This window comes from Dyella sp. BiH032, assembly GCF_031954525.1.
Classification (GTDB): domain Bacteria; phylum Pseudomonadota; class Gammaproteobacteria; order Xanthomonadales; family Rhodanobacteraceae; genus Dyella_D.
Map to the genome: position 1 here is coordinate 625,668 of NZ_CP134867.1, position 908,329 is coordinate 1,533,996.

Consider the following 908,329-nt stretch of genomic DNA (forward strand, 5'->3'; position numbering starts at 1 on the left):
TCGCCGGGTTGAGCTGGAAGTCCGTGTCGCCGAACGTGATCGATGTGGCGTCGATATCGGCGAACTGCACGTCCATGGCGAGCAACATCGTGGCTTGTGCGCTTTTCTCCACCACCACGGCGGCCTGCCCGTACAGCGCGAACAGGGTGCCGTCCTGCAGATAGAAGCCGACGCCGCGAACGCTGTACGTATCGGACCCGCTGTCCCGGATCGTCACATGGATCGTGTCGGCCGCTGCGGCGCCGCCGGCAATGGTCGCGATTCGCTTGATTTCGCCCGGCAACTGCGCTTCGTTGCCGGTCGGGGCGAAGACCGCGGCCGTTACGCCCACGGTGTCCAGCACGATCGGGAGCGTGCCGTTCCTCTTCGCGTTCACCAGTGCGGCGCGGCCGGCTGGGGTCACAAGGAGTTTCAGGGCTGCGGTCATGCGGCGGCATCCACGGTAAGGGTGAGTCGGGCGTAGGTGCAGGCGCGGGCGACGGCGACAACGCCGACGCCGGCGTAGAACGACACGCCCTGGGTAAAGGTGAAATGGCTGCGGACAGGCTTGGTGCGCTCGACCTCGGCGATCACGTCGTCCACGAACTGCGCGGACGCGGTGTCCCCGCCGCGACCGGAAAGGGTGAGCAACATGTCGAAGGTGTGCGGCTTGCCCGGGGGCGTGGTCTGCCACCACTCCGTAAGCTCCACCGCGCCGCCGAAGGACGCGATCACATCGCGAACGCTCTTGACGGTGCCCTTGTGCCGTTGAATCTCGATGGCGGCCGCCACGCGTGCGCGCTTCACTTCAATCGGCCAATAGCTTTTCCAGGCGTCGATGCTGAGCGCCCAGGCAAGCCAGGGAAGGAGGTTTTCCGGGCACGTCCACGGATTCCACAGATCGCGCAGCGGCGTGGGTACGTCGCCAACGCGGGCCGTGGCCGCCTCGATGGCGCGCTCGCCCGGCCGGGCGTTGGGAGGCAGGAGGCTATTCATCGACACCCCCCGGAAGAATGGTGACGTCGCTGTCCGGGCAGTACGCCGCCTGGTTGCGGTCGACGACAATGTTGCCCAGCGGCTCCGTCAGCTCGACGCGCTGCACGCCGTCACTGTGCAAGGCGGCGTAGATGCCGCTAAGCGTCACGTCGCGGCCGAGGCGGTGCGATTCTTCACGGTAGTCGTCCAGGCGCTTGCGCGAGGCCGCAATCACGACGCTGCTGTCCGGACCGGCGTAGGTATAGATCTTGGCCGTTACCTTGTAGGGGATGATCGTCGCGCCCTGGATCGTCACGTGATCGGTCATGGGCCGCGTGTTGTCCGCGCTGACGGCGGCGGCGACCGTGTCGAGCAGTGCCTGCGAGGGCGTGCCATCGGCATCACGGGAGAGCACGGTGACGGTCACGTCGCCCGGCCACTTCGCTGCGTCCAGGACGGACTGCATGGCGGCGACCAGCTCGGCGCTCGCGCCGTGGGCCGCCAGAACGGCATAGACGAGCGCCTTGATGTCGTCGGGGTCTGGACTGGTCGCGCTGGCGTCCAGCACGCCCGGCGCCGCGGACAGCGCGTGGAAGATATAGGCGCCTTCGGGACCGGCGACCGAGTAGCCTTCGGGCGCGAGGGTGATGCGCCGACGGTAATCCGGATCGCTTTCCATCGTTGGCGGTATGGAATGCTCCGGATCACCCGGATCGAGCTGCATGCGCGTGACACCGAGCAGTGCGCCGAGATTGTCGAGGTCCGACTTCTCGGCGTACGCCAACATCACGGCGCGCGCCGCGCTATTTACCCGCTGCCGAAGGATCAGCTCGCGATAGGCGACAATCTGCAGCACCTTGTAGACGGGGTCCGACTCGACCAGAGCGGTAAAGGCGTTGTCGGCGCTGCGGCTCTGCAGGTCAGCGAGCATCTCGGCGAAGATTTGCTCGAAGCTCAGCGCCTCGATCACGCTGGGCGCGGGAAGGCGGGACAGATCGACGGCGGTGTAACCGGGCATGGCCTTGGCGTTCTCGGTGAGGTCTCGCCGCATGCTGCGAGTGGCTCTTCCGTACTGCGACCCATCCGGTGTGTGCGGTGATTGCTCTACACATGGCACCGCGCTACGTACCCACGCTGCGCGGGCACCATGCGCGCCCTATGCATGACATCCGCTGCTCACGCTGTGCCCGCCTACTCGCACGCTTTGACGCATTCGCGGCGATCGAGATCAAGTGCCCCCGTTGCGGGGTCATCAATTCATTGAGGGCCGTTCCGAGCCCCCTGCCAGAGCGCCAGGGAGCCGCCATCGGAACCGCTCATGACCACTCGCCACACGACTGCACTCCCCTACGTGATTCACCGCGGCGACGCGCTGCGCATCCTTCGCGAACTCCCTGACGCAGCCGTCGACGCCGTCATCACCGACCCGCCGTACTGTTCGGGCGCACAGACCATGGCGGGTCGCGCTCGGCCCACCGGCGATAAGTACATCAACAAGAGCACCCAGACGCAGTTTCCCGACTTCGAGGGTGACTTCCGCGATCAGCGCGGTTTCCTGGCCTGGGCCAGCCTTTGGCTTTCCGAATGTCACCGCGTCACGCGGCCTGGCGGCCATCTGTTGGCCTTCATCGACTGGCGCATGCTGCCCACCATGACCGATGCCGTGCAGGTGGCCGGCTGGGTATGGCAGGGCATTGTGGTGTGGGACAAGACGAACGGTTGCCGACCGCAGCGCGGGCGCTTCCGTAGCCAGTCCGAGTACGTCGTATGGGCAAGCCGCGGCGCGATCGATACCGCGACCCATCCGGTGGTGCTGCCCGGCGTGATTCCCGTGCATCCTAGCCGCGGTGGCAAACACCACCAGGTGGGCAAACCTGAGCCGCTCATGGACCAGCTGGTCGGCATCGTGCCACCCGGCGGCACCGTGCTCGACCCCTTCATGGGAAGCGCGACGACGGGCGTTGCGGCGCTGCGCGCCGGCCTGCAGTTCGTCGGTGCGGAGCTGTCGGCTGGATATTTCGCCACTGCGGAACAGCGCCTGGCCGCGACCTGCAAGGGCATTCAGCGATAGTTGGTCAGGGCCGGGCGCGTTGCGGCCGGCCCTACTTCGCGAGGCGGTCGATCAGCTGGTCGCGGATCGCGCGGCGATCACCATCGGTGAAGCCAATCAGCGGCCGGCGCGGATAGCGCACGCGTGGGCCATCGGGCGACACTTTGTCCATGTCGCCGTATTGGTGGACGGTAGCGATACGTCCGGTCCGGCCTTCGAAGCCGACCTCCGCGGCATCGGCCGTCGCGGTCGCCTTCAGGTAGCGGGCCGTGCGCAGGCGAGAGAACATCTTCTGCCGTTTGATGCGTCCCTTCTTGTCGCGCAAGCGGCGCTTTCGTGCGGGATAGGGCGAGCCATCCGGTGCTAGCTGGTCGCCGATGCGGGCCGACTGGCTGCGGCGCAGCGCGCGCGCCAGATCCATGGCCAGCCGCTTGCGCTCGGATGGAGAGAACCGCTCGAGCAAAGCCGCGGCCCAATCCTCGACCTGGCGGAACGCGTCGCTCATGCCGCGGCCACCTCCCATGTGGCGACCAGCTCGTCGCGCAGATACAGCTCCCAACGGCCCGAAGCAAGGCGCGCCTCGACTTGCGGCTCGTCGGCGTGCTCCATCGCGAGGACGCCACCATCCTTCACCCGTACCACCACACGTTCGGTGAGCTTGAGCTTGATCCCGAGGTCGACCTTCGCGTTGTCCAGCAGGTCCGCTTCGAAGGTGATTCCCGTCTCGCGGAGCTTGTCATTGTCCAGCAACTCGACCTGATTGACGGCCACCCAGGCCAGCAGCGGGACCATGATGAGGTCCGGGTCATTGGCGAAGTCGGTCAACACGATGTGCAGCGTATACGCGTATTCGAAGCTCAACCCCTGCGCCGCCGTCGAGACCAGCCGGCCGTCATCAATGAACATGATCAGGCGCTCCGGGTTGATACGGAGGTCCGGGCAGGAACTCACCAGCATGTCGCGGAGGCTGTCCGGCTTCTTCACGGCGCGGTCCCGCTGTTATCGCGCACCCACGCCTGCAGGGCGGTCAGCTGCTCGGCGGTGGCATGGCAGGTGGTGTAGTTGCCGACGATGACGCCGGCGGCGGCAGAGAGCGCAATGCCGCTGGGCTGCGCATCAGTAGGTCCGGGGGCGCCGGGCACCTCGGCGCTTTCGGCGGCAGCATCGTGCACGCGCACAAAGCCACGAGGAAGGGTACAAGCAGCATCAGCCTGAGGCGTGACATAGACGGGAATCCTTTGAACGATAGTGGCGCCGCGCTCACGCACGACCTGGACGCGATCGACGTATACCGTGACGATCTTCTCCGTCCGCTTGGCCGCAGCCAGCTCGCCGTCAAGCGCACTCACTTTGGCCTGTGCTACCGAGGCGGCCTGCTCAGCGGCGTGGATGCGATGCGTGGTGATCAGGTAATAGGCGACCAGGGCGCCGACAAGCGCCAGTCCGAGCAGCAGCTGACGGAGAATGGCTGGCATCACGCTGGCTCCGTGGCAGAAGCATGCTTGACGTAGGCTCTGGCGAGCCGTGTGTCGTACAAGTTGTCGGCAAAGGCGGGTCCGTTGTAGGCCCGGGCGAACGCTGCCCATTTGCGCGCGCGAAGGGATTTCAGCAGGGCGTCGTCTGCCTGCACGAAAGCAACAAAGGCACGCAGCTGCTCGGCCTCGCCACCGGCGAATGCCGCAGCCATGGCACTGGCGCTCGTGTATCCCAGTGCTAGCGCATGCAGCCCCATAAGCTGGAACCTGCCCCAGCTGCAGGATTCCATCGCCGGCTCGACGCCGTAGGTCTTGGCCAGCGCGAGGCGCTGGTACTCCGCGGCGCCGCCGAGGTAACCACCGCGTTCACGGCTGAGGATGCTGCTGGGCGCGCCAAGGCCGGCGGGGTCAATGCCGGCGGCGTCGAGCTGACGCCAGAACACGTGGCGCTCGAACAGGATCACCACGCGGCCGTCTGCCAGGTAGCCGCCGTTCGGGCTTTCGATCTCGATCACCGCCTGGAGCGCTGCCACCTCGCAGGCCAGCGTGCCGGCGGCTCGCTCGATATCGTCTTGGCGGAGCGCGCGCGGATCCACGAGGCCAAGCAGCGCCGCCTGCGTACGCGGACCGGCCACACCGTCGACCACCAGGTGGTGGGCGCGCTGCCAATCCCTGACGGCGCGCTCCGTGGAGGGGCCATACACGCCGTCCGCGACGATTTTGAGGCCGGCACCAGCCAAGCGGTGCTGGAGCGTCATCACGGGGGCGCCACGGTCACCCGCGCGCAGAGTAGGAGGACTTTGGGTCATGGTCGGTCCGAAGGATGGCGGCGACATCGCCGCGCGCAGTGAGGCTGAGGACGCACAGCACGGCGGCCATTCCGAGGTCAGTCAGATGCACATGGGACGGCGGATACAGGCCAACCAGCAGGCCGAGCGCGCCGCCGCCGGTGCTGGCGATCAGCACCCAGGCGGCAAGGCTCACCAGCGGCCGAAAGCGTGCGCCCTCGCGGCGGTAGATCAGCAGCCGCATGCAGGTGATGGCGTTGGCCAGCAGGTACAAGAGAGCGAGCAGGTGATCCATTAGGAGCCTCCGCGGCGCAACCAGCTGTTGAGGTCGATGGTCTTGACGCGCTCGAGCAGATTGACGGTGACGGCGATGGCGAAGGCCGAGGCCAAGAAGGCGGCCACGCCGGTTTGATGCAGGCCAACGCGGGCCGCCACCTCCGGTGCCGCCAGGTATCCGACGATCCAGCTGATGACCAGGTAGATCACCCGGGAAGGCCAGGCGACGTCCTTGGCGTTCAGTGCGACAAGGGCCGCGCCGGCAAAGGCGCCGATGATCGCGTTGCCATCGATGCCCGGCAGCAGCGTGGCGGCGCTGACGCCAGCGGCGAGGCTGGCGAGGGTGGTGGTGGAGGTCGGTTCGGCCATCAGATTCCCCTGGGTCAGGACCAGAGCTGCACCATTGCAGCTTCGGTCAGCGTGGCTTGGGTGGCGTCGGGCAGATCCACCAGCTGCCCTTGCGGCAGGATCGGCCCGAGTTCGGCCAGACCCGGATTGGCGGCCAGCGCCGCTTCGGTGACGCCCTCGGTGCGGCCGAGAGCGCGGTAGCAGAGCGCGTCGAGGGTTTCGCCTTGGAGCGCGCGGATCAGCACTAGATCAACTCCACCGTCGCGCGCGGCCGGCCGAGGATGTCGCGCACGGCGTAACGCACGTTGCGGCGGTAATCCTCGGCAGTTTCGTTCATCGCATCCGCGCGGCGATCGCCGCGGCCGGTGGTATCGAGTTCACGGTACTTCTCAAGCAGCTCGGCCTGGGCGTAGGCGACCACGGCGCGCTTGTACAGCATCACCAGGCGCGACACGCCGTTGATCGCTTTGCTGGGGACGTCGGCGAGACGTTCGCGTCCCAGGGCGCGCTGCTGCTGCTGCCACTCGTCCAGTTCGTCCTCCACCGACGACATGGCGTTCGACAGGCATTCGACCAGGCGATCATTGGTCACCGTGCCATCGAGCCGCATGACGGCGCGCGCTTCGGTCGGATCGATGTCCGGATACCAGCCGCCGGACGAAAGGGGCTGAGCGGGGCTGGCAGGGGCGGTAGCGACGAAGCCGGACATCTGTTCCTCGGAATAGGTGCGGCGGTGGTCGGCGGGTCACAGGCGGTGGAGAGAGGACCGGCTGTGCCCGCCGAGCCGCCGCGGCGCTCGGGGCGAGCTCAGGTCGCGGGCGTCAGCTGCTTCTGCAGCTTGGCGATATCGGCTTTCACGCCGCTCCGCGGGTTCAGTTGCAGCGCACGCTGCAGGTGTTCGACGGCTTGTGCCGGCGCCTTGTCACGCAGCGCCAGGCCGGTGGCCTTGTGGAGCTTGGCCCGCACTTCGTCGGGCATGTCGTTGTCCGCCGTCAGCTGTCCCACCTCGAGCAACTGCTCGGGCGTCACGTTGCCGCCGTCCGGACGGATTGTTCGGTCCGCGATTTCTTCCACCAACAGCGTGGGGAGGTCGCGCTTGTACTTCTCGGGCAGCGGCAGCTCGTGCCGGAGCATGTGGCGTGCAATCTGCAGCGCGCCGTCGATGTCGCCGGTGTCGATACGCCAAACCATCACGGTGGCGACTACCTCATCCGCGACCGGCTCGTCGGCATCCAGCCGACCGGCAACCCAAGCGTCATAGTTCGGGAGCCGCTTCCGCTTTGCTTCGATCTTGCCCTCGATCGACTGGATGCCATGCAGAACGCGCTGGTCTTCCAGCAGCGCCGCCCGCATGAGGCGATAGGGGGCGGAACCATCCGCATCGGCCACGGCCAGCGGCGCAGCGGCATCGGTAGTCGCGGTGATGGCTGCGTGGGTACGTTCGCGGTAGCGGCGGGCGGGGCTGCTCATGAGGTCTCTCCGGTTCGCTGACTCCGGCCGGTGGCACACCACCGGCCGGGCCTTTGCGCTCTCGTCGGGTTATGGGTTAGCTGAGGACGATGTTTTCGACGAACGCCGCCGCGCCGTAGTTCTCGACCACGTAGCCGTCGTTGCTGGACTCGTAGTTTTCGATCCGGTCGCGCTTCGGCGCGTCAAGCACCTGCCGGCGGCGCGAACCTTCCTGGTAGTAGATCGACAGGTTGTCCAGCGTGGTCACCAGCAGCGCGCCCGGCGGGAAATAGGGCACACGAACGGCGGGCAGGCCGCCGATCTGCTTCTGGCTGATGATGATGTCGCTGGCCAGCTGGTTCTGTGCCGTCTGGTCCTGGTTGACCAGCTTGAAGTACTTGTCGTGCAGCAGGCCGCGGCCGCAGATCACCACCAGGTTGGGGTTGTCGCGGAAGGGCTCGTCGATCAGCTCTTCGGTAACGTCGAACACGAGAGCATCCAGGTTCGCGTAGTCCTTGCCGGCGCCCACGGTCACCTTCCCGCTACCGGGTACCACTTCCTTCATCCAGTGCGCCGGGGCTTCGTCACGAATGTGCTGCAGCCAGCCGACGTTGACGTCCTGCAGCAGCGGATGAGCTACGCGGTCGGTGTCGGCCGCAACACTGGTACCGTTCCACCCGATCATGATGCGATCCAGTGCCTGCTGACGGACGATGACGTCGCGCACTCGCGTCTGGAAGTCGGGGAATCGGGCCCAGGCGTCCAGCTGCGCGTACCCGATTGCGTTGTCGAAATTCGTCTTCTCGCAGACATAGCCCTGATCCTTCAGGCCATGTGCGACCGCGGGGTTGCGATCCCGCTGATCGGTGTTCGTGCGGCTGGCGATCGTGCTGGTGGTGCCCAGCTTGAGTTTCTGACCCTTCATCTCCAGCACGGGGGTCATGTTGATTCGCTGGAGGAAGGCGCTCGACAGCTGAATCTGATTCTCCAGCGTCTGCTGGACACTGGGTTCGATCGAGAACTTCGTCGTGACGTCCTGCACGCCATTCAGTTGCGCCAGGCGCGTCAGGTAGGCGATGTAGATGGCGCGGGTCGAATTGCGCATGGTGTGCTCCGTGGATTGGCGGTTTAGGTCGACGTCGTAGGGCCTTCGAGCTCGAATCAGCAGTCGGTGAGCTGGTTGTCGCCGCCGCCGGTGCTCGACGGGCGCCTCGTGAAGCCCGGAATGGCGGACAGCTGCTGAACGACGTCGGCGAGCTCGTCGGCGGTCTGCTTTCGGCTGGAATCGATCGCGTCCATGCGGCCCATCAGCGCCTGCACCTTGTCGCTGAACGCCTTGGTGGCCGCCGTGTGCCTGTTCTCGATCGTCTCGAGAGCGTCGGTGACGGCTTGCAGCGATTCGCCGATCTCCGCGAACTGGCCGTCGTGCGAGCGGCTCTTGCCGGTCAGCTTCGACAGGCGCTCGCGCATCTGCTTGAAGAGCTCAACCACCGTCTTGTCCGAAGCCCCTTCTTCCCATTCGATGGCGACCGCTTCGGACGCCGCGGTGAACAGGTTGTCCTTTGCCTGCTTGCGGCCGGCGAGCGGATTGGCGTCGGGGTGCTGGGCGGCGAAGGTGAGCATTTCCGTGCCCAGACTGGCCGGGCTGTCGGTGACGGCCAGGCCAACCAGATAGGCGCGCCCGGTGTTGGCGAACTTCGGATTGACTTCGATGCTGGTGTAGACCTTCTGCTTGTTCTTCACCATCTCGACCAGATCGGGCGTCGGCTCGACCTGGACGTAGAGCGCGAGCTTGCCCTTCAGGTCGCCCTCGGTGATCTCTTCGGCCTTGGCGGCGGCGACGTCGCCGTAGGCCCGGAACGGGCCATCCGGAAGGATGCCGCGGAAATGCTCGAGGTTCACCCGCGCGCCGTAGGTCGACGGCGAATAGCTCGCGGCCATGTCGGAGATCCAGCTGCGCTCGATGGTGCGGCCATCGGTGGTAGCGCCCTCGACGGCGACGCGGAAGAATTTGCTCTTGGCCATGAACGTGGCTCCGAATGGTGGATGCGAAGGACGCGGCCATCGTCGGGAGGGCACGAAGTGCCAGCAACGCGGGCCGTGTGTACCCATCAACCCGTACACAGCACAGGGCGCACGACGTAATGCGTGACGCGGCGACGATGCCGTCCATGCTCATGCCGCCGCCGCAAATCGATAACCGCCGTTCTGCCCGCGCTCTGTATTGGATGGGCTGGCAGGTGACAGACATCGCTGAGCATCTCGGCGAACCGCGCACCACGGTGCAGAGCTGGAAAGACCGCGACCGGTGGGACGACGCGCCGGTCATCGAGCGCATGGAGACCGCCACCGAGGCGCGCTATGTGGCGCTCGTGCTCAAGGAAAAGAAGACCGGCAGCGACTACAAGGAGATTGATCTACTTGGACGCCAGGTCGAACGCTTCGCGCGCGTCCGCCGTTACGAAGCGCCTGGAGGGCATGAGGGCGATCTGAATCCGGCGATCGAAGCGCGCAACGCTGGTCCGAAGCGGCGCTCCAAGCGTAACGAATTCACCGAAGAGCAGGCGGCGCTGCTGCGGCAGCGCTTCCTCGATTCGCTCTATGGCTATCAGCGCCGCTGGTACAACGCTGGCAGCGAGAGAACCCGCATGATCCTGAAGTCGCGCCAGATCGGTGCGACTTGGTATTTCGCGCGCGAGGCGTTACTCGATGCGGTGGAAACGGGCCGCAATCAGATCTTCCTCAGTGCGAGCAAGGCGCAGGCGCACATCTTCAAGCAGTACATACGGCAGTTCGCTCTGGAAACGTGCGACGTCGACCTCAAGGGCGATCCGATTGTTCTCCCGAACGGTGCCCACCTGTACTTCCTGGGAATGAATGCCAGGACGGCCCAGGGATATCACGGCAATTTCTACTTTGACGAGTTCTTCTGGACCTACCAGTTTGAAGAGCTCAACAAGGTCGCCAGCGGCATGGCGATGCACAAGCAGTGGCGCAAGACCTACTTCTCGACCCCCAGCGCCAAGAGCCATCAGGCATATCCGTACTGGACCGGCGATCGCTATAACCGTCGTCGCGCCAAGGAAGATCGCCTTGAGATCGACACTAGCCATGGGCACTTGTCCGCGGGCTTGCGTTCGCCGGACAAGGTCTGGCGCCAGATCGTCACCATCGAAGACGCCGCGGCAAGCGGGTGCGACCTGTTTGACATCGAAGAGCTGCGCACGGAGTACTCGCCCGACGAGTTCAACAATCTTCTGATGTGCATGTTCATGGACGACGGCGACAGCCTGTTCTCGCTCGCCATGATGCAGGCGTGCATGGTCGACAGCTGGGTGGTGTGGAACGAGCTCAAGCCGCTAGATGCCCGCCCCTACGGCTACATGCCGGTATGGATCGGCTATGACCCGAAGGGCGATGGTACGGACTCGGCTGGCCTTGTCGTGATCGCACCGCCGCGCACTCCGGGCGGCAAGTTCCGAATCCTCGAGCGCCACCGCATCACCAACAAGGATTTCGAGGCGCAGGACAAGTTCATCCACGATGTTGCGCGCCGTTACAACGTCACCTACATCGGGATCGACGCCAACGGTGTCGGCGCGGCCGTCTACCAGCTCGTCGTTAAATGGTTCCCGCTGGCACGCCGCTTCACCTACTCCCCTGACGTCAAAGCGCTTCTCGTCATGAAGGCGCTCAACGTGATCAATAACGGCCGCCTCGAGTTTGACGCGGGTTGTACCGACATCGCCCACTCCTTTATGGCGATACGCAAGACCCTTACCGCGTCGGGTCGCCAGGTGACATTCGAGTCCGGGCGAAGCGAAGAAATCGGCCATGCCGACCTTGCGTGGGCGTGCATGCATGCACTCATCAACGAACCGCTCGAGGGTCAAACCGCGAGCAATAGCAGCGTAATGGAGATTTTCTGATGGCCGAGTCGCCCAACCAGATGCAAGCCTTCACCTTCGGCGATCCGACGCCGGTGCTCGATGGCCGTCAGCTGCTCGATTACGTCGAGAGCTGGAACAACGGCCGATGGTACGAGACGCCGGTCAATATGGATGCGCTTGCACGCGTCTTTCGCGCGTCACCGCATCATGCGAGCGCGATCTACTGCAAGCGCAACCTGCTGGCCGCCACGTTCGTGCCGCATCCGCTTCTGTCACGCCAGGCGTTCGCTCAGTGGTCACTGGACTACCTGACTTTCGGCAACTGCTACATGGAAGAGCAGCGCAACGTGCTCGGGCGCCGCATGCCGCTTCGGCCCGCGCTCGCCAAGTGGTGCCGGCGGAGCTCCACCAAGGAAGACACCTACGTCTACCTGCAGCCGGCCGTCGAGCCGCACGAGTTCGATAAAGGGCGCGTCTTCCATCTGCTCGAGCCGGACATCAATCAGGAGATGTACGGTCTCCCCGAGTACCTGCCTGCCATTCAGAGCGCACTGCTCAACGAGGCGGGAACGCTTTTCCGCCGGAAGTACTACCTCAACGGCTCGCACGCCGGATACATCCTCTACATGACTGACGCGCTGGCCGACGAAGCGCAGATCGACAACCTCCGCACGGCGCTCAAAGAGAGCAAGGGGCCAGGCAATTTCAGGAACATGTTTCTGTACGCGCCAGGCGGCAAGAAGGATGGACTGCAGTTGATGCCGATCAGCGAAGTCGCGGCCAAGGATGATTTCTTCAACATAAAGAGCATTACCCGCGACGACGTGCTCGCCGCCCATCGGGTGCCGCCGCAGGTCCTGGGCATCGTGCCCACGAACAACGGTGGCTTCGGGGATGTGGTTCGCGCCGGCAAGGTGTTCTTCGCCAATGAGATCGCCCCCCTGCAAGCCCGGTTCGCCGAGCTGAACGATTGGTTGGGCGACCAGGTCGTGTCCTTTAAGCCGTACGTGGTGGACACCGCCGAGGGCGCCGCATAGACGGGCCACCACGGCCGGCGGCACTCCGGCCGCCATCGCCGCATTCCCTCACCCAAGGCCGCCGCGAGGCGGCCTTTCTGTTGGCCGTTCCGCAGGCCGCCCGGGCGGGCGGCCCCGGCCGGCGGCGGGGCCGCGGCGGCAGCCAGCACCCGGGCCGCGCGGTCACCCCCACCGCGCCCGCGCACCCTTTAGAGGTCGATTTTGACGCAGTCATCCACAGCCATTTGTTGGCGGAGCCGCGCCTGGTTTCGCCGCAGTGGTGCAGCCAGTGCTTGACGCGTTTTGACGCATCCGGCCTCTATTTACACACGGGTCGGTCACTTGCCGCTCTTGGGCGCCGGAGCAGGTGCCGGCGCGGGCTTCGGAGCTGGGGCGGCAGGCGCTTTTGGCATCTGCGCGCTAGGTGCTCCACGCTCGTTTCCCGAAGAGGCGACTTGGCTCATCAGAGCCGACCTCATGCCATCCATTGCCCATGCGTTAGGGACTTTCTTTTTGCTCATGGCGATTCTCACTTAGTGGTGGAATCAGGGGCCGGCGCAGGGGCGGGCGCGGGCGCAGGGACGGGTGCAGGCGCCGCCGCCGGCGCGGGTGCAGGCGCAGCTGGCATTGACGCACTTGGCAAGCCCTTATCAAAGCGCTGCATTGATGCAGGCTGTACACCTTCCGTGAGTCTTTGAGGTGGTGTGTTTGGAGTGGTGTTTTTTTCGGACATGGACGTAGGCTCCTTTTCGTGGATGTTGGTCCATACGAATGCAATGGTTAGGCCCGTGGCAGCGTAGAAGAACAGGCCGGCCAGCGGATTTATTACTTTCAGGGTCTTCGCGGCCCAACCCTCCCTGTTGTAGTAGTTGTCCTCTTCATCGATGAAATACTTGTGGGCGAATTTGACGCTTTGCCGGTTTGCTTCCCCTGCTATTGGGAACGACGACAGCATCAGCAGCAACGAAACAGCGAACAGTAGCCAGGACGTCTTGATAGCCCATAAGGCGTGTGCCGAAGCCAGTGGCACGAGCTCTTTGATAAACGTTACGGACAGGCCGAGTGCGCCCGTGGAATAGGCCAGAATCGTATTGTCGTACTTATCACTGTTTGCGCGCTCGCGCGTTTGTTGTTCGGTCCAGTAGGCGTCAAACAACACGCGCCTACGCAGCTTATTATCATCAGGTTTTTGCGCCGGCTGCGCTTCCTCAGCTGTTTCTTTAGTCATCGACATGCCCCCTAACATTCCTCTGCGCAAAGGAACGCCCGCACAGAATCGCATCGCTGTAGCGGGCGCAAATCAATTTCCGAGCGCACGCCTAATGCCTCTAAGCACGACGCTCGCCTCTCCGTAAACCATCATCGACTGGCGATCGTTGGTGAAAAGCCCATCAAAATATGTTGCGTACGCGCAGTAGGACATGTCGTAGCCGTCGTTGACTAACTTATCCAGATCTTGAGATACGTTGCCGCCATCAGCCACTTTTTGCAGCGCCAGAAGAAAAGCGCACAGCGCATATCTAAACACCATTAGGTTATAAATTGGTCCTACAAGTCGCGGCGCCTTTGGATTGACACGCGAGTACTGATGAAGGGCTATTTTGCTTACGCCGTCGAGTATTTTGAAAGCCATGTCCCTCGGATAAGGAGTGGCGCTTTTGATGAGCCGCTTTTCGTCAGGCGAGAACTCTGCAGAGAGTTCCTTTACTGCACCAGCGTAATCAGCTAGTCCGGCCTTCATGCGATGGACCTCTTCGTTGGCCCACTGCTGTCGCTCGACCACCTGCTCACGAATCGATGGGTCGTTCTCCATCCGGTGCAGAGCAAGGCAATAGGAGGGATAGTGTGCCGTCCCCGGATGGTCGATGAGGCGCCTTCGCAGTCCTTTTTCTATGCCGGGCAATCTAAGGATTTCTTGTGTGGGCTTTAGAACGATGACTTTCTCAGCATGGTCTTTTAAGAGCTTAAGCGACCAAAGCATGCTTCGTGGCTCGGAGCCCTTGTAGATCTCTATGGCAGATATATCGGTGAGCGCGACGAAATTATGAGGGTGGCGCAGCCAGTCTCCGAGGCTAGGCTCCTGCCGAAAATTTCCATCCAATATGTGAATTTTCTTTTCCAAGACGCGCTCCCTCGCATTGAAGCCAGAATCATCCTGACCACTTGATGCCAGCGAGCGGAATAGCAGCCGGCGGCGCATCGGCAGGACCAGCGATCAGCCTACACCGACACCGATCAACCCGGTTGCCGGCGCCGCCTTTTCGGGAACGGTCTTTGCTCCAGGCTGGCCAGATGCGTGGCCTCGCGGGGCTCCTCCGGGAGCTGGACCCCGAGGCGATCAGCAAGGCGTCGAACGGCTGAACTCCAGGTCGTGCTGTGGAAGCTCAGATGGTGGAGCGCGGTGCAGGCGTCCATGCCATCGATAGGCCCCTCCGCCTCAATCATGGCCAGAAGATGCGCCTGCACCAGTGCAATAGCGGGAATCAGGTTGGCGATTTCCGTCCGTGGGGCGCAGGCATCGAGCCATGGCGACGGCGGATCGAGCTCTTCGACGCGCCAATGGGGGTCCGACAACGACCAGGTGCTCGGGCCGGTCCGGCGCCGCCAGTGCCATAGGGCGATCAGGCGCATGTGGAGGCGCGCCAGGGAGCTGCAGGCGGCGATCAAAAGGCGTCGGGCTTCATCCATCTGCCCAAGCTACGCCCGCGTCGTCTCAGCGCGTAGGAAGGTGCCCCGGTCATCGGCTGTCGCGCGCCGGCAGGGACGCGCCGCACGGACTCGCGGGGCGGTGTCAGTCTCGCAGATCGCCTCAGCGGGCGCCGTACGGCCTTTCCACATTGGGGCGTAGGCAAACCCTGGCAGCGTGTAGGCGCGGCGCTGAGCAGCACTTTCCTCGGGAATGGGACAGGGGGGTTCGGCTATGGGTGATCCCGGTAATGCTGCCGAGAAAGTCATGTAAGCGACTGTTTATGCAGAAGAAAAATATTACCCCAAGAAGGTAACGGCAGGTGACGGAAAAGGTAATCACGCACTAAGTCATTGATTTTGCGTGATCCATGAAGTGCGCGGAATTACTTTTTTTCTTGGTAATCAGTCACCTATAAATCACCTGATGGTTACCTTCCTGCTGCGCATATATCCGATTGATATTTCAAAAGAAAGCGGACGAACCGCGCTACGAGTTACTCGGATTACCTTTTTCCGGGGACCCCTCGAATTTTCCAGCTAGTGGGGCGAGATCGACCCTCGGACCGCGTTGGCACACAGTAACTGCCGTGCCAGTGCTGCGCCGCGCCGTTGGTGGTACATCTGGTGGTACATGCGCATCGGCATCGACAAAATCCTCTTGTGAGAACAAGCGCTTGTGCCGATGTCTGGCGTGGTGCCTCTAGCCACCATTCCTTCCCCTCGGGCAAGGAAGTCGACGAAGACCGCGCCTGGCGCGGTTTTTTTGTGCCCGCCGTACGTCCCTCTCCATCGCACATCCGCATGACCGCTGCTTTGCAGGCGGCGCCCGCGCGCCATGGGGTAAACCCTAGCTAGGGTTCGACCTAGCTGGTCGGCTTTGCCCCGCCGCGGATACTTCCGATTCACGGCCCGGGGGCGATGGCAGGACGCGATCGGTATTTCCTGTCTGCACGGGGCGAGGCCACCACCCATCCGGAGGATGCGGCGGATGTGCCATCCCATCCATCGATGCAGAGGTAGCGCCATGTTCAATGGAATCAATCTCAACTCGTTCACCAACGTCACCCTCAACGCCCTCAGCACCGCCACCGGCCCGGGCGGCCTCGTGACGACGGCCGCCGCGCGTGAACTGGCGACCCAGGCCTTCACCAACGCCATCACCGACAAGTTCGGCCCGGATGCCGGCAACCTGACCAGCGCCGCTTTCCGTGACGCCTTCGGCTCCGATTTCCATTCGGTGGACGGCTGGAACAGCGAGCCGCTGACTTCGGCCGCGAATGCCGCGATCGATGCCGCGAACCACCAGGGCGCGAACGGTGCCTATACCGGCGACGCCGACCGCGCCCGCAACGACCTGCAGGACGCGTTCTCCAAGGCCATCAACGACGAGGCCCTGACCCGCGCTCTCAAGAGCGGCTCCGACAAGGACACCGACGGCGCTGCCGACAGCTGGCTCGTGGCGATCGCCAAGGCGATGGGCAAGATGCTCGGCAACCAGGCGCAGCGCCTGGTGGATCTCACCAACGAGATGTCCAAGCACACCGGCAAGAACGACGCGCAGCAGTTCCAGCAGATCAACGCCGAGTTCTCCGCGCAGTCGCAGATGTTCGGCATCCTGTCGAACTCCTTCAGCAACTCGATCAAGACTATCGGCGACGGCCTGACCACGATCGCCCGCAAGAACTGAGCGAGTCTTCGCCGGTACTTCACGCGCAGGGGCTACCATGCCCCTGCGTTCGTTTTTGGAGGCAGCATGAAACAGTTCATGGCGATGCTGGCTGGGCTGGCCATGGCGTGCGCGACGCATGCGCAATACGACGCCGGGGCCACGGTGGGGCTGGGCCAGGGCGCGCTGCTCAACAACCAGGTCATCGGCTCGAACGTGATGGGCGACGTGATCGCGCACCAGGCGCGTGGCGCGGCCCCTGAGTCCCGGACAGCGATGCCGGTGGCGGAACGCGACCTCGCCGCGTTGCGTTATCGCCCTTCCGCCGCGGTGAGCCAGTCCGTGCTAGACCGCGTCGCACAGCAGTTCGGCGGCAATCATTCCAGTGAATATCGCCAGGCCCTCGTGCGCGACGGCGTACTGAACAAGTTCGACACGCTTCTGCGCGACTACGGTTTCGCCAATCGCAACGTGGCCGATGCCTTCACTGCCTATCTCGTGTTGTCGTGGGAAGTAGTGAACGATCGCGATGCCGACGCCTACCGCGGCGGCATCGATGCGCTACGCACGCACATGCGCGCTGCCATGGCACGCAATCCGCGCATCGCTGCGCTCGCCGACGCGCAGAAGCAGGAGCTGGCGGAGACCTTCGGCTACCTCGCCATGATCGCGGCCGGCACGCGCAACCAGCTCGAGCGCAGCGGCGATCGCGCGGCGCTTGCCCGTCTGCAGGACGGAGTGAACAGCACCGCGCGCAAGATGGGCGTAGACCTGCGTGCAGTCGCGATGACGCCGCAGGGTTTCGTCGCACGCTAGGGAAACTCCCAGCTAGCCATCGCCGACATCGCGCGCGACAGTCGCGCCAGTCGATGAAGGGGATCGCCATGAGCGAGACGGCGGAACGACGCGGTGCGGCGCGGAACTTGCCGGCCGGCGCCGGCGATGGCAGCGACAGCGAAGTGGCACGTGGCCGCCGCTTGCGGCTGCGCACACTCAGCTACGCGGACATCCCCTGGCTCAGCCTTCTCTACGCGCAGGCACCTGCCCAGCCGGTGCTGCTGGACGAGAGCCCGACGCGCTTCATCGAAGTCGCGGCGCTGGTCGCGCGCGTCAACCAGGTCTACGAACGACATCGAGGCCTGGGCGTGTGGCGGGCCGATGCGCTCGAGGGTGGCTTCATCGGCACATTCTCGTTGATGCCGGTGGAATCGACGGGCGAGGTGGAAATCGGTGCGCGCCTGGCGCCGGAAGCATGGGGGCGCTGGTACGCGATCGAAGGCGGGCACTTGTTATGCCGGCGTGCGTTCGAGCTGCTGCATCTGCCGCGCGTGGTGGGTTATCTGCATCCAGACAATACGACCGGTGCGCTCATCCTCGGGCGACTGGGGTTCGCGGAAACCGGTTCGGCCGAGTACCGCGGACGCGCTGCGCGCCGCTTCGCGCTCGAAGCGACGAGCTGGCGCAAGGGCGCCTCGTGATAAGCGCGCCTTCGACGTTCAAAGACGATGCACGATCCAGCCCGGCGGCACCGGCGCGGGCGCGTCGCCGCGTAGCGCGGCGCGCACCACCTCGTCGGGCGTGCTGCCGGGGCGCTGCCAGCGCTGGGCCAGGCGGCTGAGGATATCGCGCGTATCGCGCGTGTAGGTGCCCTCCAGCTCGCCGCCCGCGTCTGAGCCGAGCTTGCCGGCGTATAGCGCACGCAACTGCGGATTGAGGTCGAACAACGCGAGCAGCTTGCGCACCGCGTCGGCGTACAGCGCCTCTTCGAGCATGGGGCGCTGGGTCTGCTGGCAATGCCACACGGTGAGATATTCGATTGGACCGAGCAGGCGCCGGCGATTGAGTGGGTTGAGCGCGGCGTCGCCGCTGGAGCTGCCCCAGGCGCTGAGGGGGCCGCTCGGCAGGTCCATGCGTTGCGCGGCGGTCGCCAGCAAGTCGGCCAGCAGTTGTTTCGCTTCCGTGTCTTCGCTCTCGGCGACGATCAGCAGAATCTTCAGGAACACCGGGTAAGCGTCATCGCCTAGCTGGCGCACCAAGCGCTTGGCCAGGGCCAAGCGAAGCTCGACCGAAGGCTCCTGGCGCAACGCACCGATCAGGCGCCGGGTCGTCTCCAGCAGCGGGGCGGCCAGGGGTTGCAGCTGGGCGCTCATGCGCGGCGCTCGCCTTGCTTCGCCGGCTCAGCCGAGCGGGGCCAGGATGTGGCTGACGAGCTGATCGAGGTGTGCCGCGCCCGTCGGAGCCGTCACGCCAGAGGGGCCCAGCACGCGTTCGGCGGCGCTGGTGCCCGCCCACACGTCCAGGCCAAGCAGCTGGTTGCCGTTGCTCGCCTGCAGACGTTGCGCGAGGCCCTGTCCGACCAGCGCCTGCGCGGCGCCGATGCCCTCGAGGGACGGCGCTAGCGGACGCGACTGGAGCTCGGAGAGGTTCATGGCACCTGAAGTGGGTTCGATGCTTGGCATCAGTCTAGGTCTCGCATGGGCGCTGCATCAGCTGGGGTAATCCCTAGGTGGTCGCCGGCGGCGGCCCCGTCCACACTGGCATTCAGGTCACGGTGCGCACCCAACGCGGGGGCGTAGCATCGGTTGACCGTCATGCACGAGCGGACTCCTCATGGCCGGGCAGAACAAGGACAGCGGTGACCGCACCGAAAAACCCACCCCCAAGCGCCTGCGGGACGCCCGCAAGGAAGGCGACGTCCACAAGAGCCGCGAGCTGACCAGCACGGTTCTGGTCCTCGCGTGGCTGCTGATGGTGATGATGGGCATGCCGCTGATCCGGGCCCGGCTGACCGGATTGTTCGACACCGCCCTGCTCGGCCTCAATCAGCCATTTGGCCAGGCGCTGCATACGGTGGGCCTGGCCACGCTGGAAGGCTTTCTCTGGCTCACCCTGCCCTTTCTGCTCGGCGCCGTGGCCATCGGAGTGATGGTCGAATTCCTGCAGGTGGGCCCGGTCTTCGCGCCCAAGAAACTCAAGCCCGACGCTAGCCGCCTCAATCCCGCCGAGGGCATCAAGCGGCTGTTCTCGCAGGAGAACCTCATCGAGGTGATCAAGGCCATCGCCAAGAGCGGCCTGCTGATCGGCCTGTTCGCATGGGTTCTGTTCGGCCTGGTGGGGCAGTTCGTCGAGTTGCCGTACGCCACGCCCGAAGCCATGGGCGAGGCGCACTGGGTCGCGGTGAAGCGCCTCGCCGCCGGTGTGATCTTCGTGTTCTTCTTCGTTTCCGTGCTCGACGCGTTCTACCAGCGCTACGCGTACAGCAAGAAGATGAAAATGAGCCGGCGCGAGATCAAGCAGGAACTGAAGGACAACGAAGGCGATCCGATGATCAAGGGCCGCCGTCGCCAGCTGCATCAGGAGTGGTCGCAGCAGAACACGCTTGCCGGCGTGCGCAGCGCCAGCGTGGTGGTGACCAACCCCACCCATCTCGCGATCGCCATCCGCTACCAGCAGGGCGAGGACGACCTGCCAGTAATCGTCGCCAAGGGCGAGGATCACGAGGCGGCGTTGATCCGCCAGGCCGCCGAAGAAGCCGGCGTGCCGATCATGCGCAACGTCACCCTGGCGCGCGGCCTGTACGAGAAAGTGGACGTGGACGACTACCTGCCGTCCGACTTCTTCGAGGCCGTGGCGGAGCTGCTGCGCTGGGCCGAATCCATCCGCGATTCGCGGGACGGCAAATAAGAGCGGCGGCCCTCATCGCGGATGCCATCGCCTAGAGAATGGACTGCAGTACCTTCAGCAACCCGCGATTCTCATACAGCTTGCGCATCACCACTTCCACCATGGCACCCAGGGCCAGCAGCAGCACCCAGCTGGATAGCCACGCCTTGATCGGCATCGCCAGCGCGAACACGTTGAGCTGCTGCGCATAGCGGTTGACCAGGCCCAGCGCGATGTCCACCAGCGACATCACCACCAGGGCCGGCGCCGACAACACCAGCACGGCCGTCATCAGGTAGTTGAACTGCCCGACGAAGAAATCCATGCCGCCCGCCTTCAGCGGCGGCAGCATGCTCGCCACGGGCCACAGCGCGTAGCTGGACATCAGCAGGTCCAGGAACACGGTGAACGCGCCGCTGACCATGAACAGCCACGTGGCCAGCTGCATCAGGAACACACTGGTCAGCGTGCTCTGCTGGCCGGCGATCGGGTCCATGTCCATCGCCATCGACGAGCCCGCCTTGGTATCCATCACCGCGCCGGCGGCGCCCAGCGCCCAGAACACCATGCCGAAGCAGAAGCCGATCAGCAGGCCGATGAATACCTCCTTGCCCAGCACCGCGATCCAGGTCGCCCCGGTCATCACCGTCATGGTGGGGCTGGCTGCCGCGGCGAGCGGATAGGCCAGGATCGCCAGGCTCACGTAGAAGCTGTTGCGCACCAGCGCGGGCACCGTTTCAGACGTCATCAGCGGCAGCACCAGGAACGCCGCGACGATGCGCGGCAGGGTCAGCGCCACGCCAGTGAGCTGGTCCCCCAGGAATTCGACCGGAAAGCTGCTCGCCATCGTCGGCCTAATGCAGCATGCCCGGGAACCCGCTGAACAACCGGTCCGCGAACTTGTACAGCGTGCCGCCGAGCATGGCCGCCGTGCCCAGCAGGGCCACGACCACCACGATGAATTTCACCGCGTAGGGGAAGGTCTGTTCCTGGATCTGCGTGGCCGCCTGCAGGAACGCCACCAGCAGGCCGGCGATGGCGGCCGCGATGATCGGCGGCGCGGACAGCACCAGCACCAGCCAGAGGGCTTCGCGGGCGAGCTGGATTTCCTGGTCGTACATGCGCCCCCCCCTATTGGTACGTCATCACGAGACCATGGATGAGCTTCGCCCATCCGCTGAGCAGCACGAACAGCAGCAGCTTGAACGGCAGCGACACCATGGTGGGCGACAGCATCATCATGCCCATCGCCAACAGGATGTTGGACACCACCAGGTCGATGACAAGAAAGGGCAGGAACAGCAGGAAGCCGATCTGGAAGGCCTGGGTCAACTCGCTCACGGTGAACGCCGGCACGATCACCAGATAGTCGTCGGCCGTCAGATCCGCCTGGCGGTCCGGCGGCAGCAGGCGCTTGGCGCTCTGCAGGAAGAAGGCGCGCTCGCCTTCGTTGCTGTGCTTGATTAGAAACCCGCGCAGGGGTTCCTTGCCGGACTGCACCAGTTGACCGAGCTTCTCCATGGTCATCGGACCGGGCGCCTGCGTGCTCATCTGCGTCTGCACGTCGCGGTAGCTGTCCATGATCACGGGGTTCATCACGTAGATCGACAGGATGATCGCCAGCCCGTTGATCACCACGTTGGGCGGCACCTGCTGCAGGCCCAGGGCGTTGCGCAGCAGGCTGAGCACCACCACGATCTTGGTGAAGGACGTGACCATCACCGCGACGAACGGCGCCATCGCCAGCGCCACCACCATGGTGATGACGAGCGCGGGCGAGAAACTATTGAAATCCATGCTCACCTTCCCTTTGCGCGATGCGTACGCCAAGCCATTCGCCCAGCCGCAGCACCGAGCCCTCGCCGAAGCGGCGGCCGCCCAGCATGATTCCCACGGTGGCGCCGACCAGTGCGCCATCGGCATGCAGGAGGCTTCCCGGCCGCAATCCGCCCAGGTCGTCCAGGCTCATGCTCAATCGCGTCACCAGGAACAACGGGCGCGCTGCGTCGTGGCCGAACGCCAGCAACGGACGGCTCGATATCGTCCACTCGCCCTGCCGGCGCTGCACCGGCCAGCCCTCGGGCAGGCCGAATACATAGCGGGCGGCGTCCTCGTCCGGTTGCAAGCGGCCCTCGACCTCCGTCTCCTGGCCGATGACCATCATGTCGCCGGCGGCCAGCGCCGCGACCGCCGCCGCGTCGAGCGGGCGACCCGGGAGCAGAAGGCGCAGGGACAGCGAGGCCGCATCGCCGATGACCGCCGGGTAGGCCGCATCGCGACGCCACTCGGGCCGTGCCGCCAGGGCCTGCACGTCCGGTTCGGCCAGTCCGACCCAGCCACTCGTCGCCATGCCGTCGTGGCCTTGCCATACGACGCTCAGCCACAGTTTGTCCCGTTCACCTCCCATCGGCAGGAAGTCCACGGGCAGCGCCGCCTGGCCGATCAAGGCATTCAGTGCCGCGACCAGTGGCTCGTGCGCGAGCGACCAGGCCAGGAGACGCGCGTCGCCTTCGTAGTCCTGCCAGCGCGCGTCGCCCAGCGGACTGTCGCCCTGCTCCCGTTCCAGCGCGAGCCAGAGCGAACCGTGGGCATGGTCCAACCGCACGCATGGCAGCCCGGCGGCATGGCGCTGTCCGCGTCCGGCATGCAGCGTCAGCACGCCCTCCGTGCTGGCGTGGGAAAGCGCATTGCCGCGCGATAGCAAGGCGCGCGCGGCGGCAAGCAGGCCTTCGCCCGGCGGGGACACGGCCGATACGGCCTCGATGGCGGCCACGCGTCAGCCCTGGCCCAGCACGGCGCGGGTGAGCTCGACCACGTTGTGCGCGCCGAGCTTGGCCATGAGATTGGCGCGGTGCAGTTCGACCGTCTTCGGGCTGATCTTGAGGTCGTCGGCGATCACCTTGTTGAGCTTGCCGCTCATGATGCCGTCCAGCACCTGGCGTTCACGCCGGGTGAGGTTCGCCAGCGCGCCCGACGCGGCCTGCGGCGCATGCGCCGACAGCGCGGACTGGATCGCCTCGATCAGCAGCGGCGCGTCGAATGGCTTCTCGATGAAATTGGCCGCGCCGTGGCGCATCGCGTCCACCGCCAGCGGTACGTCGCCATGGCCGGTGACGAAGATCAGCGGCAGCGACAAGCCGCGGTGCGCCAGTTCGCTCTGCAGCTCCAGTCCGCTCATGCCGGGCATGCGGATGTCGCTCACCACGCAGCTGCGCGCAGGCGCGGGATTGCGCGAGAGTTCCTTGAGCAGCGCCTCCGCGCTGGGAAAGGCATGCACCTCGAAGCCGGTCTGTTCCAGGATCCAGACGCAGGAATCGCGGAACTCCTGGTGATCGTCCACCAGGTAGATGCGGGTGCCTTGGGCAGATGTCATGCAGCGTTCCCTCGTGGCACGGTGAACGCCATGGCGCAGCCGCCGCGCCCTTCCGGGTTCGGTTCGGCGAACAGGCGTCCCTCGTGGTACTCGACGATCGAGCGGCAGATGGCCAGGCCGATGCCCAGCCCATCGGGCTTGGTGGTGTACAGCGGCGTGAACAGCCGCTGCATGTCGGCGGCGCCGAGGCCGCAGCCCTGGTCCAGCACGCGGATCTCCACCATGCCGTCGTAGTCCAGCCGCGCGGTGACGCGGATGCTGCGGCGTGCCGGCGGCGTTTCGCGCATGGCCTCGATCGCGTTCTTGATCAGATTGAGCAACACCTGCTCGATCATCACGCGGTCGGCAAAGATCGGCGGCAGGTCGCCGGGCAGCTCGTTGACGATGGCGACCTGGAACTGCTCGGCCTCCAGGCGCAGCAGCTCGATCACGCCGTGCACCAGCGCCCGCGCATCGAGGTTCTGCCGATACGGCTCGCGGCTGCGTACGAACTCGCGAATGCTGCCGATGATCTGCGCCGCGCGCTCAGCCTGCCGCCGTGCGAGGCGGATACCCTGCAGCAGGTGGCTGCCTTCGGGCGCAGCGCCGGCCAGCTGCTCGCAGCCGGCAAGGTAGTTCACGGCCGCGGCCAGGGGCTGGTTCAATTCATGCGCCAGCGTGGTCGCCATCTCGCCGACGCTCATCATCCGCGAGGTGGACAGCAGCTGCTCGTGTTGTGCCTGGTGACGGCGCAGCAGGTCGATGCATTCGCTGATGTTGGTGATGAACAGCGCCTCGGCCGGCGCGCCCGTCGGCGGCTGGCCGTTCTCGATGCGGTACCAGCGCCGCGTCTGCGCGGCGTAATAGATCGGCTTGCCGCCTTGGCCGCTGGTCTGCTCGAACGCGCCGTCGAAGCGTTCGCGCGACAGTCCGCTGTCGGCCGGCGCGGCCTCGAACTGGGGGAACTCGTCGCGGAAGGCGGTGTTGTAGGCCAGAGCCGACCCGTCATGCTGGTCGAACACGATGCAGGGCCAAGGTACCGCGTCGATCCATGCATATCCCTGGGCGGCATCGGCGCTCATCTTCCGTGCGGGCGGCGGCTTGCGGTCAATCCGGGTCACAGGCATCGTGACGGTCCTTCGATCAGGCGTGTTGCGATTCGTCCCCCAACGAATGACACGGCGGCCAAGTTTTACTGCGTCGTATTGAATAGGAATAATGCCATGAAGAGATTACTCCGCAACGTCATGGCCGGATTATCCTGGCCGTCCGTCGCATTAGCTGCCGATACGCCCGCGGGCGGCAGTCTCTGGTTCGGCCTTTTATTGCCGCTGATTGCGGTGTGCGCGGCCCTGGTTGCATGGCTCTGGTGGCTGCGCAAGGGGCAGGCGCTGCGCGGGTCCGGCGGTCCCCTCAAGGTGGTGCAGGCCCTGGCCGTAGGCGCCCGCGAGCGAGTCGTGGTGGTGGATGCGCAGGAGCGCCGGCTGGTCCTTGGCGTCACCGCGCAGCGCGTCGAGCTGATCGCCGAATTACGGCGTGATGACAACGCGAAATAGCGTGATGAATATCACGTACCGGGCGTGATTCAAGCGAACGTTTCTATTATATGTGTCGCGTGAATTTCATATTCACAAAAATGAATCCTAAAACCTAGGGTTTTCCCTAGGTATCGATTTTCAGGGGTGCTGTGTAGGTTCCCACTTCACCGAGCGCCGACAGGGGGCGTAAGGCTGAAGCGGTTCGCGCCATTCGTGCGCGGCGTCATCGGCAACGGCAGTGGAAAGGGCGTTTCCATTCGCTCAATGGACGAGTGTGTCCGGTTGCCGGAGTGGTGTCGTGGCTAGCGTGGCAGGACCAGCAAAGTGGCGTGTCGCCGGTGATCGCGTCGCAGCGGTCGGCCGTGGCCGCGCAGGGTCCGGAACGGTGCGTCATGGCGCTTGAAGCGATTCTTTCGAGGCTGGCGCCCGGCGCCGGCCATTCCCGCAGCTATAGCGATCTCGTGCTGGTCGCCGGCGTGGTGGCGATCATCGGCCTGATGATCCTGCCGCTGCCGATGGTAGCGATCGACGCCCTGGTGGCGCTCAACATGCTGATCGGCGTCGGCCTCCTGCTGATCGCCATCTACATTCCCGCGCCCGTCGCCTTCTCCAGCTTCCCCAGCGTGCTGCTGCTCACCACGCTGTTCCGCCTGGCGCTGTCTATCGCGATCACGCGCTCGATCCTGCTCAATGCCGACGGCGGCCACATCATCGACACCTTCGGCAACATGGTGGTGGGCGGCAACCTGATCGTGGGCCTGGTGGTGTTCCTCATCATCACGGTGGTGCAGTTCATCGTGGTGGCCAAGGGCGCGGAGCGCGTCGCCGAGGTGGCGGCCCGCTTCTCGCTGGACGCCATGCCCGGCAAGCAGCTGTCGATCGACTCGGACCTGCGCTCCGGCCTGTTGGAGAAGGACGAGGCCCGCCGCCGCCGCCGGATGCTGGAGATCGAAAGCCAGCTGCACGGCTCGCTCGACGGCGCCATGAAGTTCGTCAAGGGCGATGCCATCGCCGGCATCGTGATCATCGTGATCAACCTGCTCGGCGGCCTGGGCGTAGGCGTGATGATGCACGGCATGGCCTTGGGCGACGCGGTGCATACCTATAGCGTACTCACCATCGGCGACGGCCTCGTCGCGCAGATCCCCGCCCTGCTCGCCTCCATCTCCGCCGGCCTGATCGTCACCCGCACCGCGGGCGAGGAAGAGGATCGCAACCTGGGCGCGATCATCGCCCGCCAGATCTCCGGCGAGCCTCGCGTGACCATGATCATCGGCTGCATCGCGCTAGGCATGATGCTGGTGCCGGGCTTCCCGGCGCTGGTGTTCCTGCCGCTGGGCCTTGCGCTGGTCGGCGTCGCCGCCTGGCGCATGCGCGAGCGGGTCGGCTTCCTGCGCCGGCTGTTCAAGGTGCCCGAGAGCCAGGCGGAACTGCTGCCGCCGGACGTGGCCGACAGCGACGTGCTGCTGCCCTCCGCGCCGCTGATGCTGGAAGTGCATATGTCCGCGCTACAGGCCCTGGGGAGCAACCAGGTGCGCAACCTGTTCCGCCAGGTCGTGGGCAGCCTGCGCGAGGAATACGGCGTGCCGCTGCCCAAGCCCGCGCTGCGTGCGGGCCTGCGCCTGCCCGAGCAGGGCTATGCCCTTTATGCCTATGGCGTGCGCATCGCCTACGGCGTGCTGCGCCCCGGCCAGTTGTTCCTGCCGGGACGCGCGGCCCTGCCGCCGGCACCGGCCGGCGAGGCGGGTGCGCTGGTGCCCGACGGCGTGAACGGTTTTCCCGGACGATGGGTGCCGCGCGACGGCGCGCGCCAGGCCAAGGCGCTGGAAGCGCCCGAGATGCTGCACGAACACATTCGCATGGCACTGGAGCGCCATCTCGCGCTGTTTGTTGGCATCCAGGAGACGTCCAACCTGTCCAACGGCCTGAGCCGCGACTACCCCGATCTCGTGCGCGAGATGCTGCGCGTGGTATCGCCGCAGCGCGTAGCGGAGGTGCTCAAGCGCCTGGTGGAGGAGCGCGTGCCGATCCGGCAGCTGCGCGACGTGTTCGAGGCGATCACCGACGCGGCGAGCCGCGAGAAGGACATCGTGCTGGTCGCCGAATACGTGCGCATGGCGCTGCGCCGACACCTCAGCTACCGCTACGCCGACGACGACCATGTGTTGCGGGTGCTGGTCGCCCGCCCGGAATTGGAAGAACGCCTGCGGCGCTCGGTGCACACCGGGCCGGCCGGCACGCAGCTCGCGGTGGAGCCGGATCTGGCTGCGCGCTTGCTGGCGCAGATCGGCGAGCACGCGCGCGGCGAGCACGGTACCTCCATGGTGCTGCTCAGCTCGATGGACGTGCGTCGCCACCTGCGCAAGCTCACCGAGGCCGAGTACGCCGACATCCCGGTGCTTTCTTATCAGGAGCTGGTACCCGACCTGCGTCTGGTGCCGGTAGGACAACTGGCTGTCTGACGGCAGCCGATTCGATAGGCGAAGGAATCCGTACCGATGGTTCATGACAGGGGCAAGAGGGTCGGCAGGGGCGTCAGGCAGGCGGTGGTCTGCATGGCGGCGCTCGGCCTGTTGTTGTGCGCGGGCCTGGCCCAGGCCGCGGCCATTCCGTTCAAGAAGAGCACCACCGAGATCCAGACCGACAAGACGCTGCGCGAGATCCTTCCGGACTTCTTCCACGACCAGGGCCTGGAAGTGGTGCTGAGTCCGCAGGTCGCCGCGCGCAACGGCACCATCAACGGCAGCTTCAAGGGTACCTATGCGCAGGTGTGGCGCCGCCTCGCGGACAGCAACGGCCTGCTCGCCTATTGGGATGGCTCAGCCGTCTACGTCTATCTCGATTCGGAGCGCGTGACCGACTACACCAGCGTGCCGCTGCCGCTGGAGCAGCAGTTCATGTCCGCCATGGGTAGCGTGAACTGGGCCGACGCCGCTACCGGCAACGTGTGGAAGCTGGAGCCGAGCACCGGCCTGGTCACCATCACCGGCACCAAGCGCTTCGCCGAGCAGGTGAAGCAGATGTCGCAGACCATCGCTGGCCTCGGCCAGCACGAGACCACGCGCTTCAAGTTCTACCCGCTCAAGTACGCCTGGGCGTCGGATACCACCATGACGCTCGGCAACCGCCAGGTGACCGTGCCGGGCGTGGCCAGCGTGCTGCGCGCACTGGTGAGCGACGACGCCGGCAACGGCCAGTTCAGCGGCGCGAGCGAGCGCCTGATGTCCGCACGGCAGCGCGGCCTGCGCGGCCAGGGCCTGGCCGGTTCCGGCCAACAGCCTCCGCCGCCATTGGGCAATTACACAGTGCCGCCGCAGGACGATGACGGGCTGACGCCGCCCAGTGCGCCGCTGGCGCCGACGGCGCAGCACGGCAGCGTCCAGGCGATCGCCGGCAGCGGCGACACGCGCATCGTGGCCGACAGCTTCCGCAATGCCATCATCGTGCGCGATACGCCGGACCGGCTGCCGATGTACGACGAGCTGATCCGCCAGCTCGACGTGCCGCCGCAAATGGTGGAGATCGAAGCGACCATCATCGACGTCGACAAGAAGAAGGCGCGCCAGCTCGGCGTCAACTGGTTCTACCGCAACCACCGCACCACGGTGGGTTTCCTCAGCGGCAACCAGACGCAGGCCGACGGCCTGGCCAGCAAGGCGCTGCTGCTGGCGGCGCTCGGACTGGGCGACACCAGCGGCCTGCCGCCGCTGTTCAACAATGGCCTGCAGATCGGCACGATCCTGGGCAATCCGGCGAAATTCGTGGCGAACATCAATGCGCTCGAGGACGACGGCGTCGCGCACGTGGTCACCCGCCCTCAGGTGATCACCATGAACGATGCCGAGGCGGTGATCCAGAGCAGCCAGTCGGTCTACGTGCCGGTGTCCGGCGCGTACAACTCCGATCTCTACAACGTCACCGCCGGCACCACGCTGCGCGTCACGCCGCACCTGGTGATGGAGAACGGAACGCCGCACATCCGCATGATGGTGCAGATCGAGGACGGCAACATCACCTACTCGCCCAAGGACGCACAGGACATCCAGTACCCCATCGTCAGCCAGAACGCGGTGAACACGCAGGCGGTGATCCAGGATGGCCAGGGCCTGCTGCTCGGTGGCCTGGTGCAGGACCAGTCGCAGAACAACGAGCACAAGATTCCGGTGCTCGGCGACATTCCCTTGCTCGGCTACCTGTTCAAGACCGTGCAGAAGCAGCGCGCGCACACCGAGCGCCTGTTCCTGATCACGCCGCGCCTGGTGATGCTCAACCACATCACCGGCCAGCAGACGCCCAGCTCGCCGCAGGTGAGCATGGAAAGCCAGGAGCAGCTCGACAAGAAACAGGCCCGCGACGAGGCCTGGTGGAACCACAAGAAGAGCGACGTGCAGCAACCCGCGCCGCTGCCGGTGATCGTGCAGCAAGTGCCGGCGGATGCCGCGCCCGCACCGGCCAAGAAGCGCCTCCCGGAGTGATCGCATGAGCGCCCTGCCCGCCACCCGTCCACGCACCAGCCAGCCGCCGAAAGTGCAGCTGGCACTGCGCGTGTTCAGCGGGATGCACGCGGGGGCGGAGATGCGCCTTCCGCAGCGGGGCATCCTGATGATCGGCCAGGCCGACGACTGCGATCTGATCCTGGGCGATGCCGGCATCGCCAACCACCATTGCGTACTGACGGTGGTGGGCGACCAGGTCCTGCTGCGCGCGATGGACGGCGAAGTGGAGACGCATGACGGCCGCATCGCGGTGGGCGAGAACGTCAGCCTCGAGCATTTCGCGATGGTGCGCCTGGGCGAGGTGCGGTTCGCAGTCGGTCCGCACTGGAGCGAGCGCTGGCAGAGTCTGACGGACGCTGGTGGCGAGGCACTGCCGACCCTGACCGACAGCCAGCTCGCCGGCCGCCGGCGTGGCGTCCTCGCCATGGCCGGCCTGCTGCTAGCGGTGGCCGCGCTGGTGTTGGTCGGCAGTTGGAAGGTCACGCATCCGGCCGTGCCGGTACGCGCCGCGAGCATGTCCGACCAACTGGAGCGCGTGCGCGCGATCCTGCACGGCCTGGCGCTTCGTCACGTGAGCGCGAGCGTGGGCGAGGGTGGACGCGTAGTGCTGCGCGGCCTCGTCGGCAACGCAGGGCAGCTGCCGCAGCTCAAGCAGAAACTGTCCGACGCGGGGCTGCTGACCGAACTCACCGTGCGCGATTGGCCCAGCGTCAAGCGGCAGGTCAACGACATCTTCGCCATGCACGGCTACACCGTGGAAACCCAGCTGCTGGACCAGGGCGGCGTGGAGGTCGGCGGCCACTTCGGCGACACGGCCAAGGCCGAGAAGGTGAAGAAGGACGTGCTCGGCTCGGCCGACATGCAGAACCTCAACGCCGATGCGCTTGGCCTGACCCTGGCGCTGAAGAACTACGACGAGCACGCGCCCGAGCCGGTCAAGCCCGATCCCGGCAAGCGTATACGCCACGTGGTCGGCGGGCGCGACCCCTACATCGTTACGCGGGACGAATCCCGCTACTACCCGGGAAACAAGCTGCCCCAGGGCGGCGTGTTCCTCACCGTCAGTGCGGAGGGAAGCATCCTCCTGCGCATGCCGGACAACCGCTACATGCAATTGGACAAGGCCGACGACTACCAGACGCCGCAACCGCTCGACGAAGCGGCTGCGACGGTGCTGCTGCCGCCGGCCGAGCCGGACCCGGCGGCCTCCGCCGCGGCGCCGGCATCGGAGCCCACCCTTCCGGCCAGGCCGGTCGTCGCCGTCGAGGCGAAGGCCCAGGCCGCGGGCGGGCATTGAGGCGAGCAGCGGCGGGCGCGACCCGCCACCCCACCTGCAGCAATCAGGAGAGACGAGCATGAGCACCAACAACCCGATCAATGGCAGCGGCACCCAGTTCCCGACCATCAACACCACCATCGCCGGCGGTGCAGCCGCCGCGGGGCGCGGCGTGACCGACCAGCAGTCCAAGAGCTGGTTCGAGGCCATGGCCAAGGCCTGGGGCAATGCGCTCGACCATCAGGCGTCGAAGGTCACCGAGCTGTCCGCGCAGGTCAGCGAGAACGGTTCCGACCAGCCGTCGGTGATGACCCAGCTCACCGCCGAGAGCCTGAAGATGCAGTTCCTTTCCACCAACGCGGCCACCTCCAACAACGCGGTGGGCCAGGCGCTGGAAACCCTCGGACGCAAGCAGTAATCCGGCCCCGGGCCAGGAGAAGACCCATGAACGTGCTACCCACCCAGCAGGTGGTCGACGTCAGCCAGTTCGCCCCCGCCGAACCGAAGGCGGCCACGCCGGCCCATGCGGACGACGTGGCCAAGTTCCGCCAAACCTTCGCCGAGGCGGCGCCGGCCAACGCCGTGCAGGCGGAGCAGGTGAAGCCTGTGCCGCAGGAGCTGTCGCCGGGCTTCAAGGCGGTGCTCAATCAGTTCGACGCGCTCAACGGGCGCGCCAATGAGTTGGGCCGCCTGTCCGAAGCGATGAAGGCCAACGGGCGCGACTTGTCGCCGAGCCAGGTGATCGACATGACGCTCAAGTGCCACGAACTGGTGTTCCAGGCCGAGTTGACCAGCAACGTCGCCAACCGCAGTTCGGAAGGCGTGCAGCAGCTGTTCCGGCAGCAGTCCTGACGAGGTCCTTAGGTCATGGCAAAGCGCTTCACCGTCAAGGCGTGGCCGCGGCTGGCGGCTCTGGTCTGCCTGCTCGCGCTGCTGGCCGGCTGCAGCCGCGACGTGCTGTACGCGAAGTTGGACGAGCAGCAGGCCAACGAGGTGGTGGCGGCGCTGATCAATGCCGGCATCGACGCGCAGAAACGGCCGGCCGAACGCGGCGAGGGGTGGCAGGTGGTGCTCGATCGCCACGACATGCCCGCCGCGGTGGCCGTGCTGCGCGACGCCGGCTTGCCTCACCAGGGCATCGGCAACATCGCGCAGATGTACAAGAAGGACGGCTTCGTATCCTCGCCCACCGAGGACAAGCAGCGCTTCATCTATGCGCGCGAACAGCAGCTGGGCAATACGCTGCGACAGTTCGACGGCGTGGTGGATGCGTACGTCTACCTGTCCATTCCCGACAAGAGCCCAATCGAGGAGAAACCCGCGAGCGGGTCGGCGTCCGTGGTGATCATCGCCCGGCCGAACGCCGGCATCGAGAGCCGCGCGCCCGACATCAAGGCCGCCGTGATGACCGGCACGGAAGGCCTGACCGACCCCAGCCGCGTGACCGTGCAGTTCTTCCAGCGCACGCCGAGCGAGGTGCCGGCGACGGCCGCGCGCACCGGCGTGATCGCGGGCGGCATGCGCGGCGACGTCGCCTCTCTGTTACTGATCGGACTGGCCGCGCTGGCGGTGCTGCTCGCCGGCCTGCTGCTGTGGCGCAATCGCGGCGCGCTGTTCGGCCATCCATCGCGCGCTGTGATGCGGCGCGAGGTGCCGGGTGAGCGCTGAGCGCGCCATGCACCGGCTGCATGCGCAGGCCGCGCTCGACGGCCTGCATCCGTCGCGCTGGCCTGGCGTGCCGGCGACGCTGCTCGAGCGATCGAGGCATTCCGGGCTCGGTCGCCGCCACCTGGCGCGCGCCATGCTGCGTGAGCAGCCGCGCGTCTTCGGGCCGGACTCAGGGCGCTGGGACGATTGGGTCGCGCAGGAGCCATGGCTCGCCTGGCCGCAACCGGAGATCGACACATTCACGCGCGAGCTCGGCGCGATCGCCTTCGGCCCCGCCGTGCGGGTGACCGTGGAGCGCGGGGAGGTGCTGTTCCTGCGCGAGGCGCTCGGATTGGACGCCTGGCGCCGTGCGCAAGCCGCCGATCCCTGGTGCGGCCCCGCGCCGGAGGCCGTGCGGCACATGGGCCGTGCGGCCATCCAGCGCTGCGGCCGCGACGCGCAGTCTCTGCGCGATGCGATCTATGAGCGCGGCAAGATCGAATTCCTGGGCCACGCCGGACGTCGCGATGCGCGCCTGGCCGAGCGCCTGGCCCTGGCTTACGCGACCGCTCCCACGCTGCCCTGCGCGAAAGAGTCGTGGCTCCCGGCGACGGCAGTGCCCGCACTGCTCGCCGAGCGCGCCAAGCCGACGGATGACGGCGACGCTCCCGCGGTGGAGGCCCAGCCCGAATGAGCGCGCAGGCCCTCTTCGCCGATACCGAACGCTTCCGCCTGTATCTCGACGGCGGCGTGATTCCCGCCGCCGCGTGGACGCCTCTGCAGGAAGCCCAGCGCATCCTCGACGAAGCGAACGCGATCCTGCGCCAGGCGCAGGAGGAGGTCGAGCAGATCCGCGCCCAGGCCAAGTTCGAAGGGTTAGTGGAAGGGCGCGAGCGCGGCCTGCGCGATTGCGCGCGGGCGCTGGAAGCGCTGGTGGTGGCGCGCGCGGCGGCGACGGTGGAGCTGCGCCGGCGCGCGAGCGAAATCGCCATCGCCGTGGTCAAGCACATCGCGCCGGCGATCGGCGCGGAACGCCTGGTTGCCTCGCTGGTGGCCGAGGCGATGCAGAAGCTGGTGTTCGAGCCGCATTTGCTGGTGCGCGTGCATCCGGACGTGGCCGAACAGGCGCGCGCCGAGGTGGCCGCGCTCGGCGCGGCGGCGGCGCCGGATACCGAGATCATCGGCGATCCGGAATTGGACCGCTTCGACTGCATCATCGAATCCGCCGGCGGCATGGTGCGCGCGGGTTTCAACGAACAGCTCGAGCAGGCGCGACTGATCCTCGCGGCGGCCGAGAAGAATGGGGGGCGCCATGAGCGTTCCGACGCCTGAATCTACTGCGCGCGATCCCCTCGCCGTCGCCGACGATCCGCTGCTGCGCGCGCTCAGCCGGCGCGACACGCTGCAGCGCGTAGGCCGCGTGGCGGAAGCGTACGGCACGCTGGTGCGCGCCACTGGCGTGCGCGCCGCGATCGGCGAGCTCTGCCTGCTCGAGCAGGCCGATAGCGATTTCTCCTTGCCGGCGGAAGTGGTGGGTGTTTCGCAGCACCAGACCCTGCTGACTCCACTGGGTCCGCTGGAAGGTATTTCCACCGCCACCACCGTCACCGCGACGGGGCGGCAGGCGACCGCGCCGGCGGGCATGAGCCTGCTCGGCCGGGTCATCGACGCGCACGGCGAGCCGCTGGACGGACTCGGCCCGCTCGAACAGGTCGAGCGCGTGCCGCTTTATGCCGCATCGCCCAACCCGCTCAGTCGCCGGACCATCGACGAGGCCATGCCTACGGGCGTGCGCGCGATCGATGCCACGCTGACGATCGGGCGCGGCCAGCGCACGGGCATCTTCGCCGTCGCCGGCGGCGGCAAGAGCACGCTGCTGGGCATGCTGGCGCGCAACGCGCAGGCCGACGTGAACGTGATCGTGCTGGTCGGCGAGCGTGGCCGCGAGGTGGGCGAATTCCTGCACGACAGCTTGGGCGAGGAGGGGCTTCAGCGCAGCGTGGTCGTGGTGGCCACGTCCGACCGTCCCGCGCTGGAGCGCAGCCGGGTCGCCTGGCTCGGTACGGCGATCGCCGAGTACTTCCGCGACCGCGGCATGAACGTGCTGCTGATGATGGATTCGATCACGCGCTTTGCCCGCGCCCTGCGCGACGTGGGGCTGGCGATGGGCGAGCCGCCGTCGCGGCGCGGCTTCACGCCGTCGGTGTTCTCCGCGCTGCCGCGCTTGTTCGAGCGCGCGGGCACCAACGAGAAGGGCGCCATCACCGCGTTCTACACGGTGCTGATGGAGGACGAGGACGGTAGCGACCCGATCGCCGAGGAGGTCCGCTCCATTCTCGACGGCCATATCTATCTTTCGCGCCGCCTCGCCCAGGCCGGGCATTACCCGGCCATCGACGTGCTGGCCAGCGCGAGCCGCCTGATGCCGCGGGTCACGCCGCAGGCGCATCAGCGCGCGGCGTCGCTGCTGCGGCGCTACGTGGCGAAGTACCGCGAGATCGAGATGCTGTTGCAGCTGGGCGAGTACAAGCCCGGCGGCGACGCCGACGCGGACACGGCGATCGCGCGCATCGATGCGATCAACCAGCTGTTGCGCCAGGGCACGCACGAGACGGCGGATTTCGCCGGTACGCGCGCCCGCCTGACCGGAGTGTGCACATGAGCAACGGCAAGTTCCCGCTGGAACCGCTGCGGACCGTGCGCGACATCCGCCTGCGCGCGCTGGAAAACGAACTGAAGCTGTGGCGCGAACGGCACCACGCCGCCCAGGCCGAGCGCGATGCGGCCAACGAACGGCTCAGTCAGGCCACTTTCGCTCGCCAGGAGTTCGCCGACCGCGCGTGGACCGGCATGTTCGCCAGCGGCTCGCCCACGGCGTTGGCGATGGATCGCTACGAACGTCATCTATCGCTGCTCGATCACGACATCGAACAGCGTCGCGTCGAACTCGACGCGCGCGAGCGCGAATGCGCCGAGGCGCTGGAGCAGCTGGAGGGTGCCGCCGCCGCGTGGCGCCATGCCCGCGGCAAGCTCGACGCGGTGGACGAGATGAAACAAGGGTGGCTGCGCGAGATGCGCGGCCGGATCGAATGGAACGAGGAACAGAACCTGGAAGAACTGTTCCTGCGCCGCGCGCCGATGCAGTGAGGCCACCATGCACAACGACTCCATCCATGTGCCGCGCGAGACACATGCTATCCATCCTTCGCATGCGCGTACGCAGCGCGACAAGGACGAGCCGGCGCGCGGTCGCGAAGAGATTCAGCGTTTCCGCAAGCTGATGGATGGCGCCACGCAGGAGCAGGACGCCGAAGAAACCGGCGCCGTCGGCAAACTATCGGCCGGCGAGCAGGAGAAAGCGCTGCGCGAACTGCTGCAGCGGCAGCTGGACGCATCGGCGGGCAAGAGCACGGCGATGCCGCCGCGCGACGGCGAGCGCGATGGCCAGGATGCCTCGTCCGACGGCGGGCAGTCCGACGGACAAGGCTTGCCCAGTGCGGGCGCGCTGGCCTGGCAGCAGGCGCAGCAGGTGGTGCTGCATGGCGCGGAACAGCCTGCGGCCGCCGCCCACGCCATGCTGGCGCCGGCCCTCGCCGAACTGATCGAGCGTCACGTGAAGCGCCTGCTGGTGCCCGAGGCGCAGAGTTCCGCGCAAGCGCGCGAGGTGATGATCACGCTGAAGGACGGCGTGCTTCCCGGCACGGACCTCTGGCTCAGCCGCACCGACAAGGGCTGGAAGCTGCGCGCCGACACGCATACGCCCGAGGCGTACCGGCAACTCATGGAAAGCGCGCCGCAACTGGTGGAACGTTTCGCCGGCAAGCGGCTGGGCGCGCTGGAAATCGATCCGGTCTGGCATGGCTGAGGGCGAGGCATGGGCATCGGTATCGGCATCCTCAAGCACGATCCCCTGGCGCAGCTGCTCGCGGGCGGCGATCGCATCCGCGTCGTGCCGGGCAATGGCAACGGGCACGTGCAACTGAGTTTCCCCATGTCCCCGGGCGACACGGTCAGCACGATCGCCGACAAGCTCGGGTTGCCGATCGACAGCCTGCTGCAGGCCAACCCCGGGATGAGCGCGAATACGCCTCTCACGGCCGGGCTCACCATGCAGTTGCCGGTTTCTTCGCCTGGCGAGCTGCATGCCGGCGGATGGAACGAAGGCAACGGCCGCACCGACAGCAACCTGTCGCCCGGGCAGCGCGAACTGCCCTTGCCGCCGGACCTGCCGAACCCGATGCGCGCGCGCATCGACGGTATACAGCTGGGCGTGACGCTATCCGCCGGACCGAACGCGCAGCAGGTGCTGCCGCTGGTCGCGGCAGCGGGTTTGAACGGGGCCGACGTCGCGTTGCAGGCGGCCCGCAGCCAGCCGCTGGCCGGCTGGCCTGGCGGAACCGCACCGGGCAGTGCGCCCGTGGGCTACGTGCCTGCGGCAGACCGCGGCGGCACGGTGGCCACGGCACTGCCGGCGTCCTCGCTGGGTGCGGCGCGCGCGGACGGCGTGGTGCTGAGCATGGCCCAGGCCGCCGGCGCACTCGCGCAGGCGGCGATGGATCAGCAACACGGCAACTCATCCATCCCGCCGCCTCCGCCCATGCCATGGCTGGATGGCACGCGGCCCAATCTCCTGGCGACGCCGATGGCCTGGCCGGGCGTCGTACCGCAGAACCCCCCGGCGGGTTGGAACGTGGCCGCACCGGCCGTCGACGGCAATGAAGCGAAAGTACAGATCATGGCGCTGCTGATGGCCCAGCTGGGCCAGGCAGCGGTCGGCGGCGCCGGCACGGCGAACGTGCAGACGCCGGGATTCATCGATCCCCAGGCCGTGGCGGCGCACGCGGCGAGCATGCGTGCCGGGCGCGCGATCGACCTGGGTGCGGGCCGCAAGCTGGAGTTCACGCTGGTGCAGGACCGCATGCGTCGCGTCGGTGCGATCGGCGATGAAGAGCGGGCCGCTGCCGGACGCCGTGCGCGTGGCGCGGCGGAGCCGACGCCCGAGCGGCGCGTCGAGGACGACGCATCCGAGGAAAGCCGCGATCGCCGCGAGCAGGCGCGCCGTCGGTATGCCGCCGAAGCCGCCCTGCGCCGTCGCCGCCGCAAGCTCAGCGCGCGTTGCCGCCCTCGCCGCGGTCCGCGGCTGCCGCTGCGCGAGCCGGGGCAGGGGCGCTATCCGGTGCGGGTGGACTGGGCCGAATTCCGCGGCCGTCTCCCGCCGCGTTATCTGTGGGGCGCAGGGCCTGACGCGCCGGCACCTTGAGGCGCCGCTGGGCTCCTACTGCACGCCCTGTTCGACCGCCACGCCGTGCTGGCGCAGCCATTGGTGTACCGCTTCGTGGTCGGCGCGTGCCGTCGGGTTGAGGCCGCCGGCCGGCAGGATATTGAAGTAGGCCTGGAAGGTGATGCCTTGCTGGTTGCGGCGCGTGGGGTCCGCGCCGGCTTCGAGCAGGCGCAGCACGCATTGCGTCTTGTGGACTTTTGCGGCGACGTGCAGCGGCGTGTTGCCCAGCCGGTCGGCACGGTTGGGATCGGCGCGGTGCGCGAGCAGCAGCTGGAACGCGTCGTCCTTGGGGTTCATCAGCGCGGCGGCCAGCGGCGGCGCCTGCGTGACGCCGTGCGGCGCGTTCGGGTCGGCGCGGCGATCGAGCAGCAGGCGAAGGTAGGACGGATCGTCCGCCATCGCGGCCATGTGCAGCGCGGTGGCACCGCCCACGCCGGGGCGCGATGGGTCGGCACCGGCGTCGAGTAGCGCCTGCATGCCGCGCAGGTCTTTCCTCAATAGGGCCCATTCCAGGAGCGTGACGCCGTGGTCGCCGTGCGCGTTGGGATCGGCGCCGTCCTTCACCAAGGACCGCACGCGCGCGGCGTCGCCGGCGAGCGCGGCATCGGCCAGCGCCGCGACGCGCGGATCGGCGAACACCTTGCTTGCGTCCATGTCGCTCATGGCTTCTGTTCCGGCCGCATGGCCGGCGAGCGCGAAGCTCGCCAGCAGGCCCCAGGCGAGGCGCCCGGGTCGATGGAAACGCATCATGCCGTGTTCTCCCGCGTCGGCCCAGCGCGGCGCGACGCTGGCGCGAAAGGAGTACAGCATGGCCGGCGTCACGGTTTCATCGCGACCAGTGATCGCGGATCAGGCAGCCCAGGGATGGTCCTTCTGCATGGCGGCAAGCACGGCGTCGTCCATGTGCAGATCGACGGAATGCTTGGCCACGTCCGCGGCGTACTTGGCCTGCAGCACTTCCGCCTTGCCGGTGAGCCAGTCGTACCAGTGCAGGTCGGGCTTGGCGACCGGGTCGGGATCGTTCAGCGCGATCTTGTGGCCGACGGCGTCGGGCAGGGGCGTGTGTTCCTGAGTCGTGGTCAGGATCTCGCCGTTGACGGCGTAGCGGCGGATCAGGCCGTTCTCGGCCTGTTGCCTGAGCGCGCCGGGATCGCCCTCCGGCACCAGCCGGCGGAGTGTCGCGTCGTTGAGGCCGGCGGCGTTGAAGGTGACGCTGGCCGAATCGGTGGCGAGCGAAGCGATCGAGGCGAGGCCGCCGCCGAGCGAATGACCGGTGATGGCGAGACTATCGCCGAACGCGGCCCTGGCTTCCGTCGCCAGCGCTACCGCCTGGTTGTACTGCGCGGCGGAGATGCCGAGGCCCTGCTCGGCATTATTGAGCCAGTCCTTGGCATCGTTGGAGCCGGCGAACGCCAAGACGCGATCGCCGTTCGCGTCCTGGTAGATCGCCGCGCGGAAGCCAGTGCTCGGGTCCTCCAGGGAGGCCGGATCGATGCCGGCCTGCATCAGCTGATCGTCGGTCAGGCGGGTCCAGCCTTCGATGCCTTTGCTGTTCGGGTCGTAGACGTCCTGCGCCATGCGGGCCAGCTGCAGGTCGATCGCCTTGGCGTCGGTGCCGCGCACCTGCGCGTCGAAGCTGGACGCGGCACCGGCCCGGTTGTCGAATGTCGCGTGGCCGAACATCGCGCGGGTCAGGCTGGCCAGTTGGGGATGGAAGGCGAGTTGCGGCTGGGAGACGTGGGCGTCGGGGTGCGCGAGCGCGTCGGTGGCCTGGGCGGCAGCGGCGGCGCGATCCGTCGGCAAGGTCGCCTGGCTGCGATAGGCCTGCAGTTCGAGTTGCATCGTCCACCTCCCATGGCGAATGACCCGACCATAGCGCCGCGTCTCATGCGTCCGGCAGCTAGGTCGGTCCCTAGCCTCGGGTTTTCCCCAGGTGCACACGGATGGCTGGGCGTCCATCGGCAGGCCTAGGGTTGGCCCTAGCTCGGGAAAGCCCCAATGGGAGCGGCGCGCGAACCGATGCTGGAATCCGGAAGCCGGCCGAGCCGGCCGCTTCCGTTCCGAGCCCAGAGGCCAACCATGACCGCAGTCAGCGCCGTGCGCTCCTCCTCAGCCGTCACCGCGAGCAACGATGCCCCGACCACCTACACCGTGCAGCATGGCGACACGCTGTCCGGCATCGCGCAACGCTTCGGCGTGTCATTGGCGGCGCTGGAGGCGGCCAATCCGCAGATCGCGAATCCGGATCGCATTTATCCGGGCGACCGCATCCACCTTCCCGCCGGTGGACAGGATGGCGGCCCGCAGGCCTCCGCGCCGGCCGCTGGCGCTCCGCCAGCGGGCAAGGGTGGGCCGGCATCGGGCTTCAGCATCAGCCAGAACGGTGTGCAGATGATCGAGGGCTTCGAGGGCTACAGCGCGACGGCGTATCCCGATCCGGGTACGGGCGGCGCGCCGTGGACCATCGGCTATGGCCATACCAAGGGCGTGCAGCCGGGGCAGACGATCACGCGCGCGCAGGCGGAGGCCTACCTCAAGGAGGACCTGGCCTGGGCGCAGGACGCCGTGCGTCGCAACGTGCACGTGCCGATCAACCAGAATCAGTTCGATGCGCTGGTAAGCCTCACCTACAACCTCGGCGCGAACGGATATCCGGGCCTGCTCGCCAAGCTCAACGCGGGCGATTACAAAGGCGCGCAGCAGATGTTCGGCGAGTATGTCCATGCGGGTGGGCGCGTATTGCAGGGGCTGGTCAATCGCCGAGCGAAGGAGGCCGCGCTGTTCGGCAGCGACGCGCCTAGCGGCACATCGACCACGCCATCGCCCCCGTCGCCGCCGCCGTCGGGCGGATCGCGCGGCGGCAGCTATACGGTGCAGCCGGGCGACACGCTGTCGGCGATCGCGGCGAGGCAGGGCGTTTCGCTGAAGGCGCTGGAGGCGGCCAACCCGCAGATCAGGGACTTCAACCACATCTACCCAGGGCAGGTGATTCACCTGCCGGGCAGCAGCGGGAGCAGTAGCGGCAGTCCGGCCGGGGGCAGCTATACCGTGCGCTCCGGCGACACGATGTCGGGCATCGCGGCGCGCCATGGTGTGTCGCTCTCGGCCTTGCTGGCAGCCAATCCACAGATTGCCAATCCGAACCGGATCTATCCGGGCCAGGTGATCCATCTGCCGGGAGGTTCGGGTGGCAACTCTGCGCCGGCATCGACCAGCCACGACTACACCGTGCGCTCGGGCGACACGCTGTCCGGCATCGCTGCGCGCAACGGAGTCTCGCTGGCTGCGCTGGAACGGGCCAATCCGCAGATCAGCCATCCCGACCGCATTTATCCCGGTCAGGTCATCCATATCCCGGGCTCTGGTGGCGCGAAGGGAACGGGCGGCGTGCAGGGCACGAGCGGCACGAGCGCCAGCGGCGGCAAGGCGGTGGACATCGCCAGGCAGTTCCTCGGGCGCAACGCGTCGGAACTCAAGCGCAGCGGCGCGCTGCCCATGAACCCGAACGTGCCCTCGGATGTGTGCTGCGCGAATTTCGTCTCGGCGGTACTGCAGAAGGCGGGCCTGCTCGATCGGCATACGGACCTGGTTTCCGGCTCCAGCCGTACGGGATTGGGAGCGGCGGGATCGATCGGGCGCATCCTCAAGGAACGGGGCTGGAAGGTCGTGGATGCGGCGCATGCGAAGCCGGGCGACGTGTGCATCCTCAACAATGGCGGCCACGTTGAGCTGGTGGCGAGCAACGACCACGGGAACATCCAGCTGATCGGCTCCAACAACACCAATCGCGACGGCACGCAGCGCGTCGGCTATGGCCATCCGTATGGCGGTGCGTGGTATCTCACCCCTCCCTGATCAGGACGATGGGGGGCGCGAGGGGCGGCTTTCGGGCCGCCCTTCGCGTTTGCGCGGTCCGGGGTCAGTGGTCGAACAAGGCGGCAGGCGCGCCGTAGTTGTCTGCCCAATTGGCCCAGGCCACGTCGGTGGGACCGACGGCCTCGGCGCGGATCGCCCAGTGCCCCTGCTGGCGCTGGAGCAGGGCGACGTAAGTGCGTGACAGGAAGCCGGCTCGCGCGGCTTCCTCGAAGGGCGTGCCGGCGAAGTCCAGCGGCTTTCCGCCGGCGCCTTGCAGGTGCGCGCGCAGGAAGGCCCAGTCGCCGGCGACGTTGAGCTGGTCGACGGTGAACAGCACGGGTTGGCGCAGGCGCTGCTCCAGCGGGGCGCGCGTGGCATCCAGCAGCGCCTTGCGTTCCTGGCTGCCGGGTTCCGGGGTGCGGACGGACTGGGCGAGAGGGGCGTTCATGGCGATCAGGCTCAGCAGCAGGAGGACGAGGTGGCGCATGGCGATGGTTCGCCCGGCCGCGCGGCGGCCGGCTGCCGGGAGTATGCCGCCGGTACCGAGGGTCCGGACCCTGGGGTTTTCCCCAGACGGCCGGTGTGCGGGGCGGCGCCCGGGCGCGGGCGGTAGAATGCGCCGATGCATATCTTCAAGATCTTCCAGCTCGAAGCCGCTCACCGGCTTCCCAACGTGCCGCCCGGCCACAAGTGCGCGCGCCTGCATGGCCATTCCTTCCGCGTGGAGATCCACGTGGAGGGCGAGCCCGACCCCGCGCTTGGCTGGGTGATGGACTTTGCCGACGTCAAGACGGCCTTTGCCCCGTTGTACGACCAGCTCGACCATCATTACCTCAACGATATCGAGGGCTTGGAAAACCCCACGAGCGAGAACCTCGCGCGGTGGATCTTCCAGCGCCTGGCGCCGCGTCTGCCGGGGCTGGACAAGGTGGTGGTGCACGAGACCTGCACCTCTGGCGCCAGCTGCAGCCGCGACAGCTTCTGACGCGTCGCGTCATTTCATAGCTCTGTCATAAATGGTTGTTGCTTGGCGGCTTCTTGTGAAGATTTCGCGTCTTCACAAAAATTATATTGCACTGCACAAAAGTCATTGCTAGGCTTTGCTCCACTACCCCAATTCCCGCCGAGGGAGCAAGCCATGACCCAGCAACTCAATGTCCAGGTGTTCGCTTACGCCAAGCAGCTGACCGACAACGCCTTCAAGGCCCAGTCGGTGGCCCTCAAGGGCCTGGAGAAGATCGCCGAGCTCCAGATCAAGGCGCTCGAGAAGCAGTCGCAGGTCGCCGCCGACTTCATCGCCGAAGCGCTGGAAACGCGCGACGCGGAAGGCCTGCGCACCCTGTGGGAGAAGGGCACCGCCCTGAGCCGCGAGAACGCCGAGCGCGCCGTGGCCGTGACCCAGGAAATCATTGCCGTCACGCAGAAGACCGCCGAGTCGCTGACCGCGCTGGCGCAGGAGCAGCAGCAGGCCGCCAACGATGCCGTCGCTGCCCCGGTGGCCGCGGTGAAGAAGGCTGCCGCGAAGTAATCGCTTCAAACGTCGCTCCCTCCCTCGGCGACGTCCCCAAAGGCCGGACTGGCTCCCAGTCCGGCCTTTTTCTTGGTGCGTCCGTATGGACGCTTTGCATACATCGGCGCGGGCACAGTGGCCGGCCTGGGCGTACGGGACGACGTGCCGCACGCGGCGCGGCTTGTCCGTCTAAATACCCCGCTGATATACTTTTTAAGATTGAACCGTGGCCCGCAGCTGGATCGGTGCCGCCTAGTGCGAAGCCGCGCGGGGACCTCACGTGCTCAACAGTCTTGCCTCCGGACGTCGTCTCGCGCTGCGCATTGTGATGCTGCAGCTCGCCATGGCAGCGGTCGTTGGCCTCGTCTTCCTGACGCAGGGTTACCGCGAAGCGATCGCGGGCGCTGCGGGCGCCGCGGTCGTGGCGCTGGGTACCGCGCTGCTGGCAGCGCGTAGCTTCGCAGGGCTGGGCGGGGGCGGCATGACCATGGGCCGTATGTTGTCAGGCATGGTCTTGAAATGGATCGCGATCGCTGGAGGGCTGGTCGTGATCATGGGTCAACTCAAATTGCCGCCACTGGCCGCTATCACGGGGCTGGTGGCTGCGTACGCGATAAATCTGCTGGCGTTCCGATTCAAGGGCTGAGACATGGCAACCGAGCCTCAGGGCGGTCTAACCGAATACATCCAGCACCACCTGCATCACAACGTGGTGAGCTTCGGCGACAGCGCCTTCATGAAGCTCCATCTGGACTCCATCGTCGTGGCCTTCGTGCTCGGCGCGGTGTTCTGCCTGTGGTTCTGGCTGAAGGCCCGCAAGGCCACTTCCGGCGTGCCGTCGAAGGGGCAGGCGCTGGTGGAGCTGATCGTCGAGTTCGTCGATACCCAGGTGAAGGACACCTTCCACGGCGACCGCCGCACGGTGACGCCGCTGGCGCTGTCGATCTTCATGTGGGTGGCGTTCCTCAACGCCATGGACCTGCTGCCTCTCGATGCCCCGAGCTTCGCCGTCAAGACGGCCGCCGGCGTCGAGGCTGCGCACGAAACCTTCTTCCGCTGGGTGCCGACCGCCGACATCAACACCACGGTGGGCCTGGCCCTGTGCGTGTTCCTGATCGTGCTGGGCCACGGCATCAAGGCCAAGGGCGGCCTCGGCTTCGGCAAGGAGCTGATGACCGCGCCGTTCCATGCGCACAACCCGGTCGTGGTTGCGATCCTGGTGCCGTTCAACTTCTTGCTCAACGTCGTCGAATACCTGTCTAAGCCGGTGTCGCTCGCGATGCGACTCTTCGGCAACATGTACGGCGGCGAGCTGGTGTTCATGCTGATCGCGGGCCTGTTCGCGGGCTGGATCAGCTTCCTGCCGGGTGTGCTGTTCAACACCGCATGGGCGATCTTCCACATCCTGATCATCCTGCTGCAGGCGTTCATCTTCATGATGCTGACGATCGTCTACATCGCGACGGCGCGTGAGCATCACTGAGTCTCGGGTTCCATCCGGTTTCGCTTTAATCCGCTTCGCTCTAACCAACCTTTAGAAAGATTCACAGGAGAACACCATGAACCTCGCCGAACTTCTGACCCATGTGCAGGGCCTGACCGCCATCGCCATCGGCATCATCATTGGCCTGGGCGCGCTGGGCGCTTGCTTGGGCATCGCCATCATGGGTTCCAAGTTCCTCGAGTCCGCTGCTCGCCAGCCGGAACTGGTCCCGCTGCTGCAGGGCCGCATGTTCCTGCTCGCCGGCCTGATCGACGCCGCGTTCATCATCGGCCTGGCCGTGGCCCTGCTGTTCGCGTTCTCGAACCCGCTGACCGCCGTGATCCAGGCGGCCGCCGGTCACTAATCGGCGATATGAGTCGCCGCAGCGCCTGGCGCTGCGGCGATGGGGCGGTTTAACGCGTTACCGGAGTTATTTGGAAAGCTCATGAATATCAATCTGACTTTCCTGGGCCAAATGGTGTCCTTCGCCATCCTGGTCTGGTTCACCACCAAGTTCATCTGGCCGCAGCTCAACGCCGCGATCGAAGAACGTCAGAAAAAGGTTGCCGAAGGCCTGGCCGCCGCCGAGAAGGCGCGCGCCGAGCTGAAGGATGCCGACGCCAAGGTCGCCCTCGAGATCAAGCAGGCGCGCCAGCAGGCCGCCGAGATCATCGAGCGCGCCCAGCAGCAGGCCAACCAGATCGTGGACAAGGCCCGCGAGGACGCCGTGGCCGAGACCGCGCGCCTGAAGGCCGCTGCTACCGAGGAAGTCGCCAGCATGCAGCAGCGCGCCCGCGAGGAGCTGCGCGGCTGGGTCGGTCGTCTGGCGGTGCAGGGCGCCGAGAAGATCGTGCAGCGCGAAGTCGATGCGTCGGCCCACAAGGCGATGCTCGATCAGCTCGTCGCTGAGATCTAACTCATGGCCCAGGCAATCACTCTCGCCCGTCCGTATGCGCGCGCAGCTTTCGAGCTGGCTCGCGCATCCGGCGCGCTGTCCGCATGGTCCCAGTCGCTGACCTTCGCCGCCGCGGTGGCGAAGGACGCGCGTGTCGCTGCGCTGGGCAACGATCCGCGCGTGCAAGTGTCGCAGCTGGTGGCGCTGCATCTGCCGCAGGGCATGGACGGCGAAGCGCCGTTCGCGAAGTTCCTGGGCGAGCTGGCCGAGCGCCGTCGCCTGGCGCTGCTGCCGGAGGTCGCCGATCTGTTCGAGCAGTACAAGCGCGAGGCCGAGTCGCAGCTGCTGGTCAAGGTGACCAGCGCGATGGCGCTCGACGCCGCGCAGGCCGAGCAGCTGAAGGCTTCGCTGAAGCGCCGCTTCAAGCGCGATATCGAGCTGGAGACGCAGGTCGACCCCTCGCTGCTCGGCGGCGTGGTGATCGATACCGGCAGCGAAGTGATCGATGGCTCCGTACGCGGACGCCTGGCGCGCCTCTCCGGCGCGCTGGCGACCTAAGGTTTACGCGAAGTCCATTTCGCGAAGAGTGTCCCGGCCTTTCGTGGCGGGCGCTTGGGCAAAACGGCTTTCAAAAAAATTTCCAGGATAACGACCATGTCCAGCACCACCTTGAACCCGTCCGAGATCAGTGAACTGATCAAGACCCGCATCGAGCAGTTCAAGCTCGGCGCGGAAGCCCGCAACGAGGGCACGATCATCAGCGTGTCCGACGGCATCGTGCGCATCCACGGCCTCGCTGACGTGATGCAGGGCGAAATGATCGAGCTGCCGGGCAATTCGTTTGCCCTGGCGCTGAACCTCGAGCGCGACTCGGTCGGCGCCGTGGTGCTGGGCGAATACCAGCACCTGCGCGAAGGCGATACCGCCAAGACCACCGGCCGCATCCTCGAAGTGCCGGTCGGTCCGGAGCTGCTGGGCCGCGTGGTCGACTCGCTGGGCCATCCGATCGACGGCAAGGGGCCGCTCAATGCCAAGCTCAGCTCGCCGATCGAAAAGGTCGCGCCGGGCGTGGTGTGGCGTAAGTCGGTCGACCAGCCGGTGCAGACCGGCTACAAGTCCGTCGACTCGATGATCCCGATCGGCCGCGGCCAGCGCGAGCTGATCATCGGCGACCGCCAGACCGGCAAGACCGCGCTGGCCATCGACGCGATCATCAACCAGAAAGATTCCGGCATTAAGTGCATTTACGTCGCGATCGGCCAGAAGCGCTCGTCGATCGCCAATGTGGTGCGCAAGCTCGAAGAGAACGGCGCGCTGGCCAACACCATCGTGGTGGTCGCCTCCGCCTCCGAGTCGGCCGCGCTGCAGTACATCGCGCCGTACGCCGGTTGCGCCATGGGCGAGTACTTCCGCGATCGCGGCGAAGACGCGCTGATCATCTACGACGATCTGTCCAAGCAGGCCGTGGCCTACCGCCAGATCTCGCTGCTGCTGAAGCGCCCGCCGGGCCGCGAAGCCTATCCGGGCGACGTGTTCTACCTGCACTCCCGTCTGCTCGAGCGCGCCGCGCGCGTGTCCGAGGAGTACGTCGAGAAGTTCACCAACGGCGAAGTGAAGGGCAAGACCGGTTCGCTGACCGCGCTGCCGATCATCGAGACCCAGGCCGGCGACGTGTCCGCGTTCGTGCCGACCAACGTGATCTCGATCACCGACGGGCAGATCTTCCTCGAGACCGACCTGTTCAACGCCGGCATCCGCCCGGCCGTGAACGCCGGTATCTCGGTGTCGCGCGTGGGCGGCTCGGCGCAGACCAAGATCGTGAAGAAGCTGTCCGGCGGCGTGAAGCTGGCCCTGGCGCAGTTCCGTGAGCTGGCCGCGTTCGCGCAGTTCGCTTCCGACCTCGACCCGGCCACCCGCGCCCAATTGGACCGCGGCCAGCGCGTGACCGAGCTGATGAAGCAGAAGCAGTACGCGCCGCTGTCGATCGCCGAACTCGCGCTGTCGGTGTACGCCGCCGAGAAGGGCTACCTGGACGACCTGGCGGTCGACAAGGTGCTGCCGTTCGAGAAGGGCATGCATGCGTTCTTCCATCAGAACCACGGCGAGCTGATGAAGAAGATCGTCGCCACCGGTGACTGGAACAACGACATCGAGGCCACCTTCAAGTCCGGCCTGGACGAGTACAAGAAGACCGGTAGCTGGTAAGCAGGGCGCGGGAACGGCCAACCGTTCCCACCCCCGTACCCGAGCGAGCACAGCGAGCGAGAAAGAGATGGCAGGCGGACGCGAAATCAAATCCAAGATCAAGAGCACGCAGAACATGCGCAAGGTGACGCGCGCGCTCGAAATGGTCTCGGCGTCGAAGATCCGCAAGGCGCAGGATCTGATGAAGGCATCGCGCCCCTATGCGCGCCAGATGCGCAAAGTGATCGCGCACGTCGCCCAGGCCAGCACCGATTTCACCCATCCGTTCCTGGTGCAGCGCGAGAAAGTGGCGCGCGTCGGCTACGTGGTGGTCTCGACCGACCGCGGCCTGTGTGGCGGCCTGAATTCGAACCTGTTCCGCCGTCTGCTGCCCGCCATCCGCGAGTGGCAGGACAAGGGCGTCGAGGTTGACGTCGTGGCCGTGGGCCAGAAGGCCGTGCAGTTCTTCCGCCGCATCAAGGGCGTGAACCTCGTCGGCAGCGTTACCCACCTGGGTGAGAAGCCCAAGGTCGAGCAGCTGGTGGGCGTGATCAAGGTGGCGCTGGACGCGTACACCGCGGGCAAGCTCGATCGCGTGTTCCTTGCGTATAACGACTTCGTCAACACGATGACCCAGAAGCCGACGCTCGACGCGCTGCTGCCGCTGCCTCTGGTGGCCGCGGAGCTCGAAGCGCACCAGGCGGCGGGCGAATCGGCCTATGCCGGCATCAAGCTCGAGCAGACGCACGACTGGGACTACATCTACGAGCCGGACGCCGCCACGGTGCTGGAGCACGTGCTGGGGCGCTACATCGAGTCGGTGGTGTACCAGGGTGTGCTGGAAAATCTCGCCAGCGAGCACGCGGCGCGCATGGTCGCGATGAAGGCGGCCTCGGACAACGCGAGCAAGGTCATCGGCGAGCTGACGCTGGTCTACAACAAGGCACGCCAGGCCGCGATCACGCAGGAAATCTCGGAAATCGTCGGCGGCGCCGCGGCGGTCTGAACGCGGTAACCGGCGATAGCGACACATCAAGAACAGGCGACCTTCCAGGGCGCTGACCCATCCAAGACATTCAAAGATCCATCCGGAGCACATCCATGAGCCAGGGCAAAGTTGTACAGATCATCGGCGCGGTCATCGACGTCGAGTTCGCACGCGATCAGGTGCCGCAGGTTTACGACGCGCTGAAGATCGACGGCACCGAGATCACGCTGGAAGTCCAGCAGGTGCTTGGCGACGGCGTGGTGCGCACCATCGCCCTGGGTTCCACCGACGGCCTGAAGCGCGGCCTCGTCGCGCGCAACACCGGCGAAGGCATCAAGGTGCCGGTCGGCAAGGCCACCCTGGGTCGCATCATGGACGTGCTCGGCAACCCGATCGACGAAGTCGGTCCGATCGAGGCGAAGGATCACTGGGTCATCCACCGTGAAGCCCCCAGCTACGACGACCAGGCGCTGGCCAACGAGCTGCTGGAAACCGGCATCAAGGTGATCGATCTGGTGTGCCCGTTCGCCAAGGGCGGCAAGGTCGGCCTGTTCGGCGGCGCCGGCGTGGGCAAGACCGTGAACATGCTGGAGCTGATCAACAATATCGCGACCCAGCATTCGGGTCTGTCGGTGTTTGCCGGCGTGGGCGAGCGTACCCGCGAAGGCAACGACTTCTATCACGAGATGCAGGACGCGGGCGTCGTCAAGATCGACAACCTGCCCGAGTCCAAGGTGGCGATGGTCTACGGCCAGATGAACGAGCCGCCGGGCAACCGCCTGCGCGTGGCTCTGACCGGCCTGACCATGGCCGAGTACTTCCGCGATGAGAAGGACGAGCACGGCAAGGGCCGTGACGTGCTGTTCTTCGTGGATAACATCTACCGCTACACGCTGGCCGGTACCGAAGTGTCCGCACTGCTCGGCCGTATGCCGTCGGCGGTGGGTTACCAGCCGACGTTGGCTGAGGAAATGGGCGTGCTGCAGGAGCGCATCACCTCGACCAAGACCGGTTCGATCACCTCGATCCAGGCCGTGTACGTGCCCGCGGACGACCTGACCGACCCGTCGCCGGCCACCACCTTTGCGCACTTGGATTCGACCGTCACCCTGTCGCGTAACATCGCTTCGCTCGGTATCTACCCGGCCGTGGATCCGCTGGACTCCACCAGCCGCCAGCTCGACCCGAACGTGGTCGGCGCGGAGCACTACGAGGTGGCGCGCAAGGTGCAGGGCATGTTGCAGCGCTACAAGGAACTGAAGGACATCATCGCGATCCTCGGCATGGACGAGCTGTCCGAAGAAGACAAGCAGGTGGTGTACCGCGCGCGCAAGTGCGAGCGCTTCTTCTCCCAGCCGTTCCACGTGGCCGAAGTGTTCACCGGCGCGCCGGGCAAGTACGTGACGCTGAAGGAAACCATCCGCGGCTTCAAGATGATCGTCGACGGCGAAGTCGACCACATCCCGGAGCAGGCGTTCTACATGGTCGGCGGCATCGACGAGGCCATCAAGAAGGCCGAGGACATGGCCGCGAAGAAGGCGGCCTGAGGATAGGGGCTGCGTCAGGGGAACGGTGAGCCGAAGCGTGCCGTTCTCCGTCCCCGATCCTGAGTTCCCGTCGAGCAGAGCGAGACAGACATGAGCCATACCCTTCGAGTCGACATCGTCAGTGCCGAAGCCGAGATCTTCCACGGCGAGGCCACGATGGTGGTCGCCACCGGTGAAATGGGCGAGCTGGGCATCGCGCCCCGCCACGCGCCGCTGATCACCCGCCTGAAGCCGGGCCACGTCGACGTGGTCCTCGCCAATGGCGAGCGTCAGCAGTTCTGGGTGTCCGGCGGCATTCTCGAGGTGCAGCCGCAGGTGGTGACGGTGCTGGCCGACACGGCCGCGCGCGCCGCCGACCTGGACGAGGCCGCAGCCCTGCAGGCCAAGAAGGAAGCGGAAGATGCCCTGGCCAACCGCACCGATGCGATGGAAATCGCCGAGGCGCAGGCCAAGCTGGCCGAGGCGCTCACCCAGCTTCAGGCGCTGGAGCGCCTGCGCAAGAACCTCAAGCACTGATCCCAGTAGGGCGCCACAGCCCCGACAGGATATGAAACGCCGGCCTTGTGCCGGCGTTTTCGTTTGGGCAAGGTGCGGGCGTGTCCGATCGGAGGTATGCATGGCAAGGATCTCCCGAGCCTTCCCCGCCGTTTCCGCCGCCTTGTTGGTCGGATGTCTCCACGTCACGACGCAGTCGTCCCCGCCGCCATCGGGAAGCGCCAACTGGCATGCGGTGCTCCCCGAGGGGACGGCACGCTACCAGCTGGCGATGGGCGAGGTATCGAGCGGCGCCGCGCCGGATCGTCGCGTGAACCCCATCTATCCGCCTTCGTTGCTGTCGCGCTGCCCGCCACCGGTGGAGGTGCGTGCATGGCTGGTGGTGGACGCAAGCGGCAAGGTCGCCGACGTGCGCGCGGATGACGAAGCCAGTGCGAATGCCGATCGTCGGTCTTACATCGACGCGGTGAAGGTCGCGGCGAGGCAGTGGTCGTTCGTGCCACTGAAGATCGATCGCTGGGCGGCGGACGCCAATGGTGAAAGTCATGTCGTCGACAGCGAGACCCGGCCGTTCAGCCTCGCCTACGACTTTCGCTTCGAATGCCACTCGGGTGCGGCGCAGGTCACGACCGGCGACGCTCCGTCAGCCAGCGGTCATGGATCGGAATAGTCGGCTGCTATGCTGCCGCGCTAAGCAAAACTCGACGGGACAGCCATGAAGAACATGCCCCTGCACGTCATCGTCCTCGCCGCCGGCGAGGGCAAGCGCATGAAATCGAAAAAGGCCAAGGTGCTGATGCCGCTGGCGGGCCGCCCGCTGCTGGCCCACGTGCTCTCGGCCGCACGCGCGCTGTCCGCGGAGCAGATCCACGTGGTCTATGGCCATGGTGGCGATCAGGTGCTCGCAGCCTTCGAAGGCCAGCCCGACCTGCGCTGGGTGCTGCAGGCGGAGCGCCTCGGCACGGGCCACGCCGTCGCGCAGGCGCTGCGCGAGGTGCCGGATCATGCGGCCGTGCTGGTGCTGTACGGCGACGTTCCGCTCACCCAGCCCGCCACCTTGCGTCGCCTGGTGGAGGCTGACCAGCCGCTTACCGTGCTCGCCACGCGCGTGGCCGATCCGCGCGGCTACGGCCGCGTGCTGCTGGATGGCAGCGGCTTCGTGCGGGCCATCGTGGAGGAGAAGGACGCCAACGACGAGCAGCGTGCGATCGACCTGATCAATACCGGCATCGTCGCCGCCGACGCGGCTTCGCTGAAGCGTTGGACCAACCGGCTCGACCGCAACAACGCGCAGGGCGAGTATTACCTCACCGACATCTTCGCGATGGCGGCCACTGAAAGCCGCCCGGCCTTCTGCGTCGAATGCGACGATGAAATGGAGGCGGCCGGGGCCAACAACCCGTGGCAGCTGACCGAACTGGAAGCCGTCTATCGCCAGCGCGCCGCCAGGGCGCTCGCGCTCGAGGGCGTGCGCATCGCCGATCCCGCGCGTATCGATGTGCGCGGATCCGTCACGGTCGAGTGCGACGTCGACATCGATATCGACGTCATCCTGGAAGGCGAGGTGCATCTCGGCGAAGACGTGCGCGTGGGTCCATTCAGCCGACTCAAGGATGTCCACCTCGCGGCCGGCACGATCGTGCAGGCGCACTGCGATCTCGAGGGCGTGGTGACTCACGGGCCATGCGTCATCGGCCCGTTCGCACGCCTGCGTCCCGGGACGGAGCTGGCGGCCGGCGTACACATCGGCAACTTCGTCGAGACAAAAAAGGCTCGCCTGGGCGAAGGCAGCAAGGCCAACCACCTGACCTACCTCGGCGATACGGTGGTCGGCAGCAAGGTGAACATCGGCGCTGGCACCATCACCTGCAACTACGACGGCGTGAACAAGAGCCTCACGCAGATCGACGATGGTGCATTCATTGGGTCCAATACCGCTCTGGTGGCGCCGGTCCGGGTGGGCCAGAACGCGACGATCGGCGCGGGCTCCGTGATCACCAAGGACGCGCCCGCCGGTGAACTCACCATCGCGCGCGGCCGTCAGGCCACGCTGCACGGGTGGAAGCGGCCGGAGAAGAAGTAGCCGCCCTTCCACGAATCGGACAAGGAGTGTCTTGCATGATCTCTTATCGGTACCTGGTCGCCATGACCTTGTTCCTCGCCGCGGTCTTGGTTTCCGTCCATGCGGAACCGCAGCAGCGCACACTCACGGGACCACCGTCGCATTACCTGTCCACGCAGGGCGAGGATTTCCGGCTAGTGCCAGCGCACCCGCGCGACGGCGCGGGCCGCCCCATCACCCGCCTGCCGGCCACGCGCATTGAACTCAAGGACGAGGAGGGCGAGTGGGAGCAGGTGCGCGACGCGGACATCCCGCCGTTCGCGCTTCCCTTGGCGGACGAGGTGCGCCCCCAGCTGCAACTCTTCTACGCCAGCGCTACCGGCTGGATGGTGGTGCCTCGCGGATGGAAGCCGCGGCGTACGGCGGTGGGCGTGGATGGCAATACGATTTTCAGTTTCGTCGCGCCTGACGGCGCGGCAGCGGGCTGGATGAGCTGGACGCTCTATCCTGCTTGCCTCGGCTGCATCTACGAGGCTGCGCAGGGCCTGTTTCCAGGTGCGCACAAGGCATTGGACGAGCTGATGGAAACCCGGACGCCGGAGCCCTCGCTCGAACCCAGGCCCGACACGCTCGAGCGCCTGGATCGCTGCACCGTGCGCCTCGCTTATCGCCTGCCGGCTTCGCCACCCGTGCGCGCGATGGCAGTGTTCGACCAGACCGGCGACCCGTTCTATCGAGAGCTCGCCGTTGGAGTGCCCGAATCCCGTTCGGCGCTGGCCGCCTCTCTACTGGCCTCGTTCCAGAGTGCCCACGGCGGATGCGGAAAGCCGTGAGCCACCAGCGCGCTCACGCGTAGCGCCAGCCGTCGATCTCCACCAGCAGTTCACGGCGACAGACGTCGCCGTGCAGCAGCAGCACCGGTACGCCGGGCAGGCGCGAGGCGAGGAAGTCGATCACGCGTGGCGCATCGATGGCGTGGCGCACGTAGGCCTTGAGCGGTGAATGCGTATCGAATCCGGCCGGCATGCCTGCATGCGCGAGCAGTGTTTCCAGATTTGCGAGCGTCTCGCCCAGCTGTGCGTCGAGATCGTCCTCATGCGCGGAGCTATGGCCGACGACCGCGGCCGTACCGGAAATCGCCAGGGCGTCCTGGCCGGGCAGCGCCATGCCGCGCGCGAAGCTGGGCGGCGTGCGGCCATATTGGCGCGGATACCTCCACGCGCTGACCTGGCGCGGGTTCTCGACGCGGGCGCCGGGAGCATCACAGGCCAGCAGATAGACCTGCAGGCGATCGGTACCGCCATGGTGGCCGATGGCGGTGGCCGCCGGAAAGCCGTCGCTGAAGAACTGCCCCATGCCCGCGGCACGGCCTTCGCAGAACAGCTTGTAGCGTTCGCTGTCGCCTTCGCCTTCGTTGATCGCGCCCAGGTAGTTCCAGATGCGCTGCACGTGGCGGGGGGCGCGTGCGCCGAGGAACTCGCGCAGCTGCCGGTACGCATGCTCGGCGGTGTCGCGTGGACCGCCATGCGTGCCTTCGTCCAGTTCGATGGCAGCGAACAGCCAGCCCTGGCCTTCGGCCCAGCGAACATCGCCCTCGCGGCCGGTGGCCACGGGCCCGTCCACCTGCCACACCTCAAGCGGCGTCGGCGCGTCCAGGCCTTCCAAGGGAACGCCCAGATAGCGCGGGTCGTCGTGCGAGGGGGCCCCGGCGCCGAACCCGAACGCTGCCAGCGTGCCCGTTTCGGCGAGCACGTCGGCCAGGGATTCGTGGCGATAGGAGACCCGGGGAGCCCGCCGCTCGAGAGCGGTCGGTAGAGCGCTTTCTGAACCCTTAGCCATGCACCGTCACCAGGGACAACAGGGTCGCTATGTTACACTGCCGCTCCTTGCCGACCGGGAGAAGCCGACCGGAGAGGCATGTACGGCGCAGTACGGGACGAGCATGGCAGAGCAGACCGCGGCACAACGTGAATTGGCGACCCTGATCGTCGAAAGCCTCAACCTGGAGGCGGTCGAACCCGCCCGGATCGATCCCGACGCACCGCTCTTCGGCGGCGACCTTGGCCTGGATTCCATCGATGCCCTGGAGATCGCTCTGGCGGTTTCCAAGAAGTATGGGTTCCAGCTCCGCTCGGACAATCCGGACAACCGCGCGATCTTCGCCAGCCTGCGGTCGCTCTCCGAGCACGTCGAAAAACACCGCACCGCCGCCTGAGCCGCGCTGACGATGCCCGGCGCTGAAGGCATCCTTCGTCTCCTCTCCTGGCGCACGCCGGTGGCCGCATGATGCCGACCTATCTCGTTTCCATGCGTGTCGAGCCTTCGCATCCCTGCCTGCCGGGCCATTTCCCCGGCCATCCGCTGGTACCTGGTGTCGTCCTGCTGGAAAAAGTAGCGGACGCGCTGCGCGACTGGCGTGGGCAGCGCGTGGCGCGCATCGTGGAAGCGAAGTTCATCGCGCCGCTGTTTCCCGGCGAGACCGCCGAAATCACGATGAGCGAGACCGGCACGCGGGTGCGTTTCGAGATCCGCCGTGACGACGTGCTGCTTGCGCGCGGCCAGGTCGAGGGAAGCCAGATCGAGGAAGCGCTCGCATGAGCGGGCATTGGCAGAGTCGCCCGGAAGGCGGCGGACGCTTCGCACTGTGGCTGATCCGCAGCATCGCACTGTACGGCGGGCGCGGGTTCGCACGCCTGTTCCTCTATCCCATCACGCTGTACTTCTACCTTCGCCGCAAGCCGGAGCGAGAGGCCTCGCGGCAGTTCCTCGAACGTGTTCTGCCGCATCGCGTGACCACCTGGCATGTGCTGAAGCACATCCACTGCTTCGCGGCGACCATGCTGGATCGCGTATTCCTGCTGGCGCGGGGCGAGAAAGGTTTCGCTATCGAGGTGGAAGGGCTCGAGGCGCTGACGGAACGCATCGGGCGGGGACGTGGCGTCCTTCTGTTCGGCTCGCACCAGGGCAGTTTCGAGGCGCTGCGCGCGATCAGCACGCGGCGTCCGGACATCCCGCTGCGCGTGCTGCTCGACAAGCAGAAGACGCCCGCGCTGACCGAACTGCTCGAGGCGCTGGCCCCCGGCATCGGCGACAAAGTCATCGATGCATCGAAGGACGGCACCTCGGTGGCGCTGGAAATGGCCGAAGCCTGCGAGCAGGGCGCGATGGTGGCACTGCTGGCCGATCGCGGCCGCGAGCACGAGGTGCTTCGGCGTGCCGAGCTGCTGGACCGGCCTGCACCGTTCCCGGTCAGCCCGTGGCTGCTGGCGCATACCATGGGGGTGCCGGTGGTGCTTTGCTTCGGCCTCTACCAGGGCGGCAATCGTTACCGTCTGGTTTTCGAAATCTTCGCGGACCGCGTCGAGATTCCCCGCGGGGACCGCGCGGCGGCGCTGGACGCGGTCATCGCGCGTTACGCGCGGCGCGTCGAGCATTACATCCACGAAGCCCCCTACAACTGGTTCAACTTCTATGATTTCTGGCAGCAAGACCTGCATGCTCCTGCTCGGCCTGGCTCTGCCGTGCTGGGTCAGCGCAGCGCCGGCTGAGCGTGATGCCCAGGCGCTGATCGCTTCGCTGGCTCGTCCCGCGCCGGCCCGCACGCCGTTCGCGGAAGCGCGTTTCATGAAGGTGCTGGAGCAGCCGCTGGTCGTGTCCGGCGAGCTGGGCTGGCTGGGTGGCGACAAGCTCGAGCGGCGAGTGGATCGACCGACGAAGGAAGTCTCCACTATCGCCGATGGCGAAGTGACGCAGCAGCGCGATGGCCGCAAGCCGCGCAGTTTTTCGCTCAAGCGCGCCCCCCAGCTTCAGGTACTGCTGGACAGTTTCGTGGCGTTGCTCGGCGGCGACGCCTCGCGCCTGAGCCAGGCCTTCGAAGTCCGGCACGAAAGCCGTGCCGGCGGTTGGACGCTTACGCTGACACCGCGCGATCCCCGCGTCGCCAAGGCCATTGCCAGCATCGAGATCGATGGGCGCGACAGCGAGCCGCGCTGCATGCGCATGCAGGAAGCCGACGGCGACCTCGCCGTGGATCTCCTGGGCGAGCTGGCAACCCGCATGCCTTCGTCGCCCTCGCGCGAAGCTCTTTCCGCTTTGTGCAAAGGCGACGGCTGAGCATGGGGCGCCGGGGCAAGGCCCTATTGCTCCTGGCGTGGCTGGTGATGCTCGCCGGCCTGGGCGTGCTGGTGTCCCAGCGGCTCAAGGTGAGCGGCGATCTGCGCGATTTCATGCCCACCCCCACGACCTTCGAGCAGCGATTGCTGATGGAACAGGTCGGCGACGGCCCCGGTTCGCGGGTGCTGCTGCTGGCGATCGATGGCGGCGACGACGCCAGTCTGGCGGGGTTGAGTCAGGGCCTCGTCGCGGCGCTGCGCGGCGATCCGCGCTACACGCAGGTACTCAACGGCAGCTTCGACCTGACCGCGCTGGACGAACAACTGCTGCCGTACCGCTATCTGCTGTCGCCGACGCTCGATACGGAGCATTACGACGAAGCGTTTCTCGCCGACCAGTTGGAACAGCGGCTGGACGATCTTTCATCGCCGGCGGCAACGCTGTTGAAGGGGCTGCTGCCGCGCGACCCCACGCTGGAAGTGCTCAAGCTCGCCGAACGCTGGACGCCGCCGCGCACGCCGGACGTGCGCGAGGGTGTGTGGTTTTCCTCGCGCGGCGAAGCCTTGCTGGTGGTGCAGACGCGGGCGGCAGGATTCGACCCCACGGCGCAGGGCGAGGCCGTTGCGGGCATCGAACGGGCCTTCCGCGGATTGCGGGGCGCCGCCGCCGCGCGGCTGACCGTCAGCGGCCCGGGCTACTTCAGCGTCGTGGTGAGCGAGCAGACCCGGCGCCAGGCCGAATGGATCGGCAACGTATCCACCGCGGGTTTCATCCTGCTGTTGCTGCTCGCCTACCGCAGCGTCGGTTCCTTATTGCTCTCGGCGCTGCCGATCGCGAGCGCCGCGCTGGCGGGCATCGCCGCCCTGGTGTTGGTGTTCCCGCAGGTGCACGGCATCACGCTCGCTTTTGGCTTCACGCTGCTCGGTGTGGCGCAGGAGTATCCCATCCGTGTGCTCAGCCATCGCCGGGCCGGGGAGGATGCGATGGCCAGCGTGCGCGTCCTATGGCCGCTGCTGCTGACTGCGATCGCATCGGCCTGCATTGCGTATCTCGCGTTCTACGCGTCGGGCGTCAATGGCTTGCAGCAGCTGGCGGTGTTCACCATCACCGGCCTGCTAGTGGCCGGACTGTGTACGCGTTATCTGTTGCCGCGTCTGCTCCCGGAACGCATCCGCGATGTCGCGGACATGCCATGGCTGGCGCGCGCCCGTGCTTTCTTCGACCGCCTGCCGCGACCACGCTGGCTGCCCGCGGCGGTTGCCGTGGCCATCGCCTTGGCGTTGACGCTCGCGCCGGGGGCTTTCTGGCAGAACGACCTCGCGGCGCTCACGCCGCTGCCGCAGGACCTGCTGCAGCGCGATGCCCGTCTGCGCGAGGCGCTCGGCGCGCCCGACGTGCGTTACCTGCTGGTGCTCCAGGCCGGCGATGCGCAAGGTGTGCTGCGCCTCTCGGAGCAGCTGGAGTCGAAGGCCGATGCGTTGGTAAGCCGGCATGCCGTAGATGCCGTGGAGTTGCCATCCCGCTTCCTGCCGAGCACGGCGCGCCAGCTGGCGCGGCAGGGCCAGTTGCCGGATGGCGACAGCCTTCGCGCCGCGCTCGCTCAGACCGCGCAGGGCATGCCGTTTCGCAAGGATCTGTTCGAACCCTTCGTCGCGGACGTGGAAAAGGCGCGCAGCCTGCCGCCACTGACGCCGGATGTCTTCATGAGAAGCGCGCTGGGCCAGCGCCTGGCGGCCATGCTGGTGCAGCGCGAAGATCGGTGGCTCGGCCTGGGCACGCTCAGCGGCGTGCATGACGTTGCCGCGCTCCAAGCGTTGGCGAAAGAAAGCGGTGGCACCGTCCGCCTGCTGGATCTCAAGCAGGCGTCCGAATCCTTGGTGGCCGATTACCGCACGCGGATTCTCCATGCGCTCGTGGCCGCTACGGTGTTGCTGGTGCTCACCATCGTCTTCGCATTGCGAGGCGTTCGGCGCGCCTGGCACGTGCTCGCACCGATGACGCTGGCCACTTTTCTGGTATTGGCGGTGGAACGTGCCGCAGGTATCGAGATATCCCTGTTTCACCTGGTGGCACTGACGCTTGCCGCCGGCCTCGGCCTGCACTATGCGCTGTTCTTCGAGCGCGATACCGGCGATGCCGCCGAGCAGCGCCGCACCTTGCACGCTACCCTGGTGTGCGTGGCCTCCGCGCTGCTCGTGTTCGGCATGTTTGCCTGGAGCAGCATCCCCGTGCTGCGCGCCATCGGCCTTACGGTCAGCCTGGGCGTCGCTTTTCATTTCTGCCTTTCCACCCTGATGGCGCCACACGCGAACCATGCTCGAACGGACTGACTGGGCCCACCTGATTCCCCATGCGGGCGGCATGTGCCTGCTCGACACCGTGCTCGCATGGGATGCCACGCACATCCACGCGATCAGCGACAGTCACGCGGATGAGGCGCATCCGCTACGTTCGCCGCAAGGTCTTCATGCGGTTCACCTGTCCGAATACGGTGCGCAGGCGATGGCCGTGCACGGCGCGCTGGCTGCGCGGGCGCGGGGCGACGAGGGCGTGCGCCAGGGGCGCCTGGTGAGCCTGCGCGACGTCATGCTGGCCGTCACCTACGTCGACGCTCGCGGCGGCTGTCTGGACGTCCATGCGGAGCAGTTGTTCGCCGACGAGGGCGGCGCGCAGTATGCGTTCCGTGTGGTGCAAGCCGGGCGCGAGCTGGCGAGCGGTCGCGCCGCAGTGATCTACGTCGCCGGCTGAGTTTTCAGGCCGGCGCGGCGGTGTCGAACACGATGGGGCGGCTGGCGCGGGAACGCCGGTAGCTGGTCCAGACATCGCCGTAATGCACCACGCGGCCGACGGTATAGGTGGTGATGCGCACCACGTCGCGCACGGGGTTGAAATGGCTGAGGCGGAACTCGCCCTGGTAGCGCGACGCGATCGGCACCGACGCCACCCCAAGCCCTTTCTCGCGCGACGCGGCGATGAGGATGGCGGCCTCGAACACGAAGTTTTCCGCCGGCAGGTCCACCAGGTCCAAGGCCGCGCGCGGATACCAGCGCTGTCCGCTCTGCGTATCCGCTACCGGCTGCGCACAGGCCCAGGAGATACCCCAGTCGGCGAATGCGTTGGCGAAGCGCCGCGCCTTGGGCTGCTGTGCCTTGTCGATCAGCCGGGCGCCGATGACGATGTGGTTCGGGTAGCGCTGCGCGGCGGCCACGATGCGCGGCACGTCGCTGGCCAGATGCTGCCCATCGCCGTCCATGGTGACGACAGCGTCGAAGCCCTGGCGCAGCGCCTCGCGAAAACCGGTGCGCAATGCTTCGCCCTTGCCCTTGCGCTCCGTGTGGCGCAGCAGGGTGACCGGCAGCTCGGCGACGATCGCCGGAGTGCGGTCGTCGGAGCCGTCGTCGACGACGATGACGGGCGCGCCCAGCGCGACCACCGAGCCGACGACATCCTTGATGGCCGCCTCTTCATTGAGGCAGGGAATGAGCACGCACCAGCGTGTGGCCGGGGAATTCAAGCGAGGTTCTCCCTTTCGATATGCAGGCCCAGCGTTCCGGCTGCGGCGATGTGGCAATGACGGCCGTGACCGGCCAGAAGGCTGAGCAGCGGCAGGGCTGCGGCGGCGGTTGCGTTCGCTTCCAGCCACGCCGGAGGCAGTATCGGCGGCGGTGAGGCGGTGGCCGCGTCTCGCGAGACTTGCAGTGCGAGGGTGGCGACCGTGCGCGGGGAAACGTCCGGTGACAGCACCAGGGCGCAGCCGAACGCTTGTGTGCTGTGGGTCACGTCGCCCAGCGGGCCGGTGCCGGCGACATCCGCGCAGACGAAGAGCACGGGCTGGCTGTCGGCGAGCACCTGCATCGCGGATTCCAGCAGTCCGGCACCCAGGGTGTCGCGGTAGGCGCAGACGGCGGACGAAGGCGCGTGACATCCCGTGGCAATGGTCCAGTAGCCGGCCGGTGCGTTGTGCACGGAGTTGTGGAAGCGGGTCGGCGACAGCTCAGTCGGCGCGCGTGCGAGTGTTTCGCACATGTAGTCGGTGATGGTCTGGTCGCCGAAAGCCGAGCCGAAGACGCAGGCCAGCCCGCCGGCGTCGCGGCCGCTCATCGCCACTGCCTGGCCCGCCACCTCGACGGCCAGCAGCACGCTCTCGGGCGCCCGGCGGCGCTCGGTGGCCGGAAGCGTGGCGGCGGGTGGTTTCGCGCCAGGGACGGCCGCCGGCGTGCCGGCAAGCCATGTGTGCAGGGCGGGGAAGTCGGCCAGCTGCGGCGACCACAGGCCGATGCCTTCCACGTGAATCCGCAGGCCACTCATGCCGCCGCCTCGCCGAACGCGAGGCAGGCATTGTTGCCGCCGAAGCCGAAAGAGTTGCTCAAGGCGATGTGCACGTCGCGGCGTTCGTTGTGCCAGGCGAACTGCGGGCCGCAGACCGGATCAGGTTGGTCTCCACCGAGGTTGCCCGGCACCAGCCCATGCTCGATCGCCAGGAGCGCGAAGGCCGCTTCGACGATGCCTGCGGCACCCAGCGTATGGCCGGTGTATCCCTTGGTGGAACTGGCGCGCGTGCGGGCGGGAAAGACGCGCCCGATCAGCGTCGCTTCGACCTCGTCGTTCTTCAGGCTGGCCGTGCCATGGAGGTTGATGTAGTCCACCTGGTCCGCGTCCAGGCCGGCGCGCTGCAGCGCATCGCGCAGCGCCATGTCCGCGCCGAGGCCCTCCGGATGGGGAGTGGACATGTGGTGCGCGTCGCTGGATTCGCCGTAGCCCAGCAGGCGAGGTACCGCAGGCGCCGCCTCCACGCGTTCCAGCAGCGCAAAGCCGGCCGCCTCGCCGAGCGAGAGTCCCCGTCGCGTCCGGTCGAACGGACGGCAGGGTTCCGGCGATACCAGTTCTAGCGAGTTGAAGCCGAACAGTACGCTGCCGCACAACGTGTCCACGCCGCCGACTACCGCCGCATCGGCGACGCCGAGGCGGATCATGCGTTCGGCGCAGGCGAACACCTTGGCGCTCGACGAACAGGCCGTCGACACGGTCAGCGCCGGGCCGTGCAGGTCCAGCGCTTCGGCCACGAAAGCGGTCAGCGAATGCGGCATGTGCACGCCGGGGCGGGCGAGGTCAGCCGGGAACCGGCCATCCTCCAGCCGCCGATAGGCTTCCTCGGTGGCGCCGATGCTCGCGGTGGAGGTGCCCAGCACGAGGGCGACGCGGTCCGCGCCGTACCGGTGGATGGCTTCCCGTACGCGGTCGACGAAAGCGTCCTGATTCAGGCCCAGCCAGGCGAGGCGGTTGTTGCGGCATTCCCAGGATGCGAGGTGGGCGGGCAGCGGGGAGTCCTCGACGCCGGGCACGCGCCCGATCCAGCAGGCGAGGGGCGCATCGCCGAAATCGTTCGGACGCAGGCCGCTGCGCGCCGACTCGACCGCGCGCAGGTGATCGCCGAGGCCCCGGCCCAGTGCGGAAGTGGCGGTATAGGCGCGGACGGCGAGAGGTGAGATGGGTTCTGGCATCGCGGGAGACTAGCGAGCGGCCGCAGGCTATGCCCAGTGCGGCCGTTCCGGGTGTTCATGTTCCATCCTTTTTAGTGCATTGCGGCTTTCACAAGCCTTGCCCACACTGCGCTTCTTTGCCGGATCCCACCGTGTCGTCCTTTCTCGCCCCTCTCAAGCGCGGGCCGTGGCGCCATGCGCGCGACCGCGACCTGATCCACGTGGCGGCCGTCGCCGCGGTGGCCGTCACCGCCAGCCTGGGTCTGGTATGGCTGGTCTACGCCGCGTACGTCTGGCGGATCGCATCGGCCAGCCCGCTCGCGCCGCCGGACTGCCGCGATCTGCTGGTGTTCGGGCGCCGCTTGGCGGGCGACCGGCCAGAGCGCGACTTTCGCCTGCGTCTGGAGCGCGCGCTCGTGCTGGTCGGGCAAGGCCGCGTGCGGCGGCTGTTCCTGCTGGGCGGACGCAGCGGCGGCCGCGTCAGTGAAGCGGCGGCGGGCGCTGCCTGGCTGCGCGAGCACGGCTTGCCGCCGGAGGTGATCCCGCGGCTGGAGCAGGCCTCGACCGATTCACTCGACAACCTGCGCCATGCACGCAGTCTTCTGCGCGAGGAAGGCGCGGACCGCGCTTTGCCGCCGGTGGGGCTCGTCACCAGCCGCTATCACCTCCCGCGGTGCCTGCTGCTGGCCCGTTGGCTTGGCTTCGAGTCCGGCGTAGCAGTGGCGGCGGAAGAGCGCTTCCAGCTCGACGGCCGCTACGCGTTCCGATTGTTCGTGGAGGCGGCCTACGTCATGTGGATCGACCTGGGCCTGCGCTGGGCGCGGCTGACCGGACAGGAGCGGCTGCTCATGCGCGTGCGCTGAGCCGCGACGCCGGGCCGCATCGGCGCATGTCCGCGCGGCTTGCTAATCTCCCGCCGTCTCTTTCCTCCCCGGACACTACGATGAGCCAGCAAGTCGACCGCGCCGAACAGTTTCTTCGCGAGCTGCAGGACCGCATCTGCGCGGCGATCGAACAGGTGGACGGCCAGTCGACATTCGTGGAGGACGCGTGGACGCGTCCGGCAGGTGGCGGCGGGCGCACACGCGTGCTGCGCGATGGCGCGGTGTTCGAACAGGCTGGGGTGAACTTCTCACGAGTGCACGGCAACCAGCTACCGCCCAGCGCTACCGCGCACCGGCCCGAGCTGGCCGGCGGCAGCTTCGTTGCGACCGGCGTGTCGCTGGTCTTGCATCCGCGCAATCCGTACCTGCCCACCACGCACGCGAACGTCCGCTATTTCGAAGCCGGCAAGGAAGGACTGGAGCCGGTGTGGTGGTTCGGCGGCGGCTTCGACCTGACGCCGTTCTATCCGTTCGACGAGGATGTGGCGCACTGGCACGCCGTCGCGCGCGATCTGTGCGCGCCGTTCGGAAGCGACGTGTATCCGCGTTACAAGCGATGGTGCGACGAGTACTTCTACCTGAAGCACCGCGGCGAAACGCGCGGCGTGGGTGGCTTGTTCTATGACGACTTGAGCGAAGGCGGTTTCGAGCGCTGCTTCGACTTCACGAAAGCGGTCGGGCAGGGCTTTCTCGATGCCTATCTGCCGATCGCCGAGCGTCGCAAGGACCTGCCGTATGGCGAGCGCGAGCGGGAGTTCCAGCTGTACCGGCGCGGCCGCTACGTGGAATTCAATCTTGTGTACGACCGCGGCACGCTGTTCGGTTTGCAGTCGGGCGGTCGGACCGAGTCGATCCTGATGAGCCTTCCGCCGCGCGTGCGCTTCGAATACGCCTACACACCAGAGCCCGGTTCGCCGGAAGCGCGGCTGTCGGACTACCTCAAGCCGCGCGACTGGATCTGACCGGAGCGGGCGGCCCGGCGCCGCCCTGTCGCGCCGGCGTCAGTCGTCCGAAGACGGCATGTCGCCGCTGAACTTCGTCGGCGTGGCGCCCTTGACCGGGCCGATCTGCGCACTGTCGCTGACCTGCAGGATCACCTCGCGGCGGAATTCCAGCGTGCCCTGCACGATGGCATGGGGGCCGATCACCACGCGCGGGCGGCGGTTGTTGTTGTTGAACCAGCCGCCGGGCTTCTCCACCAGGATGCCGCCTTCGACGCGCGAGTTGTCGCCGACGATGATGTCCCCGTTGACCGTAGAGATGCCCTTGCCGACATGGGCGGCATCCAGGTGGATGCCGCCGTTGACGTTGGCCGCCTTGCCGGCGACGTCCGCGCCCTTGCCGAGGCGGATCGCGCCGTTGGTGGTGCCGACGTTGCCGCTTACCTTCGCGCCCGGGCCGAGGGAGGCGGAGCCGTTGACCGTGCTGATCTCGGTGGCCTGCGCCTGCGTACCAAGTTCCACCGAGCCGTTCACGGTGCTTGCCTTCTGCACCACGGCGTGGTCGCCCACGTGCACCGAGCCGTTCACCGTGCTGACGTCGCCAGCCTGCTGTCCGGTCTCGACGCGCACTGCGCCGTTGATCTTGTCGACGTCGTTGTCGCGCGCCTGGGAGGTCAGCGGCAGAGCCAGGACGAGGGCTAGGGCGAGCAGGGTGCGGCGCATGGCGGAACTCCTTGTTGAATGTTCTCCGTAGGATGCTCCAGGCGGGGCCTGGGTTTAGCATGACCTTCGACAGGGGCGGATTTGACGGGCACCGGGCCGCGCTTCACCATGCCGGTCTTTCCCCGCAGCCTACGAACGCCATGCACAAGCTCGTACTGATCCGCCACGGCCAATCCCAGTGGAACCTCGACAACCGCTTCAGCGGCTGGGCCGACGTCGACCTCACCGCACAGGGCATGGAAGAGGCCCGGGAGGCGGGGCGGCTGCTGAAGGAAGCCGGCTACCATTTCGATGTGGCGCATACCTCGGTGCTCAAGCGTGCCGTGCGCACGCTGTGGGGCGTGCAGGACGAGATGGGCCTGATGTGGATTCCGGTGGTCACCGACTGGCGCCTCAACGAGCGCCACTACGGCGCGCTCACCGGCTTGAACAAGGCGGAGACCGCGGCGAAGTTCGGCGAGGACCAGGTGAAGGTCTGGCGCCGCAGCTACGACATTCCCCCGCCGGCGCTGGATCGCGCGGCGAACGAGTCGGTCAGCGACCCGCGTTATGCGCTGCTCGATCCGAGCCTGATCCCGGACACCGAATGCCTGAAGGACACCGTCGCCCGCGTGCTGCCGTACTGGCATGACGTGCTGGCGCCGGCGATCCGCTCCGGGCAGCGCGTGGTCGTGGCGGCGCACGGTAATTCGTTGCGTGCGCTGGTGAAGTATCTCGACGGTATTTCCGACGAGGACATCGTCGAACTCAACATCCCCAATGGCGTGCCGCTGGTGTACGAGTTCGACGAGAACCTCAAGCCGCTGCGCCACTACTACCTGGGCGACGCCGATGCCATCGCGGCAAAGATGGCCGCCGTGGCCAACCAGGGCAAGGCCAAGTAAGGACGCTGCGATGCGGGTGACACGCGTCACCCGCGATGGCTGCGCGGCGTCAGTCGCCGTGTAGCCAGCCGGACGCTAGGCTCTGCTTCCATCCTCCACGAGCGAGTGCCGCCGATGGCTCCGAACATGATTCCTGCGCTGATGGTCCCGCTGGCGGCCTTCGCCATCTACCGGCGCGTGCGCGGCAACTTCGGGCCACAGCCGATCCGGCGCAAGCGGATGATTGCGCGCATCGCCATCCTCGCCGTCGTCACCGTGCTGTTCGCCCTGACGGGCCTGCACAATCCCATGCTGCTGGCCGGTTTCGCGGGAGGCGTCGCCGGCGGCGTGGTCCTGGGGCTGGTCGGCTTGAGCCTGACGGCATTCGGGCAGAACGAGCGCGGCGCGGATGTCTACATTCCGAACCCCTGGATCGGCGCCGCGCTTACCGTACTGCTGGTCGGCCGCCTGGCATGGCGCTTCGTGGAAGTGATGCCCCAGATCAAGGATCCGGCTCTCACCGCCGGCCACGCGCCGGCGATGGGCAGCCCGCTCACCCTGGCGGTGTTCGGGCTGATGGTGGGGTATTACGTGGCGTATTACGCCGGGCTGCTGATCCACCACCGGCGCTTCCAGCGGGAACGGGGCCTGCCGGCCGCCGAGGATTGATCAGAGCGCGTCGTTATCCAGCTCGCCGGTGCGGATGCGGATCACCTGGTCGAGCGCGCTGACGAAGATCTTGCCGTCGCCGATCTTGCCGGTGCGTGCAGCCTGCGAAATGGCTTCCACCACACGCTCGAGCTGTTCGTCCGTCACGGCAACCTCCAGCTTGATCTTGGGCAGGAAGTCGACCACGTATTCGGCGCCGCGATAGAGCTCGGTGTGGCCCTTCTGGCGGCCGAAGCCCTTCACCTCGGTCACGGTGATGCCCTGCACGCCCACCTCGGCCAGCGCCTCGCGCACGTCGTCGAGCTTGAAGGGTTTGATGATCGCCACCACCAGCTTCATGGGTTGTCCTCGTTGCAGGCCCCGAGCGGCCGACGGCCCGGGAAGCGCGCATTCTGCCCGGTAGGGGACGGATTTGTCGCCTGTGACGCGGGTGTGTAGGAAAATCCCTACAAGAATCAGCGGAGCCGGCCGATGGCGCACGAATTGAGCTTTTACCTAGACTTCATCCTGACGAGTTCGAGGTGCTGTCCATGATGGATAGGCAGGACATTGATCAGCTTGCCCTACGACTTGCCTCGTTGGTTCCGCCAGGATTGGCACAGGCGCATGAGGACCTCCGCGCCAACTTTTCCGATGTCCTGGCGCAAGGACTGCGCCGCCTCGACCTAGTCACCCGCGAGGAGTTCGACGTTCAGAGCCTCCTGCTGGCACGCACGCGCGCCAGGGTGGAAGCCCTGGAGCGACGAGTCGCCGATCTGGAGGCGCTTGCCGCGTCTCGCGGGGGCTAGCCCCTCTCCCTCCCGGGAGCCGTCCCCGGTCCGTCACCCTCACCCCGAGAACGACCGGGGGCGGTCAGTTTTTTTCCGCGACCCGCCCGTCCTGAATTCATCCGCCTCATGAGTCTTGCCGTCACCCTCAGCCGAGCCCAGGAGGGTGTGGCCGCTCCGCAAGTGATGGTGGAAGTACACCTCTCCGGCGGCCTGCCCAGTACCAACATCGTCGGCCTGCCCGAAGCCGCCGTGCGGGAGGCCCGCGACCGGGTGCGCGTGGCGATTCAGAGCACTGCCTTCGAGTATCCCAATCGCAGGGTCACGGTGAACCTGGCACCCGCCGAATTGCCCAAGGATGGCGGTCGCTTCGACCTGGCCATCGCCCTGGGCATCCTCGCGGCGGGCGGGCAGGTGCCCCGCGAAGGGTTGAGCGACTGCGAGTTCCTGGGCGAACTGGCGTTGTCCGGCACGTTGCGCGGGGTTTCGGGTGTCCTGCCCGCGTTGATGCGAGCCAGGGCGCACGGCCGGAAAGTCGTGGTGCCTCGCGCCAACGCGGCCGAGGCCGCGCTCATACCCGATGCCGACGTGCGCGTGGCCGATACGCTGGCGGACGTGTGCGGTTGGCTGCGCGGCATCCAGGAGCTTCCCGCGCCCGGCGCCGCGCCGCCCGTTTCGGAGGGCGAAACGAACGAGCGGGGGCCGGACCTGATGGACGTACGCGGGCAGCGCCAAGCCCGCCGGGCTCTGGAGATAGCCGCCGCCGGCGGCCATCATCTGCTGCTGATCGGCCCGCCCGGTACGGGCAAGACCATGCTGGCGGAGCGGCTGCCCGGGATCCTGCCGCCGATGAACGAATCGGAAGCGCTGGAGACCTGCGCCGTGCTGTCGGTCGCCGGTCAGTCGATCGATCCTGCCCAATGGCGGAGGCGGCCCTTCCGGGCTCCCCATCACACGGCTTCCGCCGTCGCGCTGGTGGGCGGCGGCTCGCAGCCGCGACCGGGCGAGATTTCGCTGGCGCATCACGGCGTGCTGTTCCTGGACGAACTGCCGGAGTACAGCCGGCATGTCCTCGATGTGCTGCGCGAGCCGCTCGAATCCGGTTCGATCGTCATTTCGCGTGCGGCGCGGCAGTCCACGTTCCCGGCACAGTTCCAGCTGGTAGCCGCGATGAACCCATGTCCCTGTGGTTATGCCGGCGATGCGCGGGAGCGCTGCCGCTGCACGCCGGACCAGGTGCGCCGATACCGCTCCCGCATTTCCGGCCCCCTGATGGACCGCATCGACCTATGCGTCGATGTGCCGCGCCAGCCCTTGAGCGAAGTGAGCGCCACGCGCGGCGAGCACGACGAAGACTCGGTTACCGTCCGTGCCCGGGTTGTAAGAGCCCGGCAACAGGCTCTGCTCCGTGCCGGGCGATGCAACGCCGAAATCAATACGCGCGAGCTGGAACGCGACTGCGCCCTGGGTGTCGCCGAGCGCGCCTGGTTCGAGGGTGCCCTGGAGCGCCTGGGGCTGTCGGCGCGGGCGTATCACCGGACCTTGCGCGTCGCGCGCACCATCGCCGACCTGGATGGCGGGGCAGCTTCGCTGCGGCGGGCGCATCTTGCCGAAGCGCTCCAGTATCGACGTTCTTTGGAAAATCAATGAATTGAGTCTGCGGCCGGAATATTTGTACTGACCGGTATTGACTCCAATCGGATTAGGATTAATATCTGCACCGACGAGTTCTCTTATGAACTCCGTCCCCCGCCACCCCGGTATCGGTTCCCCTCCCTCCCCCCGTCCGATACCGGGGTTTGGCCTTTTCCCTCCCGCTCTTATCCTTGTCCTGGAATCGGACGTCTCCGATGGTTGCGGAGATCGCCCGCCACGAGACTGCGCGACTCCATGGCGCGGATGTCCCGGGCCAACGACGAGGGAACGCGAATGAGCACGCTTCAGATCAGCCTGATGCTCGCGGGCATGCTGGGAATCGGTTTTCTCGCGCAATGGCTGGCCTGGAGAGTCCGGCTTCCCGCCATCCTGTTCCTGCTGCTGGCCGGCATCCTGCTGGGGCCGGTGACGGGCGTGCTCCATCCGGACAAGTTGCTGGGCGATCTACTTTTTCCGATCGTCTCGCTGGCAGTTGCGGTGATCCTGTTCGAGGGAAGCCTGACTCTGCGCTTCGACGAACTGCCCGGCATTGGCCATGCCGTGCGCGGGCTGGTGACGTATGGCGCCGTGGTGGCGGTCGTGCTGCTGGCAGTGGCCGGGCACTACCTGGCCGGCTTGCGCTGGGAAATCGCCTGGCTGTTCGGCGCGCTCACCTGCGTCACCGGTCCGACGGTAATCGCGCCCATGCTGCGCACCGTGCGGCCCAATGCGCGCGTCGCCAACACGCTGCGCTGGGAAGGCATTGTGATCGATCCACTCGGTGCACTGTTCGCAGTGCTGATCTATGAAGCGATCGTGTCGCGTCACCAGGGCCATACCATTGGGATCTTCCTGGCGACCATCGCTTGCGGTTGCGCCGTGGGCGCACTGGCCGCCTGGACTATGGGCTTCCTGCTGCGTCGCCAGCTGATTCCCGACTACCTGCAGAACTTCGGCGTGCTCGCCGCAGTGCTGCTGGCGTTCGGCCTCTCGAACGCCATGACCCACGAATCGGGCCTGCTCGCCGTGACCATCATGGGTATCGCGCTGGGCAACATGCGCGGTGTCCATATCGACGACATCCTCGACTTCAAGGAAAGCCTTACGACGCTGCTGGTATCCACGCTTTTCATCCTGCTCGCCGCACGCCTCGAATGGCCGTTGCCCGGCGGCATGCTGTGGGCGGGCATCGCCGTATTCGTCGCAGCGCAGGTCATCGTGCGGCCGGTCACCGTGGCGATATCCAGCATAGGAAGCGCGCTCAGCTGGCGCGAACGTGCCCTCATCGCATGGATATCGCCGCGCGGCATCGTGGCCGCTTCGGTCTCGGCGCTGTTCGCGTTGAAGCTGCAGGCGCTTGGCATGGAGGACGCGGCTCCTCTGGTGCCCCTGGTCTTCATCCTGATCATCGGTACCGTCGTGTTGCAGAGCGCGACCTCGCGGCCGCTTGCGCGCTGGTTGAAGGTCTCGGAACCCGACCCCAACGGGGTGCTCATTTTTGGTTCGGACGAAGTGCCCCGCGCCATCGCCAAGACGCTCAGCGACGCCGGCTTCCGCGTGGTATTGGCGGACGACGAGTGGGAAGGTGTCCGCGTCGCGCGCATGGAAGGGCTGACGACCTTCTACGGCAATCCCGCCTCCAGCTACGCCGAGCGCAACCTCGATCTCACCGGAGTGGGCACGCTGCTGGCGATGTCTACTCATCGCGAGCGCAATTCGCTGGTGTGCGTGCACTACCGCCAGGAATTCGGCCGCGACAAAGTGTATCTGCTGCGCAATCTGCCGCCACAGGAATCCAACGGACGCGCCATGCTTGCCGGCACCTTGCTGGCGCCGCCGCTGTTCGATGAGGACATGACGCACAGCCGGTTCGCGGAACTGCTGGCGCAAGGGTGGCGCATCAAATCCACGCGCCTGTCGGCCACCTTCGACTGGCCCCACTTCATTGAACAGTACGGCTCGCTCACCGTGCCGCTGTTCGGTGTCGACGACAAGGGCGTGCTGCGCGTGGCCTGCGCCCATCGCGAACTGGAGCCGCGTCCCGGCTGGCTGGTGATCGCACTGGTGCCGCCTGAAGCGATCAGGGTGTCCGCCGAGTAATCATGTACTCCCTGCGTGGCGGACGCCGGCGGGAACGCCCACCGGCGTCCGCGCCAGCTTCCCTGCTGGCGCCGCGCCAAGTTCAAGCCGCAGATGCCTGTCGTGCGTGGAACTGCGCTTCCTCGGTGGAGCCCTTCAGTGCCGTCGTGGACGATTGGCCCTGCTGAATCGCCTGGGTCACCTGGTCGAAATAACCCGTGCCCACTTCACGCTGGTGTTTCACCGCGGTGAAGCCGCGTTCGGCGGCGGCGAATTCGCGCTCCTGCAATTCCACGAAGGCGCTCATCTGCCGGCGCGCGTAGCCGTAGGCCAAGTCGAACATGCCGTAGTTGAGGCTGTGGAAACCAGCCAGCGTGATGAACTGGAACTTGTAGCCCATCGCGCCCAGCTCCTTCTGGAACTTGGCGATGGTGGCGTCGTCCAGGTTCTTCTTCCAGTTGAAGCTGGGCGAGCAGTTGTACGCCAGCAGCTTGCCCGGGAACTTCGCGTGGATCGCCTCGGCGAACCGGCGAGCTTCCTCCAGGTTCGGCTTGCTAGTTTCACACCAGACCAAGTCCGCATACGGTGCATAGGCCAGGCCGCGGCTGATCGCCTGGTCCAATCCGGGGCGCACGCGGAAGAAGCCTTCGACGGTACGTTCGCCAGTGACGAACGGCTTGTCGTTGTCGTCGATGTCGGAGGTGAGCAGGTCCGCCGCGTCGGCATCGGTGCGGGCCACGATCAGCGTCGGCACGCCCAGCACGTCGGCGGCCAGGCGCGCGGCGGTGAGCTTGTCGACCGCCTCGCGGGTCGGTACCAGCACCTTGCCGCCCATGTGGCCGCATTTCTTCACGGAGGCGAGCTGGTCCTCGAAATGCACGCCCGCAGCGCCGGCCTCGATCATCGCCTTCATCAGCTCGAACGCGTTGAGGACGCCGCCGAAGCCGGCTTCCGCGTCGGCCACGATCGGCACCATCCAGTCGATCTCGTCGTTGCCTTCTGCGTGATGCAGCTGATCGGCGCGCAACAGCGTGTTGTTGATGCGCTTGACCACCTGCGGCACGGAGTTCGCCGGATAGAGCGACTGGTCCGGATACATCTCGCCGGCCAAATTGGCGTCGGCGGCCACCTGCCAGCCGCTGAGATAGATGGCCTGCAGGCCGGCCTTCACCTGCTGCATAGCCTGGTTGCCGGTCAGCGCGCCGAGCGCGTTGACGAAGTCTTCCTTATGCAGCGACTTCCACAACCGCTCGGCACCGTGGCGCGCGATCGAATGCTCGATGTGCACCGTGCCGCGCAGGCGTGCCACGTCCTCGGCAGTGTAGTTCCGGCGAATGCCGCTCCAGCGGGGGCTGTTCTTCCAGTCGAGAGCGATCTGTTCGGCGCTGGGCAAGTCGGTGGTGCGCAGGGCGTTCTTCATGACAATGACTCCTGGATGGCTTAGAGCGTCGACGGCGTTCGCGTGGGGCTCAGGCGAGACGGTCGTAAGCAGGCAAGGTGAGGAAGTCGCCGAGCTGATCGGCGTGGGTCAGGGCAGACAGCAGGGCGGCCGCCTCGTCCGCGCGCGCGGCGCCGGGATGCGTACTCGCGCGCAGGCGGTGGGTATGTGCGGCCAGCGCCTGGTCGAACAGCGCGAAGTCGATCGGCGCGTGGTCGGGAAATTCCAGCCCGCCGCCTGAGGACATATCCCCGGTCCGATGGCCAGGATGGTGCAGCCACTGCCACAGCTGGGCGCGGGCGATCTCCGCGGTGGCGGCGTCTTCCATCAGGTGGTGGATCGGCACGCAGCCCAGGCCGTCCAGCCATGCGGCGGTGTAGCGCAGGGCCACCTCGACGTTGTTGTCGAAGCCGGCACGGCTGATCGAGCCTGCGCAAGGGGCGATCAGTTCATCGCGCGTCACGTGCACGTCCGCGCGCGTCACGTTGAGCTGGTTCGGCGAGGGCATGTACTTGTCGAAAATCTCCCTCGCCACGGGGACCAGCGCGGGGTGCGCCACCCAGGTGCCGTCGTGGCCGGCCTGCACTTCGCGCAGCTTGTCGGCACGAACCTTGGCCATGGCCGCTTCGTTCGCGGCTTCGTCGCCCTTGATCGGAATCTGCGCCGCCATGCCGCCCATGGCGAAGGCCCCGCGGCGATGGCACGTCTGGATGAGCAGCTCCGAATAGGCCTTCAGGAACGGCACCGTCATCTGCACCTGCCCGCGCTCGGGCAGCAGGCGATCGTGATGGGCACGCAAGGTCTTCAGGTAGGAAAAGATGTAGTCCCAGCGGCCGCAGTTGAGCCCCACTGCGCGGTCGCGCAGCGCATGCAGGATCTCGTGCATCTGGAACACGGCCGGAAGCGTTTCGATCAGCACCGTGGCCTTCATGCAGTTCGCTGGCAGGCCAAGGGCGTCTTCCGCCGCGGCCATGACCTCGTTCCAAAGCGCGGCTTCTTCCATCGCTTCCAGCTTGGGCAGGTAGAAGTAGGGGCCGCGATCGCGCGCCTGCAGCGCGCGGGCGTTATGGAAGGCGAACAGGCCGAAATCGACCAGCGCGCCGGACATCGGCTCGCCGTCCACCGTGAGATGGCGCTCGGGCAGATGCCACCCGCGCGGACGGACGACCAGCACGGCGGGCTCGTTGCCGACGCGATAGGTTTTGCCTTCGGGCGAGGTGTAGCCGATGGTGCCGTTGACCGCGTCGCGCAGATTGATCTGGCCTTCGAGCTGATTGGCCAGCGTCGGCGCGCTGGAATCCTCGAAATCGGCCATGAACACCTTCGCTCCCGAGTTCAAGGCATTGATGATCATCTTGCGTTCGACCGGACCGGTGATTTCCACCCGGCGGTCCTGCAGGGCGGCGGGAATGCGGGCCACGGTCCACTGGCCTTCGCGGATCGCCGCGGTATCAGCCCGGAAATCCGGCAGCTCGCCGGCGTCGTAGCGGGCCTGGCGCTGGCGGCGCGCCGCCAGCAAAGCCAGCCGGCGGGCGTTGAAGCGGCGGTGCAGGCCAGCCAGGAAAGCCAGGGCATCGGGGGTGAGGACGGTCTCGTGGCCGGGGCCGGTCCGGCCCTGGATCCGGACGGGCAGGTCGGCGAGGCGCTCCTGTGGGACAGCCATGGTGATCTCCGTGATGACGATGGAGTGACACTAGGCTCCGGAGATAGGCTTTGACAAAGCGAATGTTTCAATCTTAGATATTGGCTTTCTTAATGAAAATTGCAATCGACTGATTTGGAGCGCATTTTATGCCCGCCGACAAGCTGAACCGACCCCGGAAAGCGCATAAGTCGCCCCCCAGGCGGCGCGCAGGAGATGTGCAGCCCCCTGACGGGGCGTCGCGCTTCTACTACAAGGGCAACCGGCAGAAGCAGCTGCGGGCGTTCGTCTACACCGTCAAGCTGGGCACCCTTACCCGGGCCGCCGAAGCGCTGTATCTGTCTCAGCCTAGCGTGAGCCTTCAGCTCCAGGCCTTGGAACGGGAGCTGGACGTGCGCCTGCTGGAGCGCAGCCGGCGACGCATCAACCTCACCGACGCCGGTGAGGCGCTGTACGAGCTGGCGCGCCCGCTGGTAGAAGGCTGGGAGTCGCTGGACCGGGACTTCCAGGCCAAGGTGAAGGGGCTCCAGAGCGGTCGCCTGGTCATCGCCGCGGGCAATTCCACCATCCAGTACCTGCTGCCGGACCTGGTGCGTCGCTATCGGGAGCGCTTTCCTGCCGTGCAGCTGCAATTGGCCAACGTCACCGGCAAGGATGGGTTGGCGCTGCTGCGCGCGGACGAGGCGGATTTCGCGGTCGGCTCGATGCTGGACGTGCCCAACGACATCGCCTGGGCGCCGGTCTATCACTACGACCCCATGCTGATCATGCCGCCGGACCATCCGCTGGCCGCCAAGGCGAGCATCAGGCTGGAGGACCTCTCGCCTTATGGCCTGATCCTGCCACCCCAGCGCCTGTCGACGTACCGTCTGGTGGATCTGGTATTCCAGCAGCGCCAGGTGCCGTACCACGTCGCGATCGAAGTCGGCGGGTGGGACGTGATCAAGGAATACGTAGCGATGGGGCTAGGCATTTCCATCGTCACCGGCATCTGCATCACCGAGGCCGATCGCGCGCGCCTGGCGGTGCGCAACCTGCGCCAGTACTTTCCGCAGCGCGCCTATGGCGTGGTGATGCGCAAGGGCAAGTTCCTCAGTACCGAAGCGCGGGCGTTCGTGGACCTGATCCGCCCCGGCCTGCTGACACACCGCGACTACGACGAGCCAGGGCACTCCGAGCGTTGAAGGCGCGACTTACTGCTGTCGCTGCATCGCCAGGCGGACGCCGAAACCCAGCAATACCGTGCCGCAGGCGCGATCCATCCATTGCCCCAGATGCGGCCGCGCGTCGAGCAGGCGATGTACCTGGCCACCCAGCATGGCCAACACCATCGACCAGACCATGCCGACGCCGATGAAGCTCAACCCCAGCACGGCGAGTCCCAGCTGCGGATGCGGCGCCTGCATGGAAACGAACTGCGGCAGGAACGCCAGGAAGAACAACGCCACCTTCGGGTTCAGCACGTTGGTGAGCATGCCCTGACGGAATGCCGCGCCGAGGCCGCGGCCGCGCGTCACCGTGGGCTGGCGGGCGCTCTGCTTTGCCAGCAGCATGCGCAGGCCGACCCAGACCAGATACGCCGCGCCGAGATACTTGAGCGCGGCGAAGGCCAGCGCCGACGTCATCAGGATCGCCGAAATGCCCAGCACTGCAGCGAGCGTGTGCACCAGACAACCGGTATTGATGCCAAGCACCGCCGCCACGCCGACGGTGCGCCCTTCGCGGCCGCTGCGGGCAAGGATGTAGAACGTGTCCAGCCCGGGTGTGAGCGCGAGCGCGATGCAGGCGAGGACGAAGGCGCCGAAATGCTGGATGCCGAGCACGTCCATCGGTGTCACTCCGTATTGCGGTGCTTGCCCCGATAGGGCCGGAACAGGGCGCGGATCTTTTCCATGTCCGCGTCGTGGTCGCCGGTGGCCTGCACGACTGGACCGAGCGTGAAGGTCTTCGTCGGATAGTCGATGAAGATGGTCTGGATCGGCACGGCGGCTTCGTGCGCGATGCGCAGGAAGCCAGATTTCCATTGCGTAACCTTCTTGCGCGTGCCTTCGGGCGTGATGCCGAGCCACATGCGTTCGCGCTGCTGGAAACGTTCCACCATCTGGCCGACCACGTTGAGCGCCGCTTTGCGGTTGATCGGGATCATGCCGATCGGGCGCAGGATGATGCCAAGCGGACCATCGAGCACCTCGCGCTTGATCATGATGTTGACCTCGATGCCAGCGCCGATCTTCATCAGGAGGCCCCACAGGCCGTCCCAGTACGAGGAATGCGGCGCGCCGATGAGGATCAGCTTCGGCACGTCCGGCAATGCACCCACCAGGCGCCACCCGCACAGCCGCAGCACGCCGCGCGAGAACCACGGCCAGAAGCGGCTGTTTAGCTTGGGCGCCGACGGCGGTGTCGGCGGCACGACGGGGTGGCTCATTCGGAACTCCAGGATCGCGAGCGCGTCTGCTTGATCTTCGATCGCTGCTGCTTGCCGGCCAGGCGACGCTCCTTGGAGGCGCGGGTCGGCTTGGTCGCGACGCGCGGCTTGGGCGGCGCCAGTGCGGCGCGGATGATCTCGACGAGCCGTTCGCGCGCGTCGTCGCGGTTGCGCGACTGGTCGCGGAAGCGGCGGGCCTGGATCACCAGCACGCCGTCCTCGGTGAGGCGGCGATCGCGACGAGACAGCAGCCGCTCGCGCACCGGGTCGGGCAGCGATGGCGAACGTGCGACGTCGAAGCGCAGCTCGACTGCGCTTTCCGTGCGATTGACGTGCTGGCCGCCGGGGCCGTCCGCGCGGAGAAAGCGCTCGGTCAGTTCGGCTTCGGGCAGCGCTAGGGATCGGCTGACGATAAGCATGGCGCGCAGTGTAGCGGGGGGCAGGGCACGACGCTTGACCGGCGTCACGCGCCGGTCGGCAGGGACCAGCCGAAGCGTTCGAGCACGCTGGTGAAGGCGGCGTCCAGCGGGGCTTCCAGCCGCATCGGCTGGCCGCTGAGCGGGTGCGCGAAGCGGAGACGCCAGGCATGTAGCAGCATGCGATGACAGCCGAAGTACTGCTTGTAGAGGCGGTTGTGATCGCTGCGGCCGTGCTGGCAGTCGCCGATCACGGGATGGTGGAGATGCGCCATGTGCTTGCGGATCTGGCGGAAGCGGCCGGTCTCCGGCTCGGCCAGTACCAGCCCGTAGCGCTGCTGCGGATAACGGCCCAGCGCGATCGGCACCTCCACCGTGGCCAGCCGGCGATAGCGCGTGCGTGCGTCGCGCCGCGGACCGGTGTCGCGCGAGCCGGGCAGGGGATAGTCGACCAGGCCCTCCTCCGGTTCGGGCCAGCCGCGCACCACGGCGAGATACTGCTTGTGCACGTCGCGACCCATGAACTGCTCGCCCAACGCCGCGGCGACTTCCGGCGAGCGCGCGACGAGCAGCACGCCGCTGGTGGCGCGATCGAGCCGATGCGCCAGATGCACGGCACCGCCGACCTGTTCGCGCAGCACGTCGATCAGGAATTCATCGGCGTTACCTACCAGCTTGGAGCGATGCACGGCCAGACCCGCGGGCTTGTTCACCGCGATCAGGGCGTCATCCTGGTAAAGGAGATCGAGAATGGTCATGCGTCGTGCCGCGTGGAGGCGGCATATCCTTTAGTCAGCGGCGCGGCCAGCCCGCGGCGAAGGCGACCAGTCCAGCCGCGGCGGCGGCGAGCGGCGGCCAGCTGCCGTGCTCCGGCGTGGCGAGGGCCCACAGCAAGGCGGCGCTGACCAGCAGCGCACCGCCGAGCAGGCCGGTCGATACCGCGCGCTGCTGGCGCCGTGCGAGTTCCTGTCGTTGCCGCAGCGCCGCTGGATCGGCCAGCTGGCGCTGCTCGCCGCGCGCGGTCTGGCGCAGCGCGTCGCGGATCAACTCGGGGAACTGAGGTGCGGCGTGAAACCATTCCGGCAGGCGCTTGCGCACCTCGCGCAGCGTGCGGCGGGGGCTGTAGCGCTCGCGCAGGATGCGCTTGAGCACCGGATGCGCGACGGCCCAGATGTCGATCTCAGGATCGAGCATGCGGCCCACGCCTTCGATGTTGAGCAAGGTTTTCTGCAACAGGATGAGCTGCGGTTGCAGGGTGAGTTCGAAGCGCCGCGCGGTCTGGAACAGCTTTACCACCAGCTCGGCCAGCGAGATCTGCGAAAGAGGGCGGGTGAAGTAGGGCTCGCATACGGTGCGCACGGCCGCTTCCAGCTCGTCCATGCGCACGGTGTTGGGCATCCAGCCGGCGTCGACGTGCAGTTGCGCGATGCGCGCGTAGTCGCGCTCGAACAACGCGATGAAATTCTGCGCGAGCCAATACTGGTCCGCCTCCGGCAGCGAACCCATGATGCCGAAATCCAGCGCGATGAAACGCGGCTCGGCGGACCGCGCCACGTCGACCCAGATGTTGCCGGGATGCGCATCGGCGTGGAAGAAGTTGTCGCGGAAGACTTGTTCGTAGAACACGCGCACGCCCTTCGCAGCGAGCGCCTTGCGGTCCACGCCGGCGGCATCGATGGCGGCGATGTCGTCGCAGCTCACGCCGCTGACGCGTTCGAGCGTCAGCACGCGCGCGGCGGTCAGCTCCCAATGCACCTCGGGAACGTACAGGTCCACGCCGCTCTGGAAGTTGCGGCGGAGCAGGCTGGCGCTGGCGCCTTCGCGCTGCAGGTCCAGTTCGTTCTCCAGCATCTTCTCCACTTCCGCCACGACATCGAGCGGGCGGATCTTGTCGGCATTGGGGTGCCAGCGCTGCGCGAGTTCTCCCAGCGAGTGCAACAGGCCGACGTCGCGCGCGATGCGCTCATCGATACCAGGGCGCAGCACCTTCACCACGACCTCGCGGCCATCGGGCAGGGCGGCAGCGTGCACCTGTGCGATGGAGGCCGACGCCAGCGGCGTTTCGTCGAAGCGGGCGAACAGCTGGGCTACCGGTGCCTTCAGTTCACGCTCGACGATGGCACGCGCTTCCGCGCCGGGGAACGGTGGCACCTGGTCCTGCAGCAGCGCCAGTTCGTCCGCAATGTCGGCCGGCACCAGGTCGCGTCGGGTGGACAGCACCTGGCCCGCCTTGACGAAGATCGGGCCTAGCTCGGTCAGGGCGAGCCGGATTCGCTCGCCGCGCGGCAGTTGGGCGACATCCGCGCGGGGGCGCGCGAGAAACGGGCGCAAGAGTTTCAGGGGACGGAACAGATGGGCGGCATCGACCAGCTCGTCGAGCCGATAGGCCAGCAGCACGGAGGCGACGCGCAGCACGCGCGGCACGACTTTCAGCGGCGTCACGCGGCGTTTCCTTTCAGCTTCTGCTCGAGCCGCGCCAGGCGCGACTCCAGGCGTTCGCTGCGTTCGCGCAGGGCGTCCACGCCATCGAGGAAGGTTTCTACTTCGCCGGGCGCCATGGCCACATGGGCCTCGTCGCGCAGCCAGTCCGCAGTGTCTTCGGCCAGATGGCTGCCGCTTTCGCGCGCATGGGCCAGCGCCTGACGCATCGCCCGGGCGAGCGGCACGCCCAGCACGTCGCCGAAGGTGCGGGCGAAGGCTTCCTCGACGTCCGGCGCGAACTGGGTGGCAAGCTTTTCGAGGCGGCGAGCGAGTTCGGCGTCGCCGGCGATGTCCACCTTACCTGGTGCTACGCCCTCGTCATCGCGGCGCACGGCCATTGCCAGCAGGCTGCCCGGCGTGGCGCGGACCCGCAGATGGCTGTCCTCCCGGGCTGGCCCGACTTCGAGGCGTCCCTCGCGTACGGCGATCGCCAGCGTCAGCTCCGGACCATCCAGATGGACCTGGATGCTGCGCCCTTCCAGCGCGGATACCCGCTGCTGGGTGTCAGGATCGAGCGAAAGCGCATGATTGAGCGCGGTCTGTAGTGCGCGGCCGGCGATCGCGCGCAACGGGCGCGGCAGCCAGGGTCGGGGGGCGGAGGCGGTCATGCCCGGCATTGTAGCGGCAGGGCACGGGCGCACGCCGCGCCGAGGTTTACAGGCCGACGAGGTAAAGCCTGGGGTCCACGCGCTGACCGCTGTGATGCACTTCGAAGTGCAAGTGCGCGCCGGTGGAGCGGCCGGTCGAGCCGACCTTGGCGATGACGGCGCCCGCGTCCACGATCTGCCCGGCTTTCACCAGCAGTTTGGAAGCGTGCGCGTAGAGCGTGCGGTAGCCGGGGCGGTGCTCAATCACCACGACATTGCCATAGGCGGCCTGATGGCCTGCCAGGATCACCTTGCCGCCCGCCACGGCGTGGATCGCCGTGCCTTGGGGAGCACCGAAGTCGATGCCGGAGTGGAACTTGCGGGTGCGCTTGAACGGATCCGTGCGATGGCCGAAGTGCGAGGTCACGCGCGCGAAGTCGATGGGCATCAGCTTGACGTCCAGGCCGGCGAGTTGGTCGAGGCCGAGCGGTTCATCCGCGTCTTCGTGTTCCTCGGACTCGGCCGTGACTGAGGGGGCGTCCGCCGCGGCGATCGCGGCCGGCATGGTTGCTGGAACCGGGGACTCGAGCGGCCGCATCGTTCGTCCGGCCGTCGTGAGGGGGGCGAGCAGCAGGGCAGTGATGACGGCGTAAGCCAGGGCCAGGCGTCGCGCGGGCAATCGATAAGCGAGGCGTTTCAGCAGAGGCATGGCGTACTCCGCGGCCGCACGCGGCCGTCGCCCGGCGCGGCCGGGCGGTGGTGGTCGGATGGGAAAAGGCGGCTCAAGGACTGAGCGCAGACACCGTGCGGAAGTGCGTCGGTGTGGGGACTATTTCACCGAGAAAAGTCCGGCGGAGATATAAGAAACCTCGCAAACCCCTGCCGTGACTCAGGTTTGCGAGAGAGGCTCGTTCAGGCGGCGCCGTCGAAGCCGAACTGGCGCCACGCCTCGTAGACGGCGATGGCGACCGTATTGGACAGATTGAGGCTCCGACTGTCCGGCCGCATCGGCAGGCGCAGCCGGCAGGCTTCCGGGATGGACTCCAACACGTCGGAAGGCAGGCCGGCCGTTTCGCAGCCGAAGAGCAAGGCATCGCCCGGCGCGAAGCGCGCATCCACGTGCGCCACACGGCCGCGGGTAGAGAACGCGAACACCCGTGGATGCGCCAGGGTCGCCAGGCAACCGGACAGGTCGTCATGTACGGCCAGGTGCGCGTACTCGTGGTAATCCAGGCCCGCGCGACGCAGGCGCGCATCGTCGAGCTCGAAGCCCAATGGACGGATGAGGTGCAGCGAGGCGCCCGTGTTGGCGCAGAGGCGGATCACGTTGCCGGTATTCGGCGGGATCTCGGGATTGAACAGGATGACATGGAGCATCCGGCGATTATCAGGGAGGGGCGCCCGCCGGCACAGCGCCCCGTCCAGCGGTCAACCGCCGAGACGGGGGCAGACCACGCCGTCGGCCGGCAGCAGACATGCGGCGTGGGCCGCGGGGCTGAGCTGGCCGGCGCTGGCGCTGGCGGCCAGGCGGATCGCATCGGGGGAGGCACTGACCATCGCAGCCAGGACCAGGCCGCAGACCGCGAGGCAGGCGACGAACAGGCCGCGCAGCATCAAGGCTTCGGTTTTCATGGGGTTGTCTCCGACAAAGGGGGTGAGGTTCCTGCCTCCATGGACTCGCAAGCGTTGTGCCAAGGTGGGCCGAATCACAAGGCCTTGATTTGGCGGCACTTAGGATGTCGCCTTGCCAACGTTCGACTGTCCGCGGACACCCCGCACTCGCCAGCGGACAGCCTGCCGGACAGTGTCCGGACACCGCCGCCATCCCTGCCGATGGTCATTTGCGGTTCCCTTCACGCATGACTAGCCTCGGAGGTTCCCGTGAAACAGGAGGTTCATCCATGCGAAAACCCCTTGCCCTGCTTGTCGCCGGGCTTCTGTCCGCCGGAGTCGCCATGACCGCGCCGTCGTCCATGGCTGCCCCGGCCACGCAGACCATCCCAGAGATCGCCTATACGCGCTTCACCCTGCCCAATGGCCTCACGGTCGTGGTGCATGAGGACCACAAGGCGCCGGTCGTGGCGGTCAGCATCTGGTACCACGTCGGTTCCGGCGACGAACCCAAGGGCAAGACCGGCTTCGCCCACCTGTTCGAGCACCTGATGTTCTCCGGCTCGGAAAACCACAAGGGCACCTACTTCGCGCCCTTCGAGCTGGCCGGCGCGACCGACATGAACGGCACCACCTGGTTCGATCGCACCAACTACTTCGAGACGGTACCCACCACCGCGCTGGACATGGCGCTGTGGATGGAATCGGATCGCATGGGCCACCTGCTCGGCGCCATCGGCCAGAAAGAACTGGATACGCAGCGTGGCGTCGTGCAGAACGAGAAGCGCCAGGGCGAGAACCGGCCCTACGGCCGCGTGGATCAGAACGTCCTCTCCAACACCTATCCGGCGAACCACCCATACCAGCACGACACCATCGGTTCGATGGAGGACCTGGACGCCGCGTCGCTAGCCGACGTGAAGCAGTGGTTCCATGACTACTACGGCGCCGCCAACACCGTGATCGTGCTGGCCGGCGACATCACGCCCGCGCAGGCCAAAGAAAAGGTCGCCAAGTACTTCGGCGACATTCCCGCGGGTCCGCCCGTACCGCGCCAGCAGCCGTGGATCACGCCGCTGGCGAAGTCCACGCGGGGCGTACAGCACGACCACGTCTCCCAGCCGCGCATCTACCGCACCTGGGTGGTGCCGCAGCTGGGCACGGACGACATGATTTCGCTGGACCTGGCCTCCACCGTGCTCGGAGGCGGCAAGACCTCGCGCCTCTATCAGCGCCTGGTCTACCAGGACAAGCTGGTCGACGACGTCTCCGCCAGCGTGGCGCCGTTCGCGCTTGCCAGCCAGTTCCAGATCCAGGCTGACGTCCGCGAAGGCGTGGACCCGGCGAAGGTCGAAGCTGCCATCGCCGACGAACTGAAGAAGTTCATCGCGGACGGTCCCACCCAGGACGAGCTCGACCGCGCCAAGGTGGGCAACCGCGCTTCGTTCGTGCGCGGGCTGGAGAAGGTGGGGGGCTTCGGCGGCAAGGCCGTGATCTTGGCCGAGGGCCAGGTCTATCGCGGCGATCCGGGCGCGTACAAGAAAGACCTCGAGCGCATCGACACCGCCACCGTGGCCAGCGTCAAGAGTGCCTCGGACAAGTGGCTGACCAAGGGCGACTACCTGCTCACCGTGCTGCCGGCCAGCGGCAATTTCGATCCACAGGCGGAAGACGCGAAGGTCGTGTCGCTGCCCACGGCTTCCGGCCGTCCGGAACCCAAATTGCCGTCGGCGCAATCGTTCACCGTGGGCAAGAATGAGGTCGACCGCGCCAAGGGCGTGCCGCAGGTCACGCAGTTTCCGGACCTCAGCTTTCCTAAGCTGGAGCGCGGCAAGCTGAAGAACGGTATCGAGGTGGTGCTGGCTCAGCGCCATACGATCCCTGTCACCCAGATCCAGCTGCAATTCAATGCCGGTTATGCGGCCGACCAGGGGCGCAAGCTCGGCACTGCCAGTTTCACCACCACGCTGATGAACGAGAGCACCAAGGCGCTCGATTCGGTCGAGGTGTCCAAGCGCAAGCAACGCCTCGGCGCGATCACCAGCATCGGCTGCGGGCTCGATACCTGTACTGCATCGCTCAACGCGCTGAACGACCAGCTCGGACCGTCGCTGGAGTTGTTCGCAGACATCGTGCGCAATCCGGCCTTCAAGTCGGAAGACATCGAACGCGTGCGCGGCCAGTGGCTGGCCAGCATCGCGCAGGAAAAGACCCAGCCCACCGGTCTGGCCTTGCGCACGCTGCCGCCGCTGCTCTACGGGCAGGGGCACGCCTACGGCATTCCGTTCACCGGCACCGGCACGGAAGCGGCGATCAAATCGCTCACGGCCCAGGACCTGGCGACCTTCCAGCGCGACTGGCTGCGGCCGGACAACGTGAAGATCCTGGTCGCCGGCGATACCACGCTGGATCAGATCATCCCCCAGCTCGACGCGGTGTTCGATGACTGGAAGGCGCCGTCCGCGCCGCTGCCGAAGAAGAACGTCGCGCAGGTTGCTGCCCAGGCCAAGCCGCGCGTATTCCTGATCGACCGGCCCGATGCGCCGCAATCGCTGATCCTCGCCGGCCTGCTGGCGCCGTCGAGCAAGGCGCCCAACGACATCGAGATCGGCGTCGCCAACGGCGCCTTCGGCGGCAGCTTCACTTCGCGACTCAACATGAACCTGCGCGAGGACAAGCGCTGGGCCTACGGCGCTTTCAGCTTCCTGCGCGACGCGGTCGGCCAGCGGCCGTTCCTGATGTATGCGCCAGTGCAGACCGACAAGACGGCCGAGTCCGCGCTGGAAGTGCAAAAGGAAGCCAAGGCTGTGGTCGGCGACAAGCCGCTCACCACGCAGGAGGTGGACAAGATCAAGTCCTCCAACGTGCGTGGCTTGCCGGGCAGCTTCGAGACCACGGCTTCGGTGCTCGGCGCGCTCGGCGAGATCGTGCAGTACGGCCGGCCAGACGACTACGTGCAGACACTCAAGCAGCACACCGAGGCTGTGAATCAGGCGAGCGCGCAGTCGGCGCTCGCCGAGATCGTCAAGCCGCAGGCACTGACTTGGGTGATCGTTGGCGATCTGAAGAAGATCGAGCAGCCGGTGCGTGCACTCGGCCTTGGCGAGGTCCACGTGATCGACGCCGATGGCAAGCCGGTCGCGGCGAAGCCTTCGGCCAAGGCCAAGGTCGCCAAATGAGATGGCCGGCGGGAGGCTCGGGCCTCCCGCCGAGCCGTTCAGCCCGGCTTGGGTCGGCCGGCGCGCCGCACGTTAGGATGTGGGCCGGGGCAGCGCGCTGCCCTGGCCTTTTTTCATGGACACCGTGGAGTAACCCATGCGCAAGACCCTGCTGCTCGTTCCCGTGGCCCTGATGCTCGGTGCCTGCACCTGGGGCATCACTCTGGACGATGCCGCCAAGAATGTACGCACGGTATGGAGCGGCGACGTGTCTTCCTGCCGCGAGCTGGGCAAGGTCACCGTGTCGGTAATGAACCGCGTGGGGCCGATCAACCGCAATGACATCAAGGTGCGGGACGAACTCGAAGTGATGGCCCGCAACGAGGCGGCCAAGATGCGCGCTGACACCATCAAGCCGCTGGCCGAGCCCTCCGAGGGTTCGCAGCCCTGGGGCGCTTACCAATGCGGACCCAACCGTCCTGCCGCGGGGCGCGCTTCCGGCGCTTCGCCGCGACCGGCCCAGTCGGCGCCCGGCAACGCAGAGACTTTCCCCATCAAGGGCTAAACGCCCGTGGCCGAAAGGCTTTTGAAAAGCGCCCTCCGGGGCGCTTTCTTTTTGCGCGCTCGTCGTCCCGGCCTTGCGGCTTGCGCTGGATGCGGCACAAGCATAATATTCACAAGTAAGTTGTACATAAATGTACTAAATGCCCGATCCGCAGCGAGGTCTTCCATGAGCAGCTTCACTCCTACTGAGCAGCGCCTCGCGGTCACCTGCCGGCGCTACCCCGACTTTCCGCGCGATCCAGCGATCCTGGTGCGCCTGGTCAAGCACATCTACAAGCGCGTCCACGACGACGCCAACGCGATGCTCAAGCCCTGGGGCATCAACCATCCGGAATACAACCTTCTCATGATGCTGTACGGCACGGAGGGCTATACGCTCAATCCGTCGCAACTGGCGGACGCGGCCGGAGAGAAGTCCGCGAACATCACACGGCTTACCAACGAGCTGTGCGAAAAGGGGCTGATCGAGCGCACCGCCAGCGACGAGGACCGCCGCAAGGTCACGCTCACGCTGACGGCGAAGGGGCTGGCGATGATCGAAGGTTTCCTGCCCGACATCTGCGCCCTGCTGGAACGGCAGGCCGGCGGCCTGCAGCCGCGCGAATCGGCCCAGCTGGAGCGTCTGCTCAAGAAGTTCCTCGACCATCTGGACCAGGGCTGAGCCCATGTCCCCCGCCGACACCAGCACGACGGCCGCAGCACGCTGGCCCTGGCTGCCCGCCTTTCTATCGGAGGAGCGGATCGCCTGGGTGTTCGTGGCCAAGACCGTGCTGGCGATGTACGTCACCTGCTGGCTGGCCATGCTGTTTCAGCTGGAGCAGCCGGCCACCGCGATGATCACTGTCGCTATCGTGATGCATCCGCAGAGCGGCATGGTGCTGGCCAAGAGCTTCTATCGCGCGCTCGGCACCTTCGCCGGCAGCCTGTTTGGCCTGGTGCTGATGAGCCTGTTCCCACAGCAGCGCGAGCTGTTCCTGCTCAGCCTGTCATTGTGGGTGGCCGCCTGCGCCGGCGGCGCTACGCTTTACCGCAACTTCGCCGCCTACGGATTTGTGCTGGCCGGCTATACCGCCGCCATCGTGACCTTGCCGGCGGTGAGCAATCCGCTGAACGTGTTCGATTCGGCGGTGATGCGCGTGAGCGAGGTAATGCTAGGCATCATCGTGTCCGGTGTGGTCAGCGACGTGATCCTGCCGGAGCGACTACGCCCCCTGTTGCGCCGCAGTGCGCGGGAGCATTTCGCGCATTTCATCGATTTCGCGCGCGGCAGCACCGGCGGCACCATCCCTCGCAGCGAGATGGAGAAGGCGCACCTGCGTTTCGTGCGCGCCGCGGTGCAATTGGAAGACCTGCGTTCCTCGGTGATCTTCGAGGATCCGGAAGCGCGCGCCCGCAGCAGTCGCATGCGGTTGCTCAACCAGCGCTACATGTCCGCGTCGACCAGCTTCCAGTCGGCCCATCACTTGATCAATCGCCTGCAGCGCGGCGGCCGCGGCAATGTGGCGGCTGCGCTGATCGCGCTGTACGCGCCGATCGGCGAGGCGTTGTCGCCGGACCCCGTTCAACAGCAGGATCCGGCCGTGCTCGCCCCGCGCCTGCAGGCTTGCGAGGACGTGCTGCCGCCCCTGGCCGCGCGCCTGCGCGCCGAGCTGCGGGCGGACGCCTGGCTCGAGTTCGATACCGGCGCCGGCCTGCTGCGCCGTTTCTGTAGCGAAATGCGCGATTTCACCGCGCTGGAAGCCTCCTTGCGCGAGGGCAAGCTGAAAGGCTCGGTGGAGATCGTGCGCTTCAGCCGCGGCAACGACGTGCTGGGCGCGTCGGTCAGCGTGCTGCGTACCTTCCTCACTATGTCGGTGCTCAGCGTGTTCTGGCTGAGCAGCGGCTGGAGCTATGGCTCCAGCGCAATGCTGCTGGCCACCATCTTCAGCGGCCTGTTCGCGGCCTCGGCTTTCCCCATGCTCGCGGTGACCAATACGCTCGCCGGCTACGTGGCCGGCATGGTGGGCGGTTACTTCGTCACTTTCTATGCGCTGCCGGGCGGCGACGGCTTCGCCATGCTGGTCGTCGCTACTTTGCCGTTCCTGCTGATCGGCCCGTACCTCACTACGCGCAACCACACGCTGCCCGGCGTCGGCGCCGGCTACACGCTGGGCTACGTGTACATCCTGGCGCTGAAGAACCCGATGGTGTACGACCCCACGCGGTTCCTCAACGACGCCATCGCGCAGGTCGTCGGCATCGGCATGACTGCGGTGTTCTTCGTCTTCGTGCCGGCGGTGACGGGTTCGCCGTGGCAGCGCCGGCGCCAGCTGGCGCAGCTGCGGCGCCAGGTGGTGCTGGCCGCGAATGCGCCATTGCCGGGGTTGCTCTACAGCTTCGAGAGCGTCAATCGCGACCTCGTGCAGCAGGTGGTGACCTACACCCGGCCGGACACCGACGAATCGCGCAGCCTGTTGGCCTGGGCGCTGTCGGTACACGAATGCGGCCGCGCCGTGATCGAGCTGCGCCAGGACATCGCGCGCAGCGGCATGCCTCTTTCCGTGATCGGTCCGGTGCAGGACGCGGTGCACGCGATCGGCGCGCTCTACGCACAGCCACGCGCCGAATGCTGGCGGCGGGCCGATACCGCGGTGGCCCGCGCGATCGACATCACGACCGACCACCTGGCCCAGTCGCCTTCGACCTGCCAGGCGGCGCTCACCCATCTCTACCTGTTGCGCAGCGCGCTGCGCGACGACGAATCGGCCATGGCGCCGTACATCCAGGCCGGCCAGGGCACGGAGTCTCCCCATGCTGCATGACCTCATCCCGAACGAAATCGCCCTGGCCGACGCGCTGGTGCCTGGTCTGCTCCTCGTCTTCTTCGGCAGCCTGCTGGCGCTGTGGGCGGTCGACACCCTGGTCGGCCGGTTCGGCCTCTATCGCTTCGTCTGGCATCCGCCGCTATTCCGGCTGGCCCTCTTCGTATGCATGTTCGGCGCCGCCGGGCTGCTGCTGTTTCCCTGAGTCACGTCCATGAAAATCGCCTCCCTGCTCCGTTTCGCCCTAACCGCCATGGTCGTCGTCGTGGCCGCGCTGCTCGGCCACGCGCTGTGGCGTCACTACATGTACTCGCCGTGGACCCGCGACGGCCGCGTGCGCGCCGAAGTCGTGCGCATCGCACCCGACGTCTCCGGACTGGTCACCCGTGTTGCCGTCATCGACAACCAGTTGGTGAAGAAGGGCGACGTGCTGTTCACCATCGACAAGTCTCGCTTCGAGTACGCCGTGGCTCAGGCTCAGGCCAATCTCGCTGCCGCCGAAGCCAGCGCGCGCGCAGCCGGCGCCAATATCAACGCGGCCTTGGCCAGTGCCGCGGCGCGCAAGGCCGACTACGACATGCTTTCCAGGCAGGCCGAGCGACGCCAGCAACTCGGCGACGTGGTGTCGCAGGAAGTGCGCACCGATGCGGTGTCTTCTGCCAACGCCGCCCGCGCCACCTGGCAACAGGCGCAGGCTAGCGGCAGCCAGGCCAGTGCCGCGCGCCAGCAGGCCGAGGCCGCGGTGGAACAGGCGCAGGTGGCACTGGACCGTGCCAAGCTCGATATGGAGCGCACCGAAGTGCGCGCGCCGGTCGACGGCTACGTGACCAATCTCGACATCCGCGTCGGCGACTATGCCTCCACGGGGTCGCCTCGGCTCGCGCTGATCGATAGCCACAGCTACTACATCTACGGCTATTTCGAGGAAACCAAGCTGCCGCACCTGCGCGTGGGCGACCCGGTCAACATCCGGCTCATGGCCGGCGGTGCGCGCCTGAAGGGGCAGATCACCGGCATCGCGCGCGGCATCACCGACCGCGACAATCCCACCGGCAGCGACCTGCTCGCCGACGTGAATCCCACGTTCAACTGGGTGCGGCTGGCGCAGCGCGTGCCGGTGCGTATCGCCATCGATACCGAACACCTGCCCCCGGACGTCCTGATCGCGGCGGGCATGACGGCCACGATCGAGGTGTACCCGCGCGACGACAGGCGCAAGCGGACGAACTGAGCTGTAGTCCGGCGGAGCGAACGAATCCCGGCTGGCGCGCCCGGCTTTCGTTGGATGCGCACCGCTCCGTGCTGGCGCCCCGTGAAGGCTTACCGCGGCGCCACGTCGCGCAGGCGCATCTTCAGCACCTTGCCGTTGTCCAAGGTCAATTCGAGCGGCGTCGCTTCGGGAAGGCCCATGCTGGCACTACGCAGCTCGCCCAGGCCGATCGCTTTGGCCGGCTTGCCGTTGACCGCAACGATGAAGTCGCCCGCCTTCAGTCCCGCTTCCGCCGCGGGGCCGCCGGGCAACACCCAGTTGACTTTGTAGCGATCCGTCTGCGCCGCGGACTTGCCCGCGCGGAAGCCCGCCATCGCGTACTGCCGTTCGGCCGGCTGGGCGCGCGGTTGCAGCACCATCTCGCCGCGCCGGTAATCGAAATGCACGTTGAAGCGCGACAGCACGTCCTGCCCGATGTTGCCGGCCTCGCTGGGGTTGCCCGTGGCACCCGCGTCGGCACGGGTGAGCATGGCCACGATGTTGTCCAGCCGCTGTCCGCCCAACTGCATGCTCGTGGCATGTGCGAAGTGCGCGGTGAACAGGCCGCCGACTCCGCCGGTGGGCGATGGCGCGCCTTTTTTGTAGCGCGCCGCGATGCCCTGGCGCGCGGCCCACTGCGGAAACAACAGCGTCAACCCGGAGTTGCCCGTATCGATGCCAAACGTGCCGCGCCGGCCGTCGAGGCTCGCATCGACCAGCGGCATGTCGTCGGTGAACATCAGCGGAAGTCGCTCGCCTCGTTCGGCCGCAGGTGCGTCGCCATGGTCGTAGGGCTGCAGGACCAGCTGGCCTTTGTCGTAATCGAAAGTCACCGCGAAGCGTTCGAAAATCTCCAGGCCCAGGATGCCGGCGATCGGCTCGCGGCCTTCGCCGCGCTCGTAGAACTCATGCGGATACGGCATCACCAGGAAGGTGAGATCGCGGACATCCGCGGCACCCAGCCCGAGGTGCCCGACGCGGGTATATGCGGTGCTCATCGATCCGGGGCCGGAGCCGGTGCTGACGCCCGCGCCGCGCGTTTCGAAGCCGAGCTTATTCGCCGCGTCTGCGGTGAGGATCGCGTGGCCGCCGGTATCGAGAATGAAAGGCAGCGGGCCTTTGCCGTCGATGCTGACGTCGACGAGCAGGAAGCCGCCTTCGAGATGCATCGGCACGGTGGCGCGGCGGGCGTCTCCGGCCATCGTCACATCGCGGACCTTGCCGTCCGGACGCTGCAGGAGCCCGGCGGGCGTGCCGTCGATCCAGCGATAACGGGTGACGGTGGCGACGTTCTCGCTATCCGATCCGCCGGCCGCGGTGGTGGCCTTGTCGACGATGCGGAACGGCAGCGTCGCGCCATCGACGGCGCGATAGTCGCCATAGCGCTGGGTGATCTGGAGGAACGAGCTCTGCCAGGTGGCGTGATCCAGCCGGTGCGTCGCCGGGTCGATCCACAGGGTCACAGCGCGACCGCCCGTTGGCGTCGCTTCGAGGCGCTCGAACCGATGGCCTTCTTCGTCGGCCTGCGGCAGCAGGCGATAGCGCGTGCCATCGTTTGCATCGAGGAAGCCGAGCCGGCGCAACCAGTTCTCGCTGGCGGCGACTGTCCTGGCTTCCGGCGAATTCAGGTCATGGACCAGGCCGGTGTTGTCCTGGCGCCAGCGGCCCTTCGCGTCATAGCCGTCGGCGACCGCGAACAGCTCGTTGCGCATCCGCGTCGCGTACTGGCCGCCGCGCAGGTCCACGGTCTGCTGCCAGCGGCCTTCGAGGCCGTCGGCTTGCTGGCTGCCTTCGGCGTCGATGGCGGCGTGGCGGTGCAGGGCGTCGGCACCGTGGGCCTGGCGCAGCTCGCGCAACAGGGTGTCGGCATCGTCCGCGCAGGCCAGCGCGGGGAGCAGCAGGGCGGCGATCAGCAAGGGCAGGGTGCGGGGCTGGATCATGGCGTTCGTTCCTCGTCGTGCGTGGGCGGCATGCTGCCGCCGCGCTCACGGCGCCGGCTAGGACGGACGTGAGGTTTCAGGACGCGCGTTGCGTTTTATGCCGATAGTCACGCGGCGTCTCGCCGACCGCACGCTTGAACACGCGCGCGAAATGACTCTGGTCCGCGAACCCGGCCTCGGCCGCGATCTCGACGATCGGACGGGCGCGGTCGGCCAGCGCATGGCAGGCCTGGCGGATGCGCAGCATCCGGCGGTAATCGCCCACCGACATGCCTTGCGCCTGCTGGAAGCTCCGCGCCAAGTGCGCCGGATGAACACCCGCCAGCTGTCCCAGTTCGGCCAGCGATAGGTCGGCCGCCGGATCGTCGTGCAGCCGTTCGAGCACCTTCACCAGCCATGCGGGGCGGCGTTCCGCCGGTTCGTTGCGGCAGGCCAGCGCGACCAGTTCGAGTACCGCGGACTGCAGGGCCAGCGCCGCGGCATCGTCTTCCGCCGCCAGTTCGCGTTCGATGCGCGCGAGCAGGCGCGTCGCCCCAGGCAGATGCAGGGCGCGAAAATCGCCCAGCAGTCGACGCACCCCCACGCCTTCGGCCAGTGCGCCCGACGGAAAGATGCTCAGGCAGCGCGCACCCTGCGGCGAGAACCGGTTGGCGTGGCGGTGACCCTGCGGATGCGCCAGCAGCAGGCCCGGCGCGCACGCGGTTTCTCCTGCGGACGCATGTTGCGTATAGGCGCCGCCGGCGACCAGGCAGAGATAGGCATCGTCGTGTTCGTGCATCGGCAAGTCGCCTTTGCCCGCGTAGGCAGTGGCGGTCACGAGCAGGCCGCCGACGGAGCGGCGGTGCAGGGGAGAGCCGAAGTTGGCGCGGCCGAGATGTTGCATGAGGCCAGTGTACGGAGGCGGTAAGGCGCGCCGCGTGCCGTTGGTCAGGGGGCGTCGAGGTGGTTCAGCGCCCAAGTGGCCACGGCGTCGGGGTGTTCCAGCTGGAGGTGATGCCCGCCATCGAGGTGGCTCACGGTGATGTGGGCGACGCACGCGGCGCGGAGCGCCATCGGCTCGCTCGGCAGGTACGAAGTGGCGGGCCGCGCCAGGAGCAGCGCGGTGGGCGCCTCGATGCCGCGCAGCAGCGCGTGGATCTGTGCCTCGGCCAGTCGCAGCGGCGAGACGCGGGTCAGGCGAGGATCGCTGCGCCAGCACCAGCCATCGGCGACTTCCGCAAGACCCCGTTCCACGATCGGGCGCGCCAGCTCCGCGCGCAGGCCGCCGGCGATGGCGCGGGCGGCCACGGCCTGGTCGATGTCGCGAAAGACGCGCAGGCCCTTGCCGTTGGCCGGCGGCTCGATGCCGTCGCGGAATCGCTGCAAGGTCCGCGTGCCGTCGTCGCCCAGCGGCCCCAGCCCTTCGATCAGCAGCAGGCGGCGAATCCGTGCCGGCGCGGCGGCGGCGACCAGGGCCGCGATGCCGGCGCCCAGCGAGTGGCCGAGCAGGTCGAAGCGTTCGAGGCCAAGTTGGTCCGCGGCGGCGAGCACACCGCGGACGTAGTCCACGAAGTGATAGTGCATGCCTGCCGGCAGATGGCCCGAATGCCCATGTCCCGGCAGTTCGAGGGCGATGACGCGGCGTCGCTCCGCGAGCCGCGGTGCCAGGTAGGCGTAGCTGCCGGCGTTGTCCAGCCAGCCGTGCAGGGCCAGCAGCGGCGGCAGGGTGTCGCCACCCCAGGTCAGCGCGCGCAAGGTGAGCTGAGGCAGTTCGAGCGCGCGTTCGACCGGCGCGCTCATGCCTCGTCGCGCTCCGGCCAGCCTTGCATGTGGCGCAGCGCCAGCCCGGCGAGGCTGTCGACCTGGCCGCGACTGTCGTTGAGCGCGGGAATGTAGCGGAGGTCCTGGCCGCCGGCCTCGATGAAGAACTCGCGGTTCTGCATGGCGATCTCCTCGAGCGTCTCCAGGCAGTCCACCGCGAAGCCCGGGCAGGCCACGTCGATACGCTTGATGCCCTGTGCCGCGAGTTCCCGCACGGTCGCGTCGGTGTAGGGCTGCAGCCAGGGCTCGCGTCCTACGCGCGACTGGAAGCTCACCAGCAACTCGGAAGGTTGCAGGCCCAGCCGCTCGCGCAGCAGGCGCGCCGTGGCGCCGCATTGCAGGAGATAGGGATCGCCGGCACGCACGTAGCGTTCCGGAATGCCATGGAAGGACAGCAGCAACCGTTCGCCGCGGCCGTTGGCCTGCCACCAGTTCTCGATGCTCCGCGCCAGGGCGTCGATGTGGCCGGGATCGTCGTGGTAGTCGTTGACCACGCGCAGCTCCGGCGGCCAACGCAACGTCTTGAGGCTATCTGCCACGGCGTCCAGTACGGAGCCGGTAGAAGTGGCCGAGTACTGCGGATAGAGCGGCAGCACCAGCAGGCGGCGCACGCCCTCGCGCTGCAACCGTTCGATCTGCGATTTCACGGAGGGCTGGCCGTAGCGCATGGCCAGCGCGACCTGGACCGGCCCCGGCATGCGCCGCGCCAATTCCTCCTGCAACGCAGCCGCCAGGGCTTCGCTGCCGACGCGCAGCGGCGAGCCCTGGGGCGTCCACACCCGCTGGTAAGCGTGGGCCGAGCGGCGCGGGCGGATGCGCAGGATCACCCCGTGCAGAATCAGCCACCACAGCCAGCGCGGATACTCGATCACGCGGGGATCGCCAAGGAACTCGGCGAGGTAAGGACGCACCGCCCGTGGCGTGGCTGCCTCGGGTGTGCCCAGGTTCACCAGCAGGACGCCGGCTTTAACGGGGCGGTCATCGGAAAGCCCGGCCAGGCCGGTATAGTGGCTGCGAGGCATGGTGGCGACGTGGCGAATGCGGCCCCGAAGTCTGCCACAAGCCATGTGGCTCCCCACGCGACCGGAGGTCGCGGGGCGCCCCGAAGGAACCCCGCAACAGGAGTCACCCATGTTCAAAGCACCGCTGCGCCGTCTGCTGCTCGCCACCCTGGTCCTGCTGCTGCCGGCCATGTCCGTCCATGCCGAGGACCCGCCGCTGGTGCGCGCGAAGAATGCCGTGCGCGTGCTCAACGAGATCATGGAAGCCCCGGACAAGTCGATCCCGGGCGACTTGCTGAAAGAGGCCCACGCGATCGCCGTCATTCCCGACATGATCAAGGCCGGTTTCATCTTCGGCGGCCGCCGGGGCGAGGGCCTCATCTCGGTGAAGGGGCCGGACGGCACCTGGTCGAATCCCAGCTTCGTGTCCCTCACGGGCGGCAGCGTGGGCTTCCAGGCGGGCGTCTCGTCCACCGACGTGATCCTGGTGTTCCGCACCCAGCGCGGCGTGGATTCCATCGTCAACGGCAAGTTCACCCTGGGTGCCGACGCCGCCGCGGCTGCCGGTCCGGTGGGCCGCACGGCGACCGCTTCCACCGATGCCCAGTTCAAGGCCGAGATCTACTCGTACTCGCGCTCGCGCGGCCTGTTCGCCGGCGTGGCCCTGGATGGCTCCGCCTTGCGCATCGATTACGACGCGAATGAGGAGATCTACGGCAAGGGCATCACGCCCCGCCGCATCTTCGAGGGCGGCGTCTCCAACGTTCCTGCCCAGGTCGTCGATTTCCGCGACCGCCTGGAGGAGTACACTCAGCGCTGATTCGGAAAGGCCGGCGCACCACCGTGCGAACGTTTTCCGGTCTTCATCCGCATTCGAGGCCCCTCTCATGAGCATGACCCACCTCATCATCCTGCTGGTCGTCGTGGTGCTGATCTTCGGCACCAAGAAGCTGCGCAACATCGGTTCCGACCTGGGCGGCGCCGTGCGCGACTTCAAGAAAGGCCTGGACGGCGGCGAGGAGAGCGACAAATCCAAGGACGGCCAGCGCCTGCAGGCCGATCCGCCGCCGGCGGCCGGCAGCACGCAGACTCAGCAAGACAAGACCGAAGCCAAGTAAACCCGGGCGGAACCCAGGCAATGATCGAGATCAGCTTCGGCAAGCTGGTGTTGCTTGCGCTCGTCGCGCTGATCGTGCTCGGCCCGGAAAAGCTGCCCCATGCCGCGCGCACCGCTGGCGCCCTGCTGCGCCGGGTGCGCAGCGGGTGGGACAGCGTGCGCGCCGAGGTCGAGCGCGAGCTGCAGGTCGAGGAGATCAAGCGCCAGGCCCGCGAGGCGGCGGAGCGCGCCCAGGCCGCCCAGTCCGAACTGGACGCGACGTTGCGCAAGGTGCGCGATGCCGGCGCCGAGACGGTCGGGCCCGCCACCGTGACGCCTGCCGCCGCGGCCCCTGAACCCGGCACGCAGAGTCCCATCGCCGGTGAAGCACCGGCGCCCGCACCCGAGACGCCCCCCAAGGACCCAACGCATGGCGGCGCCTGAGCAGGAACCCGAAGGCCTCGAGGAAGGCCTCTTTTCCCATCTGATCGAGCTGCGCTCGCGCCTGCTGCGCGCCATCGTGACGGTGGCCGTCGTGCTGATGGCGCTGGTGCCGTTCGCCAACCACCTGTACGCCGAGCTGGCCGCGCCGCTGGTGGCGAGGCTGCCGCAGGGCGCGCACCTGATTGCCACCGAAGTGGCCAGCCCGTTCGTGACGCCCCTGAAGCTGGCGTTCTACGCGGCGCTGTTCATCAGCATGCCGATGATCCTCTACCAGCTGTGGGCCTTCGTCAGTCCGGGCCTGTACCGGCACGAGAAGCGCCTGGCGCGGCCGCTGCTGGTGGCGGCGCTGGCGCTGTTCTACATCGGCTGCGCGTTCGCCTATTTCCTGGTGCTGCCGGCGGCGTTCCGCTTCCTCACGGCGGTGACGCCGGAGGGCGTGGAGATGATGACGGACATCACGCACTACCTCGATTTCGTCATGCTGATGTTCTTCGCCTTCGGCTTGTGCTTCGAGGTGCCTGTCGCGGTGGTGATCCTCGCCGCGATCGGCGTGGTCACCCTGGAGCAGCTGCGCGACGGCCGGCGCTACGCCATCGTCGGTGCTTTCACCATCGCCGCATTCATCACGCCGCCGGACATCACCTCGATGATCATGCTGGCCGTACCGATGTGCTTCCTCTACGAGCTGGGCCTGCTGGCGGTGCGCTGGCTGGTCAAGCCGCGCGCGGAAGCCGAGGCGCGCTGAGGTGCCGGCCACCGGGCGCGCGGCGGAGCTGGTCGCGGCCCTGGACCTGCAGCCGCACGTGGAAGGCGGGCACTACCGGCGCTTCTACACCGCCGCCGCGGCAGATGGCGCGCGCCCCGCGTTGAGCGCCATCCATTTCCTGCTCGCGGCCGGCGAGGTCAGCGCGTGGCACGCGGTCGATGCCGAGGAAGCCTGGCATTACGCGGAAGGTGACCCGCTGGAGCTGTTGATCTATCGCCCGGCGGAGCGCCGCCTGGAACGCCACCGGCTCGGTCCGTTGGTGCAGGGTGGCACGCCGGCGTGCGTGGTGCCCGCGCACGCCTGGCAAGCGGCGCGGCCGCTGGGTGGATACACCCTGGTCACCTGCACGGTTGCGCCGGCGTTCGAGTTCGCCGGTTTTCGCCTGCTGGCCGACGAACCGTTCGGCGATACGTTGCGCTCCCTGTTGGCATCGCCAGCCCGTTGAGCCGCGGCATGCGCGTGGCTAGAACTCCAGTTGCGCACCGAGCATGGCCGTGCGTCCCGGCGCCGGTTCGTAGTAGCGGCCGTTGCTCTCGTTGACGATCACCGAGCCGATCGCGCGCCGATCGAACAGGTTGTCCACGCGCGCGCTCAGGTGCAGCCGGGCGGCGCCCAGCGTCAGGCCGTAACCCACGTCGGCCCCGGCCAGTACGTAGCCGGGCGCTCGCTCGCTGCCGCGATCGTCCACCGTCACCGCGCCGACGCCCTGCCACTCGACGCCCATGCGCCAGCCCAGCGCGCCGCCGCGTTCGATACGCAGGGAGCCGTAGTTCTCCGGCACCCCGGGAATGCGCGTCCCAGAGCGGACGCGGACCGGCGGCGTGCCCGTGGGGAACGCCTCGCGGAACGTCGCCTGCACGTGTGTTGCGCCGAACGCCAGGCGCCAGCCGCCGCCCAGTTCGCCACGCAGCGAAAGTTCGGCGCCCTGGCGACGGCTGCGGCCGATGTTGCGGTAGCTGGAACGGCCGCCGCTGTTGCTGGCCACCACCAGTTCATGGCGGGTGTCCGCCCGGAACCATGCGGCTTCCGCCGACCAGTCTTCCCCCGCTCGCCACTTGGCGCCCAGCTCGCCTTGCCGGCTGCGTGCGGGGCGCAGGTCGAAGGCCAGGCCGGCGCCGCCGTCGGCGCGGTAGCCCAGTTCGGCGAACGTCGGGGTCTCGAAACCCTCGCCGTAGCTGGCATAGAGGCGGAGCCGGTCCGCCGGGCGGTATTGCAGGCCCAGCACGGGCGTGGTCGCGCCATAGCTGACGCTGCCGCTGTCGTCCGGATTGCCGGGGACCACGTAGTGATCCTGCGCCCGGAAGCGCACCTCACTATGGCGCATGCCGGCCAGGAGCGACCCGCGCTCGGCGAAGCGCCAATAGAGCTGCGCGTACGGATCGACGTTCCTGACCCGGTCGTCCTCGTCGCGGCGCAGCCGGCCCGCGACGCCCAGCACGTTGCCGACAAAATTCTCGTAGCCCCGGCGGTGCTGGCGCTGATCGTCGTAGCTCACGCCAAGTACCGCCTCCAGCGGCCGGCCGGCCAGTTCGGCCCGGCGCGTCCAGCGGGCATCCATTCCGCCGTAGGAGGTATCCAGATCCACCACGCCGCCGGAGTTGAGCGGATTTCTTTGCGCGGCCACCGGCACCGACAACATCTGCTGCACGCCGCGCTCCCCGTAATACGCCATCACGCGCCACTGCGTGTCGGCATCCGGAGCCAGTTCGTAGACGCCGCCGCCCTGCGCCTGGTGCACGCTCTTGCGCGTGTCGAACTGGTACGCGGCGACCGTGGCCTGGCGCGGATCGGCAGCGACCTGGGCGCGCGTGAGCCCCAGGGGATCGCGTGCCTGCGGCAGGGCCACCGTGTTGAACACCAGGGTGAGATGCCCGCCGCGCCCCAGGTCGAAGCCCAGGCGCGCATTGCCGGATTCCCGGCGGGCCCTGCTGTGGTCGCGGTAGCCGGCGGTCTGGAAGTGGGACAGCGCGAGGTTGTAGTCGAAGCCGCCTTGCCGGCCGCGCGTGGACGCGCCGACCCGCGCCGTGCCGTTGCTGCCCCCGAACAGGCCGATGCGGGTGACCGGTGGATCGGTGCCCTCGGCGCTCCAGATCTGCACCACGCCGCCGGAGGCATTGCCATAAAGCGCCGAGAAAGGACCGCGCAGCACTTCCACGCGGTCCGCCGCGTCCAGGCTGAAATGCGAGACCTGGCCCTGGCCGTCCGGCATGGTGGCGGGGATGCCATCCGCGTACAGCCGCACACCGCGCACGCCGAAGGTGGCGCGCGACCCGAATCCACGCAGGGAAATCTGTTCGTCCTGCGCATAGTTCTGGCGGTCGCGCGCCAGTACGCCGGGCACGCCGATCAATGCCTCCGACAGGTTGACCCCCGGCTTGCCGCTGTCGCCCGCCGCCACCGCGACCACGCTGAGCGAGGCGGGCAGTTCGAAGGGCGGGATGGCCAGGCGGGTCGCATTGACCTGCACCGGCGGCAAGTCTGTGGTGTCCGCCGCCTGCGTTGCGCCGGCCAGGCACAGCAGGAGTGCGCCCGTGCCGAGTGCCTTGTCCCTGTATCGCATGGACGCTTTCCTGGGGATAAGGCGGCGATGGTAGGGGAGAAGGAGTGAGCGGCAAGTCGTAGTGGCGGGCGGGGCGCTGCTTTTGCGTATGGCGTCGCGCCGGCTAGCCTCTCGCCACGTTCAGCCCGCCCCTCCATAATCGCGCGATGCTCACTATCCGCTGCTCTGTCCGTCGTTCCCGCGGCCTGATCGGTGCCGCTTTGCTGGCGCTGCTCGCGCTTTGTGCCGCGCCCGCGTCTGCGCAGGACAAGACCAAGGCCGAACAGGCCGACGCGCAGAAACGACTGGCCGAAGTCCGCAGCAAGATGGAGGCGCTGGCCAAGGAGCAAGCCGAAACCGCGACCAAGCGTGACGCGGCCAATGCCGAACTGGCCAAGCGTGCGAACGCGCTGGCCAGCGCGGCGAAAGCCGTGCGCCAGACCGATGCCGACCTGGCGGCGAAGCAGCGCGAGCTGGACAAGTTGCAGCAGGACCGTGCCGCTCTGCAGAAGAACCTCGACGGCCAGCGCGCGGCGATCGCCGACCTGCTCCGCGCGACGTACACGCTGGGCCGTGGTTCCGACCTGCGCCTGCTGCTCGGCGACGAGGACATCGCCCGGGTGGCGCGTGCATTGACCTATTCCAAGTACTTCCAGGAAGACCGCGTGCAGCGGGTGCAGAAACTGATGGGCGACCTGGCTCGCCTGCAGGACCTGGAAGCGCGCATATCCATCGAGCAGCAGGCCCTGCAGACCGCCAAGGCGCAGCGCGAGCAACAGGCCAAGACGCTCGAACAGCAGCGCGCCGAACAGGCGCGGCTCGCCGCTCAGACCGATGCCCAGTACAAGGATCAGGGCGAGCGGCTGGCGCAGCTCAAGCAAAACGCCCAGTCGCTCAATACCCTGGTCGACAAGCTGCAGAAGGCCATCGACGACGCCGCGCGCGAGGCCGCCAAGGCGGCCAAGGCCAACCCGGCCGCGCCCAGCGGCCCACCGGGCAAGGGCAGCGCCAACATCCGCGGCAACCTGCCCTGGCCGGCCAACGGCGTGGTCAACACCTACGGCAACGGCGTGCTGATCAAGGCATCCGGCGGCAGCGAAGTGCGCGCCGTGGCCCGCGGACGCGTGGTCTATGCTGCCTTCCTGCGCGGCTACGGCATGTTGCTGATCCTCAACCACGGCGGCGGCTGGCTCAGCATGTACGGCAACAACGAGAGCCTGCTGCGCGGCGTGGGCGACGAAGTGGAGGCCGGCCAGGCGGTCGGCACCGCTGCGGCGCCCACTGGCGTGAACACCGGCGTGTACTTCGAGTTGCGCCAGAACAACAAGCCGGTGGATCCGCGCAGCTGGCTCGCGCGCCAGCGTTGACGCCGCGCACGCGTCGCAGCAGGCTAGCCTTGGTTGAATTCCGGCGCGTCGCGGCGGTCCAAGCGGCCAGGCGCCGCCCCGCAGGCCGGCGCGCCCCCTGTTTCCCCGGAGCAAGTTCATGCGGTTTTCCTCCCTGAGCCTTATCGCGCTGCTGCTGGCGGCCCCCGCGCTGCCGCTGCAGGCCACGCCCGCGAAGGGCCCTGCCAAGCCCGCCGCGGAGCCGGCGAAGGCCGCGTCGAGCGCGGCGTCCGACGCAGTCGACATGGACGACATCCGCAACTTCAGCCGCGTCTATGAGATGGTGCGGCAGGCTTATGTCGAGAAGGTCGACAACAAGACCATGATGAAGGCCGCCATCAGCGGCATGCTTGCCGGGCTGGATCCGCATAGCGAGTACCTGGACAAGGAAGGTCTCGCCGAACTGAGCGAAGACACCACGGGTCAGTACGGTGGCCTCGGCATCGAAGTGCTGCAGGTGGACGGGTCGTTGCGCATCGTCGCGCCGATCGACGATACGCCTGCCTCGCGCGCCGGCATCAAGCCCGGCGACATCATCGTGAAGGTCGACGGCACCGCGGTGGACCCGGAGAACATCGACGACATGTTCAAGAAGCTGCGCGGCGATCCGGGCAGCAAGATCACACTGTCCATCCTGCACGAAAAAAGCGACAAGCCCGTGGACATGACGCTGGTGCGCGAGCGCATCTCCGTCACCAGTGTGAAGGTGCGCGAACTGGAGCCCGGCTATGCATATATCCGCCTGAGCCAGTTCCAGGAGGACACCGCACCGGACCTCGAGAAGAAGCTCGACGAGCTGATCAAGAAGAACGGCCAGCAGCACGGCGCCGTGCTGGACCTGCGCTCGAACCCCGGCGGCCTGCTCACCGCCGCCGTCGGCGTGAGCGATGCCTTCCTCGACAGCGGCACCATCGTCACCACGCGTGGCCGCCTGCAGGACGCCAACCTCAGCTTCTCGGCCCATGCCGGCGACCTGCTCAAGGGCGCCCCCATGGTCGTGCTGGTGGACAACGGCACCGCGTCGGCGGCCGAGATCGTTTCGGGGGCGCTGAAGGACAACCATCGGGCCTTGATCATCGGTCGCCGGACCTTCGGCAAGGGCGTGGTGCAGACCGTGCTGCCGCTGGATGCCGAGCACGCGGTGAAGATCACCACGGCGCGCTATTACACGCCCAACGGGACGTCGATCCAGGCCGAGGGCATCAAGCCGGACATCGCGCTCGCCGACCTGGCCGTGAACAAGACCGACAGCCCGGCCACCCTGATCGGTTCCGAGGCCGACCTGCGCAACCATCTCGCCAACGAGGACGGCAGCAAAGACCGCAAGGACCTCGACAACGACGGCAGCGCCGAGAACGCCAAGCTGGCCACCCAGGACTATGCGCTTTCCCAGGCGCTGAACGTGCTCAAGGGGCTGGCGCTCAATCACGGCGTGCCCGCGCAGGCCGCACGGCAGTAAACCTGCCGAGGATCACCCGGCCGCCGCTCCTGCGGCAGCCGGATGCCAACCCGGGCGTGGCGCGCGTTACCATGCGTGCCGGCATCTTCTTCGTACGCGCGCATGGCCAAGCTCTACTTCTACTACTCGGCGATGAACGCCGGTAAGACCACCACGCTGCTGCAGAGCGCGTACAACTATCACGAGCGCGGCATGCGCACGGTGATCCTTACGCCGTCGCTGGACGACCGTTTCGGCGAGGGCGTCGTGGCTTCGCGCATCGGGCTGAAGGCGAATGGCCGCCGTTTCGGCCGGGAAGAAGACCTCTTCGCGATGATCGAGGCGGACATCGCCGCGCGCGGCCCTCTGCACTGCGTCTTCGTGGACGAGGCGCAGTTCCTCACCCGGGCGCAGGTGTGGCAGGCCAGCGACGTGGTGGACCGCCTCAATATTCCGGTACTGGCCTATGGCTTGCGCACGGATTTCCGCGGCGAATTGTTCGAAGGCAGCCGCTACCTGCTGGCCTGGGCCGATAACCTGGAAGAGATCAAGACCATCTGCCACACCGGCCGCAAGGCCACCATGGTCGTGCGCGTGGACGAGCACGGCCGTGCAGTCACCGAAGGTCCGCAGGTTGAGATCGGCGGCAACGACCGCTATGTCTCGGTGAGCCGCGCCGAGTTCAAGAAGATCACCGAGGGCCGCGGCCGCATCGAACTGCAGCAGCCCGTATTGCCGCTGGGCGAACCCTGATCCACCCGGTGCGGTGCGCCGCGCCTCCGGAAGGCCCCGTGCCCGCCGGCCACCTCAAGGAATCCAACGCATGGCCACCCCGATCCGCATCCCCGCCTGGCAGCGCCCGCACTGGCGTCCCGGCGGCGAGAAGATCTACCTGCACTTTTACGTGTTCGGCCATTTCGAGAACGTACGCGTGCCGTCCGCGCCCTATGGCAGCGACGGCCTGCCGCGTGGCATCGAGGTGACCAATCACCATCACGCGACGCTGCGCCAATGGGACGGCTATCCGCTCCGCGGCGAGCTGGGCCGGTTGTTCAAGGACGAGGCGCCGGACGCGTATCGCGCCGCGGTGGATGCGCCGCAGGTGATGATCCTGCGCGGGGCCATCGACGATCAGGGCGACATCGGCTATCTGCGCGACACCCTCGGCGTGATCGCGGGCCTGCTAGACATCGGCGGCGTGGCGGTGCTCGATCCGCAGATCGTCACGCTGTTCGACGCGGAGACCTGGCGTCGCCACTATCTGGTGCGCGACGGCGCGCCGATCCGCAACCACCTACTGATCCTGTGCGATGACGAGGAGGATGGCGACGGCCACTGGGTCCGCACCCGGGGCATGCGCAAGTTCGGCCGTCCTGACATAAGCCTTCGCCATGTGCCCGATGGGCAGACCGATCGCGCGGGCATGCTGTGCGAGCGGCTGGCCGAGATGCAGGCGCTCGGTGCGTCGTTCCAGGACGGCCAGCCGCTGCAGGCCGACGGCATGGACGGTTTCGTGGCCAAGCTCGGCGGCAACGAGGACGAGGCGCCGTTCTACAACACCTTCGTCGAGTTTCGCTGGCCGGCCTGACCGGGCATGGCCGCCCAGGCGCCGCCGAGTACGGCGGCGCACCCTGGGTCTTATCGAAGCGCGACAGCGCTTATTTCTGGCAACGAGGACACCAGAACGTCGAGCGTTGCCCGAGCACGGCCTGCCGGATCGGCGTGCCACAAACCTTGCAGGGCTCGCCTTCCCGCCCGTACGCCATCAGCTCTCGCACGAAGTAGCCGGGCATGCCATCCGGATTGATGAAATCGCGCAGCGTGGTGCCGCCGCGCTCGATCGCCCAGGCCAGGATGCGTTTCACTTCGGCGGCCAGGCGCGCATAACGCGCACGCGACACCGTGCCGGCTGGCCGGCGCGGGTCGATGCCCGCGGCAAACAACGCTTCGCTCGCGTAGATGTTGCCGACGCCGACGACGACGGCGTTGTCCATCAGGAACAGCTTCACGGCCGCAGTGCGTCCGCGCGACAGGCGCCACAGCAGGTCGCCATCGAAGTCGTCGGTGAGCGGCTCCGGGCCGAGCGCGTCGAGGAGCTCGTGCGTGGTTCCCGGCGATTGCCACAGCAGGCAGCCAAAGCGGCGTGCGTCGGTGAACCGCAGCACGCGCGGCCCTTCCATAGTGGTGGCTTCGAGTGCGATATCCACGTGGTCGTGCTTGCCGACCAGTGCATCCGGCGGCAGCACGCGCAACACGCCGGTCATGCCCAGATGCAGTAACGCGCTGCCGGCCTGCGTATGCAGCAGCAGGTACTTGGCGCGCCGCTCCACGTCTTCGATGCGCTGCCCGGGAAGGAGCTCGCGGATCTCCGGCGGAATCGGCCAGCGAAGATCGGGCCGCCGTAGCGTGACCGCGGTGACGCGGCGGCCGATCAGATGAGGCGCGATACCCCGGCGGGTGGTTTCGACTTCGGGCAGTTCAGGCACGTGGAAAGGCCAGCTCGATCAACGTGGCGAGCCGCTTACGACCAGTCGGCATGGAAGCTGCCGGGCCGGTCGATGCGCTCGAAGGTGTGCGCGCCGAAATAGTCGCGCTGGGCCTGCACCAGGTTCGCCGGGAGTCGTTCGGCGCGGTAGCTGTCGTAGTAAGCGATGGCCGAGGCGAAGCCCGGTACCGCCACGCCAGCTTGCACCGCCGCGGCGACGACGTCGCGCAGCGCCTGCTGGTACTGCGTAGCGATGTCGCGGAAGTAAGGGTCCAGCAACAGATTGGCCAGCGCAGCATCGTGCGCATAGGCATCGGTGATCTTCTGCAGGAAGCGTGCGCGGATGATGCAGCCGGCGCGGAAGATCTTCGCGATGGTGCCGTAGGGGAGGTTCCACTTGTACTCGTCGGACGCGGCACGCAGCTGCGCGAAGCCCTGCGCATACGAGACGATCTTGCTGAGGTAAAGCGCGCGCCGCACCGATTCGATGAAGGCCGCGCGGTTACCTTCGAACTGCTTCGGCACCGGGCCGGTCAATTGCTTACTGGCCGCCACTCGTTCGTCCTTCAATGCCGACAGCAGGCGCGCGAAGACGGATTCGGTGATGAGCGGCAGCGGGACGCCGAGATCCAGTGCGCTCTGGCTGGTCCATTTGCCGGTGCCCTTCTGGGCGGCGCGGTCGAGAATGATGTCGACCATGTCCTTGCCGGTATCCGGGTCCTTCTTGCCGAAGATGTCGGCAGTGATGGCGATCAGATAGCTGTCCAGTTCGCCCTGGTTCCAGTCGGCGTATACCTTGTCCAGCTCCTCGTTGGAGAGGCCAAGCACCTGCTTCAGTACGGCATAGCTTTCGGCGATCAGCTGCATGTCGCCGTACTCGATGCCGTTGTGCACCATCTTCACGTAGTGCCCGGCGCCATTCGGGCCCATGTAAGCGACGCAGGGCTCGCCATCGGGGGCGCGGGCGGCGATCTCGGTAAGCACCGGTGCGACCAGGTCATACGCGTCGTGCGGGCCGCCGGGCATGATCGAGGGGCCGCGCAGCGCGCCTTCCTCGCCGCCGGAGACGCCAGTGCCGATGAAGTGCAGCCCTGCGGCGCTCAGCTCGCGTTCGCGGCGGATAGTGTCCTGGAAGAACGTGTTGCCGCCATCGATCAGCACGTCGCCCTTGTCGAGCAGCGGCTTGAGTTCGGCGATGGTCGCATCGGTGGCATCGCCGGCCTTGACCATCAGCAGGATGCGGCGCGGCTTCTGCAGTGCATCGACGAACGCCTGCATGGAATAGGTGGGGACCAGCCGCCGGTCGGCGTGCTCGGCCATGACCTCGTCGGTCTTCTCGCGGCTGCGGTTGTAGATGGCGACGGTATGGCCGCGGCTCTCGATGTTGAGCGCGAGGTTGCGGCCCATGACTGCCATGCCGACGACGCCGATGACGGGTTGCTCGAGCGGGGGACGACTCATGCGGGGTGCTCCCAGAGGGTGACGGGAATGCCTCGAATATGGGGAGGGCTCCGAGGCATGCAAGGTGCCCCGCATCATACGCAGCCGCCGGCGGATCAGTGCGTGTCGGCGGCGACGGCCTTGAGCGGGCGGGGCGTGAAGCGTACCGACACGAGAGCGACGCGGTCCCCGGCGCGCACGTAGCGCAGCGGTCCGGTGACTGCAGCCTCGCCGAATGCCAGCACATGACCGTCCAAGGTCAGCACCACTGACGGCGGTGCCAGGCCGATTTTGGCCGGCTCGAAATCGGCGACGGGGCGCCAGCTCTGCACGGGCGCCGCGGCGGTGTTCGCCAGATCGGCGAGACGGCCTTCGTCGATCGGGAGTGTCGTGCCGTTCACGGCCATCCAGTGCCCGTCGCGCTGAACGTAATGCTCCGCCGCGCCGCCGTCCCAGGCCAGGTCGATGCGCTGGATCGACGTCGGGTCGAGCCCGAGCAGCGTGCCGGTTTCGGCCTGCCGGTCGCTGCGCCATTGCCAGCCGGCCGCTGCGATCAGCAGCGCCGCCAACGCGAGCGGCCACCAGCGGCGATGCGCGCCCCGCTTCATGCCCGGCGCCGGCGCCATGCAATCAGGCCGCCGAGCGCAAGCAGCACGACCGGGAGCCCGATGAGGAAGCCGAAGGTCACCGCGTTCAGTTGCCCCTGGCTGATCTGCAGCGCCCGGTCCGGTGCGCCGCGCGGGGGCAGGTTGACCAGCGCGTCGTCGCCGAGCACCCAGTCGAACACCCGTTCGCCCAGCGCGCGATTGCCGCCGTTGCCGAGGAACGTATTCGAAAGGAAATCGCCGTCGCCGATCACGGCGACGCGCTGTTCGCTCTTGTCCGGGCTGGGCGACAGCCGGGTGAAGGCCAGGCCGAAATCGAGCGGGCCTTTCAGCTCCCCGGCGTCGGCGTCGTAGCGGATATTCGACGCCTGCGCATTGTCGATGGGCTGGAATTCCGTCCAGCTCTGCGCCGAGGAGCGCAGGAAGGGTTTCACTTCCCAATCGCCTTTGCGCGACAGCGCCAGCGCGGATACCTGCGGAAACAGCGTGGTGAGCGTGAGGCCGCGCGTGATCGCATGCGGGGGGTAATCGCCCAGCGTGATCATGCGCGGATCCTTCAGCCCGAGCGCCGCGCCTTGCCCGTCGACCAGCACGCCGGGCAGGATGTGCATGCCGAGCGCATCGGCGAGCGGTTGCAGGCCGAGGTCCTCGTTGGCCGGCTCGGTCAGCCACAGCAGGTTGCCGCCACCGGCGACGTAATCGGTGAGCGCCTTGACCGCTCCTTGCGGCAAGGCGAGGGTGGGGCTGGCGAGCACGACGAGGTCCGTGTGCTGCGGTACCGCGGTGACCTGGGAGAAGTTGAGCGGCACGGCGCGCATGCCGCGGTTTTCCAGCTGCGCCATGAACGTACTGACGTCCGCGTTGGCCTTGCCGTCCGCGCGGCGTTCGCCATCGCCGGTGACGAAGGCCACGAGCCGCTCGCCGCCGCGTGCGAGGCGTTCCAGCGCGTTGGTGAGGCTGCGCTCGGACAGCTCGTCCAAGCGCTCTTCGCGATTCTGGTAATGCAGGATCAGGGCGCCGTCGACGGTGATGCCCAGCTCGCGCATCTTTGCCGGGTCTTGCTGGGGATCGATGAAGCGCACCGTGAGGTCGCGCTTGAAGCGCTGGTAGCGCTCCATGAATGCGCTCACGGTCTGGCGGAGGTCGCCCTGCGGGTTGGCGTAGCTGACGATCTCCACCGGGCCATGCAGCGTATCGAGCACGGCGCGGCTTTCAGGCGAGAGGCTGGAGCGGCCTTCGTGGCTCCAATCGGCCACCAGGTCATGCCGGTAGGTGAGATAGCCGATCGCGCCTGCGGCGGCGAACAGGACTGCGGCGAACAGCCAGCCGTCCAGACGTCTGAAACCGCGCATCAGCCGCGCTCCTTGTCGGTGGACAGCCGGCGAACCGCCAGGGCCAGGGCCAGGGCGATCACCAGTAAGAACCAGATCACATCGGCGCTCGATACCAGGCCGCGCAGCAACGCCTCCAAGTGCGTGCTCAGCGACAGCCAGTTCCAGAAGCCGTTGCCGATGCCTGCCTTCTGCGCGGCGAGGTTGGCGGTGAACAGCGCCAGGCCGAGCATCAGGCTAGCGGTGGCGGCCACCGCGGGCAGCGAGGCGAACGAGGAGCACGCGATACCGATCGCGCCCAGCGCGGCGAGCGTGAGTGCCAGCCCCAGCACCGCCGCGCCGAACTTGCCCCAGTCCAGATGCGTGCCGTGCGCCAGGCTCAGCGGCATGGCGACGGTGAGTGCCAGCCAGGCCATCAGCCACAGCAGCACCGCCAGGTATTTGCCGAGCACGATGGCCGACGGCGAGGTACCCGTCGCCGACAGCAGCGGCAAGGTGCCGTTCGCGCGGTCGCCGGCCAGGGTCGACATGGTGATCAGCGGCACGATCAGCAGCGCCAGCTCGGTCAGTCCGAATGGAAGCATGCCCATGGTCAATGTGCTGCCCAGCAGCGGCACGCCGACCAGATCCGTATAGCCCGGGCCGCCCGGCATGCCCGCGAGCTTCACCTGGTTGTCGAGAAAACTGCCTAGTAGCAGGACGAACCGCCAGGCGAGCTGGGCCAGCGAAAGCGCGGCCAGCACCCACGCCAGCGGGCGCACGAGCAGGCGACGCAGCTCCAGGCGGGCGACCGAGAAAATCGAACTCATGCGGCCTTGTCCCGTCCGTTCATGGCGATGTCGAAGAAGGTCTTTTCGAGCGCCTGGTGATCGCCGCCGAGCGCGGCATCGTGACGCAGGCGGCCTTCGTGCAGGATCGCCACGCGATCGCATACGGCTGTCGTCTCGGCGAGCAGGTGCGTGGAAAGGATGACCGCCGCACCGGCGGCGGCTTCCTCCCGGATCACCGTGCGCAGGGCCGACACCTGCACAGGATCGAGCGCATTGGCGGGCTCATCCAGGACCAGTAGCGCGGGTCTGTGCAGAAGTGCGCAAGCCAGTCCCAGCCGTTGGCGCTGGCCTTGGGACAGCACGCCGGCAAGGCGGCGCAGCAGCGGGCCGAGTTCCAGCCGTTCGACCGTGCGGTCGCAAGCCTGCTTGAGTGCGCTTCCATGCAGGCCGCGCAGGCGACCATGCGCCTGCAGATGTTCCAAGACCGTCAGTTCCGGCCAATGCGGGGCACGTTCCGGCAGCCAGCCGATGAGCTGCCGGGCGAGCTCAGGCGATTCTGAAAAATCCTGGCCATCCAGCTCGATCAAGCCCTCGTCGGGCCGAAGCGCGCCCGCGATCATCGCCAACGTGGTGGACTTGCCGGCCCCGTTGACGCCAAGCAGGCCAAGGATTTCCCCCCTGTCCAGCACCAGGCTGAGACGCTCCACGGCAGGGCGTCCGGCACGATGGCGCTGGACCTGATCAAGCTTTAACAGGGGGTGTGGCAGAGTCATTGCATGATTGTCACGGTGCCCCCACTGTTTAAACAACTGTGGGGGACCGTTTTCTTGTGCGCCAAGACACGTTCCGCGACGCCGTCGGCGAACGCGGTTTCCCATGCTGGTGGGTACGGAAACCCTCGATTAGACTGACTTTTCACCCTACTGAGTGTTTCCCATGCTCGATGCAGTGCTGAACTTCCTGTCCAACGGCCTCACCGGGGCCGGCTGGGTTGCCATGCTGGTCTACCTGCTGGTCATGACGCAGCTCACCATTTTCACGGTGACGCTGTATCTGCATCGCAGCCAGACCCATCGCGGCGTGGACTTCCATCCCGCGCTCGCCAACTTCTTCCGCTTCTGGGGCTGGCTCACCACCGGCATGGTGGTGAAGGAGTGGGTGGCGGTGCACCGCAAGCACCACGCCAAGGTCGAGACCGAGGAAGACCCGCATAGCCCGCAGATCTACGGCATCAAGAAGGTGTTCTGGGACGGCGTGTCGCTGTACCGCGAGGCCAGCTACAACAAGGCCGACCTCGAGAAGTACGGCCGCGGCACGCCGGACGACTGGTTCGAGCGCAAGCTGTTCGGCGGCCATCCGTACTGGGGTCCGTCGCTGATGCTGATCATCAACCTGGCGCTGTTCGGCGTGATCGGTGCGGCGATCTGGGCTGTGCAGATGATCTGGATTCCGTTCTGGGCCGCCGGCTTCGTCAACGGCATCGGCCATTGGTGGGGCTATCGCAACTTCGAGAGCGCCGACACCGCGACGAACCTGTCGCCGTGGGGCGTGTGGATCGGCGGCGAAGAGCTGCACAACAACCACCACGCCTTCCCGAGCTCGGCTAAGTTCGCGCTGCGCAAGTGGGAGTTCGACATCGGCTGGGCCGTGATCTGCGGCCTGCGCGCGGTGGGCTTGGCCAAGGTGCTGCGCGTGGCGCCGACCCTGGACGTGCGCCCGAACGTGCACCTGCCCGATGCCGAAACCCTGAAGGCCGTGCTCACGCACCGCTTCCAGGCCATGACCGACTTCTACCGTGGCGTGATCGTGCCGACCCTGCGCGACGAGGCCCAGCATGCCGGCGAGAGCCTCAAGGCCATGCCGCGCCGCATGCGCCGCGCCCTCGCCGACGGCGGCCGCTGGCTGGACAACGAAGGCCGCGAGCGCCTGCAGGCCGCACTGGCCAAGCGCCCGACCTTGCGCGTGGTGTGCGACTTCCGCACCCGCCTGGCGGAGCTGATGGAACAGCGCGGCGCCGAGCAGACCCTCAAGGGCCTGCAGCAGTGGATTGCCGAAGCCGAGCAGAGCGGTATCCGCGTGCTGCAGGACTTCGCGCAGCGGCTGAAGACTTACGCGGTCAGTGCGGCTTGATTCGAGCCGGCAACCGCTTCGAAAAGCCCGCCTTCCGGCGGGTTTTTCTTTTGCGACGGCGGTGCCCGAGCGTGGCTTGTCCGCCACGCCGGACCCACCCATGAGCGCGGCATGTCGCCCCCGGCGCTCTTCCCCTCGTTGATCGGTCCCGTCGAATGGTCGCGGCTGGCCGAGCCGGTCCGGCGCATGCATGGCGGAACGGCGTCGCTGCGTGCGCACGGGCAGGCGCAGGTGGATGGTGCGGAGCATCTCTTCGCGCGCGTGCTGCGGCGCGTGCTGGGCTTGCCGGAGCCGGAGCCGGAGCCGGGTCCGGCGCAGGCGATCACGCTGACCATCGAGCGCGCAGGATCACGTGAAATCTGGACGCGCCATTTCGCGAGTCGTCGCATGCGTTCGACGCTGGACGCGAACGGAGAAAGTGGCCGCCTGTGCGAGCGCCTGGGGCCGGTAGCCTTCTCTTTCGAGCTACGTCGCGTGGACGATTCGATCGACTGGGTGCTGTGCGAAGGCCGCCTGCTGGGCGTGCGTCTGCCGCGCGCGGTGTTCGGCAGCGTGTTTTCGCGCAGCATGGCGGAGCACGGACGCTACCTTTTCCACATCGACACGCGATTGCCGCTGGTGGGGCGGCTGGTCAGCTATCGCGGCTGGTTGGAGGTGGAGGGGTGAGCGAAGCTTTTGCGCAGCCTGCGTTCGCTCTATCGCCCGTTCGTCCGCCGCGATCGGTGTCGACTATTGGAAGGTGCTGGCCGCAACGTCTTCCGCGCGAACGGCCAGATGTCACCCAAACACCTCGACACCCGAACGAAAAAAAACCCGCCACGAAGGCGGGTTTTTTGGAGAGCAGATCAATTACTTGATCTTGCCTTCCTTGTAGATCACGTGCTTGCGGACAACTGGGTCGTACTTCTTGAACTCGAATTTGTCCGGCGTGTTCTTCTTGTTCTTCTGCGTGGTGTAGAAGTGGCCGGTGCCGGCCGAGGAGATCAGGCGGATCTTGTCGCTCTTGCTCTTGGACATGGCTTAGGGCTCCTCAGATCTTCTCGCCGCGGGCACGCAGGTCGGCGATCACGGCCTCGATGCCCTTCTTGTCGATGGTGCGCAGCGCCTGGTTGGAGACGCGCAGTTTCACCCAGCGGTTCTCGCTGGCGACCCAGAAGCGGCGCTCGTGCAGGTTCGGCAACCAACGGCGACGGGTCTTGTTGTTGGCATGCGAGACGTTGTTGCCGGTCCGCACACCCTTTCCGGTGACTTGGCATACACGGGCCATGATGACCTCCGTAGATTCATTTACCGCCCGTTGGCCAGGGCGACATCGGCCCAGCGGCGCCTTGCGCCACGCGATGCTGGAGGGTGGTGCTGTCGGGGGCTGCCGTGAGGTCCGCATCGCGTCGCGGACGTGCCCGGGAGACCGGGCCGGCATGGCCGAGCCGCGCATTCTCCCAGGAAACCGCATGGTTGCGCAAGTTTTGAGCAATCCGGGCCGCGGCGTCACGGAGGCGCGTACCCGTTGCCAGCGGCCGCCGCGGAGCCGCTCCGCCGTCCATGCCGTCATGGCGACCGGCGGGGATGTATGGAACAATCGGCCTCTTTGTCCGTTTCCGCATTCCGAGTGAGGGGTTTCGACATGGCAGACGTCAACGCCAACGGCCAGGCCGGCCAGCCGCAGCTGGTGCTGCAGAAGATCTACGTGAAGGACGTATCGTTCGAAGCGCCGAACGCCCCGCACATCTTCCAGGAGATCGGCGAGACCGACCAGCAGCCGCAGGTCCAGCTGAACCTGGGCCAGCAGGCCACCGAGCTGGGCAACGACCTGTACGAAGTGGTGCTCAGCCTCACCCTCACCTGCACGCTCGGCGAGCGCACCGCCTACCTGGCCGAAGTGAAGCAGGCCGGCGTGTTCGGCGTGTCCGGTTTCTCGGAAGCCGACCATGCCGGCATCATCGGCAGCTACTGCCCGAACCTGCTGTTCCCGTATGCGCGCCAGGTGATCTCCTCGCTGGTGATGGAAGGCGGCTTCCCGCCGTTCCTCCTGCAGCCGATCAACTTCGACGCGCTCTACGCCGAACAGCAGCGCCGCATCGCCGGCGGCGACGAGATCCCGGCCCTCAACAGCTGAGTCTCCCCCATGGCTGAACGTCCGACCCTGGCGGTCCTGGGCGCCGGCTCGTGGGGAACGGCGCTGGCCGCCCTGACCGCGCGCAATGGCGTCCCGACCCGGCTCTGGGGCCGGGATTCCCATGCGCTGGCGGCGATGGCCGAAACCCGGCAGAACCAGCGTTATCTGCCCGACATCCAGCTGCCGGCCGAACTGCGTTTCGAGAGCGACCTGGCCGCCGCCCTGCGCGGCGCCGGGGTCGTGCTGATCGTGGTCCCCAGCCACGCCTTCGCGTCCATGCTGGACGAGATCGCGCCGCTGCTCGAGCCAGGCGCCGCGATCGCCTGGGCTACCAAGGGCTTCGAGCCCGGCACCGGCCGCTTCCTGCACGAACTGGTGGCGGAAAAGCTACCGGGCCGCGCCGCGGCGGTGGTCACCGGGCCGTCCTTCGCCAAGGAAGTGGCGCTCGGGCTACCCAGCGCCGTCACGGTGCATTCCGACGACGAGGCCTTCGCGCAACAACTGGCCTCGATGCTGCACGCACCGAACTTCCGCGCCTACTCCGGCGGGGACGTGCTCGGCGCGGAACTGGGCGGCGCCATGAAGAACGTCCTGGCCGTGGCTACCGGCGTCGCCGATGGCATGGATCTGGGCCTCAATGCCCGCGCCGGCCTCATCACGCGCGGCATGAACGAAATGCTGCGCCTGGGCGTCGCGCTCGGGGCCCGGCCCGAGACCCTGATGGGTCTGTCCGGCCTGGGCGACCTCGTGCTCACCTGTACCGGCGATCTTTCCCGCAATCGCCGCCTGGGCCTCGCCCTCGGCAAGGGCGTGGCGATCGATGAGGCCGTACGCCAGATCGGCCAGGTGGTGGAAAGCGTCGTCACCGCGGACGAAGTGGCTCGCCTGGCCGCCAAGCACGGCCTGGACCTGCCGATCAGCGGCGGCGTGCGCGCCGTGCTGCACGGCGAGGTCACGCCGGTCGAAGGCCTGCGCGCACTGATGTCCCGCGAACAGAAGCCGGAATACCCGCAGGGCCTCTTCGGGGTCGCCTGACATCGGCCTGTTGCACCGTCTCCGCGTCCGTTCGAAAAAAACGGCGCGGAGGCGCGCATCTGCACATCGGCCTTGCTAAGCTCGGTCTTTTGGTCGCCCCGGCGGACCGCACGCGCATGCAGCAAACCGACGAGAAACGCCTCGCCGAATCCATCCCGCAGCGCCGCGAGGAGAGTGCGGAACCGCTGCCGCCCGTCTGGCAACGCCTGCTGGACGACGGCGCCGCCGCCGGCCCGCAGGAGCGCGGCGTGCTGGGCTTCTTCCTGGATGCGATTCCGGAAGAGGGCACGTCCTACGTCCGCCTGGACGTGGCGCCGGTGCTGCTGACCGTGGCCGAGCAGGGCCGTTTCGCGCGTCCTTCGCCGCTGGACAGTCGCCACCTGGCCCATCTTCCGCTGGAACCGCACGAGCAGCGCCTGGCCGCCACCGTGCTCGGCCTGCCGCAGACGGTGCGCAAGAGTCGCAGCTACGCGCGGCTGGCCGGGCACGTCGGGGACGCGCTGCTGGCGGAAGTCCTCGACACCGCTCCCTGTTTTCTCGGCGGCCTCGCCGGACTGCGGCTCTCGCGCGGCAAGGCGCATTTGCTCAACTGGCATTGGCACCTGGAGAAAGACGGCAGCCAGCGCCTGTTCCCCGCGCTACCGGCCAATCACCGCCTCGTCCGCATCGACGGCCTGTGGTATCTCGACGCCGAACGCGCCGAGGTCGGCCATCTGGAAGCGCCGCCCGAAGAAACGCATTGGCTCGACCTGCCCCCGCTCAAGCACGAGCACAGCCGCGCCCTGCGCGATGCGCTCCCGGAAAGCCGCCTGGCCCAGCGCGTTCCTGCGCCGCAGGTGTTCGACGAACTGCGCCGCGCCGAGCTGACCCCGCGCCCGGTGCTGACGCTGCACGCGCTCACGCGCCACGCGCGCCTCGCCGCCGGCACGCCGCCGCTGGCGTACGCCCGCCTGGCGTTCGACTACGCCGGCGAACGCTTGCCGGGGCGCGGCGGCGAACCGCTGGTGCGGCGCGTGCGCCATGGCACCCTGGTGGAAATCACCCGTCGCCGCGCGGAAGAACTCACCGCCATGGAGCAGCTCGAGCGCGCCGGCCTCACGCCCGGCGTGGACACCGAGGGCCTGCCCTGGGATCTGGCCGACACGCTCCCCGAAGACGCCTGGCTGTTCCCGGGCAAGGGCTATGCCGGCGCACTCGAAGTGAACACCCCGGCGCGCTGGCTGGCGCTGCGCCCGAAGCTGGAGGCCGAAGGCTTCCAGCTCGAATACGCGCCCAGCTTCCCGTTCGAGGTGCTGGAAGGGCCGGTGCAGTGGTACGGCAACGCAGTGGAAGACGCCGACGACCATGCCTTCGACCTGGAAATCGGCATCGAGCTCGAAGGCAAGCGCCACAATCTGCTGCCCGCGGTGGCGCAGGCATTGGCCGAGCACCAGCTCAACCTCAGCCCCGCGCCCAACGAGCCGGAAGATGCCGTGTGGTATGCGCCGGTGGACGAACGCCGCCGCGTGCCGGTGCGCCTGAAGGAGCTGCGCGGCCTGCTCGCGCCGCTGGCCGAATACCTGGAGAAGCCGCGCAAGAAGCTGCACCTCCCGCGCGTGCAGGCGGGCCGCCTGGAAGAAATCGTCGAAGCGCTGCCCGCGGGCGGTGCGCTGGAAGCGCCCGAGCAACTGCGCGGCTTCACCGCGCGGCTGCGCGATGCGGCCGAGCGTGCCAGCGACGCGGTGCCCGAAGGCCTGACCGTGGAGCTTCGCCCGTATCAACGCGAGGGCCTGCGCTGGCTCAACGCACTGGCCGAGGCCGGTGTCGGCGGCGTGTTGGCCGACGATATGGGCCTGGGCAAGACGCTGCAGCTGATCACCCATCTGCTCGCGCTCAAGGAGCGCGGCGCGCTGACTCTGCCGGCGCTGATCGTGGTGCCCACCAGCCTGATCCCCAACTGGCAGGCCGAGATCGCCCGTTTCGCGCCGGCCCTGAAGGTGCTCGCGCTGCATGGCCCGCAGCGCGGCGGCGACTTCTCGCAGCTGGGGGCGCAGGACATCGTGCTGACCAGCTATGCGCTGCTGCCGCGCGACGTGGTCGCGCTGCGCAAGCAGCCGTTCGCGGCGATCGTGCTGGACGAGGCCCAGCAGGTGAAGAATCCGCGCACTCAGGCGCGCCGTGCCGTGCTCAGCCTGCGCGCGCCGCGCTGCATCTGCCTCACCGGCACGCCGCTGGAGAATCACCTGGGCGAACTCTGGTCGCAGGTCGACCTGGCCGTGCCCGGCCTGCTCGGCGACGAAGGCGCGTTCCGGCGCCACTACCGCGTGCCGATCGAGAAGCAGCACGACACCGAGTGCCAGGACCGCCTCAACCGCCGCCTCGCGCCGTTCATCCTGCGCCGCACCAAGTCGCAGGTGGCCTCCGAACTCCCGCCCAAGACCGAGATCACCCGCCGCGTGGTGCTGGAAGGCCGCCAGCGCGAGCTGTATGAGAGCCTGCGCCTGTCGCTGGCCGAGGAGCTGCGCGAGGTGATCGCGCAGCGCGGCATCCAGCACAGCGGCATCGTGGTGCTCGATGCGCTGCTCAAGCTGCGCCAGGTCTGCTGCGATCCTCGCCTGGTCAAGCTGGAAGCCGCGCGCGGCGTGCGCGACTCGGCCAAGTTCGACCTGCTGATGGACATGCTCCCGGCCTTGCTCGCCGAAGGCCGCAAGGTGCTGCTGTTCTCGCAGTTCACCGAAATGCTCAAGCTGATCGCGCACGAGCTGGACCGTCATCGCGTGCCTTACGTCACGCTCACCGGCGAAACGCGCGACCGCGCCGAGCCGGTGCGCCAGTTCCAGGAAGGCGACGTACCGCTGTTTTTGCTGTCTCTGAAAGCCGGCGGCGTCGGTCTCAACCTCACCGCCGCCGATACGGTCATCCACTACGACCCATGGTGGAACCCGGCTGCCGAGGCGCAGGCGAGCGACCGCGCACACCGCATCGGCCAGGACAAGCCGGTGTTCGTGTTCCGCCTGATTACCGCGGGTACGGTGGAAGAGCGCATCGAGGAACTGAAGGCGCGCAAGGCTGAGCTGGCGGAGGCCGTGCTGGAAGGCGGCGGCACGCGCGAAAAGCTGAGCTTCGACCAGGAAGACCTCGACGCGCTGCTCGCGCCGGGTTGATACTTCCGGCGCACCGGGGCCAAGGCCGAGATGCCATGAGCAACCGCCAAGCGCATTGGGACAGAATCTACCGTTCCCGCACCGTCGACGCGGTGAGCTGGTACCAGCGCCGGCCCGACATGTCGCTGGCGATGATCGCGCGCAGTGGCATGCCCAAGGAGGCCTCAGTCATCGATGTCGGCGGCGGAGCCTCCACCCTCGCCGACGAGCTGTTGAGGCTGGGATACGACGATGTCACCGTGCTGGACATCGCTTCGGCCGCGCTGCGCCAATCGCGCGAGCGGCTGGGCGCGGCGGCGGATCGCATCACCTGGATCGAGGACGACGTGCTTGCCTTCGTCACGCCGAAACGGTACGCGCTATGGCACGACCGCGCGGTGTTTCATTTCCTGGTCGATCCTGCCGAACGCGTCCGTTACATGCATAGCTTGAATGCCTGCATACAGCCGGACGCGCAGGTGATCGTCGCCACCTTCGCGGAAGACGGTCCAGAGCGTTGCAGCGGGCTTCCCGTCGCCCGCTACGATGCGGAAGCGCTGCACGCCGCATTCGGCGCTGGCTACGAGTTGCTTGAAAGCGCCAGGGAAATCCATCGCGTGCCCGGCGGCGCGGAGCAACGCTTCACCTGGGTGCGCCTCCTTCGGCGTGCCTGATTACTGCACGCGTGTGCGCAGTAGCGCGTCCACTGCCTGCTGCCATTCCGGCGACCCCGGCTGCGCCCGCGGCGCCTCCTGGCCGAGCTTGCGCTGCACGGCGGCGTTCCACTCGGCGGAGCCGTAATCCGGGCCGTGCGCTTCGTCGTCGCTGACCTGGAGGCGCCGGTCGACCCACTGGTACCACTCGTGCGAGCCGAGTGTGGCGTTCGCCGGCGCTGATGCGGCGGCTTGCGGCTTGGGCTGTTTCTCCGGTTGCGGAGCCTGCGGCGCGGAGCAGGCGGCCACGATCACGGCGAGCGGCAGAAAAGCGAATCGGCGCATGGCAACGATCCCGAAATTACTGAGGCTTCAGACTAATCCGGGAAGACGTCCTGGCGGTGAATCCCGCCTGACACGCCTGCGCCTGCTTCAACCATCCGTGGCGACAGTGCCCTGGTGATAGAGGATCGTCCACATGCCGTTGACGTCGCGGCGCCAGATCGTCGCGCGTCGCGTGAGTCGGTCGCCCTGTCGCAGATCGTAGGTCACCAGATAGGCGTCGCCCGCGATGTGCACGCAGCGCAGCCCGGATGGTTCGAGCGGTGCTTCCTGCACGCCATCGCGATGCCGCGCTTCCAGCACATCCAGGACGTCACCGCGGCTGTAACGCCGGCCGGAAGCGCCCACCTCGTGGAATGCCGCGTCGATCTGCCGCTCCATATCCGCACGCGTCGTGCCGAACGCCGGGCGATGGAAGATCGGCTCGCGACTCGCCAGCTCCCGTGCCACCTCGGCCAGCTCCTGCGCGGTCGGCTTCATGGCGTTGCGTCGCTCAAGACCGCGCCGCGACTTCGTCGATGTGCTTGAGCAGATCCGCGGGATCGTCGTACACGCGGAACGCGCCCGAGCTCGACAGCTCGGCCTCGCCATAGCCGCCGGAGAGCAGCCCGACGCCGAGCGCCCGGGCGCGCTGCGCGGCCAGCATGTCCCAGATGCTGTCGCCGATCACCAGCGAATGCTGGATGTCCACGCCCAGCTTTTCCGCTGCAGCGAGAAACAGATCCGGATCCGGCTTGGCGTGGCGCACCTGGTCGCGCGTGATCACCGGCACCTTGGACGGATCGACGCCCAGCGCCTCGATGTTGTGCGCCGCCGTGGCCATGCGCCCGCTGGTGGCGATCGCCCAGGGATAGGCCTGCTCGGTCAGATACGCGAGCAGCTCGCGCGCGCCGGGCAGGGGGCGAACCAGTCCCTGCGAGTGCTGCCGGTTGAATGCTTCGACGTGCCGTTGATGCAGCCGCTGCAGACGTTCCTCGGTGATCTCCAGCCCGGTCTCGCGCAGCAGGATGTTGGTGAACAGGCCACCGCTCATGCCGATCTTGCGGTGGATGCGCCACACCGACAGTTCCACGCCTTCGGCGTCGAGGGCTTCCTTCCAGGCAAGGACGTGCTGGTAGACGCTGTCGACCAGGGTGCCGTCGAGGTCGAACAGGAAGGCGGTTCGGGGGCGGGACATGAGGGAGGTTCTCCTGTGCGGGGGGCACAGTTTCGCTGATTTGGTGTGGGGGTGGTGGTGAAGGGACTGGTGTTGCGTGATGCCGCCGGTTTTGGGTTGCGGTTCGGCTGTGTCGTTGTGGTGTGTGTGTCGTGTTGTTCCGCGAGCCTGGGGTTCTCCTGCCGGATATGCGTTTGTCTCTGGCGCTGCCTCTCATATAGCCGTCATTCCGGCGTAGGCCGGAGGGCGCGCGTGGCGCGGAGAATGCCCGAAGGGGCGAGCGCAGCGAGTCATCCAGTGGCGACAGCGCTCGGCTGTCGCCTCATGGCCAGTCTGGTCTCGCCCCTCGCGGGGCGAGGACTTCGCTCTCCTGCCGGAGAGCGAGTTACTTCTTCTTGCTTGCCCAAGAAGAAGTAACCAAGAAGAAGGGCACCCTGCGCGGCGCCCTCCGCAGCCTTCGCTGCTCCGGGTGCGTTGAGGGCTAGCCGGGCTTTTCGACAGGGCATCCATGCCCTGATCGAAAAGGCGGGGACATCCCTGTCCCCGCCCGCCTTCGGCGGCCTGATCGTCTAGCCCTCACCGCCGCGAAGGGAACCCGGGAGATCAAGAGCGACACGGAGCGTCGCTTCGCTCGCTCTTGTTTGGTCGTTGCTGTTTGCCTCGGTATTCACTTCTCCTTCCCCTCCGGGGAGAAGGCGGGATGAGGGGCGGGTGCTCGCGGAAACGTTGGTATTGCTGCGCCAATGCTCAGCGCAGCATCACCCCTGCGTCAAAAACCGATACCCCACGCCCGGCTCCGTCTTCAGCCACCGCGGCGTCGTGGGATCATCGCCCAGCTTCTGCCGCAGCTTGCCGAGCACGATGCGCAGATAGTGCGTGTCCTGCACGTGCGTCGGGCCCCAGATCTCGCGCAGCAGCTGCTGTTGCGTCACCACGCGGCCGGCGTGGCGCAGCAGCATGGCGAGCACCGCGTATTCCTTGCGGGTAAGTGCGAGCGGTTCGCCATCGAGATGGACCTCGCGTCGCGCCAGGTCGATGGCGAGGCGGCCGTCGTCATAGCGCTGCGCGGCCGGCTCGGGCTCGCCCGGGCGGTTGCGCAGGAGGGCGCGCAGACGCGCCATCAACTCCTGGATGCCGAAGGGCTTGGTCACGTAATCGTTGGCGCCGGCGTCGAGCGCGCGCACCTTTTCGATCTCCGCATCGCGCACCGAAAGCATCAGCACCGGCACCTGCGTCCACTGGCGCAGCTCGGCCAATACCTCGTGGCCCTCGCGGTCGGGCAGGCCGATATCCAGGATGACCAGGTCCGGCGAGCGCGTGGCGGCCTTGGCCAGGCCTTCCTCCGCGTTTGCCGCGAGCACCACGTCGTAGCCCTCGGCGCGCAGGCCGATGTCGAGAAACTTGCGGATCTGCGCCTCGTCGTCGATCACGAGCACGCAGGGGGCGGCAGCGGTCATGGGTTCTGGGGCGGGGTCGGCAGCGGCAAGGTAATGCGGATGGTGGTGCCGGCGCCGTCGCCGGGCAAGGCCTCCACGCTGCCGCCGTGCGCGCCGATCATGCCCCGGCAGATGGCCAGGCCGAGGCCGGTGCCCTGCGGGGCGCGGTCGCCGCGCGCGACCGAATAGAACATGTCGAAGATGCGTGCCCGCTCGTCCTCCGGAATGCCGGGGCCACGATCGCTCACATCGATGGTGAGTTTTTCGTCGGCGGTACGGACCAGCACGCGCACCGCCGCGCCGGGCGGCGAGAAGCGCGCGGCGTTTTCCAGGATGTTGAACAGCGCCTGCTCGATCAACGCAGGGTGCACGTAGAGCAGCACCGTGCCCGGCGGAAGCAGCGTATCCACCTTCAGTTCGGGGAACAGCTTGTGCAGGCGTCCGACGGCGGCGGCGACGATCTCGGCCACGTCGGTCCAGTCGCGGTTGAGCTTGAGCGTGCCATGGCCGAGGCGCGTCATGTCCAGCAGGTTCTGGATGTAGCGGTCCAGCCGCTGGCCCTCGCCGAGGATCGCATCCAGCAGTTCCTGGCGCTCGCCGGGCGGAAGCTGTTCCCAGTAGGAAGATAGCGTGCCGGCCGAGCCGATCATGGACGCGAGCGGCGAGCGCAGGTCGTGCGAGACGGAAGAAAGCAAGGCATTGCGCAGCCGCTCCGTCTCGCCCTGCACACGCGCGCCTTCGAGTTCGTCGGCCAGGCGTGCGCGTTCCAGCGCCTGGCCGATGTCCTGCACCATGGCCAGCGCCAGGCTGCGCTGGTCGGGCGAGAGGTCCTTCTGCTCCGGCGAAAAACGCATCGCGGCCACGCCTAGGGGGCGGCCCTCGCCGCCCAGGGGCAGCACCCAGCAGGGCGCGGCATTGAGCGTGTCGGTATAGCGTCCAGCGGCCTCGGCGTGGGACTCGCTCCAGTCCGCCGCGCCCAGGTCCTGCGCGGTAAGCCGGAAATCGCGCGGCGACACGGCCGCGACCTGCAGGATCTTGGACGGATCGCGCATCAGGATCGCGGCGTCGCAACGCAGCGCCTGCGCCAGTGCCGCCGCGCCGGCGTCGCGCACGGCCGTGGCATCGGTGCTGGCGGTCAGGCGCTGGCCCAGCGCGAGCAGGGCGCGCATATGCGCGTGCGCGGAGCGCATCGATTCCACCTGGCTGGACAACCGCGTCGCCAGCCGGCTGCACACCAGCGCCGCGACGAAGAACAGGCATACCGCCAGTACGTCGTCGAAGTTGGCGATCACCAGCGTGTAGCGCGGTGGCGCGAAAAAGAAGTTGTAGCCGAGGAAGCAGAGCGTCGCCGTATAGACGGCCACCGCCATGCGCGTGCGCACCGCCACCACCAGCACGGCGGTCAGGAAGATCAGCGCCAGGTTGGCCACCGACAGGTAGCGGTCGGCAATGAAGGCCAGTCCGAATGCCGCCAGCGCGGCGAGCGTGGCGTAGATGTATTCGTCGCGCCGCCCGCGACCGCCCGGCATGCGCAGCCGCAGGCGCGACTGCAGCCGTTCGGCCGGCGTGGCGATGATGGTCAGCTCCAGGTGCGCGCCGCGTCGCAGCAGCCGCTGGGTGAGCGATATGCCGAGCATGCGCGCCAGCGGCCGCTCGCGCGTGCGGCCGAGGATGATCTGGCCGACGCCCTCGCGGCCGGCGTGCGCGAGCAGTTCGTCCGCCACGGCATGCCCGCGCAGTACCACCGTATCGCCGCCGAGCCGACGCGCCAGCCGCATGGCGGCATCGAGCTGCTCGCGCCGCTTGTCGTCCAGTTCGGTGCCGGTGGCGACGAAGGCCACGCTCCAGGGCGCGCCGCGACGCTCGGCGATGCGGCGCGCGACGCGCACCAGGTATTCGCTCTGCGCATGGCCGTCGATCGCTGCCAGCACACGCCGCCGCACCGGCATCGCGCCACCGCGTGCGAGCATGTGGCCGCGCAGGTCGCTGTCTACGTGGCCGGCCACGGTATCCACGGCCAGTTCGCGCAGCGCGCCCAGGTTGGTGGGCGAGAAGAACGCATCCAGCGCGGCCGCGGCGGTTTCCGGCACGTAGACCTTGCCCTGCTTCAGGCGCTGGATCAGCTCGCGCGGCGGCAGGTCGACCAGCACGATATCGCGCGCGCGATCGAGGAAGGCATCGGGCACGGTCTCGCGCACGGTGACGTTGGTGATGCGCCGTACCTGGTCGTTGAGGCTTTCCAGGTGCTGCACATTGAGCGCCGTGTAGACCTCGATGCCGGCATCCAGCAGTTCGGCGATGTCCTGCCAGCGGCGCTCGTGGCGACCGCCCGGCAGATTGCGATGGGCCAGCTCGTCGACCAGGATCACCGCGGGCCTGCGCGCCAGCGCGGCGTCCAGGTCGAACTCGGTGAATTCGCGCCCGCGATAGTCGACCTGGCGACGGGGCAGCACTTCGAGCCCCTCGATGAGGGCCTGCGTCTCGGCGCGGCCGTGGGTTTCCACCAGGCCGACCACCACGTCCACGCCCTGGCGCTTCAGTTCGCGCGCGGCCGAGAGCATGGCGAAAGTCTTGCCGACGCCGGGCGCGGCACCGAGGAAGATCTTCAGCCGCCGGCCGCGTTCTTCCTGGACGCTGTCGAGCAGCGCATCGGCGCGCAATTCCCTCGGAAGATCAGACATGCGGACGCTCGAAACCCATCGGTGACGCGTAATGTAGAACCTTGCCGCTGCCGCCGGTTAGCCCGGGAGAACGCCGGCGGCGGCGGAAGGAGTTCAACGTGGCGCTTGCAAGGCGTCCAGGGCCAGGTTGAGCTGCAGCACGTTCACGCGGGGCTCGCCCAACACGCCGAGCTGGCGGTCGCTTGTGGCCTGCGCCACCAGCTGCTGCACCTTGGCCGGGTCCAGGTTCCGCACTTTCGCCACGCGCGCCAGCTGGTATTGCGCGGCGGCGGGGCTGATCTCCGGATCCAGGCCGCTGCCCGAGGCGGTGACCAGATCCACCGGCACCGGTGCGGCGTTGCCCGGGTCGGCCGTGCGCAGCGCATCGATTCGCTGCTTGATGGCATCCGTCAGGGCAGGGTTGGTCGGCCCCTGATTGGAACCGGTGGACGATGCGCCGTTGTTGGCCATCGGCGAGGTCGCCGACGGTCGTCCCCAGAAGTACTTCGGCTCGGTGAACGACTGTCCGATCAGGCTGGAACCGACCGCCTTGCCGTCCTTCATCACCAGACTGCCGTTGGCTTGCGTAGGGAACAGCACCTGCGCGAGGCCGGTCGACACCAGCGGATAGGCCACGCCGGTGATGGCCGTCATCAGCAGCAGCATGACGAATGCGTTGCGGATCAACTTGAACATGGCCATTTCCTCAGTAATGCAGGATCGCGTCGACCAACGCGGTCATCTGGTGGTTCTTGCGGCCGCCGTCGTAGGCGGGGAAATCATAGGCGTGCTCGTAGCGCAGTTCCGGGCGGATCTCGAGGTCCTGGGACACCCAGTGCGTCATGCCCACCGTGTGACTGGAATAGCGCGTGGCGAAGCCGGTGCGCTGGCCCTGCAGGTCGCGGTAGAACTCGTTGCGCACTGACAGCATGTTGCTGGGATCCAGCTCGATATTGAGGTAGTTGACGACGCCGAACGCCGAGCTGCGGCCCAGCGGAAAATCGGGGGCTTCGCCCAGCGGATAGCCTGGCTTGCCGGTCGGCGCGTGCGACTGCGACGGGTCCGTGGCCAGCGCCTGGTCACGCACGTAGATGCGGTAGGTCTCGGTCAGCATGTGCACCTCGGGAGTGAAGCGGTGCCCCCAGGTGAGTACGAATTCCTGCAGGTTGTTATAGGTCTGCTTGGCGTGGTTGTACGACTCCACGCAGGGATAGAGCATGTCGTCGTTCGACTTGGACACCCAGCGTACGCAGGCCTGCGCACTCAGGCGGCTGGTGCTGTCCCAGATCGCCGAATCGTCGCCGCCGTGCACGCCCAGCTGCAGGGTCCACTGGTCGTTGAGCTTGGTGGTCGTGATGACACCCATGTTGGTGTAGGCGTCGACCGTGTACAGCACCGAGTGCGTCAGCAGATAGTTGTTCGGGGAAAACTGCGCCTCGATGTCAGGCAGCGAAAGATAGCGGCCGGCCGTGATCACCATGCCCTGCGCCACCCACGGGATGTACAGGTCGATGTAAGCGATCATCGGGTCGTTGCCGTAGATCTTGCCGTTGAGCGCGCTGTTCGGACGAGGATGGTGCAGCAGCTGGTCGCTGGTGACGCCCTTCATCGTCGTGTAGTGGTAGTCGTAGCCGTACAGGTCGTCGAAATGGAAGCCCCAGTCGATGTGGTCCGTCTGCACCGTGTCCGGCACGCGCTGGATGCGGAACAGGAACTGGTCGAACTCCACGCGATTGGGACGCGTGGCATACGACAGGGGGTAGTTGGTATGGCTGGATGAGCTGATGTTCATCGAGGGGTTGATCCAGCCATAGACCTCGATGCGGTTGTCCTGCATCCAGTGGCCCACGCGCGTGCAGGCCAGGGCCTTCTCCAGCGGATACTGCGAATTCTCGTTGGGTACGCCGATCGGATACTCGACGCCGCCGAGCTGCCATTCGGCGGACGGGAATGGCGGCGAGGAGAACGGCGCGTCCAGGCCGCGCCGCTTGGGCGCGGGCGCGTTCGGATCGGCCGGTTGCGCGTCCTCGCGGTAAGCCGCGGCCAGGCGCGAGAAGAAGCCGGCGGAGCAGTCGCTGCTGGCGGCCGGTGCGGCGGCCGGTGCGGGGCCGAGGTCGTCCGCGTGGGCCATGGCCTGGGACAGCGGCGCGAAGGCGAGCAGGCAGGCGGCGGCGAGTGTTTTACGGAGTTGCATACATGCCTCTAAAGGATGGGCCTGGCGGCCCTCGATAACGAACCGTTTCAGAACGTGCGCTGCAAGGCGACGAAGGCTCGGGTGCCGCCGGCATGGCGGTACTCCCCCGCCCGGATGAAGCTGGACGTGCGGCGGTAGAAATCGCCGTTGGTGGCGTGGGTCAATCCCAGCGCGACCGACCAGCGCTCCCCGGCCTGGTACTTCAGCGTGACCCCGTAGTCGCTGTAGCTCGGGTTGCGTTCCCCGCTCGGCAGCGGCTGCGCCAGCGAGCGGCGATAGCGCGTGCGGCCCGCGTGCAGGTCCATGCTCCACCGGTCGGCCAGCGGAAGGGAGGCGTCCAGCTGCAGATAGCCGGTACCGCGGGTGCTGCCGGTATAGCCCTGCTCGCGGTCGGCGCCGAAGTAATCGGTCGCGGCGCGGCTGTACTTCAGGGTCAGCCGCTTCCAGCTCACCGAGGCGTTGGCTTCGACCGTGGTGAAGGAGCGCGCCGGCAGGCGGGCCTGGTCGAGATTGGCGCCCGGATAGAGGTACCCGTACACGCCTGTGCGCCAGCTCCAGTCGTCATCGATGGCGCGGCCGTAGCTCGCATAGAGGTCCAGCTCCATCGTGCCGCCAGGATAGCTGTGCTCGCTGACGCTCGACCCCCAGGCGCCGGCCACGAAACCGCCGGCGGTGGCCTCGACCCCGCCCTGCACAGCGGGTCTGGCCCAGGTCTGGGTCAGGCCCCGGAACACGTAGTCCGACACGACGCTGGCGTTGCCGCTGACGACGACGGGCGTGCTGGTTTCGTCGTCGGCGAGCGCATCGTCGGCGCCGAAGGGTGAGAACAGGATGGCCGCGGCGGCCATCAGTTGACGCTTCATGGGTTGACTCCCGCGCCGCGCTTCTTCGCGTGGCGCGCAGGTGGATGACCGCGCCGGCTCAGATGCCGGCGTAACCGCCGAGGGCGTACTCGTCGTCCGCGCCGGCGGACGGCTCGGTACCGTCCGGCGACCGGGCAGCTGGCGCTTCGCGCCCGCGCGTGGGCAGGGCGATGACGACGTCGCTGTCCGCGCCCGGGACCGACAGCCGCAGCTCCATGTCCGGATGGGTGGCGTCGGGCAGCGAGACGGAAAGCTTGAGCGTTTGCATGCGGAAGACCTCGATGGGATAGCGGAAATCGCGCTCAGGCCAGGCCGAGCAGCACCAGTAGCATGTCGATCAGCTTGATGCCGATGAACGGCACGGCGATGCCGCCCAGGCCGTAGACCAGCAGGTTCCGCCGCAGCAAGGCTCCGGCGCCCAGAGCGCGGTACTTCACGCCCTTCAGCGCCAAGGGAATCAGGAAGATGATGATGAGCGCGTTGAAGATCACCGCCGACAGGATCGCGCTCTGCGGCGTGGCGAGCTTCATCACGTTCAACGTGTTGAGCGCCGGGTAGGTGGTGGCGAAGGCGGCCGGAATGATCGCGAAGTACTTGGCGATGTCGTTGGCGATGGAGAACGTCGTCAGCGCGCCGCGCGTGATCAGCATCTGCTTGCCGATCTCCACCACCTCGATCAGCTTGGTGGGGTTGGAGTCGAGGTCCACCATGTTGCCGGCTTCCTTGGCCGCCTGCGTGCCGGTGTTCATCGCCACCGCCACGTCGGCCTGGGCCAGCGCGGGGGCGTCGTTGGTGCCGTCGCCGCACATCGCCACGAGGCGGTTCTCGGCCTGGATCTTGCGGATCAATTTCAGCTTGGCTTCCGGCGTGGCTTCGGCGAGGAAGTCGTCCACGCCCGCCTCGGCCGCGATGGCCGCGGCGGTCAGCGGGTTGTCGCCGGTGATCATCACGGTCTTGATGCCCATCCGGCGCATCTCTGCGAAACGCTCGCGGATACCGCCCTTGACGATGTCCTTCAGCTCGATCACGCCCAGCGCGGTGGAGCCTTCGACCACGATGAGGGGGGTGGCGCCGCGGCGCGCGACGTCCTCGGCCATGCGCCTGACCAGCGGCGGCATGTGGCTGCCGGCGGCGTCGAGGTAGCGTTCGACTGCGTCCAGCGCACCCTTGCGGATACGGCGCTCGCCGATGTCCACGCCGCTCATGCGGGTCTGCGCGGTGAACGGTACGAACACGGCATGGCCTTCCTCCAGCTGGCGCTCGCGCAGGCCGAAGCGTTCTTTCGCCAACACCACCACGCTACGGCCCTCGGGCGTTTCGTCGGCAAGCGAGGCGAGCTGGGCGGCGTCGGCCAGGATGGCTTCCTCCACGCCCGGTGCCGACAGGAAGGCGACGGCCTGGCGGTTGCCGAGCGTGATGGTGCCGGTCTTGTCCAGCAGCAGCACGTCGACGTCGCCGGCGGCTTCCACCGCGCGGCCGGAGGTGGCGATCACGTTGGCGCGGATCATGCGGTCCATGCCGGCGATGCCGATGGCCGAGAGCAGCGCGCCGATGGTGGTCGGGATCAGGCAGACCAGCAGCGCGATCAGCACGGTGAGCGTGATGGGGTTGCCCTGGCCGGCGGCCTGTACGCTGTAGATCGAGTACGGCAGCAGCGTCGCGCAGGCCAGCAGGAAGATCAGCGTGAACTTGGCCAGCATGATGGTCAGCGCGATCTCGTTCGGCGTCTTGCGCCGGGCGGCGCCTTCCACCATCGCGATCATGCGGTCCAGGAAGCTCTCGCCCGGGTTGGCGGTGATGCGCACCACTAGCCAGTCCGACAGCACGCGGGTGCCGCCGGTGACCGCGCTGCGGTCGCCGCCGGACTCGCGGATCACCGGCGCGGATTCGCCGGTGATGGCGCTTTCGTCCACGCTCGCCGCACCGATCACGACTTCGCCGTCGCCGGGCAGCTGTTCGCCGGCTTCCACCAGCACGTGATCGCCGGTGCGCAGGTCGCTCGACGGCACGAAGGTGACGGCCGCATCGCGCTGCGGTCCGGCCAGCTTCTTGGCGATGACGTCCTTGCGCGTGCCGCGCAGCGCGGCGGCCTGGGCCTTGCCGCGGCCTTCGGCCAGCGCCTCGGCGAAGTTGGCGAACAGCAGGGTGAACCACAGCCACACCGTCACCCAGAAAATGAAGCCGGTCGGCGCTTCGCCGTGGCCGGACAGCGCCTGCAACCACAGCAAGGTGGTCAGCACGCTGCACACGAACACCACGAACATCACCGGGTTGCGGAACTGCGTCCGCGGCGACAGCTTGCGGAAGGAGTCGGCGACGGCCTTGAGAATCAGTTCGCGATCGAACGTGCGAACCGCATGGGTATGGGAAGTCATGAAACGTTATCCCTTCGAATCAGTGGGCCGACATCAGGAATTCGGCGATCGGACCGAGCGCCAGCGCCGGCAGGAAGGTCAGCGCGCCCACCACGATCACGATGCATGCGAGCAAGGTCACGAACAGCGGCGTATGCGTCGGCAGCGTGCCGGCCGAAGGCGGCACGTGGCGCTTGGCGGCCAGCGAGCCGGCCATGGCGAGCATCGCGATGGCGAGCGGGAAGCGCGCCAGGAACATGCAGATGCCCAGCAGCACGTTCCAGAACGGGGTGTTCGCGGAAAGGCCGCCGAAGGCGCTGCCGTTGTTGTTCGAGGCCGAGCTGACCGCGTACAGCAGTTCGCTGAAACCGTGGGCACCGGGGTTGGCGACGCCCGCTGCGCCGGCCGGCGACATCGCCGCGACGGCAGTGCCCACCACCACCAGCGCGCAAGGCAGCAGCACGGCCAGGCTTGCCATTTTCATTTCGTGGGCTTCGATCTTCTTGCCGATGTACTCGGGCGTGCGGCCCACCATCAGGCCGGCGATGAACACCGCCACCACCGCGAAGGCCAGCATGCCGTACAGGCCCGAGCCCACGCCGCCGAAGATCACCTCGCCCAGCTGCATCAGCCACATCGGCACCAGGCCGCCCAGCGGGGTGAGCGAGTCGTGCATGTTGTTCACCGCGCCGCACGAAGCGGCGGTGGTGATCGTGGTGAACAGGCCGCTCGCGGCGATGCCGAAGCGCGTTTCCTTGCCTTCCATGTTGCCGCCGGCCTGCAGCGCGCTGGCCTGCTGGTCCACCGCCAGGCCGTGCAGCGCGGGGTTGCCTGCCTGCTCGGCGGCGACCGCGCCGATTGCGAGCGGAACGAAGATCAGCAGCATGGTGGCGAGGATCGCCCAGCCCTGGCGCCGGTCGCCGACCAGCACGCCGAAGGTGTAGCAGAGGCCGCCGGGGATCACGAAGATCGCCAGCATCTCGAGGAAGTTGCTGAAGGGCGTCGGGTTCTCGTACGGATGCGCCGAGTTGGCATTGAAGAAGCCGCCGCCGTTGGTACCCAGCTGCTTGATCGCGATCTGCGACGCGGCCGGGCCCATGGGCAGGGTCTGGGTGGACACCGGCGACTCCCTGGTCACTGGATTGCCCTTGGCGTCCTTGACCGGGTTGCCCGCCGCGTCCTTGATCTGTTCGACCTGGGTGATCTGCTGGGTCAGCGGTACGTCGACATACGGCTTGAGGTTCTGCACCACGCCTTGCGAGACCAGCAGCAAGGTCATGATCAGCGAGAACGGCATCAGGATGTAGAGCGTGCTGCGCGTCATGTCGACCCAGAAGTTGCCGATCGACATCGAGCTGCGGCGGCTGAAGCCGCGCACCACGGCGATCAGCACGGCGATGCCGGTGGCCGCCGACAGGAAGTTCTGCACCGCCAGGCCCAGCATCTGGGTCAGGTAGCTCATGGTGCTTTCGCCGCCGTAGCCCTGCCAGTTGGTATTGGTGGCGAAGCTGATGGCGGTGTTCATGGCCGAATCCGGCGTCACCGCGGCGAAGTGCTGCGGATTGAGCGGCAGCCACTGCTGGACGCGCTGGAGCAGGTACACCACCAGCAGGCCGGCCATGTTGAAGATCAGCATGGCCAGCGCGTAGCGGCGCCAGCCCATGTCCTCGCCGGCGCGGATGCCGGAAAGCCGGTACAGCACGCGTTCCACGGGCGCGCCGAAGCGCGTCACGCGGTTGGGCGTTTCGGCGAACACCATCGCCATGTAGCTGCCGACCGGCTTGATCAGCAGCATGAGCACGACCAGATAGATGGCGATCTGGATGAAATCGTTGGTGGTCATTCGAACCACTCCGGCTTGAGCAGGGCCACGCACAGGTAGCCCAACAAGGCCACTGCGATCACAGCGGCCACGGCGTAGAGGAAAGTCATGGTGGGATTCCCGCGAGTGCGCGATCGGGCGCGGATGCCGCCGGACGGCGGCGTCCGGTCAGGGGCGCCGGCCCAGGCGGTCGCAGATCAGCAGGAAGCCGATCGACACCGCGAAGAGCACGAACGAAAAGAGGAGATAGAGGGCGTCCATAGGGGCGAAGCACTGTCGTTTGCAACGGTGTGCATTGTCGGAACCGCCGCATAAGAAAGGGGTAGCGAGCGGGCGCCCCCGCGTATAGAACGCGTAAATTTTTGTCCGGGCGGCCGGTTGCCGTGCCCTGGCCGCGCCTAGGAACATTCAGTGAGAGTTTTGAACCTTTCGTGCCATGCTTGGGTCCGACGGCCGTCCCGCGGTCGCGGGGCGGGCGGTCCCCGCCGCCGGTCGCCGTTCACCTCATGGAGCCCCGACACTTATGCGCCTGGTACCTGTTGCCCTCTGGCTGGCGCTGAGCGCCGCCGTGCCCGCGTTCGCGCAGCAGGCATCCGCGCCGGTACCTGCGGCTTCGTCCACTCCGGCGCCGGCCGGTTCGGTCACCAATCTCGAATCCGTCGTGGTCAGCGGCGTGGTGCCGGGGCCCGGCCTGTGGAAGGTGCGCAAGGGCGATCACGTGATGTACGTGCTGGGCACGCTTTCGCCGCTGCCCGAGCACATGCAGTGGAAGACCGACGAGGTGGAGGAGGTCATCGCCGCCTCGCAGGAAGTGCTTACCGCACCGTCGGTCGGCATCAAGCCGAAGGCGAGCTTCTTCGGCAAGCTGTTCCTGCTGCCCTCGCTGATCGGCGCGCGCAAGAATCCGGACGGCGTCACTCTGCGCGAAGCGTTGCCGGCGGACCAATACGCACGCTGGGAGACGCTCAAGCAGCAGTACCTCGGCAACGATCGGAGCGTGGAGAGCTGGCGCCCGATTTTCGCGGCCGTCGAGCTGTACGAGAAGGCGGTCAAGCGCAGCGGCCTCAATGCGTCCGGCGGCGTGAAGGACACCGTGCGCGCGCTGGCGAAGAAGCATGGCGTGAAGGTCACGGCGACCCGCTACGAGATGATCATCGAGGAGCCACGCGCAGCGCTGAAGACCTTCAAGACCTCTTCCATGGAAGACAAGCAGTGCTTCAGTCAGACCCTGGATACCGTGGAGCACGGCCTCGGCAGCGTGACCGCGCGCGCCAACGCGTGGGCGGTGGGCGACATCGAGGCGCTGCGCAGCCTGCCGATGAACGATCAGCGCGAGGCCTGCATCGAGGCGATCACCGGCGCGGGCTTCGCCGAGAAGCTGGGCTTGAAAGACGTGCCTGGGAAAGTCGAGGCGACGTGGATGGCAGCGGTGGATCGCGCCGTGGGCGCCAACGCGCAGACTTTCGCCTTGCTGCCGATGGACGACGTGCTGTCCCCGAAAGGCCTGCTGGCGAAGCTGAAGGCGCGCGGCTACACGGTCACCGCGCCAGACGAAGACGATCCGCAACCTTCGAACTGATACGTGCGAACTCCATCTCCCCTCCGGGGAGAGGGCTGGGGTGAAGGCCGGGCGGAGCGCTGAGTCAGACCTCGCGGATCGCTTGCTTCGCTGCGCTGAATGGATTCGCGGAATCCGGCCCACCATCGACGGCGGCCGAAGGGAATCCCATGGACGGCATCCTTCCCCAGGGGAAGAAGCACTTCACTAGCTGTCCAGAACCCGCGTTTCCCCGGGCGCCAGCCCTTCCAGCGCATACGGCCCGATCTTCACCCTGATCAGTCGCAGCGTCGGAAATCCCACCGCCGCCGTCATCCGCCGCACCTGCCGGTTGCGGCCCTCGCGCAGGGTCACGCTGATCCAGCTGGTGGGAATGTTTTTCCGGAATCGCACCGGCGGATCGCGTGGCCACAACCACGACGGTTCGTCGGTATGTTCGGCGCCGGCGGGCAGGGTCGGTCCGTCGTTGAGCGTCACGCCGGCACGCAGTTGCGCGACGGCCGCGTCGGTGATCGCGCCGTCGACCTGCACCAGATACGTCTTCGGCTGCTTGTGCCGCGGGTCGGTGAGCTGGTGCGCAAGCCGGCCATCGTCGGTGAGCAGCAGCAGCCCTTCGCTGTCGTAGTCGAGCCGGCCGGCGGGATAGACGTCCTTCTGCCGCACGAACTCGGCCAGCGTCCGCTTTCCCCCTTCGGGGCTGAACTGGCACAGCACGTTGAACGGCTTGTTGAGCGCGAGCAGCATGCGCCGCGTTCAGTGCGCGGCGGTCTGCGTCGAACTCTCCGGTTTGATAAAGCGCAAGGTCATGCGGTCGGACTCGCCGATCGCCTGATACTTGGCCTTGTCCTGCTCGCCTAGGGTCAGGGTGGGCGGCAGCGTCCATACGCCTTTGGGGTAGTCCTTGGTGTCCTTCGGATTGGCGTTGACCTCGCTCTGCGCGTCCAGCTTGAAGCCGGCGTCGGTGGCGAGCTTGATCACGAAGGGCGTAGGCAGGTAGCCGCTTTCCTTGACCTCTTCGAGCTTGGCGCCGTCCGCGGCGCGGTGATCGACCACGCCGAGCACGCCGCCCGGGCGCAGCGCGGCGTAGAAGGCCTTGAACATCGCCGGAGCGCTGTCGTCTTCCACCCAGTTGTGCACGTTGCGGAAGGTCAGCACCAGGTCTGCCTGGCCGGCGGGCCCGAACGACGGCGCCTTCGGGTCGTATTCGACGATCTGCGCCTTGCCGTAGTGCTCCGGATCGGCGGCGAACTTCGCGCGCAAGCCGCCGTCGCCGGCCTCGCTGCCGGACTTCTTCACGGCGGCGGTGTAGCTGCCGTTGTCCTTCAGCAGAGGGGCGAGGATCTCGGTGTACCAGCCGCTGCCGGGCGTGATCTCGATGACTTTCAGGTCAGGCCGGATGCCGAAGAACTGCAGCGTCGCCTTGGGGTGGCGGTAGGCGTCGCGCGCGCGGTTCTTCTCCGAACGCCAGCTGCCTGCCAGGACGTTGTCCAACTGCGCGGCGGTGAAGTCAGTGGCGCTGGTCGGCGGCACCAGGGCGCCGCCGGCCGGCTGGTCCTGCGCTTCCTGGGCGTTGGCGGGCATGGAGTTGCCGGTGCATGCCGCCAGCAGGGCGGCGGCCAGCGCGGGGGCGAAAGAACGGATCGTCGGCATGAGGCGGTCCCTGAGAAGTGCTAAGGCAGGTTAGGGTGATACTGATCAAGTATCGCCGACGTCACCAGCGCTGTCTGCCCGGAGGCCTGCGGGCCTTCCAGACATCATGACGCCGGCGATATTGATCGGTGTCGCCCTGACACGCGTTTTCGTGCCCGCCATGTCTACGTTTGGTGGATGGACAGTGAGCGCGCCGTGTAGGCAGCGCGCTCAGAACGGGCGGGGGCACACCGATTGCAGGCCGTCGATGTGCTCGTGCAGGTCCGGCGCGATGCCCTGCCACATCGGATCGAGGATGAAATCGATGCCTTCGTAGCGGGCCAGCTTCGCCGCCGGAATGAAATCGGCGTCGCCCGCGACCAGGATGATCTGGTCGACCAGTTTCTTGTAGGTGAGCGCGGCGATGTCGATGCCGATCTTCATGTCGACCTGGGTCTGGCGCATGTCCGGCTCGAAGTGCTCGTCGCCCAGGTCGTCCCAGTGCAGGATGCCGTCGCGCAGTTGCTGGTAGGCCTGGTGCTTGAGTTTCCACTCCCCGCGCTCGGCCAGGCGGCCCAGGCGCAGCGCCATCTTGCGCTGGCGGCGCAGCTGGTCGTGCAGCTCGCGGCGAAAACCGGCCGCCCCGGTGCGCGAAAAGTCGTACGTGTCACCGCTGATAGGGCGGATGAAGCTCTTCTCCAGCGGCGGGCAGTCGTAGAAGAAGATGCGGTAGAGCGCTTCGCGCGGGCGGTCCAGTGCCTTGAGGTGCTCCAGCGCCATGCCGAAGACCGTTTTGGCGACGGTGCGGGCGTCATTGGCATCGCGTTCGCCCCACACTTTGCGGTAGCGCGCAAGGAAGAACGCGCCGTCGACGAGGATGGCGGTACTGGGCATAGGAAATCCTTATGGTCGTTGCTGTGTGGGCATGCAAAAACAAAAGCGCCGGCCCATAGCGGCCGGCGCCGCCATTCTAAGCGATGCAACCGACGTTCTTCACGCCGTGCTCACGCGCTGACCCGCGGCGTAGGCCATGGTCTGCGCATAGGCCGACGCTTCGCACAGGATCCAGTCGCGGAACACGCGCAAGCCCGCGTGCCCCAGCGAGCGTGGCGGATACACCAGGTAGTACGCCTCCGAAATATGCATGTAGCGTTCGCCCAGCACGTGCAGCAGCCCCGCCTCGACCAGCGGCCGCGCGGTGACCATGCGGCCCAGCGCCACGCCCATGCCTTCCAGCGCGGCGCGCTGCAGCGCATCGGTGGTATCGAACTGCGCTACGTAGCGGCGTGGGGGCGTGCCGCCGAAGGTCTCGAACCAGTCCCGCCAGCGGTGGCCCGGATCGCCGAGCAGCGGCCAGGCGCCGAGATCGGCGGGGTCCGTGCCGCGCATGCGTTCCAGCAGTGCGGTGGAGGCCACCGGCGCGATCCATTCGCCGAACAGCTGCTCGCTCTCCACGCCCGGCCACTCGCCGCGACCGTAGCGCACGGCGGCGTCGACCGGGTCGCGTTCGAAATCCACCAGCAGCACGCTCGATTGCAGGTTGAGTTCCAGTTCCGGATGCGCCGCGACCAGGCGAGCGAGGCGCGGCACCAGCCAGCTGCTCATCACGCCGGGACTCGCGCTCAGCGTGAGCGCTTCTTCACGGCGGCAGCGATAGGTGGCCATGGCCCGGTCGATGCCTTCGAAGTGGTGGCCCACCGCCTCCAGCAGCCGGCGGCCTTCGGCGGTCAGCTGCACGCCGCGCGGGCCACGGTCGAACAGCCGACGCTCCACGCGCTGCTCGAGCTGCCGGATCTGGTGGCTGAGCGCGCTCACCGTGAGATTGGCCTGTTCGGCGGCGCGCGACAGATTGCCCAGCCGGGCGGCGGCGACGAACTGCTGCAGCAGGTCCAGCGAGATGCGTGCCATGTTGAATTTCCCTCAAGGCTGGCTTGCGAATATATCGCTTTGGCGCGGTATTTCGGATGTCTATCTTGAGCTGGCCGCCAGCTGGCGGATATCTCGGGAGGGTTGTCATGAGTTCGCTGTGGACCGACCTGCTGTTCCTGCATGGACATATCGCCAATGCCGATCTCGCCCGCCGGCTCGCCGACAAGCCGGCGCCTGCACCGAAGCCGCGGGATCGCCGCTCGCGCCTTGGCTTCGGGTCGTCTGCGAGCAAGAGCGCACAGCCGCGCGGGAACGTTTCGCCGTGCGGCCAGACCTGTTCGCCGACCTGATGTTTTTACGCATGGCCGGCACCGTCCGGTGGAGGGACCAGTCACGGGCCTTCACACTGAATGAGCGCACCGCCTGTTCGAACTTACCCTGGCTCGCCGCCTTGGCCTCGCCCTACCCGCGTCGCCGATGTCCCGACAGGCCTAGTGGAGCCGGGGGCCGTGCGGTTCGGCATCTGTGCGGAATGCTTATTGGCGTCCTACCAACAACCTCGGCTTGCGCACTTCATCCCGCTTGAATTCCCCGAGGGGTACCCTGAATTCCTTCGCGTGATGGGCAATGGCCGCATGGCCAGCCCCGAATGACGCCCGCCTCGACAAAGGATTCGACACCATGCAGCACCGCCGCCTTGGCCGCTCCTCCCTTTCCACGGCGCCGCTCGCCTTCGGCGGCAACGTGTTCGGCTGGAGCGTCGACGAAAAGCGCTCGTTCGAGCTGCTGGACCGCTTCGTCGACGCCGGCTTCAACCTGGTCGACACCGCGGACGTGTATTCGGCGTGGGCGCCCGGGAATCGCGGCGGCGAGTCGGAAACCATCATCGGCAAGTGGCTGCGGCAGAGCGGCAAGCGCGATCGCGTGCTGATCGCCACCAAGGTGGCCAAGTGGGCCGAGCACAAGGGCCTGTCGCCGATCAATATCCAGCAGGCGGTCGAGGGTTCGCTCAAGCGGCTGCAGACGGATTACATCGATCTCTACCAGGCGCACGAGGACGATGCCAGCGTGCCGCTGCACGAAACGCTGGGCGCCTTCGCCCGGTTGATCGAGCAGGGCAAGGTGCGCGTCATCGGCGCCTCCAACTACGGCGCCGACCGCTTCGCCGAGGCGCTGGAAGTTTCCGCGCGCCACCACCTGCCGCGCTACGAGAGCCTGCAGCCGGAGTACAACCTGATGGTGCGCGGGGAATACGAGAAGCACCTGGAGCCGCTGGTCACGAAGGAGCAGGTCGGCGTCATCAACTATTACGCGCTGGCCAGCGGCTTCCTCAGCGGCAAGTACCGCAGCGAGGCGGATCTGGGCAAGAGCGCTGCCCGTTCCGGAGCCGTGCGCAAGTTCCTCGATCCGCGCGGCCTGGGTGTGCTCGCTGCGCTGGACGAGGTTGCCGCGGCGCATCGCGCCACGCCCTCGCAGGTGGCGCTCGCGTGGCTGATGGCGCGCCCGAGTATCACCGCGCCGATCGCCAGCGCCACGAGCGTGGAGCAGCTCGACGAGCTGCTCGGCGCGGCGAAGCTGGAGCTGAGCCGCGAGGAGATCGCGCGGCTCGACCTGGCCAGCGCCTGACGCAAGGCCACGCACGGAGCACGCGCCATCTCGGCCGTCCCGGCGCCTCACGCAACATGGTCAAAAGAACGGCGCCACGAAGGCGCCGTTGCTCAGCCTGGTGGCGACGCGCTCAAAGCCCGAAGAATTTTTCCGCTGCCGCCGTGCTGTGCGCGGCGGTGACTTCCACCGGCTCTCCGCGATCGCGTGCGATCTCGTAGCAGATATGGCGCAGATACATGGGCTCGTTGCGGCGGTGGCTGGGCTGCGGTTTCACCGTGCGCGGCAGCAGGTACGGCGCATCGGTCTCGATCAGCAGCCGGTCGGCCGGGATCTCCTTCACCAGTTCCCGCAGGTGCGTGCCGCGGCGCTCGTCGCAGATCCATCCGGTGATGCCGATGTGGCAGTCCAGCGCCAGGTAGTCGCGCAGCGCCTCCCGCGTGTCGGTGAAGCAGTGCACGACCGCCGCCGGCACTTTGTCGCGGTAGCGCCGCAGCAGGGCGAGGAAGTCCTCGTGCGCGTCGCGCTGGTGCAGGAACAGGGGCTTGCCCAGGTCCGCGGCGATGCGCAGTTGGCGCTCGAATACGGCCAGCTGCACCTCGCGAGGGGAATAGTTGCGGTGGTAGTCCAGGCCGGTCTCGCCGACGGCGCGCACTTCCGGGTGGGCATGGAGCTCGCGCAGCAGGGCGTCCGTCTCGTCGTCGTATTCCACCGCATGGTGCGGGTGGACGCCGGCCGTCGCGTACAGCTCGCCCGGGTGGCGGCGGGCCAGCTCCAGCGCGTGGACGCTGCCCTCGCGCGAGGCGCCGGTGACCACCATGCGCAGCACACCGTGCTCGCGCGCCCGCTGCATCACTTCGTCGAAGTCATGGCGGAAGGATTCGTGGGTCAGGTTGGCGCCGATGTCGAGCAGCTGCATGGGTCCGCGGGGTCCGGGCAAAGCGCCATTGTCCCCGACGCAGGCGCTGCCGGGCAAAGGCGGGCATGACCTGTGCCGCTGGCAGCGTCCCCTTCCTGACCGGCAAGTCGCAAGTTAATGGGACGACGTCGACATTTCCTACGCATTTGTGTTGTTAGCGTCAACTCCGGGTCGGCCATTCAGGCTTACCCGCGATCAAGGACGTTCCAACGGAGGAACCGGGCCGGGCCCGGCGGCCGGGTTCTGCGCTCTGGGGAGGGCGTGCCGGCCGGCGCCGAAACATGGAGGCGCCTCCGCGTCATCCATCCAGACACAAGGGAGTTCGAATGAATCGTTCGCAAGTGAAGTTGCTGGCCGCCTCGCTGCTGCTGGCCCTCAGCCTGCCGGCCGCGGCGGCGGAAGACCTCTCGGCCCATGCCCGTTTCGATCTGAGCTCGGTACAGGACGGCGCCGGCTACGACCGCTTCATCGTGGTCTATCGCGATGGCAGTACCGAACGTGCCAGCCCGGCGGCTGCCGTGCAGGCGATGTCGGCCGCCGCCGGCAAGGCGCAGCTCGCGGGCGCCGCGGCGGGTACGCTCCAGGTGGGCGGCCGCGCGCTGGGCCTGAACTACAAGCGCAAGCTCGCCAGCGGTGGCGACCTGGTCACCACGTCGCGCCGGTTGAACGCGGCCGAGACGCGCCAGTTCGTGCAGCAGATCGCGGCCGATCCGGCGGTGGAGTTCGTCCAGCCGGATTACCTGCGCCACGCGCTGGGCAAGCCGGTCAAGGCACAGCCGCAGGCCGGGGCGACCTTCGGCACCCCGAACGACCAGTACTACGCCGGCTACCAGTGGGATTACCTCGCCGCCAACGGCACGGGCTTCGCCGACAACAGCCTGGGTACCTCGGTGGCCAACTGGGGCGGCGCCAACATCCAGCAGGCGTGGAGCCTGGCCGACGGCAGCGGCGTGGTCATCGCCAGCCTGGATACCGGCGTGACCAGCCATCCGGATCTCGACCTCACCCTGGCGGATGCCGGCTACGACTTCATCAGCACGGCGCTGGTATCCGGTCGCTCTGCCGATGGCCGCGCGGCGGGCGGCTGGGACCTCGGCGACTGGACCACCGGCAGCAAGTACCTGTCCAGCAACGGCGGCTGCGTGGATGCCAACAACCCCGCCGAAGACAGCAGCTGGCACGGCACCCACGTGTTCGGCACCGCCGGCGGCGAGGTGACCAACAACTCCACCGGCATGGTGGGCACCGCGTTCGGCGCCAAGGTGTTGCCGGTGCGCGTACTGGGCCACTGCGGCGGCTACGACAGTGACATCGCCGATGCGGTGACCTGGGCTTCGGGCGGCCACGTGGACGGCGTGCCGGACAACCAGCATCCGGCGCAGGTGATCAGCATGAGCCTGGGCGGCGGCGGCACCTGCTCGTCCACCAGCGTCATGGGCCGGGCGATCAGCGGCGCGATCAACCGTGGCGCGACCGTGGTGGTGGCGGCCGGTAACAGCAACGCCAACGTGTCCGGCTTCTCGCCGGCCAGTTGCCCGGGCGTGATCGCGGTGGCGGCCACCGGCATCACCAGCCGGCGCGCGTTCTACTCCAACTACGGCAAGGGCATCACCCTGGCCGCGCCGGGCGGCGGCGTCTACGCCAATGACGGTTCGAGCGGTTCGCAGGCGACCTCCGGCTTCATCTGGTCGACCATCAACGCGGGCACCACGGTGCCGGCGGGAGCCACCTATGGCGGCATGGCGGGCACGTCCCAGGCCACGCCGCACGTGGCTGGCGCGGTGGCGCTGATGCAGAGCTACCGCCTGGCGCTGGGCAAGTCGCTGCTCAGCTCGACGCAGGTCGCCTCGCTGCTGAAGTCGACCGCAACGGTGCCGCACGTCAAGCCGAGCAACTCCAAGTCGATCGGCGCCGGCATCCTCAATGCGTACGCCGCGGTGCAGGCCGCGGGCGCGCAGCCCTGAGGCAGGCGGTTCGTTCCACCGTACGAAGCGAAGGCCGGCGCACGACGCGCCGGCCTTCGCCGTCTCCGGGAAAGGAGAGGCGGCGGGCATTCCAGCAGATGGACCGGCTGCGGGCGAACGCGCGGGCGCCAGGCATGCGGCGATGCCGCAGGCTCGATGAGGAGGTGGCAGTCTCGGTTTTACGCTGCAGCGCACCGCAAATAAGACAGATAGTTTTGCCTTTTTCTTACGATCGATCGGCGACGCTGCGTCATGCTCGCCTCTGCCACGATGGTTGTGTTACGAATGGAGCTTCCGCGCCCGCAAGGGGCGATGCATGGAGCATCGTGGGCGTGACCTTTGGACTTGAGTGTGGGGTGTGTGCATGTCGGCAGTGGCCAAGCCGGCGTCCAGCGGGGCAGGAACCGCAGTGAGCGACCGCGAATCGGCGGTGTGCGAGCTGCTGGTGGCCCGTGGACGGCTGAAAGACAGCGATCTGGCGCGTGCCCGGCGGCTGCACGAAGAGTCGCCCGAAGGCACGCTCACCGCGCTGATGGCCCGCCTGGGCCTGGTGTCCGAGCGCGACCTGGCCGAGGCGTGGTCCGAGCTGCTCGCCACGCCGTTGCTGGCGGCGCGCGACGCGCCCGAACTGCCGCCGGCGGAACTGGACCTCTCCGTGCGCTTCCTCAAGCTGCACCACGTCGTGCCCGTGCGCGACGGCGAGGATGGCGTCGCCCTGCTGGTTTCCGATCCGGCCGACCCCTATCCGCAACAGGCCGTCGAGCTGGCCGCCGGCCGGCCGGTGATGCTGCGCATCGGGCTGCGCTCGGAGATCGACGACCTGATCGAGCGCTACTACGGCTCCGGACGTTCCGCGATGGGCACCATCGTGGAAAACCTCGACGGTGGCAGCGCCGTGGAAGACGACGTGGAGCATCTGCGCGACCTCGCGTCCGAGGCGCCGGTCATCCGTCTGGTCAATCTGATCCTGCAGCGCGCGGTCGAACAACGCGCGTCCGACGTGCACATCGAGCCGTTCGAGAATCGCCTGAAGGTGCGCTACCGCATCGACGGCGTGCTGCACGAAGTGGAGGCGCCGCCATCCAGCTCGACGGCCGCGGTGATTTCCCGCGTCAAGATCATGGCCAAGCTCAATATCGCCGAGCGCCGCCTGCCGCAGGACGGCCGCATCCAGCTGCGCGTGCAGGGCAAGGAGCTGGACCTGCGCGTATCCACCGTGCCCACGAGCTTCGGCGAATCGGTGGTGATGCGTATCCTCGACCGCGAGTCGGTGATATTCGATTTTTCGGAACTGGGCTTCACGCCTTCGTTCCAGCAGCGCTTCGTCGACGTGCTCGAACGCCCGCACGGCATCCTGCTGGTCACCGGCCCCACCGGTTCGGGCAAGACCACCACGCTGTACACGGCGCTGTCGAAGATCAACACGCCTGACGTCAAGATCATCACGGTCGAAGACCCGGTCGAATACCAGATCGAAGGCATCAACCAGATCCAGGTGAAGCCGCAGATCGGCCTGGATTTCGCCGGCGCGCTGCGCTCGATCGTGCGCCAGGATCCGGACGTGATCATGATCGGCGAAATGCGCGACCTGGAAACCTGCCGCATCGCGATCCAGTCCGCGCTCACTGGCCACCTGGTGTTGTCCACGCTGCACACCAACAGCGCCGCCGGCGGCATCACGCGCCTGCTGGACATGGGCGTGGAGGATTATCTGCTCGGTTCCACCGTCAACGGCATCCTGGCCCAGCGCCTGGTGCGCCGGCTGGATCCGGAGACCGCGACGCCTTACGAAGCGCTGCCCGAAGTGATCGAGCAGTTCGAACTGCACAAGTATACCGACGAGCGCCCCATCCGCCTGTGGAAGCCCGGCAGCAGCGCGGCCAATCCCACCGGCTACCGCGGCCGCCGCGCCATAATGGAATTCCTGGTGATGAGCGATCCGCTGCGCCGCCTGGTGATGCAGCGCGCCGACGCCGGCGAGATCGAGCGCCAGGCACGCGCCGAAGGCATGCGCACCATGTACGAGGACGGCATCGCCAAGGCCGTGGCAGGCATCACCACGCTCGAGGAGGTGCTGCGTGTCACGCAGGAGAACTGATGTCCTGAAGCAGCGAACGGGCAACGGAAACCGGCCGGTAGCCGCTTTCCGTCGCACCGGCGTTCGCCGGCCTTTCCTCGTTACCCATTCCCCGATGCCCGCTCGCCGCTTCCCATGAGCCAGTTCCATTACCGGGCGGTCAGCGACACCGGCGACATCCTGCAGGGCGAAATGGAAGCGGCCAGCGTCGAGGAAGTCATCGCGCGCCTGCAGGACCAGGGCCACACGCCGCTCGAGGCGAAGCCGGCCAACGAGGCCGGCGCCGGCGGCGGGCTCGGCGGCCTGCTCAAGCGCGGGCCCTTCACCGGCGACCAGCTGGCGCAGTTCACCCACCAGCTGGCGACCCTGCTGGGTGCCGGACAGCCGCTGGACCGCGCGCTGGGCATCCTGATGGACCTGCCCGAGGGCGAGCGTGCGAAAAAGCTGGTCGAGCGCGTGCGCGACCGCGTGCGCGGCGGCGCGCCGCTGTCGCAGGCCTTCGACGAGGAACACGGTGTGTTCCCCAAGCTATACATCAGCCTGGTGCGCGCCGGCGAGGCCGGCGGTTCGCTGGAAGATACGCTGCGCCGCCTTGCCGACTATCTCGAACGCTCGCAGCAACTACGCGGCAGCATCGTCAACGCGCTGATCTACCCCGCCTTCCTGCTGGTGGGCGTGCTCGGGTCGCTGGTGCTGCTGCTGGCCTACGTGGTGCCGCAGTTCGTGCCGATCTTCGAGGACATGCAAGTGCCGATCCCGCTGATCACCCAGGCGGTGCTGGCGCTGGGCAACTTGCTGCAATCGTGGTGGTGGCTGCTGATGCTGGTGATCGGCGGCGGCATCTTCGTATGGCGCGCGCGCCTGCGCGACCCGGGTTATCGCCTGGCCTGGCACGGTCGCCTGCTGCAGAAGCGGGTGGTCGGCCCGCTGCTGCTGAAAATCGAGACGGCGCGCATCGCCCGCACCCTGGGCACCCTGCTCAAGAACGGCGTGCCGCTGCTGTCGGGCCTGACCATCGCCCGCCAGGTCACCTCCAACCGGGCCCTGGACGAGGCGCTGGCGCAGGCCGCGGAACAAGTGAAGGGCGGCGCGGGTCTCAGCCTGGCGCTGGCGCAGTCGCAGCGGTTCCCGCGGCTGGCCCTGCAGATGGTGCAGGTGGGCGAGGAGGCCGGCCAGCTGGACACGATGCTGCTGAAGGTGGCCGACACCTTCGACCTGGAGAGCAAGCGCGCCATCGACCGCCTGCTCGCCGCGCTGGTGCCGGCGCTGACCATCGTGATGACCATTCTGGTGGCGATCATCATGGCCGCGATCCTGCTGCCGCTGCTCAGCCTGACCAGCAATATTCAGTGACGAAAGAAACGGAGAGAACGTAATGGCTCATTTGATGAAGCGGGCCCCGGCGACCGGGCGTGGGCAACGGGGGAGCTTCGCCGCTCCGCGGGTTGCCGTCCGTTCCCTGCGCGCCGCGCGCTCCAGCGGCTTCACCCTGCTCGAAATGCTCGCGGTGATCGTGCTGATCGGCATCATCGGCGCGGTGGTGGTGACCCAGGTCGGCAAGAACGTGGACAAGGGCAAGTACGGCGCCGGCAAGGCGCAGCTCACCACGCTCAGCCAGAAGATCGAGAACTACGCGCTGGACAACGGTTCGCCGCCGCAGCAGCTGCAGGACCTGATCGCCAAGCCCGCCAATGCGCGCAACTGGCAGGGTCCGTATGCGAAAGAGTCGGAACTGAAGGATCCGTGGGGCCACGCCTTCGGCTACAAGTATCCGGGCGATCACGGCAACTTCGACCTGATCTTCTACGGCCAGGACGGCCAGCCCGGCGGCGAGGGCTACAGTGCCGACGTGGGCAACTGGCAGTGATCCAGAGGGAACGGGAAACGGGAGACAGGGAATGGGGGGCGCCAGCACGACGCATCCCTCCGCTTCGCTGTTTTTCGTTTCCTGTTCCCCGTAGCCAGCGTGCGGCACGTACCCGCGGCTTCACCCTCCTCGAAATACTCGTCGTCATCCTGCTGATCGGCATTGCCGCGGCGGCGGTGTCGGTCTCCGTGTCGCAGGGGCTGGCCAGCGCACGTGTCAACGCCGCCAGCGTCGAACTCGCCGCCGCGCTGCGCGCCACGCGCGCGCAGGCCATCGTGCGCGGCAAGGAACAAGTGTTCGACGTCGATACGCGCAAGAACACCTACAAGGGCGTGGACCAGCGCGAGGTCCGGCTTCCCTCCGGCATGAAGCTCAGCATCACCAGCGCCAAGGAAGACCAGCCCAACCCGACCACCGGGCGCATCCGCTTCTTTCCCGACGGCAGTTCCACCGGCGGCCACATCACCCTGCAGCGCGAGCAGCGCAAGTGGCAGGTCAACGTGTCGTGGCTCACCGGTGCCGTGAGCGTGGTGACGTCGTGATGGAGCGGAAAACGCAGAACGTGGCGTGGCGAACTGCTCAGGGCGGCTTGGGCGTGCCTATGCGCTCTCCGCGCGCGGTTCTTCGGCGCGTCGTCTCTGCCCGGGGCTTCAGCCTTCTCGAAGTCATCGCCGCGCTACTGCTGCTCGCCATCGCATTCACCGCGCTGATGCGCGTGGCCGGCGGTTCGATCGGCCTGACCAACAACGCGGCCGACTACACCCGCGCGGCCCTGTGGGCGCGCAGCCTGCTCGATACCGCGGACGCCGAAGGCCCACTGCGGCCTGGCCGTACCGAAGGCCAGTTCGATCGCCAATACCGCTGGCGGCTGACGGTGGCGCCGTGGCGGCCAGCCGACGTCGACCCGCAGCAGCCGGCATCGCCGCTGCAGGTGGTGAAGCTGGACCTGGACGTGTTGTGGGGGCAGGGGCGCAGCGAGCGTTCGGCGCACTTCAGCACCTTGCGCATGGCCGCGCCGCAGCCCGGACAACCGTAATGACCCAGCGGCGCCCGGCGTTTGGAGTAGGGGCGGGAGCGCAGGGGTGGCCCGTCGCCTGCGTTTCCCGGCCGAAGCATTCCGGCCGGCAGGTCGCGCGCGGCTTCAGCCTCCTCGAAGTGCTCGGCGCCCTCGCGCTCATGGCCCTATTGCTGCTCGGCATCTATTCCGGCGTGCGCACCGCGACGCGCAGCGTGCGCGCCGGCGGCGCGGCGGTGGAGCGGCTGGACCAGCTGCGCTCGACGCAGCAGTTCATGCGGCAGGAACTGGCGCAGATCCAGGCCGTGCCGCAGTCGCGCGACGCCAACGGCGACAGCATCTTTTTCGTCGGCGATGCGCAGAGCATGCGTTTCGTCGCGCCGCTGCCGGGTTATCTCGGCAAGCTGGGGCCGCAGTTGCAGGAGTGGAAGCTGGTCTCCAACGGCAAGGGCGGATCGCGCCTGGAGGTGAGCTTCGCGCTGCTTCCGCCGGACGGCAGCAAACCCAAGCCGGTGGGCGAACCCGAAGTGCTGATGGACGACGTGCGCGAAGGCCACTTCAGCTACCGCACGCCGGACACGCCCGACCAGCCGGGGACCTGGCAGCCGACTTGGCCCGACCCACGCATGCTGCCGCGGGTGGTGCGTGTGGAACTGAAGCTCGACGGCCTGCACGACTGGCCGCGCCTGGATGCGCCGTTGCGCATCGATCCCACCGCCGGCCTGGGGCAGCAGATGGACATGCTCCGCGGCCTGCGGCGCCAGCCGGTGACGCGATGAACCATCCGCGCACCCGCACGCCTTCTTCGCGCCAGCGCGGCGTCGCGCTGCTGGTGGTGCTGTGGGCCTGCACCTTGCTGGCGATCGTGCTGGGCGGCTACGCCATGCTGGCGCGCAACGAAGGGTTGCAGGCGCGCTACCAGTTCTCGCAATTGCGCGCGCACTATGCCGCGGAGGCGGGCATGACCCGCGCGATCTACGCGCTGCTCGACCCGGCGCAGGGCACGCGCTGGGTGCCGGACGGACGCGAATACCCGTTCCAGTTCGAGGACGCGAAGGTGGGCCTGCGGGTGATCGATGAGAGCGGCAAGGTCGATATCAACGCCGCCTCGCCCGACGTGCTGAAAGCGCTGTTCAAGGCTGCGGGCATGAACGATGGCCCGGCGAACGAATTGGCCACGCGGGTGGTCGAATGGCGCAGCTTCGGCCGTCCCGGGGACCTGAACAACAATGCCGCCTACGTCGCCGCCGGCCGCGATTACGGCCCTCGCCACGGACCTTTCGCGAGCCTGGAGGAACTGCAGATGGTGCTGGGCATGGAGCCGGCGCTCTATCGCAAGCTCGCCGGGCAGATCACGATCTGGTCGGGCCGCAACGCGCCCGATCCCAACTACGCGCCCGCGCTGGCCATGCAGGCGATTCCGGGCATGACGCCGGATCAGGCGAACGCGGCGTATGCCGCAAGACAGCAACCTGGCGCGAAGCCGGGCCTAGGCGCCAGTCAGGGCGTGACGCATAGTATTCGTTCGGAGGCGACGTTGCCGGATGGGACGCGCGCGGTGTTGCGCGCCACGGTGCGTCTGCAAGGGGCCAGGGCCGGAGCACAGCCCTACGCGGTGCTTCGCTGGCAGGAAGGAGACGGGGAATGAGCATGACGAGCTCGCTGCGACCGCAGCTCGAACAGGTGCGCCGCGCGTGGCGGACCTCGCCGTTGCCGCGTTTCTTCGCGTGGTGGGGCGGCGAACTCGCCGCGCTGGCGCCGCCGCGCTGGCGCGCCTGGTTCGGCGGCGGTGCCGCCTGGCACCTGCTCGAACGCGTGGACGGCACGTGGCAGCTGCGCCGCGATGGTGCCGCGGACGTTCTCGCGCAATGGAGCGACGAGCTGGACGCCGCGGCGCAGCAGGCCGCGCTCGCCGACGGGTTGCGTGGCGTGGATCGCGAGGATTTGCGCCTTGCGCTGTGCCTGCCCCCGGCGCAGGTGCTGCGCCGCCCTCTGCTGCTCCCCGCCGCCGCGCGCGACACGCTGCAGCAGGTCGGCGCTTTCGAGATGGACCGGCAGACGCCGTTCCGCGCGGAACAAGTCCGCTACGACATCCGCGAGCTGGACGTGCCCGCGCCGCCCGGCCGGCTCGCCGCCGAGCTGGTGGCGGTGCCGCGCGCTACGCTCGATCCGCTGCTGGCGCGCCTGGCTCATCTCGGGATCGCGGTGGACGCGGTCGATCTGGCCGTCGGCGCCGGCCGCACCGGCGTGAATCTGCTTCCCGCCGAGCAGGCGCCGCGCCGTACGCGGCCGCGCCAGCGGCTCAACCTCGCCCTGGCCGCGGCCAGCGTGGTCCTGGTCGTGCTGGTGCTGGGCGAATGGCTGCACAATCGCCGGGTCGCGCTCGAACAGATGCAGGCGCAGGTGGAGACCATGCGGGGCGAAGCGCAGCAGGTCGCCGGCCTGCGCCAGCAGTTGCAGGACAACGCCGGCGCCGCCGGCTTCCTGGCCGAGCGCAAGAAGAGCACCGTCTCTGCGCTCGGGGTGCTGCAGGACCTCAGCCAGCGCCTGCCCGCCACGGCGTGGCTGGAGCGCCTGAGCATCGACAACGCCGGGCAGGTCGGCTTCCAGGGGCAGAGCCCGCAGGCGGCGCGCCTGGTGGATGCGCTGAAGGATTCGACTGTCATCAGCAATCCGAATTTCCAGGGCACCATCCAGGCCGACCCGCAGACCGGCAAGGAACGCTTCTACATGGTCGCGCAACTGCGCAAGCAGACTCCCGCCAAGCCCGCCGGCACGGCGCCGGCCGCGCCGGCCACCAGCGGAGGGGGCAAATCGTGAAGCTGGCCGCGATGAAGCCGCGCGACAGCCGCATCGCCGCGCTCCTGCTCCTGCTGGTGGCGCTGGTGATCGCGTATTTCGCGCTGCTGCACTGGTGGTTCGTGTCGCCCATGCTCGACGTCAACGCGCAGATGGCGGACCTGCGCGACACGCAGTCGCGCTTCGCCGCCGCCATCGCCGAGAAGCCGCAGCTGGAGCAGCGCATCGCCGCGCTCGGCCAGGGCCAGGCGACGAACAACGCCTTCTTGCCGGAAGACGATCCCAGCGCAGCGGCGGCGGGCCTCATGCAGCGCGTGGTCGACGTGGTCGGCTCGCATCCGGAAGGCGGCAGCTGCGAAGTCAGCCAGAAAATGCCGGTGCCGAATCCGCCTGCGTCGGACAACGAGCCGTACCGCAAGGTTGCCGTCAGCATCAGCCTGCGCTGCGACATGCAGCCGCTGGCGGCGGTGATGCACGATCTGGAGCAGGGCACGCCCTATCTCTTCATCGACGACCTGACCATCTACCGCAATCCGGTGGCGGCGCAGCAGAACAACGCGCCGCCGCTGGAAGTGCAGTTCACGCTGAGCGGCTACGTGCGCCAGGCCCGTGCCGGCGCGGGCGCTCCCGCGGCGCCCGCGCCGCAGGCGTCGGAGGACAACGCATGAACGCCGCCGCGCAGCGTCGCCTCACTCCCGTGCTCGCCGGCGTGGCCGGTGCACTGGTCCTGCTGCTGCTGATGCTGTTCGCCGGCGTCGGCCGCGGCGTGCGATGGGACCCGCCGCGCCCCGCCGCGCCGCTGCCGGACCTGCGCGCCAGCGCCGCCGACCTGCCGCGGCTGCTGCCGCTGGAGCAGTTCGGCATCGTGTGGCAGCAGCCCATCTTCAGCCCGGACCGCAAGCCGATCACCCGCGCCACCAAGGGCGGCGCCAGCCTCGGCGAGATGCAACTGACCGGCATCATCCTCACGTCGAGCCTGCACATGGCTCTGCTGCACACGCGCGGCCAGGACGCCGACGTGCGCGTCGCCGAAGGCTCCGCCCTGCCGGACGGCAGCTGGAAGCTGGTGGAAGTGAAACCGCGCTCGGCCGTGTTCGAATCCGCCACCGGCCGCACCGAGCTGGAACTGCCGGCCGGCGCGCCGATCGACGCGCCGAAGGCCGACGGCCAGCCGCAGCCGCCCCAGGCCGGCGCGATGCCCGGGCCGATCAACGTGCCGGCCGGCGCCGTGCAGCGCGTGGGACAAGGGCAAGGCAATCTGCCGCGCATGGACATGAAGGCGGCCGAGAACGCGCCCGGCATCGTTCCGCAGCCCAATGACAGCAACGCGCCGCGTCCGCCGCAGGACGAGAGCGCGCTGCAGGCCGAGCGTATCCGCCAGCTCAAGGCCGCCATCCAGAAGCGTCGCGCCGAACAGCAACAGCAGCAGGCCGCGGGCAACCCTGAAGGAGCACACTGATCCATGTCCCGTCATCTCACTTCGCCGGCGTGCCGCATCGGCACCCTCGCTTTGGCCGTCTGGATGGCCGGCTGCTCCACGCTGCCGCCGCCGAAGGACGATGGCGCGCTGCAGCGTGAAGCCATGGCCGGCACGGAGAAGCCGGCGCCGCAGCCGCTCCCGCTCAACACCGGCTTCAAGGCGCCTGACGGCGCCAATGCCACGCCGCAGATCACCGAGGGCACCGGCACCTTCATCCGGCCTTCCGCGCTCGCCACGCCGCGTGCGCCGGCCACCGGCGACGGCGCGGTCACCTTCAACTTCGAGAACCAGCCCGTGCAGGCGGTGGTGAAGGCGATCCTGGGCGATCTGCTCAAGCAGAACTACACGATCGCGCCGGGCGTGCAGGGCAACATCTCGTTCGCTACGGCCGAACCGGTGGATTCCAGCCAGGCCATGCCGATCCTGGAGACGCTGCTGTCGTGGACCGGCAATGCGCTGGTCAAGCGCAACGGCGGCTACGTGGTGATGCCGGCCAAGGAAGCCGTCGCCGGCAATCTCGTGCCCAGCCTCGGCGCCGTCGCGCCGCCGGCGGGCATGCAGGCGCGCCTGTTCCCGCTGCGCTACATCTCCGCGGCGGAGATGCAGAAACTGATCAAGCCGTTCGCGCGGCCGGAGTCGATCCTGCTTGCCGATCCGTCGCGCAACCTGATCGTGCTGGCCGGCTCGCCGCAGGAGCTGGCCAACTACCAGCGCACCGTCAGCACGTTCGACGTGGACTGGCTGCGCGGCATGTCCGTGGGCGTATTCAACCTGCAGCGCGCCAGCGTCGGCGAACTGATGCCCAAGCTCGATGGCATGTTCGGCCCGAAGGGCGACACGCCGCTGGCCGGCATGCTGCGCTTCATCCCCATCGAGCGCACCAACGCACTGGTAGTGATCAGCACGCAGCCTGCGTATCTGCAGGAAGTCGGCCAGTGGATCGAGAAGATCGATCGCGGCGGCGGCAACGAGCCGCAGTTGTTCGTGTACGACGTGCGCAACATCAAGGCTTCCGACCTCGCCCAGTACCTGGCGCAGATCTATGCCAGCGGCGGCGGTGGCGGCAACTCCGGCGGCCGCGTCGGGCCGGGCCTCAATGCCGGCACCACGGGCAACACCGACAACGCCTTCGGCTCGGCCAGCGGCATGGGCAGCACCGCCGGCAGCTTCGGCAGCAGCACCACCGGCGGGCTGGGCAACAGCGGCGGCCTCAACGGTGGGCTGAACAGCGGCATCAACAGCGGCATCAACTCCGGCGCCGGCTTCAACAACGGCACCGACAGCAAGAACAGCGGTTTCGGTGGCCCCGGCACGTCGATCGGCAGCACCTTCGGCTCGCAGCAGAACAGCAGCGGCGGTTCGCAGGCCCCGCAGCAGTACACCTCCGAAGACGGCAGCGTGCGCATCAGCTCGGTGGACGCGAACAACCAGTTGCTGGTGCGCGCGCGTCCCTCGCAGTGGGCGGAAATCGAGTCGGCCATCAAGCGCTTGGACAACACGCCGCTGCAAGTGCAGATCGAGACGCGCATCCTGGAGGTGAAACTCACCGGCGCGTTCCAGTTCGGCGTGCAGTGGTACCTGGAAGGCCTGATCGGCGGCACCAACAACGGCGACGGCACCTATACGCCGGGCCAGCCGGGCAACCAGCAGCAATGGGGCCTGGGCCAGGGCGGCACCCGCTACAACCCCGGCACCAGCACCTCGGCGGGCGACGCGTTCTTCTACTCCTTCGTCAACCACAATTTGCAGGTGGCGGTGCGCGCGCTGGAGCAGAACGGCAATACCAAGACGCTGTCCGCGCCGTCGCTGGTGGTGCTCAACAACCAGGTCGCGCAGATCCAGGTGGGCGACCAGGTGCCGATCAACCAGACCAGCGTGAATCCCGGCGTGGGCACGGCGGTGTACAACCAGGTCAACTACCTCAATACCGGCGTGATCCTCAACGTGCAGCCGCGCGTGAATCCGGGTGGCCTGGTGTATCTCAACGTGCAGCAGCAGGTGAGTTCGCCGACCTATCCCAACGGCGCTGCCAATCCGACCATCTCGCAGCGTTCGATGGGCACGCAGGTCGCGGTGCAGAGCGGGCAGACGGTGCTGCTGGGCGGCCTGATCCAGCAGCAGGACAACACCACCGATACCGGCATCCCGGGACTGAACCGCATTCCGGTGCTGGGGCGCCTGTTCGGCTCGACCAACCGCAACCGCGACCGTACCGAGCTGGTCGTGCTGATCACGCCGAAGGTGATCGGCAGCGCCGAAGAAGCCAAGCAGATCACCGACGAGTACCAGCAGAAGTTCGAATCGCTGGCGCCGCTGCGGCAGGGACAGGACAAGGTACCGGCGGCGGCGACCTATCCGACGAAGTAAGGCCGCGCCATGCCCTCTCCCGAAGGGGAGGGGGCCGGAGCGAGGGGCCGGCGGGAGCGCGGCCCCGTTATCATCCCGGCGATGACTTCCGCCGCACCCGCCTTCCCGATCACCCCGCTGCTGCCCGAGATCCGCGCTTCGCTCGCGGCGCATCCGCGTCTCGTGCTCGAAGCGCCGCCCGGAGCTGGCAAGACCACCCAGGTGCCGCTCGCGCTGCTGGGTGAAACCTGGCTCGGGAGCGGCAAGGTGCTGATGCTGGAACCGCGCCGCATCGCGGCGCGCGCGGCGGCACAGTTCATGGCGCGGCAGCTCGGCGAGGAGGTTGGCCAGACGGTCGGCTATCGCATCCGGTTCGAATCGAAGGTGAGCGCGGCCACGCGCATCGAAGTGGTGACCGAGGGCATCCTCACCCGCCTCATCCAGGACGACCCCGAGCTGAGCGGCGTGGGCGCCGTCCTGTTCGACGAATTCCATGAACGCCATCTGGCGGGCGATCTCGGCGCGGCGTTCGCGCTGGACGTGCAGGCCACGCTGCGGCCGGAGCTGCGCCTGGTAGTGATGTCGGCCACGCTGGACGGCGAGCGCATCGCGCAGTGGCTCGATGCGCCGCGGCTGAGCAGCCCGGGCCGCAGTTTTCCGGTGCGCGTGGACTATCCGCCGCCGCGCGCACAGGAAAGCATGGAGCATCACCTCGCCCGCGTGGCCCGGCTGGCGTTAGACGAGAACGACGGCGACGTGCTGGCCTTCCTGCCGGGGCGGCGCGAGATCGCCCGCACCGAAGCGGTGCTGGCGCAGTCGCTGGGGCGCGATGACATCGAGGTAGTCGCGCTGCACGGCGAGCTCTCGATGGCCGAGCAGCAGGCGGCGCTGAGTCCGGCCGAGCCCGGCACGCGACGCATCGTGCTGGCCACCAACGTGGCCGAGTCCAGCGTCACCTTGCCGGGCATCCGCGCCGTGGTGGACAGCGGACTGGCGCGCGAGCCGCGCTTCGATCCGAACTCGGGCTTCACGCGGCTGGAGACGGTGACGATCTCGCAGGCGTCGGCCGATCAGCGCGCCGGCCGCGCGGGACGCGTTGCCGAAGGTACCGCGTACCGCCTATGGCCGCAGAGCAAACGGCTGGAACCTTCGCGCGTCGCCGAGATCGCGCAGGCCGAGCTGTCCGGCCTCGCCCTCGAGCTGGCCGCCTGGGGCATCACGGCCGAGAGCGGCAGCCTGCCGTGGCTGGATCCACCCCCGGCTGGCGCATTGGCACAGGCGCGTGAGCTGCTGGCGTCGCTCGGCGCGCTGGACGCCGGCGGACGCATCACGGCGCTGGGCCGCCGGATGCTGGAACTGGGCGCCACGCCGCGACTCGGTGCCGCCGCGCTGCGGGCGCCGGCCGAACGGCATGCGCTGGTCGCCGATCTGCTGGCGCTGATGGAGGCGCGCTCGCCGCTGCGCGGCGAGCAGGCACGCAGCGACGATTTCCGCGCGCGCGTCGATGCCTTGCACGCATGGCGCGATCGCCGCACGGCCGGTGCGCGCGGCGGTGCCGACACTGGCGCGCTGGCGGCGATCGAACAGGCCAGCAAGGGCTGGCGTAGGCGCCTGGACGTGCGCACCGCCGCTAGCGGCGTGCCGGACAGCCACGCGGTGGGCGACCTGCTGCTGCATGCGTTTCCCGACCGCGTGGCGCGCCGCGACGACAACAATCCTCTGCGCTACACCCTGGCCAACGGCCGCGGCGCGCGCCTGCACGAGAACACCGCGCTGCTCGGCGAGCCCTGGCTGGTCGCGCTGGACCTGCGCTACGAAACACGCGACAGCCTGATCCTCGCCGGCGCACCGCTCGACCCGCGCGTGCTGGAGCGCGACTTTCCCACCCAGTTCCGCCGCGAACGCAGCTTGCGCTGGAACGACGAACGCAACGCAGTCGAGGCCTTCGAGGAACAGCGCTACGCCGGCATCGTGCTGTCCCGGCGCAGCGTCCCCGTGCAGCCGGAAGATGCGCTGCCGGCCTTGCTCGCCGCGATCCGCGCCAAGGGCCTCGACGCGCTGCCGTGGAGCGAGAACGCACGCCGCCTGCGCGCGCGCATGCAGGCGGTGCGCGCATGGATGCCGGAACTGGGCCTGCCGGACGTGGGCGACCAGGCGTTGCTCGATTCGTTGGAGTCGTGGCTGGCGCCGTACCTCGAGGGTAAGCGTCGCTTCGATGCGTTGAACGCCGAGGAACTCTCGCAGGCGCTCGCCAGCCTGTTCGACTACGAGCAGCGCCGTGCACTGGACGCTCACGCGCCGGAAAGCGTAGTCGTCCCCAGCGGCATGACCCGCCGCCTCGAATACGCCGCCGGCGAGCCACCCGTACTGGCGGTGAAGCTGCAGGAACTGTTCGGCCTCGCCGACACGCCACGCGTCGGCAACGGACGCATCCCCGTGACCTTGCACCTGTTGTCGCCCGCGGGGCGGCCGATCCAGGTCACGCAGGACCTGAAGGGGTTCTGGGAGCGCACGTATCCGGAGGTGAAGAAGGAATTGAAAGGCCGCTATCCCAGACATCCCTGGCCGGACGATCCGTGGGGCGCGATGCCGACGCATCGGGCGAAGCCGCGGGGAACGTGATGGGTTCTTTCTGGGTTATGAAGTCGCGGTGGTGGTTGGTTTTTCGTCGTTTGCACTAAGGTTGCGTTTGCGCGACCTGGCCGCTTATGCAGCGGGCATGTCGGGTGCTCGTCGGTGTGCGGGGCTGCTCTTCGTCGTTCGCACTAAGGTTGCGTTTGCGCGATCTGGCCGCTTATGCAGCGGGCATGTCGGACGCCTGCCGGCGCCCGAGTTACTTTCTCTTTGCTGGCCCAAAGAGAAAGTAACCAAAGAGAAATGGCCTCAAGTCAAAAGCTCGCGGCGGGGGATGGCAGAGCACGGTGTGTTTTCTTACTTTGCTGGACCGCGCGACTCGAAGGGACACTGAGGTGCGTGACGGGGACGTCGAGGCGCCGAAGCGAAGAGGACGGAGAGCGGTGCGTCGGCTCGTAGTGTTCTGGCGATAGCACGGCACTTCTCCCTCTCCCCTCCGGGGAGAGGGCGGGGTGAGGGGACCTACGGAGCGGGGATTTTGTTCGTTCCTCATGCCTATTGTTCGTTGCTCAGAGAGCTCAGCTTCTGCCACGCCTTCGCACTTCCTCTCGCAGCAAGCCGCGCGTACATATTTTTGCTTCGACTTTTAAAGCCACTTCGGCTCTAGCGACGTTCCCGCGAGCACCCGCCCCTCATCCCGCCTTCTCCCCGGAGGGGAGAAGGAGAAGTGCGGTACCGCGGCAAGCAGCCAACGACCAAGCAAGAGCGAGCGAAGCGACGCTCCGTATCGCTCTTGATCTCCTGGGTTCCCTTCGCGGCGGTGAGGGCTGGACGATCAGGCCGCCGCAGGCGGGCGGGGACAGGACGTCTCCGCCTTTTCGATCAGGGCAGGGATGCCCTGTCGAAAAGCCCGGCCAGCCCTCAACGCACCCGGAGCAGCATAGGCTGTGGAGGGCGCCGCGCAGGGGGCCCTCTCTTTTTGGTTACTTCTTCTCGAGGTCCCCCTTGAGGGGATTGGGCAAGCAAAGAAGAAGTAACTCGCTCTCCGGCAGGAGAGCGAAACCCTCGCCCCGCGAGGGGCGAGACACCACTGGCGACCACGTCGCGACATTCGAGCGATATCGCCCCTGGGTTCCGGCCTGCGCCGGAATGACAAAGATGAGAGCGGGGCAACCACATAGCCTCTCTGCGCCATCGCGTCGCCCACCTACGTGGAAATCACGGAGGCAAAGGAAATCGCCCCGTTCGGCAGCGCAAAGAACCCGCCCACCAGGCGGAAAGAAAAAATCAGCCCGCCGGCGGCACCAACGGCCGCCCACTCTCCAACACCGCAAACGCCGCCGCGCCCAGCAACCCCGTCTCCGGGTGTGTCATCGCAATGGTCGGCACCTGCTCCATCGTCTCCTTGAAGCGACCCTTCGCCTCGAAACGCTCGCGGAAACCACCGTGCTGCAGCCAAGGCAGCAGGATCGGCAGCACGCCGCCGGTGAGGAACACGCCGTCCCAGCCGCCCAGGCTCAGCACCAGGTCGCCCGCCACGCTGCCGAAGATGCCGGCCAGCGTTTCCACCGTGCGTACGCACAGCGGGTCGGCGTTCGCGTTCGCGCGGTTGGTGATGTCCTCGGGGGTGTATTCCTCGGCCTTGAGGCCTTCGATGTCGGCCAGGGCGAGATAGAGATTCACCAGGCCGTTGCCGCAGATCATGCGCTCGTTGGAGACGCGGCCGAAGCGCGCATTGAGGCGATGCAGGATCTCGACGTCCTCGGCCGTATGCGCGGCGAAGCCGGCGTGGCCGCCCTCGGTCTCCAGCACCGTCCAGCGGCCGTCGCGCAGCAGCAAACCGGCGACGCCCAGGCCGGTGCCGGGGCCCACCACCACGAAGGTCTGCGCGTGGTGCGCGCCGATCTTCGGCGGACGCGGCTTGCCCACCGGCGTGAGCTGTTCCTGCGCCAGCAGCGGCACGGCCATGCCTTGCGCGGCGAAATCGTTGATCAGGCGGACCGATTCGAACTTCAGGTCGGCAGCCAGGCCATGCGCGGAGACCTGCCAGGGATTGTTGGTGACCTTCACCGTCTCGCCGTCCACGATGCGGCCGGCGGCGGCGATCACCGCGCGCGACGCCGACAGCCCGCTGTCGGCGAAGTACTGGCGGATGGTGTCGGCCATGGACGGGAAGTCCTTGACCCGGTACCTCCGCACGCTGTCCAGCAGCAACGGGTTGGGCAGGGCCGGGTCGGCCAGGGCGAAGCGGACATTGGTGCCGCCGAGGTCGGCGAGCAGGGTCTTGGCGCTGGAGGTCGAGCTCATGAACGGTCCTGGCAACGGGTCACGCAAGCCTGACGGGTGCGGCCTCAGTCGTCCAGCACCGCCCCGTTGCTCTCGATGACCTTGGAATAGAGTTTCGCCGTCGCCTTGGGCGTGCGCTTCTGCGTGGCGAAATCCACATGGTACAGGCCAAAGCGCTTGGAGAAACCCAGGGACCACTCGAGATTGTCCATGAGCGACCAGGCGTAGTAGCCCCGCACGTTCACGCCGGCGTCGATGGCCTTGCGCACGGCCCTCAGATGCTTGCGCAAGTAGCTGACGCGCAGGGGGTCTTCCAGCATGTCGCCCTCGGCCACCGGCGGATCGTAGAAGGCGGATCCGTTCTCGGTGATGTACAGCGGGATGTCGCCGTAGCGGTCCTTGAACCAGGTGAGCGTGTCGGTCAGGCCCTGCTCGAACACTTCCCAGCCGGTCTCGGTGTAGGTCTTGCCGGGCTGGCGCACCGGCGAAGCCTGCAGGGGGTACTGATTCGGATCGTTCTTCACCACCGCGCGGGTGTAGTAGTTGATGCCGACGAAGTCGACGGTCTGCTTGGTCAACTTGAAATCGTCTTCCGGGAAATCCGGCCACGCATCGCCGAAGATGTCCTTCAGCTCGGGCGGGTAGCTGCCGAGAAGGGCCGGGTCGGCGAACTGCTCGTTCATGTAGGCCTGCGCGCGGCGGGTGGCGGCCAGGTCCTCGGGGCTCTGCGAGTACGGGTACTTCGGCTCGATGTTGAACACCACGCCGATCTCGTGCTTGCCGTGCGCGCGGTAGGCCTGGATGCCGGCGCCGCTGGCACGCATCAGGTTGTGTGCGGCGATCGGCGCCTCGTACTTGCTGCGGTGGCCCGGGGCCAGCGCGCCGTGCAGGTAGCCGCCGTCGGTGACCACCCACGGCTCGTTGAGGGTGGCCCAGCGCTGCACGCGGCCGTCCAGCGCCTTGAACATCACTTCGGCGTACTCGGCGAACCAATGTGCGCTGTCGCGGTTGAGCCAGCCGCCGCGATCGTCCAGCGCCGCGGGCAGGTCCCAGTGGAACAGCGTGGCGTTCGGCGCGATGCCGTTGTCCAGCAGCTCGTCGACCAGGCGCTTGTAGAAATCCAAGCCCTTCTCGTTCACCCGGCCGGTGCCCTCCGGCAGCACGCGCGCCCAGGCGATGGAGAAGCGGTAGCCCTGCAGGCCCAGCGCCTTCATCAGCTGCACGTCGTCCTTGTAGCGGCGGTAGTGGTCGCAGGCCACGTCGCCGGTGTCGCCGCCGACCATCATCCCGGGCGTGTGCGCGAAGCGCTCCCAGATGCTGGGGCCGGCGCCGTCGGCCAGCGGGGAGCCCTCGATCTGGTAGGCAGAGGTGGCGGCGCCCCACAGGAAGCCTTCGGGAAAGCGGTAGCTACGGGTCATGGATGAGATCTCGGATGCCGCATCGCGGCTTGATGTAAACGTTTACATTGGAGAATATCCGAATGTTTCCCGCTTGTGCAGCCCGCCCAGGCGCATTCATGGCCAGCCCCGGGGCTGGCCGGCATTCCGCCCGTATGGTTCGATCCGCCGGGCCCGAGGAGAGAAGCACTTCATGGCCAAGGTCCGCCTGGACAAGCTGCGCAAGGTCTACCCGAACGGCCACGTCGGCGTGGCCGACGCCAGTTTCGAGATCGCCGACGGCGAGCTGCTGGTGCTGGTCGGCCCGTCCGGCTGCGGCAAGACCACCTTGCTGCGCATGATCGCGGGGCTGGAGTCGATCAGCGACGGCACGCTGACCATCGGCGAGCGCGTCGTGAACGAGGTCGCGCCGAAGGATCGCGACATCGCCATGGTGTTCCAGAACTACGCGCTGTACCCGCACATGACAGTGGCCGAGAACCTCGGCTTCGGCCTCAAGCTGCGCGGGCAGCCCAAGGCGGAGATCGACCGCCGCGTGGCAGAGGCCGCCAGGATGCTGGAGCTGGAACAGCGCCTGGACGCGCGTCCGGCGGCGCTCTCCGGCGGCCAGCGCCAGCGCGTGGCGCTGGGCCGCGCGCTGGTGCGCGATCCGAAGGTATTCCTGCTGGACGAACCGCTTTCCAACCTGGATGCGAAGCTGCGCCTGTCGATGCGGGTGGAGATCGCGCGGATCCACCAGCGCCTGAAGGCGACCATGGTCTACGTCACCCACGACCAGATCGAGGCGATGACGCTGGGCCAGCGCATCGTGGTGCTCAATGGCGGCGTGATCCAGCAGATCGATACGCCGATGAACCTCTACGACCGGCCGGCCAATCTCTTCGTCGCCGGCTTCCTCGGCAGCCCGGCCATGAACCTGCTGCGCGGCATGCTGCAGCGCGACGGCGGATGGAAGCTCGCCATGCCGCAGGGCGAGCTCGACCTGGGCGAGCTGCCGCAGGCCGGCGCGCTCGAAGGCTGGGCCGGGCGCGAGGTGGTCGTCGGCCTGCGCCCCGAAGACCTTCTCCCGCGGGCGTCGGCGGACGGCGCCGTGCTCAGCGCGCAACTGGAAGTGGTCGAGCCGGTCGGCAACGAAGTCTTCCTCAATCTGCGCCATGCCGACCTCGCGCTGGTGGCGCGCACGCCGCCGCGCGACCTGCCGGCGCCGGGCAGCACGCTGCACTTCGGCTTCGCGCCCGAGCGGCTGCATTTCTTCGACGCGCAGGCCGGCACTCGGATCGCCGCCTGAGCGCGGGCGCGACAAAGTGACCGGGCTGCCGGCGCGCGGCCGGCGCGGCGCTAAAATGCGCGCTTCCGCCCCGCGAGAGTCCGCCATGAGCTTCCCCGCCATCCGCATGCGCCGCATGCGCCGCGACGCCTTCTCCCGCGCGTTGATGCGCGAGCACACCCTGCTGCCGAGCGACCTGATCATGGTCGCCTTCGTGATCGAGGCCGAAGGCCAGCGCGAGCCGGTGCCGTCGATGCCCGGCGTGGATCGCGTGTCGGTCGACGAACTGCTGAAGCTCGCCGGCGAATGCGTGCGCCTGGGCATTCCGGCGCTGGCGCTGTTCCCCTCGCCGGGGCAGGACGCCAAGAGCGAGGACGCGCGCGAGGCGTGGAATCCCGATGGCCTGATGCAGCGCGCGACGCGGGCGCTGAAGGCGAAGTATCCGCAGCTCGGCCTGATCGGCGACGTCGCGCTGGACCCGTACACCACGCACGGCCAGGACGGCCTGATCGATGCGAACGGCTACGTGATGAACGAGCCCACCGTCGAGGCCCTCATCAAGATGTCGCTGGCACAGGCCGAGGCCGGCATGGATTTCGTCGCGCCGTCGGACATGATGGACGGCCGCATCGGCGCCATCCGCGAGGCGCTGGAGGAAGCCGGCTACATCCACACCCGCATCCTGGCCTACTCGGCCAAGTACGCCTCGTCGTTCTATGGCCCGTTCCGTGACGCGGTGGGCTCGGCCGCCAACCTCGGCAAGGGCGACAAGCACACGTACCAGATGGACGTGGGCAACAGCGACGAAGCGTTGCGCGAAGTGGAGCTCGATATCGCCGAAGGCGCGGACGCGGTGATGGTCAAGCCGGGCATGCCGTATCTCGACGTGCTGCGCCGGGTGAAGGACGCGTTCGGCATGCCGACCTTCGTGTACCAGGTGAGCGGCGAGTACGCGATGTTGAAGGCCGCCTCGATGAACGGCTGGCTCAACGAAAAAGCCGTGGTGCTGGAGTCGCTCACCGCGTTCAAGCGCGCGGGCGCGGACGCGATCCTCACCTATTACGCGATCGACGCCGCACGCTGGCTCCGCGACGAGTGAGCCTTCCTTTCGCATCCTCTCCCCTGCGGGAGAGGGCGCGGTGAGAGTACCTACGAAGCGGTAAGACAGGAGCCTTTAAAGCGGCTCCCTCTCCCCTGCGGGGAGAGGGTTGGGGTGAGGGGGCCTACGAAGCGGTGAGACGGTAGCGTTAAAGTGTGCCTCACGTCGTAGAGCTTCCTGCGCGAGCACCCGCCCTTCATCCACCGCTGCGGGCACTTTCTCTCCAAAGGCGGAGGAACGCCCTAGACGTACTGCGCTACGCCATTCCCGAACGACCAGTTCTCTTTCGCCGTCTCCAGCAGATTGATGAGGAGATTCTCCGGCCGCAGTCCCGGCTTCTCCGCCAGCAGCTCGGCCACCCGCCGGTAGAACGCTTGTTTCTTCTCGGTCGTGCGCGTGTTGTTGCACGCGATCTGCACGATCACCAGATCGTCGTCGCGTGCGATGCCCAGGTAATTCGCGTCGTAGTCGAATTCCTCGGCTTCGTGCTGGCTTACCAGGATGAAGCGGTCGTTTTCCGGCACGTCGAAGGCCTCGAGCATGGCGCGGTAGATGCCGTCGCGCAGTGCGGCGATGTAGGCGGGCGACTTGCCGCGGCGAAGGGCGATGCGGACCAGGGGCATGGGGACATCCTCAAGCGGTGGCGGGAACGGAAAGGGTGTGGCGCGGGAGGGAGACGTGGCCTACCTGATACAGCTGGCGCCCTTCGCGCGCCAGCTCGGGGCGCAGTTCGCCCCACAGGCGCAGGCGCACCAAGGTCCAGACGGTCGGCTCGAAGGCACTGACGGCGGCGAGTGCGCCGTCGGCGAGGTCGGCGCGCGTGCGCTCCGCTTCGCGCTCGCGCAGTTCGTCCAGGTCGGCATAGGGCGCGATCGGCGCCACGTCGCACGAGGCGCAAACCGCCTGCGCGGCATCCGGCGAAACGTCGCCCTGCCACACCGACCAGGTGCGTACCTCGGGCCAGCCGAACGCCTGGGTGACTCCGGCGAAGCCGCTGCTGCCGAGGAAGGCGTTCATGCCCTCGGCGTCGTCCCACAGGTAGAACGGCGCGTACAGGTTGTGCCGCGTGGGCAGACGGGCCGCGCGGCGGTCGGCGTAGAGGTAGGCCTTGAAGCGCAGGCGCGGGAAATGGTCCAGCAGGTGGCCTTTGTCGGTGATGCGACGGCGGATGATCGCCATGTCGTAATCCGCCGGCAGCGTGATGCTGTATTGCATGGCGAGCATGGTCAGTCCTCCAGCCCGCGCAGCGCCGCCACGGCCGAGGCCGCGGCGGGCCAGCCCGCATAGAAAGCCAGGTGGGTGATCGACTCGGCCAGTTCGTCGCGGGCCAGGCCGTTGTCGCGCGCGCGGCGCAGATGGAAGGGGAGCTGCTCCGTGCGGTGCAGCGCGACCAGGGCGGCCACGGTGACCAGGCTGCGTTCGCGCGGTGACAACGCCCCGCGCTGCCAGACATCGCCGAACAGCACCTCGTCGGTGAGCTGGGCGAGTTTCGGTGCGACGTCGCCGAAGGCGGCACGGCCGGGTGCGATGGGTTCGGGCATGGCGGGGCTCCGCGGGTTGACGCGGACCAACGTAGCGCGACAATGGCGTCCCGAAAATCGGGAAATTCAAAACATTCTGTCCACTAAATCGGGACGATCCCCATGCGACGGGTGAACTTCGACCTCGACGTGTTGCGCAGTTTCACGCTGGGCGTGGAGCTGGGCAGCTTCGCCAGGGCGGCCGACCGGCTGGGCCGTTCCACGTCGGCAGTGAGCGCGCAGTTGAAGAAGCTGGAGGAACAGGCCGGCACGGCGATCCTGCGCCGCCAGGGGCGCGGCATGGCGCTCACCGACGCCGGCGAGACCATGCTCGCCTATGCGCGCCGCCTGCTCGAACTCAACGACGAGGCCGCCGCGGCGCTGCAGGGGGCGGAGCTGGAAGGCTGGATCCGCCTCGGGCTGCAGGAGGACTTCGGCGAGGCGGTCCTGTCCGAGGTACTCGGCCGCTTCGCGCGCGCGCATCCCCGGGTGCGCATCGAGGCCCGCATCGCGCGCAACGCAGAGCTGCTGGAGCGCGTCGCCGGCGGCCGCCTGGACCTCGCGCTGGCCTGGGACGCTGGCACGTCGACACCGCATGCCGAACGCCTCGGCGAGATCCCGATGCGCTGGATCGGCCCGGCCGCCGGTGAACTCGGCTGGTCGCCGCACGAGGGCGAGCCCCTGCCGCTGGTGTCGCTCGACGCGCCGTGCCTGATGCGCAGCGCAGCGACGGCGGCGCTGGACCGTGCCGGCATCCCCTGGCGCATCGCTTTCACCAGCGCGAGCCTCGCCGGTATCTGGGCGGCGGTCGCGGCCGGCCTGGGCGTGGCCCTGCGCACGGGCGTGGGTTTGCCGGCTTCGGTGCGCGCGCTCGCGCCGGACGAGGCGGGCCTGCCGCGCATGTCGTCGCTCGGCCTGTGCCTGCATCGCGCGGAAGCGGAGCCGGCGCCGGCCATCGCGCGGCTGGAGACGATCCTGCGCCAGCGCCTGGACGGTCTGTCGGTCTTCGCTTGATCGCCGCGCGCGGCAACACATTTCCGGTCGTCCGCGCGTTCGCCGTATCGCGCCGCGTGGAATAATCACCGTCACCCCTTCCGTTGCCGGGCGAGCTCGTGGAAAGCCATTCCTTCCTCAACACCGCGCTGGTGTTCCTGCTGGCGACGGTCATCGCCGTGCCGCTGACCAAGCGTTTCCGCCTCGGCGCGGTACTCGGCTTCCTCATCGCCGGAGTGGTGATCGGCCCGCAAGTGCTCGGCCTGGTGGGCGACACGGAAGGCGTCTCCACCATTTCCGAGTTCGGCGTGGTGCTGATGCTGTTCGTGATCGGTCTGGAACTGTCGCCGCAACGCTTGTGGGTGATGCGCCGCGCGGTGTTCGGCGCGGGCCTGCTGCAGGTGACCTCGTGCAGCCTGGTGATCGGCATGGCCTGCTATTACCTGTTCGGCCTCACTGCGAACGCCTCGGCCATCGTCGGCGCCAGCCTGGCGTTGTCGTCCACCGCGTTCGGCCTGCAGATCCTGGCCGAACGCAAGGAGGCCGGCTCGGCCTATGGCCGCATCACCTTCGCCGTATTGCTGTTCCAGGACCTGGCCGCCATCCCGCTGATCGCAGCCGTGCCGCTGCTGGCGAGCAGCGCGTCGCCGCACGGCGTGGACCTGCAGGCCAGCTTGCGCACGGTGGGCGCGATCGTGGTCGTGGTGGTCGGCGGTCGCTATCTGTTGCGCCCGGTCTTCCGTTTCGTCGCGCGCGCGAACGCGCAAGAAGTCTCCACCGCGACCGCGCTGCTGGTGGTGCTGGGCACGGCATGGCTGATGGAGGAGGTGGGCGTGTCCTCCACGCTCGGCGCCTTCCTCGCCGGCGTGCTGCTGGCCGATTCGGAATACCGCCACGAACTCGAGTCGCATATCGAGCCGTTCAAGGGCCTGCTGCTGGGCTTGTTCTTCGTCAGCGTCGGCATGTCGATGGACCTGTCGCTGCTGCTGCACCAGCCGCTGCTGGTGCTCGGCCTCACATTGGCCGTGCTCGCGGTGAAGGCCGGGCTGCTGTGGCCGCTGGGCCGCATCGTCGGCTCGCTCAACCGCGCGGACACGCTGCGCATGGTGGTGTTGCTGGCCTGCGGCGGCGAATTCGCCTTCGTGGTGCTCAAGCAGGCCGGCGAGCAGCGCCTCATTACCGACACGCAGCAGGGGCTGATCGTCCTGGCCATCACCCTGTCGATGGCGATGACGCCGCTGGCCGTGGCGATCGTGGCCAAGGCCATCGACGTGAAGGCCAAGAAGCCCGACCGCGAGTACGACACCATCGAGACCGCGCCGCCGCGCGTGATCATCGCCGGCTTTGGACGCGTGGGGCAGATCGTCGGCCGCGTGCTGCGCGCGCAGCGCATTCCGTTCGTGGCGCTGGAGTCTTCCGTGGAGCAGATGGACACGCTGCGCCGCTTCAACAACACCTCGCTGTTCTTCGGCGATCCGGCCCGGCCGGACCTGCTGCGCGCGGCCCAGGCCGACCAGGCCGAGGTGTTCGTGCTCGCCACGGACGATCCGGAGGCCAACCTGCGCATCGCGCGGCTGGTGCGCCGGCAGTATCCGCATCTGAAGATCATCGCCCGCGCGCGCAACCGCCAGCACGTGTACCGGCTGATGGACCTGGGCGTGGAGGAGCCGGTGCGCGAGACGTTCTATTCCAGCCTCAAGATGACCCGCAAGACGCTCGAGGCGCTGGGCCTGTCGAGCGAACTCGCGACCGACCGCGTGGAACGCTTCCGGCAGCACGACATGAAGCTGCTGAAGGCGCAGTACCTGGTCTACGACGACGAGACGCGGCTGGTGCAGACCTCGAAGGAAGCGCTCAACGATCTGATGCATCTGTTCGATGCGGACGACGACCCGGTGGCGCGCCAGGAGCGGGAACAGGCGAAGGTCGAGCCGCTGCAGGACCCGACCTGATCAGACAAACGTCCTCTCCCTCGGGGAGAGGGCCTGCGTGAGGGCGGACCTACGGAGCGCGGAAGATCAGCAGGTCGCGATGAGCTGCTGAATGACCCTGTCGCCCAAGCCTTTCGAACACGCGAATGACCGGTGTTCGCTTCGGTTCACCCCAGTCAGCCGTTCGTACCGACCTTATTCCGCAGGCTGCGCCGGTTGGCGCAAGGTCTGCCGCACACTCGGCATCACCGTCCCCGCGCGCGCCGCCAGCTCATGCGCGATATCGACCAGGCCGAGCTGGCGCGCGACGTCCGCGGGCGTGCGGCCGAACGCGTCGGCCGCGCTGCGGTCGGCGCCGCGCGCGAGCAGCACGCGCGCCGGCGGCAGGAGCGCATGCATGGCACAGGCGTGCAGCGCGGTGACGCCGCGCTGGTCGGCGTGCTCGATGCGCGCGCCCGCATCCAGCAGCACCGGCACCAGCGCCCCGATGTGGGTGGCGTCGCAGGGGCTGCCCGGGCGCACGTGCGCACCCAGCAGCAACTGCAGCGGCGCCATGCCGTCCTTGTCGGCGCGGTTCACGTCGGCGCCGCGCTTGAGCAGCACGTCGAACAGGCGCCGCGCGCGCAGGCTGTCGTTGTGCTCGAAGCCGAACTGGGCGGCGGCATGCAGCGCGCTATGGCCGCGCGCGTCCACCGCGTGAATGTCCGCGCCGCCGTCGAGCAGCTGTTCGGCCATGTCCGAATGACCCATCGCTGCGGCCACCATCAACGCGGTCGCTTCGCCGGGCAGCCGCTGGTCGACGTCCACACCGTGCTCCAGCAGCAGCGCCACCGCCGTATCACGGCGGCCCGCCACCGCGGCGGCGAGCGCCGTCATGCCGTTGGCGGCGGTCAGGGAGGTATCCGCGCCGGCGTCGAGCAGGCGCGCCGCCACGTCGCGATGGCCCATGCCGCAGGCGTGCAGGAGCGCGGTCGCGCCCTGGCGGTCCCGGGTGTTCACCGGCAAGCCGAGTTCGAGCATGCGCTCCACCGCGGCCACGGCACCGGCCGCGGCGGCGGCGGGGAGGTCGTCGGCACGCAGGGCGCGGCGTGGGCGTGTCCACTCGCCCCAATCCAGCCAGCGTTCGATCTGCGGATGATCGAACGCCAGGCCCAGCGGCGTTTCGCCGTTGGCGTCGGTCGCTTCAGCGTCGGCGCCGTGCGCCACCAATACGCGCACCAGCGGCAGCGCCTTCTCGCCGTGTTCGACCGCGGCGAACAGTGGCGTGCGTCCCTGGGTGTCGCGCGTATTGGGATCGCAGCCGCGCGCGAGCAGCGCCTGCAGCACGCGCAGTTGTCCTTGCGCAGCGGCCACGTGCACCGGGGTGCGTTCGCGCGCCTCCGTGCCGAACGGATCGGCGCCACGCTCCAGCAGGTCCACGGCCAGCGTCGAGGCCGCGGCGCTGTCGTCCAGCCGCTGCAACGCCTGGGCGAACAGGCCCGCACCGGCGGGGCTGGCGCCGGCCGCGAGCAGGTCCTCGATCGCCTCGGCGGAGGCCGGCAGCTGCGGCAGCAGCGCATCGAACAGGCGGCGGCCCAGCGGGGGCAGTGCGGGTTCGCGGTCTTCGGCGACCTCTGCGTCGTCCACCAGCTGCGGCTGCAGGCGCGCTTCGGGTGACAGGGCGTGTTCCAGCAGCCAGCGCCGCGCGGCTGCGAGGCCGGGGCCGGCCAGGTCGAGATAGAGCTGCGCCAGCTGCGACTGCGGCCATTCCTTCACCCGCTGGGTGAAGGTGGACACGATGGCCCAGTGACCGAAGCGCAGCGCATCGAGCAGATGAGCCGGCGTATCCGCGCCTTCGGCCAGGGCTTCGTCGAAACGCAGGTTGGTGGGCAGCGGCGTGTCCGGGTCCAGCAGCGCGACCAGGTCCCAGCGACCCGCGGCGGCGGCGTGGTCCAGCGCGCTGCGGCCGTCGGCGCCCGGCGTCCGGGGCTCCGCGCCCAGCGCGAGCAGGGCGCGGATAGTCTCCGCGTGCGCCTGCGGCGACTGGCAGGCGAGCGTGAGCGCGTCGCGGCCGTGCACGTCGCGCACGCGTGCGTCGGGCTGCGCCTCCGCCAGCAGCTGCACGATGCCGACCTTGCCGGCACGCGCGGCTTCCATCAGCGCGGTGCGGCCGTGGCGGTCGGCAAGCGTGACGTCGGCGCCGGCCTGGCGCAGCACGCGGCAGATCTGTTCGTGACCTTCCGACGCGGCCTCCATCAGGGCGCTGCGGTGGCGCGAGTCCACCGCGTTCGCCGCGGCGCGGTGCTTGAGCAGCAGGCGTACGCCTTCCGGATCGTCCTCGGCGATACCCGCGGCGGCGACGAGGGCCGGCTCGCCGTCGGGCGGCGTGGGCTTGGCGCCGTGTTCCAGCAGGAACTTCACCAGCGGCCAGTTCGCCGCGCGGCACGCGGTGGCAAGCGGGCTCACCCGTGCGCGGTTGAGCGCATTCGGCGGCGCGCCGGCATCGAGCAGCATGGCGGCGACGATCGGCTCCTCGCTCAGCACCGCGCCGTGCAGCGCGGTGTTGCCTTCGGTGTCGACGGCGAGCGGGCTGGCGCCATTGGCCAGCAGCGTCATCACCGCATCGGGACGGCCGTGCCAGCTGTCGCGCGTGGCGGCCAGCAGTGGCGTGAGGCCGCCGCTGGCGCGATTCACATCGGCGCCCTTGGCGATCAGGGCGCGGAGCAGGCGGGTGTCCGGCAGCAGCGCGGCGAGCATCAGTACCGGGCGCTGGTCGCGGTCGCCGGGCGGCGGCGCGGTGTTCGGGTCGGCGCCGGCCTCGATCAGGGCCAGCGCGCGTTCGATGTCGCCATCGCGCGTCGCCGCGAGCAAGGCCTGCGCCTGCTCGGGCGTGCCGGCGGTGCGCTCCTGCTCGTTGAGCACGGGCGCCGGCTTCGGCTTCGGCGCGGCGGCGGGCTCGGGCCGCGACGGCGCGGCCTGGCGGGGGCGCCGGCTTTCGCACAGCAGCGCGCGCAGCGTGCGGTTGGCGATCACCAGGCAGCACAGCGGCAGCAGCACTACGCCATAGATCGCCAGCGCGGTGATGCGCAGCTCCGACGGCAGTACGCCGTAGAGTCCGGCCAGCGCGATCGCCGCGAAGGCCAGCACCAGCAGCGCCAGCGCGGCGGGCAGGAAATGCGTAAAGAAGCGCTCCTCGCGCGACAGGTGGCGGCCGAAGGCGATGCTGCGCGCCGTGGCGGTGAAGATCCACGAGCCTTCGTTGTGCGGCCCCTGGCCTTGTTGGGGCGGGTAGGCATCGTCCCACACGTAGACGAGGCCGAACGCCGGCCACATCCGCCACAACGCCGCCAGCGCGACGACCAGTGCGCCGGCAAGCAGCAGGGCCGCGCCCAGGTTGTGCGCCTGGTTGAGGCGCAGCATCGGCCACGCGACCAGCAGGAACACCAGCACCACGTAGCCGGTGAACATCACCAGATGCGCTGCGCCGCGGCGCAGCACCGTGCGCAGGAAACGCGGTTCTGGATCGAAGCCGATCGCGTGGCACACCGCCGCCATGGTCAGCGCATTGGCCAGCAGCAGGGGAATCAGCGAAAGCGGGCTGGCGCTGAGAGCCGCGACGGCGACGGCCAGGAGGCCGGGCACGAACCAGAGCAGGCCCTGCAGGAAAGGCGGCGGGCGGCGCGTTTTGGAATAGGACATGGGCAGGGAGTATAGGAATCGTTAGAACGGCAGAAGGTAACCCGGCGTTAATCGAACGCCGGCGTACTCATTCGCCGTGCCCACCGAGCGGCGAGTCCTTGAAGGCCGGTTGCGCCACCGAGATCGTGTGCTGCGGCGGCAGCTGCAGATGCCAGCCCTGCTCCTGGAGATTCTTGAGCACTGCGGTGGCGTCTTCCTTCGGCAGCTTGCGCTGCGCGTCCAGTTCCACTTCGAGCACGAAGCGCAGGTCGCCGAGCATCAGCGCGAGCGATTCCGGCAGGACGCCGAAGTCGTCGTGTCGGGCAAGCCAGACATAGGTGTCGGCCTTGCGCAGGCTGGCATAGACGAAACAGTGCATAGGTTTGACCCAGAGAACGGAAGACAGTGGCGCACCGCGTGTCGCTGCAGCGCGGAATGACGACCGGCAATGGTCCGCGCCTTGGCCCCGACGGTCAACGCGCACGGTGCCGATCTTCCGCCATTGACGGTCGAACGCCCGTGATCGATGCCTAATTCGTCAATTGCTGCGACCGCACTTGCAAGGCTCCCGTTCAGCCGGCACAGTGCCGGCCGGGGATGTCAAACGCGCGTATGAATTTTCTTGCCGGTCAGCCCCTTACTGTGACCCGATCCGGACTAACGATAAGCAGGAGCTTCCGATGCAGAGTTCTCTCTTTTCCTTTTCGCGTGCGGCGCGCCCGCTCGCCCTCGCCGCGCTGAGCCTGGCTGTCGCCGGCGCCTTGTTCGCGCCGCAGCGCGCCGAAGCCAGCGCCTTCCAGCTGAAGGAAAACAGCGCCAAGTCCATGGGTCGCGCCTATGCCGGCTCGGCGACCGCGGGCGGCGACGTGTCGGTGGTGGTCAACAACCCCGCCGCTATGACCGACCTGAAGGGCACCTATTTCCAGGCCGACGTCACCGCCATCAACTTCGGCGCCAAGTTCAGCGGTTCCTCCCGTGACGCGCTCGGCCGCCCGATCGGCGGCGGCAACGGCGGCGACGCCGGCACCACGATGCCGGTGCCGGCGCTGTTCTTCGCCACCCAGGTGAGCGACCGCTGGCACATCGGTGCCGGCTTCTCGGTGCCGTTCGGCTTCCTGACCGAGTACGACCGCACCTGGAAGGGCCGCTACAACGCCATCAAGTCCAAGTTCGAGTCGCTGGACGGCACGCTGTCCGCCTCGTTCGACGTGACCGACACCTTCACCCTGGGCGCCAGCTTCATCGCGCAGAAGACCAGCGCGGAACTTACCAGCGCGATCAACTTCAACGCCGTGGGCCTGGGCCTGGTGCAGCAGGCCGCGCTGGCCGGCAAGATCACCCCGGCCCAGGCGCAGGCCCTGGGCCAGCAGGTCAGCCTCGTGGTGCCGCCGGGCAGCGACGGCCTGGCCCGCATCAAGGGCGACGACTGGGGCTACGGCTGGCAGCTGGGCGGCTACTGGAAGCTGACTCCGAATGACCGCCTGGCGCTGAACTACCACTCGAAGATCTCGCACAAGCTGGAAGGCACCGGCAACTTCACCGTGCCGACCAACGTGCAGGCCCTGCTGGCCAACCCGACCGTGGCCGCGCTGCTCGCCGGCGCCGGCGGCGTGCCGTTCACGCACACCACGGGTACCGCGGACTTCACCACGCCCGCCACCGCTACCGCCAGCTTCTGGCACCAGGACGAGAAGTTCGGCCTGGGCTTCGACTTGGCCTGGACCAAGTGGGACGTGTTCAAGGAACTGCGCGTCGACTACGGCAACCCGGCGCAGCCGCCGAGCGTGGAGCAGTACAACTGGCGCAACACCTGGTACGCGGCGGTGGGCGGCGATTACTACCTCAACGACAAGGTGACCCTGCGTGCCGGCGTGTCCGTGGATACCACGCCGACCCATGCGAGCACCCGCAGCCCGCGCGTGCCGGATTCGACCCGCAAGTTCCTCTCGTTCGGCGTGGGCTACAAGGCCAGCGAACACTTCGAGTTGAACGCCGGCTACACCCACATCTTCGTCAACAACGCGCACATCCAGGGCGTGGCCAGCTCGACGGGCGACACGTTGACGGGCAGCTTCGACGATTACGGCAACCTGCTGAGCATCTCGGCGCAGTACAAGTTCTAAGCGCCAAGGTTCTTCGGTAACAAAAAACCTCCCCGCGCGAGCGGGGAGGTTTTTTTATGAAGCAGAACGCAGCGCCCATCGCTATCCATTCGGCGGCGCCCGCCCGTCAGCCTCGCTTGAGCATCAGCTGGACCATGCGCCGGAACCGCTCGCCGTAGGGCGGATTCAACAATCCCGCGCCGTTGACGCGCGCCTGGCGGAACACCGGTTTTACGTGGGAGAACGTACGGAATCCCGCCTCCCCGTGATAGCCGCCGGTACCCGAAGGCCCGACACCGCCGAACGGCAATCCGTGCTGGGCGATGTGGTACAGCGTGTCGTTGACGGTTACGCCGCCGGCGGTGGTGCGGGCGAGCACGCGATCGATCCGTCCGCGGTCTTCCTCGAACAGGTACAACGCCAGCGGATGCGGCCGCGCGGCGACGTAGGCGATGGCCTGGTCGAGATCGTCGTAAGGCACCAGCGGCAGTAGCGGACCGAAGATCTCCTCCTGCATCACCGGCAGGCCGTCGTTCGCGCCGGTCAGTAGCAGGGGAAGCATGCGCTGTTTTGCGACGTCGTCGCTGCCTTCGCCCAGCGGTTCGATGCGGGCGCCTCCCTGCTTTGCCGAATCGCGCAGGTCGGCCAGGCGCTGGTACTGGCGTTCGGAAATGATGCTGGCGTACTGCGCGTTGTCGATCGGTCGCGGATAGAGCCGGGCGGCGACCGCGCGCGCGGTCGTGACGAACTCATCGATGCGCGCTCGCGGCAGCAGCACGTAGTCCGGTGCGATGCAGGTCTGCCCCGCGTTGAACAGCTTGCCTACCAGGATGCGTTCCACCGCATGCCCGAAACGAGCCCCGGGGCCGACGATGGCCGGAGATTTGCCGCCCAGCTCCAGGGTGACTGGCGTGAGGTTCGCCGACGCCGCGCGCATCACGTGGCGGCCCACGGCGGTGGAGCCGGTGAACAGCAGATGGTCGAACGGCAACGCGGAGAATGCCTGCGCCACGTCGGCGGCGCCCAGCACGATCTGCACTTCGTCGGGCTTGAAATACCGCGCCGCCAGCTGCGCGAACAGCGCGGAGAAGCGCGGCGTGTACTCGCTCATCTTGACCATCACGCGGTTGCCCGCCGCCAACGCGTCGATCATCGGTCCGGCAGCGAGATACAGCGGGTAGTTCCACGGCACGATGATGCCCACCACGCCCAGCGGCTGAGGACGCAGCTCGTTGCGCGCGGGCAGGAACAGCAGTCCCGGCAGGCTGCGGCGCGGCTTCATCCAGCGGCGGCCATGCCGCAGGGCATGGCGGATCGCCGACAGGCTGGGAAACACCTCGAGCAGGTCGGTTTCCTCCGAGGGACGCCCGCCGAAATCCTGGTGGATAGCATCAGCGATGTCGCCGCGGTGATCGGCGATCAGCGCCTGCAGCGCGCGCAATCGCGCGGCGCGCGCGGGCCACGCAGGCATGGGGTCGCGCGCATGCGCGTCGCGCATGCGCAGGAGCAGGGCATCGAGCGTGTCGGTGACGGTCATCGGTTCAGAACTTTGCGCGGAGTTCCACGCCCCACATGCGCGGCGGCGTGATGCTGGCGTACGGCGTGCCGAACACGGTGGTGCTGATGTTGTTCACGCCGGTGACGTAGCGATCATTGAAGAGATTGCTAGCGTACAGCGCCACGCCCCAACGGTCGCCGGGCGCGCGCCAGTCCAGGCGCGCGTCGGTCCGATGCTGGGCCTCGCCGACCTTGAAGTTGGGGCTGATCACGCAGTCGCCCTGCAAGCGCGAATCGTTGTTGCAGCGTGTCTTGCCGCGGTAGGCGTAGTTCACGTCGAACTCCAGCGCGCCACCGGCGACATTGCGCCACGTATAGGCCAGCCCCGCGGTGTAGGAAAAACGCGGTTCGCCGGTGGGCTGGCCGGTGAGCACCGCGCCCGAGTCGGCCACGGCCTTGCGGTAGGTGGAGTCGATGTACGCGCCGGTGAAGTTCAGACGCAGCTCCTCGACCGGTTGCCACAGCGCTTCCAACTCCAGGCCCTTGGCTTCCTGGTCGGTGCTGTTGACCAGATAGCGGGGCACGCCGGAGCCGGCGCTGTTCGGATCGAGCGAGAGCGATTGCTTGTTGTCGTAGCGGTAGTAGTACACCGAGCCGTTGAGCAGCAGATTCTGCTCCGGGAAGGTCGTCTTCAATCCCGCTTCGTAATTGATGACCTTTTCCGGCGCGAAGCGCGAGCCGACCTGCACGCTGTTGTAGCCGCCGGCCTTGTAGCCCTTGGTCACCGACGCATAACCCATCACGTCCGGCGTGAACTTGTAGTCCAGCACGAGGCGCGGGCTGACGTTGTTCCAGGTGTTGTGGAATTGCACCGGTACGCCGACCGCGTCGGTGAAGATGATGTTGTTGCCGAAGGCGGCCAGCGCCATCTGCGCTTCCGGCGGCAGCATCGCCAGTACGCCGGCCTGGTCCAGCGCCTGGATCGTGCCGTCGAACTGCGGCGCGCTGCGCGGCATGTTGTACCAGGAGAAGGTCTTGCGGTCGCGCGTATAGCGGATGCCGGTGGTGATGTTGAAGCGGTCGCTGACGTGCCAGATCACGTCTCCGAACGCGGCGTAGGCCTTGAACTTGCCCACGTTGCTGATGGCCTCGTGCCAGGGGTCGCCAAGCAGCGTGTACGGGAGGCCGTTCGCCTGCAGAAAGCTGCTGATGTCGGTGAGTGGCGTACCGGCGCCCATGACGTTGTTGGCGAGCGTATCGAGGCTGTCGGTGAAGATGTTGGTCTGGCTGGTCTGCCGCGCCTGCTCCTGGTAGTAGCTCAAGCCGGCCACCCAGTCGGCGATGCCGGTGTTGCCGGAAAGTTTGAATTCCTGGTACCAGCTGTTGTTGTGCTCGATGTTGGTGGTGTCCAGGTAGCTGACGATGTGGTTCGTGCCGTCGTAATCGCCGCGGTTGAACGTGTCGAAGCCGCGCCAGGCCGTCGTGGAAACCAGGCTGCCCCAGCTGAAGGAGTGGTCGAAGGTCAGCGTCACGCCGTCGAAGGTGCGCGATTCGCGGCCGCCCACCGCGTCGTTGTACAGCGGCGCGTGCAGGGGGTTGAGATAGGTGGACGGGTCGGGCGGGAACGGCGGGCGCTGGTTCGTATCGTTCGACAGCGGGACCAGGCCGAAGGCCGGATGCGGCGGCTGATTGAGCTTCTCGTGGTCCCAGGACAGCAGCATGCGCGTGTCCGGCGTGAGGTTCCAGCGGAACACGGCGCGCGTGCCCCAATCGTTGTCCTCGCCGTAGCGCTTGCCGGTGGCGGCGTCCTTCACCCAGCCGTCGCTCTGGTTGTCATACGCGCTAACGCGCAATGCCATGTCGTGATTGATCGGCAGGTTGAGCAGCGCATCGCCGTAGACCTTGCCGTAGTTGCCGACGCGCAGGCGCGCTTTGCCTTCGAAGCGGTCGGTGGGTTCGTTAGTGACGATGGAGATCGCGCCGGCCGCGGCATTGCGTCCGAACAGCGTGCCCTGCGGGCCCTTGAGCACTTCGATGCGCGCCAGGTCATTGAAGGCCAGCAGCGCGCCGCCGGAGCGGGCTGCGTACACGCCGTTGATGTAGACGCCCACCGCCGGCTCGGTGCCGATGCCGAAATCGCTGGTGGCGATGCCGCGCAGCTGGTAGTTCGGCTGCGTCGGCTGGTCGGCGCTGACCACCAGGCCCGGCACGAACAGGTCCATCTTGCTCAGGTCGGTGGCCGCCAGCGTATCGACCTGCTTGGCCGTGACGATCTGCAAGGGAATCGGTACCGACTGCATCTCCTGGTTGCGACTCTGCGCGGTCACCGTGACGTTGCCCAGCAGCTTGGCCTTGGCAGGATCCGCGGCGTTCTGCGGCGACGGGCTGCCGCCGTCCTGGCCGTTGGGCGGGCTGGCCGGATTCCCCGCCGAATCACCGGCATGGGCGGCCTGCGCGCATAACAGCAGCGCGGTGCCGCCCAGCAGTTGGCGCAGCGATACGGACAGCGGACGTGGACGGATGCTCATCGGCGGTTCTCCCCTCGTGGACGGCGCCGCGTCCCCACGCGGCGACCGTGCTGGTTTTTCTCGGCGCGCGCGTCAGTGCACGGTCACGCAATCGCCCTGCTGGGCCGCGATCCACGCCCTGATCAGCGCCACGCCCTCGCGGTGGACGGTGCTGCGGCCGAGCTCCGGCATCATCTCGCCCGGATCGGCCGAGGCCATGCGGTACGTGATGATCGAGTCGTCCGGCTTGCCGGGCACGATGTCGAACAGGTGGTCGCCAGTGCCGCGTCCAGCGGCCACCGGCGGCTTGCAGATGCCGAGATGGCGGTCTTCCGACGCGCTGGCGTCGAGCGTGAGCGCGGTAGTGTTGGCCGCGCCCTTGGCGTTGTGGCAATGGCCGCAGTTGATGTCGAGGTAAGCGCGCGCCCGGGCGTCCAACGCGGCGTGCTCGTCCATCCAGTTGGCGTTGCGCGGCGCCTGCGCCGCGGCGGGCGCGCCGCTGAGATAGCCCACGCTGGCCAGATGGTCGAGCTGGTTCTGCGCGCCGCCGGCATAGTGGTAGTCGCGGTTGAGATGGCGCGCCTTCGGGCCGATCGGGTGGATCTTGCGCGTGACCCAGTCCTGCGCGTGGCAGCTCGCGCACTGGCTTTCGTCGGGAACCACGTAGTTGAAGTCTTCGCGCGACTTGTCGTCGGCGACCAGGGTGAGCGGCAGCACGGCGCCGGTGCGGGCCAGCTCGGCCTCGGTCTGCGCCTGGTTCCAGACGTATGGGATGGCCGCCCAGCCATCCGGGCGGTGTACCAGGATGCGTGTCTCGACCAGGTGCACCTTGGACAGGTCCAGCCCTTCGCCGGCGAAGTCATACGAGCTGTCGTAGGTGCGTGCCACATCGCCGGCTTTGCCGTCGGCGGCCCCGCTCTGGCCAGGTTTGGGGTAGTAGAAGGTCTTGCTGATCACCGTGCCGACCGGGAAGTCGAACGTGTCCTGCGCGTCATACTTCGCGGCGCTGCCCTTGGGCATCCAGATCGTGCGCAGCTTGTGCGCGTAGTCGGTGAACAGCGGTGTGTTGAGGTCGTACGGCACCACGCCCTGGTTGAGCACCAGCTTGCCGTTGCGCGCCTCCACCACGTGCCAGTCGCTCAGCTTCGGCGGGCGGCCGTCGGCGTGATAGGCGACGGGCGCCATCCCGCGCTGGCATGCGGCAAGGACGACGACGGCGAGCAGGACGCCCGCGGCTTTGAACACATTCCGCATCGATGCGCGCCTCAGGACTTCGATGCCGCGTCGAGCGTGACGGGCGGCAGCTTGGGCAGCGTGCATTCGTACGGCTTGGTGTCGGTGCTGGGATTCTTGTAGTCGTTGGGGCCGTCGGCGTTCAGCACGCCGTTGGCGCCCTGGATGCAGATGCGGTCTTCGTCCGCCAGGGGGCCATGCCTGGTATCGGCGTAGCCGTCCCACAGCACGTCGGGAAAGCGGCCGCTCATGCCATAGACGGCGGTCTTCAGCACCTTCAGCTTCATGCCGTCCGGCGAATCGCCGCCACCCTTGAAGCGGTTGCCGTAGACGAAGATGCCCTTCGGGTACGGGTTGTAGTCGGCCGCCACGCCCTTGGTGTTGTAGTAGTTGGTGGAGAAGTAGCTGGAGATGATCACGTTCGCCGTGCGATGGTCGGCGATGTCGTTGTCGAAGATCTCCACCTTGTCGTTGGAATTGATCACCACGCCCGAGCCGGCCGGCACGCTCGCCACGGCCGCGCCCTTGGCGGCGAAGTTGTCGAGGTTGTTGGCGGTCACCTGGTTCTTGAACACGCGCGTGGCTTTGCCGGCCTGCGACAGGTTGGGCATGTTGAAGACCAGGATGCCGCCGGTGTTGCCGGTGGCGACGTTCTCGTAGACGTCGGCGTCGATCGAGTTCTCGATCTCGATGCCGGCCACGTTCTGGTCGGCGCGGTTGCGCCGGACCACGATGTTCTTCGATTGCCCCACGTAGATGCCGGCGTCGGAGGCGCCGGTGACCGAGGAATCCTCGATGAGCACGTTCTCGGTCTTCACCGGATACAGGCCATAGGCGCCGTTGGTGGTCTTCGGACCATCGGTCCATGCCACGCGCACGCCGCGGATGGTGATGTTCCTGCCTTGGTTGATCTTCAGCGCATCGCCCTTGGTGTCTTCCAGGGAGAGGTTCTCGATGGTGAAGTCGCTGGCGTTCACCAGCAGCCCCTCGGGGCCGACCACCTGGCCCTTGAAGGAGAGCACCGTCTTGTCCTTGCCGGCGCCGCGGATGGTGACTCCGTCGGTGCGCAGGCTGAGGCCGCGGTTGAGGTGGTAGTGGCCGGCGGGGATCTCGATCACGCTGCCGGGCTTGGCGTCCAGGAGTTGCTGTTGCAGCTTGGCCTGGAACGCGTCGCCGCCTTCGCCCTGGGCGGTGGACTGGTCGTGCCCGCCGCAGCCGGCGAGAGCCGCGCCGAACGTGGCGGTAAAAGCGGTGATAACCAACGGCTTGCGCATGTCCGGTGAACCTCCCCGAGTAAACCGAAACGGTGGCCGCGCACGGCGCCGCCACGACGACTCACTGTTGCGCATGCGCCCGCGCGGGGGGAGGGGAAAACGGCCAGGGCACGGGGGGCAAAGCGGCCAACCTGTGCCGGGGTCCGCCGGCCGTGCCTGCTAGGCGGCCCTCCGCGCCTGCTGCGGCGGCATGCCGGTCCAGCGCTTGAAGGCGCGGCGGAACTCGCGCGGGTCGCTGAAGCCCAGTTCCACGCCGATCTCGGCGACGCTGAGCGCGCCGGCCTGGAGCAGCTCCAGGGCCCGTTCGGCGCGGACGCGGTCATGGATCTCGCGGAAGATCCGGCCGCTCTCGGCCAGCTTCCGGCGCAGCGAGCGTTCGCTGAGGTTGAGCGTGCGGGCCACGTCCTGCAGGCGGGGTTGCTGGCTCAGCTGGCTGCGCAGCAGGCGTTCCACCGCCGCGACGATCTCCTGGTGCGGCTCGCCGCCGTCGGGCGTCAGCTGTTGCGCGCACAGCGCCAGCGCCTGCCGCGCGGTGAGCGGGTTGTGGCCCGGCAGCGGACGCGCCAGCCATTGGGTGTCGATCAGCAGGCGGCTTTGCGGCGCGCCGAAGCGCACCTCGCACTCGAACAGCGCCTCGTACTCGCGCGCATAGGCCGGGCGCGGGTAGCCGAACTCCGCGCGCTGCGGGCGCAGCTCCGGGCCGACCAGCTCGCGGGCGATCATCAGGCAGCTGGCGAACAGCTCCTCGCAGAAGAACGGCAGCAGCTCGGTGTCGCCGAAGCGCGGCCAAGCCACCAGTGCCACCTCGCGCTCACTGGCGTGTTCGAAATTCAGCGACAGCAGGCAGCCGCAGATCTTGTGGTGGGTCACACCAGCCATCATGGCGTCGCCGAGCGTGCGCGAGGTCATCATGGCCAGGCCCAGCAGGCCGAAGCCGCCGATAGTGCCCTCGCGGCCGATGCGCAGCCCGGCGTCGGGCACGTGCAGCGCCTGCAGCGCGCGCCGCACGAACAGACTGGCCTGGCGATACGACACGCGCAGCGAAGGATCGGCGATCTGCGTACGGCTCAGGGCCAGCCCCGCGAACCAGGGACGGCTGTCCACGCCGAGCGCGTCGGCCATCTGCATGAGGTAGAGCAGCTTGTTGGGCGGGAATTCCGCAGCCGTGTAGCGCGGATCGTCCATGGCCAGCGCATGGCTGGCGGGAGAGGGACCTACCAGGGCGGCGGGGCGTGCCATCGTGCCAGGAACTCCAGCGGGGCCGGCGGAGCCGGCGGCGAAGGCGTTTCTATAGCACGCGGGATGCGATGCCGCTTGCGCGGCGCACCAAGGGAGAAGGGAACCGGGAGAAGGGAGCCTGGGAGGGGAACGGGGATGGCTGGGCCGGATGCGCGCTGGTCGCAACCGGCCGTCCCCGTTCCTGGGCCCGCTTATTCGCCGATCGTCAGCAGCGAGGCGTTGCCGCCGGCGGCCGTCGTATTGATGGTGAGCGTGCGCTCGCCGGCGAAGCGGAACAGATAATGCGGGCCGCCGGCCTTCGGGCCGGTGCCGGACAGGCCTTCGCCGCCGAACGGCTGCACGCCGACCACCGCGCCGATCTGGTTGCGATTGACGTAGCAGTTGCCCACGCGGGCGCGGCTCTGGATGAATTCCACGGTGTCGTCGATGCGGCTGTGGATGCCCAGGGTGAGGCCGTAGCCGGTGGCGTTGATCTCGTCGACCACCTTGTCCAGCTCGCTGCCCTTCCAGCGGATCACATGCAGCACAGGGCCGAAGATCTCGCGGGTCAGCGTCGACAGCGAGGGGATCTCGTAGGCGCGCGGCGCGAAGAAGGTGCCGTTGCCGGTAGCCGCCGGATCGAGCGTGACCTCGGCGATCTTCTTCGCCTCCTTGTCCATGCGCGCGGCGTGGTCGACCAGGATCTTGCGCGCATCCTCGTCGATCACCGGGCCCACGTCGGTGGACAGCTGCGACGGATCGCCCACCTTCAGCTCGCCCATGGCGCCGGCCAGCATGGCGCAGACCTTGTCGGCGATGTCTTCCTGCACGAACAGCACACGCGCGGCCGAGCAGCGCTGGCCGGCGGACTGGAAGGCGGAGGAGATGGCGTCCTTGACGATCTGTTCCGGCAGGGCCGAGGAGTCGGCGATCATCGCGTTCTGGCCGCCGGTCTCGGCGATCAGCGCGGCGATCGGCGCGTTGCGGGCAGCGAGGGCGCGGTTGATTGCCCAGGCGGTCTCGGTCGAGCCGGTGAAGGCCACGCCGGCCACGCGCGGGTCGCGGGTGAGCGCGGCGCCGACGGTGGCGCCGTCGCCCGGCAGGTATTGCAGAACGTCGGTAGGGACGCCGGCCTCGTGCAGCAGCTTCACGGCCGCGTGGCCGATCAGGCTGGTCTGCTCGGCGGGCTTGGCGATCACGCTGTTGCCGGCGGCCAGCGCAGCGCTGACCTGGCCCAGGAAGATCGCCAGCGGGAAGTTCCACGGGCTGATGCACACGAACACGCCGCGGCCGTTCAAGAACAGCTGGTTGCTCTCGCCGGTCGGGCCCGGCAGCTGCTCCGGCTGGCCGAAGTAGCGGCGCGCCATGGTGGCGTAGTAGCGCAGGAAATCGGCTGCTTCGCGGATCTCGGCGATGGCGTCGGGCAAGCTCTTGCCGGCCTCGCGCACGCACAGGGCGATGAACTCGCCGCGGCGCGCTTCGAGCTGATCGGCCGCGTGCTCCAGAATGGCGGCGCGGCTGGCGGCCGGCAGGCGGTCCCAGCCGTGCTGCGCGGCGACGGCATTGGCGAGGGCCTTCTCCACCGTGGCGGTGTCGGCGCTGACGTAGCTGCCCACCACCTGGCGGCGGTCTGCCGGATTGGTTACCTGCACGGTGGCGCCCGCGCTGCTCGCGCCCGGCACCAGCGGGGCGGCATTCCACGGGCCGGACTTGGCATTGACCGTCTCGGCGAGGGCCTTCAGTTCGTTGTCGTTGGAGAAGTTGACGCCCATGGAGTTCTTCCGAAGTTCACCGTAAAGATTCACCGGCAAGGGAATGCGCGGATGAGGAATGGATGCAAACGAGCGCACCGTTTCGCACGGATCGGCTACCAGCTCGCGCACCGGCAGGCTCTCGTCCACCACGCGGTTGACGAAGCTGGTGTTGGCACCGTTTTCGAGCAGGCGGCGCACCAGGTAGGGCAGCAGGTCCTCGTGCGTGCCCACCGGCGCGTACACGCGGCAGGGCACGTTGAGGTTCTGCGGGCCGATCACTTCGGCGTACAGGTCCGTGCCCATGCCGTGCAGGCGCTGGTATTCGTAGGGGCGGCCCTTGGACAGGTGATGCACCGCGGCGATGGTGTGCGCGTTGTGCGTGGCGAACTGCGGGTAGATCAGCTCCACGCCGGCGTCGAACAGCTTGCGCGCGCAAGCCAGGTAGGAGACGTCGGTGTTCGGCTTGCGCGTGTAGACGGGATAGCCGGACAGGCCGTTTTCCTGCGCGCGCTTGATCTCGGCATCCCAGTACGCGCCCTTCACCAGGCGCACGTACCAGCGCCGGCCGCTGCCGCGGGCGGTCTCGATCAGCCAGTCGATCACGAACGGCGTGCGCTTGGAGTAGGCCTGCACCACGATGCCCAGGCCGTTCCACCCTGCCAGCGAGGGGTGGGCGAACACGTCGCCCAGGATGTCCAGCGACAGCTCCAGGCGGTCGGCTTCCTCGGCGTCCACCGACAACGCGATGCCCTGCTTCATGGCCAGCTGCGACAGTTCCAGCAGCTTGGCGGTGAGGTCGCGGCGGGCCTCGTCGCGCCGGGCCACTTCGTAGCGCGGATGCAGCGCCGAGAGCTTGACCGAGATCGAGGGCGCATCCGTGTGGTTGGCGAACGGGCCGCGCGAGCCGATGGCCGCGATGGCGTTGCGGTAGTCCTGCTGATAGCGCTCGGCGGTCTCCGCGGTGAGCGCGGACTCGCCCAGCATGTCGTAGGAATAGCGGTACACCGCGTATTCCTTCTGCGCGCAGCGGTCCAGCGCTTCGCCGATCGTGCGGCCCATCACGAATTGATGGCCCATGATGCGCATCGCCTGGCGCACGGCTAGGCGGATCGCCGGCTCGCCCGCCCGGCCGACCAGGCGGCGCAGGGCGCCGGTGAAGTCATGGCGGGTGTCCTCGGCCAGGTTGACCAGCTTGCCGGTGAGCATCAGGCCCCAGGTCGAGGCGTTGACGAAGAGCGACTCGCTCTGGCCCAGGTGCTTCTTCCAGTCGGCATCGCCCAGCTTGTCGCGGATCAGCTTGTCGGCCGTGCCCTTGTCCGGGATGCGCAGCAGCGCCTCGGCCACGCACATCAGCAGCACGCCTTCCTCGCTGGACAGGTCGTACTGGCGCATGAAGGACTCGACCGCGCTCTGGTCCTTGGCGCGGGCACGCACGCGGGTGACCAGGTCGGCGGCCAGGTCGATCACTTTCTCGCGCTCGGCGGGCGGCAGGCTGGCCTGGGTGAGCAGGTCGTTGACCGCTTCGGTCTCGTCGCGCAGCCAGGCGGCGGTGATGCGCGCGCGGGCCGGCTCCGCACCGGTCGGAAGTTCGGGGCTGAGGATGGGCTGGGTCACGGGGATATCAATGGGTGGGGAAGCGCGAAATTCCGCGATTGTACGCGGTGGGGGAGAGCGGACGCACGCGTACGTGGGGGCGGGCGGTCCGCTATGAAAGTGCGCCGCCGCGCGGGGCGGCGGGCTGGGATGTCAACCGTGCGTGTGCGCCTCTCCGGATTCGCCGTGCTTTCGCTGATCCGCGTCAAGTCCCTGCGTCATTCTTGCCCACCTCGGCGCCGCGGCCTATGATTCGCGGGTTCCAGGCACGCCGGTAATTCCATGATCGTGCTTCGACCAGCTGCCGCCGGCCTGCCGTGCGCGACGATATGGCTCAAGCCCAATCGCGCCCTCAGCCGGCGCGACCTGCGTCGACTGATCGGGGTATTGGCAGCCTTGGCGCTGACGACGGCCGGACTGGGCGCGTGGCAGGGGAATGTGTTCGCTCCGCTGTTCGCCCTGGTCGAGTCCTCCGCGGTGGCTCTCGCCTTGGGCGTGGCCTGGCGGGCCGGCGACCGCAGCGAGCGCATCACCCTCGACGACACGTCGCTGGAGGTGCAATCCCTGCCAGGCCGGCGCAGTGCGCGCTTCCAGTCCTACTGGGTGCGCGTGCGGCTCAGGGAGGGTGCGGGACGCCATCGTCTGCTGCTGACGTCGCACGGGCGGGAGCTGGAGATCGGGGCGTTTCTCGCCGACGAGGAGCGGGCCGAGCTGTCGAGGAAACTCATGGTGCTGCTGGCCGACCTTCATCGCCAGCCGCGCAGGTAGGTTCAACAAGGGTGCAAGACATGACATCTGGCGGCATCAGGATCAAGGCACGATGGGCGAAGATCTGCGCGCTGTTCGCTGGCGCAGCCTGGATTGACCAGGCCATCGCCAACCCGGAACCCGGTCAGCTGAACATGACGCGCGGCGTGACCGAATGGTCCCCGGTGCCGTACTTCCTCAACAACGTCGCCCTGGGTGTCTGCATCGTCATCGGCATCGTGGTGTTCGGCGCGATGTTCGTGGCGATGTTCCGCTTCCGTAAGTCGCGCGGCGCGGTGGCCGAGAAGTGGTCGCACAACACCACGCTCGAAGTGATCTGGACCACCATCCCGGTGATCATCCTGATCGTGCTGGCCTACCTGGCCACCGGCGGCCTGAAGACGTTCGCCGACACCACCGGCTCGCAGATGACCGTGAAGGTCACCGGCTACCAGTGGAAGTGGCGCTACGACTACGTCGACTACCAGGGCAAGGCGATCGAGAAGGTCGGCTTCATGTCCAAGCTGGACAAGGAAAGCGACGAAACCCGCCAGCTCAAGTCGGGCATGGACCCGAACGCCGTCAAGGTCGACGGTTACAACACCTATCTGCTCAATGTGGACGAGCCGCTGGTGGTTCCCACCGGCACCAAGATCCGCTTTGTGATCACCGCCGGCGACGTCATCCACTCCTGGTGGGTGCCCGCGCTGGGCTGGAAGATGGACGCCATCCCCGGCATCGTCAATGCGGCCTGGACCAACATCAAGGAGCCTGGCGTGTACCGTGGCCAGTGCGCCGAGCTGTGCGGCCAGGACCATGGCTTCATGCCGATCGTGGTGAAGGCGGTGCCGAAGGCCGAGTTCGAGCAGTGGCTGGCGCAGAAGCAGCAGGCCGCGCAGCCGCAACCGCCGGCCGCTCCGGCCGCGCCTGCCGCCGCTTCGAGCGCCGCCGCGCCCAAGACCGCGCAGGCCGCCGTCCCGGCGTCGAACCCCCAGGGCTGATCCGGCCGCTCCACGTCGTCCCACAGAATTCCGCTTAGGTAGAGGTGCAAGGCCATGGCCCACGCAGCCACCCACGATCACCACGACGACCACCACGGCGCGCCGAAGAACTTCTTCGTGCGTTGGTGCATGTCCACCAACCACAAGGACATCGGCACGCTGTACCTCGTGTTCTCGCTGCTGATGTTCTTCCTCGGCGGCAGCTTCGCGATGGTGATCCGCGCCGAGCTGTTCAAGCCCGGCATGCAGCTGGTGCAGCCGTACTTCTTCAACGAAATGACCACGATGCATGCGCTGGTCATGATCTTCGGCGCGGTGATGCCGGCCTTCGTGGGCCTGGGCAACTGGATGATCCCGCTGATGATCGGTGCGCCGGACATGGCGCTGCCGCGCATGAACAACCTGTCGTTCTGGATCCTGCCGTTCGCCTTCGCGCTGCTGCTGTCCACCCTGTTCCTCCCGGGCGGCGGCCCGGCCGGCGGCTGGACCATGTATCCGCCGCTCTCCCTGCAGGGCGATTCGGTGGCCTACGTGGTGTTCGCTGTCCACTTGATGGGTATCAGCTCGATCATGGGCGCGATCAACATCATCGCGACCATCCTCAACATGCGCGCGCCGGGCATGGACCTGCTGAAGATGCCGGTGTTCGTGTGGAGCTGGCTGATCACGGCGTTCCTGCTGATCGCGGTGATGCCGGTGCTGGCCGGCGCGGTGACCATGCTGCTCACCGACAAGTACTTCGGCACCAGTTTCTTCAATGCCGCCGGCGGCGGTGACCCGGTCCTGTTCCAGCACATTTTCTGGTTCTTCGGGCACCCCGAGGTGTACATCATGATCCTGCCGGCGTTCGGCCTGATCTCTGAGATCATCCCGGCGTTCGCCCGCAAGCCCATCTTCGGCTACAAGGCGATGGTGTTCGCGATCGCCTCGATCGCCTTCCTGTCGTTCATCGTGTGGGCGCACCACATGTTCGCGGTGGGCCTGCCGCTGGGCGGCGAGATCTTCTTCATGTACGCCACGATGCTGATCGCGGTGCCCACCGGCGTGAAGGTGTTCAACTGGGTCAGCACCATGTGGGGCGGCTCGATGACCTTCGAGACCCCGATGCTGTTCGCCGTGGCCTTCGTGATCCTGTTCACCATCGGCGGCTTCTCCGGCCTGATGCTGGCGCTGGCCCCGGCCGACTTCCAGTACCACGACTCGTATTTCGTGGTGGCGCATTTCCACTACGTGCTGGTGACCGGTGCGATCTTCGCGATCATCGCGGGCACCTACTACTGGCTGCCGAAGTGGACCGGCCACATGTACAGCGAGTTCTGGGGCAAGGTGCACTTCTGGAACAGCGTGGTGTGGGTGAACGTGCTGTTCTTCCCGCAGCACTTCCTGGGCCTGGCCGGCATGCCGCGCCGCATCCCGGACTACAACGTCGCGTTCGCCAACTTCAACATGATCAGCTCGATCGGCGGTTTCCTGTTTGGCGCCTCGCAGCTGATCTTCCTGGGCGTGATCGTCCATGCCGTGTGGTTCTCCAAGAAGAAGGCCACCGACCGCGTATGGGAAGGCGCGAAGGGCCTGGAGTGGACCGTGCCGTCGCCGGCGCCGTACCACACCTTCGAGCTGCCGCCGGTGATCCACGACGACGAGCTGGCCCACGGGCACGTCGAAGACTGACAGATCCAAGGCGCCTTCCGCCGCGAGGCGGCAGGCGCCGGTAACGCATGCGATGAATCGGCAAACGACGGAAACGGAACAGGAAGCGCGCCGCAGCGGCGCACGGCGTACCGCCCTGGTGGTCGCGGCGATCGCGGTAGCGATCTTCCTGCTCTCGATCTGGCAGATGCTCCGGTTCTCGTAAGGCGGTTCGCATGTCCCGCGCAGTCCGGCGGGCGGAAGTAACGAGGAAATCCACGGGAATCTCACCATGGGTCAGCAGCAAGGCGCTTATTTCGTACCGACCAAGAGTTCATGGCCGATCGTGGCCGCGGTCGTCATGTTCGTCACCGTCTTCGGTGCCGCGCACTGGCTGAACGCGCAGCCGGGCGAGGCCGGGTTCGGCAAGACGGTGCTGACGGTTGGTTTCGTCGGCATCCTCGGCATGTTCTTCGGCTGGTTCCGCTCGGTGATCCGCGAATCGCTGGCCGGCAACTACAACAGCCAGGTGGACACCTCGTTCCGCATGGGCATGATGTGGTTCATCTTCTCCGAAGTGATGTTCTTCGGCGCCTTCTTCGGCGCGCTGTTCTATGCACGCATCTACTCGGTGCCGTGGCTGGGCGGCGAAGGCCACGGCGTGCTGACCCACCAGTTCCTGTGGAGCGACTACGCGGCCGCCTGGGGTGCCAACGGCGGCGGCGGTCCGGCCCGCATCGGCGGCGATTTCCAGACCGTGGCGCCGTGGGGCCTGCCGCTGCTGAACACGCTGATCCTGCTCACCTCCAGCGTGACCATCACCATCGCGCACCATGCGCTGAAGGCCGGCCATCGCGGCAAGCTGCTGGTGTTCCTGGCGCTGACCGTGCTGCTGGGCGCGACCTTCCTGTACTTCCAGGCCCACGAGTACATCGAGGCCTACAAGGAGCTCAACCTGACGCTGCAGAGCGGCGTCTACGGCTCCACGTTCTTCATGCTCACCGGCTTCCACGGCATGCACGTGACGCTGGGCACGATCATGCTGGCGATCATCTGGTTCCGCTGTGCCAAGGGCCACTTCAGCAAGGACCACCACTTTGGTTTCGAGGCGGTGGCCTGGTATTGGCACTTCGTGGACGTGGTGTGGCTCGGCCTGTTCATGTTCGTCTATATCCTCTGAGATGCCGCTCGCGCGGCCGGCGCTTGCAGAGGTGCCGGCACCGCCACGAAAAAGCCCGCCATCCGGCGGGCTTTTTTTCGTTGAGAGGCTGGCGCTGTCGAAGGAAACGTCTGCGTCCGGTTCCGTCGGCGCCTGCGGCGACCGGCCGGAATGTCGCGGGCGAGGCGCCGGCCCCGGCGGGCCGCTACAATCAGCGGCCCACGCCGTGCGGGTGCAGCCAGCCCATCCAGATGCCGAAGACGACCATCAGGATGAGCAGCACCGAGAGCCCGATGCGGCGCGTCAATGCCCACACCGTGCGCTTGCTGCCGTCCTTGTCGGTCATCATGAAATACAGCGCCTGGCCGAGGTTGAACAACACCACCAGCAGAAGAATCACCAGCGCATATTTGTAGATGGTTTCCACGTGATTGGCCCAAAGGACGATGACATCCGCAGTATAGCCCTGGCCTGTGGTGGCTCCGCATGAGCCTGCTGCGGCGTCCCCGCTGGTGGGCCGTGCTGCTGACGCTGGCCGGCGTGCTGCTTTTCCTGCGTCTGGGCGCGTGGCAGCTGCACCGCGCCGACGAGAAGGAAGCACTTCTGCGTCGCTATGCCGCAGCGGAGCAGGGGCCTGTGCGCGAATTTGCCGCGGTGGGCGAAACCCCGCCGGCCGATGCGTTTCCGCGCGTGCGCGTGGCGGGCGAATTCCTGCCGGGCCGTACATACCTGCTGGACAATCCCAAGCACGATCAGCGCGGCGGCGTGGAGGTCTACGCGCCCTTCCGGCCGGACGGCAAGGAGCGCCTGCTGCTGGTGGATCTGGGCTTCCTTCCTGGCAACGGCACGGACCAGTCGCCGCAGCTGCCGCCCCTGCCCGAAGGCCGGAAGGAGCTCACCGGTTTCTATCAGCCCGCGCCGGGCGTGGGTTTCGAGATGGGGGGCGATGCGCTCGCGCGCCAGGCCCACTGGCCGAAGACCACCGTCTATCTGGACCTCGACCAGGTGTCGAAGGATCTGGGCACGTCGCTCTATCCGCGCGTGCTGGCGCTCGAGCCCGACGCTTCGTCCATCTACGTGCGCGAGCACACGCCGGATTTCAGCGCGATGCCGCCGGCGCGCCATCGCGCCTATGCCTTTCAATGGTTCACCTTCGCCGCGGTGGCGGTGGTGATGTTCCTGTTCCTGCACCGCAAGCGCAAAGCGACTTCGGGGGATGCGCAATGAACCAGCCCAGCCAGACGGCGCAGCGCGCCGGCCGCTTCAAGCTCCTGCTGATCATGGCGGTGTTCGCCGCGCCCATGTTGGCGGCCGGGCTGCTCACGCTCAGCGGCTGGCAGCCGGCCGGCAAGGCCTATGGCCAGCCGGTGACGCCGCAACGCAATTTCGCGCAGGAAAACCTGCGCGTCGTGCTGGATGACGGCCAGGCCTGGGCCTGGCGCGCGGAGCAGCCGCAGCTCACGCTCGTCGCGCTGCCCGGTCCCGGTTGCGCGAAGCAATGCCTCGACGGCCTGACCAAGATCGCCGCCGCGCGCATCACCCTCAATCGCAACGCACCGCGTCTGCGCCTGCTCTACGTGGGCGAGCCGCCCGCCGATGCCGAGCGCGACGGCATGAAGAATTACTGGCGCATCGGTTCGGACGTGGAGGGGCGGCTGGCCGCCTGGCGCCCGTCCGCCCCCGACAGGGTGTCCGCGCTGCTGGTGGAATCCAATGGCACGGCGCTGGCCTACTATCCGGTCGATTTCGATCCGACCGGCTTGCGCAAGGACCTGCAGAAGGTGATCCGCTGATGCCCTCCCGTTCCGTGAAGATCCTCCGCAGCCTGGCCCTGCTCGCCGCGGTATTCGCCTTCGGCGTGGTGATGTTCGGCGCCTTCGTGCGCCTGTCCAATGCCGGCCTCTCCTGCCCGGACTGGCCGACCTGCTACGGCAAGGCCACGTGGCCGCAGCATTCGCACGAGATCGCCCAGGCGAACGAGGCATTTCCCGATCGTCCCTACGAGACGCACAAGGCCTGGCGCGAGCAGGTGCATCGCTTCCTCGCCGGGACGCTCGGCATGCTGGTGTTCGCGCTGGCGCTGGTGGCGAGCTGGCGGCGGCCGTGGGCGCGCTATGCGGTGATCGTGTCGGCCATCCTCGCCGCGGTAGGCGTGAGCATGTACATGCGCGGCGAACATGCTGTGTCGTCGATCGTCTCCGCCTTCGCCATCGGCCTGCCTTTGCTGGCCGCGTTGCGTCTCGGCCGCCCCGGCGCGTGGCGCATCAGCGTGCTCGCCTTCGGAGTGATCATCTTCCAGGCGATGCTCGGCATGTGGACGGTGACCCTGCTGCTCAAGCCCATCGTGGTGATGGGCCACCTGCTCGGCGGCATCACCACCTTCGCGCTACTCGCGTACGCTGCGCTGCGCTTCGCCGGCGTGAGCGCGCGCGACGACGCTTATGCGGACCTGCGCCGCTTCGTGACGGTGGGCATCGTCCTGCTGGTGGCGCAGATCGCCTTGGGCGGCTGGACCTCCGCCAACTACGCGGCGCTCGCCTGCGGCACGGACTTCCCCACCTGCCTGGGCCAGTGGGTCCCGCCCACCGACTTCAAGGAAGGCTTCGTGCTGTGGCGCGGCGTGGGCGTGAACTACGAGGGCGGTGTGCTCGACATGGCCGCGCGCAGTGCCATCCAGGTCGCGCACCGCATCGGCGCGCTGGTGGTGTTCTGCTACCTGGCCTGGCTGGCACAGCGCGCCACGCGCCGCGGCTTGCGCGGCTTCGGCCTGGCCATCGCCGTGGTGCTGGTGGCGCAGGTGCTGCTGGGCATCAGCAATGTGCACTTCGGCCTGCCGCTGCCGGTGGCGACCGCGCACAATGGGGTGGCGGCCCTGCTGCTGCTCGTGCTGCTGGCGACACTGGCGCGCACGCAGCGCCGGCACGACGATGCCATGTTCCAGAGCCTGTGACCGGATGAGCACGCCCCGGATGGACAACGCGCGGATGAACCCATTCAACGAATACCTGGAGCTGACCAAGCCGCGCGTCGTCGCGCTGCTGGTGTTCTGCGCCGTGATCGGCATGTTCCTGGCCGTGCCCGGCGTGCCGCCGTGGCGTGCGCTGGTGTTCGGCACGCTGGGCATCTGGCTGGCATCGGCTTCCGCGGCGGCATTCAATCACCTGATCGACCAGCGCATCGACAAGCTGATGGCGCGCACGGCGCATCGCCCGCTCGCCACCGGCCATCTCTCGCCGCGGCAGGTACTGGTGTTCGCGCTCGCGCTGGGCGTGGTGTCGATGCTGATCCTGGTGCTTCTCGTGAACCCGCTGACAGCGTTGCTCACCTTCGGCGGACTGATCGGCTACGCGGTGATCTATACCGCCTACCTCAAGCGCGCCACGCCGCAGAACATCGTCATCGGCGGGCTCGCCGGGGCGATTCCGCCCGTGCTCGGCTGGACTGCCGTGACTGGCGAGCTGCATGCGTTCGCGCTGCAGCTGTGCCTGATCATCTTCGTGTGGACGCCGCCGCATTTCTGGGCGCTGGCGATCTTCCGCCGTGACGATTACTCGCGTGCGCAGGTGCCGATGCTGCCGGTGACGCACGGGGTGGTGTACACGCGCTGGCACGTGCTGTTCTACACGGTGCTGCTGTTCCTGGTGACGCTGCTGCCCGCGCTCACCGGCTACAGCGGGCTCATCTATCTCGGCGGCGCCGTCGTGCTCGGCGCGGGTTTCCTGTTTTACGCGATCCGGTTGCTCAATCCGCCGGACGAGTTCTTCGCGATGAAGGTGTTCAACTACTCCATCGTGTACCTCATGGCCCTGTTCGCCTTCCTGCTGGCCGACCACTGGCTGGCGGACCCGCTGATCCAGCCGCAGGGCATGGTGTTCCAGCGCGCGGCCTAGTGATCCGCCGGCGCGGCGGCGCAAAAACTTTCGCACGCGATTCAGCGATTTATCGTTGACACTCCCGCACCGCAGCAAGACAATGCGCGCGCCATCCGGCGCGCTGCGTCAGTGGCACTCCTGTCCGACCAAACCAAGGCATATGGACGTTTACCCTAGTCGCAACGTCGACATCCGCGAGCATCGGGTGCCGGCATTGCATAACAAGCTGACTGTCTGCGGCGACCGCCTGCGGTCGGCCGGCGCTTTCCTCGACTAGGGAAGTCCGGCCCACTCCTGACGGCGCCTACGACGCCGTAACGAGGAGATGGGCCATGAAGCTCCTTCGCGATTTTCTCCGTCTGCACACCGCGGGTCGCGGCCTGCTGGGCCGCCGCGCCGCTTCCCGTCGTACCTGGACCGTCACGGTTCCCGCCCCGCTGAACAAGCCGTCGCAGTCGCCGGTCACGCTCGCCGTGCACTACGGGCGCGAGCGTTCTGCGGTGCGTCGCCATGAATCCGCCGCGCCGAAAGGCCTTGGTCATCTTCAGCTGGTATCTCAGCGCTGAAGGGGACTGAAGCGATGAAGCGCATCGTGCTCCGCAAAGGCTGGCCCCCGCCAGGATCGCAGCGCGGGCCGCGCGTGCGGCCTTAGCGCGGGCGCCGGTGTACTGCGGGCGTAAGCCCGTCGGCTCGCTGGTCGGCCCCGGTTCCAAGCCTTTCCCGGAAGCGAGTCATGATCAAGCATTCCACTCATACTGTCGCCGCCAAGGCGACCGGCAAGAGCGCCGGCGCGCCCGTCCGCGTGGCCGTCGCGCTGGAAGCGTTCCGCCATAACGAAGCGCTGTTCGCGGCACTGGATACCAGCGCGGCCGGCCTCGACGCCGAGCAGATCGCCGAGCGCCTGGACCGCGACGGCGCCAACGAGGTCTCGCACGAGAAGGCGCCCCACTGGTCGCGCCAGCTGCTGCGCGCGTTCAAGAACCCCTTCATCATCGTGCTGCTCTTCCTGGCCGTGGTGCAGCTGTTTACCGATGGTGACGACCTGACCGGGCCGATCATCGTCGCGGTGATGGTAGGCATCAGCGTGCTGCTGAGCTTCACGCAGGAGTACCGCTCGTCCAAGGCGGCCGAGAAGCTCAAGGCCATGGTGCGCAACACCGCCACGGTGACGCGCCGCGCCGAGGACGGCCACAGCGAGCGCATTGAAGTGCCGGTGGGCGAGCTGGTCGCGGGCGACATCGTGCACCTGGCCGCGGGAGACATGGTGCCGGCCGACCTGCGCCTGTTCAGCGCCAAGGACCTGTTCATCAGCCAGGCCATCCTCACCGGCGAATCGCTGCCGGTGGAGAAGGCCGCGCCAACACCCGCGCAGATCTCCGAGGAGGCCGCGCCGGGTGCGCAGGACAATCCGCTGGATCTGCCGACCATCTGCTACATGGGCACCAACGTGGTCAGCGGCAGCGCCAGCGCGGTGGTGGTGGCGACCGGTCCGCGCACCTACCTGGGCTCGCTCGCGCACACCATCGTCGGCCAGCGCGTGCAGACCAGCTTCGACCGCGGCGTGAACAGCGTCAGCTGGCTGCTGATCCGCTTCATGCTGGTGATGGTGCCGATCGTTTTCGCGATCAACTGGTACGACAAGGGCAATTTCCTGGAGGCCTTCCTGTTCGCGATCTCGGTCGCCGTGGGCCTGACGCCGGAGATGCTGCCGCTGATCGTCACCGCCAACCTGGGCAAGGGCGCCATCGCCATGTCCAAGCGCAAGGTGGTGGTCAAGCGGCTCAACGCGATCCAGAACTTCGGCGCGATGGACGTGCTGTGCACCGACAAGACCGGCACGCTCACGCTGGACAAGATCGTGCTGGAGCGCCACCTCGACCTGTACGGCGAGGAGTCGGACGAGGCGCTGGAATACGGCTATCTCAACAGCCGCTTCCAGACGGGCCTGAAGAACCTGATGGACAAGGCCGTGCTGGAGCACCGCGACCTGGAGACCGTCGCGCAGCAGTACCGCATCGTCGACGAGATCCCGTTCGACTTCCAGCGCCGCCGCATGTCGGTGGTGGTGCGCCATGGCGACGGCGACGAGCTGCTGGTGTGCAAGGGCGCAGTAGAAGAAATGCTGTCGATCTGCGACCACGCCAAGGCCGGCGACGAAATCCTGCCGATGACCGACGCGATGCGTGCGGACATCAAGGCGATGACGCGCGGTCTCAACGAGGACGGCCTGCGTGTGCTGGTGGTGGCGGTGAAGCACCAGCCTCCGGCCGGCCGTGCCTACGGCGTAGCCGACGAGGCCGGCCTCACCGCCGTCGGCTGCCTGGCCTTCCTCGATCCGCCGAAGGACTCGGCCGCCACCGCCATTGCGGCGCTGCATCACCACGGCGTGGAAGTGAAGGTGATCACCGGCGACAACGAGGCGGTGACGCGCAAGATCTGCCGCGAAGTGGGCCTGGACGTCCAGCACTCGGCGCAGGGCAAGCACATCGAGCCGCTGAACGACCAGGAGCTGGACGAACTGGTCAAGCGCACGACGGTATTCGCCAAGATGTCCCCGCTGCAGAAGGCGCGCGTGGTCAAGTCGCTGCAGCGCCAGGGCCATACCGTGGGCTTCCTCGGCGACGGCATCAACGACGCGCCGGCGTTGCGCGAGGCGGACGTGGGCATTTCGGTGGATACCGCCACCGACATCGCCAAGGAGTCGGCCGACATCATTCTGCTGGAAAAGAATCTGATGGTGCTGGAGGAGGGCGTCATCGAGGGGCGCATCACCTTCGGCAACATCATCAAGTACATCAAGATGACCGCCAGCTCCAACTTCGGCAACATGTTCTCGGTGCTGGTGGCGAGCGCGTTCCTGCCGTTCCTGCCGATGTTGCCGCTGCAGATCCTGGTGCTGAACCTGCTGTACGACATCTCGCAGCTGTCGATTCCGTTCGACCGCATGGACGACGACTACCTGCGCAAGCCGCGCAAGTGGGATGCCAGCGACATCGGCCGCTTCATGGTGTGGATCGGCCCGGTCAGCTCGATCTTCGACATCACCACGTTCCTGCTGCTGTGGTACGTGTTCGGCGCGAACGGTACGGAGCACCAGTCGTTCTTCCAGTCCGGCTGGTTCGTGGAGAGCCTGCTCACGCAGACGCTGATCGTGCACATGATCCGCACCAAGCGCATCCCGTTCATGCAGAGCGTGGCGGCCGCGCCGGTGCTCGGCCTGACCACCGCGATCATCGTGATCGGCCTGCTGGTGCCATTCACCGGCGTGGGTACGAAGATCGGCATGATGCCGCTGCCGCCGGTGTACTTCGCCTGGATCGGCCTGACCGTGCTGACCTATTGCGTGCTCACGCAGCTGGTCAAGCTCGTCTATATCCGCCGCTACGGCCGCTGGCTTTGAGCCAACGCTGCGCCAGCGGCCCTTTTCATCTCATCCGATAAAGGAAGGAGGCATGCCATGAACGGCACCTTCGCCTTGCTCGACATCGCGGGCTATGTCGCTCTGCTGCTGTGGGGCACGCATATGGTCACCAGCGGCGTGCTGCGCGGCTACGGCAGCGCGCTGCGGCGCTGGCTGGGCCGCTATCTCGGCCATCGTCCGACGGCGTTCGCGTTCGGCATCTGCATCACCGCACTGCTCCAGAGCAGCACTGCGGCGGGGCGGATGGCGACCTCGTTCGCCGCCAGCGGTTTCCTCGGCCTGGCGCCCGGCTTAGCCGTCATGCTCGGCGCCAACGTGGGCACCACGCTGATCGTGCAGGTGATGTCGTTCGACATTTCGCTGATCGCGCCCGTGCTGGTCCTGGTGGGCTTCACCGTGCATCGCCGCAGCGACGATGCGCGTTACGAGAACCTCGGGCGCGTGTTCATCGGCCTGGGGCTGATGCTGCTGTCGCTGCACCTGCTGGTCGGCGCACTCGCGCCCGTGGAGAACGCACAGGCGCTGCGTGCAGTGCTGCAGAGCCTGGAAAGCGAGCCGGTGCTGGCGACGCTGGTGGCGGCGTTGATGACCTGGTTGTTTCACTCCAGCGTCGCGATGGTGCTGCTCATCGCTTCCCTCGCCAGCACCGGCGTGGTGGACGCGCCGGGTGCGTTGGCCCTGGTGCTGGGTGCCAACCTGGGCGGCACGCTGCCGGCCTTGCTGGAGGCGCACACGCCGACGGCGCGGCGCCTGCCGCTGGGCAATCTGCTGGTACGGGCGTTCGGTTGCGTGGTCTGCCTGCCGCTGTTGCATCCGCTGGCCTCCTGGCTCGGCGCGCTCGGCGATGCGCCGGCGCGCATCGCGGTGAACTTCCACACCGCCTTCAACCTGGCGCTGGCATTGCTGTTTATTCTTCCAGTGGAACGCATGGCGCACCTGCTGGTGCGCCTGCTGCCCGATCCACCGCGGCCGAACGACCCGGGTGTGCCGCAGTACCTCGACGAAAGCGCGCTCGATTCGGCCAACGTCGCTCTCGCCAATGCCGCGCGCGAATCCATGCGCATGGCCGACATGGTCGAAGGCATGCTCAAGGGTCTGGTCGAAGTCTTTGGCAAGGACGATCGCGTACGTGCCGCCGCGATCAGCCGCATGGACCCTTCGCTGGACCGGCTGGGCATGGCGATTCGCGCCTACCTGGCCGAACTTGGCGGCGAGGCGCTAAACGAGGAGGACGGCGAACGCAGCCAGGAGATCCTCGCCTTCGTCATCAATATCGAGCACATCGGCGACATCACGGCCAACAACCTGATGGAGTTCGCGGCCAAGAAAGCCGAGCGCGGCCAGGACTTCACCGCCGAGGACATCCAGGACCTGGCGGCCATGCATGTGCATGTGATGGAAAGCCTGCGCCTGGGGCTGGCCGTGTTCATGCGCGGCGACCTGCGCGCCGCGCAACAGCTGGTGGCGCGCAAAGAAATGCTGTGGCGCCTGGAGAACGAGGCCTCGGAGCGTCACATCCGCGAACTGCGCGACCGCCGCGATGGCGGCGGCGACGTCTATCTGCGCATTCTGCGCGACCTCAAGCGCATCCACTCGCATCTGGCCGCGCTCGCTTATCCCTCGCTGGAGCGGGCCGGCCTGCTGCAGGGCCGGCTGGTGGGCGAGGCCGCCGCTTCGCGAGCCGTGAGCTAATGCTGCGATGCGGGTCCGTTGCAAGGGTGGATTGTTCGGACGTATAGACGGCCAAATAACGTTATCTTTCGCTTGGCTTACGCAAGAACTTTCGCTTTCCCATTCCCCTTTCTGTGCGACGTGTCACGAGCGGTCATCGCTCGCGTCATACCCTTGTCAGCTGGGGCCGGATGATGTCCCTCAGGGGACATCCACACACCGAAGAGGGAGGAAAGACATGGAGTGGAAGAAGTTGCTGATCGGCGGCGCGATGACCGCCGGCATGATGGTGCTTTACCCGGCGATGGCCGGGACCTTGCCGGACCACGAAGAGTTCGAGGCCGGATTGAGCGTGCCGTTCCAGGGCGCGGGCGCACGTACCGCGACGCTGCATTTCTCGTATCCGGGCGCCGTCCAGGGCACGCCGGTGGCGTGGACGGTGGAGTTGGTCGACGCCGGTGGTCGCGTGTTGCGCAGCTGGCAGGGCCAGAGTGCGCTGCACGCCGGCGGCACGCAGGCGCAGATCGCATGGGACGGACGTGGCGCCTCGGGGGAGACGCTGAGCCCCGGCTACTACACGGTGCGTCTGCACGCCGTGGCGCTGGACGCCGGTACCGTCGCGCGCATCGGCACCGGTCTGCCGGGCCAGGCGCTCGCCGCCGCGCGTGCCAAGGCGCCGCAGCTGATCGAGGAACAGAGCTACGACGTGCTGGTGGGCAGCGTCGCCGCGCCGGCGATGCCGCATTTCAATGCCCTGCGCCACACCACCCGCACCGGCACGGCCACGACCATGGCCAGCACAGGCCTTCAGGCGCAGTCGGTGGGCACGACCGGCAGCCTGCCGTACACCATCTACTACGGCAACTTGCACAGCCAGACCAATCACAGCGACGGCGGCGGCGACGTCTCCACCTGCGTGGATGCGCAGAATCCGCAGAGCGCACCCTATGGTCCGGCGGACGCCTATCAGTACGCGCTCAATGAAGGGCTCGACATCCTGATGACGTCCGAGCACAACCACATGTACGACGGGTCGACCAGCACCAACACTTCGGCGAGCCCGACCACAGCGCACAACCTGTTCCAGTCCGGCCTGCAGGCGGCCAGCACGTTCAATGCGGCGCACGCGAACTTCCTGGCGATTTATGGCCTGGAATGGGGCGTGATCAGCAACGGCGGCCACCTCAACATCTTCAATACGCCCAGCCTGCTGGAGTGGGAGTACAACAGTTCTAACCAGCTGATCGGCGACGTGTTCACGGCCAAGAGCGACTATGCCTCGCTGTATACGCTGATGAAGAACAACGGCTGGGTCGGCCAGTTCAACCACCCGGCGTCCAGCGGGCAATTCAACGCCAACGGTCAGGATCTCGGCTATACCGCCGACGGCGATCAGGTGATGGCACTGGCCGAAGTGCTCAACAGCTCGGCCTTCTCGCACAACACCACCGAGACCGAGACCAGCCGCACCAGCTACGAGGCCGCCTTCAACATTCTGCTGGAACGCGGCTACCACGTGGCGCCCAGTTCGGACCAGGACAACCACTGCGCCAACTGGGGTGCGAGCTACACCAACCGTACGGGCGTGCTGATTCCCAACGGCACGACGCTGAGCCTGAGCGCCTTCCTGGACGCGGTGCGCGCGCGCCACGTGTTCGCCACCGAGGACAAGACCGGCCAGATCGTGCTCACCGCCAACGGCCACCTCATGGGCGATCGCTTCAGCAACAGCGGCTCGCTGACGCTGACCGTGAACTACGCCAGCACCGCCGGCCACACCGTGCAGCGCGTGCAGGTGTTCGAGGGCGTGCCGGGCAGCAACGGCACGGTGGCGACCACGTCGTCCACTGCCACCACCACCATCACGCCGGCCAATGGCGATCACTTCTACTACGCCAAGATCACCCAGGAAGACGGCAAGCAGTTGTGGTCGGCGCCGGTATGGGTGACGCAGGGCGCGAGCAGCGGTGACACCACGCCGCCGACGGTGAGTGCCTCGGAGAGCGGCAGCGCGGGCACGATCACGCTGTCGGCCAGCGCCAGCGACAACGTGGGTGTGAGCAAGGTCGAGTTCTACGTCGACGGTGCGCTGAAGGCCACCGACACCGCCTCGCCCTACAGCGCGACGCTCGATTCCACCACGCTGAGCAATGGCACGCACAGCCTGGTGGCGAAGGCCTACGATGCCGCCGGCAACGTCGGCACGAGCTCGACAGTGAGCTTCAGCGTTTCCAACGGCACGGGCGGCGATACCACGCCGCCGACGGTGAGTGCCTCGGAGAGCGGCAGTGCGGGCACGATCACGCTGTCGGCGAGCGCCAGTGACAACGTGGGCGTGAGCAAGGTGGAGTTCTACGTCGACGGCGCGCTGAAGGCCACAGACACCGCCTCGCCCTACAGTGCGGCGCTCGATTCCACCATGCTGAGCAACGGCACGCATAGCCTGGTGGCCAAGGCCTACGATGCCGCCGGCAATGTCGGCACGAGCTTGACGGTAAGCTTCAGCGTCTCCAACAGCACCACGGCGACCGAGCTGATCAAGAACGGCGGCTTCGAAAGCGGCGCCACGTCGTGGACGCAGACCACCGGCGTGATCAACAACGACACTGGCGAGGCTGCGCACACTGGCAGCTACAAGGCCTGGCTGGATGGCTATGGCTCGTCGCACACCGACTACGTGCGCCAGTCCATCACCATCCCGTCGACGGCGACCAAGGCCACGCTCGATTTCTTCATGCACATCGACACGGCCGAGACCGGCAGCACGGCGTACGACACGCTCAGCGCGCAGGTGATCACCTCCGCCGGCAAGTACGTGACGCTGGCCACCTGGTCCAATGCGAATGCCGCGACGGGCTACCAGGAACACACCGTCGATCTGTCCGCTTATATCGGGCAGACCATTCAGGTCAATTTCTACGGTGTGGAAGACAGCTCCAACCAGACCTCGTTCGTGATCGACGACGTGAGCGTGAAGGCGCAGTAAGCGTCACCGTTCGGCCCGCCGCGTCACGGCGGGCCGAACAGCGCCAGCCAGCGGCCGCGCCAGTTTTCGGCGCGGCGCAGGCCCTGCCAGAGCCGGAGCCAGCCGTGCACCGCGATGCGCAGCGGGTTGTTGCTGGTCAGGGGCCGGACCAGGCCGTAACGGCAAGGCTCATCCGGCTGCTCCGCCGCAAACGTACCGAACAGACGGTCGAAGACGATCAGGATGCCGCCGTAGTTGCGGTCCAGGTAGGGCGGATTGCTGGCGTGATGCACGCGGTGATGGGCCGGCGTGTTCAATATCCATTCCAGCGGGCCGAGCCGCGGCACCAGCTCGGTGTGCAGCCAGAACTGGTACAGCAGGTTCAATGCCAGGGCGCCCGCGATGGCCGGCAACGGGAAGCCGAGCAGCGCGAGCGGCGCGAACATGACGGCGCCGCCGCTCAGCTTGCCCGTCCAGCCCAGCCGATAGGCCGCGGCCAGGTGATAGGCGTTGGTCGAGTGATGCACGCTGTGCGTGGCCCATAGCCAGTGGACGCGGTGGTCCGCGCGATGCATCCAGTAGTAGAGGAAATCCTGCAGGAGCAGCAGCAGCGGCCACGACCACCAGCGGTTCATGGGGACGTCGGACAGGCGATGGGTGTAGGCCAGCGCCAGCAGCGCGCCGCCGAGACTGATCCCGACGGCGCGATTGACGATGGCGCGGCCGACCGCGTCGCCCATGGACGCGAAGTAGGCGCGCCAGTCGTAGCGGCCCCGGCGGTGCAGGTACCAGCCTTCGGCGGCCGCGATCAGCATCAGCAGCAACGGCAGCCATAGCAGTCGACGAGGGAGCAGGTCCATGGCGGGCTCAGCGGCTGCCGCGCATGGCGGCGGCGAAGCGGCCGATCTCCTGCAGGGTCACCCTGCCGTCGTGGTCGGCATCGATGTCGTCGAAGTGCGATGACACGCGCGGCATCGCTTTGGCTTCTTCGCGGTTGAGCGCGCCGTCGCCATCGGTATCGGCCTTGACGAAGCGCTGTTTCAACTCGTCCGCCCCGCGCGCGAAGCGATCGTTCTGTTGTGCCTGCGCGGCAAGCGGCAGCAGCAGGCAGACGAGGATGGAGGCGATGAAGGTGCGGCGCATGGTCGTTCTCCTGGGGAAGGTGGACCGCAGGGTAAGCAGCCGTGCGCGGCGAGGTTTGTCGCTTCTGTGGGAAGTTGTAACCAGATGTGAGCGGGCGGCTTCAGCCGGGGCGAACATCCAAGACGGGCAGCGAAAGCACGGCTTCGAAGCCGCCTTCGGGTCGGTTGCGCATCGTCAGTTTTCCGCCGTGTTGGCGGGCAATGCGCCGTGAACTGGCCAGCCCCAGCCCGCTGCCTTGCGCACCGCTGCGCGCGGCGTCGCCGCGCAGAAATGGTTCGCCCAGGCGGTCCAGCAAGGCCGGCGGCGCGCCCGGGCCGGCATCGGCCACCGCACAGCATGCATCGCCGCCGCGTGCGGCCAGTTCGACGCGGAAGGGCGGCGCGCCGTGGCGGATCGCATTGCGGATCAGGTTGTCGATCGCGCGGCTGAGCGCCAGTGGCTTGCCGCGCACCCATAGCGTGTCGGGGGCGTCGATCCGCCACGAGCCGCCGTCGACGGCATTGCGTGCGATCAGTTCGCGTACCAGCGCCACCAGTTCGACGTCTTCGCTGGTTTCCTCGCTGCCGTCGCGCACGAATGCGATGAACTGCGCGCTCAGCGCATCGATGGATTCGATGTCCGCGATCATGCCCTCGCGCAGTTGCGGATCCTCGGGCGGCCCGGCCAGCTCCAGGCCGAGTCGCAGGCGTGCGAGTGGCGTGCGCAGGTCGTGCGACAGCGCGGCCAGCATCAGGTCGCGTTCGCGCGCACCGCGGCGCACGTCGGCGGCGGCGCGCACCATGGCCAGCTCCAGGTCGACGATCTCGCGCACCGACGGCTTCACCAGCGGAGGCGGCGGCGTGCCCGCGACGACGTCGCCGGCCGCGGCGGCCAGGCGGCGCAGTGGCGCGGTGAGGCTGCGCGCATAGGCGGCCGCCATCAGCAGCACGATCAAGGTGCCGCAGGCCGCGGTGAACAGTGCGGTACGGGCGAGCGAGGAGCGCAGCCCCACCAGGGGAATACCGATCCAGCCGGCGGCGGGCGCTTTCGCGGTGATCCACAGGATCGGGATGCGGTCGCGCACCAGCAGGCGCATCTCGCGGTCGGGCGCACGCGCGCGGGTGTCGTCCAGGATGCTGCGCAGCACGCGCATGACCGGGACGCGTCCGTCCGGCGGCGCGGCAGCGCGCTCGATGCCGAGCGCGGCCAGCGAGCCGTCGCGTCCTTCCGCCAGCAACGTATCGGCCGCCGCGATCTGCAAGGCCACGGTGCGCGCTGCGTAGTCGCCGGCGAGCCGGGTGCTGGTGGCGCGCAGAGTCAGTCCGCCGATCGCTACCACCAGTGCGACCGTGCCGGCGAGCAGCCAGGCCAGGCGCGTGAACAGGCGCGGTGGTTGCGCGCTCACGGCGAACGCTCGTCGGGCACGAACACGTAGCCGTGGCCCCATACGGTCTGCAGCCAGCGCGGTTGCTTGGGATCGTCCTCGATCAGGCGGCGCAGGCGGCTGAGCATCACGTCCATGCTGCGGTCGAACGCGCCGTGTTCCTTGCCGCGCGCCACGCTCATCAGCTGGTCGCGGGTGAGCGGCTGGCCCGGCCGCTGCACCAATGCGGCGAGCACGGCGAACTCGCCCGTCGTCAGGCGCAGCGACTCGCCGTCGCGCAGCAGGCGCCGCGTGCCCAGTTCAAGGGTGAAGGCGCCGAAGCGCACGGCAGCGCCGTCGGGCTTCGGGCTGCCCGGCGGCATGCGTCCGCGCCGCAGCACTGCGTTGATGCGCGCCACCAGTTCGCGCGGATTGCCGGGCTTGGGCAGATAGTCGTCGGCACCGATCTCCAGTCCCACGATGCGGTCGATCTCGTCGCCGCGGGCCGTGAGCATCACGATGGGCGTCTCGATGCCTTGCCCGCGCAAGCGCCGGCAGATGGAGAGGCCGTCTTCGCCGGGAAGCATCAGGTCCAGCACGATGAGGTCGACGTGGCGCCGGCCTAGCTCGCGGTCCAGTTCGCGGCCGTCATTGACGGCGCGCGCCTGGAAGCCCTGCTGCTCCAGGTAGCGCACCAGCAGGTCGCGCAGCCGGACGTCGTCGTCGACGATCACGATCTGCGTCGGCGCGGGGGCGAGCTGGGCTGGGCTGGAGGCGTCGGACATGGCGGGATTCTGCCGCGTTGCCGCGCTGCCGAGGAGGCGACATGTAAACAAATGTTTCCGGCGCGGCCGGCGGCAACATCCGGTTGCAGTCGCTCGCGCCCCGGACATGCCTGGACGCAGCCAGGGCCGTCAGTATGTCCGCGGGCCGTTCGCCAGGCGACCGGCCCTTTATCCACCCCATCCATCGCAAGGAGGTCGTGATGAACAGGCATATCGTTCTTGGCATGGCACTCGTCGCCGCCCTGGCCGCGGCAGCCCCGGCCGGCGCCACTGGCCGCGTTGTGGCGCGCGGCGCGCACGTCCGTGCGGACGGCGGCGTGGCCGCCGGCCACGTGGCAGGGTTCCGAGGCCCGGAGGGCGCGGCTGGCGTGCATGGACGGCGCACCGTCACGGACGGGCAGGGCGATGCCCGCACGGCCAGCGCCGGCGCTTGGCGCGGCCCGCGCGGGAGCACGGCGGCACGAGCGGGAGAAACGACCCGCAACGCGGACGGTTCCATGCAGCATCAGTCCGGCTTCCACGCGCATGGCGCGAACGGCGGCGACGTCACAAGCCAGGGTTCGGCCTATCGCAACACCGACGGCACCCGCGGCTTCGACCGCCAGACCGATGCGACGCGCGCCAATGGAGCCAGCTACGCCGGCACCACCACGGGCGCGACCGGCCAGGGCATCACTCATACCAGCGACGTCACGACGGCCAAGGGCAATACCTACAATGGCTCGACCACCGTCACCAAGGATGGCGTGACGCATACCGGCAGCTGTGCCAACGCCGCCGGCGAAACCATTCCCTGCCGCTGAGGAACGCGCCATGCGAAGACTGTTCCCGCTCCTGTTCGCCGGTCTGCTCATGGCTGCCTGGCTGTCGGCGGCGGCAGCGCGCGCCGCCGACGTGCCCGACGGCGCACGCGTATGGCGGGACGTGCCGTACGGGCAGGCGAAAGCGCAGCGCCTGGACGTCTATGCGCCCGCGCGGGCACAGGGCGCGCCGGTGATTCTGATGGTCCACGGCGGTGCCTGGGTTGTCGGCGGGAAGGACGGCCCGGGCGTTACTGGCCGCAAAATGCCGCATTGGCTGGAGGCGGGATATGTCTTCGTGTCGATCGACTACCGCATGCTGCCCGCGGCGGACCCCCTGGAGCAGGCGCGCGACGCCGCCGCGGCCCTGGCGTATGTGCAGCGCCACGCGGCCGAGTGGGGCGGCGACGGCGGGCGCGTGGTACTGGCCGGGCATTCGGCAGGAGCTCACCTGGTCGCACTGCTGGCCGCCGATCCCTCGCTCGCCCGCGAGAGCGGCGCGGCCTCCTGGCTGGGCGCGTTATCGCTCGACAGTGCCGCGCTGGACGTGCCCGAGCTGATGGCCGGGCCGCATCTGCGCCTGTACGACCGCGCGTTCGGAGCGGACCCGGCATTCTGGGCGCGTGTTTCGCCGCTGCAGCAGTTGCGCACGGCACCTGCGCCGATGCTACTGGTGTGCTCCTCGCAGCGCATCGCATCCTGTCCGGCGTCGCACGCGTTCGCCGCCCGTGTGGAGCGCCTGGGCGGAAGCGCGCGCGTGTTGCCGGAGCCGATGACTCACGCGCAGATCAATGCCGATCTAGGCGCACCAGGCGACTACACCCGCGAAGTCGATGCATTCCTGCACAAGTTGGGCCTGCCCTGAGCCGTCGCTGCTGTTGGCCGCGTGCGAGGTGGGGGACGCGTCGCGCCTCGACGCACGCGTCCGTCTCGGCGGGCTCAGTCGATACGCGTGTCGACCGCCGTCGACTCCCAGGCAGCGAGATCGGCGAGCAATTGCTCCGAATGCGTACGGATGGCGTCCACCGCGTCCTGGCCCAGGGCCAGCCGTAGCGGTGTGCGCTCCGCCTTGAGTGCGGTGTCGATGGCCGCGGCTGCCTTGAGCGGATCGCCGGCCTGCGTCTGGTGCATGTCGTGCGCAAACTGCCGGGTCGCGCCGACGGTATCGGCATAAGCGTCCAGCTCGGGCATGTGGCGCAGCCCCGCGCCGGCGAGATTGGTGCGGAACTGGCCCGGCTCGACGATCAGCACCTTGATGCCGAACGGCGCGACCTCGGCGGCCAGTGCCTCCGAGAGCCCTTCCAGCGCGAATTTGCTCGCCGAGTACGCGCTGAACCCGGCGAATGACATCTGCCCGCCCATGCTGGAGACGTTGACGATGGCGCCGCCGCGCTGCCTGCGCAGTACCGGCAAGGCGGCGCGAATGACCTCGGCGGCGCCGAAGAAGTTGGTGTCCAGCAGCGCGCGCAGTTCCGTGTCAGGGGTCTCCTCCACGGCGCCGACCACGCTGTAGCCGGCGTTGTTGATCACCACGTCCAGCCGGCCGAAGCGCTCCACCGCCGCCCGCACGGCCGCCTCGGCCTCGCCGGGACGGGCCACGTCCAGGCGCTGGGCCAGCACGCGCTCCGGCGCCAGCTTCACCAGCGGCGCGAGGCGCGCGGCATCGCGCGCGGTGGCGACGACGCTGTCGCCGATGGCAAGCGCGTAGCGCGCGAAGGCATCGCCGAACCCGCTCGATGCACCGGTGATGAACCAGACCCTGCCCGTCATACGTACAGCTCCTGAAGTTGGGACGAGGATGCTAGCGGACGCATCTGTTGCTTGGCGTCATGCCGGAAGGCAGGGGCTCAGCGGGCGAGCGCCCGCGCAATCGCCTTCTCGGCCAGTGGCGCCATACGTTCGTAGCCGGCGGGGGTGGGGTGCACGCCGTCCGCGGCCAGTTCCGCATCCAGGCCGCCCTCGCCGTTGGTCATGGCGCCGTAGTAATCCAGATAGACCGCGTCGGAAGATGCGGCGTACTGCTTGATCCACGCGTTCAGCGCGCGCACCTTGCCGGCCGGCTGCAGGCCGCGGCGCCAGGGGTAGTCGCTTACTGGCAGCACCGAGGCGAGGACCACGCGGATGTGGTGGGCCCGCGCGAGCTCGGTCATCGAGCGCAGGTTGTCCTCGATCATGCCGAGCGTGGATATGCCGGTGTTGCCGGCGATGTCATTGGTGCCGGCGAGGATCACCACGGCGGCCGGTTGCAGGTCGATCACGTCCTGCCGGAAGCGCGCCAGCATCTGCGGCGTGGTCTGGCCGGAAATGCCCCGGTTCACGTACGGCTTGCCGGGGAAGAAGGCCACGCCTTCCTGGCGGCCCCAGTTGTCGGTGATGGAGTCGCCGAAGAACACGACGCGGCGTTCGCCCGCCTTGGGCGGGCCGAGGCGAGCGTTGTCGTCGCGGTAGCGTGCCAGCTGTGGCCAGTCGGCCAGGCGTTGCTGCAGTGACGCGACGTCGTCGGGCGACAGCGAAGTCGGCGAGCGGGTGTAGAGCGGATCGATCGCGGCGGGCGCGGTCTGGCCGTGTGCGGGCATGGCGCAGGCGGCGGTGGCGGCGGCAAGGGCGAGCAGGGCGGAGCGCAGGGCGGGCACGGCGGTTCCCATTTGGACGTCCGGACGGCGGAATGCGCTTTGTAACCCGGACGCGCCGCCGAAGCGAGCGCGGATGGCGCTCAGGGATCCGGGTTCTGCTCGAACTTGCCCAGCACCTGCCAGAGATTGGCCAGCTCGCGCGCCACGTCCGGGCGGTCGCCGTCGCTGATGTTGGTGATGAGCACGCGACCGGTGCCGGTGACCGGATTGAAGGCCATCTGCGCCGTCAGGCCGGCGTCTCCGCCGGTGTGGCCCAGCTCGCCTTGCTCGCTGCGTTGCCAGAACAGGCCCTGGTCCATGCCGTCGCCTGGGCGCACACCCTTGGGTTGCTGACCTTTCGGCCAGGCCGGCGAGAACATGGTGCGGTAGGAAGCGGCCGAGAGCAGGCGCGACTGGCCCTGCTGGCCCCGGATCATCTCCGCCAGGAACCTGCCCATGTCCGCGCAGGACGAATACAGCCCGCTCGCGGCATAAGCGGGGAACGCGTAAGGCGCGAGCGGCTTCTTGTTCTTGTCGTACAGCGTGGCCTGCGGCCCCTCGGTGTCGGCCGGCGTCCAGCCCGATGCCTTCATGCCCAGTGGACGGAAGATGCGCTCGCGCGTGTACATGCGATAGCTGTCGCCTGCCTTGGTCTCCACCGCCAGTGCCACCAAGGCCGAGCCGAGGTTGCTGTAGCTATAGGCCGTGCCCGGCCGGGCCTTGGTGAAGTTGTCGTCGCTGTAGCTGGCGCCCTTCGGATCGAGATAGGCCTGCAGGAATCCCTTGCTGTCGAACGTGGCCGGCGTGCCCTTGCCGTAGCTTTGCGTGTAGAACGGCTCGCGATCGGCGATGCCGGCGCTGTGCGTGGCCAGTTGGCGCAGCGTGATCGGTACCGAGGCGAAGCGTGGGTTGCGCACCGCGAACGGAAGCTCGCCGTCGACGTCCGCGTCCAGCGACAGCGCACCGGCCTGCACCTGCTGCATCAGTGCCGCGGCGAGCACCGGCTTGCTGAGCGAGGCCACCGGCTGGACCGTCTCGGGCGTATAGGGCCGCCTGGAGGCAAGGTCGGCGTAGCCGAAGCCCTTGGCGTAGCGGACGCCGCCGCTGTCGACCACCGCCACGCAGTATCCCGGCAGCACCGAACGCGGCTGCAGTTCCTGCAGCGTGCGTTCCAGCGTGGTCGCCGTTGCCACGGTGGCAGTGGCGCGCGGCAGTGCCGAGGCGGGCAGGCCGATGGAGAGGCTGAGCGCCGCGGCGAGGGAGATGACGGTGGTGGACGTGGGACGTCGGGCGCCTGGGCGGTGCCCGGGCGGCGTCTGGCAGTCGTGCATGGTTCCCTGTTCCTTCGCTGAAGCGGTGATGCTCCTGTCCGGACAGTCTACCAATGGCGGATGACCGCGGTCTTTCCCCGGGCGTCTCACCGCCGGCCGTCAGAATTGCCTGCGGTAGACCACGAAGCCGGACGGCTCGGCCACCTGGTCATAAAGGCGCATGGCGGTGGCGTTCGTGTGATGGGTTTGCCAGTAGACCCGGGGCGAGCCGGCCTGGCGGGCGCGGTCGTACACAGCCTCGATCAAGGCGCGGCCCACGCCGCGGCCGCGAGCCGCTTCGGTGGTGAACAGGTCCTGCAGGTAGCAGCTGAGGCCGATCTGGATCGTGCTGCGGTGGAACAGGTAATGCGCCAGACCGAGCAGTTCCCCTCCGCTCTCGGCGACCAGCGCATGCATGGGTTCGCTTTCGTCGAGGAAGCGAGCCCAGGAGATCCGGGTGATGTCCTCGGGCAACGCGGTGGCGCCGGCGCGGCCGTAGAACGCGTTGTAGCCGTCCCACAGCGGCTTCCACGCTGGATAGTCGTCCGCGCGGATGGAGCGGACGACGATGGGATCGGGCATGGCGGGCCTCATTCGGTCAAGTCGATATCGAGCCCGTAAAGCAGCGAAACGGCCTCGGGCAAGGAGAACTTCGCGCGCTTGACGTCGTTGATCAGTACGTCGATGCGGTAGTCGGTCGCATCGCGGAAATCGGCGCGCGCCAGCCGTGTGCGACGGAAGATCGCCCCGCGCAGGTCGCTGTGCCGGAAATCGGCGTCTTCCAGGTCGGCTTCGGTGAAGTCCACGTCGTGCGCACGGCATTCGATCAGGGCCAGCTCGCGCAGCGACAGGCCGAAGAAGCTGCTGTCGTTCAATGCGCAGCGCTCGAACGCGATGCCTGCACCGAGACGGATCGCCGGCCAGTGCGCCTGCGTCCAGTCGATGCCCACCAGTTTGCTGTCGGTGAAGCGTGCCCCGAACTGGCTGCCGGCCAGGCGCGCCAGGCTGAAGTTGCAGCCGACAAACTCGCAATCGCGGAACCGGCAGTCGCGCAACGTCGCTTCGCTGAAATCGCAGTGCTCGAAGCGGCAGTCGTCGAAGCGAAGGCCTTCGAGCGTGGCGCCTGCGCGATGGATGTCGCGGAACTGGCGGCCCGTATGGTCGCGCTGGTCGAAGGGATCGGCGGACATGGCGGAGCGGCGCGTCCGCGCCTCAGGAGCCGGCGCCCTCGCGCGCCGTGCGCCGCTTGTGGCGCCACCACAGGACCAGCACCACCAGCAGCAGGATGCCGCCCAGCGCCCACAGGCTGCTCTGGCCGCGGCGAATCCACATCACCAGCCATTCGTGATTGTTGGCGCCGAAATAGCCCAGGTAGACCCAGATCGGCACGCTGATCAGCGCGGCCAGGCCGTCGAGCAGGAAGAAGCGCAGGAACGAAACGCGGTGCGTAGTACCGGCCGTGATGTACACCGCGGTACGCATGCCCGGAAGGAAGCGCGCGATGAACATCAGGCGGTTGCCGTAGCGTTCGAATTTCTCCTGCACCTTGGCGTAGCGCTCCGGCGTGAGCACGCGCGCCACCACGCGCCATTGCAGGATGCGCGCGCCGTAATGGTGGCCCAGCAGGAACATGCCCGCGTCGCCCAGCAGCACGCCGACCATCGATACGGCGAACATCACGTGCACGTTGCCGTAGCCCAGGCCGGTGATGACGCCGCCGGCGACCAAAGTGATGTCTTCCGGCAACGGCGCGCCGGCACCGCACAGCAGCAGTGCAATGAAGACGGCTGCGTAGCCGTTTTCGGCGAACAGCGTTACCAGTCGTTCAAGCAGATCCATCGACGTCCTTGCCTGGTCGTGCCCCGGGCCAAGCGAAAAGGAAGGGGCGATGATCCCACAGGCCTGCCATTCCTTGGGCGGCCGGAGGGGGCGGAGCGGGGAAGGATAACCGCATGGCGATGGAGCCTGTCCAGGCTCAGTTCGACGCAGCCGGCGGCTGCACGCGCGCGGCGAGCAGTTCGCGCAGTTCGGCTTTCTCGGCGCTGTCCAGCGCGCCTTCGCGGCTCCTGGCGATCAGCCATTCGCGGCGTTGCTCGGTGGCCTGGTGCTCCATGCGTCGCAGCGCATCGAAGAACTCGATGCGCTGCACCTCGGGCTCGCCGACCACGGTGGCAGCCATGAGTTTTTGCAGTGCGGAATATTCGGAGCGCTCGGCGAAATGTTCTACCAGCACCATCGGATTAATGCCCGGGCGCGCGCGCGCCAGGTCGATCAGCTCGGCCAGCAGGTCCACGCCCGGCTTGTCCAGGCGCAGGAAGCCGTAAGGCCGCTCCACCTGGTCCGCCATGCCGGGCTGGGCCAGCAGCAGGGCAATGGCGCTGCGCACCAGGCTGCGCTGCACCGCCACGGGGCGCTGCGCGGGACGGCGCGCGGCGGGGTCGGCCTGCAGCACGGCGCGGGCGCCGGTGCGCTTTTCCAGTTCCTGCGCCATCAGGTCGCGGAAGGCGCCGTCGGGGAGACGGGCGATCAGCGGCCTGGCGCGTTCGGCGAGGCGGGCACGGCCATCGAGGCTGCCGACATCCACCTCGTGCGCCAGCTCGCTGAAGAAGTATTCCGACAGCGGCGTGGCGTTCTTCAGCCGCTGCTCGAAGCCCTGCTTGCCCTCCTTGCGGATCAGCGTGTCAGGGTCTTCGCCCTCGGGCAGGAACAGGAAATAGGCCTGGCGGCCGTCGCGCAGGCGCGGCAGCGCCGATTCCAGCGCCTTCCACGCCGCAGCGCGGCCGGCGCGGTCGCCGTCGAAGCAGAACACCACGTCGGGCGCGGCGCGGAACAAGATCTCGGTGTGATCCGGCGTGGTCGCGGTGCCCAGCGTGGCCACCGCGATGGGCAGGCCGGCCTGGTGCATGGCGATCACGTCCATGTAGCCCTCGACCACCACGATCCGGGCGAGGTTGCTGTTGGCCTGCTTGACCTGCCACAGGGCGAACAGCTCGCGCCCCTTGTGGAACAGCGGGGTTTCCGGCGAGTTGAGGTATTTGGGCCCCTGCTCGGCTTGCAACACGCGTCCGCCGAAGGCGATGACCCGGCCGCGGCGGTCGAGGATGGGAAACATCAGGCGTTCGCGGAAACGGTCGTACTTGTTGCCGCGCTCGTTGCTGGCCACCATGCCGGCTTCGTTCAGCAGCTGCATGCGGCGTACGTCGCCGCCGAGCGCCTTGATCACGCCGTCGAAGCCGCCCGGCGCCCAGCCAATGCGGAAACGCGCGATGGTCTCGGCGTCCAGGCCGCGCTTCTTGCAGTACGCCTGGGCGTCGGGGCTGTGCGGGAGCTGGCTTTCGTACCAGCGCGCGGCGCCGTCGAGCACGCCGTAGAGGTCGGTCTTGTCCTCGCGCGGGCCGGCGTCGCGGCCGCCCTCGTAGGGCACCTTCATGCCGACGGACTGGGCCAGTTCCTCCACCGCGTCGGGGAATTCCAGGCGGTCGTAGTCCATCAGGAACTTGATGGCGCTGCCGTGCGCGCCGCAGCCGAAGCAGTGGAAGAATTGCTTGGCGGGGCTGACGTAGAACGAGGGCGAACGCTCGTTGTGGAACGGGCAGCAGGCCGTCCATTCCCGTCCGGCTTTCTTCAGCGGCACGCGCCGCTCGATCACGTCGACGATGTCGACGCGGGAGAGCAGTTCATCGATGAAGGTATCGGGGATGCGGCCGCGCATAAGTGGCTTAGTGTACGGGGGCGGTCAAGGGGACGGCAGGCTTCGGGGCGGGAGAGGGGAGGAGGGACATGGCGACAGGCGCGCAGGTGCGTTTCAGACCGGCCGCGGCAGCCGACGTAGGGACGGCCGTGCCGCTGATTCACAGTTCAGGGCCGGCGGCCTTCGAATACGTGTTCGCGGTGCCGAGGCGCAACGACGCCCAGGCCTTCCTGCGCCACGCCTTCGTCGATGGCGCGGGCGAGTTCGGATGGCGCAACCACTGGGTGGGGGAGCTGAACGGGCTGGTGGTGGCGGTGGGCGCGGGCTACGGGGCGGAGGTCCAGTGGGATTTCACCCTGGCGGCGGCGCGGCAGATCCTGGGCTTTTTCGGCTGGCGCCACGCGGGGGCGGTCATCGCCAGGGGACTGCGGGTGGAGCGCATCATTGCGCCGCCCAAGGGCGACATGCATTACCTGGCCCACCTGGGGGTGGATCCGGCGTGGCAGGGGCGGGGCATCGGCCAGGCGCTGATCGGGCATCTGGCCGCGGAGGCGGCGCGGCGGGGGCGGTCACGGCTGGCGCTGGACGTGGCGGTGAGCAACCCCCGCGCGCAGGCGCTTTACGAGCGTTGCGGGTTCGTGGTGCTGGACGAGAAGCCTTCCGCGCTCGCCGATGCGCGGGGGCACGTCCCCGCGCATCGGCGCATGGAGCGATGGTCGGCTGGCTGAGGCGACCCGGTCAGGCGATGTGGAACAGGCCGACCGCCGCCAGCAGGGCGATCAGGAACAAGATCAGGAAGATCGCGAACAGGACTTTCGCGATGGTGCCGGTGATGCCGGACACCGAGTAGAAGCCCATCCAGCCGGTGACCAGCGAAACGATGGCAAAGATGATGGCCCACTTGAGCATGCGTATCTCCCGTCATGAGCCGCGGCTGCGGCGACGCAACGAGCATTGGCTGCGCCGCGTGAAGGGCTTGGCTGGATAATGCGTGCGCGGCGTCATGTTGCGCCGCGGGCTTCACGATTCGTTACGGGAGACGGCCATGCTGCTGACAGCGATGTTGTTGCGCTCGCAGCGCGCCATCGTGCGCTGCTTCGAGGAGGCCGGCGCCACGCGCCAGGAGGCGGCGCGGCGCCCCGAGGACCTCGGGCTGGCGCCAGGCATGGCCTGGCAGCAGCTGGTCGGGCAGGGCGTGCTGCGATGCCCGGGCGAAGGGCGCTACTTCCTGGATCTGGAACGCTGGGCGTGGCTGGGCCGGCAACGCCGGCGCCACGCCTGGGTGGTCGCCGCGGCCGTGGTCCTGCTGGCGGTGCTGCTGTTCTGGCTGCGCGCGGCGGCTGCCTGAGATGCCGCGGGGTTCATGCCGCCCTGGCGCGGCCCTGCGTCCGGAAAGCTTCAGCCCGCCAGGCGGGCCTTCACGCGGGCGGAGACCACGGCCATGTCCGCGCGGCCGGTGGCCTTCTCCTTGATGGCGGCCACGACCTTGCCCATGTCGCGGGCAGAGCTGGCGCCGGTGGTGGCGATGGCCTCGGCCACCAGGGCGTCGATTTCCGCGTCGGTGAGCTTGGCGGGCAGGTAGGCCTCGATCACGGCCACTTCGGCGCGCTCGGCATCGGCCAGGTCCTGGCGGTTGGCGGCGTCGTATTGCGAGATGGAGTCGCGGCGCTGCTTTAGCATCTTTTCCAGCACGGCAAGCGTCTGGACGTCGTCCAGTTCGATCCGCTCGTCCACCTCGCGCTGCTTGACGGCAGCGAGGACCAGGCGGATCACCGCGAGGCGGTGCTTGTCGCCGCCGCGCATGGCGGTCTTCATGTCTTCGGTGAGCTGCTGCTTCAAGGACATGTCACTCTCCGTATTCACGTGAAGGAAACGCATAAAGCCGGCGTTGCACTGGGCAACGCCGGCCGATGCTTTAGCCAAAAGGCAGCGGCTGCGGATGAACGCGCCGGCTGCCGGGGACTGGAGCCTTGCGGGGACAAGCGGCGCCGTGGGCGCCCGGCTCGAACCCTGGGCCGTCCGCTGACGCGGACGGAAGGCTCAGTACAGGCGGGTGCGACGCGAGGTGTCGCGCGAGAGGCGACGCAGGTGACGCTTCACCGCGGCGGCGCGCTTGCGCTTACGCTCCTGGGTCGGCTTTTCGTAGAACTCGCGCTTGCGAGTCTCGGCCAGGACGCCGGCCTTTTCGCAAGTGCGCTTGAAGCGACGGAGGGCAAGCTCGAACGGCTCGTTCTCGCGGACTTTTACGCTGGGCATGGAAACTCCGAGTGGTAAACTGGCCCGTCTGATCGGGCGAGCCGCGAAGTATAGCGTGGACACGAAGCAATTTTCAAAGCCCGTGCTGGGCATCGAAACGTCCTGCGACGAGACCGGGGTAGCTCTGCTGCGCTGGGAGCCCGCCGCGCCCGGGCGCGGGCTGTTGTCCCATGCGCTGTACAGCCAGATCAAGCTCCACGCCGACTACGGCGGCGTGGTGCCCGAGTTGGCCAGCCGGGATCACGTACGGAAGCTCCTGCCGCTGGTGCGCGAGGCCCTCGCGGAAGCGGGCCTGACCCCGCAGGACCTGGGTGGCGTCGCCTATACCGCGGGTCCGGGGCTGGTCGGCGCCCTTTTGGTGGGCGCGTCGGCGGCCCGGGCGATGGCCTGGGCCCTGGGCGTGCCGGCGATCGGGGTCCATCACATGGAGGGGCATCTGCTGGCCCCGCTGTTGGAAGAGGACCCTCCGGAGCCGCCCTTCGTGGCCCTGCTGGTCTCGGGCGGCCATTCCATGCTGGTCGAAGTCAAAGGCATCGGGCAGTACCGGATCCTGGGGGATACCCTCGACGATGCCGCCGGCGAAGCCTTCGACAAGACGGCCAAGCTGATGGGCCTGCCTTATCCCGGCGGCCCGGCACTCGCCGCCCTGGCGCAGCAGGGTCGGCCGGGAACGTTTCGCTTTGCCCGGCCCATGACCGACCGCCCGGGCCTGGATTTCAGCTTTTCCGGCCTGAAGACCCAGGTGCTGCTGGCCTGGCAGCAGTCCGACCAGAGCGAGCAGACGCGCGCCGACGTCGCCCGTGCCTTCGAGGAAGCCATCGTCGATACCCTGGCGATCAAATGCCGTCGCGCCTTGCAGGCAGCCGGGGCCAAGCGCCTGGTGATCGCCGGTGGCGTGGGCGCCAACAAGCGCCTTCGTGCCGAGCTGGCGGAGGCGGGGGCGAAGGAGGGCTTCCGCGTGTACTTCCCGCGCCTGGCGTTCTGCACGGACAACGGCGCCATGATCGCCCTGGCCGGCGCGATCCGCCTGGCCAGCGGTCAGCACCAGGACGAGAGCGTGCAGGTGTTCCCGCGCTGGGACCTGGAAAGCCTGCCGGCGGTTTAGCGAGTAGCGGAATGGGAAATTGGAAAGGCGGCAGCCAAGCCGAAGCGCTACGCTCTTCCCCATTCCCTATTTCCTGTTCCCTTCCCATGGACATCGTTTTCATCGAAGACCTGCGCATCGACGCCGTGATCGGCATCTACGATTGGGAGCGCCGCGTGCGGCAGACGCTCTCGTTCGACATCGAAATGGCGTTCGACAACACGAAGCCCGCGGCGACCGACGACATCGCCGACACGCTCAACTACAAGGACGTATCCAAGCGCCTGATCGACTATGTCGAAGCGTCCAACTTCGGCCTGGTAGAGACGCTTGCGGAACACTGTGCGGCGATCATCCGCCAGGAATTCGGCGTCGGCTGGGTGCGGCTGAAGCTCTCCAAGCCCGGCGCCGTCCGTGGCTCGCGTGCGGTTGGCGTGCGCATCGAGCGCGGCCGCAGGCCGTCGTCGGACTGAAGGCGACAAGACGATCCCATTGGCGATGCTGGCGCGACCGGCGTCGCGGCGGGAGAATCTCCGCCTTTCCCGCATCCACGGAAACGATCCTGCATGGCACGCGCCTATCTGAGCCTGGGTTCCAACGTCGAACCCCGACGCCATCTGCGCGCCGCGCTGCAGGAGTTGCAGCAGCGCTTCGGCGAACTCGCGGTATCGCCGGCTTACCGCAGCCGATCGGTGGGTTTCGACGGGCCGGACTTCGTCAACCTCGCGGTGGGTCTGGAAACCGAGCTGTCGCCGGAAGCGCTCAATGCATGGCTGCACGCGCTTGAAGACCGGCATGGCCGCCGGCGCGACGTCCCGCGTTATTCGGATCGCACGCTGGACGTGGACATCGTGCTGTACGACGACCTGGTGCGGCAGGGCGAGGGTCATCTCGAGATTCCCCGCAAGGAACTGAAGCATGCCTTCGTGCTCCGCCCGATCGCTGACATCGCGCCAGACCTGCCGCACCCGGTCGATGGCCGCACCATGGCGGCGCTGTGGGCTGCCTTTCCCGCCGACAGCGAGCCGCTGACGCCCGAGCCGCTCTGACACGCCGGGCGCACTGTCATCGGCACGGCGCAAATGCTAGAAAGCGCAACGCATCATTCACCAAGGAACGAGGTAAGGGGCATGGCGGGCAAATTCGCACGCAGTTGGAATTTGATGAAGGCGAGCGCGGCCGTGCTGCGCTCCGACAAGTCGTTGATGATGTTCCCGTTGCTGTCGGGCTTCTGCTGCCTGCTGGTGGCGGCGAGCTTCCTGATCCCGATCGCGATCGTCGCAGTGGGCGCGGAACACGAAGGCCGCCAGGGTTTGCCTCTGGCGGGCTACATCGGGTTGTTCGCGTTCTACCTCGTGCAGTACTTCGTGATCATCTTCTTCAATACGGCACTGGCCGGCGCGGCTCTGCAGCGCCTGCGCGGCGAGACGACGAGCTTCGCCGGCGGCCTCGCGGTGGCGCGTTCGCGCATCGGCGCGATCTTCGGTTATGCACTGATCGCCGCCACGGTAGGCCTGTTTCTGCGCGCATTGCAGGAGCGCCTGGGTTTCGTCGGGCGCCTGGTTGCCGGCCTGCTCGGCCTGGCCTGGACGGTGGCCACGTTCCTGGTGGTGCCGGTGCTGGCCAGCGAAGACATCGGTCCGACGGATGCGGTCAAGCGCAGCGTGGAACTGCTCAAGCGCACCTGGGGCGAGAACCTGATCGGCAACGCCGGCCTCGGCGTCGTATTCGGCCTGCTCACGTTCGTCGCTGCGCTGATCGCGGTCGCACTGGTCGTGGGTGCCGCGAGCACCGAGTCCACGGCGCTGATCGTCGCGGCCGTGGCGGTGGTGGTTGTCGTCCTGAGTCTGCTGGGCCTGGTGCAGGCGTCTCTGCAGGGCATCTACGCGGCGGCGCTGTATCAGTACGCCGAGGAGGGCAAGGTTGGCGCGGGCTTCGATCAGGCGATGCTGGAACAAGCATTCCGGCCCAAGTCGTGATCGGCGCCATGCGTTGATGCGAAAGGGCGGCAGCGATGCCGCCCTTTTTCGTTATACGGAGAGCGTGCGCCCGCCGTCGATGCGGATGATCTGACCGGTGACGAACGGCGCGTCGCGCAGAAGCCACAGCACCGCGCCGGCCACATCCTGCGGCGAGCCGGCGCGTTGCAGCGGCGTGCGTGCAAGCATCGCCTGCTGGTCGTCGTAGGGCTTGCCGTCGCTGGGCCACATCACCGCGCCAGGGGCAATGCCGTTGACGCGCACGTGCGGGCCGAGATCGAGCGCGAGCGAACGCGTCATCGCCGCGAGCGCGGCCTTCGCCATGCAATAGATCGGATGGTGCGCGAGCGGGCGTTCCGCGTAGATGTCCACCAGGTTCACGATGGCGCCCCGCGCGTCGCGCAAAGCCGGCGCGGCGGCCTGTGCAAGGAAGAACGGCGCCTGCGCGTTGGATGCGAAGAGCTCGTTCCACTGCGCCACGCTCGCGGTTCCCACAGGCGTGGGATAGAACGCGGAAGCATTGTTGACGAGCGCGTCGAGACGGCCGAAGCGCGCCGTGGCGGTATCGACCAGCGCGGGCAGGGCGTCGAGCTCGGCCAGTTCGGCCTGGAGCACCATCGTGCTGCCGGGGCGCCGCACTTCCAACTCGTCCGCGAGCTGGCCGGCTTCGCTCACCGAGTGGCGACAGTGCAGCGCAAGATCGTAGCCCGCGTCGTGCAGCAGGCGGGCGATTTCGGCACCGACCCGCTTGGCGGCTCCGGTGATCAACGCGACCGGACGTTCATGGCGAGGCGGCATGCGCGGCTCCTGCTGGCGAAACAGCCGGAAGCTTGCCGGAAAGCGCGCGGAAGGTCATCCCGCGGCGCGGCGTGTCATTCCGGCGGGTGCCGCTTCTCGCCGCGGTGTGCACGCGCCGCGCGGCCGATCGCGCGCGCGGTGCCGCCGATCGTTTTCTCGATCACCGCATTCTTCGCGCGACGCACGGCACCCGGCACGCGTTCTTCGATACGCGTTTCGTTGCAGGCTCCCTCGGTATGGAAGTCGCCGTTGAACATGGCGATGGCAGTGCTCGCCACCTGTCCCGTGTCGTAGTAGGCGTAGGCGCCCACGCCCAGTGCGCCCACCACGGGTAGCCAGCGCGCCAGCCCTTTGCCGACGGCGCGCTGGGTGATCTTCAAGCCCACGCGTTTGGCGACCCGCTCGACGATGGTGTACGACATGCGGCGGAACAGCAGGCGGTCCCCCATGCGTATGACCAGGTCGCGGAAGGCCTGTGCGGTCGTATGGCGGAACAGGCACCACAGCATCTGCTCGCGTCCGAGTTCCGCATGCCGGCCGTAGGCCGCGGCGATGTCGCTCACCATCTGCGCCTGAATCTTCCAGATCGCGATCAGCTCCGGCAGCACGGTCAGCCATCCTAGCGGTCCCGGCGGCAGCGCCAGCGAGCCGGCTGCGAGCGCCGCACGCTGCGCGGCGCGGCTGGCGATCCGCCGCGCCTCCGTTTCGGGCATCGTGCTCGTGCCGACCTTGCTGCCGGGAATCTCGCTGACGAAATCCAGAATCGCCTGTGTTACGCGGCTGTGCTCGTCCGCGCCGATGACGGCGGGAAGTTGCTTGCGATCGTCGGACATGCGGGCCTCGGATGTGCCGTGGATGCCGCCGCAGTCTAGGCGTCGCTGATGAAGCCGTTGCGAACAGGTGTGCCGGCATCGGCGCAACCGCCTGTTTCCGCAAAAAATTACGGCGACGGACATGACTTTCGGGGCAGGTAAATGAAAGGTTGGGATGGCAACGTTATAACGTATCAAACACAGCAACTCCCATCCCCGTCCCGAGTCGTCCGATGAAACCTACCTTGCTCGCCGTCAGCCTTGCCGCGCTCTTTGCATCATCGGTCCATGCGGCCGAAACACCCGCCATCGCCGGGGACAACACCAACACGCCGGACACCAACGGCGCGACGCGCAACAAACCGCCCGCCAAGGTGCAGCAGCTGGGCGCGGTCGATGTCACCGCGGCACTGGACCAATCGCGCAATGCGCTGTCCCCTGACACGGGCAGCAGCCAGTACGTCATCGACCAGAAGGCCATCGCGCAACTGCCGCTGGGCGATAGCACGCCGGTGAATCAGGTGCTGCTGCAGGCGCCTGGAGTCGTGCAGGATTCGTACGGCGGGCTGCATGTGCGTGGCGATCACGCCAACCTCCAGTACCGCATCGACGGCGTGATCATTCCCGAATCGATTTCGGGCTTCGGCCAGACGCTCGACACGCGCACCATCAAGACCGTCAAGCTGCTCGACGGCGCGCTGCCGGCGCAATACGGCCTGCGTACAGCGGCGGTGGTGGATATCACGACGAAGAGCGGCCATGACCTGGGCAATGGCGGCAGCGTGGGCATTACCGGAGGCTCTTTCGGAACGCTCAATCCGAATGCGTCGATCTGGGGCAGCAATGATCGCTGGAGCTACTTCCTGACCGCCAACTACCTGGAAAGCGACGTCGGCATCGAGAATCCCACGTCGAGCCGCAAGCCGATCCACGACCATACGAACCAGGTCAAGGCCTTCGGCGACGTCTCCTACCTCATCGACAACAACACGCGGCTGAGCTTCATGTTCGGCGCGGCCAACAGCCGCTTCCAGATTCCGAACAACCCCGGTCAGACGCCTTCGTTCGGCTATCTCGACCAGACCGATTTCAACTCCGCCGATCTCAACGAACGGCAGAGCGAACAGACGCGCTTCGGGGTGCTTGCCCTGCAGGGCAAGCTTGGCAACACCGACTATCAGGTGTCGCTGGGCCAGCGGTATTCCAGCCTGCAGTTCAGTCCCGATCTGATCGGCGACCTGATGTTCAACGGCGTGGCTTCCGCGATCAATCGCAGTAACCGTTCGAGTACGCTGCAGGCGGACTTCGCCACGCCGCTGGGTGATGCGCACACGCTGCGTTATGGCGTATACGGCAGTTTCGAGCGCGCGCCCAGCACCAATAACGCCTGGGTGTTCCCGGTCGATGCGAATGGCAACCAGGCCAGCACGACGCCCATCAACATCCTGGACGGCAACCGCGTCACCGCCAAGACCTGGTCCGGCTACGTGCAGGATGAGTGGAGCATCGGCGACAAGCTCACGGTGAACTACGGCCTGCGCGGCGACGTGTACAAGGCCTTTCGTACCGAAAGCCAGCTCAGCCCCCGTCTGGGCGCGGTCTACCAGGCCAGTGACGACACCACGCTGCACGCCGGCTACTCCCGCTACTTCACGCCGCCGGCGACCGAGGCGATCACCACCACGAACATCCAGAAGTTCGACGGCACCACCAACGCGCAGCCGGACAACGGCAGCAACACGCCTCTCGCCGAGCGCAGCGATTACTTCGATGCCGGCATCCAGCAGCGTTTCGGTTCGGCGCTGACGCTGGGCCTGGACGCCTACTACCGCAAGGTTTCTCGCCTGCAGGACGAAGGCCAGTTCGGCGCGGCGCTGGTGTACTCCACCTTCAACTACGCCAAGGGCCTGATCCGCGGCGTGGAGTTCACCGCCGACTATGACAATGGCCCCTGGTCGGCGTACTTCAACGTCGCCGCTTCGCGCGCGACAGGCAAGCGCGTGATCACCAGCCAATACAACTTCAGCCCGGACGACCTCGCCTACGTCAACGATCACTACATTTTCCTCGACCACGACCAGCGCGTGGCTTCGTCCGGTGGCGTGAGTTATGCGATCGACGGGGCCACGCGCGTGGGAGCGAATTACCTGTTCGGGAGCGGCTTGCGCAAGGACGGCGCCGTGCCGAACGGTGCTTCGCTACCGGCCTATTTCCAGTTGAACCTGAGTCTTTCGCATGACTTCGAGTTCCAGAGCACCGGCAAGCTGCATACCCAGCTCGCGGTGATCAACGCGCTCGACCGCACCTATGAGTTGCGCGACGGTACCGGCATCGGCGTGGGAGCGCCGCAGTTCGGCCCGCGCCGCGGTTTGTACGCCACCGTGCAGAAGGATTTCTGAGCGTGTCGTCCGCCGTGGACGGGATGGTCCGCGGCGGACGCATCGGCGGTGAGAGGCCCTTCGGCTATCCTTGACCGATGAACCCAAGCTTCTCCCGTCTTCCCGAACCAGGCGCCGACGAGCGCGCCCATTCCGACCGGCTGTTGACCCATCTGCGCGAGACCATCGCCGCGCACGGTCCCATGCCGTTCTCGCAGTACATGGAGCGCTGCCTGTATGCGCCCGGCCTGGGCTACTACAGCGCGGGCGCGACCAAGTTCGGCGAATCAGGCGATTTCATCACGGCGCCCGAGCTTGGCGATCTGTTCGCGCGTTGCGTCGCGCGCACGCTCGGGCCGGTGCTGGACATGCTCGGCGACCAGGCCGACTTCCTCGAACTGGGCAGCGGCAGCGGCGCGTTCGCCGAGGCGGTATTGCTGGCGCTCGATGCCGAAGGGCAAGCGCCGCGCCGCTACCTGATTCTGGAACCGAGCGCCGACCTGCGCGAACGCCAGCGCACGCGCCTCGCCCAGGCCCTCGCGCCCGCGTTGTTCGCGCGCGTCCAATGGCTGGACCGGCCGCCGGAGGACGCATGGCAGGGCGTGCTGTTCGCCAACGAGGTCATCGATGCGCTGCCCACCACGCGTTTCACGCTGCGTGGTGGCGAGGTCTATGAGGAGTACGTCGCCTTGGACGGCGAGGGTCGCTTGATGCGCGTCGATCGTCCCGCCGACATGCTCGTGTCCGGCGCGGTGAGGCACCTGGAGCGTGACCTGGATGCCGCCTTCCCCGATGGCTACCGCTCCGAAGTGCTTCCGCAGTTGCCGTACTGGATGCAGGCCATCGCAGGCTCGCTCAGCGCGGGCGTGATGCTCTTCATCGACTATGGCTACGTGCGCCGCGAGTACTATCAGCCCGACCGCAACGACGGCACGCTGATGGCGCATTACCGCCACCATGCCCATGCCGATCCGCTGTACCTGCCGGGCCTCAACGACCTCACCGCTTCGGTGGATTTCACCGCGTTGGCCGAGGCCGGCAACCAGGCCGGTTTCGGCGTCGCCGCCTATCTGCCCCAGGCCCATTTTCTGATCGGAGCCGGGCTGCAGCAGGCGTTCGAAGACGCCTACGCCACCGCCCCGGACGAAGCAGCCCGCTACCGCCTTGCCCAGCAGGTGAAGAAGCTCACGCTACCCGATCAGATGGGCGAGCGATTCCAGGCCATGGTGCTCGCGCGCGGTCTCGACATGGTACCTCTGCCAGCGGACCTGCTCGAATCCGACCAAGGCGACCGGCTATAACCTGGCCGACGCGCGCCAGCATTGCCAGGGCTTGGTGGTCATCACCCAGGGATAAACGGACCGGCACAGCATCGAGCCGCTGCGCGGTCCTTACGCCCACCGCATTAGTGCAATATCGAGGCAGCCTCGTTGGCTGAAGCGCTCTCAGTCGTGTGCACCTTTGCACTGTCCTCGGGGCGCCGTCCCAGCTGTCGGTCCCTGTAAAGCTGCGCCGCCACCTGGTAATAGGCGGCCGCCTGATCGACTTTTGCCTTGTCCTCAGGCTTCACCGGCACACCGTCGCCCGTTTCGTAATCCGGACGCAGCTGTTCGAGCTTGCGCTGGGGTTCGAGCACGGTGAGCACGTCGTCGCGCAGGTAACCGAGCTTCTCGTAGGTGGCGGGGAAGGCGCGCTCGCGGCCCGCTTCGAGCTGGAATAGGTCATACCCGAAGAAGCGGCTGCGGTAGCTGAAGTTCAGCAGCCCGAAGACGGTGGGCATGATGTCGATCTGCGCCATCAGGCGGTGCACGCGCTGCGGCTGGATGTGCTTGGGCGCGTAGATCCACAGGGGGATGTGGTAGCGGTTGATCGGCACGCTGGTGCGGCCCGCGCTCGAAGCGCAGTGATCGGCGGTGATCACGAAGATCGTGTCGTCGAAGTACGGCTTGCTGCGCGCACGCTTGATGAAATCGGCGACGGACCAGTCCGTGTAGGCCACGGCTGCCTCGCGCGTGCCGTTCTTCTGCGGCACGCGGCCCGCCGGCACGGTGAAGGGGCGGTGGTTGGACGTGGTCATGATGTGCAGGAAGAAGGGTTTTCCTTCCGCGTGGATGCTGTCCATCTGGCGCATCGCCAGCGTGTAGAGATCCTCGTCGGCCACGCCCCACACGTTCTCGTGATGGATCGGATCGTCCTTGGCGATGTCGTTCCGGTCCACCGCGCGATAGCCGTTGTGGTTGAAGAAGTAATTCATGTTGTCGAAGTAGCCGTAGCCACCGTAGACGAAGTCCGACTGGTAGCCGCGGTCGTTGAATACGCTAGCCACCGAGAACAGGTTCTCGTTGTTGTGCGCCTTGACCAGCGAATCGCCCGGCGTCGGCGGGATGGCCAGCGACAGCGCCTCCAGGCCGCGCACGGTGCGCGTGCCGTTGGCGTAGAGGTTGTCGAAGAACAGGCTCTGGTCGACCAGGGCGTCGAGGTTGGGCGTGATGCCGCGGTCGTCGCCGAAGGTCTTCATGAAATCGGCCGAGAAGCTCTCGATGCTGATCAGCACGACATTCAGGCGCTTCTCCGGTCCTTCGTGGCGGATCTCGCGGGTGAGGTCGCGCGGATCGTCGCTCACATAGGTGGCTTCGGGCGTCTTGAGCATGGTGCGGACGTCGCGGAAGGCCTGGTCCTCCGGCAGCGTGGTGTAGAAGCGCGAGTAATCCAGGTGGCTGCTGCGGAAGGCGGCGAAGAACTCGTAGATGCCGTTGCCGGAAAGCTCGTTGACGAAGGCGTTGTCCGTGCGGTCCTTCAGCGTGCCCTTGAACGCGGCCACGGTGACGACCGTGAGCACCAGCCACACCAGTGCTACTTTGGCACGCTGCAGGAAGCGCGTGCCGCCATCCTGCGCACGCAGGCCGCGGCGGCTGATCAGCAGAATCACCAGTGCGGTGATCGCCAGCAGGCTCAGCCAGCGGCCCAGCGGATAGGACTCGCGGATGTTGCCGATCACCTCAGTGGTGTACACGAGGTAGTCCACGGCGATGAAGTTGAAGCGCGTGCCGAATTCGTTCCAGAACACCAGCTCCGATGCGGCCACGAACATCAGCCAATAAAGCAGCACGGTAGCGAGTGCGTACAAGGCCCATTGCCCGCCGCGAGAGCGGTATGCGCGATTCGGCATCAGCCACAGGAACAACACCATGGGCCATGCGACGTAGACGAAGGTCACCAGGTCGTAGCCCAGGCCCACGCCGAATGCGTATGCCCAGTACAGCGGGTTGTGCGGCACGCCCTGGCCGGACATGACGAGCAGGGCGACGCGGGTGATCGCACCGAGCACCACGTACACGAGGGCGAGCCACCACAGGGGACGGAAACGCTGGCGCAAGGGCGAAGCGGAAGAAACGGCGGCGGACAAGGGGCTACTCCAGGGGCGTGTCATGCGAAAGCGCGTCGAGGGGGTGGTTCGACGGACATTCGCCTCTTATACAACGGATTACCTTATCTGGACCTTCCGCGGATGTCCGCGATGGCCTTGGTCCGGGCCCGCTCCAGCGCCGCGCCGACGGCCGGCCCTTCCAGGCCCTGGGCGACAAAAGCGGCAGCCCCGATCGAGGCCGCGGCGGCACGGGCGGCGCGTAAGTAGTCGGCCTGGGGGTAGGCCTCTTCCTCATGGCCCAGCCGGCCCCGCTTGTCGGCCTCGCAGGCGGCCAGGAATACGTCCAGGCGCTCTGGGCGGCGCAACGCATCCAAGGCGCCGAACAGGCGCAGCACGGTGGCGGGCTTCAGCTCGAACGCGCGGTGAGCGTTCAGATGTTCGCGACAGACCTGCTCGGCCAGCGTCGCGTACTCCGTCGGGACGCGCAGTCGCGCGGCCAGCGCACGCAACGGCTTGACCCCTGCCTGTTCGTGGCCGATATGGCGCGGCAGCACGTCGGCCGGCGTGAGGGCCTTGCCGAGGTCGTGGGTGAGGGCGCAGAAGCCGACCAGCTCATTGCCCGGCGCGATGCGCGCGGCCATGTCCAGCACCATCTCGACGTGGACACCGGTATCCACCTCGGGGTGGAACTCGGCCCGCTGCGGCACGCCGTAGAGCGCGTCGACTTCCGGGAACAGCACCGCGAGCGCGCCGCTTTCCCGCAGCACGCGCAAGAATGCCGAGGGGCACGGTTCGCCCAGCGCCCGGCGGGTTTCCTGCCAGACGCGTTCGGGAACCAGATGGTCTACCTCGCCGTCGGCCACCATCTGCCGCATGAGCTCCATGGTTTCCCCGGCTACGGTGAACCCCAGCGGCGCAAACCTTGCGGCAAAGCGCGCCACGCGCAGCAACCGCACGGGGTCTTCCACGAAGGCGGGCGAGACGTGCCGCAGGACACGATCGCGAATGTCGCGCGCACCGCCGAACGGATCGACCAGTGTGCCCTGCTCGTCCATTGCGATCGCGTTGATGGTGAGATCGCGCCGGGCCAGGTCCTGCTCCAGCGTCACGCCCGGCTCGGCATGGATGGCGAAGCCGTGATAACCGCGTCCGGTCTTGCGCTCCGTGCGGGCCAGCGCGTACTCCTCGCCGGTCCGGGGATGCAGGAAAACGGGAAAGTCCTTGCCCACCGGCTTGTAGCCGAGCGCGAGCATGTCGTCCGGCGTCGCCCCGACCACCACGTGATCGTGGTCGGACACTGGCCGTTGCAGGAGCCGGTCGCGGACCGCGCCGCCGACGAGATAGATACGCATGGCGCATTCTGCCATGCGCGGCCGGCCCGCCACGGCGCGGGTGCGTCTCAGCGCATGCCGCGGTAACGGTCCAGGCGCTCCTGGCGCCGGGATCCCTGCAGCAGCACCGGCAGCCAGGGGGTGAACGGTTGCGGCCGGATGTCCAGCGCGGCGTAACCGTCCTGCTTGCCCACCGAGTCGGTGCGAAGGCTCAGAAAGTTGTCGTAGGAGAAAGGCTTGCCCGGGAGCAGTTCGGCCGCGCGCGCCTGGATGCGGCCGAGGGCATCGGGCAGCGGAATGACTGGGGTGCGCACACCGAGCGTGTCGCGGATCGCGCGAACGATGTCGCCCAGCGTGAGAACTTCCGGACCATAGAGCTCGAAAGTGCGATCGATGCTCGATGCGTCGTCCGCCACACATCGCGCGATGGCTTCGGCGACATCGCCGGCATACGTAGGCGCCAGGCGCGAGCCCGCACGGGCGAGCGGCAGGGCGGGCAGCGTACGCAGGAGGGCGGCGAAGCGGCTCACCAGTCCATCGTTGGCGCCGAACATCACGCTCGACTGGTAGATGGTCCAGTCCAGCCCCGAATGGCGCACCACCGCTTCTGCCTCGCCACGCGTCTTGAGATAGCGGGAAAGCCCCTGGCCGGCTTTCAACGAACTCATCAGGTGGAGCCGCGACACACCTGCGGCCTGGCAGGCTGCGATCACCCGGCGCGGCAGCTCTACGTGCGTTTCCTGCATGGAATGCCGGCGCGTGCCGTGAAGCACGCCGATCATGTGGATCACCGCGTCGGCACTTTCGAATTCCCGGCGCAGCGCGTTGCCGTCGTAGACATCCACGCTGCGGATCTCCACGCCCGGCACCACCGCGAGTGCGCGGCGCTTCTCGCGGTTGCGCGACAGCAGCACGATGCGGTGCCCGTCGAGGGCAAGCCGCGGCACCAGATAGCTTCCGAGGAAGCCGGTGCCGCCCAGGATGACAAGACGTTTGGCGGTCATATCGGCGTATCTCCGGATCGGTATGCGTGAAGTCACTGCGGCGAATTCGTCGGCGCGTCGTTCGCCGGCGGCGCGGCAGTCGTGGTTGCGTCGGCCGGCGCCGGGGCCGCCGCTGTGCTGGCGGGGCAGGTCACCGGGCGGCGCGGCGTGCGGCTATCCGGTATCTGATACGTCTCGCCGATCGCGGTCAGGCGCGTGGACAGCGGCGTGGCCGTGCCGTTGAGGCGCCAGTCGTAGATCACCGCGAAGGACATGACGCGTGCGACGTACTCGCGCGTTTCCTTGAACGGCATGCTGGCGACGAACAGGTCGGGCGGCAGCGAGCCGCGCGCGGCCAGCCACTGGTCCACGCGCGAGGGGCCGGCGTTGTACGCCGCGCTCGCCAGCCAGGGCGCGCCGTTGAAGCGCGCAGCCATCTGCGCGAGGTAGCGCGTGCCCAGGATGATGTTGGTGATCGGGTCGTACAGCGACTCGGGGCCGGTCCAGGCGATGCCGTTGCGCCGCGCCACCAGTGCCGCGGTGTCGGGCAGCAGCTGCATCAGTCCGCGCGCGTTGGCGCCCGAGCGCGCATCGCTCATCCACGCGCTTTCCGCGCGGAGGATCGCGTAGGCCCAGGACGGATCGATGCCGGCCTCGGCCGCCTGCGGCACCAGGCCGTCCTGGCTGGCCAGCGGGAAGCGCTGCTCGTAATAGCGCAGCGCGTCGCCCTTGTTGAAGGTGAACACCGCGCGGTCGTACCAGCCGCGCCGGTAGGCGAGGTCGGCGGCGAGCTTCAGCGTGGCCGGGTCGGCGCCATCCAGCGCCTGCGACCATTCGCGCCGCGCCTGCCGCGGCAGGTCCACCGCATAGAGTTCGAACGCGCGTTGCAGGCCGCGGTTGGCCAGCAGCGCCTGTTCGCGTTGCTTGTCCGTCGGCAGCGACAGTGGGCAGATGCCGTAGGGCACGTCGAGCCGGTCGGCAGCGAGGAAGCCGAAGAAGGTCGGCTCCTCCGCGAGTGCGGTCAGCAAACGGCGTGCCTCGGCATCGCGGCCCAGCGCGCTCAGCGCGCGTGCGCGGAACCAACGCCATTCGCCGTCCTGCTTCTGCTCGGGCGTCATCGCGTCGATCGCCGCGAGCACGGCCGGCCATTTCTGCTCGGCCAGCGCCACGCGCACGCGCCACTCGCGCGTGGCGTCGGTCTGTGCGGCCGCAGGCAGCGCGGCGAGGCGCTGCAGCGCGCTGTCGTCGAAATCGGTGGCGTGGAACAGGGCGAGCGCGGACAGCACGCGATGCTGCTGTTCGGGCGTGAAGGCGAAATGGCCGCGCAGCTGTTCCCATGCGCTGTCGGCGGCGATCGACTGGCGTCGTGCGAGGCGCTCCAGCGCCAACATGGCCGCTTGCCGGTTGCGCGGCGTGTCGGGCCAGGTGCCGGCCTTGGCCACGGCGCCGGCAGGATCCCGCAGGGCGAGGGCGATGCGCTGTCCCGCCTGTGCTTCTTCGCCGGGCAGCCATGCGGCGAGCGCGGCCACCGTGCCCTGCTGGTTGGCATCCGCCGCACGGTCGATGCGGTCCCACAGGCGCGGCGTGGTCAGCAGCCCTTGCTCACGAGCGGCGGTAAGCACCGAATCGCAGGCGCCGGGCAAGTTGGGCTTAGACCACAGCGCGGCAAGATCGCGCTCGAAATCCAGCTGGCCGCCCTGGGCAAGCTGCGCCTGCAAGGCGCCGCAGGTGAGCGCATCGCCAAGGCTTGGCCGGTAGAGCGACTGGAACGTGGCCCAGTCCTTGCGGCGCACGAGTTCGAGCAGGTAATCACGACGAAGATCGCTGGCCGGAATGAGGTCGGGGTAGCGCTTGAGGTACGCCTCGACGGGCGCACGGTCGAGCTGGCGCAGGTCATGCGTGAGCGCGGCCGCTTCCAGGTAGGGATAGAGCGGGTAATCCGCAAGGGTCCCGGCGAGCGCGCGCCAGCCATCGCCGCCCTGCCGCGCGGCGGCGTAGGCCTGCTTGAAGGCCGCACGCTGCGTGTCGGTGGCTTCTGCCCCGTGCACGGCACCGGCCAGCAGGAGGCCGGCGGCGAGGGCGAGGAATGCGCGGGTGGAGTGGCGCAGCATGGCGGGGAGGGACATGGAAACTCCTTGTACCGATCGGCCTGGCGATCGTGGTGCAGTGTAGGCCGGACCATCCGGTCGCGGCGTCCCCGACGAATCGGACGAGCCCGGCAGCATGTCAAAGCGCCGCTGAGTCCTGCGTTAAAGCCAGTCGCGCGCCGCATGGCTCCGCGTGCACGCCTGCTAGACTTGCGCGCTTCCGGAGCGCCCTGGCCGGCGCCGACTCCTCACAGGTAGCGCATGTCGTCCACGCCGTCGCTTTCGCCCCGCGCGCGTTTCTTGGTCTGGCTGGTGCTGGCGCTCTGCGCCGCGGCGGGAGCGTTGTGGTGGTGGCTGCTCGGCCGCCCGGTGTCCTTGCCGGACGCGCCTTCCGCACGCATCGCCTGCGTGTCGTATGCGCCGTTCCGCGAGCCGGGCGAGACGCCGTACGACCTCAAGGCGTTCATCCGTCCCGAACGCATCGACGCGGATCTGCGCGCGCTCTCGCAGCGTTTCGACTGCGTGCGCACCTACTCGCAGGGCCAGGGGCTGAGCGCGGTGCCGGAGATTGCCGGCCGCTACGGCATGAAGGTGATCATGGGCATCTGGCTGGGCCGCGATCCGGTGGCGAATGCGCGGCAGGTCGAACTGGGCATCGCTTCCGCGAAAGCCCATCCGGAGGTGCTGCGTGGCGTGGTGGTGGGCAACGAAGTGCTGCTGCGCGGCGAGCTGTCGCCCAAGGCGCTGGCCGACTACGCCCGCCAGGTGCGCGCCGCGATTCCCGCCTCGGTGCCGGTGACGTATGCAGACGTCTGGGAGTTCTGGCTGCGCTACCCGCAGATGGCCGACGCGGTGGATTACCTCACCATCCACATCCTGCCCTATTGGGAGGACGAGCCGGTGCCGCCCGAGCACGCCGTGCGCCACGTGGCCGAGGTCTACCAGAACATGAAGCGCGCCTTTCCGGGGCGTGAAGTGATGATCGGCGAGACGGGCTGGCCCAGCGTCGGCAAGCCGCGGCGCGCGGCGCGCGCCAGCCTCGTCAACGAAGCGCGTTATCTGCGCGAATTCCTGCAGTACGCGGGCAGCGTGTCCATGCCCTACAACGTGATCGAGGCCTTCGACCAGCCCTGGAAGCGTGCCCAGGAAGGCACCACGGGCGGCTACTGGGGCATCTACGACGTCCACGCCAGGGCGAAATTCCCGATGCGCGGGCCGGTGACCGAAGAGCCGCGCTGGTGGCTGGGTTGGATAGCAGGTGGGGCAGGCATGCTCCTGTTCCTGCTGCTCGGCGCATGGCGCCGCGACTGGCGGCAAGGCGGGGGCTGGGGCGTGCTCGCGCTGGCGGGGGGCGCCACCGGCATGGCGCTGGCCTGGCAGTACCGGCAGATGCTCTATGCCTGCCGCGACACGCTCGAATGGGGTCTTTCCTGGGCCGGATGCGCTGGCGGGCTGGTCACGGCGGTGCTGTTGGCACGCTGGCTTGCGGCCCGCATCGCTGGTGGCCGGGGCGCGCCGTTGCCCGGTGGCTGGCTGCGCTTCGGCTGGCTGTTCCTGTTCGCGATGGAAGGGTTGCTGCTGGTATTCGATGGGCGCTACCGCGACTTCCCACTGGGGCTCGCCATGCTGCCATGCGTGGGCTACGGGCTGGCCGGGTGGCTCAGCGGCTGGACCGAAACGGCCGCATTCCGGCTCGAGGAACGCTTCCTGGCGGTGCTGGTGCCGATCCTCGCCGTCGCAGTGGTCGCGCAGGATATTGGGCTCAACCCGACGGCCTGGCTATGGCTGGGACTGAACCTGGCGCTCGCCCTGCCGGTGCTGGTCGCCTGGCGCCGGGCCCGCCTGCAAGCGCATCAGGCGTAGGCAGCCCACCAGCAGTGCGAGGGCGCCTGCTTCGTAGCAGTAGAGCTGCAGCGCCAGCAGGCCGGCTGCGGCGGCGAGCCATGCCGCAGCCGGGTTTCGCCACGCCAGTGCGAGCGCGGCGAAGGCGAGCGCGGCCCAGCCGTAGCCGTAGCTGAGGAAACCCAGGACCAGCCATTGGCGCCATTGGCACCAGGCCGGCGCCGTGATCGCGCTTTCGCAGAGGTGTCCCACCGCCGCCGGTTCGATGAGCCCGTAGCGGATCGCCGCGGCGAGCGCGGCCATCAAGACCAGCAGCAGCCAGGGCAGGGACAGGCGCAGGAACGAAGTTTTCATCGGCGTAGCTTGTGCGGGCGCGGGGCGACGTGGCCGGGCAGCCGGATTTCGGCGGCGACCGGGAGGTGGTCCGAGAACGCCTGGGGCAGCGCCCAGAGCTTCTCCAGGTGCAGCGCTTCGGACGTCAGGATGTGGTCCAGCGCCTTGCGCGGCTTCCAGCTCGGGAAGGTCGGCGTCGCCTGCGCCGGTGGCACCAGGCTGCAGCGCGCGAACAGGTGGCGCATTTCGGGGCTGTCCGTGTCGGTATTGAGGTCGCCCATCAGCACCGCGTGCGGGTAGTCCTGCAGTACTTCCGCGATGAAGCCGAGCTGGCGCGCGCGCGCGGTGGCGCTCAGCGAGAGGTGGGCGATCATCACGGCCAGCGCCTCCTTGCCCTCGCCGAAGTGCGCCAGCAGCGCGCCACGGCCGGGGATGCGGCTGGGCAGCTGGTAATCCAGCACGCTGCGCGGCTCCAGGCGACTGATCAGGCCGTTCGCCGTGTGCGCGAGCCGCGCCATGGGGCGATTCGGCTGGTGGCTCCAGAACGGCATGCCGGCGGTTTCGGCCAGGTAGCGCGTCTGGTTGAGGAAGCCCGAGCGCAGGCTGCCGGCATCGGCTTCCTGCAGGCCGATCACGTCGAACTGGGGCAGGACTTCGGCAAGGCGGTCGAGGTTGTCGAGCTTGCTGCGCCCCGGCAGCACTGCGTTGATGCTGCGCGTGAAGTATTCGCTGTAACGCTGCACGCTGGCGCCCGCGAGGATGTTGCAGCTCAGCAGCCTGAGGCGGCGTTCGGGAGCGGCGGGGGCGGAGGCGGTGGCGGTCATTGGTGCGGGAGGGAAGCGGCGGATCGGGAAACCCCGGCAAGCATGCCCGCCCGGACGTGAACGCGGGGCCGTGGCGCGGCCCCGCGCGGGTGCATCACTTGCCGGTCAGCTCGCGCTGGGCCAGCCACTGGGCCAGGGCCGACAACTGGTCGAGCGTCTTGATCTCGTTGCTGCGGTACTTGCCGTCGACCACGATGGTCGGCGTGCCGTCGACGCCCCACTTCTGGATCAGTTCCAGATCCTTCTTGATCTGCTCCGTCACCTCCGGTGAGGTGGCGGTGGCCAGGAATTTGGCGCGGTCCACGCCCTGGGAGGCGTAGTAATCCGCCAGCTCGTCGAGCGTGGACATCGGGTAGTGCTGATCGAACTTCTTCTGGAAGAGATCCAGGTGTGTCTTCTCGACCACGCCCAGCTTCTCCGCCGCGTAGTAGGCACGGGCATAGGGCAGCCACGCGTCGCTGAAGGCCGCCGGCAGCAGCTTGAACTTGACGCCCGGCGGCAGCTGCTTGCGCAGTTCCTCCGCCTTCGGCGCGAAGTGCGCGCAGTGGATGCAGCCGTAGGAGAACACTTCGACCACTTCCACCTTGCCGTCCTTGCTGTAGCGCTGGGCGGGTGCGGGCAGCGTGACGTATTCCTTGCCCTCGGTGTACGAGGCGGCCGCATTGGAATTGGACGCCGTGCAGGCGCTGGTCAGGACCAGGCCGGCGAACAGCGCGGCGACGCGCAGACGGGCGAAACGCTTGAACATGAGGACTCTCTCCGCAGACCGGCGGCTTCGTGCCGCCGTGACGAATCGTTATTTACCGGCCGCTTCCTTCGCCACCAGCCACTTCGCCAGCTCGATGCTCTGTTCGTAGCCACCGGCGCTGCCGGCGGTGAAGCGGTACTTGCCATCCACCACCAAGGTCGGCGTCGAGTCGACACCGTAGGTGCGCACGAGTTCATCGGCGCGCTTCATCTTGGTGTTGATCGTGAAGGAGTTGGCGACCGCGACGAATTCCTTGGGGTCGACGCCGAACTTGGCGTAGACCTTGGCGGCATCCTCGATCGTCGGCAGTTCGCTGATCGGGCGCAGGGCATTGCCGCTGGCCTTGTAGGAGGTGAGTTCTCGGGTGTTCCAGATCGCGTCGTAGATCGCTTCGTGCGACTTCTGTGCGACGCCCAGGGCCTCGGCGGCGTAATAGGCACGCTGGAACATCGGGAAATTCTCCGCCGGGTTGAACGACACCGGCAGATAGGCCACCTGCGTACCGGCCGGCAGCGCCTTGACCAGCTGCACCATGGTCGGGCGGAACTGGTTGCAGGCCGGGCAGCCGTAGGAGAAGACCTCGGTCACTTCGATCTTGTCGGTATTGGTGACCTTCGGCTGCGCGGGTTCGATGCGGAAGTAGTGCTTGCCCTCGACCCACTTGCCGTCGTCCACGAAGGGCTCGGCCTTGCCGGCGGGCGCCGCTGCGTCGGAAGGCGCGGGCGTCTCGGTCTTCGCGTTGTCGGGCGCGGCGGCGGCCGTGCCTGCCGAAGCCGGAGCTGAGGCGGTGGCTGCCGTTGCCGGCGCCGGCGTGGCGGACGCGCTCGCTGCCGGCGTGGCGGCGGGGGCGGGCTGCTGGGCGGCGGTGCCGTTGTCGCTGCCCTGGCTGCAGGCGGCGATCGCCAGCATGGAGACGAACAGGAACGGCAGGCGCTTCAGCATGAGGAACCTCGAGGATGTCGTGGGGGAAGACAAGAACGCCGGCCAAGGGCCGGCGTTGTCGATCAGGGCGTGGCCGGTTTGCTGGCCCCGCCTTCAGCGGCGTGCAGACCTTCGACGTAGCTGGCGACCGCGGCGATGTCCTTCTCGTCGAGCTTCTGCGCGATGCTCGGCATGATCTTGGCGTGCGCGTCGTCGCCCCAGGCCGCGCCATCGTGCATGGCCTTGAGCGTGGCCTGGATGTACTGCGCGTGCTGGCTGGTCAGCTGCGGATACATCGCGCCCGGGTTGCCGCGACCGTCGATGCTATGGCAAGCCATGCAGGCCGGCACGCCCTTGCTCGCATCGCCCTGGCGGTAGAGCTGCTCGCCGCGCTCGACCAGCGCCTGGTCGGCCACGCCGGGCAGGGCGCTCTTGGTCGCGAAGTAGGCGCCGATGTCGTGCATGTCCTGCTCGGACAGCGGGGCGGCCATACCCATCATGATCGGGTTCTGGCGCTTGCCGGACTTGAAGTTGGTGAGCTGGCGGACGATGTACTGCTCGCTCTGGCCGGCCAGCTTGGGGTACTGCGGATCGCTGGAGTTGCCATCCATGCCGTGGCAGGCGCCGCAGGCGGCGGCCTTGCCTTGTCCGGCAGTGGCGTCGCCGAGCTTGACGCCGGCAGGCGCGGCTTCGGCGGCGGGAGCCTTCTCGGCGGCAGGCTGGGCGGCAGAGGCTGCGGCAGCTGGCTTGGCGGAGGAAGCCGCCGCGGCGGGCTTGGCGTCCTGCGCCCAGACCATGCCGGCGGACAGCGCGAAGACGAGGGCTACGGCATATCCGAGTACAGCAGGCCGGGAACCAGCGGGCCGAAAACTCATACACTTGTCTCCAGAAGAACTGCTTATGGCTGTACGGCGCGCAGTGGTCCGCGCCCGTCACTGGCAGAAACCTTGGAATTATCCCTGCCCTACCGGGGCCGGTCAAACCAGAAGAATCCCCTGTCCATGGCCCCGAATCCCCTCCAGGGCGCCCGCTTCGTGCTGGCCGCCCACCGCATCAGCCAGCTACCCGCCGACGATGGCGCCGAAGTGGCGTTCGCCGGCCGTTCCAATGCCGGCAAATCCAGCGCGCTCAATGCGCTGACCGGTCATCACGGTCTCGCGCGCACCTCGAAGACGCCTGGCCGCACACAGCAGATGGTGGCCTTCGCGCTGCCGCCGCTGGCGCAGGGCGAGGGCGCGCCGCCGCTCGAGGTCCGGCTGATCGACCTGCCGGGGTACGGCTATGCGAAGGTGCCCGAGCCGCTGCGCGAGCACTGGAAGCAGGAGATCGACGCCTACCTGCACCGCCGGCGCAGCCTGCGCGGCGTGGTGCTGATCGTGGACATCCGCCATCCGCTGAAGGAGTTCGACCGGATGATGCTGGCGTTCTGCCAGGACACCGGGCTGCCGTGCCACGTGCTGCTGACCAAGGCTGACAAGCTTTCGCGCAACCAGGCCATGCAGGCGCTGGCGGCGATGCGCCGCCAGTTCGAGGCCGAAGGCCTGCTCGCCACCGCGCAGGTGTTCTCCTCCGCCGAGGGCACCGGCGTGGAGGCCGCGCGCGAGGCGGTGGTAGAGCTGCTGCGGCGCGAGCGCGGCTGATTCAGCCCTTTCAGGCCGCGGTGTCGACCGCTTCCATGAAGATGGCGCACAGGGCTTCCATGCCGGCGCGGTCCTCTTGGTCGAAACGCCCCACGAGCGGGCTGTCTACGTCCCACACGCCCAGCAGTGCGCCGTCCTTCTTCACCAGCGGCACCACGATCTCCGAGTTGGATGCCGCATCGCAGGCGATGTGGCCCTCGAACGCGTGCACGTCGTGCACCAGCTGGGTCTGGCGCGTCTGCGCTGCCGTGCCGCACACGCCGCGGCCCATCGCGATGCGCACGCAGGCCGGCTTGCCCTGAAACGGCCCGACTACGAGCTCTGTGCCGTCGAACAGGTAAAAGCCTGCCCAATTGAAGTCCGGCAGGCTGTGGAACACGAGCGCGGAGAAATTCGCCGCATTGGCGATCAGGTCGGGTTCGCCGGCGAGGATGCCGCGCGCCTGTTCGCACAGGTCCGCGTATTGCTCGCGCTTGGTGGCAAAGGTGGCGGTGGCGACTTGGAACATGGCGGCGAACCCGGCGGCAAAGCCCGTATTATGCGCTCAGTTTCGCGAGGAGCGCTGAGCATGCGCCAAAGCCTTCCCTGTCGCGGCCGGTGCGCCGCATGAGTATCCCGGCCGTCTTCATCGCGGGGACCGACACCGGCATCGGCAAGACGCATGCTTCCTGCACTCTGCTGCACGCCCTGCGCCATGCGGGCGATTCCGCCTGCGGCATGAAGCCGGTGGCGAGCGGTTGCGTGGATACGGACGAAGGACGCCGCAACGACGATGCGCTGGCCCTCCTCGCCGCGAGCAGCGTGCCGCTGCCTTACGAGCTGATCAATCCGGTCGCCCTGAGCGAGCCGCTGTCGCCTCATCTGGCGGCGGCGCATGAGGGCAGAGTGATCGGGCTGCCGCCTTTGCGCGACGCGTTCGAGGCGCTGCAGGCCAGCCACGATCGCGTGGTGGTGGAAGGCGTGGGTGGTTGGATGGTTCCCCTCGCTCCCGGCCTGTTGGCGTCGGGGCTGCCAAAGGCGTGGCAGTTGCCGGTGATCCTGGTGATCGGCTTGCGCCTGGGCTGTCTCAGCCACGCCTTGTTGACGGCACGCGCCATCGTCGCCGATGGCTGCCACCTGCTCGGCTGGATCGCCAACCGCATCGATCCGGCCATGGAGGCTGCGGAAGAAAATCTCGCGTCCCTGCACGAACTGCTGCCGGCGCCGTGCCTCGGCGTATTGCCGCATGGCGTCGAGCCGGCGCTGGCGGCGAGTGAACTGGATGTGAGGCCGATCACCGGCGGATAGGCGGCCTGCGCGCGCATCGTGCATGCTTGGCGCACGCTCACTACATGGAGATTCGTCATGGCCAGCCGCAGCCATTTCTATTTGTCCATCGACGATCTGGGCCGCGCTCGCGGGCCGGAGCCGAGCCTCAGCTACGACGGCGCCGGTCCGAACGATTTCGCCGCGGCGCTGCAGAGCGCATTGCGCGAGCCGGCCCTGTTCGAGCGCTGGCGCGCCATGCAGCCGGAGCCGGACGAAGTCGACCCCGGCCTGGGCGCCACCGACCCGGCCGCACAGGTAAGTGCGCGTGTGGCCGACCTGCATACCGAGGTCGACCTGATCACCAGCCTGCCGATGAGCATCGTGCGGCACCGCATGAATTTGCTGATCGGGCCGACCTGGAAACTGCGCGACATGCGCGCCGCCTGACCGATGTCCCCGCCACGACCGGTGCTGACTTCCGGCCCTTGGAAGCGCGCGCTGGCTGTGGTTACAGTCGAAAGTCTTTCATGAACCAGGGAGCTTCCATGCCGCCTCTCCGCGCTCTCGCGATCGCCACTTCGCTTGCCCTCGCCGCCTGCTCGCAGTCCGGCCACGATGCCGCCACGTCCGGCGACCATCCGGCCGCTGCCGCCACGGCACCGGCCACTGCCGCGGCCGAAGCCCCCTCCGCCAATCCGTTCTTTGCGGCCAGCACGCTGCCGTTCCAGGCGCCGCCGTTCGACAAGATCAAGGAGAGCGACTACCAGCCGGCGATCGAAGAGGGCATGAAGCAGCACCTCGCCGAGATCGAGAAGATCGCCGACAACCCCGAGGCACCGACGTTCGAGAACACCTTCGTCGCGATGGAGAAAGTCGGCGCGCTGCTCACCCGCCTGATGCACGCGTTCGACGCGGTCACCGGGGCCAATACCAGCGATGCGCTGCAGAAGGTGCAGGAAGACGAGGCGCCCAAGCTCGCCGCCCACCAGGACGCCATCTATCTCAACGACAAGCTGTTCAAGCGTGTCGAGGCCGTCTACGGACAGCGCGAATCGCTCAAGCTCGACCCCGAATCGCTGCGCCTGGTCGAAGTGGTCTACAAGAACTTCGTGCACAACGGCGCCAAGCTCTCCGAGGCCGACAAGGCCAAGCTCAAGGAGCTGAACAAGGAAGAGTCGACGCTGAGCACGCAGTTCACCAACAAGCTGCTGGCCGCGACCAAGGACGGCGCGCTGGTGGTGGACGACAAGGCCAAGCTCGCCGGCCTGTCCGACGGCGACATCGCCGCCGCCGCGCAGGCGGCGAAGGACCGCAAGCTCGACGGCAAGTGGGTGCTGCCGTTGCAGAACACCACGCAGCAGCCGCAGCTGCAGAGTCTGACCGACCGTGCCACCCGCGAGGCGCTGTTCAAGGCGTCGTGGGACCGCGCCGAGCACGGCGACGGCAACGACACGCGCGCGATCATCGAGCGCATCGCGCAGTTGCGCGCCGAGCAGGCCAAGCTCCTCGGCTTCCCGAACTATGGCGCGTGGAAGCTCGAGGATCAGATGGCCAAGACGCCGGACGCGGCGCTGAAGTTCATGCACGACCTGGTGCCGTCCGCCACCGCGCGCGCGCAGGCCGAGGCCAAGGACATTCAGGCGGTCATCGATCAGCAGAAGGGCGGCTTCAAGGTCGAGGCCTGGGATTGGAGCCATTACGCCGAGCAGGTGCGCAAGGCCAAGTACGATCTCGACGAAGCGCAGATCAAGCCGTATTTCGAGCTGGACAACGTGCTGCAGAACGGCGTGTTCTACGCCGCGAACCAGCTCTACGGGCTGACCTTCAAGGAGCGCAAGGACATCCCGGTCTACCAGCCGGACGTGCGCGTGTTCGAGGTGTTCGACAAGGACGGTACCTCGATGGCGCTGTTCTATTGCGACTACTTCAAGCGCGACAACAAGAACGGTGGCGCATGGATGAGCAACTTCGTCGACCAGTCGAAGCTGCTGGACACCAAGCCGGTGGTCTACAACGTCGCCAACTTCACCAAGCCCGCGCCAGGCCAGCCGGCCCTTCTGTCGTTCGATGACGTGATCACCATGTTCCACGAGTTCGGCCACGCGTTGCACGGCCTGTTTGCCGACTCGCAGTACCCGACCTTGTCGGGCGCAAACACGGCGCGCGACTTCGTGGAGTTCCCCTCGCAGTTCAACGAGCACTGGGCAACCGATCCGAAGATCTTCGCCCACTATGCCAAGCACTATCAGACCGGCGAGGCGATGCCGCAGGCGCTGGTGGACAAGATCAAGAAGGCCGGCACCTTCAACAAGGGCTACGACATGACCGAACTGGTCTCGGCCGCCTTGCTCGACATGAACTGGCACAGCCTGGGCGCGGACGCGGCGAAGCAGGACGCGGACAAGTTCGAGACCGAGGCGCTCAAGAAGGACAAGATCGACTTGAGCTACGTGCCGCCCCGCTATCGTTCGAGCTACTTCCAGCACATCTGGGGTAACGGTTATGCCGCCGGCTATTACGCCTATCTGTGGACACAGATGCTGGCCGACGATGGCTTCGAGTGGTTCAAGGAACACGGTGGCCTGACGCGCGAGAACGGCGACCGCTTCCGCGCCATGATTCTGTCGCGCGGCAATACGGTGGAACTGGGGCAGCTGTATCGCGACTGGCGCGGCAAGGAACCGAGTGTGGAGCCGATGCTGATCGATCGCGGCCTGAAGGCGGATTCGGCGGCGAAGGCGAAGAAGTAAGCGCTCGGGATCCGGGCATCCGAGGGCCGGCATCGCCGGCCCTTTTTTTCGTCAGCGCGATGGATGGTTCATGGCGTGTGTCGGGTATCGGATGCGTTGAGGCGCGCATCCAATCGCAGACATTGTCCGTCGTAGGCCACATCGACCGGTCCGGCATAAATGCCGGCAATGACGCGGAGCGCATGCGGCAGATCCTGTTCCGAGCGTCGCATCAAGTGGGACAGCAGCAGGCGCCGCACGCCGGCCTGCGCAGCCAGCCTGGCGATGCGCGATGGCGGTGCGTGCAGGGCATTGGCCACCTCGTCGTCACTGTCTTCGGGGATGGCGAGGTTGGCGACCAGGAGGTCAGCATCTTTGGCCAGTCCCGTCAGGGCCGGCTCGCGCGCATCGGTGTCGCCCAGGTAGACCACGGCATGGCCGCCGGCCTCCACTTGCCACGCCAGTGCCGGTACCGGTCCGTGCCGCACGGGTGTCGCCAGCAAGCGGGTCGTGCCGTCATCGAACACCTTGGTGATCTCTCCACGTCGCAGCGACAGCGTGGTGGGCACGATCCGGAAAGGCGCGCCGTCCGGATGCAAGAAACCGCCGAGATAGGGGTACGCCGATCGCTCGGCTCCGATCAGTGCGGCCAGCCAATCGTCCAGCGAGGGAAAGCCGCCACCGGCGGGCGGGCCGAAGATGGGCAGCGGGGCTTCGCGCTCGCCGAACACGCCGGCCTTCAAATAGGCGGGAAGATCCGCGCTGTGATCGCTGTGCAGATGCGAGAGCGCAATCACATGGAGGTCTTCGATCCTTCCGCCCTCTTTGCCGAAAGCCACCGCCGTTCCGGCGCCCGCATCGAACAAGGCTCGCGCCTTGCCGTCCAGCCAGAGTACGTGCCCGCTCTGGGCGCGCCCATTCAGCTCCGGGCCTCCGCTGCCGAGTACTTGCCACGCGGTCGCTCCCCCACAGTGCTCGGTGGCCCAGACCGCTGGGGCGAAGAGCAGGAGCAAGCTGGCTGCCGCGGCCCGCCATGGCGTCACGCGGCTTCTCCCGCCGCACGTACGCGGCCGGGGCTGCTGCCGCTGACACGCTTGTAGAGGCGTCGGAACGCGGCTTCGCTGCCGTAGCCGAGGCGTTCGGCGATCGAGGCTACCGACAGCTTCCGTTCGCGCAGCATTTTCTCGGCCACGCTGACCCTCCATTGCGTCACGTATTGCATGGGAGGCATGCGCATCAGCTGCGTGAAGCGCTCGGCGAACGCGGAGCGCGACATGCAGGCCAGCGCCGCCATCGACTGCATCGTCCAGGCGTCGCCCGGCGCTTCGTGCACGGCATGCAGCACCTTGCAGATGCGCGTGTCCGCCATGGCGGCGAACAGGCCGTGGCGGTCGGCCGCACGGCTGGCGTAATCGCAGACGGCCAGCGCGAACAGCGTATCGGCCAGCTTGTTCAGCAGGACCTGACGGCCGGCCTGCCGGGACTGCGACACCTCGACCATCATCGAGGCGAGCTGGCGGAAGGTGCCTCCCGCGTCGCGAGACCGCACCGTGAAACAGGCGGGCAGTGCATGGCTGAGCGGGTGGCGGGCATGCGCGGGGAAATGCAGTTCACCGCAGATCAGGCTGGTGCCCTCGTCGGTGCAGGCCGCGGCCGTTGGAAGCAGGCAGTGCGGATCGCCATGCGGCAGGACGACCAGGTCGCCTGCCTCCAGTTCCAGCGGCTGCGCGATAGCGCGGCTTTCCACGCGGCAGGCCCCTTCGCCGACGAGGTGGAACAGGCCGCACTCGTAGCGCGGCTCGTCGAGGAACCAGGAGCCGCAGTACTGCAGTTCCGCGACGATGTCGACGCGCAGGTTGGACTGCAGCAGGAGCGCCTCCAGGGCGGGCGCGACCGGACAAGGCGTTGCGGTGTGGCTGGCCAGGGCGGACATGGGCGTTCCTTTTCGTGAAGGTCCGCCTGAAGTTCGTCGTGGGGACCGGGATGGTTACCCGGAGAAATCTGATCGTCGGGCGCCGGAAGGAACGCCCTCCGCCTCCGCCAGGCTCAACGCGCCGATCAAGCCTGCCCCCACCCAGCCGTGCAGGAACTCGGACAGGCGGGATATGGCCAGGTCCGGGGGCCAGCGCGTCGCCGCCAGCTCGCACAGTTCGGCAAAGGCGGTGCCGTCCGCCGCCGCGGTGAGGAGGGCGTACTCGTCCGGACCGAGCGCTCGGTAGCGCACGGTCGTGGCCTCGCGCCAGACAATCAGCGGGCGCGGCTCGGCGTACCGGCGCAGGCGGGGCCGGGCCAGGCTCCGATCGGAGGCGGCGCGGAACGCATCGACGTTGCTGCTGGCCGCCAGCCACTGCAGATGCCGCGGCGGATGCAGCCGCAGCCGGGCCCAGTCCTGCGGATCGATGCCGGCCAGGGAGGCGGCGCTTACCGCCGGTTCGTCGGCCGCGTCGAAACACGTGGAGATCGCCCAGTCCAGGGCCGCGGCCTCGGCCAGGGCCGGACGATCGCGCCAGGGCAGCGCATAGCGGAGGAAGGCGGCAAGCCCGGCGCCATACCAGCGGAGGTTGTAGTGCTCGGAGGGGCATGCCTCGATGTAACGGTCGAGCAGGGACGCGAAGCGCCGTCCGGCCAGCCGGGCGAGTGCGGGAAATTCACCGGACAAGGCTTCGCGCAGCCGTGCGCGGTAGCCATGCCGGTAAATCGCGAGCCGGCTGCGCGCGTCGGCGCGTTCGTCGCCCACCAATTCGGACGGCGCAGTCGCGGCGGAAGTCATCACCGCCTCCTGAACCCGCTGTTGCAGTGCAGCCAAGTTCACGCCGCGGCCCTCAGCAGCGGCGCGGCCAGACGGCGCGCTTCGCCGAGTTCGTCGAGCAGTTCGGCCAATGGGGGAATGCGGTCATCGCGCTCGATCATGGTGGAGACCGCGCCGAAACGGCGCACGGCAGCCTGGTAGAGGCTCCATACGGGCGATGGCACCGGGGCATCGTGGGTATCCACGATCAGCCTTTCGCCCTGTTCGTGGCCGGCCAGGTGGAACTGCTGCACCCGGTCCGCGGGCACGCCGTCGAGATAGCGCTGCGGATCGAAGCCGTGGTTGCAGGCGCTGACGTAGATGTTGTTGATATCCAGAAGGATCAGGCAATCCGCCCGCCTGGCGACTTCCGCGAGGAACTCCCATTCCTCCAGCTGCGAGTCGGCGTAGCGGATATAGCTGGACACGTTTTCGAGCAGGATGCGGCGGCGCAGGCGATCCTGCACCTCCCGCACGCGGGCGGCGACATGCTCCAGCGCCTCTTCGGTGTAGGGAAGCGGCATCAGGTCGTGCAGATTCACGCCCTGGACGCCGGTCCAGCAGAGATGGTCCGACACCCAGGCCGGCTCGATGTGCCGCGCGAGCGCATCCAGGCGCGCGAGATAACCCTGGTCCAGCGGGTCGGTGCTGCCGATGGACAGGGATACCCCATGCATGGCCAGCGGGAAGCGCTGGCGGAAGCGTTCGAGCCAGACCAGCGGAAGACCGCCGGGCACCATGTAGTTCTCCGAGATGATCTCCAGCCAGTCGACGCCCTGCGGCTGTTCGAGCAGTTCCTGGTAATGCTCCACGCGCAGGCCAAGACCATAGCCCAGGTAGGGCATGGCGTTCTCCAGCGGACGAGCTTGAGCGGCGTTCATCGTGGGCTCCTCTCGGCTTGGAAGGCGGGGCCGTGGGATGGCGCGGCCCCGCCGGTCGGTCAGGCCTTGGCTTCGGCCTGGGCCTTTTCGCAGTCCTGCTGGCTCTTCTGCATGGTGAAGCCCTGGCCCTTGCAGGCGTTCTGGCCCTTGCAGGCGTTGCTGGCCTGCTTGCAGGCGCCGTGACCCTTGCACGCCGAGGAGTTCATACACTTCACTTCGGCCTTGTCGCCCTTGGCGGCATGGTCGGCGGCCATCGCGCCGGAAGCTGCGGTCATGGCGAACAGGCCCGCGACCATCGCCGCCATCGCACCGCTCTGGAAAGTCTTCTTCATTGCTATGTCCTCTCAGATGGAAGCCGCGTCCGCGGCGATTGCGTCCAGCCCGTGCGCCATGGGCGCGGGTCGGTCTCGACGGTGGCCATTGTCGAAACGGATGGCCTGCGCAACTGCACCCGCGCATCCGGCGTTCATGCCCGATCGTCCGGGTTCCGGTGCCGCACCAGGAAGCCGGACCGCGAGCAAGAAAGCGTGGACGCCCGGGCATGGCGAACAGCGCATGGCCGGGCCGAATATGCCGCCCTCATTCCTCGAAGGACAAGCACGATGCGAGAGTTCATTGCCACGCGGGCCTCGCGCCTGCTCGATGCGCTGTATGCCAGCCGCTGGCTGGGGCCGTTGGTGCTGCGGGTGGTCTTCGGCTACTTCTGGCTGGAGACCGGCCTGGCCAAGGTGCAGCACGTGGACGGCTTCGCCGAACGTTTCGCCGGCTGGGGCATTCCGTTTCCATGGTTCAGTGCCACGCTTTCCGCCTGGACGGATCTCGTCGGCGGCGCGCTGTTGATCCTGGGCCTGCTGACGCGCGTGGTGTGCGTGCCGATGATCATCAATATGGCGGTCGCGCTGATCCTGGTGGTGTCGCGCGACCTCACCGGGCTCGACGAGTACGTCGAGAGTTCTGAGCTCACCTACATCCTGATCTTCTTCTGGCTGCTCATGGCTGGCCCCGGCAAGGCCAGCCTCGACACGCTGCTGGCGCGTCGCCTGGGCATCCGCACGCGGGATTGAGGCACGGCACAGGGCGCGGCGCCGGCCGCGCCCTGTGCGCTCAATAGGCGAACTCGCGGAACACCGGGTCCACGCTGCCGTGCCATGGGCCGTGGAACAGCTCGAGCTTGCGCTCGGCCGGTGTCTGATTGGCTTCCACGATTTCGATCAACGGTTCCAGGTAGATGCTTTCGTCAGCGCCGTTGCGGTTGAGCTGCGCACGGCGCTTGAGGCCATGTGCCGCGATCTTCAGCGTTTCGGCGGCCAGCTCGCGCACGGAGTGTCCGCGGAACGGCAACTTGAGCGCCTGCTTCGGCACGCCGTCGCGCAGCGCATGGCGTTCCTCGCGGGTGAAGTCCTTGACCAGGTCCCAGGCGGCTGCGAGCGCATCGTCGTCGTAGAGCAGGCCGACCCACAGCGCGGGCAATGCGCAGAGACGGTTCCAGGGGCCGCCGTCGGCGCCGCGCATTTCCAGGTACTGCTTGAGCCGCACTTCGGGGAAGGCGGTGGTGAGATGGTCGGCCCAGTCCTTCATGGTCGCGCGAACACCCGGCAGCGACGGCAGTTCGCCACGCAGGAAGCGCTTGAAGTCCTGGCCCGCCAGGTCGATGTAGCGGCCGTCCTGGTAGCTGAAGTACATCGGCACGTCGAGAATGTAATCGACGTAGCGTTCGTAGCCGAAACTCTGGTCGAAGACGAAGTCGAGCATGCCGGTACGGTGCGGATCGGTGTCGGTCCACACGTTCGAGCGGTAGGAGAGGTAGCCGTTCGGGCGACCCTCGGTGAACGGCGAATCGGCGAACAGCGCCGTGGCTACCGGCTGCAACGCGAGGCTGGTGCGGAACTTGCGCACCATGTCGGCCTCACTGGAGAAGTCGAGGTTGACCTGCACGGTGCAGGTGCGCGTCATCATGTCCAGGCCGAGCGAGCCGACTTTCGGCATGTACTCGCGCATGATCTTGTAGCGGCCCTTCGGCATCCACGGCATCTCGTCGCGGCGCCACTTGGGCTGGAAGCCCATGCCGAGGAAGCCGATGCCGAGGTCGTCGGCGATGGAGCGTACTTCCTCGAGGTGCTTGTTCACCTCGCAACAGGTCTGGTGGATGTTCTCCAGCGGCGCGCCGGAGAGTTCGAGCTGACCGGCCGGTTCCAGCGTGATGGACGCCTTGTCGCGCGACAGGGCGACCGGGTTGTCGCCTTCCCGAGCGATGTCCCAGCCATAGCGCTCGGCCAGCCGCTCCAGCAGCACGCGGATGCCGCGGTCGCCGTCGAAGGTGGGCGGGCGAAGGCTGTCGGTGAGGAAGCCGAACTTCTCGTGCTCGGTACCGATGCGCCAGGCATCGCGGGGCTTCTCGCCAGCGGCCAGGTAGTCGGCCAGCTGCTGGCGGTCGCCAATGGGCGTGCTCTTGACGGCACTGGGTATGGACACGTTCGGCTCCTTCGCGGCAATCGCACCACTGTGGGGCTGCCCGCCCGATTTTCAAAGTGCCGCGTTTCAGGCGCTTTGCGGCGCCCGGCCGGTATCCGTGGCGGCGCCGGGAAAATCGATGCGCATTCGGACGCCGCGGCCGCAACGGCCATCGAGAATGCTGAAGGTGGCGCCGTGGGCCCGGGCCGATTCCTCCACGATGGCGAGTCCCAGGCCGCAGCTTTCGCCGTCGCTGTTGGCGCCGCGGTAGAAGCGCTCTTTCACCTTCTCCCTTTCTTCCGGGGGAATCCCGCTGCCGGTGTCGTCGACCTCGAGGAAAGGGTGCCCCTCCTCGATGCCGCAGCGGAGCGTGATGTGGCCTTCGGGGGGGGTATGGCGAATGGCGTTGTCCACCAGGTTCATCAGCAGCTCGTGCAGCACCCAATACACGCCGGTCACGCGGGCAGGCTGGCATTCCGCGCCCAGATCGATGTCATGGGCCAGTGCACGGTCGAGCGAGGCTCCCACCACCTGGGCGACGAGCTTGGACAGGTCGACCGGCAGGAAGCGGCTGGAGCCGTGTGCGGAGGGTTCGGCGCGCGCGAGCGCCAGCAGCTGGTTGGCTGTATGGGCCAGGCGGTCGATGCCGCCATGGAGCCGCTCGATGCGCTCCTGCAGTGGCGTGCCGGCGGTATCGCGCGCGAGGACTTCCAGCTGCGCTTTCACGCCGGTCAGTGGAGTGCGCAACTGGTGCGCGGCATTGGCGAGGAAATGCTGTTGCGACAGCGCCGATTCCCGCACCGTCGCCAGCAGCGTGTTGAGCGATTCCACCAAAGGCAGGACTTCGCCCGGCACGTTGTCGGTCGGCAGCGGCGTGAGGTTGTGCGAAGGGCGGTTGGCGATCTGGTCGCGGAGTCGCTGCAGCGGGCGCAGGGCGATGCTGATGCCGAACAACGCGATGCCGAAGACGAGCAGCATCTGGATGCTGTCGTTGATGCCGAATGACACGTCCATGTGATGCACCGCCATGTCACGGCGGTGCGGCGTTTCGCCGACAGTGATGATCAACGGCTCGCCGCCTTCGATCACGCGATAGCTCACCAGTCGCACGGCCATGCCGCGATAGGTCACGTCCTGGTAGGCGAATTCATCGCCCGGCTGCGCGGGAGCGACCGGCAGGTCGGGTGAGCCCGCGTAGGTCGCGCCCTGGGCGTTGCTCACCCGGTAGAAGAACCGCTCTTCCGGCAGTGCGCGTAATGGCGGCGGCGGATGATCCGGCAGCATGATGTCGAACTGCCCGCCGGGCTGGCGGTGGATCTGCGCTGCGATGGCGAGCACTGCGCGCGACAGCGAGCGGTCGAAGGCGGCGTAGATCGGGCTGACGATGGAGTGGTGGTCGATGGCCACGCCGGCGACCAGCATCACCGCGAGCGGAGCCAGCAGATAGCCCAGCAGGCGGCGGCGGACGCTCGGGCGCAGCGGCTTGATGTCAGCCGTCCTCGAGCCGGTAGCCGAGCCCGCGGATGCCGCGGATCGAGGCCGAGTCGCCCAGCTTGCTGCGCAGGCGCGAGATGTGCACTTCGATCGCGTTGCCGGAGATGTCCTCGCTCCACCCGGCGATCGCCTGGGTGAGGCGTTCCTTGCTGACGACCTTGCCGCTGTGGTGCGCCAGGCATTCCAGGATGGACCACTCGCGGCGAGTCAGTTCGAGCGCTTCGCCGGCGGCATTGATCGCACGGCGGCCGGCGAGGTCGATGCGCAGGCGACCGATCGTGAGCTCATTGGCGCTGGCCGCGCTGGCGCGGCGGATCAGCGCCCGGCAGCGGGCGGCCAGTTCCGGCAGGGCGAAAGGCTTGACCAGGTAGTCGTCCGCGCCGAGATCCAGCGTGCTGACGCGGTCGTCCAGGCCGTCGCGCGCGGTGACGATCAGCAGCGGCAGGCCCTGGCCGGAGCGGCGCAGGCGGCGCACCAAGCTGAGGCCGTCCTCGCCAGGCAGGCCGAGGTCAATGATGGCCAGGTCGTAGTGAGCGCTGTCCATCATGCCGGAGACCGGCTCGGCGGTAGCCACATGGTCCACCACATAGCCTTCGCCGGTGAGGCCCCGGACAATGCCGTCGGCGACCAGCGGATCGTCTTCCACAAGCAGTATGCGCATACGTAACAAGGTTAACGGACTGTGACGCATGCTAGCAGGCAGGCCCCGGGTGAAACAGCGGGCCGGGGATCGGCCGAAGGTGGAGGGCCAGTACTTGAGGCCGGGAGTGGAGGGCCAGGGATCGCCGGCTAAGTAAAAGCGAAGGCCGGCGCTGGGCCGGCCTTCGGAAAGAACGCCCTGGAGGGAGCGGTCAGCGCTTCATGGAATTGAAGAACTCGTCGTTGGTCTTCGTGTTCTTCATCTTGTCCAGCATGAACTCCATGGCGGCCAGTTCGTCCATGGGGTGCAGCAGCTTGCGCAGGATCCAGATCTTGGAAAGCATGTCCGGTTCGATCAGCAGGTCCTCGCGGCGGGTGCCGGAGCGATTGATGTCGATGGACGGGTAGACGCGCTTCTCGGAGATCCGGCGGTTGAGGTGCACCTCCATGTTGCCGGTGCCCTTGAATTCCTCGTAGATCACCTCGTCCATCTTGCTGCCGGTATCGATCAGCGCGGTGGCGATGATGGTGAGCGAACCGCCTTCCTCCACGTTGCGGGCCGCGCCGAAAAAGCGCTTCGGGCGTTGCAGCGCGTTGGCGTCCACGCCACCGGTGAGCACCTTGCCGGAGCTGGGCACCACGGTGTTGTAGGCGCGGGCGAGGCGGGTGATGGAGTCGAGCAGGATCACGACGTCCCGCTTGTGCTCCACCAGGCGCTTGGCACGCTCGATCACCATTTCGGCGACCTGCACGTGGCGCGCGGCCGGCTCGTCGAAGGTGGAGCTGATGACCTCGGCACGCACGGTGCGGGCGATCTCGGTCACTTCCTCCGGGCGCTCATCGATCATCAGCATGATCAGGTGCACGTCCGGGTGGTTGTACTGGATGGCCTGCGCGACGTTCTGCAACATCATCGTCTTACCGGCCTTCGGCTGGGAGACGATCAGGCCGCGCTGGCCGCGGCCGATCGGAGCTACCAGGTCGAGGATGCGGCCGGTGATGTCCTCGGTCGAGCCGTTGCCGCGCTCCAGGTGGAACGCCTTGCGCGGGAACAGCGGCGTGAGGTTCTCGAACAGCATCTTGTTCTTCGACGCCTCCGGCGGATCGCCGTTGATGTCGTCGACCTTGAGCAGCGCGAAGTAACGCTCGCCTTCCTTCGGATGCCGCACGCGTCCGGTGATGTAGTCGCCGGTGCGCAGGTTGAAGCGGCGGATCTGGCTGGGGGAGACATAAATGTCGTCCGGGCCGGCCAGGTAGGACTCGTCGGCGGAGCGCAGGAAGCCGAAGCCGTCCTGCAGTATCTCCAGCACGCCTTCCGCCCAGATGCCGCCGCCGGAGCGGGCATGGGCTTTGAGGATGTTGAAGATCACGTCCTGCTTGCGGGCGCGGGCGACGCCTTCCTGGATGCCGAGCGACTCGGCGAATTCCAGCAGCTGGATCGCGTTCTTGCGCTTGAGCTCGGTCAGGTTGATCAGGCGGTCGTTGCTGCCGGCATCGGCGAACTCGTCGTCCACCGGCAGGCCGTTGTTGTTGCGCGGATGCTGCTGGCCGCCGCCCTGGCCGCCCTGGCCACCCGGGCCGCGCTGCTGATTGCGCTCGTGGCGTCGCCGACGGCCACGGTCGTTGCGGTCGTTGCGGCGGTCATTGTTCGGATTCTGGCCGCCCTGCTGCTGGGGCTGGCCGCCCTCGCGCGCCTGCTGCGGCGCGCCATCGCGGGGCACGGCATCGCCGTGGAAGGAGGGAGCAGGATCGACCGGGAGGCTGGCCTGCACCGGCGGCGGTGCCGCAGGTGCTTCGCCCGCAGATTTCTCTGCGCGAGGCGCGCCCTCGGCCGCGGCGGCCGCAGCGGCTGCGGACTTGCGCGGCGCGCGGGTGCGGGGCGTTTCGGACACAGTCTTGGCTTCGGCGCTCTTGGCGTCGTTGTGGTCTTGGCTTTCGATATCAGACACGGGCAAACCTCACGGGGCGCCGTTGATCACAGGAGGGAAGGGTGCGCGCGGGGCGCGGAGGGCGCGGGGGACGAAAGTCCCGACAGGCCGGGGGAATCTAACACCCGCCGCGCGACGCCGTAAAGCGGGGCGGCGGGTGAGGGAGTTTCAGATGGTCTTTTCGATCAGCTGCTTCAGCTGGCCTTTGCTGACGGCGCCGATCTGGGTGGCTTCCACCTTGCCGTTCTTGAACACCATCAGGGTGGGGATGCCGCGAACGCCGAAGTCGCGGGGCGTCTTCTGGTTATGGTCGATATTGAGCTTGACGATCCGCAGCTTGCCTTTGTACTCCTCGGCCAGCTCGTTCAGGGCCGGGGCGATCGCCTTGCAGGGGCCGCACCACTCCGCCCAGAAGTCCAGCAGTACAGGGGTATCCGACTCCAGCACTTCCTTCTGGAAGGCGTCGTCGCTCACGTGGGTAATCAGGTCGCTCACCGGGGTCTCCGATAACAGGCGGGGGATGGTTTGACGACCGCGCGGCCAGCATCGGCTACACTTGGGCGCCCATGAAGCGCGGGTCGGACCGGAAAAAGGAAGTGTGCCGTTGCGGCAGACCTCCATTCCAGCGTAACTCAGGGCACGATTCAAGCGATTCAAGGGCTGCCATCGCGGCAGTTCCGTTGATATAGGCAAAGGGGCCGGTAAGCCTCTTTACCTATGTCAGCGGGACTGCCGGTTGCCTGAGCCCGCCACCTCGGCGCCAGTCGCGAGGCGCACGCATAACCGCGCCCTCGCCGCTGCCCGGCCAATCCATCGCCCTGGCCAGCGCCGCTTCCCAACCCGTCCCGGGCTTCCGACTGCCATGGGGACAGGGCGCGTCGTTCGCGAGCGCCTCACCGCTGACTGACATCAATGTCCCAAACCGTTCTTACCGATACCTTTTTCACCAATTTTGAACTCCATCCGCTGCTGCAGAAGGGCCTCGACGAGGCGGGCTTCACCCGCTGTACGCCGATCCAGGCCCTGACCCTGCCCGTGGCGCTCACCGGGCGCGACGTCGCCGGCCAGGCACAGACCGGCACCGGCAAGACCTGCGCCTTCCTGGTGGCCCTGATGAACCGCCTGCTGACCCGCCCGGCCGTGGCCGAGCGCAAGGACAGTGACCCGCGCGCCCTGGTGATCGCGCCGACCCGCGAGCTGGCCATCCAGATCGACAAGGACGCGCGCAACATCGGCCGCCATACCGGCCTGAAGACCGCGCTGATCTACGGCGGCGTGGATTACGACAAGCAGCGCCAGCAGCTGCACGACGGCTGCGACATCATCATCGCCACGCCTGGCCGCCTGCTCGACTACTACAAGCAGCACGTCTTCGGCTTCAACGGCGTCGAGGTCATGGTGATCGACGAGGCCGACCGCATGTTCGACCTCGGCTTCATCAAGGACGTGCGCTTCATCTTCCGTCGCCTGCCGGCCCGCGAGCAGCGCCAGGTGCTGCTGTTCTCCGCGACGCTCAGCCACCGCGTCCTGGAGCTGGCCTATGAGCACATGCACGACGCCGAGAAGCTGGTCGTGGAGACCGAGAACGTCACTGCCGACCGCGTGCGCCAGCAGGTGTACTTCCCCTCCAAGGAGGAGAAGATGCCGCTGCTGCTCAATCTGCTCGAGCGCACCAACCCGAGCCGCAGCATCATCTTCGTCAACACCAAGATGGCGGCCGAGCGCGTGACCGAGCGGGTGAAGCGCCAGGGTTACCGCGTCGGCGCGCTGTCCGGCGACGTGCCGCAGCTCAAGCGCCAGAAGCTGTTGCAGCGCTTCCAGGACGGCCAGCTCGACATCCTGGTGTGTACCGACGTGGCCGCGCGCGGCCTGCACATTCCCGCGGTGAGCCACGTCTTCAACTACGACCTGCCGCAGGACGCGGAAGACTACGTCCACCGCATCGGTCGTACAGCGCGCCTGGGGGCAGAGGGCGATGCGATCAGCTTCGCCTGCGACCTCTATGCGATGTCGCTGCCGGACATCGAGACCTACATCGGCCAGCGCATTCCGGTCGCCGCGATCGAGCCGGACATGCTGGTGATGCCGAAGCCGCGCGAAGTCGATGCCCAGTTCGTCGCCGACGCCGCGGCCGATAGCGCGGCCTTCGGCGACAAGGTCGAGAGCCGTGAGAAGAAGGAAGGGGGCCCCGGCCGTTCGCGTCGTCGCGATGGTTCGGGCGAGCGTTCGCGCGGCGAAGGCAAGCCTCGTGAGCCGCGCAAGCCTCGCGAAGGCGCCGCGCGGCACGAGGCGGCCGGCGCTGATGCCGCTCCGCCGGCGCCGGCTCAGGGCGACGTCGCCGTAGGCGCGGATGGGCCGCACAAGCGTCGGCGCCGCCGTGGCGGTCGCGGGCGCAAGCGCGAAGGTGCCGGGACGGTCGAGACGAACGTGTCGCCGGTGTCCGCGCCCGAGGGTACTCGCGGTGCCCGAGAGGGCCATCGTCCCTCTCGCGAGCGCGGTGGTTCCGAAGCTGGGGCGCGGCCGTCCCGTCAGGTGGCCGCTACCGCCGTTCATGCGGCCGAGGGCACGCCGAAGAAGCAGGGCTTCTTCCGTCGCCTGGCCCGCTTGTTCACCGGTCGCTGAACCTCTCTGCCGCCGCGGGTGCGCAAGCGCTCCGCGGCAGGCCTTCCGGGGATCGCTTTGGCGCGCTCATCCCTTATCCTTGCGGCCAGTGCGGGATCAGGGATCGAGGATACGCGGTGATCCGCTTCGACCAAGTCAGCAAACGCTACGAGGGCGGCCACGAGGCGCTCTCGCAGCTTACCTTCCATGTGGCGCCCGGCGAGATGGCCTTCGTCACCGGGCATTCGGGCGCGGGCAAGAGCACGCTGCTGAAGCTGCTCGGCCTGATCGAGCGCCCGTCGCACGGCAGCATCACGCTCGACGGACAGAACCTCGCCAAGGTCGGCCGCGGCGGCATTCCCAAGCTGCGGCGGCGCATCGGCATGGTTTTCCAGGACCATCGCCTGTTGATGGATCGCACCGTCTTCGCCAACGTGGAACTGCCACTGGTGATCGGGGGCATCGCGCCGGCGGAACGCGGACGGCGCGTGCGCGCCGCCTTGGAGAAGGTCGGCCTGCTGGCTTACGAGCGGCAGTTGCCGGCGACCTTGTCTACCGGTGAACAGCAGCGCGTCGGCATTGCCCGCGCGATCGTGGCCAAGCCCACCTTGCTGATCGCCGACGAGCCGACCGGCAACCTCGATCCGCAGCTGGCCGTTGAAATCATGGGGCTGTTCGCCGAGTTCCAGCAGGTAGGCACCACCGTATTGATCGCCAGCCACGACCTTCCGCTGATCAAGCGCATGCGCAAGCGCGTGGTGGTGCTGGACCACGGCCGCCTGGTGGCCGACATCGCCGCGGAGGAGGTGCTGTGACCGTGCAGCCGGATTTTCCGCACGAGAACCCGATCGTGGCCGAACCGCCCCAACGGGTGGAGCGCAGCAAGCCGCGGCCGGTGGCCGGTTGGCGCGAACACCACGCGTGGAGCGCGGCCGCCAGCCTGCGCCGCCTGATGTCGCGCCCGGTCGGCACGCTGTTGACGGTGGCGGTGATGGCCTTGGCGCTGGCGCTGCCGCTGACCTTCTATCTGTTGCTGGGCAACCTGCAGAAACTCGGCGACGCGCTGGGCCAGAACCAGGCCGTCGCCGTCTTCATGCAGACGGGCCAGACTGGTCCGTCCGTGGAGATGCTCGCCACTAAGTTGCGCGAGCGGCCTGACGTGGCGTCCGTGACGGTGAAGACCCCCCAGCAGGGCATGGATGAGCTGGCGAAGATGCAGGGGTTCTCCGGCGCACTGAGCACGCTGGACAGCAATCCGCTGCCTTATGCCCTCGAAGTCCTGCCGAAGCCGGGTTCGAGCGCCGATGACGTCGCGCGGCTGGTGACCGACCTGCGCGGCATGCAGGGCGTGGAGCTGGTGCAGGACAGCGGAACCTGGCGCGAGCGCCTCGATGCGCTGCTGGGCGTGGGCAATCGTGTCGTGCTGATCCTTGCCGTGCTGCTGGCGCTGGCGGTCCTGCTGGTGGTGGGCAACACAGTGCGCGTGGACATCGCCAGCCGCAGCGAGGAGATCGGCGTACTCATGTTGATCGGCGCGAGCGGAGCATTCGTGCGCCGCCCTTATCTTTACGCGGGCATCTGGTACGGCCTCTTCAGCGGCCTGCTCGCGGCGGGCATCGCGCTGGTGATCGAAACAGCGCTGGCCGAGCCGATGACACGCCTCGGTCACGTGTATCAGGGCAAGCTGCAGATCGGCACCCTGCCGATATGGCTGCTCAGCGCGGTGCCGCTGGCCGCCGCCGTGCTCGGCTGGCTGGGGGCGCGGGTGGTCAGCGCCTGGCAGCTGCGCAAGGCGGCGTAGGTTCCTGGCGCGGCTGCGGAAGTGACGCCGGTCGCAGGCAACCGCCGCATCGGCAGGGCAAGATGCCGGGATGCATGGGGCGCAAGGGGGCGTCCATCGATGGTTCGGCAAGGATGCCGCTAAGCGTGGATGGATCGGTCAAATGAGTGAAGGTTTCAGTAGCCGTGTCGTCAGCGCCGCTCCGCGCGTGCTGGTGGTCGACGGTTCGAAGGTGGTCCGGCAGTTGATTTCCCGCGTGCTGCAGGCGGAGTTGCCGGATGCCGAAGTGGTCGGTTGTGCCAACGGGGCGGAAGCGCACCAGCTGCTCGACAGCGGGGTGTTCGACTTCATCACCATCGCGCTGCGGCTGCCCGACATGGACGGCCTGGAGCTGGCGCGCTACGTGCGCGAGTCCGCGCCGCAGATCTACGTGCCCATCGTGGTGGTGTCCGGCGACGTGGACGACCGCTTGCACCGGCGCGCGCTGGGCGAGCACGTCACGGACTATTTCGACAAGTCGCTGGGTTTCCAGGCACTGGCCGAGTTCATCCGCGGCTATGTTCGCCCCGAAAGCTCGGCAGAGGGCGACGTGCTCTACGTCGAGGACAGCCGCGTGGTCGCGCTCGCCACCCGGCGCATGCTGGAAAAGTACGGGTTGACCGTACGCCACGTGATCAGCGCCGAAGATGCGCTGGCCTGGTTGGACACTGCCAAGGCCCAGGGTCAGGTGGGCGCCGACGTGGTGTTGACCGACGTCAGCCTGAAGGGCGAACTCACCGGTGGCGATCTGCTCGAGCGCATCCGGCGTGATTACGGCTACGGCAAAGGGCGCCTCCCTGTGCTGGTCATGACTGGGGACGAAAACCCCGCCAACCAGGCGGCTTTGCTGAAGGCGGGTGCCAACGATCTGGTCGAGAAGCCGATCGAGGAGAAGCTGTTGATCACCAAGCTCCTGTTCCAGCTGCGCGTGGCGCGGCATCTGCGCCAGCGCGACGAGGCGGCATGAGCGAAAACCGCGTCAAGCTGGAACCCTCGTGGAAGGAGCGCATCGGCGCCTATCTGGAGCGGCCGGAGATGCAGGCGCTGTCGGCTTTTCTGCGGGCTGAAAAGCAGCACGGCAAGGTCATTTATCCGCCGGGGCCCGAGATCTTCGCCGCGTTCGACCACACACCGTTCGACAAGGTGCGGGTGGTGATTCTGGGCCAGGACCCTTATCACGGGCCCGGCCAGGCGCACGGGTTGTGTTTTTCCGTGCGCCCGGGCGTTCCGCCGCCGCCGTCGCTGCAGAACATTTTCAAGGAGATCCAGCGCGATCTGGGCATCCCGCCGCCGGATCACGGTTGCCTTACCCCCTGGGCCGACCGGGGTGTGCTGCTGCTCAACGCCGTGCTGACGGTGGAACGCGGCCTGGCCGCTTCCCACCAGGGCAAGGGCTGGGAAGGTTTCACGGATGCGGCGATCGATGCGCTGAACCGCGAGCGCGAAGGGCTGGTGTTTTTGCTGTGGGGTTCCTATGCCCAGCGCAAGGGGCAGCTGATCGATGGCCACCGGCACTGCGTGCTGCGTTCGGTCCATCCTTCGCCGCTGTCGGCGCATCGCGGTTTTCTGGGCTGCGGCCATTTCTCCGCAGCCAACCGCTATCTGGAGGCCCGCGGCCATGCTCCCATCGACTGGTCGCTGCCGTCCCGCAGCGAGCTTGCCGCTTGAGCAGCGCGAGTTTGTAAGAAAGGCGCCCTGAAGGCGCCTCCTTGAGGCAACGTCGCAGATCAGGGGGCGAGTGGTGCCAGCCTCGTGGGGTGGGCGGTAGCGATTGATGTGGTGGAAAGATCCGGGCGATATTTACGGGCATCGAGCCATGATTCCCGCTGCGCAGCCGCCGTTGCCGGCTCGCCGCAATAGCTCAGGCAGAGCGAGAACTGGGTCATGCATGCGGCGATATTGGCCGAATTATTAGGGTCTTTATTGACGCAACTCAGGTAAGCCTGCTGGCAGACTGGGCAGTTCGGGCTGGCCGTCGCCGTACCGGCGGCAAGGCCCGCCGCGATCGTGGCGACGGCGAAGGTCAACAGTTTTGCGATTCGCATAAGGCACGCCTCAAGGCAGGTGAAAATGAGGGGCTATCTGACCGCGGACCCGATGACTCGCGGGTCGAAACCCGGCGCCCCCTTGCCGGGCCGGCTTATGGGAATCCTTTGCGCGCCAGGTTGTCTGTCAGTCGTCGCCGCCTTGCAATGTAGGGTAATGCTTACGCGAAGCTTGCTTTGCTCGCGTTGGTTCACGGGGTCTGGAGGCCGGAACCTCTACGTTTGCCTATCCCCAGACCTGGACAATGGGCCGACATTCCTGTACGATTCGGTTCAATAAAGGCGACTGGGAACTCCCAGGCGCTTTAGCACTCCCACAGTGGGAGTGCTAAGCTGAAATCCACCTCAGGAGGATCCATACATGTCTCAAGCTTTGGTGACCGCCAACCTGCCGGTTCCTAGCGTCGTCGGCAGTCTGGATGCCTATATCTCGGCGGTCCATCGGATCCCGGTGCTTACCCAGGAAGAGGAGCAGGCGCTGTCGCGCCGCTACAACGAGGAGAACGACCTCGCCTCGGCCAGGAAGCTGGTCATGTCGCACCTGCGCTTCGTGGTCCATGTGGCCCGCGGGTATAGCGGCTATGGGCTGCAGATGGGCGATCTCATCCAGGAAGGCAACATCGGCCTGATGAAGGCCGTGAAGCGCTTCGACCCCGATCAGGGCGTCCGCCTCGTCAGCTTCGCGGTGCACTGGATTCGCGCCGAAATGCACGAGTTCATCCTGCGTAACTGGCGCATCGTGAAGGTCGCCACCACCAAGGCCCAGCGCAAGTTGTTCTTCAACCTGCGCAAGAGCAAGAAGCGCCTGGGCTGGATGAACGCCGAAGAGGTGCGCATGGTGGCGAAGGACCTCGGCGTGCCGGAAGCGACGGTGCGCGAGATGGAGTCCCGCCTCTCCGGCCGCGACGTCGGCTTCGAGGCGCCGGCCGACGCGGACGAGGATGCCAAGCCGGCACCGGAAGCCTTCCTGGTCGATGAAGGCGCCGACCCGTACGACAACATTGCCGACGCGGACCAGGCCGACAATCAGCTGGAAACCCTGTCGGAGGCCCTGCAGAAGCTCGATGACCGCTCGCGCGACATCATCCAGCGCCGCTGGCTGAACGAGGACAAGGCGACCCTGCAGGACCTGGCCGACGAGTACGGCGTCTCCGCCGAGCGCATCCGCCAGGTCGAGGCCAATGCGATGAAGAAGATGCGCGGCCTCTTCGCCGCCTGATCCATCGAAGCGTTACCATCGTCGACGGCCCCACTTGGGGCCGTCGGTTTTTGCGCATCGAGCACTGACGTCCGGACGTCCCATTCATGCCCCGCGTGCTGGTCATCGAAGACGACGAAGTCACCGCCCGCGAGATCGTCGCGGAGCTGAGCGTGCACGGCATGACCGCCGAATGGGTCGCCGACGGCCGCGAAGGCCTGTCGCGCGCGAGCGCGCAGGCGTATGACCTGATCACGCTCGATCGCATGCTCCCCGGCATGGAGGGCATCCAGGTGGTAGAGGCGCTGCGCCGGCAGAAGATCGATACGCCGGTGCTGATGATCAGTGCGCTCAGCGAGGTGGACGATCGCGTGCGCGGCCTGCGTGCCGGTGGCGACGACTACCTCACCAAGCCCTTCGCCCCCGACGAGATGGCGGCACGCGCGGAAGTGCTGCTGCGCCGCGGCCAGCCGCCGCAGCATGACACACGGCTGCGCGTGGGCGACCTGGAGCTGGACCTGGTGCGCCACGTGGCCTTTCGCCACGGGCAGCCGCTGACCCTGCAGCCCACCGAGTACCGCCTGCTGGAGTACCTGATGCGCCATTCCGGCCAGGTGCTGACCCGCACGATGATCTTCGAGGCCGTGTGGGGCTTTCATTTCGACCCCGGCACCAACGTGATCGACGTGCATATCGGCCGGCTCAGGCGCAAGATCGACGGCACCGGCCAGCCGCCCCTGATCCGCACCGTGCGCGGCACCGGCTACATGATCACCGCCGCACCCCAGAACGCTTCGGCCCCGCCCTGAGTCCACCGGCATGACCCGCCCCAACGCCTGGCGCTCCGCCACCACCCGCCTGATCGCCATCTACGGCGCGCTGTTCGCCGCCTGGGGGCTGGTGCTCGTCGGCGTGATTCAGTGGGAGACCACGCGCTACCTCAACACCGTCATCGACCAGATGCTCGAGCAGCGCATGCACTATCTGGCGAGTACGGACACCCAGCGCCTGGCTTCCGCCGTGGACGCCGCGGCGACGATCGATCCGCACGGCGTCATGTCCGTCGGCCTGTTCGATGCCAGCGGACGGCCCGCAGCGGGCAACATCGCGCACATGCCGTCCGAACTCGCGCCCGACGGCCAGGTGCGCCTGCTCGAGCAGGGCCTGCCGCGTCCGGATCGCGACGGCAGCCAGGTACGCGCCCGTGCGCTCGCCCAGCGCCTGGCTGACGGCCGTGTACTGGTGATCGCCAAGGACACCAGCACGATCGACGGCCTGGGCGCCGTCGTGTGGCGCGCCCTGATGTGGGCGCTGTCGCTCACCATCATCCCCGGCCTGTTCGGCGGTTTCCTGCTGCGGCGCGGACCGGAAAAACGCATCCGCGCGCTCCAGCAGGCCACCGATCCGATCCGCCAGGGCGACCTCGCCAAGCGCCTGCCCGTGAGCCGGCGCGGCGACGAGCTCGACGTGCTGGCTTCCATCGTCAACACCATGCTCGACGAGATCGAGCGCCTCATGAACGAAGTGAAGGGCGTGTGCGACAACATCGCGCATGACCTGCGCACGCCGCTCACCCGTCTGCGCGCGCGGCTGTACCGTGCGCAGCAGCAGCTGTCGGACCAGCCCGAAGCGGCGCTCGTCGAAGCCAGCATCGTAGACATCGACCAGGTGCTGGGTCGCTTCCGCGCGCTGTTGCGCGTGTCCGAGCTGGAGGATGGACGTCGCAGCGCCTGTTTCGACGAAGTCGACCTCAGTGGCGTCCTGCAGCAGGTGCACGAGTTCTATGCGCCGGTGGCAGAGGATCGCGGCCAGCCCTTCGTGCTGGACGTCGAACCCACCGCGACCGTGCGCGGCGATGCACACCTCCTGTTCGAGGCGCTCGCCAATCTGGTGGGCAATGCCATCAAATTCACCCCGGCGGGCGGCGAAGTGCGGCTGCGTGCGCGCATGGACAGCCGCGGCCCGCGCATCACCATCCTGGATCAGGGCCCGGGCATCCCCGCGCACGAGCGCGATGCGGTCACGCGGCGCTTTTACCGCGGCGACAACAGCCGTTCCGCGTCCGGCTCCGGCCTGGGCCTGAGCATCGTCAGCGCCATCGTGCGCCTGCATGGCTTCGCGCTGGACATCGGTGAGGCGAAAGAGGGCACGGGCGCACGCATCACCCTGTACTGCTATACGGTGAACCCGGGCGAAGTGCCGGGCACCTGCCTCTCCCGCACCGTCGTGCCGGAAGCGACGGAGGCGCCGCGTATCCCGTCCCTGCCAACCGTGGGTTGACGAGCGGCGACGCGGGCGGATCGACCCGGACGCAATGCGCAACATGAAAATATCTTCATCCGGATAAACGAACGGCCGGCGCACGGCGCGTGTCAAAATTTCGCGACGCAACATTCGCGCACGGAATCCCCCGCATGCTTGGCATCGTCCGGATCGCGCTCACGCGGCCCTACACCTTTGTCGTTCTCGCGCTGCTGATCCTCATCATCGGCCCGCTGTCCGCGCTGCGCACGCCGACGGACATCTTCCCCGACATCAAGATCCCCGTGATCAGCGTGGTGTGGCAGTACACCGGCCTGCCGCCCGACCAAATGGCCGGCCGCATCGCCTCACCCTTCGAGCGCGTGCTCACCACCACGGTGAACGACGTGGAGCACATCGAGGCGCAGTCGATTGCCGGCTTCGGCGTGATCAAGATCTTCTTCCAGCCCACGGTGGACATCCGCACCGCCAACGCCCAGGTGACAGCGGTGGCACAGACGCTGCTGCGCCAGCTGCCGCCGGGCATCACCCCGCCGCTGATCCTCAACTACAACGCCTCGACCGTGCCGATCATCCAGTTGGCGCTGTCGGGCAAAGGCTTGAGCGAGCAAAGCCTGGGCGACCTCGGCACGAATGCGGTGCGCCCGGTGCTCACGTCGGTGGCCGGCGCATCGATTCCGTATCCCTTTGGCGGCAAGACCCGCCAGGTACAGATCGATATCGACCCGGCTGCGCTGCAGGCGCGTGGCCTGTCGGCGCAGGACGTGGCCAACGCGCTCGCCGCGCAGAACCTGATCGTGCCGGTCGGCACGCAGAAGATCGGCGAGTACGAATACACGCTGCAGTTGAATAACGCACCTTCGGACATCAAGGCGCTGGGCGATCTGCCCGTGCGCATGGTCAACGGCACCACGGTCTATATCCGCGACGTCGCCCACGTGCGCGATGGCAACCCGCCGCAGACCAACGTCGTGCACGTGGACGGCAGCCGCTCTGTGCTGATGACCGTGCTGAAGAACGGCTCGGCCTCGACGCTGGCGATCATCGAGGGCGTCAAGCAGAAACTGAAGGATGCGAAGGATTCCTTCCCCGACACGCTCGAGATCGCACCCATCGGCGACCAGTCGATCTTCGTGCGCGCGGCGATCGGCGGCGTAGCGAAGGAGGGCATCATCGCCGCGGCGCTGACCAGCCTGATGATCCTGCTGTTCCTCGGCAGCTGGCGCTCGACGGTGATCATCGCTACGTCGATCCCGTTGGCCATTCTCGGTTCCATCGCTGCGCTGTCGGCGGTGGGCGAGACGTTGAACATCATGACCCTGGGTGGCCTGGCGCTGGCGGTGGGCATCCTGGTGGACGACGCCACGGTGACGATCGAGAACATCAACTGGCACCTGGAGCACGGCAAGGACGTCGAGACGGCCATCATGGACGGCGCGCGCCAAATCGTGACGCCGGCCTTCGTCTCGCTGCTGTGTATCTGCATCGTGTTCGTGCCGATGTTCTTCCTGCAAGGGGTCGCACGCTTCCTGTTCGTGCCGATGGCCGAAGCGGTGATGTTCGCGATGATCTGCTCGTTCATCCTGTCGCGCACCCTGGTGCCGACGATGGCGAAGTACCTGCTCAAGCCGCACGAACCCCACACCGACGAACACGGCAACAACATGGCTCTGCCGCCGTCGCGCAACCCGCTGGTGCGCTTCCAGCGGGGCTTCGAAGCGCGTTTCGAGCGGGTGCGCACGGCATATCACGACCTCCTGGCGATGGCGATGGAGCACCGCAAGGCTTTCGTAGCCGGCTTCCTCGCCTTCGTGGTCGCTTCGTTCGCGCTGGTACCGCTCCTCGGACGTAACTTCTTCCCGTCAGTGGATGCCGGCCAGATCCTGATGCACGTGCGCGCACCGATCGGCACGCGCGTGGAGGAGAGTGCCACGCTGTTCGCCAATGTGCAGGCGGCGATCCGGCGGATCGTGCCACCTGAGGAACTGGGTACCGTGGTCGACAACATCGGCCAGTCGATCAGCGGCATCAACACCGCCTACAACAACACCGGCACCATCGGCTCGTGGGACGGCGACATCCAGCTGTCGCTCAACGAAGGCCACCGCCCCACTGCGGAATACGTACGGCGGATGCGCGAGGAATTGCCACGCCAGTTTCCCGGTGTCACTTTCTCGTTCCCACCCGCGGACATCATCAGCCAGATCCTCAACTTCGGCTCGCCCGCGCCGATCGACCTGCAGATCCGCGGCGCCAAGCTGGCGCAGAACTTCGCTTTTGCCAACAAGCTGCTGCGCGAGATCCGCCGTGTTCCCGGCGTCGCCGATGCGCGCATCCAGCAATCGCAATCCAATCCCACCTTCGCGGTGGACGTGGACCGCACGCGCGCGCAGCTGCTGGGTGTCACCGAGCGCGACGTCACCAACAGCCTCGTGGTGAACCTCGCCGGTTCGAGCCAGGTGGCGCCCACATTCTGGCTGAACCCGCAGAACCAGATCTCGTATCCGATCGTGATGCAGACGCCGCAGTACAAGCTGGACTCGCTCTCATCCCTGGAGAACATCCCGGTCTCGTCCAGCGGCGGCGGCAGTTCGCAGCTGCTCGGCGGCCTGGCCACGGTCACGCGCGGGGCAAGCAATGCGGTAGTGAGCCAGTACAACATCCAGCCGATGGTCGAGATCTTCGCGACCACACAAGGGCGCGACCTCGGCGCAGTGGCCGCGGATATCCAGAAGATCGTCGCCGACCATGCCAAGGAACTGCCCAAGGGATCGTCCACCGCCCTGCTCGGCCAGGTGCAGACGATGAACAGCGCCTTCTCCGGATTGCTCTTCGGCCTCATCGGCGCGGCGGTGCTGATCTACCTGCTGATCGTGGTGAACTTCCAGTCCTGGAGCGATCCGTTCGTGATCATCACCGCGCTGCCCGCCGCGCTGGCCGGCATCGTGTGGATGCTGTTCGCCACGCACACCACGCTGTCCGTACCCGCGCTCACCGGCGCCATCATGTGCATGGGCGTGGCTACGGCCAACTCGATCCTGGTGGTGAGCTTCTGCCGCGAGCGCCTCGCCGAGCATGGCGACGCGCACCAGGCCGCACTGGAAGCCGGTTTCGTGCGCTTCCGCCCCGTGCTGATGACCGCCTTGGCGATGATCATCGGCATGGCGCCCATGGCGCTCGGCCTGGGCGAAGGCGGCGAGCAGAATGCACCGCTGGGCCGCGCCGTGATCGGCGGCCTGATTTTCGCCACCGTCGCCACGCTGTTCTTCGTCCCCGTGGTGTTCCGCATCATTCACGCGCGGCATGGCCGCGCATCCGACCCGGCTTCGGTTTCCGGAGAGCCCGTCCATGTCGCCTGATACCCCCCACAAGCCCAACCCGGTTTCGCCGCGCAGCCTTCGCCGCGCGGGCATCGTCGCCGCCATCGTCGTGATTGGCGTAGTGGTCGCCGGCGTCGCTACGCGCGCCAACGATGCGCACAAGCTCAAGGACTGGACTGACGAGCAGGCCGTACCCACCGTCAGCGTGGTGCCGGTCGAGCGCAGCGAGAAAGGCTCCTCGCTGGAACTGCCGGGCCGCCTCGAAGCCTATGCGCGCGCGCCGATCTACGCGCGCGTCAGCGGCTATCTGAAGTCCTGGAAGGTCGACATCGGCGCGCCGGTGAAGGCCGGCCAATTGCTTGCCGAGATCGAGACGCCGGATCTCGACCAGCAATTGCTGCAGGCCAAGGCCGATCTGGCCAGCGCCGAAGCGAACGCCGCACTGGCCGCCACCACGGCCAAGCGCTGGCAGGCGATGCTGGGCTCCGATTCCGTGTCGCGCCAGGAGGTCGACGAAAAGACCGGCGACTTCACCGCCAAGCAGGCCATCGCCAAGGCGGCCAAGGCGAACGTCGATCGCATCGAGGCATTGAAGGGCTTCACCCGCATCGTCGCGCCGTTCGACGGCATGGTGACGGCACGCGACACCGACGTCGGCGCGCTGATCAACGCCGGCAGCGGCAGCGGGCCGGAGCTGTTCGTGGTGTCGGACGTGCGCAAGCTGCGCGTCTACGTGCGCGTGCCGCAGAACTACGCGCCGGCGATCAAGCCCGGCGCGATCGCCAATCTCAGCGTGCCGGAGTATCCGGGACGCGTCTTCCAGGCGCGGGTCGAAGCCTCGGCGGGCGCCGTGGCGGCCGAATCCGGCACGACCCTGATCCAGCTCGCGGTGGACAACGCCGACGGCAAGCTGATGCCCGGCAGCTTCGCCAGCGTGAAGCTCGACCGCCCCGCCGATGCCACCGCACTGCGCGTACCCGCGAGCGCGCTCATCTTCGACGACCAGGGCCTGCGCGTGGCCACGCTCGGCCCGGACGGGAAGGTGGCCTTCAAGAAGGTCACCATCTTGCGCGACTACGGCAAGACGGTGGAGATCGGCTCCGGCCTCGCCGATGGCGACCGGGTCATCGAGAGCCCGCCGGACGGCCTGGTGGACGGCGACCGCGTACGCACGGCGGAGAAGGACACCGAACTGGCCAAGGCCCAGGGGCGCAGCAATGCAAAGAAGGCCTGAGCGCGTCCTCGCCCTGGCCCTGGCGGCGGGGCTGGCCGGGTGTTCGCTGGCGCCGGCCTACAAGGCGCCCGAGGTGCCGGTGGCGGAGCAGTACCAGGAGCACGGCGAGGCCTACGGCAAGAGCTGGGTGGCCGCCGAGCCCTCCGACCAGCTTTCGCGCGACGGCTGGTGGAAGCTGTATGGCGACGACCGGCTCGATCAGCTGCAGCAGCGCCTGCTCAAGAACAACGCCGATCTCGCCGCGGCGCTGGCGCATTACCAGCAGGCGCAAGCCTTCAGCCAGCAGGCGCGGGCCGGCCTGTTCCCCCAGGTGGGCGTCAACGCAAATGCGCAGCGCGATCGCCAGTCGGACACGAGGCCGCTGCGCGGCGCGACCTCGCCGGCGAACTACGACAGCTACACGCTGGGAGCGGAAATCGACTACGAAGTCGATCTATGGGGCCGCGTGCGCAACACCGTCGAGGCGGGCAAGGACGACGCGCTCGCCGCCGCGGCCGATCTCGCCTCTGCACGTTTGAGCCTGCAAGCCCAGTTGGCCGACAACTACATCGTGCTGCGCGGGTTGGATCAGCAGATCCAGCTGTTGAAGGAAAGCATTGACGCGTACCAGAAGGCGCTGGAGCTGACGCAGACGCGGCACGCCGGCGGCATCGCCTCGGGCCTGGATGTCGCGCGCGCGCAGACCCAGCTTTCCTCGGCCAAGTCGCAGTGGTCGCAGACCCAGGCGCAACGTGCGTTGATCGAACACGCCATCGCGTCGCTGGTCGGCGAATCGGCGTCGAACTTCAGCGTCGTGCCCGACACGGGAGCGCTACCCCTGCCGACCGTGCCGGTAAGCTTGCCCTCGACCCTGCTGCAGCGGCGCCCTGACGTGGCAGCGGCCGAGCGTCGCGTCGCAGCTGCCAACGCGCGCATCGGCATCGCTCGCGCGGCCTATTTCCCCTCGCTGGGCCTGAGCGCGCAGGGTGGCTACCAGAGCGACCGCTACGGCGGCCTGTTCACCGCGCCGAACCGTTTCTGGGCGATCGGCCCCACCGCACTGCTCACGCTGTTCGATGCCGGCCGACGCAAGGCCGGCGTCGAAGCCGCCAAGGCCGCCACCGAGGAAGCTGGCGCGCGCTACCGCGGCGTCGTGCTCAACGCGTTCCAGCAGGTGGAGGACAACCTCGCCCAGCTCGATCACTATGGCGCGGCGCGCGGCGACCAGAAGGATGCCGCCGACGCGGCGAAGCGTTCGCTGGACATCGCCATGGACCGCTACCGCCAGGGTGCGGTGGGTTATCTCGATGTGGTGCAGGCACAGACCGCGTCACTGGACGCACAGCGCAGCCTGCTCGACCTGGATACGCGGCAACTGCGCGCAAGTGTGCAACTGGTGCGTGCGCTAGGTGGCGGCTGGTCGATCGATCAGCTCGCCAGCGAAGGCGGCAAACCCGCGACATCGCCGGCGCGCTGAGCACAAAGATTCAGCGGCGCCGCGGTTCGGCCGCCGCTGACTTTATCTCTGCGGAATACCTGTCATTCGCTGCCGCAGCCTAGCGTCGCCGCGTTGTCGACGACGCACACGTCGCGCCGCTCGCTCGCGGGGATGACGTCCTGCTGCTTCGGCAGGATCGTGTCGAGAACGCAAGGCCGGGCCTTGCGGCCCGGCCTCAGCGGTCACAGCTTCTTGGCGAGCATCGCTTCTAGCTTGCGCTGATCGGCGGCGAACTTGCGGATGCCGTCGGCCAGCTTCTCGGTCGCCATGGCGTCTTCGTTGTGGCCCCAGCGGAAGGCGGCCTCGCTGATCGGCGCCGGGCGCGCCTGGCGCTCGCCGCCGTCTTGCAGCGCGCGCGGCAGCGCATCGGCGGTCGCTTCCAGCTTCTCCAGCAGGTCGGGGCTGATGGTCAGGCGATCGCAGCCGGCAAGGGCCTGGATCTGCCCGATGTTGCGGAAGCTGGCGCCCATCACCACGGTGTCGAAGCCGTGCTGCTTGTACCAGCCGTAGATGCGGCGCACCGACTGCACGCCCGGATCTTCCTCCGGTGCGTAGCTCTTGGTGCCGGTGCTGGCGACGTACCAGTCCATGATGCGGCCGACGAACGGCGAGATCAGATAGACGCCCGCTTCGGCGCAGGCCACCGCCTGTTCGAACGAGAACAGCAACGTGAGGTTGCACTGGATGCCGCGGCGCTCCAGCGTCGCGGCGGCGCGGATGCCTTCCCAGGTGGAGGCGATCTTGATCAGGATGCGGTCGCGCTTCACGCCGGCCGCCTCGTACAGGCCGATCAGGCGCTCGGCCTTTGCGATGGTGGCGTCCGTGTCGAAGGACAGGCGCGCATCCACTTCGGTGGACACGCGGCCGGGCACCAGCTCGGCGATCTTCCGGCCCGCGGCCACGGCGAGGTAGTCGCTGGCATCGACCAGCTGGCGTTCGCTCGATGCGCTCTGGCCCTTGGCCCACTGCACGGCTTCGTCGATCAGCGGCGCGTAGGCCGGCAGCTCGGTGGCCTTCAGCAGCAGGGAGGGATTGGTGGTGGCGTCCACCGGGCGGTAACGGGCGATGGCCTCGATGTCGCCGGTATCGGCGACCACGGTGGTGTACTGGCGCAGCTGTTCGAGTTGGTTGGACACGTCGGAATCCGTCGGAGGGAACGGCCTATTGTCGCCGCTCAGCGTCGCCCGGCAAGCGAGATCAGCTTTCGTCAGTGCGGTCCGATCCGGTCACGATCCGCGCGTGCCGCTGGTAGGTCCAGTACGACCAGGCCCAGTCCAGCAGCACCACCAGCCGGTTGCGGAAGCCGATCAGGAAGTACACGTGGGCGACCAGCCACACCCACCAGGCGGGGAGGCCGGAGAACTTCAGGCGCCCGAACTGCGCCACCGCGGCCATGCGCCCGATGGTGGCGAGCGCACCGTCGTCGCGGTAGCGGAACGGCTTGGATGCGCCGTCGCCCCGCAGACGCGCGAGGATGACCTCTCCCACATGGCGCCCCATCTGCTTGGCGGCCGGCGCCACGCCGGGCACGGGCTGGCCGCCGGGGCGGAACGCGCTGGCCAGGTCGCCGACCACGAATACCTCCGGGTGATCCGGCAGGCTCAGGTCAGGCAGTACCTGCACCCGTCCCGCGCGATCCACCGGCGCGCCCAGGCGCTTGCCGAGCGGAGAGGCCGCCACGCCGGCGGCCCAGAGCACGGTGCGCGAGGCCAGCGTTTCCTCGCCCAGCCTGACGCTGTCCGCGCCGATCGCGGTGACGGCCGTGCCGGTGCGCACCTGCACGCCCAGCTTCTCCAACTGTTTCGCTGCCTTTGCCGAGAGATCCTCGGCGAATGCCGGCAGCACGCGCGGCCCGGCTTCGACCAGCAGGATGTTGGCGCGCCGCGGATCGCTGCGGCGGAATTCGCGCGGCAGGGTGTGGCGCGCGATCTCGGCCAGCGTGCCGGCCAGTTCCACGCCAGTGGCTCCGCCGCCCACGACGACGAAATTGAGCCAGGCCTGCCGCCGCGCCGGGTCGTCCTCGCGCTCGGCGTGCTCGAACGCCAGCAGCACGCGGCGGCGGATCGTGAACGCATCGTCCAGTGTCTTCAGGCCGGGTGCGTGGCGCGCCCAGTCGTCGTGGCCGAAGTAGGCGTGGGTCGCGCCGGTAGCTACGACCAGGTAGTCGTACGCGAGCGGCCCCTGCGCGAGCATCACTTGCTTGGCCGCGAGATCGACATCCACCGCCTCGTCGAGCAGCACGGTAGCGTTGCTCTGCTTGCGCAGGATCTGGCGCAGCGGCGCAGCGATGGACGGTGCCGACAGGCCTGCCGTGGCCACCTGGTACAGCAGCGGCTGGAAGAGATGGTGGTTGCGTCGGTCGACGAGGGTGACGCGCAGCGAGGGATCGTCGAGCTGGCGGGCGGCGGCCAGGCCGCCGAAGCCGCCGCCGAGAATGACGACGTGCGGCCGTGGATCGGGCTGGGACATCGGGGACCTCGCGAGGAAGAGGGCTCGCGGGAGTCTAAAGGAACGGCCGTTGGCCGAGCGTGTGGATCAGTAGAGATCCACCGGGTCAACGTCCAGCGACCAGCGCACTTTGCGCGCGGACGGCAACGTCGACAGCGCGCGCGACCACGGCCGCAAGGCGGCGTGCAACGCGGCGCGGCTGGCTGCTTCGATCAGCAGCTGGCCGCGATGGCGGCCGGCGCGCAGCGGCATCGGCGCGGGCATCGGGCCGGCGATTTGCAATTCGGGGCGGTCCAGCCCTGCGCGGGCCTCGGCGAGGAACGCATCCACGTAGTCGCGCTGGTGGGCATCGGCACGCAGCAGGACCTGGTGGTGCCATGGCGGTAGCTGCAAGGCACGGCGTTCGGCCAACAGTTCCTTCGCCGCGGCGCCGTAGCCCTGGGCCAGCAACTGGCGCAACAGCGGATGCTCCGGGTGATGCGTCTGCAGGATCACCCGCCCCGGTTTGCTTGCGCGGCCGGCGCGGCCGGCGACCTGCACGGTGAGCTGCGCGAGGCGTTCGCTGGCGCGGAAGTCCACGCTGTGCAGGCCTTCGTCCACGCCGACGATGGCCACCAGCGTGAGCTCGGGCAGGTCGTGCCCCTTGGCCAGCATCTGCGTGCCCACCAGGATCGCCGGACCGCCCGTGCGCAGGCGATCCAGCAGTTCGTCGAAGGCGTCGCGCCGGCGCGTAGTTTCGCGATCGATGCGTAATACCGGCACGTCGGGAAACAGCGCGGTCAACGCCTCTTCCAACCGCTCGGTGCCCTGGCCCTGTGGCTTGAGGTCCGCGGCGCCGCAGGAGGGACACTGCTCCGGCACGCGGGCGTGGTAGTCGCAGTGATGGCAGATCAGTTGGCGCCGGCCCGCATGCAGCGTCAGCGGATGTTCGCAGCGCGGGCATTCGGCATGCCAGCCGCACTGGTGACACAGCAGCACCGGCGCGTAGCCGCGGCGGTTGCGGAATACCAGCGCCTGCTCGCCGCGCGCGACGGTGTCGCGCACCGCGGCCAGCAGCGTCGGCGACAGTCCGTGCTCCAGGCGTTGTGCGCGCATATCCACGATCTGTACCTGCGGAGGGCGGATCGCCCCCGGCCGCGCGCGCAGGTGCAGCGCGCGATAGCGGCCGGCCTCCACGTTCGCCAGCGATTCCAGCGAAGGCGTGGCCGAGCCGAGCAGCACCGGCACGCCCAGCGCGCGGCCGCGCAGCAGCGCCAGGTCGCGCGCGTGGTAGCGGAAGCCTTCCTGCTGCTTGTAGGCCGTGTCGTGTTCCTCGTCCACCACGATCAGGCCCGCCTGCGGCAGCGGCGTGAATACCGCCGAGCGCGTGCCCAGGATCACCCGTGCCTCGCCGTCGCGCGCACGCAGCCAGGCGCGCGCGCGATCCCCTTCGGCCAGGTTCGAGTGCAGCACTTCCACCGGCACGCCCAGGCGCTCGCGCACGCGGCGCACGGTCTGCGGCGCCAGGCCGATCTCCGGCACCAGCAGCAGAGCCTGTTTTCCTTGCGCGACCACGCGTTCGATCAGCGCCAGGTACACCTCGGTCTTGCCGCTGCCGGTGACGCCATCGAGCAGGAACGGCTGGAACTGTCCGAGCGAGGCGGCGACCGCGTCCACCGCCTGTTCCTGCTCGGCGCTCAGGGGCGGGGCCGTGGTAATGGGGCGCGGCTCGGCGTTGTCGCGCCGGACGCGTTCGATCAGCGCGGTGGTGGCCAGGCGCCGGCCGGCCTCGCGCCAGGCGGGGAGGCGTTCGAGCAGTTCGCCGGCGGAGAGCGGGCCGGCCGCCAGCGCTTCCAGCAGAAGGCGGCTGCCGCCTTTGCGACTGCCGGCATCCAGCGCGCTGCGGCCGGCGACGGTGAGCGCCCAGACTTCCTCGTGGGTATCCGGCAGCGGCTTGTCCTCGCGCAGGGCGAGCGGCAGCGCGTTGGCGTAGGCCTCGCCCGGCGCGCCTAGCCAGTAATCGGCGGCCCAGGCCAGAGTCTTCATCAGCTCCGCGTCGAGCAGCGGCGCGTCGTCCAGCAGGCGGAGGACCCGTTTCAGCCGCGCGCCGCCCAGCGCGGATTCGGCTTGCGTCTCCACCACCACGCCCACGGCCTTGCCGCGGCCGAACGGCACCAGTACCCGGCTGCCCGCCTGCGCCTCGCCCGCCGCGGGCGGCAGGTAGTCGAACAGGGTCGGCAGGGGAACGGGCAGGGCGACGCGAAGGACGGCGGGCATGCGAACCTCGTGGCGGGCCAGTGTACCCGGGTGATCCCAGCCGGCGTGAGATGGCTCGGCGGATGGCCCGAAGGTCGCCCGACCACCCGGTCGCGCCCGTTCCGGCCGGACTTGCAGGCGGATGCTGGTGCCGGGTCGAGGAGTCCCTGGTAAGTGGCTCAACCAGGGGGAAAATTCCGCTTATCCACAAGAGCTGTGGATAAGTCTGTGGATGTGCCGGGGAAGGAGGCCCTCCACGCCTGAAAAATCGGACTTCCGGACGTGCTGACGAAGTTTTAGCCAGTCTGTAATGTTCCACCAATTCAAAGGGTTACAAATCGCGCTTGGCCGGCGTTCATACAATTGACATCGGCCTTGCCGCGGTGTTGACAGTCCCGTGATGCTGTGCAAAACCCTCATTGGCCCGTTTCTGGCAGGGCTCGCAACGCCGGCCAGTCGCCGGTTCTGCCGTGATGCACCTCACAAAAACACGAGGGGTGATTCAGTGCGCCAGACCCAGCGCCAGGGCCCCCATGACGCAGATTCCAAGCAGCCACATGTAGCACCAGCCCACCATCACGTACTTGATGACGGTCATCGTCCAGCCCTGGCGGTAGACGCGCTTCTGCATCAGCAGCAGGTACACCAGCGCCCACAGGGAAAGGGCCGCTTCCAGCCAGCCGAACAGCTGCCCCGCCCAGGCCGCGTGCGGGCCGATCCAGGTCTTCAGCATGGCCAGCGCGGCGCCCAGCAGCAGCACCAGGAACAGGAAGGCGTGACTGTGCAGCGCCACGATCAGGTGCTCCATGTAGAGCCGGCGCTTGAACAGGTAGAACAGCTTCAGCAGCAGGGCGAACACCGGCATCAGGACGAACATGGCCTGCGGCAATGCGCCGAAGATGCCAGCCTTGATCCGCTCGACCGCCTGCGCATGCACCTCGGGATCCGCGCTGTTCAAGCCGTTGAGGTTCTCGCGCAGGTTGCCCAGGGTGTGGTCCAGCCGCGCATTCATGAAGCCCGGTAGCCAGGCGATGCTCACGTGGTCATGGCCGGTCAGCCACTGTTTGATGGCCTTGTTGTTGCTGTGAGCTTTGTGCTTTTTCGCCGGAGCCGCGCCGGCCGGTGAGGCGGCCGCGCTCGACGCGGGCGCGGGACTGGAGGCTGCGGCCACGGGTGCAGAGGCCGACGATGCAGGGGCGCTCGCCGCCGCAGCGGGGGGCGACGCGTGCTCCAGTGCCGCGATGCGCGCCGCGGCCTGCTCGCGCAGCTCGTTCTGGGCCACGGTGATGGACGCTTCGACGCCGGGAACGTTCGAGGTCTGGGTCTTGGCCTGTTCCAGGTCCGCCAGCTGTTCGTCCAGCGCCTTGCGCACCTGGGCCGGCGTATTGAGGTCGTCGAACGTGTCCTCCTCCACGTGTATGCCGGGCTGGTCGCCCTTCCCGTGGTCGCCGCCGATGTCGATGGCGATGTGGGTGAAGAAGAAGGCCAGCAGGCAAAGCACGAACATCAGGCGGAACGGCGGCACGTAGCGCTGCCGGCGTCCGGAAAAGTATTCCAGGGTGAGGAAGCCCGGCTTGGTCAGCAGCGGCGGCACGGTGTGCAGCACGCGTCCGTCCACGTGGAGGAAGGTCTCCAGTGTGTCCTCGAACATGTGGTGCACCGGCTTGAGCACGGTGTGGATGGACTGCCCGCACTCATGACAGAACTCCCCCTGCATGGGCGTGGCGCAGTTGGCGCAGTGCACGCCGTCGTACGAGACGATCTCTTTCCCTTTCACGCGACCCCTCCCCTTTGAAGCGGGCGATCTTGGCACAAGCCCGTGACGGCTTCAGCCCCGCCCGGCGGGAGCCTGTAGAATCGCCGGTCCCTGGAGTTCCGCCTATGTTCCCGAGCCCTTCCGATCGTGCCCGCGTGTCGCACGAGATCGGCGCCACCCTGACCCTCGCAGCGCCCTTGATCTTCGCCCAGCTGGCTGCGGTGGGCACCAACGTGGTCGACGCGATGCTCGCCGGCCACTACAGCGCGCACGTGCTCGGTGCGGTGGCCGTGGGTGCGAGCATCTGGGCGCTGGCCATCGTCAGCGGCATCGGCATGATGATGGCCGTGCCGCCGTCGGTGTCCCAGCTGGACGGCGCCGGCCGCCGCGCCGAAGTGGGCGCGGTGTTCCGCCAGGCGATATGGCTGGCAGCGGGCATGGGGGTGCTGTTGTGGTTCGCGGTGCGCCATGCCGCCCCGCTGATCGATCTGATCGGCGTCGATCCGGCGCTGCGCCAGGACGTGGTCGCCTTCCTCCATGCCATCAGCTGGGGCGCGCCGGCGCTGACCTGTTATTTCGCCCTGCGCGGCCTTTCCGAAGGCCTCTCCATGACGTTGCCCTCGATGTTCTTCAGCCTCGGCGGCCTATGCGTGCTGGCCCCGCTGGGCTACGTGCTGATGTTCGGCAAGCTGGGGCTGGAGCCGCAGGGCGCGCGCGGCTGCGGCATCGCCACCGCACTTGTGCTGTGGATGGAGATGCTCGGCTTCGCGTTGTACGTGGCGCGCCACCCCAACTACCGCGGCCTGAACCTGGGCGACCGCTTCGACTTGCCGAACCCGCGCCGCATCCGCGAACTGCTGTGGGTGGGCCTGCCGATGGCGGTGACCCTGCTGGCCGAGGGCGGCCTGTTCGTCGCCGTGGCACTGGCGCTGGGTACGCTGGGCGAAACCGTGGTGGCCAGCCACCAGGTCGCGCTCAACATCGCCTCGGTGTTCTTCATGATCCCCCTGGGCCTGGCCATGGCGATCACCGTGCGGGTAGGCAACGCGGTCGGGCGCGGCGATGCGGACGGCGTGCGCTATGCCGGCTTCTGCGGCATTGCGCTGACGCTGGCTACGCAGATGGTCTCCGCTGGCCTGATGCTGAGCCTGCCGCACCTGATCGCCTCGCTGTACACACGGGACGCGGCGGTGATCGCGCTGGCGACCCAGCTGATCGTGCTGGCCGGCGTGTTCCAGTTCTCCGACGGCATCCAGGTGGCGTCCAACGGCGCGCTGCGCGGCCTCAAGGACACCCGCGTGCCGATGGCCATGACGCTGTTCGCCTACTGGGTCATCGGCATGCCCGTGGGCTGGTGGCTGGCCTTCCGCCAGGGCTTGGGCGCGCGCGGCATGTGGATGGGACTGGTGGCGGGCCTGAGCGTGGCCGCGGTGCTGCTGTTCATGCGCTTCTGGCGCAGTTCGGCCACCGAACGCTGGCGCCGCATGGGGCCGACTTCTCCCACATGACCTGAGGCCGGGCGACGGAGTACGCTGCCGGTCCACTGTCGAGGAACGAACGCATGACGGAGCGCCGCACCAACGGTTTCTGGGCCTTCCTGCGCGTCTTTGGACGCGGCATCAACGTGGTCAGGCTGGTGATTCTCAACCTGGTCTTCTTCCTGTTCCTTGGCCTGTTCCTGCTGGTGATGCTCGGCTTGTGGGCCGGCGGCGCCGATCGTGCAATTCAGAACGACAGCGTGCTGGTGATCAAGCCGCACGGCGCGCTGGTCGAGCAGTACAGCATCGAGCCGCTGGAGCGCGCCCTGCAGGGCCTGGCCGGCAATCCGCCCAAGCAGGTGCAGGTGCGCGACCTGGTCGCGGCGATCGACGCGGCCGCGGCCGACAATCGCATCAGCCGCATCCTGCTCGAACCGCAGGACCTGCATGCCGGCGGCTTCGCCGCGCTGCGCGAGGTCGCCGCCGCGCTCGACCGTTTCCGTGCCGCCGGCAAGCCGGTGATCGTGTGGGCCGCGAGCATGGACCAGGGCCAGTACTACCTCGCCGCGCACGCCGATCGCGTGCTGCTCGATCCGATGGGCGGCGTCATGCTGACCGGCCTGGCGAACTACCGCCTCTTCTACAAGGACCTGCTCGACCGCCTCGGGGTGGACGTGCATCTGTTCCGCGTCGGCCAGTTCAAGAGCGCGGCGGAGCCTTACATCCTCGACCACGCCTCGCCGGAAGCGAAGGAAGCCGACGCCTTCTGGATGGGCGGCCTGTGGGACCGCTATCTCGACGAAGTGGCCAAGTTGCGCAAGCTCGAACCGGCCGCGCTGCGAGCCGCGGTCGACGGTTTGCCCGAGGCCATCGCCGGTACCAAGGGCGATCTGGGCCAGCTGGCTTTCAACCAGCACCTGGTGGACGGGCTGGCCACGCAGGACGACCTCGAGAACATGATGCGCAAGGAAGGCGTGCCGGCCGGCCGCAAGGGCGAGGGCTTCCGGCAGGTCGACCTGCGCCGCTACGTGGCGAGCGTTTCCGGCGACGGCGCCTTGGCGCCCGGCGTGGCGGTGGTGGTCGCCGAAGGCGAGATCGTCGGCGGCAAGCAGCCGCAGGGCACGGTCGGCGGCGAATCGACCGCCGCGCTGATCCGCGCCGCGCGCGAGGACCGCCGCACCAAGGCCCTGGTGCTGCGCGTGAACTCGCCCGGTGGCGAGGTCTATGCCGCCGAACAGATCCGCCGCGAGGTGGAACTGACCAAGGCCGCCGGCATCCCGGTGGTGGTCTCGATGGGCGACGTGGCCGCCAGCGGCGGCTATTGGATCTCGATGAATGCGGATCGGATCTACGCCGAGCCCAACACCATCACCGGTTCGATCGGCATCTTCGGCATGTATTTCACCGTGCCCGGCACGCTGGACAAGCTCGGCGTGAAGAGCGACGGCGTGGGCACCGGTCCGCTCGCTGGCGCGTTCAACATCACCCGCCCGCTGGACCCGAAGGTATCGACGCTGATCCAGGCGATCATCGAGAAGGGTTACCGCGATTTCGTCGGCAACGTGGCCAAGGCGCGCGGCAAGCCGTACGACGCGATCGACACCATCGCCCAGGGCCGCGTATGGACCGGCCAGCAGGCGCTGGAGCGTGGCCTGATCGACCAGCTCGGCGGCCTGCGCGAAGCGATCGCGGATGCGGCGGAACGCGCGAAGCTCGGCAAGAACCCGGCGGTGCGCTATGTCGAGGCTCCGATGGGCGCGTTCGAGCAATACCTCGTCAATCTCAACGAGAGCTCCGCGATGATCGCGTTGAATGCCTATGGCATCCACGTGCCCTCGTGGGTGGCGCAGCTGCCGGCGATGGTTCCGGAGCTGAAGCTGCTGCACAACGCGCAGCCCGGCCGCCCGAACGTCTACGCCTACTGCTTCTGCGGGCCGAACTGAGGGTCAGTACGAGGGGAGCCCGCGTTCTGCGAGCTCCCTGTCGCGCAGTCAGCAGGGCACGGCGTTGAAGTAGTCGCCTTCGCGCCGGACCCGTACCGGCATGTCGAACGCCAGCGTCAGCGCGTCGTCGGTGAGTACCGCTTCCTTGCCGCCATGGCGCAGCACCTTGCCTTCGCGCAGCAGCAGCACCTGCCCGATCTCCGGCACGATTTCCTCGATGTGATGGGTCACCAGGAGCAGGGTGGTGCCGCTCTGCGCCAGCGCGCGCAGGCTCTCCAGAAAGCGCCGGCGCGTGGCAAGGTCGAGGCCTGCGGTGGGTTCGTCCAGCAACAGCGCGCGGGGGCGGTGCACCAGGGCGCGGGCGATCAGTACGCGGCGCGCCTCACCGGTCGACAGCGTGGCCATGTCGCGCCCGACCAGATGGACGATGCCCATCTGGTCCAGCGCGTCTTGCGCGCGGCCGCGCATGGCGGGCGTCACCCGGTGATCGAGGCCGAGGCCGCGCGCCGCGAAGAAGCCGGAGATCACCGCGTCGAACACTTCCAGCGGCGTCTCGGTGGTGTAGTCCAGCTGCAGCGCGGGCGAGACCATGCCCAGCAGGCTGCGCAGCTCGGTCACGTGCCAGCGCTCGCGGCCGAACACGCGCACGCTGGGGCGGCCGTCCTGCCGCGCCAGCGGATAGAGCTGGCGCGCCACCAGCTTGACCAGGGTCGACTTCCCCGAGCCGTTGGCGCCGAGGATGGCGGTGTGCTGCCCGGCTGCTACGCGCAGGCTGAGGTCCTCCAGGATCAGGCGCTCGCCCCGCAGCACGCTGGCGCGTTCCAGCTCCAGCACGGGCGCGTCCGCGGCGATCGCGGGCTGCGTCATGGGGAGGGCAAGTCCGGCCGAGTCCGGCGACATGGTTTCAGTGCTCCGCCGCATCGATCTGCTTGCGCTGTTCGTCGGCCTGCTGGTCGACCACCTTCTGCACGTCCTTGGCCTTCTGCTCCTGCTTCTTCAGGTCGTCCCATGGCGTGGCCGTGCGGGGTGGCGGCGTCGAGGCGTCGGCTTTGGGCGTCGGCGGCTTGCCCGAGCATGCGGTCAGGGCGAGCAGGCCGAGCGGGAGGATGAGCCACTTCATGCGGGTGCTCCGGCGGAAAATCCGTTCCGAGTGTCCCGCGCGGGGCGTGGCGCGGCAACCGCGCCTTGCCCGGTTTGTGATCGGGCCCTAGGCGATGCCTGGCGCAGGTCCTAAGCTCGCGCCCATGAACAACCGCATCGACGCCTGGCAATTGCAGGGCCATACCGCCTTGGTCACCGGCGCCAGCAAGGGCATCGGCTACGCCGCGGCCCGCGAGCTGGCCGGCCTCGGCGCCAACCTGCTGCTGGTGGCGCGCGACGACGACTACCTGGAGCAGGTGCGCGTCGAGCTGGCCGACGATTTCGATCAGATCGAGGTGCTGGCCTTCGCCGCCGACCTGAGCGAGCAGGAAGACCGCCTGGCCGTGTTCGACTGGATCGCCGATCTCGGCGCACCGCTGTCGCTGCTGGTCAATAACGCCGGCGGCAACACGCCGGCGGCCACGCTGGACTACAGCGAGCGCGACTACCGCGCGATCTTCGAGCTGAACCTGTTCTCGGCCTTCGAGATGTGCCGCCTCGCGCACCCGCAGCTGGTCCAGCACGCCCATGCTGCGATCGTGAACGTGGGTTCGGTGTCGGGCATCACCCACGTGCGTACCGGCTCGGCCTATGGCATGACCAAGGCGGCGCTGCACCAGCTCACGCGCAACCTGGCCGCGGAATGGGCGGCCGACGGCATCCGCGTCAATGCGGTGGCGCCCTGGTACATCCGCACGCAGCGCTCCGAGCCCGCGCTGGCCAATGACGAGTACCTGGACGAAGTGCTGGATCGCACGCCGCTGCGCCGCATCGGGGAGCCGGAAGAAGTCGCCGCGGCCATCGCCTTCCTGTGCCTGCCGGCGGCCAGCTACATCACCGGGCAAGTGCTGGCGGTGGACGGCGGGTTTCTCCATTACGGCTTCTGACTTTCAACGGCAGTTGGTCAGCTGTGCCCGCAGTTCTTCGTCGCGCCGCTCCAGTGGCGGCCGGTCGCTCTTGAACGCGCGGCGCAGCTTGCGCGCGTTGTCGTCGTAGTCGTCCTGCAGGGCGTGGCAGGTTTCGTCGAACGTCATCGGGCGGCACTGGTCCTGCACCCACACGTAATTGCTCGAGACCAGGCCGGCGGTGACCTTGCCGCGGTTGAGTTCCGGCGCCGAGGCTCCGCCGGCGCCGCCGCGCGCGAGCGGCGTCTGCACCATCCCGACCATGCCGAACGGTGCCAGATAGGGTTGGGGATCGCCTTCGCGGCTGAAGTAGACCTTGCCATCGGTGGCGCGCGTGCATGCGTAGAGGTTGGGCAGCGGCGCACTCGGGACGGGCGGTGGCGGAGGCGGCGGTGTGGCGTCCCTTTCGTCGTCGCTGGGAGCTTTCGATGGTGCGGGCGGTGGCGCGGTGGGGCCGGGGTCGGCCAGCTGGATCGTCTCCTGGCGCTGCGCGCGGGCGCAGGGCTTGTCCTGGAACACCACCCGCCCGTCGCCGCCGGTGCACTTGTACACGGTGGTGGCGACGGCCGGCGCCGCGCCAAGCGGCAGCAGGAGCAGCGACAGGAAGGCGAGGCGGCGCATCGCGCGATTCTATGCCCGTGCCGCAGGCTGGGAACTAGAACTCCGCCTCATGATCCTCGGCCGCCAGGCCCAGGGTGATGGCACCCTCGCCGACGTTGACCATGCCGGTGATGCTCATGGGGGCTTCCATCAGTTCCACCCCATGCTCCGCGCAGGCGGCCCGCAGGTCGGCGTAGCCGGGAAGCTTGTCCAGGTCGGTGAGGTCGCCGCCGTAGCTGACACAGACCGCGGGCACCAGCAGGCCGGCGCGCACGCGGCGCTCCGCGTAGCCGAACAGCGATTCGGCGCCGTGCTCGAAGCCGCGGACCTTGCCCACCGGGCCCGTTTCCCCGCGGAACGCGCGCAGGAGAGGTTTGATGTCCAGCGCCGAACCGAGCACGGCGCTGAACAGGCCTACGCTGCGGTCGCCCTTTTTCTTGGCGCGCGCGCGCAGGTAGTAGAGATCGCGCGGCAGCATGTAGCCGTAGGAATGATTGGCGATGTGCGTGACCCGTTCGCGGATCGCCGGCGGCGTCTCACCCAAGCCGATCAGCCGGGCCGCCTCGACGATGGCCGGTGCCGTCCCCGCGAAGAGGTTGCGGGTATCGACCACGCGCATCAGGAACTGGCCGGAAAGCCCGGCCTTTTCGCGCGCCGCGCGATAGTGCTTGAGCACCGCGAAGCTGGCTTTGTTGACGTGGTCGTTGATCGGGCTGCGCGTGGCCGTGACGGTGAGGCAGAACACGCAGTCCTGCTCCAGCACCAGCTTGTCCAGGAACAGGCGCTGGACGTCCTCCACGGAGCACGGCTCAGTCTCGGCCGAATGGCTGCGGTCGCCCAGCTTGCGATCGATGAAGCGGCGCACTTCGGCGGGGCTGCGGTCGTCGAGGAAGGTCTCGCCGTCGACCCGCACGGTAATCGGCATCACCGTGACGCCATGGTCATCCAGGAATTTCTGCGGAATATCGCAGGACGCATCGATGGCCAGCCCCATGCGCATGATGTCACCCCCTAGGTCGAACGCGTCGGCAACATAGCATGGGCGCGAGCGGCTGCCGACCCGCTCACCGCAGCGACAGACCGGGGTCAGCCATGGCGGGCGCAGGCTTTCGCCGCGGGCGGCCAGGCGAAGAGAGGGCGGCGTCAGCCACTGCCGCTAGAATGGCCCGAATCATTTGGCTAATCGCCGGCGTGGCGTCGCCGGTAACGCGCCGCGGGAGGCTCCTGCGCGCACCGACCTCGAAGGGTCCCATGAAAGAAAAACAGGAAATCGTCTCCAACTGGCTGCCGCGCTATACCGGCACTTCGCTGGAGCAGTTCGGCGAATACGTCCTCCTCACCAATTTCGGCCACTACGTGGATCTCTTCGCCGAATGGCACGGCGTCGAGGTGCAGGGCCGCGACCGGCCCATGCCCAACGCGACGGCCGACGGCATCACCCTCATCAACTTCGGCATGGGCAGCCCCAACGCCGCCACGGTGATGGACCTGCTCAGCGCTATCGGGCCAAAAGCCGCGCTGTTCCTCGGCAAGTGCGGCGGCGTCAAGAAGAAGAACGCCATCGGCGACCTCGTGCTGCCGATCGCCGCGATCCGCGGCGAGGGTACCTCCAATGACTATTTGCCGCCGGAAGTCCCGGCGCTGCCGGCGTTCCAGCTGCAGCGCGGCGTGTCGACCATGATCCGCGACCTCGGCTACGACTACTGGACCGGCACGGTGTACACCACCAACCGCCGCGTGTGGGAACACGACGAGCAGTTCAAGGACTACCTGCGCCGCACGCGCTGCATGGCGGTGGACATGGAAACGGCCACCATCTTCGCCGCGGGTTTCGCCAACAAGATCCCCTGCGGCGCGCTGCTGCTGGTGTCCGACCAGCCGATGATTCCCGAAGGCGTGAAGACCGAGGCGAGCGACCGCAGCGTGACCGCGCAGTTCGTCGAGCGCCATATCCGCATCGGCATCGAGGCGCTGAAGCTGGTGCGCCGCAATGGCCGCAGCGTGAAGCACCTGCGGTTCGAGGAGAATGTCGAGTAAGCCCGGCGGACATCCCGCGAAAAAAAGGGCCGCGCAAGCGGCCCTACCGGGGTGATCCAAACATTATTGGCTTGCGGTAGCGTCCCGCTGCAGCACGCGCTTTCTCGTGATTCGGTAATGATGTCTCTCGCCCTATTGGCAGGCGTGGCGAGAAACACCTGACTTGATTTTCGACGGCTGCGTTCGGCAGCCTTTTTTTTATGCAATGCGTTTGGGTGGCTGTCAAGCGCGATTAATTGGCGCAAATAAAAGCGTAAAGCTTAATCTAGGAATTATTCTTAGTTGAGCGATTCATCCAGCCGATGAGCGCGGGCACGATTTTACCTTTCGCAACACTTGGCCCGATTTCCGCGTATTTATTTGCGCGCACGCGGGGATGTTGCGCTTGTACCGCAAGAGTGCGGAGCATTTTTCGCAGAAACAAAGTTAATGCGTTCGAGCGCAATTTCGGGTGTTAAGTTCGCAATAAATCATTGTTGACTGACCGTTATTCGGGCGATTAGGGTGGCGCCGGTTCGCGCTGCCAGAGTTTGGTTGCGGCGTCATTGCAAACCGGCGCTGGCGCGAGCCTTGGATGCAAAGGGCGGGAGTCGTCGATTTTTTTAAATGGATCGCCATTGCCGAGCGGTAATGGCGAACAGGGATTTTTTTCTCGTAATTAGCTCATTGGCTGTTTTTTCTCTGCTCGGGGGAGTATCGAATGACCAATCCACACAGTCGGCCGTTCCATGGCCACGTTTTCACCCGCCGTACCGCGCTGGCGCTTGCCATCGCGGCGAGCTGCGCCCTCGCCGGCCAGGTCCGCGCCCAGGCCTCCACCGGCGCCATCTTCGGCAGCGCGCCGGTGGCGTCGGGCGAGACGGTGCTGATCCAGAGCGACAGCGGCGTCACCCGCGAGGTCGCGGTCGACGCCAGCGGCCGCTATTCGGCTTCCAGCTTGCCGCTGGGCACCTACAAGGTGAGCCTCAAGAAGGACGGCGCGGTGGTCGAGACCCGCAGCAACATCGGCCTGACCGTCGGCGGCGGCACGCAGGTGGTGTTCGGCGGCGCCTCCGAGGCGAGCGCCACCAATCTCGGCAGCGTGACCGTGGTAGGCAATGCCCTGCCGGCGGTCGACGTCAGCCAGGTGGATTCGCGCACGGTGGTCACCAGCGAGCAGCTCACCAAGCTGCCGATCGCGCGCAGCGCGGAGTCGGTGGCGATCCTCGCCCCCGGCGTCAACACCGGCAGCAGCTACTTCACCAGCCCGACCGGGCAGACCCTGGTCTCGTTCGGCGGTTCTTCCGTCGCCGAGAACGCGTATTACATCAACGGCTTCAACACCAGCGATCCGCTGCATAACTTCGGCGGCCTCACCTTGCCGTACGGCGCGATCGACCAGGAGCAGATCATTACCGGCGGCTACGGCGCCGCTTATGGCCGTTCCGACGGCGGCGTGATCAACCAGGTCGGCAAGCGCGGCACCGACGAATGGCATTTCGGCGCGCAGGTGGTGTGGCAGCCGAAGTTCGCCGAGTCCGATCCGGACAACGCGCTGTATCCGACCGGCCCGGCCTTCCTGTCCGGCCCCAACGGCAGGCAGGGGCAGATGTATTGGACACGCCAGGACAACAAGTCCTGGGAGCATGTCGAAGACGCGTACTTCGGCGGCCCGCTGATCAAGGACAAGCTGTACATCTTCGGCGCGGTCGAGGCGGACCACGTTGACAGCGGCGTCAACGTCGCCAACCGCTCGACCAACACCGAGCAGACCTATTCGTACTCGCGGCCGAAGTGGTACGGCAAGCTGGACTGGAACATCACCGACAGCAACATCCTGGAGCTGACCGGTGCCTCCAACAAGAGCATCTTCTCGGGCAATACGTACGCCTACGCGTATACGCCGACCAGCTCGGTCGGAACGCGCGGCGCGTATCTCGGGCCGGCGACCTACACCAAGGACGGCGCCGACATGTGGGTCGCCAAGTACACCGGCTACATCACCGACAGCCTCACGGTGGAAGCCCTGTACGGCAAGATGACCCAGACCGACTACAGCAACGCCGAGGGGGGCGACGCGGCCTGGATCGGCAATGCCAGCTTCCAGAATCCGGCGCTGCTGCCGGCCGGGTCCAGCGGCATCAACGGCCCGCAGATCAACCAGACCATCGACGACCCACGCGCGCACGACAAGACCTCGAACCTGCGCCTGGATGTCAACTACAAGATCGGCAATCACTCGATCACTGCCGGTATCGACAACCTCAGCGTCAACTCGATCGACATCGGCACCACGCCGTCGGGCCCCGGTTACTACTGGATCTACGGCGCGGGCGATCCGAACACACCCATCAGCACCCTCCCGGGCGAGTCGGTCGGTGCACCGGGCGGCAGCGGCTACTACGTGGCCAAGGTCATCTACTCGAACTCCGCCAGCGCGCGCGTCAAGCAGCACGCGCAGTTCATCGAGGATGCCTGGCAGGTCAACGACCGCCTTCTGCTGACCCTCGGCATCCGCAACGATCAGTTCACCAACTACAACCCGGACGGCGTGCCCTACCTGCGCCTGACCAAGCCGCAGTGGGCGCCGCGCCTGGGCGCCAGCTGGGACGTCTACGGCGATTCCAGCCTGAAGATCTATGGCAATGCCGGTCGCTACTACCTGGACGAGCCGGCCAACGTGGCGATCCGCGGCGCGGCCGGCAGCACCTATACCTCGCAGTATTTCACCTACACGGGCATCGATCCGGTGACTGGGTCGCCCACCGGCCTCACCCAGATTCCGCAGGACCGTTATCCGGGCGTATCGGCGAACAACGAGTTCGGCGTGCCGCCGGACCCGAAGACGGTGACCAGCCGCAATGCCAAGGCCGAGTACCAGGACGAGTTCATCGGCGGTTTCGACAAGACCCTCGATGCCTTCGGCCAGAAGTGGGTGTATGGCGCCAAGGCCACCTATCGCGTGCTGCGCAATGACCTGGACGACGTCTGCGACGACAACACCATCGAGGCGTACGCGACGCAGCAAGGCCTGGACCCGGTCGCCGCCCTGGGTTCGACCGGCTGTTACATCATGAACCCCGGCAAGAGCGCGCAGATCAATGTATCCAATGGCGCGGGGGGCTACAGCATCCTCAACATCCCCTGGTCCGCCTGGGGCATGCCGGACCTGAAGCGCAAATACGTGGCGCTGAACCTGTACCTGGACCATCCGTTCGACGGCAAGTGGTACGGCCGTGTCGATTACGTCTGGTCGCACAACTTCGGCAACACGGAGGGTTCGGTGCGTTCGGACATCGGCCAGCAGGACGTGTCGCAGACGGAAGACTGGGACAACGCCGGCGTGATGACCTACGCCAACGGTTCGCTGGCCAATGACCGGCGGCATCAGCTGAAATTCGTGGGCTACTACCAGGTCGCTCCGGAATGGATGGTCGGCGGCAACGTCCAGATCCTGTCGGGTACGCCGAAGACCTGCCTGAGCTACTTTGGTGCGGATCAGTCCGATCCGTTCGGCTACGGCGTCGCCTATCACTTCTGCGGCCCGGCCGGCACCCCGGCACCCTACGGCTCCACGGGCCGCACGCCCTGGCAGGAGATCGTCAGCCTCAATGCGGAATACCGCCCGGCCTGGGCGGGCAAGAAGCTGGGCTTCGATGTCATGGTCTACAACCTGTTCGACAAGCAGGTGGTCACCCAGTACCGCCAGGGCTCAGTGTCCGGCCCGGGTGTGACCAGCGTGAACTGGCAGACACCGATCTCCTACACCACGCCGCGCTACGTGCGTTTCTCGGTCAGCTACGACTTCTGAGTCCAGCGGCGCATCCCACCCCGGGAAAGAAGAAAGAAAACCCCCGCTCCGGCGGGGGTTTTTTTTGCCTCGGCAACACTGTCGCTTGCCCGGGGCGGGAAGCAAAAAAGGGGGCCGTCTCTCGACGGCCCATATGGGGAGATTCCAGCTGTTTTTGGCGCGGGCATTCCATCCAGGATTCCCGCGCGCTTTGTGATGCGGATCGATCAGAGGCTGAAGTCGTAGCGCGCCCCCAGGCGCACATAGCGCGGATCCTGGAACGAGCGCGGGCGGAAGCAGTCGATGCGCGGGCCGCCCGAGCCGGTCTCGCAACGCTCGAACACCTGGGTGACGCGCTGCTTGCCGAGGACGTTGAAGATGTCGGCGGACAGCGTGAACTTGTGATCGAGGAAGGCCGGAATCCAAGCCAGGCTCAGGTCGATGTTGTACGTCCAGGGCGTGCGGCCATAGGAGCCGCGAGGTGCCGGCTTGCCGTTGCACCAGTAGTACACCGCGCCGTAACCCACCGGATCGCCACCGGCCGACAGCGGGCGAGCGCCCAGGCAGCTGATCGGATAGCCCGAGGCGATGCGCGTGACCGTCGAGAAACGCCAGTCTTCGGTCGGCGCATAGATGCCCAGCAGTCGCAGCTGGTGCTTCTGGTCGTTGGACAGCGGGCCGTTCTGGTTTTCCATCAGTTCCGGCGCGTCCCAGCTTTCGGTCGTCGACACGTCCGCCTGGACCAGGTCGGAGTTGAGCTGGCCTTCCGCGTTGCCGTAGCTGCGCGAGAACGTGTACTCGGCCTTGCCGTACCACTTGTCGCTGAACTGGTGCTCCATGTACAGGTCGACCATGTAGTAACGGCGCTTGGCCTTCGGTTCGCCGATTTCCTTCGCGGTGAGCGGAATCGACAGGTACTGGCCCGGTGCCGGCGAAAGCACGAAGGTGCCGCCGTTGCCCGGGTTGTACAGCCAGCAACCGGTACTGGCGGCGAGGCCCGCGGCCACCTGGTCGTGCAGGCCATGCGCATCGCCCCACGCCTGGAGCGGACGCGCGTCGCAGGTATCGTCGATGAGGCTGCGCAGGACGCGGAACATCGCCTTGCCGCCGAACGTCCAGTTGTTCGCCAGCTGCTTGTCGAAGCCGAAGATGTACTCGTCCTGGTAGTAGGTCTTCAGGTTGCGGATCGACACGGTCTTGGCGTCCGGCGGCGTGCCGTTGGCGCCGTTGTTGTAGAAGGTCTGCGACCAGGGCGAGCCCACGCTCAGGCCCTGCGGAATGCCCGTGGTCGGGTCGATGCTGGTGAAGCTGTAGTAGGTGGACGGGAAGGTGGACGGGCCGGCGCCGCGCACCGCTACGCTGGTGGGCAGGCCCAGGTGGAAGCGCCCGGCGTTCGCATAGAGCTTCAGGCTGCTGTCGCCGTACACGTCCCAGGTCACGCCGATGCGCGGGTCGAGCTGGTTGCGCTCCTTCGCATAGGGCTGGCCGACACCGTTGTAGTTGGTGAACTGCTCGTTGCGCAGGCCGATGTAGCCGTGCCAGCGGTCGGTGATCTGCCAGTTGTCCTCGATGAATTCCGAACGCTGCGCGGTGCGGGCCGAGGTGCCGGTGCTGAGCGCGGTCGATTCCACGAACCAGCCGTTCGAGAACGCGGCGGGGTTGTACAGGCCCGGATCGAGGCCGAGGTTGATCAGTCGCTGGCGGATGATGTCGCCGTTGCCCACGTCCTGATAGATGTAGCCGGTGCCGCCGACGGGTGTGTTGCCCCAGGTCGCGCGCAGCGTGTAGTTGTCCATGCCGCCACGCAGCACGTGGTCGCCCAGACGGTACTCGATATTGAAGCTCCAGCCCGTCGTGCTGTCCTTCGAACCGGGCTGCAACTGGCCGGAGGCGATGTTGCAGTTCGGTGCCGGGTTGGTGGATGCGATCGAGCGCTGGTCCTGCACCAGCGGACAGATCGCGCCGTTGGCGCTGGTGATCGTCTGCACGTGCGGGGAGCGGCTCTTGCCGTACATCGCGTTCACGGTCAGGTTGTCCGTGAGGTAGCCGGTGTAGTGGCCGATGTAGATGTTGCCGCCCGGCGTGGCGTTGGTCTGCGTGCCGTTGTAGTTCTTGGTGTACTGGTGGCCCTGGTAGGCGCCGACCGTGCTGGTCGCGTAGTTGTAGGCGTAGATCTGCGAATCGGTCTTCTCGTCGTCGCCGATGCCTGTGAACTCGACGATATGGTTGTCCGTAATGTTCCAGTTGATCTTGGCCAACCAGCGCGTGGTTTCGGCCGTGTTGTTGAACGACTGCTGGCCGCCGGCGGACGGCGAATAAGACGTGCCGGTGCGACGGTACCAGTCGGCGGCGCCGAAGAAGAACAGCTTGTCCTTGATGAGCGGACCGCCGATCGAGCCGGAGTACTGCAGGCGGCCGTCATCGAACTGGCCGAAGTCATTGCCCCGCTCGTACAGCGAGCCGTTCTTGCGGTACATGCTGCGCGGGCTCTGCGCGAGATCGCTTGGCGACCAGAAGGCCTGGATGTCGCCCTTCCACACGTTGGTGCCGCTCTTGGTCACTACGTTGATCACGCCGCCCGTGGAGCGGCCGTACTCGGCGCTGTAGCCGCCGATCAGCACCTGCTCCTGATCGATGGCGTCGTAGGGGAGCTGGCGGGAGCTCACGCCGGTAAGCGGGTTCGTCGCGGAGAAGCCGTTGATGTAGTACGCGTTCTCGGAAGCGGAGGAACCACCGAACGACAGGGCATTGCCATAGCCGCGGGCCGCCGGTGTGGTGCCGGGTGCCAGCAGGGCGATGGAGCTGATGGAAGTGCGGGCGATCGGCAGCTTGGCCAGCTGGTCGGCATTGATGACGGCGCGCGAGTCCACGGAGGACACGTCGATGGCCGGCAGCGCGTTGCCCACGACTTGCACGGCGCCGAGCGTTTGCGCGTTGGCGGCGGTGGCGTTGAAGGAGACTTCGGTACCGCTGCTGATGGTGGTCTGCACGTTGGTGCGGCTGTCGACCACCTTGCCATCTTTGACCACGGATACGGTGTATACGCCGATCGGGAGCGAAGCGGCGCGGTAGCGGCCCTGCGAGTCGGTGGTCAGATCGCGCTTGAGGCCGGTCTGCGTGTTTTCGATGTGGATCGTCTCTCCGGCTTCGGCCTGGCCGAAGATCACGCCCGTCGCGTTCGACTGGGCAAGGGCCGTGCCGCTGGCGAGGCCCAGGCCGAGTGCCAGGGCAAGAGCGAGTTGGCGTCGTGCCAGCGGGTAACCGCCATAGCGTTTGGCTTTGCTGGAAATCATGGTCGATCCTCGGTTGATGATGGCTGTTCTGCGAACTGAGCAAGGTGGTCATCGAACCGGAATGCCGCCCATGGCGCGGCCACGCATCGTCGATGCGCGCGCGCGAACCGGCCCTGGTGGCTCTACTCCCCCGATTCGCCCGGATGTCCCCACATCCGGAGGTCCATGCCCGGCGCACATGCCGTGACTAATGGCCTGGGACGAAACTAGAAAAGGGAGGGTTTGTTATTCAATGGTTACGTTGTGAACGCAAAATGTTGCCGGGCCCCCAATGGCCCGATTTATGCGCTTAGCCATCGTCAGCTTCGCGAAGAGAAGAAATCACGAGGGTCGCATGGTTTGTCAGCCCGCCGACAGATGGCCGCAATTTCATGCGGATGAGTGACGCATGAAAATGCGTTCGCCGTAAAAACAGCGGAGCGGTCGAAATGACCGCGTGAAGACAAGAGGTGATTTTTATTAACGACGCTTGAATGGAGGGGCGCTAATTCCAGCTTTTTTTGCGCCGAACATTAAAAAAGGCGGGCTTTTCGCCCGCCTTTTTTCTTTCCCGATCGAGAAACGCCCGGGTGTCGCTCAATAACGCGGCACGCTCGGATCGATCTCCGCCGCCCAGGCATCCATGCCGCCCTGCACGTTATAGATGTCGCTGAAGCCGTGGGCGGCGAAGCGCTCGGCGACGCCGCGGCTGGAGACGCCGTGGTGGCAGATGAAGGCGATCGCGGTGTCCTTGGGCAGGGCCGCGAGGGCGTCATAGCCTTCCTCGTCCAGCACGCGGGCTTGCGGGAGCGGGGCGGCCTGGGCGCGGCCGTGCGCCGGACGCACGTCGACCAGCACGAGATCGCCGGCAGCCAGGCGAGCCTGCAGCTGCTGCACGGTCATCGATTTCACTTCCTGGGCGCCGGGAAACTTCAGGCTCAGGCCTTCGCCCTGCACGGTGGAAACCCAGTCGATCACGATGCCCTTGGCGCGCTGGGCGCTGCCCGGATCGAGGTGCACTTCGATGCCGTTGCTGACCGAGACGATGTCATGGTCGCCGGCCGGGGCCAGCTGGAAGCCGGCGCTGTGGTCCGGGCCGATCTCCAGGTGCAGGGCCAGCCCCTGTGCGTTGGCCGTGCCCTGGCGGATCGCCTCGGCGGCCTTGTCGGTAATGGTGATCTGCGGGGGCGTGCGGTCCGGCGGGGTGGCGCCGAACAGCTGGTGCAGCTCGCCGCTGGTGTACATCTGGCGGATGATGTCGGCGCCGCCGACCAGTTCGCCTTCAACGTACAGCTGCGGGATGGTGGGCCAGTCGCCGTAGGCCTTGATGCCCTCGCGGATCTCCGGATCCTCCAGCACGTTCACCGTGTGGTAGTCGGGCAGCAGCTCGTTCAGGGTATTGGTCGCCGCGGCGGAGAAACCGCACATCGGCTGGTGGCGGGTGCCCTTCATGAACAGCACCACGCGGTGGTTCTTGAGCAGGGATTCGATGCGTTCGCGGGTGGCGCTGTCGAGGGACATGGAGGACTCCGGCAAAGGGGTTCAATGATACGCCCCTCCATATGCCGGCGCCGCAGGGGCGCTTCAACCCGGCCGGGACCAGGGACGAGCGGCGAGGACGCGGGTCCGCATCCCGCGGTGGCGCATCCCGTCGCCCCCACGCCCTCGCCGCTCGTCCCTGTCGAAGCCGGCCGCGCCTTCAGGCTGCCGGCCGCAGTTCCGCCAGGCTGCGCCGGTGCCGGGCCAGCGGCGCCAGCGCCAGGCCGGCAGCGGGGGAGGGCAGCACCAGTTCGCGACTGGCGCGACCCAGCGCGGCGGGCTGCTCGCTCCAGTGGATCAGCTCCATCGCGCCGGTGTGGTCCTCGACCAGCGCGGTGCAGTGCTCCACCCAGTCGCCATCGTTGAGATAGAGCACGCCGTCCATGTCGCGTACGTGGCCGAAGTGGATGTGGCCACAGATATGGCCGTCGAAGCCACGCTCGCGGGCGTCCGTCGCCACCCGTTCCTCGTAGGCGCGGATGTACGCCAGCGCCTTGCGGATGTGCGACTTCACGATGATCGACAGCGGCAGATAGGGCAGCTCCAGGCGCCGGCGCATGGCGTGCACGCGCCGGTTGGTCCAGCAGATGAAGCGGTGCATCACCTCGCCGAGGTGCAGCATCCAGGTGCGGCCGATCTGCTCGGGGTCGAACTCGTCGCCGTGGCTGACTCGGTAGCGGCGCCCGTCCGCGCCTTCGTGCACCGCGTCCAGCTCGATGCGCACGCCGCCGAAGCTCTGTCCGGCCAGGCCGCGCATGGGCGCGTCGTGGTTGCCGGGGATGTAGATCACCTCGATGCCCCGCCGGGCCATGTCCAGCACCTCGGCCAGCACGGCGCCGTGGTCGGCGTGCCACCAGCTACGTTTGGCCAGCGACTCCATGTCGATGATGTCGCCGACGAGGTAAAGCCTCTCGCAGCGGAGCTTGCGCAGGAAGTCGAGCAGGTAGGAAGCCTTGCAGTCGGGCGTGCCCAGGTGCACGTCGGAGATGAAGGCGCTGCGGCAGTGAAAGGTCGCCATGGCGGTCTCTCCCGGTGGTATCCGGGAGGCCAGAGTGCGCCACGCAGGTCACCGCCTCGTGGCGGTGCGGTTGCAGGTTTGTTGCGGTGCAGGAGCCGGTCGCGACGCGTCGGCCGGGCTCAGCCCAACAACTGGCGGGCGACGAGCATGGCGGCTTCCGCCCACAGCGCGTACTGCGCGCCCGAGGGGTGCAGGCCATCGTCCGCGAGCAGGGCGGGGTGGGCCCGGGAGATCGGCGTGATGTCGACGAAAGCGGCGCCGGCGCGGGCAGTTTCCTCCTGCGCCACTGCGTTGAATTCGTCCAGCTCGGCGGCGATCCGCGCGAGGTCGCGGCCGCTGTCGCGGGCGAACGGGGTGACGCTCCAGTCGGGAATCGACAGCACCAGCACCCGGCCCGGCCGGCCGCCGGCCAGGGCGATGGCGCGCGCCAGCAGGCGATGGAACTCCTCGCGGTACTCGTCGGCGGAGCGTCCCCGGTACTGGTTGTTCACACCGATCAGCAGGCTGACCAGGTCATACGGCGGCTCAAACGTCGCCGCGTCCATGGCTGCGGACAGCTCGTCCGTGGTCCAGCCGGTGGTGGCGAGGATCTGCGGTTCCGCCAGCGGCACGCCCTGCGCTCGCAGGGAGGCGGCCAGCCGCACTGGCCAGCGGCCCTCGGCGGCGACGGCTTCGCCGATGGTGTAGGAATCGCCGAGGGCCAGGTAGCTCAGCATGCGCGCGATCAGGCGACCGCGCGCGTCTTCTGCTGTTCCTCGGCCATGCGGGCCAGCACCCGCTCGATGCGCACGAATACCTCGCGCAGCTGTTCCGGCGGCGGCAGCAGGGTCAGGCGCAGGTGGCGGCTGTCCGGAACGTTGAAGCTGCTGCCCGGCACCACCAGCACCGATTCCTCTTCCAGCAGGCGCAACGCAAAGGCGTTGTCGTCGAAGCGCGCCAGGCGGTTGGCACGCACGCGCGGGAACGCATACAGCGCGCCGCCGGGGGCGACGAGGTCGAGGAATTCGCTCCTCGCCACGCCTTCCACGATCATGCGGCGCGCCTCGTGCAGGCGGCCGCCGGCGCCGGTGAGCGTATCGATGGTGGGCTTGCTTTCCAGCGCGGGGCGCACGGCCCACTGCGCGGTGACGTTCGCGCACAGGCGCAGCGCGGCGAGCAGCTGCAGCGCATCGCGGTATTCCGCGGTGCGCGCCGGTTCGCCCGAAAGGCTCATCCAGCCCACGCGATAGCCGCAGGCGCGGTGCACTTTGCTCAGGCCGCCGAAACTCACGCAGGGGACGTTGCCGGCCACCTTGGCCAGCGGCTCGAACTGGGCGCCGTCGTAGAGGATCTCGTCGTAGATCTCGTCGCTGAGCAGGAGCAGGTGATGGCGCTCGGCGATCTGCACGATGCGCTCCAGCAGCTCGCGCGGGTACACGGCGCCGGTCGGATTGTTGGGATTGATCAGCACGATCGCGCGCGTGCGCGGCGTGACCAGCGCAGCGATTTCGTCCGGATCGGGCAGGTGGCCGTTCTCGGCGAGGCAGCGGTAATAGCGCGGCTTGCCGTCATTGAGGATGGTGGCGGCGCTCCACAGCGGGTAGTCCGGGCTGGGCAGCAGCACTTCGTCGCCCGGCTGCAGCAGGGCGCGCAGGCTCAGGTCGATCAGCTCGCTCACGCCATTGCCGACGAAGATCCGTTCCACGTCCACGCCGATCGCACCGCGGGCGCGTTGCTGCGCGACGATGGCCTCGCGCGCTTCTTCCAGGCCCTGTTCGTGGCCATAGGCCTCGCTGTCGCGCAGATGGGCGGCAATGGCTTCGCGCAGATGGACGGGGGTATCGAAGCCGTAGCGGCCCGGGTTGCCGATGTTCAACTTGATGATGGGCAGGCCGGCGGCTTCCAGTTCGCGCGAACGCCGGGTGAGTGCGCCACGGATTTCGTAGCGCACTTCGGCCAGGTGCGCGCTGGGTCTGATCGGGGCCAACGTCGGGTCCTTCGTCTGCTTCGCGCCGCGCGGGCGCTGATGGGTACGTCGGCATGCTAGCAGCGCCCGCCGGGGCGTGCGAGGCACGCATCAGCCTGATTCCGGGCGGGGTGCGGGCAGGGCATAATCGGTCCTCATGACCCAGGCCGAGATCATCGAACGGCTGCGCCGCGTCGGCTGGCGCGGCGACGCCCTGCCCGAAGGCAACCTGCGGCTGGCCCGGGTGGTGGCGCAGCATCGGGCCGGCTACGAGGTACACGACGGCGCCGACCTGTTCGGCGCGCAGCCCGCGGGCCACTTCCTGAAGCGCGGCCTGGACCCCGCTGAACGCCCAGCGGTAGGCGACTTCGTCGAGCTGGAGCCGGGCAGCCCGCCGCACATCGTGAAGGTGTTGCCGCGCCGTTCCGTGCTGTCGCGCGCCGCCGCCGGTGAGCGCTACGAGCGGCAGACCATCGCCACCAATATCGATTACGTGCTGGTCCTGACCGGCCTGGACGGGGACTTCAACCCTGCGCGCATCGAGCGCTATCTGTCGCTCACCGAGGATTCCGGCGCCCAGCCGGTGGTGCTGCTGAGCAAGCTGGACATCCGCAAGGACGCCGATGAACAGGTCGAGGCCCTGCGCGCACGCCTGCCGGCCGGCGTGCCGATCCACGCCATCAACGGCAAGGACGCCGCCAGCGTCGCGGTGCTGGCGCAGTACCTCAAGCCCGGCGACAGCGCGGTGCTGGTGGGTTCGTCCGGCGCAGGCAAGTCCACTTTGACCAACACGTTGCTCGGTTCGCAGCGCATGGCCACCGGCGAGGTCCGTGCGCACGACAGCCGCGGGCGCCACACCACGACGCATCGCGCGCTGCTGCAATTGCCCACCGGCGGTTGCCTGATCGACACGCCGGGCATGCGCGAGCTGAAGCTCACCGGCGACGAAAACCTGGACTTGTTCGCCGACATCGACGAGCTGGCCGAGCGCTGCCGCTTCGCCGACTGCGGCCACGGCAGCGAGCCCGGCTGCGCCGTGCAGGCCGCGTTGGATAGTGGCGAGCTGTCCGCCGAGCGCTGGCGCAACTATCTGAAGCTGCGCGACGAGCGCGAGGAGCAGGCCGCCACGCTGGAGGCCCGCCTGCGCCGGCAGCGCGGCGGCAGGCCATCGACGAAGCCGCATGGACACCGCGGCATGCGCGACCGCGAATGAGGTAAGCCGCCATGAATGCCGCCATCCCGCTCACGCCCGCCTTGCAACGCTATGCCGAGCTGGACCAGCGGCTGCTGGCGGCGGTCAAGGGCATCCGCATCCTGCCCACGGTGGCGTGGCCGGCGACGCTGGAAAACCGCCTGATCACGGCCTTCGCCCAAGGCAACTACAGCCTTCCCGAGGTCGCCTATGCGCGGCCGGATCTCGCCGAGGCGCGCGCGGAACTGGCCGCGATCGAGCGCGAAGCCGGCCATGAGGACCCGATGGGCGAGTACTTGTGCCGCACGGCCGAGTCCTGGCGCATCGCCGCCGAAATGCTCGAGGCGGTAGGCACGGCGGGCTTTACGGCGCCGTCGATCGTGCTGTACGGGCGCCCCGGCGACCCGATCCCGGGCAGCGACCGCAGCAACCTGGACGCGGCACGCTACTTCGTGGAGCTCTCGGACGAACTGGGCTCCGACCTGCTGGCCGACGACGTCGTCTCCGACATGCAGGCCGACGTGTTGCGCGCCGACCTGGCGCGGACGCTGGACGAATTCTTCGGTGCCGACGTCATCCGCGTGGAAGTGGACGACGAACTGACCGCCAAGGCCGCGGCCGGCGCCACGCGCATCCGCCTGCGCGGCGGCACGCACTTCAGCGAGTACGACCGCCACCAGCTGCTGGCGCACGAGGCCTACGTGCACTCGCTGACGGCGCTGAACGGCCGCGCCCAGCCCGTGCTCGCCTCGCTGGCGCGCACGTCTCCGCGGGTCACCGCCACGCAGGAGGGTCTGGCGGTATTCGCCGAGCTGATGTCCGGCGCCATCGACATCGCTCGCCTCAAGCGCATCAGCCTGCGTATCCTGGCCATCGACATGGCGCTCAACGGCGCGGATTTCGTCGAGGTCTACAAGTACTTCGCCAGCTGCGGGCAGAGCCCGTTCGACAGTTTCCACTCGGCCCAGCGGGTGTTCCGCGGCGTGCCGCCGGGCGGTGGCGCGGCCTTCGCCAAGGACAACGTGTACCTGAGCGGCTTGCTGACCGTGCACACCTTCTTCCGCTGGGCATTGAAGCAGCGGCGCATGGACATGCTGCGCCGGCTGTTCGCCGGCAAGCTGGCGCTGCATGACGTGCTCAGCCTGGAGCCGCACTTCGAGTCAGGCGCGATCGTGCCGCCGCGGTGGCTGCCGCCGTGGATGCAGCACGTGCATGGCCTCGCCGGGAAACTTGCCTTCTCGTTGTTCGTCAACCGCATCCACATGGGGCGGGTGCAGGCGGAGAGCCTGTCGCTGAGCCTTTGAGTGTGTGTGGCTTGCGTTGATGAGCTGGCGCTAGGAAGAGTTGGTTTTTGGGCATTGGTATTAGAGGCGTGATCGCGAGCACCCGCCCCTCATCCCGCCTTCTCCCCGGAGGGGAGAAGGAGAAGTGCGGTACCGCGGTAAGCAAAAACAAGAGCGAGCGAAGCGACGCTCCGAGTGGCTCTTGATCTCCCGGGTTCCCTTCGCGGCGGTGAGGGCTGGACGATCAGGCCGCCAAAGGCGGGCGGGGACAGGACGTCCCCGCCTTTTCGATTCGGGCAGGGATGCCCGATCGAAAAGCCCGGCCAGCCCTCAACGCACCCGCAGCAGCGTAGGCTGCGGAGGGCGCGGCGCAGGGGGCCCTTCTTCTTGGTTACTTCTTCTTGGGCAAGCAAGAAGAAGTAACTCGCTCTCCGGCAGGAGAGCGAAACCCTCGCCCCGCGAGGGGCGAGACAAGGCTGGCCGCAAGGCGACAACCGAGCGCTGTCGCCACCGCGTCCCGGCCTGCCCCGCCACGACGAACATGCAAGCTCACCCCCGACAACAAAACCGCATCCTCCAGTTCCCCCACAAACACACCACCCTCCAAACCCCACACCTAATACATTCCGGCTAAACACCCATCACCCACCCATGTCGCGTGGCTTAATGCCGCACGTAAGCTCAAAGCAGCCGCGTGCGTTCTTGCGCATTGCGCAAGGGAACCGTAGCTGTGCGGTGCTACCATCCTGAGATACCGCCTGCGGCGGCACTTAAATCCCCCATCGACTGCGCATCCCATGGCTCTCCCCGAAGAACTTCGACTCGCCGCCCTCGAATATCACCGCCTGCCGCGCCCCGGCAAAATCAAGGTTTCCGCCACCAAGGCCATGGTGACCCAGCGCGACCTGTCGCTGGCCTATTCGCCGGGCGTCGCGTATGCCTGCGAAGCGATCGTCGAGGATGCCCAGGCCGCCAGCGAGATGACCGCGCGCGGCAACCTAGTGGCGGTGATCACCAATGGCACCGCAGTGCTGGGCCTGGGTGACATCGGCCCGCTGGCCGGCAAGCCGGTGATGGAAGGCAAGGGCGTGCTGTTCCAGAAGTTCGCCGGCATCGACGTGTTCGACATCGAGATCGACGAGCGCGACCCGGACAAGCTGGTCGACATCATCGCCAGCCTGGAGCCCACCTTCGGCGGCATCAACCTGGAAGACATCAAGGCGCCGGAGTGCTTCATCGTCGAGCGCAAGCTGCGCGAGCGCATGAAGATCCCGGTGTTCCACGACGACCAGCACGGCACCGCCATCATCGTCGGCGCCGCGGTGGTCAATGCGCTGGAAGTGGTGGGCAAGAAGATCGAGGACGTGAAGCTGGCCACGGCCGGCGCCGGCGCCGCGGGCATCGCCTGCCTGGACATGCTTGTGGCGCTGGGCCTGAAGCCGGAGAACATCCTGGCGTACGACCGCGAAGGCGTGCTGTATACCGGCCGCGACCAGATGGACCCGGACAAGCAGCGCTACGCGCGCGACACCAAGGCGCGCACGCTGGGCGAAATCGTCGAAGGCGCGGACATCTTCCTGGGCCTTTCCGCCGGCGGTGTGCTCAAGCCGGAGATGGTCGCCACCATGGCCAAGCAGCCGATCATCCTGGCGCTGGCCAACCCGAATCCCGAGATCCTGCCGGAGGACGCCAAGAAGGTCCGTCCGGACTGCATCATCGCGACCGGCCGTTCGGACTACCCGAACCAGGTCAACAACGCGCTGTGCTTCCCGTACATCTTCCGCGGCGCGCTGGACGTCGGCGCCACCGGCATCAACGAGGCGATGAAGACCGCCTGCGTGCGCGCCATCGCCCAGATTGCCCGCATGGAAGCCGGCGACCTGGCCGGAGCCTATGGCGGCGACGTGCCGACCTTCGGTCCCGAGTACCTGATTCCGCGCCCATTCGACCCGCGCCTGCTGGTGATGCTGGCGCCGGCGGTGGCGCAGGCGGCGATGGATTCCGGCGTGGCCACGCGCCCCATCCACGACATGGACGCGTACAAGGAGAAGCTCGGCCAGTTCATCTACCGCACCGGCCTGCTGATGAAGCCGGTGTACGAGCGCGCCCGCGCGGACCGCAAGCGCGTGGTCTACGCCGAAGGCGAGGAAGAGACCGTGCTGCGCGCGGTGCAGACGGTGATCGACGAGCGCCTGGCCTTCCCGATCCTGATCGGCCGCCCGAGCGTGATCGAGACGCGCATCCAGCGCCTGGGCCTGCGCATGAAGGCTGGCACGGACTTCGAGCTGACCAACATCGACGACGATCCGCGCTTCAACGATTACTGGCAGCAATACCACGCGCTCACCGAGCGCCGCGGCGTGACGCCGGCGGCGGCGAAGAACCTGCTGCGCTCGCGCCCGACCCTGATCGCCTCGCTGATGGTCGAGCGCGGCGAGGCGGACGCGATGATCTGCGGCCTGGTCGGCCGCTTCCACAAGAAGCTGGGCTACATGCGCAGCGTGTTCGGGCTGGACCCGGGCGTGCAGTGCACCTCGGCCATGACCGGCGTGATCAACGACCAGGGCGCGTGGTTCTTCCTCGATACGCACGTGCAGGTCGACCCCACGGCCGAACAGATCGCCGAAGCCACGCTGCAGGCCAGCTATCGCCTGAAGCTGTTCGGCATCGAACCGAAGGTGGCGCTGCTGTCGCACTCGAACTATGGCAGCCACGACAACCCCAGCGCGGCGAAGATGCGCAAGGTGTACGAACTGCTGAAGTCGCGTCTGCCCAAGCTGGAGATGGACGGCGAGATGCAGGCTGACACCGCGTGGGACGAGGGCCTGCGTACGCGCATGTTCCCGCACACCACGCTGACCGGCCGCGCCAATCTGTTCGTGATGCCCAATCTCGACGCGGCGAACATCACCTACAACATGGTCCGCGTGATGACCGACGGCGTGGCCATCGGCCCGATCCTGATGGGCATCGACAAGCCGGCGCACATCCTGACGCCGGCCTCGACGCCGCGCCGCGTGGTCAACATGACCGCGATCGCGGCGGTGGATGCGCAGATCCGCGGGCAGATGGGGCGCTGAGCGTTTAGCTCTCCTCCTTCCGGGCAGCGGGGATACCCACTGCAGGTCGACAGGGAACCGGCGGGCGACCGCCGGTTCTTTTTTGCCATGTCCAAATCGCCCTGGGCCCCATGCGGCGCCGTATAGACGCCCGTCGAATTGGCGGCCAGACCCCGCCGGAGCTAAACTCGGGCGGTTCCCCGCATCCCCGATGCGCCACCTGCAGCCACGCCGGTTTCCCGGCGTCGCGGAGAGAAGCCTCCCCATGGATCAGCTCGACGACATCCTCCACCAGGACCTCGACCCCACCGAAACCCAGGAATGGGTCGACTCGCTCAATGCGGTCATCAATCACGACGGCACCGAGCGCGCGCATTACCTCCTGGAGAGGATGGTCGACTCGACGCGCCGCGCCGGCGGCTACCTGCCGTTCGATCCGACCACCGAATACGTCAACACCATCCCGCCGAGTCGCGAGGCCAAGAGCCCGGGCGACGCGGCGATCGAATGGCGCATCCGCACCCTGGTTCGCTGGAACGCGATGGCGATGGTGGTGCGCGCCAACCGCAAGCCGGGCGAGCTGGGCGGCCACATCGCCAGCTTCGCGTCCTCGGCCACGCTGTACGACGTGGGCTTCAATCATTTCTGGCGCGCGCCGAGCGCCGACCACCCGGGCGACCTGGTGTTCCACCAGGGCCATTCCAGCCCGGGCATCTATGCGCGCTCCTTCCTCGAAGGTCGCATCGGCGAAGACCAGCTCGACCTGTTCCGCATGGAAGTGGCGGGCAAGGGCCGCGGCCTGTCTTCCTACCCGCATCCCTGGCTGATGCCGGACTACTGGCAGGTGCCTACGGTGTCGATGGGCCTGGGCCCCATCCAGGCGATCTACCAGGCGCAGTTCTGGAAGTATCTGGAGCATCGCGGCCTGATCCCGAAGTCCGACCGCAAGATCTGGTGCTTCATGGGCGACGGCGAGACGGACGAGCCCGAGTCGCTCGGCGCCATCTCCCTGGCCGGCCGCGAAGGCCTGGACAACCTGGTGTTCGTGATCAATTGCAATCTGCAGCGCCTGGACGGTCCGGTGCGGGGCAACGGCAAGATCATCCAGGAGCTGGAAGGCGTGTTCCGTGGCGCCGGCTGGAACGCCATCAAGGTGGTCTGGGGCAGCTATTGGGATCCGCTCCTGGCGCGCGACAAGGACGGCGTGCTGCGCAAGCTGATGATGGAAACCATCGACGGCGAATACCAGGCGTGCAAGGCTTTCGGCGGCGCGTACACGCGCGAGCACTTCTTCGGCAAGTACCCGGAGACGCGCGAGATGGTCGCGAACCTCAGCGACGACGACATCTGGCGCCTCAACCGCGGCGGCCATGATCCGCACAAGGTCTATGCGGCCTACCACGCGGCGGTGAACACCAAGGGCATGCCCACGGTGATCCTGGCCAAGACGGTGAAGGGCTACGGCATGGGCGCGGCCGGCGAGTCGCAGAACCCGACCCACCAGCAGAAGAAGCTGGACGACGAGGCCGTGCGCCACTTCCGTGACCGCTTCAACATTCCGGTGACGGACGACAAGCTCAAGGACGTGCCGTACTACCACCCGGGCAAGGACTCGGAGGAAGTGCAGTACATGCTCGAGCGCCGCCGCGCGCTGGGCGGCGCGCTGCCGCAGCGCCGCCGCACGTCGGACGTGAAGCTGAAGGCGCCGGAGCTGTCCGCTTTCGAGCAGATCACCAAGGGCACCGGCGAGCGCGAGATCTCCACCACGATGGCGCTGGTCCGCGGCATGAACCTGCTGCTGCGCGACAAGCAGATCGGCGAGCGCATCGTGCCGATCGTGGCCGACGAGGCGCGCACCTTCGGCATGGAAGGCATGTTCCGCCAGATCGGCATCTACGCGCCGTTCGGCCAGAAGTACCGTCCGCAGGACGCCGACCAGCTCCTCTATTACCGCGAGGACCAGAAGGGCCAGGTGCTGCAGGAAGGCATTTCCGAAGCCGGCGGCATGGCCGCCTGGATGGCCGCGGCCACCAGTTACAGCATCAGCAACGTGCCGATGCTGCCGTTCTTCATCTACTACTCGATGTTCGGCTTCCAGCGCATTGGCGATCTGGCTTGGGCCGCCGGCGACATGCGCGCGCGCGGCTTCCTGATCGGCGGCACCTCGGGCCGCACCACGCTCAATGGCGAAGGTCTCCAGCACGAGGACGGCAGCTCGCACCTGATGTCCGGCGCGATCCCGAACGTGAAGTCGTACGACCCGACCTTCTCCTACGAAGTGGCGGTCATCATGCAGGACGGTACGCGCCGCATGCTCCAGGAGCAGGAGGACGTGTACTACTACATCACCGTGATGAACGAGAACTACAGCCATCCGGATCTGCCGGCGGGCGTGGAAGAGCACATCATCAAGGGCATGTACCTGTTCAAGGATGCCGGCAAGCCGAAGAAGGGCGAGCCGCGCGTGCAGTTGCTCGGTTCCGGCACGATCCTGCGCGAGGTGATCGCTGCCGCCGAGCTGCTGGAGAAGGACTTCGGCGTCACCGCCGACATCTGGTCGGTGCCGAGCTTCAGCGAAGTGCGCCGCGACGGTTTCGATGCCGAGCGCTGGAACCGCCTGCATCCGGAAGCCGAACAGCGCTTGCCGCACGTGACGGCGCTGCTGCAGGGCCGCCAGGGCCCGGCCATCGCCGCCACCGACTACGTGCGCGAGTTCGCCGACCAGATCCGCGCCTTCATGCCGGACGGCATGCGCTACACGGTGCTGGGCACCGACGGTTTCGGCCGTTCGGATACGCGCGAGCACCTGCGCGGCTTCTTTGAGGTGGACCGCTACTGGATCGCGCATGCGGCGCTGGCCGCGCTGGCGAAGGACGGCAAGGTCAATCCGAAGGACGTCGCCCGCGCCATGAAGGAGTACAAGCTGGATCCGGAAAAGCCGAATCCGCTCACGGTCTGACGTTACCGACGTGGCAAAAAAGAAACCCGCCGAAAGGCGGGTTTCTCGTTTCAGGCCTTATGGACGTCCAGACGTCCGGCGGCGCGTTCCGCGCGGTCTCAATCTTCGTCGTCGCCTCGGAACGCGCGGCGCAGCAGCAGGAAGGCACCGATGGTGCCGGCCACGATGGCCACGGTCGCCACCGGGTGCCGGGTGACCTGGCGGCGCAGGCGGCGGTACTGGTAATTGGCTTCGTCCGCGATGTCCTCCGCAGCATGCGAGAGGCGGCGCGCGTAGTCGTGCTTGTGGCGGCCGAAACGGCGGCGCATGTCGCGGCCACGCTCCATCAGGCTGTCGGTGTGGTCGCCTGCCACGTCGGCGTAGTGGCGGGCGCGCTCGCGAACCTGGTCGCCGATGCCGTTGATGGTGCTTTCGATGTCGCGATTCCGGGCCATGGCGAGTTCTCCTTGAGACAGATCTCAGACCATGCCAGCGCCATCGTGAGCGGTGCGTAAACAGCGCTGTAAAGGTTCAGCTATGACGACCCGTCCTGGTCTGCCGTGCCTCATTCCACCACGCCATAGGGGCCGCCTTGCTCCAGTGCGCGCCGGTAGGCAGGCCGGGCGTGGATGCGCTGGAGAAAGCCCCACAAGCGGGGATACGCGGCCTCGGTCAGGCCGGCGCGGGAAGCGGCGGCTTCGAGCGGGAAGCTCATCTGGATGTCCGCGGCCGTGAACCGGTCGCCGCCGAACCAGGGGGATTCCGCCAGCGCGCCCTCCAGATATTCGAGGTGGGTCTTCAGTTGCGGGTCCACGAACACCCGCTGGGTCTTCGCCGCGATGCTCCGCAACAGCGGGCGGACGAAGAACGGCGCCGGACTCTTCGCCAAGCGGGAGAACACCAGCTTCAGCAGCAGCGGTGGCATGGCCGAGCCCTCGGCGTAATGCAGCCAGTAAGTGCAGCGCAGGCGGTCGCGGGTGCCCGGCGCGGGCAGCAGGCGCCCCTCGCCGTAGCGGTCGGCGAGGTACTCGACGATCGCGCCGGACTCGGCCAGGGTCAGCTCGCCGTCGGTGATCACCGGTGACTTGCCCAACGGATGCACCTGGCGCAGTTCCGGCGGCGCCAGCAAGGTCCGTGGGTCGCGCTCGTAGCGCCTGATCTCGTACGGCAGGCCGAGCTCCTCGAGCAGCCACAGGATGCGCTGGGAGCGGGAGTGGTTGAGATGGTGCACGGTGATCATGGCTTCGCCTTGCTTGATGGAAGGCCGGCTTGGTGGAAGACCGGCGCAGCTCGATGGTCGGCGCGGCCGCAACCGTCATGAGCGGCCAGATCGATATCTGCCGCCGTTACAGCGTATCCGCGGCGGGCTGGCTCAGCTCGTCCGGCTCCGCATGCAGGCGCTGGCGCCGGCGCAGGCTGGGGAACATCCACATCCACAGGCCTACGACGACCAAGGTGCCGATGCCGCCGATCAGGGTGGCGTTGATCGCGCCTGCCCAGGCCGCGAGCAGGCCGGATTCGAACTCGCCGAGCTGGTTGGAGGTATTGATGAAGATCGCGTTCACCGCACTGACGCGGCCGCGCATGTCGTCCGGCGTATCCAGCTGTACCAGCGCACCGCGGATCACCATGCTCACCATGTCGAACGCGCCCAGCGCGAACAGCGCCGCCAACGACAGCCATAGCCGGGTGGACAAGGCGAACACGAGCGTCGCCACGCCGAAACCGGCCACCGAAGCGAACATGAGGGTGCCGACGCGACGCTCCATGTTGTGCCGTGCCAGCCACAGCGACATCAGCAGCGCGCCTACCGCCGGCGCGGCGCGCAGCAGGCCCAGGCCCCAGGGGCCAGTGTGCAGCACGTCCTTGGCGAAGATCGGCAGCAGGGCCGTGGCGCCGCCGAGCAGCACGGCGAACAGGTCCAGCGAGATCACGCCCAGCACGTCCGGCCGTGCGCGGATGAAATGCACGCCGGCGAACAGCGTCTTGAGGGTGGCCGGCTCGCGTTTCGGTTGCGCTTGTTCGTAGCGAAGCCGGCTCATCAGAACCACCGAGCCGAGATAGAGCAGAGCGCACACCGTGTACACCACGCCCGGACCGGCGACATAAAGCAGGCCGCCGAGCGCCGGGCCCATGATCATCGCCGCCTGGCCGGCGGAGGCGTTCACTGCCATCGCGCGCCCCAGGATCTCCGGGGGCACCAACGCCGGCAGCATGGATTGCATGGCTGGAAACTCGAAGGCCTTCGCCACGCCGATGACGAACACCAGCGCGAGGATGCCGGTCTCGTGCGCGGCGTGGAACAGGCTCAATGCGGCGAGCACCCCGATGGCCAGGAGATCCACGATCTGGCCGAGCAGCACAATACGGCGCCGTTCGAACTGGTCGGCCACGTGCCCGGCGGGCAAGGCCAGCAGCACCGATGGAAAGAACTGCACCAGGCCGATCAGGCCGAGATCGAGCGCGCGCCCGGTGATCTCATAGATCTGCCAGCCCACGGCGACCGAGAGCATTTGGAAACCGAAGCCGGAGGCGATGCGCGCGAACCAGAACTGGACGAAGGCGGGATGCTGCCGCAGCTGCGCGGCCGTGCTCGAGGTCGACATGGCGGTCCTTCTCGGGGAGCGCGCATTATCCGGTGCCGCGCAGGCCCGGCAACACGCAGACGTGCTTTACGCCGCCATGCCTCCGATTTGACCCGGTATTGCCGCCGCATTGGCTAGCGTGTCGACGGGTTCTACCGTGGAGAAATGCCGCATGGGCCGATCCGCCGAACACGTGTATACGGACTCGAACGCCATCCAGGCCCTCGAGGCGCTGGTGCGCGAATTGCCCACCAATGGCCACGTGCGCCTGCTGCTGAAGGACGGCGCCACCTGCGAGGGCATCATCGTGGAGCGCCCGAACGTGCAGCTCTACCAGAACGCCGAGGCGCAGGAGGGCATCAACGGCGAGGTCCGCCTGGAGCGTCCGGACAGGCCGGACTGGCACCGCTGGGTCTGGCTGGACGATATCGCTCGCGTCGAGCACCTGGATTCCACCATGGGGAGCGAGTGCTAGAGCGCGTGGCGATCGGCTTCTCCCCGGCGCCGTCCAAGAGCACCTAGGCCCGGCGCGTGAATCCGTCCTCGCTCCATGCTTCGCTGCCCACCCCGTGGCGTACGAAGAACAGCCCCTCCGGGTCATAGCGGCGCTTGGCCGCCGCCAGCCGCGGATAGTTGGAGCCCCAGAAGCGCTGCTGCCAATCGCGCAGGAAGTAGTCGCTCTCCGAGACATACGAACCCGCATCCGGCGCGACCTTCAGCAGGGCCTGCATGGCTTGGTCGATCTTCTGCGCCTGCCGGCGCGCCCCGGCCAGGTCCGGGCTGCGCCCCGGCAGGCCGGCGAACGCCGGCTCGCCGCCATCGGCACAGATCGCCAGCGCAAAGGCTTCGAGCAGGTCCGGGTTCGTCGCCGTATCGCGCGCCCGTTCGATCGCGTCGGCTGGCGCTCCTGCGAGACCCTTGTTGAAATGCAGCGCATAGTCGAAGTGCTGCGAAGCCGCGAACAGGGCACCGGCGAGCGCGTCTTGCCGCGCTGGTTGCAGAAGCGCGGCCGGCATCCAGGCCGACTGGTAGGCATGGATGAACCAGCCCACCTGGTCGTGATCGCCGCGCCAGATCATATGGTGCGCCGGAGTACCGGGCCGATCATCCGAAACGATGTACTGCGGCGCATGCTCGCGAAAGTACGCCGCGTCCCAGAAATGGCGGGCAGGCAAGGCGATGGTCTGGATCGGCTCGGCGAGGCTGTATTCGGGGCGTGCCTTGATCCAGGCGAGGAAGGGTGCCCAAGTCTGCTGTGCCTGTTCCTGCGTAAGGCCTTGGAACACCATCGACAGCTTCAGCGTGTCGCCGTCGCGGAAGGCCACCTGCTCGCCCCAGTGCGGGTTGAACAGCGCTTCGCGGTAGAACGACACGAACTGGCCGATCAATGCGCGGAACGCTTCGCGCGAAGCAGCCTTGATGCGCCCCATCACCGCGCCGAAGAACTCCGGCAGGTCGAAGGTGCGCAAGGTCAGCCGCGTCACCATGCCCAGGCTGCCGCCACCGCCCCCTTTGATGCCCCAGAACAGTTCCGGGTCTTTATAGGCGTTTACCACGCGCACCTTGCCGTCGGCGGTGACGACTTCCGCCTCCAGCAGGTTACCGGCCGCGCTGCCGAAGCCTTTGGAGAAGCTGCCGAAGCCGCCGCTCTGAACCAGCCCGGCCACGCCGACGGTGGCGCAGCCGCCGCCTTGCACGTACCGCCGGGCCTGGGTGGTGACCGCGTGATAGGCGTCGATCCACATCGCGCCGGCCTGCACGCTCACCGCCGGCACCGGCTGCGCACGCGCCTCGCCTCCGCGGGGCACGAAGGCGTCGTGGAGGGTGATCTGGTTCATGTGGCGAGTCCACACCAAAAGCGAGTCCGGCGCCTCCGAGGTGCCCTGGTAGCTGTGGCCGCCGCCCTTCACCACCAGGCGCAGGCGATGCTGGCGGGCGAAGTCGACCGCGGCCGCCACGTCGGCCGGGCTTTCGGCGGCCACCGCGTAAGCGCTGGGTTGGGATACCCAGGCATCGGCCCAGCCGCTGGTCTGGGTAAGGGCCGGGTCGTCGCCGAGGGCGAACGGGTTGTCCAGCAGGCGCACGGCCTCGTCGCAGGCCGCCGAAGGACATGCGGCGAACGGCGAACGCGGTTGCAGCAGGCGGCCACCCACCTGCCGCCGTAATTCGTCCCACCGCGCCGGCGCCGGCCAACCGGGCTGGCCGGGGCGGACGCGGTGAAACGTCCGCAGCCCGGCGAGCGCGCTGTTCGCGCCGGCTGGCGTCCCCGCGACGGCGGCACCGGCGCGCCACGCCAATGGCAGCAGCGGGAGGGCGAGAGAGGCTTTGAGCAGGTCGCGGCGTTTCATGGGTAGAGGCTCGTGGAAGGCGCGCGGCGCCGGATGCCCCGCATGCTGTGCCGCTTCCGGCACGCATCCCAGCGCCAGGTGACTGATCGCGGGGTGCCAGGGACGGATGGCGGACCGCCGGGACGAGCCGCGGCCCCCGTAGAATGCCGGCCATGCAAACCCGGCCCGGCCTCGACTACCAGGACTTCCAGCGTTGGCGCCGGCCGCTCGGAACGGCGTTCTGGGTACTGGTCACCCTGCTCAACACAGTGTTCAACAGCATCGTGGCGCGGATGGACAACCCGCGCATCCCGGCTTGGGAACCGTGGACCTGGGAATGGAGCAGCGGCCTGCTGACCTTGGTACTGATCCCCGCCGTACTGGCGGTGGAGTGGCGCTGGCCGTTCCGGCTCGACAGCTGGCGCGCCAGTCTGCCCTGGCACCTGCTGGCCAGCGTGCCGTTCAGCCTGCTCCACGTGGGCGGCATGGTCGCCCTGCGCAAGCTGGCTTATGCGGCGTTAGGCGAGCACTACCGCTTCGGCGCTTGGTGGCCGAACTTCGGCTACGAGTATCTCAAGGACGTGCGCAGCTATTTCCTGATCATCGCCCTGGTCAGCCTGTCCCGGCTGTGGCTGATGCGCTGGCAGGGCGAGGCACGCCTGCTGGCCGAGCCCGACGAAGGCCCGCCGGTGGAACCGGTGGAAAGGCCCGAGCGCTTCCTGGTGCGCAAGCTGGGCAAGGAGTTCCTGATCAATGCCAGCGAAATCGAGTGGCTGCAGGCGTCGGGCAACTACGTGAACCTGCACGTGCGCGGCCGCGACTATCCGCTGCGCAGCACCATGGCCGGTATCGAGGAACGCCTGGACACGCGCCGCTTCGTGCGGGTGCATCGCAGCTACGTGGTGAACCTCGACTACCTGGCCGAGATCGAGCCGCTCGACGCCGGCGAAGCGCGCCTGCGGATGCGCGACGGCGTGGTAGTGCCATGCAGCCGGCGCTACCGCGCGCAACTGCGCGAGCGTTTCGGCGAAGTGCCGGCCGGCGCCTGAGCGGTTGCGCGGCCCCGCCGCCCGTTCCACTCTTAGGCGCCTTTCCCGCACGGATACCGCCGATGAACCTGCCGCGCCTTCGTCCCGCCGCCCTGGCCGCTCTCTTCGTTCTCGCCGGCTGTTCCCAGTCGGGCGACCAGGCGGGAGCGCCGGCCCAGGCGCCCGCCCAGGCCCAGGCCGACGAGGCTGCCACCAAGCTGGACACCTATCGCCAGCTCCTGCGCATCCACAACGACGAGATGGCGACCTCGATGGGCAAGGAGATCGTCAGCCGCTATCCGGACAGCGCGGCTGCCAAGGAAGTGCAGCAGACGCTGCCGGAGATCGAGAAACGCTGGAAGGAAACCAGCGAGAAGAACCGGCTGCAGGGCCTGTGGCTGTACCAGGTATCGCCGATGGCCGGCGGCACGCAGTCCACCGCCACCATCTACAGCAGCCAGCCTTCCGGCAATGATCGCGTGCGCCTGGTGCTGCGCCGGCATACCGAGTGGGGCCAGAACGCCTTCCTCTATGCCAGCGGCGAGCACGGCTTCGTGTGCAAGGGCAACTGCACGCTCAAGACCGTGGTGGACGGCAAGGACACCGGCATCAAGGCCTTCGCGCCCAGCACCGGCGAGCCGGCGCTGATGATCCGCGACGACAAGGCTTTCATCGCGATGCTGCAGAAGGCGAAGAAAATCTCTATCGACGTCACCATGCAGGACGGCGAGAAGAAGCTCACGCTGGTGTACGAGGTGGGCGGCTTCGATCCCGACAAATGGCAGCCGGTGGGCAAGGGCAACGCCAAGAAGAAGTAAGGCGCCGTGCACCGCGAACGGCGATGCGCGTTCCGATGCGGGTCTCCCCTCCACGGAGGACATGCCATGTTCGCCAAGCGTCTTTACCTCGCCGCCATCGCTTCCTTGGCCGTGGCGGCCTGTTCCAGCGTGCCTTATGCCGAGCGCGTGAGCGCACGCCAGGCCGCCTACGCCGCCGCCGCCAAGGAGCCGGTGCGCAGTTTCCGTTTCTTCGAGCTCTACTCCTGGGAGCCGCTCGGCCGTAGCCAACTGGCGATCTACACGCGGCCCAGCGAGGCCTACCTGGTCACCGTGATGGGTCCGTGCCCGGACCTGGAATTCACCAACACCATCGGGCTCACGTCCAATTTGAACGAGGTGCAGGTGCGCTTCGACCGCGTGCTGACCGGCAGGGGCGACATCCCTTGCACGATCGGCGAGATACGCCCGGTGGACCTGGCCAAGCTCAAGTCGGTGGAGCATGAGCAGCGCAAGATCCAGGCCGCAGACCGGCCGGCCGATGCCGGCAAGCCCGCGCCGTGAACGAGCCGCAGATTTTCTGTCCACAGTGCGCCTGGCGTCCGCTAGGCGACAGCCGTTGGGAGTGCTCGCCAGGCATGGGCGGCTGCGGCACGGTGTGGAACACGTTCTGGACCGGCGGCGTCTGCCCCGGTTGCAGCTATCGCTGGCAAATCACGGCCTGTCTTGCGTGCCGGCAGTTTTCGCCGCACGAAGATTGGTACCACTGGCCTGAAGGCGAGACGAAAGAGCGCGAGCGGGAGCTGGAAGCCGGGCGCCGCTGAGCAGGCCCGTTTTATCGTCGTTCCGGCGCAGGCCGGGGTGACGTTTCAGCGGGATCAGTTGAGGAACAGCTTCTCCGCCATCTTCGCCAGCGGTTTTTCCACCATGTCCTGCAGCCGCGGCGGCAGGTCCAGCGGCTTGAGCAGCATCTTCACCGTCATCTCGGCGGGAATGTTGCGGCGGAGCAGCGCCTGCGCGCGCCCGGTGATGCGCTTGAACTCCGCCGGGTTGTCCTTGTGCTGCGGGTAGCACTGGTTGAAGACATGGCGCAGCGCGATGTCGCTGTCTTCGCTCTTGATCTCGTTGACGCGCCGCAGGATCGCGCGGAACACCTTGTAGCGGCCGAAGCCTTCCTTTTCGCGGTACAGCCGGAAGTGCTGGTAGAAGTGCTTGAAGTGGCGCACTTCGTCGCTCTTGATGTGGTTGGTCAGCTGCTTGAGCACCGGCTCGTCGGTGATGTCGTTGAGCGCGCGGTAGAGGCTGGCGGTGCCGGTCTCCACCACGCAGCGCGCGGCCAGCTCCAGGCCGCGGCTGGGCTCGAGCTCGTCGGCGGTGCACACCGCGCCGTACTCGTCCCAGAAGGATTTGAAGCCGCGCTCCCAGTCGAATTCCGGCCACACCTTCCGCACGTAGGCGGCCAGGGCGCGGCCGTGCTGCAGTTCCTCGTGCTCCCAGTGCTGGCTGAGCCAGGTCTGCAAGGTTTCGTCGCCGGCGAAGTGATCGACCAGGTTATGGGTGTACAGGTCGGAGCCGCTCTCCACGAAGGAGGCGCTGCACAGCAGGAAGAAGAGGTCTTCGTTGTGGCGGACGCGGTCGAGCTCGATGCGGTCCAGGTCCAGGCTTTCCAAGGTCCAGGGCAAGGAGGTGTTGTAGCTCACGCGGCATTTCCTGTGCGGGCCTGGCCATCCGCTGCGGGGCACGCGCGCCGGCCTGGCATGACTGTTATATGACAACAGCATACGACGAGACCGGGCCGGGTGATTAATCCCAGCCCACTCGGCCTGCCGCGGCTCAGCGCACCACGGTCACCGGCACGTGCGAGCGCGCCAGCACGTCGCTCGACACCGAGCCCAGCAGCCAGCGAGCCAGGGCGCCGCGCTCGGTATGGCCGATGACGATATGGTCGATGCGGTGCTGGCGCACCTCTTCCAGCAGGACATCGCCCGGGCTGCCCGGCATCACCTCCACATCGAACAAACTTTCGGCCTCCGGTTCGATATCGCGCAGTTCGGCCAGAAGCTCGCCGGCGCGGCGCGCGCCGGAGTCGGCCATGACGAGAGCGCAGGTATCGGCGGCGCCCTCGATCAGCTTCACCGCGGTGACCACGCGCACGCGCCCGCCGCAGGCGCGCGCGAGGGCGATAGCGAAACGGAAGGCGCGCTGCGACGACGCGGAACCGTCATAGCCGACCAGCGAATAAGCGAGCATCGCTCCCCCTTTGGCCTGTGGCCGGAACGTCGGTCAGCGCATGGGTGCACGTCGAGCCGAGGTCTTGCCGGAAACGATCAGTAGGCAACCTCGCGGCAGCGACGTTCCACGTGCGTGTGCTTGGCCTGCTGGTTCTCCTGGATCTTCTTGCCCGCATAACCGCCGCCGACGGCGCCGGCGACCGTCGCCAAGGTGCGGCCCTTGCCGCCGCCGACCTGGTTGCCGAGCAGGCCGCCCGCGGCACCGCCGACGAGCATGCCGGTGATCTGGTTCTTGTCCTTGGGCTGGTCCTGCACGGTGACGTTTTCGCAGACGGTACGCGTGCGGTGATGGGTGGTGCCGGAGGTCTGGGCGAACAGCGGATGGCCCGCGAACAGCAGGCACGTCAGGCCAAAGGCGAGTGCGGTCCGGGTTTTCATGGCGGCTCCCTTATCCGTGTCGGTGGCGACAAGTCTGCGCGTGCCTTTGTTAGCGGCACATCAAAACCCTCGCCGTTCTTGCACGCTGCTATCACGGGGATTGCCCAAATCTGAATGCCCCGCCCGGTTTTTCCGGCGCGTTCAGCAAGCGCGCCTACCATGATTCCGGGCACTGACCCTACCGATGAAGGAGAACGACATGATCAAGCGTTCGATGGGAATGATGGCGCTGGTGCTGGCGATGGCGGGCGGCATGGCCGCCACGGGAAGCGCGCGGGCCGCCGATGCGAACGTGGACTGCAAGATGCGGTTCAATCTTTCCGGCTGGTCGATCATCTACAAGCACGCCGAAGGTACCGGCACCGTCACGTGCGACAACGGCCAGAAGGCCAACGTCAAGATCAACGTCGAAGGCGGCGGCCTGACCGCCGGCAAGTACCGCATCGACAATGGCAAGGGCGACATCAGCCATGTGCGTTCGATCGACGATGTCTTCGGTGATTACGTGCAGGCGGGCGCCGAAGCAGGCGTGGTCAAGAGCGGCCAGGCGCAGGTGCTGACCAAGGGCACCACGTCGCTTGCATTGGCGGGCACGGGCGAAGGCGTCAACCTTGGCGTGTCGGTGGGCAAGTTCACCATTTCCCGCCCGTAAGCGGCGATGGTCGCTGGTCTCGGAAGGGCGCCCCTGGGCGCCCTTCTTCTTGCCGGTGCGCGTACACTCCGCCTGTTTCCCCTTCCCCCGGAGTGCCGTCATGCGCCGTAACTTTCTGCTGTTCGCGCTGCTTCTTGTCGTCGGGCTGATCGCCCCGGCGTTTGCCGCCGACACGCCTTCGGCGTTGCCGGAAGTGGGGCAGGCCGCCCCCGATTTCCGCCTGCAGGACCAGAACGGCAAATGGCACACGCCGGCCGATTTCCGTGGCCACTGGCTGGTGCTGTATTTCTATCCGAAAGATTTCACCCCGGGCTGCACCACCCAGGTGTGCACGTTCCGCGACGACGTCGCCAAGCTGCGCCAGGCCGGCGCCATGGTGGTCGGCGTCAGCCTGGACGACGTGAAGTCGCATGCCGATTTCGCCGCCAAGTACCACGTGCCGTTCCCGCTGCTCGCTGACAGCGACCAGAAGGTGGCCGCTGCCTATGGCGTTCTCACTTCCAAGATGGGCATGCATTACGCGAAGCGCACCACCTTCCTGATCGATCCGGACGGCAAGGTGGCGAAGGTCTACCAGGACGTGGACCCGGAAAAGAATTCCGCCCAGGTGCAATCGGATCTCTCGACCCTGTCGTCGTCCAAGGGTTCGTCCTGATGCTGTTGAAGGTGCGTTCCGGCGCGGCGGGTTCTGCCCGGGCGTTCGCCGCATGGCCGGTGGCCGTATGGCTGCTGCTGCTGTTGGCCGCATACGGCGGCGTGCAATACCTGCGATTCGGGTTCTACGGCTATCTCGCCGCGTCGCTGGCCGTGATCGTGGTCTGCGCCGGCTGCGCGCTGCGACAGGAATGGGCACGCCCCACCATGCAGGCGGTGGCGGTGCTGCTGGCCTGTTGGGCGGCTTATGCCGGCGTGCAGATGTGGCTGGACCGCGACCGCTTCGAACTGGCGCGGCAAGCGGCCTTGGCCAACCCGCAGGTGGGCGAGGTGGGGGTGATGATGGTCGAGCGCGCCCGCCGCATGTACCAGCTGGTGATGGGTATCCGCGTGGTGGCCGTGCCGGTACTGCTGTGGCTGGCCTGGACGCTCGGCCGGCCGGCGGTCGCCGCCCAGTTCCACAAACGCCGCCACTGAGCCCGCGGAAGCCCGGGTTCAGCCCGGGTTGTCCGCAAGGGCGCTATCGCTGCGCTTCCCTGTTTCCGGTCAAGCCGCATGCATCGCCGTCATTCCCTTCCCCTGCTGCTGGTCGCCGCATCGCTGAGCTTCGCCAGCGCCGGCCTGCGCGCGCAGGACCTGGCTACCACGTGCCAGGCCAGCAGCAGCTACGACCTGACGCTGCAGCCTTCGCAGCTGCTGTTCGACCGCCCCCAGCCGGCGCCTTTCCACGTGGAGCTGCACGACGGCAACCTGCGTACCGACGGCACGCCGGTCGCGCTGAAGGCCGAGGACCAGGACCGCCTGGCCCTGTTCGAACGCGAACTGCGGGCGCTCGCGCCCCGCGCCAAGGCGGTGGCCCGCCATGGCGCGGACATGCTGGCGCAGGCCGTACGCGCCGAGGCGGGCAACCTGGGACTGGGCGCGGACACCATGACGGAGCTTAATCGGCGCCTGGACGCCCGCGTGGCGGAACTGAAGCAGCGCATCGACGCCAGCAACAGCACCCGCGACTGGCAGGGCGACCTGGCCGAGCAGTACGCCAACCAGGTGGCCGGCGACCTGCTCCCGGTACTGGCCGGCGACCTGGGACAGCAGGCGATCCAGGCCGCGATGAGCGGCGACATGCAGGCTGCCGCCAGCCTGCGCGACCGCGCCTCGGACCTCGCCACGCAACTGCGGCCGCGGCTGGAGCGGCGCATGCAGGCCCTGCGCCCGGAGATCCAGGCTTTGTGTCCCTCCATTCGCCAACTGGCCGAATTGCAGCAAGGGGTGCGCGGCGGGGGCGGACAAGCTTTGAACCTTGTGCAGATCGCGCAGTGACGACAGCGAACCGTAGCTGAGCGGATGGCGGGCGCCGCGCGGGAATTAATGCTTCGCTAAGACGCTGGGCCCGAGCATATCCACACGTTTCCCTACCGCTCCACCTGCAGCTGTTCGAACCGCCCGGAGGCGGTCGCCGTGTCGCATCTCGACCAAACGCTGTTCAATGCCCTGATCCGCCGCGGCATCGACGATCGCGGGCTGCATCGCCGGGCACTCGAGCGGGTGCGCGATCCGGCCCTGCAGATTCTGCTGTTCGAAAACCTGGAGACGCTCGATTCGCTGATCGGGGATCTTCAGGCGCAGGTGCGGGCGGACGGCGGCACGCCGGCCGAACGGGGCACGCTGGCCGGATCGCTGCGCACCTTGGCTGCCGACGTGTCCACGCGCTTCGCCGGGCACCGCGATGCCGCCTGGGTACAATGCCTGGCGCGGCACGAATGCGGTCTCCTGCATAGTTTCGAACGGCGCGTGCAACGCACGGGCCGCCGCACCGAGGCCGGCCTGAACCGGCAGCTCGACCGGCTCTACGGCATGCACCGGGACATGCATTGCCTGGCCGGTACCACCCACGGTTGAGCGATATCCATGTCCAACGCGCAGGAAGTGCTGGATTTCTGGTTCGACCCCACCCACGAGGCTTTCTGGTTCGAGCGCGACGACGCGTTCGATGCCGCCATCCGCGCGCGCTTCGGCGCGCTGCACGAGCGCGCTGCGCGCGGTGAGCTCGACGCCTGGGCCGCGCAGCCGCAGGGCTGGCTCGCGCTGCTGATTGTGCTGGACCAGTTCAGCCGCAATCTCTATCGCGGCGACCGGCGCGCGTTCGACTGCGATGCCCGCGCGCAGCAGCTCGCCCTGCATGGCCTCGACCAGGGTTTCGACCAGGCATTGCCGCCGCACTGGCGGGCTTTCGCATATCTCCCGCTGGAACACGCGGAGGACGCGTCCCTGCAGGAGCGCTGCCTCGATCTGTTCGGCAAGCTGCACCTCGCGCACCCCGATGTGCCGCTCTACGCCAACTACGTCGATTACGCCCGGCGCCATGGTGCCGTAATCGAGCGCTTCGGCCGTTTCCCGCATCGCAATACCGTGCTGGGTAGGACTTCCACGCCTGAAGAGGCGCATTATCTCGCCCAGCCCGGCTCGGGCTTCTGAGCATCACCGCACCGCACCGCACCGACCCCAGGAAAGGAGTCTCCCATGCGCCGCCTACTGTTATCCGCTCTCCTGCTCGCCAGCGTCGCCGCCCACGCCTCCAGCACGATGCGCGTCGGCAGCCAGGTGCTCAGCGTCGGCGAAAGCGCCTCGCGCGCCATCCAGTTGCTCGGCGAACCGTCGTTCAAGGAACCCATCGAGAGCGAACACGGCGGATATGTCGGCGAGCGCTGGCAGTACCAGCGCGAGGACGGGCGCATCGCCACGATCACCATCGTGGGCGGCAAGGTCGGCTCCATCGAGGAACAGCGCCGCTGACGTACATGCCGCGGCGGCGCGATCCTACGCGTCGCCACGGCGTCCGCCGCTGCCGTCGTTCGCCCGCCGGCGTCTAACTTTCTTCCTTCAAGTGCGCTGGCACATCGAAAGGAGAAAGCGATGCGGATCTGGACCAGCCTGGCGCTATGCGCATTGCTGTCGGCGCCGGCACAAGCGGATACGCTGCGCGTCGGCAGCCGGGTGCTCGCCACCGGCGATACCGCGGCACAGGTGATCGAACTGCTCGGCCAGCCCGTGCACCGCGCGGCGGCGAAGCAAGAAGGCGCCCGGACCAAGGGCAAGCGCCGTGGCAAGGCCGACCGCCGTCGCCAGCCCGGCAAGGCCGAAACGGATGCGGGCGAGCGCTGGCAATACCGGCGTGGCGCCCGTACCGTCACGATCGTTCTGGTGCAGGGCCGGGTAGCCCGCATCGAATGACGTGGACGGTGCCGGATGCCATGGTCGCGGGCGGCAGGCCATGCCACAGACCGATCGTTTCCAAGGAATTCCGTCCATGTCCGACACCTTCGCTCCCACGCCGCCCGCCGCACCGCCGCGCCTCCTGCGCGAGCGGGTCGCCGGCGGTCACGGCAAGGTCACCAACATCGAGCTGTTCTTCGACCTGGTGTTCGTCTACGGCGTCACCCAGCTTTCGCACACGCTGCTGCACGACCTGAGCCTGCCCGGCGCCGTCCAGGTGCTGTTGCTCTTCCTCGCCCTGTGGTGGGTATGGATCTTCACCGGCTGGGTCACCAACTGGCTGGATCCGGACCGCATCGCCGTGCGCGCCCTGATGCTGGCGCTGACCTTCGCCGGACTGCTGCTTTCCGTTGCGCTGCCGGAGGCGTTCGAAGCGCGCGGTGTGCTGTTTGCCGCCGCCTACGTGTCGATGCAGGTGGGCCGTTCGGCGTTCATGGTGTGGGCATTGCGGTTTGGCGGTACCGCCGCGCAACGGCGCAACTTCACCCGCATCCTGCTCTGGCTGGCCGTGACCGGCGCGTGCTGGCTCACCGGCGCGTGGCAGGACGGCGCGACGCGGTTCCTCTGGTGGATCGTCGCCCTCGGCATCGAGTACCTGGGGCCGGCGGCTTACTTCTACGTGCCCGGGCTGGGCCGCTCCACCACGGCCGACTGGAACGTGGAGGGCGGCCATTTCGCCGAACGCTGCAGCCTGTTCGTGATCATCGCGCTGGGCGAATCGCTGGTGGTCACCGGATCAAGCTTCGCCGCGTCCCACGCCATCGGCGAGGCGGCGCCCGCTTTCATCGCGGCCTTCCTGGGCTGCGTGGCGATGTGGTGGATCTATTTCGACCTGGGCGCCGAGCGCGGCAGCCGCGCCATCCGCCATGCCGCGGACCCAGGGCGCACCGCGCGCCTGGCCTATACGTACCTGCACCTGCCGATCGTCGCCGGCATCATCGTGAGCGCGGTGGGCGACGAGTTGAGCCTCAGTCATCCGCACGCCCGCGGGGACATGGCTTCCGTCGCGGTGCTGATCGGCGGGCCGATGCTCTATCTGTTGGGCAATGCGCTGTTCAAGTCGGCGGTCAACGGCCTGCACTTTCCCTTGTCCCACCTGGTGGGGCTGGTGCTGCTGGCCTTTCTCGTCGCGCCGGCTTTCCTGCTGTCCGTGTTCTGGATCGCCGCACTGACCACGGCCGTGCTGTTGGTGGTTGCCGTGTGGGAGACGCAGTCATTGCGTGCGCTGCGCCAGGAGCTTGCCGGCGAAGAAGCTCACTGAGCCCGGCGCAGTTCCGCCAGCAGTTCTGCGGCCGTCCAGGTGGACGGCGTGGCTTCGGCCGCGTGCACCAGTGCCGCGATGCGTGCGTTGACCGGCGCGTGTCGGCCGGCCTTCGCAGCGAGGTCGACGATGGCGCCGTGCAGCGCGTCGACTTCGGTGCGGCGGCCCGCGCGGAGGTCTTCCCAGGTGGATGAGCGCGCATGCGGGTCGATTGCCAGCATGCGCGAGGCAATGCGCGCGAACAGCGCGTCCGGCAGCGCAAGCAGGGCGGGCAGCCAGCGCGTCGGCAGCGGCGTGAGCGTAGCCACCGGCAGGCCTAGCGCAGCGAATACGGCCAGCGCTTCACGCTGCGCGAGCGCGAGGCAACGGCGCCAGTCGCGGCGCGCCAGCTCTTCGCGCAGCGGCAGGCCGGAGAGCGCATTGATGGCGTTGTTGAGATTGAAGAGCAGCTTGGCCCGCTGCACGGCGGGCATGTCGCGTCGGCGCTGCAACGGCAGGCCGGCGGCGGCGAAGGCAGCAAGGTAGCGTTCGAGCGCCGGATGATCCTCCGCCATCAGGTCTCCGCCCGAGCCCTGATGGAAGCTGCCCGGCTCGCGCTGCAGCACGTTGAACGGAACCATGCCGGCCAGCACGGTGCGGCCGGGCAGGGCGGCGCGCAGGACGTCCGCGTTGGCCAGGCCATTCTGGAAACTGACCACGATGCCGTCCGGCGGCAGCACGCCGGACAGCTCACACGCGACCTGTGGCGTATCCGCGGTCTTCACCGTGACTAGCACCAGCGGGGCCGCCGCCGCCGCGGGCGAGGTGCTCACGTCGAGCTCGCTGCCGTCGAGCTTGCGGTGGTAGCCATACAGATCGGTGAGCGTCATGCCGTGGGCACGCAATGTCTCGGCCATGCGCGGCCGCGCGATGAAGCGCACCGCCGCGTGGCCGTGCAGGCGGCCACCGAGATAGCCGCCGACGCTGCCCGTGCCGTAGATGACGATGTCCGGCGCCGGGTTCACGCCACCGCCGCCGCGGCCGCGCGGCCCGCGACGCGTCCGGAGAAGATACAGCCGCCCAGGAAACTGCCTTCCAGCGCGCGGTAGCCGTGCAGGCCGCCGCCGCCGAAGCCGGCGGCTTCGCCCACGGCGTACAGGCCGGGCAGCGGATGTCCGTCCGGTGCCAGCACGCGCGCCTGCAGATCGGTTTCCAGGCCGCCCAGCGTCTTGCGGGTGAGGACATGCAGCCGCACCGCGATCAGCGGCCCGTTCGCCGGGTCCAGCATGCGGTGTGGCTTGGCCACGCGCACCAGCTTGTCGCCGCGGTAGCGGCGTGCGTTGTGGATGGCCATGACCTGGCCGTCCTTGGCGTACGGGTTGTCGAACTGGCGGTCGCGCGCCTCGATCTCGCGGCGCAGGTCCGCGGTGTCCAGCAGGCCGTTGCCCGCTAGCGCATTCATGCCGGCGACGAGTTCCTCGAGCGTCTCGCGCACGATGAAGTCCTTGCCGTGCCGCTTGAACGCCTCCACCGGCGCGGGCGCACCTTTGCCGATCGCGCGCCTGGCGACCTGGCGCCAGCTCTTGCTGGTGAGGTCGGGATTCTGCTCGGAGCCGGACAGCGCGAATTCGCGCCGGATGATCTGCTGGTCGAGCACGAACCAGCTGTAGTCGTAGCCCGTACGGCGCAGATGGGCGAGCGTGCCCATGGTGTCGAAGCCAGGCCACAGCGGGCCGGGCAGGCGGCGGCCGGTGGCGTCGAGCCACAACGGGGAGGGGCCCGGCAGGATGCGGATCGCATGACCGGGCCAGATCGGGTTCCAGTTCTCGATGCCTTCCACGTAGTGCCACATGCGGTCGCGGTTGATCAGCTGCGCTCCGGCGGTCTCGCTGATCGCCAGCATGCGGCCGTCGACATGGGCGGGCACGCCGCAGAGCATGTGCGCCGGCGGCGGGCCGAGCCGGCTGGGCCAGTGCTGGCGCACCAGCTCGTGGTTGGCGCCGATACCGCCGGAGGCGACGATGACCGCCTGCGCGCGCCGCTCGAACTGGCCTGCGATCTCGCGCGAACTCGGCCGCCCGCGCTCGACGCCATCGGCCGCGAGCACCGCGCCGCGCGCGCCGACCACCGCGCCGCCTTCCACCAGCAGTTCGTCCACGCGATGGCGGAAGGCGAACTCGATCAGCCCCTTCGCCTCGGCGGCGCGGGCGCGCCGCACGAACGGTTCCAGCACGCCGGGCCCGGTGCCCCAGGTGACGTGGAAGCGCGGCACCGAGTTGCCGTGCCCGTAGGCGCCATGGCCGCCCCGCTCGGCCCAGCCCACCACCGGAAACCAGCGCATGCCCATGCCGTGCAGCCAGGCACGCTTCTCGCCGGCCGCGAAATCCACATAGGCTTCGGCCCAGCGCCGTGGCCAGTGGTCTTCGGGCCGGTCGAACGCGGCCGTGCCCATCCAGTCCGCCAGCGCCAAGGCATGCGTATCGCGCACGCCCATGCGGCGCTGCTCCGGCGAATCGACGAAGAACAGCCCGCCGAACGACCAGAAGGCCTGGCCGCCCAGGCTCTGCTCCGGCTCTTGGTCGAGCACGAGGACCCGGCGGCCGGCATCGGCCAGCTCGGTGGCGGCCACCAGCCCGGCGAGGCCGGCCCCGATCACGATCACGTCCCAACCGTCCCTCATGCCTCGCTCCCCACGGCGGATGTGCGCGCCAACTTAGCCGCTTGGCCGGCCGCTGCCTATGCGCGACGCCACATGTGACCGATGGCACGGCATGACGGCCGGCCCATGTCGGGTCAGCGCGCCGGGTGCATCGTGGCGCCATGCCCGGCTGAGGGGCCGGGGCACCACGAGGGAGGTGTCTATGCGTTTCCGATTCGCGCCCGTCGCGTTCGCCCTGGGCCTGGCGCTCGGCGCGCCGGTCCAGGCCCGCGATCTGCACATCAATCATGAGTCCTGCGGCTACGAGACGCCCTACGACGTGCAGGTGGATGCCGCCGGCATTCGCTTCGAGCGCGCAGACGGCGCGCCGAACCAGGTCTTCATGCATGACGGACGCCTGCGGGTGGACGGACGCGACGTCGCCGTCTCGACCGACGACGCGGCGCGCCTGCGGCAGTACGAGGACAAGGTGCGCGCCCTGCTGCCGGAAGTGGCCGGCATCGCGCGCGAAGGCGTGGAAGTCGGCTTTGCCGCGATGCGCGTGGTGACCATGACGTTCGCGGAAAGCGAGAGCGAGCGCCGCGAGCTGGTCGGCAGGCTCGATCGCCGGCGCGCGCAGGCCCTGGCGGACATCGATGGCTCGCTGGGTCGCGGCGTGTGGAAACACGAAGCCATCAGCGAGTCCTTGAGCGACAGCGTGCAGGAATCCGTCGGCGACCTGGTCGGCAAGGTCACCGGCAGCGCGGTGTCGGCGGCGCTGAGCGGCGACAAGGCCAAGGTGGCGGCGCTGGAGGCGCGTGCCGATTCGCTGGACAAGTCCATCGACAAGGAAATCAACGTCCGCGCCGATCATCTGAGCCAGCGCGCCCAGGCCTTGTGCCCGCGCCTGCAGGCGCTGGACGGATTGCAGCAGCAGTTCCAGTTCCGCCTGGCCGATGGCTCGCGGCTGCAACTGGTGCGGTGGAACAAGGACGACAACAACAAAGTGCCGGCCAAGAAGGAACCGGACGTCGCCTCGCGCTGAGCGGGGCCACCGGGGCGCTCCGGGCCTCTCCCTCGCGGGCCGCCCCCTCCGCCGCGTCCTTCCCCAGGGCGCGGCTTTTTCATGCGCTTTCGTGCGGCATGCATGTCTGCGGCGCATGGCCGCCTGTTAGGCTTCGCGTCTGTTGCCACCGGACGGATTCCGAGCCATGCACGATTTCCTGGCGCGCCTGCATTTCTCCGAGAACGCGATCCAGCATCTGCTCAACATCGGTACCGCGCTGCTGATCCTGCTGATCGGCATCTGGATCGCGGCGCGGGTCGCCAACTTCGCGCAGCGCGCAATGCAGCGCGCGAAGTTCGACCCCACCCTGAGCGGCTTTCTGCGCAACCTCATCAACGGCGTCCTGATCGTGCTGCTGGTGGTCATGGCGCTGCAGCAGGCCGGCGTGCCGGCCGCGCCGCTGATCGCCGCGCTCAGCACCGCCGGCCTGGCCATCGGCCTGGCCCTGCAGGGCTCGCTGAGCAATCTCGCCTGGGGTGTGCTGCTGATCGTGTTCCGCCCGTTCCGCGTGGGCGACTTCATCCACGCCGGCGGCATCGACGGCACGGTCGACAGCATCAACCTGATGCATACGCTGCTGGTGCTGCCGGACAACCGCGAGGCCGTGGTGCCCAACGGCAAGATCGGCGCCGACGCCATCATCAACTTCAACCGTCGCGGCACGCGCCGCTTCGAGCTGAAGGTGGGCATCGGCTACGGCGACGACATCGGCAAGGCGATGCGAGCGGTGAGCGAACTGTTCGCGGCTGACGAGCGCATCCTGCGCGATCCGGAGCCGGGCGTATGGACCGAGTCGCTGGGCGACAGTTCGGTCAACCTGGTCGTGCGCGCCTTCGTACGCAGCGGCGATTTCTGGGCGACCCAGACCGACCTGCTGCGCCGGATCAAGGAACGCTTCGACGCCGAGGGCATCACCATTCCATTCCCGCAACGGGAACTGCGAGTCGTGCAGGGGAAGCTGCCCGACTGACGCTCTATCCCTTTCTCCTCTCCGGGGAGAGGGCCGGGGGGGCGAGGGGCCGGGCGGACCGTAGAAGCCGGACAGCAAGCGGGCCCCACCCTGGCAAGCCGGTTTCCACGGGCCCGCCCCCCATCCGACTGACCGCAACCGAATCCCCACCGGGCCGGCACCTTCTCCCCGGAGAGAAGGGGTTGCATACGTATGCGCATGGTCCCCTGCGACCAAGATCGATCCAGACGGGCCGGCGTGCCTTCGCTATGATTGGGCTCTTGCGCGCCGCCATCCCCCGGGCGTTGCGCCATCGCCATCCGCAGGAGAAATCATGGCCGACCTGAAAGAAGCCCGCGTGCCCGATATCGGACACGACAATGTCCCGGTAATCGAGGTGCTGGTGAAGCCTGGCGACAAGGTCGCGAAGGAACAGGGCCTGGTAACCCTGGAGTCGGACAAGGCCACGATGGAAGTGCCCGCGCCGTTCGCCGGCACGGTCAAGGAAGTGAAGCTCAAGGTGGGCGACGAGGTGTCCGAGGGCGCCCTGATCGCCATCATCGAGGCTGACGAGGCTTCCGCCCCGGCCGCCGCGCCCAAGCCGGCCGCTCCCGCGCCGGCCCCGGCGCCCGCCGCTGCTCCCGCCAAGGCCGCCGAGCCCGCCCGCACGGCGGCGGCCCCCGCTGCCGGCGGCGGCGTGCGCGAGGCCCGCGTTCCCGATATCGGCGGCCACGAGGGCGTGCCGGTGATCGAGGTGCTGGTGAAGGTCGGCGACGCCGTCGCCAAGGACCAGAGCCTGATCACCCTGGAATCCGACAAGGCCACGATGGAAGTGCCGGCACCGTTCGGCGGCGTGGTCAAGGAACTGAAGGTCAAGGTCGGCGACGAGCTCTCCGAAGGCGCCGTCATCGCGCTGATCGAAAGCGCCGATGGCGCTCCGGCCGCTGCGCCTGCGCCGGCCCCCGCTCCTGCCAGGGCCGAGGCGCCCAAGGTCGAGGAGAAGCCCGCGCCGATCGGCGGCCGCGGCATCCTGCCGGGCAACGCGCCGGAGGGCGACGTCGCGCCGACCGCGCGCCCGCCGTTCGATTCGCGCATCGTCATGCCGGGCGACGCACCCTACGCCAGCCCGGCGATCCGCGCCTTCGCGCGCGAGCTGGGCGTGGACGTCCGCCAGGTGAAGGGCAGCGGCCGCGGTGGCCGCATCGTGCGCGAGGACGTCACCTCCTACGTCAAGCACGCGCTGGCCTCAGGCGCGCGTCCGAGCGGCGCCGCGCAGCCGGCCGGCGGCGGCCTCAACCTGCTGCCGTGGCCCAAGGTCGACTTCGCCAAGTTCGGCGAGATCGAAGAGAAGCCGCTCTCGCGCATCCAGAAGATCTCGGGCGCCAACCTCGCGCGCAACTGGGCGATGATCCCGCACGTCACGCAGCACGAGGACGCGGACATCACCGAGCTGGAAGCTTTCCGCAAGAAGCTCGGCGAGGAGAACAAGGACCTCAAGATCACCCCGCTGGTGTTCCAGATCAAGGCGGTGGTCGCGGCGCTGAAGAAGTTCCCGCAGTTCAACGCCTCGCTGGACGAGACCGGCGAGAAGCTGATCCTCAAGAAGTACTTCCACATCGGCATCGCCGTGGACACGCCGGACGGCCTGGTCGTGCCGGTGATCCGCGACTGCGACAAGAAGGGCCTGCTCGACCTCGCCGTCGAGCTGGGCGAGATCTCCAAGAAGGCGCGCGAGAAGAAGCTCGGCCCGAACGACATGTCCGGCGGCTGCTTCTCGATCTCCTCGCTGGGCGGCATCGGCGGCACCGCGTTCACGCCGATCGTCAACGCGCCCGAAGTGGCCATCCTGGGCGTTTCCAAGGCGCAGACCAAGCCGGTGTGGAACGGCAAGGAATTCGCGCCGCGCCTGATCCTGCCGCTGTCGCTGAGCTACGACCACCGCGTGATCGACGGCGCCTTGGCCGCGCGCTTCGCCTCCTTCCTCGCCACCCAGCTCGGCGACATCCGCCGCCTGCTGCTCTGACGGGGAGGAACCGACGACATGGCTAACACGATCGAAGTGAAAGTCCCCGACATCGGCGGCCACGACAACGTGCCGGTGATCGAGGTGCTGGTGAAGGCCGGCGACACCGTGACCAAGGACCAGAGCCTGATCACGCTGGAGTCGGACAAGGCGACGATGGAGATCCCGTCGAGCGCGGCCGGCACCATCAAGGAGCTGAAGGTGAAGGTGGGCGACGAGCTGTCCGAAGGCGCCGTCATCGCCATCCTCGAAGTGTCCGGCGATGCCGCCGCGCCCAAGGCCGAAGCGCCGAAGGCCGCCGCGCCCGCACCGGCACCCGCGCCTGCACCGGCTGCCAAGGCGCCCGCGCCGCAGGCCGCCGGCGCCAGCGGCCGCACTGCGGACATCGAGTGCAAGCTGGTGGTGCTCGGCTCCGGTCCGGGCGGCTATACGGCCGCGTTCCGCGCCGCCGACCTGGGCGTGGACACCGTGCTGGTGGAACGCTACGCGACGCTCGGCGGCGTATGCCTCAACGTGGGCTGCATCCCGTCCAAGGCGCTGCTGCATGCCGCCGCCGTGATCGATGAGGCGGAGGCGATGGCCGCGCACGGCGTCAGCTTCGGCAAGCCCAAGCTCGACCTGGACAAGCTGCGCTCGTTCAAGAACAAGGTGGTCGGCCAGCTCACCGGCGGCCTGGCCAGCATGGCCAAGCAGCGCAAGGTGCGCACCGTGCAGGGCGTGGGCAGCTTCGTGTCGCCGCACGAGATGGAAGTGGAGACGGCCGAAGGCAAGAAGCTGATCCGCTTCGAGTACGCCATCATCGCGGCCGGTTCGCAGTCGGTGAAACTGCCGGCGTTCCCCTGGGACGACGACCGCATCGTCGATTCCACCGGCGCGCTGGAACTGAAGGACGTGCCCGGCAAGCTGCTCGTGGTAGGCGGCGGCATCATCGGCCTGGAAATGGCCACCGTGTACTCCGCGCTCGGCAGCGAAGTGACCGTAGTCGAGTTCATGGACCAGATCATCCCCGGCGCCGACGCCGACCTGATCAAGCCGCTGGCCAAGCGCCTGGGCGGCAAGCTCAAGGGCGTGCACCTGAAGACCAAGGTGGTCGAGGCCAAGGCCACCAAGAAGGGCATCGAGGTCAGCTACGAAGGCGAGAGCATCCCCGAGACCAAGCTGTTCGACCGCGTGCTGGTCTCCGTGGGCCGTTCGCCGAACGGCGGCAAGATCGGCGCGGACAAGGCCGGCGTCGCGGTGACCGAGCGCGGCTTCATCAATGTCGACACGCAGATGCGCACCAACGTGCCGCACATCTTCGCCATCGGCGACCTGGTGGGCCAGCCGATGCTGGCGCACAAGGCCACCCACGAGGCGCGCGTGGCCGCGGAAGTGGTCGCCGGCATGAAGAGCCATTTCGATGCGCGCGTGATCCCCTCGGTGGCGTACACCGATCCGGAAATCGCCTGGGTCGGCGTGACCGAGCGCGAAGCGAAGGAAAAAGGCCTGAAGATCGGCGTGGGCAAGTTCCCGTGGGTGGCCAGCGGCCGCGCCATCGGCATCGACCGCACCGAAGGCTTTACCAAGCTGCTGTTCGACGAGGAAACGCACCGCATCGTCGGCGGCGCCATCGTCGGCCCGCATGCCGGCGACCTGATCGCCGAGGTCACCCACGCCATCGAGATGGGCAGCGAGGCGGCGGACATCGGCCTTACGATCCATCCGCATCCCACGCTGAGCGAATCGATCGGCATGGCGGCGGAGGTGTACGAGGGCACGATCACCGATCTGTACATTCCCAAGCGGAAGTAGGCCGGTTGGCGTGTCTGCTTCGAAAGAGCCCGAGCTTGTCTCGGGCTCTTTCGTTTCATGGCGCCATGCCGCGGCGAAGCCGGGTCAGTTCGATTCCGTGAACTGGATGTACGGCGACGAACCGCCTCCGGCGGTGCAACTGCCGAGATTGAGGTTGTTGCTCTCACCCGTGCTGCCCGAATTGGCGACGCATGCCGGTGCGCTGGTCGAACCGTTGTTCACCGCCACCTTCACGGTGATCGACGAGCCGCTGTTGAACTTCGCCTCCGAGCCGCCGGCATTGCCGACCACGTTGAACTCCGACACGTCCCATACCTGCGCCAGGTACAGCACGCTGTCGTTTCCGCTGGCGCTGTAGGCCTGGGTGCCGTTGGTGAAGACGACGGTGTCCGTGCCGCCGGAGCTCACCGTGCCCGTCAACTTCAGGTTGCCCAGCTGTGTGGCCGGTACGTCCGGCGCGGTCGCGGCCGCGCTGTTGCGGTAGCAGTCGCCTGCGCCGTCGCTGCCGAAGCCGCTCGGACAGCTGCTGCCGCCGTAGCCGATCAGCCAGTACTGCATGAATACGGCCGCTTCGCCGTTCACGCTGTAGTCCGGCGCATAGACGAACTGCTGCCACACGGTACAGCCCGAATGGTTGCGGCAGGCCGAGGTGGTGTGGTCGAAGCTGGAGTTGATCTGCAGCGAGTACTCGTTCGGTCCGAGGATGCCGCCACCGCCGTACGCCGCCACGCCCACGCCGGATTCGGACGTCACGCCGGTCACCGACGGGAAGCTGCCCACGGCCTTGGTGATGAGCGTGGACGACTGCAAGGTGTAGTCATTGCCGTTGCCGGCGTTCTGCGCGGCACCGAAGCTGCGCCAGCGCGGCATCGGCGCGACCCGCGGTATCGCCTGTTTGCACGCGGTGCGTTCCCAGATGACGCTGGGATAGGTGGCGTGGAAGCAGCCTTCCGACGGCGTGGCGATGTGCGAAATGTCCTCGCGCCACTGCGCTCGGGCCTGGGCTTCCAAGGGGCTGACGATCTCGGTCGAGGCTTGTGCGGAAACATCCGCGGGCTGCGCGGCATGCGCCGCGAAAAAGCTGGTGGCGCCAAGCAAGCCGGACGCCAGAACCAAAGTCAAACTGGCACGCATCGGGTTTCTCCCTGGTATACGAATAGCTATCGGTTTCGGCGCTGGACCATCCAGGCGCCGGTCATCCCCAACAACAACTCACCTGCGCCGCCACGCGAAGAACGTGGCGGTCGATCTCATGCAGCTGCATGCCTCCCGCCATCCAGGCGGTGAGTCGAACGTTGACGCATCCCCTTGGCGAGGCATCGGCGCGCTGTGGCGCGAATGCTCCGCGGGGCACTTCGTAATGCATTTGCCGATCGCAAGGCAAATCGAAAGAGGTTCCGTCAAACACCTGCGATGGCGCGTGCGTGAAGGACGTGTCTACGCATGCGACATGAGCGCTGAAAATACGGGGCCGAACGCGTGCGCTCTGCCGCGTTCACGGAGATCAATGATTTGTGCATTCGAAAAAAAGCGCGGCGCGCGAAGACCGTCTATGCGCGCAACGCTTCATCTGGCGCGAACGATGGCCCGCGCCAATGCTTGAGAAAACGACGGCCAAGGAGATGGTCAGCGCGAGCTACGCCGCTCAGGCCGAGTGCCGGCTGGCCGGCAGGTTGGCTTCGATCCGCTGCGTCAGGTTATCGAGCATGCCCACGACTTCGTGCGCGGCGCCCGCCATCTGGTTCACCACGTGCAGGAGTTCGCGCGGCGAGTAGCCGTCGGTGTCGAAATCGAGCATGGCATCGACCATGCGTGGTCCGTTGAGCACCATGGGGATGTCTTCGGCGAGGATGCTTGCGCTGGTCGCCTGCGCTGCATAGATGGAGGAGTAACTGCGCAGCCGCTCGTCGTCGATCCAGCCAGCGGACTGGTTGGCCACCGCGAGGTCCCACGCCTCGCGGCGCAGCACGGGCCAGCGGTAGTCGAGATAAAGCCCATCCGGCACCGCTTCGTGCGCGTGTCGATGAACGACCTCGTCCGAGGCATGAGTCTTGATGTCCTCGCTGAGCACCGCCTTGAGGTGTTCGAGTTCGCGCAGGCGCATCGCATCGTGCTCACGCATCTTGCGGATGTCCGCGAGGTTCTGCCGGATCTCGGCATCGATACGCGCGCTGGCCTCGGTGGCGGCATGCCGGTGGTGGGTATGCTCGATCCACGCTTCGAGCCCCAGCGCGGTGAGGATGCTCAGCACGATCATGAGATAGTGCTTGGCGAAATCTTTCATCGACTGCAATGGCATTTTCGGCAATTCGAGGTGCATGGCGATCAGCCCGAAGGAGCAGGCGCCGAGCGTAGCCGATCGGCACCACCGGGCGGCAGTGCAGCCGGTGGGCCTTGCAAATCGTGGCGCGCGGCGGCAACTGTGAGGATTGTCGAATCGATCAGGAGGTACTCATGTCATTGAACATCTGCCTGGCGGGCGCCACCGGCTGGGCCGGTTCGGAACTGGCCCGCGGCATCGCCGGCGCTGAAGGGCTGAAGCTGGTCAGCGCGGTTTCGCGCAAGCAGGCGGGCAGCACGCTCGCGCAGGCGCTGGGTGACGGACGCCTGGATACGCCGGTCTTCGCGACCGCGGCCGAAGCCCTCGCGCGTCCTGTGGATGTGTTCATGGAGTACACCAAGCCCGACAGCGCCAAGGCCAATATCCTTGCTGCGCTGGAACACGGCGCCCATGTCGTGGTGGGTACCTCCGGCCTGACCGACGCGGACTACGCGCAGATCGACGCTGCGGCGCGGGCGAAAGGCCGCGCCGTACTCGCCTGCGGCAACTTCGCGCTCACCATGGTGCTGCTGCAGAAGTTTGCCGAGCAGGCGGCGAAGTACATCCCCAGCTGGGAAATCATCGATTACGCCTACGACGGCAAACCGGACGCGCCCAGCGGCACGGTGCGGGAACTGGCCGGCCGTCTCGGCCAAGTGCGCCAGCCGGAACTTACCGTACCGCTGGAGCAGACCAACGGCGTGCGCGAAACGCGTGGAGGCACGCTGGGCGGCGCCCAGGTGCACGCGGTGCGGCTGCCGGGCTTCGTGCTGGGCGCGGAAGTGATCTTCGGCATGCCGGACCAGACTCTGGCGCTGCGTCACAACGCCGGCAGCAGCGCGAAGCCCTATGTGGATGGCGCGTTGCTGGCGATCCGCAAGGTCGCCGGCCTGGCGCCGGGCGTTCACCGCGGCCTGGACAAGGTGCTGGAACTCTGAAGCCGCTGCGGTGCGCGCTCAGCCGTGAGCCGCGCCACCGTCTTCCTTCGCCAGCGCGTGCACCAGATGGCTCTCGAGCTGGCGAAGGTGCGATTGAGTTTCCTCGGACGTATTCACCATCTGGTGCAGCACGGTGACGAATTCCAGCGGATCGACCGGTGCGCCCAGTTCGATCCGCGTGTGCAGCGCCGCCATGCTCGGCGCGTTGAGCAGGATGATGCTGTCGTGCGTGATCCAATTCGAAGCGTCGCGCAGGTCGGCATAGGCGGCCGAATAGTGGCGCAGCTCGGCGCCATCCATCCAGCTGGCCGATTGGTTGGCGACGGCCACGTCCCAGGCCTGCGAGGCGAACGTGGGCCAGTTGATGCTCAGCTTGAAGTCCGCCTTGCGCGCCTGGATGTGCTGGTTGATGACGGCGGCGGGCACGCCTTCGCGGATGTCCTGGCTGACCACCTCGCCGAGCGCCCGCAGCGGCGCGATCAGTGCCTGGTTCGCCTTGATCGAGGTGCGTACGTCGCTGAGGTTGGTTTCGATCTCCGCGCGGATCTGCCGGCCGGCGGTTTCCGCGGCATGCGCGTGATGCGAGCGCTCGATCCAGGCTTCCAGGCCCAGCGCGGTGAGGATGCTGAGCACGATCATCAGGTAGTGCTTGGCGAAGTCCTTCAGCGAGTGCAGGCGCACGTTCGGCAGTTCGAGATGCATGGATCCGTTTCCGGCGAGGCTGGAAGACGCGCAGCGTAGCCGATCCCGGCGTAGCGCAGCAGTGGCGCGCGCCCGGTCAGCCGTGCTCGAACAGGTCGCCCTGGGCCACGAAACTGTCCTGCTCGACGAAGCCCGAAAGGCCCACGCCCACGAGGCGGTAGCGGCTTTCCGCCGGGCGCTCGACGCGGGCGCGCAGCGCGCAGGCGAGGTCGGCCAGTTCCGCCGCGGAGGCGGGACGGACCGAAGGCGTGAGGCTGCGCGTCAGCGTGTGGAAGTCGGATGTCTTTAGCTTCAGCACCACGGTGCGGGCGACGCGGCCGTGGTTGCCCGCGGCCTCGCGCTGGTGCGCCGCCCAGGTCTTCTCGGCGAGGCGGCGGATGTGCGGTTCCAGCTCGTCCAGCGTGAGATCGCTTTCGAACGTGTCCTCGGCCGATACCTGCAGAGTAGGGCGGTCCGGTTCCACCGCGTGATCGTCGATGCCCAGCGAGAGTTCGTGCAGGCGCCGGCCCCAGCGGCCGAAGCGCTGTTCGAGATCCGCCGCCGCGAGCGCGCGCAGTTCGCCGACCGTGGCGATGCCCATCGCAGTGAGCTTGCCCTCCATCACTTTGCCCACGCCGGGCAGGCGGCCCACCGGCAGCGGCGCGAGGAACTCCAGCACCTGGTGCGGACGGATCACGAACAGGCCGTCCGGTTTGTTCCAATCCGAGGCGATCTTGGCCAGGAACTTGTTCGGCGCCACACCCGCGGACGCCGTGAGCTGCGTTTCCTCGCGGATCGCAGCGCGGATCGCTTCGGCCGTGGCGGTGGCGGAAGGGAGTGCGGTCCTGGCGGCGGTGACATCGAGGTAGGCTTCGTCCAGCGATAAGGGCTCGATCAGGTCGGTATGGCGGGCGAAGATTTCGCGCACCTGCCGCGACACCGCCTTGTAGCGGCCGAAATCCGGCGGCACGAAGATCGCCTGCGGGCACAGCCGCTCGGCGCGTACCGCCGGCATCGCCGAACGCACGCCGAACTTGCGCGCCTCGTAGCTCGCCGCGCACACGACCGAACGCGCACCACGCCAGGCCACCACCACCGGCTTGCCGCGCAGCGATGGGTCATCGCGCTGTTCGACCGACGCGTAGAACGCGTCCATGTCGATGTGGATGATCTTGCGCGGGGTGGAGGACACGAACGGAGCGCGGACGGAATCGGGCGTGGAGGGCCGCCAGAGTTAAGCACGGAACCGGCCTGGCTGCCCGATTCTCCATCTTGGCTGCCCATTTCTGCGAAAGGCCAGTGCGGCCATTGAATGCCGGCCCGGACGCCGCACATCACGCGTGCTTACCGCCCGTCCTGCCAGGATGGGCGGTGCTTACCCGAGGAATGTTTCCATGAAGATCCTGATGGTGCTGACGTCGCACGACCAGCTGGGCAACACCGGCCGCAAGACCGGGTTCTGGCTGGAGGAATTCGCCGCGCCGTACTACGTGTTCAAGGACGCCGGTGCCGACGTGGTGCTGGCCTCGCCCAAGGGCGGCCAGCCGCCGCTCGATCCGAAGAGCGATGCGCCGGACGCGCAGACCGAGGCCACCCGCCGTTTCCGCGCCGACGCGAAGGCCACGGCCGCGCTGGCCGGCACGCTGCCGCTGGCCGAGGCGGCCAGGGCGCCGTACGACGCCGTGTTCTATCCGGGCGGTCACGGCCCGCTGTGGGACCTGGCGGAGGACAAGGCTTCGATCGAGCTGATCGAACGCACCTATGCCGCCGGCAAGCCGGTAGGTGCGGTCTGCCATGGCCCGGGCGTGTTCCGCCATACTCGGCACAAGGGCGAGCCGCTGGTGAAGGGGTTGCGCGTCACCGGTTTCACCAACGGCGAGGAGGCCGCGGTGGGCCTGACCGACGTGGTGCCGTTCCTGGTCGAGGACATGCTCAAGGAACATGGCGCCGAGTATTCGAAGAAGCCCGACTTCCAGCCCTACGCGGTCACCGACGGCAACCTGGTGACTGGCCAGAACCCGGCCTCGTCGGTGGAGGCGGCCAAGGCTGTGCTGGCGCTGCTGCGCGCCGAAGGCTGACATGCGGCGCGGAACGGCGCACGCCTCCGGCCGTTCCGCGCCCTAGCCCACCGGTCACCGACCACACGCGCGTCCATCCCGGGTATCGTCGGTCCCCATGACCGACACTTCTTCTTCCTACCTCCGCCGGCTCGGTACCTGGGACGCCGCCGCCATCGTGATCGGCGGCGTCATCGGCGGCGGCATCTTCCGCAGCGCATCCACGGTGGCCGAGCGCACCGGTTCGGGCTGGGAGCTGCTCCTGCTGTGGGCGATCGGCGGCCTGCTCACCCTGGCCGGCGTGCTGTGCTACGCGGAGCTGGGCGCACGGCGCCCGCAGGCGGGCGGCATCTACATCTACATGCGCGAAGCCTTCGGCCAGCTGCCGGCGTTCCTGTTCGGCTGGACCATGGCGCTGATCAACTATCCTGGCAGCGTTGCCGCGGTGGCGCGGACCTTCGCCGACTATTTCTGCGCCGCGCTGGGCCTGCCGCCCGAGTGGGCGGGCGCCATCGCCGCCGCGGCGATCGCCTTCATCGTGGGCGTGAACCTGTTCGGCATCAAAGCCGGCTCGCGCATGCTCAACCTGTTCACGGTGCTGAAGCTGGCGGCCATCGCCATGCTGGTCGCCGCCGCGCTGGTGCTCGTGCGCGGGCATCTCGGCACCGTGCTTGGGCCGGACCCTGCGCGGCAGGCGGGACCATGGGATTTCCTCGGCGCCTTGCTGCCGGTGCTGTTCACCTACGGCGGCTTCCATTACCTCAACGATCTGGCCGGCGAAGTGCGCGAACCGCAGCGCACCTTGCCGCGCGCGCTGGGGCTGGGCCTGGTCACTGTGGTGCTGTGCTATCTGCTGGTGAACTTCGCCTACCTGGCAGGCCTCGGCCATGCGGGCCTGGCCGCCAGCCATGCGCCGGCGGCGGACCTGATGCGCCAGCTGTTCGGCGAGGCAGGCGCGCGCGTGATGGCCATCGGCATCGCCTGTTCCACCTTCGGTTACTGCAGCATCGCCATCGCCGGTGGCGCGCGCGTGCTGCAGACCATGGGCGCGGACGGCATGTTCTTCGGCGCCGTGGGCCGCATCGACGCGACGACCCGCGCGCCGCAGGTGGCGCTGGCGGTGCTGGGCGGCTGGGCTATCGTGCTGGTGCTGTCCGGCACCTTCGGCCAGCTGCTGAACTACACCACGGTGGGCGAGTGGCTGTTCCACGCCTTCGGCATCGCCACGCTGTTCTGGTACCGGCGCCGCTTCGCCGCGGAATCGGCGCCCTACCGGGTGCCGTTCTATCCGGTGCTGCCGCTGCTGTTCGTGCTGACCGTGCTGGGCGTGATCGCGGCCACCACGCTGGACTCTCCGGGCGATGCCGGCATCAGTCTGCTGCTGGTACTGGCGGGCGTGCCCGTCTACTACGCGTGGCGCGCCTGGCGCGGGCGCCGTGGGCTGACCTGAGCGCGTAGGCGCTCCTCGTCACCCGCGCGGGCTGCATACTTTTGCCACCTTTTCCGACGAGGAAGGCGCGCATGATTCGATGGCATCGGTTGGCAGCGTGGGGTGCGGCCTGGGTCATGGCCTGGGTGGGCGTGGCTCCGGCGGCGGCCGGCAAGTTCAGCGCCGACTTGGCGCAGCCTTCGCCGCGAACGACGCTGGCGCAAGTGACCCGCGCCGATCGCCAGGTGCGCGATGGCGACGCGGTGCTGCAGGCCTACGTCTTCCAGCCCGCCGACGCGCCGCGCCTGAGCGCGGCCCCCGCATCCGGCGCGTGGGACTGGCAGGACCAGGGCGAACTGCATCTGCGCGTACAGAACGGCATGGATTGGGCCGTGACCTTGCGCATCGACATCGAAGGCGCATCGCCGGAGCAGGCGCTGCACGCGACCGTGGGCGTGCCGGCCGGCCCGCCGCAGACGGTCGTGGTGCCGTTGCATGCCGTCTCGCCGCGCATGCAGGGCATGCAGGTCGGTCCGCCGATGCCGTACGAGGCCCGGGGCGAGCGGCTGCTGGTGGCGACCACCGTAGAGGGGCAGCTCGATCTGCACCGCGTCGCCGCGATACGCATCGGCGTGCCCAAGCCGGGCGCCGCGCAGACCCTGCTGTTCGGCCGGGTCGAGACTGTGCCGGGCGATGCCGCGTGGCGCGATGCATATACCGCCATCGTCGACCGCTACGGCCAGTACACGCGCGGACAATGGCCGGAGAAGATCGACAGCGACGAAGCGCTGCGCGCGGCGCAGGCACGCGCCCAGGCGGAGCTCGCTACGACGGCGCGCACGCGCCATGACCGCTACGGCGGCCGCCTGGACCTCAAGCCGTTCTCTGCCACTGGCTGGTTCCGCGCCGAACGGCGCGACGGACGCTGGCGGCTGGTCACGCCGGAAGGACATGCCTTCTTCTCGCTCGGCGTGAACGCGGTGGCCACCGACCAGCGCAGCTACGTGCAGGGACGCGAAGAGATGTTCGTGGACTTGCCGCCGGACCAGGGCGCATGGCGCGATTTCTACGGCAGCGGCGACAACCGCAGCGCCGATGCGGCCGCGGCCGCGGGCATGGGCTACAACCACGGCCGCTGGTTCGATTTCTACGCCGCCAACCTCTATCGCCTCGATGGCGCGAACTGGAAGGCCGCCTGGGGTGCGCGCGCCATGGCCCGACTGCAGGCCTGGGGCTTCAACACCGTGGGCAACTGGAGCGACGACGTGCTGGCGAACGCCGGCGCGCACCGCATGGCATACACGCGTTCCATCGAAGTGGCGGGCGTGTTCGGCAACGTTTCCAGCGGCTACGACTATTGGGGCCGCATGCCCGACCCATTCGATCCGCGCTTCGCCCTGGCAGCGGAGAAGGCCGCGGCGAAGGCTGCCGGCGCGGCGCGCGACGATCCCTGGCTGCTCGGCTACTTCGCCGACAACGAATTGCCGTGGGCCGGCACCGGACCGCAGGGCCGCTGGGGGCTCGCGCTGGGCACGCTGCGCGGCGAGGCGCGCAGCGACGCCAAGCAGGCCTTCATCGCGGCGCTGAAACGCAAGTACGGCGAACCGGCGAAGCTCGCCGCTGCCTGGGGCATCCAGCTTCCGGCATGGGACGCGATGAATGCGACCGGCTACGCGGCGCCGCTGCCCAGCGAAACCTATCCGGCCATCGCCGCCGACTACAGTGCATGGCTGCGGCAATACGCCGACCAGTATTTCCGCATCGTCACCGAAGCGCTGCACCGGCACGACCCCCATCACCTGTTCCTCGGCGCCCGCTTCTCGGTGAACACACCCGAAGCGGTGGCCGCCTGCGCGCGCTACTGCGACGTGATCAGCTTCAACGCCTACGCCGACGTGCCCCAGCACGGCGTGGACATGGCCGCGCTGGCGAAGCTGGAAAAGCCGGCGATGCTGACCGAATTCCACTTCGGCTCCGACGACCGCGGGCCATTCGGCAAAGGCGTAGTGCCGGTATGGAACGAAGCGCAGCGAGGCGAAGCCTATGCGCGCTATGTCCAAGCCGCGGCACAGGATCCGAACATCGTCGGCGCGCACTGGTTCGAGTACACCGATCAACCCGCCAGCGGGCGCATCCTCGATGGCGAGAACTCGCATGTGGGGTTGGTTGGTATCACCGACATACCGTTCAAGAGCTTTGTCGATGCGGTGCGAAAGGCGAACGAGGAAGCGGCCGGGTGGTGAGGATGGTGAGCAGCGCTGCGTGGTTGGCTGTTAAAGGCGGGGAATCGTAGTCGCGAGCCCCGCCCCTCATCCCGCCTTCTCTCCCACGGGGACTACCTTCGGGTCGCCCGGAGGGGAGAAGGAGAAGTGCGGTACCGCGGCAAGGAGCCGATGACAAAGTAAGAGCGAGCGAAGCGACGCTCCGAATGCTCTTGATCTGCCGGGTTCCCTTCGCGGCGGTGAGGGCTGGACGATCAGGCCCGCGAAGCGGGGCGGGGACAGGGACGTCCCCGCCTTTTCGATCAGGGCAGGATGCCCTGTCGAAAAGCCCGGCCAGCCCTCAACGCACCCGCAGCAGCGAAGGCTGCGGAGGGCGCCGCGCAGGGGGCCCTTCTTCTTGGTTACTTCTTCTTGGGCAAGCAAGAAGAAGTAACTCGCTCTCCGGCAGGAGAGCGAAACCCTCGCCCCGCACGGGGCGAGACCAGACTGGCGATGCACTCGCGACAACCGAGCGACCTTCCGGCCTACGCCGGAATGACGAGCCTGTGATGGCGAGGCCAGAAACAGGCCCTCTCCGGCGAAAGGGTAAGGCCTCCCACAAGGGCGAAACCACCTCGCAAAAGAACACCCAAAAGGTTCAGCCGAACAAACTCGTCCCCACCCCAAACACCACCAACATCACCACCGCAACCACCAAACAAGCACTCGTCGGCTTGATCCGCCGCGCATCCACCCGCGGCACCAGCCGCCACAACAACCCCACACCCACCAACATATCGAGCACCAGAAACGCCCGCCAGCCAAAGGCTTGCAGCAGCACCCGCGGATCCGCGTGCGCACCCTGCTTCATCAGCGCGGCGCCACCGACAATCACGCTCAGCAGCATCCACAGCAGGCACGCGAGGTAGGCGCGGTTGAACACCACGTTGCAGCGCTCGATCCAGCGCAGCACCGCCCACGCGATGATCGCCACGAACAGTGCGCCGATGCTGCTGTAGAGCACCCACCACAGCAGGCTGCTCAGCAGGACGAGAAAGGTGTTCATGCCGGTTCTTCTCCCAGGCCGAGGCGGCGCAGCAGCTTGTCCATCAGCCAGGCGGGACCGACCAGCAGATAGGAGAGGTCGGTAAGAAAGCTGGGGCGGCGGCCTTCGATCGCATGCCCCACGAATTGACCGACCCAGGCCAGCGCGAACACGGCCACGGCACTCCAGCGCAGCGCGGACGGGCCCAAGGTGCCGAACAGCCAGGCGGTGAGCAGATCGAGCAGCACGAACGCGACGAACATCGCGCCACCCAGCCGACGCGAATGTTTCCAGTACCACGCGAAGGCGAGCACCTGCGCGCCCACCGACCAAAAGCCCGGGCGGCCGAGCAGGGCGGGCACCGGTAGGGTCCACAGCAGCGCGATCGCGCTCCACAGGATCAGCGGCACGCACATTTCGTGCAGGCGCTGGTTGGTCGGATGCTGGTGATCGCCGGCGTAGCTGTCCAGCCAGTCGCGCATGCCGTTACGCGCCGAGTCGGGTCGCATTGCGAATTCAGTTCAGCTCGATGCCGGCGAGGCGGCGCAAGGCCTCGGCATATTTCGCCTCGGTCTTCGCGATCACCTCGGCCGGTACGTGCGGGCCCGGGGCCTTCTTGTTCCAGTCCAGGGTTTCCAGGTAATCGCGCACGAACTGTTTGTCGTAACTCGGCGGGCTGATGCCGACCCGGTATTCGTCGGCCGGCCAGTAGCGCGAAGAATCGGGTGTGAGCATTTCGTCCATCACGTACAGCTTGCCGTTCTCGTCGGTGCCGAACTCGAGCTTGGTGTCCGCCAGGATGATGCCGCGCTCGGCCGCATAGGCGGCCGCCCACTTGTAGATGGTCAGCGTGGCCTCACGGACCTGCTCGGCCAGGTCGGCGCCCACGGCCGCGACCACCGCGTCGAAGCTGACGTTCTCGTCGTGGTCGCCCACGGCGGCCTTGGTCGACGGGGTGAAGATCGGCGCCGGTAGCTGCTGCGCCTGCTTCAGGCCCGCGGGCAGCTGGAGGCCGCAGACGGCGCCGGTAGCTTGGTAATCCTTCCAGCCGGAGCCGATCAGGTAGCCGCGCGCGATCGCCTCGACCGGCACCGGCTTCAGGCGGCGCGTGACCACGGCGCGCTTCTCGTAGAGGGCCAGGTCGGTGCCCGCCGGCAGCACTTCGCTCAGCGGCGTCTGCAGCAGGTGGTTGGGCACCAGGTGTTCGGTCTTGCCGAACCAGAAGTTGGAGATCTGCGTGAGCATTTCGCCCTTGCCCGGGATCGGGTCGGGCAGCACCACGTCGAAGGCGGACAGGCGGTCGCTGGCCACGATCAGCAGGCGGTTGCCGGGCAGCGCGTAGACGTCGCGCACCTTGCCGCGGTGGAGCAGCTCCAGGCCGGGAAGATCGGATTGCAGCAGGGTGGTCGGCACGGCAGGCTCCTGGAACGGGCGGGAGAGGGCGAGCCCGGTATTGTAGCGGCGGAGGGACGCGGGTCGCCGGATGGCCGGGTCGCATCGAAGGGGCTGCTAGAATCGGCGCCTTTAACCCTGCCGCCCACCACCTTACGTGTTGCCGATGCGCATCGTCCTGACCGCGGTACTCGTCTTACTCGCCAGCCAGTCCGCCTTCGCCGCCAAGCCCGCGCGGCTAGGCCTGTGCGCGGCCTGCCATGGGGAGACCGGCATCGCGCAGATCCCCGGCGCCCCCCATCTGGCCGGGCAGAAAGCCGACTATCTGCGCGAGGCGCTGCGGCAGTACCGCGACGGCCGGCGCAAGGCGCCCATCATGCAGGCCGCGATCGGCCCGGTGAGCGAGTCGGACCTGGACGAGCTGGCGCGCTGGTACAGCGAGCAGGCACCGGTCAAGGCCCAGCCATGAACATATCCTGGACCCTGCTGCTGGCCTTCCTGGGCCTGGTGTTCGGCCATAGCGGTGCCGCCATGGTGGTCGGCGGCGTGCTCGGCTTCGTCATCGACAGCATGCGCCAGAGCCAGCGCCGCCGGGCACCGGCCGCGGGCGGCTACATCGGGCCGCTGTTCGCGCTGCTCGGCGCGGTGGCCAAGTCGGACGGCCGCGTGTCGGAGGCGGAAATCGCCATCGCCGAGCGGCTGATGTCGCGCATGGGCCTGGACCCGGAGCAGCGCCAGCAGGCGATCGGTGCCTTCAATGCCGGCAAGCAGCCCGAATTCGACGTCACCCCGGCGATCGACGGGCTGCGCCAGTGGGTCGGCGTACGCCGCGACCATGCCTTTCCCGTGCTGGACGTGGTGATCGATACCGTGCTGGCCGAGGGCAATCCGCCGCCGGAAAAGATGGCCATCCTGCGCCAGCTCGCCTTCGCGCTGCGCGTGAGCGACATGGAGCTGATGGCGCTGATGGCGATGAAGGGCTATGCCTGGAACGCCGGCGCCGGTTACCGCGGCCAGGGTTACGGCAACGGCCATGGCGGCGGCTACGTCCCGCCGCAGCGCAACGCCAGCGGGCCGGATCCGTATACCGTGCTCGGCATCGAGCGAAGCGCGGACGATCGCGCCGTGAAGCGCGCCTACCGCAAACTGATTTCCGAGCACCATCCCGACCGCCTGGGCGACCTGCCCGAGGACATGCGCAAGCGTGCCGAGGCGCGGGCCAGCGAGATCAACGCGGCATACGAGCGGATCAAGGCGGAACGAGGCTTCAAGTGAGCGCAGAGGCGGTCGCCTCCCTGCAGCTCCGCTGGGCCTGTGCCGCCGGCTTCGGCGTATCGGCGAGTCCTAGGCTTCGCGGCTGCTAGGCTTTTTTCGGTCCTATCGGATTTCATCTCCCATGAAACAACCCAACGTCATCGCCCCTTCGATTCTTTCCGCCGACTTCGCCCGCCTCGGCGAAGACACCGCCAAGGCCCTGGCCGCCGGCGCGGACTGGGTGCATTTCGACGTGATGGACAACCATTACGTGCCCAACCTGACCATCGGGCCGATGGTGCTCAAGGCGCTGCGCGATTACGGCGTCACGGCGCCGATCGACGTGCATCTGATGGTCAAGCCGGTGGACCGCATCGTGCCGGACTTCGCCAAGGCGGGCGCGAGCGTGATCAGCTTCCACCCCGAAGCGAGCGAGCACGTGGATCGCACCATCGGCCTGATCAAGGACGCCGGCTGCCAGGCCGGCCTGGTGTTCAACCCGGCCACGCCGCTGAATTGGCTGGACCATGTGCTGGACAAGCTCGACCTGGTGCTGATCATGTCCGTCAACCCGGGCTTCGGCGGGCAGAAGTTCATCCCGCACGCGCTGGAGAAGCTGCGCGAGGTGCGCCGGCGCATCGACGAGAGCGGCCGGACGATCCGGCTGGAGATCGACGGCGGCGTCACCGCCGACAACATCGGCGCGATCGGCGCCGCGGGCGCGGACACCTTCGTGGCGGGCTCGGCCATCTTCAATGCGCCGGACTACGGTGCGGTGATCCAGGCGATGCACGCCCAGCTCGCCAAGTAAGCGCTGGCTGGATAAAACCCGGAAATAAAAATCCCGGCGCAGGGGAAGCGCCGGGATAAGACGTCGGAACGACGTTTAGAGGAGACCACGCTGGCTGCACCCGCCGCTCCTGCGTGTTCCACGGCAATGGATTCGGGTGCCGCCGCAAGTTCTGACAGATCATTCCCCATTTGGTTCCTGCCTGACCGCCGTTATTTCCTGCGGACAAAAAAGCCCCGCGAGGGCGCGGGGCGGAACTCGCCGTCCGAGGGACGGAGGGGCACGGCAAGCGAGCGGCCAGCGGTCAGGGCGGCGTCCTTGCCCTGGCGGCCGGCGCGATTCCCTTCGCGCCGGTCGCCCCATGCCTTCCACGGCAGCTCACAGAGGACGGTCTTTCGCGGCTAGTGGATGCTCATTACCAGGCCCAGCAGCAGGGCGCCCAGGGCGAGCACCACGCGCAGGGGTTCGAAGTCACGCAGTTCGGCGTTGGGATCGAGGTCGGTCTTGACGGGCTGGGTCATGGCAGTGGTCCGGTTGCAGTGGCGCCTATGGGACTGCCGGCGGGAGTGTGCAACCGGTCTGCCTTGAGCCGCCTTTCGGTCAACTCATGGCGAAACGGTGGCAGTGCGTGCTTGGGCAGAGGTTTATAGTCCGCAACGCCTCGCCGCCCATCGGCGCCGCGAACTGTTCTCAAGGAAAGGAGAGCCAGCATGCACGCCTATGCAATGAAGGTTGGGATCGCCGCCGTTCTCGCGGCGTGGTCCTGTTCCATCGCAGCCTTGCCCCTGGCGCCGGCCGGCGCCGGCGGCGACGATCCGCAGGCCAGTTCGCTGGAAGAGGCGGCGAACATGCCATGCCCGCCCGGTCTGGAACGGTTCGTGCCGGGCGTCTACTACTACTGTGTCGGCGCCCGCGACCTGGCGCGCCATAACGACGGCCGCGGCCGGGAAATGCTGGAACTGGCCGCGGCCTGGGGCAGCAAGCCGGCGCAGCTGACGCTCGGCGTCGGCTACTTCAAGGGCGACGCGATGCCGCTGAACCGTCCGCTGGGATTGGCGTGGCTCGGGCTGGCGGCGGAACGGCGGGATCCGGCGTATGTGGCCATCTTCAAGTCCGCCTGGGACAAAGCCGGCCCGGAAGAGCAGGCGCGTGCGCAAGCCCTCTGGCAGTCCATGCGCCCGAAGTACGGCGACGAACACGCGGCGCATCGCGCTGAGCGGCGGTACCGGCACGAGCGCTGGGAGCTGGTTCGCAACGAAATCTACGGCGCGCGAGCCTGCATCGCCGGCATAAACGTCGGCCAGGTGGTGCGGTCCGAAGGCGTGGGTGGCCCGGATTGCATCGGCTCCTCCAGCGTCACCCTGGCGGCGAAGAAGATCGATGTCTACGCCGATAGCCTGTTCGACGGCTGGAGCGGCCATGTGAGCGTGGGCCAGCTCGAACCGGTGACGCCGGCGAAGTGATCCTGGGCCAAAGGCGCCGACAGGGCGCCATCTGGCAAAACGCGGGCATGAAGAGCACCAGCCTTGCGCGGCGATGGCCCGCATAGCACGCTGCGCGCCATCGCCTCAGGAGAACCGCCCCATGGGCCGCAGCATCGCCATCGTCGAAGACGAACCGTTGATCCGCGCCAACTACGTCGAGGCGCTCAACCGCTTCGGCTACGACACGCGCGGCTATGGCTCGCGCCAGGAGGCCTCGAGCGCATTCGCCATGCGCCTGCCCGAGCTGGTGATCATCGACATCGGCCTGGGCGACGAGCCGGAAGGCGGCTTCGACTTGTGCCGCGAGCTGCGCGCCAAGTCGGCGACGCTGCCGATCATCTTCCTTACCGCGCGCGATTCCGACTTCGACGTGATCTCCGGCCTGCGCCTGGGCGCGGACGATTACCTCAGCAAGGACACCAGCCTGCACCAGCTGGCGGCGCGCATCGCGGCGCTGTTCCGCCGCATCGAATCGATGAAGGCGCCGGCCTCCAGCGAGACGGTGATCGAGCACGGCCCGCTCAAGCTCGAATCCGAGCGCATGCGGATCACCTGGAACGATGAGGAAATCCCGCTCACCGTCACCGAATTCTGGATGGTCCACACCCTGGTGCGCTTCCCCGGCCACGTGAAGAACCGCGACCAGCTGATGCGCGAAGCCGAGCTGGTGGTGGATGACGCCACGATCACCTCGCACATCAAGCGCATCCGCAAGAAGTTCATCGCCGTGGCGCCGGACTTCGACGCGATCGAGACGGTGCACGGCGTGGGTTACCGCTGGCGTCCCTGAGCGCCAGCGGAGCTGAAGAAGCGTCGCTCCGACACGGCGGCGCCGTGCCCGTTCAACGCGCGCGGCCTGGCGTTGGCGGCCGCTATGCTTGGCTCCTGCCTTCCCGCACCCACTCTGCATGACTCTCCGCCGCAAGCTTCTGCTCGTCGCCCTCTGCACGCTGGCCCTGCCCGTGGCCGGCTGGCTGTACGTGCGGCAGATGGAGACACTGCTGCGCGAAGGACAGGCGCAGGCCCTCGCCGCATCGGCGCGTGCGGTGGCGCGCAGCCTGGTGGCGACGCATGCGCCGTTGCCGTCGCCCGGACCGGGCTGGTACGTGCAACAGGCGGCCAATCCGATCACGGTGGACGGCTACGGCGACGACTGGGCCCCGCTCACCCCGTGGAGCCAATCCCTGGGCAAGCGCGGCAAGCTGCTGCTGGCCGAGGACAAGGACTGGCTCTATCTCTACGTCGATGTACGCAGCACCCACCGCACGCGTGCCGACGCGGCGGATGCCAACGCGCTGGCGGCGGACCATCTGGTGCTCGGGCTGCGCAAGGACGGTCAGCTCCGCCGCTATCTGCTGGCCAGTGCGGCGCCGGGACCGGTCACGGCGCGTCCGCTGGATCCCCCTGCATCGGGCTTTCCGGAACTCGTCGTCGCGCAGTGGCAGGAAGACGGCAGCGGTTATCGCGTGGAACTGCGCCTGCCGCGCAGCCTCGGCCTCGACGGGCTGGGCATCGGCGTCTACGACGCCGCGGCGCCCGACGCAGACCCGCAGGCCGCCGAGATCCGCCCGCTGCTGGGCTATTCCGCCGGGCTCTCCAGGGAACTGGCACAGCTCGCGCCCGATGACGTACGCGCCCGCGTGCTCGCCCCGCAGGGCTGGCTGCTGGCGCGCAGCGGCCGCCTGGGCAATACCGCGGCGCCGGCCGGCGGACAGCCGGGCTGGTTCGCGTCCCTGGTCTATCGCTCGCTGCTGGCCAATCAATTGGAGGATGCCGAGCCGTGGACGGACGATGCCCCGCGGCTGGACGTGCGCGAGGTGAACGAAGCCGCGGGCGGCGAACCGGCAACGCTCTGGCGGCAGGGCGAGGCGCGCGGCAGCGTGGTGCTCGCTGCCGCCGTGCCGGTGCAGCAAGGCGGCAAGGTGCAGGGCGTGCTGTTGCTGGAGCAGTCCAGCCGGGCGGTACCGCTGCTGGCGAACCGCGCCCTGCTGGGCTTGCTGGCCACCAGCTTCGGCGTGCTGCTGGTGGCCGGCACGATCCTGCTGGCCTTCGCCACGCGCCTGAGCTTCCGCCTTTCGCGCCTGCGCGATGCGGCCGAACGCGCCCAGGCCAACGACGGCCGTCTGGACGGCCAGATGCTGGCGCGCTTCCCGATGACCGATGCGCAGGACGAGATCGGTGACCTCGCGCGCAGCTTCGAGCGGCTATTCGAGGTGGTCGGCGGTTATACCGACTATCTGCGCACGCTGGCCTCCAAGCTTTCGCATGAACTCAATACGCCGCTGGCGATCGTCAAATCTTCGTTGGACAACCTCGAGCACTCGCTGGCCGATCGCGATGCGCTGCCGCCCGACGCCGCACCCTACCTGGCGCGCGCGCGCGATGGCGTGGCCCGACTGGGCACGCTGGTGCGCGCAATGAGCGAGGCCAGCCGCATGGAGCGGGCCATCGCCGCGGCGGAGCCGGAAGACGTGGATCTCGCAGAAGTCGTGCGCGGCTGCGCCGAGGCCTACCGTCCATTGGCCGGCACGCGCCATCTGGAGTGTGTGCTGCCGGAAGGGCCGCTACGCCTGCACTGTGCGCCGGAGCTGATCGCCCAGGCATTGGACAAGCTGTTCGACAACGCCTTGTCGTTCACTCCCGAGGACGGCTGGATGCGGCTGAGCCTGCGCGCTTCCGGCGACGGTGCAGAGATCGAACTGGCCAATCAGGGCGAGCCGCTGCCGGCCGCCATGCAGGGGCGCCTGTTCGATTCGCTGGTAAGCCTGCGCGACAAGGCCCGGCCTGGCGATGTGCCGCATCTGGGGCTGGGGCTCTACGTCGTGCGCCTGGTGGCCGAGCGTCATCATGGCCTGGCGTCGGCGCGGAATCTGGAAGACGGCAGCGGCGTGGCTTTCACGCTGCGCCTGCAGGGCATGCCGCGCCAGCGGCTGTGACCTCCCGCGGCGAACGAACTCGTCGTCTAGTGGGGAAGAACGCGGCAGGCATGGGACTTCTCGGGGCCTGAAAGAGCGAAGATGCTTTCGCCTGTCCCTAGATCACACGCCCGTTCCGCCGTGCGTGTCGCGAGTGGGACCAGGGCGGATCAGCGCTGCACCATCCACCCGCCCGCGCCATGCAAGACTTCCACCTGCCGTATGGATGGCGTGCCGCACGTGTCTCCCTTGCAGGGCACCAGCGTGACGCTCAGGTGCTGGTCGTCGTTCAACTGGAAGTCCGCGAGTTTCGCGCTGGCCGCGCTCACCGCGCTCTCGAGCGCGGTGCCGACGAACACGCCGCCGCGGAATACGTAGAGCTGCAGACTCTCCGGCTGGCAGGCGCGGTCGAAGCTTGCGGCCGCTTCGGCGACGTAGGTGTCGCCCTTGCGCTGCGCGCGGCCGGTCAGCAGGCGCTGGCCACCGGTCAGCAGGAAACGGTCTTCGTCGCCGCGCGGGGAGGGCGCCGCGGCCACGCAATGGCCGGCGTCCGCGCTGTTGATGGGGGCGTCCTCGTCTTCGTCGGCGAACTCCAGCGGCTGCAGCGGACGCGGCACATAAGGCTGGGCGACGGCCGGCGCCGGCGGGCCCAGCGGACGCTGCAGCCACATCGCCAGGCCTACCGCGCCGACTAGCAGAGCCGCCACCGCCCAGGCGCGTCCGGGCGCGCCGGGCCGCCGCATCAGCGCCAGCAGCGTGATCAGGGCGATCAGCAGCGCGAGCGGTGCGAGGACGTGCCAGGCCAGACTCAGCACGGCGAGTACGGCCGCGCCGATCGCCCAGCCGGGCAGGGGCCGGCGCGTGGGGGGCGGCGTGGCCGGTTCCGGCGTGCGGTGCGGGCCTTCGACGGGAAGCGGCGGTGGCAGCCCGACGTTCGCTGCCGACGGTGTCCACGGGAACCATTGCTGTCCGCCATCGTGGCACCACTGGTCGCCTGCCTCGGCATAGCGCGCCAGCGCGGATTCGGGCAGCGGGCCGCGGATCTGCCCGTCCCGCAGCAGCCATACCAGCGGAGCATCGTCCGGCACGGCATGTGCCTCTACGCCCATGGCCTCCAGCTGCGCGGCCTGCGCTTCCGCGGCGCCGGCATCCAGACCGCGGCGGATAAGCAGCGGCGCGCGCTCGAACACGCGTTTGCGGAAATCCGCGCCTTCCATGCCGAAGGCTTCGGCCATGCGTGCGTGCGCGGCCTCCGGATCCTGCCCCTGCAGCAGGCGGCCGGTGAGCACGAGGCAGTACTGGTCCATATCGGTTCCCCGGGCGCCGGATGCCGCGCCGATGCGCCCAAGGGTAGGCGCCGCGCGGGGATGCCACAAGCGCGGGCGGGCGGCCCCTTCGGTTCGCCGGGCCGCTGTGCCTACAATGGCCGCCTTGCACGCTTTCCGCATGGCTTCCCGGATCCCCACGACGTGATCTCTCGAGAGCAATTCGACGCGCTGGCCGCCCAGGGGCACACGCGCATTCCGCTGGTGCGCGAGGTGTTCTCCGACCTCGACACGCCGCTGTCGGTGTACCTCAAACTCGCCGACGGCCCGTATACCTTCCTGTTCGAGTCCGTCGAGGGCGGCGCCACGTGGGGACGCTATTCGATCATCGGCCTGCCTGCGCGCCGCGTGTACCGGCTGCGCGGCCACGAACTGGAAGTGGAAGACAGCGGCGAAGTCACCGCGCGCCGCCGGGTCGAGGATCCGCTCGGCGAAATCGAGAAGCTTCGCCAGCAGTACGACGTACCGCGCCTGCCGCAGCTGCCCGCCTTCAGCGGCGGCCTGGTGGGTTATTTCGGCTTCGAGACCATCGGCTACATCGAGCCGCGCCTGGCGCGCTGGGACCGCGCCGACGAGCTGGGCACGCCGGACGTGCTGCTGATGCTGGCCGAGGAAGTCGCGGTATTCGACAACCTCAAGGGCCGCCTGTACCTGATCGTGCACGCCGATCCGTCGCAGCCGCATGCCTATGCCGAAGCGCAGCGTCGCCTCGACGCACTGGTGTACCGCCTGCGCCAGGGCGGTGCCTCGTACCCGCAGCTCACGCAGTCGGTGGCGTTGGACGAGGGCGATTTCAAATCCTCCTTCACCAAGGAGGAGTTCGAGGCGATGGTGGAGCGCGCGAAGGAATACATCCGCGCGGGCGATATCTTCCAGGTGGTGCCGTCGCAACGACTGAGCGTGGGGTTCAATGCGCGCCCGGTGGACGTCTATCGCGCGCTGCGCGCGCTCAATCCTTCGCCGTACATGTATTTCGTCGATCTGGGCGACACGCAGATCGTCGGCTCCTCGCCCGAGATTCTCGCGCGCCTGAAGGACGGCAAGGTAGTGGTGCGCCCGCTCGCCGGCACGCGCAAGCGGGGCGCCACGGAGGACGAAGACCGCGCGCTGGAAACCGAGCTGCTCGCCGACCCCAAGGAACGCGCCGAGCACGTCATGCTGATCGACCTGGGCCGCAACGACATCGGCCGGATCAGCGAGACGGGCAGCGTCGAGGTGAGCGAGTCGTTCGTCGTGGAGCGCTACTCGCACGTCATGCACATCGTGTCGCAGGTCGAGGGCAAGGTGCGCGAGGGCGTCAATTACATGGACGTGCTCAAGGCCACGTTCCCGGCGGGCACGCTCAGCGGCGCGCCGAAGATCCGCGCGCTGGAGATCATCCAGGAGCTTGAACCCTACAAGCGCAACATCTATGCCGGCGCGATCGGCTGGATCGGCTGGTGGGGCGACGCGGACACGGCCATCGCCATCCGCACCGCGGTGATCCAGGACGGCCGCTTGCACGTGCAGGCCGGCGCCGGCATCGTGTACGACTCCGACCCCACCGCCGAGTGGGAAGAGACCATGAACAAGGGCCGCGCGCTGTTCCGCGCGGTGGCGCAAGCGGCCAAGGGCCTCTGACGCCGGAAGGGAAGACAAGGGAACGTATCGTGAATCCATCGATTACGCGCTACGGCATCGTCGCGCTGCCGCTGCTGTATTCGCTGACCGCCTCCGCGCGCGAGCCGGTGGACACGCGCTGGCCGGACGACCCGTACAGCCGCATGAAGGCCATGGCGATGCTGCAATCGCTCAACGCCGACCTGCTGAGCCATCCCAGCGCCACGCTCACGCTGGAGCGCTGGTGCGGCACGCACCACCTGGCCCATGACGCCAAGGTGGTGGCACGCGTCGTCAAGGGCGCGGACAAGCCGCTGCCGGAAAGCGCGCGCGAGCAGCTGGGCATCGCGGCCGAAGAGCCGGTCCGCTATCGCCAGGTGCAACTGGTCTGCGGCGGTCTGGTGCTGTCCGAAGCGGACAACTGGTACGTGCCCTCGCGGCTGACGGAGGCGATGAACCGCGAGCTAGACGAAAGCGACACGCCGTTCGGCAAAGTGGTGCAGCCGCTGCACTTCCGCCGCCAGACCCTGGCCGCGGAGCTGCTGTGGTCGCCACTGCCGGCTGGCTGGGATGCGGGCGTGTCGCTGCCTGCGGCTACGCATCGCCCGCTGGATATTCCGCCGCACGTGCTGCAGCACCGCGCGGTCTTGGTCGATGGGGACAACCGGCCTTTCAGTCTCGTGGTGGAGAGCTATACGGCAAACGTCCTGGCCATGCCTTCCTCGTTGCTGGCGCCGACGCCCTAGGCTTCTTCAGGCGTCCGGGCCTTTGCCCGGTGCCTGCCTGCTCAGCGGCGTGATTCCTGCGCCTGGTCCAGCCTCACCCAGCGCTTGCCGTCCACGCGCGCGCAGATGCCGTCCCCGCAGGGGGCGAGATTGCCATTGGCAATGGCAGCGTTGATCTGCCCGGCCCACTTCGCGTTCACTACTTCGGTGCGCGCCTGCATGGTCGCGTAGACCGCCGCGCCCATCACCGCGAGCGAACCGATGGCACAGGCGACGAACGCCTTCCAGGCGGTCGCCGTATGCAGGTTCCCGGCCACGCTGATGCGCCGCTGCAGATCGGCGGCGGCATTGCGCACGTCGAGCATCGCGGACTCCAGTTCCTTCTCCGCCTGCGCCAGCGGCGCGCGCAACCCCTGGCTGAGCGTGGCGCCGGCCGCCTGCCGGAACTCTTCCACCGCGCGGCTGGACACCTGCTGGGTGACCTGGCTGACGTTCTGCGCGGCCATGCGGATCGTCTCCGCCGCCTGCGCGTTCTGCTGCACGACCTTGTCGCCACGCGTCTCGAAGCTGTCGACGAGCATCGACAGCTTCACCGCCATGGCCTTGATATCGTCCTGGGTCATGTTCGCCTCCATGATGCTCAGCGATGCATCGCCGGCCCCTGGGCCTGCTGTGGTGCCTGCGCCTGCTGCTGTGCATGCAGACTCGCCTCCTGCGCCTGGCGTTCCTGGGCGGCCAGCTGCTGATTCGCCTGCTGGCCTTGGGCGAGGAGAGCCTGACCTTCCGGCGATTGGGCGTAAGCCTGGGCGACCTGCTTGGACGCGGCATCGTTCTTGTTCGCCGCCGCGGCGCAGAGCGTCTCGAACATGTCGTTGGTGGAACTGCCGACCGTAATCGGATGCGCAGGCGTGTCCAAGAGACCTTGGGTCTGAGCACCGCGGCGTACCGGCTGTCGCTCGAACTGGGCGCTCAATGCTTCGTCACGGGGCTCGGCGTTATAAGGATCGGACACCTTGTTCCGATCGTTACGTGGCACCAGCAGCTCGTTGTAGCCATCCGGCGTGGTCCGGTCCACCTTGCGATCGATGCGGTAAAGCAGCATGCCTTCCTCGGAGCGATGAACCACGTTGAGGCGCGGATCATCGGGCTCCATGCCTTTCTGCAGGAATGGCTTGTCGCTCAGGGCGTTGAGGTAATCGATCATCAGGTTGCCACTGCGTATCCCCAGCCCATCGCGGTGATAGCTGCCACCGATGTCCGAATGCGCACCAGCCACGGTAACCCCAAGGAATCGTCCATCCGGCGAGAGGCCGGGATCGATGATGTGGTCGGACTTGAACTTATTGCGGCGTTCGTCTTCGGCGATGATTTGGAAGCCGGAAATCACCGAGGGAGGCGGGCGGCGGTCGCGATCTTCGGGGCGGCCGGTGTTGACGGCGTCGAAGAGGGCTTCGACTTGCGGGGTCTGGCCTGGGGCGACGAGATAGCGAGAGTAGGAGAGTCTTTCACGGCCTTGCGCATCGATGGTCACCTGTTCGCTGGTCGGATCGACGATCCCTCGTTCGTGCACCAGTCGAGCAAAACCCGCAGCCTGTTCTGCGCCGCGACTGAATCCCATGTTGGCAATACTTATGTCGACGTTGGGGTCAGCGTCCCGCCACTCCTTGGCCTGCTCGACGAGCCTGCTGTACATCTGCTCGAGGCGCCGGTCGTACGTTGCGCCTGTCATGCCGTCCCACAGGCGCGGAATGAGATAGTCCTGAGTGCCAGGGCCTGCGACGTAGCCTACTTGGATACGGTCGTCGCCGAGGCGTTCCACCAGATCGTTGATCTTTGCGACATTGGTGGCGTGCTCCGGGTCCTTGTTCTTGTCGTTTCCCGTGCCGTCAAAGGCTGCGATGAAGAGTTTCTGGTGTGGATTGTCGCTGTGTATCAGTACGGGAGCTTGGAAGTTTGCCAAGGCACTTCCAGCATCCGTATAGGTCTGCAGACGTTTCGAATCAGCCGGGTAGTAGTTGACTCCATCTTCGAGGATGCCATCCGATCCCTGCTTGTGCTTTTCGTCGCTCATCCCTGCTGCCCTCCTTAGTAAGTCTTGCTCCAGGCGACGATCGTTTCTCTGCGATAGTTACTGTCAGGATTTCCAGGAGTACGGAAGTCCTTTGTGGCGATATGCGCTCGCATCAGCACGCTGACGGTTCTGTCATTGACCTCGATATAGATGCTCGGTCGGATGTTCAGGCCCCAACCATCGGGAATGTTGCTCTGCTCAACGTGATGAAGGACTTTTTCATCTTTGAAGATGGAGCCGATATCAATGAATGCTTCGTGCTCAGCTCCATCTAGTGACGTCCACTTCACTTCCGCCGGGGAGGGGAAGTTCCTGGCTCCCAGGTAAGAGGCATTCTTCCATTTGTCCCGGTAGTCCGGAGAGGGCGGCGGTCCGGAAGGCCGGTCCGCGTCCAGCCTGGTGAAGTCGTAATTGTCGTAGATGACGCTGCAACGCAATGTGTTGTAGCAATGCGATCCAAAACTATGCTCTTTGAATGTCAGCGGCCACGGAGTGGGGAGATGGGTCGGGCTGGCTGGATTCGAATGCGTCATCGTCAAGCATCCTGTAAGCGCAAAGGTGAGGATGGTGGCAGCGTATTTCAGTGAGCGGCCACTACTACCTAAAAGGGCAAGTTTCAGCATACGAACCACTCTAATAGATCCGGCTTCAGGCCAGAACCGTGTTGTTGCGAAAACTGCATTAGTAACTCCGGCTCCAAACCTTCGGGGCGGGGGCGGCGCCGGGGGGGCTTGGCGTGCCTGATAGCCGCCGTTGTAGCTGACGCTGCATTCGAGCGTGTCGTAGCAGATGGCCAGGAAGTCGTACCGTTTGAAATGCAGCGGCGTGCTCAGGGTGTCCCGGGGGCGGATCGATCCGGCCCGGCCGCCCGTCTGGCGCGGCCTCGCTGCGCATCGTGCCGAGCCGGCGCAAGATGCCACGAGTTGCAAAGCGATTATCCCTGTTCTGCATGTCCCATCCTTTGCGACGTTCGACTCACTGTCTCGCTGGCGATCTTAGCCACCGTGTGCGGTGAGGCCAGTGTCTTGGGGACTAGGATGCACGTAGCGTGATTCGCATCGCAAGCTGGCGATGTGGAGGAAACGCGGAGAATGATCGGAAATGTTAGTTCGCTGATCGATTGGACAAGGCGAAAAGGGCGCTCGAAGCCCTTGCGCATCAGAGCCAAGCCAGGCAGCTCTGCGAGAGCATGGGGCATCGGAGAGACCTCAAGGTTTGAGATAAGCCTCGCCTATCTCCTTCGCCAATCCATACGGCTCCGGCTCATTACGATTACTCAACAGCATCACCGTCACCCCCTGCTTCGGCCATCGCACGATGACATTGCGAAAGCCGATGCTCTCCCCCGAGTGCCACAGCACGTCGCCGTGGATGCGCCAGCCGTAGCCATAGGCATCCACATCCGTTTCGCCGGTCACTTTGTTCTGCGCGGCGAACGCCAGGCGGCGTGATTCGTCGCTCAGGAGGCGGTCGTCATAGAGCGCGGCATCCCACTTCGCCAGGTCGTCGATCGACGAGTAGATCCCGCCATCGCCGCGCGTGGCGCTGGTGAGGTCCTGGTCGGTGCGGAGCCAGTGGCCATCCTGCTCGCTATAGCCGTACGCGCGATGCGTGGGCTGTGGACCCTTCGGTTCGCGCAGCATGGTGTGGTCCATGTGCAGCGGCTGGAAGATGCGCTTGCGCAGGAAGTCCGGCAGGCGTTGGCCAGAGGCGCGTTCCACGATCAGGCCGAGCAGCACGTAGCCGCTATTGCTGTAGCGATAGCTCGTGCCGGCAGGAAAGTAGGTGCGTGTCTCGGCAGAAAGCATGCGCAGCACGTCGCCATCGTCGAGCTGCCGGGTGGTGCCGGGCGGGATCAGGTCCTCGTAGTCGATGAGGCCGGAGCCATGCGAGAGCAGATGGTGGATGGTGATGTTCGCGTCACTTGCCGGAAGCGACGGCAGCCAATGCCTCACCGAATCGCTGAGTTTCAACTTGCCGTCTTCCGCCAGCAGCAGAATCGCCGCCGCAGTGAACTGCTTGCTGATGGAAGCCAGTCGATAATTGGTGGCGGGCGTGGCGGCGACGCCGGTTTCGAGGTCCGCATAGCCGTAGGCCTTCCGCAGCACGGGCTTGCCGTCCTTCAACACGAGCAGAGAGGCGCCGGGCACCTTGCCCTCGTAGCGCTTCATCAGCGTGTCCGCATCGTCGGCCCGCACTCCGGCGGAAAAGAATGCGAGCAGGCTGCAAAGAAGAAAGAAGGCAAGGCGCATAGCGAACCTCAGCGGATCGGCAGGTCGTAATAGGTGTCCGGTGTGGGCTCCGGATCCAGCGTGTAGTGCCACCATTCGAATGGGTAGTTGCGGAAGCCGCCGCGCTTCATCGCCGTGCGGAGCAGGTCGCGGTTGGCGCGCTGCGCCGGGGTGACATCCGTCGAGTCGGTGTTGGCGCGCGGATCGAAGTAGTCGAAGGGCGTGCCCATGTCCAATGGTGTGCAATGCTCGTCGTGCGCGTCGCATTGCAGCAGGGTCAGATCCATCGTTGCGCCGCGGCTGTGACCCGAGCGTGGAGCAATGTAGTCGCCGAGCAGTACGCGCTTGTCGAGATGGGGATAGTGCGTAGCCTTGGTGCGCTGGTCGGCGAGGTCGCCGCCCCAGCGCACGAAATGGCGCACGGCACGGGCGGGCCGGTAGCAGTCCCACAGCAGCAGGCGCCGGTGATCGGTGCGCAGGCTGCGTTCCACGCCGGCGAGCGCCTCCGCGGCAGGCCGCAGCAGATAGCACTTGGCCGCTTCGTAGCCGTCGACGGGCGTGCCGACGAAGTTGTCGCTACCGGCGTACTTGATGTCTTCGGCGATATCGGGCGCGAGGCTGCGGATGTCCACCAAGTTCGCCTGCGCCAACGTGCCGGTGGCGACCGGTGGCTTTTCCGCCGGCGCGGCGCAGCCGCCCAGCAGAATGGCGACCGGCAGCGCCAGGCGGCTAATCGCAGTCGCGCATGCGCTTGAATGCGAGATCTTCGAAGTCGTAGCTGAAATCGGCATCGGGATCGACCTTGCTCATGTGCAGATTGCCGAGCTTGCTGGTGGGCGCATGCAGCCATGCCTCGGCATCGCCGTGCTCCCATTGCACGAGAAATTCCCCGCCCACGCGCATCACCGGCCCGCGCAGCCGCGGCGACTTGGCGGACTCGAAGGCTACGCCGTTGTCACGGGGGCACAGGCGGATTTCGCCGAACCACGGGTCGCGCCATACCCCGAGCAGGCCGGCCAGTTCCTTGCCGGTGGCCGGCTGGCGGCGGGACGTGTCCGGCACGCGTGACGCATGGCGGTGGCTTTCCTTGGCGGCCAGTTCGTCGGCGTAGGCGGCGACGCTGCGCGCCTTGTCCGGCGCGGTGAACTGCTTGAGCAGCACCTCGATCAGCACGGTGCGAGCTTCTTCCGCGTCGCCGTTGATCAGCACGACGAAACCGTCGCCACGGTCCGGCAGCAGATAGAGCGCTGAGTACATGCCCGAGAGCGTGCCCGTGTGCGACACGGTCAGCGCGCCGTCGACGTCGGCGATACGCCAGCCATAGCCGTAGGCGTACAGGCGGGTACCGTCCCAGGCGCGGCGCTGCGCGGAGATCGGCATCGGGGTGTAAGGCGTCCACAGCTTGTCGCGCTGCGCCTGGGGCAGCCACGCCAGCTGGGCGGGCGTCGGTGCCAGCCACTGGCGCGCCCAGGCCAGCATGTCATCCAGGCTGCATTGCACGCCGCCGGCGGCTTCCATCGTGGTGGGGCGCACCATCGGGTCAGCAGGTACCCGCGGTTCGTAGCCCTTATCGCCGCGCGCATGCGGCACGGCCACCGGCGCGAGCGCATCGCGCCGCCACGTGCCGACCTGGCAACGCGATAGCCCGAGCGGCTCGAACACCTCACGACGAAGCAGGGTCTCGTAAGGAGCGCCGCCGGCCGCAGCCGCGACTTCGCCGGCCACGACGTACAGCAGGTTGTCGTAGGCGTAGCCGGCGCGGAAGCTGTAGCGCGGCTTGAGGTAGGCGAGCGCGGCGACGATGTCCTGGCGGGTGAAGGCGTTCGGCTCCGGCCACAGCATCAAGTCGCCGGCGCCTTCGCCCAGGCCGCTGCGATGGGTGAGCAGATCGCCTACCTGCATGTGTTCCGTCACCCAGGGGTCGTACATGCGGAACGCCGGCAGCCAGCGCTTCACCGGGTCGTCCCAGCGCAGCTTGCCCTGCTGCACCAGGCGGGCGAGCAGGGTGGCGGTCATGGCCTTGCTGTTGGAGGCGATCTTGAACAGCGCGTCGGGCGTCACCGGCTGGCCCGAGCCGAGCGCGAGCTCGCCGGCGGTGCGCCGGTAGACGACTTCGCCGTGCTCGATCACGCCGACGGCGATGCCGGGCAGGTGGTAGCGCGCCACCACCGCATCGATCAGTGGATCGAAGCGTTCCTTCGGTGTCTGCGCTCCCGCCGTGCCGGCGACGAGCGCCAGAAGGGCCGCGAGGGCGCTAGCGAGGCGTCGCATCGGCCGCTCGCTCCACGTCCCCCCACACGCGCAGCAGGTTGCCGCCCCAGAGCTTGGCGATGTCCGCATCGCTGAAGCCCGCACGGCGCAGCGCCGCGGTGACGTTGCGGGTCTGGCCGGCATCGCGCCAGCCATCGATGCCGCCGCCGCCATCGAAATCCGAGGCAATACCCACGTGGTCGATGCCGGCGACCTCCACCATATGGCGGATCTGCGCGACGTAATCGTCCAATGTGGGGAGAGGGAACGCCGCATCGATGCGGCGCATGCCCTCGACGTATGCCGGCAAGAAATCGTGCTTCTCGCTGTCGTACTGCTTGTCGCCCGCCCGCTTCGCCACCTGCGCCTGCAGTGCCTTCTCGGCAAGTTCGCGGCCCGGATCGAGTTTGAGGAAACCCTTGTACGCGACGGCCTGGATCACGCCACCCTTGGCCGCGATCGCGCGCAGCAGGTCGTCCGGCAGGTTGCGCGGGTGATTCACCAGGGCGTGGGCGCCGGAGTGCGAGGCGATGATCGGGGCCCTGGAAAGCTTAAGCACATCGCGCACGCAAGCGTCCGAGCTGTGCGAGATGTCGACCATGATGCCCAGCCGGTTGGCACGCTCCACCACCTGGCGGCCGAACTCGCTGAGGCCGGCATCGCTGAGCGGCGGGTCGCCGAGGTCGGCGGTTGGCATGGAGCTGGTGCACAGGTCGTTGTGGCCGACGTGGGTGAGGCCGATGTAGCGCGCGCCCTGCGCGAAGGCCCAGTCGAGGTTCTTCAGATCGTGGCCGAGCGAGTAGCCGTTCTCGATGCCGATCATGGCCGACAGCACGCCGTCTTTGCGGTTGGCCAGGACTTGCGCCGGCGTGGTGGCAAGGCGGATGCGCTGCGGATAGCGCTGCACCAGCAAATGGATGTCCTCGTACTTGCGCTTCGCCTGCGCGACGGCCTTGGCGTAGCCCTTTGCGTCCAGCGGGCCCTGTTCCACATAGATCACGAAGAACACGGCATTCAGGCCGCCGCGCTCCATCTTGCCCAGGTCGACTTGCAGCGGCGTGTCCTTGCCGGCGTCGAAGCGCGGCTCGCGCATGTAGGCCAGCGGGATGTCGACGTGGGTGTCGATGGTGACGGGCGGATCCTGCGCCGCGGCGGCGGTGCCGGTCCACAGGAGCAAGGGCAGCGCCAACGCGCTCAGGTGAGGCCAAGCCTTCATGCGGTTTCCCAGTCGCGGGCCGGCTGCTCGCCGGCGACCATCTCTTCGAAACTCTGCCTGCGCCGCACTATGGCATGCCGTCCGCTGTCGAGCAGCACCTCGGCGGCCAGGGGGCGCGAGTTGTAGGTAGAGGCCATGGCCGCGCCGTAGGCGCCGGTGGTGCGGATCAGCACCAGGTCGCCCGCGCGCAGCTCCGGCAGCTCGCGATCGACAGCGAAGGTGTCGCCCGTTTCGCAGACCGGGCCGACCACGTCGTAGCGGTGCCGCGGGCGGGGCTCGCCCACCAGGGCGACGATGTCGTGCCAGGCGTCGTACAGGCTGGGGCGCAGCAGGTCGTTCATCGCCGCGTCCAGCACCAGGAAGCGGCGCCGCTCGCCTTGCTTGACGCGCACCACGCGTGTCAGCAATACGCCGGCTTCGGCCACCAAATAGCGTCCAGGCTCCAGCAGGATGCGGCCGCGAAAGCCGGCCAGGGCGTCGCGGATGGCCTGGCCGTAATCCGCCGGCGCGATCGGCGCCTGTCCTTCGCGATAGCGCACGCCGAGCCCGCCGCCGACGTCGATGCTGGCGATGGCGTGGCCGGCGTTCTCCAGTTCGCGCCAGAACGCAGCCACGCGCGCGAGCGCCAGGCGGAACGGCTCGACGCTGAGGATCTGCGAGCCGATGTGCACGTGCAGTCCATCCAGCCGTACGTTGGGAAAGCGCGCCGACCCGGCGAACCAGCGCCGCGCTTCGTCGATGCTCACGCCGAACTTGTTCTCCGCCTTGCCGGTGGAGATCTTGGCATGCGTCTGCGCGTCCACGTCGGGATTGATGCGCACGGCGGCGCGTGCAGTGGTGCCGAGTTCCTCGGCGAGCGTCTGGAGCATGTCCAGCTCGTCCGCCGATTCGAGATTGAAACGCTGGATGCCCGCGGCGAGCGCCTCGGCGATCTCGCCCGCGGTCTTGCCGACGCCAGAGAACACGATGCGTTCGGCCGGAATCCCGGCGTGCAGCGCGCGCCACAGCTCGCCGGAAGAGACGATGTCCGCACCGACGCCCGCTTCAGCCATCAGTTGCAGAATGGCGACGTTGCTGTTGGCCTTGATGGCGTAGCAAAGCGTGGCATCCAGTCCGTGCAAGGCGTCCTGCAGGCCGGCGATGCGCGCGCGGATCGCGTTGGCCGAATAGGCGTGGAACGGCGTGGGGATGCGCTCGGCGAGACGGCGCAGGTCGACGCCGTCGAACAGGGCGTCGGGGTGGAGCGTATCGCCTGCGGCAAGCGTAGCGGTGTGTTGCATGAGAGCCTCAACGTAAGCCCTTCTCCACAAGGAAGGGACGGAACCAGGTGCTGGGCGGAGCGTACCGCCTCGCGCCGCCCGCATCCTCTGCCGCTGCAGCCGACAGGGTCCCCCGCAACTGGCGATGCTCTTTCGCGGGACAACGTTGGACAAGCCGGAGAACGGAAGACGACACGCCAGAACGCCGCACGAAAAAAAGGCGGCCCGAAATCCCGCGGGCCGCCTTGGGGAGTACATCTATCAGAAATCCACTGACACCGTCAGCTGTGCGAAGCGCGGCGCCTGGAAGCGCAGCGGCTGGCGGAAGGTGGGATTGGTGTCGTTGCTGATCGATGTCTGCAGATCCTGGTCCACGGCCACTGTGCGCTGCTGGTTGAACAGGTTGTATACGGCGAACTTCACGCGCAGCTGGCCCGTGTCACCCAGCGAGCGCAGGTAGGTCACGCTGGCGCCGAGGTTGTAGGTCCACGGCATGGTGCCGTACTTGCCGCGCGGGGAGCGCTCGTAGACGCGGTCTTCCGAGCGGTCGGACGAGCAGTTCGCGACGCAGATGTAGTAACTGTGATAGTTCGTCGCATCGAACGGGTTGCCGACGCCAAAGCCCGTAACGGGACCGCCCGACAGTACGGTGAGATCGCCGCCGAACTGCCAGTTCGGAGTGAGTGCATAGGTGCCGCGCAGTTTGAGCTGGTGGCGGTGATCGTTCGGCAGGTAGCCTTCACCGCCGTAGTTCACCCATGGGTCGTCGAAGTTCTCCGTGCGGCCGGTGTCGTCGAAGTTGGTGTCGGAGTTGACCGGGCCTTCGGCGTTGCCGCGGTTCCAGGACAACGTGTAGGAGGCGTTGAAGGCCCACTTGTTGTCCCATGCACGGTCGACCTGGAGTTCCAAGGCCGTGTAGGTGCGCTTGGGCTTCACCCAGCCGCGCTGGCCCAGGTAGTTGCCGTCGGCGTCGTACATGGCCCAGCCTTCCTTCGCCGTGTCCACGGTGACCCAGCCGTCGGCGACGCCGTCGCAGTTGGTGTCGCCCCACACGGTGGCCTTTTTGCCGGGGTTGCCCATCACCCAGCCGATGTAGCCATCGCCGCCGCACTTGCCGGTGGCGCTGATCTCCATGTCGTCGATGGCGTTGTGCAGACGGCGGTAGGTCGCGCTGACGCCCCATGACCAGCTCTTGTCCAGCATCTGCTGGAAGCCGAGGATGGCTTCGTCCTGGAAGACCTGGTCCATGTCGTGGTCTACCTGCGAGCGCAGGTCGCCGACCTTGCCGTCGCCCTGCGACACGTCCACGCCGCCCAGCTGCGGACCGAGCTTCGGGATCGCGTACTGCGTGCCGTTGCGATCCATGATCTGCCAGCCGTCGAAGGCGTAGTAGGTGCGCTGATCGAGCAGGCCGCCGGCCTGCTTGATGTTGATCACGTTGGCCACCGGCAGGAAGTAGCGGCCCAGGTTGCCGAACAGCTTGGTGGTGCCGTCGCCCTTGATGTCCCAGGAGAAGCCGAAGCGCGGCGCCCACATGTTCTTCATCTTGATGTAGCTGGTGCCGTCGGCGGCCTTGTTGTCGAAGCCGTCGTTGCGGATGCCGGCGTTGAGCAGGAAAGTCGGCGTGATCTGCCAGCTGTCCTCGAGGTAATAAGCCGAATTGGTGGTCTCGAAGGTGCCGGCGATCTCATAGCGGCGGGCACGTACGTAGGCCGTGTAGCCGGCCGGCAGCACACCGCCGGTGTTGTTGATGGTCGAGCCGGGGGTGGCGTAGTAGACGTTGTAGTAGAGCGCGCCGGGGCCGGTGTAATGGCGCTGGTAGATCGACGTGTCCTTCTCGTGGTCGTAGCCGAAGCGCACCAAGTGGTCGCCGAGCTTCCACTCGAAATCGGCGCGTGCCTCTTTGCGGGTGTCGTCGCGCTTCTCGACGGTGGAGTTGGTGGTGCAGCCCAGGGGTACGCCGCCTGGCACGGGCACGGCGTTGGTGACCTTGGTTTCGGCCGCGACGCGGTTGCATTCGATGTCGCTCAACGAACGGGTGAAGGCGTTGCGCTTGTTGCTGCCGTACAGCAGCTTCATCGAGAGGTCGTCGGTGAGGTAGTTGGTATAGGTCAGCGCCCAGTTCTTGCCGCCGGTGTCGGTGAAGATCTTGTTGGTTCTGGCACCGAGCGTACGGGTGTCGAAGTCGTAGTCGTAGACGTCGCCGGTGTTCTTGTTCTTGTCAGAGAACGCCATCAACGACAGCAGATTGTTGTCGTTGATGTGCCAATCGATCGTGGTGCCCCAGAAGCCGTTGTGGGCGCCGTTGCTGGTGAAGGTGGTGCCATCGTCGCTGGTGTTGCGTGGCGAGCTGCCGCGCGCCTCGTACATGGCGAAGAAGAACAGCTTGTCCTTCACGATGGGGCCGGACGCGTAGACGTTGGTCTTCATCAACGAATCGCGGTCCTCGCTGGAGGCGAGGTAGCGGTTGCCTTCGGCGTCATAGCGATTCTTGGGCCTGGCGTGCCAGGCGCCGGGCTCCATGGTCAGTTCGGTGCCCCACTTGAACTGGTTGGTGCCGGAGCGCGCGACGGCATTGATCACGCCGCCGGTGGTGCGGCCGAATTCGACGGAATAGCCACCGGTCTTGACCTGGAATTCCTGATAGAAGGCGAACGGCGCTTCCGAGTAGCCGTTGCGGTTGTAGAAGTCGGTGACGTTCAGGCCGTTCACGTAGATCGCGTTCTCCGCGATCGACGAGCCGCCGAAGGTGAGGCCGCCGAAGCTGGCGTTGCCTTTGTTGACGCCCGGGGCGAGCAGGGCGACCGAAGCGATGTTCTGGTCCACCGGCAGGCGGCGCAGCTCCTCGCGGCTGATATTGACGGCGGACTCCGTGGACGAGACGTCCACGGCGGTGATCACGCTGGTGGCGCTGACGCTGACCCCTTCGAGTTCCTTCACGCCCAGGTTCACGGTGGTGGCGTTACCCAGGGTGACCGTGACTTCCGCCGGCTGCGTGGTGAGGTTGCCGTCCTTGCGGCTTTCCAGCACGTACTTGCCCACCGGCAGGAACGGAATGCGGTAGTTGCCCTTTTCGTCGGCCGTGGTGGTGCGCGACAGGCCTGTGGCCGGATCGCGCACGGTCACCACTGCGCCGGGCTGCGTGCGGCCCACGATGGTGCCGTCATTGTTGGCGGCGTGCGACTGCCAGGCCGGCAGCGCGAAAGCCATGCCAAGGCTCAGACATAGCGCGGTCTTGCGCAGATATCGACTGCTCATCTCCCCCATCTCCCCGTCTCCCCAACGTGATGTCGATGCGTGTGCGGAAAAAGCCTGCTAGCTCCCGGCGCGCCCCCGCGCATCCGGCAGCAGTTGCCACTCGAAGTGGTAATCCCACTGGTTGAAATACAAATTGCCACCCTTCCATTCGACCTCGCCGCGTTGCGAGTCGACGTTGTCGGAGCGGAAATGCTGCTTGGGCGGCGTGAAGGGCTGGCCGAAGTCGCTGTTGAAAGCGATGCGCCAGGCGTCCAGTCCGCCGAGGTAGAACCATTGCAGCGGCGCATCGGCCGCCGAGGCGGAATGCAGCTGGCCGGTGGTGACGTCCATTGGCACCCACCCGTAAGGCGCGAGGTAGACCTGGCCCCAATCGTGGATGTTGTCGTAGCCGTTGTCGGCGAACACCATGCCGGACTGCCAGCGCGCCGGGATGCCGTTGAGGCGCAGCAGCGTGATCAGCAACAGCGTCTGCTGTCCGCAGTCGCCGTGGCCCGCGTGCAGCGTGTAATCGCTGATGTTGCTGATGGTGGAGTACTCGCGCGCGCCGGCCCACGGAATGCGGTCGACCGCGGCGAACAGCTTCTGCACGATGCGGTAGGGGTTCTTCTCCTCGCCCACCGCTTCCTTGGAAAACTTGCGCAGATCGTCGGTGAACACGACATGCGGAGCGCGTTCGGCGACATAAGGCGCCAGTTCCGGCGTGATGCGCGCGGCGGTGACCTTGTCCGGGTCGATCTCGCGGTACTGGGCGGAAAGCGTGACCTCGTAGGTCACCGAGAACACGGTCTTCTCGCCGGCTTTGGCAGCCGGCTGCTCCAGGTACACCGTGCGCATCGGCGCGGAGGCCGGCGCGATCTCATGCTTGGCCGGCACGCTGGCGACGTAGCGCACGTCATCCTGCTGCCCCGGCAGTTCCTGTGGATACGGAATCCAGGCGCGCACCGTCTCGCCCGGCGGCACCGCACCGGCGTCGACCGTGACTGTCTGCGTCATGCGAACGCGATGCGGAAGCACGCTGTTCTTGTGTTCGGCCAGTGCGGCGGCGCGTACCTGGCGGTGGTAGTCGTTGAGCGACTCCATCGGGCCGTCGGTGAGCGGGGTCTTGTCCTTGCGCCGGTCGCGCGCTTCGGCGCTGAGGCGGAACAGATTCCCCGGCGAACGCTTGAAGTAGAGCGTGCGGCCGTCGATGGTCTGGTGTTCGAACAGGTCGGCGGCGTTCCAGCGCGCGAATTCGGCATCGGTGAGGTCGGGAATCTGCTTGCGGACGCGTGCCTTTACCGTCGTTTCGTCGAGCGTGAAATCGAGCAGGATGCGGCGCATCCGTTCGCGCTGGAACAGCCAGTCCTCGCGCGCCTGCGGCGTGAGGCCGGGTTGCGCGAGGGCGTGGTCGATGGCGGCGTCCGCATCCTTGAACCGGCCGGCATCGATCTGGGCGATAGTCTGGCCCAGGTTGGGCGATGCCTTGGTGTCGGCCATGGCCGGGGCGAGGCTCGCCACGCAGAGCGCCAGTGCGAGGGCGGTCCGGCAGAAGCGCGGGGCGGTCGGAGCGACGTATGGCGAATCTGCCGTTTTCACTACGAACACTCCCCGCAAGAAGTTGTTGAAAGCGCTGTGTAGCATGCTTGCAATCCCTGGTCAATAATTTATGCTTTGATCGAAATTGTCAGGAATTAGCTATTCCAAGAAGACCGGATCGCCCGCGTGCGGCCCGGCGTGTGCCGGGATCGGGGGAGGTCGCGGCGGGGCAGGCCTACGAGAGGGGGTTCGATGATCCAGACGGTATGGCCTTACCTGGCGCTGATGCTGTTGGCGGCAGGGGCATTTCCCGCGCTGGAAAGGCAGTTCGGCTGGCGGATCTTCAACGTGCTGCCGCCCATCGTGCTCACCTATCTGCTGGTGACGGCGCTGGCGGTGTCCGGCCTGTGGCGCAACACCGAGGAAATCCAGGCCGCGCAGGCGACCCTGGTGACGCGGATGGTGCCGGCGCTGGTATTCCTGCTGATGATCAATTGCGATCTGCGCGCGATCTTCGCGCTGGGGCCGCGCGTGCTGGCGGTGTTCGCCTGCACCTCGGTGAGCCTGTTCACGGCCTTCGTCCTGACCTATCTGATGTTCCGCCATTGGCTGCCCGGCGATGCCTGGCATCCGCTGGCCGCGCTCAGCGGCAGCTGGATGGGCGGCACGGCGAACATGATCGCGGTGAAGCAGGCGATCGGCATGTCGGACACGCACCTGGCGATGAGCTTGCTCACCGATGCGCTGTGTTACTCGATGTGGGTGGTGGTGCTGTTCTCGGTGGCCCGGCTCGCGCCGGCGTTCAACCGCTGGACGCGCGCGACGTCCAGCGCCGAACTGGTGGTCGCCGAGACCCGCGCCGACAGCGGCCCGACGGCCGACAGCGTGCTGTTGTGGCTGGGCCTGGCGCTGTTGGTGGCGGCCGGTTCGGCGTGGCTGGGCGACCGGCTGCCTGCGTCCGGCATGGTCAGCCCGACCACCTGGACCATCCTGCTCGCCACCGCGTTCGGGCTGCTCGCCGCGCACACGCCGCTGGCGCGACTGCCCGGCGCCGGCAAGATCTCCAGCACGCTGCTGATCGCCGTGGTGGCGGTGCTGGCATCGCAGAGCAACTTCGAGGGGATGGGCCGGGCGCCGCTCTACCTGCTGTGCGGCGTGAGCATCATCGCGATCCAGGCGGTGCTGCTGGCGCTGTTCGCCAAGTTGTTCCGCTTCGATTTGTATCTGTGCGGCATCTCCTCGCTGGCCCACATCGGCGGCGTAGCCGCCACCCCAGTGCTGGCCGCGACGTACGCACGGTCGCTAGTGCCGGTGGGCATCCTGCTGGCGCTGCTGGGCTATATCCTCGGGACCGGCTTCGGGCTGCTGGTGGCTTCGGTGCTGTCCATGCTCGCTTCGTGAGAATGCTTTGACCGGGAAAAGAACCATGCGCCATCCACTCGCCGCCGCCTGCCTGCTCCTGCTGCTTCCGTATGGCTCCGCATTGCACGCGCGCGAAGCTGCGAAGCTGGCGGTGCCGCCGTCGGGCGTCATCGGAGTGGAGCAGGCGCAGCTCAACCCGGCGTTCTGGATAAGGCAGGCGCCCGATGCGGATGCGGTAGTTCTGGACACCAAGGCCATCGCGGCGCGCAACGCCACCCTGTTCAAGGTCGATCCGAGCATGCACGACCTGCATGCGTTGCCGAAGACGATCGACCGCGCGCAGGTGCTCAAGTGGATCGGCGATGTCTCCAAGCGCCCGACGCGAACGCTCTATGACGAAGCCGGCCAGCCGGTGCCTGCGGCCACGATCGACGCACAGCTGGCGGCCTTGGCGCTGGACAAGGTGCCGGACGCACAGAAGACGCGCTTTGGCTTGGTAGTCCGCCGCGCCGCGCTGCGGTCGTTCCCGACCGCGCTGCGCGTCTTCAGTCGCCAGGGTGACACCGACATCGACCGCTTCCAGGAAACGGCGGAGTTCCCCGGCACGCCGGTGGCGATCGTGCACGCCAGCGCGGATGGCCGATGGCTGTTCGTGGTGAGCCCGCGCTACGCGGCCTGGGTGGAGCGCGACGCCGTGGCGGAAGGCGCGCGCGAGCAGGTGCTGGCCTACGCCGACCAGGCGCCATACCGGGTAATCACCGGTGCCGTGGAGCGCACGGTCTACACGCGCGAGCAGCCGGGCGTATCTCAGCTGGCGCTGGACATGGGCGTGCGCGTGCCGCTTGCGCAGGGACTGGCCCCGGACCAGCCGGTAAATGGCCAGCATGCCTATAGTTCGTATGCGCTCGAATTGCCGATCCGCCAGGCGGATGGCTCGCTGGCCTTCAGCCCGGCCTTGCTCCAGAAGCATACCGACAGCTCGGCGGACTACCTGCCGCTGACCCGCGCCAACCTGATCCGCCAGGCTTTCAAGTTCCTCGGCGAGCGCTATGGCTGGGGCCATGCCTACGACGCGCGCGACTGCAGCGGCTTCGTCTCCGATGTCTACCGCAGCATGGGCGTGCAGATGCCGCGCAATACCAGCGCACAGGCGGTCAGCCCGGGGCTGGACCATACCGCGTTCACCGAGCAGGACGGGCGCGAGGTGCGCGAGCGCGCCGTCGAGCAGCTCCAGGTGGGCGACCTGATCTACATCCCGGGGCACGTGATGATGATGCTGGGCCGCATCGACGGCGAGCCGTACGTGATCCACGACACCCAGGGACTCAGCTACCGCGATGGCGGCGCCATGCGCCGGGTCAAGCTCAACGAAGTGTCGGTGACGCCGCTGCGGCCACTGATGTTCAACGACAGGCAGAGCTACATCGACCGCATGACCAGCATCGTGCGCATTCGCTGACGAAACATACAGACCAGAACAACGGACAGACGGACCTCCATGAAAATCACCGACATCCGGTTCGGCATGCTGCGTGTGCCGCTGAAGACTCCCTTCAAGACGGCCCTGCGCACAGTCGAGCGCGTCGAGGACATCGTGGTGATGGTGCATACCGACACCGGCCACATCGGCTATGGCGAGGCGCCGGCCACCGCGGTGATCACCGGCGACACGCACGGTTCGATCGTCGACGCGATCCGCCATTACATCGCGCCGCGCCTGCTCGGGCAGGAGATCGCCGATCTCAACCGGATCACCCAGCTGATCCAGTCTTCCATGGAGAAGAACACCAGCGCGAAGGCGGCGGTCGAGATCGCCGTGTACGACCTGTGGGGCCAGCTCTACGGCGCACCGCTGTACAAGCTGCTGGGCGGCGGCGACCCGGTGATCACCACCGACATCACCATCAGCGTGGACTACATCGACAAGATGGTGGCCGATTCGATCAGCGCGGTGGAGCGCGGCTTCGAATCGCTGAAGATCAAGGTGGGCAAGGACATCGGCGTGGACATCGAACGCGTCAAGGCGATCTATGCGGCGGTGGAGGACCGTGCCTTGCTGCGCCTGGACGCCAACCAGGGCTGGACGGCGAAACAGGCGGTGTACGCGCTGCAGACGCTGGAGGATGCCGGCGTGAAGCTGGAACTGGTCGAGCAGCCGGTGAAGGCGCGCGACCTGGAAGGCATGCGCTATGTCACCGAGCGCGTGCACACGCCCGTCATGGCCGACGAGAGCGTGTTCGGCCCGATGGAAGTGATCGAGCTCATCCGCCTGCGTGCGGCGGACATCATCAATATCAAGCTGATGAAGACCGGCGGCATTTCCAACGCCATTCGCATCGCGGACATCGCGGGATTGCACGGCATCGATTGCATGATCGGCTGCATGCTGGAGACCAGCATCAGCGTGGCCGCGGCCGTGCATGTGGCGGTGGCCAAGGCCGACGTGATCACCAAGGTGGACCTCGACGGCCCGTCGCTGTGCCAGTACAACCCGGTCGACGGTGGGGTGATCTTCAACGAATCGGAGATCTCGGTGACCGACGCGCCGGGACTGGGCATCCGCGAGATCCGCGGCCTCGAGCCGCTCGAGGGCTGACATGTCGCCCCTGGTCAAGATCCGCTCCGAACGGGACCAGATGTCCGCGGTGGAGCGGCGCATCGCCGACTTCATCCTGGAGAACGCGCAACTGCTGCGCGACTACTCGTCGCAGCAGCTGGCCAATGCCTTGGGCATCAGCCAGTCCAGCGTGGTGAAGTTCACCCAGAAGCTGGGCTTCAAGGGCTACCCGGACCTGAAGTACTCGGTGGGCGAGGCGATCGCGCGCGCCGACAACGGCGAAACGGCCGTGGCCGCACGCGAGGTGACCGGCAGCGAGGAAGAGCCGCTGGCCACCAGCTTATGGCGGCGCAAGTCGGAAGCGGAAGAAGCCACGCGGCTGATCAACCCGCCGGACGTGCTGGGCGGCACGGTCGATGCGCTGGCCGCGGCCGGCAAGGTGTTCGTGATCGGCGTGGGCGAGGACGACATCTATTCGCGCGGTTTCGCGCTCAAGCTGTCGATGCTCGGCATTCCCACCGTGCAGAGCTTCGATGTCGCCCGGATGATGGCGAGCATTTCTTCGGGCGGCAAAGGCGATGTGCTGCTGATCTTCTCCGAGCACGGCAATCATCCGGCGCTGTGCAAGATGGGCCGGCTGTTCCGCGAGCAGCATGGCCGTCTGGTCACGGTGACGCGGCACACCTCCAACCCGTTGCGCGCGCTGGCCGACCTGGCGCTGCTGGTGTCGGCGCACGACGAGCAGCCGTACGTGCAATCGATCGTCTACCAGTCCGCCCTGCAGCATCTGCTTGACGGTCTGTTCATCCGGCTGTGCGAAGGCGACGAGCGCCGGCACGCGCAGCTGCTCGCTAATCTGGAACGGCTCCAGCTGCTGCTGGAACCCTGACCGGCCCTTCGCTGCGCAGGCCCGCATGATCCACGCCTTCCGATCCTTGTTTCCGCGTTCGATCCCTGGCGTGCTGCTGGCGGGACTGCTCGCGGGCTGTTCGACCCACGCCATCCGTCCCCAAGAGGCGGCAGCGTGGCGCGACGCGCATCAGCTGGTACTGGTGGTGACCGACGACTGGAACGCCGACCATGGACGTCTGCGCGCCTACGAACGCGTGGGCGACGATTGGCGGCCGGTGGCGGATGCCGTGCCGGTGACGATCGGTCGCGCGGGTTCGGCGTGGGGTGTGGGCTTGCAGGCGCCACGGACGGACGGCCCGGTGAAGCGCGAGGGCGACGGGCGCAGCGCAGCGGGCGTGTTCCGCATCGGACAGGCCTTCGGCTACGCGGAGCAATCGCCGACTTCCATGTCGTACCGCGCATTGCAGGTTTCCGACTACTGCATCGACGTGGACGGCTCGGCGCTCTACAACCGCATCGTCGACGAGCGCGAGGTGGGCGCGCAGGCCGTGGCCGGCTCGACCGAGCCGATGCGGCGGGATCTCCATGCGAACGGGGATCAGCGCTACAAGCTGGGTTTCGTCATCGAACACAATCCGGACGGCAAGCCCGGCGCCGGTTCCTGCATCTTCGCGCATCTGTGGAGTTCGCCGACCGATACCACGGCCGGCTGCACGGCGATGGACGAGGCCGCGATGCGGCGCCTGCTCGGCTGGCTCAAGCCGGAGGAACACCCGGTGTTCGCCTTGCTGCCGCGTGACGCCTACGTGCACCTGCGCGGCGATTGGCACCTGCCGTCGCAGGACGTGGCGCCATGAGCCCGACCGCGCGCGTGCTGACCGGCCTGGCGGCCGGTGCGTTGCTGGGGCTGGCGCTGGATGCCATTCATCCGGACGTCGCGGTGCGCGTGGCCGATATCGCGCAGCCGCTGGGGCGACTCTGGCTGAACGCCTTGCAGATGACCGTGGTGCCGCTGGTGCTGGCGCTGATCGTGGTGGGCGTGAATACCGCGTCCGACGCTGCTGCGTCGGGACGGGTGGCGCGGCGGGCGATCGGCGTGTTCGTGGTGATCTTGGTTGCGGGGGCGCTGCTGGCCGCGTTTGCTGCGCCGGCGATCTTCGCGCTGTTCCCGCGCAATCCGGCGCTCGCCGCCGCGCTGGGCAAGACAGTGGCGGGCCCCGCTTCCACGGTGGCGCCGATGGGTTGGGCGGACTGGTTCAATGGCGTGGTGCCGAGCAACGCGATCATGGCGGCGGCGCAGAGTGCGATGCTGCCGCTGGTGGTGTTCGCGCTGTTCTTTGGCTTCGCGTTGACGCGTATCGAGGCGGCGCGCCGCGCCTTGGTGGTGAATTTCTTCCAGGCCATCGCCGACGCGATGATCGTGGTGGTGCGCTGGGTGCTGTGGGCGGCGCCGGCCGGCGTGTTCGCGTTGATCCTGGCGGTCTGCGCGCGTGCGGGCCTGCACATGCTCGGCGCGCTGGGCATCTACGTGCTCGTGGAATGCATGCTTTATCTGGCCGTGACGGCGCTGATGCTGCCGGTCGCGGTGCTGTGGGGCGGCGAGCGGCCGCGTCGTTTCATCGCCGCGCTCGCGCCGCCGCAGGTGGTGGCGTTGAGCACGCAGTCGTCGCTGGCCTCGATGCCGGCTATGCTCGAAAGCGCGAGCGCACGGCTGGGCTATCCCACGCATGTGAACGCGCTGGTGCTGCCGATGGCGGTGAGTTTGTTTCGCCTGACCAGCCCAGTGCAGTACGTGACTTCCGCATGCTTCATCGCCTGGGCCTTCGGTATGGACCTGGGTGTGGCGCAACTGGTGGTCGGCGCGCTGCTGGCGGTGGTGATCAGCCTCGGGTCGGTAGGCTTGCCTGGGCAGGTCAGTTTCATGGCGACGAACCTGCCGGTGGCGCAGGCGATGGGCGTGCCGGTGGGGCCGCTGGGGCTGATGCTGGCGGTGGACACGCTGCCGGATGCGCTGGCGACCCTCGGCAACGTCACCGCCGACCTCACCGCCACCTGCGTGGTGGCGAGGCAGTCGGCGGCGGATGCGGTGGTGGAGGAAGCATGAGTCCGGTAGTGGATGTCGACGCGGTGGTGATCGGCGCCGGCATGGCCGGTGCGTCGGCTGCCTATTTCCTGGCGCCGCACGCGCGCGTCGTGGTGCTGGAGCGCGAGGCGCATGCGGGCATGCACGCCACGGGGCGTTCGGCGGCGCTCTTCTCGGAGACCTATGGCTCGGCTCAGGTGCGCGCACTGACGCGCGCCACGCGGCCGTTCCTGCAGCAGCCTCCGGAAGGTTTCGCCAGCCATCCCATCCTGACGCCGCGCGGCACCTTGATCATCGGCGACGACGCGAAGGCCGGGGCTGTCATAGCCATGCGCGATGCGATGCTGCCGCATACGCCCGATCTCGCGCTGCTGTCGGGCGAGCAGGCACGCTCGATGGTGCCGGTGCTGCGCCCCGAAGCAGCGCGCATCGGCTTGTACGAACCGGGCGCGGCCGACATCGACGTGAACGAGCTGCACCAGGGATTCCTGCGCGCTCTGCGCGCCCGCGGCGGTCAGTTGTGCACCGGCGTGGAGATCGCCGCGATCGAGCGCGGACCGGGGCACTGGTACGTCGATACCGGCGAGACGACTTACCGCGCGCCGGTCGTCCTCAACGCCGCGGGCGCCTGGGTCGACCAGGTAGCCGCGCTGGCTGGCGTGGCGCCTTTGGGTATCGAGCCGCGCCGGCGCTCGGCTTTCCTGTTCGACGGGCCGCAGGGCGTGGATGTGGCGCGCTGGCCGTTCGTGATCGATGCCGACGAGACGTTCTACTTCAAACCCGACGCCGGCCTCCTGCTCGGTTCGGCGGCCAATGCCGACCCCGTTCCGCCGCACGACGTGCAGCCGGAGGAGCTGGACATCGCCATGGGCATCTACCGGATCGAAGAGGCGACGACGATGCAGATCAGGCGGCCCACGCGGACCTGGGCGGGCCTGCGCTCCTTCGTCGCCGACGGCGACCTGGTCGGCGGTTTCGCGCCGGATGCGCCGGGCTTCTTCTGGGTGGCCGCCCAAGGCGGCTACGGTATCCAGACCAGCGCGGCGATGGGCGAAGCCTGCGCGAGCCTGGTGCTGGGGCGGCCCTTGCCGGGGCATCTGCAGGATGCGGGGTTGACGGCGGCGATGCTGGCGCCGCGCGGGCGGACCTGAGAAGCGTGCCGGCGCATTGGCGCCGGCCATGTCGCGGGGCGGTCGACATGGCATTTTTGGGATACTGCGCATCCGCGACATGCACAGGGGAAAACACATGCGGATTTGGATGGCGCTGGCAGCCATGCTGGCCTTGAGCGGATGCAGCCTGACCTTGAAGCCGGTGGAACTGGACCGGGCCAAACAAGGCCAGCTGGTCTCCGCTGGCAAGCCGATCGTGATCGAGGAAATCAAAGACGCGAGGGACTTTTCGAAGCTGCCGGACAGCAGCACCGCGCGGATCGACTCCGACTACCTCAAGCAGCTCGGCGAAGCCGGACGAGCCCGGGTCATCGCCGGCAGTCCCCATGGCCCGGTGATGCTCGTGGCGGCGCATGAGAGGACGGTGATGGACGAGACGCGCGACCTGCTTGCCGACGCGCTGAGCGAACGCGGCTACCGCGTGGTGAGCGCGGCGGATGCGCCAGCCGGTACGCCGCGTATGAGCGTGCAAGTCAAGGAGTTCTGGTGCTACATGCCGTTCAATTTCGGACGCGCGTTGACCTGGACACAGCAGATGAAGGCGTGGGTGGAAGCGGACATCACCATCACGGGCCAGGAGGGAGGCCGCACCATCCACGTGAAAGGCTATGGCGCGCATATCGTGCAGACCGGCACGGAGCGCAACATCGCACAGGCATACGACCTGGCGATGACCGATTTCAGCAAGGATCTGGGGTCGAAGCTGTTCACGTCGATGTAGTCGCGCGCCCGAACGTGCTTCGAAGAGCCCGCCATGGCGGGCTCTTCTGTTTTGCGGCAGGGCGCCGATCCGGCCGGCGTATTTCCGGTGATGCTGCGCCGCACGCTATCCTGTGGCCCGTCATTCCCGCCCTGGGTCCCGCAAGGCGCGCCGATGAGCGCTCCGGCTCTGGGTCTTGCTTCATATTTCCTTGCAAATCAATGCTTTTGGGTTGCTTATGCTGCTGATGATCGACAACTACGACAGCTTTACCTTCAACCTCGTGCAGTACCTGGGCGAGCTGGGACAGGAGGTGAAGGTGGTGCGCAATGACGCGCTGGACGTGGCCGGCATCCGCGCATTGCGGCCTTCCCACATCATGATCTCGCCCGGGCCGGGCACGCCGGACGATGCGGGCGTGTCGCTCGACGTGTTGCGCGAGCTGGCGGGCGAGGTGCCGGTGTTCGGCGTATGCCTGGGGCATCAGGCGATCGGACAGGCGTTCGGCGGCAAGGTGATCCGCGCCAAACAGATCATGCATGGCAAGACCTCGCCGGTGCGCCATCGCGGCCAGGGCGTGTTCGCCGGACTGCCGGACCCGTTCGAGGCCACGCGCTACCACTCGCTGGTGGTGGAGCAGTCCTCGCTGCCGGACTGTCTGGAAGTGACTGCCTGGACGGAAAACGCGGACGGATCGATCGACGAGATCATGGGCCTGCGGCACAAGACGCTGGCGATCGAGGGCGTGCAGTTCCATCCGGAGTCGATCCTCACCCAGCACGGGCACGATCTGTTGCGCAATTTCCTGGGCCTGCCGCTGAAGCTCGCCGCATGAACGGAGCGGGGCGGAACATCATGATCACGCCGCAGGAAGCCCTGCAGCGGACGATCGAGCATCGCGAGATCTTCCACGACGAAATGATCGAGCTGATGCGGCAGATCATGCGCGGCGAGGTGAGCCCGCTGATGACCGCGGCGATCATCACCGGCCTGCGCGTGAAGAAGGAAACCATCGGCGAGATCACCGGCGCGGCGCGCGTGATGCGCGAGCTGTCCGCCAAGGTGGAGGTGCCGGCGCATCCGCACTTCCTGGATATCGTGGGCACGGGCGGCGATGGGGCGTCGAGTTTCAATATCTCCACCGCGTCGATGTTCGTCGCCGCCGCGGCGGGCGCGCGCGTGGCCAAGCACGGCGGGCGCAGCGTGTCGTCGAAGTCCGGCAGCGCGGACGTGCTGGAGGCACTGGGCGCGTCCATCGACCTGCCGCCGGCCAAGGTGGCGCAGTGCATGGTGGAGACGGACATCGGCTTCATGTTCGCGCCGAACCATCATCCGGCGATGAAGGTCGTCGCGCCGGTGCGCAAGGAAATGGGCGTGCGCACCTTGTTCAACATCCTGGGGCCGCTCACCAATCCCGCCGGCGCGCAGAACATCCTGATGGGCGTGTTCCATCCCGACCTGGTCGGCATCCAGGTGCGCGTGCTGCAGCAGCTGGGCGCGAAGCACGCGCTGGTGGTGTGGGGCCGGGACGGCATGGACGAACTGTCGCTGGGCGCGGCGACGCTGGTGGGCGAGCTGCGCAACGGCGAGGTGCGCGAGTACGAGGTGGAGCCGGAGGACTTCGGCCTGGCCATGGCGTCCAGCCGCAACCTGCGCGTGGAGAATGCGTCGGAGTCGCGCGCCATGCTGATCGAGGCGCTGGAAGGGCGTCGCGGCGTGCCGCACGACATCGTATGTCTCAACGCAGGCGCCGCGCTGTATGCGGCGGACGTGGTCCGGGACATCGACGGGGGTATCGAGCTGGCGCGGGCCACCATTGCCAGCGGCGCGGCCCGTGCAAAAATGGACGCCTTCGTGGCGGCCACCCGCCGGCTCGCGGACGGCTAGGCCGATCGCCCTAGGCGAATCGGTGCGCGCGCGGCTCGGCGCCGGGACGTGTACTCTTGGTCTCGCCCGGCACGGTTCCCCCACGGCACGCTCCACGACCCTGCTACGCATCCCCAGGCCGACTCATGACCGACATCCTGCAACGCATCCTGACGCGCAAGACGGAAGAGATCACCGAGCGCAGCGCGAAGCTTCCGCTGGCGGAACTCAAGGCCCGCCTGGCCGACCTGCCCGAGACGCGGGCCTTCGCCGACGCCATCGAGGCCAAGATCGAGGCCGGTCTGCCGGCGGTGATCGCCGAGGTGAAGAAGGCCAGTCCCAGCAAGGGCGTGATCCGCGCGGACTTCGATCCGGCCAAGATCGCGCGCAGCTACGAGCAGGCCGGTGCGGCCTGCCTCTCGGTGCTGACCGACAAGGACTTCTTCCAGGGCAGCGAGGAGTTCCTGCGCCAGGCCCGCGACGCCTGTTTGCTGCCGGTGCTGCGCAAGGATTTCGTCATCGACCCTTATCAGGTCTATGAAGCGCGCGCGATCGGCGCGGACTGCATCCTGCTGATTGCCGCGGCGCTGGACGACGCGGCATTGCTGGAGCTTTCGCTGCTGGCCTCCGAGCTGGACCTGGACGTGCTGTGCGAAGTGCACGACGCGGAAGAACTGGAGCGCGCGCAGGCGCTGCCGGTGCGCCTGATCGGCGTGAACAACCGCAACCTGCGTACCTTCGAAACCACGCTCGACACGTCCATCGAACTGCAGGAGCTGATGGACTACGACCGCATCCTGGTCGCCGAGTCGGGCATCCATACGCCGGATGACGTCGAGCGCCTGCGCGACGCCGGTATCAATGCGTTCCTGGTCGGCGAGGCGTTCATGCGCGTCCAGGATCCGGGCGCCGAACTCAAGCGGCTGTTCGCCACCCAGTAAGAGCCTGTTCATGGCCTTCCCATACAACCCTCTGCGCCGCCGGGTCGGTTTGCGCCCAGGGCCGCGTCATCGCTCAGTCGTGTACGGACGTACACTCCTTCGCTCTTCCTTGTCCTGCGCGCAAACCGGTCCCGGCGCGGGGCATGGGAAGGTCATGAACAGGCTCTAAGGCCATGATGTTCACAGGGGAAGAAGACAAGACCTTGCCGGCGACGGCGGGCATGGAAGCCATGGCGCCGCGGGTGGTGCTGTTCGATTTCGACGGCGTGCTGTTCCAGGGCGACAGCTTCCGGCAGTTCATCAAGGAGCGCTACGCGCGCTCGCCGCTGCGCAAGCTGCTGGCGCTGACGGCTTTGCCGTGGCTGCTGCTGGTCTGGCCCATTTCCTGGCGCCTGGCCGTGCGCACGCTGGTGCACGTGAGCCTGCTGGGTGTCGGCGAGCGTCGCTACGCCGCCGAGGCGCAAGCGTTCGCCGCGGCCCTGGTGCGCCGGCCGAGGCAGTTCTACCGAGACGGCCTGCAAGCCCTGCGCCGGCACCAGGCCGCGGGCGACCGCGTGATCGTGGTGACGGGCTGCGAGCGCGCGGTGGTCCAGGGCATCCTCGACCAGCTGGGGCTTGAGGGAGTGGAGGTGCTTGCCTCGGAGTGCCGGCCAGGTCTCCTCGGCATGCGGGTGAAGTTCCACAACGTCGGCCGGCGCAAGCTGGAACGGCTGGCGGCGCACGGCGTCGCCGCGTGGCAGCTGGCCTACAGCGACTCGCTGGCCGACATCCCGATGCTCAAGAGCGCAGGCGAGGCGGTGCTGGTCAACGGCACCCCGAAGACCTGCAAGCGGCTGGAGAAAGTGCTGGGACGCAGCGTGAGCCGCGTCGAATGGTTTTGAGTCGAACGGTTGCGGGCGCGTAACCCTTCAGCTGAGCCAGCGATGCAGGAGCTGGCCGGCGCTGATCAGCACGATCAGCGTGCCCACGGCGATCATCACGGCTTTCTCCGGCAGGTGGCGCACCAGCCATGCGGCGACCGGCGCGGCGATCACGCCGCCGGCGAGCAGTCCGAGCACGATGCTCCAGTGCTGGATGCCGATGTGGAACGCCAGCGTGGCCGCCACGCAGACGGTGACCACGAACTCCGCCGCATTGACCGAGCCGATGGTGCCCCTCACGGCGCCGCCGCGGGCGATCAGCGTGCTGGTCGCCAGCGGGCCCCAGCCGCCGCCGCCGATCGAATCCAACAGGCCGGCCACGAAGCCGAGGACGCCGTTGTGGTGCACCTGGTGCCGGCTGAGCCGCTTGCCGAGGGCGCGCAGCAGCACCATCACCCCGAGGATCAGCAAGTAGATGTTGACGTACGGGCGAATGATCTCGCCCGGCACGTTCGCCAGCACCGTGGCGCCCAGGATGCCGCCGATCGCGCCGGGAATCGCCAGCTGGCGGAACAGCCGCCAGCGCACGTTGCCGAACCAGGCATGGGAGGCGGCGGACGCGCCGGTGGTCATCACTTCGGCGGTGTGGACAGTGGCGCTGGCCACGGCCGGAGGCAGGCCCATGGCCAGGAGGATGGAGCTGGACACGAGGCCGTAAGCCATGCCGAGCGCACCGTCGACCAGCTGGGCCAGCAGCCCGACCAGCGCGAAACTGAAGAATTCGCTCCAAACCATCCCGCCAGCCTGCCGCCTTCAAAACCCCACGCTAGGTCAAAAAACGTCCAGAGAGGGTGACAGCGGGGCGCGGCGGATGGTCGCGGCATTCTCAATGCGGGGGGTCTTGTGAGGCCGGGGAGGGCGCGATTATGTTAGCCCTTACGCAATTTCCTTGAGATCGACGCTCATGTATCTCTCCACGCTTGCCGAACTGGCGCTCGGCAGCCGCCTGAAGGCGCTCAGCGACCAGTTCTATGCCGCGGCCGACGAGGTGTACCGGTCCTGCGGCGCGCCCATCGAATCGCGGTGGTTTCCCGTGATGCGCTACCTGTGGGAAAGCGGCCCGGGCACGGTGGGCGAGGTGGCGGCCGCGATCGGCCAGACCCATTCGGCCGTGAGCCAGCTGGTGGACAAGTTGGAAGGGGCGGGCATGGTCCGCCGCGAACGCGATCCCCAGGATGGGCGGCGCAGCGTCCTGGCCCTCACCGACGACGCGCGCCGTGCGCTGGGTAGCCTGGGGCCGGTCTGGCAGGCCATCCGGCGTGGCGTGGGCATCTCGCTGGGCGAGGACGGGCATCGCCTGCTGGCGGCGATTGACGCGTGCGAGGAAGCGCTGAAGGCACGCCCCATCGTGCCGGCGATCCTGTCCGAACATGCGGCGCTGCGCGCGCAGCCGCTGGAAATCGTGCCTTACGAGCCAGCGTTCGCCGCCGACTTCTATCGGCTCAATGCCCAATGGCTGGAGCGGTATTTCCGATTAGAGGACATCGACCGGCAAATGCTCTCCGACCCCGAGCGCTACGTGCTCGCACCGGGCGGGGCCCTGCTGTTCGCGACGCTGGGCGGGCAGGCGATCGGCACCTGTGCGCTGTTGCAGGAATCGCCGGGCGTGTACGAACTCTCGAAGATGTCGGTGGACGAAAGCTTCCAGGGCCTGGGTGCGGGGCGGAAGCTGCTGGACGCAGCCATTGCCGAGTTCCACCGTCGCGGTGGCCGGGAGCTGTTCCTGGAGTCCAACAGCCGCCTCAGGACGGCGCTGCGCATGTACGAGCAGGCGGGCTTCGAGCTGCAGCCCGGCATCCGCGCGGGCTCGCATTACGAGCGGGCCGATGTGTACATGATCTACCGGCCGCCGGCGGAACGGCTGGCCGGCTGACGATGCCCAGAAATGCGAAGACCCGGCCGGAGCCGGGTCTTCGTCATCCGTTACCGCGGGTGTTCAGCGCGTGCCGCGGACCACGATGGTCTTGCCGGCCACGTCGATCATGCCCTGCTCCTCCAGCTGCTTGAGCACGCGGCCCACCATCTCGCGGGAGCAGCCCACGATGCGGCTGACCTCCTGGCGGGAGATGCGGATCTGGGTGCCGTCCGGATGGCTCATGGCATCCGGCTCCTGGCACAGGTCCAGCAGGGTGCGGGAGATGCGGTTGGTGACGTCCATGAAGGCCATGCGGCTGACCTGGCGGGACGTGCGCAGCAGGCGGTGGGTGAGCTGCGAGCCGATGGCGAAGAGGATCTTCGGGCATTCCTCCCGCAGCGGGCCTTCCATCAGATGAAACAGGCGCTCGTAACTGATCTCGGCCATTTCGCAGGGGGTGCGGGTGCGCACCATCGACTCGCGCTGTGCCTGTTCCACGAACAGGCCCATCTCGCCGATGAACTGGCCCCGGCTCAGGTAGGCCAGGATGAGCTCGCGGCCCTGCTCGTCCTCGGTGCAGACCGCGAGGGAGCCGTCGACGATGTAGTAAAGGGTGTTGGCCGGGTCGCCGGGGCGGATGATGGCCGTTTTGCCGGGGTAGCGCCGGCGGTGGCAGAGGGCGAGGAAGCGCTCCATGGACGCCGGGTCGGGGGCGAAGCTGGCAGGAGCCTGGGAGCGTTCAAAAGCTTGTTGGAGTTGATATTTGAGTTGCGCCACGATCAGTCCCAGCTTGGTAGGGCGGCGGCCGCCAGGCCCGTGAGGGCGGCGGCCGGACTTCGGTTCTTTCTCTAATGAGACCCCGCGGCATTATGGCAAACCAGCGGGGCCTGCCAAGGTTCAGTTTTTCCATATTTTGCCGCATACTTCACGATCTTTCGGTCACGGCGCTGTCGCCGGCCGGTCACAAGGGTCGCGGAGGCTTAGGCATTCGCGTCGTATTTTCCAGCGGGGACCCTTGTCGCTAACCCGCCTCTGCTGCTGGCCGAACCCCGGCCATGGAGAGTCGCTGTGGTGAAACCACTCCCGCGCCTGCGCCTGCAGGGCTTCAACAATTTGACCAAAGCCCTGAGCTTCAACATCTACGACATCTGCTATGCGGTGTCGGAAGAACAGCGCCAGCGCTACATCGAGTACATCGACGAACAGTACGACGCCGACCGTCTCACGCAGATCCTGACGGACGTTGCGGAGATCATCGGCGCGAACATCCTCAACATCGCCCGCCAGGACTATGACCCGCAGGGCGCGTCGGTGACCATCCTGATCTCCGAGGAGCCGGTGGTCGAGAAGCTCGGCCGCGACACCATTTCCGGTGCCGTGGTGGCGCACATGGACAAGAGCCACATCACCGTCCACACGTATCCGGAAACGCATCCGCACAACGGCATCGCGACCTTCCGCGCGGACATCGACGTGGCCACCTGCGGCGTTATTTCCCCGCTGAAGGCGCTGAACTACCTGATCGACAGCTTCGAGTCGGACATCGTGATCGCCGACTACCGCGTGCGCGGCTTCACCCGCGACGTGAAGGGCAAGAAGCACTTCATCGACCACAAGATCAACTCGGTGCAGGACTATCTGGCCAAGCACATCCGCCAGAAGTACGAGATGTTCGACGTCAACGTGTACCAGGAAAACATGTTCCACACGAAGATGCACATCAAGGACTTCGACCTCGACACGTATTTGTTCGAGGCGCATGCGGACGATCTCTCCTTCAAGGAGCGCCAGCGGATCGAGTCGCTGTTGCGCCGGGAGATCGAAGAGCTCTTCCATGGGCGCAACCTGATGTAAACAAAAAACCCGCCGAAAGGCGGGTTTTTTGTTTGGGCCGGACAGGGCGGTCAGATCCGGTAGGCCACCTTCTTCATTACCATCGAGCTGAGGTGCATCAGCCCGGGGATCGGGAAGGGCAGATCGATGCCGCCGCGGGCTTTCGCGTTGTCGGCGTGGCGCACTTCGTCTTCCTGCATCTGCGACAGCACGGCGCGCGAGCGCTGGTCCTGCGGTGGCAGGGTTTCCAGGTGTTCCTGCAGATGAGCCTCGACCTGGCGTTCGGTCTCGACCACGAAGCCGAGGCTGACCGGATCGCCCGCCAGCGCGGCGAGCGCGCCGATAGCGTAGCTGCCGGCGTACCAGAGCGGGTTCAGCAGGCTGGGGCGGCTGTCCAGCTCTTTCAGGCGGTCGGCGCACCAGGCGAGATGGTCGGTTTCCTCGGCAGCGGCGTGCAGCAGGTGCTCGCGGTTTGCATCGGTGCGTGCCAGGGCGGCCTGGCCGTCGTAGAGCGCCTGGGCGCAGACCTCGCCGGTGTGGTTGATGCGCATCAGGCCTGCGGCGTGCCGGCGTTCGGCTTCATCCATCTCGGCCTCTTCGACGCCTGCCGCGGGCGTCGGGCGCGCGGCTTCAGGATGGCCGGCGACCGTTTCGAGGGCGCGCTCCAGACCGATCAGGAGGCGATCGAGGGGGGACAAGGTGCGGACATTCATCGGGGGCCTCCGTCAGGCTTCCAGTTGCTGCGCGAGCAGGACGAGCGGGTGCTGGTGCGGCCAGCGTGCGCCGTCCTGTTCCATGCCCGCGGCAAGATGCAGCCGGCAACCGATATTGGACGACAACAGGATTTGCGGCGCCAACGTGGCGACCTGCCGCAGGGTCTCGTCGCGCAGGCGTGCCGCGCGTTCCGGGAACTCCAGCACGTGGGTGCCGGCCGCGCCGCAGCAGTGTGGCGGTTTGGCGAGCGTGGTGATCTCAAGGCCGGGAATGCGCCCGAGCAGGGCGAGAAGCGCGGCGTCGCTGCGCGTCACGTTGCTCTGCGTGCAGGGCAGGTGAACGGCGACGCGAGCCTGCAAAGAACGGAATGACAGGCGGTCCGCGCGTGGCGCAAGGAGGGTTGCGGGGTCGCTGATGCTCACGTCCGGCAAGGCGTGGCGGAGCGTGCCGACGCAGCCCGGCGTGACCGTGACCAGGTGGTTGGCCCCGGCCGTGCACCAGGCCGCGCGGACCTGCTCGGCAGCGCGGTCCGCGTCGGCGGTGGCGCCTCCGTGCAGATCCATGGCTCCGCAGCAGAAGGCCGGCAGTTCGACGACGCGGTAGCCGGCGGCGCGCAGCAAGGTCGCGGCGGCGCGTTGCGCGTCTGCGTCCTCCACGCTGGCGATGCATCCGGGAAAGATGGCCACCGTCTCCGCGGCGACGTCAGTCGTGGTTTCCGGGGTGGCTGGTGCGGAGGAGGAGGGCGGTTGCGGAGTCGCTGGCCACAAGGCCAGCGCACTGCGCATCGGGGCGGAAGCTGGCAGCAACGCCGCGAACCCGCGTTTCCAGCGTGCAAATCCGAGCCGGCCCAGGACACGGCGCCATCGCCGCCACCGCGCCGGTGCGCGGATCAGCGCGATCTCCCGCGACGGCCGCTGCGGCGATGGGCCCAGCAAGGCTCGCGTCTCGACCAGCAGCTCACCATAACGGACGTGAGCGGGACATACCTTTTCGCAGCTCAGGCAACCCAGGCAGTGATCCAGATGCTCGCGCAGTGCGGCCGAAGGCTCGGCCTGGTCCTTCGCCAACGCGGCGGCGATGGCGATGCGCCCCCGGGGCGATTCGGCTTCATTGCGGTCCAGCGCGTAAGTGGGGCAGACGGGCAGGCACAGGCCGCACTGCACGCACTGGTCGGCCAGTGCCGCGATGCGCATGGGGGGCTTTTCATCGAGCATGAACGTCATGCTATCATCGCCAGCTCGCAGCCCGCCGGTCGGTGGGCTTGCGCGATCGATGCAAGCTCCGCTATCATCTCGCGCCTTTGCACCGCCGATTATGCCAACCGCCCGAGTGGCGGCAGACTAGGTATTCCGAAATGAAAACGTTCAGCGCCAAGCCGGAAAGCGTCAAGCGCGACTGGTTCGTGATCGATGCCACGGACAAGACGCTCGGTCGTCTCTCGACCGAGATCGCCCGTCGCCTGCGCGGCAAGCACAAGCCGGAGTTCACCCCGCACGTCGATACCGGCGACTACATCGTCGTGATCAACGCCGAGAAGGTGGCTGTCACCGGTGCCAAGCTGGACGACAAGATGTACCACCGTTTCACCGGCTACGTCGGCAACCTGAAGACCACCAGTCTGAAGGACATGCTGGCCACCCATCCCGAGCGCGTCATCGAGATCGCCGTGAAGGGCATGCTGCCGAAGAACCCGCTGGGTCGCGCCATGTACCGCAAGCTCAAGGTCTACGGCGGCGCCGAGCATCCGCACACCGCACAGCAGCCGCAGGCGCTGGAAATCTAAGGAATCATCATGGCGATCCAGCAGAATTACGGCACCGGCCGCCGCAAGACCTCCGCCGCTCGCGTGTTCCTGCGCAAGGGCACCGGCGCGATCACTGTCAATGGCAAGACGCTCGACCAGTTCTTCGGTCGCGAGACCTCGCGCATGATCGTGCGCCAGCCGCTGGAGTTGATCGAGGCGACCGACAAGTTCGACGTGAACGTCACCGTTGCCGGTGGCGGCATCACAGGTCAGGCTGGTGCGATCCGCCTGGGCATCGCCCGTGCGCTGATCGAGTACGACGAAAGCCTGAAGACCCAGCTTCGCAAGGCCGGCTTCGTGACCCGCGATGCCCGTGAGGTCGAGCGTAAGAAGGTCGGTCTGCACAAGGCACGTCGCGCCACGCAGTTCTCGAAGCGCTAAAATCCGCCCGGATTTTCGCTTCAACGATACGAAGCCAGTTGGTCAGAGCATTTCGTATCGGCAAGATGTTGGGAGATCGTCTAACGGTAGGACAACGGACTCTGACTCCGTTTATCTAGGTTCGAATCCTAGTCTCCCAGCCAACCTTGAAAAGCCCCTGGAACTCCAGGGGCTTTTCTTTTGCGTATCCGTTCGCCGATAAGGATCGCGAGAGGTGTGCGCCATGGCCTCACGGCAACAGGGCCCTTTCGTGTCGAGGGGCTTTGCTTTCCTGATCGCCACGCTCTTAAGTCCAGATCAGGCCACACGTTTCGTCAGCTTGACACCCCGTCTGGGGCGTATCAGCCTCCCGCCGTCTGGATCGGGGGTGGGCCGTGGGCAGGACGAAGGCGGACAAGCCCAGCGGGAGTCCGCGTGGGGAAAAGCGCAAGGTCATTCCGTCGAAGAAATTCGACGACATCAAGGCGCCTCGCAAGTCGCTTCGAAGCGAAGGAAAAATGCCGGCCGCGGAATACCGCAAGGCCGTCGAACTTGGCTATAAGCAGCCCACGATCAACATGCATGGTGGCGTGGGCATCCCCGGCAAGCGCACGAAGGAAGCGGTGCAAAAGCTTCACAGGCTCGACTTCACGCGATTGAACGAGGAGCTGTCGCCGATTCTCGACAAATCCAAGGCCGTCCGCGAAAAGCGCGAAAGGGGCGAGAGCATCGAGACGATCCGCAAGGAAGTGAAGCTGGTGAACCGGCAAGTGGTCTACAAGGAAGGCGCCAGCGACGTGCATTCGCTGCATGTCGGCAATGACATCGCTGCCGTATCCAACGGACGCGTCAGCAAAGTCTATGACTATCCCGATCTCGCGCCCAAGCTCGACAAGCGCTTGGCGAATGCCACCAACAAGGGCAAGACCTACTGGGCCTCGGACCTCCCGCTCGACCAGCGCCGGTCCCACATTGCGCAGGGATTCCAGCATCTGGTGGGCGGAAACAATGAAGAGGCGCAGAAGTCCTTCGCACAGGCCGGCCTCACGGACAAAGGCCAGAAATGGGTCAACAAGATGGGCACGCTGATGCTTGCCGAGCGTGGCCGCGAACTGCACGGTGGCAGCGGCGCCAATCGCGTGCATGACGCCCTGGGTCATGTGGTGGGCGATGGCAAGAGCGCGTCGAAAAGCTTCAGCGACGTATTCGTCAAAGAGGCCGACAAGCTGGCGCCGTTCGCGCAACGCGGCGGCGCGAAAACGCTCAAGTAGCGTCGGTCCTGCGGCTGGACCTCGCTATGGCGCCTGGCGCTGAAATCGCCTGTTGTTTCATGTCCGCGCAGCCGATTCATATGCCGCCGATTACCGAAAGCTAACCGTGACGCCGCGCACATTCGCAGAATGGTGGCGCCGTTCGGTCGCGGCAATACGGCCTATCGCCCTTGGCTAGCTGTGAGCTGGCGCGCAGCGGCGTAGCTTGCGTGCCCGCCACCGCGCATCGGGCGCGACAAGGAGGCGAACATGGCTACGCAGAAGAGGCAGGCCCTGACCCTGGAAGGGCTGGTGGAGAAATACGGCATCGCCGCACTGGCAGCGCTGCGCAATCCGGCGCTGTGGGATGTGATCGTGCCGATGGGCGGCCCCGGCAGAAACGGCGCGCTCAGCGCTACGGCAAAGAAGCAGCTGCAGTCCGAACTGAATGCCGTTTACGGCGCGCTGCTCAATAACGCGAAAGCCGGCGATGCCGTATCGGGTGCATTCGCGGCGCACGTGGCCATGAGCAAGGCGGCGATCCACTGAAAGGGAGGCCGCGTCCCCGTGTGGACGCGGCCCACCAGCGGATTCACATCACGCGGTCGCCGATCAGCACGACATCCGCTGGACGTTGCGCGAACAGGCCCACGGTGACGACGCCGGGAATCTGGTTGAGGTCTTTTTCCAGCGCGACCGGATCGGCGATCTGCCAGCCGTGCACGTCGATCACCCAATTGCCATTGTCGGTGGTCACGCCGTCGCGCCACACAGGGTTGCCGCCACGCTTGGCGATCTCGCGACCCACGTAGCTGCGCGCCATCGGGATCACTTCGATCGGCAACGGAAACTTGCCGAGCAGTTCCACGCGCTTGCTCGAATCGATGATGCACACGAACTTGTCGCTCGCTGCCGCGATGATCTTCTCGCGGGTCAGCGCGGCGCCGCCGCCCTTGATCAGGCGCTTGTACGGATCGCACTCGTCCGCGCCATCCACGTAGAGCGACAGCGGGCCGGTCGCGTTGAGGTCGAGCACCGGAATGCCCAGGCGCTTGAGTTGTGCAGTCGACTGTTCAGAGCTGGACACGGCGCCTTGGATGCGGTCCTTCAGGTCCGCCAGCGCGTCGATGAAGAACGCCACAGTGGAGCCGGTGCCTACGCCGACGATGCTGCCGTCCTCGACGTAGCGGATGGCGGCTTCGCCCGCCAGGCGTTTTTCGTTGCTCATGATGCGATGGGTTCCGGAACGGGAGGAGAAATCATTCGAGCGAGAGGACGTGCCGCCATTCCGCGGCGCTCACCGGCATGACCGAAAGACGGTTGCCCTTGCGCACGAGCGGCATGTCGGACAGCGCAGGGTCGGCTTGCAGTTCCTTCAGCGTGATCGTGCGCTTGAGCTTCTTCGCGAACTTCACCTCCACTAGCATCCAGCGCGGATTGTCGCGCGAGCTGGCCGGATCGAAGTACTTGCTCTTGGGGTCGAACTGCGTGGGGTCCGGATAGGCTTCGGTCACCACTTCCGCAACACCGACGATTCCGGGCTCGGTGCAGTTCGAGTGGTAGAAAAACACCTTGTCGCCCTTGCGCATGCCGTCGCGCATGTAATTGCGCGCCTGGTAGTTGCGCACGCCATCCCAGGCTTCCTTGCCCTTACGCTTGAGGTCGTCGATGGAGAATGTGTCCGGCTCGGACTTCATCAGCCAGTGATTCATGCGCGCGCGTCTCCTTCGCCATCCTGGCCGGCGGCGTGGCAGTCGATCAGTTCCTGGTCGGTGGCGATGTAGTCCAGCGGCACGTCCCATGCCGCCTCGTCGATCTCCGGCAGCTCCTGAAAGGCGTAGCCGATGCCGACCAATAGGGGCTCAGTGGGACGGACCTGGTCCTTGAGGAAAGCGAAGCTGCGGTCGTAATACCCGCCGCCGTAGCCAAGGCGGTGGCCGCGGCGATCGAACGCCAGCAGGGGCAGCAGCACCAGATCGAGCTGGAAGGGCTCGAACAGTTCCGCGGGCGCCACCGGTTCCGGGATGCCGTAACGGTTGGGCTGTACGTCCTCGCCGGCCTGCCAGGGGGCAAAGCGCAGGCGCGTGCCCTCGCCGACCACCGGCAGCATGAATTGCTGGCCTCGGGTGGCCAGAGGCGGGATCGCGAGGTTCAGCGGCAGCTCGCCATTGGTCGCCCAGTAACCGGCGACGCGCAGGTCCGTGTGGTATTCGGGCAGCTGCTCGAGGCTGCGGCGCAGCCCCTGGGCGGCGGCCATGCGCTCGGGCGGGGAGAGCGTCCGGCGGCGTTCGGCCAGCCGTTGGCGTAGCTCGCGGCGCTGGGCGGTGGCGTCCACGTCGAGGCATCTCCTCAAGAGAACGCCCGCAGCGGGTGCTGCGGGCGGTTCCGCGGGCCCGGCCGATGTCGGAACAAGCTCGGCCGTAGCGGTAAAAAAGGTGGCGTCAACCGCGATGCCGCTGCCCACCAAACGACCTTGATCCACGATGGATCAGGTGGGAGGGCTACATGGCCTCAAGGCTTTCCGCACGCAGCGGACATGCACAACAGCCGATGAAAAGCCGACCCGGGGCCGTATTTAGGAACAAGGCAAATGTAAGAGTGTGCTGGCGCACACCGCAGAAAACGCCGAGGGCTATTTTAGTTGCGCGTCCAGTGCCGCTTCAAGCTTCTGTCGCATGGCGGCCAGGGAATCGCCCACGCTCTGATCCTGCCCGCTGTGTTGCTTGCGCAAGGCCAGGAACTCGTGGGTGATGCTGATGGCTGCCAGGACAGCCAGGCGGTCGAAGCCGGGCGTGCGGGCGTTGGCGCGCAGTTCCCGCATCTTGCGGTCGAGGTAGGCGGCCGATTCCAGCAAGCCCTCCCGTTCTTCCGGGGCGCAGGCGATCAGGAATTCGCGATCGATCAGCCGCAGCGCGACCGGTTCACTGGAGGTGGTCATCTGGGTGCTCAGCCGTTGTTCTCAAGTGCCTTCAGGCGCTGGATCATCGCCTCGACGCGACTGCGCGCCTGTTCGTTGCGCGCCATCAGGCCGGCACGCTCGCTGGCCAGTTGTTCCTGGCTGTGCCGCAGGCTGCGGTTTTCCTCGCTGAGCCGGCGCACCAGATCCAGCAGGCGGTCGACCTGCTCGCCCAGCGCGGCGATTTCCTGCTTGACGGGATCGTTGAACGGGGCGGGCGTGCTCATGCGCGGAACTATAGCAGGAGGCCCGGCCCTGTCAGCAGGCGTCCCCGGCGCTTTGCGGAACCGTGCATTAAACTGCGGCATTGACCCCGAAGGAGTATGCCCATGGCGCCTGCCGAGCTGATCGGTCACGAGGAACTGGACGCCGTCGCGGCGCGCCTGAAACTGGCCGTCGACGCCAGCGAACTGCATGGTTCGCTATGCGGATATCTCAGCGGCGGCGGCAGGGTCGGCAAGGACGCCCTGCTGGCGGTGCTGCAGCTGGATGGCGAGGAGGTCAACCCCTCGGCGGACGACCGGGCGCTGCTCGAGCGCCTGGTGCGCCAGAGCGAACAGGAACTGGCCGATCCCGAACTCGGCTTCGAGCCGTTGCTCCCCGCCGACGATAGGCCGCTGGAAGAGCGCGCCGAGTCGCTGGGCGATTGGTGCCGGGGCTTCCTCGGCGGCTTCGGGCTGGCCGGGCCGGAAAAGTTCGGCAAGCTCTCCGACGAGGCGCAGGAAATCCTGCGCGACCTGAACACCATCGCCGCGTCGGATTTCGAGTTCGGCGACAGCCGGGACGATGAAGATGCACTGATCGAGCTGCACGAATTCGTGCGCGTAGCCGCCATGCTGCTGCATGCCGAATGCGTGGGTGGCCGCAACAAGCCCAACAGCGAAACCGTGCATTGAGCATTCCTCCCGACGAATACGCGCGCCGTCGGCGCCAGCTGATGAAAATGGCCGGCGAGGACGCGGTGCTGCTCGTCGCCGCCGCGCCCGAGCGCATCCGTAACGCGGATGCGGCCTGGCCCTATCGCCAGGACTCGGACCTGCATTATCTCTCCGGTTTTCCCGAGCCGGACGCCGTGCTGGCGTTGTTGCCGGGCCGTCGGCATGGCGAGGTCGTGCTGTTCTGCCGCGAGCGCGACGACGAACACGAGCGCTGGCACGGCGAGTCCATCGGTACGGAACGCGCCGTTTCCGAGCACGGCATGGATGACGCGTTCCCGATCGACGATATCGACGACATCCTTCCCGGCATGATCGAGGGGCGCGCACGGGTCTATTGCCATTTCGGCCGCGAGCCAGAGTTCGATGCCCGCCTGCTCGCCTGGATGCGCCGCCTGCGCCAATTGCGCGGCGGCGGCGTGGTGCCCAAGGAATTCGTCGCGCTGGGCCACCTGTTGCACGACCTGCGCCTGTACAAGTCCAAGGCGGAATTGCGCCTGATGCGCGCCTCGGCAGCCATTGCCGCGGAAGCGCACCTGGCTGCGATGCAGATGGCGCGCGCCGGGCGATATGAATACGAAGTGGAAGCCGAACTCGTGCGGGCGATGCGCGGCCGCGGTGCCGTGCCGGCCTTTCCGCCCATCGTGGCCTCGGGCACGAATGCCTGCGTGATGCATTACCAGGCCAATCGCGCTCCGCTGCGCGACGGCGACCTGCTGCTGATCGACGCAGGCGCCGAGCTGGAATGCTACGCGTCCGACATCAGCCGCAGTTTTCCGTTGAACGGCCGCTACAGCCGCGAGCAGCGTGCGCTGTACGAAGTGGTGCTTGCCGCGCAGCTGGCGGCCATCGAGGAAGTCCGGCCCGGGCGTCCCTTCAGCGCCGCCCACGATGCGGCAGTCCGCATGATCGCCGAAGGCCTCTGCTCGCTGGGCCTGCTGACAGGCGATGCGGATGCCGCCATCGCCGACGGCAGCTACAAGCGCTTCTTTCCCGCCAAGACCGGCCACTGGCTCGGCTTGGACGTGCACGACGTGGGCGACTATCGCATTGACGGCGAGCCTCGCATCCTGGAGCCGGGCATGGTCGTGACGGTGGAGCCCGGCATCTATGTCCAGCCGGGTGAACGCTCGGTGCCTGAGCGCTGGCGTGGCATCGGCATCCGCATCGAGGACGACGTCGCCGTCACCCGCGACGGCAACGATGTGTTGACGGCTGCGGTGCCGAAGGATGCCGAGGCCATCGAGGCCATGCTCGCGCAACGCTGAGCGACGCTCGCGGACCATCTGGAAGAACGCTTTTGGCGGCTGGCCGAGCCGGCGCTGGCCCGGTTGAACGCAGCAAGTGGGGATTGGGGCGCGCGGGAATGAGGCGCCCTTCCAGGCGAGGAAAGGGCGCCTCCTGCTCCTGTCTTACGGTTCGGTCGGATGGACGTCCTTGCGTCCATGCGCCTCGTCCGTCGCGTGCACCTCGTACCACATCGCGTTGAGGATGCCGAAGGCACAGGCCAGGCCCAGGCCGAGAATCCAGCTGAAGTACCACATGGCTCAGGTCTCCTTGTTCCGCGTCGGGCGCGGTCAATAACTGCGGTGCGTGCCGCGCACGTGTTCGAGGGTCACCCGCCCGCGCATCACCTTGAACACCCAGGAGGTGTACAGCAGGATCAGCGGGAGGAACACCACCGTGGCGCCGAGCATCAGCAGCAGCGTGCTGCGACTGGACGAGGCATCCCATACGGTGAGGCTGGAGCGCGGGTCGAGGCTCGACGGCAGCAGGAAGGGAAATAGCGCGAAGCCCGCGGAGAGGATCGTGCCCGCCACCATCAGGCTGCTGCCGATGAAGCCGCCCAGGCCCTGCTTCGAGGCGCGCCACTGCACCAGCAGTGCGCCGGCGAAGGCCAGCACCGGCGCCAGCCAGAACACCGGATAGCGCATGTAGCTCGCGAACCAGCTGCTGCCGACCGCCACTTGCTTGAACAGGGGATTGGACGGCGCCCCAGGCGCCAGCTCGCTGGCGATCGCATAGCCCGGTATGCCGTAGCCCAGCCAGATGCCCGCGCCTACGTACAGCACGGCCCAGGCCAGGCAGGTCCAGCGCGCGGCGCGGGCAGCCCGCGCGGCGATCGTCTCGTCCGCCTTGAAGGCCACCCAGGTGGCGCCGTGGGTGAGCAGCATGGTCAGCGAGACCAGGCCGGCTATCAGGGCGAACGGATGCAGCAGGCCGAAGAAACTGCCTTCCCAGGACATCCGCAGGTCGCCGTCCAGCTTGAACGGCACGCCCAGGAACAGATTGCCGAAGGCCACGCCCGACAGCAGCGGCACGGCTACGCCGGAGCCGACCAGTACCCAGTCCCACGCGCCTTGCCAGCGCGTATGCTCGACCTTGCCGCGGAAGTTGAAACCCACTGGCCGCAGGATGAAAGCCAGCAGCACAAGCGCGATAGCCAGGTACATGCCCGAGAAGGAGATCGCATATAGCATCGGCCACGCCGCGAAGGACGCGCCGCCGCCCAGGATGAACCACACCTGGTTGCCTTCCCAGGTCGGTTCGACGGTTTCCAGCAATACGTGCCGTTCGTCGGAGTCGCGTCCCAGCACACGCAGCAGCGCGGCGGTACCGAAATCGTAGCCATCGGTGACGGCGAAGCCGACCAGCAGGATGCCGAGCAAGGCCCACCAGATGACGCGCAGAGTGTCGAAATCGAACATGGCCTGTCTCCTCAGTCCTCAAGGGCGGGACGCAGCGACGGGTCGCGTTGGACCGCCGGCCAGATGCCGAGGCCGTCCGGCCCTTTGCGCGCGAACTTCACCATCAGCATCGCGTCGATCACGGCCAGCACGGTATAGAACAGCACGAAGCCGGCGAGCGAGGTCCACACCTGCCCTGCGCTGACGCTGGATACGCCCAGCGAGGTCGGCAGGATGCCTTCGATCGCCCACGGCTGGCGTCCGTACTCGGCGACGATCCAGCCCAGTTCCGCCGCCACCCACGGCAGCGGCAAGCTCCACAGCGCCACTTTCAGGTACCAGCGGTTACGGTCCAGCCGGCGCTTGCTGGCCAGCCAGAACGAATAGGCGAACAGCGCGATGAAGTAGAAGCCGCAGGCGACCATGATGCGGAACGACCAGAACAGCACTGGCACGTTCGGAATGGTGCTCTCGGCGGCCTTCTGGACGTCCGCCGGCGTCGCCTTGCGCGGGTCCTCGATGAGGTGCTTCAGCAGCAGGGCGTAGCCGAGGTCCTTGTCGTGCGCGGCGAGGATCGCCCTGGCTTGCGCATTGTTTTTATCCTCCCGCAGCACCAGCATCGCGTCATAGGCCTGGAGCCCGTTGCCGATCTTGCCCTTGGTCTCCTCGACCAGGTTGTTGATGCCCGGTATCGGCTTGTCGATCGACCGCGTGCCGATCAGGCCCATGACCCACGGTATCTGCAGCGCATAGTGCGTGGTGCGGTTCTCGACGTCGGGGATGCCGAAGAGGGTGAACGAAGCGGGGGCTGGTTCGGTCTCCCACATGGCCTCGATGGCGGCCATCTTCATCTTCTGGTTCTCGGAAACCGCATAACCCGATTCATCGCCGAGCACCACCACGGACAGTGCGGCGGCCAGGCCGAAGCTGGCCGCCACGGTCATCGAGCGCTTGGCGAAATCCACGTTGCGCCCGCGCAACAGGTACCAGGCGCTGATCGAGAGTACGAACATGGCACCGAGCACATAGCCCGCGCTCACCGTATGCACGAACTTGGCCTGCGCCACGGGATTGAAGAACACCTCGGCGAACGAGGTCACTTCCATGCGCATGGTTTCGGGATTGAAGGCCGAGCCTACGGGGTTCTGCATCCAGGCATTGGCCACCAGGATCCACAGCGCGGAGAGGCTGGTGGCCAGCGCCAGGAACCAAGTCACCAGCAGGTGCTTCACCGGCGAAATGCGCGTCCAGCCCATGAAGAACACGCCGATCAGCGTGCCTTCCAGGAAGAACGCCATCAGTCCTTCGATCGCCAGCGGCGTGCCGAATACATCGCCGACGTAGTGTGCGTAGTACGCCCAGTTCATGCCGAACTGGAACTCCATGGTGATGCCGGTGGCCACGCCCATCGCGAAGTTGATGCCGAACAGCACGCCCCAGAACTGGGTCATGCGTTTCCACACCTCGCGCCGGGTCATGACGTAGACGCTCTCCATGATGGCGAGGATCCACACCAGGCCGAGCGTCAGCGGAACGAACAGGAAGTGGTAGAGCGCCGTCAGCGCGAACTGCAGGCGCGAGAGCGTGACGACCTCGGGGTCGACGAGCATGGCTAGCCTCCGTGCGGAGAGGAATGGGCTGGAGCGGGGTCTTGAGCAGGAGCGAGCAACCGCTGCATGGCGGCAGGTCGGGTGTCAGGAGGCGGGTGGCTCGCCGCGGCAAGCCACCAGGCCAGGGTGAGCAGGGCGAACTTGGCGAGGACGACCGCCAGCAGCTTGATGGCCAGCGGCCTCAGTGGCGTACGCCCCGGCGGCCCGGCGACGTTGGCATGCATGTGCACCCCTCCATGCAAAGTTCCGGCACAGCATACGCTCGCGTTGTCGCCGTTGTGTGTGCAGGTTTGTCGCAGGCGTCAGCCTGCCGCAGGGGGCGCGGCATGGCTAGTGCCGGGGCGCCGCCCGGCAGCGAAAAAGGCGTTTGCCTTCTGCGCCGCGCGCGTTCGCGCGGCGGCCTTGTCAGAGCTGGGCGAAGGCGTCGCGCGTGAGGTTCTCCGGCTCGGCGTCGGTGCAGACCACGTCGTCCTCGATGCGGATGCCGCCATAGGGCTTGAAGGCTTCCACCCGGTTCCAGTCGACGTCCTTGCCTGCGGGACGCCCGCGCAGTTCCTCCAGCAGCATGTCGATGAAGTAGAGGCCGGGTTCGATGGTGACCACCATGCCGGGCTCCAGGTTGCGCGTCATGCGCAGGTACGGATGCCCGGCGGGGCGGGGGATGCTGCCGCCGCGTTCGCCGCGTTGGAAACCCGCCACGTCATGCACCTGCAGGCCGATCGGATGGCCGAGGCCATGCGGGAAAAAGGCGGCCGTCACGCCAGTCTCGACGGCGCTTTCGGCATCCATCCGGATGAAGCCATGCTCGCGCAGCACGCCGGCGAGCACGTGATGGGCATGGATGTGCAGTTCCGGGTAACTCTGGCCGGCGCGCACCTTGGCAGCGAAGCTCAGTTGCGCGGCTTCGACGCTGTCGACCAGCGACTGGAACTCGTCTTCGCCGTGCCCGGCGTACGTGCGCGTGATGTCGCTGGCGTAGCCGGTCGCGTTCGCGCCCGCGTCGATCAGGAAGGAGCGATGGTAGTCCGGCGCGGTCCGGTCGAAATGCGTGTAGTGCAGCACCGCGCCGTGCTGGTTGAGGGCGACGATGCTGGCGTATGGCAGCTCCGCGTCAATGACGCCGGCGGCGGCCAGGTAGGCCTGATGGATGCCCAGCTCGCTGGCCCCGGCGCGGAAGGCCTGCTCGGCAGCACGGTGCGCGCGCGCGCCGATGCGGCTCGCCTCGCGCATCCATGCCAGCTCATAAGGCGTCTTGTAGGACCGGTGCCAGTGCAGGTAGTCGAGCACGTCCTGAGGGTTGTTCGGCTCGACGCCGGCGAGCGCAGGCTGCGTTGGCGCGATCACCGCGGGCCGCGACGACGGCGCGGGAAGCTGTGCGACGGCTTCCTCCACCGTGCGCACCACCGTGATGTCGAAGTGTTCCACCCAGTAGCCACGCGGTGCTTCCGGCACGACGTGCCAGTAATCGCGCGGCTGCAGGAAAACCAGGCGGGGCCGCTGTCCCGGCGTGTGCACGATCCAGCTGCCGGGGGCGTCGGTCAGCGGCAACCAATGACGGAAATGCGGACTGGCGACGAAGGGGTAGTCCTGGTCGTCGAGGAATTTGCGTGGCGGCAACCCGGCGGCAATCACCAGATGCTCATGCTCCGTCGCGGCGAGCGCCCGGTCGGCGCGTTCGCGCACGACGGCCAGATGATGGAGATAGAGCGAAGACAGGCGGTCGATCATGAGGGCTTCCTGGCTGGGTCCGCCGCGCGCGGCTGCTGCCGTGGACCAATGGACGCGCCGCTGGCCGGCGCCGGGGAACCGCCATGATCGCGCGGCGACGTCCGCGCTGCCAACCGAGAAGAGGTTCAGTCCTTGCCGCCGGGCAACGCCAGCCATGCCTCCAGCACGGCGGCGTCCGCGGGGCTGACGGACAGGATGCGGAAGCCGGACCAGATCTGGCCGGGCGTCGCGGCATCGTCGTGCCACTGCTCCTGGATGCCGAGTTCGATGGCCAGCGGAGCGGCCGCCAGGCCGGGCAGGCTCAGACTGACCTGGTAGATGGCTTCGCCGCGCGGCCGGACGGGGCCGATCAGGAGCAGGCCCGTGGCCGAAAGATTGCCCAGGTGGCCGAGCGGACGGTCATTGATCACGTCCATGACCACCACGCTGTAGTTCGCCCGCTTGCGCTGCGCGCGGCGCTGTTCGACGGAGCCAGCTGGCGTGTTCATGAGCGCTCTCCGGACGGCGTGGCGCCGGGCCGCATATTCTCCAGCAGTGCGCGGACCGCACGGTCGAACAGGTTCTCGCGCTCGCCGGTCGCCTCGCGGACGCGGCCGCGCGCGATGTGCCGCGCGAGCTGTTCCAGCGCCATCTCATGCCCGCGCGCGCCGCGACGCGTGACGAACAGGCAGCGGCCCGACACGGTGGAATACCAGGCGAGTTTCTCGGTGGTTGCCGGCTTGCCGGCTTCATCGAGAAAGTCGAACCAGGTGCCGAAGGGCAAACTGAGCAGGCGAGCGTGAGCGCGCCGCTCCTCTTCGCCGAGTGCCTCTTCGGTACTGGCTGGCGCCAATGATGGCGGCGTCTCGGTGGCTTGGCTTTCGCCCAGGCGCCGGTGCTGTTTCAGCCGCAAGGCCATGCCGGTTGTCGAAAGCGGTTCTTCCGGCGCAGCCGTGGCGTCCACCGTGCCGAGAAGGCGCTGCGCGACCTGGCTGGCTTCTTCCTCCTGCATGCCGATCTGCTGCAGCCCGGTCTGGACTTCCGATTGCACCGCGGCGCGATCGTCGATAGCCACCAGGCCCAGCAACTGGTCGGTGATCCGCAGGCGCGTGGCGAACGTTTCGCTGTCTTCGCCGTTGCGCAGCAGGGTCAATGCCAGCACGTCCGACCAGGCGCGCTCGAGCAGCGTTCGCACCAGGCCGCGCGGCGGCGCTTGCTGGAAGCGCTCGGCCATGAGTTCGGCGGCACGCCGGCGGGCATGCTCCAGGCGTTCGCGGCCCTGCATGGCCTCGACCTGGCGCTTTTCGGCGGCCTGGGCCTTGCGCGAAAGCAGGGCGAGGTGATGTTCGATGTCCGCCAGCAGATGAGCGTACAGCGCGGCGCTGGGTGGTTCGCGCTGCGCATACTCGGCGAGCTGCGAGAGCTTCTCGGCGAGGGCGGGGTCGGCATCGTGCCCGCCGCCGTCCAGCCAATCGCTGGCGGCCTCCGTCATGGCGGCCAGAAGGCGACGCGCGGGATGCTCGCGCTGCTCGAAGAGCCCCTGGTCGGCCAGGGCCATCCGCAGCAGGGGGATTTCCCAGTCGCCCAGCAGGCGCTGGGCATGGCTGTCGCGCTGCACGGCGCCGGCCATCTGTTCGAACAGCAGCGCGACGAGCTGCACCATCTCGTCCTGCCCGGCGCTGAGCGCCACTGGCGAAGCGGACGCCTGGCTGTTGGCATTGAGCAAGGCCAGCAACTGCTCGCGCAGGCGCAGTGCCTGACCCTCCGCGACCAGGCGCTGCGCCGCCCGGGTAAGCGGCTCGTGCAGTGCCGCCAGGACCTGCTGGAGTTGTTCGTCGCCCAGCACCAGGCCCGCCATGGGGCCGGGCTTCGCCGCTGTCCTGCGTTGCAAAGCCACCAGTTCGCGCAGCATGCCGAGCACGCTGTCGTCCGAGCCGCCCGACGTGGAGGAGGCCCCCTGCGTGGGGGGCAGGACGCCCGGGGTCGCCGCGGTCGGCACGCGCAGGCGGCGGTCGTCCCCAGGGCGGGCGACGCGATAGGCGTGCAGATACGGCAGGATGCCTTCGCCGGCCAGGTGCTGGTTGACCGTTTCATAGAGCGGCGCCAGATGGCGGACCACCATGTGCTCGAAGCAATCCAGCAGGAGCAGGCGATGCCGGCTCGGCAATTCCCAGTCGCGCAGGGCATCGAGGAAGGCATGGGCCAGCGCCTGGGCGCCCAGCGGCAGCGCTTCGCCCTCCATGGGAGGCAGGCTGGTCAGCGCGCCGAAACGGTAGGAGAGCTCGAACAGGAGTGGGGCGTGACGGGCCTCGCTGCGCGTACCCGACTGTTCCAGGGCGATGCGCTCGTCGTGCTCGCCCTCCTCCAGCAGTGAAAGGGTGGCCGAACCGGTGCCGCCGGCCATGGAGCCGATGCGCTCGAAGCGCACGGCCACTTCGGCCAGGACGCGCCGCTCCAGCGTTTCGCGCTGGCTCTGCAGCCGCTGCCGCACGCTCATGAAAAGCTGCTGATCGAGATGGTTGCGGGCCTGTTCGGCCTGCGCGAGAAGCTTGTGTTCGGCGTCCAGCAGGCAGGCCCGCAGGGGGGCTTCCAGCCAGCTGTCGCACAGCGCGTGCGCTTCCTCGATCAGGCGCCGCGCGCGCGGGCTCCAGGCGCCTTGGACATGGGACTGCTCGCCCAAGCCAGGCGCGGACGGTTGACGTCGACCCTGTTCGACATCCATGGCACGTTCCGCCGGTTTTCCCCCTGTGTTGGGGCCAGTCTAGGCCCGGTGCGCGAGCGGGCGCCATCGGCCGAAGGTGCAGGCCGAACCGCCAGGTCGAGCCATCGGATCAGTCGAGGAAGGCGGCGATCACGTCATTGAGGAAACGCTGGCCCAGCGGCGTGGTGCGCAGCCAGGCCGGGTCTTCCACCAGCCAGCCGCGCTGGCGGCAGCGGGTGAGGGCAGGGGCGATCCGTTCGACCGCCAGGCCGGTGCGTGCCTCGAACTCGGCCATAGGGGTGCCGTCGATCAGGCGCAACGCATTGAGCATGTACTCGAAAGGTAATTCGGCCGGTTCCACCGCGTTGTCGCCGCCGATGCGGGCGGGGCCACCCGCGGCGTCCATCCAGGCGCGCGGATGCCGGGTCTTCCAGCGCCGGCGGACGGTACCGCTTTCGGCATCGCTGAGCTTGCCGTGCGCACCCGCGCCGATACCCAGGTAATCCCCGAACTGCCAGTAATTCAGATTGTGGACGCAGCGCCGGTCCGGGCGGGCATAGGCCGACACCTCGTACTGTCCGTAGCCGGCGGCCGCCAGCGCCTGTTCGCAGGCTTCCTGCATGGCCCAGGCGTGGTCGTCGTCCGGCAGAGGCGGCGGATTGGCGGCGAATGCGGTATTCGGTTCCAGCGTGAGCTGGTAATGCGAGATATGTGTCGGCCCCAGGGCTGCCGCACGCGTCACGTCCGCGAGCGCCCCGTCCAGCGTCTGCTCTGGCAGGGCATACATCAGGTCCAGATTGATGTTGTCGTAGCCGGCATCCTGCGCAGATTTCACCGCCGCTTCCGCTTCCGCGGCGGAGTGGATGCGGCCGAGCCGGCGCAGTTTGTCGTCGTCGAAGCTCTGGATGCCGAAGGACAGGCGGTTGACGCCTGCGCCGAGATAGCCGTCGAAACGGCCGTGCTCGACCGTGCCGGGATTGGTTTCCAGGGTGATTTCCGCGCCATCGGCGAACGGAAGGCGCGTGCGAGCGCCATCCAGAAAGCGTGCGATCAGGTCCGGCGCGAACAAGCTCGGGGTCCCGCCGCCGAAGAAGACGCTGCGCACCGGGCGTGCATCCAGCGCCTGGGCGAAGTCGACGAGGTCAGCGTCCAGATCGGCCAGCAGCAGTTCGACGTAACGCTCGTACGGCGGCGCTTCACCCCGCACCCCATGCGAGTTGAAATCGCAGTACGGGCATTTCTTCACGCACCATGGCATGTGCACATACAGCGACAGCGGCGGCGCATTCAAAGCCATGCTCAGGTACGGTCCCGATGCCATTCGGCGAGGCGGGTGCGCAATGCCGCCAATGCCTGGCCGCGATGGCTCAGGCGGTTCTTCACCGCCGGCTCCAGCTCGGCCGCGCTCGATTCGTGGCCATGCGGAAGGAACAGCGGGTCGTAGCCGAAACCGCGTTCGCCCCGAGGTGCGGTCAGCACGCGACCGTGCCAGCGCCCTTCGGCGATCAACGGCGCCGGATCGTCCGCGTGGCGTACCAAGGCGAGCACGCAGATGAAGAACGCGCCGCGTCGGGTTTCGGGTACGCCTTCCAGTTCGCGCAGCAGCTTGGCGTTGTTCGCCGGCACGTCACCGTGTTCGCCGGCGTAGCGCGCGGAGTACAGGCCGGGTGCGCCCCTCAGGTAGTCCACGCACAGGCCGGAGTCGTCGCCGAGTGCCGGTAGCCCGGTGGCCGCGGCAGCGTTACGCGCCTTCAGCAGTGCGTTTTCCACGAAGGTGAGGCCGGTCTCTTCCGCATCGGCGACACCGAGGCTGCCCTGGGTGACGGCCTCCAGATCGATATCGGCGAACAGGTCGTTGAATTCGGCAAGCTTGCCGCGGTTGCTGCTGGCGAGAACGATGCGGGTCATGGTCAGTCGGAGAGTGAGGCGAACTCGGGTGCGTAATCGATCTGGCCGCGATAACCGTCGAGGCCGCCGTCGCGCAGGGCCAGGATCATGAAGGCGTCGCCGCCACCGTAGGTGTCGTGCAGGCCGGCGCTGGCCGCGGGACGGAAGCCGAAGCGGCCATAGAACGCAGGGTCGCCGAGTACGGCGACCGCGCGATACGGCGTCACTGTGAGTTCACGGAGCGAACCCTCCAGCAGCACAGTACCGACGCCCTGGCGCTGCCACGCGGGTGCCACGGCCATGGGCGCGAGGCCGAGCGCCAGTCCGTCATCGCCCTGGGCGATGCGCAGCGGGGAAAAGAGCACGTGCCCGGCCACGCCGCCGTCGCGCTCCGCCAGCCGTTCGAACGCGGCGCGTCCGGCAGCGCGTAGCGCAGCCACCAGCCGTGCCTCGCCTTCCCGCCCGAAGGCGGCGCGATGAACGGCCAGGACGGCTTCTGCATCCTGCGGCAGCGGCTGGCGGACGAGCATGGATTCAGCCCTGCTCGAGCGCGGCGCGCTGGGCGGCGACAAGCTGGGCGATGCCGTTCTCGGCCAGCATCAGCAACGTGTCCATCTCGTCGCGGCGGAAGGCGTGGCCCTCGGCCGTGCCCTGGACTTCGATGAAGCCGCCGCCATCGTTCATGACCACGTTCATGTCGGTATCGCAGCTGGAATCCTCGAGGTAATCCAGATCCAGCACCGGCAAACCCTGGTAGATGCCCACGGACACCGCGGCCACGGCGCCGAGGATCGGATTACGGCGCAGGTTCTCGCGCTTCATCAGCACGTTCACGGCATCCACCAGCGCTACGTACGCGCCCGTGATGGCAGCGGTACGCGTGCCGCCGTCCGCCTGAATCACGTCGCAGTCAAGCGTGATCACGCGCTCGCCCAGGGCCTGGCGATCAACGCAGGCGCGCAGGCTGCGACCGATCAGGCGCTGGATTTCCATGGTGCGCCCGCCCTGGCCGCCGCGTGCGGCCTCGCGCTGGGTGCGGGTCGAGGTGGCGCGGGGCAGCATGCCGTACTCGGCTGTCACCCAGCCTTCGCCCTTGCCGCGCAGCCACGGCGGCACGCGGTCCTCGATGCTGGCGGTGCACAGCACGCGGGTATCGCCGAAGCTGACCAGCACGGAACCTTCCGCGTGGCGTGTGTAGTGGCGCTCGATGGTGACGGGGCGCAGCTGGTCGCTGGCGCGGCCGCTGGGACGGCTGACGGCATTCATGAGGAGTGGTGGCCTGAATTGGGCAAGGCAGGGCGGGAGAGTTTACCATTGCGCCCTTTCCGGCCGCCCGTGGCGCACGAAGGTTTCCCATGATCCGCAGCATGACTGCCTACGCTTTCGCCGAGACCCAGGGCCCGGTCGGGACGCTCAGCTGCGAGCTGCGCACGGTCAATCACCGCTACCTGGAGCTCAGCCCGCGCCTGCCAGACGACCTGCGCGTGTTCGAAAGCGCCTTGCGCGAACGCATCGCCGCACGCCTGTCGCGCGGCAAGGTGGACCTGGCTGTGCGCCTGCGCAGTGAGGCGCGGGGCGATGCGCTCCAGGTGAATCACACGGTGCTGGGCCGGTTGTCCGAGCTGGCCATGGACCTGGAATCGCGTTTCCCGCGCATGAGCATCGAGTTCACCGAGCTGCTGCGTTTCCCGGGCGTAGTGCAGCAGGCGGAAGTCGACCAGGACGAACTGCAGGCAGCGCTGTTCGGCGTGCTCGACGAGGCGCTGGACGCATTGACGGCGACGCGCGAACGCGAAGGCGCCAAGCTGGGGCAGATCCTGCAGGAACGGCTGGACGGTATCGAGCGCATCATCGCCGACGTGCGCGGCTGGATGCCTCAGATCCGCGAAGGCCTGCGCGCGCGCCTGGAGCAGCGGCTGGCCGACCTGAAGCAGCCGGCCGACCCTGGCCGTCTGGAGCAGGAGCTGGTGCTGCAGCTCACCCGCGTGGACGTGGACGAAGAACTCGACCGCCTGACCACGCACATCGCCGAAGCGCGCCGCGTGCTGGGCCTCAAGGAGCCGGTGGGGCGCCGCCTGGATTTCCTCATGCAGGAATTCAACCGCGAAGCCAACACGCTCGGCTCCAAGTCGGTGGATGCGCGCAGTACCAACGCGGCGGTGGAGCTGAAAGTGCTGATCGAGCAGATGCGCGAACAGGTGCAGAACATCGAATGAGTACCGCCGACACCGCCGCTCCGCTGGAAGGCACGCTGTTCGTGGTGGCTGCGCCGTCCGGCGCCGGCAAATCCACCCTGGTCAACGCGCTGCTCGAGCGTGAGCCGGCGATCTCGCTCTCCATCTCGCATACCACGCGGCCGCCGCGGCCCGGCGAGCAGTACGGGCGTCACTACTACTTCGTGGAGCGCGCGGAGTTCGAGCAGGAGATCGCGGAAGGCATCTTCCTCGAACACGCGGAAGTGCACGGCAATCTTTATGGCACTTCGCGCAAGACCGTGTCGGATCTGCTGTGCCAGGGGCGCGACGTGTTGCTGGAGATCGATTGGCAGGGGGCGCGGCAGATCCGCAAGAGCAAGCCCGATTGCGTCACGGTGTTCATCCTGCCGCCGTCCCGGGTGGAACTGGAGCGCCGGCTGCGCGGCCGCGGTTCGGACAGCGCGGAAGTGATCGAGCGGCGCTTGCACAACTCGCGCGAGGAGATCGCCCACGCGCACGAGTTCGACTACATCATCGTCAACGACCGTTTCGACGATGCCCTGGGTGACCTGCAGTCGATCGTCCGGGCGGTGCGGCAGCGCAGCCAGCTGCAGTGGCGCCGGCACGAGACGCTGATCGCCGAATTGCTGGCCTGAGGGTTAACGGGCGGCTTGGGGCCGGCGGCGGATCGCATAGCCTTCATGGCCGTCTTCGGCTAATTTGGGCGCCTTTCCCCCGGCAGCTTCGCCCATGACCGACTCCGTTCGCGCCAAGCCAGACGACAGCGCCATCGTGCGCGTCCGTGGCCTGACCACGGTGCTCAATGGCAAGACCATCTTCGACGCCCTGGATCTGGACATCCCGCGCGGCAAGGTCACGGCCATCATGGGGCCCAGCGGCACGGGCAAGACCACCCTGCTCAAGCACATCACCGGGCAGATGCGCGGCCAGGCCGGCGAGGTCTGGGTGGATGGCCGGAATGTATCCGGACTCAATCGGGAGCAGCTGTTCGAGCTGCGCGAGCGCATCGGCTACTTGTTCCAGAACTCGGCGCTGCTCACCGATTTCGACGTGTTCGAGAACGTGGCGTTCCCGCTGCGCCAGCACACCGCGCTGCCGGAAGTGCTGATCCGCAACATCGTGCTCACCAAGCTGCAGGCCGTGGGCCTGCGCGGAGCCGCGCGGCTGATGCCCAGCGAGCTGTCCGGCGGCATGGCGCGGCGCGTCGCGCTGGCGCGGGCGATCGTGTTCGATCCCATGCTGATCCTGTACGACGAGCCTTTCGTCGGCCTGGATCCGATTGCGCTGAACCAGGTGCTGAAGCTGATCCGTACGCTCAACGAGACATTGGGCATCACCAGTGTGCTGGTGGCGCACGAGCTGGCGGCTGTGCAGCAGGTGGCGGACCACGTTTATCTGATCGCCAACGGCAAGGTGGTTGCGCACGGCGATCCCAAGCTCATCGCCGGCGACGGCTCGCCCTGGACGCGGCAGTTCTTCGGCGGCGAAGCCGATGGCCCGGTGCCGTTCCAATACCCGGCCGGCGACTATGCCGCCTCGCTCGGCTTCAAGGGGGGCGCATGAGCGCCATGCGCGACAACATCGTGACCCGCTCGCTGGCGCAGATCGGCGACTGCGGGCTGTTCCTGCTGCAGATTCTGGCCGCCGTGCCGCGCAGCATGCGTCACCTGCGCGAGACGGTGCGGCAGCTGTGGTTCGTCGGCGCGATGAGCCTGATCATCATCATGGTCTGCGGCCTGTTCGTCGGCATGGTGCTGGGGCTGCAGCTGTACGACGTGCTGTCGATCTTCGGTGGCACCTCGGCCACCGGCACGGTGGTGGCCATCGCCATCTACCGCGAGCTCGGCCCGGTGGTGACGGCACTGCTGTTCGCCGGCCGCGCCGGCACCTCGGTGACCGCGGAGATCGGCCTGATGCGCGCCACCGACCAGATCGCTGCGATGGAGATGATGGCGGTCGATCCCATTGCCTATGTCGCGGTGCCGCGCTTCCTGGCCGGCGTCATCGCCATGCCCATCCTGACCTGCGTGTTCTGCGCGCTGGGCATTTTCGGCGGCCATCTGGTCGGGGTGACCTGGCTGGGCATCGACAACGGCACGTTCTGGTCCAACATGACGGCCACCGTCGAGGTGGGCAAGGACGTGGTCAACGGCGTGCTGTGGAAGAGCGCGGTGTTCGGCGCCGTGGTCTCCTTGATCGCCGTGTTCCAGGGCTACACCACGCCGCCCACCAGCGAGGGTGTGGCCTATGCCACCACGCGTACGGTGGTGGCTTCGTCGATCGCCATCCTGGCGCTCGACTTCGTGCTCACCGCCTTCCTGATGTGAGCCCCATGACGACCGTACTCATCCACCTGCCATCGAGGATCGTGCCGTGAGCCAGAGACCATCCTATGCCGTCGGCACCGGCCTGTTCATCGTGCTGGGCTTCGCGACGCTCGGCTACCTCGCCACGCAGACGACGTCCGTGGCCAATACCAACCGCGGACCGAGCTATGTCGTGGAAGCGCATTTCGCCAACATCGGCCAGCTCAAGGAGCGCGCGCCGGTGAAGGTGGCTGGCGTGCGCATCGGCCAGGTGCAGTCGATCGTGCTCGATCCGGGCAAGGAGACAGCCGACGTGAAGCTGGCCATCGACAAGCGCTACGACAAGATCCCGGACGATTCCGTCGCCACCATCTTCACCAGCGGCCTGCTCGGCGACCAGTACGTGGGTATCCAGTACGGCAACTCGTCCAAGGCATTGGCCGAAGGCGGCACGCTGGCGTTGACGCGCCCGGCGCAGCAGCTGGAGGAGATGCTCGGCAAGTTCTTTGGCGCCGGCGGCGCGGCGGACAACCTGGGCGGCAGCTATACGGTCAAGGCACGCTTCACCAACGTCGGTGCGCTGTCCGCCGGAGCGCCGGTGAAGATGGCCGGCGTGGCCATCGGCAGCGTCAAGTCGGTCAAGGCCGATCCGGTCAAGCTGGACGCCCTGGTGGAGCTGTCGATCGACAAGAAATACAGCCAGATACCCGACGATTCGGCCGCGGCAGTATTCACCAGCGGTTTGATCGGTACTCAGTATGTTGCGATCCAGCCCGGCGGCTCGCCGGATGCCCTCAAGGACGGTGACGAGCTGGTATTGACCCAGTCGGCTCTGCAGCTCGAAGACCTGATCGGCAAGTTCCTGGTCAATGGTTCCTCGAGCGACAAGAAGCCGGACAATGGCGCCGCGTCCTCTTCTTCCTCTTCCCCCCGGCCGGCAAGCACTGAGCTGGCCGCCACACCCAGGTCGATTCCAGGAGTTACCCATGATGCTGCGTAGTCTGGCTCTTGCCACCGCCATCGCGTTTACCGGTGTCGTCGCCGCTCCGGCCTTTGCCCAAGCCGCCGCCCAGGCGCCGGCGGCGGGCCAGCCCCCGCAGCAGGTGGCGCAGACCATCGTCGACGAGCTGGGCAAGGCGATCGACGGTCACCAGGCCGAGCTGAAGAAGGACAAGGAGAAGCTCATCTCGGTGATCGACGACGTCTTCCTGCCGCACTTCGACATCGATTACGCGTCGATCCTGGTGCTCGGGCAGCATGCCCGCGAGACCACGCCGGAGAAGCGCGCGGAGTTCGCCCGCGCCTTCTACAACTCGATCACCCACCGCTACGCCGAAGGCCTGCTCAGCTACACCCAGGGCCGCGTGAAGGTGCTGCCGTTCAGCGGCGACCTCAACGACAAGCGCAGCGTGGTGCGCACCCAGGTGGTGCTGGACGACGGCAAGACGGTGTCGGTGGACTACGCGTTCCGCAAGTCGCGCGACGGCGACTGGAAGGCCTACGACGTGATCATCGAAGGCATTTCCTATATCACTAACTATCGCAACCAGGTCGACGCCGAGATTCGCAAGGGTGGCCTCGACAATCTGATCAACGACCTGAAGACCAAGGGTGCCGACGCGCTCAAGCAGATGGACAAGGACGGCAAGCAGGGATGAGCGCCGCCGCCTTCCAGGTGACGCGCACCGCACCGGATGCCTTGCAGGTCTCCGGCGCGCTGACCTTCGCTACGGCGGCGCAGGCGTTGACCGCGATCAATGCGGCAGCCGCCGGCTGCCGCGAAGTCGACCTGGCGGGCGTCAGCCAGAGCGACAGCGCCGGACTGGCCTGTGTGCTGGCGGTGCTGGCCCATGCAGCGGAGCGTGGCCATCCGCTGGCGCTGCGGAACGTACCGGAGGGTATGCGGGTGCTGGCCTCGGTGTGCGAAGTCGACCGGTTGCTCGCGTAAGCTCCGCGTAGCTGGATCGCGCAAGAAAAAGGGGCCTCGCGGCCCCTTTTTGCTGTGCTCAGTTCGGGTTGGGCTTCTGTGCCGCCGGCTCCTGAGGTTGCTGCGTCTTCTCCCATTGGTGCTGCTCGTTGAGCAGCTCGTCGGGATCGAAGTTGGCTTCCTTCAGGCCTTGCATCTGCTCGATCACTTCCGCCGGCGGATTGCCGTCGTAGATCCGGTAGATGCGCTGCTGGCGGTAGGCGTCGCGCAGGAACACGTAGGGGTCATAGGCCGACTTCAGGAAGCTCTCGGCATCGATTGCACGCGAGCGGATCGTCACCAGGTACAGCACCTGCGGGATGTAGTACTGGCCGTAGTGGAAGTCGTGGTTGCGCGAGAAATAGCTCAGCGGATCGAAGAAATAACTGTCCACCGGCAGGCGCCAGACATCGCGTACGGTCGTCGGACCCACCAGCGGCAGCATCAGGAAGTCGCCTTCGGGTACGCCCCAGCGGGCCAAGGTGATGCCGAAGTCATTGTCTTCCAGCGGCAAGCCGAGCTGGCTGGCCGGATCGAAGAAGCCGCCTACGCCCAGCGTCAGGTTGACCAGGAAGCGGCCGGTGCTGCGCGCGGCCTGGAGCGGACGGGCCTGCAGAAGGTCGTTGGCTACTGTGATCGGCATCTTGATGTTGGTGAAGAAGTCGCTCACCGCGCGGCGCACCGGCGGATTGGTGACCTTGCGGTAGCCGACCGCCACCGGGCGGATGATCGCCTGGTCCAGCGAATCGTTGAACGCGTAGACCTTACGGTTGAACTGTTCGTGCGGATCGTCCGTGCGGGGCTTGGCGATGCTGCAGCCGGCCAGCAGGGCCACGGCGAGCAGGGGCGACAGGCGCAGCAGAGCGCGTCGAAGGGGGGATGACATCAGCATCAAAAGTCCTGTCCGCTGCGAAGGTCGAGGAAACGATTAATTGTACTGCCTGGTTCTTATATTGTGTATTGCTAGGGCGAGTCTCGGCGCTGGGCGCTGCAGGCCGCCTGAACCAGTCATGATAAGGCCATGTTGCATTGCCATGAAAGCGCCCCCTGGCTACACTGGCGACCTATAAGTCGCTTTATTCCCTAAGGATTTCACATGGCACGCATTACCGTGGAAGACTGCCTCGAGGTAGTCGACAACCGTTTCGAGCTGGTGCTGATGGCGACCAAGCGCGCCCGGCAGCTGGCCAAGGGTGCCGAGCCGGCAGTCAATCCCGACCATGACAAGCCCACGGTCGTGGCGCTGCGCGAGATCGCCGACCGCCGCATCGACCAGGCCACCATCGACGAGATCGACCGCGCCGAGCGCGAGCGTGCCGAGCGCGAAGCGCTGGAGTGGGCCGCGGCCGAAGTCGACGATGATCTCTCCAAGGGCGGCGACGACTGATGGACGGAGCTGGCTGTAAACGCTGCCACGCGGGCGCCGGCTTGGCCGGTGCCGTACGCGGGCGCCCCGTTGCCGCCGCTCCTATTCGCTCCCTTCTGCCCCGCGGGGTGGCTGCCTGAGCGGCGGCCAACGCCACATGTCCGCGGCTACGCATCCCGAGCCCGTGGATACGTCCTCGTTGCCGCCCTACGTGCTCGCGCTCAAGGAGCGCGTGGCCTACCTGCCCGAAGACCAGGTGATGCGCGTATTGCGCGCCTACGAGGTCGGTGCGCAGGCGCACGAGGGGCAGGCCCGCAAAAGCGGTGAACCGTACATCACCCACCCGGTCGCCGTGGCAGGCATCCTGGCCGAGCTGGGCCTGGACGCCGAAACCATCATCGCTGCGATCCTGCACGACACGCTGGAAGACACGGCTCTCAGCCGCGCCGAACTGGCCGGCGAGTTCGGCGATACCGTGGCCGATCTGGTCGACGGCGTCACCAAGCTGGACAAGATGCGGTTCCGCAGCCGCCAAGAGGCAGACGCGGAGAGCTTCCGGAAGATGCTGCTGGCGATGGCGCGCGACTTGCGCGTCATCCTGATCAAGCTCGCAGACCGGCTGCACAACATGCGCACGCTCGGCGCGAAAGATGCCGAATCGCGCCGTCGCATCGCGCGCGAAACCCTGGAAATCTATGCGCCCATCGCCCAGCGCCTGGGCATGAACAAGTTCAAGGCCGAGCTGCAGGACCTGGGTTTCAAAGCGCTTTACCCCGATCGCTACCGCGTGATCAGCGACCGCATTCGCGCCGCGCTGGGCAATCGACGCGAGGCCATGGGTAAGATCGAAGCCGCGCTCTCGGCACGGTTGACCGGCGAGCATCTGACCTCGCGCGTGATCGGCCGCATCAAGTCGCCGTGGAGCATCTATTCGAAGATGCGCAATGAGCACAAGAGCTTTGCGCAGCTCATGGATGTCTACGGTTTTCGTGTAGTCGTCGACAGTGCGATGAGCTGCTACATGGCGCTCGGCTCGGTGCATTCGCTGTACAAGCCGGTTGATCGGCGGTTCAAGGATTTCATCGCGATTCCCAAGGCCAACGGCTATCAGTCGTTGCACACCGTGCTGCTCGGTCCGTTCGGCGCACCGATCGAAGTGCAAATCCGCACGGCGGAGATGGATTCCGTCGCCGAGCGCGGTGTCGCGGCGCACTGGGCTTACAAGACGGATAGTGGGCCGGCCAACAGCGCTCAGGCGCGTGCGCGCGAGTGGCTGTCGTCGCTGGCGGACAGCCAGGCGAATACCTCCTCGTCGTCCGAATTCATCGAGAACGTCAAGATCGATCTCTTTCCCGACGAGGTCTATCTGTTCACGCCGCGCGGAGACATCCTCTCCTTGCCGCGCAATGCTACGGCGCTGGACTTCGCGTACGCCGTGCATACAGATGTCGGCGACCACGCCGTCGCCGCGCGCGTCGACAAGAAACTGCTTCCGCTGCGCACGCGGCTAGAGTCGGGGCAACTGGTAGAGATCATCACTGCGCCGTCCGCGGTGCCCAATCCGGCATGGCTGGAGTCGGTGGTCACGGGCAAGGCGCGTACCGCGATCCGTCAGTACCTCAAGCATCTGCAGCATGAGGATGCGGTGGATTTCGGACACCGCATGCTCGACCGCGCGCTCGACGCACAAGGTTCGAGCCTCGACGCTATCCCCGCCGCCGTACTGGACCGCTTCCTCGAAGCGTCCAAGCTCAAGCGGCTGGAGGAGCTGCTCGCCGACATCGCGCTGGGTAATCGCATGCCCGACGTGGTGGCGGGTCAGCTGCTCGTCGCGCGCGGCAAGCAGAAGGGTGCGGCTGCGCCGACGCAGCACGCCGTCGAGAAGATCCGCATCACCGGTGCCGAGCGCGGCGTCCTGAGTTTCGGCAACTGCTGCCACCCGCTGCCGGGGGACGAGATCATCGGCTACCTATCCACCGGCAAGGGTATCGTCGTCCACCGGATCGAATGCCCCAACGTGATGGAGCTGCGCAAGTCGCCCGAGCGCTGCGTCGCCATCGAATGGGACCGGGACGTCCAGGGAGACTATCGTGCCGAGCTGCGCATCGAGGTCATCAATCGGCCCGGCGTGCTGGCCACGGTGGCGGCGGCGATCGCCGCCGCGAATTCGAACATCGAGAACGTCGAGTACGTGGAGCGCGACAGTGCCGCCGCGACCTTGCTGTTCGCGCTCGAAGTGAAGAACCGCAAGCATCTGGCGGACGTCATCCGACGTGTGCGGCGCACCGGCGTCGTCAGCGGCGCGTACAGGTATCCGCTGTAAGGCCGCCACTCTTTCCGTTTCCGCGTCGGCGCTCCTAAACTTCGGACTTTCCCCGCTCCGAGGTCCGCGCGATGTCCCGCAGCATCATTTCCACCGACAAGGCCCCCGCCGCGATCGGCCCGTATTCGCAGGCCGTCCGGGCCGGCAACACCGTGTACTTCTCCGGACAGATTCCGCTGAATCCCGCCACCGGCGAACTCGTGCAGGGCAACATCGACCTGCAGACCCGCCGGGTCTTCGACAACCTCAAGGCAGTGGCCGAGGCGGCTGGCGGCGCGCTCTCGGATGTCGTCCGCGTGGGCATCTACGTCACGGATCTGGCGAATTTCGCCGCGGTCAATGCAGTGATGGCCGAGTACTTCGCGACGCCGTATCCCGCACGCTCGACGATCCAGGTATCAGCCCTGCCGAAAGGCGCTGAAGTGGAGGTCGACGCCGTGATGGTTCTGGGCTGACCCCTGCGGGGGGCGTTCGCCGACGCCGCCCGTGGGCGCGCGCCGCTACGTCTCCAGGACAGGCTCGGATAGGCTTGCCGCGATGCCTGCCTCGCCCACTTCCTCCGCCATCGACATGCCGCCCGATCCCGGCCTCGCGCCGGTATCGACGTTGCCCGGCGTCGGTCCGGCCCTCGCCGAGGCGCTCGCGCGGCTGGGGCTGGAGCGCGTGCAGGACCTGTGGTTCCACCTGCCGCTCCGCTACGAGGACCGTACCCGGATCGAGGCCATCGCCGACCTGCGGGTCGGCGAGCGCGCCCAGGTCGAGGGCGTAGTGGAAGCGGTGGAGCGGGGGTTTCGCTATCGGCCGCAACTGAAGGTCGCCATCAGCGATGCATCGGCGCAGACCTTGGTATTGCGCTTCTTCCATTTCCACCGCGCTCAGGCCGAGCAGCTCAAGCCCGGCGTGCGCCTGTTGGTCTACGGCGAGGCACGCCATGGCGCGCAGGGCATGGAAATGGTGCATCCGCAGTACCAGCGCTTACTGGATGATGTTCCACCGGCGATGGAGGATCGCCTGACCCCGGTTTATCCGACCACGGAAGGGCTGGGGCCCAAGCGCCTCGCCGGTGTCATCGCAAAGGCGCTGGCGGTGCTTCCGCCTGATCACCAGCTGGAGCTGATTCCTCCGGAGCTTGGAGCGGCGCATGGTTTGACCTCGTTGCGAGAGGCCTTGCTCTATGTGCACCGGCCGCCACCCGACGCGCATCTCGGGCAGCTGACGCTGGGGCGGCATCCGGCCCAGCAGCGCCTGGCCTTCGAAGAGCTGCTCACCCAGCATCTGAGCCTCAAGCGTATGCGCGCCGCGGTGAAACGGCGGCGGGCTCCCATGCTGGGCGGAGACGGCGCGCTGCGCCAGCGTCTGCTCGACAGCCTGCCATTCGCGCTCACTGGCGCGCAGCGCCGCGTGTCCGACGACGTGGCAGCGGACCTGGCCAAGAAGCACCCCATGCTCAGGCTGGTGCAGGGCGACGTCGGCAGTGGCAAGACGGTCGTCGCCGCGCTCGCTGCGCTGGCTGCCGTGGAGTCGGGCCGGCAAGTCGCGCTGATGGCGCCGACAGAGCTGCTGGCTGAACAGCATTTGCGTAGTTTCCGGCACTGGCTGCAACCGCTCGGCGTGGAAGTCGAATGGCTTGCGGGGAAGGTCACCGGCAAGGCCCGCCAGCGCGCGCTGGAGCGCGTTGCCGCTGGCGCGCCCGTGGTGATCGGCACCCACGCATTGATGCAGGAAGGGGTCGACTTCGCGCGACTCGGGTTGGTGATCGTCGACGAGCAGCACCGCTTCGGCGTGCAGCAGCGCCTGTCGCTCCGCGACAAAGGCCTGGAGGGCGACCAGGTTCCCCATCAGCTGGTACTTACTGCCACACCGATCCCGCGGACGCTGGCGATGAGCGCCTACGCCGATCTCGATGTGTCTTCCATCGACGAATTGCCGCCAGGGCGTACGCCGGTGCAGACCATCGCGATTTCCAATGCGCGCCGGGCCGAAGTGATCGAGCGCATCCACTCGGCCTGCCTCGAGGGACGGCAGGTCTACTGGGTATGCACGCTGATCGAAGAAACGGAGCAGTTGCGCGCGCAGGCGGCCGAAGTGGCCTACGCCGAGCTCTCCGGCGCGTTGCGGGACTGCCATGTGGGCCTGATCCATGGGCGCATGAAGCCCAAGGAGAAGCAGGCGGTGATGGATGCCTTCAAGCAGGGCGAACTGGCCGTACTGGTGGCGACCACAGTGATCGAGGTGGGCGTCGACGTACCCAATGCGAGCCTGATGGTGATCGAGAACAGCGAGCGTCTCGGCCTTGCGCAGCTGCACCAGCTGCGCGGGCGCGTGGGGCGCGGGGCAGTGGCCTCCAACTGCGTGCTGCTCTATCAGCCGCCGCTGGGGACCCTGGCCAGGGAGCGGTTGCAGGTGATGCGCGACACCAACGACGGTTTCCGTATCGCGGAGAAGGACCTGGAACTGCGCGGCCCGGGCGAGGTGCTTGGCACGCGGCAGACCGGCCAGCTCAGCTTTCGCATCGCGGACCTCTCGCGCGACGCGCATTTGCTGCCGGCCGTCCAGGCCGTGGGCACGGCCATGCTGCGCGACCACGCCGGGCAGGCGGAGCGGCTGATCGAGCGGTGGATCGGTGGCGCTGCGCGTTATGTGCACGCATGAACGGATGAGGGCCGGCCTCGCCAGTTCCCCATGTCCCATTCCCCGGCTTAAGCTAACCGGCTCATCCAGGGAAAGCCCATGACCAAGCCCCAGCTCCTGATCGATACCGACCCCGGCGTGGACGATGCACTCGCCATTCTGATGGCGCATGCACACGCCGACATCGTGGGTTTGAGCGTCGCCGCCGGCAACGTCGGCCTGGGGCACACGGTGCGCAACGCGCGCACGCTGGTGGATCTGATGGGCGGCAGTGTGCCGGTCTTTGCAGGCTGCCCGACTCCGCTGGTGCGCGGTCCGGAGGAGGATGCCGCCTTCGTGCACGGAAGCGATGGCTTGGGGGATGTGGGCTTTGCGGAACCCGTCGCCACGGCGGAGACGGAGCAGGCCGCACTGGCCTTGTTGCGCCTGACGCGCGAGCGGCCCGGCGAGCTGACCCTGGTGGCCCTGGCGCCGCTCACCAATGTGGCGCTCGCGCTGCGGCTGGATCCGACCTTGCCCCAGCGGGTGAAGCGCCTGGTGGTCATGGGGGGTGCGGTGACCGGGTTGGGCAACACCGGCAAAGTCCCGGCCGAGTTCAATATTGGGTTCGACCCCGAAGCCGCGCACGTGGTCTTCGAGGCCTTCCCTCATTTCGACCTCGTCGATTGGGAGGCCACGCTGCGCCACGCTTTCGAGGAAGACGCCTTTGACGGTTGGTTGGCGGCCGGCGACCGGAGAGCCGAGTTCTTCGGCCAGGTCTTCCGTACCGCGCGGGCCTTCAATGCCACCAGCAAGCGCCGCGGCATCATCGCCGCGGATGCGTTGGCCATGGCGGTGGCGATCGATCCGAGCATCGTCACCCGCAGTGAAGAACGGCACGTGGCGGTGGAGCTGGATGGCAGGCTGACCCGCGGCGCCACGGTCGTGGACTGGGCCGGCCGGCTCGGTCACCCGGCCAATGCGCGCATCGTGCTGGAGGTAGATCAGGCGAGGTTCGCGGTCATGGTGAGACGAGCCCTCGGGGCTGCCTGAAGAGCCAGGCGGGCAAGTGGCTGAACTACTTGCCTTTGGCTCCGATGGCTCGTTATAATGCCGCTCTTTTCACCCACCGCTTTGAGTCCGTCATGAAGCCCGATATCCATCCGAACTACCGCCCGGTGGTGTTTCAGGACCTTTCGTCCGACTTCGCGTTCCTGACGCGCTCGACGATCGCCTCCAAGGAAACCGTCAAGTGGGAAGACGGCAACGAGTACCCGCTGATCAAGGTGGATATCTCCAGCCACTCGCACCCGTTCTACACCGGCAAGCAGAAGACCATCGAAACGGGCGGCCGCGTGGACAAGTTCCGCCGTCGCTACGCGCAGAAGTAATCGCGCGAACCGCGGTTCTTTCGCGGCACAGTTTGGTTTCGCAGCGTGGGGCGAGCGCAAGCTCGCCCCAAGTTTTTTCGTGCCCGCCATCCGACCATTCGGTAAGGGATGTTCAACGGGTGATGTGCGATAATGGCGGGCGTTGCATCGCGACTTCCCCAGCGCGGTGTATCTATTCCCCCGCCATGGGCACCGTCCAGAGTGACCGGCGGCGACATTTGCGAAGGAGGTTTCCGTGTCCGATACCAAGACCGTCAAGTTGGTGGATGAGCCGAACAAACGCAGCAGCGAGCTGCCCCTGTTGAGCGGCACGCTCGGTCCGGCCTGCGTCGACATCGGCACGCTGTACAAGGACACCGGTTACTTCACCTACGACCCCGGCTACGGCAGCACCGCCAGCACGAAGAGCGCCATCACCTACATCGACGGCGACCAGGGCGTCCTGCTTTATCGCGGTTACCCGATCGAGCAACTGGCCGAAAAGTCGAGCTTCCTCGAGACGGCCTACCTGCTGCTCAATGGCGAACTGCCCAGCAAGGACCAGTTCGTCAAGTTCGAAGACCAGATCACGCATCACACGATGATGCACGAGTCCCTGAAGGACTTCTTCAAGGGCTTCCATCACGACGCGCACCCCATGGCCATGCTGGCCGCCTCGGTGGCGTCGCTGTCCGCGTTCTATCACGACGACATCGACGTCGATAACGCCGAAGACCGCAAGCTGGCGGCGATCCGCCTCATCGCGAAGATGCCGACCATCGCGGCGGCTTGCTTCCGCTACTCGATCGGCTGGCCGTTCCGCTATCCGCGCAACAATCTCGAGTACGTCGACCGCTTCCTGCACATGATGTTCGAGGTGCCGAGCGAGCCGTTGACGCTGAGCCCGGTGGCCGCCAAGGCCCTGGACCTGCTCTTCATCCTGCACGCCGATCACGAACAGAACGCCTCGACGTCGACCGTTCGCCTCGTCGGCTCGACGGGTGCCAATCCGTACGCTTCCATCGCCGCGGGCATCACCGCCCTGTGGGGTCCGGCGCACGGCGGGGCCAACGAGGCCGTGCTGAAGATGCTCGAAGAGATCGGTTCTGCCGACAAGGTCGAGACGGCCGTCAAGCGCGCGAAGGACAAGAACGACAACTTCCGCCTGATGGGCTTCGGCCATCGCGTCTACAAGAACTTCGATCCGCGCGCCAAGATCATCCGCGAGATGACCCACAAGGTGCTCGGCGAGCTGGGCGTCAACGACCCGCTGCTGGAAGTGGCGATGAAGCTGGAAGAGGCGGCGCTGAAGGATGATTACTTCGTCGAGCGCAAGCTGTATCCGAACGTCGACTTCTATTCGGGCATCATCTACAAGGCCCTGAACATCCCCACCGAGATGTTCACCGTGATGTTCGCCATCGCCCGCACCGCCGGCTGGATCGCGCACTGGATCGAGCAGCACGAAACGCCCGGCGCGCGCATCGGCCGTCCGCGCCAGATCTACACCGGCGCCAACGTCCGCGATTACGTTCCGGCCGACAAGCGCTGAGCCCGTCGTATCCCTGGAACGCGAAAACGCCCGGCTTGGCCGGGCGTTTTCTTTTTCGTGCTCGGGGATGGAATGCGCTCAGCGCAAAGCGGCGGCCAATTTGCGTTCGAAATCGTCGTCGCCATCTTCGGCGATCAATGTTTCCACGGTGGCCAGCGAAGCGCGCCGCATGGGCTTCTCGTCGACCCGATCCAGCGGCGGCTGGCGCAAAGCGTTGGTGGGCAGCACGGTGATGTCGAAGGGCAGCTGATCGGCGGCGAACAGCAGTACCGGATATTCCGCCTGCTCGTCGCGGCTTATGCGTAGCCGCCGAGTCTGGGTTTCCACCGGAACGCCGCGCTCGCGGAGGAAGAGCATGACCGCCTCGGGATCGTCGCTGAACACGTGGAGGCAGACGGCCGAATGGTTATCGGCGGTGCCTTCGAGCACGGCACCGACCAGGCGCGGCTCGAAGGCCTCCAGGAAGCGCATCGCCTCCGCCGCGGCCTCCCGGCGCTCCTTCAGCAATTGCGGCTGACTGTGGGCATGGAAGATGCGCTGGTGCTCGCGCAGCGCTTCCTCGATTTCGTTATTGCGGGGCAATGCCTGCGTATCGAAGATGCCGAGCCGTTCGGCGGCCTTCAGCTTGGCATGGTGGTAGTCGCGGATGCCGTGCTCGCTCATGAGGCGGGCGGCCTCCTGGGCGATGCGAAGGCGGTTGCGCTGGACGCGATCCTGCGCATGGATGCGATGATGCTCGCCTCGAGCCATGGTCCTGGTCCCTCCTAGGTCGATCGTGCGGACGCTTGCCGGGAGGTGGGGCCGCCGTGCGGCCCCAGGGCGGGCGATCGAAGCTTGCCCGCCGCTCGTGCTCAGAAGATGTCGTACGCGTGCTGCTGGTCGGGGTCCTCCTGCTGCTGACTGGCCTGCTGGCGCAGGCGGTCGACGTCCTCCACCTTGAAGATCTCCGGCATCGCATTGGGATCTCCGGCTTCCGAAGGCAGGCCGCTGGAGCGGTTGATCTGCACGGTCGTGATGCCCGGCGGCATGGGCAGCGTAGTGGATGGCAGGTCCTTCAGGGCGGCGCCCATGTAATCCATCCAGATCGGCAATGCTGCTTTCGCGCCGAATTCACCGCGGCCCAGCGAGCTGAAGTCGTCGAAGCCTACCCACACCGCCGTGGAGAGATCGCCATTGAAGCCGACGAACCAGGCATCGCGGTGGTCGTTGGTCGAGCCCGTCTTGCCTGCGAGATCGTCCCGTCCCAGCGCCATGGCGGCGGCGCCGGTACCGCGCTTGACCACGTCTTTCATGAGGGAGGTAACGAGGAAGTCGTTGCGCACGTCGATGACCTGGGGCGCCAGCACCGGGGCATGCGCGCCTTCTCCATGGGCATCGGCGGGCAGTACCGCATCGCCGACGGCGCTAGCGCTCGCTCCGCCGGCGGGCGCGCCGGCATTTGCCACCGAATTGGCGGGTGCGATGGCTGCGGCGGGCGGCGGACCGGGCGGACGCGTATCGAGCAGGCGTTCCTGGCAGGTGCGGCAGGCGCGCGCGGGATTCGCCACGTACACCGGCTTGCCGTCGCGGTCGTCGATTTCGCTGATGAAGTAGGGGGTCACCAGGTAACCGCCATTGGCGAACACGGAATAGCCGCGGGCCATGCCCATCGGCGAGACCGAAGCCGTACCCAGGGCCATCGAAAGATTGGGCGGGAGGGCATCCGCGGAGAAACCGAACCGGGTGATGTAGTCGCGAGCATAGCGCACGCCGATGGCGTCCAGCAGGCGCACCGACACCAGGTTCTTGGATTTCACCAGGGCTTCGCGCAGGCGGATAGGGCCATCGAACTTGTCGTCGTCATTGGATGGCGTCCAGAGTCCGTCAGGCCGCGACGGGTCGGGCAGGGCCAGCGGCGCGTCATTGACGATGGAGGCGGGCGTGAACCCGCGCTCGAAAGCTGCCGAATAGATGTACGGCTTGAAGCTGGAGCCCGGCTGCCGTGCTGCCATCACCGCGCGATTGAACTTGCTTCGCAGGAAATTGAAGCCGCCGACCAGCGCCTGCAGCGAGCCATCCTCCGGATTGACCGAGGCGAGCGCGCCCTGGACCTTCGGGATCTGGGCCAGCTCCCACTCGCCCTTGGCATTGCGCGCGACGCGGATCACGTCGCCCCGCTTGAGCACGCTGGCCACATTCTTCGGAGCTGCGCCCACGCGCGTCTCGTTGACGTAGGGCTTCGCCCAGGCGACGGCGTCCATGCCGAGCTTCACCTGCTCGCGGCTGGACAGGTAGACGGTGGCTTCGCTGCCCGCGACGTCGGTGACGAGGCCGGGCCGCATGCCGCCGACGTCGATGTAGCTCGACAGGATGCGGTCGAAGTCGTCGCCACCGGCGTGGTCGGCCAGCTCCTGGTGGTCCTCCGGGCCGCGCCAGCCGTGGCGGCGGTCGTAATCGACCAGGCCGGCGCGCAGGGCATCCACCGCCGCCTGCTGCCGGGTGCTCTGGACCGTGGTCTTGATGACGTAGCCCTCGGTAAGGGCGTCGTTGCCCAGGCGGTCGAGCGCCTGCAGGCGGACCATTTCGGCCAGGTAGGGGGCGTCGACCTCGATCGGTGGTTCGTGCGGGTAGGCGTTGTTCGGCTCGTGGACCGCCTGCTCGTACTCGGCCTGGGTGATGTACCGGTTCTGCAGCATCTGGCCCAGCACCCAGTTGCGCCGGGCGATGGCGCGCTTGGGGTTGTTGAGCGGGTTGACCACCGAGGGCAGCTGGAATGTGGAGGCGATCAGCGCGCACTCGGCATTGGTCAGCTGGTCCAGCGTCTTGCCGTAGTAATAGGAGGCGGCAGCGGCCACGCCGTAGGAGCGGTGGCCCAGGAACATCTTGTTCAGATAGAGCTCCAGGATCTGGTCCTTGGTCAGCTCGTTCTCCATGCGCAGGGCGATGAAGATCTCCATCAGCTTGCGCGAATACAACTTCTCGGGGCTGAGGAAGAAGTTCCTCGCAACCTGTTGGGTAATGGTGGAGCCGCCCGGCCCCTTGTCGCCGCCGGACACCACGACGTGCCAGCCGGCGCGGGCGATGCCGTGCCAGTCGACGCCGGGATGGCGGTAGAAGTCACCGTCCTCGGCCGACAGCACGGCATGCTTGAGGCGGTCGGGCACATCGTTGATGCTGACCGGGATGCGCCGGGTCTCGCCGAACGACGCAATCAGCTTGCCGTCGGCGCTGAGGACGCGCAGCGGCACCTGCATGTGGTAGTCCTTCAGGGCCGCGACGGAGGGGAGGCGCGGCGAGACGAGCCAATAGGCCACACCGACCGCGGCTACCGCCAGCAGCAATCCGGTGAAAGCAAGGATCAGCACCCAGCGCAGCAGACGCTTGAGAATTTGCATGGTGTGGATATTGCGAGACCTGAGTCAAAACACGACACAGTATAGATGTAGCACCATTTACTTAACGGGACCGGTCGGCACATTCCCACCACAGGTCATCGTTACGTCACAAAAACGGCCCGGGACGTGATTGGCGCTAACTGTGCATGCCGTCACGCCAAAACAGTCGAGGAAGTTCCCGTAGGCCGTTGCCAATACGTTAATTTTTGGATTTAATGCCGTCGCGCACTCGCCACTTCTAATACGGTGCAGGCGTCCAGGGGCAAGGGGGAAAATCGTGGGGCTCTTTACACCCAAGAAGCCGCCGCTGATTGGCGTCGACATCAGTTCGACCGCCGTCAAGCTGCTGCAGCTCAGTCAGGCCGGTGGCCGCTACCGCGTTGAGCATTACGCGGTCGAGCCGCTGCCCCCAAACGCCGTGGTCGAAAAGAACATCGTCGAAGTCGAGGCGGTGGGCGAAGCGATTCGGCGCGCCGTCGCGCGATCGGGCACGAAGCTCAAGCACGCCGCCGCAGCCGTCGCCGGTTCGGCGGTGATCACGCGCATCATTCCAATGTCGTCCGATCTGTCCGAAGAAGATCTCGAAGGACAGATACAGGTCGAGGCGAACCAGTACATCCCGTATCCGATCGAGGAAGTAAGCCTCGACTTCGAAGTGCTGGGGCCGGTGCGCGACAACCCTGAAATGAACAATGTGTTGCTTGCTGCGTCCCGCACCGAGAACGTCGACATGCGCGTCGCCGCGCTCGACCTCGGCGGACTCGCCGCGAAGGTGGTCGACGTCGAGGCGTTCGCGATGGAGAACGCGTTCTCGATGGTCGCCGACCAGCTCAACGTCGGCCGCGACGCGCTCGTCGCCGTGGTCGACATCGGCGCCACCATGACCACGCTCTCGGTGCTGCGCAACCAGCGCACCATCTATTCGCGCGAGCAGGTCTTCGGCGGCAAGCAGCTCACCGACGAGATCATGCGCCGCTATGGCCTTTCCTACGAGGAAGCCGGGCGCGCGAAGCGCAAGGGCGGCTTGCCGGAGTCCTACGAGACCGAGGCGCTGGAGCCCTTCAAGGAATCGCTGATCCAGCAGATCAGCCGCCTGCTGCAGTTCTTCTTCGCGGGCAGCGAGTACAGCAAGGTCGACCAGGTGGTGCTCGCCGGCGGCTGCGCGTCGATCGAGGGCCTGTGCCCGATGCTCGAGGAACAGCTCGGCGTGTCCTGCGTGGTCGCCAATCCGTTGGCGCGCATGTCGCTGTCGCCGCGCGTGCAGGCGCAGCAGCTGGCCCAGGACGCGCCTGCGCTGATGATCGCGGTCGGCCTCGCCATGAGGAGCTTCGACTGATGGCACGCATCAACCTACTTCCGTGGCGCGCCGAACGCCGCAAGCAACGCGAGCGCGAGTTCTATGTGCAGCTCGGCGTCGCGGTCGGCGCGGCGATTCTGTTCGTGGTTCTGTGGATGACCTGGATGGACCAGCGCATCAGCAACCAGAACGAGCGCAACGACTACTTGCAGGGCGAGATCAAGCAGCTCGACGAGCGCATCGCCAAGATCAAGGACCTCGAGAAGGTCCGTGAGCGCCTGCTGGCGCGCAAGCAGATCATCGAGCAGCTGCAGGCCAACCGTTCGCAGATGGTCCATCTGTTCGACGAACTGGTGAAGACCATCCCCGCCAGCGCTCGCCTCAGTGGCCTCAAGCAGAGCGGCGAATCGATGTCGCTCGACGGCGTGGCCCAGTCCAATGCCAGCGTCGCCGAGTACATGCGCAATCTCGAGGCTTCTCCGTGGATGGGGCATGCGGATCTGCGCAAGACGGAAAACACGCATGGCGATTCGCGCATGCCCTACACGTTCGGTCTTGATGTCGCGCTGAGCAAGCCCAAGCCCGAAGAGGGCGCCGATAGCGAACACACCCCCGTCCTGCCGGCCGGCGGCGCGAGTGCCCCGGCCCCGGCGAATCCTGCGGTGGCTGGAACGACCGCACGCCAGACCCTCGGCGCGGCGGCCCAGGCGCTGACCTCTCCGGCGGCGAAGCCTGCTGCCCAGCCGGCGACCCGGCCTTCCTCTTCCCAGGCGCCCAAACCGGCAGCCCCGGCCGCCAATGGGGGAGCCAAGCCATGAAATTCTTCAATGACCTGCGGAACCTCGACCGCAACAACGTCGGCGGTTGGCCGAAATCCGCCAAGATCTTCTTCACCGTGCTGCTGTTCGGTCTGGTCGCGCTGGGCGGGTGGTACCTCATCATCCGCGACCAGCAGGACACGCTCGACGGCCTCGCCAACAAAGAAGAGCAGCTCAAGCAGGAGTTCTCGCAGAAGCAGGCCAAGGCCGTGAATCTCGAGGCGCTGCAACAGCAGCTCGACGAGATGCAGGACATGCTGCGCCAGCTGCTGCGCCAGCTGCCCAGCCGAACCGAAATGCCCGAGCTGCTGGTGGACATCTCGCAGACCGCGCTGTCGGCGGGCCTGGAGACGGAGCTGTTCCAGCCGGGCGCCGAAGTTCCGAAGGATTTCTACGCCGAGAAGCCGATCCAGCTGCGCATGGTGGGCAACTATCACCAGTTCGGCACCTTCATCAGCGGCGTAGCCTCGCTGCCGCGCGTGGTGATTCTGACCCTGCACGACGTCTCGCTGACGCCCAAGGACAAGAACGGCATGCTGGTGCTGCAGGGCACGGTCAAGACCTATCGCTATCTGGAAGACGACGAAAGCGCCGAAGCCAAGGCGGCCAACGCCAAGCCGGCCGGTGCCAAGACGGGGGGGCAGAAATGAGCAGGACCAAAGCCCTCCGCGCCGCTCGCGTCGCGCTGGCCATCGGCGCCATCCTGGTGCTCGCCGGCTGCACGCGCGGCATGTCGGACCTGCGCGACTGGGTCGCGCAGGAGAAGCAGAAGAAAGGCGCGCCCATCCCGCCGCTGCCCGTCATCAAGACCTTCGAGACCTTCCTCTACAACGACCAGGATCGCCGTGATCCGTTCAGCCCGAGCACGGCCGAACTGGACAACAGCGCAGCCAACGGTCCGCGGCCCGACCAGGACCGCGCCAAGGAGCCGCTGGAAGCCTTTGCGCTGGACAGCCTGAAGATGGTCGGCACCGTCGGCACGGGCAATGGCATGGAAGTGCTGATCAAAGACCCGGGCGGCGTGATCCATCGCGTCCACCGCGGCGAGTACATGGGGCAGAACTACGGACACGTCACCGCCATCGCCGAAGACCACATCGAGCTGGTCGAGCTGGTTTCCAACGGTAACGGCGGCTGGATGGAACGCTCGGCCAGCATCGCGCTTGGCGAGAAATAAGAATCACAGGGGCTGATGCAATGACGAACCTCAATCAACCAGTCCAGGGCCGTGTCATGCGCCATGCGAGCCGTCGCCTGTTCACCGCACTGTTGATCGCCGGTGCCGCGTGGTCGGGCCTCGCGGCCGCGGCCACCAGCACCCTGCGCGAGATCAGCTACGACACCCTGCCGGGCGGCCGGGTCGAGCTGCATCTGAACTTCGCCCAGGGTCCGGTGCCCGAGCCGAAGATCTTCACCACCGGCAATCCGCCGCGCATCGCCATCGACTTCCCGGATACCGACAATTCGGCCGCGCGCCACCTGGACGTCAACAAGGGTTCGACGATGGGCGTCTCGGCGATCTCCGCCGGCGGTCGCACCCGCGTCGTGGTGGAGCTGGTACGCGAGTCCTCGTATCGCTCGCGCGTCGAAGGCAACAGCCTGGTCTTCACCGTCAACAACGGCAGCGACGCGCAGACGACCACCACGGCATCCATCATCGATCCTTCCAAGGCGCTGCCATCCTCGGCGGCCGGTCCTGCCGTGTCGAACATCGACTTCCGGCGTGGCCCGAACGGCGAAGGCCGCGTGCTGGTCAATTTCAGCGGCGCCGGCGCCAATGCCGACATGAAGCGCGAAGGCGACAAGGTGGTGGTCAATCTCGACCATGTGAACCTGCCGGCGAACCTGGCCCAGCGCCTGGACGTGCTGGACTTCGCCACGCCGGTGCAGTCCGTCACGACCAAGGCCGGCCCGCGCGGCGGTGCCCGCATGGAAATTGCCGTCAAGGGCAACGTCGAGACTTCCGCTTACCAGACCGGCGACCAGTACGTGGTCGAAGTCGCTCCGAAGAAGGTCGCCCCGGGCACCGGGCCGGACGGCAAGCCGCTGCGTGGGCAGGAGCCGACCTACAACGGCAACCGCGTCACCTTCAACTTCCAGGACATCCCCGTCCGCTCGGTACTGCAGCTGATCGCCGACATGTCCGGCCAGAACCTGGTGGCTTCCGACACGGTCGGCGGCGCCATCACCCTGCGCCTCGTCAATGTGCCGTGGGATCAGGCGCTCGACGTCGTGCTGCGCGCCAAGGGCCTGGACAAGCGCCGCAACGGCAACGTCATTTGGATCGCGCCGCAGGACGAGCTGGCCAAGTACGAGCAGAGCGTCGCCGAAGCGCGCCTGAAGGCCGAGGACACCGCTGAACTGGTGACCGACTACGTGCCGATCAGCTACGGCAAGGCCCAGGACATCGCCAAGCTGCTGACCCAGGGAAGCATGGGCGGCGGTGGCGGCGCTGGCGGCGGCGGTGCCGGCGGCACGCGTGGGTTCCTCTCCGCGCGCGGCAGCGTCTCCTTCGACGAGCGCACCAATACGCTGCTGATCAACGACAACCCGCAGAAGATCCGCGAGCTGCGCGATCTGATCGCGGTGCTTGACCGCCCCGTGCAGCAGGTGCTGATCGAGTCGCGCATCGTGGTCGCCACGGATACCTTCACCCGCGAGCTCGGCGTGAAGTGGGGCGTGCAGGCGACCCACACCACCGATAGTGGCAACGTGATCTCCACCAGCCCGACCGGGACGAACTCGGGTGCGCTGGCGATCAACCGTGGCAACTTCAATGGCGGTACGGCGAACAGCATCACCTACCAGACCGGCGAGGGTGGCTATAACGTCAACCTGCCGGTGAGCAATCCGGCTGGCCAGATCGGCCTAGCGATTCTGGGCAAGAACTACCTCGTCGACCTGGAACTCTCCGCAGCCCAGACCGAAGGCCGTGGCGAAGTGATCTCCAGCCCGCGCGTGATCACGGCGAACCAGCAGGAAGCCGTGATCCGTCAGGGCCAGGAAATCGGCTACGTCACCTATCAGAACAGCGGCAGCACCGGCGGTGCGGCGCCCACGGCGTCTGTGCAGTTCAAGGACGCCGTGCTGGAACTGAAGGTCACTCCGACCATCACCGCCGACAACCGCGTCTATCTCGCGATCAACGTGAAGAAGGACGCGCTGGCGCAGTTCGTCGATACGCCGAACGGCAAGGTGCCGCAGATCGACACCCGCGAGATCAATACCTCGGTCCTGGTCGACAACGGTCAGACGGTGGTGCTGGGTGGCATCTACGAGATCACCAAGCAGAACACCATCACCAAGGTGCCGGGCCTCGGCGACATTCCTGGCCTCGGCGTGCTGTTCCGCAGGACCTCGCGCCAGAACGACAAGGCGGAACTGTTGATCTTCGTCACCCCGCGCATCCTCAGCGAAAGCCTGCGCTGAGCGACGCACTCGCGATACGAAGGAAAGGGCGGCCATGAGCCGCCCTTTTCTTTTCCGGGCCCGCCGGAGTCGCCAGCGCACAACGGCTGTGCCATCAGTCGCGGACCCGCTCCTGCGCCGGCCCGGTAAACTTCCGGCGTGCGCTGCTGTCTGTAAGCGCGTGAAGCCGGATGGAAACCCGATGGACATGCCAGAGAGCCACCCCTCGTCGCGGCTGCAGCAGGCGTTCTCGCGCCTGCGAGAAGAGCTGCAGCAAAGCATCGTCGGTCAGCCGCACCTGATCGACTGCCTGCTGGTCGCCCTGCTGGCCGATGGCCACCTGCTCGTGGAGGGCGCGCCGGGCCTGGCCAAAACGACCGCGGTGAAGGCGCTGGCCGCGCGCATCGAGGCGGATTTCCACCGCGTGCAGTTCACGCCGGACCTGCTGCCGGCGGATCTGACCGGAACCGACATCTTCCGTCCGCAATCCGGCAGCTTCGAGTTCGAACGCGGGCCCCTGTTCCACAACATCGTGCTGGCAGACGAGATCAATCGTGCACCGGCCAAGGTGCAGTCCGCACTGCTGGAGGCGATGGCCGAGCGGCAGATCACCGTCGGCCGCAGCACCTGGCGCCTGCCGGAACTGTTCATGGTGATGGCGACGCAGAACCCAATCGAACAGGAGGGGACCTTCGCGTTGCCCGAGGCGCAGCTGGATCGCTTCGTCATGCACGTGACCATCGGCTACCCCGATGCAGCCTCCGAGCTGGCCATTCTTCGCCTTGCGCGGGAACAGGCGCGGCGCAGCCTGCATCCGCAGCCCGCACCGCCGCCCACGCTCAGCCAGGCTGACGTATTCGCCGCGCGCGATGCCGTGCTGGCGGTCCACATGGCGCCGGCGCTGGAGTCGTACCTCGCCCAGCTGGTGCTTGCCAGCCGCGATGCCGGTGCCTACGGCCCCCAGCTCAAGCGCTGGATCGCCTGGGGCGCCAGTCCGCGCGCCACCATCGCGCTGGACCGTTGCGCGCGCGCACAGGCGTGGCTCTCCGGCCGCGACTACGTACTGCCAGAGGATGTACATGCGCTGGCCCACGACGTGCTGCGCCATCGCATCCTGCTCAGCTACGAAGCGGAAGCCGAAGGTATTCGCAGCGACCAGGTCGTGACGCGCCTGCTGGAGCTCGTGCCGCTGCCGTGAGCGCCGTGCTGCCCACCGCTGCGGATGGCGACGGACGCGTCAGCGTCTCCCTGGCCGAACTGCTCGAGCTGCGCGCGCGTGTGGCGCGCAAGGCTCTTCCGTTGCGCGAAAGCCGCGCGGCGCCGGCCGGCCCGCAAGCCAGCCGCCTGCATGGCCGCGGCATGGATTACGCGGAATCGCGCGCCTATCAACCCGGCGACGACGTGCGCCGTCTCGATTGGCGCCTTACCGCACGCAGCGGCAGGCTGCACACCAAGTTGTTCCAGGAGGAACGCGAGGGGCGGTTGCTGGTGTTGCTCGATACGCATGCCAGCATGCGCTTCGGTACCCGTGTGCGCTTCAAATCCGTGCAGGCGACCCGAGCGGCCGCCATGGCGGCATGGCTCGCCGTTCGCGCGGGCGAACGCGTCGGCGCGCTCGCGTTCGGCGAGAGCAGGCATCTGCTGCGGCCCCAGGGCGGCACGCGAGGTGCGCTCGCCTTCTGCGGCGCGCTGGCAGGATGGGACGCTCGGCAAGGCCAGGGTGGGGCGGAACCCCTGTCGCAGGCGCTGATGCGCGCCGGACGACTGATGCACGGCGCCAGCCGGGTGCTGCTGATCAGTGATGGGCTCAGCGTCGACGATGCATCGAAGGGCCGCCTCATCGACCTGACCCGTCACGCCGATGTCTCCGTCCTCATCGTGGGCGATGCGCTCGAACTCGCGGCCGCACCGCCCGGGCGCTATCCCTTGGAGCACGCCGGCGTGCGTCGCGAGGTACTGCTTACGGGCGATCGTCAGCGGCGGGATTTCCAGCAGGCGCTGGGCGCCGGACAGGCGCGCCTCGCAGCATTGGCGCGCGCACTCGGCCTGCCTCACCAGACCATCGACACCGCCAGCGATCCGCTGGACGCCATCGCGGGCCTGCTCGGCGGCCGGAGGCCCGCCTCATGAACCCCGCGGGTGCACCAGAGCAGGCCGGCCCCAGCCTGCGTGACATTCATCTCCCGCCCGATCCTTCCTGGTGGCCACCGGCGCCGGGATGGTGGGCGCTCGGCGCGCTGTTGTTGGTCGCTCTCCTGGCGATGGCCTGGTGGTTGCGCCGGCGTCGGCTGCACCAGCACCGGCTGCATGCCGCGCTGGCGGACATCGACGCGCTCGAACGGGCGCACGCGGATGCTCCGGAGCGGCTGGCAGCAGCCTTGCACGAGCTGCTGCGACGTGCGGCACGCCGCTACGATCCGCAGGCGACGCACCATCGCGGAGACGCGTGGCGCCAATGCCTGGCACAGGTGCCGGTGGATGTGGCGACACTCGATCGTCTGATGGCGCTGGAGGACGCGATGTACCGGCCCGGCGCCAGCATGGCCGAGGCGCCCGAAGCCGTCAGGTGCTGGCTCGCCGTGGCGTTGCGCCGGAGCAGGCCTCCACGTGTATCCCGGCAAGGTGGAGGGCGTCATGCCTGAGTTCGCCTGGCCGTGGATCGCCATACTGCTGCCGCTTCCCTGGTTGGTGCGACGCTGGATGCGCCCGGCGGCGCCGGGGCAGGCGCTGCATCTGCCGCACCCCCAGCTGCGACTGGCCGCCGTCGTGGAAAGCGTTCGGCCCGGTGCGCGCGCATGGTGGCTCGCGCTCGCCTGGCTTTGCCTGGTCGCTGCTGCGGCGCGGCCGCAATGGGTGGGTCCGCCGCAGGCGCAGCAGCGCAGCGGGCGGGCCATGATGCTGGCGGTGGATCTCTCCGGCAGCATGCGGCTGGAAGACATGAAAGTGGCCGGCCAGCCGGTGAGTCGCTTCGGCGCGGTGGAAGCCATCGCAAGCGACTTCATCGCGCGCCGTGGCGGCGACGAGCTGGGGTTGATCCTGTTCGGCAGCCGTGCCTTCCTCGTCACGCCGCTCACCTACGACCTCGGTGCCGTCAGCGCGCAGCTGAAGAGTTCCACCGTGGGTCTCGCCGGCACCGAAACGGCCATCGGCGATGCCGTAGCGGTGGCGGTCAAGCGCCTTTCCGCCATGCCGGAACAGGCGCGCGTTCTGGTGTTGCTGACGGACGGCGTCAACAACGCGGGCAGCATCGCGCCACTCGATGCGGCGCGCGCGGCCAAGGCCGCGGGTGTGCGCGTCTACACCATCGGTATCGGCGCCACGGAGCTGCGCGTGCCCGACTTCTTCGGCACGCGGGTGGTGAATCCTTCGGCCGATCTCGATGAAGGCATGCTGCGCACGATGGCCGCGCAGACCGGTGGCCGCTATTTCCGCGCGACCGACACCAGCGAGCTGGCGGCCGCCTATCACGCCATCGATGCGCTCGAGCCGATGCCGCAGCATGGCCCCGAGTTGAGACCCCGGCACGAACTCTTCCGGTGGCCGCTCCTGGCCGGCGTGCTGAGTTTCCTCGTGGCCATCGCGCCGCTGCGGCGCCATCGAGCGGGAGCGATCGCATGATGGCGTGGTGGCATGACTTCCACTTTCTCCGGCCGTGGTGGTTGCTTGGCCTGCTGCTCGTACCGCTCGTCTATGCGCTGGCCGCGCGAGGCGGGCGCGAGCGTCGCGAACTGGCTCGGCTGATCGATGCCGAATTGATGCCCTATGTGCTGCAAGGCGCGAGCGCGCGCGGTCGTGCGTGGCCTCCCATCTTGCTCGCGGCCGGCACGGCGCTGTGTGCGCTGGCGTTTGCCGGGCCGGCCTGGGATCGCGTGGCTTCGCCGCTGTATGCCAGCCGAGCGGCGCAAGTGGTCGCCGTATCGCTGTCTCGCCACATGCTTGCCCGGGACGTGGCGCCGAGCCGCATCGACCGCGCGCGCTACAAGGCGCGTGACCTGCTCGCCGCCAACCGTACCGGTCTCAACGGGCTCGTGGCCTACGCCGGCGAGGCCTTCGCCGTGGCGCCGCTCACGACGGACGCCGGCAGCCTCAATGATCTGCTCGATGCGCTGTCGCCCGACACGATGCCCACTGACGGCAACGACGCCGCGCAGGCGATCGAGCGCGGCGCGGCCCTGATCCATGACGCCAAGGCCGGCGGCGGTGACCTCATCGTGTTGACCGACGGCGCCGATGCGGCGGCCCAGGCCGCGGCGCGCCAGGCGCGCCGCGAGGGCGTGCGCGTGTCGGTGCTCGGTATCGGTACGCCCCAGGGCAGCCCGGTGCCGGACGGCGAAGGCGGACTGTTGCGCGACAACCGCGGCGACGTGGTGGTCGCGCGCCGCGATGACGACGCACTGCGGGCCCTGGCCGACGCCGGCGGTGGCCGCTATGTGCCGATCGCGGACGACGACCGCGACATTGCCGCGCTCAAGCCTGGCGATAGTCCGGGGCAGTCGCTCGTGCAGGCAGACGGGCAGCATGCCGACGAGTGGCAGGATCGCGGCCCCTGGCTGCTGTTGCCGCTGCTTGCCATCGCTGCGCTCGCGTTCCGTCGCGGTTGGCTGCTGGTGCTTCCGCTGGCGCTGCTGCCATGCCTGCCTTCGACGGCGCAGGCCGGCACCTGGAGCGACCTGTGGCGTCGCCCCGACCAGCAGGCCGCGGCCGCCCTGCGCCAGGGCGATGCGAAGCAGGCGCAGGCGCTCGCGCGCGACCCGGCCTTGCGCGGCGCGGCTGCCTACCGCGCCGCCGATTACGCCGCCGCCGCCGAAGCCTGGCAGGGCGTACCGGGAGCCGATGCGGCCTACAACCTCGGCAACGCGCTGGCGAAGCAGGGGCAGTACAAGGAAGCTATCGCCGCCTACGATCGCGCGCTGAAGGAAAACCCCGCACTCGCCGACGCCAAGGCCAACCGGCAGGCGGTGGAAGACTGGCTTCGCCAGCAACCGCCGTCGCAGGACAAGAAGCAGGACGACAAACAGGACAAGCACGGCTCCGGCAAAGGTGACGGCGGCGCCAAGGGTCAGCCCGGCAAGGGCGACGAACAGCAAGGCGACAAGAAGGACGACAAGGACAAGCCCGGCGAAGACGCGAAGAACGGCGACCAGGGCGACCGCGCCGACGCCCGGCCCGATGCCGGCAGCAAGGGCGAGCAGAACGGCCAGGGTCCCGAAAAGAAAGGGCAGGGCGAAGCCAAGCCGCCATCGGCGCAGGAACAGGCCGAGCAGAAGGCGCAGGCCGAGCAGGCGCGCCAGGCGCTGCAAAAACAGATGGACCAGGCGCTGCGCGAAGGCAAGGGGGGCGCCGGCGAGTCCTCGCACGAACTCGGTGCCGTGGCTGCGGACGATCCGCAGGCCAAGTTGCCCGCCGACGTACGCCGGGCACTGCAACGCGTGCCCGACGATCCCGGTGCGCTGTTGCGGCGCAAGTTCGAACTCGAATACCGGCAGCGCCATGGCGATGCCGGGGAGGGTGATTGATGGTTCCGTTCCGTCTCCGCTGGTGCCTGTGCCTGCTGCTCTGGTGCCTGCCTTGGGTCGCCATGGCGGCCGAGGTGCGTGCCGTGCTGGACCGCGACAAGGTGCAGCTCGGCGAGACCGTGACGCTCAATCTGCAGGTCGAAGGCGGCAGCGTGGGCACGCCCGATCTTTCGGGCCTGGCCGCCGACTTCGACGTGCTGGGCACGTCGAGCAACACCAGCGTGAGCATCGTCAACGGCCGCCGCACCGCCGAATTCACCTATGGCATCGCCCTGCGGCCCAAGCGCATCGGTCGCCTGCAGATCCCCGCCCTGGCGTTCGCCGGGGGCAACACGGCCCCGCTGCAGCTCGACGTGTCGGCTTCCGACAACCAGGCCGCGGCGACCACCGGGAAGGATCTCTTCGTGGAGGCGGCGGCGGAGCCCGGCACTGCCTACGTCGGCCAGCAGATGACCTACGTGGTGCGCCTGTACTTCGCCGCGAGCCTCAGCAACGGCGCCATGGACGAACCGCAGGCCAGCGGCGCGGAGCTGAGCAAGCTGGGTGATGACGCCAACTACCAGGCCGAGCGCGGCGGGCGCCGCTACAACGTGATCGAGCGACGCTACGCCCTGATCCCGCAACGCGCGGGCCGCCTTGAGGTCGGCCCGGTGGCGTTCCAGGGCGAACTGATCGACATGGCCGATCCCAACAGTTTCTTCGGGAGTACGCGCCCGGTGTCGGCGGCCTCGCCCGCGGTGACGGTCGAAGTGCGGCCCGTGCCCGCCGGCATCGGGAAAACCGCGTGGCTCCCGGCGCGCGATCTCTCGCTGTCGCTGGAAGGGCGGCCCGAGCAGGGCCAGCTGCGGGTGGGCCAGGCGTTGAACCTGACCATGACGGTGCAGGCGACCGGCCTGCCTTACGAAACCCTGCCCGCGCTGAGCCTGCCCCACCTGGAGGGGGCGACGGTCTACCCGGACAAGCCGGTCAATGGCACGCGCCTGGACGGCTCATGGCTCGTCGGACGCCGGCAGCAATCCTTCGCTGTGGTGCCCAACCGGGCGGGCGAGCTGGTGATTCCCGAAACCACGCTCACCTGGTGGAACGTGCGCACCGACAAGGCCGAGGTCGCACGCATTCCCGAGCATCGCTACACCGTGCTGCCCGCCGCCGGCGCAGCCGCGGCTACCGTACAGCCCGCGACCGCGTCGGCGCCCAGCGACCAACCCACTTCGGCCGCTTTGCCTGGGCCGGAGCGAGGTCTGCTCTGGCGCTGGATCGCGCTGGGCAGCCTGGGGTTGTGGCTGGTCACTCTGGCGGGATGGTGGTGGTGGCGCCGAGCTGGTCGGCCAATTCCTCCCGCCGCGCCCAGGGCGGCACCGGCGAGCGGCAAGCAGGCACGCGCCGCCTTCCTCGCCGCGGCGCGTGGCGGCGACCCGTCCGCACAGGCACAGGCGCTGCTGGCCTGGGCGAGGATCGAACGCCCGGGACTGGCGAATCTGAGTGCGCTGTCGGCTGCGCTGGACGCGGCGCCGCAGCGCGAGGCGATCGACGCATTGCAGCGCCGGCTCTTCGCGCCCGCGGGCGGCGCCGAGCCTGGCGACCGCCTGGCCGCCGCCTTCCGCGACGGCTTCCGCTGGCGCGCGACCGGCGAGCCGGAAGCGGATGCCTCGGGCCTGCCGCCTCTTTACCCGTTCAAGCTGGAATGACCCTCCTGCGGGAGCTGATTCACAATGAATCGGTACCGGCCGCTCCCGGCCATGCGTTCCGGCAGTCTCCATGTCCCCTCGAGGCGTCCCGACATGGGCGGTCGCCTCGTTCACGGTCCTGGCTGCATGCCCGTGGCCGATATCGGCGATGATGGCCGGCGATGGGGTTCGGCCCGGACGCATGGGCTGCCCGCTCGGCGTACTGCCGTGGTTTCGCAAAATATTGCGCCGTATGCTTGCCGCCGGGGCGCCCCGGGCGGGCGGAGGTTCTAGGAAGACATGAAGACCGAAGACATCTCGTTCGGCTATCTGCTCAATGACGTCACCTTGCTGTTCCGCAAGCATTTCGACCGCCGCGCGGTGAAGTTCGGGCTGACGCGCGCGCAGTGGCGCGCGACCAAGATGCTGTATCACCGCGAAGGCCTGCGGCAGACCGAACTGGCGGAGTTCCTCGAGATGGAGCCGATCGCCGTGGGGCGCGTCATCGACCGCCTGCAGGCCGCCGGTTTCGTCGAGCGGCGGCCCGATCCGCGGGACCGCCGCGCCTGGCGCCTGTACGTGACCGAGCAGGCCAGAGGCGTGATTGCCGACATGGAGCTGATCGGCCGCGGCCTGCGCAAGGACGCGACCAAGGGCATCGAATTGCACGAAATGCAGCAGGCGATGGATGTGCTCAATCGCATCAAGGACAACCTGCAGGCGCTGGACCAGCCCAGCGACGCGGAACATCCTGCGGCAGTCTAGACGTCCGCAACGGCCGCCATGGCGGCCGGCGACTGACCAGTGCCATTGGTCCTTGTCGTGACAGGGAATTCTCCCGGCATAGTAGGGGTCTTTTTGGCGCGCACGCCGCCGCCGTCCCCAAACCCGGCGAAGGATCGCTGGCCGGTAGCGCAGCGGTTCCCGGAAGGAATGCGTGCCGGCCGAACTAGCGGATAGCGAGTCCCATGCCCTGGAAGAAACTGCTCCTGATCGTGCTCGCGCTGGCGCTGCTGGGTGTAGCGATGATCGTGTTCCGTGGCCGTCATGACGCCACGCCTTCGCTGGGCAATCCGTCGGGCGCGCAGAACGGCGAAGTTCCCGTTCAGGTGGCTGCGGCCACGCGCGGCGACGTCGACCTCAGCCTGAAGCTGGTGGGACGCGCCGAAGCCTTTTCCACGGTGACCTTGCGCTCGCGCGTTTCGGGCCAGCTGCAGACGCTTGCGTTCAAGCCCGGCGCCCAGGTGAAGAAGGGCGACCTGCTGATCCAGATCGATCCCAGTCTGCTCAAGGCTCAGCTCGATCAGGCGCGCGGCGCGGTCGCGCGCGACCAGGCTCAGCTGCAGAAGGCCGAGGCCGACCAGAAGCGCTACAGCGAAATACTCGCCAAGGGCTTCGTGTCGAAAGCCGACTACGACACCTACCAGGCCAACCTGGCCATCGCCCGGGCCACCCTGCAGAGCGACCTCGCCGCGCAGGAAACCGCGCAGACGCAGCTCGATTACGCGCGCATCGTCGCGCCGTTCGACGGCGTGATCGGTTCGCCGCTGGTCTGGCCAGGCGCGCAGGTCACCGCCGACAGCACCGACCTGGTAGTGCTCAACCAGATCGAGCCCATGCGCATCGCTTTCAGCATTCCCGAGGAAAGCCTCGCCTCGGTGCGCGCCGCGCAAGCGCGCGGCGACGTGCCGGTGCAGGCCGCGATCCCGGGCGACAAGGGGCAGCCGCTGGGCGGCGTGCTGGAGTTCATCGACAACGCCGTCGACGCCACCACCGGCACCATCGTGGTGAAGGGCCGCTTCGCCAATGCGGACCATCGCCTCACGTCCGGCCAGTTCGTGCAGGTGACTTTGCCGACCACGCGCATCGCCAATGCGGTGACGGTGCCGGTGGAAGCGCTGCAGAGTTCGGCCAAGGGCAGTTTCGTGTTCGTGCTGGGCCATGACGGCAAGGTGCAGCAGCGCTACGTCACGCCGGGCCCGGCCGCCGGCCCGCGGCTGGTCATCGACAAGGGCGTGGAACCGGGGGAGCAGGTGGTGACCGAGGGCCAGATGCTGCTGGTCGACGGCGCCCGTGCCCGCGTGAAAGCGCCGACGCCATGAACCTGCCCGAGCTGTGCATCCGCCGTCCGGTGATGACCACGCTGCTGATGGCGGCGCTGCTGGTGTTCGGCATCGCGGCGTATCCGCGGCTGCCGGTGAACGAACTGCCGAACGTCGACTTCCCCACCATCAATATCAGCGCGAGCCTGCCGGGCGCCTCGCCTGAAACCATGGCCTCGGCGGTGGCCACGCCGCTGGAATCGCAGCTTTCGACCATCGCCGGCATCAGCTCGATGAGTTCGACCAGCGCGCTGGGTTCGACCAACATCACCATCACCTTCGAGCTGGACCGCAACATCGACGGCGCCGCGCAGGACGTGCAGTCGGCCATCTCCGCCGCGCAGCGCCAGTTGCCGAAGGAAATGACCACGCCACCCACCTTCCGCAAGGTGAACCCCGCCGACGCGCCGATCCTGTTCCTCACCATGACTTCGTCGACGCTGCCGATGTCGCAGGTGGACGAATACGCCGAAACGGAACTGGCGCAGCGCTTGTCGATGGTCGACGGCGTGGCGCAGGTGAACGTCTACGGCTCGCAGAAGTACGCCGTGCGCGTGAGCGTGGACCCGGCGCGGCTGGTCGGCACCGGCGTCGGCATCGACCAGGTGCAGAGCGCCATCGCCGCCGCCAACGTCAATCAGGCCACCGGCTCGCTGTACGGCTCGCGCCAGCAGCTGCCGATCCGCAGCGATGGCCAGCTCATGCGCGCGGAGGCCTATAACGACGTCGTGGTGGCGTACCGCAACGGTGCGCCGGTGCGCATCCGCGATCTCGGCCGCGCCTTCGACAGCGTGCAGAACGATCTGGCCGCCAGCTGGTACAACGGCGAGCGCGCCATCGTGCTCGCCATCCAGCGCCAGCCCGGCGCCAACACCGTCGAGACGGTGGACCGCATCAAGGCGCTGCTGCCGGGCTTCACCGCCGGCCTGCCGCCTTCGGTGAAGCTCAACACACTGTATGACCGCTCCATCTCGATCCGCGCCTCGGTCGAAGATGTGCAGTTCACCCTGGTGCTGGCGGGCGTGCTGGTGGTGCTGGTGATCTACCTGTTCCTCGGCAATCTCTCGGCCACGGTGATTCCGGCCGTCGCGCTGCCGATCTCGGTCATCGGTACGTTCGGTGTGATGTACGGCCTGGGCTACAGCCTGGACAACCTCTCGCTGCTGGCGCTCACGCTCGCGGTCGGCTTCGTGGTGGACGACGCCATCGTGATGCTGGAGAACATCGTGCGCCACATGGAGGCCGGGTTGCCGCCATACGAGGCCTCGCTCAAGGGCGCCAGCGAAATCGGCTTCACCATCTTCTCGATGACCCTGTCACTGATCGCGGTATTCATCCCGGTCATGTTCATGGGCGGCATCGTGGGACGCCTGTTCCACGAGTTCGCCGTCACCATCAGCGTGTCGATCCTGATCTCGGGCATCGTGGCGATCACGCTGACACCGATGCTGTGCAGCCGTTTCATCCGCGCGCACGACCATGAGCACAAGAACTGGTTGATCGCAGGCTTCGACCGCGCCTTCGGCGCAGTACAGAACGGTTACGCCTCCAGCCTGCGCTGGTGCATGGACCGGCCGCTGCTGGTGCTGGCCGGCTTTGCGCTGAGCCTGGCGGCGACGGCGCTGTTGTTCTACGTGACGCCCAAGGATTTCATTCCGGCCGGCGATACGGGGCAGCTACGCGTCACCACCGAAGGTCCGCAGGACGTCTCATTCGACAGCATGGTGGCCAGGCAGCAGAAGCTCGCCGAGATCGTCGCCGCCGACCCGAACATCGCCGGCTACATGTCCAGCGTAGGCGCGGGCGGTCCGCGCAGCACGGTCAACAATGGCTCGCTGCTGCTCCTGCTCAAGCCGGCGGGCGACCGTGAGCTCGGGCCGGACGGCATCATCCAGGAGCTGCGCAAGAAATTCGCGGACGTGCCGGGCATCCGCACCTACCTCCAGAATCCGCCATCGATCCAGATTGGCGGCCGCCAATCGAAGGCGCAGTACCAGTACACGCTGCAATCGATCGATCTGCCGCTGCTGTACGACTGGAGCGCGCGCGTCACCCAGGCGTTCCAGCAGTTGCCCGGGTTCCAGGACGTCACCAATGACCTGGATCTCAACAGTCCGTCGATCATGGTGGAAGTCAACCGCGACAAGCTGGCGACGCTGGGGCTGAGCATGGCGCAGGTGCAGTCCGCGCTAGGCGCGGCGTTCGGGCAGAACCAGATCTCGACCATCTACGGCGCGGCGACGCAGTACTGGGTGATCCTGCAGGTCGCACGCTCACTGCAGAACGATCCCAACGTGCTGTCGCAGCTCTACGTGACTTCCTCCAGCGGCACGCTGATCCCCCTCAACACCGTGGCGACCTTCAAGCGCAAGCCGCAGGTGCTGACGGTGAACCACCAGGGCCAGCTGCCGGCCGTGACGGTGTCGTTCAACCTCGCGCCCGGCGTCAGCTTGAGCCAGGCGGTCCAGCGCATCGATGCTGCGATGGACCGCATTGGCCTGCCGGCCACGATCAGCGGCAGCGTGCAAGGCACTGCGCAGGCGTTCCAGGACTCCATGCAGGGCATGGGCCTGCTGCTGTTGCTGGCGGTATTCGTGATCTATCTCGTGCTGGGCATTCTGTACGAGAGCTTCATCCACCCGCTGACCATTCTTTCCGGCTTGCCCGCCGCGGCGGTGGGTGCGCTGCTCACGCTGGTCATCTTCAACGCTTCGCTCGATCTGTTCGCGTTCGTGGGTATCGTGATGCTGATCGGCATCGTGAAGAAGAACGCGATCATGATGATCGACTTCGCGCTGGAGCGTCAGCGCGAGGAGGGGATGGCGCCGGCGGTGGCGATCTACGAAGCCTGCAAGGTGCGCTTCCGTCCGATCATGATGACGACGATGGCGGCGTTCGCCGGTACGTTGCCGATTGCGTTGGGGATCGGTGCGGGGGCGGAGACGCGGCGGCCGCTGGGGTTGGCGGTGGTGGGTGGTTTGGCGGTGTCGCAGGTGTTGACGTTGTATTTGACGCCGGTGATTTATTTGTATCTTGATCGCTTGCAGCAGCGGTTTTCTCGTAAGGGTGGAAGGGGTGAGTTGGCGGGTGGCGCGCGTTAAGTGGCGATATCGCTCGGTTGTCGCCTTGTGGCCAGCCTTGTCTCGCCCCTCGCGGGGGCGAGGGTTTCGCTCTCCTGCCGGAGAGCGAGTTACTTCTTCTTGCTTGCCCAAGAAGAAGTAACCAAGAAGAAGGGCCCCCTGCGCGGCGCCCTCCGCAGCCTACGCTGCTGCGGGTGCGTTGAGGGCTGGCCGGGCTTTTCGACAGGGCATCCTTGCCCTGATCGAAAAGGCGGGGACGTCCTGTCCCCGCCCGCCTTCGGCGGCCTGATCGTCCAGCCCTCACCGCCGCGAAGGGAACCCGGAAGATCAAGAGCCACACGGAGCATCGGCTTCGCCTCGCTCTCGTTACGTCTTGGCTTCTCGCCTCAGTACGTCACTTCTCCTTCTCCCCTCCGGGGAGAAGGCGGGATGAGGGGCGGGGGCTTGAGGCAACGTCTCGCGAATCGAACTTCACCGACATAAAAAAGGGCGGCCCATGGCCGCCCTTTTTCGCATGCAAACATGATCGAAGCGCCGCTCAGTCCCGCGCCCCGTCATTCTTGAACGCATCCGGCGCCGAGCCGAAATTGCCGTCCGCCTGTGCCGCCATGTACGAGAACGCCGCATACACCGCCACGTTCTGCGCCAGTTCGCGCGGGTCGATTTTGTCGAGCGTGTCGTTGGCGGTGTGGTGGTAGTCGAAGTAGTCGGTGCCGTCCTGGGTCAGGCTGAGGGCGGCCATGCCCTTGGCGTGCATCTGCGAGAGGTCGGAGCCGCCGCCGCCCGGCTTCTGCGGGTCGTAGGCCACGCCGACCGGCTCGATCACCTTGGCGATCTGTTCGATGGCGCCGCGTGCCTCCGGCTTCACGCTGGCGGTCATGCGCCAGATCTTGCGCGCGCCGAAGTCGGACTCGGTGCCGAGCTGGTGCTTGGCCACTTCCGCCGCATGCTTGTCGGCGTAGGCACGGCCGCCCCACAGGCCCATTTCCTCGTTGGCGAAGGCGATCACGCGGATGGTGCGGTCGGGGCGTTGCGGCAGGCTCAGGATCATCTTGCCCGCAGCCATGGCGATCGCCACGCCTGCGCCATCGTCGATCGCGCCGGTGCCCGGATCCCAGGAATCCAGGTGGCCACCGATCGGGACGATCTGGTCGGGATACTTCTTGCCAGTGATCTCGCCGATCACGTTGGCGCCCGTATAGCTGCCGTTGAAGCCGCAATCGAGGTCGAGCTTGATGCTGACCGGCTTGCCGTAGCCGAGCACGCGGTCGAGCTGGTCGGCATCGGGCAGCGACAGCGCGGCCGCCGGGATGGCGTCCTTCGGGTCGCGGAAGCCGGTAACGCCGGTGTGCGGCGTGCGGCTGTGCTCGTCGGTGCCCGCCGAGCGCAGCAGGAAGGCGGCGGCGCCCATCTTGGCGGCCAGCACCGGGCCGCCCACGCGCACGGCCGAGCCGATGCCGTAGTCATGGCCGTCCTTGTGGCGCTGCATCTTGGCGTCGACGTAGACGATCTTGCCCTTGACGCTGGCCGGGTCGGCTTTCTTCAGCGCGTCGAGGCTGTCGAACTTCACGACCTCGGCGGTGAGGCCGCCCTTCGGCGTGCCCGCGGAATAACCCAGCGCGATCACGGCCAGCGGCTGCGGGAACGGCCCGACGATTGCGGCGTGTTCGCTGCGGCGTTCCCACAGCGGGTAGGTGACGGTTTCGGTGTAGACCTTGTCGTAGCCCAGTTCCTTGAACTTGGCCACGGCCCAGTCGACGCCGCGCTTGTCGTTCGGGCCGCCGGCGATGCGGGGGCCGACTTCGGTAGTGAGCGATTCGACGATCTTGTAGCCGGTATCGTCGCCCATGGCCTTGTCGCGCAGCTGCTCGGCCGTCTTCACGGCGGACTGCGGAATGGTGGTGGCCTTGTCGGCGGCGGTGGCCAGGCCGGTCGCCAGGGCGAGGCTGGCGGCGAGCAGGGTGAGGGGCAGGCGGCGCATCGGGGACTCCTCGGACGAAACCCCGATTATGGCGCCGCATGGGGCGGCCGCTTAGGCCAGAAGTCACGAGTCGGGCGCCCCTTTGTGCGAAAGCTGCGCATGGCGTGCGGCCCTGCGCAACGATGTCCGCATACGTCCTGATTGAAGCGCCTGGGAAGGAGTAACGCCCATGAAAAACGGGGAGCGGCATTGCCGGCTCCCCGTGGCTTTGACCGCGTTGCGCCGCCGGTTACGGCTGCTTCTTCAGCAGGTCGCGGATCTCGGTCAGCAGGGTTTCGGTCGGTGTCGGCGCCGCGGCCGGCTTCTCGTAGCGCGTGAGGCGGTTGATCGCCTTGACCACGAGGAAGATCGCCACCGCGATGATCACGAACTGGATCACCGTATTGATGAAGGCGCCGTACTGGATGGCGACTTCGGGGATCTTGTGTTTCGGATCGCTGTCGTCGCCCGGCTTCAGCACCCACTTGAGCGCCGAGAAATCGACGCCGCCGGTCAGCATGCCGATCGGCGGCATGATGATCTGGTCGACCAGCGAAGTGACGATCTTGCCGAACGCGCCGCCGATCACGACGCCTACCGCCAGGTCGATGACGTTGCCGCGCATGGCGAACTCTTTGAACTCTTTCATCATGCCCATGCTGCTCTCCCTCTCTCCAGGTATGGTGTCGCCCCCTTGGGCGGCGACTCTATCCAAAGCCGCCCCGAGCGCGCCGGCAGCTTGCCGCAGCCGGCGTGGTCATGCCGTTTACGCGACCCGGCCGTCCAGCGTGGCGATGCCTTCCAGTTCCGCATGGAAGCGGTCGCCCCGCTGCAGCGCCGCGACGCCGGCCGGCGTGCCGGTGAAGATCAGATCGCCAGCTTTCAATTCGAACAGCGTGGAAAGCATGGCGATGATTCCCGGCACGTCATGGATCATGTCGGCAAGCGTGGCCTGCTGGCGCACACTGCCGTTCACGGCGAGGCTGAGCCGCGTCGCGGGCGAGGGACGGACCTCGGCGGCCGCGCGGAGAGCGGAGACCGGCGCGGAATGGTCGAAGGCCTTGGCCACGTCCCAGGGGTGGCTCTTGGCCTTGGCCACTGCCTGCAGGTCGCGCCGGGTCAGGTCCAGGCCGACGCCGTAGCCCCACACCAGCGCGGCGGCGCGATCGGCGGCCACATCGCGGCCGCCGGCGCCGAGCGCGACGACCATTTCCACTTCGTGGTGCAGGTCCGCGGTGGCCTGCGGGTAGGGCAGGTCGGCGCCGTCGGTGACGATGGCATCGGCCGGCTTGCAGAAGAAGAGGGGGGCGTCTTTCTCCACGGTGGCACCCATCTCGCGGGCGTGCTCGGCGTAGTTGCGGCCGATGCAGAAGATGCGGCGGACAGGAAAGCGCTGATCGCTGCCCTGGATCGGCAGGCTGGGCTGGGCGGGGGCGGGGATGACGTAGGACATCCGGGAAGGGTAACAGCCTCGCCGTCCTGTCGGCAGGGATAGGTGCCGCGTCAGCTATACCCTCGTGCCGCATCGCGCTATATCCGTGTCGATTTCGGACGGCGCCGTTCGACGTCAGGGGAGACACGGCCGCACGACCGGGATTTTTCCGCCCGTGTGACAGCTGTCATCGCCATCGGCTGATGAGGCGCTCTGCAAGCTTTTGCGCTGCTGCTTCATCGTGCCGATCCATCGGTAGCCGGTGGGACCGGCAGGGGAACGAGTGTGAAGAACGCGGAACTGCTCAAGGAACTGCGCATCGAGCGCGACCAGCGGGAAGACCTTGGCCGGGGACCGGGGCGCTGGCCGTGGATCGCGGGCGGGGTGGTCGTGCTGCTGGCGGCGGGCGCGGCGGGCTGGATGCTGTGGGGACACCCGGCGATCGAGGTGCAGACCGCGGCCGCGGTCGCGCCGAGCGCGGCGGGTCCCGGCCCGGGCGCCGTGCTGCAGGCCACCGGCTACATCACCGCGCGCCGTCAGGCCACCGTTTCGGCGCAGATCACCGGTACCTTGACCGAGGTGCTGTTCGAGGAAGGCGACCGCGTGGAGAAAGGCCAGGTGCTGGCGCGCCTGGATGACAACGCCTATCGCGCCGCCCTCGATTCGGCGAAGGCCAACGCGCTGGCCGCCGAGGCACAGATCCTTCAGCTGCAGGCGCAGCTCGACCAGGCCCGCGCCGATTCGTCGCGTTTGCGTACGCTCGTCGCCACTGGCCTGGTCTCCAGGCAGCAGGACGAGCAGGCGCGCACGCTGGTCAACAGTACGCAGGCCCAGCTCAACGCGCAGCGCAAGCTTGCCGCCGCCGCCCAGGCGCAGGCGACGCAGGCGCAGGTGAATTTCGACTACACCGTGGTGCGCGCGCCGTTTACCGGCGTGATCACCGTCAAGGCCGCGCAGGTGGGCGAGATCATTTCGCCGCTGTCCGCCGGCGGCGGCTTCACGCGCACCGGCGTGGGCACCATCGTCGACATGGATTCCCTGGAGATCGACGTCGACGTCAACGAGGCCTACATCGGCCGCGTCAAGGCGGCGATGCCGGCTGAAGCCGTGCTCGACGCCTATGCGGACTGGAAGATCCCCGCGCACGTCATCGCCATCGTGCCGGCCGCCGATCGCGGCAAGGCCACGGTGAAGGTGCGCGTGGCGCTGGACCAGAAGGACCCGCGCATCGTCCCGGACATGGGCGTGCGCGTGTCCTTCCTTGAGCAGGCCGCGCCGAAGCAGGCCGCGCAACCGCCCAAGGGCGTGCTGGTGCCGGCCGGCGCCATCGCGCAGCGCGACGGCCACGACACCGTCTTCGTGGTGAGCGGCGACGTCGCGCACCAGCGTGCGGTAGAGCCCGCGCCGCAGGCCTATGGCGAGATGCGCCTGCTGCCGGCGGGTGTGCAAGCCGGCGAGGCGGTGGTGGTGTCGCCACCGGAAGAACTGAAAGACGGCGCGCGCGTGAAGAGCGCGGCCACTCCCTAGGTCGCGGTCCGCCGCGACACGACAACGTCGAAGGTCAACGCAGTTTTCAGGAGAACAGGCATGAGCATGGGCACGCTGATCGAAGTCCGCGACCTCTCCAAGGTGTACGAGCGCGGCAAGCAGAAAGTGGAAGTGCTGCATCACATCAACCTGAACATCGCCGAGGGTGACTTCCTGGCGCTGATGGGGCCCTCCGGTTCGGGCAAGACCACGCTGCTCAACCTGATCGGCGGCCTGGACACGCCGAGCGGGGGCAGCATCGGCGTCGGCGGCCAGCGCATCGACCAGCTCGGTGCCGGCGCGCTGGCGAAGTGGCGCGCGGCCAACGTCGGCTTCGTGTTCCAGTTCTACAACCTGATGCCGATGCTCACCGCGCAGCGCAACGTGGAGTTGCCGCTGCTGCTGACCAAGCTGTCGGCCGCGCAGCGGCGCAAGAATGCCGCCATCGCGCTCAAGCTGGTGGGCCTGGAGGAGCGCGCCTCGCACAAGCCGAGCGAGCTGTCCGGCGGCCAGCAGCAGCGCGTGGCGATCGCGCGCGCCATCGTCTCCGACCCCACCCTGCTGGTCTGCGACGAGCCGACCGGCGACCTCGACCGCCAGTCGGCGGAGGAAGTGCTGGGCCTGTTGCGTGCGCTCAACCGCGAGCATGGCAAGACCATCGTGATGGTCACCCACGACCCGAAGGCCGCGGAGTACGCCAACCACACGCTGCATCTGGACAAGGGCACGCTGGTCGAGCAGGCACTGGTGTGAGGACGCCGCGATGAAATATCTCCATCTCATCTGGGCGGCGCTGTTCCGGCGCAAAACCCGCACCATCCTCACGCTGGTGTCGATCGTCACCGCGTTCCTGCTGTTCGGCATGCTCGACGCGGTGCGCACATCGTTCAACCAGGCCGGCCAGAGCATCAACGGCGCGCAGCGCCTGCAGACCGGTTCGCGGCTGTCGTTCATCCAGACCTTGCCGCAGGGCCTCAACAGCCAGATCGCACAGGTATCCGGGGTGAAGTCGGTGGCCTATGCGAACTGGTTCGGCGGCGCCTACCAGGATCCGCACAACCAGGTCTTCAGCTTCGCGGTCAGCGACAACTACCTCGACCTATACCCCGAGGTCGAAGTCAGCCCGCAGGTGCGCAAGGCCTTCGAGAGCACGCAGACCGGCCTGATCGTGGGCGAGAAGCTGGCGCAGCGGTTCGGCTGGAAAGTCGGCGACAAGATTCCGCTGCAGTCGACCATCTTCCCGCTGCGCGACGGCAGCAAGAACTGGAGCTTCGACATCGTCGGCACCATGAAGGCCAAGGACAACAGCGCCGCCTGGTACGACCAGCTGGTACTGATGCATTGGAAGTACTTCGACGAAGGCACGCCGTACAACCGCGGCACGGTGGGCTGGTACGTCACGCGCGTGAATGACGCGAACCAGGCCGACCGCGTGGCCAAGGCGATCGACGCGCTTTCGGCCAACTCGGACCACGAGACCCGCACGCAGACCGAGCAGGCCGCCACTGCGTCGTGGATGAAGCAGATGGCCGACATCGGCCTGATCGTCGGCTCGATCATGGGCGCGGTGTTCTTCACCCTGTTGTTGCTGTCCGGCAACACCATGATGCAGGCGGTGCGCGAACGCACGTCGGAATTGGCGGTACTGAAGACGATCGGCTTCTCCAGCCCGTCCGTGCTCGCCATGGTGCTGGCCGAGTCGATCCTGCTGCTGCTGATCGGCGGCGTGATCGGGCTGGGGCTGGCCTCGTTGCTGATTCCGGTACTGGGCAAGGGCAGCGGCGGCATGCTCAATCTGCCGGGCGTGACCGCCGGAAGCTGGGCGCTCGGCATCGGGTTCATGGTGCTGATCGGCCTGCTGGTGGGGGCGCTGCCGGCCCTGCGCGCGATGCGCCTGAACATTGTCGATGCATTGGCAGGACGCTGAGGAGCCGCCGCCATGTCCAAATCTCGAAATTTCCTGGTGGGCCTCGGCCTGTTCGTCCTGGTCATCGTCTGCCTCGCGATATGGGTCAACCTGCCGCTGCCATTCGTGGCCGGCCTGGCCGTGCTATTCGCGTTGTGGATGGCCTTCACCCGGCGTGGCCGGCAGGCGGCCTCCGTCACGGGCGTGGGCATCAGCACGCTGCGGGACCGGCTCGGTTCGTCGGCGGTGGTGGTGATCGGCATCGCCGGCGTGGTCGGCGTGCTCGTCGCACTGCTGGCGATGGGCGAGGGCTATGCGGAAACGCTGCGCAAGACCGGCAGTACGGATACCGTCATCGTGATGCGCGGTGGTTCGGCGAGCGAGGTGATGTCCGTGCTCGACCGCGACAGCGTGGTGGTGATTCCGCAGACCGCGGGCATTGCGCGCAACGCCAAGGGCGATCCGATCGCCTCGCCTGAAATCGTGGTGGCGGCGAACCTTCCGGTGAAAGGCGGCAAAGGCGCCGATGACGAAGGCAGCGTGCAGCTGCGCGGCGTCAGCGAACATGCGTGGGAACTGCGCCCCAACCTGAAGATCGTCGCCGGTCGCCCGTTCAACCCCGGCATGCGCGAGCTGGTGGTGGGCAAGGGCGCGCAGCGCCAGTTCGCCGGCCTGGAACCGGGCCACGAGATCAAGCTGGGCAACCAGCAGTGGACCGTGGTCGGCGTGTTCGCATCGGGCGATGCGCTGGAGTCGGAAGTGTGGGGCGATGCCTCGGTAGTGGCGGACACCTATCGCCGCGGCGGCAGTCGCGCCTCAGTGACAGTGAAGCTGGCCGATCCGAGCGGCTTCAAGGCGTTCGAGTCCACCCTGAAGGCAGACCCGCGTCTGAAGGTCGATGCCAGCACCACGCTCGACTACTTCAGCAAGCAGTCGGAAGGCACCAGCAAGGTCATCCGCGGCATCGGCATCACCGTGGGCCTGATCATGGCCATCGGCGCGCTCTTCGGCGCGCTCAACACCATGTTCGCCGCGGTGGCTTCACGTGCCCGCGAGATCGCCACGCTGCGCGCGATCGGTTTCCGCGGGCTGCCGGTGGTGGTGGCGATCATGCTGGAGACCATGCTGCTGGCGCTGCTCGGTGGCCTGATCGGCGGCGCGCTGGCCTGGCTGATCTTCAACGGCTATACCGCATCCACCCTCGCGCAGGGCTCGGTGGGGCAGTTGACGTTCGAGTTCCGCGTATCGCCGGCATTGCTGTGGACCGGCGTGAAGTGGGCGTTGGCGATCGGTTTCGTCGGTGGCCTGTTCCCGGCGGTGCGTGCCGCGCGGCTGCCGGTGACGACAGCGTTGCGCGAGCTCTGAGCGCTTTCTTCGGTAGCAATGACGAGGGCCGCGCATGCGGCCCTCGTCGTATGAACGGCCAGGTTTTCTTGCCATGGATTTGACTGTGCCGTCATCGCCGAAGGTTATCGTCGGCATAAAACGTCGATAGCCGCCGGCGCTCACGCCATGCGGCGGGAGTACTGCCATGAACGACCGCCAAGCACTTCCCGAAAGCGATCCGCGCCACCACACGGCGAAGATCAAGGGCATGCTGCACGACTCCATGCAGCACATCCGCGAGGACATCGCCAAGGTGTCCGATCCCAAGGCGCAGGCCTTGTTCGAGACGTCGGCCGAAGTGCTCGGCGGCCTGATCACCGCCTACGAGCACTTCGAACAGCGCAGCGAGCCGGCCTGGCGCGAATAAGCCTGCGCGTTACGCCTCCGGCGCCACGGGAACGGCGACGCCGCCGGCCGCCGCATGGCCATGCCCGAGACGCGTAGAGAGCAGCGCGATGACGGCCAACGCGACCACGTTGCAGCCCAGCGCCGTGGCGAAGGCGTGGGCGTAGCCGGCGGGGTACCGTGCCGTGCCGAGCACGCTGTAGAACACGCCGCCGATCACTGCGACACCGAGCGCGGCGCTGATCTGCAGCGCGGTGATCACCACGCCGGAAGCCAGCCCGGCATGCCGCGCGTGGACGCTGCCCAGCACTGTGCGCATCAGCGAAGGAAAGGCGATGCCGAAGCCGATCCCGGCGAGGGCCAGCGCGACCATCAGCGCCGGGGTGGGCAGGAGGTTCTTCACCGCACCGATGAGCAGCGCGAAGCCCGCGGCCTGAGCGGCGAGGGACAGGGGCAGGGCGGCGCGACCCAAGCTTCGCATCACCGGCGCGGCGGTGACCGAGGCGAGCAGATAGCCGAGGGTGAACGGCAACGTCGCCAGCCCGGTGTGCAGCGCGTCGCAGCCGAGGCCTTGCAAGTAGACCGCGAAGGTGAACATGAAGGCCGACGTGAGATAGAAACCCAGCGTGACGACGATGCCCAGCGCGAAATCGCCATGGCGCAACAGGCTCACGTCCACCAAGGGCGTGCCGCCGCGGTGGGCGACCGCTGCTTCGAATCGCAGGAAGGAGGCGAACAGCGCGAGTGAAGCGCCGAGCATGGCGACGGTCCACAGCGGCCAGCCCTGCTCGCGGCCCTCCACCAGCGGATAGACCAGGGCCGCGAGTGCGAGCGACAACAGCCCCACGCCGCCAAGGTCCAGCCGCGTCGCGTGCGGTTCGCGCGATTCGCGCAGGAACAGCAGGCCGCCGAGCAAGGCGCCGGCGCCGACCGGCAGGTTCACCAGAAAGATCCATTGCCAGCTCAAGCCCCACCATCCGGCGGCGATGAGCACGCCGCCTAGCACCTGGCCCAGCGTCGCGGCAAGACCGAAGGTCGCCGCATACAGCGCGAGCGCTCGTGGTTGTTCCGCCAGCGGGAACATCACGCGAATGGAAGCGAGCACCTGCGGCGCCAGCGCGGCCGCCGCCAGTCCCTGCAGCAGGCGCCCGGCGAGCAGCGCCTCCGGCGACCAGGCCAGTCCGCACAGCAGAGAAGCCAGCACGAAACCGGCGATACCCAGCAGGAACAGCCGGCGCCGTCCGAACAGATCGCCGAGACGGCCGCCCGTGATCAGGCACACCGCGTAGATCGCCGCGTAGGCGGAAATGACGAACTGCGTCTGCGCCGCGGTGGCATGCAATGCGCCGCGGATCGAAGGCAGCGCCACGTTGACGATGAAGAAATCCAGCGGCGGCAGGAAGGCGCCGGCCAGCAGCACGGGCAACGCCAGCCAGCGCCGCGGGTCGCCCGCGTCGGTCGGGGTCATGTCGGTCTCCTCGACGCCGGAGCGTCGTTTGGGGAATGGCGGAGATGCTAGTCCGGACCTAAGATAAGAAAAACTGATCGACGGATATTTCAATCATGACGAACGAAAATCATGGTCTGGTCCGGCCCCTGGACCTGGATGCCGTGCAGGCTTTCGTCCTGGTGGCCGATCTCAGCAGCTTCACCCGCGCGGCCGAGGCGCTGGACACCACGCAATCGGCCGTCAGCCTGAAGCTCAAGCGGCTGGAGGAGCGGCTCGGCCGGCGGCTGCTGGAACGCACGCCGCGGCGCGTGCGGCTGTCGCAGGAAGGTGCGGCGTTCCTCCATGCGGCACGCGACTTGTTGGAGGCGCACGAGCGGGCGCTGCACGGGCACGTCGAAGAACGGCGCAGTCTGCGCGTGGGCATCAGCGACCAGTCGGCCGGCACGGAATTGCCGAACCTGCTGGCGAAGGTGGGCGCCTACGACCGTTCGCTGCGCATCGAAGTGCGCATCGGCTCGTCCGCCAGCCTGATCGCCGCGTTCGACAATGGCGAACTGGATGCGGCCATTGTCTGCGGCGCCGACGGGCGCCCCGGCGGCGAGCTGCTGTTTACCGAGCCGTACACCTGGTACGCGTTGCCGAACTGGCAGCAGCCTGCCGGCGAGCCGTTGCGCCTCGCCGCCCTGGCCGCTCCGTGCGCGGTGCGCGCCATGGCGCTGAAGGCGCTGGACGACGCAGGCGTGGCGTGGACCGAAGTGTTCGTCGGCGGTGGCCTTCCGGCGGTGGTCGCGGCGGCCTGCGCGGGCCTGGCGGTAGCGCCGCTGCCACGGCGCGTGTGCCCGCCGTCGATCGTGGATGTCGGCGAGGCCCTGGGGCTGCCGCGTCTGCCGCTGACGCGGATCGTGCTGCATCAACGCGTGGGCGATCCCCGCACGCGCGAGGCGGTGCGCGTCCTCGCCGCCGCGCTGAAGGCCAGCGTCGCCGCTACGGCATCACTGGCGGCACGTACGTGAGCGTCATGCCGAGCAGCCACAGCAAGCCGAGCACCAGCGGCACATGCACCACGAGCTGGATGAAGGTGAAGCCGACCACATCGCGCGCCTTCAGGCCCAGCACACCCAGCAGCGGCAGCATCCAGAACGGATTGATCAGGTTCGGCAACGCTTCGGCGGCGTTGTAGACCTGCACCGCCCAGCCCAGGTGCACGTGCAGGTCGTTGGCTGCCTGCATGACGTAGGGCGCTTCGACCAGCCACTTGCCGCCGCCCGAGGGCACGAAGAAGCCGAGCACGGCCGAATACACGCCCATCACCAGGGCGAAGGTGTCGGTGGAGGCCACGTGCACGAACAGGCCGGACAGCCGGTGCGCCAGCGTCTCGCCGGCGAAGCCCGGCGCATGGGTGAGCAGTTCCGCGATGCCACCGTAGAGCTGGAACTGGATCAGCACGCCCGCCGTGCTCGGCACTGCGCGGGCCACCGCATTCAGAAAGCTGCGCGGGCGCCAGTGCAGCAGCAGCCCTAAGGTGAGAAACAGGAAGTTGTAAGTGTTGAGATTGGCGATGGCCGACACGGCCGGCTTGGTCGCGAACTCGTAGCCGAGCCAGCCCAGGCCGAGCAGGCCGATGAGCACGGACAGCAGCGGACTGTATTCCAGCCATTCGCCGGGGCGGGTGCGCGCAGGCAGCGGTGGGGTCGCGGTGGCTTCCGTCACGCCGAAATCTTCCGCCGTACGTGCGCTGGCGTCAGAGGGCGCGGTGAACCAGCAGATCAATAGCGACACGGCGATCAGTACCGCAGTCAGCACGAGGGACTGCCACAGGAAAATGGTCTGGCTGAAGGGAAGTACGCCCGTGATGTTGAGCAGGCCCGGCGGCATGCTCTTGGGATTGGCCTGCAGCTGCGCGGCCGACGAGGACAGGCCCATCGCCCATACCGCGCCCAGGCCGAGATAGGCTGCCGCGCCTGCGGCGCGGTAATCCATGCGCAACTCGGCGCGACGCGCCAGCGCGCGCACCAGTAGCCCGCCGAACACCAGCGAGAAGCCCCACGACAGCAGCGAGGCGAGCATGCTCACCAGCCCCACGTAGCACACTGCGCCGCGACCTGTGCGTGGCACCCGCGCCAGCACGTCGATGAAGCGCGCCACCACTGGCGCGGTCGCTACCACGTAACCGCCGACGACCACGAAGGCCATCTGCATGGTGAAGGGAATCAGGCTCCAGAAGCCGTCGCCGAAGGCCTTGACCGTGACCACCGGCGTCGCGCCGAAGGCCAATGCGGCCGCCGCGACCAGGGCCACGCCCAGCGCGGCGAACACCCAGGCATCGGGGAACCAGCGCTCAGCCCAGGCGGAACTGCGCAGAGCCGCGCGGGCCAGCGCGCCTTCGTTCGCGGTCGACGACATGGGCACCCTCCCCAAATGGGGGCGATGGTGGGCCGCGTGACCGGCCGGGGCAATACGATCTTGGTCGCAGCCCCGCGCCGCCTGTCGCTCAGGCTTTCGCGCGCTGCTTGAACAGGGTGATGGTGGCCACGCCGACCAGGATCACCGCCATGCCCGCCAGGTCGTACGGACCCACGTGCTCGCCGGCGAACAGCACGCCGAACAGCACCGCCACCGGCGGATTGACGTAGGCGTAGCTGGTGGCCATGGCCGGGCGCGCATGCTTGAGCACGTACAGGTAGGCACTGAAGGCGATCAGCGATCCGAACAGCACGAGATAACCCACGGCCAGCGTGGAGCGCAGCGTGGGATGCGCGGGCAGGTGCTCGCCGGTGCCGAAGCCCACCAGCAGCAGGGCCACGCTGGCGCACAGCATCTGCGCGGCGGTGTTCATCGGGCCGGCGGGCATGTCCTGGCGCTTGCTCCAGATCGAGCCGAAGGCCCAGCTCGCCGCCGCGACGATGAGCGCGAGCGCGCCCAGGCGCGAGGCCGAGAGACTGCTGCCCAGATTCAGTACCACCACGCCGGCGAAGCCGATCACCAGGCCGAGCGCTTCGCGCCCGGTCGGCCACTGCCCGTACATGCCGGAAAACAGCGCCGCGAACAGGGGCATGCTCGCCACCGCCACCGCGGCGACGCCGGAACTCACGCTCTGTTCTGCGAAGCACACCAGGCCGTTGCCGAAACCCAGCAGCAGCACGCCGGTGATCGCCGCGTTGCGCCATTGGCGCGCGGTGGGTGCGCTCGCGCCGCGCAGGCGCAGAAAACCGAACAGCAGCACGCCGGCCACCAGGAAGCGGATACCGGCCAGCAGGAACGGCGGGTAGCTGTCCAGGGCATAGCGGATGCCCAGGTAGGTGGAGCCCCAGATGATGTAAAGCGCGAACAGCGCCAGCGGGATCATGATCCGCGCGTCGGCGAACGGGCTTTGCGCCGCGCGAGCGGCGTCGGAAACGGACTGGTCGGTCATGGCGGGGAAGGCGCGAAAGAGGGGGCGCGGCGACTAGTCTAACGATTACGCAAGATAATGCGTTGCGGAATGGCCGAGTAGTGAGCGCTTTGCAAGGCTGCCTTGAGGCACCGTCAAGGCGGCGCCTCCCGCTTCAACCCGCCTCGGCCACAGCGGCGTGGCGCCGCTCGCTCGCCAGCAGGTCGCGCTTGCGCTCCACGCCCCAGCGCCAGCCTCCCGTGGTGCCATCCTCACGGACCACGCGATGGCAGGGGACGATCAGGGCGACGCGGTTGCTGCCGCAGGCCTGGCCCACGGCGCGCGCCGCCTTGGGCATGCCCAGCTCCGCGGCGATCTCGCCATAGCTGCGGGTGCTGCCGGCGGGGATGCGCGTCAGCGCGTCCCACACCCGCCACTGGAAGGCGGTCGCCGCGATGTCCAAAGGCGGAAGCTCCGGCGCGGCCGCATCGCTCCAGCCGAGTTCCGCAGCGATGCGCGCGATCACCGCGTCCAGCCACTCTTCCCGGCCGGCATCGACGCGTTCCAGTTCGGCGCGCGGAAATTCATTCCTCAACTGCCGCACGAGGTCGCCATCGTCGTCGCCCAGCGTCACCGCGCAGATGCCGCGCGTGGTGGTGGCTACGAGCAGGCGGCCCAGCGGCGTCTCGGTGGTGGTGTAGCGGATGCTCGCGCCCAGGCCGCCGGCTCGGTAGCTGGCCGGGGTCATCCCTAGCAGACGGTTGCTGTGCTCATATACGCGGCTGCCGGAACCGAAGCCGGCCTCGTAGACCGCATCAGTCACCGCGGCGCCTTCGCGCAGCGAAGCCTTGAACTGGCCGAAGCGGCGGGCGCGATGGTATTCCGCCGGACTCACGCCGTATCGGCGCCGGAAGGCGCGCTGCAGATAGGTGGGACTGAGTCCGGCGGCTTCGGCCAGCTGCTCGAGTCCGGGCGCCTGCTCCGCGCGCTCGATCAGGGCGCGGACGTGCTCCAGGGCGGTCTCGGTGGTGCGGCGGGGTTTCATGGGGGCGGTGCGGATGTCCATGTCGTCAGGCTAGACGCCTTGGCCCGCGCGGGACTATCCGGTTTTTGCGCGGAAGCCCGGTTCGTGACGGCTCAGCGCGCGGCCGGGCCGGTCTGGCGAAGCACGACGAACTCGCCTTCGAGGATTTCCGGCTGGCGCGAACCCGCGACGGGGCGCGGCGCGCTACCCTTGCGGGTCCAGTGGCGCACGGCCAGCAGCAGACCGCCGCCGACCAGCAGCACGCCGGCCACGACCAGGCCGAACACCAACAGCACGCCCACCAGTGCCACACCGACGAGCAGCGACAGGGCACGGACCAGCGGATGGCGGGAACGACGCGGAGACGGCAGCGTGAAGCGCATGTGTTAAAAATCCGTATGGTAAAATCAATGACTTACGTGCGTAACGATGGGGCTTCCGCCCTCGAGAGACAAGTGCCGATGGATACAGCCACCCCCGCTTCGCCGCTCTGCCGCCTGGACGACATTCCCGATGGCGAGGCGATCGCCGTGGATGTCGCGCTCCGGGACGGCGAGGAAAACCTCATCGTGCTCCGCCGCGGCGATGCAGTGCGTGCCTATCTCAATATCTGCCCCCACGCGGGGCGGCGGCTGGACTGGGCGCCCGGCAAGTTCCTGCTCAAGGACGACGTGCTGATCTGTGCGGCCCACGGCGCCAGCTTCCAGGCGGGCGACGGCCTGTGCGTCGGCGGTCCCTGCCGCGGCGAACACCTGCGGTCGGTGCCGGTGGCCGTTATCGATGGCGAAGTGCGCCTCGGCTGAGCCGAGCCTCAGCGCAACGGCGGCTCTTAGCGGAACATCAGATTGATCGCGATCAGCGTGATCACTAGCACGATCGCGGTGAGCGGCAGGCCGACGCGCAGGAAATCCTTGCCGCGATAGCCGCCGGGGCCGGCCACCATCATCAGCGCCGGGTGACCGGAGCTCAGCAGGAAGGTGTTGGAGGACGATACGGCGACGATCAACGCATAGGCCGACGGATTGCCGCCGGTCGCCACAGCCACGCTGATCGCGATGGGCACCATCATCACGGTGGCGCCGACGTTGGACATCACCTGCGAGAACAGCAGGGTGAGGATCGCCAGCGACACCTGCAGCACATAGGGCGAAGCGTTGCCGAGATGCTGCAGCACCTCCTGCGCTAGCCAGGCCGCCGTGCCGGTGGCATCCATGGACCAGCCGAGCGGAATCAGGCAGGCGGTGACGAAGATCGTCTTCCAGTTGATGGCCTTGTAGGCCTCGTCCATGTTCAGCACGCCGGTGAGCAGCATGCCGATGGCGCCGGTCATCATCGCCACGGACAGGTCCAGATGGGTGAACAGGGCCAGGCACTTGGCCAGCACGAAGAAGCCGACGGCTTGCCAGATCTTGCCGGGGCGCTGTTCTTCCTTCGGGATGTCGGTGACGACGACCAGGTCCTTGTCCTCGGAAGCCAGGCCCAGATCGCGCCAGCTGCTGTGCAGCACCAGCGTGTCGCCTGCGCGCAGACTCACCGAGCGCACGTCGTCGCGGAACACCTGGTCGCCGCGGTTCACCGCGAGCACGGAAATGCCATAGCGCTTGCGCAGGCGCAGCTCGCCGACGGTCTGCTTGAGGAAGCGCGAACTGGGCGGGATCACCGCCTCGGAAATGCCCGCGCGGGTGGGATTGAACAGCTCGCCCAGCTGGCGCATGCGCGGCGACAGCTTGCACAACTGATTGTTGGCGAACTGGTTGAGCTGCTCGCGCGGGCCGAGCACGCCGAGTACGGACCCCACCCAGATCACGTGGTCCACCGGCGGCGCCATGCGCGCCTCGGTGCCGCTCTTGATCGCCAGGATCAGTGGCGCGCCGTACAGCTGCTCGACTTCGCCGATGCTCATCCCCACCAGCGGGCTTTCCGCCGTGACCGTCAGTTCCGCCGTCTCGCCGCCGATGCCGTAGGTGTCGGCGAAGTAGCTTTCGGTACGACCGGGCGTCACCTTCAGGCGCTCGTCCTCGCGCTCCGGCAGCAGCTTGGGCGTGAACAGGTAGAAGAACAGCACGCCCGCCAGCGCCAGCGCGAGACCCACGGGCGTCACGCTGAACAGGCCGAACTTCGGAATCGTATGGGCGCCGGGCGGCAGGTTGGCGTTCGCGCTCGCGATCAGGTCGTTGAGCACGATCAGCGGCGAGTTGGCGATCAGCGTGGTGTTGGTCGCGGTGAGGATGCAGAACGCCATCGGCAGCAGCAGTCGCGACAGCGGCACGCCGGTGCGCGCGGCCAGGCGGCTGGTGACGGGAATCATCAGGGCGGCCAGCGCCTGGCTGGGGATCACCGCGCTGAACAGGCTGGTGACCAGGTTCACCACCACGCCCAGGCGCGATTCCATGCCGCGCGCCATGCGCATCACGAAGTTGGCGGTAAGGCCGAGCACGCCGGCGCGGTCGAGGCCGGCGCCCATGATCATGATCGCGATGATGGCGATCACCGCGTTGCCGGCGAAGCCGTTGAACACACGGTCGGAGGGAATCAGGCCGGTGAGGCCGATCACCACCACCACCAGCAGCGCCACCATGTCGGCGCGGATCCACTCCAGCACCAGCATCAGCATGGTGAAGCCCACCAGCCCGAGCACGAGGATCATTTCGGGGGTGAGCGATAGTCCCACTAGCCGGCTTCCTTACGAACCCGTGGACGACGATGGATGCGGTTGGACTTGGCTTGCGTCACGCGGCGAAGACCCGTCCTTAGTTCTGGTCCGCGAGTATAAGCGTCGCGACCACCATGCTGGTGAATCGGAGCCGTCCCCGGGACGTGGGCGGCGCGTGGCTGCGTACACGCGCCCGGGACGACGGCGCGGGAACGACGGCGTGGGGCGACGGTCAGGCGTGGCGGTACAGGAGATCCCACACGCCGTGGCCCAGCTTCAGGCCGCGGCGCTCGAAGTGGGTTTCGATGCGCCACGCGGGCTTCTCGGCGTACTGGCCGGGGCCGACGTCGTTGCGCCAGTCCGGCGCGGCTTCCATCACCTCGAGCATGTGCTCGGCGTACGGCTGCCAGTCGGTGGCCAGGTGCAGCAGCCCGCCCGGCGCCATGCGCGAGGCGAGCAGGGCGACGAACTCGGGTTGCACGATGCGGCGCTTGTTGTGGCGCTTCTTGTGCCACGGGTCGGGGAACCAGATGCGCGCTTCCGCCAAGGTGCCGGGCGCGATCTCGTGCTCGAGCACCTCCACCGCATCGTGCTTGTAGATCCGCACGTTGGAAGCGCCGCGTGCGGCCAGTGCGTTCATCAGGCGGCCGACGCCCGGACCGTGCACCTCGATGCCGAGATAGTTGCGCGCCAGGTCGTGCTCGCTGGCCCAGGCCAGTGCCTCGCCGTTGCCGAAGCCGATCTCCATCACCAGCGGGGCCTTGCGCCCGAAGCGCGCGGCGTAGTCCTGCGCGGTGCCGGTGTAGTCGATGCCGAAGCGGGCCCAGTGTTCGTCGAAGGCGCGCTGCTGCGCCGGCGTCATGCGTCCTTCGCGCAGCACGAAGCTGCGAATGCGGCGCAGGTACGGGCCGGACGCCGGGTCTTCGTGCTCGTGGTCTTCGGGACGGTCGCTCATGCAAGGCCTGGGAGGTGGCGGGCTGTTCGTGGAAGGACGCCCATCGGGGCGCCCACATCGCTTCGATACTGGCGGCGGGGCGGCTTTCGCGCCCTCGCTACTCGCCAACCTCCATGCCTTCAGCCGATCGTGCCGTCGATCGGGCTCGAGGCCGAGGCATAGCGCTTGCGCGGAATGCGGCCGGCGCGGAACGCGGCACGGCCGGCTTCGATCGCCAGCTTCATCGCATGGGCCATCAGCACCGGGTCTTTGGCGCCGGCGATGGCGGTGTTCATCAGCACACCGTCGCAGCCCAGTTCCATCGCGATGGCGGCATCGGACGCCGTGCCCACGCCGGCATCGACGATGATCGGCACCTTGGCGTTCTCGATGATCTCGAGCAGGTTGTAGCGGTTCTGGATGCCCAGGCCCGAGCCGATCGGCGCGGCCAGCGGCATGACCGCCACGCAACCGATCTCTTCCAGCCGCTTGGCCAGGATCGGGTCGTCGCTGGTGTAGACCATGACGTCGAAGCCGTCCGCGACCAGGGTCTCGGCCGCCTTGAGGGTCTCGACCACGTCGGGGAACAGCGTGCGCTGGTCGCCCAGCACCTCCAGCTTCACCAGCTTGTGGCCGTCCAGCAGCTCGCGCGCGAGCTTGCAGGTGCGCACCGCGTCCACCGCGTTGTAGCAGCCGGCGGTGTTGGGCAACAGGGTGAATTCATCCGGCGGCAGCGCGTCCAGCAGATTGGGCTGGCCGGCGTCCTGGCCGAGGTTCACGCGGCGGATCGCCGCGGTGACGATCTCGGCACCGGCGGCCTGCGTGGCGCGGCGGGTTTCGTCGAAGTCCTTGTACTTGCCCGTACCGGTCAGCAGGCGCGAGCCGTAGCTCTTGCCGGCAATGATCAGCGGGTCGGCGGCGTCGTGGGTCTTGGTGTTCATGGGTCTCGACTGCTCGGGGAGCGCGGGACGGCGGCTCAGCCGCCGCCGATGGCATGCACGATCTCCACCTGGTCGCCCTCGGCGAGGGCCCAGCGGATGTGCATGCTGCGGGGAACGATCTCGCGGTTCACTTCCACCGCCACGCGCCGGTCGCCGTAGCCGGCTTCCTGCAGCAGTTGGGCGACGGTGATGCCGTTGGCGCAGTCGCGGGGACTGCCATTGAGCGTGATCTGCATCGGGGCATTGTAGCCGCAGTAGCCGTCCGGCCCCAGCGAGCGCGGCATCGTGCCCGGAAAAACGAGAGCCCGGCGGGGCCGGGCTCTCGCCAGGGGTCAGTTCTGGCGCTCGTCGCGGTTGCCGTGCTGGCGATGCTCGCCGCCCCGGTTCTGTCCTTGCGCGGGCTGGTTCTGCGGACGCGGCGGAGGCGCGCTCTGGGGCGCCGGTTGCGGAGCCGGGCGCTCGAAGGCCGGCCGCACCTCGCGCTGGACCGGTTGCGGCATCGCCTGCGGCGGCGCGCGCTCGATGCGCGGTTGCTGCGGCGGTTCGTTGCGCTCGGGGCGGAACGAGGGCTGCGGCTGGCGCATTTCGCGGAAGCGCTCGACTTCCCGTGGCGCAGCGTTTTCGGGTGCGGGTTGCGGGCGTTCCGACGGACGCGCCATCGGCTGCTCGAAGCGCGGCTGGCGCATCTCCGGGGCCGGCGCGGTGCCGGGTTCGTCGCGGCGGTTGAAGCGCGGCACCTCCGGCAGGCTGCGGGGCGGCGGCGCGGCCTGCGGTTGTGCGGCCGCCGCGCGCTCGCGGTCCTGCGCGGCGTTGGAGACGAAGCTCACGCCCGGGCGCGGCGTATCGTTCCGCGGCGTGTCGCTGCGAGACGCGCCCTGGGGCGGACGGCGGTCCTGGAAGGCGGCGCGATCGCCGGCGTCCGGGTGGGCGAAGCGGGCCGACGGCAGTTCGTTCGGCCGCAGGTCCGGGCGCGCGTTCTGGCGGAAGTCCGGCCGATCGTCGGCCTGGAAGCGACGCGGTGTCTGATCGGCTGGCGCGGGACGGTTGCCCGGACGGTTGGCGTCGTCCACCGGCGGCAGGCGCGCCGGCACGCCCGCGGCGGCCTCGCGCGTCGGCCCTTGCGGCGGAACCGGGCGCCCGGGGGCGCCGTTGCCGAGCACGCGCACGTTCGATGGCGCGGTGGCCACCGGCGCGCCGGGACGCTGCCCGAAACGGTTCGGGCGCACGTCGTCCGCGACCGGGCGCTGCACGGCGTTGAGCGGCGGCGCGCGACGCGCGACCACCTCACGCTGGAAGCCGGCCGCCGGCAGCGGCCGCGCGTTCGCCGGGCGGGGCGGGGCGAAGCTGGCGCGCGTGGGCTGGATCGGCACGCCGCGCGGCAGCACCGGCGCAGCGGCGAACTGGCGCGCATCCGCGCGTACCAGGTTGCGCCGCACGTTCTGCGCGCTCGCGAAGCTCTGGCCCGGCACGGCGCTGAAGGCATGCGGCGCGCCACGGTTGACGTAGCCGACATTCGGCGTCGGCCGTCCGTCCCGGTAATAGTTGTATTGATTGTTGATGTTGTTGATCACCGTCGTGCGATTGACGTTGCGCACGTAGATGTTGGTGACGTTGACGTTGGTGTAATAGTTGCGGCTGGCGCGGTACCAGGGGTTGTAGACCTCGCGCGGGCCGAGCGGAAACCAGCCCACCGGCGCGCCGCCGCCGATGCCGATCGATACGCTCCAGTTGCCGCCGCCGACGAAGGCTACCAGCGCCGGCGCGTACACCGGGCGCACGGCGACCGGACCCGGGATCCAGCCCCAGCGGCTGCCCACGTAGGCCCAGCGTCCGTAATGGAACGGCGCGAAGCCCCAGGGCGCGTCGTCCACCCAGGTCCAGCCCCACGGCGCGATCCAGGCCCAATGGCCGTCGCGGTACGGTGCCCAGTCGCCGGCCACCTGCGAGGGGTACCAGACCGCACCGTAGTCCGGGTCGGTCTGCCAGTCGCCGTAGCGGTCCAGATCCTGGTAGCCGACGACGTCTTCCGAGACGTAGCGGCGGCTGGGCGACTGCTCGTAGCGCTGATCGCGCTGATAGCACCAGTCGTCGAACGAGTCGCCGCGGTCGCCGATGTCCTCCAGCGTGACCTGCTGCAGCGAAGAGTCGCCGATGACGTAGCGCGTGCCCGTGTTCACCGTGCGCTGCGCGTTGTTCTCGCCGTAAAGCGTGGCGCGGCCGCGGAACGCGGTGACTTCAGTGGTGCGCCCGTCGCGGTCGATGTCCACGCGGAACGTGCCGGGCTGGTCGACCACCAGTGCCACGGTGGGCGTGTCGATCTCGTAGCTCTGGCCTTCGTCCAGGTTGCGGACGGTGAGGTTCAGCGTGCCTTGAGTGAGTTCCACCTGGGCGAATTGGTCGTTCAGGTCGAGGAAGCCGGCGTCGGTGTTCTGCGCCATGCGCAGGCTGCCGCCGTCCAGTTCCAATTCGGCGCGGCCGTCCGCGCCGGTCGAGATCCGGTCGCCGCGGGTGAGCGGGCGATTGAGGCTGGCATCGCTCCAGTCTTTCGCGCCCGCCGGCAGCAGGCCCAGGTCGCCGGAAAGGTAGGAAAGCCGCGCGACGCGCGCTGGCGGATCGCCCGCCTCGCCGTCGGCCTGCGACTGGGCCTGGACAAGGCCCGCCGCGCCCCACAGCAGCGCGGCGGCGAACAGCGGCCAGGCGCGTGTCACGAAAGTTTGGGGAAGACGCATGACGTTCTCCGGAGCGTGCGCATCGATGACGCCTGCGGAAACGCATGAAGCGTCCGGGCGCCGACGGCCCGATTATGTGCACGGCTTTTCACGGCCCGCGCGCGCCGGCGGGCGCACCGCCGCTGGCCGGTTCAGCGGCCCGCCATGTGCGGTTTATCGCGCGTTGTGCCGACCGGCATCGACGGCCGGCAGGTGCGTGCGGCGGGGTTGTTCCCAAGCGCGCGGGTCCCGGTTACCATCCGCCGGCGATGCGGGTGTAGCTCAATGGTAGAGCTGTAGCTTCCCAAGCTACTGACGAGGGTTCGATTCCCTTCACCCGCTCCATTCCCCGCCCGCCCCACCGAGCCTTTCTCTTCCAACCAGCGCGCTGAAGATGGCGGATGTGATCACACTCGGCTGGCGGGAGCGCCTGGCATTGCCCGACCTCGGCATCGTCTCGCTCAAAGCCAAGCTCGACACCGGCGCGCGCAGCAGCTCGCTGCACGTGGACGAACTGGAGAGCTTCGAGCGCGACGGCGCCGTCTGGCTCCGCTTCACGGTCAGCACCGGTCGCCGCCACCCGATGGTGACGCATTGCGAGGCGCCGGCGCTCTATCGTCGCGCGGTCATGGACACCGGCGGCCGCAGCACCGAGCGCTGGTTCATCCGCACCGACGCCGTGCTGGCGGGACGCCGTTTCAGCGTCGACGTCAATCTCACCGACCGCCGGCATATGCTGTTTCCCATGCTGCTGGGCCGCACGGCGCTGCAAGGGCGCTTCGCGGTGGACCCCGCCCTTTCCTACACCCAGCCGCGCCATCCCCTGGCGGCCATGGATGTCCCATGAAGATCGCCATCCTTTCCCGTAATGCCCGCCTGTATTCCACCCAGCGCCTGGTCGAGGTGGCCCGCGAACGCGGCCACGTCGTGCGCGTGCTCGATCCGCTGCGCTGCTATGTGCGCATCGCGCCGGGCGACGTGGCCATCCGCTACAAGGGCAAGCCGCTGAAGGACATCGACGCGGTGATCCCGCGCATCGGCACCACCAGCACGTTCTACGGCACGGCGGTGTTGCGCCAGCTGGAGATGATGGGCGTGTACACGCCCAACCCGTCCGACGCGGTGTTGCGCGCGCGCGACAAGCTGCGCGCGCTGCAGATCCTCGCGGCACAGGGCCTGGACATGCCGGTGACGGTGTTCGGCGACAACCCGGACGATACGGCCGACGTGCTGGCCATGCTGGGCGACCCGCCCCACGTGATCAAGCTCAACGAGGGGAGCCAGGGCACCGGCGTCGTGCTGGCCGAGAAGCGCAGCGCATCGCAGAGCGTGATCGAGGCGTTCCGCGGCCTCTATGCCAACTTCCTCGTGCAGGAATTCATCGGCGAAGCGAACGGCAGCGACCTGCGCTGCTTCGTGGTCGGCGGCAAGGTGGTGGCGGCGATGCAGCGCGACGCGAGCCCGGGCGATTTCCGTGCCAATCTCCACCGCGGCGGTACGGCGCAGTCGGCCTCGCTCAGCGCGGAGGAGCGCCAGATCTCGGTGCGCGCCGCCAAGGCGCTCGGCCTGGGCATCGCGGGTGTGGACCTGCTGCGCTCCAAGCGCGGCCCGCTGATCCTCGAAGTGAATGCATCGCCAGGCCTGGAAGGGATCGAGGCGGCGACCGGCGTGGATGTGTCGGGGCACATCATCAAGCATCTCGAACGGCACGCGCGGAAGTGACGCAGGTGCGCGACACCGACGACGCGCTGAACGGTTAACGGCGAAGTGAGTGCGGGTTAACCACACCGTAACCACGCCGCCCCTATAAAGGTCCCACTGCAATTTGCTCGGCACTTCAACCGCTATGGTCTAGTGACAGCAGATTACGGTATCGGGGCAGTAGCTTGGGCCCGGATGGAGCGGTTTCCGCCGCGCCTCCGGGCCTTTTCTTTTGCGCCGGCAAGGGGCGGCCCGCGGCGCGTTCAGCCGGATGGCGGGCCGGCACCACCTTTCCACGGCACAGATTGTTAAGCTTGCCGCCATGGCCGGCCCACGCCGGCGGCGACACGGAGTGGCGTATGCGCGTACTGGTGATCGAAGACAACAGCGACATCGCGACGAACATCGGCGATTACCTCGAAGACCGCGGCCATGTGGTCGACTTCGCCGGCGACGGCGTGACCGGGCTGCACCTGGCGGTGGTCAACGATTTCGATGTGATCGTGCTGGACCTTACCCTGCCGGGCATGGACGGCCTGGACGTGGCGCGCAAGCTTCGCCACGAAGCGCACAAGCAGACCCCGGTGCTGATGCTCACGGCGCGCGACGCGCTGGAGCAGAAGCTCACCGGTTTCGAATCCGGCGCCGACGACTACATGACCAAGCCGTTCGCGCTGCAGGAACTGGCCGCCCGCCTGGAAGTGCTGGCGCGCCGCGGCAAGGGCCCGCAGAGCCGCGTGTTGAAGGTGGCGGATCTCACCTACAACCTGGACACGCTCACGGTCACGCGCGACAGCAAGTCCATCCAGCTCAACCCCATCGGCCTGAAGCTGCTGCAGGCGCTGATGGAGGCCAGCCCCTCGGTGGTCACCCGCCAGGACCTCGAACAGCGCGTGTGGGGCGAGGAATTGCCCGACAGCGACAGCCTGCGTGTGCACATCCACGGCCTGCGCGCGGCGATCGACAAGCCCTTCGACAAGCCGCTGATCCATACGCGGCACGGTATCGGATATCGCATGGTCGACCCGGATGCGGTCCAGACGTAAGCTGCGGTTTCGCCTGGTCCTGAGCTTTGCGCTGTTCGGTTTCGGCCTAAGCGCCCTGTTTGCCTTCGCGGCGCTCAACATCCGCGAGCGCGTCGAAAACCAGCTCATCACTTCGGCCTTGCAGGACGAAGTGGACCGTCTCAATGAGCAAGTCCTGGCCCATCCGGACCGGGCGCCTTCGTTCGACATCGTCAAGGCGGCGTCGTGGAGCGACCGCACCATCTACAAGGCGCCGCTGACCTGGCAGAACCTTGAGACCGGCGTGCACGACATGTACGAGACTGGGCAGGACGGCAAGTCGCGTCATTACAAGCTGGCCGTGCGCCGCAAAGATGGCGTGATCAGCTTTGTGCAGTACGACGTCTCGCGCGACGAGCTGGGCAAACGGCAACTACTGTACAGCGTGATCGGCAGCGTGTTCCTGTTCGGCCTGCTTTCGCTGGTGCTGGGCATGTGGCTGTCGCGCAAGGTGCTCAAGCCGGTGACCCAGCTGGCCCAGCGCCTGCGCGAGTTCCGCAAGAACGGCAAGGCCGAGCCGCTGGCCCTGCACTTCGCCGACGACGAAGTCGGCGAGCTCGCCCTCGCGCTGGACGAATACGCCAACCGCCTCACCTCGATGGTTGAGCGCGATCGCGAGTTCAATTCCGACGTCAGTCACGAGCTGCGCACGCCGCTGGCGGTCATCGCCAGCACCACGGAGCTGCTGCAGGGCTCGCCGGACCTCACCGACAAGCTGCGCGAACGCCTCAAGCGCATCGAGCGCGCCTCGCGCCAGGCTACCGAGCTGATCGAGGCGCTGCTGCTGCTCTCGCGCGCGGAACGTCGCGGGCCGACCCGCGGCGAGACCACCGACGTTGCTAAGGTGGCTTCCGACGTCATCGAAAGCCAGCGCCCGCAGATGCGCGACAAGCCGTTGAGCGTGGACTTGCTGGTGAATGGGTCGCTGAGCATCAACGCGCCGGCGTCCGTGCTCGCGGTGGCACTGACCAACCTCATCGGCAATGCCATCAAGTACACGCTCGAGGGCCAGGTGACGGTGAAGGTCGACCAGGACCGCATCGAGGTGATCGACACGGGCCCAGGCATAAAGCCGGAGGACGCCGAGCGTCTGTTCCAGCGCGGCGTGCGCGGCGAAGGCGCGGGCGGCAGCGGCGCGGGGCTGGGCCTGGCCATCGTGCGCCGTCTGTGCGAGCTCTATGGCTGGGACGTTTCCATGCGTCCGCGCACCGATACGAACGGCGCCATCGCAAGCATCGTCTTCCAGTAATCCCTTTTGGCCTCGGCGCTCGTTGCGGTCATTTCACAGATGTGAATTGCGCATTTCATGGCGACTGATAATGCGCCAATTGGAGTGGGCATTGACGCGATTTTCATGCTTTTGAAAATCTTCTGCATTATTTCCCGTCTTCGTTGACGAATCCTTCGCCATTAACTTCTCATTTTTTGGCGAAGCCTTGTTGCGCTGCACAAGGTGTGATCTGAAGCACATTTCGCCTAGTGGACAAGCCGCCGTTCAGGCATGGACACTCCCAGCCGGGAACGGGGCAGGGAACGGCTCTGGCGCATGTCAGAAACGCAATGCGGAATCCCCCCATTCCGTTGTCGAGCGTCATCCAGCAACTCGGTCGCAGCTAATGCCGAATGCCTGAAGAGGTATTAGGCCGGGGGCTGTCTGCGTCAAAAAAGAGTGTCACGCGGGTTTAGAGAACGCGGCCGGCATCGGCCGTGGCGGTACCGTTCGGCCGGATGATCCGGTGATTTTCGATGCATTGCCGCGCTAATGGCGGCGGTTAATGCGTGCCTGTTTTCCGCGGTGCAAATGGACGCGTGCGGCCGTGCGGCCGCAAGGGGAATGGCGATGAATGACGAGCGCGACGATGTACTGCCTTTGACCACTGCCCAGCGCGGCTTGTGGGTGAACGACAAGATCGGCGCCGACGGCGCGATCATGAACATCGCTGAGGCCGTGGATATCCGGGGAGCGATCCAGCCGCCGCTGTTCCGCCAGGCGTTGTACCGGCTCGTCTACGAAGCCGGGATGATGCGCGCCAACGTGATCGAGCGCGATGGCCGGCCGCAGCTGGTGATCCGACAGGTCTACGGAGGCCAGTTCCCCTACTTCGACATGAGCGGCGAAGCCGACCCGCGCGCGGCCGCGGAAGCCTGGATGCGGGAGGAGTACTCGCGCAACCCCGATCTGGAGCAGGACCCGCTGTGGGTCAGCGTGCTGTTCAAGCTCGCCGAGGATCACTACCTCTGGTACCAGCGTGCGCACCACATCGTGCTGGACGGTTTCGGCGGCGGCCTGCTGGCACGTCGGCTGGCCGAACTGTATACGGCGCTCGTCGCGGGACAGGAGCCGCCACCGTGCGCGTTCACGCCCGCCAGCACTGCGATCGACATGGAGACCGCGTACCGCGAGTCGGACCGCTTCCGTCGCGACCGCGAATACTGGGGCGAGCAACTGGCCGCCTTGCCGGAGGCCGTGACGCTGTCGCGGCGCCAGCACCGCCCCGGACTGGGCGATCGGCTGTGCCGCAGCACGGGTTACCTGTCGCCGGAAACGACGCAGCGGCTCGCCGAGCTTGGCAAGGCCACGGGCGCCAGCTTGCCGCAGGTGCTGATCGGCCTGGTCGCGGCGTACTACCACCGCGTCACAGGCGCCGAAGATCTGGTCTTCGGCATGCCGGTGTCCGGGCGGCTCAACGCCGAGGCGCGCCGCGCGCCGAGCATGTTCGCCAACGTGGTGCCGATCCGCCTGCGCTTTACCCGGGACATGGCGGCCGGTGAGCTGTTCGAGCAGGTGTCGCGCGTGGTACGGCAAGCGTTGCGCCATCAGCAGTACCGCTACGAAGACCTGCGCCGCGACCTGGGCCTGATCGGCCAGGGACGCAGCGTCGCCTGGCTCGGCATCAACATCGAGCCGTTCGACTATCAGCTCGATTTCGCCGGGGCGGACACGTCCTCGCATAACCTCTCGAACAGTTCGGCCGAAGACCTGATGGTCTTCATCTATGACCGCGGCACCGGCGCCGGCCTGCGTTTCGACTTCGACGCCAACCCGCTGCTGTACGACATGGCGGAGCTCGACGAGCACCGCCGCCGCCTGTGCCGCCTGATCGAAGGCGTGCTGGCCGACCCCGAAGCGCACCTGCGCGACATCGACCTCCTGGGCGACGAAGAACGCCATCGCCTGCTCGTGGCCTGGAACGACACCGCCGGGCCGGTCGAAGCACTGAGCGTGCCCGCTCGACTCGCGCGGCAGGCCGCGCTGACGCCGGACGCGCCCGCCGTGGTTTTCGGCGACACGGTAGTGAGCTATGGCGAGCTGCACCGGCGCAGCCTGCGCCAGGCGCGGCAGCTGATCGCCGATGGCATCAAGCCCGGCGACATCGTGGCCGTGGCGCTGCCGCGCAGCGAGCAGTTGCTGATCGTGCTGCTGGCGCTCATGCGCGCCGGTGCGGCTTATCTGCCGATCGATCCGGAAGGCCCGGCCGAACGCACGGCCATGGTGCTCGACGACGCCGCGCCGATCGCCGTGATCGCCACGGCGCCGATTCACGAGCGCCTGGCCATGGGCGGAGGTGCGCAGCTGCTGCCAGAGCAATGCGACACGCTGGCGGAGCACGAGCACGAGCCGGACTTCAGCGATCCGGAGGGCACCGCCTACGTGCTCTACACCTCCGGCTCGACGGGGCGTCCCAAGGGCGTGGAGGTGACGCACGGCAACCTGGCCAATTTCCTGGAAGGCATGGCGCGGCAGCTCGAACCCGCGCGCAGCGACCGTTTCCTCGCCGTCACCACGGTGACTTTCGATATCGCGGGCCTGGAGCTTTACCTGCCGCTGACGGTGGGCGCATGCGTGGTGATGGCGGATGGCGGCGCCGCACAGCAGCCGCTGGAGCTGGCGCGGCTGATTCGGCGCAGCGGTGCGACGCACGTACAGGCCACGCCCTCGCTGTGGCGCATCCTGCTGGCCAATCCCGAGACCCGGCTGGACGAGGTGCATGCGCTGGTCGGCGGCGAGGCGCTCGGTGCCGAACTCGCCGCGCGGCTGAAGGGCGCCGCGGCGCGGGTGACGCAGTTCTACGGTCCCACTGAAACCACCGTGTGGTCGACGGCCTACGAGCTGGAGGAGATCGGTTCCGGCGCGCCGCCGATCGGGCGCCCCATCCTCAACACCCGCCTGTACGTAGTCGATGCGGCGCGGCGGCTGGTTCCGACCGGCGCCATCGGCGAACTGTGCATCGGCGGCGCCGGTGTGGCGAAGGGCTATCTGCATCGCCCGCAATTGACCGAAGAGCGCTTCCCGCTCGATCCCTTCGCCGCCGACGGCAGCCGCATGTACTGCACGGGCGACCTGGTGCGTTGGCGCGACGATGGGTTGCTCGAATTCGTCGGGCGCGCCGACACACAGGTGAAGATCCGCGGACACCGGATTGAACTGGGTGAAATCGAGAACGCGCTCGCCAGACATCCGGCGGTGGCCGCAGCGGCGGTGGTCGCGTGGCCGGACGCCAGCGGCATGACCTTGGCCGCCTACGTCGTGCCGCGTGACGGCTCGACGCCGGAACCGGGTCAGCTGCGCGCGTTTCTCGCCCGCCGCCTGCCCGAACCCGCGCTGCCGTCCGGCTTTACCGTGCTGGACGCGTTGCCGCTTACGCCCAACGGCAAGCTCGATCGCCGCGCGCTGCCCGCGCCGGATCGCGGCGCGCGCAGCGCCTTCGTCGAGCCGGGCACGCCGCTGGAACGCAAACTCGCCGAACTGTGGCAGCGCCTGCTGCACGTCGAGCAGGTGGGATTGCACGACAACTTCTTCGAGCTCGGCGGCGATTCCCTGACCGCGGCCGAGATGGCCGCGGGCTTCCCGGCCGAATTCGGCGTCGAACTGCCGTTGGGCGCCCTGTTCGAGGCGCCAACGATCGCCAGCCTCGCAGCGTTCGTCGAGCGGCTCGCCGGCGGCAGCGACGATCCACTGAGCGAGATGGTGGTGCTGCGCGCACCGCCACGGCTGCGCGAGGTCGGCAAGGCGCAGTCGCGGCCGCTGTTCTGCATCCATCCGATGATGGGATTGAGCCTGGGCTTCGCCGGCCTGCTGCGGCACCTGGATCCGTCCGTGCCGGTGTACGGCCTGCAGTCGCGCGGCTTGCGCGGCGACCTGCGGCTGCCAAGCAGCATCGAGGAAGTCGCCGCCGATTACCTGATGCAGATCCGGCGCATCCAACCGGAAGGGCCGTACCGCCTGGTCGGGCGTTCGTTGGGTGGTTTGATCGGCCACGCCATCGCCGAACGTCTGCTGGCGATGGGCGAGCGCGTGGAGCTGCTGGCCATGATCGACAGCTACCTGTTCGCTCCGGGCGAACGCTCGCGTCCGCGCGAGGAGGCGAGGGAGGTGCGCGCCGCGCTGAGTTTCCTGGGGCTGCACCAGTACGCGGGCGAGCACGCGCCGCAGACGCTCAAGGAGCTCGCTTCGCTGCTGCTGCACAGTTACAACGCGCGTTCGATCCCGCTGGTGCAGGAGATCGTCCGGCAGCATCCGCAGTTCATCGAGCACCTGTTCGCGGTGATGCGCAACAACCTGGAACTCGCGCGGCAGTACACGCCGCGCCGGGTGAATCTGGACTTGCTGTTCTTCCGCGCCACGGAAAGCGAAGGACACCTGGACGGCATCCTGGACCACCGCCCCTCGGCGTGGCGGCCCTTCATTGGCTGGCGCATCGAAGTGCACGAGCTGGCCTGCCACCACGAAGCGGTTCTGGATCCGGCGCCGGCGGCGCAGATCGGCGCGGTGCTGCGGCATCGCCTGTCAGACATTCCGGACGAGCGCATGCCGCTGGCACCGCTGTTGGCGGAGGCGCAGCAAGACCTGGCGGTCGCCTGAGCTCGTCATGCACCGACCCATCGTCATCTTCACCATCGGCACGCAGGGCGACGTGCGGCCCTGCGTGGCGCTGGGGCAGGGGCTGCGCCGCGCGGGCTATCCGGTGCGCATCGCCACCAGCGCCAACTTCGCCGGGCTGGTGCGCCAGGCGGGGCTGGAATTCTTCCCGCTCACCGCGGACTTCCAGGCCATGCTGGAGTCCGACCGCAGCATCGCCGACCAGGGGCTGGACCTGCGCGCGATGGCGCGCATCTTCCGCGAACGCTATGCGCAGTGGGCCGAACACTGGGCGGACGAAGGCATGGCGGCGAGCGAGGGCGCGGGCCTGCTGATCGGAGTGAGCAACAGTACCTTGCTCGCCAAGGCGCTGTCGGAACGGCGCGGCCTGCCATTCGCGATCGCGCGGCTGCAGCCGCTGACGCCTTCGCGTCTGCTGCCGCCAATGGTGCTGGCCGGCACGCGCGAACGCCTGCCGGGCGCGCTGAGCCTCGCCGCGCATCAGCTGTTGTGGCTGCTGGTGTGGCATGTGATGCGGCCGGCCATCAACGACATCGTGCGGCCGCGGCTGGGCCTGCCGCGCTATCGATGGCACGGCCCTTACCTCGGGCGCGGCGCGCTGGACGCGAAGGTCATCAACGGCTTCAGCCGGCATGTGCTGCCGCGCCCTGCGGACTGGCCGGACAGCTCGCAGGTGACCGGCTATTGGTTCTTCGACCCGCCGGCCTGGACACCGCCGGCGGACCTGGCCGATTTCCTCGCTGGCGGAGCGCCGCCGGTATACATCGGCTTCGGCAGCATGGTGAGCGGCCAGGCCGAAGCGTTCACACGCACGGTGGTGGACGCCGTGCGCAAAAGCGGCCGGCGCGCGGTGCTCGCCACCGGCTGGGGCGGCCTGGAGATCGGCGAGGGCGCGCTCGACGAGCAGATCTACGGGCTGCGCCAGGCCCCGCACGACTGGCTGTTCCCGCGCATGGCGGCGGCCGTGCATCACGGCGGCGCAGGCACGACGGCGGCGGCGGTGCGCGCCGGCATCCCCTCGGCCGTGGTGCCGTTCTACGGCGACCAGCCGTTCTGGGCACGCTGCCTGCAACGCCGCGGCGTGGCGCCGCCCGCGCTGGATCGCCGCGGGCTGACCGCGGAAAAGTTGGCGGCTGCGCTGGATGTGATCGGGCACCCCGACATGCAGCGGGAAGCAGCAGCGCTGGGCCATGCCGTGCGCGCCGAAGACGGCGTGGCCGAAGCGCTGCGCCATCTGCGGCGCTGGGGCTTGCTCGGCGAACCGGATGCCGTGGAGGCCGCGCCAGAGCGGAGCGCGGCATGACGGCGCGGCGCCCCTTCGCGTTGTTCGAGCGCGGGATGTATCTGGATGGTCAGCGTCCCGTGGCCTTCGTGCTGCCGGGGACATTGACGGGCACGCTGGATGAGGCCCGCCTGCGCGCCGCTCTCGATCGCGTCCAGGCCCGGCACGCCGTGCTGCAATCCCTGGTCGAGCAAGGCGCCGACGGACGTCCCTGGTTCGTGCAGCAGGCAGCGCCTCCACCCATTCCCCTGCGCGTCGTCGAGCGCCTGGGCGAGGACGATTGGCAGGAGCAGGCGCGCCTCGAATGCGAGCGGCTGTTCGACGGAGGGCGCGAGCCGCTGGTCAGGCTCGTCTGGCTGCGCGGCCACGGACGCAGCGACCTGCTGCTGAGCTGCCATCACTGCATCTGTGACGGCCTGTCGGCGGTCGGCCTGCTGCAGGACATCCTCGCCGTCTGCGGCCGTCCAGACGCTACGCTCGGCCCGTGCTTCCCGCTGCAAGGCGGCGCTGACGTGGTGCCGCCCGAAGCGCGGAACGATCGCCGGCTGCGGCGGCGCGCGTACTGGAAGGCCAGGTTGTTCGCCTGGCTCGTGCGCCTGCAGCGGATCGGGCCGCCAGTGCAGTACGGCCCGGCGTATACGGTGCGCTGGACGATCGAGCCTGCGGCGGTGGCTGCCCTGGTCCGGCGCGGCAAGCATGCCGGCGTCGGCGTGTTCGCCGCGCTGTGCACCGCATTCATGCTCGCCTGCGCGTCGGTGCGCGGCGCCCGTGGCGTGGACAAGTTCGTCTCGCCGGTCGACGCGCGGCGCTATCTGCCGGCGCTGCAAGGCGGTGCGCTGTTCACGATGGCGCCGACCGTGCGCCTCTCCTTCCACCGCAAGGCAGTCATGACCGATGCGGACTTCTGGACGCTGGCGCGCGCGTTGCAGGACGACATGCGCCGCCAGATCGATCGTCTGGCGCCGACCGTCTACGAGCAACTGCTTGGCCTGGAACGGCTGCATCCGTTGTTCGAGCGGCTGATCGCCTACTCGCGTTCGCGGCGTGCGGGGCGTGGCGTGTCGTTGTCCTATCTTGGCCGCCTGGATGGTTCGTCGCGCGACGACGGTGGGTTCCGCCTGGAAGCGATCCATGCGCCCTCGGCCTTGCTGGAGCCGACGCCGGCGAACCTGGTCACCATCGTCGGCTTCGCCGGACGGCTGGACTTCGCCTTCATCTCCGACGAGAGCTCGATGCCGCGCGCCGATGCCGTGCGCATCCGGCGGCTGGCGATGGATTTGCTGCAGGCTGCGACTGTCTGGCCGGCGCCGGCCGCGTCCGGCGTCGGTATCCCTTCCGTGCCGGTGGAAAGCCTATGAAAAGCTACGGTGTGATCTTCGTGCTCTACCACCCCACGGAGGCCTTCCTGCGCAACCTGGAGGTCGCGGCGGCAGCGGGACGCAACCTGATCGCCATCGACAACTCGCCGCATGCCGACGCATCGCTGTACGAAGCGTTGCAGCGGCAAAGCGTGACGGTGCTGCACAACGCCAACCGCGGAGGGCTCGCCGGCGCCTACAACCGCGGCGCAGAGCTGCTGCTCCAGCGCGGCTGCGAGGTGATCTTCCTGCTCGACCAGGATTCGGACATCGGCGACGGCTTCTTCGACGCCATGATGCGCGCTTGCGAGCGCATGGAAGCACCCGCCTTCATCCTCGGGCCGAAGATCTACGAGATCCATCTGGAAAAGTTCATGCCGGTGCTGCCGCCCGGCCGGCGCTGGCCAAAGCCGGTAAAAATGCGCGAGCCGACCGAGGGCCTGTTCGAGACGCTGTTCGTGATTTCCTCGGGATCGGCGGTGTCGGCGGAAGCGTATCGACGGCTCGGCGCGTTCCGGGAGGACTACTTCATCGAGTACGTCGACGTCGAATATGGACTGCGCGCCAATAGCCAGGGCGTGCCCGTGCTCATGAATGCAGCGGTGACGATGCGCCAGACCACCGGCCACATCGAGCGGCACGGCCGCCTCTTCACCACTAATCATGCCGCGTGGCGGCGCTACTACGGCGCGCGCAACGGCGTCTTCACTCTGCGCCTGTATCGGCGGCATTGGGCTCTGCACTGGCTGGGTGGCCTGCTGGCGCTCCATCAGGCTTTCAATGTCCTGATGTTCGAGCCGCAGAAGCTTCGCAAGGTGCTGGCGGTGGCCTGCGGCTACATCGACGGACGCCGCGGCCGGCTCGGCAGCTTCGAGAGCCTGCACCCGCGCATCGCCGCGTTCTGCAAGAACCTCCCGGCGCGGAGCGGAAAGCTCGCGGCCGGTCCGTCGATCGCCGCGGAATAGACGCCATGCTGCGCAAGCTGAGCACCATCGAGAGCCTGATCGACGGCAACATCACCTATCGTCTTGCTATGGCCGGCTCGCTGTCGGTGGAGCGCCTGCGTACTGCGCTGGACCGCCTGCAGCGCAAGCATCCGGCACTGCGCATGTTGCTGCGCGAAGAGCGCGACGGACTGTATTACGCGCTGGACGCGGCCGGCCCGATACCGCTGCGCGCGGCCATCTGCACGTCCGAGCCCGTGCTCGCCCGCGAGATCGCGCGCGAGGAAGCCGCGGCCTTCGCGCCCGGCGAGCCGCAGCTGCGCGTGGCCTGGCTGCGCACGGACCGCGGCGGCGTGCTGCTGATCACGGCGGCGCATCGCATCTGCGACGGCATGAGCCTGCTTACCGTGGCGAAGGAGCTGCTGAGCGGAACCTATCGCGAGCAGCCGTTGTTGCCATATGCCGCGCTCAGTCCGCTCGACATCGCCGCGCAGTCGCCGGGCCCCGGCGAACGCAAGCAGCGCGCGGTCGCGGCGGCGATCAACGGCCTGATCGGCCTGATCCCGCCTTCGCGTCGCCCGCTGCGGCGCGATCCGGTGTGGCGTGAGTGGCGCGCGGATGCCGCACTGACGTCCGCCTTGAAGCATCGCTGTCGGCGCGAGCAGGTGTCGATGCACGCGGCCTTGCTGGCGATGCTCGACCTGGCGCTGCAAGCGGCGCTCGGCAAGCGCGCGCCCACGCGCATCGACAGCCCGGTGGATGCGCGGCGAGGCCGGCTGGCGCAGCTGAAGGACGACATGCTGTTCTTCGGCGGCGGCAGCTTCAAGATCGACGTGGGCCGCGAGCGCGGCGCCGATCTATGGGAGCGCGCACGCGACATCTATCGCGAGATGGGCGAGAAGATCGGGCAGGAACTGGAAGCGATTCCCGGCAAGTACCGTTTCTGCGAAATGCTCAGGCCGCCGTCGGAAGGCAAGGTGCGCTCCATTGTGCGGATCGGCGATGCGCTCAGCCGCAACGGTAACTGGAATCAGTTTTCCTTTTCCAACCTGGGGCCGATCGAGCTGGTGGAACCGGATGCGCCGTTCCAGCTGGAGGATTTCAGCCTCGCCGTGCGCTCGTTCGGCGTACGCATCCTCGGCCTGCTCGCCTTCTCCGTGCATGGCCGGCTGCGCTTCGTCTACGTGGGCGAGGAACAGTGCATGAGCCTGCCCCAGGTGGACGCACTGGAACACGCCTTCATGGGCCTGCTGCGGGAGCAGGCCACGCAGCGCCGGCGGACCGCCGAAGCGATGGGGGCGTTGGGGATGGCGGCGGAATAGGGAGCTGCCGCCGCAGCGCTCAGAACGTCATTCCGGCCTGCGCCGGAATGACGAATCAAGGGGGCGAAGCAGAGCCGGTATTCAGACCGGCTCCAGCCAGCCCCACTGGTCATTGGTCTTGCCGTTGAACAGGCCGAAGAACAGCTCCTGCATCCGGCGCGTCACGCGACCGGCCTTGCCCGAGCCGATCTTCTTGCCGTCCACCGAGCGGATCGGCGTGATCTCGGCCGCCGTGCCGCACATCAGCAGTTCGTCGGCCAGGTACAGGTATTCGCGCGGAATATCGCGCTCGACCACTTCGATGCCGTCCTCGCGCGCCAGCGTCATCAGCGTGTGACGCGTGATGCCGGTGAGGATCGAGGCGCTGGCCGGCGTGGTGTGCAGCACGCCATCGAACACCAGGAACAGGTTCTCGCCCGCGCCTTCGCTGAGCAGGCCCGTGTTGGCCAGCGCGATGCCTTCGCCGAAGCCCAGGCGGCGCGCCTCGCGCGCGATGAGCTGGCCGGAGAGGTAATTGCCGCCCGCCTTCGCGCCGGCCGGGATGGTGTTCGGCGCGAAGCGCTGCCAGCTCGACACGCAGGCATCGATGCCGCTTTCCAGCGCCTCCGGGCCGAGGTACGGACCCATCGGCCACGCCGCGACCGCGACGTCGATCGGCGTTTCCGCCGACAGGCCGAAGCCGCCGAGGCCGCGATACGCCACGGGGCGCAGATAGGCGGCGCCCAGATCGTTCTTCTTGATCACTTCGCGGCAGGCCGCGGCGATTTCGTCCTGCGAGTGGGGCAGGACCATGTCGTAGATCTTCGCGGACTGGTACAGGCGCTTGAGGTGGTCCGTCAGCCGGAAGATGGCGGCGCCGTCGGGCGTGGCATAGCTGCGGATACCCTCGAACACGGACGAGCCGTAGTGCAGCGCGTGCGACATCACATGCGTGGTCGCCTCGCGCCAGGGCTTGATCTGGCCGTTCTGCCAGATCCATTCGGGATACTGCTGAGCCATGTCGGTCCTCCGGAAAAATGAGCGACATGATACCCGCTGGCGGGTGGGCTCATCTTTCAGGCGCCTTGCAGCGGTTCGAACGTCCGTTCAGTCCGCGCTGCGCAGCCACAGGCAGCCGGAACGTCGCACGATGGCGAAACGCGTCTCGCGCGGCGCGCCGCTGGCATCGTCGGAGGCGGTGTGCAGCACGAGCTGGTGCTCGGTGGTCGGTGGCGGGCGATCGGCATGTTCGGTGCCGGGAATCGGCCAGGCATCGGGATCGGTGCCGGGCGCCGGGCGTTCGGCGGTTTCTTCGCCGAAATCCAGTAGCGGGCGCTGCATCAGGACGCCCAGCGCGCGGATGTCCGAAACGGCCGCGCTGCGTCCGTAGCCGCCCCACAGCATCAGGCCGGCGAGGCGGTTGGGATCGCGCGCGGCGAATGCGTCGGCCACGCTCTGGCGCAGCTCCGCGACCGTGCCGGCGCACAGGATCGGCGGCGGCAGCGACGTTGCCGGCTGCTGCGAGCCCGGCACGCCGGGCTTCGGCGGGGCCTGCACCGGCGTGGCCTGGAGCGCGGCGCAAGGCTGGTCGGTGAAGAGCGGCGTGCCGTCCTGGCCGATGCAGCGATGCACCCCGGCCTGCGCGGCGGCAGGCGGCGGCAACCAGAGGCAGAGGAACAGCAGGAGCGAGGAAGCGGGGAGCAGGAGACGCATGCCGCGCAGAATACCGCGCGGGCCGGTGCTCAGACCGCCAGGCGGTCCAGCACGGCCGTCGTCGCCTTGGCGCGGTTCAGCGTGTAGAAGTGCAGCCCCGGTGCACCGCCGTCCAGCAGGCGCCGGCACAACTGGGCGACCACGTCGGCGGCAAGTTCGCGGATGGCTTCTGCGTCGTCGCCGTGCGCCTGCATGCGCTTGGCGATCCAGCGCGGGATCTCCGCGCCGCAGGCGTCGGAGAAGCGCTTGAGCTGGCTGAAGTTGGAGATCGGCATGATGCCCGGCACGACCGGCACCTCCACGCCTAGCCGGCGCACGTCGTCGACGAAGCGGAAATAGGCGTCCGCGTTGAAAAAGTACTGCGTGATCGCGCCATCGGCGCCGGCATCCACCTTGGCCTTGAAGTGGCGCAGGTCCGCCAGCGCGTCGTCTGCCTGGGGATGGGTTTCCGGATACGCGGCGACCTCGATGTGGAAGTGGTCCCCGCTGTGCCGGCGGATGAATTCGACCAGCTCGGCGGCGTAGCGGAAATCGCCCGGCGAGGCCATGCCCGAGGGCAGGTCGCCGCGCAACGCGACCAGGCGGCGATAGCCGGCGGCGCGGTAGCCGTCGAGCAGCTCGGCGATCTCGGCGCGCGTGCCGCCCATGCAGGAAAGGTGCGGCGCGACGTCCAGGCCATGTTCGCGGTGCAGATGCGCGACCGTTTCGCCCGTGTAGCTGAGCGTGGAGCCGCCCGCACCGAAGGTCACCGAGACGTAATCCGGCCCGCGCCCCTTGAGTGCCCGCGCGGCGCGGTCGAGCTGGTCGCGCTGTTCGTCGGTCTTGGGCGGGAAGAATTCGAAGCTGATGGCCGGCATCGTCGGGTCTCGGGTGGACGGTGCGGGCGAGTATATATCTCTTGGTCGCGATGAAGCGATATATGGTCGGATTGCCGTCACCGCGTAGGGTGTGATCGTCACTGGGTCTAGCCGGCGCCGGAATGACGTCGTAGGCAGGGGCTAGGCAGGGGTCAGGCACAAAAAAAGCGCGCGGTTCGCACCGCGCGCTTTTCGTTCCGCAGGACCCGCCGCTCAGTAGCGGTAGTGGTCCGGCTTGTACGGGCCTTCCACCGGCACGCCGATGTAGGCGGCCTGTTCCGGGGTGAGCTTGGTCAGCTTCACGCCGATCTGCTCCAGGTGCAGGCGGGCGACTTCCTCGTCCAGCTGCTTGGGCAGGCGGTAGACGGTCTTCTCGTAGACGTCCTTGTTCTTCCACAGGTCGATCTGCGCCAGCGTCTGGTTGGAGAAGCTGTTGGACATCACGAAGCTCGGGTGGCCATGCGCGCAGCCCAGGTTCACCAGGCGGCCTTCGGCCAGCATGTAGATGCTGTGGTTCGTCTTGGCGAAGGTGTAGCGATCCACCTGCGGCTTGATCGTCTCGCGCGACACGTCCTTGGCGGCGTTGAGGCGGTCGATCTGGATCTCGTTGTCGAAGTGGCCGATGTTGCACACCAGGGCGTTGTTCTTCATCGCCGCCATGTGCTCGAGCGTGATGATGTCCTTGTTGCCGGTGGTGGTGACATAGATGTCGGCGGTGCCGAGCGTGTCTTCCACGGTGGTGACCTGGAAGCCTTCCATCGCCGCCTGCAGGGCGTTGATCGGGTCGATCTCGGTGACGATCACGCGCGCGCCGAAGCCCTTGAGCGAATGCGCGCAGCCCTTGCCCACGTCGCCGTAGCCGCACACCACGGCAACTTTGCCGGCCACCATCAGGTCGGTGGCGCGCTTGATGCCGTCGGCCAGCGACTCGCGGCAGCCGTACAGGTTGTCGAACTTGCTCTTGGTGACCGAGTCGTTGACGTTGATCGCCGGCACCAGCAGCTTGCCGGCTTCCATCATCTGGTAGAGGCGGTGCACGCCGGTGGTGGTCTCCTCGGAGACGCCCTTCCAGTCGGCCGCGACCTTCTTCCAGAAGCCGGGGCGCTCCTTGGCGGTGCGCTTGAGCAGGTCCTTGATGACCTGTTCCTCATGGTTGCCGCTGGGCGTATTGACCCAGTCGTCGCCGTTCTCCATGTCCACGCCTTTGTGGATCAGCAAGGTGGCGTCGCCGCCGTCGTCGACGATCAGCTCGGGGCCCTGCATGCCGGGGTGGGTGAGCATGTCCAGCGTGCAGTCCCAGTATTCCTCCAGCGTCTCGCCCTTCCAGGCGAACACCGGGATGCCGGCGGCGGCGATGGCCGCGGCGCAGTCGTCCTGGGTGGAGAAGATGTTGCAGGAGGCCCAGCGCACCGAGGCGCCCAGGGCGCTCAGGGTCTCGATCAGGACCGCGGTTTCCTTGGTCATGTGCAGCGAGCCGGACAGGCGCACGCCCTTGAGCGGCTGCTCCTTGGCGTAGCGGGCGCGGATCTGCATCAGGCCGGGCATTTCCTCTTCCGCCATGCGGATGCGGCGGCGGCCGAGCTCGGCGAGGGCGATGTCGCGGACCTTGTAATCGTGGCCGGCGGCTTCTTTGCTGACTGCGTTCATGGGGTGTGGCTCCGGAAGTTTGTGCGGTGGGTACCGCATCGGTTGACCGGGCGCCGTTTTGCATGGAAAGACCGCCGAGCCTGGCCGTGGCCCTACATGGCATGCCTGGTGGCGGGCCATGCAGCCGCGGTCGCAGCGCCCCTCGACGGGAGCCCGGAAGTATAGCCGCAGCCGTGTTCGGGATTCGTCACCGGGCCGGCCCGACCCGTGACGGATGGCCTAGGCCCGGATTCATCCGGGCGGCTAAGGTCCGCAAGTTTCTTCGTCCCTGAGGTCGCTTGCCTCCATGAATACTTCGCTCCGGCGCCTGGTCCTCGCAGGTTTCCTCCTCGCCGCGCTGCCCCTGGCGGCGCAGGCCCGCACCCAGCCGGTGCCCGCTGCGGCAGCGACGGCCACCGCCGGCTACCGGTTGCCGCCCGCGCCCCTGCAGGCGCTGGTGGACGCGCCGCGGCCGCCGCAGCCGTCGCTCAGCCCGCATCGCGACCTGCTGGCGCTGATCCAGACGCCGTCGCTGCCCGGCATCGACGTCGTGGCCCAGCCCGAGCTGAAACTGGGTGGCCTGCGCATTCATCCGCGCACCTACGCGCAAAGCCGCTTCGCGTTCGGCTCGGACCTGTGGCTGCTCGACGTCGCCACCGGCAAGGAGCTGCGCCTGCAGGGGCTGCCGTCGCCGCTGTCCATCGCGACGACCAGCTGGTCGCCGGACCAGCGCCATCTCGCCTTCAACCAGGTCGACGCGCGCAGCGGGCGCAACGAGCTGTGGGTGGTGGACATCGCCGCCCGTGCCGCGCGCCGGCTCACCGAGCTGCCGCTCAACACGGTGGCAGGCCGCGGTTATCGCTGGATGCCCGACGGCCAGCACCTGCTGGTGCAGCTGCGTCCCGACGCGCAGGGCGACGCGCCCGCCGCCGGCGGCATTCCGACCGGACCCAACGCGCAGGAAACCCAGGCCGGCGCCGGCGTCAAAGCCATCCGCACCTACCAGGACCTGCTGCGCAACGAGGACGATGCGCGCCTGCTGGAACATTACCTGCGCACGCAGACCGCGCTGGTCGGTCTCGACGGTGCCGTGCGGAAGCTGGGCGAGCCCGCGCTCACGACGTCGCTGGAGCCTTCGCCGGATGGCCGCTACCTGCTGCGCCAGCGGATCGAGCGGCCTTTCTCCTATCTCGTGCCGGTCGAGTATTTCCCCCGCCGCATCGAGGTGCTCGATCTGGAAGGCCGGCTGGTAAAGGAGATCGCCCGCCTCCCGCTGGTGGATGGGCTGCCCACGGGCAACGACGCGGTGCGTACCGGCGTGCGCGACGTCGACTGGCGCGCCGATGCGCCGGCGACCCTGGTGTGGGCCGAGGCGCAGGACGGCGGCGATCCCGCGCGTCCGGCCGAAGTGCGCGACCTGGTGCAGATGCAGGCGGCGCCTTTCGACCGCGCTCCCGCCACGCTGGCGAAGCTGGCCGGCCGCTACGCCGGGGCGTACTGGGGCAACGGCGAGCTGGCCCTGGTCGAGGAGTTCTGGTGGAAGACCCGCCACGTCAAGGAATGGCGCGTGGCGCCGGACCATCTGGAGCAGACCCCTGTCCTGTTGCGCGAAGGCTCGTCGGAGGACCGCTACAAGGACCCGGGCGTGCCGGCCACGGCGATCGACGCGCAGGGCGAACAGCGCCTGCTGGTCGGTGCCGACGGGCACAGCATCTTCCGCCTGGGCAAGGGCGCCTCGCCGGAGGGCGACCGTCCCTTCATCGACAAGGTCGACCTGGACAGCGGCCGGAGCGAGCGCCTGTTCCACTCCCGGGCGCCGTACTACGAGGCGCCGCAGGTATTGCTCGATGCCGAAGGCCGGCGCGCGCTGACGTCGCGCGAATCGCCGACGGAGCCGCCGAACTTCTACGTGCGCGAACTCGCCTCGACCGGATCGCCGCGCGCGCTCACGCGCTTTGCGCATCCCACGCCACAGCTCAAGGACGTGAAGAAGGAGCAGATCCGCTACAAGCGCAAGGATGGCGTCGAGCTCACCGCCACGCTTTATCTGCCGCCGCACTACGATCCGAAAAAAGACGGCCCGCGCCCGATGCTGATGTGGGCCTATCCCGCCGAGTTCAAATCGGCCGATGCAGCGGGACAGGTCACCGATTCGCCGTACCGCTTCAACCGCATCGGCTATTGGGGACCGCAGGCGTTCCTCGCCATGGGCTACACGGTGCTGGAGAATTTCTCGGTGCCGATCGTGGGCGAGGGCGATAAGGAACCCAACGATACGTACATCCCGCAGCTCGTCGCCAGCGCCGAGGCGGCGGTCGACGAAGTGGTGCGCCGCGGCGTGGCCGATCGGGAGCGCATTGCGGTGGGGGGACATTCGTACGGCGCCTTCATGACCGCCAACCTGCTCGCGCACACGCGCCTGTTCAAAGCGGGCATCGCGCGCAGCGGTGCCTACAACCGCACGCTCACACCGTTCGGTTTCCAGTCGGAAGAGCGCAACTACTGGCAAGCGCAGGACGTCTACAACGCGATGTCGCCGTTCAACTACGCGGACCACATCAAGGACGCCTTGCTGCTGATCCACGGCGAACAGGACAACAATTCCGGCACCTTCCCGATCCAGAGCGAACGCCTCTACGCGGCCGTGAAAGGGCTGGGCGGCACCGCGCGCCTGGTCATGCTGCCGAACGAGGCGCACGCGTACCGCGCGCGCGAATCGATCATGCAGATGCTGGCCGAATCCAATGACTGGCTGGAGCGCTATCTGAAGCCGCCGTCGAAGTAGGTTGGGGTAAGCCAAAGGCGCACCCCAACGGGCGCTCCGTCCTCGGCCGCCACGCTCGAGTCCGTCCAGGGGTCACGCCAACCCGTTGTTCGTTTCAGGCGCAACTTTCGCGAGCTCATGCGGCGGCGCACCAAAGCGCCGCCGTTCGGGTAGTCTTGGATGTCCAGAATCCGCAGACGTGGCTCCGATGACCCAGCAGCAGCGCAGTCCCGAGTTCGCCCCGCACGATGCACCCTTGCGCGAGGACGTCCGAAGGCTGGGCACGCTGGTTGGCAACATGCTCGCGGAACAGGTCTCGCCGAAGTTTCTGGACGAGGTCGAGCGCGTGCGCACCGCAGCCATCGCGCGCCGGCAAGAGGGCGCTGCGCTGGCGCCACTGGCGGAGCTGCTGACCGGGGTGGACGTCGCCCACGCCGAAGCACTGGCCCGCGCTTTCGCCACGTATTTCCAGGCGGTCAACATCGCCGAGCGCGTGCATCGCATCCGGCGCCGCCGCGACTACCAGCGCGAGGATCGCGCGCCGCAACCCGAATCGCTGCTCGACGTGCTGGGCCGGCTGAAGGAAGAGGGCGTCGGCGCCGGCGAGCTGCTCGAATGGCTGGCGCGCCTGCGCGTGGAGCCGGTGTTCACCGCGCATCCCACCGAAGCGATGCGCCGTTCGCTGCTGGAGAAAGAGCAGGCCGTGGTGCGCGCGCTGATCGACAACTTCGATCCCAGCCGCACGCCGCAGGAGCGCAAGGAAGACGACGACCGCATCTTCATGGCCCTGTCCTCCGCGTGGCAGACCGCCGAGGCGTCGCCGGTGCGCCCCAGCGTGCAGGACGAACACCACCACGTCGGCTTCTATCTCGCCAATCCGATCTACCGCATCGTGCCGGCGTTGTATGAGTCGCTGGCGGACGCGCTGCAAGAGGTCTATGGCGTGGCAGTGGCTTTGCCGCGCCTGCTGTCCTTCGCCACCTGGGTGGGCGGTGACATGGACGGCAACCCGAACGTGGGAGCGGACACCATCGCGACCAGTCTCGCCACCCAGCGCGCGCACGTGCTGGAGCATTACATTGCCGACATCGCCGGCCTGGCGCGCTTGCTCAGCCAGACCGAGGGACGCGTGGGAGTGGACGAACGCCTGGCGCGGCGGCTGGCCGACTACCGCGAGCGCTTTCCCGAAGCCGCGGCGCAGGTGCGCCCGCGCCACGCGGACATGCCGTACCGCAGCTTCCTCACCGTGGTGGAGGCGCGCCTGCAGGCCACTCACGACGACGATCATCCGGAGGCTTACGCGTCGCCGCAGGACCTGCTGGCCGACCTGCAGCTGATCGCCGACAGCCTGATCGATCATCGCGGCCTGCACGCCGGTGCCTATGCCGTGCAGCGCCTGATCTGGCGCGTGCGCACCTTCGGTTTCCATCTCGCGCGCCTGGACGTGCGGCAGGATTCGCGCGTGCACGACGAAGCGCTGGCGGCGCTGCTCGGCCGGTCCGATTGGCCGGAGCGCGGCGACGAGGCACGCGCGGCCGATCTGCAGCCCTACGCCAGCGGCGAGCAATCCTTCGGGGACTGCGAGGACGAAGGCGCGCGCTCGCTCAAGGCGGTCTTCGCCACCTTGCGCTCGGCGCGCCAGCGCTATGGCACTGACGCGACCGGGCTCTACATCATCAGCATGGCCCGTTCCGCCGCCGACGTGCTGGCGGTGCTGGCGCTGGCGCGGCACGGCGGTTTGGTGGCCGAATCCGGCGCCTGCGTGCCGCTCGACGTGGCGCCGCTGTTCGAGACCGTGGACGACCTGGCGAACGCGCCGGCCACGCTGCGCGCGTTGTTCGGCGACCCGGTCTATCGCGCTCACCTGGAACAGCGTGGCGGACGGCAGTGGGTGATGCTGGGCTATTCGGACAGCGGCAAGGACGGCGGCACGCTGGCGTCGCGCTGGGGTCTGCAGCGCGCGCAGGTGGAGTTGCTGGAGGTGGCGAAGGCGGCCGGCGTGCGGCTGTCGTTCTTCCACGGCCGCGGCGGTTCCGCGAGCCGGGGCGGCGCGCGCATCGCGCCGGCGCTGATGTCTTCGCCGCGCGGCTCGGTGGCCGGCGTGCTGCGCGTGACCGAGCAGGGCGAGGTGATCCATCGCAAGTACGGGATCCGCGCGCTGGCCTTGCGCAATCTGGAACAGACCGTCGGCGCCGTGCTGCGCGCCAGCCTGCGCCCGCGCGAGCAGGAAGCGCGCGAAGCGGTGTGGCGCGAGCACATGGGCCGGCTGGCGACGGTCAGCCGGCAGACCTATCGCGCCTTCGTCGATCGCGACGGCTTCATCGACTATTTCCGCAGCGCCACGCCGATCGACGTGATCGAGCGCATGACGCTGGGCTCGCGTCCCTCGCGCCGGCGCAGCATGCGCGGCGTGCAGGATCTGCGCGCGATTCCCTGGGTGTTCGCGTGGACCCAATGCCGTTCGATCATCACCGGCTGGTATGGGTTGGGCACTGCGCTGGAGCAGGGCGCGGAAACGTTTGGCGAGGCGGCTCTGGTCGAGATGGCGCGCGACTGGCCCTTCTTCGCCAACATGCTGGACGACGTAGAGATGGTGCTGGCCAAGAGCGACCTCGACATCGCCGAGACGTTTTCGCGGCTGTCCGGGGAACTGCATGAACCGTTCTTCGGGCTGATCCGCGCGGAGTACGAACGCGCCACCCGCTGGGTGCTGCGGCTGAAGGGCAACGACGAGTTGCTGCGCGACTCGCCGAGGCTGGCGGTGTCGATCCGTCTGCGCAACCCGTACATCGACCCGATGAGTCTGCTGCAGGTGGACCTGCTGCGGCGCTGGCGTGCAGGCGGCAGCGAGGACGACACTTTGCTGCGCGCGCTGGTGGCCTGCGTCAACGGCGTGTCGCAGGGGTTGCAGAACACCGGTTGAGCGGGGCGGTGGGCGCTTGCGCAAGTTCTTGCGTCGTCGCTAGGCTGGGCGCTTTTCCGCCGTGAGCCGCCTTCCATGCACGATTCGCCTTCCCGTCCCCGCCTCGGCCCGCTGCCCTGGCTGATCTTCGGTTCCCGCTGGCTGCAGCTGCCGCTGTACCTCGGCCTGATCGTGGCGCAGTGCGTCTACGTGTTCCTGTTCGGCAAGGAACTGTGGCACCTGATCCACGAAGCGCCATCGCTGGGCGAGCAGGAAATCATGTTGATCGTGCTCGGCCTGATCGACGTGGTGATGATTTCCAATCTGCTGGTGATGGTGATCGTGGGCGGTTACGAGACCTTCGTGTCGCGCCTGCGGCTGGAGAACCATCCGGATCAGCCGGAATGGCTGTCGCACGTGAACGCCTCGGTGCTGAAGGTGAAGCTGGCGATGGCGATCATCGGCATCTCGTCGATCCATCTGCTCAAGACGTTCATCGCCGCCGGCTCGCTGGAGGGATTGCCGTTTTGTTCGACCGAGATGATGGCGAGCATCGCCGAGAACGTCAGCAGCGGCGGCAATGCGCTCAAGTGCGCGAGGCTCACGCCCGTCGGCGTGATGTGGCAGACCATCATCCACCTGGTCTTCATCGTCTCGGCGATCGGCATCGCCTGGACGGACCGCCTGATGCAGAACGGCAAGAAAGACGAGCACTGAGTACGCTTTCCAGCCCCCTCTTCCCGCCGGGGAGAGGGCTGGGGTGAGGGCCCCTACGGAGCGCTGATCGCCATGGCTCGATGAAGATCGAAAGCCAGAGGTTCGCTCTAGCGCCGCCGTCGTGAGCGCCCACCCCTCATCCGGCTATGATCGAAGGGAATCCGCAGGGCACCGCCATCTTCTCCCCGGAGGGAGAAGAGTTCCGGTTTGGAGGGTTTTTATCCTTCCAACTCCGCCCACCGCGCATACGCCCCGTCCAGCTCCGCCTGCGCCTTCGCCAGCGCCTCGTTGTGGCGCTGGATCGCGGCGTTGTCCTGCTGGAAGAACGCGGGATCGTTCATGGCGGCGGAGCGCTCCGCGATCTCCGTTTCCAACTGCTCGATGCGTGCCGGCAGCTGTTCCAGCTCGCGCTGGTCCTTGTAGCTGAGCTTGCGCTTCGCCTTCTCCGGCTCCGGCGCGCGCGGCGCTTCGATGGGCTTCGCGGCAGCGGGAGCCGGTGCCGGGTCGGCCGGACGCGCCACTGGGCGTTGCCGCAGCCAGTCGCTGTAGCCGCCGACGTACTCGCCGACCTTGCCGCCGCCCTCCAGCACCAGCGTGCTGCTGACCACGTTGTCGAGGAATTCGCGGTCGTGCGAGACCAGCAGCAGGGTGCCCTGGTATTCGGTGAGCAATTCTTCGAGCAGTTCCAGCGTCTCGACGTCCAGGTCGTTGGTAGGTTCGTCCATCACCAGCAGGTTGGACGGCTGGGCGAACAGCTTCGCTAGCAACAGACGGTTGCGCTCGCCGCCCGAAAGCCGCGTGATCGGCGCGCGGGCGCGTTCGGGCGAGAACAGGAAATCCTGCAGATAGCCGATGATGTGCTTGCGCTGGCCGTTGAGCTCGATGTACTCGCGTCCCTCGGCCACGTTGTCCAAGGCGTTCAAGGCGTCGTTGAGCTGCGAGCGGTGCTGGTCGAAGTAGGCGATCTGCAGGCCGGTGCCCAGGATCACCTCGCCGCGCTGCGGCTTCAGCTCGCCGAGCAGGATCTTCAGCAGCGTGCTCTTGCCCGCGCCGTTGGGGCCAACGATGCCGACGCGGTCGCCGCGCATGATGGTGGTGTCCAGGTCGTCGATCAGCACGCGGCCGCCGAAGGCCTGGTGCACGTGGCGCGCCTCGATCACCTTCTTGCCGGATGCCTGTGCGTTGGCCAGGGTCATCTTGGCGTTGCCGGAGAGTTCGCGGCGCTCCGCGCGTTCGTTGCGCAATGCCTTGAGCGCGCGCACGCGGCCTTCGTTGCGGGTGCGTCGGGCCTTGATGCCCTGGCGGATCCACACTTCTTCCTGCGCCAGCTTCTTGTCGAACAGTGCGTTCGCCTGCGCTTCGGCGTGCAGGCGTTCCTCGCGGCGGCGCAGGTAGTTGTCGTAGTCGCCCGGCCAGCTGGTGAGCTGGCCGCGGTCGATCTCGACGATGCGTGTGGCCAGCGCACGCAGGAAGGAGCGATCGTGGGTGATGAACACGATGCTGCCGGCGAAGGACTTGAGGAAACCTTCCAGCCAGCCGATGGCTTCGATGTCCAGGTGGTTGGTCGGCTCGTCGAGCAGCAGCACATCGGGCTTGCGCACCAAGGCTTGCGCAAGCAGCACGCGGCGCTTCATGCCGCCGGAGAGCGCCGCGAAGTCGGTGTCGGACGGCAGGTCCAGGCGCACCAGCACGTCGGCGACGCGGCGATCCAGGTCCCAGCCGTGGCGAGCCTCGATCTGGGCCTGGACTTCGCCCAGCGCCTCCATGTCCTGCTCGGCGAGGAGATGGTGATACCGGGCGAGCAGCTGGCCCAGGTCGCCCAGGCCCGCGGCGACCACGTCGAAGACGCTGCCGGCGGTGTCCTGCGGCACCTCCTGCGCCATGCGGGCGACGATCACGCCGTTCTGCACGCGCACTTCGCCGTCGTCGGGCCGGTGCTCGCCGGCGATGAGCTTGAGCAGGGTGGATTTGCCTTCGCCGTTGCGGCCGACGATGCACACGCGCTCATTGGCATCGATCGACAGATCGACGTGTTCGAGCAGGAGAGGGCCGCCGACGCTGAAGTCGACGCGCTGGAGCTGGATCAGGGACATCCGCGCATTGTAGCCGCCGCGCCGGCGCGGCGCTCCCGCGCGCCGGCTTCACCGCCTCGCGACGGTGCCCAGTGTTAGCTAGGCCGGTGCGCCGCGTCGGCGGCCGCCCGCAGCGAGGGCGGGCCGGCGGCGGTGTCACAGGCGGCGCGGGCGCTTGCGCTTCCGTCGACGCGATACCCGCCGTGAAGCTTCCGGCGAGGCGCGCTTTCCGGCTGGCCCTGCGATCGCAGTCCTGACCCCTGAGCGCGCCTTCGATACATCGCCATGACGCGGCCGGTCGTGCAAAGCATGGCTGCGCGCCGCCGCCTTTCGCATCGTCTGACGAAGGAGGGCCCGATGAACGAAGGACAAGGCATGCCTCCCGGCCGCAATGGCGGAACGGGCGCGCCCCCGCCCGGGGATTAGCCGTTGCCGTTGTCTACCCCGGCGCCGTTCAAGCCGGCGTCCCGTTCCTTTCCACCTGCCGGAGATGCCGTGGCGATCAGTGCCACGGGTCGCCCATGGTTCGGAGGTATGCATGCGCATTGCACACATCGCTCCACTTTACGAAGCCGTGCCGCCCAGGTTCTACGGCGGCACCGAACGCGTGGTCGCCTACCTGGCCGACGCGCTGGTCGCGCTGGGGCACGACGTCACCGTGTTCGCCAGCGCGGACACCCGCACGCGCGCTCATCTGTTTCCCGCCCGTGACCAGGCCATCCGCCTGGACCCGGCGCCGCTGAAATCCGACCTGGCCGCGCACCTGGCCATGCTGCACGAAGTGCGGCGCCGGGTAGACGAGTTCGACGTGCTGCACTTCCACGTCGACCTGGTCCATTTCCCGTTCTTCGAGAACATGGCCAGGCGCACGCTCACCACGCTGCACGGACGCCTGGATCTGAAGGATCTCCCTGGCGCCTACCTGGCCTGGCCGCAGTTCCCGCTCGTCTCGATCTCCGACCAGCAGCGCCAGCCGTTGCCGTTCGCACACTGGGTGGGCACCGTGCCGCACGGGTTGCCGGCGGACTTGTATCGTCCGGTCGCGGCGCCGGCGGGGGACTATCTGGCCTTCCTGGGCCGCATGTCGCCGGAGAAGCGGCCCGACCGCGCCATCGCCATCGCACGGCGTGCGGGTGTGCCGTTGCGGATGGCGGCCAAGATCGATACCGCCGACGCGAGCTATTTCCACTGCCACGTGGAGCCGCTGCTCGGTGCGAGCGACGTCTCTTTCGTTGGCGAGATCAACGATGCCGGCAAACAGGATTTCCTCGGCAACGCGCGGGCCCTGCTGTTCCCGATCGACTGGCCGGAGCCGTTCGGCCTGGTGATGATCGAGGCGATGGCCTGCGGCACCCCGGTGATCGCCTGGGATTGCGGCGCGGTGCGCGAGGTGATCGAGGACGGCGTCACCGGCTTCGTGGTGCGTTCCGAAGACGAAGCCGTGACGGCGGTGGCGCGCCTGCCAGAACTGAACCGCGCACGGATCCGGCGCGTGTTCGAGACGCGCTTCTCTGCGCGCGTGATGGCCGAGCGGTATCTCGCCCTGTACCGCCGGCTGGGCGCACCGGGCGCCGCCGCGTCCGATGGCGCGACGCTGGCGACGGCCTGAGGGAGCGAAACCATGGGTGCCTTGCCGGGCTCCGGTATCAACCGATACGCCCTCAAAGACGACGATATGTTCCTGGTGTGCACCGACACCGGCGACCTGCTCGACGAAGCCGATGGCCTGTATCGCGACGGCACTCGCGTGCTGTCGCGCTGGTTTCTCTGCCTGGGCCAGGGCGCGCTTTCGCTGCTGAGCGCGGCGGCGAGCCAGGACAACGTGTACTTCGTCGCGCACCTGACCAATCAGCGCACCGCCATGCTGGAAGGCGGCCCGCCCTTCAGCGGCATCCACATCGAGCGCACCCGCTTTCTCTGGCGGGGCAGGCTGTACGAGCGGCTGGCGTGCACCAACTATGGCCAGACGGAGGTCGCGCTGCCCTTGCGCATGGAGTTCGCGGCTGATTTCCGCGACATGTTCGAGATCCGCGGCGCGGCTCGCGCCCGGCGCGGGCGCGAATGCCAACCGGAGGTGGGCGAAGCCCAGGTGAGCCTGCGGTACGAAGGGCTCGATCAAGTCGTCCGCCGCACGGTGCTGGCCTTTTCCGAGCGTCCGGTAGAGCTGACTGCGGCCCTGGCCCGGTTCGAGCTGCGGGTGCCGCCGCGCGCACGGCGCGAACTCTACCTGGAGGTCGGTGAGGAGCCGGCGGAGCCGAGCCGTGAACGCTTTCGGGCCGCGGCGACTAAAGCCCGGTGCGCCATGCGCCTGCGCGTGCGCTCGGGCGCGCGCGTGCGCAGCAGCGGCCGCGTGTTCAATGCCTGGCTGGAACGTTCGCGCGCCGACATCGCGTTGCTCACCAGCGACCTGGCCACGGGGCCTTACCCTTATGCGGGCATTCCCTGGTTCTCCACGCCGTTCGGCCGCGACGCGATCATCACCGCGCTGCAGACGCTATGGCTGGACCCGCGCCTGGCGCGCGGCGTGCTGGCGTTTCTCGCGAACAACCAGGCGAAAGACACGTCAACCTTCCGCGATTCGGCTCCCGGCAAGATCATGCACGAGACGCGCAAGGGCGAGATGGTGGCGCTGGGCGAGCTGCCGTTCGGCCTGTACTACGGCGGGGTGGATACCACGCCGCTGTTCGTGATGCTGGCGGGTGCCTACGTGCAGCGCACGGCCGACGTGGGCGCGCTGGAAGATCTGTGGCCTGCGCTGCAGGCGGCGATGGGCTGGATCGAGCGGCAGTGCGATACGGACCCGGACGGCTTCCTGACTTACCGGCGCGGCGAATCCGGCGGATTGATCAACCAGGGCTGGAAAGACAGCGGGGATTCGGTATTCCACGCCGACGGGCGCATGCCCGAGGCGCCGATCGCGCTGATCGAGGTGCAGGGTTACGTCTATGCCGCGCTGCGCGCGATGGCCGCGATGGCCCGGCATCGTGGCGAGTCCGAAGCCGCGCTGCACTGGCGTCGTCGCGCGCGCCGGATGCGTGCGGCGGTGGAGCAGCGGTTGTGGGACGAGGAGCTGGGCTTCTATGTGATCGCGCGCGACGGCCGCGGCGAGAACTGCCGCGTGCGCGCGTCCAACGCGGGCCATCTGTTGTACGTGGGCCTGCCGCATGCCGAGCGGGCGAGCCAGGTGATCGAGCAATTGGGCAGCCGCACCTTCGATGGCGGCTGGGGCGTCCGCACGCTGGGCGCCGACCAGCCGCGCTTCGACCCGATGTCCTACCACAATGGATCGGTATGGCCGCATGACGTGGCAATCTGCGCCGCCGGCATGGCGCGCTACGGAGCCCGCGGCCAGGCCGTGCGCCTGCTGGCCGAGACGTTCGAGGCGGCCACGCACTTCGGCATGCGTCTGCCGGAGCTGTTCTGCGGCTTTCCGCGCGTACCTGGTGCGCAGCCCGTGGCCTATCCGGTGGCCTGTCTGCCGCAGGCCTGGGCGGCCGGTTCGGTGTTCCTGCTATTGCGCGCGTGCCTGGGTCTCAACGTGGATGCGTGGCGGCGCGAGATCACCATCGAGCAGCCACGCCTGCCGGTGGGCGTGGACCGGCTGCAGGTGCAGGGCATCGAGATCGGCGGCAAGAGCGTGAGCCTGGCCTTCGAGCGCGCGGGCGAGCGCGTGCTGATCGACCGCATCGGCGGCGATGCCGAGGTGCGGGTGTCGGCGCGGCTCTGACGCGTCGAGGGCAAAAAAAAACGGGCCGCTCGCGCGGCCCGTCTTCGTTCGCCGCGGAGGCGGCTTACTTCAGCTTGGCATCGGCGCGCAGCGCCTCGGCCTTGTCCGTCTTCTCCCAGGAGAAAGCGGTGTAGGTCTTGCCGTCCGGACCCTTCACTTCGTACGGGGTGCGGCCGAAGTGACCGTAGCTGGCGGTCTGCTGATACATCGGATGGATCAGATCCAGCATCTTGATGATGCCGTACGGACGCAGGTCGAAATGCTTGCGGATGAGCTTCTCGATCTTCTCGTCGCTGATCTTGCCGGTGCCGAAGGTAGTCACCGAGATCGAGGTCGGCTCGGCCACGCCGATGGCGTAGGAGACCTGCACTTCGCAGCGATCGGCGATGCCGGCGGCCACGATGTTCTTGGCCACGTAGCGCGCCGCGTAGGCGGCCGAACGGTCCACCTTGGACGGGTCCTTGCCGGAGAACGCGCCGCCGCCGTGGCGGGCCCAGCCGCCGTAGGTGTCGACGATGATCTTGCGGCCGGTCAGGCCGCAGTCGCCCACCGGGCCGCCGATCACGAACTTGCCGGTCGGATTGATGTGGAACTTGGTGCCCTTGTGCAGCAGCTTGGCCGGCAGCACGGGCTTGAGGATGTGCTCGCGCACGGCCTCGACCAGGTCCTTCTGCTTGACGTCCGGGTCGTGCTGGGTCGACAGCACCACGGCGTCGATCGCGGTCGCCACGCCGTCTTCATAGCGCAGGGTGACCTGGCTCTTCGCATCCGGGCGCAGCCACGGCAGCGGGGAGTTCTTCTTCTTGCGGATCTTGGCCTGCTGCTCGACGAGGCGATGCGAGTAGTAGATCGCCGCCGGCATGTAGTCCTTGGTCTCGTTGGTGGCGTAGCCGAACATCAGGCCCTGGTCGCCCGCGCCCTGTTCTTCCGGCTTCTTGCGGTCCACGCCCTGGTTGATGTCCGGCGACTGCTTGCCGATCAGGTTCAGCACGCCGCAGGTCTCACCGTCGAAGCCGACCTCGGAGGAGTCATAGCCGATGTCCACGATCACCTTGCGGGTAAGCGCTTCCAGGTCGATCCAGGCGCTGGTGGTGATCTCGCCGGCCACGATGGCCACGCCGGTCTTCACCAGGGTCTCGCAGGCCACGCGCGCGCGCGGATCCTGGGCCAGGATGGCGTCGAGGACGGCATCGGAGATCTGGTCGGCGACCTTGTCCGGATGGCCTTCGGAAACCGATTCGGAGGTGAAGAGGAAGTTGCTCATCGCGGGTTATATCCTTCCTTACGGATAGAGAGATGAAAGAGGGTGCGGCATGATACATGCCCGCCCCCGGTTTTGCAGCTACAGCATGACCCCGGCAGGTGACGATTTCGTGCCGATTCAGCCGTTTGGACGGCCAGGAGGCCTTTTTCTGGCGCAGGCCGCCGCGCTCGAGAGGGCCGAAAGCGAGAAGGATAGCTCAGACAAATCTCCGGGCCATGGCGCGCTGCAAGGCTGTGCCGGTGAAGGTCGCCAGCGCGGGCCTCGGCGGCCCGGGTGTCCGCCGGAGGACCTTGGTGCCGGCGGATCGAAGCCCCCGACCTGCTCTGTGGACGTGGTCGCCTGGAGGGTACGACGGGCAAGCAACGGTGCTATCGCGCCACGTCATGCCGGGGCTACCGCTTCCCGGACATGCATGAACTCGTCGGTACCTCTGACGAGCTGTCATCGCATTTGGACGTCCAAATGGTACTGGGGCCAATGACCACGGATGCGGGCGCCTCGCAGACCGAGGCGCCCGACATCGCCTCTCTCTGGCATGCGAGCGAGGTGCTTGCTCCATGCGAACCGGCGCTGGCATCGGGGCATAATCGGTCGGCGAATCCACAGAAGCCGACGAGGTGACGACAGTGCGATGGTTCAGTAGCGCAGTTAAGCATGCGACAGGCGCATTGATGTGGCTGCTGCTGGTGGCGACGACCGCCGCGGCAGCGAAGGAGACTGGCCCGTTGGAGTGGCGCGATGCGATGAATGCCTTCGCCGCCCAGGACCAGGCTCATCCGCCCCCGCAGCAGGGCGTGCTGTTCATCGGCAGCTCCTCGATCAATTTCTGGCATTCGCTGGCGGAAGATTTCCCCGGGGTGCCGGTGATCAATCGAGGCTTCGGCGGCTCGGCCATCGAAGACAGTACGTATTACGTCGACCGCATCGTGACGCCGTACCACCCGCGCCTGATCGTGATGTACGCGGGCGACAACGATGTATACGAAGGCCATTCGGCCACGCAGGTGGCGGATGACTTCAAGGCCTTCGTGGCGCGCGTGCGCAAGGATCTGCCCGAGGTGCCAATCGTGTACATCTCGATCAAGCCCAGCGTGGCGCGCTGGTCGCTGTGGCCGGCGATGCGGGAAGCGAATGGCCTGATCCGCGATTGGGCGGCGACGCAGCGCGGCGTCCGCTTCGTCGACATTGCGCCGCCCATGCTGGACGCGCAGGGCAAGCCGCGCGCCGAGCTGTTCCGCGACGACGGGCTGCACATGCAGCCAGCCGGATATGCGCTGTGGATCCGGGCGCTGAAGCCGGTGCTGGCTTCGTATGGGTTTCCGGTGAAGGAGCCGGCTGCGGCGACTCCTTGATGCACCGCAGGTCGGGGTGAGCCAAAGCGAACCCCGGCCTGCGCCCTTAGTACACGTTGGCGCGGGCCTGCACGAAGGCGAAGAAGAACACCGCGTCCGGGTCGTTGCGCACGGCCTGCAGTTCGCGGCGCATGCCCGCTACGGTGGCTTCGTCCACCTTGGCGTCGGCCAGCAGCGGCTCGGCCGCCGACAGCAGCAGTTCCTCCCAGAACTCGATCATGTGCTTGCGCCGGCCGGGCTGGCGGTTGTCCAGGTGGAAGGTTTTCACCTCGGTCTGCACGTCGTGGTAGCCGCCGGCGAGCAGCAGATTGCCGAGCTTCGCCCCGATGAAGGGATCGCCGCCGGAATCGTACTGGTGGTCGTTGAACGCCATCCAGTAGCGCAGCAGATGGGGCGAGTACGGATCGAGAAAGAACGACGAGTTCAACACCTCGGTCACGTAGATCGTCGCGCCGGGGCTCAGTACGCGTCGCACTTCACTCAGCACGCGCGCCGGGCTGGGCATGTGTTCGAGCACCCAGCACAGGTAGGCGGCGTCGAAGCTGCGCTCGCCGAAGGGCAGGTCGGTGGCGTCGGCCTGCCTGAGTTCGTAGCGCGACGCGCACCACGCGGTGGCGCCGAGGTTGCGCTCGGCAGCGGCCAGCTGCGTCGCCGAACGGTCCACGCCGGTGACGTGCAGCTGCGGAAAACGGCGCAGCAGGATCTCCGTCTGCGCACCGACGCCACAACCGACTTCGAGCAAGCGTGTGGCATCGCCCAAGTCGATATGCCGGAACAGGCTGGTCTCGAACATGCGGGCCTGGCGCATGAGGCGCGCCTGCTCCTCGGTCGAGAAGCCATGGATGTAGGGGAATTCGCCGATGGAGTCGGTGGCCATGGGGAGGCCTTCGCGTCGAGGGCGGGAAGACAGCTTAGGCTCGGTCCGTGACGCGCTCAATCGGCCGTCGGGAGGATCGCCGGCGCGTGCAGGCCGGGAACGCGTGCGCTGGTCAGGCGGCGAGTTCGAGGCCGCTTTCCAGTGCCTGGAAGTACTCGCGGGTCAGCCGCAGCTGGTCCTGCGCGCTTTCGGCGCGATTCACCACGTCGCGGAAGGCCGCGTTTTCCGGACGGTCCTTGGCGTACCAGCCCAGATGCTTGCGCGCGATGCGCACGCCGGCTTGTTCGCCGTAGAAGGCGTAAAGATGTTCCAGGTGCGACAGCAGGATCGCCGCCACTTCGGCCGGGCCCGGCTCGGGCAGGCGCTCGCCGGTGGCGAGGTAGTGCGCGACCTCGCGGAAGATCCAGGGGCGGCCCTGCGCGCCGCGGCCGATCATCACGGCGTCCGCGCCGGTCACGTCGAGCACGTGCTTCGCGCGCTCGGGCGTGGTGACGTCGCCGTTGGCGAACACCGGGATGCGCACGGACGCCTTGACCGCGGCGATGGTCTCGTATTCCGCCTCGCCCTCGTACTTGTCGGCGCGCGTGCGCCCATGCACGGCGAGCGCGGCGATGCCCGCGTCTTCGGCGATCCGCGCGATCGTGAGCGCGTTCTTGTGCTGGCGATCCCAGCCCGTGCGGATCTTCAGCGTCACCGGTATGTCGACCGCATCCACCACCGCCTTGACGATGCGCGCCACCAGCGGTTCGTCCTGCAGCAGGGCAGAGCCGGACCACACGTTGCAGACCTTCTTGGCCGGGCAGCCCATATTGATGTCGACGATCTGCGCGCCGTTGTCCGCGTTGTAGCGCGCCGCGTCGGCGAGCATGGCCGGATCGTAGCCGGCGATCTGCACGCTGACCGGCTCCGGTTCGCCGGCGTGGTCCATGCGTCGCAGCGACTTGCGGGTGTGCCACAGGCGCGGATCGGCCGTGGTCATCTCGGACACAGCCAGCCCCGCGCCCAGCCGTTTGCACAGCAGGCGGAAAGGCTTGTCGGTGACCCCCGCCATGGGCGCGAGCACCACGGGCGGGTCGATGCGGTAGGGGCCGATCTGCATCGGGCTAGTTTAGCCTGCCGCCGGCTCCGGATCTGACCCGCCGACGCCCAGCGGTGCTCAGAAGTCCACCGAAGCCTGCACGAAGAACGTGCGCGGCTGCCCCACGTAAAGGCCGTTGTTGTTGTCCGTGGAGCGGGTGAAGTAGCGGCGGTCGAACAGGTTCTTCACGCCCGCGCCGAGTTTCAGGTAAGAGAGCGCCGGGCCGAAGCGGTACTCGCCACGCAGGTTCCAGGTCGTCCAGCCGGGAATGTCGCCGTAGTCGCCCGCCGGCGTGCCCATGGTGACGTAGCGGGACGGCTTGGTCGGGTCGAAGCTCGGCGAGCCCGGCGAATGCTGGCGCGACTGGGAGAAGGCATCCAGGTTGAAGGCCCATGGGCCTCGCTCGTAGCGCATGCCCAGGTTGGCGGTGCGGCGCGAATAGAACGGCAGGTCGCGGCCGGCGAACGAGCCGTAGTCGTAGGTGGCCTTGGTGTAGGTGAAGGTGCCCCAGAGGCTCAGTCCGCGGAAACGCGGGTCGAGCGCGCCGACATCGACGTGTCCCGCGGTTTCCAGGCCCTTGTGGGTGGTCGCGCCGAGATTGGTCCAGCCGTCGTGCGAATCGGGCTGGCCCGGGATCTTGCCGACGAGTTGCAGCTCATGATCGAAGTTCACGCGGAACAGCGTGGCTTCGGCGCCCCATGCGCCGTTGTCGTAGCGCGTGCCGGTTTCGTAGGTGCGGGCGGTCTCCGGCGCCAGGCCGGTGGCGAACTGGTTGTCCGCGTTCTTCTGGCCGATCTGGAAGTACTGCAGGCTGCCGAACGAGGTCTCCGCGTTGGCGTAGAGCTTCCAGCGCTCCGACACGTGGTAGATGACGTTGAGCGACGGCAGCGGCTTGGAATATTTCTCGCGACGGTACGTCGGGCCTTTCACGACGACCGTGGCGTCCGGCAGCGCGCGCCACCAGGTGTCGATGCGCTCGTAGCGTAGCCCTGGGGTGATGGTCCACGAGCCGGCGTTGATGGTGTCGTCCACGTAGAAAGCGTGTGCCTCGGTGCCGCCGACATTGTTGCCGGTGCGCACGTAGGCGCCGCTGTAGGGGGCGCTGTCGAACGGCGTGTAGTACAGCGGCGAGTCGTACTTGTTGTTGCGCAGCGTGCGCTCGTGCATTGCCTCGTTCAGATAGCGGTAGCCCACGCCGATCTCGTGCGTCCAGCTGCCCAGGTCGAACAGCTGCGCGTAGCGCGGCTCGATCGCGAAGGTGTGGTAGTTGCGCGGGTAGGCGTTGAGCTGGTGGGTGTAGAGGCCGGTCTTCGCGTTCTGTGTGATCGTTTCGATGTGGCTGCCGCGAAAGCTGTCGGTGTAGTACGTCTGCACTTCGAAGCTGCGGGTGTCGTCGATATGGCTGTATTTCAGCACCGCGTCCTTGCGCAGGCCGCGGAAATCGTCGAACGGGCGGCGCGACTGGAACGGATCGGCTTCGAAGTCGGCCTGGCTGAGGCCGCCGGGCATGCCGGCCTGGCCGCGGTAGTAGTGCAGGCTGCCGCTGAGCGTGTCCGTATCGCTGAGGCGGTAGCGCGCCTTCAGCATGACGTCGTCGATGTTGGTGTTGTTCTGGTGTTCGCGGTAGCCCGGGCCCTTGGTACCGGAGTAGAGCAGGGCCAGGCCCAGCCCCTGCGTGGTGGTGCCGCCGACGAAAGCGTTGCTTTGTGTCTGGATGCCGCCGTGGGCGCCACCCTGGACCATCACGCCGGCGCTGCCGCCGAAGTCCTGGGGGATGTCGCGGGTGACGAAGTTGATGACGCCGCCGACGTTCTGCGGCCCGTAGCGCACCGAACCGCCGCCGCGGACGACGTCCACCGCCTCAAGATTGCCCACGGCCATCGGCATCATCGACACCTGCGGCTGGCCGTAGGGCGCCACGGCTACGGGGACGCCATCGAGCAGGATGGTCGAACGCGGGGAAAGACGCGCCGTGAGCCCACGAACGCCCACGTTGAGCGAGACGTCGCTGCCGCCGGTGCCGTTGCTTTCCTGGATCTGCACGCCGGGGATCCGGCGCAGGATGTCGCGCACCTGGGTCGGAGCCGCTTCGACGATCTGCTCGCGCCGGATCGTGGTGCGGGCGCCCGGATGGTTCTGCACGTCGCGCGCGGTGGCGTCGCCTAGCCAGTCGCCGGTGACGCGCACGGCGTCGAGGTTCTTGGCCAGTTTCTGGTCTGGCGGGTTGGCGTCGCCGGCATGGGCGGAGGCGGCGCTGGCCAGGAGGGCCAGGGCGATGGCGCGGGAAAGACGTGGCATGAGGGTGGGGCGGCCGTCAAAAGCGCGCATCTTAAATGAGAATAATTCTCACCACAAACTCTTGCGAATGGACGGCCGGAGAGCGGACAACCGGGTAAAGCCCAGCGCCATGGCCACGGGAAGCGATGCCCGGGTTCGCCCGCGGCTCCAACAAAAAAGCCGCGCGGTCGTCCCGCGCGGCTTTTCATCCGGGCCATCGAAGGCGGTCAGTGCGCGACGCGGCGGGCCGCCTCCATCGCGGCCGGATCATGCTTGTGCTTGAACAGGAACACGAACAGCACCGCCACTACCAGCGAATACAGCGCGAAGGCGGTCCAGATGCCGTGCCAGTCCTTGCCGCCGTCGGCGTGGGTGAAGAAGGCATCGATCATCCAGCCGCTCACCGAACTGCCCAGCACCGCGCCGATGCCGTTGGTCATCAGCATGAACAGGCCCTGCGCGCTGGCGCGGATCGACGGGTCGGCCTGGCCTTCCACGAACAGCGAGCCGGAGATGTTGAAGAAGTCGAAGGCCATGCCGTACACGATGCACGACAGCACGATCATCCACAGGCCCGCGCCCGGGTCGCCGTAGGCAAACAGGCCGAAGCGCAGCGTCCAGGCCAGCATGCTGATCAGCATCACCGTCTTGATGCCGAAGCGCTTGAGGAAGAACGGAATGGCCAGGATGAACAGGGTTTCGGAGATCTGCGAGATGGACATGATGATGGCCGGATAGCGCACCGCCACCAGGTCCTTGTATTCGTCCATCTTGGCGAAGTCGTGCAGGAAGGTGTCGCCGTAGGCATTGGTCAGCTGCAGTGCCGCGCCCAGCAGCATCGCGAAGATGAAGAAGATCGCCATCTGCGCGTTGCGGAACAGCGCGAACGAGGTCAGCCCCAGCGTGTCCAGCAGCGACTGGTGCTCCTTGCGCTCGAACCGTGGCGGGCACTTGGGCAGGCTGAAGGCGTACAGGCCCAGCAGGAGCGCAGCGCCGCCGGCCACGAGGAACTGGCCCTCGGTGGTTTCCAGGTGCAGCAGGCTCACCGTCCACAAGGCCGCGATGAAACCCACCGTGCCCCATACGCGGATCGGCGGAAACACCGTGACGATGTCTTCGCCCCCGCTCTTGAGCGCGTTGTAGGCCACCGCGATCGAGAGCGAGATGGTGGGCATGTAGAACATCATGTTCAGCAGCATCACCCAGAACATCAGCCCGGGCGAATTGATCGTCGGCACGATGAACAACATGATCGCGCCGCCGATGTGCATCAGGCCGAAGAGCTTCTCCGCGTTGATCCACTTGTCGGCGATGACGCCGGCGATCGAGGGCATGAACAGCGAGGCGATGCCCATGGTCGAGAAGATCGCGCCGAACTGGGTGCCGGGCCAATGCTTGTTCTGGAACCAGTACGCGCCGATGGTCAGCAGCCAGGACCCCCACACGAAGAACTGCAGGAAGTACATGATGACGAGGCGGAGTTTGATGCTCATCGGGCTTTCTTGGGTCCTGTGATTCGTTGACGTCCGGAGCGGTCCATCGGGCGCACGGCCGGCCGGGGCAGCCAGCGGCGCTGGCGCTGCCCTTCCGGCGAGCTCGGTGATCCCCCGCGGGCGGCCAGGAACTGCTTGCAGACCCGGCCAAACGTCTGTCAGCGTAGAGGAATCCGCGCGGCCGGGACAAGTTGCGCAGCCGCAAATAACCGTGTCCTGTCAGTATCGGGAGCACCCATGAGCCTGTTCCTCACTATCGCAGCGATCCATCTGATTGCCCTGGCCAGCCCGGGGCCGGATTTCTTCTTCGTCTCCCAGACCGCGGTGAGCCGCACGCGCCGGCAGGCGCTGTTCGGCGTCATCGGCATCACGCTGGGCATGGTGGTCTGGTCCGCGCTGGCCCTGCTGGGCCTGCAGATCGTGCTGCACAGGCTGGCCTGGCTGTCGCAGCTGATCGCGGTGGCCGGCGGCCTCTACCTGGCCTGGATGGGCGTGAAGATGCTGCGCGGTGCCTGGAAGGCGCCGTCCGGAGGCGGCAGTCATGCGCCGATGGCGGGGCGCAGCGACTTCGCCATCCTGCGCATCGGGCTGCTGACCAACCTGGCCAATCCCAAGGCCGTGGTCTACTTCGGCTCGGTGTTCTCGGCATTCCTGGGCGACGGCATCAGCGTCGGTGCGCGCTGGGGCTTGTGGGGCATGATCGTCGCGCTGACCTTCCTGTGGTTTTCGATGGTCGCCGCGTTCTTCGCGCTGCCGGCGATGCGCCGGGGCTACCTGCGGCTGTCGCGCTGGATCGATGGCTTCGCCGGGGCGGTTTTCGTGCTGTTCGGGCTGCACTTGGTGCTCGGCCGGCGCGGCCACTGAGCGGTCGGCCTAGAAGACCGGTGGGGCAGAAGGCGTCTCGGGAGCCGTGGAGGCCTCGCGCAGCAGCACGTGGCGCCGCCACAGGAAGCACACGGCGCCGATCGGAAACGCGACATTCACGAACCAGGGGCTGTAGGTACTGCCGAAGGTGGCGGCGCTGAGCAGCAGGAACGAGAGCGGCTGTACACCCAGTTCGCCCGTGCTCCAGTTGATGCTCACCGTGAAGACGCCGATCAGTGTGAAGAGTGCCCACCACCATTTACGCTTGAGCCCCGCCATGCGGACGCAGGCGATGAAGGCATAAACGCAGAACAGCGGTATGGCGATGGCCAGAAGCAGGAACACCCAGTGCAGGGCACCTTTTCCGGCCAGGGTGAACGCGTTGGTTTCTTCCAGCGAGCGGGCAAGCGGTTGGATGTGGATGCCGATGACCTCGAGGTGATCCTGCTCTTTCGCCAGCACGAGCTTGGCCACCACCCACGAGCCTGGGAATTCGTACTCGTAAGTGAGTTCGTACTGCGTCTTCAGCGGGCCGCCCGCACGACTCATGCGCAGCGTATGAGCGCCGACCAACTTCACGGTCTTGGGGGTGCCCTTGGGAAAGAGTCCTGCCAGTTTAGGCAGATGCTTGTCGATCGAGGGCATCCGGAGTTGCGGTGCCAGTGCCTGCGCGACCGAGGCGTAATCGCCGGCACGCAGCTCGGCGATCACCTTCTGCGCGTAAGCCGATTCGGCCTGGGGGGCGATCTTGTCGAGCATGTCCTGCTGACTGCAGGCAGCCGCCAGGATGCCGACCAAGGCCAGCAGCAGAAGCCGCAAGAAACGCATCGTTGTCCCCCTATCGATGAGCGCGCAGGCGCGGCGCGAAGGGCCTATATATCAGCAAGTCCAAGCCGGCGGACAGTGGAAACGTTGCACGTGCCGACGCTTAAGGCAGCAGCTTGCCCGGGTTGAGAATGCCGTCGGGATCGAAAGCGTTTTTCACACTGCGCATTAAGCCCAGTGTGGCGGGCTCCAGCGCCAGCGGCATGAACTCGCGCTTCACCAGCCCGATGCCGTGCTCGCCCGACAGCGTCCCCTCCAGCCGGATCACCAGCGCGAACACTTCGGCGAGGCAGGCGTGCGCGCGCTCGCGCTCGGCCTCGTCGCGGGGCAGCAGGTTCACGTGCAGGTTGCCGTTGCCGGCGTGGCCGAAGCTGACGATGAGCACGTCGTGCTTCGCGGCCAGCACCTTGATGCCGTCCACCAGCTCGGGCAGGTGGCTGACGGGTACCACCACGTCCTCGTTGATCTTGTTCGGCGAGATGGTGCGCTGGGCCGGCGAAAGGGCCTTGCGGGCGGACCATAGTGCCTGGGTTTCCTCGGCGGTCTGGGCCACCTGCAAGCTCTCCAGTCCGTCGCCGCGCGCGGCGCGGGATACCGCCTCGACGGCGCCCGGCAGTGTGTCCGGTTCGCCATCCACCTCGATCATCAGCATGGCGCCGGCTACCGGCACACTGTCGCCGCCATGGTCACGGGCGAGCTTGAGGGCGACGTCGTCGATGAATTCCAGCGCGCAGGGTGTCACCGGCTGCGCCATGATCCGCGCCACGGCACGGGCGGCGGCACCGACGTCGCGATAGGTGGCGCGCAGCGTGCGCAGGCCGCTGGGCTTGGGCGTGAGCTTGAGGGTGGCCTCGGTGATCAGCGCGAGCGTGCCTTCGGCGCCGATCAGCAGCCGGGTGAGGTCATAACCAGTGGAACCCTTGCTGGTGTACGTGCCGCAGCGGAAGCCTTCGCCGGTCCCGGCGACCGCGCGCAGGCCAAGCGTGTTCTCGCGGGGGCTGCCGTACTTTACCGTGCGCGGCCCGGCCGAGTTGCAAGCGAGGTTGCCGCCGATGCTGCACCAGGGCGACGAGGTGGGATCGGGCGGCCAGAAGAAGCCGTGAGGTTTCAGCGCCTGCTGCAGGTCGCCGTTGAGCACGCCGGGTTCGACCACGGCCAGCCGGTTGTCCGGATCGATGCGCAGGATGCGGTTCATCCGCTCGAAGCTGGCCACGACGCCGCCGGCCACCGGCACGGTGGCGCCCGTCGTATTGGTGCCGCGCCCGCGGGCCACGAGCGGGGTCCGGTATTCACGACAGGCCTTGACCAGCGCCTCCACCTGCTCGTGCGTGGTGGGAAAGACCACGGCATCGGGCAGCGCGTTGCGGCGGGAGTTGTCGTAGGCGTAGGCGAGGCGCTCAGCCTCGCCCAGCGCCAGGGTGTCGCCGGGAAAGATGGCGCGCAGGATATCGGGCAGGGCGGCGGGCAGCGTCATGCGCCAAGTCTAGCGCCGACGCCGCCTCTTGCCGCAGGCGTTCAGACGGCCAGGGTGGGAATCGCCACCTTGGGCATCAGGCGGGAGGTGAAGTAGCTGTCCTTGTAGTACCGGATCTTTTCGCACATCACCGGATGCGGAATGCCTTCGTACAGGAACACTTCTTTCTCCATGCCCATCGCCTTCAGCTCCTGCGGGAGCATCAGCGCGCGGCGTTCTTCCGACTCGCTGCGCGACACGTCGCGCCCCTTGCCGCGCGTGACGTTTTCCTTGCGCACGGTGGTGTAACCGAGCATTTCCGAGTAGTCGTTGGCGTCCTGCTGCTCGCGCGGCGCGTACACGATCTGCAGCGCGTGGTTGGTGATGAGCGTGCGCGCCACTTCCTTGCCGTAGACGGCGTCCAGCTGCGCCACGCTCTGGATGATCGGCAGCAGGCGGATGTTGTAACCGGCCATGTACGACACCGCCGAGGCGATGATGTCCACCCTGCCGATCGAGGTGAACTCGTCCATGAGCAGCAGGCACTGGTGCTTGAGCGCCTGGTTGTTCTGCGGCAGTTCCTTGGTGTTCTGGTTGATCAGCTGGCTGAAGAACAGATTCACGATCAGCCGGCTCTCGGCCAGCTTGTTCGGCTGGATGCCGATGTAGATGGTCATGCGCTTCTTGCGCACATCGGTGAGCAGGAAGTCGTCGTCGCTGGTGGCTGCGTCCAGCACCGGGTTGATCCAGGCGTTCAGCGGCTCCTTGAAGCTGCCCAGGATCGACGCGAAGGTCTCGTTCGCCTGGGACAGCAGGTTGGCGAAGGCCGACTGCGCGTTGCTGCTGAGGAACGGCTGCTGCGACATCCACTGGTACAGCTGGCGGATGTCCGAGCCGTCGCCGGAAGAAAGGCGGTAAACCGCGCCGAGCGTCGGCTTGTCGCGCAGCACCAGCGGCAGGCCTTTCTTCTCGTCGTGGTCCCACTTCTCGAACAGATAGAGCGTGAACGCCATGAAGGCATTGCGGGCCTGGCTCACCCAGAATTTCTGGTCGTCCGAGCCGTCCGGGTAGAGCATCGCCGCGATGCTCATCAGGTCCGACACGCGGAACGCCGAGTCCTTCGACACGTAGCGCAGCGGATTCCAGCGATGCGAGCGGCGGTCTTCGGCGAACGGATTGAACAGGTAGATCTCGTGGCCCTGGCTGGCGCGCCAGCCGGAGGTCAGCTCGTAGTTCTCCTGCTTGATGTCCAGCACCACCATCGATTCCTGGTAGTCGAGCAGGTTGGGGATCACCACGCCCACGCCTTTGCCCGAGCGGGTCGGCGCGGCCAGGATCACGAACTGCTGGCCGCTCAGGCGCACGAGGTCGCCCTTGTACTTGCCTACCAAGACGCCGTCCGGAGATGCCTTGAGCATGCCGGCCTTGCGCAGGTCGCCACCGTTGGCGAAGCGGGCGTCGCCGTGCATGGAGGGCTTGTGTTCCCTCGCGATGAAGTAGAACCCCACCATCCAGAGCAGGATCGGCAGGCCGAAGCCGATATAGCCGGACCATTTGATCTTGCCGGCGTACGGCTGCACCTGCGGCAGGTCCAGTGCGGAGACGTACTGGTAATACGTATTCCACGACAGCGGAACGTCCACCTTCATCAGCAGGCGTACCAGCCATCCGGAGAAGAACACGCCGGCGACCAAGGCGGCCAGGAACAGGCCGCCTGCCCAATACCATTTGGTCTTGCTCATGAGAATCCGACTCGCATCCGTTGCTCCGAAGCCTGCGTGCTTCGGCCCCTGTTGATTCGTTTCCGTACTGCAGGCATCGCGACGTCGATGCCTTGAAACTGATCAGTGCTGATAAGGCGTCGTGTCCGGCGAGCCGTTCCTGCCATCCCAGGAGCCCCGGCTCATGGCCTGCGGACAGACTTGTTGGTACTGGCTAAGAGAATCCCAGTCCGCGGCTGTCCAGGGCTTGCCATATTCGTTGGGCGGATCGCACCAGGGGGCTTCCATATAGGTGGCTGAAATGGGATCGATAGGCCACCAGCATTTGTCCGGCTCCTTCTGCCCTTGCGTGCAGAACAGGAAGGGATCGTTATCGCGATACCGGAGCTCCTGATAGAACCCTTTGTCCTGGAAAGCATGCGCTTCCGCGCACAGCATCAGCATTGCCCCAACCAACATCCTGCGTTTCATGCGTGCTCCTTGGTATCCATACGAAGAGGCGCCCCCTGGCGTCCGGCTAGTTTAAACGGCTTTTGTTGACAAACGTGGCCCGCGCCGCCTGGTCTCACAGGGGTCAAGCGCCGAGGTAAGGCCCCTGCCGCTGTTGTGTGGACTGGTTCACATCCCGCTGGGTGGCGGCCTGTTGCTGCGCTACCTGTTCCCACTGGGCGCTGCTGCTGCCGATAGGTGTCTGGGCGGCTTCGGCCGTGGCTGCCCCGGCCACGCGCTTGAAGGGCGATGCTACGTCGCCCTGCACTGCATAGGCCTGCTGGCCGTCCTCACTGAGGACGATCCTGTCGATGCGTTCCAGACCGTCCCGGCGCGCAGCCACCACCATCGCCGCTGCCAGCTGATCGCTCTGCTGATCCGGAGTGCGTTGCCGTTCGGCGTCCAATGTATGCACGGCGGCACGGGCCTGCTGAAACAGGGCGTGGTCCGGGTGATCGGGCTGGTCCAGCCGGGTGTGCGTCCCGTGCGCATGGCGATCGAACCATTCGTCGGGATGGGTCAGGGTATGGAAGGCGCGCGACGCGCGTTCGCCGACGGCCTCGAAAGCATGCCCCACATCCTCGGCGGCGTGTTCCACGGCGTGGCCGAGCGCGTGGGCGCCCTCGGACACCTTCTCGGCCACCGTATGCCCCACTTCCTCCACGCCATGCACCACCGCCCTGGGCAGCTCCCAGGGGGCCGGCAGCACCGTCCGCACGTCGCGGACATCCTCGCGATAGCGGTCGATCATGCCCCTGTGCTGCTGATACAGCGCCTCGCCTTCCGGGCCGGCGATGGGATGGCCGAGGATCTTGTTGTCGGGAACGAAGTTGTCGACGGCGTGGGCGGTGAAGTCCGTCGCCTTGATGGGATTGCGAGGGCTGAGCGGACCGCTGTCGTCGCGATACCCGGCCTTGCCCAGGGTTTCGATGTCCTGCGGGGCGGCATAGATGCGCACCTCGCCGAAGTGCGGACTCGCCGCGCTGACCAGGTCGCCGGCGCGAACGTGGTCGATCACCTGGTGGCCGCCTTCGGGTATGCCGTAAAGAAGACCCGCCGCGCCATAGGCATTGAAGGTCTCGCCCTTGAGGTCGTACTTCGCGGCGGCGATCTCCGCCAGCGTCCCGCCCAGGGAATGGCCGGTCACGGTGACGTCCACGGGGCGATGGTTCAAGTCGGCGTCCAACCGCGCGCGTTCCAGCACGCGTTCGGTGAAAGCCTGCGCATCCGGCGCCTGGGCGTTGAGCCCGGTGAGTACCATGCCGGCGTCCACGCCTCCATCCTGGAGCGGTTCGCGGTCGAATTCGGTCCCGCGGAAGGCGATGACGATCTGGTGCGTGTCGCTGCGCTGGTAGGCCGTCGCCTGGAAGCCGGTCCGCGGATCGTCCGCATGGTCGATGACCACGTACTCGGCACCGCCGGCGTTCACCGTCTGCCGGAGGCGCGCGTCCTGGTAGGCGTGGCGCGCGAGCAGGGCGTACTCGGTGGTGTCGATGCTCATGGCGCCGTCTCCTCCGCCCGTAGCGTGATGGCGAAGGTGTCGTGGGCGTCCTGCTGGAAATCGGCGCGGCTGGGGTTGCCGATGTCGACGCGCTCGACGTCTGCGTGAAGGTACGAGCGCTTCGCGAAATAACGGGTCACGGGTCTGCCGGCGAGAATCTCGCTCATGAAGATCGCCGGGCTGAAATCCACCTTGCCGACCCTGAGTTCCGCGCTGGCGCCGACCACGCCCCAATGGCAGATGCCCATGCCGTAGTAGTCCTCGTCGAGGAGCGCGTCGGCATAGAAGCTGCCCTTGTAGGTGCCGTCGTTGAGCCGGGTGAGTTCGACGGGTATCCGCTTTTCGGGCGCGAGCGTGGCGCCGCTGATCGGCGTGAGGGGAACGCAGCGATCATTGGTGACCTTGTAGTCCACCACCCCCGTGACCGCGTCGAACAATCCTGGCGCGCCCTCGATCGTCAAGGTGATTTCGTAGCGCTTGCGCGGCGTGGGGTTCGGCTTGATGTCGGGTTGTTTCATGGGATGACCGAAGGCTGTGGTTGACGTTGCCAGGAACAGGACGAGCAGAGACAAGGTGGCGCGTAGCTGCCTGACCGGCGAACTCCGCGGGCAGCAGCCCGCGCCCCGTCGATGATGACGAGGCCCCCGGCTGTCCGTCCGGGCATCGTGGGCTGCGGTGGCGTCATTCATGGGTATCGCATCCGAAGATGCCGGTGGCATGTGCCGTCAGCGTCGGCAGCGCCCAGTGCCCTTTTGCTGCAGTGGCCACACGTCTGCGCGGCCCGCGAAGCGGCATGCGCGAGACATGGGTGGGACGCTGACTCTCGAAGAAGCCGATGCTCATGTTCAATGCACGATCGTCTGGAAGGCGGCCGGATTGCTGGGCGATGCCACACGGGCGTACTCGCCCGCCACGACCAGGTTCTTGCCGTTCATGTGCATGCCTTCCTCGCCTTTGTCGACCCAGGCCGAGTAGGCATCGGTGACGCCCGGGACGGCGACGTCGCGGATGCCTTGGACATCACCGGTCGCCAACGCCAGGTCGACCACTTGCAACCGTGTCTGCGCCTGGCCGCCGGCCTGGCTGTCCGACTGCTGCAGCACGTAGAGCGAATCGCGGTTTCGTACGCAATGCGTGGCGCGGGCTTGCTGGGTGTTGGCCGGCAGAGCGAGGGCGCGGCTCCACAGTACGCGGTTGGCGACGGTGTCCTCGACATAGACGAAGGGGCGCTGGTGTGCGCCGTCCTCATCGGCCACGGCGCCGACGACGCAGTGGCGGTTCGCGTCCAATGTGGTGGAAGTGAACGAGGCGAAGCCTTGCGGCACCGTGTCGCCCGCCTTGACGCTCGCCGACGGAGCGTCGGGAGCGGATTCCTCCCGGTCCGGTGCCGCGGCCACGGCCACGCCGGCGCAGAGCAGCAGCGCCGGCAGCAAGCCTCTGACCCTTCCCGACGTGTCGAACATACCGATGTCTCCTAGATTGTCCTCAGGCGCAGACCAAGGTACGGCCCGGCGCGTCTTTCGCCGCGCCGGGCCGCTGCCACTCAGTGGCTCATGCCCGGCTGGGTCGGCTGCTGGGTCCGCGATGCTTCCTGCTGCTGGGTCGGCGACTGCGTGCCCTGGGTGTGCTGCAGTGCCGCTCCGCTCTGTTCCAGGGGGGTATTGATCCCCTGCGCGGTATCGACCTCGGCAACGCGCTTGAGCGGCGAGCGAAGATCGCCCTGGACCGCGTACGTGCGCGAGGCATCCTCGCTCAGCACGGCGTGGTCGATGCGCTGCAGACCCTCCTGGCGAGCCTTCACCGCCAGCGAGCCGGCCAGCTGCCCGCTTTCCGGACCGGATGGCCGCTGGTGTTGCGCGTCGAGCCGGTGCACCGCGTCCAGCGCCTGCTTGAACATGGCGTATTCCGGGTGGGCGGGGTTGTCCAGGCGCATCGGCGCCTGTTCGTGGGGGCGTGCGTGCTGGGCCAGTTCCACCTGGTGATGCAGTGCCTTGTTCGTCTCCGGCCCTGCCACGCCATCGGGCTTCAAGCCGTGGTCGCGCTGGAACGAGCGCAGTGCTTCGTCGGTCTGCGGGCCGAAGCGGCCGTCCGGGTGGAGCGGTGCTTCGCGCGAGGGGTAGCCCAGGGCAGCCAGCTGGTTCTGCAGGCTCGTGACGTCGCCGCCGCGGGCGCCCTTGTGCAGATACTCCTCGTGAGGCCTTTCATGATGCTGAGCCGTGGCAGCTGCAGCATGGCCGGCGGCTGGCGCATGACGGCGATGCCCAGGCGTGGGCGCGTCGGGAATATCGACCTTGGCATGGCCATGCAGCGGTTCGCGTACCTGGAATTCCGGCTTGGCGCGCAAGGCGCCGACGATCTGGAAATCGCCGCCGTTCCAGTAGCTCTTCTGGCCGCCGATCTCGCCCATCGCCTTGGTGAGCGCCGGGCCCGTGCTGACCTGGGAGCCGTAGAACTCGATGTTCCCCTTGTCGTCGTAGCCCTTGAAGATGCCGACGTGCCGGCCATGGCTGCTGTTGAACATCAGGATGTCGCCCGGCTGCAGGGAGCCCGGTGTCTTGCGGGCTTCTTCCGCGGGCACTACGTCGAAGTGCTGCTTGGCGTATCCGGTGACCTTGGAACCTTCGAACAGTTGGGACGTGGCGAAAGGCGTATCGCCGACGTCATAACCTGCGTTCTTCAGCCCGCGCCAGACGAGCGACGAGCAGTCGACGCCGTACAGGCCGTCCTTGTCCAGGTCCTGTTCGGTACGGCTGCCGTCGGTGCGTTTGTTCGACGAGCTGTTATGCAGGCTGATGTCGCTGCGGCCGTATTCGTACTTGCGGCCTTCCAGTTCGAAATGACGGTAAGCCTCATCCAGAATTTCGCGACCCATAAATCCTCCGTGTGGTCGTTGCAGAAAAGGCTGCTCAAAGTCCGTTGGAAAACTCTTCCAGTTGCGTCGCGCTTACCCAGCCTGCAGCACAATCTACGTACTGCCCATGCTCCAGCCGGCATGCCCCCGAAGGCGCCGTACCGGCCCATTCCACCGTTGGGCTCCCTGGCTTGCCGCAGATGGCCTTCCCCGCGCAAGCCTTGACGGACTCGGCGGGAATGGCCGTGACGTAGTACCAGAGGGCCTCGTCCACCGCAGGTTTGCGAGCATCGGCCGCGATACAGACAAACTGCGCTTCGCGCAGCTTCGCCACCGGCGTGGTGGGGAAGGGGGCGAAGGCGGTTTGCAGCGTCACGCCCTTCTCGTCATCGCTGTAGACGCGGCCGTAGAAGCCATCGCCGCTGCAGCCATCGGTGTAGACGCTGACCCGGTACTCCCCTGCAGTGCATTCCGGCGACCAGTCCTTCTTCTTCTGGACGCAGGCGATGCCAGGCAGCTGTGCGACCGATGCGGGCAGCTCGCCCTGCATGGCAGGAGTCGGCTCGGGGCGGGTGCCGCTCGCGACAGGTTCGCTGCCGGCCGTCGATGCCGGGGCAGGCGTCGATGCTCCAGGGGCGTTGGCTCCATGGGCGGATGCTGCCGTGGCTGTCGCGACGGGCGTGGCTTCACCGGATGGCACGGGCACCTCGCTATTCGATGCCGAATGGCCGCATGCCACCAACAGCAGGCAGGGCAGAAGGCGAAGGAAAGGACGGGTGTGGGCCATGGGGTACTCCTGACGAGCGGTCGAGCGTTGCTGGTGATGGATAGGCGCTGGGTGAGGCGCGGTCAGGTGGACCGCGCCTCGCTTCCAACAATCGTTCCAGGACTTTGCGCAGATAGATGTTCGTCCGGTGTCAGCCGGACGGGCGGATCATCGTTGCGGTGTGGCCTGGACCTGCTGCTGGGTTGCTTCGTGCGTCTGTGGAACTGCACCTGCTGCCGCTTGCCCGGCTTGGCGCATCTCGCGGCTGCTCTGTTCGATCGACGTGTTGACCGCCTGCTGGGTCGGCACTTCAGCCATGCGTTTCAGCGGCGAATTCAGGTCGCCCTGCACCGCATAAATGCGGCTGCCGTCCTCGCTGATCATCACGTGATCGATGCGAGTGAGGCCGGCGCGCTGGGCGGCCACGGTAAGAGAGCCCGCGACGTTCTGGCTGATCTGATCGGGCGTGCGGTTACGCTCGGCGTCGATCCTGTGCACGCCATCGAGCGCTTGCCGGAACACGTTGTGCGAAGGGTGTGCGGCGTCGCCCAGGTGCTGGCCGGCATGCCTGGCCTGCGATCCGATTTCCCGGGCGAGCGCGGCTTGTGTCAGCGGACCGACCTGGCCATCGGGCTGCAGCCCATGATCGTGCTGGAACGCCCTGACTTTCGCTTCGGTGAGCGGACCGAAGGCCTTGTCGGCCTGCAAGCCATAGCCGAGCCGGTTCAGGTCTTCCTGCAACTTGCCCACCGCGTCGCCATGTGCGCCATGTTTGAGTACGGCCGTGCCGTTCTCGTGGCGCACCGGTTCCGGTCCATGCTGGCCATGCGCGCGCTTCATGAGCGCATCCAGACCATCACGGTTGCGCGTGATGTCGTGCATGTAGTCGTAGTTGCTGGTGTCGTTGCTGTCGCGCATCACGCGACCGCCGGTCGCGGCCGCCACGGCGCCGCCGTAGCCGGCGATATGGCGCGCCTTGAGGAAGCCGGCGACTTTCTCGGGCTTGTCGTCATCGTGCAGCACGCCGTTCTTGACCGCCTGGCGGTAAGCGTTGCTGCTGTTGATGCGGAACGCGTCGTCTTGCAGCTCGGCTGAAGCCTTGTATTTCTCCAGGCTCAGCCCGTGCTTCCAGTTGGATGGGTCATTGAGGAATTCGGTCATGTGGCCCTTGGAGGCCCATGCCCATTCGCTGCGATAGCCCTTCATGGCGTCCTGCAGCTTGTCCTTGTCGATGTAGCCCGCATCAGCGAGCCAGCCGGCGCCGGCCTGGTAGCGGCCGACGTAGCCTTGCTTGTTGGTCACGGCGAGATCGCCGCCGCTGCTTTCCGTCATGACGACGGAAGCCACGAGCCGACGGGTCATCGCGTCGTCCAGACCGGCGATGTTGCCCTGGTGGTAGTCCTGCGCAGTGGCCACTGCGCGCTCTCGTCTATCAGCCATTTGCTACTCCTTAAGTGGATGACGATGCTGGTCGAGTTGTATGGCGGAGGGTTACGTCTCCTTACAGCGCATGGCCGCCATCCGCTGCGCCGGCTTGCTCCGGTAAAACACGAACGTGGTGCTGCCCGGCCCCTGGTTGCCGCCATCCTCGTCGACATAGGCCTCGGCGAAGACGGGGGGCAGGCGGGCTCCGAGCTGGATCTGATAGAAGGCGTTCTTCTGCGTGTTGGCCGCAGTGGTACCGAAGTCCAGTTCGCATGAACCGCCGGCAGGCTTCACGCTGGCGTCGCCGCCCAGCTGATGCTGGATGATCTCCTGGTAATTGTCGCTGGGATAGAACTTCACCAGCACGATCGACTGCACTGCCTCGGCGTCGCCGTTGAGCGTGACGCCTACATTGCCTTCGTTGTCCTGCCGCGTGCCTGCTTCGTCGCCGGTCTTGCCGTCCGGGACATCGACCACGCCGAAACCGGCAAGCAGCAGGTTGCCGCTGCGATAGTGCGAGGTGTCGGGACCGGTCGCATCGGGATTGTCCTGCGGCTTGGCATCGCGCCACTGGACGCCCGCCACGGCGTCGAACGCCGACCAGGCCGGGGCGTTGGGCGCGGCGAACGCGCCAAGAAGGTTCTGCAAGGGCGACATGGCACTCTTTCCTTGAGTTACGGCTTGCGCAGCCGGCGCGGCGACCGTCGCCGCCGGTTGCGGCGACGAAGACGCTGCGGAGCTGTCCGGAGCCTGAGACGAGCCGCAAGCGCTCAGCGAGCCGAGCAGGGCAGTCAATAGGAGCTTGCGGGGGCTCATGACGGGCTGTGTCCTTTCAATCAGGCCGCGGAGATCCGCAGCGTGGTTCCTTCGAGGGCCTTCTTCCCGGCCCCGGCCGATGTCGGCCTAACTGCATGAGTCAATGGCGCATTTGAACGGCTTTGGCGGCGCGGGGCAAGTGCAGCGGGCTCCGGGCGTTCTCTTACCAAGTTTCATCGCCAACCGTCCGCGCAGAGGGCTTAGCCACTGAGCGTGAGGGAAGAGCGGTTGTTAAGTGGTGTCGGGTTTCACATCCATCGACATTGCTTGAGTCCCGCCGCCAAGTGGTCATCCATGGCTTAGCCCTCGGCATCCTCCGCGCGGTCTATCATTCGGCACGCAGTTGGATGTCTTCGCCGGTTCCAGTCACGCTGACCCGGCTGCCCGAGGTGAGCCCCTCGATATCCTCGCGCCGCTGCGTCGTGGATAGGACTTTCCCCGTGTCCAGCTTCAACTTGACCATGTAGTGGGCTGAAGGGCCCTGATCGCCGATCTTTGCAGCGGTGTTTTCGCCGACTTGAGGCGCAACGCTTCCTACGGCGGCGCCTGCCGTCCCGCCTTTGAGGGCGAGTGCCGACCCGGCGACCTGACCCAGGAAACCACCGATCTTCCGCTTGGTCTTCGTGGTTGCGGTCTCGTCATCCCCGCGGTTATCGATGGGCGTCAAGGTAACGATGGTGCCGTGACGGACTGTTTGCGCATGGGCTGCCGGAATCAGCGCCAGAGGCATCGCCATCGCAAATAGCCAAGCCATCTTCCTGGAATGCATGAATCCTCCTTCTTTGCCGTCGAGTAAGCGATTGGTCGCCTGAACTATCAGCTGTTCTTTGGTTTGCCCCAGCTCTTGAGATAGGGGCGGCACTTCACACCGCTGTATTCATAGCGGGCAATGATGCCTTCTGCATTCGCATAGAACGTAATGAAGCAGTGGTCCTGCCTCGGCACGTTTACGACTTCCTCGTGATAGTTCTGCTGGATGACGCCTGGAGCGACCATCTGCTGGCCATCGTAAACATCGTGGCTATACGAATACGCATCGATGCCGAAGTAGAACGAATAGGCGGTTTCGTTCGAGCTCTCCAGCTCGTAGGTCCGGTAGCCCTTGTCGATGGGCCATTGCGTCAGCAGCTCGCTGGCGTCGTGCCCAAGCCAGCTTTCGGCAATCTGGGTGGCGACTTTGTCTCCACCGTCGCCTGCATGTGCGGGGAGCGAGAGACCAGACGCGGCTATGAGTGATATCAGCAACACCCTGAGGGCCACACTAAAACTCCTTGGGTTTAAGTGTGTTGTCAGGGCGAGACCGCACAATCCCGGCAAGGGGCCTTGAAGATTGGCGGAGGCTTTTTTACGGAAATCCATATCCTTGATCTTGTCCTGGCCTCGGCGCTATCCCTTACCTTTGCCCTGGTCGCCCACCTTCGGCGGTGAGCTGCGCAGTCGTTAGCTTAAGACGGCGCTACATGAGTAGCAGGTGGTCTATAAGGTGACATTCTTTGGTTGGCCCAATCATGCCTGAAAGATGCATCGCAAGCGTGGCGCCACCGCACGCCTATGGAAATTTAGTACTTGTCGGTAAAGGCGGCGCTTCAATTGATACGCGCGAGCAGGGACTTATCTGCAGCAAGCATGTAGCAGCGAGCAAATGCCCAGGCAATCACTGGATACGTCCCGCATAACTACATTCTTTGTAGGCGATTTTGCATGCCGTAATGACGCTATTGCAGCCTTCCATCGCGTCAGCCTCCGCCTTCTGGGCTGTGGGCGCAGTGGACGTCACAGTATCCAGCTACTTCACTCTTGCGGCGTTGCTGCATGCGCTGTAGGCGATCTTGCAGCCAGTGGTAATGTCGTTGCAGCCACGCATCGCATCAGTTTCGGCCTCCTTGGCCGTCGGAGCGCTTGCTGTGGTGAACCTGTTGGCACCCCAGCCTATGGCAACGCATTGGTTGTGGTACGCAAGCTGAAGCTTGCAATTGGGACTTCCGAACTTTGCGCAATCGTGCATAGCTGCATCGATGGCTTCCTGTTTACTTACGCGATCAACCACCAAACCGGCTTGTCCGGTTTGTTCATCCACTACCACTGCACCCCAACGGTCTGCCCATACCGGTTGGGTAGCCGCAGGTTGCTGAACTCCCCCTTGGTAATAGGGGGAGTTCGGCTGGTCGGGAGGAATGCAGCCAGGATTGCCGGCGGAGGGGACGCCTGGAGCGCATTGAGCCCATGCGGTGGCCTGGAACGTCATCGCTAGGAGCAGGAGCAACTTTGCTTGGATGCGCATTGGAGCCATTCTTGTCGTTCCTATTTCCGCTTCTCGATCTGGTCGGATTGCGCCACGAAACTATTCTGTTGGCCAAGCAGCGCTGAGTTGTTACTCAGCCCGATATTAGAAGGGGTCTGGCCACTGTCTCGTGAACTATGGCTGGGGTTGGAAGGAGGCGGTAAATAGCCCGGAGTTCCGGGCGGTTGCGAATTTCCTTGGCGCGCCCCAATAGACCCAAACGCCGAATACGCCGAGAACTGCGCCAACGTCCCTTGGAAGAACGACGCGGCAATCGGCGGAGCCATTACGATCAGGGTCGAGAGCACCAGACCCATGCCGCCCTGCTGCAGGGCCATGCTGTTGATGCCGTCGGTGGAGGCGGCGCCGGTGAGGGCCATGGAGGCGTAGTACTTGGCGACGAAGGCGGCGGTGACGGCACTGACCATGCGCATCGCCAGGCCGATCATCACGGTGAGCACCCCCAATGAGAACAATGTGCCGATGCCGTATAACAGCCACTTGCTGAATAGCGACTTGGTCTGTGGGAATAGCAGCGAGAGGATGAAGAACGGCCCGAAACCGACGAACAAGGCGATGGCGATCTTGTTGAGCAATAGCATGGCGCCCGCGATGACGCCGGGGCCGGCGATGCCGACACCCGTGAACCACATGGCGCGTTCCTTGGCCTCGTCGGCGGTCTTGTCGCCGCCGGTATCCAGTGCGTCGATGGTGGACATGGCGACCTGCATGGCGGCCAGATTATCGTCGATCGACTGGAAGGGACTCTGGCCGCTGCCGGTCACATAGCTGGAGATGGAGTCCGATACGCCATCGGTAAGCGTCCAGAAGACGCCGGAAGAGCCGGCGGCCATGCTCGTGGCAACGCCGATGATCAGCGCGCCGCGCAGCGAATCGCCCACCAGCGCCATCATCGGTTCACGCGATTGGCCGGTGACGATGCGGTAGCCCTGGATCATGATCCAGATCGTCATGAGGAGCAGCGCCACGCTGCCAACCAGCATGGTGGAGCGCTGCAGCAGTTCCCATTGAAAAATGTCGATTTCGTCGCGGAGGAAGTTGTTGATCTCCGCGAAGAAGACGAACTGGGAAGCGCCGCCGACGGGGTCGGCGGCGCCGACTGCAGCAGAACCAAGCCAATGGCCGATCATGTCATACCTTCCTTAGCAAAAAAGAGACGAAGCGCTGCTCGAGTACGGGTCCGTGTTCATCAGTAGCCGTTGCTGTCGCCGACGTGCAGGCGCTGCATGTCGCCCGGCTTGGGCGTCTTGACCGCGATGAGCGCGCCCTTCAGCACGACGCCGGTCGTCAGTGCGGTCAGCGCCTGGGCCACGTTCGGATCGAGGCCGCCGAAAAGCCCGCTGGTTTTGTCAGGCGGATTGCCGGTCTGGGCCGCCTGGGCCATCCGGGTCTGCTGTTCGCGCAGATACTTCAGGCGGGTCTCGTAGGCATACATCACGGATTGAAGCTGCTGCTGGTCGATGGCCAGCTGGGTATTGAGGGCGAGCAACTTGTTCGTGTTGTCCTCGAGCTTGCCCATATCGGTGCTGGCGATGTTCTGGCGTTCCGTCTCGATCTCGCGCAGCTGCTGATCACGCTTCTTGGCGTAGTCGAACATCGTGTACATGTAGGCCATCTGCGCGTTCGTCGTCCGGATGATCTCCTGGCACAGGCTCTGTTGCGACTGAGGACGCGTCTGGCACTGCGAGATGTCCTGATCGATGGTCGGCTTCACCAGCGCCTGGTCCGGGTCGGGGACGATTTCCTTCAGCGCCTTGTACGAACCGAGCGTCTGTATCTGCCCCAGCTTGCTGTTGACGTCGCCGAGCTTGCTGTTGATGTCCTTGAGCTTGTCGTTGGCGTCTTTATCCACGACGCTCCAATCCGCATGGGCGAGCGGGGCGGCCAGCCCTAGCACCAGTGCGAACGCACCCAGGCGACCCAGGCGGCGCCAGGCAGTGGCAGGCTTGAGCGAGCGTTGGTTGGTCTTCATGGCGATCTCCTTGTTCCCTAAGTTGATGTTCACAGGGCGGCCGGACGGCTGCTGCGCGGAGCGGCGGCGGACGAGGACGAGTGAGTCCGGCCTTTGCCGCTGCCCTTGCGATTGTCATAGAAGGTCTGCAGCCATTGTTCGGGTCGCAGGTCGTCGACCGATACCCCTTCGGCGGCTGCGCGTTGGCGCATGACCTCATGCATGATCTCGATGTTGTCGGTCGAAGCCGAGATCACGGCCAGCGAGTCGTCCATGCCTCGCAGGTTCAATTGGCAGACGGATGAGGCATGACCCTGCTTCACCAGGAAGCAGCGCGAGCGTTCGTCCAGGCTGACCACCACCTGGTATTCCGCCTCGGTCAGCTTGAGGCCCTCGATGTAGTCCTCGCGGCTGGCATTCGGGTTGGGCAGGAGAATCATGGTGGCCGTCTGCTCGATCAGCGCGGAGGCGATGTCGCTGGCGAGCGCGTCTTCCGGGCTCTGCGTGGCGAAGATGCCCAGGCCGTTCTGCTTACGGATGGTCTTCTGCTTGTTCTTGGCGAACTCCTTGAGCCCACCCTTGCCGTCCAGGATCTTCCAGAACTCGTCCATCACGTAGATCAGCGGACGGCCGTCGATCAGGGCCTCGAGACGGTGCAAGAGGTAGTTGATGACGGGAGCGCGTACTTCCTGGTTGTCGATGATATCGGTGTAGTCGAAGCCGATGATGCTGGCGCGACTCAGGTCGATGGTGTCCACCGGATTGTCGAACACCCAGCCCAGCGAATTGCCCGCCGTCCATTTGCGCATGCGCACGAACAGGCCGTCGTCGCCCATGTTGGGCAGGCTCTTCTGGAAGTTGGTCATGTTGCGCAGGTGCATGGGGGTATCGAGCATGCTTTCGACGGCGCGGAAGATGTCCTCTTCCTCGCGCGAGCTGTAGACGCTCTTGCCGGCCAGCACCTTCACCAGTTCGGCCAGGAACTGCACGTTGGCTTCGTTGTTCTCGCACTGGAACGGGTTGAAGCCCGTCGGCTGGCCGTTCTCCAGCGCAAGATAGTTGCCTCCGCAGGCGCGCACGAAGATTTCCGCGCCGCGGTCCTTGTCGAAGAAGAAGATCGTCGGCGTGGGCTTCAGCTTCTGCACCTGGCTGAGCAGGAAGTTGATCAGCGCCGTCTTACCCGTACCGGATTTGCCGATCACCATGGTGTTGGCGATGGCCTTCTCGCCGAGGGAGTTCTCGGCCGGGTGGGTGGCGTGGAAGTTGAAGTAGTAAGGCTGGCCGTTGGTGGTCTGCAGCGTGGTGACGCAGTCGCCCCAGGGGTTGTTGTCCTTCTTGCCGCTGGCGAAGTTGTGCAGGGGCGAGAGGCCGAGGAAGTTCAGCGAGCTGACGTTGGCCAGCCGCGTGCGGTACTTCCAGTTTCCCGGGAACTGCGAATAGAACGAGGCGGCGACGGCCAGGTCTTCCTTGGCCGAGACGAAGCCGGCATTGGACAGCTCCGCACGCGTGGCGGCCAGCTGCTGCGAGAGCGCTTCCTGGCTGGGCGCGTAGATGGTCATGATGAAGTGATACTCGCCCAGCACGAAGTTGCCGGACGCCAGCTGGTCCATGGCCTGGTCGAGTTCGATGATCTGGCTGACGGCCTTGTCGCCGGAGGAGATCATCATGCCCTTGGTGCGGTCCAGCGCCTTGAGCGCGTCCTGACGCCCCATCGGGCTGAAGGAGTGGGTGATGACGTACTCGAAATCGAGGTACTTCAGGCCATTGAGGATGCCCGGATAGGTGCCGTCCGGGTATTCCTTGATGTTGAGGATGGCGCCGAAGTGATTGACGCCGGTCGGCGTGGTGAGCACGAAGTCGCCGGTCTTGTTGGAGAAGCGCTGGCGGCTCACCGGCAGGTAGTTGTAGACCGGCGCCTGCAGCACCGGCACCGGTTCGTCGATGCGGTTGAGCAGATAGCCGTAGAACTCCAGTGCCTCGGAGAAGACCACGCCGTTGCTGGCCTCATACATGCCCAGCCGGTTGGGGGCATAGTCCTTGAGCACGGCCTCGACATTGCCGGCGAGTTCGAGGATGGTGCCGATCGCCTGGCGTTGCTGGGCTTCCAGCTGCACGATGTCGTTGGATTTCTCCGCGAAACGCTTGCCGTGCACGACCGGACGGTAAATCATCGTCAGATAGAGCTCGTTCTGCATGAGCTTCTGGCTGGACAAGGCGTTGTAGTACTCATCGGACAGCGTCTGGTTGAATAGCTGGCCGAACTTGCTGTGGTCCTTCAGCCGCCGGCGACGGCGGATGTCGTGCACCCAGAACGCCACGTTGACGAAATCGGGCGCGCGCAGCGTCTGCAGCAGGCGGTTGAACGTGTTGTGGCGGTGCTCGATGTCCCATTCCTCGCGGCCCACGAAGGGCAGCCCGCCAAGGCGCCACACCATCATGAAATCGCCGCCCGTGGTTTTCAGCACGGTCGGAGAGACGTGGGTGGATAGCGTGAGGAATTCGCTGATCGGGGTGTCTGGCGAGAACATGGTCTTAAGTACCGTCCGGTATGAAGGACACCCTGGCTTGCGCCAGGGTGGTCCGTTCACTTGCTTGATTTGCTCTGTTCGCGGTAGCTGTTGGGCGTGAACACCCACATGCCTTCGTGCTGCTGCAGATTGCGCATCCTCAGCCGGACCTGCAGGCGCAGGCCCAGCAGCCGGAAGATCATTTCGTCGCGCCGGGCCATCTGGCGCATGATCATGATCACCGGCGGGATGGTGAGCAGATAGAGCATGTTGGTATACATCGCCAGCAGCAGACCCGAGCCCGCGCCGATGAAGAACGGCACATAGGGCACGCCCATGAACATGGGCGGGCGGGTGCAGCCGCGGAACAATGCGTTCTTATGCATAGTGCTGCAGGAAATTCACAACGATGCTGGTGGTCGCCTGGCAGGTCTGACCGGTATCGCCGATGACCATCTGGGCCACCTGGCCCGCCGCGCCGATCAGCACGCCGCCGATCATGATCGGGGCCACGTCACCGATGCGCTTGTGGGCGAAGGCGATCTGGTAGCCGGAGAAGATCACTGCGACGGTCACCACGGCGATGGACGCCATGTTGAGGATGTTGTGGATGTTGTCGAAGAAACCGCAGACCTTCTGCCCGGTAGCGGTGAAGTCCGTGCCGGTCGGCAGGGCGAGCGCAATGCTCGGCAGGAACATCACGGCCATGATCACGCAGGCCATGATCATTCCGTTGAGCATGTTCTTGGTGTTGGTCGCGGCGTTGGGGTCGTACAGTTTCGGTTCCATGTCAGTTTTCCTTGTCGGTGGTTCAAGAACGATGCGGCCAGTGGCGCCGCGTCAGTGGCAGCTACCCGGTGTGCAGCGGGTATGACTACGGTTGCCCCGGATCGCTCCGGGACGGTTCGGCCCGAGGGCCATCGCCGCAGGCCAGGCGAACCTGCGAGACGAAAGGAGGAACACCGCAACCGCGCGCACATGATGCGAGCAGGGGGTGTCATGGACTGCGATCAGCCGCTCAGAAGACGAAGGCATCGTCGTGCCCTCCCTGGCGCAGGTCCGCGCGGTCGTAACCCGGACGAACGGCGCCGGCGGCGGCCTGCGCAGATCCGGCCATCGCATTGGCATTCGAGGTCATGCCCGCGGGCGCGGCGTCCGCCGGCGGATCGTTGGGCCCATGCACTTGCGGCACGAAGATCTCGGGGTTGCCGTTCGCGGGCATGGCCATGGCTTGGGCTGCATTGCCGCCCATCATGGGCTGCGTCATGGCTACGCCAGGCTGTTGTGCCGCAGGCGGCGTGACTTGCTGGCCCTGCAGCGCGGCGATGTCCTGCGGTGATGGCATGGAGGCGGCCATGCCCTGCGCGTTGTTGCCGCCGCCGGCCATGGCGGCGACCACGGGCGTCACCAGCGCGCTGGCCACCGTGTCCAGCGCCACGCTGCGGAGAGCGACGCGGTAGGCGCCGTCGTTCGAGACCGTGGCCGGCAGCGATCTGGTGCCGCGACCCGAAGCCAGGGCATTGGCGCTCAGCAGGGGAATGGGGGCCACGTTGGCATTTCCTGCGACCCGGATACTGCGGTTGATCGAGTCGTAGATCTTCTGCACGTAGCCGTCGCGGTATCCGGTCACGAAGTTGCCGGAGTAGTAGCAGCTGAAGGCCTTACCCCAATCGTTGCCGGAGCTGGCATAGCAATCGGAAAGGATGCGCGAGCCGACGGCGAGGTTGCTGCAGAGGTCGAAAGCTTTTTCGTAGGAGTCCAGGCCGAACTTGCCGAGGTTGGCCCGATTGACCTGCGCGAGGCCGACCGAGAAGTTGTAGCCCTTCTCCTCGAGCATGCGCACGGTGGCCAGCGCTTCGCCGAGATTCTGCGGCTGCCTCGCCAGCTGGCCGCCCACCACGCCGATGGCGAACGGGTTGTGGCTGGATTCGACGTTGACCACGTGCTGCATCACCTCCGCCGGGACGGCGAGGTTGGGGCAACCCATCATCATCTCGAGGCCGGGCAGCATGGGCGTCTCCTCAGGCCGCTTGCGCGGCGAGGCCGCGGGCGGGGTTGAAGTCGATGCCGGTGATGTAGCGCCGGCCCGCGTGCGCCTTGATGTGCACCACGATGTCGATGGTGAGCATCAGCAGGCGCTTGATGGTCGAAAACTCCAGGCCCGAGCCTTCCGTCGAGGCTTTCACCATCAGGGCCAGCTGGTCCCAGGTCTGTTCGGTGCTGCCGGCGTGGCAGCTGGTGATCGAGCCGGGGTGGCCCGAAGCGCAGTTGCGGATGAAGTAGAACGATTCGTCGCCGCGCAGCTCGGCCAGGATGATGCGGTCCGGCTTCATGCGCAGGCACGCTTCCATGCAGCTCTTGGCGGTGACGTTGCTGGTGCTCTGTCCGCCTTTCGAATAGAGCAGATGCACCACATTGGGCTGGTCGAGGAACAGCTCGCGCGCGTCCTCGATGGTCACCAGCCGCTCTTCATGCGGAATGTGGTGCACCAGTGACTTCATGAAGGTGGTCTTGCCGCTGCCGGTGGCGCCGGCGACGACGATGTTCTTCTTGTTCAGTACGGCCTGGCGGAAGAAGTCCGCATAGCGGCGTTCGGCGCGCAGCGCGAGCAGCTCGCGGTCGACGTCGCTGATGCCCCGCGTGTCCTCCAGGATCTGGTCGAAGAAGCCATCTTCCTGGTACTGGGCCAGCGTCTTCGTGTGCTTGGAGGGCAAGCGGATAGTGATGGAGATCTTGCCCGCGTCGCAGGCCGGCGGGATGACGAACTGGGCGCGCTGGCCCGTGGGAAAGGTCAGCGACACCACGGGGTCCACGTCCGTGATGCGCTGGCCGGTATTGCTTTCATTGACGACCGCCGTGCAGAACTGGCGCGCGCGATCGAAGGTCAGCGTCGGCACTTCCACCCGACGCCAGCCTCCACGGCTTTCCAGGTACAGCTCGCCCGGTTGGTTGATGCAGATCTCGGTGACCTCCGGCGAGGCCATGTATTCCCGGATACCCAGCACTTCGTACTGGTAATCCAGGAATTCGTTCGAGACCTGGGCAATGGCTGAGTCGTCCATGTCCTGCTTTCTTCGTCGATTAAAAACGAGCCACGACGCCGCTGAAATCCACGTCCTTGGCGACGTAGATGCTCACGACGGTGCCCTGGTTGATGGTGACCGTGGCCGGACGGTTCGCCGCGCGCTGCACCGCCTGGTTGGCCAGGTTCTGCAACGTCTGCGCGGTGTTGCTCTCGAACGGTGTCTGCGTGACCACGCCATTGCTGATGGTGGTCTGGCGCGGACCGTGTTCGGCCGCCTCGTACTTGAAGGCATCGCTGAGCAGGCTGATCAGCAGCGCGGCGCCGATGCGGCTGGGCCAGTGGGCGTTGTAATAGCCCGGATGGCCTGCGCCGCCGAGGTTGTCCACGCCTGGGCTGGACATGTTCACGTCGATGCCATTGGGCGTGACGATGCGATCCCAAATGACGGCCACGCGGTCGCCCGTCGGCATGCCCGCGTAAGAGCCGAGCACCTTCGAGCCCTTCGGCAGCAGCAGGCGCTTGCCGTTGAACGAATACACCGGCTCAGTCACCACGCAGGACGTGAAACCCTGGATATCGGTGACGATGCGCGTCTGCAGCACGCAGCGGATGAAAGTGCCGCGCAGCAGCAGCGTGTCCGGGTTGTTCAGCGGCTGGGCGTTGGATGCGTCGGTGAGCGGCGGCTCCGAGCCATAGGGGCGCGGCGGCTGCGGCTGCTGGTTCTGCATGGCCGCGAACGGATTGAACATGCCCTGCGCGCCGGCCGGCTGGGCCTGCGGACCGGCGGCCACGCCCTGGGCGGCGGCATCGCCGGTCATCATCCGGCGCTCGACCAGCGTCGGGCCGCGGGGGCCTTCCGCCAGGCCGCTGCGGGAAGCCGGCGGCGGCATCGGCGGCAGCGGCGGTGCGTTCTGCATCACCGGGATCGGATCGGGCAGCTTGGCCTGCTGCGGTATCGGCGGCGGCGCCTTGGGCGCATCCGGGATGCTGACCGTTTCCTCGCGGGCCTTCGGCGGCGCCTCGTTGCGACTGGACGCACCCTTGAGCATCCACATGGCGGCAACCAGGACCAGCGCGATGATGCCTGCCAGGAAACCCAGCGCGCGGCGATTCATGCGCTTGATGTCGCTGGACTGCAGCTGCGGCGCGCTGGCGTCCAGGTCCGGCGCCGGGGCCTGGCGCTGCTGCGCGGAGTAGGGGTTACTGGCGAGCGGATCGGCGCCGCCCTGCGTTTCGTGTGGCGGATTGTTCGGGCGCTCGGCGCCGTCACCAGGCTGATAGGGGTTGTTCGTGCTCACTTTTTGGCGTTCCTTCGCAGGCCCACGACGTTGTCGCCATGGCGGATGACCAGGTACTTGTAGGTTCCGTGGACGATGATGGTGTTGCCTTCGACGGTGGTGTTCACCGTCGCGTCCTCGCCATGTTCGCGCTCGCGCATGAAGACCGCCGGGAAGTTGCCCGTCGGGAACTGCTTCATGTCGCTCATCTTGATGTAGGTGAACTGGCCGTCGTCATACACATTGACGGGGATCAGCCACGGCGCGGCCTTGCTGCGCGTGGCGAAATCGTAGTCGAAGTTGTAGGCGCGGCCCTTGACCAGCGTGGTGTTGAGTTCGGGCGTTTCGCTCGCCTTCTCCGCTTCCTTCGAGAAGCTGGCGTCGGCCGGGTAGGTGAACATGATCTTGTACTGCACGCCCGCCCGCTTGGCCTGATCCAGAGCCTTCCAGTCGGTGGCGACGACCTTCAGCTCGAGGATGTACGAGTGGGTCGCCGTGCGGATCATCATGTTGGTGTCCACGTCGACGTTCTTGGGCTTCAGGTAGAACACGTTCTCGCGGCGGGTAAGGTCCCAGCCATTGCTGAAGCCGGTGCTGTAATCGAGGATCTTCTCGTTCGGGCTCAGCTCGATCTGCGTGGTGATGCCCAGGCCCGTGCGTACCTGATAAATGCGGTCAGGCTGGTATTCGTACTGCTGCACGACCTGCGCGCCGGCGGGCCGCGCGGTGGCGGCTGCCGCCACGCACGCGATGCAGACCAGCGCTAGTTTCTTCGTTGGGTTCATCGACGGCCCACTCCATTGGCGGTATTTCGGGGCGCCGGCGTGGCCGGTGCCGTAGTCCTGGGTTCTTCGCGCTCGGGGATCATGGCCGGACGCGGCGAGACGGTAACGGTTTGCTGTGCTTCGGGTGCGGCTGGCGCGCCTGCGGTGGGCGCTTCGGGCGTGGGGGCGCCCGGCACGGTCCCCTCGGGAGAATCACCGAAGTTCGGCTGGGCCGCCGCCGGCGCGTCCGCGGGCTCTTCCTGTTCCGCCGGCGGAGCCGTGGCGTAATCGTTGTCCACGCGATAGCTGGTCACCTGGAAGCCGAGCGGATTCTCGATGCGGTCCTGCTCGTCCATCTTCAGGTTCGGCTTGTAGGTGAACTCGATGGTGGCCAGCTTGCTGTCCAGCGGACGAGTCGCGCCGGTCTGCTTCTCGTAGATGCTGCGCTGGAAGCGGACGGTGGCACCGGTCGGCTGCTGATTCGGACCGGCGCCCGTCAGCACGATGCTGAGGATCTTCACGCGGATCGCGCGTTCCTTGCCGTAGGTCTTGTACGGGCTGGTCGGATTCGCGCCGGAATGCAACTGGCGATATGCGGCCGCCACCTGCGGGGACGACATCACCCAGACGGTCGGCCAGTCGCGGCCGAAAAGGGCAACATCATAGGCTTCGCGGGCCAGCACGAAGTGCGCGACGTTGCTCCGGTTGATCGCCTCGCTGGTGGAGATGCGCCGGTTGACGAAATCGTCAGTGAGCCTGGCCATCGAGGCGGTGCCGGTGTAGGCGTCGGCCATCACCACGTACGGCACCTTCTCTTTCAGCGGCAGCATGTAGAAGTAGCCGCCCGCGAGGATCAGCGACATCACCAGGGCGACGAACGCCACCATCCATGCGCGGCGCTCGCTCTTGCGTGCGAGGTCCGATACGGCGATTTCGAAATTGACGGACTTGCTGACCGCCTCGTCGATCTTCTTGCTCGAGGTTCGCTTCAGCATGTTCGTGGATCCATGAAAGTCTGCATGGCTCGGGTCCCCTGTAGCTTCGAATTACTTGTCACCGGATGGCGCTGCCGACGGCCCGGGAGCACCGGCGGCGGGTTGCGACACCGGAGCGGCATCCATCGGGGCCTGGCTGGCCGACTGCACGAGGATGCGCCGGTCGTCCGCGCTGACGTGGACGCCTTGCGCCGCGTAGATCGAGTTCAGTTCGGCCGTGGCCGACTGGATGTCGGTGGTGCTGATCTGCGTGACCGGCTTGAACAGGGTGTAGTCGGAGGGCAGTTCGTAGGAGAGCTGCACGCCCGAGTCCTTCGCCCAGCGCGTCAGCATCGTCTTGAGCGTGCCGTCCATCGGCGCGGCGTAGAAGGTGTAGTTCTTGGCCAGCGGTATCTCCGTTGGCGCGTCCTGGAAACGATTGACAGGCTTCCAGCGACCGCCGAAGTCCTTGGCCGGCGGCGTGCCGCATCCAGCTAGCACCAGGGTGGCGACCAGCGAGGTGCCCATCAGGGCCCGTTTGAAGAAATCCTTTTTCACGTCGTACCCACAAGTTGTATGGAGAGCGGCCGATATCGGAGCGGAGGTCCGTTTCCCGGGCATGACACGGACCCGCGGAACGGACACGCCAATGCGCCGGCGTCAGCCGGAGGCGTCGGAGTTCAGAGCAAGAGAAGAGGCGTCGGTGCGCGGGAACGCGCCGGTGTCCCCGAAGGGCCGGTGCGGAGGATGGCGGTGGACCCGCTTTTTTTCCCCTGTCGCGCTATCGCGAGGGCGGGCGACGCTGGCGCCCGCAAAGTGATGTGCATCGATTCCATTCAGACTCCCTGTCTAGTCTGGCTTCTTGCGACCGTCCCTAAAACCTTTGCCGTGGGCGGTTTTTGTGCGGCAAGCACCTGTACTTCCAGTAAACCGCACATGAATCGTCGGGGGCCAGACCCCGCGCGACAGATTGTGACGCAGTGCGCCTAAATTTGCCAACGTTGTGTGTAGGTATGCCTTTTGCTATGTGTTTGAAACGCTGTCGCAAACATGTAGCAAAACAGCAGCTTGCGTTTAGACGTCTAAACGGGTGGTCGGTGCGATACGCATGGAAACCGTGGCGTCAGCTCGCCTCGAACGCGTTGCGCAGCCAGGTCATCCGGGCGGCGTCGGCGGGCCCGTCATAGCAGACCACGTCGAACCTGCAGGGCCGTTGGGCATGCTGGGGATGGGCGGAGAGCCAGAGATGAGCGGCGCTGACCAGCTTGGCCTGCTTGGTCGGGGTCACCGAGCTTGCCGCGTCGCCGTGGAGAGCTCGCATCCGGTGCCGTACTTCCACGAACACCACGGTGTCGCCGTGGCGCATGACCAGATCGAGTTCGCCGTGGCGCGTATGGAAATTGCGCGCGAGCAACATAAGCCCTGCCTGCCGCAGGGCGTTACAGGCGCGCTCTTCGAACAGGGCACCGGCTGCCCGCATCAGCCCTGGCCCGGCTCACCCGCGGCAGGCGGCGCCTGTGCTGGCGCGCTGTCCATCTGCAGGCTGCCGCTGAGCGGGTGAGCCACGCCATCCTGGAACTTTGCCCACACCAGCACGCGCCGCACGCGCCCGAATTGGTCGGCGGTTAGCTGGCCGCTGGCGCCGGGCAAGTAGCTGCCCGTGTGCTCGCGCAGCCAGTCGACGTAGGGAACGAGGTTCCATGCGTCCATGCCGAACGCGAACAGGCGGGCGGCGGGACCGCGTGCGGTGGGGAGCTGGGCGGCGATTTCGCCATGCTCGGGCAGGCCCGGCTGGGCGTCGAACAGCCACGGAGCGTCGCAGAACTCGAGGCCTTCCAGGTCGTGGTTGGCACCGGCGTCGTCGACACCTGCGTACACGTGCGACGTGGCGAACACCGGCAGGTTCACGCGCGCCAGCCGCAGTTGCGGCACGAGCAGGCGTGCCTGCTGCGGACGCATGCTGATGAAGACGCCCGCATCCGGGCCCGCGTCGGCCGCATTCAAGCCCGCGATGAGCGAGGCGTAGTTGACGCTGCTGCCATTGAGCGTGGCCATGCCGGCGACCTTGCCGCCGCGGGCTTCCAGCTCCGCCTTGAAAGCGTTGGCGGCGCGCTGCCCGAAATCCTCGCCGCTGACGACCACATAGGCGACGTGCAGGCCGCGCTCGACCATGTGGTCGGCGGCCTGGGCTCCCTCAGTTTCGGGCAGCAGACCGAATTCCGCGACGCCGTTGGCCGGCAGGCTCTTGTCGTCGGGATGATTGAGCGCGAGGAGGGGAACCGGCAATTGAGCCTGGCCGAACAGAGCGGCAACCTCGCCGCGCGTCAGCGGCCCGACGACCAGCTTCGCGCCGTCGCTGACCGCCTGCTGGTACGCCTTGACCGCCCCGGCGGCGGTGCCGCCGCTGTCGTAGACCTTCACCGGCGGGCGCGGCGCGCGGTTGCGGGCCGCGTCGGCGTAGGCGGCGAAGAACCCTTCGCGGATGGCCATGCCGGCGGCGGCGAAGCTGCCGCTCGCCGGCAGCAGGAGTGCGACGCGTTCGGGCATCTTGTAGCCCTCGCGCACGTTGGCATCCTGCCCCGGCATCATGGTGCCGACCTGCTGTTCGAGCGCCGGTTGCGGCCGGGCCACCGCCACGCCTAGCTGACTCAAGGCCTCGTTGATCCACGGCAGCATGCGGTCGCCTTGCTGCATGGCGGAGGCGCGCTGCTTCAGCGGATCGACGCCCAGTTTGGTGAGTTGGGCGAGGATCTGCTTGCGATTCTGCGACTGGTCCAGGCCCGTCAGCCGGTCGTCCATCTCCACGCGGCTGCGCGCGGCGCCCCAGGTATCGCCCGTGGCGTCCATCGCCTTCGCGCGAAGCTCCAGCAGGCGCAGTTGCAGGCCGGCGGGTACGGCGACGCCGGGTTGCGTGACCAGCTGCAGCGCGCGGTGCGCGTCGTTCTGCTTGAGGGCGTATTCGGCCTGGAGCAGATCCAGGCGGACCGGTTCGTCCCCGGCCAGGCGCTGGCGCTTGATAGCGGAAAGGAACGGGGCGGCCTGTTCCAGTCGGCCTTCCTGGCGATAAGCCTCGGCGGCCAGCAGGCGGTAATGATCGGCATATGCCGGCGAGCTTTGCGCGAGAGCCAGGTAGGCTTGCGCGGCCTGGTCGAAGCGGCCATCACGCGCCATCGCGGCGGCGTTTTCCTCGGCGGAGACTTCGGCCGGAGTGCGCGTCACGCTCGGCGGTACGCAGCCGCTGAGCGCCAGCGAGATCATCAGGCCAAAGCCTGTGGCGCGAATCAGGCGCATGGGGACGTCCTTGGATCTGTCTGCACGGTAAGCAATTGGGCGATCATAGCCGATCGTATCGCTGGCCCATGTTCGAGGAACGCCGCCCATGTCTCACGTTCAACCCGGCTGCCTCTGGGTGGTCGCCACGCCGATCGGCCATCGCGACGATATCTCGGCGCGCGCTATCGCGATCCTGCGCTCGGTGGACGTGATTGCTTGCGAGGACACGCGGCACAGCCGCCCGCTGTTGATGCATCACAATATAGGCGCGCCGCTGACGGCATTGCATGAGCACAACGAGCGCGAGGCCGTGGAGGCTCTCGTGCGAAGGCTGCTGGAAGGGCAATCGGTGGCATTGATCTCCGACGCGGGGACGCCGCTGGTCAGCGATCCGGGTTTCCGGCTGGTGCGGGCGGCGCGTGCCGCGGGTGTGCGCTGCGCGCCGGTGCCGGGCGCATGCGCCGCGATCGCCGCGTTGTCGGTGGCCGGGTTGCCGAGCGATCGGTTCGTCTTCGAGGGGTTTCTTCCGCCCAAGGCCGCGGCGCGGCGAGCGCGCCTGCAAGAGCTTGCGGAAGACGGCCGCACACTCATCTTTTATGAGTCCTCGCATCGCGTCGCCGAGAGCCTGGCCGATATGCGCGATGTGTTCGGAGCGGAACGCGAGGCGGTGCTGGCCAGGGAATTGACCAAGCTGTTCGAGACCGTGCTCGGCGAGCCGCTGGCGGCGCTGGCCTCGCGCGTGGCGCAGGATCCGGACCAGCAGCGCGGCGAGTGCGTGATCCTGGTCCATGGGCGTACGGACCAGGCCGATGCGCGCGTCGCGGAAGGGCGGCGGATTTTCGCCATCCTGCGCGAGGAATTGCCGCCGACAAAAGCGGCCAAGCTCGCCGCTTCGATCACGGGGGCGCCGCGCAGGGCGCTCTACGAGGGCAACGAATAACGCGACGAAGCCTGGGCTTTCCGTTCGGAGCGTCCCTGGTCGGCTACAATGCGTCGCGGAGTCGGCCGGACAGTCGCGAGGCGCGCGAGCGCTTCGAGGAAAGTCCGGGCTCCATAGGGCAGGGTGCCAGGTAACGCCTGGGCGGCGCGAGCCGACGGAAAGTGCAACAGAGAACAAACCGCCGAACGGCATCCCCGGATGCGCGTGGTAAGGGTGAAACGGTGCGGTAAGAGCGCACCGCGCGCGGGGCCAACGCCGCGTGGCACGGCAAACCCCACTCGGAGCAAGACCAAATAGGGGAACGGTAACGCGGCCCGCGTTGTTCCCGGGTAGGTTGCTGGAGCCTGGCGGCGACGCCAGGCCGAGAGGAATGACTGTCGCGCCGCAAGGCGTACAGAACCCGGCTTACAGGCCGACTCCGCACCTTTCTTCCTTCCGTCGTGCCGGCTCGGGCGGTCATTTCGCCTGGCCGGTCGTCGGATTCTTCGAATGGACTCGTCGCATGAATGGCGATTCATGCGGCGCCTGCGCGCGCCGGTTCGCCGAGTGCGAAATGGTTCGCAAGTTTTTCAAAAAAATCCCAGCCATTCAAATACCTCTGGGTGTTTCCTGAGAAAAGGCTGGAATTACTGCCACACCTCCGCCTTTCTCATTGATTCACAAGCAAAATTCCCTTGACAGTCTCAGGGGGCGAGACTATCGTGGGTTCCCGTGTGAAATCGTGGGAATTCGTGGGAGTCTCCTGAGCCGTGTTCCAGGGCGAAACCGCCATCACCGTCGACGACAAGGGCCGCCTGGCCATCCCGACCGCGTATCGGGAACAGGTGGCGGACGAGTGCGGGAATCGCCTGGTGGTCACCTACAACCCCTTCGAGCCGGGCTGCCTGTGGCTGTTCCCGTACGCCGAGTGGGAACAGGTGCGCGATCAGGTCAACGCGTTGCCCAAGGTCAAGGCGGCCCACCGCGACATGCAGATGAAGCTGGTGGGTGCCGCGGCCATGGTCGAGCCGGATTCCGCCGCGCGCATCCTGCTGCCGGCGAGCCAGCGCGCGGCGGCGGGCATCGAGAAGAAGGCGGTGCTGCTGGGCATGGGCAACAAGTTCGAGCTTTGGAGCGAGCAGGCCCACCTGGCCAAGATCCGCCAGACCATCGGCGAAGACGACATCACTGACGAAATGGCTGACCTGCGCCTGTAACCGGCAACGGTCACGGCGGAGCGCGGAAGACGGGACGGGAGCGGGAGTGCGGCATGGCCGAGCAAGTGTTGCGGCACATCCCGGTGATGCTGGGTGAAGCAGTGGAGGGTCTCGTCGTGCGGGCTGGCGGGCGTTATCTGGATGGCACTTTCGGACGCGGCGGTCACGCCCGCGCGGTGCTGTCGCGCCTGGGGCCCGATGGCCAGCTGCTGCTGATGGATCGCGATCCGACCGCCATCGCTACGGCCCAGGCCGAATTCGGCGCCGACCCGCGCGTCTCGATCCGCCACGCCAATTTCTCCTCGCTCGCCGAATGGGACGAGACCGCTGCCGGCCTCGACGGCGTGCTGCTCGACCTGGGCGTTTCCTCGCCTCAGCTGGACGAAGCCGCCCGCGGCTTCAGCTTCATGGCCGACGCGTCGCTGGACATGCGCATGGACCCCACGCAGGGCGAAAGCGCGGCGGACTTTCTTGCCCGCGCCGACGAGCGCGAGATCGCCGACGTGCTGTGGACTTATGGCGAAGAGCGCTTCAGCCGCAAGATCGCCCGCGCCATCGTCGAGCGCCGTACCGAGCAGCCGATCACCCGTACCGGCGATCTGGCGGCACTGATCGAACGCGTGGTTGGTCGCCGCGAGCCCGGCAAGCATCCGGCCACGCGCAGCTTCCAAGCCCTGCGCATCCAGGTGAACGGCGAGCTGGATTCCCTGAAGCGCGGCCTGGACTCTGCCCTGGATCGCCTCAACGTGGGCGGCCGTCTCTCCATCATCAGCTTCCATTCGTTGGAAGACCGCGTGGTCAAACTCTTCATCCGCGACCATTCGGGGCGCGTACAGGGGAGTCGCCGCGGTCCGCCGGTGGCCGCCGCGCCCGCGCGTCTGGCGGCGGTAGGCAAGGCGCAGTTTCCGTCCGAGGCCGAGCTGGCCGCCAACCCGCGCGCCCGTTCCGCGGTGCTGCGCGTGGCGGAGAAGCTCGCATGAGGGTCCTCGGCGTCCTCTGCCTCCTGCTCCTGCTCGGCGCCGTGCTGGCGAGCGCAGTGGGCGTGGTGTGGACGCGCCACGAGAGCCGCGTGCTGTTCGTCGAGCTGAGTCGTCTGCAGAACCAGCGCGACGACCTGAACATCGAGTACGGCAAGCTGGAACTGGAGCAGGCCACCTGGGCCGAGCCGCGCCGCGTGGACAGCGAGGCGCGCCAGAAGCTGGGCATGGTGAATCCGAAGCCGCAGGACATCCAGCTGGTGCGCCGATGAACATGCGCCCCCGCTTCCCCACCCAGCCCACCGCCCGACGTCGTCAAGGCGGCCCCAGCGCCCGCCGCCGCATGGTGGTGGTCGTGGCCGTGCTGTCGTTGGCGTCGCTCGGGCTGGTGGCGCGCGCGTTCGACCTGCAGGTCGTGCGCAAGGAGTTCTACCAGAGCCAGGGCGATGCGCGCTTCCTGCGCGAGGTGCCGATCGCGGTGTCGCGCGGGACGATCTTCGATCGCAATGGCGAGCCGCTGGCGGTGTCCACGCCGGTGATGTCGATCTGGGCCAACCCGTCCGAGGTGCTGGAGAACGAAGACCGCCTTCCGCAGCTGGCCAAGGCCATCGGCATGGATGCGGGCGAACTCAAGCAGTACCTGATGCAGCGCTCCGAGCGCGAATTCGTGTACCTGCGCCGCCAGATGCGGCCGGACGTAGCGCAGGCCGTGCTCGACCTGGGCATCCCGGGCGTCAACGGCCAGCGCGAATATCGCCGCTACTACCCGTCGGGCGAGGTGACCTCGCACATCCTGGGTTTCACCAATATCGACGACCACGGCCAGGAAGGCCTGGAATTGGCGTTCGACGATTGGCTCGCCGGCAAGCCCGGCGCCAAGCGCGTGATTCGCGACCGCATGGGCCATGTCGTGGAGGACGTGGAGCAGGTGCGCGCGCCGCAGCCGGGCCGCAACCTCACGCTGAGCATCGACCGGCGCATCCAGTTCCTCGCCTACAACGAGCTGAAGAACACGCTGGAGCAGTCTCAGGCCGATTCCGGCTCGATGGTGATCCTCGACGTCACCACCGGGGAGGTCCTGGCGATGGTCAACCTGCCCACCTACAACCCGAACGCCCTGCGCAGCAGCACGCCGTCGCAGCGGCGCAACCGTGCCATGACCGACGTGGTGGAGCCGGGTTCGACCATCAAGCCGGTCGTCATGGCCGCGGCCCTGTCCAGCGGCAAATACACCCCGAACGGCCCGATGGTGGACACCGGCAACGGCCACTTCTATTACATGACCCACGACATCCGCGACACGCACGCCTACGGCATGCTGTCGCCCACGGGGGTGATCCAGAAATCCAGCAACATCGGCGCCGCCAAGATCGCGATGACGCTGGATACCGGTCTCCTCTACGACACGTACCGCGCGTTCGGCTTCGGCAACAGCACCAACAGCGGCTTTCCGGGCGAGGCCTCCGGCTACCTGAAGGTCGGCCGCGACTGGCGTCCGCTGGAAAAGGCGATCATGGCCTATGGCTATGGCCTGAACGTCACCGCTCTTCAGCTGGCCAACGCCTACGCCACCATCGGCGACGGCGGGCTGATGCACGAGCCTTCGTTCGTGAAAGGGGCCGCGGGCGAGACCAAGCAGATCATCGCGCCGGAAATCGCGCGCAAGCTCGTGACGATGCTGGAATCCACTACGCAGCCCGGCGGTACGGCAGCGCCCTACGCGTGGATCGCCAACTACGCGGTGGCGGGCAAGACCGGTACGGCGCATAAGGCTCAGGCTGGCGGCTACGCCAAGAACAACTACAGCGCCGCCTTCGCCGGCATCGTGCCGGCGAGCAATCCGCGCCTGGCCGCGGTGGTGGTGATCGACGATCCGAAAAAGGGCAGCTACTACGGCGGCCTGGTGTCCGCGCCGGTATTCGCCAAGGTGATGGATGGCGCGCTGCGCCTGCTGGACGTGCCCCCCGACAACATCGGGCGCTGGTATGTCGGCGGTCCGTTGCAGGGCAACAACGGGCTGGTCGGCAGCAAGCCGCCGGACGCGCCGGTGGTCGAGGACGCGCCGGTCGAAGGAGCGACCCCATGAGCCTGCGCCTGGATCAGCTTCTCCAAGGTATCGCCGACGCCCCGGGTGCCGGCGATATCATCGTTTCGGGCCTGTCGCTCGATTCGCGCCGCGTGCGCGCCGGCGACGCCTTCTTCGCCCTGCGCGGGACCCGCGGCCACGGCATCGAATTCGCCGCCGGCGCGGTCGAGCGCGGCGCGCGCGTGGTGCTGGCGGAAGCGCCGGCCGGCGAGGCGCCGCCGCTCGGCGTTCCGGTGATCTGGATCGATCATCTGCACGCGCAGGTCGGCGAAATCGCCTCGCGTTTCTACGGTCGCCCGTCGGAGGCGCTGCACGTCGTCGGCGTCACCGGGACCAATGGCAAGACCTCCACCGTGCAATTGATGGCGCAGGCACTGCATCACCTTGGGCACCGTTCGGCCACCATCGGCACGCTCGGCGCGGGCTTGCACGGCCAAGTCGAGGAGGGCGAGCGCACCACGCCCGACGCCATCCACGTGCAGGAGTTGCTGGCCTCGTTCCGTGCTCAGGGGGCGACGCACGTCGCGATGGAAGTGTCCTCGCATGCGCTCGAACAGGGGCGTGTCGGCGCCGTCGCGTTCGGTACCGCGGTATTCACCAACCTCACCCGCGACCATCTCGACTACCACGGCAGCATGGAGGCCTATGGCAATGCCAAGGCCAAGCTGTTCGCGTGGCCGACGCTGACGCACGCGGTCATCAACGTCGACGACGCCTTCGGCCGGGAGCTGCTCGGGCGTACGCCGGAGCGGGTCCGCAAATTGCGCGTGAGCGCCGCGGGCGACCTGGCGTCGGACATCCGCGCGGGCAACATCCTCACCTCCGCCGAGGGGCTGCGCTTCGACTTGCACACGCCGTGGGGTTCGCGCCCGGTACAGACTCATCTGATCGGCCGCTTCAATGTCGACAACCTGCTCGCCGTCGTGGCGGTGCTGGGCGCGCTGGGTGAATCCTTCGACCGGATCGTCGACGCGGTAGCCGCGCTGCATCCCGTGAACGGGCGCATGAGCCGGCTCGGCGGCCATCACGGCCAGCCGCTGGTGGTGGTCGACTATGCACACACGCCCGACGCGCTGGAGCAGTCGCTGCATGCCGTGCGCGCGCACTGCGACGGCCGGTTGATCTGCGTCTTCGGCTGCGGCGGCGAGCGCGACGCGGGCAAGCGCCCATTGATGGGCGCGATCGCCGAACGGTTGGCCGACGTCGCCATCGTCACCGACGACAATCCTCGCGGCGAGGACGGCGACGCCATCGTGGCGCAGATCATGACGGGCTTTAGCCGCCCGGATCATGCCGTGATCCAGCGCGATCGCGCCCTGGCAATCGCCGAGGCATTGCGGATCGCCAAGCCGGGCGATGTGGTGCTGATCGCCGGCAAGGGCCACGAAACTTACCAGGAGGGCGCTTCCGGCAAGCGCCCGTTCGATGATCTTGCAGTCGCTCGTGCAGCGCTGGAGGTGCATGCATGATGCGTTTGACCGCCATTGCCCTGTGGACCCGCGGGGATCTTCATGGCGCCGACGTCGAGGTCGCGGGGGTCGGCATCGACACGCGCAAGTTGAAGGCGGGCGATCTGTTCGTCGCGCTCAAGGGCGAGCGCGTCGACGGCCACGATTTCCTCGTGCAGGCCGCCGCCAATGGAGCCATTGCGGCGCTGGTCGAGCGCAAGGTGGACGCGCCCATCCCGCAGGTCGTGGTCAACGATACGCAGCTGGCGCTGGGCGACTTGGCCAGCGCGGTGCGTGCGCAGAGCAACGTGCGGGTGGTCGGCATCACCGGCTCCAACGGCAAGACCACCGTCAAGACACTGGCTGCCTCGATCCTGTCGCGCCATGGCCGCACGCACGTCAACGCCGGCAACTACAACAACGAGCTCGGCCTGCCGCTGACCCTGCTGGCGATGCCGCAGGACGCGGAGTACGCGGTGCTCGAGATGGGCGCGGGCAAACCGGGCGATATCGCCTACCTGGCGGGCATCGCGCGCCCGGACATCGGTCTGGTCAACACCATCGCGCCCGCGCATCTGGAGCGCATGGGCAGCGTCGAGGGTGTAGCCGAGACCAAGGGCGCGCTGTACCAGGCGCTGCCGGTGGACGGCGTGGCGGTGATCAACGCCGACGACGCGTTCGCCAGCTTCTTCGCCGGCCTGGCTGCCGGACGGCACCAGCTTCGCTTCGGCCTGGAGCACAAGGCCGATATCGGCGCGGACATCGTCGAACTGGGCGTGGACGGCTCGCGTTTCGTGCTGAGCACGCCGGTCGGCGATGCCGAGGTGGACCTGCCGCTGGCCGGCCGCCACAACGTCGCCAACGCGCTGGCCGCGGCCTCGATCGCGCTCGCGCTCGAGGTGCCGCTCGAGACGATCGTCGAAGGGCTGGAGCAGGTTCCCGGTGTCGCCGGCCGTTTGAAGCTGGAGCGCATGCCGGGGGGCTGGACGCTGATCGACGACAGCTACAACGCCAACCCGGGGTCGGTCGGGGCGGCCATCGACACGCTGGCCCTGGCGCCTCACGGCGACGGGCACGAGCGCTGGCTGGTGCTGGGCGACATGGCTGAGCTGGGCCCAGGCGCCAAGGACCTGCATGCGGGAATCGGCAAGCGCGCGAAGGAGCGTGGGATCGATCGCCTGTTCGCGGTGGGCCCGCTGAGCGCCGCCACCGTCGCGGCGTTCGGCGCGCAAGGCGAGCATCACCCGGACAAGGCGGCGCTGGTGGCGTCCTTGAAGAAACACCTACACGGTGGCGTCACCTGCCTGGTCAAGGGCTCGCGCTCGGCGGGCATGGAACAGGTGGTCGCCGCGCTTCGCAACGACCGGCCGGAGGAGGGCGCATTCCATGCTGCTTGAACTCGCAGATTGGATGGCGCGCCACTTCACGGCGCTGCATCTGTTTCAGTACATCACCTTCCGCACCATCATGGCCGCGCTGACCGCGCTCTCCATGTCGCTGCTGTTCGGCCCTGCGCTGATCCGCAAGCTGGCGGCGCTGAAGGCCGGCCAGGTGGTACGCAAGGACGGCCCGCAGACCCATCTTTCCAAGGCGGGTACGCCCACCATGGGCGGGGTGATGATCCTGCTGGCCGTGGCCATCGCCACCCTGCTGTGGGCCGATCTGCACAATCGCTATGTGTGGGTGGTGCTGGCGGTGCTGCTCAGCTTCGGCGTAATCGGCTTCTATGACGACTACAAAAAGCTGGTGCTGAAGGACAGCCGCGGCCTGGCCTCGCGCTGGAAGTACTTCTGGCAGTCCGTGTTCGGTCTGATCGCCGCGCTGTTTCTGTACTTCACCGCGCCGACCACGCCGCCGCCATGCGTGAAGCTGGTGCCGGCGGTGGTGCAACACGTCGAGACGGCGACGTCCACGCTGGGTAGCCACCTGACCACCGAGCCGCCGGCCACCACGCCGGTGTGCGCGAAGGAAGTGGCCGAAACCGCGCTCTTCGTCCCGCTGTTCAAGCAGGTGGCGGTGCCGCTGGGCCTGTTCTTCGTGATACTGACCTATTTCATGATCGTCGGCTTCTCCAACGCGGTGAATCTCACCGACGGCCTGGATGGCCTGGCGATCATGCCGACCGTGCTCGTATCGGGCGCACTCGGCGTCTTCGCCTATCTGGCGGGCAACCGGGTGTTCTCCGAATACCTCGGCATACCGTCGATACCTGGCGCGGGCGAGCTGGCGATCTTCTGCGGCGCGCTGTCCGGTGCGGGCCTCGGATTTCTATGGTTCAACACCTACCCCGCCCAGGTGTTCATGGGTGACGTCGGCGCGCTGGCGATCGGCGCGGCACTCGCCACGATCGCGGTGATCGTCCGCCAGGAAATCGTGCTGCTGATCATGGGCGGCGTGTTCGTGATGGAAACCGTGTCGGTGATGCTGCAGGTGGCCAGTTTCAAGCTCACCGGCAAGCGCATTTTCCGCATGGCGCCGATTCACCATCATTTCGAACTGAAGGGTTGGCCCGAGCCTCGGGTGATCGTGCGTTTCTGGATCATCAGCGTCGTGCTGGTGCTGATCGGCCTTGCCACGTTGAAGGTGCGCTGATGCTGTTCGACGCCACCCAGGCCAAACGACGACAGGGACCGCGGGGCAGTTTCGACCTGCCGCTGCTGATCGCGCTCGTCGGCCTGGCGTGTGTGGGACTGGTGATGATCACCTCCAGCTCCATCGCCGTGGCGGACAGCCAGCATCTGGGTGCGTTCTACTTCCTCAAGAAGCACCTGATGTTCCTGGGCATGGGCCTGGTGCTGGCCGGCGTGGCGATGCGCACCGAGCTGAAGGTGCTGGAGAAGAACGCCTTCCTGCTGATGCTGGTGGCTTTCATCCTGCTGCTGGCCGTGTTCCTGCCGTTCATCGGCATGCGCTTGAACGGCGCGCGCCGCTGGTTGAACCTGATCGTCACGAGTTTCCAGCCCGTGGAGGCCGTGAAGCTGATTCTGGTCGTCTACATCGCCAGCTATCTGGTGCGGCATCGCGAGAGCGTGGAGACGCGCTTCCTGGGGCTGCTCAAGCCGATCATGGTGGCCGGCATCATGGTGCTGCTGCTGCTGGCGCAGCCGGACTTCGGCTCCGCGACGCTGGTCATCGCGGTGACCATCGCGATGGTCTGGCTGGGCGGCGCGCGGCCGATCTTCCTGTTCGGCATGGGCCTTCCGCTGATGCCGCTGCTGGCGATCGCCGCCACCAGCGAGAGCTATCGCATGAAGCGCCTGACCTCGTTCATGGATCCCTGGAAGGATCCCTTCAACGATGGCTTCCAGCTGACCCAGTCGCTGATGGCGATCGGCCGCGGCGAGTGGACCGGGGTGGGGTTGGGTTCCAGCGTGCTGAAGCTCTCTTACCTGCCCGAGGCGCACACCGACTTCATCTTCGCGGTGATCTCCGAGGAACTCGGCTTGGCCGGCATCCTGGGCGTGATGTGCCTGTTCGCGCTCGCCGTCGGCCGCGGCCTGTACCTCGGCCTGAAGGGCGTGGAGCTGGGCCAGCGTTTTGCTGGCTACGTGGCGTTCGGCATCTCGCTGATGATCGGCCTGCAGACCATGGTGTCGATCGGCGTGAACCTCGGCGCGCTGCCCACCAAGGGGCTGACCCTGCCGCTGATCAGTTACGGCGGCTCGTCCATGGTGCTCACCTGCGCGATGGCGGGCGTGCTGCTGCGAGCCACTTACGAGATCAACCGCGCCATGGATGCGCGCCAGATGGCGACGCGCATGCCGGCCATGGCCGTGGCCGACGCGAATGCGGCTGCCGGCGCGCGCGAACGCGAGGCGGTGACCGCATGAGCTCGGCACAGGCTCCCGTGCTGATCATGGCCGGCGGTACCGGCGGCCACATCTTCCCCGGCCTGGCCGTGGCCGAGACGCTGCGCGCGCAGGGCGTGCCGGTGGTGTGGCTGGGCGCCGATGGCGGCATGGAAACCAAGGTCGTGCCGGCGCACGGCGTGCCGTTGCGTACCGTGCCGGTGGGCGGGCTGCGCGGCAAGGGCATCAAGACGCGGCTGATGGCTCCGCTCATGCTGGCGCGCGCGCTGTTCGCTTCGCTGCGGGTCGTCAGTTCGGTGAAGCCGCGCAGCGTGTTGTCGATGGGCGGCTACGTGGCCGGTCCCGGCGGCATCGCGGCGTGGCTGCTGCGCAAGCCATTGCTGGTGCACGAGCAGAATCGCGTCGCCGGGTTCACCAACCGCAAGCTGGCTGCGCATGCGCGCCGCGTTCTCGCCGGTTTCAGCGACGCGATGCCGGGCGCCGAGTGGGTGGGCAATCCGGTGCGCGAAACGATCGCCGCCTTGCCGGCGCCTTCCGTCCGCATGGCCGATCGTGCGGGCAGCGCGCGCCTGCTGGTACTGGGCGGGAGCCTCGGGGCCCGCGCGCTCAATCTGGCGCTGCCGCAGGCCCTGGCTCAGCTACCGGCGGACCGGCGTCCGGAAGTGCTGCATCAGTGCGGCAGCCGCGGTCTCGACGAGGCGCGCGAGGCGTATGCGAAAGCCTGCGTCGATGCGCAGATCGTGCCATTCATCGAAGACATGGCCGGCGCTTATGCCTGGGCCGACCTCGCCGTGTGCCGCGCCGGCGCGCTGACCGTGGCCGAACTCACCGCCGCCGGTCTCGGCGCGGTGCTCCTGCCTTTTCCCCATGCGGTGGATGACCACCAGACCCGCAACGCCGAGGCCATGGTGGCCGCGGGTGCGGCCGAAGTCGTACAGGAACGTGATTTGGACGTACAGCAGTTTGCCCAGCGCCTGGATGCGCTGTTGAACGATCGCCCGCGCATGCGCGCCATGGCCGAGGCCGCACGCACGCTGGCCAAGCCCGATGCCGCGGCGGTGATCGCCCGTGCCTGCCTGGAGGTGCGCGCATGACGCCGCGTCGCCTGCTGGCCCATGAAGACCTCATGACCACCTTCCGCCGGGTGCATTTCATCGGCATCGGCGGCGTGGGCATGAGCGGTATCGCCGAAGTGCTGCACAACCTCGGTTATGCCGTGTCCGGCTCCGACAAGTCGAATTCGCCGACGGCGCAGCGCCTTGCCGGCCTGGGCATCGTGGTGCACGTCGGCCATGCCGCCGAGCACGTCGGCGACGCCGATGTGGTGGTCACCTCCAGTGCGATCCGCCAGGACAACCCGGAACTGGTCGCCGCCCGCGCGGCGCGCATTCCGGTCGTGCCGCGTGCGGAGATGCTGGGCGAACTGATGCGCTTCCGCCGAGGCATCGCCATCGCCGGTACGCATGGCAAGACCACGACGACCAGCCTCACCGCCAGCGTCCTGGCGGAGGCCAACTACGACCCGACTTTCGTCATCGGCGGCCAGCTCAATGCAGCCGGCGCCAATGCGCGATTGGGCACAGGCCAGTACCTGGTGGCGGAGGCCGACGAGTCGGACGGCTCCTTCCTGATGCTGTCGCCGGTGGTGGCCGCGGTCACCAATATCGATGCGGACCATCTGGAGAACTACCAGGGCGACTTTGCGCTGGTGAAGAAGGCGTTCGCGGATTTCCTGCACCGCCTGCCGTTCTACGGCCTCGCGGTGCTTTGCGTGGACGATCCCGAGGTCGCCGCACTGGCCAGGAGCACCACGCGCCGCGTGATGACCTACGGCATCGACGCACAGGATGCGGACGTGCGTGCCAGCAACCTGACCCAGCACGGTTTCGAGATGCACTTCGACCTGTGGCTGCCGGGCAGGAAGGATGCGTTGCATGTGAAGCTGAATCTGCCGGGACGCCACAACGTACTCAACGCACTGGCCGCCGCATCCATCGGCTGGCAGTTGGGCGTGGAAGCCGAAGCCATCGCACGCGCGCTGCAGAAGTTCGAGGGCGTGGGCCGGCGCTTCCATCGCCGCGGCGAAATCGCGCTGGATAAAGGCACCGCGCTCCTGGTGGACGACTATGGCCACCATCCGCGCGAGCTGGCGGCGGTATTTGCCGCGGCTCGCGGCGGTTGGCCGGATCGCCGCCTGGTGGTGGCTTTCCAGCCGCACCGCTATAGCCGTACCCGCGATTTGTTGGACGACTTCGCCAACGTGCTGAGCGATGTGGACGTGCTGGTGCTCACCGACATCTATCCGGCTGGCGAAGCGCCGATCGCTGGCGCGGACGGTCGTGCGCTTGCGCGCGCGGTGCGTGCGCGCGGCAAGGTCGATCCGGTGCTGGTCGATCATCCGCGCGAACTGAAGGAAACGCTGCCGGCGCTGCTGCGCGACGGCGACCTGTTGCTGTTGCTCGGCGCCGGCGACATCGGCGCGGCGGCGGTGGAGCTGGCGCTGGCCGGCAACCTGAGGACCAAGAAGTGACGAAGAACGACGTGTCCAAACCCATCGCCGATCCCGCACAGTTCGGCCGCGTCGCCGTCGTGATGGGCGGCAGCTCCGCGGAACGCGAGGTATCCCTCAATTCGGGCGATGGCGTGCTGAAGGCGTTGCGCGCGCGTGGCGTGGACGCAGAGGCCATCGATGGCATCCCGGCATTGCTGGATGCGGTTCGCGCCGGTCATTTCGCGCGCGTGTTCAACATTCTCCACGGCGGTGGTGGCGAGAACGGCGAGCTGCAGGGCGCGCTGCAGTCGTTGCGCGTCCCGTTCACCGGTTCCGGTGTACTCGGTTCGGCGCTGTCCTTGGACAAGATCCGCGCCAAGCTGGTGTGGCAGGCGCTCGGCCTGCCGACGCCTCGCTTCAAGGCGCTGCCGCCCGGCGCCGATGTGCATGCCGCGGCGCGCGAGATCGGGTTTCCGCTGGTGGTGAAGCCCGCCTGGGAGGGATCGAGCGTCGGCGTGACGCGGGTGTTCGACGAGCAAGACCTGGATGCCGCGGTGGAGCTGGCTCGCCGCTCTCCGGGCGACTTGCTCATGGAGACGCTGATCGAAGGCGACGCCAGCGAGGGCGGCGAGTTCACCGTCGGCATCCTGGGCCGCGACGTGCTGCCCACCATCAAGATCGTGCCGAAGGGCGAGTACTACGACTACAACGCCAAGTACATCGCCGAGGACACCCAATACCTGTGCCCCGGCCTGAGCGGCGACGCCGAGCGGGACATGCAGGCGCTGGCGCTCAAGGCCTTCGATGCGCTCGCCTGCAGCGGCTGGGGTCGTGTGGACATCATGCGCGACAAGCAGGGCCGCAACTGGTTGCTGGAGGTGAACACCGCCCCCGGCATGACTTCGCACTCGCTGGTGCCCAAGGCGGCGAAAGTGGTCGGGATCGACTACGAGACGCTGTGCTGGCGCGTGCTCGAGACGAGCTTCCGGGAGGGCGTGTGAGGGGAGCCATCCGCCTCGTTGCCTGGTGTCTCGCCATCGCGCTCGTGGCGCTGCCGATCGTCGGCGTGCTGCGCGGATGGTTCGCGGCCAATCGCTGGCCAGTGACCCAGCTGACGGTGCAGGCCGAGTTCAAGCATGTGGGCGCGGACGACATCCGCGCCGCCGTGCTGCCGCGTCTCGGCAAAGGTTTCTTCGCGCTGGACCTGGATGCAGTACAGAAGGCCGTGGCCGCGCTGCCGTGGGTGGAGTCGGTCGAGGCACGCAAGCGCTGGCCGGATACCCTGATCCTGCGCATCTACGAGCGCCAGCCGTTCGCACGCTGGAACGACAAGCAGCTGATCAGCCGCCAAGGCCTGGTGTTCGATGCGCCCGGTGCCGATGGCATCGACAACCTGCCCAATCTGCACGGGCCGGATGCGCGCCTGGCCGAGGTGGTGAGCTTCTATGCGGAAACGCAGAAGGCCTTCGGCAGCACGCGCCTGAAGATCACCGGCGTGTCGTTGAGCGAGCGCGGCAGCTGGAGCCTGACCACATCGACCGGCGCACAGATCGTGCTCGGCGACCGCGACCAGGCGGGACGCCGGCTGCGGCGTTTCCTGGACGTCTACCCGCAAATCATGGCGAACCGCCCCGAAGGCTTCGCCTACGCCGATCTTCGCTATACCAACGGATTCGCCGTGCGATGGCCGCCGTCGCAAGCGCCGGCCGCCGTCACCACCAAAGGCACGCCCAGCACATGAAAACCCGCAACGACAAGCAACTGGTCGTCGGCCTCGACATCGGCACCTCGAAAGTGGTGGCCATCGTGGGCGAGTACGAGCCGGGCGAGCCGATCGAAGTGATCGGCATCGGCACGCACGTGTCGCGCGGACTCAAGCGCGGCTCAGTGGTGGACATCGAGTCGACCGTGCACTCGATCCAGCGCGCCGTGGAAGAGGCCGAGCTGATGGCCGGCTGCGATATCCGCTCGGTCTATGCCTCGATCTCGGGAAGCCACCTGGAGACCAAGAATTCCCACGGCACCGCCGCGATCCGCGACCGCGAGGTCACGCCCGGCGATCTGGATCAGGTGCTGGAGGCTGCCAGCGCGGTGGCGATCCCGGCGGACCGCAAGGTTCTCTATAAGGAGTCGCAGGAATACCGCATCGATGGACAGGACGGCATCCGCTCGCCGGTAGGCATGAGCGGCGTGCGCCTGGAGGCCAGCGTGCATCTGGTGACGGGCGCGGCCGCGGCGGTGCAGAACATCAGCAAGTGCATCCAGCGCTGCGGCCTGACCGTGGACGAACTGGTGCCGTCCTCCGTGGCCAGCGCCAAGTCCGTGCTGACGGACGACGAGCGCGAGCTGGGCGTCTGCCTGGTGGACATCGGCGCCGGCACGACCGACATCGCCATCTATACGCAGGGTTCGATCCGCTACACCAAGTCACTGCCGGTGGGTGGCGACCAGGTGACTAATGACATTGCTTACGGCGTGCACACCCCGACTGCGCATGCGGAAGAGATCAAGATCAAGTACGCCTGCGCGCTGGCGCAGCTCGCGCATGCTGAGGAGACCATCCAGGTCCCCAGCGTGGGCGATCGCCCGCCGCGCCGGCTGGCGCGCCAGTCGCTCGCGCAGAGCGTGCAGGCGCGCTACGAGGAGATCTTCGAAATGGTGCAGGACGAGCTGCGCCGCTCCGGCTACGAGAGCCTGGTGGCGGCCGGCGTCGTGCTGACCGGTGGCGCCTCTCGCATGGAGGGCGCGCTGGAGCTGGCCGAAGAGATCTTCCACAAGATGGTGCGCATCGGCGTGCCGCAGCACGTCACCGGCCTCGGCGAGGTCGTCTCCAACCCGATGCATTCGACCGGCGTGGGCCTGCTGCTGCATGGCGCGCGTTCGGGCGGCATGCGTGGGGGCGGCGCTTCCGGCGGCAGCGTCGGCGGCTTGGTGGAGCGGCTGCGCGGCTGGCTGGCGAAGAACTTCTGACCGGGTGGGCCGAAAGGCCTTTCCGGTTGATGGATGGGTGGCGCAGGAGGCGCCGCCGCGGGTGACGGGAGGTCACCCACCACCCCGGGGTCGCAGGAGCGGCGCCCGGGGCTACAACGACAACGAAAGCTCTACGGAGGACGGGAAATGTTTGAACTGGTCGAAAAACTCGCACCTAACGCAGTCATCAAGGTCGTCGGCGTGGGCGGCGGCGGTGGCAATGCCGTGGCCCACATGCTCAACGCCAACATCGAAGGCGTCGAATTCGTCGTCGCCAACACCGACGCGCAAGCCATGAAGAGCTGTGGCTCGCGCACCCACCTGCAGCTCGGCGCCAATGTCACCAAGGGCCTGGGCGCGGGCGCCAACCCCGAAGTAGGCCGCCAGGCCGCGCTGGAAGACCGCGAGCGCATCGAAGAGATGCTCGAGGGCGCGGACATGGTGTTCATCACCGCCGGCATGGGCGGCGGCACCGGTACCGGCGCGGCGCCGGTGGTGGCTCAGCTCGCCAAGGAGAAGGGCATCCTGACCGTGGCCGTGGTGACCAAGCCGTTCCCCTTCGAAGGTCGCCGCCGCATGCAGGTGGCCATGAAGGGCATCGAGGACTTGTCTCAGCACGTGGATTCGCTGATCACCGTGCCGAATGAGAAGCTGTTGTCGGTGCTTGGCCGCGAGGTCACGCTCCTGAACGCCTTCAAGGCCGCGAATGACGTGCTGCTGGGCGCGGTGCAGGGCATCGCCGACCTGATCACGGCCCCGGGCCTGATCAACGTCGACTTCGCCGACGTGCGCACCGTGATGTCCGAGATGGGCATGGCGATGATGGGCTCGGGCACCGCCCGCGGCGACGACCGCGCGCAGGCCGCCGCCGAGGCCGCCATCAACAACCCGCTGCTGGAAGACGTCAACCTCAACGGCGCCTGCGGCATCCTGGTGAACGTCACCGCCGGCCCGAACCTGACCATGCGCGAGTTCGACGAGATCGGCCGCGTCATCCACGACTTCGCCAGCGAAGACGCCACCGTCGTGATCGGCACCTCGCTCGACCCCGAAATGCAGGACGATGTGCGCGTCACCGTCGTGGCCACGGGCCTCAACCGCGCGGTGTCGCGCCAGCCTCAGCGTACGGTCGCCCCCCAGCAGGTCGAGATGCGTCAGCGGCCGCGCCCGGTCGTGCTGCGTACGGGCACGGGCAATGAAGTGGTCGACTATGCGCAGCCGGATGCCGTTCCGGGCCCGGTCCGCGGCGAGGGTGGCCCGGCCAAGAGCGCCGACCCGAGCTTCGACTACCTGGATATCCCGGCCTTCCTGCGCCGTCAGGCCGATTGAGAAAAAAATGTTCAAAAAGGAGTGAACAAACGTCAGATTGACTTGTCAGTCACATAACGCGCCTGGCGGCTGCTGCAAAGTTGCCCGCTTGTGCGTTCCTCCGCCGTTGGCGGAGGAGGGGACTGGCGCCGGTCTGCGTGCTCCTGGAGGAACATGACAGGACTGTGCGTCTGGGATGACGCATGACTGGCTAGGGCATCCGTGCCCTGGTCCGGTCCGACGCCTCGCCGCCGGATTCCCGTCCCGGCGCGGGGTGTCGTGTCGACCTAACTTGTTGACGGAATTGAGGTATTTCCTCGTCTGAGCCGCCGCCGACTTTTTTCAAGGATGAAGAAAGGATGAAAGCGTGAACAGACTGTACGGGCCGGTTTGCTTTTTTCAGTGGTTAAGACTGTGTTAGCATCCGTCTCCTGTTGGCTGCTGCCCCTTGCAGGTACCAAAAAAATGATCAAGCAGCGTACGCTCAAGAACATCATCCGGGCCACCGGCGTCGGTCTGCATACCGGCGACAAGGTCTATATGACGCTCCGCCCCGCCGCGCCCAATACGGGCATCGTGTTCCGTCGCACCGATCTGAACCCGCCGGTCGAAATCGCCGCGCGCCCAGACAACGTCGGCGACACGCGCCTGTCGACCACGCTGGTCAACGGCGATGTGCGCGTTTCGACGGTGGAGCATCTTCTCTCCGCGATGGCCGGCCTGGGCATCGACAATGCCTATGTCGATCTGTCGGCCCCGGAAGTGCCGATCATGGATGGCAGCGCGGGTCCCTTCGTGTTCCTGCTGCAGTCTGCCGGTATCGAAGAGCAGAGCGTCGCCAAGCGCTTCATTCGCATCAAGAAGCCGGTGAAGGTGCAGGACGGCGACAAGTGGGCCAGCTTCGAACCCTTTGAAGGCTTCAAGGTCGGCTTCTCGATCGAGTTCAACCACCCGATCATCAGCAAGCGCACCTCGCGGGCGGAGATCGATTTCTCCACCACCTCGTTCGTGAAGGAAGTGAGCCGTGCGCGCACATTCGGCTTCATGCGCGACATCGAGATGCTGCGCGAGCACAACCTGGCGCTCGGCGGTTCCATGGACAACGCCGTGGTGCTGGACGATTACCGCGTGCTCAACGAAGACGGTCTTCGCTACGAGGACGAGTTCGTCAAGCACAAGATCCTGGACGCGATCGGCGACCTCTATCTGCTGGGCCACAGCCTGATCGGCGCTTACTACGCGCACAAGTCGGGTCATGAGCTCAACAACAAGCTGCTTCGCACTCTCATGGCGGATGCGTCCGCATGGGAAGAGGTCAGCTACCAGGACGATCCCGCAACGGCCCCGATCTCCTACGCGCATCCCGCCCAGGCGATCTGAAGCTCAGTCCCGTCCAGCAAACATGAACAAACTGAACGGCCGCGTCCTCCGGGACGCGGCCGTTCGTTTTGTGATATACCTCGCCCCTTCGCCCTGCCACGATTCACGTAACGAAGATGTCAACGTCTTTCGGGGCTCGAGGGGCATGCTATAAACCCGTCACCGCCAATTCGGGGCACGGGGATAGCGGTGGCCCTCGGACACGGGGCGGCTCGATGGGGCAGGGAAGGCGGGTCGAAGTTACTCGCCCGACTTGTTCCGGGAACCAGAAGTTTCGGCGATGGACGCCAGCTCAAGGAACAGACGCTGCAATTCGGTGTCTGTTACAGAGATTGCCGCGGCCTTCAAATGGTTTGCGGCAGCAGGCGAAAGCGGTTTTGACCGATCCGGCACGGTTTCGGCCGGCGGTAGGGGGGCCACTTTCACGGTGAGGTATCCGGCGCGCACGCCTACCGCGTGCGCGGCAGCGAGGATTTGCGTCTGCATAAGCCGCAGCCTCGACGCCACCGCCGGCGAAGGAGCCAGGAACACAAGACGGCTGTCGCGCAGGTTGGCAAACCTGACCTGTTCGCGGAGCGGTGACGGCAGCGTCTGGCGCAGCGCGCGGTCTAACGCCTCCAGCTCACTGGCCTTGCGAGCCAGTGTAGTGAAAGGGCCACATTCGGTAAGGGATTTCGGTCCTGATCCGGTGCGGCGGGAAGCGTTGGGAACGTCGCGCTGCATGGGTGCCGACATCTTCGACGTGGAAAAACATGCAGATCATACTCGTCTCACGCACCAAGCGGGTGCCGAAAACCTTCAATCTCGCCGATCGGCGCTTGCGCTATCGACTGATCGCGATGACCACGGCCGCCGTGCTTGCATGTGCAGGACTGGGGGCTACTTTGGCATTGGCGGTGGCAAGTCCACGTGATCGTGCCTTGGCCGAAATCACCCGGCTCCATCAGCAGGTGTCGAAGCAGAACGCGCAACTGGGCGACGTCCGCAAGGATGCGCAGCGCGAGATCGATGCCTTGGCGACCAAGCTGGGCCAATTGCAGGCCCAGTCCACCCGGCTCAATGCGCTGGGCGAGCGCTTGGCCCAGATGGGCAAGCTCGATAGCACCGAATTCAACTTCGACGAGCAACCCGCCGTCGGCGGTGTCGAAGACACGGCCGACAGCGCCTATGCCTTGCCGCAGGCGCTGGATGCGGGGATCGATCAACTGGCCTCCCGCTTCGACAGCCAGCAGGCGCAGCTCTCCGCCCTGCAAAGCCTGCTGCTCGACGCCAAGATCGAATCCAACCTCAAGCCCACCGGCATGCCGGTCGAGGGCTATATCTCGTCCTACTTCGGTGGCCGGCCCGACCCCTTCAGCGGTCATGCGGCTTATCACACCGGCCTGGATATCTCGACGCCGACCGGAACGCCCGTACGCGCGGTCGCCGAGGGCATGGTGACCTTCGCTGGCGTCCGCAGCGGCTATGGCGACGTGATCGAGATCGACCACGGCAACGGCTACATGACCCGTTATGCGCACAACAGCCTGCTCGTGGTGCGGCCAGGGCAGCGCATCCATGTAGGCGACGTGATCGCCAAGGCCGGCTCGACGGGCCGCTCCACGGGCTCTCACGTTCATTTCGAGGTCTGGTACAAGGGCAACGTGGTCAATCCCCTCGCCTATGTCCGCAACCATCGTTGACGACCGTGCCTGTCGCATCCCCTTGAAACACCCGGGCAGAGCCGCCAGACAAGCTAATCGGGAAGGGTGACGGGGCGGTCGCAGGAGATTGCGGACCTCATAAAGCCGTCCGGCCGGGTCACCCCCGGCCGGTCTTCGTTTGGGGATCGCCCGGCGACCCTTGTATCATCCATTCCTTTCGTCCCGCCTCCCTTTTGCGGCGGACGCCTACGCCTCCAGGATCCGGAAGATCGATGCTCAATCGCGCCCTGACCAGCCTTTTTGGTAGCCGCAACGACCGCGTGCTGCGGCAGCTTTCCAAGTCTGTCGCGCGCATCAACGCGCTCGAGCCCGAGTTCGAAAAATTGAGCGACGCCGAGCTGCGCGCGAAGACCGACGAGTTCAAGCAGCGCATCGCCGGCGGTGAGTCTCTCGACAAGGTCCTGCCCGAGGCGTTTGCCACCGTGCGCGAAGGCGCCAAGCGCGTGCTCGGCATGCGCCACTACGACGTGCAGATGATCGGCGGCATGGTGCTGCATTCCGGCCGGATCGCCGAAATGCGCACCGGCGAGGGCAAGACCCTGGTCGCGACCTTGCCGGTGTATCTCAACGCGCTGGAAGGCAAGGGCGTGCACGTGGTCACCGTGAACGACTACCTCGCCCGCCGCGACTCGGCCCAGATGGGCCGGCTGTACAACTTCCTCGGCCTCACCGTGGGCGTCGTGTGGCCCGGCATGAACCACGCTGACAAGGGCGAGGCCTACGCCGCCGACATCACGTACGGCACGAATAACGAGTTCGGCTTTGATTATCTGCGCGACAACATGGCGTCCAGCAAGGAGCAGCGCTACCAGCGCGGCCTGCATTACGCCATCGTCGACGAGGTGGACTCGATCCTGATCGATGAAGCCCGCACCCCGCTGATCATCTCCGGCCCGGCCGAAGATTCGCCGCAGTTGTACATCGCGGTGAACAAGATCGTCCCGAAGATGATCCGCCAGGAGAAGGAAGACGCGGCGGGCGACTACTGGGTCGACGAGAAACAGAAGCAGGTGCATCTCTCGGAAGAGGGCATGTCGCACGCCGAGGAGCTGCTGCGTGAGGTCGGCGCGATCGACGCGGACAGCGGCCTGTACGATTCCAAGAACCTGGCGGTGGTCCACCATCTGAACGCCGCGCTGCGCGCCAACGCCATTTACCACCGTGACGTGGATTACATCGTCCGCGACGGCGAAGTGGTGATCGTGGACGAATTCACTGGCCGCACCCTGCCAGGCCGCCGCTGGTCGGACGGTCTGCACCAGGCGGTCGAGGCGAAGGAGGGGGTGCCGATTCAGCGCGAGAACCAGACGCTGGCGACCATCACCTTCCAGAATCTGTTCCGCATGTACAAGAAGCTGGCCGGCATGACCGGTACGGCGGACACGGAAGCTTACGAGTTCCAGCAGATCTACGGCCTGGAAGTGGTGGTGATTCCCACCCACAAGCCGATGATCCGCAAGGACAACCCGGACATGGTTTTCCTTGGCCAGCAGGCCAAGTACGACGCGGTGATCGAGGACATTCTCGACTGCCACAAGCGCGGCCAGCCGGTGCTGGTGGGTACCACCTCCATCGAGGTGTCGGAGCTGCTCTCCAAGCTGCTCAACAAGGCCAAGATTCCGCACGAAGTGCTCAATGCCAAGCAGCACGAGCGCGAGGCGCACATCGTGGCCCAGGCGGGTGCGCCGGGCGCGGTCACCATTGCCACCAACATGGCCGGCCGCGGTACCGACATCGTGCTAGGCGGCAGCCTCGAGGCGGCGCTGGCGACTCTGCCCGAGACCGCGACCGACGCCGACCGCGAAAAGATCAAGGCCGAATGGAAGAAGAAGCACGAACAGGTGCTTACCGCCGGCGGCCTGCACATCGTCGGTACCGAGCGCCACGAATCCCGCCGCATCGACAACCAGCTGCGCGGCCGTTCCGGTCGTCAGGGCGATCCCGGTTCGTCGCGCTTCTACCTGTCGCTGGAGGACAATCTCCTGCGCATCTTCGCCGGCGATTGGGTCGGCCGCTGGATGCGCATGTTCGGCATGAAGGAAAACGAAGCGCTGGAAGACCGCATGGTCAGCCGGCAGATCGAAAAAGCGCAGCGCAAGGTCGAGCAGCACAACTTCGACATCCGCAAGCACCTGCTGGAATTCGACGACGTCGCGAATGACCAGCGCAAGGTGATCTATTCGCAGCGCGACGAACTGCTGGAGACGGACAGCGTCGCCGATACCATCGCCGACATCCGCGACGACGTGGTGAGCGAAGTGGTACGCCGCTACGTGCCGGCCGACAGCATCGACGAGCAGTGGGACCTGTCGTCGCTGGACCGCGAGCTCGAGAGCGAATTCGGCCTCTCGCTCGACCTGAAGCACTGGGTCGAGCAGCAGCACGAAGCCGACGCGGACACCGTCCTCGAACATGTCCGCGCCGCAGTCGAGCAGCTGTTCAAGTCCAAGGAAGAGCAGATCGGCGCCGATACCATGCGCCAGCTCGAGAAGCACATCATGCTCAGCGTGCTGGACAACGCCTGGAAGGAGCACCTGGCCAGCATGGATTACCTGCGCCAGGGCATCTACCTGCGCGGTTACGCGCAGAAGCAGCCCAAGCAGGAGTTCAAGCGCGAGTCGTTCGAGCTGTTCTCCAGCATGCTCGAGCGCATCAAGACGGAAGTCATCCAGATGCTGGCGCGCATCCGTATCCGCAGCGAGGAAGAAGTCGCGGCGATGGAGGCCGAGCAGCAGCGCATGGCTGAGCGTCTGTCGCGTCAGATGCACGCGAGTGGCGGCGGCGCGCCGACGGCAGCGCTGAATGCCGATCCGGAAGCGGTCGCTGCTGGCAGCCTCGCCGCCGCGCCGGTGCTCGGGAATGAAGGTCCCAAGGTCGGCCGCAACGACCCGTGCCCCTGCGGTTCGGGCAAGAAATACAAGCATTGCCATGGTCAACTGAACTGAGCCGATGGCGGATAGGGCAAGAAAAAAGGCGGCCAAGGGCCGCCTTTTTTGTCAGGCTCGGCCAGCTCAATCGCCGCCCGGCACCCGCGTGCGATACGGCTCGGCATCCACCGTGATGTATTCCGGCTCCTCGCTGTCCAGCCGAAGTGCGGTGAGCTTGCCGCCCCATACGCAACCGGTATCGATAGCATAGATGCCCAGTCCGGCGAAGCGTCCCAGGGCTGACCAATGGCCGCAGACGATGCGCGTTTCGCGGCGTTTCATACCCGGCACTTCGAACCAGGGATACATGCCCGGCTTCTGCGTGCCCGGGACCCCTTTGCTCTCGAAGTCGATCCGCCCGTGGATGTCGCAATAGCGCATGCGGGTCAAGGTGTTGATGGAGGCACGCAGGCGCTCGATGCCCTGCAGCCGGCTCGACCAGGCCGCTGGCCGATTGCCGAACAGGTTCTTCAGGATGCGCGCGTGCCGCGGGCCGGAGAGCTCACGTTCGACCTCCTGGGCGGAGCGCATCGCTTGCCGCAGGGTCCACACGGGGGCGAGCCCCGCGTGCACCATGGTCCAGCCCAGCGTCTCGTCCACATGCAGCAGCTTCTGCGAGCGCAGCCATTCGAACAGTACCGGCGCATCGTCCGCGAACAGCACTTCGCGCAGCTCCGGGTTCACCTTCGACTGCGCCTCGGGCCGGCGCTGGGCGATGGCCAGCAGGCTGAGGTCGTGGTTGCCGAGCGTGAGCACGACGTTGTCGCGCAGACTATGGATGAGTCGCAGCGTCTCCAGCGACTGGCCGCCGCGGTTCACCAGGTCCCCGCAGAACCATAGCCGGTCGCTGGCCGGATCGAAGCGAAGCTTGTCGAGCAGACGGTGCAGTTCGGGATGGCAGCCCTGCACGTCGCCGATCGCATAGGTAGCCATCAGTGCAGGGTACGCGGAATGGACAGGGTGAAGGGAGGGATCGGGGCCTCGAAATGCGTGCCGTCGTCGGCAAGCATCTGATAGCTCCCCTGCATGATGCCCACGGCGGTCTCCAGCACTGCCCCCGAGGTGTATTCGTAATCGTCCCCGGGGCGCATCCATGGCTGTTCGCCGACCACGCCCTCGCCATGTACTTCCTCCACCTTGCCGTTGGCGTCGGTGATCACCCAGTGCCGCGCGATCAGGCGCGCGGGCACGTCGCCCCGGTTGTGGAGCGTAACGGTATAGGCGAAGACGTAGCGGTTGTCACCGGGCTTGGACTGGTCGGGGACGAAGCGTGTTTCGACCTGCACGTCGATCGTGTAGGGGGATTTCTCGGTCATGGCGCGATTGTAAGGCTTGCCGGCGCGCATGAAGCAAGCCTGCACGCCCGCGCCTGAACCGCGACATCGCGATGCCGTCAGCCAGCCGGCGCGATCTTGGCGAGCCGGACGAAGTCCAGCGGATCCAGCGTTTCCGCGCGAGCCTTGGGGTCGATGCCCGCCGCTTCGATCGCCTGGGCGTCCATCAGTTGGCGCAACGCGTTGCTCAGCGTCTTGCGCCGCTGCGCGAAGGCCGCCTTCACGATGGCGTGGACGCGATCCGGATCGGCACCGTGCCGCTGTTCGGGCGTGAGTGGAACGAGGCGCACCACGGCCGAATCCACCTTCGGTGGCGGCCGGAATGCACCGGGTGGAACGGTGAAGAGCGGCTCCACCCGGCAGGCCAGCTGCAGCATCACGGATAGACGTCCATACACCTTGCTGCCCGGTTCGGCGGCCATCCGGTCCACGACTTCCTTCTGCAGCATGAAATGCATGTCCTGGATGGCCGCAGCGTGGTCCACGCAGTGGAACAGGATGGGGCTGGAGATGTAGTAGGGCAGATTGCCGGCGATGCGCACGCGCTCGACGCCGAGTTCGTGCGCCAGCGTAGTGAAATCAACCTTCAGCACATCCGAGTGGACGATGCGGAGCTCGCCGACCGCGTCGGCCCGCGCCTGCAGGTCGGGAATGAGATCGGTGTCCAGCTCGATGGCCGTCATGCGGCCGGCGGCGGCGAGCAGGGGAAGGGTCAGTGCGCCTTCGCCGGGGCCGATCTCGACGACCGCGTCTCCGGGTTTCGGCGAAATCGAACTGACGATGCGCTCGATATAGCGCTTCTCGTGAAGGAAATGCTGGCCGAAGCTCTTCTTGGGACGTGCGTTCATCGGTACTTCCAGGGACAAAGCGGGCTCAACCGGCGTGGCCCGCGCGCCGGGCAGCCAGTTCCAGCGCCATGCGGGCGGCGGCGATGAGGCTCGATGGATCGGCGCGGCCGGAGCCGGCCAGATCCAGCGCTGTGCCGTGATCCACCGAGGTACGAATGAAGGGCAGCCCCAGCGTGAGGTTCACCGTGCGGTCGAACGCCTCGCTCTTGAGCACCGGCAAGGCCTGGTCGTGGTACATGGCGATCACCGCGTCGTAGCCGCTGCGCTGGGCCGGTACGAACGCCGTGTCGGCCGGGAGAGGGCCGATCAGCTTGAAGCCCTCTGCTCGCAGGCGCTCCAGCACGGGAATGATCGTGTCCAGCTCCTCGCGCCCCAGGTGCCCGCCTTCGCCAGCGTGCGGGTTCAAGCCGAGGACGGCGATACGAGGCTCCGCGAAGCCGAACTTGTCACGCAGCTCGGCATGGACGATGCGCAACGTGCGCGTCAGGGACTCGGCAGTAATGGTCGCCGGCACGGCGGCAAGCGGGAGGTGCGTGGTTGCCAGGGCGACCCGAAGTTCGGGGCTGGCCAGCATCATCACCACGTCGCTGCGGCTGCGTTCGGCGAAGAACTCCGTGTGCCCGCTGAAGCGGATGCCGGCGTCGTTGATCGAAGACTTCTGCAGCGGCGCCGTGACGACGGCTTCGTAACGCCCGCTCATGCAGCCGTCGGCCGCTTCGGCCAGCGTGGTGAGCACGTGCCGGGCATTGCGAGGATCGGGCTGGCCCGGGCGTTCCTCCACACCGAGCGGGATGTGCTGAATACGCAGGGACCCGGGGTGGCGCTGGCGTATCGCGCCGCCATCGTCGTCGATCAGTTCGATGTCCGTGCCGCAACGTTTCGCGGCGCGTTCCAGCAACCCGCGATCGGTAACCGCAACGAAATTGGCCGCCAGCGGAGTGGCGGCCAATCGGATGAGCAGTTCGGGGCCGACGCCCGCCGGTTCGCCGGCAGTGACGGCGAGCCGAGGAAGCGCGCTCGCGTTCAAGGCGGTCCTCAGGAGGACTTGCCCGGCTGGTCGGGCTCGCGCAGCTCCGGCACCAGGATGTTCACGTAGGCGCTCGAACGCATCTCGCGCAGGAAGTCCTCGTAAGCCTGCTCGGCCTTGCGGTTGCCGATCGCCTGGCGGGCCTGGTCGCGCTCGATCTGGTCCGTCAGGTCGCTCTGGCGCTCGCCCAGCCGTTGCAGGATGTGCCAGCCGGCTTCGCTCTGGAAGGGCTGCGAGACCTCGTTGTCCTTCAGCTGGGTGATCTGCTGGCCAATGATCGAGCCCCACGCCTGTTGCGGGAACCAGCCCATGTCGCCGCCATTGTTGGCGGTGGTGTTGTCCTTGGACTCGTCCTTCGCCAGCTTGGCGAAGTCCTCGTGCTTGTTGACGATGCGGCTGTACAGGTCCTGCGCCTTCTGGCGCGCCTGCTCCGGCGACACGATTTCGCTGGGCTTGATCAGGATCTGGCGGGCGTGGAATTCAGGCACCACCTGGCGGCTGGGAGCGCGCTGGTCCACCAGCTTGAGGATATGGAAGCCCGTCGGGCCGCGCAGGGCGGGGCTGACGTCACCGACCTTCATGCCGGACACGGCGTCGGCGAACGCGGGCGGGACTTCGTCCATGCGGCGCCAGCCGAGGTCGCCGCCTTCGAGTGCGTCCTGGGCGTCCGAGTAGCGGATGGCCGCGGCATTGAAATCCATGCCGCCATGAATGGCATTGATGGCTTCCTCGGCCTTCTTCTGCGCCGCCTGGATGTCGGCCGCATTGCCGCCGGAGGGCACGCCGATCTGGATGTGAGCCAGGTGGATCTCGCCGGCCTTGTAGGTCGGGCTGGCCAGCAGGTTGTTGATCTCGCTGTCGGTGACGTTGACCGAGTCGCGCACCACGCTCTCGTGCAGGCGCTGTGCGATGAGCTGTTCGCGCAGCTGCTGGCGGAACGCGGCGAAGCTGGAACCTTCCTGCTCCACCGCAGCGCGCAGCTGCTCGGCCGACATCTTGTTCTGCTGAGCCACGGCGCCCACGGCCTGGTCGACGTCGGCGTCGGAGACGCGGATGCCCTGGTCGTCGGCCTTCTGCACCTGCAGCTTCATCAGGATCAGGCGGTCGAGCACCTGGCGCTGCAGCACGTCCATCGGCGGCAGCTGGCCCGGCTGGCTGGCGTACTGCTGCTGCACGGAGCGGACGGCGTCATTGAGCTCGCTCTGCAGGATCACGCCGTCGTCCACCACCGCCACGATGCGATCGAGCGGCTGCTTGCCGGAGGCAGCGGCCTGCGGCAACAGCTGGGCATGGGCGGGAACGACGGCCGCGGTGGCGACCGCGAGCAGGAACAACGCGAGAGGCTGTTTCATTCGTGAGGACCTTCAATCGCCTCTGGCGACCGGGAAGTTATTGATAGCCAAGGATACCACGCCGCAGTACCCCTTCCGTCTGGCCGTTGAACGCGCCCAGACCCTTGAACTGCAGCTCGAACATGATCGCGTTGTTGGCGCGGGCGTTCGCGGTGGCGAAGTTGTAGGTGTTGACGTAATGGCGTCCCACCACCCGCACGGCCACGCAGCAGCTGTCGTATTCGACGCCCGCCAGCGCTTCGACCGTACGCTTCTCCATCACCGAGTACGTCCAGCGGCCCACCAGGCGCCAGCGTTCGGAAACGGGGTAGACCGCGGACGCGTCGTATTGTTCCAGCAGGCCGCGGCGGTAGCGGTACGAGAAGTTGAGGATGCCGTCCGTGCCGATCCGGCGTTGCACGCCGACGGCCGCCAGGTCGGTGCTGCGGCCGACGAAATAGGGTTCGCCGGTGATGTCCGTGCCGCCCTGCATGCGCTTGTGCGGGTTCCACTGGTACTGCGTGCTCAGGCGCCAGTCGTCGTTGAGCTGCATATTCAGCTGGGCAACGTAGTTGGAGCCGGACCAGTCGGTGGGCGCCGCGGTCGTGTTGTTGCCATTGGGGAGCTGCACCCGCTGCTGGTTGAAGTAGCGGATCTGGCCGATGCTGGCCGACAGGCGTTCCACGCCGTTGTCGTCCAGCAGGCGCGTCGTCAGCGCCGCGGTCAGGTTATTGGCGTTCATCTGCCGGTCCGCGCCGGAATACTGGTTCGGCGTGAACAGCTGCCAGTAGTCGAACGACATCAGATTGGTGTCGAACAGCGGCAGGTTGCTCTGGTTGCGGTACGGCACGTACAGGTAATACAGCCGCGGCTCCAGGGTCTGGGTATAGCTGTTGCCGAACAACGACGTCATGCGGTCGAACACCAGGCCGCTGTCCAGGCTGACGACGGGGAGCGAGCGGCTGGGCGAGCGGTTGGTGAACGGCGTCGCCTGTCCGGTGGCGAGCGGGGAGTAATAACCGTAACGGTCATAGCCGCCGCTCAGTTCGTAAGTCGTATAGCGGTAAGCCACCTTGGGCCGTACGAACCAGGCCGCGCCGCGGAAATCCGCCGCCAGGTACGGGTACAGATCAAGGCGGTTGCCTTCGACCACGTCGTCCTTGCGGAAGGCCACGGCCTCGGTGCTGGCGCCGAACTCCAGCCACTTCTGCAGCGGCAGGTTCACGTTGAACGTGGCGCGCGGCCAGCGCTTGTACTGCACGGCGCTGTCCGGCAGGGACGGATCGACGTTCTGGTAGCTGTCCGCGCCGAACGAGGCGCTCCACCAGTTGCCGCCGCCGTTGATATAGGCGCTGGAGGTCAGCGTGCCGATCGCCGACGTGTACAGGTCGTTGCCGAAGTCGCGCAGGTAATTGCGGTCCGACGCGCGGTTGATGCTGGTATTGAACGACCAGGGCCCGATCAGGTGCGATGCGTTATTGAATTTCACCAGGTAGCGGTCGTCGCCCTTGGTCTGCTCGACGCTGTCGGGATCGTTGTTCCCGCGGTCGTTGTGCAGGTACTCAATGTTCAACTGCCCGGTCGTGCCCGGAATCAGGTTCAGATAGCGGAACTCGCCCGCCAGCATCAGCCCGCGTTCGGTGTAGATGCGCGGCTCGAGCGTCGCATCGTAGTTCGGCGCCAGATTCAGGTAATACGGCATGCCCAGCATGAAGCCGGAGCGGTTGGAATTGCTGAAGGTCGGGTACAGGAAGCCGCTCTTGCGCCGGTCGTCCACCGGGAAGGTGAAGTAGGGCAGGTACAGGAACGGCACATTGGCGAAACGCATCGTGGCGCCGTGCGCCGTGCCCACGCCGGTTTCCTTGTCGATGCGCAGATCCTTGGAACGCACTTCCCACAAGTGGTGGCCCACGTCGCAGGTGGAGTAGGTCACCTGGCGGTAATGGGTGCGCTGCGCGTCCAGCATCTGGCCTTGCTGGGCCGTGCCGTTGCCGCGCGAGGTGAGCATCTGGTACCGCACGATGTCGGCCATGCCGGTGCTGGTGTCGGTGTTGCCGCGGATGTGCTCGGCGGAGAGCAGTTGCCCGGCTTCCTGGTAGCGCACGTTGCCGCGCGCGTCGTAGTCGGTGGTGTCGCTGTTGTAGTCGGCCGTGTCCGACTGCAGCTTCTGGTCGGCGCGCTCGATTTTCACGCGGCCCTGCAGGTGGTAGACCGTCTGGTCGGAGCTGTCCACCTGCTCGGCGTAGACCTCGGTATTGGCCGTGTCGCGCAGGGCGGTGTCCTTCGGCAGGGCCGGGTCGTAGAACTCCAGCAGCGCGTTCGGACGGCACATCGAGAAGTTCAGCTCGCGAGGCTTGCAGTGAAACGACCCGAGCGGACAGGTCGCCGGCGCCTGGTTCTCGGCGGCTCCCTGGGTCCCGTCGGAGGTCGACTGGGCTTCGGCCTGGCCGCCCATCAGGGCGAGGGCCGCGGCGACCGCCAGCAGGCGGCGCGGGGGGAGGTGGCGCGAGGTCGGCTTGGGCGTCACGGTGGCGGTCTGTGGGTTCGGAAAGGTCGTTAAGCTAGCAGAAAGACCCCATATACGGCAGGCAAGCCCCTATCCCTGCCTGTGAGGAATTCAGCATGAGCGAGACCAAGCCGAGCAAGACCGATGCCGAGTGGCGCGCCGAACTCACCCCGGAGCAGTACGCCGTCTGCCGCTGCTCCGCCACGGAGCCGCCCTTCAGCGGCAAGTGGTACCGCCACAAGGAGGCCGGCACCTATGTATGCGCCGCCTGCCATGCCCAGCTGTTCGCCTCCGACGCCAAGTACGACTCCGGTTCCGGCTGGCCGAGCTATTACCAGCCGATCGCCGGTGCCGCCGTGACGGAACACGAGGACGAAAGCCACGGCATGCGCCGCGTCGAAATCCGCTGCGCCCACTGCGATTCGCACCTCGGCCACGTCTTCCCGGACGGCCCGAAGCCGACGGGCCTGCGCTATTGCATCAATTCGGTGGCCCTGGACTTCGTCCCGGACGGGCCGTGACGCGCTAGGCCATCAGTTCGGCCACGTGCGCGCCGACGCTGGCGGCGAGCGCCTGGAGGTCGTAGCCGCCCTCCAGGGTCGAGACGAGCCGGCCGTAGGCGTGCGCGTGGGCGAGGTCCACCAGGCGGCCGGTGATCCAGGCGTAGTCTTCGGTGGTGAGCCGCAGTTCTGCCAGCGGATCCGCGCGATGGGCATCGAAGCCCGCGGAGATCAGCACGAGCTGCGGCTTGAACGCGTAAAGCTTCGGCAGCAGCGCGCCTTCCCACAGCTCGCGGAACTCGTACGAGCCGTCGCCCGGCGACAGCGGCGCATTGATGACGTTGCCCACGCCGTGCTCGTCGGGGCGTCCCGTCTCGGGGTACAGCGGCGACTGATGGCTGGAAACGAACAGCACGCGCGCATCCCGTTCGAAGATGTCCTGGGTGCCATTGCCGTGGTGCACATCGAAATCGGCGATCGCCACCCGGCGCAAGCCATGTTCCTCGATGGCATGCGCGGCGGCGACGGCTACGTTGTTGAACAGGCAGAAGCCCATGGCGCGATCCGGCGTGGCATGGTGCCCCGGCGGCCGCACCGCGCAGAAGGCGCGGCCGCCTCCCATGGCCATGTCCACGGCCGCCACGGCCGCGCCAGCGGCGCGAAGGGCGGCCTCTGCGGAACCGGGGGACATCACGGTGTCCTCGTCCAGGCGCACGGTGCCCGACACGGGTGCGATCGCCAGCACGCGGTCCACGTAGTCGGCCGCGTGGACGCGCAGCAATTGCTCGCGCGTGGCGCGCGGCGCCTCGATGCGGTCCAGCGCGGCGAAGCGATCATGGTCCAGTGCGCGGAGGATGGCCCGCAGCCGCGACGGCGACTCGGGATGCTCGGGGCCCGGATCGTGCTCCAGGCAGGCGGGATGAGTGTAGAGCCGCAGCATGCGGCGCTCAGGGCGCGGGTTTGCGGCGGCGTTCGTGCTGCCACAGCACTTCGCCATGGCCGCCCGCACGGGCGAGCACGCGCGCGATCACGAACAGCAGGTCGGACAGCCGGTTCAGATAACGCTGCGCCTGGGGCCGGACTTCTTCGACGCGAGCCAGCGCGATCACCTCGCGCTCCGCGCGCCGGCACACCGTGCGCGCCAGATGGCAGCAAGATGCGGCCATGCCGCCGCCGGGCAGGATGAAGTCCTTGAGCGGAGGCAGCGGCTCGTTGAAACCGTCCAGCACCTGCTCCAGCCGGTCGATGTCGCGGTCGTCGATCATCGCCATGCCGGGAATGCACAGCTCGCCGCCCAGGTCGAACAGATCGTGCTGCACCTGGGTCAAGGCTTCGCGCACGTCGTCGCCGACGCCATCGGCGGCCAGCACCATGCCGATGGTGCTGTTGAGCTCATCCACCGTGCCGTAGGCGCCGACGCGCAGCGAGTCCTTCGGCACGCGCGAACCGTCGCCGAGGCCGGTGCTGCCGTCGTCGCCGGTGCGCGTATAGATCTTGGAGAGACGATTGCCCACGGGCCGCGCTTAGTGGCGCAGGCCCTGGGTGCCGGCCTGCTTGAGCGTGCGGGCCAGCTGGATCACCACCACGTGCAGCACGGCGCCGATCGCCACGTAGGCGGCGGCCGTGCCGAGAAACGGCAGGTACCAGTCGGCCAGGTTGGCGCCCCAGGCGGCAAAGGAACGCGGGGCCGGCACACTGGCGCTGAGCCAGTAGAAGCTGCCGTTGGAAATCAGGTAGCAAGCCGCCTCGCTGATCAGCAGCGCGCCGGCGGCCAGGCCGAGCGTCGACACGCGCAGGCCTTGGTCGTGACGGGCCAGCCAGCGGCCGCCCATCCACAGGGTGAAGTACGAGGGCACCAGGAACCAGTAGGCCGGCGACACGCAGTAGTGGCTCCAGAACGGGATGCCCTGGCTGGAGATCACGAAGTAATCGACCAGCACCGCCTCGGCCATCAGCAGCGGGAAGGCCCAGCGCGTGGCGCCGCGCAGCCAGAAGCCGCCCAGGAAGAACACCGCCCACGAAGCGTCGGGGAGGGGGCCGAAGTGGTGCGCGCGCGTCGCAGCCATCACCAGGGCAAGCGCGAAGAAGATGCCCAGGCGCTGGTTTTGCGTCGTAGCCATGTGGTGCTCCGTGGTTCGAAAAGGCGAAAAAGCGGGGTCGCTAGTGTAGCCCAAGCCATTGCCGCTGAAGCCGCGGCGGCGAGACGTCGCGCGGGCGGGGCGGACGCGCGTCCTGCGCGTATCATCGGCGCCCATGACTGCCCCCCAGCTACCCACTTCCTTTCCGCGCGGTCCGGTGCTCGTCGTCGGCGGCGGCCTGGTCGGCGCCAGCCTTGCCATTGCGCTCGACGCCGCCGGCGTGGATGCCGTACTGGTCGAGGCCGCCGCGCCGCGGGCGGACGCCCAGCCCAGTTATGACGAGCGCAACCTGGCGCTCGCCCGCGCCACCGTCAACGGCCTGGAGGCCATTGGCGTCTGGCGCCACGCGCTGGACCAGGCGACGCCGATCCGCCACATCCACGTGAGCCGCGCCGGGGACTTCGGCAGCGTCCGCCTGGACGCGGCGCGCGAAGGCGTGGACGCGCTGGGCTGGACCTTGCCGGCCCGCGAACTCGGCCATGCGCTGCTGCGCCGCCTGGACGAATGCCGCCGGCTGAAGCGTCTCGCCCCGGCCCGGCTGGAGGCCCTGGAGCCGCTCGCCGATGGCTGGCGGGCCCGGGTAAGCACACCGGACGGCATGCAGGAGATCGACGCGGCCCTGCTGGTCGGCGCCGACGGCACCGCCTCCTATGTACGCGACCGCCTCGGCATCGAGGCCGAGACGCACGATTACCGGCAGACCCTGTTCGTCTGCACGATCACCCCTGAGCGCGCCCACGCGAACCGCGCCTACGAGCGCTTCTCCGACCAGGGCCCCATCGCCCTGCTGCCGCTGGCCGAGCGCCGCTGCGGCCTGGTGCTCACTGTGTCCGCTGAGGAGGCCGACACGGTGGCCGCGATGGACGACGAGGCTTTCCTGGCGCTCGCCCAGGAGCGCTTCGGCTGGCGCCTCGGGCGCCTTGCCAGGCCGGGCAAGCGGCATCCGTACGCGATCAAGCGCGTCGCCGCGCAGCGCCTCACCGGTCCTCGCGCGGTACTGGTGGGCAACGCCGCGCAGACCGTGCACCCGATCGGCGCCCAGGGTTTCAACCTCGGCCTGCGCGATGCGCTGACCCTGGCCGAACTGGTCGCCGTCGCCCCAGATCCTGGCGCCCCGGCGCTGCTGGAGACTTACGCCACGCGCCGCGAACCGGATCGCGCGGGCACCATGCGCATGAGCCACGGGCTGGTTCGTCTTGCCTGCCTCCATCAACCCATGCTGGGTCCGCTGCGCTCGCTCGCCATGCTGGCTTGCGATCGCGTACCGCCCTTGCGCAGCCTGCTGGCGCGCAAGGGCATGGGATTCCGCGGCACGCCGCCGCAAGCCGTGCTGGAGCGCCTGCCATGAACGCCACTTCGTTCCGCGGCGAGCCACGCCGACGCGGCCCCGCATGGGACATCGCCGTGGTCGGCGGCGGCATGGTGGGCGCCGCCGCCGCGCTCGCCCTGGCGCGTGCCGGCTTCGCTACCGCCTTGCTGGAGGCGCGTGAACCCTCGCCGTGGTCCGTCGAGCAGGAAGTCGACCTGCGCGTCGTCGGCCTGGCGCCTTCGTCCATCGCGTTGCTCGACGGATTGGGCGTGTGGAAGGCGATCCGCGACGCGCGCTCCGGCCCCTACGCGCACATGCACGTGTGGGATGCGGAGAGCGGCGCCTCGATCCACTTCGACGCCGCCGACGAAGGGCGCGACCTGCTCGGCTATATCGTCGAGAACAACCTCGTGCAGTGGCGGCTGTGGAACGCACTGGAAGCGGCCGGCGTGAAGCGGCTCTGCCCTGCCGAAGTGAAGGCGTTCGACGCTCAGGACGACCGCATCCAACTGGAACTGGCCGACGGGCAGTCGCTCGCCGCGCGCCTCCTGGTGGCCGCCGACGGCGCCGGTTCGCCGCTGCGCAAGCTTGCGGGGATCGAAACGCGCGGACGCGATTACGCACAACGCGCTGTCGTCGCCCATGTGCGGACCGAGCGGCCGCACCAGGGCACGGCATGGCAGCGCTTTCTCCCGGACGGTCCATTGGCCTTGCTGCCCCTGGCCGACGGACGCAGCTCCATCGTCTGGTCGCTGCCCGAAGAGGAAGCGCGGCGAGTGCTGGCGCTTGACGACGATGCCTTCATGGCCGAGCTTGGCGTGGCCAGCGATTTCCATCTCGGGCGCATCGTGGGCACCACGCCGCGCGCGGCATTCCCCTTGAAATTGCAGCTGGCGACGACCTACCAGGCGGAACGCTTCGTGCTGCTGGGCGACGCGGCGCATGCGGTGCATCCGCTGGCCGGGCAGGGCGTGAATCTTGGCCTGCGGGACGTGGCGGAATTGCGCGACACCCTGGTCGCCGCGCGCGACGCCGGACGCGATATCGCCGCGCCCCACGTGCTGCGCCGCTATGCCCGCAACCGGCGCAGCGCCGATACGCTCGACGCGCTGGGCTTCGACGCCCTGGCGCGCATCTACGCTTGGCGTTCGCCGCCGCTGGTGGCCGCGCGCGGCCTGGGCGTGCGGCTGATCGACCGGCTCTCGCCGTTGAAGCGCCGCCTGGCGGGACACGCTGCGGGCCTTTGATCGTTCGCGTACCGAATCATCGTTTCCGCTGTATCGCCGTCCGTTCCCTCACGAACCCAAAGGTGGATCATGCGCATCGCACGACTCGGTTGTTTCTTGCTGCTGTCCGGTATGGCCTTCGCCGCGCAGGCGAAGATGGTGCACAAGCCCGTGGAGTGGACGCTCGACGGCACCAAATACCACAGTGTGCTCGTCTACGACGATGCGGTCGCCGCCAAGCGGCCCGGCCTGCTGATGGTGCCTAACTGGTACGGGGTGAACGACACTGCCCTGAAGAAGGCCGAGGGCATCGCCGGCAAGGACTATGTGATTCTGGTCACTGACATGTACGGCGAAAAGATCCGCCCCTCCGGCGACGAACAGGCGCTGGCCGCGGTGAAGCCGCTGTACGCCGACCGCGCGCAGATGCGCAAGCGCGTTACTTACGCCCTCGACCAGTTCAAGGCCCAGGCCAAGGACGCGCCCATCGACCTGAGCAAGCTGGCCGCGATCGGTTTCTGCTTCGGCGGCTCCGCCGTGCTGGATCTGGCCCGCGCCGGCGCCGACGTGGCCGCGGTCGTGTCCTTCCACGGCGCCCTTCAGACCGACAAGCCGGAACTCGCCAAGCAGATCAAGGCCCGCGTCCTGGTCTTCAACGGCGCCGACGACAAAGGCACCATGCCCGACGCGGACAAGTTCATGGACGAAATGCGCGGCAGCAAAGCGGACTGGCAATTCGTGGTGCTGGGCAATGCGGTGCATTGCTTCACGGAGACGGACCAGCACAAGGAAGGCTGTGCCTATGACGAGCGCGCGGCGAAGCGCAGCTATCGCATGATGAGCGATTGGCTGCATGGGGCATTCACGAACACGCCTTGATCGGTGCGAAGGAATCCTTCTCCGCTTAGGGCAGAAGGCGCCCGAGGGGATTTCCTTCGGTGATGCGGGTGGAGTCGCTGGATTGTTGTCGCGGCGCGGCGCGCCTCGGTGTGCTGCGAGATTCGACGCTGCGCTCCGCCCGTCCCCTCACCCCAGCCCTCTCCCCGGAGGGGAGAGGGAGCAACGCGTCAGTAGCTGCGTTGCACCGAGTAATCGGCCAGCGCGGCCAGTGCGTCCCGGTAAGTCGAGGACGGCAGCGTCTCCAGTGCTGCGCGCGCTGCCTTCGCATGCTGCACCGCCCGCTCTTGCGTACGATCCAGCGCGCCCGAATCGCGAATGGCCGCGATGATGCGCTCCAGCGAATCAAGCCCGCCATGCTCGATGGCATGGCGCAACGACTGCACCTGTTCCGGGTCGGCCTTCTGCATGGCGTAGATCAGGGGCAGGGTGGGCTTGCCCTCGGCCAGGTCGTCGCCGATGTTCTTGCCCAGGGTGTCCGCGTCGCTGACGTAGTCGAGCAGGTCGTCGGCGATCTGGAAGGCGTAGCCCAGTTCCAAGCCGTAGCGGCGCAGCGCGGCGATCTGCTCTTCCGGCAGGCCGCCCAGCACGCCGCCCAGTTCCGTGGCGGCGGCGAACAGCACCGCGGTCTTGCGTTCGATCACGGCCAGGTAGGCGGCCTCGTCCACGTCGGCATTGCCGATGTTGAGCAGCTGCAGTACCTCGCCCTCGGCGATGGTGTTGGTGGTGTCGGCCAGGATGCGCATCACGCGCATGTCGTCCAGTTCCACCATCAGCTGGAACGAGCGGGAATACAGGAAATCGCCCACCAGCACGCTTGCGGCATTGCCCCACAGCGCATTGGCCGTCTTGCGGCCGCGGCGCAGGTCGGATTCGTCGACCACGTCGTCATGCAGCAAGGTGGAGGTGTGGATGAACTCGATCACCGCCGCCAGCTTGATGTGCTGGTCGCCGCCATAGCCCGCGGCGCCTGCGGCCAGGACATGTAGCATCGGGCGCAGGCGCTTGCCGCCGCCGGCAATGATGTGGTCTGCGATCTGGTTGATCAGCACGACATCGGACGACAGCCGGTGGCGGATCAACGCATCGACCCGCTGCATGTCGTCGGTGGCCAGCGCGCGCACGTCGGCGAACTCGGTCGGGCGGATGGCGGTGGCTGGCATCGTGGTCATGGTGGCGTCGCGGCTTCGTAGCGAACGATTATACGGGGAGGCCGCACGGTTGCGCCGCTGGCGCCCGTCACCCCGGATTTCCCTGCGCATTCCGGCGCATGCGGCGCGACGCGGAACCGCAGGGAGCGGGCCGGGTCGCCCCGTATAATCGCCAACGGCCGCCTGTCGGCGCCGCGACGTCTCCCTTCTGTGGTCTTCCGGTGAGCAAACTCTCCAGCCTCGAACTGCGCAGCGCGCTGACTCTGGCCTGCGTCATCAGCCTGCGCCTCTTCGGGCTCTTCCTGATCATGCCGGTGTTCTCCCTGTATGCGCAGCGCATGCCGGACGCCACGCCGCTGCTGATCGGGCTGGCCCTGGGCGTGTACGGCCTGGGCCAGGTGTTGTTGCAGATCCCGCTGGGCCTGTTGTCCGACCGCATCGGCCGCAAGCCGGCCATCACCCTGGGTCTGCTGGTGTTCGCCGCGGGCGGCGCGGTCGCAGCCTGCTCGCATACGCTGCTCGGCATCGTCGCGGGGCGCGCCCTGCAAGGCATGGGCGCGGTAGCGGGTGCGGGCACCGCGCTGGCGGCTGATCTCACTGCGGACAGCAACCGCGGCAAGGTCATGGGCATCATCGGCGTATCCATCGGTGTGGCGTTCCTGCTCGCGCTGATCCTGGGGCCGCCGCTGGAGGCATGGCACGGCTTGCCGGGCCTGTTCGGTGCCACATCGATCCTGGCGCTGGCCTCCTTGGCACTGCTCTGGCTGGCCGTGCCTACGCCGAAGGGACGGAAAGCGCCGGCGACCGCCTCCCTCGGGCACGTGCTGGCCATGCTGAAGGACGGACGCATGCTGGTCCTCAACGGTTCCGTCTTCTTCCTGCATGCCCTGCTGACCGCCAGCTTCGTGGGCCTGCCGCTGCTGCTGGCGGACAAGCTCCACCTGCCGGTGAACCGCCATTGGGAGCTGTATCTGCCGGTGATGGCGATCGCCGCATTCGTGATGGGGGCCTGCCTGCACCGCATGCGCGAGGTCGGGCAGAGCCTGCGCATCGTGGCGATATGCGTCGTGGCGATCGGCCTGTCCCTGCTGGGCTTCGCCCTGGCTGGCGACCACATCGCACTGCTGGGCGTGCTGGCGGCCGTGTTCTTCTCCGCCTTCAACCTGCTGGAAGCCGCCTTGCCGAGCCTGGTTTCCCGCCTGGCGCCGCTTGAATTGCGCGGCGCCGCGATGGGCGCCTACTCAACCAGCCAGTTCGTCGGTGCCTTCGTCGGCGGCGCGATGGGCGGGGTCGCCCTGGGCCGCCTCGGCACGGCCGGCGTGTTCGCCTGTGCCGCGGCGCTGACGGTGGCCTGGCTGCCGCTGGTGCTGGCCGGCGCGCGGCGGATCGCAGCCGGTGGCCAGGCCTCCGCCGCCGCTTAGTCCCCGACACCGCCGGGCGTTTGCAAACCGGCCGCCGCGCCCCAATCATCAGCGCATTCGATCCGGCGCGAGCCGCGCGCCCAGGGGTGCCGACGATGGCCCATGAAATCATTGCCCTGCTGGCCGAATACGGCCTGGTCCTGGTCTTCTTCAACGTGCTGGTCGAGCAGGCCGGCGCGCCGGTGCCCGCCGTGCCGACCCTGGTGGTGGCCGGCGCCCTGGCCGCCAATGGCCAGCTGCCGTTGGCCGGGGTAGTGGGCCTCGGCCTCCTTGCCTGCCTCATCAGCGACCTGGCCTGGTACTGGGCCGGCCGCCGCTTCGGTTCCGGCGTGATGCGCACGATCTGCCGCATCTCGTTGTCGCCCGATTCCTGCGTGAAGCAATCGGAGCTGCGTTTCCAGCGCTGGCGCGGTCAGGTGCTGCTGATCGCCAAGTTCGTGCCCGGCCTTTCCACCGTGGCGCCACCCCTGGTCGGCGCGCTGGGGCTGCGTCCTGCTGCCTTCTTGCTGCTGGACGGCCTGGGTTCGCTGCTGTGGCTGGGTCTGGCCGTGGGGCTCGGCTACGCGCTGGCGCCCGAGATCGACAAGGTCCTGGCGGCTCTGGGCAATGCTGGCACCATCGCCCTGGAAGTGGTCGGCAGCCTGCTGGCGCTCTACATCCTGGCCAAGTGGTGGCAGCGCCACCGCCTGATCGCCGCGCTGCGCATGGCGCGCATTTCCGTGGAGGACCTCAAGCGGGCGATCGACGAAGGTGCCTCTCCCGTCCTGGTCGACGTGCGCTCACCGGCGGCCCGGCTGGTCGATACGCGGGTGATCCCCGGCGCCCTGCTGGCCGACGTGGCCGGCATCGACCGCGCGGTGCACGACGTGCCCCTGGATGCCGAACTGGTCATCTACTGCAGCTGCCCGAACGAAGCCTCCGCCGCAGTCGCCGCGCGGAACCTGATGCAGCAGGGCTACCGCCGGGTCCGTCCGCTGCTGGGCGGCCTGGACGCCTGGGAAGCCGCGGGCTTCGCCATTCACCGGCTGCCCGCCGAAAGCCCGGACGCCGTCGAGGGCGATTTCCCTACGCAGCACGCCGCCTGAGGCGGACGCGCGGCCGCGCATTGGTCGCTGCGCCTGAGACGCCCCAGCCGGTATGATGACCGGCCAATCAACCCCGGCCGTACCCACCCCTACTTACGGCCGGCCAACAGAGGAAACACATCCCATGGCACGTGGCGTCAACAAAGTCATCCTGGTCGGCAACCTCGGCGCGGACCCGGAGACTCGCTACACCGGCAACGGCACGGCAATCACCAGCCTACGCATCGCCACCTCCGAACAGTGGACCGACAAGCAGAGCGGCGAGCGCCAGGAGCGCACCGAATGGCATCGCGTGAAGCTGTTCGGCAAGCTCGCCGAGATCGCCGGCGAATACCTCAAGAAGGGACGCCAGGTCTACATCGAAGGCTCGCTGCGCACCGACAAGTACACCGACAAGGACGGCGTCGAGCGCTTCAGCACCGACATCGTCGCGAACGAAATGCAGATGCTCGGCGGCGGTGGTGCTGAAGGAGGCGGCGGCGGTGGTGGCTTCCAGCGTTCGCAGGGCGGCGGTGGCGGCGGTCAGCGCCAGGGCGGCGGCGGTGGCGGCTACGGCAATCGTGGCGGTGGCGGCGGTGGCAACGATTTCGGCGGCGGTGGCGCCGGTGCCGGCGGCCGCGGCGGCAACGACTACGGCTCGCGCCAGTCCTCGCCCCCGCCGGTCGAGAACAACAGCTTTGACGATGACGATATTCCGTTCTAAATCGTTGTTGCTTTCATGCCGTACAGCACGCAAAAAACCCCGAGTTTCTCGGGGTTTTTTTTGGGCGGAAAGAACGAGCTCAGGTGGATTTTTGAGCCTTCCGGGCGTAAACCTGGCCCCGTTTTGGTTCATCGCCCTTAACTGCTCTCGCCCCCGATATCCTGCGATATCCATAACCGCGACTGGATTTCCAGAACGCCAGCGTCGAAGTCGGCGCTCTCAGCGCACCAGCCATCGCGGCCTGCCGCCTTCGCTTTATAGAGCGCTGAGTCTGCGGCCGCGAGCAAGCTCGTCGGGTGCTTTCCTGTGACGCGTGCGCTGCTCCCGACACCCACGCTGATGGTGACATGGCCAGATGCCGTCGCTGGGTGGGGCAGGGCAAGCGTCCTGATGGCCTCGCACAATCGTTCCGCGACGAGTTCCGCAGCCGTGGCATCTGTACCTGGCAGGATCGCTGCGAACTCGTCGCCGCCATAGCGCCCCAGCACATCGGTACTGCGCGGAAGCGTGGCGCGTAGCGCACCGGCAACCTCGATCAGGCAGGCATCGCCAGCTTGATGGCCGGTGATGTCATTGAGCTGTTTGAAAAAGTCGACGTCTATCAGAAGGATCGACAGCGGCAAGCCCGTGCGGGTGCTGTGTCGCCACTCCTGTTCCAACGCATGATCGAAAGCGCGCCTGTTCGGCACGCGGGTCAATGCATCGGTGTAGGACAGCTCTTTCAGTTGTTCTTGAGCGCATTCCAGGGCGGCTTGCGCCTGTTCGAAGTTGCGCAGATAGATCACGGACCGGGCCGCAAAGGTAGCGAAGGCGACAACAATGGCGGCTACGCCCAACGTGTGCTGCCGCGGCTGCACCGCAAGGCCGAGCGCCAATAACACCAGCGACGACACGACCGGGCTTCCGATATTGATGATGTCGGCGAACAGGCTGCTGCTTCGCACCGTCCGTGCCTCCGGCCGCTCATCAGGCAGCCGGTACAGCAGCCATACCTGCACGAGAAATTGCGGGTAACAGAGCAGGGCGTTGGTCCAGACCTGCTCGGGATAGCGGAGAGTCATCTCATTATTGATGCCCATCACCACCGTGGTCATGACCAGGATGATGGCGAACAGCCGATAGAAGCGTTGCTCATCCAGATAGGCCGCCGCGTAATAATGCAACAGCAGGCACAGTGCGATGCTGGCGCCGGTGGCTCCAAGCAGCCGGACGACGAAAGCAGGAGTGGCCGCGTCGTCCGGCATCGGTGTGAACGGCATGGCGCGGAAGATCAGCGCATAGAGTGCGCAGATAATCAGGAAGGCCTGGATGGTATCCATCCAGAGGAAACTGCGGAAATAGCGGCGTCTGGCCGGAAGCGAGACCAGCAGGAAAAGCGGGATAAGTGGGGCGAGAGCGATCAGATACCACGCCGCGGTCACATAAAGCGGTGGCATGTGACGAAGAAGAAGGACGGACGTGCCTTGCACCACGTCGGCAAGGACATTCATTGCGGCGAAGGCCCCAGCCAACGCCCAATGCGCTTTTAGATGAACGGATCGCCGCAGTCTCAGTATGACGAAGGGGAGCCAGAGGAGCTGATCGAGCGCTGACGACCCCGCCCAGAGGATGACCGCGAGAGGGCCGTCATTTCTTGCTAGAAGGAGAAGTGCCGCCTCTATGCAAGCAAGAGCAACGAGCCCGGATATCACAGCCTTGGGCGGAATCCCTAACGGATGCTCCTGGTTCTGCGACATGTCCCTCGCCTTGGCGCGGTATCGCTGATGGGGCCCCCCGGCCGCGTTTCATCATAGGAGCAGATGTTGCGGCCGTAAACGGTATCGCGGACGTGTTCGCTTAGCGGTCATGCTTTGGCCTTTGCCTGAATCAGGCACCTCCGACCGACACTCGATATCCAGGGTCGGCCCACCGCTTCTCATCGGGAGCATTAGGTGTCGGACATGGATGAAGGCTGCTCATGAACGAGCGTTGGATAGCTAGAGCATCGCGACATCCACTCTGGACCGACAGCAAGCGCTGCCGTCGGGCGACCGGCTGAGCAGTCGGACGCCCATGCCAACGTAAGGCACCTCATGCGCGCCAACCGTCTAGTGCGCACCACTACGAAACAAGCCATTCGCTTCGGCCGGCGACCACATCCGCTGGCCCATCGTGTCGTAACGCCCTTCATCGAGCGCTTCCGTCGCCATGGTGCTCAGGTGCGCCAGCGCGGCCTGCATCGGTCCGCAACCTAAGCTGATGCGTCGCACACCCAACTGTTGAAGCGCTTGCGCGGCGGGTGCGCCCGGATAGCCGGCGTAGACATTGAGCGGTACCGGTAGCCATTGCACTAGCGTTGCGATCTCCTCGGCATCGGCCAGCCCAGGAAGGAAGATGCCATTGGCGCCGGCATCGATATAGGCCAGAGCGCGCTTTCGCGTTTCCTCCAGACGCGCTTCCGGCGACAGGTTGCTCAGGTAGGTATCGATGCGCGCGTTGATGAAGAACGGCAGATCATGATGCCGCGCGATCGCCCGCACACAGGCAATGCGCTCGCACAGCACGCTCGGCTTCGCCAGCGTCTGCGTGCCGGGCTCGGTACCGTCTTCGATATTGATACCCACCACGCCCAACTGGATCAGCGCACCGACAAGTTCGCCAGTAGCGTGTGCGTCTTGTCCATAGCCGCGCTCGATATCGACACTGACTGGCACAGTGACCACTCCGCCAATACGCCGGCAGGCTTCCAGCAGCTCCTGCACAGGCAACTGCTCGCCATCGGGATAGCCAAGCGCCCAGGCCATGCCGGCGCTGGTGGTGGCGATCGCCTTGGCGCCCGCGCTTTCGATCACCCGTGCGCTGCCGGCATCCCAGGCGTTGGGAAGCATCAATGGCGCCGGGCCGGCATGCAGTCGATGGAAAAGCTCGGCGCGCTCTCTCTGCTGGCGATTCATGATCCTGGCCTGTGTTTTCACCCCACGTCGGGCAGGTGAAGTAGGCCATGGAGCGGCCTGGCCGGGCTGTCAGAATCTTTAGCCATCGCCTTTGCCGGCTTTAGCCGCGCAGGCGCTGCCGGTTTTTCCTGGGCGCAACGCTCAACGGCAGCTGGTAGGCAGATACCTCAGCGGAATGCCGTTGATATTGCGGTTAGTGCAGACCCATTTGATCGAGCCTTCGGCAGAGATGGCCGAGAAACCCAACTGAAGCCCGTCGATCGCCTTGTTGGCCACTTGGCCACCGGTGCTGTCGAAGTGCACGAGGATGTTGCCGGGTCGGGTGATGGCATCCACGCGGCTGACATACTTTCCGGCATAGGCATTGGCCGGCAGTAGCCCGGCTTGGGCCTCCGTGGTCGGGAACTGGCCGGTGTTGTCGTAGTACTCGGTGACGGACAACTTCGGTCCTTCCGCCAGGGAAAAACCCTCCATCACCTGAGTTCGGATCAGGTAGTCCTGGTAAGCCGGAATCGCGATGGCGGCGAGAATCGCGATGATCGCAACCACGATCATCAACTCAATAAGCGTGAAACCCGCCTGCCGGCCGGTGCTGGAATGCATTCTCGTATGCCCCCTGGCATGAAAGAACGGCGAAATGGGATGGGCTTGCCGTACGCCAGCCGCCAATGCCAGCGGGCCTACGGAACGGCGAGGAAGTTGCATCTGAGCATATCGGCTGGAGCCGTTTCCACCTTGAGTGCGTTACAGGAGCGGAAAAGATGCCGTAGTCCTCACTTCCGCGTTGGAGGGCATTCGCCATGTCGGTCGTCGCTGCTGGTCATCACGTCAAAGTCGGCTAGATGGGAGCGACCTATTAGCGCAGATCATCCGACCCGGCGCGGATGTCGTGGTCAAGTTTTAGTAGACACCCGACTAAGGGATATCACGCGGCGGCTTTTCTCGTAGTCGGCTGGAGATCGATAGCCGAGAGTGGAGTGCAGCCAGTGGGTATTGTAGAAGGCGACGATGTAGTGGGTGATGTCGGCGATGGCTTCGTTCGCGTTGGCGTAGCGGCGCTGCCGGACGTGCTCCATTTTCAGATTCAGGAAGAACCGCTCCATCACCGCGTTATCCCAGCAGTTGCCCTTGCGGCTCATGCTGGCGACCAGTCCGCAGCGTGCCAGCATGTCGCGATGCGCCTGGCTGGCACACTGACTGCCGCGATCGGTGTGCATAATCAGTCCAGGCGGGGGCTGGCGCAGATGGTCTTGGTCTGAGCCGTAGCGACCATCGGCGCGGTCGTGCGGCGGATATCGGTGGCGGTTCGCATGGCTTGCCTGCGGGCGGTAACAACCGGGTGAAAACTTGCGGTCCATCGAGTTTTCTTGCGACAAGCATACGAACCTGCTTACTCTTTTAAAGCGCAAAGGTCCTGGGGGGGCGGGGACCGGCGCCACGCGTTCGCCGGGACGCAGCCAAAAACGGGGGAATCATGACGAGTCTTTGCGGGCGCGGAGTGCGCCGTGCGGTGCTGGCTGTTGTTCTGCTGCTTTCCTCTCCGGCCGTCTGGTCGCAAGCCGGTTCGGTCTCGCTGGAGGATGAATACAAGAAGCTGATCCGCGTCAATGAGGACGTCCAGCCGCTGGGCGAAACACCCTTTGGCGAGCAGATCAACCTCTACGACGGCAGCATCTCCTTCACCCAGACCGACGTCAGCCAGAAAGGCAATGGCCTGCCGCTGCTGTTCACGCGCACCTTCCGCGCGGCCGATACCAGCAGTCCTTCGTCGAGGGCGATCGAATTCGCCAGCAACGCGTTCGTCGACTGGGACCTGTCGGTGCCGAAGATCGAAACGCTATCGGCGGAGGTAAAGTTCACCGACAGCCAGGGACATCAGGTCGACCTGTGGACGTTCATCGGCGAGAACGACCGATGCACGCGGTTCAAGAGCGGCGGTACCATCTTCGTGCCGACCAAGCCAGGGCAGGAGCCGGTCGATTGGGAACCCAATGTCTGGTGGCACGGCTATCAGCTGGAGATTCCCGGTGAAGGGAGCCAGGACCTGCTGCTGCGCGATGCAGGCAACAACCACATCCCGCAAATGCAGCTCCCGGACGGCTCTCCGATGGTCTTTCCGGTCGTTACGAAAAAGCACTGGGCCATCGGTTGCCTGCCCGCCACGGACAACGGCCAGCCGGGCGAAGGTTTCCTGGCCGTCGCGCCAGACGGCAACAAATACTACTTGACCTGGCTGATCTACAAGGACGCGCCGGCGATCGCCCATCCGGGCGGCGGTGCCCTGAAGCGTCGCGTGGCTTCCATGCTGGCGCGGCGCGTCGAGGACCGCTTCGGCAACTGGCTGCAGTACAGCTACGACGCGCAGGGGAATCTGACCACGATCGATGCCAGCGATGGCCGTCAGCTCACCATCGCCTATGAGGCCTGGCAGGATCCTTCTGGCTATTACCCGGTCGGCTACCGCGCGACGTCCGCCACGCTGCAGACCGCGGCAGGTGCCCGCCAATGGAGGTATTTCTACAGTGCCGATACCAGCGCGCCGCGCCTGATCACGGTGCAGCAACCCGACGGCAGCGCGTGGTCGCTGGACATGGCCGGGATCGTAGGGCCACAAAGCGAGCTGGTCTCTTTCGACGGCTGTCTTATCGCGACCTGGCCTCAGAACGCCACGTCCAGTACGGCGACCTTGCGTCATCCGTCCGGATTGACCGGCAGGTTCACCCTTACCTCGACGATCCGCGGACGCTCCTACGTACCCAAGCGCTGCATTCTCGAGCGGGGTGTCTATTACATCGGCATTCCCTCGCTGTTCGTTTCGGCGTCGTTGACGCAGAAGGTCTTTTCCGGCGCCGGCATGCCCGACCGTACCTGGAACTATGCGTATTCTCCTTCCAACGAGAGCTGGGCCCAGGATTGCGGCAGCTGCGGGGACTCGGTATGGACGGATGTCACCGATCCGGACGGACGGGGTACCCGCTACACCTTCAGCAATCGCTTCGATCGAACCGAGAGCCTGCTGAAACGGGTCGACTACTACGGCGGCGGCGTCGGCACGGATCTTCAGCGCTCAGAAATCAGCAGCTATGCGACTGCCGGCCCGTGGCCGGCGGTGCTGGGCGACAACCTGCAGTTCGGCATGAACTTCGATCAGTCCGGCACGCTGACGCCGGTGGGCGAGCGCACGCTGCAGCAGGACCAGGGCGATGCCTACACCTGGCGCGTCACCGGCTTCGACGGGTTCGCCCGGCCCATCCAGGTGCAGCGCTTCAGCAACGTGTCGGGCCAGGCCGCGGTGGAGGAAAAGACCTCCTTGCTCGACGACTACCCGCATTGGGTGCTCGGTCTGCCGCTGCAAGTGGACAACCTAACGACGGGCGAGACGGTCAGCCGGAACGAATACGATCTTGGCCGGGTCACGCTGAGCAGGCGCTGGCATTTCGGCCAGCTGGCCATGAGCTATGCCTTCAATGCGCAAGGCCAGCTGGCCTCCTTCACGGATGGCAACACCCACACGACCACGCTGAGCGACTACAAGCGTGGCATTCCGCAGACCATCGGCTATCCCGATGGCACCAGTCAGCACCTGGCGGTGGATGATTTCGGACAAATCGCCAGCATTACGGACCAGGCCGGCAGCACCACGAGTTATGGTTACGACGCCGTGGGGCGCGTCACGTCCATCGTTTATCCAGCGGGCGATGAAGCCGCATGGCATCCGAAGACTTTCGCCTACGATTTTGTGCTGACCACGGAGCGCGGCATCGGCGGCGGCCACTGGCGGCGCACGGTAAGCAAAGGGGATTCGCGCGTCGTTTCCTATTTCGATGTGATGTTGCGGCCCGTCCTGGTCGATACCTACATCGCCAGCGACGGTAATTCGCATATCAGCGCCCGCTCGGATTACGACTGGAAAGGTCAGAAGACCTTCGCCTCGTATCCGGTCGCCGGTCAGCCCGATCTCGGCGCGATCGGGAGTGGTGTCTTCACCGCCTACGATGCGCTGGGCCGTGTGACCAGGATGCAGCAATCCGCAGAAACTGGGTCGCTGACGACGAGCACCGCGTACCTGCCTGGAGCGGGGCGGCAGGTCACCGATGCCAAGGGCTACGTGACCACCACGCGCTACCAGGTCTTCGACCAGCCGAACTACGACGCGGTGGTCTCGGTCCAGGCACCGGAAGGCGTGAGTCAGTCCATCGTGCGCGATCTCTACGGTAACCCCACGGCGATACGGCAGTGGGGCTCGGCCAACGGTTATGTGGCCGACGTGACCAAACAGCTCTACTACGACACATATCACCGCCTTTGCCGTACCTGGGAACCGGAAAGCGGAAGCGAAGTCACGGCGTACGATGCCGCCAACAACGTCGATTGGACCGCCTCGGGCCTTTCGATCACCGGCACGGCCTGCGGCCAGGAGCAGGTGGCGGAAGCCGCCAAGACGCGCCGGACCTACGACCCGATGAACCGGCTAGAGAAGCTGCTGCCGCCGACGGGAACACAGAGCACACTGTATACCTACGATGCGCTCGGCAACGTCAAGCAGGCCGATTCGGGTATCACCAGCTGGGTTGGCGAGCGCAACAAGCTGGGGCAGCTGACCGCCGAGACGCTGAGCGTCATCGGTAACGGAAGCAATGTCATTCGATATGCCCACGACAGTTATGGGAACTTGCGTTCCATCGCCTATCCTGATGCCACGGTGGTCGATTACGCGCCCGATCCCTTGGGGCGCCCCACGCAGGCGGGCAGTTACGCCACCGGCGTCAGTTATCACCCGGACGGCGAGATTGCCCATTTCGTCTATGGCAACGGCGCCGAGTATCTGGCGCAGAAGAACGCCCGGCAGCTCATCAGCAACTTCACCTATGCGAAAGGCGGGACGATCAATCTCAGCGAAGACTTCGCCTACGACAACAACGGAAACATCAGCAGCATCACCGACCTCGCGGGCGGGCCGCGGAGCAAATCGTTCGGTTACGACGCACTCAATCGCCTGGCCAGCGCGCGGGCGGATAGACTGTGGGGCACGGAAACCTACCAGTACGACCCTCTAAACAACATTCGCAACCGAGGTGGTGCGGGGCAATCGCTAGATTATAACTACGACGCCACCAATCGTCTGACGGGCATCACCCAGGCGGGCAACGCGGTGATGACGCTGGGGTACGACGCGCGCGGCAACGTCACCAGCAGGAATGGCAATACGCTGGTGTTCGACGAAAAGAACCAGCTGACCAGCATCCCGGGCTATGACACCTATGCCTACGATGCCGCCGGACGCCGCGTGCTGAAGGCTCCCGCCAACGGCAGCAACTCGACCTATTACTTCTATACCCAGGAAGGTCGCCTGCTGTATCAGTACGATGCGACGACGACCAAGACCACGGATTACATCTATCTCGGCAAGAAGCTGATCGCTCGCGCCGAGGGATCGACGTCCAGAATCCTCGGCCATGTCGATGGCGTGAGCGTCGACGCAAGCGGCAATAACGCCAGCATTACCGGATGGGCATGCTCATCGGGCTTGGCGCAATCCATCGCGGTCCATCTGTACGTCGGTGGCCCCTATGGCACGGGCACGATGATCGGCGGGTACACGGCGAACGCGGCCAGTGAAGCGGCGGTGGCTACGGCTTGTGGCGTCTCGTCGGGCAGCTACCGGTTCGTCATTCCCCTGACCAGTGCCACGCGTTCGCAGTACGCAGGGCAGAAGATCTATATCCATGGCATTTCTCCCGTGGGTAACGACAACAGCCTGGTGGCCGACTCCGGGGTCTACAGTGTCCCGGCGCTGCCGACGGCGCCGGCCGCGCCGGCGAGCATCAGTGCCGACAAACTGGCCGATCTGAGTCGCATCAATGTGAGCTGGTCGAGCTCGTCGGGTACGACGAGTTACAAGCTGCAGAAGCAGTTCAATGGCGGGGCATGGGCAGATGCCTATAGCGGCGCAGCGACCGCGTATGCTATCGACAATCCGGCGGATGGCAGTTACGTCTTCCAGGCCCAGGCGTGCAATGCCGTCGGATGCAGCGCCTGGGCGGCATCGGGGGCGGTGACCATTGCGCATATTCCGCCGACCCCGGCGTGGATCACTGTGCCGGCGTCCAGCAATGGCCCGGTAAGCGTGTCCTGGGCGTCGAGCGCTTATGCCACGTATTACGACCTCTATCAGTCCATCAATGGCGGCGGCTGGACGAGGGTATACAGCGGTCCTTCGACCAATGTCACCGTGAACGCCACGGTATCCGGCAGCTATACCTTCTTCGTCGCGGCCGGCAACACGAATGGCTGGTCCGGCAACCTTGCCGGCAGCAGCGCCGTGGCAGTAACGATTCCGCCAAGCGGTTCCCCCTCGATCAGCGTACCGGTAAGCAGCAACTCGGGTGCTTATACGGTCAGCTGGAGCGGCGTTGGCGGAGCTGCCAGCTATACGCTGGTGGAGCAGGCGAACGGTGGAGGATGGATGACCGTCCAGGCCAACGGGAACACGAGCTGGAGCACTTCCGGCAAGGGCAATGGCACGTACGGCTACATGGTGCAGGCCTGTAACGCGGGAGGCTGCGGCCCATGGAGCGGAGTGGGGTCGATCAGCGTGGCCCTGGTTCCACCCATGCCGACCAATGTGCAAGCCATCGACAGCTTCCCCAGTCCCAAGTCCGAGCGCCTGACCATCAAGTGGAACGCTTCGCCCGGTGCGACGAGCTACCAGGTCATGCGGATCAACACGGGAGAAATTCTTCAGGCGGGTACGGCGACGTCGCTGGTAGTGGAGAACGGGGCCGTGGGGGAGATTCCGCTCTATGGCTATCAGGTACGGGCTTGTAATGCCGTGGGATGCTCAGAATGGGCGTATGCGTACTGACCGGGAGCGAACATGAGCGGCAAAAGTGGATGGTTGGTTCTTTCGCTGCTTCTCTGGCATGGGATTTCTTCGGCAGGTACGGTGACCTATGTGTATGTGGATCATCAGGGTACTGTCCTGGCAGAGGCCGATGCTGGCGGAAACCTGGTCGCTCAGTTCGACTATCGTCCTTATGGGCGAGCTGTCGATGGCAGCTCGCAGCTTCCATCTGGGCCTGGTTACACCGGTCACGTCAATGACCGGGAAACCGGGCTGGTCTATATGCAGGCCAGGTATTACATGACGGATGGACAGTTCTTGAGCGTCGATCCCCTCGGAGTTGAGCCAGGAAACTTGTTCGGCTTCAGCCGCTATTCCTATGCGAGAGGCAATCCAGTCAATTACATCGATCCTGATGGAAGGCAGGCTAATCAAGCCATGAAGGGTCTCTATTTCTGGCAGCAAATGTCAGAGCTGAGCGGCCGGCTTGATAACGTCGCTGAAGCCGCTAACAAGAAGATGGAGAAGGTTGATATAAAGATAGACGTAGCAATTGCCCGAGGTCCTGGCGTCCGGATTCAGCAGAGTCTGCTTCATGGGGAAGGAAGCATTACCTACTTGCCCGTGGCATTCGGTCAGAACGTGAGTGTTGATCTTCAGCCAAGGAAGGGATTCGTCTTTGATTTTGCGAAAAATTCTTCGGCGAAGAGTACGGATTATTCATTCGGAGGAGGTCCGTCGTTCGAGTATGGCGAAGTGCTACACGCCGGTCTCGATATCGACTTCAATCCTGGCAAGGGCGGATCATTTACTGCGACTCCGAAGGCTGGCCTTGGATATGGCACGTTTCACTCCTACACTCCTGAAGTAAAGGTCTTGGAATGGAACTTGTCCGAGAGTTCGGATAATCGTCCTCAAGGAAGCCTGTGATGGAAGCCAAATACTCCATAGCCATCGCGGCAGTGTATGCAACCATCTATGTTTTTGGTGCAAGAGCGCTGTATTCCAGGCTTGGCAGTGTGGATCCGGATCTTTTCTCGGGACTTCCCGCAAAGGATATGTTCTCGGTTTCCAGAATGATTTTTGACGAACGTCTTCCGAAAGAGGGTTATCCGGTCTGGTTCAAAGTGGCGATGCGGGGGCTGCGAATCATGCTTTATCTTTACCCGCTGGTTTTGATCTGGGCCTTTTTTGTTATCTCGTAGTCAATGGCACAGTCCCCTTCTTGACGGGGATATCTGGTGGGGCGTGCGGGGCCACGAAATCGAGACCCAGGTGACCAAAGAATTGGGTGAGCCGACTCGCAAGAGCCACAAACTTCAGCGGCGAGGTGACTACGTGCATCCCTACAACCACAAACCTAGGTTGATGTTTTTTGATTGGCTGGCCGCTTCATTGCTGGCGGGGCCGGCCTATGCCGAGTATCGGGCACCCAAGGACGAGGTAGTGCAACTTGGCACCATCGCCAGCAAGGTCGAGTCTGTGTCTTTTTACATAGTCTCGAGTTGCTTCTGATCAGGTGATCATCGCGCGTGTCGAGGCCATAAGCTGCCCCGCCAAGCAGACACTTCAAAAGTAGAACTGCTGGTGGCTTGTTGACGGTACTCGGCGGGCGTGATGTCGCCGAGCGATTCGTGGGGGCGTTGCTCGTTGTAGTCGAGCATCCACCAGTAGGCCGCCTCACGGACATCTTCCAGTCGGGCAAACAGGTGCTGGTCGGGGATCTCCTCGCGGAAGGTACGGTTGAAACGTTCGATGTAGGCGTTCTGGTTGGGCTTTCCGGGCTGGATGCACTGAATGGCCACGCCGCTGGCCTTGGCCCACGCAAGCACGCAAGCACGCAAGCACGCAAGCACGCGAGTGCGCGAGTGCGCGCACATGGCATGCGTGCACCTACAGACAACCAAAATCGATTTTGCTAGTGTCGATCCCGTTGCCCGCGTAGCGGTTCCAGACGTGTCTCGGGCAACCATGGCAGCAGTGCCATGAGAGCGCGGGCCAAGGGTGCGCCAACACCCCTGACCCGCTGACCATCACCAACTATCAGAGAGTTGATCATGGCTACCCCAGATCATACGGCACCCGCACGCCCGCCGATCCCCTCGGCGACACCCCCACCGCTCATCCGGGCCGTCTGCACCCCTCGCAGGCACGGTTGAAGAACCGCGGCCTAAGTGGTTTTCGCAAGGATTGTCCTTAGCCGTGCAACCCGGCGCGTCGCCTTGCGCGACGGCGGAACGCACTGACGCCGCAGCCCACTTCCTCAATCAGCCGCCCGGCGCCCAGGCATGGGCCGTCGGTGAACCCTCGAGTCCGTGTGATCGCGGCACGTCGTGCTGTCTGCGGCGTGCCGTTCTCGGAACGGGGAGCGGCATTTCATGACAAGGAGTTACCCATGAACGTCTTCGGCGAACCCTGGACCACCCGCCATACGCGTTACTTTTCCGATCCCGACGCCGGCCCGGACGCATTGTTGAACGATGCCACCGAGTGGTTGCAGTACGCGCACAGCAGCCTGCTGGTGCTGACGGAGCTGGTGCAAGAACGCGGCAGCCCGGACGAGCAGCGATTGACGACGATGCTGGAAGGAATCTGCGCCTTCATCGAGATGGGCACGCGCAGCGCCACCCAGGCGCATCTGCGGATGCAGTGGCAAGGGGTTCGGAGTGAGGTGGAGCGCTCGACGTCGGTGGCGTAGCGGGCGCCTCGTCATTTCAGCACCCCTGGCCTGGGCTCATCGCGAGGCGTGAGCTCAGGCAGGTGCCGCGAAGTGCGTGCAGAGAGGCATCAGACGTGTGGGTCGGCGCCGTTTCAACGCCACCACGCGACGACGCTATCGACGACCGACGCCAACGGTTCCGTCGCGCGAACCGTCAGCACCCGTGGCTCGCCGGTCGGTGGCTCCAGGTCGCGAAACTGACTGTCGATCAACGTCGCCGGCATGAAATGCCCAGGGCGATGCGCCACACGCTCGGCGGCCTCGGCCGGCGTCAGAGCCAGGTAGACGAAGCCCACATCCGGTACGGCGGCGCGCAAGGTATCGCGATAACGGCGCTTGAGCGCGGAACAGGCGAGTACGGCGGTGTCGCCGGTGGCGATGGCTTTCGCCAGTTCCTCGCCCAGTCGCGCGAGCCAGCCGGCGCGGTCGGCGTCGTCCAGCGGGATGCCCGCGCTCATCTTGCGGATGTTGCTCTCGGGGTGGAACGCATCGCCTTCGATCATCCGCGCGCCGGTGTGCAAGCACAGCGCCGCGCCCACGGTGGACTTGCCGCAGCCGGCCACGCCCATCACCACCACCGCAGGCATCGTCTCCGGCATGTCGTTACAGCGGCTCGCCCAGGTACAGGGTGTGACCCTGGTCGTCATGGAGGACGACTTCGCGCGTGCCCCAGGGCGTTTCGTGCACGTCCTCCACCAAGGTGACGCCGAGCGACTTCAGCCGGTCCGCGGCGGCGGCGACGCCTTCGGTCTGAAGATACAGATGTAGATGGCCGCCATGCTGGACGTATGCGATGGAGGGGTCTTTGTCGTCCACGCGCTTGAGATGCACGAGCTGGTCGCCCGCGCGCAGCCCGACGTAGAAATCCTCGTAGTTGAACTCGACCGCGAAGCCCAGCATACGCGTGTAGAAGTCGACGGAGGCGGTGATGTCGGTGGTGCGCAGCTGCGGGATGATGCCGGTGATCGTCATGAGGCCTCCGCTGCGGCAGCGCCGTACGCTATTTGAAGAACGTCGCGTTGAAGATCACGCCCAGCGTGTGCTGCGCGGCTTCATCCGTCAGCTCCTTGGGAGCGGTTTCGTTGAAGAACCGCATGCCGTCGATCAGCGCCATGGTGCCGTACGCCAGGTTCTTGGGCGGGGCGGGCGGCTCGATGCCGCGCAGCTTGAAGAACTGCTCGATGATGTGCGCGATGTCGTCGCGCTTCTCGGCGCAGTAGGCATTGAGGCGGACGCGGAACTTCGCGTCGCGCAGCGCCAGCAGGCGCGCTTCGGCCCACAGGATGAAGTTTTTCTCGTCGCGGTAGACCTGCACGTAGTACTGCGAGATCTGCTCCTGCATGTCCGCCATGGACAGGGGCGCGTCCAGGATCTTCTGCAGGTCCTGGCGCACGCACTGGTGGTCCTGGCTGAGCAGGGCGATGAACAGGTCGGCCTTGCTCTTGAAGTTGGAATAGAACGCGCCGCGCGTATAGCCGGCCTGCGCGACGATGTCCTCGACGCTCGCTGCTGCGAAGCCCTTCTTGGCGATCACGTGCGCGGCCGCTTCCAGCAGACGCTGGTAGGTCTGGTCTCGGCTTTCTTCGCGGGTGAGTCGTTTGCGCGCCATGCAGGCATCGTACCACGTAGGCCGGAAGTCACCATTTGAATACCTTGTTGTACTCAAATACAACACTGTATTAGAGTTCGTTGCCGTATCAAGGCGACGGCCGCATTCCGGGCCGCCACATGGACTCCCCTCCCCACAGGAATTGGCTCGTGACACATCGACATTTCCCGGCGCGCCGCGCGCGCCAGGCCGCCGCATGGTTGGCCGCCGCATCGGCTCTGGCGCTCGCCGGCTGCGGCCACAAGGCGCCCGAAGCCGAAGCCGCGCGACCCGTCATCGCGCTGCCCGCCCCGGCAGCCGAAGGTACGCAGGCCCTGCGTTTCCCGGGCGAGATCCACGCCCGCTACGAGATGCCGCTGGCCTTCCGCGTTCCCGGCCAGCTCATCTCCCGTGAGGCGCGGCTGGGCGACATCGTGAAGAAGGGCCAGGAGCTGGCCCGCCTGGACGACGCCGACGCGGACAAGAACGAGGCTTCCGCCCGCGCCGCGCTGGAAGCGGCCGAGCACCGGCTCACGTACGCCACTCAGCAGCGCGACCGCGACGAAGCCCAGGCCAAGGACAACCTGATCAGCCAGATGCAGCTGGAGCAGACGCGCGACGCCTATGCCTCCGCGCTGTCCGCGCACTCTCAGGCGAAGCAGCAGTACGAGCTGGCGCGCAACCAGCGCCGCTACAACACCCTCGTCGCCGATCGCGACGGCGCCATCACCAGCGAGCATGCCGAGGTCGGGCAGGTGCTGGCGGCGGGGCAGGCGGTATTCGGTTTTGCGTGGTCGGGCGAGCGCGACGTCTATGTCGACGTGCCCGAGGACCGGGTGGCCACAGTGAAGCCGGGGCAGGCGGCGAGCGTGTCCCTGCTGTCAGTCGGCGGCCAGCCGCTGGCCGCCCACGTGCGGGAGGTCGCCCCAGCCGCCGATCCGCAGACGCGTACCTACCGCGTGAAGCTCGGCCTGGATGCGCCCGACCCCCACGTGCGCCTGGGCATGACCGCGGACGTGGCGTTCGCCGGCGAAGCCGGCCCCGGCAAGGCCGTGCGTCTGCCGGCCACCGCGCTGTTCCACCAGGGCGAGAAGCCCGCGGTCTGGGTGGTGCGCGCTGCCGATTCCACCTTGGAACTGCGCCCCGTCACCGTCCTGCGCTACGGCGAGCGCGACGTGTTCGTCGGCACCGGCCTGGAAGCGGGCGAGCGCGTGGTGATGCAAGGCGTCCACGCGGTGAGCGCCGGCGAGAAAGTCGCGCCGATGGCGCCGCCGCACGCCGAGGACAGCCCGCTATGACGCAGCCCGCGAATCCAGGAAGCGGCCACGACGAAGGCCGCTTCAATCTCTCGGCGTGGGCGCTGCGCCATCAGTCCTTCGTGTTCTTCCTGATGGGGATGATCGCGCTGTTCGGCATGCTGTCGTACAGCCGCCTGTCGCAGTCGGAAGACCCGCCCTTCACCTTCAAGGTGATGGTGATCCAGACCTACTGGCCCGGCGCCGATGCCAAGCAGGTGCAGGACCAGGTCACCGACCGCATCTCGCGCAAGCTGCAGGAAACGCCGTCGATCGACTTCCTGCGCAGCTACTCGCGCCCGGGCGAGTCGCTGATCTTCTTCAACATCAAGGATTCCGCGCCTGCCTCCAGCGTGCCCGACACCTGGTACCAGGTGCGCAAGAAGGTGGGCGACATCCGCGCCCAGTTGCCGCCCGGCGTGCAGGGGCCATTCTTCAACGACGAGTTCGGCGACGTCTACACCAATATCTATGCGCTGGAAGGCGACGGGTTCACGCCGGCCCAGCTGCACGACTATGCTGACCAGCTGCGCGCCGAACTGCTGCGCGTGCCCGGCGTAGGCAAGGTGGATTTCCTCGGCGACCAGAACCAGCGCATCACCATCGAAGTTCCCAACGCGCGCCTGTCCAAGCTGGGCATCAGCCCGCAGCAGATCGCGCAGGCCATCAACGCGCAGAACGCCGTGGCCAACGCCGGCGTGATGAGCACGGGCGACGATCGCGTCTACGTGCGCCCCACCGGCCAGTTCAACGACGTGGCCGCGCTGGAGAACACCCTGCTGCGCGTGGGCGAGCGCAGCTTCCGCCTGGGCGACATCGCCACCATCAAGCGCGGCTACGACGATCCGCCCAGCCAGCAGATGCGCTTCATGTCGCAGCAGGTGCTGGGCGTCGGCATCACCATGCAGCCGGGCGGCGATGTGATCCACCTCGGCAAGGCGCTGGACCAGGCGACGAAGGACTTGCAGAAGCGCCTGCCCGCCGGCCTCAAGCTTGCCGAAGTCACCAGCATGCCGCATGCCGTCGCGCATTCGGTCGATGACTTCCTTGAATCTGTCGCCGAAGCGGTTGCCATCGTGCTGCTGGTCAGCCTGATCAGCCTGGGCCTGCGCACCGGCATGGTGGTGGTGATCTCCATCCCCTTCGTGCTCGCCGCCACCGCGTTGTGCATGGAACTGATGGGCATCGGCCTGCACAAGGTCTCGCTCGGCACCCTGGTGCTGGCGCTGGGCCTGCTGGTGGACGATGCGATCATCGCGGTCGAGATGATGGCCGTGAAGCTGGAGCAGGGCTGGAGCCGCACGCGCGCCGCGGCCTTCGCCTATACCAGCACGGCGTTCCCCATGCTCACCGGCACGCTGGTCACGGTGTCCGGCTTCCTGCCGATCGCGCTGGCCAAGTCGGGCACGGGCGAATACACGCGCTCGATCTTCGAGGTCTCCGCTATCGCGCTGCTGGTGTCCTGGCTGGCGGCGGTGATCCTGATTCCCCTGCTCGGCTATCACCTCCTGCCGGAGCATCACGCGCGGACCCAGCCCGGCGACGAATGGTGGGCGCGTTTCCTGCCCGCGCGCTGGCGCGAGGCGCGGCGTGCCGGCGCCAAGCAACGCCCGGAACATGGCGGCGACATCGAGATCTACGACACGCCGTTCTATCAGCGTTTCCGCGGCATGCTCGATTACTGCCTGAAGCACCGCGCGCTGGTGCTGGTGGTGACGGTCGCGCTCTTCATCGTGTCCATGGCCGGCTTCGGTCTGGTGCCCAAGCAGTTCTTCCCCAGCTCCGACCGTCCCGAACTGCTGGTAGATCTGCGCCTGCCCGAGGGCGGTTCCTTCGATGCCACGCTGGCGCAGGTCAAGCGCATGGAGAACGTGCTGAAGGAGCGCAAGGAAGTCGCCAACTACGTCAGCTTCGTCGGCAGCGGCGCGCCGCGCTTCTACCTGCCGCTGGACCAGCAGCTGGCCCAGCCGAACTTTGCCCAGTTCGTGGTCACCGCCAAGGACGTGGAGAACCGCGAAGCCCTGGCGAAATACCTGGACGGCGTACTGGCGCGCGACTTCGCCGCCGTGCGCACCCGCGTGAGCCGGTTGGAGAACGGCCCGCCGGTCGGTTTCCCGGTGCAGTTCCGCGTCAGCGGCGACGACATCGCCACCGTGCGCGGCATCGCCGAGAAGCTGGCGGGCGTGATGCGCGCCGACCCGCGCACCCGTAACGTGCAGTTCGATTGGGACGAACCGGCGGAACGCTCCGTGCGCTTCGAGATCGACCAGGCCGCCGCGCGCCGCCTCGGCGTCACCTCGCAGGACGTGGCGGACTTCCTCGCCATGTCGCTGTCGGGTACCACGGTCACGCAGTACCGCGAGCGCGACAAGCTGATCGCCGTGGACCTGCGGGCGCCGAAGAACGAGCGCGTGCATCCCGACCAGATCGAGCACCTCGCGCTGCCCACGCCGGGCGGCGCGGCGATACCGCTCGCCCAGCTCGGCAAGGTGCACTACGGGTTGGAATACGGCGTGATCTGGGCGCGCGACCGGCAACCGTCGATCAACGTGCAGGCCGACACGCGCAACGGCGCGCAGGGCCTGGACGTGACCAACGCCATCGACGCCAAGCTGGGCGAGTTGCGCAAGCAACTGCCGGTGGGCTATCGCATCGAGGTCGGCGGTTCGGTAGAGCAGAACGCCAAGGCCCAGGGTTCGATCAATGCGCAGATGCCGCTGATGATGATCGCCGTGCTCACCTTGCTGATGATCCAGCTGCAGAGCATCGGCCGCACCTTCATGGTGGTGCTGACCGCGCCGCTGGGCCTGATCGGCGTGATCGTGTCGCTGCTCGTGTTCCGCCAGCCGTTCGGCTTCGTGGCGATGCTCGGCACCATCGCCATGTTCGGCATCATCATGCGCAACTCGGTGATCCTGGTGGACCAGATCGAGCAGGACATCCGCGACGGCCACTCGCGCTGGGAGGCGATCGTCGGGGCCACCGTGCGGCGCTTCCGCCCGATCACGCTCACCGCCGCCGCGGCCGTGCTGGCGCTCATCCCGCTGCTGCGCAGCAACTTCTTCGGCCCGATGGCCACTGCGCTGATGGGCGGCATCACGGTTGCCACCATCCTCACCCTGTTCTATCTGCCGGCGCTGTACGCCGCCTGGTACCGCGTCAAGGCCGACGAGGCACCGAAGGAGATCGCCCCATGATGCGTTTTCATCCCGTCCGCGCCACGGCTCTGGCCATGGCGCTCGGCTTGGCCGGCTGTTCCTTCGCGCCGCCGGCGAAGCCGCCCCAGGCACCGGACCCCGCGCATTACACGGTGGCGCCGACGCCCTCGGCCAGCGCGGAAGCGCAGGGCGTGGCGCAGCGCTTCGCGCTGGGCGCGCGCGCCGTGCCGGAGTGGTGGAAGGCCTACGGTTCGGCGGACCTCGATGCGCTGGTCGACGAAGGGTTGCGCAACAGCCCTTCCTTGGACGCGGCGCGCCACACGCTCGAATCGGTGCGGCAGCAATACCGCGCGGTGGTCGGCGACACGCTGTGGCCGTCGCTCGACGCCGGCGGGCAGGTGAGCCGGCAGCGTGCGCTCGGCCTGCCCAACCTGGGCAAGCCGACCAACATCTACAACGTGTACGCCGGGCAGTTGCAGCTGAGCTACGACTTCGATCTGTTCGGCGTGTCGCGCAACGAAGTGAAGCAGGCCGCGGCGCAGGTGGACGCGCAGTCCTACCAGTTCGATGCGGCGCGGCGCGCGCTGGCGGCGAACATCGTCATCACGGCGGTGAATGCGTCGGCGCTGGCCGAACAGGTGCAGGCCACGGAGCGGTTGGCAGCGCTGGCGCGTGAGCAGGTCGAACTCACCGGCAAGGCCTACCGCCTCGGCGCCGCGGCGCATGAGGATGTGCTCGCGGCGCAACGCAGTGCCGCCTCCATCGAAAGCAGCCTGCCGGCACTGCGTGCCCAAGCGATACGTGAACGCCATGCCCTAGCCGTGCTGCTGGGACGCACGCCGGACCGCGCGCCGGAAGCACTCCCGCTGGCGAGCTTCACCTTGCCCGCGGACGTGCCGGTGTCGCTGCCGTCCGAACTGCTGAAGCAGCGCCCGGACGTGCTGGCGGCGGAGGCGGCGGTGCGCGCGGCCTCGGCGCAAGTCGGCGTCGCCACGGGCAATCTGTTTCCGCACTTGTCGCTGTCGGCCTCGCTGGGCTCGGCGGCTTTCGATAAGGCCAAGCTGTTTACCGGCGCGGGCACCATCTGGGGCGCCACGGCGTCGCTGACGCAGCCGATCTTCCACGGCGGTGCCCTGTGGGCGCAGCGCAAGGCGGCGATCGCTTCCTACGAGGCGGCCAACGCGCAGTACCGGCAGACCGTGCTGGGTGCGTTCCAGAACGTGGCCGATACGCTGACCGCGCTCGACCAGGACGCGCTGGCGCTTCAGGCGGCGCAGAGCGGCGCGGCCTCCGCGAAGCAGTCGCACGACGACACCAAGCGCCGCTACGCGCTCGGTGCCGCGCCGTACCCGCTCACCCTGGCGACCGAGCAGCGCTGGCAGAACGCGCGGGTGCAGGAGATCCAGGCCACGGCGTCGCGCCTGATCGATACGGCGGCGTTGTATCAGGCGATGGGCGAGCCTGTCGTCGACGTCGCTGTGAGATAGCTCGAAGCGCCACTTACTCCCTCTCCCCTCCGGGGAGAGGGCTGGGGTGAGGGGCACCTACGGAGCGGTGAAGCGGAAGTTCTAAAGCACGCCTTCACTCCGTAGTGCCTCTTTCTCGAGCACCCGCCCCTCATCTGGCTACCGCCATCTTCTCCCCGCAGGGGAGAAGAGTTCACTCGTTGGGTTGCCTAGGTCCTGCAGTTCGTATCTATGCGCCGGCGAACGCCAACAAGCGCACGGCGCCCATGGGTGTCCGCCGTCATCCACCCAGGCCACACCGCTCTTTACGCAATCTATATGCTCCGCCGCACCTCGCCATATCGCTTCTTTACGCCCCCGGCGCGCACGATGGCGGCATGAAAACAGTCGTCCGCAAGCCACAGCCCCCTCCGCTCCAGCTCCGCCTCGCGGGCATGATCGCGAGTGGCCTGGTGTTTCTGTTCTCCGTCGCGCAACTGACGGCGAGGAGCGGCGATGACGCCGGCGCCTGGCGATTCGCTGCCGTCGCCTCGTTCTATGCCGCGTTCCGCCTCGCTTTGAGCAGCGGCGAAAGCGACAAGCATGCCGTCGCGTCCAGGCGCCGCCATACGCTTCGTTGATGCATCCGCGCGGTTCCGATGCCCCGAAGGCTTGCGGCTGGGGGCCCTGGGGCGGGTATGCGGGCAGCGCCCTCGCGCTCACGGCTCCGGCCGCAAACCTTCCGGGCATCGGAAAAAGAAACCCGCCTCGAGGCGGGTTTCTTCGTTTCCATGAGGGGTGAGGCTCAGGGCTTGCCTCCGGCGCGGATCAGCTCCATCACTTCGTAGCACGCGCCCATGGTGTGGTAATCCACCTTGCCGGCCGGGCTCTTCTCGTCGTCGTACTTGCGGTTGTCGCGGGTGAGGATGCGATACCACGCGCCGTACTTGTGATCGACGAAGTGCTCCCACGAGTAGGCCCAGAGCTTCTGGTACCACTCGTCGTACTTGGCCTCGCCCGTGCGGGCGTGCAGCAGCGCCGCCGCGGCGAGCGACTCGGCCTGCACCCAGAAATACTTGTCGTCGTCGCACACCTTGCCGTCCGGCGCGAAGCCGTAGGCGATGCCGCCATATTCCTTGTCCCAGGCGCGGTCGAGCGCGGTGTCGAACAGGTGCTGCGCGGTGGGCACCAGCCACTTCTCTTCGCGGTTGCGCTCCAGCAGCAGCGGTTCGAGGATCAGCAACAGCTTGGCCCATTCGGTCTGGTGGCCGGGCTGGAAACCCCAGGGGCGGAACAGGTGCTTGGGGTTGTCCAGGTTGTACTTCCAGTCGATGTTCCAGTCGACGTCGTAGTGCTCCCACACCAGGCCCTCGGCCTTGGCGGCCTGGCGGCGCGTCATGTTGTCGGCGAGGGTGAGCGCGCGCTCGAGGTAGCGCGGCTCGTCGCTGGCCTGGTACGCGGCGAGCATCGCCTCGCACATGTGCATGTTGGCGTTCTGGCCGCGATAGTTGCTGAACTGCCAGTGCTCGTCCGCCTCGTCGCGGTAGAGGCCCGCGTCGGCGTCCCAGTAGCGCTGCTCCAGCAGCTCCCAGGTTTCGTCCATCCACGGACGCACTTCGTCGATACCGGCCTTGAGCGCGGTCGAATAAGCCAGCAGCACGAAGGCCACGCCATAGGCGTGGTAGGTGCGGTCTTCTGGCTTGCCGTCGCGGATGGTCCAGGCGTAACCGCCGGTGCTCGCATCGCGATGGACCTCGCGCAGGTAGCGCAGGCCGTGACGCGCGGCGTCGAGGTATTCGGCGCGTTTGTCCGTGAACTCGCGCGCGGCCATCGCGTAGGTGAAGACGAAACGCGTGCTGCTCACCAAGTGACGATGGCTGCGGTCATAGATCGTGCCGTCGTCCTTGTAGTAGTGGAAAAAGCCGCCGGCCGGGTCGATGGCATGCGGATGATAGAAGGCCATGGTGTGCGCGATGTGCTCGCGCAGGAAGGCTTCGCTGCGGAAATCGGGGGAAGTCATGCGTGGGTATCCATGAAGGCGAGTACTTCGGCTTCGTCCGGCATGGCGGCGAACGAGCCCAGGCGGGTGACGGTGAGCGCGCCGCAGGCAGCGGCGAAGCGCAGCATGGCGTGCAGGCGCGGCAATTCGGCGACGAGGTGGTCGAGCTGGTCGGGGCCCTTGTCCACCGTGGCGAGGCGATGCAGCAGGCCGCCGACGAAGGCATCGCCCGCAGCGGTGCTGTCCACGGTCGGCACGGCGTAGACCGGCATCTCGCCCGAGGCATCGGGATGGAACCAGCGCAGCGTGCGCGAGCCATCGGTCACCACCAGCAGGCGCGCGCGGCCGGCCCACAGGCGTTCGAGCGTCGCTTCCTCGCCTTCGTCGCCGGCCAGCCATTCGAATTCTTCGGCGCTGAGCTTCACCACGTCCGCCAGGTGCAGCCCCGGCCACAGCTCATGGTGCGAGGCGCTCTGGCTGGGCCACAGCGCGGGGCGAAGGTTCAGATCGAAACTCACCCACGCGCCCGCCGCGTGCGCGCGGCGCATGCCTTCGCGCGTGGCTTCGGCCAGCGCCGGCTCGGTCATGCTGTTGGAGCAGACATGGAACACCGCCGCGGCGCGAAAGCTTTCGTCGCGGAAATGCTCGGGACGGAACAGCAGGTCGGCCGACGGCGGCCGGTAGAAGCTGAAGCTGCGTTCGCCGTGCGCGTCCAGGGCTACGAAGGCCAGGGCGGTGTTCGCTTCGCCGGTACGCGCGACGCCGGCGGTGTCCACGCCGGCGCGGTGCAGGCTATCCAACAGGAAGTCGCCGAACATGTCGCGGCCCAGCATGCCGGCGAAGGCCGCCGGTCCGCCCAGTCGGGCCACCGCGACGGCGACGTTCGCCGGCGCGCCGCCCGCGAACGGGATGAAGCTGCGGGGAAAGCCGTGGGCATCACGGCCTTCGGCGTGAAAATCGATCAGTGCTTCGCCGAAGCACAGAATGTTGCGTGCCATCGAATGAGGGTCTCAGTGGTTGGCGGCGACTGGCGTCTCGCTCTTGATGCGAGAGCCGTAGAGGCCGTAGAAGACGATGTAGGCGTAGCACGCCAGCGGCAGGAAGAACGCGTGCTGCACGCCGATGCGGTCGGCGAACAGGCCCTGCACGTAAGGCACGATCGCGCCGCCGACGATGGCCATGATCAGCAGGCTGGACGCCTTGCCGGTCAGCGGCCCCATCCGCTCGATGCCGAGCGAGAAGATGGTCGGAAACATGATCGAATTGAACAGGCCGATCGCCACCACGCTGTACACGGCGACGTCGCCCTTGGTGGACATGGTGGTCACCACCAGCGCCATGTTGATGGCGGCGAAGATCGCCAGCAGCTTGCGCGGCTGCAGTTTGGCCAGCAGCGCCGAGCCGATGAAGCGGCCGACCATCGCGCCGCCCCAGTAATACGCCACGTAGTTGGCCGCGGCCTGCTCGGTCATGTTGCCGATGTCCGGGAGCGACAAGTAGTTGACCAGGAAGCTGCCGATCGCCACTTCGCCGCCGACGTAGAAGAAGATGCCCAGCACGCCGAACAGCACGTGCGGGTGGCGCAGCGCGTCCATCAGGGTGTGGTGCTGCGGATCGGCCTGCTCGGTGTTTTCGGTCAGCGAGGGCAGGCGGAACAGATAGACGAAGATCGCCAACAGGAACAGCACCACGGCGAGGCCGAGGTACGGGCCCTGCACGGTCTGCGCTTCCTGCGCGCGATAGGCGAGCTGCTCGGCCGACGACATCTTCGCGATCTGCTCGGCACTGAGCACCGTGGCAGAAAGAATCAACAGGCCGCCGAACTTCGGCGCCAGGAAGGTGCCCAGCGAATTGAGCGCCTGCGCCAGCGTAAGGCGGCTGGAGCTGGTCTTCTCCGGACCCAGCAGCGCGACATAAGCGTTGGCGGCCACCTGCAGCACGGTGATGCCCGTGGCCAGCACGAACAGTGCGCCGAGGAAGGCGGGATACGAATGCAGCCCCGCAGCCGGCCAGAAGCCGACGGCACCGACACCGGCAATGGCCAGGCCCGCGACGATGCCCTTCTTGTAGCCCAGGTGCGCAACCAGGCGGCCGGCGGGCAGCGACATCAGGAAATACGCGCCGAAGAAGGTGAACTGCACCAGCATCGCCTCGGCGTAGTTGAGCTGGAACACCGCCTTCAGGTGCGGGATCAGGATGTCGTTGAGGCAGGTGAGGAAGCCCCACATGAAGAAGATGGTGGTCAGCACCCCCATCGCCAGCGGGTAGTCGGTGTAGCGCTGCTTGGCGTCCCCGGGGAGCGCGGTCTTCGACGGGGCGGGCGGTGAGGCAAAGGCCATGTGGGAGGTTCCTCGGCTGGGAATCAGTCGGCTCGAAATCGGGCTATCAAGTGGCGTGCGGTGCGCCGCTGCTTTCGCGGATCACCAGGGTGACCGGCGCCACGGTGGTGGTCGCCTCGCCTTGCGGCTTGCGCAGGCGTGCCAGCAGCAATTGCGCCGCCTGGCGGCCGCGCGCGCGCGGATCGGTGGCCAGCGTGGTCAGCGGCGGCGTGCTGAAGGCGGCTTCGGCGACGTCGTCGAAGCCGGTGAGCGCGAACTCGCGTCCCGGCTGGATGCCGCGCTGGTTCAGGCCCAGCATCAGGCCCAGCGCGACCGCGTCGTTGTAGCAGACGGCCGCGGTGGGCGTGGGCTTGGCGGCGAACAGCTCGCCGCAGGCGCGCGCGGCATCCATGCGGGTCGGCAGTGTCTCGACGCGCCAGCGCGGCGCGATCGGCAGGCCGGCGGCATTCATCGCGTCCACGTAGCCGGCATGGCGCTGGCGGCACGAGCTCGAATCGCCGTGCCCGCCGTAGAACGCGATGCGCTTGTGGCCTTGCGCAATCAGATGCTCGGTGGCGAGGCGCGCGCCGCGCTGGTTGTCCAGCATCAGCCGATCCCAGTGCGCGTATTCCGGCAGGTTGCCGCCGAGTTCGCGGTTGAACAGCAGCACCGGTGTCTGCGCACCGACCGCGGCGAGCACGCGCTCCGCGTCGCTGCCTTCGGCCGGCGACAGGATGATGCCGCCCGGGCCATGCTCGATCAGCGAACTGAGCACGGCCTGTTCGCGTTCCACCGATTCGCCGGTGCTGCCCAGCAGCGTGACGAAGCCGGCTTCGCCGAGCGTCTCGTCCACGCCCGCGGCGAATTCGGCGAAGAATGGGTTGCCCAGTTCGTTGAGCACCAGCGCGATGCTCGACGAAGTGCGGCGGCGCAGGTTCGCGGCGGCGCGGTTGTACACGTAACCCTGCTTGCGCAGCTCTTCTTCTACGCGCGCGCGGGTGTGTTTATTGACCAGAGGACTGCCGCGCAGCACGAGGGACACCGTGGCGCGCGACACGCCGCAACCGGCGGCGATGTCGTTCAAGGTGATCTTGCGTCGGATCGAAGTGGAACTTTCCATGGCACTCGAGGGCATTAGAACGATCCAAAAGTAGTCGATTCGCCAAGGATAGTGATCTCGCAGTGCAGCATGCATGGGCCAGCCGGGGGGTGTTAGCGTTCAGCGTTTGGAACGATCCAAACCCAAAACCCGGTTCCAGCCGCCGTATCACCGAGGGGAGATTGCCGATGGTCAGGTTCCCGTCCCACCTTGCGCCAGCGACGCTGGCGGTGGCCCTTTTCCTGAGCGCGGGCATCGCCCACGCCGCCGTGGCCGGCCATGCCGGCGACGTGGATCCGCGCATCGGCACGGGCGGCGACGGCCATACCTTCCCCGGCGCCACGGTCCCGTTCGGCATGGTCCAGCTGTCCCCGGACACGGCCATGCCGGATTTCAAGCACGCCTATAAATGGGCGGCCGGCTACCAGTACGGGGACGGCAGCCTGCTCGGCTTCTCCCATACCCATTTCTCCGGCTCGGGCCATTCGGACCTGGGCGACGTGCTGGTCATGCCGATCGCCGGCGACGTGCGCCTGGAGCAGGGCGACCCGGCCAAGCCCGGTAGCGGCTACCGCTCGCGCTTCAGCCACGACACCGAAAAGGTCGAGGCGGGCTACTACGCGGTGACCCTGGCCGACTACGGCGTGCGCGCCGAACTGACCGCCGGCCGCCGCGTCGGCTGGCACCGCTACACCTTCCCGGCCGGCAAGCCGGCGCACCTGCTGCTGGACCTGCGCCCGAGCATCTACGACTACCCGGGCAAGGTGCTGTGGTCGCAGCTGCGGGTGCACGAGGACGGCGCCGTCACCGGTTGCCGCACCACCCGCGGCTGGGCGCCGGGCCGCGAGCTGTGCTTCGCCATGCGCTTCTCGCAGCCGCTGGCCGCGCGCCGGCTGCTCAATCGCGAGACCGACGTGCCCTACAAGGGCTTCAAGGGCCCCGGCTACCAGGCCGAGGACCAGGACGCGCAGCAGGGCCGCGCGATCGTCGGCGTGTTCGACTTCGGCCAGCTCAAGCAGCCGCTCGAAGTGAAGGTCGCCATCTCGTCCGTCAGCGAGGCCAATGCGCTGGCCAATCTCGACACCGACGGCAAGGGCTGGGACTTCGACGCCCGCCGCGCCGAGGCCCGAGCGGCCTGGGACAAGATCTTGTCCGTGGTCGACGTCGACGCGCCCAAGATCGCGCGCACCAGCTTCTATACCTCGCTCTACCACGCCATGCTCTCGCCCACGCTGAGCATGGACGTCAACGGCGACTACCGTGGCCCGGACAACGCGGTGCACCGCGCGCAGGGTTTCGAATTCCATTCCACCTGGTCGCTGTGGGACGTCTATCGCGCCCAGCAGCCGCTGATGGTTCTGCTGCAGCCGCAGCGCAGCGTGGACTTCGTGCGCTCGCTGATCGCCGCGCGCGAGGCCAGCCCGTTCGGCATCCTGCCGGTGTGGGCGTACCAGGGCCTGGAGACGTGGTGCATGATCGGCTACCACGCCGTGCCGGTCATCGCCGACGCCTATGTGAAGGGCATCCGCGGCTTCGACGCCGACGCGGCGCTCAAAGCCATGGTGGCCAGCGCCACCTACGCGCCTTACGGCGACCTGGGCGACTACATGAAGCTCGGCTACGTCCCGATCGACAAGGAGCCCGAAGGCGCTTCCAAGACGCTGGAATACGCCTACGACGACTGGACCATCGCCCGCATGGCCAAGGCCATGGGGCGCGAGGACGTCGCCGCCACCTTCGGCAAGCGCGCCGGCAACTGGCGCAATGCCTACGACGCGAAGACCGGCTTCATGCGCGCCCGCAAGACCGACGGCAGCTTCCGCGAACCGTTCGATCCCTCCGCCGCCGGGTACGGCACCGACTACACCGAAGGCAATGCGTGGCAGTACTCCTGGTACGTGCCGCAGGACGTGGCCGGCCTCATCGCGGCCATGGGCGGCGACAAGGCCTTCGTGGACAAGCTCGACAGCGTGTTCGACGCCAAGGTCGATCCCAAGCAGTTCGCCCACGTGGAGGACATCACCGGACTCATCGGCTGGTATGCCCACGGCAATGAGCCGAGCCACCATCTGGCCTACCTCTACGACTACGCCGGCGCGCCGTGGCAGACGCAGAAGCGCCTGAAGCAGATCATGGACAGCCAGTACGCGCCGCGGCCGGACGGCCTGGCCGGCAACGACGACCTGGGCCAGATGTCGGCGTGGTACGTGTTCAGCGCGCTGGGCTTCTACCCGGTCGCGCCAGGCAGCGACGAGTACGCCATCGGCCGGCCGTTCGTGAAGAAGGCGGCCCTGCACCTGCAGGGCGGCAAGACCTTCACGGTCTCGGCCGAACCGTTCGACGACGCGCACCCCTACGTGGGCGAGGTCACCCTCAACGGCAAGCCGCTGGACCGGGTGTTCCTCCACCACGGCGAAATCCTGGCCGGCGGCGAATTGCATTTCCGCATGCAGGCCGAGCCGAACCGCGACTGGGGCACCGGCCGCGCGGCACGCCCGAGTTCGACCAGCGCCTACGGTCCCTGAGGAGGCGTTTTCACGGGTGAACTCTCTCGCCGGCGGCACCGGATTACGTGACGGCGCCGCTGGCGGGCATGGGACGATTCTGTAACCATGCCGCGCATGCCACAGTCCCCGTGGAAACTGACGCCGGTCACCCGACCCCGGATGCGGGATCGCGTCGCCTTGCGCTGGCGCCTGGGTGGACTGCTGTTCGCGGTGCTGGTGATCGTGGCGCTGCCCTACATGGTGACCCGCAGCGGCTCGCGCGACGCGCTGGACGCCAACGCCCGGGTCACGCATTCCTCCGAGGTGAAATCTCTTACGTACCGCATCGCCTACGTCACCCGTGACGGCGAGGCGGCGCTTTACCGCCTGCTGGACGGCGACGACAACCCGCAGGTGCGGTTGCGCGCCAACCGCGCGGGCAAGGAGATCCCCGGCCTGCTCGCCCAGCTGCGCGAGATGACCCGCGACAACGCTGACCAGCAGGCGCGTATTGGCGCTCTCGGCAGCATGGTCAGCGGCCGCCTCGCGTTGCTGGACCAGGCGATGCTGCGTTATCGCCAGGGCGACGTGCGCGCCGCCAACGACGCGCTGCGCGACTCCGGCACGCTGTTCAAGATGGACGACCTGATCGACGGCATCGTGCAGAGCGAGGACGACACCTTGCTCGCGCGCCGGGGCCAGGCGCGGCAGGCTTCCAGCAACAGCAGTCTCGCGCTCACCATCACCGCCACCGCCCAGGTGCTGCTGCTGGCGATCGTGGTGATCGTGTCCGAGCGTCAGATCAGCCGCCGCCTCCAGGCCGAGGAGCGCGAAGGCCAGGCGGTACAGCGCTCGCAGCTAATCGTGCAGGCCGTGCGCGAGCCGATCGCGCTGCTGGACAGCAAGCTGTGCACGTTGCTGGTGAACGCGGCCTTCGGCGAGCTCTACGGCATACCGCCGTCCAACCGGCATTCGCTGCCGCTGGTGGAGATCGGCGATGGCGCCTGGCGCGACAGCGCGCTGCAGCAGCGCCTCAACGACGTGCTGCTGCTGGACCGCGAACTGTGGGACTACGAGTTGATCCAGCGCACCGTGGACGGCGTGGATCGCCACGTGGTGATCAATGCCCGCCGCCTGCAACAGGACGACGGCGGCGATCCGGTGCTGCTGCTGACCGTGAGCGACGTCACCGCGCGCGCCCTGGTCGAACAGCAAGTGAAGGAGCTGAACCGGCAGCTGGAAGGCAAGGTCGCGCAGGTCTCCGACGTCAACCGCGAGCTGGAGGCCTTCAGCTATTCGGTATCGCACGACCTGCGCGCGCCGCTGCGCCATATCGCCGGCTTCGCCAGCAAGCTCGAACAGCACCTGGGCAACGAGGCGGACGACAAGTCGAAACACTACATCGGCGTGATCAGCGATGCCGCGCGCCGCATGGCCCAGCTGATCGACGACCTGCTGGTGTTCTCGCGCCTGGGTCGCGGCGCGCTGCGCCTGCAACCGGTGGACATGCAGTCGCTGGCCGAGGAGGCGCGCGTGCTCGCCGAGTCGGAGGTGCACAGCCGCCGCATCGTATGGTCGATCACGCCGCTGCCCATCGTCATCGGCGACGAGAACATGCTGCGCACCGTGTGGCAGAACCTGCTGGGCAATGCAGTGAAGTACACCGGCAAGTGCGAGGTGGCGCAGATCAGCATCGACATGCGCCGCGGCGACAACGGCGACTACGAGTTCGTGGTCAGCGACAACGGCGCGGGCTTCGACATGCAATACGCCGGCAAGCTGTTCGGCGTATTCCAGCGGCTGCATCGCGTATCCGAGTTTCCCGGCAACGGCATCGGCCTGGCCAATGTCCGGCGCATCGTGCAGCGGCACGGCGGCAAGGTCTGGGCCGAGGGCAGCCCGGGGGAGGGCGCGCGCTTCCATTTCACGCTGCCGGCCTCCGACCTGGCCGACGCCTTCGCGCAGGAGCGCCAATGAACCAGGGTTCGCTGCGCAGCATCCTGCTGGCCGAGGACAACCCGGCCGACGCCGAGCTGGCGCTCGACGCGCTGCACAGCGCCCACCTGGCCAACCCCATCGTGCACGTCGAGGACGGCGTCGACTGCCTGGACTACCTGCATGGCCGCGGCGCCTGGGCTGGCCGGCCCCCGCAGGACCCGGCGGTGGTGCTGCTGGACATCAAGATGCCGCGCCTGGACGGGCTGGAAGTGCTGACGGCGATGCGTGCCGACGAGCGCCTGCGCCGGGTGCCGGTGGTGGTGCTGTCGACCTCGCGCGAGGAGCGCGACCTGGCCCGCAGCTGGGACCTGGGCGTGAACGCCTATGTCATCAAGCCGGTGGACGTGGACCAGTTCTTCGAGGCGGTGCGCACGCTCGGCCAGTTCTGGGCGGTGCTCAACCAGGCCCCGGACTGAGGCCGGCCGCGCGTGCCGTGAGATCATTGCCGCCATGCCTGACAAGCCCAATACCCCGTTGCCGTTGCCGCTGCCGTTCCCGCAGATCCGCGTCTTGCAGATCGAGGACAGCCTGCCCGACGCCGAACTAGTCATTTCGGAACTGGAGGCGGATGCGATCGATTTCGCCGTGCGCCTGGTCGACGACGAAGCCAGCTACCTGCACGAGCTGGAAGACTTCAAGCCGCACATCATCCTGTCCGACCTGAGCATGCCCGGCTTCTCGGGCGAGCGCGCGCTGGAACTGCTGCGCGAGCGCGACCGCGATCTGCCGTTCATCTATGTCTCGGCCACGCTCGGCGAGGAAGCCGCCATCGCCGCGCTGCGCAACGGCGCCACCGACTACATCCTCAAGCAGAACCCGGCGCGCCTAGCCAGCGCGGTGCGCCGCGCGCTGCGCGAGCACGAGGCGCAGAAAGCGCAGCGGCGAGCCGAGGCGGAGCTGATCCGCGCGCAACGCTTCGAAAGCCTCGCCATGCTGGCCGGCGGCCTGAGCCACGACCTGCGCAACCTGCTGCAGCCGCTGCTGCTGGCCGGCGAGAGCTTGCAGGACTACCAGGACGATCCGCGCCTCGCCCGGCTGGGCAAGCTGGTGCGCGACTGCGGGCGGCGCGGCCTGGACATGGTGCAGTCGATGCTCTCCTTCGCCCGCGGCGCACGCCGCGCCGAGCAGGTGCGGGTCGGCGCGCTGCTGGACGCGCTCAATCTGCTGCTGCAGGGAAGCGTGCCGCGCAACGTGAACCTGGCGATCGAGGTGGACGATCCGGAACTCAGCTTCTCCGGCAATCACACCGAATTGCAGCAATGCCTGCTCAACCTATGCCTCAACGCCATGCAGGCCATGCCAGGCGGCGGCGACCTGCGCATCGAGGCCAGCCAGCAGGCACTGGCGCGCGACTTCTTCCTGGAAAGCGAAACGCCGAACGAGTGTCGCCACCTGCGATTGAGCGTGATCGACACCGGCGAGGGCATGGACCAGGAAACCCTGGCCCATCTCTACGAGCCGTTCTACACCACCAAGGAGGGCGGCACTGGCCTGGGCCTGCTGTCCTGCAAGCGCATCGTCGCCAGCCACGGGGGCGTGATGCGGGTGGAGAGTGCGCCGGGGCAGGGGACGAGCTTCCACATCTACCTCCCGCTGATCGTCCAGTTCGAAGAGGGCGTGGAAGGCGAGGACGACGAGCATCTGCTGGGCGACGCCGAACGCGTGCTGGTCGTGGTCGAAGAAGCCGCGCAATTGTCACTGCTGACCGACACGCTCGACGCCTGGGGTTACCAGGCCCACGCCAGCCAGAGCGGCACCGCCGCGCTGCAGTGGATCGAGGCGCACGGCGTGCCTGACCTGGTGGTGATGGATGCGGACATGAACCTGTTCACCGGCGTACGCACGCTGGCGGCCCTGATCGAGCACGGCTACCGCCGCGCGGTGGTGCTGCTGGCGCGCCCCGATGCGCCGCCGGATCTGGAGGAGATGCCGGAGGTGGAGCATCTGTATCTGGTGGACAAGCCGGTGGCGACGTTCAAGTTGTTGAGGACGTTGCGGGAGGCGTTGGAGGTGGGGAGGTCGGAGCGGGAGGGGTGAGGGTCGACGGTTTCGCTGGGTTTCGCTGCTGCGGGGCTTCATTCGCGGGGTAGGTTGGGGTGGGCTTGCGAACCCCAACGGGAGGCGCTGACGGTGGCCTCATCCCCACCTACTCGTCATTCCGGCGCAGGCCGGAATCCTGTAGTGACACAGCTCGGTTGTCGCCTTGTGGCCAGCCTTGTCTCGCCCCGTGCGGGGCGAGGGTTTCGCTCTCCTGCCGGAGAGCGAGTTACTTCTTCTTTGCTTGCCCAAAGAAGAAGTAACCAAGAAGAAAGGGCCCCCTGCGCGGCGCCCTCCGCAGCCTTCGCTGCTCCGGGTGCGTTGAGGGCTGGCCGGGCTTTTCGACAGGGCATCCTGCCCTGATCGAAAAGGCGGGGACATCCATGTCCCCGCCCCGCTTCGCGGGCCTGATCGTCCAGCCCTCACCGCCGCGAAGGGAACCCGGGAAGAGCAAAAGCTCGCTCGTTGAGCGTTGCGGTTGTTCTTTCTCGCCTCGGTACCGCACTTCTCCTTCTCCCCTCCGGGGAGAAGGCGGGATGAGGGGCGGGTGCTCGCGACACCCTCACCAACGAAGCCACTCGCTCCTCACGGCTGACAGCTTTACGTAAGCGTCAACACTTATTCATAACCCCGCGCACGCCGCGCCACACTGTGACCCGCGCATCACCGCGGCGTCACAAAGGCGCTCTAATCTGCGCAGCTTTCGTCGCCTGTTTTGGGCGGCTTTCTGGGGGGCGGGCCCGGTCCGCCAAGCAAGGGAAAAAGGAAAGACATGAACGTCCGTCCGCGCGCGCGGCTGTTGCCGCTCGTCATCGCTTCGCTGCTGGCCGTTCCGGCCTTCGCGCAGAACACCTCTTCCTCGTTGAGCGGCCGCGTGCTCGATGCCGGTGGACAGCCGGTGGCGGGGGCTCGCGTGCAGATCGTGCACGTGCCATCGGGTACCACCCAGGCGGTGACGACCGATCCGGATGGCCGCTACAAGGCGCAGGGCCTGCGCGTCGGTGGGCCGTTCGACATCACCGTCAGCAAGGACGGGCAGGCGTCGGGCGAGAAGGATGGCGTCTACCTGCAGCTGGCGCAGGAGACTACGCTCGACCTGAGCCTCGGCGCGGCAGCAGCCAATGCCACCAACCTGCAGGGCGTGCAAGTCAGCGCCAACAGTGACGCGGTGGCGATGGCGCAGATCTTCCAGCCGGACGCCAAGGGCATCAGCACCAACGTATCGCAGCGCGAACTGAAGGTGCTGCCGATTCCCAACCGCTCGATCCAGGACATCGCGCGGATGGACCCGATGATCACGGTCACCAACAAGAGCAAGGGCGAGATCTCCGCGCTCGGCCAGAACAGCCGCTACAACAACATCAGCATCGACGCGGTGCCGACCAACGACTCGTTCGGCCTGGAAGACAACGGCCTGCCGGCGCTCAACCAGCCGGTGGCGCTGGACGCGATCGAGGAATACAACATCTCCACCGCCAACTACGACGTGGCGAACAAGCGCGCGGTGGGCGCGTCGATCAACATCGTCACCAAGAGCGGCACCAATGACTTCCACGGCTCGGCCTACTACGCCTACCGCAACGCAGACGGCTGGGTGGGCAAGGACCGCGCCGGCAACCCGTTCACCGGCTTCAAGCGCCAGTGGACCGGCGGCGCGACCTTCGGCGGGCCGATCGTCAAGGACAAGTTGTTCTTCTTCGCCAACGTCGAGGAATCCAAGACGATTGCCGCCGCGCCGAACTTCGGTCCGGTCGGTTCGGGCAAGGGCAATATCGTGCCGATCGCGCAGTCGGACATCGACCGCATCACGCAGATCGCTTCGCAGCTCGGCATGAAGCCCGGCGTGGTCAACGCCGCCGGCGCCAACCAGGACGAGAAGCGCGGCCTGTTCAAGCTGGACTGGAACATCGCCGACGGCCACCGCCTGAGTTTCCGCTTCGACCGCGTGAAGAGCACGCAGCCGAACCTCAACGGTTACAGCACCTCGTCCACCACGCCGAGCCTCAGCCTTTCCAGCTACTGGTTCACCAAGCACCGCGAGAACAAGCAGTACGTGCTCAACGCGTACGACGCGTGGACCGATACGTTCTCCACCGAGGCGGCGCTGTCGTATTCCACCTATGACGCGACACCCGAGCCGTTCGCGCGGCAGCCGCAGGTGCGCGTGTTCACCAACGGCACGATCAGTGGCAGCACCATCACCGGCCCCAGCGTGTACCTGGGCGAGGAAGAGTTCCGCCACTACAACGTGCTGAACATCAAGAGCCTCAACGCCTTCTTCGCCGGCACCTGGGCGCTGGGCGACCATAGCGTGAAGGTGGGCTTCGACGCCCAGCGCGACAAGTTCTACAACCTGTTCGGCCGCACCGAGTTCGGTGCCTACACGTTCCCCAGCATCGACGCGTTCGCGGCCGGCAACTGGTTCCAGTACACCGTGTTCCGTCCCACCAACGGCGACCTGCAGAGCATCGCCGCGCGCTGGGCGCTGAACCAGTGGGGCCTGTTCGCGCAGGACACCTGGCAGATCGGCAACCTGTCGCTGCAGTTCGGTTTCCGCTATGACCTGCCCAAGGTGAGTAGCGCGCCGCTGGCGAACCCGACGTTCAACGCCGCCTTCCCGGGCGTGCCGAACAATGCCACCTTCGACGGCAACGGCCTGTTCGAGCCCCGCGTATCGTTCAACTACAGCTTCGACGGCGAACAGGCCATGCAGCTGCGCGGCGGCGTGGGCCTGTCCGAAGGGGCGCCTCCGGGCGTGTGGCTGTCCAATCCGTACACCAATAACGGCGTGGTGCTCACCAGCTACTCGGCGTCCAATGGCGTGGGCTTCTCCGCCGATCCGAACAACCCGCTCATTCCGGCCGGTGCGCGCAAGGGCGGTTCGCCGGAAGTGGACGTGACCGATGCGCGCTTCCGCATGCCTTCGGTATGGAAGGCCAGCCTGGGCTTCGACCGGCAGCTGCCCTGGTGGAACACGGTGTTCACCGCCGAGGTGGAGCATCTTTCCACCCGTGACGGCGTCTATTTCCAGGATATCAACCTTGGCCGCGCCAACGGCGCGCTGCCCGACGGCCGCCTGAGCTACTGGAACACCACGGATCCGAACGCCTTTCTCGTCACCGGCAAGAGCGCCACCGGGCAATCGCTGTGCGCGACGGCCGATCGCAGCTGCGCGGTGGCGCGCGCCAATCGCGATCAGCGTTTCGGCAACGTGATCTACCTGAGCAATACGCGCAAGGGATCGGCGGATTACTTCACGCTCAAGCTCAGCCGCCCGTTCACCGCCGACTCCGACTGGTCCGGCTCCGTCGGCGTGGTGTTCGGCCGCTCCACCGACGTCAGCTCCGGCAACGAAAAAGTGGCGGCCAGCACTTGGGCCAATGACGCCGTGTATCAGCCGAACGCGGACAAGGCCAGCCACAGCAACTTCGAGATCGCGCGCCGCGTGATCGCCTCGCTGACCTGGCAGCACCGCTTCTTCGGCGACTACGCCACCAGCGTCAGCGCGTTCTACGACGGCCACACCGGCCAGCCGTACAGCTGGGTGTTCGGCAACGACGTCAGCGGCATCAAGCCGGCCGGCCTGTCCGCGCCGCCGGGTCTGATGTACATCCCGAACCCGGGCGACGTGCAGTTCCAGAAGGGCACCTCGCAGAAGGCGATCGACCAGTTCTACGCCTTCATCCAGCGCGACGACTACCTGCGCGAACACCAGGGCAAGGTGGCCGGCCGCAACGGCGCGCGCTCGCCGTGGGTGAACGAGCTGGACCTGGCTTTCCGCCAGGAGATCCCCGGCCTGTTCAAGGGCAACAAGGGCGAACTGCGCCTGGATGTGTTCAACGTGATGAACATGATCAATAAGCGCTGGGGCCAGGTGCGCGACGTCGGTTACCCGTACATGCGCAGTCTCGCCAACTTCGCCGGCGTCGACCCGGCCACCGGCAAGTACGTATACGCCCTGCCCACCGACAAGAGCGGCAACTTCAACAGCGGCGGCTACGTGCTGGAAGACGACCGCGCCCAGTCGCGCTGGTCGGTGCAGGCGACGCTGCGCTATACGTTCTGACCGCATCGATGCCGCGGACCAAGGCGCCGGCCCTTGCCGGCGCCTTGCTTGCCCTTGCGACGCCAGGTTCGAGTGGGCGGCTTGCCACGACCGCGGCGTCATGATGTCGTTGTCGCGCCGAAGCGGTCGGCATGGGGGAGCAGGGGCATGGTCGCGAGATGGATGCTGGGGCTGATCCTGGCCACGCTGGCGGTATCGCCCCAAGCGAAGGACGCCGGCTCTGCGTTTCAGTCGGCGCCATTGCCCACCATCGGCAACCGGGGTGAGGCCGGCGGCTTCAACGGCATGTTGATGGTGACGCCGGATGCCGATTGGAAAGAGAAGTGGAATACGCCGTCCAGCGTGACACCGCACTTCACGACGACCAGGGAAGTTGCACGTGGCGGCAAGATCTTCGTGCTCATCTTCCTCGCCAACCCGGGCCTGGATGCCCAGGGCACGGCGAACGTCACCTGCGATCTTGAAGTGATACGGCCGGACGGGTCGCGCTCCTCCAACCAGGACGGCGTGGACTGCCTGAAGGCGAAACTGCCGGGCCCGGCAACCAATGTTTACCTGGCCGCGCCCGTGATCGTTTTCTCCGGCGATCCCGGCGACCCGGCCGGGGTGTGGACCGTGCGCGTGACCCTGCGGGACAACGTCAGGCAGGTGAACGTGCCGCTGGAGACCACCTTCGAGCTCAAATGAGGCTTGCCGCATCGGCCTGATCCGGTCGAGGCCGTGGCAGACCCATTAAGGGCGAAGATTTATGAAGGATTGCTTTGAATATAGTTAGGGCATTGGCTCTCGAGCTTTTGCATCAAGCGTGCAGCCATACCAATGGAAGGTGGTGTGAGTGCAGATGGACATGATTGTCCATAAGCACATAGGCCTGGGCCGGCAGCCGGCATGCCACAAGGATTCGTGAGCAACCCATGCATCAAGGACGAGCGAGAACGCATATGACGGCACGAAAGGGATTTTCCAAACGCTTGCGATGGATCGCAGTGGCAAGCGGCTTGTGGCTGGCCGGATGCGCCTCGCAGAACTGCAACATTCTTTCCACCAGTCATTCGTTCGGCTGCAAGGCGATGTATGTGGCGCTGGCGGTGCCGGCCTTGCCGGTCGCGCTGGCGTCCAACGCGATGGACAACCACCGCGACCGGAAGCGCAAGGAAGAGACGTGGCGTCTTCTCCAGGCCAACGATCCGGCGACGGTGGCGCACTGCGCGCTGGGCTGCTATCTGCCGGAGAAGCTGGGCAAGGAGCAAGACTTCGCCGCCTTCGAGCGCAGCGTGGAACTGGTGATCGCGTGGTGGGGCGAACACCCGGAGCCCGCCCAGATGCCCGTACTGATGAAGGCCTACGCGTACAAGGGTGCGAAGCTGGCGGACACCGATCCGGTGCCGGCCGAGGTTTTCCTCCGCAAGGCGGCGGCGCTGGCGGCGGACCCGCGCATGACCAAGGCGCTGGACTCGTTCGAATACAGCGCTTACGTCTACAACCAGGGGTATTACGACGACGTCGCCGAGAGCATCCAGGTCAGCCTCATCGTGCTGCGCTACCGCGGTATTCCCGGCCGCGCTCCGGCGCCGGAGGTGCTGAAGGACCGCTGCCAGGCGATCGCGGCGTGGCCGCCGGCCTGGATGACGAGCGGTGCGGATTACCACTTGGAGTTGATATGTGGCTTGGCCTACTCGCGCGTGTTCGACAAGTGGTCGCCGACTGGAACGCCGGCGGTGGTGAAGGGCGTGCTGGACCCGGTCATGGCGGGAGCGGAACACTGACCTTCGATAAGCAGGACGCAGGACGTTATCGTCCTGTAGGCGCTGTATGGCTCGGTGAGGGCGGAGACCTCACCTGGACTTAGCCAGAACGATTCCAAGTCCAAAGGCGTCGTGGGGCTAACACACACCTTCAAGCTGGCTGCGCGGCGTTTTCTCGATCCCCGCGGCACGCCAACTCTTGTCCAGTCCCTGTCGAAATCGGCCCCGCTCGTTCGTCGCCATGACGAAAGCCGGCCATCAGGCCGCCTGAGCTGACTGAGGAGGCGCGGACATGTCGCGACAACGCGTTTTGCCATCCACCGCGCGGGTGGCGATCACGCCGTTCCATTGCCGGCGTTGGATGGCGCGCGGACGGTCTCAGCGCCTTTGCTCGCCGAGTCGTTCGCAAGAAATTGCAGGTCGCGTCCTATGTAACGGCGACGCCACATTGCTCAGGAAGGGGCACGCAGTTGCCCGGCCTCGACGGCACGCTAAGCCAGGGCCAGCGCCTGGCCATCGTCCGTCCTTGGCCATTTCGCCCCCCTGTCTTCAGTCTCGTTGACTGTTCCTAAAGATTGGTTCAATAATGAGAATGATCGTTCACTCTTGTTCTGTCGCCTTCCCCAGCGGCAGCATCCGAGGTCTCGCATGGTTTCCAAACGTATGTTCTTGCGCCGGCTGGCGGCCGGTGCGCTGGCCGTTTCGGCGTTGTTCCTGGCCGCCTGCAAGGGCCAGCACGGTGAGCAGCAGGCAGGCGGTGGGCCGGCCGAGGTCACGGTGGTCACGCTCAAGCCGCAGCCGGTGACTGTCACGCGCGAATTGCCCGGCCGCACCAGTGCCTTCCTCGTCGCCGAGGTACGGCCGCAGGTGAACGGCATCGTCAAGCAGCGCCTGTTCGAGGAAGGCGCGCTGGTGAAGGCGGGGCAACCGCTGTACCAGTTGGACGACGCGATGTATCGCGCGGAAAACAGCAACGCCAAGGCGACGCTGGCCAAGGCCAAGGCCTCGCTGTATTCGGCGCAGCTCAACGCTAAGCGCACCAGCGAGCTGGCGCGCATCGACGCGGTCAGCAAGCAGGACGACGAGGCGGCGACGGCCGCATGGCGTCAAGCGGAGGCCGACGTGGCGGCGGGGCAGGCGCAGGTGGAAAGCACCGGCGTGACGCTCGCCTTCGCGCGCATTGTGTCGCCGATCAGCGGGCGCATCGGCAAGTCCGCGGTGACGCCGGGCGCGCTGGTCACGGCCAATCAGGCCGAGCCGATGGCGCGCGTGCAGCAGCTCGATCCGATCTTCGTGGACGTCACCCAATCCAGCGGCGAGTTGCTGGCGCTGCGCAAGCAGATCGCCGCCGGCACGCTGAAGGAAGCCGACGGCACGCCGGTGAAGATCCTGTTGGAAGACGGCAGCACGTATGCGCACCAGGGCAAGCTGCAGTTCGCCGATGTCAGCGTCGACCCCACGACCGGCAGCTTCGCGCTGCGCGTGATCGTGCCTAACCCCGAACACGTGCTGCTGCCCGGCATGTACGTGCGCGCGGTGCTCGACAAGGGCACTAGTCCGCAGGCGCTGCTGGTGCCGCAGGCGGGCATCTCGCGCGATCCCAAGGGCGGCGCCACCGCGATGGTGGTGGACAAGGACGGCAAGGCGGCGCTGCGCGAAGTGCAGGTGAGCCGAACGATCGGCGACAAGTGGCTGATCGAGAGCGGCCTGGCCGCCGGCGACAAGGTGATCGTGGAAGGCCTGCAGATGATCCAGCCCGGCATGCCGGTGCACGCCAGCGAGACCGGCGCGCCGGGCGCGGCGGCGGCAGGACATGCGGCTGCGGCCCACTGAGGACATAGATCCATGGCAAGGTTCTTCATCGATCGTCCCATCTTCGCGTGGGTGATCGCCATCATCGTGATGCTGGCCGGCGCGCTGTCCATGCTGCGCCTGCCGGTGTCGCAATACCCGGTGATCGCGCCGCCGCAGGTAACGATCAACGCCAGCTACCCCGGCGCTTCCGCGCAGGCGGCGGAAGACTCGGTGACGCAGATCATCGAGCAGAACATGAAAGGCCTGGATGGCCTGATCTACATGTCCGCCACCAGCGACTCGGATGGCCAGGTGCAGGTGACGCTCACCTTCGAAAACGGCACCAACCCCGACATCGCCCAGGTGCAGGTGCAGAACAAGCTGCAGCTGGCCACGCCGCTGCTGCCGCAGATCGTGCAGCAGCAGGGCATCAACGTGGTCAAGTCCAACTCGGGCTTCCTGATGGTGGTGGGCTTCGTCTCCGAAGATGGCCGCCTGGATGGCGATGACATCTCCGACTTCGTCACCGCGCAACTGGTCGACCCGCTCAGCCGCGTGGCGGGCGTGGGCAATATCGAAGTGTTCGGTTCCAAGTACGCCATGCGCGTGTGGCTGGATCCGAACAAGCTCGATACCTACAAGCTGACGCCAACCGAAGTGGTGGCGGCGCTGCGTGCGCAGAACCAGCAGGTGGCGGTCGGCCAGATCGGCGGCAACCCGGCGGTGAAGGGCCAGCAGATCAATGCCTCGGTGATCGCGCAGCAACGCCTGCAGACGCCGGAGCAGTTCCGCAACATCGTGATCCGCAGCAACACCGACGGTTCGGTGCTGACGCTGGGCGACGTGGCGCGCGTCGAGTTGGGCCTGCAGGACTACGGCTTCACCAGCAAGTACAACGGCAAGTCGGCCACCGGCATCGCCATCTCGCTGACCTCCGGCGCGAACGCACTCGCCACGGCCGAGCGCGTCAAGGCGGCGCTCAAGCAGATGGAGCCGTCGTTTCCGCGCGGCGTGAAGTCGGTGATCGCGTTCGACACCACGCCGTTCGTGAGGGTGTCGATCGAGGGCGTGATCAAGACGCTGCTCGAAGCGATCGTGCTGGTGTTCCTGGTGATGTACCTGTTCCTGCAGAATTTCCGCGCCACGCTGATCCCGACGATCGCGGTGCCGGTGGTGCTGCTTGGCACGTTCGGCGTACTCGGGGCGATGGGCTACTCGATCAACATGCTGACCATGTTCGCCATGGTGCTGGCGATCGGCTTGCTGGTGGACGATGCCATCGTGGTGGTGGAGAACGTCGAACGCGTGATGAGCGAAGAGGGCTTGTCGCCGCTGGAAGCCACGCGCAAGTCGATGTCGCAGATCACCGGCGCACTGGTGGGCATTGCGCTGGTGCTGTCGGCGGTATTCGTGCCGATGGCGTTCCTGAGCGGTTCCACGGGCGTGATCTACCGGCAATTCTCGGTGACCATCGTATCGTCGATGGCCTTGTCGGTGATGGTGGCGATCGTGCTGACGCCGGCGTTGTGCGCCACCTTGCTCAAGCCGATCGCCAAGGGTCATCACGCCTCCGATCGCGGCTTCTTCGGCTGGTTCAATCGTCGCTTCGACCAGGGCACGCGCAAGTACCAGGGCATCGTGGGCGGGATCATCGCGCGCGGCCGACGCTTCCTGCTCGTGTTCCTGGCGATGAGCGCGGCGATGGTGGTGGTGTTCCTGCGCCTGCCGACCTCGTTCCTGCCGATGGAAGACCAGGGCTTCGTGTTCGCCATGGTGCAGGGGCCCGTGGGCGCGACCACGGAGCGCACCAGCCATGTGATGGATCGCGTGGAGAAGCAGTTCCTGGACGATCCGGCGGTTGAGTCGCTGTTTTCCGTGCAGGGCTTCAGCTTCGCCGGCGGCGGCCAGAACGCGGCAATGGCCTTCGTGCAGCTGAAGGACTGGAGCGTGCGTCACGCCAGCGATCTCAGCCTGGACGCGGTCACCGGCCGCGCGATGGGCGCCTTCAGTCAGTACAAGGATGCGATGGTGTTCGCCTTTGCGCCGCCGGCGGTGCCGGAGCTGGGCAACTCGGCGGGCTTCGACTTCTACCTGAAGGACAACGCCGGCCTGGGCCACGAAGCGCTGGTCAAGGCGCGCAATCAGTTTCTGCAGGCGGCCGGTCAGAGCAAGCTGCTGGCCAATGTGCGTGCCAACGGCCAGGACGATACGCCTCAGTTCCGCATCGACGTGGATTACAAGAAGGCCGCGGCACAGGGGCTTTCCATCGGCGAACTCAACGACACGCTGACCATGGCCTGGGGCGGACAGTACATCGACGACTTCATGGACCGCGGACGCGTGAAGCGCGTGTTCGTGCAGGCCGACGCGCCGTTCCGCATGGCGCCAGAAGACTTCGAGAAGTGGTCGGTGCGCAATGCGGCCGGTGCGATGGTGCCGTTCCGTGCCTTCGCGAGCACGCGCTGGGATTTCGGTTCGCCGCGCCTGGAGCGCTACAACGGGGTCTCCGCCATGCAGATCAACGGCGAGGCGGCGCCGGGTGTGAGCTCGGGCGATGCCATGGCCGAGGTGGAGAAACTGGTGGCACAGCTGCCGGCCGGCATCGGCCTGGAATGGACCGGCCAGTCGTACCAGGAGCGCGAAGCCGGTGCCCAGGCGCCAATGCTCTACATATTGTCGGTGCTGGTGGTGTTCCTGTGCCTGGCGGCGCTGTACGAGAGCTGGTCGATTCCTACCGCCGTGCTGATGGTGGCGCCGTTGGGCATTCTCGGCACGGTGCTGGCGGCGTATTTCAGGGGACTGGATCGCGACGTGTATTTCCAGGTGGCGATGCTCACCACGGTGGGCTTGTCGAGCAAGAACGCGATCCTGATCGTGGAGTTCGCCAAGGAGAACATCGAGAAGGGCATGGCCGTGCTCGATGCCACCTTGCTGGCGGTGCGCATGCGCTTGCGCCCGATTCTGATGACGTCGCTGGCGTTCGGCCTGGGCGTGTTGCCGCTGGCGCTGGCCAGCGGCGCGGGTTCCGGCGCGCAGCGCGCGATCGGCACCGGCGTGCTGGGCGGCATGGTCGCCGGCACCGCGCTGGGACTGTTCTTCGTGCCGCTGTTCTTCGTGGTGGTGCGGCGTTGGTTCGGCAAGCGAAAGGCCGTGGGCGAGAGGATGCCGGCGGTGGGAGAGGCAACTCATGAGTAAGGCCATCCTGACTGCCTGCGGTGCGGCGCTCGCGCTTGCCTTGGGCGGGTGCGTGAACATGGCGCCGAAACTTCCGGCGGCGCAGCCGGCGATTCCCGTGGCCTGGGCGCTGCCGGCAGACAGCGCCGGGCAGGGCAGCGCCGCGGAGATCGGCTGGCGCCAGTTCTATACGGATGCACGGCTGGTCCAGCTGATCGAGCTTGCATTGCAAAACAACCGTGACCTGCGCGTGGCGGTGCTCAACGTGGAGAAGGCGCGTTCGCTGTATCGCGTGCAGCGCGCCGATCGGCTGCCGTCGGTGGGCGTCACCGCACAGCAGCAGCGCGTCGGCGGCAGTGGCGGCGCCCAGCAGGTGGGGCCGGAGTACAGCGTGAACCTGGGCGTCACCGACTTCGAGCTGGATCTGTTCGGGCGCGTGCGTTCGCTCAGCACCGGTGCACTGGAGCGTTATCTCGCCCAGGGCGAAGCCGGTCGCAGCACGCAGCTGAGCCTGATCGCCGAGGTGGCGAACGCGTGGCTGACGCTGGCGGCGGACCAGGAGTCGCTCAAGGTGGCCAAGGCCACGCGGGAGAACCAGGAGGCATCGTTCAAGCTCACCCAGCAACGCCATGTGCTGGGCGGCGCCTCCAGCCTCGACGTGAGCCAGGCGCAGACCACGGTGGAAAGCGCGCGTGCCGACATGGCGCGCTATGCGGGGCAGGTAGCGCAGGACACCAACGCGCTGCGCCTGCTGATCGGCGGGCCGTTCGATGAGGCGCTGCTGCCCGCGGGGCTGGACGATCGCGTGACCATGCTCGGCGGCCTGCCGGCGGGCTTGCCGTCGGACGTGCTGCTGCGCCGGCCGGATATCCGCCAGGCGGAGCATCTCCTGCGCGCGGCCAATGCCGACATTGGTGCGGCGCGTGCGGCGTTCTTCCCGTCCATCCGCCTCACCGGCAGCATCGGTACGGCAAGCAATGAGCTGTCCGGCCTGTTCGACGGCGGTACGCGCGTGTGGAGCTTCACGCCTCAGATCAACCTGCCGATCTTCCAGGGCGGTCGTCTGCGCGCGCAGCTGGCCGGTGCCAAGACCGACCAGCAGATCGCACTGGCGCAGTACGAGAAGGCGATCCAGGCGGGCTTCCGCGAAGTGGCGGATGCGCTGGCGCTCACCGGCACCCTCGCCGAGCAGCGCCTGGCGCAGGAGTCGCTGGTGGGCGCGGCGGCACGCGCGGACGAGCTCTCCCGGGCGCGCTACAGGGCCGGCAAGGACAGCTACCTGGTGGCGCTGGACGCGCAGCGTGCGCTGTACGCCGCGCAGCAGCAGCTGATCGCCACGCGGCTGTCCGAGCAGACCAACCGGATTACTTTGTATAAAGTGCTCGGAGGTGGTTGGACCGAACGTAGCCCATGACCCGAGCAGAGAAACCCGACGAAGCAGCCCTCAGTCCGCGCGTGCGGGAGCAGCGCGAGCGCATCCTGGTCGCCGCGCAGCACTGCTTCGTCAAGTACGGTTTCCACGCCGCGAGCATGGCCAACATCGCCGAGGCGGCCGGCATGAGCGCCGGGCTGATCTATCGCTACTTTCCCAATAAGAACGCCATCGTGCTGGCCATCATCGAGCGCCAGAGCGAGATCGAGCTGGAGGACATCCGCGCGCTCAGCGCTTCGATGGATCCGGTCGAGGCGCTGATGGAGTGCTTCGTGGAATGGAGCCGGCCGAGGCCGGACATGCGCATCATGAACGCCGCGCTGTTCCTGGAGACCAGCGCCTTGGCCACCCGCGACAAGCAGGTGGCCAAGGCGATCCACCATGCCGACGAGCTGGCCTGTACCGAGTTCGTGCAGTGGCTGGAGAAGCCCGCGGAGCAGGGCGGCATCGGGATGTCGTCCTCGATCAGCGAGCGCCGCTCGCTGGCGCTGATGCTGCTGATCGAGGGCCTGGCCGTGCGGGCCGCGCGCGATCCGAAGCTGGACGTGCAGCTCCTGCGCGAAGCGTTGGCGGAGATGGTGCCGCGCCTGATGGGCGAGTAGGGCGAAGGTGCTTGCCGGCCCGGCCGGCGCGGCTCAAGCTTGGCCCTTTCCACCGAGGAGCCACGCCGTGGATTGGGTCGACCTGCGCAGCGATACCGTGACCAAGCCCACCCGCGCGATGCGCGAGGCCATGCTGCTGGCCGAGGTGGGCGACGATGTCTACGGGGAAGACCCCACGGTCAATGCCTTGCAGGCGAAGCTGGCGGCGGAACTTGGCTTCGAGGCAGGGCTGTTCGTGCCCACCGGAACGCAGTCGAACCTGCTCGCGCTGATGTCGCATTGCGAGCGCGGCGACGAATACCTGGTGGGCGCGGATGCGCATACCTACAAGTTCGAGGGCGGCGGCGCGGCGGTGCTGGGTTCGATCCAGCCGCAGCCGATTCCGCACGATGTAGACGGCACCTTGCCGCTGGAGAAGCTGGCGGCGGCGATCAAGCCGATCGACCCGCATTTCGCGCGCACCAAGTTGCTGGCACTGGAAAACACCTGGCACGGACGTGCCCTGCCGCTCGATTACCTGCACGCCGCGCAGAAGTTCGCACGCGAACGCGGGCTGGGTTTCCACCTGGATGGTGCGCGCCTGTTCAACGCCGCCGTTGCGAGCGGCGTGCACGCGCGCGAGATCGCCGGCCTGTTCGATACGGTGTCGGTCTGCCTGTCGAAGGGGCTGGGTGCGCCGGTCGGCTCGGTGCTACTCGGCCCGGGCGCATTGATCGAAAAAGCGCGGCGCTGGCGCAAGGTGGCCGGCGGCGGCTGGCGCCAGGCGGGAATGCTTGCGGCGGCAGGCATGCATGCGCTGGAGCATCACGTGGCGCGATTGGCCGACGACCATGCGCGCGCCGCGACGCTGGCGGCGAGGCTCGGCGATATCCGCGGCGTCAAGTTGCTGGGCCATCACACCAACATGGTGTTCGTCGACGTGCCGGCGGACCGGTTGCGCGAACTCGATGCGCACCTGCGCGAGCGGCAGGTGCGCATCAGCATCGGCTACCTGCCGACGCTGCGCCTGGTGACGCATCTGGACATCGATGACGAGGGCGTCGAGCGCACGGTGGACGCCATGCGCACCTTCTTCGCGCGCTGAGGCTGGTCTGGCCGGGGCGAGCCGCAGGCGTCCCTGACCTGTGCGCGAGCGTCAGGCCACGGGCTTATCGAAGCGCTTGATGAAGTCGCGCACCTGCGGATACACGACTTCACGCCAGCGGCGGCCGCTGAAGATGCCGTAGTGGCCGGCGCCCTCGATCACCTTGTGCGCGCGGCGCTCATCCGGGATGCCGCTGCACAGTGTGTGCGCGGCCTCGGTCTGGCCCAGGCCGGAGATGTCGTCCAGTTCGCCTTCTACGGTGAGCAGGGCGCTCTGCGTGATGGCCGAGGGCGTGACGCGTTCGCCGTGCACGTCCCACAGGCCGCGCGGTAGCAGGGCCTGCTGGAATACGGTGTGGATGGTGTCGAGGTAGTACTCGGCCGGCATGTCCAGCACGGCGTTGTACTCGTCGTAGAACTTGCGGTGCGCTTCGGCGTCGTCGAGGTCGCCGCGCAGCAGGTTGAGGTAGAAGTCCCAGTGCGAGCTGAGGTGGCGGCCGGGGTTCATCGCCACGAAGCCGGCGTGCTGCAGGAAGCCCGGATACACCTCGCGGCCACGGCCGGGGTAGTTCGGCGGCACCGTGTGGATCACGTTGCCCTTGAACCAGCTCAGCGGCTGCGTGGTGGCGAGGTTGTTCACCCCGGTGGGATTGCTGCGCGGTTCGATCGGGCCGCCCATCATGGTGAGGCTGCGCGGCGTGGTCTCGCCGCGCGCCGCCATCAGCGACACCGCAGCCAGCACGGGCACGGTGGGCTGGCAGACCGAGACCACGTGCACGCGATGCGCGCCGATGTGGCGGATGAAGTCCTCGATGTATGTGACGTAGTCGTCCAGGTGGAACGCGCCCTCGCTCGCCGGCACCATGCGCGCGTCGACCCAGTCGGTGATGTACACCTTGTGGTCGCGCAGCAGCGTGCGGACGGTATCGCGCAACAGCGTGGCGTGGTGGCCCGACAGCGGCGCCACCACCAGTACGGAGGGTTCGTTCTTCAGGCGCTCGATGGTGTCCGGATCGTCGCTGAAGCGCTTGAAGCGTTTCAGTTCGCAGAACGGCTTGGCCAGTACCGTGCGTTCGACGATGGCGATCTCCTGCCCGTGCGACTCCACCTTGTGGATGTCGAAGGCGGGCTTCTCGTATTCCTTGCCCAGCCGGTGCATGAGCTCGTAGCCGGCGGCCAGGCGCTGCGCGCCGGGTACCTGGGCGAATGGGCTCGATGGATCGGTCAGCATCTTCGCGCTGGCATCGGCGTAGTGGCTGAGCGGACCGAGGATCGCGCGCTGCCATTCGTGAATCTGATAGAGCATGGCGGAGAAGCCGGGGGACGGAGAGGCGAGCATTCTACCCGCTCTCAGCCTTGCGTGCTGCGATGCCGCAGAAATGTTATGTCAGCGTAATCAGCTGCTTAACTCGACTGGTATGCGGCGCGAATCAGATTTTTCGGCAGACCAGCAGAATCTCGTCCACGCCGGCGGTGTCGCCCAGGCCGTCACGCCATTGCAGCGGCTTCTGCAGGCGCACGGCGATCGGCATGAAGACGCGGTTGTACCACCACATCGCACGCTCGCGCTGATGCGTGAGATACCACTGGCCCAGTTCCAGCAGGCGCGAGGATTTCGGCTGCATGCCATAGACGGCGCTGCGCTCGATGCGGAAGCCGTGGCCGGCCAGTCGCATCGCGATGTCATCCGGCTCGTAGCGGCGGCAATGGCCGACGAAGTCGTCGAACGGTGTCCACGCGGCGGCGTGCAGCGGCACGGACAGCAGCAGCGTCGCGGCCGGCGCGGCGACGCGGGCCAATTCCGCCAGGGCGGCCTCGTCGTCGGCGACGTGCTCCAGGATGTCGAAGGCGCAGACCAGATCGAACTGCGCGTCCGCGCAGGGCAGGGCGCCGATCATGCCGTGCACCGCGTCGGCACCGTGCAGGCGCAGCTTGCGCAGGGCGGCGGCACTGAGGTCGACGAAACAGGTGTCCTGCAGCGGGAGGCGGGGGCGCAGGCCCGGCGCGATCTCCAGCCGGCGCGGCGAAGCGGCGGCGAGTTCGCGCACCAGCGGCCAGGTGTTGAAGCGTTCCGGCGGCACCAGCCGCGCTTCGGCCCATAACGGTTCGTAGAAGCCGCGGTTGGCGGCGAGCAGGTCGGCGTCGCTGCGCGGCGCGGGCGCGAAGTGGGTGTGCATCGCCTAGTGTGGCGCCTGTCCGGCTGACATGCGTGTGAACCCTGGCGCGATTTCTTGCGTCAGGCGATGCGGCGCACTTCGGTACCGGCGAGCAGGTCGTGCAGCGCTCGCCGGCGCGGATTGCCCAGCGCCCAGGCAAACCAGATGGCCCATAGCAGCAAGGTGCCCCATACCGCGGCGGCCACGCCGAACAGCGGTGCCAACCCGAGCATCAGCAAGGGCGCGGCGCCGGCCAGCAGCCGGATGACGGCCTGCGGGAAACGCACCGGGCCGCCATCGAGGCGGACCAGGCGAAGCCGCCAGGGACGCATGCCCAGCGTCTGCCCGCCGCGCAGCCACGATGCGAGGAAGTAGGCCGACAGCACCAGTCCCTGCAGCGGCTGATACCACCACACCGTCTCGACGTGTCCCGCGGTGGTGATCAGCTGCCCGCCGGTGGCGCGCTGGCAGACGTAGCCGACGGTGGCGACGATGGCGATCACTGCCCACAGGTCGTAGAACAGCGCGAGCAGGCGACGCGGCAGCGTGGCGGGCATGGCATGGAAGGTGGCGGCTGAGGTGCTCGTGTTCATTCGTCGGCTTGCGTCCGGCGCGCGCTGTGCCAGCATCTCGCGCATGTCAGAGAAAGCCGCCAGTATCGCCGAAGCCGACCAGCGCAGCATCGCCGCCTTCCTGGAGCGCGTCTGGTCGGAAGATGGCCTGTCCGATCGCACCCTCGAGGCCTACCGCCGGGACCTGGAAGGCCTGGCGCGCTGGCTGGCCGCGCGCGGCCTGGGCCTGCACCAGGCGCGGCGGCAGCACCTTTCCGAGTACCACGGTACGCAGCCGGTGGCGGTGCGTTCGATGGCGCGCCGGCAATCCTCGTTCCGCCGTTTCTACGCATTCGTCGCGCGCAACGAACCGGGGTTCGAGGATCCGACCCTGCTGATCGAACGCCCGCGCATGCCGCGCAGCCTGCCCAAGGCGCTGGCCGAACGCGAGATCGAGGGCCTGCTGAATGCGCCGGACGTGGAAACCACCCTGGGCCTGCGCGACCGCGCGATGCTGGAGCTGATGTACGCCTCGGGCCTGCGCGTGTCCGAGCTGGTGGAGTTGCCGCTGGCCGCGCTCAATCTGCGCCAGGGCGTGCTGCGCGTTACCGGCAAGGGTGGCAAGGACCGGCTCGTACCGGTGGGCGAGCTGGCGCTGGAGCGCATCGAGGCCTACCTCGCCGAGGCCCGTCCGGTGCTGGCCAAGGGGCGGCAGCCTGCCGCGCTGTTCCTCAGCAAGCGTGGCGAGGGCATGACGCGGCAGATGTTCTGGACACTGATCAAGCGCTATGCGCAGCGGGTGGGCATCGTGTCCAAGCGCATTTCGCCGCACGTGCTGCGGCATTCGTTCGCCACTCACCTGCTCAACCACGGCGCGGACCTGCGCGCGCTGCAGATGCTGCTGGGGCACAGCGCGCTGAGCACCACGCAGATCTACACGCTGGTGGCGAAGGAAGGCCTGAAGCGGCTGCACGCACAGCACCACCCGCGCGGTTGAGACGCGTCCGACGGAGCGGTTAAGCCGGCTGTGCGAGAATCCGGCTCCCCGACACCATTCCGTGCCCGAACGGAAGCAGAGAGGTTTCGTGATGTTCAAGAAAGGATGGCTGGCCCTGAGCGCCAGCGTGGTGTGCGCCATGGCGTTCGCTCAGCCGGCCTTCGCCGCCGACGACGCGGCCAAGGGCGGTGCCGAGAACACAGTGCGCCAGGCGGTGCTCGGTCTGGCCAAGGTGCAGATCGACTCGATCCGGCCGGCGCCGATCCCGGGCTTCTACCAGGTGATCGCCTCGGGCCAGCTGGTCTACGTGAGCGCCGATGGCAAGTACATGCTCACCGGCAACCTGATTGATCTGGGCAGCAAGAAGGATCTTGGCGAATCCGTGTGGGCTGACTTCCGCAAGGCCGAGCTGGCCAAGCTGCCGGTGGCCGACCGCATCGTGTTCGCGCCGGCCAAGCCGCGCTACACGGTGAGCGTGTTCACCGACGTCAACTGCGGCTACTGCCGCGCGCTGCACCAGCACGTCGCGGACTTCAACAAGGCCGGTATCGCGCTGGAATACATCGCCTGGCCGCGCGAGGGCGTGACCTCCACCGGCGGCAACCCGACGCCGACCTACACCGAGATGGTCTCGGTCTGGTGCTCGGCCGACCGCAAGGCCGCCTTCACCGCCGCCAAGGAGGGCAAGCAGCCCAAGGGCGCCGCCTGCACCAATCCGGTGAAGGACGAGTTCGATCTGGGCGTGCGCCTGGGCGTGACCGGCACGCCGACCATCGTGGCCGAGGACGGCTCCGTGCTGGGCGGCTACATGACGCCGGACCAGTTGCTCAAGGCGCTGGACAAGCGCGGGATCAAGCCCTCCGGCGGCTGATCGCCCGGCCGATCACCCGGGTGTAAAGAGCGGAGCGGGCGCGGGGCGACCCCGCCCCGCCCGATGTTGTCCTGCAGCATGGGGTAGAATGCGCGTTTCTCCGCATAAGCTCCCGTTCCCCGCATGATCGCTCTCGACGGGCAGGCCGCCCTTTCGCCGTTCCGCCTCGAACGCCTCAATGCCCGCCTGGATGCCCTGCATCGCGGCGCGCGCGTGCAGGCTTCCTGGTTCGTCTACTTCATCGACGCCGATACCGCCCCGGAAGGCGAGCAGCGCCAGCGCCTGCTGGAAGTGCTGGAGGCCAAGGACAGCGCCACCGAGACCGTCTCCCTGTGGGTCGTGCCCCGCCTGGGCACCATTTCGCCCTGGTCGAGCAAGGCCACGGACATCCTGCATGGCGCCGGCTTCCCGGTGCGCCGCGTCGAGCGCGGCGTCGCCTACCAGATCGCCGGCCTGCCGGAACCGGGCGCGCCCGAATACGACGCCATGATGGCCGTGCTGTGCGATGCCATGACGCAGTCGGTCCTGCATCGCCTCGATGACGCCAAGGGTCTGTTCCTGGCCGGCAAGCCGGGCGACCTGGTGCACATCGCGCTGGGCACCGACCCGCGCGCCGCGCTGGCAAAGGCCAATGCCGAGCTCGGCCTGGCGCTGGCGGAGGACGAGATCGACTACCTCGCCGAGCGCTACGCCGAACTCGGCCGCGACCCGACCGACGCCGAACTCTTCATGTTCGCGCAGGCCAACTCCGAGCACTGCCGCCACAAGGTGTTCAACGCCAGCTGGACGCTGGATGGCCAGCCGCAGGAGAAGAGCCTGTTCGGCATGATCAAGAACACCCACCAGCATGCGCCCGCGTACACGCTGTCCGCCTACAAGGACAACGCCGCGGTGATCGAAGGCAGCGAGGGCCAGCGCTTCTTCGCCGACGCCGACGGCGTATGGCGCAAGCGCGGCGAGCGCATCGAGTACGCGATCAAGGTGGAGACGCACAACCATCCGACCGCCATCGCGCCCTGGCCGGGCGCGGCCACGGGTGCGGGCGGCGAGATCCGCGACGAAGGCGCTACCGGCCGCGGCGCCAAGCCGAAGGCCGGCCTTACCGGTTTCTCCGTTTCCGACCTGCGCATTCCCGGCCATCCGCAGCCGTGGGAAGTGGAGCGCCCGCTGCCGCCGCGCATGGCCAGCGCGTTCGAGATCATGCGCGACGGCCCGCTGGGTGCCGCCGCGTTCAACAACGAATTCGGCCGTCCGTGCCTGGGTGGCTATTTCCGTACGTACGAGCACGAGACTGGCGAAGCCGGCGTGCGCCGCGGCTACGACAAGCCGATCATGATCGCCGGCGGCCTGGCCAACATCCGCGCCGGCGACGTGCAGAAGCGCGAACTGCAGCCCGGCCACAAGGTGATCGTGCTGGGCGGCCCGGCCATGCTGATCGGCCTGGGCGGCGGCGCCGCCTCGTCGGTGGCATCGGGCACGTCGAGCGCGGAGCTGGACTTCGCTTCCGTGCAGCGCGACAACGCCGAGATGGAACGCCGCTGCCAGCAGGTGATCGACAGCTGCTGGGGCCTGGGCGAGCGCAATCCCATCGTCAGCGTGCATGACGTCGGCGCGGGCGGTCTCTCCAATGCGATCCCCGAGCTGCTCAACGACGCGGGCGTGGGCGGCACGATCGATCTCTCCAAGGTGCCGTGCGACGACCCGTCGCTGTCGCCGATGCAGGTGTGGAGCAACGAGTCGCAGGAGCGCTACGTGCTCGGCATCGCGCCGGAGAACCTCGCCGAGTTCGAAGCCTTCTGCGTGCGCGAGCGCTGCCCCTATGCCGTCGTGGGCGACGCCACCGAGGAGCGCCGCCTGGTGGTGCGCGATCCGCGCCGCGACCTCACCGTGATCGACCTGCCGATGGACGTGCTGTTCGGCAAGCCGCCGCGCATGCATCGTGACGCCAAGCGCGTGAAGCCGCGCATCGACCTGGTGCCGGATCTCTCCGGCATCAGCATGGACGAGGCGCTGCTGCGCGTGCTGCGCCTGCCCACCGTGGGCAGCAAGAGCTTCCTGATCACCATTGGCGACCGCACCGTCGGCGGCCTCAATCACCGCGACCCGATGGTCGGCCCCTGGCAGGTGCCGGTCGCCGACTGCGCCGTCACCATCGCCGACTTCGAAGGCTATGCGGGTGAAGCGATGGCGATGGCCGAGCGCGCTCCGGTGGCACTCCTCAACAGCGCCGACGCCGCGCGCCTGGCGGTGGGCGAAGCGATCACCAATCTGGCCGCCGCGCCGATCGCCTCGCTGGGCGAGGTGCGCCTGTCCGCCAACTGGATGGCGGCGGTGAACCACCCGGGCGAGGATGCTGCGCTGTTCGACGCGGTGAAGGCCGTCGGCATGGAACTGTGTCCCGCGCTGGACATCTCCATCCCGGTCGGCAAGGACTCGCTGTCCATGCAGACCGTGTGGAAAGACGGCGACCAGCCGCAGCGCACGATCGCGCCGGTGTCGCTGGTGATCACCGGCTTCGCCCGCGTGCACGACGTGCGCCGCACGCTGACGCCGCAGCTGCGCCTGGACCGCGGCGATTCCGACCTGTGGCTGCTCGACCTCGGCGACGGCCGCGACCGCCTCGGCGGTTCCGCGCTGACCCAGGTGTTCAACCGCGGCGGCGGCGTGCCGCCGGACCTGGATGACCCCAAGCGCCTGAAGGGTCTGTTCGACCTGGTGCAGGAAGCCAATGCGGCCGGCCTGCTGCTGGCGTACCACGACCGCTCCGACGGCGGCGTCATCGTCACCCTGCTGGAAATGGCCTTCGCCGGTCACTGCGGCCTGGAAATCCAGCTCGAAGGCTGGGCGGAAGCCGCGCTACGCTCGCTGTTCAACGAGGAACTCGGTGCGGTGGTCCAGGTGGCGCAGGCCAACCGCGAAGCCTTCGAGGCTCTGCTGGTGAAGCACGACCTGGCCGGCATGAGCTACCGCATCGGCCATCCGAAGGAAAAGCTCGGCATCAAGCTGTTCCACGGCGGCGAAAAACAGTTCGCCTGGAAGTGGACCGAGCTGTTCGCGGCGTGGAACGAAACCAGCCACCACATGCAGCGCCTGCGCGACAACCCGCTCAGCGCAGATGCGGAGCGCGAATGGCGCCTGGACGACGCCGATCCGGGCATCAGCCCCAAGCTCAGCTTCGACCCGGCCGAGGACGTGGCCGCGCCTTACATCGCGAAGGGCGCGCGCCCGCGCGTCGCGATCCTGCGCGAGCAGGGCGTCAACGGCCAGGTGGAAATGGCCGCCGCGTTCGATCGTGCCGGGTTCGAGGCGGTGGACGTCCATATGTCCGATCTCGCCAGTGGCCGCATCAAGCTGGCCGACTTCCGCGGCTTCGCCGCGTGCGGCGGCTTCTCCTACGGCGACGTGCTGGGAGCGGGCCGCGGCTGGGCCACCTCCATCATGTACAACGAGATGCTGCGTGCCGAGTTCACCGCATTCTTCGCGGACAGCACCCGGTTTGCGCTGGGCGTGTGCAATGGTTGCCAGATGCTGTCGCAGCTGAAGGACATCATCCCGGGCGCGCAGCATTGGCCGAAGTTCCTGCGCAACGCGTCCGAGCAGTACGAGGGCCGCGTGGCGATGCTGGAAGTGCTCGATTCGCCCAGCATCTTCTTCAAGGGCATGGCCGGCTCGCGCATTCCGGTGGCGGTGGCGCACGGCGAAGGCCGCGTGAGCTTCCCGCAGGTGTGCAGCCCGTCGAAAGCCGGCGGCGCCGTTCGTTTCGTCGACAACCGCGGCCGTCCGACCGAGCACTACCCGCTCAATCCCAACGGCTCGCCGGGCGGCCTGGCCGGCTTCACCGCGGCCGACGGTCGCGTGACGATCATGATGCCGCACCCCGAGCGCGTGTTCCGCACTGCGCAGATGAGCTGGCACCCGGATCACTGGGGCGAGGATTCGCCGTGGATGCGCATGTTCCGCAACGCCCGGGTCTGGTGCGGCTGACAGCCGATCGACCCTCGCCGGCCGGGCGCGCGGGGTGAGCCTGCCGTCCGGCCAGCGGTTCGTCCGTAGCCTGCTTTTCGCCGGCTGGACGGTGCTGCTGGCGCTGTGCCCCTGGTGGCTGGGGCTGGCGCTGCTGCTCGCGCTGGCGGCCGGAGCCCTTTACTACGCGCACCGTTCCGCCCATCGGCGCGACCTTTGCCGCCGTGGCCTGAAGTGGGGCTTGGCGGGCGTGCTGTTCGCCGCACAGCGTGCGTTGGGCGGCGACTTGCTGGCCTGGGGCGTCGCGTTGCTGGGCGCCCTGGTGGGTTACTCCCTGGTGGCTTTGCTCGAATCGTTCCTGCCACACCGTTCCCGTGCTACGCCGCCGCCCTCGCCGGAATGGCGCGACATCGCGATGGCTTCCATCGGCCCGCCCGCGCACATCATCGAACTGTCGCCGGTGGCCTGGGCGGATGCCGGCGCATCGCTGTGCGATCCCCGCGGGCTGGTTATCGGTTACGACGCCGACTCGGAGGTGGAAGGGCGCTACCGCTTCGCCGACGGAAGCTCGCAGGAACGGCTGAGCGCACGCTGCGCGTTCAGCCCCCGCGGCCGATGGTTTGCGGCAAGCCTGCCCGGCGGTTCGGGCGACGTGCTTTTCGACCGCGATCGCGCTCGCATGCATCGCCTGCGTGGCTGGCATCTTTGCGGTTGGGACGAGAACGATGCGCCCTGGCTCGCACGCCATGCGGACGGCGTGCCCGCGCCGCTGCACGAAGCGCTGGGGCAGGCGATGCCGGGTGGCTGAAGAACGGACGCAGGGCGTTCGTCACGCAGCGTCTATGCCGTTGGCGCGTCGCTCCTCCATACTTCCCGGCCATGAACGCCGCTTTCCAAACCACACCCACAGTCAGCGTGATCGTCGTCGCCGCCGACAGCGGCCCGACGCTGCGCGAATGTGTACGCCGCGTGATGGCCTGCGAAGTGCCGCTGGAACTGATCCTGGTCGACAACGGTTCCGGCGACGGCGTGCCGCAGGCGATCGAGCGCGCGATGCAGCAGGAATGGCGGCTGCGCGTGATCTACAACCGCGCGAACCTGGGCTTCGGCCCCGCCGTGAACCGCGGCGCGGCGCAGGCGCGCGGGAACGTGCTGCTCATCCTCAATCCGGACTGCATGCTGGACGACGCCAGCCTCCGCCGCCTGCTGGAGTTGCTGCGGGCGCACCCGAAGGCGGGAATCATCGGTGCCGTGGTCTGCGACGATCACGGCGTGCCCGACGGGGCTTCCTACCGGCGCGACCCCTACCTCGGCCGCGCGCTGCGCAGCCTGCTGGGCAAGAACGATGGCGTGAACATCGGCGGCGACATGCCCGCCGAGCCGGTGCGCGCCGAGGCAGTGTCGGGCGCGCTGATGGCCATGCCGCGCGTTGTGTTCGAGAACCTCAGGGGTTTCGACGAAGCCTATTTCCTGCACTGCGAGGACCTGGATCTGTGTCGCCGCGCGCGCGACGCCGGCTATGAGGTCTGGCTGGCCGGCGACGTGCACGTGTTGCACGGCAAGGGCGGCTCCAGCCGGCATCGCCCGGTGTTCGTGAGCTGGCACAAGCACCGCGGCATGTGGCGCTGGTTCCGCAAGTTCGACCCGGCGGCACGCAATCCGGTGACCTCCAGCGTGGTCTGGCTGGGCCTGTGGGCGCACTTCGTGGCCAAGATTCCCGGCCAGTGGCTGCGTCTGCTGCGCCGTGGCCGGCCTGCGCTCGCGGCGACGGACGGCGAATGAGCCCTCCGCAGGCGCGCGCCGCCACGCTGGCGACGCTGGGGTTGGTCGCGGTCACCACCATCTGGGGTTCCACCTTTTTCCTGATCAAGGACTTGGTGGGGCGCATGCCGGTGGCGGATTTCCTGTCGGTGCGCTTCCTGATCGCCGCGGCGTCGATGCTGGTGCTGTTCCATCGCGCATTGCGGCAGTTGTCCCGTCGCGAATGGACGCAAGGCATCGCGCTTGGCCTGGTCTACGGCGTGGCCCAACTGCTGCAGACGAGCGGGCTGGAACATACCTCCGCCAGCATCAGCGGCTTCGCCACCGGCATGTACGTGGTGTTCACGCCGCTGCTGGGCACGGTGCTGCTGCGGCAGCGCCTGCCGTCGGCGACGTGGATCGCGGTGCTGCTGGCGGTAGGTGGCTTGGCGCTGCTGGCGCTGCGCGGTTTCAGTCTCGGCTATGGTGTGTGGATCACGCTGGCATCTGCGCTGCTCTATGCGCTGCACATCGTCGGCCTCGGTGCGTGGTCGCGGCCAGGACATGCCTTCGCTTTGTCGACCGTGCAGATGCTGATGATCGCCGTCGTGTGCCTGCTGGCGACGCTGCCGCACGGCCCCGCGCTGCCGCCGGATGCCAAGGCGTGGGCCGCGATGGTGTATATGGCGCTGGCCGCGGGTGCCGGCGCGATGCTGGTGCAGACCTGGGCGCAGGCGCATATCAGCGCGGCGCGCGCAGCGATCGTGATGACGACGGAACCGGTGTTCGCGGCGGGGTTTGCGGTGGCGCTCGGTGGTGAGGCGCTGACGTGGCGGATGGTGGCGGGTGGGGTGTTGGTGTTGGCGGCGATGTATGTGGTGGAGTTGGCGCCGAGGCGGGGTGGCGGGATGCCAGCGGAGGCTGTGCATCACGAGGTGTAGGTTTTTTTGCTTGGGGAGTTTGTGCGTTTGGTTGCGCACGACGGGTGCCGTACGCGATGGGTACCGTAGGTTGGGGTGAGCTTGCGAGCCCCAACGGGCGCGAAGGGTCGCCTCGCATTTACCTACTCGTCATTCCGGCGCAGGCCGGGAAACGGTGCGAGGTGGTCGCCAGCCTTGTCTCGCCCGGAGGGCGAGGGTTTCGCTCTCCTGCCGGAGAGCGAGTTACTTCTTCTTGCTTGCCCAAGAAGAAGTAACCAAGAAGAAGGGCCCCCTGCGCGGCGCCCTCCGGTGGCCTTCGCCACCTCCGGGTACGTTGCGGGGACGTCCTGTCCCCGCCCGCCTGCGGCGGCCTGATCGTCCAGCCCTCACCGCCGCGAAGGGAACCCGGGAGATCAAGAGCCTTACGGAGCGTCGCTTCGCTCGCTCTTGTTTTTGTTTTGCTTGCCTGGGTATTCACTTCTCCTTCTCCCCTCCGGGGAGAAGGCGGGATGAGGGGCGGGGGCTGGCGACGCCGCTGCTATTCCGCCTGCTTCTTCGGCCGCGGCTGCAGCGCGATGCGCACCAGGTAAACCACGATCGCGATGTTCCCCAGCAGCACCACCAGCTTCAGCCAGGTGAAGTGGGCGATCGTTTCGTACAGCTCGACCGGGATCAGCGAACCCGTGGCGATGACGGTGAACCATTCCGCCCAGTGCTTGCGCAGCCACAAGCCGATGCCCTCGGTAGCGAAGATTGCCGCGTAGCCGAGCGCCACGATGCCCACCGCGACGAACTTGCTCGGGCCTTGTTCCATCAGCAGGTTCACCAGCTGCCAGCGCAGGTGGTTGCTGTCGGTGAGGGACAGGTGTTCCAGCCAGTGCACGAAGTGCTCGAAGTTGGTCTGCTGGTTGAGCCGGAACGCTGCGATGGCGATCAGGATCAGGCCCACCGTCTTGACCGCCTTGTAGATGGCGATCACGCGCAGGCCGACGCTGTGTTGCGCCTCGACCGCGGAGCTGGGCTCGGTCAGGTGGTGGTCTCGGTGGCTCATGGTGGGCAGGGATGGGGAGCGGTCATTCTCGCTCATGGCGGACCGGCCTGACATAGGGCCGGCTGCCGCGGGGGGCAATGCCGGCGCATAAAAAAGGCCACGCGGGGGCGTGGCCTTGGGGGGATGCGGGCGGTCTCAGCAGCAGCGGCCGCCCGTGCCCTTGTAGCGCGCCACCTGCCGCTCGCGGAAGAACTCGGCATAGGTGGGTACCTGGCGATCGGGATGGTGCTCGCGCAGGTGCTTCACATAGACGTCGTAGTCGGGGACGCCGCAGCAGAGGCGGGCGGTTTGCACCGCCCATTTCCGGAATGCCTGCAGGCTCGGTTTCATGGCATGGCCCTCAATGCGTGGGTACGCTGTCCAGCGCCACGTAGGGTTCCTCCTGCGCGGTCGGGCGGTTGGCGCGCCAGGCCTTCATGATGGCGTTGATGGCGAAGCCGGCCATGGTCACCACCAGCAGCATGAAGATCGCGGTCAGCGCGGCGTCGACGTAGTTGTTGGTGACGATGCGCTGCATCTCCGCCGCAGTCTTGGCCGGCGCCAGCAGCTTGCCATCCGCCGCGGCCTGCGCGTACTTCTGCGCCGCGGCGGTAAAGCTGATCGGACCGACCAGCTTGTAGAAGCCCGCCGTGAGCGTGCACACCACCAGCCAGATCGCCGGGATGCCGGGTACCCACACGTAACGTTCGCGCTTGAGCTTGACGGTGACCACCGTCGCCAGCATCAGCGCCACTGCGGCCAGCATCTGGTTGGCGATGCCGAACAGCGGCCACAGGGTGTTGATGCCGCCCAGCGGATCGACCGCACCCTGGTAGAGGAAATAACCCCACAGGCCCACGCAGATCGCGGTGGCGATCAGGTTGCCCGCCCACGATTCGGTGTGCTTCAGCGGTTCGTGGATGAGGCCGGCGATCTCCTGGATCATGAAGCGGCCCACGCGCGTACCCGCGTCCACCGTGGTGAGGATGAACAGCGCTTCGAACAGAATGGCGTAGTGGTACCAGAACGCCATCATGCCCTCGCCGGGAATGATTCCGTGCAGCAGCTGGGCCATGCCCACCGCCAGCGTCGGCGCGCCGCCCGCGCGGCTGAGGATGCTGCCTTCGCCGATGTTCTTGGCGGTGTTGAGCAGCTCATCCGGCGTGACCACGAAGCCCCACTGGCTGATCGCGGTGGCCGCGCTTTCCGCGGTGGTGCCGATCAGTGCGCCGGGCGAGTTCATCGCGAAGTACACGCCCGGATGCAGCGATGCCGCGGCGATCAGCGCCATGATCGCGACGAAGGCCTCCATCAGCATGCCGCCGTAGCCGACCATGCGTGCCTCGCCCTCGTTGCTGAGCAGCTTGGGCGTGGTGCCGGAGGCGATGATCGAATGCCAGCCCGATACCGCACCGCAGGCGATCGTGATGAACAGGAAGGGGAACAGGTTGCCCTGGAACACCGGGCCGGTGCCGTCGACGAACTTGGTCAGCGCGGGCATCTGCAGCACCGGCGCGGCGAGGAAGATCGCCAGTGCGAGCAGCGCGATGGTGCCGATCTTCAGGAAGGTGCTGAGGTAGTCGCGCGGGGCCAGCAGCAGCCACACCGGCAGCACCGAGGCGCAGAAGCCGTAGGCGATCAGCAGCCAGGCCAGCGCCTTGGCATCGAAGTCGAACGCGGCCGACCAGGTCGGCGAAGCGGCGACGTGGGCGCCGAACCAGATCGACGCGAGCAGCAGGATCAGCCCGATGATCGACACCTCCAGGATCTTGCCCGGACGGATCCAGCGCAGGTACACGCCCATCAGCAGCGCGATCGGAATGGTGCAGGCCACGGTGAACGTGCCCCACGGGCTATGCGTCAGCGCCTTGACCACCACCAGCGCCAGCACCGCCAGCACGATCATCATCAGCACCAGCACGCCGAACATCGCGACCACGCCGGCCACCGGCCCCAGCTCGTCGCGCAGCATGTTGCCGAGCGAGCGGCCGTCGCGGCGCACCGAAAGGCCCAGGATCATGAAGTCCTGCACCGCGCCGGCGAATACCACGCCGAACAGGATCCACAGCGTGCCTGGCAGGTAGCCCATCTGTGCGGCCAGCACGGGGCCGACCAGCGGGCCGGCGCCGGCGATGGCGGCGAAGTGGTGCCCGAACACCACCCACTTGTCGGTGGGCACGTAGTCGAGGCCGTCATTGCGCAGCACGGCGGGCGTGGCGCGGCTGGGGTCCATCCGCAGCACGCTGTTGGCGATGAACTTGCTGTAGAAGCGATAGCCGATCACGAACACGGCGATCGCCGCGGCGACCAGCCAGATGGCGTTGATCGGTTCGCCGCGGCGCAGGGCCACGACGCCAAGACACCATGCGCCCACGATGGCGATGGCCGTCCAGAGGATTTTTCCCGCTGGGCTAGGTTTGGTGACGGCGGTATGCATGAAGGGACTCCCACTGGCGCTTGTCCGCAAGGGTCGTCCCCGCGGTTGCGGGGGTCAATGGCGCGGGGCATCCCCGGGCATTAGCCATTGGTCGAATAGCTGAGGCGAATGGATAGCGAACGGTTAGCGCGGGCAGGCGAGCGGAGCATGCGGCACTGCCGCATGCTCCGCTCGCCGCTAGGTCACCGGCTCGGCCGGAGCGCCGGCCAGGACGGCGGCCAGGGCCTGGGCCAGCTGCTCGCCGTGCAGCGGCTTGCGCAGGAAGCCGTCCATACCGGCGGCACGGGCACGGCTTTCCTCATCGCCGCCGGAGCGCGCGGTGATCGCGATCATCGGCAGGCGGCTACTGTGCTCCCGCGAGCGGACCAGTCCGGCCCACTGGAAGCCGTCCAGGCCCGGCAGATCGAGGTCGACCAGGGCGGCATCGAAGCGGTCGCGCGCCAGCGCTTCCATGGCGTGCAGCGCATGGGGCACGTGCTCGACCGTGTGGCCCTGGACCTCGAGCAGGCCGGCGATCACCGCGGCCACGGTCGGGTCGTCTTCCAGCAACAGCAGATGCCAGCGCGGGCCGGTGGCAGGTGCGGACGCGGCATGTTCGACAAAGGGCACGGCGACCTCGGGTAACGGCAGGTGGACGCGGAACGTGCTGCCCTCGCCGGATGCCGATTCGAGCTCGATGCGACCGCCCATCAGCGTGGCCAGCTCGCGGCAGATGGCCAGGCCCAGGCCGCTGCCGGAACCGCGCTGCGGACTGTCGAGCTGCTGGTAGTGCTGGAACAGCTTGGCTTGGTCGGCGGGGGCGATGCCGGGACCGGTATCGCTGACCGTCAGACTCAGGCCGTCTCCCTCGCGTTCCAACGCCAGTCGTACCTCGCCGCGCTCGGTGAACTTCAGCGCGTTGTTGCTCAGGTTCATCAGGATTTGGCGCACGCGCACCGCGTCGCCCATGACCTGCGCAGGCGTGGCCGGGTCGACCGATACGCGCAGGGCGAGATGCTTGGCGGCGGCCTTCGCGTGCTGCAGTTCGGCGACGTCGCGCAGCAGCGCGCGCGGGTCGAACGGCGCGGGTGTCAGCTGCAGGCGCCCGGCTTCGATGCGGGCCAGGTCCAGCGCATCGTTCACCAGCGTGAGCAGCACTTCGCCGGAATTGCGGATGGTCTGCGCATAGCGTCGCTCCGTCGCACCCAGCGAACGGCTCAGCAGCAGCTCGGCCATGCCCAGCACGCCGGTCATGGGCGTGCGGATCTCGTGGCCGAGTTCGGCGAGGAACTGGGTCTTGGCGCGGTTCGCGGCCTGCGCGAGCTGGTGCTCCTGCGTGATCAGCTCCAGCCGGTGGCGTTGCGCCTGCCGGCGACGCATGGCGGCGAGCAGCGCCGCGAACAGCAAGGCCAGCAGGGCGACATAGGCCAGCCAGGCCCACCAGCGCAGCCACGGCGGACTGTCGGCGTGGAGGCGCAGCGGCGCCGGCAGTTCGCCCCATACGCCATCGGCGCCCGCGGCCTGCACGTGCAGTGCGTAGTCGCCGCCGGGCAGTTGGGTGAAGGTGCGGTCGCCGCGCGTACCGGTATCGACCCAGTCGTTGTCCAGCCCTTCCAGGCGGAAGCGGTAGCGCGTGCGTTCCGGCGCCAGGAAAGTCAGCGCGCGGGCGGTGACCGTGAGATCGCGGTCATTCCAGTTGAGCTGCCATGGCTGTGCCTCCGCGGCGAGGCGCAGAGGCTTGCCGTGGCGAAGCACGCTGCCGTCCTCGAGGCGCACGCGCGGCTCGCGGGAGAGCTCGGGAACGGCCTCGGGCACGAACATCACGATGCCGCCGCTGGTGGCCGCTGCCACGCGGCCACCGGGCATCAACGCGTGATTGACGTTGGTGAACTGGCTTTCCGGCAATCCCTGATCGACACCGAATTCCCGCACGTTGCCACTGCGGCGGTCGTAGCGCCACAAGCCGCTGCGCGCGAAGAACCAGGCGCGTCCCAAGCCGTCTACGTGCATGCCCAGCAGGTCGCTGAACGGATGTTGCCGGTAGATCGAATAGGTGCCCTCCGGTATGGCGCGCTGTCCCTCGAAGCGGAAGACGAGGAGGTTCTCGTCGTCGACCAGCCACAGCCGGTTGTCGCGCAGCTCGAGAAAGCGGTAGACAGCCGTCGGCACGCCCTCGATGAAGCTGGCTTGCGAATCGCCGGGCGCCCAGCGCATCACGCCCCTGCTGGTGGCGAACCAGAGCGCGCCATCGTGCAGGCGCATGTCATTGAGCGTGATGTCCTTGGCCTTGGCGCCGAAGGCAAGTGGGCGCGCCTTGAACGTGTCCGGGTCATAGGCGAATACGCCATCGTCGACCTGGAAATAGGCCGTGCCGTCGTCGCCGAACTCGATGCGTTCGGCCATCGGTGCCTGCAGCTCGGTGACCTTGTCGCCATCGAGCACAAAATTGCCGCTCGCCGAGGTGATCCACAGGCGGCCGCGCGCATCCTCGGCGATGCAGTTGGCGTTGCGTCCCTGCGGAATCTGGAAGGGCAAGTGGCGCACCTTGCCGGTGCCCACGTTCAGGCGATCGATAGCGCCGTTGCTACCGGCGATCCACAGGTGATCGTCGCCCCCCGTGGCGACCATGCTGTAACTGCCGGGAGCAATGCTGTCGGGTTTTTCCGGGATATGCGTGAGGTACTGGAAGTCGGTCCATCGCGGCGAAAGATAGGCCAGGCCGTTGTACGTGCCGATCCACATGCCGCCCTCATGGTCGCGCAGCATGTAGGTGATGAATCCGCTGGGCAGGCCGTGGCGCAGCAGGGAACGAGGCGCGATGCTGCGGTAGACGCCGTCCGTGTCACGCATATACAAGCCATCGTTGGTGCCGACCCATAGCCGCTCCTGCTGGTCGGCGGCCACCGCGTAGATGAGCTTGTGCGGAAGTATGTCCGGCGCGACTGGCGTGGCGGTGGGCGCGCCGGACTTCAGTTCGTACAGCCCGAAGTTGCTGCCGATATAGAGCACCCCGCCGATCCGCACGAGCCGATAGATGCGCAGTGGCTTGGCGCGGAACGCATCGTCGGGGCGTTCGAACGCGATATGCACAAGGTGTCCATCGGGCGCGCGCCGATCGAGACCCTTGCCGGTGCCGATCCAGAGCGTTCCGTCCGGGTCCGCCAGCAGGGAGTACACCGTGTTCGAAGCCAGGCTGCCGGGATCGGCCGGGTCATGCCGGACGTGGTCGAGGCCCCGCCCATCCGGGCGCATGCGATCGAGGCCGACATCGAAATAGCCGACCCACAGCGCGCCGTTCGCGTCGCGTGCCAGCGCCGTGACGTCGTCGCTGCCGGGGGACGCGGGGTCTTTGGGATCGTGGCGCCAGTGGGTGAAGTCCTCGGACGTCGGGTCGTATCGCACCAGGCCATCCTGGCTGCCGCCCCACAGCTGTCCCTCCGCGTCCACCATCAAGGTGGCCAGCGGCATGGCCGACAGGGAGCGGGGATCGCGCGGGTCGTGCCGCCAGACGCGGAAGCGGTTGCCGTCGTAGCGCACCAGCCCCGATTCGGTGGCGATCCACATGTAGCCCTGGCCGTCCTGCGCCAGCGCATCGATATTGCTGCTGGGCAGACCTTCGGCCATGCCGTAGTTGCGGAAGGTCGGCTCGATCCATGGCGCCGGCGCACTTTCCTGGTGAAGTGCCGGGGCAGCGGTCGCGGCGGCCAGCAACGCTTGCAGCATCAGGGCGGAAAGCAACGGACGTTCTCCTGGTCGGTGCCGGCCTCTGCGACGCGCGGGGCTCGTGCGGGCGGCGCGGGCGTGGGCTCGGGTCCGGGGCGGTAGGGCATGCGGGTGGGCGGATCGCCGGGCCGCGCGACCGGCGCGCCCGTGCAGGGCGCGATGATGCCGCATCGCGCGGCCCGCTGCCGATTCGTATCTCTCGTATCGGCTCGTACTTGTTTAGGGGACCCGCCGCCGGGCTAAGCTGACCGCCCGTGGCGGGAGGGGGCCCGCCGTTCATCGATGGAGACCTCATGCGCATCTTTTTCCAGCGCGGCCTGTGCGGCCTCGCGCTCGCGGCCGCGGCTGTGCTGCCCGCCGCCGGCCAGGCGGGGCAGCTCAAGGACCTGCTCAAGCAGGCCCGCCAGCAGGCCGCCGGACCAGCCTCGGCCGCGCCGGGCGCCGGCCTGCCCGGCAGCGACATCGCGGCGGGCCTGAAGGAGGCCCTGGCCAAGGGCACCACCAACGCGATCAACAGCCTGGGCCGCAGCGACGGTTTCTGGAAGAACGCCAAGGTGCGCATCCCCCTGCCGGGCAAGCTGGAGCAGGCCGGCAAGCTGGCGCGCCAGCTGGGGCAGGGCGCGAAGGTCGATGCCTTCGAACTCAGCCTCAATCGCGCGGCGGAGAAGGCCGTGCCGCAGGTCGCGGACCTGTTCGGCGACGCCATCCGCAAGATGACCCTGGACGACGCGCGCGGCATCCTCGCCGGCGGCGACCATGCCGCCACCGACTATTTCCGCCGTGTCGCGGGCGACGCGCTGGCCGAACGCATCCGGCCGATCGTGGCGCAGGCCACCGACAGCGTGGGCGTCACGCAGAAGTACAAGGCCTTCGCCGCCGGCAACGGCGGTGGCGCCCTGGGCGGCGCGTTGGGCGCGTTGGCCGGGGGCAAGGGCGGGAGCGCACTGGACCTGGACGGCTACGTCACCGGCAAGACCGTCGACGGACTGTTCACTACGATCGCCGATCAGGAAAAATCCATCCGCGAGAACCCGGCCGCACGCACGACGGATCTCCTGAGAAAGGTGTTCGGCCGCTAGCGCGGCCTTGCAAAGCCGGGGCGCGGCCCTCAGTCAGAAACCAACGCACACGCCACGAGGCAAGCATGATCCGCGACATCCTGAAAATGGGCGACCCGCGCCTGCTGCGCGTGGCGCCGCCGGTGCCCGACGCGATGATCGGCAGCGCCGAGCTGGACGCACTGATCCAGGACATGTTCGACACCATGCACCACGCCGGTGGCGTCGGCCTGGCCGCGCCGCAAATCGGCGTGGACCTGCAGCTGGTGATCTTCGGTTTCGACAGTTCGGACCGCTATCCGGATGCGCCGCCGGTGCCGCGCACCATTCTGCTCAACCCGCTGATCATGCCGCTGTCGCAGGACATGGAAGAGGGCTGGGAAGGCTGTCTCTCGGTGCCGGGGCTGCGCGGTGCGGTGAACCGCTACACGCTCATCCGCTACCAGGGCGTCGATCCGAAGGGCGAGCCGATCGACCGCACCGCGGAGGGCTTCCACGCGCGCGTGGTGCAGCATGAATGCGACCACCTGATCGGCCGTCTTTACCCGTCGCGCATTACCGACTTCGGCAAGTTCGGTTTTACCGAGGTGCTGTTCCCGGGACTCGATCCCGGCGCGGACGACTAAGCGCCGTCACCCGGCGCGCCGCCACGTGGTCCACGGGCGATGGCGGCCTTGCGGAGCGTGGCGCTCGGCGATGGGCGGTTCCGGCAGGTCGAACCAGAACGTGCTGCCCCGTCCGGGTGCCGAGCGCAGGCCGATGTGCGTGCCGAGCAGGCGCGCCAGGCGGTCGCCGATGGTGAGGCCCAGGCCGTAGCCGTCGCGGCGGGGATTTTCGCTGGCCGGCAGCTGCACGAATTCCTCGAAGATGTGTTCCTGGCGGTCCTCCGGGATGCCCGGGCCGTTGTCGCGCACTTCGATGCGGATGGCATGGCCGCGCCGGCGCGCGGCAATCAGCACGCGCCCCATCGGCGCGTTCGCGATGGCGTTGCTGGCCAGCTGCAGGAGCAGGCCGGCCGCCAGTTCCGCGTCGCCGTGCAGGCGGTGATGGCTGCCGTGCCAGGCCAGCGTCACGCCGCGCCGCGAGGCTTCGTCCATCAGCCAGGGACGGTCGTGCAGGAACAGTTCCGCCGCGCTGAATTCCGTCGGCCTGACCGCGACCACGCCGGCGTCGAGTCGCGAGATCTCCAGTAGCGCTTCGAGCAGGCGCGTCATCGACGAGACGCTCGCGCGCATGTGCGCGAGCAGTGCCTGCTGGTCCGGGTCGGGCCCGGGATTGAAGTTTGCCGCGAACAGTTGCAAGGCCTGCAGGGGCTGGCGCAGGTGATGGTTGACCAGGGCGATGAAGCGCGATTTGCCGCGGGCGGCCGCATGGCGCTGGCGCATGACGTCCTGGCGCGCGGTGCGCCAGGTGCGCGGCCAGCCCTCGGCCAGGCAATGTTCCAGCGCGCGTTCCAGTTCGGCGAACTCGCGCGTGGAGGCGGTCAGGCCAAGCGGGAGCAGGCGCCCTTGGTCGAGCGCGCGCCGCATGTCGCCGAGCGGGCGCAGCACGTGCCGGCGCAGCGACCATCGCGCGAGCCAGCCCAGCAACAGCACGCCGCTCGCGCACAACACGCCGAGCAACCAGGTGACGCTCTGCGCGCGGCGTACCGGTCCGAGATCGGCCTGCGCGATCACCCACGGGTGATTGCCTACGATGCCGGGGAGTTCCCGCCGATAATTGCCAGTGTCCTGCTCGCTGTGCGCATTGCCGCTGCTCCACTCGGGCCCGGACGGATAGCGCAGGGCGACATAGCGCAGCAGGCCGTCGCGGCGCGACTCGTCCAGGAAACCCTGGATGGCGCCCTGCGACGGGGATGCCGCCAGCGCGCCGGCCAGCTGCTCGATGCGCAGCGCGGCACGGGCGTCGGTGCGCTCCGCCTGCATGCCGGCCACCTGGACGGTAAGCGCGGTCACGAGCAGCAGCGCCGCCAGCGTGGAGGGCAGCACGGCATCCAGGAGCAGGCGGCGGAGGAGGGGTTCGCTCTGGGCCATGCGCTCAGCCTTCGGCCGGACGGCGGGGACCGCGCCGCCCGCTGGGCCGGGCTGGAACAAGGCACTGCGGCAGGTGCACGGCTGGAGTCGTGGGCATGAACGGGTCATGGCAGCGGTTGAGGATCCGGCGCCGCGGCGGCGCCGTCGGCCGATCCGTGGCTTGCAGCCACTGTAGGGGAGCGCGGCGGGCCATTCGATACGCTGTTCGACCTAGCTTTCTCGGCGTATGGCGGCGGCGCCGCCGCCGGAGCCCTCGCCGTGCGCATGACGCGGCCGCGTTTTGAGGCTAACGTGCGCGGCCAGCGGCCCGTTCAGGCCGTGCCGTTCTTATCGCCAAGGCTCAGGGAGATTCGCCATGTCCGTACGTATCCGTCCGCTGTTCGCGCTGTCGCTGCTCTGCTTCGCCGCTTCCGCCGCGGCGGTGGATCTTCCCGCCAACCTGCCCAAGCGCAAGGCCGGCCTGTGGGAAATGCAGATGGGCATGGCTGGCGGCCAGTCCCAGACCATGAAGGTGTGCCTGGACGAGGCCACCGACAAGGCGATGTACCAGATGGGCGCGCAGATGAGCGGCTCGATGTGCAGCAAGTTCGCGCTCGACGTCAAAGGCGGCGCCGTGATCGCCGACGGCGTCTGCTCGCTCCCTGGCCCGCAGGGCAACGTCACCATGACCAGCCACAGCGAAACCCGCTTCCAGGGCGACAGCTCCTACCAGACCACCGGCCACGTGAAATACGACCCCGCCGTGATGGGCCGCAGCGAAGCCGACGTCAACAGCAGCGGCCGCTGGGTCGGCCCTTGCGCCAAAGGCCAGAAACCCGGCGACATGCTCCTGCCCGGCGGGCAGACGGTGAATATCAATGACATGGGTGGCGGCAAATAAGGCAGGGCTTTGGCCGCGTCGAAGGCCGGCGTTGCCGGCCTTCTTTGTTTTAGCGGCGTTGTCGCAAGCACCGGCCCCTCATCCCGCCTTCTCCCCGGCGGGGAGAAGGAGAAGTGCGGTACCGCGGCAAGCAAAAACAAGAGCGAGCGAAGCAACGCTCCGTGCCGCTCTTGATCTCCCGGGTTCCCTTCGCGGCGGTGAGGGCTGGACGATCAGGCCCGCGAAGCGGGGCGGGGGCAGGACGTCCCCGCCTTTTCGATCAGGGCATGGATGCCCTGTCGAAAAGCCCGGCCAGCCCTCAACGCACCCGCAGCAGCGAACGCTGCGGAGGGCGCCGCGCAGGGGGCCCTTTCTTCTTGGTTGCTTCTTCTCGAGGTCCCCCTTGAGGGGATTGGGCAAGCAAAGAAGAAGTAACTCGCTCTCCGGCAGGAGAGCGAAACCCTCGCCCCGCGAGGGGCTAGACCCGACTGGCGATGAGGCGACAACCGAGCGACATCGCCACTGAGTTACGACCTACGCGGGAATGACGAGGATGGGAGCGCGAGGCGACCCTTAGCGTCCGTTGGGGTTCGCAAACCCACCCCAACCTACGGCGGAGAAGAAATCAGGTGCTTCAGCAAGGCATCGTGATCGCCATCCAACTTCTTCAGGCGCGCCTGCAGCGCCGCATCATTCACCCACTGCGCGCTCAACGCGCGCCGACGCTCCAGCGTGTAGGCCATATCCGCAAACGGCACCAGCGTCTCGTTGCCCGCCGGCGCGAAACCACTGATGTCATGGATCAGCTTGAGCTTGGCCAGCTCCGCCGCGGCATTCTTGCCCTTCGCATAACCGGTGAAGAACGTCGCGATACGTTCGCGCAGTTCCTGCGGCAGATCGGTGCGTACGATCACCACGGCGTGCGGAATCAGGCTCGACTTCCACACGACGCGAAGACGTGCGTACTGCTCCGGGAAACGCGTGGCGAAGCGTTCCAGGTCCGCCGTGTTGTTGGTGGCCACGTCCGCTTCGCGATTGGCCGCGGCCAGGGCATTGTTCTGGTGGTTGTCGACGATGACGCTGGCGAAGAACGTGTCCGAATCGAGCTTGCGCGCCGCAAACAGCTGTGCCTCGGGTACCACATAGCCGGACATGGAGAGTGCTTCGCCGCGCGCATAGCGCCAATGGCCCGGTTGGCGGAACACGTCGTCCACGCTGCGGATGGGCGAGTTCTTTTCCACCAGCAGCACTGAGTAGTAACCATGCGAGCCGTCGCCGCGGGTCAGCTGCGCGACCACCCGCATGCGGTCGCGCGATACCGCGTCCAGGGCGAGCCGGCCGGAGACGAAGGCCAGGTCGATGCGGTCTTCCGCCAAAGCTTGCGCGAGGCCTTCGTAGGTGCTGACCGAGAGTGGACGCACGTCGCGGTGGAGCGTGTGTTCCAGGTCGTCCAGCAGAGGCCGCCAGGCCTCCAGCGATTCCGACGGACCGCCGATCGGCAGGATGCCGAAGATGAGCGGACGCTCCGCCGCGGCTGGCGCAGCCCATGCGTGCGCGCCGATCAGCAGGCCCGCGAACAGCAGCGCCAGGCGCGCGAAAAAGGCCGCCGTGGCCGGTTTGGGCCGGCCATGCCGTAAGCCCGCGATCCTTCCCTTGCGCAACGCTTCTCTCCCCCGGCAGTCGGTGAGCGGTCACCGCGTCGGGATGCGTCCTCCATCCCGGATGGGGGCAAGCATACGCCAAGGCCGGCGCGCCGAAAGCGGCGCACGGCACGTCGCAAAAGTCTGCTCAGAGGCCGCTGATGCGCCGCGAAGCGACCACCGCCTCGACGCGGTTGCGCACGTTCAGCGCGCGGAAAATGGCAGCCAGATGGATCTTCACCGTGCCCTCGCTGATGCCCAGGTCGCGCGCGATCAGCTTGTTCGGCTTGCCTTGCGACAACAGGCGCAGCACGTCTATCTGGCGTTCCGTCAGCAGGGCACGCAGCCGTTCTTCCAGCGCCCGCACGCTCTCGCTGCCGTTGGCGCCCGGCGGGAGCGGCACGGCCACGTGATGTTCGTCGAGCATCATGGGCGGCACGTAGGTGCCACCGGACAGCACGAGGCGCACGGCCGACAGCATCACTTCGGGCGAATAGGCCTTGGGGATGAAGCCGCGGGCGCCTTTGGCGAGCAGCTCCTTCATGGTGGCCGGGTCCTCGGAGCCGGACAGCACGATCACCGGCAGCGCCGGCAGCGCGCCGATGACTTCGGTCAGGTGGGCGATGCCGTCCGCGCCGGGCATCGCCAGGTCGATCATGGCCAGGTCCAGGTCGCGGGCCTGATCGCCATGAATGACGCGGCGCAGGTGGTCCACGTCCGAGGCTTCCACAAAGGCCGTGTCCGGCCCTAGCTCGGCGAGCTTGAGCTTGACTCCCTCGACGATCAACCGATGGTCGTCCGCGATCAGTATCCGCATATCGCTCCCCTGGCGCCGACGGCGTCCTCCGCGGCGTCAGCCGCACCTTAGTGCCAGGCCGGAGCGGCGGCAACCGCTGGCTGGCTTCCCCATATGGCCTAGGCGCTAGGTGATAGCGGCGTGAAGCATGCCGGCGCTAGGCAGCGTTCCTGGCCATGGCGCGCAGATTCACCATGGCCTCCCTGAGCTGTTCCGGCGACACGGGTTTGTAGAGCACCGGAATCCGCGCTGCCATGATCGCGCGCAGGCGATCGCTGCGCGTCTCGCCGGTGATCAGCAGGCGGGGAAACGGCTCGAAACCCATGTCGGTATAACGGCCGTCCAGTTCGGCCAGCACGTCCAGCCCGCTTTCGTTGTCGCGCAGACGCAGGTCCGAGATCACCAGGTCCGGCGGCGTGGGCCAGGTCTCCATCGCTTCCAGTGCCTGGGTGCGGTCCTCCGCTATGGCCACGTCGCAACCCCAGCTGCGCAACAGATAGCGGATGCCGGAGAGAATCGCCGGCTCATCGTCGATCACCAGCACGCGCATGCCCGACACGTCGAGCTTCGTTTCGTCCACTTCGCGATGCGCCGCGTTCTGCGGCGGCACTTCGGGCAGGTGGAAGCTGAATACGCTGCCGCGTCCGGGCGTGGACTTCAGCAGCACGCGCGTATCGAGCAGTTCCGCCAGGCGCTGCACGGTGGCCAGACCCAAGCCGAGCCCTCGCCGCGGGCCGGCATCATGCTCGCCGGTGCCGTGGTGGTCGATGCGGTAGAACTCGTCGAAGACGCGCGCCTGGTGTTCCGGCTCGATGCCGCTGCCGGTGTCCCATACGTCCACTCGTACCGTGCCGTCGTGGCGATGGCGCGCCACCACCAGCACGCCGCCTTCGCGCGTGTAGCGCAGCGCGTTGCTTACGAGGTTGTTGAGGATGCGCGCCAGCATCGTGCGATCGCTGCGCACCCACAGGCGCGTGGCGCGCATGACCAGGCGCAGGCCGTGCTGCTCGGCGATCATGCGGAAGTTGCGGCTGACTTCCTCGAATACGTGGTCGAGCGGGAACTCGCTGATCTCGATCTGCATCGCGCCGGTTTCCAGGCGCGAGAGATCCAGCAGCTCGCTGAAAAGGTGGTCCAGGGCCTCTACGCATTCCTGGATGTGGGCGATGCGGTCGAGCCGGACCGGATCGCGCTCGTCCACCGCCAGCGAGGAGGAGAACAGCGTCAGCGCATACAGCGGCTGGCGCAGGTCGTGCGACGCGGCGGCCAGAAAGCGTGCCTTGGCTACGCTGGCGGCCTCGAGCGCGGCGTTCTTGCGCGCCAGTTCCACCGTGGCGTGCTCGATCTCCTGCTCCATGCCGCGCTGCACGTCGAACAGCGCCGCCGCGGCGCTGTTGAAGCCGCGTTGCAGTTCGCCGATCTCGTTTTCGTCAGTGACCTCCACCTCCACGCGCCGGCCGCCCCGGCCGAGCTGATGGACCGCGCGGGCAAGCCGCCGCAGCGGCGCGCTGATCCAGCGCGCCGCCTGCCAGCCCACGACGCCCGCGATGAACAGGGCCAGCGCGAGCGCGATCAGCGCATTGCGCAGGCTGGCGCGCTGCGCGGCGATGGCCTCGCCCAGGCTCACGTCGATCAGCACGGAGCCGAGCGCGGGTTGTAGCGGGCGTTCGTCGTTCTTCACGTCGTGCACGACGGTGAGCACGTCGCCCGGCTTGCGCTCATTGCTGCCGCGGCTGTCGGCGAGGATCTCGCCGTCGACGGCGCGGATCTGGACGTGCGCGACGTGCGGCAAGTCGGCGATGGATTCGGCGATACGCTTGAGGTCCCGCCGCTGCATGTTGCGGATGGCGTCGGCCGAGATCGACGCGGCCTGCGTGGCAATCGCATCGGCGGTGCTCTGCGCCATGCCGCGCAAGGTGTTGAGCTGGTAGCGGGTGAGCATCACCACCAGCAGCGTGGCGGTGACCAGGGTCGGCGCGAGGGCGATGAAGGCCAGCCGCTGCATGAGCGACGTGCGCCTCCACAAGCGTACCGCCCAGTTCGCCCCTGCACCCATCGGCGGGTCCCCATGCGGCGCGGTCTGGCGCCGGCGTGGGTGAGCCTAGCGCGAAATGGGGGGAGGGGAGGTAGTCGGCTTGAGGGGATAGGGGTTGGGGGTTTTTGGCGTGGGCGGTTTTTTGTGGTTTGGAGCTTGCGGGAGGGTTTCTGGGCGTGGCGTGGTGGTTGGGGTTGTTTGGTGAGGTTGTTGTGTGCGGGTGTGGGTTGGGGATCACTCGCGATTCTGGACTGGGCTTGTCTTGGTGTCGCCCTCCCACGTTTGTCATGCCGGCGCAGGCCGGCCGGAGCGCGTAGCGCGGAGAACGCCCGGAGGGCGGTCCCGAAGGGGCGAGGGCAGCGAGTCATCCAGTGGCGACACCGCTCGGTGGTGGCCTCATGGCCAGCCTTGTCTCGCCCTCGAGGGCGAGGGATTTCGCTCTCCTGCCGGAGAGCGAGTTACTTCTTCTTTGTTTGCCCAATCCCCTCAAGGGGGACCTTGAGAAGAAGTAACCAAGAGAAAGGGCACCCTGCGCGGCGCCCTCCGCAGCCTTCGCTGCTGCGGGTGCGTTGAGGGCTGGCCGGGCTTTTCGACAGGGCATCCATGCCCTGATCGAAAAGGCGGGGACGTCCTGTCCCCGCCCGCCTGCGGCGGCCTGATCGTCCAGCCCTCACCGCCGCGAAGGGAACCCGGGAGATCAAGAGGATTCGGAGCGTCGCTTCGCTCGCTCTTGTTTTTGCTTGCCGCGGTACCGCACTTCTCCTTCTCCCCTCCGGGGAGAAGGCGGGATGAGGGGCGGGTGCTTGCGATAGCGTCTATGCAGGCGAGCTCGTGCAGCGACGCGTGTGAAGACAGCTACCGCGACAGGCTTCGCTGAAGGTAGCCACGGGCCCCTGCGTTCAACCGGCCGCAGCCGGTAGCAAACCGCCTATTCCACCCCGCGCCGCTGCCGCAATCCGCGCCAGACCCGCTCGATCACCAGCGGCAGCAACGCCAGCAATGCGATACAGCCGAGCGAGAGGAGGATCTGGGGTTGCAGCAGGATCGATGTGTCGAAGCGTCCATGCGTGCGCGCTAGCGCCTCGCCCAGGCCGGCGCCGATGGAGGTTTCGAAGATCAGGGACACGGTGCCGCCGAGCCAGCTCGCGCCGAGGAACAGCCATAGCGGGCAGCGCAGCCAGGCCAGGCAGACGGTGATCAGGCCGAAGGGGGCGACGGGAACGAAGCGGAGGAACAGCGTGTAGGCGACGGGGTGGCGTTCGAAACCGTGGTGGATGCGGTCGACGAAAGCCGGTGGATGGCGGCTGCCGGTGCCGAAAGCGTAGCGGCTGGCAAGGAACAGGATCAGCGTGCCCAGGGTGAGGCCGACCGAAGCGTAGGCGGTACCTTCCAGTGTGCCGAACACGAAGCCGCCCGCCATGATGATCAGCACCGTGCCGGGGACGCCGGTGGACATCGCCAGGGTCAGCAGGCCGATGAAGGCGAGGCGGCTGAGCCAGGGACTGTCCGCGACCTGGGCGCGCAGCTGGTCCTGGTGTTGCACCAGCTGCTCGGGATGCAGCTGGTCGAGCGCGCCGGAAGCGAACAGGGCAACGCCGGCGATCACCAGCAGCACCAGCGGAAGCGCGGCGCGCAGGCGGCTCAATAGCTTTGTCCGCGCGCGCCGTAAGCGGCCAGCACGGCGCGTGCCTCGTCGCGCAGGATGTCGCGGCGCACGGCGATGCCGCGGCGCTCGAGTTCGCCGATCCAATCCGCCGGCAGCGGGCCTTCGTCGAACGCGGTCAACGTCTCGACGTCCTCCGCGCGCGCGCCGATCAGCAGCTCGTCCACACCGGCCCATACCGTGGCGCCGTAGCACTGGCAGCATGGCTGCGCGCTGGTGGCGAGCGTGTAGCGGCCGCCGTCGGCGTTGAGGCGGAAGCTCGCCATGCGCTGCTGCGCGGCCATGTAGGCCATCATCTCGGCGTGCGCCACCGAGCAGGTCTGCGGCACGACGCGGTTGACGCCGACCGAGATGACGCGTCCGTGCGCGTCGAACACGGCGGCACCGAAGGGGCCGCCCAGGCCGTGTTCGATGTTGTGGCTGGACAGCTGGATCGCCAGGTCCACGCGTTCCTCGTCGGTGAGGTAGCGCTTGCTGGTGTCGACCAGTTCGCCCAGCCATGGCGGCAGGGTCAGGTGAATCTGCAACGGCAGCATGCTCACGCTCCCTGCTTGGCCCAGGTGTCGCGCAGCGTCACCGTGCGGTTGAACACGGGCTTGCCGGCGCGATGGTCCACGCGATCGGCGACGAAGTAGCCCAGGCGCTCGAACTGGAAACGCTGTTCCGGCTCGGCGGACGCGGCGGAAGGCTCCAGCCAGGCCTGCACCACGCGCTTGGCGTCGGGATTGATGTGCTCGATCCAGGTCTTGCCATCGCTCTCGTCATCCGGCGCGGGCACGTTGAACAGGCGGTCGTACACGCGCACTTCGGTGGCGACGGCGTGGCGCGCGCTCACCCAGTGGATGGTGCCCTTCACCTTGCGGTCGGCGCCGGGCATGCCCTGGCGCGATTCCAGGTCGAGCGTGCAACGCAGCTCGATGACCTGGCCGGCGGCGTCCTTCACCAGTTCCTCGCACTTGACGATGCCCACGCCGCGCAGGCGCACCTCGCCTTCCGGCTTGAGGCGATGGAAACCCTTCGGCGGCACTTCGGCGAAGTCCTCCCGCTCGATCCACAGCTCGCGGGAGAACGGTACGTGGCGGGTGCCGAAGCTCTCGTCCTTGGGATGGTTGGCAAAGACCAGTTGTTCTTCGTGGCCTTCCGGCAGATTGGTGATCACCAGCTTCAGCGGATCGAGCACAGCCATGCGGCGCGGCGCCTTGGCATCGAGGTCCTCGCGCACGCAGTTCTCGAAGATGGCGTAGTCGATCACGCTGTTCTGCTTACTGACGCCCAGGCGCTCGATCAGCAGGCGGATGCCGCCCGGCGTGAAGCCGCGGCGGCGCAGGCCGCGCAGGGTGTTCATGCGCGGGTCGTCCCAGCCGTCGACCAGCTTCTCCTGCACCAGCTGCGCGAGCTTGCGCTTGCTGGTGATGCTGTAGCTGAGGTTGAGCCGCGAGAACTCGATCTGGCGGGGCTTGGCCGGCTCGGTCTTGAAACCGCCGTCGCGCAGGTGCTGCCACAGCTCCGGATGGTTGACCAGGTCGACCTTGTCGACGAACCAGTCATACAGCGGGCGGTGGTCCTCGAACTCCAGCGTGCACAACGAATGCGTGATGCCTTCCAGCGCGTCGGAAAGGCAGTGCGCGTAGTCGTACATCGGGTAGATCGGCCAGGCGTCGCCGGTGTTCTGGTGCGGAATGCGGCGGATGCGGTAGATCGCCGGGTCGCGCATGTTGATGTTGCCGGAGGCCATGTCGATCTTCGCGCGCAGCGTCTTGGCGCCGTCGGCGAATTCGCCTTCGCGCATGCGGCGGAACAGGTCGAGGTTCTCCGCCACGCTGCGGTCGCGGTAGGGCGAGTTGCGGCCGGGCGCGGTGAGCGTGCCGCGGTATTCGCGCATCTCGTCGGGGTTGAGGTCGTCGACGTAGGCCTGGCCGTCCTCGATCAGCTTGACCGCGGCGCGGTAGAACACCTCGAAGTAGTCGGAGGCGTGGCGCAGGTCGTGCCAGTCGTAGCCCAGCCAGCGCACGTCGTCCTTGATGCCTTCGACGAACTCGGGGTCTTCCTTGCCGGGGTTGGTGTCGTCCAGGCGCAGGTTGCACCAGCCGGCGAATTCCGAGGCGATGCCGAAGTTCAGGCAGATCGCCTTGGCGTGGCCGATGTGCAGGTAGCCGTTGGGTTCGGGCGGGAAGCGCGTGCGGATGGCGTGGTGCTTGCCGGAGGCCAGGTCGTCGCGAATGATCTGGCGCACGAAGTCACGCTGGCCCTCGGCCGGTGCGGCGCTGGGAGACGTGGTTTCGGCGGCGGCGTGTTCGATCGACATCGGGGGACTCGCGGGTCATTGGCTGAAACGGCCAAGTTTACCCTGTCCCCCGGGATGCCGCTGCCCTCTCCGCAGTCAGGCCGGAGCGGACGCGACGGGGCTGCCGCCGCCGCGCGCCTGGGCCACGCATACGCGATTGCGGCCTTGCGCCTTGGCGCGGTACAGCGCCAGGTCGGCCTGGCGCATCCAGCCGCCGACGTCATGGGCTTCCTCGCCTACCGCGGCCACGCCCAGGCTGATCGTCCATGGGATGTGCTGGCCGGCGCGTTCGGGCCGGCTGTTCTCGGCGAGCAGACGGATGCGTTCGGCTACCGCGCTGGCGCGCTCCAGGTCGGTTTCCGGCAGCACGATGCCGAACTCGTCGCCGCCCAGGCGGCCGGGCGTGTCCACGTCGCGCAGGCCGCGCTGCAGCAGGCGGGCCAGGTCGCCCAGCAGCTGGTCGCCGGCGGCATGGCCGTAGCGGTCGTTGATCTGCTTGAAGCCGTCCACGTCCAGCAGGATCAGGGCGGCGGGGCGCTGGTTGCGCTGGTAGCGCAGCCATTCGACGCCGACGGTTTCCAGCCAGTGGCTGCGGTTGCTCAGGCCGGTGAGCGCGTCGGTACGGCTGAGCTGGTCCAATTGGCGGTTCTGCTGGCGCACGCGTTGCGCCAGGGTGAAATTCACCGTGCTGAGCCAGACCGGATAAATCATCAACATGGGCAGGCAGGCCGCGACGTTCAGCATGGTCGAGACCGGCTGGTAGCGGAATCCGTCCAGCCACCAGGTGGCCAGGCATACCGCCGCCTGCAGGGCGAGGGATTTGAGCAACAGCCGCCAGCCGCCGGCGCTGATCCGGTCCATCGCCATCATCGCCACCAGCAAGGCGCTCGGCAGCATGTTGAACTGCATCAAGGCGACCCACACGCCGCCCATCGCGGCATCGAATACCAGGTTCACGTGTTCGGTTTCGATGGGGCGCGCCGCGCGCGAGGCGAAGAGGTAGGCCAGGTGAGGCCACGCCAGCGCGTTGAACGCCAGCAGCGCCCATAGCCACCAGCCGGCATGAAGTTGGTACAGGACGCTCGCCACCGGCAAGGCGCCCAGCCCCAGCCCGAGCAGGCGGAGGCGGTAGACCCGCACCACGAACCTGAGGTGTCCTTCCCGAGCCGCCTTCGCCATTCCGCCTCTTCCCCTGCGAGAGCCGTCTTTGCGAGACCTTAGTGCAGCGCCACGGTGGTTGCCACTAGGCCGCACGGCCGGTCGGCAGCAGGCTTGCGGCCTCCGCGGGCGGGGGGTAGCGTGCCGCCATGCGCATCGCTTACCGAGCCGAAACTCTGATCGACGCCCATCTCGTGAAGGATGCGCTGGAACGTGCCGACATCCCGGCCTTTGTGGCCGGCGAATACCTGACTGGTGCGGTGGGCAATCTCCCTGCGCTCGACTACGTGGCCGTGCTGGTGCCGGAGGCGAGTCTGCCCGCCGCCGAGGCGGTGGTGCGCGAGGTGGAACTCCAGCTGGCCGACGCGCGGCAGGCGCTGGACGGCTGGGCGGACGACGGCCTTCCCTCCTGCATGCCTGCTTGAGGCTGCCTGGAACGGGCGCGCTATGCTTGCCCGTTCCCTACGCATGGCCTGAAGCCTTTCATGACATCGAGCATCCGACAGATCGAGGCGCTGATCCGCGCCGTTCCGGATTTTCCGCAGCCGGGCGTGGTGTTCCGCGACATCACGCCGTTGCTGGCCGACGCCGGCGGCTTCGCCCGCTGCATCGATGCGCTTGCCGAACCATGGCAAGGCAGCGGCGTGCAGGCGGTGTGCGGCATCGAATCACGCGGGTTCATCTTCGGCGCGGCGCTGGCGCAGAAGCTGCACGCGGGCTTCGTGCCCCTGCGCAAGCCCAACAAGCTGCCGCCGCCGGTGGTATCGGTGGACTACGCGCTCGAATACGGCAAGGACCGACTGGAGGCGCGTAACGATGCGCTGCGTTCCGGCGAAAAGGTCCTGATCGTGGACGACGTGCTCGCCACCGGCGGCACCCTGGATGCCGCCTGCCGTTTGGTGGAAACGCTCGGGGCGGTACGCGTGGGCGCCAGCGTGGTGATCGAGCTGGAGGCGCTGCAAGGCCGCCATCGCCTGCCCGGAAACACGCCGCTGCATGCGCTGCTGCGCTACTGAGCACATTGAGAAGCGCGCTGTCCGCCGCCACCTAACTCACTCTCATCTGAGGAGATCAGCCATGCTCGGTATCGGTGCCTGGAAACAACGCCTGCCCCATCGCGAGGACGCGCTGCCCGGACGCGCGCAGGCCATCGCGCCGCCGTCCGCGCATCATGTGCACGGACGCCCGCTCATGCCGGAAGCCTTCCCCGGCAGCGAAGTGCTGCAGGTCGGCATGGGCTGCTTCTGGGGCGCGGAGCGCAAGTTCTGGTCGATGCCCGGGGTGCTGACCACCGCGGTCGGCTACGCGGGCGGCTACACGCCCAACCCGACGTATCGCGAGGTGTGTTCCGGCGAAACCGGCCATGCCGAGGTTGTGCAGATCGTCTACGACCCTGCGCAGGTCGATGTCGACACGCTTTTGCGCACGTTCTGGGAGAACCACGACCCGACGCAAGGGATGCGCCAGGGCAATGACGTGGGCACGCAGTACCGTTCGGCCGTCTATACGTCGACACCGGCGCAGCGTGCGGCAGTGGAGGCTTCGCTGCGCCGCTACCAGGCGGAACTGGAGCGGGCCGGGCACGGGCGCATCACGACGGAAGTGGCGGATGCGGGACCGTTCTATTACGCGGAGCCGGAGCACCAGCAGTATTTGTCGAAGCATCCGGATGGGTATTGCGGGTTGGGTGGGACGGGGGTGAGTTGTCCGATCGGGCTCGGGCGGGTGGAATGAGGTGAGCGCTTTGCGCGGGAGGGTGTGGCGTGTGGGCTTTGCAGCCCACACGTAGGTCGGAGTGAGCTTGCGAACCCGACGGGCGCGAAGGGACGCCTCGTACTCACCACTCGTCATTCCGGCGCAGGCCGGACGGAGCGCGTAGCGCGGAGAACGCTCGGAGGGTGGCCCCGAAGGGGCGAGCGTAGCGAGTCATCCAGTGGCGTCACGGCTCGATTGTCGCGACGTGGTCGCCAGCTTTGTCTCGCCCAAAGGGCGAGGGGTTTCGCTCTCCTGCCGGAGAGCGAGTTACTTCTTCTTTGCTTGCCCAAAGAAGAAGTAACCAAGAAGAAAGGGCCCCCTGCGCGGCGCCCTCCGCAGCCTTCGCTGCTGTGGGTGCGTTGAGGGCTGGCCGGGCTTTTCGGCAGGGCATCCTGCCCTGATCGAAAAGGCGGGGACATCCCTGTCCCCGCCCGCCTGCGGCGGCCTGATCGTCCAGCCCTCACCGCCGCGAAGGGAACCCGGGAGATCAAGAGCGTCACGGAGCGTCGCTTCGCTCGCTCTTGTTTGGTCATTGCTGCTCGCGGCGGTACCGCACTTCTCCTTCTCCCCTCCGGGGAGAAGGCGGGATGAGGGGCGGGGCTTGCGAGAACACTTCATCGCACGTCCACCGCAACTCACTTCACCCCACGCTTAAACCTCACCTTCCAGTAACCCCACAGCGTAGGGTGATACCACTGCCTCGACGGTCCGATGCCCGCCTGAGGAGCCAATCGCCGCTCCGCGGCATCGAGCAGTGCTGCTTTCATCAACGGCAGCGCCTTCGCCAACTGCAGCACCGGATAGGTGGCGAAGTTGTCTTCGGGTTCCACGTCGATGCGGTCCTGGTAAAGGATGCCGCCGGTGTCCACGCCTTCGTCCACGAGATGGACCGTCACGCCGCAATGGGCGCGGTCGTCGTTGGCCAGGGCCCAGTAGCCGCCGTGTACGCCGCGGTAGGCGGGGGTGATGCCCATGTGGGTGTTGATGAAAGGCGCGTCCACTTCGTCCAGCAGCTTCCGTGACAGGATGCGCGTGCCATTGACTACCACGGCTTGCGGGGCGAGTTTCTTGAGTAGTCGTACGGTCTGCTTGCCGTTGGCGCTGGCGACGCGGGTGACGGTGTCGTCGGGAATCGGCGCGTCGGATAGACCGTGCTGCCGCATGAGGCTTTCGACGCGTGCGTGCGCGGCGTGGCTGAGCAGGCGGCTATACACGATGAAGGCGAACTGCCCCAGGGTTTCCCATGCGCCCAGCTTGCGCGCGCGGTAGCGCAGCATCTTCAGCGCCGAAGGTTTGCGTTCGATGATCACCGCGACGATGTCGAACTCGTTGCGCAGGGCGTGGTACATCGCGTGGGTGGTCCATCCTTCGCCGGCGAGCAGCGCGATCCTTGGCCTAGGCGGCATGCATGGTCTCCAGCACGCTTGCGATCTCGCCCATGTTCAGCGACTGCATGCCGTGGACGCGCCGCAGGTGACCGTAATAGCCGAGCACCTCGCGCAGACAGGCCAGGTTGCGCTCGATGTCCGCGCCGAAGTTATGGGGATGCCACCACAGATGGAACAGCCGGTTCTCCGCGGCGGCCTGCTCCATCGCCCGCTTGATGCGACGCATGCGCAACCCTTCGAATGGTGCCAGGCGGTGCGAGTAGGGGCGGAGGAAGCGGCTCGACGGAATGTTGAACGGGCGAGTCCGCGCGCATTCCTCCAGCGTGTACGTGTTGGGGCCGGAGAGATTGACGTAGGCGTCGATGAGGCGCGTCGCGCGCACCAGCAGATTCTGTTCGCGCTGGTTCTTCGGCGTGTAGAACGGCGCGCTTTCATTGCCGCGGTAGCAGGCGATGCCGAGTTCTTCGAGCACAGGCAGGTAATCGGGATTGCCCTGGTTGCGCGGGAAGACCAGGCTGGCGACCGGAATGCCCTGCGCACGCGCAGCGTCTACCGCGGCCCGCAGATCGGCGCGGAACGATTCGATCGTCTGGCCATCTTCCAGGCAGTAGTAGTGCGAAAACGTATGCGTGCCGATTTCCTGTCCTTCGTACTGGCGGATCAGCTCGATCATTTCCGGCGCGAAGTGGTAGTGATCGTCCGAACCCCAGGCGTGGTCCTCGATGTAGCGATAGGACGACAGCGGGCCATGGCGATAGTCGGGCAGCACGTCGGGAAGATGCTGGCGCAACTCTTCGACGTTCTTGAAAAACAGGAAGCCGAGCGTCGCCCAGGTGGCATGGATGCCATGTTCCTCGAACAGGCCCAGCATGCCGCGGATCGCCTCCCGCTCGCCCCGCAGATTGCGCTCGTAGTCCTGGAGGCTGCGCGCGTCGCGCACGCCCCAATAGAGCTCGAGATCCAGCGAGACGGTGAAGATGCCCGGCATGTGTCTGCACTCAACCTCGTGGTCTGGTCCGCTGCCCATGACTGCCGCACGTCACCGACCGCGCCGCTTCCACGCGGCGTAGCGATGCCGGCAGTCCTTCTGCCCCCCTTTGCTTTGTTCAGGCTCGACGCGCACGCCGAACGAACAATCTCGCGGATTGTTCTGGCGGCAATCTGAAGGGTGGATGAGGGACCGGAAGCGGGCAGGTGCTGCCGTTTATGTGCACGTGCACATTGCGGCATCAGGCCGGCGTACGGGAGCGACTGCTGACTTTGGGCTGGCTTAGTTCCGGGCGCAGCAGGCCGTCCGGAAGTCCGCGCATGACATCCGCGAAACGCTGCAGGAATGCGCCCATGGAAGAACTCTTGCGCCAGACCAGCGCGATGCGTCGGCTGGGCGCATGTCCCGCGAATTCAATCAGGTGCACGTTGTCGGTGCGTGCCACCGGCGGCTTGATGGCGAGAGTGGGGAGCAGGGTGATGCCGACGTTGGCAGCGACCATCTGGCGCAGCGTTTCCAGGCTGGTGGCGCGGAAACCGGACCGCTCGCCCGCACCGGCCAGGTGACAGACCTCCAGCGCCTGGTCGCGCATGCAGTGGCCGTCTTCGAGCAGCAACAAGCTTTCGTCTTCCAGATCACCCAGCTTGAGACGCTGTTTCTTGTGCGCCAGCGGGTGGCCGTCGGGTACGGCCAGGACGAAGGGTTCCTCGAACAGAAATTCCGCGTGCAGGCTGTCCTCGTGCAGCGGCAGCGCGAGCACGCCAACGTCCAGCGAACCTTCGCGCAGCATACGGATGACCTGCTCGGTCTTTTCCTCCACCAGCAGCAGTTCCAGGCGCGGGAAGCGTTCGCGCACCAATGGGACCAGATGCGGCAGCAGATACGGCCCGAGCGTAGGGAAGATGCCCAGGCGCAGCGTGCCGGATTCCGGATCGCGCGTGCGCTGCGCGATGGCCTTGATCTCATCGATCTCCGCGAGCACGCCGCGCGCGCGGCGCGCGATCTCGCGGCCGGTCTCGGTCAGCAGCACCTTGCGCGGCGTGCGTTCCACCAGCGGCACGCCCAGTTCGTCTTCCAGCTTCTTGATCTGCGTCGACAGAGTGGGCTGGCTGACGAAGCTGGCCTCGGCCGCGCGGCCGAAATGCCGGTGTTCGGCGAGGGCGACGAGGTACTGGAGATCGCGCAGATTCATGGGGAAAAACGGCCGATACGTTGGATAGTCGAAATCTATCACGATCATGAGAACAATCAATTGGAGCAATTCCTCAGGTTCACCTAGGCTTTGTCGCACGAGTTGCTCCACCCGCGCGCCACTCCTGCCCCTCCCCCCGCAGGCGCGCGGTTCCCCCCACCGGCGGCGAGCCCCCTTCGCCGCCGGTTTTTTCTTGCCTGTCGGAAACATGCTGCGCAGCAGCGGCGCGGCCATGTCTTCTGGCACTGTGTCCGAAGTCACGCCTCCGCCTAGCGTGAAAGGCTCTTTTGTGTCCCCTGGGGAAATTCTCATGCGTCGTCTCGTCCGCCCGCTCATGCTGAGCGTTCTCGCCGCGTCCTGCGGCGCCGCCCTGGCTGCTCCCGCCGCTTCCGACCAGCCGCAAGGCAAGCTACCGCGCTGGGCGATGCCGGAGTCCTACCAGCTGGCTTTCAAGGTGGATCCGAAGCAGCAGGATTTCTCGGGCACCACCACCATCAAGCTCAAGCTGACCCAGGCGTCGGACCATATCTGGATGCACGGCCGCGAGCTGAAGGTGAGCAAGGTCACCGTCACTGATGCCAAGGGCAAGGTGCACGCCGGCAAGTACGAGGACGTCGCGCCGAAGGAAGGCGTGGTGCGCATCGACCTCGGCGGCACGCTGCAGCCGCAGGAGCTGAGCGTGGCGATCGAGTACACCGCGCCGCTCAACCAGCAGTTGCAGGGCCTGTACAAGGTGAGCCACGAAGGCCAGCCCTATGCGATGACGCAGATGGAGCCGATCAGCGCGCGCTTCGCTTTCCCGGGTTTCGACGAACCGTCGTTCAAGACGCCGTTCGATCTCAAGCTCACCATCCCCAGCGATGAAGTGGGTATCGCCAACACCAAGCAGGTGAAGGAAGAGAAGGCTGCCGCCGGCTGGAAGACCCTGACCTTCGCGACCACCCAGCCGCTGCCGACCTACCTGGTCGCGTTCGGCGTGGGCCCGTGGGACGTGGTGAACGGTCCGACCATTCCCGCTTCCGAATACCGCAAGCAGGCCACCGACCTGCGCGGCATCGCCGCCAAGGGCGAAGGCCACCGCATGCAGCACGTGCTGGGCGAGACGCCGAGCATCATCAAGACGCTGGAGGACTACTACGGCTTCGGCTATCCGTTCGACAAGCTCGACCTGCTCGCCGCGCCGGACTTCTCCGCGGGCGCGATGGAGAACCCGGGCCTGGTCACCTTCCGCGACTGGCTGCTGCTGCTGGACAAGGATTCCGCCGCCCAGTACGTGCGAGGTTCCTTCAACGTCACCGCGCACGAGCTGGCCCACCAGTGGACCGGCGATACCGTGACTATGGGCTGGTGGGACGACCTGTGGCTCAACGAAGCCTTCGCCACCTGGATGCAGCAGAAGGTCACCCAGAAGGTGCATCCGGAATACCGCGCCGATCTCGACCGCGTGCGCGGCGCGCAGGGCGCGATGAACGGCGACAGCCTCGTCACCACCCGCAAGATCCGCCAGCCGATCACCGGCAACGGCGACATCGAGACCGCGTTCGACGGCATCACCTACCAGAAGGGCGCCGCTGTGCTCGGCATGTTCGAAGGCTATGTCAGCGAGCCGGTGTTCCAGAAGGGCATGCGCGCCTACATCCAGGATCACAAGTTCGGTAACGCCACCGCCGAGGACCTGATCGACTCGATCGCCAAGGCGGCCGACAAGGGCGAGGACTTCAAGAATGCCTTCAAGAGCTTCCTCAACCAGCCTGGCGTGCCGTACGTGCAGACCAAGCTCGCGCAGGAAGGCGGCAAGACCGTGCTGCACCTGAGCCAGAGCCGCTATCTGCCGCTCGGCAGCAAGGGTGACGCCAACCATCTGTGGGGCGTGCCGGTCTGCGTGCGCTACGCCGTGGGCGGCGACAGCAAGGTCGCCTGCGAACTGCTGGACAAGGCCCAGGGCACGATGGAACTGCCGGGCGCCACCGCACAGAGCTGGGTGATGCCCAACGCCAACGGCAGCGGCTACTACCGCTTCAGCATGGAAAAGAGCGACCTGGCCAAGCTCGGCAAGCAGGTCGACAAGCTGGCCGACGCCGAACAGCTGGCCTACGGCGATGCGGTGAACGCGGCCTTCCGCCGCGGCGACATCGATGCCGGCGCCGCGCTGGCGGCGCTCAAGCCGCTCACCGGCTCGAAGGTGCGCGAGGTGTCCACCGCGCCGCTGAATACCTTCAACTGGATCTACAACCAGCTCGCCAGCACCGACGCGCAGCGCGCCAAGCTGGTGGCGTGGGCGAAGTCCGCCTATCTGCCGGAAATGCAGCGCCTGGGCTACAAGCGCAAGGACGGGGAGCCGGACGGCGATTCGCTGCAGCGCGCCACGCTGGCCGGTTTTCTGGGCCTGGACGTGAAGCTGCCGGAAGTCCGTGCCGAGTTGCTCAAGCAGGGCGACGCCGTGCTCAAGCCGAAGGCTGACGGCAATCTGGACTTCGCCGCCGCCGACTCCAACCTGCTCGGTGCCGCGCTGGGCGTGGCGGTGCAGGAGCACGGCAAGAGCGCGGTCGACGCGTTGGTCGCGCAGCTGCCCAAGACCAGCGATCCGGCCCAGCGCAACGCCATCCTGCAAGGCCTGGCGCAGGCCGAGGATCCGGCGCTGGCCGAGCGCGTGCGCGACCTGTCGCTGGACAAGTCGGTCAAGGTCGGCGAGATGAACGCGCTGCTGATGGGCAACCGCGACACCCAGGCCGGCCGCGACGCCATCTGGAAGTGGTCGGTGGCGAACTACGACAAGATCGTGGCTCGCACTGGCAGCTTCGCCGGCGGTCGCCTGCCGGGGCTGATGGGCGGCGGCGGTTGCTCGCAGGGCGAAGCCGATCGCCTGCAGGCGTTCTTCAAGGACCGCGCCAAGGACGTCTCCGGCGCCGAGCGCGGCCTGGCCCAGAACGTCGAAGGCACGCTGCTGTGTTCCGCACTGAAAGCCAAGCAGGACCCGGCAGCGATCCTGCGCTGATCGGCCAGCAGTGACGCCATGAACCGGGCGGCGCAAGCCGCCCGGTTTTTTTGTGCCTCGCCAACCCCGGCCGGGCCGCCGCCGCGTTGCATCCTTCACGGCGTTGTCATGAACGGCGCCGTTCCACCTACACTGCGTCGCGGCCACTGAGGGCCAGAGGGGAGACAGGTATGCGTCGAAGGGGATGGCTGTTGGGTCTGTGGGCGCTCGCCGCGCCGCTGCTGGCGCAGGACGTGCCGCCGCCGCTGCGCGACTGGCAGGGCTGGGTGTTGCACGACGTGCCGCAGCATGCCTGTCCCTTCGTCGCCACCCAGGGGCCGGGCAACGTGCAATGCGCGTGGCCGGGGCGCCTGGGCGTGGAAGCCGGCAAAGATGGCGGGCGCTTCTCGCTCGACCTGCACGTCGATGCACCCAGCTGGGTCGGGCTGCCGGGCGATGCGCGCAACTGGCCGCAACAGGTGACCGCGGGCGCGAAGGCGCTGGCGGTGCTCGACCGCAGCGGCGAGCCGTCCGTATGGCTGGAGCCGGGCGACTACAGCCTGCGCGGCGAACTACCCTGGTCGGCACGGCCGGCGCGGCTGCGCGTTCCCGCTTCGATCGGCCTGGTGGCGCTGAGTGTGGATGGCACGACCGTCTCCCGCGTCGAGCGCAACGGCGACCAGCTCACGCTGGGCGAGGCCGCGGAGGCGCAGCGAGCGGCGGATGCGCTTTCGCTGCGTGTCTACCGGCGCCTGGAAGACGGCTTGCCGGCCACGCTGGAGACGCATCTGCAACTCAACGTCACCGGCAGCGCGCGTGAGCAGCTGCTGGGCCCGGCCCTGCCGCAGGGCTTCGTCGCCACCGCGCTGTCGGGAGATCTTCCCGCGCGACTGGAAAGCGATGGCCGCCTGCGGATCCAGCTGCGTCCGGGCCAATGGACGCTCGACCTCGTCGCTCGCGGCACCGAGCCGCTCAAGCAGGTGGCCTTGAAGCTGCCGGCCGAGCCCTGGCCCCGGCAGGAAATCTGGAGTTACCAGGACGATACGAGCCTGCGCAGCACCCGCGTGGAAGGACAGGCCACCGACGCCGCGCAAGCCGGCGTGCCGGACGACTGGCGCGAGCTGCCGGCCTTTGCGCTCGACGACAACCAGGGCCTCGCCATCGAACAAGGCACCCGCGGCAACGAAGGCGGGCAGGGCGACCAGGTAAAGGTCGCGCGCCAGATCTGGCTCGATTTCGACGGCCGCGGCTTCAACGTCAGCGACCATCTCACCGGCACGCTGCGCAAGAGCCAGCGTCTCGACGTCGCAGCGCCCTGGCAGTTGCAGCGGGCGGCGCAGGGCGAGTCTCCGCTGCTGGTGACCGGCGGCGAAGGCGGCCGCAGCGGCGTCGAGCTGCGTGAGGCCAGGCTCGACTTGCACGCCGGCCTGCGCCTGCCGCGCGGCGGCAACCTGCCCAGCGGAGGCTGGCAGATGCCGTTGGAGAACATCGAGGCGACGCTGCATCTGCCCTACGGCTATCGCCTGATCGGAGCGAGTGGCGCGGACCGGTCGCCGGATTCGTGGATCGCGCAATGGAGTCTTCTGGACCTGTTCGTCGTCGCGCTCATCGCTTTGCTGGCCGGTCGTCTGCTGGGCTGGCCGTGGGCACTGCTCGCGGTCGCCTTCCTGGCGTTGTCGCAGCACGAATATGGCGCGCCGCGCTGGACCCTGGGCATCGCGCTGGCGCTCGCCCTGCTCGCGCGCGCCCTGCCGGAAGGCAAGTTGCGCCTTGGCTCGCGCATCGGCGCGGGCGCGGTACTTGCGCTGGCGGTGCTGTGGTCGCTGCCGTTCGCCGCGCAACAAATGGATTACGTACTGCATCCGCAACTCGATGGCGTGGGCTTCGTGGCCCGCTCTCAGATGGCATCGGCAGAAGCGGAGATGGCGCCGGCCGCCGATGAGGTGGCTGCGCGCCAGGAAGTCATCGCGCAGGCGCCGGTGGCCGCGCCACCGCCGCCGCCCGCACCGGTGGCGGAGGACGCAAGCGTGGCGTCGAGCGCCGGCGAGCCCAAGACGCTATACAACATGGCGGCGAAGAGTGCGCCCGCACTGGGCGGCAGCCGCTACCGCGACCAGCGGGATACGCACAGTGTCATCCAGGCCGGTCATGGCGAACCTTCGTGGGATGTCGGCAATAACTACAGTCTGGGATGGTCCGGCCCTGTCACCGCGGAGCAGAACACGCGCCTGGTGATCGCGCCGGCGTGGCTGGTGCGGCTGCTGCGCTTCGCCATGCTGGTGCTGCTGGCGGCGCTGCTGGCGCGCGTCGTGCTGCGCGTGTTCCATCCTGCGGAGGGTGGCGGCATGCCGCGCTGGCCGCTCGGCCGCGCGAGCGCGGCGCTGCTGTTGCTCGCCCTGGTGCCGCAACTGACCCGCGCGCAGGACGCCTTGCCCAATGACGCGCTGCTGCAGCAGTTGCGCCAGCGTCTTACCGAGGCGCCGAAGTGCGTACCGAACTGCGCAGCGATCGCGCTTGCGCAAGTGCGGGCGGATGGCGATCAGGTCGATCTCGACCTGGAAGTGCACGCCGGCGCCCCCGTCGCCATTCCGTTGCCGCAGGCCGATGCCTCCTTGCAGTTGACCGGCGCAAGCGTCGACGGCCGTGCCGATGCGCCTCTGGTGCGGCGCGGCGATCAGGCGCTCGTGCGGATGGATCGCGGGGTGCATCGCGTGTCGTTGCGCTATCGCGCGAGCGGCGATGACACGGTCAGCCTGCGCTTCGCCTTGCATCCGCAACGCGTCGGTTTCGCCGGGCAGGGTTGGGCGATCGACGGCCTGGACGGCGGCCGTGCCCTGGGCGACAGCCTCGCGCTGCGCCGCGTGCGCGCCGGCGCCGACGGCAAGGAAGTCGCCGCGGGCAGCCAGGCGTTTCCGCCTTACGTGAGCGTGCGGCGCGTCCTGATGCTCGATGTCGACTGGACCGTGGAAACGACGGTGACCCGCATCGCGCCGAGCGAAGGCGGCTTTAGCTTCGACCTGCCGCTGCTGCCGGGCGAGCATCCGCTGGGCGACGATGCGCGCGTGCACGATGGCCGCCTCGGCGTGACGTTCAACGGCAACCAGAGCGAGGTGCGCTGGACCAGCCGCCTCGACCGCACCGACAAGCTGGAACTGAAGGCACCCGCGCTCGGGGAGCGCGCGGAAGGCTGGGAAGTCCAGGCCGCGCCGATGTGGCACGTCGACAGCGATGGCGTACCGGCCGGCCACGAGGATGGCTCGTTGTTCTTCCTGCCGCTGCCGGGCGAAACCCTGCGCCTGACGATGACCCAGCCCAAGGCGGTGACGGGCGACAGCCTCGCCTTCGACGAGGTCCGCGTGGCAAGCGCGGTGGGCGATCGCGCGACCGAGACCACGGTGCACCTGCTCGCACGCAGCACGCGTGGCGGTGAGCACGCCATCGCGCTGCCCGCGAGCGCGGAACTGCTGGAAGCGAAGCGGGACGCGCAGCCGCTGAGCCTTGCCGTGCGCGACGGCAAGCTGAGCCTGCCGCTGCTGCCGGGTTCGCATGGTTTCGAGCTGCGCGTGCGCGAGCCGCGCGGTATCGGCGCCGTCACGCGCAGTGCCCAGTTCGCGCTGGATGCGCCTGCCGCCAACCTGCATCTGGAACTCAATCTCCCGGAAGACCGCTGGGTGCTGTGGACCTGGGGGCCGACGGCCGGGCCGGCAGTGCTGTACTGGTCGCAGCTGGTCGTGCTGCTGCTGGCGGCATGGTTGCTCGCGCGCTATGCCCCCACGCCGCTGCGCTTCCAGCACTGGCTGTTGCTGGGGCTGGGCTTCTCCGCGTTTGCGTGGAGCGCCTACGCGCTGGTGGTGGCATGGCTGATCGCGCTGGGCGTCCGGGCACGCCGCGCGCCGCCGGAGCGGATCGGCGCGGTGGGCTTCAACCTGCTGCAGATCGCGCTGGCCTTCTTCACTGTGGTGGCCCTGGCCGTGCTGATCTCGGCGGTGCCGAAAGGCTTGCTTGGCGTGCCGGACATGCACGTGGCCGGCAACGAGTCCACGGCATGGCACCTGCACTGGTTCGCCGACCAGACGACGGACGCGCTGCCGCGTGGCGGCGTGTTCAGCGTGTCGCTCTGGGTCTACAAGATCGCCATGCTGCTGTGGGCGCTATGGTTGGCCAACGCGCTGATCGGCTGGCTGCGCTGGGGCTTCGAGGCCTGGACGCGCGAGGGCTACTGGCGCAAGCGCGAACCGAAGGTCGCCGTGCCGCCGGAACTGCCGCCGCAGCCGTCCGCGTCGCATGAGGAGCAGCGCCACGATGGCTGACGTGCGCGGCACGCTGGCGGCGGCGACGCAGCGTCTCGGCGATCGGGTCGATGCCGAGGCGCTGCTGCTGCACGTCCTGGGCAAGCCGCGCAGCTGGCTGATCGCGCACGACACCGACGTGCTGGACGACGATGTCCGCGCGGCCTTCGACACGATGGTCGCGCGGCGAGCGGCGGGCGAGCCGGTGGCCTACATCACCGGCCGCCGCGGCTTCTGGTCGCTGGAACTGGAGGTGACGCCCGCCACGCTGATTCCCCGGCCGGAAACGGAGTTGCTGGTGGAACTGGCGTTGGAACGCTTGCCGGCCGACCGGGCGTGCCGCGTCGTCGACCTCGGCACCGGGAGCGGCGCGATCGCGCTGGCGATCGCGCGCGAGCGGCCGCGCGCCGAGGTCACGGCGGTCGACGTGAGCAGCGACGCCCTCGCGGTGGCGCACGGCAATGCGCAGCGGCTGGGACTGGCGCGGGTGCGGTTCCTTCAGGGGACATGGATGACACCGTTGTCCGACGAGCGCTTCGACCTTGTCGTGTCCAATCCGCCCTACATCGAAGCCGCCGACCCGCACCTGGCGCAGGGCGATCTGCGTTTCGAGCCGGCGGCCGCACTGGCCTCGGGCGAGGACGGGCTCAATGCCATCCGCGAGATCGTCGCGAGCGCACCCGACCACCTGAAGCCGGGTGGCTGGCTGCTGATGGAGCACGGCTGGAGCCAGGGCCCGGCTGTGCGTGGCCTGCTCGAGCGGGCGGGCTACGCCGAGGTGTTTACCGCGCCCGACCTCGAGGGCCGGGATCGCGTGAGCGGCGGCCGCCGCTAGCGTCCGCTTGACTGCTTTTTTCATCGCGCCGCCACGGATGTGGCGGCGCGCTCATGTGCGTCCGCCGCAAAAACGTGCACCTGAGCGCATCCCGGACGGGGCATGGTTGACAACGTTGTCAATCAGGAGTCCAGTGGCGCGGCTGGCGCCTGTGCGCCAGTGCTGATGGGGAGCCGGGGAGGGCGCCACATCGTCGGGAGGGCGGCGGATCACGGTGGGGGCCGGCGGTCCGTCCTTCGGCAGGCGTGCGCGGTGTTGGCCGCTCGCGCCGGCGCATCCGGCGTTCCAGCGTCGTCACGTCCGGCGTTCGATATCCTTTCGATCACGGAGTCGTGTCATGCGCATCCTGTTGAGGGTTCTGCTGTTGCTGGCCATGCTGCCGGCGGCGCTGTGGAGCGGGGCAAGCGCGGCGCAAAGCGCGAGCTGCGCCGGTGTGGCGGCCTGGAATGCCACCACCATCTACAACGCGGGCGACAAGATGGTCTACAACAACCATCTGTATCAGGCGCTCACCCAGATCTGGAACACGCCGCCGGACTACTGTCCGAGCTGCGGCTGGTACCAGGACCTGGGCCAATGCGGGGCGACCACCAACCAGCCGCCCACGGCCAGCCTGACTGCGCCGGCCAACGGCGCCACCTTCACCGCGGGTGCCAACATCACGCTCAGCGCGAATGCGAGCGACAGCGACGGCACGGTCAGCAAGGTCGAGTTCTTCAACGGCTCCGCCTCGCTCGGCGTAAAGACCACCACGCCGTATTCGGTGACCTGGAGCAACGTGCCCGCCGGCAGCTACACGCTGAAGGCGGTCGCTACCGACAACGGCGGCCTCACCGGTACTTCGGCGACGGTCAGCATTACCGTCAACCCATCGGGCGGCAACGACACCACGCCGCCCAGCGTGCCGCAGGGCCTGACGTCGCCGTCGCAGACGGCGAGCACCGTCTCCCTCACGTGGAGCGCATCGACCGACAACAGCGGCGGCAGCGGCGTGGCCGGCTATGACGTGTATCGCAACGGCACGCTGGTTGGTTCGACCTCGGCCACCAGCTATACCGACACCGGCTTGGCAGCGAGCACCAGCTACAACTACACCGTGCGTGCGCGCGACAACGCGGGCAATGCGTCGGTGCAGAGCACGGCGATCAGCGCCAAGACGAGCGCGGGCGGCGGTGGCGGCGGCAAGCGCGTGATCGGCTACTTCACCCAGTGGGGCATCTACGGCCGCAACTACCAGGTGAAGAACATCGACACCAGCGGTTCGGCCGCCGTGCTCACCCACATCAACTATGCGTTCGGCAACGTGCGCAACAACGTCTGCGAAGTGGGCGTGACGCAGGCTTCCGATCCGAACACCGGCGTCGGCGGCGACGCGTATGCCGACTACACCAAGTCATACGACGCGGGCAGCAGCGTCAGCGGCGTCGGCGATACGTGGGACCAGAAGCTGCGCGGCAACTGGAACCAGCTCAAGCAGCTCAAGGCCAAGTATCCCAACCTGAAAGTGCTGATCTCGCTGGGCGGCTGGACCTGGTCCCGCGGCTTCTCCAGCGCGGCTCAACCGGCCAATCGCCAAGCCTTCGTGGCTTCCTGCATCAACGCCTACATCAAGGGCAACCTGCCCGTGGTGGACAACGCCGGCGGCACCGGAGCGGCGGCCGGAGTCTTCGATGGCATCGACATCGACTGGGAATACCCGGCCGCATGCGGCCTGACCTGCGGCAGCAGCGCGGACACTGCCAATTTCACCGCACTGCTCGCCGAGTTCCGCCGCCAACTCGATGCCGTGCGTCCGGGCCTGCTGCTGACCATCGCCGGCGGCGCAGGCGTGGACAAGATCCGCGTCACGCAGCCAAGCCAGTACGCAGCATCCATCGATTTCGTGAACCTGATGACGTACGACTTCCACGGCGCCTGGGAGAGCCCGACCAACTTCCACTCCGCGCTGTACAAGCCTGCGGGCGATCCCTCCACTGGCGATGCGGCCAAGTACAACACCAACGACGCCATCCAGGCGCTGATCGCGGCGGGCATGCCCGCGTCCAAGATCAACCTGGGCATCGGCTTCTACGGCCGCGGTTGGACCAACGTGCCCAACAGCAACAACGGCCTGTTCCAGGCGAGCACCACCGCGGCCCCGGGCACTTACGAGGCGGGCATCGAGGACTACAAAGTGCTCAAGAACCTCGGCTATCCGGCGTTCGACGATACCGGCGCCGGCGCGCACTGGATCTTCAATGGCAGCACGTTCTGGAGCTTCGACGATCCGGCCAACATCCAGCGCAAGATGAACTACGTGAAGGCGCAGTCGCTGGGTGGCGCGTTCTCGTGGGAGTTCAGCGGCGACGATGCGAATGGCACGCTGATCAAGGCGATGGCGAACGGGTTGAAGTAAGCGCGACCTGTGGGAATGAAAAAGGCCGCCCGGTCGGGCGGCCTTTTTCTTTGTCATCTTTCCGCAGGTTGGATCAGGCCGAAGCTGCGGCGGCGAACTGCGGAAACCGCGCGCGGATCGCATGCCGGATGCCCGGCAGATCCAGTCCCGCCATGGTCAGCACTTCCTCGCGGCTGCCGTGCTCGAGGTACGCGTCCGGCAGGCCCAGGTGCAGGATCGGCAGCGTCACGCCGTGCGCGGCCAGGCACTCGGCCACGCCGGAGCCGGCGCCGCCCGCCACGGCATTGTCTTCCAGCGTGACGAAGGCTTCGTGGGTCCTGGCCAGCTCGAGGATCATCGCCTCGTCCAGCGGCTTGACGAAGCGCATGTTCACCAGCGTGGCGTCCAGCTCCGCGGCGATCACCGCGGCGGGCGCCAGCATCGCGCCGAAGCTCAGCAGCGCCAGGCGGCGGCCGCGGCGGCGCAGGTCGGCCTTGCCCAGCGGCAGCGTGTCCAGTTCCTTGCGCAGCGGCACGCCGGGACCGGTGCCGCGCGGATAGCGCACGGCGGCCGGGCCGTCATAAGCGAAGCCGGTGCTCAGCATCATGCGGCATTCGTTCTCGTCCGCCGGCGCCATGATCACCATGTTCGGCAGGCAGCGCAGGAAGGACAGGTCGAAGCTGCCGGCATGGGTCGCGCCGTCCGGGCCGACCACGCCGGCGCGGTCGATCGCGAAGGTCACGTCCAGGTTCTGCAGCGCCACGTCATGGATCGCCTGGTCGTAGGCGCGCTGCAGGAAGGTGGAGTAGATCGCCACGACCGGCTTGGCCCCTTCGCAGGCCATGCCGGCGGCGAGCGTGACGGCGTGCTGCTCGGCGATCGCCACGTCGAAGTAGCGTTGCGGGTATTCCTTGGAGAAGCGCACCAGGCCCGAGCCTTCGCGCATCGCCGGGGTGATGCCCAGCAGGCGCTCGTCGGCGGCGGCCTGGTCGCACAGCCAGTCGCTGAAGACGTCGGTATAGGTGGGCTTGGCCGGGCCGGCCTTCTTCACCAGGCCGGCCTGCGGGTCGAACGGACCGACCGCGTGGTATTCGATCTGCGCCTGCTCGGCCGGGGCGTAACCCTTGCCCTTGGTGGTGACCACGTGCAGCAGCTGCGGGCCGGGCAGGTCCTTCACCATGCGCAGCGCGTGCAGCAGCTGCGGGATGTTGTGGCCGTCGATCGGGCCGGTGTAGTGGAAGCCCAGCTCCTCGAACAGCGTGCTGGGCACGAACATGCCCTTGGCGTGTTCTTCCCAGCGCTTGAAGAAACGGCCGAACAGCGACTGCTTCGGAATCGCCTTCTTGGCGCGCTCGCGCCAGGCATTGAGCGTATGGCTGGCCATGGCGCGGGCCATCATCTTGGTCAGCGCGCCGACGTTCTCGCTGATCGACATGCCGTTGTCGTTGAACACGACCAGCATGTTCGGTTCCACGTCGCCGCCGTGATTGAGCGCCTCGAAGGCCATGCCGGCGGTCATCGCGCCGTCGCCGATGACGGCGACCACCTTGCGGTTGTCACCCTTGCGTTGCGCGGCGATCGCCATGCCCAGTGCCGCGGAGATCGACGTGGAGGAATGGCCGACGCCGAAGGTGTCGTACTCGCTTTCTTCCCGGCGCGGGAAAGGCGCCAGGCCGTCCTTCTTTTTGATCGTGGTGATGCGATCGCGGCGGCCGGTGAGGATCTTGTGCGGATAGCACTGGTGGCCCACATCCCACACCAGGCGGTCGCGCGGCGTGTCGAAGACGTGGTGCAGGGCCACGGTCAGCTCGACTACGCCCAGGCCGGCCCCGAAATGGCCCCCGGAACTGGCTACGGACTCGATCAGGTACTGGCGCAGCTCGTCCGCGACGGCGGGCAGCTCTTCGTCCGGTACGCGACGCAGGTCGGCCGGCGTCTCGATGGGCGCCAGGTGGGGAAAGCGGGAGAGGTCGTTCATCCGCGTATTGTTGGCCCAGCGGGAGGGCGGAGCAAGGGCGGGACCATGAAGGAACGCTGTCCGGCGGGCTGGCATGGGGCCCGATCTCACGTCGCGCCGACATGGCGCCTACATCACGCCCGCCAGGGTGCTTCCATCGAACCCGAGGAGCGTGTCATGACCTGGCAGTCTGCATTCAGGCGTTTCGCCGAAGGCACCGCGCGCTACGCCGGCAAGCCGGCGGCGTTTCTGGGGGCCGTCCTGCTGATCGTGGTGTGGGCGGCGACGGGGCCGCTGTTCCACTTCGGCGATACCTGGCAGCTGGTCATCAATACCAGCACCACGATCATCACATTCCTGATGGTGTTCCTGATCCAGAGCACGCAGAACCGGGATACCGCCGCGCTGCACCTCAAGCTGGACGAGCTCATCTGCAGCAGCAAGGCGCACAACGCCCTGCTGGGGCTGGAGGAGCTGGACGACCAGGCGATCGAGCGGATCCGCCAGCACTACGCCAGCCTGGCCGAAGACGCGCGAGGCGACCTCGAGCGTCTGCAGGAAGGCGGGAAAAAGAAGGGCCGCGAGTGAACGCCGGGCCGGCGTTCACGCCATCAGATGGCGCCGGTCGCGGGGCAGGTGGCTGACCAGGAACTCCATCTGGTCGGCCAGGATGTTGCGGTTGGACAGGATCAGGTGCTCCACCCAGCTCGGCCGGTAAGGCACGGCCAGCAGCGGCATGTTGGCCTGCTGCGGGGTGCGGTTGCTCTTCTTGAGATTGCAGGCCAGGCAGGCGCTGACCACGTTCTCCCATTCGTCCCGGCCCTTCTTGGAGATCGGCACGACATGGTCGCGGGTCAGTTCGCCGCGGCTGTAGCGGTTGCCGCAGTACAGGCAGATGTAGCGGTCGCGGGCGAACAGGGCGGTATTGGTCAGGGTCGGCGCGGGGTCCACCGCGTGGTCCTGGCAATGTCCGGTGCTGGCGACGATCGGGTGCAGCTGCACCGAACTGCGCCGGCCCAGGTCGCGGTTGTGCCCACCGTAGACTGTCAGGCATGGATCGCCCAGGGTCCACGCCACGGCGTCGCGGACGTAGAGGCAGACGGCGTCCTGCCAGCTGATCCAGTCGAGAATGCGGCCCGCCGCGTCCAGCGAGAGGATGCGGGTCGAATGCAGATCGGCGACCTTTCCGGGCCCGTCGATCAGCCGCATGGGTACTTCCATCGGCATGTGGTTCGTCCTTCAGGCGACACAAAAAGCGTCCAGACGATGCAACGGCGCTGGTTCGGCCGAGCATAAACCATGTTTCGTTGCAAAATGCATGCAAATGCTTGTCACGCCTGAAAGATGGTGCCCTTCCGGCGGCATTTCCGCTTCCCCGCGGGCCTGCGATATAGTGGCCGTTCATCTGTAGACCCGACGCCGGGTTTGGGAGGGGAAGCCTGGGTGGCGACCCCGGCACGGCGGGGCAGAGGTAAACGACGTGGCTGAAGTTCTTTTCTACGAGCGCCCGGTGCCGCTCAACCGTACCCAACACAAGGATCTGCGCCTGAAGGGCATCCCCAGCCTGCGTTTCGCGGCGGGTGTGCATTCGGTGCCGCTGACTGGCGTGGAATTCCCCGCCGCCGCGCGCGACCTGCCGATCCTGTTCGCCGGCAACAGCATGGAAGAAGCCGGCCCGATGGCCCTGCTGGGCCTGCGCCAGAACGAGAACCTGTTCGTCGACGCCGACGGCCAGTGGGCGGCCAACACCTACGTGCCGGCCTTCGTCCGCCGCTATCCGTTCGTGCTGGCTGAAAAGCCGGCGGGCGAGGAAGGCGACGACTTCACCGTGTTCCTGGACGAAGCCTACGAAGGCTTCGGCAGCGACGAGGGCGAGCGCCTGTTCAAGGAAGACGGCACCGACAGCGACATGCTGAAGAACGCCGTGAACTTCCTCGGCGAATTCCAGCAGCACGTGGGCCGCACCCAGTGGTTCATGGAGCAGCTGCGCAAGCACGACCTGCTCGAGCCGCGCAACATCCGCCTGGAGAAGGACGGCAAGGCCATCAACCTCAATGGCCTGTACGTGGTCAGCGAGGAGAAGCTGCGCAAGCTCGACGCGAAGACCGCGCACGAGTTCCTGACCGAGGGCGTGTTCGGCTGGATCTACGCGCACCTGCTCTCGCTGGCGAACATCGACCGCGTGGCCCAGCGCCTGGATCTGCGCGAGCAGACCGAAGCCACGGTCACCAAGAACTGAGCCCCGGCTCTGGTTCGAGGAAAGCGGCCCCGCACGGGGCCGCTTTTCGTTTGTGCGTCAGCGCGGCGCGAACCGGCTCAGGGCCGTACGGCGATGACTTCGATCTCCACCCGATAGCCGGGATTGCCCAGCGCCGCGATCTGGAACGCTGAGCGCGCGGGCAGCTTGGGCTGCTCCTTGGTGCCGAAGAACTGGCGGTAGCCGGCCATGAAGCCCGCGAAGTCCATGCGGCCGCCGTGGGCTTCGTCGCCCACCAGGAACACCTGCATCTTCACCACGTCGCCCATGCCCAGCCCCATGCCCTTGAGCTGCTTCTCGATGGCGGTGAGGACACCGACCGTCTGCGTCTTCGTGTCGCCGTAGGCGGCCGCGGAATCCTTCGGCGCCTTGGTATCGATCACCGGCGGCACGTTCCCGCTCACATAGACGGTGGCCTTGCCCGCGGGCACTTCGACCGCGGCGGAAATGGGAAAGTCGCTGTCCGGAATCTTGTAGCGCTTCACCTCCTGCGCCTGCGCGCTTGAGGCGGCGGCGAGGAGAAGCACGGCGAAGGCATGGCGGTACGCATGGCGCATGGGGGAGCTCCTGTGAGGAAGGGTCAACGGTGCATCGCGGCGACTTCGTCGGCTGAGATGCTATCCGTGTATTGGTTGCCGAAGTGAGTGCGGACGTAATTGATGACGCCGGCGATCTGCGCGTCGGTGAGTTTCGCGTCGCGAAGGAAGCGGTCCTCGTTCTCCGGCGCGGGCTTGAACGCGGGCATGTCGCGCCGGCCGTGCAGGATCACCGCGGCCATGTACTGCGGCGATGCCAACCGCGGGTTGCCGGTGAGCGCCGGATAGGCGCCGGCACCCTGCGCGCCCCTGGCATCGGGCATGTGGCAACCCTGGCAGATGTTGCGGAACACCGCCTCGCCATCGGCGGCGGCGAGCCTGCCTGCGTTATGTCCGGCGTTGTCGGACGACTGCGCGCCGGCGGCGCCGGCGACGAACATCCACGCGACCAGGGACAATCCGAGGCGGCAGGTGGCTGCTTGCGATTTCATCATGCACCTCCCGTGGCACGTCGATGGATGCGCTCGATGGCGTCCAGCGCGGACGTCACCGCGCCTTCCTGCCACGCCGGCAGATAGGAGGCATGTTCGCCCGCCAGCACGATGCGGCCGTCCACCTGGCACAGGTTGTCGTAATGGCGCTCGCGCGCCTCGTCGGACCACACGCCGAAGCAGCCGAGGGTGAATGGCGAACGGTGCCAGCCCACCGCGATGCCGTGTTCGAATTCCTCGCGGTACTGCGAATGGATCTGGCTGCCGTATTCCACGGCCTTGCGGACGCGCTCCTCGGGCGACATCGCGGTGAACTCGTAGGCGCTCAGCCCCCAGATGTACCCGCCGAGCAGCACGCCCTTGCCATCGCTATGGAAGCCCGTGCTGGGATAGCTAATGTTGGCGATCGGCAGATCCGTATAGGTGATGCCGCCATAGATGTGGTCGTCCTGCTCCCAGAAGCGCCGCTTGAACTGCAGGCCTACTTTGACGGAAGCGGCATAGGGCACAGCGGCGATCGCCTCGGCCATGGCCGGCGACACGTTCATCGGCAGCTGGCCGAGGATCGACAACGGAATAGTGCACACGCACCAGTCGGCGCTTGCGGTATGGGTCGTGCCCGGCGCGGTCGTGTCCTCGTAGGCGACGGTGACGCCGTGGGCATCCTGCTGGATGGCCGTGACTTTCGCGTCGTAGCGGATGAGGCCTTTCAGCTCGCGGCCGAACGCTTCGCCGATCCGCCCCATGCCGCCGACGGGCTGGAACAGGGTGGTCTGGAATTCATAGATCTCGCCCGCCACCAGGTGATTCCACAGGCGCGAGCTCAGCACGTCCTTCAGCCCCAGCGGCGTCGAAGGCGTCGGTCGTGCGGACAAGCCGCCGCCCGCATCGCGCTCGTAGCCGCGGCGATTGCTGCTGCCGTTGCCGCGCGCGTAGGCGAACTGCTTGTCCAGCGCGCCCCACTCGCGCAGCGATTCCAGCAGCAGTTCCTGGTCTTCCTTCGTCACGGCCTGGTCCAGCTGTCCCTGCCGGGTGCTCTTGGCGAGCAGCTCCGCCACATGGCCGCGGTAATCGGCATTGATTTCGCGATACCGCCGCGGCCGCCCGCCGAACGCATTCGCGCTGTGCAGGTAGGCGTTGTGGTTGACCTGGACGAACGGTTCCAGCGGCACCCCGAGCTTCTTGCAGTAGGCCAGGATGCCATGGTGGTGGTACGGCAGGCGCCACGGTCCGGGATTGAGATACAGCCCGTCGTCGAACTGGCAATGCTGGGTGAATCCGCCCAGCTCGGTGAAGCGGTCGCCGCCGCGCAGCGACCAGTTGCGGCCGCCCGGCCGCCGGTTGTACTCCAGCACCTGCACCTGATATCCGGCCTGGCGCAGTTCGTAGGCCGCCACCATGCCGGCGATGCCGGCGCCCAGCACCAGCACGGACGCGCCGCGCGGCGCGCCGTGGAGCCGCGGCACGCCACGGAAGGACGATTCGGACGCCAGGCCCAGGCTGCTCATCGCCTGGTACATCGCCGCGCCGCCCGCGGCCGTGCCGATCATGCGCAGCAGATCGCGCCGTTTCATCGAGCGCGGAAACTCGCCCGCGCCAGTCACTTCGTCTTGCATCGATCACCTCTGACGTTGAAAGGACACGCCGCGGATGCGGTCGTCTTGCCCCTCCGCGCCACCGGACGCGGAGGGGATGCCGTCAGAAGCGATAGGTCACCTTGCCGTACCAATAGCGGCCGTTGAAGCCGAACGGGGACAGTGACGAGTACTGCAGGCCGTCGGCCCGGTCTTCGTACACGTTCGCCAGCGAAGCCTTGGTCGGATACTGGTTGGTGAGGTTGTCCACACCCGCGGTGAAGGTCCATTCGCGCCAGGCGTAGCTGGCGGCCAGGTCCAGCAGCCAGCGTGCGGCGAACTTCTGGTCCTGGCTGCCGTCGTCTGCGTCGCCGCGGCGGATCACCGAGCCGTAGCGCGTGAGGTTGGCATGCAGCCCGAAACCCTGCAGCTGCCAGTCGCCGGAGAACACGTACTTCGTGCGCGGCGTGGACGACGTCAGCAAGCCCTCGCTGGCGCGCCCGAAGGCCGGCGTGGAAATGCTCAGCACTTTCGTCTTGTTGTAGTTGCCGCTGGCCGTGAGGTTCAGCTTGCCCCAGCCGTCCAGATCCATCCGGTAGTTGGCGATCAGGTCCGCGCCGCGCGTGCGCGTGGTGGCGCCGTTGACGAAGAACTGCGCGCCGGTGACCTGGCTGTTCGGGATGCTCACCGCGATCTGGTCGGAATAGAGAATCGCGTTGCCCACGCGGATCTGGTACAGGTCCAGCGTCGCACTGAAGGCATCCCACGGCTGCCATACCGCGCCCAGGCCGTAGTTGGTCGATTTTTCAGGCTTCAGCGGCTTCGCGCCGAGCGCGATCGCCACCGGATCGGAAGTGCGGTAGGTGCCGATCTGCGCGAGCTGCCCGTTCTGGATCAGCGTCACTACCGATTCGTAGTTCTGCTGCGCCAGCGACGGCGCGCGGAAGCCATTGGAAACCGTGCCGCGCAGCGCGAACGTGTCAGTGAACTGATAGCGCGCGGACAGCTTGCCGGAGCGGGTGGAGCCCGCATCGCTGTAGTGCTCGTAGCGGCCGGCCAGGCCAGCGGAAAGCTTGTTGGTCACGTCCGTTTCCAGGTCCACGTACGCCGCTTCGCTATGCCTTCCGAAACTGCCGGCGACCTGTGGCGTGAGTCCCGGAAACACCTGCGAGCCGCCCGCATAAGGCGTGGTGGTGCCGGGGATGAGCGTGGTCGGATCGAAGAAGTAGGAATCCGGATCGCCCGCATCGATCACATAGGTTTCCTTGCGGTACTCGGCGCCGAACGCCACCGTCACCGCATTGGGCAGGAAGCCGACGTGCACGTCCTTGCTCAGGTCCAGGTTCGCCACGCTCTGCTTGTTGCGGAACGTGCCGGCGTTGAAGTACGTCGGCGAGTACCCGTTCGTGTGGTACAGGTTGGTGTTGACGCTGTTGGCGATGTCGAACGCGAGGTTGTTCTCGCCGTGGTCGGCCGAGAAGTCCCAGTGCCAACCACCCTCCGTAGTGCCCCGCACGCCCAGCACCGCAGCGATGTCGTTGCTGTGGTTGACGATCTGCGGCAGGAAGCCGTTGGGATAGATCTGCGGTACGTTGCGCGCGGAGTTGTAGGCACGGTAGTAGCCGTTGGAGGTGACATCGCGCTTGCTGCCGTTGAGGTAGCCGTACAGTTCCACGCCCGGCGTGATGTTGTAGCCGAAGTTCAGCAGCACTTGGTACGTCTTCACCGCCGGGTCGCCGTAGCGTTCGTAGGGAATGCCGCTGGGATTGGGCGCGCCTGCGATCGTGGTGGCCTTGTCGCGATTCTCGGCGCGGTTGGTGTTCATGACGTTCTGGTAGTTCCACGCCACCCGCATCCACCCCGGCGCGCTGCCGTTCGGGCCACCGAGCGCCACGCCCATGGTGCCTTGCACGCCGTTCTGCGCGCCGTCGCCCTTGTCCATGATGCCGCCGTTGGCCGTGATGCTGTTGCCGCCTTCGACACTGCCGCGCTTGAGCACCACGTTGATGACGCCGGCGATCGCGTCGGAGCCATACTGCGCCGCGGCGCCATCGCGCAACACTTCGATGTGGTCGATCGCCGCGATCGGGATGGAGTTGAGATCCACCGGTGCCGAGCCGCGCCCGATCGCCGAGTTGTAGTTGACCAGACTGGTGGTGTGGTAACGCTTGCCATCCACCAGGACGAGCACCTGATCCGGCGACATGCCGCGCAGGCTTGCGGGCCGGATCGCGTCGTTGCCGTCGTTGATGGCGGGGCGGGGGAAGTCCAGCGAAGGGAGCAGGGTGCTCAGGGCGCTGGCCAGATCGGTACTGCCGGTGGCGTTGAGATCCGCGGGCGTGAGTACGTCGATCGGTGCGAGGGATTCGGAAGCGGTACGATCGGTGCTGCGCGTACCGGTGACCACGACTTGCTGGAGCTGCTTGGCTTTCTCGGGTGATGCCGGATCGGCGGGTTTGTCATCGGCCCAGGCCGTGGTGGCGGCGAGGGCATGCATACAGCAAAGGGGTAGCAGGGCAGCTGCCGGCAGGCGCCGCTTAAGTCGTTTGGTCATGGATTGTGTCCCCGGTCAGGCAGTAGTTGACGGGCTCCTTGCCTGGTCTTGCGTCGCAGCAAATCCTCCCCAGGGCTGCGACAGTCCGAGGCTATGTGCGATGTTGCATCGCGTCAATATCTGGTCATTTGGGCGTCATTGCGGTGTAATCACCGGCTCGGTGCGATGTGCGGGTGCCGCAGGATTTCGCGGTGGAGAGAGTTTCCGCTTGCTTGTCATGTCGCCGCACGCCGCGGAGGGGTATGAAGCCGGCGGCGGTCGTAGGTTGGGGTGAGCTTGCGAACCCCAACGGAGGCTAAGGGGCGCCTCGCACTCACCTACTTGTCATTCCGGCGCAGGCCGAAGCCCAGGGGCGACAGCGCTCGGTTGTCGCCTTATGGCCAGTCTTGTCTCGCCCTCGCGGGGCGAGGGTTTCGCTCTCCTGCCGGAGAGCGAGTTACTTCTTCTTGCTTGCCCAAGAAGAAGTAACCAAGAAGAAGGGCCCCCTGCGCGGCGCCCTCCGCAGCCTTCGCTGCTCCGGGTGCGTTGAGGGCTGGCCGGGCTTTTCGACAGGGCATCCATGCCCTGATCGAAAAGGCGGGGACATTCATGTCCCCGCCCGCCTGCGGCGGCCTGATCGTCCAGCCCTCACCGCCGCGAAGGGAACCCGGCAGAGCAAAAGCGAAGAGCAAACGCTCGCACTAGCTGTGCTTGCCTCGGTACCGCACTTCGCCTTCTCCCCTCCGGGCGACCCGAAGGTAGTCCCCGTGGGAGAGAAAGCGGGATGAGGGGTGGGTGCTCGCGGGAACGCTTCTAAAGCCCCACTGGCCGTCAGCGCACCGGCTTGGCTAGTCTCAACAAATCCGCGCCGAATCCGGCCTCTTCGTAAATCTTCCGCGCCCGCTCATTACCGGGAAACACCGCCAGCGTGATCAAGTGGCAGCGGTGTTCGCGTGCCCAGGTTTCGGCGTGGTCCAGCAGTGCGCGGCCGACGCCCTTGCCTTCGTGCGATTGCGCGACGGCGACGTCGGAGATGTGGCAGTTGATGCGGCCGGTGAAGTAGTCCTGCGTCTTCTGCAGGTGGATGAAGCCCACCGGTTCGCCGTCGTCGTCCTCCGCGACGAACAGAAAGCTGTTCGCGGGCTGCTCGTCCAAGTGGCGGGAGAGGTCCTTGCGGATGCCGTCGATGCACTCGTGGCGCTTGCGCCAGGCAGGCAAGTGGAAGTCGACGAAGCGGGGAACCAGGCCGAGGATGAAATCGTCGTCGTCCTCGGCGAGGCGGATCAGGAACGTCGGGTCGCTCATGCGCTTTGGGGGCGGGCTTGGGAACCGGTTCCGGTTCTACACCCGGGACGCGGGGCAGGGAAGTCCCGTACGGCGTTTTTCCCGCCCGGAACGACAAGGCCCGGCAGAAAGCCGGGCCTTGTCGTGTCCTGCGCTCGGCAGCGCCCGGATCGGGGTTCGCCTTTGGCTCGCCCAGACCTGCGCGGCGGGTGGAGATCAGGCGATCGCCGGCAGCGTTCCCACGCCCGCTTCGATCGCCGCCTTGTGCGTCAGACAGCGCGGCAGCATGCGGGCGAAGTAGAACGCGGCGGTGTCGCGCTTGGCCTGCTTGAATGCTTCGGACTGGCTGCTGGCGTTGGCCGCGGCCACGCTGCGCGCCCACAGGTAGGCCAGGGTGGCGTAGCCGGAGTAGTACAGATAGTCGTTGGCGGCGCCGCCCAGCTCCTCCGGGTTGCCCTGCACGCGCTGGGCCAGGGCCAGGGTCATGTCGGCCCACTCCTTGGTGACCTTGGCCAGCGGGGCGATCAGCGAGGCCAGCGCGGCATCCTGCGCGTGCTTCTGGCAGAAGGCCTGGATCTCCTGCAGGAACAGCTTGAAGCCCGCGCCCTGCAGCTGGAGGATCTTGCGGCCCAGCAGGTCCGCCGCCTGGATGCCGGTGGTGCCTTCATACAGGGTGATGATGCGGGCGTCGCGCACGAACTGCTCCACGCCGCTCTCCACGATGTAGCCGTGGCCGCCGTACACCTGCAGGGCCTCCTTGGTGGCTTCCTGCGCCAGTTCGGTGACCAGGCCCTTGGCGATGGGAATCAGGAAGGCGACCAGGTCGCTGGCGTTCTTGCGGGAGGCTTCGTCGGCGCCGCGCGCTTCCACGTCGGTCTGCAGCGAGGTGTACAGCAGCAGCGCGCGCGAGCCTTCCACGATGGCGCGCTGGGTCAGCAGCATGCGGCGCACGTCCGGCTGCACTAGCAGGTTGTCGGCGGGCTTGTCAGGGAACTTCGGACCCGACAGTGCGCGGCCCTGCAGCCGCTCGCGGGCGTAGTTGGCACTGTTCTGCAGCGCGCGCTCGGAGAGCGCCAGACCCTGCACGCCCACGCCCAGGCGCGCGGCATTCATCATGGTGAACATCGCGGCCAGGCCCTTGTGCGGCTGGCCGATGAGATAACCCTCGGCGCCGTCGAAGTTCATCACGCAGGTGGCCGAGCCGCGCAGGCCCATCTTGTGCTCGATGTTGCTGGCCGCGACGGTGTTGCGCGCGCTCAGCGAGCCGTCGGCGTTCACCTTGAACTTGGGCACGATGAACATCGAGATGCCGCGGCTGCCGGCCGGCGCGTCGGGCAAGCGGGCCAGCACGAGGTGGATGATGTTCTCCGCCAGGTCGTGCTCGCCGGCGCTGATGAAAATCTTGGTGCCGGTGATCTTGTAACTGCCGTGGTCACCCGGTTCGGCGCGGGTCTTCAGCAGGCCCAGGTCCGAGCCGGCCTGCGGCTCGGTCAGGCACATGGTGCCGGTCCAGCGGCCTTCCACGATCGGCTTGAGGTAGGTGTCCTGCTGTTCTTTGGTGCCGTGCAGCTCCATCGCGTGGCAGGCGCCCTCGGATAGCAGCGGGTACAGGCTCCACGACAGGTTGCCGGCCTGGAAGATCTCGGTGGTGGCGGTGCCGAGCAGGTTAGGCAGGCCGAGGCCGCCGAAATGCTCTGCCTGGGTCAGGCCGGTCCAGCCGCCTTCGGCGAAGGCTTTGAAGGCCTCCTTGAAGCCCTTCGGCGTGGTCACGGTCTGGGTCGCCTTGTCGTAGCGGCAGCCTTCCTCGTCCCCGCTGGCATTGAACGGGGCGAGCAGCGCTTCGCTGAGGCGGCCGGCTTCATCCAGCATGGCGTCCAGCACGTCGCGCGTATGGCCCTCGCCACCCTGCAGCGAGGTGAGGACCTTTTCCGCGTCCAGCACGTCGTAGAGGGCGAAGCGCAGATCGTCGAGGGGAGCCTTGTAGATGGTCATGTGCGAAGTTCCTGCTGGGAATGCGAAAAGAAGGTGGCGCGGATCAGCGCCAGGTATGGGGGATGCCCGGCACCGGCGACAGCCAGTCGTTGCCGTGGAATTCGAAGTCGCGCGCGTCCTTGTCCTGCTCCGGCTTGGCATTGGCGCGGCCGGCGACGCTGTACGGCACCGAGCCGCCGCTGCCCTTCGCGGCGGCCGCGGCGAGCGCCTGGCTCATCTCCGGCGTGGGCAGCAGGTTGACTTGCGTGATGTCGCCGGCGAAGGCGGGGATATCCAGGTCGAAGGTGGCATGCAGCCGCACCGGCACCAGCTCCGCCACCCTCAGCTCGCCGTCGATCGAGCGGAAGTTCATGCCGGCGTAGCTGTTGTTCTGGATGCGCACGGTCAGCTGCCACTGGCCATCGGGCCGCACGGTCATCTCCTGGATGCTGACCGAGGGCGGAAACACGCTTTTGCGCGGCGGGCCACAGGCGATCAGGCCGAGCGCGAGCACGACGGGGATCAGGCGGTATAGCCGGCGGAACATGGCCTCTCCAAACGATCGTTTGAATGACGATTCTAACCATGAGTGGGGGGAGCGGGGCTAGTGGTCCGGCCGGGAACGGTCCCGGAGCGGCCGCCGTGCGGCGGCCCTCCGCGATTCCACCGTCACGCGGAAACGGGCATCATCGACGTTTTCCCCATCCAGGCCCCCCGCATGTCACGTCGTTTCGTCGCCCGCCGCTCCCCCATCCACGGCAACGGTGTCTTCGCTACCGCGCCGATCAAGAAGGGCGAGGAGATCATCGAGTACAAGGGCACGCTGATGACCCACGGCGAGGCGGACGTGCTGTACGGCGATGGCGGCGAGACCGGGCACACCTTCCTGTTCACGCTCAACGACGATTACCTGATCGACGCCAACCGCAAGGGCAATACCGCGCGCTGGATCAACCACAGCTGCGATCCCAACTGCCAGGCCCTGGTGCTGGAAGACGAAGACGGCGACCCGCGCAAGGACAGGGTGATCATCGAGGCCATCCGCAACATCAAGCCCGGCGAAGAACTCACCTACGACTACGGCATCACCCTCGACGTCCCGCACACCGCCCGCCTGAAGAAAGTGTGGAAGTGCCTCTGCGGCTCGCCGAAGTGCATCGGCACGCTGCTGAAGCCGAAGCGGGGGCGTTGAAGCAGTTAGCGACCGGTGGCTCGCCGGAATTTTTGGAACAGAAAAAGCCGCGTCACTCACGCGGCTTTTTTCTTGGCGCCGAAGGAATCGCAGCCTTCCACGCATCGCAAGCCCCGGCCCCTCATCCCGCCTTCTCCCCGGAGGGGAGAAGGAGAAGTGATGGACTGAGGCGAAAACTAAACAAGAGCGAGCGAAGCGACGCTCCGTGACGCTCTTGATTTTCCGGGTTCCCTTCGCGGCGGTGAGGGCTGGACGATCAGGCCGCCGAAGGCGGGCGGGGACAGGACGTCCCCGCCTTTTCGATTCGGGCATGGATGCCCGATCGAAAAGCCCGGCGAGCCCTCAACGCACCCGGAGCAGCGTAGGCTGCGGAGGGCGCCGCGCAGGGTGCCTTTTCTTCTTGGTTACTTCTTCTTTGGGCAAGCAAAGAAGAAGTAACTCGCTCTCCGGCAGGAGAGCGAAACCCTCGCCCCGCACGGGGCGAGACCAGACTGGCGACCACCTCGCGACCACCGAGCCATGACGCCACTGGATGACTCGCCGCGCTCGCCCCTTCGGGGCCGCCCTCCGGGCGTTCTCCGCACTTCGCGCCCTCTCCGGCCCACGCCGGAACGACCAGCAGCCCGACGATGAGCCCAGCATCGTGCACCTCTCTCGCACGAGAGCGAGAAAACGAAGCCCAGCCACCGGCACCAGGCACCCCCACCGCAACCGCCATGCAGCCATCCCCAAACCCCCATATACTCGCCACTCAGTGCCTGTCATGGGGGCTGGCACGCATCCACAAGGACGGAAGCATGGAAAAGGAACAGAACTGGTACGCCGCACCGCAGGCCGCGGTCGCCGACGTAGGGGGCCTCTCGGCGTCGGATCTCGAAGCGCGCAAAGCCAGTCGCGGACAGCGGCTCGCCGCCGCCATTCTCGACGGCGTCATCGTAGGTGTCGGCACGATCCTGGCCGTCATTGGCGGCTCCGCCGCCAGCCGTGGCGACGGCGGCGTCGTCGCCATCGCGGTGGGCGCCCTGCTCATCCTCGGTGTATTCGTCGTCAACTGCGTACTGCTGCACCAGAACGGCCAGACCATCGGCAAGCGCGTGCTCGGCTTGAAGATCGTGCGCACCAATGGCGACCGCATCGGCCTGGGCCGCATCATCGGCATGCGCATCATCCCGATCAGCCTGCTCGGCGCGATCCCGTACCTGGGCGGCCTGATCTCGCTGACGGACTCGCTGATGATCTTCGGCAACGAGCGCCGCTGCCTGCACGATCTGATCGCGGACACCATCGTCATCACCGAGTGATGCTGGATACGCTCCGGCAGATCGAAACGCCGGAAGGCGTGTTCCTTCGCCTGCGCGCGGCGGGCGCCCTGCCGCGCGCGCAGGCGTGGACGATCGATTTCGTGCTGCGCATGATGGTGTTCTGGATCGCGATGATTCCGTTGTCGCTGCTCGGGACAGCGGGCATGGGCGTGGGCACGCTGCTACTGTTCGCGCTGATGTGGATCTACGCGGTGGTGTGCGAGGTGTGGTTCGGCGGCCAGACCCTGGGCAAGCGCGCCCTTGGCCTGCGCGTGGTCAGCGCCGACGGCGCGCCGGTCACGCTGGTGCCGTCGGTGGTGCGCAACCTGCTGCGCGTGGTGGACATCCTGCCGGGCGTCTATGCGGTGGGCCTGGCCAGCACATTGATCGACCCGTATGGGCGGCGCCTGGGCGACGTGATCGCCGGCACCATGGTGATCCACGGCGGCGAACTGCCCGCAGGCAGCCAGGTGCCGGCGGTGCCCGCGATCGCGCCTCCTCCCGGCCTCGCCGCGGAAGAACAAGCCGTGATCGTGGAATTCGCCGAACGCTGCGCGCAGCTGACGCCGCAGCGCCAACAGGAACTGGCCGACCTGCTGCAGCCGGTCACCGGATGCACCGGCGACGCCGGCGTGCAGCGACTTCTCGGCTACGCCAACTGGCTGCTGGGACGCACATGAAACAGGAACGCTTCGCCGCGCTGCACAGCGACGGATGGGACGAACTGCAGCGCTGGCTCGACCTGGTCGACGCGAAGCAGCGGCAGACCCTGCGTGATCCGCGCGCCAACGGTTTTCCGGCGGAATACCGCCGGCTCTGTCATCACCTTGCGTTGGCGCGTGCGCGTGGTTACAGCCGCGAGGTGACCGACCGCCTGCAGCGCATGGTGCAGCAGGGGCACCGGCTGCTGTACCGGCCGCCTGCGCCGCGCTGGCATCGCGCGCTGATGTTCCTGGTCGCCGGTTTTCCGCGCCTGGTGCGCGCCGAATGGCGTTGCATGGCCGCGGCGGCGGCGCTGTTCCTGGTGCCCGCGCTCGGCTGCCTGATCGCCTTGCAGTTCCACCCCGAATGGGCGCACTCGCTCTTTGGCAGCGCGCAGCTGGCCGAATTCGAGAAGATGTACGACCCATCGAACGCGAAGATCGGCCGCAGCAGCGGCACCGACCTGGCGATGTTCGGTGTCTACGTGATGAACAACGTCAGCATCGCGTTCCGCACGTTTGCTTCAGGCCTGGTGTTCGGCGTCGGCGCGGTCTATGTGCTCGGCGCCAACGGCGTGATCATCGGCGGCGTGGCCGGTCATCTCACGCAGATGGGCTATGGCGGCCCGTTCTGGCGCTTCGTCGTGGCGCACGCTGCCTTCGAGCTGACCGCGCTGGTCATCGCCGGCGGCGCGGGACTCAAGCTGGGCCTCACCCTGTTGGCACCGGGCCGCCGCCGGCGCGGCCCGGCGATGGTCGCTGCCGGCTGGGTCGGCGCGCAGCTGGCGCTGGGCGCCTTCGCCATGCTGGTGATCGCGGCCGCGATCGAAGCATTCTGGTCGTCGGTCGCGGGATTTCCGGACTCGTTGAAGTTCGGCAGCGCCGCGCTGCTCTGGCTGCTGGTGCTGTGGTGGCTGGCACGCGGTGGCATGGGCATGGAGGCCGCGGATGGAGCTTGAGCGCATCACCGTCGCACTGCGCCCTCGTACCGCGCGCGAGGCGGTCGACCTGGGCGCGGCGATGCTGCGCGCGCATGCCAGGGCGGTGTGGTCGGCCTGGTTCGCCTGCAGCCTGCCGGTGGTGGCGGTGTGCATCGCAGCGGGCTGGTTGCTGCAATGGCCGTGGCTCGCCACCTTGCTGATCTGGTGGCTGCTGCCGCTGTTCGACCGCGTGCCGCTGTACGTGCTGTCGCGCGCGGTGTTCGAGCGCGCGCCACGCTGGCGCGAGACGCTGCGCGGCCAGCGCCAGTGGCCTTGGGGCGGCACCATCGCCGCGGTGACCTGGCGGCGCATCGACAGCCATCGCACGTTGCGTTTCCCGATGGAGCTGCTGGAGGGCCTGCCGTCCAGGCAGCGTCGTGAACGCTGGCGCGTGCTGCGGCGGCCGATCGGCACCGACGCATCGGCCCTGGCCTTCGGCTGCCTGGAGCTGTCGGTGGTGCTGTTCGTGGGCATGTTCCTGTGCGTGGCGCTGTTCATTCCGCCGGAGCTGATGCCCGACTGGCTGCGCGGCTCGATCGGCGGCGTCGCCCGGCGCACGCCGGAGGTGACGGGCGCCTTGATCGCCGCGACGGCCTACGTGGCCTGGAGCGCCATCGAGCCGCTGCATGTGGCCGCCGGTTTCGCGCTCTATCTCAACCGCCGCACGCAATTGGAAGCCTGGGACGTCGATCTGGCCTTCCGCCGCCTGCGCGATCACTGGCTCGCTGCCGGCCGCGGCGCCGCGCTGCTGCTCGCGCTCGCCTGCTTGTGGCCGCACGGCGCCTGGGCGCAGAAGGCGGAGGAACCGCCCGTGCAGATCGAGCACGTATTCGACCAGCCGGTCAGCGCACAGGATCAGCGTTTCGCCGAGGCGTCGGCCGAGGCTTTTCGCGATCCGCGTTTCGGCGGCGAACGCAAGGAACACCGGTGGGTGCCGCGCGAATGGTCTGTCAAGCCGAAGCCGGTGAAGATCGAGCGCATGCCGTTCGAAGGATTCGGCAATGCGGTCGCCATCGGCGTGAAGGGGCTCGTCGCGCTCGTGCTCATCGCCCTGGTGGTGGCCGTCGCGATCTTCCTGTTGCGTCGCGCAAGGCTGCCCGCTGTCGGCGTGCGCTCGCGTCACGAAGCGACGCTGGAAACGCATCTGGAAACGATCGAAGCGGAGGCACACCTGCCCGACGACCTTGCCGCCGCCACGCGCCGCCTGTGGCAGGGCGGGCGTCGCCGCGAGGCGCTCGCGCTGTTGTACCGCGGTTGTGCCGAGGCCGTGGCCGAAGCCTTGCAGACCTCGGTCCCCGCCGACGCCACGGAGGCCGACTGCCTGCGCAGCGCGCGCCGGCTCGAAGAATCCCGCCGGCGGCGCGCGGAAACCATCGTGCGCGCTTGGCAGTACGCCGCGTACGCGGATCGTTATCCGCGCGACGAGGACTTCGAGCAACTCCTCGCCGGCTGGCCAGCCGCGGCAAGAGGTGCCGCATGAACCGCATTCCGCCGCTGGCGATCGTGCTGGCCGCACTGGCCTTGCTCGGCGTCATCGCGTTCTTCACCTTGTTCGAGCGCAAGGAAATCACAGTGACCACGCCATCGCGCGGCGAGGCGGCCTACAACCGCTTCTTCGCGCTGGAGCGGGCGCTGGCGAAACTCGACGTGCCGGTCAGCTCGATCGCCACGTTGTCGCCGCGACGCGTGCCGCTCGCCGCGGAAGACACGCTGGTGCTCGGCGCGGGCCTGGAGCGCATCGAGGTAAACGACGCCGAGCGCATCGCCGAATGGGTGCGCGGCGGCGGCCATCTCGTGCTCTCGCCGGGGCCGGCGGACGAAGCCTCCCACACGCCGCTGTTCGAGGCGCTGGACATGCTCGCGCCTGAGCGCGCGGGCGATGGCTGCACGCGTCTCGTCGCTGAGGCGGCCGCTTCCGCGAAGGAAGGCGGCAATTTCGAGCTGTGCGGTCCGCGATTCCGGCTCAATGATGAAGCTGCCGAGAACCTGGATGCCTGGGTGGGCGACGATCGGCAGGGCTATGCGTTCGCGCGAATCACCGTCGGCGACGGGCAGGTGAGCCTGCTTTCCAACCTCGCCCCCCTGTCGAACCGCTCGCTGAGCCATCTCGCGCAACAGCGTTTCGCGTGGCGTTTGCTTATGCCGTTCGAGCGCGACGGACACGTCTGGCTGCTCTACGCCTTGGATGGCCCGTCGTTCTGGCTGGCGCTGTTCACGCGCGGCTGGCCTGGCCTGGTCGCGCTCACGCTGCTGCTGCTGGCCTGGATGGCCGCGCGCGGCGAGCGGCTCGGACCGCTCATGCCCGCGCCGCCGCTGCAACGGCGCGCGCTGCTGGAGCACGTGCAGGCCGCCGGGGAATTCCTCTACCGCCGCGACGCCGGCCTCGGCCTGCATGGCCTGGCCTGCCGCGCCGCGCTGGCGCGCGTGCGCCGGCTGGATCCCGCCAGCGCCGGGCTGGACGGCCAGGCGCTCTACGAACGCCTGGCCGAACGCCACGGCATCGACCCCGCGCAACTGGCGCGGGCTTTCCAGATTCCCGCGAACGCCGCCGCGTTCCGCGACAGCATCGCCACCCTGGCGCGACTCAGGAGCCGCCCATGACGACCGATTCCACTTCTCCCGCGTTCGCGCCGGAACCCATCGCGCCGGTACCGCCGTTCGACGTACTGGTGGCACGCATCGCCTCGCTGCGCGAGCAGGTCTCGCGCGCCTTCATCGGGCAGGAGCGCGTGTTCGACGAAGTGTTGCTGGCCCTGCTGGCCGGCGGCCACGTGCTGATCGAAGGCGTGCCGGGCCTGGGCAAGACCCTGCTGGTGCGCGCGCTGGCCGCGGCGGTGAGCTGCAGCTTCGGCCGCGTGCAGTTCACGCCCGACCTGATGCCCACCGACGTCACCGGCCATGCGATCTACGACCCGAAGGCGGAGCGCTTCCAGATCCGTCGCGGACCGGTCTTTGCCAACTTGCTGTTGGCGGATGAGATCAACCGCGCGCCGGCCAAGACGCAGGCCGCGCTGCTCGAATCCATGCAGGAAGGGCAGGTGACCATCGAGGGCCGGCGCTTCCCGCTGCCGGCGCCGTTCATGGTGGTGGCCACGCAGAACCCGATCGAGCAGGAAGGCACGTATCCGCTGCCGGAGGCGCAGCTGGACCGCTTCCTCATCAAGGTGCTGATCGACTATCCGTCGCTGGAGGACGAGAAGCGCATGGTCGACGAGGTGCTCAGCGGCCGCGTCGCGGCGGACCTGGACGTCTCCCGCGTGAACCCGGTGCTGAGCCAGCCGGAGCTGCTCGCGTTGCAGCAGGGCGTGGCCGCGCTGCGCGTCGACGCGGCGGTGATCGACTATGCCGTGCGCATCGCCCGCGGCACGCGCGAATGGCCGGGCGTGCTCGGCGGCGCAGGTCCGCGCGGCGCGCTGGCGCTGGTGCGCCTGGCGCGTGCGCAGGCGGTGCTGGACGGCCGCGACTTCGTCACGCCGGACGACGTACGCGCAGTCGCGCTGCCCGCGCTGCGCCATCGCCTGCTGTTGGCGCCGGAGGCGCTGATCGAACGCCAGCGGCCGGACGACGTGCTGAAGGCGCTGTTGCACAAGGTCGCCGCGCCCCGCCAATGATGCGACCGGCTTCCGCGCTGCTGTGGCTGCTGCTCGGCTGGACCGGGCTGGGGGTGCTGGCCGCGATCGGCTGGCTGCCGCTCATCGCGTGGTTCGCCGCGGCCGCGCTGATCGGCGTGTTGGCCGCCGTCGACGCCTGGCGCCTGCGCGCCGAACCCAGTCCGCTGGTCCAGCGCGAACTGCCGCCCGTGGTGCCGCTCGGCCCCGAGCTGGTGGTGTGGCTGCGGTTGCGTCCGCGCGGCAAGCGCCCGGTCGCGTTCGAACTGCACGATCTGCATCCGGGCGACTGGCCCGTGCGCGGCATGCCGCGCCGGCTGGTGCTGCCGCCGGGGCGCGAGCTGGCGCTCGACTATGCGCTCACGCCCAACGGCCGCGGCCGTTTCGACTTCACCGGCTGCCACTTGCGCTTGCGCTCGCCCTGGCGGCTGTGGACGCAGCGGCGTACCGCCGGCGATCCGGCGAGCCTGCGTGTCTATCCGAACTTCGCGCCACTGGCGCGCATGGCCGGCCTGAGCGTGGAAGTCGCGTCGCGCAGCGTGGGCGCCCGCCTGCAGCGGCGCCGCGGCGAAGGCACCGAGTTCCATGAATTGCGCGATTACCGGATCGGCGACAGCCTGCGCAAGATCGATTGGAAAGCCACCGCGCGCGCGTCCCGGCTGGTCTCGCGCGAATACCGGGACGAGCGCAACCAGCAGGTGGTGCTGCTATTGGATTGCGGCCGTCGCATGCTCGCGCAGGACGACCGTCTCGCGCATTTCGACCACGTGCTCAACGCCTCGCTGGCGCTCGCCTACATTGCCCTGCGCCAGGGCGACTCGGTGGGCATGCTCGCTTGCGCGGGCGAAGACCTGCGCTGGCTGCCGCCGCAGCAGGGTAGCGGCGGCATGGACATGCTGCTGGGTGCCGGCTACGACCTGCAGCCCCGGCCGGTGGCCACCGACTACCTCGCCGCCGCCAGCGCGCTGCAGTCGCGCCAGCAGCGTCGCGCCTTCGTGGTGCTGGTGACGAATGTGCGGGACGAGGACGACCAGGAATTGCGCATGGCCGTGCGGCTGCTGTCGCGCCGCCATCTGGTGCTGGTGGTGAGCCTGCGCGAACTGGCGCTGGACCAGGCCGCCGCGCACGTAGGCGAAGAGGTGGACACGGCGATCCGCGCCGCCGCGGCCATGGACTATCTCGCGCAGCGCGACGCGATGCACGATGCGCTGCGCCGCGAGGGCGTGGCGATGCTGGACGTGCGCTGCCACGAACTCTCAGGCGTCCTGGTGGAACGCTATCTGGCGGTGAAGCGCGCCGGTCGCCTGTAAACGTAGGTTGGGGTGAGCCAACAGCGAACCCAACGGCGCCGCATCGATGGAGGCCCGCTGGGATTCATTCCAACCACTAGTGATGTTCACGTGTCGTTGCCGTAATCGATCGCGACGATCTCCACCTTCAGATCGCCTGCGGGCCGCTGCCAGGTCACTTCGTCGCCCACCCGCGCGCCGATCAGCGCCCGTGCCAGCGGCGAGACATAGCTGACCAGCCCGTGTTCGGCATCCGCCTCGTCCTCGCCGACGATGCGGTAGCTGTGTTCGCCTTCTTCATCCGAATCCACGGTCACGCCGGCGCCGAACGCCACGCGATCGCGCGGCTGCTGAGTCAGGTCGATCTCGATCGCGCTGGCGACGCGCGTCTTCAGCCAGCGCAGCTCGCGCTCCAGCGCGGCCAGCTCGCCCTGCTGGGCCAGTTCCGGCTCGTCTGCCTTGAGTTCGTCGCGCCGCGCCTGCACGGTATCAAGCCGTTCGCGCAGGCGGGCCAGACCGCTCGGCGTGACGTAGTTCGGGTGCTCGCTCACCGCGATGTCCGGCAGGGCGTCGCCCGCGTTGTCGTCGGCGTCTTTCACGAAGGCACGGCTCATGGCGTTCTCCCGCGCCCCGTCTGACGGGGCGCAATACTTCATCCCTACATAGGCATACACATGGCGGCGCGGTGGCGCGGCTCAAGCACCGGCACTGCGCCCATCTTGGGCGGTGAAGAAGGCGTCAGTCTTCCTCGACCTTCGGCTTCCATGCCTCGCTGAGCTGTTTCTGCACCGGAGAAGGCACCGGCTCGTAGTGGCTCAGGTCGAGGCTGTAGCGACCGCGGCCGCCGGTCACCGCCTTCAGCTCGGAGGGGTAGTCGATCAGTTCCGCCAGCGGCGCCTGCGCCTTGATCACCAGCTCGCCGCCGCGCTGCGTGTCGGTGCCGAGGATGCGCGCGCGCTTGCCGGCGAGCCCGCCGGTGACATCGCCCACATTGGCTTCCGGAATCGCCACTTCCACGTCGACGATCGGCTCCAGCACCACCGGGCGCGCCTTGCCTACGGCGTCCAGGAAGGCCTTCTTGCCGGCGGAGACGAAGGCCACTTCCTTGGAGTCGACCGGATGGTACTTGCCGTCGTACACGGTCACGCGCAGGTCCTGCATCGGATAGCCGGCCACGGCGCCGTTTTCCATCGCCTGGCGCACGCCTTTCTCGATCGCCGGCAGGAACTGGTTGGGGATCACGCCGCCTTTCACTTCGTCGACGAATTCGAAACCCGCGCCGCGGTCCAGCGGCTCGACGCGCAGGAACACCTCGCCGAACTGCCCGGCGCCCCCGGTCTGCTTCTTGTGGCGATGGTGGCCGTCGGCGCGCGAAGCGATGGTTTCGCGATACGCCACGCGCGGAGGGTGGGTGATCACCTCCACGCCATAGCGTTCCTTCATGCGTTCGAGCATCACCTTCAGGTGCAGGTCGGACAGGCCGCGCACCACGGTCTCGTTGAGTTCCTTATGATGCTCGACGCGGAAGCAAGGGTCTTCCTCGGCCAGCCGCGACAGCGCCTGCGACAGTTTCTGCTCCTGGCCCTTGTGCTTGGGCTCCAGTGCCAGGCCGAACATCGGTTGCGGAAAGCGCAGTGGCGCGAGATGGATGCGGTCCTCGTCGTGCGAATCGTGCAGTACCGCATCGAAATGGATGTCCTCCACCTTCGCCACCGCGGCGATGTCGCCGGGGATGGCCTGCTCGATCTCCACGTGCTGCTTGCCGTTGAGGCGGAACAGATGCCCCACCTTGAACGGCTTGCGCCCGTCGTCGATGAACAGCTGCGTGTCGCGGCGGATCGTGCCCTGCCAGACGCGGAACACGCCGAGCTTGCCGACGAAGGGGTCGTTGACGATCTTGAATACGTCCGCGATGACGTGCTTCGTCGGGTCGGCCGTGACGTCGATGGGCTCGTCCTTCGCGTTGAGGAACGGCGGCGGATTGCCTTCGGCCGGATTCGGCAGCAGCTGCTCCGCCAGTTCCAGGAACTCCGCCACGCCCGCGCCGGTGCGCGCGCTGACGAAGCAGATCGGCACGAGATGGCCTTCGCGCAGGCACTGCTCGAACGCGTCGTGCAGCTGCTCGGGCGTGAGCGCTTCTTCGCCCGCGTCCAGGTACGAACCCATCACCGTTTCGTTGATCTCCACCACCTGGTCGAGGATGCGCTGGTGCGCTTCGGTCAGCGAGGAGAAATCGGTGGCGCCGTCGCGGTGGAAGAAGCAGTCCAGCACCTTCGTGCCGCCCTCGGCGGGCAGGTTCACCGGCAGGCATTCGTTGCCGAACTCTTCGCGCAAGGCGTCCACCAGGTCGCCCAGGCGCGCGACGTCGGCGTCGATCTTGTTGACCACCAGCACGCGCGCGAGGCCGCGCTCGCGGGCGCGCTCCATCATGCGGCGCGTGCCGTACTCGATGCCGTTGGCGGCATTCACCACGATGGCGACGGTCTCGACCGCCGCGAATGCCGACAGCGCGCCGCCGCGGAAATCCGCGTAGCCGGCGGTGTCGATCAATTGGAGATGGCAGTGGGGAAGGTCGATGCCGGCGACGCAGCTATCGATGGAATGGCCGCGCGCCTTTTCCTGGCTGTCGGTATCCGATTGCGTGGAGCCGCGCTCCACCGATCCCTGCGTCTGAATGACGCCTCCGGCATGCAGCAAGGCCTCGAACAGCGTGGTCTTGCCCGCGCCGGCATGGCCGGCGAGCGCGATGTTGCGGATGTTTTCCGTGTTGTACGACACGATGCGACCCTCCTCTAGCAGAGTGCGGTCGTCGACCTGCGGCGCCGCACGACGCCGCGCGAAGCGGCTGGCGATGGCGGGCCGTCATGGCGGGTCCGGGCGTCCGGGACGCGGGGGCGGTCATGGCGGGAGTACGGCGCGGAGGCGCCGTCCGCATAGCCTTGTGCCGGCGGGCGGCAGGGTCAAGCTGCACCGCACGGGAACTGGCGCGGGAACCGGTGCGGGAACCCCGGCGGGTCGGACTTGTCTTGGTTGTTCCCGTGCGGTCCTCCACGCGGGCTTCACTTTCGCGCCAAGGTCACCGTCATCGAACACGCACCGCAGGTCGAACATCACCGCTGGAACGCTCCGGAAGGGCGCGACCGCGGCCTGGCGCCGCTGGACGGTCCGACCCGCGCGCTGCTGCACCAGCTGCGCTGGCGCCGGCCGCCGCGCGATCGGCGGCGATTCTGGGTGGGCGTGTCCGCGGCGCTGGCGCTGCATCTGGTCTTCGTCGCCCTGACCTGGTGGGAAATGCGTCCGCGCCCTGGCGAGCCGCTGCCGCCGCCGCGCAGCGGCGATGCGCTGCAGGTGCGCTTCATCCCGCGCGGTGCGGTGCGCCCCTCGGCGCCGCCTCCCGTCGAGACATCGCCACCCCCGCTGCCGCCCGCACCCCGAGTGGCGCCCGTGCGCGAGCCGCCGGCAAAGAACGCGATGACCGCCAGCCTGCCTACGCCGGCACCGGCCTCGAGCGCGCCTGCGGCGGTTGCACCGGCACCACGCCTCTACGGTGCGGACGGCCGTCCGCTGCTGCCCGCCACCGGGCCCGCGCCGGCGTCCACCGCCGGCTACGTGGAACGCGGCGTGGTGGGCGACGGCCAGGTCATGCGGCACGACACGCCGGTGAAGTACCAGGCCACGCGCTTCGACAAGGACTGGGACAAGGGCAACGCCTTCGACAGCGCGCTCAAGCGCCTGGTGGACAAGACCACGGTCAAGAAGACCGTCACCCTCGCGCCTGGCCTGCGCATCCATTGCGCGGTGGCGCTCGCGGCGCTGGCCGGCGGATGCGGCGGCGATCCGCCCTCGCCGCCGTCGGCCAAGGACGGCGACGAGCGCCTCAGCATGGCGCCGGCCCGTTCGCTCGCGCCGCCTCCCGGTCCGCCGGAGCCGCCGCCGAGCGAAGAGGCGTGCATCGCGATCTACCGCGACGGCAAGCCGCTGCCGCACGGCTGTCCGGTGGACACGCCCACCCGCGCCGTGGACGCGGAACTGCGCGAGCGCGCCGCGAAGGAAGCGAAGGCGAAAGCGAACGGCGGCTGAGCCTCGCGAGGCGACCCCGGCCGTCCGGCGCGACGCAGCGGAACGCCGGTTCCGCCCGCTACACTGCGCCGCATGTCTTCGCCTCCCCAGGAACCGTCCAGCGCGGCCCCCGTCATCGTGTCGCTGCCTTCGCCGCGCGAAGCGGCCACGCGCGCGGCGGTCTACCGCAATCGCCGCAAGGAGCGCCCGCGCGATCGCCTGCTGCGACTGCTGGGCCTGCTGGGCGCGCTGCTGGTCCATCTGGCGGTGCTGTTCGGCGCGATCCTGGGGCCTGCCTACGACCTGGTCGAGCCGCCGTCGGAGCACACTCCCGCGCTGCAGGTACGCCTGATCGAGAAGAAGAAGGACGAGCCGCCGCCCCCGCCGCCGGTGCGCGGCACGCCGCCGAAGGAAGTGGGCCCCGTGCGCAAGGCCGGCGGTGCACCCACCGTCGTGCGCACGCAGCGCGCCAGCACCAACTCCACCCGCACCGACGCGGACATCGCGCCGGTGCCGGTCCCCGCCCTGGAGACGCCCGTGGTCGTGGTGAAGGCGCATCCCAGTGCGCCGAAGCCGGAGCCGGTCGCCGCGCCGCGGCCGGCCGTCACCTTGCCCAAGCCGTCGCCCGCGCCCGAATTGCAGCCGGTGCCGACCAGCGCCGAGCCGCCGCAAGTCACGCTGGAGACCCCGCCGGCACCGCAGCCTGTGCCGCCGAAATTTCAGCCCGAGCCCGTGCGCAAGGCGCAGGCCGAAGGCACGCAGCCGATGCCGCCGCCAGCGTCGCTCGCACTGCCGGACGTGCCGGCGCCATCGGCCCCGCAGGTGAGCGCGCCGGCCATCGCCATGGAACACGCGGTGCCCAAGCCCACGCCGCCCAGTCCGCCGCAGGCCATCCGCGCGGAAACCGTCGCCGCACCCAGCGAGCCCGAGCTGCAAGCCGTGCCGTTGCCGGCGCAGGCCGCGCCGACAGTGAATCTGCAGACCCAGGCGAACGTGACCACGGCCGTGGTGCCGAAGGAGCAGGCCCGCGTCCAGGCGCCTTCTATCCGCGTCGCCGAGGCGGAACTCGAAGCCGTGCCGCTCACGGAGAACGCGCGTCCCAGCCTCGACAAGCCCCAGGCGCCGCGCCTGGAAACCGCGGCGCCCAAGGCCGTCGCGCTCGATCGCGCGCCATCGCTGGAGCGTCCGCAGATCCAGCCGGAACCGGCGGCCGCCGCCGAAGCGGCCCAGGCGGCGAACCAGCCGGCCGCAGCGAACGCGGCGAGCCAGGCCGCGTCGAGCCAGGCCGGTCCCACCAGCAGTGCGCCGGCGGGCCAGACGGCGCAGGGCGCCGAGCCGGGCAAGAGCAGCGCGCCGAACGCGACGCCGCAGGGCAGCGAGACCGGCACACCCGGGGCTTCGGCGAACGGTGTCGCGTCTTCGCCGGGCGGGCCGGGCAAGAGCGGGCTCAATCTTTCTCTTCCGCCGGGCCAGGGAAATGGCCAGGGGAACGGGCAGGGCAACGGGCCCGGCAGCGGAGCCGGCGAAGGCCAGCAGGGCGTCACCGGCAGCTATGTGCAGCTGCAGCCGCGCGGCAACACCGAGATCATGGAACACCGCGCGCCGAACATCGGCTACAAGTCCACGCGTTTCGAGAAGGACTGGACGCCCGAAGGCGAGAGTTCGATCGACACGGCGCTGCGCCGCGCCGTAGAGAAGACCACCGTGCGCCACACCTTCCACCTGCCGCGTGGCGTGCGCGTGGAGTGCGTGGTGATGCCGCTGTTCCCGGTGGGCCTGTTCGGTTGCGGCAACGGCGATCCGCCGCCGAAGCCGGTGGACGACAAGGTCTACGAGAAGATGAAGCTCGCCCCGGCCAACCCGCTGGTGCCGCCGGCGCCCGCCGCCTCCGCCGCGCCGGCTGCGGGGCCGATCAAGCTGGACAACAGTGCGCAGTGCGCGACGGCGCGGGTGACGGGTGGGCCATTGCCGCCGGGGTGCGTGGACGATCGCCTGCCGGCAGGACGAGCCGCGCCGGCCAAGGCGGCGACGGCGCCGGCATCGTGGGTGCCGGCGAGCGACCAGTTCCATTGAGCGCGCGGTAGCGGAAAGTTTCAGCCGCTGGCGCCGGCCAACACGCTGTCGTCGATATCGCACCAGCGGCGCTTGCCCAGCAGAGCCATGGCAATGCGCAGCTCCTCGCCGAACCCATCCAACATGTGGCGCACGCCATCCTCGCCCGCGGCTGCCAGGGCATAACCCCAGGGCCGCCCGATCCAGCCGGCTTCGGCGCCCAGCGCGCGCAGCCGGACGAGATCGGCCCCTTCGCGGATGCCTCCGTCGACGAATAGCGGGCCGTGGCTGGGCAGGCGATCCCGCAGGCGCGCCAGCGCATCGAGTACGGCGAGGCTGCCGTCGAGCTGGCGGCCGCCATGATTGCTGACGACCAGCGCATCCGCGCCCTGCGCGAATGCCTCGGCGGCATCTTCCGGATGCAGCACGCCCTTGATCCAGAGCTGGCCCGGCCAGTGGCGGCGCAGCCATGCCACGTCGGACCAGCGCAGTTGCGGGTCGACCTCGCGGAGAAAGAAATCCGCGCTTTCGCCATCGGCATAGCGGGCGATGGTGCCGAAGCGCGGCGTGGCCAGGTGCCGGCGCGACCACGCCCAGCGCGGATGGCGCAGCACGTCCAGGCGCATGCGCGCATCCATGCGCGGCAGGCCATAGAAGCCGCTGCGCACGTCGCGATAGCGGCGCCCGTGCACGGGCACGTCCACGGTCAGCACCAGCGCTCGCACGGCGATGGCCTGCGCGCGCTGGAGTATGTCTTCGACCATGCCGCGGTCCCGCAGCATGTACAGCTGCAGGTACAGTTCGGCCGTCGGCGCGGCGGCGCGCACTTCTTCCATGCCGGCGATGGATGCCATGGCCAGGCACAGCGGCACTCCGGCGGCTGCCGCGGCGCGCGCCACGGCCTGCTCCTGTCCCGGGTGGAACAATCCCGCGAACGCCAGCGGCGCCAGCACCAGGGGCAGGGCGCAAGCGGTCCCCGCAAAATGCACCGTGGCATCTACCGGCAGGCAGGTGCGGAGCACGCGCGGATACAACAACGTGCGAGCGAATGCCTCCCGGTTGGCTGCCGCAGTGCGTTCGAGCTCCGCGGCGCCATCGAGAAAATCGAACAGGAACCGTGGCAGGCGTCGCGCCGCGATGGCGCGCAAGTCGTCCACGCCAGCGCAACCGGCGCACGCGTCCTTCATGCCGCGTATTCCGCACGCTCCAGCGGCATGCACTGGCCCACCCGTGCCGCCACGTGGTCGGCGTTGCGTGCGAAGTAGATCAGCTTGGTGGCCGCGTTCGTGATGAAGTCGTCCGACTCAACGCGTACGCCCGCGTAATCGCGATGATGGACGTCACTGTCCTTGTCCCAGAGATCGCATTCGCCGCGCGTGCGCACCACACCGAACTTCAGGGTAACCGGCACGGCTTCGCCCATGGCTGGGATGAAGCGTGCCACGCCGTGGCGCAAGGCGTCGGCAAGGCGCTGCGATTCGGCGGCGTCCACGCCGCCGCACAGGATGCGGTTGATCTTCGCCAGCGCTTCCTCGTCGCCCGCCTGCGCGGCGCCGATATTGGTCACCGGCGCATAAGTCATCATGCCCTCGCCGTCGTTCATGTTCGAGAACATGGCGAACGGCCCCATGCAGAAAAACATCGAGGACCGCTCGCGGAGGCGCGGCGGCAGCTTCGCGCGCAACAGCACCTTGAGCCGGTTGACCGCGCCTTCCTGGACGGGCAGGCCGGCCATGGCGTTGACCGTGTCGATGTTCTGCCAGGCGCAGTTGATCACCATCTGCGCGTCGAAGCGATGCAGGCGTCCGTCCGGACCACGGGCACCGACCGACCATGCGAACTTCCGGTTGTGGTGCAGGGCTTCCACGGCATGGCCTTCGTAAACATCGATGCGCGGCGACGCACGCACCTGTGCGTCGAGGCGGGAACGTATCTCGGGCCAGTCCATCAGCACTTCGGCCGTGTCCACGCCCATGCATATCTCGTCCGGATTGGTGTAGGCGCCATACTCTTCTTCGCGCAGGCGGCGAAGGAAGGAGCCCGGTTCGCCGAACGGCAGGGCGCGGTGGGAGCGCTGCCACGCCCGGGCATAGCGTTCGGCCAGCATGTCGTGCACCGCGGCGATTTCCTCGGTGCCGAACAGCGAGTCGCGCGCGACGAAGTACTGCGCGCGCCGCAGCGGATGTCCCAAGGGAAGCTGGCGGCCGAGCGTGGCGTGCGGGTACCGCGTCACCAGGTCGATGGTGGTATCGAAGAGCATGGCCGCGGTATTCGGCGTCGCGTAGTGGAAGCCCATGCCCAGCCGGCCGGGCGTGTTGTTGCTGGTGCCGGAAAGCAGCGGAAGGGCGTCGAACAGGCTAACGGCGTAACCCTTTTCCGCTAGGGCGATGGCGCTGGCGACACCGGCGACGCCGCCACCTACGATCGCGACACGAGGACGCGTCTGCATGATCTTTCTCCTTGCCGTTGTGTGATTTCCCGACGCCGTGGTTTTCGTGTCGCGACGCCCGCGAAACCAAGGCATGCGCATGCGTGCCGTGGTTTCAGTCCTTCGCGGACAGGCAGCGGGCGTTACGCGGGATGGCGCGGAACAGCGGCAATTCGTAGGACTCCGAGGCCGGGCGCGCGAGCACGCGAACGCGCGTGCCCAGCGCGTGAGCGTCGGACTGGAGAGAGATCGCCAGAGTCGGTGCGGCGAATGGCGGGCATGCCGCCATTCGCCGCATCTTCATCGGGCCGTCAGCGCGGCCTGGGAACGTCTTACTTGAAGTCCACCGCCAGCCTCGCGAACCACGCGGCGCCGTTCAAGCCGAACTGCACGGCCTCGTACTTGAAACCGTTGTCCGTCTCGTCCGGATTCTGCTTCGTCGGGAACTTGTCGAAGATGTTCGCGCCGCCGACGGTGAGCTTGATCTGGTCGTTGAAGTGGTAGGTCACGCTGACGTCGGCGGAGGTCTTGTCGGCGTAGTGCTGGTTCGGCACGGGCGGTCCGCTGAAGGTGCCCAGGGTCATCGGGCCGAAGTAGATGAACTTCCAGCTTGCCTCCCAGGGACCGCGGCCGTAATCGAAGCCGAGGATGGCCTTCGAACTCGGCGCCCCGTCCTCCAGGAACAGGCGTTCGCGGTCGGACAGCAGCACGTCTTCGCGGCCGGCCAGCGCGGGCGGAGCGTGGATGCGCTTGACGCGGGTGAACGAGCGGTTGAAGCCGAAGTTCGTGCGCAGCGTACCGCCGCCCAGGTCTATGCGATGGCTGGCGGTGAAATCCAGGCCCTTGGTCGTGGTATCGACGGAGTTGACGAAGAATTGCGCCTGGCCCACGCCGAGGCGTTCGAGGATCGCGCCGATGTTCGGATCGCTGGTGTCGAAACGGCCGCTCAGCACGATGCGGTCGTCGATGTCGATGCGATAGCCGTCCAGGGTGAACTGCAGGTCGTTGCGCGGCGACCAGGTCGCGCCCAGGGTGTAGCTCCTGGACTTTTCTTCCTTCAACGGCGGGATGCCCGCGGCATTGGCGATCGCGCCGCCGTTGGGCGCCAGCACCACGTCGACCGGCTGGCCGCTGACGAAGTCGGTGAAGGTGGAGGAGAACCAGCGCTGCTGCAGCGAGGGCGCGCGGAAGCCGGTGGAGAAGGAGCCGCGCAGCAACAGCTTGTCGGTGGCGTGGAAGGCCGCGGCCAGCTTGCCCGTGGTAGTGGAGCCGAAGTCGCTGTAGTGCTCGTAGCGCACCGCGGCGTCGGTGAGGAAGCGCTCCGTCCAATCCGTTTCCACGTCGGCATAGGCGGCGTAGCTGTGGCGGCTCTGGTTGGTGGCGTCGCCGGGCTGGAAGCCGGGGAAACCCTGGCTGCCCGCGCTGCCCCCGCCGGGGCCGTCCGCATCGATGTACGAGCCCGGCTCGCCGGGCTTGATGCGGTAATTCTCGCGGCGGTATTCCGCGCCGAAGGCGATGTTGAGGCCGGCGAGGATGTCGCCGTAATAGCGCGACAGATCGAGGTTGGTCGTTTCCTGCTCGAACGAGAAACCGCCCGCGTGGAAACGGTTGGGGCTCAGGCCGGGCCCGCCGGCGAGCAGGTCGGCGTTGGCGATCGAAGCGTTGAGCGTGTTGCTGATGTTGTCCTGCAGCGCGTTGTAGCCGTAGGTTTGCGACAGGTCGGCGCGCCAGTCGCCGAAGTTGTCCCATACGCCGAGGATGGCGTAGCGGTCCTTGATGGCGCCATTGATGTACGGCACGAAGCCATCCGGGTACATCGCCGCCGAGTTGCGCGACGGAATGTCGTCCGAACCGATACCGCCGCGCGCGAACGCCGCCGAAGACGCGGAGCGGTTCTGGATGCCGCCGGTGAAGTACAGGTGGGCGGATTCGGCGACCGGCACTTCGCCGTTGACGTAGAGCGTCTCGTTGTCGACCTTGGTGTCGCCGATGATGCGCGGGCTGTCCGGATCGGAGCGATTGGAGCGGCCGCGCTTTTGCCATTCCGCGGTTACGCCGACGCTGCCGCCGTTGTCGAAGCGGAAGCCGCAGTACGCCGAGGTGAGGTAGTTCTTGCCGTCGCCGCGGGTGTATTCGCCGAAGCCGGTCACGCCCTCGCAACCGGGACTCTTCTTCAGCACGATGTTCATCACGCCGGCGATGGCGTCGGATCCATACTGCGCCGCGGCGCCGTCGCGCAGTACTTCGACGCGCTCGATGGCGAGCGAGGGAATCGCGTTGAGGTCGGTGCCGGTGTTGCCGCGGTTGCGTGCGCCGAACAGGTTCACCAGCGCCACGCTGTGACGGCGCTTGCCGTTTTCCAGCACCAGGGTCTGGTCCGAGCCGAGGCCGCGCAGCGCGGCCGAGTCGACCAGGTCGGCGTTGTCGGCGCCGGTCTGCCGCACCGACGTGAAGGACGGCACCGTGTACTGCAGGTTCTGCGCGAGGTCGAACTGCGGACTCTGTTCGGCCAGCTTCTGCATGGGGATCACGTCGACCGGCACCGGCGTTTCGGTTTCCGATCCGCCGACGCGGCGCGAGCCGAGCACGGTGACGCCCTCGAGATTGGTCGCTTTCTTCTGGTCGGCCGACGGTGCGGCCTGCGCCGTGTCGGCGCTCTTGGCATCCTGTGCCGTCGCGGACGCGGCGAAGCCGGCCACGGCCAGCGCGATGGCCGTGCAAAGCACGGTCTTGCGTGAGTAGTGCATTCCACCCTCCCCGGTGAATATCGTCCCCCCGACGGGCAGACTAAGCGACGCGCGCGGTCGCTGAAAACCCAGGCAGCGCACACGACGGACATGTCAGTGGTGCGCGAGCCTCCACATGGTGTTCACGCCGGTCGTGCATGAGCGAGACGCGTGGCGGCGTGGCGCCACGTTCAAAATGCGGGCAGGTTGGCGAGGGTGGTCGTACGCCACGTTCCCTGTGCGATCGGCGCGCGTCCGTGCGGCTGCTTCAGAGCAGCCGCAGTAGTTCCTTCATCAGCGGCAGGCGGCGCACGCGCACCGCGCTCACGCGGAACACGGCGTTCGCCAGGGCCGGCGCCGCGGTGGGCATGGCGAGGAAGCTTGCGCCGGCAGGATCGCGATCGCCGGGGACCACGATCACGTCCACGCTGTCGGGCAGCTGCGCCATGCTCGCCAGCGGATACTCCTTGTAGTCGCGCTGCTGCGGCTGGCCGTCCTTGAAGGTGACGGCGAGATTGAGCGCGCTCGAGAGCGCATCCAGCGTGGCGCCGGCCACCTGGCCTTCCAGGCCGAGCGGATTGATCACGCGGCCCACGTCCACCACGCAGACGGCACGTTCGATAGTGAGCTTGTTGCCCTGAAGCGAGGTCTCGACCGCGTGCGCCACGTAGGCGCCGTCCATGTGCCAGCAGGCGATGCCCAGGCCGTTCACCGTGCGCAGCCAGTTCTTCCACTCGATGCGGTCGGCGGCCAGCTTCAGCACGTTGATCAGCCGCCCGGTGTCGAACGAGCCGCCGCCTTGCAGCGGCACCTCGCGCGCATCGCCGAGCAGGCGCAGGCGCGTGTCGAGCGGGTCTTCCTTCAGAGCGTGCGCGATCTCGTCGATGAAGCTCTCCACCGCGAAGGCATTGCCGACGTGTGGCATGCCGCGATGCGGGCCGCGCGGCAGCGCCGACTGCACGGCGTACCAGTCGCTGCGGTAGTTCGGCACCAGCCCGGCGGGCATCTGGTTGACGTCCACTTCGGACGTCCACAGGCGCTGTTCCGGCGTGCCGCGGTGCGCGAGCGCGGAGGCGCTGGCCATGCGTTGTTCCCAGCTGGCGATCTGGCGCTTGCGGTCCAGCGTGGCGCTGAGCTTGTGCACGCTGGCGGAACGGTAGAAGTCGTGCGTCAGGTCCTCGTCGCGCGTCCACAGCAGGCGCACGGGGCGATCGGCGAGCTTGGCCAGCATCACCGCTTCAGCCACGAAGTCGTGGTCCAGGCGGCGACCGTAGCCGCCGCCGACGCGCGGCACGCGGATCTCGATCTGGTCGGGCTTGAAGCCGGTCAGGCGCTGCACCACCGACCACGCACGCTGCGGCGCCTGGGTGGGCACGACCAGCACGGCGCGGTCCTTGTCCACGCGGACCAGGCAGTTCATCGGCTCCGCCGTGGCGTGCGCCAGCCACGGCTGCACGTAGGTGGCGTCGACGCGGCGTGCGGCCTTCTTCGCGACGCCATCCACGTCGCCGTCGTTGCGCACGCGCGTGGTGGGCGCGGCGTCCTTGGCATTGACCAGCTCGGTGGCCTGCTGTTCGAGCGTGGCGCTGGATTCGCTGCCGCTGGGGCCGGCCTTCCATTGCAGCTTGAGCTTGGCGCGAGCCTGCAGCGCCGCCCAGGTGTCCTCCGCCAGGATGGCGACGGAAGGCGCGAGCGGCGTCTCGCCCGGCAGCAGGCCGGGCTCGGGCCGGAGCTCCACCACTTTCACGACGCCCTTCACGGCTTCGGCGTCGCGGAAATCCTTGTCGGCCAGCACGCCGTCGGTCCATGGACAGTGCAGCAGCACGGCGACCAGCGAATCGCCGAAATGACTGTCGATGGCGAACTGGGCCTGGCCCGTAACGATGGCCCGCGCATCCACGTCGCCGGCCGGCTGGCCGATCAGCGTGTAGCGGTCGGGCGTCTTCACCGCGACCGGGCTCGGCGGCGGCGCGACCTTGGAGGCGGCTTCGGCCAGCGTGCCGTAGTCGAAGCGGCGGCCGTCCGGCGAAATCACCGCGCCCCCCTGCGTGCGCAGGCGGTCGGCCGGCACGCCCAGGCGGCGCGCGGCGGCCTGCATCAGCAGCCAGCGCGCGAGCGCGCCGGCCTGGCGCAGATCGCTCCATGCGGCCGGCACGGAGCTGCCAGTGCCGCCGATCTGGTGGCCGTAGATCCAGCGCGGTTCGCCGTTGCCGTTCTCCACGCCCAGGCCCAGCGGCACCACGCTCACTCGCGACCAGTCCGCGTCGAGTTCGTCGGCGACGATGCGGGGCAGGGCGGTGGACGTGCCGGTGCCGGTTTCCGGATCGCGCGCGCCGATCAGTACGTTGCCGTCGGCATCGATGCGCACGTAGGCGCCCAGGCCGTAGAGGGCATCGCCGAGCATGGCAGGCGGCACCGGCGGTTCGCCCGCCTCGGCGAGGCGCACGCCGACGATCAGGGCGCCGGCGGTGCCGGCCATCACCTGCAGGAAACGGCGGCGCGCCGGCAGCGCGGGCGTCGGGGCGGTGTCGTCGCGGCGGCTCATGCGCGGCCTCCGGCCATGGCTGCGGCCGCACGCTTGATCGCGCGGCGCACGCGCGTCTGGCAACCGCAGCGGCACAGATTGGGCAACTGGTCGATGTCGTTGTCGCTCGGCTGGGGATGGCGGTTGAGCAGGTCGAGCGAGGCCATCAGCCAGCCGGGCGTGCAATAGCCGCAGCCGATGGCGTCCTCGTCCACGAAGGCCTGCTGCAGCGGATGCAGCTTGCCGTCGGCGGCGGCGAGCCCTTCGACGGTGGTGATCTTCTTGTCGGCCAGCTCGTGCACGCGCACCGCCGAGGCCGGCGTCAGCTTGTTGTTCACCAGCACCAGGTCGGCGCCGCCCAGTCCGTGCTCGCTCGCGTATTTGGTGCCGGTGAGCCGCAGGACGTCGCGCAGGTACCACAGCAGCGGCATGTCCGGGTCGCCGGAATGGCGGAATCGGCGGCCGTTGATCTCCAGGTCGACGCCGTCGCGCACCTTCTCGGGAGTGATGTTGCTGGTCGGATTGCTTGCCAGGGCCTGGGCCTGCGCCATCGTGGAACTCTCCTTGCCGATCCGCGCATTGTGGCATCGCGGCGGCGGGCTTGGGGACTGCGCGGGCGCGAAAAGACCGCCCCGCGTTCATGCTGGGGGCGGACGACCGCGAAAAGCGGGGCTCAGTCGGCGCCTGGGCCTGCGGCGGCGACCGGGAACAGCTTGCGCCAGACGTAGTACACCGGCACGCCGGCGACCATGATCAGCACGCCGATGCCGGCATTGACCGGATTGCTGCGCATGGTTTCGATCACGACCCAGGCCACCACGCCCACGAAGATCAGCGGCAGCAGCGGGTACCCCGGAACGCGGAAGCTCGCCTCCGCACCCTGGCGGTGGCGATACCAGAACAGCGTGGCCACGCCCAGCGCACAGGCGAGCCAGTCGCCGAACGTGGCGTAGTCGAGCAGCTGGCCGTAGCTGCCCGAGATGGCCAGCAGCACTGCCCAGCCCGACAGCAGCAGCAGCGCGACATTCGGTGTGCGATGACGCGGATGGAGCTTCGCGACGCTACGGAAAAACAGTCCGTCGGCACCCATCACCTGCAGCACGCGCGCGCCGGCCACCAGCGTGATGTTGCAGAAGCCGAGCGTGGAAATGGCGATGCCGATGGCGATCAGCTTGGCGCCCACCGGGCCGAACACACGGTTCATTACGTCCGCCGCCGGGGTGGTGCTGGCCGCCAGCCCGTCATGGCCGAGCACCGCGAGGTAGGCCACGTTCACCAGCGCGTAGACCGCGATCACCAGCAGCATACCCATGAACAACGCACGCGGCAGCGTCCGCTGCGGCTCCCGCACCTCGCCGGCCAGGTTGTTGAGATAGGTGAAGCCCGAATAGGCGAACAGCACCGGCAGCGCCGCACCGATGAAACCCACATCGCTGCGCGCCGGGTCCGTCGCCAGCACGCCGGCTCCGTTCGCGCCGGCCAGGAACAGGCCGCACACCACCAGCACCGCCACGGCCAGCAGCTTCAGCAGGGTGAACAGGTTCTGCACCTGCGCGCCCAGCTTCAGGCCGAACAGGTTGATGCCGGCCACGAAGACCAGCGCGCCGGCCGCCAGTGGCTTGATGGTGGAGGTCGGCAGGCCGAACACGCCCGAGGCGTAGCTGGCGAAGATGGTCGCCACTGCCGCGGCCGAGCCGGAATAGATCACCAGCAGCATGGTCCAGCCGAACAGGAAGCCGGCCAGCGAACCGAATGCTTCGCGCAGATACACGTAGCTGCCGCCGGCATGCGGACGCCGCGCGCCCAGTTCCGCGTAGCAGAGCGCGCCGATCAAGGTGAGCAGGCCGGCGCCGACCCAGACCAGCAGCAGGGCGAGGCCCGACTCCGTGCGCTGCGCCGCGATGCCGGGATTGAGGAAGATACCGCCCCCTATGATCCCGCCGACCACGATCATGGCGGCATCCCAGGAGGTCAGTCGCCGCACGTAGCCGGATGCCGGGGTATCGCTCATGGAAGGGTTCGCCCTGTGGAAAAAACTGGCGGCGAGCATGGCGGGTTATGGGAGAGCGGGCAAGGGCGGGGCCAGGCGCGCGTCCCCAAAAAAACCGGCCCCGCGAGGGGCCGGCCAAAGTCCTGTGTCCGCGAGGACGCGTCAGAACGCGCGCAGGAACAGATCGAAGTTCGCCACGTTGAGCGTGCCGATGCCCGAGCCGGGCTCGTAGCCGCCGGAACCGTGGTAGAACCAGTTGTCGCCCTGGCGGATGTCGTTGAAGCCGGTCCACTTGCCGTAGCCGAAGATGTTCTGCAGCGCGTACACCTGCGGGTTCCAGAAGCCCACGCGGCGGCCCGAGCTCTGCGTCAGCAGCGCGCTGATGCCGTTGAGCTGCGGCGCGACGAAGCTGGTGCCGCCATTGCCCGCGGTGGCGCCGCCGTCGACGGTGGAGACCACGATGTAACCGGTTTCCGGATCGGCATTGAGCGAGATATCCGGCAGGTTGCGGCCATGGAAGTTGCCAGGCAGCTTCAGCAGCACCTGCGGGCCGGTGGTGTCGTTGTACGTCAGCGTCTGGTTCTTCTCGCTATTGCGGATACCGGAAGTGAACAGCTGATAGAACGGCCGCTTCCAGTACACGCTGACGCCGCCGCCCGCGCCGACCGAGTACAGGTCGATCACACCCTGGCCGACGTACTTGTCGAAGTAGTTCTGCAGATAGTCCCAGCCCCACACCTGTTCCTTGGTGATCGATTCGGTCGGGCCGTTGCGGAACGCATAGCTGAAGGGCACCGTGGTGCCGCCCGCAGCAGTCATGAAGGGGTCGGAGGCGGGCGAGTCCACCGTCAGCGGCGCGTTGAAGGTGCCCGGCTCGGTGCCGTGGCCCAGGCCACGCACCGTGTCGTAGGCGCCGGAATCGCCGGTGGCGGCGAAGAACGACTGGCCCTGCGCGGCGGCTTCCAGCAGGATCTGGTGCCAGATCTGCAAGTCGCCCACGTCGGTGGTGTCGGTGTTCTTGGCGCCATCCACGTTGAGCGCGGCGAAATTGTAGATTTCCGGCAGGCCCCAGCTGGTGGAGATGGTGTCGGCTACGTTGTCCGACACCGCCTGCAGCGCGGCATTGGTGAAGCTGCTGCCCGAATTGGGCGCGTGATAGACCAGGATGTCCGCTTCGGGCGCCAGGCCGCCGGCCTGTTCCACGTCCAGCGAGGTCTCGCCGCTGCCGCCGTCGATCGGCGCGCCGCCGTCCACCGGTACCTTGGTGATGCGGTGGGGCTTGGTCACCAGGCCGATGCCATCCCAATACGCCTGCGCGTCTTCCTCAAAGAAGTCCGACAGCGTGACGATGGCGACCGTGGTGCCCTTGCCGGTGACGCCGCGCGCATACAGCGGATTGATGTTGTAGAGGTTGGCGACATCGCCCACGGTGTACTCGCCCGGCACGCCGGTCGCGGCCGGATGGCCGTCGGCGGGCAGGGGAGCGAGCTTGGCCTGGGTCTTCGCCGTGGCCTGCATCGATACCTGCGTGGCTTTGTCCGGCGTGGTGATGCGGTGCGAGAGCACCTTGTGCTCGTTGCTCAGGCCGGAGGCGACCAGCACGGTGTCGGCGATGGACGAGGGCAGCACCGGCGCCTTGGCCGGGCGATGGAACACGTCGCCGCTTTCCTTCGACACATAGTTGTGGATGGGCGTCTGGAAGGCGGTGGCGAACTGGCTGATGGTGCCGCTGGTGCGGATCGCCATGCGGTTGGGCAGCAGCGTGCCGGTCAGGCCGTTCTGGCGGAGGAAGTCCTGTACCCGCTTGATCTCCTGGTCCGTCGCGCCGTACTTGTCGGCGAACTGGGCGGTGGTGAGGAAGCGGCGGTAATTCGGGTGCCCGGGGGTCACCGTCTGCTGGACGAATTGCTCCAGCTGCTGCTGGTTGTGCAGCTTCAGTACCAGCGTGACGTTGACCTTCTGGTTGGCATTGGCCGCGCCGAGGTCCGCGGCGGGCTTCATGCCGGCGGCGAACGAAGCGGTCGAAGCGGTGGCGAGCAGGAGCGTCAGGGACGCGGCGAGGGTCTTGCGGTGAAGCGTGGCGAGCATGTGCGTTCCTCCGTGGATGGCCCCGGACGCGTGGGCGCGGCGAGCGGCGGACGGCACGTGCCGGCGCCGCGCTCCGGCCGGGCCGGCTAAGCGCTGCTTGGATCTGCGAGAACTTCCCCGCCGATACGTGGCTCCCCTGTGCGCCGGTGTATCGGTCCGGCAAAACTAGCGCGATGGCGGGTGCGCGCAAAGTGACTGCTAAGCGAAATATCTTGCGATGGGGCGTCGCGGCGAGCGGGGGTTTCACGCTATCCATTTGAATTGGATGCGCATTTTCGTGCTCTGACCGCATGAAATGGCGCGCGTCCCGGCGATATGACAACTCCTTTTATGCATATGCCCGCCGGGGCCAACCGTCGCGCCGAAGATCGGCCCCGTAGCGGCGTGCTGGCATCCAAGTCATTGCGAGAGAACGATTTTGGGTGCCTCTGTCCGCTTGCGGCACAATAGACGGGTTGTGCGCCGCGAAAACCGCCTCGCGGCAAGGTTCTCCCTCCCGTCTTCCAAGCAGCCGCCATGACCACCATCAAGCAAGACGATCTGATCCAGTCCGTCGCCGACGCCCTGCAGTACATCAGCTACTACCACCCGGTCGACTACATTACGAACCTCGCCCAGGCCTACGAGCGCGAGGAATCGCCGGCGGCGCGGGACGCGATGGCGCAGATCCTGATCAATTCGCGCATGGCGGCCGAAGGCCATCGCCCGCTGTGCCAGGACACGGGCATCGTCACCGTGTTCCTCAAGGTGGGCATGAACGTGCGCTGGGACGCGACGATGTCGCTGGAAGACATGGTCAACGAGGGCGTGCGCCGCGCCTACAACCACCCGGACAACAAGCTGCGCGCCAGCGTGCTGGCCGATCCGGCCGGCAAGCGCCTCAACACCAAGGACAACACGCCGGCGGTGATCAATGTCTCGATCGTGCCCGGCGACACCGTCGAGGTGATCGTGGCCGCGAAGGGCGGCGGTTCGGAGGCCAAGTCCAAGTTCGCCATGCTCAACCCGTCCGATTCGATCGTCGACTGGGTGCTCAAGACCGTGCCGACCATGGGCGCCGGCTGGTGCCCGCCGGGCATGCTCGGCATCGGCATCGGCGGCACCGCCGAGAAGGCGATGCTGCTGGCGAAGGAATCGCTGATGGAGCACATCGACATCCAGGAGCTGATCGCGCGTGGCCCGCAGAACCGCATCGAAGAGCTGCGCGTCGAGCTGTACGAAAAGGTCAACGCGCTGGGCATCGGCGCGCAGGGCCTAGGCGGCCTCACCACCGTGCTCGACGTGAAGATCAAGGACTATCCGACCCACGCCGCCAACCTGCCGGTGGCGATGATTCCCAACTGCGCCGCCACCCGCCATGCGCATTTCACGCTGGACGGTTCCGGCCCCGTCGCGCTCGACCCGCCGTCGCTGGAGCACTGGCCGAAGCTCACCTATGACGCGTCCAAGGGACGTCGCGTGAACCTCGATACCGTGACCCGCGAAGAAGTGGCGAGCTGGAAGCCCGGCGAAGTGCTGCTGCTCAACGGCAAGCTGCTGACGGGCCGCGACGCCGCGCACAAGCGCATGGTCGACATGCTCAACAAGGGCGAGCCGCTGCCGGTCGACTTCAAGGGCCGCTTCATCTACTACGTCGGCCCGGTCGACCCGGTGCGCGACGAGGTGGTCGGCCCAGCCGGTCCCACCACCGCCACCCGCATGGACAAGTTCACCGAGCAGGTGCTGGCGCAGACCGGCCTGCTGGGCATGGTCGGCAAGGCCGAGCGCGGCCCGGCCGCGATCGAGGCGATCAAGAAGCACCAGTCGGTGTATCTGATGGCCGTGGGCGGCGCCGCTTACCTCGTTTCCAAGGCGATCAAATCCTCCCGCGTGGTGGGCTTCGCCGACCTCGGCATGGAGGCGATCTACGAGTTCGAGGTGAAAGACATGCCGGTGACGGTGGCCGTCGATTCGGCGGGCACGTCGGTGCACCAGACCGGGCCGAAGGAATGGCAGGCGCGCATCGGCAAGATTCCCGTCGTCGTGGCGTAATCGCTCTTGCCCCCTCTCCCCTCCGGGCGACCCGAAGGTAGTCCCCGTGGGAGAGAGGGCTGGGGTGAGGGGACCTACGGAGCGTGGAAGCGGAAGCCTTAAAGCTTTTTTGTCTTCCTGCGTAGAACCTCCTTCTCGAGCACCCGCTCGTCTCGAAGGTTTCTACCTACACCGACGTACGGTTTCGCCGCACCCGAATTTCCCGCCTTTATCCATTGCATTTCCACCTGTTGCGGCGCAACACTGGCCGAATCACTTTTTTCCCCAACCACGCAACCGAAGGTACCCGTGAACCCGCAAAGCCCCGCGTCGCTTCCCGCTGACGCATCCTGGATCGTGATGAAGTTCGGCGGCACCAGTGTCGCCACCCTGCCGCGCTGGCAGAACATCCGTGAGCTCGTCGCCAGCCGCCGCGCCGAAGGCGCCCGCGTGCTGGTGGTCGTGTCCGCGCTCACCGGCATCACCGACGCACTCAAACAACTGTGCGCACAGGAAGACAAGGGCAAACGCATCGAGGCTGCACGCGCGATCGCACAGCGTCACTACGACCTGCTCGATCACATGCAGCTGGCGGTTCCGGAAACGCTCGCGCAGAGACTGTCCGACCTGGCGAAGCTCGCCGAGGACGGCCCCGGCACGATGGGCGAACTGGCCTGGTCGGCACTGGTGCAGGCGCACGGCGAGCTGATGTCCAGCGCGCTGGGCGCCACGTTCCTGACGCATGCCGGCTTGCCCACGCAATGGGTGGATGCGCGCGACTGCCTCGCGGCGGTCGCGCTGCCCAACCAGAACGAGCGCACCAAGCTGCTGTCGGCGATGGTCGAGGCACGTCCGGATCCCGCCTTGAATGCGCGGCTCGCGCAACTCGGCGACGTGTTCATCACGCAAGGTTTCATCGCGCGCGAAGAACACGGCCGCACGGTGCTGCTGGGCCGCGGCGGTTCCGATACGTCCGCTTCGTACTTCGGCGCGCTGCTGAAGGCGCAGCGCGTGGAGATCTGGACCGACGTGGCCGGCATGTTCACCGCCAATCCGCGCCAGGTCCCCGGCGCGCGCCTGCTGCAGCGCCTGGACTACGAAGAGGCCCAGGAAATCGCTTCCACCGGTGCGAAGGTGCTGCACCCGCGCTGCCTCTCGCCGCTGCGCGAGCCGCGCGTGCCGATGCTGATCAAGGACACCAACCGGCCCGAACTGGAAGGCACCGTGATCGGCCCGGAAGTGCGCGAGCATGCACCGAGCGTCAAGGCGATCAGCGCGCGCAAGGGCATCACCCTGGTGTCGATGGAGTCGGTGGGCATGTGGCAGCAGGTCGGCTTCCTCGCCGACGTGTTCGCGCAGTTCAAGCAGCACGGCCTGTCGGTGGACCTGATCGGCTCGGCGGAAACCAACGTCACCGTGTCGCTGGACCCCACCGAGAACTTGCTCGATTCCGACGCCATCGCCGCGCTTGCCAGCGACCTGGCCAAGGTGTGCCGCGTGAAGGTGATCGCGCCTTGCGCGGCGATCACCCTGGCCGGGCGCGGCATGCGTTCGATGCTGCATACGCTGTCCGGCGTGCTGGCGGAATTCGGCCAGATCCGCGTGCACCTGATCTCGCAGTCGTCCAACAACCTTAACCTCACCTTCGTGGTGGACGAGAACGTGGTGGACGACCTGCTGCCGCACCTGCACGAGCTGCTGATCGCCGCCGGCGCCCTGCGCACCGACGACAGCGCGCTGTTCGGGCCGAGCTGGCAGGCGCTGTACGGCAGCGGCGAAGTGGTCGCTCCGGCCGCCTCGTGGTGGCGCACCACCGAGCGCGAGCGCCTGCTCAAGCTCGGCGCCGAGCGCACGCCGCGCTACGTCTACCACCTGCCCACCGTGCGCCAGCAGGCGCGCGAGCTGAAATCGCTGGGAGCGGTGGACCGCCTGCACTACGCGGTGAAGGCCAATACGCATCCGGCCATCCTCAAGGCGCTGGCGGAAGAAGGTTTCGGCTTCGAGTGCGTGTCGCCGGGCGAAATGAAAGCCGTGATGGCCGCGGTGCCGGAGTCGGCGCCGCTGCTGTTCACGCCGAACTTCGCGCCGCGGGCCGACTACGAGTGGGCGCTGACCACGCGCGCCACCATCTCGCTGGATGCGCTGTACCAGCTGGAACATTGGGGCGAGCTGTTCCGCGGCCGCGAGATTGTGCTGCGTGTGGACCTGGGCCGCGGCCTGGGCCACCACGAGAAGGTGCGCACCGGCGGCAGCGGCAGCAAGTTCGGTCTGCCGGTGGAACTGGTGGATCCGTTCCTGCGCCTGGCCGACACCCATGGCGTGATCGTGCGCGGCCTGCATGCGCACCTGGGCTCCGGCATCCTCGACGAGGGCCACTGGGGCGAGGTGTACGGCCAGCTCGCCAGCCTGGCCGAGCGCATCGGCAGCGTGGCCTTCCTCGACATCGGCGGCGGCCTTGGCGTGCCCTCGCATCCGGGCGAGGCGCGGCTGGACATCGCCGCGCTGGACCGCGTGCTACGCGGCGTGAAAGCGGCCTATCCGCACTACCAGCTGTGGATGGAGCCGGGCCGTTACCTGGTGGCCGATGCCGGCGTGCTGCTGACCCGCGTCACCCAGCAGAAGGGCAAGGGTTCGTGGCGCTATCTCGGCGTGGACACGGGCATGAACAGCCTGATCCGCCCCGCGCTGTACGAGGCCTGGCACGAGATCGTCAACCTCACCCGCCTGGACGAGCCGGCCACCGGCCTGTTCCAGGTGGTGGGTCCGATCTGCGAAAGCGGCGACGTCCTCGGCACCGACCGCCGCCTGCCGGAAGCGCAGGAAGGCGACGTGGTGCTGGTCGCCCAGGCCGGCGCGTACGGCAAGGTGATGTCGTCGCCGTACAACATGCGGGATGAGGCGGAAGAGGTGATCCTCGACTAGGTACTTGCCTCGGTACCGCACTTCTCCCTCTCCCCTCCGGGGAGAGGGCGGGGTGAGGGGCCGGGGCTCGCGAAAACGCATCAACGGAGCGCCCAAGGATGAAGCGCTTAAATGTAGACAGGGCACGCGATCTGCGTCAGAAGCAGACTGATGCGGAGCAAGTACTTTGGCATCGGCTGCGCGCCAGACGCCTACAAGGATGGAGTTCCGCCGACAGCACCAGATTGGTAGCTACATCGTGGATTTTGTTTGCACGGACGCATGGCTGATCGTCGAACTCGATGGTGGTCAGCATGCCGAACAGGCGGTCTACGACGAACGCCGGACGCTGGAGCTGCAAGCCCTGGGTTATCGCGTCCTGCGTTTCTGGAACAATGAGGTGTTGGCGAACCTGGAAGGCTTGCTCGAAGTTCTATTGGACGTTCTCGCAAGCCCCGGCCCCTCACCCCAGCCCTCTCCCCGGAGGGGAGAGGGGGCCGGTCGCGGCAAGACCCAGGCGTAGCTACACGAAAGAATTCAGCCACCTTGCCGCCAGAGCGATCAGGCAAGGTGACAACCCGGAGCCACTCATCGTGACCACCCCCATCCAACCCCGCCTCACCCAGGTCTTCCGCTTCGTCCGCTGCAGCTATGCCGATGGCGTGGCCGAGCTGGCCTATGCCTTCGACCACGGCGAGGAAATGGTCGAGCGCGTGCGCTTCCCGAACGCGCCCGCCGTGCCGGCCGCGCATGCCGCCGCCTTCGACCGCGCGCTGAAGCTGCTGCATCTGGTCGCCGGCGTCAGCTACTACAAGGCCGGCGTGCCGCCGCGCATCGAAGTGGCCGGCGGTCCGCTGGACGACGCTACCGCTGACCTGCTCGACACGTTGTATCTCAACGGCCTGGCCGAATTCGCGTATCGCAACGGACTGGACCTGCGCGGCCGTATCGCTTTCCCGCGCGGCGGCGCGGCGCCCGCGCCGGCTCCGGCGCTCCATCTGCCCAAGCGCACGCTCGTGCCGATCGGCGGCGGCAAGGATTCGCTGGTCGCGGTGGAAGCCATCAAGTCCATCGGCGGCGAAGCCACGGCCGTGTGGGTCGGCAATTCGGAACTGATTGCCGCCTGCGCCGCGCGTACCGGCCTGCCCACGCTCAATATCCAGCGCGAGCTGGCGCCGCAGTTGTTCGACCTCAATCGCGTTGGCGCGTGGAACGGCCATATTCCGGTGACCGCCGTGAATTCGGCGATCCTCGCGCTGGCCGCCATCCTCTACGGTTTCGACAGCATCGCCTTCGCCAATGAGCGCTCCGCCTCGGCCGCCACGCTCGAATACGACGGCCAGCTGGTCAACCACCAGTGGAGCAAGGGCTACGCCTTCGAGCAGCTGCTCGGCGACTGGCTGCATGCACAAGTTGCCGCCGACCTGGATTACTTCTCGCTGCTGCGCCCGTACTCGGAGCTGGCCGTCACCCGCGCGTTCGCCAAGCTCACGCCGTACTTCGACGCCTTCTCCAGCTGCAACCGCAACTTCCGCATCCTCGGCCCCAAGCCAGCCGATCGCTGGTGCGGGCAGTGCCCGAAGTGCCACTTCGTGTTCCTCGCGCTGGCGCCGTTCCTGCCCAAGCCGCGCCTGTTGCAGATCTTTGGCCGCAACCTGCTGGACGACGATAGCCAGGCCGCCGGTTTTGATGCGCTGCTGGAATACCAGGACCACAAGCCGTTCGAATGCGTGGGCGAGGGCGCCGAGGCGCGCGCGGCCCTGTATGCGTTGAGCCAGCGTCCGGAATGGCAGGAGGACGCGCTGGTCGCGCGCTTCCGCAGCGAGATCCTGCCTCAGCTGGACCCTTCCGCCCTGGCCCTCGAGCCGTGGCTGGAAGCGTCGCCCGAGCAGCGCATCCCGGTCCGCCTGCAGGGCGCCCTGAAGTTCTTCGCCTGAGCCGCCGCATGCGCATCGCTGACCTGGCCGGCAAGCGCGTCGCCATCTGGGGCTTCGGCCGCGAGGGGCGCGCCGCCATCGCGGCGCTGCGCGGGCGGCTGCCCGCGCTGCCGCTCACCTTGTTCTGCGGCGAGGCGGAAGTCCCTGGCGCACAGGCTTTCGATGCGGCGCTGGACGTGCACGGCCGCGAGCCGGGCGCGATCGACCTGGCCTCGTTCGACGTCGTGGTGAAATCGCCGGGCGTGTCGGCCTACAAGCCGGCGCTGCTGGCGGCGAAAGAGGCGGGCCTGAAGGTCACCTCCGGCACCGCGCTGTGGTTCGGCGAGAACCCGGACGCCAAGGTCATCGCCGTCACCGGCACCAAGGGCAAGAGCACCACCACCGCGCTGCTCGCGCACCTGGCGCGCGCGCTGGGCGTGCGCACCGCGCTGGCCGGCAACATCGGCATGCCGTTGCTGGAATTGCTCGGCCAGTCCGCCGAACTGTGGGCGATCGAGCTGTCGAGCTTCCAGACTGGCGAAGCCGGACCGCTGGACCTGGGCGTCGTCACCAGCCTCTACGAAGAACACCTGGACTGGCACGGCTCGCGCGAGCGCTACGTCGCCGACAAGCTCAAGCTCGCGGATGCGTCGCGACGCCTGCTGGTCAATGCGCTGCAGCCCTCCCTGCTGGAGAAGACCGCCGCGCATCCGGCGCGCCTGCTGTTCGGCACGGCGGATGGCTGGCACGTGGCGGGCGGCTACATCCGCCGCGGCGGGCGGAACGTCGTCGAGGCGGATCGCCTATCCGCGCCAGGCGCGCACAACGCGCTCAACGCCTGCGCCGCGCTCGCCGCGCTGGAAGCGATGGGCTACGGCGCGCTCGCCGCTGCGCCCGCGCTGGCCACGTTCGTCCCGCTGCCGCACCGCCTGCAACCGCTGGGCGAGCGCGACGGCGTGCTGTGGATCAACGACTCCATCAGCACCACTCCGCAGGCCACTCTGGCGGCATTGGAAAGTCTGCATGGCCGCAAGACGACCGTCCTGGCCGGAGGCCATGACCGCGGCCTGGACTGGTCCGACTTCGTCGCCGCCGTTGCGGCACGCCCGCCTCACGCCATTGTCTGCAGCGGCGCCAACGGCCCGCGCATCGCCGCGGCGCTGCGCCAGGCCAAGGTCGCCACGACGCTGGTGGAGGTTGCCAAGCTGGACGCCGCCGTGGCCGAAGCGCGCGGGCTCACGCCGCCCGGCGGCTGCATCCTGCTGTCGCCCGGCGCCCCGAGCTTCGACCAGTTCCACGACTACGCCGAACGCGGCCGCCATTTCGCCGACCTCGCCGGTTTCGATGGCCATGCCATCACCGGCATTACCGGTTTGGGCATCGCCTGAGCGCGACGGATGTCGTAGGTTGTCGTGAGCCCTGGGCGAACCCCAACCTACGGAAACCCGCATGAGCCGCGTCGCCTCCGCCTCCGTCGTCTCTACCGACACCGACTACCTGCACCATATCCAGGCCGGCCATTTCGCGCTGGATACCGACGAGCCCAAGGCGCTCGGCGGGCAGGGCGCCGCGCCGGCGCCGTTCGATCTCTATCTTTCCTCGCTGGCCGCCTGCACGGCGATCACGCTGCGCATGTACGCGCAGCGCAAGGGCTGGAACCTGGGTGAGTTCCGCGCGGAGCTCAGCCTGACCCGCGACGACGAAGGCAAGCTGCACATCCATCGCGTACTGCATTCGGACCAGCCGCTGAGCGATGAGCAGTGGGAGCGCCTGCTGGAGATCGTCGCCAAGACGCCGGTGACCAAGGCGATGCGCGAAGGCGCCGAGATCACCAGCGAACGCGGCGGATGACTCAGGGCGCCGCGGTGGCGCCCAGCTGCCGCGCCAGCGCGTAGAGCACGCGCAGGTCGTCCAGGTCGAGCGTGTCGCCATCCATGCCGCGGAAGTGGTGATGGAACGACCGCACCGCGGCGGGCCGATTGTCGAGCGAGTAGCCGACCAGCCCCAGCGCCATCCATGGGTCGAAGCCGGCCGGCGGGTTCACCAATGGCCCTCGCGGCCACAGGCCGTAGCCCGCATCCGCCAACTGCTTCCATGGGAACAGCGGGCCCGGGTCGTCCTTCCGTCCGGGGGCGAGGTCCTCGTGCCCGATCACCTGGGTCGGCGGAATGCGCAGACGCGCGGTGAGGTCGGCCAGCAGGCGCAGCAGGCTGTCGATCTGCGCCTGGGCGAAGGGCGAGTGGCCGTCGTTGTCCAGCTCGATGCCGATCGAGGCGGAGTTGACGTCGGTGATCGTGCCCCAGCGCCCGGGGCCCGCGTGCCAGGCGCGCTGTTCGTCGGCCACGAGCTGGTAGATGCCGCCGTCGGCGCCGATCAGGTAATGCGCGCTGACGGGCCCGCCGCTGTTGGCGGTGCGCAGCGTATGCAGGCTCTCCTGCACCGAGTTCTGGTCGGTGAAATGCACCACGATCAGCACCGGTCGGCGAATGTCGTGATTGGGCGAGGGCACCCAGCTCGCCATGGGGTTGCGCGCGGGCAGGGGCGCGCAGGCGGCCAGCCAGGCCAAAGGCAGCAGGAGCAGGCCATGGCGGGCGGAGCGGAACAGGGAAACGCAACCGGATCGGGACAAGGCAGTCACTCGCGGCGGAAACCCGCCGAAAGCTGCCGCAGCCGGCGTGGACCGTCAAGCGAGCCCTAGGCGCCGGGGCCCGCGCTTGGCTAGGATCGCTGCATCCCCGTAGCCGTTCCCCAAGCGCCATGGACATCCGCCTCGACCGCGAACTCTCGGATCCGCGCATCATCGACCTATTGCACGAGCATCTGCGCGACATGGCGCGCCACTCGCCGCCGGAAAGCATTCACGCGCTGGACCTGGATGGCCTGCGCCGGCCCGAAGTGAGTTTCTGGACTGTGTGGCATGGCGAGGCGCTGCTCGGATGCGGCGCCCTGAAAGAACTCGCTCCCGCTCACGGCGAAATCAAATCCATGCGTACCGCCGAAGCGCACCGGCGCAAGGGCGTGGCGGCTTCGATGCTGCGCTACCTGCTGGATGAGGCTGCTCGCCGTTCTTATCGAACGCTTAGTCTGGAGACAGGGTCGATGGCGGCGTTCGAGCCGGCCAGACGGCTATACGCCAGCTACGGCTTCACGTACTGCGCGCCCTTCGCCGACTACGTCGACGATCCCAACAGCGTGTTCATGACGCGCGATTTGTGAAGACCTGACCGCGGCTAAGAAAGCGCGGGCTTCCTGCCGCGCGCTAAGTAATAATGCGGTCGTCTGCACAGGGGCGCCGGCGCGGCGCGGGGGCGGCGATGCATCTTGATCTGTTTACGCTCGGCGTCATGGGGCTGGCCGTCGGGGCGACGATTTCCCTCAGTTTCACCTTGCTCGGCCTGGTGCTGCGCGGCATGCCCGCGTTGCGCATCTGGGCCGCGGCATTCTGGATCATCACGCTGGCCGGCCTCGCGCAGGGCCTGGACGAACGCGACACCTTTCTCTCCGCCATCGTCGGCAACGCACTGATCGCCATCGCCAACGCCGCGATGCTCATGGGCATCGCCGTGCATGTGCGCTATCCGTTGCGCTGGCGTTGGCCGCTGCTGTTGTCCGCGGCCTTCCTCGGCCTGCAGGTGCTGTTCCTGCTGGTGCCGCCCAGCCAGAGTCTGGAAGCGATCGTGTTCGGCGCCAAGAGCGTGGTGTGGGATGCGTGGATGATCTGGGTGCTGCTGCGACGCTCGCCGCGCGATCTGCGCGTGAGCTGCATGTTCACCGCCTTGGTATTCGCCGCGGACGCGGCGTTCTACCTGTTGCGTTCGGTGGTGATGGTGGCGCCCGGCACGGCGTCTCAAGTCTTGCTCGCCACGCAGCTGGTCACTGCCAACTATCTCTTTGCGATCATCTGTACCTTCCTCGTCAGCACCGGTTTTACGCTACTGCTGGCCGAACGCCTGACGCTCGACTTGCGCACCATGGCGCGCACCGATGGCTTGACCGGGCTGCGCAACCGCAACGCAGTGATCGAAGACGGCCGCCGCGCGGTGGAAGCCTGCCGCGCGCGCGGGCAGACCTCGTCGGTGCTGCTGCTGGACCTGGACCGCTTCAAGGCCATCAACGACAACTGGGGCCATCACGCCGGCGACGAAGTCCTGCGTCACTTCGTGCAGATCGTGCGCGTGGTGCAATTGCCGGAAGGTGCACTGCTGGGGCGCTACGGCGGCGAGGAATTCCTGCTCGTGCTGCCGGGCATCGACGCGGCGCAGGCCATCGTCGCCGCCGAAGGCGTGCGTTCCCGCCTCGCCGCCGCGCCGGCGCAGCACAGCGGGGAGCAGATCGGCGTCACCACCAGCGTCGGCGTGGCCGGCGCGGCAGACATGGATTTCGATGCGCTGATCACCGCCGCCGACGCGGCGCTCTACCGTGCCAAACACCACGGCAGGAACCGCGTGGAGTGGGCCGGTCACCGCGCGCCCGCAACGATCGCCGTCTGACGCAGCACGCGCACCGCAGGTCCGGCGCTCCGGCGTCGCCCGCCACGCCTTGGCAGGCATCCGCCATCCCATTACCTGCGAGGTAATCGCCGCCGCGCGGGGCGGGCGGCAATCTGGCGGCACACCCACCAAGGAGCACCGCCATGAACGACACCGCCACCCGTACCCTCGTCGAACGCTATCTGCAGGGCTGGAACGAGACGGACGCATTGCGCCGCCGCGCGCTGGTCGAAGAGGTCTACGCCGAGCATGCCGTCTACACCGATCCGATGGTGCAAGCCTGCGGCTGGGAAACTATCGATGCCACCATCGCCGCCGTGCAATCGATGTTCCCCGGCCATGTATTCCGCCTCGGCGGCCCGGTGGATGCGCACCACGACATGGTCCGCTTCCAATGGCACCTCTTCGCGCCGGGCGCGGACGAACCGTTGGTGATCGGCTTCGACGTCGCGCAGCTCGACGACGGCCGTATCCGGCAGGTGCTCGGCTTCCTCGACAAAGTCCCGCAGGTCGCCTGAAAGAAACCGATCGGGCGGCCACGCGCCGCCCGTTTCGCCGTGGCAGCCCAACATTCCGGCGGCGTGACTGCCGGCCCACCCGCTGCATCGCACTGCATGGGAATATCGGTGCGATGTCCTTTCCGCTCATGGAGACCGCATGCAGTCCACTGCCAGCGCCACGCGTCCCGTCGGCGACCTGCTGCGCGAATGGCGCAGGCATCGTCGCCTCAGCCAGCTGGAGCTGGCGACGGAAGCGGAGATCTCCACCCGCCATCTCAGCTTCGTGGAATCCGGACGTGCCATGCCCAGCCGCGACATGATCCTGCACCTGGCGGAATACCTGGATATTCCGCTGCGCGAGCGCAATGCGCTGCTGGTCGCCGCTGGCTTCGCGCCGGTCTATGCGGAACGCGCGCTGGACGATCCCGCCCTCGACGCGGTACGCCATACCATCGAACTGCTGCTCAGGGGCATGGAGCCGTATCCCGCGCTGGCAGTCGACCGCTACTGGCACCTGGTCACCGCCAACCGCGCCGCCGCGCGCCTGATGGCCGGCCTGCCAGAAACTTTGACGAAGTCGCCGGTGAACGTGCTGCGCGCCAGTTTGCACCCCACCGGCCTCGCGCCGCGCATCCGCAATCTTGCCCAGTGGCGCGCCCACCTGCTGGAGCGCCTGCGGCACCAGGTCGACGCGAGCCAGGACCCGCAGCTGATGGCGTTGCTACGGGAATTGCAAAGTTATCCAGCGCCGCCGCTGGAAGACGGTTACGCCGTGGGCGCGGCGGGCCGCATCGCCGTGCCGATGGAACTGGACGTGGGCGATGCGGTGCTGTCGATGCTCAGCACCACGACGGTATTCGGTACGCCGACGGACGTGATGCTGCAGGAACTGGCCATCGAGGCCTTCGTGCCGGCCGACGAGGCGACGGCGACGTGGCTGCGCAGGGCGGCGGAGGCGTAGGGCCGTTTGGGCACGCCAACCGCCGCCCGTGACCTCAGCGCGGCAGATCCTGCGTGCCTTGGATCGTGAAGGTCGCCGCCGCATCGCTCGCGCCCGGCTGCCTGCCTCCGACGAACAGCGCGTACTTGCCCGCCATCACGCGGCGGCGCCCCCGCGCATCCACCTGGCTGAGCTGCCGCGGGTCGATCTCGAAATGCAGCGTCTTCGACTCGCCCGCGGAAAACGCCACGCGCGAAAAGCCGACCAGGCTATGGCGCGGTGCGCCGGCCGGCGCGTCCTGCGCGGTGAGGTAGAGCTGCACGACTTCGTCGCCGTCCCGGTCGCCGCTGTTGCGCACGCGCACGTCCACGCCCAGTTTGTCGCCGGCCTTGAGCGTAGTGGCGGAGAGCCTGGTCGCGTCGTAGGCGAAGCGCGTATAGCTCAGCCCGTCGCCGAAAGCGAACAACGGCGTGCCGCGGAAATAGCGATAAGTGCGGCCTTCCATCCGGTAGTCGTCGAAGGCGGGCAGGTCCTTGGCCGAGGCATAGAAGGTGACCGGCAGCCGCCCGGCCGGGTTGTAATGCCCGCTGAGCACATCGGCGATGGCGAGGCCGCCGGCTTCGCCCGGATACCACGCGGCCATGATCGCATCCGCGTGCTGCTTGGCCCATGCCAGCGCCACGGCGCTGCCGCTGGTCAACACCACCACCAGCGGCTTGCCGCTCGCGGCCGCGGCTTCCAGCAGACGCTGCTGCGGCGCCGGCAGTGCCAGCTCGGTGCGGTCGCCGCCGGAAAAGCCCGGCACGCTCACCTGCAGTTCCTCGCCCTCGACGTCGGGCGACAGGCCCACCACGGCGACGACGGCATCGGCCTTGGCGATGGCCTCCTTCGCTTCGCGCAACTGCGCTTCCGCCGGCGCGGCCCATTGCAGGCGGATGCCCTGGTCCTCGCCGGTATGGCGCAGCTCGAGGCGGATCGAATGCGGTTTCGCGTCGGCGAAATGCATCGGCACGTTGAGGTCGTAATCCTTGCCGTGATCGTCCAGCACTTGCTTGCCGTCGACGAACAGGCGAACCGGATCATGCCCCTTGCAGTCGAAACAGCGATCGATGTGCAGGTTGAGGGTGTAGTCCCCCGCACCCGGCGGCAGCAGCTCGCCGGTCCAGCGCACCGCGTAGCGCTTGGCGTCGAGGCCTTCGGCGGGCGCGACTTCGTCCCAGTCGAAATCGATGCGGCGATCGATGCGGACCAGGGCAGGCTTGCCGTCCATGTCGCCGGAGGCGAAGTACTCGCCGCGCAGTCCGGGTTCCGCACGGCCGGTACCGGTGCGCAATGCGGTGGAGGGGATCGGCACCGTCACGCCTTCGGCCAGCGTGGAACCCTGGGCATAGGTCACGCGCGCCTCGCCGAACTGTCCGGCGATGCCCGCCAGCGGCGTCACCGGATGGACGGCGGTGCCGTGGTAGTTCGCTTCCAGCACGTTCAGCGCATCGGCGTTCGGGCCGATCACGGCGATGCGCTTGCCCTCCTGGAGCGGCAAGGTGCTGCGTTCGTTCTTCAGCAGGACGATCGATTCGCGCGCCGCCTGCAACGCAAGCGTGCGATGCGCCCGGGAGCTGATGTCCCCTGCGCCGAGCTTGGCGTACGGCCCGTTGTCCGCATCGAACATGCCCATCCGGTAGCGTGCGGCGAACAGCCGCCGGGCGGCCTGGTCGATCGCCGCCTCGCCGATCTGCCCCTTGCGCACGGCGTCGCCCAGCGCCGCGTAGGCGACACCGCAATCCAGGTCCGTGCCTGCGGCGACCGACGCAGCGGACGAACCGCCGTTATCCGGCTTGTAGCGGTGGAACTGGGTCATGTCGTCCACGGCGTCGCAGTCGGACACGACGTAGCCCGTGAACTGCCAATCGCGCCGCAGCCGTTCCTGCAGCAGCAGCGGCGAAGCGCAGGCGGGCGTTCCGTCCAGCGCGTTGTAGGCGCACATCACCGAGGCGGCATGGCCTTGGGTGACGGCCATGCGGAAGGCGGGCAGGTAGGTGTCTTCCAGATCGTGCGGCGACACGCGCGCATCGAAGCCATGGCGGCCCTTTTCAGGTCCGCTGTGCACGGCGAAATGCTTCGGCGTGCCGGCCGCCTTCAGCACGCCAGGGTCATCGCCCTGGATGCCGCGCACGAAGGCGGTGGCCAGCGTGCCGGTGAGGAACGGATCCTCGCCATAGGTCTCCTGGCCGCGGCCCCAGCGCGGGTCGCGGAAGATATTGATGTTCGGCGACCAGATGGTCAGGCCGTGGTAGCGCGGATGATCGCCCTTGCCGGCGAGGTTGTACTTGGCGCGCGCCTCGGTGGACACGACGTCGCCGACCTGCCGCAGCAGCCCGTCGTTCCAGCTCGCCGCCAGGCCGATGGCCTGCGGAAAGACCGTGGCGTAGCCGGCGCGCGCCGAGCCGTGCAGCCCTTCGTTCCACCAGTCGTAGGCCGGCACGCCGAGCCGTGGAATGGCCGGGGCCGAGCTCTGCAGCTGCGCGATCTTCTCCGGCAGGGTCATGCGCGCGACGAGCTCCGCCGCGCGCCGGTCGGCCTGGGCGGCATCCATGGCCGCAGCGTGGCCGGCGAACAGCGCCGAAAGCGCGAGGATGAGCGCACGCGGCCCGCTCCGGCAGGCGAGGGGCTTGGTGCGGGGGTGTGGCATGGACTTCACGGGCATTCCTCGACCGAAGCGCATCGGTGGCAGGGTTGGATGCCGCGTCGCGCGGCGGGAGAAGGCGGGATGCCCGAATATGCCACGACCGCGCGTTTCGACGGGACAACCGACAGCAGGCGCTTGCGGATGGCCAAACGAGGCGGCAAGGTGGCCCGACTCCGCTGCGAGGAACGGCCATGCCCTGGCTCATCGTGAAGTACCTGATCACCGCCGGCGTGGTGGTGGCCGTGTCGGAGATCGCCAAGCGCAGCGACCGCCTCGGCGCCCTGGTCGCCTCCCTGCCGCTGGTGACGTTCCTGGCTCTGATCTGGCTGTACGTGGAGAAGCAGCCGATGGCGAAGATTGCCAACCATGCCTGGTATACGTTCTGGTATGTGGTGCCGACGTTGCCGATGTTTTTGTTGTTTCCGCGGTTGCTGGCGCGGTTCGGGTTTTGGGCGGCGCTGGGGTTGAGTGCGGTGGTGACGGTGGTTTGTTTTGTTGTGTTTGCGGTGGTGGTGAGGTCGTTTGGGATTAGGTTGTTGTAGGTTGGGGTGAGCTTGCGAACCCCAACGTCGGGCGCTGACGATCGCCTCGCCCTCTCATCCTCGTCATTCCGGCGGAGGCCGGAAGCCAGTGGCGATGCGGCTCGGTTGTCGCCTCGTGGCCAGCCTTGTCTCGCCCCTCCGGGGCGAGGGTTTCGCTCTCCTGCCGGAGAGCGAGTTACTTCTTCTTGCTTGCCCAAGAAGAAGTAACCAAGAAGAAGGGCCCCCTGCGCGGCGCCCTCCGCAGCCTTCGCTGCTGCGGGTGCGTTGAGGGCTGGCCGGGCTTTTCGATCGGGCATCCCTGCCCGAATCGAAAAGGCGGGGACGTCCTGTCCCCGCCCGCCTGCGGCGGCCTGATCGTCCAGCCCTCACCGCCGCGAAGGGAACCCGGCAGAGCAAGAGCCACACGGAGCATCGGCTTCGCCTCGCTCTCGTTTTCTGGTTGGCGGCGTGCCGCGGTACCGCACTTCTCCTTCTCCCCTCCGGGCGACCCGAAGGTAGTCCCCGTGGGAGAGAAGGCGGGATGAGGGGCGGGTGCTCGCGAAAGCGTTGCAACGAAGCCGCGTCGATGCGCCACGACAATGGCGAGCATTCGCGCGCCCGGTGAGCGAATGCGCGCTGAGATTGGTGCGGCGAACTCAGTGGAGGAACTGAAACGAATCGCGGCCGGCACGCCCTAGCGATAACTCGCTTCCATCAACGCCGTCGCCAGGTCGCCGATCTTCATGTGGTCGAAGCTGGTGTTGTTCATCACCACGACGCTGTGGGCATCGTCCAGGGTGCGCCAGACGAGTACGCGGTAGGCGCCGTTGGAGCCGTACTCCCAGGCGACGGGGTGGTTCTTGCCGGCGAATGGCAGCGTCTTGGTGCGGCCGCCGAGGGCGTAGTTTTGCGCGGGGCGTTCCACGGTCATCAGCGTGCGCGTAGTTTCGGGTGACAGGAGCTTGCCGGCGAACAGGCCGTCCATCAGGGCGAACAGATCGTTGGCGCTGGTGTAGAAGCCGCCGGCGAGCGTCATGAAATTCGATATCGGCTTGTCGAGCGGCTCGGGTTGCGGCATGAGCTGCTTGTAGCCGAGCGCCATGCCCGGCACGGCCGCCGAGCTTCCGCTGTACACGCCGCTGTGGCGAAGCGCGAGCGGCTGGACGAGGTAGCCTTGCACGAGCGTGGTGTAGCTCTGCCCGCTGATCTTCTCGACGATGGCCTTCACCAATAGCCAGTTGGAATGTGAGTAATCCCAGTCCGTGCCCGGCGCGAAGCGCAGGTCGCCGCTGGCGAAGCGGCGCACGGCTTCGGTGTTGTCCAACGACAACGTACGCGTGGAAGGATCGCGCTTGATCGCGGCATCGATGTCGTTGGGAACGCCGCTGCCGTGGCTCATCAGCGTGCGGAGGGTGAGCCTGCTGCCGTTGTCGCGCCGGTACTCCGGAAGGTAAGTGGCGATCGGTTCGTCCAGCGACAGCTCACCCTGCTGGACCAGCCGCATGACGACCATCGCAGCGATCCACTTGGAGATCGAGCCCGCTTCGAACGGCGTGTCGGCGGTCAGCACCCGCTGCGTGCTGGCATCGGCCGTACCGAAACTTTCGACGTAATCCACCTGCGAACCGCGGCCCACCAGTACCACGCCGTTGAATCGCTGCTCCGTCGCGAAACGGTGAGCAATGGCGGCGCAGTCGCCGCAGGCGGCCATGACGGGGCTGGCGGCAAGCGCGGCCAGGATGGCCAGGACCGGGCGCCACCGGCCGGATCGGTGCTTCCATGGGTGCGGCATGTTCGATCCATCCTTCGCGGGTCGTCTGCGCTATGCAGTCCCCGTCGGATGCCGGGTGGCGCGGCAAGGTTTAAACGCGCCCCCGCAGGCGCCCACCGATCAGCGGCTGGCGTGCACCGCAGCGTTGGACACGACCGATTGCGGCGCCGAGGCGTGGGTGGTCAGCATGTTGCCCAGGAACAGGGCGCAGACCAGCAGACCGGCGGCGAAGAAACCCTGCAGCATCAGGTTCTCGAATTTCATGACGTCTCTCCTTGCGTGAGTGATTGAGCCTTTCGAGGGAGATATCGCAAGGGGCGTGCCAACCCTTCCGACGGCCCGCAAACGGCGCGGTTGAGCCATTCCTGCGATTGACCCGCAGCAGGGAAAGCTGTCCGCGGACAGGTGGACACGATCGTTCGGACAGCAGCGCGGACACGCGATCAGCCGCGTCGGCAATAAGGAGCCGGCGTGATGGGGCCATCGCCCGACACCTCGCATCGTTCGCCAGGCCCCATCGACATGCCTTCATCCCGCGCGGGCCGGCAGCAGTCTTTTGAATCCGTGCGAAACCCTGGCGCCCGCCGCGGTGACGGGCGCTGGCCGTGCGCATGCGCACGCCGGGCGCGGTTTACCCGATCGGGGGAGTTGAAGCGCGCGCAAGCGCGCCCATGTCGCAGCGATCCTGCCCGCGGCCTTGCCGCGGGCAGGCTTCATCCCTCACGACCAGGAACCAACGATGAGCACGAGTTCCACCTTCGCCCGCACCGCCTTCGCTGCCGCCTTGCTGATCGCCGGCATGGCCGCCGCGCACGCCGCCGCCCCGATGGCCAAGACCAGTGCGCCGGGCTACTACCGCATGATGCTCGGTGACGTCGAAGTGACCGCGCTGTCCGACGGCACGCACGTCATGGACGCCAACGAGTTGCTGGATCCTGGCAAGGCGCAGACCATCCAGCAGTCGCTGAAGGCGGCCGACCTGCCGCCTGCCTATGAGTGGAGCTTCAACGGCTATCTGGTGAACACGGGCAGCAAACTGGTGCTGATCGACACCGGCGCCGGCAACTTCATGGGCAGCGATCTCGGCAAGCTGGCCGGCCGCATCAAGGCTGCCGGTTACTCACCCGAGCAGATCGACGAGATCTACCTCACCCATATGCACCTGGACCACCTCGGCGGCCTGGTCGCCGCCGACGGCAAACCCGTGTTCCCTAACGCCACCGTGCGCGCCGGCAAGGCCGACGCGGACTTCTGGCTGAGCAAGGCGCAGCGCGACAAGGCACCGGCCGACGCACAGTCGTTCTTCGACATCGCGCAGAAGGCGCTGGGGCCGTACGTGAAGTCGGGCCATTTCAAGCCGATCGCCGCCGACGGCGAAGTGGTGCCGGGCATCCGCTCCATGAGCCTCAGCGGCCATACGCCGGGCCACACCGGCTATGTCATCGAGAGCAAGGGCCAGAAGCTGCTGGTGTGGGGCGACACGCTGCACGTGCAGGCGGTGCAGTTCGCGCATCCGGATGTGGTCATCAAGTTCGACAGCGACAGCGCTTCGGCGGAGAAGGTGCGCGAGCGCGTATTGGCGGACGCGGCGAAGAACGGCTATCTGGTGGCCGGTGCCCACGTCTCGTTTCCTGGCATCGGCCACGTGGCGACGGACGGTGCCGGCTACCGCTGGCTCCCGGTGAGCTACGCGGAAATCCACTGAGTACCCGAAAGGCCCGCGCGATGCGGGCCTTTCCCTTTCAGGGGCGGATGCTGACCAGGCTCGTCATGGCATCGACATAGGAGAGCTTGTCGTCCACCAGCAGGGGCAGCAGCGGCGTGACCGAAACTTCGTTGGTCTTGGTCCAGCGCATCTTGCCCTCGCCATCGCGGAACACCAGCCCGCCCACGTCCTGGATCACGTACGGCTCGCCGTCCACGCGGCCGAGGAACATCATGACGTGGCCGGGGATATAGATCAGATCGCCGACCTGCGCGTCGGCCAGCGCACGCAAGCGGGCCCCGTGGCTGTCGCCGGGCCCGAACAGGCGATGCTTCAATGCCGGGCTCTTGGCCTGGTCGCCGCTGTTGCGCGGCAGTTGTACGCCCATGCTGCGATACACGTCGGAGACGAAGCCGCTGCAGTCGCGGCCGTTGTAGAGGTGTCCCCAACCGTAGCGCTCGCCGAGGAACTTGAAGGCCTGGCGGATCAGGTTGGCGCGGGTCAGCGGCAGATAGTCCGGGGCGCTGTCCAGCTTGCGCTGGAGCAGGGCCGGTTGCAGCCGCAGCGAGCCGTCGGCCGCATGGGTGGGCAGCGACAGCGTCCAGGCTTCGTAAGGCCCTTGCCCGTTGACGGGCTGGTCCGGCGGAAGCTCGGCCAACGGAAGGCGCAGGCCCATGTCCAGCTGCGTTTCCGACACCTCCGGCGCCTCCGGCGTGTACACCGTGCGCAGCTTGTCGCCGGTGATCACGCGATACGGCGCCTTGGCGGCGTAAGCCAGCACTTCGTCGCGCGTGCCGGTGGCGATCGCGGACGCTTCCACCCAGGCGGCGTAGCGTGGACTCACCACGAAGAACCATGCGCCGTCCGTGCTGGTGTGCACGACGGCGACCGGATCGCCGGGGAACACCGTGCTTTCCTGGAACTGCTCGAAATCCTGCAGGCCCTTGCCGGGGAAGATGCGCAGGGCCGAGGGAAAGTTGCGCATCGACACGCGGCGCACGACCAGACCGTAGCGAGGCGTCACGCGCGACGGGATGGCATCCAGGGCCTGGTTGGCGACGACGGCATCGATCGCCGTTTTCGGCACCGGCTGGTCGCGGGTATCGAACAAGGGCTTGGCCGGCAGCTTGCCGATCTTGCCGATCCACTGTTCGATCTGCGCCTTCGGCAATTCGGCGCCGAGCTTCGACAGGTCGTACATGTTCGGATCGCTGGCGAACAGACGCGCGTTCAGCGCCTCGATCGCGGCCTTGTCGAGGATCACGCGGTCCGGCGTACCGGCGCGGGCGATCCAGTATTCGGGTGCCAGCATCGCATCGTTCGTGCCGATCACGCCCGACGGCGGAATGGGCAGCACGTCGCCGGCGAAGGCCGGCGCGCAGGCAAGGGCAAGCAGCAGCGCGCCGGCAACACGGGGAGCGAATCGCATCGAAGGTGGCTCCGCTCAGCGGCTGGCGGTGGTGGCGGTGTTGGCGGCGACCGACTCGGGCGCGGAAGCGTGCGTGGTCAGCATGCCCCCCAGGACCAGGGCGCAGACCAGCAGGCCGGCGGCAAAGAAGCCTTGCAGCATCAGGGTCTCGAACTTCATGACATCTCTCCTTGCAGTAGTGATTGAGGCTTTCGAGAGAGATATCGCAAGGGGCGTGCCAACGATGGCGATGGCCTGCAAATGGCCGTCCAAAGCCATTTCTTCGAAGATGTCGCGTAGCGCGCCTCGTGTCCGCGGACAGATGGCGGAGGTGGCCGGACAGCGGGCCGGACAGCGCAGGCGGTGTCCGGACAAAGCCCACGCTGAACTTCGATCGGCACGGCCTTGCCTGCGCACGTGTCGATCACCCGGACCGGGGTCAATGTTCCTGAAGCGCCGTGGCCGGACGGTCGCCCCGCTTCCCGTTGCGCACCAGCGTGTACCAGCGCCATAGCACCAGCAGGCCGAGCGCACCCTGCGCGATGCCGGTCGCTTCGAAGACAACGTCGTGCGGCCATTCGTAGGTGGGGGGCGGGAACAGCATGTTCATGGTGCGTGTCGTGGCGCCGCCGAAGAACAGCACGTTCTTCAATACGTGGTTGTAGAGACCTTCGAACAGCCCGATGCCGACGCCGGGCAGCAGCAGGTCGAGCAGGGCGAACGCGGCCATGGCCGTCCGGGCGGCCCGGCCTTCGGTTCGCCGGGCCAAGGATGCAGCGAGCATCAGCGCGACGGCGGCAACGACGGCGACGGGCACGACATGCCAGCGCCAGGGCGTGTCGAAAGCTAGTGCACCGTATGCGTGATGCACGCTGGTAAGCGCCAGCAGCCACAGGGAAGGCCGCAGGGCGCGCGTCATCGAGTCGTTGGCCGAGAGACGCTCAGCGGTCATGCGCCAGCTCCTGCAGGAACGCGCCCACCGTGGTCTTGGCGTGGCGCCCGCGAAAGCTTTCCGCGATCGCCAGCACCTCGTCCACCGACCATTGATCGTCCGCATGCTCGCCGTATTTGCAGGCCAGCACCCGGCCGCAACGGCCGATCAGGAAATCCGCCGGCAGGCCCAGCGCGTCTTCGCCGGGCCGGCGGCCCGCGCCGAATGCGGACAGCCCGCGCGCGATGGCGCGCCAGGCGCGCGGATCGAGCACTGAGCGGAGCGAGCGTTCCACGCCGAATGCCCGATAGAGCGCCATGCCGGGGTCGGCGACGAGTGCGAACGGCAACCCCGACTGATGCTGCCGCAGCGTTTCTTCGCTGGAATGGAACACCGCGACCTCCAGGATGCCGGCGGCTTCCAGTTCGGCATGACGCTGCACGAAGGAGCGCAGATGCAGCTTGCAGACCGGGCAGCCGGCGAAGCGCCGGAACTGCAGGTGCACGACGCGGTGGACATCCGGCAGGGCGATGGACGCCCCATCCAGCGTGCGCAGCTCGCCCACCCGTGGGCGGTGTCCAGGCTGGAGACGATGGGGGTGAATTCGGGTCATGGACGCGTACCTCGATGTGGAACAACATGTCCGGTATCGGACGGACGTTCGGCAGCCGCGATGGTGGAAGGCGCGAACGGTTTCGCCCAGCACGAACCGGCGCGTGCTGTTCCGAACCGAACAAAGCGCCGCGCGTTGTTCGACAACGGAGAGAAGACGCGATGCCCGAACGCGAAGATCGGCGAGTGCGCCGCACCCAGCAGCGGCTGCACGAGGCGTTGCTGGCACTGGTGCGGGAAGAAGGCTTCGAGAACCTGACGGTCCAGCGGATCATCGATCGCGCGGACGTCGGCCGCGCCACCTTCTACGCGCACTTCCAGAACAAGGAAGAACTGCTGCTCAGCGGCTTCGGCCCGCTGCGCGAACAACTGGTGCAGCGCCAGCGCGAGGCCCGCGCCCGTGCGCCCGGTCAGCCGCTGGCGTTCAGCCGCGCCTTGTTCGAGCACGCGGGTGCCCACCGCGAGGTGTTTCGCGTGATGGTCGGCAAGCGCAGCGGCGCCGCGGTGCTGCGGCAGTTGCAGATGCTCCTGATCGAACTGATGCGCGCGGAGGTGGTTGCGCAACCGCCCGCCGCCTCGCGCACCGCCCTCCGGCGCGGCGAGCCCGTGGCGCGTTTCCTCGCCGGCGCGTTCCAGGGCCTGCTCGCCTGGTGGCTGGAGGAACGCCCGGCCCTCAGCATCGACGAGATCGATGGCATGTTCCGGACGATGGCGTTGCCAGCGTTGCAGGCGGGCAAGTAAGCAGGCTCTGGGATAATGCTCCGCCGCCGGTTGACCGCCGCGGTCGCCCACCCCGATTGCCACCCCGATTGCCCACCAAGGAAAGTCCATGAGCCAGGAAGCCCAACAGCGCAAGGCCCGTTCGGAAGTCCGCCTCGAACGTGAGGCCGTGCCCATCAATCGGTATCTGCCGATGATCGAATCGGAAGCGGAGATCGAGGCACGCAGCAAGGAAGAGATCGCGCTTCGCGCCTTGTGCCTGTTGCTCGTCGCGGTGAAAGGCGAAGGCCTGGAGCAGGAGATCGTGGAGCGGATTGTCGAAGACTACGGCCTGGCGCCGCACTTCACGCCGAAAGAAACCGCCTTCGTCGCCCATCCCGCGCCATCCGAGCACGACCGCATCCAGTTCTGCTGGCGCTACGAAGCCGCCTGGGTGCTGCTATGGGCACTGGGTTACGTCGATGCGCTGGGCAAGCCCACGCACATCTGCGACGTCGGCTATGCGGTGGAGCAGATGAAAGAGCGCAGTACCGAGGCATTCATCGCGGACGCCAGCCTGCGCCCGCTGGCTGAGATCCTGGACGAAGCCGACCTGATCTACCGCTACCATTGGGCGGTGGTCGATGCGCGGATCAAGCGGCAACCGGCGCCCGCGGAGCTGATGCCCGGCGTAGCGATGGAACGGCACTACGCGCTCAACTGGCTGACCCGGTACATGAATCAGGCCTGGGACGATATTTCGACGGATACTTGAGTGCACCGGCGCCGGCCAGCCGTGGTTTGTGCGGCCCGCGCGTTGCCTTGCCGGGTTATCGCGTCGGGATTCGGTGGAGTTCAAGGAAGCTCGGTCGCGCGTTATCGTCGACCGCCGGCAATGCATTGCAGCGATCCGCGCGGAATTTCGCCGGCGATAGGGGAGACGAAATGAGGGGCCTATCCAAGAGCTGGAGCCTCACAACCGCCATGCGGCTGGGCATCGTGCTATTCGTCGCCGGCTACCTGTGCGTGATGCAGCCATGGTCGGCGGGGGAGCGGCCGATGGGGCACTACCAGGTGGCGCTGGCCTTTCTGATGATGGCGGCGTTTCCGCGTGGGACGCGGTTGTTGGTGGCGGTCGGCGTAACGCTTGGCGTGCTCGTCCTGGCCATGGTGATCTTGAACGTGCTGGGGAACAGCTAGGTGGCTTGGTGGCGCACGGTTCGAATAGCCGTAATGACGACGCCGTCGCCGGAGTCCCCTGACCATCGGCAGGAATTGCATGGGGACATGCCGGCATGACCACCAAGATCGTCGTCTTCACCGGCGCCGGCGTCAGCGCCGAAAGCGGGCTGAAGACCTTCCGCGACATGGGCGGCCTGTGGCGGCAGTACGACATCGAGGACGTCGCTTCGCCCGCCGGCTGGCGGCGCGATCCGGAGGCGGTGCTGGCGTTCTACAACGAGCGGCGGCGTGCGGTGCTGGCGGCGGAGCCGAATGCGGCGCACCGTGCCATCGCTTCGCTGGAAGAACGCTTCGACGTAACCGTCATTACGCAGAACGTGGACGACTTGCACGAACGTGCCGGTTCATCGCGCGTGATCCACGTGCATGGCGAAATTCTCAAGGCGCGCAGTACGGCGGATGCCAGCCTGGTCTACCCATGGCGCCAGCCGGACATCGCGTTGGGCGATTGCTGCGAGAAGGGCAGCCAGTTGCGGCCGGACATCGTGTGGTTCGGCGAGAGTGTGCGCTTCATGGACGAATGCCACGCGCTGGTGGGCGAAGCCAATCGCTTCCTGGTCGTGGGCACCTCGCTGACGGTGTTTCCGGCCGCAGGCCTGGTCGACAGCGCGCCGCGGCATGCCGACAAGCTGCTGGTATCGCCGGAACCGCAGGCGGTGCCGGATGGATTTCGCTTCGTGCGCGGAACGGCGGCATCGGTGCTGCCGCGGCTGGCGGATGACTGGCTCGCCGGCCGCGAGGCCGCAGGAGGGAAAACCCCATGATGTACGCGCTGCTGTTCGCGGGCTTTGCCATCTGGTTCGTGTTCTCTGTGCATCCCGGCTCCCTGCTGGGCTTCGCCCTCACAGGAGGCGATTGGTTGCGGCTTCTGCGCGGGCTGCACGCCGAGGAAAAGCAGACGAAGGCAGGCCTGCGCTCGGCGGCCGCGCGGTCGCTCGCTGTCCAGTCGGTATTGGCCGGTCTCGGCTTGCTGGGCAGCTACGCGGCCGGCGTACATGGGAGGGGCGAAACCTTCGCGGTGCTGGCCGCGGTGCTCGGTGGCCTGGTCGCCGGCTACGTCAGCCTGCTCTGGATGACACGACCCAGGGGCGGCTACGGTTACGATTGATCGCGCGGCGCCAAGGGGTAGTTCGGCACGCGCTGGTTGGCATGGCATGCAGGGGGCAAACATGAGCGACACCTTTTCGATCACGCCGAGCCGGGCGTTCCGGGACACTTATGGCGCGGTCATGCAACTGTGGCTGGCCAGGCCTTCCGCCTACGGCTGGATGCTGCTGATGGCGGTCATCGTGGGCGTCGCCTCGTCGGTGTCCGCGCCCTGGTGGTGCGGCCTGATCGCTGGCGGGGTCTGGCTCGTCGCGATGTGCCCGCTCCTGGTGGCCTTGCAGGCACGGAAGATCATGCAGGCCTTGAAACGCGAAGGCCCGTCGACGTTCACCTTCGATGCCGAGGCGGTGACCTGCCAGTCCCGGTCGATCCAGGCACGCGTGCTATGGACCGGCATGGCGAGGGTCTGGCTGACGGAAACGCGCTGTTTTCTGTACTTCACGCCGCGTTGCGCATGGTTCTTCCGGCGCTGCGATCTGAAGCCCGAGGGGGAGGCCATGGTGTTGGCCTTCGCCAAGGCGGCTGGGGTGAAGGTGGAAGGGGCTTGAGCGTGATACATGCGTGGGGCAGGAGGACACACAAGTAGAGCCATCGCTTGCGTAGTGTCCAAAGGCAGTGGCATCGCGATGCCGGTGCCGCGTAAGCATTCGAACAGGGGAAAGGAAAGTGACCAAGCGTTTCCGTGGCCATGTCTGGATGGCTCTGTTCGCCGGGCTTTCGTGGATGAGCGCGACCCCGGCCCAGTCCGCGCCGGAAGTCACCCGCATCGAGATCGATTCGCGCTGGGGTGGGTTGAATCCGGATTCACCCTTCTGCACGCAGTTGGCGATCGAGAAGGACGGCGCGGGCTATCGCCTGAGCGGCAACCAAAGCCAGGGACGCGGCGAGCGCCATGTGAAAGCGGTCATCCCGGAACGGACGGTTTCCGCCGACCAGGTTGCGCGACTCGCTGCGGCGTTGCGGGCGCCGGTGCGGACGGCCCTCGATCCCGAACTGTTGCGGCCCGCCGCCGCACAGCTGCAGCGCCATCTGGATGGCCTGTTGCCCGATATCGCGCCACCGTCATCGCCTGTCGCGGCGAAGGTGCGCGCATGGCGCGAGACGTTCCGCGAACCATCGGCGCTGGCCGCGGCCGCCACGCGCGGCATCGTTCGCCACTGGCACACGGATGACTATCCGGGCATCCGGATCAGGGCGACGTTCGCCGATGGCTCGAAGCAGGAGTGGTCGTCACGCTCGCAGTCGTATCTGATGCTGCCGTGGAAGAACGCGGACGACGAGCCAACTTACGCGGTCGAGTTGCCGCTGGCCGTGGGCGCCATGCTGCCGGAAGAGTCGACCAACAAGGAGCGTCTGGAAGACAAGCATCTCCGCGATGATGAGTGGGCCGATTTGCTGGACGGCGGGTTGGCGGCGGATATCGGCCGCTTCCGCACCGAGGCGAGGATGCCCGATGCCTTCGCCGCGCTCTCGAAGCATTTCGACGTCGACGAGATGGATCCGGTGGATTGGCAGGGGCCACAGCTCGATGTGGACATGCGCCTGCCCGACAGTCCGAAGAACCTGACCCTGTCCGCGCGCCTGGACATTCGTGGCAAAGCGCTGGCGCATCCCGCGGATGCGAATCGCATGGCGCAGCAGCTCACGCTGGCGCAGTCCTCGCCCGCCTTGCTGAGTCGGATGAACGACCACCCGAACGTGCCGTTCCGCATCAGCCATCGGGGCTGGAGCCGGCTGAACCGGGCGACCGCCGCTCAGTTCCAGACGCAGATGGCCAGCCTCGGCAAGTTGCCGGAACTCAAGCGCGACCCGTCGCTTCTGCGCGATGCGGTCATGGTCGAGGAAGGCGATGTCCCGGTTTACTGGATCGTGCTGGCGGACCGCCGGGCGGTGCGCTGGAAGGAGTACGCTTCCAAGGACGAGCCGGGCACGCGCTGTGAGGGTATTCCGATGGGTGAGGACGCGCATACCTACGGCAAGACGGATATCTGCTACGGCACGGTCTTCGATGCCGACGGAAAGGTGCAGTAATGTCCATGGAATATCTCAAGGTCTTGTGGAAGGGCATGGGCATGACCTTGCCCGCCGCGATTTACCTGGAGATCGGCCCGGATCGCGTCGAGCGCCGGCGGGTGGAACGGTTCGCGGATGGACGGATGACGCTGGCCGGGCCACGGTTCGCCGAAGCCGAGGCCGAGCTGTGCGAAGGTCTGGCGCCGACCTTGGCGGAAATCGACGCGGACCCGGAGTTCGTGGCGATGCGGATCGAACGGCGGGAATTCGAGAAAGCCTGGCATGAGGGCTTGGCGCCTTAAGCAGCACAGGCTGTTGCCGATGAGGATGCCTTCATCCGCCGTGTATGCGGAGGCTTTGGCGACGGGACGCTTCCGGGATACCTCCCACGCCGTATTTGGTCTGGACGCGAACGCTCACCTGCGGAAATGCCCCGTACCGAAGCCGTGCGGATAGCGCCGGTCGTAAGACGCTCGGACGCGATACGGTCCTGCCTCACGCCTCCGGCGGCGTCACCCCGCACGCCGCGAGCATCTCCGTAATCCGCGCGCTCACCCAATCGAAATCCTCCGGCCCCGCCGCGGCGAGCGGCGGGTCGGTGAGGGTGGCGAAGGCGGTCCAGAATTCGTCGCGGTCGGACGTCTCGCGCAGCAGGTGGGGAACCTGTTGCGCGATGCCGTCGAGCATCGACTGGAGCTGTTCACGGGGCGTAGCCATGGGCGCAGGCTACGCCGCTGGTTGCTATGGCGGCGTGTAGGTGGGTCAGGTGTGTCAGCCGTCAGTCGCTCATTGCGACATCACCGCCCTTGCTACTGCTGTTGCTGCATGGCCAACTACTTGGCCTGTTGGGCCTGGGCGTGCTGCTGATCCAGTTGGGCGGCCTGCTGGGGGGATTCGTGCCGTGGCGGGGCATGCTGGTTTAGGTCGAGCGTCGCGAACAGCGCACAGCATCAGACGCCCCACAGCTTTCTCGCTTCCTCCGCAATCACGTCCGGGAATTCCTCGGGGAAGAACAGGTTCGCGCCTTCGATCATGCGCACGCCCTTGGAGTTGCCGAGTGTCTTGTCGAGATAGCCGGGGTCGCTCGCGGCGAAGATCGTGTCACCGGTGCCCCAGATAATGCGCGTCGGAATGGTGCTCTTCTTCAGCAGCGGCTCGACGCCGGCCAGCGGGTTGGGGGTGAGGCCGAGCGCGTAGGCGTCGGCCAGGGCCTTGCGCTGTGGCGTGGCGATGATGGGTTGCAGGTACATGTCGAAGGTTTCGTCGGCCATGCGCTGCGGATAGGTGAACGTGGAGCCGCCCAGGCCCTTGGGCGAACGGGCGAAGTTCTTGTCGACGACATTGGGCACCAGCCACTCGTCGGCGAAGCGACCACGGCGGGCAGCTTCGATCACCGGGCCGACGGCCGGTGGCGGGCTGTCCGGCTCGACATCACAGTTGGTGAGCAGCACGGTGCGCACGCGCTCGGGGTGAGTGGTCATGAACAGCTGCGCGATGGCGCCGCCGCTGTCGTTGGCGACGATGTCCACGGTGTCGATGTGCAACTGGTCGAGCAGGGTGGTGAGCATCTGCACCTGGTCGGCCGGCGTCACGCCCTGGCCCGGCGCGGGGCGGGTGTAGCCCAGGCCCATGGAGTCGGGCGCCACGCAGCGGCGGTAGGGCGAGAGGCGGTCGATGGCGCCGCGCCATTGGTAGCCGTTGAGCGGGAAGCCATGCAGGAACAGCGCGGCCGGGCCGCTGCCGCGCTCCACGTAGGCGATCTCGCCGAAGCGGTTGCTGGCGAAGCGGCGCGCGGCGTTGAAGGCGGCGGCGCCGTTGTCCAGCTTGCCGGTGTTGCCGCCTGCGGCGGCGATGGCTTTCTGCGCGGCGCGGGGAGCGCAGGCGGCGAGCGCGCCGGCGGCCAGGGTGCCGGCCGCGAGGCCAAGGAACTGTCTGCGATGCATGGCGGTGTTCTCCGGGTGTGGGAGTTTGGGGAAACGGATGGAGCCGATGGGCGGCGATCATTCGCTCCGGCCTGCATGGCGGCAATGACCTGGGAGGTCATGTCTTCTTGATCTCCCAGGTCATGGTTTCGCTGCCGGGTCCGCCGTATGCTCCGCTCCGTGAATCGCGCCCACCCGCCCCTGTCGAAAGTCACACCCGCTTCCGCGGTGGGTTCCCTGTTGCGCGAATGGCGTGCCGCGCGCCGCCTGAGTCAGCTGGACCTGGCGCTGGAAGCGGATGTCTCCGCGCGCCACCTCAGCTGCGTGGAAACCGGCAAGGCCCAGGCTAGTCGCGAAATGCTGGCGCGGCTGGCTGATGCGCTGGGCATGCCGCTGCGCGAACGCAACACGCTGCTGGTCGCCGCGGGCTTCGCGCCGAAGTACCCGGAAAGCGAGCTGGCGACGCCGGCCATGGCGCAGATCCGCGGCGCGATCGATGCCATCCTGCGGCAGCAGGAGCCGTACCCGGCCTTCCTGCTCAATCGCCACTGGGACGTACTGGCCGCCAACCGGGCCGCGGCGCGCGTGGGCGATTACGTGATGCGCGGCCAGCCCAGCAAGCACACCAACATGCTGCGGCAGATGTTCGACCCGGACGACTTCCGCCAGGCGGTGGTCAACTGGGAAGAGATCGCCGAAAGCATCGTGCGCCACCTGCACAATGAAGTGGCGGCGGCACCGTCCGATGCGAAGGCGCGCGAGCTGCTGGACGAGGTGCTGAGCTATCCCGGCGTGCCGGCCAGCTGGCGGACGCGCGACCTCTCCGCCGCACCGTCGCCGCTGATGACTACGGTGCTGCGGGGCGAGGGCGGCGAGCGGCTGAACTTCTTCTCCACCATCACCACCTTCGGCACGCCGCGCGACGTGACGCTGGACGAGCTGCATATCGAATGCTGTTTCCCGATGGACGAGATCACCGAGCGGCGCTGCCGTTGGTTGGCGGAACACGATACCGAGGCCGCATCGGCCGCTTGATCGCCATCAATACGCCCGTGTCAGCCGCGGCTATAGATGGGCAGCCATTCACCGACTCGCCCCCATGAGCGCCATGCCCTCCGACGTCACGCCACCGAAGCCTCGCCACTGGCTGCGCCGGCTCGGCGCGGGCCTGATTACCGGAGCGGCCGATGACGACCCCAGCGGCATCGCCACCTATTCGCAGGCGGGTGCGCAGTTCGGCTACGGTGCGTTGTGGACCACGGCGTTCACACTGCCGCTGATGATCGGCATCCAGACGGTGAGCGCGCATATCGGCCGCGTCACCGGCCGCGGCCTGGCGGCGAACATGCGGCTGCATTTTCCGCGCCCGGTACTGATGGGGCTGGTCTCGCTGCTGCTGGCAGCGAACGTGATCAACCTGGCCGCCGACATCGGCGCCATGGGCGCGGCGATGCGCCTGCTGCTGGGCGGCCCGCCGGTGCTGTATGCATTGGGTTTCGCCCTGCTGTCTCTGCTGCTGGAAGTGGTCATTCCATTCCCGCGCTACGCGCCGCTCCTGAAGGCGATGACGCTGAGTCTGTTCGCCTACGTGGCAACGGTCTTCGTGGTGGACGTACCGTGGGGAGAGGTGTGGCGCTCGCTGATCCCGCGCGGCATGGCCTGGCACGACTATCTGGTGACGGTGGTGGCGGTGTTCGGCACTACCATCAGCCCGTACCTGTTCTTCTGGCAGGCCTCGGAAGAGGCCGAGGAAGAGGAGGTAGACGCGGCGCAGTCGCCGCTGACCATGGCGCCCGAGCAGGCGGCGGAAGCCTTCGCGCGCATCCGCTTCGATACCGACGTAGGCATGGTCTATTCCAACGTGGTGGCATTCTTCATCATGCTCACCGCCGGCGCGGTGCTGCACGCCCACGGCGTCACCCAGATCCAGACCGCCGCCGACGCGGCCAGTGCCCTGAAGCCGCTGGCCGGGCCGTTCGCTTCGGCACTGTTCGCGCTCGGCATCGTGGGCACCGGCCTGCTGGCGGTACCAGTGCTGGCAGGTTCGGCGGCGTATGCGGTGGCCGAGGCCTTCGATGTGAAGGCGGGGCTGGGCCGCAAGCCCGGCGAGGCGCGTGTGTTCTATCTGATCATCGCCGGCTCGACCGTACTGGGCGCGGTGCTGAGCGTGTCGCGCATCGATCCGATTCGCATGCTGTTCTGGGCGGCGGTGATCAACGGCGTGATCTCGGTGCCGCTGATGGTGGGCATCATGCTGATCGCCACGCGCGAGCGCGCGATGGGCGCCTTCCGCGTCACCGGCTCGCTGCGTTGGCTGGGCTGGTGCGCGACGCTGGCGATGGCCGGCGTGGTCGTGGCGATGTTCCTGTAGCGCTCAGCTCAGCCATAGGGCCAAGCCGAACGCCGACGCCATCGCCGCCGTGCCGGGCACGATGCGCCACGCATAGGCCGGTGTGCCCTTGACGAAGGCCACCGTGCATTTGAGCAGCGAGTTGGCGACGAAGGCGGCAAACACGCCCACCAGCGCATCGTGGCGATCGATGCGACCCACCGCGTCCAGCTGCGCGGCCGAGGCCGCGGCGGCATGCACGTCGATCAGGCCCGACAGCGCCATCACCCCGGCCATGCTGCCGGCGCCCAGCGTTTCGCGCGCGATCGCCGCCAGCAGCATCACGCCGCCGAGCAGCACTACGAAGCGGATCGCCGCACCGGGTTCGAACGGCCGCTTGCCGGCCAGCGCTTTCACCTGGTCATGGTCGGCCATGAGATGACGGCTGCAGAGCAGGGCGGCGAGCAAGGCCGCGGCGCCCGCGGCAAGCAGCGGCCCCAGCATGTGCTGCAGCAGCGGCGGGGAAATCGTGCCCAGTACGACGGCAAGCTGGATCACCGTGCTCACGTTCGACATCAGCCCTGCGCTCGCGGCCACCGGCGCCAGCGCGGGGGAAAGCCGCGCCCGCTCGCCCATGCCGGCGATGGTGGCGGTGCTGGACACGAAGCCGCCGGCCAGCCCGGCGATGCCCAGCCCCAGGCGCGAGCCGAAGGCGCGCAGTGCGATGTAGCCGAGCGAGGCGATCGCCATGATCGCCACCGCGAGCAGCCAGAGCTTGCGCGGATGGATCGCCTGCCACGGGTCTACTGCGCGATCCGGCAGCAGCGGCAGCACCACGAACACGGCGGTGGCCAGAATCAGCAGGTCGTGCAGTTCGCGCTCGGACAGCCACTGCCGCGCGAGGGCGTGCAGCCGGGCCTTGCTGGCGAGTACGACCGCGACGATGACGCCGAGCCCGCCGGCCAGTTCGCGCGAACGCAGGGCGAGCAGGCCGAGCAGGAAGGTGACCAGCATGGCGACTTCCGCCACCGGCCCCGCACCGCCCGCGCGGCGCAGCCAGCGGCTGGCAACCATCAGCGCCGCCACGGCGATGCCGGCGACGTACAGCGCAGGCGTACCGAGGATGCCGCTCATCGCGCCAGCGAGCGCGATCAGCAGATACGTGCGTACACCGGGCTCGCCGTCCGGCTGGGTCGCGGCGCCCTTGACGCGTTCGCGCTGCAGCCCGATCAGCAGGCCGAGGCCCAGCGCCATCGCCAGGCCGACGAGATCGACGTCGGGCATGGTGGTCAGTGGCAGACCAGCACCGGCGCGTCGCAGTTGAGGATGACCTTGTGCGTGACGTTGCTCAGCAGCAGCCCCTCCAGGCCGTTGTGCAGGTGCGCCCCCATCACGATCAGGTCGCAATGGTGCTTTGAAGCAGAGCCGGCGATGGCCGCGTAGGGACGGTTGTCGAATACGTATTCCGTCGCGCACGGCACACCGGCCGCTTCGGCTTTCTCGCGCACGTCGGCCAGGTAGTCGCCGGCGCGCTGGATGGCGCGGCGGGTGTAGACATCGCCCTGGATGACGTCGGCGAGGAAGCTCACGGCCGGCAACGGCGGCAGCACGTGCAGCGCATGCACGCGCGCGCCGAGCTGGGCGGCGAGCCGGATGCCCGTCTCCACGGCGTGGGTGGCGGCGGCGGAGCCGTCGGTGGGCAGAAGAATGTGCTGATACATGGTGGTCTCCCTGGGCGCGCGTCCTGTTCCGGCATCACTTTGGAACCGGTCGCGGGGCGACTTGTTGACGCCGGTCAATCGGCCGCCGCGCGGGCGGGCGCACGATCCGCCTCATCAGCCCCGAGGAGCCGCAGCCATGTGGGACATCATGGTCAACGTAGGCCGCGCGACGGAAGCCGAGCCGGCCGTGCGCTGCGGCGTCGCGATGGCGCGGCGGCACGGCGCTTTCCTGACCGGCTTGCAGATCGTGCCGGTGAACCCGGTGTTTCTCGGCACGGCCGACGCCATCGGCCTGCTGGCGCTGGAAGAGGGCGAGGCCGAATCCCGCCAGCTGTGGTGGGAGGCTCTGTGCCGGCGCCACGAGGTGGCCGGGGCGTGGGAGGTGCTGCGCGGCATGTACGAGCTGACCCTGGCCAAGCGCTCGCTGCTGGCCGACGTCATGGTCAGCCCGCTGCCGGTGGGCGTGCCGGAAGCGCCGACGGTCGCTGCCGAGCTGACCCGGGTGCTGTTCTCCGGCTCGTCGCCGATGCTGCTGGTGCCGGAGGCCTGGCACCGCGGCTTCGATTTCCGCCGCGTCGCCGTGGGCTGGAACGGCAGCGCCGAGGCGCTGCGCGCTATCCACGCGGCCCTGCCGCTGCTGCGCGGCGCGGACGAAGTGCTGGTGTACGACGGCGACCGCGCGGACCTGCCCGGCGGCCGGCCGTCGCTGCCGATCCAGGGCTGGCTGACACGGCACGGCGTGAAGCTGCGCTGGGTCCACTTCGATCCCGAGCAGGACGTCGGGCCGGCTCTCCACGACGAGGCCCTGGCCCAGCACGCGGAGCTGCTGGTGATGGGGGCCTGGGGCCGCTCGCGCATGAGCGAGCTCATGCTGGGCGGCGCCACGCGCTGGCTGCTGGGCAATACCCGCCTGCCGCTGTTCCTGGCGCATTGAGCACCCGGCGATCTCATTGACCGGCGTCAAGTCGCCTGGCCGGTGGCCGGCGTACACCGGCAACACCGATCAGGTTCCACCCCCCGCCAGGGACGGCGGACTTCCGACATCCGCTACCGCCAGGAGCATCCTCATGACGACCACCGCAACCACGCAGCCGGGCAAGGGCGGCTTCGACGGTTTTCCGCACCTGCTGGAAGGCACCCATTGGATCGACCACATGCGCGACGGCACGCCGGTGCTGATCCGTCCGCTGCGGCCGGACGATCGCGAACGCGAGGAAGAATTCATCCGCCGGCTTTCGCCCACCGCGCGCCGCTATCGTTTCCTGGGCGATTTCCGCCAGGCCAGTCCGGCCTTGATCGACCAGCTGATGAAAGTGGAACTGCCCAGGCAGATGGCTTTCGTCGCGCTGCTGCACGACAACGGCAAGCTGCGCGAAATCGGTGTCAGCCGCTTCGCCGCCACCACCGACGAGAAGCAATGCGAGTGCGCGGTGACCGTGGCCGACGACTGGCAGCACCGCGGTCTGGGCGTGTTGCTGATGCGTCACCTGATCCGGACCGCGCGGGAGAACGGCTACAAGCGCATGTTCTCGGTGGACGACGCCTCCAACCAGCCGATGCGCGAGCTGGCAGAGTTCCTGGGTTTCCGCCGTGAACTGTCGCCGGACGATCCGGCGCGCGTCATGCACATTCTCGAACTGTGAGCGGAGGGGCTTATGCCACTGCGTCTGCGCAAATCGAATGAGGCGGAAATGCGTTCCGCCATGCAGGGCGAAACCCGTCATTTTCCCGCGGACATCGTGGCGCTGGTGACGTCCACCGGCCCGTGGAGCCCGGCCGTGATGGCGGCCTTCGCGCTGGCCAAGCGCTGGGACAGCCACGTGACGGGATGCTTCGTGGACCCGGTGCTGCGCACACTGCGCGGCCTCGATGGCGAGCCGACGGTGATGTCGCTGCTGCTGGACATCCCGCGCGACCGGCAGGGCGAGGCGGACGCTTTCCAGACGCTGGCACAGCGTTACGGCGTATACGGCGCCACCTGGATGAGCACGCACACCGGCCTGGCCCGCACCATGCACCAGTTGGGCGCATGGCACGACCTGATCGTGCTGGAACGCGACATCGCGGAGGAGGACGGCGACCTCGAAGTGCTTGGCGAGGCGTTGCTGTGCTGCCGCCGGCCCTGTCTGATGTTGCCGCCGCGTTGGGACCGGGAACTGGCGTTCGATCGCGTGATGATGGGCTGGAACGGCAGCCTGGAAGCCGTGCGCGCGGTGCACGCGGCGCTGCCGTTCCTGGGCCAGTCGCACGAGGTGGTACTGGTCGATGGCGCCTCGCCGGCAGTGGAGGACGACGGCAAGGTGATGCCGTATTTCAACCCGATCGCTTACCTGGCGCAGCATGGCATCGCGGCGAAGCGGCGGCGGATTCACGTGTCGGCGCATGAGGCGGGGGATGCCTTGCTGCACGAGGCGCGGCGGATGAATGCGGATCTGCTGGTGATGGGGGCGTATGGGCGGTCGCGGTTGCGGGAGAGGGTGTTGGGTGGGGCGACTCGCGCCGTTTTGCAGAAGGGGGTTTTGCCGGTGTTGATGCAGCATTGAGGGGGCGCGTGGGCGCGGTGTTTTCGGTGGGCTTGTGGCGTAGGTTGGGGTGAGCTTGCGAACTCCAACGTCGGGCGCTGACGATCGCCTTGCCCTCTCATCCTCGTCATTCCGGCGCAGGCCTGCACCCAGTAGTGCGACACGGCTCGGTTGTCGCCTTACGGCCAGTCTGGTCTCGCCCAAAGGGCGAGGGTTTCGCTCTCCTGCCGGAGAGCGAGTTACTTCTTCTTTGCTTGCCCAAAGAAGAAGTAACCAAGAAGAAAGGGCCCCCTGCGCGGCGCCCTCCGCAGCCTTCGCTGCTGCGGGTGCGTTGAGGTCTGGCCGGGCTTTTCGACAGGGCATCCATGCCCTGATCGAAAAGGCGGGGACATCCCTGTCCCCGCCCGCCTGCGGCGGCCTGATCGTCCAGCCCTCACCGCCGCGAAGGGAACCCGGAGATCAAGAGCACCACGGAGCGTCGCTTCGCTCGCTCTTGTTTTTCTTGCCGCGGTCCTGCACTTCTCCTTCTCCCCTCCGGGGAGAAGGCGGGATGAGGGGCGGGTGCTCGCCGGAACATAGCTAATGCAATAGCTGCAGCCGCCAGCGGCCAAGCTCAATCCGGAACAACACGCAGGTCGCGAGTGCCGCACGCCAAAACCACAGCGCGCAGCATCGCGCCACACCCCCCCAGCCGCATCACCATCCGCAACCAACCCACCTACGCCAACAAAATCGACTCATGCATCCCAGGAATCTGGCTCGGAATTCCCTTTCGCGTCAGCTGCTCGGTCATCGCCGCCATGCCGCGCTCGTACTCGCCATGCACCAGGAACACCTTGCGGCGTGGTGCGTCGCCGAGCCAGTTCAGCAGGCCGCCTTGGTCCGCGTGGGCGGAGAAGCCGTTGATCGTCCAGATCTGCGCGCGTACCTGGATGTCCTCGCCGAAGATCCGCACGGCGCGGGCGCCGTCGACGATGCGGCGGGCGAGGGTGCCTTCGGCGGCATAGCCGACGAACACGACGCTGGAACGTTCGCGCCACAGGTTGTGCTTGAGGTGGTGGCGGACGCGGCCGCCGGTGCACATGCCGGAGCCGGCGAGGATCACCGCGCCGCCTTCGATGCGGTTGATCGACATCGACTGCGAGGTGTCGCGGGTGAAGCGCAGGTCGGGGGCGGCGAAGGGGTCGCCCTCGCGCAATTGCGCGAGGAAGGATGCGTCGAAACACTCCGGATGGCGGCGGAAGATGTCCGTCGCCGAGATCGCCATGGGGGAGTCGAGGAACACATGCATGTGCTCGGGCAACTGTCCTTCGACGGCGCCGCGGTGCAGGTAATAGAGGATCTCCTGCGCACGCTCCAGCGCGAACGATGGAATCACCACGTTGCCGCCGCGCGCAAAGGTCTCGCGGATCGCGCGGTACAGCTCGTCCACCGAATCGGGCAGCGAGCGGTGCGGGCGGTTGCCGTAGGTGGTTTCCATCACCACGTAGTCGGCGGCGGGTGCGGGCGTGGGGTCGCGCAGGATGGGGCGGTCGTGGTTGCCGACGTCGCCGGAGAACAGCACGGTACGCGTCTGGCCGCGGTCCTCGAGCGTCAGCAGGATGGAGGCCGAGCCCAGGATGTGGCCCGCATCCAGAAACTTCGCAGTCACGCCGGCTCCCACAACAACGGTCTGCCCGTAGGCCACCGGGGTGTCGAAGTAGTCGAAGCTATGGAACGCATCGTCCAGCGTGAACAGCGGTTCGCCCGCGTGCTCGCCGCGGCGCTGGCCGCTGCGTTCGGCGCGCGCGGCATCTTCCTCCTGCAGGCCGGCCGCGTCGAGCAGCACGATGCGCGCGAGGTCGCGGGTGGCGGCGGTGGCGAGGATGCGGCCGCGGAAGCCCTGGCGCACCAGGCGCGGGATGCGGCCGCAGTGGTCCAGATGGGCATGGGTGAGCAGCAGCACATCGATGCTCGCCGGATCGAAGCCGAACGGATCGAAATTCAGGTCGTGGTGGTTGTTGCCGCCCTGGAATAGGCCGCAATCGATCAGGACGCGCGTGTCGCCGCAGGTCACTAGGTGACAGGAGCCGGTGACTTGCTTGGCCGCGCCGTGCGCGCTGTAGACCATGCGTGGATTCATGCCGTTGGCCCGGATGGCGTGGAAAGAAAAGGCCGCCGGCGCAAGAGGGTGGGCATGATGCCGGCGGCGGGGAGAAAGCGGTGAGGCGCGCAAGCGCTCAGTGGCAGACCAGCACCGGCACCGGGCTGGTGAGCAGGACTTTTTGCGTTTCGCTGCCCAGCAGCAGCTTGGTGAAGCCGCGCCAGCCGTGCGAGGCCATCACGATCAGGTCGCACTGGCGGTTCTGCGCGGTCTCGACGATGCGCTCGCTGGGAAAGTCGCTGGTGACGTGCGCGCCTTCGCAGGTCACGCCGGCCTTTTCGGCGAGATCGCGGACGTCGGCCAGGTAGCGTTCGGCGCGCTCCACCGCGCCTTCCATATAGGTGGCCTCGGTGGCGGCGATCATCTCCGACACGTAGGTAAACGTATGGAAGGGCGGGATCACGTGCAGCGCATAGACCTTGGCGCCGCACGACTTCGCCAGGTCCAGGCCGAGCTGGACGCCGCGCAGCGAAAGCTCGGAGCCGTCGGTCGGGAGGAGGATGTGCTTGAACATGGCGTTTCCTTCGGTGATGGGTTCAGCGGCAGCTGTAGCCGCCGTCGATCACCAGCTCGCTGCCGGTGACGAATTTCGCTTCGTCGGAGGCGAGGTAGACCACGCCCCAGGCGATGTCGTCGGCCTCGCCGATGTGGCCTAGCGGATGCAGCGCATCGGCGTTGCGGCGGTTGGCGTCCGCGTCGCCGCCCAGCGAGGCTAGGTGGTGTTCGACCATCGGCGTCCAGATGAAGCCGGGGTGGATGGAGTTCACGCGGATGCGGTCGGTGGCGTAGAGCAGCGCGTCGGTCTTGGTCATCAGCCGTACCGCGCCCTTGGAGGCGTGGTAGGGCGGCACGTCGGGCGCGCCGACCAGGCCATAGATGGACGAGAGATTGACGATGCTGCCGCCGCCGTTGGCACGGAGCGCCGGGATGGCGTGCTTGGTGCAGAAGAACACGCCCTTGACGTTGATCGCCTGGACGCGGTCCCACTCCTCCTCGGTCAACTCGTGGGTGGGTTTGTTGGCGCCGGAAATGCCGGCGTTGTTGACCAGGATGTCGAGGTGGCCGAAGTGGGCGACGGTGTCGGCGATCGCGCGGGCCACCTCCGTTTCGGAGGCGACGTCCGCATGCAGATAGCGGGCGGGTTCGCCCAGGTTGCGGGCCAGCGCCTGCCCCGGCTCGTCGAGGATGTCGGCGATGGCCACGCGCGCGCCGGCTTCCGCCATGCGCCGCGCGCACGCCGCGCCGATGCCCAGCGCACCGCCGGTGACGAACGCGACCTTGCCTTCGAGCCTGCCCATGACCGTGTTCCCTGCGAGGACGGGGCAGAGCATGCCCGGTGCCCGGGCCGGCCTTATTGACGCGGATCAACGGGCATGGCGCTTTGCGGCGCAAAGAAAAAGCCGCGCCCGGAGGCGCGGCTTGGCAGGGCTTCGGTGCGGGTGACTTACCAGATCTTCACGCGCTGCTTCGGGTCCAGGTACAGCTTCTCGCCTGGGGCGACCTTGAACGCGTCATACCAGGCGTCGAGGTTGCGCACGGTCTGGGCACGGAACTGGCCCGGCGAATGGCCGTCGCCGATCACCTGCGCACGCAGGGCGGCGTCGCGGGTCTTGGTGCGCCAGGACTGGCCGAAGGCGAGGAAGAAGCGCTGGTCGCCGGCCAGTCCTTCGATCACCGGCGCCGGCTTGCCGCCGAGCGATTTCACGTAGGCGGCGTGCGCGATGGCCAGGCCCGAGACGTCGGCGATGTTCTCGCCCAGCGTCTGCTGGCCATTGATGTGCAGGCCCGGCAGCGGTTCGTAGGCGTTGTACTGCTCGACCAGCTTCTGGCCCGCGGCCTTGAAGTGGGCCTGGTCCTCCGGCGTCCACCAGTTGGCGAGGCGGCCCTCGGCGTCGAACTCGGCGCCGGTGTTGTCGAAGCTGTGGCTGATCTCGTGGCCGATGACCGCGCCGATGGAGCCATAGTTGGCGGCGTCGTCGGCGTCGGGGTCGAAGAACGGCGCTTCGAGAATCGCGGCCGGGAAGTTGAGCGCGTTCTGCAGCGGCAGGTTCACCGCGTTCACCGTCTGCGGCGTCATCCACCACTCGCCCTTGTCCACCGGCTTGGACAGCTTGGCGAGCTGGTATTTGTATTCGAACTCCTCGGCGCGCAGGCGGTTGCCCACCGGATCGTCCGCACGGACGTCGAACGAGCTGTAGTCGCGCCAGGTTTCCGGATAACCGACGCCGACCTTAAGCGTGGTGATCTTGGCCTTGGCCTTCTGCTTGGTGGCGGGGCTCATCCAGTCCAGCGTGTCGACGTGGTCGTTGAAGGCGGCCTTGATGTTGTCGACCATCTGCGCGACGCGCGCCTTCGACGACGCCGGGAAATAACGCTGCACATAGATCTGGCCGACGGCGTCGCCCAGCGCCACGTTGGTGGCGCCGATGGCGCGCTTCCAGCGGTCGCGCTGCTTGGGCGTGCCGTTGAGCGTGTGGCCGTAGAACTCGAACTGCGCGTCGGCGTAGGCCTTGGGCAGCAGGCCGGCGCTGTGGTTGAGCGTGTGGAAGGCCAGCCAGTCCTTCCAGGTCTGCAGCGGCTCGCTCGCGGTGAGGGCGGAGAGCTGGCGGATCGCTTCCGGCTGCCACACGATCACCTGCTTCTGGCCGGCGAGACCGGCCGCGGTGAAGTAGGCGTTCCAGTCGAGGCCCGGCGCCTTCTTGGCAAAGTCCGCCAGCGCCCACGGATTGTTGGCTTTATGCACGTCTTCGCTCTCGACGATGCTGGCCTGCGCCTTGGCGATCTTGGTTTCCAGCGCGAGGATGGCCTTGGCCTTCTCGTCCGCGTCCTTCGCGCCGCTGAGCTTGAGCAGGCTGGCGATGTACGCCTGGTACTTCTCGCGGAAGCCCTTCATCTGGGCGTCGTCGGCGAGGTAGTAGTCGCGGTTGGGCATGCCCAGGCCGCCCTGCAGCAGGTAGGGCACGTTGTGCGAGGGGTCTTCCAGCCCCTGCGTGACGAACAGGCCGAACAGGTTCTCGGTGCTCCAGTTGGTGGCGTTGATCGGATCGACGTCCGCGCGCAGCGTGCCGCCGAGAACGGCGGACAGGCTGGCCTTGTCCTTGATCGCGTCGATCTTCGCCAGTTCCGGTTTCAACGGGTTGAGGCCGTTCTTTTCGATCGCCGCCTCGTCCATGAATGCGGCGTAGTAGTCGCCGATCTTGCGCTCGTTGCTGCCGGCCTTGGGGTGGTTCTTGCCGACGTCGCGGATCAGTTCCGCGTTGCGCTTTTCGGCCTTCTCGAACACCTGCAGGAAGATGCCGGTGCTGGCGCGGTCAGCCGGGATCTGCGCGGTCTTCTTCCAGTTGCCGTTGGCGTAGCCGTCGAAGTCGTCGCCGGGCTTCACCGCCTTGTCGATGCCGGCGAGGTCCACGCCGGCGGCGTTGTGCTGCTTGACCGCGGCCTGCTGCGGCGCGGGCGCGGCATGCAGCGTGCCGCAGGCGGCCGCGATAGCGGCGGCGAGGATCCAGCGTGTCGACGTCATGGTGGAGCTCCGTGGAAAAGGTGGCTCACGATAGACCCGCGCCCCACCGAGCGGGACATGACCAATGGACTAGCGGGCGGGGAGGTCACTAGACGACTGGTCTAATGGCCGCTAGAGTGCGCGCCCATGAACGCCGCCGCCCCCGTCACCGACGTCCGCCAGCACATCCTCGACGTGGCTCGTCCGTTATTGCTGCGCAAGGGTTTCACGGCGGTGGGGCTGGCCGAAGTGCTGGCCGCCGCGCGGGTGCCGAAGGGGTCGTTCTATCACTACTTCGGTTCCAAGGAAGCCTTCGGCCAGGCCGTGCTGCAGGGCTACTTCGACGACTACCTCGCGCGCACCGATGTGCTGCTGGCTCAGCGAGGTACGGCGGCGCGGCGGCTGCTGGCGTATTTCAACGACTGGCTGGAATCGCAGACCGGCGACGACGCGCAGAGCCGCTGCCTGGCCGTGAAGCTGGGCGCGGAAGTGTGCGATCTCTCCGAGAGCATGCGGGCCGCGCTGGAGCGCGGCACCGGCGGGGTGATCGCGCGGCTGGCGCGTTGCATCGAGGAAGGCCGTGCGGACGGCTCGCTCGCGCCGCCGCCGGATGCGCACGCGGCTGCTGCGATGCTCTATCAGAGCTGGCTCGGTGCGAGCCTGCTGGCCAAGATTTCGCGCCACCGCGCACCGCTCGATACGGCCATGGCCGGCACGCGGCAGCTGCTCGGGCTGCGCGACGACGCCTGAAGCGGGACATGCGCAAGCGGTCCCGCTTTTTTTCACCCCGCGACTAGACGACTGGTCTAACGCCAGCTCGACCGTGCCGCCGACCGACGTTCCCACCCCACAAGGACTGCCCATGCCCCAGAACGCCACCGTCAACCGCCGCATCGTGCTTGCCGCGCATCCGAAAGGCGCGCCGACCGTGCAGGATCTCCGCCTCGAGGAAGTGCCGGTGCCCGAGCCCGCCGAAGGGCAGGTGCTGCTGCGTACGCTGTATCTCTCGCTCGATCCCTACATGCGCAACATCATGAACGAAGTCGGCCCGAGCTATGCGGAAGCGGTGAAGCTTGGCGCGCCGATGGCCGGCGGCACGGTGAGCCGCGTGGCGGCGTCGAAGCACCCGTCGTTCAAGGCCGGCGACCTGGTGCTGAGCAACGCCGGCTGGCAGGACTACGCGCTGTCGGACGGTAGCGACCTGTTGCCGCTAGGCGCCATGGCACAGCCGTCGCTGGCCCTGGGTGGCCTCGGCATGCCGGCGTTCACCGCGCACGTCGGCCTGCTCGATATCGGCCAGCCCAAGCCGGGCGAAACCGTGGTGGTGGCCGCGGCGACCGGGGCGGTGGGGGCGGTGGTGGGGCAGATCGCCAAGCTCAAGGGCGCGCGCGCGGTCGGCATCGCCGGCGGCGCGGACAAGTGCCGCTATGCGGTGGAGGAGCTGGGCTTCGACGTGTGCCTGGATCGCCACGATCCGCAGCTGGCGAAGAAGCTCGCGGAGGCATGCCTCGACGGTATAGACGTCTATTTCGAAAACGTCGGCGGCGACGTTTTCGACGCCGTGGTCCCGCTGCTCAACAACTACGCGCGCGTGCCGGTGTGCGGCATCATCGCGCACTACAACGACAAGTCATTGCCGTCCGGCCCCAACCAACTGCCGCAGGTGATGTCTACGGTGTTGCAGAAGCGCGTGCGCATGGAAGGCTTCATCATCCTCGACCACTACGGCGAGCGCTTCGAGCGTTTCCGCAAGGAGATGGGCGAGTGGGTCGCGGCCGGAAAGATAAAGCTGCGCGAGGACGTGGTGGAAGGGCTGGAGAACGCGCCGACGGCGTTCATCGGGTTGCTGGAAGGGAAGAACTTCGGGAAGCTGGTGGTGAAGGTCGCGGAGTGAGACCGCGCGCAGCATAGCGAGCCCCACCGCCGCCGCCGTGCACCCTCTCCCCTTGTCGGGGAGAGGGTAGAGGCACTACCGAGTGACAACGGCCAGCGACGGCATCAGTCGGCGCCCAGCAGCTCCAGCTCCGCGAGCGCCGATGCCGCGCCAGAGGCGAAGCTCAGGCGATACCACGTATAGCTCCCCGGCTTGCCGACGCCGAACGCCCGGGTCTGTCCCGGCCATGGGAAGCGCTCGCCCTGGCGGCGGTCGAGCACGGTCCATTGCTTGCCGTCGTTCGAGCCTTCCAGCGTCCACGCACCCGGCGCATCCCCGGTGGAGGCGGACGTGAGCGTGTACATCGTCACCTTCGATGCGGAGGGCGCATGCCAGCGCACGGTCGCGTGCGCCTCGAGGCGACTGTCGGTGCTGCTGTCGTTGTCGAACAGAGCGTCGACCTTGGCGACGCCGTCCGCTTCGCGCTCACCCCTGCCACCGTCAGTGAGGTCGTGGAGCGGGCGAGGGCCGGAGGCGCTGCTGAGCGAGGCCGGTAGCGCGGCATCGCCGCTGGCCCAGTGCGAGGGCTCAGGGCCCATCTCGAAACTCAGCGTGGCGCCTTTCGCCAGCAGTTCGTGCGGCAGGGTGAGGCGGTTCCACGGCTGGCCGTTCACGCGCAGGCTCTGCACGTAGCGGTTGCGGTCGCTGACGTTCGGAGCGTCGACGACGATGTGCTTGCCGTTGTCGAGGCGGATATCCAGGTGCGGGAAATACGGCGCGCCGATCACGTACTCCGGCGAGCCCATGCGCAGCGGATAGAAACCGGCGGCGCTGAACAGATACCAGGCGGACATCTCGCCGTTGTCCTCGTCGCCGGGATAGCCCTGGCCGATGTCGCTGCCGACGTAGAGGCGCGAGAGCACGTCGCGCACCTTGTCCTGCGTCTTCCACGGCTGGCCGGCGTAGGCGTACATGTAGATGATGTGGTGCGATGGCTGGTTGCTGTGGCCGTACTGGCCCATGCGCACGTCGCGCGCTTCGAGCATTTCATGGATCGGCTCGCCGTAACCGCCGACATGGAATTCGCCCGATTCGCCGAAGAACTGGTCCAGCTTCGCCGCGAGCTTGTCGCGCCCGCCGTAGAGCGCGGCGAGACCGGCGCCGTCGTGGGGGGCGTGGAAGGCCATGTTCCAGGCGTTGGTCTCGGTGTAGTCGTCGCCCCAGCGCTTCGGGTCGAACTGCGCCTTGGTGTAGCGCCACTGGCCCTTGGCGTCGCGGGCGACGAAGAAGCCGATCTCCGGGTTGAACAGGTTGACGTAGTCCTGCGCGCGCGAATGGAAGTACGTCGCGTCGTCCGCATAGTGCGCGCCATACGGATCGGCCTTGCCGCCTTGCTTCGCGAGTGCTGCGGCGAGATTGCCGATGGCGAAGTCGTTGATGTAGCCGTCCATCGACCAGGACAGGCCTTCCTTCACGCCGCTGTCGACATAGCCGTTGAAGTTGGAGCGCTGCAGCCCCTTGCGGCCGGTGCCGGCGATGGGGCTGAGCACGGTCGCGTCCTTCAGCGCCGCCTGGTAGAAGCCGCGCACGTCGAAGTTGCGCACGCCCTTGAGCCAGGCATCGGCGAAGGCGACGTCGGCGCTGGTGCCGACCATCAGGTCCGCATAGCCGGGCGACGACCAGCGCGCGATCCAGCCGGCGTCGCGGTATTCCTGCACGAAGCCGTCGATCATGTCGCCGGCCTGTTTCGGCACCAGCAGCGTGTAGGCCGGCCACGCGGTGCGGTAGGTGTCCCAGAAGCCGTTGTTGACGTACACCTTGCCGTCCACCACGCGCGCGCCGGTGCGCGTGGGCGTGTTCTCGCCGGAAGCCGCGGAGAACGGGCTCGCGTAGCGATAGACCGGTTTCTCCTTGCTGCCCGCGTTCTCGTAGGCCGAATTCGGATAGAGGAACAGCCGGTAGAGGTTGGAATAGAGCGTAGTGAGTTCGTCGCGGCTGGCACCTTTCACGGCGACGATCCCGAGCTGGTCGTCCCAGCGCTGGCGTGCGCGTTCGCGCACGGTGTCGAACGTGTCGCCGGCTGCGATTTCCAATTGGAGATTGTGTTTCGCCTGCTCGACGCTGATGAGCGAGGTGGCCATGCGGACGTTGACGGTCTTGTCCTTCGCCGTGTCGAAGCCGAGCCAGCCGGTGACATGGTCGCGGCCCTCGCCGGTGAGCCGGCCGCTTTCGGCGATCGGGCGGTCGACCTCCGCATAGAAGAACAGGCGCGTGGCGCCGGTGGAGAGTCGGCTCTTCACGTCGGAATAGCCGCTGAAGCTGCGGCCGGAAGGATCGAGCGTGACGCCGCCCTGATCGTTGCGGTTGTCCAGCACCAGCTGGCCGCGCGCGCCGGGGAAGGTGAAGCGGAACATCGCCGCGTGGTCGGTGGGTGCGATCTCGCTGACGATGCCGTTGTCGAATGCCACCTTGTAGTAGTCGGCGCGGGCGGTCTCGTGGTCGTGGCTGAAGCTCAGCGCGCGCGCCTTGCGGTTGGCGGTGGGCGCGCCGCTGGCGACTGCGGCCGGCATCAGGTGGAAGGTCTGGCGGTCGCCCATCCACGGGCTGGGCTCGTGCGACAGCGCGAAGGCTTCGATGCGCGGGCGGTTGTCGTCGCCGTTGCGCTCCTGGTACTGGTACATCCAGTCGGAGCCGGCGTCGGTCACCGGCGCCCAGAAGTTGAACCCGTGCGGCACCGCCGTGGCGGGGAAGTTGTTGCCGCGCGAGAAGTTGGCATTGGAGTGGGTGCCGCGCGTGGTGATCACGTAGTCGGAAGGTCGCGTGGCGGTATCGGCCGGCGCGTCGCCGATGCGCAGATCGTCGAGGAAGCCTTCGACCGCGCCCTGCGGACCGTCCTGCACGAGCACGATGCGCTTGATGGTGCGGCCGCGCGCCGCCGCGCCCAGGTCGATGGCCAGGCGATTCCACTGGTTGGGGTAGAGCGTGCGGCTTTCGCCTTGCGCGCGGGCGGAGGCAGTGACGCGATGCTGGTCGCGCGCGGCCCCGGCAGAGAGGCGCGAGCCATCGTCGAAGACCAGGTCGATGGCGGTGTAGGTGGAAGAGTTGGCGAGATCGTCGCCCGCGGTCACGGGGAACACCAGGTAGGAGAGCTGGGTGCGGTCGCCGACGGGGAGATTCACGTCGAACAGCACCGCCTCCTGGCGCTTGCCGCCCTGGCCGCGGTAATGCAGCGAATGCAGGCCGGTGAAGCCGACACCGGGCTTGGCGGTGAGCACCACATTTTTACCCGGGCCACCGGTGACATCCACGGCGAGCGGTGACGCGGAGGCCTTCGGCGCAGGCTCGCCCGCCTCGAAAGAGCTGAAGAAACCGCTTTCCTGGCCGGCCTGCGCCAGTGGCAGGGCGAGCAGCAGGGCCCAGGACAGACGGCGCGTGGCGAACGTGCGAAGCCGGTGGCGCATGCGTGTGTTTCCCCTCAAGTGGCGCGTGGCCTTCTGGACGGCTGGGCGCGGAAGTGTCGATTTGAATCGTTCTAAATCGAGCCTGTCAAACGGCGGCGCAACATGACAGGGTTTTTCTCGTCTCCACCGCGCGGCGAGCAGGCGCGCGATGGTGGGAACATGGCGGACGGGCCAAGGTGCACCGTCGATCGTCCGATGCGAGCCTTCGCGTCGCCGGACGAAAGGCACTTTCTTCCCGGAGAAAAGTCGGGCTGAAACGCGTGAACCCTCGGGCGACATCGTCGCTGTCGATTTCGCCGGCCGCCGTTCGTCGTTTCCACAAACGGTGCAAACCGCGCCAGCCCATCGACCCTGCAAGCGAGCCGAACATGACGAATGATGTTTCCAACGAAACCCACGCCGGGTACCACGACCGCCGGCGCTGGATCGCGCTGCTGGTGCTGTGCATGGGTGTGCTGATGATCGTGCTGGACACGACCATCGTGAACGTGGCGTTGCCCTCGATCAAAACCGACCTGAAGTTCACCGACACGTCGCTGGCCTGGGTGGTGAATGCCTACATGCTGGCCTACGGCGGTTTCCTGCTGCTGGGCGGGCGGCTGGGTGACTTGTACGGGCACCGGCGTTTCTTCCTGCTCGGCATCGCGCTGTTCACGCTGGCGTCGCTCGCCTGCGGCTTGTCGCAGACGCAAGGCTTCCTCGTCGCGTCTCGCGCGGTGCAGGGGCTTGGCGGCGCGGTGGTCACGGCGGTGGCGCTGTCGCTGATCATGGATCTGTTCACCGAGCCGGGCGACCGCGCGAAGGCGATGGGCATCTATGGCTTCGTCTGTGCGGGTGGCGGCAGTCTCGGCGCGATGCTCGGCGGCGTGCTGACCAGCACGCTGACCTGGCATTGGGTGTTCCTGGTGAACCTGCCGATCGGCATCGCGGTGATCGCGTTCGCGCCGCGGCTGCTGCCGGCGACCAAGGGCACGGACGGGTCGCGCCATCTCGACGTCGGCGGTGCCGTCACGGTGACCGCCGCGCTGATGCTGGCCGTGTACGCCATCGTCAACGGTAACGAGCTGGGCTGGACCTCGGCGCGCACGCTCGGCGAGCTGGCGGGCGCGGCCGTACTGCTGGCGCTGTTCTTTCTGATCGAGGCGCGCGTGCGCAAGCCGCTGATGCCGTTGCGTCTGTTCGTGAGGCGCAACATTGCGGTGTCAAACACGGTGGGCGTGCTGTGGGCGGCGGCGATGTTCGCGTGGTTCTTCCTGTCGGCGCTCTACATGCAGCTGGTGCTCGGTTACGGGCCGCTGGAAGTGGGCCTGGCCTTCCTGCCGGCCAACCTGATCATGGCGCTATTCTCGCTCGGCATCTCGGCGAAGCTGGTGATGCGCTTCGGCATCCGCAAGCCGTTGACGGCGGGACTGGTGCTGGCGGCGGTGGGCCTGTTGCTGTTCGCGCGCGCGCCGCAGGATGGAACCTTCGTGGTCGACATCATGCCCGGCATGGTCCTGCTGGGCCTGGGCGCAGGCATCGCGCTCAATCCCTTGCTGCTGGCGGCGATGGGCGACGTGGAACCGTCGGAGTCTGGACTGGCCTCGGGCCTAGTGAACACCGCTTTCATGATGGGCGGCGCGCTGGGCCTGGCGGTGCTGGCGAGCCTTGCGGCGGCGCAGACGGGCACGGCGCTGCTCGATGGCACCGAGCGTGGCGCGGCATTGCTGACCGGCTATCGCGCCGCCTTCCTCGCCGGCGCCTGTTTCGCGGCATTAGGCGCGGTATTGGGCGCGGTGCTGCTGCGGCCGCGCGAAGGCGAAGCCGCGGCAGCACCGGTGTCGGCGCATTGATCGAACAGGAGGCCTGTCATGGATCATCCGGTCGTCTCGCGCGATGCCTGGTGGAAGGCGCGCGTCGCTCTGCTCGAGCAGGAAAAAGCCTTCACCAGGCTCAAGGACGAACTCAGCGCGGCGCGCCGCCAGTTGCCATGGGTCGAGGTGGACAAGGTCTACGAGTTCGATGGCCCGGACGGACCGGTGACGCTGGCGGATTTGTTCCGCGGACGCGATCAGCTGTTCGTGAAGCATTTCATGCTGCCGCCAGGGCAGAAGGACCCTTGCATCGGCTGCTCGTTCGAGGTCGATCACCTGGCCGGCATCCTGGTGCATCTGGAGAACCACGGGGTGTCATACGTGGCGATCGGGCGCGCACCGATCGAGGAGATCGAGGCGCTGCGCCGCCGGATGGGCTGGACCTTCCCATTCGTGTCTTCCTATCGCAGCGACTTCAACTACGACTTCCAGGTGTCGTTCACGCCGGCGCAGATGGAAGCGGGCAAGGCCATCTACAACTATCGGGAGGTGGCGCCTGGAATGGCGGATTACTCGGGCGACAGCGTGTTCCTCAAGGGGGAGGATGGGCGGATCTATCACACGTACTCGACGTTCGGTCGCGGCGGCGAGCAGTTCCTTGGCGCCTACGGCTTTCTCGATGTCATGCCGAAAGGGCGCGGCGAGCATGGGCCGCATCACTCCTTGGGCGATTGGGTGCGGTTGCGCGATGCGTATGGCCGTGCCGAGCCAGGGTGCGGATGCGAGGGTACGTGAAGTAGCAGGGGGAGCACGGCGTCGTTCCGTGCTTCCATTTGGTTTCCGTCGCACCGTTTCCCGTCGAACTATTTCTCGATCCGGTAATTGAGGCTGGCGCGATTGAAATCCGTCGCGCTTTGCGCCTCGAAGTTCCAGCGGTGGCTGAGGCGATAGCGCAGGGTGATCACCTGGCCCGGTTCGAACAGGCCCACGCCGTAGCTGAGGTACAGGCGCGGCGAGAGGTACTTGCCGACGGTGAAGGCGGAGGTGCCGCCGAGCGCTTCGTTGCTGGACACGCCCACGTCGTCGATGCCGAGCTTGCTGCCGACGCTCTTGGCCAGCAGATCGCCGGCTGCCGAGCCCAGCGCCTGCGCCGCGGCGCCGACCATGTCGCCTTCGCCGCCCTTCACCTGCGACAGAGGCTTGCCGGTGATCAGGTAGGAGAGCGCGTCCGACTGCTCCATCACGGGGTTGGAGAACACTGTGAGCACCGGGCGCTGCGCGGTGCCGGAAACCATCAGGCCGACCTTCTGGCCTTCGTCGATGGTGGCGTTGGGGTTGAGCTTGCGCGCGGCGCGGATGTCCAGGCCGGGATTGTCGATCGGCGTGCTGGCGAACAGCAGCCGTCCCTGTTCGATCTGCAGGTTCTGGCCGTAGGCCTTGTAGATGCCGTCGACGGTGATCTGGCCCTGGCCGGTGGTGGCGCGGCCGGGGCGCTCGGTGACCGTGAGCGTGCCGCCCAGGCGGCCGTCGAGGCCGAAGCCGACCAAGTGCGTCTTGCGACCGAGGTCCACTTTCACTTGGGCGGTGATCGGCAGCGCGGCGGCCTTCTCGGCCTGTTGCTCCTGGTCGACCACGACGACGTCAGGTGAGGCCTTGGTCGCGCCGGCGCCGGGCAGCCGCGAGACGTCGATATCGGCGGTATCCAGTTTCACCGCTCCGCCGACGTTGATGCCCTTCGCGTCTTGCGTGATCTGCAGATCGGGCGAGAGCACGACCTTGGCGGATGGGATGTCGGCGGCGGTGAACTGGCTGCCCTTCACGTTGATGGCGGTGGTGGCGTTCTCGCCGACGCCGGCATGGCCGTCGATGCGCAGATCGCCCTGGCCGGAATGCACGCCGCCGCCGATCAGGAACTGCCTGGCATCGGTGGTGCTGACGGTGAGCTGGCCCTGGCTGAGCTTGAGGCCGGCGGAAGGCACTTCGGCGGCGAAGCCAGTGACGGCGGCCTGGCCGGACACCAGCGGCTGCGCGAGCGTGCCGCCGAAGCGGAAGCTGCCGTTGGCGGCGCCTTTCACGTCGGCGAGTTCGCTGGTGAAAAGCTCGACGAAGGCGAGGTCGTTGAGATGCAGTTCCAGCTGGCCGCCGAGCGCCTGCTGCGCGCCGTTCACGCTGACCTGGCCATCCAGCCGTCCGCCGTTGCCCAGGCTCGCGTGCAGCGTGGCGTTCTGGCTGCTGGGGCTGAGCTGGGCCTGCAGCGCGAGGTCGCGATAGGCGAGCAGCGGCTGGTCGGGATGCTCGACGTAAGTGACGGTGCCGCGCGCGGAGGTGATCGATGCGGTGCCGTTGAGTGCACCGGCCGCGTTGCGGCGGAGGTTGCCGCTGCCGCCGAGCGTGCCCTCGGCGCGCATCGGCAGGTCGGGGCCGGCAAACGTCATCAGCAGGGCGAGCGGCAGGTCGCGCAGGCGGTAGTTGGCGTCGAGATTGCCGGCCTTGTCCTGCTTGGCGGCGACGCACAGCAGCGGTTCGCCGGCGGTGAGGCACAGCTCGGACAGGCTTATCGCGCCGTCGTTGTAGGACAGCTGCGTGGGCTGCTGCAGCCGCCACGGCGGCAGGCCTTTGGCATCCAGATCGAGCGTCGAGAGCGAGCCGTTCCAGGCGTTGCCTTTCATGCCGCCGCCGAGCGCGATGCGGGTGGAGAGCTGGTCGCCCTGCGCCTGCAGCGTGAGGTTGTGGCGCGCGGAGATACCGTCGCCGCGCAGATCGATGCGGCGGAAGTCGAGACCGCCGAGCGTGGCGCGGCCGGTTTCCAGGTCGAGCTGGCCGCCGGGGTTGCTGAGGTCGGGAACCTTGGCGGCCAGGTGCAGGCTGTCGACGTGCTGGTCCGCATAGACGATGCCGTTGCCCTGCACCTTGCCGTCGAGCGAAAGGGCCGGCGCCTTGCCGCGCAGACGCAGGTCGCCCTGCAGGCGGCCTTGCGCATCCGGCAGCCAGTCACCGAGCGAGGCGATGGCCAGGTCGAGCTGGACGTCGTTGCTGGCGCCGGGCTTGGCGTCGAGCTTCACCGTGCTGCCGCCGGAGGCCAGGTCCAGCTTGCCGTCGAGCACTTGCGCCGGCGTGAGGTGCAGCTTGCCCTGCGCGCGCACGGAACGATCGCGCAGCGTGCCGGTGAGCTTGCGGATGTCCAGAGTGGCGTCGGGCTGATTCTTGGGAAGCGTGCCGGCGGTCGCGATGTCGAGGTCCAGTGCGCCGTTCCAGCCGGCGAGCAGCTGGCCGGGATCGAGCTTGTTCGCGGTGGCTTCCAGTTGCCAGGCCAGCGCGGGCTGCAGCGTGAGCGTGCCCTTGGCTTGCAGGCCGCCCTGCGGCTGCTTGAGTTCCAGCGTGTGCAGATCGATCAGCTTGGGCGTGCCGTCGAGATTGAGCGCGAGCTTGGCGAGCTTGCCGGGCGGGCCGATGTCCACGTCGCCTTCCGCGTGGAAGGCATCGGCGCTGCCGCGCGCCTTGAGGCTGCCCTGGCTGGCCAGTTCCTGGCCGGCGAGCGACGCGGGCAGGAGCAGGTCCTTCCAGGCGATGGACAGGTCGCCGCTGACCGGCTGCGCGTCGAGCTGCACGGTACCGCTGGCCTGGAGCTGGCCCTTGATCTGCGGCGAGCCGAGCGCGAGCTGTTCGAGCTGCAGCGTCTTGAAGTCGTCGCTGAAACGGGCACGCAACGGCTGCAGCAGCAGCTGGTAGTCATTGAGGTCGACCTTGCCCTGCAGCGTGCCGCCGTGGCGGTCGCCGCTGCCCTGGAGGGCGAGGCCGAGCGCGGTGAGCGAGCTGTCGCCCAGCAAGGGCTTGGGATCGAAGCGCGGCGCATCGAGGCGGGCGTTCCAGGCGTAGTCGCCGCTCTGTGCCGCGTCGAGCGTCAGTTGCAGGGCGGTGGGTTGGCTGAGCTTGAGGTCGGCCTTGATGCGCTTGCCGTCGCCATGGGCCTCGATGGTGCCGGCGTAGTCCACGTCGGCGATCTTCCAGGCGAAGCCGGCGCTGCCATCGCCTTTTTCGCCGGCTTCGATGACAAGCGCGCCGTTGAGGTCCGCATGGCCGTCCGGTGCGAGCAGGGAGAGCTTGCGCAGTTCGATGCCTTTGCCGGTCCATTGGCCGGCGAGGTCGAGGCGGTTGGACTGGAACAGCGGCTCGCCGTTCTGCGTGATGCGCACGGCGCCGACGTGGACGTTGTCGAGCACGATGTCCAGTGGCTGCTGCAGCGAGAAGCTGCTCTGGCTGGGAGGTTCGTCTTCCTTGGGGGCGGGCAGGGCGACGTCGACGCCTTCGACGTTCAGGTCCAGCACGTGCGCGCGCTTGCGCAGCAGCGGCCACACGCGCAGGTCGAGCGCGGCATCGGCCACCTTCACGTCGAGGCCCTGGCCGTCCGCATAGCGCACGCCCTGCAGACGCAGCGGCCCGATCAGCCGGCCTTCGGCGTGCTGCACGGTGAGCGCCCCGCCGGTGGCCCCCTGCGCGCGGGCGAGCGCGAAGCGCAGGCCGGGTGCGCTGCCCAGCAACCACCACAGGGCGGCCACGAGCACGAGCAGCAGGATGCCGAAGGCGAGGGCGATGCGCTTGAGCCAGGTCTTCATTGGTGCTCCTCCCGTCCGCCGCTCACAGGTCCGGCCCGATCACGAGGTGCAGTTGCACGCCGTGCTCGCGCTGGTCGCGGATGGGCGTGCCCAGGTCCACGCGGATCATGCCCACCGGCGACAGCCAGCGCAGGCCGAGGCCGGCACCCAGGCGCGGGCGATAGTCGGTGCCGTTGAAGGCGTTGCCGGCGTCCACGAACGCCGCCATGCCCCAGTTGCGGGTGAAGTAGTGCTCCACTTCGGAGCTGGCCACCAGCAGGTTGCGGCCGCCGATCACGCGGTCGTAGCTGTTGCGCGGTCCGATCGCCTGGAAGCCGTAGCCACGCACCGAACGGTCGCCGCCGGCGAAGAAGCGCAGCTGCGGTGGCAGCGCATCGAAGTCGTTGGTCCAGGTATAGCCCACACTGCCGCGCAGGATGAGGCGATCGCGCCGCGTGAAGGCGCGGATCCATTTCGCGTCGGCGGCCACCTGGCTGAAGCTGGCGTCGGAGAGCAGGGTGCCGACGGTGCTGCGCGCATAGATGTCGATGGACCAGCCGTTGCGCACGAAGGTGGGGTTGTCGGCCTTCTTCTTCGACAGCGAAGCCTCGGGATAGAACAGCGTGCTGCGGCCGCGCTCGATGCCTTCGGCATCGTCGTTCTCGCCGGCCTGCTTGCCCACGGTGAAGGTGCCGGACAGCGCGTGCACCCCGATGGTGCGGGTCCAGCCGTGCCACAGGCGGCTTTCGTTGGCGACCAGTTCCAGCGTGCGCGACTTGGAGGTGGTGGTGTCGGCGTCGCGGAAGTTGGCGCCGAAGTTGAAGGAGCGCTGGTTCTCGCCGGGCATGGGGATGGAATACAGCGTGGACAGCGTCTTGAGCCGCTGTGCCAGCACCAGCTCGTTCTTCCACTTGTGCCCTTTGCGGTTCACCCAGCGGCGCTCCATGCCGGCGCGCACGCCGCCGCCCGTGTCGGTACCGACGAAGGGGCCGCCGGTGTAGATGGTGCGCTTGGCCGGCGCGAGCTGCACGGTGACGTCCACCACGCCTTCCTTGGCCTCGTCCACGTCGGGCAGCACGTTGACGACGGAGAAGTAGTCGGCACCGTTGAGCGCCTGCTGCAGCTGCAGCAGCTGGTCCTGCTGGAAGTAGTCGCCGCGCTTGAATGGCACGTAGCGCTGGAGAAACCCCTCCTTGAACTGCGAACCCTCGAAGCGCACCTGGCCGTAGCGATAGCGCTGGCCGGCATCCCAGGCCAGCTCGATGCGGGCGCTGCGCGCACCGCGATCGACTTCGACGCGGTGTGCGGTCAGGCGTGCATTGAGGAAGCCGTTGGCAGTGAGCGCGGCGGAAAGCGCATCGCGCGACGCATCGTAGGTGCCGTGATTGAGCTGCTGGCCCTTGAGGCGTTCGATCGCGCGCCTGGCGCGGCGGATGGCGGGGATCTGCGCGGCCTTGTCGTCCAGCGTGACGTTCGCGGCGGTGACCATCACGGGCTCGCCCGGCTTCACGTGGAGCGTCACGCGCCAGTCGGCGCCGACCTGTTGAATGTCGCCGGTGGCGGTGGCTTCGTAATAACCGTAGGGCTCCAGCGCCGTGCGCACCTGGTCCGGCGCGCGGTCGAATAGCCGCCGCACCTGGGCGTCGCTCACCTCGCGATTGGCGTACTGGGAGAGTTCCACGCCGGCGATGACGGGGCCCTTGAGCGTGTCGTCCACGCCGTCCACCACCAACTGCACGCCGGCCCGCGCGAACGGGGACAGCAGCAGGAGCAGCGGAAGGGCGGCCAGGCCCAGGCGTCGTTGTCGGCGCATGCGTGGGTTCCATCCATTGGGGCGGCAGGCGAGCGCGTCGCCTTGCCGGAGCTTAATGGTTGAAAGCTTGACCGCAAATGGACGGCGCCATTTCTCGTACGGGGACGAAAAATGGCGCAGGAAGCGTCGGCCTGTGGCTTCGCTGGCCTCAGCCGGCCTTGTCGCCGGCCTTGTGCGCGATCCACGCGCCGACCACCGCGGAGACGTACGGGATGGACTGCGCCGCCAGGATGAACATCCACAGCGTGCTTTCCACGTACTGCGTGCCGTAGCCCTTGGCCATGCCGACCACGCACAGCAGCAGCGCGATCGCCATCAGCATCTCCTCGCGCACCGGCGCGAAGGCGGCGAAGTTGCTGCCGCCGAGGCGCCGGCTCTTGGCCGTCACCACGAAAGACGTCTTCTCGCGGGTCAGGCCGTGCAGGATGCCGCGCGCGATCGCGTGCGACAGGCCCATGCTGGCGAGCGAGGCCATCAGTGTGTCGTACCAGCCGCAGGGAACGCGGGCGCGGTACAGCACGATGCCGAAGATCGCCTTGGCGAAGAAGAACCCGATCACCGGAATCAGGAACAGCTGCATCGGCAAGGTGAAGAGATTCGGCGCGGCCACCATGCCGGCGGTCCAGAAGATCGCCATCAGCGTGAAGATCAGGTGCAGCGCATCGGCGAACCAGCTGAACCAGCCCGTGAGGAAGTGGAAGCGCTGGCCGGCGGAGAGCGGACCCTTGCGCGTCATCCAGTCCCAACGGCCCTTCAGGATCTGCATGGCGCCGAACGCCCAGCGATAGCGCTGGCTCTTGTACGCCTTGAAGTCTGCCGGGGTCAGGCCCTTGCCCATCAGCTCGTCGACGTAGACCAGCTCGTAGCCGGCGTGCATCAGGCGCAGGCCGAGCTCGGCGTCCTCGCAGATGGTCCACTCGGACCAGCCGCCGGTGCCCTCCAGGGCCGAGCGGCGCACCATGGTCATGGTGCCGTGCTGGATGATCGCGTTGCGCTCGTTGCGGTGGTGCATGCCGATGCGGAAGAAGCCGTCGTATTCCCACGCGGTCATGCGGCGGAAACGGTTGTGCTCGAAATCGCGGTGCGCCTGCGGGCACTGCACCACGGCCACCTTCGGGTCGTGGAAATGGCCGGTAAGTGTGGCCAGCCAGTCCGGACGCACCACGTAGTCGGCATCGATCACCGCCACCACGTCGGCGCGCGGGTCGGTTTCCTGCAGGCCGAAGTTCAGGGCGCCGGCCTTGAAACCAGGCCAGGGTTCCAGATGGAAGAAGCGGAAGCGGTGGCCGAGCTTCTCGCAGTACTCCTGCACGGGCTTCCAGATGGCCGGGTCCTTAGTGTTGTTGTCGATCACCAGGACTTCATAGTTCTCGTAGTCCAGCTCGGCCAGCGAATCGAGCGTGACGATCACCATCTCCGGCGGCTCGTTGTAGCAAGCCAGATGGATGGACACGAACGGCTGCTTGGCCGGCGGGTCGGGGCGCAGCATGCCGGCATGGCGCACCCACGAGCGGCGCCACAGCACCTCGGTGAATTCGAAGCCATTGATCAGCAGGATGGCCAGGATGGCGATCTGCGCCGGGAACAGCAGGACCAGCATGGTCCAGTCAATCCAACTCAGGTAGAAGTTGAAGGGCAGGGTGGCGGACCAGACCACCAGGCCGCAGGCCAACTGGATCAGCGCCGCGAAGAAGAACCGGCCCATCAGCTTGAAGCGGGTGAAGCGGCGGGCGAACCAGATCATCGGCAGCAGCGCCAGCAAGCTGGCGGCCAGCGCCTTCCACGGCCAGCCGGTGTCCTCGGTCACCGGGCCGGTGAACGGGAACTTGGACTGGCGGTCGGCATTGAACATGCCCCAGTACGCTTCCGTGCGGCCGGCCAGCTTCTCCTTCCACGGCTGGTCGAAGGCTTCCATCACGTAGTAGTCGATGTGGCCCTTCTTGGCCATGTTGAACCACTGGCGCAGGAAGATGGCCTCGTCGGACACCGACGGCTGCGCGTACTTGAAGCGATCGCCATTGGACGGCCAGCCGATCTCGCCGATCACGATGTGCTTGTTCGGGAACATCTGCTGCAGCGCGCGGTAGCTGTTCAGCGCGTCCTTGACCGCGTCGGCGCGCGGGATGCCGTTCCAGTACGGGAACAAGTGGACGGTGATGAAGTCCACATGGTCGGCCAGCTCGGGGTACCTCGCCCAGATGTGCCAGGGCTCGGCGATGGAGACCGGCTGCTTGAGCGCGGCGCGTGCGCGGTCGGCGTAGGCCATCAGCTGTTCGGGCGTGACGTCGCCGCGGAACAGCACCTCGTTGCCCACGATCACGCGGGTGATGGCGTTGGGGTAGCGGCGGGCCTGGGCGATCAGCGCCTCCAGCTCCAGCTCGTTGTTGTCCAGGCGGCGGTCGATCCAGGCGCCGGCCAGCACGTCCAGGCCATCGCGCTCGGCCAGGCGGTAGACCTGGGGATTCTGCAGGGTGGAATAGGTGCGGATGCGGGAGGTGTAGCGGCTGAGCAGCTTCAGATCGCTCTCGATCTCCTCCTCGCTGGGGAAGTCGTTCTTCAGCGGGTTCTGGTAGCGCTGGAAGGCGGAAAGGGCAAAGCCGCCGATGGGGCCTTTCCAGTCTTCGGGGCCGTGCGGGAGATTGCTCCACCACCACAGGCCAATGTTCATGGCCGCCACGATCAGCGCCAGCAGAATGGCTGAAAGCAACGGGTGCCGGCTGGTATGGGTGGCTGCGGCAGTGGCGCTCAAGAACGATCCCCGTGGTTGCCTCTCACACGAGGCGCTAAAGCCTGGGGAGCTTACCGAGCCCGGGCGGCAGGCTCAATAAAGGTTTGCCCCAGGTGGTCAGCGCGAGGTCAGGGGCCTCCAACCCTCTCCCCGCCGGGGAGAGGGTTGGAGCGAGGGGGCGGAGCCTGGAAGCGGGAGCGGTCAGCGGGACGCATCGTCCCTCTTTCTCGGCGAGCCCCGGCCGTCATCTCCAGTGACCGAAGGAATCCTGGGCGATCAGCATCTTCTCCCCGAGGGGAGAAGATGCTTCACATCCGGCTTACTTCAACAGCGAACGCAGCATCCAGGCGGTCTTCTCGTGCTCCTTCAGGCGCCCGGTGACCATATCGGCGGTGCCCTCGTCGCCGGCCGCGTCGGCGGCCTTGATGGTCTCGCGGGCGGTATGGGCGGCAATCTCGTGGCCTTCGACCAGTTGCGACACCATATCTTTCCAGTCCGGCACGCCGGCTTCTTCCTTGATGGTGGTGAGCTTGCCGAACTGGCTGTACGAACCCGGCGCGAACACGTCCAGGGTGCGGATGCGCTCGGCGACCTCGTCGGCGGCCAGCCACAGCTCGTTGTACTGGGTCTCGAACATGGCGTGCAGGCTGTTGAACTGCGGACCGGTGACGTTCCAGTGGAAGCTGTGGGTCTTCAGGTAGAGGGAGTAGGTGTCGGCCAGCAGCTTGGACAGGTGCCTGGCGATCTGTTCGCGGTCCTTCTTGGCGATGCCGATGTCGATGGCCATGGAATGTGCTCCTTTACCCGTGTGTGGAAAAACCTGCCGCGAGCTTAGCCGGGCCGTACGTTAGGAAGAAATGAAACCTTCTGATGTGTTCCATAGCCGCGGGCTATCGGGTATGGCCCCCACATTCGTTAGAATGTGCGGCCCGATGAGCGACACGCCTGCCCCCCGTCCCCCTTCGCCCGATGCCCGCCTGCGCATGCTGCGCCGCGCGATCGATGGAGTGTGCAGCCGCGATGTCGGTCGCCTGCTGGGGCGGTGGCGCGGCCTTTCGCGCCGGCCCGACGAGGCGAAGCTGGAGGCGCTGGCCGCCGACATCGAGCGTTCCGCCGCGAAGCGCCGCGCCCGCGCGGAAGCGAAGCCGCCGATCCGGCTGGACGAGTCGCTGCCGATCAGTGGCCGCGCCGAAGAGATCGTGAAGCTGATCCGCCAGCACCAGGTGGTGGTGATCGCCGGCGAGACGGGCTCGGGCAAGACCACGCAGTTGCCGAAGCTGTGCCTGGCCGCCGGCCGCGGCGAGGCCGGCATGATCGGCTGCACCCAGCCACGCCGGCTGGCCGCGCGCTCCGTGGCGCGCCGCGTCGCGGAAGAGCTGGGCACCCAGCTGGGCGACCAGGTCGGTTTCCAGGTGCGCTTCAACGACCAGGTCTCCGAGCGCAGCCTGGTGAAGTTCATGACCGACGGCATCCTGCTCGCCGAGACGCAGGGCGATCCGTGGCTGTCCGCATACGACACGATCATCATCGACGAAGCGCACGAGCGCAGCCTCAACATCGATTTCCTGCTCGGCTACCTGAAGCGCCTGGCGGCCAAGCGGCCGGACCTGAAGATCATCGTCACCTCGGCCACCATCGACACCGAGCGCTTCGCCGCGCATTTCGACGGCGCACCGGTGGTTTCGGTGGAGGGCCGCGCCTATCCGGTGGAGGTGCGCTGGCGCTCGCTGGACGAGCTGGGCGAGCGCCGCGGCGGGCGCGACATGCAGCAGGGCAGCGCCGAGCACGTCGCGGCCGTGCTGGACGAAATCACCCACGAGGATCCGCGCGGCGACGTGCTGGTGTTCCTCCCCGGCGAGCGCGAGATCCGCGACGCGCACCTGCTGTTGTCGCGCCGCCAGTATCGCGAGACCGAGATCCTGCCGCTTTACGCGCGCCTTTCCGCCGGCGACCAGGACCGCGTGTTCAAGCCGGGGCCGAAGCGCCGCGTGGTGCTGGCCACCAATGTGGCCGAGACCTCGCTGACGGTGCCGCGCATCCGCTACGTGATCGATTCGGGCCAGGCGCGCGTCAAGCGCTACAGCCAGCGCAGCCAGCTCGAACGTCTGCATGTGGAGCCCATCTCCCGCGCCGCCGCAGACCAGCGCAAGGGACGCTGCGGTCGCGTCGGGCCCGGTACCTGCTATCGCCTCTACGACGAGGCCGATTACGCGAGCCGCGCGGGCTATACCGATCCGGAACTGCTGCGTTCCTCGCTGGCGAACGTGATCCTGCGCATGCTGTCGCTGCAGCTGGGCGACGTGGACGAGTTCCCGTTCCTGGAGGCGCCCGATCCGCGCGTGGTGGCCGACGGCTACCGGCGCCTGGCCGAGATCTCCGCGATCGACGAGCAGCGCCGGCTGACGCCGGTCGGCCGCACGCTGGCAAAGCTGCCGATCGACGTGCAACTCGCGCGCATGCTGGTGGAGGCGCAGACGCTCGGCAGTCTCCACGAGATGTTGCTGCTGGTGGCCTTCCTCAGCATCCAGGATCCGCGCGAACGCCCCGCGGATGCGCGGCAGCAGGCGGACGCCGCACACGCGCAGTTCGCGGACCCGCGGTCGGATTTCGCCGGCGTGCTCAACCTGTGGCGCGCGTACGACGGGGCACTCCAGGAGCTGACGCAATCCAAGCTGCGCGACTGGTGTTCCCGGCACTTTCTCAGCTTCATGCGGATGCGCGAGTGGCGTGAGTTGCACCGGCAGCTGTTGCTGGTCGCCGAGGAATTGGGGTGGGATCACACTGCTTCCTCGTCTCTCCGGAAAGAGAGCCGGGATGAAGGGCCACGGGGGCCGAAGGGTTCGGCCGTGCCCCAGGCAAAAAGGCACGCTCCGAACAAGCGTTCCGGCGAGCCCCGGCCCCTCGGCCCGGCCCACTCCCCGGCGGGGAAAGGGCGTGATGGCGAGGGCGATGATCAGCGCCTCTACGAGGCCATCCACCGCAGCCTGCTCGCCGGCCTTCCCACCCAGGTGGGACACAAGGACGAGAAAGGCATCTATCGAAGCACGCGCGAACGGCGCTTCCAGGTGTTCCCCGGTTCGGCCCTGGCGAAGACGCCGCCGAACTGGATCTTCGCCGCCCAGATCCTCGATGTCGGCGGCAAGGTGTGGGGCATGATGTGCGCACGCGTGGAGCCGGCATGGATCGAGCAGCAGGCAGCGCACCTGCTGAAATCCAGCTGCCGCGACGCGCACTGGTCGCGCAAGCGCGGCACCGTGGTCGCGTACGAGCAGGTGAGCCTGTTCGGCCTCACTCTGGTAGAGCGCCGCCCGGTCACTTTCCAGCAGCAGGACCCCGCGCTCGCGCATGAGATCTTCGTCCGCGAGGCGCTGGCGCGCGTGGACATCGATGCGCGCGCCGATTTCGTGCGCGCCAACCAGCGCGTGCTGGAGGATGCCCGCGGCATCGAGGCGAAGCAGCGACGCGAGGGGCTGATCCGCCACGAGGGCGAGCTGGCCGCTTTCTTCGAGGGCAAGCTGCCGCAGGACATCGCCAGCAGCCGCGCGCTGGATGCCTGGTACGGCCGCGCGCGCCCCGCCGAGCAGGCCGCGCTGCGCTGGTCGCTGGACGACGTGATGGCCGGTGGCGCGGGGCTGGATCCGAAGGCGTTTCCGGCGTCGCTCGACCTCGCGCCGCAGCGTTACCGGCTGGAGTATCGCTTCGTCCCTGGCGACGAGGCCGATGGCGTGACCCTGCATCTGCCGCTGGCGATGTTGAACGCGCTACCCGCCGCCCGCTGCGAATGGCTGGTGCCGGGCCTGCTGGGCGAGAAGGTGGCGGAGCTGATCCGCGGCCTGCCCAAGCCGCTGCGCCGCAATTTCGTGCCGGCCCCGGATTTCGCGCGCGCCTTCGTCGAGGCCGAAGCGCCCCGCGATGAGCCGCTGGCCAAGGCCCTGGCCGGCTTCCTCAAGCGCACCACCGGCGTGGACATCGCCGCGGCCGAATTCGATCCGGCCGCGCTGCCGGCGCACTTCCGCATGCGCTTCCGCCTGCACGACGAACAGGGTCGCACGCTGGCCGCCGGCCGCGACCTGGACGCCTTGCGCGGGCAGTGGGAAGGACAGGCGCGCGAGGCTTTCTCGCGCAAGACGGACCTGGAGCTCGTCCGCGAGGACGTCACCAGCTGGGACTTCGAGGACATCCCCGCGCAAGTGCGTTCCGAGGGTGGCCTGATGGCGTTCCCGGCGCTGGTCGACCTCGGCGATGCGGTGGCGCTGCGCGTGTTCGAGCGCAGCGACGAGGCGCGCGAGGCGCATCGCGGCGGCGTGGTGCGCCTGCTGCGCCATGCGCTGGCCGCCGACATGAAGCAGACCCGGCGCCGGCTGCCGGTCGGCAATCCGCTGGCGCTGAAGTACGCGCCGCTGGGCAGCGTCGACAGCCTGCGGGATGACCTGGCCGAGGGCGGCTTCGCCGACCTGCTGGGGCGCCACGCGCTGGACGTGCGCACCGCCGGCGCGTTCGAGGCGCTGCGCGCGCAGTGCTCGCGCGAGCTGTTCGCCGCGGCAGTGGAGCGCCTGAAGCTGGCCGAGCCGATCATCGAGGCACAGGCGGACCTCAAGCCCTGGCTGGAGCCGCCGCTGATCGGCTTCGCCCGCGCCAGCTACGACGATCTGCGGGAACAGCTGGTCCATCTGCTGGAGCCGGGTTTCCTGCGCGAGTTGGCGACATCGCGGCTGGCGCATTTCCCGCGTTACCTGAAGGCGATGCGCCTGCGTGCCGAACGCCTGCGGCAGGATCCGGCGAAAGACCAGCAGCGCATGCTGCAGGTGTTGCCGTACTGGCGCGAGTACCTCAAGCACCGGGCGGCCGGCGCTGGCCCGGCCGCGCTGGCGGAGCTGCGCTGGCTGATCGAGGAGTGGCGCGTCTCGCTGTTCGCCCAGGAACTGAAGACCGCCGAGCCGGTGTCGGCGAAGCGGCTGGCCCGCGCGCTCGAGGCCTTGGGCTGACGTAGCGGCGCCGGCCTGGGCGTCGTGCGGTACTAGAATGCGCAGTAATCCCCAGGGAAAGTTCGCTTGGTCCAGGCCGCCGCCCCCGCCGTTTCCAGCCTCGCCGCTTGGCGCGACCGCACCGGTACGCCGGCGGCCGTGCTCGCGCGGGCGCTTGACGCTTGCATGCAGGCACGGGTGAACGAGGCCGAGTGCGTGGACGTGCTGGATCTGCTCGCGATGCTCGGCTGCGATGCGCAGACCCAGGCCGCGGCGCTCTGGTTCGAACTGGCGCGCGCCGATCCGGCCGCCTGGGCGCCGCTCGAGCCGACTCTGCCGCCCGAACTGCTGCGCCTGGTGCAGGGCCAGCTGGCGGCGGAAAAGGTCTGGGCGCTGCATGCACAGCAGGCACCGCAAAGCGGGTCGGAGGGACTGCGGCGCCTGTTGCTGGCGATCATCCGCGATCTGCGCGTGGTGTTCGTGCTGCTGGCGCGGCAGCTCGCGCGCATGCGCGCGGCGAGCACGCTGCCGGAAGCGGAGCGCACCGAGCTGGCGCGGCTGACCCGCGACATCCATGCGCCGCTCGCCAATCGCCTCGGTATCTGGCAACTGAAGTGGGAGCTGGAAGACCTCGCCTTCCGCTACCTGCAGCCGGACACCTACCGGCGCATCGCCCGGCTGCTGGACGAGCGCCGCGCCGATCGCGAGGCGTTCATCCGCGAATCGCTGAACGCGCTCAAGCGCGAACTCGATGCGGCGGGCATCCGCGCCGACCTGGCGGGGCGGCCCAAGCACATCTATTCCATCTGGAAGAAGATGCAGCGCAAGTCGCTGGAGTTCTCCGACCTCTACGACATCCGCGCCGTGCGCGTGCTGGTCGACAGCGTGGCGGATTGCTATGGCGCGCTGGGCGTGGTGCACGCGCTGTGGCCGCACCTGCCAGGCGAGTTCGACGACTATATCGCGCGCCCGAAAGGCAACGACTACCGTTCGTTGCATACGGCGGTGATCGGTCCGCACGGCAAGACGCTCGAAGTGCAGATCCGCACGCACGAGATGCATCGCGTGAACGAGCTGGGCGTCGCCGCGCACTGGCGCTACAAGGAAGGCGGCGGCGCCGACAGCGAGTTCGAAGCGAAGATCGCCTGGATGCGGCGGCTGCTGGAGCCGAAGGCCGAGGGCGAGGGCGACCTCGCCGCGGAGCTGCATACGGAGCTGATGGAAGACCGCGTCTACGTCCTCACCCCGCGCGGCGAGGTGGTGGACATGCCGCGTGGTGCGACGGTGCTGGATTTCGCCTACCACGTGCATACCGAAGTGGGGCACCGTTGCCGCGGTGCCAAGGTCAACGGACGCATCGTGCCGCTGTCGTTCCAGCCGCACAGCGGCGACCGTATCGAGATCCTCACCGCCAAGGGCGCCGAGCCGAGTCGCGACTGGCTTTCGGCTCACCACGGCTACCTCAATACGTCGCGCGCCCGCGAGAAAGTGCGCGCGTGGTTCCGCCGCAGCGCGCACGACGCGAACCTCGCGGCGGGGCGCGCGATGTTCGAGCGCGAATTGAAGCGCCTGGCGCTGGCGGCGCCGGATCTCAACAAGCTTCCCGCGCACTTCCACCTCAAGCAGCTCGACGACGTGCTGGTGGCGCTGGCGCTGGGCGAGATCACGCCCGGGCAGATTTCGCGCGTGCTGCAGGAGGCGGAGACGCCGCCCACCGAGATGACGCAGTCTTCGCTGCCGGTGGCCTCGCGCCACAGCACGCTGGATCACAGCGCGTTGAGCATCGAGGGCATCGGCAACCTGCTCACCACGCTGGCGCGATGCTGCCAGCCGTTGCCGGGCGACGCGGTGCGCGGTTTCGTCACGCGCGGGCGCGGCGTGTCGGTGCATCGCGCCGATTGCGCGAGCCTGGCCCGGCTTGCGCGCCGGGACCCCGACCGCGTCATCGAGGTGGAGTGGGGCAAGGCGGCTGCGCAGGCCTACGAAGTGGACGTGGAAATCCGCGGCTACGACCGCAAGGGGCTGCAGAAGGACGTGACCAGCGTGATCAGCAACGCCGGCACGCACATCATCGCCTCGTCCAGCCGTGTGTTCGTGCGCACGGGGGAAGTAGAGATGCGCTTCACCCTGCGCGTGCGCGACTTCGAGCAGCTTTCCACTCTGCTGGCGCGGCTGGTCGCCCTGCCGAACGTCGTGGACGCCCGCCGCGTCGGCGGCTGAGCCGGACGGCACGCGGCGGCGGCCGGGCGCGGTGCTAAGCTCCCGGCGGTCAACCCGATGTGTGGACCATGAACGGACGCAAAGACCAGCACCAACCCGATTCCCAGGGCCGCACGGAGCCCACCTTGGGCGATCTGGATCACCTGGATGCGGGACGTCCGCCCGCGGCCGACGACGACCTGCCCAAAGTCACTCTGGGCGCCGCGGACCGGCGCCGCGCCGGCGCGGCGTCGGCGCAGCGCCCGGCGCGCTCGGGCGGCTCGCGCGGCTGGCTGTGGCCCTTGCTCCTGCTGGTGGTAATCGGGGCGGGCGTAACCCTCTGGCTCGAACAGGACCGCCTGCGCGGGCTGGTGCCGAGCACCGAACTCAACGACGTGCTGGGCCGCGCCGAGCAGGCCCTGCACGACGGCCGTCTCGACGGCAGCGACGGCACCAGCGCGCGCGAATTGTTCGAGGCCGCGCGGGCGCTGGAACCCGACAACGATCGTGCCCGCGACGGCCTGCGCAAGGTGGGCCTGGCGGAAGTCGCCAAGGCCGACGCCGCTCTGGCCGCCGGCAAGCCGGACGATGCCGAGCAGGCCATGAACGCCGCGCGCGAACTGCTCGGCGGCGGCAGCGATGTGGACCGGCTGGCGCAGGCGATCGCCAAGGCACGCAGCGCGACGTTCCAGGCCGGCGCGCTGGTCGATCAGGCCCAGCAGGCCATGGCTGACGACAAGCCCGAGGAAGCCGGCGCGCTGTATCGCCGCATCCTGGCCGCCGACCCCGGCAATGCCGTCGCCACGCACGGTTTGGACAAGGTGGGGGACGCGCTCGCCGCGAAGGCGCGCAAGGCCATCGACGCTGGTGACCGCGACGCCGCCATTGCCAGCGTCGACCGTCTCGCCGCGCTGCTGCCCAATTACGGCGAGCTGCCCTCGCTGCGCGCGGCGCTGGTGCAAGACCAGAAGCAGGACGACGGCCAGGTGGCCGAGGCGATCCGCCTGGGCCAGACGGCGCTGCGCGCCGGCCGCATCGCCGGCACCGGCAACGACACGGCGCTGGCGCATTTCAAGGACGCGCTGGCGCTCGATCCGGAAAACCCGCAGGCGAAGGCCGGGCTGGGCCAGGTGGCGCAGGCGCTGGTCGTGCAAGCCAATGCCGCGCTCGACAGCGGCGACAACGCCCAGGCGAGCCGCCTGCTAGACCAGGCCGGCGAGCTGGCGCCCAAATCGGCCGAACTGGCCGCCGCGCGGGCGCATCTCTCGGATGTGACCCGGCATGCCGAGGGCGCCGCCGCACCTTCGGGCGAGTTGCCGGAAGCCGATGCGCAAGCCGCGCTCTCGCCGCAGCAGAGCGCCGAGCTGGCGCGCATGGTCCGCCAGGCGGAAGCCGCGGCGCGGCGCGGCGACGTGATGCTTCCGCCGGGCGAGAGCGCGTATGACCTGTACCGCCGCGCGCTGGCCATCGACGGCAACAACGAAGCGGCGCGGCACGGCTTGCAGGAACTGCCCGCGCTGGTGGTGCAACAGTTCAACCAGGCGCTTGCCAACGGCGACCTCAAGCGGGCGGGCGACCGTCTCTCCGATCTGGGCGACCTCGCGCCCGGCGAAGCGGGGCAGGCCGAGTTGCGCCAGCGCCTGGCCAGCGCCTGGATGGATCAGGCCGAAGAGCGCCTCGCCGGCGGCGACCGGCCGGGGGCCGCGCAGGCGCTGGATCACGCGCGCAAGCTGGCGCCGGGCAACCCGCGCGTATCGAGCATCGCAGCCCGCCTGCAGTCGGGCGGCTGAGTCGTTCCATGCGCATTCTCGTGTTCGGCGCCAGCAGCCAGATCGGCTATTTCCTGTTGCCGCGGCTGCGCGAACTCGGTGCGGACGTGCTGGCCGTGAGCCGCCGGCCGCGCGAGACGGCCGGGGTCACCTGGCTGCGCGGGGATCTTCCGCACGTGGTGCCGCCGGTGGGCGAGCTCTCGGCGATCGTCAGCTTCGGCCCGCTGCAGGGAGTGGCCGACTGGCTGCTGGGTGCCGGGCTGGAGGGGACGCCGCGGGTGATCGCCACCAGCTCGATGAGCGCCGAGAGCAAGCGCGAGTCGGAGGTGCCGGCGGAGCGTGCGCTCGCACGCCAGTTGCGCGATGCCGAGGAGGCGCTGGCCACGATCTGCGAGCGCCGCGGCCTGGCCTGGACGGTGTTCCGGCCCACCCTCGTCTACGGCGCGGGCCTGGACAAGAGCCTCACGCCGATCGCCCGGCGCGCGATGCGCACCCGGGTGTTCCCATTGCCGGGCGGGCGCGGCCAGCGCCAGCCGGTGCATGCGGACGACATCGCCCAGGCGGTGCTGGCCGCGCTGGAGACGCCGGCTGCCGCGGGCAAGGTGATTCCGCTGGGCGGCGGCGAGCGGCTGAGCGCGGGGGAGATGTTCGCCCGCGTGCGGCGCAGCTTGCCGATCACGACGCTGCCGATTCCCCTGCCGGGCTGGCTGCTGCGGCTGGGGCGGCACGCGGTGCCGCGCTTGCGCGGCCCGGTCAGCCGGCTGGAGAGCGATCTGATCGCCGACAACAGCGCGCTGCAGCAGTTGCTGGGACTGGCGCCCCGGCCGTTCCATCCCGACGCGGCCTGCTGGGTGCCGCGCGGCCCTGCCGCCGGACCGTGACTTTCCTTCGGCGATTCGCTGCCGCGGCGCCATCTTTCCGCCCCAAACGGGGAGACGCATTCATATGCGCGCCGGGAAGCAGGTCCTATGATCGCGGCCTTATCGTTCAGGATTCTCCGCGTTGGCCTTTCTGACCCGACTCCGCTCGCTCGCAAGCGCCGCCTGGCCCTGGGTGCGCATTCCCTTCTGGATCGGCCTGGGCCTGTTCTTCGGGTTCGTGCTCCCCTACACGCTGGTGCTGAACAAGCGGGTCCAGGATCGTTTCAACGACCTCGTCTTCGCCGTGCCGACGCGCGTCTACGCGCGACCGCTGCCGCTGGAAGCCGGGGCGCCGATGACCCCCGCGGCGCTGGAGCTGGAGCTGACCTTCGCCGGCTACAGCAATGACGGCCACGGCCAGGTCGCCGGCACCTGGGCCAAGGACGGTTCCACCTATGTGATTTCCTCGCGCGGTTATGCCGGCCCCGATGGCGGCGAGCTGCCGCGCCGCGTGCGCGTCGCGCTGGGCAAGGGCGGTGTGGCTTCGCTGAAGGATGCCGCCAGCGGCAAGCCGCTGGAGCTGGCCCACCTCGATCCGGCGCGCATCGCCACCGTGTACGGCTCGCAGCAGGAAGAGCGCCGCATCGTGCGTCTCGCCGACGTGCCGCCGCTGCTCATCGGGGGCCTGCAGGCGGTCGAGGACCGCGACTTCAAGCACCACATCGGCATCGACTTCTCCGCCATCCTGCGCGCCAGTTTCGCCAACCTGCGCGCCGGCCACACCGTGCAGGGCGGGTCGACGTTGACCCAGCAGCTGGTGCGCAACCTGTTCCTGGACCGCGATCAGAACATCACGCGCAAGTTCAACGAAGCGCTGATGTCGATCCTGATCGAGGCTCACTACGACAAGGGCCGCATCCTGGAGGCCTACGTCAATCAGGTGTTCCTCGGCCAGCAGGGTGCGCAGGCCGTGCATGGGTTCGCTGCGGCCTCGGAGTTCTATTTCGGCCGGCGCATGGAAGACCTGCGTCCGCAGGAAATGGCGCTGCTGATCGGCATGGTGAAGGGGCCCAGCTATTACGATCCGCGCCGCTATCCCGAGCGCGCGCTGTCCCGCCGCAACCTGGTACTGGAGCAGTTCGCCACCACCGGACTGCTGACCCCGGAGCAGGCGAAGGCGGCCGAAGCCACGCCGCTGGGCATCGTCACCAATGGTCAGCTGCCGCATAACCGCTTCCCCGCGTTCATGCAGCTGGTGCGTGCGCAGATCACCAACGATTTCGACGACGCCATGCTCAGCGCCGGCAATTTGAGCATCTTCACCACGCTCGATCCCGCGGCGCAGCTGTATGCCGAGCAGGGCATCACCACGGCGATGAGCGGCCTGGGCAAGCGCGGCGAGGCGGCGCAGGCCGCGGCCGTGGTCACCGACGCGCAGACCGGCAGCGTGCTGGCTATCGTCGGCAGCAAGGACCCCGGTGACCAGGGCTTCAACCGCGCGATGGATGCGCGCCGCTCGATTGGTTCGCTGATCAAGCCGCTGGTTTATCTGGTGGCGCTGTCGCAGCCGGAACGCTGGAACCTCGGTTCGCCGGTGGAAGACACGCCGATCAGCATGCGCCAGCCCGACGGCACGCAGTGGACGCCGAAGAACGACGAAGGCGATGTGCACGGTTCGGTGCCGATGGTCGACGCGCTGGTGCATTCGTGGAACCTGGCGACGATCCACCTGGGCCTGGAAGTGGGGTTGCCGCGCATCAAGGCCTTCCTGGAATCGTTCGGACTCACCGACGTCAATCCCAGCCCCTCGCTATTGCTGGGTGCGCAGGGCATCCCGCCGCTGCAGGTGGCGCAGCTGTATCAGTACATCGCCGCGGACGGCCACGCGCTGCCGCTAGTCGCGGTGCGCGGCGTGGTCGACGCCGACGGCAAGACCATCAAGCGTTACGAAGTGAAGACCGGCAGCGGCGAATACCAGCTGGCCGTGCGCCAGGTGACCTGGGCGATGCAGCAGGTGGTGCGCTCGGGCACCGCGGCGGCGATCGGCAAGACCCTGCCGAACCTCAACGCCGCGGGCAAGACCGGTACCAGTAACGAGATGCGCGACAGCTGGTTCGCCGGCTTCACCGCCGATCACCTGGCCGTGTTCTGGATGGGCCGCGACGACAACAAGCCGAGCGGTCTCTACGGCGCCACCGGCAGCCTGCGCGCGTGGCAGGAGCTGTTCCGCAAGCTGCCCTCGCGTCCGCTTCCGGCGGCGCCGGGCGAGGGCCTGGAAATGGCCTGGATCAATCCGGCCGATGGCAAACGTACCGATCCGTCGTGCGAAGGCGCACGCCAGATCCCCGTGGTTGCGGGTACCCTTTCGCAGGATTCCGAGGGCTGCTTCTGGCAGCGCGTCCAAAACTGGTTCGGCGGCGACAGCAACGCACCGGCGCCGGCCTCCACCGCTCCCATCCGAGATTGACCATGTCGTACCGCCGTTTCCGCCGACCGCTCCTTGCCTCTACCGTCCTGGCCGCGCTCGCCCTGGCTGCCTGCAACCAACCCAGCGCGCCCTCGCAGGCCACCCGCCCGACGCGCTCGGATGGAGACATCCTGGCGTCGATCCAGGCGGCCGGAGACAAGGAGAAGTCTGTGATCGACGTGCATCCGCTGCGCGACCCGGGCGTGGCTTCGCTGCAGGACGCCGCGCAGGCGGACGTACGCGGTGGACAGCTCGACGCGGCCGCCGCCAAGCTCGACCAAGCACTGAAACTGAGCCCGAATTCGCCGGACCTGCTGCAGGACCGCGCCGAGCTGGCGATCCGCCTGAAGGACTATCCGTCCGCCGAACAGCTGGCGCACAAGTCGTGGGAGATCGGTCCACGGCTGGGGCCGCTGTGTGCGCGCAACTGGCAGACGATCGTCGAGCTGCGCCAGCGGGCGGGGGATGATGCGGCGGCGGCGACTGCCGCGAAGTGGGTGAAGCAGTGCCACGTCGAGGGTATTCCGCGGTATTGAGGTTTTTCTCCTCGTTTTTGGGGGCGGGGTTTGCGTGGGGCGGATTCGCTCGCTGCCAATGGACGCTTGTTTCCTGCCTCGTCCTTCCACTTGGTCGTCATTCCGGCGCAGGCCGGACGTAGCGCGTAGGTTGGGGTGAGCTCGCCAACCCCAACGGGGGTGCTAAGGGTTGCCTCGCCCTTCCATTCTCGTCATTCCGGCGCGGGCCGGAACCCAGTAGCGACACGGCTCGGTTGTCGCGACGTGGTCGCCAGTCGTGTCTCGCCCCTCGCGGGGCGAGGGTTTCGCTCTCCTGCCGGAGAGCGAGTTACTTCTTCTTGCTTGCCCAAGAAGAAGTAACCAAGAAGAAGGGCCCCCTGCGCGGCGCCCTCCGCAGCCTTCGCTGCTCCGGGTACGTTGAGGGCTGGCCGGGCTTTTCGACAGGGCATCCATGCCCTGATCGAAAAGGCGGGGACGTCCTGTCCCCGCCCGCCTGCGGCGGCCTGATCGTCCAGCCCTCACCGCCGCGAAGGGAACCCGGGAGATCAAGAGCGAAGAGCAACAGCCAAGGCTGGTTCGGGGCCCGATCTGAGGTGAGAGCTTCAGGTTGAATGGAGGTTGCATGCCGGCTCGGGTTACGCGTGAACTTCGGCTCAGCCATACTTGCTTCCTATGACCGACACTGACGTATCCGCGCTGCTTGGCGCGGATGGCCCCTTCGCCCGCGAACTGCCGAATTTCGCTCCGCGTGCCGCCCAGCAGGCGATGGCGCGGGCGGTGGAGCATGCGATTGCCGAGCGGGAGACGCTGATTGCGGAGGCGGGGACAGGGACAGGGAAGACGTATGCGTACCTCGTGCCTGCGCTGCTGTCGGGTGAGCGCGTGATCGTGTCGACGGGGACGAAGGCGCTGCAGGATCAGCTGTTTTTCCGCGACTTGCCGAAGGTGCGTTCGGTGCTCGGCGCGCGCCTGAAGACGGCGCTGCTGAAGGGGCGTGCGAACTACCTCTGCCTGTATCGCCTCGACCAGACCGTGCGCGAAGGCGCGAGCTTCGATCGCACGCAGGCGTCGCAATTGGCGGCGATCCGCGCGTGGTCGGCGCGTACGCGCCATGGCGATCGCATGGAGCTGGCCGAGGTGCCGGAAGAATCGCCGATGTGGCCTCGCGTCACTTCCACCCCGGAGAACTGCCTGGGCGTGGAATGTCCGTTCTTCGACGACTGCCACGTGGTGAAGGCCCGGCGCGAGGCGCAGGAGGCGGACCTGGTGGTGGTCAACCATCACCTGCTGTTCGCGGATCTGGCGCTGAAGCAGGAAGGCTTTGGCGAAATCCTGCCGGGCGCGCAGGCTTTCATCCTGGATGAGGCGCATCAGGTGCCCGAATTGGCCGGGCAGTTCTTCTCGCAGAGCATCAGCGCCCGGCAGCTCACCGAGCTGGCGCAGGACGCGCTGGGCGAATGCAACGGCTTGACCGGCGCGATCGGCGTGGTGCTGGAGCCGGTGGAGGCGCTGCGGGATGCCGTGCGTAAACTGCGCCTGGCGATGGACGTACTGCCGGACCGCGGGCCGTTTCATCTTCTGGATACGGCGCAGCCGGTGCGCGAGGCCATGCACGACGTGCGCGAAGTGCTCGCCGCGCTGGCGGACGTACTGGCCTCGCAGGCGGAGCGTTCGCGCGGCTTCGCCAATGCGCACGAGCGCGCTGCGCTGTATAGCGAACGGCTGGATCGCATCGTCGAACAGGCCGACGAGCAGGACGTGCGCTGGTACGAAACCTTTCCGCGCGGCTTCGCCCTGCACGCCACGCCGCTCGATCTGGCCGGTCCGCTGCGGGCGCTGCGCGAGCGCGCGCAGGCGGCCTGGATCCATACCTCGGCCACGCTCTCCGTGGCGGGGCACTTCGAGCATTTCGCACGGCAGCTGGGCCTGGACGATCCGCAGACGTTGAGTTTGGAAAGTCCTTTCGACTACGAGCGCCAGGCGCTCTGCTATCTGCCGTCGGGATTGCCCGATCCTGGTGCGCGCGACTACACCGAACGCGTCGTCGAAGCCGTGCTGCCGGTGCTGCAGGCATCCAACGGGCGCGCGTTCCTGCTGTTCACCTCCCATCGCGCGTTGCGCCGCGCGGCCGAGCTGCTGGAAGGGCAGGTGCCGTGGCCGCTGTTCGTGCAGGGCACCGCGCCGCGCCATCGCCTGCTGGAGGACTTCCGCGCCAGCGGCCATGGCGTGCTGCTCGGCGCGGCCAGTTTCTGGGAAGGCGTGGACGTCGCCGGCGAGGCCTTGAGCGTGGTGGTGATCGACAAGCTGCCGTTCGCGGCGCCGGACGACCCGGTGCTGCAGGCCAGGCTGGACGCACTGGAACAGGCCGGGATCAATCCCTTCATGGGCTGGCAGGTGCCCAGCGCGGTGATCGCGCTGAAGCAGGGCGTGGGCCGGCTGATTCGCGACGTGCACGATCGGGGCGTGCTCGTGCTGTGCGATCCGCGCCTCACGGGCAAAGGCTACGGCCGCCTGTTTCTCTCGAGCCTGCCGCCGATGCCGCGCACGCGCGAGCTGTCCGCCGTGCAGGCGTTCTTCGAGGCATCCGCGGAAGCGGCGGCGTAGCCCGCCGCGGCTTCGTTCCCGGTCAACCGGCTTCGCCGCAGGCGCGAGCCCGTTCGAGCAGCAGGTCCTGCTCGCGCGCATTGCGTGTCATGGACGCGGCGCGTTCGAACTCAAGCTTTGCTTCGGCCAGGCGACCGAGTTTCCGCAGCAGGTCCGCATGCACGCTGGGCAGCAGGTGATAGGTCTTGAGCGAGGGTTCGTCGAGCAGGCCTTCTACGATCGCCAAGGCCGCCTGCGGGCCGGCAGCCATCGAGACAGCGACGGCACGGTTGAGCTCGACCACCGGCGACGGCGCGATCTGCGCCAGCTCTGCATAAAGCGTGGCGATGCGCCGCCAGTCGGTGGCCTCGGGCGTGCGCGCGCGGGCGTGGCAGGCGGCGATGGCGGCTTGGCTGGTGTAGACGCCGCGTTGTTCCGACAGGCGCTCCGCGCGCTCCAGTGAAGCCAGTCCGCGGCGGATCAGCAGGTGGTCCCACTGCGCACGGTTCTGGTCCAGCAGCAGGATGGGTTCGCCGGTGGGGCTGGTGCGAGCCTTGGCGCGCGAGGCCTGGATTTCCATCAGCGCGACCAGGCCGTGCGCTTCCGGCTCGCGCGGCACCAGCTCGGCCAGCACGCGGCCCAGGCGCAGGGCTTCCTCGCACAGCGTGGGGCGCATCCAGTCGTCGCCGGCGGTGGCCGAATAGCCTTCGTTGAAGATGAGATAGATGACGCCGAGCACCGACGTCAGGCGCTCGTGGAGCTCCTCTCCGCGCGGCACTTCGAACGGCACCTTGGCCTCGGCCAGCGTGCGCTTGGCGCGCACGATGCGCTGGGCCACGGTGGGCTCGGGCACCAGGAAGGCGCGCGCGATCTCATCGGTGGTGAGGCCGCCGAGCAGGCGCAGGGTGAGCGCGACACGTGCCTCCATCGACAGCACCGGGTGGCAGGCCGTGAAGACCAGGCGCAGCATGTCGTCGCCAATGTGGTCGTCGGCCGCCAGTTCCACTTCGGAATAGGCCGGCTCCTGATCCAGCTCCAGGTCGCGGCCGATTTCCTCGTGCTTGCGCTCCAGCAGCTTGTGCCGGCGCAGGCGATCGATCGCGCGATGCTTGGCGGTGGTCATCAGCCAGGCGCCGGGATTATCTGGCACGCCGCTTTCGGGCCATTGCTCCAGCGCCACGACGAGCGCGTCCTGGGCCAGTTCCTCGGCCAGGCCGACGTCGCGCACCATGCGCGCGAGGCCGGCGATCAGCTTGGCCGATTCGATACGCCAGACGGCGTCGATGGTGCGATGGATGTCGGAGGCGGTCATGGGCGCCGATCAGAGCATCCGCCGCCCGCGCACGCAATAAGGACGGTTACGAGGGCGGAAGCTGTTCCGCCGCCCGTCTCTCGATGTGCGGTTGCGGCATCCAGCGCGCAGGGCCTCCTTCCATGAAGGAAGGCCCTGCTTGGAGCCTTATCGCGGCATGGTGAGGATCATCCAATCCACGCCGAACTTGTCGGTCAGCATGCCGAAGCTGGAGGTGAAGAAGGTCTTGCCCAGCGGCATGGTGACCTTGCCGCCTTCGGCCAGCGCATCGAAGCGCTTCTTTGCCTCGGCGTCGCTGGCGCAGGTGAGGGACAGCGAGATGCCCTTGAACTCCTGCTTGCCGCTGTTGAAGCCGTCGGTGGCCATGACCGTGGTCTCGCCGATGCGGAAGGCCGAATGCATCACCTTGTCCTCGTAGCCTGCCTCGGGTTTGCAGTCTTCCTGCGGCTTCACGGGGCTGTCCTTGTAGCGCAACACCATGTCGACCTGGGCATCGACCGCCTTCTTGTAGAACTCGATGGCTTCGTCGCAACGGCCTTCGAAATGGAGATAGGGTTGAACGATCATGACTTGGCTCCTGCTGGGTGGGTCGTGGATGGTCAATGCGTGCGGGCGGCGACTTCGGCGCGCAGGCGTTCTTCCTGCTCGCGCAGTTCGGGCGTGAATTCTGCGCCGAAGTCCTCCGCTTCGAAGACCTGGCGGATCTCGATGTCGGATTCGCCTTCGAACGGATTGGGGCAGCGCTTGACCCATTCGATCGCTTCTTCCAGCGACTTCACCTGGATCAGCCAGAAGCCGGCGATCAGCTCCTTGGTTTCGGCGAATGGGCCGTCGATGACGATGCGCTTGCTGCCGGAGAAGTGCACGCGCGCGCCGCGCGAGCTTGGATGCAACCCTTCGCCGGCAAGCAGGACGCCGGCTTTGACCAGCTCCTCGTTGTACTTGCCCATCGCGGCCAGCCGTTCCTGTTTCGGCATCAGGCCGGCCTCGGATTCCGTGGTGGCGTGGACGATCACCATGAAACGCATTGTCGTGTCTCCTCTGTGCGGTCTAAGGAGCCCGTTCGAGGGGCTCTTGTCCTGACGACGAACCGCCGGGCCGGAAATCGACAAGTCACGAGGTGGGATGTGCCCGATCCCGGTCGTCCGCCCGCCGCCGCTCGGTTGCCCGCGAACGTCCCCGTGGCGCCCGCCGGCTGCCCGGTGCCGGCGCTCTGATGGCGACCGGGCCTTGCCCCAGCCGCTACCATGGTGCCCCTATGAATCTGCTCGCCATCGAAACCTCCACCGAAGCCTGCTCCGTCGCCCTGGTCCACGGCGACCAGCTGGTCGCCCGCAGCGAGATCGCGCCGCGCCGCCATGCGGAACTGGTGCTGCCCATGGCCGACGGGCTGCTGGCGGAAGCCGGCCTCGGGCGGCATGCCCTGGACGCCATTGCGGTGGGACGTGGGCCGGGGGCGTTCACCGGCGTCCGGCTGGCCGTGTCACTGGCGCAGGGCATGGCCCTGGCGCTGGACCGGCCGGTAGTGACGGTCTCCTCGCTGGCCGCGCTGGCGCTCGAGGCGCCGGTGGGGAAGGGCGCGATTCTCGCGGTGATCGACGCGCGCATGGGCGAGATCTACGCCGCCTGTTATCGCCGGGACGGCGAGGGCGGCCTGGTGGCTTTGGACGAGGAGCGGGTCTGCGCGCCGGAAACGCTGACGCTTCCTTCCGCAGAAGGCTGGCACGTGGTCGGCACCGGTTGGGCGACCTATGCCGACGTGCTGCGCCCTCGTCTGAACGGGCCCATCCTCTTCGAACGCGGCCATGCCTACCCCCAGGCCGAGCACGTCGCGGCCTTGGCCGTGCGAGAGTTCCGCGCGGGACACGCGCAGGCTCCCGAGCATGCGCTTCCGATCTATCTGCGGGACAAGGTGGCGCTTACGCTGGCCGAACAGGGAAAGGCCTGAGGCCTGTCCGCGCGGCTGCACCGCGCCTCACAGCTGTCCAATGACGAGCTGCACCAGCAAGCTGCTGATCGATACGGCCGCCCACACGCCAAGGCCGAGCAGGATCGGGCGCGCGCCGGTGGAAGCCATGCGCCGCAGGTTGGCCGAGAGGCCGATCGCCGTAAGCGCCACGACGATCAGGAATTCCGCTGCCATGTGGATGGCCGGCTGGATCGCCGCCGGGACGAGGCCGGCCGTGCGTACGGCAGAGGCGACGAGGAACCAGAGGATGAACCAGGGGAAGATCTTCTTCAGGCTGAAATCGCTGGCGCCCTGCTTCTTCTCCCGCCAGGCCACGGCGAAAGCCAGTGCCAGACAGATCGGGATGATCAGCGTGGCGCGGGTGAGCTTGACGATAGTGGCGTAGTCGCCCGCCTCCTTGCTGAAGCTGTAGCCGGCCGCCACCACGGACGAGGTGTCGTTGATGGCCGTGCCGGCCCACAGGCCGAAGCCCAGGTCCGACAAGTGCAGCAGGTGGCCCAGCAGCGGGAACAGCAGCACGGCGACCAGGTTGAACAGGAAGATGGTGGAGATGGCGAAAGCGGTGTCGTGCTCGTCCGGCTTGAGGATGGGCGTGACCGCCGCGATGGCGGAGCCGCCGCAGATCGCGGTACCGACGCCGATCAGGATCTTCAGCTTGTCGTGCACCTTCAGCGCGCGGCCCAGGCCCCAGGCAGCGAGAAAAGCCACGGTGATGGTGACCAGGGTGACCGAAAGCGACTCTAGGCCAGTGCGGGCGACCTGATCCAGGCTCAGCCCGAAGCCCAGCGCGATGATCGACCACTGCAGGATCTGCTTGCCGGCGAACTGGATCCCCGGCGTGAACTGGCCGCTGGGTGCGAACAGATTGCGCACGAGGATACCGAGCACGATGCCGAAGACCGGCCCGCCGACCAACGGGGCCAGTCGACCCAGGCCCAGCGCCGCCAGGGCGATGGCTGCGGCCAGCAGCAGGCCGGGGGCGCGATTGCCGAAGGAAGGGGAAGGGGCGGGGACGGTGGTGGCGGCCATGACGCGAACTCCTTGGAGACGGCGCATTGTCCGGCGGCCATGGCATCAGGAAAACTTTAAATATCTGATGTATCCGATAAGATGCGCTGATGGTTAACATCAGCCCGCGCCAGCTCGAGGTCTTCGTGCAGATCGCGCGGCTGGGCAGCATGCGCGCCGCGGCGGAAGCGCTGCACCTGACCCAGCCGGCCGCGAGCATGGCACTGGCCGAAATGGAGCGGCAGCTCGATGCGCCGGTGTTCGCGCGCGAACGCGGCCGGCTCCGCCTCAACACACGCGGAAAGGAGCTCCTGCCGCTGGCCCAGGAGCTGCTGGAGCGTTACGCCGAATTCGGTCGGCTCGCGCGCGGCGGGCCGGCCGCGCTGGCCGGTGAGTTGCGGATAGGTGCGAGCAATACGGTGGGGAACTACCTGGTCGGCGCCTTGCTGGGCGATTTCGTGCGGGCCCATCCGTCGGTATCGATCCGCCTGCGGGTCGCCAACACGGATGCGATCGCCACCGCGCTGCTGGCTCACGAGCTGGACGTGGGCTGCGTGGAAGGCCCGGTAGCCCATCCGTCGCTGGAGATGGAAGCCTGGCGCGACGATTCGCTGGTGGTCTGCGCTTCGCCCGATCACCCGCTGTCGCGCAAGCGCCGGCTCCAGCCGGAGGACTTCGCCGGCGCGCGCTGGGTGTTGCGCGAGCCCGGCTCGGCGACGCGCGCCACCAGCGAACGCGTGCTGGCGCAGCTGCCGCCTGGAGAGACGGCGCTAGAACTGGACCAGATCGAGGCGATCAAGCAGGCCGTGGTGGCGGGCCTGGGCATCGCCTGCCTGCCGGCGGTCGCGGTGACGGACACGCTGGCCGCCGGACGGCTCAAGGCCCTGAAGACCCCGTTCCTCGACCTGCGCCGCAAGCTGTTCCTGCTGACGCATCGGGAGAAGTATCGCGGAGCGTTGCTCGATGCCTTTCTGGCCAATGCGCGAGCGTGACGTGTTCAGCGGCCTCACGCTTGCTCGTCATGCCGGCGCGGGTCGGAACGCAGTGGCGGCGCCCTTCGCCGTGGCGTGCAGGTCCGAAACGGATTCCTAAGCTGTTTCGCCACCATCGGTCGTTATCGCTACTGGATTGCGGCCTGCGCCGGCATGACGGGCGGGCGGAGCTTGCGGTGGTGGCGGAGACTCGAAGTCTGACCGGGCCTACGGCAAAAGATTTCAACAGGTGATGCGCGAAAGCAGGTCTTCCGCTTCTTCGTGCGTGCGGCAACGCAGGATCGCCGGCGCTAGACGCCGCAGACCCTTGTGGTTGAGCGACGCGATGCGGTCGCGCACGTGCAGCAGCTGGCTGGAGTGCATGCTGAATTCGCACAGGCCCAGGGCCATCAGCAGCGCGGTGAACTTCGTATCGCCGCCGATCTCGCCGCAGAGGCTGACCGGCTTGTTGGCGCGGCGGCCGGAGGTGATCACGTAGGAAATCAGGCGCAGCAGCGCCGGCTGCAATGGGTTGTAGATGTTGTCGAGCGCGTCGTTGCCGCGATCGGAGGCGAGCACGTACTGCGCCAGGTCGTTGGTGCCGATGGCGAGGAAGTCCGCGTGTTCGAGCAGGGAACGCACGTTGATCGCCGCGGCCGGCACCTCGACCATGGCGCCGAGCTGGAGCTTTTCCGGCAGGTCGACGTTCTCGCGCTTGAGATCCTGGCGCGCCAGCTTGAACAGCGTGCGCACGGCGATCAGTTCGTCAGGCTGGGTGACCATCGGCACCAGCACGCGCACCGGCCCATAGCAGGCGGCGCGCAGGATGGCGCGGATCTGCGTGGTGAACACAGCCGGGTAGCGCAGCGACAGGCGCACGCCGCGCACGCCGAGCGCGGGGTTCTCCTCGCCGCGCAATGCGAGTCCGGCGGCGTCGGCCTTGTCGGCGCCGAGGTCCAGCGTGCGAATGGTCACCGGCAATCCGCCCATGCCGAGCACCAGATCGCGGTAGGCGATGAACTGCTCGTCCTCCGAAGGCAGGCCCTTGTGGCGCAGGAACAGAAACTCGGTACGGTACAGGCCCACGCCATCGGCGCCGCGAGCGCGGGCCATGGCAATGTCGGCCGGGGTTTCCGCATTGGCGAGCAGGCGGATGTCGATCCCGTCGCGCGTGCGCGTCGGCGCGTTCGCCAAGGAGGCCAGGCGGCGCCCCTCCTGCTGGGCTTCACGCTGCCAGGCGCGATAGCGCGCCAGGTCCTGTGCGGTGGGATGGACCACGGCCTCGCCGCGCTCGGCATCGAGCAGGATCAGGTCGTCGTCGTGAATGGTGGCGAGCGCATCGCGCACGCCGACCAGCATGGGCAGGTCCAGGCTGCGCGCGAGAATGGCGCTGTGCGAGTAGGGACTGCCGGAACTGGCCACCACGCCGAGCAGCCCGTTGCCGGCCAGGTGCGCCATGTCGGCGGGCGCGATGGTGTCCGCGATCAGGATCTCGCCCACGCGAGCGGCGAGCTTGCGCTCCTCGCGGCTGGTCTGGCGCTGCAGGGCGGAGATGACGCGATTGATGACCTGGTCGACGTCTTCCTTGCGGCTGCGCAGGTAAGGGTCGTCCATCGCCTCGAACACGGCGGCGAGCCGGTCGCGCTGCTTCTTAAGCGCGGCGCCGGGACGGTAATGGCCGACGCGGACGAGATCGTCCAGGCCGCGCAGCAGCTCCTGGTCGTCGAGCAGCAGGCTATGCGCGTCGATGAATTCGTTGACTTCGCGCGCCAGCGCACCGTGCAGCTTGCCGCGCAGCTCGCGCAGTTCCTGCCGGGCGGTGTCGAGGGCGCGGTGGAGCTTCTCCAGTTCGACGTCGACTTCTTCCTCGGCCAGCGGCCGGGTGTCGACGAGGTAGCGGCTGGGCTGCACCAGCCTGGCGCGGCCGAGGGCCATGCCGCGTGAGGCATTGGTGCCGGGCAGCACGTGCCTCATGCGCGTCCCTCCGCGCGGACGCGGGGCAGGGCCGGGACTGCGGAATGCGGCGCGCGCGGCGCGCCGTGCGGGCGCCTCGTCAAGCCTCGTTCCTTACGCGCCACGGCCAGTTCCACATCAGGCTCCTTCGTCGAATTTCCGGTCGAACAGGTCCGCTACCGCATCCAGCGCCTGCTGCTCGTCGACGCCTTCGGTGCGGATCGTCAGCGGCGTGCCCATGCCAGCGGCCAGCATCATGACGCCCATGATGCTCTGGGCGTTGACTTCGCGGCCCTTGCTGATCAGCCATACGGTGGATTTGAAACCCTGCACGAGCTGCACCAGCTTGGCCGATGCGCGGGCGTGCAGCCCCAGTTTGTTGGATACGACGATCTCTTTTTCAAGCATGGTCGATGAAGATTCCTCCGCGCCCGCCGCTGGCTGCGACTTCGGCCAGTTCGTCGAGCGGCTTTTCGGCGTAGTTGAGCACGCGCAGCAGCATGGGCAGATTGAGGCCGGACACGCAGCGCAGGTGAACGCCCAGCTTGCCGAGCGACAGGCCGATGTTGCACGGCGTGGCGCCGTACAGATCGGCCAGCACCAGGACACCGTCGCCGGTATCGAGTTCGCGTGCATGCTTGGCGGTGAGGTTGCGCATGATGTCGGGGTCGGCCGAGGGTGGGACCTCGACCGCTTCGACGCGCAGCGGCAGTTTGGGAAGGACGTGATGAGCGGCGGAAATCAGCGCATGGCCGACCGCCTCATGCGTCATCAGCAGTACGCCAACGCTCATGGCCGGATACCTGCAATACGGAGCGCGCGGAGGTTCATCACTCGAGCTCCCGATGGAAGGTGAGGGCGCCTTCATGGCGCGCCCGATAATGGGCGGCGAGGCGCTCCACCAGGTAAACCGAGCGATGCCGCCCGCCGGTACAGCCGATCGCGACAGTCACGTAGCTGCGGTCGTCGGAGGCGAAGCGCGGCAGCCACGCGTCGAGCCAGCGCGCCGTGTCGTGGAAGTATTCCTCCACCAGCGGCTGCGACTCGAGGTATTCGCGCACGGGGCCGTCCTTGCCGGACAGCGGGCGCAGGCGCGGCTCCCAGTGCGGATTGGGCAGGCAGCGCGCATCGAACACGAAATCGGCGTCCAACGGCAGGCCTCGACGATAGGCGAACGAGGTGAACATCAGAGTCAGGCCATCGGTGGCCTGGGCGTAGCCGGTGGCGATCAGGCGGCGCAGCTGATGCACGTTGAGGTCGCTGGAATCGATCACCTTCTCGGCGATGGCGATCAGCGGACGCAGCAGCTTGCGCTCTTCCGCGATCGCGTCGGGCAGGGAAAGGCCCAGCGCGGAGAGCGGATGGCGGCGGCGCGTTTCCGAGTAGCGCTTGATCAGCACTTCGTCGCGACAGTCGATGAAGACCAGGTGCACCTGCACGCCCGCGGCTGCCAATTCGGACAGCACCGTGGGCATGCGCAGGAAATCCTCGCCGCGGTTGCGCACGTCCACGCCCACGGCGATGTTCTGCCGCTTGCCGGCCACCGCGCCATGGCTGACGGCCGCGACCAGCTCAGGGAGCAAGGCGGTCGGCAGGTTGTCGACGCAGTAGAACTCCAAATCTTCCAGCGCGCGCAGGGCGACGGTCTTGCCGCCGCCGGACATGCCGGTGAGCACGATCAGATGGATCGCGTCGGGCTGGTGGATGTCGGAGGTGGAGAAGGCATTGCTCATGGGGTCACCACGGAGGCAGGCGGCGCATCTGATGAGCCTGCCGGTCGATGAAGGTCTGGGCCGGATCGATGCCCTTGCTCTTCAACATATGGTTGCGCACGGCCGCTTCCACTAGTACCGCGAGGTTGCGGCCCGGGGCCACGGGAATGGTGATCATCGGTATCTGCACCTCGAAGATTTCGCGGTGGCCGACGTCGCCGGTCAGGCGGGTGAGGCCGTCGGTGTCCTCGCCCTCGCGCATGGGCTTGAGATGGACGACCAGGCGCAGGTACTTGGACGGCTTCACGGCGGTGTGGCCGAACATCTCGCGCACATTGAGTACGCCCAGGCCGCGCACCTCCAGCAGGTCCTGCAGCAGCTCTGGGCAGGTGCCGTCGATCACGTCCGGCGCAATCAGGGTGAACTCGGTAGCGTCGTCGGCGACCAGGCGGTGGCCGCGGCTGATGAGTTCCAGCGCCAGCTCGCTTTTGCCCGAGCCGGACTCGCCGGTGATCAGCACGCCGATCGAGAACACTTCCAGAAACACGCCGTGCAGGGTGATCTTCGGCGCCAGCATGCGCGCCAGGTGGTACTGCATCCAGGTCAGCAGCTCGTGGCCGCGCTTGGAGCTGATCCACAGGGGGGTGTTGGTCTCCTCGGCGACCTCGCGCAGGTCGGCCGGGATGGGCTGGTCCTTGGTAACGATCATCGCCACAGGCTGGTAGGCGGCGATCTTGTTGATCGCTTCCCAGCGTTGGCGGGAGTCGAGGCCGTCGAGGAAGTTCAGTTCCTCAGTGCCGATGATCTGGATCTTGTTCGGATAGATGACGTTGAGATAGCCGATCAGCGAGGGCCGGCGCGAGGTGGTCACGCCACGCTCGAGCACCCGCGATTCGCCTCGCATGCCGGCGACCCAGCGCAAGGCCATGCGCTCATGCACGCCATCGTAGAGTTGTCGGGCGGTAAGCCGGTCCAAACCGAATCCTTTGCGCCGCATGGTGGCCGGTCGAGGCCGGCGGCTTGGCCGACATTGTGCCAGTTCGGGCGGTCCGGCGCCCCGTCGGGGGCGGGAGAAGGATTCGAAAAGGCCCGCCCCGGGAGGGGGCGGGCCGGCGAGGTTCAGCCGTACTGGCGTTCCTCGCGCACTTCGCGCTGGTGCTTGTCGCAGACCTTGTCGCGGTGCTTGCGCAGCTGGGCGACGAGCTTGTCGAACAAGGTATCGATGGAGACGTACATGTCCGACTCGGTGGCTTCCGCGTGCAGCGGCACCGCCCCGGGGACCTTGAGCGTGCCTTCGGCGCGCTGCTGGAGCTTGTCGACGGAGAGAACGATCGTCAGTTCGAGGAGTCGGCCTTCCAGGCGGGTAAGTCGCTCGCAGTGATTGTTCACGCGTTCGCGAAGGGCCGGGGTGATCTCGATCTTCTGGCCGCTGAGCTGGACTTGCATAGTGCGCCTCCTCTGGTACTGCCGCGTGGTGCGGCGTGGGTCGGTGCGCCGGTGCCGCTTGAACGCCGACGCACCTCTGTCATCTCTCGGTATGGGGACGCTTTCCGCCCCTCCAAGTTCCCATGCTCGCGCAAAAAAACGCAGGCGGCTGATGCAGGTCAGCCGGCCCGCTGTCTTTCGCTGGAGCTGGGAATCCTCATGGCCTCCCGATATTTGGCGACGGTCCGGCGGGCCACCTGGATGCCCTTGCGGTGCAGCTCCTCGGCGATGGCCTGGTCGGAAAGGGGTTTGCGCGGGTCCTCCGCATCGATGAGTTTGCGCAGCATGGCCTGGATGGCGGTGGCGGACGCGCTGCCGCCGTCTTCCGTGGACACGCCGCTGGAGAAGAAGTGCTTCAGTTCGAACGTGCCACGCGGCGTATGGATGTACTTGCGGGTGGTGACGCGGGAAATGGTGGATTCGTGCATGCCCACTTCTTCCGCCACCTCGCGCAGCACCAGCGGGTGCATGGCTTCCGGACCGTAGTCGAGGAAGGCGCTCTGCCGCCGCACGATCGCCTCGGCGACTTTGAGCAGCGTTTCGGCACGCGATTCCAGGCTCTTGATCAGCCAGCGTGCCTCCTGCAGTTGGCCGCGCATCCAGCTGGCGTCTTCGCCCCGCGCCTGCGCGATGAGGCTGCAATAGTGCTGATTGAGGCCGAGCCGGGGCTGGCAGTCGGGATTGAGGCTGACCCGCCAGCGGCCGCCGTCCTTGCGGGCATAGACGTCCGGCGCGACGTATTCCACCGGCGTCACGTCGAGCGCCGCGCCGGGCCGCGGATCCAGGCCGCGGATCAGCATGGCGGCGGCGTGCGTTTCCTCTTCGCTCGCGCGCAGGCGGCGCGACAGGCGGGTGATGTCGTTGCGGGCAAGCAATTCCAGCTCGCTGTCGACGATGCGCAGCGCCAGTTCGCGCTGCGGCAGTTCGGGGTCGAACTGTTCCAGCTGCACGCGCAGGCAATCGCGCAGGTCGAGGCTCGCGACGCCGGTGGGATCGAAGCGCTGGACCTGCCGGCGTACCGCGTCGATCTCCTCGAGGCTGGCCTTCAGGTCCGCGGGAACGGCGGCGGCTACCGCTTCGAGCGTCTCGGCGAGGTAGCCGTCCGCGTTGAGCGCATCGATGATCACGGCGGCGATAGTTCGATCGCGCAGGCTCATGTGCGTGAGATTGAGCTGCCACAGCAGGTGTTCCTGCAGCGTTTCCGGCGCGGCGTTCTGCGGCTCGAAGCTGTCGTCTTCCGAGCCGCTGTTGCGGCTGCCGCCGGCGGACGAGAAATCGATCGGCTCCTCGGCAACCCCGCCGGTGGCTTCGCCCCAGTCGGCGACTTCCTCGCCGTCGCCGTCGCTCGACGAGGACGCGGCTTCGGCGGGCGCATCGAACGTGGCGGACTCGCTCTCGTTTTCGGCGGGTGTGTCCTCGGAGAACTCGAGCAGCGGATTGCTCTCAGCGATCTGGCGCAGTTCTGCCTCCAGCTCCAGCTGCGACAACTGCAGGAGGCGGATGGCCTGCTGCAACTGCGGCGTCAGGGTGAGCTGTTGGTTGAGACGAAACTGCAGTCCGGGTTTCATGCCACTGGTTTGGATGAGCTTCTGGGCATCCTAACCCCTGGGGTGGATAGCGGCCATAGCTTCCCGCTCATGGCCGTGTAGGCCGAATGGCTGAATGTGACGGAGCGCGCGCCGTCATGGGCCAAGCCACCGCTTACAGCCGGAATTCCCGGCCCAGGTACACCTCGCGAACTTTCTCGTCGGCCAGGATGTGCGCCGGCGTGCCGCGCGAGAGCACTTCGCCGTCGTTGAGAATATAGGCGCGATCGCAGATGCCAAGCGTCTCACGCACGTTGTGATCGGTGATCAGCACGCCGATGCCGCGTTCCTTGAGGTGGCGCACGATGCGCTGGATCTCGCCCACGGAAATGGGGTCCACGCCTGCGAACGGCTCGTCGAGCAGCATGTAGCGAGGTTCTGCGGCCAGCGCCCGGGCAATCTCCACGCGGCGGCGCTCGCCGCCGGACAGGCTGATGCCGCGCTGCTCGGCGATGTGGGCGATCTTGAGTTCGTCCAGCAGGCTTTCCAGCTCGGTCGCGCGCTGCTTGGCGCTGAGGTTCTCGCGCAGCTCCAGCACGGCCATGATGTTGTCGGCCACTGTGAGCCGGCGGAACACCGAAGGCTCCTGCGGCAGGTAGCCGATGCCCAGCTTGGCGCGGGCGTGCATGGGCAGGCCGGTGATGTCGTACTTGTCGAGCTTGATGGTGCCGGCATCGGCCTCGATCAGACCGACCACCATGTAGAAGCAGGTGGTCTTGCCGGCGCCGTTGGGGCCGAGCAGGCCGACGACCTCGCCTTCACGGATGGAAAAGGCGAAGTCACGCACCACCTGGCGCGCACGGAAGCGTTTCTGCAGGCCTTCGGCGGACAGCATCGATTACTTGCCCTCGGCCGGCTTGGCGCTGGTGGCCGGTGCGGCGGGTTTCGGCTTGGGCAGGAAGGTGCCGTGCACCAGGCCGTCGCCACCGGATTCGCCGGTGATCAGGCTGGTATCGGTGTTGTACGTGATCTTGTCGCCGTTGAAGGTGCCGCGCCCCTGCTGGGTCACCTTGGCGTTGCCGGTGAGCACGGCGATGCCGTTGATGTTGTCGTAATCCAGCGTGGCGGCATCGCCCTGCATGAGATTGTTGTTCTCGTCGAGCTGCTGGATATGGGCCGGGTTGCCGGTGACCACCACGCGCGAGATCTGCGTGTCTTTGTCCAGGTACACCTTGGCCTCGCTGCCGGTGATCAGCAGCGTGCCCTGGGTCAGCTTGACGTTGCCGGTGAGGGTGGTCATCGTGTTGGGCGCGTTGTAGGCGTTAGTGGACTTGGCCGTGAAATCCATCGGCTGGTTGCGATCGTCCTTCTTGGCGAGGGCGACCGCCGGCAGCAGGGAAAGGGCGGCCAGCGCGAGCAGGCCGGCCGCGGGCAGGCGGCTCGCCAGATCAGGACTTCCGTTTGCGCGGCGGGAACGAGCCGTGGCTGTCATCGAGCAGCTCCAGGTGATTGTCATTGAGGTTGGCACGCATGCCGACGCCGCTCATTCTACTGGCGCCTTGGGTCAACTGCGCCGGCTCGGCCGTTTCCATGCGGTTCTCCTTGGGCCAGGCGGTGACCTCGGAGGTATGCAGTTCGGCCTGGGGTGTGTCCCCGAAGGCGGGGCGGTGCATGTAGACCGGGCCCTGGAGCTTCAGCAGGTTGCCGCTCTTGTCCACCCAGCCATAGCGGGACTCGCCTTGCCAGTCCGGCACGCCCGGGGCCTTGGCCGGCAGCTCGAACTTGGGCGAGTCGATGTACAGCGAGTCGTCGCCCTCGCGCCGATCCAGCCGGGGCCCGGTCACACGGAAGCTGGGCCGGCCGTCGACGCCGTAGACGAAGCCTTTGAAGTCCGCCAGCGTGTAGCCGGAGCGGGGCGGGCCAATGAATTCATTCACTTTGGGGGCCGGCGCCAGCCACCACAGCAGCAGCTGGCTGAACACCGCGGCGCCGCCGACCAGGACGATCGCGACCGTCAGGCGACGGTCGCGCAGGTAGTCGCGCAAGGTCACTGCCAGCGCTCCCGCTCGGTATCGGCCTTGCCCTGGGCCATGAGGATCAGATCGCAGACTTCGCGCACCGCCCCCATGCCTCCGCTCTTGGTGGTTACCCAGTGCGCCTGTTCGGCGACCCAGGGATGCGCGTTGGCGACTGCCACGGCCAGGCCCGCCTGGCGCATGGAGGGCAGGTCCGGCAGATCGTCGCCGATGAAGGCGGCCTGTTCGGCGGACAGCCCCAGCGCGGCCAGCAGTTCACGGAAGCAGGCCAGCTTGTCGCTCTGGCCCTGGTAGACATTGGCGATCTTCAGTTCCTCCGCGCGCAGCGCCACCGGATGGCTGATGCGCGCGGTGATGATCGCCACCTCCACGCCATGGGCCTGCAGGAGCTTGAGCCCCAGGCCGTCATGCACGTGGAAAACCTTGGTTTCGCGGCCGTCTTCGCCGTACCAGAGGCGTCCGTCGGTCAGGGTGCCGTCCACGTCGAACACCGCCAGCCGGATCTTGGCGGCGCGGGCGAGCAGGTCGGCGGGAAGGTGGTCGAGGTAATGGGCGGGCACGGAGTCGGCTACGAAGCTAAGAGGTGCTGGGAAACGAGGAATCCGGCCGGGCGATGGCCGCCAGGGCCGGGATAACGCGCCGTGAGGCCAGGGGTTGTCGTCCGGTGGCGATCTGCAGGGGCGGCCTGTGCCGTCCGCTTCAGCCCGGCATCACACCACGCGGGCACGGAGCAGATCGTGAATGTTGAGCGCCCCCACCACCTGCTGCCGGTCATTGACCACCAACAGAGCGTGGATCTGGTGCTTCTCCATCATCTGGGCGGCTTCGATGGCCAGCTTGTCGGCGCCGATGGTCTTCGGCCCGCGGGTCATCAGCTCTGCCACGGTGGCGCCGCGCAGGTCCACGCCTTCGTCGTCCAGGGCGCGGCGCAGGTCGCCGTCGGTGAATACGCCGAGCAGGTGGCGGTCGGCATCGACCACCGCGGTCATGCCCAGGTGCTTGCGGGTCATTTCCATCAGCGCTTCGGTCAGGGAAGCGTCCGGCGGGACCGCCGGAATGCCTTCGCCGGTGTGCATCACGTCGCTGATGTGCAGGAGCAGGCGGCGGCCCAGGCTGCCGGCCGGGTGCGAGCGGGCGAAGTCCTCGGAGGTGAAGCCGCGGGCTTCGAGCAGGGCGACGGCCAGCGCATCGCCCATGACCAGGGCGGCCGTGGTGCTGGCGGTCGGGGCCAGGCCCAGCGGGCAGGCTTCGGCCGAGATGCTGGCGTCCAGGTGCACGTCGGCCTGTTCGGCCAGCGACGAGCGCTCGTTGCCGGTAATGGCGATCAGCGGAATGCCCTGCCGCTTGAGCACCGGCAGGATGAATAGGACTTCGTCGGTCTCGCCCGAATTGGACAGGGCCAGCACCACGTCCTGCGGCAGGATCATGCCCAGGTCCCCATGGCTGGCCTCGCCCGGATGAACGAAGAAGGCCGGCGTGCCGGTGGAGGCCAGGGTGGCGGCGATCTTGCGCCCTACATGGCCGGACTTGCCCATGCCGGTGACCACCACACGGCCCGCGCAGCCCATGATCAGACGGCAGGCTTCCACGAACGATGGCCCGATGCGCGGTTCCAGCGCGCGGATCGAGGCCGCCTCGGTGGCGATCACCGTGCGGGCGCTGCGCACCAGCGTGTCGGCGTCGAGCTTGGCGGGCTGGGTAGGCGTGGCGACGTGGGCGTTCATGCGTCCTCGGGTGTGGCGGCCGGGGCGGCGGGATTGGCCGGCGCGGCGGATGGGATTCCTTGGGGTTTCCCGCTCAAAGGGTTGGCTGTCATGGAACCGCACCGGCCGACCGTTCCGGCGCTGATGCATCGTTTCTGTGACAGCGGATTTCCATTAACATGGCATATTCGCATTTTATCGTCACGGTCGGCGCGGATGGGCTCCGGAAGGACCCATGAACCCAGCGCCGTCCACAGCAAGTGAATTCCCGATTGGACTCCCGATGGACGCTGCCACCATTCAGGCAATGATCGAACAAGGCCTGCCCGGTGCGCAGGCGCAGGTTTCCGGCGACGACGGCGTGCATTTCGAGGCGGAAGTGGTGGCGGTGCAGTTCGCCGGCAAGCTCCCGCTGGCGCGTCACCGGCTGGTCTACGCCACGCTGGGCGAGCTGATGGGCGGTGCGATCCACGCGCTGGCGCTCAAGACCCTGACTCCCGAGGAAGCCGCGGCGCGCCGCTGACGGCCGTCGCCCGGTTCCCAGAACACCTTTAAGGACAAGAATGGCCAAGATCCTGATCAGCGGCGGCGTGCCGCTCAACGGCGAGGTCGGTATTTCCGGCGCCAAGAATGCGGTGCTGCCGATCCTCGCCTCCTGCCTGCTGGCCGACGAGCCGGTGACCATCAGCAACGTGCCGCACCTGCACGACGTCACCACGTTCATCGAACTGCTCGGCCAGATGGGTGTGCAGCTGGTGCTGGACGACCGCATGAAGATGCACGTCGACCCGCGCTCCATCGACCGCCACGTGGCTCCTTATGACCTGGTGCGCACCATGCGCGCGTCGATCCTGGTGCTCGGTCCGCTGGTGGCCCGCTTCGGCAAGGCCGAGGTCTCGCTGCCCGGCGGCTGCGCGATCGGATCGCGTCCGGTGGACCAGCACATCCGCGGCCTGCAGGCGCTGGGCGCCAAGGTGACCGTGGAGAACGGCTACATCAAGGCTGAGGCCGGGCGCCTGAAGGGCGCGCGCATCGCGATGGACATGGTCACGGTGACCGGCACCGAGAACATCATGATGGCGGCCGCCCTGGCGCAAGGCACCAGCATCATCGAGAACGCGGCGCAGGAACCGGAAGTGGTGGACCTGGCCAACTGCCTGATCGCCATGGGCGCGCAGATCGAGGGCGCCGGCACCTCCACGCTCACCATCCACGGCGTGGAGCGCCTGCATGGCGCCGAGTACGAAGTGCTGCCCGACCGCATCGAGACCGGCACCTTCCTGGTCGGCGCCGCGATGACCGGCGGCAAGGTGCGCGCCCGCAACGCGCGCGCCGGCACGCTGGATTCGGTGCTGGCCAAGCTGGAGGAGGCCGGCGCGCAGATTTCCACCGGACCGGACTGGATCGAACTGGACATGCAAGGCCGTCGCCCGAAGGCGGTCAATATCACCACGGCGCCGTATCCGGCATTCCCCACCGACATGCAGGCGCAGTTCACCGCGCTCAACTGCGTGGCCGAGGGCGTGGGCGTGATCACCGAGACGGTGTTCGAGAACCGCTTCATGCACGCGCATGAGCTGCAGCGCCTCGGCGCGGACATCCGCCTGGAAGGCAACACGGCGATCATCAAGGGCGTGGACAAGATGAGCGGCGCACCGATCATGGCCACCGACCTGCGCGCCTCCGCCTGCCTGGTGCTGGCCGGCCTGGTCGCCCAGGGCGATACCACGGTGGACCGCGTGTACCACATCGATCGCGGCTACGAGAACATCGAGGAAAAGCTGGGCGTGCTGGGCGCGCGGATCCGTCGCCTGCCGTCCTGACCACGAAAAGGCCGGCGCTGCCGCCGGCCTGGCTCGAACGAGGGAGTACGCGACCCGCGTGCTCCCTTTTTCTTTGGGCGCTTAGTGGCCCGTCTTGTAGCTCACCAGCTGGAGCGTGAGATTCCCGCCGTCGCTCTGGGTCAACTTCACCGGCACCAGGTATTTCTGCGGCACGTACCAGGCGCTGAAGCTCTGGTCCTTGTCGGTGCGTTCGACGCGCTGCGCATTGAAGCTGCCGGCAGGCACTTTCACGTTGTCGTTGCCCGCCACTTTGAACTGCTGGTTCTCCACGTTGCGCTTGACCGCCACCGGCAAGGTCACCGTCTGCTTGCCGTCGTGCAGCGCGAGGCCGATCGCATAGGGGGCGGTATTGCGATCGACCAGCCCCGGCGCGGCGGCATAGGTCTCGGCACCCTTGCCGTCGTCGACGCTCACCTGGTTGGCGTTCCAGTCCACGCGCGTGGTGCGCTGCTTGCTCTTGATCGCGGCGTTCATGCGGTAGTCGTATGCCACGGTTTCCGGCGCGCCGTTGTTCCAGCGGAAGCGCGTGGTCTCGCTGGAACTCGCGCCCAGCGCCGCGGCCAGGCCGCCGGTGCCGCGTGTCTGGTTGCTGTATTCCCACTCGTTGCCGGCGGACTTGAGGCTGACGGTGGCCTCGCCGATGACCTGGCCGCCCTGCAGCACCTGATAGGTCGCGGTGAACGGCGCGGGCGCAGCAGCGGCGAAAGCGGTGGTGGCGGAGACGGCCAGCACGAGGCCGGCGAGGAATTTGCGGGGAGAGGTGAGGGTAGCCATGGCGGGGCAGTCTACGCCCGCCGGCTGAACGCCTCGTTGGCTAGCGGACCAGCTCGTCGCCCCGTAGCTCCAGCGGCACGGCCAGCCGCGCGCCGTCGAGCGAGACGCCGTCCGGCGCGGTGAAGGCCAGTCGCCCGGCGGCGATCAGCCGGACCACCGCCGGCAGCAGCCGGTGCTCGTAGGCGAGCAGGCGCCCGGCGAGGCGCTGTTCGTCATCGCCGGTCTCGATGCCGATGCGCGCCTGGGCGATCACCGGGCCGCCGTCGAGCTCGGCGGTGACGTAGTGAACGCTGGCGCCATGCTCCAGGTCGCCCGCCTCAAGCGCGCGGCGATGCGTGTGCAGGCCGCGGTACTTGGGCAGCAGTGACGGATGGATATTGATCATCCGGCCTACCCACGGGTGCAGCGCTTCGCCGTCGAGGATGCGCATAAAGCCGGCCAGCACCACCAAGTCGGCACCGATATCGCGCAGGCGGGCGAAAAGGTCCAGGTCGAAGGCGCGGCGCGAGGCGTAGTCCTTGGGCTTGAGCACCAGGCGCGGAATGCCTGCCGCCTCGGCCAGCGCCAGCGCGCCGGCGGTCGGCTTGTCGCTGGCGACGGCCACGAATTCCACCGGCAGCGCGCCGGCGTCGCGCGCGGCGAGCAGCGCTTGCAGGTTGCTGCCGCGCCCGGAGGCGAGGACCGCGATGCGGAGGGGAGAAGACATGTGCGTGCCGGGCTTCGGGCCGCGCCGGAGAGTGTGGCGCGGCAATGGAGAACGTCAGGTCGCGTGCGCCGGCTCAGCCGATATGCACGCGTTCGTCGCCCTTCGCGGCGACCACTTCGCCGATCACCGAGCTGGCGAGGCCGTGCCGGGACAGCAGCTCCGACGCGCCTGCCACGGCATCGCGTGGCAGGATCACGGTGAAGCCGACGCCGCAGTTGAAGGTGCGCCACATTTCCTCGCGGGCGACCTTGCCTTCGCGCATCAGCCAGTCGAACACCGGCGGCAGCACGATGGCCGCGGCATCGATGGCCAGGCCCAGGCCGTCCGGCACGACGCGGATGATGTTTTCCTTCAGGCCGCCGCCCGTGATGTGCGCCATGCCATGCACCGGCGCGCTCTTGAGCAGTTCCAGCATCGGCTTGACGTAGATGGTGGTCGGGGCCATCAGCGCATCGGCCAGCGTCACGCCGCCCAGGTCGAGGTCCAGCGGGTTGCCCGCGCGCTCGACGATCTTGCGGATCAGCGAGTAGCCGTTGGAGTGCGGTCCGGAGGCGGCCACGCCCAGGATCACGTCGCCCGCCACAATGGCCTCGCCGGTCATCAGCGCCGACTTCTCGACGGCGCCGACGGTGAAGCCCGCCAGGTCGTACTCGCCCGGCGGGTACATGTCCGGCATCTCGGCGGTCTCGCCGCCGATCAGCGCGCAGCCGGCCAGCTCGCAGCCCTTGGCGATGCCGCCGACCACGGCGACGGTGGTGTCGACGTCGAGCTTGCCGGTGGCGAAGTAGTCCAGGAAGAACAGCGGCTCGGCGCCCTGCACGAGCACGTCGTTGACGCACATGCCGACCAGGTCGATGCCGATGGTGTCGTGGCGGCCCAGCTGCTGGGCGAGCTTGAGCTTGGTGCCCACGCCGTCCGTGCCGGAGACCAGCACCGGCTCCTTGTAGCGGCCGGCCAGGTCGAACAGGCCGCCGAAACCGCCCAGGCCGCCCATCACCTCGGGGCGGAACGTGCGCTTGACCAGGGGCTTGATGCGTTCGACCACAGCATTGCCCGCGTCGATATCGACACCGGCGGCGCGGTAGGTAAGAGCGTCGGACATGGGCAGGAACCGGCGGGGAGAAACGCGTAATGATAGACGCTGGGGGGCGGATTGGGCAGACTTCGGGCGGTTTTCCCCTGCCGCCATCCGAGCTTATGCGCCTCTCACGCCTGCTGTTCGTCGGCCTCCTGCTGGCTTTGCTGATCCCCTCCGTGCATGCCCAGGGCCAGGTTTCGCCCTACACGGTGACCGTGCCCGTGACGGATACCAGCGAGGCCAAGCGCGACGAAGCCTTCGGCGTGGCGCTCAGCCAGGTGCTGGCGCGCACGGCCGGCGGCCAGGACCTGCGCGGCAAGCCCGGTTACGACGACGCGCTCAAGTCCGCCCCCGGCATCGTCCAGCAATACCAGTACCAGCGCGCCGCCGGCGGTGGCCTGGCACTGCAGGTCAGCTTCGACCAGGGCGCAGTGCAGCGGGCGGTCAGCCAGATGGGCGTGGCCGGGACCTCGGGCAAGCCCCCGGTGCTCCTGCTGGTGCGCGACGCCGGCGGTACGGTGATGGACGCGAACGCGCTGGCGCCGCTTTCCCAGGCCGTCGCGCAGCGCGGCTACAACGTGGTGCTGGCCGACCCGGCCAAGACCGCCGAAGGGCCGTCGGTGGCCTCGGCCGATTTGCAGCAGATCGTCGACCTGGCCCGGCAGTACAAGACCGGGCTGGTCCTGCTGGGCCAGCTGCGCGCCGACGGCGCGGACTGGAATCTGGTCTCCGGCGGCCCGCAGCAGAAATGGACCAGCGGCGCTCCCGTGACCCAGCAGACCCTGGTCGACGCCGGCAATGCGCTGTCCGACCGGCTCGGCAAGCAGCTCAACGTGATCGGCGCCGGCAACGTGGACGGCAAGCTCTGGGTCAGCGGCGTCAATTCGGCGCTCGACTACGCCAACCTGCTCGCTACGCTGCGGGCCGACCCCATGGTCCGCCAGGTGGTCACGCTGAGCGCGCAGGGGGACGGCATGCTGTTCGCCACCAAGACCGGCCTGCCGCTCAACGTGATGACGGGCAGCCTCACCGCCGGCGGCCGCCTGCTCGAAGGCGACGCCCACACCGGTGCGGACGCCAGCCTCCGCTGGGTGCACTGAGGCCGGACGAGGCACGCGGCGATGCCCGATAGCCGGCCATCGCCCTGGCGGCACCTGCCCAATGCCATCACCGTGTCGCGCGTGGTGCTGGTCCTGCCCATCGGCTGGGCGATCCTGTCGCGCGAGCCGAAGTCGGCCCTGTTCCTGATTGCCTTGGCTGGCTTCACCGACGGCTTGGACGGTTTCCTCGCCCGCCGGTTCGGCTGGCAGAGCCGGCTGGGCGGCGTGCTGGATGCGGTCGCCGACAAAACACTGTTAATCAGCTGCTTCGTGCTGCTGGCCGTGGAGGGCCTCGTGCCGTGGTGGCTGGCAGGCTTGGTATGCGGGCGGGACCTGGTGATCGCGGTCGGCGCGCTGGCGTGGCGGTTGCTGATCGGCGTGCTCAGGCCCGAGCCCAGCTACCTGTCCAAAGCCTGCACGCTGCTGCAGATTCTGTATCTGCTCGCGGTCCTGGCCGCGGCGGCCGGGTGGCCGGTGCCACCGCTCGTGCCGTTGGCCGGAGTGGTCGCCGCCCTATGTGTCGCCAGCGGCGCCGACTATGTCTGGCGCTGGTCCCGGCGCGCCCGCCTGGCCCTGAGTCAGCGCGCGGATGGCGGCTCGCGCTGACAGCGCACCGCGCATCAGTCACACTTGCGCCGAGGCCATGCCGCCCGGCAAGCCGCCCTCGCCATCTCCCTCGACGAGCCGCGACGAATGACCCAGGACACCTCCCGCCGCTGGCAGATGCTGGCGATCACCGTAATCATCCTGTACCTGCTCTGGTTGCTCGCGCCGGTACTGATGCCCTTCGCCGTGGCCGCGATGCTGGCCTACCTGGGCGATCCGCTGGCGGACCGGCTGGAGCGCGTCGGCATGGGCCGCACGCTGGCGGTGAGCGTGGTGTTCTTCGTGCTGGCCCTGGTCGCGGTCGGCGCGATGCTGCTGCTGATTCCGCTCATTTCGCGCCAGGTGGACAACCTGGTGCAGAGCCTGCCGCACTACGTCGACTGGGTGCGCAACACGGCGCTGCCCTGGCTGCAGACCAAGCTGCGGCTGGATCCCAGCGCATTCGATACGGACCGCCTGATCGCGGAGATCAAGGATCACCTCGGCTCGGTGGGCAGCGTCGCCTCGACGGTACTCGGCAAGGTCACGCGCTCCGGCTTCGGCCTGATCGCCTGGATGACCAACCTGGTGCTGATCCCGGTGGTGGCGTTCTACCTGCTGCGCGACTGGGACCGCCTGGTGGCCTGGGTCGACGACATGCTGCCGCGTTCGATCGAGCCGACCGTCGCGCACCTGGCGCGGGAGTCCGACCTGGTGCTGGGGGCCTTCGTGCGTGGCCAACTGCTGGTGATGCTTGCGCTGGGTATCTTCTACGGCGCGGCCCTTTCCATCGTGGGGCTGTCGGTCGGCCCGCTGATCGGCATGATCGCCGGCCTGCTCAGCTTCGTGCCGTATCTCGGTTTCATCGTCGGCTTCGGCTCGGCGGTGATCGCCGTGCTCGTGCAATACGGCGATTGGAGCCATCTGCTGCTGGTGGGATGCGTATTTCTGATCGGCCAGCTGCTGGAAGGCTACGTGCTGGTGCCGCGGCTGGTCGGCGAGAAGATCGGCCTGCACCCGGTGGCGGTGATCTTCGCCGTGCTCGCCGGCGGCTACCTGTGCGGCTTCCTTGGCATCCTGCTGGCGCTGCCGGCCGCCTCCGTAATCCTGGTGGTGCTGCGCTATCTCAGCCAGCGATACCGCCATAGCCGACTGTATACGGAAGAGGGCCGCCAGGACCCGGTGATCGCCGAGATGGACGTCTCGGTGGAGCGGGACGAGGCGGTCGAAGTGGACGTCCGGGTGGACCGGCGTCCGGATGAGGAAGACAAGCAACAATGATCCCCCAGCTTCCCCTGGCGCTGCGCTGGCCGCGGCGCCAGCGCTTCGAGCATTTTCACGCCGGCGGCAATGCCGCCACCGTTGCCATGGTGCGCGAGCTGGCCACCGAGCCGCAGGCGCCGTGGCTGTACCTCAGCGGTCCGCTGGGCAGCGGCAAGAGCCACTTGCTGATGGCCGCCTGCCAGGCCGCGAGCGAAGCGGGGCGGATCGTGCAATACCTGCCGCTGGCCGCGATCGGGCAGCGCGCCGCCGCCATCCGCGGCGTGGCCGGCAGCGAGTTCCTCGCGCTCGACGACCTGGGCGCCATCGCCGGCGACCGCGAAGCGGAGCACGCGCTGTTCGACGTCTACAACCAGGCGCGCGCCGAAGGACGGGTCATGCTGTTCGCGGCCGAGACCGTTCCCGCGCAACTGGGGCTGGGCCTGCCGGATCTGCGTTCGCGCCTCGGCGCCTGCCAGCAGGCGATGCTCCGGCCGCTGGACGACGAGGAGCGGCGCGAGGTGCTGAAGGCGCAGGCGGGTGGGCGCGGCATCGAGCTGGACGACGCGGTGCTGGACTGGCTCTTCGCGCGCTATGCGCGGGACGTGGGCGCCTTGCTGGACCTGCTGGATCGGCTGGACAAGGCCTCGCTGGCCGCGCGCCGGCGGATCACGGTGCCGTTCCTGCGCGAGTTCCTGAAGGATGAAGGCGGCGCGTCGCCCGGTTGAGGCTTTGCCGGGCACGGCCACTCAGGGAAACGAAAAAGGCGCCGCGAAGGCGCCTTTTTCACGATCCTGACAGGGGGCTCAGGCCTTGAGCAGTTGCGGCGTCGACTTGGCGCCGATGATCTCGGTCATGGCCTGCACCACGTGCAGGTTGCCCGCGATGATATTGCCGCTGGCCGGGATGCCGTCGCGGCCGGCGAAATCACCATAGCGGCCGCCGGCTTCGCGCACCAGCAGCAGGCCGGCCGCCATGTCCCACGGCTTCAGGCCGATCTCGAAGTAGCCGTCGTAGCGGCCGGCGGCGACGTAGGCCAGGTCCAGCGCAGCCGAGCCCGAGCGGCGGATGTCCTCGGCCTGACCGAGCAGGGCGCGGGTCATGTCCAGCTGTGCGTCCAGGTGCTGGCGCTGGCGGTACGGGAAGCCGGTGGCGATCATCGCGCCGCCGAGGTTCTCGCGCTTGCTGACGCGGATGCGGCGGTCGTTGAGGTAGGCGCCATCGCCCTTGCTGGCGGTGAACAGTTCGCCGCGCAGCGGATCGAACACCACGCCGTACACCGGCTCACCCTTTTCGAGCAGGGCGATGGACACGGAGAAATGCGGGATGCCGCGCAGGTAGTTGTGCGTGCCATCGAGGGGATCGATCACCCAGACCAGCGGCCCCTTGCCGATCGCACCGCTCTCCTCGGCGAGGATGGCGTGGGTCGGGTAGGCGCGGCGCAGTTCCTTGACGATCTCGGCTTCGGCCAGGCGATCGACTTCCGAGGCGAAGTCCATGCGTTGCTTTTCGACGATGTTGAGACCGTCGATGCGGTTCATGTAGCGCAGGATCACGTTTCCAGCGGCGCGAGCGGCGCGCACCGCGACGTTGACGGCGGGTCTTGGCATGGCTTCGGCTTTCGAAAGAACGGGTTGCGGCCGCGTAGTCTAGCAGGGGGAGGGAACAGGGAACAGGGAACCTTGCGATCCCATGGCGAGGCTGCCGCTCCCCGTTCCCGCTATCCTTTCGCCCCTTTCGCTGCCTGCAGTCCAAGCTCATGCCTACCGCCGACCTGGCTTCCCTCATCCGTTTCGTGCTGGTCCGGACCTCGCATCCGGGGAACATCGGCAGTTCGGCGCGGGCCATGCGCACCATGGGCTTCACGCACATGACCCTGGTCGCGCCGCACCGTTTCCCCCACGCCGAGGCCTCGGCCCTGGCTGCCGGCGCGGACGACGTGCTGGCGGAAGCGGGGGTGCATGAAGGCCTGGTCGATGGCCTGGCCGGCTGCAGCCTGGCGCTGGGCCTGTCGGCGCGCCGGCGCGGGGTGGACCTGGAAGAGCTGTCGCCACGCGAGGCGGCCGGCCGCGTGCTCGCCGCGGCGGCGAGAGGCGAGCAGGTAGCGCTGGTGTTCGGCAACGAACGCACCGGCCTGGAGAATGAGGAACTGGCGCGCTGCCACGCGATGGTGCGCATCCCCAGCGTCGACGACTTCAGCTCGCTCAATCTCTCCCAGGCCGTGCAGGTCATGGCCTACGAGCTGCGCGTGGCCCTGCTGGGCGGCGAGGTGCCGGCGGCGCCGGTGCGCGACGATGCCGAACCGCCGGCCGACGCCGCCCGCATGGAACGCTTCTACGCCCACCTCGCCGAGACGCTCGACGACATCGATTTCCACAAAGGGCGTGCGCCGACGACGATCATGCTGAGGCTGCGCAAGCTGTTCCAGCGCGCGCAGATGGACGAACGCGAGCTGCGCATCCTGCACGGCATCTTTGCCGACGCGCAGCGCATGGCCCGCATGGCCGGCGAAAAGAAATAATCCGCGGCCTGCCCGCTACTGTTCGTCTTCGGCCGGCTCGTCGCGGCGCGCCGGCGTGATCAGCAGCTTGTCGATGCGGGCGCCGTCGAGATCCACGACTTCGAAGCGGATGCCTTGCCAGGCAAAGACCTCGCCGGTCTGCGGAATGTGGCCCAGCGCGGCCATCACCATGCCCGCGGCGGTGCGGTATTCGTGTTCCTGCTCCCCCGGCAGCTGGTCCACGTGCAGCAGTTCGCGCAGGTCGTCAGTGGAAATGGAGCCATCGACCAGCCAGCTGCCGTCTTCGCGGGGCACGATCGGCGCGGTCTCCTCGCCGCCCTGGGTCGCGCGCTGGCTGGCGCCGACCACGGCTGAAAGCAGGTCATTGAGCGTCACCAGCCCCTCGATGTCGCCGTACTCGTCCACCACCAGCGCCAGCTGGGTCTCGGCGTCGCGGAACTCTTCGAGCAGGTCCAGGGCGCGCGCCGTGGCGGGCACGAACAGCGGCTTCGCCATGCGGCCGAATAGGTCCGGCGAGCCGTGGCGGAAATTGCGCAGGAGGTTCTTCACCTCGACCACGCCGACCACGTCGCTCTCGTCCTCGCGATAGACCGGATACCGGGAGTAGGGCGTCTCCCGCATGACCTCGTCGTTTTCCTCGGGCGTGGCGGCTATGTCCAGCCAGGCGATGCGGGTGCGCGGCGTCATCACGCTGTCCACCGTACGATCGCCCAAGCGCAGTACCCGGTTGACCATGTTGTGTTCGTCGGCGTCCAGCACGCCCTGCTCGGCGCTTTCGGCCACCAGCAGGCGGATTTCTTCTTCGGTCACCGCCCCGCTGCCCTTCTGATTCACGCGCAGCAGGCGCAGCAGCTGGGTGCTGGAGAAATTGAGCAGCCACACGAACGGCGTGGCGATGCGCGAGAGCACCAGCATGGGCATGGCGACGAAGCCGGAGAACCGCTCCGGGGCCGACAGCGCCAGGCGCTTGGGTACCAGTTCGCCGAACACGATCTGGATGAAGGAGATCAGCACGAAGCCCAGCACCAGGCCGATGATTTTCGCGTAAGGCTCCAGCCAGGCGGCCTGGCCGCCATGCAGCGCCTCGGCGATGTGGTCGCCCAGGGCGTCGCCGGCCATGGCGCCGGTGATCAGGATCACTAGGGTCATGCCGACCTGGACGGTGGACAGGAAGTGCTCGGGCGCCTCGGCGTGGCGAAGGGCGACGCGGGCGCGCCGGCTGATCTTGGCCATCTGCTTGAGGCGGCTCTTGCGCGAGGCCACCAGGGCCATTTCCGACAGGGCAAAGAAGCCGTTGGCCAGCGCGAGCACGAAGACGGTCGCGATCTCGGTCAGCATCGGGCGGTCAATGAGGTGGGGTGGGGCATGGCGGCCAGTGTAAAGCCTGTGGGGGCCGGGCCGGCGGGGGCGTGGTGCGGGCCCGAGGGGGCGTCCTGTAACATATCCGTCACTTCCTTTCGTTCTTTTACTTCAGGCGCTTCCCGCATGTTTTCACTGCAGACGATCTTCGGCAAAGGCGACAAGTTCTACGGCTTGCTCGAACAAAGCGCGGAGGCGGCGCGGGAAAGCGCCAAGGCCTTGCACGAACTGGTCACCCATACCGACCGCGCTCCAGTGATGGCCGCTTTCGCTTCCGCGAGGGCGCGCGAGAAGGCGCTGGCCGCCCAGATTAGCGAAGAACTGGTCAATACGTTCGTGACCGCGCTCGACCGCGAGGACATCGAGGCGCTGAACTCGGCGCTGTACAAGATCCCGAAGACGGTGGAGAAGTTCGCCGAACGCTATGAGATCGTCGCCCCTCGCGTGTCCGACGTGGACTTCGCCCAGCGCGCCCAGGTGCTGGAACAGGCGACCGGCGTGGTGTCGGAGATGATCGGCGAGCTGCGCCGCGGCCTGCGCATCGACCCGGTCAAGAAGCTGCAGGACCGCATGCAGACGCTCGAATCCGAAGGCGACCGCATGCTGCTCTCGCCGTACCGCACCCTGTACGTGGAAGGCAACGACGCGATGCGCGCCATGCTGGCCAAGGACCTGTTCGAGCTGATCGAGAAGGCCATCGACAAGTGCCGCGACGTCGGCAACATCGTCTATTCCATCGTCCTCAAGAATTCCTGAGGCGACCGCGATGAGCATGGTTCTCGCGGTGGTGCTGATCGCACTGATCTTCACCTACATCAACGGTTTCCACGACACCGCCAACTCCATCGCCACCGTCGTGGCGACGAAGGTACTCACGCCCGGCCAGGCGGTGCTGCTGGCCGCCATCACCAACCTCATCGGTGCCCTGTGGGGCACGGCGGTGGCCAAGACCATCGCCGCGGGCCTGATCGACACCAACGTGGTGGCGGCAGGTTCGCAGCTGCTGATCTGCGCGTTGGGCGCGGCCACGGTGTGGAATCTCATCACCTGGTGGCTGGGGTTGCCTTCCAGCTCCAGCCATGCGCTGGTGGGGGCGCTGGTCGGCGCGGCGATCGCCGCGTCCGGCGACAAGTTCAGCGCGATCATCTGGTCCCAGGGCGGCGACCACTGGTGGCAGGGCAAGGGCGTGGTTCCCAAGGTCGTAGTGCCGATGGTGGTGTCGCCGCTGCTCGGCTTCGTGATGGGCTTCTTGCTGATGGGGGCGCTTTACGCGCTGCTGAGCTGGTTCTCCAACCGTACGGGTTATCTGCGCCGCTTCGGCCGGACTCCGTTCGTCAACAGCTTCTTCGGCAAGGCGCAGATCGTCTCGGCCAGCGCCATGGGCCTGGCCCACGGCATGAACGACGCCCAGAAGAGCATGGGCATCATCGCGCTGGCGCTGGCCGGCGCGACGGCGGCGGGCCAGTTCGACGGGCTGCCGGGCTGGCTGGGTTTCCTGCGCATCCATGGCTCGGCCACGGGCGGCTTCGACGTGCCTTCGTGGGTGGCGGTGGTGTGTGCGCTGACCATGGCCGCGGGCACGGCCGGCGGCGGCTGGCGCATCATCAAGACGCTGGGCCACAAGATGGTGAAGCTGCACCCGATCAACGGTTTCGCCGCCGAAGGTAGTTCGGCCGCGGTGATCCTCACCGCGTCGGCGCTGGGTGTGCCGGTCTCCACCACGCACAACGTGTCAGCCTCGATCATGGGTGTCGGAGCCGCCAAGCGCTGGAACGCGATCCGCTGGTCGGTGGTGGAGCGCATGGTGTGGGCCTGGATTCTCACGCTGCCCATCACGGCCCTGCTGGCTTATGGCGGCGTGCGCCTGGCGCAGTGGCTGTTCTGACGCGTGTTCAGAAATCGTCGCCGCCGTCGGCGACGACTTGCTCGAGCTGGTCGCCCAGGATGCCCAGCTCCTGGATCACCCGCACCAGCTCCTCGGCCGACAGCAGCTCGTAGGGTCGGTTTTCGCACAGGTGCAGGAAGGGCGAGCCGTCCAGATCGGCCACGGCGAGGAAGCCGACCCGCTGCTCCCAGTTGAAACGCAGGCAGCGGCGCGCGTCTGCACCGGCGAAAGGTCCGATCGGCGTGGAGATGCGCAGGAAGCGCCGGCCGGATTCGTCCTCCAACTCCGCGAGGTAGATGCCCTGGTGCCTGCCGCGCGGCAGCGGCAGGTCGAAGCTGATCAGGTACGGATCATTGTGGCGCAGCTCGTGCAGGCTGCCGATGTGGGAACGCACGGCTTCGAAATGTCGCATGAGGCGGCTCCCCGGCAGGATACGGCTTCCGCTACTCTGCCACGACTTTGTGACCGCGTCGCGCCATGAACGAAGCCCACGCCCGCATCTTCGCCGCCATTGCGGCCATTCCCCCCGGACGCGTCGCCAGCTACGGCGCGATCGCGGCGCGGGCCGGTTTGCCGGGGCGGGCGCGACTGGTGGGAAAGGTACTCGGCGAAGTGCCGGACGGTATGCGACTTCCGTGGTTCCGCGTGCTGCGCTCCAGCGGCCAGATCGCCTTTCCGCCGGGCAGCCGCGGGTTCCGCGAGCAATCCCGCCTGCTGCGCGCGGAGGGTGTCGAGGTAAGGAACGGCAAGGTGCCGCTGTCGCGCTTCGGTCTGGATGCGGACTTGGATCGCTCGCTGTGGGGTATGCCTGGCGACTAAGCCGGGAGTGACAGCCGATCGCGGGCAGGCCGTCAGTGACGCCGGGGTTGGGCCGACCGGCATGCGGGCGGAATTCCCACAAGTCTTGGCGCCGCAGGCCGGCAGCCGGTCCACCTGCATTTGCTAGCATTCCACGAATGTCTTCCTCGCCTCTCGACATCCTCCACAGCGTCTTCGGCTATACCCATTTCCGCGGCCAGCAGCAGGCCATCGTCGAGCAGGTGGCCGAAGGCGGCGACGCCCTGGTGCTGATGCCTACCGGCGGGGGCAAGTCGTTGTGTTTCCAGATTCCCGCGCTGCTGCGGCAGGGCATAGGCATTGTGGTGTCGCCGCTGATCGCCCTGATGCAGGATCAGGTCGACGCGCTGCGCGAAGCCGGCGTCGCCGCCGCCTATCTCAATTCGAGCCTGGGCGCGGAGGATCAGCGCGAGGTCGAGCGGCAATTGCTTGCCGGTGAGCTCAACCTGCTCTACGTGGCGCCGGAGCGCCTGCTGACGCCGCGTTTCCTGAGCCTGCTCGAACGCACCGAGGTGGCGCTGTTCGCCATCGACGAAGCGCATTGCGTATCGCAGTGGGGGCACGATTTCCGGCCGGAATACCGCGAACTGGTGATCTTGCATCAGCGCTTTCCGCACGTGCCGCGCATCGCGCTCACCGCCACCGCCGACCCGCGCACGCGCGAGGAGATCGTGGAGCGCCTGGCGCTGCAGGATGCGCGGCAGTTCGTATCGAGCTTCGACCGGCCCAACATCCGTTACCGCGTGGGCCTGCGCCACAACGCGCGGCGTCAGCTGATGGATTTTCTCGAAGGCCATCGCGGCGAGGCGGGCATCGTGTACTGCCTGAGCCGCAAGAAGGTGGACGACACCGCGGCCTGGCTGGCGGAGGCCGGCATCGTGGCCCTGCCGTACCACGCAGGGTTGAACGCCGCCACGCGCGCGGCCAATCAGCAACGTTTCCTGCGCGAGGATGGCGTGGTGATGGTGGCGACGGTGGCTTTCGGCATGGGCATCGACAAGCCGGACGTGCGCTTCGTGGCCCACCTGGATCTGCCGCGCAGCATGGAGGGCTACTACCAGGAAACCGGTCGCGCCGGCCGCGACGGCCTGCCTGCGGAGGCGTGGATGATCTACGGCCTCTCCGACGTAGTCACGATGAGCCAGATGATCGCCCAGTCCGAATCGGCGGATGATCGCAAGCGCATCGAGCGGCAGAAGCTCGAGGCGCTGCTCGCCTACGCCGAGGCCACGGACTGCCGGCGCGAGCGCTTGCTTGCTGCGTTCGGCGAAACCTATCGCGGCCCGTGCAAGAACTGCGACAACTGCGCGGAACCCCCAAAGACCTGGGATGCCACCGTGCCCGCGCAGAAGGCCTTGTCCGCGGTGTACCGCAGCGGGCAGCGCTTCGGCGCCGGCCACGTCATCGATATCCTGCGCGGCAGCGACAGCAACCGCGTGAGCGAACTGGGACACGATCGCCTCAGCACCTACGGCATCGGCGCGGACATGGACGAGAAGCAATGGCGCTCGGTGTTCCGCCAGCTGCTGGCGGCCGGCCTGCTCGAGGCGGAAGGGGACTTCGGCACCCTGCGCCTGACCCGGGCAAGCCGAGAGGTGCTGGTCGGCGGTCGCCAGGTGCGCCTGCGCGAGGACGTGCGGCCCGAGCGCCGGTCGAGGCGGCGGCGCGACAGCCAGCTCGTCACCGGTGGCAGCCTGGGCATCGAAGCCTACGAACAGCCGATGTGGGACGCCCTGCGCGCGCTCCGCGCCAAGCTGGCCAAGCAGCACGGGGTGCCCGCCTACGTGATCTTCCACGACGCGACCTTGCTGGCCATGCTGCGCGAGCTGCCGGCGAACGAGGAAGAGATGGCCTCGATCAGCGGCGTGGGCGAGGCGAAGCTCAAGCGCTATGGCCACGATTTCCTCGCGGTGATCAACGCCAAGGACTGAGCGCGCGGCCGCGCTGCGGCAAGCGAGCCTCGCCGAGGCAGGACGCTTTGCGCTTGTGCCGGTCACGGGCAACCCTTACAACAGATGGATGCGCTGTGGCGGAGCGCGCGTTTCCGCCGCGGGCTGCGTCTTCCGAAGACCTCCGGCTTTCCGCTCAACTCGCTCAAGGACCGCGCCATGCATGACGCCCCTCTCATTGGCACGATCGTTGGCGGGATCGTGCTCGCCTTCTTCTTTGCGGCCCTTGCGCACCGCCTGAAACTGCCGCCGCTGGCTGGTTATCTGCTTGCCGGCGTGGTCTGCGGACCGTTCACGCCTGGATTCGTCGCGGACGGACATCTCGCGCATCAGCTGGCGGAGATCGGCGTCGTGCTGCTGATGTTCGGTGTGGGGCTGCACTTCTCGCTGAAAGATCTGCTTTCGGTCAAAGCCATCGCCATCCCCGGCGCCCTCGGCCAGATGGCGGTGGCCACCATGCTGGGCATGCTGCTCGGCTGGATGCTGGGCTGGCCGGTGGCGCAGAGTTTCGTGTTCGGCCTGGCCTTGTCGGTCGCCAGCACCGTGGTGCTGCTGCGCGCGATGGAGGAGCGGCGCCTAATGGATACGGAGCGCGGACGCATCGCGGTGGGCTGGCTGATCGTGGAGGACCTGGCGATGGTGCTCGCGCTCGTGCTGCTGCCGGCGATCGGGGCGTCACTGGGTGCGGGGCAGGCTATGTCGTTCGGAGAAATCGCGGCGACTGTCGGCATCACCGTGGGCAAGGTGGTGGCGTTCGTGGCGGTGATGTTGATTGTGGGTCGCCGCCTCATTCCCTGGGTGCTGAAGGTGATCGCGCAGACGGGGTCGCGCGAGCTGTTCCGCCTGGCCGTGCTGGCCATCGCGCTGGGCGTGGCCTTCGGCGCCGCGGGGCTGTTCGGGGTTTCCTTCGAGCTGGGCGCGTTCTTCGCCGGCATGATGATGGGCGAATCCAAGCTGTCGCACGACGCCGCCGAAGAAACGCTGCCGTTGCGCGACGCTTTCGCGGTGCTGTTCTTCGTGTCGATCGGCATGCTGTTCAACTACCACGTGCTGTTTGCCGAGCCCCTGGTGGTGCTGGCCGCGCTGGCGATCATCGTGGTGGGCAAGTCGCTCGCCGCGCTCGGCATCGTGCTGGCGTTCCGCAAACCGTTGAGTACGGCGCTGACCATTGCCGTCAGTCTTTCACAGATCGGCGAGTTCTCCTTCATCCTGATCGGCGTGGGTGTCGCGCAGAACCTCGTTACGAAGGACGCGCAGGATGTACTGCTCGCTGCTGCGATCCTGTCCATTCTGCTCAATCCGTTGCTGTTCAAACTGCTGGATCGTGCGAAGGCCCGGCTGGATGCGAGCACCAGCCAGGGCGAGGCGCCAGCGGGCGCGGTCGAGGCTGCGCCGCTGCATTCGACCGCGCTCAGCGGCCATGTCGTGATTGCCGGCTACGGCCGCCTGGGCCAGCTGCTGGGCGAGGCCGCGCACGCCGCGGGACATCCCCTGCTGGTACTCGAGGAGGAGAAGGATCATGTCGCCGTGCTGCAGCAGCAAGGGATCGAGACCATCGTCGGCAACGCGTCCAGCGACGAGGTGCTCGAGGCAGCCAATCTGCCGCAGGCAAAGGCGCTGCTGGTGACCTTGCCGCAGGCGTTCGAGAGCGGCGAAGTCATCCGCGCGGCACGGCAGCTCAATGCGAAGTTGCGCATCATCGCCCGCGCCGATTCCGAGGCATGCCGCGATCACCTGCAGGCGCAGGGCGCAGATCTGGTCGTATTGGGCGAACGCGAACTGGCGCGTGCGATGACCGAAGGGTTGGCCCCGGCTTGAAGCGGTGGAGGCGATCAGCCGGCGAGCCGCCAGCGGATCACTGGCTCGCCTGACGCACGCGCGTGCGTCAACGCCAGTTGCGGAATATGACGCCAGTCGGCGAGCGATGCCGGCAGACGTGCCTGCGGCCACTCGGCACGAAGGGCGGCCAGTGCCGCTTCGGCACTGTCGTGGCGTCCGGTTTCCTGCATGTCGAACATGCTCCGCCAGCGTCGGCCGTGCCTGATGATGCGGAACAGGCCTGCCTTGGCGGGGTAGACGTATTGGGCCAGCATGGTGCGGTCTTGCGTGGGGACGGTGCCGGTATAGCCTGCCCCGGACAAATGACCGGATCATGATTCGCCGACGACGGCTTCATGGCGCTCGCGTGAGTGTCGTGTCAACGAACGCGGGCCGGAACGCGGTCCGGCCCTGCCTGTATTCCGGCCTCAGGCAGTGGCGACTGCCGCCTGCCGTTCCTGGGCGCGCACCGGCGCGCCATTCGCCACGTAGTAGGAAGCCTTGGATCGCGGCAGCGGCTCGCGGCCGCGGATCATGTCGGCGATCTTCTCGGCCATCATGATGGTCGGCGCGTTGAGGTTGCCGGTGATGACCTGCGGCATGATCGACGCATCCACCACGCGCAGGCCTTCGAGGCCATGCACGCGCCCCTGGCCATCCACCACGCACATGTCGTCCTCGCCCATCTGGTTGGAGCACGAGGGGTGGTACGCGGTCTCGGCGTGAGCGCGCACGAAGGCGTCGAGCTGGGCGTCGGTCTTCAGTTCGGCGCCGGGCGAGATCTCGCGGCCGCGGTACGGCGCCAGGGCCTTCTGCTGGAAGATTTCGCGGGTGATGCGGATGGCGGCGCGGAACTCCCGCCAATCCTGCTCGTGCGACATGTAGTTGAACAGGATGCTCGGATGCTGGTGCGGATCCCTCGAGCGCAGCTGGATGCGGCCACGGCTCGGCGAGCGCATCGAACCGACGTGGGCCTGGAAGCTGTGCGTCCTGATCGGATTGCTGCCGTTGTAATTGATCGCCACCGGCAGGAAGTGGTACTGCAGGTTCGGCCATTCGAATTCTTCATGGCTGCGGATGAAGCCGCCCGCCTCGAACTGGTTGCTGGCGCCGATGCCGGTGCCGAGGAACAGCCACTCCGCGCCGATCTTCGGCTGGTTGTGCAGCTTCAATGCCGGGGCGAGCGAGACGGGCTTCTTGCATTCGTACTGGAGGTACATCTCCAGGTGATCCTGCAGGTTCTGGCCCACGCCGGGCAGGTGGTGCACGAGGGGAATGTCCAGGCCGCGCAGCAGGTCGGCCGGGCCGACGCCGGAGCGCTGCAAGATCTGCGGCGAAGCGATGGCGCCACCACACAACAGGACTTCGCGCCGCGCGTGTGCCTGCATCGTTTCGCCGCCGCCCAGCCATTCCACTCCGATGGCACGCTTGCCGGAAAACAGGATGCGATCGGTGAGCGCGTGCGTGACGATCGTGAGGTTCGGGCGGCCACGCGCCTGGTCCAGGTAGCCGCGCGCCGTGCTGGCGCGGCGGCCTTGCGGCGTCACCGTGCGGTCCATCGGACCGAAGCCTTCCTGCTGGTAACCGTTGAGGTCGTCGGTGCGCGGATAGCCCGCCTGCACGCCGGCTTCCACCATGGCGTGGAACAGCTCGTTGTTGCCTGGCTTGGGCGTGGTCACGCTGACCGGGCCGTCGCCGCCGTGGTAATCGTTCGGACCGATGTCGCGCGATTCCGCCTTGCGGAAGTAGGGCAGGCAGTCGAGATAGGTCCAGTTTTCCAGGCCCGGGCGCTTGGCCCAGTGATCGTAGTCGAGCGCGTTGCCGCGGATGTAGCACATGCCATTGATCAGCGAGGAGCCGCCCAGACCCTTGCCGCGGCCGCATTCCATCCGCCGGTTGTCCATATGCGGTTCCGGGTCGGTGAGATAGGCCCAGTTGTAGCGCCGGCCCTGCAGCGGGAAGGCCAGCGCCGCCGGCATCTGCGTGCGGAAATCCAGGCGGTAGTCGGGGCCGCCGGCTTCCAGCAGCAGCACGGTGACGTCCGCGTCCTCGGTCAGGCGGGTTGCCAGCACGTTACCGGCCGAGCCGGCGCCGATGATGATGTAGTCGTAGGCCTTGATGGCGTTCATGGGAGGAAACTCCTTGCAGGAAGCGGGCGCAGCCCTCGGCGGCGCCCGGGTGAGGCGGATCAGAACACCGAGGCGAACGGCCCCAGCTCCACCTGCACGGACTTGATGCGCGTGTAATGGGCGAGTGTGCTGATGCCGTTCTCGCGCCCTACGCCGGATTGCTTGTAGCCGCCGACAGGCATTTCTGCGGACGACTCGCCCCAGGTGTTGATCCAGCAGATGCCGGCTTGCAGCTGATGGATGACCCGGTGCGCACATGAGAGATCGGTCGTGACCACGCCGGCGGCCAGGCCGAAGAAGGTGTCGTTGGCGCGCGCGATTACCTCGCCTTCGTCCGTCCAGGCCAGGATGCTCATCACCGGTCCGAAGATTTCCTCGCGGACGATGGTCATGTCGTCGTTGCAGTCAGTGAATACGGTCGGTTGCACGTAGGCGCCATTGGCGAACGCGCCGTCCTGCGCGCGGCTTCCACCGATCAGCAGCCGGGCGCCTTCGCGCTTGCCGCTTTCGATCAGCGACAGCACCTTCTCCATGTGCGGGAAGCTGGCGAGCGGGCCGAAGTTGGTGGAAGGGTCCGTCGGATCGCCCATGCGGATGCGCCGGGCGCGCTCGAGAACGGCGGCTTCGAACGCGTCTTTGATGGACTGATGCACGAACACGCGCGTGCCGTTGGTACACACCTGGCCGGAACTGAAGAAGTTCGCCATCACGGCGATGTCGGCGGCACGCGCGATGTCCGCGTCGGGGAACACGATCAGCGGTGACTTGCCGCCCAGCTCCATCGTTACTTCCTTCAGAGAGGAGGCCGCCGCGCTCGCCATCACTTTCTTGCCGGTTTCCACGCCGCCGGTGAAGGAGATCTTCTCGATGCGCGGATGCTCGGTAAGCCATTGGCCGACCTCTCGGCCGGCGCCCTGCAACACGTTGAAGACACCCGCGGGCACGCCAGCTTCGGTGTAGATCTCCGCCAGCTTCAGGGCGCTCAGCGGGGTGACTTCGCTGGGCTTGAAGATCATCGCGTTGCCCGCGGCCAGGGCAGGGGCGGACTTCCACAGTGCGATCTGGATCGGATAGTTCCAGGCGCCAATGCCGACGACCACGCCCAGCGGTTCGCGGCGGGTGTAGAAGAAGCTGGACTCGCGCAGCGGCACCTGTTCGCCTTCGATGGCGCAGGCCAGGCCGGCGTAGTACTCCAGCACGTCGGCGCCGGTGACGATGTCCACGGTGGAGGTCTCGGTGTAGGGCTTGCCGGTGTCCTCGGTCTCCAGCCACGCCAGTTCGTCGTTGCGTTCGCGCAGGATGTCCACCGCGCGGCGCAGGATGCGCGAACGCTGCATGGCAGTCATGGCGGCCCATTCCCGCTGTCCCGCCTCGGCGCTTTCCACGGCGCGCTCCAGGTCCGCGCGGGTGGCGCGCTGCACCTGGGCCAGCACTTCGCCGTTGGCCGGATTGATGGTGTCGAAGGTCTCGTTGCCGCCAGCGTCCGCCAGGGCGCCGTGGATGTACTGCTTCTGGATTCCGTACTTGCTCATGCATGTTTTCCATTCGGGGACGCCGCGTCGGTGCGTGCGGCGGAAAGGAGCTGGTCGATGTAGTCGTAGGCGAGCTCGCGAGCCTGACCCACGTCGAACTCGCCGCCAGCCAGGCTGCCGCGCAGCCAAAGGCCGTCGATCAGGGCGGCGAGGCCGCGTGCGGCCTGGCGTGCGCGTGCCGCGGGCAGCAGGCGGCGGAACTGGTGGCACAGATTGGAATAGAGGCGGCGATCGTTCGCGCGCTGCAAGCGACGCAATTCCGGCTGGTGCATGCTCGCCGCCCAGAACGTCAGCCAGACGCGCATGGCGGTGCCGTTGACCTGCGTTTCGTCGAAGTTGCCATCGACGATCGCGCGTAGCTGGGCGAGGGCATCGTCCGCCCCTTCCATGCGGCGGGCGCCGACCGCGTCGCGCAGTTGCCGCAGGATGTGCCGCATCGCGGCGTTGATCAGCCCGTCCTTGTCGCCGAAGTAGTGGCTGACGATGCCTGTGGACAGGCCAGCGCTGCGCGCGACCTGCGCCATCGTGGTGTCGGCCAGGCCGATGCGGTCGATCGTCTCGAAGGTGGCGCGGATCAGTTGTTCGCGCCGGATCGGTTGCATGCCGAGTTTGGGCATCGGATCTGTCCCAGTGGCCGTGGTGGGGAATGAAGGAGAGCGCCGCCGGAAGGGCGGACGGTTCGAGAGCGTAGTTTAGTTTGATTGATCGTTCAATAAAAAACACATAGGCTTGCGCGGCTGGACCCGCCGCATAGGCGACCCGGTCGCGAGAACAGGCCTATTTACCCGCCCCCAGGGCGCGGGGAGGCCGGACGCTCGCGCAGTCTGCCGCCCAGTCCGATGGGCGGCCGTCCGGACAATTTTCCCCCGCGCAACCAGGTGCTCGCCCTCCCGGAGGCGGGCTATGAGGGTCGATGAATGGATCAGGCGGTAAATCGAGCGGCCGCGCACGCGCCGGCGCGAGTCAACAGAGCGGTGTTCTGCAGTTCGGCGGCGGTGATCCTGTGCCTGGGGGCGTTGACGGTGATCTATCCGCAGGCCAGCCAGGCCTGGCTGGTGCTGGCGCAGGCCTGGGTGTCCCAGGTGTTCGGCTGGTACTACATGCTGGTGATGGTGGCGTGCATGGCCTTCGTGCTGTGGCTGGGCATGTCTCGTTATGGACGGATCCGACTAGGGCGCGAAGACGAGGAGCCTGCGTTCGGCTACGCCTCCTGGACCTCCATGCTGTTCTCGTCCGGTATCGGCATCGCCTTGCTCTACTACGGTGCCTACGAACCCCTTGATCACTTTCTCTCTCCGCCTGCCGGCGGGGGCGGCAACGCGCATGCCGCACGCGAGGCCATGGCGATCACCTTTCTGCACTGGGGATTGCACGGCTGGGCCCTGTACGCGCTGATCGCCGCCGCGCTGGGCTACTTCGCCTATCGCCGCGGGTTGCCGCTGGCCCTGCGCTCCGCGCTGTATCCCCTGTTCGGCGAGCGCATCCACGGCGGCATCGGACATCTCGTGGACGGCTTCGGCATCCTGGTGACGCTGGTATCGATGGTCACCAATCTCGGCATCGGCGCGCTGCTGCTCAATTCGGGTCTCCATTACCTGTTCGGCGTTCCGACCACGCCGCAGGTGCTGATTGGCTTGGTCGTCGCCATGATGATCGTGGCGACATTGGCGACGGTCTCGGGGGTGGAAAAAGGCATCTCCGCCCTGTCGAATCTCAATACGCGCCTGCTGTGCCTGCTGCTGCTGTTCGTGCTGGCGTGTGGTCCGACGCTGCACCTGTTCGACGGGATGGTGCAGAACATGGGCGACTATCTCGTCTCGTTCCTTCCCAAGAGCTTCGATCTGTATCTCTACGGCAGTTCCCGTGAATGGCTGGGCAACTGGACGCTGTTCTACTGGGCCTGGTGGATCGCCTGGGCGCCATTCGTGGGCATGTTCATTGCGCGCATCTCGCGCGGACGTACGCTGCGTGAGCTGGTCTTCGGCGTGCTGCTGATTCCTCTCGGCTTCACGCTGGCGTGGCTGTCGATCTTCGGCAATACCGCCATCGACTTGGTGCTCAACCACGGTGCCACCGAACTGGGACGCGTCGCGCAGGCGGATCCGCCGATGGCGCTGTTCCAGCTGTTCGAGTACCTGCCCTGGACGAAAGTGGTCGCCGGCATCACGGTGATCATCGGCTTCGTGCTGTTCCTCACGCCAGTAGATTCCGGCACGCTGATGATCGCCAACCTTTCCATGCAGCCCGGCGCCGTTGAAGAAGATGCCCCCGTCTGGATGCGCGTGTTCTGGGCTGCGGCGACCACCGTGGTGAGCATCGGTCTGCTGCTGGGCGGCAGCTTCGATGCGATGCAGACGGCTGTCGTGCTGTGCGGACTGCCGTTCTCGGCGGTGCTGCTGCTGTATATGCACAGCCTGCGCAAGGCGCTGACTGCCGACGTGCAGGGTGGGGCGTGAGGCCCCGCGCGGTATTCGTCGGCGCAGCGATCTGCGGCTTCGCGATGCCGGCTTGTGCCGAAGAGGCCGCAGGCCCATGGAGCGGCAACGTGGCGGTCGTCTCCCAGTACGTTTCGCGCGGCTTCCAGCAGAGCTGGGGACAGCCGGCGCTGCAGGCGGGCATGGATTGCGTCGCGGCATCGGACTGGTTCGCCGGCACCTGGGCGTCTACGGTCAGTCCGTACTTCGTCGAAGGCGGACACTTGGAATGGGACATCTATGCAGGCTATGCCGGCAGCCACGGCGAGCTGAACTACAACGTGGGCCTTTATTACTACCGCTATCCAGGGGCCAGGATCAGCGCGACCGGCACGCCGCTGGATTACGGCGAGATCATCGCCGGGCTCGACTGGCGTGGCTGGTCCCTGTCATACGCCGTCACCGCGACCCGCGACTATTTCGGCTTCAACAGCCAGACGCTCGGCATCGGGCAGCGCTCGCATTCCCGGGGCTCGACCTATCTGGACCTGGGGCGCCGCGTCGCGCTGCCCGCCGGTTATACCCTCGCATTGCACTACGGCTGGCAGCGCGTGAATCACTTCGCCGATTACAGCTGGCGCGATGCAAGCGTTGCCCTGTCGCGCAGCGTGGCAGGCTTCGACATCGAAGCCGGATACGCCCGGGCCTGGAACGGCGCAGGGGTATATCGGCGCTATAGCACCGGAGTGCCTGACGCGCAGGGTCTCATGCACGTCTCCAATCCGATCGACGGCGCCTGGTTTCTCAAAGTATCGCGCGGCTTCTGAGCAGGGCGGCCTGCGCACCTGGAAAAAAGAACGGCCCGCCTGTGCGGGCCGTTCTGTTTCGGCGGGTGTCGCTTACTTGCGGTCGGATGCGGTCTTGTCGCGCGCCGCGCGGAATTCCGAATCCTTGCTCCAGTCCGGCCACTGGTTCGAATTGGCCAATTCGCTGCCCAGCGTATAGAGGATCTGCAGGTCACGCGCCATGCCGGTGAACGACCAGCCGGCCTCCCACTCGTCCGATGGCTGGTGGTAGTGCTTGTCGGTGTATTCGTCCTCGGCCTTCTTGCCGGCCGCCAGCCCGCCATCCACCCAGTCGTTGCCCGAGCCGAACGAGATCGCCGGCACGCCGCGCTTGGCGAACGAGAAATGGTCGGAGCGGAAGAAATGCCCCGCCTCCGGCTTGGGGTCTGCCGCATAAACCAGATTCCAGCGCTTGGCGGTAGCGATCAGGTCGTCCAGCAGGTCCAGCTTGGCGCTGCCGGAAATGGTGAAGTTGCGCGCCGGGCCGTGCGGGTCGAGCGCATCCAGATTGATCACGCCCACCGTCTTGCCCAGGGGGTAGAGCGGATTGGCGGCGTAGTACTCGGAGCCGAGCAGGCCCTTCTCTTCAGCCGTGACGTTGAGGAACACGATGGAGCGTTCCGGCTTCGGCGCGTTCTTGAAGGCGCGCGCCAGCTCGACCAGCGCCGCCGTTCCGGTCGCGTTGTCTACCGCGCCGTTGTAGATGCGGTCGCCCTTGGCGTCGGGCTCGCCCACGCCGAGATGGTCCCAATGCGCGCTATAGATGACGGTTTCGTCAGGACGCTTGCCGCCCTCGATGCGGCCCGCCACGTTGTGCGAGGTGATGACCTTGCTGTCCACCTTGTAGCTGGCGGAAAAGGTCTCGCCTTTCAGTGTCACGGGCTTGAAGTCGCGCGTCTGCGCCTGCTTCTTCAATGCATCGAAATCCAGGCCTGCCTGCTTGAACAGGTTCACCGCGAGATCGCGCTGGATCCACGCCTCTACCTGCGGATGGGTGGCGGAGGGCTTGTCGCGCACGATGTCGAACATCGCATTGGTGTTGGAGTTCTTCACCGTGTTCCAGCCATACGAGGCCGGCTCCGTCTCGTGCACGATCAGCACGCCCGCCGCACCTTGGCGCGCGGCTTCCTCGTACTTGTAGGTCCAGCGGCCGTAGTAAGTCATAGCCTTGCCGCCGAAGTCGCCTTGTCCGGTTTCGAAGTCGGGATCGTTCACCAGCACGACGGCGATCTTGCCGTGCAGGTCGACGCCCTTGAAATCGTCCCAGTGGCGCTCGGGCGCCTTGACGCCGTAGCCGACGAAGACCAGCGGCGCGTCTTTGATCGATACGGCCTTGGAGCCGTCCATCGCGGCGCGGACGGCAATCTGCTCGCCCTGGGTCAGTTTCTCTTCCTTGCCGCCGACCTTCAGCGACAGCGCCGGCGTGCCGACGATCTCGGCGCGCAGCAGCGGCACCGCCTGGGTCCACTCGCGCTTGCCGTTCTTCAGGTCGCCGCCCGGCTGCAGGCCCGCGGCCTTGTACTGGGCGATCAGGTAATCGATGGTCTTGCTCTCACCAGCCGTGGCCGGGCCGCGGCCTTCGAAGGCGTCCGACGAAAGCGTCTTCACATCGGCCGACAGGCGCTGCGGGTCGAAGGTGGGCGTCTGGGCCGCCAGTACGGCGGAGGAGATGGACAGGGCGAGGAACGAAAGGGCGAGTCGTTTCACGGGCGATACCTTTGGGGGAACCGCGCCGATAGTAGATAGCCGGCGGCGGAACGGTCCACCCTCGGGCACATCCCGGCCGGCAGGCCGTCACCCGTGGCGGCCTGGTTCATAGGCAGGTATGTGCCGGGCGCCGCATCCATCCTCCCGTGCCGCGCGCAGCGCACGTTCCTTGCGTGCGCCTGGTCCCTGCCATGGCGGCCCTTGGCCCTCTCCGGCCCCTGGGCCACCATCCGCGCCGATTCGACTCAGTCGGTGCCGATCACCTTGCCCGTGCGCGGATCGATCTGCAGCCGTACGTCCGCTCCGGCCGGATTGTCCGCCTTGGCCCGCCAGACACCGTCCTTGAAGTCGACGTCGTGGACGTGCGTGTAGCCGGCGGTGGACAGCGATGCACGCACATCCGTTTCGCTGAGCCGCGATACCTGCTCATCCGGGTACGCCTCGCCGGTGCGGGGATCGATCTTCACCGTCACGCGCCGGCCGTCGGCACTTTTCGCATGCGCGCGCCATACACCGTCGCGGAACTTCAGATCGTGGATCTTGGTGTAGCCCTGCTGTTCGAGCTGGTTATGCACCTGCCGTTCGGTCAATGCGTCCTGCGCCATCGTCGCGGAGGCACCGAACGCCAGAGCGATGGCCAATGAAGCAAGACGGATCTTCATGGACGTCTCCTCTTTGCGGTAGGGGCCGTCGAGTGTTCTCCGCCGGACGCAACCTGCGGTGAACGTTGACGCCGTCTCCACCAAACGAACGGCGTGCTGAACGCCCAAAAAAAGGCGGCGGATGACCGCCGCCCAAGCGAAACGATTGTTCTGCAACCGCCTGGTATTCAGGCCGCCTGGCTTTCCAGCTGGCGGATCTGTTGCACGGCATCAGCAGCTTGGCCGATCTCGATGCGGCGCGGGCGCAATGCCTCCGGCACCTCGCGGCGCAGATCGATGATCAGCAAGCCATCTTTCAACTGCGCTCCACTGACCTGCACATGCTCGGCCAATTCGAAGCGGCGACTGAAGGGGCGGTTGGCGATGCCGCGGTGAAGCACTTCGCCTTCCTGTTCGCCTTTGCGCTCGCCGCTGACGGTGAGCATGTTCGCTTGCAAGGAGATATCCAGTTCGTCACGCGCGAATCCAGCCACCGCCATGACGATGCGGTAGCGGTCTTCGCTGAGGCGAATGGAGTCGAAGGGCGGCCAGTTGTCGGCCGCCTGGGCGCGGGCCGTGGCCTCGAGCAGGTCGAACATGCGGTCGAAGCCGATGCCGACGCGATGGAGCGGAGCGATGTCGATTGCGGTACGCATAGCCATATCCTCGATAAGCAACATGGTCAGACGGATCGCCACGCCGCGGTTGGCGCGGCGATGCCGGGCCCGAAGCGCCCGGCATCGCGAAAATAGGGCGTGGCGCCGCGGTTTCAAGGCGGCGTTTTCAGCTTCGGTTTAGCCGTCCATACCGGACCGAGAAGGGATGTCGCAGCATGCGACGCCGGGCGCCGGGATTCACGGAGGCCGTGGGAGAAGCAGGCGATGAAAAGATCCCGGCGGCGAGTCGCTCCGACGACCTCGCCGCCGCTGGCGTGCTCGCCAGTACTGGCCATCCCCGGCGCGTAGGAAAGGAGGCCCGCGACGAGGAGCGGCTGGCAAGGGGGCACGTGCATGTCGCCTCGCCGCGGGCACGGACGCATGGTGCACTGGCATGCCGTGCGGGAGAATCAGAAAAGTCCGACGTGCGCAGGATGGGTCCGGGCTTTCCGAAGGACATCGTTTTAGGTGTTTCCAGCGTCGCCTGATCCTCGAGCGTCAGCCAACGATGAGCCGCGTTCGCCCATTGCCGTGCGTCATACGCGGGCAACGGTGGCGCTCAACTTTCGCTCGAAGGCCGCGACATCATCCACCAACCAGAATGTGCCGCCCTGGTTGGTTTCGCGCACGAAATCGCGGAAAGCCTTGCTGCGTTCCAGCCAGGGCGAGACGTCGCCGATTAGAGCCAGTTTGATGCCGTAATTGACGAACTTCTGCAGTACAGCACCCGCCAGCCGCGTTTCCAGGCGGAAAAAGTCCTCGTGCACGCGGGGAACGGGCAGGGCGACCCACACCGCCTGCTGATTCCATGCGCTGCCGATCAGATCGTTTGCTTGGCTTTCCCGCGCGATGGGCTCGCCTAGTTCGGGCAGCCACAGCACGCGTTGGCCAGCGACGATGGAAATCCTTTCGTTCATGAGCGGGCCTCCAGCTTCCTCGGCATGGTCGATCTGTCCCGACTCCATGGCCGTGGGCGGCGCCAAAAGAAAAGGCCCCGCATCGCTGCGGAGCCTTCGAAATGGTGGCCGGGGACGGAATCGAACCGCCGACACGGGGATTTTCAATCCCCTGCTCTACCAACTGAGCTACCCGGCCGGAGTGTGGTTGGCCGTGTAGGCCATCCGATACTGCGTGGAGCCGCGCATTAAACCGGAGTTCGGAGCGGACGTCAAGAATCCGCGTCCGGTGCGACATAGCCTTCGGGCGGCCTGACTTCGCCGCCGAAGAGGAATTTTTCCATCTCTTCCGCCAGGAATTTGCGTGCTTTCGGGTCCAGCGGATTCAGCCGGTACTCGTTGATGAGCATGGTCTGGTGCGCCAGCCACTCCTGCCACGCGGGCTTGGAGATTTCCGCATAGATGCGCTGGCCGAGCGGGCCGGGCCAGGGCGCGAAGTCCAGGCCTTCGGCCTCGATGCCGAGCTTGGTGCAGCGAACGGTACGGCTCATGGAGATTCCTTAAAGACTTTGCAGCAGTGCGCGCACGGGAGCGGGCAGGCCCATGGCGGCGATGTCGCCGGTATCGCACCAGCGCAAGCTCGGATTATCGGCGATCGCGCGATGCGCTGTCGCGCCATCGAACAGCAGCGGCTCGACCTGCAGGCGGTAATGGCTGAAGACGTGGACGAACGGCGCGAGCGGCTCCGCGTCGTCGATGCGCGCCAGCCGCTGCGCCTTGCGCCAGGCCTCGTCCGTGCCTTCGGCTTCCGGCAGGCTCCACAGCCCGGCCCACACCCCCTGGGGCCCGCGCCGTTCGAGCAGCACGCGGCTCTGCGCATCGCGCAGCAGCAGCATCACGGTAGAGCGCGTCGGCACGGTCTTACCCGGCTTTGCGCTGGGTAGCTGAGCGGTCAACCCGTCGCGCCGGGCGATGCAGTCGTCGGCCACAGGGCAGTCGGCGCAGCGGGGACGCGAGCGCACGCACACCGTGGCGCCCAGGTCCATGATCGCCTGGGTGTAATCCGCGACGCGTTCCGCCGGCGTGTGCGCATCCGCATGACGCCACAGTTCCTTCTCGACCGCGCTCTGGCCCGGGTGGCCATGGATGCCGTAGTAGCGGGTCAGCACGCGTTTGACGTTGCCGTCGAGGATGGGAAAACGCAGCCCATGCGCCTGCGCCAGGATCGCGCCCGCGGTGGAGCGCCCGATGCCCGGCAGCGCGGCGAGCGCGTCGAAATCCCGCGGCAGCTCGCCCCCATGACGTTCCACGCAAAGTTGCGCGGCCCGATGCAGAAAGCGTGCGCGACGGTAGTAGCCCAGCCCGGACCACAGGGCCAGCACGGTGTCCTCGTCCGCGGCGGCAAGATCGCGCAGCGTGGGCAAGGCGCCGACGAAGCGCTGGAAGTACGGAATCACCGTACTCACCTGCGTCTGCTGCAGCATCACTTCGGACAGCCACACCCGGTAGGCGTCGCGCGGATGCTGCCACGGCAGGTCGTGGCGGCCATGGCGGTCGAACCACGCCAACAGCGCGTTGGCGAAGCGAGGCGGGGCGGGCTGGCTCATGGTTTCCTGGCGGCGGGCTTGCCCGCGCCAGCGGCGGGCGCCGGCGCGGAGGACGCGCTTGCCGGCGCGACGCCGGCCTGGATGCTCAGCCCCTCGATGTGCACGCTGCCGACGTCGAGCGTCTCGATCTGCGCGGTGCCGACGCCGGGCGGCACGTTCAGGCGCGGGCTCTGCGGATGGTTGAGCTGCGCCCACCAGTCGGCCAGCGCGAGCGGCGGCAGGCGCAGATCGGCGTGGTTGCCGGGCCCGTCGAGCTTGATCGCCAGCAGCAGCGGATCGACCTGGTTGGCGGGCGTCAGCAGCAGCGAGACGTCGTACGCGCCGGCCTCGGCGTGATCCAGCTTGCCGCCCAGGCGCAACGAGGCATCAGCCGCGCCGTGCCAGTGCGCGTCGCCGGAAAGCTGCAGCGCGAGCGTCGAGCCTTGCGAGAAATGCACGCCGATGTTGTCCAGCTGCAGCGTGTCGCCCCTGAGCCGCGGCGTGGCGGAGAGCCGCAATTGCAGCGGTTCGCCATGGGCGTCCTTGGCGGAAATGGAGAGCGGAAAGGGCTGGCCGGGGATCAGACTGCCCGCGTCCAGCGACACGTCGCCCAGCAGCATCTCATTGCCGCGCACTAGGCTGCCTCGCGTGATGCGCACGCCGGCGTCGATCCGCGGAATTTCCGGCGGCGTGCTTTCAGGGCTCGGCGGCAGACTGGCCAGCCAGGCCTCCAGCGCGTCCAGATCCACGCGCGGCGAATCGATCTCCAGCCGCGTGATGACCGTTTCCTCGCCCAGCAACGCGCGCCACGGCAACTGCAGGCGGCCGCGCGCGGCCAGCAGGATGGGCATGCCCGCGCCCTTGGCGTTGAGCGTGAGGCCTTGCAGTTCCAGGGCAGGGCGGGGGAACAGCGTGGGACTGGCCGGGCTGGCGAGATTGAGGTCGAGGCCGGCGTGGCTGGCCTGGCGCTGCAGCATCGCGGTGAAGCGGCTCGGCTGCAGCAGCAGGTACAGCGAAACCACGGTCGTGGCGAGCGCCAGCAGGACCAGGCCGGCCACGCTCCACAAGGTGATGCGCAGCCAGCGCGGCATGCTCACTCCCATGGCTCCCGTCGCATGCTCAGCCTTGCCCCAGCGAGGCGGGCAGCAGGCCGTCGACGTAGGCCTCCGCGTCGAACACGCGCAGGTCGGTGGCGCTCTCGCCCAGGCCGACGTAGCGGATCGGCAGGCCGAATTCGCGGGCGAGGGCGAACACCACGCCGCCCTTCGCCGTACCGTCGAGCTTGGTCACCACCAGGCCGCTGACGCCGACGATCTGGCGGAACTGGCGCACCTGGCTCACCGCGTTCTGCCCGGTGGTACCGTCGATCACCATCAGCACCTCGTGCGGCGCCTCTGCGTCGATCTTCTTGAGCACACGCGCGATCTTGCCCAGCTCATCCATCAGCCCGCCCTGCGTGTGCAGGCGGCCGGCGGTATCGGCGATCAGCACGTCGGCGCCGCGCGAGCGCGCCGCCTGCAGCGCGTCGAAGATCACGCTGGCCGAGTCGGCATCCTGGCCTTGCGCGATCACCGGCACGCTGTTGCGCGCACCCCAGGTCTTGAGCTGCTCCACGGCGGCGGCGCGGAAGGTGTCGCCCGCGGCCAGCAGCACCGCGCGGCCTTCGTCGCGGTAGCGACGCGCCAGCTTGCCGATGGTGGTGGTCTTGCCGACGCCATTGATGCCCACGGTGAGCACCACGTACGGCTTGTGGCCGCTCACATCCAGCGGCCGCTGCACGGGTGTCAACAGCTGCACCAGCTCCATCCGCAGCGCGGCCAGCAGCGCGGAGGCGTCGGCGAACTCGCGCTTGTGCATGCGCCGGCGCAGGTTCTCCACCAGCGAGGTACTGGCCTCGATGCCGACGTCGGCAGTGATCAGCGTAGTTTCCAGTTCATCGAGCAGCGCATCGTCCAGCTTGGGATGGCGGCTGAACAGCGAGGTCAGTCCGCGTGCGAAGCCACTACCTGAAAGGCGTTCGCGCCAGCTTCGCCGGGCCGGGGCGACGTCCGCGTCCGGCACTTCGAACGGCTGCTCCTCGGCCGGCTGCTCGGCCGGCGGGGGCGCTTCGGACAACACTTCGCCGAGGGCCGGGGTATCCAGTGAGGCGGCATCCGCGTCATGCGGCATGGCCGCGGCCGGCGCGTCCGCCGCGGGCGCAGGCGTGGCGTCCGGCGGGGGCGTCTCGGCGGGTTTCTTCTTCCAGAACTTGAGCATTGCGGCGGGGATTCGAAGACAATGCCGCGCATGCTACCACCCCTGCCTTCCACGCCCCGTCAGCGGGCTGCCGCGCAGTGCCTGCCCGCATGAGTGGGGCGAGCGGGCGCATCCGCATCATCGGCGGACATCTGCGCAATTCACGCCTGGACGTGCCGGCGCTGCCCGGACTGCGCCCCACGGCTGAACGGGTGCGCGAGACACTGTTCAACTGGCTGGCTCCGGTCATCGCCGGCGCCCGGTGCCTGGATCTGTGCGCGGGCACCGGCGCGCTGGGTATCGAGGCGCTGTCGCGCGGCGCGGCGCGAACCCAGTTCGTCGAGCGCGAGCCGCGCGCCGCCCAGGCGCTGCGCGACAATCTGGCGCGGCTCAAGGTCCAGGGCGGCGACGTGGCGACGGCGGACGCGGCCGCCTACCTGCACGGCGCGGCGCAAACCTACGATGTCGTCTTCCTCGATCCGCCGTTCGTGCTCGACCTGTGGGCCGCCTTGGCGCGGCAACTGGAAGAGGGCGGCTGGCTCGCTCCCGCTGCCTGGATTTATGTGGAATCTCCGCGCAGCGCGGTGCCCGCGTTGCCGGCCACGTGGCGGCCGCATCGCGAAGGGCAGGCCGGCGAAGTGCGCTACGCGTTGTATCGCCGCGCGCCCTGATACGCCCAGCCTGCCGGTCGATGCCACGCGGGGCTACGCAAACGGGGGGAACAGGCCCTAAGCTAACCGCCCTTTCAGCCGCAGCGCCGATGCCCACGTGAATCCGCCGGTCAACCCGCGTCTCGCCGTCTATCCGGGCACTTTCGATCCGATCACCAACGGGCACGCCGATCTCGTTGCGCGCGCCGCGCCGCTGTTCGAGCGCATCGTGGTCGCGGTGGCCGAGAGCCCCAACAAGGGCAAGGGCCCCGGCTTCAGCCTCAACGAGCGCATCGCGCTCGCGCGGCTGGCCCTGGCCGATCTGCGCAATGTGGAAGTGCGCGGCTTCGATTGCCTGCTCGCCAACTTCGTGCGCGACATCAGCGCGGGCGTGATCATCCGCGGCCTGCGCGCAGTGTCGGACTTCGAATACGAATTCCAGCTCGCGAGCATGAATCGCCATCTGATCCCCGGCGTGGAGACGCTGTTCCTTACTCCGGCCGAGCAGTACAGCTTCATTTCCTCTTCGCTGGTGCGCGAGATCGGCCGCCTGGGCGGCGACATCTCAGGCTTCGTGCATCCGGCGGTGCAGCAGGCGATGCGCCAGCGCCGCCAGTAAGGCTGCTTTCCGGCGCGCTGTGCGCTGTGGTTGCACCGGGGCCGCTCGTGTATGCTCGCGGCCATCCTGCGGACAGGACAGGCAAGCCATCGCGCCGGGCGTCGCACCGACGGCCCGTCGGCGGCGCCGACGGGTCCCGTCTTCCGGGGGATCCACGTCCAGACTCCACGACTCAGGGTGACCACCATGTACAAGTACGCACTCCTCGCCGCCATCGCGCTCGGCTCGCTGGCGCTCGCCGGCTGCAACAAGGGCGGCGACGAAAACGCCAGCCAGGCCACCGAGCAGACCGCGCAGGTCTCCAAGCCCACCGACCCGAACGACGGCAAGGCGTGGAACGCCTACCTCGGCCAGATCGTGCAGAAGAACATGCAGGGCATGACCGCCGATCGTCCGTATCCGTACCTGGTGAATGCCGGCGACAGCGACGAGGACAAGGCCAAGCGCGACCGTCAGCTCCAGAACGTGCAGGACACCGTCGCCCGCGGCGTGCTGCCCGGCAACATGCTGGTGTTCGCCGGTCCGGAATCGGCCAAGACCGCCGACTTGATCATCGAAGCCTTCAAGGACGCCAAGCCCGGCTCCTTCAAGGACGTGATCGTCCTGTTCATCGGCGACAAGGCCGACCAGGACCGCGTCACCACGGCCCTGCAGCCGACCGGCGCCACCGTCCGCTTCGTGGCGATGTAAGCCGGGCGAACCGCTCGCCTCCAAGACCCGCGGCGCGAGCCGCGGGTTTTTTGTTGGGCGAGGGCCGGGCGCGGCGCGCCTCCAGCTCTGCCGCACACGCTTTTTTGCCCGGGAATTCGCCGATCCGGGCGCCCCTTGCTGCGCCGCAGCAGGCGGCGCTACCGTGTACACTCGCGCGATGTCCCTGAAAATCCTCGATACCTGCGTCAACTGCGACGTATGCGAACCGGTCTGTCCGAACAAGGCAATCTCGCTGGGCGAGGAGTACTACGTGATCGACCCGGCGTTGTGCACGGAGTGCGTGGGGCATCATGACGAACCGCAGTGCATCGAGGTCTGCCCGGTCGAGTGCATCATCGTCGACCCGGAACACACCGAGACGCACGACCAGCTCGAACTCAAGTACCGCCAGTTGATGAAAGAGGGGCAGGCATGAGGTTTTCCATGAAGTGGCCGGCGCTGCACGCCCGCGCCGTCCTGTTGGGCCTGCTGCTGGTCAGCGGCGCCACCTTCGCCGACGACACCCGCACCGATACCGCCGCGCACAAGGGCCCCGTGGCCCTGCGCGGGCCGGGCAAGGCGGCGATCGCCAGCGCCAACTTCCACGCCACCGAGGCGGGCCTCGAGGTGATCGCCAAGGGCGGCAACGCCTTCGACGCGGCGATCGCGGTCGCCGCCACGCTCTCCGTGGTGGAGCCGGAAAGCTCCGGCATTGGCGGCGGTTTCATGGCGGTGCTGCATCGCGCCGCCGACGGCAAGCAGATCTTCATCGACGCGCGCGAGACCGCACCGGCAGCCGTCGATCCCAAGGACTATGTCGAAAAGGACGGCTCGCCCAACCGCGATACCGCCCTCAACGGCCCGCTTTCCGCCGGCATTCCCGGCGAACCGGCCGGGCTGGCATGGCTGGCCCAGCACTACGGCAAGCTGCCGCTGAAGCAGTCGCTCGCGCCGGCCGTGCGCATCGCGCGCGACGGCTTCGCGCCCGACAGCCGCCTGATCAACGCCATCGCCGAGCGCCAGCAGGACATCCGCCGCTGGCCCGCCTCCGTCGCCAAGTTCTTGCCCGATGGCCAGCCGCCGGTGGCCGGCAAGACCTGGCGCGATCCGGACCAGGCACGGACGCTGGAGCTGCTGGGCGAGCAGGGTGGTGACGGTTTCTACCGCGGCGACGTCGCCCAGAAGCTGGTCGCCGCCGTGCGCGCCGCGGGCGGCAACTGGACCGCGAAAGACCTGGAGAGCTACCAGGTGAAGGAGCGCCAGCCGATCGTGGCGGATTACCGCGGCTACCGCATCGTCACCGCACCGCCGCCGTCCTCCGGCGGCGTGGCGGTCGCCGAGATCCTCAACATTCTCTCGGGCTTCGATCTGTCCAAGCTCGACGCCGCGCATCGCACGCATCTGGTGATCGAGGCGATGCGCCGCGCGTTCCGCGACCACAACGATTACCTGGGCGATCCGGACTTCGTGAAGATGCCGCTGGATATGCTGCTGTCGCCGTACTACGCCGACGGCCTGCGCCAGACCATCCTGCCGGACAAGGCCACGCCGTCCGCCATGCTGCCGGCCAGCGCCGGCGCCGAGCCGGGCATGCACACCACGCATTTCTCGGTGATCGATCCGGAGGGCAACATCGCCTCCATCACGCTGACGGTGAACTACACGCTCGGTTCCACCTTCGTCGCCAAGGGCACCGGCGTGCTGCTCAACGACGAGATGGACGACTTCGCGCTGGTGCCCAACAAACCCAACGTGTACGGCCTGCTCGGCAGCAAGGCCAATGCGCCGGAACCGGGCAAGCGCATGCTCTCCTCGATGACGCCGAGCATCGTGTTCGGCGCCGACCGCGTCGGCGTGATCGGCTCGCCGGGCGGCTCGACCATCATCACCCAGGTGCTGGAGGGCATCCTCGCCTTCATCGATGGCAAGGACGCGCTCGGCATCGCCGGCCAGAAGCGGTTCCATCACCAATTCATGCCCGACCGCGTGGACGTCGAGGACGGCGTCTTCGACGCCGCCACCTCCGAGGCGCTCACGAAGATGGGCCACACGCTCAAGCCGCGTTCGCCCTGGGGCTATATGAACGTGGTCACCTGGGACCTGAAGACCGGCAAGCTCGACGCGGCCAGCGATCCGCGCCGCCCGTCGGGCCTGGGCAAAGTGCAGTAACGCGAGGCCGGCGCGGGGAAGGGGGCCTCGCGCCGGGACACACGATACGTTGGCAGGGGAAGTTTCATGCAGTTGTGGTCCATCACCGGCAACTCCCAACGGCTCGACGGCGGCGCCATGTTCGGCAATGCGCCCAGGGCCCTCTGGTCCCGCTGGATCGCGCCCGATGCGCAGAACCGCATTCCGTTGGCCTGCCGCTGCCTGCTGGTGAAAGACCTGGACGGCCGCAACGTGCTGTTCGAGGCCGGCATCGGCGCCTTCTTCGAACCGGCCCTGCGCGAGCGTTATGGCGTGGTGGAAGACCGCCACGTGCTGCTGGATTCGCTCGCCGCCGCCGGCCTGTCGCATGAAGATATCGACGCGGTAGTGCTCTCGCATCTGCACTTCGATCATGCCGGCGGCCTGCTCGCTGCGTGGGAGGAAGGCCAGCCGCCGCGCCTGTTGTTCCCCAACGCTACCTACGTGGTCGGCGCCGAGCACTGGCGCCGCGCACAGCAGCCGCATCCGCGCGACCGCGCCTCTTTCATTCCCGAGCTGCAGGCACTGCTTGCCGACAGCGGACGGCTGGAGCTGGTCGAGGGCGCGTATGCGAAGACGCTCGGCGACGCCGTGCGCTTCAGCTATTCGGACGGCCATACGCCCGGGCTCATGCTGGCGGAAGTGGCTGGCGTGGTGTTCTGCGCCGACCTGATCCCGGGGCGCTTCTGGGTGCACCTGCCCATCACCATGGGCTACGACCGCTATCCGGAAGCACTCATCGACGAGAAGCGCGCGTTCCTGGACGACAAGCTCGCGCGCGGCATCGAGCTGTTCTTCACCCACGACCACGATTGCGCGCTGGCGCGCGTCGCCCGCGACGACAAGGGCCGCTACGGCACGGCGGACGAGCTGCGCGAGCTCGCCGGCATGGTGCGCGCATGAGCGCCGCCGGTATGGGCGCGCGCCAATGGATCGCCGGCATCGTCGGCGCCTTGCTCGTACTGGCCGGGCTCGGCCTGGTGGCGACCACCGAGCAGGCCTCCATCGAACACCGCGTGGCCGCCGAACGGCATGGCGGGCAGGTGCTGGAAGTGCAGGGCGACACCCGTCCGGATATCGGCAAGAACCACTACATGGTCCGTGTCAGCGGCCGGCTCAACGTGGTGGACGCGCCGGCCGATCCCGAGTTCGGCCAGCAGGTGGCCACGCCGGTGCTGCTGCGCCACGTGGAAATGTTCCAGTGGCGCGAAGTACGCGTCGCCGGCGACACGCACTACGAGCAGGACTGGGTGGACCGCCCGGTCGATTCCAGCCGGTTCGAGCGTTCCGCCGGACACGCCAACCCCGGTGCGTTCCCCGTCCAGGGCAAGCAGTTCGATGCGGGCCTGGTGAAGATCGGCGGCTACGCGCTCGCACCGGCCTTGTTGCATGCGCTGCCCGGCGGCGAGCGCGTGTCGCCGGACATGAAGACGCTTCCCGCCAACCTCGCCGCAAGCTTCTCCCGTAACGGCGATTACCTGGTCACGAGTGCGAATCCCGCGCATCCGCGCCTGGGCGACCTGCGCGTCAGCTGGGAAGCCGTGCCGGTGCAGGTGCTCACCATCTTCGCGCGCCCGCAGGGCGACCTGCTGGTTCCCGCCACCGACGCGCCCGACGGCAAGGGCTACGACGTGCAGGTCGGCGACCGCCGGCTGGTCGACGTGCTCCCCGACGTCCCCGAGCCGCCCGTCTTCGCCGTGGCCCGCCGGCTGCTGGCGATGCTCCTGGCCGGCATCGGCGTTTTGTTGCTGTTGAGCACTCGCATGAGCGCGCACGATGCCCTGCCGATCGCCCTCGGTGCCGGCGTGCTGCTCGCCGCCGCGGTGGCGGGTGTCATGTGGCTGGGCAAGGATCTGCAATCGAGCGCGTACTGGTTCGTGCTGGCGGTCGCCGGGCTGGGCGTGGTGGTGTGGCGCCTGCACGCGAGGGCGGCTCATTAAGGCGATACTTGATCGGTGTTGTCTTAAACGTTGATCCGCAGCGCAGACAGGAACGAGGCATGGCGGAGCAAGTCGATGTGCTGGTGGTCGGCGGAGGCATCAACGGCGCGGGCATCGCGCGCGACGCGGCAGGACGAGGCCTGAGTGTCTGGCTGTGCGAGCAGGACGACCTGGCCTCGCATACGTCCAGCGCCAGCACCAAGCTGATCCACGGCGGCCTGCGCTATCTGGAGCAATTCGAATTCGCCCTGGTCGGCAAGGCGCTGGCAGAACGTGAGGTCCTGCTGCGAATCGCGCCCCACATCATCTGGCCGTTGCGTTTCGTGTTGCCGCACCAGTCCCACCTGCGGCCGGCGTGGATGATCCGCCTCGGCTTGTTTCTCTACGACCATCTGCAGCGTGGCCGCCGCAGCCTGCCGGGTTCGCGGCGCGTGCGCCTCAGCCGGCATGCCGTGGGGGCGTCGCTGCGCGACGAGTTCCTGATCGGCTTCGTCTATTCGGATGCCTGGGTGCAGGATGCGCGCCTGGTCGTGCTCAATGCGATGGACGCCGCGCAGCGCGGCGCCCGCGTGACCACGCACACCCGCTGCGTCAGCGCGCGCCGCAGCGGCGATCGATGGCTGGCCCGGCTGCAGGGCGCGAACGGCCGGATCACCGAAGTGGCGGCGCGCGCCCTGGTCAATGCCACCGGGCCGTGGGCCGTCGATTTCCTCGACGACATCGTCGCCGAGGGACACGACCGCAACCTGCGCCTGGTCAAGGGCAGCCACATCGTCGTGCCCAGGCTGTACGACCACCGCTACGCGTACATATTCCAGCAACCTGACCGGCGCATCGTCTTCGCCATTCCCTACGAGCGCGAGTTCACCCTGATCGGCACCACCGACGTCGACTACCGCGCCGACCCGGCGCATCCGCGCATCGATGCGGACGAGATCGCGTATCTGTGCGCCGCGGTCAATCGCTACTTCAAGCGCGCCATCGCGCCCCAGGACGTGGTGTGGAGCTACAGCGGCGTGCGCCCGCTGCTCGACGACGAGAGCGGCAATGCGTCGGAAGTGACGCGCGATTACCTGCTCGATATCGCGCCGGCCAAGGGGGCGCCACTGCTCAACGTCTTCGGCGGCAAGCTGACCACCTACCGCAAGCTGGCTGAAGAAGCGGTGGACCGGCTCGCGCCGCTGCTGGGCAATCGCGAAGCAGCGTGGACGGGCAAAGGCCATCCTCTGCCGGGCGGCGATATCCAGAACGCCGACCGCCTCGCGCAACAGCTGCGGGCGACGCGCCCGTGGCTGGGCGAGACGATGGCCTGGCGGCTCGCGCACACCTACGGCAGCCAGGCGGTCCGCGTGATCGGCGATGCGGACTCGCTGGCCGAACTCGGCGAGCATTTCGGCGCGGATCTCTATGCCAGCGAAGTGGACTACCTGCGCCGTTACGAATGGGCGAGCAGCGCGGAGGACGTGCTCTGGCGCCGCACCAAGCTGGGCCTGCACGTCGGCGCAGAAGGCGCGGCGCGCCTGGCCGCTTATTTTGCGCGGAGCACCGCAAGCGCAATGTGATGTTCCGACTCACGCACCGGAAGGACATTCCGGCGTATCCAAGGAGAGCGGTGAATGCGGCAATCGATCGGTGAACTGATTTCGGAAGCGCTGGCGATGTTCATCATCATCGGCCTGGGCGACTCGGTGGCGTGCATGTATGTGCTGTACGACCCCAGCCCCTACCAGAACGCGTACTGGGGCGTGTGCATCGCCTGGGGCCTGGCGGTGACCATCGCCATCTATGCGACCGCCTCGGTCTCCGGCACGCATGCCAATCCGGCCGTGACATTGGCGCTGGCCCTGTTCCGCGGCTTTCCATGGAAGAAGGTCGTGCCGTACACCATCGCGCAGCTGATCGGGGCCTTCCTCGGCGCTTCGATCGTGTATGTGCTGTTCGGCCCGGTGATTGACCACTACAACCAGACTCATGGCCTGACCCGCGAGGCCGGTGGCGCGGCGGGTGTCTTCTTCACCCATCCTGGCCTGGCGATCACGCCGATGCATGCGCTGCTCGACCAGGTGATCCTCACCGCCTTCCTGTTGTTCGGCATCTTCGCCATCACCGAGCGCTTCAACGAAATGGCGCCCGGCGCCAATTCCGGTGCGCTGATGATCGGCCTGCTGGTGGCCACCATCGGCGCTTCGATGGGTTACCTCGAAGCCTGGGCGATCAACCCCGCGCGTGACTTCGGCCCGCGGCTGTTCGCCTTCTTCGCGGGCTGGGGCCGTTCTGCGCTGCCGTCGCCCGACAACTACTGGTGGGTGCCCATCGTCGGCCCGCTGATCGGCGGCGTGGTCGGCGCCGGCGCATACCAGTTGCTGGTGCATCCGTTCCTGCCGGCCCGCCTGCGCGAACTGGAAGCGGCGCGCGAGGCCGCTGCGGAAGGCAAGCCGGTTTCTTCTTCCCGCCCTTCGGCCTGAGCGAGGCAAGGAAAGCATGGACAAGACCTACATCCTGGCGATCGACCAGGGCACGACCAGCTCGCGCGCCATCCTGTTCGACCATGACGGCTGCATCGTCGGCACGGCGCAGCGCGAGTTCCCGCAGGTATTCCCGCAACCGGGCTGGGTGGAGCACAACCCGCGCGAGATCATGACCAGCGTGCTGGTGACCATGACCGAGGTGATCAACCAGGCCGGCGTGGACCCGGCGCGCATCGCCGGCATCGGCATCACCAACCAGCGCGAGACCACGGTGGTGTGGGACAAGGCCACCGGCCAGCCGGTCCACAACGCCATCGTCTGGCAATCGCGCCAGACCGCCGACATCTGCGAGCGGCTGAAGCAGGAAGGCTATGACGAGCTGGTGCGCGGCAAGACCGGCCTGCTGATCGACGCGTACTTCTCCGGCACCAAGGTGCGCTGGATCCTCGACCACGTCGATGGCGCACAGGAGCGCGCGCGGCGCGGCGAGCTGCTGTTCGGCACCATCGATACCTGGCTGATCTGGAACCTCACTGGCGGCAAGGCGCACGTCACCGATTACACCAACGCCTCGCGCACCCTGCTCTACGACATCTATCGGCGGCAATGGGATGACGAGCTGCTGCAGATGCTCGACATCCCGCGCGAGGTGCTGCCGGAGGTGAAATCCTCCAGTGAGATCTACGGCCAGACCCTGCCCAAGCATTTCTTCGGCCGCGAAGTGCCCGTCGCCGGCATCGCCGGCGACCAGCAGGCGGCGCTGTTCGGCCAGGCCTGCTTCGAACCGGGCCTGGCGAAGAACACCTATGGCACGGGCTGCTTCATGCTGATGAACACCGGCGAGAAGGCTGTGCCGTCGAAGAATGGCCTGCTCACTACCATCGCCTGGGGCATCGACGGCAAGGTCGAGTACGCGCTCGAAGGCAGCATCTTCGTCGCCGGTTCGGTGATCCAGTGGCTGCGCGACGGCCTGCGCATGCTCGGCAAGGCGAGCGATTCGCAGGAGTACGCCGAACGCGCACGCGACAACGATGGTGTCTACTTCGTGCCGGCCTTCGTCGGCCTGGGCGCGCCGTACTGGCGCAGTGACGTGCGCGGCGCCGTGTTCGGCCTGTCGCGCGGCACCACGAAGGAACAATTCATTCGCGCGGCGCTGGAGTCGATGGCTTACCAGACCCGCGACGTACTGGAAGCGATGCAGAGCGACGCCGGCATCCAACTGAAGGAACTGCGCGCCGATGGCGGCGCGATCGCCAACGATTTCATGGCCCAGTTCCAGGCGGACATCCTGGACGTGACTTTACTGCGGCCCAAGGTGCAGGAAACGACTGCACAGGGCGCCGCGTACCTCGCAGGCTTGGCGGTGGGTTTCTGGAAAAACCGCGATGAAATCGCCATGCGCTGGGCGGTGGACCGCGAATTCAAGCCGTCGATGCCGAGAGAAAAGCGCGAGAAGCTTTATGGCGGGTGGAAGAAGGCGGTGAGGGCGACGATGGAGTTTGTGCCGGATTGATCGGCTGGGTGTCTGCTGTCCGCTCGAATTGATGCGGCGCTCGATCTAGCAGCGTTTTCGCAAGCACCCGCCCCTCATCCCGCCTTCTCCCCGGAGGGGAGAAGGAGAAGTGAATACCGAGGCAAGCACAGCTAGCGCGAGCTTTTGCTCTTTGCTTTTGCTCTCCCGGGTTCCCTTCGCGGCGGTGAGGGCTGGACGATCAGGCCGTCAAAGGCGGGCGGGGACAGGACGTCCCCGCCTTTTCGATTCGGGCAGGGATGCCCGATCGAAAAGCCCGGCCAGCCCTCAACGCACCCGGAGCAGCGAAGGCTGCGGAGGGCGCCGCGCAGAGGGCCCTTTCTTCTTGGTTACTTCTTCTCGAGGTCCCCCTTGAGGGGATTGGGCAAGCAAAGAAGAAGTAACTCGCTCTCCGGCAGGAGAGCGAAACCCTCGCCCCGCACGGGGCGAGACATGGCTGGCCATGAGCCGACATGAAGAGGACGAGGCGACCTTTAGCACCCGTTGGGGTTCGCAAGCACACCCCAACCTACGACACGCCCGCGCTCAATGCGGCTTCTGCTCCGCAAACGAATGCACATGATCCGCCCACCGGATCGCCTCCAGATAAGCCGCCGCCATCCGCCGGATATGCTGCGGCGACGCCTCGCCCCCGCGCAGCTCGCCCGCCTCCCAGCGCTGCACCTGCTCGAGCAGCGCGGCGAACGGACCCTGCTGGTCCAGCAGCGCCGCGCGGATATCCGGTGCAAGCGGCAAATGCTGAAGCAGCAATTCCATCGGCGCGCACATCAGGCTTTCCAGCAAGGAGAACAGGCCGGTGGTGAACGCCATCTCCCGCTGCTCGCGCGACATGTGCTGGGCCAGCTGCTCGCACATGTGCGCGCGGATCAGCGCTGCGCGCAGCAGCTCCGGCGGACGGTCGTCCATGCCGCTGAGCGCCATCGTGCTGATCCAGTTGCGCATGCGCGTGAGGCCGAAGAAGATCGCCGCCTGCTCCACCGACTTCAGCTGCCGCGGCAGCGCGAAATAAGCCGAGTTCACGCAGCCCAGCAGCTTGTAGCTGAGGATCACATCGTTGCGGATGATCTGGCCGAGCTCCACCGGGCCGTTGCCTTCCTCCTCCAGCGCGCGCAGCAGGCGCAGCACGCTGAGGCGGTTGGCGGTCAGCACCGGCATGTCCACCTTCTCCGGCCGCAGCAGATAGGGACCCTGGATGCCGGCGAACGGCAGGCCCATGCAGCGGTTGCAGGTGTCGTGATCGTTCACGTGGCCGGCGACCACGTGCAGGCCGCGCGCATGCAGCGCCTCGCAGCGCTCGCGCAACGCGGCTTCGTCCAGGCGGCTGGCGTCCAGGCGCACGTAGCGCGCCAGGTCCAGCAGCAGGCGCAGATCTTCGTCGGCCGGCGCGTCGCTCGAAACGCCTTCCAGATCCAGCAGCAGCGCGCAGCCGCGCGCCGACAGCTGGCGCAGGCGCTCGAGCAGCAGCACGTCGTGGATTGCCGCCGGCGACACTACCAGGCCGATGCGCGGATGGCGCAGCACCTGGTCGGCCTGCTCCAGGACCAGCTCGCGGGGCAGGCGCAGGAACACGCGGTTGCCGCGCGCCCATTGCGTGACCGAGCCGTCGATGATGGTCGAGAGCAGGCGATGACCGTGCGCGTGCTCGTCTTCGCCGTCCTCCTGCAGCAACAGCTCGTACGCCATCAGCTGGCGGTCGCGGTCGAGCATGGGAATACGCACGACCGGCAGCGGGGAGCTGGCGGCGGTGCCGGCGAGGGCAGCGGCTTGGGCGGCTTCTACAGCGGTATCGGTCATGGACACGTCGGCCAGCGATGGACCCGCACGGCGCGGATCCGGTGAATTCGCCCGCCGCGCGCGGCGGGTCCTCAGTTCGACACGATCAGGCTCACGCTTCCGCCAGGGACAGCGAGCGGTGATCGATGCGCAGCGTTCCGCCCGGGCCGTACACGCCCGCATCGGTGCCGCCGGTCAGCACCGCGAGGGCCTGCCGTACCTGGCGCAGGCGCTGCCCGACGATCTGTCCGTTGGATTGGTTGGCGCGCTGGCATTCGGCCAGCGCCGCCACGACGCCTTCCCAGGCCGCGCGCTGCGCGGGCGTGGTAGCGGCGAGTTCTCGCGACAGCTGCTGGCGTTCCGCGTCCAGCTGTTCCAGGCGCTCCAGGTGGGTCTGCTTGGCTCCGCCGGCGAGATGCAGGGCGTCGGGGTCGGCTCGTTCGAGCGCGCCGCGTTCGGCGGCGAGCGCGTCGGCCAGCCGCGACACCTCCTCGCGCATGTCGCCGATCACGGCGTCCAGCGCGTCGGCCATCTCGTGGCGGAGGTCCTTGCTCATGGCTTGCCGCTGATCTGGCCTTCCAGGGAGAGCAGGCGGTCGGCGATCTTGCCGGCGTCGACGCGGTAGCTGCCATCGGCCAGCGCCTGGCGGATCTGCTCCACGCGCTTGGTGTCGATGGCCGGAGCCTGGTCGCCCTGCGCGGCGGCGGCCAGGGCGCGTGCCGAATCGGTGAGCTTCACGCTGTCGTCCGCTTTGGCCGCCGGGGCGGTCTCGGTCGCCGGCTGGTTCTGCTGGGCCGGGGCGCTCTGGTTGCCCTTGGCCTGGGGAAGCACCGGCAAGCCGTTGGAGGTGATCGTCGTGTTCATGGCGTGTCCTAGGGGTTTGTCGACCCTTCAGGCCGTTTATCGGCGGCGGGCGGGTGAACTTTAGCGGCGTCGGTGCGGGTCATGGCAGGGCTTCCACCACGCCGGGGTCCAGCACCACGGCATCGACGGCGCGGCCGGAACTGTCATTGCGCACGCGCAGGCGGGCGCCGGTATCGCCGCCCCCGAGCGCGACGCCGGAGGCGCGCACCTCGATGCCGTCCAGGCGGGCGATCAGCTGCACGCGGTCGCCCGCACGCACGGTCTGGCGCCCGCCGAACGCGGCCGGCGCCAGCACCGCGCCCGCGCCGAGCGGGCGCGACAGCAGGCGTCCGGCGACCTGGTCCAGGCCGTCGACATAGCCGTAGCCCAGCCGCGTCACGTCGCGCTCCTCGCCGCGCACGTCGGCGGCGGTCACGCCGTCGCCGCGCTGCAGGGGCTTGTTCGCCACCAGCACGGTACGGAATAGCTGGAGCCGCACCGGCACCTGCATCCGCCAGCCGGTGGCCGGACAGCGCACTTCCACGCTCATGCGCGGCGCGGCGCGTGCGCCATCGGGCAGGGCCGCCTGCCAGGCCTGCGGACAGGCCGGTGGCTGGGTCCGTCCGCCCGCGGGATCCGCCGCGGCGACCACCCGGTTGCCCGGCTGGCTGAAATGCTGGAGCAGCCATTGTTCGGCGACGCGCCGCGGCCCGTCCGCCGGCTCGGCAGGCGCTGCCGCCGCCGCGAGCAGCGGCAGCAGCATCAGCAGCCATGGTGGCCGGCGTCGGCTCACGCGTCGGCCTGGGCCAGCAGCTGGCCGAGCTGCTGGTGGATGGATTCGCGCTCGCGCTCGACCCGGTCGGGCAGCTGCGCGGCCTGGTCGGTCTGCCCCTCGCCGAGCAGCCGCACGAAGCTGTCGGCGTGCTCGGACAGGCGCTGCCCCGCTTCGAGCAGCGCGCCGGTGGCCGGATGCCCCGCGTGCTGCTCGCCCAGCCGGGCGAGGGCGTGGTTGAGCGCGGCGGTGTCGAACCAGCGGCGGTCCAGCGCGGCGGGTTCATGCAGGGCCAGCTCCATGGCCTGGCGCAGGCCCTGGATGGACTCGCGCAGGCTCAGGCTGAGACTGGCGACGGACGGGGTATCGGCATGATCCAGCCAGGCCAGGCACAGCCGATGAGAGAGCACTGCGGCGCGGTCCAGCGATTCGGATTGGCGGATCGCCTCGCTGCTGCGGCGTTGCAGCGCGCCCAGTGTGGCTTGCGCGGCGGCGATGCGCGCGTTCTGCGCGTCGCAACCCTGTTGTACGGCGCGCACGCGCGCGGCGATAGCCTGCAGCGATTCGCCCTCGATGCCCAGGGTCCGCGTGGTGAGATCGATGCGGTCCTGGGCCCGCTCCAGGCGCTGCACGCCCTGGCGCACGTCGCCGTCCAACTGCTGCGAGAACTCGCCGATGGTGGCGGTCACCGCCTCGATCTCGTCGGTGGCCTGCGTGGTCTTCTCGGCCAGCTGCTTCACTTCGTCGGCCACGATGGCGAAACCGCGGCCGGCCTCGCCGGCGCGGGCTGCCTCGATGGCGGCATTGAGCGCGACCAGGTTGGTCTGGTGCGCGATCTCCTGCACGGTCGAGGTGAGCTTGCGGATCTGCGCGACTTGTTCGGCGAGCTTGCTCTGGTTGCGGTTCATGGCCGACAGCGCGCTGCGCAGCAGGCGCAGCTGGCCGTCCAGCTCGGTCACAGTATCGGCGCCGTGGCGGTTGTGGGCGCAGGCCTGCGTCACGTCGCCGGCGGCCTGCTGCAGCGCCGTCGAGATCCCGGCACCTTGCTCCGTCAAGCGGCCGACGCTGTCGCGCGCCTCGCCCGTGGCCTTGTGCAGGGCGTCCTGAGCACGCAGCAGGGTCTGGGCGCTGCCCATCACCAGGCTTTGCTGTTCCACTGCCTGCAACGCGACGGCGGCCGGCTCGCGCGGCGCGAGGCGCGCCAGCAGCGGTGCGAGGGCCTGCGCCAGGCGCGGGTGGCGGCGCGAGATTTGCTCGACCTGACGAGCGTCGCCGTCGGCGGCGGCCTGCGCGAGTGCGGCGAGGGGTTTGCTCGGGATCAGGGGCATGGGTGGGGTGGTCCTTGGGTTTACGGGTGTTGCGTTGTCATCGGTCGGGATGGCGCGGAACTTGAGGAAGCAAGGGGTGTGCCACCTGGGAGTGGCGGTGTCGTCGGGGCTCGCGCCCTACGGTCGCCTTGTGGCCAGCCTTGTCTCGCCCCTCGCGGGGCGAGGGTTTCGCTCTCCTGCCGGAGAGCGAGTTACTTCTTCTTGCTTGCCCATCCCCTCAAGGGGGACCACGAGAAGAAGTAACCAAGAAGAAGGGCCCCCTGCGCGGCGCCCTCCGCAGCCTTCGCTGCTGCGGGTGCGTTGAGGGCTGGCCGGGCTTTTCGATCGGGCATCCCTGCCCTGATCGAAAAGGCGGGGACATCCCTGTCCCCGCCCGCCTGCGGCGGCCTGATCGTCCAGCCCTCACCGCCGCGAAGGGAACCCGGCAGATCAAAAGCGAAGAGCAAAAGCTCGCACTAGCTGTGCCTGCCGCGGTACCGCACTTCTCCTTCTCCCCTCCGGGGAGAAGGCGGGATGAGGGGCGGGTGCTCGCCCATACATCTCTAATGCTGCTCGCGGCCTTAAGAACCGCGCGACGCCAGCCATAAAAACCGCGTCAGAATTCCGACTCCCCTTCCGGAAGCGCTCCGCGCCGCGCACCGCAAACCCAAGCCCCACAACGCTTCGCCCCACCCTGGCACGCGTTTTGCCACATGACCCCCGCGGACTTCCCGCGTGGAGTTTCGAGGGTCATGAGCCAGATCAACGACAAGCTGTTCGGCATGCATGCGCAGGCGCTGGGTCTGTGGCAGCGGCGTGCGGAGGTGATCGCCGGAAATCTGGCGAACGCGGATACGCCGGACTACCTCGCGCGCGACGTGGATTTCCGCAAGGCGCTGGCCGAGGCCGGTGGGGACGGGAAGTTGCCGATGGCGGCGACGGCGGCGGGGCATATCGATCCTGCCGTGCAGGCGAACGACACGCTCGCCTATCGCGTGCCGCTGCAACCCACGATGGATGGCAACACGGTCGACACGCAGGTCGAGCAGGCGAACTTCGCCGCCAACAGCGTGCACTACCAGGCCAGCCTTTCCTTCATCACCGCGCAGATCCGCATGCTGCGCACCGCCATCACCGGAGGCCAGGGCTGATGTCGCTCTTCAAGATTTTCGACGTCGCCGGCTCCGGCATGGCCGCGCAGTCACTGCGGCTCAACACCGTGGCCAGCAACCTCGCCAACGCCGATAGCGTGGCCAGTTCGCCGGACGCCGCCTACCGCGCCAAGGAACCGCTCTTCGCCACCGTGCAGCGCAACCTCGCGGCCAAGGGCGAGGAAGGCACGCAAGGCGTGCAGGTGCTCGGCGTCACCGAGAGCCAGGCCGCCATCGAGAGCCGCTACGAGCCGGGCAATCCGCTCGCCGACGGCGACGGCTACGTCTACGCCAGCAACGTCAATCCGGTGGACGAGCTGGTCAACATGATTTCCGCCTCGCGTTCGTACCAGAACAACGTCGAGGTAATGAACAGCACACGCCAGCTCATGCAGAAGACGCTGGACCTCGGCAAGTAAACCATCGAGCGGAACATGGCCGACATCGCGATCAACAACACGAATTCCGCCGCCTCGCAGGCGGTGCAGGGCAGCAAGAGCAGCACGCTGAGCCAGGCGGATTTCCTCAGCCTGCTCACGCAGCAGATGCGCAACCAGGACCCGACCCAGCCGATGGACTCGTCGCAGATGGTCAGCCAGCTGGCGCAGATCGCGCAGGTATCGGCGACGCAATCGCTGCAGACCTCGTTCGACAGCCTCAGCACCGCGCTGCAGGGCAACCAGCTGCTGCAGGCCAGCGACCTGGTGGGGCGCGACGTCACCGTGCCGTCCAATGCGGTCAAGCTCGAAGGCACCGCCGGCATCGATGGCGCGATCAATGTCACCACCGGCGGGCAGACCGCGGCGGTGCAGATCGTCGATAGCGCCGGCAACGTGGTGCGCACGATCAGCCTGGGTACGCCGGACGCGGGGCTCGCCGACTTCCATTGGGACGGCAAGGACGAGCACGGCCAGGCGTTGCCGGAAGGCGCCTACGGCATCAAGGCGCAAGTAGGCACGACCGCCGTGCAGACCTACGTCACCGGCAAGGTGGCCAGCGTGGGCATGGCCGGCGAGCAGGGCGCGTATCTGCAGGTCAACGGTTTCGGCGGCGTCCTGCTTGCGCAGGTCGCGCGCATCGACTGAGTCATCGCGGGCCGGGGCCCGCTCATCTAGCCTCCACAGGGGAGCAGCAGCATGGCATTCAACATCGCACTGAGCGGGCTGAAGGCGGCGTCGTCGGATCTCGAAGTCACCGCCAACAACATCGCCAACACTTCCACTACCGGCTTCAAGGGCTCGCGCGCCGAATTCGCCGAGCTCTACAGCGTGGCCGGCAAGAACCTCAGCTCCACCCAGGTCGGCAGCGGCGTGCGCCTCACCAATGTGGCGCAGCAGTTCACCGCCGGCAATATCGAGAACACCAACAACAGCCTGGACTTCGCCATCAGCGGCGACGGCTTCTTCACCGTGAAGGACGGCAAGGGCCTGTCGTATACACGCGCCGGCGCCTTCCGCCAGGACCCCAACGGCTACGTCACCAACGCCGCGGGCCAGAACCTGCAGGTCTTCCCGCCGAACAACGCCGGCGGCTTCGACACCAGCACCATGACGGACCTGCGGCTGATCACTTCGCAGAATGCGGCCAAGGCCACCAGTAATGTGCAGCTCGCGCTGAACCTGCCGTCCGATGCCACGCCGCCGACCAATGCCTTCGATCCGAAGGACGCCACCAGTTACAACCAGGCCACGCCGTTCACTGCATACGACTCGCTGGGCGCCACCCACAATGGCACGGTGTACTTCGTACGCAACGCCGCGGCCAACACCTGGGACGCGCATCTGTTCGTCGACGGCCAGGACACCGGCGCCGTGCAGCAGCTGAGCTTCACCAGCACCGGTGCGCTGGCGACGCCGGCGGGAGGCAAGCTGACCTTCCCCGCGATCAGTGCGAGTCCGGGCGCAGACCCGATGCAGCTCACCCTGGACGTGACCAAGGCCACCCAGTTCGGCAACAACTATGCGGTCACCTCGATCAGCCAGGACGGTTACCCGACCGGCACGCTGGCGAGTATCGATGTGTCCAGCGACGGCGTGGTGCAGGCCAAGTACTCCAACGGCCAGTCGCAGGCGCTGGGCCAGCTGGCGCTGGCGAACTTCGCCAACCCGCAGGGGCTGCGCCAGCTCGACAACACCAACTGGGCGGCCTCGTACGACTCCGGCACGCCCGTGATGGGTGCGGCGGGTAACGGCACCTTCGGCAACGTGCAGTCCGGCGCGCTGGAAGCGTCCAACACCGCCGACCTCACCGCACAGCTGGTGAACATGATCAAGGCGCAGCGCAACTACCAGGCGAACGCGCAGGTGATCTCCACCGACGACAAGCTCACCCAGACCATCATCAACATCCGCAACTGACGCGCATAACGCGTCATCCCGGCGAACCCCAAGGGGGCAAGTGTCGGGATCCAGTGAGCAATGTCGTGCCGTTGCGGCGACAGCCGTAACGGCACGCAAAGCCGGCTTTCCATCCAGCGAGACTTCCCATGGACCGCTCGATCTACGTAGCCATGACCGGCGCCACGCAAATGATGCGGGCGCAGACCGAAGTGGCGCACAACCTGGCGAACGCCGACACGGTCGGCTTCAAGGCGCAGATGTCCGCGTTCCAGCCGCTGCCGGTGCAGGGGCAGGGACTGGGCTCGCGCATCAACGGCGTGGCGCAGGGCACCGGCTGGGACCTGCGCAGCGGTGCGCAGACCGATACCGGGCGCGCGCTCGACGTGGCGGTGCAAGGCGACGGCTGGCTGGCGGTGCAGACCGCCGATGGCGGCGAAGGCTATACGCGTGCCGGCCAGCTGCAGCTCGACGCCGACGGCGTGCTCACCGACATGCGCGGCAACCCGGTGATGGGCGACGGCGGGCCGATCACGGTACCGGATGCCACGCAGATCAGCATTGGCGCCGACGGCACCGTCTCGGTGGTGCCGAAGGGGCAGGGGCCGGATACGTCGTCGGTGATCGGCAAGCTGAAGCTGGTCAATCCCGCGCCAGACCAGCTGCAGCTGGGCGAGGACGGCCTGATGCATCTGGCGGGCGGCGGCGTGGCGCAGGCCGATCCGGCGGTGACGGTGAAATCCGGCGCGCTCGAATCGAGCAACGTCAATCCATCGCAGACGCTGGTGCAGATGATCCAGCTGTCGCGCCAGTACGAGCTGCAGGTGCGCGCCATCCGCACCGCTGACGACAACGCGCAGTCGGCCACGCGCCTGCTGCAGGTCACCTGATTCCAACTTTCTTGAGCAGCGCCCCGGCGCTGCGCGGAGTGCCAAGCATGTTCTCTTCCCTGTGGGTCGCCAAGACCGGTCTGGATGCGCAGCAGACGCGCATGGACGTAGTTTCCAACAATCTGGCCAACGCCAACACCACTGGCTTCAAGAGCTCGCGCGCCTCGTTCCAGGACCTGATGTACCAGAACGTGCGCCAGCCCGGCGGCCAGACCACCGAGCAGACGCAGGCGCCGTCCGGCCTGATGCTGGGCACCGGCGTGCGCGTGGTCGGCAGCGAGAAGCTGTTCACCCAGGGCAACCTGCAACAGACCGGCAATTCGCTGGACCTGGCCATCGAGGGTCGCGGCTTCCTGCAGGTGACCATGCCCGACGGCACCGTGGCCTACACCCGCGACGGTTCGATGCACCTGGACCAGAACGGCCAGATCGTCACCGCCTCCGGCTACGCGCTGGACCCGGCCATCGTGATCCCGCAGAACGCGCAGAGCGTGACCATCGGCACCGACGGCACGGTGAGCGCGAAGCTGCCGGGGCAGGCCGCGCCGCAGCAGATCGGCACCCTCCAGCTGGCCGACTTCATCAACCCCGCCGGCCTGCAGCCGAGCGGCGACAACCTCTATCTGGAAACCGCCTCCAGCGGCGCGCCGCAGATCGGCCAGCCCGGCCTCAACGGCCTGGGCACGGTGGCGCAGGGTTCGCTGGAAAGCTCGAACGTCAACGTGGTCGAGCAGATGGTGGACATGATCGAAACGCAGCGCACCTACGAGATGAATTCCAAGGCGATCTCCGCCGCGGACTCGATGCTGCAGTTCCTCACCAACAAGACCTGAGCACGGCCATGTCGACACTCCGTTTCCTGCGCCTGTGTGCCGTGCCGTTCCTGCTGGTGCAGCTGGCCGGCTGCGCGATGCCGATGCCGCGCAACGACGAGGCCGCCTGGGCGGCCACGCCGCCGCAGGAGCCGGTGGCCGCGCCGCCCGCCGACGGCGCGATCTACCACGAAGACCGGAACATGGAGCTGTTCAACGACCCGCGCGCGCACCGCGTGGGCGACATCCTCACCATCGCGCTGGTGGAGAGCACGCAGGCAAGCAAGAAAGCCTCGACCAGCACCAGCAAGAAGGACAAGAGCGACCTTGCCGCTCCGACCATCCTGGGCCGCCCGGTCAGCATCGGCGGCACGGACGTGAGCTTCGGCACCAGCGGCGACCGCAGCTTCGACGGCAGCGGCAACAGCAGCCAGAGCAATCAGCTGACCGGTTCGATCACGGTGACCGTGGCGCAGCGGCTTTCCAACGGCAACCTGCTGGTGCGCGGCGAGAAGTGGCTGACCATCAACCAGGGCCAGGAGCTGGTGCGCATCTCAGGCATCGTGCGGCCGCAGGACATCGGGCAGGACAACAGCGTGCCTTCGACGCGGGTGGCGGATGCGCGTATTGCGTATACGGGGCGGGGGACGTTGGCGGATGCGAATACGCAGGGGTGGCTGTCGCGGTTCTTCAGTTCGAAGTGGATGCCGTTCTGATGGTTGCGGGTTCGCTCTCGCGTGTCTCGCCCCTGGGGGGCGAGGGTTTCGCTCTCCTGCCGGAGAGCGAGTTACTTCTCTTTGCTTGCCCAAACAGAAGTAACCAAGAGAAAGGGCATCCTGCCCTGATCGAAAAGGCGGGGACATCCCTGTCCCCGCCCGCCTTCGGCGGCCTGATCGTCCAGCCCTCACCGCCGCGAAGGGAACCCGGGAAGAGCAAAAGCTCGCACGTTGAGCGTTGCGGTTGTTCTTTCTCGCCGCAGTACTTCACTTCTCCTTCTCCCCTCCGGGGAGAAGGCGGGATGAGGGGTGGGTGCTCGCGAAGGCGCTTGTTCGCGCGCGCTGTTCACGGGCGGCCTCTTGGCAAGCCTTCAATCTCTCGCTCCGCCCGGCCCCTCACCCCGACCCTCTCCCCGGAGGGGAGAGGGAGTGCTCCTCGCGTTTCCAGACGTCACGGGTAACTCATATGCGCTCTCGCGTCTTGATCTTCCTTCTCTTATGGCTGTTCGCCAGCGCCCCCGCCCATGCCGACAAGATCCGCGACCTCGCGCAGGTCGCCGGCGTGCGAACGAATCAGCTGATCGGCTATGGCCTGGTCGTGGGCCTGGATGGCAGCGGCGACCAGACCACGCAGGCGCCGTTCACCACGCAGAGTCTGGAGAACATGCTGCAGCAGTTCGGCATCACCGTGCCGGCCAATGTGCGGCCGCAGTTGAAGAACGCGGCGGCGGTGACGATCACCGCCGAGCTGCCGCCGTTCGCCAAGCCGGGCCAGACCATCGATGTGACGGTCGCTTCGATCGGCAACGCCAAGAGCATCCGCGGCGGCGAGCTGCTGATGACGCCGTTGCGCGGCGCGGACGGCAACGTCTACGCGATGGCGCAGGGCAGCGTGGTGGTGGGTGGCATCAGCGCGCAGGGCAAGAGCGGTTCCAGCGTGCAGGTGAACATCTCCGCCAGCGGCCGCGTGCCGAACGGCGCGACGGTGGAGCGCAGTGTCGCGTCCTCGTTCGCGCAGGGCGGCGATCTGATGCTCAACCTCAACACACCGGACTTCACCACCGCCGCGCGCATCGCCGAAGCGGTCAACCGCGCGTACGGTGCCGGTACCGCGCAGGCGGTGGATGGCGGTTCGGTGGCGGTGCGCGGGCCGGCCGACCCGGCGCAGCGCGTGTCCTGGCTGGGGATGATCCAGTCGCTGGACGTGCAGCCCGGCGATGCGCCGGCGCGCGTGGTGGTCAACTCGCGCACGGGCACGGTAGTGATCGGCTCGGAAGTGAAAGTCAGTGCCGCGGCGGTAGCGCACGGTTCCATCCAGGTGACCATCAGCGAGCAGCCGCAGGTGAGCCAGCCGGCGCCCTTCAGCCGCGGCGGCCAGACCGCCGTGGTGCCGAGCAGCACCGTGCAGGTCAGCGAGGACGGTGCGCACATGTTCAAGTTCGGCCCCGGCGTGAGCCTGGACGCGATCGTGCGCGCGGTGAACCAGGTCGGCGCCACACCGACCGATCTCATTTCGATCCTGCAGGCGCTCAAGCAGGCGGGCGCGCTGCACGCGGAACTGGTGGTGATCTGACATGGCGGCGGGCGACGGCATCGTGGGCGCGGCGACGGGCGCACTGAATACCTGGACCGAACTCTCGGGCTTCCAGCAACTGCGCTCGCAGGCGCAGGGCGACGCCAAATCCGCGTTGCCGGCGGTTGCCAAGCAGTTCGAGTCGATCTTCACCCAGATGATGCTCAAGTCCATGCGCGAAGCCGGCTTCGGCGGCGGCGTGGGCGACAGCGAGGCAGGCGACGCCTATCGCGACCTGCTCGATCACCAGCTGTCGCTGAGCCTGTCCAATGGCGGCCACGGCCTGGGCATCGCGCAGATGCTGATGCGGCAGCTCGGCGGCAAGGACGCCTCGTCCGCGCCCGATGCCGCGACGGATGCCTCCTCCTCCTGGCAGAGCACGCTGGACAAGCTTGCGCATGGCGCGGCCACGGCGGCCGGCAAGGTGGCCGAGTGGATGCCTGGTACGGGCGATGCGGTGAACTTCGTGCAGGCGTTGGCACCGCACGCGCAGGCGGCGGCGCAGAAGCTCGGCGTGTCCGTGCGCGCCCTGCTGGCCCAGGCTGCGCTGGAGACCGGCTGGGGCAAGCATCTGCCCGCGCACCACGACGGCAGCACCAGCAACAACCTGTTCGGCATGAAGGCCGGCGGAAGCTGGGGCGGTGACAAGGTCAGCGTGCCCACGCTCGAATACGAAGGCGGCGTCGCCGTGCGGCGGCGCGACCAGTTCCGCGCCTACGGTTCGCCGGGCGATTCCTTCGCCGACTACGCCGACGTGCTGGCGAACAACCCGCGCTACGCCGGTGCGATCGGCAAGGGCGAAGACATCCGCGGCTTCGCCAAGGCCCTGGCCCACGGCGGCTACGCCACGGACCCGGCCTATGCGGCCAAGCTCGAAGCCATCGCCAACAGCCCGGAGATGCGCAAGGGTCTGGAGGCGCTGGCCGCGCTCAAGTCGGACGACGGCTTGCCGTCACAGTTGCCATGACGTGCCCCCCGCTCTGCATGAACCGCATCCCATGAACCGCACCGACACGAGGACCGCCATCCATGGCTGACCTGCTTTCCACCGGCGTCTCGGGCCTGCTGGCCTCGCAGATCGGCCTCAGCACCGTCAGCCACAACGTGGCCAACGTCAACACCGACGGCTATAGCCGGCAGACCGTGCAGTTCGTCGCGCGCCCGGCGCAGCAACTGGCGAACTTCTACGTGGGCACCGGCGTGAACACGGTCGCAGTGCAGCGTGCCTATAGCCAGTACCTCAACACGGCACTGTGGACCGCCTCGTCGGACCAGAGCCGCGCGGCGACGTACCAGAGCCTCACTTCGCAGATCAACAACCAGCTTTCCGGCAGCACCAACCTGCAGACCTCGCTGGATGCGTTCTACGGTGCGCTCGGCGACGTCGCCAATGCGCCGGCCGATTCCTCCGCGCGCGGCGTGCTGCTGGCCCGTGCCGGCGCGCTGAGCAGCACCTTCCAGGCGCTGTCCAGCCAGTTCAATCAGCTTAGCGGTCAGGTGCAGCGGCAGATCAGCGACACGGTCGATTCGATCAACAGCGACAGCGCGTCCATCGCCAAGCTCAACGAGCAGATCCGCACGGCATATGCCAGTGGCAAGAGCGAACCGTCCGACCTGCTGGACCAGCGCGACGCGCTGATCAAGAAGCTCTCCGGTGAAGTGGGCGCCACCGTGGTGCAGCAGGACGACCACACGGTGAGCATCTTCGTCGGCAACGGCCAGGCCCTGGTCAACGGCGCCAACAGCTACCAGCTCGCCACGGCGCCCAATGCCTACGACCCGACCCGGATGGAGATCACCGGCAAGGACAGCGGCATCGTGCTGACCGGCCAGGTCGGCGGCGGCTCGCTCGGCGCGCTGCTGGACTTCCGCAGCAACGTGCTCGATCCGGCACAGAACCAGCTCGGCCGTGCCGCGGTGGCGATGGCCAGCGCCTTCAATGCCCAGCATGCGCAGGGCATGGACCTCAACGGCGCGATGGGCGGCACCTTCTTCAACGTCGGCGCGCCGCGCGTACTGACCAGCTCCGCCAACCAGGGCAGCGGCACGGTGAGTGCCGGCATCTCCGACGTCGGCGCGTTGACCACCAAGGACTACGTGCTGCGCTACGACGGCAGCGCCTGGAGCCTGCGCGATACGGCCGGCAACGCCGTGCCGATGAGCGGTACCGGCACCGCGGCCGATCCGTTCAAGGCCGACGGCCTGAGCCTGGTCGTCGGCGGTACGGCGAGCGCGGGCGACAGCTTCCAGATCCAGCCGACCGCGCAGGCCGCGGCCGGCTTCGGCGTAGCCATCACCGACCCGAACAAGATCGCGGCGGCCGCGCCGCTGGTCGCCTCGGCCGGCTCGGCCAACAAAGGCACCGCCAGCGTCGGCGGCATCGCGGTCGCCGATCCGTCGAACGCGGCTCTGCTCGGCACGGCCAGCATCGTGTTCACCTCGCCGACTACCTACACGATCAATGGCGGCGCGGCGCAGACCTACACGCCGGGCCAGCCGATCAGCGCCAATGGCTGGAGCCTGACGCTCAACGGCACGCCGGCGGCGAACGACAGTTTCACGCTGAAGGCCAACGCCAATGCGCGCGGCGACAATGCCAACGCGCTGGCCCTGGGCAAGGTCGCCAACCTCGGCGTGCTCGACAACGGCGCCACTAGCGTGGGTCGCGCCTATGGCCTGCTGACCAGCCAGGTCGGCAGCGCCGGTTCGCTGGCGAAGGACGCGCTGAGCACGCAGAACGCCGTGTACCAGCAGGCGCTGCAGTCCCAGCAGGGCGTGTCGGGCGTGAACATCGACGAGGAGGCGGCCAGCCTGGTGCGTTACCAGCAGGCCTATCAGGCCTCCGCGCAGGTGATTTCCACCGCCAGCCAGATCTTCAACGCGCTGCTCAGCGCCGTGCAGAATTGAGGGTTCGAACGATGAGAATCTCCACCAGCTGGATGGCACAGCAGTCGGTCAACAGCATGCTCGACGGGCAGGCCAATCTGTCGGACCTGCAGAACCGCATCAATAGCGGCAAGCGCATCAACCAGCCTTCGGACGATCCGGTCGGCGCGGCGCGCGCGCTCGAGTTGTCGCACATGACCGCGGACGTGGCGCAGTACCAGCGCAACATCACTGCGGCCAATGCGCGCCTCGGCCTGGAGGACCAGGCCCTGTCGACGTCCTCGGACGCGTTGACCCGCGTGCGCACCCTGACGCTGCAGGCCATCAACGGCAGCCAGACCGACGAGACCCGCGCCGACATCGCCGCCGAGCTGACCCAGATCCGCACCCAGCTGATGGGCCTGGCCAACGGCAAGGACGGCAACGGCGACTTCCTGTTCGCCGGCAACCAGGTCGGCGCGCAGCCGTTCGCGATGCAGGGCGGCACTGTGGTCTACGCCGGCGACGACGGCCAGCGCATGGTCGCCGCGGGCCCCGGCATGCAGGTGGCCACCGGCGACCCGGGTTCGGCCGTGTTCATGAACATCCCCGCCGGCAACGGCACCTTCCAGGTGTCCGCCGGCGCGGGCAATACCGGCACCGCGGTGGCCGGCACCCTCAGCGTCACCGATCGCACCCAATGGGACAACGGCAGCTACACCATCGCCTTCACCTCGCCCACGGCCTACGAAGTGGGCGATGCCGGCAACAATGTGGTAAGCAGCGGCTCCTACGCCAACGACGGCAATGCCGTGGTGGCTTTCCGCGGCGTGCAGATCGCGGTCAGCGGCACGCCCGCGGCGGGCGACAGCTTCAGCGTCGGGCCTTCGGGCAAGCAGGACATCTTCACCACGCTGGGCAACATCATCGATGCGCTGCACACCGTGGGCGGCGGCACCGCGATGCGCAACACGCTCAACCAGCAGTTCTCCAATCTCGACCAGGCGATCGGCACGCTGACGCAGACGCGCGCGGCCATCGGCGGGCGCATGAATGCGCTGGACCAGCAGCAATCGCTCAACGGCGACCTCTCGCTGCAGTACCAGACCTCGCTGTCGGACGTGCAGGACCTCGATTACTACGACGCCATCAGCAAGCTCAATCTGCAGAACACCGCGCTGCAGGCAGCTCAGATGACGTATACCAAGGTGCAGGGCTCGACTCTGTTCGATTATCTGAGGTGAATGGGGCGAAGGGCTTGACCGGCCCGTCGCCCGGAGAAGGCGCGGAGCGGCCTTTCGCGAGCGCCGTCACAGGAAAACCCCTTACTACTCATGAGCTCTCAAGTTCTTCCAGCCCGGGCCGAAACAGTGACTGAGGCGGCGATGTTCCAGCAGGAATCCCGCTGAGACCACAATCGCCGGCCCATCGTCGGCTTGAAGACCCGATACGGAGTGAATTCCCATGGTCATGAGCGTCACCACCAACATCAGCTCGCTGAATGCCCAGAACAACCTGGCCAAGACGCAGAGCAAGCTGAGCACGGCGATCGAGCGTCTGTCGTCTGGCATGCGTATCAACAGCGCGAAGGACGATGCTGCCGGCCTCGCCATCTCCACCCGCTTCACCACGCAGATCAACGGCCTGAACCAGGCGGTCCGCAACGCCAACGACGGTATCTCGATGGCGCAGACCACCGAGTCCGCCCTGGACGAAGTGACCAACAACCTGCAGCGCATCCGCGAGCTGGCCGTGCAGTCGGCCACCGGCTCCAACTCGACCACCGACCGCGCCGCGCTCGACAAGGAAGTGCAGCAGCGTCTGGCCGAAGTGACCCGTATCGCGCAGCAGACCAACTTCAACGGCACCAAGGTGCTGGACGGCAGCGCCGGCACGGTGTCCTTCCAGGTCGGCGCCAACGTCGGCGAGACCATCAGCGTCGACTTCAGCGTCGGCATGAAGACCAACCAGGTCGGCCAGGTCGACACCGCCGCGGTGACCGCCAGCGGCACGGCTCCGACCTATCCGCTGACCCTTGCCGCCGACCAGACGGTGAAGATCGGTACCTCGAACATCACGCTGAAGAGCGGCACCGTGTTCAACAGCGCGACGGACGTGACCAACGCCCTTAACGCCGGCTTCAAGGACGCGGGCGTGGACGCGCAGGCCTCGGCCGATGCCACCGGCACGATTTCGGTCGCCGCGTTCGGCGCCGACGTCGACGCCTCCGGCGCCACCGCCCTGGGCTTCGCCGCGGCCGACAAGGCCACGCATGCCCTCGACGCCAAGCACCTGTCGGACGCCTCGGTGTCCACGGTGTCCGGCGCCAACGACGCCATCCGCCGCGTCGACTCCGCCCTGCAGGCGGTGAGCGACCTGCGTTCCAACCTCGGCGCGGTGCAGAACCGCTTCGAGTCCACCATCTCCAACCTGCAGACCATTTCGCAGAACCTGTCGTCGTCGCGCAGCCAGATCCAGGATGCCGACTTCGCCTCGGAGACCGCGAACATGTCCAGCGCGAACATCCTGCAGCAGGCCGGCGTGTCGGTGCTGGCCCAGGCCAACTCCAGCCAGCAGAGCGTGCTCAAGCTGCTGCAGTAACCGTGACCACGGACGGCCGCGCCACCAGCGCGGCCGTCCTTCTTCCCTAAGGACTGCGAAACACCATGGCGATCACGACCTCTTCCACCACCTCTTCCACGGGCGGCACCCTCACCGCCGCCGGCATCGGTTCGGGATTGGACGTGAACGGCCTGGTCAGCCAGCTGGTGGCGGCCCGCAAGAAACCGCAGCAGGACCAGATCGACTCCCAGACCAGCACGGCGAAGACGCAGATCTCCGCGCTGGGGCAGGTCAGCTCGGCGCTTTCCGCGCTGCAGACCGCCTTGAAGAGCCTGAGCGACGGCACCGCTTTCCAGACCCGCAAGGCCGCGACCAGCGATGCCAGCGTGTTCAGCGTGACCTCGACCACGGCGGCGGTGAACGGCAGTTACAACCTCAACGTCACCCAGCTCGCCACGGCATTGAAGGTGCAGTCCGGCGCAGTCGCCAGCAGCGACGCTGCCGTCGGCACCGGCACGCTCACCATCGCGGTGGGCGGCAAGTCGATGAGCATCGACGTCGGCAGCGACGGTTCGTCGCTGGCGCAGATCCGCGATGCGATCAACAAGAACAGCAACAACCCCGGCTTCACCGCCACCATCGTGACCGGCACGGACGGCGCGCATCTGGTGCTCAGCAGCACCGCGACCGGCCAGGCCAACGCGTTCACGGTGAGCAGCAGCGGCGGCGACGGCGGCCTGGCCAAGCTCAACTACGACCCGGCTTCCAGCAGCAATGGCATGACGGTGGTCAATGCCGCGCAGGACGCCAAATTCACCATCGACGGCATGGCCGCGACCAGCGCCAGCAATACGGTGACCGGCGCCATCGACGGCATCACGCTGAACCTGTGGAAGCAGGGCACGGCCACGCTGACGGTGAGCAGCGACAACACCGCGGCGTCGACCGCCGTCAGCAACCTGGTCACGGCCTATAACAACTTCGTGGGCGTCTATCAGTCGCTCACCGCCTACGACCCGAGCGGCACCAATACCGGTGCGCTGATCGGCGACGCCACGCTCAATACGATCAAGAGCACGCTGTCGACCATCATGAGCGGCCCGGGCGGCAACGGCGCGATGCTCAACTCGATTGGCATCACGCTGCAGGTGGACGGCACCCTGAAGCTCGACAGCGGTGCGCTCAGCACGGCGTTGAGCAGCGGCAGCGCCAACGTGAGCGGCATCTTCGCCGGCGACAACGGGCTGGCCACCAAGCTCAACAGCCCGCTTTCCGACTGGACCGCGTCCAGCGGCGTGCTGACCACGCGCACCAACAATCTCAACCAGCAGCTGAAAGACCTCAGTGCCCGGCAGGACAGCCTCAACGCCAGCATGGATGCGCTCACCACGCGCTACACCAAGCAGTTCACCGCGCTGGACACGATGCTGACCAAGCTCAACAACACCAGCAGCTACTTGACGCAGCAGTTCGACGCGCTCAACAACAGCAAGAAATAAGCGAGGAGCCAGACGATGGGTTTCGGATACGGCGCTGGCGCCTACCAGCAGGTCCGCTCGCACGGCGCGGTGGAAACCGCCGATGCGCACGGGCTGATCACCATGCTGATGGACGGCGCGATCGAACGCCTCACCAAAGCGCGCGGACACATGCTGCGCGGCGAGACGGCCGCCAAGGGCGAGCTGATCTCTCGCTGCATGGACATTGTCAGCGAACTGCGCGGCAGCCTCGACCCCAAGGTGGAATCGCCGCTGGTCGGCCAGCTCGGCGCGCTCTACGACTACATGGGGCATCGCCTGCTGCACGCCAATCTGCATAACGATCCGCGCGCGCTGGACGAAGTCGCGGATCTGCTCCAGACCTTGCGCGACGCCTGGGTACGCATCCCGCTCGATGCGCGCCAGCCTGCGCGCCCGGCGGCCGCGCCATGAACCTCCGCCTGGAACAGGCAGTGGGACTGAGCCGCGCCATGCTGGCCGCGGCCGGGGAGGGCGATTGGGAAGCGCTCGCGCGCCTGCAGGACGAACGCGAGCGGCTGCTCGAACTGGCACCGCCCGCCGGGCCCGGCGACGAAGCCGTGCTCGGCACGCTGATCGATTGCAACCGCCAGCTCTGCGAAGTCGTCGCGCGCGAACGCGACAAGGCGGCGCAGGAATGGCAGGCAGCGCAGGGGCGGTCGCACGCCATCGCCGCCTATCTGCGCGGCTGATCCCGCACTGCAGAAGGCGGCGACGCCGATCGCCGGCGTCCAGGCCGGCGTCCGCGCGCTCAGCGCCCGCCAGTCCTCGCGTCCGATTCGCTATGCTCCGTCCCGCCCGCCCCTCAGGAGACCGCCATGAATGCCAGCGCCTGGGATGAATTTCAGCAACGGCTCGCCTGCGACGGCGACTGGCTGGTCGAGTCCGAACCCCTGGTCCTTCCGCTGGACGGACGCGTGGCCGCCGGCTACATCGAGCGGAATCTGTCGGCGCTGGGCATGCTGGATGCGCTGGAGGAGCGGGCGGCCGACCTGCCCGATGATGACGATCCCATCGTGCTGGAAATGGCGCGGCTGGATGCCAAGCTCACGGCCCTGGTCCACATCATCAACCGCGTGCTGATTCCCGACGCACTGACGCGCCCCCGCCATCCCCTGCGCTTCAACGCCGTCGGCGCGCTGCTGCCGCCCGAGCTGGCGCCGGCCGGTGCGGCCTTGCTGCTGCGCATCCGTCTGGACGGCTGTCCCAGCCTGCCGCTGGAGCTGCCCGCCAGCGTGGAGCGGCGATTGCCCAATGGCCGCGTATTTGTCACGTTTGAAACCATCTCCGAGGCGCTCCGTGAAGACCTGGAGCGTCTGGTTTTTCGTCATCACCGACGCAGAGTGGCAGTCACGCGTCAGGGTCACGTGCCAACAACGTGAATGGGCTCGGTTTGTCAGTGTGATGCATCTCACAAAACTGCGAAGTTCCGAGTTCAGTTTTTGACGCGTCTGACACTTGGCATGTGCGCCAGCCCGCGCCACGGAATGCGTCAGCTTCCGTTCACTTAGCGCCGGCCTCTCAACGGTTTAAGTCACCTCGTCGACGTCGCCAGGCCGCCCCGCGGATACGCCCGGAGTCGGAAAACCGACCTCGTCCATGGCACGCGTCATGGACCTGCCACGGCGTTGGCCCCGATCTTGCGTATGGCCATGAGGCGTCAGCGACGGACCGTTGACGCTCCGGCGAAGCAGCAGAACGAGTGAGGGGGTTTGCGTGCAAAACGAAGTCCAAGACATCGACATACTGGTCATCGAAGCGGATGCCGCCCGGGCGGAAACCATGGGGTCGGCGCTGCAGTTTCTGGGGTATCGACCGCACCTCGCCGGGAGCGACGTGCTGGACGGTGACAAGGACTGGTGCGCGATCTATATCGGCGACGTGGTGGACCTCGACGACTTCCAGCGCCAGCTCGACACGCTGGGCGAACAGGCGCTGCATCTTCCGCTGTTGGTGGCGGCCGATTCGCCGCTCGCCGCGCAGCTGCCCGGCGCGCTGCCGGGGTCGCGCAACCGCGCGGTGGAGCTGTTGTCCTTCCCGCTGCGCTACGAGCAGATGCTCGACGCGCTGCGTCGCCTCGCCAGCCCGGCCAGGCTCGGTTTCAAGGCCATGAACGCCGGTTCGGCGGTGCATCGCATCGTCGGCGGCTCCAATGCGCTCGGCCGCGTGAACGCGCTGATCCGCCAGGTCGCGCCGTTCGACTCGACCGTGCTGGTACTTGGCGAATCCGGTACCGGCAAGGAGATGGTGGCGCGTGCCATTCACGAATCCTCGCAGCGTCGCGACAAGCCGTTCATCGCGATCAACTGCGGCGCCATTCCGGCCGAGTTGCTGGAAAGCGAACTGTTCGGCCATGAGAAGGGCGCGTTCACCGGTGCGATCAGCGCACGCAAGGGCCGATTCGAACTCGCCGAAGGCGGCACGCTGTTCCTCGACGAGATCGGCGACATGAGCCTGCCGATGCAGGTGAAGCTGCTGCGCGTGCTGCAGGAGCGTGTGTTCGAGCGCGTCGGCGGCAACCGCACTCAGCGCTGCGACGTGCGCATCATCGCGGCCACGCACCGCAACCTGGAACAGGCCATCGCCGACGGCCGTTTCCGTGAAGACCTGTATTACCGCCTCAGCGTGTTCCCGCTGGAGATGCCGCCGCTGCGCGAGCACCTGGAAGACCTGCCGGAGTTGATCGCCGAGTTCAACCAGCGCCTGCTGCGCCGCGGCCTGAGCGGCGTGCGCTTTAGCGCCAGTGCCATGAACGCGCTGCGCGGCCACAGCTGGCCGGGCAACGTGCGCGAGCTGTGCAATCTGGTGGAGCGCATGGCGATCCTGTATCCCTCCTGCGAGGTGCGCGCGAGCGACCTGCCGGAGAAGTACCGCGGCGTGCCGGCCGGCGAGGAAGTGACGGGTGCCGCCCTGCTGGCGGTGATGGAAGGCCGCGCGCCGATCCCGGCGGCGGCCTCCGTGGCCCACGAGGTATCGTCACCAGCGGTGCTGCCGGAGGGCGGGCTGGATTTGAAGGATCACCTGTCCGATATCGAGGTGGGGCTGATCCGCCAGGCGCTGGATGCGACGGGTGGGGTGGTCGCGCACGCGGCGAAGTTGTTGCGGATGCAGCGGACAACGTTGGTGGAGAAGTTGCGGAAGTATGGGTTGCAGGCGGGGTTGCAGGTGCCTTGAGTGGGATTCCGCTGCGCGGGGATTTTGGCCCTTTTCTCCGCGCAGATTTTTGTTTGTGGTGGGGTTTGGTGTGGTGTTGGCACTAAGCCGTGGTTCGGTGATCTGGCCGCTTATGCGGCGGGTGTATTGATGCCTTCCGGCTGTGGGGTTGGTTCTTTGTGGTTTGCACTAAGCCGTGGTTCGGCGACCTGGCCGCTTATGCAGCGGGCATGTCGGACGCCTGCCGGCGCCCGAGTTACTTTCTCTTTGCTGGCCCAACCCCCTCAAGGGGGGGCTCGAGAGAAAGTAACCAAAGAGAAATGGCCTGAAGTCAAAGGCTCGCGGCGGGGGTTGGCAGAGCACGGTGTGTTTATTTACTTTGCTGGACCGCGCGACTCGAAGGGGTACTGAGGTACGTGGAGGGGACGTCGAGGCGCCGTGGCGGAGAGGACGGGGAGCGTAGCGTCGGCTCTTGGTGTTCTAGCGATAGCAGCGCACTTCTCCCTCTCCCCTCCGGGGAGAGGGCGGGGTGAGGGGACCTACGGAGCGGGGATTTTGTTCGTTCTTCATGCCTACTGTCCGCTGCTCAGAGAACCCAGCTTCTGCCACGCCTTCGCACTTCCTCTCGCAGCAAGCCGCGCGTACATAGTTTTTGCTTCGACTTTTAAAGCCACTTCCGCTCTAGCCACGCTCCCGCGAGCACCCGCCCCTCATCCCGCCTTCTCCCCGGCGGGGAGAAGGAGAAGTGGGGTGCTATCGCGAGAAGCAAAAAGCACACGTACCGCTCCCCCTCCTCTCCGCTTCGGCGCCTCGAAGTCCCCTCCACGCCCCTCAGTCCCCCTTCGAGTCGCGCGGTCCAGCAAAGTAAGAAAACACACCGTGCTCTGCCAACCCCCGCCGCGAGCCTTTGACCTTAGGCCATTTCTCTTTGGTTACTTTCTCTCGAGGCCCCCCTTGAGGGGGTTGGGCCAGCAAAGAGAAAGTAACTCGGGCGCCGGCAGGCGTCCGACATGCCCGCTGCATAAGCGGCCAGATCACCGAACCACGACTTAGTGCCACCGCCACACCTTCAGCGCCAACCACGAACAATCTATCTCGCCCGCCAACAGGTCAAAAAAAAACCCACGGCACAGGCGACCGCAAGGCGCGCAGCGCAACCACCCATCCTGAAAGAGAGGGATGGCACGCCTCGTGCATCTACCCCTCTCGTCATCACTCCACGCGTTGGAAATCCGTCATGAGCCAGATCGACGTCAACAGTCTGCTGTCCCAGATGCGGCAGATGTCCACCAAGATGCCGATGCCCGAAATCGCGCCGCGCAGCGTAGTGCCGTCGCAAGGCGGGGATTTCGGGGCGCTGCTCAAGCAGTCCATTGCGGCGGTGGGGCAGAACCAGATGGAAGCCGGGAAATTGGCGGCAGGGTTCGAGCGCGGGGACGCGGGGGCGGATCTGGGGCGGACGATGGTCGCGGTGCAGAAGGCGGATCTCTCGCTGCGCGCGATGACCGAAGTGCGCAACAAGCTCGTCGATGCCTACAAAGACATCATGAACATGCCGGTCTGACGGTACGGATCGAACGCCGCAGTTTCCCCCTTACTCACCGATAACGAGCAGTTTTCATGGCAGAAAACGCCATCGCGCCCTCCGACCAAGCCGGTTCGCGCCTGGACCCGCTGAAGCAACTCGCGCAGAGCCCGGCAACGCGGCAGCTGATGCTGCTCGTGGCCGTCGCCGCGGCGGTGGCGTTCGGCGTCGCCGTGGTGATGTGGTCGCGCGGTCCCAACTACGGACTGCTTTACGCGGGGCTGGATTCCAAGGACGCCGCCGCCGTCACGCAAGCGTTGCAGGCGTCGAATACGCCGTATCAGCTCGGCCCGGATGGCGCATCGATCTCCGTGCCTGCCGCCGACCTGGCCGCAGTGCGCCTGCGCCTTGCCGCGCAAGGCCTGCCGCAGGGCAGCGCCGGCACCAGCGCCACCGTGCCGGGAGCCGACTCGCCGTTCGGCATGAGCGACCTGGCCGAGCGCACGCGCTACCAGCAGATGCTGGAGACGGACCTGGGCAACACCATCGCTGGGCTGCAATCGGTGCGCGCCGCACGCGTGCACCTCGCACTGCCCAAGCCTTCCGCATTCATCCGCGACAACCGCCAGGCCAGCGCCTCGGTGCTGGTGACGCTGTTCCCTGGGCGCCAGCTCGACGCCTCGCAGGTGGCGGCGATCGTGCACCTGGTTGCCTCCAGCGTGCCGGAACTGGACGCGCGCCAGGTTTCCGTCGTGGACCAGCAGGGCCAGCTCCTCACCGTCAGCGATCCGGACTCCCCCGGCGCCGTCGGCGACAGCCGCCTGCGCCTGGCCACGCGCATGGAGAACACCTACGCGCAGCGCATCGAGGAACTGCTTACGCCGCTGGTCGGGCCGGGCAAGGTGCGCGCGCAGGTCTATGCCGATCTGGACTTCAGCCAGACGGAGAAGGCCACCGAAACCTTCAATCATGAAAATCCGGCGCTGCGCAGCGAGCAGGTCAGCAGCGAGCAGCGCCGCGACGGTTCGACGGCGGGCGCGGTGCCGGGCGCGCTGAGCAATCAGCCGCCCAACACCGTCGCGCAGCCGACCGCGGCCAAGCCGAATGCGGGCGCTCCTGGCGCGGCGAATGCCGGCGCGACCGCGGCAACGGCGAACGCGGCTTCCGGCGGCGAGAGTTCCAGTAGCGCGACGCGCAACTACGAACTGGACCGCACCGTCAGCCACGTCAGCGATCCGGCCGGTCGCCTGGCCCGCCTCACCGTTGCGGTAGCGGTGGACAACAAGGCGGTGACCGACGACAAGGGCAACAGCAAGAGCGTGCCGTTCACGGCGCAGGAGCTGGAGCATCTCACCGACCTGGCCAAGAACGCGGTGGGCTTCAACCAGCAGCGCGGCGACAGCGTCTCGGTGATCAATCAGCCCTTCCACAAGACGCCGGGCAACGAGCCGGTGCCGGAGACGCCGTTCTGGCAGCGTCCCGGCGTGATGGACCTGATCAAGCAGGGCGGTGGCGTGCTGGTCGCCCTGATCATCGCCTTCGGCTTGCTGCGGCCGCTGCTGCGCGGTGTCTTCAGGTCGCCTGGCACTGCGTTGCAGGCGCTGCCGGCGGGCGGCGCGATACCGACGGTGTCGGTGCGCATCGACGATCCCGAAGACGACATCGATGCGCCGGGACGGCTGGCCGCCCCGGGCATGAACTACGAGGCGCGCGTGGCGATGGCCAAGCGCATGGTCACCGAGAACCCCAAGCAGGTGGCGCAGGTGGTTCGCAGTTGGGTGAATGAAGATGGCGGCTAATATCGAAATCACCGGCGCTCAGCGCGCTGCGATCCTCCTGCTCACCCTCGGCGAGCAGGACGCGGCCGAAGTGCTCAAGCATCTCAACGCGCGCGACGTGCAGGCCGTAGGCCAGGCGATGGCGGGTCTCAGCAACGTCTCGCGCGAACAGGTCGAGCACGTGCTCGGCCGGCTCACCGAGGACATGGGGCGCCACACCTCGCTGGGCGTGGGCACCGAGGAATACATCCGCAAGATCCTGGTCAACGCGCTGGGCGAGAGCAAGGCGGGCGGCCTGATCGACCGCATCCTGCTCGGCCGCAGCAGCAAGGGCCTGGAATCGCTCAAGTGGATGGAGAGCCGCGCGATCGCCGAGATGATCGGCCAGGAGCATCCGCAGATCATCGCGCTGGTGCTGGCGCATCTCGAACCGGATCAGGCCGCCGAAGTCATCGGCTACCTGCCGCCGCGCACGCGCAGCGACGCGGTGATGCGTATCGCGACGCTGGACGGCGTGCAGCCCCATGCGCTGAACGAGCTGGACGAGATCATGGAACGCCAGTTCTCCGGCAATACCAACAAGCTGAAGTCCGCCACCGTCGGCGGCCTGAAAGCTGCGGCGGACATCCTCAACGCGATGGAATCCAGCCGCGAGGCCGAGCTGATCACGGCCATCCGCGGCCATGACGCCTCGCTGAGCGGTCGCATCGAAGAGCTGATGTTCGTGTTCGAAGACCTGGCGGACCTGGACGACCGCAGCATGCAGATGCTGTTGCGCGAGGTGCCATCGGCAAGGCTGGTCACGGCGCTCAAGGGCGCGGAACCGGCGGTACGCGAGCGCATCTTCGCCAATATGTCCAAGCGCGCTTCCGACATGCTCCGCGACGATCTGGAAGTGAAGGGTCCGGTGCGCCTCAGCGAAGTCGATTCGGCGCAGAAAGAAGTGCTGCAGATCGCCCGCCGGCTTGCCGATTCCGGGCAGATCAGCCTCACCGGCGGCGGTGACGACTTCGTCTGATGGCCGGTGCCTTCTTCTCGCGCGACGAATTGAAAGGCTTCCGCCGCTGGGAGCTGCCCGACGTGGGCGAACCCAAGGCATCGGAACCGACACCGGAGCCGCAGGTGCCGCTGCCGACCGTGGCCGACCTCGAAGGGCTTGAGCGCGAAGCGCGCGAGGCCGGTTATGCCGCCGGCCTGGCCGAAGGTCGCGCCGCCGCACGCGAGGCGCTGCGCGAACAAGTCGACCTCCTCGAAGGCATTCTTCGCGCCGCCGCGCGTCCGCTGGACGCGCTGGACGACGCCACCGAGCAGGAACTGGCCCGTCTGGCGCTGGTGATCGCGCGGCAGGTGATCGGACATGAACTCAGGACGTCGCCCGAGCTGGTGGTGAGTACGGTGCGGCAAGCCGTGCTCGCGCTCCCGTCGGCGGCACGCACGGTGCGCGTGTATCTGCACCCGGAGGACCTTGCGCTGCTGCGCGAGCTGGACGCGGCCGAGTCCGACTGGCAGTTGATCGCCGACCTCGCCCTGCAGCGCGGCGACTGCCGTGTGGAAAGCGAAACCTCGCGCCTGGACGCGCGCGTGGAGACGCGTCTGGCCGCCGTCGCCGACGCGGTGTTCGGCGACGAAGCCGGCAGCGACGATCCCGAACTGGAGATGGCATGAGCGCCGACCGCGCCACCGCCGAACGTTGGCGTCACCGCCTGGCCCGCCGCGCGCGCCGCGCCGAAGCCGCCGCTCCGTTGGTGGTGGAAGGACGCCTGCGCCGCGTGGTAGGACTCACGCTGGAGGCCGAGGGTTGCGAAGCGCCGCTGGGCGCGCGCTGCCTGGTCGCCACGGCCGGCGGCGATCAACTCGATACCGAGGTGGTCGGTTTCGCCGACGATCGGCTGCTGTTGATGCCCGTCACCGAAATGCACGGCGTGCTGCCCAACGCGCGCGTGCGCCCCTGCGCCCACGCCGGTGGCCTGCCGGTGGGCGCGGCGCTGCTCGGCCGCGTGATCGGCGCCGATGGCCTGCCGCTGGATGGCCTGGGTCCGCTCGACGTGGACGAACACGCTTCGCTCAAGCGCGAGCCGATCAACCCCATGGCGCGCAAGCCGATCGACGCACCGCTGGACACCGGCGTGCGCGCGATCAACGCGCTGCTCACCGTCGGTCGCGGCCAGCGCCTGGGCCTGTTCGCCGGCTCCGGCGTCGGCAAATCGACGCTGCTGGGCATGATGACGCGGTACACCGACGCGGATGTCGTGGTGGTCGGCCTGATCGGCGAGCGCGGCCGCGAGGTGAAGGAATTCGTCGAGCACACGCTGGGCGAAGAAGGGCGCGCCCGCGCGGTGATCGTCGCCGCGCCGGCCGACGCGCCGCCGCTCAAGCGCCTGCGCGGCGCGCAGTACGCCACGGCCATTGCCGAATGGTTCCGCGACCGCGGCCAGCGCGTGCTGCTGCTGATGGACTCGATCACCCGCTACGCCCAGGCCCAGCGCGAGATCGCGCTGGCCATCGGCGAACCGCCGGCGACCAAGGGTTATCCGCCATCGGTATTCGCACTGCTGCCCGCGCTGGTCGAGCGCGCCGGCAACGACGCGGAAGGACGCGGTTCGATCACCGCGTTCTACACCGTGCTTACCGAGGGCGATGACTATCGGCACGACCCGATCGCCGACGCCGCGCGCGCGATCCTGGACGGCCATATCGTGCTCTCGCGCGACCTGGCGGAGTCCGGCCATTACCCGGCGATCGACATCGAAGCCTCGATCAGCCGCGTGATGCCGGCCGTGGTCGAGCGCTCGCACCTGCGGGCGGCGCAACAGTTCCGCCAGGTCTATTCGGCTTATCGCCAGCAGCGCGACCTGATCGCCGTGGGCGCCTACCAGAAGGGTTCCGATCCGCAGGTGGACCGGGCCATTGCCATGTGGCCGCGCCTGCGCGCGTTCCTGCAGCAAGAAGTGGACGACCCGACCGCGCTGGCCGCGGCGATCGCCGCGCTCGAAGAGATCGCCGCCGAGGCTGCCGCATGAAGCCGCGTTCCGCCCGTCTCGCCCCCGCCGCCGATCATGCGCGCGAGAAGCGCGAGGCTGCCGCGCAGCGCCTGGCCGAGCAGCAGAACCGGCTGCAGGCGGCGGAGCATCAATTGTCCGAGCTGCGCCGCTACCGCGCCGAGTACGCGCTGGACGGAGCGGCCGCGGTGTCGGTGAGCGCGCTGCTCAACCGCCAGCAATTCGTGGAACGCATCGACCGCGCCATCGCCCAGCAGCTGCTGGAAGTGGAACGCCAGCGCCGGCTGCTGGAGCAGGCCGGCGCTTCCTGGCGCGATGCCCATGCGCGCGAGCGCGCGCTGGAGAGCGTGATTGGCCATGCCCGCGAGCAGGAGCGCAAGAGCGAAGAGCGCCGCGAACAGAACGACATCGACGAACGCATGCAGCACCGCAACCCGCGGCGCCGCGGCTAAGGCTATCCATCATGACCGCCAACGTATCCATGCCCATGTCCACGCCCAAGACTGCCGCTCCGTCCGCCGCCCGCGCCGCGCCCCGCCACGCCGCCGCGCAGCCGGGCAGCGCGGACGACAAAGCGCAGAGCGGCTTCGACCGCCAGCTCGACCAGCTGCTGCGCCAGCCGGGCGCTGCCGCGCTCGCGACCGGGGCCACGCCACCGGCACTGCCTGGCCACGTCACGGTGCCCGCCGCCGAGGCCGATGCCCTGTTGGCCGGCAAGGATGGCGATGGCGCGAGCGATCCCGCCGAACGCAACGGCAACGCCCTGGCCGCCGCCGTGCTGGCCCTGCTGGGGCAGGGCGCATCGATCGCCCATCCCGCGGCGGGCTCAGCTCACGGACAAACGCTTTCGCCCGATGCGGGCAAGGGCGGCGCGCAGCGCGGCCTGCCCGGTTTCCTTGTTGCCGACGGCGCGAAGGATGCCCTTGCATCCGCCGCGCCCATGGCCGCCGGCGGTGCGGATGCCGGTGCGCTGATCTCGACCGTCATCGAAGCCGCCGCACCCGCGGTGCACAAGACCTCTGAGCCCGGCAGCAACATCGAGGCGCTCGCCGCCACGATGACGCCGCAGGCGCCCGCCGCCAACGTCGCGCACGGCGTCCACACGCTGAAGATGGACGCGCCCGTCGGCAACTCCGCCTTCGCCCAGGAGCTGGGCCAGCAGGTCGCCTGGCTAGGCGGCCAGGAGATCAAGGAAGCACGCATCCGCCTGCGTCCGGAAGAACTCGGCCAGCTCGACGTAAAAGTGAGCGTGGCCGAGCACGGCCGCGTGGACGTCAGCTTCACCGCGCAGCATCCCGCCGCGGTAACCGCCGTGCAGCAGACCCTGGGCCAGCTGGATCTGATGCTTGCGGGCCACGGGCTGTCGCTCGGACAGGCGCAGGTGGGGCAGCAGGGGGCGGGGGAGCGTGGGCAGGGGCAGGGAGAAAAGGCGCGAGATGCCGTTGCTTCCAACGAGTCCGAGCCCATGAAATCCGCCCCCCTTCCCTTGGTCGTCGGGTTACTCGACACCTTCGCCTAATCCGGCGTAGATAGGCGATCGAATCCTCTCTGCAGATTTCGTAGCGATCCGATGGTCGCGGCGGCGGAGCGCCGCCTATGGTCAAGCGGCCAGGTGCAACGCCTGGTCCGCGGTATTCGCCTTGCGCGAATGCTCGATCCATTCAAGGGAGAGTAGTTAATGGGAATAAGGAGTAGTGCACGCTGGTGTTCGGCCGTCGCCCTCTTTTCTTTCATGGCTCCAGTCGCTGCCATGGAGCCATTGGCGTCTATATGCACCAGCCAATGGAGCAGCCCGCCACCGGTTGCGGAAACCGGGTACGGGAGTGGAGTGGATCAGATCGTGAACGAACCCGTCAGGTTGCATGGGTTGCTGAAGGACCTGAAAGCCCCGGACGCAGATGGAAGGTTTTGGCAATTCAAGTACGACAAGTGGGCAAGGGCCGATCGGGATAAGAAAATTATCTATATCGAGCCCGAGAAAGCAGATACGTCATCTTCGTCGCAGCTTTCGCATGAGGTGGGTCATGCGGTTCTTGCTTGGAAGCCGGATTGGTCATCGCGAGACGCCTACATCAGATCTGCTTGCCGTGACGAAGGGGCCGCCTTGGCCGAGAACATCCGCACCAGGGAAGTCGTCAAGGAGTGCTTGGGTATAGATATCCATCTCACTTCGGCCGAAGAGGACGCCATGATGGAGAAGTACTACGAGTTGCTGTCGCATCCACCGTTGAATCTCGCGGAGCTCGGATATTTCTTTTGTGAGCGCAATACCGTGTCAGGGGGCGAGAAGAGTTACCTCGACTACTACGGGGAGCACTACGACAGCGTTATCGGGGAGGTATCACCATGAGGAATGTATTGCGCGTGTGTCTGCCAGCGCTCTTGTTCATCCTTCATCCTAACTTGTCACAGGCCGAGATTTCGGGATCTCAGTGGAACGAGGAGATATGGCAGAAGATCAGGCTGATTGAAATGAAAGCCGCACAGGGGCGGGAATCCCTGTCCGAGGTTTGGCCCGTACCAGCACACCTTCAAAAGATTCAGCGATCCGGACAGTTGTCCTCCGTAGAAGGAGGGATGGTTGCAGTGACGTCAGACGTCATCATTACCAGCTCCGAAATCCGTCTGAACAAAGACATCCCGGTCCTTGCATTTTTTGAGATCGATGGTCGATGCATCACAGTGAAGGAACTCAAGCGGCACTATCCCGACGTATCGATAACTGACGTCCCCCACTCGATGTCGCCCGAAGATAAAACGTACTGGTCCACCGAAGGCGGTCACGGAAAAATCGCATTTGGTTTTGCCCAGAAGCGGCCAGCCTGTCTCTCGGCTGTCGTATTTACGCCGAGGACCACCCGGGGCCCCTAAGGGTTTGCGTGGAAATCCGCTACCGGGCGGCCCGCGGCCGCCCGGTTTCCTCCGCCCCATCCACTGTCATGACGGCGACGCGACGCCTCTCCGCCACGCGTCAAGAAAACGCCGCGCCCGCCTCCGGGCAGCCCGCAACCCGCGCCGCTGAGCTGTTTCTCACGATGGCATGCCGATTGCATTCAGACCTTGGCCTCGCGCGGGAAAGCGCGGGGCACGAATCCGTTGCATATCGAGGTCATGCATGTCGAACGCTGAGCAAAGTCCGGTCGAGCAGCCCGCCAAGAAAGGCGGGGCCGGGCGCGGCACCATCCTGGTCCTGGTCTTCGCGCTGCTGGTGGTGTCGGCGGTGTGCGGCTACGCGCTGTTCACCCTGCGCGGCCACGCGGCCGACGGCGGGAGTCGGACGGCCGAGGCCAAGCCCGAGAAGAAGGGGCCGGAAGTCTTCCTCGCGATGGATCCGGCTTTCGTGGTGAATTTCCAGAAGGCCGAGGGCCTCAGCTATCTGCAGGTCGGCGTCACGCTGATGTCGCACGACCCGGCCGCCATCCAGGCCGCCAAGGACGCCGATCCGGTGATCCGCAACGCGCTGGTGATGCTGTTCTCCAGCCAGGACTACACCGAGCTCGCGGATATCCAGGGCAAGCAAAAGCTGCAGGCCAAGGCGCTGGCGGCGGTGCAGAAGATCCTCCAGGAGCGTACCGGCCACGCAGGGGTCGAGGCGCTGTACTTCACCAGCTTCGTGATGCAGTGAGGCGGCCGTGAGCGACTTGCTCTCCCAGGAAGAAATCGACGCGCTGCTCAATGGCGTCAATGGCGGCGACGTGCCCACCGGTGGCGACGAACCGCCGCCGGCCGACGCGGTGCTGTCCTATGACTTCACCCAGCAGGACCGCATCGTCCGCGGCCGTCTGCCGACGCTGGAAATGGTCAACGACCGTTTCGCGCGCTATTTCCGCGCCGGCATCTTCAGCGTGCTGCGCAAGACCTGCGAGGTCTCGGTGCTGGGCGTGAAGATGTCCAAGTTCAACGAATACGTGCACGGCCTGGCGGTGCCCAGCAACCTTAATCTGGTGCGCGTGAAGCCGCTGCGCGGCACCGCGCTGATCGTGATGGAACCGCGCCTGGTCTTCAGCGTGATCGACAACTTCTTCGGCGGCGACGGCCGCTATCACGCGCGCATCGAGGGCCGCGACTTCACGCCCACCGAGTCGCGCGTGATCCAGATCATGCTGGCGGAAGTCTTCACCGCGATGGTCGAAGCCTGGGCGCCGGTGCTGCCGCTGAACTTCGAGTTCCTCAACTCGGAGATCAATCCGCAGTTCGCCAACATCGTCAGCCCCACCGAGACGGTGGTGGTATCGCGCTTCCACGTGGAGGTGGACGGCGGTGGCGGCGAAATCCACCTCACCTTGCCGTACTCGATGGTCGAGCCGATCCGCGTGCTGCTCGATGCGGGCGTGCAGAGCGACCGCGTCGAGCGCGACGAACGCTGGCTGCAGAGCCTGCACCAGGAGGTGCTGGACGCCGAAGTCGAACTCAGCTCGCTGATGCTCGAAGTGGACATGAACATCGGCGACTTCCTGCAGCTGCGGCCCGGCGACGTGATTCCGGTGAACCTGCCGGAGCTGTGCACGATGTTCGCCGAGGACGTGCCCATTTTCCGCGGCCAGGTCGGCCGCGCCGGCGGCCACAAGGCCGTGCGCTTCCAGTCCCCCGCCGGCCGCCGCGAAAGCCGGCACATCAATGAATTCTCCACCGGGAATACCCAAGCATGAGCACCACCACCAACGATTCGGCCACCTTGCTCGATCCCACCGGCCGCCCCGAATACGAAACCATGCTCGGCGTGGCGGGCGAAAGCGGGGACGTCAACCTCGACCTGATCCTGGACGTGCCGGTCACGCTGGCGATGGAAGTCGGCCGCACGCGCATCAGCATCCGCAACCTGCTGCAGCTCAACCAGGGCTCGGTGGTGGAGCTGGACCGCGCCGCGGGCGAGCCGCTCGACGTCTTCGTCAACGGCACCCTGGTCGCCCATGGCGAAGTGGTGGTGATCAACGAGAAGTTCGGCATCCGCCTGACCGACGTGATCAGCCCCGCCGAGCGCGTGCGGAAGCTGCGCTGACATGAGCCTGCTGCTCGCCTTCGCCGCCACCCCGGCGGCCGATCCCGGCGTGGGCGCGGAATTGCTGCGCGTCTGCCTGAGCCTGATCGGCATCGTCGCGCTGATCTTCGCCGCGGGCTGGCTGGGCCGCCGCGCGCAGGGCCGCGCGCAATCGGGCGGGCGGCGCATCCGCTGCGTCGAGTCGTTCGCCGTGGGCACGCGCGAACGCGTGCTGCTGCTGGAGGCCGACGGCAAGCGGCTGCTGGTCGGCGTGGGGCAGGGCGGCCTGCGCACGCTGCACGTGTACGAGGGCGAAGCCCCCGCCGTCGATACGCCGTCATTGCCGACGCCACCCGCTTTCGCGGATCTGCTCGGCCTCTGGAAACGCAAGTCATGAAGAAGTGCTTCCTCCTCGCGCTGCTCGCTCTGCTGGCGCTGGCGCCGTCGCCGCTGCTGGCCGATCCCGTCGCGGGCATTCCGGCACTGACCGTGCAGAACGCCGGGGGCGGCCAGAGCTGGACGCTGTCGCTGCAACTGCTGGGCCTGATGACGGTTCTCACGCTGCTGCCGGCGGTCCTGCTGATGATGAGCTCGTTCACGCGAGTGATCATCGTGCTGGGTTTCCTGCGCCAGGCGCTGGGCACGCAATCCACGCCGCCGAACCAGGTACTGCTGGGGCTGGCGCTGTTCATCACGCTGTTCGTGATGTCGCCGGTGCTGGAGCGGGCCTACGCCGATGGCGTGAAGCCCTATATGGACGGCCAGCTGTCGGCGGAGCTGGCCATTCCCGCGGCGGCGGCGCCGTTCAAGCGCTTCATGCTGGACCAGACGCGCGATCCGGACCTGCAGCTCTTCACCCGCCTGGCGAAGGAGCAGCCCTATGCGAGCAAGGACGACGTGCCGTTTCGCGTGGCGATGCCGGCGTTCGTGACGAGCGAGCTGAAGACGGCGTTCCAGATGGGCTTCCTGCTGTTCATTCCGTTCCTGATCATCGATCTGGTGGTGGCGAGTGTGTTGATGTCGATGGGCATGATGATGGTGTCGCCGATGATCATCTCGTTGCCGTTCAAGATCATGTTGTTTGTGTTGGTGGATGGGTGGTCGTTGTTGCTGGGGACATTGGCGGGGAGTTTTTACTCGTGAGCGCCTCTACACGTCATGCCGGCGCAGGCCGGACGGAGCGCGTCGCGCAGAGAACGCTCGGAGGGCGGCCCCGAAGGGGCGAGCGTAGCGAGTCATCCAGTGGCGACATCGCTCGGTTGTCGCCTCACGGCCAGCCTTGTCTCGCCCCTCGCGGGGCGAGGGTTTCGCTCTCCTGCCGGAGAGCGAGTTACTTCTTCTTGCTTGCCCAAGAAGAAGTAACCAAGAAGAAGGGCCCCCTGCGCGGCGCCCTCCGCAGCCTACGCTGCTGCGGGTGCGTTGAGGGCTGGCCGGGCTTTTCGATCGGGCATCCCTGCCCGAATCGAAAAGGCGGGGACGTCCTGTCCCCGCCCGCCTGCGGCGGCCTGATCGTCCAGCCCTCACCGCCGCGAAGGGAACCCGGCAGATCAAGAGCAACTCGGAGCGTCGCTTCGCTCGCTCTTGTTTGGTCGTTGCTGCTTACCGCGGTACCGCACTTCCCCTTCTCCCCTTCGGGGAGAAGGCGGGATGAGGGGCGGATGCTCGAGAAGGTGCTGGTTCGTGCGAGCCGTTTGCGCATGGGGTTTGCTCGAGTTTTCGAGCTTTCGCTCCGGCCGGCCCCTTACCCCAACCCTCTCCCCGAAGGGGAGAGGGAGATGGAGGCTTTGGCATGACCCCCGAATCCGTCATCGAATTCGGCCAGCACGCGCTCTACGTGGCGATGCTGGTCGCCGCGCCGCTGCTGCTCACCGCGCTGGCGGTGGGTGTGCTCATCGGTGTGATCCAGGCGGCGACGCAGATCAATGAAATGACGTTGAGCTTCATCCCGAAGCTGATCGCGATGGCGCTGGTCGCGCTGATCGCAGGTCCCTGGATGCTGCGTACGCTGGTGCAGTTCACGCGGCAGCTGATCGAAAGCCTGCCGGGAGCGGTCAGGTGACTACCGTCGACCTCGCCCAGTTGCCGGTCTGGCTCGGCGGCCTGCTGTGGGCGATGGGACGCGTGGCGGGGCTGTTTCTCGTCGCGCCGGTATATGGCGCCAGCGTGCTGCCGGCGCGTACTCGCGTGGGGCTGATCGTAATGCTGACCATGGTGCTCGCGCCGATGGCGCCGGCACGCATCGATCCGCTCACGGCGGAAGGCATCGCGACGATGGCGGGGCAGGTGCTGATCGGCGCGGCCGTGGGTTTCGTGCTGCGCCTGACTTTCGAGGCTGTAGCCTTTGGCGGGCAGCTGGTGGCGCAGAGCATGAGCTTGGGGTTCGCCGAGGTGGTCAATCCGCAGGGCGGCGGCAGTTCGCCGGTGCTCAATCAGTTTTATCTGCTGCTGGTCACCTTGCTGTTCCTGGCGATGGACGGGCACCTGCGCCTGGTGGCCCTGCTGGCCGAGAGCTTCCGTACGTTGCCGCCGGGTACGGATGCGATTTCGCCTAACGGCCTGCATGCGGTCGCCGCGTTCGGCGGGCAGCTGTTCTCCGGCGCGGTACGCGTGGCGCTGCCGGCGATGACCTCGCTGCTGGTGGTGAACATGGGCTTTGCGGCGATCAGCCGCGCGGCACCGGCGATGAACCTGTTCGCGGTGGGCTTCCCGATCACGATCTGCCTGGGCTTCATCGCCCTGTGGCTGGCGCTGCGCAGCCTGCCCGGCGCCTTCGGCGCGCTGGAGGAAAGCGCGTGGTCGCTGATGCGCGAACTCCTGGGAGCCTGAGGGGGCCGGCGCCATGTCCGAACACGACGACCAGGAACGCACCGAAAAACCATCAGAAAAACGCCTGCGCGAAGCGCGCGAGAAGGGCGACGTCCCACGCTCGCGCGACCTCTCCGGCGCCCTGGTGGTGCTGGCCGGCATCGCCGCGCTGATGAGCGGCAGCGAGCGCGCGTTCGTGCATGCGCGGCGTATCTACGAGCTGGGGTTCGGCTACAGCCGTGAGGCGCTGTTCTCCGGCGAACTCCATGGGCGCGTGCTCGGCGCCGCGCTGCGGGAAGCGATGGCGCTGCTGACGCCGGTGGCGGTGGCGACGCTGCTCGCCACGCTGGCCGCTCCCGTACTGCTCGGTGGCTTGAGCTTCAGCGCGCAAGCCTTGCAGCCGAAGTTCGACCGGCTCGATCCCATCGCCGGCCTGGCGCGCCTGGTCTCGCTGCGCGGCCTGGTGGAACTGGCCAAGTCGCTGCTGAAGCTGGTCTTCATCGGCGCGGCGCTCGCCTGGTTCCTGTGGCACGGACAGGAGGCCATGCAGGCCAGCGGCCGCGGCACGGTGTTCGCCGGCATCGCGCTGTCGCTTTCCCAGCTCGGCCGCGCGGCCTTGCTGTTCGGCACCATGCTCGCGCTGATCGGCGGCATCGACGCGGCCTACCAGCGCTACGACTATGGCCGCCGCCTGCGCATGACCAAGCAGGAACTGCGCGACGAAGCCAAGGAAAGCGACGGCAACCCCGAGCTCAAGGGCCGCATCCGCCAGGTGCAGCATCAGCTCGCGCGCCGCCGCATGATGCAGGAGCTGCCGAAGGCCGACGTGGTGGTGACCAACCCCACCCACTTCGCCGTGGCGCTGAAATACGACGACGGCCGCATGCGCGCCCCGCGCGTGGTGGCCAAGGGCGTGGACGTGATCGCCATGCAGATCCGCCAGGTCGCCGCCGGCCATCGTATCCCCATGGTGGAAGCGCCGCCGCTGGCGCGCGCGCTGTATGCCACCACCGAACTGGGACGGGAAATCCCGGCTTCGCTGTACGTCGCCGTGGCGCAGGTGCTGGCCTACGTGTTCCAGCTGCGCCAGGCCGTCGCCATGGGCGAAGTCCCGCCCACGCCTCCGTCGCCGCAGGTCGATCCGGACCTGCTCGGCCCCTATCGCTGATTCATTCCAGGACACCGCTCCATGGCAGCCGCAAGCGCAAGCGCGTTCGATACTTTCAAGCAGATCAGCCGCCGCGGCGCGGGGGCGCCGATCGTCATGCTGGCCGCGCTGGCGATGGTCATGCTGCCGCTGCCGCCGTTCCTGCTGGATATCCTCTTCAGCTTCAACATCGCGCTGTCGCTGGTGATCCTGCTGGCGGTGATCTACGTGATGCGGCCGCTGGAGTTCGCCGCGTTCCCCACCGTGGTACTGATGGCCACCTTGCTGCGCCTGGCGCTGAACATCGCCTCCACCCGCGTGGTGCTGCTGCACGGCCACAACGGTCCGGGAGCCGCGGGCAAGGTGATCGAGGCCTTCGGTGAGTTCGTGATCGGCGGCAACTTCGCGGTGGGCCTGGTGGTGTTCGCCATCCTCACCATCATCAACTTTGTGGTGGTGACCAAGGGCGCCACGCGCGTGTCGGAAGTGACCGCGCGCTTCACCCTGGACGCGATGCCCGGCAAGCAGATGGCGATCGATGCCGACCTCAACGCCGGCCTGCTCACGCAGGAACAGGCGCGCGAACGCCGCCAGGAAGTGCGCGAGGAAGCGGATTTCTACGGCTCGATGGACGGCGCTTCCAAATTCGTCCGCGGCGATGCCACGGCGGGCATCCTGATCCTGCTGATCAACATCGTCGGCGGCTTCTTCGTCGGCGTGATGCAGCACGGCCTGTCCGCCGGCGACGCAGCCAAGACCTACACCTTGCTGACCATTGGCGACGGCCTGGTGGCGCAGGTGCCGGCGCTGATGTTGTCGATCGCCACGGCGGTGATCGTGACGCGCGTGTCGCGCGCGCAGGACATGGGCAAGCAGGTGCTTGGCCAGGTATTCGGCCAGCCGCGCGCGCTGGCGGTGGCTGGCGTGGTGCTGGGCGTGATGGGCCTGATCCCCGGCATGCCGAACATCGCCTTCCTGCTGCTGGGCGCGATCTGCGGCGGCGCGGCTTGGATGATGCTCAAGCGCGAGCGCGAGACCCGCGCGAAGCTGGCCGAGGAAGCCGCCGTCGAAGCCGCACCCGCCGCCGCGCCCGCCGAACGCCTGGAGCTGGGCTGGGAGGACGTCGCCGGCGTCGATCCGGTCGGCCTGGAAGTCGGTTACCGGCTGATCCCGCTGGTGGACAAGAACCAGGGCGGCGAGCTGATGGGACGCATCAAGTCGGTGCGCCGCAAGCTGTCGCAGGAGCTGGGTTTCCTGGTGCCGCCGGTGCATATCCGCGACAACCTGGACCTGGGGCCCAACACCTACCGCATCACCTTGATGGGCGTGCCGATGGGCGAGGCCGAGGTGCACAACGAGCGCCTGCTGGCGATCAACCCAGGCCGTGTGCATGGCCCGCTGCAGGGCATCGCCACGCAGGACCCGGCCTTCGGCCTGGAAGCGGTGTGGATCGAGACCGGGCAGCGCGACAACGCGCAGGCGCTGGGCTACACCGTGGTCGATCCGGCCACCGTGGTGGCGACGCATCTGTCGCACATCCTGCAGGGCCACGCGCACGAACTGCTCAGCCACCAGGACGTGCAGCAGCTGCTGGACCGCCTGGCCGCGGCCGCGCCGAAGCTGGTGGAAGACCTGGTGCCCAAGCGCATGTCGCTGGGCGTGGTGGTGAAGGTGCTGCAGAACCTGCTGGCTGAGCGGGTGCCGATCCGCAACATGCGTTCCATCGTCGAATCCTTGGCGGAACACGCGGGCCAGAGTCAGGATCCCGGCGCGCTCACCGCCGCCGTGCGCGTCGCGCTGGGCCGGCAGATCGTGCAGGAGATCGCTGGCCTCGGCACCGAGATCCCCGTCATCACGCTGGCGCCGGAGCTGGAGCAGATCCTGCTCTCGTCGCTCGGAAACGGCGGCGTAGCGGGCGCCGCGGTGGAGCCGGGCCTCGCCGACCGCTTGCAGACCGGTGTTGCGGACGCCGCGCGTCGCCAGGAAATGAGCGGCGAACCGGCCGTGCTGCTGGTCGCGCCGCAGCTTCGTCCGTGGCTCGCACGCTTCACGCGTCACGTGGCACAGAACCTGCACGTACTGGCCTACAACGAGGTTCCCGACAACCGTCGGGTGCGTTTGGTGCAGGCGCTGGGCCGGTAATCCGGCGCGCCGGGACAGGGGTTGAACGGAACGATGAAGATCAAGCGATTCGTAGCCGCGGACATGCGCCAGGCCATGCGCGAAGTGCGCGAGGAGCAGGGGCCGGATGCGGTGATTCTTTCCACGCGCCGCCTCGACGAGGGCGTGGAGATCATTGCGGCGGTCGATTACGACGAGTCGCTGGTGCGCGAAGCCGCACGCACCGGCGAGCCGCTGCCGGAACAGGTCCGCGCAAAGCTGATCGACACACCGGCACCGCCGCCGCTGCTGCCGGTGCGGTCGCGGCGCGCGCCGGCGGAGGAGCCAGCCGCCAAGCCGGTGACACCCCTCCTGAAGGCCGCACCGGTCGCCGCCGCAGCGCCCGCGCCCGTAGCCGCTCCCGCGGTTGCCGCGCCGGTCGAGGCGCCGCCGCTGCACCCGATGATGGAACAGGCCGCGCTCGACACCGCGCGCATGCGTGCCGAACTGGGCAGCCTGCGCGAACTGCTGGAAGCGCAGATGGCCTCGCTGGCGTGGAACGACCTGCAGCGCCGCCATCCGCTGCGCGGCCGCGTGCTGCGCGACATGGCGCGGCTTGGCATCGACGCGGACATCGCCCGCCAGCTTGCCGACGAACTGCCCGACCAGCTCAGCGCCGACCAGGCGCGCTACCTGCCGCTGGGCGTGCTGAGCCGCAACCTGCGCATCACCGGTTATGACATCGCCGCCAGCGGCGGCGTGATGGCCCTGGTGGGCCCCACCGGCGTGGGCAAGACCACCACCATCGCCAAGCTCGCCGCGCGCGCCGTGCTGCGCCACGGCGCTGCGCAGGTGGCGCTGGTGAGCACGGACCATTACCGCATCGGTGCCGCCGCACAGCTCGAACACTACGGCCGCCTGCTCGGCACGCGCGTCTTCCCGGCGCACGACGCCGAAAGCCTGCGCGAAGTGCTCGACGTGTTGCGCGGCCGCCGCGTCGTGTTGGTGGATACCGCCGGCGTGGCCGGCAGCGATCCGCGCCTGCAGCAGCAGATGGAGCTGTTGCGCGCGGCCGGCGACGTGCGCACCTGCCTGGTGCTGGCCGCCAACGCGCAGGCGCAGGCGCTGGACACGATGGTGCGCGCCTTCCTGCCGCAGCAGCCGCAGGCCTGCATCCTCACCAAGCTGGACGAGGCTCCGAGTCTCGGCGGCGCGCTGTCGGCGCTGATCCGCCACCGCCTGCCGCTGGACTACACCGCCGACGGCCAGCGCGTGCCCGAGGACCTCACCGCCGCCGACGCGCGCGTGCTGGTCTGCCGCGCCGCGCAGGCGCTCAAAGGCCAGGCCCCGGCCATCGACGAGGGCGACATGGCCGAGCGTTTCGGCCTTGCCGTGGCGAACGCATGATGACGACGCTGGCGATCAACCAGGCCTGGGGCCTGAAAAATCTCTTCTCGGCCTTCCATCCGATGGGCGGCGGCGACGCTCGCGAGACGGGCGCCGTACCGCAGGGCGCATCGGCGCCGGTGCCCCGCCGCTGCCGCGCGATCGCGGTGGCCGGCGGCAAAGGCGGCGTCGGCAAGTCCACCGTGGCGGTGAACCTCGGCATGTCGCTGGCGATGGCCGGCCGCGAGGTCGCGCTGCTGGATGCCGACATGGGCATGGCCAACCTCGACGTGCTGCTGGGCCTGCAGCCGGCGCGCCACATCGGCCATCTGCTGGACGGCAGCTGCACGCTGAGCGAACTGATGCTGCCGGCGCCGCACGGGCTGAAGGTGATCCCGGCCGGCTCCGGCGCGCGGCGCCTGGCCCAGCTGGATACGCGCGAGCACGCCGCGGTGATCCGCGCCTTCGACGAGCTGCCCGATCCGCCGGAATTCCTGGTGGTCGACACCGCCGCGGGCGTCTCCGACAACGTGGTGATGTTCGCCGCCGCGGCTGACGACGTGGTGCTGGTGGTCTGCGACGAACCGGCCTCGCTCACCGACGCCTACGCGCTGACCAAGGTGCTCAGCCGCGACTTCCGCGTGCGGCGCTTCCACGTGGTGGCCAACATGGTGCGCCACGCCGGCGAGGCGCGGCAGCTCTACGACAAGCTCGCGCGCGTGTGCGACCGCTTCCTGGACGTGGCCCTGGATTTCATGGGGGCCATTCCCTACGACGAGCACCTGCGCCAGGCGATCCGCCGCCAGAGCGCGGTGGTGGACCTGTGGCCGGCCAGCCGGGCCGCGCGGGGATTCAAGCAAATGGCGGGTGTGGTCGATACATGGGGTGAACCCCAGAGGACGGGTCGCGACCGCATCGCCTTTTTCGGCGGCCGGGCCGCGACGGCGCCCGACCCGGCCCATGGGGGATGGTGAGATGAGCGTGGCTTCCGAATATCTGCAACTGCAACGCGAGAGCACGGAGGAGATGGTGCGCAGGCACGCTCCGCTGGTGCGGCGCATCGCCTATCACCTGATGGGCCGCCTCCCGCCGAGCGTGGACGTGGACGACCTGGTGCAGGCCGGGATGATCGGCCTGCTGGAAGCGGCGCGCAATTACGCCACGGACCGCATGGCCAGCTTCGAGACGTATGCGGGCATCCGCATCCGCGGCGCGATGCTGGACGAGCTGCGCAAGACGGACTGGACGCCACGCTCGGTGCACCGGAAGTTGCGCGAAGTGACCGAGGTGGTACGCCAGATCGAGAACGAAACGGGCGCGGACGCGAGCGATGCGGAGGTGATCCGCCGGCTCGGCATCAGCGCCCAGGAATACCACCAGATCCTGGCCGACGCGGCCAGCGCGCGCCTGCTCAGTCTCTCCGCGCCGGAGGACGACGAGGAGGGCGCCGCGCTCGACGTCGCCGACCAGGAAGGCCTGAGCCCGCAGGACCGCTTCGAGCAGGAAGGCATGCGCGAAGCCCTGGTCGAGGCGATCGGCGGATTGCCCGAACGGGAGCAGTTGGTGATGTCGCTGTACTACGAGCAGGAACTGAATCTGAAGGAGATCGGCGCCGTGCTCGGCGTGACGGAGTCGCGCGTCTGCCAGATCCACGGGCAGGCGCTGATCCGGCTGCGCGCGCGGATGACCGGCTGGCGCGGTGCCGAGGGCGCCGCCGGCAGCGGCGGGCGGCACGGCGGCGCGAAGGCGCCGGCCCAGGCCCAGCGCTGACGCCGTTTCCCGCCGATTTTCCCGGACCCATTCGACCAACCCACCCCCACAAGGACCCTGGAGCCTCCGTTGGACAAGAACATGAAAATCCTCGTGGTGGACGACTTCTCCACCATGCGGCGCATCGTGCGCAACCTGCTCGTCGAGCTGGGTTTCAGCAACGGCCTCATCCAGGAGGCGGACGACGGCGTGAACGCCATGACGATGCTCAAGCAGCAGTCGTTCGACATGGTCGTCACCGACTGGAACATGCCCAACATGACTGGCATCGACCTGCTGCGCGCGATCCGCGCCGAGCCCGCGCTCAAGGCGCTGCCGGTGCTGATGGTCACCGCCGAGAACAATCGCGACCAGATCATCGCCGCCGCCCAGGCCGGCGTGAACGGTTACATCGTCAAGCCCTTCACGGCGGTCACGCTGAAGGAAAAGCTGGACAAGATCTTCGAGCGGCTTGCCGCCCAGGGAGCAAGCGCATGAGCGCAGTGATGGTCACCCCCATGAGCGCGGCGCTGCCGCAGGAAGTTCAGGAGCTGCTCAACAGTCCTGACGGCGCAGCGTTCGAGCTGGCGCTGGACACCATGGTCCGCCAGCGCGAGCAGCATCTGTTCCGCGCGCTGGGCCTGCTGGCCCGCGACCTGCACGAGGCGGTGCGCCGCCTCGGCGGCGAGCTGGCGCAGGAAGGCGTGCCGGACAGCGTCGCCGACGCGCGCCAGAACCTGCACGACGTGCTGGAGATGAGCGCCAAGGCGGCCCACCGCAGCATCGACTTCGCCGAACGCATGCGGCCGCAGGCCACCGCGCTGGAAAGCCGTGCCGGCGACGTGCTGGGCAGCGGCGCGGAAGAGCCCGTGGCCGAACTGGCCATGCAGGCGCGCGACTTCGCCGCGCAGTGCCGCGAGGGCCTTTCGGACATGGTGATGGCGCAGTCCTGGCAGGACCTGTCGGGCCAGCGCATCAAGAAGGTCGCCACCTTCATCGGCAGCGTGGAATCTTCGCTGCTGGAACTGGTGCGCCTGACCGGCGCGCTGGCCGGCGGCGAAGCGCCGGTGGCCGCCGCCAAGGTGTCGAGCCAGGACGAGGCGGACCGCCTGCTCAGCGAATTCGGTTTCTGAGCACGGGCAGCCCATGGATCCCACCTTGGACGCCGAGCTGCGCGACGACTTCCTGGTCGAAGCCGGGGAGCTCGTGCAGCGCCTGAGCGAGCAGCTGGTCGCGCTCGAAGCGTCGCCGCGCGACGCCGATCTGCTCAACGCCGTGTTCCGCGCCTTCCATACCGTGAAGGGCGGCGCGGGCTTTCTCGGCATCGACCCGATGGTGCACCTGTGCCATCACGCGGAGGACCTGCTCAACGAAGCGCGCGCCGGCCACCTGGTGCTCGATGCCGCGCAGATGGACGCGTTGCTGGAAGCGCTGGACCTGGTCAATGCACAGATGGCCGCGCTGGCGTCGTCGGAACCGATGCCGGCGGCGCCCGCCGTGCTGCTGGCACGCCTGCAGCCACCGTCGTCGCGCCCGCCTGCGCCGGCCCCCGCGCCGGTGCCGGCTCCGCCGCCCGTGGCGGAAGCAAGCGGCGGCACCATCGACGACAGCGAGTTCGAGGCGCTGCTCGACAACCTCTACGGCAAGGGCGGTGCGCCCGGCGCGCCGGCGCCGTCGGATTCGACATCGTCTGGCTCGATCGACGACGCGGAGTTCGAGCGCCTGCTCGACGACCTGCACGGCAAGGGCAAGGCGCCCGGCACGCCCGCGCAGGCCGAGGTTTCCAACACCATCGACGACGCCGAATTCGAGGCGCTGCTCGACAGCCTGCACGGCAAGGGCGGCTCGCCCGGTGCCGCGTCGGCCGCGTCGGCTGCTGCTCCCGCTCCCGCGAAGGCGCCGGCCAAGGCCGCGCCGCCGCCGGAAGCCACCGTGCGCGTGGATACCGGCCGCCTCGACGCGCTGGTGAACCGCGCCGGCGAGCTGGTGCTGGTGCGCAACCGGCTGCTGAGCCTCGCCGCCAGCAGCGGCGACGAACCGCTGAACGTGGCCGCCGGCGAACTCGACCGCGTCGCGGACGAATTGCAGGGCGCCGTGCTCGGCATGCGCATGCAGCCGGTGGGCCGGCTGTTCCAGCGCTTCCCGCGCATCGTGCGCGACCTCGCGCGCCAACTCGGCAAGGAGATCGAGCTGGTGCTGGAGGGCGAAGACACCGACCTGGATCGCAGCCTCGTCGAAGCACTCGCCGATCCGTTGATTCATCTGCTGCGCAATGCGGTCGACCACGGACTGGAAATGCCGGACGAGCGCGAGCGCGCCGGCAAGCCGCGCAAGGGACGCGTGCGCCTGTCGGCGAGCCAGCGCGGCGAGCGCATCGTGATCGTGGTGGCCGACGACGGCCGCGGCATGAATCCCGACGTCCTGCGCCGCAAGGCGGTAGAGAAGGGCGTGATCGACCAGGCGCAGGCCGCGCGCCTGTCCGAGACGGAATGCCTGGAACTGATCTTCCGACCGGGTTTCAGCACCGCCGCGCAGGTCTCCGACATCTCCGGCCGCGGCGTCGGCATGGACGTGGTGAAGACCCGCGTCGCCGAACTGGGCGGCACCTTGCAGGTGCGCTCGAAGCTCGGTCAGGGCAGCGAGCTGGAACTGACGGTGCCGCTGACCTTGGCCATCGTGCGCGTGCTGATGGTGCGTGTCGGCGCGCGGCTGTTCGCGATGCCGCTGAGCAACGTGGACGAAGTATTCGAACTGTCGCCGGGGCAGGACCGCCTGCTCGACGGCTGCCTGGTGGCGTCGCATCGCGACCGCGCGCTGCCGCTCGGCGACCTGGCCGGCTGGTCGGGCGCCGCGGAGGATGCCGGCCGCCACGTGGTGGTGCTGCACATCGGCCACCAGCGCCTGGGGTGCCTGGTGCACGCGGTGATCGGCCGCGAAGACGTGATGGTCAAGCCGCTGGGCCCGCTGTTCGCCGGCGTGGCGGGCGTGGCCGGCGCGACCATCACCGGCGACGGGCGCCTGGCGCTCGTGCTGGATCTGGCGGGACTGGCCGGGGAGGGCGGCCCATGGCTGGCGGCGTCGGGAGCGTCGCCGAAGGCTTCCACATCTTCAGAGGCGTTCGCCTGACATGGACCTGGTTAGCATCATCGGAACGATCCTGGCCTTCGTGGTCGTGATCCTCGGCACCATCCTCAAAGGGTCGAGCGTCGAAGCGCTGTGGAACCCCGCCGCGTTCGTGATCGTGTTCTGCGGCACCATCGCCGCACTGCTGGTGCAGACCCAGGGCAAGGTGCTCAAGCATGCGATCGGCATGCTGCCGATGATCTACAAGCCGCCGCAGCACCAGCCCAACGACCTGATCAGCCGCGTCATCGGCTGGAGCGAGATCTCGCGCCGCCAGGGCCTGCTGGGCCTGGAGCCGCAGATCGATTCCGAGCAGGACCCGTTCGTGCGCAAGGGCCTGCAGCTGCTGGTGGACGGCAGCGAACCGGAGCAGATCCGCGGCGTGCTCGAGGTGGAGCAGGACACGCGCGAACACGCGGACCTGGCCGGCGCGAAAGTGTTCGAGCAGGCCGGCATCTACTCGCCGACCATGGGCATCATCGGCGCCGTGATGGGCCTGATGGCGGTGATGCAGAACCTCGCCGACCCCAGCAAGCTCGGCCACGGCATCGCCGCGGCTTTCGTGGCCACCATCTACGGCGTGGCGCTGGCCAACCTGCTGATGCTGCCGATGTCCGCGCGCCTGAAGGGCATGATCCACAAGCAGGGCAAGATGCGCGAAATCATCATCGAGGGGCTGGTTTCCATCGCGCGCGGCGACAACCCGCGCCAGATCGAGAGCCGCCTGCAGGGCTACCTCGGATGAAAAGGCACAAGCACGAAGATCACGTCAATCATGAGGCCTGGGCCATTCCCTATGCCGACCTGATGACGCTGCTGCTGGCGTTCTTCGTGGTGATGTACGCGGTGTCGGTGGTCAACGAGGGCAAGTACCGCGTGATGTCCGAGTCGATCATCGAAGCCTTCAACGGCAACAACAAGCAGATCCAGCCGGTGCACAGCAACAACGCCACGCCCAGCGCGCCGGTGCCGGCCAAGCGTTCGTCCTCCACCACGCCGCCGTCGCTGCGCCCGCACCTGGCCGTGCCGCTGCCGACGCAGGCGCTGCCGCCGCAGATGACGCAGGGTTCGTTGACCACCCGCGACGCCGCGCAGCAGAACCTGCAGCGCATCCAGGACGAAGTGCAGCACGCGCTGCAGCCGCTGATCGACCGCAGCCTGGTGGTAGTGCGGCGCACGCAGAGCTGGCTGGAGATCGAGATCCGCACCGACATCCTGTTTCCCAGCGGCGTGGCGAAGCTGTCGTCCGAGGCCGACACCACGCTGCGCAGCGTGGCGGGCATCCTCGCGCCGTTCCCTAATCCGCTGCGCGTCGAGGGCTACACCGACGACAAGCCGATCAGCAACACGGTGTTCCCGTCCAACTGGGAACTCTCCGCGGCGCGCGCGGCAAGCGTGGCGCGCCTGTTCGCCGAGAACGGCGTCGACCCGAACCGCATGGGCATCATTGGCTGGGGCGAATACCGCCCCGCTGCCGACAACGTCAGCGAGGAAGGCCGCAACCGCAACCGCCGCGTGCTCGTCGTGGTGCTGAGCGACCAGCAGGCGCCCGCGCGCTTCTACAGCGATGCGGACCGTTCCGGCCAGGCGGCCGAAAGCGCCGCCGCGAGCGCGCCGGCCTCCCGCGAACCGGCGACACCCGCCGCGACGCCGGCTACGCCGCCCGGTGCCTTGCCCGTCGCCGCGAAGTTACAGGCGCTGCCCGACGTCCCGGTCGTGGTGACCGCGAGCGGCGCCGGCTGAGGGCACACGAATGAATTCACGCATAGCAGAGATGGCCGCATGAACCAGGACCACGCCGCCGCGCCGCCCGTCGAACGGGGCTGGCTGATCTTCCATCTGGCGGGCCAGTCCTACGCGGCGCCGCTCACCCAGGTGAGCGAAGTGATCCGCGACGGCGACGTCACGCCTGTCCCCGGCGCAGCCGAGGACCTGCTCGGCGTGCGCCAGCTGCGCGGCCGCATCGTGCCGGTGATGGACGGCTGCCGGCGCCTCGGCGTGGCGGCGGCATCGGGCAGCGGCGAACAGCGGCGCATCGTGGTGCTGTCGCACCAGGGCCACCTGGTCGGCCTGCGCGTCGATGCGGTCAGCGAACTGCTCGACGTCACCGCCGAACCGCTGCCGCCTCCGCCGGGGCGCACCGTCCGCGAGAACGATCCCGTCGACGGCGTGGTGCCGTGGAAAGGCGGCTTCGTCGCGCTGCTCGATGTGCGGCGGATGTGCCGTCTGCCGGAAGAACTGGGGCACGCGGCCTGAGCCATTCGTTCCGCGGCGCGCGAGGCGGTTGCCTCGGCGTTATTCGGCCGCGCGATAGATGCTGTTGAGCACGGCGGCCGCTGCCGCGTACAACTCGCCGGGAACGTCCGGACGCATGCGCAGCGCCGCCAGCAGGGCGGCGACCTGTGCGTCGTGATGCAGCGGGATGCCGAGCGCGCGTGCGCGGGCCAGCAGCTGGTCGAGCGCTTCGGGCGGCATCGAGGGCGGCGACGCGCCGCCGCCCGGCGCCAGGCGCAGGCTGACCTTGCGATGGGGCGGGGGCAGGGCCTGGGTCATGCGGTGGCCTTCAGCAGCACGGCGCTGCGCAGGTTCGGCGGCTGCGGCAAGCCGCTCTGGCAGGTGAGCTGGTCCAGCAGCAGACCGCTGGCGGTGAGCTGCTGGCTGAGTTCGGTGAAGCCGCGTTCGAGTTTGTCGACGGTCTCGGCGTGCTGCGCCCACAGCCGCACCGACAGGCGCAACCCGCGCAGCTGCAGCTCGCCCTGCACGGGGCCGAGCCGCGGCAGGTCGAGGGCGAAGCCCAGCACCCATGCGGTGGGTTGTTCGGGATCGTCCTCGTGCGGCGTCATCTGCAGTTGCAGGATGTCCTGGCCGCCTTCGCCCTGGAGCGGGATCTCGATCATCCATGCGCCGCTGGCCTGCGCTTCGAGCTGGGCCACTTCCAGGCGCGCCAGCGCCGCGTGCACGTCGCCGTGCAGGCGTACCAGCAGGCTGTCCACTTCGCCGGGCTGCGCCGATTCGGGCATCGGCACGCGCGGCTGCGCGAGCAGGCCGCGCTGGGCCAGCGGCGGCGCGGTTTCCACGTCGCTGCCGGGCGGCGGCGGGCCGCCGCGGTCGAGCGTGGCGGCCAGGCGCAGCAGGGCGGCTTTCCAGTCGTCCTCGCCGAGCAGGCCCAGGTCGGTCTGCGGCTGCGCCAGCTGAGCCTCGAGGAACAGGCCGCTGCGCTTCACCGCTTCTTTCAGGCCGGCGCCGTTGGAGATCTCCACCGGCGTGCGGATGCTGTGTTCCAGCAGTGCCAGGGCCGCGCGCAGGTTCGGCGGCAGCTGGCGCAGCAGCGGACGCTGGGCCAGCGCGCCCAGCGTGGCCAGCAATGGCGCGTAGCCGTTCTGCTGGGGCAGGCGCTCGCGCAGCGCGCGGCTGACCGTCTGTTCGAGCGGCGCGCCGCCGAGGATCTCCAGCTTCGGCTCGGCGCCCAGGCTGAGCACGCGCACCTGGAACTGCGAAGGCAACTGCGTGCCCGGTGGCTCGGCTTCGACGGTGAGCGCACCGATCTGCAGCACCAGCTTGCTCTGCTCGTTGTAGCCCAGCGTGCGCGCGGCAAGGACCGCGCCCACGCGCCAGCTCTCCGCGCTGGCGCCGGAGGCGGCGCCGGCCCAGGTCAGCGCGGCGAGACTGGTTGGCTGGATGATCACGCGGGCTCCTTGGCTCTGGCGTTCACCGTCGACGCCGATGGCCATCACTTGGCTATGTCTTCGGCCGTCGGCGCAGGAACTTGAGCGCCGGTTTTCCGACGCCCGCCACCGGACGGCGAAGGACTTCCCGCAGGGCTGCAGATTCCGTGCCGGACGCCGCGCCGGCCGCGCGAAAAAAGCGGCCCGCGAGCCTAAAGCCGCCCGCGTCCCCGCCGATAACCGCCCTGACACCCAACGGCACAGGCGGGACATCGGGCATGGGCAAGGCGAAGACGGACAAGGCGGACGGTCGCGTGACGCTGCCGGCGGATTGCCGCATCGCGGATCTCCCGGCCGTGAAGGACGCGCTGCGCGCCGCGCTGACCGCGCCGGCCGCGACGCTCGACGGCGGCGCGGTGGAACGCGTCGACACCGCCGCGCTGCAACTGCTGGCGGTGTTCCGCCGCGAGGCGGCGGCGCGCGGCGTAGCGGTCGCCTGGGCCGGCGCGAGCGCGGCGCTGCACGACGGCGCGGCGCGCCTGGGACTGGTACAGACACTGGAACTGCCGGCAGCGACGCCGGCCTGACGAGGTAGACGATGGCAAAGATCCTGGCGGTAGACGATTCGGCTTCGATGCGCGGCATGGTGGCTTTCACGCTGCGCGGCGCGGGCCACGATGTGAGCGAGGCGGAGAACGGCCAGCTGGCGGTGGACGCGGCCAAGGGGTCGCGTTTCGACCTGGTGCTCGCGGACGTGAACATGCCGGTGATGGACGGCATCAGCATGGTCAAGGAGCTGCGCGCGCTGCCGGAATACAAGGGCGTGCCGATCCTGATGCTGACCACCGAATCGCACACGGACCGCAAGATGGAAGGCAAGGCGGCCGGCGCCACCGGCTGGCTGGTGAAGCCGTTCGATCCGGAGCAGCTGCTGGCCACGGTCAAGCGCGTGCTCGGCTGAGGCCCTTCCTATGAGCACGGTGAGCCTGGCGCAGTTTCATCAGACCTTCTTCGACGAGAGCCACGAAGGACTCGACGCCATGGAGACGGCGCTGCTGGCGCTGGACGGCGGCGGCGACAAGGAACTGGTCCACGGCATCTTCCGTGCGGCCCATTCGATCAAGGGCGGCGCCGCCACGTTCGGTTTTCCCGACATGGCGGCCTTCACCCACGAGGCCGAGTCGCTGCTCGACGAGCTGCGTGACGGCCGCCGCGCGATCGACGCGGGCATCGTGGAACTCCTGCTGCGCTCGGTGGACTGCCTGCGTGGCATGTTCGCCCGCGCGCAGTCCGGCCAGCCGCTGGCCGACGCGGCGAGCGAGGCGCTGCGGCACGAACTGGCCGCCGCCGTCGGCCGCAGCCTGGCACCTGCCGCGGCACCGGCGCGCCGGGCCGACGACGCCTCGACCGGCTGGGCGATTTCTTTCCGTCCGCACAAGGGCATGCTCGCCGGCGGCAACGATCCGCTGCGCCTGCTGCGCGAACTGGCGGAGCTGGGCGAGCTGAAGGCCGAGGCCGAGCTGGACCGGCTGCCCGGCTTCGAGGCGCTGGATCCTTCCGAATGCCACCTGGGCTGGCGCCTGGAGCTGCGCGGCGACGTCGCCCGCGCGGCGGTGAAGGGCGTGTTCGACTGGGTGGAAGACGAATGCGACCTGTCGATCGAGCCGCTGCCCGGCGCCGAAGTACACAACGCGCACGTGCCTGTGGCGGCGGCCGAGCCGGTCGCCGCGCAGTCCTCCGCGCCGAAGGCGGTGCCGCGCGAGGCGGCCTCGGCCGAGTCCGGCTCCGTGCGCGTGGCGATCGACAAGATCGACAGCCTGATCGACCTGGTGGGCGAGCTGGTGATCACCCAGTCCATGCTCGACACCTTCCGCGAGGACTTCGACGCCTCGCGCCTGGAAATGCTGCAGCAGGGCCTGGCGCAACTGGCGCGCCACACCCGCTTGCTGCAAGAGAGCGTGATGGGCATCCGCATGCTGCCCATCGCCTCGGTGTTCAACCGCTTCCCGCGCATGGTCCGCGACCTGGGCCAGAAGCTGGGCAAGCAGGTGAAGCTGGAATTGGTTGGCGAACAGACCGAGCTGGACAAGACGGTGCTGGAGAAGATCGGCGACCCGCTGGTGCACCTGGTGCGCAACGCGATCGACCACGGCCTGGAAACTCCCGACCGCCGCCGCGCGGCCGGCAAGGGCGACGTCGGCACGCTGCGCCTGGAGGCTTCGCATCGCAACGGTTCCATCGTGGTGGAGATCAGCGACGACGGCGCGGGCTTGAACCGCGAGGCGATCGTCGCCAAGGCCTTGCAGCGCGGCCTCATCGCCAGCGGCGATGGCCTGACGGATGACGCGGTGGCGGACCTGATTTTCCAGCCCGGCTTCTCCACCGCCGCGGTGACTACCGACCTGTCCGGTCGCGGCGTGGGCATGGACGTGGTCCGCCGCAACGTGGTGGACCTGGGCGGCAGCATCGGCATCCGCAGCGTGGCGGGCAAGGGTTCGGTGTTCACCATCACCCTGCCGCTGACGCTGGCGATCATCGACGGCCTCACCGCCGTGGTGGGCGGCGAGCATTACATCGTGCCGCTGGCCTCCATCGTCGAGACGGTGCAGCTGCGCGACCAGCAGCTGCGCACGGTGACCGGCGGCGGCGAACTGTTCCACTTCCGCGACGCCTGGCTGCCGGTACTGCGGTTGCAGGACGCGTTCGGTTGCGGCGGCGGCAAGCGCGCGATCGAGCAGGGCCTGGTGATCGTGGTGGAAGGCGACGGTGGCCGCGTGGGTTTGTTCGTGGACGAGCTGATCGGCCAGCAGCAGGCGGTGGTGAAGTCGCTGGAGGCCAACTACCGGCGTGTCGCGGGGATTTCGGGGGCGACGATTTTGGCGGATGGGTCAGTGGCGTTGATCGTGGATGTGGCGGGGTTGTCGCGTCGGATGACGCGGAGGCGGGCGGCGTGATGTTTGCCCTTGGGGGCGGTTCTTGGAGGCGTTGGCGCTAGGCGATGGTTTTGCGGCCTGGTCGCTCATGCGGCGGGCGTTTGTTGGCGTGCGCGGTTGGTTGTTCGTGGTTTGCACTAAGCCACGGCTCGGTGATCTGGCCGCTTATGCAGCGGGCATGTCGGACGCCTGCCGGCGCCCGAGTTACTTTCTCTTTGCTGGCCCAACCCCCTCAAGGGGGGCCTCGAGAGAAAGTAACCAAAGAGAAATGGCCTGAGGTCAAAGGCTCGTGGCGGGGGTTAGGAGAGCACGGTGTGTTTATTTACTTTGCTGGACCGCGCGACTCGAAGGGGTACTGAGGTACGTGGAGGGGACGTCGAGGCGCCGTGGCGGAGAGGACGGGGAGCGTTGCGTGAGTGTGTTTTGTTCTAGCGATAGCACCGCACTTCTCCCTCTCCCCTTCGGGGAGAGGGCGGGGTGAGGGGACCTACGGAGCGGGGATTTTGTTCGTTCTTCATGCCTATTGTTCGCTGCATAGAGAACCCAGCTTCTGCACTCCTGCGCACTTCCTTTCGCAGCAAGCCTCGCACACACATTCTTTGCTTCACCTTTTAAAGCCACTTCCGCTCTAGCCACGTTCCCGCGAGCACCCGCCCCTCATCCCGCCTTCTCCCCGGAGGGGAGAAGGAGAAGTGGGGTGTTATCGCGAGAAGCAAAAAGCACACGTACCGCTCCCCCTCCTCTCCGCTTCGGCGCCTCGAAGTCCGCTCCACGCCCCTCAGTCCCCCTTCGAGTCGCGCGGTCCAGCAAAGTAAGAAAACACACCGTGCTCTCCTAACCCCCGCCGCGAGCCTTTGACCTTAGGCCATTTCTCTTTGGTTACTTTCTCTTTGGGCCAGCAAAGAGAAAGTAACTCGGGCGCCGGCAGGCGTCCGAAATGCCCGCTGCATAAGCGGCCAGATCGCCGAACCACGGCTTAGTGCAAACCACAAAGAACCAGCCCCAGCCGGAAATCATCAAAACAACCGCTGCGACCGACTACGCCGCGGAATCGCCACCAATACGCGGCCACCACCACCCCAAAAGGCCAGGGCGCCAAGCCCCCCATCCCCCCGGCCGACAGGCGAAAAACACCTCAAGCCCCGCGCCCCATTGCCGATAACGCCGTTAAGGGGCGGGAATCTCCCGCGGACGAGAAACACATGAGCCAGCCATCGACCGGTGCCTACGCACCTGCCGCCGACGCCGCGGCAACCACCCAATACCTCATCGTCGGCCTCGGCCGCGAGGAGTACGGCATGGACATCCTTGCCGTGCGCGAGATCCGCGGATGGACGCCGGTGACGCGCATCCCGCAGGCGCCTTCCTACGTGCTGGGCGTGCTGAACCTGCGCGGCGCCATCGTGCCGGTGCTGGACCTGCGCCTGCGCTTCGGGCTGGAACGCGAGGAATACACGCCCACCACCGTCACCGTGATCGTCACGGTCGCCGGCCGCCTGTTCGGCGTGGTGGTGGACTGCGTCTCCGACGTGCTCGACGTGGCCGGCGATGCCGTGCGCCCGGTGCCCGACATGGGCACCACCGTGGATACCGAATACCTCAAGGGACTCACCTCCGTGGCGGAGCGCATGGTGCTGCTGCTGGACGTGGACAAGCTGCTGCAGCCGCAGGACGCGCAGATGCTGGAGGCCGCATTGCCCGCGGCTATCGACGAAAAGGCCGTGGCCTAAGGAACTCTCATGAAGATCCCCGCAATCAAGTTCAAGCTTCCCGCCATGACCGTCCGCAACCGCCTGCGCGGCGTGCTCGGTCTGCTCGGCCTCATGTTGATCGGCGGCGCGGCCGTCGGCCTCGGTGCCATGCATCTGCAGAACGAAGGCATGCGCCAGATGTTCGACGACGAGCTGGTGCCGGCCGAGATCGTCAGCCGCATCAACACGCGTTCGCTGATGTCGTTCATCGTGATGGGCGAGTCCACCAACCTGCTGGACAAGCCCGATGCGCTCAAGCAGAAGCTGGGCGAGTTCCAGAAGTACCAGGACGAGATGACCGAGCTGAAGAAGCAGTACGCCGCGATGACGCGCTCGGCGAAGCTGGATGAGCTCTACAAGAAGTGGCGCTCCACCGACGACGACTATGCCCAGGCCAAGAAGGACATGCTCGACGCGCTGAACCAGAAGGATCCGGCCGCGTCGGACGTGCTCGAGATGCAGGTGCGTCCGCTCCTGATGGAACGCCAGGGCGCGCTGGCCAAGCTGATCGAAGCCCAGCGCATGGAGGCGAAGGACATCTACGACGCTCAACTGGCGCGCTTCCAGTGGATCCGTGCCGCCAGCCTGATCGCGCTGATCGCCGGCTTGCTGATCGCCATCGTCGCCGCGGTGATGCTGATCCGCTCGATCATCGGCACGCTGAACCGCGCGGTGCGCATCGCCAACGAGATCGCCGAGGGCAAGCTCGGCCATGACATCGAAGCGGGCCGCAACGATGAGCTCGGCCAGCTGCTGACAGCCTTCCGGACCATGGACGAACGCCTGGCGGCGATCGTCGGCGAAGTCCGCCACGGTTCCAGCGCGGTGAGCACCGCCGCGCAACAGATCGCGCGCGGCAACGACGACCTGAGCCAGCGCACGCAGGAACAGGCCTCGAGCCTGGAGGAAACCGCCTCCTCGATGGAGGAAATGACCTCCACCGTGAAGCAGAACGCCGAGAACGCCAGCCACGCCAACCAGCTGGCGCGCGGTGCCCGCGAGCAGGCCGAGCGCGGCGGCGAAGTGGTGACGCAGGCGGTGGGCGCGATGCGCGAGATCAACGAGTCCAGCCGCAAGATTTCCGACATCGTCAGCCTGATCGACGAGATCGCCTTCCAGACCAACCTGCTGGCGTTGAACGCGGCGGTGGAAGCGGCGCGCGCCGGCGAACAGGGCCGCGGCTTCGCGGTGGTGGCGACGGAAGTGCGCAACCTCGCCCAGCGCAGCGCGGGCGCGGCGAAGGAGATCAAGGGCCTGATCGCCGACAGTGCGGAGAAGGTGCGTACCGGTACATCGCTGGTCGACCAGTCGGGCAAGGCGCTGGCCGAGATCGTGGACAGCGTGAAGAAAGTCACCGACATCGTGGCGGAGATCGCCGCGGCCAGCCAGGAACAGTCGGCCGGCATCGACCAGGTGAACAACGCCGTCACCCAGATGGACGAGATGACCCAGCAGAACGCTGCCTTGGTGGAGGAAGCCGCCGCTGCGGCCCGCGCCATGCAGGAGCAGGCCGGCGAGCTGGCGCGCCAGGTGGGCTTCTTCCGCCTGGGCGACGAGACGGCGGCGGTGGCGGCGCCGGCCCGCAAGGCCGCGGCCGTGGCCAGCGCGGAAGCCGAAGCGGTATTCGCCGCGGTGCGCAGCTCGGCGCCGGCGTCGTCGCCGGTGCGGGCGCAGCGTGCGGTAGAGACCGCCGATGCCGGCGTGTGGAAGGAATTCTGAGCAAGGCGTAGCCCCCCTTCCGTTGCCCATGGGGAAGGGAGAAGGGGGTGGGGTGCGGGTCGGACGGAGCGCAGGAGTGATGCATCCGCCGCCCGCACTCTTATCGGGCTGCCGCCCCTTGTTCGCCGACGTGGACGATCTTCGGGCCGGCGGGAGAGCGACGCGGGATCGGGGCTCGAAGCAAGACAACGATAAGAGGTGGGTCGTGAAGGTTCGCAGGGGGAGTGTTTCCATCCGCGGGAAGGAGAGCTGAGCCATGGCCGTACAGCTTTCCCAAGACACCGCGACAAGCCCGGGCGGCCCGCTGCTCGGCAACCGCGAGTTTGAATTCCTGCGGGAGTTCGTCCTGAAGCATTGCGGCATTGCGCTGAGCGAGCAGAAGCGCCAGCTGGTGCAGGGACGGCTGTTGCGGCGCCTGCGTGCGCTGGGCCTGAAGGAATTCGCCGGCTATTGCGAGCTGCTGCGCAACGATCCGGACAGCGAGCTGGGCGACCTGGCCAGCGCGATCAGCACCAACGTCACCTCGTTCTTCCGCGAATCGCACCACTACGACCTGCTGGAGCAGACCCTGCTGCCGCAATGGCTGGCCGAGAAGCGCCGCAGCGGCGAGCGGCTGCGCATCTGGTCGGCCGGCTGTTCCACCGGCGAAGAGCCGTACGCGCTGGCGATGGTGCTGGCCGAGGCGCTCGAAAAGCACGGTGGCGGCGTGGACGCGAAGATCCTGGCGACCGACCTGTCGCCGCAGGCGCTGGCCGGCGCGCGCGAAGGCGTATATGCGGTGGACAAGCTGGGCGGCGTCAGTGCCGAACGTCGCCGGCGCTGGTTCCTGCGCGGCGAAGGCGCGTACGCGGGCCTGGCCTGCGTGCATCCGCGCCTGCGCGAGCTGGTCGCGATCCAGCCCCTGAACCTGCTGCACGACTGGCCGATGAGCGGACTGTTCGACGCCATCTTCTGCCGCAACGTCGTGATCTATTTCGACAAGCCGACCAAGGAGCGGTTGTTCCGGCGCTATGCCGCCCAATTGGTGCCCGAGGGCTATCTGTTCCTCGGCCACTCCGAATCCATGCACGGCCTGAACGACGACTTCGCGCTGGTCGGCCGCACCGTCTACCGGAAGAAGCCCGTATGAATGCCCCCGTGCAACCCGCATCCGCGCGACCGTCGGCCGCCGACGAGGTCCTGCCCGGTTTCGAGCACGTACGGCGTTACTGGGACCCGGCCCAGGGCAGCATGACCGCCAAGGTGCTGCCGGGCGAGTACTACGTGAGCCGCCAGGAAGAGCTGATCGCCACCGTGCTCGGTTCCTGCGTGTCCGCCTGCGTGCGCGACCGGCGCCGCGGCATCGGCGGCATGAACCATTTCATGCTGCCCGAGCCGATGGGCGAGCGCGACGCGTGGTCGTCCACCGTGGGCCGCGCCGCGCGCTACGGCAACGATGCGATGGAGCAGCTGATCAACGCAATCCTCAAGGCCGGCGGCCGGCGCGAAGACCTGGAAGTGAAGATCTTCGGCGGCGGCCGCGTGCTGGCCCAGATGACCGATATCGGCGAACGGAACATCGCCTTCGTGCGCCGCTACCTGGCCGCCGAGGGCCTGGCCCTGATCGCGGAGGACGTCGGCGACGTCTACCCGCGCCAGGTGCAGTTCTTCCCGTGCAGCGGCAAGGCTCGCGTGCGCCAGCTGCGCGGCCACCACGCCACGGTACTGGTGGACGGCGAGCGGAATTACCTCAAGCGTTTGGCCAACGATCCGATAAAGGGAGAGGTGGAGCTGTTTTGAAGGACCCAGGGATGAGCAGTGAGGACGTACGGCCGGCATCCGTCGCGCGAGCGCAGATCGACCGGAAACGGCCAGGAACAGGGGGCTCCGCGCGCGGCCCGGGCCGGCGTCCTCACTACTCATCCCCCCGTCCGCACCGCCCACCCACCGCGCAACGAAGAGAAGCCTGAATGTCCCGAGTCCGTGTCCTGGTGATCGACGATTCCGCCCTGGTGCGGAAGCTGCTGACGACCATGCTGTCCTGCGATCCGATGATCGAGGTGGTGGGGACGGCGGCGGACCCGCTGATTGCGCGCGAAAAGATCAAGCAGCTGGAGCCGGACGTGCTCACGCTCGACGTGGAGATGCCGCGCATGGACGGCCTCACCTTCCTCGAGAATCTGATGCGCCTGCGGCCGATGCCGGTGGTGATGGTGTCCTCGCTGACCCAGCAGGGCGCGGAAGTGACCCTGCGCGCGCTGGAACTGGGCGCGGTGGACTTCTTCACCAAGCCCAGCAGCGACCTGGCCAGCACCTTCGCCGAGGGCGCGCAGGACATCTGCGCCAAGGTGAAGCTGGCCGCGCTGGCGCGCCCGCGCGTGCGCACCGCGGTGCGCAAGCTGGAAGTGGCGCCGCGGTTGAGCGCCGACGCGGTACTGCCGCGCGCGCAGACGCCGGATTCGCGCGGCGGCAGCCCGATCATCGCCATCGGCGCTTCCACCGGCGGCACCGAGGCGATTCGCGTGGTGCTGGAATCCATGCCGCCGGACGCGCCGCCGATCGTGATCACCCAGCACATCCCGGCCGCCTTCAGCGGCCCCTTCGCCGCGCGCATGGACAACTGCTCCGCGATGCGTGTGTGCGAGGCCCGCGACGGCCAGCCGATCCAGCCGGGCCATGCCTACATCGCGCCGGGCAGCCAGCACCTGCTGGTGATGTGGGACGGCGCCCGGCACGTGTGCCGCCTGCACGACGGCCCGCCGGTGAACCGCCACAAGCCCAGCGTGGACGTGCTGTTCCGCTCGATGGCCGCCACCGTGGGCCGCACCACCATCGCCGCGCTGCTCACCGGCATGGGCGACGACGGCGCCCGCGGCCTGCTCGAACTGAAGGAAGCCGGCGCCGCCACCGTGGTGCAGGACGAAGGCAGCTCGGTGGTGTGGGGCATGCCCGGCGCTGCCTGGAAGCTCGGCGCGGCCAGCGAGATGCTGCCGCTGGAACACATCGCCGCGCGCCTGCTGGAGCTGGCGCGCCAACCTCTCGTCGGCGCCGCGCGCGCCGCCATCCGCTGAACTGGACGCTGTCATGTCTGCCATTCCCGCCCCGTCCATCTTTCGCCTGCCGCTCGGCTTGAGCGTCAGCGCCGCCGCGCTGTTGCTGAGCCTGCTGTGGCATCCCGCCTGGCTGGCGCCGCTGGCGGTCGTTGGCGTCTCCGCCGCCTGGCTCATCGAGCAGCGCCGCACCCCGGCGCGCGTGGTGACCGTGCTGCCGCCGGCACAGGACACGGCACCGGTGCGCGAGGCGCTGGAAGACGTACGCGAGGCACTCGTCGACGAACTGGGCCACGCCGCGCGCGAACTGCACCAGGCGCTGGACCTGCTGCGCGATGCGGTGTCCGAACTGGGCGGCGGCTTCGACGGCCTGTCGCACAAGACCGGCCTGCAGCAGTCGCTGCTCAAGCAGATCATCGATGGGCAGAAGGACGGCGTGTCCGTGCAGGACTTCGCCGCGCGCACCAGCGACCTGCTGGAGCATTTCGTGGGCCTGATCGTGCAGCTGTCGCGCGACAGCCTGCGCATCGTCTACCGCATCGACGGCATGGCGAAGGAAATGGACGCGGTGTTCGGCCTGCTGAAGAACGTCAACACCATCGCCGAGGAAACCAACCTGCTGGCGCTCAACGCCTCGATCGAGGCGGCGCGCGCCGGCGAGGCGGGCAGGGGCTTCGCGGTGGTGGCCGGCGAGATCCGCAACCTCGCCAGCCATTCCAATCAGTTCAACGAGCAGATCGGCAGCCACGTCGAGCGCGCGCGCACCGCGATGGAACAACTGCGCGGGCTGGTCGGCGCGATGGCCTCGCAGGATCTCAACATGGCGCTGTCCACCAAGGGCGGCATCGACGCCATGCTGGCGCACGTCACCGAGAGCGACGCGCGCACCAGCCAGGTCGCCGACCAGGTGGTGGAGATCAACCGCGGCCTGGGCAGCGACGTGTCCACCACCATCCGCTCGCTGCAGTTCGAGGACATCCTGAGCCAGCTGATCAACCAGACGCGCACGCGCCTGGTCGAGCTGCAGGAAGTGACCGCCGATTGCACGCGCGACATCGAAGAACTGGCCTGCACCGACGTGGACGCCGCCGCCTTGGCCGAGCATGCCCAGCGCGTGCGCGCCCGCCTTTCCATGCAGCGCGAAAAGGCCCGGCTGCGCGCACGCGGTCCCGCCTTGCAGAACTCCATGGACGCCGGCGAGATCGAGCTGTTCTGAACGCCGGCGCCGCCCAAGGAAAAAGCCCATGAGCCTGACCATCCATCACGACAACGAACAAGATTGCCTGACCCTGCTGCTGGGCGAACGCTTCGACTTCACCGTCCACCGCGACTTTCACGATGCCTGCCTGAGCGGCCGCCCGGCGCGCAGCTATGTGATCGACCTGGGCGAAGTGAACAGCATGGACAGCTCCGCGCTGGGCATGCTGCTGCTGCTGCGTGAGCATGCAGGCGGCGAACGCTCGGAAATCCGCATCGTGAATGCGGGCAGCGAATTGCGCGGCACGCTGCGCGTGGCGGGTTTCGACCGGCTGTTCGTGCTGCACTGAGCGAAGCGCGGAACGGCGGGACGCCGGTGTTCCCGGCATGACGGGGCGGCTCGCGAGAGCCGCCTTTTTTCGTCGCGGCGATGCGGCAGCCGTTGTCGCGGATCTTCTTTCCACGCAAAAAAAGGCCCCTTGCGGGGCCGAAGAAAAACAGTGTTTCGGTACGTGGAACGCTTACCAGGTCTTCACTTCGGAGACGCTGACCGTGTAGTCCTGCATGTCGGACTCATAGCGGAACAGGCGGCCGAGGTCGAAGCTGACCGACTGGCCCGGGCCGATGTTGGCGGTACCGGCCGGCCAGCCCTGCTTGCTCTGCAGCACCTTGCCGCCGGCGTCCTTCGCCTCGATGCGGATCTGGGCCGCGGCGGGCGAGGCGCAGTGGTTGGTGAGCTGGCCGGCGAGGCTCAGGCGCATGCCGGTGCCGGAGCCGGTGGACTTCATCTTGAAGTCGGAGATGGCGAAATCGGTGGCGGAGCAGGCCGCATGCGAAGCGACCGGGGCCAATAGGAGCGCGGCGACGAGGAGGGTTTTCATGGGCGTATATCCGATCGATGGGAAATCGTTGTTGAGGAACGACGTCCTAGAAATCGGCAAGGCCGGCGGGAACTTTAGCCATGGGGGTCCCTGCTCCCGGCGGAAAGAAGGAGACTCCCCATGACGATGGCTTTCAGGCCGCCCAAAGGGCGGCGGGAATCAGGCGCTTATGCGGCCGTGCTCGATGAACCACAGCCCCGCGAACAGCTTGGGGTCCACCGAGTAACCCTCGGCCGCGCGGGCGAACAGCCAGGCGCCGGCTTCGCGGCGCGGCACTTCGTGGACCACGATGTTCTCGCTCTCGTCGCCGCCGCCCGGGCCGACCTTCTCCAGGTCCCAGGCGCGCACGAAGGCGATCATTTCGGTACTCATGCCGGAAGAGGACGGGCCTTCGTGCACGAACTCCACCCGCTGGCAGCGGTAGCCGGTCTCTTCCTCCAGCTCGCGCTGCGCCGCCAGCAGGGCGCTCTCGTCGTGGTGGCCGGCTTCGTCGCCGACCAGGCCGGCGGGCATCTCGATGGTGTTGCGCAGGATCGACACGCGGTACTGCTCGACGAACAGCACCTTGTCCTCGGGCGTCACCGCCAGGATGATCACCGCGCCGCCGGGGTTGTTGCGCTCGGCGTACTCCCAGCGGCCGCGCTTGCGCAGGCTCAGCCAGCGGCCTTCGTGGAGGGTCTCGACCGGTGCGGTGGCGTCGTGGGGAATGCGTTGGGCGGGCGCGTTCATGGAGGGCCATGGGCAGGAGGGAAGCCGGCATGGTGCCGCGCGGCCATGACCGCTACAACCGCTTCGGCGCGATCACTGCACCCGCTCTGCCTCCAGTTCCACCGGCACCGGCTTGATCCGCGTGGCCCAGGCCACGCCGGCCACCAGCAGGGCGATACCGAGCAGGGTCTGCGGGCCGGGGAACTGCCTGCGCAGGAAGAAGGCGTAGCTGAGCGCGGCGAGCGTTTCGAACACGATCAGCTGGCCGGCCAGCGCGGTGGGCAGGCGCTGGCTGGCTTCGTTCCAGCACAGCGTGCCAAACCAGGAGGCGAACAGGCCGATGGCTGCCATGAGCGCGATGAAGACAGCGGGCCGCGGACCCAAGGGCATGGGAAAACCGCTGCCGCCGGCAGCCATCGCCAGCCACAGCACCGCATAGCCGGCCAGCGCCAGCGGCAGCGTGGCCACGCCCTGGGCGGTGGCCCAGGTACGCGGGCTGCGGCCGGGGTGATGGCGCAGCCAGTCGGCGTTGCGCAAGGGATACCAGGTCCAGCACGCCACGGCGCCGAAGGCGAGCAGGGCCCCTGTGGCGTAGCGGCCCAGGTCGGCGCCGGCGTCTGCGCGCAGCGCGGCCAGTTCGGCCTGGTTGACGCAGGCGATGCCGGCGGCGATCAACGCCAGCGAAGGGGCCAGCCGCGGCCACGGCAGGCGGCCGTCGCGGCGTGCGTTGCGCAGGTTCGCGCTGATCGCGATCACCACCGGCAGCGTGCCGATGATCATGGTCGGCAGCGGCCCGCCCGCGCGCTGGATGGCGCTGGCCAGGCACAGGTAGTAGAGCAGGTTGCCGATCGCGGCGAGCTTGAGCGCTTCCACCCAGTCGGCGCGGCTGAGCTGGCGCAGCGCGGCGCGGTCCAGCCAGGCGAGCGGCAGCGCGATCAGGCCGAAGGCGAGGTAGCGGCCGACCGATTGCAGCGCGGCCGGGTATTCGGGCACCAGCAGCGGGCCGACGAAGACCAGGCCCCAGAGCAGGCCGGCGATCAAGGCGTAGAGCGTTCCCATCCACATGCCGCGCAGCATGGGGGCCGCGCGGGCGAGCCGTCTTGTACGAGATTGCTATCGCTGCAGCTGGCGCTGGTAGCGGGCGGGCGTGACGCCGTAGCGGCGCGCGAAGGCACGCGTGAGATGGGCCTGGTCCGCCAGTCCAGTGGCCGCCGCGACCTGCGCCGGTGCCTCGCCGGCGGTGAGCCGGCGCTTGGCTTCCGACAGGCGGAAGGCCATCAGCATCTGCTGCGGCGTGGCGTGGTGGCGGGCCTGGAACTGGCGCAGGAAGTGGAAAGGGCTGAGGCCGGCGACGGCGGCCAGCTCGTCCAGCGTGACGCGCTCGGCGAGGTGCGCGCGCAAATAGTCGATGACGCCGGCGAAGCGCGACGCGGCTTCGGGGCGCGCCCTGCGCGGGATGCGCGCGTGGTGGCGGAAGGCGTCCATCAACTGCAGCAGCAGGCTGTCGAAAGCCAGCGGCTCACGCGCAGCCCATAGCGCGTCGAGCAACGCGGTGACACGCCGCGCGCCGGTCGCGTCCTCGCTCACGACATCTCCGAACCACCAACCGCGTTCGCCGGTGACCTCGTCCACGACGGACGGCTCGATGTACACCATGCGGTACAGCCATCCGCCTTCGGTTTCTGCACGGCCGGTGTGCAGCTCGTCCGGATTCATCGTCACCAGGGAATCGGGCGGCGCGAGATGGTCGGCGCCGCGATAGCGAAAGCGCTCCACCCCGGCCTCGATCGCGCCCAGGCCGAAACCGTCGTGCACGTGCGGCTCGAAGGCATGGCGCACGATGTGCGCGCGGTACAGCTCGATACCCGCTCGGTGCGCAGGCAGGCGGAACTCCGCCTGGTCGGTCGGGTGGTTGAACTGGTGGGGGACGCCTTGCATGGGGGGGATGATGGCATGGTTTGGCGTGTTGCTCGGGGGAGCGTAGGTGGAGCGAGATAGAAGCTGCTTTGGACGGCCATGGTCGCGCTTGGTAGGGCGGTTGTAGCCACGTTTTCGCGAGCACCCGCCCCTCATCCCGCCTTCTCCCCGGAGGGGAGAAGGAGAAGTGCAGTACCGCGGCAAGCAGCCAACGACCCAACAAGAGCGAGCGAAGCGACGCTCCGTAACGCTCTTGATCTCCCGGGTTCCCTTCGCGGCGGTGAGGGCTGGACGATCAGGCCGCCAAAGGCGGGCGGGGACAGGACGTCCCCGCCTTTTCGATTCGGGCATGGATGCCCTGTCGAAAAGCCCGGCCAGCCCTCAACGCACCCGGAGCAGCGAAGGCTGCGGAGGGCGCCGCGCAGGGGGCCCTCTCTTTTTGGTTAGGCGGTGTCAATCTAGAAGTGCATCATCGATGGCCTGAGCGAGGTCATCGTGCCCCATGGCACGCATGAACATCTCCGCCGGACAGTGGTAGCCCAAGGTGGCTCGGGGCCGAAGGTTCATCTCCTGAGCGATGGCATCCAGCGCTCGCTGGCTATGCACGGACAGATCGGTGCCTTTAGGGAGGTACTGCCGCAGCAGGCCGTTGGTGTTTTCGCAGATGCCCCGCTGCCAGGGGCTGCGCGGATCGGCGAAATAAATGCTCAAGCCGGTACGTTCGGACAAGGTCTTGTACAGCGCCATTTCCTTGCCCTGGTCATAGGTCAGTGTCTGGCGAAGCTCCGGCGGCACGCCCTGGAAGGCGCGACTGAAGCCCTCCAGCGCCTCCTGGGCCGAACACCCCTTCATCTTGACCAGCTTCAGGAACAAAGTGCGTCGATCCACCAGCACCCCCACCGACGATCGGTTACGCGCCCCCTTGAGGAAGTCGCCTTCCCAATGGCCTGGTAACAGGCGCTCGTTGGCCTCCGGCGGGCGGTCATGAATACTCGGCAGATCCTGCATGCGGCCGCGCCGGTTCGCCCCTTGGCCACGCGGACGGCGTGCGCACTTGTGTTGGCGCAGCAAGGCCACCAGCTCACGCCGCAGTTCGCCACGCGGCATGGCATAAATCGCGGTGTAGATCGTCTCATGGGACACGTGTTTGGCCGGCTCGTCAGGATGCTGCCGGCGCAGTGTGCGGCTCACTTCTTGCGGTGACCAGCGGCGCGCTAACAGCTGGCGCACCAGGGGCCACAAGACCCCATCACGATGTAGCTTGCGCCGTCGGCGTGCCTTGCGCGCGAGCCGTCGAGCCCGCGCACCGGCACGGCGGGCGTCATAGCCAAGTGTCGGACGACCCATGCGCGGACGCTCCGCCGGTTCGCGGTGCCCATTACGCGCCAATTCCCGGGAAATCGTGCTAGCCGAACGGCCTAGCAGCCGTGCCAGCTGCCGAGCGCTCTCGCCGCGTGCCTTGCCCACCATGATCGCGCCCCGTTCTTCGGCGCTCAGATGGCTGTAATGCTGTCCCATGCATCACCGTGTCGTGGGGGTGGTGCACTTGATGTTAGAGACCGCCTTACTTTTTCTCTGGGCAAGCAGAGAAAAAGTAACTCGCTCTCCGGCAGGAGAGCGAAACCCTCGCCCCGCGAGGGGCGAGACACGACTGGCGACCACGTCGCGACAACCGAGCCATGTCGCTACTAGGTTCCGGCCTGCGCCGGAATGACGAGCATGGAGATGGCTAGGCTACGCCAGCGCCTTCAACCGTTGCCGCGTCAACGGCCCAAACCTCAACCGCTCACACAAATCCTCAAGAAGCGCCAACCTCGCCCCATTCCAAGCCAGCGCATCGGCAGCCATCGACACCGGCGCATCCAGCGCAATGCGGGTAAGGCGGCGGTACAACAGCGCCATCTCCCGATGCTCGCGCAGCTTCTGCGCGCAACTGGCGGCGCCCCGGATGCGCAGGAACGGCACCTCGTCCACGCGGTCGAGCAGCGCGTCGAGGCTGCCGAAATGGGACAGCAGCGCCGCCGCAGTCTTCGCGCCGATGCCCGGAACGCCGGGAATGTTGTCCACCGCGTCGCCGCACAGCGCGAGGTAATCCGCCACCTGGTGCGGGTGCACGCCGAGGCGCTCATGCACGCCGGACGGGCCCCAGCGCAGGTTGCGCGCGTAATCCCATTGTTCGTCGTGCTCGCCGAGCAACTGGCCGAAATCCTTGTCGGCGGACACGATCACGCCGCGGAAGCCATGGGCGCGCAGGCTCCACAGCGAGCTGCCGATCAGGTCGTCGGCTTCGTAGCTGTGGTCGATCAGCACCACCAGCCCGAGCGCGAGGGCGATTTCGCGGCACAGCACGAACTGGCGCTCGAGATCCGGCGGCGGCAACTCGCGGTTGGCCTTGTAGGCGGGATAGATCGCGTTGCGGAACGAAGTGGTGAGCGACGCGTCGAACGCCACCGCGATATGCGCCGGCCTGGTGCGTTCCAGCAGCTCGCACAGGAACCGGGTGAAGCCGTGCACCGCGTTGACGGGGTGGCCATCGACGTCGGTGAACTCGTCCGGCATCGAGTGCCAGGCGCGGAAGACGTACAGGCTTCCGTCGACAAGATGGGCGGCGGGGGCGCTCACGCCGTCCATGTGCCGAGCAGGTCGTCGAGGGCGGGGCGGTCGCGGTCCGGCACGTCCATCTGCGGCGTGCCGATGTGCACGAAGCCGGTCACGTGCTCGTGCGCGCCCAGTCCGAGCATGCGCGCCACTTCACCGTCATATGCGGCCCAGCCGGTGAGCCACTGCGCACCCAGGCCGAGCTGCGTGGCGCCCAGCACCAGGTTGTAGGCGACGCAGCCGGCGCTGAGCCGCTGCTCGATCTCCGGCACCTTGCTGCCGATGTCGATGCGCGCGACCACCACGACCACCACCGGCGCGAACGTATAGCGGCGGCGCTCCTTCTCGCGCTTGGAGTCCGGCAACGCCGGGTCGCGAGCCTCGGCCAGCACGGCCAGGCGCTCGCCGAAGCGCAGTTTGTCGTCGCCGCGCAGCAGCAGCAGGCGGAACGGGACCAGCTTGCCGTGGTCTGGCACGCGGATGGCCGCTTCCAGCAGCGCGCGCAGCGTCGCCTCGTCCGGCCCGGGCCCGCCGAGCTGGGCGACGGGCACGGAATGGCGTTGAAGCAGCGGCTGGAGCGGAGAAGACATCGAAGGATCCCGGAAACGCAAAGCGCTCATGCTACCCGCCGCGCGCCGGCGAGGCGACTCGCATCGCAGCGGGACACGCGTTTCGCTAGGCCGTCAGCGGCAGGCGGAACGAGCCGGGCAGCAGCGCCTTCACGGTGGTTTCCTGCGTCTTCCCGTGGAGGTTGGAGAGCACCACGGGCATGGCTTGGTCGCACAGTTCCGCCATCACCTGGCGGCAGGCGCCGCAGGGACTGATCGGGCCTTCGGTGTCGCCGATCACGGCCAGGCGGGCGAAGTCGCCTGGCTTGCAGCCCGCGGCGACGGCGGCGAACAGCGCGGTGCGCTCGGCGCAGTTGCACAGGCCGTAGGCGGCGTTCTCCACGTTGCAGCCGAGAAAATGGCGGCCGTCGCGCGTCACGAGCGCGGCCCCGACGAGGAAGCGGGAATAGGGAGCATAGGCCTGCTCGCGGGCCTGGCGGGCGAGCTCGAGCAGGTGGTCGGTCACGGGTTGCGCAGACACTTGGGATCTCCATCGGGGATCCCCGCGGCAACCCTGCGCTCGGGCGCCGGGCTGCCGGCGGTGGGCCAGTCTAGCGCCATCGGGCGCAGAGGGTGCAAGCCGGGCGGCCCGGGGGGCAGACGCCAACCCGTGCGGTTCTGTCGCTAAGATGCGGAGACCTTTCCGCAGGGGATGCACGATGCCGATCACCGTGGCCGCATTGCGAGAGACCGCCGCCGGCGAGCGCCGCGTGGCGATCACGCCCGAAGTGGCAAAGAAGCTGCGCGGCAAAGGGCTGCGCGTGCTGCTGGAGCACGGTGCCGGCGCGGCGGCCGGTTTCCCGGACGCCAGCTATGCCGAGGTGGAATTCGGTGACGCAGCCGCGGTGCAGGCGCAGGCGGACCTGCTGGCCTGCGTGCTTCCGCCGGACGATGCCGTGTGGGGCGGCCTGCGCGAGGGCGCGGTGGTGGTCGGTCAGCTGCGGCCGTACGGTGCGGCGGCACGGGTCGAGGCGATGGGGCGGCGCAGGCTCACCGCGTTCGCGCTGGAACTGCTGCCCCGCACCACGCGCGCGCAGGCCATGGACGTGCTCAGCTCGCAGGCCGCGGTGGCCGGTTATCGGGCGATGCTGATCGCGGCCGAGGCCGCGCCGAAGTTCTTCCCCATGCTCACCACCGCGGCAGGCACGATCCGGCCGTCGCGCGTGCTGGTGATCGGCGCCGGCGTCGCCGGCCTGCAGGCGATCGCCACGGCGCGCCGGCTGGGCGCGCAGACCGAAGGCTACGACGTGCGCCCGGAGACGCGCGAGCAAATCGAGTCGCTGGGCGCGAAGTTCCTGGATCTCGGCGTGAGTGCGGCCGGCAGCGGCGGCTACGCGCGCGAGCTCTCCGCCGAAGAGCGTGCCGCGCAGCAGAACGCGCTGGCCGAACATCTGAAGCTGGTCGACGTGATCGTGACGACCGCCGCAGTGCCAGGGCGCCCTTCGCCGAAGATTCTTTCGGCCGCGATGGTGGCGGGCATGAAGCCCGGCGCGCTGATCGTGGACCTCGCCGCCGAGGGCGGCGGCAACTGCGAACTGACGCGGCCCGGCGAGCGTGTGGAGCATGGCGGCGTGGTGGTCCTTGGCCCGCTCAACCTGCCGGCCGGCGCACCGTTGCACGCCTCGGAGATGTTCGCGCGCAACGTCTACAACTTCGTCGAGCTGCTGGTGAAGGATGGCGCGCTCGCTCCGGACTTCGAGGACGAGCTGGTGGCCAAGAGCTGCGTGACGCGCGCTGGCGAGGCGCATTTCCAAGGCTGATCGTCTTATTCGCCGTAAAAGAAAAAGCCCCGCATGCGCGGGGCTTTTTTCGTCAATGTCCGTGGCCGCCACGAGGTGGAGGCGGCGGGCCGAATCCACCCATCGGCCGCGGCATGCCCGGCGGTGGCGGGCGATGCGGCGGGATGCCGTGTTCCTGGCGGAACTGGCGCATCAGCTGCTGGCGCTGTTCGGGCGGCAGTTGCTGGTAGCGCTTGAAGGCATCGTGCAATTGGTCACGCTGCTCCGGACTGAGCTGCTGGAACTTGCGCATGTTTTCGCGCGCCTGATCGCGCTGCTCGGGCGTCATCTTCTGCCACTGCTCGATGCGCTCGCGGATTTCCTGGCGGCGCTCCGGCGGCAGCGTGCTCCATTGGTGGGCGCGGTCGAGCATGCGCGCCTGGCGCTCCGGCGGATAGTTGTTCCACTCGCCGCGCAGAGGGCCGAGCAGGTCGCGCTCGCCGGGAGAAAGGCTGTCCCAGGGGCGCGGACCCGGCGGCGGGCCGGGGGGCGGTCCGCCGGCGCCCGGCGGCGGGGGCGGAGGCATCTGTTGCGCCCAGGCGGGCGCCGCACCGATCCCCAGCAGGGCGGCCAGCAACAGGACGATCGCGATACGGCTAAGACGCATGGATCAGCGGCTCGCCTGGCTGGCGTCGTTGGTGGCCAGCCAGTCGTAGAAATCGAGGTTCTGCATCAGCGAGGGGTCCGTGTTGCTCAGGTCGGGCGGCAGGTCGCCGTCGGTCTCGGCGGTCTGCGCGCTGCTGGCGGCTTGTGCCGGCGCGTTGTCGCGCGATACCGGCGAGAACACCATGAGGGCGGCCAGCGCGATCGCGGCGAAGGCGCCGGCGGGCATCAGCCCGCGCACCAGGCGCGTATGGAGCGGCGCCGCGGCGGCGGCCAGGGCTTCGCGCCGCGCGGCGCGCAGGCGTCCGGCGGTGGCCGGATCGATGCGGCGTCCCGCTTCGCGGTACAGCGCGCGGGCGCGGTGTTCCAGGTGGTCGGGCGCAGTCATCGCCAATCCTCCAATTGGTCGCGCAGGTTGTGCATGGCGCGCGACAGATGGGTTTTCACGCTTCCTTCCGAGCAGCCCATGGCCTGGGCCGTTTCGGCCACGTCCAGGCCTTCCAGCACGCGCAGCATGAAGGCTTCGCGCTGGCGCTGCGGCAGCTTCTTCACCGCGGCGGCCATGTCCGTGTAGGACTGCGCGTCCTGCAGGCGGTCCAGCGGGCCGGGGCCGTTGTCCGCCGGCTCCCAGGCGGGCAGTTCGTCGCCGTCGTCGTCGCGTCCGCCTCCCAGCCAGCCGACCACGATCGAGCGCACCTTGCGGCGGCGCTGCAGGTCGACGATGCGGCGGCGGAGGATGCCCCAGAACAGCGGGGTCCATTCCTGTGCCGGCTTGTCGCGGTAGTTGCGGACCAGCCGCAGCATGGCGTCCTGCACGGCGTCCATGGCGTCCTCGCGATGGCCCAGGCTCATCTCGGCCAGGCGGAACGCCCGGCGCTCCACCTGGGCCAGGAAGGCGTCCAGCGAGGTCGGTACCGCCTGGGCGTCCTCGGCCAGCAGTTCCGTTTCGAGCGTGGAGACGGCACTGTTCATGGCGCGGTCGTCCGGTTCGTCGGATCGGGCATCCGGAGACTCCATCGGTTCGGCTCCCCGCCTCAACGCGGCACGCTCGCACGGGTTGACCCGCAACCGTATGATGCGCCGACAACCGCGGGTTGGCAGGGAGGGGTCATGATCGACGGGTTCCTGGCGCTTTACATCTTCATGCTGGCCGCGTTCACCGGCTACGAGATCATCGCGAGAGTGCCGGTGATCCTGCACACCCCGTTGATGTCCGGTTCCAATTTCGTGCACGGCATTGTGCTGGTTGGCGCCATGGTCGCGCTAGGGCATGCGACGACATCGCTGGAACTTGCGATCGGCTTCGTCGGCGTGCTGCTGGGCGCCGGCAACGCCGCGGGCGGTTACGTGGTGACCGAGCGCATGCTGGAGATGTTCAAGTCCAGCAAGCCCGGCGGCGGCAAGGAGGTCAAGTGATGGCCTGGCTGCCGACCTTGATCAAGGCCTGCTATTTCCTCGCGGCACTGCTGTTCATCCTGGGTCTCAAGCGCATGAGCTCGCCGCGTACCGCCCGCGGCGGCATCGTGTGGGCGGGCGTGGGCATGCTGGTGGCGGTGCTGGCGACCTTCGTGCTGCCGGACATGCACAACCGGCTGCTGATCCTGGTCGCGGTGCTGCTGGGCGTATCCGCGGCGTGGTGGTCGGGTCGCCGCGTAGCGATGACGGCGATGCCGCAGATGGTGGCGCTGTACAACGGCATGGGCGGCGGCGCCGCCGCGGCGATCGGTGCGGTCGAGCTGATCGGCTTCGCGGGCAGCAGCGTGACCTTGCTGGACGGCGGCCGCTTCACCGCCGACGGCGCCGCGCCGGGCACCGCGCAACTGGTGCTGGCGGTGCTGGGCGCGCTGATCGGTGCGGTGAGTTTTTCCGGTTCCTTGATCGCGTTCGCCAAGCTGCAGGGCTGGCTGGACCGGCGCTTCGTGTTCCCCGGGCAGCGCGCGGTCAACCTGCTGGTGCTCGCAGCGGCGGTGGCGATCGGCGCGGCGCTCGCCTGCGGGCAGTTGAGCATGGGGCTGATCGTGGCGTTCTTCGCGCTGGCCCTGTTGTTCGGCCTGATGATGACGCTGCCGATCGGCGGAGCCGACATGCCAGTCGTGATTTCGCTCTACAACGCATTCACCGGACTGGCGGTGGCGTTCGAGGGTTTCGTGCTGCAGAACGAGGCGATGATCATCGCCGGCACCGTGGTCGGCGCGGCCGGCACGCTGCTGACGCAGTTGATGGCGAGGGCGATGAACCGTTCGCTGGGCAATGTGCTGTTCGGCAACTTCGGCGCGACGGGCGCGGCGGCGCAGGCTATCGCCGGCGCCCAGAAACCGGTCGAGGCGGCGGACGCGGCCGTGATGATGGCCTACGCCGAGCGCGTGGTGATCGTGCCGGGCTACGGCATGGCGGTGGCGCAGGCGCAGCACAAGGTGTGGGAGTTCGCGCAGCTGCTGATCGCCCGCGGGGTGAAGGTGAAGTTCGCCATCCATCCGGTGGCGGGCCGCATGCCCGGCCATATGAACGTGCTGCTGGCCGAGGCCGGCGTGCCGTACGACCTGATCGCCGACATGGACGACATCAATCCGGAGTTTCCGGCCACTGACGTGGTGCTGGTGATCGGCGCCAACGACGTGGTGAACCCGGTGGCGAAGACCGATCCGGCGTCGCCGATCTATGGCATGCCGATCCTGGACGTGGCCAGCGCCAGGCAAGTGATCGTGGTCAAGCGTGGCAAGGGCACCGGCTTTGCCGGCATCGAGAATGCGCTCTTCTACGCGGACAACGCCCGCATGCTGTACGGCGACGGCCAGGCTGCCGCGGGACAGCTGGTGGCGGAGCTGAAGACGCTGGACGCCTGAGGCTTCGCCTCAGGCCGGGCGGCGCGGTGCGGCCCGCCACGCCACCCAGGCGGACAGCGCGATGCCCGCGGCGAACCAGGCCAGGTCGGCGCCGGTGAGGTTCAGGCGCACCAGGTCGAGCAGCAAGCCGGTGCCGGCCGTCTTCAGGGCGTCCACCAGCCCCATGCCCATCAGGCCAGCCACACGCGCGGCGGCGGTGAGCACTCCTACGTAGACGCAGGCCAGTGCCGTGGCCAGGGCGGCCAGCAGGGCCGCGCCGCGCGGTTCGGGGCGTACCCAGCCGCGGATCATCCGGCCCAGCACCCAGCCTACCGCCAGTGCCAGCCAGGGCAGCACATGCTGGAAGAACAGGGTGGGCACCATCCACACGGCGCCGAAAGCCAGCCCCAGCATCACGGTGCTGACCAGGGCGAAGAGGGCGGAGAGCAGCGCGCGCGCGCTCATGAGGGGCGGTGACCGGAAGCTGGCACGAGGGCTCTTCCCTGAGGGTGAAAGCCGGGGATGATACCGCCCCATGCACTTGAGATCGCCCCGGGACGACCTGATCTGAGGGAGCGGGCTGCATAATAGGCAGCTTGGTCCGGCGCACTGCCGTGCCTTCGACATCGATTCGCAGGATCGGCATGAGCGGTTTCAGTCTTAGCAGCGAACCTTTCACCCTGGAGCGCGATTGCGACGCCGTGATGGTGCCGCAGGGGGAGACGGTGACCCTGCCGGCCGGACAGGTCGGCTACATCACCCAGGCGCTCGGCGGCAGCTTCACGGTGTACGTGGAGGGCAACCTGTTCCGTATCGCCGGCAAGGACGCGGATGCGCTGGGCAAGGAGCCGCCGCCGCCGATCGAGCTGCCGGACAACGCCACCGACGCCGACGTGGAAAAGCTCGTGTGGCAGCAGCTGCGCACCGTGTTCGACCCGGAGATCCCGGTGAATGTGGTGGAACTGGGCCTGGTGTACGACGTCAGCCTCGACCCGGTCGATGGGGGCCGCAAGGTGTACGTCAAGATGACGCTCACCGCGCCCGGCTGCGGCATGGGCGACATCCTGATCGACGATGCGCGCACCAAGCTCGAGCTGATCCCCACCGTGAAGGAAGCGGACGTGGACCTGGTGTTCGATCCGCCATGGAATCACTCGATGATGTCGGAGATCGCCAAGCTCGAAACCGGCATGCTCTGAGGCGTTTTTCGCCGCAGTGCGATAGGAAAAACGCCTAGGAAAAAAGCGCCCCTCGCGGCGCTTTTTTTGTGGGTTGCGACACGGACTGCGCGAGCGTTTCCTGGATGCGAAGCTCGTTCGATAGTCGCGGCTGAAACCATTATTCAGCGACCATTTATCTCCGGGCGAAGGCGCGCTGAGCGGGCCTTCGTTTCAAACGCAAGAAATCGAGGCGGCCATATCGATATGTCCGGGTGGCATGTGCCGCCGTCATCGCTCACACGCGCCGGACAGGTGCACGACTATGCGCGCCGCGCGCTTCGCGTCGCAAAAAATTACTGGGCGAAGAGTGCTGAAGAACACGTTTCTCGCGGCGTTTTCGCGTGCATTGACGAAGTCCTAGGTGCCGCTTAGCGTCGATGAATCCGTCGCCGTGGAGGTTGACGGATGACCCCAAGGCGGCGTTCCGCGCGGTAGCGGCGCCGTCCAAGAAGCGAGTCCGGCAGGTTGGGTCAAGGAGCAGACCGGGGGACAGCCGGCCGGGCGTTCATCACGGATCGCTGGGCAAACACACCAAAGGGCGCCGTGCCCAAGCACGGCAATTCACATGGGGCCGCTCGGGCCGCATAGGGTCCGTTCGTCCCTGAAAAATATCTGGGGAGTCAAGGAATGAGCAACAAGAAACACGCGTGGGGCATCACCACGGGGTATCGCAAGGCACTGCTGCCGGTCGCCGTTTCGATGGCGATGCTAGCCGGCTCGGCGCAGGCCGCCGACAGCTGGGTAGTCACCAAGACCCATCCGGCCATCCAGAAGAATGCCGCCGCCGGCGTGACCACCATGGCCGCGGGCACGGCCGGTCCGTCGTGGACGATCAACATGCGCGGCTATCCGAGCGTGCAGGATGCGGCGGTCACGCCGCTGGAGCAGAGCAAGCCGCTGCACGTCGCGGTGAGCCTGAAGCTGCGCAACGCGGCGCAGCTGCAGCAGTTCCTGCACGAGCTGGCCACGCCGGGCAGCGCGCACTACGGCAAGTACCTGACGCCGGACCAGTTCAAGGCGGCCTACGCGCCGACCGAGCAGCAGGTGCAAGCTGTGGTGGCGCATCTGCGCGCCGCCGGCTTCAACAACATCACCGTGTCGCCGAACAACCTGCTGGTCGAGGCGGACGGCAATGCCGGCCACGTGCAGGCGGCCTTTCGCACCACCATGAAGCAGTTCCAGTTCCGCGGGCGCCAGCGCATCGCCAATGACGGCGAAGTGCAGGTGCCGGCCGCGCTGGGCGACACCGTCGAGGCGGTGCTGGGCCTGCAGGACGTGAGCGTGAAGCACACGATGCACCACGTGCTGAGGGAGCTGACCCCGGCCGAGATCCATCCCAATGCGACCACCGCCAGCGTCACCAGCCACAACCCGAAGGATTTCCCGGCGATCTACGACGCCGGCAGCACGCCGACCGCCTCCAACACCAAGGTCGGCATCATCACCTGGGGTTCCACCACCACCACCATCAACGACCTGAAGACCTTCACCACGAACGCCGGCCTGCCGACCACGACCACGCAGACGGTGAAAGTGGGCACGGCCACGCTGTGGGACGACACCGATGCCGACGGCGAGTGGAACCTGGACAGCCAGACCATCGTCGGCACCACCGGCGGCGTGCAGACGCTGATCTTCTATACCGCCGCGAACGGCACCAACAACGCTTCGCTCACCGACGCGGGCATCACCGCGGCCTACAACAAGGCGGTGACGGACAACGTCGTCAAGGTGGTCAACGTGTCGCTGGGCGAGGACGAGACGGCCGCGCACAACGCGGGCACCCAGGCCGCCGACGACAATGTGTTCCAGCAGGCGGTGGCGCAGGGCCAGACCTTCTCGATCTCCTCGGGCGACGAGGGCGTGTACGAATCGCAGGGCGGCATCCTGACCAACTCGTCCGGCACGGTCACGGCCAATCTCAGCTCTTACTCGGTGAGCGAGCCGGCGGCCTCGCCTTACGTGGTCGCGGTGGGCGGCACCACGCTGTCGACCAATGGCACGACCTGGGCTGGCGAGACGGTGTGGAACGAAGGCCTGGCGACGGTCAGTTCCACGGATACGCGCAAGCGCCTGTGGGCGACCGGCGGCGGCGTCAGCTCGTTCGAGACCGCGCCGAGCTGGCAGACCGCGGCGCTGGGTTCCTCGGTGACCAAGCGCGTGCTGCCGGACGTGGCGTTCGACGCGGCGCAGTCCAGCGGTGCGCAGATCGTCTACCAGGGCAGTACGTATGCCATTGGCGGCACCAGCCTGGCCTCGCCGATCTTCGTGGGCGTGTGGGCGCGCCTGCAGTCGGCCAACGGCAATGCGCTGCCGTTCCCGACTTCGAAGTTCTACAGCGACTTCCCGAACCATCCCGAGCTGCTGCATGACGTGACGTCGGGTAACAACGGCTACAACGGCTACGGCTACAACGCGGGCACCGGTTGGGACTACACCACCGGTTTTGGCAGCCTGGACATCGCCAAGCTCAATGCCTATGCGGCGGCGAACTGGGTGTCCGGCGGCAGCACCGGCGGCACGCCGACGGCCAACTTCAGCTTCGTCACCAGTGGCCTGACCGCCACCTTCTCCGACAGCTCCACCGACAGCGGCGGCACCATTGGCTCGCACTCGTGGACTTTCGGCGACGGCGGCACCTCCACCGCCACCAACCCGAGCCACACCTACGCGGCCGCCGGCACCTACACGGTGACCGAGACGGTGACCGACAGCACCAGCGGCAAGACCAGCTCCAAGAGCTCGTCGGTGACGGTCAGCGGCAGCGGCGGCGGCGCGACCCAGCTGCTGGGCAACCCGGGCTTCGAGACCGGCACGGCCTCACCGTGGTCGATCAGCTCCGGCGCACTGTGCAGCAATAGCGGCTGCAGCGGCGAAACCGCGCATGGCGGCACCTGGTTCACCTGGCTGGACGGCTACGGCAGCAGCCATACCGACACTGTCTCGCAATCGGTGGCCATCCCCAGCGGCAAGGCCTCCGCGACGCTGACGTTCTACCTGCACGTCGACACGGCCGAGACCACCACCTCGACCGCGTACGACAAGCTCAACGTGCAGGTGCTCAACAGCAGCGGCACGGTGCTGAAGACGCTGGCGACGTACTCCAACCTCAATGCGGGGTCGGGCTATGCGCAGAAGACCTTCGACCTGAGCGCGTACATCGGCCAGACCGTGACCATCAAGTTCACGGGCACCGAGGACAGCTCGCTGCAGACCTCGTTCGTGCTGGACGACGTCAACCTCAACGTGCAGTGAGAAAGTGAAAAAGGGGCCCGGTCGACGACCGGGCCCCTTTTCTTTTCGATGTGGGTTGGGGTGAGCCATAGGCGAACCTCAACTTGCGATGTTTACGCTTCCTCGAAGCGGTTGGCTTCGCGGTTCTTGCGCACTTTCAGCGGATCCCAGATGCGGCCGTTCATGGCGATGTAGACGCCATCGGGCAGGGTCTGCACGGCGCCGACGGCGCAGCCGATGTTGAACACCGCGTCCGAGCCCTGGAAGCGAGCGGGATTGAGCGCGCCGGTGAGCACGATGACCTTGCCCTTGAGGCTGGCCAGCTCGCGCGCGGTCTCCACCATGGTGTCGGTGCCATGCGTGACCAGCACGTGGCGATGCGGCTGCGCCTCGATGGTGGAGCGCACCAGGACGCGGTCCTCCGGGCCCATATGCAGGCTGTCCTTGCGCAGGATCGGGATCACGTCGAACTGGAAAGCGACACCGAGCTGGCCGAGGATTTCGCCGATCTGCGGAGCGCCGATCTTGTAGTCCGACTTGTCGTCGAAATAGATCTTGTCGATGGTGCCGCCGGTGGTGACGATGGTCAGGTGCTGCATGGGAGAAGGCCGTGATGGGGATGGGGTAGTTTAAGGGCGGGGAAGGGGGAACGGGGATGGCGCGGCTGCCCCGGACGCCAATCCACACTGATGTTCCCCGTGTTCTTTAAGCCAGCAATACCGTGTCTGCCGCGTCCAGGTTGTCCAGCCGGTCGAGTCCGTGGCTGATGAAGCGGCGAAGTGCCGCGCCGGGACGCAAGTCGCCGCGTTGACGCTTGGCCCACGCGGCTTGTCGCGCGAGCAGTGCGGCGGCCGTGCAGCGGGCGAGCGTGATGGAGAGGCCGCGCGCGCCCGCTTCCAGGGCATCGCGTTCGGCGCCGTGGGTTTCCAACCAGCGCATCGCGGCGTCCAGGGTGCATTGAATGACGCTGGCGGCGTGCATGTCGTCGCCGTCGGCCAGCCAGTGGCCCACGCTCGTGCGCAGGGCGCCGGGCGCCGCGCCGGCCAGTGCGCGCAGGCTGTCCAACGAAAGCACGTTGGTGGTGCCTTCCCAGATGGCGTAGACCTGCGCGTCGCGCAGCAGCTGCGGCAGGCCGGTGTCCTCGATGTAGCCCGCGCCGCCGAAGCATTCGAGGGCCTCCGAGCACAGCTGGATCGCCAGCTTGCCGGTCCACAACTTCGCCAGCGGGGTGAGCAGCCGGAGCAGGGCGGCTTCGTCGGGCGTCGCGGTCTGCTGTTCGACGCGACCCAGCAGGTGCGCCACTTCGAAGGCCAGCGCGAAAGCGGCTTCGAATTCCGCCTGCATGCCGGCGAGCGTGCGCGCATGCAGGGGCTGCTCGGCCAGCAGGCGCCCGAAGACCTGGCGCCGCCGCGCGTAGTCGCGCGCCAGCTGCAGCGCGCGCGCCATGCTGGCGACGGCGCAGATGGCGTTCCAGGTGCGCGTGACGTTGAGCATCGGGGCGACTTGCCGCACGCCGTGCGCGAGGTCGCCGACCGGCCACGCGGGCAGGCCTTCCAGGTGGATTTCCGCAGTGGGCAGTTCGTGGGTGCCGAGCTTGTCCTTGAGCCGGTCGATGACAAGTTCAGGCTTGCGCACGCTGTCGTCCATGGTCTCCACGTAGAACAGCGCCAGCGCGCCGGGCCCTGCGCCGGCGCCTTCGGGGCGGGCCAGCGCCAGCGCGGCCTCGCCGACCACGGCGGAACTGAACCACTTGCGCCCGTACAGGCGCCATTGGCCGTCGGCGTCGCGTCGGGCCGCGGTCTCGGTGTTGCCGACGTCGGAACCGCCGGCGTTCTCGGTCATCCACTGGCCGCTCAGCCAGAAGGTCGCCGGATCGCGGCTGAGGAAGTGCGGCAGGGCGCGCTTGATCAGCGCGGTGTTGCCCGACGCTTTCAGGGCCGTGGCGGCGCCGTCGGTCATCGCCAGCGGGCAGGTATAGAACTCGCTGGCGAGGTGGTAGAGGTAGACGCGCGCGAATTCTTCCAGGCGCGCGCACGGATGCGCCTCGTGGCCGGCGGCCAGTACCGCGTGGCGGGTGGTGAGCAGTGGTCCTTCCTGCCAGGCGGGCGTGAGTTCGATGCGATCGACGCGTCGGCCCCAGGCGTCCCACTGGGTGAGTACCGGTTTGCGCCGCGTGGTGGCGCAGACGCGGCGCCAGGCCAGGCGCGCGTAATCGCCGAGCGCGTCGAGGTCAGGCTCGATCGCGGCGCGCCGGTCTGCGGGAAGCGCGCGGTCGAGCAGATCGGTGAGCAGGCGATCGTCGCGGTACGGATGCGCCAGTTGCGGCGCTTCTTGCAGGAATCCCATGCGGCCCTCCCTGGGCAGAGAAATGCCCCCGGAGTATAGGCCTGCGCTTGTTCGGCCTCTGTAGAGCCGGTGGCAGCTTCAGCCGGCCGGCCGGCGCCGCACGCCCGCGCCCAGGGCGCCGATCAGCAGCAGCGTCAGGATGATTTCCACCAGTGCCAGCCAGCGCTCGCTCGAGGACGTCCAGCCTTCCGAAATGCCGTGGCAGAAGTAGAACAGGCTGAGGATGCCGACCCACAGCAAGGCGCGGCGCACGTCGCGGCGCAGCGCGAGCAGCGGCAGCAGCAGGGGAACCACGGTCATCAGCAACACGGCCCACACGGGGAGCAGCTGCCCCGGGAACAGCCAGCCGTGCCAGATCAACTGCAGCAGCGCCAATCCGGCCCAGGCGGCCAGGCCGATCCGGTAGGCGGCCGGGACGGCCGGTGCGTTCATGCGCCGTCCCCCAGCCTGCGCGCCACCTCGGCCAGGCGGCGGCCCAGCGCGCGGGCCAGCTCGCGTTCGTGCTCGCTGATGGCGTTGTCGCCCTGCGGGCCGGCGACGTGGCTGGCGCCGTAGGGCGTGCCACCGCTGAGCGTGGCGGTGAGCGCGGCTTCCGTATACGGCACGCCGACGAGCAGCATGCCATGGTGCAGCAGCGGCAGTGCCATGCTCAGCAGGGTGGATTCCTGTCCGCCATGCATGGTGCTGGTGGAAGTGAACACCGCCGCCGGCTTGCCGGCCAGCGCGCCACTGGCCCATTCGGCGCCGGTGCCGTCGAGGAAATACTTCAGCGGTGCGGCCATGTTGCCGAAGCGCGTGGGGCTGCCCAGGGCGAGGCCGGCGCAGTCGATGAGGTCCTGCCGGCTCGCGTACGGCGCGCCTTCCTCCGGTTCCGGCGGCTGTGCCACTTCGGTCACCGGCGCGACCGGCGGCACCTGGCGCAGACGGGCTTGCATGCCGGGCACTTCCTCCACGCCGCGCGCGATCAGCCGTGCCAGGCGCGCTGTATGGCCGCTGCGGCTGTAGTAGAGGACCAGGATGTCTCGGTTCATGCGCGCGGCTCGCGGTTTGGGGCGTTCGGTGCGGATCGGGTAGTGTACCGTTCCGTTCCGTCCATCATGCCGCCCGCCCACGAGGCCGCCACGAGCGGCGACGGCTGCCGAAGAGGACTCGCATGGCCTGGCGTATCGACCGCGACCGCACCACCAGTTTCAGCCGCTTCCTGTGGCAGCGCTTCATCGACGACAAGTGCTTCGAGACCGCGGGCGCGCTGTCGTACACGACGCTGGTGTCGCTGGTGCCCCTGGTGGTGGCGGTGCTGGCGATGTTTTCCGCGTTCCCGGTGTTCGCCGAATGGCGCAACACGCTCATCAACTTCGTCTTCAACCTGGTGCCTGCGGCCGCGGAGACAGTGAAGAACGCGCTGCTGGCCTTCGCGGACAATGCCAGCAAGCTCACTGGCATCAGCGTGATCGTGATGCTGTTCAGCGCCATCTCGATGATGGTCAGCATCGAGGATCGCCTCAATCGCATCTGGCGCGTGCACCAGCCCCGCAGCTGGGCGTCGCGGCTGCTGCTGTACTGGGCCGCGCTCACGCTCGGGCCGATCCTGGTCGTGGGCGGGCTGGCGGCCAGTTCCTACGTGACGGCGCTGCCGCTGATCCGGAACGCGGCGGGCATGGGCTTCGGGGTGTATCTGCTGAATGCCCTGCCGTTCGTGGTCACCTTCATCACGCTGTGGCTGCTTTACGTGGTGGTGCCGAACCGGCCCGTGTCGTTGAAGCACGCCGCGATCGGTGCGTTGCTGGGCGCGCTGCTGTTCGAGCTGGCGCGCTGGGGCTTCTCGATGTTCGTGCGGCATGCGCAGACCTACCAGCAGATCTACGGCGCGGCGCTGGCGGCGCTGCCGATCTTCCTGCTGTGGATCTATCTCTCGTGGATCATCGTGATTCTCGGCGCCTCGATCGCCGCCTCCATTTCCGCCTATGAATACCAGGCGCCCACCGAATGCCTGCCCGAGGGCTCGGAATTCCTGGGCCTGATGGTGGTGCTGCGGCATTTCGTGGACGCGCAGCGCAAGGGTTACAGCGTGGATCCGGCGATCGTGCGCCTGGAGGAACCGTATCTGCGCAGCGGCTCGATCGGCGCATTCTTCGCGGACCTGCAGCGGGCGGACCTCATCCAGCGCAGCGAATCGGGCGGCTGGCTGCTCAGCCGCAGCCTCGATGCCACGGACCTGCTGCGCGTGTATCGCTATGCGGGGTATCGTCTCCCGCTGGATCCGGCCGGCGAAGCGCAGGCGCTGGGCATCCGGCTGCCGCAGGAGCTGCTCGAGCTGCTCTGCTCGACGGCGGCCATGCTCACCCAGACGCTCGACGCCACGCTCGACCGGGTATTCCCCGCAACCTCCCCCGAAGACACCTCTCCCTCGAAGGAAGTGGCCGCATGAACCGTTTCACCGCCCTCGCTCTCGCCGCCGCCGTGGCGCTCGGCGCGCCGGCCGCGCATGCCGCGATGCCTGCGCAGCCGACGCTGAAAGTCACCACGCTGGACGGCAAGCCGTATGACCTGGCGCAGGAGCGCGGCAAGTACGTGATCGTCAATTACTGGGCCACGTGGTGCGTGCCGTGCATCAAGGAGATGCCGGACATCTCGCGCTTCGTCGCCGCGCACAAGGACAAGGTCGCGGCGATCGGCCTGGCCTACGAAGACACAGACAAGGCCGACATCCAGGCCTTCCTTGCCAAGCATCCGGTGAGCTACCCGATCGCCCAGGTGACGCTGGACAAGCCGGTGAAGGATTTCGACGAGCCGCGCGGGCTGCCCACCACCTGGCTGATCGGCCCGGACGGCAAGGTGGCAAAGCGTTTCGTCGGGCCGGTCACCGAGGCTTCGCTGGGCGAGGCCACCGGCCTGGGCAAGTAAGGCGCGCCATGGCCGCGGTCCTGTTCCGGGTGAGCGGCAGGGTGCAGGGCGTGTTCTATCGCGCCAGCACCCGCGAGCAGGCGCGGGCGCTGGGCCTGACCGGTTACGCGAGGAACTTGCCGGATGGCGCCGTGGAAGTGCTGGCCTGCGGCGAGGCCGAGGCGATCGCGGTATTGGAACGCTGGCTGTGGGAAGGCCCTGCGGCCGCGCGCGTCGACCACGTCGCGCGGGACGAGTGGTCCGGCGCGGCGCCGGGGGATTTCCGGACGGGCTAGCGGCCGCGCGTCTTCATTCGCCGTCGAAGCTGTCCGGCACCCACAGCGCTTTTCCGGTGACGTTCTCGCGCTGCGGTTTGCGCTTGAGCTTGGGCAGCTTCACTTCCGGGATGGTCTCTTCCTTGCGCGGGACGTGTTCCAGCAGATGGCGGATCAGATTGATGCGCCCGCGCTTCTGGTCGTTGAAGTCCACCACGAACCACGGCGCATAAGGGCGGTGGGTGCGCTCGATCATCTCGTCGCGCAGCCGGCCGATCTTCTCGTACTTCTCGCGCGAGGCCATGTCCACCGGCGAGAGCTTCCAGCGCTTGAGCGGATCTTCGGCGCGCTCGGCGAAACGCTCTTCCTGTACGCGCTGGTCCACCGCCAGCCAGTACTTCACCAGGGTGATGCCATCGTCCGCGAGCAGTTTCTCGAAGTGCGGCGTGGCGCGCAGGAAGGCCTCGCGTTGCTTCTCGGTGCAGAAGCCCATGGCTGGCTCGACCACGGCACGGTTGTACCAGCTGCGATCGAACAGCACGAGCTCGCCCGCGGAAGGCAGGTGTTGCACGTAGCGCTGGAAGTACCATTGCGCGGATTCGATGTCGGTAGGCTTGCCCAGCGCGGCGACGCGGTAGCCGCGGGTGTCCATCGATTCGGTGATGGCCTTGATGGTGCCGCCTTTGCCCGCCGCGTCGCGCCCTTCGAAGATCACCACCACGCGATGGCCGCTGCGCTTGAGCCAGCGGTGCAGGCCGGCCAGCTCGATCTGCAGGTCTTCCATGGTCTTGCGATAGCGCTTGTCCGGCTTGCCCATGGGCATTCCTCCCCGCTAGAGATCCAGGTCGGCCGGCGGCCGGCCGATGCGATGCCGCGCACCCATGGCCTGGGCGGCGCGGCGGAAATCGGCCGCGAAGCCGGCCATGTCGAATACAGGGTTGTTCGTGCGCACGTCGTGCAGGTGACGGCGCAGAGTGGCCAGCGCGTCGCGGTCGTTGCCGAGGTGGACGGCCATGGCGATGAAAGCGTCCTCGTCGTCGGCCACCAGTTCGGGCAGCCCGGCGTGGAACAGCACACTGGCCGCCTGCCGGCCGGCCAGCGTGCGGCCGAGGCAGGTGAGCACCGGGCAGCCCGCCCACAGCGCGTCGAGCGCGGTGGACTGGGCGGTGCACGGCAGCGTGTCCAGGAACAGGTCCGCCTGCCGCAGCCAGGACACGTACTCGGCGTGCGGGAGCCGCGGCATGAAGATCAGCCGTTCCGGCGCCACGTCCATCAGCTCGGCGGCGCGACGCAGGCGATCGTCCGCACCGTGCGCTCCCGCGAGCAGCCACAATACGCTGCCGGGCACCTGCTGCAGGATCAGCATGAAGCGCGCGAACGCCGCGGGATTGAGCTTGTGGTGACCGTGGATGCTTGCGAAGACCGTGCCTTCCGCCGGCAAGCCGCAGTCGGCGCGCGAAGGCGGTTCGCCCATCGCCGACGAGCCGTCGAACGGGATCGCGCAGCGCGGCAGCCGCACGACTTTCTCGCTGAACCCTTCGCGCAAGGTCGCCGGCAGCGCCACCGCGTCGGACAACACATAGTCGGTCCAGCTCGTGCCGGCGGTCGCGGGGTACGCGAACCAGTTGACCTGCACCGGCGCCGGACGGAACTCGAAAAGGTCGCTGTTGGCGCCGCCGCCGTAGCTCCGCAGGTCGAACAGCACTTCGATGCCGGCTTGGTGGATCCGCCGGGCGAGTTCCGGCGGCGGCGAACCGGCGACGTCGTGCACCGTGACCGGTGCCGCGGCGAGGCGTCGCCGCACCGGGCCGCCGTCGTCGGGCGTGAGGCAGAAGAGGTGGACGTCGACGCGTTCGTCGCCCAGGCGCTCGAGCAGATCCACGGTGAGCTGTCCGATCGGCCGCTCGCCGAAGCCGTTGGAGACGAAGCCGACGCGCAGCGGCTCGCCGGCGTTCCGTTGCCGCGGCGCAAACTCCAGCGCCTGGCGCAGCGGGGCGGCCTGCTTCTCCACGCCCGCGGCGAACGTCGCCGCGCAACGGCGTTGCTCGGCGGCGCCGGCGTCTTCGGCGAGGAAGGCGAACGGCAGCACGCCATCGCGACCTTCGGCGACGGCGCGATGCAGCCGCTGGGTCAGTTCGTCCAGATCGTGCCAGTCGCACAGGCGGCGCCGCGCGAAGACCAGCATGGCCAGCGCTGCGCCGGAGGCGGCGTCCAGCCGCAGCGCGCGTTCGAACGCAGCCGCGGCTCCGGGCAGGTCGCCGGCGTCGTCCAGCAGCACGCCGGCATGAAAGGGGTAGAGCGGGTGCTCGGGTGCGCGGCGCTCGGCCTGCAGCCAGGCTTCGGCGGCATCATCGATGCGACCCTGGGCGTGCAGGATGCGCGCACGCAGCGCGAACACACTGTCGTCGTCGGGCGCCAGCTGCAGCGCTTCGTCCGCATGCTGGGCGGCCTGCGGCAGATTGCCCAGCTCCAGCTCCGCCGCGGCGAGGTTGAGGCGCAGGCCGGCGTGCTGGGGCGCGCCATGCGTCGCCATGGCGTAGGACTCGCGGGCCTGGGCATGCCTGCCGGCGAACATCAGCGCATGGCCGAGCAGCATCAGGATGGCAGCGTGGCCGGGATGTCGGCGCAGGGCCTGGCGCAGCGTCTCGATGGCGCCGTCCACCTGGCCTTCCTCCAGCAGCAGGCTGGCGAGATTGCACTGCACCTCCACACTGTCCGGCGCCAGGCCGGCGGCTGTCTGAAGCGCCTCCCGCGCTTCGGCATGGCGGCCCAGCTGGATCAGCGCCACGCCCTGCAGGCGCGCGACTTCCGCGTCTTGGGGGAAATCGGGGCGCGCGCCGGCGGCGAGCGCCGCCGCGCCGGCCGCGTCGCCGCGGTCGAGCAGACGCACCAGTTGATGACGGAGGGCGAGGAGTTCGGATCGTGAAGCCTGCTTCATCCGCGCAAGCTAGCGCACGCTGTCTTTACTGCCAATCGCCGGGTGCGTGATGCGGTAGGCAGCCCGGCCAGCCTGCTCAGGCGAGGGCTTTGAGCTGGTCCGCCTGGTGCTCGCGCAGCAGCACGCCGAGCAGTTCGTCGAGGTCGCCCTGCATGATCTCGGGCAGGCGGTAGAGGTCCAGGCCGACGCGATGGTCGGTGACCAGGTTGTCCTTGTAGCGGTAGGTGCGGATGCGCTGGCTGCGGTCGCCGCTGCCGACCTGCAGGCGGCGCGATTCGGCCTGTTCGGCCACCTGCTTGGACTGCGCCTCGTCGAGCAAGCGCGCCTTCAGCAGGCTCATCGCGCGGGCGCGGTTCTTGTGCTGGCTGCGTTCGTCCTGGCACTCGACCACGATGCCGCTGGGCAGGTGGGTGATGCGGATGGCCGAATCGGTCTTGTTGACGTGCTGGCCGCCGGCGCCAGAGGCGCGGAAGGTGTCGATCTTGAGGTCGGAAGGCGCGATCTCGACGTCTTCGATGTCGTCCACTTCGGGCAGCACCGCCACCGTGGCGGTGGAAGTGTGGACGCGGCCCTGCGATTCCGTGGCCGGCACGCGCTTCACGCAATGCACGCCGGATTCGAACTTCAGCCGGGAAAACGCGCCCTTGCCCTCGACGCGCGCGACGACTTCCTTGTAGCCGCCATGCTCGCCAGGGTGCTCGCTGAGGATTTC

813 protein-coding genes, 3 tRNA genes, 2 other RNA genes, 4 pseudogenes and 1 riboswitch (2 of these 823 only partly in view) are annotated in these 908,329 nt (G+C 67.5%); of the genes and pseudogenes, 441 read left to right on the forward strand and 381 right to left on the reverse strand.

Annotated features, from left to right (window positions below; translation table 11 throughout):
* The 3 genes in view from RKE25_RS02610 to RKE25_RS02620 are tightly spaced (each overlapping or abutting the next) and all read right to left on the reverse strand, a layout consistent with a single transcriptional unit that may run on beyond the window.
* Positions 1–427: the beginning of a hypothetical protein gene (locus RKE25_RS02610; RefSeq protein ID WP_311840713.1), read on the reverse strand. The gene continues 1,655 nt to the left of window position 1, outside the view; only the first 427 of its 2,082 coding nucleotides appear in the window; it begins with the start codon at positions 425–427; the stop codon falls past the left edge of the window.
* A complete protein-coding gene (locus tag RKE25_RS02615; protein ID WP_311840714.1) occupies positions 424–975 on the reverse strand; it encodes a phage tail protein I in 552 nt (183 codons plus the stop codon). The genes RKE25_RS02610 and RKE25_RS02615 overlap by 4 nt, the downstream gene beginning before the upstream one ends.
* A complete protein-coding gene (locus RKE25_RS02620; protein WP_311842310.1) occupies positions 968–1,972 on the reverse strand; it encodes a baseplate J/gp47 family protein in 1,005 nt (334 codons plus the stop codon). The genes RKE25_RS02615 and RKE25_RS02620 overlap by 8 nt, the downstream gene beginning before the upstream one ends.
* 300 nt (positions 1,973–2,272) lie before the next feature.
* Here RKE25_RS02620 and RKE25_RS02625 point away from each other — a divergent pair, with 300 nt between their 5' ends.
* The gene (locus RKE25_RS02625) at positions 2,273–3,025 is read left to right on the forward strand and encodes a site-specific DNA-methyltransferase (protein ID WP_311840715.1); all 753 of its coding nucleotides are present in this window, start codon (positions 2,273–2,275) and stop codon (positions 3,023–3,025) included.
* Between the two features lie 31 nt (positions 3,026–3,056).
* On the opposite strand, the gene RKE25_RS02630 is transcribed toward RKE25_RS02625, so the two are convergent.
* The 11 genes from RKE25_RS02630 to RKE25_RS02680 all read right to left on the reverse strand — a co-directional run bounded on the left by RKE25_RS02630 (position 3,057) and on the right by RKE25_RS02680 (position 9,365).
* Complete coding sequence (locus RKE25_RS02630) at positions 3,057–3,509, reverse strand: phage virion morphogenesis protein (protein ID WP_311840716.1); 453 nt, start codon at positions 3,507–3,509, stop codon at positions 3,057–3,059.
* Complete coding sequence (locus tag RKE25_RS02635) at positions 3,506–3,988, reverse strand: phage tail protein (protein ID WP_311840717.1); 483 nt, start codon at positions 3,986–3,988, stop codon at positions 3,506–3,508. The genes RKE25_RS02630 and RKE25_RS02635 overlap by 4 nt, the downstream gene beginning before the upstream one ends.
* A complete protein-coding gene (locus tag RKE25_RS02640; RefSeq protein ID WP_311840718.1) occupies positions 3,985–4,479 on the reverse strand; it encodes a hypothetical protein in 495 nt (164 codons plus the stop codon). The genes RKE25_RS02635 and RKE25_RS02640 overlap by 4 nt, the downstream gene beginning before the upstream one ends.
* Positions 4,479–5,237 carry an N-acetylmuramidase family protein gene (locus RKE25_RS02645; protein WP_311840719.1) on the reverse strand — a complete coding sequence of 253 codons (759 nt, stop codon included), beginning with the start codon at positions 5,235–5,237 and terminating at the stop codon, positions 4,479–4,481. The genes RKE25_RS02640 and RKE25_RS02645 overlap by 1 nt, the downstream gene beginning before the upstream one ends.
* 16 nt (positions 5,238–5,253) lie before the next feature.
* Positions 5,254–5,562: a phage holin family protein gene (locus tag RKE25_RS02650; RefSeq protein WP_311840720.1), complete on the reverse strand. Its 309-nt coding sequence runs from the start codon at positions 5,560–5,562 to the stop codon at positions 5,254–5,256.
* On the reverse strand, positions 5,562–5,912 hold the full coding sequence (locus tag RKE25_RS02655; protein WP_311840721.1) for a putative holin: 351 nt from the start codon (positions 5,910–5,912) through the stop codon (positions 5,562–5,564). Before RKE25_RS02655 ends, RKE25_RS02650 begins: the two co-directional genes overlap by 1 nt.
* A 14-nt stretch (positions 5,913–5,926) precedes the next feature.
* Complete coding sequence (locus tag RKE25_RS02660; RefSeq protein WP_311840722.1) at positions 5,927–6,136, reverse strand: tail protein X; 210 nt, start codon at positions 6,134–6,136, stop codon at positions 5,927–5,929.
* Positions 6,136–6,600, reverse strand: coding sequence for a head completion/stabilization protein (locus tag RKE25_RS02665; RefSeq protein ID WP_311840723.1), 465 nt, complete (start codon positions 6,598–6,600; stop codon positions 6,136–6,138). The genes RKE25_RS02660 and RKE25_RS02665 overlap by 1 nt, the downstream gene beginning before the upstream one ends.
* A gap of 98 nt (positions 6,601–6,698) precedes the next feature.
* Positions 6,699–7,361, reverse strand: coding sequence for a phage terminase small subunit (gene gpM / locus RKE25_RS02670; RefSeq protein ID WP_311840724.1), 663 nt, complete (start codon positions 7,359–7,361; stop codon positions 6,699–6,701).
* Between the two features lie 76 nt (positions 7,362–7,437).
* On the reverse strand, positions 7,438–8,445 hold the full coding sequence (locus RKE25_RS02675) for a phage major capsid protein, P2 family (protein WP_311840725.1): 1,008 nt from the start codon (positions 8,443–8,445) through the stop codon (positions 7,438–7,440).
* 56 nt (positions 8,446–8,501) lie between these two features.
* Positions 8,502–9,365: a GPO family capsid scaffolding protein gene (locus tag RKE25_RS02680; RefSeq protein WP_311840726.1), complete on the reverse strand. Its 864-nt coding sequence runs from the start codon at positions 9,363–9,365 to the stop codon at positions 8,502–8,504.
* 137 nt (positions 9,366–9,502) lie between these two features.
* On the opposite strand from RKE25_RS02680, the gene RKE25_RS02685 reads away from it, so the two are divergent.
* Both RKE25_RS02685 and RKE25_RS02690 read left to right on the forward strand, forming a co-directional pair.
* On the forward strand, positions 9,503–11,269 hold the full coding sequence (locus tag RKE25_RS02685; RefSeq protein WP_311842311.1) for a terminase family protein: 1,767 nt from the start codon (positions 9,503–9,505) through the stop codon (positions 11,267–11,269).
* The gene (locus RKE25_RS02690; protein WP_311840727.1) at positions 11,269–12,267 is read left to right on the forward strand and encodes a phage portal protein; all 999 of its coding nucleotides are present in this window, start codon (positions 11,269–11,271) and stop codon (positions 12,265–12,267) included. Before RKE25_RS02685 ends, RKE25_RS02690 begins: the two co-directional genes overlap by 1 nt.
* 508 nt (positions 12,268–12,775) lie before the next feature.
* Here the strand turns inward: RKE25_RS02690 and RKE25_RS02695 are convergent.
* From RKE25_RS02695 to RKE25_RS02705, 3 genes are all read right to left on the reverse strand, one after another.
* Positions 12,776–13,480 (reverse strand): hypothetical protein, encoded by a 705-nt coding sequence (locus tag RKE25_RS02695; protein ID WP_311840728.1) that lies wholly within the window; start codon positions 13,478–13,480, stop codon positions 12,776–12,778.
* 66 nt (positions 13,481–13,546) lie between these two features.
* Positions 13,547–14,446, reverse strand: coding sequence for a hypothetical protein (locus tag RKE25_RS02700; RefSeq protein ID WP_311840729.1), 900 nt, complete (start codon positions 14,444–14,446; stop codon positions 13,547–13,549).
* A gap of 35 nt (positions 14,447–14,481) precedes the next feature.
* A complete protein-coding gene (locus tag RKE25_RS02705) occupies positions 14,482–14,877 on the reverse strand; it encodes a hypothetical protein (protein ID WP_311840730.1) in 396 nt (131 codons plus the stop codon).
* Between the two features lie 1,081 nt (positions 14,878–15,958).
* Here RKE25_RS02705 and RKE25_RS02710 point away from each other — a divergent pair.
* The 3 genes from RKE25_RS02710 to RKE25_RS02720 all read left to right on the forward strand — a co-directional run bounded on the left by RKE25_RS02710 (position 15,959) and on the right by RKE25_RS02720 (position 18,078).
* A complete protein-coding gene (locus RKE25_RS02710) occupies positions 15,959–16,621 on the forward strand; it encodes a hypothetical protein (protein WP_311840731.1) in 663 nt (220 codons plus the stop codon).
* A gap of 66 nt (positions 16,622–16,687) precedes the next feature.
* A complete protein-coding gene (locus tag RKE25_RS02715; protein WP_311840732.1) occupies positions 16,688–17,416 on the forward strand; it encodes a DUF6683 family protein in 729 nt (242 codons plus the stop codon).
* Positions 17,417–17,484: 68 nt separating this feature from the next.
* Positions 17,485–18,078: a GNAT family N-acetyltransferase gene (locus RKE25_RS02720; protein WP_311840733.1), complete on the forward strand. Its 594-nt coding sequence runs from the start codon at positions 17,485–17,487 to the stop codon at positions 18,076–18,078.
* A gap of 18 nt (positions 18,079–18,096) precedes the next feature.
* On the opposite strand, the gene RKE25_RS02725 is transcribed toward RKE25_RS02720, so the two are convergent.
* Both RKE25_RS02725 and RKE25_RS02730 read right to left on the reverse strand, forming a co-directional pair.
* Entirely contained in the window at positions 18,097–18,750 is a 654-nt protein-coding gene (locus tag RKE25_RS02725; protein WP_311840734.1) for a hypothetical protein, read from the reverse strand.
* Positions 18,751–18,777: 27 nt separating this feature from the next.
* Positions 18,778–19,029 (reverse strand): hypothetical protein, encoded by a 252-nt coding sequence (locus tag RKE25_RS02730; RefSeq protein WP_311840735.1) that lies wholly within the window; start codon positions 19,027–19,029, stop codon positions 18,778–18,780.
* 181 nt (positions 19,030–19,210) lie between these two features.
* Here RKE25_RS02730 and sctU point away from each other — a divergent pair, with 181 nt between their 5' ends.
* Positions 19,211–20,284 carry a type III secretion system export apparatus subunit SctU gene (gene sctU / locus RKE25_RS02735; protein ID WP_311840736.1) on the forward strand — a complete coding sequence of 358 codons (1,074 nt, stop codon included), beginning with the start codon at positions 19,211–19,213 and terminating at the stop codon, positions 20,282–20,284.
* 31 nt (positions 20,285–20,315) lie between these two features.
* Here sctU and sctT read toward each other — a convergent pair whose 3' ends face one another.
* Genes sctT through RKE25_RS02765 form a run of 6 tightly spaced genes read right to left on the reverse strand, consistent with a single transcriptional unit; the run spans position 20,316 to position 24,742 of the window.
* A complete protein-coding gene (gene sctT / locus RKE25_RS02740) occupies positions 20,316–21,110 on the reverse strand; it encodes a type III secretion system export apparatus subunit SctT (RefSeq protein ID WP_311840737.1) in 795 nt (264 codons plus the stop codon).
* 7 nt (positions 21,111–21,117) lie between these two features.
* Complete coding sequence (gene sctS, locus RKE25_RS02745; protein WP_311840738.1) at positions 21,118–21,384, reverse strand: type III secretion system export apparatus subunit SctS; 267 nt, start codon at positions 21,382–21,384, stop codon at positions 21,118–21,120.
* A gap of 10 nt (positions 21,385–21,394) precedes the next feature.
* Complete coding sequence (gene sctR, locus RKE25_RS02750) at positions 21,395–22,060, reverse strand: type III secretion system export apparatus subunit SctR (RefSeq protein WP_311840739.1); 666 nt, start codon at positions 22,058–22,060, stop codon at positions 21,395–21,397.
* Positions 22,047–23,036, reverse strand: a complete 990-nt coding sequence (locus tag RKE25_RS02755; protein WP_311840740.1) for a hypothetical protein — start codon at positions 23,034–23,036, stop codon at positions 22,047–22,049. The genes sctR and RKE25_RS02755 overlap by 14 nt, the downstream gene beginning before the upstream one ends.
* A gap of 3 nt (positions 23,037–23,039) precedes the next feature.
* On the reverse strand, positions 23,040–23,636 hold the full coding sequence (locus tag RKE25_RS02760; protein WP_311840741.1) for a response regulator: 597 nt from the start codon (positions 23,634–23,636) through the stop codon (positions 23,040–23,042).
* On the reverse strand, positions 23,633–24,742 hold the full coding sequence (locus RKE25_RS02765) for an ATP-binding protein (protein ID WP_311840742.1): 1,110 nt from the start codon (positions 24,740–24,742) through the stop codon (positions 23,633–23,635). The genes RKE25_RS02760 and RKE25_RS02765 overlap by 4 nt, the downstream gene beginning before the upstream one ends.
* A gap of 96 nt (positions 24,743–24,838) precedes the next feature.
* Between RKE25_RS02765 and fliO the strand changes: the two genes are divergently transcribed.
* From fliO to RKE25_RS02830, 13 genes are all read left to right on the forward strand, one after another.
* Positions 24,839–25,171 carry a flagellar biosynthetic protein FliO gene (fliO, locus tag RKE25_RS02770; protein WP_311840743.1) on the forward strand — a complete coding sequence of 111 codons (333 nt, stop codon included), beginning with the start codon at positions 24,839–24,841 and terminating at the stop codon, positions 25,169–25,171.
* Between the two features lie 374 nt (positions 25,172–25,545).
* Positions 25,546–27,615, forward strand: a complete 2,070-nt coding sequence (gene sctV / locus RKE25_RS02775) for a type III secretion system export apparatus subunit SctV (RefSeq protein ID WP_311840744.1) — start codon at positions 25,546–25,548, stop codon at positions 27,613–27,615.
* Between the two features lie 36 nt (positions 27,616–27,651).
* The gene (gene sctC / locus RKE25_RS02780) at positions 27,652–29,628 is read left to right on the forward strand and encodes a type III secretion system outer membrane ring subunit SctC (RefSeq protein WP_311840745.1); all 1,977 of its coding nucleotides are present in this window, start codon (positions 27,652–27,654) and stop codon (positions 29,626–29,628) included.
* Between the two features lie 4 nt (positions 29,629–29,632).
* Positions 29,633–30,946 (forward strand): FHA domain-containing protein, encoded by a 1,314-nt coding sequence (locus RKE25_RS02785; protein WP_311840746.1) that lies wholly within the window; start codon positions 29,633–29,635, stop codon positions 30,944–30,946.
* Between the two features lie 58 nt (positions 30,947–31,004).
* Positions 31,005–31,343 (forward strand): hypothetical protein, encoded by a 339-nt coding sequence (locus RKE25_RS02790; RefSeq protein ID WP_311840747.1) that lies wholly within the window; start codon positions 31,005–31,007, stop codon positions 31,341–31,343.
* A 26-nt stretch (positions 31,344–31,369) separates the two neighbouring features.
* The gene (locus RKE25_RS02795; RefSeq protein WP_311840748.1) at positions 31,370–31,777 is read left to right on the forward strand and encodes a hypothetical protein; all 408 of its coding nucleotides are present in this window, start codon (positions 31,370–31,372) and stop codon (positions 31,775–31,777) included.
* A gap of 15 nt (positions 31,778–31,792) precedes the next feature.
* Positions 31,793–32,593 carry a type III secretion inner membrane ring lipoprotein SctJ gene (sctJ, locus tag RKE25_RS02800; protein WP_311840749.1) on the forward strand — a complete coding sequence of 267 codons (801 nt, stop codon included), beginning with the start codon at positions 31,793–31,795 and terminating at the stop codon, positions 32,591–32,593.
* Between the two features lie 7 nt (positions 32,594–32,600).
* On the forward strand, positions 32,601–33,266 hold the full coding sequence (locus RKE25_RS02805) for a hypothetical protein (RefSeq protein WP_311840750.1): 666 nt from the start codon (positions 32,601–32,603) through the stop codon (positions 33,264–33,266).
* The gene (locus RKE25_RS02810) at positions 33,263–33,904 is read left to right on the forward strand and encodes a FliH/SctL family protein (RefSeq protein ID WP_311840751.1); all 642 of its coding nucleotides are present in this window, start codon (positions 33,263–33,265) and stop codon (positions 33,902–33,904) included. The genes RKE25_RS02805 and RKE25_RS02810 overlap by 4 nt, the downstream gene beginning before the upstream one ends.
* Complete coding sequence (locus RKE25_RS02815) at positions 33,885–35,234, forward strand: FliI/YscN family ATPase (protein WP_311840752.1); 1,350 nt, start codon at positions 33,885–33,887, stop codon at positions 35,232–35,234. Before RKE25_RS02810 ends, RKE25_RS02815 begins: the two co-directional genes overlap by 20 nt.
* Positions 35,231–35,719, forward strand: coding sequence for a hypothetical protein (locus RKE25_RS02820; protein ID WP_311840753.1), 489 nt, complete (start codon positions 35,231–35,233; stop codon positions 35,717–35,719). The genes RKE25_RS02815 and RKE25_RS02820 overlap by 4 nt, the downstream gene beginning before the upstream one ends.
* Positions 35,720–35,726: 7 nt before the next feature.
* Entirely contained in the window at positions 35,727–36,437 is a 711-nt protein-coding gene (locus RKE25_RS02825; protein ID WP_311840754.1) for a type III secretion HpaP family protein, read from the forward strand.
* 9 nt (positions 36,438–36,446) lie between these two features.
* A complete protein-coding gene (locus RKE25_RS02830; RefSeq protein ID WP_311840755.1) occupies positions 36,447–37,832 on the forward strand; it encodes a LysM domain-containing protein in 1,386 nt (461 codons plus the stop codon).
* A 15-nt stretch (positions 37,833–37,847) separates the two neighbouring features.
* Here the strand turns inward: RKE25_RS02830 and RKE25_RS02835 are convergent, their stop codons facing one another.
* Both RKE25_RS02835 and RKE25_RS02840 read right to left on the reverse strand, forming a co-directional pair.
* Positions 37,848–38,663 (reverse strand): ankyrin repeat domain-containing protein, encoded by an 816-nt coding sequence (locus RKE25_RS02835; RefSeq protein WP_311840756.1) that lies wholly within the window; start codon positions 38,661–38,663, stop codon positions 37,848–37,850.
* Positions 38,664–38,702: 39 nt separating this feature from the next.
* Positions 38,703–39,695 (reverse strand): hypothetical protein, encoded by a 993-nt coding sequence (locus tag RKE25_RS02840; RefSeq protein WP_311840757.1) that lies wholly within the window; start codon positions 39,693–39,695, stop codon positions 38,703–38,705.
* A 237-nt stretch (positions 39,696–39,932) separates the two neighbouring features.
* Here RKE25_RS02840 and RKE25_RS02845 point away from each other — a divergent pair, with 237 nt between their 5' ends.
* Positions 39,933–41,708 carry a LysM peptidoglycan-binding domain-containing protein gene (locus tag RKE25_RS02845; RefSeq protein WP_311840758.1) on the forward strand — a complete coding sequence of 592 codons (1,776 nt, stop codon included), beginning with the start codon at positions 39,933–39,935 and terminating at the stop codon, positions 41,706–41,708.
* A gap of 64 nt (positions 41,709–41,772) precedes the next feature.
* On the opposite strand, the gene RKE25_RS02850 is transcribed toward RKE25_RS02845, so the two are convergent.
* On the reverse strand, positions 41,773–42,195 hold the full coding sequence (locus RKE25_RS02850; RefSeq protein WP_311840759.1) for a hypothetical protein: 423 nt from the start codon (positions 42,193–42,195) through the stop codon (positions 41,773–41,775).
* Between the two features lie 135 nt (positions 42,196–42,330).
* Here RKE25_RS02850 and queD point away from each other — a divergent pair, with 135 nt between their 5' ends.
* The 14 genes from queD (at position 42,331) to RKE25_RS02920 (ending at position 53,705) form a co-directional block, all read left to right on the forward strand.
* Entirely contained in the window at positions 42,331–42,693 is a 363-nt protein-coding gene (queD, locus tag RKE25_RS02855; protein ID WP_311840760.1) for a 6-carboxytetrahydropterin synthase QueD, read from the forward strand.
* A gap of 153 nt (positions 42,694–42,846) precedes the next feature.
* The gene (locus RKE25_RS02860; protein ID WP_311840761.1) at positions 42,847–43,236 is read left to right on the forward strand and encodes a phasin family protein; all 390 of its coding nucleotides are present in this window, start codon (positions 42,847–42,849) and stop codon (positions 43,234–43,236) included.
* 262 nt (positions 43,237–43,498) lie between these two features.
* Positions 43,499–43,864: a hypothetical protein gene (locus tag RKE25_RS02865; RefSeq protein ID WP_311840762.1), complete on the forward strand. Its 366-nt coding sequence runs from the start codon at positions 43,499–43,501 to the stop codon at positions 43,862–43,864.
* Between the two features lie 3 nt (positions 43,865–43,867).
* Complete coding sequence (gene atpB / locus RKE25_RS02870; protein WP_311840763.1) at positions 43,868–44,701, forward strand: F0F1 ATP synthase subunit A; 834 nt, start codon at positions 43,868–43,870, stop codon at positions 44,699–44,701.
* Between the two features lie 76 nt (positions 44,702–44,777).
* The gene (gene atpE, locus RKE25_RS02875; protein ID WP_311840764.1) at positions 44,778–45,065 is read left to right on the forward strand and encodes a F0F1 ATP synthase subunit C; all 288 of its coding nucleotides are present in this window, start codon (positions 44,778–44,780) and stop codon (positions 45,063–45,065) included.
* Positions 45,066–45,146: 81 nt separating this feature from the next.
* Entirely contained in the window at positions 45,147–45,617 is a 471-nt protein-coding gene (locus RKE25_RS02880) for a F0F1 ATP synthase subunit B (RefSeq protein ID WP_311840765.1), read from the forward strand.
* Between the two features lie 3 nt (positions 45,618–45,620).
* Positions 45,621–46,154 (forward strand): F0F1 ATP synthase subunit delta, encoded by a 534-nt coding sequence (locus RKE25_RS02885; protein WP_311840766.1) that lies wholly within the window; start codon positions 45,621–45,623, stop codon positions 46,152–46,154.
* Positions 46,155–46,250: 96 nt separating this feature from the next.
* Positions 46,251–47,801, forward strand: a complete 1,551-nt coding sequence (atpA, locus tag RKE25_RS02890) for a F0F1 ATP synthase subunit alpha (RefSeq protein ID WP_311840767.1) — start codon at positions 46,251–46,253, stop codon at positions 47,799–47,801.
* 67 nt (positions 47,802–47,868) lie between these two features.
* Positions 47,869–48,786: a F0F1 ATP synthase subunit gamma gene (gene atpG, locus RKE25_RS02895; protein WP_311840768.1), complete on the forward strand. Its 918-nt coding sequence runs from the start codon at positions 47,869–47,871 to the stop codon at positions 48,784–48,786.
* A 95-nt stretch (positions 48,787–48,881) separates the two neighbouring features.
* On the forward strand, positions 48,882–50,315 hold the full coding sequence (gene atpD / locus RKE25_RS02900; protein ID WP_311840769.1) for a F0F1 ATP synthase subunit beta: 1,434 nt from the start codon (positions 48,882–48,884) through the stop codon (positions 50,313–50,315).
* A gap of 90 nt (positions 50,316–50,405) precedes the next feature.
* Entirely contained in the window at positions 50,406–50,831 is a 426-nt protein-coding gene (locus tag RKE25_RS02905) for a F0F1 ATP synthase subunit epsilon (RefSeq protein WP_311840770.1), read from the forward strand.
* A gap of 100 nt (positions 50,832–50,931) precedes the next feature.
* Positions 50,932–51,480: a hypothetical protein gene (locus tag RKE25_RS02910; protein WP_311840771.1), complete on the forward strand. Its 549-nt coding sequence runs from the start codon at positions 50,932–50,934 to the stop codon at positions 51,478–51,480.
* 45 nt (positions 51,481–51,525) lie between these two features.
* Positions 51,526–52,893: a bifunctional UDP-N-acetylglucosamine diphosphorylase/glucosamine-1-phosphate N-acetyltransferase GlmU gene (gene glmU, locus RKE25_RS02915; protein ID WP_311840772.1), complete on the forward strand. Its 1,368-nt coding sequence runs from the start codon at positions 51,526–51,528 to the stop codon at positions 52,891–52,893.
* 35 nt (positions 52,894–52,928) lie between these two features.
* Positions 52,929–53,705, forward strand: coding sequence for a DUF4850 domain-containing protein (locus RKE25_RS02920; protein WP_311840773.1), 777 nt, complete (start codon positions 52,929–52,931; stop codon positions 53,703–53,705).
* A 13-nt stretch (positions 53,706–53,718) separates the two neighbouring features.
* Here RKE25_RS02920 and RKE25_RS02925 read toward each other — a convergent pair whose 3' ends face one another.
* A complete protein-coding gene (locus RKE25_RS02925) occupies positions 53,719–54,711 on the reverse strand; it encodes a pteridine-dependent deoxygenase (RefSeq protein WP_311840774.1) in 993 nt (330 codons plus the stop codon).
* 103 nt (positions 54,712–54,814) lie between these two features.
* On the opposite strand from RKE25_RS02925, the gene RKE25_RS02930 reads away from it, so the two are divergent.
* From RKE25_RS02930 to RKE25_RS02955, 6 genes are all read left to right on the forward strand, one after another.
* Entirely contained in the window at positions 54,815–55,087 is a 273-nt protein-coding gene (locus RKE25_RS02930) for a phosphopantetheine-binding protein (protein ID WP_311840775.1), read from the forward strand.
* A 68-nt stretch (positions 55,088–55,155) separates the two neighbouring features.
* Positions 55,156–55,470 (forward strand): hydroxymyristoyl-ACP dehydratase, encoded by a 315-nt coding sequence (locus tag RKE25_RS02935; protein WP_311840776.1) that lies wholly within the window; start codon positions 55,156–55,158, stop codon positions 55,468–55,470.
* Complete coding sequence (locus RKE25_RS02940; RefSeq protein ID WP_311840777.1) at positions 55,467–56,420, forward strand: acyltransferase; 954 nt, start codon at positions 55,467–55,469, stop codon at positions 56,418–56,420. The genes RKE25_RS02935 and RKE25_RS02940 overlap by 4 nt, the downstream gene beginning before the upstream one ends.
* Positions 56,368–56,985 (forward strand): LolA-related protein, encoded by a 618-nt coding sequence (locus tag RKE25_RS02945; RefSeq protein ID WP_311840778.1) that lies wholly within the window; start codon positions 56,368–56,370, stop codon positions 56,983–56,985. The genes RKE25_RS02940 and RKE25_RS02945 overlap by 53 nt, the downstream gene beginning before the upstream one ends.
* A gap of 2 nt (positions 56,986–56,987) precedes the next feature.
* Entirely contained in the window at positions 56,988–59,315 is a 2,328-nt protein-coding gene (locus RKE25_RS02950) for an MMPL family transporter (RefSeq protein ID WP_311840779.1), read from the forward strand.
* Positions 59,299–59,733 carry a phosphotransferase gene (locus RKE25_RS02955; protein WP_311840780.1) on the forward strand — a complete coding sequence of 145 codons (435 nt, stop codon included), beginning with the start codon at positions 59,299–59,301 and terminating at the stop codon, positions 59,731–59,733. The genes RKE25_RS02950 and RKE25_RS02955 overlap by 17 nt, the downstream gene beginning before the upstream one ends.
* A 4-nt stretch (positions 59,734–59,737) precedes the next feature.
* Here the strand turns inward: RKE25_RS02955 and RKE25_RS02960 are convergent, their stop codons facing one another.
* Genes RKE25_RS02960 through RKE25_RS02970 form a run of 3 tightly spaced genes read right to left on the reverse strand, consistent with a single transcriptional unit; the run spans position 59,738 to position 62,486 of the window.
* Positions 59,738–60,499 (reverse strand): glycosyltransferase family 2 protein, encoded by a 762-nt coding sequence (locus tag RKE25_RS02960; protein ID WP_311840781.1) that lies wholly within the window; start codon positions 60,497–60,499, stop codon positions 59,738–59,740.
* Positions 60,496–61,293, reverse strand: a complete 798-nt coding sequence (locus RKE25_RS02965; protein WP_311840782.1) for a beta-ketoacyl synthase chain length factor — start codon at positions 61,291–61,293, stop codon at positions 60,496–60,498. The genes RKE25_RS02960 and RKE25_RS02965 overlap by 4 nt, the downstream gene beginning before the upstream one ends.
* Positions 61,290–62,486: a beta-ketoacyl-[acyl-carrier-protein] synthase family protein gene (locus tag RKE25_RS02970; protein ID WP_311840783.1), complete on the reverse strand. Its 1,197-nt coding sequence runs from the start codon at positions 62,484–62,486 to the stop codon at positions 61,290–61,292. Before RKE25_RS02970 ends, RKE25_RS02965 begins: the two co-directional genes overlap by 4 nt.
* 131 nt (positions 62,487–62,617) lie before the next feature.
* Here RKE25_RS02970 and RKE25_RS02975 point away from each other — a divergent pair, with 131 nt between their 5' ends.
* Positions 62,618–63,328 (forward strand): YdcF family protein, encoded by a 711-nt coding sequence (locus RKE25_RS02975; RefSeq protein ID WP_311840784.1) that lies wholly within the window; start codon positions 62,618–62,620, stop codon positions 63,326–63,328.
* 80 nt (positions 63,329–63,408) lie between these two features.
* On the forward strand, positions 63,409–64,311 hold the full coding sequence (gene hemF / locus RKE25_RS02980) for an oxygen-dependent coproporphyrinogen oxidase (RefSeq protein ID WP_311840785.1): 903 nt from the start codon (positions 63,409–63,411) through the stop codon (positions 64,309–64,311).
* Positions 64,312–64,350: 39 nt separating this feature from the next.
* Here hemF and RKE25_RS02985 read toward each other — a convergent pair whose 3' ends face one another.
* Positions 64,351–65,013 carry a hypothetical protein gene (locus RKE25_RS02985; protein ID WP_311840786.1) on the reverse strand — a complete coding sequence of 221 codons (663 nt, stop codon included), beginning with the start codon at positions 65,011–65,013 and terminating at the stop codon, positions 64,351–64,353.
* A gap of 140 nt (positions 65,014–65,153) precedes the next feature.
* Here RKE25_RS02985 and gpmA point away from each other — a divergent pair, with 140 nt between their 5' ends.
* On the forward strand, positions 65,154–65,897 hold the full coding sequence (gene gpmA / locus RKE25_RS02990; protein WP_311840787.1) for a 2,3-diphosphoglycerate-dependent phosphoglycerate mutase: 744 nt from the start codon (positions 65,154–65,156) through the stop codon (positions 65,895–65,897).
* Positions 65,898–66,011: 114 nt separating this feature from the next.
* On the forward strand, positions 66,012–66,545 hold the full coding sequence (locus RKE25_RS02995) for a DUF1453 domain-containing protein (protein ID WP_311840788.1): 534 nt from the start codon (positions 66,012–66,014) through the stop codon (positions 66,543–66,545).
* On the opposite strand, the gene glnK is transcribed toward RKE25_RS02995, so the two are convergent.
* Positions 66,546–66,884, reverse strand: coding sequence for a P-II family nitrogen regulator (glnK, locus tag RKE25_RS03000; RefSeq protein ID WP_311840789.1), 339 nt, complete (start codon positions 66,882–66,884; stop codon positions 66,546–66,548). It abuts the gene before it with no gap.
* 191 nt (positions 66,885–67,075) lie between these two features.
* Between glnK and RKE25_RS03005 the strand changes: the two genes are divergently transcribed.
* From RKE25_RS03005 to RKE25_RS03015, 3 genes are all read left to right on the forward strand, one after another.
* Positions 67,076–67,333, forward strand: coding sequence for an accessory factor UbiK family protein (locus RKE25_RS03005; protein ID WP_167253335.1), 258 nt, complete (start codon positions 67,076–67,078; stop codon positions 67,331–67,333).
* Between the two features lie 108 nt (positions 67,334–67,441).
* The gene (locus RKE25_RS03010) at positions 67,442–68,962 is read left to right on the forward strand and encodes a YifB family Mg chelatase-like AAA ATPase (RefSeq protein ID WP_311840790.1); all 1,521 of its coding nucleotides are present in this window, start codon (positions 67,442–67,444) and stop codon (positions 68,960–68,962) included.
* A 279-nt stretch (positions 68,963–69,241) separates the two neighbouring features.
* A complete protein-coding gene (locus RKE25_RS03015) occupies positions 69,242–71,047 on the forward strand; it encodes a sodium:proton antiporter (RefSeq protein WP_311840791.1) in 1,806 nt (601 codons plus the stop codon).
* 82 nt (positions 71,048–71,129) lie between these two features.
* Here the strand turns inward: RKE25_RS03015 and aceA are convergent, their stop codons facing one another.
* Together aceA and aceB are read right to left on the reverse strand one after the other, a co-directional pair.
* Positions 71,130–72,446 carry an isocitrate lyase gene (aceA, locus tag RKE25_RS03020; RefSeq protein ID WP_311840792.1) on the reverse strand — a complete coding sequence of 439 codons (1,317 nt, stop codon included), beginning with the start codon at positions 72,444–72,446 and terminating at the stop codon, positions 71,130–71,132.
* A gap of 49 nt (positions 72,447–72,495) precedes the next feature.
* Positions 72,496–74,127, reverse strand: a complete 1,632-nt coding sequence (gene aceB, locus RKE25_RS03025; protein ID WP_311840793.1) for a malate synthase A — start codon at positions 74,125–74,127, stop codon at positions 72,496–72,498.
* Positions 74,128–74,255: 128 nt separating this feature from the next.
* Here aceB and RKE25_RS03030 point away from each other — a divergent pair, with 128 nt between their 5' ends.
* Complete coding sequence (locus RKE25_RS03030; RefSeq protein WP_311840794.1) at positions 74,256–75,290, forward strand: LysR family transcriptional regulator; 1,035 nt, start codon at positions 74,256–74,258, stop codon at positions 75,288–75,290.
* Between the two features lie 9 nt (positions 75,291–75,299).
* Here RKE25_RS03030 and RKE25_RS03035 read toward each other — a convergent pair whose 3' ends face one another.
* The 9 genes from RKE25_RS03035 to RKE25_RS03075 all read right to left on the reverse strand — a co-directional run bounded on the left by RKE25_RS03035 (position 75,300) and on the right by RKE25_RS03075 (position 81,650).
* Positions 75,300–75,935: a LysE family translocator gene (locus tag RKE25_RS03035; protein WP_311840795.1), complete on the reverse strand. Its 636-nt coding sequence runs from the start codon at positions 75,933–75,935 to the stop codon at positions 75,300–75,302.
* Between the two features lie 5 nt (positions 75,936–75,940).
* Positions 75,941–76,534, reverse strand: coding sequence for a 1-acyl-sn-glycerol-3-phosphate acyltransferase (locus tag RKE25_RS03040; protein WP_311840796.1), 594 nt, complete (start codon positions 76,532–76,534; stop codon positions 75,941–75,943).
* Entirely contained in the window at positions 76,531–76,953 is a 423-nt protein-coding gene (gene arfB / locus RKE25_RS03045) for an alternative ribosome rescue aminoacyl-tRNA hydrolase ArfB (protein WP_311842312.1), read from the reverse strand. Before arfB ends, RKE25_RS03040 begins: the two co-directional genes overlap by 4 nt.
* A 44-nt stretch (positions 76,954–76,997) precedes the next feature.
* The gene (locus RKE25_RS03050) at positions 76,998–77,702 is read right to left on the reverse strand and encodes a pseudouridine synthase (RefSeq protein WP_311842313.1); all 705 of its coding nucleotides are present in this window, start codon (positions 77,700–77,702) and stop codon (positions 76,998–77,000) included.
* Positions 77,703–77,742: 40 nt separating this feature from the next.
* Complete coding sequence (ubiB, locus tag RKE25_RS03055) at positions 77,743–79,383, reverse strand: ubiquinone biosynthesis regulatory protein kinase UbiB (RefSeq protein ID WP_311842314.1); 1,641 nt, start codon at positions 79,381–79,383, stop codon at positions 77,743–77,745.
* 5 nt (positions 79,384–79,388) lie between these two features.
* Positions 79,389–80,039, reverse strand: coding sequence for an SCP2 sterol-binding domain-containing protein (locus RKE25_RS03060; protein WP_311840797.1), 651 nt, complete (start codon positions 80,037–80,039; stop codon positions 79,389–79,391).
* Between the two features lie 46 nt (positions 80,040–80,085).
* Positions 80,086–80,727, reverse strand: coding sequence for a M23 family metallopeptidase (locus tag RKE25_RS03065; protein WP_311840798.1), 642 nt, complete (start codon positions 80,725–80,727; stop codon positions 80,086–80,088).
* A 203-nt stretch (positions 80,728–80,930) separates the two neighbouring features.
* Complete coding sequence (locus tag RKE25_RS03070) at positions 80,931–81,395, reverse strand: tRNA (cytidine(34)-2'-O)-methyltransferase (RefSeq protein ID WP_311840799.1); 465 nt, start codon at positions 81,393–81,395, stop codon at positions 80,931–80,933.
* 51 nt (positions 81,396–81,446) lie between these two features.
* The gene (locus RKE25_RS03075; protein WP_311840800.1) at positions 81,447–81,650 is read right to left on the reverse strand and encodes a hypothetical protein; all 204 of its coding nucleotides are present in this window, start codon (positions 81,648–81,650) and stop codon (positions 81,447–81,449) included.
* 269 nt (positions 81,651–81,919) lie between these two features.
* Between RKE25_RS03075 and RKE25_RS03080 the strand changes: the two genes are divergently transcribed.
* From RKE25_RS03080 to RKE25_RS03105, 6 genes are all read left to right on the forward strand, one after another.
* Complete coding sequence (locus RKE25_RS03080) at positions 81,920–84,808, forward strand: pitrilysin family protein (protein ID WP_311840801.1); 2,889 nt, start codon at positions 81,920–81,922, stop codon at positions 84,806–84,808.
* A gap of 136 nt (positions 84,809–84,944) precedes the next feature.
* Entirely contained in the window at positions 84,945–85,352 is a 408-nt protein-coding gene (locus RKE25_RS03085; RefSeq protein WP_311840802.1) for a DUF4156 domain-containing protein, read from the forward strand.
* A gap of 165 nt (positions 85,353–85,517) precedes the next feature.
* Positions 85,518–86,012 (forward strand): MarR family transcriptional regulator, encoded by a 495-nt coding sequence (locus RKE25_RS03090; protein ID WP_311840803.1) that lies wholly within the window; start codon positions 85,518–85,520, stop codon positions 86,010–86,012.
* Between the two features lie 4 nt (positions 86,013–86,016).
* Positions 86,017–88,152 (forward strand): FUSC family protein, encoded by a 2,136-nt coding sequence (locus RKE25_RS03095; protein ID WP_311840804.1) that lies wholly within the window; start codon positions 86,017–86,019, stop codon positions 88,150–88,152.
* Positions 88,142–88,357 carry a DUF1656 domain-containing protein gene (locus tag RKE25_RS03100; protein WP_311840805.1) on the forward strand — a complete coding sequence of 72 codons (216 nt, stop codon included), beginning with the start codon at positions 88,142–88,144 and terminating at the stop codon, positions 88,355–88,357. Before RKE25_RS03095 ends, RKE25_RS03100 begins: the two co-directional genes overlap by 11 nt.
* A 9-nt stretch (positions 88,358–88,366) precedes the next feature.
* Positions 88,367–89,383, forward strand: coding sequence for an HlyD family secretion protein (locus tag RKE25_RS03105; protein ID WP_311840806.1), 1,017 nt, complete (start codon positions 88,367–88,369; stop codon positions 89,381–89,383).
* An 89-nt stretch (positions 89,384–89,472) separates the two neighbouring features.
* Here the strand turns inward: RKE25_RS03105 and RKE25_RS03110 are convergent, their stop codons facing one another.
* The 4 genes from RKE25_RS03110 to hemH all read right to left on the reverse strand — a co-directional run bounded on the left by RKE25_RS03110 (position 89,473) and on the right by hemH (position 94,163).
* The gene (locus tag RKE25_RS03110) at positions 89,473–91,341 is read right to left on the reverse strand and encodes an aspartyl protease family protein (RefSeq protein ID WP_311840807.1); all 1,869 of its coding nucleotides are present in this window, start codon (positions 91,339–91,341) and stop codon (positions 89,473–89,475) included.
* Between the two features lie 76 nt (positions 91,342–91,417).
* Positions 91,418–92,224 carry an AraC family transcriptional regulator gene (locus RKE25_RS03115; RefSeq protein ID WP_311840808.1) on the reverse strand — a complete coding sequence of 269 codons (807 nt, stop codon included), beginning with the start codon at positions 92,222–92,224 and terminating at the stop codon, positions 91,418–91,420.
* Between the two features lie 44 nt (positions 92,225–92,268).
* On the reverse strand, positions 92,269–93,120 hold the full coding sequence (locus RKE25_RS03120) for an alpha/beta hydrolase (protein ID WP_311840809.1): 852 nt from the start codon (positions 93,118–93,120) through the stop codon (positions 92,269–92,271).
* A complete protein-coding gene (hemH, locus tag RKE25_RS03125) occupies positions 93,117–94,163 on the reverse strand; it encodes a ferrochelatase (RefSeq protein ID WP_311840810.1) in 1,047 nt (348 codons plus the stop codon). Before hemH ends, RKE25_RS03120 begins: the two co-directional genes overlap by 4 nt.
* A gap of 109 nt (positions 94,164–94,272) precedes the next feature.
* Here hemH and RKE25_RS03130 point away from each other — a divergent pair, with 109 nt between their 5' ends.
* The 5 genes from RKE25_RS03130 to RKE25_RS03150 all read left to right on the forward strand — a co-directional run bounded on the left by RKE25_RS03130 (position 94,273) and on the right by RKE25_RS03150 (position 96,893).
* Positions 94,273–94,962: a lipid-binding SYLF domain-containing protein gene (locus RKE25_RS03130; protein WP_311840811.1), complete on the forward strand. Its 690-nt coding sequence runs from the start codon at positions 94,273–94,275 to the stop codon at positions 94,960–94,962.
* Between the two features lie 67 nt (positions 94,963–95,029).
* On the forward strand, positions 95,030–95,260 hold the full coding sequence (gene tatA, locus RKE25_RS03135) for a Sec-independent protein translocase subunit TatA (protein WP_311840812.1): 231 nt from the start codon (positions 95,030–95,032) through the stop codon (positions 95,258–95,260).
* A gap of 20 nt (positions 95,261–95,280) precedes the next feature.
* Positions 95,281–95,682 carry a Sec-independent protein translocase protein TatB gene (tatB, locus tag RKE25_RS03140; protein ID WP_311840813.1) on the forward strand — a complete coding sequence of 134 codons (402 nt, stop codon included), beginning with the start codon at positions 95,281–95,283 and terminating at the stop codon, positions 95,680–95,682.
* Complete coding sequence (gene tatC, locus RKE25_RS03145) at positions 95,669–96,427, forward strand: twin-arginine translocase subunit TatC (protein WP_311840814.1); 759 nt, start codon at positions 95,669–95,671, stop codon at positions 96,425–96,427. Before tatB ends, tatC begins: the two co-directional genes overlap by 14 nt.
* A 1-nt stretch (position 96,428) precedes the next feature.
* Positions 96,429–96,893 (forward strand): cupin domain-containing protein, encoded by a 465-nt coding sequence (locus tag RKE25_RS03150; RefSeq protein ID WP_311840815.1) that lies wholly within the window; start codon positions 96,429–96,431, stop codon positions 96,891–96,893.
* Between the two features lie 18 nt (positions 96,894–96,911).
* Here the strand turns inward: RKE25_RS03150 and RKE25_RS03155 are convergent, their stop codons facing one another.
* Positions 96,912–99,008, reverse strand: coding sequence for a TonB-dependent receptor (locus tag RKE25_RS03155; RefSeq protein ID WP_311840816.1), 2,097 nt, complete (start codon positions 99,006–99,008; stop codon positions 96,912–96,914).
* 146 nt (positions 99,009–99,154) lie between these two features.
* On the opposite strand from RKE25_RS03155, the gene RKE25_RS03160 reads away from it, so the two are divergent.
* The 4 genes from RKE25_RS03160 (at position 99,155) to RKE25_RS03175 (ending at position 103,398) form a co-directional block, all read left to right on the forward strand.
* Positions 99,155–100,354: a peptidoglycan DD-metalloendopeptidase family protein gene (locus RKE25_RS03160; RefSeq protein ID WP_311840817.1), complete on the forward strand. Its 1,200-nt coding sequence runs from the start codon at positions 99,155–99,157 to the stop codon at positions 100,352–100,354.
* Positions 100,355–100,472: 118 nt separating this feature from the next.
* A complete protein-coding gene (locus RKE25_RS03165) occupies positions 100,473–101,831 on the forward strand; it encodes a S41 family peptidase (RefSeq protein ID WP_311840818.1) in 1,359 nt (452 codons plus the stop codon).
* A gap of 102 nt (positions 101,832–101,933) precedes the next feature.
* The gene (locus RKE25_RS03170) at positions 101,934–102,563 is read left to right on the forward strand and encodes a thymidine kinase (protein ID WP_311840819.1); all 630 of its coding nucleotides are present in this window, start codon (positions 101,934–101,936) and stop codon (positions 102,561–102,563) included.
* Between the two features lie 70 nt (positions 102,564–102,633).
* A complete protein-coding gene (locus RKE25_RS03175) occupies positions 102,634–103,398 on the forward strand; it encodes a hypothetical protein (RefSeq protein ID WP_311840820.1) in 765 nt (254 codons plus the stop codon).
* A 70-nt stretch (positions 103,399–103,468) separates the two neighbouring features.
* On the opposite strand, the gene mutM is transcribed toward RKE25_RS03175, so the two are convergent.
* The 6 genes from mutM to RKE25_RS03205 form a co-directional block, all read right to left on the reverse strand.
* Entirely contained in the window at positions 103,469–104,296 is an 828-nt protein-coding gene (gene mutM / locus RKE25_RS03180; protein WP_311840821.1) for a bifunctional DNA-formamidopyrimidine glycosylase/DNA-(apurinic or apyrimidinic site) lyase, read from the reverse strand.
* Positions 104,297–104,331: 35 nt separating this feature from the next.
* Entirely contained in the window at positions 104,332–105,756 is a 1,425-nt protein-coding gene (gene gndA, locus RKE25_RS03185; RefSeq protein ID WP_311840822.1) for an NADP-dependent phosphogluconate dehydrogenase, read from the reverse strand.
* Positions 105,757–105,851: 95 nt separating this feature from the next.
* Positions 105,852–106,343 carry a hypothetical protein gene (locus tag RKE25_RS03190; RefSeq protein ID WP_311840823.1) on the reverse strand — a complete coding sequence of 164 codons (492 nt, stop codon included), beginning with the start codon at positions 106,341–106,343 and terminating at the stop codon, positions 105,852–105,854.
* A complete protein-coding gene (locus RKE25_RS03195) occupies positions 106,340–107,695 on the reverse strand; it encodes a Gldg family protein (protein ID WP_311842315.1) in 1,356 nt (451 codons plus the stop codon). Before RKE25_RS03195 ends, RKE25_RS03190 begins: the two co-directional genes overlap by 4 nt.
* The gene (locus RKE25_RS03200; RefSeq protein ID WP_311840824.1) at positions 107,692–108,480 is read right to left on the reverse strand and encodes an ABC transporter permease; all 789 of its coding nucleotides are present in this window, start codon (positions 108,478–108,480) and stop codon (positions 107,692–107,694) included. Before RKE25_RS03200 ends, RKE25_RS03195 begins: the two co-directional genes overlap by 4 nt.
* A complete protein-coding gene (locus tag RKE25_RS03205) occupies positions 108,477–109,214 on the reverse strand; it encodes an ABC transporter ATP-binding protein (RefSeq protein ID WP_311842316.1) in 738 nt (245 codons plus the stop codon). The genes RKE25_RS03200 and RKE25_RS03205 overlap by 4 nt, the downstream gene beginning before the upstream one ends.
* A 163-nt stretch (positions 109,215–109,377) precedes the next feature.
* Between RKE25_RS03205 and RKE25_RS03210 the strand changes: the two genes are divergently transcribed.
* Both RKE25_RS03210 and RKE25_RS03215 read left to right on the forward strand, forming a co-directional pair.
* Positions 109,378–110,571, forward strand: a complete 1,194-nt coding sequence (locus tag RKE25_RS03210; protein ID WP_311840825.1) for a fatty acid desaturase — start codon at positions 109,378–109,380, stop codon at positions 110,569–110,571.
* 111 nt (positions 110,572–110,682) lie between these two features.
* Positions 110,683–111,237, forward strand: a complete 555-nt coding sequence (locus RKE25_RS03215; protein ID WP_311840826.1) for a DUF4166 domain-containing protein — start codon at positions 110,683–110,685, stop codon at positions 111,235–111,237.
* A 183-nt stretch (positions 111,238–111,420) separates the two neighbouring features.
* Here the strand turns inward: RKE25_RS03215 and rpmG are convergent, their stop codons facing one another.
* Positions 111,421–111,588, reverse strand: a complete 168-nt coding sequence (rpmG, locus tag RKE25_RS03220) for a 50S ribosomal protein L33 (protein WP_026635435.1) — start codon at positions 111,586–111,588, stop codon at positions 111,421–111,423.
* 13 nt (positions 111,589–111,601) lie between these two features.
* Positions 111,602–111,838, reverse strand: coding sequence for a 50S ribosomal protein L28 (gene rpmB / locus RKE25_RS03225; RefSeq protein WP_311840827.1), 237 nt, complete (start codon positions 111,836–111,838; stop codon positions 111,602–111,604).
* A gap of 357 nt (positions 111,839–112,195) precedes the next feature.
* Here rpmB and secB point away from each other — a divergent pair, with 357 nt between their 5' ends.
* The 4 genes from secB to RKE25_RS03245 all read left to right on the forward strand — a co-directional run bounded on the left by secB (position 112,196) and on the right by RKE25_RS03245 (position 117,518).
* Positions 112,196–112,687, forward strand: coding sequence for a protein-export chaperone SecB (secB, locus tag RKE25_RS03230; protein WP_311840828.1), 492 nt, complete (start codon positions 112,196–112,198; stop codon positions 112,685–112,687).
* Positions 112,688–112,696: 9 nt separating this feature from the next.
* Positions 112,697–113,722, forward strand: coding sequence for an NAD(P)H-dependent glycerol-3-phosphate dehydrogenase (locus tag RKE25_RS03235; protein WP_311840829.1), 1,026 nt, complete (start codon positions 112,697–112,699; stop codon positions 113,720–113,722).
* A 116-nt stretch (positions 113,723–113,838) separates the two neighbouring features.
* Positions 113,839–116,865: a DEAD/DEAH box helicase gene (locus RKE25_RS03240; RefSeq protein WP_311840830.1), complete on the forward strand. Its 3,027-nt coding sequence runs from the start codon at positions 113,839–113,841 to the stop codon at positions 116,863–116,865.
* Positions 116,866–116,900: 35 nt separating this feature from the next.
* Positions 116,901–117,518 (forward strand): class I SAM-dependent methyltransferase, encoded by a 618-nt coding sequence (locus RKE25_RS03245; RefSeq protein WP_311840831.1) that lies wholly within the window; start codon positions 116,901–116,903, stop codon positions 117,516–117,518.
* Here the strand turns inward: RKE25_RS03245 and RKE25_RS03250 are convergent, their stop codons facing one another.
* From RKE25_RS03250 to kdpF, 12 genes are all read right to left on the reverse strand, one after another.
* Entirely contained in the window at positions 117,519–117,842 is a 324-nt protein-coding gene (locus tag RKE25_RS03250; protein WP_311840832.1) for a hypothetical protein, read from the reverse strand. It lies immediately after the preceding gene.
* A gap of 87 nt (positions 117,843–117,929) precedes the next feature.
* Entirely contained in the window at positions 117,930–118,319 is a 390-nt protein-coding gene (locus RKE25_RS03255) for a DUF4440 domain-containing protein (RefSeq protein WP_311840833.1), read from the reverse strand.
* A 13-nt stretch (positions 118,320–118,332) separates the two neighbouring features.
* Positions 118,333–119,016, reverse strand: coding sequence for an HAD family hydrolase (locus RKE25_RS03260; protein ID WP_311840834.1), 684 nt, complete (start codon positions 119,014–119,016; stop codon positions 118,333–118,335).
* A gap of 737 nt (positions 119,017–119,753) precedes the next feature.
* Positions 119,754–120,452, reverse strand: a complete 699-nt coding sequence (locus tag RKE25_RS03265) for a response regulator (protein ID WP_311840835.1) — start codon at positions 120,450–120,452, stop codon at positions 119,754–119,756.
* Positions 120,449–123,112, reverse strand: coding sequence for a sensor histidine kinase KdpD (locus RKE25_RS03270; protein ID WP_311840836.1), 2,664 nt, complete (start codon positions 123,110–123,112; stop codon positions 120,449–120,451). Before RKE25_RS03270 ends, RKE25_RS03265 begins: the two co-directional genes overlap by 4 nt.
* A gap of 93 nt (positions 123,113–123,205) precedes the next feature.
* Positions 123,206–123,787: a potassium-transporting ATPase subunit KdpC gene (gene kdpC, locus RKE25_RS03275; RefSeq protein WP_311840837.1), complete on the reverse strand. Its 582-nt coding sequence runs from the start codon at positions 123,785–123,787 to the stop codon at positions 123,206–123,208.
* Positions 123,788–123,797: 10 nt separating this feature from the next.
* A complete protein-coding gene (locus RKE25_RS03280) occupies positions 123,798–125,285 on the reverse strand; it encodes an outer membrane beta-barrel protein (RefSeq protein WP_311840838.1) in 1,488 nt (495 codons plus the stop codon).
* A 47-nt stretch (positions 125,286–125,332) separates the two neighbouring features.
* Positions 125,333–126,148 (reverse strand): TorF family putative porin, encoded by an 816-nt coding sequence (locus RKE25_RS03285; RefSeq protein WP_311840839.1) that lies wholly within the window; start codon positions 126,146–126,148, stop codon positions 125,333–125,335.
* A gap of 58 nt (positions 126,149–126,206) precedes the next feature.
* The gene (locus RKE25_RS03290; protein WP_311840840.1) at positions 126,207–126,416 is read right to left on the reverse strand and encodes a hypothetical protein; all 210 of its coding nucleotides are present in this window, start codon (positions 126,414–126,416) and stop codon (positions 126,207–126,209) included.
* A 34-nt stretch (positions 126,417–126,450) separates the two neighbouring features.
* Positions 126,451–128,523, reverse strand: coding sequence for a potassium-transporting ATPase subunit KdpB (kdpB, locus tag RKE25_RS03295; RefSeq protein WP_311840841.1), 2,073 nt, complete (start codon positions 128,521–128,523; stop codon positions 126,451–126,453).
* 19 nt (positions 128,524–128,542) lie between these two features.
* Entirely contained in the window at positions 128,543–130,345 is a 1,803-nt protein-coding gene (kdpA, locus tag RKE25_RS03300; RefSeq protein WP_311840842.1) for a potassium-transporting ATPase subunit KdpA, read from the reverse strand.
* Positions 130,342–130,434, reverse strand: coding sequence for a K(+)-transporting ATPase subunit F (gene kdpF, locus RKE25_RS03305; protein ID WP_311840843.1), 93 nt, complete (start codon positions 130,432–130,434; stop codon positions 130,342–130,344). The genes kdpA and kdpF overlap by 4 nt, the downstream gene beginning before the upstream one ends.
* 413 nt (positions 130,435–130,847) lie before the next feature.
* On the opposite strand from kdpF, the gene RKE25_RS03310 reads away from it, so the two are divergent.
* Positions 130,848–131,903 (forward strand): TraB/GumN family protein, encoded by a 1,056-nt coding sequence (locus RKE25_RS03310; RefSeq protein WP_311840844.1) that lies wholly within the window; start codon positions 130,848–130,850, stop codon positions 131,901–131,903.
* Positions 131,904–132,089: 186 nt separating this feature from the next.
* Here RKE25_RS03310 and RKE25_RS03315 read toward each other — a convergent pair whose 3' ends face one another.
* The 4 genes from RKE25_RS03315 to RKE25_RS03330 all read right to left on the reverse strand — a co-directional run bounded on the left by RKE25_RS03315 (position 132,090) and on the right by RKE25_RS03330 (position 135,419).
* On the reverse strand, positions 132,090–132,626 hold the full coding sequence (locus tag RKE25_RS03315; RefSeq protein WP_311840845.1) for a pseudouridine synthase: 537 nt from the start codon (positions 132,624–132,626) through the stop codon (positions 132,090–132,092).
* A 9-nt stretch (positions 132,627–132,635) separates the two neighbouring features.
* Positions 132,636–133,463, reverse strand: a complete 828-nt coding sequence (locus RKE25_RS03320; RefSeq protein ID WP_311842317.1) for a methyltransferase — start codon at positions 133,461–133,463, stop codon at positions 132,636–132,638.
* Between the two features lie 279 nt (positions 133,464–133,742).
* Complete coding sequence (locus tag RKE25_RS03325; protein ID WP_311840846.1) at positions 133,743–134,405, reverse strand: NYN domain-containing protein; 663 nt, start codon at positions 134,403–134,405, stop codon at positions 133,743–133,745.
* 99 nt (positions 134,406–134,504) lie between these two features.
* Complete coding sequence (locus tag RKE25_RS03330) at positions 134,505–135,419, reverse strand: LysR substrate-binding domain-containing protein (RefSeq protein WP_311840847.1); 915 nt, start codon at positions 135,417–135,419, stop codon at positions 134,505–134,507.
* A 107-nt stretch (positions 135,420–135,526) separates the two neighbouring features.
* On the opposite strand from RKE25_RS03330, the gene RKE25_RS03335 reads away from it, so the two are divergent.
* Both RKE25_RS03335 and RKE25_RS03340 read left to right on the forward strand, forming a co-directional pair.
* Entirely contained in the window at positions 135,527–135,730 is a 204-nt protein-coding gene (locus RKE25_RS03335; protein ID WP_311840848.1) for a hypothetical protein, read from the forward strand.
* A 331-nt stretch (positions 135,731–136,061) separates the two neighbouring features.
* A complete protein-coding gene (locus RKE25_RS03340) occupies positions 136,062–137,006 on the forward strand; it encodes an aldo/keto reductase (protein WP_311840849.1) in 945 nt (314 codons plus the stop codon).
* A gap of 112 nt (positions 137,007–137,118) precedes the next feature.
* Here RKE25_RS03340 and RKE25_RS03345 read toward each other — a convergent pair whose 3' ends face one another.
* Positions 137,119–137,904 (reverse strand): TatD family hydrolase, encoded by a 786-nt coding sequence (locus RKE25_RS03345; RefSeq protein ID WP_311840850.1) that lies wholly within the window; start codon positions 137,902–137,904, stop codon positions 137,119–137,121.
* Positions 137,905–138,230: 326 nt separating this feature from the next.
* Between RKE25_RS03345 and RKE25_RS03350 the strand changes: the two genes are divergently transcribed.
* From RKE25_RS03350 to hrpB, 13 genes are all read left to right on the forward strand, one after another.
* A complete protein-coding gene (locus tag RKE25_RS03350) occupies positions 138,231–139,868 on the forward strand; it encodes a S8 family serine peptidase (protein ID WP_311840851.1) in 1,638 nt (545 codons plus the stop codon).
* Positions 139,869–140,232: 364 nt separating this feature from the next.
* Positions 140,233–141,966 (forward strand): type II secretion system ATPase GspE, encoded by a 1,734-nt coding sequence (gspE, locus tag RKE25_RS03355; RefSeq protein WP_311840852.1) that lies wholly within the window; start codon positions 140,233–140,235, stop codon positions 141,964–141,966.
* A 114-nt stretch (positions 141,967–142,080) separates the two neighbouring features.
* On the forward strand, positions 142,081–143,298 hold the full coding sequence (gspF, locus tag RKE25_RS03360; protein ID WP_311840853.1) for a type II secretion system inner membrane protein GspF: 1,218 nt from the start codon (positions 142,081–142,083) through the stop codon (positions 143,296–143,298).
* Positions 143,299–143,443: 145 nt separating this feature from the next.
* Positions 143,444–143,812: a type II secretion system major pseudopilin GspG gene (gspG, locus tag RKE25_RS03365; RefSeq protein ID WP_311842318.1), complete on the forward strand. Its 369-nt coding sequence runs from the start codon at positions 143,444–143,446 to the stop codon at positions 143,810–143,812.
* A 134-nt stretch (positions 143,813–143,946) separates the two neighbouring features.
* Positions 143,947–144,354, forward strand: a complete 408-nt coding sequence (locus tag RKE25_RS03370) for a GspH/FimT family pseudopilin (RefSeq protein ID WP_311842319.1) — start codon at positions 143,947–143,949, stop codon at positions 144,352–144,354.
* Positions 144,355–144,413: 59 nt separating this feature from the next.
* Complete coding sequence (locus RKE25_RS03375; RefSeq protein ID WP_311842320.1) at positions 144,414–144,848, forward strand: prepilin-type N-terminal cleavage/methylation domain-containing protein; 435 nt, start codon at positions 144,414–144,416, stop codon at positions 144,846–144,848.
* Positions 144,848–145,606 carry a prepilin-type N-terminal cleavage/methylation domain-containing protein gene (locus tag RKE25_RS03380; protein ID WP_311840854.1) on the forward strand — a complete coding sequence of 253 codons (759 nt, stop codon included), beginning with the start codon at positions 144,848–144,850 and terminating at the stop codon, positions 145,604–145,606. The genes RKE25_RS03375 and RKE25_RS03380 overlap by 1 nt, the downstream gene beginning before the upstream one ends.
* On the forward strand, positions 145,603–146,475 hold the full coding sequence (locus tag RKE25_RS03385) for a type II secretion system protein GspK (RefSeq protein ID WP_311840855.1): 873 nt from the start codon (positions 145,603–145,605) through the stop codon (positions 146,473–146,475). The genes RKE25_RS03380 and RKE25_RS03385 overlap by 4 nt, the downstream gene beginning before the upstream one ends.
* Positions 146,472–147,647: a PilN domain-containing protein gene (locus RKE25_RS03390; protein WP_311840856.1), complete on the forward strand. Its 1,176-nt coding sequence runs from the start codon at positions 146,472–146,474 to the stop codon at positions 147,645–147,647. Before RKE25_RS03385 ends, RKE25_RS03390 begins: the two co-directional genes overlap by 4 nt.
* Complete coding sequence (gspM, locus tag RKE25_RS03395) at positions 147,644–148,294, forward strand: type II secretion system protein GspM (RefSeq protein ID WP_311840857.1); 651 nt, start codon at positions 147,644–147,646, stop codon at positions 148,292–148,294. The genes RKE25_RS03390 and gspM overlap by 4 nt, the downstream gene beginning before the upstream one ends.
* Positions 148,291–149,085 (forward strand): hypothetical protein, encoded by a 795-nt coding sequence (locus tag RKE25_RS03400; protein ID WP_311840858.1) that lies wholly within the window; start codon positions 148,291–148,293, stop codon positions 149,083–149,085. The genes gspM and RKE25_RS03400 overlap by 4 nt, the downstream gene beginning before the upstream one ends.
* Positions 149,086–149,088: 3 nt before the next feature.
* Positions 149,089–151,473 carry a type II secretion system secretin GspD gene (gspD, locus tag RKE25_RS03405; protein WP_311840859.1) on the forward strand — a complete coding sequence of 795 codons (2,385 nt, stop codon included), beginning with the start codon at positions 149,089–149,091 and terminating at the stop codon, positions 151,471–151,473.
* 81 nt (positions 151,474–151,554) lie between these two features.
* A complete protein-coding gene (gene hrpB / locus RKE25_RS03410) occupies positions 151,555–154,074 on the forward strand; it encodes an ATP-dependent helicase HrpB (protein WP_311840860.1) in 2,520 nt (839 codons plus the stop codon).
* Positions 154,075–155,313: 1,239 nt separating this feature from the next.
* On the opposite strand, the gene glk is transcribed toward hrpB, so the two are convergent.
* Entirely contained in the window at positions 155,314–156,333 is a 1,020-nt protein-coding gene (glk, locus tag RKE25_RS03415) for a glucokinase (protein ID WP_311840861.1), read from the reverse strand.
* Between the two features lie 44 nt (positions 156,334–156,377).
* The gene (locus RKE25_RS03420) at positions 156,378–157,730 is read right to left on the reverse strand and encodes a GH1 family beta-glucosidase (protein ID WP_311840862.1); all 1,353 of its coding nucleotides are present in this window, start codon (positions 157,728–157,730) and stop codon (positions 156,378–156,380) included.
* A gap of 172 nt (positions 157,731–157,902) precedes the next feature.
* Here RKE25_RS03420 and ugpC point away from each other — a divergent pair, with 172 nt between their 5' ends.
* Both ugpC and hemB read left to right on the forward strand, forming a co-directional pair.
* On the forward strand, positions 157,903–158,997 hold the full coding sequence (gene ugpC, locus RKE25_RS03425) for a sn-glycerol-3-phosphate ABC transporter ATP-binding protein UgpC (RefSeq protein ID WP_311840863.1): 1,095 nt from the start codon (positions 157,903–157,905) through the stop codon (positions 158,995–158,997).
* Positions 158,998–159,082: 85 nt separating this feature from the next.
* Positions 159,083–160,075, forward strand: a complete 993-nt coding sequence (hemB, locus tag RKE25_RS03430) for a porphobilinogen synthase (protein ID WP_311840864.1) — start codon at positions 159,083–159,085, stop codon at positions 160,073–160,075.
* A gap of 242 nt (positions 160,076–160,317) precedes the next feature.
* Here hemB and RKE25_RS03435 read toward each other — a convergent pair whose 3' ends face one another.
* Genes RKE25_RS03435 through RKE25_RS03445 form a run of 3 tightly spaced genes read right to left on the reverse strand, consistent with a single transcriptional unit; the run spans position 160,318 to position 161,616 of the window.
* Positions 160,318–160,698 carry a tautomerase family protein gene (locus RKE25_RS03435; RefSeq protein ID WP_311840865.1) on the reverse strand — a complete coding sequence of 127 codons (381 nt, stop codon included), beginning with the start codon at positions 160,696–160,698 and terminating at the stop codon, positions 160,318–160,320.
* A 10-nt stretch (positions 160,699–160,708) separates the two neighbouring features.
* The gene (locus tag RKE25_RS03440) at positions 160,709–161,299 is read right to left on the reverse strand and encodes a DUF4865 family protein (RefSeq protein ID WP_311840866.1); all 591 of its coding nucleotides are present in this window, start codon (positions 161,297–161,299) and stop codon (positions 160,709–160,711) included.
* Positions 161,300–161,301: 2 nt separating this feature from the next.
* Positions 161,302–161,616: a carboxymuconolactone decarboxylase family protein gene (locus RKE25_RS03445; RefSeq protein WP_311840867.1), complete on the reverse strand. Its 315-nt coding sequence runs from the start codon at positions 161,614–161,616 to the stop codon at positions 161,302–161,304.
* Between the two features lie 102 nt (positions 161,617–161,718).
* On the opposite strand from RKE25_RS03445, the gene RKE25_RS03450 reads away from it, so the two are divergent.
* Positions 161,719–162,609 carry a LysR substrate-binding domain-containing protein gene (locus RKE25_RS03450; protein WP_311840868.1) on the forward strand — a complete coding sequence of 297 codons (891 nt, stop codon included), beginning with the start codon at positions 161,719–161,721 and terminating at the stop codon, positions 162,607–162,609.
* 98 nt (positions 162,610–162,707) lie between these two features.
* Positions 162,708–164,540 (forward strand): monovalent cation:proton antiporter-2 (CPA2) family protein, encoded by a 1,833-nt coding sequence (locus RKE25_RS03455; protein ID WP_311840869.1) that lies wholly within the window; start codon positions 162,708–162,710, stop codon positions 164,538–164,540.
* A gap of 174 nt (positions 164,541–164,714) precedes the next feature.
* Here RKE25_RS03455 and RKE25_RS03460 read toward each other — a convergent pair whose 3' ends face one another.
* Positions 164,715–168,197: an ankyrin repeat domain-containing protein gene (locus RKE25_RS03460; RefSeq protein ID WP_311840870.1), complete on the reverse strand. Its 3,483-nt coding sequence runs from the start codon at positions 168,195–168,197 to the stop codon at positions 164,715–164,717.
* Positions 168,198–168,264: 67 nt separating this feature from the next.
* Complete coding sequence (locus tag RKE25_RS03465; protein ID WP_311840871.1) at positions 168,265–168,555, reverse strand: YcgL domain-containing protein; 291 nt, start codon at positions 168,553–168,555, stop codon at positions 168,265–168,267.
* 301 nt (positions 168,556–168,856) lie between these two features.
* On the opposite strand from RKE25_RS03465, the gene RKE25_RS03470 reads away from it, so the two are divergent.
* On the forward strand, positions 168,857–170,299 hold the full coding sequence (locus tag RKE25_RS03470; protein WP_311840872.1) for an outer membrane protein transport protein: 1,443 nt from the start codon (positions 168,857–168,859) through the stop codon (positions 170,297–170,299).
* A 106-nt stretch (positions 170,300–170,405) separates the two neighbouring features.
* Here RKE25_RS03470 and RKE25_RS03475 read toward each other — a convergent pair whose 3' ends face one another.
* The 6 genes from RKE25_RS03475 to putA all read right to left on the reverse strand — a co-directional run bounded on the left by RKE25_RS03475 (position 170,406) and on the right by putA (position 181,375).
* Positions 170,406–171,815 carry a coniferyl aldehyde dehydrogenase gene (locus RKE25_RS03475; protein WP_311840873.1) on the reverse strand — a complete coding sequence of 470 codons (1,410 nt, stop codon included), beginning with the start codon at positions 171,813–171,815 and terminating at the stop codon, positions 170,406–170,408.
* A 4-nt stretch (positions 171,816–171,819) separates the two neighbouring features.
* The gene (locus RKE25_RS03480; protein ID WP_311840874.1) at positions 171,820–174,303 is read right to left on the reverse strand and encodes a TonB-dependent receptor; all 2,484 of its coding nucleotides are present in this window, start codon (positions 174,301–174,303) and stop codon (positions 171,820–171,822) included.
* A 72-nt stretch (positions 174,304–174,375) separates the two neighbouring features.
* Entirely contained in the window at positions 174,376–175,536 is a 1,161-nt protein-coding gene (locus RKE25_RS03485) for an SO2930 family diheme c-type cytochrome (RefSeq protein WP_311840875.1), read from the reverse strand.
* 11 nt (positions 175,537–175,547) lie between these two features.
* Entirely contained in the window at positions 175,548–176,789 is a 1,242-nt protein-coding gene (locus tag RKE25_RS03490; protein ID WP_311840876.1) for a parallel beta-helix domain-containing protein, read from the reverse strand.
* Between the two features lie 159 nt (positions 176,790–176,948).
* The gene (locus tag RKE25_RS03495) at positions 176,949–178,028 is read right to left on the reverse strand and encodes an AraC family transcriptional regulator (protein WP_311840877.1); all 1,080 of its coding nucleotides are present in this window, start codon (positions 178,026–178,028) and stop codon (positions 176,949–176,951) included.
* Between the two features lie 191 nt (positions 178,029–178,219).
* The gene (gene putA / locus RKE25_RS03500) at positions 178,220–181,375 is read right to left on the reverse strand and encodes a bifunctional proline dehydrogenase/L-glutamate gamma-semialdehyde dehydrogenase PutA (protein ID WP_311840878.1); all 3,156 of its coding nucleotides are present in this window, start codon (positions 181,373–181,375) and stop codon (positions 178,220–178,222) included.
* Between the two features lie 261 nt (positions 181,376–181,636).
* On the opposite strand from putA, the gene RKE25_RS03505 reads away from it, so the two are divergent.
* The 5 genes from RKE25_RS03505 to RKE25_RS03525 all read left to right on the forward strand — a co-directional run bounded on the left by RKE25_RS03505 (position 181,637) and on the right by RKE25_RS03525 (position 185,911).
* Entirely contained in the window at positions 181,637–182,122 is a 486-nt protein-coding gene (locus tag RKE25_RS03505) for a DUF2244 domain-containing protein (protein ID WP_311840879.1), read from the forward strand.
* 20 nt (positions 182,123–182,142) lie between these two features.
* On the forward strand, positions 182,143–183,102 hold the full coding sequence (coxB, locus tag RKE25_RS03510) for a cytochrome c oxidase subunit II (protein ID WP_311840880.1): 960 nt from the start codon (positions 182,143–182,145) through the stop codon (positions 183,100–183,102).
* Positions 183,103–183,156: 54 nt separating this feature from the next.
* Positions 183,157–184,773 carry a cytochrome c oxidase subunit I gene (gene ctaD / locus RKE25_RS03515; RefSeq protein ID WP_311840881.1) on the forward strand — a complete coding sequence of 539 codons (1,617 nt, stop codon included), beginning with the start codon at positions 183,157–183,159 and terminating at the stop codon, positions 184,771–184,773.
* A gap of 52 nt (positions 184,774–184,825) precedes the next feature.
* The gene (locus tag RKE25_RS03520; protein ID WP_311840882.1) at positions 184,826–184,957 is read left to right on the forward strand and encodes a hypothetical protein; all 132 of its coding nucleotides are present in this window, start codon (positions 184,826–184,828) and stop codon (positions 184,955–184,957) included.
* A gap of 66 nt (positions 184,958–185,023) precedes the next feature.
* Positions 185,024–185,911: a cytochrome c oxidase subunit 3 gene (locus tag RKE25_RS03525; RefSeq protein ID WP_311840883.1), complete on the forward strand. Its 888-nt coding sequence runs from the start codon at positions 185,024–185,026 to the stop codon at positions 185,909–185,911.
* 190 nt (positions 185,912–186,101) lie between these two features.
* Here the strand turns inward: RKE25_RS03525 and RKE25_RS03530 are convergent, their stop codons facing one another.
* Positions 186,102–186,317: a twin transmembrane helix small protein gene (locus RKE25_RS03530; RefSeq protein ID WP_311840884.1), complete on the reverse strand. Its 216-nt coding sequence runs from the start codon at positions 186,315–186,317 to the stop codon at positions 186,102–186,104.
* A 59-nt stretch (positions 186,318–186,376) separates the two neighbouring features.
* Between RKE25_RS03530 and RKE25_RS03535 the strand changes: the two genes are divergently transcribed.
* From RKE25_RS03535 to RKE25_RS03570, 8 genes are all read left to right on the forward strand, one after another.
* Positions 186,377–187,117, forward strand: a complete 741-nt coding sequence (locus tag RKE25_RS03535) for an SURF1 family protein (RefSeq protein WP_311840885.1) — start codon at positions 186,377–186,379, stop codon at positions 187,115–187,117.
* Positions 187,114–187,683 (forward strand): hypothetical protein, encoded by a 570-nt coding sequence (locus RKE25_RS03540; RefSeq protein WP_311840886.1) that lies wholly within the window; start codon positions 187,114–187,116, stop codon positions 187,681–187,683. The genes RKE25_RS03535 and RKE25_RS03540 overlap by 4 nt, the downstream gene beginning before the upstream one ends.
* Positions 187,683–188,840: a COX15/CtaA family protein gene (locus RKE25_RS03545; protein WP_311840887.1), complete on the forward strand. Its 1,158-nt coding sequence runs from the start codon at positions 187,683–187,685 to the stop codon at positions 188,838–188,840. The genes RKE25_RS03540 and RKE25_RS03545 overlap by 1 nt, the downstream gene beginning before the upstream one ends.
* Before the next feature lie 34 nt (positions 188,841–188,874).
* Positions 188,875–189,780, forward strand: a complete 906-nt coding sequence (gene cyoE / locus RKE25_RS03550) for a heme o synthase (RefSeq protein ID WP_311840888.1) — start codon at positions 188,875–188,877, stop codon at positions 189,778–189,780.
* Positions 189,781–190,094: 314 nt separating this feature from the next.
* A complete protein-coding gene (locus RKE25_RS03555; RefSeq protein ID WP_311840889.1) occupies positions 190,095–190,328 on the forward strand; it encodes a hypothetical protein in 234 nt (77 codons plus the stop codon).
* A 167-nt stretch (positions 190,329–190,495) separates the two neighbouring features.
* Positions 190,496–193,162: a magnesium-translocating P-type ATPase gene (gene mgtA, locus RKE25_RS03560; protein ID WP_311840890.1), complete on the forward strand. Its 2,667-nt coding sequence runs from the start codon at positions 190,496–190,498 to the stop codon at positions 193,160–193,162.
* 57 nt (positions 193,163–193,219) lie between these two features.
* Positions 193,220–194,875 (forward strand): Na/Pi cotransporter family protein, encoded by a 1,656-nt coding sequence (locus tag RKE25_RS03565; RefSeq protein WP_311840891.1) that lies wholly within the window; start codon positions 193,220–193,222, stop codon positions 194,873–194,875.
* A gap of 217 nt (positions 194,876–195,092) precedes the next feature.
* The gene (locus RKE25_RS03570; RefSeq protein ID WP_311840892.1) at positions 195,093–197,840 is read left to right on the forward strand and encodes an Ig-like domain-containing protein; all 2,748 of its coding nucleotides are present in this window, start codon (positions 195,093–195,095) and stop codon (positions 197,838–197,840) included.
* 23 nt (positions 197,841–197,863) lie between these two features.
* Here the strand turns inward: RKE25_RS03570 and RKE25_RS03575 are convergent, their stop codons facing one another.
* From RKE25_RS03575 to ompR, 4 genes are all read right to left on the reverse strand, one after another.
* Positions 197,864–198,679, reverse strand: coding sequence for a sterol desaturase family protein (locus RKE25_RS03575; protein WP_311840893.1), 816 nt, complete (start codon positions 198,677–198,679; stop codon positions 197,864–197,866).
* A 7-nt stretch (positions 198,680–198,686) separates the two neighbouring features.
* On the reverse strand, positions 198,687–198,962 hold the full coding sequence (locus RKE25_RS03580; RefSeq protein ID WP_311840894.1) for a hypothetical protein: 276 nt from the start codon (positions 198,960–198,962) through the stop codon (positions 198,687–198,689).
* Positions 198,963–199,062: 100 nt separating this feature from the next.
* Positions 199,063–200,346, reverse strand: a complete 1,284-nt coding sequence (locus tag RKE25_RS03585; protein WP_311840895.1) for an ATP-binding protein — start codon at positions 200,344–200,346, stop codon at positions 199,063–199,065.
* Positions 200,343–201,089, reverse strand: coding sequence for a two-component system response regulator OmpR (ompR, locus tag RKE25_RS03590; protein ID WP_311840896.1), 747 nt, complete (start codon positions 201,087–201,089; stop codon positions 200,343–200,345). Before ompR ends, RKE25_RS03585 begins: the two co-directional genes overlap by 4 nt.
* A 200-nt stretch (positions 201,090–201,289) precedes the next feature.
* On the opposite strand from ompR, the gene RKE25_RS03595 reads away from it, so the two are divergent.
* Together RKE25_RS03595 and RKE25_RS03600 are read left to right on the forward strand one after the other, a co-directional pair.
* Positions 201,290–201,892: a hypothetical protein gene (locus RKE25_RS03595; RefSeq protein ID WP_311840897.1), complete on the forward strand. Its 603-nt coding sequence runs from the start codon at positions 201,290–201,292 to the stop codon at positions 201,890–201,892.
* Positions 201,893–201,902: 10 nt separating this feature from the next.
* Positions 201,903–202,754 (forward strand): alpha/beta hydrolase, encoded by an 852-nt coding sequence (locus RKE25_RS03600; protein WP_311840898.1) that lies wholly within the window; start codon positions 201,903–201,905, stop codon positions 202,752–202,754.
* Between the two features lie 74 nt (positions 202,755–202,828).
* On the opposite strand, the gene RKE25_RS03605 is transcribed toward RKE25_RS03600, so the two are convergent.
* The 7 genes from RKE25_RS03605 to dnaG all read right to left on the reverse strand — a co-directional run bounded on the left by RKE25_RS03605 (position 202,829) and on the right by dnaG (position 209,523).
* Complete coding sequence (locus tag RKE25_RS03605) at positions 202,829–203,659, reverse strand: oxidoreductase (RefSeq protein WP_311840899.1); 831 nt, start codon at positions 203,657–203,659, stop codon at positions 202,829–202,831.
* 77 nt (positions 203,660–203,736) lie between these two features.
* Entirely contained in the window at positions 203,737–204,534 is a 798-nt protein-coding gene (locus tag RKE25_RS03610) for an SGNH/GDSL hydrolase family protein (RefSeq protein WP_311840900.1), read from the reverse strand.
* A 68-nt stretch (positions 204,535–204,602) separates the two neighbouring features.
* A complete protein-coding gene (locus RKE25_RS03615) occupies positions 204,603–205,832 on the reverse strand; it encodes a serine hydrolase domain-containing protein (RefSeq protein ID WP_311840901.1) in 1,230 nt (409 codons plus the stop codon).
* A 99-nt stretch (positions 205,833–205,931) separates the two neighbouring features.
* Positions 205,932–206,393 (reverse strand): GNAT family N-acetyltransferase, encoded by a 462-nt coding sequence (locus RKE25_RS03620; RefSeq protein ID WP_311840902.1) that lies wholly within the window; start codon positions 206,391–206,393, stop codon positions 205,932–205,934.
* Positions 206,394–206,401: 8 nt separating this feature from the next.
* Positions 206,402–207,001, reverse strand: coding sequence for a pentapeptide repeat-containing protein (locus tag RKE25_RS03625; protein WP_311840903.1), 600 nt, complete (start codon positions 206,999–207,001; stop codon positions 206,402–206,404).
* A gap of 22 nt (positions 207,002–207,023) precedes the next feature.
* Positions 207,024–207,650, reverse strand: a complete 627-nt coding sequence (locus tag RKE25_RS03630) for a DedA family protein (protein ID WP_311840904.1) — start codon at positions 207,648–207,650, stop codon at positions 207,024–207,026.
* A gap of 136 nt (positions 207,651–207,786) precedes the next feature.
* Entirely contained in the window at positions 207,787–209,523 is a 1,737-nt protein-coding gene (dnaG, locus tag RKE25_RS03635; protein ID WP_311840905.1) for a DNA primase, read from the reverse strand.
* A gap of 68 nt (positions 209,524–209,591) precedes the next feature.
* Between dnaG and RKE25_RS03640 the strand changes: the two genes are divergently transcribed.
* Positions 209,592–210,230 carry a GNAT family N-acetyltransferase gene (locus RKE25_RS03640; RefSeq protein ID WP_311840906.1) on the forward strand — a complete coding sequence of 213 codons (639 nt, stop codon included), beginning with the start codon at positions 209,592–209,594 and terminating at the stop codon, positions 210,228–210,230.
* A gap of 10 nt (positions 210,231–210,240) precedes the next feature.
* On the opposite strand, the gene RKE25_RS03645 is transcribed toward RKE25_RS03640, so the two are convergent.
* The gene (locus RKE25_RS03645) at positions 210,241–210,411 is read right to left on the reverse strand and encodes a DUF1328 family protein (protein WP_311840907.1); all 171 of its coding nucleotides are present in this window, start codon (positions 210,409–210,411) and stop codon (positions 210,241–210,243) included.
* 136 nt (positions 210,412–210,547) lie between these two features.
* On the opposite strand from RKE25_RS03645, the gene RKE25_RS03650 reads away from it, so the two are divergent.
* Positions 210,548–210,850, forward strand: coding sequence for a hypothetical protein (locus RKE25_RS03650; RefSeq protein WP_311840908.1), 303 nt, complete (start codon positions 210,548–210,550; stop codon positions 210,848–210,850).
* Between the two features lie 50 nt (positions 210,851–210,900).
* Here the strand turns inward: RKE25_RS03650 and RKE25_RS03655 are convergent, their stop codons facing one another.
* On the reverse strand, positions 210,901–211,347 hold the full coding sequence (locus RKE25_RS03655) for a GatB/YqeY domain-containing protein (RefSeq protein ID WP_311840909.1): 447 nt from the start codon (positions 211,345–211,347) through the stop codon (positions 210,901–210,903).
* 195 nt (positions 211,348–211,542) lie between these two features.
* Positions 211,543–211,758, reverse strand: a complete 216-nt coding sequence (gene rpsU / locus RKE25_RS03660; RefSeq protein WP_014404075.1) for a 30S ribosomal protein S21 — start codon at positions 211,756–211,758, stop codon at positions 211,543–211,545.
* A 55-nt stretch (positions 211,759–211,813) separates the two neighbouring features.
* Between rpsU and tsaD the strand changes: the two genes are divergently transcribed.
* The 4 genes from tsaD (at position 211,814) to RKE25_RS03680 (ending at position 214,821) form a co-directional block, all read left to right on the forward strand.
* The gene (gene tsaD / locus RKE25_RS03665; protein WP_311840910.1) at positions 211,814–212,863 is read left to right on the forward strand and encodes a tRNA (adenosine(37)-N6)-threonylcarbamoyltransferase complex transferase subunit TsaD; all 1,050 of its coding nucleotides are present in this window, start codon (positions 211,814–211,816) and stop codon (positions 212,861–212,863) included.
* A gap of 86 nt (positions 212,864–212,949) precedes the next feature.
* The gene (folB, locus tag RKE25_RS03670; RefSeq protein ID WP_311840911.1) at positions 212,950–213,315 is read left to right on the forward strand and encodes a dihydroneopterin aldolase; all 366 of its coding nucleotides are present in this window, start codon (positions 212,950–212,952) and stop codon (positions 213,313–213,315) included.
* 93 nt (positions 213,316–213,408) lie between these two features.
* Positions 213,409–213,891 carry a 2-amino-4-hydroxy-6-hydroxymethyldihydropteridine diphosphokinase gene (folK, locus tag RKE25_RS03675; protein ID WP_311840912.1) on the forward strand — a complete coding sequence of 161 codons (483 nt, stop codon included), beginning with the start codon at positions 213,409–213,411 and terminating at the stop codon, positions 213,889–213,891.
* A gap of 81 nt (positions 213,892–213,972) precedes the next feature.
* The gene (locus tag RKE25_RS03680; protein ID WP_311840913.1) at positions 213,973–214,821 is read left to right on the forward strand and encodes a DUF6159 family protein; all 849 of its coding nucleotides are present in this window, start codon (positions 213,973–213,975) and stop codon (positions 214,819–214,821) included.
* Between the two features lie 51 nt (positions 214,822–214,872).
* Here the strand turns inward: RKE25_RS03680 and RKE25_RS03685 are convergent, their stop codons facing one another.
* Both RKE25_RS03685 and RKE25_RS03690 read right to left on the reverse strand, forming a co-directional pair.
* Positions 214,873–215,619 carry a pteridine reductase gene (locus tag RKE25_RS03685; RefSeq protein WP_311840914.1) on the reverse strand — a complete coding sequence of 249 codons (747 nt, stop codon included), beginning with the start codon at positions 215,617–215,619 and terminating at the stop codon, positions 214,873–214,875.
* Between the two features lie 74 nt (positions 215,620–215,693).
* Positions 215,694–216,452 (reverse strand): hypothetical protein, encoded by a 759-nt coding sequence (locus tag RKE25_RS03690; protein WP_311840915.1) that lies wholly within the window; start codon positions 216,450–216,452, stop codon positions 215,694–215,696.
* Positions 216,453–216,664: 212 nt separating this feature from the next.
* Between RKE25_RS03690 and RKE25_RS03695 the strand changes: the two genes are divergently transcribed.
* Entirely contained in the window at positions 216,665–218,830 is a 2,166-nt protein-coding gene (locus tag RKE25_RS03695) for a TonB-dependent receptor (protein ID WP_311840916.1), read from the forward strand.
* 77 nt (positions 218,831–218,907) lie between these two features.
* Positions 218,908–220,110, forward strand: coding sequence for an SAM-dependent methyltransferase (locus RKE25_RS03700; RefSeq protein ID WP_311840917.1), 1,203 nt, complete (start codon positions 218,908–218,910; stop codon positions 220,108–220,110).
* A gap of 104 nt (positions 220,111–220,214) precedes the next feature.
* Here the strand turns inward: RKE25_RS03700 and RKE25_RS03705 are convergent, their stop codons facing one another.
* Genes RKE25_RS03705 through RKE25_RS03720 form a run of 4 tightly spaced genes read right to left on the reverse strand, consistent with a single transcriptional unit; the run spans position 220,215 to position 226,616 of the window.
* Positions 220,215–222,239 carry a sulfatase-like hydrolase/transferase gene (locus tag RKE25_RS03705; protein ID WP_311840918.1) on the reverse strand — a complete coding sequence of 675 codons (2,025 nt, stop codon included), beginning with the start codon at positions 222,237–222,239 and terminating at the stop codon, positions 220,215–220,217.
* Positions 222,240–222,298: 59 nt separating this feature from the next.
* Entirely contained in the window at positions 222,299–223,528 is a 1,230-nt protein-coding gene (locus RKE25_RS03710; protein ID WP_311840919.1) for a multifunctional CCA addition/repair protein, read from the reverse strand.
* Positions 223,529–223,575: 47 nt separating this feature from the next.
* Positions 223,576–224,511 (reverse strand): complex I NDUFA9 subunit family protein, encoded by a 936-nt coding sequence (locus RKE25_RS03715; RefSeq protein ID WP_311840920.1) that lies wholly within the window; start codon positions 224,509–224,511, stop codon positions 223,576–223,578.
* A 32-nt stretch (positions 224,512–224,543) separates the two neighbouring features.
* Entirely contained in the window at positions 224,544–226,616 is a 2,073-nt protein-coding gene (locus RKE25_RS03720; protein ID WP_311840921.1) for a transglycosylase SLT domain-containing protein, read from the reverse strand.
* A gap of 222 nt (positions 226,617–226,838) precedes the next feature.
* Here RKE25_RS03720 and RKE25_RS03725 point away from each other — a divergent pair, with 222 nt between their 5' ends.
* Positions 226,839–228,440 carry a glycoside hydrolase family 17 gene (locus RKE25_RS03725; RefSeq protein WP_311840922.1) on the forward strand — a complete coding sequence of 534 codons (1,602 nt, stop codon included), beginning with the start codon at positions 226,839–226,841 and terminating at the stop codon, positions 228,438–228,440.
* On the opposite strand, the gene RKE25_RS03730 is transcribed toward RKE25_RS03725, so the two are convergent.
* The 5 genes from RKE25_RS03730 to RKE25_RS03750 all read right to left on the reverse strand — a co-directional run bounded on the left by RKE25_RS03730 (position 228,357) and on the right by RKE25_RS03750 (position 232,120).
* The gene (locus tag RKE25_RS03730) at positions 228,357–228,773 is read right to left on the reverse strand and encodes a hypothetical protein (RefSeq protein ID WP_311840923.1); all 417 of its coding nucleotides are present in this window, start codon (positions 228,771–228,773) and stop codon (positions 228,357–228,359) included. The two genes, RKE25_RS03725 and RKE25_RS03730, sit on opposite strands and share 84 nt — an antisense overlap.
* Positions 228,770–229,576 carry an endonuclease/exonuclease/phosphatase family protein gene (locus RKE25_RS03735; protein ID WP_311840924.1) on the reverse strand — a complete coding sequence of 269 codons (807 nt, stop codon included), beginning with the start codon at positions 229,574–229,576 and terminating at the stop codon, positions 228,770–228,772. The genes RKE25_RS03730 and RKE25_RS03735 overlap by 4 nt, the downstream gene beginning before the upstream one ends.
* 94 nt (positions 229,577–229,670) lie before the next feature.
* A complete protein-coding gene (locus RKE25_RS03740; RefSeq protein ID WP_311840925.1) occupies positions 229,671–230,324 on the reverse strand; it encodes a thiol:disulfide interchange protein DsbA/DsbL in 654 nt (217 codons plus the stop codon).
* Between the two features lie 48 nt (positions 230,325–230,372).
* Positions 230,373–231,266: a thiol:disulfide interchange protein DsbA/DsbL gene (locus RKE25_RS03745; protein ID WP_311840926.1), complete on the reverse strand. Its 894-nt coding sequence runs from the start codon at positions 231,264–231,266 to the stop codon at positions 230,373–230,375.
* Between the two features lie 62 nt (positions 231,267–231,328).
* The gene (locus tag RKE25_RS03750) at positions 231,329–232,120 is read right to left on the reverse strand and encodes a c-type cytochrome (protein WP_311840927.1); all 792 of its coding nucleotides are present in this window, start codon (positions 232,118–232,120) and stop codon (positions 231,329–231,331) included.
* A gap of 126 nt (positions 232,121–232,246) precedes the next feature.
* On the opposite strand from RKE25_RS03750, the gene yihA reads away from it, so the two are divergent.
* Positions 232,247–232,885 carry a ribosome biogenesis GTP-binding protein YihA/YsxC gene (gene yihA, locus RKE25_RS03755; protein WP_311840928.1) on the forward strand — a complete coding sequence of 213 codons (639 nt, stop codon included), beginning with the start codon at positions 232,247–232,249 and terminating at the stop codon, positions 232,883–232,885.
* Positions 232,886–232,895: 10 nt separating this feature from the next.
* On the opposite strand, the gene RKE25_RS03760 is transcribed toward yihA, so the two are convergent.
* Positions 232,896–233,393 carry a GAF domain-containing protein gene (locus RKE25_RS03760; protein WP_311840929.1) on the reverse strand — a complete coding sequence of 166 codons (498 nt, stop codon included), beginning with the start codon at positions 233,391–233,393 and terminating at the stop codon, positions 232,896–232,898.
* Between the two features lie 98 nt (positions 233,394–233,491).
* Between RKE25_RS03760 and bioD the strand changes: the two genes are divergently transcribed.
* The 3 genes from bioD (at position 233,492) to dcp (ending at position 236,883) form a co-directional block, all read left to right on the forward strand.
* Entirely contained in the window at positions 233,492–234,172 is a 681-nt protein-coding gene (gene bioD, locus RKE25_RS03765; protein ID WP_311840930.1) for a dethiobiotin synthase, read from the forward strand.
* Positions 234,173–234,229: 57 nt separating this feature from the next.
* The gene (locus tag RKE25_RS03770) at positions 234,230–234,580 is read left to right on the forward strand and encodes a hypothetical protein (RefSeq protein WP_311840931.1); all 351 of its coding nucleotides are present in this window, start codon (positions 234,230–234,232) and stop codon (positions 234,578–234,580) included.
* 98 nt (positions 234,581–234,678) lie between these two features.
* The gene (gene dcp / locus RKE25_RS03775) at positions 234,679–236,883 is read left to right on the forward strand and encodes a peptidyl-dipeptidase Dcp (RefSeq protein WP_311840932.1); all 2,205 of its coding nucleotides are present in this window, start codon (positions 234,679–234,681) and stop codon (positions 236,881–236,883) included.
* A gap of 68 nt (positions 236,884–236,951) precedes the next feature.
* On the opposite strand, the gene RKE25_RS03780 is transcribed toward dcp, so the two are convergent.
* The 5 genes from RKE25_RS03780 to RKE25_RS03800 are packed head-to-tail and all read right to left on the reverse strand — an operon-like array spanning position 236,952 to position 240,863.
* A complete protein-coding gene (locus RKE25_RS03780; RefSeq protein WP_311840933.1) occupies positions 236,952–237,905 on the reverse strand; it encodes an MBL fold metallo-hydrolase in 954 nt (317 codons plus the stop codon).
* The gene (locus RKE25_RS03785) at positions 237,902–238,795 is read right to left on the reverse strand and encodes an AraC family transcriptional regulator (protein WP_311840934.1); all 894 of its coding nucleotides are present in this window, start codon (positions 238,793–238,795) and stop codon (positions 237,902–237,904) included. Before RKE25_RS03785 ends, RKE25_RS03780 begins: the two co-directional genes overlap by 4 nt.
* Positions 238,796–238,849: 54 nt before the next feature.
* On the reverse strand, positions 238,850–239,632 hold the full coding sequence (locus tag RKE25_RS03790; protein ID WP_311840935.1) for a DNA-binding domain-containing protein: 783 nt from the start codon (positions 239,630–239,632) through the stop codon (positions 238,850–238,852).
* 38 nt (positions 239,633–239,670) lie between these two features.
* Positions 239,671–240,531 carry a DUF692 domain-containing protein gene (locus RKE25_RS03795; protein WP_311840936.1) on the reverse strand — a complete coding sequence of 287 codons (861 nt, stop codon included), beginning with the start codon at positions 240,529–240,531 and terminating at the stop codon, positions 239,671–239,673.
* Positions 240,532–240,590: 59 nt separating this feature from the next.
* Positions 240,591–240,863 carry a hypothetical protein gene (locus tag RKE25_RS03800; RefSeq protein ID WP_311840937.1) on the reverse strand — a complete coding sequence of 91 codons (273 nt, stop codon included), beginning with the start codon at positions 240,861–240,863 and terminating at the stop codon, positions 240,591–240,593.
* Positions 240,864–241,133: 270 nt separating this feature from the next.
* Between RKE25_RS03800 and RKE25_RS03805 the strand changes: the two genes are divergently transcribed.
* Complete coding sequence (locus RKE25_RS03805; RefSeq protein ID WP_311840938.1) at positions 241,134–241,595, forward strand: DoxX family protein; 462 nt, start codon at positions 241,134–241,136, stop codon at positions 241,593–241,595.
* A 40-nt stretch (positions 241,596–241,635) separates the two neighbouring features.
* On the opposite strand, the gene RKE25_RS03810 is transcribed toward RKE25_RS03805, so the two are convergent.
* From RKE25_RS03810 to trxA, 5 genes are all read right to left on the reverse strand, one after another.
* Complete coding sequence (locus RKE25_RS03810) at positions 241,636–243,003, reverse strand: glutamate--cysteine ligase (protein ID WP_311840939.1); 1,368 nt, start codon at positions 243,001–243,003, stop codon at positions 241,636–241,638.
* Positions 243,004–243,069: 66 nt separating this feature from the next.
* A complete protein-coding gene (locus RKE25_RS03815) occupies positions 243,070–244,404 on the reverse strand; it encodes a sensor histidine kinase (RefSeq protein WP_311842321.1) in 1,335 nt (444 codons plus the stop codon).
* 67 nt (positions 244,405–244,471) lie between these two features.
* The gene (locus RKE25_RS03820; protein ID WP_311840940.1) at positions 244,472–245,137 is read right to left on the reverse strand and encodes a response regulator; all 666 of its coding nucleotides are present in this window, start codon (positions 245,135–245,137) and stop codon (positions 244,472–244,474) included.
* 190 nt (positions 245,138–245,327) lie between these two features.
* Entirely contained in the window at positions 245,328–247,064 is a 1,737-nt protein-coding gene (gene rho / locus RKE25_RS03825; RefSeq protein ID WP_311840941.1) for a transcription termination factor Rho, read from the reverse strand.
* Positions 247,065–247,211: 147 nt separating this feature from the next.
* Positions 247,212–247,538 carry a thioredoxin TrxA gene (gene trxA, locus RKE25_RS03830; protein WP_311840942.1) on the reverse strand — a complete coding sequence of 109 codons (327 nt, stop codon included), beginning with the start codon at positions 247,536–247,538 and terminating at the stop codon, positions 247,212–247,214.
* Positions 247,539–247,955: 417 nt separating this feature from the next.
* On the opposite strand from trxA, the gene RKE25_RS03835 reads away from it, so the two are divergent.
* The 5 genes from RKE25_RS03835 to ung all read left to right on the forward strand — a co-directional run bounded on the left by RKE25_RS03835 (position 247,956) and on the right by ung (position 253,131).
* Positions 247,956–249,665: a DEAD/DEAH box helicase gene (locus RKE25_RS03835; RefSeq protein ID WP_311840943.1), complete on the forward strand. Its 1,710-nt coding sequence runs from the start codon at positions 247,956–247,958 to the stop codon at positions 249,663–249,665.
* Positions 249,666–249,781: 116 nt separating this feature from the next.
* On the forward strand, positions 249,782–250,459 hold the full coding sequence (gene ftsE / locus RKE25_RS03840) for a cell division ATP-binding protein FtsE (RefSeq protein WP_311840944.1): 678 nt from the start codon (positions 249,782–249,784) through the stop codon (positions 250,457–250,459).
* A 32-nt stretch (positions 250,460–250,491) separates the two neighbouring features.
* Positions 250,492–251,445: a permease-like cell division protein FtsX gene (ftsX, locus tag RKE25_RS03845; protein ID WP_311842322.1), complete on the forward strand. Its 954-nt coding sequence runs from the start codon at positions 250,492–250,494 to the stop codon at positions 251,443–251,445.
* A 142-nt stretch (positions 251,446–251,587) separates the two neighbouring features.
* Complete coding sequence (locus RKE25_RS03850; protein WP_311840945.1) at positions 251,588–252,430, forward strand: response regulator; 843 nt, start codon at positions 251,588–251,590, stop codon at positions 252,428–252,430.
* Positions 252,427–253,131 (forward strand): uracil-DNA glycosylase, encoded by a 705-nt coding sequence (gene ung / locus RKE25_RS03855; RefSeq protein WP_311840946.1) that lies wholly within the window; start codon positions 252,427–252,429, stop codon positions 253,129–253,131. The genes RKE25_RS03850 and ung overlap by 4 nt, the downstream gene beginning before the upstream one ends.
* A 59-nt stretch (positions 253,132–253,190) precedes the next feature.
* On the opposite strand, the gene RKE25_RS03860 is transcribed toward ung, so the two are convergent.
* Entirely contained in the window at positions 253,191–253,508 is a 318-nt protein-coding gene (locus tag RKE25_RS03860; protein WP_311840947.1) for a hypothetical protein, read from the reverse strand.
* A 361-nt stretch (positions 253,509–253,869) separates the two neighbouring features.
* On the opposite strand from RKE25_RS03860, the gene rpoH reads away from it, so the two are divergent.
* The 6 genes from rpoH (at position 253,870) to RKE25_RS03890 (ending at position 262,978) form a co-directional block, all read left to right on the forward strand.
* Positions 253,870–254,727 carry an RNA polymerase sigma factor RpoH gene (gene rpoH, locus RKE25_RS03865; RefSeq protein ID WP_311840948.1) on the forward strand — a complete coding sequence of 286 codons (858 nt, stop codon included), beginning with the start codon at positions 253,870–253,872 and terminating at the stop codon, positions 254,725–254,727.
* 86 nt (positions 254,728–254,813) lie between these two features.
* Positions 254,814–255,515, forward strand: a complete 702-nt coding sequence (locus RKE25_RS03870; RefSeq protein WP_311840949.1) for a response regulator transcription factor — start codon at positions 254,814–254,816, stop codon at positions 255,513–255,515.
* A 10-nt stretch (positions 255,516–255,525) separates the two neighbouring features.
* The gene (locus RKE25_RS03875; RefSeq protein WP_311840950.1) at positions 255,526–256,986 is read left to right on the forward strand and encodes a HAMP domain-containing sensor histidine kinase; all 1,461 of its coding nucleotides are present in this window, start codon (positions 255,526–255,528) and stop codon (positions 256,984–256,986) included.
* Positions 256,987–257,120: 134 nt separating this feature from the next.
* Positions 257,121–260,327 (forward strand): efflux RND transporter permease subunit, encoded by a 3,207-nt coding sequence (locus RKE25_RS03880; protein WP_311840951.1) that lies wholly within the window; start codon positions 257,121–257,123, stop codon positions 260,325–260,327.
* Positions 260,317–261,522 carry an efflux RND transporter periplasmic adaptor subunit gene (locus RKE25_RS03885; protein WP_311840952.1) on the forward strand — a complete coding sequence of 402 codons (1,206 nt, stop codon included), beginning with the start codon at positions 260,317–260,319 and terminating at the stop codon, positions 261,520–261,522. Before RKE25_RS03880 ends, RKE25_RS03885 begins: the two co-directional genes overlap by 11 nt.
* A complete protein-coding gene (locus RKE25_RS03890; RefSeq protein WP_311840953.1) occupies positions 261,506–262,978 on the forward strand; it encodes an efflux transporter outer membrane subunit in 1,473 nt (490 codons plus the stop codon). The genes RKE25_RS03885 and RKE25_RS03890 overlap by 17 nt, the downstream gene beginning before the upstream one ends.
* A gap of 203 nt (positions 262,979–263,181) precedes the next feature.
* Here the strand turns inward: RKE25_RS03890 and tal are convergent, their stop codons facing one another.
* The 4 genes from tal to RKE25_RS03910 all read right to left on the reverse strand — a co-directional run bounded on the left by tal (position 263,182) and on the right by RKE25_RS03910 (position 269,459).
* Complete coding sequence (tal, locus tag RKE25_RS03895; protein WP_311840954.1) at positions 263,182–264,135, reverse strand: transaldolase; 954 nt, start codon at positions 264,133–264,135, stop codon at positions 263,182–263,184.
* Between the two features lie 61 nt (positions 264,136–264,196).
* Positions 264,197–265,468 carry an NAD(P)/FAD-dependent oxidoreductase gene (locus RKE25_RS03900; protein WP_311840955.1) on the reverse strand — a complete coding sequence of 424 codons (1,272 nt, stop codon included), beginning with the start codon at positions 265,466–265,468 and terminating at the stop codon, positions 264,197–264,199.
* 66 nt (positions 265,469–265,534) lie between these two features.
* Positions 265,535–267,703: a primosomal protein N' gene (locus tag RKE25_RS03905; protein WP_311840956.1), complete on the reverse strand. Its 2,169-nt coding sequence runs from the start codon at positions 267,701–267,703 to the stop codon at positions 265,535–265,537.
* 481 nt (positions 267,704–268,184) lie between these two features.
* Positions 268,185–269,459, reverse strand: coding sequence for a DUF3667 domain-containing protein (locus tag RKE25_RS03910; RefSeq protein ID WP_311840957.1), 1,275 nt, complete (start codon positions 269,457–269,459; stop codon positions 268,185–268,187).
* Positions 269,460–269,563: 104 nt separating this feature from the next.
* On the opposite strand from RKE25_RS03910, the gene RKE25_RS03915 reads away from it, so the two are divergent.
* Together RKE25_RS03915 and sppA are read left to right on the forward strand one after the other, a co-directional pair.
* Positions 269,564–270,946: an MATE family efflux transporter gene (locus RKE25_RS03915; RefSeq protein ID WP_311840958.1), complete on the forward strand. Its 1,383-nt coding sequence runs from the start codon at positions 269,564–269,566 to the stop codon at positions 270,944–270,946.
* A 53-nt stretch (positions 270,947–270,999) separates the two neighbouring features.
* Complete coding sequence (sppA, locus tag RKE25_RS03920) at positions 271,000–272,859, forward strand: signal peptide peptidase SppA (RefSeq protein ID WP_311840959.1); 1,860 nt, start codon at positions 271,000–271,002, stop codon at positions 272,857–272,859.
* A 48-nt stretch (positions 272,860–272,907) separates the two neighbouring features.
* Here sppA and RKE25_RS03925 read toward each other — a convergent pair whose 3' ends face one another.
* Positions 272,908–273,726, reverse strand: coding sequence for an ATP-binding cassette domain-containing protein (locus RKE25_RS03925; protein WP_311840960.1), 819 nt, complete (start codon positions 273,724–273,726; stop codon positions 272,908–272,910).
* Between the two features lie 37 nt (positions 273,727–273,763).
* Entirely contained in the window at positions 273,764–273,979 is a 216-nt protein-coding gene (locus RKE25_RS03930; RefSeq protein WP_311840961.1) for a hypothetical protein, read from the reverse strand.
* A gap of 124 nt (positions 273,980–274,103) precedes the next feature.
* Between RKE25_RS03930 and RKE25_RS03935 the strand changes: the two genes are divergently transcribed.
* Complete coding sequence (locus tag RKE25_RS03935) at positions 274,104–274,886, forward strand: SDR family oxidoreductase (RefSeq protein ID WP_311840962.1); 783 nt, start codon at positions 274,104–274,106, stop codon at positions 274,884–274,886.
* A gap of 3 nt (positions 274,887–274,889) precedes the next feature.
* On the opposite strand, the gene RKE25_RS03940 is transcribed toward RKE25_RS03935, so the two are convergent.
* Both RKE25_RS03940 and RKE25_RS03945 read right to left on the reverse strand, forming a co-directional pair.
* Positions 274,890–275,525: a DUF4124 domain-containing protein gene (locus RKE25_RS03940; RefSeq protein WP_311840963.1), complete on the reverse strand. Its 636-nt coding sequence runs from the start codon at positions 275,523–275,525 to the stop codon at positions 274,890–274,892.
* A gap of 34 nt (positions 275,526–275,559) precedes the next feature.
* Positions 275,560–276,504, reverse strand: a complete 945-nt coding sequence (locus tag RKE25_RS03945) for a DegV family protein (protein ID WP_311840964.1) — start codon at positions 276,502–276,504, stop codon at positions 275,560–275,562.
* Between the two features lie 251 nt (positions 276,505–276,755).
* On the opposite strand from RKE25_RS03945, the gene RKE25_RS03950 reads away from it, so the two are divergent.
* Complete coding sequence (locus RKE25_RS03950; RefSeq protein WP_311840965.1) at positions 276,756–277,541, forward strand: AMP nucleosidase; 786 nt, start codon at positions 276,756–276,758, stop codon at positions 277,539–277,541.
* A 700-nt stretch (positions 277,542–278,241) separates the two neighbouring features.
* Positions 278,242–281,331, forward strand: a complete 3,090-nt coding sequence (locus RKE25_RS03955) for a TonB-dependent receptor (protein WP_311840966.1) — start codon at positions 278,242–278,244, stop codon at positions 281,329–281,331.
* Between the two features lie 206 nt (positions 281,332–281,537).
* Here the strand turns inward: RKE25_RS03955 and RKE25_RS03960 are convergent, their stop codons facing one another.
* The 5 genes from RKE25_RS03960 to RKE25_RS03980 all read right to left on the reverse strand — a co-directional run bounded on the left by RKE25_RS03960 (position 281,538) and on the right by RKE25_RS03980 (position 289,105).
* Positions 281,538–284,603 (reverse strand): TonB-dependent receptor, encoded by a 3,066-nt coding sequence (locus RKE25_RS03960; protein WP_311840967.1) that lies wholly within the window; start codon positions 284,601–284,603, stop codon positions 281,538–281,540.
* 576 nt (positions 284,604–285,179) lie between these two features.
* Positions 285,180–286,103, reverse strand: coding sequence for a Grx4 family monothiol glutaredoxin (gene grxD, locus RKE25_RS03965; RefSeq protein ID WP_311840968.1), 924 nt, complete (start codon positions 286,101–286,103; stop codon positions 285,180–285,182).
* A gap of 178 nt (positions 286,104–286,281) precedes the next feature.
* Positions 286,282–287,139 (reverse strand): UDP-2,3-diacylglucosamine diphosphatase, encoded by an 858-nt coding sequence (locus tag RKE25_RS03970; RefSeq protein WP_311840969.1) that lies wholly within the window; start codon positions 287,137–287,139, stop codon positions 286,282–286,284.
* A gap of 119 nt (positions 287,140–287,258) precedes the next feature.
* Complete coding sequence (locus RKE25_RS03975; RefSeq protein WP_311840970.1) at positions 287,259–287,855, reverse strand: SGNH/GDSL hydrolase family protein; 597 nt, start codon at positions 287,853–287,855, stop codon at positions 287,259–287,261.
* An 8-nt stretch (positions 287,856–287,863) separates the two neighbouring features.
* Positions 287,864–289,105 carry an aminotransferase class I/II-fold pyridoxal phosphate-dependent enzyme gene (locus RKE25_RS03980; RefSeq protein ID WP_311840971.1) on the reverse strand — a complete coding sequence of 414 codons (1,242 nt, stop codon included), beginning with the start codon at positions 289,103–289,105 and terminating at the stop codon, positions 287,864–287,866.
* Positions 289,106–289,241: 136 nt separating this feature from the next.
* On the opposite strand from RKE25_RS03980, the gene rsgA reads away from it, so the two are divergent.
* The 4 genes from rsgA to aceE all read left to right on the forward strand — a co-directional run bounded on the left by rsgA (position 289,242) and on the right by aceE (position 297,577).
* On the forward strand, positions 289,242–290,297 hold the full coding sequence (rsgA, locus tag RKE25_RS03985) for a ribosome small subunit-dependent GTPase A (RefSeq protein ID WP_311840972.1): 1,056 nt from the start codon (positions 289,242–289,244) through the stop codon (positions 290,295–290,297).
* A gap of 11 nt (positions 290,298–290,308) precedes the next feature.
* Complete coding sequence (locus tag RKE25_RS03990) at positions 290,309–291,580, forward strand: flavohemoglobin expression-modulating QEGLA motif protein (RefSeq protein ID WP_311840973.1); 1,272 nt, start codon at positions 290,309–290,311, stop codon at positions 291,578–291,580.
* Positions 291,581–292,356: 776 nt separating this feature from the next.
* Positions 292,357–294,639: an NADP-dependent malic enzyme gene (locus RKE25_RS03995; protein ID WP_311840974.1), complete on the forward strand. Its 2,283-nt coding sequence runs from the start codon at positions 292,357–292,359 to the stop codon at positions 294,637–294,639.
* A gap of 244 nt (positions 294,640–294,883) precedes the next feature.
* Positions 294,884–297,577, forward strand: coding sequence for a pyruvate dehydrogenase (acetyl-transferring), homodimeric type (gene aceE / locus RKE25_RS04000; RefSeq protein ID WP_311840975.1), 2,694 nt, complete (start codon positions 294,884–294,886; stop codon positions 297,575–297,577).
* A 98-nt stretch (positions 297,578–297,675) separates the two neighbouring features.
* Here aceE and RKE25_RS04005 read toward each other — a convergent pair whose 3' ends face one another.
* The 3 genes from RKE25_RS04005 to RKE25_RS04015 form a co-directional block, all read right to left on the reverse strand.
* On the reverse strand, positions 297,676–298,011 hold the full coding sequence (locus RKE25_RS04005; RefSeq protein ID WP_311840976.1) for a hypothetical protein: 336 nt from the start codon (positions 298,009–298,011) through the stop codon (positions 297,676–297,678).
* 110 nt (positions 298,012–298,121) lie between these two features.
* Complete coding sequence (locus tag RKE25_RS04010) at positions 298,122–298,796, reverse strand: glutathione S-transferase (RefSeq protein ID WP_311840977.1); 675 nt, start codon at positions 298,794–298,796, stop codon at positions 298,122–298,124.
* Positions 298,797–298,902: 106 nt separating this feature from the next.
* Entirely contained in the window at positions 298,903–300,162 is a 1,260-nt protein-coding gene (locus RKE25_RS04015) for an MFS transporter (protein WP_311840978.1), read from the reverse strand.
* 151 nt (positions 300,163–300,313) lie between these two features.
* Between RKE25_RS04015 and RKE25_RS04020 the strand changes: the two genes are divergently transcribed.
* Positions 300,314–300,616: a DUF3247 family protein gene (locus tag RKE25_RS04020; RefSeq protein ID WP_311840979.1), complete on the forward strand. Its 303-nt coding sequence runs from the start codon at positions 300,314–300,316 to the stop codon at positions 300,614–300,616.
* 43 nt (positions 300,617–300,659) lie between these two features.
* On the opposite strand, the gene RKE25_RS04025 is transcribed toward RKE25_RS04020, so the two are convergent.
* Positions 300,660–302,489 carry an FAD-binding protein gene (locus RKE25_RS04025; protein ID WP_311840980.1) on the reverse strand — a complete coding sequence of 610 codons (1,830 nt, stop codon included), beginning with the start codon at positions 302,487–302,489 and terminating at the stop codon, positions 300,660–300,662.
* A 152-nt stretch (positions 302,490–302,641) separates the two neighbouring features.
* On the opposite strand from RKE25_RS04025, the gene RKE25_RS04030 reads away from it, so the two are divergent.
* The 3 genes from RKE25_RS04030 to RKE25_RS04040 all read left to right on the forward strand — a co-directional run bounded on the left by RKE25_RS04030 (position 302,642) and on the right by RKE25_RS04040 (position 304,836).
* On the forward strand, positions 302,642–303,517 hold the full coding sequence (locus RKE25_RS04030; RefSeq protein ID WP_311840981.1) for a LytTR family DNA-binding domain-containing protein: 876 nt from the start codon (positions 302,642–302,644) through the stop codon (positions 303,515–303,517).
* Between the two features lie 62 nt (positions 303,518–303,579).
* Positions 303,580–304,314 carry a hypothetical protein gene (locus RKE25_RS04035; RefSeq protein ID WP_311840982.1) on the forward strand — a complete coding sequence of 245 codons (735 nt, stop codon included), beginning with the start codon at positions 303,580–303,582 and terminating at the stop codon, positions 304,312–304,314.
* Positions 304,315–304,380: 66 nt separating this feature from the next.
* The gene (locus RKE25_RS04040; RefSeq protein ID WP_311840983.1) at positions 304,381–304,836 is read left to right on the forward strand and encodes a DUF6491 family protein; all 456 of its coding nucleotides are present in this window, start codon (positions 304,381–304,383) and stop codon (positions 304,834–304,836) included.
* Positions 304,837–305,150: 314 nt separating this feature from the next.
* Here RKE25_RS04040 and RKE25_RS04045 read toward each other — a convergent pair whose 3' ends face one another.
* The 3 genes from RKE25_RS04045 to RKE25_RS04055 all read right to left on the reverse strand — a co-directional run bounded on the left by RKE25_RS04045 (position 305,151) and on the right by RKE25_RS04055 (position 306,941).
* Positions 305,151–305,972 (reverse strand): ferritin-like domain-containing protein, encoded by an 822-nt coding sequence (locus RKE25_RS04045; protein WP_311840984.1) that lies wholly within the window; start codon positions 305,970–305,972, stop codon positions 305,151–305,153.
* Between the two features lie 133 nt (positions 305,973–306,105).
* Positions 306,106–306,522, reverse strand: a complete 417-nt coding sequence (locus RKE25_RS04050) for a universal stress protein (RefSeq protein WP_311840985.1) — start codon at positions 306,520–306,522, stop codon at positions 306,106–306,108.
* 77 nt (positions 306,523–306,599) lie between these two features.
* Positions 306,600–306,941 carry a glycine zipper 2TM domain-containing protein gene (locus RKE25_RS04055; protein ID WP_311840986.1) on the reverse strand — a complete coding sequence of 114 codons (342 nt, stop codon included), beginning with the start codon at positions 306,939–306,941 and terminating at the stop codon, positions 306,600–306,602.
* Positions 306,942–307,140: 199 nt separating this feature from the next.
* Between RKE25_RS04055 and RKE25_RS04060 the strand changes: the two genes are divergently transcribed.
* From RKE25_RS04060 to RKE25_RS04100, 9 genes are all read left to right on the forward strand, one after another.
* Positions 307,141–307,593: a hypothetical protein gene (locus tag RKE25_RS04060; RefSeq protein WP_311840987.1), complete on the forward strand. Its 453-nt coding sequence runs from the start codon at positions 307,141–307,143 to the stop codon at positions 307,591–307,593.
* Between the two features lie 100 nt (positions 307,594–307,693).
* Complete coding sequence (locus RKE25_RS04065; protein ID WP_311840988.1) at positions 307,694–308,248, forward strand: peroxiredoxin; 555 nt, start codon at positions 307,694–307,696, stop codon at positions 308,246–308,248.
* Positions 308,248–308,724, forward strand: coding sequence for a hypothetical protein (locus RKE25_RS04070; RefSeq protein ID WP_311840989.1), 477 nt, complete (start codon positions 308,248–308,250; stop codon positions 308,722–308,724). Before RKE25_RS04065 ends, RKE25_RS04070 begins: the two co-directional genes overlap by 1 nt.
* A 78-nt stretch (positions 308,725–308,802) precedes the next feature.
* Positions 308,803–309,567 carry a DUF2884 family protein gene (locus tag RKE25_RS04075; protein ID WP_311840990.1) on the forward strand — a complete coding sequence of 255 codons (765 nt, stop codon included), beginning with the start codon at positions 308,803–308,805 and terminating at the stop codon, positions 309,565–309,567.
* A 138-nt stretch (positions 309,568–309,705) separates the two neighbouring features.
* A complete protein-coding gene (locus tag RKE25_RS04080; RefSeq protein ID WP_311840991.1) occupies positions 309,706–310,146 on the forward strand; it encodes a PA2169 family four-helix-bundle protein in 441 nt (146 codons plus the stop codon).
* Positions 310,147–310,155: 9 nt separating this feature from the next.
* Complete coding sequence (locus tag RKE25_RS04085; RefSeq protein WP_311840992.1) at positions 310,156–310,722, forward strand: DUF924 family protein; 567 nt, start codon at positions 310,156–310,158, stop codon at positions 310,720–310,722.
* A gap of 45 nt (positions 310,723–310,767) precedes the next feature.
* On the forward strand, positions 310,768–311,040 hold the full coding sequence (locus RKE25_RS04090; protein ID WP_311840993.1) for a DUF2845 domain-containing protein: 273 nt from the start codon (positions 310,768–310,770) through the stop codon (positions 311,038–311,040).
* Between the two features lie 120 nt (positions 311,041–311,160).
* Positions 311,161–311,478 carry a DUF2845 domain-containing protein gene (locus tag RKE25_RS04095; RefSeq protein ID WP_311840994.1) on the forward strand — a complete coding sequence of 106 codons (318 nt, stop codon included), beginning with the start codon at positions 311,161–311,163 and terminating at the stop codon, positions 311,476–311,478.
* 76 nt (positions 311,479–311,554) lie between these two features.
* Positions 311,555–312,781: a low temperature requirement protein A gene (locus tag RKE25_RS04100; protein WP_311840995.1), complete on the forward strand. Its 1,227-nt coding sequence runs from the start codon at positions 311,555–311,557 to the stop codon at positions 312,779–312,781.
* Here the strand turns inward: RKE25_RS04100 and RKE25_RS04105 are convergent.
* Together RKE25_RS04105 and RKE25_RS04110 are read right to left on the reverse strand one after the other, a co-directional pair.
* The gene (locus RKE25_RS04105) at positions 312,775–313,785 is read right to left on the reverse strand and encodes a 2-dehydropantoate 2-reductase (protein WP_311840996.1); all 1,011 of its coding nucleotides are present in this window, start codon (positions 313,783–313,785) and stop codon (positions 312,775–312,777) included. The two genes, RKE25_RS04100 and RKE25_RS04105, sit on opposite strands and share 7 nt — an antisense overlap.
* Positions 313,782–315,440 carry an FAD-binding dehydrogenase gene (locus tag RKE25_RS04110; RefSeq protein ID WP_311840997.1) on the reverse strand — a complete coding sequence of 553 codons (1,659 nt, stop codon included), beginning with the start codon at positions 315,438–315,440 and terminating at the stop codon, positions 313,782–313,784. Before RKE25_RS04110 ends, RKE25_RS04105 begins: the two co-directional genes overlap by 4 nt.
* Before the next feature lie 181 nt (positions 315,441–315,621).
* Between RKE25_RS04110 and RKE25_RS04115 the strand changes: the two genes are divergently transcribed.
* From RKE25_RS04115 to lpdA, 4 genes are all read left to right on the forward strand, one after another.
* A complete protein-coding gene (locus RKE25_RS04115; protein ID WP_311840998.1) occupies positions 315,622–316,443 on the forward strand; it encodes a DUF2884 family protein in 822 nt (273 codons plus the stop codon).
* 166 nt (positions 316,444–316,609) lie between these two features.
* On the forward strand, positions 316,610–317,434 hold the full coding sequence (locus RKE25_RS04120; protein ID WP_311840999.1) for a mechanosensitive ion channel domain-containing protein: 825 nt from the start codon (positions 316,610–316,612) through the stop codon (positions 317,432–317,434).
* Positions 317,435–317,747: 313 nt separating this feature from the next.
* Positions 317,748–319,436, forward strand: a complete 1,689-nt coding sequence (gene aceF / locus RKE25_RS04125; RefSeq protein WP_311841000.1) for a dihydrolipoyllysine-residue acetyltransferase — start codon at positions 317,748–317,750, stop codon at positions 319,434–319,436.
* An 18-nt stretch (positions 319,437–319,454) separates the two neighbouring features.
* Complete coding sequence (gene lpdA, locus RKE25_RS04130; protein ID WP_311841001.1) at positions 319,455–321,227, forward strand: dihydrolipoyl dehydrogenase; 1,773 nt, start codon at positions 319,455–319,457, stop codon at positions 321,225–321,227.
* An 84-nt stretch (positions 321,228–321,311) separates the two neighbouring features.
* On the opposite strand, the gene RKE25_RS04135 is transcribed toward lpdA, so the two are convergent.
* A complete protein-coding gene (locus RKE25_RS04135) occupies positions 321,312–322,361 on the reverse strand; it encodes a hypothetical protein (RefSeq protein WP_311841002.1) in 1,050 nt (349 codons plus the stop codon).
* A gap of 511 nt (positions 322,362–322,872) precedes the next feature.
* Positions 322,873–323,547: a hypothetical protein gene (locus tag RKE25_RS04140; protein ID WP_311841003.1), complete on the reverse strand. Its 675-nt coding sequence runs from the start codon at positions 323,545–323,547 to the stop codon at positions 322,873–322,875.
* A 134-nt stretch (positions 323,548–323,681) separates the two neighbouring features.
* Between RKE25_RS04140 and dapB the strand changes: the two genes are divergently transcribed.
* Entirely contained in the window at positions 323,682–324,485 is an 804-nt protein-coding gene (dapB, locus tag RKE25_RS04145) for a 4-hydroxy-tetrahydrodipicolinate reductase (protein WP_311841004.1), read from the forward strand.
* Positions 324,486–324,503: 18 nt separating this feature from the next.
* Here the strand turns inward: dapB and RKE25_RS04150 are convergent, their stop codons facing one another.
* Positions 324,504–325,187 (reverse strand): hypothetical protein, encoded by a 684-nt coding sequence (locus tag RKE25_RS04150; RefSeq protein ID WP_311841005.1) that lies wholly within the window; start codon positions 325,185–325,187, stop codon positions 324,504–324,506.
* A gap of 76 nt (positions 325,188–325,263) precedes the next feature.
* Positions 325,264–326,322 (reverse strand): DNA polymerase IV, encoded by a 1,059-nt coding sequence (gene dinB, locus RKE25_RS04155; RefSeq protein ID WP_311842323.1) that lies wholly within the window; start codon positions 326,320–326,322, stop codon positions 325,264–325,266.
* 238 nt (positions 326,323–326,560) lie between these two features.
* On the opposite strand from dinB, the gene RKE25_RS04160 reads away from it, so the two are divergent.
* The 3 genes from RKE25_RS04160 to RKE25_RS04170 all read left to right on the forward strand — a co-directional run bounded on the left by RKE25_RS04160 (position 326,561) and on the right by RKE25_RS04170 (position 330,895).
* The gene (locus RKE25_RS04160) at positions 326,561–327,244 is read left to right on the forward strand and encodes a type 1 glutamine amidotransferase domain-containing protein (RefSeq protein ID WP_311841006.1); all 684 of its coding nucleotides are present in this window, start codon (positions 326,561–326,563) and stop codon (positions 327,242–327,244) included.
* A 97-nt stretch (positions 327,245–327,341) separates the two neighbouring features.
* A complete protein-coding gene (locus RKE25_RS04165; protein ID WP_311841007.1) occupies positions 327,342–328,673 on the forward strand; it encodes an amino acid permease in 1,332 nt (443 codons plus the stop codon).
* A 71-nt stretch (positions 328,674–328,744) separates the two neighbouring features.
* On the forward strand, positions 328,745–330,895 hold the full coding sequence (locus tag RKE25_RS04170) for a beta-agarase (protein ID WP_311841008.1): 2,151 nt from the start codon (positions 328,745–328,747) through the stop codon (positions 330,893–330,895).
* A 616-nt stretch (positions 330,896–331,511) separates the two neighbouring features.
* Here the strand turns inward: RKE25_RS04170 and RKE25_RS04175 are convergent.
* The 3 genes from RKE25_RS04175 to RKE25_RS04185 are packed head-to-tail and all read right to left on the reverse strand — an operon-like array spanning position 331,512 to position 333,311.
* Positions 331,512–331,919 (reverse strand): hypothetical protein, encoded by a 408-nt coding sequence (locus RKE25_RS04175; RefSeq protein WP_311841009.1) that lies wholly within the window; start codon positions 331,917–331,919, stop codon positions 331,512–331,514.
* Positions 331,916–332,407 carry an Mpo1-like protein gene (locus RKE25_RS04180; RefSeq protein WP_311841010.1) on the reverse strand — a complete coding sequence of 164 codons (492 nt, stop codon included), beginning with the start codon at positions 332,405–332,407 and terminating at the stop codon, positions 331,916–331,918. Before RKE25_RS04180 ends, RKE25_RS04175 begins: the two co-directional genes overlap by 4 nt.
* 7 nt (positions 332,408–332,414) lie before the next feature.
* On the reverse strand, positions 332,415–333,311 hold the full coding sequence (locus tag RKE25_RS04185) for a phosphoribosylaminoimidazolesuccinocarboxamide synthase (protein WP_311841011.1): 897 nt from the start codon (positions 333,309–333,311) through the stop codon (positions 332,415–332,417).
* 145 nt (positions 333,312–333,456) lie between these two features.
* On the opposite strand from RKE25_RS04185, the gene RKE25_RS04190 reads away from it, so the two are divergent.
* The 6 genes from RKE25_RS04190 to RKE25_RS04215 all read left to right on the forward strand — a co-directional run bounded on the left by RKE25_RS04190 (position 333,457) and on the right by RKE25_RS04215 (position 339,754).
* Positions 333,457–333,759: a c-type cytochrome gene (locus RKE25_RS04190; protein WP_311841012.1), complete on the forward strand. Its 303-nt coding sequence runs from the start codon at positions 333,457–333,459 to the stop codon at positions 333,757–333,759.
* Positions 333,756–334,565, forward strand: coding sequence for a co-chaperone DjlA (djlA, locus tag RKE25_RS04195; RefSeq protein ID WP_311841013.1), 810 nt, complete (start codon positions 333,756–333,758; stop codon positions 334,563–334,565). The genes RKE25_RS04190 and djlA overlap by 4 nt, the downstream gene beginning before the upstream one ends.
* Positions 334,566–334,686: 121 nt before the next feature.
* Positions 334,687–335,355, forward strand: coding sequence for a ribulose-phosphate 3-epimerase (gene rpe, locus RKE25_RS04200; protein WP_311841014.1), 669 nt, complete (start codon positions 334,687–334,689; stop codon positions 335,353–335,355).
* A 689-nt stretch (positions 335,356–336,044) separates the two neighbouring features.
* Entirely contained in the window at positions 336,045–336,797 is a 753-nt protein-coding gene (locus RKE25_RS04205; protein ID WP_311841015.1) for a hypothetical protein, read from the forward strand.
* 121 nt (positions 336,798–336,918) lie between these two features.
* The gene (gene pdsR / locus RKE25_RS04210; RefSeq protein ID WP_311841016.1) at positions 336,919–337,608 is read left to right on the forward strand and encodes a proteobacterial dedicated sortase system response regulator; all 690 of its coding nucleotides are present in this window, start codon (positions 336,919–336,921) and stop codon (positions 337,606–337,608) included.
* 118 nt (positions 337,609–337,726) lie between these two features.
* On the forward strand, positions 337,727–339,754 hold the full coding sequence (locus tag RKE25_RS04215; protein WP_311841017.1) for an ATP-binding protein: 2,028 nt from the start codon (positions 337,727–337,729) through the stop codon (positions 339,752–339,754).
* Positions 339,755–339,903: 149 nt separating this feature from the next.
* On the opposite strand, the gene RKE25_RS04220 is transcribed toward RKE25_RS04215, so the two are convergent.
* Entirely contained in the window at positions 339,904–341,040 is a 1,137-nt protein-coding gene (locus RKE25_RS04220; RefSeq protein ID WP_311841018.1) for a hypothetical protein, read from the reverse strand.
* Positions 341,041–341,202: 162 nt separating this feature from the next.
* On the opposite strand from RKE25_RS04220, the gene trpE reads away from it, so the two are divergent.
* Both trpE and RKE25_RS04230 read left to right on the forward strand, forming a co-directional pair.
* On the forward strand, positions 341,203–342,678 hold the full coding sequence (gene trpE, locus RKE25_RS04225) for an anthranilate synthase component I (RefSeq protein ID WP_311841019.1): 1,476 nt from the start codon (positions 341,203–341,205) through the stop codon (positions 342,676–342,678).
* A gap of 29 nt (positions 342,679–342,707) precedes the next feature.
* Positions 342,708–343,403 carry a hypothetical protein gene (locus RKE25_RS04230; RefSeq protein WP_311841020.1) on the forward strand — a complete coding sequence of 232 codons (696 nt, stop codon included), beginning with the start codon at positions 342,708–342,710 and terminating at the stop codon, positions 343,401–343,403.
* Positions 343,404–343,444: 41 nt separating this feature from the next.
* Here RKE25_RS04230 and RKE25_RS04235 read toward each other — a convergent pair whose 3' ends face one another.
* The 10 genes from RKE25_RS04235 to RKE25_RS04280 all read right to left on the reverse strand — a co-directional run bounded on the left by RKE25_RS04235 (position 343,445) and on the right by RKE25_RS04280 (position 357,143).
* Positions 343,445–344,005, reverse strand: a complete 561-nt coding sequence (locus tag RKE25_RS04235) for a hypothetical protein (protein WP_311841021.1) — start codon at positions 344,003–344,005, stop codon at positions 343,445–343,447.
* A 17-nt stretch (positions 344,006–344,022) separates the two neighbouring features.
* A complete protein-coding gene (locus tag RKE25_RS04240; RefSeq protein ID WP_311841022.1) occupies positions 344,023–345,453 on the reverse strand; it encodes a DUF2235 domain-containing protein in 1,431 nt (476 codons plus the stop codon).
* Between the two features lie 14 nt (positions 345,454–345,467).
* Entirely contained in the window at positions 345,468–346,076 is a 609-nt protein-coding gene (locus tag RKE25_RS04245; RefSeq protein WP_311841023.1) for a hypothetical protein, read from the reverse strand.
* Between the two features lie 585 nt (positions 346,077–346,661).
* Positions 346,662–347,705, reverse strand: coding sequence for a serine hydrolase domain-containing protein (locus tag RKE25_RS04250; protein WP_311841024.1), 1,044 nt, complete (start codon positions 347,703–347,705; stop codon positions 346,662–346,664).
* Positions 347,706–347,713: 8 nt separating this feature from the next.
* Positions 347,714–348,475 (reverse strand): M15 family metallopeptidase, encoded by a 762-nt coding sequence (locus RKE25_RS04255; RefSeq protein WP_311841025.1) that lies wholly within the window; start codon positions 348,473–348,475, stop codon positions 347,714–347,716.
* A complete protein-coding gene (locus tag RKE25_RS04260) occupies positions 348,414–349,955 on the reverse strand; it encodes a serine hydrolase domain-containing protein (RefSeq protein WP_311841026.1) in 1,542 nt (513 codons plus the stop codon). The genes RKE25_RS04255 and RKE25_RS04260 overlap by 62 nt, the downstream gene beginning before the upstream one ends.
* Positions 349,939–351,150: a dipeptidase gene (locus RKE25_RS04265; RefSeq protein ID WP_311841027.1), complete on the reverse strand. Its 1,212-nt coding sequence runs from the start codon at positions 351,148–351,150 to the stop codon at positions 349,939–349,941. Before RKE25_RS04265 ends, RKE25_RS04260 begins: the two co-directional genes overlap by 17 nt.
* Positions 351,147–352,430, reverse strand: a complete 1,284-nt coding sequence (gene lysA / locus RKE25_RS04270) for a diaminopimelate decarboxylase (protein WP_311841028.1) — start codon at positions 352,428–352,430, stop codon at positions 351,147–351,149. The genes RKE25_RS04265 and lysA overlap by 4 nt, the downstream gene beginning before the upstream one ends.
* Before the next feature lie 240 nt (positions 352,431–352,670).
* A complete protein-coding gene (locus tag RKE25_RS04275) occupies positions 352,671–355,667 on the reverse strand; it encodes a carboxypeptidase regulatory-like domain-containing protein (protein WP_311841029.1) in 2,997 nt (998 codons plus the stop codon).
* 57 nt (positions 355,668–355,724) lie between these two features.
* The gene (locus RKE25_RS04280; protein WP_311842324.1) at positions 355,725–357,143 is read right to left on the reverse strand and encodes a transglutaminase domain-containing protein; all 1,419 of its coding nucleotides are present in this window, start codon (positions 357,141–357,143) and stop codon (positions 355,725–355,727) included.
* Between the two features lie 291 nt (positions 357,144–357,434).
* On the opposite strand from RKE25_RS04280, the gene RKE25_RS04285 reads away from it, so the two are divergent.
* The 12 genes from RKE25_RS04285 (at position 357,435) to RKE25_RS04340 (ending at position 369,596) form a co-directional block, all read left to right on the forward strand.
* Positions 357,435–358,583: a DUF819 family protein gene (locus RKE25_RS04285; RefSeq protein ID WP_311841030.1), complete on the forward strand. Its 1,149-nt coding sequence runs from the start codon at positions 357,435–357,437 to the stop codon at positions 358,581–358,583.
* 25 nt (positions 358,584–358,608) lie between these two features.
* Positions 358,609–360,003, forward strand: a complete 1,395-nt coding sequence (locus RKE25_RS04290; protein ID WP_311841031.1) for an SH3 domain-containing protein — start codon at positions 358,609–358,611, stop codon at positions 360,001–360,003.
* Between the two features lie 39 nt (positions 360,004–360,042).
* Positions 360,043–361,140, forward strand: a complete 1,098-nt coding sequence (locus tag RKE25_RS04295) for a dipeptide epimerase (RefSeq protein ID WP_311841032.1) — start codon at positions 360,043–360,045, stop codon at positions 361,138–361,140.
* Between the two features lies 1 nt (position 361,141).
* Entirely contained in the window at positions 361,142–361,990 is an 849-nt protein-coding gene (locus RKE25_RS04300; protein WP_311841033.1) for a MurR/RpiR family transcriptional regulator, read from the forward strand.
* Positions 361,991–362,015: 25 nt separating this feature from the next.
* Positions 362,016–362,810: a hypothetical protein gene (locus RKE25_RS04305; protein WP_311841034.1), complete on the forward strand. Its 795-nt coding sequence runs from the start codon at positions 362,016–362,018 to the stop codon at positions 362,808–362,810.
* On the forward strand, positions 362,807–364,057 hold the full coding sequence (locus tag RKE25_RS04310) for a dicarboxylate/amino acid:cation symporter (protein ID WP_311841035.1): 1,251 nt from the start codon (positions 362,807–362,809) through the stop codon (positions 364,055–364,057). Before RKE25_RS04305 ends, RKE25_RS04310 begins: the two co-directional genes overlap by 4 nt.
* Complete coding sequence (locus RKE25_RS04315) at positions 364,054–365,187, forward strand: FAD-dependent oxidoreductase (protein ID WP_311841036.1); 1,134 nt, start codon at positions 364,054–364,056, stop codon at positions 365,185–365,187. Before RKE25_RS04310 ends, RKE25_RS04315 begins: the two co-directional genes overlap by 4 nt.
* A 97-nt stretch (positions 365,188–365,284) precedes the next feature.
* Positions 365,285–365,929: a hypothetical protein gene (locus RKE25_RS04320; RefSeq protein WP_311841037.1), complete on the forward strand. Its 645-nt coding sequence runs from the start codon at positions 365,285–365,287 to the stop codon at positions 365,927–365,929.
* Between the two features lie 217 nt (positions 365,930–366,146).
* Positions 366,147–366,743 (forward strand): aminodeoxychorismate/anthranilate synthase component II, encoded by a 597-nt coding sequence (locus RKE25_RS04325; RefSeq protein WP_311841038.1) that lies wholly within the window; start codon positions 366,147–366,149, stop codon positions 366,741–366,743.
* Positions 366,744–366,760: 17 nt separating this feature from the next.
* Positions 366,761–367,795 (forward strand): anthranilate phosphoribosyltransferase, encoded by a 1,035-nt coding sequence (trpD, locus tag RKE25_RS04330; RefSeq protein WP_311842325.1) that lies wholly within the window; start codon positions 366,761–366,763, stop codon positions 367,793–367,795.
* Positions 367,796–367,920: 125 nt separating this feature from the next.
* Positions 367,921–368,715: an indole-3-glycerol phosphate synthase TrpC gene (gene trpC, locus RKE25_RS04335; RefSeq protein ID WP_311841039.1), complete on the forward strand. Its 795-nt coding sequence runs from the start codon at positions 367,921–367,923 to the stop codon at positions 368,713–368,715.
* Between the two features lie 176 nt (positions 368,716–368,891).
* On the forward strand, positions 368,892–369,596 hold the full coding sequence (locus RKE25_RS04340) for an HAD family hydrolase (protein WP_311842326.1): 705 nt from the start codon (positions 368,892–368,894) through the stop codon (positions 369,594–369,596).
* Between the two features lie 27 nt (positions 369,597–369,623).
* Here RKE25_RS04340 and RKE25_RS04345 read toward each other — a convergent pair whose 3' ends face one another.
* Positions 369,624–370,370, reverse strand: coding sequence for a sulfite exporter TauE/SafE family protein (locus tag RKE25_RS04345; protein WP_311841040.1), 747 nt, complete (start codon positions 370,368–370,370; stop codon positions 369,624–369,626).
* Between the two features lie 154 nt (positions 370,371–370,524).
* Between RKE25_RS04345 and RKE25_RS04350 the strand changes: the two genes are divergently transcribed.
* Positions 370,525–371,508: a helix-turn-helix domain-containing GNAT family N-acetyltransferase gene (locus tag RKE25_RS04350; protein ID WP_311841041.1), complete on the forward strand. Its 984-nt coding sequence runs from the start codon at positions 370,525–370,527 to the stop codon at positions 371,506–371,508.
* Between the two features lie 63 nt (positions 371,509–371,571).
* On the opposite strand, the gene crp is transcribed toward RKE25_RS04350, so the two are convergent.
* The gene (gene crp, locus RKE25_RS04355; protein ID WP_311842327.1) at positions 371,572–372,273 is read right to left on the reverse strand and encodes a cAMP-activated global transcriptional regulator CRP; all 702 of its coding nucleotides are present in this window, start codon (positions 372,271–372,273) and stop codon (positions 371,572–371,574) included.
* Positions 372,274–372,558: 285 nt separating this feature from the next.
* Between crp and speD the strand changes: the two genes are divergently transcribed.
* A complete protein-coding gene (gene speD / locus RKE25_RS04360) occupies positions 372,559–373,344 on the forward strand; it encodes an adenosylmethionine decarboxylase (protein ID WP_026633844.1) in 786 nt (261 codons plus the stop codon).
* Between the two features lie 50 nt (positions 373,345–373,394).
* Here speD and coq7 read toward each other — a convergent pair whose 3' ends face one another.
* Positions 373,395–374,036: a 2-polyprenyl-3-methyl-6-methoxy-1,4-benzoquinone monooxygenase gene (gene coq7, locus RKE25_RS04365; protein WP_311841042.1), complete on the reverse strand. Its 642-nt coding sequence runs from the start codon at positions 374,034–374,036 to the stop codon at positions 373,395–373,397.
* A 12-nt stretch (positions 374,037–374,048) separates the two neighbouring features.
* On the reverse strand, positions 374,049–375,260 hold the full coding sequence (locus RKE25_RS04370; protein WP_311841043.1) for a (Fe-S)-binding protein: 1,212 nt from the start codon (positions 375,258–375,260) through the stop codon (positions 374,049–374,051).
* Positions 375,261–375,391: 131 nt separating this feature from the next.
* Between RKE25_RS04370 and rplM the strand changes: the two genes are divergently transcribed.
* From rplM to RKE25_RS04395, 5 genes are all read left to right on the forward strand, one after another.
* Positions 375,392–375,820: a 50S ribosomal protein L13 gene (rplM, locus tag RKE25_RS04375; protein ID WP_311841044.1), complete on the forward strand. Its 429-nt coding sequence runs from the start codon at positions 375,392–375,394 to the stop codon at positions 375,818–375,820.
* A gap of 9 nt (positions 375,821–375,829) precedes the next feature.
* Entirely contained in the window at positions 375,830–376,222 is a 393-nt protein-coding gene (gene rpsI, locus RKE25_RS04380) for a 30S ribosomal protein S9 (protein WP_311841045.1), read from the forward strand.
* Between the two features lie 69 nt (positions 376,223–376,291).
* Positions 376,292–376,365: transfer RNA gene (locus RKE25_RS04385), tRNA-Gln, on the forward strand.
* Positions 376,366–376,596: 231 nt separating this feature from the next.
* Entirely contained in the window at positions 376,597–377,472 is an 876-nt protein-coding gene (locus RKE25_RS04390; RefSeq protein WP_311841046.1) for a hypothetical protein, read from the forward strand.
* Between the two features lie 249 nt (positions 377,473–377,721).
* Positions 377,722–378,000 carry a hypothetical protein gene (locus RKE25_RS04395; protein WP_311841047.1) on the forward strand — a complete coding sequence of 93 codons (279 nt, stop codon included), beginning with the start codon at positions 377,722–377,724 and terminating at the stop codon, positions 377,998–378,000.
* Between the two features lie 43 nt (positions 378,001–378,043).
* Here RKE25_RS04395 and rpiA read toward each other — a convergent pair whose 3' ends face one another.
* The 6 genes from rpiA to RKE25_RS04425 form a co-directional block, all read right to left on the reverse strand.
* A complete protein-coding gene (rpiA, locus tag RKE25_RS04400; protein ID WP_311841048.1) occupies positions 378,044–378,679 on the reverse strand; it encodes a ribose-5-phosphate isomerase RpiA in 636 nt (211 codons plus the stop codon).
* A gap of 31 nt (positions 378,680–378,710) precedes the next feature.
* On the reverse strand, positions 378,711–379,163 hold the full coding sequence (locus RKE25_RS04405; RefSeq protein ID WP_311841049.1) for an EVE domain-containing protein: 453 nt from the start codon (positions 379,161–379,163) through the stop codon (positions 378,711–378,713).
* Positions 379,160–379,786: a 5-formyltetrahydrofolate cyclo-ligase gene (locus RKE25_RS04410; protein WP_311841050.1), complete on the reverse strand. Its 627-nt coding sequence runs from the start codon at positions 379,784–379,786 to the stop codon at positions 379,160–379,162. The genes RKE25_RS04405 and RKE25_RS04410 overlap by 4 nt, the downstream gene beginning before the upstream one ends.
* Positions 379,787–379,889: 103 nt before the next feature.
* Positions 379,890–380,076: non-coding RNA, 6S RNA (gene ssrS, locus RKE25_RS04415), on the reverse strand.
* 7 nt (positions 380,077–380,083) lie between these two features.
* Positions 380,084–380,389, reverse strand: a complete 306-nt coding sequence (locus tag RKE25_RS04420) for a cell division protein ZapA (RefSeq protein ID WP_311841051.1) — start codon at positions 380,387–380,389, stop codon at positions 380,084–380,086.
* Between the two features lie 8 nt (positions 380,390–380,397).
* Positions 380,398–380,634 (reverse strand): TIGR02449 family protein, encoded by a 237-nt coding sequence (locus RKE25_RS04425; protein WP_311841052.1) that lies wholly within the window; start codon positions 380,632–380,634, stop codon positions 380,398–380,400.
* Positions 380,635–380,736: 102 nt separating this feature from the next.
* Here RKE25_RS04425 and RKE25_RS04430 point away from each other — a divergent pair, with 102 nt between their 5' ends.
* Together RKE25_RS04430 and RKE25_RS04435 are read left to right on the forward strand one after the other, a co-directional pair.
* Complete coding sequence (locus RKE25_RS04430; RefSeq protein WP_311841053.1) at positions 380,737–381,303, forward strand: UPF0149 family protein; 567 nt, start codon at positions 380,737–380,739, stop codon at positions 381,301–381,303.
* Complete coding sequence (locus RKE25_RS04435) at positions 381,258–382,610, forward strand: aminopeptidase P N-terminal domain-containing protein (protein ID WP_311841054.1); 1,353 nt, start codon at positions 381,258–381,260, stop codon at positions 382,608–382,610. Before RKE25_RS04430 ends, RKE25_RS04435 begins: the two co-directional genes overlap by 46 nt.
* A 144-nt stretch (positions 382,611–382,754) precedes the next feature.
* Here the strand turns inward: RKE25_RS04435 and cydX are convergent, their stop codons facing one another.
* The 10 genes from cydX to rph form a co-directional block, all read right to left on the reverse strand.
* Positions 382,755–382,886, reverse strand: a complete 132-nt coding sequence (cydX, locus tag RKE25_RS04440; protein ID WP_311841055.1) for a cytochrome bd-I oxidase subunit CydX — start codon at positions 382,884–382,886, stop codon at positions 382,755–382,757.
* 33 nt (positions 382,887–382,919) lie between these two features.
* Positions 382,920–384,050 carry a cytochrome d ubiquinol oxidase subunit II gene (gene cydB, locus RKE25_RS04445; RefSeq protein ID WP_311841056.1) on the reverse strand — a complete coding sequence of 377 codons (1,131 nt, stop codon included), beginning with the start codon at positions 384,048–384,050 and terminating at the stop codon, positions 382,920–382,922.
* 11 nt (positions 384,051–384,061) lie between these two features.
* The gene (locus RKE25_RS04450; RefSeq protein ID WP_311841057.1) at positions 384,062–385,639 is read right to left on the reverse strand and encodes a cytochrome ubiquinol oxidase subunit I; all 1,578 of its coding nucleotides are present in this window, start codon (positions 385,637–385,639) and stop codon (positions 384,062–384,064) included.
* A 405-nt stretch (positions 385,640–386,044) separates the two neighbouring features.
* Positions 386,045–387,367, reverse strand: a complete 1,323-nt coding sequence (pepQ, locus tag RKE25_RS04455) for a Xaa-Pro dipeptidase (protein ID WP_311841058.1) — start codon at positions 387,365–387,367, stop codon at positions 386,045–386,047.
* A gap of 125 nt (positions 387,368–387,492) precedes the next feature.
* On the reverse strand, positions 387,493–387,855 hold the full coding sequence (locus RKE25_RS04460; RefSeq protein ID WP_311841059.1) for a PilZ domain-containing protein: 363 nt from the start codon (positions 387,853–387,855) through the stop codon (positions 387,493–387,495).
* Complete coding sequence (locus tag RKE25_RS04465) at positions 387,852–390,068, reverse strand: DUF1631 family protein (protein WP_311841060.1); 2,217 nt, start codon at positions 390,066–390,068, stop codon at positions 387,852–387,854. The genes RKE25_RS04460 and RKE25_RS04465 overlap by 4 nt, the downstream gene beginning before the upstream one ends.
* Before the next feature lie 109 nt (positions 390,069–390,177).
* The gene (gene hemW, locus RKE25_RS04470) at positions 390,178–391,344 is read right to left on the reverse strand and encodes a radical SAM family heme chaperone HemW (protein ID WP_311841061.1); all 1,167 of its coding nucleotides are present in this window, start codon (positions 391,342–391,344) and stop codon (positions 390,178–390,180) included.
* A gap of 2 nt (positions 391,345–391,346) precedes the next feature.
* Positions 391,347–391,955, reverse strand: coding sequence for an RdgB/HAM1 family non-canonical purine NTP pyrophosphatase (rdgB, locus tag RKE25_RS04475; protein WP_311841062.1), 609 nt, complete (start codon positions 391,953–391,955; stop codon positions 391,347–391,349).
* 2 nt (positions 391,956–391,957) lie between these two features.
* Entirely contained in the window at positions 391,958–392,464 is a 507-nt protein-coding gene (locus tag RKE25_RS04480; protein ID WP_311841063.1) for an N-acetyltransferase, read from the reverse strand.
* A 4-nt stretch (positions 392,465–392,468) separates the two neighbouring features.
* Positions 392,469–393,200 (reverse strand): ribonuclease PH, encoded by a 732-nt coding sequence (gene rph, locus RKE25_RS04485; protein ID WP_311841064.1) that lies wholly within the window; start codon positions 393,198–393,200, stop codon positions 392,469–392,471.
* Between the two features lie 89 nt (positions 393,201–393,289).
* On the opposite strand from rph, the gene RKE25_RS04490 reads away from it, so the two are divergent.
* The 7 genes from RKE25_RS04490 to RKE25_RS04520 all read left to right on the forward strand — a co-directional run bounded on the left by RKE25_RS04490 (position 393,290) and on the right by RKE25_RS04520 (position 398,404).
* Positions 393,290–394,150, forward strand: a complete 861-nt coding sequence (locus tag RKE25_RS04490) for a YicC/YloC family endoribonuclease (RefSeq protein ID WP_311841065.1) — start codon at positions 393,290–393,292, stop codon at positions 394,148–394,150.
* Positions 394,147–394,785, forward strand: a complete 639-nt coding sequence (gene gmk, locus RKE25_RS04495; protein ID WP_311841066.1) for a guanylate kinase — start codon at positions 394,147–394,149, stop codon at positions 394,783–394,785. Before RKE25_RS04490 ends, gmk begins: the two co-directional genes overlap by 4 nt.
* Before the next feature lie 94 nt (positions 394,786–394,879).
* Positions 394,880–395,713 (forward strand): ABC transporter ATP-binding protein, encoded by an 834-nt coding sequence (locus RKE25_RS04500; RefSeq protein WP_311841067.1) that lies wholly within the window; start codon positions 394,880–394,882, stop codon positions 395,711–395,713.
* Entirely contained in the window at positions 395,710–396,477 is a 768-nt protein-coding gene (gene mlaE / locus RKE25_RS04505) for a lipid asymmetry maintenance ABC transporter permease subunit MlaE (protein WP_311841068.1), read from the forward strand. The genes RKE25_RS04500 and mlaE overlap by 4 nt, the downstream gene beginning before the upstream one ends.
* A gap of 46 nt (positions 396,478–396,523) precedes the next feature.
* Entirely contained in the window at positions 396,524–397,456 is a 933-nt protein-coding gene (gene mlaD, locus RKE25_RS04510; protein ID WP_311841069.1) for an outer membrane lipid asymmetry maintenance protein MlaD, read from the forward strand.
* Positions 397,446–398,114: an ABC transporter substrate-binding protein gene (locus tag RKE25_RS04515; RefSeq protein WP_311842328.1), complete on the forward strand. Its 669-nt coding sequence runs from the start codon at positions 397,446–397,448 to the stop codon at positions 398,112–398,114. The genes mlaD and RKE25_RS04515 overlap by 11 nt, the downstream gene beginning before the upstream one ends.
* Positions 398,111–398,404, forward strand: a complete 294-nt coding sequence (locus RKE25_RS04520; protein ID WP_311841070.1) for an STAS domain-containing protein — start codon at positions 398,111–398,113, stop codon at positions 398,402–398,404. Before RKE25_RS04515 ends, RKE25_RS04520 begins: the two co-directional genes overlap by 4 nt.
* A 58-nt stretch (positions 398,405–398,462) precedes the next feature.
* Here RKE25_RS04520 and RKE25_RS04525 read toward each other — a convergent pair whose 3' ends face one another.
* A complete protein-coding gene (locus RKE25_RS04525) occupies positions 398,463–399,308 on the reverse strand; it encodes a VacJ family lipoprotein (protein ID WP_311841071.1) in 846 nt (281 codons plus the stop codon).
* 210 nt (positions 399,309–399,518) lie between these two features.
* On the opposite strand from RKE25_RS04525, the gene rpoZ reads away from it, so the two are divergent.
* The 7 genes from rpoZ to RKE25_RS04560 all read left to right on the forward strand — a co-directional run bounded on the left by rpoZ (position 399,519) and on the right by RKE25_RS04560 (position 407,643).
* Positions 399,519–399,809, forward strand: a complete 291-nt coding sequence (rpoZ, locus tag RKE25_RS04530) for a DNA-directed RNA polymerase subunit omega (RefSeq protein ID WP_026633813.1) — start codon at positions 399,519–399,521, stop codon at positions 399,807–399,809.
* Positions 399,810–399,945: 136 nt separating this feature from the next.
* Positions 399,946–402,111, forward strand: coding sequence for a bifunctional (p)ppGpp synthetase/guanosine-3',5'-bis(diphosphate) 3'-pyrophosphohydrolase (locus tag RKE25_RS04535; RefSeq protein ID WP_311841072.1), 2,166 nt, complete (start codon positions 399,946–399,948; stop codon positions 402,109–402,111).
* A gap of 71 nt (positions 402,112–402,182) precedes the next feature.
* Positions 402,183–402,566, forward strand: coding sequence for a RidA family protein (locus RKE25_RS04540; protein ID WP_311841073.1), 384 nt, complete (start codon positions 402,183–402,185; stop codon positions 402,564–402,566).
* An 82-nt stretch (positions 402,567–402,648) separates the two neighbouring features.
* Positions 402,649–404,763 carry an ATP-dependent DNA helicase RecG gene (gene recG, locus RKE25_RS04545; RefSeq protein ID WP_311841074.1) on the forward strand — a complete coding sequence of 705 codons (2,115 nt, stop codon included), beginning with the start codon at positions 402,649–402,651 and terminating at the stop codon, positions 404,761–404,763.
* Positions 404,764–404,841: 78 nt separating this feature from the next.
* Complete coding sequence (locus RKE25_RS04550) at positions 404,842–405,774, forward strand: nucleoside hydrolase (RefSeq protein ID WP_311841075.1); 933 nt, start codon at positions 404,842–404,844, stop codon at positions 405,772–405,774.
* A 92-nt stretch (positions 405,775–405,866) separates the two neighbouring features.
* Positions 405,867–406,112 (forward strand): type B 50S ribosomal protein L31, encoded by a 246-nt coding sequence (locus RKE25_RS04555; RefSeq protein WP_311841076.1) that lies wholly within the window; start codon positions 405,867–405,869, stop codon positions 406,110–406,112.
* 235 nt (positions 406,113–406,347) lie between these two features.
* A complete protein-coding gene (locus RKE25_RS04560; protein ID WP_311841077.1) occupies positions 406,348–407,643 on the forward strand; it encodes a citrate synthase in 1,296 nt (431 codons plus the stop codon).
* A gap of 78 nt (positions 407,644–407,721) precedes the next feature.
* Here the strand turns inward: RKE25_RS04560 and RKE25_RS04565 are convergent, their stop codons facing one another.
* Both RKE25_RS04565 and RKE25_RS04570 read right to left on the reverse strand, forming a co-directional pair.
* Positions 407,722–408,393, reverse strand: coding sequence for a hypothetical protein (locus RKE25_RS04565; protein WP_311841078.1), 672 nt, complete (start codon positions 408,391–408,393; stop codon positions 407,722–407,724).
* A 101-nt stretch (positions 408,394–408,494) separates the two neighbouring features.
* Entirely contained in the window at positions 408,495–411,017 is a 2,523-nt protein-coding gene (locus RKE25_RS04570) for a penicillin-binding protein 1A (protein ID WP_311841079.1), read from the reverse strand.
* Between the two features lie 277 nt (positions 411,018–411,294).
* Here RKE25_RS04570 and RKE25_RS04575 point away from each other — a divergent pair, with 277 nt between their 5' ends.
* From RKE25_RS04575 to RKE25_RS04640, 14 genes are all read left to right on the forward strand, one after another.
* Positions 411,295–412,353 (forward strand): pilus assembly protein PilM, encoded by a 1,059-nt coding sequence (locus RKE25_RS04575; protein ID WP_311841080.1) that lies wholly within the window; start codon positions 411,295–411,297, stop codon positions 412,351–412,353.
* Positions 412,353–413,132: a PilN domain-containing protein gene (locus RKE25_RS04580; RefSeq protein ID WP_311841081.1), complete on the forward strand. Its 780-nt coding sequence runs from the start codon at positions 412,353–412,355 to the stop codon at positions 413,130–413,132. Before RKE25_RS04575 ends, RKE25_RS04580 begins: the two co-directional genes overlap by 1 nt.
* The gene (gene pilO, locus RKE25_RS04585; protein WP_311841082.1) at positions 413,129–413,782 is read left to right on the forward strand and encodes a type 4a pilus biogenesis protein PilO; all 654 of its coding nucleotides are present in this window, start codon (positions 413,129–413,131) and stop codon (positions 413,780–413,782) included. The genes RKE25_RS04580 and pilO overlap by 4 nt, the downstream gene beginning before the upstream one ends.
* Complete coding sequence (locus RKE25_RS04590) at positions 413,779–414,309, forward strand: pilus assembly protein PilP (protein ID WP_311841083.1); 531 nt, start codon at positions 413,779–413,781, stop codon at positions 414,307–414,309. The genes pilO and RKE25_RS04590 overlap by 4 nt, the downstream gene beginning before the upstream one ends.
* Before the next feature lie 56 nt (positions 414,310–414,365).
* Positions 414,366–416,561: a type IV pilus secretin PilQ gene (locus RKE25_RS04595; protein ID WP_311841084.1), complete on the forward strand. Its 2,196-nt coding sequence runs from the start codon at positions 414,366–414,368 to the stop codon at positions 416,559–416,561.
* A gap of 181 nt (positions 416,562–416,742) precedes the next feature.
* Positions 416,743–417,738: a MoxR family ATPase gene (locus RKE25_RS04600; RefSeq protein ID WP_311841085.1), complete on the forward strand. Its 996-nt coding sequence runs from the start codon at positions 416,743–416,745 to the stop codon at positions 417,736–417,738.
* Positions 417,735–418,670, forward strand: coding sequence for a DUF58 domain-containing protein (locus tag RKE25_RS04605; RefSeq protein ID WP_311841086.1), 936 nt, complete (start codon positions 417,735–417,737; stop codon positions 418,668–418,670). The genes RKE25_RS04600 and RKE25_RS04605 overlap by 4 nt, the downstream gene beginning before the upstream one ends.
* A complete protein-coding gene (locus RKE25_RS04610; protein ID WP_311841087.1) occupies positions 418,667–419,182 on the forward strand; it encodes a DUF4381 domain-containing protein in 516 nt (171 codons plus the stop codon). Before RKE25_RS04605 ends, RKE25_RS04610 begins: the two co-directional genes overlap by 4 nt.
* On the forward strand, positions 419,175–420,158 hold the full coding sequence (locus RKE25_RS04615) for a VWA domain-containing protein (protein ID WP_311841088.1): 984 nt from the start codon (positions 419,175–419,177) through the stop codon (positions 420,156–420,158). The genes RKE25_RS04610 and RKE25_RS04615 overlap by 8 nt, the downstream gene beginning before the upstream one ends.
* Complete coding sequence (locus tag RKE25_RS04620; RefSeq protein ID WP_311841089.1) at positions 420,155–422,056, forward strand: VWA domain-containing protein; 1,902 nt, start codon at positions 420,155–420,157, stop codon at positions 422,054–422,056. Before RKE25_RS04615 ends, RKE25_RS04620 begins: the two co-directional genes overlap by 4 nt.
* The gene (locus tag RKE25_RS04625; protein WP_311841090.1) at positions 422,056–423,744 is read left to right on the forward strand and encodes a BatD family protein; all 1,689 of its coding nucleotides are present in this window, start codon (positions 422,056–422,058) and stop codon (positions 423,742–423,744) included. The genes RKE25_RS04620 and RKE25_RS04625 overlap by 1 nt, the downstream gene beginning before the upstream one ends.
* Positions 423,745–424,023: 279 nt before the next feature.
* Entirely contained in the window at positions 424,024–424,488 is a 465-nt protein-coding gene (locus RKE25_RS04630; RefSeq protein WP_311841091.1) for a MarR family winged helix-turn-helix transcriptional regulator, read from the forward strand.
* A gap of 203 nt (positions 424,489–424,691) precedes the next feature.
* Positions 424,692–425,825 (forward strand): efflux RND transporter periplasmic adaptor subunit, encoded by a 1,134-nt coding sequence (locus RKE25_RS04635; protein ID WP_311841092.1) that lies wholly within the window; start codon positions 424,692–424,694, stop codon positions 425,823–425,825.
* Entirely contained in the window at positions 425,822–428,926 is a 3,105-nt protein-coding gene (locus tag RKE25_RS04640; protein ID WP_311841093.1) for an efflux RND transporter permease subunit, read from the forward strand. The genes RKE25_RS04635 and RKE25_RS04640 overlap by 4 nt, the downstream gene beginning before the upstream one ends.
* 517 nt (positions 428,927–429,443) lie before the next feature.
* Here RKE25_RS04640 and RKE25_RS04645 read toward each other — a convergent pair.
* The 3 genes from RKE25_RS04645 to RKE25_RS04655 form a co-directional block, all read right to left on the reverse strand.
* Positions 429,444–430,886 carry a M20/M25/M40 family metallo-hydrolase gene (locus RKE25_RS04645; RefSeq protein WP_311841094.1) on the reverse strand — a complete coding sequence of 481 codons (1,443 nt, stop codon included), beginning with the start codon at positions 430,884–430,886 and terminating at the stop codon, positions 429,444–429,446.
* A 229-nt stretch (positions 430,887–431,115) separates the two neighbouring features.
* On the reverse strand, positions 431,116–431,523 hold the full coding sequence (gene mscL, locus RKE25_RS04650) for a large-conductance mechanosensitive channel protein MscL (protein WP_311841095.1): 408 nt from the start codon (positions 431,521–431,523) through the stop codon (positions 431,116–431,118).
* 108 nt (positions 431,524–431,631) lie between these two features.
* Complete coding sequence (locus RKE25_RS04655; RefSeq protein WP_311841096.1) at positions 431,632–432,318, reverse strand: fumarylacetoacetate hydrolase family protein; 687 nt, start codon at positions 432,316–432,318, stop codon at positions 431,632–431,634.
* A 264-nt stretch (positions 432,319–432,582) separates the two neighbouring features.
* Between RKE25_RS04655 and RKE25_RS04660 the strand changes: the two genes are divergently transcribed.
* The 5 genes from RKE25_RS04660 (at position 432,583) to RKE25_RS04680 (ending at position 437,483) form a co-directional block, all read left to right on the forward strand.
* A complete protein-coding gene (locus RKE25_RS04660; protein WP_311841097.1) occupies positions 432,583–433,824 on the forward strand; it encodes an efflux RND transporter periplasmic adaptor subunit in 1,242 nt (413 codons plus the stop codon).
* Between the two features lie 66 nt (positions 433,825–433,890).
* Complete coding sequence (locus tag RKE25_RS04665; protein ID WP_311842329.1) at positions 433,891–434,577, forward strand: ABC transporter ATP-binding protein; 687 nt, start codon at positions 433,891–433,893, stop codon at positions 434,575–434,577.
* A gap of 10 nt (positions 434,578–434,587) precedes the next feature.
* On the forward strand, positions 434,588–435,751 hold the full coding sequence (locus RKE25_RS04670; protein WP_311841098.1) for an FtsX-like permease family protein: 1,164 nt from the start codon (positions 434,588–434,590) through the stop codon (positions 435,749–435,751).
* 12 nt (positions 435,752–435,763) lie between these two features.
* Complete coding sequence (locus RKE25_RS04675) at positions 435,764–437,095, forward strand: ABC transporter permease (RefSeq protein ID WP_311841099.1); 1,332 nt, start codon at positions 435,764–435,766, stop codon at positions 437,093–437,095.
* Between the two features lie 166 nt (positions 437,096–437,261).
* Positions 437,262–437,483, forward strand: a complete 222-nt coding sequence (locus RKE25_RS04680) for a hypothetical protein (protein ID WP_311841100.1) — start codon at positions 437,262–437,264, stop codon at positions 437,481–437,483.
* Between the two features lie 9 nt (positions 437,484–437,492).
* Here the strand turns inward: RKE25_RS04680 and RKE25_RS04685 are convergent, their stop codons facing one another.
* Complete coding sequence (locus tag RKE25_RS04685; protein WP_311841101.1) at positions 437,493–438,929, reverse strand: MFS transporter; 1,437 nt, start codon at positions 438,927–438,929, stop codon at positions 437,493–437,495.
* A 95-nt stretch (positions 438,930–439,024) separates the two neighbouring features.
* Here RKE25_RS04685 and RKE25_RS04690 point away from each other — a divergent pair, with 95 nt between their 5' ends.
* Positions 439,025–439,924 (forward strand): LysR family transcriptional regulator, encoded by a 900-nt coding sequence (locus RKE25_RS04690; RefSeq protein ID WP_311841102.1) that lies wholly within the window; start codon positions 439,025–439,027, stop codon positions 439,922–439,924.
* Here the strand turns inward: RKE25_RS04690 and RKE25_RS04695 are convergent.
* From RKE25_RS04695 to RKE25_RS04710, 4 genes are all read right to left on the reverse strand, one after another.
* The gene (locus RKE25_RS04695) at positions 439,896–441,314 is read right to left on the reverse strand and encodes a TIGR00366 family protein (RefSeq protein ID WP_311841103.1); all 1,419 of its coding nucleotides are present in this window, start codon (positions 441,312–441,314) and stop codon (positions 439,896–439,898) included. The genes RKE25_RS04690 and RKE25_RS04695 overlap by 29 nt on opposite strands.
* Before the next feature lie 88 nt (positions 441,315–441,402).
* A complete protein-coding gene (gene yedA, locus RKE25_RS04700; RefSeq protein WP_311841104.1) occupies positions 441,403–442,323 on the reverse strand; it encodes a drug/metabolite exporter YedA in 921 nt (306 codons plus the stop codon).
* Positions 442,324–442,456: 133 nt separating this feature from the next.
* Positions 442,457–443,326, reverse strand: coding sequence for a methylated-DNA--[protein]-cysteine S-methyltransferase (locus RKE25_RS04705; protein ID WP_311841105.1), 870 nt, complete (start codon positions 443,324–443,326; stop codon positions 442,457–442,459).
* Between the two features lie 92 nt (positions 443,327–443,418).
* Positions 443,419–443,688, reverse strand: coding sequence for a hypothetical protein (locus RKE25_RS04710; protein ID WP_311841106.1), 270 nt, complete (start codon positions 443,686–443,688; stop codon positions 443,419–443,421).
* A gap of 78 nt (positions 443,689–443,766) precedes the next feature.
* Between RKE25_RS04710 and RKE25_RS04715 the strand changes: the two genes are divergently transcribed.
* Positions 443,767–444,108: a Rieske 2Fe-2S domain-containing protein gene (locus RKE25_RS04715; protein ID WP_311841107.1), complete on the forward strand. Its 342-nt coding sequence runs from the start codon at positions 443,767–443,769 to the stop codon at positions 444,106–444,108.
* Between the two features lie 26 nt (positions 444,109–444,134).
* Here the strand turns inward: RKE25_RS04715 and RKE25_RS04720 are convergent, their stop codons facing one another.
* The 5 genes from RKE25_RS04720 to RKE25_RS04740 all read right to left on the reverse strand — a co-directional run bounded on the left by RKE25_RS04720 (position 444,135) and on the right by RKE25_RS04740 (position 450,562).
* A complete protein-coding gene (locus RKE25_RS04720; protein ID WP_311842330.1) occupies positions 444,135–445,952 on the reverse strand; it encodes an SLC13 family permease in 1,818 nt (605 codons plus the stop codon).
* Positions 445,953–446,190: 238 nt separating this feature from the next.
* Positions 446,191–446,913, reverse strand: a complete 723-nt coding sequence (trmB, locus tag RKE25_RS04725) for a tRNA (guanosine(46)-N7)-methyltransferase TrmB (protein WP_311841108.1) — start codon at positions 446,911–446,913, stop codon at positions 446,191–446,193.
* Between the two features lie 119 nt (positions 446,914–447,032).
* Positions 447,033–447,833: a thiazole synthase gene (locus RKE25_RS04730; RefSeq protein ID WP_311841109.1), complete on the reverse strand. Its 801-nt coding sequence runs from the start codon at positions 447,831–447,833 to the stop codon at positions 447,033–447,035.
* A gap of 35 nt (positions 447,834–447,868) precedes the next feature.
* On the reverse strand, positions 447,869–448,069 hold the full coding sequence (gene thiS, locus RKE25_RS04735) for a sulfur carrier protein ThiS (RefSeq protein WP_311842331.1): 201 nt from the start codon (positions 448,067–448,069) through the stop codon (positions 447,869–447,871).
* Positions 448,070–448,165: 96 nt separating this feature from the next.
* The gene (locus RKE25_RS04740) at positions 448,166–450,562 is read right to left on the reverse strand and encodes a DUF6600 domain-containing protein (protein ID WP_311841110.1); all 2,397 of its coding nucleotides are present in this window, start codon (positions 450,560–450,562) and stop codon (positions 448,166–448,168) included.
* Between the two features lie 250 nt (positions 450,563–450,812).
* On the opposite strand from RKE25_RS04740, the gene RKE25_RS04745 reads away from it, so the two are divergent.
* From RKE25_RS04745 to RKE25_RS04790, 10 genes are all read left to right on the forward strand, one after another.
* Positions 450,813–450,886: transfer RNA gene (locus RKE25_RS04745), tRNA-Gly, on the forward strand.
* A gap of 49 nt (positions 450,887–450,935) precedes the next feature.
* Complete coding sequence (locus RKE25_RS04750; RefSeq protein ID WP_311841111.1) at positions 450,936–451,388, forward strand: RimK/LysX family protein; 453 nt, start codon at positions 450,936–450,938, stop codon at positions 451,386–451,388.
* Positions 451,385–452,263, forward strand: a complete 879-nt coding sequence (gene rimK, locus RKE25_RS04755; RefSeq protein WP_311841112.1) for a 30S ribosomal protein S6--L-glutamate ligase — start codon at positions 451,385–451,387, stop codon at positions 452,261–452,263. The genes RKE25_RS04750 and rimK overlap by 4 nt, the downstream gene beginning before the upstream one ends.
* 338 nt (positions 452,264–452,601) lie before the next feature.
* The gene (locus RKE25_RS04760) at positions 452,602–453,288 is read left to right on the forward strand and encodes a response regulator transcription factor (RefSeq protein ID WP_311841113.1); all 687 of its coding nucleotides are present in this window, start codon (positions 452,602–452,604) and stop codon (positions 453,286–453,288) included.
* Positions 453,272–454,555 (forward strand): HAMP domain-containing sensor histidine kinase, encoded by a 1,284-nt coding sequence (locus RKE25_RS04765; protein WP_311841114.1) that lies wholly within the window; start codon positions 453,272–453,274, stop codon positions 454,553–454,555. Before RKE25_RS04760 ends, RKE25_RS04765 begins: the two co-directional genes overlap by 17 nt.
* A 591-nt stretch (positions 454,556–455,146) precedes the next feature.
* Entirely contained in the window at positions 455,147–459,169 is a 4,023-nt protein-coding gene (locus RKE25_RS04770; protein ID WP_311841115.1) for an amino acid adenylation domain-containing protein, read from the forward strand.
* A 7-nt stretch (positions 459,170–459,176) separates the two neighbouring features.
* Entirely contained in the window at positions 459,177–460,490 is a 1,314-nt protein-coding gene (locus tag RKE25_RS04775) for a glycosyltransferase (RefSeq protein ID WP_311841116.1), read from the forward strand.
* Positions 460,487–461,827, forward strand: a complete 1,341-nt coding sequence (locus RKE25_RS04780; RefSeq protein ID WP_311841117.1) for a condensation domain-containing protein — start codon at positions 460,487–460,489, stop codon at positions 461,825–461,827. Before RKE25_RS04775 ends, RKE25_RS04780 begins: the two co-directional genes overlap by 4 nt.
* Positions 461,824–462,792, forward strand: coding sequence for a glycosyltransferase family 2 protein (locus tag RKE25_RS04785; protein ID WP_311841118.1), 969 nt, complete (start codon positions 461,824–461,826; stop codon positions 462,790–462,792). The genes RKE25_RS04780 and RKE25_RS04785 overlap by 4 nt, the downstream gene beginning before the upstream one ends.
* Before the next feature lie 5 nt (positions 462,793–462,797).
* The gene (locus tag RKE25_RS04790) at positions 462,798–464,093 is read left to right on the forward strand and encodes a condensation domain-containing protein (RefSeq protein WP_311841119.1); all 1,296 of its coding nucleotides are present in this window, start codon (positions 462,798–462,800) and stop codon (positions 464,091–464,093) included.
* An 81-nt stretch (positions 464,094–464,174) separates the two neighbouring features.
* On the opposite strand, the gene RKE25_RS04795 is transcribed toward RKE25_RS04790, so the two are convergent.
* From RKE25_RS04795 to ahcY, 4 genes are all read right to left on the reverse strand, one after another.
* Positions 464,175–465,092 carry a branched-chain amino acid transaminase gene (locus tag RKE25_RS04795; protein WP_311841120.1) on the reverse strand — a complete coding sequence of 306 codons (918 nt, stop codon included), beginning with the start codon at positions 465,090–465,092 and terminating at the stop codon, positions 464,175–464,177.
* A gap of 87 nt (positions 465,093–465,179) precedes the next feature.
* Positions 465,180–465,785 (reverse strand): DUF4124 domain-containing protein, encoded by a 606-nt coding sequence (locus RKE25_RS04800; protein ID WP_311841121.1) that lies wholly within the window; start codon positions 465,783–465,785, stop codon positions 465,180–465,182.
* Between the two features lie 29 nt (positions 465,786–465,814).
* Positions 465,815–466,642, reverse strand: a complete 828-nt coding sequence (gene metF / locus RKE25_RS04805; RefSeq protein ID WP_311841122.1) for a methylenetetrahydrofolate reductase [NAD(P)H] — start codon at positions 466,640–466,642, stop codon at positions 465,815–465,817.
* Positions 466,643–466,855: 213 nt separating this feature from the next.
* A complete protein-coding gene (ahcY, locus tag RKE25_RS04810; protein ID WP_311841123.1) occupies positions 466,856–468,289 on the reverse strand; it encodes an adenosylhomocysteinase in 1,434 nt (477 codons plus the stop codon).
* Between the two features lie 41 nt (positions 468,290–468,330).
* Positions 468,331–468,439, reverse strand: a riboswitch (S-adenosyl-L-homocysteine riboswitch).
* A gap of 136 nt (positions 468,440–468,575) precedes the next feature.
* On the opposite strand from ahcY, the gene RKE25_RS04815 reads away from it, so the two are divergent.
* The 3 genes from RKE25_RS04815 (at position 468,576) to RKE25_RS04825 (ending at position 474,651) form a co-directional block, all read left to right on the forward strand.
* Complete coding sequence (locus RKE25_RS04815; protein ID WP_311841124.1) at positions 468,576–471,053, forward strand: prolyl oligopeptidase family serine peptidase; 2,478 nt, start codon at positions 468,576–468,578, stop codon at positions 471,051–471,053.
* A 187-nt stretch (positions 471,054–471,240) separates the two neighbouring features.
* Entirely contained in the window at positions 471,241–473,955 is a 2,715-nt protein-coding gene (gene ppc, locus RKE25_RS04820; protein WP_311841125.1) for a phosphoenolpyruvate carboxylase, read from the forward strand.
* A 75-nt stretch (positions 473,956–474,030) separates the two neighbouring features.
* A complete protein-coding gene (locus RKE25_RS04825) occupies positions 474,031–474,651 on the forward strand; it encodes a TIGR00645 family protein (protein ID WP_311841126.1) in 621 nt (206 codons plus the stop codon).
* A 218-nt stretch (positions 474,652–474,869) separates the two neighbouring features.
* Here RKE25_RS04825 and RKE25_RS04830 read toward each other — a convergent pair whose 3' ends face one another.
* A complete protein-coding gene (locus RKE25_RS04830; RefSeq protein WP_311841127.1) occupies positions 474,870–476,744 on the reverse strand; it encodes an ATP-binding cassette domain-containing protein in 1,875 nt (624 codons plus the stop codon).
* 517 nt (positions 476,745–477,261) lie between these two features.
* On the opposite strand from RKE25_RS04830, the gene RKE25_RS04835 reads away from it, so the two are divergent.
* Both RKE25_RS04835 and RKE25_RS04840 read left to right on the forward strand, forming a co-directional pair.
* Positions 477,262–478,332, forward strand: coding sequence for a glycosyltransferase family 4 protein (locus RKE25_RS04835; RefSeq protein WP_311841128.1), 1,071 nt, complete (start codon positions 477,262–477,264; stop codon positions 478,330–478,332).
* A 12-nt stretch (positions 478,333–478,344) separates the two neighbouring features.
* Positions 478,345–480,450 carry a glycogen debranching N-terminal domain-containing protein gene (locus RKE25_RS04840; RefSeq protein WP_311841129.1) on the forward strand — a complete coding sequence of 702 codons (2,106 nt, stop codon included), beginning with the start codon at positions 478,345–478,347 and terminating at the stop codon, positions 480,448–480,450.
* A 64-nt stretch (positions 480,451–480,514) separates the two neighbouring features.
* On the opposite strand, the gene metK is transcribed toward RKE25_RS04840, so the two are convergent.
* A complete protein-coding gene (gene metK / locus RKE25_RS04845; protein WP_311841130.1) occupies positions 480,515–481,714 on the reverse strand; it encodes a methionine adenosyltransferase in 1,200 nt (399 codons plus the stop codon).
* Between the two features lie 743 nt (positions 481,715–482,457).
* On the opposite strand from metK, the gene RKE25_RS04850 reads away from it, so the two are divergent.
* A complete protein-coding gene (locus RKE25_RS04850) occupies positions 482,458–483,066 on the forward strand; it encodes an SGNH/GDSL hydrolase family protein (protein WP_311842332.1) in 609 nt (202 codons plus the stop codon).
* Between the two features lie 46 nt (positions 483,067–483,112).
* On the opposite strand, the gene RKE25_RS04855 is transcribed toward RKE25_RS04850, so the two are convergent.
* The 4 genes from RKE25_RS04855 to RKE25_RS04870 all read right to left on the reverse strand — a co-directional run bounded on the left by RKE25_RS04855 (position 483,113) and on the right by RKE25_RS04870 (position 488,791).
* Positions 483,113–483,943 carry a methyltransferase domain-containing protein gene (locus tag RKE25_RS04855; protein ID WP_311841131.1) on the reverse strand — a complete coding sequence of 277 codons (831 nt, stop codon included), beginning with the start codon at positions 483,941–483,943 and terminating at the stop codon, positions 483,113–483,115.
* A gap of 112 nt (positions 483,944–484,055) precedes the next feature.
* On the reverse strand, positions 484,056–485,042 hold the full coding sequence (dusB, locus tag RKE25_RS04860; RefSeq protein ID WP_311841132.1) for a tRNA dihydrouridine synthase DusB: 987 nt from the start codon (positions 485,040–485,042) through the stop codon (positions 484,056–484,058).
* 57 nt (positions 485,043–485,099) lie between these two features.
* Positions 485,100–487,319, reverse strand: coding sequence for a TonB-dependent siderophore receptor (locus tag RKE25_RS04865; RefSeq protein WP_311841133.1), 2,220 nt, complete (start codon positions 487,317–487,319; stop codon positions 485,100–485,102).
* Between the two features lie 206 nt (positions 487,320–487,525).
* A complete protein-coding gene (locus tag RKE25_RS04870; RefSeq protein WP_311841134.1) occupies positions 487,526–488,791 on the reverse strand; it encodes a nucleoside permease in 1,266 nt (421 codons plus the stop codon).
* A gap of 237 nt (positions 488,792–489,028) precedes the next feature.
* Between RKE25_RS04870 and RKE25_RS04875 the strand changes: the two genes are divergently transcribed.
* Positions 489,029–489,655 (forward strand): LysE family transporter, encoded by a 627-nt coding sequence (locus RKE25_RS04875; protein WP_311841135.1) that lies wholly within the window; start codon positions 489,029–489,031, stop codon positions 489,653–489,655.
* 9 nt (positions 489,656–489,664) lie between these two features.
* Here the strand turns inward: RKE25_RS04875 and RKE25_RS04880 are convergent, their stop codons facing one another.
* The 27 genes from RKE25_RS04880 to RKE25_RS05010 form a co-directional block, all read right to left on the reverse strand.
* The gene (locus RKE25_RS04880; RefSeq protein ID WP_311841136.1) at positions 489,665–490,474 is read right to left on the reverse strand and encodes a hypothetical protein; all 810 of its coding nucleotides are present in this window, start codon (positions 490,472–490,474) and stop codon (positions 489,665–489,667) included.
* A 109-nt stretch (positions 490,475–490,583) separates the two neighbouring features.
* The gene (locus RKE25_RS04885) at positions 490,584–491,954 is read right to left on the reverse strand and encodes an FAD-linked oxidase C-terminal domain-containing protein (protein ID WP_311841137.1); all 1,371 of its coding nucleotides are present in this window, start codon (positions 491,952–491,954) and stop codon (positions 490,584–490,586) included.
* Positions 491,955–491,995: 41 nt separating this feature from the next.
* Positions 491,996–493,675 (reverse strand): type IV secretory system conjugative DNA transfer family protein, encoded by a 1,680-nt coding sequence (locus RKE25_RS04890; RefSeq protein ID WP_311841138.1) that lies wholly within the window; start codon positions 493,673–493,675, stop codon positions 491,996–491,998.
* A 102-nt stretch (positions 493,676–493,777) separates the two neighbouring features.
* The gene (locus RKE25_RS04895; RefSeq protein ID WP_311841139.1) at positions 493,778–494,125 is read right to left on the reverse strand and encodes a hypothetical protein; all 348 of its coding nucleotides are present in this window, start codon (positions 494,123–494,125) and stop codon (positions 493,778–493,780) included.
* 103 nt (positions 494,126–494,228) lie between these two features.
* Positions 494,229–495,644 carry an XVIPCD domain-containing protein gene (locus tag RKE25_RS04900; RefSeq protein WP_311841140.1) on the reverse strand — a complete coding sequence of 472 codons (1,416 nt, stop codon included), beginning with the start codon at positions 495,642–495,644 and terminating at the stop codon, positions 494,229–494,231.
* On the reverse strand, positions 495,641–496,333 hold the full coding sequence (locus tag RKE25_RS04905; RefSeq protein WP_311841141.1) for a hypothetical protein: 693 nt from the start codon (positions 496,331–496,333) through the stop codon (positions 495,641–495,643). Before RKE25_RS04905 ends, RKE25_RS04900 begins: the two co-directional genes overlap by 4 nt.
* Positions 496,326–496,487, reverse strand: a complete 162-nt coding sequence (locus tag RKE25_RS04910; RefSeq protein WP_311841142.1) for a hypothetical protein — start codon at positions 496,485–496,487, stop codon at positions 496,326–496,328. The genes RKE25_RS04905 and RKE25_RS04910 overlap by 8 nt, the downstream gene beginning before the upstream one ends.
* Positions 496,488–496,489: 2 nt before the next feature.
* Positions 496,490–497,107, reverse strand: a complete 618-nt coding sequence (locus RKE25_RS04915; protein WP_311841143.1) for a hypothetical protein — start codon at positions 497,105–497,107, stop codon at positions 496,490–496,492.
* 80 nt (positions 497,108–497,187) lie between these two features.
* Positions 497,188–498,516: an XVIPCD domain-containing protein gene (locus RKE25_RS04920; RefSeq protein WP_311841144.1), complete on the reverse strand. Its 1,329-nt coding sequence runs from the start codon at positions 498,514–498,516 to the stop codon at positions 497,188–497,190.
* Positions 498,517–498,550: 34 nt separating this feature from the next.
* Positions 498,551–499,282, reverse strand: a complete 732-nt coding sequence (locus tag RKE25_RS04925; protein WP_311841145.1) for a hypothetical protein — start codon at positions 499,280–499,282, stop codon at positions 498,551–498,553.
* Positions 499,283–499,429: 147 nt separating this feature from the next.
* A complete protein-coding gene (locus RKE25_RS04930; protein WP_311841146.1) occupies positions 499,430–500,701 on the reverse strand; it encodes a peptidoglycan-binding domain-containing protein in 1,272 nt (423 codons plus the stop codon).
* 51 nt (positions 500,702–500,752) lie between these two features.
* Entirely contained in the window at positions 500,753–501,343 is a 591-nt protein-coding gene (locus RKE25_RS04935; protein ID WP_311841147.1) for a hypothetical protein, read from the reverse strand.
* Between the two features lie 487 nt (positions 501,344–501,830).
* Positions 501,831–502,271 (reverse strand): hypothetical protein, encoded by a 441-nt coding sequence (locus tag RKE25_RS04940; RefSeq protein WP_311841148.1) that lies wholly within the window; start codon positions 502,269–502,271, stop codon positions 501,831–501,833.
* Positions 502,272–502,318: 47 nt separating this feature from the next.
* Positions 502,319–502,861: a hypothetical protein gene (locus tag RKE25_RS04945; RefSeq protein WP_311841149.1), complete on the reverse strand. Its 543-nt coding sequence runs from the start codon at positions 502,859–502,861 to the stop codon at positions 502,319–502,321.
* 942 nt (positions 502,862–503,803) lie between these two features.
* On the reverse strand, positions 503,804–504,934 hold the full coding sequence (locus tag RKE25_RS04950; protein ID WP_311841150.1) for a type IV secretion system protein: 1,131 nt from the start codon (positions 504,932–504,934) through the stop codon (positions 503,804–503,806).
* Positions 504,935–504,993: 59 nt separating this feature from the next.
* Entirely contained in the window at positions 504,994–505,776 is a 783-nt protein-coding gene (locus tag RKE25_RS04955) for a hypothetical protein (protein WP_311841151.1), read from the reverse strand.
* Positions 505,777–505,805: 29 nt separating this feature from the next.
* Positions 505,806–508,283: a VirB4 family type IV secretion/conjugal transfer ATPase gene (locus RKE25_RS04960; RefSeq protein WP_311841152.1), complete on the reverse strand. Its 2,478-nt coding sequence runs from the start codon at positions 508,281–508,283 to the stop codon at positions 505,806–505,808.
* Between the two features lie 56 nt (positions 508,284–508,339).
* The gene (locus tag RKE25_RS04965; protein WP_311841153.1) at positions 508,340–508,648 is read right to left on the reverse strand and encodes a VirB3 family type IV secretion system protein; all 309 of its coding nucleotides are present in this window, start codon (positions 508,646–508,648) and stop codon (positions 508,340–508,342) included.
* Entirely contained in the window at positions 508,641–509,051 is a 411-nt protein-coding gene (locus tag RKE25_RS04970; RefSeq protein WP_311841154.1) for a TrbC/VirB2 family protein, read from the reverse strand. The genes RKE25_RS04965 and RKE25_RS04970 overlap by 8 nt, the downstream gene beginning before the upstream one ends.
* Before the next feature lie 229 nt (positions 509,052–509,280).
* A complete protein-coding gene (locus tag RKE25_RS04975) occupies positions 509,281–510,273 on the reverse strand; it encodes a transglycosylase SLT domain-containing protein (protein WP_311841155.1) in 993 nt (330 codons plus the stop codon).
* A gap of 10 nt (positions 510,274–510,283) precedes the next feature.
* On the reverse strand, positions 510,284–511,324 hold the full coding sequence (gene virB11 / locus RKE25_RS04980) for a P-type DNA transfer ATPase VirB11 (protein WP_311841156.1): 1,041 nt from the start codon (positions 511,322–511,324) through the stop codon (positions 510,284–510,286).
* Positions 511,325–511,343: 19 nt separating this feature from the next.
* Complete coding sequence (locus RKE25_RS04985; protein WP_311841157.1) at positions 511,344–512,585, reverse strand: TrbI/VirB10 family protein; 1,242 nt, start codon at positions 512,583–512,585, stop codon at positions 511,344–511,346.
* Positions 512,582–513,349, reverse strand: a complete 768-nt coding sequence (locus RKE25_RS04990; RefSeq protein WP_311841158.1) for a TrbG/VirB9 family P-type conjugative transfer protein — start codon at positions 513,347–513,349, stop codon at positions 512,582–512,584. Before RKE25_RS04990 ends, RKE25_RS04985 begins: the two co-directional genes overlap by 4 nt.
* A complete protein-coding gene (locus tag RKE25_RS04995) occupies positions 513,346–514,323 on the reverse strand; it encodes a type IV secretion system protein (RefSeq protein ID WP_311841159.1) in 978 nt (325 codons plus the stop codon). Before RKE25_RS04995 ends, RKE25_RS04990 begins: the two co-directional genes overlap by 4 nt.
* 51 nt (positions 514,324–514,374) lie before the next feature.
* Positions 514,375–514,830, reverse strand: a complete 456-nt coding sequence (locus tag RKE25_RS05000) for a hypothetical protein (RefSeq protein ID WP_311842333.1) — start codon at positions 514,828–514,830, stop codon at positions 514,375–514,377.
* Positions 514,831–515,425: 595 nt separating this feature from the next.
* Positions 515,426–515,782: a YraN family protein gene (locus tag RKE25_RS05005; RefSeq protein ID WP_311841160.1), complete on the reverse strand. Its 357-nt coding sequence runs from the start codon at positions 515,780–515,782 to the stop codon at positions 515,426–515,428.
* On the reverse strand, positions 515,782–517,593 hold the full coding sequence (locus tag RKE25_RS05010) for a penicillin-binding protein activator (protein ID WP_311841161.1): 1,812 nt from the start codon (positions 517,591–517,593) through the stop codon (positions 515,782–515,784). The genes RKE25_RS05005 and RKE25_RS05010 overlap by 1 nt, the downstream gene beginning before the upstream one ends.
* Before the next feature lie 88 nt (positions 517,594–517,681).
* On the opposite strand from RKE25_RS05010, the gene rsmI reads away from it, so the two are divergent.
* The 17 genes from rsmI (at position 517,682) to lpxC (ending at position 536,180) form a co-directional block, all read left to right on the forward strand.
* The gene (gene rsmI, locus RKE25_RS05015; RefSeq protein ID WP_311841162.1) at positions 517,682–518,515 is read left to right on the forward strand and encodes a 16S rRNA (cytidine(1402)-2'-O)-methyltransferase; all 834 of its coding nucleotides are present in this window, start codon (positions 517,682–517,684) and stop codon (positions 518,513–518,515) included.
* Positions 518,516–518,572: 57 nt separating this feature from the next.
* An RNA gene (gene rnpB, locus RKE25_RS05020) (RNase P RNA component class A) lies at positions 518,573–518,939 on the forward strand.
* A gap of 325 nt (positions 518,940–519,264) precedes the next feature.
* The gene (mraZ, locus tag RKE25_RS05025) at positions 519,265–519,711 is read left to right on the forward strand and encodes a division/cell wall cluster transcriptional repressor MraZ (RefSeq protein ID WP_311841163.1); all 447 of its coding nucleotides are present in this window, start codon (positions 519,265–519,267) and stop codon (positions 519,709–519,711) included.
* Between the two features lie 53 nt (positions 519,712–519,764).
* Positions 519,765–520,691 (forward strand): 16S rRNA (cytosine(1402)-N(4))-methyltransferase RsmH, encoded by a 927-nt coding sequence (rsmH, locus tag RKE25_RS05030; RefSeq protein ID WP_311841164.1) that lies wholly within the window; start codon positions 519,765–519,767, stop codon positions 520,689–520,691.
* A complete protein-coding gene (gene ftsL / locus RKE25_RS05035; RefSeq protein WP_311841165.1) occupies positions 520,688–520,960 on the forward strand; it encodes a cell division protein FtsL in 273 nt (90 codons plus the stop codon). Before rsmH ends, ftsL begins: the two co-directional genes overlap by 4 nt.
* The gene (locus RKE25_RS05040; protein WP_311841166.1) at positions 520,957–522,774 is read left to right on the forward strand and encodes a penicillin-binding transpeptidase domain-containing protein; all 1,818 of its coding nucleotides are present in this window, start codon (positions 520,957–520,959) and stop codon (positions 522,772–522,774) included. The genes ftsL and RKE25_RS05040 overlap by 4 nt, the downstream gene beginning before the upstream one ends.
* A complete protein-coding gene (locus RKE25_RS05045) occupies positions 522,771–524,243 on the forward strand; it encodes a UDP-N-acetylmuramoyl-L-alanyl-D-glutamate--2,6-diaminopimelate ligase (RefSeq protein WP_311841167.1) in 1,473 nt (490 codons plus the stop codon). The genes RKE25_RS05040 and RKE25_RS05045 overlap by 4 nt, the downstream gene beginning before the upstream one ends.
* Entirely contained in the window at positions 524,240–525,619 is a 1,380-nt protein-coding gene (gene murF / locus RKE25_RS05050) for a UDP-N-acetylmuramoyl-tripeptide--D-alanyl-D-alanine ligase (RefSeq protein WP_311841168.1), read from the forward strand. The genes RKE25_RS05045 and murF overlap by 4 nt, the downstream gene beginning before the upstream one ends.
* Positions 525,609–526,814, forward strand: coding sequence for a phospho-N-acetylmuramoyl-pentapeptide-transferase (gene mraY, locus RKE25_RS05055; protein WP_311841169.1), 1,206 nt, complete (start codon positions 525,609–525,611; stop codon positions 526,812–526,814). Before murF ends, mraY begins: the two co-directional genes overlap by 11 nt.
* A complete protein-coding gene (gene ftsW, locus RKE25_RS05060; RefSeq protein ID WP_311841170.1) occupies positions 526,814–528,052 on the forward strand; it encodes a putative lipid II flippase FtsW in 1,239 nt (412 codons plus the stop codon). The genes mraY and ftsW overlap by 1 nt, the downstream gene beginning before the upstream one ends.
* Positions 528,049–529,125: an undecaprenyldiphospho-muramoylpentapeptide beta-N-acetylglucosaminyltransferase gene (gene murG, locus RKE25_RS05065; protein ID WP_311841171.1), complete on the forward strand. Its 1,077-nt coding sequence runs from the start codon at positions 528,049–528,051 to the stop codon at positions 529,123–529,125. The genes ftsW and murG overlap by 4 nt, the downstream gene beginning before the upstream one ends.
* Positions 529,122–530,561 carry a UDP-N-acetylmuramate--L-alanine ligase gene (gene murC / locus RKE25_RS05070; protein WP_311841172.1) on the forward strand — a complete coding sequence of 480 codons (1,440 nt, stop codon included), beginning with the start codon at positions 529,122–529,124 and terminating at the stop codon, positions 530,559–530,561. Before murG ends, murC begins: the two co-directional genes overlap by 4 nt.
* An 11-nt stretch (positions 530,562–530,572) precedes the next feature.
* The gene (locus RKE25_RS05075; protein WP_311842334.1) at positions 530,573–531,523 is read left to right on the forward strand and encodes a D-alanine--D-alanine ligase; all 951 of its coding nucleotides are present in this window, start codon (positions 530,573–530,575) and stop codon (positions 531,521–531,523) included.
* Positions 531,520–532,263, forward strand: a complete 744-nt coding sequence (locus RKE25_RS05080) for a cell division protein FtsQ/DivIB (RefSeq protein WP_311841173.1) — start codon at positions 531,520–531,522, stop codon at positions 532,261–532,263. Before RKE25_RS05075 ends, RKE25_RS05080 begins: the two co-directional genes overlap by 4 nt.
* Positions 532,260–533,492: a cell division protein FtsA gene (gene ftsA, locus RKE25_RS05085; RefSeq protein ID WP_311841174.1), complete on the forward strand. Its 1,233-nt coding sequence runs from the start codon at positions 532,260–532,262 to the stop codon at positions 533,490–533,492. Before RKE25_RS05080 ends, ftsA begins: the two co-directional genes overlap by 4 nt.
* A 147-nt stretch (positions 533,493–533,639) precedes the next feature.
* Positions 533,640–534,821 carry a cell division protein FtsZ gene (gene ftsZ / locus RKE25_RS05090; protein WP_311841175.1) on the forward strand — a complete coding sequence of 394 codons (1,182 nt, stop codon included), beginning with the start codon at positions 533,640–533,642 and terminating at the stop codon, positions 534,819–534,821.
* 444 nt (positions 534,822–535,265) lie between these two features.
* The gene (gene lpxC / locus RKE25_RS05095; protein WP_311841176.1) at positions 535,266–536,180 is read left to right on the forward strand and encodes a UDP-3-O-acyl-N-acetylglucosamine deacetylase; all 915 of its coding nucleotides are present in this window, start codon (positions 535,266–535,268) and stop codon (positions 536,178–536,180) included.
* Positions 536,181–536,420: 240 nt separating this feature from the next.
* Here the strand turns inward: lpxC and RKE25_RS05100 are convergent, their stop codons facing one another.
* The gene (locus RKE25_RS05100; protein WP_311841177.1) at positions 536,421–536,903 is read right to left on the reverse strand and encodes a DUF721 domain-containing protein; all 483 of its coding nucleotides are present in this window, start codon (positions 536,901–536,903) and stop codon (positions 536,421–536,423) included.
* 29 nt (positions 536,904–536,932) lie between these two features.
* Here RKE25_RS05100 and RKE25_RS05105 point away from each other — a divergent pair, with 29 nt between their 5' ends.
* A complete protein-coding gene (locus RKE25_RS05105; RefSeq protein WP_311841178.1) occupies positions 536,933–537,862 on the forward strand; it encodes a M23 family metallopeptidase in 930 nt (309 codons plus the stop codon).
* Positions 537,863–538,095: 233 nt separating this feature from the next.
* Positions 538,096–540,828, forward strand: coding sequence for a preprotein translocase subunit SecA (gene secA / locus RKE25_RS05110; protein WP_311841179.1), 2,733 nt, complete (start codon positions 538,096–538,098; stop codon positions 540,826–540,828).
* 66 nt (positions 540,829–540,894) lie between these two features.
* Here secA and RKE25_RS05115 read toward each other — a convergent pair whose 3' ends face one another.
* The 6 genes from RKE25_RS05115 to lptD form a co-directional block, all read right to left on the reverse strand.
* The gene (locus RKE25_RS05115) at positions 540,895–541,743 is read right to left on the reverse strand and encodes a symmetrical bis(5'-nucleosyl)-tetraphosphatase (protein ID WP_311841180.1); all 849 of its coding nucleotides are present in this window, start codon (positions 541,741–541,743) and stop codon (positions 540,895–540,897) included.
* Positions 541,743–542,126 (reverse strand): Co2+/Mg2+ efflux protein ApaG, encoded by a 384-nt coding sequence (apaG, locus tag RKE25_RS05120; protein WP_311841181.1) that lies wholly within the window; start codon positions 542,124–542,126, stop codon positions 541,743–541,745. The genes RKE25_RS05115 and apaG overlap by 1 nt, the downstream gene beginning before the upstream one ends.
* A 77-nt stretch (positions 542,127–542,203) precedes the next feature.
* Entirely contained in the window at positions 542,204–542,992 is a 789-nt protein-coding gene (gene rsmA / locus RKE25_RS05125) for a 16S rRNA (adenine(1518)-N(6)/adenine(1519)-N(6))-dimethyltransferase RsmA (protein ID WP_311841182.1), read from the reverse strand.
* Between the two features lie 25 nt (positions 542,993–543,017).
* A complete protein-coding gene (gene pdxA, locus RKE25_RS05130; RefSeq protein ID WP_311841183.1) occupies positions 543,018–544,019 on the reverse strand; it encodes a 4-hydroxythreonine-4-phosphate dehydrogenase PdxA in 1,002 nt (333 codons plus the stop codon).
* 8 nt (positions 544,020–544,027) lie between these two features.
* The gene (locus RKE25_RS05135; protein ID WP_311841184.1) at positions 544,028–545,371 is read right to left on the reverse strand and encodes a peptidylprolyl isomerase; all 1,344 of its coding nucleotides are present in this window, start codon (positions 545,369–545,371) and stop codon (positions 544,028–544,030) included.
* 37 nt (positions 545,372–545,408) lie between these two features.
* Positions 545,409–547,877 carry an LPS assembly protein LptD gene (lptD, locus tag RKE25_RS05140; RefSeq protein WP_311841185.1) on the reverse strand — a complete coding sequence of 823 codons (2,469 nt, stop codon included), beginning with the start codon at positions 547,875–547,877 and terminating at the stop codon, positions 545,409–545,411.
* Positions 547,878–547,972: 95 nt separating this feature from the next.
* Here lptD and msrB point away from each other — a divergent pair, with 95 nt between their 5' ends.
* Positions 547,973–548,377 (forward strand): peptide-methionine (R)-S-oxide reductase MsrB, encoded by a 405-nt coding sequence (gene msrB / locus RKE25_RS05145; protein WP_311841186.1) that lies wholly within the window; start codon positions 547,973–547,975, stop codon positions 548,375–548,377.
* A 4-nt stretch (positions 548,378–548,381) separates the two neighbouring features.
* On the opposite strand, the gene RKE25_RS05150 is transcribed toward msrB, so the two are convergent.
* Genes RKE25_RS05150 through RKE25_RS05160 form a run of 3 tightly spaced genes read right to left on the reverse strand, consistent with a single transcriptional unit; the run spans position 548,382 to position 550,476 of the window.
* The gene (locus tag RKE25_RS05150; RefSeq protein ID WP_311841187.1) at positions 548,382–549,296 is read right to left on the reverse strand and encodes a histone deacetylase family protein; all 915 of its coding nucleotides are present in this window, start codon (positions 549,294–549,296) and stop codon (positions 548,382–548,384) included.
* 7 nt (positions 549,297–549,303) lie between these two features.
* On the reverse strand, positions 549,304–549,870 hold the full coding sequence (locus RKE25_RS05155) for a cob(I)yrinic acid a,c-diamide adenosyltransferase (protein ID WP_311841188.1): 567 nt from the start codon (positions 549,868–549,870) through the stop codon (positions 549,304–549,306).
* Positions 549,871–549,879: 9 nt separating this feature from the next.
* On the reverse strand, positions 549,880–550,476 hold the full coding sequence (locus tag RKE25_RS05160) for a hypothetical protein (RefSeq protein ID WP_311841189.1): 597 nt from the start codon (positions 550,474–550,476) through the stop codon (positions 549,880–549,882).
* Between the two features lie 133 nt (positions 550,477–550,609).
* Here RKE25_RS05160 and ubiH point away from each other — a divergent pair, with 133 nt between their 5' ends.
* The 3 genes from ubiH (at position 550,610) to RKE25_RS05175 (ending at position 553,908) form a co-directional block, all read left to right on the forward strand.
* Positions 550,610–551,842, forward strand: coding sequence for a 2-octaprenyl-6-methoxyphenyl hydroxylase (ubiH, locus tag RKE25_RS05165; RefSeq protein WP_311841190.1), 1,233 nt, complete (start codon positions 550,610–550,612; stop codon positions 551,840–551,842).
* The gene (locus tag RKE25_RS05170; RefSeq protein WP_311841191.1) at positions 551,839–553,050 is read left to right on the forward strand and encodes a UbiH/UbiF/VisC/COQ6 family ubiquinone biosynthesis hydroxylase; all 1,212 of its coding nucleotides are present in this window, start codon (positions 551,839–551,841) and stop codon (positions 553,048–553,050) included. Before ubiH ends, RKE25_RS05170 begins: the two co-directional genes overlap by 4 nt.
* Positions 553,051–553,119: 69 nt before the next feature.
* Complete coding sequence (locus tag RKE25_RS05175) at positions 553,120–553,908, forward strand: dienelactone hydrolase family protein (protein ID WP_311841192.1); 789 nt, start codon at positions 553,120–553,122, stop codon at positions 553,906–553,908.
* A 188-nt stretch (positions 553,909–554,096) separates the two neighbouring features.
* Here RKE25_RS05175 and RKE25_RS05180 read toward each other — a convergent pair whose 3' ends face one another.
* On the reverse strand, positions 554,097–555,098 hold the full coding sequence (locus RKE25_RS05180; protein ID WP_311841193.1) for a polyprenyl synthetase family protein: 1,002 nt from the start codon (positions 555,096–555,098) through the stop codon (positions 554,097–554,099).
* A 200-nt stretch (positions 555,099–555,298) separates the two neighbouring features.
* Here RKE25_RS05180 and RKE25_RS05185 point away from each other — a divergent pair, with 200 nt between their 5' ends.
* The 3 genes from RKE25_RS05185 (at position 555,299) to ssb (ending at position 558,286) form a co-directional block, all read left to right on the forward strand.
* Positions 555,299–556,498, forward strand: coding sequence for an MFS transporter (locus tag RKE25_RS05185; RefSeq protein ID WP_311841194.1), 1,200 nt, complete (start codon positions 555,299–555,301; stop codon positions 556,496–556,498).
* 95 nt (positions 556,499–556,593) lie between these two features.
* Complete coding sequence (locus RKE25_RS05190) at positions 556,594–557,583, forward strand: VTT domain-containing protein (RefSeq protein ID WP_311841195.1); 990 nt, start codon at positions 556,594–556,596, stop codon at positions 557,581–557,583.
* A gap of 124 nt (positions 557,584–557,707) precedes the next feature.
* Positions 557,708–558,286, forward strand: a complete 579-nt coding sequence (gene ssb / locus RKE25_RS05195; protein ID WP_311841196.1) for a single-stranded DNA-binding protein — start codon at positions 557,708–557,710, stop codon at positions 558,284–558,286.
* Positions 558,287–558,423: 137 nt separating this feature from the next.
* Here ssb and RKE25_RS05200 read toward each other — a convergent pair whose 3' ends face one another.
* The 4 genes and pseudogenes from RKE25_RS05200 to RKE25_RS05215 all read right to left on the reverse strand — a co-directional run.
* Positions 558,424–560,022 (reverse strand): GGDEF domain-containing protein, encoded by a 1,599-nt coding sequence (locus RKE25_RS05200; protein WP_311841197.1) that lies wholly within the window; start codon positions 560,020–560,022, stop codon positions 558,424–558,426.
* Positions 560,023–560,373: 351 nt separating this feature from the next.
* On the reverse strand, positions 560,374–561,219 hold the full coding sequence (locus RKE25_RS05205; protein ID WP_311841198.1) for an isocitrate lyase/phosphoenolpyruvate mutase family protein: 846 nt from the start codon (positions 561,217–561,219) through the stop codon (positions 560,374–560,376).
* Positions 561,220–561,360: 141 nt separating this feature from the next.
* The gene (locus tag RKE25_RS05210) at positions 561,361–561,822 is read right to left on the reverse strand and encodes a pilin (RefSeq protein WP_311841199.1); all 462 of its coding nucleotides are present in this window, start codon (positions 561,820–561,822) and stop codon (positions 561,361–561,363) included.
* A 290-nt stretch (positions 561,823–562,112) separates the two neighbouring features.
* Positions 562,113–562,463: pseudogene (locus RKE25_RS05215) on the reverse strand (integrase core domain-containing protein); the annotation flags it as partial.
* A gap of 230 nt (positions 562,464–562,693) precedes the next feature.
* Between RKE25_RS05215 and RKE25_RS05220 the strand changes: the two are divergent.
* The 4 genes from RKE25_RS05220 to RKE25_RS05235 all read left to right on the forward strand — a co-directional run bounded on the left by RKE25_RS05220 (position 562,694) and on the right by RKE25_RS05235 (position 569,578).
* A complete protein-coding gene (locus RKE25_RS05220) occupies positions 562,694–568,084 on the forward strand; it encodes a chitinase N-terminal domain-containing protein (protein ID WP_311841200.1) in 5,391 nt (1,796 codons plus the stop codon).
* Between the two features lie 12 nt (positions 568,085–568,096).
* Positions 568,097–568,993 carry an RHS repeat-associated core domain-containing protein gene (locus tag RKE25_RS05225; RefSeq protein WP_311841201.1) on the forward strand — a complete coding sequence of 299 codons (897 nt, stop codon included), beginning with the start codon at positions 568,097–568,099 and terminating at the stop codon, positions 568,991–568,993.
* A complete protein-coding gene (locus tag RKE25_RS05230; RefSeq protein WP_311841202.1) occupies positions 568,993–569,268 on the forward strand; it encodes a hypothetical protein in 276 nt (91 codons plus the stop codon). The genes RKE25_RS05225 and RKE25_RS05230 overlap by 1 nt, the downstream gene beginning before the upstream one ends.
* 70 nt (positions 569,269–569,338) lie before the next feature.
* Positions 569,339–569,578, forward strand: a complete 240-nt coding sequence (locus RKE25_RS05235; RefSeq protein ID WP_311841203.1) for a hypothetical protein — start codon at positions 569,339–569,341, stop codon at positions 569,576–569,578.
* Positions 569,579–569,586: 8 nt separating this feature from the next.
* On the opposite strand, the pseudogene RKE25_RS05240 reads toward RKE25_RS05235, so the two are convergent.
* Positions 569,587–569,860: pseudogene (locus RKE25_RS05240) on the reverse strand (transposase); the annotation flags it as partial.
* A 598-nt stretch (positions 569,861–570,458) separates the two neighbouring features.
* Between RKE25_RS05240 and RKE25_RS05245 the strand changes: the two are divergent.
* On the forward strand, positions 570,459–570,761 hold the full coding sequence (locus RKE25_RS05245) for a hypothetical protein (protein WP_311841204.1): 303 nt from the start codon (positions 570,459–570,461) through the stop codon (positions 570,759–570,761).
* Between the two features lie 113 nt (positions 570,762–570,874).
* Here the strand turns inward: RKE25_RS05245 and RKE25_RS05250 are convergent, their stop codons facing one another.
* From RKE25_RS05250 to RKE25_RS05260, 3 genes are read right to left on the reverse strand one after another with little or no spacing between them, the layout of a single operon-like run.
* The gene (locus RKE25_RS05250; protein ID WP_311841205.1) at positions 570,875–571,429 is read right to left on the reverse strand and encodes a gluconokinase; all 555 of its coding nucleotides are present in this window, start codon (positions 571,427–571,429) and stop codon (positions 570,875–570,877) included.
* Positions 571,386–571,754 carry a VOC family protein gene (locus RKE25_RS05255; RefSeq protein WP_311841206.1) on the reverse strand — a complete coding sequence of 123 codons (369 nt, stop codon included), beginning with the start codon at positions 571,752–571,754 and terminating at the stop codon, positions 571,386–571,388. The genes RKE25_RS05250 and RKE25_RS05255 overlap by 44 nt, the downstream gene beginning before the upstream one ends.
* A gap of 28 nt (positions 571,755–571,782) precedes the next feature.
* Positions 571,783–572,391 carry a TetR/AcrR family transcriptional regulator gene (locus RKE25_RS05260; RefSeq protein WP_311841207.1) on the reverse strand — a complete coding sequence of 203 codons (609 nt, stop codon included), beginning with the start codon at positions 572,389–572,391 and terminating at the stop codon, positions 571,783–571,785.
* Between the two features lie 149 nt (positions 572,392–572,540).
* Between RKE25_RS05260 and RKE25_RS05265 the strand changes: the two genes are divergently transcribed.
* The 4 genes from RKE25_RS05265 to RKE25_RS05280 all read left to right on the forward strand — a co-directional run bounded on the left by RKE25_RS05265 (position 572,541) and on the right by RKE25_RS05280 (position 578,909).
* On the forward strand, positions 572,541–573,668 hold the full coding sequence (locus RKE25_RS05265) for an efflux RND transporter periplasmic adaptor subunit (RefSeq protein WP_311841208.1): 1,128 nt from the start codon (positions 572,541–572,543) through the stop codon (positions 573,666–573,668).
* Positions 573,665–576,862, forward strand: coding sequence for an efflux RND transporter permease subunit (locus tag RKE25_RS05270; protein WP_311841209.1), 3,198 nt, complete (start codon positions 573,665–573,667; stop codon positions 576,860–576,862). Before RKE25_RS05265 ends, RKE25_RS05270 begins: the two co-directional genes overlap by 4 nt.
* Positions 576,859–578,310, forward strand: a complete 1,452-nt coding sequence (locus RKE25_RS05275) for an efflux transporter outer membrane subunit (protein WP_311841210.1) — start codon at positions 576,859–576,861, stop codon at positions 578,308–578,310. Before RKE25_RS05270 ends, RKE25_RS05275 begins: the two co-directional genes overlap by 4 nt.
* A gap of 356 nt (positions 578,311–578,666) precedes the next feature.
* Positions 578,667–578,909, forward strand: coding sequence for a hypothetical protein (locus RKE25_RS05280; RefSeq protein ID WP_311841211.1), 243 nt, complete (start codon positions 578,667–578,669; stop codon positions 578,907–578,909).
* 164 nt (positions 578,910–579,073) lie between these two features.
* On the opposite strand, the gene RKE25_RS05285 is transcribed toward RKE25_RS05280, so the two are convergent.
* From RKE25_RS05285 to RKE25_RS05300, 4 genes are all read right to left on the reverse strand, one after another.
* Entirely contained in the window at positions 579,074–580,288 is a 1,215-nt protein-coding gene (locus tag RKE25_RS05285; protein WP_311841212.1) for an AGE family epimerase/isomerase, read from the reverse strand.
* A complete protein-coding gene (locus RKE25_RS05290; protein WP_311841213.1) occupies positions 580,285–581,265 on the reverse strand; it encodes a carbohydrate kinase in 981 nt (326 codons plus the stop codon). Before RKE25_RS05290 ends, RKE25_RS05285 begins: the two co-directional genes overlap by 4 nt.
* A gap of 12 nt (positions 581,266–581,277) precedes the next feature.
* The gene (gene fucP / locus RKE25_RS05295) at positions 581,278–582,522 is read right to left on the reverse strand and encodes an L-fucose:H+ symporter permease (RefSeq protein WP_311842335.1); all 1,245 of its coding nucleotides are present in this window, start codon (positions 582,520–582,522) and stop codon (positions 581,278–581,280) included.
* A gap of 130 nt (positions 582,523–582,652) precedes the next feature.
* Entirely contained in the window at positions 582,653–583,705 is a 1,053-nt protein-coding gene (locus RKE25_RS05300) for a LacI family DNA-binding transcriptional regulator (protein ID WP_311841214.1), read from the reverse strand.
* Positions 583,706–583,872: 167 nt separating this feature from the next.
* Between RKE25_RS05300 and RKE25_RS05305 the strand changes: the two genes are divergently transcribed.
* From RKE25_RS05305 to ltaE, 12 genes are all read left to right on the forward strand, one after another.
* Positions 583,873–586,209 carry a GH92 family glycosyl hydrolase gene (locus RKE25_RS05305; protein WP_311841215.1) on the forward strand — a complete coding sequence of 779 codons (2,337 nt, stop codon included), beginning with the start codon at positions 583,873–583,875 and terminating at the stop codon, positions 586,207–586,209.
* A 141-nt stretch (positions 586,210–586,350) separates the two neighbouring features.
* Positions 586,351–588,147 carry an ATP-binding protein gene (locus RKE25_RS05310; RefSeq protein WP_311842336.1) on the forward strand — a complete coding sequence of 599 codons (1,797 nt, stop codon included), beginning with the start codon at positions 586,351–586,353 and terminating at the stop codon, positions 588,145–588,147.
* The gene (locus tag RKE25_RS05315) at positions 588,144–588,584 is read left to right on the forward strand and encodes a response regulator (protein WP_311841216.1); all 441 of its coding nucleotides are present in this window, start codon (positions 588,144–588,146) and stop codon (positions 588,582–588,584) included. The genes RKE25_RS05310 and RKE25_RS05315 overlap by 4 nt, the downstream gene beginning before the upstream one ends.
* A gap of 34 nt (positions 588,585–588,618) precedes the next feature.
* On the forward strand, positions 588,619–590,205 hold the full coding sequence (locus RKE25_RS05320; RefSeq protein WP_311841217.1) for a response regulator: 1,587 nt from the start codon (positions 588,619–588,621) through the stop codon (positions 590,203–590,205).
* A 772-nt stretch (positions 590,206–590,977) separates the two neighbouring features.
* Positions 590,978–594,271, forward strand: coding sequence for a TonB-dependent receptor (locus RKE25_RS05325; protein WP_311841218.1), 3,294 nt, complete (start codon positions 590,978–590,980; stop codon positions 594,269–594,271).
* A gap of 162 nt (positions 594,272–594,433) precedes the next feature.
* Positions 594,434–594,958 (forward strand): hypothetical protein, encoded by a 525-nt coding sequence (locus tag RKE25_RS05330; RefSeq protein WP_311841219.1) that lies wholly within the window; start codon positions 594,434–594,436, stop codon positions 594,956–594,958.
* A gap of 284 nt (positions 594,959–595,242) precedes the next feature.
* Positions 595,243–596,037 (forward strand): hypothetical protein, encoded by a 795-nt coding sequence (locus tag RKE25_RS05335; RefSeq protein ID WP_311841220.1) that lies wholly within the window; start codon positions 595,243–595,245, stop codon positions 596,035–596,037.
* A 627-nt stretch (positions 596,038–596,664) separates the two neighbouring features.
* Positions 596,665–597,849, forward strand: a complete 1,185-nt coding sequence (locus tag RKE25_RS05340; protein ID WP_311841221.1) for an efflux RND transporter periplasmic adaptor subunit — start codon at positions 596,665–596,667, stop codon at positions 597,847–597,849.
* Between the two features lie 12 nt (positions 597,850–597,861).
* Positions 597,862–601,005, forward strand: coding sequence for an efflux RND transporter permease subunit (locus RKE25_RS05345; RefSeq protein ID WP_311841222.1), 3,144 nt, complete (start codon positions 597,862–597,864; stop codon positions 601,003–601,005).
* Positions 600,998–602,398, forward strand: coding sequence for an efflux transporter outer membrane subunit (locus RKE25_RS05350; RefSeq protein ID WP_311841223.1), 1,401 nt, complete (start codon positions 600,998–601,000; stop codon positions 602,396–602,398). The genes RKE25_RS05345 and RKE25_RS05350 overlap by 8 nt, the downstream gene beginning before the upstream one ends.
* Positions 602,395–603,018 (forward strand): helix-turn-helix domain-containing protein, encoded by a 624-nt coding sequence (locus RKE25_RS05355; RefSeq protein WP_311841224.1) that lies wholly within the window; start codon positions 602,395–602,397, stop codon positions 603,016–603,018. The genes RKE25_RS05350 and RKE25_RS05355 overlap by 4 nt, the downstream gene beginning before the upstream one ends.
* Before the next feature lie 67 nt (positions 603,019–603,085).
* Positions 603,086–604,102, forward strand: coding sequence for a low-specificity L-threonine aldolase (ltaE, locus tag RKE25_RS05360; RefSeq protein ID WP_311841225.1), 1,017 nt, complete (start codon positions 603,086–603,088; stop codon positions 604,100–604,102).
* A gap of 51 nt (positions 604,103–604,153) precedes the next feature.
* On the opposite strand, the gene phaZ is transcribed toward ltaE, so the two are convergent.
* The 3 genes from phaZ to RKE25_RS05375 form a co-directional block, all read right to left on the reverse strand.
* Entirely contained in the window at positions 604,154–605,407 is a 1,254-nt protein-coding gene (phaZ, locus tag RKE25_RS05365) for a polyhydroxyalkanoate depolymerase (protein WP_311841226.1), read from the reverse strand.
* A 124-nt stretch (positions 605,408–605,531) separates the two neighbouring features.
* On the reverse strand, positions 605,532–606,278 hold the full coding sequence (locus tag RKE25_RS05370; protein WP_311841227.1) for a class I SAM-dependent methyltransferase: 747 nt from the start codon (positions 606,276–606,278) through the stop codon (positions 605,532–605,534).
* A gap of 59 nt (positions 606,279–606,337) precedes the next feature.
* Positions 606,338–606,850, reverse strand: a complete 513-nt coding sequence (locus RKE25_RS05375; RefSeq protein WP_311841228.1) for an RDD family protein — start codon at positions 606,848–606,850, stop codon at positions 606,338–606,340.
* Between the two features lie 43 nt (positions 606,851–606,893).
* On the opposite strand from RKE25_RS05375, the gene xerD reads away from it, so the two are divergent.
* The 6 genes from xerD (at position 606,894) to RKE25_RS05405 (ending at position 615,320) form a co-directional block, all read left to right on the forward strand.
* Positions 606,894–607,805, forward strand: a complete 912-nt coding sequence (gene xerD / locus RKE25_RS05380) for a site-specific tyrosine recombinase XerD (RefSeq protein ID WP_311841229.1) — start codon at positions 606,894–606,896, stop codon at positions 607,803–607,805.
* 91 nt (positions 607,806–607,896) lie between these two features.
* Positions 607,897–608,676, forward strand: a complete 780-nt coding sequence (locus RKE25_RS05385; RefSeq protein ID WP_311841230.1) for a DsbC family protein — start codon at positions 607,897–607,899, stop codon at positions 608,674–608,676.
* A 123-nt stretch (positions 608,677–608,799) separates the two neighbouring features.
* Positions 608,800–612,660, forward strand: a complete 3,861-nt coding sequence (gene purL / locus RKE25_RS05390) for a phosphoribosylformylglycinamidine synthase (protein WP_311841231.1) — start codon at positions 608,800–608,802, stop codon at positions 612,658–612,660.
* Between the two features lie 34 nt (positions 612,661–612,694).
* Positions 612,695–613,447: a hypothetical protein gene (locus tag RKE25_RS05395; protein WP_311841232.1), complete on the forward strand. Its 753-nt coding sequence runs from the start codon at positions 612,695–612,697 to the stop codon at positions 613,445–613,447.
* 71 nt (positions 613,448–613,518) lie between these two features.
* Positions 613,519–614,421, forward strand: coding sequence for a glycosyltransferase family 2 protein (locus RKE25_RS05400; RefSeq protein ID WP_311841233.1), 903 nt, complete (start codon positions 613,519–613,521; stop codon positions 614,419–614,421).
* Positions 614,418–615,320: a DMT family transporter gene (locus tag RKE25_RS05405; protein WP_311841234.1), complete on the forward strand. Its 903-nt coding sequence runs from the start codon at positions 614,418–614,420 to the stop codon at positions 615,318–615,320. The genes RKE25_RS05400 and RKE25_RS05405 overlap by 4 nt, the downstream gene beginning before the upstream one ends.
* A 517-nt stretch (positions 615,321–615,837) precedes the next feature.
* Here RKE25_RS05405 and RKE25_RS05410 read toward each other — a convergent pair.
* The 4 genes from RKE25_RS05410 to RKE25_RS05425 all read right to left on the reverse strand — a co-directional run bounded on the left by RKE25_RS05410 (position 615,838) and on the right by RKE25_RS05425 (position 622,483).
* Positions 615,838–616,386 (reverse strand): DUF2127 domain-containing protein, encoded by a 549-nt coding sequence (locus tag RKE25_RS05410; RefSeq protein ID WP_311841235.1) that lies wholly within the window; start codon positions 616,384–616,386, stop codon positions 615,838–615,840.
* 99 nt (positions 616,387–616,485) lie between these two features.
* Positions 616,486–616,680 carry a YbdD/YjiX family protein gene (locus RKE25_RS05415; protein WP_311841236.1) on the reverse strand — a complete coding sequence of 65 codons (195 nt, stop codon included), beginning with the start codon at positions 616,678–616,680 and terminating at the stop codon, positions 616,486–616,488.
* Positions 616,681–616,690: 10 nt separating this feature from the next.
* The gene (locus RKE25_RS05420; RefSeq protein ID WP_311841237.1) at positions 616,691–618,766 is read right to left on the reverse strand and encodes a carbon starvation CstA family protein; all 2,076 of its coding nucleotides are present in this window, start codon (positions 618,764–618,766) and stop codon (positions 616,691–616,693) included.
* 177 nt (positions 618,767–618,943) lie between these two features.
* Positions 618,944–622,483: a two-component regulator propeller domain-containing protein gene (locus tag RKE25_RS05425; RefSeq protein WP_311841238.1), complete on the reverse strand. Its 3,540-nt coding sequence runs from the start codon at positions 622,481–622,483 to the stop codon at positions 618,944–618,946.
* Positions 622,484–622,761: 278 nt separating this feature from the next.
* Between RKE25_RS05425 and RKE25_RS05430 the strand changes: the two genes are divergently transcribed.
* Positions 622,762–623,547, forward strand: coding sequence for a DUF4197 domain-containing protein (locus tag RKE25_RS05430; RefSeq protein WP_311841239.1), 786 nt, complete (start codon positions 622,762–622,764; stop codon positions 623,545–623,547).
* A gap of 65 nt (positions 623,548–623,612) precedes the next feature.
* Positions 623,613–624,152 carry a peptide deformylase gene (def, locus tag RKE25_RS05435; protein WP_311841240.1) on the forward strand — a complete coding sequence of 180 codons (540 nt, stop codon included), beginning with the start codon at positions 623,613–623,615 and terminating at the stop codon, positions 624,150–624,152.
* A 6-nt stretch (positions 624,153–624,158) separates the two neighbouring features.
* On the opposite strand, the gene RKE25_RS05440 is transcribed toward def, so the two are convergent.
* Complete coding sequence (locus RKE25_RS05440; protein ID WP_311841241.1) at positions 624,159–625,559, reverse strand: HAMP domain-containing sensor histidine kinase; 1,401 nt, start codon at positions 625,557–625,559, stop codon at positions 624,159–624,161.
* A 355-nt stretch (positions 625,560–625,914) separates the two neighbouring features.
* Here RKE25_RS05440 and RKE25_RS05445 point away from each other — a divergent pair, with 355 nt between their 5' ends.
* Positions 625,915–626,439: a DUF3617 family protein gene (locus tag RKE25_RS05445; protein ID WP_311841242.1), complete on the forward strand. Its 525-nt coding sequence runs from the start codon at positions 625,915–625,917 to the stop codon at positions 626,437–626,439.
* 587 nt (positions 626,440–627,026) lie between these two features.
* On the opposite strand, the gene phnD is transcribed toward RKE25_RS05445, so the two are convergent.
* The 7 genes from phnD to RKE25_RS05480 all read right to left on the reverse strand — a co-directional run bounded on the left by phnD (position 627,027) and on the right by RKE25_RS05480 (position 636,015).
* Positions 627,027–628,079 (reverse strand): phosphate/phosphite/phosphonate ABC transporter substrate-binding protein, encoded by a 1,053-nt coding sequence (gene phnD / locus RKE25_RS05450; RefSeq protein WP_311841243.1) that lies wholly within the window; start codon positions 628,077–628,079, stop codon positions 627,027–627,029.
* A 127-nt stretch (positions 628,080–628,206) separates the two neighbouring features.
* The gene (locus tag RKE25_RS05455; protein ID WP_311841244.1) at positions 628,207–628,875 is read right to left on the reverse strand and encodes a response regulator transcription factor; all 669 of its coding nucleotides are present in this window, start codon (positions 628,873–628,875) and stop codon (positions 628,207–628,209) included.
* Between the two features lie 136 nt (positions 628,876–629,011).
* Entirely contained in the window at positions 629,012–630,859 is a 1,848-nt protein-coding gene (locus RKE25_RS05460) for a hybrid sensor histidine kinase/response regulator (RefSeq protein ID WP_311841245.1), read from the reverse strand.
* Positions 630,860–631,817: 958 nt separating this feature from the next.
* Positions 631,818–632,534, reverse strand: a complete 717-nt coding sequence (locus RKE25_RS05465; protein WP_311841246.1) for a VTT domain-containing protein — start codon at positions 632,532–632,534, stop codon at positions 631,818–631,820.
* Positions 632,531–633,088 carry a nucleoside deaminase gene (locus RKE25_RS05470; RefSeq protein ID WP_311841247.1) on the reverse strand — a complete coding sequence of 186 codons (558 nt, stop codon included), beginning with the start codon at positions 633,086–633,088 and terminating at the stop codon, positions 632,531–632,533. Before RKE25_RS05470 ends, RKE25_RS05465 begins: the two co-directional genes overlap by 4 nt.
* Positions 633,089–633,090: 2 nt before the next feature.
* On the reverse strand, positions 633,091–634,857 hold the full coding sequence (locus RKE25_RS05475; RefSeq protein WP_311841248.1) for a glutamine--tRNA ligase/YqeY domain fusion protein: 1,767 nt from the start codon (positions 634,855–634,857) through the stop codon (positions 633,091–633,093).
* Between the two features lie 75 nt (positions 634,858–634,932).
* Positions 634,933–636,015 carry a diguanylate cyclase gene (locus RKE25_RS05480; RefSeq protein WP_311841249.1) on the reverse strand — a complete coding sequence of 361 codons (1,083 nt, stop codon included), beginning with the start codon at positions 636,013–636,015 and terminating at the stop codon, positions 634,933–634,935.
* A 128-nt stretch (positions 636,016–636,143) separates the two neighbouring features.
* Here RKE25_RS05480 and RKE25_RS05485 point away from each other — a divergent pair, with 128 nt between their 5' ends.
* From RKE25_RS05485 to msrA, 3 genes are all read left to right on the forward strand, one after another.
* Complete coding sequence (locus tag RKE25_RS05485; protein ID WP_311841250.1) at positions 636,144–636,419, forward strand: DUF2007 domain-containing protein; 276 nt, start codon at positions 636,144–636,146, stop codon at positions 636,417–636,419.
* A 60-nt stretch (positions 636,420–636,479) separates the two neighbouring features.
* A complete protein-coding gene (locus RKE25_RS05490) occupies positions 636,480–637,010 on the forward strand; it encodes an adenine phosphoribosyltransferase (protein ID WP_311841251.1) in 531 nt (176 codons plus the stop codon).
* Between the two features lie 61 nt (positions 637,011–637,071).
* The gene (msrA, locus tag RKE25_RS05495) at positions 637,072–637,728 is read left to right on the forward strand and encodes a peptide-methionine (S)-S-oxide reductase MsrA (protein WP_311841252.1); all 657 of its coding nucleotides are present in this window, start codon (positions 637,072–637,074) and stop codon (positions 637,726–637,728) included.
* A gap of 656 nt (positions 637,729–638,384) precedes the next feature.
* Here the strand turns inward: msrA and RKE25_RS05500 are convergent.
* The 3 genes from RKE25_RS05500 to oxyR all read right to left on the reverse strand — a co-directional run bounded on the left by RKE25_RS05500 (position 638,385) and on the right by oxyR (position 641,317).
* Positions 638,385–639,155, reverse strand: a complete 771-nt coding sequence (locus tag RKE25_RS05500) for a formyl transferase (RefSeq protein WP_311841253.1) — start codon at positions 639,153–639,155, stop codon at positions 638,385–638,387.
* Positions 639,145–640,125, reverse strand: coding sequence for a polysaccharide deacetylase family protein (locus RKE25_RS05505; RefSeq protein ID WP_311841254.1), 981 nt, complete (start codon positions 640,123–640,125; stop codon positions 639,145–639,147). Before RKE25_RS05505 ends, RKE25_RS05500 begins: the two co-directional genes overlap by 11 nt.
* A 241-nt stretch (positions 640,126–640,366) precedes the next feature.
* The gene (gene oxyR / locus RKE25_RS05510; protein WP_311842337.1) at positions 640,367–641,317 is read right to left on the reverse strand and encodes a DNA-binding transcriptional regulator OxyR; all 951 of its coding nucleotides are present in this window, start codon (positions 641,315–641,317) and stop codon (positions 640,367–640,369) included.
* 310 nt (positions 641,318–641,627) lie between these two features.
* On the opposite strand from oxyR, the gene RKE25_RS05515 reads away from it, so the two are divergent.
* From RKE25_RS05515 to RKE25_RS05530, 4 genes are all read left to right on the forward strand, one after another.
* Positions 641,628–644,312 carry a M1 family metallopeptidase gene (locus RKE25_RS05515; RefSeq protein WP_311841255.1) on the forward strand — a complete coding sequence of 895 codons (2,685 nt, stop codon included), beginning with the start codon at positions 641,628–641,630 and terminating at the stop codon, positions 644,310–644,312.
* A gap of 170 nt (positions 644,313–644,482) precedes the next feature.
* Positions 644,483–648,601 (forward strand): hypothetical protein, encoded by a 4,119-nt coding sequence (locus tag RKE25_RS05520; RefSeq protein WP_311841256.1) that lies wholly within the window; start codon positions 644,483–644,485, stop codon positions 648,599–648,601.
* Positions 648,594–649,415: a peptide chain release factor N(5)-glutamine methyltransferase gene (prmC, locus tag RKE25_RS05525; RefSeq protein ID WP_311841257.1), complete on the forward strand. Its 822-nt coding sequence runs from the start codon at positions 648,594–648,596 to the stop codon at positions 649,413–649,415. The genes RKE25_RS05520 and prmC overlap by 8 nt, the downstream gene beginning before the upstream one ends.
* A gap of 373 nt (positions 649,416–649,788) precedes the next feature.
* Positions 649,789–651,810, forward strand: a complete 2,022-nt coding sequence (locus tag RKE25_RS05530; RefSeq protein WP_311842338.1) for a glycosyl hydrolase family 18 protein — start codon at positions 649,789–649,791, stop codon at positions 651,808–651,810.
* A 73-nt stretch (positions 651,811–651,883) separates the two neighbouring features.
* Here RKE25_RS05530 and dxs read toward each other — a convergent pair whose 3' ends face one another.
* Positions 651,884–653,767: a 1-deoxy-D-xylulose-5-phosphate synthase gene (dxs, locus tag RKE25_RS05535; protein WP_311841258.1), complete on the reverse strand. Its 1,884-nt coding sequence runs from the start codon at positions 653,765–653,767 to the stop codon at positions 651,884–651,886.
* A 156-nt stretch (positions 653,768–653,923) separates the two neighbouring features.
* Here dxs and RKE25_RS05540 point away from each other — a divergent pair, with 156 nt between their 5' ends.
* On the forward strand, positions 653,924–654,334 hold the full coding sequence (locus tag RKE25_RS05540; protein ID WP_311841259.1) for a low affinity iron permease family protein: 411 nt from the start codon (positions 653,924–653,926) through the stop codon (positions 654,332–654,334).
* Between the two features lie 15 nt (positions 654,335–654,349).
* On the opposite strand, the gene RKE25_RS05545 is transcribed toward RKE25_RS05540, so the two are convergent.
* Complete coding sequence (locus RKE25_RS05545) at positions 654,350–654,973, reverse strand: HNH endonuclease (protein WP_311841260.1); 624 nt, start codon at positions 654,971–654,973, stop codon at positions 654,350–654,352.
* A gap of 253 nt (positions 654,974–655,226) precedes the next feature.
* On the opposite strand from RKE25_RS05545, the gene RKE25_RS05550 reads away from it, so the two are divergent.
* The gene (locus RKE25_RS05550; protein ID WP_311841261.1) at positions 655,227–655,985 is read left to right on the forward strand and encodes a SapC family protein; all 759 of its coding nucleotides are present in this window, start codon (positions 655,227–655,229) and stop codon (positions 655,983–655,985) included.
* 77 nt (positions 655,986–656,062) lie between these two features.
* On the opposite strand, the gene RKE25_RS05555 is transcribed toward RKE25_RS05550, so the two are convergent.
* The 7 genes from RKE25_RS05555 to RKE25_RS05585 all read right to left on the reverse strand — a co-directional run bounded on the left by RKE25_RS05555 (position 656,063) and on the right by RKE25_RS05585 (position 664,939).
* A complete protein-coding gene (locus RKE25_RS05555) occupies positions 656,063–656,560 on the reverse strand; it encodes a RidA family protein (protein WP_311841262.1) in 498 nt (165 codons plus the stop codon).
* A 23-nt stretch (positions 656,561–656,583) separates the two neighbouring features.
* Positions 656,584–657,033 carry a cytochrome c gene (locus RKE25_RS05560; protein WP_311841263.1) on the reverse strand — a complete coding sequence of 150 codons (450 nt, stop codon included), beginning with the start codon at positions 657,031–657,033 and terminating at the stop codon, positions 656,584–656,586.
* Entirely contained in the window at positions 657,030–658,604 is a 1,575-nt protein-coding gene (locus RKE25_RS05565) for a flavin monoamine oxidase family protein (RefSeq protein WP_311842339.1), read from the reverse strand. Before RKE25_RS05565 ends, RKE25_RS05560 begins: the two co-directional genes overlap by 4 nt.
* Before the next feature lie 124 nt (positions 658,605–658,728).
* The gene (locus RKE25_RS05570; protein WP_311841264.1) at positions 658,729–661,158 is read right to left on the reverse strand and encodes a TonB-dependent receptor; all 2,430 of its coding nucleotides are present in this window, start codon (positions 661,156–661,158) and stop codon (positions 658,729–658,731) included.
* An 810-nt stretch (positions 661,159–661,968) separates the two neighbouring features.
* Positions 661,969–662,442 (reverse strand): GNAT family N-acetyltransferase, encoded by a 474-nt coding sequence (locus tag RKE25_RS05575; protein ID WP_311841265.1) that lies wholly within the window; start codon positions 662,440–662,442, stop codon positions 661,969–661,971.
* A gap of 195 nt (positions 662,443–662,637) precedes the next feature.
* Positions 662,638–664,413 (reverse strand): acyl-CoA dehydrogenase C-terminal domain-containing protein, encoded by a 1,776-nt coding sequence (locus RKE25_RS05580; RefSeq protein ID WP_311841266.1) that lies wholly within the window; start codon positions 664,411–664,413, stop codon positions 662,638–662,640.
* A 43-nt stretch (positions 664,414–664,456) separates the two neighbouring features.
* A complete protein-coding gene (locus RKE25_RS05585; RefSeq protein WP_311841267.1) occupies positions 664,457–664,939 on the reverse strand; it encodes a hypothetical protein in 483 nt (160 codons plus the stop codon).
* 171 nt (positions 664,940–665,110) lie between these two features.
* On the opposite strand from RKE25_RS05585, the gene RKE25_RS05590 reads away from it, so the two are divergent.
* The 8 genes from RKE25_RS05590 to RKE25_RS05625 all read left to right on the forward strand — a co-directional run bounded on the left by RKE25_RS05590 (position 665,111) and on the right by RKE25_RS05625 (position 673,484).
* Positions 665,111–665,584 (forward strand): SET domain-containing protein-lysine N-methyltransferase, encoded by a 474-nt coding sequence (locus RKE25_RS05590; RefSeq protein ID WP_311841268.1) that lies wholly within the window; start codon positions 665,111–665,113, stop codon positions 665,582–665,584.
* A gap of 797 nt (positions 665,585–666,381) precedes the next feature.
* Positions 666,382–666,885 carry an RDD family protein gene (locus tag RKE25_RS05595; protein ID WP_311841269.1) on the forward strand — a complete coding sequence of 168 codons (504 nt, stop codon included), beginning with the start codon at positions 666,382–666,384 and terminating at the stop codon, positions 666,883–666,885.
* Positions 666,885–667,565, forward strand: coding sequence for an RDD family protein (locus RKE25_RS05600; RefSeq protein WP_311841270.1), 681 nt, complete (start codon positions 666,885–666,887; stop codon positions 667,563–667,565). The genes RKE25_RS05595 and RKE25_RS05600 overlap by 1 nt, the downstream gene beginning before the upstream one ends.
* Positions 667,562–668,545, forward strand: coding sequence for a stage II sporulation protein M (locus RKE25_RS05605; protein WP_311841271.1), 984 nt, complete (start codon positions 667,562–667,564; stop codon positions 668,543–668,545). The genes RKE25_RS05600 and RKE25_RS05605 overlap by 4 nt, the downstream gene beginning before the upstream one ends.
* Positions 668,535–670,046, forward strand: coding sequence for a DUF4129 domain-containing protein (locus tag RKE25_RS05610; RefSeq protein ID WP_311841272.1), 1,512 nt, complete (start codon positions 668,535–668,537; stop codon positions 670,044–670,046). The genes RKE25_RS05605 and RKE25_RS05610 overlap by 11 nt, the downstream gene beginning before the upstream one ends.
* Positions 670,043–671,167 carry a DUF4350 domain-containing protein gene (locus RKE25_RS05615; protein WP_311841273.1) on the forward strand — a complete coding sequence of 375 codons (1,125 nt, stop codon included), beginning with the start codon at positions 670,043–670,045 and terminating at the stop codon, positions 671,165–671,167. Before RKE25_RS05610 ends, RKE25_RS05615 begins: the two co-directional genes overlap by 4 nt.
* Positions 671,164–672,177: a MoxR family ATPase gene (locus RKE25_RS05620; protein ID WP_311841274.1), complete on the forward strand. Its 1,014-nt coding sequence runs from the start codon at positions 671,164–671,166 to the stop codon at positions 672,175–672,177. The genes RKE25_RS05615 and RKE25_RS05620 overlap by 4 nt, the downstream gene beginning before the upstream one ends.
* Positions 672,177–673,484, forward strand: a complete 1,308-nt coding sequence (locus RKE25_RS05625; protein ID WP_311842340.1) for a DUF58 domain-containing protein — start codon at positions 672,177–672,179, stop codon at positions 673,482–673,484. The genes RKE25_RS05620 and RKE25_RS05625 overlap by 1 nt, the downstream gene beginning before the upstream one ends.
* Positions 673,485–673,570: 86 nt before the next feature.
* Here the strand turns inward: RKE25_RS05625 and RKE25_RS05630 are convergent, their stop codons facing one another.
* Positions 673,571–674,077, reverse strand: coding sequence for a GreA/GreB family elongation factor (locus RKE25_RS05630; RefSeq protein ID WP_311841275.1), 507 nt, complete (start codon positions 674,075–674,077; stop codon positions 673,571–673,573).
* A 124-nt stretch (positions 674,078–674,201) separates the two neighbouring features.
* Complete coding sequence (gene fusA / locus RKE25_RS05635; RefSeq protein WP_311841276.1) at positions 674,202–676,241, reverse strand: elongation factor G; 2,040 nt, start codon at positions 676,239–676,241, stop codon at positions 674,202–674,204.
* Positions 676,242–676,484: 243 nt separating this feature from the next.
* Here fusA and RKE25_RS05640 point away from each other — a divergent pair, with 243 nt between their 5' ends.
* Positions 676,485–677,543 carry a hypothetical protein gene (locus RKE25_RS05640; protein ID WP_311841277.1) on the forward strand — a complete coding sequence of 353 codons (1,059 nt, stop codon included), beginning with the start codon at positions 676,485–676,487 and terminating at the stop codon, positions 677,541–677,543.
* Between the two features lie 72 nt (positions 677,544–677,615).
* Entirely contained in the window at positions 677,616–679,595 is a 1,980-nt protein-coding gene (locus tag RKE25_RS05645; protein WP_311841278.1) for a hypothetical protein, read from the forward strand.
* Between the two features lie 20 nt (positions 679,596–679,615).
* Here the strand turns inward: RKE25_RS05645 and RKE25_RS05650 are convergent, their stop codons facing one another.
* The 8 genes from RKE25_RS05650 to RKE25_RS05685 form a co-directional block, all read right to left on the reverse strand.
* On the reverse strand, positions 679,616–680,761 hold the full coding sequence (locus RKE25_RS05650) for an alpha-hydroxy acid oxidase (RefSeq protein WP_311841279.1): 1,146 nt from the start codon (positions 680,759–680,761) through the stop codon (positions 679,616–679,618).
* Positions 680,758–682,023: an FAD-dependent oxidoreductase gene (locus RKE25_RS05655; protein ID WP_311841280.1), complete on the reverse strand. Its 1,266-nt coding sequence runs from the start codon at positions 682,021–682,023 to the stop codon at positions 680,758–680,760. The genes RKE25_RS05650 and RKE25_RS05655 overlap by 4 nt, the downstream gene beginning before the upstream one ends.
* Before the next feature lie 94 nt (positions 682,024–682,117).
* Complete coding sequence (locus RKE25_RS05660) at positions 682,118–682,306, reverse strand: hypothetical protein (RefSeq protein WP_311841281.1); 189 nt, start codon at positions 682,304–682,306, stop codon at positions 682,118–682,120.
* 28 nt (positions 682,307–682,334) lie between these two features.
* Positions 682,335–684,749 carry a TonB-dependent receptor gene (locus RKE25_RS05665; RefSeq protein WP_311841282.1) on the reverse strand — a complete coding sequence of 805 codons (2,415 nt, stop codon included), beginning with the start codon at positions 684,747–684,749 and terminating at the stop codon, positions 682,335–682,337.
* Between the two features lie 247 nt (positions 684,750–684,996).
* Positions 684,997–687,273, reverse strand: coding sequence for a molybdopterin cofactor-binding domain-containing protein (locus RKE25_RS05670; RefSeq protein ID WP_311841283.1), 2,277 nt, complete (start codon positions 687,271–687,273; stop codon positions 684,997–684,999).
* Entirely contained in the window at positions 687,270–687,803 is a 534-nt protein-coding gene (locus RKE25_RS05675; RefSeq protein ID WP_311841284.1) for a 2Fe-2S iron-sulfur cluster-binding protein, read from the reverse strand. The genes RKE25_RS05670 and RKE25_RS05675 overlap by 4 nt, the downstream gene beginning before the upstream one ends.
* 122 nt (positions 687,804–687,925) lie before the next feature.
* On the reverse strand, positions 687,926–689,263 hold the full coding sequence (locus RKE25_RS05680; protein ID WP_311841285.1) for an amino acid permease: 1,338 nt from the start codon (positions 689,261–689,263) through the stop codon (positions 687,926–687,928).
* Positions 689,264–689,404: 141 nt separating this feature from the next.
* The gene (locus RKE25_RS05685) at positions 689,405–691,330 is read right to left on the reverse strand and encodes a S53 family peptidase (RefSeq protein WP_311841286.1); all 1,926 of its coding nucleotides are present in this window, start codon (positions 691,328–691,330) and stop codon (positions 689,405–689,407) included.
* A 516-nt stretch (positions 691,331–691,846) separates the two neighbouring features.
* Here RKE25_RS05685 and RKE25_RS05690 point away from each other — a divergent pair.
* From RKE25_RS05690 to RKE25_RS05715, 6 genes and pseudogenes are all read left to right on the forward strand, one after another.
* Positions 691,847–693,361 (forward strand): fumarate hydratase, encoded by a 1,515-nt coding sequence (locus tag RKE25_RS05690; protein ID WP_311841287.1) that lies wholly within the window; start codon positions 691,847–691,849, stop codon positions 693,359–693,361.
* Between the two features lie 339 nt (positions 693,362–693,700).
* Entirely contained in the window at positions 693,701–696,262 is a 2,562-nt protein-coding gene (locus tag RKE25_RS05695; RefSeq protein ID WP_311842341.1) for a bifunctional aspartate kinase/diaminopimelate decarboxylase, read from the forward strand.
* 98 nt (positions 696,263–696,360) lie between these two features.
* Positions 696,361–696,764: pseudogene (locus RKE25_RS05700) on the forward strand (DUF559 domain-containing protein).
* Positions 696,765–696,834: 70 nt separating this feature from the next.
* Positions 696,835–698,178, forward strand: coding sequence for a UDP-N-acetyl-alpha-D-muramoyl-L-alanyl-L-glutamate epimerase (gene murL, locus RKE25_RS05705; protein WP_311841288.1), 1,344 nt, complete (start codon positions 696,835–696,837; stop codon positions 698,176–698,178).
* An 8-nt stretch (positions 698,179–698,186) separates the two neighbouring features.
* Positions 698,187–699,545 (forward strand): UDP-N-acetylmuramoyl-L-alanine--D-glutamate ligase, encoded by a 1,359-nt coding sequence (murD, locus tag RKE25_RS05710; protein WP_311841289.1) that lies wholly within the window; start codon positions 698,187–698,189, stop codon positions 699,543–699,545.
* 61 nt (positions 699,546–699,606) lie between these two features.
* A complete protein-coding gene (locus RKE25_RS05715) occupies positions 699,607–700,008 on the forward strand; it encodes an OsmC family protein (protein WP_311841290.1) in 402 nt (133 codons plus the stop codon).
* A gap of 1 nt (position 700,009) precedes the next feature.
* Here RKE25_RS05715 and RKE25_RS05720 read toward each other — a convergent pair whose 3' ends face one another.
* The gene (locus tag RKE25_RS05720; RefSeq protein ID WP_311842342.1) at positions 700,010–700,762 is read right to left on the reverse strand and encodes an N-acetylmuramoyl-L-alanine amidase; all 753 of its coding nucleotides are present in this window, start codon (positions 700,760–700,762) and stop codon (positions 700,010–700,012) included.
* 152 nt (positions 700,763–700,914) lie between these two features.
* On the opposite strand from RKE25_RS05720, the gene RKE25_RS05725 reads away from it, so the two are divergent.
* The 4 genes from RKE25_RS05725 (at position 700,915) to RKE25_RS05740 (ending at position 704,108) form a co-directional block, all read left to right on the forward strand.
* Positions 700,915–701,373, forward strand: a complete 459-nt coding sequence (locus RKE25_RS05725; protein WP_311841291.1) for a GNAT family N-acetyltransferase — start codon at positions 700,915–700,917, stop codon at positions 701,371–701,373.
* Between the two features lie 98 nt (positions 701,374–701,471).
* Positions 701,472–702,647 (forward strand): GGDEF domain-containing protein, encoded by a 1,176-nt coding sequence (locus tag RKE25_RS05730; RefSeq protein ID WP_311841292.1) that lies wholly within the window; start codon positions 701,472–701,474, stop codon positions 702,645–702,647.
* Between the two features lie 143 nt (positions 702,648–702,790).
* The gene (locus RKE25_RS05735; protein ID WP_311841293.1) at positions 702,791–703,165 is read left to right on the forward strand and encodes a nuclear transport factor 2 family protein; all 375 of its coding nucleotides are present in this window, start codon (positions 702,791–702,793) and stop codon (positions 703,163–703,165) included.
* Positions 703,166–703,304: 139 nt separating this feature from the next.
* Positions 703,305–704,108, forward strand: coding sequence for a helix-turn-helix transcriptional regulator (locus RKE25_RS05740; RefSeq protein ID WP_311841294.1), 804 nt, complete (start codon positions 703,305–703,307; stop codon positions 704,106–704,108).
* Positions 704,109–704,142: 34 nt separating this feature from the next.
* Here the strand turns inward: RKE25_RS05740 and RKE25_RS05745 are convergent, their stop codons facing one another.
* Entirely contained in the window at positions 704,143–706,680 is a 2,538-nt protein-coding gene (locus tag RKE25_RS05745; RefSeq protein WP_311842343.1) for a glycoside hydrolase family 3 C-terminal domain-containing protein, read from the reverse strand.
* Between the two features lie 284 nt (positions 706,681–706,964).
* On the opposite strand from RKE25_RS05745, the gene RKE25_RS05750 reads away from it, so the two are divergent.
* Entirely contained in the window at positions 706,965–707,315 is a 351-nt protein-coding gene (locus RKE25_RS05750; protein ID WP_311841295.1) for a DUF3147 family protein, read from the forward strand.
* A gap of 673 nt (positions 707,316–707,988) precedes the next feature.
* Here RKE25_RS05750 and RKE25_RS05755 read toward each other — a convergent pair.
* Positions 707,989–709,086, reverse strand: a complete 1,098-nt coding sequence (locus tag RKE25_RS05755) for a serine hydrolase domain-containing protein (protein WP_311841296.1) — start codon at positions 709,084–709,086, stop codon at positions 707,989–707,991.
* A gap of 99 nt (positions 709,087–709,185) precedes the next feature.
* Positions 709,186–709,329, reverse strand: coding sequence for a hypothetical protein (locus RKE25_RS05760; RefSeq protein WP_311841297.1), 144 nt, complete (start codon positions 709,327–709,329; stop codon positions 709,186–709,188).
* A gap of 475 nt (positions 709,330–709,804) precedes the next feature.
* Here RKE25_RS05760 and RKE25_RS05765 point away from each other — a divergent pair, with 475 nt between their 5' ends.
* Positions 709,805–710,770, forward strand: coding sequence for an MBL fold metallo-hydrolase (locus tag RKE25_RS05765; protein ID WP_311841298.1), 966 nt, complete (start codon positions 709,805–709,807; stop codon positions 710,768–710,770).
* 37 nt (positions 710,771–710,807) lie between these two features.
* Here the strand turns inward: RKE25_RS05765 and RKE25_RS05770 are convergent, their stop codons facing one another.
* The 4 genes from RKE25_RS05770 to RKE25_RS05785 form a co-directional block, all read right to left on the reverse strand.
* Positions 710,808–712,199, reverse strand: coding sequence for an SH3 domain-containing protein (locus RKE25_RS05770; RefSeq protein WP_311841299.1), 1,392 nt, complete (start codon positions 712,197–712,199; stop codon positions 710,808–710,810).
* Positions 712,200–712,214: 15 nt separating this feature from the next.
* On the reverse strand, positions 712,215–712,358 hold the full coding sequence (locus tag RKE25_RS05775) for a hypothetical protein (RefSeq protein WP_311841300.1): 144 nt from the start codon (positions 712,356–712,358) through the stop codon (positions 712,215–712,217).
* A gap of 259 nt (positions 712,359–712,617) precedes the next feature.
* Complete coding sequence (locus RKE25_RS05780; protein WP_311841301.1) at positions 712,618–713,130, reverse strand: hypothetical protein; 513 nt, start codon at positions 713,128–713,130, stop codon at positions 712,618–712,620.
* The gene (locus RKE25_RS05785) at positions 713,120–713,722 is read right to left on the reverse strand and encodes a peroxiredoxin-like family protein (protein ID WP_311841302.1); all 603 of its coding nucleotides are present in this window, start codon (positions 713,720–713,722) and stop codon (positions 713,120–713,122) included. Before RKE25_RS05785 ends, RKE25_RS05780 begins: the two co-directional genes overlap by 11 nt.
* 14 nt (positions 713,723–713,736) lie before the next feature.
* Here RKE25_RS05785 and RKE25_RS05790 point away from each other — a divergent pair, with 14 nt between their 5' ends.
* The 8 genes from RKE25_RS05790 to RKE25_RS05825 all read left to right on the forward strand — a co-directional run bounded on the left by RKE25_RS05790 (position 713,737) and on the right by RKE25_RS05825 (position 719,084).
* On the forward strand, positions 713,737–714,462 hold the full coding sequence (locus RKE25_RS05790) for a TetR/AcrR family transcriptional regulator (protein ID WP_311841303.1): 726 nt from the start codon (positions 713,737–713,739) through the stop codon (positions 714,460–714,462).
* Positions 714,463–714,550: 88 nt separating this feature from the next.
* The gene (locus tag RKE25_RS05795) at positions 714,551–715,195 is read left to right on the forward strand and encodes a DUF4272 domain-containing protein (protein WP_311841304.1); all 645 of its coding nucleotides are present in this window, start codon (positions 714,551–714,553) and stop codon (positions 715,193–715,195) included.
* 170 nt (positions 715,196–715,365) lie between these two features.
* Positions 715,366–715,620 carry a hypothetical protein gene (locus RKE25_RS05800; protein ID WP_311841305.1) on the forward strand — a complete coding sequence of 85 codons (255 nt, stop codon included), beginning with the start codon at positions 715,366–715,368 and terminating at the stop codon, positions 715,618–715,620.
* A gap of 95 nt (positions 715,621–715,715) precedes the next feature.
* The gene (locus RKE25_RS05805) at positions 715,716–716,426 is read left to right on the forward strand and encodes an NAD-dependent deacylase (RefSeq protein ID WP_311841306.1); all 711 of its coding nucleotides are present in this window, start codon (positions 715,716–715,718) and stop codon (positions 716,424–716,426) included.
* A complete protein-coding gene (locus RKE25_RS05810) occupies positions 716,423–716,770 on the forward strand; it encodes a hypothetical protein (RefSeq protein ID WP_311841307.1) in 348 nt (115 codons plus the stop codon). The genes RKE25_RS05805 and RKE25_RS05810 overlap by 4 nt, the downstream gene beginning before the upstream one ends.
* A gap of 61 nt (positions 716,771–716,831) precedes the next feature.
* Complete coding sequence (locus RKE25_RS05815) at positions 716,832–717,317, forward strand: hypothetical protein (protein WP_311841308.1); 486 nt, start codon at positions 716,832–716,834, stop codon at positions 717,315–717,317.
* 118 nt (positions 717,318–717,435) lie between these two features.
* Entirely contained in the window at positions 717,436–718,800 is a 1,365-nt protein-coding gene (locus tag RKE25_RS05820; protein ID WP_311841309.1) for a hypothetical protein, read from the forward strand.
* Positions 718,801–718,835: 35 nt separating this feature from the next.
* Complete coding sequence (locus RKE25_RS05825) at positions 718,836–719,084, forward strand: hypothetical protein (protein WP_311841310.1); 249 nt, start codon at positions 718,836–718,838, stop codon at positions 719,082–719,084.
* A 193-nt stretch (positions 719,085–719,277) separates the two neighbouring features.
* Here the strand turns inward: RKE25_RS05825 and RKE25_RS05830 are convergent, their stop codons facing one another.
* Both RKE25_RS05830 and RKE25_RS05835 read right to left on the reverse strand, forming a co-directional pair.
* Complete coding sequence (locus tag RKE25_RS05830) at positions 719,278–719,499, reverse strand: hypothetical protein (RefSeq protein ID WP_311841311.1); 222 nt, start codon at positions 719,497–719,499, stop codon at positions 719,278–719,280.
* A gap of 233 nt (positions 719,500–719,732) precedes the next feature.
* The gene (locus tag RKE25_RS05835) at positions 719,733–720,725 is read right to left on the reverse strand and encodes an alpha/beta hydrolase (RefSeq protein ID WP_311841312.1); all 993 of its coding nucleotides are present in this window, start codon (positions 720,723–720,725) and stop codon (positions 719,733–719,735) included.
* Positions 720,726–720,884: 159 nt separating this feature from the next.
* Here RKE25_RS05835 and RKE25_RS05840 point away from each other — a divergent pair, with 159 nt between their 5' ends.
* Together RKE25_RS05840 and RKE25_RS05845 are read left to right on the forward strand one after the other, a co-directional pair.
* Positions 720,885–721,739: a helix-turn-helix transcriptional regulator gene (locus tag RKE25_RS05840; protein ID WP_311841313.1), complete on the forward strand. Its 855-nt coding sequence runs from the start codon at positions 720,885–720,887 to the stop codon at positions 721,737–721,739.
* Between the two features lie 64 nt (positions 721,740–721,803).
* Complete coding sequence (locus RKE25_RS05845; RefSeq protein ID WP_311841314.1) at positions 721,804–723,075, forward strand: divalent metal cation transporter; 1,272 nt, start codon at positions 721,804–721,806, stop codon at positions 723,073–723,075.
* A gap of 3 nt (positions 723,076–723,078) precedes the next feature.
* Here RKE25_RS05845 and RKE25_RS05850 read toward each other — a convergent pair whose 3' ends face one another.
* Positions 723,079–724,317, reverse strand: a complete 1,239-nt coding sequence (locus tag RKE25_RS05850; RefSeq protein ID WP_311841315.1) for a DUF4010 domain-containing protein — start codon at positions 724,315–724,317, stop codon at positions 723,079–723,081.
* A 5-nt stretch (positions 724,318–724,322) separates the two neighbouring features.
* Complete coding sequence (locus RKE25_RS05855; protein WP_311841316.1) at positions 724,323–724,754, reverse strand: universal stress protein; 432 nt, start codon at positions 724,752–724,754, stop codon at positions 724,323–724,325.
* A gap of 136 nt (positions 724,755–724,890) precedes the next feature.
* On the opposite strand from RKE25_RS05855, the gene RKE25_RS05860 reads away from it, so the two are divergent.
* The 3 genes from RKE25_RS05860 to RKE25_RS05870 all read left to right on the forward strand — a co-directional run bounded on the left by RKE25_RS05860 (position 724,891) and on the right by RKE25_RS05870 (position 727,297).
* Positions 724,891–725,688, forward strand: a complete 798-nt coding sequence (locus tag RKE25_RS05860) for a universal stress protein (RefSeq protein WP_311841317.1) — start codon at positions 724,891–724,893, stop codon at positions 725,686–725,688.
* Positions 725,689–725,821: 133 nt separating this feature from the next.
* Positions 725,822–726,397 carry a GNAT family N-acetyltransferase gene (locus RKE25_RS05865; protein WP_311841318.1) on the forward strand — a complete coding sequence of 192 codons (576 nt, stop codon included), beginning with the start codon at positions 725,822–725,824 and terminating at the stop codon, positions 726,395–726,397.
* A 12-nt stretch (positions 726,398–726,409) separates the two neighbouring features.
* Positions 726,410–727,297 carry a universal stress protein gene (locus RKE25_RS05870; protein ID WP_311841319.1) on the forward strand — a complete coding sequence of 296 codons (888 nt, stop codon included), beginning with the start codon at positions 726,410–726,412 and terminating at the stop codon, positions 727,295–727,297.
* A gap of 697 nt (positions 727,298–727,994) precedes the next feature.
* Here RKE25_RS05870 and RKE25_RS05875 read toward each other — a convergent pair.
* The 4 genes from RKE25_RS05875 to RKE25_RS05890 all read right to left on the reverse strand — a co-directional run bounded on the left by RKE25_RS05875 (position 727,995) and on the right by RKE25_RS05890 (position 732,939).
* On the reverse strand, positions 727,995–729,398 hold the full coding sequence (locus RKE25_RS05875; RefSeq protein WP_311841320.1) for an MBL fold metallo-hydrolase: 1,404 nt from the start codon (positions 729,396–729,398) through the stop codon (positions 727,995–727,997).
* Between the two features lie 97 nt (positions 729,399–729,495).
* A complete protein-coding gene (locus RKE25_RS05880) occupies positions 729,496–729,933 on the reverse strand; it encodes a universal stress protein (RefSeq protein ID WP_311841321.1) in 438 nt (145 codons plus the stop codon).
* Between the two features lie 22 nt (positions 729,934–729,955).
* Entirely contained in the window at positions 729,956–730,717 is a 762-nt protein-coding gene (locus RKE25_RS05885) for a glucose 1-dehydrogenase (RefSeq protein WP_311841322.1), read from the reverse strand.
* Between the two features lie 146 nt (positions 730,718–730,863).
* Positions 730,864–732,939, reverse strand: coding sequence for a M13 family metallopeptidase (locus RKE25_RS05890; RefSeq protein WP_311841323.1), 2,076 nt, complete (start codon positions 732,937–732,939; stop codon positions 730,864–730,866).
* 126 nt (positions 732,940–733,065) lie between these two features.
* Here RKE25_RS05890 and RKE25_RS05895 point away from each other — a divergent pair, with 126 nt between their 5' ends.
* Together RKE25_RS05895 and RKE25_RS05900 are read left to right on the forward strand one after the other, a co-directional pair.
* Positions 733,066–733,668: a TetR/AcrR family transcriptional regulator gene (locus tag RKE25_RS05895; protein ID WP_311841324.1), complete on the forward strand. Its 603-nt coding sequence runs from the start codon at positions 733,066–733,068 to the stop codon at positions 733,666–733,668.
* A gap of 112 nt (positions 733,669–733,780) precedes the next feature.
* Positions 733,781–734,812, forward strand: a complete 1,032-nt coding sequence (locus RKE25_RS05900; RefSeq protein ID WP_311841325.1) for an NADP-dependent oxidoreductase — start codon at positions 733,781–733,783, stop codon at positions 734,810–734,812.
* A gap of 104 nt (positions 734,813–734,916) precedes the next feature.
* On the opposite strand, the gene RKE25_RS05905 is transcribed toward RKE25_RS05900, so the two are convergent.
* The gene (locus RKE25_RS05905) at positions 734,917–738,252 is read right to left on the reverse strand and encodes a GH92 family glycosyl hydrolase (protein ID WP_311841326.1); all 3,336 of its coding nucleotides are present in this window, start codon (positions 738,250–738,252) and stop codon (positions 734,917–734,919) included.
* A gap of 368 nt (positions 738,253–738,620) precedes the next feature.
* On the opposite strand from RKE25_RS05905, the gene RKE25_RS05910 reads away from it, so the two are divergent.
* Positions 738,621–740,084 carry an MFS transporter gene (locus tag RKE25_RS05910; protein WP_311841327.1) on the forward strand — a complete coding sequence of 488 codons (1,464 nt, stop codon included), beginning with the start codon at positions 738,621–738,623 and terminating at the stop codon, positions 740,082–740,084.
* Positions 740,085–740,102: 18 nt separating this feature from the next.
* Positions 740,103–740,840, forward strand: coding sequence for a thioredoxin family protein (locus RKE25_RS05915; protein ID WP_311841328.1), 738 nt, complete (start codon positions 740,103–740,105; stop codon positions 740,838–740,840).
* 68 nt (positions 740,841–740,908) lie between these two features.
* Here the strand turns inward: RKE25_RS05915 and RKE25_RS05920 are convergent, their stop codons facing one another.
* From RKE25_RS05920 to RKE25_RS05935, 4 genes are all read right to left on the reverse strand, one after another.
* Positions 740,909–744,658, reverse strand: a complete 3,750-nt coding sequence (locus tag RKE25_RS05920) for a translocation/assembly module TamB domain-containing protein (RefSeq protein WP_311841329.1) — start codon at positions 744,656–744,658, stop codon at positions 740,909–740,911.
* 22 nt (positions 744,659–744,680) lie between these two features.
* Entirely contained in the window at positions 744,681–746,450 is a 1,770-nt protein-coding gene (locus RKE25_RS05925) for an autotransporter assembly complex family protein (protein WP_311841330.1), read from the reverse strand.
* A gap of 148 nt (positions 746,451–746,598) precedes the next feature.
* Positions 746,599–749,199, reverse strand: a complete 2,601-nt coding sequence (locus RKE25_RS05930) for a glycosyltransferase family 2 protein (protein ID WP_311841331.1) — start codon at positions 749,197–749,199, stop codon at positions 746,599–746,601.
* A 298-nt stretch (positions 749,200–749,497) separates the two neighbouring features.
* Positions 749,498–749,965, reverse strand: a complete 468-nt coding sequence (locus tag RKE25_RS05935; RefSeq protein ID WP_311841332.1) for a Dps family protein — start codon at positions 749,963–749,965, stop codon at positions 749,498–749,500.
* A 145-nt stretch (positions 749,966–750,110) separates the two neighbouring features.
* Here RKE25_RS05935 and hrpA point away from each other — a divergent pair, with 145 nt between their 5' ends.
* The 7 genes from hrpA to RKE25_RS05970 all read left to right on the forward strand — a co-directional run bounded on the left by hrpA (position 750,111) and on the right by RKE25_RS05970 (position 764,556).
* The gene (hrpA, locus tag RKE25_RS05940; protein WP_311841333.1) at positions 750,111–754,163 is read left to right on the forward strand and encodes an ATP-dependent RNA helicase HrpA; all 4,053 of its coding nucleotides are present in this window, start codon (positions 750,111–750,113) and stop codon (positions 754,161–754,163) included.
* Positions 754,164–754,229: 66 nt separating this feature from the next.
* A complete protein-coding gene (locus RKE25_RS05945; protein ID WP_311841334.1) occupies positions 754,230–756,362 on the forward strand; it encodes a bifunctional (p)ppGpp synthetase/guanosine-3',5'-bis(diphosphate) 3'-pyrophosphohydrolase in 2,133 nt (710 codons plus the stop codon).
* A 68-nt stretch (positions 756,363–756,430) separates the two neighbouring features.
* Entirely contained in the window at positions 756,431–758,131 is a 1,701-nt protein-coding gene (locus tag RKE25_RS05950; RefSeq protein ID WP_311841335.1) for a tetratricopeptide repeat protein, read from the forward strand.
* An 8-nt stretch (positions 758,132–758,139) separates the two neighbouring features.
* Complete coding sequence (locus RKE25_RS05955; RefSeq protein ID WP_311841336.1) at positions 758,140–758,991, forward strand: NAD-dependent epimerase/dehydratase family protein; 852 nt, start codon at positions 758,140–758,142, stop codon at positions 758,989–758,991.
* A gap of 121 nt (positions 758,992–759,112) precedes the next feature.
* Complete coding sequence (mrcB, locus tag RKE25_RS05960; RefSeq protein ID WP_311841337.1) at positions 759,113–761,437, forward strand: penicillin-binding protein 1B; 2,325 nt, start codon at positions 759,113–759,115, stop codon at positions 761,435–761,437.
* A gap of 2 nt (positions 761,438–761,439) precedes the next feature.
* Entirely contained in the window at positions 761,440–761,973 is a 534-nt protein-coding gene (locus RKE25_RS05965) for a tetratricopeptide repeat protein (protein ID WP_311841338.1), read from the forward strand.
* 651 nt (positions 761,974–762,624) lie between these two features.
* Entirely contained in the window at positions 762,625–764,556 is a 1,932-nt protein-coding gene (locus RKE25_RS05970; protein ID WP_311841339.1) for an ATP-dependent DNA helicase, read from the forward strand.
* A gap of 22 nt (positions 764,557–764,578) precedes the next feature.
* Here RKE25_RS05970 and RKE25_RS05975 read toward each other — a convergent pair whose 3' ends face one another.
* The 3 genes from RKE25_RS05975 to RKE25_RS05985 form a co-directional block, all read right to left on the reverse strand.
* The gene (locus tag RKE25_RS05975; RefSeq protein ID WP_311841340.1) at positions 764,579–765,847 is read right to left on the reverse strand and encodes an RNA polymerase sigma factor; all 1,269 of its coding nucleotides are present in this window, start codon (positions 765,845–765,847) and stop codon (positions 764,579–764,581) included.
* Between the two features lie 147 nt (positions 765,848–765,994).
* Positions 765,995–766,414, reverse strand: a complete 420-nt coding sequence (locus tag RKE25_RS05980) for a VOC family protein (protein WP_311841341.1) — start codon at positions 766,412–766,414, stop codon at positions 765,995–765,997.
* Between the two features lie 32 nt (positions 766,415–766,446).
* Positions 766,447–766,875 (reverse strand): YciI family protein, encoded by a 429-nt coding sequence (locus tag RKE25_RS05985; RefSeq protein ID WP_311841342.1) that lies wholly within the window; start codon positions 766,873–766,875, stop codon positions 766,447–766,449.
* Positions 766,876–767,105: 230 nt separating this feature from the next.
* Here RKE25_RS05985 and tsaB point away from each other — a divergent pair, with 230 nt between their 5' ends.
* A complete protein-coding gene (gene tsaB / locus RKE25_RS05990; RefSeq protein WP_311841343.1) occupies positions 767,106–767,795 on the forward strand; it encodes a tRNA (adenosine(37)-N6)-threonylcarbamoyltransferase complex dimerization subunit type 1 TsaB in 690 nt (229 codons plus the stop codon).
* 27 nt (positions 767,796–767,822) lie between these two features.
* Here tsaB and RKE25_RS05995 read toward each other — a convergent pair whose 3' ends face one another.
* The gene (locus tag RKE25_RS05995) at positions 767,823–768,845 is read right to left on the reverse strand and encodes a putative sulfate exporter family transporter (RefSeq protein WP_311841344.1); all 1,023 of its coding nucleotides are present in this window, start codon (positions 768,843–768,845) and stop codon (positions 767,823–767,825) included.
* An 89-nt stretch (positions 768,846–768,934) separates the two neighbouring features.
* Between RKE25_RS05995 and RKE25_RS06000 the strand changes: the two genes are divergently transcribed.
* A complete protein-coding gene (locus RKE25_RS06000) occupies positions 768,935–769,816 on the forward strand; it encodes a LysR family transcriptional regulator (protein WP_311841345.1) in 882 nt (293 codons plus the stop codon).
* A 222-nt stretch (positions 769,817–770,038) separates the two neighbouring features.
* Here RKE25_RS06000 and ptsP read toward each other — a convergent pair whose 3' ends face one another.
* The 12 genes from ptsP to RKE25_RS06060 all read right to left on the reverse strand — a co-directional run bounded on the left by ptsP (position 770,039) and on the right by RKE25_RS06060 (position 780,231).
* Positions 770,039–771,769 (reverse strand): phosphoenolpyruvate--protein phosphotransferase, encoded by a 1,731-nt coding sequence (ptsP, locus tag RKE25_RS06005; protein WP_311841346.1) that lies wholly within the window; start codon positions 771,767–771,769, stop codon positions 770,039–770,041.
* Positions 771,770–771,886: 117 nt separating this feature from the next.
* Complete coding sequence (locus tag RKE25_RS06010) at positions 771,887–772,156, reverse strand: HPr family phosphocarrier protein (protein WP_311841347.1); 270 nt, start codon at positions 772,154–772,156, stop codon at positions 771,887–771,889.
* Positions 772,149–772,541, reverse strand: coding sequence for a PTS fructose IIA subunit family protein (locus tag RKE25_RS06015; protein WP_311841348.1), 393 nt, complete (start codon positions 772,539–772,541; stop codon positions 772,149–772,151). Before RKE25_RS06015 ends, RKE25_RS06010 begins: the two co-directional genes overlap by 8 nt.
* A 37-nt stretch (positions 772,542–772,578) precedes the next feature.
* Positions 772,579–773,481, reverse strand: a complete 903-nt coding sequence (gene rapZ, locus RKE25_RS06020; RefSeq protein ID WP_311841349.1) for an RNase adapter RapZ — start codon at positions 773,479–773,481, stop codon at positions 772,579–772,581.
* Between the two features lie 4 nt (positions 773,482–773,485).
* Positions 773,486–774,388 carry an HPr(Ser) kinase/phosphatase gene (gene hprK / locus RKE25_RS06025; RefSeq protein WP_311842344.1) on the reverse strand — a complete coding sequence of 301 codons (903 nt, stop codon included), beginning with the start codon at positions 774,386–774,388 and terminating at the stop codon, positions 773,486–773,488.
* A gap of 191 nt (positions 774,389–774,579) precedes the next feature.
* Entirely contained in the window at positions 774,580–774,906 is a 327-nt protein-coding gene (raiA, locus tag RKE25_RS06030; protein ID WP_311841350.1) for a ribosome-associated translation inhibitor RaiA, read from the reverse strand.
* Positions 774,907–775,064: 158 nt separating this feature from the next.
* Positions 775,065–776,513 (reverse strand): RNA polymerase factor sigma-54, encoded by a 1,449-nt coding sequence (locus RKE25_RS06035; protein ID WP_311841351.1) that lies wholly within the window; start codon positions 776,511–776,513, stop codon positions 775,065–775,067.
* Positions 776,514–776,646: 133 nt separating this feature from the next.
* Positions 776,647–777,366 carry an LPS export ABC transporter ATP-binding protein gene (gene lptB, locus RKE25_RS06040; protein ID WP_311841352.1) on the reverse strand — a complete coding sequence of 240 codons (720 nt, stop codon included), beginning with the start codon at positions 777,364–777,366 and terminating at the stop codon, positions 776,647–776,649.
* A gap of 3 nt (positions 777,367–777,369) precedes the next feature.
* A complete protein-coding gene (gene lptA, locus RKE25_RS06045; protein ID WP_311841353.1) occupies positions 777,370–777,963 on the reverse strand; it encodes a lipopolysaccharide transport periplasmic protein LptA in 594 nt (197 codons plus the stop codon).
* Complete coding sequence (lptC, locus tag RKE25_RS06050; protein ID WP_311841354.1) at positions 777,920–778,522, reverse strand: LPS export ABC transporter periplasmic protein LptC; 603 nt, start codon at positions 778,520–778,522, stop codon at positions 777,920–777,922. The genes lptA and lptC overlap by 44 nt, the downstream gene beginning before the upstream one ends.
* Positions 778,519–779,067 (reverse strand): HAD family hydrolase, encoded by a 549-nt coding sequence (locus tag RKE25_RS06055; protein WP_311841355.1) that lies wholly within the window; start codon positions 779,065–779,067, stop codon positions 778,519–778,521. Before RKE25_RS06055 ends, lptC begins: the two co-directional genes overlap by 4 nt.
* A gap of 150 nt (positions 779,068–779,217) precedes the next feature.
* A complete protein-coding gene (locus tag RKE25_RS06060) occupies positions 779,218–780,231 on the reverse strand; it encodes a KpsF/GutQ family sugar-phosphate isomerase (RefSeq protein ID WP_311841356.1) in 1,014 nt (337 codons plus the stop codon).
* Positions 780,232–780,493: 262 nt separating this feature from the next.
* On the opposite strand from RKE25_RS06060, the gene RKE25_RS06065 reads away from it, so the two are divergent.
* Both RKE25_RS06065 and murA read left to right on the forward strand, forming a co-directional pair.
* Positions 780,494–780,733 (forward strand): BolA/IbaG family iron-sulfur metabolism protein, encoded by a 240-nt coding sequence (locus RKE25_RS06065; RefSeq protein ID WP_311841357.1) that lies wholly within the window; start codon positions 780,494–780,496, stop codon positions 780,731–780,733.
* Positions 780,734–780,773: 40 nt separating this feature from the next.
* Complete coding sequence (gene murA, locus RKE25_RS06070) at positions 780,774–782,033, forward strand: UDP-N-acetylglucosamine 1-carboxyvinyltransferase (protein ID WP_311841358.1); 1,260 nt, start codon at positions 780,774–780,776, stop codon at positions 782,031–782,033.
* 81 nt (positions 782,034–782,114) lie between these two features.
* On the opposite strand, the gene RKE25_RS06075 is transcribed toward murA, so the two are convergent.
* The 3 genes from RKE25_RS06075 to purM form a co-directional block, all read right to left on the reverse strand.
* Positions 782,115–782,828 (reverse strand): DUF3108 domain-containing protein, encoded by a 714-nt coding sequence (locus RKE25_RS06075; RefSeq protein WP_311841359.1) that lies wholly within the window; start codon positions 782,826–782,828, stop codon positions 782,115–782,117.
* A 40-nt stretch (positions 782,829–782,868) separates the two neighbouring features.
* The gene (purN, locus tag RKE25_RS06080) at positions 782,869–783,534 is read right to left on the reverse strand and encodes a phosphoribosylglycinamide formyltransferase (RefSeq protein ID WP_311841360.1); all 666 of its coding nucleotides are present in this window, start codon (positions 783,532–783,534) and stop codon (positions 782,869–782,871) included.
* A 73-nt stretch (positions 783,535–783,607) separates the two neighbouring features.
* Positions 783,608–784,636, reverse strand: a complete 1,029-nt coding sequence (gene purM, locus RKE25_RS06085; RefSeq protein ID WP_311841361.1) for a phosphoribosylformylglycinamidine cyclo-ligase — start codon at positions 784,634–784,636, stop codon at positions 783,608–783,610.
* 95 nt (positions 784,637–784,731) lie between these two features.
* On the opposite strand from purM, the gene RKE25_RS06090 reads away from it, so the two are divergent.
* The 4 genes from RKE25_RS06090 (at position 784,732) to hda (ending at position 788,285) form a co-directional block, all read left to right on the forward strand.
* Positions 784,732–785,712, forward strand: coding sequence for a DUF2066 domain-containing protein (locus tag RKE25_RS06090; protein WP_311841362.1), 981 nt, complete (start codon positions 784,732–784,734; stop codon positions 785,710–785,712).
* Between the two features lie 21 nt (positions 785,713–785,733).
* Positions 785,734–786,318 (forward strand): CDP-alcohol phosphatidyltransferase family protein, encoded by a 585-nt coding sequence (locus RKE25_RS06095; RefSeq protein ID WP_311841363.1) that lies wholly within the window; start codon positions 785,734–785,736, stop codon positions 786,316–786,318.
* An 87-nt stretch (positions 786,319–786,405) separates the two neighbouring features.
* On the forward strand, positions 786,406–787,578 hold the full coding sequence (locus tag RKE25_RS06100) for an AI-2E family transporter (protein WP_311841364.1): 1,173 nt from the start codon (positions 786,406–786,408) through the stop codon (positions 787,576–787,578).
* Entirely contained in the window at positions 787,575–788,285 is a 711-nt protein-coding gene (gene hda, locus RKE25_RS06105; RefSeq protein ID WP_311841365.1) for a DnaA regulatory inactivator Hda, read from the forward strand. The genes RKE25_RS06100 and hda overlap by 4 nt, the downstream gene beginning before the upstream one ends.
* Positions 788,286–788,363: 78 nt before the next feature.
* Here the strand turns inward: hda and RKE25_RS06110 are convergent, their stop codons facing one another.
* Complete coding sequence (locus RKE25_RS06110; RefSeq protein WP_311841366.1) at positions 788,364–789,167, reverse strand: inositol monophosphatase family protein; 804 nt, start codon at positions 789,165–789,167, stop codon at positions 788,364–788,366.
* Between the two features lie 149 nt (positions 789,168–789,316).
* Here RKE25_RS06110 and RKE25_RS06115 point away from each other — a divergent pair, with 149 nt between their 5' ends.
* Positions 789,317–790,078 (forward strand): RNA methyltransferase, encoded by a 762-nt coding sequence (locus RKE25_RS06115; protein WP_311841367.1) that lies wholly within the window; start codon positions 789,317–789,319, stop codon positions 790,076–790,078.
* Positions 790,079–790,093: 15 nt separating this feature from the next.
* Here RKE25_RS06115 and RKE25_RS06120 read toward each other — a convergent pair whose 3' ends face one another.
* Positions 790,094–791,416: a hemolysin family protein gene (locus RKE25_RS06120; RefSeq protein ID WP_311841368.1), complete on the reverse strand. Its 1,323-nt coding sequence runs from the start codon at positions 791,414–791,416 to the stop codon at positions 790,094–790,096.
* A 147-nt stretch (positions 791,417–791,563) separates the two neighbouring features.
* On the opposite strand from RKE25_RS06120, the gene RKE25_RS06125 reads away from it, so the two are divergent.
* Positions 791,564–792,193 (forward strand): pit accessory protein, encoded by a 630-nt coding sequence (locus tag RKE25_RS06125; protein WP_311841369.1) that lies wholly within the window; start codon positions 791,564–791,566, stop codon positions 792,191–792,193.
* Between the two features lie 10 nt (positions 792,194–792,203).
* Positions 792,204–793,322 carry an inorganic phosphate transporter gene (locus RKE25_RS06130; RefSeq protein ID WP_311841370.1) on the forward strand — a complete coding sequence of 373 codons (1,119 nt, stop codon included), beginning with the start codon at positions 792,204–792,206 and terminating at the stop codon, positions 793,320–793,322.
* Between the two features lie 7 nt (positions 793,323–793,329).
* Here the strand turns inward: RKE25_RS06130 and RKE25_RS06135 are convergent, their stop codons facing one another.
* Complete coding sequence (locus tag RKE25_RS06135; protein ID WP_311841371.1) at positions 793,330–793,734, reverse strand: hypothetical protein; 405 nt, start codon at positions 793,732–793,734, stop codon at positions 793,330–793,332.
* A 65-nt stretch (positions 793,735–793,799) separates the two neighbouring features.
* Between RKE25_RS06135 and RKE25_RS06140 the strand changes: the two genes are divergently transcribed.
* From RKE25_RS06140 to ybaL, 3 genes are all read left to right on the forward strand, one after another.
* Positions 793,800–794,141, forward strand: coding sequence for an MGMT family protein (locus RKE25_RS06140; protein ID WP_311841372.1), 342 nt, complete (start codon positions 793,800–793,802; stop codon positions 794,139–794,141).
* A gap of 137 nt (positions 794,142–794,278) precedes the next feature.
* Complete coding sequence (gene recQ, locus RKE25_RS06145) at positions 794,279–796,090, forward strand: DNA helicase RecQ (protein ID WP_311841373.1); 1,812 nt, start codon at positions 794,279–794,281, stop codon at positions 796,088–796,090.
* A 177-nt stretch (positions 796,091–796,267) separates the two neighbouring features.
* Positions 796,268–797,926 (forward strand): YbaL family putative K(+) efflux transporter, encoded by a 1,659-nt coding sequence (ybaL, locus tag RKE25_RS06150; RefSeq protein ID WP_311841374.1) that lies wholly within the window; start codon positions 796,268–796,270, stop codon positions 797,924–797,926.
* A 14-nt stretch (positions 797,927–797,940) separates the two neighbouring features.
* On the opposite strand, the gene RKE25_RS06155 is transcribed toward ybaL, so the two are convergent.
* From RKE25_RS06155 to betI, 4 genes are all read right to left on the reverse strand, one after another.
* Positions 797,941–798,201, reverse strand: a complete 261-nt coding sequence (locus RKE25_RS06155; RefSeq protein ID WP_311841375.1) for a hypothetical protein — start codon at positions 798,199–798,201, stop codon at positions 797,941–797,943.
* Between the two features lie 153 nt (positions 798,202–798,354).
* The gene (gene betA / locus RKE25_RS06160; RefSeq protein WP_311841376.1) at positions 798,355–800,055 is read right to left on the reverse strand and encodes a choline dehydrogenase; all 1,701 of its coding nucleotides are present in this window, start codon (positions 800,053–800,055) and stop codon (positions 798,355–798,357) included.
* Positions 800,056–800,114: 59 nt separating this feature from the next.
* On the reverse strand, positions 800,115–801,587 hold the full coding sequence (gene betB, locus RKE25_RS06165; RefSeq protein WP_311841377.1) for a betaine-aldehyde dehydrogenase: 1,473 nt from the start codon (positions 801,585–801,587) through the stop codon (positions 800,115–800,117).
* Positions 801,584–802,204: a transcriptional regulator BetI gene (gene betI / locus RKE25_RS06170; protein WP_311841378.1), complete on the reverse strand. Its 621-nt coding sequence runs from the start codon at positions 802,202–802,204 to the stop codon at positions 801,584–801,586. Before betI ends, betB begins: the two co-directional genes overlap by 4 nt.
* Before the next feature lie 300 nt (positions 802,205–802,504).
* Here betI and RKE25_RS06175 point away from each other — a divergent pair, with 300 nt between their 5' ends.
* Positions 802,505–804,043 carry a BCCT family transporter gene (locus RKE25_RS06175; protein ID WP_311841379.1) on the forward strand — a complete coding sequence of 513 codons (1,539 nt, stop codon included), beginning with the start codon at positions 802,505–802,507 and terminating at the stop codon, positions 804,041–804,043.
* Positions 804,044–804,087: 44 nt separating this feature from the next.
* Positions 804,088–804,828: a TorF family putative porin gene (locus RKE25_RS06180; RefSeq protein WP_311842345.1), complete on the forward strand. Its 741-nt coding sequence runs from the start codon at positions 804,088–804,090 to the stop codon at positions 804,826–804,828.
* Between the two features lie 72 nt (positions 804,829–804,900).
* Here the strand turns inward: RKE25_RS06180 and RKE25_RS06185 are convergent, their stop codons facing one another.
* The 9 genes from RKE25_RS06185 to ftsY all read right to left on the reverse strand — a co-directional run bounded on the left by RKE25_RS06185 (position 804,901) and on the right by ftsY (position 812,588).
* Entirely contained in the window at positions 804,901–806,553 is a 1,653-nt protein-coding gene (locus RKE25_RS06185) for a M28 family metallopeptidase (protein WP_311841380.1), read from the reverse strand.
* 245 nt (positions 806,554–806,798) lie between these two features.
* Positions 806,799–807,215, reverse strand: a complete 417-nt coding sequence (locus RKE25_RS06190) for a PepSY domain-containing protein (RefSeq protein ID WP_311841381.1) — start codon at positions 807,213–807,215, stop codon at positions 806,799–806,801.
* Between the two features lie 167 nt (positions 807,216–807,382).
* Complete coding sequence (locus tag RKE25_RS06195; protein WP_343215195.1) at positions 807,383–807,892, reverse strand: Hsp20 family protein; 510 nt, start codon at positions 807,890–807,892, stop codon at positions 807,383–807,385.
* Positions 807,893–808,386: 494 nt separating this feature from the next.
* Positions 808,387–808,767: a DUF4180 domain-containing protein gene (locus RKE25_RS06200; protein ID WP_311841382.1), complete on the reverse strand. Its 381-nt coding sequence runs from the start codon at positions 808,765–808,767 to the stop codon at positions 808,387–808,389.
* 102 nt (positions 808,768–808,869) lie between these two features.
* A tRNA-Phe gene (locus tag RKE25_RS06205) sits at positions 808,870–808,945 on the reverse strand.
* 73 nt (positions 808,946–809,018) lie between these two features.
* The gene (locus RKE25_RS06210) at positions 809,019–809,297 is read right to left on the reverse strand and encodes an oxidative damage protection protein (protein WP_311841383.1); all 279 of its coding nucleotides are present in this window, start codon (positions 809,295–809,297) and stop codon (positions 809,019–809,021) included.
* A 9-nt stretch (positions 809,298–809,306) separates the two neighbouring features.
* Positions 809,307–810,353, reverse strand: coding sequence for an A/G-specific adenine glycosylase (mutY, locus tag RKE25_RS06215; RefSeq protein ID WP_311841384.1), 1,047 nt, complete (start codon positions 810,351–810,353; stop codon positions 809,307–809,309).
* Positions 810,350–811,423: an AsmA family protein gene (locus RKE25_RS06220; RefSeq protein WP_311841385.1), complete on the reverse strand. Its 1,074-nt coding sequence runs from the start codon at positions 811,421–811,423 to the stop codon at positions 810,350–810,352. Before RKE25_RS06220 ends, mutY begins: the two co-directional genes overlap by 4 nt.
* Before the next feature lie 28 nt (positions 811,424–811,451).
* A complete protein-coding gene (gene ftsY, locus RKE25_RS06225) occupies positions 811,452–812,588 on the reverse strand; it encodes a signal recognition particle-docking protein FtsY (protein ID WP_311841386.1) in 1,137 nt (378 codons plus the stop codon).
* Between the two features lie 89 nt (positions 812,589–812,677).
* On the opposite strand from ftsY, the gene rsmD reads away from it, so the two are divergent.
* The 10 genes from rsmD (at position 812,678) to glpK (ending at position 822,634) form a co-directional block, all read left to right on the forward strand.
* The gene (gene rsmD, locus RKE25_RS06230) at positions 812,678–813,238 is read left to right on the forward strand and encodes a 16S rRNA (guanine(966)-N(2))-methyltransferase RsmD (protein WP_311841387.1); all 561 of its coding nucleotides are present in this window, start codon (positions 812,678–812,680) and stop codon (positions 813,236–813,238) included.
* Between the two features lie 97 nt (positions 813,239–813,335).
* Positions 813,336–813,836 (forward strand): pantetheine-phosphate adenylyltransferase, encoded by a 501-nt coding sequence (gene coaD / locus RKE25_RS06235; RefSeq protein ID WP_311841388.1) that lies wholly within the window; start codon positions 813,336–813,338, stop codon positions 813,834–813,836.
* A 186-nt stretch (positions 813,837–814,022) separates the two neighbouring features.
* Positions 814,023–814,526 (forward strand): hypothetical protein, encoded by a 504-nt coding sequence (locus RKE25_RS06240; protein ID WP_311841389.1) that lies wholly within the window; start codon positions 814,023–814,025, stop codon positions 814,524–814,526.
* Positions 814,527–814,704: 178 nt separating this feature from the next.
* The gene (locus RKE25_RS06245; RefSeq protein WP_311841390.1) at positions 814,705–814,962 is read left to right on the forward strand and encodes a YfhL family 4Fe-4S dicluster ferredoxin; all 258 of its coding nucleotides are present in this window, start codon (positions 814,705–814,707) and stop codon (positions 814,960–814,962) included.
* Positions 814,959–816,695: a gamma-glutamyltransferase gene (gene ggt, locus RKE25_RS06250; RefSeq protein ID WP_311841391.1), complete on the forward strand. Its 1,737-nt coding sequence runs from the start codon at positions 814,959–814,961 to the stop codon at positions 816,693–816,695. The genes RKE25_RS06245 and ggt overlap by 4 nt, the downstream gene beginning before the upstream one ends.
* A gap of 66 nt (positions 816,696–816,761) precedes the next feature.
* Positions 816,762–817,616, forward strand: coding sequence for an MBL fold metallo-hydrolase (locus tag RKE25_RS06255; protein ID WP_311841392.1), 855 nt, complete (start codon positions 816,762–816,764; stop codon positions 817,614–817,616).
* Entirely contained in the window at positions 817,613–818,653 is a 1,041-nt protein-coding gene (locus RKE25_RS06260; RefSeq protein WP_311841393.1) for a TMEM43 family protein, read from the forward strand. Before RKE25_RS06255 ends, RKE25_RS06260 begins: the two co-directional genes overlap by 4 nt.
* A gap of 59 nt (positions 818,654–818,712) precedes the next feature.
* Positions 818,713–820,215 (forward strand): glycerol-3-phosphate dehydrogenase, encoded by a 1,503-nt coding sequence (gene glpD / locus RKE25_RS06265; RefSeq protein ID WP_311841394.1) that lies wholly within the window; start codon positions 818,713–818,715, stop codon positions 820,213–820,215.
* Positions 820,216–820,269: 54 nt separating this feature from the next.
* Positions 820,270–821,118, forward strand: a complete 849-nt coding sequence (locus RKE25_RS06270; protein ID WP_311841395.1) for an MIP/aquaporin family protein — start codon at positions 820,270–820,272, stop codon at positions 821,116–821,118.
* A gap of 16 nt (positions 821,119–821,134) precedes the next feature.
* Positions 821,135–822,634 carry a glycerol kinase GlpK gene (glpK, locus tag RKE25_RS06275; RefSeq protein WP_311841396.1) on the forward strand — a complete coding sequence of 500 codons (1,500 nt, stop codon included), beginning with the start codon at positions 821,135–821,137 and terminating at the stop codon, positions 822,632–822,634.
* Between the two features lie 543 nt (positions 822,635–823,177).
* On the opposite strand, the gene RKE25_RS06280 is transcribed toward glpK, so the two are convergent.
* The 5 genes from RKE25_RS06280 to RKE25_RS06300 form a co-directional block, all read right to left on the reverse strand.
* Positions 823,178–824,446, reverse strand: a complete 1,269-nt coding sequence (locus RKE25_RS06280; RefSeq protein WP_311841397.1) for an HDOD domain-containing protein — start codon at positions 824,444–824,446, stop codon at positions 823,178–823,180.
* Positions 824,447–824,537: 91 nt separating this feature from the next.
* Positions 824,538–824,981 (reverse strand): flagellar protein FlgN, encoded by a 444-nt coding sequence (locus RKE25_RS06285; RefSeq protein WP_311841398.1) that lies wholly within the window; start codon positions 824,979–824,981, stop codon positions 824,538–824,540.
* Positions 824,978–825,289: a flagellar biosynthesis anti-sigma factor FlgM gene (gene flgM / locus RKE25_RS06290; RefSeq protein WP_311841399.1), complete on the reverse strand. Its 312-nt coding sequence runs from the start codon at positions 825,287–825,289 to the stop codon at positions 824,978–824,980. The genes RKE25_RS06285 and flgM overlap by 4 nt, the downstream gene beginning before the upstream one ends.
* A 79-nt stretch (positions 825,290–825,368) precedes the next feature.
* Positions 825,369–826,061, reverse strand: a complete 693-nt coding sequence (gene flgA / locus RKE25_RS06295) for a flagellar basal body P-ring formation chaperone FlgA (protein ID WP_311841400.1) — start codon at positions 826,059–826,061, stop codon at positions 825,369–825,371.
* Positions 826,058–827,368 (reverse strand): methyl-accepting chemotaxis protein, encoded by a 1,311-nt coding sequence (locus RKE25_RS06300; RefSeq protein WP_311841401.1) that lies wholly within the window; start codon positions 827,366–827,368, stop codon positions 826,058–826,060. Before RKE25_RS06300 ends, flgA begins: the two co-directional genes overlap by 4 nt.
* A gap of 731 nt (positions 827,369–828,099) precedes the next feature.
* On the opposite strand from RKE25_RS06300, the gene flgB reads away from it, so the two are divergent.
* The 44 genes and pseudogenes from flgB to RKE25_RS06520 all read left to right on the forward strand — a co-directional run bounded on the left by flgB (position 828,100) and on the right by RKE25_RS06520 (position 870,768).
* Entirely contained in the window at positions 828,100–828,498 is a 399-nt protein-coding gene (gene flgB / locus RKE25_RS06305; protein ID WP_311841402.1) for a flagellar basal body rod protein FlgB, read from the forward strand.
* Positions 828,498–828,917, forward strand: coding sequence for a flagellar basal body rod protein FlgC (gene flgC / locus RKE25_RS06310; RefSeq protein WP_311841403.1), 420 nt, complete (start codon positions 828,498–828,500; stop codon positions 828,915–828,917). The genes flgB and flgC overlap by 1 nt, the downstream gene beginning before the upstream one ends.
* 15 nt (positions 828,918–828,932) lie before the next feature.
* On the forward strand, positions 828,933–829,583 hold the full coding sequence (locus RKE25_RS06315) for a flagellar hook capping FlgD N-terminal domain-containing protein (protein ID WP_311841404.1): 651 nt from the start codon (positions 828,933–828,935) through the stop codon (positions 829,581–829,583).
* Positions 829,584–829,634: 51 nt separating this feature from the next.
* Complete coding sequence (flgE, locus tag RKE25_RS06320; RefSeq protein ID WP_311841405.1) at positions 829,635–830,855, forward strand: flagellar hook protein FlgE; 1,221 nt, start codon at positions 829,635–829,637, stop codon at positions 830,853–830,855.
* 128 nt (positions 830,856–830,983) lie between these two features.
* Complete coding sequence (gene flgF / locus RKE25_RS06325; protein ID WP_311841406.1) at positions 830,984–831,724, forward strand: flagellar basal-body rod protein FlgF; 741 nt, start codon at positions 830,984–830,986, stop codon at positions 831,722–831,724.
* A 47-nt stretch (positions 831,725–831,771) separates the two neighbouring features.
* Complete coding sequence (flgG, locus tag RKE25_RS06330) at positions 831,772–832,557, forward strand: flagellar basal-body rod protein FlgG (RefSeq protein WP_311841407.1); 786 nt, start codon at positions 831,772–831,774, stop codon at positions 832,555–832,557.
* Positions 832,558–832,565: 8 nt separating this feature from the next.
* Positions 832,566–833,252 carry a flagellar basal body L-ring protein FlgH gene (flgH, locus tag RKE25_RS06335; protein ID WP_311841408.1) on the forward strand — a complete coding sequence of 229 codons (687 nt, stop codon included), beginning with the start codon at positions 832,566–832,568 and terminating at the stop codon, positions 833,250–833,252.
* A 466-nt stretch (positions 833,253–833,718) separates the two neighbouring features.
* Positions 833,719–834,825, forward strand: coding sequence for a flagellar basal body P-ring protein FlgI (locus tag RKE25_RS06340; protein WP_311841409.1), 1,107 nt, complete (start codon positions 833,719–833,721; stop codon positions 834,823–834,825).
* A 1-nt stretch (position 834,826) separates the two neighbouring features.
* Positions 834,827–835,792 (forward strand): flagellar assembly peptidoglycan hydrolase FlgJ, encoded by a 966-nt coding sequence (gene flgJ / locus RKE25_RS06345; RefSeq protein ID WP_311841410.1) that lies wholly within the window; start codon positions 834,827–834,829, stop codon positions 835,790–835,792.
* 62 nt (positions 835,793–835,854) lie between these two features.
* Positions 835,855–837,732: a flagellar hook-associated protein FlgK gene (gene flgK, locus RKE25_RS06350; RefSeq protein ID WP_311841411.1), complete on the forward strand. Its 1,878-nt coding sequence runs from the start codon at positions 835,855–835,857 to the stop codon at positions 837,730–837,732.
* Between the two features lie 11 nt (positions 837,733–837,743).
* Positions 837,744–838,934: a flagellar hook-associated protein FlgL gene (gene flgL / locus RKE25_RS06355; RefSeq protein ID WP_311841412.1), complete on the forward strand. Its 1,191-nt coding sequence runs from the start codon at positions 837,744–837,746 to the stop codon at positions 838,932–838,934.
* Positions 838,935–839,154: 220 nt separating this feature from the next.
* Positions 839,155–840,291, forward strand: a complete 1,137-nt coding sequence (locus RKE25_RS06360; RefSeq protein WP_311841413.1) for a flagellin — start codon at positions 839,155–839,157, stop codon at positions 840,289–840,291.
* Between the two features lie 65 nt (positions 840,292–840,356).
* Positions 840,357–841,751 (forward strand): flagellar filament capping protein FliD, encoded by a 1,395-nt coding sequence (fliD, locus tag RKE25_RS06365; RefSeq protein WP_311841414.1) that lies wholly within the window; start codon positions 840,357–840,359, stop codon positions 841,749–841,751.
* Positions 841,752–841,766: 15 nt separating this feature from the next.
* Positions 841,767–842,183, forward strand: coding sequence for a flagellar export chaperone FliS (gene fliS, locus RKE25_RS06370; RefSeq protein ID WP_311841415.1), 417 nt, complete (start codon positions 841,767–841,769; stop codon positions 842,181–842,183).
* On the forward strand, positions 842,180–842,461 hold the full coding sequence (locus RKE25_RS06375) for a flagellar protein FliT (RefSeq protein ID WP_311841416.1): 282 nt from the start codon (positions 842,180–842,182) through the stop codon (positions 842,459–842,461). The genes fliS and RKE25_RS06375 overlap by 4 nt, the downstream gene beginning before the upstream one ends.
* Positions 842,462–842,587: 126 nt before the next feature.
* Positions 842,588–843,151: a PilZ domain-containing protein gene (locus RKE25_RS06380; protein ID WP_311841417.1), complete on the forward strand. Its 564-nt coding sequence runs from the start codon at positions 842,588–842,590 to the stop codon at positions 843,149–843,151.
* 400 nt (positions 843,152–843,551) lie between these two features.
* Positions 843,552–844,943, forward strand: a complete 1,392-nt coding sequence (locus tag RKE25_RS06385) for a sigma-54 dependent transcriptional regulator (protein ID WP_311842347.1) — start codon at positions 843,552–843,554, stop codon at positions 844,941–844,943.
* Positions 844,944–846,159: 1,216 nt separating this feature from the next.
* A complete protein-coding gene (fliE, locus tag RKE25_RS06390; protein ID WP_311841418.1) occupies positions 846,160–846,486 on the forward strand; it encodes a flagellar hook-basal body complex protein FliE in 327 nt (108 codons plus the stop codon).
* Positions 846,487–846,542: 56 nt separating this feature from the next.
* Positions 846,543–848,246 (forward strand): flagellar basal-body MS-ring/collar protein FliF, encoded by a 1,704-nt coding sequence (gene fliF / locus RKE25_RS06395; RefSeq protein WP_311841419.1) that lies wholly within the window; start codon positions 846,543–846,545, stop codon positions 848,244–848,246.
* A 7-nt stretch (positions 848,247–848,253) separates the two neighbouring features.
* Entirely contained in the window at positions 848,254–849,243 is a 990-nt protein-coding gene (gene fliG, locus RKE25_RS06400; RefSeq protein ID WP_311842348.1) for a flagellar motor switch protein FliG, read from the forward strand.
* The gene (locus RKE25_RS06405; protein ID WP_311841420.1) at positions 849,243–849,890 is read left to right on the forward strand and encodes a flagellar assembly protein FliH; all 648 of its coding nucleotides are present in this window, start codon (positions 849,243–849,245) and stop codon (positions 849,888–849,890) included. The genes fliG and RKE25_RS06405 overlap by 1 nt, the downstream gene beginning before the upstream one ends.
* Positions 849,887–851,245 (forward strand): flagellar protein export ATPase FliI, encoded by a 1,359-nt coding sequence (fliI, locus tag RKE25_RS06410; protein ID WP_311841421.1) that lies wholly within the window; start codon positions 849,887–849,889, stop codon positions 851,243–851,245. Before RKE25_RS06405 ends, fliI begins: the two co-directional genes overlap by 4 nt.
* Complete coding sequence (fliJ, locus tag RKE25_RS06415; protein WP_311841422.1) at positions 851,242–851,676, forward strand: flagellar export protein FliJ; 435 nt, start codon at positions 851,242–851,244, stop codon at positions 851,674–851,676. The genes fliI and fliJ overlap by 4 nt, the downstream gene beginning before the upstream one ends.
* Positions 851,677–851,687: 11 nt before the next feature.
* A complete protein-coding gene (locus RKE25_RS06420) occupies positions 851,688–852,743 on the forward strand; it encodes a flagellar hook-length control protein FliK (RefSeq protein ID WP_311841423.1) in 1,056 nt (351 codons plus the stop codon).
* A 321-nt stretch (positions 852,744–853,064) separates the two neighbouring features.
* Positions 853,065–853,574 (forward strand): hypothetical protein, encoded by a 510-nt coding sequence (locus RKE25_RS06425; RefSeq protein ID WP_311841424.1) that lies wholly within the window; start codon positions 853,065–853,067, stop codon positions 853,572–853,574.
* Complete coding sequence (locus tag RKE25_RS06430; RefSeq protein WP_311841425.1) at positions 853,571–854,095, forward strand: hypothetical protein; 525 nt, start codon at positions 853,571–853,573, stop codon at positions 854,093–854,095. Before RKE25_RS06425 ends, RKE25_RS06430 begins: the two co-directional genes overlap by 4 nt.
* A gap of 244 nt (positions 854,096–854,339) precedes the next feature.
* On the forward strand, positions 854,340–854,849 hold the full coding sequence (locus RKE25_RS06435; protein ID WP_311841426.1) for a flagellar basal body-associated FliL family protein: 510 nt from the start codon (positions 854,340–854,342) through the stop codon (positions 854,847–854,849).
* A 7-nt stretch (positions 854,850–854,856) separates the two neighbouring features.
* On the forward strand, positions 854,857–855,873 hold the full coding sequence (fliM, locus tag RKE25_RS06440) for a flagellar motor switch protein FliM (protein WP_311841427.1): 1,017 nt from the start codon (positions 854,857–854,859) through the stop codon (positions 855,871–855,873).
* 62 nt (positions 855,874–855,935) lie between these two features.
* A complete protein-coding gene (fliN, locus tag RKE25_RS06445; protein ID WP_311842349.1) occupies positions 855,936–856,223 on the forward strand; it encodes a flagellar motor switch protein FliN in 288 nt (95 codons plus the stop codon).
* Between the two features lies 1 nt (position 856,224).
* Complete coding sequence (locus tag RKE25_RS06450; protein WP_311841428.1) at positions 856,225–856,599, forward strand: flagellar biosynthetic protein FliO; 375 nt, start codon at positions 856,225–856,227, stop codon at positions 856,597–856,599.
* Complete coding sequence (gene fliP / locus RKE25_RS06455) at positions 856,596–857,345, forward strand: flagellar type III secretion system pore protein FliP (RefSeq protein WP_311841429.1); 750 nt, start codon at positions 856,596–856,598, stop codon at positions 857,343–857,345. The genes RKE25_RS06450 and fliP overlap by 4 nt, the downstream gene beginning before the upstream one ends.
* 613 nt (positions 857,346–857,958) lie before the next feature.
* A pseudogene (gene fliQ, locus RKE25_RS06460) lies at positions 857,959–858,261 on the forward strand (flagellar biosynthesis protein FliQ); the annotation flags it as partial.
* On the forward strand, positions 858,258–859,028 hold the full coding sequence (gene fliR, locus RKE25_RS06465) for a flagellar biosynthetic protein FliR (RefSeq protein WP_311841430.1): 771 nt from the start codon (positions 858,258–858,260) through the stop codon (positions 859,026–859,028). The pseudogene fliQ and the gene fliR, both read left to right, overlap by 4 nt.
* A gap of 13 nt (positions 859,029–859,041) precedes the next feature.
* Positions 859,042–860,175: a flagellar biosynthesis protein FlhB gene (gene flhB, locus RKE25_RS06470; RefSeq protein WP_311841431.1), complete on the forward strand. Its 1,134-nt coding sequence runs from the start codon at positions 859,042–859,044 to the stop codon at positions 860,173–860,175.
* 21 nt (positions 860,176–860,196) lie between these two features.
* A complete protein-coding gene (gene flhA, locus RKE25_RS06475; RefSeq protein WP_311841432.1) occupies positions 860,197–862,296 on the forward strand; it encodes a flagellar biosynthesis protein FlhA in 2,100 nt (699 codons plus the stop codon).
* A gap of 33 nt (positions 862,297–862,329) precedes the next feature.
* Positions 862,330–863,661: a flagellar biosynthesis protein FlhF gene (flhF, locus tag RKE25_RS06480; RefSeq protein WP_311841433.1), complete on the forward strand. Its 1,332-nt coding sequence runs from the start codon at positions 862,330–862,332 to the stop codon at positions 863,659–863,661.
* On the forward strand, positions 863,658–864,614 hold the full coding sequence (locus RKE25_RS06485) for a MinD/ParA family protein (RefSeq protein ID WP_311841434.1): 957 nt from the start codon (positions 863,658–863,660) through the stop codon (positions 864,612–864,614). The genes flhF and RKE25_RS06485 overlap by 4 nt, the downstream gene beginning before the upstream one ends.
* Position 864,615: 1 nt before the next feature.
* Positions 864,616–865,410, forward strand: coding sequence for an RNA polymerase sigma factor FliA (locus tag RKE25_RS06490; protein WP_311841435.1), 795 nt, complete (start codon positions 864,616–864,618; stop codon positions 865,408–865,410).
* Between the two features lie 69 nt (positions 865,411–865,479).
* A complete protein-coding gene (gene cheY, locus RKE25_RS06495) occupies positions 865,480–865,887 on the forward strand; it encodes a chemotaxis response regulator CheY (protein WP_311841436.1) in 408 nt (135 codons plus the stop codon).
* On the forward strand, positions 865,884–866,522 hold the full coding sequence (locus tag RKE25_RS06500; protein WP_311841437.1) for a protein phosphatase CheZ: 639 nt from the start codon (positions 865,884–865,886) through the stop codon (positions 866,520–866,522). The genes cheY and RKE25_RS06500 overlap by 4 nt, the downstream gene beginning before the upstream one ends.
* A 13-nt stretch (positions 866,523–866,535) precedes the next feature.
* On the forward strand, positions 866,536–868,515 hold the full coding sequence (locus tag RKE25_RS06505; RefSeq protein WP_311841438.1) for a chemotaxis protein CheA: 1,980 nt from the start codon (positions 866,536–866,538) through the stop codon (positions 868,513–868,515).
* 1 nt (position 868,516) lies between these two features.
* Positions 868,517–869,257 (forward strand): flagellar motor protein, encoded by a 741-nt coding sequence (locus RKE25_RS06510; protein WP_311841439.1) that lies wholly within the window; start codon positions 868,517–868,519, stop codon positions 869,255–869,257.
* Complete coding sequence (gene motD, locus RKE25_RS06515) at positions 869,254–870,255, forward strand: flagellar motor protein MotD (protein ID WP_311841440.1); 1,002 nt, start codon at positions 869,254–869,256, stop codon at positions 870,253–870,255. The genes RKE25_RS06510 and motD overlap by 4 nt, the downstream gene beginning before the upstream one ends.
* A gap of 39 nt (positions 870,256–870,294) precedes the next feature.
* Positions 870,295–870,768, forward strand: a complete 474-nt coding sequence (locus tag RKE25_RS06520; protein ID WP_311841441.1) for a chemotaxis protein CheW — start codon at positions 870,295–870,297, stop codon at positions 870,766–870,768.
* 39 nt (positions 870,769–870,807) lie between these two features.
* On the opposite strand, the gene RKE25_RS06525 is transcribed toward RKE25_RS06520, so the two are convergent.
* Together RKE25_RS06525 and RKE25_RS06530 are read right to left on the reverse strand one after the other, a co-directional pair.
* Positions 870,808–871,065 (reverse strand): flagellar biosynthesis protein, encoded by a 258-nt coding sequence (locus RKE25_RS06525; protein ID WP_311841442.1) that lies wholly within the window; start codon positions 871,063–871,065, stop codon positions 870,808–870,810.
* The gene (locus RKE25_RS06530) at positions 871,062–872,198 is read right to left on the reverse strand and encodes a flagellar hook-length control protein FliK (RefSeq protein WP_311841443.1); all 1,137 of its coding nucleotides are present in this window, start codon (positions 872,196–872,198) and stop codon (positions 871,062–871,064) included. Before RKE25_RS06530 ends, RKE25_RS06525 begins: the two co-directional genes overlap by 4 nt.
* A 257-nt stretch (positions 872,199–872,455) precedes the next feature.
* Here RKE25_RS06530 and RKE25_RS06535 point away from each other — a divergent pair, with 257 nt between their 5' ends.
* The 10 genes from RKE25_RS06535 to RKE25_RS06580 all read left to right on the forward strand — a co-directional run bounded on the left by RKE25_RS06535 (position 872,456) and on the right by RKE25_RS06580 (position 883,156).
* Positions 872,456–872,764 carry an STAS domain-containing protein gene (locus tag RKE25_RS06535; RefSeq protein ID WP_311841444.1) on the forward strand — a complete coding sequence of 103 codons (309 nt, stop codon included), beginning with the start codon at positions 872,456–872,458 and terminating at the stop codon, positions 872,762–872,764.
* Between the two features lie 11 nt (positions 872,765–872,775).
* On the forward strand, positions 872,776–873,138 hold the full coding sequence (locus RKE25_RS06540) for a response regulator (protein WP_311841445.1): 363 nt from the start codon (positions 872,776–872,778) through the stop codon (positions 873,136–873,138).
* Between the two features lie 10 nt (positions 873,139–873,148).
* Positions 873,149–875,131 carry a chemotaxis protein CheA gene (locus tag RKE25_RS06545; RefSeq protein WP_311841446.1) on the forward strand — a complete coding sequence of 661 codons (1,983 nt, stop codon included), beginning with the start codon at positions 873,149–873,151 and terminating at the stop codon, positions 875,129–875,131.
* A 1,181-nt stretch (positions 875,132–876,312) separates the two neighbouring features.
* On the forward strand, positions 876,313–876,840 hold the full coding sequence (locus RKE25_RS06550) for a chemotaxis protein CheW (protein ID WP_311841447.1): 528 nt from the start codon (positions 876,313–876,315) through the stop codon (positions 876,838–876,840).
* 9 nt (positions 876,841–876,849) lie between these two features.
* A complete protein-coding gene (locus tag RKE25_RS06555) occupies positions 876,850–878,580 on the forward strand; it encodes a methyl-accepting chemotaxis protein (RefSeq protein ID WP_311841448.1) in 1,731 nt (576 codons plus the stop codon).
* Between the two features lie 256 nt (positions 878,581–878,836).
* A complete protein-coding gene (locus RKE25_RS06560) occupies positions 878,837–879,709 on the forward strand; it encodes a protein-glutamate O-methyltransferase CheR (protein WP_311841449.1) in 873 nt (290 codons plus the stop codon).
* Entirely contained in the window at positions 879,706–880,359 is a 654-nt protein-coding gene (gene cheD / locus RKE25_RS06565) for a chemoreceptor glutamine deamidase CheD (RefSeq protein WP_311841450.1), read from the forward strand. The genes RKE25_RS06560 and cheD overlap by 4 nt, the downstream gene beginning before the upstream one ends.
* A 170-nt stretch (positions 880,360–880,529) precedes the next feature.
* A complete protein-coding gene (locus RKE25_RS06570) occupies positions 880,530–881,630 on the forward strand; it encodes a chemotaxis response regulator protein-glutamate methylesterase (protein ID WP_311841451.1) in 1,101 nt (366 codons plus the stop codon).
* 13 nt (positions 881,631–881,643) lie between these two features.
* Positions 881,644–882,825 carry a methyl-accepting chemotaxis protein gene (locus RKE25_RS06575; protein ID WP_311841452.1) on the forward strand — a complete coding sequence of 394 codons (1,182 nt, stop codon included), beginning with the start codon at positions 881,644–881,646 and terminating at the stop codon, positions 882,823–882,825.
* Positions 882,826–882,853: 28 nt separating this feature from the next.
* Complete coding sequence (locus RKE25_RS06580) at positions 882,854–883,156, forward strand: STAS domain-containing protein (RefSeq protein ID WP_311841453.1); 303 nt, start codon at positions 882,854–882,856, stop codon at positions 883,154–883,156.
* 171 nt (positions 883,157–883,327) lie between these two features.
* On the opposite strand, the gene RKE25_RS06585 is transcribed toward RKE25_RS06580, so the two are convergent.
* The 8 genes from RKE25_RS06585 to cdd all read right to left on the reverse strand — a co-directional run bounded on the left by RKE25_RS06585 (position 883,328) and on the right by cdd (position 889,999).
* Positions 883,328–883,687, reverse strand: a complete 360-nt coding sequence (locus tag RKE25_RS06585) for a hypothetical protein (RefSeq protein ID WP_311841454.1) — start codon at positions 883,685–883,687, stop codon at positions 883,328–883,330.
* 159 nt (positions 883,688–883,846) lie between these two features.
* Positions 883,847–884,416, reverse strand: coding sequence for an NUDIX hydrolase (locus RKE25_RS06590; protein WP_311841455.1), 570 nt, complete (start codon positions 884,414–884,416; stop codon positions 883,847–883,849).
* 72 nt (positions 884,417–884,488) lie between these two features.
* Positions 884,489–885,472, reverse strand: coding sequence for a DMT family transporter (locus RKE25_RS06595; RefSeq protein ID WP_311841456.1), 984 nt, complete (start codon positions 885,470–885,472; stop codon positions 884,489–884,491).
* A gap of 36 nt (positions 885,473–885,508) precedes the next feature.
* Positions 885,509–886,333 (reverse strand): AraC family transcriptional regulator, encoded by an 825-nt coding sequence (locus tag RKE25_RS06600; RefSeq protein WP_311841457.1) that lies wholly within the window; start codon positions 886,331–886,333, stop codon positions 885,509–885,511.
* Positions 886,334–886,765: 432 nt separating this feature from the next.
* On the reverse strand, positions 886,766–887,830 hold the full coding sequence (locus RKE25_RS06605; protein ID WP_311838249.1) for an IS30 family transposase: 1,065 nt from the start codon (positions 887,828–887,830) through the stop codon (positions 886,766–886,768).
* Between the two features lie 216 nt (positions 887,831–888,046).
* Positions 888,047–888,943 carry a 5'-3' exonuclease H3TH domain-containing protein gene (locus RKE25_RS06610; protein ID WP_311841458.1) on the reverse strand — a complete coding sequence of 299 codons (897 nt, stop codon included), beginning with the start codon at positions 888,941–888,943 and terminating at the stop codon, positions 888,047–888,049.
* The gene (locus tag RKE25_RS06615) at positions 888,931–889,500 is read right to left on the reverse strand and encodes a nitroreductase (protein ID WP_311841459.1); all 570 of its coding nucleotides are present in this window, start codon (positions 889,498–889,500) and stop codon (positions 888,931–888,933) included. The genes RKE25_RS06610 and RKE25_RS06615 overlap by 13 nt, the downstream gene beginning before the upstream one ends.
* Before the next feature lie 85 nt (positions 889,501–889,585).
* Positions 889,586–889,999, reverse strand: a complete 414-nt coding sequence (cdd, locus tag RKE25_RS06620) for a cytidine deaminase (RefSeq protein ID WP_311841460.1) — start codon at positions 889,997–889,999, stop codon at positions 889,586–889,588.
* 178 nt (positions 890,000–890,177) lie between these two features.
* Between cdd and RKE25_RS06625 the strand changes: the two genes are divergently transcribed.
* Positions 890,178–891,278, forward strand: a complete 1,101-nt coding sequence (locus RKE25_RS06625) for an NAD(P) transhydrogenase subunit alpha (protein ID WP_311841461.1) — start codon at positions 890,178–890,180, stop codon at positions 891,276–891,278.
* Positions 891,279–891,330: 52 nt separating this feature from the next.
* Here the strand turns inward: RKE25_RS06625 and RKE25_RS06630 are convergent, their stop codons facing one another.
* Genes RKE25_RS06630 through RKE25_RS06640 form a run of 3 tightly spaced genes read right to left on the reverse strand, consistent with a single transcriptional unit; the run spans position 891,331 to position 892,871 of the window.
* Positions 891,331–891,903: a DUF3106 domain-containing protein gene (locus tag RKE25_RS06630; RefSeq protein WP_311841462.1), complete on the reverse strand. Its 573-nt coding sequence runs from the start codon at positions 891,901–891,903 to the stop codon at positions 891,331–891,333.
* Between the two features lie 3 nt (positions 891,904–891,906).
* The gene (locus RKE25_RS06635) at positions 891,907–892,287 is read right to left on the reverse strand and encodes a hypothetical protein (RefSeq protein ID WP_311841463.1); all 381 of its coding nucleotides are present in this window, start codon (positions 892,285–892,287) and stop codon (positions 891,907–891,909) included.
* Positions 892,284–892,871: an RNA polymerase sigma factor gene (locus RKE25_RS06640; RefSeq protein ID WP_311841464.1), complete on the reverse strand. Its 588-nt coding sequence runs from the start codon at positions 892,869–892,871 to the stop codon at positions 892,284–892,286. The genes RKE25_RS06635 and RKE25_RS06640 overlap by 4 nt, the downstream gene beginning before the upstream one ends.
* A gap of 138 nt (positions 892,872–893,009) precedes the next feature.
* On the opposite strand from RKE25_RS06640, the gene RKE25_RS06645 reads away from it, so the two are divergent.
* The gene (locus tag RKE25_RS06645) at positions 893,010–893,315 is read left to right on the forward strand and encodes an NAD(P) transhydrogenase subunit alpha (protein ID WP_311841465.1); all 306 of its coding nucleotides are present in this window, start codon (positions 893,010–893,012) and stop codon (positions 893,313–893,315) included.
* Positions 893,315–894,742: an NAD(P)(+) transhydrogenase (Re/Si-specific) subunit beta gene (locus tag RKE25_RS06650; protein ID WP_311841466.1), complete on the forward strand. Its 1,428-nt coding sequence runs from the start codon at positions 893,315–893,317 to the stop codon at positions 894,740–894,742. The genes RKE25_RS06645 and RKE25_RS06650 overlap by 1 nt, the downstream gene beginning before the upstream one ends.
* Positions 894,743–894,751: 9 nt before the next feature.
* On the opposite strand, the gene RKE25_RS06655 is transcribed toward RKE25_RS06650, so the two are convergent.
* Entirely contained in the window at positions 894,752–895,186 is a 435-nt protein-coding gene (locus RKE25_RS06655; protein WP_311841467.1) for a hypothetical protein, read from the reverse strand.
* A gap of 179 nt (positions 895,187–895,365) precedes the next feature.
* Here RKE25_RS06655 and sufT point away from each other — a divergent pair, with 179 nt between their 5' ends.
* Positions 895,366–895,920, forward strand: a complete 555-nt coding sequence (gene sufT, locus RKE25_RS06660; RefSeq protein WP_311841468.1) for a putative Fe-S cluster assembly protein SufT — start codon at positions 895,366–895,368, stop codon at positions 895,918–895,920.
* 648 nt (positions 895,921–896,568) lie between these two features.
* Entirely contained in the window at positions 896,569–899,196 is a 2,628-nt protein-coding gene (locus RKE25_RS06665) for a protease pro-enzyme activation domain-containing protein (RefSeq protein WP_311841469.1), read from the forward strand.
* 92 nt (positions 899,197–899,288) lie between these two features.
* Here RKE25_RS06665 and RKE25_RS06670 read toward each other — a convergent pair whose 3' ends face one another.
* The 4 genes from RKE25_RS06670 to wrbA form a co-directional block, all read right to left on the reverse strand.
* Positions 899,289–899,774: an asparaginase domain-containing protein gene (locus RKE25_RS06670; RefSeq protein WP_311841470.1), complete on the reverse strand. Its 486-nt coding sequence runs from the start codon at positions 899,772–899,774 to the stop codon at positions 899,289–899,291.
* A 106-nt stretch (positions 899,775–899,880) separates the two neighbouring features.
* Positions 899,881–901,521, reverse strand: a complete 1,641-nt coding sequence (locus RKE25_RS06675) for an acyl-CoA dehydrogenase family protein (protein ID WP_311841471.1) — start codon at positions 901,519–901,521, stop codon at positions 899,881–899,883.
* Between the two features lie 78 nt (positions 901,522–901,599).
* Complete coding sequence (locus RKE25_RS06680) at positions 901,600–901,953, reverse strand: DUF2069 domain-containing protein (protein ID WP_311841472.1); 354 nt, start codon at positions 901,951–901,953, stop codon at positions 901,600–901,602.
* Positions 901,950–902,552: an NAD(P)H:quinone oxidoreductase gene (gene wrbA, locus RKE25_RS06685; RefSeq protein ID WP_311841473.1), complete on the reverse strand. Its 603-nt coding sequence runs from the start codon at positions 902,550–902,552 to the stop codon at positions 901,950–901,952. Before wrbA ends, RKE25_RS06680 begins: the two co-directional genes overlap by 4 nt.
* A gap of 122 nt (positions 902,553–902,674) precedes the next feature.
* Between wrbA and RKE25_RS06690 the strand changes: the two genes are divergently transcribed.
* From RKE25_RS06690 to RKE25_RS06700, 3 genes are read left to right on the forward strand one after another with little or no spacing between them, the layout of a single operon-like run.
* Positions 902,675–903,949 (forward strand): YihY family inner membrane protein, encoded by a 1,275-nt coding sequence (locus RKE25_RS06690; protein WP_311841474.1) that lies wholly within the window; start codon positions 902,675–902,677, stop codon positions 903,947–903,949.
* Positions 903,946–904,425 (forward strand): TlpA disulfide reductase family protein, encoded by a 480-nt coding sequence (locus RKE25_RS06695; RefSeq protein ID WP_311841475.1) that lies wholly within the window; start codon positions 903,946–903,948, stop codon positions 904,423–904,425. Before RKE25_RS06690 ends, RKE25_RS06695 begins: the two co-directional genes overlap by 4 nt.
* A gap of 8 nt (positions 904,426–904,433) precedes the next feature.
* The gene (locus RKE25_RS06700) at positions 904,434–904,700 is read left to right on the forward strand and encodes an acylphosphatase (RefSeq protein ID WP_311841476.1); all 267 of its coding nucleotides are present in this window, start codon (positions 904,434–904,436) and stop codon (positions 904,698–904,700) included.
* 13 nt (positions 904,701–904,713) lie between these two features.
* Here the strand turns inward: RKE25_RS06700 and ppk2 are convergent, their stop codons facing one another.
* The 3 genes from ppk2 to prfA form a co-directional block, all read right to left on the reverse strand.
* Positions 904,714–905,496: a polyphosphate kinase 2 gene (gene ppk2 / locus RKE25_RS06705; protein WP_311841477.1), complete on the reverse strand. Its 783-nt coding sequence runs from the start codon at positions 905,494–905,496 to the stop codon at positions 904,714–904,716.
* A gap of 15 nt (positions 905,497–905,511) precedes the next feature.
* Positions 905,512–907,617: a tetratricopeptide repeat protein gene (locus RKE25_RS06710; protein ID WP_311841478.1), complete on the reverse strand. Its 2,106-nt coding sequence runs from the start codon at positions 907,615–907,617 to the stop codon at positions 905,512–905,514.
* 76 nt (positions 907,618–907,693) lie between these two features.
* A protein-coding gene (gene prfA / locus RKE25_RS06715) for a peptide chain release factor 1 (protein WP_311841479.1) crosses the window boundary here: on the reverse strand, positions 907,694–908,329 show its 3' portion. 438 nt of this gene lie beyond the right edge of the window; the window shows 636 of its 1,074 coding nt (coding positions 439–1,074); the start codon falls outside the window, past its right edge; the stop codon is at positions 907,694–907,696.

Excerpts from the sequence above, each read along its gene's own strand:
- msrA (WP_311841252.1), top strand. The coding sequence starts at position 637,072 with ATGCTCGGTATCGGTGCCTGGAAACAACGCCTGCCCCATCGCGAGGAC.
- RKE25_RS05310 (WP_311842336.1), top strand. The coding sequence starts at position 586,351 with ATGCGGGATCGCGTCGCCTTGCGCTGGCGCCTGGGTGGACTGCTGTTC.
- RKE25_RS05995 (WP_311841344.1), bottom strand. The coding sequence starts at position 768,845 with ATGGCCGCCACCACCGTCCCCGCCCCTTCCCCTTCCTTCGGCAATCGC.
- cheD (WP_311841450.1), top strand. The coding sequence starts at position 879,706 with ATGAATGCCCCCGTGCAACCCGCATCCGCGCGACCGTCGGCCGCCGAC.
- RKE25_RS03995 (WP_311840974.1), top strand. The coding sequence starts at position 292,357 with ATGGCTCTCCCCGAAGAACTTCGACTCGCCGCCCTCGAATATCACCGC.
- RKE25_RS04320 (WP_311841037.1), top strand. The coding sequence starts at position 365,285 with ATGCGGATTTGGATGGCGCTGGCAGCCATGCTGGCCTTGAGCGGATGC.
- oxyR (WP_311842337.1), bottom strand. The coding sequence starts at position 641,317 with ATGAATCTGCGCGATCTCCAGTACCTCGTCGCCCTCGCCGAACACCGG.
- RKE25_RS06075 (WP_311841359.1), bottom strand. The coding sequence starts at position 782,828 with ATGGCTACCCTCACCTCTCCCCGCAAATTCCTCGCCGGCCTCGTGCTG.
- RKE25_RS03625 (WP_311840903.1), bottom strand. The coding sequence starts at position 207,001 with ATGTCCGCCGATCCCTTCGACCAGCGCGACCATACGGGCCGCCAGTTC.
- RKE25_RS03345 (WP_311840850.1), bottom strand. The coding sequence starts at position 137,904 with ATGCAGCTGCTCGACATCGGCGCCAACCTGACCCACGAATCCTTCCGC.
- RKE25_RS04715 (WP_311841107.1), top strand. The coding sequence starts at position 443,767 with ATGGATACAGCCACCCCCGCTTCGCCGCTCTGCCGCCTGGACGACATT.
- RKE25_RS05655 (WP_311841280.1), bottom strand. The coding sequence starts at position 682,023 with ATGCAGACGCGTCCTCGTGTCGCGATCGTAGGTGGCGGCGTCGCCGGT.
- RKE25_RS03325 (WP_311840846.1), bottom strand. The coding sequence starts at position 134,405 with ATGCCCAGTACCGCCATCCTCGTCGACGGCGCGTTCTTCCTTGCGCGC.
- RKE25_RS03850 (WP_311840945.1), top strand. The coding sequence starts at position 251,588 with ATGAGTGAAGGTTTCAGTAGCCGTGTCGTCAGCGCCGCTCCGCGCGTG.
- kdpB (WP_311840841.1), bottom strand. The coding sequence starts at position 128,523 with ATGACTTCCCATACCCATGCGGTTCGCACGTTCGATCGCGAACTGATT.
- RKE25_RS03155 (WP_311840816.1), bottom strand. The coding sequence starts at position 99,008 with ATGCGATACAGGGACAAGGCACTCGGCACGGGCGCACTCCTGCTGTGC.
- trmB (WP_311841108.1), bottom strand. The coding sequence starts at position 446,913 with ATGAGCGACCGTCCCGAAGACCACGAGCACGAAGACCCGGCGTCCGGC.
- RKE25_RS04120 (WP_311840999.1), top strand. The coding sequence starts at position 316,610 with ATGCACGATTTCCTGGCGCGCCTGCATTTCTCCGAGAACGCGATCCAG.
- RKE25_RS04425 (WP_311841052.1), bottom strand. The coding sequence starts at position 380,634 with ATGAGCACGCCCGCCCCGTTCAACGATCCCGTCAAGCAGGAAATCGCC.
- rimK (WP_311841112.1), top strand. The coding sequence starts at position 451,385 with ATGAAGATCGCCATCCTTTCCCGTAATGCCCGCCTGTATTCCACCCAG.
- RKE25_RS02810 (WP_311840751.1), top strand. The coding sequence starts at position 33,263 with ATGAGCGCGCAGGCCCTCTTCGCCGATACCGAACGCTTCCGCCTGTAT.
- RKE25_RS06700 (WP_311841476.1), top strand. The coding sequence starts at position 904,434 with ATGGCCGCGGTCCTGTTCCGGGTGAGCGGCAGGGTGCAGGGCGTGTTC.
- RKE25_RS05170 (WP_311841191.1), top strand. The coding sequence starts at position 551,839 with ATGAACGCCACTTCGTTCCGCGGCGAGCCACGCCGACGCGGCCCCGCA.
- RKE25_RS04570 (WP_311841079.1), bottom strand. The coding sequence starts at position 411,017 with ATGCAAATTCTCAAGCGTCTGCTGCGCTGGGTGCTGATCCTTGCTTTC.
- RKE25_RS04025 (WP_311840980.1), bottom strand. The coding sequence starts at position 302,489 with ATGAAACGCCGCGACCTGCTCAAAGCCTCTCTCGCCCTCCCGCTGCTG.
- rpmB (WP_311840827.1), bottom strand. The coding sequence starts at position 111,838 with ATGGCCCGTGTATGCCAAGTCACCGGAAAGGGTGTGCGGACCGGCAAC.
- RKE25_RS06570 (WP_311841451.1), top strand. The coding sequence starts at position 880,530 with ATGTCCCGAGTCCGTGTCCTGGTGATCGACGATTCCGCCCTGGTGCGG.
- RKE25_RS05900 (WP_311841325.1), top strand. The coding sequence starts at position 733,781 with ATGCCCCAGAACGCCACCGTCAACCGCCGCATCGTGCTTGCCGCGCAT.
- RKE25_RS05920 (WP_311841329.1), bottom strand. The coding sequence starts at position 744,658 with ATGAAGACCTGGCTCAAGCGCATCGCCCTCGCCTTCGGCATCCTGCTG.
- RKE25_RS06270 (WP_311841395.1), top strand. The coding sequence starts at position 820,270 with ATGCGGCAATCGATCGGTGAACTGATTTCGGAAGCGCTGGCGATGTTC.
- gspF (WP_311840853.1), top strand. The coding sequence starts at position 142,081 with ATGAGCCAGTTCCATTACCGGGCGGTCAGCGACACCGGCGACATCCTG.
- RKE25_RS02995 (WP_311840788.1), top strand. The coding sequence starts at position 66,012 with ATGGCTCCGAACATGATTCCTGCGCTGATGGTCCCGCTGGCGGCCTTC.
- RKE25_RS04370 (WP_311841043.1), bottom strand. The coding sequence starts at position 375,260 with ATGACGTTCATGCTCGATGAAAAGCCCCCCATGCGCATCGCGGCACTG.
- RKE25_RS04550 (WP_311841075.1), top strand. The coding sequence starts at position 404,842 with ATGACCAAGCCCCAGCTCCTGATCGATACCGACCCCGGCGTGGACGAT.
- RKE25_RS06505 (WP_311841438.1), top strand. The coding sequence starts at position 866,536 with ATGGATCCCACCTTGGACGCCGAGCTGCGCGACGACTTCCTGGTCGAA.
- RKE25_RS02885 (WP_311840766.1), top strand. The coding sequence starts at position 45,621 with ATGGCCCAGGCAATCACTCTCGCCCGTCCGTATGCGCGCGCAGCTTTC.
- murG (WP_311841171.1), top strand. The coding sequence starts at position 528,049 with ATGAGCTCGGCACAGGCTCCCGTGCTGATCATGGCCGGCGGTACCGGC.
- fliI (WP_311841421.1), top strand. The coding sequence starts at position 849,887 with ATGAGCGCCGACCGCGCCACCGCCGAACGTTGGCGTCACCGCCTGGCC.
- RKE25_RS02615 (WP_311840714.1), bottom strand. The coding sequence starts at position 975 with ATGAATAGCCTCCTGCCTCCCAACGCCCGGCCGGGCGAGCGCGCCATC.
- RKE25_RS03380 (WP_311840854.1), top strand. The coding sequence starts at position 144,848 with ATGACCCAGCGGCGCCCGGCGTTTGGAGTAGGGGCGGGAGCGCAGGGG.
- RKE25_RS03605 (WP_311840899.1), bottom strand. The coding sequence starts at position 203,659 with ATGACGGGCAGGGTCTGGTTCATCACCGGTGCATCGAGCGGGTTCGGC.
- RKE25_RS03730 (WP_311840923.1), bottom strand. The coding sequence starts at position 228,773 with ATGAAAACTTCGTTCCTGCGCCTGTCCCTGCCCTGGCTGCTGCTGGTC.
- RKE25_RS03470 (WP_311840872.1), top strand. The coding sequence starts at position 168,857 with ATGCAGAGTTCTCTCTTTTCCTTTTCGCGTGCGGCGCGCCCGCTCGCC.
- RKE25_RS02985 (WP_311840786.1), bottom strand. The coding sequence starts at position 65,013 with ATGCGCCGCACCCTGCTCGCCCTAGCCCTCGTCCTGGCTCTGCCGCTG.
- ahcY (WP_311841123.1), bottom strand. The coding sequence starts at position 468,289 with ATGAACGCAGTCAGCAAAGAAGCCGCCGGCCACGATTACAAGGTCCGC.
- RKE25_RS02935 (WP_311840776.1), top strand. The coding sequence starts at position 55,156 with ATGATGCCGACCTATCTCGTTTCCATGCGTGTCGAGCCTTCGCATCCC.
- RKE25_RS05455 (WP_311841244.1), bottom strand. The coding sequence starts at position 628,875 with ATGCGGATACTGATCGCGGACGACCATCGGTTGATCGTCGAGGGAGTC.
- ybaL (WP_311841374.1), top strand. The coding sequence starts at position 796,268 with ATGCATGACGCCCCTCTCATTGGCACGATCGTTGGCGGGATCGTGCTC.
- RKE25_RS02785 (WP_311840746.1), top strand. The coding sequence starts at position 29,633 with ATGAGCGCCCTGCCCGCCACCCGTCCACGCACCAGCCAGCCGCCGAAA.
- RKE25_RS04435 (WP_311841054.1), top strand. The coding sequence starts at position 381,258 with ATGCGTGGGTGGCCGCAACAAGCCCAACAGCGAAACCGTGCATTGAGC.
- RKE25_RS05225 (WP_311841201.1), top strand. The coding sequence starts at position 568,097 with ATGAGCGGCAAAAGTGGATGGTTGGTTCTTTCGCTGCTTCTCTGGCAT.
- RKE25_RS06175 (WP_311841379.1), top strand. The coding sequence starts at position 802,505 with ATGGATCAGGCGGTAAATCGAGCGGCCGCGCACGCGCCGGCGCGAGTC.
- RKE25_RS03580 (WP_311840894.1), bottom strand. The coding sequence starts at position 198,962 with ATGCGCCGCACCTTCATCGCCTCCATCCTCGTCTGCCTGCTGCTGCCG.
- RKE25_RS03740 (WP_311840925.1), bottom strand. The coding sequence starts at position 230,324 with ATGTTCAAGCGTTTCGCCCGTCTGCGCGTCGCCGCGCTGTTCGCCGGC.
- ptsP (WP_311841346.1), bottom strand. The coding sequence starts at position 771,769 with ATGAGGCACGTGCTGCCCGGCACCAATGCCTCACGCGGCATGGCCCTC.
- RKE25_RS03170 (WP_311840819.1), top strand. The coding sequence starts at position 101,934 with ATGGCCAAGCTCTACTTCTACTACTCGGCGATGAACGCCGGTAAGACC.
- RKE25_RS05610 (WP_311841272.1), top strand. The coding sequence starts at position 668,535 with ATGGAGCTTGAGCGCATCACCGTCGCACTGCGCCCTCGTACCGCGCGC.
- flgJ (WP_311841410.1), top strand. The coding sequence starts at position 834,827 with ATGGCGGCGGGCGACGGCATCGTGGGCGCGGCGACGGGCGCACTGAAT.
- RKE25_RS06100 (WP_311841364.1), top strand. The coding sequence starts at position 786,406 with ATGACCCAGGACACCTCCCGCCGCTGGCAGATGCTGGCGATCACCGTA.
- RKE25_RS06010 (WP_311841347.1), bottom strand. The coding sequence starts at position 772,156 with ATGCTTGAAAAAGAGATCGTCGTATCCAACAAACTGGGGCTGCACGCC.
- RKE25_RS02760 (WP_311840741.1), bottom strand. The coding sequence starts at position 23,636 with ATGACATCTGCCCAAGGCACCCGCATCTACCTGGTGGACGATCACCAG.
- RKE25_RS05330 (WP_311841219.1), top strand. The coding sequence starts at position 594,434 with ATGCTGGGGCTGATCCTGGCCACGCTGGCGGTATCGCCCCAAGCGAAG.
- RKE25_RS05160 (WP_311841189.1), bottom strand. The coding sequence starts at position 550,476 with ATGGCTACGACGCAAAACCAGCGCCTGGGCATCTTCTTCGCGCTTGCC.
- RKE25_RS05530 (WP_311842338.1), top strand. The coding sequence starts at position 649,789 with ATGCTGCCGGCGGCGCTGTGGAGCGGGGCAAGCGCGGCGCAAAGCGCG.
- RKE25_RS06380 (WP_311841417.1), top strand. The coding sequence starts at position 842,588 with ATGAATGCCAGCGCCTGGGATGAATTTCAGCAACGGCTCGCCTGCGAC.
- RKE25_RS04830 (WP_311841127.1), bottom strand. The coding sequence starts at position 476,744 with ATGTCCCTGATCCAGCTCCAGCGCGTCGACTTCAGCGTCGGCGGCCCT.
- RKE25_RS04965 (WP_311841153.1), bottom strand. The coding sequence starts at position 508,648 with ATGCATAAGAACGCATTGTTCCGCGGCTGCACCCGCCCGCCCATGTTC.
- RKE25_RS02820 (WP_311840753.1), top strand. The coding sequence starts at position 35,231 with ATGAGCAACGGCAAGTTCCCGCTGGAACCGCTGCGGACCGTGCGCGAC.
- RKE25_RS06210 (WP_311841383.1), bottom strand. The coding sequence starts at position 809,297 with ATGAGCCGTACCGTTCGCTGCACCAAGCTCGGCATCGAGGCCGAAGGC.
- RKE25_RS03610 (WP_311840900.1), bottom strand. The coding sequence starts at position 204,534 with ATGGGAACCGCCGTGCCCGCCCTGCGCTCCGCCCTGCTCGCCCTTGCC.
- msrB (WP_311841186.1), top strand. The coding sequence starts at position 547,973 with ATGAGCGAGACCAAGCCGAGCAAGACCGATGCCGAGTGGCGCGCCGAA.
- RKE25_RS03340 (WP_311840849.1), top strand. The coding sequence starts at position 136,062 with ATGCAGCACCGCCGCCTTGGCCGCTCCTCCCTTTCCACGGCGCCGCTC.
- RKE25_RS05850 (WP_311841315.1), bottom strand. The coding sequence starts at position 724,317 with ATGCCCGACGTCGATCTCGTCGGCCTGGCGATGGCGCTGGGCCTCGGC.
- RKE25_RS04935 (WP_311841147.1), bottom strand. The coding sequence starts at position 501,343 with ATGTCGCCCTTGCAGAACCTTCTTGGCGCGTTCGCCGCGCCCAACGCC.
- sctV (WP_311840744.1), top strand. The coding sequence starts at position 25,546 with ATGGCGCTTGAAGCGATTCTTTCGAGGCTGGCGCCCGGCGCCGGCCAT.
- RKE25_RS04220 (WP_311841018.1), bottom strand. The coding sequence starts at position 341,040 with ATGGACCAGTACTGCCTCGTGCTCACCGGCCGCCTGCTGCAGGGGCAG.
- RKE25_RS03940 (WP_311840963.1), bottom strand. The coding sequence starts at position 275,525 with ATGCGCCGCCTCGCCTTCCTGTCGCTGCTCCTGCTGCCGCTTGGCGCG.
- RKE25_RS02930 (WP_311840775.1), top strand. The coding sequence starts at position 54,815 with ATGGCAGAGCAGACCGCGGCACAACGTGAATTGGCGACCCTGATCGTC.
- RKE25_RS04110 (WP_311840997.1), bottom strand. The coding sequence starts at position 315,440 with ATGAGGGACGGTTGGGACGTGATCGTGATCGGGGCCGGCCTCGCCGGG.
- glpD (WP_311841394.1), top strand. The coding sequence starts at position 818,713 with ATGGCGGAGCAAGTCGATGTGCTGGTGGTCGGCGGAGGCATCAACGGC.
- RKE25_RS05970 (WP_311841339.1), top strand. The coding sequence starts at position 762,625 with ATGACCGACACTGACGTATCCGCGCTGCTTGGCGCGGATGGCCCCTTC.
- lpdA (WP_311841001.1), top strand. The coding sequence starts at position 319,455 with ATGGCTAACACGATCGAAGTGAAAGTCCCCGACATCGGCGGCCACGAC.
- RKE25_RS04190 (WP_311841012.1), top strand. The coding sequence starts at position 333,457 with ATGCGCATCGTCCTGACCGCGGTACTCGTCTTACTCGCCAGCCAGTCC.
- RKE25_RS04770 (WP_311841115.1), top strand. The coding sequence starts at position 455,147 with ATGAATGACGAGCGCGACGATGTACTGCCTTTGACCACTGCCCAGCGC.
- RKE25_RS05135 (WP_311841184.1), bottom strand. The coding sequence starts at position 545,371 with ATGAAACAGCCTCTCGCGTTGTTCCTGCTCGCGGTCGCCACCGCGGCC.
- RKE25_RS05415 (WP_311841236.1), bottom strand. The coding sequence starts at position 616,680 with ATGAAACCGAGCCTGCAGGCATTCCGGAAATGGGCGGTGCAAACCGCC.
- RKE25_RS03250 (WP_311840832.1), bottom strand. The coding sequence starts at position 117,842 with ATGCGCCGATTCGCTTTTCTGCCGCTCGCCGTGATCGTGGCCGCCTGC.
- RKE25_RS03015 (WP_311840791.1), top strand. The coding sequence starts at position 69,242 with ATGAGCACGCTTCAGATCAGCCTGATGCTCGCGGGCATGCTGGGAATC.
- RKE25_RS04015 (WP_311840978.1), bottom strand. The coding sequence starts at position 300,162 with ATGTCGACCTCGAGCACGGCCGCGCAGCTGCGGCAGCATCCCGCCTTC.
- RKE25_RS05005 (WP_311841160.1), bottom strand. The coding sequence starts at position 515,782 with ATGCGGGCAGCCGGTGCCCTGTTCGAAGAGCGCGCCTGTAACGCCCTG.
- RKE25_RS03160 (WP_311840817.1), top strand. The coding sequence starts at position 99,155 with ATGCTCACTATCCGCTGCTCTGTCCGTCGTTCCCGCGGCCTGATCGGT.
- RKE25_RS04010 (WP_311840977.1), bottom strand. The coding sequence starts at position 298,796 with ATGATCACCGTGCACCATCTCAACCACTCCCGCTCCCAGCGCATCCTG.
- kdpF (WP_311840843.1), bottom strand. The coding sequence starts at position 130,434 with ATGACTTTCCTCTACGCCGTGGCCGCTGTGATCGCAGTGGCCTTGTTG.
- RKE25_RS06695 (WP_311841475.1), top strand. The coding sequence starts at position 903,946 with ATGAACCGTTTCACCGCCCTCGCTCTCGCCGCCGCCGTGGCGCTCGGC.
- RKE25_RS04920 (WP_311841144.1), bottom strand. The coding sequence starts at position 498,516 with ATGGGTCGCGAAATTCTGGATGAGGCTTACCGTCATTTCGAACTGGAA.
- RKE25_RS03640 (WP_311840906.1), top strand. The coding sequence starts at position 209,592 with ATGGCGACAGGCGCGCAGGTGCGTTTCAGACCGGCCGCGGCAGCCGAC.
- RKE25_RS05645 (WP_311841278.1), top strand. The coding sequence starts at position 677,616 with ATGTCTTCGCCTCCCCAGGAACCGTCCAGCGCGGCCCCCGTCATCGTG.
- RKE25_RS03915 (WP_311840958.1), top strand. The coding sequence starts at position 269,564 with ATGTTCCCGAGCCCTTCCGATCGTGCCCGCGTGTCGCACGAGATCGGC.
- RKE25_RS05555 (WP_311841262.1), bottom strand. The coding sequence starts at position 656,560 with ATGCGCCATGCGTACCGCCATGCCTTCGCCGTGCTTCTCCTCGCCGCC.
- RKE25_RS04710 (WP_311841106.1), bottom strand. The coding sequence starts at position 443,688 with ATGCGCTTCACGCTGCCGTCTCCGCGTCGTTCCCGCCATCCGCTGGTC.
- RKE25_RS05150 (WP_311841187.1), bottom strand. The coding sequence starts at position 549,296 with ATGCTGCGGCTCTACACTCATCCCGCCTGCCTGGAGCACGATCCGGGC.
- RKE25_RS03095 (WP_311840804.1), top strand. The coding sequence starts at position 86,017 with ATGTCCCCCGCCGACACCAGCACGACGGCCGCAGCACGCTGGCCCTGG.
- RKE25_RS06125 (WP_311841369.1), top strand. The coding sequence starts at position 791,564 with ATGTTTTCACTGCAGACGATCTTCGGCAAAGGCGACAAGTTCTACGGC.
- RKE25_RS04590 (WP_311841083.1), top strand. The coding sequence starts at position 413,779 with ATGAGCAGGACCAAAGCCCTCCGCGCCGCTCGCGTCGCGCTGGCCATC.
- folK (WP_311840912.1), top strand. The coding sequence starts at position 213,409 with ATGGCACGCGCCTATCTGAGCCTGGGTTCCAACGTCGAACCCCGACGC.
- RKE25_RS04020 (WP_311840979.1), top strand. The coding sequence starts at position 300,314 with ATGGGCCGATCCGCCGAACACGTGTATACGGACTCGAACGCCATCCAG.
- RKE25_RS05515 (WP_311841255.1), top strand. The coding sequence starts at position 641,628 with ATGCGTCGTCTCGTCCGCCCGCTCATGCTGAGCGTTCTCGCCGCGTCC.
- rdgB (WP_311841062.1), bottom strand. The coding sequence starts at position 391,955 with ATGACCCGCATCGTTCTCGCCAGCAGCAACCGCGGCAAGCTTGCCGAA.
- RKE25_RS02675 (WP_311840725.1), bottom strand. The coding sequence starts at position 8,445 with ATGCGCAATTCGACCCGCGCCATCTACATCGCCTACCTGACGCGCCTG.
- mscL (WP_311841095.1), bottom strand. The coding sequence starts at position 431,523 with ATGGGCATGATGAAAGAGTTCAAAGAGTTCGCCATGCGCGGCAACGTC.
- murA (WP_311841358.1), top strand. The coding sequence starts at position 780,774 with ATGGCCAAGATCCTGATCAGCGGCGGCGTGCCGCTCAACGGCGAGGTC.
- RKE25_RS05670 (WP_311841283.1), bottom strand. The coding sequence starts at position 687,273 with ATGAGCCGCCGCGACGACACCGCCCCGACGCCCGCGCTGCCGGCGCGC.
- gndA (WP_311840822.1), bottom strand. The coding sequence starts at position 105,756 with ATGAGTCGTCCCCCGCTCGAGCAACCCGTCATCGGCGTCGTCGGCATG.
- RKE25_RS04765 (WP_311841114.1), top strand. The coding sequence starts at position 453,272 with ATGCGGTCCAGACGTAAGCTGCGGTTTCGCCTGGTCCTGAGCTTTGCG.
- RKE25_RS04850 (WP_311842332.1), top strand. The coding sequence starts at position 482,458 with ATGAATGCCTTCGCCGCCCAGGACCAGGCTCATCCGCCCCCGCAGCAG.
- ppc (WP_311841125.1), top strand. The coding sequence starts at position 471,241 with ATGACCCAGCAGCAGCGCAGTCCCGAGTTCGCCCCGCACGATGCACCC.
- RKE25_RS03335 (WP_311840848.1), top strand. The coding sequence starts at position 135,527 with ATGAGTTCGCTGTGGACCGACCTGCTGTTCCTGCATGGACATATCGCC.
- RKE25_RS06590 (WP_311841455.1), bottom strand. The coding sequence starts at position 884,416 with ATGAACGCGCCCGCCCAACGCATTCCCCACGACGCCACCGCACCGGTC.
- RKE25_RS03685 (WP_311840914.1), bottom strand. The coding sequence starts at position 215,619 with ATGCCGCCTCGCCATGAACGTCCGGTCGCGTTGATCACCGGAGCCGCC.
- RKE25_RS03770 (WP_311840931.1), top strand. The coding sequence starts at position 234,230 with ATGGCCAGCCGCAGCCATTTCTATTTGTCCATCGACGATCTGGGCCGC.
- RKE25_RS06200 (WP_311841382.1), bottom strand. The coding sequence starts at position 808,767 with ATGAACGAAAGGATTTCCATCGTCGCTGGCCAACGCGTGCTGTGGCTG.
- rpmG (WP_026635435.1), bottom strand. The coding sequence starts at position 111,588 with ATGTCCAAGAGCAAGAGCGACAAGATCCGCCTGATCTCCTCGGCCGGC.
- flgG (WP_311841407.1), top strand. The coding sequence starts at position 831,772 with ATGTTCTCTTCCCTGTGGGTCGCCAAGACCGGTCTGGATGCGCAGCAG.
- RKE25_RS04930 (WP_311841146.1), bottom strand. The coding sequence starts at position 500,701 with ATGGCTGATAGACGAGAGCGCGCAGTGGCCACTGCGCAGGACTACCAC.
- RKE25_RS05410 (WP_311841235.1), bottom strand. The coding sequence starts at position 616,386 with ATGAGCGAGAATGACCGCTCCCCATCCCTGCCCACCATGAGCCACCGA.
- RKE25_RS02920 (WP_311840773.1), top strand. The coding sequence starts at position 52,929 with ATGATCTCTTATCGGTACCTGGTCGCCATGACCTTGTTCCTCGCCGCG.
- RKE25_RS04760 (WP_311841113.1), top strand. The coding sequence starts at position 452,602 with ATGCGCGTACTGGTGATCGAAGACAACAGCGACATCGCGACGAACATC.
- RKE25_RS06135 (WP_311841371.1), bottom strand. The coding sequence starts at position 793,734 with ATGCGACATTTCGAAGCCGTGCGTTCCCACATCGGCAGCCTGCACGAG.
- rpoH (WP_311840948.1), top strand. The coding sequence starts at position 253,870 with ATGTCTCAAGCTTTGGTGACCGCCAACCTGCCGGTTCCTAGCGTCGTC.
- RKE25_RS05000 (WP_311842333.1), bottom strand. The coding sequence starts at position 514,830 with ATGGGCACCTCGCTGGTCGCCACCCTGGTGCTAGCTGGATGCGGCACG.
- rsmA (WP_311841182.1), bottom strand. The coding sequence starts at position 542,992 with ATGAACGCACGTCCCAAGAAGAGCTTCGGCCAGCATTTCCTTCACGAG.
- yedA (WP_311841104.1), bottom strand. The coding sequence starts at position 442,323 with ATGACCGACCAGTCCGTTTCCGACGCCGCTCGCGCGGCGCAAAGCCCG.
- RKE25_RS05255 (WP_311841206.1), bottom strand. The coding sequence starts at position 571,754 with ATGACGATCACCGGCATCATCCCGCAGCTGCGCACCACCGACATCACC.
- RKE25_RS04655 (WP_311841096.1), bottom strand. The coding sequence starts at position 432,318 with ATGTCCTACGTCATCCCCGCCCCCGCCCAGCCCAGCCTGCCGATCCAG.
- RKE25_RS03245 (WP_311840831.1), top strand. The coding sequence starts at position 116,901 with ATGAGCAACCGCCAAGCGCATTGGGACAGAATCTACCGTTCCCGCACC.
- RKE25_RS04085 (WP_311840992.1), top strand. The coding sequence starts at position 310,156 with ATGTCCAACGCGCAGGAAGTGCTGGATTTCTGGTTCGACCCCACCCAC.
- RKE25_RS03165 (WP_311840818.1), top strand. The coding sequence starts at position 100,473 with ATGCGGTTTTCCTCCCTGAGCCTTATCGCGCTGCTGCTGGCGGCCCCC.
- glnK (WP_311840789.1), bottom strand. The coding sequence starts at position 66,884 with ATGAAGCTGGTGGTGGCGATCATCAAACCCTTCAAGCTCGACGACGTG.
- RKE25_RS05180 (WP_311841193.1), bottom strand. The coding sequence starts at position 555,098 with ATGACCACGATGCCAGCCACCGCCATCCGCCCGACCGAGTTCGCCGAC.
- RKE25_RS04430 (WP_311841053.1), top strand. The coding sequence starts at position 380,737 with ATGGCGCCTGCCGAGCTGATCGGTCACGAGGAACTGGACGCCGTCGCG.
- RKE25_RS05505 (WP_311841254.1), bottom strand. The coding sequence starts at position 640,125 with ATGCCGGGCATCTTCACCGTCTCGCTGGATCTCGAGCTCTATTGGGGC.
- RKE25_RS05690 (WP_311841287.1), top strand. The coding sequence starts at position 691,847 with ATGACCACCATCAAGCAAGACGATCTGATCCAGTCCGTCGCCGACGCC.
- RKE25_RS04540 (WP_311841073.1), top strand. The coding sequence starts at position 402,183 with ATGTCCCGCAGCATCATTTCCACCGACAAGGCCCCCGCCGCGATCGGC.
- RKE25_RS03595 (WP_311840897.1), top strand. The coding sequence starts at position 201,290 with ATGAACAGGCATATCGTTCTTGGCATGGCACTCGTCGCCGCCCTGGCC.
- RKE25_RS06610 (WP_311841458.1), bottom strand. The coding sequence starts at position 888,943 with ATGGACGGCGTGAGCGCCCCCGCCGCCCATCTTGTCGACGGAAGCCTG.
- RKE25_RS04665 (WP_311842329.1), top strand. The coding sequence starts at position 433,891 with ATGGGCACGCTGATCGAAGTCCGCGACCTCTCCAAGGTGTACGAGCGC.
- RKE25_RS03745 (WP_311840926.1), bottom strand. The coding sequence starts at position 231,266 with ATGCTGAAGCGCCTGCCGTTCCTGTTCGTCTCCATGCTGGCGATCGCC.
- RKE25_RS05345 (WP_311841222.1), top strand. The coding sequence starts at position 597,862 with ATGGCAAGGTTCTTCATCGATCGTCCCATCTTCGCGTGGGTGATCGCC.
- RKE25_RS06015 (WP_311841348.1), bottom strand. The coding sequence starts at position 772,541 with ATGAGCGTTGGCGTACTGCTGATGACGCATGAGGCGGTCGGCCATGCG.
- RKE25_RS04260 (WP_311841026.1), bottom strand. The coding sequence starts at position 349,955 with ATGCGACGCCTCGCTAGCGCCCTCGCGGCCCTTCTGGCGCTCGTCGCC.
- RKE25_RS06670 (WP_311841470.1), bottom strand. The coding sequence starts at position 899,774 with ATGCAGCACCTGACCATCGTCACCACCGGCGGCACCATCGACAAGATC.
- trpC (WP_311841039.1), top strand. The coding sequence starts at position 367,921 with ATGACCGACATCCTGCAACGCATCCTGACGCGCAAGACGGAAGAGATC.
- RKE25_RS03085 (WP_311840802.1), top strand. The coding sequence starts at position 84,945 with ATGCGCAAGACCCTGCTGCTCGTTCCCGTGGCCCTGATGCTCGGTGCC.
- RKE25_RS05245 (WP_311841204.1), top strand. The coding sequence starts at position 570,459 with ATGAACGTCTTCGGCGAACCCTGGACCACCCGCCATACGCGTTACTTT.
- RKE25_RS05760 (WP_311841297.1), bottom strand. The coding sequence starts at position 709,329 with ATGAAATTCGAGAACCTGATGCTGCAGGGTTTCTTCGCCGCCGGTCTG.
- metF (WP_311841122.1), bottom strand. The coding sequence starts at position 466,642 with ATGCCGGCCATCAGCTTCGAATTCTTCCCGCCCAAGACCGACGAACAG.
- RKE25_RS03505 (WP_311840879.1), top strand. The coding sequence starts at position 181,637 with ATGATCGTGCTTCGACCAGCTGCCGCCGGCCTGCCGTGCGCGACGATA.
- RKE25_RS04695 (WP_311841103.1), bottom strand. The coding sequence starts at position 441,314 with ATGTCGTCGACCGCGAACGAAGGCGCGCTGGCCCGCGCGGCTCTGCGC.
- RKE25_RS04620 (WP_311841089.1), top strand. The coding sequence starts at position 420,155 with ATGATGGCGTGGTGGCATGACTTCCACTTTCTCCGGCCGTGGTGGTTG.
- RKE25_RS03705 (WP_311840918.1), bottom strand. The coding sequence starts at position 222,239 with ATGACACGCCCCTGGAGTAGCCCCTTGTCCGCCGCCGTTTCTTCCGCT.
- RKE25_RS03930 (WP_311840961.1), bottom strand. The coding sequence starts at position 273,979 with ATGAAGTGGCTCATCCTCCCGCTCGGCCTGCTCGCCCTGACCGCATGC.
- mlaE (WP_311841068.1), top strand. The coding sequence starts at position 395,710 with ATGAGCGCCATGCGCGACAACATCGTGACCCGCTCGCTGGCGCAGATC.
- RKE25_RS04875 (WP_311841135.1), top strand. The coding sequence starts at position 489,029 with ATGAGCCTGTTCCTCACTATCGCAGCGATCCATCTGATTGCCCTGGCC.
- RKE25_RS04180 (WP_311841010.1), bottom strand. The coding sequence starts at position 332,407 with ATGCGACCCGACTCGGCGCGTAACGGCATGCGCGACTGGCTGGACAGC.
- RKE25_RS04555 (WP_311841076.1), top strand. The coding sequence starts at position 405,867 with ATGAAGCCCGATATCCATCCGAACTACCGCCCGGTGGTGTTTCAGGAC.
- lptB (WP_311841352.1), bottom strand. The coding sequence starts at position 777,366 with ATGCTGTCCGCCGAAGGCCTGCAGAAACGCTTCCGTGCGCGCCAGGTG.
- RKE25_RS05340 (WP_311841221.1), top strand. The coding sequence starts at position 596,665 with ATGGTTTCCAAACGTATGTTCTTGCGCCGGCTGGCGGCCGGTGCGCTG.
- RKE25_RS03700 (WP_311840917.1), top strand. The coding sequence starts at position 218,908 with ATGAACCCAAGCTTCTCCCGTCTTCCCGAACCAGGCGCCGACGAGCGC.
- RKE25_RS05830 (WP_311841311.1), bottom strand. The coding sequence starts at position 719,499 with ATGGCTACGCCCCGTGAACAGCTCCAGTCGATGCTCGACGGCATCGCG.
- RKE25_RS04855 (WP_311841131.1), bottom strand. The coding sequence starts at position 483,943 with ATGGCCACCGACTCCATCGGCGAATTCCCCTACATCCATGGCTTCTCG.
- hrpB (WP_311840860.1), top strand. The coding sequence starts at position 151,555 with ATGACTTCCGCCGCACCCGCCTTCCCGATCACCCCGCTGCTGCCCGAG.
- flgB (WP_311841402.1), top strand. The coding sequence starts at position 828,100 with ATGAGCCAGATCAACGACAAGCTGTTCGGCATGCATGCGCAGGCGCTG.
- RKE25_RS05290 (WP_311841213.1), bottom strand. The coding sequence starts at position 581,265 with ATGGCACGCAACATTCTGTGCTTCGGCGAAGCACTGATCGATTTTCAC.
- RKE25_RS06630 (WP_311841462.1), bottom strand. The coding sequence starts at position 891,903 with ATGCGTCTTAGCCGTATCGCGATCGTCCTGTTGCTGGCCGCCCTGCTG.
- RKE25_RS04340 (WP_311842326.1), top strand. The coding sequence starts at position 368,892 with ATGTTCACAGGGGAAGAAGACAAGACCTTGCCGGCGACGGCGGGCATG.
- RKE25_RS06560 (WP_311841449.1), top strand. The coding sequence starts at position 878,837 with ATGGCCGTACAGCTTTCCCAAGACACCGCGACAAGCCCGGGCGGCCCG.
- RKE25_RS04035 (WP_311840982.1), top strand. The coding sequence starts at position 303,580 with ATGAACCTGCCGCGCCTTCGTCCCGCCGCCCTGGCCGCTCTCTTCGTT.
- RKE25_RS04165 (WP_311841007.1), top strand. The coding sequence starts at position 327,342 with ATGACCGACACTTCTTCTTCCTACCTCCGCCGGCTCGGTACCTGGGAC.
- ctaD (WP_311840881.1), top strand. The coding sequence starts at position 183,157 with ATGGCCCACGCAGCCACCCACGATCACCACGACGACCACCACGGCGCG.
- RKE25_RS04395 (WP_311841047.1), top strand. The coding sequence starts at position 377,722 with ATGGCTACGCAGAAGAGGCAGGCCCTGACCCTGGAAGGGCTGGTGGAG.
- RKE25_RS03955 (WP_311840966.1), top strand. The coding sequence starts at position 278,242 with ATGACCAATCCACACAGTCGGCCGTTCCATGGCCACGTTTTCACCCGC.
- RKE25_RS05405 (WP_311841234.1), top strand. The coding sequence starts at position 614,418 with ATGAGCCCTCCGCAGGCGCGCGCCGCCACGCTGGCGACGCTGGGGTTG.
- RKE25_RS04280 (WP_311842324.1), bottom strand. The coding sequence starts at position 357,143 with ATGGCCGACACCAAGGCATCGCCCAACCTGGGCCAGACTATCGCCCAG.
- RKE25_RS05270 (WP_311841209.1), top strand. The coding sequence starts at position 573,665 with ATGACGCAGCCCGCGAATCCAGGAAGCGGCCACGACGAAGGCCGCTTC.
- RKE25_RS05685 (WP_311841286.1), bottom strand. The coding sequence starts at position 691,330 with ATGCTCGCCACGCTTCACCGCAAGACCCTCGCCGCGTCCCTGACGCTC.
- RKE25_RS02805 (WP_311840750.1), top strand. The coding sequence starts at position 32,601 with ATGCACCGGCTGCATGCGCAGGCCGCGCTCGACGGCCTGCATCCGTCG.
- RKE25_RS05790 (WP_311841303.1), top strand. The coding sequence starts at position 713,737 with ATGTGGAACAACATGTCCGGTATCGGACGGACGTTCGGCAGCCGCGAT.
- RKE25_RS04960 (WP_311841152.1), bottom strand. The coding sequence starts at position 508,283 with ATGTTCTCGCCAGACACCCCGATCAGCGAATTCCTCACGCTATCCACC.
- rapZ (WP_311841349.1), bottom strand. The coding sequence starts at position 773,481 with ATGAGCAATGCCTTCTCCACCTCCGACATCCACCAGCCCGACGCGATC.
- RKE25_RS05835 (WP_311841312.1), bottom strand. The coding sequence starts at position 720,725 with ATGCATCGCAGACAGTTCCTTGGCCTCGCGGCCGGCACCCTGGCCGCC.
- atpE (WP_311840764.1), top strand. The coding sequence starts at position 44,778 with ATGAACCTCGCCGAACTTCTGACCCATGTGCAGGGCCTGACCGCCATC.
- RKE25_RS03725 (WP_311840922.1), top strand. The coding sequence starts at position 226,839 with ATGTCGTCCACGCCGTCGCTTTCGCCCCGCGCGCGTTTCTTGGTCTGG.
- RKE25_RS04285 (WP_311841030.1), top strand. The coding sequence starts at position 357,435 with ATGATCCAGACGGTATGGCCTTACCTGGCGCTGATGCTGTTGGCGGCA.
- dinB (WP_311842323.1), bottom strand. The coding sequence starts at position 326,322 with ATGGACGCGTTCTACGCGTCGGTCGAACAGCGCGATGACCCATCGCTG.
- RKE25_RS05800 (WP_311841305.1), top strand. The coding sequence starts at position 715,366 with ATGAGGGGCCTATCCAAGAGCTGGAGCCTCACAACCGCCATGCGGCTG.
- RKE25_RS04600 (WP_311841085.1), top strand. The coding sequence starts at position 416,743 with ATGGACATGCCAGAGAGCCACCCCTCGTCGCGGCTGCAGCAGGCGTTC.
- RKE25_RS05250 (WP_311841205.1), bottom strand. The coding sequence starts at position 571,429 with ATGACGACCAGGGTCACACCCTGTACCTGGGCGAGCCGCTGTAACGAC.
- RKE25_RS03280 (WP_311840838.1), bottom strand. The coding sequence starts at position 125,285 with ATGCAACTCCGTAAAACACTCGCCGCCGCCTGCCTGCTCGCCTTCGCG.
- ompR (WP_311840896.1), bottom strand. The coding sequence starts at position 201,089 with ATGTCCGACGCCTCCAGCCCAGCCCAGCTCGCCCCCGCGCCGACGCAG.
- RKE25_RS04050 (WP_311840985.1), bottom strand. The coding sequence starts at position 306,522 with ATGCTCGCTTATTCGCTGGTCGGCTATGACGGTTCCGCGTCGTCGCAG.
- RKE25_RS03240 (WP_311840830.1), top strand. The coding sequence starts at position 113,839 with ATGCAGCAAACCGACGAGAAACGCCTCGCCGAATCCATCCCGCAGCGC.
- apaG (WP_311841181.1), bottom strand. The coding sequence starts at position 542,126 with ATGACCGAGAAATCCCCCTACACGATCGACGTGCAGGTCGAAACACGC.
- atpA (WP_311840767.1), top strand. The coding sequence starts at position 46,251 with ATGTCCAGCACCACCTTGAACCCGTCCGAGATCAGTGAACTGATCAAG.
- RKE25_RS06190 (WP_311841381.1), bottom strand. The coding sequence starts at position 807,215 with ATGAAGATCCGTCTTGCTTCATTGGCCATCGCTCTGGCGTTCGGTGCC.
- fliE (WP_311841418.1), top strand. The coding sequence starts at position 846,160 with ATGAGCCAGATCGACGTCAACAGTCTGCTGTCCCAGATGCGGCAGATG.
- RKE25_RS06655 (WP_311841467.1), bottom strand. The coding sequence starts at position 895,186 with ATGAGCGCGCGCGCGCTGCTCTCCGCCCTCTTCGCCCTGGTCAGCACC.
- RKE25_RS03420 (WP_311840862.1), bottom strand. The coding sequence starts at position 157,730 with ATGACCCGTAGCTACCGCTTTCCCGAAGGCTTCCTGTGGGGCGCCGCC.
- RKE25_RS05210 (WP_311841199.1), bottom strand. The coding sequence starts at position 561,822 with ATGCATTCCAGCACCGGCCGGCAGGCGGGTTTCACGCTTATTGAGTTG.
- RKE25_RS02620 (WP_311842310.1), bottom strand. The coding sequence starts at position 1,972 with ATGCCCGGTTACACCGCCGTCGATCTGTCCCGCCTTCCCGCGCCCAGC.
- RKE25_RS05400 (WP_311841233.1), top strand. The coding sequence starts at position 613,519 with ATGAACGCCGCTTTCCAAACCACACCCACAGTCAGCGTGATCGTCGTC.
- RKE25_RS03040 (WP_311840796.1), bottom strand. The coding sequence starts at position 76,534 with ATGAGCCACCCCGTCGTGCCGCCGACACCGCCGTCGGCGCCCAAGCTA.
- RKE25_RS05740 (WP_311841294.1), top strand. The coding sequence starts at position 703,305 with ATGCAGTCCACTGCCAGCGCCACGCGTCCCGTCGGCGACCTGCTGCGC.
- RKE25_RS04095 (WP_311840994.1), top strand. The coding sequence starts at position 311,161 with ATGCGGATCTGGACCAGCCTGGCGCTATGCGCATTGCTGTCGGCGCCG.
- RKE25_RS03080 (WP_311840801.1), top strand. The coding sequence starts at position 81,920 with ATGCGAAAACCCCTTGCCCTGCTTGTCGCCGGGCTTCTGTCCGCCGGA.
- raiA (WP_311841350.1), bottom strand. The coding sequence starts at position 774,906 with ATGCAAGTCCAGCTCAGCGGCCAGAAGATCGAGATCACCCCGGCCCTT.
- RKE25_RS03435 (WP_311840865.1), bottom strand. The coding sequence starts at position 160,698 with ATGCCCCTGGTCCGCATCGCCCTTCGCCGCGGCAAGTCGCCCGCCTAC.
- RKE25_RS03935 (WP_311840962.1), top strand. The coding sequence starts at position 274,104 with ATGAACAACCGCATCGACGCCTGGCAATTGCAGGGCCATACCGCCTTG.
- RKE25_RS02910 (WP_311840771.1), top strand. The coding sequence starts at position 50,932 with ATGGCAAGGATCTCCCGAGCCTTCCCCGCCGTTTCCGCCGCCTTGTTG.
- RKE25_RS04645 (WP_311841094.1), bottom strand. The coding sequence starts at position 430,886 with ATGCGCCGCCTGCCCCTCACCCTGCTCGCCGCCAGCCTCGCCCTGGCG.
- RKE25_RS02825 (WP_311840754.1), top strand. The coding sequence starts at position 35,727 with ATGCACAACGACTCCATCCATGTGCCGCGCGAGACACATGCTATCCAT.
- RKE25_RS03690 (WP_311840915.1), bottom strand. The coding sequence starts at position 216,452 with ATGTCCGACGATCGCAAGCAACTTCCCGCCGTCATCGGCGCGGACGAG.
- RKE25_RS04065 (WP_311840988.1), top strand. The coding sequence starts at position 307,694 with ATGCGCCGTAACTTTCTGCTGTTCGCGCTGCTTCTTGTCGTCGGGCTG.
- flgM (WP_311841399.1), bottom strand. The coding sequence starts at position 825,289 with ATGAACACGACGATCACCTCCAACGGCTTGCCGGTGCTTCCCCAGGCC.
- folB (WP_311840911.1), top strand. The coding sequence starts at position 212,950 with ATGGACATCGTTTTCATCGAAGACCTGCGCATCGACGCCGTGATCGGC.
- RKE25_RS02665 (WP_311840723.1), bottom strand. The coding sequence starts at position 6,600 with ATGTCCGGCTTCGTCGCTACCGCCCCTGCCAGCCCCGCTCAGCCCCTT.
- RKE25_RS05010 (WP_311841161.1), bottom strand. The coding sequence starts at position 517,593 with ATGCGCCTGATTCGCGCCACAGGCTTTGGCCTGATGATCTCGCTGGCG.
- rplM (WP_311841044.1), top strand. The coding sequence starts at position 375,392 with ATGAAAACGTTCAGCGCCAAGCCGGAAAGCGTCAAGCGCGACTGGTTC.
- RKE25_RS06540 (WP_311841445.1), top strand. The coding sequence starts at position 872,776 with ATGGCAAAGATCCTGGCGGTAGACGATTCGGCTTCGATGCGCGGCATG.
- RKE25_RS06635 (WP_311841463.1), bottom strand. The coding sequence starts at position 892,287 with ATGACTGCGCCCGACCACCTGGAACACCGCGCCCGCGCGCTGTACCGC.
- RKE25_RS04005 (WP_311840976.1), bottom strand. The coding sequence starts at position 298,011 with ATGGCCCGGAATCGCGACATCGAAAGCACCATCAACGGCATCGGCGAC.
- RKE25_RS06090 (WP_311841362.1), top strand. The coding sequence starts at position 784,732 with ATGCGCCTCTCACGCCTGCTGTTCGTCGGCCTCCTGCTGGCTTTGCTG.
- RKE25_RS03115 (WP_311840808.1), bottom strand. The coding sequence starts at position 92,224 with ATGCAACATCTCGGCCGCGCCAACTTCGGCTCTCCCCTGCACCGCCGC.
- fliP (WP_311841429.1), top strand. The coding sequence starts at position 856,596 with ATGAAGAAGTGCTTCCTCCTCGCGCTGCTCGCTCTGCTGGCGCTGGCG.
- RKE25_RS03030 (WP_311840794.1), top strand. The coding sequence starts at position 74,256 with ATGCCCGCCGACAAGCTGAACCGACCCCGGAAAGCGCATAAGTCGCCC.
- RKE25_RS05605 (WP_311841271.1), top strand. The coding sequence starts at position 667,562 with ATGAAACAGGAACGCTTCGCCGCGCTGCACAGCGACGGATGGGACGAA.
- RKE25_RS05725 (WP_311841291.1), top strand. The coding sequence starts at position 700,915 with ATGGACATCCGCCTCGACCGCGAACTCTCGGATCCGCGCATCATCGAC.
- RKE25_RS05315 (WP_311841216.1), top strand. The coding sequence starts at position 588,144 with ATGAACCAGGGTTCGCTGCGCAGCATCCTGCTGGCCGAGGACAACCCG.
- RKE25_RS05385 (WP_311841230.1), top strand. The coding sequence starts at position 607,897 with ATGTTCAAGAAAGGATGGCTGGCCCTGAGCGCCAGCGTGGTGTGCGCC.
- RKE25_RS02715 (WP_311840732.1), top strand. The coding sequence starts at position 16,688 with ATGAAACAGTTCATGGCGATGCTGGCTGGGCTGGCCATGGCGTGCGCG.
- RKE25_RS05205 (WP_311841198.1), bottom strand. The coding sequence starts at position 561,219 with ATGAATCGCCAGCAGAGAGAGCGCGCCGAGCTTTTCCATCGACTGCAT.
- secA (WP_311841179.1), top strand. The coding sequence starts at position 538,096 with ATGCTCAATCGCGCCCTGACCAGCCTTTTTGGTAGCCGCAACGACCGC.
- RKE25_RS03390 (WP_311840856.1), top strand. The coding sequence starts at position 146,472 with ATGAGCATGACGAGCTCGCTGCGACCGCAGCTCGAACAGGTGCGCCGC.
- RKE25_RS05280 (WP_311841211.1), top strand. The coding sequence starts at position 578,667 with ATGAAAACAGTCGTCCGCAAGCCACAGCCCCCTCCGCTCCAGCTCCGC.
- RKE25_RS06405 (WP_311841420.1), top strand. The coding sequence starts at position 849,243 with ATGGCCGGTGCCTTCTTCTCGCGCGACGAATTGAAAGGCTTCCGCCGC.
- RKE25_RS04940 (WP_311841148.1), bottom strand. The coding sequence starts at position 502,271 with ATGCATTCCAGGAAGATGGCTTGGCTATTTGCGATGGCGATGCCTCTG.
- RKE25_RS05630 (WP_311841275.1), bottom strand. The coding sequence starts at position 674,077 with ATGAGCCGTGCCTTCGTGAAAGACGCCGACGACAACGCGGGCGACGCC.
- RKE25_RS03130 (WP_311840811.1), top strand. The coding sequence starts at position 94,273 with ATGTTCAAAGCACCGCTGCGCCGTCTGCTGCTCGCCACCCTGGTCCTG.
- RKE25_RS06115 (WP_311841367.1), top strand. The coding sequence starts at position 789,317 with ATGCCTACCGCCGACCTGGCTTCCCTCATCCGTTTCGTGCTGGTCCGG.
- RKE25_RS03440 (WP_311840866.1), bottom strand. The coding sequence starts at position 161,299 with ATGCTCGCCATGCAATACAGCATCACGCTGCCGGCGGATTACGACATG.
- RKE25_RS04565 (WP_311841078.1), bottom strand. The coding sequence starts at position 408,393 with ATGGCTCGAGGCGAGCATCATCGCATCCATGCGCAGGATCGCGTCCAG.
- RKE25_RS05300 (WP_311841214.1), bottom strand. The coding sequence starts at position 583,705 with ATGGAAAGTTCCACTTCGATCCGACGCAAGATCACCTTGAACGACATC.
- sctS (WP_311840738.1), bottom strand. The coding sequence starts at position 21,384 with ATGTACGACCAGGAAATCCAGCTCGCCCGCGAAGCCCTCTGGCTGGTG.
- RKE25_RS02945 (WP_311840778.1), top strand. The coding sequence starts at position 56,368 with ATGCTCCTGCTCGGCCTGGCTCTGCCGTGCTGGGTCAGCGCAGCGCCG.
- RKE25_RS04465 (WP_311841060.1), bottom strand. The coding sequence starts at position 390,068 with ATGGATGTCGAACAGGGTCGACGTCAACCGTCCGCGCCTGGCTTGGGC.
- RKE25_RS04160 (WP_311841006.1), top strand. The coding sequence starts at position 326,561 with ATGAAGATCCTGATGGTGCTGACGTCGCACGACCAGCTGGGCAACACC.
- RKE25_RS06615 (WP_311841459.1), bottom strand. The coding sequence starts at position 889,500 with ATGTCTTCTCCGCTCCAGCCGCTGCTTCAACGCCATTCCGTGCCCGTC.
- RKE25_RS03925 (WP_311840960.1), bottom strand. The coding sequence starts at position 273,726 with ATGACGCAGCCCGCGATCGCCGCGGACGCGCCCGTGCTGGAGCTGGAA.
- RKE25_RS06140 (WP_311841372.1), top strand. The coding sequence starts at position 793,800 with ATGAACGAAGCCCACGCCCGCATCTTCGCCGCCATTGCGGCCATTCCC.
- flgL (WP_311841412.1), top strand. The coding sequence starts at position 837,744 with ATGAGAATCTCCACCAGCTGGATGGCACAGCAGTCGGTCAACAGCATG.
- flgH (WP_311841408.1), top strand. The coding sequence starts at position 832,566 with ATGTCGACACTCCGTTTCCTGCGCCTGTGTGCCGTGCCGTTCCTGCTG.
- RKE25_RS06500 (WP_311841437.1), top strand. The coding sequence starts at position 865,884 with ATGAGCGCAGTGATGGTCACCCCCATGAGCGCGGCGCTGCCGCAGGAA.
- RKE25_RS03315 (WP_311840845.1), bottom strand. The coding sequence starts at position 132,626 with ATGCTGCTCGCGCTCAACAAGCCGTTCAACGTGCTGTGCCAGTTCAGC.
- RKE25_RS05865 (WP_311841318.1), top strand. The coding sequence starts at position 725,822 with ATGACGACCACCGCAACCACGCAGCCGGGCAAGGGCGGCTTCGACGGT.
- RKE25_RS03620 (WP_311840902.1), bottom strand. The coding sequence starts at position 206,393 with ATGCCCGATCCCATCGTCGTCCGCTCCATCCGCGCGGACGACTATCCA.
- RKE25_RS03270 (WP_311840836.1), bottom strand. The coding sequence starts at position 123,112 with ATGTCTGATCTTCCGAGGGAATTGCGCGCCGATGCGCTGCTCGACAGC.
- sppA (WP_311840959.1), top strand. The coding sequence starts at position 271,000 with ATGACGGAGCGCCGCACCAACGGTTTCTGGGCCTTCCTGCGCGTCTTT.
- flgF (WP_311841406.1), top strand. The coding sequence starts at position 830,984 with ATGGACCGCTCGATCTACGTAGCCATGACCGGCGCCACGCAAATGATG.
- RKE25_RS05625 (WP_311842340.1), top strand. The coding sequence starts at position 672,177 with ATGCGACCGGCTTCCGCGCTGCTGTGGCTGCTGCTCGGCTGGACCGGG.
- RKE25_RS05600 (WP_311841270.1), top strand. The coding sequence starts at position 666,885 with ATGCTGGATACGCTCCGGCAGATCGAAACGCCGGAAGGCGTGTTCCTT.
- RKE25_RS04865 (WP_311841133.1), bottom strand. The coding sequence starts at position 487,319 with ATGCCACGTCTTTCCCGCGCCATCGCCCTGGCCCTCCTGGCCAGCGCC.
- RKE25_RS02700 (WP_311840729.1), bottom strand. The coding sequence starts at position 14,446 with ATGCGCCGCCGGCTGCTATTCCGCTCGCTGGCATCAAGTGGTCAGGAT.
- RKE25_RS03005 (WP_167253335.1), top strand. The coding sequence starts at position 67,076 with ATGATGGATAGGCAGGACATTGATCAGCTTGCCCTACGACTTGCCTCG.
- recQ (WP_311841373.1), top strand. The coding sequence starts at position 794,279 with ATGTCTTCCTCGCCTCTCGACATCCTCCACAGCGTCTTCGGCTATACC.
- RKE25_RS06000 (WP_311841345.1), top strand. The coding sequence starts at position 768,935 with ATGGTTAACATCAGCCCGCGCCAGCTCGAGGTCTTCGTGCAGATCGCG.
- fliD (WP_311841414.1), top strand. The coding sequence starts at position 840,357 with ATGGCGATCACGACCTCTTCCACCACCTCTTCCACGGGCGGCACCCTC.
- gmk (WP_311841066.1), top strand. The coding sequence starts at position 394,147 with ATGAGTACCGCCGACACCGCCGCTCCGCTGGAAGGCACGCTGTTCGTG.
- RKE25_RS05855 (WP_311841316.1), bottom strand. The coding sequence starts at position 724,754 with ATGTATCAGCACATTCTTCTGCCCACCGACGGCTCCGCCGCCGCCACC.
- RKE25_RS05745 (WP_311842343.1), bottom strand. The coding sequence starts at position 706,680 with ATGGATGCCGCCCAGGCCGACCGGCGCGCGGCGGAGCTCGTCGCGCGC.
- RKE25_RS03190 (WP_311840823.1), bottom strand. The coding sequence starts at position 106,343 with ATGAAGCGGGGCGCGCATCGCCGCTGGTGGCCGCTCGCGTTGGCGGCG.
- RKE25_RS05750 (WP_311841295.1), top strand. The coding sequence starts at position 706,965 with ATGCCCTGGCTCATCGTGAAGTACCTGATCACCGCCGGCGTGGTGGTG.
- RKE25_RS03010 (WP_311840790.1), top strand. The coding sequence starts at position 67,442 with ATGAGTCTTGCCGTCACCCTCAGCCGAGCCCAGGAGGGTGTGGCCGCT.
- RKE25_RS02650 (WP_311840720.1), bottom strand. The coding sequence starts at position 5,562 with ATGGATCACCTGCTCGCTCTCTTGTACCTGCTGGCCAACGCCATCACC.
- dcp (WP_311840932.1), top strand. The coding sequence starts at position 234,679 with ATGCCGCCTCTCCGCGCTCTCGCGATCGCCACTTCGCTTGCCCTCGCC.
- RKE25_RS05775 (WP_311841300.1), bottom strand. The coding sequence starts at position 712,358 with ATGAAGTTCGAGACCCTGATGCTGCAAGGCTTCTTTGCCGCCGGCCTG.
- RKE25_RS06640 (WP_311841464.1), bottom strand. The coding sequence starts at position 892,871 with ATGAACAGTGCCGTCTCCACGCTCGAAACGGAACTGCTGGCCGAGGAC.
- RKE25_RS04310 (WP_311841035.1), top strand. The coding sequence starts at position 362,807 with ATGAGCCCGACCGCGCGCGTGCTGACCGGCCTGGCGGCCGGTGCGTTG.
- RKE25_RS06360 (WP_311841413.1), top strand. The coding sequence starts at position 839,155 with ATGGTCATGAGCGTCACCACCAACATCAGCTCGCTGAATGCCCAGAAC.
- RKE25_RS05440 (WP_311841241.1), bottom strand. The coding sequence starts at position 625,559 with ATGGCCCAGAGCGAACCCCTCCTCCGCCGCCTGCTCCTGGATGCCGTG.
- RKE25_RS04895 (WP_311841139.1), bottom strand. The coding sequence starts at position 494,125 with ATGAAACGCAGGATGTTGGTTGGGGCAATGCTGATGCTGTGCGCGGAA.
- RKE25_RS04905 (WP_311841141.1), bottom strand. The coding sequence starts at position 496,333 with ATGAATGACGCCACCGCAGCCCACGATGCCCGGACGGACAGCCGGGGG.
- RKE25_RS05105 (WP_311841178.1), top strand. The coding sequence starts at position 536,933 with ATGCAGATCATACTCGTCTCACGCACCAAGCGGGTGCCGAAAACCTTC.
- RKE25_RS04925 (WP_311841145.1), bottom strand. The coding sequence starts at position 499,282 with ATGGCCCACACCCGTCCTTTCCTTCGCCTTCTGCCCTGCCTGCTGTTG.
- RKE25_RS03615 (WP_311840901.1), bottom strand. The coding sequence starts at position 205,832 with ATGCACGACTGCCAGACGCCGCCCGGGCACCGCCCAGGCGCCCGACGT.
- RKE25_RS03265 (WP_311840835.1), bottom strand. The coding sequence starts at position 120,452 with ATGACCGCTGCCGCCCCCTGCGTGCTCGTGATCGACGACGAGGCGCAG.
- murF (WP_311841168.1), top strand. The coding sequence starts at position 524,240 with ATGATGCGTTTGACCGCCATTGCCCTGTGGACCCGCGGGGATCTTCAT.
- RKE25_RS05040 (WP_311841166.1), top strand. The coding sequence starts at position 520,957 with ATGAACATGCGCCCCCGCTTCCCCACCCAGCCCACCGCCCGACGTCGT.
- RKE25_RS05580 (WP_311841266.1), bottom strand. The coding sequence starts at position 664,413 with ATGACCATCTACAAGGCTCCCCTCGACGATCTGCGCTTCGCCCTCTAC.
- RKE25_RS04990 (WP_311841158.1), bottom strand. The coding sequence starts at position 513,349 with ATGAACCCAACGAAGAAACTAGCGCTGGTCTGCATCGCGTGCGTGGCG.
- RKE25_RS03735 (WP_311840924.1), bottom strand. The coding sequence starts at position 229,576 with ATGACCGCCACCGCCTCCGCCCCCGCCGCTCCCGAACGCCGCCTCAGG.
- RKE25_RS06450 (WP_311841428.1), top strand. The coding sequence starts at position 856,225 with ATGAGCCTGCTGCTCGCCTTCGCCGCCACCCCGGCGGCCGATCCCGGC.
- RKE25_RS05230 (WP_311841202.1), top strand. The coding sequence starts at position 568,993 with ATGGAAGCCAAATACTCCATAGCCATCGCGGCAGTGTATGCAACCATC.
- sufT (WP_311841468.1), top strand. The coding sequence starts at position 895,366 with ATGAGCGGTTTCAGTCTTAGCAGCGAACCTTTCACCCTGGAGCGCGAT.
- RKE25_RS05845 (WP_311841314.1), top strand. The coding sequence starts at position 721,804 with ATGAGCGCCATGCCCTCCGACGTCACGCCACCGAAGCCTCGCCACTGG.
- flhB (WP_311841431.1), top strand. The coding sequence starts at position 859,042 with ATGTCCGAACACGACGACCAGGAACGCACCGAAAAACCATCAGAAAAA.
- RKE25_RS05765 (WP_311841298.1), top strand. The coding sequence starts at position 709,805 with ATGAGCACGAGTTCCACCTTCGCCCGCACCGCCTTCGCTGCCGCCTTG.
- RKE25_RS04885 (WP_311841137.1), bottom strand. The coding sequence starts at position 491,954 with ATGACGCTGCCCGCCGCCCTGCCCGATATCCTGCGCGCCATCTTTCCC.
- cyoE (WP_311840888.1), top strand. The coding sequence starts at position 188,875 with ATGAACCCATTCAACGAATACCTGGAGCTGACCAAGCCGCGCGTCGTC.
- RKE25_RS06545 (WP_311841446.1), top strand. The coding sequence starts at position 873,149 with ATGAGCACGGTGAGCCTGGCGCAGTTTCATCAGACCTTCTTCGACGAG.
- RKE25_RS05895 (WP_311841324.1), top strand. The coding sequence starts at position 733,066 with ATGAACGCCGCCGCCCCCGTCACCGACGTCCGCCAGCACATCCTCGAC.
- RKE25_RS04870 (WP_311841134.1), bottom strand. The coding sequence starts at position 488,791 with ATGAGCATCAAACTCCGCCTCGTCATCATGTACTTCCTGCAGTTCTTC.
- RKE25_RS06690 (WP_311841474.1), top strand. The coding sequence starts at position 902,675 with ATGGCCTGGCGTATCGACCGCGACCGCACCACCAGTTTCAGCCGCTTC.
- RKE25_RS05375 (WP_311841228.1), bottom strand. The coding sequence starts at position 606,850 with ATGAACACGAGCACCTCAGCCGCCACCTTCCATGCCATGCCCGCCACG.
- cydB (WP_311841056.1), bottom strand. The coding sequence starts at position 384,050 with ATGTTCGATTTCGACACTCTGCGCGTCATCTGGTGGGCCTTGCTCGGC.
- RKE25_RS06520 (WP_311841441.1), top strand. The coding sequence starts at position 870,295 with ATGAACCAGGACCACGCCGCCGCGCCGCCCGTCGAACGGGGCTGGCTG.
- RKE25_RS04460 (WP_311841059.1), bottom strand. The coding sequence starts at position 387,855 with ATGAACACGCCAGCTGGCTCCGTCGAACAGCGCCGCGCGCAGCGCAAG.
- RKE25_RS04150 (WP_311841005.1), bottom strand. The coding sequence starts at position 325,187 with ATGCATCTCGAACTGCCGAACGTGCGCCTGCACTCGCTGAAGGACTTC.
- RKE25_RS06575 (WP_311841452.1), top strand. The coding sequence starts at position 881,644 with ATGTCTGCCATTCCCGCCCCGTCCATCTTTCGCCTGCCGCTCGGCTTG.
- RKE25_RS06155 (WP_311841375.1), bottom strand. The coding sequence starts at position 798,201 with ATGCTGGCCCAATACGTCTACCCCGCCAAGGCAGGCCTGTTCCGCATC.
- RKE25_RS02815 (WP_311840752.1), top strand. The coding sequence starts at position 33,885 with ATGAGCGTTCCGACGCCTGAATCTACTGCGCGCGATCCCCTCGCCGTC.
- gpmA (WP_311840787.1), top strand. The coding sequence starts at position 65,154 with ATGCACAAGCTCGTACTGATCCGCCACGGCCAATCCCAGTGGAACCTC.
- RKE25_RS04580 (WP_311841081.1), top strand. The coding sequence starts at position 412,353 with ATGGCACGCATCAACCTACTTCCGTGGCGCGCCGAACGCCGCAAGCAA.
- RKE25_RS04060 (WP_311840987.1), top strand. The coding sequence starts at position 307,141 with ATGATCAAGCGTTCGATGGGAATGATGGCGCTGGTGCTGGCGATGGCG.
- coxB (WP_311840880.1), top strand. The coding sequence starts at position 182,143 with ATGACATCTGGCGGCATCAGGATCAAGGCACGATGGGCGAAGATCTGC.
- RKE25_RS02625 (WP_311840715.1), top strand. The coding sequence starts at position 2,273 with ATGACCACTCGCCACACGACTGCACTCCCCTACGTGATTCACCGCGGC.
- hda (WP_311841365.1), top strand. The coding sequence starts at position 787,575 with ATGATCCCCCAGCTTCCCCTGGCGCTGCGCTGGCCGCGGCGCCAGCGC.
- RKE25_RS04525 (WP_311841071.1), bottom strand. The coding sequence starts at position 399,308 with ATGTCATCCCCCCTTCGACGCGCTCTGCTGCGCCTGTCGCCCCTGCTC.
- RKE25_RS04245 (WP_311841023.1), bottom strand. The coding sequence starts at position 346,076 with ATGCTGAAACTTGCCCTTTTAGGTAGTAGTGGCCGCTCACTGAAATAC.
- tatB (WP_311840813.1), top strand. The coding sequence starts at position 95,281 with ATGATCGAGATCAGCTTCGGCAAGCTGGTGTTGCTTGCGCTCGTCGCG.
- RKE25_RS05325 (WP_311841218.1), top strand. The coding sequence starts at position 590,978 with ATGAACGTCCGTCCGCGCGCGCGGCTGTTGCCGCTCGTCATCGCTTCG.
- RKE25_RS05935 (WP_311841332.1), bottom strand. The coding sequence starts at position 749,965 with ATGGCCATCGACATCGGCATCGCCAAGAAGGACCGCGAACAGATCGCC.
- RKE25_RS06430 (WP_311841425.1), top strand. The coding sequence starts at position 853,571 with ATGAGGAATGTATTGCGCGTGTGTCTGCCAGCGCTCTTGTTCATCCTT.
- RKE25_RS04235 (WP_311841021.1), bottom strand. The coding sequence starts at position 344,005 with ATGACCCAGGACGATATCAAGGCCATGGCGGTGAAGCTGTCGATGCTC.
- tsaB (WP_311841343.1), top strand. The coding sequence starts at position 767,106 with ATGAATCTGCTCGCCATCGAAACCTCCACCGAAGCCTGCTCCGTCGCC.
- RKE25_RS06600 (WP_311841457.1), bottom strand. The coding sequence starts at position 886,333 with ATGCAAGGCGTCCCCCACCAGTTCAACCACCCGACCGACCAGGCGGAG.
- RKE25_RS06180 (WP_311842345.1), top strand. The coding sequence starts at position 804,088 with ATGCCGGCTTGTGCCGAAGAGGCCGCAGGCCCATGGAGCGGCAACGTG.
- RKE25_RS06130 (WP_311841370.1), top strand. The coding sequence starts at position 792,204 with ATGAGCATGGTTCTCGCGGTGGTGCTGATCGCACTGATCTTCACCTAC.
- RKE25_RS03480 (WP_311840874.1), bottom strand. The coding sequence starts at position 174,303 with ATGAGCATCCGTCCACGTCCGCTGTCCGTATCGCTGCGCCAACTGCTG.
- RKE25_RS06555 (WP_311841448.1), top strand. The coding sequence starts at position 876,850 with ATGAAGATCCCCGCAATCAAGTTCAAGCTTCCCGCCATGACCGTCCGC.
- RKE25_RS03490 (WP_311840876.1), bottom strand. The coding sequence starts at position 176,789 with ATGCGCAAGCCGTTGGTTATCACCGCTTTTACCGCCACGTTCGGCGCG.
- dusB (WP_311841132.1), bottom strand. The coding sequence starts at position 485,042 with ATGCAGATCGGCCCCTACCGCATCGACCCGCCCGTGGTGCTCGCGCCC.
- rsmI (WP_311841162.1), top strand. The coding sequence starts at position 517,682 with ATGTCTCACGTTCAACCCGGCTGCCTCTGGGTGGTCGCCACGCCGATC.
- pdsR (WP_311841016.1), top strand. The coding sequence starts at position 336,919 with ATGGGCCGCAGCATCGCCATCGTCGAAGACGAACCGTTGATCCGCGCC.
- grxD (WP_311840968.1), bottom strand. The coding sequence starts at position 286,103 with ATGTCCCTCGACAGCGCCACCCGCGAACGCATCGAATCCCTGCTCAAG.
- rpiA (WP_311841048.1), bottom strand. The coding sequence starts at position 378,679 with ATGAGCAACGAAAAACGCCTGGCGGGCGAAGCCGCCATCCGCTACGTC.
- dxs (WP_311841258.1), bottom strand. The coding sequence starts at position 653,767 with ATGAACGACCTCTCCCGCTTTCCCCACCTGGCGCCCATCGAGACGCCG.
- RKE25_RS04170 (WP_311841008.1), top strand. The coding sequence starts at position 328,745 with ATGATTCGATGGCATCGGTTGGCAGCGTGGGGTGCGGCCTGGGTCATG.
- RKE25_RS04300 (WP_311841033.1), top strand. The coding sequence starts at position 361,142 with ATGTCGCCCCTGGTCAAGATCCGCTCCGAACGGGACCAGATGTCCGCG.
- RKE25_RS04910 (WP_311841142.1), bottom strand. The coding sequence starts at position 496,487 with ATGAGCATCGGCTTCTTCGAGAGTCAGCGTCCCACCCATGTCTCGCGC.
- RKE25_RS03445 (WP_311840867.1), bottom strand. The coding sequence starts at position 161,616 with ATGCCCGAACCCATCGCACCCGGCCGTGCCGCCTTCGGCGACGTCGCA.
- RKE25_RS03815 (WP_311842321.1), bottom strand. The coding sequence starts at position 244,404 with ATGCTGGTCGCCGGCGTGGCCATCGACCACCACTCCATCGTCAGCCCG.
- RKE25_RS03710 (WP_311840919.1), bottom strand. The coding sequence starts at position 223,528 with ATGCGTATCTATCTCGTCGGCGGCGCGGTCCGCGACCGGCTCCTGCAA.
- RKE25_RS05045 (WP_311841167.1), top strand. The coding sequence starts at position 522,771 with ATGAGCCTGCGCCTGGATCAGCTTCTCCAAGGTATCGCCGACGCCCCG.
- RKE25_RS04835 (WP_311841128.1), top strand. The coding sequence starts at position 477,262 with ATGCGCATTGCACACATCGCTCCACTTTACGAAGCCGTGCCGCCCAGG.
- RKE25_RS05220 (WP_311841200.1), top strand. The coding sequence starts at position 562,694 with ATGACGAGTCTTTGCGGGCGCGGAGTGCGCCGTGCGGTGCTGGCTGTT.
- RKE25_RS05665 (WP_311841282.1), bottom strand. The coding sequence starts at position 684,749 with ATGCACTACTCACGCAAGACCGTGCTTTGCACGGCCATCGCGCTGGCC.
- RKE25_RS04675 (WP_311841099.1), top strand. The coding sequence starts at position 435,764 with ATGTCCAAATCTCGAAATTTCCTGGTGGGCCTCGGCCTGTTCGTCCTG.
- ftsW (WP_311841170.1), top strand. The coding sequence starts at position 526,814 with ATGCTGTTCGACGCCACCCAGGCCAAACGACGACAGGGACCGCGGGGC.
- RKE25_RS06665 (WP_311841469.1), top strand. The coding sequence starts at position 896,569 with ATGAGCAACAAGAAACACGCGTGGGGCATCACCACGGGGTATCGCAAG.
- RKE25_RS04500 (WP_311841067.1), top strand. The coding sequence starts at position 394,880 with ATGACCGACTCCGTTCGCGCCAAGCCAGACGACAGCGCCATCGTGCGC.
- yihA (WP_311840928.1), top strand. The coding sequence starts at position 232,247 with ATGGCCCCGAATCCCCTCCAGGGCGCCCGCTTCGTGCTGGCCGCCCAC.
- RKE25_RS04680 (WP_311841100.1), top strand. The coding sequence starts at position 437,262 with ATGAACGACCGCCAAGCACTTCCCGAAAGCGATCCGCGCCACCACACG.
- RKE25_RS06260 (WP_311841393.1), top strand. The coding sequence starts at position 817,613 with ATGAGCGCCGCCGGTATGGGCGCGCGCCAATGGATCGCCGGCATCGTC.
- sctR (WP_311840739.1), bottom strand. The coding sequence starts at position 22,060 with ATGGATTTCAATAGTTTCTCGCCCGCGCTCGTCATCACCATGGTGGTG.
- RKE25_RS05100 (WP_311841177.1), bottom strand. The coding sequence starts at position 536,903 with ATGCAGCGCGACGTTCCCAACGCTTCCCGCCGCACCGGATCAGGACCG.
- RKE25_RS04800 (WP_311841121.1), bottom strand. The coding sequence starts at position 465,785 with ATGCGTCTCCTGCTCCCCGCTTCCTCGCTCCTGCTGTTCCTCTGCCTC.
- thiS (WP_311842331.1), bottom strand. The coding sequence starts at position 448,069 with ATGCAGATCACGCTCAATGGCAGTCCCCGCGACTGCGCCAACGGCATC.
- lysA (WP_311841028.1), bottom strand. The coding sequence starts at position 352,430 with ATGCAACACACCGCTACGCTTGCCGCAGGCGATACGCTCCACCCCGAC.
- RKE25_RS04950 (WP_311841150.1), bottom strand. The coding sequence starts at position 504,934 with ATGATCGGCCATTGGCTTGGTTCTGCTGCAGTCGGCGCCGCCGACCCC.
- RKE25_RS06645 (WP_311841465.1), top strand. The coding sequence starts at position 893,010 with ATGATCGACGGGTTCCTGGCGCTTTACATCTTCATGCTGGCCGCGTTC.
- lptA (WP_311841353.1), bottom strand. The coding sequence starts at position 777,963 with ATGACAGCCACGGCTCGTTCCCGCCGCGCAAACGGAAGTCCTGATCTG.
- RKE25_RS04115 (WP_311840998.1), top strand. The coding sequence starts at position 315,622 with ATGCGTTTCCGATTCGCGCCCGTCGCGTTCGCCCTGGGCCTGGCGCTC.
- aceE (WP_311840975.1), top strand. The coding sequence starts at position 294,884 with ATGGATCAGCTCGACGACATCCTCCACCAGGACCTCGACCCCACCGAA.
- sctC (WP_311840745.1), top strand. The coding sequence starts at position 27,652 with ATGGTTCATGACAGGGGCAAGAGGGTCGGCAGGGGCGTCAGGCAGGCG.
- RKE25_RS05285 (WP_311841212.1), bottom strand. The coding sequence starts at position 580,288 with ATGACTTCCCCCGATTTCCGCAGCGAAGCCTTCCTGCGCGAGCACATC.
- rph (WP_311841064.1), bottom strand. The coding sequence starts at position 393,200 with ATGAATGCCGTCAGCCGTCCCAGCGGCCGCGCCAGCGACCAGCTGCGC.
- RKE25_RS05370 (WP_311841227.1), bottom strand. The coding sequence starts at position 606,278 with ATGCACACCCACTTCGCGCCCGCGCCGCGCAGCGACGCCGACCTGCTC.
- RKE25_RS03790 (WP_311840935.1), bottom strand. The coding sequence starts at position 239,632 with ATGACTTCCGCCGCGACTGCGCCGTCCGAATTGGTGGGCGACGAACGC.
- RKE25_RS03630 (WP_311840904.1), bottom strand. The coding sequence starts at position 207,650 with ATGGATCTGCTTGAACGACTGGTAACGCTGTTCGCCGAAAACGGCTAC.
- hprK (WP_311842344.1), bottom strand. The coding sequence starts at position 774,388 with ATGGCCTTGCGCTGGGTCGCCGGCATGCGAGGCGAATCGCGGGTGCTC.
- fliJ (WP_311841422.1), top strand. The coding sequence starts at position 851,242 with ATGAAGCCGCGTTCCGCCCGTCTCGCCCCCGCCGCCGATCATGCGCGC.
- RKE25_RS06220 (WP_311841385.1), bottom strand. The coding sequence starts at position 811,423 with ATGCCGCGCTGGCTGCGCATCACCTTGTGGAGCGTGGCCGGCCTGGTC.
- RKE25_RS04945 (WP_311841149.1), bottom strand. The coding sequence starts at position 502,861 with ATGGATTTCCGTAAAAAAGCCTCCGCCAATCTTCAAGGCCCCTTGCCG.
- RKE25_RS03820 (WP_311840940.1), bottom strand. The coding sequence starts at position 245,137 with ATGCGCATACTGCTTGTGGAAGACGATCCGCTGGTCGCCGACGGCATT.
- xerD (WP_311841229.1), top strand. The coding sequence starts at position 606,894 with ATGTCAGAGAAAGCCGCCAGTATCGCCGAAGCCGACCAGCGCAGCATC.
- RKE25_RS05590 (WP_311841268.1), top strand. The coding sequence starts at position 665,111 with ATGTCACGTCGTTTCGTCGCCCGCCGCTCCCCCATCCACGGCAACGGT.
- RKE25_RS05355 (WP_311841224.1), top strand. The coding sequence starts at position 602,395 with ATGACCCGAGCAGAGAAACCCGACGAAGCAGCCCTCAGTCCGCGCGTG.
- rsgA (WP_311840972.1), top strand. The coding sequence starts at position 289,242 with ATGACCCAGGCCGAGATCATCGAACGGCTGCGCCGCGTCGGCTGGCGC.
- RKE25_RS03285 (WP_311840839.1), bottom strand. The coding sequence starts at position 126,148 with ATGAAGCGTCAACTGATGGCCGCCGCGGCCATCCTGTTCTCACCCTTC.
- RKE25_RS05735 (WP_311841293.1), top strand. The coding sequence starts at position 702,791 with ATGAACGACACCGCCACCCGTACCCTCGTCGAACGCTATCTGCAGGGC.
- RKE25_RS05985 (WP_311841342.1), bottom strand. The coding sequence starts at position 766,875 with ATGCGTTTCATGGTGATCGTCCACGCCACCACGGAATCCGAGGCCGGC.
- def (WP_311841240.1), top strand. The coding sequence starts at position 623,613 with ATGATCCGCGACATCCTGAAAATGGGCGACCCGCGCCTGCTGCGCGTG.
- phaZ (WP_311841226.1), bottom strand. The coding sequence starts at position 605,407 with ATGCTCTATCAGATTCACGAATGGCAGCGCGCGATCCTCGGTCCGCTC.
- RKE25_RS02685 (WP_311842311.1), top strand. The coding sequence starts at position 9,503 with ATGCCGTCCATGCTCATGCCGCCGCCGCAAATCGATAACCGCCGTTCT.
- RKE25_RS06315 (WP_311841404.1), top strand. The coding sequence starts at position 828,933 with ATGGCCGACATCGCGATCAACAACACGAATTCCGCCGCCTCGCAGGCG.
- RKE25_RS05490 (WP_311841251.1), top strand. The coding sequence starts at position 636,480 with ATGACATCGAGCATCCGACAGATCGAGGCGCTGATCCGCGCCGTTCCG.
- gspG (WP_311842318.1), top strand. The coding sequence starts at position 143,444 with ATGCTCGCGGTGATCGTGCTGATCGGCATCATCGGCGCGGTGGTGGTG.
- metK (WP_311841130.1), bottom strand. The coding sequence starts at position 481,714 with ATGAGCAACTTCCTCTTCACCTCCGAATCGGTTTCCGAAGGCCATCCG.
- RKE25_RS04315 (WP_311841036.1), top strand. The coding sequence starts at position 364,054 with ATGAGTCCGGTAGTGGATGTCGACGCGGTGGTGATCGGCGCCGGCATG.
- RKE25_RS02850 (WP_311840759.1), bottom strand. The coding sequence starts at position 42,195 with ATGCGCCACCTCGTCCTCCTGCTGCTGAGCCTGATCGCCATGAACGCC.
- RKE25_RS05805 (WP_311841306.1), top strand. The coding sequence starts at position 715,716 with ATGACCACCAAGATCGTCGTCTTCACCGGCGCCGGCGTCAGCGCCGAA.
- RKE25_RS05520 (WP_311841256.1), top strand. The coding sequence starts at position 644,483 with ATGCGTCGAAGGGGATGGCTGTTGGGTCTGTGGGCGCTCGCCGCGCCG.
- hemH (WP_311840810.1), bottom strand. The coding sequence starts at position 94,163 with ATGCCTCGCAGCCACTATACCGGCCTGGCCGGGCTTTCCGATGACCGC.
- kdpA (WP_311840842.1), bottom strand. The coding sequence starts at position 130,345 with ATGACCACCAACGATTTCATCCAGATCGCCATCTATCTGGTCGTGCTC.
- rpoZ (WP_026633813.1), top strand. The coding sequence starts at position 399,519 with ATGGCACGCATTACCGTGGAAGACTGCCTCGAGGTAGTCGACAACCGT.
- RKE25_RS05755 (WP_311841296.1), bottom strand. The coding sequence starts at position 709,086 with ATGCCGCACCCATGGAAGCACCGATCCGGCCGGTGGCGCCCGGTCCTG.
- RKE25_RS04685 (WP_311841101.1), bottom strand. The coding sequence starts at position 438,929 with ATGACCCCGACCGACGCGGGCGACCCGCGGCGCTGGCTGGCGTTGCCC.
- RKE25_RS05825 (WP_311841310.1), top strand. The coding sequence starts at position 718,836 with ATGGGCATGACCTTGCCCGCCGCGATTTACCTGGAGATCGGCCCGGAT.
- RKE25_RS03120 (WP_311840809.1), bottom strand. The coding sequence starts at position 93,120 with ATGAGCGCGCCGGTCGAACGCGCGCTCGAACTGCCTCAGCTCACCTTG.
- RKE25_RS06255 (WP_311841392.1), top strand. The coding sequence starts at position 816,762 with ATGCAGTTGTGGTCCATCACCGGCAACTCCCAACGGCTCGACGGCGGC.
- RKE25_RS06035 (WP_311841351.1), bottom strand. The coding sequence starts at position 776,513 with ATGAAACCCGGACTGCAGTTTCGTCTCAACCAACAGCTCACCCTGACG.
- RKE25_RS04785 (WP_311841118.1), top strand. The coding sequence starts at position 461,824 with ATGAAAAGCTACGGTGTGATCTTCGTGCTCTACCACCCCACGGAGGCC.
- ppk2 (WP_311841477.1), bottom strand. The coding sequence starts at position 905,496 with ATGGGCAAGCCGGACAAGCGCTATCGCAAGACCATGGAAGACCTGCAG.
- gspD (WP_311840859.1), top strand. The coding sequence starts at position 149,089 with ATGTCCCGTCATCTCACTTCGCCGGCGTGCCGCATCGGCACCCTCGCT.
- RKE25_RS06245 (WP_311841390.1), top strand. The coding sequence starts at position 814,705 with ATGTCCCTGAAAATCCTCGATACCTGCGTCAACTGCGACGTATGCGAA.
- RKE25_RS02695 (WP_311840728.1), bottom strand. The coding sequence starts at position 13,480 with ATGTCGATGACTAAAGAAACAGCTGAGGAAGCGCAGCCGGCGCAAAAA.
- fliO (WP_311840743.1), top strand. The coding sequence starts at position 24,839 with ATGAAGAGATTACTCCGCAACGTCATGGCCGGATTATCCTGGCCGTCC.
- RKE25_RS04790 (WP_311841119.1), top strand. The coding sequence starts at position 462,798 with ATGCTGCGCAAGCTGAGCACCATCGAGAGCCTGATCGACGGCAACATC.
- RKE25_RS03475 (WP_311840873.1), bottom strand. The coding sequence starts at position 171,815 with ATGACCGTCACCGACACGCTCGATGCCCTGCTCCTGCGCATGCGCGAC.
- mutY (WP_311841384.1), bottom strand. The coding sequence starts at position 810,353 with ATGAGCCAGCCCGCCCCGCCTCGCTTCGCCAACGCGCTGTTGGCGTGG.
- sctT (WP_311840737.1), bottom strand. The coding sequence starts at position 21,110 with ATGGCGAGCAGCTTTCCGGTCGAATTCCTGGGGGACCAGCTCACTGGC.
- RKE25_RS03535 (WP_311840885.1), top strand. The coding sequence starts at position 186,377 with ATGAGCCTGCTGCGGCGTCCCCGCTGGTGGGCCGTGCTGCTGACGCTG.
- RKE25_RS04955 (WP_311841151.1), bottom strand. The coding sequence starts at position 505,776 with ATGAAGACCAACCAACGCTCGCTCAAGCCTGCCACTGCCTGGCGCCGC.
- aceF (WP_311841000.1), top strand. The coding sequence starts at position 317,748 with ATGGCCGACCTGAAAGAAGCCCGCGTGCCCGATATCGGACACGACAAT.
- RKE25_RS03795 (WP_311840936.1), bottom strand. The coding sequence starts at position 240,531 with ATGAACGCCGCTCAAGCTCGTCCGCTGGAGAACGCCATGCCCTACCTG.
- RKE25_RS03070 (WP_311840799.1), bottom strand. The coding sequence starts at position 81,395 with ATGCTCCATGTCATCCTGTTCAATCCCGAGATCCCGCCGAATACCGGC.
- RKE25_RS05875 (WP_311841320.1), bottom strand. The coding sequence starts at position 729,398 with ATGAATCCACGCATGGTCTACAGCGCGCACGGCGCGGCCAAGCAAGTC.
- RKE25_RS03990 (WP_311840973.1), top strand. The coding sequence starts at position 290,309 with ATGAATGCCGCCATCCCGCTCACGCCCGCCTTGCAACGCTATGCCGAG.
- RKE25_RS04215 (WP_311841017.1), top strand. The coding sequence starts at position 337,727 with ATGACTCTCCGCCGCAAGCTTCTGCTCGTCGCCCTCTGCACGCTGGCC.
- ftsL (WP_311841165.1), top strand. The coding sequence starts at position 520,688 with ATGAGGGTCCTCGGCGTCCTCTGCCTCCTGCTCCTGCTCGGCGCCGTG.
- RKE25_RS02840 (WP_311840757.1), bottom strand. The coding sequence starts at position 39,695 with ATGCAACTCGAACTGCAGGCCTATCGCAGCCAGGCGACCTTGCCGACG.
- RKE25_RS06510 (WP_311841439.1), top strand. The coding sequence starts at position 868,517 with ATGGACCTGGTTAGCATCATCGGAACGATCCTGGCCTTCGTGGTCGTG.
- murD (WP_311841289.1), top strand. The coding sequence starts at position 698,187 with ATGCGCATCGCTGACCTGGCCGGCAAGCGCGTCGCCATCTGGGGCTTC.
- RKE25_RS03680 (WP_311840913.1), top strand. The coding sequence starts at position 213,973 with ATGGCGGGCAAATTCGCACGCAGTTGGAATTTGATGAAGGCGAGCGCG.
- RKE25_RS06595 (WP_311841456.1), bottom strand. The coding sequence starts at position 885,472 with ATGCTGCGCGGCATGTGGATGGGAACGCTCTACGCCTTGATCGCCGGC.
- RKE25_RS04840 (WP_311841129.1), top strand. The coding sequence starts at position 478,345 with ATGGGTGCCTTGCCGGGCTCCGGTATCAACCGATACGCCCTCAAAGAC.
- virB11 (WP_311841156.1), bottom strand. The coding sequence starts at position 511,324 with ATGGACGACTCAGCCATTGCCCAGGTCTCGAACGAATTCCTGGATTAC.
- lpxC (WP_311841176.1), top strand. The coding sequence starts at position 535,266 with ATGATCAAGCAGCGTACGCTCAAGAACATCATCCGGGCCACCGGCGTC.
- RKE25_RS03970 (WP_311840969.1), bottom strand. The coding sequence starts at position 287,139 with ATGGCGACCTTTCACTGCCGCAGCGCCTTCATCTCCGACGTGCACCTG.
- RKE25_RS05695 (WP_311842341.1), top strand. The coding sequence starts at position 693,701 with ATGAAGTTCGGCGGCACCAGTGTCGCCACCCTGCCGCGCTGGCAGAAC.
- sctU (WP_311840736.1), top strand. The coding sequence starts at position 19,211 with ATGGCCGGGCAGAACAAGGACAGCGGTGACCGCACCGAAAAACCCACC.
- kdpC (WP_311840837.1), bottom strand. The coding sequence starts at position 123,787 with ATGTTCAAGTTGATCCGCAACGCATTCGTCATGCTGCTGCTGATGACG.
- RKE25_RS05730 (WP_311841292.1), top strand. The coding sequence starts at position 701,472 with ATGCATCTTGATCTGTTTACGCTCGGCGTCATGGGGCTGGCCGTCGGG.
- atpB (WP_311840763.1), top strand. The coding sequence starts at position 43,868 with ATGGCAACCGAGCCTCAGGGCGGTCTAACCGAATACATCCAGCACCAC.
- RKE25_RS04205 (WP_311841015.1), top strand. The coding sequence starts at position 336,045 with ATGCACGCCTATGCAATGAAGGTTGGGATCGCCGCCGTTCTCGCGGCG.
- RKE25_RS03060 (WP_311840797.1), bottom strand. The coding sequence starts at position 80,039 with ATGACCGCCTCCGCCCCCCGACCCTGGCTGCCGCGCCCGTTGCGCGCG.
- RKE25_RS05460 (WP_311841245.1), bottom strand. The coding sequence starts at position 630,859 with ATGCAGCGGCTGGCCTTCATCGCCCTCGCGCCGACCCTGGTCACCGCC.
- RKE25_RS05810 (WP_311841307.1), top strand. The coding sequence starts at position 716,423 with ATGATGTACGCGCTGCTGTTCGCGGGCTTTGCCATCTGGTTCGTGTTC.
- RKE25_RS03555 (WP_311840889.1), top strand. The coding sequence starts at position 190,095 with ATGAAGCTCCTTCGCGATTTTCTCCGTCTGCACACCGCGGGTCGCGGC.
- RKE25_RS04265 (WP_311841027.1), bottom strand. The coding sequence starts at position 351,150 with ATGAAGGCTTGGCCTCACCTGAGCGCGTTGGCGCTGCCCTTGCTCCTG.
- ugpC (WP_311840863.1), top strand. The coding sequence starts at position 157,903 with ATGGCCAAGGTCCGCCTGGACAAGCTGCGCAAGGTCTACCCGAACGGC.
- RKE25_RS03205 (WP_311842316.1), bottom strand. The coding sequence starts at position 109,214 with ATGACTCTGCCACACCCCCTGTTAAAGCTTGATCAGGTCCAGCGCCAT.
- RKE25_RS02950 (WP_311840779.1), top strand. The coding sequence starts at position 56,988 with ATGGGGCGCCGGGGCAAGGCCCTATTGCTCCTGGCGTGGCTGGTGATG.
- RKE25_RS05890 (WP_311841323.1), bottom strand. The coding sequence starts at position 732,939 with ATGACGTCGACACGCTGGATCCTCGCCGCCGCTATCGCGGCCGCCTGC.
- RKE25_RS04255 (WP_311841025.1), bottom strand. The coding sequence starts at position 348,475 with ATGCCGATTTCAGCTACGACTTCGAAGATCTCGCATTCAAGCGCATGC.
- RKE25_RS04535 (WP_311841072.1), top strand. The coding sequence starts at position 399,946 with ATGTCCGCGGCTACGCATCCCGAGCCCGTGGATACGTCCTCGTTGCCG.
- RKE25_RS02905 (WP_311840770.1), top strand. The coding sequence starts at position 50,406 with ATGAGCCATACCCTTCGAGTCGACATCGTCAGTGCCGAAGCCGAGATC.
- RKE25_RS03215 (WP_311840826.1), top strand. The coding sequence starts at position 110,683 with ATGTCGCCCCCGGCGCTCTTCCCCTCGTTGATCGGTCCCGTCGAATGG.
- ung (WP_311840946.1), top strand. The coding sequence starts at position 252,427 with ATGAGCGAAAACCGCGTCAAGCTGGAACCCTCGTGGAAGGAGCGCATC.
- betI (WP_311841378.1), bottom strand. The coding sequence starts at position 802,204 with ATGCCCAAACTCGGCATGCAACCGATCCGGCGCGAACAACTGATCCGC.
- RKE25_RS04900 (WP_311841140.1), bottom strand. The coding sequence starts at position 495,644 with ATGAGCATCGACACCACCGAGTACGCCCTGCTCGCGCGCCACGCCTAC.
- RKE25_RS05715 (WP_311841290.1), top strand. The coding sequence starts at position 699,607 with ATGAGCCGCGTCGCCTCCGCCTCCGTCGTCTCTACCGACACCGACTAC.
- RKE25_RS03525 (WP_311840883.1), top strand. The coding sequence starts at position 185,024 with ATGGGTCAGCAGCAAGGCGCTTATTTCGTACCGACCAAGAGTTCATGG.
- fliF (WP_311841419.1), top strand. The coding sequence starts at position 846,543 with ATGGCAGAAAACGCCATCGCGCCCTCCGACCAAGCCGGTTCGCGCCTG.
- RKE25_RS06650 (WP_311841466.1), top strand. The coding sequence starts at position 893,315 with ATGGCCTGGCTGCCGACCTTGATCAAGGCCTGCTATTTCCTCGCGGCA.
- RKE25_RS03880 (WP_311840951.1), top strand. The coding sequence starts at position 257,121 with ATGCTTGGCATCGTCCGGATCGCGCTCACGCGGCCCTACACCTTTGTC.
- RKE25_RS05660 (WP_311841281.1), bottom strand. The coding sequence starts at position 682,306 with ATGAAGATGCGGCGAATGGCGGCATGCCCGCCATTCGCCGCACCGACT.
- RKE25_RS04135 (WP_311841002.1), bottom strand. The coding sequence starts at position 322,361 with ATGCGTGCCAGTTTGACTTTGGTTCTGGCGTCCGGCTTGCTTGGCGCC.
- RKE25_RS06525 (WP_311841442.1), bottom strand. The coding sequence starts at position 871,065 with ATGACCCAGGCCCTGCCCCCGCCCCATCGCAAGGTCAGCCTGCGCCTG.
- RKE25_RS05980 (WP_311841341.1), bottom strand. The coding sequence starts at position 766,414 with ATGATCGTTCAACCCTATCTCCATTTCGAAGGCCGTTGCGACGAAGCC.
- RKE25_RS06110 (WP_311841366.1), bottom strand. The coding sequence starts at position 789,167 with ATGCCAAGACCCGCCGTCAACGTCGCGGTGCGCGCCGCTCGCGCCGCT.
- RKE25_RS04295 (WP_311841032.1), top strand. The coding sequence starts at position 360,043 with ATGAAAATCACCGACATCCGGTTCGGCATGCTGCGTGTGCCGCTGAAG.
- RKE25_RS05545 (WP_311841260.1), bottom strand. The coding sequence starts at position 654,973 with ATGCCGATGGAAGTACCCATGCGGCTGATCGACGGGCCCGGAAAGGTC.
- wrbA (WP_311841473.1), bottom strand. The coding sequence starts at position 902,552 with ATGAACCGAGACATCCTGGTCCTCTACTACAGCCGCAGCGGCCATACA.
- RKE25_RS03255 (WP_311840833.1), bottom strand. The coding sequence starts at position 118,319 with ATGAAGCCGACCGCGCAGGAGCTGGCCGAGGTGGCACGGGAGCTGGCG.
- RKE25_RS03750 (WP_311840927.1), bottom strand. The coding sequence starts at position 232,120 with ATGAGTTTTCGGCCCGCTGGTTCCCGGCCTGCTGTACTCGGATATGCC.
- hemF (WP_311840785.1), top strand. The coding sequence starts at position 63,409 with ATGAGCCAGCAAGTCGACCGCGCCGAACAGTTTCTTCGCGAGCTGCAG.
- RKE25_RS06375 (WP_311841416.1), top strand. The coding sequence starts at position 842,180 with ATGAACCTCCGCCTGGAACAGGCAGTGGGACTGAGCCGCGCCATGCTG.
- RKE25_RS04625 (WP_311841090.1), top strand. The coding sequence starts at position 422,056 with ATGGTTCCGTTCCGTCTCCGCTGGTGCCTGTGCCTGCTGCTCTGGTGC.
- RKE25_RS06385 (WP_311842347.1), top strand. The coding sequence starts at position 843,552 with ATGGGGTCGGCGCTGCAGTTTCTGGGGTATCGACCGCACCTCGCCGGG.
- RKE25_RS03090 (WP_311840803.1), top strand. The coding sequence starts at position 85,518 with ATGAGCAGCTTCACTCCTACTGAGCAGCGCCTCGCGGTCACCTGCCGG.
- betA (WP_311841376.1), bottom strand. The coding sequence starts at position 800,055 with ATGAACGCCATCAAGGCCTACGACTACATCATCATCGGCGCCGGCTCG.
- purL (WP_311841231.1), top strand. The coding sequence starts at position 608,800 with ATGATCGCTCTCGACGGGCAGGCCGCCCTTTCGCCGTTCCGCCTCGAA.
- RKE25_RS05115 (WP_311841180.1), bottom strand. The coding sequence starts at position 541,743 with ATGGCTACCTATGCGATCGGCGACGTGCAGGGCTGCCATCCCGAACTG.
- RKE25_RS06585 (WP_311841454.1), bottom strand. The coding sequence starts at position 883,687 with ATGAAAACCCTCCTCGTCGCCGCGCTCCTATTGGCCCCGGTCGCTTCG.
- RKE25_RS04640 (WP_311841093.1), top strand. The coding sequence starts at position 425,822 with ATGAACCTGCCCGAGCTGTGCATCCGCCGTCCGGTGATGACCACGCTG.
- RKE25_RS04670 (WP_311841098.1), top strand. The coding sequence starts at position 434,588 with ATGAAATATCTCCATCTCATCTGGGCGGCGCTGTTCCGGCGCAAAACC.
- RKE25_RS04275 (WP_311841029.1), bottom strand. The coding sequence starts at position 355,667 with ATGAGCAGTCGATATCTGCGCAAGACCGCGCTATGTCTGAGCCTTGGC.
- RKE25_RS05565 (WP_311842339.1), bottom strand. The coding sequence starts at position 658,604 with ATGAAACGGCGCGATCTGCTGCGCATGATCGGCACGGCCGCGGGCGGC.
- RKE25_RS05570 (WP_311841264.1), bottom strand. The coding sequence starts at position 661,158 with ATGACCAAACGACTTAAGCGGCGCCTGCCGGCAGCTGCCCTGCTACCC.
- RKE25_RS03075 (WP_311840800.1), bottom strand. The coding sequence starts at position 81,650 with ATGAAAACCGAAGCCTTGATGCTGCGCGGCCTGTTCGTCGCCTGCCTC.
- RKE25_RS06580 (WP_311841453.1), top strand. The coding sequence starts at position 882,854 with ATGAGCCTGACCATCCATCACGACAACGAACAAGATTGCCTGACCCTG.
- purM (WP_311841361.1), bottom strand. The coding sequence starts at position 784,636 with ATGTCCGACGCTCTTACCTACCGCGCCGCCGGTGTCGATATCGACGCG.
- RKE25_RS03385 (WP_311840855.1), top strand. The coding sequence starts at position 145,603 with ATGAACCATCCGCGCACCCGCACGCCTTCTTCGCGCCAGCGCGGCGTC.
- RKE25_RS04915 (WP_311841143.1), bottom strand. The coding sequence starts at position 497,107 with ATGTTCGACACGTCGGGAAGGGTCAGAGGCTTGCTGCCGGCGCTGCTG.
- RKE25_RS02640 (WP_311840718.1), bottom strand. The coding sequence starts at position 4,479 with ATGCCAGCCATTCTCCGTCAGCTGCTGCTCGGACTGGCGCTTGTCGGC.
- RKE25_RS03495 (WP_311840877.1), bottom strand. The coding sequence starts at position 178,028 with ATGGCACGCCCCGCCGCCCTGGTAGGTCCCTCTCCCGCCAGCCATGCG.
- RKE25_RS03720 (WP_311840921.1), bottom strand. The coding sequence starts at position 226,616 with ATGTCCCTCCCCGCCATGCTGCGCCACTCCACCCGCGCATTCCTCGCC.
- flgC (WP_311841403.1), top strand. The coding sequence starts at position 828,498 with ATGTCGCTCTTCAAGATTTTCGACGTCGCCGGCTCCGGCATGGCCGCG.
- RKE25_RS06420 (WP_311841423.1), top strand. The coding sequence starts at position 851,688 with ATGACCGCCAACGTATCCATGCCCATGTCCACGCCCAAGACTGCCGCT.
- RKE25_RS06535 (WP_311841444.1), top strand. The coding sequence starts at position 872,456 with ATGGGCAAGGCGAAGACGGACAAGGCGGACGGTCGCGTGACGCTGCCG.
- RKE25_RS04030 (WP_311840981.1), top strand. The coding sequence starts at position 302,642 with ATGCAAACCCGGCCCGGCCTCGACTACCAGGACTTCCAGCGTTGGCGC.
- RKE25_RS04720 (WP_311842330.1), bottom strand. The coding sequence starts at position 445,952 with ATGATCCTCGTGCTCGGGCTGGTGGGCTTCACCATGCTGATGCTGGTG.
- RKE25_RS05175 (WP_311841192.1), top strand. The coding sequence starts at position 553,120 with ATGCGCATCGCACGACTCGGTTGTTTCTTGCTGCTGTCCGGTATGGCC.
- RKE25_RS03465 (WP_311840871.1), bottom strand. The coding sequence starts at position 168,555 with ATGCACTGTTTCGTCTATGCCAGCCTGCGCAAGGCCGACACCTATGTC.
- RKE25_RS03290 (WP_311840840.1), bottom strand. The coding sequence starts at position 126,416 with ATGCAAACGCTCAAGCTTTCCGTCTCGCTGCCCGACGCCACCCATCCG.
- purN (WP_311841360.1), bottom strand. The coding sequence starts at position 783,534 with ATGTCTTCTCCCCTCCGCATCGCGGTCCTCGCCTCCGGGCGCGGCAGC.
- RKE25_RS06240 (WP_311841389.1), top strand. The coding sequence starts at position 814,023 with ATGTACAAGTACGCACTCCTCGCCGCCATCGCGCTCGGCTCGCTGGCG.
- RKE25_RS05950 (WP_311841335.1), top strand. The coding sequence starts at position 756,431 with ATGAACGGACGCAAAGACCAGCACCAACCCGATTCCCAGGGCCGCACG.
- rpsI (WP_311841045.1), top strand. The coding sequence starts at position 375,830 with ATGGCGATCCAGCAGAATTACGGCACCGGCCGCCGCAAGACCTCCGCC.
- RKE25_RS03200 (WP_311840824.1), bottom strand. The coding sequence starts at position 108,480 with ATGAGTTCGATTTTCTCGGTCGCCCGCCTGGAGCTGCGTCGCCTGCTC.
- flhA (WP_311841432.1), top strand. The coding sequence starts at position 860,197 with ATGGCAGCCGCAAGCGCAAGCGCGTTCGATACTTTCAAGCAGATCAGC.
- RKE25_RS05560 (WP_311841263.1), bottom strand. The coding sequence starts at position 657,033 with ATGATGAAATCGCAAGCAGCCACCTGCCGCCTCGGATTGTCCCTGGTC.
- RKE25_RS04975 (WP_311841155.1), bottom strand. The coding sequence starts at position 510,273 with ATGCTGCCCGGCCTCGAGATGATGATGGGTTGCCCCAACCTCGCCGTC.
- RKE25_RS03645 (WP_311840907.1), bottom strand. The coding sequence starts at position 210,411 with ATGCTCAAGTGGGCCATCATCTTTGCCATCGTTTCGCTGGTCACCGGC.
- RKE25_RS04690 (WP_311841102.1), top strand. The coding sequence starts at position 439,025 with ATGACGAACGAAAATCATGGTCTGGTCCGGCCCCTGGACCTGGATGCC.
- RKE25_RS03655 (WP_311840909.1), bottom strand. The coding sequence starts at position 211,347 with ATGTCCTTGAAGCAGCAGCTCACCGAAGACATGAAGACCGCCATGCGC.
- RKE25_RS04075 (WP_311840990.1), top strand. The coding sequence starts at position 308,803 with ATGCATCGCCGTCATTCCCTTCCCCTGCTGCTGGTCGCCGCATCGCTG.
- RKE25_RS06340 (WP_311841409.1), top strand. The coding sequence starts at position 833,719 with ATGCGCTCTCGCGTCTTGATCTTCCTTCTCTTATGGCTGTTCGCCAGC.
- RKE25_RS03800 (WP_311840937.1), bottom strand. The coding sequence starts at position 240,863 with ATGAAGAAGACTTTCCAGAGCGGTGCGATGGCGGCGATGGTCGCGGGC.
- RKE25_RS03885 (WP_311840952.1), top strand. The coding sequence starts at position 260,317 with ATGTCGCCTGATACCCCCCACAAGCCCAACCCGGTTTCGCCGCGCAGC.
- djlA (WP_311841013.1), top strand. The coding sequence starts at position 333,756 with ATGAACATATCCTGGACCCTGCTGCTGGCCTTCCTGGGCCTGGTGTTC.
- RKE25_RS05650 (WP_311841279.1), bottom strand. The coding sequence starts at position 680,761 with ATGAAGGACGCGTGCGCCGGTTGCGCTGGCGTGGACGACTTGCGCGCC.
- RKE25_RS04815 (WP_311841124.1), top strand. The coding sequence starts at position 468,576 with ATGAATACTTCGCTCCGGCGCCTGGTCCTCGCAGGTTTCCTCCTCGCC.
- RKE25_RS05190 (WP_311841195.1), top strand. The coding sequence starts at position 556,594 with ATGGCCCATGAAATCATTGCCCTGCTGGCCGAATACGGCCTGGTCCTG.
- RKE25_RS03575 (WP_311840893.1), bottom strand. The coding sequence starts at position 198,679 with ATGGACCTGCTCCCTCGTCGACTGCTATGGCTGCCGTTGCTGCTGATG.
- RKE25_RS02730 (WP_311840735.1), bottom strand. The coding sequence starts at position 19,029 with ATGAACCTCTCCGAGCTCCAGTCGCGTCCGCTAGCGCCGTCCCTCGAG.
- atpD (WP_311840769.1), top strand. The coding sequence starts at position 48,882 with ATGAGCCAGGGCAAAGTTGTACAGATCATCGGCGCGGTCATCGACGTC.
- RKE25_RS03960 (WP_311840967.1), bottom strand. The coding sequence starts at position 284,603 with ATGATTTCCAGCAAAGCCAAACGCTATGGCGGTTACCCGCTGGCACGA.
- RKE25_RS03760 (WP_311840929.1), bottom strand. The coding sequence starts at position 233,393 with ATGTTCCAAGTCGCCACCGCCACCTTTGCCACCAAGCGCGAGCAATAC.
- RKE25_RS02970 (WP_311840783.1), bottom strand. The coding sequence starts at position 62,486 with ATGCCAGAACCCATCTCACCTCTCGCCGTCCGCGCCTATACCGCCACT.
- RKE25_RS06280 (WP_311841397.1), bottom strand. The coding sequence starts at position 824,446 with ATGACCGATACCGCTGTAGAAGCCGCCCAAGCCGCTGCCCTCGCCGGC.
- RKE25_RS05420 (WP_311841237.1), bottom strand. The coding sequence starts at position 618,766 with ATGCATACCGCCGTCACCAAACCTAGCCCAGCGGGAAAAATCCTCTGG.
- ftsY (WP_311841386.1), bottom strand. The coding sequence starts at position 812,588 with ATGCTCAAGTTCTGGAAGAAGAAACCCGCCGAGACGCCCCCGCCGGAC.
- rpsU (WP_014404075.1), bottom strand. The coding sequence starts at position 211,758 with ATGCCCAGCGTAAAAGTCCGCGAGAACGAGCCGTTCGAGCTTGCCCTC.
- RKE25_RS06675 (WP_311841471.1), bottom strand. The coding sequence starts at position 901,521 with ATGGGATTCCTGCAAGAAGCGCCGCAACTGGCGCATCCGTACCGCGAC.
- RKE25_RS03695 (WP_311840916.1), top strand. The coding sequence starts at position 216,665 with ATGAAACCTACCTTGCTCGCCGTCAGCCTTGCCGCGCTCTTTGCATCA.
- hemW (WP_311841061.1), bottom strand. The coding sequence starts at position 391,344 with ATGGCTTTGAATGCGCCGCCGCTGTCGCTGTATGTGCACATGCCATGG.
- RKE25_RS03175 (WP_311840820.1), top strand. The coding sequence starts at position 102,634 with ATGGCCACCCCGATCCGCATCCCCGCCTGGCAGCGCCCGCACTGGCGT.
- RKE25_RS06490 (WP_311841435.1), top strand. The coding sequence starts at position 864,616 with ATGAGCGTGGCTTCCGAATATCTGCAACTGCAACGCGAGAGCACGGAG.
- RKE25_RS04595 (WP_311841084.1), top strand. The coding sequence starts at position 414,366 with ATGCGCCATGCGAGCCGTCGCCTGTTCACCGCACTGTTGATCGCCGGT.
- RKE25_RS06605 (WP_311838249.1), bottom strand. The coding sequence starts at position 887,830 with ATGGGACAGCATTACAGCCATCTGAGCGCCGAAGAACGGGGCGCGATC.
- RKE25_RS06060 (WP_311841356.1), bottom strand. The coding sequence starts at position 780,231 with ATGAACGCCCACGTCGCCACGCCTACCCAGCCCGCCAAGCTCGACGCC.
- RKE25_RS05965 (WP_311841338.1), top strand. The coding sequence starts at position 761,440 with ATGTCGTACCGCCGTTTCCGCCGACCGCTCCTTGCCTCTACCGTCCTG.
- RKE25_RS03100 (WP_311840805.1), top strand. The coding sequence starts at position 88,142 with ATGCTGCATGACCTCATCCCGAACGAAATCGCCCTGGCCGACGCGCTG.
- RKE25_RS02925 (WP_311840774.1), bottom strand. The coding sequence starts at position 54,711 with ATGGCTAAGGGTTCAGAAAGCGCTCTACCGACCGCTCTCGAGCGGCGG.
- RKE25_RS03350 (WP_311840851.1), top strand. The coding sequence starts at position 138,231 with ATGAATCGTTCGCAAGTGAAGTTGCTGGCCGCCTCGCTGCTGCTGGCC.
- RKE25_RS03310 (WP_311840844.1), top strand. The coding sequence starts at position 130,848 with ATGCGCCTGGTACCTGTTGCCCTCTGGCTGGCGCTGAGCGCCGCCGTG.
- RKE25_RS03210 (WP_311840825.1), top strand. The coding sequence starts at position 109,378 with ATGCTCGATGCAGTGCTGAACTTCCTGTCCAACGGCCTCACCGGGGCC.
- RKE25_RS05915 (WP_311841328.1), top strand. The coding sequence starts at position 740,103 with ATGGATCATCCGGTCGTCTCGCGCGATGCCTGGTGGAAGGCGCGCGTC.
- RKE25_RS02720 (WP_311840733.1), top strand. The coding sequence starts at position 17,485 with ATGAGCGAGACGGCGGAACGACGCGGTGCGGCGCGGAACTTGCCGGCC.
- RKE25_RS04405 (WP_311841049.1), bottom strand. The coding sequence starts at position 379,163 with ATGAATCACTGGCTGATGAAGTCCGAGCCGGACACATTCTCCATCGAC.
- RKE25_RS04970 (WP_311841154.1), bottom strand. The coding sequence starts at position 509,051 with ATGGAACCGAAACTGTACGACCCCAACGCCGCGACCAACACCAAGAAC.
- RKE25_RS03485 (WP_311840875.1), bottom strand. The coding sequence starts at position 175,536 with ATGCGGAATGTGTTCAAAGCCGCGGGCGTCCTGCTCGCCGTCGTCGTC.
- RKE25_RS04325 (WP_311841038.1), top strand. The coding sequence starts at position 366,147 with ATGCTGCTGATGATCGACAACTACGACAGCTTTACCTTCAACCTCGTG.
- RKE25_RS03460 (WP_311840870.1), bottom strand. The coding sequence starts at position 168,197 with ATGTCCTATTCCAAAACGCGCCGCCCGCCGCCTTTCCTGCAGGGCCTG.
- RKE25_RS03260 (WP_311840834.1), bottom strand. The coding sequence starts at position 119,016 with ATGTCCCGCCCCCGAACCGCCTTCCTGTTCGACCTCGACGGCACCCTG.
- RKE25_RS04750 (WP_311841111.1), top strand. The coding sequence starts at position 450,936 with ATGGCGGATGTGATCACACTCGGCTGGCGGGAGCGCCTGGCATTGCCC.
- aceA (WP_311840792.1), bottom strand. The coding sequence starts at position 72,446 with ATGAAGAACGCCCTGCGCACCACCGACTTGCCCAGCGCCGAACAGATC.
- queD (WP_311840760.1), top strand. The coding sequence starts at position 42,331 with ATGCATATCTTCAAGATCTTCCAGCTCGAAGCCGCTCACCGGCTTCCC.
- RKE25_RS03540 (WP_311840886.1), top strand. The coding sequence starts at position 187,114 with ATGAACCAGCCCAGCCAGACGGCGCAGCGCGCCGGCCGCTTCAAGCTC.
- RKE25_RS02880 (WP_311840765.1), top strand. The coding sequence starts at position 45,147 with ATGAATATCAATCTGACTTTCCTGGGCCAAATGGTGTCCTTCGCCATC.
- RKE25_RS03545 (WP_311840887.1), top strand. The coding sequence starts at position 187,683 with ATGCCCTCCCGTTCCGTGAAGATCCTCCGCAGCCTGGCCCTGCTCGCC.
- RKE25_RS06300 (WP_311841401.1), bottom strand. The coding sequence starts at position 827,368 with ATGCCCCTGATCCCGAGCAAACCCCTCGCCGCACTCGCGCAGGCCGCC.
- bioD (WP_311840930.1), top strand. The coding sequence starts at position 233,492 with ATGAGTATCCCGGCCGTCTTCATCGCGGGGACCGACACCGGCATCGGC.
- RKE25_RS02680 (WP_311840726.1), bottom strand. The coding sequence starts at position 9,365 with ATGGCCAAGAGCAAATTCTTCCGCGTCGCCGTCGAGGGCGCTACCACC.
- RKE25_RS04420 (WP_311841051.1), bottom strand. The coding sequence starts at position 380,389 with ATGACCACCTCCAGTGAACCGGTCGCGCTGCGGCTGATCGATCGCGAA.
- RKE25_RS04730 (WP_311841109.1), bottom strand. The coding sequence starts at position 447,833 with ATGAACACCAAGACCCACGACGCCGCCGACCCGCTGATCATTGCCGGC.
- RKE25_RS05485 (WP_311841250.1), top strand. The coding sequence starts at position 636,144 with ATGCGCATCGCTTACCGAGCCGAAACTCTGATCGACGCCCATCTCGTG.
- RKE25_RS06095 (WP_311841363.1), top strand. The coding sequence starts at position 785,734 with ATGCCCGATAGCCGGCCATCGCCCTGGCGGCACCTGCCCAATGCCATC.
- RKE25_RS03875 (WP_311840950.1), top strand. The coding sequence starts at position 255,526 with ATGACCCGCCCCAACGCCTGGCGCTCCGCCACCACCCGCCTGATCGCC.
- RKE25_RS06550 (WP_311841447.1), top strand. The coding sequence starts at position 876,313 with ATGAGCCAGCCATCGACCGGTGCCTACGCACCTGCCGCCGACGCCGCG.
- RKE25_RS05575 (WP_311841265.1), bottom strand. The coding sequence starts at position 662,442 with ATGAGCGACCCGACGTTCCTGATCCGCCTCGCCGAGGACGACGACGAT.
- RKE25_RS05885 (WP_311841322.1), bottom strand. The coding sequence starts at position 730,717 with ATGGGCAGGCTCGAAGGCAAGGTCGCGTTCGTCACCGGCGGTGCGCTG.
- RKE25_RS04290 (WP_311841031.1), top strand. The coding sequence starts at position 358,609 with ATGCGCCATCCACTCGCCGCCGCCTGCCTGCTCCTGCTGCTTCCGTAT.
- RKE25_RS05620 (WP_311841274.1), top strand. The coding sequence starts at position 671,164 with ATGACGACCGATTCCACTTCTCCCGCGTTCGCGCCGGAACCCATCGCG.
- flgE (WP_311841405.1), top strand. The coding sequence starts at position 829,635 with ATGGCATTCAACATCGCACTGAGCGGGCTGAAGGCGGCGTCGTCGGAT.
- ftsA (WP_311841174.1), top strand. The coding sequence starts at position 532,260 with ATGAAAACCCGCAACGACAAGCAACTGGTCGTCGGCCTCGACATCGGC.
- atpG (WP_311840768.1), top strand. The coding sequence starts at position 47,869 with ATGGCAGGCGGACGCGAAATCAAATCCAAGATCAAGAGCACGCAGAAC.
- ggt (WP_311841391.1), top strand. The coding sequence starts at position 814,959 with ATGAGGTTTTCCATGAAGTGGCCGGCGCTGCACGCCCGCGCCGTCCTG.
- RKE25_RS03235 (WP_311840829.1), top strand. The coding sequence starts at position 112,697 with ATGGCTGAACGTCCGACCCTGGCGGTCCTGGGCGCCGGCTCGTGGGGA.
- RKE25_RS02765 (WP_311840742.1), bottom strand. The coding sequence starts at position 24,742 with ATGCCTGTGACCCGGATTGACCGCAAGCCGCCGCCCGCACGGAAGATG.
- RKE25_RS03650 (WP_311840908.1), top strand. The coding sequence starts at position 210,548 with ATGCTGCTGACAGCGATGTTGTTGCGCTCGCAGCGCGCCATCGTGCGC.
- RKE25_RS03035 (WP_311840795.1), bottom strand. The coding sequence starts at position 75,935 with ATGGACGTGCTCGGCATCCAGCATTTCGGCGCCTTCGTCCTCGCCTGC.
- RKE25_RS02830 (WP_311840755.1), top strand. The coding sequence starts at position 36,447 with ATGGGCATCGGTATCGGCATCCTCAAGCACGATCCCCTGGCGCAGCTG.
- tatA (WP_311840812.1), top strand. The coding sequence starts at position 95,030 with ATGAGCATGACCCACCTCATCATCCTGCTGGTCGTCGTGGTGCTGATC.
- RKE25_RS05815 (WP_311841308.1), top strand. The coding sequence starts at position 716,832 with ATGAGCGACACCTTTTCGATCACGCCGAGCCGGGCGTTCCGGGACACT.
- RKE25_RS04175 (WP_311841009.1), bottom strand. The coding sequence starts at position 331,919 with ATGAACACCTTTCTCGTCCTGCTGAGCAGCCTGCTGTGGTGGGTGCTC.
- RKE25_RS05770 (WP_311841299.1), bottom strand. The coding sequence starts at position 712,199 with ATGCGATTCGCTCCCCGTGTTGCCGGCGCGCTGCTGCTTGCCCTTGCC.
- RKE25_RS04450 (WP_311841057.1), bottom strand. The coding sequence starts at position 385,639 with ATGCTCGTCGACCCCGAGGTCGTCACGCTCTCGCGCCTGCAGTTCGCG.
- RKE25_RS02835 (WP_311840756.1), bottom strand. The coding sequence starts at position 38,663 with ATGCTGTACTCCTTTCGCGCCAGCGTCGCGCCGCGCTGGGCCGACGCG.
- RKE25_RS02860 (WP_311840761.1), top strand. The coding sequence starts at position 42,847 with ATGACCCAGCAACTCAATGTCCAGGTGTTCGCTTACGCCAAGCAGCTG.
- RKE25_RS03870 (WP_311840949.1), top strand. The coding sequence starts at position 254,814 with ATGCCCCGCGTGCTGGTCATCGAAGACGACGAAGTCACCGCCCGCGAG.
- RKE25_RS04345 (WP_311841040.1), bottom strand. The coding sequence starts at position 370,370 with ATGGTTTGGAGCGAATTCTTCAGTTTCGCGCTGGTCGGGCTGCTGGCC.
- RKE25_RS04740 (WP_311841110.1), bottom strand. The coding sequence starts at position 450,562 with ATGCGTCTTCCCCAAACTTTCGTGACACGCGCCTGGCCGCTGTTCGCC.
- fliN (WP_311842349.1), top strand. The coding sequence starts at position 855,936 with ATGCTCGGCGTGGCGGGCGAAAGCGGGGACGTCAACCTCGACCTGATC.
- RKE25_RS04890 (WP_311841138.1), bottom strand. The coding sequence starts at position 493,675 with ATGAGCAAGACCAAATGGTATTGGGCAGGCGGCCTGTTCCTGGCCGCC.
- betB (WP_311841377.1), bottom strand. The coding sequence starts at position 801,587 with ATGAGCAAGTACGGAATCCAGAAGCAGTACATCCACGGCGCCCTGGCG.
- RKE25_RS05470 (WP_311841247.1), bottom strand. The coding sequence starts at position 633,088 with ATGCTGCCGTTGCAGATTCACCTGACCCTGCCGCCATGGCTGGGCGAA.
- RKE25_RS03600 (WP_311840898.1), top strand. The coding sequence starts at position 201,903 with ATGCGAAGACTGTTCCCGCTCCTGTTCGCCGGTCTGCTCATGGCTGCC.
- RKE25_RS04250 (WP_311841024.1), bottom strand. The coding sequence starts at position 347,705 with ATGCGCCTTGCCTTCTTTCTTCTTTGCAGCCTGCTCGCATTCTTTTCC.
- secB (WP_311840828.1), top strand. The coding sequence starts at position 112,196 with ATGGCAGACGTCAACGCCAACGGCCAGGCCGGCCAGCCGCAGCTGGTG.
- RKE25_RS05780 (WP_311841301.1), bottom strand. The coding sequence starts at position 713,130 with ATGACCGCTGAGCGTCTCTCGGCCAACGACTCGATGACGCGCGCCCTG.
- RKE25_RS04520 (WP_311841070.1), top strand. The coding sequence starts at position 398,111 with ATGAGCGCCGCCGCCTTCCAGGTGACGCGCACCGCACCGGATGCCTTG.
- RKE25_RS05350 (WP_311841223.1), top strand. The coding sequence starts at position 600,998 with ATGAGTAAGGCCATCCTGACTGCCTGCGGTGCGGCGCTCGCGCTTGCC.
- RKE25_RS04515 (WP_311842328.1), top strand. The coding sequence starts at position 397,446 with ATGCTGCGTAGTCTGGCTCTTGCCACCGCCATCGCGTTTACCGGTGTC.
- RKE25_RS03805 (WP_311840938.1), top strand. The coding sequence starts at position 241,134 with ATGCGAGAGTTCATTGCCACGCGGGCCTCGCGCCTGCTCGATGCGCTG.
- RKE25_RS03890 (WP_311840953.1), top strand. The coding sequence starts at position 261,506 with ATGCAAAGAAGGCCTGAGCGCGTCCTCGCCCTGGCCCTGGCGGCGGGG.
- RKE25_RS02655 (WP_311840721.1), bottom strand. The coding sequence starts at position 5,912 with ATGGCCGAACCGACCTCCACCACCACCCTCGCCAGCCTCGCCGCTGGC.
- RKE25_RS06680 (WP_311841472.1), bottom strand. The coding sequence starts at position 901,953 with ATGAACGCACCGGCCGTCCCGGCCGCCTACCGGATCGGCCTGGCCGCC.
- RKE25_RS04615 (WP_311841088.1), top strand. The coding sequence starts at position 419,175 with ATGCCTGAGTTCGCCTGGCCGTGGATCGCCATACTGCTGCCGCTTCCC.
- RKE25_RS05430 (WP_311841239.1), top strand. The coding sequence starts at position 622,762 with ATGCGCATCTTTTTCCAGCGCGGCCTGTGCGGCCTCGCGCTCGCGGCC.
- RKE25_RS03950 (WP_311840965.1), top strand. The coding sequence starts at position 276,756 with ATGAAAGAAAAACAGGAAATCGTCTCCAACTGGCTGCCGCGCTATACC.
- flgK (WP_311841411.1), top strand. The coding sequence starts at position 835,855 with ATGGCTGACCTGCTTTCCACCGGCGTCTCGGGCCTGCTGGCCTCGCAG.
- pepQ (WP_311841058.1), bottom strand. The coding sequence starts at position 387,367 with ATGATCGACCGCCTGTCTTCGCTCTATCTCCATCATCTGGCCGTCGTG.
- RKE25_RS03565 (WP_311840891.1), top strand. The coding sequence starts at position 193,220 with ATGAACGGCACCTTCGCCTTGCTCGACATCGCGGGCTATGTCGCTCTG.
- RKE25_RS06710 (WP_311841478.1), bottom strand. The coding sequence starts at position 907,617 with ATGAAGCAGGCTTCACGATCCGAACTCCTCGCCCTCCGTCATCAACTG.
- dapB (WP_311841004.1), top strand. The coding sequence starts at position 323,682 with ATGTCATTGAACATCTGCCTGGCGGGCGCCACCGGCTGGGCCGGTTCG.
- RKE25_RS05320 (WP_311841217.1), top strand. The coding sequence starts at position 588,619 with ATGCCTGACAAGCCCAATACCCCGTTGCCGTTGCCGCTGCCGTTCCCG.
- RKE25_RS04480 (WP_311841063.1), bottom strand. The coding sequence starts at position 392,464 with ATGCTCGTCCGCCAGCCGCTGCCGCAGGATGCAGAAGCCGTCCTGGCC.
- RKE25_RS06120 (WP_311841368.1), bottom strand. The coding sequence starts at position 791,416 with ATGCTGACCGAGATCGCGACCGTCTTCGTGCTCGCGCTGGCCAACGGC.
- RKE25_RS02795 (WP_311840748.1), top strand. The coding sequence starts at position 31,370 with ATGAACGTGCTACCCACCCAGCAGGTGGTCGACGTCAGCCAGTTCGCC.
- recG (WP_311841074.1), top strand. The coding sequence starts at position 402,649 with ATGCCTGCCTCGCCCACTTCCTCCGCCATCGACATGCCGCCCGATCCC.
- RKE25_RS03900 (WP_311840955.1), bottom strand. The coding sequence starts at position 265,468 with ATGTCCCAGCCCGATCCACGGCCGCACGTCGTCATTCTCGGCGGCGGC.
- RKE25_RS05880 (WP_311841321.1), bottom strand. The coding sequence starts at position 729,933 with ATGTTCAAGCACATCCTCCTCCCGACCGACGGCTCCGAGCTTTCGCTG.
- RKE25_RS04055 (WP_311840986.1), bottom strand. The coding sequence starts at position 306,941 with ATGAAAACCCGGACCGCACTCGCCTTTGGCCTGACGTGCCTGCTGTTC.
- RKE25_RS03450 (WP_311840868.1), top strand. The coding sequence starts at position 161,719 with ATGCGACGGGTGAACTTCGACCTCGACGTGTTGCGCAGTTTCACGCTG.
- murC (WP_311841172.1), top strand. The coding sequence starts at position 529,122 with ATGACGCCGCGTCGCCTGCTGGCCCATGAAGACCTCATGACCACCTTC.
- glpK (WP_311841396.1), top strand. The coding sequence starts at position 821,135 with ATGGACAAGACCTACATCCTGGCGATCGACCAGGGCACGACCAGCTCG.
- RKE25_RS04090 (WP_311840993.1), top strand. The coding sequence starts at position 310,768 with ATGCGCCGCCTACTGTTATCCGCTCTCCTGCTCGCCAGCGTCGCCGCC.
- RKE25_RS03105 (WP_311840806.1), top strand. The coding sequence starts at position 88,367 with ATGAAAATCGCCTCCCTGCTCCGTTTCGCCCTAACCGCCATGGTCGTC.
- RKE25_RS05910 (WP_311841327.1), top strand. The coding sequence starts at position 738,621 with ATGACGAATGATGTTTCCAACGAAACCCACGCCGGGTACCACGACCGC.
- hemB (WP_311840864.1), top strand. The coding sequence starts at position 159,083 with ATGAGCTTCCCCGCCATCCGCATGCGCCGCATGCGCCGCGACGCCTTC.
- mgtA (WP_311840890.1), top strand. The coding sequence starts at position 190,496 with ATGATCAAGCATTCCACTCATACTGTCGCCGCCAAGGCGACCGGCAAG.
- RKE25_RS06485 (WP_311841434.1), top strand. The coding sequence starts at position 863,658 with ATGATGACGACGCTGGCGATCAACCAGGCCTGGGGCCTGAAAAATCTC.
- rpe (WP_311841014.1), top strand. The coding sequence starts at position 334,687 with ATGAAACAACCCAACGTCATCGCCCCTTCGATTCTTTCCGCCGACTTC.
- RKE25_RS04780 (WP_311841117.1), top strand. The coding sequence starts at position 460,487 with ATGACGGCGCGGCGCCCCTTCGCGTTGTTCGAGCGCGGGATGTATCTG.
- coq7 (WP_311841042.1), bottom strand. The coding sequence starts at position 374,036 with ATGAATGTCCGCACCTTGTCCCCCCTCGATCGCCTCCTGATCGGTCTG.
- RKE25_RS05615 (WP_311841273.1), top strand. The coding sequence starts at position 670,043 with ATGAACCGCATTCCGCCGCTGGCGATCGTGCTGGCCGCACTGGCCTTG.
- RKE25_RS02725 (WP_311840734.1), bottom strand. The coding sequence starts at position 18,750 with ATGAGCGCCCAGCTGCAACCCCTGGCCGCCCCGCTGCTGGAGACGACC.
- fucP (WP_311842335.1), bottom strand. The coding sequence starts at position 582,522 with ATGGGGGTGCTGACCACCATCTTCTTCATGTGGGGCTTCCTCACCTGC.
- RKE25_RS05905 (WP_311841326.1), bottom strand. The coding sequence starts at position 738,252 with ATGCGCCACCGGCTTCGCACGTTCGCCACGCGCCGTCTGTCCTGGGCC.
- rsmD (WP_311841387.1), top strand. The coding sequence starts at position 812,678 with ATGAGTGGGGCGAGCGGGCGCATCCGCATCATCGGCGGACATCTGCGC.
- RKE25_RS03975 (WP_311840970.1), bottom strand. The coding sequence starts at position 287,855 with ATGCTGAGCTACCTGGCCCTCGGCGATTCCTACACCATCGGCGAAGCC.
- RKE25_RS02630 (WP_311840716.1), bottom strand. The coding sequence starts at position 3,509 with ATGAGCGACGCGTTCCGCCAGGTCGAGGATTGGGCCGCGGCTTTGCTC.
- RKE25_RS02845 (WP_311840758.1), top strand. The coding sequence starts at position 39,933 with ATGACCGCAGTCAGCGCCGTGCGCTCCTCCTCAGCCGTCACCGCGAGC.
- RKE25_RS05475 (WP_311841248.1), bottom strand. The coding sequence starts at position 634,857 with ATGTCGATCGAACACGCCGCCGCCGAAACCACGTCTCCCAGCGCCGCA.
- prmC (WP_311841257.1), top strand. The coding sequence starts at position 648,594 with ATGGCTGACGTGCGCGGCACGCTGGCGGCGGCGACGCAGCGTCTCGGC.
- RKE25_RS06435 (WP_311841426.1), top strand. The coding sequence starts at position 854,340 with ATGTCGAACGCTGAGCAAAGTCCGGTCGAGCAGCCCGCCAAGAAAGGC.
- RKE25_RS03065 (WP_311840798.1), bottom strand. The coding sequence starts at position 80,727 with ATGCCTCTGCTGAAACGCCTCGCTTATCGATTGCCCGCGCGACGCCTG.
- RKE25_RS02955 (WP_311840780.1), top strand. The coding sequence starts at position 59,299 with ATGCTCGAACGGACTGACTGGGCCCACCTGATTCCCCATGCGGGCGGC.
- RKE25_RS05595 (WP_311841269.1), top strand. The coding sequence starts at position 666,382 with ATGGAAAAGGAACAGAACTGGTACGCCGCACCGCAGGCCGCGGTCGCC.
- RKE25_RS02690 (WP_311840727.1), top strand. The coding sequence starts at position 11,269 with ATGGCCGAGTCGCCCAACCAGATGCAAGCCTTCACCTTCGGCGATCCG.
- tatC (WP_311840814.1), top strand. The coding sequence starts at position 95,669 with ATGGCGGCGCCTGAGCAGGAACCCGAAGGCCTCGAGGAAGGCCTCTTT.
- RKE25_RS02705 (WP_311840730.1), bottom strand. The coding sequence starts at position 14,877 with ATGCGCCTGATCGCCCTATGGCACTGGCGGCGCCGGACCGGCCCGAGC.
- RKE25_RS05955 (WP_311841336.1), top strand. The coding sequence starts at position 758,140 with ATGCGCATTCTCGTGTTCGGCGCCAGCAGCCAGATCGGCTATTTCCTG.
- RKE25_RS03945 (WP_311840964.1), bottom strand. The coding sequence starts at position 276,504 with ATGCGCATGGGGCTGGCCATCGATGCGTCCTGCGATATTCCGCAGAAA.
- RKE25_RS05785 (WP_311841302.1), bottom strand. The coding sequence starts at position 713,722 with ATGACCCGAATTCACCCCCATCGTCTCCAGCCTGGACACCGCCCACGG.
- RKE25_RS06065 (WP_311841357.1), top strand. The coding sequence starts at position 780,494 with ATGGACGCTGCCACCATTCAGGCAATGATCGAACAAGGCCTGCCCGGT.
- aceB (WP_311840793.1), bottom strand. The coding sequence starts at position 74,127 with ATGGCTGTCCCACAGGAGCGCCTCGCCGACCTGCCCGTCCGGATCCAG.
- hrpA (WP_311841333.1), top strand. The coding sequence starts at position 750,111 with ATGAGCGACACGCCTGCCCCCCGTCCCCCTTCGCCCGATGCCCGCCTG.
- RKE25_RS03785 (WP_311840934.1), bottom strand. The coding sequence starts at position 238,795 with ATGTCCGCCCTGGCCAGCCACACCGCAACGCCTTGTCCGGTCGCGCCC.
- RKE25_RS03520 (WP_311840882.1), top strand. The coding sequence starts at position 184,826 with ATGAATCGGCAAACGACGGAAACGGAACAGGAAGCGCGCCGCAGCGGC.
- glmU (WP_311840772.1), top strand. The coding sequence starts at position 51,526 with ATGAAGAACATGCCCCTGCACGTCATCGTCCTCGCCGCCGGCGAGGGC.
- RKE25_RS05200 (WP_311841197.1), bottom strand. The coding sequence starts at position 560,022 with ATGTCGCAGAACCAGGAGCATCCGTTAGGGATTCCGCCCAAGGCTGTG.
- cydX (WP_311841055.1), bottom strand. The coding sequence starts at position 382,886 with ATGTGGTACTTCAGCTGGATTCTCGGCCTGGGCCTGGCCTGTGCCTTC.
- mraY (WP_311841169.1), top strand. The coding sequence starts at position 525,609 with ATGCTGCTTGAACTCGCAGATTGGATGGCGCGCCACTTCACGGCGCTG.
- gpM (WP_311840724.1), bottom strand. The coding sequence starts at position 7,361 with ATGAGCAGCCCCGCCCGCCGCTACCGCGAACGTACCCACGCAGCCATC.
- RKE25_RS04490 (WP_311841065.1), top strand. The coding sequence starts at position 393,290 with ATGATCCGCAGCATGACTGCCTACGCTTTCGCCGAGACCCAGGGCCCG.
- RKE25_RS04825 (WP_311841126.1), top strand. The coding sequence starts at position 474,031 with ATGCACGATTCGCCTTCCCGTCCCCGCCTCGGCCCGCTGCCCTGGCTG.
- RKE25_RS04630 (WP_311841091.1), top strand. The coding sequence starts at position 424,024 with ATGAAGACCGAAGACATCTCGTTCGGCTATCTGCTCAATGACGTCACC.
- RKE25_RS04100 (WP_311840995.1), top strand. The coding sequence starts at position 311,555 with ATGTCCGACACCTTCGCTCCCACGCCGCCCGCCGCACCGCCGCGCCTC.
- RKE25_RS05500 (WP_311841253.1), bottom strand. The coding sequence starts at position 639,155 with ATGCCGCCTAGGCCAAGGATCGCGCTGCTCGCCGGCGAAGGATGGACC.
- RKE25_RS05860 (WP_311841317.1), top strand. The coding sequence starts at position 724,891 with ATGTGGGACATCATGGTCAACGTAGGCCGCGCGACGGAAGCCGAGCCG.
- fliS (WP_311841415.1), top strand. The coding sequence starts at position 841,767 with ATGGGTTTCGGATACGGCGCTGGCGCCTACCAGCAGGTCCGCTCGCAC.
- sctJ (WP_311840749.1), top strand. The coding sequence starts at position 31,793 with ATGGCAAAGCGCTTCACCGTCAAGGCGTGGCCGCGGCTGGCGGCTCTG.
- dnaG (WP_311840905.1), bottom strand. The coding sequence starts at position 209,523 with ATGCGCGGCCGCATCCCCGATACCTTCATCGATGAACTGCTCTCCCGC.
- RKE25_RS02965 (WP_311840782.1), bottom strand. The coding sequence starts at position 61,293 with ATGAGTGGCCTGCGGATTCACGTGGAAGGCATCGGCCTGTGGTCGCCG.
- RKE25_RS04610 (WP_311841087.1), top strand. The coding sequence starts at position 418,667 with ATGAACCCCGCGGGTGCACCAGAGCAGGCCGGCCCCAGCCTGCGTGAC.
- RKE25_RS06285 (WP_311841398.1), bottom strand. The coding sequence starts at position 824,981 with ATGAGCAAGGACCTCCGCCACGAGATGGCCGACGCGCTGGACGCCGTG.
- RKE25_RS02710 (WP_311840731.1), top strand. The coding sequence starts at position 15,959 with ATGTTCAATGGAATCAATCTCAACTCGTTCACCAACGTCACCCTCAAC.
- RKE25_RS03905 (WP_311840956.1), bottom strand. The coding sequence starts at position 267,703 with ATGCCCGCCGTCCTTCGCGTCGCCCTGCCCGTTCCCCTGCCGACCCTG.
- RKE25_RS05870 (WP_311841319.1), top strand. The coding sequence starts at position 726,410 with ATGCCACTGCGTCTGCGCAAATCGAATGAGGCGGAAATGCGTTCCGCC.
- RKE25_RS03110 (WP_311840807.1), bottom strand. The coding sequence starts at position 91,341 with ATGATCCAGCCCCGCACCCTGCCCTTGCTGATCGCCGCCCTGCTGCTC.
- RKE25_RS04040 (WP_311840983.1), top strand. The coding sequence starts at position 304,381 with ATGTTCGCCAAGCGTCTTTACCTCGCCGCCATCGCTTCCTTGGCCGTG.
- flhF (WP_311841433.1), top strand. The coding sequence starts at position 862,330 with ATGAAGATCAAGCGATTCGTAGCCGCGGACATGCGCCAGGCCATGCGC.
- ftsZ (WP_311841175.1), top strand. The coding sequence starts at position 533,640 with ATGTTTGAACTGGTCGAAAAACTCGCACCTAACGCAGTCATCAAGGTC.
- motD (WP_311841440.1), top strand. The coding sequence starts at position 869,254 with ATGAAAAGGCACAAGCACGAAGATCACGTCAATCATGAGGCCTGGGCC.
- RKE25_RS04635 (WP_311841092.1), top strand. The coding sequence starts at position 424,692 with ATGCCCTGGAAGAAACTGCTCCTGATCGTGCTCGCGCTGGCGCTGCTG.
- RKE25_RS04995 (WP_311841159.1), bottom strand. The coding sequence starts at position 514,323 with ATGCTGAAGCGAACCTCGAGCAAGAAGATCGACGAGGCGGTCAGCAAG.
- RKE25_RS05275 (WP_311841210.1), top strand. The coding sequence starts at position 576,859 with ATGATGCGTTTTCATCCCGTCCGCGCCACGGCTCTGGCCATGGCGCTC.
- RKE25_RS04795 (WP_311841120.1), bottom strand. The coding sequence starts at position 465,092 with ATGGCTCAGCAGTATCCCGAATGGATCTGGCAGAACGGCCAGATCAAG.
- RKE25_RS03835 (WP_311840943.1), top strand. The coding sequence starts at position 247,956 with ATGTCCCAAACCGTTCTTACCGATACCTTTTTCACCAATTTTGAACTC.
- RKE25_RS05680 (WP_311841285.1), bottom strand. The coding sequence starts at position 689,263 with ATGAGCGATACCCCGGCATCCGGCTACGTGCGGCGACTGACCTCCTGG.
- RKE25_RS04070 (WP_311840989.1), top strand. The coding sequence starts at position 308,248 with ATGCTGTTGAAGGTGCGTTCCGGCGCGGCGGGTTCTGCCCGGGCGTTC.
- glk (WP_311840861.1), bottom strand. The coding sequence starts at position 156,333 with ATGAGCTCGACCTCCAGCGCCAAGACCCTGCTCGCCGACCTCGGCGGC.
- RKE25_RS06625 (WP_311841461.1), top strand. The coding sequence starts at position 890,178 with ATGCCGATCACCGTGGCCGCATTGCGAGAGACCGCCGCCGGCGAGCGC.
- RKE25_RS03375 (WP_311842320.1), top strand. The coding sequence starts at position 144,414 with ATGCGCTCTCCGCGCGCGGTTCTTCGGCGCGTCGTCTCTGCCCGGGGC.
- ubiH (WP_311841190.1), top strand. The coding sequence starts at position 550,610 with ATGACTGCCCCCCAGCTACCCACTTCCTTTCCGCGCGGTCCGGTGCTC.
- RKE25_RS04775 (WP_311841116.1), top strand. The coding sequence starts at position 459,177 with ATGCACCGACCCATCGTCATCTTCACCATCGGCACGCAGGGCGACGTG.
- RKE25_RS05585 (WP_311841267.1), bottom strand. The coding sequence starts at position 664,939 with ATGTTCCGCCGGCTATACCGCCTGATCCCCGTCGTGCTCGCGCTCGGC.
- RKE25_RS05975 (WP_311841340.1), bottom strand. The coding sequence starts at position 765,847 with ATGACCGCCTCCGACATCCATCGCACCATCGACGCCGTCTGGCGTATC.
- RKE25_RS05260 (WP_311841207.1), bottom strand. The coding sequence starts at position 572,391 with ATGGCGCGCAAACGACTCACCCGCGAAGAAAGCCGAGACCAGACCTAC.
- RKE25_RS03320 (WP_311842317.1), bottom strand. The coding sequence starts at position 133,463 with ATGCCCGCCAACGCCCAGGAAGCGCAGGACCAGCCGGCCGGCGGCGCC.
- RKE25_RS02645 (WP_311840719.1), bottom strand. The coding sequence starts at position 5,237 with ATGACGCTCCAGCACCGCTTGGCTGGTGCCGGCCTCAAAATCGTCGCG.
- RKE25_RS05925 (WP_311841330.1), bottom strand. The coding sequence starts at position 746,450 with ATGCGCCGACAACGACGCCTGGGCCTGGCCGCCCTTCCGCTGCTCCTG.
- arfB (WP_311842312.1), bottom strand. The coding sequence starts at position 76,953 with ATGCTTATCGTCAGCCGATCCCTAGCGCTGCCCGAAGCCGAACTGACC.
- RKE25_RS05540 (WP_311841259.1), top strand. The coding sequence starts at position 653,924 with ATGACCTGGCAGTCTGCATTCAGGCGTTTCGCCGAAGGCACCGCGCGC.
- gspE (WP_311840852.1), top strand. The coding sequence starts at position 140,233 with ATGTCGGCAGTGGCCAAGCCGGCGTCCAGCGGGGCAGGAACCGCAGTG.
- RKE25_RS04240 (WP_311841022.1), bottom strand. The coding sequence starts at position 345,453 with ATGAGCGACGAAAAGCACAAGCAGGGATCGGATGGCATCCTCGAAGAT.
- RKE25_RS03330 (WP_311840847.1), bottom strand. The coding sequence starts at position 135,419 with ATGGCACGCATCTCGCTGGACCTGCTGCAGCAGTTCGTCGCCGCCGCC.
- RKE25_RS03715 (WP_311840920.1), bottom strand. The coding sequence starts at position 224,511 with ATGACCGCCAAACGTCTTGTCATCCTGGGCGGCACCGGCTTCCTCGGA.
- RKE25_RS03570 (WP_311840892.1), top strand. The coding sequence starts at position 195,093 with ATGGAGTGGAAGAAGTTGCTGATCGGCGGCGCGATGACCGCCGGCATG.
- RKE25_RS04705 (WP_311841105.1), bottom strand. The coding sequence starts at position 443,326 with ATGAAACCCCGCCGCACCACCGAGACCGCCCTGGAGCACGTCCGCGCC.
- RKE25_RS05480 (WP_311841249.1), bottom strand. The coding sequence starts at position 636,015 with ATGGCGAAGGCGGCTCGGGAAGGACACCTCAGGTTCGTGGTGCGGGTC.
- RKE25_RS05445 (WP_311841242.1), top strand. The coding sequence starts at position 625,915 with ATGTCCGTACGTATCCGTCCGCTGTTCGCGCTGTCGCTGCTCTGCTTC.
- RKE25_RS05305 (WP_311841215.1), top strand. The coding sequence starts at position 583,873 with ATGGTCAGGTTCCCGTCCCACCTTGCGCCAGCGACGCTGGCGGTGGCC.
- RKE25_RS04140 (WP_311841003.1), bottom strand. The coding sequence starts at position 323,547 with ATGCACCTCGAATTGCCGAAAATGCCATTGCAGTCGATGAAAGATTTC.
- RKE25_RS05675 (WP_311841284.1), bottom strand. The coding sequence starts at position 687,803 with ATGGCGCAGGCCCAGGCCCTGGCAAGCAATCCGACCAGCAACATCACT.
- RKE25_RS03400 (WP_311840858.1), top strand. The coding sequence starts at position 148,291 with ATGAACGCCGCCGCGCAGCGTCGCCTCACTCCCGTGCTCGCCGGCGTG.
- RKE25_RS02940 (WP_311840777.1), top strand. The coding sequence starts at position 55,467 with ATGAGCGGGCATTGGCAGAGTCGCCCGGAAGGCGGCGGACGCTTCGCA.
- ssb (WP_311841196.1), top strand. The coding sequence starts at position 557,708 with ATGGCACGTGGCGTCAACAAAGTCATCCTGGTCGGCAACCTCGGCGCG.
- RKE25_RS04305 (WP_311841034.1), top strand. The coding sequence starts at position 362,016 with ATGATCCACGCCTTCCGATCCTTGTTTCCGCGTTCGATCCCTGGCGTG.
- RKE25_RS05795 (WP_311841304.1), top strand. The coding sequence starts at position 714,551 with ATGAGCCAGGAAGCCCAACAGCGCAAGGCCCGTTCGGAAGTCCGCCTC.
- RKE25_RS03860 (WP_311840947.1), bottom strand. The coding sequence starts at position 253,508 with ATGCGAATCGCAAAACTGTTGACCTTCGCCGTCGCCACGATCGCGGCG.
- rsmH (WP_311841164.1), top strand. The coding sequence starts at position 519,765 with ATGGCCGAGCAAGTGTTGCGGCACATCCCGGTGATGCTGGGTGAAGCA.
- RKE25_RS02790 (WP_311840747.1), top strand. The coding sequence starts at position 31,005 with ATGAGCACCAACAACCCGATCAATGGCAGCGGCACCCAGTTCCCGACC.
- pilO (WP_311841082.1), top strand. The coding sequence starts at position 413,129 with ATGAAATTCTTCAATGACCTGCGGAACCTCGACCGCAACAACGTCGGC.